The organism is Ichthyenterobacterium magnum (assembly GCF_003610635.1).
GTDB lineage: Bacteria > Bacteroidota > Bacteroidia > Flavobacteriales > Flavobacteriaceae > Ichthyenterobacterium > Ichthyenterobacterium magnum.
The window spans coordinates 634,387-1,291,683 of sequence record NZ_RAQJ01000001.1; the positions used below are offsets into that span (position 1 = coordinate 634,387).

576 protein-coding genes, 6 tRNA genes and 1 pseudogene (1 of these 583 only partly in view) are annotated in these 657,297 nt (G+C 31.5%); 326 read left to right on the forward strand and 257 right to left on the reverse strand.

All coding sequences use genetic code 11. The features are described 5' to 3' along the window. From BXY80_RS03100 to BXY80_RS03130, 7 genes are all read right to left on the reverse strand, one after another. Window positions 1–1,867 carry the 5' portion of a TonB-dependent receptor gene (locus BXY80_RS03100; protein WP_120199744.1) on the reverse strand. It extends 293 nt beyond the left edge of the window, so 1,867 of the gene's 2,160 nt are visible here — the first part of the coding sequence; the start codon lies at window positions 1,865–1,867; the stop codon falls past the left edge of the window. Between the two features lie 273 nt (window positions 1,868–2,140). Beyond that, window positions 2,141–2,548 carry an alternative ribosome rescue aminoacyl-tRNA hydrolase ArfB gene (arfB, locus tag BXY80_RS03105; protein ID WP_120199745.1) on the reverse strand — a complete coding sequence of 136 codons (408 nt, stop codon included), beginning with the start codon at window positions 2,546–2,548 and terminating at the stop codon, window positions 2,141–2,143. Continuing rightward, on the reverse strand, window positions 2,548–4,104 hold the full coding sequence (locus BXY80_RS03110; protein ID WP_162843263.1) for a DUF4301 family protein: 1,557 nt from the start codon (window positions 4,102–4,104) through the stop codon (window positions 2,548–2,550). Before BXY80_RS03110 ends, arfB begins: the two co-directional genes overlap by 1 nt. After that, window positions 4,101–4,670 carry an AAA family ATPase gene (locus BXY80_RS03115; protein WP_120199746.1) on the reverse strand — a complete coding sequence of 190 codons (570 nt, stop codon included), beginning with the start codon at window positions 4,668–4,670 and terminating at the stop codon, window positions 4,101–4,103. Before BXY80_RS03115 ends, BXY80_RS03110 begins: the two co-directional genes overlap by 4 nt. Beyond that, window positions 4,631–5,341 (reverse strand): nicotinamide riboside transporter PnuC, encoded by a 711-nt coding sequence (gene pnuC / locus BXY80_RS03120; protein ID WP_120199747.1) that lies wholly within the window; start codon window positions 5,339–5,341, stop codon window positions 4,631–4,633. The genes BXY80_RS03115 and pnuC overlap by 40 nt, the downstream gene beginning before the upstream one ends. Beyond that, a complete protein-coding gene (locus BXY80_RS03125; RefSeq protein WP_120199748.1) occupies window positions 5,338–6,060 on the reverse strand; it encodes a geranylgeranylglyceryl/heptaprenylglyceryl phosphate synthase in 723 nt (240 codons plus the stop codon). Before BXY80_RS03125 ends, pnuC begins: the two co-directional genes overlap by 4 nt. Further along, entirely contained in the window at window positions 6,061–6,687 is a 627-nt protein-coding gene (locus BXY80_RS03130) for a 4'-phosphopantetheinyl transferase family protein (protein WP_120199749.1), read from the reverse strand. A gap of 129 nt (window positions 6,688–6,816) precedes the next feature. Between BXY80_RS03130 and ahcY the strand changes: the two genes are divergently transcribed. From ahcY to BXY80_RS03155, 5 genes are all read left to right on the forward strand, one after another. Continuing rightward, window positions 6,817–8,133, forward strand: coding sequence for an adenosylhomocysteinase (gene ahcY / locus BXY80_RS03135; RefSeq protein WP_120199750.1), 1,317 nt, complete (start codon window positions 6,817–6,819; stop codon window positions 8,131–8,133). A gap of 97 nt (window positions 8,134–8,230) precedes the next feature. After that, window positions 8,231–8,701: a DUF1569 domain-containing protein gene (locus BXY80_RS03140; RefSeq protein WP_120199751.1), complete on the forward strand. Its 471-nt coding sequence runs from the start codon at window positions 8,231–8,233 to the stop codon at window positions 8,699–8,701. A gap of 4 nt (window positions 8,702–8,705) precedes the next feature. Continuing rightward, a complete protein-coding gene (locus tag BXY80_RS03145) occupies window positions 8,706–9,848 on the forward strand; it encodes a methionine aminotransferase (RefSeq protein WP_120199752.1) in 1,143 nt (380 codons plus the stop codon). A gap of 55 nt (window positions 9,849–9,903) precedes the next feature. After that, complete coding sequence (locus tag BXY80_RS03150; RefSeq protein WP_120199753.1) at window positions 9,904–10,482, forward strand: hypothetical protein; 579 nt, start codon at window positions 9,904–9,906, stop codon at window positions 10,480–10,482. A gap of 93 nt (window positions 10,483–10,575) precedes the next feature. Next, a complete protein-coding gene (locus BXY80_RS03155; protein WP_120199754.1) occupies window positions 10,576–11,364 on the forward strand; it encodes an amidohydrolase in 789 nt (262 codons plus the stop codon). Here the strand turns inward: BXY80_RS03155 and BXY80_RS03160 are convergent. Together BXY80_RS03160 and BXY80_RS03165 are read right to left on the reverse strand one after the other, a co-directional pair. After that, window positions 11,342–12,946, reverse strand: coding sequence for an Ig-like domain-containing protein (locus tag BXY80_RS03160; RefSeq protein ID WP_120199755.1), 1,605 nt, complete (start codon window positions 12,944–12,946; stop codon window positions 11,342–11,344). The two genes, BXY80_RS03155 and BXY80_RS03160, sit on opposite strands and share 23 nt — an antisense overlap. A 102-nt stretch (window positions 12,947–13,048) precedes the next feature. Further along, entirely contained in the window at window positions 13,049–13,729 is a 681-nt protein-coding gene (locus BXY80_RS03165; protein WP_120199756.1) for a ComF family protein, read from the reverse strand. Between the two features lie 69 nt (window positions 13,730–13,798). On the opposite strand from BXY80_RS03165, the gene BXY80_RS03170 reads away from it, so the two are divergent. Together BXY80_RS03170 and BXY80_RS03175 are read left to right on the forward strand one after the other, a co-directional pair. Continuing rightward, complete coding sequence (locus tag BXY80_RS03170; RefSeq protein WP_120199757.1) at window positions 13,799–14,683, forward strand: hypothetical protein; 885 nt, start codon at window positions 13,799–13,801, stop codon at window positions 14,681–14,683. Window positions 14,684–14,746: 63 nt separating this feature from the next. Then, on the forward strand, window positions 14,747–16,285 hold the full coding sequence (locus BXY80_RS03175) for a glycine--tRNA ligase (protein ID WP_120199758.1): 1,539 nt from the start codon (window positions 14,747–14,749) through the stop codon (window positions 16,283–16,285). A 71-nt stretch (window positions 16,286–16,356) separates the two neighbouring features. Here the strand turns inward: BXY80_RS03175 and BXY80_RS03180 are convergent, their stop codons facing one another. Beyond that, on the reverse strand, window positions 16,357–16,890 hold the full coding sequence (locus BXY80_RS03180; RefSeq protein ID WP_120199759.1) for a DUF3575 domain-containing protein: 534 nt from the start codon (window positions 16,888–16,890) through the stop codon (window positions 16,357–16,359). A 98-nt stretch (window positions 16,891–16,988) separates the two neighbouring features. After that, window positions 16,989–20,399 (reverse strand): hypothetical protein, encoded by a 3,411-nt coding sequence (locus BXY80_RS03185; RefSeq protein WP_120199760.1) that lies wholly within the window; start codon window positions 20,397–20,399, stop codon window positions 16,989–16,991. A 112-nt stretch (window positions 20,400–20,511) separates the two neighbouring features. Between BXY80_RS03185 and BXY80_RS03190 the strand changes: the two genes are divergently transcribed. The 7 genes from BXY80_RS03190 to BXY80_RS03220 all read left to right on the forward strand — a co-directional run bounded on the left by BXY80_RS03190 (window position 20,512) and on the right by BXY80_RS03220 (window position 26,809). Further along, window positions 20,512–21,273: an exodeoxyribonuclease III gene (locus BXY80_RS03190; RefSeq protein WP_120199761.1), complete on the forward strand. Its 762-nt coding sequence runs from the start codon at window positions 20,512–20,514 to the stop codon at window positions 21,271–21,273. Window positions 21,274–21,360: 87 nt separating this feature from the next. Beyond that, complete coding sequence (locus BXY80_RS03195) at window positions 21,361–22,320, forward strand: OmpA family protein (protein WP_120200340.1); 960 nt, start codon at window positions 21,361–21,363, stop codon at window positions 22,318–22,320. Window positions 22,321–22,444: 124 nt separating this feature from the next. After that, window positions 22,445–23,482, forward strand: coding sequence for an aldo/keto reductase (locus tag BXY80_RS03200; RefSeq protein WP_120199762.1), 1,038 nt, complete (start codon window positions 22,445–22,447; stop codon window positions 23,480–23,482). 334 nt (window positions 23,483–23,816) lie between these two features. After that, a complete protein-coding gene (locus tag BXY80_RS03205) occupies window positions 23,817–25,118 on the forward strand; it encodes a hypothetical protein (RefSeq protein WP_120199763.1) in 1,302 nt (433 codons plus the stop codon). Window positions 25,119–25,124: 6 nt separating this feature from the next. Continuing rightward, window positions 25,125–25,361: a hypothetical protein gene (locus BXY80_RS03210; protein WP_120199764.1), complete on the forward strand. Its 237-nt coding sequence runs from the start codon at window positions 25,125–25,127 to the stop codon at window positions 25,359–25,361. A 28-nt stretch (window positions 25,362–25,389) separates the two neighbouring features. After that, the gene (locus BXY80_RS03215) at window positions 25,390–26,031 is read left to right on the forward strand and encodes a hypothetical protein (RefSeq protein WP_120199765.1); all 642 of its coding nucleotides are present in this window, start codon (window positions 25,390–25,392) and stop codon (window positions 26,029–26,031) included. Window positions 26,032–26,404: 373 nt separating this feature from the next. Beyond that, the gene (locus tag BXY80_RS03220) at window positions 26,405–26,809 is read left to right on the forward strand and encodes a hypothetical protein (protein WP_120199766.1); all 405 of its coding nucleotides are present in this window, start codon (window positions 26,405–26,407) and stop codon (window positions 26,807–26,809) included. 65 nt (window positions 26,810–26,874) lie between these two features. On the opposite strand, the gene BXY80_RS03225 is transcribed toward BXY80_RS03220, so the two are convergent. Continuing rightward, window positions 26,875–28,419, reverse strand: a complete 1,545-nt coding sequence (locus BXY80_RS03225; RefSeq protein ID WP_120199767.1) for an Rne/Rng family ribonuclease — start codon at window positions 28,417–28,419, stop codon at window positions 26,875–26,877. Between the two features lie 311 nt (window positions 28,420–28,730). Next, the gene (locus BXY80_RS03230) at window positions 28,731–29,021 is read right to left on the reverse strand and encodes an HU family DNA-binding protein (protein ID WP_120199768.1); all 291 of its coding nucleotides are present in this window, start codon (window positions 29,019–29,021) and stop codon (window positions 28,731–28,733) included. Window positions 29,022–29,154: 133 nt separating this feature from the next. Between BXY80_RS03230 and mutY the strand changes: the two genes are divergently transcribed. From mutY to gldD, 4 genes are all read left to right on the forward strand, one after another. Then, window positions 29,155–30,198: an A/G-specific adenine glycosylase gene (mutY, locus tag BXY80_RS03235; RefSeq protein WP_120199769.1), complete on the forward strand. Its 1,044-nt coding sequence runs from the start codon at window positions 29,155–29,157 to the stop codon at window positions 30,196–30,198. 83 nt (window positions 30,199–30,281) lie between these two features. Continuing rightward, entirely contained in the window at window positions 30,282–30,722 is a 441-nt protein-coding gene (locus tag BXY80_RS03240; RefSeq protein WP_120199770.1) for a single-stranded DNA-binding protein, read from the forward strand. A 23-nt stretch (window positions 30,723–30,745) separates the two neighbouring features. Further along, on the forward strand, window positions 30,746–32,056 hold the full coding sequence (locus BXY80_RS03245; protein ID WP_120199771.1) for a gliding motility-associated protein GldE: 1,311 nt from the start codon (window positions 30,746–30,748) through the stop codon (window positions 32,054–32,056). 32 nt (window positions 32,057–32,088) lie between these two features. After that, window positions 32,089–32,664, forward strand: coding sequence for a gliding motility lipoprotein GldD (gene gldD / locus BXY80_RS03250; RefSeq protein ID WP_120199772.1), 576 nt, complete (start codon window positions 32,089–32,091; stop codon window positions 32,662–32,664). 71 nt (window positions 32,665–32,735) lie between these two features. Here gldD and BXY80_RS03255 read toward each other — a convergent pair whose 3' ends face one another. The 10 genes from BXY80_RS03255 to uvrC all read right to left on the reverse strand — a co-directional run bounded on the left by BXY80_RS03255 (window position 32,736) and on the right by uvrC (window position 47,531). Beyond that, window positions 32,736–35,378, reverse strand: coding sequence for a TonB-dependent receptor (locus BXY80_RS03255; RefSeq protein WP_120199773.1), 2,643 nt, complete (start codon window positions 35,376–35,378; stop codon window positions 32,736–32,738). 159 nt (window positions 35,379–35,537) lie between these two features. Further along, window positions 35,538–37,187 carry a glucose-6-phosphate isomerase gene (pgi, locus tag BXY80_RS03260; protein ID WP_120199774.1) on the reverse strand — a complete coding sequence of 550 codons (1,650 nt, stop codon included), beginning with the start codon at window positions 37,185–37,187 and terminating at the stop codon, window positions 35,538–35,540. Beyond that, the gene (locus BXY80_RS03265) at window positions 37,187–38,473 is read right to left on the reverse strand and encodes a M23 family metallopeptidase (RefSeq protein WP_120199775.1); all 1,287 of its coding nucleotides are present in this window, start codon (window positions 38,471–38,473) and stop codon (window positions 37,187–37,189) included. Before BXY80_RS03265 ends, pgi begins: the two co-directional genes overlap by 1 nt. A 21-nt stretch (window positions 38,474–38,494) precedes the next feature. Continuing rightward, the gene (locus BXY80_RS03270) at window positions 38,495–39,427 is read right to left on the reverse strand and encodes a tryptophan 2,3-dioxygenase family protein (protein ID WP_120199776.1); all 933 of its coding nucleotides are present in this window, start codon (window positions 39,425–39,427) and stop codon (window positions 38,495–38,497) included. 6 nt (window positions 39,428–39,433) lie between these two features. Then, the gene (locus tag BXY80_RS03275) at window positions 39,434–40,213 is read right to left on the reverse strand and encodes a DUF3108 domain-containing protein (protein ID WP_120199777.1); all 780 of its coding nucleotides are present in this window, start codon (window positions 40,211–40,213) and stop codon (window positions 39,434–39,436) included. A 199-nt stretch (window positions 40,214–40,412) separates the two neighbouring features. Further along, window positions 40,413–41,573, reverse strand: coding sequence for a 4-hydroxyphenylpyruvate dioxygenase (hppD, locus tag BXY80_RS03280; protein WP_120199778.1), 1,161 nt, complete (start codon window positions 41,571–41,573; stop codon window positions 40,413–40,415). 4 nt (window positions 41,574–41,577) lie between these two features. Then, the gene (locus tag BXY80_RS03285) at window positions 41,578–42,057 is read right to left on the reverse strand and encodes a CCC motif membrane protein (RefSeq protein WP_120199779.1); all 480 of its coding nucleotides are present in this window, start codon (window positions 42,055–42,057) and stop codon (window positions 41,578–41,580) included. A 100-nt stretch (window positions 42,058–42,157) separates the two neighbouring features. Further along, entirely contained in the window at window positions 42,158–43,315 is a 1,158-nt protein-coding gene (locus tag BXY80_RS03290) for a homogentisate 1,2-dioxygenase (RefSeq protein ID WP_120199780.1), read from the reverse strand. 185 nt (window positions 43,316–43,500) lie between these two features. Next, window positions 43,501–45,741 carry a patatin-like phospholipase family protein gene (locus tag BXY80_RS03295; RefSeq protein WP_120199781.1) on the reverse strand — a complete coding sequence of 747 codons (2,241 nt, stop codon included), beginning with the start codon at window positions 45,739–45,741 and terminating at the stop codon, window positions 43,501–43,503. Then, entirely contained in the window at window positions 45,738–47,531 is a 1,794-nt protein-coding gene (gene uvrC, locus BXY80_RS03300) for an excinuclease ABC subunit UvrC (RefSeq protein ID WP_120199782.1), read from the reverse strand. The genes BXY80_RS03295 and uvrC overlap by 4 nt, the downstream gene beginning before the upstream one ends. 185 nt (window positions 47,532–47,716) lie before the next feature. Between uvrC and rimK the strand changes: the two genes are divergently transcribed. The 3 genes from rimK (at window position 47,717) to BXY80_RS03315 (ending at window position 50,276) form a co-directional block, all read left to right on the forward strand. After that, the gene (gene rimK, locus BXY80_RS03305) at window positions 47,717–48,592 is read left to right on the forward strand and encodes a 30S ribosomal protein S6--L-glutamate ligase (protein WP_120199783.1); all 876 of its coding nucleotides are present in this window, start codon (window positions 47,717–47,719) and stop codon (window positions 48,590–48,592) included. Between the two features lie 29 nt (window positions 48,593–48,621). After that, window positions 48,622–49,590 carry a succinylglutamate desuccinylase/aspartoacylase family protein gene (locus BXY80_RS03310; protein ID WP_120199784.1) on the forward strand — a complete coding sequence of 323 codons (969 nt, stop codon included), beginning with the start codon at window positions 48,622–48,624 and terminating at the stop codon, window positions 49,588–49,590. A 116-nt stretch (window positions 49,591–49,706) separates the two neighbouring features. Next, window positions 49,707–50,276, forward strand: a complete 570-nt coding sequence (locus BXY80_RS03315; RefSeq protein WP_120199785.1) for a 5-formyltetrahydrofolate cyclo-ligase — start codon at window positions 49,707–49,709, stop codon at window positions 50,274–50,276. On the opposite strand, the gene BXY80_RS03320 is transcribed toward BXY80_RS03315, so the two are convergent. The 8 genes from BXY80_RS03320 to panC form a co-directional block, all read right to left on the reverse strand. Then, a complete protein-coding gene (locus BXY80_RS03320) occupies window positions 50,258–50,920 on the reverse strand; it encodes a lipoprotein signal peptidase (RefSeq protein ID WP_120199786.1) in 663 nt (220 codons plus the stop codon). The two genes, BXY80_RS03315 and BXY80_RS03320, sit on opposite strands and share 19 nt — an antisense overlap. Before the next feature lie 65 nt (window positions 50,921–50,985). Then, a complete protein-coding gene (locus tag BXY80_RS03325; protein ID WP_120199787.1) occupies window positions 50,986–51,366 on the reverse strand; it encodes a TraR/DksA family transcriptional regulator in 381 nt (126 codons plus the stop codon). A gap of 4 nt (window positions 51,367–51,370) precedes the next feature. After that, window positions 51,371–54,775, reverse strand: a complete 3,405-nt coding sequence (gene ileS / locus BXY80_RS03330; RefSeq protein ID WP_120199788.1) for an isoleucine--tRNA ligase — start codon at window positions 54,773–54,775, stop codon at window positions 51,371–51,373. A gap of 82 nt (window positions 54,776–54,857) precedes the next feature. After that, window positions 54,858–56,216 (reverse strand): DNA repair protein RadA, encoded by a 1,359-nt coding sequence (gene radA / locus BXY80_RS03335; RefSeq protein WP_120199789.1) that lies wholly within the window; start codon window positions 56,214–56,216, stop codon window positions 54,858–54,860. Then, window positions 56,217–57,365: an alpha/beta hydrolase gene (locus BXY80_RS03340; protein ID WP_120199790.1), complete on the reverse strand. Its 1,149-nt coding sequence runs from the start codon at window positions 57,363–57,365 to the stop codon at window positions 56,217–56,219. It lies immediately after the preceding gene. A gap of 59 nt (window positions 57,366–57,424) precedes the next feature. After that, complete coding sequence (locus tag BXY80_RS03345; RefSeq protein WP_120199791.1) at window positions 57,425–58,378, reverse strand: lysylphosphatidylglycerol synthase transmembrane domain-containing protein; 954 nt, start codon at window positions 58,376–58,378, stop codon at window positions 57,425–57,427. A gap of 3 nt (window positions 58,379–58,381) precedes the next feature. Next, window positions 58,382–58,732 carry an aspartate 1-decarboxylase gene (gene panD, locus BXY80_RS03350; protein WP_120199792.1) on the reverse strand — a complete coding sequence of 117 codons (351 nt, stop codon included), beginning with the start codon at window positions 58,730–58,732 and terminating at the stop codon, window positions 58,382–58,384. 13 nt (window positions 58,733–58,745) lie between these two features. Continuing rightward, on the reverse strand, window positions 58,746–59,597 hold the full coding sequence (panC, locus tag BXY80_RS03355; RefSeq protein ID WP_120199793.1) for a pantoate--beta-alanine ligase: 852 nt from the start codon (window positions 59,595–59,597) through the stop codon (window positions 58,746–58,748). Window positions 59,598–59,707: 110 nt separating this feature from the next. On the opposite strand from panC, the gene BXY80_RS03360 reads away from it, so the two are divergent. The 7 genes from BXY80_RS03360 (at window position 59,708) to BXY80_RS03390 (ending at window position 70,764) form a co-directional block, all read left to right on the forward strand. Continuing rightward, complete coding sequence (locus BXY80_RS03360; protein WP_120199794.1) at window positions 59,708–60,517, forward strand: glycogen/starch synthase; 810 nt, start codon at window positions 59,708–59,710, stop codon at window positions 60,515–60,517. A 12-nt stretch (window positions 60,518–60,529) separates the two neighbouring features. After that, complete coding sequence (locus tag BXY80_RS03365; RefSeq protein WP_120199795.1) at window positions 60,530–62,167, forward strand: DUF4270 domain-containing protein; 1,638 nt, start codon at window positions 60,530–60,532, stop codon at window positions 62,165–62,167. Window positions 62,168–62,172: 5 nt separating this feature from the next. Then, complete coding sequence (gene glmS, locus BXY80_RS03370; protein ID WP_120199796.1) at window positions 62,173–64,020, forward strand: glutamine--fructose-6-phosphate transaminase (isomerizing); 1,848 nt, start codon at window positions 62,173–62,175, stop codon at window positions 64,018–64,020. A gap of 217 nt (window positions 64,021–64,237) precedes the next feature. Continuing rightward, on the forward strand, window positions 64,238–67,063 hold the full coding sequence (locus BXY80_RS03375; protein WP_120199797.1) for a TonB-dependent receptor: 2,826 nt from the start codon (window positions 64,238–64,240) through the stop codon (window positions 67,061–67,063). Window positions 67,064–67,083: 20 nt separating this feature from the next. Beyond that, complete coding sequence (locus BXY80_RS03380; protein ID WP_120199798.1) at window positions 67,084–68,730, forward strand: SGNH/GDSL hydrolase family protein; 1,647 nt, start codon at window positions 67,084–67,086, stop codon at window positions 68,728–68,730. A gap of 169 nt (window positions 68,731–68,899) precedes the next feature. Further along, window positions 68,900–70,408: a F0F1 ATP synthase subunit beta gene (gene atpD / locus BXY80_RS03385; RefSeq protein WP_120199799.1), complete on the forward strand. Its 1,509-nt coding sequence runs from the start codon at window positions 68,900–68,902 to the stop codon at window positions 70,406–70,408. An 80-nt stretch (window positions 70,409–70,488) separates the two neighbouring features. Next, window positions 70,489–70,764 (forward strand): F0F1 ATP synthase subunit epsilon, encoded by a 276-nt coding sequence (locus tag BXY80_RS03390; protein WP_120199800.1) that lies wholly within the window; start codon window positions 70,489–70,491, stop codon window positions 70,762–70,764. Window positions 70,765–70,828: 64 nt separating this feature from the next. On the opposite strand, the gene BXY80_RS03395 is transcribed toward BXY80_RS03390, so the two are convergent. Together BXY80_RS03395 and BXY80_RS03400 are read right to left on the reverse strand one after the other, a co-directional pair. Next, window positions 70,829–71,035, reverse strand: a complete 207-nt coding sequence (locus tag BXY80_RS03395) for a helix-turn-helix domain-containing protein (RefSeq protein ID WP_120199801.1) — start codon at window positions 71,033–71,035, stop codon at window positions 70,829–70,831. 2 nt (window positions 71,036–71,037) lie between these two features. Continuing rightward, complete coding sequence (locus tag BXY80_RS03400) at window positions 71,038–71,559, reverse strand: DUF2975 domain-containing protein (protein WP_120199802.1); 522 nt, start codon at window positions 71,557–71,559, stop codon at window positions 71,038–71,040. A gap of 131 nt (window positions 71,560–71,690) precedes the next feature. Here BXY80_RS03400 and BXY80_RS03405 point away from each other — a divergent pair, with 131 nt between their 5' ends. From BXY80_RS03405 to BXY80_RS03445, 9 genes are all read left to right on the forward strand, one after another. Next, window positions 71,691–72,851, forward strand: coding sequence for an aminotransferase class I/II-fold pyridoxal phosphate-dependent enzyme (locus tag BXY80_RS03405; RefSeq protein ID WP_120199803.1), 1,161 nt, complete (start codon window positions 71,691–71,693; stop codon window positions 72,849–72,851). Further along, window positions 72,848–73,261: a putative signal transducing protein gene (locus BXY80_RS03410; RefSeq protein WP_120199804.1), complete on the forward strand. Its 414-nt coding sequence runs from the start codon at window positions 72,848–72,850 to the stop codon at window positions 73,259–73,261. Before BXY80_RS03405 ends, BXY80_RS03410 begins: the two co-directional genes overlap by 4 nt. Then, a complete protein-coding gene (bioD, locus tag BXY80_RS03415; RefSeq protein WP_120199805.1) occupies window positions 73,258–73,875 on the forward strand; it encodes a dethiobiotin synthase in 618 nt (205 codons plus the stop codon). The genes BXY80_RS03410 and bioD overlap by 4 nt, the downstream gene beginning before the upstream one ends. A gap of 24 nt (window positions 73,876–73,899) precedes the next feature. Beyond that, window positions 73,900–74,178, forward strand: a complete 279-nt coding sequence (locus BXY80_RS03420) for a GIY-YIG nuclease family protein (protein WP_120199806.1) — start codon at window positions 73,900–73,902, stop codon at window positions 74,176–74,178. A gap of 39 nt (window positions 74,179–74,217) precedes the next feature. After that, on the forward strand, window positions 74,218–75,483 hold the full coding sequence (gene bioA, locus BXY80_RS03425; RefSeq protein WP_120199807.1) for an adenosylmethionine--8-amino-7-oxononanoate transaminase: 1,266 nt from the start codon (window positions 74,218–74,220) through the stop codon (window positions 75,481–75,483). 95 nt (window positions 75,484–75,578) lie between these two features. After that, entirely contained in the window at window positions 75,579–76,754 is a 1,176-nt protein-coding gene (locus tag BXY80_RS03430; RefSeq protein WP_120199808.1) for a beta-ketoacyl synthase N-terminal-like domain-containing protein, read from the forward strand. A gap of 79 nt (window positions 76,755–76,833) precedes the next feature. After that, entirely contained in the window at window positions 76,834–77,928 is a 1,095-nt protein-coding gene (bioB, locus tag BXY80_RS03435; protein ID WP_120199809.1) for a biotin synthase BioB, read from the forward strand. An 82-nt stretch (window positions 77,929–78,010) separates the two neighbouring features. Continuing rightward, complete coding sequence (locus tag BXY80_RS03440) at window positions 78,011–78,874, forward strand: cupin-like domain-containing protein (RefSeq protein ID WP_120199810.1); 864 nt, start codon at window positions 78,011–78,013, stop codon at window positions 78,872–78,874. 62 nt (window positions 78,875–78,936) lie between these two features. After that, the gene (locus tag BXY80_RS03445) at window positions 78,937–79,428 is read left to right on the forward strand and encodes a DUF6646 family protein (RefSeq protein WP_120199811.1); all 492 of its coding nucleotides are present in this window, start codon (window positions 78,937–78,939) and stop codon (window positions 79,426–79,428) included. 54 nt (window positions 79,429–79,482) lie between these two features. Here the strand turns inward: BXY80_RS03445 and BXY80_RS03450 are convergent, their stop codons facing one another. Further along, window positions 79,483–79,956: a regulatory protein RecX gene (locus BXY80_RS03450; protein ID WP_120199812.1), complete on the reverse strand. Its 474-nt coding sequence runs from the start codon at window positions 79,954–79,956 to the stop codon at window positions 79,483–79,485. 116 nt (window positions 79,957–80,072) lie between these two features. Here BXY80_RS03450 and BXY80_RS03455 point away from each other — a divergent pair, with 116 nt between their 5' ends. Then, a complete protein-coding gene (locus BXY80_RS03455; protein WP_120199813.1) occupies window positions 80,073–85,778 on the forward strand; it encodes a choice-of-anchor D domain-containing protein in 5,706 nt (1,901 codons plus the stop codon). A gap of 50 nt (window positions 85,779–85,828) precedes the next feature. Here the strand turns inward: BXY80_RS03455 and BXY80_RS03460 are convergent. Beyond that, window positions 85,829–85,910, reverse strand: a tRNA-Leu gene (locus BXY80_RS03460). A 143-nt stretch (window positions 85,911–86,053) separates the two neighbouring features. Between BXY80_RS03460 and BXY80_RS03465 the strand changes: the two genes are divergently transcribed. The 3 genes from BXY80_RS03465 to pth all read left to right on the forward strand — a co-directional run bounded on the left by BXY80_RS03465 (window position 86,054) and on the right by pth (window position 88,411). After that, entirely contained in the window at window positions 86,054–86,995 is a 942-nt protein-coding gene (locus tag BXY80_RS03465; RefSeq protein ID WP_120199814.1) for a ribose-phosphate pyrophosphokinase, read from the forward strand. Window positions 86,996–87,052: 57 nt separating this feature from the next. Continuing rightward, window positions 87,053–87,700, forward strand: a complete 648-nt coding sequence (locus BXY80_RS03470) for a 50S ribosomal protein L25/general stress protein Ctc (RefSeq protein ID WP_120199815.1) — start codon at window positions 87,053–87,055, stop codon at window positions 87,698–87,700. 81 nt (window positions 87,701–87,781) lie between these two features. Next, a complete protein-coding gene (gene pth, locus BXY80_RS03475) occupies window positions 87,782–88,411 on the forward strand; it encodes an aminoacyl-tRNA hydrolase (RefSeq protein ID WP_120199816.1) in 630 nt (209 codons plus the stop codon). A 52-nt stretch (window positions 88,412–88,463) separates the two neighbouring features. Here the strand turns inward: pth and BXY80_RS03480 are convergent, their stop codons facing one another. Continuing rightward, on the reverse strand, window positions 88,464–90,551 hold the full coding sequence (locus BXY80_RS03480) for a zinc-dependent metalloprotease (RefSeq protein ID WP_120199817.1): 2,088 nt from the start codon (window positions 90,549–90,551) through the stop codon (window positions 88,464–88,466). 195 nt (window positions 90,552–90,746) lie between these two features. Between BXY80_RS03480 and BXY80_RS03485 the strand changes: the two genes are divergently transcribed. From BXY80_RS03485 to BXY80_RS03530, 10 genes are all read left to right on the forward strand, one after another. After that, a complete protein-coding gene (locus BXY80_RS03485) occupies window positions 90,747–91,679 on the forward strand; it encodes a bifunctional riboflavin kinase/FAD synthetase (protein ID WP_120199818.1) in 933 nt (310 codons plus the stop codon). Next, window positions 91,672–92,985 carry an HTTM domain-containing protein gene (locus BXY80_RS03490; protein WP_120199819.1) on the forward strand — a complete coding sequence of 438 codons (1,314 nt, stop codon included), beginning with the start codon at window positions 91,672–91,674 and terminating at the stop codon, window positions 92,983–92,985. The genes BXY80_RS03485 and BXY80_RS03490 overlap by 8 nt, the downstream gene beginning before the upstream one ends. A gap of 44 nt (window positions 92,986–93,029) precedes the next feature. Continuing rightward, window positions 93,030–94,304: a serine--tRNA ligase gene (serS, locus tag BXY80_RS03495; RefSeq protein ID WP_120199820.1), complete on the forward strand. Its 1,275-nt coding sequence runs from the start codon at window positions 93,030–93,032 to the stop codon at window positions 94,302–94,304. Between the two features lie 391 nt (window positions 94,305–94,695). After that, window positions 94,696–96,471, forward strand: a complete 1,776-nt coding sequence (locus tag BXY80_RS03500) for a tetratricopeptide repeat protein (protein ID WP_120199821.1) — start codon at window positions 94,696–94,698, stop codon at window positions 96,469–96,471. 9 nt (window positions 96,472–96,480) lie between these two features. Beyond that, window positions 96,481–96,711: a hypothetical protein gene (locus tag BXY80_RS03505; RefSeq protein ID WP_211328339.1), complete on the forward strand. Its 231-nt coding sequence runs from the start codon at window positions 96,481–96,483 to the stop codon at window positions 96,709–96,711. 11 nt (window positions 96,712–96,722) lie between these two features. Beyond that, window positions 96,723–97,046 carry a DUF4286 family protein gene (locus BXY80_RS03510; protein WP_120200341.1) on the forward strand — a complete coding sequence of 108 codons (324 nt, stop codon included), beginning with the start codon at window positions 96,723–96,725 and terminating at the stop codon, window positions 97,044–97,046. 71 nt (window positions 97,047–97,117) lie between these two features. Then, a complete protein-coding gene (gene rsmA, locus BXY80_RS03515; protein ID WP_120199822.1) occupies window positions 97,118–97,897 on the forward strand; it encodes a 16S rRNA (adenine(1518)-N(6)/adenine(1519)-N(6))-dimethyltransferase RsmA in 780 nt (259 codons plus the stop codon). Beyond that, window positions 97,897–99,267 carry a magnesium transporter gene (gene mgtE, locus BXY80_RS03520; protein ID WP_120199823.1) on the forward strand — a complete coding sequence of 457 codons (1,371 nt, stop codon included), beginning with the start codon at window positions 97,897–97,899 and terminating at the stop codon, window positions 99,265–99,267. Before rsmA ends, mgtE begins: the two co-directional genes overlap by 1 nt. Before the next feature lie 26 nt (window positions 99,268–99,293). After that, window positions 99,294–99,659, forward strand: coding sequence for a cupin domain-containing protein (locus BXY80_RS03525; RefSeq protein WP_120199824.1), 366 nt, complete (start codon window positions 99,294–99,296; stop codon window positions 99,657–99,659). Window positions 99,660–99,727: 68 nt separating this feature from the next. Then, window positions 99,728–100,705 carry a 2-hydroxyacid dehydrogenase gene (locus tag BXY80_RS03530; protein ID WP_120200342.1) on the forward strand — a complete coding sequence of 326 codons (978 nt, stop codon included), beginning with the start codon at window positions 99,728–99,730 and terminating at the stop codon, window positions 100,703–100,705. On the opposite strand, the gene BXY80_RS03535 is transcribed toward BXY80_RS03530, so the two are convergent. Genes BXY80_RS03535 through BXY80_RS03545 form a run of 3 tightly spaced genes read right to left on the reverse strand, consistent with a single transcriptional unit; the run spans window position 100,702 to window position 104,409 of the window. Continuing rightward, on the reverse strand, window positions 100,702–103,365 hold the full coding sequence (locus tag BXY80_RS03535; protein WP_120200343.1) for a carboxypeptidase-like regulatory domain-containing protein: 2,664 nt from the start codon (window positions 103,363–103,365) through the stop codon (window positions 100,702–100,704). The two genes, BXY80_RS03530 and BXY80_RS03535, sit on opposite strands and share 4 nt — an antisense overlap. Before the next feature lie 35 nt (window positions 103,366–103,400). Next, window positions 103,401–104,159: a GLPGLI family protein gene (locus BXY80_RS03540; protein WP_120199825.1), complete on the reverse strand. Its 759-nt coding sequence runs from the start codon at window positions 104,157–104,159 to the stop codon at window positions 103,401–103,403. A gap of 4 nt (window positions 104,160–104,163) precedes the next feature. After that, complete coding sequence (locus BXY80_RS03545) at window positions 104,164–104,409, reverse strand: hypothetical protein (RefSeq protein ID WP_120199826.1); 246 nt, start codon at window positions 104,407–104,409, stop codon at window positions 104,164–104,166. 583 nt (window positions 104,410–104,992) lie between these two features. Between BXY80_RS03545 and BXY80_RS14100 the strand changes: the two genes are divergently transcribed. The 10 genes from BXY80_RS14100 (at window position 104,993) to BXY80_RS03595 (ending at window position 109,872) form a co-directional block, all read left to right on the forward strand. Continuing rightward, on the forward strand, window positions 104,993–105,403 hold the full coding sequence (locus BXY80_RS14100) for a response regulator transcription factor (protein WP_120199827.1): 411 nt from the start codon (window positions 104,993–104,995) through the stop codon (window positions 105,401–105,403). A gap of 195 nt (window positions 105,404–105,598) precedes the next feature. Further along, the gene (locus BXY80_RS03555; protein WP_120199828.1) at window positions 105,599–105,970 is read left to right on the forward strand and encodes a VOC family protein; all 372 of its coding nucleotides are present in this window, start codon (window positions 105,599–105,601) and stop codon (window positions 105,968–105,970) included. Between the two features lie 19 nt (window positions 105,971–105,989). Further along, window positions 105,990–106,499 carry a DUF4199 domain-containing protein gene (locus BXY80_RS03560; RefSeq protein ID WP_120199829.1) on the forward strand — a complete coding sequence of 170 codons (510 nt, stop codon included), beginning with the start codon at window positions 105,990–105,992 and terminating at the stop codon, window positions 106,497–106,499. A gap of 3 nt (window positions 106,500–106,502) precedes the next feature. Beyond that, window positions 106,503–106,961 carry a DUF1801 domain-containing protein gene (locus BXY80_RS03565; RefSeq protein WP_120199830.1) on the forward strand — a complete coding sequence of 153 codons (459 nt, stop codon included), beginning with the start codon at window positions 106,503–106,505 and terminating at the stop codon, window positions 106,959–106,961. 14 nt (window positions 106,962–106,975) lie between these two features. Beyond that, a complete protein-coding gene (locus BXY80_RS03570; protein WP_120200344.1) occupies window positions 106,976–107,362 on the forward strand; it encodes a VOC family protein in 387 nt (128 codons plus the stop codon). 180 nt (window positions 107,363–107,542) lie between these two features. Beyond that, entirely contained in the window at window positions 107,543–107,974 is a 432-nt protein-coding gene (locus BXY80_RS03575) for a TM2 domain-containing protein (RefSeq protein WP_120199831.1), read from the forward strand. A gap of 112 nt (window positions 107,975–108,086) precedes the next feature. After that, window positions 108,087–108,410 carry an ArsR/SmtB family transcription factor gene (locus tag BXY80_RS03580; RefSeq protein ID WP_120199832.1) on the forward strand — a complete coding sequence of 108 codons (324 nt, stop codon included), beginning with the start codon at window positions 108,087–108,089 and terminating at the stop codon, window positions 108,408–108,410. 45 nt (window positions 108,411–108,455) lie between these two features. Beyond that, entirely contained in the window at window positions 108,456–108,953 is a 498-nt protein-coding gene (locus BXY80_RS03585; RefSeq protein ID WP_120199833.1) for a DUF6428 family protein, read from the forward strand. Window positions 108,954–108,955: 2 nt separating this feature from the next. Further along, window positions 108,956–109,447: a GNAT family N-acetyltransferase gene (locus BXY80_RS03590; RefSeq protein WP_120199834.1), complete on the forward strand. Its 492-nt coding sequence runs from the start codon at window positions 108,956–108,958 to the stop codon at window positions 109,445–109,447. Window positions 109,448–109,572: 125 nt separating this feature from the next. After that, entirely contained in the window at window positions 109,573–109,872 is a 300-nt protein-coding gene (locus BXY80_RS03595; protein WP_245977152.1) for an arsenate reductase/protein-tyrosine-phosphatase family protein, read from the forward strand. A 5-nt stretch (window positions 109,873–109,877) separates the two neighbouring features. On the opposite strand, the gene BXY80_RS03600 is transcribed toward BXY80_RS03595, so the two are convergent. Genes BXY80_RS03600 through BXY80_RS03610 form a run of 3 tightly spaced genes read right to left on the reverse strand, consistent with a single transcriptional unit; the run spans window position 109,878 to window position 113,473 of the window. After that, window positions 109,878–111,719 carry a GNAT family N-acyltransferase gene (locus tag BXY80_RS03600; protein WP_120199835.1) on the reverse strand — a complete coding sequence of 614 codons (1,842 nt, stop codon included), beginning with the start codon at window positions 111,717–111,719 and terminating at the stop codon, window positions 109,878–109,880. Between the two features lie 22 nt (window positions 111,720–111,741). Then, complete coding sequence (locus tag BXY80_RS03605; RefSeq protein WP_120200345.1) at window positions 111,742–112,992, reverse strand: aspartate kinase; 1,251 nt, start codon at window positions 112,990–112,992, stop codon at window positions 111,742–111,744. A gap of 1 nt (window position 112,993) precedes the next feature. After that, a complete protein-coding gene (locus BXY80_RS03610; RefSeq protein ID WP_120199836.1) occupies window positions 112,994–113,473 on the reverse strand; it encodes a GNAT family N-acetyltransferase in 480 nt (159 codons plus the stop codon). 122 nt (window positions 113,474–113,595) lie between these two features. On the opposite strand from BXY80_RS03610, the gene fbp reads away from it, so the two are divergent. After that, on the forward strand, window positions 113,596–114,603 hold the full coding sequence (gene fbp / locus BXY80_RS03615; RefSeq protein WP_120199837.1) for a class 1 fructose-bisphosphatase: 1,008 nt from the start codon (window positions 113,596–113,598) through the stop codon (window positions 114,601–114,603). Between the two features lie 69 nt (window positions 114,604–114,672). Here fbp and BXY80_RS03620 read toward each other — a convergent pair whose 3' ends face one another. Next, window positions 114,673–115,104, reverse strand: coding sequence for a tellurite resistance TerB family protein (locus tag BXY80_RS03620; protein WP_120199838.1), 432 nt, complete (start codon window positions 115,102–115,104; stop codon window positions 114,673–114,675). A gap of 98 nt (window positions 115,105–115,202) precedes the next feature. Here BXY80_RS03620 and mfd point away from each other — a divergent pair, with 98 nt between their 5' ends. Both mfd and BXY80_RS03630 read left to right on the forward strand, forming a co-directional pair. Continuing rightward, complete coding sequence (gene mfd, locus BXY80_RS03625; RefSeq protein WP_120199839.1) at window positions 115,203–118,571, forward strand: transcription-repair coupling factor; 3,369 nt, start codon at window positions 115,203–115,205, stop codon at window positions 118,569–118,571. 136 nt (window positions 118,572–118,707) lie between these two features. Then, window positions 118,708–120,018 (forward strand): TlpA family protein disulfide reductase, encoded by a 1,311-nt coding sequence (locus BXY80_RS03630; RefSeq protein ID WP_120199840.1) that lies wholly within the window; start codon window positions 118,708–118,710, stop codon window positions 120,016–120,018. Window positions 120,019–120,090: 72 nt separating this feature from the next. On the opposite strand, the gene lysM is transcribed toward BXY80_RS03630, so the two are convergent. Both lysM and BXY80_RS03640 read right to left on the reverse strand, forming a co-directional pair. Beyond that, entirely contained in the window at window positions 120,091–120,588 is a 498-nt protein-coding gene (gene lysM, locus BXY80_RS03635; RefSeq protein ID WP_120199841.1) for a peptidoglycan-binding protein LysM, read from the reverse strand. A 169-nt stretch (window positions 120,589–120,757) separates the two neighbouring features. Then, complete coding sequence (locus BXY80_RS03640) at window positions 120,758–121,705, reverse strand: nicotinic acid mononucleotide adenyltransferase (protein WP_120199842.1); 948 nt, start codon at window positions 121,703–121,705, stop codon at window positions 120,758–120,760. Window positions 121,706–121,837: 132 nt separating this feature from the next. On the opposite strand from BXY80_RS03640, the gene BXY80_RS03645 reads away from it, so the two are divergent. Then, window positions 121,838–122,839 (forward strand): NAD(P)H-dependent glycerol-3-phosphate dehydrogenase, encoded by a 1,002-nt coding sequence (locus tag BXY80_RS03645; RefSeq protein ID WP_120199843.1) that lies wholly within the window; start codon window positions 121,838–121,840, stop codon window positions 122,837–122,839. Window positions 122,840–122,842: 3 nt separating this feature from the next. On the opposite strand, the gene BXY80_RS03650 is transcribed toward BXY80_RS03645, so the two are convergent. The 4 genes from BXY80_RS03650 to BXY80_RS03665 all read right to left on the reverse strand — a co-directional run bounded on the left by BXY80_RS03650 (window position 122,843) and on the right by BXY80_RS03665 (window position 125,180). After that, window positions 122,843–123,238 (reverse strand): hypothetical protein, encoded by a 396-nt coding sequence (locus tag BXY80_RS03650; protein WP_120199844.1) that lies wholly within the window; start codon window positions 123,236–123,238, stop codon window positions 122,843–122,845. Between the two features lie 2 nt (window positions 123,239–123,240). After that, window positions 123,241–124,260, reverse strand: coding sequence for a phenylalanine--tRNA ligase subunit alpha (gene pheS, locus BXY80_RS03655; RefSeq protein ID WP_120199845.1), 1,020 nt, complete (start codon window positions 124,258–124,260; stop codon window positions 123,241–123,243). A gap of 93 nt (window positions 124,261–124,353) precedes the next feature. Beyond that, window positions 124,354–124,776: a lipocalin-like domain-containing protein gene (locus BXY80_RS03660; protein ID WP_147376095.1), complete on the reverse strand. Its 423-nt coding sequence runs from the start codon at window positions 124,774–124,776 to the stop codon at window positions 124,354–124,356. Window positions 124,777–124,823: 47 nt separating this feature from the next. Further along, the gene (locus BXY80_RS03665; RefSeq protein WP_120199847.1) at window positions 124,824–125,180 is read right to left on the reverse strand and encodes a hypothetical protein; all 357 of its coding nucleotides are present in this window, start codon (window positions 125,178–125,180) and stop codon (window positions 124,824–124,826) included. Between the two features lie 170 nt (window positions 125,181–125,350). Between BXY80_RS03665 and BXY80_RS03670 the strand changes: the two genes are divergently transcribed. Next, the gene (locus BXY80_RS03670; protein WP_120199848.1) at window positions 125,351–125,869 is read left to right on the forward strand and encodes a CvpA family protein; all 519 of its coding nucleotides are present in this window, start codon (window positions 125,351–125,353) and stop codon (window positions 125,867–125,869) included. Between the two features lie 76 nt (window positions 125,870–125,945). On the opposite strand, the gene BXY80_RS03675 is transcribed toward BXY80_RS03670, so the two are convergent. The 13 genes from BXY80_RS03675 to BXY80_RS03735 form a co-directional block, all read right to left on the reverse strand. Further along, a complete protein-coding gene (locus BXY80_RS03675) occupies window positions 125,946–126,575 on the reverse strand; it encodes a carbonic anhydrase family protein (protein WP_120199849.1) in 630 nt (209 codons plus the stop codon). Between the two features lie 13 nt (window positions 126,576–126,588). Next, window positions 126,589–128,454: a SulP family inorganic anion transporter gene (locus BXY80_RS03680; RefSeq protein ID WP_120199850.1), complete on the reverse strand. Its 1,866-nt coding sequence runs from the start codon at window positions 128,452–128,454 to the stop codon at window positions 126,589–126,591. Between the two features lie 23 nt (window positions 128,455–128,477). After that, window positions 128,478–129,149 (reverse strand): DUF2490 domain-containing protein, encoded by a 672-nt coding sequence (locus tag BXY80_RS03685; protein ID WP_120199851.1) that lies wholly within the window; start codon window positions 129,147–129,149, stop codon window positions 128,478–128,480. A gap of 2 nt (window positions 129,150–129,151) precedes the next feature. Next, entirely contained in the window at window positions 129,152–130,720 is a 1,569-nt protein-coding gene (locus tag BXY80_RS03690; protein WP_120199852.1) for a SulP family inorganic anion transporter, read from the reverse strand. 88 nt (window positions 130,721–130,808) lie between these two features. Continuing rightward, on the reverse strand, window positions 130,809–131,090 hold the full coding sequence (locus tag BXY80_RS03695; protein WP_120199853.1) for a hypothetical protein: 282 nt from the start codon (window positions 131,088–131,090) through the stop codon (window positions 130,809–130,811). A gap of 58 nt (window positions 131,091–131,148) precedes the next feature. Further along, window positions 131,149–131,907, reverse strand: coding sequence for an SH3 domain-containing protein (locus BXY80_RS03700; protein WP_120199854.1), 759 nt, complete (start codon window positions 131,905–131,907; stop codon window positions 131,149–131,151). Between the two features lie 2 nt (window positions 131,908–131,909). After that, window positions 131,910–133,685 (reverse strand): BatD family protein, encoded by a 1,776-nt coding sequence (locus BXY80_RS03705; RefSeq protein ID WP_120199855.1) that lies wholly within the window; start codon window positions 133,683–133,685, stop codon window positions 131,910–131,912. 16 nt (window positions 133,686–133,701) lie between these two features. Then, a complete protein-coding gene (locus BXY80_RS03710) occupies window positions 133,702–134,520 on the reverse strand; it encodes a tetratricopeptide repeat protein (RefSeq protein WP_120199856.1) in 819 nt (272 codons plus the stop codon). Window positions 134,521–134,617: 97 nt separating this feature from the next. Beyond that, window positions 134,618–135,655, reverse strand: coding sequence for a VWA domain-containing protein (locus tag BXY80_RS03715; RefSeq protein ID WP_120199857.1), 1,038 nt, complete (start codon window positions 135,653–135,655; stop codon window positions 134,618–134,620). Window positions 135,656–135,768: 113 nt separating this feature from the next. Then, entirely contained in the window at window positions 135,769–136,773 is a 1,005-nt protein-coding gene (locus BXY80_RS03720) for a vWA domain-containing protein (protein WP_120199858.1), read from the reverse strand. Next, window positions 136,773–138,461, reverse strand: a complete 1,689-nt coding sequence (locus tag BXY80_RS03725) for a BatD family protein (RefSeq protein WP_394340457.1) — start codon at window positions 138,459–138,461, stop codon at window positions 136,773–136,775. The genes BXY80_RS03720 and BXY80_RS03725 overlap by 1 nt, the downstream gene beginning before the upstream one ends. Window positions 138,462–138,468: 7 nt before the next feature. Continuing rightward, a complete protein-coding gene (locus BXY80_RS03730; RefSeq protein WP_120199859.1) occupies window positions 138,469–139,335 on the reverse strand; it encodes a DUF58 domain-containing protein in 867 nt (288 codons plus the stop codon). A gap of 112 nt (window positions 139,336–139,447) precedes the next feature. After that, window positions 139,448–140,449 (reverse strand): AAA family ATPase, encoded by a 1,002-nt coding sequence (locus BXY80_RS03735; RefSeq protein ID WP_120199860.1) that lies wholly within the window; start codon window positions 140,447–140,449, stop codon window positions 139,448–139,450. 204 nt (window positions 140,450–140,653) lie between these two features. Between BXY80_RS03735 and BXY80_RS03740 the strand changes: the two genes are divergently transcribed. Next, on the forward strand, window positions 140,654–141,787 hold the full coding sequence (locus tag BXY80_RS03740; protein ID WP_120199861.1) for an ATP-binding protein: 1,134 nt from the start codon (window positions 140,654–140,656) through the stop codon (window positions 141,785–141,787). A 168-nt stretch (window positions 141,788–141,955) separates the two neighbouring features. On the opposite strand, the gene BXY80_RS03745 is transcribed toward BXY80_RS03740, so the two are convergent. From BXY80_RS03745 to amaB, 3 genes are all read right to left on the reverse strand, one after another. Next, a complete protein-coding gene (locus BXY80_RS03745) occupies window positions 141,956–143,146 on the reverse strand; it encodes a DUF1501 domain-containing protein (protein ID WP_120199862.1) in 1,191 nt (396 codons plus the stop codon). 2 nt (window positions 143,147–143,148) lie between these two features. After that, the gene (locus BXY80_RS03750; RefSeq protein ID WP_120199863.1) at window positions 143,149–144,525 is read right to left on the reverse strand and encodes a DUF1800 domain-containing protein; all 1,377 of its coding nucleotides are present in this window, start codon (window positions 144,523–144,525) and stop codon (window positions 143,149–143,151) included. Window positions 144,526–144,649: 124 nt separating this feature from the next. Continuing rightward, complete coding sequence (amaB, locus tag BXY80_RS03755) at window positions 144,650–146,203, reverse strand: L-piperidine-6-carboxylate dehydrogenase (RefSeq protein ID WP_120199864.1); 1,554 nt, start codon at window positions 146,201–146,203, stop codon at window positions 144,650–144,652. Between the two features lie 328 nt (window positions 146,204–146,531). Here amaB and BXY80_RS03760 point away from each other — a divergent pair, with 328 nt between their 5' ends. The 5 genes from BXY80_RS03760 (at window position 146,532) to BXY80_RS03780 (ending at window position 155,983) form a co-directional block, all read left to right on the forward strand. Continuing rightward, on the forward strand, window positions 146,532–152,108 hold the full coding sequence (locus BXY80_RS03760) for an Ig-like domain-containing alpha-2-macroglobulin family protein (RefSeq protein WP_120199865.1): 5,577 nt from the start codon (window positions 146,532–146,534) through the stop codon (window positions 152,106–152,108). Then, window positions 152,108–152,827, forward strand: a complete 720-nt coding sequence (locus tag BXY80_RS03765) for a YqjF family protein (RefSeq protein WP_120199866.1) — start codon at window positions 152,108–152,110, stop codon at window positions 152,825–152,827. The genes BXY80_RS03760 and BXY80_RS03765 overlap by 1 nt, the downstream gene beginning before the upstream one ends. Next, entirely contained in the window at window positions 152,824–153,135 is a 312-nt protein-coding gene (locus tag BXY80_RS03770; RefSeq protein WP_120199867.1) for an antibiotic biosynthesis monooxygenase family protein, read from the forward strand. Before BXY80_RS03765 ends, BXY80_RS03770 begins: the two co-directional genes overlap by 4 nt. Then, window positions 153,132–155,483 carry a penicillin-binding protein 1C gene (pbpC, locus tag BXY80_RS03775; protein WP_120199868.1) on the forward strand — a complete coding sequence of 784 codons (2,352 nt, stop codon included), beginning with the start codon at window positions 153,132–153,134 and terminating at the stop codon, window positions 155,481–155,483. Before BXY80_RS03770 ends, pbpC begins: the two co-directional genes overlap by 4 nt. Before the next feature lie 62 nt (window positions 155,484–155,545). Beyond that, complete coding sequence (locus BXY80_RS03780) at window positions 155,546–155,983, forward strand: hypothetical protein (protein WP_120199869.1); 438 nt, start codon at window positions 155,546–155,548, stop codon at window positions 155,981–155,983. A gap of 62 nt (window positions 155,984–156,045) precedes the next feature. Here the strand turns inward: BXY80_RS03780 and BXY80_RS03785 are convergent, their stop codons facing one another. Further along, entirely contained in the window at window positions 156,046–157,110 is a 1,065-nt protein-coding gene (locus BXY80_RS03785; RefSeq protein ID WP_120199870.1) for an endonuclease/exonuclease/phosphatase family protein, read from the reverse strand. Window positions 157,111–157,247: 137 nt separating this feature from the next. Between BXY80_RS03785 and BXY80_RS03790 the strand changes: the two genes are divergently transcribed. From BXY80_RS03790 to BXY80_RS03800, 3 genes are all read left to right on the forward strand, one after another. Beyond that, window positions 157,248–160,067, forward strand: a complete 2,820-nt coding sequence (locus BXY80_RS03790; RefSeq protein WP_120199871.1) for a carboxypeptidase regulatory-like domain-containing protein — start codon at window positions 157,248–157,250, stop codon at window positions 160,065–160,067. Between the two features lie 36 nt (window positions 160,068–160,103). Continuing rightward, window positions 160,104–161,627, forward strand: a complete 1,524-nt coding sequence (locus tag BXY80_RS03795) for a DUF5689 domain-containing protein (RefSeq protein ID WP_120199872.1) — start codon at window positions 160,104–160,106, stop codon at window positions 161,625–161,627. A gap of 71 nt (window positions 161,628–161,698) precedes the next feature. Next, window positions 161,699–162,076, forward strand: coding sequence for a hypothetical protein (locus BXY80_RS03800; protein ID WP_120199873.1), 378 nt, complete (start codon window positions 161,699–161,701; stop codon window positions 162,074–162,076). Window positions 162,077–162,437: 361 nt separating this feature from the next. Here the strand turns inward: BXY80_RS03800 and BXY80_RS03805 are convergent, their stop codons facing one another. The 4 genes from BXY80_RS03805 to BXY80_RS03820 all read right to left on the reverse strand — a co-directional run bounded on the left by BXY80_RS03805 (window position 162,438) and on the right by BXY80_RS03820 (window position 172,054). Beyond that, the gene (locus tag BXY80_RS03805) at window positions 162,438–164,351 is read right to left on the reverse strand and encodes an OmpA family protein (protein WP_120199874.1); all 1,914 of its coding nucleotides are present in this window, start codon (window positions 164,349–164,351) and stop codon (window positions 162,438–162,440) included. 19 nt (window positions 164,352–164,370) lie between these two features. Continuing rightward, window positions 164,371–165,279: a PorP/SprF family type IX secretion system membrane protein gene (locus BXY80_RS03810; protein WP_120199875.1), complete on the reverse strand. Its 909-nt coding sequence runs from the start codon at window positions 165,277–165,279 to the stop codon at window positions 164,371–164,373. Window positions 165,280–165,382: 103 nt separating this feature from the next. Further along, window positions 165,383–170,869, reverse strand: coding sequence for a T9SS type B sorting domain-containing protein (locus BXY80_RS03815; protein WP_120199876.1), 5,487 nt, complete (start codon window positions 170,867–170,869; stop codon window positions 165,383–165,385). A 228-nt stretch (window positions 170,870–171,097) separates the two neighbouring features. Next, window positions 171,098–172,054, reverse strand: coding sequence for an endonuclease/exonuclease/phosphatase family protein (locus BXY80_RS03820; RefSeq protein WP_120199877.1), 957 nt, complete (start codon window positions 172,052–172,054; stop codon window positions 171,098–171,100). A 71-nt stretch (window positions 172,055–172,125) separates the two neighbouring features. Here BXY80_RS03820 and hflX point away from each other — a divergent pair, with 71 nt between their 5' ends. Then, a complete protein-coding gene (gene hflX, locus BXY80_RS03825; RefSeq protein ID WP_120199878.1) occupies window positions 172,126–173,334 on the forward strand; it encodes a GTPase HflX in 1,209 nt (402 codons plus the stop codon). A gap of 50 nt (window positions 173,335–173,384) precedes the next feature. Here the strand turns inward: hflX and BXY80_RS03830 are convergent, their stop codons facing one another. From BXY80_RS03830 to BXY80_RS03880, 11 genes are all read right to left on the reverse strand, one after another. Further along, on the reverse strand, window positions 173,385–174,326 hold the full coding sequence (locus BXY80_RS03830) for a DUF3078 domain-containing protein (protein WP_120199879.1): 942 nt from the start codon (window positions 174,324–174,326) through the stop codon (window positions 173,385–173,387). Between the two features lie 136 nt (window positions 174,327–174,462). Further along, window positions 174,463–174,969, reverse strand: coding sequence for a DUF2480 family protein (locus tag BXY80_RS03835; RefSeq protein WP_120199880.1), 507 nt, complete (start codon window positions 174,967–174,969; stop codon window positions 174,463–174,465). 49 nt (window positions 174,970–175,018) lie between these two features. After that, the gene (locus BXY80_RS03840) at window positions 175,019–175,342 is read right to left on the reverse strand and encodes a DUF59 domain-containing protein (protein ID WP_120199881.1); all 324 of its coding nucleotides are present in this window, start codon (window positions 175,340–175,342) and stop codon (window positions 175,019–175,021) included. A gap of 2 nt (window positions 175,343–175,344) precedes the next feature. Further along, window positions 175,345–175,767, reverse strand: coding sequence for a SufE family protein (locus tag BXY80_RS03845; RefSeq protein ID WP_120199882.1), 423 nt, complete (start codon window positions 175,765–175,767; stop codon window positions 175,345–175,347). 32 nt (window positions 175,768–175,799) lie between these two features. Then, on the reverse strand, window positions 175,800–176,291 hold the full coding sequence (locus tag BXY80_RS03850) for a hypothetical protein (RefSeq protein ID WP_120199883.1): 492 nt from the start codon (window positions 176,289–176,291) through the stop codon (window positions 175,800–175,802). A gap of 142 nt (window positions 176,292–176,433) precedes the next feature. Then, window positions 176,434–177,648 carry an aminotransferase class V-fold PLP-dependent enzyme gene (locus BXY80_RS03855; protein WP_120199884.1) on the reverse strand — a complete coding sequence of 405 codons (1,215 nt, stop codon included), beginning with the start codon at window positions 177,646–177,648 and terminating at the stop codon, window positions 176,434–176,436. A gap of 18 nt (window positions 177,649–177,666) precedes the next feature. Next, window positions 177,667–178,980, reverse strand: coding sequence for a Fe-S cluster assembly protein SufD (gene sufD, locus BXY80_RS03860; RefSeq protein ID WP_120199885.1), 1,314 nt, complete (start codon window positions 178,978–178,980; stop codon window positions 177,667–177,669). 76 nt (window positions 178,981–179,056) lie between these two features. After that, on the reverse strand, window positions 179,057–179,809 hold the full coding sequence (sufC, locus tag BXY80_RS03865; protein WP_120199886.1) for a Fe-S cluster assembly ATPase SufC: 753 nt from the start codon (window positions 179,807–179,809) through the stop codon (window positions 179,057–179,059). A gap of 7 nt (window positions 179,810–179,816) precedes the next feature. Then, window positions 179,817–180,245, reverse strand: a complete 429-nt coding sequence (locus tag BXY80_RS03870; protein WP_120199887.1) for a hypothetical protein — start codon at window positions 180,243–180,245, stop codon at window positions 179,817–179,819. Window positions 180,246–180,334: 89 nt separating this feature from the next. Further along, a complete protein-coding gene (gene sufB / locus BXY80_RS03875) occupies window positions 180,335–181,783 on the reverse strand; it encodes a Fe-S cluster assembly protein SufB (RefSeq protein WP_120199888.1) in 1,449 nt (482 codons plus the stop codon). A 14-nt stretch (window positions 181,784–181,797) separates the two neighbouring features. Further along, window positions 181,798–182,127, reverse strand: coding sequence for a HesB/IscA family protein (locus tag BXY80_RS03880; RefSeq protein ID WP_120199889.1), 330 nt, complete (start codon window positions 182,125–182,127; stop codon window positions 181,798–181,800). Window positions 182,128–182,256: 129 nt separating this feature from the next. Between BXY80_RS03880 and thiL the strand changes: the two genes are divergently transcribed. Then, the gene (gene thiL / locus BXY80_RS03885; protein WP_120199890.1) at window positions 182,257–183,309 is read left to right on the forward strand and encodes a thiamine-phosphate kinase; all 1,053 of its coding nucleotides are present in this window, start codon (window positions 182,257–182,259) and stop codon (window positions 183,307–183,309) included. Window positions 183,310–183,592: 283 nt separating this feature from the next. Here thiL and BXY80_RS03895 read toward each other — a convergent pair whose 3' ends face one another. Both BXY80_RS03895 and BXY80_RS03900 read right to left on the reverse strand, forming a co-directional pair. Next, window positions 183,593–183,856: a hypothetical protein gene (locus BXY80_RS03895; RefSeq protein WP_120200347.1), complete on the reverse strand. Its 264-nt coding sequence runs from the start codon at window positions 183,854–183,856 to the stop codon at window positions 183,593–183,595. Window positions 183,857–183,916: 60 nt separating this feature from the next. Then, a complete protein-coding gene (locus tag BXY80_RS03900) occupies window positions 183,917–184,693 on the reverse strand; it encodes an alpha/beta fold hydrolase (protein WP_120199892.1) in 777 nt (258 codons plus the stop codon). Between the two features lie 35 nt (window positions 184,694–184,728). Between BXY80_RS03900 and brnQ the strand changes: the two genes are divergently transcribed. The 4 genes from brnQ (at window position 184,729) to BXY80_RS03920 (ending at window position 188,144) form a co-directional block, all read left to right on the forward strand. Next, window positions 184,729–186,009 (forward strand): branched-chain amino acid transport system II carrier protein, encoded by a 1,281-nt coding sequence (gene brnQ / locus BXY80_RS03905; protein ID WP_120199893.1) that lies wholly within the window; start codon window positions 184,729–184,731, stop codon window positions 186,007–186,009. 8 nt (window positions 186,010–186,017) lie between these two features. Continuing rightward, on the forward strand, window positions 186,018–186,860 hold the full coding sequence (locus BXY80_RS03910; protein WP_120199894.1) for a helix-turn-helix domain-containing protein: 843 nt from the start codon (window positions 186,018–186,020) through the stop codon (window positions 186,858–186,860). A gap of 299 nt (window positions 186,861–187,159) precedes the next feature. Continuing rightward, the gene (locus tag BXY80_RS03915; protein WP_120199895.1) at window positions 187,160–187,720 is read left to right on the forward strand and encodes a carboxymuconolactone decarboxylase family protein; all 561 of its coding nucleotides are present in this window, start codon (window positions 187,160–187,162) and stop codon (window positions 187,718–187,720) included. 28 nt (window positions 187,721–187,748) lie between these two features. Next, on the forward strand, window positions 187,749–188,144 hold the full coding sequence (locus tag BXY80_RS03920; RefSeq protein WP_120199896.1) for a cupredoxin domain-containing protein: 396 nt from the start codon (window positions 187,749–187,751) through the stop codon (window positions 188,142–188,144). Between the two features lie 65 nt (window positions 188,145–188,209). On the opposite strand, the gene BXY80_RS03925 is transcribed toward BXY80_RS03920, so the two are convergent. From BXY80_RS03925 to BXY80_RS03935, 3 genes are all read right to left on the reverse strand, one after another. After that, window positions 188,210–188,554 carry a VOC family protein gene (locus BXY80_RS03925; RefSeq protein WP_120199897.1) on the reverse strand — a complete coding sequence of 115 codons (345 nt, stop codon included), beginning with the start codon at window positions 188,552–188,554 and terminating at the stop codon, window positions 188,210–188,212. A gap of 89 nt (window positions 188,555–188,643) precedes the next feature. Then, window positions 188,644–189,936, reverse strand: coding sequence for an aminopeptidase P family protein (locus tag BXY80_RS03930; protein ID WP_120199898.1), 1,293 nt, complete (start codon window positions 189,934–189,936; stop codon window positions 188,644–188,646). A gap of 95 nt (window positions 189,937–190,031) precedes the next feature. Beyond that, window positions 190,032–190,616, reverse strand: a complete 585-nt coding sequence (locus BXY80_RS03935; RefSeq protein WP_120199899.1) for a Crp/Fnr family transcriptional regulator — start codon at window positions 190,614–190,616, stop codon at window positions 190,032–190,034. A gap of 143 nt (window positions 190,617–190,759) precedes the next feature. Between BXY80_RS03935 and BXY80_RS03940 the strand changes: the two genes are divergently transcribed. The 6 genes from BXY80_RS03940 to BXY80_RS03965 all read left to right on the forward strand — a co-directional run bounded on the left by BXY80_RS03940 (window position 190,760) and on the right by BXY80_RS03965 (window position 199,921). Then, window positions 190,760–193,600 carry a WD40/YVTN/BNR-like repeat-containing protein gene (locus tag BXY80_RS03940; protein WP_120199900.1) on the forward strand — a complete coding sequence of 947 codons (2,841 nt, stop codon included), beginning with the start codon at window positions 190,760–190,762 and terminating at the stop codon, window positions 193,598–193,600. A 39-nt stretch (window positions 193,601–193,639) separates the two neighbouring features. Beyond that, complete coding sequence (locus tag BXY80_RS03945; RefSeq protein WP_120199901.1) at window positions 193,640–194,512, forward strand: hypothetical protein; 873 nt, start codon at window positions 193,640–193,642, stop codon at window positions 194,510–194,512. A 91-nt stretch (window positions 194,513–194,603) separates the two neighbouring features. Beyond that, complete coding sequence (locus tag BXY80_RS03950; protein WP_120199902.1) at window positions 194,604–195,284, forward strand: succinate dehydrogenase cytochrome b subunit; 681 nt, start codon at window positions 194,604–194,606, stop codon at window positions 195,282–195,284. Between the two features lie 3 nt (window positions 195,285–195,287). Beyond that, on the forward strand, window positions 195,288–197,300 hold the full coding sequence (locus BXY80_RS03955) for a fumarate reductase/succinate dehydrogenase flavoprotein subunit (RefSeq protein WP_120199903.1): 2,013 nt from the start codon (window positions 195,288–195,290) through the stop codon (window positions 197,298–197,300). A gap of 14 nt (window positions 197,301–197,314) precedes the next feature. Then, window positions 197,315–198,061 (forward strand): succinate dehydrogenase/fumarate reductase iron-sulfur subunit, encoded by a 747-nt coding sequence (locus BXY80_RS03960; RefSeq protein WP_120199904.1) that lies wholly within the window; start codon window positions 197,315–197,317, stop codon window positions 198,059–198,061. 87 nt (window positions 198,062–198,148) lie between these two features. Then, on the forward strand, window positions 198,149–199,921 hold the full coding sequence (locus BXY80_RS03965; RefSeq protein WP_120199905.1) for a MutS-related protein: 1,773 nt from the start codon (window positions 198,149–198,151) through the stop codon (window positions 199,919–199,921). An 80-nt stretch (window positions 199,922–200,001) separates the two neighbouring features. Here the strand turns inward: BXY80_RS03965 and rpmA are convergent, their stop codons facing one another. From rpmA to BXY80_RS03980, 3 genes are all read right to left on the reverse strand, one after another. Next, window positions 200,002–200,262: a 50S ribosomal protein L27 gene (rpmA, locus tag BXY80_RS03970; protein ID WP_120199906.1), complete on the reverse strand. Its 261-nt coding sequence runs from the start codon at window positions 200,260–200,262 to the stop codon at window positions 200,002–200,004. Window positions 200,263–200,289: 27 nt separating this feature from the next. Further along, on the reverse strand, window positions 200,290–200,793 hold the full coding sequence (gene rplU, locus BXY80_RS03975; protein ID WP_120199907.1) for a 50S ribosomal protein L21: 504 nt from the start codon (window positions 200,791–200,793) through the stop codon (window positions 200,290–200,292). Between the two features lie 86 nt (window positions 200,794–200,879). Beyond that, window positions 200,880–201,326, reverse strand: coding sequence for a DUF4199 domain-containing protein (locus tag BXY80_RS03980; protein ID WP_120199908.1), 447 nt, complete (start codon window positions 201,324–201,326; stop codon window positions 200,880–200,882). 192 nt (window positions 201,327–201,518) lie between these two features. Between BXY80_RS03980 and BXY80_RS03985 the strand changes: the two genes are divergently transcribed. Both BXY80_RS03985 and BXY80_RS03990 read left to right on the forward strand, forming a co-directional pair. Next, complete coding sequence (locus tag BXY80_RS03985) at window positions 201,519–202,835, forward strand: M16 family metallopeptidase (protein ID WP_120199909.1); 1,317 nt, start codon at window positions 201,519–201,521, stop codon at window positions 202,833–202,835. Window position 202,836: 1 nt separating this feature from the next. After that, complete coding sequence (locus tag BXY80_RS03990) at window positions 202,837–204,903, forward strand: M16 family metallopeptidase (protein WP_120200348.1); 2,067 nt, start codon at window positions 202,837–202,839, stop codon at window positions 204,901–204,903. Window positions 204,904–204,959: 56 nt separating this feature from the next. On the opposite strand, the gene BXY80_RS03995 is transcribed toward BXY80_RS03990, so the two are convergent. Further along, entirely contained in the window at window positions 204,960–205,838 is an 879-nt protein-coding gene (locus BXY80_RS03995) for a DMT family transporter (RefSeq protein WP_120199910.1), read from the reverse strand. 119 nt (window positions 205,839–205,957) lie between these two features. On the opposite strand from BXY80_RS03995, the gene BXY80_RS04000 reads away from it, so the two are divergent. Continuing rightward, entirely contained in the window at window positions 205,958–206,458 is a 501-nt protein-coding gene (locus BXY80_RS04000) for a heavy-metal-associated domain-containing protein (RefSeq protein ID WP_120199911.1), read from the forward strand. A gap of 57 nt (window positions 206,459–206,515) precedes the next feature. Here the strand turns inward: BXY80_RS04000 and BXY80_RS04005 are convergent, their stop codons facing one another. Together BXY80_RS04005 and BXY80_RS04010 are read right to left on the reverse strand one after the other, a co-directional pair. Then, window positions 206,516–207,025 (reverse strand): YciI family protein, encoded by a 510-nt coding sequence (locus BXY80_RS04005; protein WP_120200349.1) that lies wholly within the window; start codon window positions 207,023–207,025, stop codon window positions 206,516–206,518. 23 nt (window positions 207,026–207,048) lie between these two features. After that, on the reverse strand, window positions 207,049–207,522 hold the full coding sequence (locus BXY80_RS04010) for a CYTH domain-containing protein (RefSeq protein ID WP_120199912.1): 474 nt from the start codon (window positions 207,520–207,522) through the stop codon (window positions 207,049–207,051). A gap of 66 nt (window positions 207,523–207,588) precedes the next feature. On the opposite strand from BXY80_RS04010, the gene dinB reads away from it, so the two are divergent. After that, on the forward strand, window positions 207,589–208,701 hold the full coding sequence (gene dinB / locus BXY80_RS04015; protein WP_120199913.1) for a DNA polymerase IV: 1,113 nt from the start codon (window positions 207,589–207,591) through the stop codon (window positions 208,699–208,701). On the opposite strand, the gene pyk is transcribed toward dinB, so the two are convergent. The 5 genes from pyk to BXY80_RS04040 all read right to left on the reverse strand — a co-directional run bounded on the left by pyk (window position 208,698) and on the right by BXY80_RS04040 (window position 212,985). Beyond that, complete coding sequence (pyk, locus tag BXY80_RS04020) at window positions 208,698–210,140, reverse strand: pyruvate kinase (protein WP_120199914.1); 1,443 nt, start codon at window positions 210,138–210,140, stop codon at window positions 208,698–208,700. The two genes, dinB and pyk, sit on opposite strands and share 4 nt — an antisense overlap. After that, window positions 210,140–210,622: an IPExxxVDY family protein gene (locus BXY80_RS04025; RefSeq protein ID WP_120199915.1), complete on the reverse strand. Its 483-nt coding sequence runs from the start codon at window positions 210,620–210,622 to the stop codon at window positions 210,140–210,142. Before BXY80_RS04025 ends, pyk begins: the two co-directional genes overlap by 1 nt. A 125-nt stretch (window positions 210,623–210,747) precedes the next feature. Continuing rightward, the gene (gene rnc / locus BXY80_RS04030; RefSeq protein ID WP_120199916.1) at window positions 210,748–211,482 is read right to left on the reverse strand and encodes a ribonuclease III; all 735 of its coding nucleotides are present in this window, start codon (window positions 211,480–211,482) and stop codon (window positions 210,748–210,750) included. Window positions 211,483–211,489: 7 nt separating this feature from the next. Next, window positions 211,490–212,740: a beta-ketoacyl-ACP synthase II gene (gene fabF, locus BXY80_RS04035; RefSeq protein WP_120199917.1), complete on the reverse strand. Its 1,251-nt coding sequence runs from the start codon at window positions 212,738–212,740 to the stop codon at window positions 211,490–211,492. Window positions 212,741–212,751: 11 nt separating this feature from the next. Next, window positions 212,752–212,985, reverse strand: a complete 234-nt coding sequence (locus tag BXY80_RS04040; RefSeq protein WP_008269813.1) for an acyl carrier protein — start codon at window positions 212,983–212,985, stop codon at window positions 212,752–212,754. A gap of 185 nt (window positions 212,986–213,170) precedes the next feature. Here BXY80_RS04040 and purN point away from each other — a divergent pair, with 185 nt between their 5' ends. The 4 genes from purN (at window position 213,171) to BXY80_RS04060 (ending at window position 217,440) form a co-directional block, all read left to right on the forward strand. Beyond that, entirely contained in the window at window positions 213,171–213,734 is a 564-nt protein-coding gene (gene purN, locus BXY80_RS04045) for a phosphoribosylglycinamide formyltransferase (protein WP_120199918.1), read from the forward strand. A 117-nt stretch (window positions 213,735–213,851) separates the two neighbouring features. Next, window positions 213,852–214,493: a ribonuclease H1 domain-containing protein gene (locus BXY80_RS04050; protein ID WP_120199919.1), complete on the forward strand. Its 642-nt coding sequence runs from the start codon at window positions 213,852–213,854 to the stop codon at window positions 214,491–214,493. Between the two features lie 56 nt (window positions 214,494–214,549). Beyond that, window positions 214,550–215,476 carry a PfkB family carbohydrate kinase gene (locus tag BXY80_RS04055; protein WP_120199920.1) on the forward strand — a complete coding sequence of 309 codons (927 nt, stop codon included), beginning with the start codon at window positions 214,550–214,552 and terminating at the stop codon, window positions 215,474–215,476. Between the two features lie 65 nt (window positions 215,477–215,541). Then, window positions 215,542–217,440 (forward strand): amidophosphoribosyltransferase, encoded by a 1,899-nt coding sequence (locus BXY80_RS04060; protein ID WP_120199921.1) that lies wholly within the window; start codon window positions 215,542–215,544, stop codon window positions 217,438–217,440. A 521-nt stretch (window positions 217,441–217,961) separates the two neighbouring features. Here the strand turns inward: BXY80_RS04060 and BXY80_RS04065 are convergent. Beyond that, window positions 217,962–218,570, reverse strand: coding sequence for a superoxide dismutase (locus BXY80_RS04065; RefSeq protein ID WP_120199922.1), 609 nt, complete (start codon window positions 218,568–218,570; stop codon window positions 217,962–217,964). Between the two features lie 123 nt (window positions 218,571–218,693). Between BXY80_RS04065 and BXY80_RS04070 the strand changes: the two genes are divergently transcribed. The 5 genes from BXY80_RS04070 (at window position 218,694) to BXY80_RS04090 (ending at window position 228,216) form a co-directional block, all read left to right on the forward strand. Continuing rightward, complete coding sequence (locus tag BXY80_RS04070; RefSeq protein ID WP_120199923.1) at window positions 218,694–221,843, forward strand: UvrD-helicase domain-containing protein; 3,150 nt, start codon at window positions 218,694–218,696, stop codon at window positions 221,841–221,843. A gap of 23 nt (window positions 221,844–221,866) precedes the next feature. Continuing rightward, complete coding sequence (gene kbl / locus BXY80_RS04075) at window positions 221,867–223,060, forward strand: glycine C-acetyltransferase (RefSeq protein ID WP_120199924.1); 1,194 nt, start codon at window positions 221,867–221,869, stop codon at window positions 223,058–223,060. A 123-nt stretch (window positions 223,061–223,183) separates the two neighbouring features. After that, window positions 223,184–224,545 (forward strand): OmpA family protein, encoded by a 1,362-nt coding sequence (locus BXY80_RS04080; RefSeq protein WP_120199925.1) that lies wholly within the window; start codon window positions 223,184–223,186, stop codon window positions 224,543–224,545. 68 nt (window positions 224,546–224,613) lie between these two features. Continuing rightward, window positions 224,614–227,376 carry a PD-(D/E)XK nuclease family protein gene (locus BXY80_RS04085; protein WP_120199926.1) on the forward strand — a complete coding sequence of 921 codons (2,763 nt, stop codon included), beginning with the start codon at window positions 224,614–224,616 and terminating at the stop codon, window positions 227,374–227,376. Next, a complete protein-coding gene (locus BXY80_RS04090; protein ID WP_120199927.1) occupies window positions 227,377–228,216 on the forward strand; it encodes an alpha/beta hydrolase family protein in 840 nt (279 codons plus the stop codon). Window positions 228,217–228,222: 6 nt separating this feature from the next. On the opposite strand, the gene BXY80_RS04095 is transcribed toward BXY80_RS04090, so the two are convergent. Beyond that, window positions 228,223–229,020, reverse strand: coding sequence for a universal stress protein (locus BXY80_RS04095; protein ID WP_120199928.1), 798 nt, complete (start codon window positions 229,018–229,020; stop codon window positions 228,223–228,225). A 56-nt stretch (window positions 229,021–229,076) separates the two neighbouring features. Between BXY80_RS04095 and BXY80_RS04100 the strand changes: the two genes are divergently transcribed. The 4 genes from BXY80_RS04100 (at window position 229,077) to BXY80_RS04115 (ending at window position 232,265) form a co-directional block, all read left to right on the forward strand. Next, complete coding sequence (locus BXY80_RS04100) at window positions 229,077–229,577, forward strand: GNAT family N-acetyltransferase (protein ID WP_120199929.1); 501 nt, start codon at window positions 229,077–229,079, stop codon at window positions 229,575–229,577. After that, window positions 229,574–230,908, forward strand: a complete 1,335-nt coding sequence (locus tag BXY80_RS04105; RefSeq protein ID WP_120199930.1) for an MATE family efflux transporter — start codon at window positions 229,574–229,576, stop codon at window positions 230,906–230,908. The genes BXY80_RS04100 and BXY80_RS04105 overlap by 4 nt, the downstream gene beginning before the upstream one ends. 135 nt (window positions 230,909–231,043) lie before the next feature. Continuing rightward, the gene (locus BXY80_RS04110; RefSeq protein WP_120199931.1) at window positions 231,044–231,496 is read left to right on the forward strand and encodes a 6-pyruvoyl trahydropterin synthase family protein; all 453 of its coding nucleotides are present in this window, start codon (window positions 231,044–231,046) and stop codon (window positions 231,494–231,496) included. A gap of 10 nt (window positions 231,497–231,506) precedes the next feature. Next, window positions 231,507–232,265 carry a UDP-2,3-diacylglucosamine diphosphatase gene (locus BXY80_RS04115; protein ID WP_120200350.1) on the forward strand — a complete coding sequence of 253 codons (759 nt, stop codon included), beginning with the start codon at window positions 231,507–231,509 and terminating at the stop codon, window positions 232,263–232,265. A gap of 254 nt (window positions 232,266–232,519) precedes the next feature. Here BXY80_RS04115 and BXY80_RS04120 read toward each other — a convergent pair whose 3' ends face one another. From BXY80_RS04120 to BXY80_RS04130, 3 genes are all read right to left on the reverse strand, one after another. Beyond that, entirely contained in the window at window positions 232,520–233,806 is a 1,287-nt protein-coding gene (locus BXY80_RS04120) for an MFS transporter (RefSeq protein WP_120199932.1), read from the reverse strand. Window positions 233,807–233,809: 3 nt separating this feature from the next. After that, window positions 233,810–235,501, reverse strand: a complete 1,692-nt coding sequence (gene recJ, locus BXY80_RS04125) for a single-stranded-DNA-specific exonuclease RecJ (protein WP_120199933.1) — start codon at window positions 235,499–235,501, stop codon at window positions 233,810–233,812. Between the two features lie 83 nt (window positions 235,502–235,584). Further along, window positions 235,585–236,010 carry an OsmC family protein gene (locus BXY80_RS04130; protein ID WP_120200351.1) on the reverse strand — a complete coding sequence of 142 codons (426 nt, stop codon included), beginning with the start codon at window positions 236,008–236,010 and terminating at the stop codon, window positions 235,585–235,587. 134 nt (window positions 236,011–236,144) lie between these two features. Between BXY80_RS04130 and BXY80_RS04135 the strand changes: the two genes are divergently transcribed. Further along, on the forward strand, window positions 236,145–236,747 hold the full coding sequence (locus BXY80_RS04135) for a carboxymuconolactone decarboxylase family protein (RefSeq protein WP_120199934.1): 603 nt from the start codon (window positions 236,145–236,147) through the stop codon (window positions 236,745–236,747). A gap of 394 nt (window positions 236,748–237,141) precedes the next feature. Here the strand turns inward: BXY80_RS04135 and BXY80_RS04140 are convergent, their stop codons facing one another. The 3 genes from BXY80_RS04140 to BXY80_RS04150 form a co-directional block, all read right to left on the reverse strand. After that, entirely contained in the window at window positions 237,142–237,711 is a 570-nt protein-coding gene (locus BXY80_RS04140; protein WP_120199935.1) for a uracil-DNA glycosylase family protein, read from the reverse strand. A gap of 99 nt (window positions 237,712–237,810) precedes the next feature. Next, a complete protein-coding gene (gene rsmI / locus BXY80_RS04145) occupies window positions 237,811–238,482 on the reverse strand; it encodes a 16S rRNA (cytidine(1402)-2'-O)-methyltransferase (RefSeq protein ID WP_120199936.1) in 672 nt (223 codons plus the stop codon). Continuing rightward, window positions 238,482–239,216, reverse strand: a complete 735-nt coding sequence (locus BXY80_RS04150) for a hypothetical protein (RefSeq protein ID WP_120199937.1) — start codon at window positions 239,214–239,216, stop codon at window positions 238,482–238,484. The genes rsmI and BXY80_RS04150 overlap by 1 nt, the downstream gene beginning before the upstream one ends. Before the next feature lie 104 nt (window positions 239,217–239,320). On the opposite strand from BXY80_RS04150, the gene BXY80_RS04155 reads away from it, so the two are divergent. The 7 genes from BXY80_RS04155 to BXY80_RS04185 all read left to right on the forward strand — a co-directional run bounded on the left by BXY80_RS04155 (window position 239,321) and on the right by BXY80_RS04185 (window position 247,247). Further along, on the forward strand, window positions 239,321–239,968 hold the full coding sequence (locus BXY80_RS04155; protein WP_120199938.1) for a thymidine kinase: 648 nt from the start codon (window positions 239,321–239,323) through the stop codon (window positions 239,966–239,968). Continuing rightward, window positions 239,961–241,064: an alanine racemase gene (gene alr / locus BXY80_RS04160; protein ID WP_120199939.1), complete on the forward strand. Its 1,104-nt coding sequence runs from the start codon at window positions 239,961–239,963 to the stop codon at window positions 241,062–241,064. The genes BXY80_RS04155 and alr overlap by 8 nt, the downstream gene beginning before the upstream one ends. 76 nt (window positions 241,065–241,140) lie before the next feature. After that, complete coding sequence (gene mscL / locus BXY80_RS04165) at window positions 241,141–241,545, forward strand: large conductance mechanosensitive channel protein MscL (RefSeq protein ID WP_120199940.1); 405 nt, start codon at window positions 241,141–241,143, stop codon at window positions 241,543–241,545. Between the two features lie 120 nt (window positions 241,546–241,665). Then, window positions 241,666–242,655, forward strand: a complete 990-nt coding sequence (locus BXY80_RS04170; protein WP_120199941.1) for an aspartate-semialdehyde dehydrogenase — start codon at window positions 241,666–241,668, stop codon at window positions 242,653–242,655. Between the two features lie 217 nt (window positions 242,656–242,872). Next, window positions 242,873–244,195: an Ig-like domain-containing protein gene (locus BXY80_RS04175; RefSeq protein WP_120199942.1), complete on the forward strand. Its 1,323-nt coding sequence runs from the start codon at window positions 242,873–242,875 to the stop codon at window positions 244,193–244,195. A 23-nt stretch (window positions 244,196–244,218) separates the two neighbouring features. Then, window positions 244,219–246,249, forward strand: a complete 2,031-nt coding sequence (locus BXY80_RS04180; protein ID WP_162843264.1) for an FG-GAP-like repeat-containing protein — start codon at window positions 244,219–244,221, stop codon at window positions 246,247–246,249. 86 nt (window positions 246,250–246,335) lie between these two features. Then, window positions 246,336–247,247: an ABC transporter ATP-binding protein gene (locus tag BXY80_RS04185; protein ID WP_120199944.1), complete on the forward strand. Its 912-nt coding sequence runs from the start codon at window positions 246,336–246,338 to the stop codon at window positions 247,245–247,247. Here the strand turns inward: BXY80_RS04185 and BXY80_RS04190 are convergent. From BXY80_RS04190 to pdxA, 8 genes are all read right to left on the reverse strand, one after another. Continuing rightward, complete coding sequence (locus tag BXY80_RS04190; RefSeq protein WP_120199945.1) at window positions 247,240–247,689, reverse strand: GreA/GreB family elongation factor; 450 nt, start codon at window positions 247,687–247,689, stop codon at window positions 247,240–247,242. The two genes, BXY80_RS04185 and BXY80_RS04190, sit on opposite strands and share 8 nt — an antisense overlap. Beyond that, complete coding sequence (locus BXY80_RS04195) at window positions 247,690–248,799, reverse strand: NAD(P)/FAD-dependent oxidoreductase (protein ID WP_120199946.1); 1,110 nt, start codon at window positions 248,797–248,799, stop codon at window positions 247,690–247,692. It lies immediately after the preceding gene. A gap of 45 nt (window positions 248,800–248,844) precedes the next feature. After that, window positions 248,845–250,194 (reverse strand): acetyl-CoA carboxylase biotin carboxylase subunit, encoded by a 1,350-nt coding sequence (gene accC, locus BXY80_RS04200; protein WP_120199947.1) that lies wholly within the window; start codon window positions 250,192–250,194, stop codon window positions 248,845–248,847. Window positions 250,195–250,269: 75 nt separating this feature from the next. Then, on the reverse strand, window positions 250,270–250,755 hold the full coding sequence (gene accB, locus BXY80_RS04205) for an acetyl-CoA carboxylase biotin carboxyl carrier protein (protein ID WP_120199948.1): 486 nt from the start codon (window positions 250,753–250,755) through the stop codon (window positions 250,270–250,272). A gap of 34 nt (window positions 250,756–250,789) precedes the next feature. Further along, window positions 250,790–251,785, reverse strand: coding sequence for a beta-ketoacyl-ACP synthase III (locus tag BXY80_RS04210; protein ID WP_120199949.1), 996 nt, complete (start codon window positions 251,783–251,785; stop codon window positions 250,790–250,792). 178 nt (window positions 251,786–251,963) lie between these two features. Beyond that, entirely contained in the window at window positions 251,964–252,167 is a 204-nt protein-coding gene (rpmF, locus tag BXY80_RS04215; RefSeq protein ID WP_120199950.1) for a 50S ribosomal protein L32, read from the reverse strand. 8 nt (window positions 252,168–252,175) lie between these two features. After that, on the reverse strand, window positions 252,176–252,718 hold the full coding sequence (locus tag BXY80_RS04220; RefSeq protein WP_120199951.1) for a YceD family protein: 543 nt from the start codon (window positions 252,716–252,718) through the stop codon (window positions 252,176–252,178). A gap of 73 nt (window positions 252,719–252,791) precedes the next feature. Further along, complete coding sequence (gene pdxA, locus BXY80_RS04225) at window positions 252,792–253,838, reverse strand: 4-hydroxythreonine-4-phosphate dehydrogenase PdxA (protein WP_120199952.1); 1,047 nt, start codon at window positions 253,836–253,838, stop codon at window positions 252,792–252,794. Window positions 253,839–253,898: 60 nt separating this feature from the next. On the opposite strand from pdxA, the gene BXY80_RS04230 reads away from it, so the two are divergent. Both BXY80_RS04230 and BXY80_RS13890 read left to right on the forward strand, forming a co-directional pair. Beyond that, window positions 253,899–254,489, forward strand: a complete 591-nt coding sequence (locus BXY80_RS04230) for a riboflavin synthase (protein WP_120199953.1) — start codon at window positions 253,899–253,901, stop codon at window positions 254,487–254,489. 69 nt (window positions 254,490–254,558) lie between these two features. After that, complete coding sequence (locus tag BXY80_RS13890; RefSeq protein ID WP_162843265.1) at window positions 254,559–254,711, forward strand: hypothetical protein; 153 nt, start codon at window positions 254,559–254,561, stop codon at window positions 254,709–254,711. 263 nt (window positions 254,712–254,974) lie between these two features. Here the strand turns inward: BXY80_RS13890 and BXY80_RS04240 are convergent. Both BXY80_RS04240 and mce read right to left on the reverse strand, forming a co-directional pair. After that, window positions 254,975–255,048: transfer RNA gene (locus tag BXY80_RS04240), tRNA-Ile, on the reverse strand. 77 nt (window positions 255,049–255,125) lie between these two features. Then, window positions 255,126–255,530: a methylmalonyl-CoA epimerase gene (gene mce / locus BXY80_RS04245; RefSeq protein ID WP_120199955.1), complete on the reverse strand. Its 405-nt coding sequence runs from the start codon at window positions 255,528–255,530 to the stop codon at window positions 255,126–255,128. Between the two features lie 183 nt (window positions 255,531–255,713). Between mce and rbfA the strand changes: the two genes are divergently transcribed. After that, a complete protein-coding gene (gene rbfA, locus BXY80_RS04250) occupies window positions 255,714–256,112 on the forward strand; it encodes a 30S ribosome-binding factor RbfA (RefSeq protein WP_120199956.1) in 399 nt (132 codons plus the stop codon). A gap of 102 nt (window positions 256,113–256,214) precedes the next feature. Continuing rightward, window positions 256,215–257,348, forward strand: coding sequence for an ABC transporter permease (locus BXY80_RS04255; RefSeq protein ID WP_317124926.1), 1,134 nt, complete (start codon window positions 256,215–256,217; stop codon window positions 257,346–257,348). Here the strand turns inward: BXY80_RS04255 and dusB are convergent. Next, a complete protein-coding gene (gene dusB, locus BXY80_RS04260) occupies window positions 257,345–258,337 on the reverse strand; it encodes a tRNA dihydrouridine synthase DusB (protein WP_120199958.1) in 993 nt (330 codons plus the stop codon). The two genes, BXY80_RS04255 and dusB, sit on opposite strands and share 4 nt — an antisense overlap. Window positions 258,338–258,421: 84 nt before the next feature. Between dusB and BXY80_RS04265 the strand changes: the two genes are divergently transcribed. The 4 genes from BXY80_RS04265 to BXY80_RS04280 are packed head-to-tail and all read left to right on the forward strand — an operon-like array spanning window position 258,422 to window position 260,963. Beyond that, entirely contained in the window at window positions 258,422–259,165 is a 744-nt protein-coding gene (locus BXY80_RS04265; protein ID WP_120199959.1) for a prolipoprotein diacylglyceryl transferase, read from the forward strand. Next, window positions 259,155–260,549, forward strand: a complete 1,395-nt coding sequence (locus BXY80_RS04270) for a radical SAM protein (RefSeq protein ID WP_120199960.1) — start codon at window positions 259,155–259,157, stop codon at window positions 260,547–260,549. The genes BXY80_RS04265 and BXY80_RS04270 overlap by 11 nt, the downstream gene beginning before the upstream one ends. Then, window positions 260,546–260,752 carry a hypothetical protein gene (locus BXY80_RS04275; RefSeq protein WP_120199961.1) on the forward strand — a complete coding sequence of 69 codons (207 nt, stop codon included), beginning with the start codon at window positions 260,546–260,548 and terminating at the stop codon, window positions 260,750–260,752. The genes BXY80_RS04270 and BXY80_RS04275 overlap by 4 nt, the downstream gene beginning before the upstream one ends. Before the next feature lie 13 nt (window positions 260,753–260,765). Then, window positions 260,766–260,963, forward strand: coding sequence for a hypothetical protein (locus tag BXY80_RS04280; RefSeq protein ID WP_120199962.1), 198 nt, complete (start codon window positions 260,766–260,768; stop codon window positions 260,961–260,963). Here the strand turns inward: BXY80_RS04280 and BXY80_RS04285 are convergent, their stop codons facing one another. Then, window positions 260,964–263,378, reverse strand: a complete 2,415-nt coding sequence (locus BXY80_RS04285; protein WP_120199963.1) for a TonB-dependent receptor domain-containing protein — start codon at window positions 263,376–263,378, stop codon at window positions 260,964–260,966. Window positions 263,379–263,536: 158 nt separating this feature from the next. On the opposite strand from BXY80_RS04285, the gene lepA reads away from it, so the two are divergent. After that, entirely contained in the window at window positions 263,537–265,333 is a 1,797-nt protein-coding gene (lepA, locus tag BXY80_RS04290; protein ID WP_120199964.1) for a translation elongation factor 4, read from the forward strand. On the opposite strand, the gene BXY80_RS04295 is transcribed toward lepA, so the two are convergent. Beyond that, entirely contained in the window at window positions 265,330–267,177 is a 1,848-nt protein-coding gene (locus BXY80_RS04295; RefSeq protein WP_120199965.1) for a cation:proton antiporter, read from the reverse strand. The two genes, lepA and BXY80_RS04295, sit on opposite strands and share 4 nt — an antisense overlap. Before the next feature lie 109 nt (window positions 267,178–267,286). On the opposite strand from BXY80_RS04295, the gene BXY80_RS04300 reads away from it, so the two are divergent. From BXY80_RS04300 to BXY80_RS04330, 7 genes are read left to right on the forward strand one after another with little or no spacing between them, the layout of a single operon-like run. Then, a complete protein-coding gene (locus tag BXY80_RS04300) occupies window positions 267,287–268,135 on the forward strand; it encodes a universal stress protein (RefSeq protein ID WP_120199966.1) in 849 nt (282 codons plus the stop codon). Next, window positions 268,132–270,324 (forward strand): SulP family inorganic anion transporter, encoded by a 2,193-nt coding sequence (locus BXY80_RS04305; protein ID WP_120199967.1) that lies wholly within the window; start codon window positions 268,132–268,134, stop codon window positions 270,322–270,324. The genes BXY80_RS04300 and BXY80_RS04305 overlap by 4 nt, the downstream gene beginning before the upstream one ends. A 10-nt stretch (window positions 270,325–270,334) precedes the next feature. Continuing rightward, a complete protein-coding gene (locus BXY80_RS04310) occupies window positions 270,335–271,192 on the forward strand; it encodes an MBL fold metallo-hydrolase (protein ID WP_120199968.1) in 858 nt (285 codons plus the stop codon). Between the two features lie 10 nt (window positions 271,193–271,202). Further along, on the forward strand, window positions 271,203–272,819 hold the full coding sequence (locus tag BXY80_RS04315) for a S8 family peptidase (RefSeq protein ID WP_120200352.1): 1,617 nt from the start codon (window positions 271,203–271,205) through the stop codon (window positions 272,817–272,819). A 4-nt stretch (window positions 272,820–272,823) separates the two neighbouring features. Further along, window positions 272,824–273,207 carry a ribonuclease P protein component gene (gene rnpA / locus BXY80_RS04320; protein WP_120199969.1) on the forward strand — a complete coding sequence of 128 codons (384 nt, stop codon included), beginning with the start codon at window positions 272,824–272,826 and terminating at the stop codon, window positions 273,205–273,207. 5 nt (window positions 273,208–273,212) lie between these two features. Further along, entirely contained in the window at window positions 273,213–274,847 is a 1,635-nt protein-coding gene (locus BXY80_RS04325; RefSeq protein ID WP_120199970.1) for a S41 family peptidase, read from the forward strand. Between the two features lie 40 nt (window positions 274,848–274,887). Beyond that, the gene (locus BXY80_RS04330; protein WP_120199971.1) at window positions 274,888–275,724 is read left to right on the forward strand and encodes an OmpA family protein; all 837 of its coding nucleotides are present in this window, start codon (window positions 274,888–274,890) and stop codon (window positions 275,722–275,724) included. A 127-nt stretch (window positions 275,725–275,851) separates the two neighbouring features. On the opposite strand, the gene BXY80_RS04335 is transcribed toward BXY80_RS04330, so the two are convergent. The 3 genes from BXY80_RS04335 to BXY80_RS04345 are packed head-to-tail and all read right to left on the reverse strand — an operon-like array spanning window position 275,852 to window position 277,668. Then, window positions 275,852–276,295: a GNAT family N-acetyltransferase gene (locus BXY80_RS04335; RefSeq protein WP_120199972.1), complete on the reverse strand. Its 444-nt coding sequence runs from the start codon at window positions 276,293–276,295 to the stop codon at window positions 275,852–275,854. A gap of 3 nt (window positions 276,296–276,298) precedes the next feature. Next, complete coding sequence (locus BXY80_RS04340) at window positions 276,299–277,210, reverse strand: cation diffusion facilitator family transporter (RefSeq protein ID WP_120199973.1); 912 nt, start codon at window positions 277,208–277,210, stop codon at window positions 276,299–276,301. Between the two features lie 23 nt (window positions 277,211–277,233). After that, window positions 277,234–277,668 (reverse strand): RpiB/LacA/LacB family sugar-phosphate isomerase, encoded by a 435-nt coding sequence (locus BXY80_RS04345; RefSeq protein WP_120199974.1) that lies wholly within the window; start codon window positions 277,666–277,668, stop codon window positions 277,234–277,236. A 572-nt stretch (window positions 277,669–278,240) separates the two neighbouring features. On the opposite strand from BXY80_RS04345, the gene BXY80_RS04350 reads away from it, so the two are divergent. The 5 genes from BXY80_RS04350 to BXY80_RS04370 all read left to right on the forward strand — a co-directional run bounded on the left by BXY80_RS04350 (window position 278,241) and on the right by BXY80_RS04370 (window position 283,597). Beyond that, entirely contained in the window at window positions 278,241–279,398 is a 1,158-nt protein-coding gene (locus BXY80_RS04350) for a T9SS type A sorting domain-containing protein (protein WP_120199975.1), read from the forward strand. Between the two features lie 194 nt (window positions 279,399–279,592). Next, a complete protein-coding gene (gene rnr / locus BXY80_RS04355; protein ID WP_120199976.1) occupies window positions 279,593–281,782 on the forward strand; it encodes a ribonuclease R in 2,190 nt (729 codons plus the stop codon). 44 nt (window positions 281,783–281,826) lie between these two features. Then, on the forward strand, window positions 281,827–282,126 hold the full coding sequence (locus BXY80_RS04360; RefSeq protein ID WP_120199977.1) for a YbjQ family protein: 300 nt from the start codon (window positions 281,827–281,829) through the stop codon (window positions 282,124–282,126). Between the two features lie 56 nt (window positions 282,127–282,182). After that, window positions 282,183–282,857, forward strand: coding sequence for a head GIN domain-containing protein (locus tag BXY80_RS04365; protein ID WP_120199978.1), 675 nt, complete (start codon window positions 282,183–282,185; stop codon window positions 282,855–282,857). Window positions 282,858–282,895: 38 nt separating this feature from the next. Next, on the forward strand, window positions 282,896–283,597 hold the full coding sequence (locus tag BXY80_RS04370; RefSeq protein ID WP_120199979.1) for a LysE family translocator: 702 nt from the start codon (window positions 282,896–282,898) through the stop codon (window positions 283,595–283,597). A gap of 52 nt (window positions 283,598–283,649) precedes the next feature. Here BXY80_RS04370 and BXY80_RS04375 read toward each other — a convergent pair. The 3 genes from BXY80_RS04375 to BXY80_RS04385 all read right to left on the reverse strand — a co-directional run bounded on the left by BXY80_RS04375 (window position 283,650) and on the right by BXY80_RS04385 (window position 284,424). After that, window positions 283,650–283,720 (reverse strand) — tRNA-Cys (locus BXY80_RS04375). Between the two features lie 44 nt (window positions 283,721–283,764). Then, window positions 283,765–284,133 (reverse strand): dihydroneopterin aldolase, encoded by a 369-nt coding sequence (gene folB, locus BXY80_RS04380; RefSeq protein WP_120199980.1) that lies wholly within the window; start codon window positions 284,131–284,133, stop codon window positions 283,765–283,767. Window positions 284,134–284,214: 81 nt separating this feature from the next. Next, entirely contained in the window at window positions 284,215–284,424 is a 210-nt protein-coding gene (locus tag BXY80_RS04385) for a zinc ribbon domain-containing protein (protein ID WP_120199981.1), read from the reverse strand. A gap of 125 nt (window positions 284,425–284,549) precedes the next feature. Between BXY80_RS04385 and BXY80_RS04390 the strand changes: the two genes are divergently transcribed. From BXY80_RS04390 to BXY80_RS04410, 5 genes are all read left to right on the forward strand, one after another. Next, complete coding sequence (locus BXY80_RS04390; protein ID WP_120199982.1) at window positions 284,550–286,586, forward strand: glutamine--tRNA ligase/YqeY domain fusion protein; 2,037 nt, start codon at window positions 284,550–284,552, stop codon at window positions 286,584–286,586. A 5-nt stretch (window positions 286,587–286,591) separates the two neighbouring features. Then, a complete protein-coding gene (locus tag BXY80_RS04395; protein WP_120199983.1) occupies window positions 286,592–287,575 on the forward strand; it encodes an acyltransferase family protein in 984 nt (327 codons plus the stop codon). After that, on the forward strand, window positions 287,556–289,112 hold the full coding sequence (locus BXY80_RS04400) for a phosphoethanolamine transferase (RefSeq protein ID WP_120199984.1): 1,557 nt from the start codon (window positions 287,556–287,558) through the stop codon (window positions 289,110–289,112). Before BXY80_RS04395 ends, BXY80_RS04400 begins: the two co-directional genes overlap by 20 nt. 95 nt (window positions 289,113–289,207) lie before the next feature. After that, window positions 289,208–289,690 (forward strand): DUF1761 domain-containing protein, encoded by a 483-nt coding sequence (locus BXY80_RS04405; RefSeq protein ID WP_120199985.1) that lies wholly within the window; start codon window positions 289,208–289,210, stop codon window positions 289,688–289,690. A gap of 55 nt (window positions 289,691–289,745) precedes the next feature. After that, window positions 289,746–290,909 (forward strand): GNAT family N-acetyltransferase, encoded by a 1,164-nt coding sequence (locus BXY80_RS04410; RefSeq protein ID WP_120199986.1) that lies wholly within the window; start codon window positions 289,746–289,748, stop codon window positions 290,907–290,909. A 49-nt stretch (window positions 290,910–290,958) separates the two neighbouring features. Here the strand turns inward: BXY80_RS04410 and BXY80_RS04415 are convergent, their stop codons facing one another. Next, entirely contained in the window at window positions 290,959–291,885 is a 927-nt protein-coding gene (locus BXY80_RS04415; protein ID WP_120199987.1) for an SPFH domain-containing protein, read from the reverse strand. 77 nt (window positions 291,886–291,962) lie between these two features. Here BXY80_RS04415 and BXY80_RS04420 point away from each other — a divergent pair, with 77 nt between their 5' ends. Next, on the forward strand, window positions 291,963–292,646 hold the full coding sequence (locus tag BXY80_RS04420; protein ID WP_120199988.1) for an outer membrane beta-barrel protein: 684 nt from the start codon (window positions 291,963–291,965) through the stop codon (window positions 292,644–292,646). On the opposite strand, the gene gltX is transcribed toward BXY80_RS04420, so the two are convergent. Both gltX and BXY80_RS04430 read right to left on the reverse strand, forming a co-directional pair. Beyond that, window positions 292,647–294,158 carry a glutamate--tRNA ligase gene (gene gltX, locus BXY80_RS04425; protein WP_120199989.1) on the reverse strand — a complete coding sequence of 504 codons (1,512 nt, stop codon included), beginning with the start codon at window positions 294,156–294,158 and terminating at the stop codon, window positions 292,647–292,649. It abuts the gene before it with no gap. Window positions 294,159–294,311: 153 nt separating this feature from the next. Beyond that, entirely contained in the window at window positions 294,312–295,355 is a 1,044-nt protein-coding gene (locus BXY80_RS04430) for an alkane 1-monooxygenase (RefSeq protein ID WP_120199990.1), read from the reverse strand. A 133-nt stretch (window positions 295,356–295,488) separates the two neighbouring features. Here BXY80_RS04430 and BXY80_RS04435 point away from each other — a divergent pair, with 133 nt between their 5' ends. The 11 genes from BXY80_RS04435 (at window position 295,489) to BXY80_RS04485 (ending at window position 309,179) form a co-directional block, all read left to right on the forward strand. Then, complete coding sequence (locus BXY80_RS04435; RefSeq protein WP_120199991.1) at window positions 295,489–298,914, forward strand: DUF4175 family protein; 3,426 nt, start codon at window positions 295,489–295,491, stop codon at window positions 298,912–298,914. Next, on the forward strand, window positions 298,907–299,317 hold the full coding sequence (gene ybeY, locus BXY80_RS04440) for an rRNA maturation RNase YbeY (RefSeq protein ID WP_120199992.1): 411 nt from the start codon (window positions 298,907–298,909) through the stop codon (window positions 299,315–299,317). Before BXY80_RS04435 ends, ybeY begins: the two co-directional genes overlap by 8 nt. A gap of 83 nt (window positions 299,318–299,400) precedes the next feature. Then, a complete protein-coding gene (mnmG, locus tag BXY80_RS04445; RefSeq protein WP_120199993.1) occupies window positions 299,401–301,272 on the forward strand; it encodes a tRNA uridine-5-carboxymethylaminomethyl(34) synthesis enzyme MnmG in 1,872 nt (623 codons plus the stop codon). A 33-nt stretch (window positions 301,273–301,305) separates the two neighbouring features. Next, on the forward strand, window positions 301,306–302,181 hold the full coding sequence (locus tag BXY80_RS04450; protein ID WP_120199994.1) for a class I SAM-dependent methyltransferase: 876 nt from the start codon (window positions 301,306–301,308) through the stop codon (window positions 302,179–302,181). Between the two features lie 192 nt (window positions 302,182–302,373). Beyond that, window positions 302,374–302,889 (forward strand): OmpH family outer membrane protein, encoded by a 516-nt coding sequence (locus BXY80_RS04455; RefSeq protein ID WP_120199995.1) that lies wholly within the window; start codon window positions 302,374–302,376, stop codon window positions 302,887–302,889. Window positions 302,890–303,019: 130 nt separating this feature from the next. Further along, a complete protein-coding gene (locus BXY80_RS04460; protein ID WP_120200353.1) occupies window positions 303,020–305,395 on the forward strand; it encodes a TonB-dependent receptor in 2,376 nt (791 codons plus the stop codon). Window positions 305,396–305,399: 4 nt separating this feature from the next. Then, window positions 305,400–306,245, forward strand: coding sequence for a DUF4249 domain-containing protein (locus BXY80_RS04465; RefSeq protein WP_120199996.1), 846 nt, complete (start codon window positions 305,400–305,402; stop codon window positions 306,243–306,245). Window positions 306,246–306,340: 95 nt separating this feature from the next. Next, the gene (locus BXY80_RS04470) at window positions 306,341–306,874 is read left to right on the forward strand and encodes an RNA polymerase sigma factor (RefSeq protein WP_245977157.1); all 534 of its coding nucleotides are present in this window, start codon (window positions 306,341–306,343) and stop codon (window positions 306,872–306,874) included. A gap of 2 nt (window positions 306,875–306,876) precedes the next feature. Further along, window positions 306,877–307,422: a hypothetical protein gene (locus tag BXY80_RS04475; protein ID WP_120199998.1), complete on the forward strand. Its 546-nt coding sequence runs from the start codon at window positions 306,877–306,879 to the stop codon at window positions 307,420–307,422. Next, complete coding sequence (locus BXY80_RS04480; RefSeq protein ID WP_147376096.1) at window positions 307,400–308,491, forward strand: hypothetical protein; 1,092 nt, start codon at window positions 307,400–307,402, stop codon at window positions 308,489–308,491. The genes BXY80_RS04475 and BXY80_RS04480 overlap by 23 nt, the downstream gene beginning before the upstream one ends. Before the next feature lie 19 nt (window positions 308,492–308,510). Beyond that, window positions 308,511–309,179, forward strand: a complete 669-nt coding sequence (locus BXY80_RS04485) for a hypothetical protein (protein ID WP_120200000.1) — start codon at window positions 308,511–308,513, stop codon at window positions 309,177–309,179. Between the two features lie 19 nt (window positions 309,180–309,198). Here BXY80_RS04485 and BXY80_RS04490 read toward each other — a convergent pair whose 3' ends face one another. Together BXY80_RS04490 and BXY80_RS04495 are read right to left on the reverse strand one after the other, a co-directional pair. Then, the gene (locus tag BXY80_RS04490) at window positions 309,199–310,119 is read right to left on the reverse strand and encodes a diacylglycerol/lipid kinase family protein (protein ID WP_120200001.1); all 921 of its coding nucleotides are present in this window, start codon (window positions 310,117–310,119) and stop codon (window positions 309,199–309,201) included. A 2-nt stretch (window positions 310,120–310,121) separates the two neighbouring features. Continuing rightward, a complete protein-coding gene (locus BXY80_RS04495; RefSeq protein WP_120200354.1) occupies window positions 310,122–311,270 on the reverse strand; it encodes a DNA polymerase III subunit in 1,149 nt (382 codons plus the stop codon). A gap of 389 nt (window positions 311,271–311,659) precedes the next feature. Between BXY80_RS04495 and BXY80_RS04500 the strand changes: the two genes are divergently transcribed. The 3 genes from BXY80_RS04500 (at window position 311,660) to BXY80_RS04510 (ending at window position 315,563) form a co-directional block, all read left to right on the forward strand. Further along, on the forward strand, window positions 311,660–312,847 hold the full coding sequence (locus tag BXY80_RS04500) for a phosphoglycerate kinase (protein ID WP_120200002.1): 1,188 nt from the start codon (window positions 311,660–311,662) through the stop codon (window positions 312,845–312,847). A gap of 125 nt (window positions 312,848–312,972) precedes the next feature. Beyond that, window positions 312,973–314,565, forward strand: a complete 1,593-nt coding sequence (locus BXY80_RS04505; protein WP_120200003.1) for a LysM peptidoglycan-binding domain-containing protein — start codon at window positions 312,973–312,975, stop codon at window positions 314,563–314,565. Window positions 314,566–314,588: 23 nt separating this feature from the next. After that, on the forward strand, window positions 314,589–315,563 hold the full coding sequence (locus tag BXY80_RS04510; protein WP_120200004.1) for a DUF4837 family protein: 975 nt from the start codon (window positions 314,589–314,591) through the stop codon (window positions 315,561–315,563). Between the two features lie 42 nt (window positions 315,564–315,605). Here BXY80_RS04510 and tatA read toward each other — a convergent pair whose 3' ends face one another. Further along, on the reverse strand, window positions 315,606–315,788 hold the full coding sequence (tatA, locus tag BXY80_RS04515; protein WP_120200005.1) for a twin-arginine translocase TatA/TatE family subunit: 183 nt from the start codon (window positions 315,786–315,788) through the stop codon (window positions 315,606–315,608). A gap of 116 nt (window positions 315,789–315,904) precedes the next feature. Here tatA and BXY80_RS04520 point away from each other — a divergent pair, with 116 nt between their 5' ends. From BXY80_RS04520 to BXY80_RS04640, 25 genes are all read left to right on the forward strand, one after another. After that, on the forward strand, window positions 315,905–316,771 hold the full coding sequence (locus BXY80_RS04520; protein WP_120200006.1) for a M23 family metallopeptidase: 867 nt from the start codon (window positions 315,905–315,907) through the stop codon (window positions 316,769–316,771). Beyond that, window positions 316,771–318,273 carry a GH3 auxin-responsive promoter family protein gene (locus tag BXY80_RS04525; protein WP_120200007.1) on the forward strand — a complete coding sequence of 501 codons (1,503 nt, stop codon included), beginning with the start codon at window positions 316,771–316,773 and terminating at the stop codon, window positions 318,271–318,273. The genes BXY80_RS04520 and BXY80_RS04525 overlap by 1 nt, the downstream gene beginning before the upstream one ends. Window positions 318,274–318,301: 28 nt before the next feature. Then, on the forward strand, window positions 318,302–319,990 hold the full coding sequence (locus tag BXY80_RS04530) for a DUF6909 family protein (protein ID WP_120200008.1): 1,689 nt from the start codon (window positions 318,302–318,304) through the stop codon (window positions 319,988–319,990). Window positions 319,991–319,999: 9 nt separating this feature from the next. Further along, window positions 320,000–321,058, forward strand: a complete 1,059-nt coding sequence (locus BXY80_RS04535; protein WP_120200009.1) for a hypothetical protein — start codon at window positions 320,000–320,002, stop codon at window positions 321,056–321,058. After that, the gene (gene rfbB / locus BXY80_RS04540) at window positions 321,048–322,103 is read left to right on the forward strand and encodes a dTDP-glucose 4,6-dehydratase (protein WP_120200355.1); all 1,056 of its coding nucleotides are present in this window, start codon (window positions 321,048–321,050) and stop codon (window positions 322,101–322,103) included. Before BXY80_RS04535 ends, rfbB begins: the two co-directional genes overlap by 11 nt. Before the next feature lie 3 nt (window positions 322,104–322,106). After that, window positions 322,107–322,973, forward strand: a complete 867-nt coding sequence (rfbA, locus tag BXY80_RS04545; RefSeq protein WP_120200010.1) for a glucose-1-phosphate thymidylyltransferase RfbA — start codon at window positions 322,107–322,109, stop codon at window positions 322,971–322,973. After that, on the forward strand, window positions 322,973–323,518 hold the full coding sequence (gene rfbC, locus BXY80_RS04550) for a dTDP-4-dehydrorhamnose 3,5-epimerase (protein WP_120200011.1): 546 nt from the start codon (window positions 322,973–322,975) through the stop codon (window positions 323,516–323,518). Before rfbA ends, rfbC begins: the two co-directional genes overlap by 1 nt. Continuing rightward, the gene (rfbD, locus tag BXY80_RS04555; RefSeq protein ID WP_120200012.1) at window positions 323,515–324,369 is read left to right on the forward strand and encodes a dTDP-4-dehydrorhamnose reductase; all 855 of its coding nucleotides are present in this window, start codon (window positions 323,515–323,517) and stop codon (window positions 324,367–324,369) included. The genes rfbC and rfbD overlap by 4 nt, the downstream gene beginning before the upstream one ends. Before the next feature lie 146 nt (window positions 324,370–324,515). Beyond that, window positions 324,516–325,076: a hypothetical protein gene (locus BXY80_RS04560; protein ID WP_120200013.1), complete on the forward strand. Its 561-nt coding sequence runs from the start codon at window positions 324,516–324,518 to the stop codon at window positions 325,074–325,076. A gap of 32 nt (window positions 325,077–325,108) precedes the next feature. Beyond that, entirely contained in the window at window positions 325,109–325,981 is an 873-nt protein-coding gene (locus tag BXY80_RS04565) for an N-acetylneuraminate synthase family protein (protein ID WP_120200014.1), read from the forward strand. Window positions 325,982–325,987: 6 nt separating this feature from the next. Further along, entirely contained in the window at window positions 325,988–327,133 is a 1,146-nt protein-coding gene (locus BXY80_RS04570) for an acylneuraminate cytidylyltransferase (protein WP_120200015.1), read from the forward strand. A gap of 2 nt (window positions 327,134–327,135) precedes the next feature. After that, entirely contained in the window at window positions 327,136–328,176 is a 1,041-nt protein-coding gene (locus BXY80_RS04575; protein ID WP_120200016.1) for a hypothetical protein, read from the forward strand. 4 nt (window positions 328,177–328,180) lie between these two features. Further along, on the forward strand, window positions 328,181–329,257 hold the full coding sequence (locus tag BXY80_RS04580; protein ID WP_147376097.1) for a hypothetical protein: 1,077 nt from the start codon (window positions 328,181–328,183) through the stop codon (window positions 329,255–329,257). Beyond that, window positions 329,257–330,318: a hypothetical protein gene (locus tag BXY80_RS04585; protein ID WP_120200018.1), complete on the forward strand. Its 1,062-nt coding sequence runs from the start codon at window positions 329,257–329,259 to the stop codon at window positions 330,316–330,318. Before BXY80_RS04580 ends, BXY80_RS04585 begins: the two co-directional genes overlap by 1 nt. 19 nt (window positions 330,319–330,337) lie before the next feature. Further along, entirely contained in the window at window positions 330,338–331,777 is a 1,440-nt protein-coding gene (locus BXY80_RS04590) for a lipopolysaccharide biosynthesis protein (RefSeq protein ID WP_120200019.1), read from the forward strand. Next, window positions 331,774–333,126, forward strand: a complete 1,353-nt coding sequence (locus BXY80_RS04595) for a hypothetical protein (RefSeq protein WP_120200020.1) — start codon at window positions 331,774–331,776, stop codon at window positions 333,124–333,126. Before BXY80_RS04590 ends, BXY80_RS04595 begins: the two co-directional genes overlap by 4 nt. A gap of 53 nt (window positions 333,127–333,179) precedes the next feature. Further along, entirely contained in the window at window positions 333,180–334,526 is a 1,347-nt protein-coding gene (locus BXY80_RS04600; RefSeq protein WP_147376098.1) for a hypothetical protein, read from the forward strand. A 1-nt stretch (window position 334,527) separates the two neighbouring features. Next, window positions 334,528–335,628: a glycosyltransferase family 4 protein gene (locus tag BXY80_RS04605; RefSeq protein WP_120200022.1), complete on the forward strand. Its 1,101-nt coding sequence runs from the start codon at window positions 334,528–334,530 to the stop codon at window positions 335,626–335,628. Next, window positions 335,618–336,304 carry an acyltransferase gene (locus BXY80_RS04610; protein ID WP_120200023.1) on the forward strand — a complete coding sequence of 229 codons (687 nt, stop codon included), beginning with the start codon at window positions 335,618–335,620 and terminating at the stop codon, window positions 336,302–336,304. The genes BXY80_RS04605 and BXY80_RS04610 overlap by 11 nt, the downstream gene beginning before the upstream one ends. Before the next feature lie 23 nt (window positions 336,305–336,327). Further along, on the forward strand, window positions 336,328–338,070 hold the full coding sequence (locus tag BXY80_RS04615; protein WP_120200024.1) for an O-antigen ligase family protein: 1,743 nt from the start codon (window positions 336,328–336,330) through the stop codon (window positions 338,068–338,070). Further along, window positions 338,045–339,136 carry a DUF1972 domain-containing protein gene (locus BXY80_RS04620; protein WP_120200025.1) on the forward strand — a complete coding sequence of 364 codons (1,092 nt, stop codon included), beginning with the start codon at window positions 338,045–338,047 and terminating at the stop codon, window positions 339,134–339,136. The genes BXY80_RS04615 and BXY80_RS04620 overlap by 26 nt, the downstream gene beginning before the upstream one ends. A gap of 12 nt (window positions 339,137–339,148) precedes the next feature. Beyond that, complete coding sequence (locus tag BXY80_RS04625) at window positions 339,149–340,282, forward strand: hypothetical protein (RefSeq protein WP_120200026.1); 1,134 nt, start codon at window positions 339,149–339,151, stop codon at window positions 340,280–340,282. A 75-nt stretch (window positions 340,283–340,357) separates the two neighbouring features. Continuing rightward, window positions 340,358–341,668 (forward strand): UDP-glucose dehydrogenase family protein, encoded by a 1,311-nt coding sequence (locus tag BXY80_RS04630; protein WP_120200027.1) that lies wholly within the window; start codon window positions 340,358–340,360, stop codon window positions 341,666–341,668. Next, window positions 341,668–342,654: a UDP-glucuronic acid decarboxylase family protein gene (locus BXY80_RS04635; protein WP_120200028.1), complete on the forward strand. Its 987-nt coding sequence runs from the start codon at window positions 341,668–341,670 to the stop codon at window positions 342,652–342,654. Before BXY80_RS04630 ends, BXY80_RS04635 begins: the two co-directional genes overlap by 1 nt. Before the next feature lie 2 nt (window positions 342,655–342,656). Next, window positions 342,657–344,015: an undecaprenyl-phosphate glucose phosphotransferase gene (locus BXY80_RS04640; RefSeq protein ID WP_245977160.1), complete on the forward strand. Its 1,359-nt coding sequence runs from the start codon at window positions 342,657–342,659 to the stop codon at window positions 344,013–344,015. On the opposite strand, the gene BXY80_RS04645 is transcribed toward BXY80_RS04640, so the two are convergent. The 3 genes from BXY80_RS04645 to BXY80_RS04655 are packed head-to-tail and all read right to left on the reverse strand — an operon-like array spanning window position 344,012 to window position 347,582. Continuing rightward, window positions 344,012–345,172: a glycosyltransferase family 4 protein gene (locus tag BXY80_RS04645; RefSeq protein WP_120200029.1), complete on the reverse strand. Its 1,161-nt coding sequence runs from the start codon at window positions 345,170–345,172 to the stop codon at window positions 344,012–344,014. The two genes, BXY80_RS04640 and BXY80_RS04645, sit on opposite strands and share 4 nt — an antisense overlap. After that, window positions 345,172–346,266, reverse strand: a complete 1,095-nt coding sequence (gene wecB / locus BXY80_RS04650; RefSeq protein ID WP_120200030.1) for a non-hydrolyzing UDP-N-acetylglucosamine 2-epimerase — start codon at window positions 346,264–346,266, stop codon at window positions 345,172–345,174. The genes BXY80_RS04645 and wecB overlap by 1 nt, the downstream gene beginning before the upstream one ends. After that, window positions 346,263–347,582, reverse strand: a complete 1,320-nt coding sequence (locus BXY80_RS04655) for a phenylacetate--CoA ligase family protein (RefSeq protein ID WP_120200031.1) — start codon at window positions 347,580–347,582, stop codon at window positions 346,263–346,265. The genes wecB and BXY80_RS04655 overlap by 4 nt, the downstream gene beginning before the upstream one ends. 84 nt (window positions 347,583–347,666) lie before the next feature. Between BXY80_RS04655 and purD the strand changes: the two genes are divergently transcribed. Next, the gene (purD, locus tag BXY80_RS04660; protein ID WP_120200032.1) at window positions 347,667–348,938 is read left to right on the forward strand and encodes a phosphoribosylamine--glycine ligase; all 1,272 of its coding nucleotides are present in this window, start codon (window positions 347,667–347,669) and stop codon (window positions 348,936–348,938) included. Here the strand turns inward: purD and BXY80_RS04665 are convergent. Then, a complete protein-coding gene (locus tag BXY80_RS04665) occupies window positions 348,933–349,160 on the reverse strand; it encodes a DUF6341 family protein (RefSeq protein ID WP_120200033.1) in 228 nt (75 codons plus the stop codon). The genes purD and BXY80_RS04665 overlap by 6 nt on opposite strands. A gap of 78 nt (window positions 349,161–349,238) precedes the next feature. On the opposite strand from BXY80_RS04665, the gene BXY80_RS04670 reads away from it, so the two are divergent. Next, window positions 349,239–350,162 carry a DUF6427 family protein gene (locus BXY80_RS04670; protein WP_120200034.1) on the forward strand — a complete coding sequence of 308 codons (924 nt, stop codon included), beginning with the start codon at window positions 349,239–349,241 and terminating at the stop codon, window positions 350,160–350,162. Here BXY80_RS04670 and upp read toward each other — a convergent pair. Continuing rightward, window positions 350,151–350,810: a uracil phosphoribosyltransferase gene (gene upp / locus BXY80_RS04675; protein ID WP_120200035.1), complete on the reverse strand. Its 660-nt coding sequence runs from the start codon at window positions 350,808–350,810 to the stop codon at window positions 350,151–350,153. The two genes, BXY80_RS04670 and upp, sit on opposite strands and share 12 nt — an antisense overlap. 160 nt (window positions 350,811–350,970) lie before the next feature. On the opposite strand from upp, the gene BXY80_RS04680 reads away from it, so the two are divergent. Together BXY80_RS04680 and BXY80_RS04685 are read left to right on the forward strand one after the other, a co-directional pair. Continuing rightward, window positions 350,971–351,579: a DUF4254 domain-containing protein gene (locus tag BXY80_RS04680; protein ID WP_120200036.1), complete on the forward strand. Its 609-nt coding sequence runs from the start codon at window positions 350,971–350,973 to the stop codon at window positions 351,577–351,579. Window positions 351,580–351,703: 124 nt separating this feature from the next. Further along, on the forward strand, window positions 351,704–352,723 hold the full coding sequence (locus BXY80_RS04685) for a glycosyltransferase family 9 protein (protein ID WP_120200037.1): 1,020 nt from the start codon (window positions 351,704–351,706) through the stop codon (window positions 352,721–352,723). A gap of 189 nt (window positions 352,724–352,912) precedes the next feature. Here BXY80_RS04685 and BXY80_RS04690 read toward each other — a convergent pair whose 3' ends face one another. Further along, window positions 352,913–353,968, reverse strand: coding sequence for a ferredoxin--NADP reductase (locus tag BXY80_RS04690; RefSeq protein WP_120200038.1), 1,056 nt, complete (start codon window positions 353,966–353,968; stop codon window positions 352,913–352,915). Window positions 353,969–354,080: 112 nt separating this feature from the next. On the opposite strand from BXY80_RS04690, the gene BXY80_RS04695 reads away from it, so the two are divergent. The 22 genes from BXY80_RS04695 to BXY80_RS04800 all read left to right on the forward strand — a co-directional run bounded on the left by BXY80_RS04695 (window position 354,081) and on the right by BXY80_RS04800 (window position 374,126). Next, on the forward strand, window positions 354,081–354,419 hold the full coding sequence (locus BXY80_RS04695; RefSeq protein ID WP_120200039.1) for a PadR family transcriptional regulator: 339 nt from the start codon (window positions 354,081–354,083) through the stop codon (window positions 354,417–354,419). Continuing rightward, complete coding sequence (locus BXY80_RS04700) at window positions 354,419–355,072, forward strand: hypothetical protein (protein ID WP_120200040.1); 654 nt, start codon at window positions 354,419–354,421, stop codon at window positions 355,070–355,072. Before BXY80_RS04695 ends, BXY80_RS04700 begins: the two co-directional genes overlap by 1 nt. A gap of 5 nt (window positions 355,073–355,077) precedes the next feature. After that, window positions 355,078–355,710, forward strand: coding sequence for a hypothetical protein (locus BXY80_RS04705; protein ID WP_120200041.1), 633 nt, complete (start codon window positions 355,078–355,080; stop codon window positions 355,708–355,710). 75 nt (window positions 355,711–355,785) lie between these two features. Next, window positions 355,786–357,261: a DUF5687 family protein gene (locus BXY80_RS04710; protein ID WP_120200042.1), complete on the forward strand. Its 1,476-nt coding sequence runs from the start codon at window positions 355,786–355,788 to the stop codon at window positions 357,259–357,261. 20 nt (window positions 357,262–357,281) lie between these two features. Then, on the forward strand, window positions 357,282–357,989 hold the full coding sequence (locus tag BXY80_RS04715; protein ID WP_120200043.1) for an ABC transporter ATP-binding protein: 708 nt from the start codon (window positions 357,282–357,284) through the stop codon (window positions 357,987–357,989). A gap of 105 nt (window positions 357,990–358,094) precedes the next feature. Next, complete coding sequence (porW, locus tag BXY80_RS04720) at window positions 358,095–360,641, forward strand: type IX secretion system periplasmic lipoprotein PorW/SprE (RefSeq protein ID WP_120200044.1); 2,547 nt, start codon at window positions 358,095–358,097, stop codon at window positions 360,639–360,641. 13 nt (window positions 360,642–360,654) lie between these two features. Then, window positions 360,655–361,086, forward strand: a complete 432-nt coding sequence (locus tag BXY80_RS04725) for a bactofilin family protein (protein WP_120200045.1) — start codon at window positions 360,655–360,657, stop codon at window positions 361,084–361,086. Window positions 361,087–361,120: 34 nt separating this feature from the next. Beyond that, a complete protein-coding gene (locus BXY80_RS04730; protein ID WP_245977161.1) occupies window positions 361,121–361,276 on the forward strand; it encodes an AtpZ/AtpI family protein in 156 nt (51 codons plus the stop codon). Then, a complete protein-coding gene (locus BXY80_RS04735) occupies window positions 361,277–361,663 on the forward strand; it encodes a DUF6168 family protein (RefSeq protein ID WP_120200046.1) in 387 nt (128 codons plus the stop codon). A 116-nt stretch (window positions 361,664–361,779) separates the two neighbouring features. Further along, window positions 361,780–362,898, forward strand: coding sequence for a F0F1 ATP synthase subunit A (gene atpB / locus BXY80_RS04740; protein ID WP_120200047.1), 1,119 nt, complete (start codon window positions 361,780–361,782; stop codon window positions 362,896–362,898). 70 nt (window positions 362,899–362,968) lie between these two features. Continuing rightward, a complete protein-coding gene (gene atpE / locus BXY80_RS04745; protein ID WP_033959615.1) occupies window positions 362,969–363,160 on the forward strand; it encodes an ATP synthase F0 subunit C in 192 nt (63 codons plus the stop codon). Between the two features lie 86 nt (window positions 363,161–363,246). Further along, complete coding sequence (locus BXY80_RS04750) at window positions 363,247–363,747, forward strand: F0F1 ATP synthase subunit B (protein ID WP_120200048.1); 501 nt, start codon at window positions 363,247–363,249, stop codon at window positions 363,745–363,747. Window positions 363,748–363,754: 7 nt separating this feature from the next. Then, window positions 363,755–364,291 (forward strand): ATP synthase F1 subunit delta, encoded by a 537-nt coding sequence (gene atpH, locus BXY80_RS04755; protein WP_120200049.1) that lies wholly within the window; start codon window positions 363,755–363,757, stop codon window positions 364,289–364,291. A gap of 38 nt (window positions 364,292–364,329) precedes the next feature. Then, window positions 364,330–365,910 carry a F0F1 ATP synthase subunit alpha gene (gene atpA / locus BXY80_RS04760; RefSeq protein WP_120200050.1) on the forward strand — a complete coding sequence of 527 codons (1,581 nt, stop codon included), beginning with the start codon at window positions 364,330–364,332 and terminating at the stop codon, window positions 365,908–365,910. Window positions 365,911–366,017: 107 nt separating this feature from the next. Then, window positions 366,018–366,878, forward strand: coding sequence for an ATP synthase F1 subunit gamma (atpG, locus tag BXY80_RS04765; RefSeq protein WP_120200051.1), 861 nt, complete (start codon window positions 366,018–366,020; stop codon window positions 366,876–366,878). 216 nt (window positions 366,879–367,094) lie between these two features. Further along, window positions 367,095–367,625, forward strand: coding sequence for a hypothetical protein (locus tag BXY80_RS04770; RefSeq protein ID WP_147376099.1), 531 nt, complete (start codon window positions 367,095–367,097; stop codon window positions 367,623–367,625). Between the two features lie 67 nt (window positions 367,626–367,692). Then, window positions 367,693–369,123: an oligosaccharide flippase family protein gene (locus BXY80_RS04775; RefSeq protein ID WP_120200053.1), complete on the forward strand. Its 1,431-nt coding sequence runs from the start codon at window positions 367,693–367,695 to the stop codon at window positions 369,121–369,123. Window positions 369,124–369,145: 22 nt separating this feature from the next. After that, the gene (gene dut / locus BXY80_RS04780) at window positions 369,146–369,580 is read left to right on the forward strand and encodes a dUTP diphosphatase (protein ID WP_120200054.1); all 435 of its coding nucleotides are present in this window, start codon (window positions 369,146–369,148) and stop codon (window positions 369,578–369,580) included. A gap of 109 nt (window positions 369,581–369,689) precedes the next feature. Next, complete coding sequence (locus BXY80_RS04785; RefSeq protein WP_120200055.1) at window positions 369,690–370,709, forward strand: sugar phosphate nucleotidyltransferase; 1,020 nt, start codon at window positions 369,690–369,692, stop codon at window positions 370,707–370,709. 48 nt (window positions 370,710–370,757) lie between these two features. Next, entirely contained in the window at window positions 370,758–372,119 is a 1,362-nt protein-coding gene (locus BXY80_RS04790; protein WP_120200056.1) for a tetratricopeptide repeat protein, read from the forward strand. Next, window positions 372,116–372,913, forward strand: a complete 798-nt coding sequence (locus BXY80_RS04795) for a DUF4292 domain-containing protein (protein ID WP_120200057.1) — start codon at window positions 372,116–372,118, stop codon at window positions 372,911–372,913. The genes BXY80_RS04790 and BXY80_RS04795 overlap by 4 nt, the downstream gene beginning before the upstream one ends. Further along, window positions 372,903–374,126 carry a murein hydrolase activator EnvC family protein gene (locus BXY80_RS04800; protein ID WP_120200058.1) on the forward strand — a complete coding sequence of 408 codons (1,224 nt, stop codon included), beginning with the start codon at window positions 372,903–372,905 and terminating at the stop codon, window positions 374,124–374,126. The genes BXY80_RS04795 and BXY80_RS04800 overlap by 11 nt, the downstream gene beginning before the upstream one ends. An 88-nt stretch (window positions 374,127–374,214) precedes the next feature. Here the strand turns inward: BXY80_RS04800 and BXY80_RS04805 are convergent, their stop codons facing one another. The 3 genes from BXY80_RS04805 to BXY80_RS04815 form a co-directional block, all read right to left on the reverse strand. Further along, window positions 374,215–374,427 carry a DUF6515 family protein gene (locus BXY80_RS04805; protein WP_120200059.1) on the reverse strand — a complete coding sequence of 71 codons (213 nt, stop codon included), beginning with the start codon at window positions 374,425–374,427 and terminating at the stop codon, window positions 374,215–374,217. Window positions 374,428–374,572: 145 nt separating this feature from the next. After that, window positions 374,573–375,082 (reverse strand): acyl-CoA thioesterase, encoded by a 510-nt coding sequence (locus tag BXY80_RS04810; protein WP_120200060.1) that lies wholly within the window; start codon window positions 375,080–375,082, stop codon window positions 374,573–374,575. Window positions 375,083–375,169: 87 nt separating this feature from the next. Further along, window positions 375,170–376,147 (reverse strand): HU domain-containing protein, encoded by a 978-nt coding sequence (locus BXY80_RS04815; RefSeq protein WP_120200061.1) that lies wholly within the window; start codon window positions 376,145–376,147, stop codon window positions 375,170–375,172. Between the two features lie 104 nt (window positions 376,148–376,251). On the opposite strand from BXY80_RS04815, the gene dprA reads away from it, so the two are divergent. Further along, window positions 376,252–377,355 carry a DNA-processing protein DprA gene (dprA, locus tag BXY80_RS04820; RefSeq protein WP_120200062.1) on the forward strand — a complete coding sequence of 368 codons (1,104 nt, stop codon included), beginning with the start codon at window positions 376,252–376,254 and terminating at the stop codon, window positions 377,353–377,355. A 73-nt stretch (window positions 377,356–377,428) separates the two neighbouring features. On the opposite strand, the gene BXY80_RS04825 is transcribed toward dprA, so the two are convergent. Together BXY80_RS04825 and trpS are read right to left on the reverse strand one after the other, a co-directional pair. Further along, the gene (locus BXY80_RS04825) at window positions 377,429–377,908 is read right to left on the reverse strand and encodes a hypothetical protein (RefSeq protein WP_120200063.1); all 480 of its coding nucleotides are present in this window, start codon (window positions 377,906–377,908) and stop codon (window positions 377,429–377,431) included. A gap of 18 nt (window positions 377,909–377,926) precedes the next feature. After that, on the reverse strand, window positions 377,927–378,895 hold the full coding sequence (trpS, locus tag BXY80_RS04830) for a tryptophan--tRNA ligase (RefSeq protein ID WP_120200064.1): 969 nt from the start codon (window positions 378,893–378,895) through the stop codon (window positions 377,927–377,929). A gap of 99 nt (window positions 378,896–378,994) precedes the next feature. Here trpS and BXY80_RS04835 point away from each other — a divergent pair, with 99 nt between their 5' ends. The 4 genes from BXY80_RS04835 to BXY80_RS04850 all read left to right on the forward strand — a co-directional run bounded on the left by BXY80_RS04835 (window position 378,995) and on the right by BXY80_RS04850 (window position 383,576). Continuing rightward, window positions 378,995–379,735 (forward strand): lysophospholipid acyltransferase family protein, encoded by a 741-nt coding sequence (locus tag BXY80_RS04835; RefSeq protein ID WP_120200065.1) that lies wholly within the window; start codon window positions 378,995–378,997, stop codon window positions 379,733–379,735. A 155-nt stretch (window positions 379,736–379,890) separates the two neighbouring features. Further along, on the forward strand, window positions 379,891–380,187 hold the full coding sequence (locus tag BXY80_RS04840) for a hypothetical protein (protein WP_120200066.1): 297 nt from the start codon (window positions 379,891–379,893) through the stop codon (window positions 380,185–380,187). A gap of 10 nt (window positions 380,188–380,197) precedes the next feature. Then, entirely contained in the window at window positions 380,198–380,935 is a 738-nt protein-coding gene (locus tag BXY80_RS04845; RefSeq protein ID WP_120200067.1) for a GLPGLI family protein, read from the forward strand. Next, entirely contained in the window at window positions 380,925–383,576 is a 2,652-nt protein-coding gene (locus BXY80_RS04850; protein WP_120200068.1) for a carboxypeptidase-like regulatory domain-containing protein, read from the forward strand. Before BXY80_RS04845 ends, BXY80_RS04850 begins: the two co-directional genes overlap by 11 nt. 80 nt (window positions 383,577–383,656) lie before the next feature. Here BXY80_RS04850 and BXY80_RS04855 read toward each other — a convergent pair whose 3' ends face one another. The 4 genes from BXY80_RS04855 to recA form a co-directional block, all read right to left on the reverse strand. Beyond that, on the reverse strand, window positions 383,657–385,195 hold the full coding sequence (locus BXY80_RS04855) for a hypothetical protein (RefSeq protein WP_120200069.1): 1,539 nt from the start codon (window positions 385,193–385,195) through the stop codon (window positions 383,657–383,659). Beyond that, entirely contained in the window at window positions 385,195–385,737 is a 543-nt protein-coding gene (locus tag BXY80_RS04860) for an RNA polymerase sigma factor (protein ID WP_120200070.1), read from the reverse strand. Before BXY80_RS04860 ends, BXY80_RS04855 begins: the two co-directional genes overlap by 1 nt. A 22-nt stretch (window positions 385,738–385,759) precedes the next feature. Then, the gene (locus BXY80_RS04865) at window positions 385,760–386,173 is read right to left on the reverse strand and encodes a hypothetical protein (protein WP_147376100.1); all 414 of its coding nucleotides are present in this window, start codon (window positions 386,171–386,173) and stop codon (window positions 385,760–385,762) included. A 107-nt stretch (window positions 386,174–386,280) separates the two neighbouring features. Further along, complete coding sequence (gene recA, locus BXY80_RS04870) at window positions 386,281–387,285, reverse strand: recombinase RecA (protein ID WP_120200072.1); 1,005 nt, start codon at window positions 387,283–387,285, stop codon at window positions 386,281–386,283. Window positions 387,286–387,720: 435 nt separating this feature from the next. Here recA and trhO point away from each other — a divergent pair, with 435 nt between their 5' ends. Further along, window positions 387,721–388,785 carry an oxygen-dependent tRNA uridine(34) hydroxylase TrhO gene (gene trhO / locus BXY80_RS04875; RefSeq protein ID WP_120200073.1) on the forward strand — a complete coding sequence of 355 codons (1,065 nt, stop codon included), beginning with the start codon at window positions 387,721–387,723 and terminating at the stop codon, window positions 388,783–388,785. A gap of 33 nt (window positions 388,786–388,818) precedes the next feature. On the opposite strand, the gene BXY80_RS04880 is transcribed toward trhO, so the two are convergent. Beyond that, complete coding sequence (locus BXY80_RS04880; RefSeq protein ID WP_120200074.1) at window positions 388,819–390,225, reverse strand: peptidoglycan DD-metalloendopeptidase family protein; 1,407 nt, start codon at window positions 390,223–390,225, stop codon at window positions 388,819–388,821. 254 nt (window positions 390,226–390,479) lie between these two features. Here BXY80_RS04880 and BXY80_RS04885 point away from each other — a divergent pair, with 254 nt between their 5' ends. The 5 genes from BXY80_RS04885 (at window position 390,480) to BXY80_RS04905 (ending at window position 395,925) form a co-directional block, all read left to right on the forward strand. Continuing rightward, window positions 390,480–391,652, forward strand: a complete 1,173-nt coding sequence (locus tag BXY80_RS04885) for a PSP1 domain-containing protein (RefSeq protein WP_120200075.1) — start codon at window positions 390,480–390,482, stop codon at window positions 391,650–391,652. Further along, window positions 391,639–392,148: a gliding motility lipoprotein GldH gene (locus BXY80_RS04890; protein WP_120200076.1), complete on the forward strand. Its 510-nt coding sequence runs from the start codon at window positions 391,639–391,641 to the stop codon at window positions 392,146–392,148. The genes BXY80_RS04885 and BXY80_RS04890 overlap by 14 nt, the downstream gene beginning before the upstream one ends. 2 nt (window positions 392,149–392,150) lie before the next feature. Then, the gene (locus tag BXY80_RS04895) at window positions 392,151–394,493 is read left to right on the forward strand and encodes a penicillin-binding protein 1A (RefSeq protein WP_120200077.1); all 2,343 of its coding nucleotides are present in this window, start codon (window positions 392,151–392,153) and stop codon (window positions 394,491–394,493) included. A gap of 71 nt (window positions 394,494–394,564) precedes the next feature. Next, on the forward strand, window positions 394,565–395,266 hold the full coding sequence (locus tag BXY80_RS04900; RefSeq protein ID WP_120200078.1) for a CoA transferase subunit A: 702 nt from the start codon (window positions 394,565–394,567) through the stop codon (window positions 395,264–395,266). A 5-nt stretch (window positions 395,267–395,271) separates the two neighbouring features. Further along, on the forward strand, window positions 395,272–395,925 hold the full coding sequence (locus BXY80_RS04905) for a 3-oxoacid CoA-transferase subunit B (protein ID WP_120200079.1): 654 nt from the start codon (window positions 395,272–395,274) through the stop codon (window positions 395,923–395,925). Between the two features lie 318 nt (window positions 395,926–396,243). Here the strand turns inward: BXY80_RS04905 and BXY80_RS04910 are convergent, their stop codons facing one another. Further along, window positions 396,244–397,935, reverse strand: a complete 1,692-nt coding sequence (locus BXY80_RS04910; RefSeq protein WP_120200080.1) for an ABC transporter ATP-binding protein — start codon at window positions 397,933–397,935, stop codon at window positions 396,244–396,246. Window positions 397,936–398,167: 232 nt separating this feature from the next. Between BXY80_RS04910 and BXY80_RS04915 the strand changes: the two genes are divergently transcribed. Next, the gene (locus BXY80_RS04915; protein WP_120200081.1) at window positions 398,168–402,919 is read left to right on the forward strand and encodes an immunoglobulin-like domain-containing protein; all 4,752 of its coding nucleotides are present in this window, start codon (window positions 398,168–398,170) and stop codon (window positions 402,917–402,919) included. Between the two features lie 205 nt (window positions 402,920–403,124). After that, window positions 403,125–408,140, forward strand: a complete 5,016-nt coding sequence (locus tag BXY80_RS04920; RefSeq protein WP_162843266.1) for an immunoglobulin-like domain-containing protein — start codon at window positions 403,125–403,127, stop codon at window positions 408,138–408,140. Window positions 408,141–408,181: 41 nt separating this feature from the next. Here the strand turns inward: BXY80_RS04920 and BXY80_RS04925 are convergent, their stop codons facing one another. From BXY80_RS04925 to hemA, 12 genes are all read right to left on the reverse strand, one after another. Beyond that, window positions 408,182–408,895 carry a 3'-5' exonuclease gene (locus BXY80_RS04925; RefSeq protein WP_120200083.1) on the reverse strand — a complete coding sequence of 238 codons (714 nt, stop codon included), beginning with the start codon at window positions 408,893–408,895 and terminating at the stop codon, window positions 408,182–408,184. Further along, window positions 408,885–410,036 carry a serine hydrolase domain-containing protein gene (locus BXY80_RS04930; protein WP_211328340.1) on the reverse strand — a complete coding sequence of 384 codons (1,152 nt, stop codon included), beginning with the start codon at window positions 410,034–410,036 and terminating at the stop codon, window positions 408,885–408,887. Before BXY80_RS04930 ends, BXY80_RS04925 begins: the two co-directional genes overlap by 11 nt. A 67-nt stretch (window positions 410,037–410,103) precedes the next feature. After that, a complete protein-coding gene (locus BXY80_RS04935; protein WP_120200084.1) occupies window positions 410,104–410,577 on the reverse strand; it encodes a methylated-DNA--[protein]-cysteine S-methyltransferase in 474 nt (157 codons plus the stop codon). Then, window positions 410,577–411,698, reverse strand: coding sequence for a CNNM domain-containing protein (locus BXY80_RS04940; protein ID WP_120200085.1), 1,122 nt, complete (start codon window positions 411,696–411,698; stop codon window positions 410,577–410,579). Before BXY80_RS04940 ends, BXY80_RS04935 begins: the two co-directional genes overlap by 1 nt. Before the next feature lie 26 nt (window positions 411,699–411,724). Further along, complete coding sequence (hemB, locus tag BXY80_RS04945) at window positions 411,725–412,714, reverse strand: porphobilinogen synthase (protein ID WP_120200086.1); 990 nt, start codon at window positions 412,712–412,714, stop codon at window positions 411,725–411,727. Window positions 412,715–412,741: 27 nt separating this feature from the next. Beyond that, complete coding sequence (gene hemF / locus BXY80_RS04950) at window positions 412,742–413,650, reverse strand: oxygen-dependent coproporphyrinogen oxidase (protein WP_120200087.1); 909 nt, start codon at window positions 413,648–413,650, stop codon at window positions 412,742–412,744. A 94-nt stretch (window positions 413,651–413,744) separates the two neighbouring features. After that, window positions 413,745–414,092, reverse strand: coding sequence for a 5-carboxymethyl-2-hydroxymuconate Delta-isomerase (locus tag BXY80_RS04955; protein WP_120200088.1), 348 nt, complete (start codon window positions 414,090–414,092; stop codon window positions 413,745–413,747). Between the two features lie 14 nt (window positions 414,093–414,106). Next, on the reverse strand, window positions 414,107–414,859 hold the full coding sequence (locus BXY80_RS04960; protein ID WP_120200089.1) for an EI24 domain-containing protein: 753 nt from the start codon (window positions 414,857–414,859) through the stop codon (window positions 414,107–414,109). Further along, window positions 414,852–415,874, reverse strand: coding sequence for a uroporphyrinogen decarboxylase (gene hemE, locus BXY80_RS04965; protein WP_120200090.1), 1,023 nt, complete (start codon window positions 415,872–415,874; stop codon window positions 414,852–414,854). Before hemE ends, BXY80_RS04960 begins: the two co-directional genes overlap by 8 nt. A gap of 30 nt (window positions 415,875–415,904) precedes the next feature. Beyond that, window positions 415,905–416,261 (reverse strand): four helix bundle protein, encoded by a 357-nt coding sequence (locus BXY80_RS04970; protein WP_120200091.1) that lies wholly within the window; start codon window positions 416,259–416,261, stop codon window positions 415,905–415,907. An 85-nt stretch (window positions 416,262–416,346) separates the two neighbouring features. After that, entirely contained in the window at window positions 416,347–417,924 is a 1,578-nt protein-coding gene (gene hemC / locus BXY80_RS04975; protein ID WP_120200092.1) for a hydroxymethylbilane synthase, read from the reverse strand. After that, complete coding sequence (hemA, locus tag BXY80_RS04980; protein ID WP_120200093.1) at window positions 417,917–419,176, reverse strand: glutamyl-tRNA reductase; 1,260 nt, start codon at window positions 419,174–419,176, stop codon at window positions 417,917–417,919. Before hemA ends, hemC begins: the two co-directional genes overlap by 8 nt. 208 nt (window positions 419,177–419,384) lie before the next feature. Between hemA and BXY80_RS04985 the strand changes: the two genes are divergently transcribed. The 5 genes from BXY80_RS04985 (at window position 419,385) to BXY80_RS05005 (ending at window position 424,368) form a co-directional block, all read left to right on the forward strand. Continuing rightward, window positions 419,385–420,266, forward strand: a complete 882-nt coding sequence (locus BXY80_RS04985) for a helix-turn-helix transcriptional regulator (protein WP_120200094.1) — start codon at window positions 419,385–419,387, stop codon at window positions 420,264–420,266. A gap of 9 nt (window positions 420,267–420,275) precedes the next feature. Further along, a complete protein-coding gene (gene hemH, locus BXY80_RS04990) occupies window positions 420,276–421,304 on the forward strand; it encodes a ferrochelatase (protein ID WP_120200095.1) in 1,029 nt (342 codons plus the stop codon). Between the two features lie 4 nt (window positions 421,305–421,308). Beyond that, window positions 421,309–421,857, forward strand: a complete 549-nt coding sequence (locus BXY80_RS04995) for a CopD family protein (RefSeq protein WP_120200096.1) — start codon at window positions 421,309–421,311, stop codon at window positions 421,855–421,857. Window positions 421,858–421,998: 141 nt separating this feature from the next. Beyond that, window positions 421,999–423,453: a sensor histidine kinase gene (locus BXY80_RS05000; RefSeq protein ID WP_120200097.1), complete on the forward strand. Its 1,455-nt coding sequence runs from the start codon at window positions 421,999–422,001 to the stop codon at window positions 423,451–423,453. Between the two features lie 132 nt (window positions 423,454–423,585). Beyond that, window positions 423,586–424,368: an enoyl-CoA hydratase/isomerase family protein gene (locus BXY80_RS05005; protein WP_120200098.1), complete on the forward strand. Its 783-nt coding sequence runs from the start codon at window positions 423,586–423,588 to the stop codon at window positions 424,366–424,368. 35 nt (window positions 424,369–424,403) lie between these two features. On the opposite strand, the gene BXY80_RS05010 is transcribed toward BXY80_RS05005, so the two are convergent. Then, window positions 424,404–425,432 (reverse strand): serine hydrolase domain-containing protein, encoded by a 1,029-nt coding sequence (locus tag BXY80_RS05010; RefSeq protein ID WP_120200099.1) that lies wholly within the window; start codon window positions 425,430–425,432, stop codon window positions 424,404–424,406. Window positions 425,433–425,798: 366 nt separating this feature from the next. On the opposite strand from BXY80_RS05010, the gene BXY80_RS05015 reads away from it, so the two are divergent. Together BXY80_RS05015 and BXY80_RS05020 are read left to right on the forward strand one after the other, a co-directional pair. Next, window positions 425,799–426,872: a PA0069 family radical SAM protein gene (locus BXY80_RS05015; protein ID WP_120200100.1), complete on the forward strand. Its 1,074-nt coding sequence runs from the start codon at window positions 425,799–425,801 to the stop codon at window positions 426,870–426,872. An 87-nt stretch (window positions 426,873–426,959) separates the two neighbouring features. After that, a complete protein-coding gene (locus tag BXY80_RS05020) occupies window positions 426,960–427,730 on the forward strand; it encodes a hypothetical protein (RefSeq protein WP_120200101.1) in 771 nt (256 codons plus the stop codon). A gap of 502 nt (window positions 427,731–428,232) precedes the next feature. Here BXY80_RS05020 and BXY80_RS05025 read toward each other — a convergent pair. Next, a complete protein-coding gene (locus BXY80_RS05025) occupies window positions 428,233–428,886 on the reverse strand; it encodes an HD domain-containing protein (RefSeq protein WP_120200102.1) in 654 nt (217 codons plus the stop codon). 493 nt (window positions 428,887–429,379) lie between these two features. Between BXY80_RS05025 and BXY80_RS05030 the strand changes: the two genes are divergently transcribed. Then, window positions 429,380–429,739 carry a toxin-antitoxin system YwqK family antitoxin gene (locus BXY80_RS05030; RefSeq protein ID WP_120200103.1) on the forward strand — a complete coding sequence of 120 codons (360 nt, stop codon included), beginning with the start codon at window positions 429,380–429,382 and terminating at the stop codon, window positions 429,737–429,739. A 70-nt stretch (window positions 429,740–429,809) separates the two neighbouring features. Here the strand turns inward: BXY80_RS05030 and BXY80_RS05035 are convergent, their stop codons facing one another. Both BXY80_RS05035 and BXY80_RS05040 read right to left on the reverse strand, forming a co-directional pair. After that, window positions 429,810–431,003: a multidrug transporter gene (locus BXY80_RS05035; RefSeq protein ID WP_120200104.1), complete on the reverse strand. Its 1,194-nt coding sequence runs from the start codon at window positions 431,001–431,003 to the stop codon at window positions 429,810–429,812. Between the two features lie 47 nt (window positions 431,004–431,050). Beyond that, the gene (locus tag BXY80_RS05040; RefSeq protein WP_120200105.1) at window positions 431,051–433,897 is read right to left on the reverse strand and encodes a TonB-dependent receptor; all 2,847 of its coding nucleotides are present in this window, start codon (window positions 433,895–433,897) and stop codon (window positions 431,051–431,053) included. Between the two features lie 181 nt (window positions 433,898–434,078). On the opposite strand from BXY80_RS05040, the gene BXY80_RS05045 reads away from it, so the two are divergent. Next, window positions 434,079–435,422: a deoxyguanosinetriphosphate triphosphohydrolase gene (locus tag BXY80_RS05045; protein ID WP_120200106.1), complete on the forward strand. Its 1,344-nt coding sequence runs from the start codon at window positions 434,079–434,081 to the stop codon at window positions 435,420–435,422. Between the two features lie 228 nt (window positions 435,423–435,650). Further along, window positions 435,651–435,821 carry a hypothetical protein gene (locus BXY80_RS13895; RefSeq protein ID WP_162843267.1) on the forward strand — a complete coding sequence of 57 codons (171 nt, stop codon included), beginning with the start codon at window positions 435,651–435,653 and terminating at the stop codon, window positions 435,819–435,821. Here the strand turns inward: BXY80_RS13895 and BXY80_RS05050 are convergent. Next, a complete protein-coding gene (locus BXY80_RS05050) occupies window positions 435,818–437,578 on the reverse strand; it encodes a 1-deoxy-D-xylulose-5-phosphate synthase (protein WP_120200107.1) in 1,761 nt (586 codons plus the stop codon). The genes BXY80_RS13895 and BXY80_RS05050 overlap by 4 nt on opposite strands. A 72-nt stretch (window positions 437,579–437,650) precedes the next feature. On the opposite strand from BXY80_RS05050, the gene BXY80_RS05055 reads away from it, so the two are divergent. Next, complete coding sequence (locus BXY80_RS05055) at window positions 437,651–438,100, forward strand: nucleoside deaminase (RefSeq protein WP_120200108.1); 450 nt, start codon at window positions 437,651–437,653, stop codon at window positions 438,098–438,100. A gap of 57 nt (window positions 438,101–438,157) precedes the next feature. On the opposite strand, the gene BXY80_RS05060 is transcribed toward BXY80_RS05055, so the two are convergent. The 9 genes from BXY80_RS05060 to BXY80_RS05100 all read right to left on the reverse strand — a co-directional run bounded on the left by BXY80_RS05060 (window position 438,158) and on the right by BXY80_RS05100 (window position 449,551). After that, window positions 438,158–438,349, reverse strand: a complete 192-nt coding sequence (locus tag BXY80_RS05060; protein ID WP_120200109.1) for a cold-shock protein — start codon at window positions 438,347–438,349, stop codon at window positions 438,158–438,160. Window positions 438,350–438,441: 92 nt separating this feature from the next. Further along, a complete protein-coding gene (locus tag BXY80_RS05065) occupies window positions 438,442–438,678 on the reverse strand; it encodes a hypothetical protein (RefSeq protein ID WP_120200110.1) in 237 nt (78 codons plus the stop codon). 34 nt (window positions 438,679–438,712) lie between these two features. Next, window positions 438,713–440,491 carry a chloride channel protein gene (locus BXY80_RS05070; RefSeq protein ID WP_120200111.1) on the reverse strand — a complete coding sequence of 593 codons (1,779 nt, stop codon included), beginning with the start codon at window positions 440,489–440,491 and terminating at the stop codon, window positions 438,713–438,715. Window positions 440,492–440,537: 46 nt separating this feature from the next. After that, window positions 440,538–442,292 (reverse strand): aspartate--tRNA ligase, encoded by a 1,755-nt coding sequence (aspS, locus tag BXY80_RS05075; protein ID WP_120200112.1) that lies wholly within the window; start codon window positions 442,290–442,292, stop codon window positions 440,538–440,540. A gap of 184 nt (window positions 442,293–442,476) precedes the next feature. Next, the gene (locus BXY80_RS05080; protein WP_120200113.1) at window positions 442,477–445,980 is read right to left on the reverse strand and encodes an efflux RND transporter permease subunit; all 3,504 of its coding nucleotides are present in this window, start codon (window positions 445,978–445,980) and stop codon (window positions 442,477–442,479) included. Between the two features lie 13 nt (window positions 445,981–445,993). Next, the gene (locus tag BXY80_RS05085) at window positions 445,994–446,377 is read right to left on the reverse strand and encodes a four helix bundle protein (RefSeq protein ID WP_120200114.1); all 384 of its coding nucleotides are present in this window, start codon (window positions 446,375–446,377) and stop codon (window positions 445,994–445,996) included. A gap of 39 nt (window positions 446,378–446,416) precedes the next feature. Then, window positions 446,417–447,583 (reverse strand): efflux RND transporter periplasmic adaptor subunit, encoded by a 1,167-nt coding sequence (locus BXY80_RS05090; RefSeq protein ID WP_120200115.1) that lies wholly within the window; start codon window positions 447,581–447,583, stop codon window positions 446,417–446,419. Window positions 447,584–447,616: 33 nt separating this feature from the next. Then, window positions 447,617–448,942: a TolC family protein gene (locus BXY80_RS05095; protein ID WP_120200116.1), complete on the reverse strand. Its 1,326-nt coding sequence runs from the start codon at window positions 448,940–448,942 to the stop codon at window positions 447,617–447,619. A gap of 3 nt (window positions 448,943–448,945) precedes the next feature. Beyond that, entirely contained in the window at window positions 448,946–449,551 is a 606-nt protein-coding gene (locus tag BXY80_RS05100; protein ID WP_120200117.1) for a TetR/AcrR family transcriptional regulator, read from the reverse strand. Between the two features lie 123 nt (window positions 449,552–449,674). Between BXY80_RS05100 and BXY80_RS05105 the strand changes: the two genes are divergently transcribed. Together BXY80_RS05105 and BXY80_RS05110 are read left to right on the forward strand one after the other, a co-directional pair. Beyond that, on the forward strand, window positions 449,675–450,649 hold the full coding sequence (locus BXY80_RS05105; protein WP_120200118.1) for a polyprenyl synthetase family protein: 975 nt from the start codon (window positions 449,675–449,677) through the stop codon (window positions 450,647–450,649). Continuing rightward, window positions 450,649–450,996, forward strand: a complete 348-nt coding sequence (locus BXY80_RS05110) for a hypothetical protein (protein ID WP_120200119.1) — start codon at window positions 450,649–450,651, stop codon at window positions 450,994–450,996. The genes BXY80_RS05105 and BXY80_RS05110 overlap by 1 nt, the downstream gene beginning before the upstream one ends. Window positions 450,997–451,028: 32 nt before the next feature. Here the strand turns inward: BXY80_RS05110 and BXY80_RS05115 are convergent, their stop codons facing one another. After that, the gene (locus BXY80_RS05115) at window positions 451,029–451,568 is read right to left on the reverse strand and encodes an alpha-ketoglutarate decarboxylase (protein WP_120200120.1); all 540 of its coding nucleotides are present in this window, start codon (window positions 451,566–451,568) and stop codon (window positions 451,029–451,031) included. Window positions 451,569–451,684: 116 nt separating this feature from the next. Between BXY80_RS05115 and BXY80_RS05120 the strand changes: the two genes are divergently transcribed. Together BXY80_RS05120 and odhB are read left to right on the forward strand one after the other, a co-directional pair. Then, window positions 451,685–454,441 (forward strand): 2-oxoglutarate dehydrogenase E1 component, encoded by a 2,757-nt coding sequence (locus BXY80_RS05120; RefSeq protein ID WP_120200121.1) that lies wholly within the window; start codon window positions 451,685–451,687, stop codon window positions 454,439–454,441. A gap of 35 nt (window positions 454,442–454,476) precedes the next feature. After that, on the forward strand, window positions 454,477–455,697 hold the full coding sequence (gene odhB / locus BXY80_RS05125; protein WP_120200122.1) for a 2-oxoglutarate dehydrogenase complex dihydrolipoyllysine-residue succinyltransferase: 1,221 nt from the start codon (window positions 454,477–454,479) through the stop codon (window positions 455,695–455,697). A gap of 140 nt (window positions 455,698–455,837) precedes the next feature. Here the strand turns inward: odhB and BXY80_RS05130 are convergent, their stop codons facing one another. The 5 genes from BXY80_RS05130 to BXY80_RS05150 form a co-directional block, all read right to left on the reverse strand. Beyond that, entirely contained in the window at window positions 455,838–456,491 is a 654-nt protein-coding gene (locus BXY80_RS05130; RefSeq protein WP_120200102.1) for an HD domain-containing protein, read from the reverse strand. A 63-nt stretch (window positions 456,492–456,554) separates the two neighbouring features. Beyond that, on the reverse strand, window positions 456,555–457,544 hold the full coding sequence (locus BXY80_RS05135; RefSeq protein WP_120200123.1) for an acyl-ACP desaturase: 990 nt from the start codon (window positions 457,542–457,544) through the stop codon (window positions 456,555–456,557). 9 nt (window positions 457,545–457,553) lie between these two features. Continuing rightward, window positions 457,554–458,291: a lysophospholipid acyltransferase family protein gene (locus BXY80_RS05140; RefSeq protein WP_120200124.1), complete on the reverse strand. Its 738-nt coding sequence runs from the start codon at window positions 458,289–458,291 to the stop codon at window positions 457,554–457,556. Window positions 458,292–458,365: 74 nt separating this feature from the next. Beyond that, window positions 458,366–458,776: a BrxA/BrxB family bacilliredoxin gene (locus BXY80_RS05145; protein WP_120200125.1), complete on the reverse strand. Its 411-nt coding sequence runs from the start codon at window positions 458,774–458,776 to the stop codon at window positions 458,366–458,368. A gap of 278 nt (window positions 458,777–459,054) precedes the next feature. Beyond that, window positions 459,055–459,312, reverse strand: a complete 258-nt coding sequence (locus BXY80_RS05150) for a hypothetical protein (protein WP_147376101.1) — start codon at window positions 459,310–459,312, stop codon at window positions 459,055–459,057. A gap of 131 nt (window positions 459,313–459,443) precedes the next feature. Here BXY80_RS05150 and BXY80_RS05155 point away from each other — a divergent pair, with 131 nt between their 5' ends. The 3 genes from BXY80_RS05155 to BXY80_RS05165 are packed head-to-tail and all read left to right on the forward strand — an operon-like array spanning window position 459,444 to window position 461,137. Beyond that, on the forward strand, window positions 459,444–460,220 hold the full coding sequence (locus tag BXY80_RS05155) for a TerB family tellurite resistance protein (RefSeq protein ID WP_120200127.1): 777 nt from the start codon (window positions 459,444–459,446) through the stop codon (window positions 460,218–460,220). A 10-nt stretch (window positions 460,221–460,230) separates the two neighbouring features. Then, entirely contained in the window at window positions 460,231–460,422 is a 192-nt protein-coding gene (locus tag BXY80_RS05160; RefSeq protein ID WP_120200128.1) for a hypothetical protein, read from the forward strand. Window positions 460,423–460,444: 22 nt separating this feature from the next. Further along, on the forward strand, window positions 460,445–461,137 hold the full coding sequence (locus BXY80_RS05165) for a DUF6090 family protein (protein ID WP_120200129.1): 693 nt from the start codon (window positions 460,445–460,447) through the stop codon (window positions 461,135–461,137). 305 nt (window positions 461,138–461,442) lie between these two features. Here the strand turns inward: BXY80_RS05165 and BXY80_RS05175 are convergent, their stop codons facing one another. From BXY80_RS05175 to BXY80_RS05205, 7 genes are all read right to left on the reverse strand, one after another. After that, window positions 461,443–462,603 (reverse strand): metal ABC transporter permease, encoded by a 1,161-nt coding sequence (locus BXY80_RS05175; protein ID WP_120200130.1) that lies wholly within the window; start codon window positions 462,601–462,603, stop codon window positions 461,443–461,445. Next, a complete protein-coding gene (locus BXY80_RS05180) occupies window positions 462,596–463,723 on the reverse strand; it encodes a metal ABC transporter permease (RefSeq protein ID WP_120200131.1) in 1,128 nt (375 codons plus the stop codon). Before BXY80_RS05180 ends, BXY80_RS05175 begins: the two co-directional genes overlap by 8 nt. 13 nt (window positions 463,724–463,736) lie before the next feature. Continuing rightward, complete coding sequence (locus BXY80_RS05185; RefSeq protein ID WP_120200132.1) at window positions 463,737–464,111, reverse strand: four helix bundle protein; 375 nt, start codon at window positions 464,109–464,111, stop codon at window positions 463,737–463,739. 42 nt (window positions 464,112–464,153) lie between these two features. Next, window positions 464,154–464,927, reverse strand: coding sequence for a metal ABC transporter ATP-binding protein (locus BXY80_RS05190; protein WP_120200359.1), 774 nt, complete (start codon window positions 464,925–464,927; stop codon window positions 464,154–464,156). A gap of 277 nt (window positions 464,928–465,204) precedes the next feature. Beyond that, the gene (locus BXY80_RS05195; RefSeq protein WP_120200133.1) at window positions 465,205–466,107 is read right to left on the reverse strand and encodes a metal ABC transporter solute-binding protein, Zn/Mn family; all 903 of its coding nucleotides are present in this window, start codon (window positions 466,105–466,107) and stop codon (window positions 465,205–465,207) included. Window positions 466,108–466,111: 4 nt separating this feature from the next. Further along, the gene (locus tag BXY80_RS05200; protein ID WP_120200134.1) at window positions 466,112–466,903 is read right to left on the reverse strand and encodes a transporter; all 792 of its coding nucleotides are present in this window, start codon (window positions 466,901–466,903) and stop codon (window positions 466,112–466,114) included. Continuing rightward, window positions 466,893–467,549, reverse strand: coding sequence for a metal-dependent transcriptional regulator (locus BXY80_RS05205; protein ID WP_120200135.1), 657 nt, complete (start codon window positions 467,547–467,549; stop codon window positions 466,893–466,895). Before BXY80_RS05205 ends, BXY80_RS05200 begins: the two co-directional genes overlap by 11 nt. 120 nt (window positions 467,550–467,669) lie before the next feature. On the opposite strand from BXY80_RS05205, the gene BXY80_RS05210 reads away from it, so the two are divergent. Next, complete coding sequence (locus BXY80_RS05210; protein ID WP_120200136.1) at window positions 467,670–469,706, forward strand: alpha/beta hydrolase family protein; 2,037 nt, start codon at window positions 467,670–467,672, stop codon at window positions 469,704–469,706. On the opposite strand, the gene BXY80_RS05215 is transcribed toward BXY80_RS05210, so the two are convergent. The 4 genes from BXY80_RS05215 to BXY80_RS05230 form a co-directional block, all read right to left on the reverse strand. Continuing rightward, window positions 469,703–469,840 carry a FeoB-associated Cys-rich membrane protein gene (locus BXY80_RS05215; RefSeq protein ID WP_120200137.1) on the reverse strand — a complete coding sequence of 46 codons (138 nt, stop codon included), beginning with the start codon at window positions 469,838–469,840 and terminating at the stop codon, window positions 469,703–469,705. The genes BXY80_RS05210 and BXY80_RS05215 overlap by 4 nt on opposite strands. 32 nt (window positions 469,841–469,872) lie before the next feature. Next, window positions 469,873–471,969, reverse strand: a complete 2,097-nt coding sequence (gene feoB / locus BXY80_RS05220; RefSeq protein ID WP_120200138.1) for a ferrous iron transport protein B — start codon at window positions 471,967–471,969, stop codon at window positions 469,873–469,875. Further along, the gene (locus BXY80_RS05225) at window positions 471,962–472,195 is read right to left on the reverse strand and encodes a FeoA family protein (RefSeq protein WP_120200139.1); all 234 of its coding nucleotides are present in this window, start codon (window positions 472,193–472,195) and stop codon (window positions 471,962–471,964) included. The genes feoB and BXY80_RS05225 overlap by 8 nt, the downstream gene beginning before the upstream one ends. Window positions 472,196–472,267: 72 nt before the next feature. Further along, complete coding sequence (locus BXY80_RS05230) at window positions 472,268–472,939, reverse strand: SCO family protein (protein ID WP_120200140.1); 672 nt, start codon at window positions 472,937–472,939, stop codon at window positions 472,268–472,270. A gap of 127 nt (window positions 472,940–473,066) precedes the next feature. On the opposite strand from BXY80_RS05230, the gene BXY80_RS05235 reads away from it, so the two are divergent. The 3 genes from BXY80_RS05235 to BXY80_RS05245 all read left to right on the forward strand — a co-directional run bounded on the left by BXY80_RS05235 (window position 473,067) and on the right by BXY80_RS05245 (window position 476,570). Then, complete coding sequence (locus BXY80_RS05235; RefSeq protein ID WP_120200141.1) at window positions 473,067–475,007, forward strand: M1 family aminopeptidase; 1,941 nt, start codon at window positions 473,067–473,069, stop codon at window positions 475,005–475,007. A 77-nt stretch (window positions 475,008–475,084) separates the two neighbouring features. Further along, entirely contained in the window at window positions 475,085–476,425 is a 1,341-nt protein-coding gene (rseP, locus tag BXY80_RS05240) for an RIP metalloprotease RseP (RefSeq protein ID WP_120200142.1), read from the forward strand. A gap of 71 nt (window positions 476,426–476,496) precedes the next feature. Beyond that, window positions 476,497–476,570: transfer RNA gene (locus tag BXY80_RS05245), tRNA-Asn, on the forward strand. A gap of 35 nt (window positions 476,571–476,605) precedes the next feature. Here the strand turns inward: BXY80_RS05245 and BXY80_RS05250 are convergent. Next, entirely contained in the window at window positions 476,606–477,982 is a 1,377-nt protein-coding gene (locus BXY80_RS05250) for a sensor histidine kinase (RefSeq protein ID WP_120200143.1), read from the reverse strand. A gap of 3 nt (window positions 477,983–477,985) precedes the next feature. Then, window positions 477,986–479,368 carry a sigma-54-dependent transcriptional regulator gene (locus BXY80_RS05255; RefSeq protein ID WP_120200144.1) on the reverse strand — a complete coding sequence of 461 codons (1,383 nt, stop codon included), beginning with the start codon at window positions 479,366–479,368 and terminating at the stop codon, window positions 477,986–477,988. 286 nt (window positions 479,369–479,654) lie between these two features. Here BXY80_RS05255 and BXY80_RS05260 point away from each other — a divergent pair, with 286 nt between their 5' ends. From BXY80_RS05260 to BXY80_RS05270, 3 genes are read left to right on the forward strand one after another with little or no spacing between them, the layout of a single operon-like run. Next, window positions 479,655–480,914: an efflux RND transporter periplasmic adaptor subunit gene (locus BXY80_RS05260; protein WP_120200145.1), complete on the forward strand. Its 1,260-nt coding sequence runs from the start codon at window positions 479,655–479,657 to the stop codon at window positions 480,912–480,914. An 11-nt stretch (window positions 480,915–480,925) separates the two neighbouring features. Next, entirely contained in the window at window positions 480,926–481,621 is a 696-nt protein-coding gene (locus BXY80_RS05265; RefSeq protein WP_120200146.1) for an ABC transporter ATP-binding protein, read from the forward strand. A gap of 18 nt (window positions 481,622–481,639) precedes the next feature. Continuing rightward, window positions 481,640–484,045, forward strand: a complete 2,406-nt coding sequence (locus BXY80_RS05270; protein ID WP_120200147.1) for an ABC transporter permease — start codon at window positions 481,640–481,642, stop codon at window positions 484,043–484,045. A gap of 73 nt (window positions 484,046–484,118) precedes the next feature. On the opposite strand, the gene BXY80_RS05275 is transcribed toward BXY80_RS05270, so the two are convergent. Continuing rightward, entirely contained in the window at window positions 484,119–485,075 is a 957-nt protein-coding gene (locus BXY80_RS05275; RefSeq protein ID WP_120200148.1) for an NAD-dependent epimerase/dehydratase family protein, read from the reverse strand. Between the two features lie 167 nt (window positions 485,076–485,242). Here BXY80_RS05275 and BXY80_RS05280 point away from each other — a divergent pair, with 167 nt between their 5' ends. After that, a complete protein-coding gene (locus tag BXY80_RS05280) occupies window positions 485,243–485,770 on the forward strand; it encodes a hypothetical protein (protein WP_120200149.1) in 528 nt (175 codons plus the stop codon). A gap of 122 nt (window positions 485,771–485,892) precedes the next feature. Beyond that, window positions 485,893–487,956: a M13 family metallopeptidase gene (locus BXY80_RS05285; RefSeq protein WP_120200150.1), complete on the forward strand. Its 2,064-nt coding sequence runs from the start codon at window positions 485,893–485,895 to the stop codon at window positions 487,954–487,956. A gap of 71 nt (window positions 487,957–488,027) precedes the next feature. Here BXY80_RS05285 and BXY80_RS05290 read toward each other — a convergent pair whose 3' ends face one another. From BXY80_RS05290 to BXY80_RS05300, 3 genes are all read right to left on the reverse strand, one after another. Next, complete coding sequence (locus tag BXY80_RS05290) at window positions 488,028–488,714, reverse strand: tetratricopeptide repeat protein (RefSeq protein ID WP_120200151.1); 687 nt, start codon at window positions 488,712–488,714, stop codon at window positions 488,028–488,030. Between the two features lie 69 nt (window positions 488,715–488,783). Continuing rightward, window positions 488,784–489,590 (reverse strand): NAD-dependent epimerase/dehydratase family protein, encoded by an 807-nt coding sequence (locus BXY80_RS05295; protein WP_120200152.1) that lies wholly within the window; start codon window positions 489,588–489,590, stop codon window positions 488,784–488,786. Then, window positions 489,583–491,886 (reverse strand): M20/M25/M40 family metallo-hydrolase, encoded by a 2,304-nt coding sequence (locus BXY80_RS05300; protein ID WP_120200153.1) that lies wholly within the window; start codon window positions 491,884–491,886, stop codon window positions 489,583–489,585. Before BXY80_RS05300 ends, BXY80_RS05295 begins: the two co-directional genes overlap by 8 nt. Window positions 491,887–491,998: 112 nt before the next feature. Between BXY80_RS05300 and BXY80_RS05305 the strand changes: the two genes are divergently transcribed. After that, complete coding sequence (locus BXY80_RS05305) at window positions 491,999–492,466, forward strand: CBS domain-containing protein (RefSeq protein ID WP_120200154.1); 468 nt, start codon at window positions 491,999–492,001, stop codon at window positions 492,464–492,466. A gap of 7 nt (window positions 492,467–492,473) precedes the next feature. Here BXY80_RS05305 and BXY80_RS05310 read toward each other — a convergent pair whose 3' ends face one another. The 5 genes from BXY80_RS05310 to BXY80_RS05330 are packed head-to-tail and all read right to left on the reverse strand — an operon-like array spanning window position 492,474 to window position 495,138. After that, window positions 492,474–492,821: a hypothetical protein gene (locus BXY80_RS05310; RefSeq protein ID WP_120200155.1), complete on the reverse strand. Its 348-nt coding sequence runs from the start codon at window positions 492,819–492,821 to the stop codon at window positions 492,474–492,476. Beyond that, on the reverse strand, window positions 492,802–493,353 hold the full coding sequence (locus tag BXY80_RS05315) for a GNAT family N-acetyltransferase (protein WP_120200156.1): 552 nt from the start codon (window positions 493,351–493,353) through the stop codon (window positions 492,802–492,804). The genes BXY80_RS05310 and BXY80_RS05315 overlap by 20 nt, the downstream gene beginning before the upstream one ends. Beyond that, entirely contained in the window at window positions 493,350–493,874 is a 525-nt protein-coding gene (locus BXY80_RS05320) for a DinB family protein (RefSeq protein WP_120200157.1), read from the reverse strand. Before BXY80_RS05320 ends, BXY80_RS05315 begins: the two co-directional genes overlap by 4 nt. Window positions 493,875–493,880: 6 nt before the next feature. After that, the gene (locus BXY80_RS05325) at window positions 493,881–494,441 is read right to left on the reverse strand and encodes an HNH endonuclease (protein ID WP_120200158.1); all 561 of its coding nucleotides are present in this window, start codon (window positions 494,439–494,441) and stop codon (window positions 493,881–493,883) included. 52 nt (window positions 494,442–494,493) lie between these two features. Next, entirely contained in the window at window positions 494,494–495,138 is a 645-nt protein-coding gene (locus BXY80_RS05330) for a fused MFS/spermidine synthase (RefSeq protein ID WP_120200159.1), read from the reverse strand. 178 nt (window positions 495,139–495,316) lie between these two features. Between BXY80_RS05330 and BXY80_RS05335 the strand changes: the two genes are divergently transcribed. Together BXY80_RS05335 and BXY80_RS05340 are read left to right on the forward strand one after the other, a co-directional pair. Beyond that, window positions 495,317–495,649, forward strand: coding sequence for a single-stranded DNA-binding protein (locus BXY80_RS05335; protein ID WP_120200160.1), 333 nt, complete (start codon window positions 495,317–495,319; stop codon window positions 495,647–495,649). A 238-nt stretch (window positions 495,650–495,887) separates the two neighbouring features. Then, entirely contained in the window at window positions 495,888–496,481 is a 594-nt protein-coding gene (locus BXY80_RS05340; protein ID WP_120200161.1) for a hypothetical protein, read from the forward strand. Window positions 496,482–496,563: 82 nt separating this feature from the next. On the opposite strand, the gene BXY80_RS13900 is transcribed toward BXY80_RS05340, so the two are convergent. The 3 genes from BXY80_RS13900 to metG form a co-directional block, all read right to left on the reverse strand. Next, a complete protein-coding gene (locus tag BXY80_RS13900; RefSeq protein ID WP_162843268.1) occupies window positions 496,564–496,740 on the reverse strand; it encodes a hypothetical protein in 177 nt (58 codons plus the stop codon). Between the two features lie 88 nt (window positions 496,741–496,828). After that, window positions 496,829–497,347, reverse strand: a complete 519-nt coding sequence (locus tag BXY80_RS05345) for a ferritin (protein ID WP_120200162.1) — start codon at window positions 497,345–497,347, stop codon at window positions 496,829–496,831. A 74-nt stretch (window positions 497,348–497,421) separates the two neighbouring features. Further along, the gene (gene metG, locus BXY80_RS05350) at window positions 497,422–499,524 is read right to left on the reverse strand and encodes a methionine--tRNA ligase (RefSeq protein ID WP_120200163.1); all 2,103 of its coding nucleotides are present in this window, start codon (window positions 499,522–499,524) and stop codon (window positions 497,422–497,424) included. 286 nt (window positions 499,525–499,810) lie between these two features. On the opposite strand from metG, the gene BXY80_RS05355 reads away from it, so the two are divergent. The 4 genes from BXY80_RS05355 to BXY80_RS05370 all read left to right on the forward strand — a co-directional run bounded on the left by BXY80_RS05355 (window position 499,811) and on the right by BXY80_RS05370 (window position 502,468). Next, the gene (locus BXY80_RS05355) at window positions 499,811–500,827 is read left to right on the forward strand and encodes a S66 peptidase family protein (RefSeq protein WP_120200164.1); all 1,017 of its coding nucleotides are present in this window, start codon (window positions 499,811–499,813) and stop codon (window positions 500,825–500,827) included. Window positions 500,828–500,934: 107 nt separating this feature from the next. Beyond that, window positions 500,935–501,696 (forward strand): HEAT repeat domain-containing protein, encoded by a 762-nt coding sequence (locus BXY80_RS05360; protein ID WP_120200165.1) that lies wholly within the window; start codon window positions 500,935–500,937, stop codon window positions 501,694–501,696. Window positions 501,697–501,761: 65 nt separating this feature from the next. Next, window positions 501,762–502,073 (forward strand): GIY-YIG nuclease family protein, encoded by a 312-nt coding sequence (locus tag BXY80_RS05365; RefSeq protein WP_120200166.1) that lies wholly within the window; start codon window positions 501,762–501,764, stop codon window positions 502,071–502,073. A gap of 35 nt (window positions 502,074–502,108) precedes the next feature. Continuing rightward, a complete protein-coding gene (locus BXY80_RS05370; protein WP_120200167.1) occupies window positions 502,109–502,468 on the forward strand; it encodes a YraN family protein in 360 nt (119 codons plus the stop codon). 14 nt (window positions 502,469–502,482) lie between these two features. On the opposite strand, the gene nadD is transcribed toward BXY80_RS05370, so the two are convergent. From nadD to BXY80_RS05395, 5 genes are all read right to left on the reverse strand, one after another. Further along, the gene (gene nadD / locus BXY80_RS05375; RefSeq protein ID WP_120200168.1) at window positions 502,483–503,067 is read right to left on the reverse strand and encodes a nicotinate (nicotinamide) nucleotide adenylyltransferase; all 585 of its coding nucleotides are present in this window, start codon (window positions 503,065–503,067) and stop codon (window positions 502,483–502,485) included. Further along, window positions 503,052–503,645 (reverse strand): guanylate kinase, encoded by a 594-nt coding sequence (gene gmk, locus BXY80_RS05380; RefSeq protein WP_120200169.1) that lies wholly within the window; start codon window positions 503,643–503,645, stop codon window positions 503,052–503,054. The genes nadD and gmk overlap by 16 nt, the downstream gene beginning before the upstream one ends. Continuing rightward, the gene (locus tag BXY80_RS05385) at window positions 503,646–504,503 is read right to left on the reverse strand and encodes a YicC/YloC family endoribonuclease (RefSeq protein WP_120200170.1); all 858 of its coding nucleotides are present in this window, start codon (window positions 504,501–504,503) and stop codon (window positions 503,646–503,648) included. 109 nt (window positions 504,504–504,612) lie between these two features. Next, the gene (locus tag BXY80_RS05390; RefSeq protein ID WP_120200171.1) at window positions 504,613–505,500 is read right to left on the reverse strand and encodes a DMT family transporter; all 888 of its coding nucleotides are present in this window, start codon (window positions 505,498–505,500) and stop codon (window positions 504,613–504,615) included. Beyond that, window positions 505,493–505,846, reverse strand: a complete 354-nt coding sequence (locus BXY80_RS05395) for an arsenate reductase family protein (RefSeq protein WP_120200172.1) — start codon at window positions 505,844–505,846, stop codon at window positions 505,493–505,495. Before BXY80_RS05395 ends, BXY80_RS05390 begins: the two co-directional genes overlap by 8 nt. 130 nt (window positions 505,847–505,976) lie before the next feature. Between BXY80_RS05395 and BXY80_RS05400 the strand changes: the two genes are divergently transcribed. Continuing rightward, window positions 505,977–507,224, forward strand: coding sequence for a cation:proton antiporter (locus tag BXY80_RS05400; protein WP_120200173.1), 1,248 nt, complete (start codon window positions 505,977–505,979; stop codon window positions 507,222–507,224). Here BXY80_RS05400 and BXY80_RS05405 read toward each other — a convergent pair. After that, the gene (locus BXY80_RS05405; protein WP_162843269.1) at window positions 507,221–507,931 is read right to left on the reverse strand and encodes a DUF3298 and DUF4163 domain-containing protein; all 711 of its coding nucleotides are present in this window, start codon (window positions 507,929–507,931) and stop codon (window positions 507,221–507,223) included. The genes BXY80_RS05400 and BXY80_RS05405 overlap by 4 nt on opposite strands. A gap of 80 nt (window positions 507,932–508,011) precedes the next feature. Here BXY80_RS05405 and BXY80_RS05410 point away from each other — a divergent pair, with 80 nt between their 5' ends. Beyond that, a complete protein-coding gene (locus BXY80_RS05410) occupies window positions 508,012–509,148 on the forward strand; it encodes a cystathionine gamma-synthase (RefSeq protein ID WP_120200175.1) in 1,137 nt (378 codons plus the stop codon). Window positions 509,149–509,199: 51 nt separating this feature from the next. Here the strand turns inward: BXY80_RS05410 and BXY80_RS05415 are convergent, their stop codons facing one another. Further along, entirely contained in the window at window positions 509,200–510,015 is an 816-nt protein-coding gene (locus BXY80_RS05415; RefSeq protein WP_120200176.1) for a THC0290_0291 family protein, read from the reverse strand. Between the two features lie 226 nt (window positions 510,016–510,241). Between BXY80_RS05415 and gdhA the strand changes: the two genes are divergently transcribed. The 4 genes from gdhA to BXY80_RS05435 all read left to right on the forward strand — a co-directional run bounded on the left by gdhA (window position 510,242) and on the right by BXY80_RS05435 (window position 517,238). Then, window positions 510,242–511,585 carry an NADP-specific glutamate dehydrogenase gene (gene gdhA / locus BXY80_RS05420; protein WP_120200177.1) on the forward strand — a complete coding sequence of 448 codons (1,344 nt, stop codon included), beginning with the start codon at window positions 510,242–510,244 and terminating at the stop codon, window positions 511,583–511,585. Between the two features lie 131 nt (window positions 511,586–511,716). Next, complete coding sequence (gene porZ, locus BXY80_RS05425) at window positions 511,717–514,086, forward strand: type IX secretion system anionic LPS delivery protein PorZ (RefSeq protein ID WP_120200178.1); 2,370 nt, start codon at window positions 511,717–511,719, stop codon at window positions 514,084–514,086. 18 nt (window positions 514,087–514,104) lie between these two features. Further along, window positions 514,105–514,824 carry a DNA repair protein RecO gene (gene recO, locus BXY80_RS05430; protein WP_120200179.1) on the forward strand — a complete coding sequence of 240 codons (720 nt, stop codon included), beginning with the start codon at window positions 514,105–514,107 and terminating at the stop codon, window positions 514,822–514,824. A gap of 5 nt (window positions 514,825–514,829) precedes the next feature. Next, a complete protein-coding gene (locus BXY80_RS05435; RefSeq protein ID WP_120200180.1) occupies window positions 514,830–517,238 on the forward strand; it encodes a TonB-dependent receptor in 2,409 nt (802 codons plus the stop codon). Here BXY80_RS05435 and BXY80_RS05440 read toward each other — a convergent pair. Together BXY80_RS05440 and BXY80_RS05445 are read right to left on the reverse strand one after the other, a co-directional pair. After that, complete coding sequence (locus BXY80_RS05440; protein ID WP_120200181.1) at window positions 517,233–517,682, reverse strand: LexA family protein; 450 nt, start codon at window positions 517,680–517,682, stop codon at window positions 517,233–517,235. The two genes, BXY80_RS05435 and BXY80_RS05440, sit on opposite strands and share 6 nt — an antisense overlap. Further along, window positions 517,673–518,935, reverse strand: a complete 1,263-nt coding sequence (locus BXY80_RS05445; RefSeq protein WP_120200182.1) for a Y-family DNA polymerase — start codon at window positions 518,933–518,935, stop codon at window positions 517,673–517,675. The genes BXY80_RS05440 and BXY80_RS05445 overlap by 10 nt, the downstream gene beginning before the upstream one ends. Window positions 518,936–519,060: 125 nt before the next feature. Here BXY80_RS05445 and BXY80_RS05450 point away from each other — a divergent pair, with 125 nt between their 5' ends. From BXY80_RS05450 to BXY80_RS05460, 3 genes are all read left to right on the forward strand, one after another. Continuing rightward, the gene (locus tag BXY80_RS05450; protein WP_120200183.1) at window positions 519,061–519,651 is read left to right on the forward strand and encodes a HupE/UreJ family protein; all 591 of its coding nucleotides are present in this window, start codon (window positions 519,061–519,063) and stop codon (window positions 519,649–519,651) included. A 149-nt stretch (window positions 519,652–519,800) separates the two neighbouring features. Further along, on the forward strand, window positions 519,801–520,232 hold the full coding sequence (locus BXY80_RS05455; protein ID WP_120200184.1) for a deoxycytidylate deaminase: 432 nt from the start codon (window positions 519,801–519,803) through the stop codon (window positions 520,230–520,232). Next, a complete protein-coding gene (locus tag BXY80_RS05460) occupies window positions 520,233–521,831 on the forward strand; it encodes a S41 family peptidase (RefSeq protein ID WP_120200185.1) in 1,599 nt (532 codons plus the stop codon). Here the strand turns inward: BXY80_RS05460 and BXY80_RS05465 are convergent. The 3 genes from BXY80_RS05465 to BXY80_RS05475 are packed head-to-tail and all read right to left on the reverse strand — an operon-like array spanning window position 521,828 to window position 523,231. Further along, complete coding sequence (locus tag BXY80_RS05465; protein WP_211328341.1) at window positions 521,828–522,430, reverse strand: FAD-dependent oxidoreductase; 603 nt, start codon at window positions 522,428–522,430, stop codon at window positions 521,828–521,830. The genes BXY80_RS05460 and BXY80_RS05465 overlap by 4 nt on opposite strands. Then, the gene (locus BXY80_RS05470; RefSeq protein WP_120200187.1) at window positions 522,430–522,633 is read right to left on the reverse strand and encodes a hypothetical protein; all 204 of its coding nucleotides are present in this window, start codon (window positions 522,631–522,633) and stop codon (window positions 522,430–522,432) included. The genes BXY80_RS05465 and BXY80_RS05470 overlap by 1 nt, the downstream gene beginning before the upstream one ends. Before the next feature lie 16 nt (window positions 522,634–522,649). Then, window positions 522,650–523,231 (reverse strand): MarC family protein, encoded by a 582-nt coding sequence (locus BXY80_RS05475; protein ID WP_120200189.1) that lies wholly within the window; start codon window positions 523,229–523,231, stop codon window positions 522,650–522,652. A gap of 248 nt (window positions 523,232–523,479) precedes the next feature. Here BXY80_RS05475 and BXY80_RS05480 point away from each other — a divergent pair, with 248 nt between their 5' ends. Both BXY80_RS05480 and BXY80_RS05485 read left to right on the forward strand, forming a co-directional pair. After that, window positions 523,480–524,049 carry a DUF3109 family protein gene (locus tag BXY80_RS05480; protein ID WP_120200190.1) on the forward strand — a complete coding sequence of 190 codons (570 nt, stop codon included), beginning with the start codon at window positions 523,480–523,482 and terminating at the stop codon, window positions 524,047–524,049. Between the two features lie 50 nt (window positions 524,050–524,099). Beyond that, window positions 524,100–527,162, forward strand: coding sequence for a CHAT domain-containing protein (locus tag BXY80_RS05485; RefSeq protein ID WP_120200192.1), 3,063 nt, complete (start codon window positions 524,100–524,102; stop codon window positions 527,160–527,162). Here BXY80_RS05485 and BXY80_RS05490 read toward each other — a convergent pair. Then, the gene (locus BXY80_RS05490) at window positions 527,142–527,855 is read right to left on the reverse strand and encodes a tetratricopeptide repeat protein (RefSeq protein WP_120200193.1); all 714 of its coding nucleotides are present in this window, start codon (window positions 527,853–527,855) and stop codon (window positions 527,142–527,144) included. The two genes, BXY80_RS05485 and BXY80_RS05490, sit on opposite strands and share 21 nt — an antisense overlap. 2 nt (window positions 527,856–527,857) lie before the next feature. Further along, the gene (locus BXY80_RS05495; RefSeq protein WP_120200194.1) at window positions 527,858–528,403 is read right to left on the reverse strand and encodes an RNA polymerase sigma factor; all 546 of its coding nucleotides are present in this window, start codon (window positions 528,401–528,403) and stop codon (window positions 527,858–527,860) included. Window positions 528,404–528,528: 125 nt separating this feature from the next. Between BXY80_RS05495 and BXY80_RS05500 the strand changes: the two genes are divergently transcribed. Together BXY80_RS05500 and BXY80_RS05505 are read left to right on the forward strand one after the other, a co-directional pair. After that, window positions 528,529–529,584, forward strand: coding sequence for a class I SAM-dependent methyltransferase (locus BXY80_RS05500; RefSeq protein WP_120200196.1), 1,056 nt, complete (start codon window positions 528,529–528,531; stop codon window positions 529,582–529,584). Between the two features lie 47 nt (window positions 529,585–529,631). After that, window positions 529,632–532,043 (forward strand): T9SS type A sorting domain-containing protein, encoded by a 2,412-nt coding sequence (locus tag BXY80_RS05505; protein WP_120200198.1) that lies wholly within the window; start codon window positions 529,632–529,634, stop codon window positions 532,041–532,043. A 61-nt stretch (window positions 532,044–532,104) separates the two neighbouring features. On the opposite strand, the gene BXY80_RS05510 is transcribed toward BXY80_RS05505, so the two are convergent. Genes BXY80_RS05510 through BXY80_RS13905 form a run of 3 tightly spaced genes read right to left on the reverse strand, consistent with a single transcriptional unit; the run spans window position 532,105 to window position 534,991 of the window. Continuing rightward, the gene (locus BXY80_RS05510; RefSeq protein WP_120200200.1) at window positions 532,105–534,078 is read right to left on the reverse strand and encodes a tetratricopeptide repeat-containing sensor histidine kinase; all 1,974 of its coding nucleotides are present in this window, start codon (window positions 534,076–534,078) and stop codon (window positions 532,105–532,107) included. A gap of 1 nt (window position 534,079) precedes the next feature. Further along, window positions 534,080–534,814: a LytR/AlgR family response regulator transcription factor gene (locus BXY80_RS05515; RefSeq protein ID WP_120200201.1), complete on the reverse strand. Its 735-nt coding sequence runs from the start codon at window positions 534,812–534,814 to the stop codon at window positions 534,080–534,082. Window positions 534,815–534,850: 36 nt separating this feature from the next. Further along, window positions 534,851–534,991 (reverse strand): hypothetical protein, encoded by a 141-nt coding sequence (locus BXY80_RS13905; protein ID WP_162843270.1) that lies wholly within the window; start codon window positions 534,989–534,991, stop codon window positions 534,851–534,853. A gap of 516 nt (window positions 534,992–535,507) precedes the next feature. On the opposite strand from BXY80_RS13905, the gene BXY80_RS05520 reads away from it, so the two are divergent. Both BXY80_RS05520 and BXY80_RS05525 read left to right on the forward strand, forming a co-directional pair. After that, window positions 535,508–536,497 (forward strand): ribonucleotide-diphosphate reductase subunit beta, encoded by a 990-nt coding sequence (locus BXY80_RS05520; protein ID WP_120200202.1) that lies wholly within the window; start codon window positions 535,508–535,510, stop codon window positions 536,495–536,497. 212 nt (window positions 536,498–536,709) lie between these two features. Continuing rightward, on the forward strand, window positions 536,710–539,193 hold the full coding sequence (locus BXY80_RS05525) for a ribonucleoside-diphosphate reductase subunit alpha (protein WP_120200203.1): 2,484 nt from the start codon (window positions 536,710–536,712) through the stop codon (window positions 539,191–539,193). Window positions 539,194–539,510: 317 nt separating this feature from the next. On the opposite strand, the gene BXY80_RS05530 is transcribed toward BXY80_RS05525, so the two are convergent. The 10 genes and pseudogenes from BXY80_RS05530 to BXY80_RS05575 form a co-directional block, all read right to left on the reverse strand. Then, window positions 539,511–542,123 carry a proprotein convertase P-domain-containing protein gene (locus BXY80_RS05530; protein ID WP_120200205.1) on the reverse strand — a complete coding sequence of 871 codons (2,613 nt, stop codon included), beginning with the start codon at window positions 542,121–542,123 and terminating at the stop codon, window positions 539,511–539,513. Between the two features lie 542 nt (window positions 542,124–542,665). Continuing rightward, complete coding sequence (locus tag BXY80_RS05535; protein WP_120200206.1) at window positions 542,666–545,008, reverse strand: inorganic phosphate transporter; 2,343 nt, start codon at window positions 545,006–545,008, stop codon at window positions 542,666–542,668. A 69-nt stretch (window positions 545,009–545,077) separates the two neighbouring features. Then, on the reverse strand, window positions 545,078–546,274 hold the full coding sequence (locus BXY80_RS05540; protein ID WP_120200207.1) for a porin: 1,197 nt from the start codon (window positions 546,272–546,274) through the stop codon (window positions 545,078–545,080). A gap of 149 nt (window positions 546,275–546,423) precedes the next feature. Next, on the reverse strand, window positions 546,424–546,759 hold the full coding sequence (locus BXY80_RS05545; RefSeq protein ID WP_394340460.1) for a DUF6705 family protein: 336 nt from the start codon (window positions 546,757–546,759) through the stop codon (window positions 546,424–546,426). Beyond that, window positions 546,710–547,049, reverse strand: a pseudogene (locus BXY80_RS14110) (DUF6705 family protein). Before BXY80_RS14110 ends, BXY80_RS05545 begins: the two are co-directional and overlap by 50 nt. A 37-nt stretch (window positions 547,050–547,086) precedes the next feature. Next, window positions 547,087–547,689, reverse strand: coding sequence for a DUF6705 family protein (locus BXY80_RS05555; RefSeq protein ID WP_120200212.1), 603 nt, complete (start codon window positions 547,687–547,689; stop codon window positions 547,087–547,089). Window positions 547,690–547,700: 11 nt separating this feature from the next. Further along, window positions 547,701–548,324: a hypothetical protein gene (locus BXY80_RS05560; protein WP_120200214.1), complete on the reverse strand. Its 624-nt coding sequence runs from the start codon at window positions 548,322–548,324 to the stop codon at window positions 547,701–547,703. Window positions 548,325–548,537: 213 nt separating this feature from the next. Continuing rightward, window positions 548,538–549,098 carry a hypothetical protein gene (locus BXY80_RS05565; protein WP_120200216.1) on the reverse strand — a complete coding sequence of 187 codons (561 nt, stop codon included), beginning with the start codon at window positions 549,096–549,098 and terminating at the stop codon, window positions 548,538–548,540. Between the two features lie 939 nt (window positions 549,099–550,037). After that, on the reverse strand, window positions 550,038–550,673 hold the full coding sequence (locus tag BXY80_RS05570) for a response regulator transcription factor (RefSeq protein ID WP_120200217.1): 636 nt from the start codon (window positions 550,671–550,673) through the stop codon (window positions 550,038–550,040). A 65-nt stretch (window positions 550,674–550,738) separates the two neighbouring features. After that, window positions 550,739–551,179, reverse strand: a complete 441-nt coding sequence (locus BXY80_RS05575; RefSeq protein WP_120200219.1) for a retropepsin-like aspartic protease family protein — start codon at window positions 551,177–551,179, stop codon at window positions 550,739–550,741. A gap of 50 nt (window positions 551,180–551,229) precedes the next feature. On the opposite strand from BXY80_RS05575, the gene BXY80_RS05580 reads away from it, so the two are divergent. The 8 genes from BXY80_RS05580 (at window position 551,230) to BXY80_RS05615 (ending at window position 556,463) form a co-directional block, all read left to right on the forward strand. Next, window positions 551,230–551,997, forward strand: coding sequence for a TatD family hydrolase (locus BXY80_RS05580; protein ID WP_120200220.1), 768 nt, complete (start codon window positions 551,230–551,232; stop codon window positions 551,995–551,997). Between the two features lie 2 nt (window positions 551,998–551,999). Continuing rightward, complete coding sequence (locus tag BXY80_RS05585) at window positions 552,000–553,031, forward strand: asparaginase (RefSeq protein WP_120200221.1); 1,032 nt, start codon at window positions 552,000–552,002, stop codon at window positions 553,029–553,031. Between the two features lie 73 nt (window positions 553,032–553,104). Beyond that, window positions 553,105–553,192: transfer RNA gene (locus BXY80_RS05590), tRNA-Ser, on the forward strand. Between the two features lie 131 nt (window positions 553,193–553,323). Further along, window positions 553,324–554,085 carry a MotA/TolQ/ExbB proton channel family protein gene (locus BXY80_RS05595; RefSeq protein ID WP_120200223.1) on the forward strand — a complete coding sequence of 254 codons (762 nt, stop codon included), beginning with the start codon at window positions 553,324–553,326 and terminating at the stop codon, window positions 554,083–554,085. Between the two features lie 27 nt (window positions 554,086–554,112). Beyond that, window positions 554,113–554,559, forward strand: a complete 447-nt coding sequence (locus BXY80_RS05600) for a hypothetical protein (RefSeq protein ID WP_245977163.1) — start codon at window positions 554,113–554,115, stop codon at window positions 554,557–554,559. Between the two features lie 2 nt (window positions 554,560–554,561). Further along, window positions 554,562–555,155, forward strand: coding sequence for an ExbD/TolR family protein (locus BXY80_RS05605; RefSeq protein WP_120200224.1), 594 nt, complete (start codon window positions 554,562–554,564; stop codon window positions 555,153–555,155). 20 nt (window positions 555,156–555,175) lie between these two features. Beyond that, entirely contained in the window at window positions 555,176–555,658 is a 483-nt protein-coding gene (locus BXY80_RS05610; protein ID WP_120200225.1) for an ExbD/TolR family protein, read from the forward strand. A 94-nt stretch (window positions 555,659–555,752) separates the two neighbouring features. Further along, entirely contained in the window at window positions 555,753–556,463 is a 711-nt protein-coding gene (locus tag BXY80_RS05615) for a porin family protein (RefSeq protein ID WP_120200226.1), read from the forward strand. Here BXY80_RS05615 and BXY80_RS05620 read toward each other — a convergent pair. After that, complete coding sequence (locus tag BXY80_RS05620) at window positions 556,458–557,066, reverse strand: hypothetical protein (protein WP_120200228.1); 609 nt, start codon at window positions 557,064–557,066, stop codon at window positions 556,458–556,460. The two genes, BXY80_RS05615 and BXY80_RS05620, sit on opposite strands and share 6 nt — an antisense overlap. 4 nt (window positions 557,067–557,070) lie before the next feature. Further along, the gene (locus BXY80_RS05625; protein WP_120200230.1) at window positions 557,071–557,418 is read right to left on the reverse strand and encodes a helix-turn-helix domain-containing protein; all 348 of its coding nucleotides are present in this window, start codon (window positions 557,416–557,418) and stop codon (window positions 557,071–557,073) included. A 193-nt stretch (window positions 557,419–557,611) separates the two neighbouring features. Between BXY80_RS05625 and BXY80_RS05630 the strand changes: the two genes are divergently transcribed. The 3 genes from BXY80_RS05630 to BXY80_RS05640 are packed head-to-tail and all read left to right on the forward strand — an operon-like array spanning window position 557,612 to window position 562,333. Then, window positions 557,612–559,588 carry a hypothetical protein gene (locus BXY80_RS05630; protein ID WP_120200231.1) on the forward strand — a complete coding sequence of 659 codons (1,977 nt, stop codon included), beginning with the start codon at window positions 557,612–557,614 and terminating at the stop codon, window positions 559,586–559,588. A 44-nt stretch (window positions 559,589–559,632) separates the two neighbouring features. After that, window positions 559,633–560,397 (forward strand): PoNe immunity protein domain-containing protein, encoded by a 765-nt coding sequence (locus BXY80_RS05635; protein WP_120200233.1) that lies wholly within the window; start codon window positions 559,633–559,635, stop codon window positions 560,395–560,397. Window positions 560,398–560,452: 55 nt separating this feature from the next. Beyond that, entirely contained in the window at window positions 560,453–562,333 is a 1,881-nt protein-coding gene (locus BXY80_RS05640) for an OmpA family protein (protein ID WP_120200235.1), read from the forward strand. Window positions 562,334–562,366: 33 nt separating this feature from the next. On the opposite strand, the gene rpoN is transcribed toward BXY80_RS05640, so the two are convergent. The 3 genes from rpoN to BXY80_RS05655 all read right to left on the reverse strand — a co-directional run bounded on the left by rpoN (window position 562,367) and on the right by BXY80_RS05655 (window position 567,798). Beyond that, entirely contained in the window at window positions 562,367–563,833 is a 1,467-nt protein-coding gene (gene rpoN, locus BXY80_RS05645) for an RNA polymerase factor sigma-54 (protein ID WP_120200237.1), read from the reverse strand. 94 nt (window positions 563,834–563,927) lie between these two features. After that, the gene (gene asnS, locus BXY80_RS05650) at window positions 563,928–565,361 is read right to left on the reverse strand and encodes an asparagine--tRNA ligase (protein ID WP_120200239.1); all 1,434 of its coding nucleotides are present in this window, start codon (window positions 565,359–565,361) and stop codon (window positions 563,928–563,930) included. Window positions 565,362–565,398: 37 nt separating this feature from the next. Beyond that, entirely contained in the window at window positions 565,399–567,798 is a 2,400-nt protein-coding gene (locus tag BXY80_RS05655; protein ID WP_120200240.1) for an efflux RND transporter permease subunit, read from the reverse strand. Between the two features lie 169 nt (window positions 567,799–567,967). Here BXY80_RS05655 and BXY80_RS05660 point away from each other — a divergent pair, with 169 nt between their 5' ends. Then, entirely contained in the window at window positions 567,968–568,531 is a 564-nt protein-coding gene (locus tag BXY80_RS05660; protein ID WP_120200242.1) for a hypothetical protein, read from the forward strand. 4 nt (window positions 568,532–568,535) lie between these two features. Here the strand turns inward: BXY80_RS05660 and BXY80_RS05665 are convergent, their stop codons facing one another. From BXY80_RS05665 to rplM, 7 genes are all read right to left on the reverse strand, one after another. Further along, a complete protein-coding gene (locus tag BXY80_RS05665) occupies window positions 568,536–569,813 on the reverse strand; it encodes a hypothetical protein (protein WP_120200244.1) in 1,278 nt (425 codons plus the stop codon). A gap of 62 nt (window positions 569,814–569,875) precedes the next feature. Continuing rightward, window positions 569,876–570,433 (reverse strand): ribosome recycling factor, encoded by a 558-nt coding sequence (gene frr, locus BXY80_RS05670; RefSeq protein ID WP_120200246.1) that lies wholly within the window; start codon window positions 570,431–570,433, stop codon window positions 569,876–569,878. Window positions 570,434–570,496: 63 nt separating this feature from the next. After that, on the reverse strand, window positions 570,497–571,204 hold the full coding sequence (gene pyrH, locus BXY80_RS05675; RefSeq protein WP_120200248.1) for a UMP kinase: 708 nt from the start codon (window positions 571,202–571,204) through the stop codon (window positions 570,497–570,499). Between the two features lie 198 nt (window positions 571,205–571,402). Beyond that, window positions 571,403–572,368, reverse strand: a complete 966-nt coding sequence (gene tsf / locus BXY80_RS05680; protein WP_120200361.1) for a translation elongation factor Ts — start codon at window positions 572,366–572,368, stop codon at window positions 571,403–571,405. A 94-nt stretch (window positions 572,369–572,462) separates the two neighbouring features. Further along, complete coding sequence (gene rpsB / locus BXY80_RS05685; protein ID WP_120200249.1) at window positions 572,463–573,248, reverse strand: 30S ribosomal protein S2; 786 nt, start codon at window positions 573,246–573,248, stop codon at window positions 572,463–572,465. Between the two features lie 166 nt (window positions 573,249–573,414). Continuing rightward, complete coding sequence (rpsI, locus tag BXY80_RS05690) at window positions 573,415–573,801, reverse strand: 30S ribosomal protein S9 (protein WP_120200250.1); 387 nt, start codon at window positions 573,799–573,801, stop codon at window positions 573,415–573,417. Continuing rightward, entirely contained in the window at window positions 573,801–574,256 is a 456-nt protein-coding gene (rplM, locus tag BXY80_RS05695) for a 50S ribosomal protein L13 (RefSeq protein ID WP_120200251.1), read from the reverse strand. Before rplM ends, rpsI begins: the two co-directional genes overlap by 1 nt. Window positions 574,257–574,476: 220 nt before the next feature. Between rplM and BXY80_RS05700 the strand changes: the two genes are divergently transcribed. The 3 genes from BXY80_RS05700 (at window position 574,477) to dcm (ending at window position 579,574) form a co-directional block, all read left to right on the forward strand. Further along, window positions 574,477–576,108, forward strand: a complete 1,632-nt coding sequence (locus BXY80_RS05700; RefSeq protein ID WP_120200252.1) for an ABC-F family ATP-binding cassette domain-containing protein — start codon at window positions 574,477–574,479, stop codon at window positions 576,106–576,108. Window positions 576,109–576,279: 171 nt separating this feature from the next. Further along, a complete protein-coding gene (locus BXY80_RS05705; protein ID WP_120200253.1) occupies window positions 576,280–578,235 on the forward strand; it encodes a YgiQ family radical SAM protein in 1,956 nt (651 codons plus the stop codon). Window positions 578,236–578,338: 103 nt separating this feature from the next. Then, window positions 578,339–579,574 carry a DNA (cytosine-5-)-methyltransferase gene (dcm, locus tag BXY80_RS05710; RefSeq protein WP_120200254.1) on the forward strand — a complete coding sequence of 412 codons (1,236 nt, stop codon included), beginning with the start codon at window positions 578,339–578,341 and terminating at the stop codon, window positions 579,572–579,574. 1 nt (window position 579,575) lies between these two features. Here dcm and BXY80_RS05715 read toward each other — a convergent pair whose 3' ends face one another. The 3 genes from BXY80_RS05715 to BXY80_RS05725 form a co-directional block, all read right to left on the reverse strand. After that, a complete protein-coding gene (locus tag BXY80_RS05715; RefSeq protein WP_120200255.1) occupies window positions 579,576–580,283 on the reverse strand; it encodes a PmeII family type II restriction endonuclease in 708 nt (235 codons plus the stop codon). 45 nt (window positions 580,284–580,328) lie between these two features. Beyond that, on the reverse strand, window positions 580,329–583,184 hold the full coding sequence (polA, locus tag BXY80_RS05720; RefSeq protein ID WP_120200256.1) for a DNA polymerase I: 2,856 nt from the start codon (window positions 583,182–583,184) through the stop codon (window positions 580,329–580,331). Between the two features lie 73 nt (window positions 583,185–583,257). Continuing rightward, entirely contained in the window at window positions 583,258–584,625 is a 1,368-nt protein-coding gene (locus tag BXY80_RS05725) for a PQQ-dependent sugar dehydrogenase (RefSeq protein ID WP_120200257.1), read from the reverse strand. 50 nt (window positions 584,626–584,675) lie between these two features. On the opposite strand from BXY80_RS05725, the gene BXY80_RS05730 reads away from it, so the two are divergent. Both BXY80_RS05730 and BXY80_RS05735 read left to right on the forward strand, forming a co-directional pair. Continuing rightward, window positions 584,676–585,605, forward strand: a complete 930-nt coding sequence (locus tag BXY80_RS05730) for an isoaspartyl peptidase/L-asparaginase family protein (protein WP_120200258.1) — start codon at window positions 584,676–584,678, stop codon at window positions 585,603–585,605. Continuing rightward, window positions 585,605–586,447 (forward strand): GNAT family N-acetyltransferase, encoded by an 843-nt coding sequence (locus BXY80_RS05735; protein WP_120200259.1) that lies wholly within the window; start codon window positions 585,605–585,607, stop codon window positions 586,445–586,447. Before BXY80_RS05730 ends, BXY80_RS05735 begins: the two co-directional genes overlap by 1 nt. Here the strand turns inward: BXY80_RS05735 and BXY80_RS05740 are convergent. After that, a complete protein-coding gene (locus BXY80_RS05740; RefSeq protein WP_120200260.1) occupies window positions 586,440–587,303 on the reverse strand; it encodes a cyanophycinase in 864 nt (287 codons plus the stop codon). The two genes, BXY80_RS05735 and BXY80_RS05740, sit on opposite strands and share 8 nt — an antisense overlap. A gap of 90 nt (window positions 587,304–587,393) precedes the next feature. Between BXY80_RS05740 and cphA the strand changes: the two genes are divergently transcribed. Beyond that, window positions 587,394–590,036, forward strand: coding sequence for a cyanophycin synthetase (cphA, locus tag BXY80_RS05745; RefSeq protein ID WP_120200261.1), 2,643 nt, complete (start codon window positions 587,394–587,396; stop codon window positions 590,034–590,036). Window positions 590,037–590,090: 54 nt separating this feature from the next. Here the strand turns inward: cphA and BXY80_RS05750 are convergent, their stop codons facing one another. Next, complete coding sequence (locus BXY80_RS05750) at window positions 590,091–590,360, reverse strand: hypothetical protein (RefSeq protein ID WP_120200262.1); 270 nt, start codon at window positions 590,358–590,360, stop codon at window positions 590,091–590,093. Window positions 590,361–590,536: 176 nt separating this feature from the next. On the opposite strand from BXY80_RS05750, the gene BXY80_RS05755 reads away from it, so the two are divergent. From BXY80_RS05755 to BXY80_RS05765, 3 genes are all read left to right on the forward strand, one after another. Beyond that, the gene (locus BXY80_RS05755) at window positions 590,537–591,949 is read left to right on the forward strand and encodes an aldehyde dehydrogenase family protein (protein WP_120200263.1); all 1,413 of its coding nucleotides are present in this window, start codon (window positions 590,537–590,539) and stop codon (window positions 591,947–591,949) included. 92 nt (window positions 591,950–592,041) lie between these two features. Continuing rightward, window positions 592,042–593,277: a metallophosphoesterase gene (locus BXY80_RS05760; protein WP_120200264.1), complete on the forward strand. Its 1,236-nt coding sequence runs from the start codon at window positions 592,042–592,044 to the stop codon at window positions 593,275–593,277. Between the two features lie 139 nt (window positions 593,278–593,416). Next, window positions 593,417–593,713, forward strand: coding sequence for a thioredoxin family protein (locus BXY80_RS05765; protein ID WP_120200265.1), 297 nt, complete (start codon window positions 593,417–593,419; stop codon window positions 593,711–593,713). Here the strand turns inward: BXY80_RS05765 and BXY80_RS05770 are convergent. Then, a complete protein-coding gene (locus BXY80_RS05770) occupies window positions 593,710–594,345 on the reverse strand; it encodes a polysaccharide deacetylase family protein (RefSeq protein WP_120200266.1) in 636 nt (211 codons plus the stop codon). The two genes, BXY80_RS05765 and BXY80_RS05770, sit on opposite strands and share 4 nt — an antisense overlap. 5 nt (window positions 594,346–594,350) lie before the next feature. Beyond that, window positions 594,351–597,830 carry a DUF2723 domain-containing protein gene (locus BXY80_RS05775; RefSeq protein ID WP_120200267.1) on the reverse strand — a complete coding sequence of 1,160 codons (3,480 nt, stop codon included), beginning with the start codon at window positions 597,828–597,830 and terminating at the stop codon, window positions 594,351–594,353. Window positions 597,831–597,981: 151 nt separating this feature from the next. Between BXY80_RS05775 and BXY80_RS05780 the strand changes: the two genes are divergently transcribed. Further along, window positions 597,982–598,054, forward strand: a tRNA-Gln gene (locus BXY80_RS05780). A 162-nt stretch (window positions 598,055–598,216) separates the two neighbouring features. On the opposite strand, the gene BXY80_RS05785 is transcribed toward BXY80_RS05780, so the two are convergent. Beyond that, a complete protein-coding gene (locus BXY80_RS05785; RefSeq protein WP_120200268.1) occupies window positions 598,217–599,041 on the reverse strand; it encodes a universal stress protein in 825 nt (274 codons plus the stop codon). Window positions 599,042–599,194: 153 nt separating this feature from the next. Between BXY80_RS05785 and rimP the strand changes: the two genes are divergently transcribed. From rimP to infB, 3 genes are read left to right on the forward strand one after another with little or no spacing between them, the layout of a single operon-like run. Then, the gene (rimP, locus tag BXY80_RS05790; RefSeq protein ID WP_120200269.1) at window positions 599,195–599,659 is read left to right on the forward strand and encodes a ribosome assembly cofactor RimP; all 465 of its coding nucleotides are present in this window, start codon (window positions 599,195–599,197) and stop codon (window positions 599,657–599,659) included. 12 nt (window positions 599,660–599,671) lie between these two features. After that, complete coding sequence (nusA, locus tag BXY80_RS05795) at window positions 599,672–600,904, forward strand: transcription termination factor NusA (protein WP_120200270.1); 1,233 nt, start codon at window positions 599,672–599,674, stop codon at window positions 600,902–600,904. Between the two features lie 30 nt (window positions 600,905–600,934). Further along, window positions 600,935–603,676, forward strand: a complete 2,742-nt coding sequence (infB, locus tag BXY80_RS05800; protein WP_120200271.1) for a translation initiation factor IF-2 — start codon at window positions 600,935–600,937, stop codon at window positions 603,674–603,676. Between the two features lie 71 nt (window positions 603,677–603,747). Here the strand turns inward: infB and BXY80_RS05805 are convergent, their stop codons facing one another. Beyond that, the gene (locus BXY80_RS05805; RefSeq protein WP_120200362.1) at window positions 603,748–604,134 is read right to left on the reverse strand and encodes an SPOR domain-containing protein; all 387 of its coding nucleotides are present in this window, start codon (window positions 604,132–604,134) and stop codon (window positions 603,748–603,750) included. Between the two features lie 243 nt (window positions 604,135–604,377). On the opposite strand from BXY80_RS05805, the gene BXY80_RS05810 reads away from it, so the two are divergent. From BXY80_RS05810 to BXY80_RS05905, 20 genes are all read left to right on the forward strand, one after another. After that, window positions 604,378–605,664, forward strand: a complete 1,287-nt coding sequence (locus BXY80_RS05810) for a cytochrome c3 family protein (RefSeq protein ID WP_120200363.1) — start codon at window positions 604,378–604,380, stop codon at window positions 605,662–605,664. A 33-nt stretch (window positions 605,665–605,697) separates the two neighbouring features. Further along, window positions 605,698–608,808: a TAT-variant-translocated molybdopterin oxidoreductase gene (locus tag BXY80_RS05815; RefSeq protein WP_120200272.1), complete on the forward strand. Its 3,111-nt coding sequence runs from the start codon at window positions 605,698–605,700 to the stop codon at window positions 608,806–608,808. 32 nt (window positions 608,809–608,840) lie between these two features. Then, a complete protein-coding gene (nrfD, locus tag BXY80_RS05820; RefSeq protein ID WP_120200273.1) occupies window positions 608,841–610,571 on the forward strand; it encodes an NrfD/PsrC family molybdoenzyme membrane anchor subunit in 1,731 nt (576 codons plus the stop codon). Window positions 610,572–610,580: 9 nt separating this feature from the next. Then, window positions 610,581–611,111, forward strand: coding sequence for a DUF3341 domain-containing protein (locus BXY80_RS05825; protein ID WP_120200274.1), 531 nt, complete (start codon window positions 610,581–610,583; stop codon window positions 611,109–611,111). Window positions 611,112–611,120: 9 nt separating this feature from the next. Then, window positions 611,121–611,678 carry a c-type cytochrome gene (locus BXY80_RS05830; protein ID WP_162843271.1) on the forward strand — a complete coding sequence of 186 codons (558 nt, stop codon included), beginning with the start codon at window positions 611,121–611,123 and terminating at the stop codon, window positions 611,676–611,678. Between the two features lie 25 nt (window positions 611,679–611,703). Next, the gene (locus tag BXY80_RS05835; protein WP_120200275.1) at window positions 611,704–613,071 is read left to right on the forward strand and encodes a quinol:cytochrome C oxidoreductase; all 1,368 of its coding nucleotides are present in this window, start codon (window positions 611,704–611,706) and stop codon (window positions 613,069–613,071) included. Between the two features lie 27 nt (window positions 613,072–613,098). Continuing rightward, a complete protein-coding gene (locus tag BXY80_RS05840) occupies window positions 613,099–614,160 on the forward strand; it encodes a cytochrome c oxidase subunit II (protein ID WP_120200276.1) in 1,062 nt (353 codons plus the stop codon). Between the two features lie 25 nt (window positions 614,161–614,185). Next, complete coding sequence (locus tag BXY80_RS05845; protein ID WP_120200277.1) at window positions 614,186–615,976, forward strand: cytochrome c oxidase subunit I; 1,791 nt, start codon at window positions 614,186–614,188, stop codon at window positions 615,974–615,976. A 209-nt stretch (window positions 615,977–616,185) separates the two neighbouring features. Beyond that, complete coding sequence (locus BXY80_RS05850; RefSeq protein ID WP_120200278.1) at window positions 616,186–617,514, forward strand: T9SS type A sorting domain-containing protein; 1,329 nt, start codon at window positions 616,186–616,188, stop codon at window positions 617,512–617,514. An 82-nt stretch (window positions 617,515–617,596) separates the two neighbouring features. Continuing rightward, the gene (ruvB, locus tag BXY80_RS05855) at window positions 617,597–618,619 is read left to right on the forward strand and encodes a Holliday junction branch migration DNA helicase RuvB (protein ID WP_120200279.1); all 1,023 of its coding nucleotides are present in this window, start codon (window positions 617,597–617,599) and stop codon (window positions 618,617–618,619) included. A gap of 5 nt (window positions 618,620–618,624) precedes the next feature. Next, window positions 618,625–619,962: a cytochrome P450 gene (locus BXY80_RS05860; RefSeq protein WP_120200365.1), complete on the forward strand. Its 1,338-nt coding sequence runs from the start codon at window positions 618,625–618,627 to the stop codon at window positions 619,960–619,962. Continuing rightward, window positions 619,955–620,881: a tRNA epoxyqueuosine(34) reductase QueG gene (gene queG, locus BXY80_RS05865; RefSeq protein ID WP_120200280.1), complete on the forward strand. Its 927-nt coding sequence runs from the start codon at window positions 619,955–619,957 to the stop codon at window positions 620,879–620,881. The genes BXY80_RS05860 and queG overlap by 8 nt, the downstream gene beginning before the upstream one ends. A 54-nt stretch (window positions 620,882–620,935) precedes the next feature. Next, window positions 620,936–623,239, forward strand: a complete 2,304-nt coding sequence (locus tag BXY80_RS05870) for an NADP-dependent malic enzyme (RefSeq protein ID WP_120200281.1) — start codon at window positions 620,936–620,938, stop codon at window positions 623,237–623,239. Between the two features lie 57 nt (window positions 623,240–623,296). Beyond that, window positions 623,297–623,878, forward strand: coding sequence for a Holliday junction branch migration protein RuvA (ruvA, locus tag BXY80_RS05875; RefSeq protein ID WP_120200282.1), 582 nt, complete (start codon window positions 623,297–623,299; stop codon window positions 623,876–623,878). Between the two features lie 5 nt (window positions 623,879–623,883). Continuing rightward, entirely contained in the window at window positions 623,884–631,152 is a 7,269-nt protein-coding gene (sov, locus tag BXY80_RS05880; RefSeq protein ID WP_394340458.1) for a T9SS outer membrane translocon Sov/SprA, read from the forward strand. A gap of 65 nt (window positions 631,153–631,217) precedes the next feature. Then, window positions 631,218–631,598: a glycine cleavage system protein GcvH gene (gene gcvH / locus BXY80_RS05885; protein WP_120200283.1), complete on the forward strand. Its 381-nt coding sequence runs from the start codon at window positions 631,218–631,220 to the stop codon at window positions 631,596–631,598. Next, window positions 631,591–631,956, forward strand: coding sequence for a VanZ family protein (locus BXY80_RS05890; protein ID WP_162843273.1), 366 nt, complete (start codon window positions 631,591–631,593; stop codon window positions 631,954–631,956). Before gcvH ends, BXY80_RS05890 begins: the two co-directional genes overlap by 8 nt. A 64-nt stretch (window positions 631,957–632,020) precedes the next feature. Further along, window positions 632,021–632,743 carry an energy transducer TonB gene (locus BXY80_RS05895; RefSeq protein ID WP_120200285.1) on the forward strand — a complete coding sequence of 241 codons (723 nt, stop codon included), beginning with the start codon at window positions 632,021–632,023 and terminating at the stop codon, window positions 632,741–632,743. A gap of 113 nt (window positions 632,744–632,856) precedes the next feature. Then, window positions 632,857–633,651 carry an energy transducer TonB gene (locus BXY80_RS05900; protein ID WP_120200286.1) on the forward strand — a complete coding sequence of 265 codons (795 nt, stop codon included), beginning with the start codon at window positions 632,857–632,859 and terminating at the stop codon, window positions 633,649–633,651. A gap of 458 nt (window positions 633,652–634,109) precedes the next feature. Then, on the forward strand, window positions 634,110–636,224 hold the full coding sequence (locus BXY80_RS05905) for a gliding motility protein RemB (RefSeq protein ID WP_120200287.1): 2,115 nt from the start codon (window positions 634,110–634,112) through the stop codon (window positions 636,222–636,224). Between the two features lie 5 nt (window positions 636,225–636,229). Here BXY80_RS05905 and BXY80_RS05910 read toward each other — a convergent pair whose 3' ends face one another. Further along, complete coding sequence (locus tag BXY80_RS05910) at window positions 636,230–637,111, reverse strand: MBL fold metallo-hydrolase (RefSeq protein WP_120200288.1); 882 nt, start codon at window positions 637,109–637,111, stop codon at window positions 636,230–636,232. A 302-nt stretch (window positions 637,112–637,413) separates the two neighbouring features. Between BXY80_RS05910 and cyoE the strand changes: the two genes are divergently transcribed. The 14 genes from cyoE to tsaB all read left to right on the forward strand — a co-directional run bounded on the left by cyoE (window position 637,414) and on the right by tsaB (window position 649,370). Then, entirely contained in the window at window positions 637,414–638,304 is an 891-nt protein-coding gene (gene cyoE, locus BXY80_RS05915) for a heme o synthase (protein WP_120200289.1), read from the forward strand. Window position 638,305: 1 nt separating this feature from the next. Further along, on the forward strand, window positions 638,306–638,899 hold the full coding sequence (locus BXY80_RS05920; RefSeq protein ID WP_120200290.1) for a cytochrome c oxidase subunit 3: 594 nt from the start codon (window positions 638,306–638,308) through the stop codon (window positions 638,897–638,899). A gap of 48 nt (window positions 638,900–638,947) precedes the next feature. Further along, on the forward strand, window positions 638,948–639,946 hold the full coding sequence (locus BXY80_RS05925; protein ID WP_120200291.1) for a cytochrome c oxidase subunit 3: 999 nt from the start codon (window positions 638,948–638,950) through the stop codon (window positions 639,944–639,946). 22 nt (window positions 639,947–639,968) lie between these two features. Then, window positions 639,969–640,352: a cytochrome C oxidase subunit IV family protein gene (locus BXY80_RS05930; RefSeq protein WP_120200292.1), complete on the forward strand. Its 384-nt coding sequence runs from the start codon at window positions 639,969–639,971 to the stop codon at window positions 640,350–640,352. 99 nt (window positions 640,353–640,451) lie between these two features. Continuing rightward, a complete protein-coding gene (locus BXY80_RS05935) occupies window positions 640,452–641,165 on the forward strand; it encodes a hypothetical protein (RefSeq protein ID WP_120200367.1) in 714 nt (237 codons plus the stop codon). A gap of 62 nt (window positions 641,166–641,227) precedes the next feature. Then, entirely contained in the window at window positions 641,228–641,974 is a 747-nt protein-coding gene (locus BXY80_RS05940; protein ID WP_120200293.1) for an SCO family protein, read from the forward strand. A gap of 55 nt (window positions 641,975–642,029) precedes the next feature. After that, complete coding sequence (locus BXY80_RS05945) at window positions 642,030–642,563, forward strand: DUF420 domain-containing protein (protein WP_120200294.1); 534 nt, start codon at window positions 642,030–642,032, stop codon at window positions 642,561–642,563. A gap of 92 nt (window positions 642,564–642,655) precedes the next feature. Then, complete coding sequence (locus BXY80_RS05950; RefSeq protein WP_120200295.1) at window positions 642,656–642,880, forward strand: hypothetical protein; 225 nt, start codon at window positions 642,656–642,658, stop codon at window positions 642,878–642,880. 86 nt (window positions 642,881–642,966) lie between these two features. Next, window positions 642,967–643,668 (forward strand): ABC transporter ATP-binding protein, encoded by a 702-nt coding sequence (locus BXY80_RS05955; protein WP_120200296.1) that lies wholly within the window; start codon window positions 642,967–642,969, stop codon window positions 643,666–643,668. After that, window positions 643,661–644,890, forward strand: coding sequence for an ABC transporter permease (locus tag BXY80_RS05960; RefSeq protein WP_120200297.1), 1,230 nt, complete (start codon window positions 643,661–643,663; stop codon window positions 644,888–644,890). The genes BXY80_RS05955 and BXY80_RS05960 overlap by 8 nt, the downstream gene beginning before the upstream one ends. A 94-nt stretch (window positions 644,891–644,984) precedes the next feature. Next, the gene (locus BXY80_RS05965) at window positions 644,985–646,226 is read left to right on the forward strand and encodes an ABC transporter permease (RefSeq protein WP_120200298.1); all 1,242 of its coding nucleotides are present in this window, start codon (window positions 644,985–644,987) and stop codon (window positions 646,224–646,226) included. An 18-nt stretch (window positions 646,227–646,244) separates the two neighbouring features. Next, on the forward strand, window positions 646,245–647,357 hold the full coding sequence (locus BXY80_RS05970) for an efflux RND transporter periplasmic adaptor subunit (protein ID WP_120200299.1): 1,113 nt from the start codon (window positions 646,245–646,247) through the stop codon (window positions 647,355–647,357). Window positions 647,358–647,376: 19 nt separating this feature from the next. Then, the gene (locus BXY80_RS05975; protein ID WP_162843274.1) at window positions 647,377–648,696 is read left to right on the forward strand and encodes a TolC family protein; all 1,320 of its coding nucleotides are present in this window, start codon (window positions 647,377–647,379) and stop codon (window positions 648,694–648,696) included. Between the two features lie 2 nt (window positions 648,697–648,698). Next, a complete protein-coding gene (gene tsaB / locus BXY80_RS05980) occupies window positions 648,699–649,370 on the forward strand; it encodes a tRNA (adenosine(37)-N6)-threonylcarbamoyltransferase complex dimerization subunit type 1 TsaB (RefSeq protein WP_120200301.1) in 672 nt (223 codons plus the stop codon). Here tsaB and BXY80_RS05985 read toward each other — a convergent pair. From BXY80_RS05985 to BXY80_RS06000, 4 genes are all read right to left on the reverse strand, one after another. Further along, window positions 649,367–650,179 (reverse strand): mechanosensitive ion channel family protein, encoded by an 813-nt coding sequence (locus BXY80_RS05985; protein ID WP_120200302.1) that lies wholly within the window; start codon window positions 650,177–650,179, stop codon window positions 649,367–649,369. The genes tsaB and BXY80_RS05985 overlap by 4 nt on opposite strands. 10 nt (window positions 650,180–650,189) lie before the next feature. Continuing rightward, window positions 650,190–650,903, reverse strand: a complete 714-nt coding sequence (locus BXY80_RS05990; protein WP_147376102.1) for a hypothetical protein — start codon at window positions 650,901–650,903, stop codon at window positions 650,190–650,192. Window positions 650,904–650,951: 48 nt separating this feature from the next. Continuing rightward, window positions 650,952–653,054 carry a thioredoxin domain-containing protein gene (locus BXY80_RS05995; protein WP_317124927.1) on the reverse strand — a complete coding sequence of 701 codons (2,103 nt, stop codon included), beginning with the start codon at window positions 653,052–653,054 and terminating at the stop codon, window positions 650,952–650,954. A gap of 77 nt (window positions 653,055–653,131) precedes the next feature. Beyond that, window positions 653,132–654,034, reverse strand: a complete 903-nt coding sequence (locus tag BXY80_RS06000; RefSeq protein ID WP_120200304.1) for a NifU family protein — start codon at window positions 654,032–654,034, stop codon at window positions 653,132–653,134. A gap of 276 nt (window positions 654,035–654,310) precedes the next feature. On the opposite strand from BXY80_RS06000, the gene BXY80_RS06005 reads away from it, so the two are divergent. Beyond that, a partial coding sequence (locus BXY80_RS06005) for a choice-of-anchor L domain-containing protein (RefSeq protein ID WP_147376103.1) occupies window positions 654,311–657,297 on the forward strand: 2,987 nt, incomplete at its 3' end.

A 657,297-nucleotide genomic window follows, 5' to 3' on the forward strand; every position in this document is an offset into this window, starting at 1 on the left:
GAAACACCAATGCATTTGCAGCAACTAGTTCTGGAGAAAAAGAGATATTTGTACGACCTAAGTTTGTCAATACTCCATCAATAGAAGCAATCGTTTCTTTATTTTTATTTGAACTTAATGTGATATTGGGTTGGATAGAAAATTTACTTGAAATAGCAATTGCAGCATCGATCTCTAACCCTAAACGGGAACTTTTCCCGCTATTGGTTCTAATTGGGTTTCCAACATTATCAATTTGCCCTGTGAGTACCAATTGCTCATTATATAGCATGTAATAAATATTAGTATTTATTTTGAATGTTTTAGTGTTATGCCTCCAACCCAACTCAAAATCATTAAGCTGTTCTGGTTTAACGTCTGCATTATTTTCAAAATCATCTCTGTTAGGCTCTCTATTTGCTCTTGCATACGAGAAGTAGATACTGTTATTTGAATTTAACCTATAGGTAATTCCAGCTTTAGGATTAAAAAAGCTGTAATTTTCATCTACATTAAACGGAATTCTATCTGAGGTTAATCCTGTAGTTTTATAATTGACCAAACGTAATTGCAAATCACCATACAAACTCACTTTATCATTTACTCTATATGTGGCCTTTGCAAAAGTGCTGAAGTCATTTTTTAAACCATTACCTTCATAATAGCGACCTCTCAAAGTACTATTACTAGTATATTGCGCCCAAATAATTTCGCCAAAATGATCGCCATCATAATGACTAACTGAAGTTCCAAACGTTAAATCAAGTGCATTATTTTTATAATTAGCACTCATATTTAACACATAAAAATCATTATCTAACCAGCGTCTTCTTATTAAATCTGTAGTATTGATGGTTTCTCCTCCAATAACAATCTCATCTAAATTATAGTCTAAAAAATCTTCGTCCTCTTTATATTGCTCAAAATAACCACGTCCGTAAGTATAGTTTAAACCTATATTTGTAGACCAGTTATTATTATAGCGTTGATTCCAGTGTAACTGATAATGATCTTGATTATAATTATCTACTTCGTTATCATAAAATTGAGTGTCTCCATTTGCATCTGTATAAATTCCAGCAGAATTAAATGTTCTATTAGTTTCTAGTGTCTCAGCATCTATACCGTTCCAAGCCTGGTAAGTAACTTCTTTTCCGCCAAAAGTAATCGCTTTTATTAACGTATTATCATCAATATAAGATGCTTGTAAAAAGTAAGATTTTAAATCTGTTTCTGCTCTATCTATATAGCCATCTGAATTAATTTGAGATAAACGACCAGCAATCTCAACACTTCGGCTACGTTCAGTGTCTGAAAACAATTTGCCTGTACTAAATTTCACTGTATGTTTTCTAGTATTAAAACTTCCAAAAGCATTAGATATTTCTGCTTTTGCTTGATTAGAAATTGCGTCTGTAAGCACATTTACACTTGCTCCAAAAGCTCCAGAACCATTAGTTGAAGTACCTACACCTCGTTGCAATTGCAAACTTTCTACCGAAGAAGCAAAATCTCCTAAATTAACCCAAAAAGTTCCTAAAGACTCTGCGTCGTTATAAGGAATTCCGTTAATAGTTACATTAGTTGACTGCGCGTTAATACCACGTACTCTTATGCCTGTATAACCAACACCTGCTCCTGCATCTGAGGTTGTAACAACAGATGGTAAGTAATTTAAAAGCACAGGAATATCCTGACCCAAATTACGTTTTTCAATTTGTTTTTTAGTGACATTTGAGTGTGTAATTGGCGAAGTCGCATTCACACGAACTGCCTTAACTAAAACTTCGTCTAAAGTTTCAACTTTTGTTGAGTCTTGTACTTTTTCTTGTGAAAACGCACAATACGATAATGCGAAAAGACTTAAAAATGCGAATAAATTTTTCATTACGATTAGATATAATAATCGAATAAAAAGAGGTCATTATTCTTTTGTTAAATAATTAATTGATTGAGCTTAACTACTAAAAGTCATCTAAGATGACCTTATCGCACTCGCTAAAAACATTCACTGAATGTTTTCTTAACGCTCGTTTCCTAAACAGCATTACCTGTTCTAGGTTCAATGGGTATGATCTCAGCCGATAATTGGCACCCCTTTTTTGAGAACGCTGCAAAGATAGTCATGAATTAATAAATAACAACCAAAACCTATAAATATTTAATCAACACTTGGTGGTTTTCTATTAGCCTTTTTCTCAGCAGTTTTACGCTTGCTATCAAGACGTTTTTTAACAACTGCCTTAGGAGTTTTTGTTGGAATTCTTTTTTTAGGAACAATTAAACCTTTGTTTATTATCTCTAAAAAACGTTGAATTGCAATTGTCTTATTTTTATGTTGGCTTCTACTTTCATCACATTGCAATATTAACAAACCCTCTTTTGTAAGTCTTGTTTTTAAGTTTTCTGAAAGTAATTCTTTTTGCTCATTATTTAACACAACTGAATCTAACATATAAAATGTAAGTTCAATTTTTGAAGACACTTTATTTACATGTTGGCCACCAGCTCCAGAACTTCTAATAGCTTTAAATTTTAATTCAGATAATAGTTGCGCTTCATCAAACATTAGTCATTAATTTGATGCGTAGGTTTTAATAGATCTGTAACCGTTTTTACAGGATTAAATGTAATTAACGGTACTTCAACAAAAATGGTGTTCCATTGTGCCATGCTTCCGTTCCATAGTCCAGGTAGTTCTAACGCTTTAAGGTCTTTCCCTACTTTTGTTTTCATTGTAATGAATGCAGTTTTAGGGTCAACAAATGTATTGAGGTCAAATTTTTCTCCTTTATAATTTTTTATACCGCAAACCAAATCAACTGGGTTAAAATGTGTTGCGCTTTTTAAAATATCTTTTTGTTGTTTGTTTTTTTTATCTATTTGAGCCGACTCAACTATTTGTAACGATGTAAGTCCATTTTCTCCTTTAACCCAAAAAGGACCACCTCCAGGCTCACCTTCATTTTTCACCATACCACAAACACGAATTGGTCTGTCTAATTTTTCTGTTAGATAATCTATTTGGTATTTGGCAGAATATTTTTCAAACTCAGGAGAAATTACAACGTTCATTTTTTTAAATAAAAACTCAGCAATTTCTACACGTTTAGCTTCAGACAAATCATCAGTTTTTAATTGCTTTAAATATGTAAACGCTTCCTCTTGCATTTCTAATAAAATACCAGCTAACATTTTTTTATACTCTGCAACTTCTTGTTCAAATTTAAACACAACAACATTATCTATATTTTTAATAAAAACGATATCTGCGTCTAAATCATTTAAATTTTCTAATAGTGCTCCATGGCCAGATGGGCGAAATAACAATTGATTGTTTTCATCTCTAAAAGGTTCATTTTTTGGTGTCACTGCAATAGTATCTGTAGATGATTTTTGATAAGAAAACGAAATGTTAAAAGTTGTATTTGTTTTTCGTTCTACAATAGCTTCTATACGCTTAAACTCTTCGTCAAACTTATGGTTATGTTTTTCAGAAATTGTAAAATGAAGATTAGCTTTATTATTTGATGATGCGTAATGTGATGCTTCAAATAAATGCTCTTCAAAAGCTGTTGCTATATGATCTTTATATTTATGAAACGGAAATAATCCTTTTGGGTAAAAACCATAATTCAACTTATCACTATCTAACATTGTTTTTACAAACAAGTGTTTTTGTTTATCATTTGAAAATGAATTGAATTTTGGATAATATATTTCCATTTCTTTTAAGACGGTTTTGTAAAATGGAAATTTTTCTATCCCAACTAAAAAAATTGAAAGGCTAGAATTTTTATTTTTATTAATAAACGAATTAATCGTCTCTTTTTCAGGATTATAGTGATTAATAAAATGAAAAAGTGTTTTAAACATTCTTGTTGCTGCACCAGAGGCTGGCACAAACTTTAAGATAGAAATCGAATCTCTTTTTGAATCATAATAATTTTCAAAACGCACTTTATTTTCTTCAGAAATCTTATTAATTCCATGGCCTACAATTGCTGCTGCACTTAAGTTAATAAAAGGAAGTCCAGATTTAAAAAGTTGAATTTGCGCTTTTACTCTATCTACTGTTAAGCCTTTATCTTGTATTTGTTTTATATCGTTATCTGTAAATATCACGTTCTATTTTTCAATAATTCATCAATCTGTTTTACTGCGTCTTCCAAACGTTTTTGTTTATCGCCTTTTAGTAAAACATATGGTCTGTTTTGTTTTATTAATTCGTCTTGAAATGCTTTAAACATTCGCTCTCTTTCGTTTGGTTTATCACGTAAATCATCAGCTTCCCAAGGCGTGTCAATATAAGTTAAAAAATACAAATCGTATGTGTTTTGCAACGCGTATTTTTCTAAAATAGGATTGCAAGTTCCTGAGTAATACGCTTGGGAATAAACCTTTGTTTCTAACAAATCTGTATCGCATATTAATACAGAATCTGTTTTTTGAGCTAAGTCATTTTCTAATTGCATTTGCCCTAAAGCAATTGGTAATAAATCTTTAGGCTCACAAGTTTTACGTTCATTATTCCATTTATCTTGTAAATATTCTCTTGCATATTCACGAACCCAAATAGAATTATAATGTCTTGCTAATTGCCGAGACAACGTTGTTTTTCCTGTTGATTCTGGTCCAAATAAAACAACCTTTATACAATTTGCTGATTGTTGTTTAAGCTTTTCTTCCATTGTTTATATGCTTCTATTGCTAGAATTAAGAATATTAAATATTGCATGCCTGTAAAACCATATCCTTTTACAAAATACAAAGGTATAGATACAATGTTTCCTATAATCCAAAGCGACCAATTTTCTATTTTTTTAAGTGCCATTAGCCACATTGCTGCAAAAAACACACCCGTTGTAAACGTATCTAAAAATGGTGTTGCTTTTCTAAAGTCATCCAAATTACCAGAACTCAAATTAGAAAAAGCAAAATCTATGCTTTCAGTAAAACTTAAATTGTTTGGCATAACATTATAATAACGATATACAAAAACTACAAACAATGATGTAAAAGCAAAAATTCCAAAGGCTTTCAATTTATCTTTACTAGTAGTTCTTGAAATTGGGATGTGATTTTTTTTGTCATCAATAACTTTACTCCACATATACCAACCAAAAAGACTCATTAATGTATAATATATGTTTATAATCAAGTCTCCGTATAAGTTCCATTGTGATAATAAATACACATATATACCTGTACTAACTATACCTGTTGGATATACTAAAATATTTTCACGCTTAGCAAAAACAACACTAGCAACGCCAAAGGTAGCGGCAACAAACTCTAAAACAATGTTTATAGTTGAAGCTGTTTGATAAGGTTCTAAAAAAAAATCTATTATTTGATTCATTTTAATTCATTAAAAAAAGATTCATCGTTTTCAAAAGCTGTTCCAATAACTACTAAATCTGCACCGGCAATAAAAGCATCATCAAGCTGGTGTTTACTTCTAATACCACCACCAACAATTAGTGGAATATTTATTTCTTGTTTCACTTTTGAAATAATTGTTTTAGAAATAGGATGTAGTGCTCCGCTTCCGGCTTCTAAATAAATAAGTTTCATTCCTAATAATTCTCCAGCCTTTGCTGTATCTACAATTTTATGAATGTTATCTTTTTTTAAAGGGCTAGTTTCTGTAACGCGTTGTACAGCCGTTTCTTTTCCGTTTTCAATAAGTAGATAACCAGTTGGTATAACCTCGAGTTGTGTTTTACGTAATCTTGAAACAGCCTTAATATGCTTTCCAATAAGATATTGAGGATTTTCTCCAGAAATTAATGATAAAAACAATAATGCATCAGCATGGTTTGTAATTTGAGTAACATCTCCTGGAAATAAAATAATAGGTAAACTTGTTTGTTTTTTTATTTCAATGACTAATGTTTCAGTCGCTTCATCTTCAACAGTACTTCCGCCAACAAAAACATGAGTAGCCATAGACTGGTTTAGTTTTTGCATAAAACTAGGTAAACATTTGATCTTCATTTTGTCTGGATCTATCAAAACCGCTAACAATTTTTCTCCTTTAGAAATTGAATTCAATATGCTGTTATATACTGCCTTCATTTAAGTCGTTACAAAAGCACAAGTGAATCCTTCAAACTCTAAGAAATGCGTATTATATCTATGTTTTTTGTTTTGATAGTCTATCCATGCTACAGTTTCTTTATCTTCAAGCATAAATGGAATGACTAAAAAGTGCTCTTTAAATAACATTCCTGGTGTTGCAAATAGTTTATATAATGATTCTTTAATTCCCCAAATTACAGTTAATCGTTTAATATAATCTGTATCGCTTTCAGATAAATAATTGAACTCATAGTTCACAAATTTTTTAGCAATAATTGCAATTTTATCTCTTTGCTTTTCGATATCAATGCCCACTTCTGTATCACTTACAATTACACCAGAAAACGTAAATGAATGTGTAATAGAAATATGCTTACCATCTTTTAAATGAGGCTTACCATTGTCATCATAAAACAAATCCTGATCTGTGTACCCAAAGTCTCTCAGTAAATGTCTCACACTTAAAAAGCCACGTTGATGCAACTCACTCTTCATACTTAAAACGCGCTCTAAACTTTGTTGTTTTAAATCTAAAGGCTGCATTAAATCTTGATAAGACTCTGTAATTTTCCAAATTTTAACAGTAGTTTGTGAGTTGGGAGTGAGTGTTTTATAAAGCGGCATTTAATTTTCTGAAAGTTAATAGTTATCTTTGCATCGCCTAAAGCGAATTTGGTGATTAATAATATAGCGAATTTAGTTATTTAAGCCATAAACCCAAAAGGCTAGTGAATTTTAAAACAAGAAAAAATTATGAATACAAAAACAATTCCTTTCGTAGCTAACAAAGTAAAAGATATGTCGCTTGCGGCTTGGGGAAGAAAAGAAATTGAATTAGCTGAAGCTGAAATGCCAGGATTAATGAGTTTACGTGAAGAGTATAAAAATACACAACCACTAAAAGGTGCTCGTATTGCTGGATGTTTACACATGACAATCCAAACTGCTGTTTTAATTGAAACTTTACAAGCTTTAGGAGCAGAAGTTACTTGGAGTTCTTGTAATATTTTCTCAACTCAAGATCAAGCTGCTGCTGCAATTGCTGCCGCAGGAACTGCTGTATATGCATGGAAAGATATGACTGAAGAAGAGTTTGATTGGTGTATAGAACAAACTTTATTTTTTGGTGAAGATCGTAAACCTTTAAATATGATTTTAGATGATGGTGGTGATTTAACTAATATGGTTTTAGATAAATATCCAGAATTAGCTGATGGTATTAATGGTTTATCTGAAGAAACAACAACAGGAGTTCACAGACTTTACGAGCGTGTAAAAAACGGAACTTTACCAATGCCAGCAATCAATGTTAACGATTCAGTTACTAAATCTAAATTTGATAACAAATATGGTTGTAAAGAATCTGCTGTAGATGCAATTAGACGAGCAACAGATATCATGCTTGCTGGAAAACGTGTAACTGTTTGTGGTTATGGTGATGTTGGTAAAGGTACTGCTGCATCTTTTAAAGGTGCTGGAAGTATTGTTACTGTAACAGAAATCGACCCAATTTGCGCATTACAAGCTGCCATGGATGGCTTTGAAGTTAAGAAACTAGAAACGGTAATTGGTAATACAGATATCGTTATTACAACTACAGGAAACAAAGACATTGTACAAGGGCGTCATTTTGAAGCCTTAAAAGACAAAGCTATTGTTTGTAATATTGGGCATTTTGATAACGAAATTGATATGGCTTGGTTAAATGAAAATCATGGTCATACTAAAAACACAATTAAACCTCAAGTAGATAAATATACTGTAAACGGTAAAGATGTTATTATTTTAGCCGAAGGCCGTTTAGTAAATTTAGGTTGTGCAACAGGTCACCCAAGTTTTGTAATGAGTAACTCCTTTACAAACCAAACTTTAGCACAAATAGAATTATGGAATAACAAAGAAGCTTACGGAAACGAAGTATATATGCTACCAAAAGCCTTAGACGAAAAAGTAGCAAAATTACACTTAGCAAAAATTGGTGTTGAACTTACAGAATTACGTGAAGACCAAGCTGAATATATAGGTGTAACAACTGAAGGTCCTTATAAACCTGAACATTACCGTTACTAATTGTCATTCCTGCGTAGGCAGGAATCTCATAAATTGAAACCAAATTATTATAATTAAACCCTTGCAGAAATGTGAGGGTTTTTTATTAGTTTAGAACATGTTTAAACGACACCCAGAAACACTCATTCCTCTAATTAAAGAATTAGAAAGCTATATTGCCGTGAGAAACAAAAGAAACTATTTGGTTTCAACATCTAATATTGCATGGCAAATTGACCATTCGCTAAAAGTATTTAATCTAGTTTCTGAAACTTTAGTGAACTCAAATCCTGGATTGCATTCAAGTCAATTTAATAAATGGCGTTTGTTATGTTTTACTCTGGGTTATTTTCCAAGAAATAAAGTTAAAGCTCCAAAATTTGTTAGACCTCCTGAAATAATTTTAATTGAAGATTTAGAGTTACAGCTTCAAGCGGCATATCAAAATATTGAAAACATAAAGTCTGCTAAAAAATATGCACATTTTAAACATTTTATATTTGGAGTTTTACATAAAAAAAGGACTATTCGCTTTTTGCAAATTCACACAACACATCATTTAAAAATTATTAGAGATATATTAAAATAAAAACATGAAAATTACGTCTAAGCTCCCAAACGTTTCAACGTCTATATTCTCAATAATGAGTGTATTGGCAAACCAACACAATGCTATTAATCTATCGCAAGGATTTCCAAATTTTAAAAGCGACCAAAAACTTATTGATTTAGTTAGTAATGCTATGAATTCTGGCTATAATCAGTATGCTCCAATGGCAGGAAACATAGAACTACGCCAAGTAATTGCCAAAAAATTTGAGCTACTGTATAACACAACCTACAATCCAGAAACAGAAATTACAGTTACCGCTGGTGCAACTCAAGCTATTTACACAATCATTTCTACATTTATAAAACCAAATGACGAGATTATTATTTTTAAACCAGCTTACGATTGTTATCAACCAACTATTGAACTCAACGGAGGAAAAACGATAGCTGTTCAGCTTGAAGCTCCTAATTATAACATAGACTGGAATGAAGTTAAAAGCAAGTTTAACAGCAACACAAAAATGATAATTATAAATACGCCACATAATCCCAGTGGCGCAGTGTTTTCTGTAGATGACATGCTAAAACTTCAAGAACTCACAAAAAACACTAATTGTATTGTATTAAGTGATGAAGTATATGAGCACATTATCTTTGATGACGTGCAACATCAAAGCGTTTGTCTATTTCCAGAATTAAAATCACGTAGTTTTATAGTAGCGTCTTTTGGCAAAACATTTCATAATACAGGTTGGAAAACAGGTTATTGCTGTGCTCCAAAAGAGCTTATGCATGAGTTTCAAAACGTGCATCAATTTAATGTGTTTTGTGTTAATCATCCATCTCAAAAAGGACTAGCAGACTATCTACAAGAACCAAAACATTACTTAGAGTTACCTCAGTTTTATCAAACTAAAAGAGATCGATTTCTCGATTTAATAAAAGATTCCAGGTTTAAAGCCATACCATCTCAAGGCACCTATTTTCAAGTATTAGATTATAGTAAAATTACTAATGAGCATGATGTTGACTTTGCAAAGCGTTTAACTACAGAGTTTGGCATTGCTTCAATTCCGCTTTCAGTATTTAACAATGATAATATAGATAATCATGTACTGCGATTTTGTTTTGCTAAAACAGATGAAACTCTAAAAAAAGCAGCCGATATTTTAAATCGAATTTAAGTGACTTTTTTACTGTTTTTGTTTCTAATAAATAGAACAATTAAACACATACAAAATGAAGTATATTTTGATTTTTTTTTTAATGGCTTTCAGTTTTAACTTAAGCGCACAAAAAGTTAAGAAAGATGACAAGACCTATCAAGTGAAGAACGAAAAAATATTTCTTGACGGAAAAGACATTACTGAAACCTTGAGTATAGACGATAGAAAAACAATTTTTAAACAAGCAGCTACCGTTTCTGAAACAATGAAAGGAAAAGGTAAAGAAAAGGAAAAAGGGCAAGAGAAAATCAAGAATACTGAAAAAGAGATGAAGGAGAAAAAAGAAAATGCCTTAAAAGAAGCTGAATACAAAAAGATAAAAAAAGCAGAAAAACTCGAAAAAGAGATGAAAAGAGCTGAAAAGGCTCAAAAAAAAGCAGAAAAGGAAGCTAGAAAAGCTGAAAAAGCTTTAAAGAAAAAACAAAAAGCACAAAACCGATATAAAAAGGCAAACAGTAAATTGAAAAGTGCTCAAAAAAAATATGATAGACTAAAGAAAAAAGGGAAACTATCACCTAATGAAGAGCTTAAATGGCTAGGCAAACTAAAAGGCTTAAGAGAAGATATCGCTAGAGCAAAAAAGAAGATGTAGGCTGTTAATTTAGATTTGAAAGTAAATCTATCTTGGTTTTTAATTAAAACTGGAATAGATTTTTTTTATACTTAAAATTTGTAATTTTAAGTCATGCAAAACCAACTTAATATAGCAGTAATGCAATCTAATTTGGTTTGGGAAAACCCAGAACAAAACAAAATCAATTTCACTCAAAAAATTGAATCTATATCTGAGCCTATAGACCTTATCGTACTACCCGAAATGTTTACAACAGGTTTTACCATGAATGCAGTAGAAGTTGCTGAAACTATGAATGGTAAGACTGTGAGTTGGATGAGGCGTATTGCATCAAAAAACAATACTGCAATAGTTGGAAGTGTTATCATTTTAGAAAATAACATGTTCTATAATAGGTTACTTTTTGTACATCCTAACGGAACTATTGAACAGTATGATAAACGCCATACGTTTACTCTAGCAGGAGAACACAAAACATATTCTGCTGGGACAAATACACTAATTGTAAACTATAATGGATGGAAAATTTGCCCCTTAATTTGCTATGATTTGCGATTTCCTGTTTGGGCAAGAAACACAAAAAACTATGATGTCTTAATCTATGTAGCTAATTGGCCAAAAGTGCGTATTGATGCTTGGGATACGTTACTAAAAGCGCGAGCTATTGAAAATATGAGTTATTGTGTTGGGGTTAACCGCGTTGGCTTAGATGCCAACAATCACGAATACTCTGGGCATTCTGCTGTTTATGATGTAATTGGTAATAGACTTGATAGTATAGCTTTAGGAAAAGAAGCCATAGCCATTATTACGCTCGATAAATCTCATGTTGAAACCTACAGAAATAAGCTTGGTTTTTTAAATGATCGAGATGAGTTTACTCTAAAACAAACTCAATAATTGGATCCCAATTAGCTCTAGCATCTATCAAATCTGGATAATAACTTATACGTTCTGGCTGACGCTTTTTTAAATAATTACCAGAATCCCATTTTTGGTTAGCATTAGTATCAAAAACCACTCGCAGATAATAATTTCCAGGGTTAATGTTTCTAAAATCAAATACTTTTGCTTCAGAAGCAAACAACTCATATTTCATTTCATCTTTAGCATCTGTTAATTGAACAATAACTGGATACTCTACATTTTTTAAAGTTACTCTAACGTTAGAAAAATCTGCATAGGTTTTAGTTCGTAATGTATAATTGAGCGTATCATTTGTATTACCAAAAAAGTCTTCAAAAGTGTTAGGAAGCATCTGCACTTTATAGGTGTCAGATTCTTTTTTATTAAACTTAAATGCATAACTATTTTCTAAAGTATTAAACCGAGTTGTAAAAGGAACATTTAATGAGTCTTTATCTAATATAGTAATAGCTTTTTCGTTTATAGAAATTAAAGGAATAGAACCTTCAATCGTAAAATCTTCGTCAAAATTTAGTCCTCCAGATTGTAATGAATTTATAATTAAAGTATCTTTATCTATACTTCTAAATCTGAACTTTAGGGTATCTATATATGTTTTGTTTGTCACAACAAATCGAGTAGAGTCTAACTCTAATTTTGGCTTATACCAATAGAAAAGTGAGTCTGCACTTTTATCTTTAGTAATGCGTTTTTCAAAGCCTTCTGGTTTAGGTGATAGCATTTCAATTTGCATAGCCTTATAATCACCTTCATACCCAAAAGCAATTTTTTGTCCAGCCACCTGCTTTGGTCTTAATGCTTTAAAATCGAGTTCTTCTTTAAATAGTTTTAAACTATAAACAGAATCTGTTGGTACAGAAATTATATCATCATAAAACCCAATTTTATCACTTTTTTGCTGATATGTAAAATTACCGTTTTCGTCTTTTATAGCAACCAATAAATACTTACCAGCTTTTATATTATCAATACTAAAAGAAGTAACACTATCTAAGGTGTTTGTAACGTATTTAGGTTTTTGCTTATAAATTATCGAGTCTGTAAACGTAGAATCTATATCGTATAACATAACCGAAACAAATTCATCTGACTTTCTGTTTATGGCATCAAAAATCATACCTTTAACAGATAGCGAATCTATATATGTACCTGTAGAAAGCACATATTTATAATACGAATATGGATTGCCTTCATTATTATCTACAATACTTTCACCAAAATTAAACGCATAGGTTGTATTAGCTGCCAAAGTATCTTTAATTACAATTTTAATGTATTTACTTGCTGTTCCTAAAGGCGTTATAATAGGTTCAGGATCCATTGGAGGCGATATAATTAATTGCTTTTGTAGGTCTTTAATTTTTACATACTCATTAAAGTGAATGTAAATTTCTTTATCAGTAAAATTGGTTGAGAAATTTTTTGGAATTGTCTTAGTTATTTGTGGCGGATCTATATCTTTTTCACCACCTGATGGTGTGCCTCTATTTGCACAACTAGCTAGCATTAATAGTATAAAAAGACATATACTATTTTGAAATAAACTTTTAAGCATTATATAATTTCAATTATAAAACAAAGTAACAACATATTTAGTTTACAAACGAAACCCAACGACTTAAAATTGTTATAAAGTATTTTATATAAGTTTTAAAAATCAATCTGTTATTGCCATAGTTGCAACACTTATTTTTACACCTTCAATTACAAGTAAGGCATTTACACAATGCTCAATAGTTGCTCCAGTAGTAATAATATCATCTACTAAAAGTATATGTTTCCCTTTAAGGTTTTGTTGTTCACTTATTGCAAATATTGCATCATTATCTGAGCTTCGTTTTAATCTGCTTTTAAAAACTTGTGTTCTAGTAGCTGCTGTTTTAATTAGTGTAGATGAGTTAAACTCAGCATCTAAATCTTCAGCTATGGAAGCTCCAAATTTAGTAACTTGGTTATAGCCTCTTTTTCTAAATTTAGATTTATGCAAAGGTACAGGTACAACCACATCAATTGTATTATAACCGTTTATAGTTTTAAGCTCTGCCCCTAACCATTGCCCCAAAAACAAACCAATATCTTCATAACCGCGATACTTTAAATTATGCATCAATTGTTGCACAATTCCTTTTTTAGAAAAATGAAGTAATGCTGTTGCATGTTCTAATTTTACACGACCATAAAGCACTTTTTTAATAGTGTCATTGTCATCAAAATGAAAATTAGTAACTGGCAATTCATGTCTACACGATGTGCAAATGTAAATCTCATTATCATTTAAATAATTTTGACAACCCAAACAGGCTTTAGGAAAGAACAAGTTTAACAAGTTTTTTATCATTTCATCGATTAAAATAAGTTATCGTTTTCATATTCTTTAGTTTCGCATGATAAAATAACAAAATTAATAATGATAGTTAACCCTCAATTATTTAACTACAGATTAATTATAGGTTCTTTAATAGTTGCGATAACCGTTTTAGGTGTTTACAGTTTTAACAATTATCAATCCATTACATCGCATCAACAATTTATAGAACAAGAAAAGAAACTCGTAGAAAGCGAATTATCCCAAATGATTTCGAGATATGACGATATTTCTGTCACTAATAATCTGATGGCTTCTCAACTTAAAGTTGCTAAACAAAATACTAAAATAGTTTTAGATTCTCTAAGATTACTGCGTGGTGATTTGACTGTTATTTCACGATTTAAACAACAAGTTTTAAATTTAAAATCAAAAAACAAATCTATTTTTAATGATTTAGAGTCTTCTAACGAAGCTAAAAAAACCTTAGAAAAAGAAAAGACATTCGCTTATAATGAGCTCAAAAAACAACGCAGCCTAAATTCTACACTCTTAGAAGAAAACAAAAGTTTACATAAAAATTTAGAAGAAGCGGCTTTACTAACTGCAAATTCATTTAAAGCAAAAGCTTATAAATCTATTATTGGCAAAAAAATAGCAACCAAGAAAGCTACAAGTACAGAGAGTATCGAAGTATGTTTTGTGCTTGCAAAAAACATACTTACGGAGCAAGGTGAAAAAGAAATCTACATACAAATTGTTAACCCAAAAAACAACGTTGTTGTTGACAAAGGTGCAGTTCATTTTGGTGATTCCTCACTTATATATAGCACTAAAGAAATTATAAACTACCAAAATACAGCTATCGATATTTGTATTGATGTTAAAGCAGATGAAGATGACCAACCACTTGTAAAAGGTAATTATTTCATTAATGTTTTTCACAACAACCAAAAGCTTGGTAGTACACAAGTACAATTAAATTAAACAACCTTATATAATTTATTAAAAACCGTTTACTTAATCGTAACGGTTTTTTATTTTTGCACCATGGCAAACGAAGATCAATTTAAAAAAGTAATCTCCCATGCAAAAGAGTATGGTTACGTATTTCAAAGTAGTGAAATTTACGACGGATTAAGTGCAGTATACGACTATGCTCAAAATGGAGCAGAATTAAAGAAAAATATTCGCGACTATTGGTGGAAAGCAATGGTACAAATGCATGATAATATTGTAGGTATTGATGCAGCAATATTTATGCATCCAACAACTTGGAAAGCTTCTGGGCACGTCGATGCTTTTAACGATCCATTAATTGATAATAAGGATTCTAAAAAACGTTATCGTGCAGATGTTTTGGTAGAAGACTATTGTGCAAAAATTGAAAACAAAATTGAAAAAGAAGTCAAAAAAGCAGCTAAACGCTTTGGTGATGCTTTTAATAAAGAAGAGTTTTTAAATACTAACGGAAGAGTTCTTGGTTATCAAGAAAAAATAAACACGATTCTAAAACGTTTAGGGAAATCTCTAGAAGCAGAAGACTTAGCAGATGTAAAATTACTTATTGAAGAACTAGAAATTGCTGATCCATTAACAGGAAGCAAAAATTGGACTGATGTAAAGCAGTTTAACCTTATGTTTGGTACTAAGCTTGGTGCTTCTGCAGAGAGCGCAATGGATTTATATTTACGTCCAGAAACTGCTCAAGGTATTTTTGTTAATTTTTTAAACGTTCAAAAAACTGGACGTATGAAGATTCCTTTTGGTATTGCACAAACAGGAAAAGCTTTTAGAAACGAAATTGTTGCCAGGCAATTTATTTTTAGAATGCGTGAGTTTGAACAAATGGAAATGCAATTTTTCATTAAACCAGGCACACAGGCAAAATGGTATGAGCATTGGAAAGAAACGAGACTTAAATGGCATTTGTCTCTAGGTATGGGAGCAGATAATTATCGTTTCCACGACCATGAAAAATTAGCACATTATGCAGATGCTGCTAGTGATATTGAATTTAAATTCCCATTCGGATTTAAAGAATTAGAAGGTATTCACTCACGTACAGATTTTGATTTAAAAGCACACGAAGAGTTTTCTGGTAAAAAATTACAATACTTTGATTATGAAGATAATGCAAGCTACACGCCTTACGTTTTAGAAACCTCAATAGGTTTAGACCGTATGTTTTTAGCTGTGTTTTCAAACTCATTATGTGATGAAACGCTAGAAGACGGAAGCACACGAACTGTTTTAAAACTTCCTTCTGTATTAGCGCCTGTAAAAGCAGCAATTTTACCATTAGTTAAAAAAGATGGCTTACCAGATATAGCAAAACAAATTGTTGAAGATTTAAAATGGGACTTTAATGTTACCTATGACGAAAAAGATGCAGTTGGTAGACGTTACAGACGTCAAGATGCAAACGGAACTCCGTTTTGTATTACTGTAGATCATGACACTTTAGAAAACAATACAGTAACTATTCGTTATCGTGATACTATGGAACAAAAACGTGTAAATATTGATGAGCTACGTGACATCATAAAGAAAGATGTAGATGTTAGAACTTGGTTAATGAAGATGTAATAATTAGTACCCTTTTATAAAATAAAAACTCCCGAGATAATACTTGGGAGTTTTTTTATTGATTGAAACTATTAAAATCGATAACCAACAGTAATTCCAAATTTACCAACAAAGTCTAAGTCAGTTTCATCGTTCTTAAATAAGTTCCTTCCAAGACCGTAATTAATTTCTCCAACAAACCCTCTTTTGGTTATCCATTTACCTCCTATACCAATACCAAGCGCAAAGTCTGTGACGAAGTTTTCATTCTCATTCTCAAAAATAAAATCAAAATTACGTTCAGTACGATTAAGCATTCCAAATCCTTCTAGAAAGAATCCTCCAGCGTATTTTTTTCCAAAATAATAACGATAGTAAGGAGAAACATAATATTGTATATCATCCTTAATATTTTTATCATAAGGAAGAAAGATACTAACTCCTAAACCTGATTCATCATTAAGAAGATATTCATAATTTGCTTCAAATGCTCCAACAACTAGCATAATAGCATTTAATTTAACCTCATGTTTTCCAAAATAGAGGTTATCGTTTTCTTCCAATTCTTGAGCATTAATTGTAACAATTGAGCACAACATTAGAAATACTAAAATATTTTTTTTCATTTATTGATTGTTTTTATTAATTAAGGAATAATTGTAACAACAATTATACAATATAGACGATAAGACATTCGAAAGGTTGCGTAAGAAAAGTCTTTATTTTAAAAATAGGCTTTCAACTGTACTGTTCCTGTATGAATAGTTTTTGAGGTTTCGGTTTTTCTTCCAAAATAATTCAAGTTTAAATCTAAAAACTTAGTCAGTTTCTTTTGAGCTAGTAAACTCCAAGTAAAGTTATTTCCTGGTTGTAAGCCTTCTAGTATTTGATATGATACAGGTGTATTAGCATTTCCTGTAAATTCATTTTTAAAGAAGTTTACTTCTCCTGTCAAAGCAATTTTTTGAGCATTATTATATGTAAACGATAAACCATAATTACTTTGCAGTAGGCTTTCTTTATTACCAATTGTATTCTCTTTATTGGTATACTGGTAAAACACATCAAAACGCGCATTTTCATTAAACAAATACGAAAGTTTAGGATGCAATCTTATTTCATCAATATTATAATTTCTACTTGCAAAGTTTTCACTTAAACTTTCATTCACCTCTATACTACTTTTAAAATTAGCTAGCCAATTTTTGGCAAACTTGTGATTAAATTGAAGTTGATGGCTTTTTAATTTATTCTCTTGAAAACCTATAGACAGAATAGTTCTATTGGTACTTGTTAAAAAAGTATATGATGTTGTATAACGTTGTTTTCCTCTGTTAAAAAACAACACATTTCTCACACTTTTATTAAGTGCTAACTGATTACCATCATCATTAGAAAATGGATTAATATCAAACGTATTGCCTTCTCTCTTTAGCTTTCTATCAATTAAATAAGACGTTTGGTTATAAAAATGAGACCAAAACTGTTTTGTTTTATTTTCTGAAACTGACCATTGTTTAGGATTAACAGTCATTGTTTGACTCAATCTATTTTGGTGCGTTTTTACAAACACTTGATTTGGCAACAACACTCTAATAAAACTTCCTTGGTCTTGAAATTGTGCTAATTCAAACTCATTAAGCTCCTGTATTCCGTTTTCATTATAATCGATCCAAGTATAACCGCCTTGACCTGCTTCAACTTCTACATAGGTAAAATCTTGCTGTGCTAGTGTGCCAGAATTGGTTTCAAAAATAGTATTCCAAGCTATAATCTGGCTAAATAGTTTTTGATTAAATGCAAATCTAGAATTTAAAGATTGTTCATCTTCAAGTGCTTCATCTTCTTGCTTTAAGGTTCTAAAATTAGCATATAGACTCAAATTTGTATTTTCATTCTGAACTAATTTCGACTTTAAATAGTATGTATTAGAGCTATTTACTTTCTGCACTTTATCTACTCGCAAACTATCATTAATTCTATGTTTATAGCCTACTTCAGCAAAAACTTGTGTGCTATCTCCAACGCCATAAAAGACTTCATAAGACTTAAAACGTTGACTTAAATTTGTTAAATCATTAGTTTCTTTTAAGCGTTGCTCATTATCTTCGATAGCTAATTTTGTACCAACCCACTGTTTTTTAAATCCATACGTTAACTTATTAAAAGATCTAACAAACTCAGAAGTAGACAAACTACTTTTATTATTTAATACACTAGAATTTGAAAAGATATTGAATTTATTAAGTTGCAGATTAACTAATACATTATGACGATTACCATTAAAGTTTTCTGAATAATTAAGATGTTCAAATTTATAAGTAGCTAGTCCTTTTTTAGAATGTAAAAGTTCTAAACCTGAGGTAAGCAAATTTTGGTTTCCTAAAGGGTTTTCAAGATTCCAATCACGATTAAATTCTGCATAATACAAACGTTGTATGGTTCTAAAATCCTTCTGAATAATATCTGCATCAACATAAGCATTCAAATTCCATAAGCTATCCGTTTTAATAATGTTTTGTTTTACTTTTAGCTTGGCTGCAAATCCATTATTATTACTATCATCGATACTAGAAAATAAATTAAGGTCGTTTTTACTTCCAGCAACTTCAAAATAAATATCAGTTTTCTCAGTTGGTTTATAAGTTCCGTTTACTACTGCAACTTGAATTTTTTCTGGAGCAATAAGCCTAACTATTGGTGCATAATTTCCTTGTTGAATTCCGTTTACTGGAGCAGCATATTCAAAAATATTGCTAATAGCATTGCTATTTGTAATGATGTAATCTCCTTGGTTGCTTCCAACTAAAGTGAATTTTACATCAAACAACTCATCATCTGGGTCATTCGAAAACACAAAAACTTCAACATTATTAACTAGCTCTTTTTTGTATAAAATTCTATTTTCATTGAATGCTTCAGCAACATCTGAAGGCGCAACCATCAGTGCTTCGTCATCACCTGCATTTGCTAAAATTTGAACTTGTTCGGCAGATAAATTTTGCTGTAATGGTTGATTTTTTGAATCAACTTCAGAATAAACAGAAACGCCTAATTTTAACTTCTCAGTTTCATAACTTCCGCCTCCAAAAACTGTAAATCGCGAAAAATTACGTTCACTAAATTGGTAATCTACAGTAATTCTCATCTCAGATGTAATAGGATAAGTAGAGTTGAAAATAATCTCGCCTGCATTATAATCAATAATATAATCTTTGTTTTCGCCACGTTCTATAGGCAAGCCATTTACATAAACGGTTTCGCTTCCAGAAACAATAAGTACAAACAGCTCGTTATTTGGGCCTCTTAATTTATACGGCCCTTGATTACCTTCTTGAGCAGTAAACTGACTTGTAGTAAATTGACCTCTTACCAATGCGCCCGAAGCAAACATATTACTCTTAGATTCTGGATGCTCGAGATTAACATTAACGAGTAAACCCTGTACACGCTTACTAAAATTTGCGAAATAACTGTCGTTGTTTACCAAATCAATATCTCCTGCTCTTATGTTCCAATTGTCACTTAATAACTCTATAAAAACTTGGTCAAATTCATCTAATCGCTGTGAATATCCACTTTCTTGTAATGGTACATTTGCATCTTGTATTGAAGCTCTTAATGTGACTTTATCACTGAGTTTTCCTGAGATTTGCAAATCAAGTTCACTATTTAAAACTGAGTTTTGATTGTTTCCAATGGTCACACCTCTAGAGATACTTCCTGAAGTATTTAGTCCGCTAAAAGGTGTAAATGTATTAGTAAGCGTTGACTGATTTAATTTATACAAACGCTGAATATTATCTGTATTATCAACAATAATCTTATCATCTAACTGAAAATATTTACGCGTTACAAACTCAGGATATTTTAAATAGTCAATAATTATTGAATCTGTTTCAACAGGTGATTTAAATGTTAGAATAGCTTTTGCGAAATCAATAGTATATTTTGAACTATCTATAACAACGTTATGTTTTGTTTTTACAGTAAATAGACTAGAGTTTATACTTACGGAGTCTATCTTTATAGTATCTCTTACAGCTACTTTTTTAGTTTTATAATTAGATGATTGCTCTTGTGCTAAAGCACAAAAAGACCATAAAAAACAAATAAACGAAATAGCAATTTTCATGTAATAGATTAACTTCTAAAACCAAATATTATTTTATAGTTAAAAGCACTATAAAATAATAGCGTAAAAGTACAGTATTATTTAAATTAGCTAAAATTACTCAGTATACATTATGAAAATCATTTCTTACAACGTAAACGGCATTAGAGCCGCAATAAATAAAGGGTTTATAGATTGGTTAAAATCTGCAAATCCAGATGTAATTTGCTTACAAGAAATTAAAGCCATGGAAGAGCAATTAGACCTCAGTCTTTTTGTAGATGCAGGATACAAATACAATTATTGGTTTAGTGCTCAAAAAAAAGGCTATAGTGGTGTTGCCATCCTAAGTAAAACTGAGCCTAATCATGTAGCATATGGAACCGGAATTGAGTCTATGGATTTTGAAGGTAGAAATATTAGAGCAGATTTTGATGGCATTTCTGTAATGAGTATGTATTTACCTTCAGGAACAAATGATGCAAGACTAGCTCATAAATTTGAGTATATGGATTTAATCCATAACTATCTCAACGATTTACGTCAAGAACATCCAAATCTAGTGGTTTGTGGTGATTATAATATATGTCATGAAGCTATAGATATTCACAACCCTAAAATGAAAGGCGTTTCTGGTTTTTTACCTGAAGAACGTGAATGGCTTGGGCATTTTATTGATAGCGGATTTATAGATTCATTTAGACACTTACATCCTGAGAAACAAGAATACTCTTGGTGGAGTTACAGAGCTAATGCTAGAGCCAATAATAAAGGCTGGCGTTTAGATTATACTATGGTAAGTAAACCATTACAAGAAAAAATAAAACGAAGCGTTATCCTATCTGAAGCAGTACACAGCGACCATTGTCCAATATTAGTTGAAATAGAAAATTAGTTGGCAGTGGCAGTTTTCAATATACAGTCAAAAAAATCATTTATAACAAATAAACACCTTAACAACAAACAAATAAGCATTCAAACTATGTTCAAAAAATTGTCATTAATAGCATTAACATTAATACTAACCACTTCATGTGTTTCAAAAAAAATCTATACAGATTTAGAAAGCAAGTATGCAAATTTGAAAAAAGAAAATCGAAAATTATCAGATGATAATCGTGATTTAGAAACAGCTTTAAACAAAGCAAAAAATGAACTCAAAGACAGTCAAGAGGCTTATGAAAGTGCAATCACAGATAGAAACCTATGGGAAGCCGATTACAAAGCCTTAGTTAACGAACATAAAAACCTAGAAGATTCCTATACTGCTTTAGAAAAAAATAGTAGCGCTTCAATAGCTGCAAACTCTAAAAAAAACAGGGAGTTACTAGCTCAATTAGAAGCAAAAGAGCAAGCTATTCTAGCAGAAAATGCACGATTAGAAAAACTAAAGAAAGAATTAGAGTCTAGATCACAACGTGTTGCCGAATTAGAAAATGTCATTGCATCTAAAGACGCCGAAATGACTAAGCTAAAAGATGCAATCTCTAAAGCCTTAACCAATTTTGAAGGTAAAGGTTTAACCGTTGAGCAACGTGATGGTAAAGTGTATGTATCTATGGAAAACAAACTCTTATTTAAATCTGGGAGTTGGGCTGTTGGTACAGAAGGAAAACAGGCCGTTAAGCAATTAGGTGAGGTTTTAGCAGACAACCCAGAAATTGCTATATTAATTGAAGGACATACAGATAATGTGCCTTATAAAGGAAATAATCAACTAAACGGAAATTGGGATTTATCCACAAAACGTGCTACAGCAATCGTTAAGATTTTAAAAGAAAACGAAACTATAAAAGCTGAAAATTTAACCGCTGCTGGACGTGGTGAATTTGCACCAATAACATCAAATGAAACAGCAGAAGGTAAAGCAAAAAACAGACGTATTGAAGTAATCTTAACACCTAAACTTGATGAGATTTCTAAACTGTTAAGTGAAATATAAAAATTTGTCTGGTTGAGCTCTTCGACTGTGTTCAGAATAAACTTAAGTCGAAACCTTTTTAAAATATTAATTTAAATAATAAGATCCTGAATCAAGTTTAGGATGACAAATTATAAAATTTGCTATGAAATATACAACACTACCAAACACGAATATAAAAGTTAGTAAACTCTGCTTGGGCACAATGACTTGGGGAAATCAAAATACTCAAGACGAAGGTTTTTCACAAATGGATTTAGCATTAAACAAAGGCATTAATTTTTTTGATGTTGCTGAGTTATATCCTGTTCCTGCAACTGCAGAAACCTATGCAGAAACAGAACTTATTATAGGTAATTGGTTTACAAAAACTGGAAACAGAGATAAAGTGGTTTTGGCAACTAAAATTGCTGGACCTGGAGAATATACAGCGCATATTAGAACTAATGGCTTTAGTCCAGAAGCTATAAAAGAAGCTGTAGATAACAGTTTAAAGCGCTTGCAAACAGATTATATAGACTTATATCAATTGCATTGGCCAGAACGTCAAACCAATACATTTGGTATTAGAGATTACAATCATAATCCTAATGATAAATGGGAAGATAATTTTAATGAAATTCTCCAGACACTAGATGGTATTATTAAATCTGGAAAGATTAAACATGTAGGAATTTCTAACGAAAAAGCTTGGGCAACCATGCGTTATTTACAAGAATCTAAAGTAAATAGCTTACCACGAATGATTACCATACAAAATGCTTATTCGTTGCTCACGCGAAATTTTGAAGGTGATATGGCAGAAGTTGCCCTTAGAGAAAACATAGGGTTGCTAGCTTACTCACCAATGGCTTTTGGTGTATTATCTGGTAAATATATAAAAGGCACTGCTGGAGATAATGCACGATTAAAATTATTCCCTCGTTTTGCTAGATATAGCAATAACCAAGCTACTGAAGCAACAAAGCGTTACCTTAAAATTGCTGAAGACAACAATATGAGTTTAGCACAAATGGCATTAGCTTTTGTAACACAGCAACCATTTGTTACATCAACTATAATAGGAGCAACAAATATTAACCAATTAGAAGAAAATATTAATAGTATTGATATTACTTTAAGTGATGCTGTACTAAAAGTAATTAATGAGGTTCATGCAGAAATACCTAATCCTGCGCCTTAATTAATACAAAACATCTTTAAAACAAAAACGCCTTTCCACTAAGTGAAAAGGCGTTTTTTGATAGTATTTGATTTTGTTACCATTTTTATCTAAAAAATGATATTCAAGATATGTGTAAGCATCTCTAGGTTGTACTTTTATCCATTTTTTATGTTCTAAAAACCCTTGTTATATAAAGAGTATGGTTTTTCCGTAACAAAAACAGTTATTTTTGGCTCTACTTTAACAATGTATTAAGAGTTGTTTGGTTTTATATGAAATATATTTAAATTCTCCTTAAGAATTTATTTTAATAGTACAATAAAAAAGAAACTATTAATTAAATTTTAAACATATGAAAAACCTACTTAAAATTGCATTTCTGCTATTAGGAATACTACTACTTACATTTGGTTGCCAAAAAGATGATATTCAAGTAGAAGAAGTTGCATTGGAAAATCAAGAAATAAATTTCAACTTTAAAACAGGTAAGATTGAAGATTTCAAGGAATTAGGGAAGTTTGTGTCAAAAGACATTATTGATTATCAAGATTTAAACTATCAATTTCGATCAGCAGCAGAAGACAATAATGGTTTTACAATTATTAATGATGAAATTACTCAATTTGTTGATGACAATGGAACTACATTTACCTTAAAAATAGTAAAAGACAATCAAGAACCTAATAGTTTTAGCAATCTAATAGTTAACTTCAATGATGAAAACCCTGTTGTTGCATTTATAATTAACTACTTCCCAACAGATGATTATTTACAAAATATAGCAACAAATCCAGAAACTGTTTTTGAAGGACAATACCATATAGAAAGAATAGAGCATGCAGATGATTTAAGTTATTTGTATGAAGCCAAATATGAATGTATAAGCATATCAAATACATATTGTACTCTAGGAGGAGGATTAGCTCCAGTTGGTCCAGCTTGTTATAATCACCCCGATGGAGGTGCTCATATTCAAACATTTACTCAATCTGTTTGTTGGGAAGTTCCATCTACTTTTGATACACCTCAACCCAATCTTGACAACTCTGTAGTATCACCAGATAATCCATCTGGAGGTGGAGGCACATCTGGGACTTCTGACCCAAAAACTAACCCTAAGTTTGTAACACCTTGTGAGGTTGATAGCAATACATCGCTCATAGAAGGTAATAATGTAAACGTAATTGAAAATGAATGTGATGAAGAGAATGAGTTGGTTTTTGAATTCTATCCAAATATGGATAAAGATTGTCAGAGAAATATAATTAACAGCTTTATTGCAAACACTGATTCCCCATTAGTAAACTTTATACGGAACACTTTCTTAGGGAATAATCAATATAACTTAGCATATGAAGATATTGACCTTCCTTTAGTAGAAGGTGAAATTCCTAATGCTAATACTGTACTTCCCTCAGGTTTAAATTTTAATTCGGCTAGTGCTGTAAACATTCAATTTGATAATGGTTATTTGGATAATGCTACAAACCTTTCGATTGTTATGACTGCTGCTCATGAATTTGTTCATGATTATTTAGCTTATTTATACGCTGAAGGGTTATTACTAACTACTTATCCTCAATATACAGACTTAAATACTGCTTTCTTGGCATTTCAGAATGACTCTAATGCAGATAATGGAAGATTATTGTGAGAAGCCATGCATGATGTATATGATGATTTCTTAGATTGGATTACCCAAAGTGTATTTACTTATGCAACAAATAATAATATAGATGGGGCAACTCAAGACTACTGTAGTAAATTAGTTATTGGTTCACATCAATATACAGACGCTTTTCAAAATTTAAATGCAACAAATCAAAGTGCATATTCGTTAATAGCAGTAAATGAACAAGATGGAACAGAACAAGCAAAGGGCTCAACCTGTGAATAGGGTCATATTTATTTTATTATCAGTATTAATGATAAATTGTAATCAAAAAGTATTACAGCCAACTAACGACGACCATAAACTTTTAAACTTATATTTATTAGAAAGAATGGTTAACCTAAAAGCTATTGATCAAAAAAGAGACTCCATAATATTAGGTTTAAGCAATGCTAACAGTGTTATATTCAGTAATTATAAAGACTATTTAGAGTTAAAAAAAGATTCATTTATTAAAATGCCAAAGAGTGTGTCTAAAACAATAAATGGCAAACTTGAGTTTATTCCTCTTGTAAAAGGAGATAGTACTTATAATAGCTTATTAAGTAAACCTTGGGTTAATATTAAAGTAGATTCAATAGTGCGTGTAGTGTATTCAGACAATGAATATTCAAACTATGAAAAACAAGTATCTAATGGGAAATGGGATTCTATTGTTTTTGATAAATTTAAATATATACGTCCTTCAAGTTTAAATTCAAGTTCAGGTTTAGATTTAAATTCAAAAAAGAAAAGAAATTGGATACTTTATGTTTCAAAGCCAATGTATACTTCAAATAAAAAGTACGCCCTTATTTATGGTCAATATGTAGGATCAGCAATATACCCAGAAATAGGAGTGTATGAAAACAGAAATAACAAATGGCATAAAGTAAGTACTATAAAAAACTGGTAGCTTGTAGAAGAACAGTAGAAAGAAAAAGCAGCCGAATATATGAGCTGGAAAGGCCTAGAAGCTTTTTTTACAGATAATTATAGAATTAAAAAGTTTTAATTATGCTAAACAAAATAGACATAGATATTGGAGATTACTATTATACAATACACAATTGGCACATATTGTTAATTCTTTTTATTCTCATAATATGTGGTTACTTGATTATTAAAAAGTATAAAAAATCTTCTTAAAATAGCTGTAAAACAAAAACGCCTTTTCATTTAGTGGAAAGGCATTTTTTGATAGTATTTAATTTTGTTACCATTTTTTATCAAAAAATTGGAGAAACATTATATAACAGTACTAATAATGATTGCTCAGATTAATAATTATGAAAAAACTAATATTTTTTATCGTCATAACTCTTTTTATTTCCTGCAAAAAAGACCCATTACTTATTATCCCTAAAAAAGGAGTTAGCAATTTTAAAATTGGTGAAAAACTAGATAAAAGCTTAGATTTAGAAGGATTAGAATTCTTATTAAATCCAGTTGATAGTTTAATTATTCATATTGATGTTTTTGATAATAAGTTTTATACAAAAAAGAAAATTAGGGTTGGCACAAAATCAAGTTTAGTAAAAGAAAAAATGGGCAAGCCAATTAGTGGTCCCGTTATAAAAAAGAACCAAAAAATTAAACAAAAAAAGAGGAGTGAAACATCTCTTAGATATAATCATATCACTTTTTTTCTTGATACAGATACTAAAACAGTAAAAAAAATTAGAATATGGTAAGTTTTCTTTAAACACCTTTAAAAACAAAAACGCCTTTCCACTAAGTGAAAAGGCGTTTTTTGATATTATTTGATTTTGTTACCATTTTTATCTAAAAAATGATACTCAAGATATGTGTAAGCATCTCTAGGTTGTACTTTTATCCATTTTTTATGTTCTAAAAACCATTTAGAACGTACTGATGGAAAACCTTTTGTTAAAAAGGCCGCTATAAAAGGATGTGTGTTTAAAGTCACCTTTTTGTAGTCTTTTTTGAAAATCCTTTCTAGGTCTTGAGTGATTTTTTGCACTATTTTAATTGGTGCTTCAATTTCACTACCATTAATACCATTAGGATTTTCTTCTTTAGTTTCAATATTACGCTCTGGTCTAACACGCTGTCTAGTAATTTGTACTAATCCAAATTTGCTAGGAGGCAATATTTTGTGCTTTGCTTTATCATCTTTCATTTCATCACGAAGATGATTGTAAAGCTTTTTGCGGTTCTCAGCTTTTCCCATGTCAATGAAATCTACAACTATAATTCCGCCCATGTCACGTAAACGCAACTGACGAGCAATTTCTGATGCAGAAATTAAATTGACTTCTAAAGCAGTATCTTCCTGATTTTTTTCTTTGTTAGATCTATTTCCACTGTTAACATCTACAACGTGAAGCGCTTCGGTATGTTCAATAACCAAATAGGCACCTTTTGCCATAGATACAGTTCGTCCAAATGAAGTTTTAATCTGTCTTTCTATACCATATTTTTCAAAAACTGGTACATTATTTTGATGTAGCTTCACTATAGATTCTTTTTTTGGTGCAATTTGTTGCACATAATCTTTTATCTGTATATAAAGTGCTTCATCATCTACTATAATATTTGAAAATGAATCGTTAAATATATCTCTTAAAATAGAAGAGGCTTTATTCATTTCGCCAAGTACTTTACTTGGATGATGGGCTTTATACAGCTTTTTACACATTGCTGTCCATCTGGTTAGCAAATTCTGTAAATCTTTGTCGAGCTCGGCAACTTTTTTGCCTTCAGCTACAGTACGTACAATAACGCCAAATCCTTTAGGTGTTATGCTTTTTACCAATCGTTTTAAGCGATCTTTTTCTTCTTTAGATTCAATCTTTTGAGAAATTGAAATACGATCAGAAAATGGCACTAAAACAATATAACGCCCTGCAATAGACAACTCGCTACTAATACGAGGTCCTTTTGTTGAAATTGGCTCTTTTACTACTTGTACTAATAGAGATTGATTAGATTTTAAAACATTAGCAATGCTTCCGTTTTTGTCTATATCTTTCTCAAATTGGAAATTTTTAAGTAAAAAATCTGTGTGTTTCCCTGTGCTTACACGTTTTATGAATTTTAAAAGCGAAGGTAATTGTGGTCCTAAATCATGATAATGCAAAAATGCATCTTTCTCATAGCCTACATTTACAAATGCAGCATTTAGACCAGGAACAGCTTTTCGTATTTTGGCAATAAACACATCACCAACAGAAAAGTTGTTATCATCTTCATCTTTGTGCAATTCAATAAGTTTTCCATCTTTTAATAAGGCAAAATCAACAATATCAGAACGTGATCTTATAATCAATTCTTTGTCCATATTGCAAATTTATATCTATTTCTAATTGAGAAACAGATGGATTATACTTTATTTTTTGACACAGGATGTTTAAATCCGGTAAATTCATGTTTTACGAAGGTAAACGTAAAATTAATCATGAATTAAATATCAAAGAACGTTGTTTTAAAAATCGAAAAAGTAGTTAAAAACTACTTTCTCAATTTATTTCTTTTTGTGACGATTAGCGCGTCTTCTTTTCTTACGCTTGTGAGTCGCTACCTTGTGCCTTTTTCTTTTTTTACCACTTGGCATAAATTAGTCTTTTTAAATTAATATTTGTTTTTAATGTCTTAGTTTACCTCAACATTTGTTTTTACACCTTCTACAAATACTTTTGCAGGCTTAAAAGCAGGAATGTTATGTGCTGGTATTTTAATCGTTGTATTTTTAGAAATATTTCTACCTGTTTTTTCTGCTCTTGTTTTAATTATAAAACTTCCAAAACCTCTAAGGTATACATTATCACCACCTTCTAAAGATGTTTTCACTTCTTCCATGAATGTTTCAACTGTTGCTTGAACATCACCTTTTTCAATTCCTAGTTTATCAGAAATTTTAGCTACTAGATCAGCTTTTGTCATCGCTATTATTTTTAGGGTTATCTATTAATTATAAGGGATGCAAATATAGGTAATTTAATTTCAATATTTCAAGCGTAATTAATTAAAATTTAACGGTATAAAGATTTATTTTTGTAACGATTTAAAATAAGAAATGAATTTTAACCAAATTTTAAACCATTGGTACTCAGCAAATAAACGTGATTTACCATGGAGAAAAACCAAACAACCTTATGCTATATGGCTATCAGAAATAATTTTGCAACAAACACAAATTAAGCAAGGTTTACCATATTATGAAGCTTTTATCACCAAATTCCCAACAGTTTTTGACCTTGCAAAAGCTAAAGAAGACACTGTTTTAAAGCTTTGGCAAGGTTTAGGTTATTACTCAAGAGCTAGAAATTTACATGCATCGGCTAAATATATTGTTACAGAACTAAATGGCATTTTTCCCATTACATATAATTCACTTTTAAAACTCAAAGGTGTTGGTGATTATACCGCAAGTGCTATAGCATCTATTTGTTATAATGAAGCAACAGCTGTTGTAGATGGCAATGTATATAGAGTGCTTGCGCGTTATTTTGGAATAGGCACACCAATAAACACAACCCAAGGCATTAAAGAGTTTAAATCTTTAGCAACATCATTAATTGATAAAAAAAATCCTGGCGACTACAACCAGGCAATAATGGAGTTTGGTGCTAGACAATGCAAACCAAAAAATCCTGATTGCAATGCTTGTCCTTTAAATAAAGGTTGTGTTGCGCTTCAAAAAAACAAAATAGGAATACTTCCAATTAAACTTAAAAAGACCAAGGTTAGTAAAAAGTATTTTAATTTTTTAGTCTTCGTTTCTGATGATAACAACACTTTGTTTGAAAAACGAACAGAAAAAGGGATTTGGAAAAACCTATATCAGTTTCCGCTTATTGAAACTGATAATAGTTTAACAATTGATAATTTTAAAAAGCATCCTTTAATTTCTTTATATTTTAAATCTATTGATTTTGATTTTAGTTTGTATAATAATATAGACATCATCCATAAGCTATCTCACCAACATTTACACACAAAATTTTGGATTATAAAAGTTGACAAACTGCACACAAAAGGCTTGAAAATATCTAAACTCAAAGCACTTCCAACTCCAATTTTAATAAGCAATTTTATTGATGAATTTAATTTTGAGTAATGTAGAATCATAAATTTTTACTACTTTTAATAAAGCACATTACAAAATGTGTAGATTTGTAATCTTAAGTATTAAAACATATTATGTCAGGAACATTAAATAAAGTAATGCTAATTGGGCATTTAGGAGATGAGGTTAAAATGCATTATTTTGAAGGCGGTAATTGTATAGGTCGTTTTCCGTTAGCAACTAACGAAACATATACAAACAAGCAAACCAACGAGCGTGTTACCAATACAGAATGGCATAATATTGTTGTACGCAACAAAGCTGCAGAGATTTGTGAAAAGTATTTATCTAAAGGCGACAAGGTATATATTGAAGGTCGACTTAAAACCAGAAAATGGCAAGATGATAAAGGTTTAGATCGTTACTCTACAGAGATTCATTGTAATGATTTTACTTTTTTAAGCACAAAAAGTGAATCTCAAAATAATGCTTCTCAACAAGCTGCACCACAGCAAACAAATCAAAATAATACAACTCAATCTATTACAGAAGACAATGATGACCTTCCGTTTTAAAAGTATAACTAAAAACATTTGCTTTGGATCCTGAGCCCTCGAGTACAATATTAACATCGCTTCTTACTGTAAACACATCGTTAGTTTCAGGAATCATTTTGCTTGTTGTTCTATTGTTTTGCTCTGCACTTATTTCTGGTGTTGAAGTTGCATTTTTCTCTTTAACAAAGTCAGATATAGATACTGGTTTAGAAGAACAACCAAAGGCCTTTAATACAATTTCTAAACTATTAGAACGTCCAAAAAAACTACTAGCAACTATTCTTATTGCTAATAATTTAATAAACATTGGTATTGTTATTCTGTTTGCCTATTTAGGAGAACGTTTATTTTATTCTATAGAAATTGCTTGGTTACGTTTTCTTTTAGAAGTAGTTGTTATCACTTTTTTAATCCTACTATTTGGTGAAATTGTACCAAAAATTTATGCTAGCAGAAACCGAATCAAATTTTCAGTTTTTATGGCAATGCCATTAAAATTTTTAGACACATTCTTTTCTCCTTTAAGCTTACCTATGCAATATGTAACTAATGGTATACAAGACAAATTAGGCAAACAAAAATCTAACCTTAGTGTTGATCAACTTTCTCAAGCGCTTGAGCTAACAAGTGAAAGTGATACAACAACCGAAGAACATAAAATTTTACAAGGTATCGTATCGTTTGGCAATACAGATACTAAGCAAGTTATGCGACCAAGAATGGATATTTTTGCTTTAAACGAAAATCAAAAATACACTGAAATAGTTCCTGAGATAATTAAAAAAGGGTACTCGAGAATCCCTGTATATAAAGATAGTATAGACACTGTAATTGGTGTTTTATACATTAAAGATTTATTACCATATATAGATAGAAAGCAGTTTGATTGGACAACTCTTTTAAGAGAACCTCTTTTTGTACCAGAAAACAAAAAGCTTGATGACTTAATGGTTGAATTTCAAACTAAAAAAGTGCATTTAGCCGTTGTGGTTGATGAGTATGGAGGCACATCTGGGATTGTATCATTAGAAGATGTTATTGAAGAAATTGTTGGTGATATTAGTGATGAATTTGATGATGACGATGTGGTTTACACCAAAATTGATAGCAATAACTTTTTATTTGAAGGAAAAACAACACTTAAAGATTTTTATAGAATCATAAACATTGAAGATGAATCTGTTTTTGAAAACTCAAAAGGAGAAGCAGAAACTATTGCTGGTTTTGTTTTAGAGATTGCAGGGTTATTTCCTAGATTAAAAAGTAAAATAAAATTTGAAAATTACGTTTTTACTATAGACGCTTTAGATAAAAAGCGAATCAAACAAATTAAGTTTACTATAAAAGATTAATTAAACGATTTTCGCTTTCGCGGAAAATAAATATGAAAAAGCTATTTATAACATTTTTAACAGCAACTTGTATTGCTTGTGGAGATGATCCATTACCAAAACCAAAAGGATTTTTAAGATTAGACTACAACAAGGCAAATTATAAAGTAACAGATTTGCCAATACCTTTTTCGTTTGAGAAAAATGAATTAGCCAATAAAATTGCTACTATTAAAGTTGATAAAAGCAAAAGCTCTTATGGCTTAGACATAAATTATCCAAGCCTAAAAGGAACCATATATTTAACTTATAAAAAAGTTACAAAAGACAATTTAATTGCCTTATTAAGAGATGCGCAAAACATGACTCAAAAACATGTTAGTAAAGCAGATGGTATTGAAGGTGATTTATACAAAAACCCTAAGCATGAAGTTTATGGGATGTTTTATGAAGTAGGTGGTAATGCAGCTTCGCAATCTCAATTTTATGTAACAGATAGCCTAAATCACTTTTTGAGTGGCTCTCTTTATTTTTATGCAAAACCAAATTTTGATTCTATTTATCCAGCAGCAGAGTATTTAAAAAAAGATATTAAGCATATCATGGAAACTATTAAGTGGAAAAAATAAAAAAGTTATTTGTAAAAAAAATGCTCATCGTTAGGATGAGCATTTTTTATATTTAAGCTAATTTTTAATAATTAGAAATTGTAACGCATACTAAAGTTCCATGTTCTTCCGTATCCAAAACGAACTCTGTTTTCAACATTTACACCATTCCAAGCTTCATCTCCTGCATCAACATGCTTATTCTCATCAGAGTACTCTAAATAAACTTCGCTAAATACATTATTTACATTTAAACGAAACTGTATTGAATTTTTATCATCTTTACCTACTAACCATTTATAAGATAATCCAGCATCTACAGTATCATACGATGGTAATTCTATAGAACCTCTATTATCTTGTGTCGAAAATTCAGACCCACCATAATTCGCATTTCCAAAAAGCTTATCATATTGATTCCAATTTGCATCTATTTTAAATCTAGGTAAAATTTCATATTTAGCACCTATCCCAGCAGTAAATTGTGCAGCATTTCCAACCTTAGCACCATCAATATAACTTACTTCTCCTGTACTCGTTGAAGCACCTCCTTCTACAGATTCATTAAGCGTTACATCACCATCATATTCCCAGTTACCTATAGATAAAAATCCTTGAAGTTCTAATCTATCAACTAATCTTGCAAAAATTTCTAATTCTCCTCCCATATGCACTTGTTTAATTCCACTTGTTGAATAAAACACATCTGCAATATTATCTGCTGGATTAAATGCAGGGTCTGTATTTGGTACATCTTCATTAATTGGTAAACCATTCGCTCCAAGAGTATCTTCAGAATCATAATCAATTCTGTTATCCCAAACCGTATAATATAAATTCACATTTGCTGAAATTTTATCTCCCATAAACTTATAACCAGCTTCAACACCTGTTACATTTTGATTTTCATCACTTAATGGGTTTAATTGATTAGAAGCTCTATCATCAATAAATAAATCACTATGATAAGGCTGACGCGAATAATATCCTGTGTTTAAGAATACTGTATTTTGATCATTAATTCTATATGCGCCACCTAGTTTAAGATTAAATCCTGGATTATTAACTTTCTCAGACTCTAGACCTCTGCCTTCTTCTGAAGAATTTCCATACTCTGTTCTAACATGTGACTGTGCAGATGCTGAACCTTGGAAATATGCTGAGAATTTATCTTTTGTATATTCTATTTGACCAAATACACCTAAATAATTAATGTCTTCTTCATAATCATAATAAGGATGTAAACGCTGACCATGATCATCATTTGAATTAAATAAAAGATTCCAAGGGTTAATCCCACCGAATACTTCTGTTATTTCATAGCTACCCCCATTATAAATACTTGAATCACTCACAGAATCAACAGAAAAGAATTCGTTTACACTTCTGTAGTGAATACCATTATATAAACGTACATCTGCACCAACATTAAAGCTTAAGTTTTCATTTAATTCATTACTATAGTTTGTTACCAAACCATACCAGTCGTGGTTATTATTTGAGCCTCTAGCATAAGTTGCTTCACCACTATTTCTATCAAATTGTGACTGAACAAAAGCACCTCGTCCCTTAGAACCATATAAAACAGTTGATAATTCAGATTTTTCATTAATTTTCCAATCCCAGTTTAAGTTTATTACTGGCTTATGATACACATTTCGTCCTCCTGGGTAGACACCAGATTTTAAGTTATTAGGGCTGTTAACACCCGTTGCATTCCACGAATTATAACGTCTTCCTCTATCTTCATTTAAAAAGTCTTCTAAATCAGCATTTCCTGCAGCTGCATGCCATTGAGGTGCTCCTGTCAACATTAAGTTTAAGATATGATTCTCGTTTATTTTGTAGCCAAAAGATAAAAAATATGTTTGTCCTTGACCTTCTGTATGATCAACATAACCTTCACCCTGCCAATGTCCAAACATAGCAGATACTGCCAAACCATTTTCCATCAGACCTGTTGAATAAGCTGCAGAAGTTTTAGTGTAATTATCATTTCCAATCATTTGCTGTACAAATCCACCTTCTTTTTTGTCAATAGTTTTAGTTACTATATTAACTGTTCCACCAACAGATGAAATCGCTAATTTAGAAGACCCTAAACCACGTTGTACTTGCACTGCATTTGCAACATCTAAAACACCAGACCAGTTAGACCAAAACATTCTTCCATCTTCTGGACTATTAATTGGTTGTCCGTTTAATAAGAAAGCTGTATTGGTTTGATTAAACCCTCTTAAAAATAATTGTCCATCACCAAATCCACCACGCTGTGTAGTGTGTACAGAAGGCGTAGACTTTAAAAGTTCTGGTAGATCTGAGTTACCTGCTTTTTCTTGAATACGTGCTGCCTTAATAGTTGACACAGCAATTGGTGTTTTTCTGTCTTCAGCCAAATCAATTACTCCAGATCCAATAATAACCACCTCATCAAGTGAGTTGTCAGGAGATAATTTGATTGTACCTAAATCTTGACTTCCATTAAAACTAATGGTTACAGAACTATAACCTACATAAGAAATTACAAGTTCTCCAGATGCTCCTTGAGTATTAAGTGTAAATTTTCCATCAATATCTGTACTTACACCATTAGAAGTACCTTTTTCTACAACATTTGCTCCAGGTAAACCTAAGCCTGCATCCTCAACCTTACCGGTTACAGTGCTTTGAGAAAATGTTATTGTAGCAAACAACATTGCTACAATCATAAATAAAAATTTAGTAATTTTTTTCATATTACAAGTTTAAAATTGGTTTTTAAATTTTGTGCAAAAATACATTAAATAAATAGTATAAGATTAACTTAATGTTAAGTTTTTAACCCATTGAAAGTACAAAGAATTAACTTACAATTTAGCATTGAAGTCTTTTTAGTATAAACAACTTTTTAACAATTATTTTGTTAAATCTTTGTAGTGTTTTAAAAGATTTAACGTTGATTTATCGTGATTGTTAAAACTAGTTTTGGTTGAAATTTCTTCCAATATATTGTTAGCTAATTGTTTTCCAAGCTCAACTCCAAATTGATCATAGCTAAAGATATTCCATATAATACCTTGAACAAAGATTTTATGCTCGTACATTGCTATTAGTTTCCCTAAGCTTTCTGGAGTCAATTTATTTATTAAAATTGTTGTAGTAGGTTTATTTCCTTGAAATACTTTAAAAGGTGTAAGTTTAATTATTTCCTCTTCTGAATAACCTTGTGTTTTTAATTCATTAATGACTTCATTTTTAGGCTTACCATTCATCAATGCTTCTGTTTGAGCAAAAAAATTAGACATTAATTTATCTTGATGCTCATTATTATTATATAATGGCTTAGCAAAACCAATAAACTCTGCAGGAATTAATTTAGTGCCTTGATGAATTAACTGAAAAAAAGCATGTTGAGAATTTGTACCAGGTTCTCCCCATATAATGGTTCCGGTTTGACAGTTTACTTTATCTCCGTTTCTGTCAATACTTTTTCCGTTACTTTCCATAACACCTTGCTGAAGGTATGTAACAAATTGATTTAAATATTGAGAATAAGGGATAATAGCCTCACTTTCTGCCTTAAAAAAATTATTATACCAAATACTTAAAAGCGCTGTAATTACTGGAATATTTTTAGCAAATGGTTCCCTTTTAAAATGCTCATCCATTTTATGTGCGCCGCTTAATAATTTATCAAAATTTTCAAATCCTATAGATAAGCTTATTGATAAACCAACTGCACTCCAAAGTGAAAATCGTCCGCCAACCCAATTCCACATAGGAAAAATATTAGTTTCATCAATACCAAAAGCTTTTACTTTTTCAATATTGGTAGATACAGCAACAAAGTGCTTTGCAACTGCTTTTTGTGGTGCATTTTTAAGAAACCATTCTCTAATTGTATTAGCATTAGATAGGGTCTCTTGAGTGGTAAAAGTCTTTGATACAATAACAAATAATGTCGTTTCAGGATTCAAATTTTTAATTACTTCATTAACATGGTCTCCATCTACATTGCTTATAAAATGCGTTTTTAAATGGTTAGAATAAAATGCTAATGAATCTACAACCATTGCTGGCCCTAAATCTGAACCTCCTATTCCAATGTTTACTACATCGGTAAAACGTTGTTCTGTATAACTCTTTAAATCGCCATTTATAATCTGGTTTGAAAAATTCTTAATTTTATTTTTTACCTGATAAATTTCTGGCATTATATTTTTACCATCTACTATAACCTTAGCAGTTTCAGGGTTACGTAAAGCTGTATGTAATACTTCACGTCCTTCTGTGGTATTTATAATATCTCCCTCAAAATATTTTGTAGTAGCATCTCTTAAATCAACTTCATCGGCTAGTTCTAAAAGCAATTCTATCGTTTTATCAGAAATTCTATTTTTAGAATAATCTACGTAAAAATCTTCCCACTTAACAGTAAACTGACTTGCTCTATTAGGATTTTTAGTAAACCAATCTTTAATTTTAGCATCTTTAATATCCTTAAAATGTGCTTCTAGTTTTTTCCAGGCTTTAGTACTTGTTGGATTGATTGTTTTTAATGCCATTATTGAATTTGAGAAATTGAATCTTGTTCTATTGGTAAAATAATTTTGTTATCACTAAACTGAATATTATCAAGTCTCGATTTTAAAGGTTTTATAAATTCTGAATACGATGCTTTTAATGAATCTGGAATAGACTCAGCAGCTGGCAGTTTTTCTCTAAAAGGATCAACTTGTTTCCCATTTTTCCAGAATCTATAACACACATGAGGACCTCCAGTATTTCCAGTCATCCCAACCCAACCAATTACATCGCCTTGCTTTACAAACTCTCCTTTTTTTACATTTTGAGCTTTCATGTGCAAATATTGTGTACTATATGTTGCGTTATGCTTAATCTTAACATACTTACCATTACCGCCTCTTCGTCTAGATTCTGTAACAGTTCCATTTGCAGTTGCAAGAATAGGTGTACCAATTGGGGCTGCAAAATCTGTACCTTTATGAGGTCTTAATTTATAGCCATAATATTTTATACGACGGTTTAAATTGTAGCGCGATGAAATACGACTAAACTGAACTGGAGCCTTTAAAAAAGTACGTCGTAAGCTTTTAGTATTTTCATCAAAATAATCTGAAATATTTTTTAAGCTATCTACTTTAAAATTAAAGGCATAAAACGATTCGTCTTTATGCTTAAAGTAAGCTGCATCTATACTTTCAATTCCTGAATAAATAGTGTCTTCAATAAAACGCTGTTTATACACAATTTTAAATCGATCTCCTTTTTGAAGTCTAAAAAAATCGATTGTCCATGCATAAATGTCTGACATGTCATTTATCAAGCTATAAGGCAAGCCTTGAGCTTCCATTGTTTCTGATAAATTGTTTAAAATAATTCCTGAAGCTTCTTTTTCAACGATTGTAATTGGTTTTTTACCTCTATATGCATGTATAGAATCTGAAAGTTTAATAACAATATAGTCTTCTTTACGTGGTTGATATATAAACGCTTGTGGTGTTTCTAGTGAGTCTTTGGCACAAAGTAATGTATAAGGCTTTCCAGCTCGAAGGTTTCTTATATCAAAAGTGTCCTTAGCTTTTTCGGCAATATTAAAAATTTGCGGATAACCTATATGATTTCGTTCTAGAATTTCTCCAAAACTGTCCCCAAATTTAATTGTATCTCGTTTTACAATGTATTCTTTAAGGTTAAATCCAAACTCTTTAACTTCTTCAGGCTTTATAAACGTTTGCAATGATTTTACGTCTGGTTTTGTTTTATTTTCTTTACATGAAAAAACACCAATACAGATAAAAAGTGCTATTAATAATCTTTTTGATTGCATTAATTTTTTGATTGTTGTTAGTTAAACATTGTGTCCCCAATTATCTAATTCTTCTTTAGTCCATAATTCAGGGAAAAATATTCGTTTTTGATATTTTGGATGCATGTATTTTTTCCAGTCACTGCCACCTGTTGCTTCTCCATCACCTGTTCCGCTTTCTATATAATGTCTTGCTGCATTGTAATGGGCCATTACCCATGTAACATTAACTGTATAATCATAATGTCGCATAGCTTTAACCAAATCTTCATCTTCTTGGTCTTGTTTAGGTAATTCTTTAAAGCGTGTCCATAAATTTTTGGTGTTATATGTTTGCATAAAACGTATAAAATCGCCTTTATATCGTTTTTCAAAATTTACTAGAAGCGTAGATTTTTCACCAGTTTTATAATCTTTGCCTGCTGCCTGCCAGTACAAATGTTCGAAAGCATGCTCAAATGGCGTATTTCTATCTATAGTTGCTCTAAATCTATAATCTATAAGGTTGATGAGTTCTGTAGAAGCAAATTCTATCATTCTATACTGTGCACTTTGAAAACCACTTGCTGGCGTAAGTGTGTATCTAAATTTCATATACTGTTCAACTTCCATACCTTCTCTCATAATATTAAAAGATGTGGTAAGCATATCAAAATAGCGACTAACACGCATTATTTTATCTTCAAAATAAACAGCTGTTAACTCTTCTTTTTCTGCAACTTGTTGAATTTCCCAAAGTATCATTTTAAAAATCAACTCATTTATTTGATGGTAGGCAATAAAAACCATCTCATCTGGCAATGTTGTACGTTGTATTTGAAGATTTAAAAGTGCATCTGTTTGTATGTAGTCCCAATATGTAATTGGCTTACTATAAAGTAAGCCAAATAAATGGTCGTCTGTATCTTGATCTATTTTTGTATACTTCTCTTGAAGCTGCTTTAGAATTTCGTTAAATTGGTTTTGGTTGGCCATAATTATTTAATCAAATTGTATCTGAAAGGAATGTTTTAAACCTTTAAAGGCTTCTAAATCTGCTCTTAAAGAACCTACTGCAAGGTCTGCTTTTATTCGTAACGGAACTTTATTATCGTCTGCGCTCACCCATAAGGTTAAACTTTCTTGTTCTTTAAAAACTCGCCCAGCCATTACATATGGTCTAAACCTTAATGTTTTTACTTTTCCAAATTTAGTATCTAACGTTTCTCTTCCTAAAAACTTAAGCTTAAAGTTATAGTTTTCTTCATCAAAAAACATATTTAAACTAACAACATCATCTTTCTTTATTTTATTAGTATCATAGTTATTACGTAGATAATAAAATGCAGAGACCATATCTTGAATCCCTTGTTCTGTGGTTATGGTTTTATTTGTTTTATGCTTTTTATTTGTAACTAACGCTTTATTGTTTGCTTGATCAAACTTAATTTCTATGTCTTTAGTATGACCGCCTTCGTTAATTTTTCTAATAAACTTATAAGGTAAGCCTGTGGTTTTATCGAAATAACTTTCATATCTATCTTTAACCTTAAAAAACCACTTTATAGCTCCAGTTGTCCAGCCTTTACCAACTACGTGGTAAACAGGTTTTCCGTCTAGAGTTGTTTCGTTTACAGACATGGTTGCATTTCCTGCTTTTAAAAAGCCACTGTAACTCATCTTAAATTTAAACCATTCGCCATCTTGAAATGCTATTTTCTCTTGGGCAAAAGAAGTTTGCATAAAAAATATAGCTGTTAATATAAGTAGTGTGTTTTTCATCGTTTTTGATAATTGCAAATGTAACTCATTAAATCACATTTTATTGTTTGATAAGCTGAAATACAATTACTATTCCAAAATTAAAAAAATTACTGAAACCTCCTATATATAAGCTGTTATAGTTGAGTTAGATTTTTAAAAAAAGTAAAAACCTCTTCGTTATTAGGAAGAGGTTTTTACTTTTTTTAATTTATTAGAACTAAAGTGTTCCTCTTTTTGCTTGTTCTCTTTCTATAGACTCAAACAAAGCTTTAAAATTTCCTGCTCCAAAACCACGTGCTCCCATTCTTTGTATGATTTCAAAAAACAAGGTTGGTCTATCTTCAACTGGTTTTGTAAAGATTTGCAGTAAGTAACCTTCTTCGTCAGCATCAATCATAATTCCAAGAGATTTCAATTTTTCGATATCTTCTCTTAATTTGTGATCAAATTCTTCTAAACGACTAGGAACTGATTTGTAATATTCGTCTGGTGGCGTTGATAAAAACTCTACTCCGTTTGCTCTTAATTGAGACACAGTTTTTAAAATATCGTCGGTTGCAACTGCAATATGTTGCACACCTGCACCTTCGTAAAAATCTAAATATTCTTCAATTTGGGAGCGTTTTTTCCCTTTTGCCGGTTCGTTTATTGGGAATTTAATTCTACCATTTCCGTTAGACATTACTTTACTCATTAATGCCGAATATTCTGTATGAATTTGCTTATCATCAAACGATAAAAAGTTTTCAAATCCCATTACATCTTCGTACCATTTTACCCAAACATTCATTTGATTCCAGCCAACATTACCAACCATATGGTCTATATATTTTAATCCTGCAGCTGGTGGATTGTAGTCTGATTCCCATTTTTCGAATCCTGGTAAAAATGCGCCGTTATAATTTTTACGTTCTACAAACATATGTACCGTTTCTCCATAAGTGTAAATTCCTGCACGAACTACTTCTCCATGCTCGTCAGTTTCTACAGTTGGTTCCATATAGCTTCTTGCACCACGTGACGTAGTTTCTTTATAAGCTTGTCTGGCATCTTCTACCCAAAGTGCTACGATTTTTACACCATCACCATGTTTTACAATATGATTGTTAATTGGTGATTTACTGCTTAACGGTGTTGTAAGCATCAACTTGATTTTGTCTTGTGTTAATACATAAGATACAGAATCTGTTGCGCCTGTTTCTAATCCGCGATAGGCGTGTGATTGAAATCCAAATGCTGTTTTGTAAAAATGTGCTGCTTGTTTTGCATTACCAACGTAAAACTCCACATAATCTGTTCCAAGTAATGGTAGAAAATCTTGTGCACCTTCAAATATTTTTTCTAAACCATAGTTTACTGATTTTATTTCTTTAGCCATAATATTAATTTTCTAAGTTTTCAAATTCTTTTACTTCTTCAACTTTAATTGAATCTATTTCTATTGTGTCTTGCTCTATTATATAATCGTCTTCTTCATAATCATAAAGACTATCATTTTCCCATTCGTAATAATCTTCATTTTGAGATTGCTTAATACCTTCCATAATTGCTGTTGACATAAATGTACCATATACAACAAATAATATTATAAAAACAATCATAATTAATCCATTAAATATTATGGCTATAATATTTAATACTTTAGCTGTAGCAACATTACTTCTGCTTTGAGGCGAATAGGCTTCTGGGTTTTCGACAAATTCCCTTAAACTTTTATTTGCCATAACTAAACCTATTATACCTAATGTAAGTGGTACAATAGCTAAAACACCATAACAACAACATCCTGCAATACCAATAACTAATCCTAAAATCCCTAAAATTAATGCTGTAGGATCAGCTGGTAATTTATTATAATTCATTTAATTTTTATCGTTTTTATTTAGCCCTGATTAAGGTATTTGTTGAAGCTCCTCGAAGAGAGCGACTGCCAAAAGCAGGAAATAGCTTCTAATAATTATTTTATTCTAACCAAGACTTGTAATAATCTTCATCGGCAATTTTCATTGCTTCTTCTGTTACTTGTAATGGCTTAAATGCGTCTACCATAACAGCCAATTCTTCAGTTACGGTTTCACCGATACTGCGCTCTGTAGCTCCTGGATGTGGACCGTGAGGAATTCCGGCAGGATGTAATGAAATATGACCTGCATCGATATCGTTTCTGCTCATAAAATCGCCGTCTACATAATATAAAACCTCATCGGAATCTATATTACTATGGTTGTATGGCGCAGGAATTGCATTTGGATGATAGTCATACAAACGTGGCACAAAACTGCAAATTACGAAGGTGTTGGTTTCAAAAGTTTGATGTACTGGCGGTGGTTGATGAATACGTCCTGTTATTGGCTCGAAATCGTGAATTGAAAATGCATACGGAAAATTATAACCGTCGTAACCAACTACATCAAAAGGATGTGAAGCGTACACCATTTCTATAATTTCGCCTTGCTTTTTTACTTTGATTAAAAAGTCTCCTTTTTCATCATACGTTTCTAATTCTTCTGGTCTACGTAAATCACGTTCGCAAAATGGTGAGTGTTCTAGTAATTGACCAAACCAATTTCTATAACGTTTAGGTGTGTATACTGGCGAATACGATTCGACAATAAAAAGTCTGTTATTTTCATCGTCGAAATCTAATTTGTAAATAATTCCGCGAGGAATTACTAAATAATCTCCGTATTTAAAATCGAGATTACCTAACATTGTACGTAATTTTCCTGTTCCTTTATGGATAAAAATCACTTCGTCTGCATCTGTATTTTTATAAAAATAATCTTTGGTTGATTGTTTTGGTGCCGCTAAAATAATATTGCAATCAACATTTGTTAACACAATTTTTCTACTTTCTAAATAATCGTTTTCTGGCGGAACTTGAAATCCGCGAAATCTGTAAGATTGAATATTGTTTGCTTTCGCAATTTTTGGCTTTACTGAATATTGTTTACGAATTTCTTTGACCATTGTTGGTCTGTGTTCGTGATAAGAGTTGGTAGACATACCATCAAAACCAATTGTGCCAAACAATTGCTCGTAGTATAAGTTTCCGTCTTTTTTACGAAATTGTGTGTGGCGTTTTGGTGGAATTTTTCCTAGTTTATGATAAAATGGCATTTTTTTGAGTTTAAAAAGTTGATTTGTTTATACATTGATTTGTATAAGTTAAATGTGTTTTAAAGATACAAAAAATGCTTGCTTATTCTGGGTTTCTTTTAATAAGAAATTGTAGTAGTAATAATAAATCTGTCCAAAATAATTTCATGTTTTCAAATATCGTGAAATTTTTGAATATTTCCTCGTTAAAACCAAAACCCTATATTAAAAAACCAAGTGCTTGTTTTTTGTTCTGGTGAGTAGCTAAACTTTGCTTGAACTGGCCCCAAAAAAGTTTCAATACCATAACCTAGTGCATAGCCTCTATAGTCTGGTAGTGTAAACCACTCTCCTGTTTCAAACATATTATCTTCTATGTTTGCCCAGTTACCTTCAAGAGTAATGTGGTGTTTTTTAAAAATCTCGTAATCTGCTAATGCTGAAGCTTTCACAAAACTATTACCTGTAAGTGAAATAAAATCATAACCCAGAAATGGAATAAAATTATTGATAAAATTATTACCATAACCTCCAAGAGCAAAATCTAATGCTTGCGTAGAGTTTTCTCCTATTTTAAAACCTCCACTGGTTTTTAAATTAAACGATAGTTTATCTGAAACACTAAATGCATAACCCATATCTGCTTGCGCTATTGAGAAGCTTTCAAAATCTTTATTAAAATTAGACGCAAATAAATACATCTGAAAATCACCATTAAAATATACACCTTTATTTGGATAGTATATATCATCATAAGTATCTAATTTAATGCTTCCAAACGCACTAAAATAATCTGTGTTTTCGAATACAAACTCATCTTCTTGGTTATCTACAACTAAAGTTTCAGATTTTATATTAAGACGTTTGTGTTCTGCACCTATTCTAAACGCAAAATCTTTTTTAATCATTGTCTGCAAATAAAACTGATTAGTTTGGTCTTTTAACTCTACATCAACTTTATTTAATCCAGAAAACGCCTGATCATCCTCATCAAAAAAAAGATCTGCATTAATGTTTTTATGAAATTGATTGTATCTAGACCTTAAACCAATACTCCAATGAAATCCTTTATCTATAAAATACTCAAAGTTATATCTAACATTGTCACCCAAAATCACATCTAAAGTTACTATGTCATTATCAAACAACACTCTTTTTTTTGTAAAATTAGCTAAGGCAGCACTTTTATATAAATCATCATAATGGATTCCTAGTTTTAAAAATGTAGTTATCTTATTTTCTGTTAACTCGGTTTTTAAATCATAACCTTTTCTGTGAGGCGATTTTTTTAACTCATATTGAAATGTTTCAAAGTTATTAGTAGCTACTAAATTATTAATGCCGCGACTAAAATCTTCATAACTTACTTTAGTGTCTGGTTTAATTTTTAACTTTCCCTGAATATATGATCTGGTATATGTTTCACTTCCAAAAATTCCTATTCTGTTAATTTTTATGCTATCTGTAGAAATAATCTTAACGTCTTTTTTTGGATTTTTTTTACTGTATTTTGGGAGATTAGCTAATACATCTGTTTTTAAAAGTGCTGCCTCTTTACCACTTTCTATTATTCTATCACCTTCACTAAATGAAACAACCGAAAAATCTGTTATATCTGGTTTTATATAAACCTCAGTTTTTCCAACTTTAGATTTCATATCATTTATAGTTCTAAAATTGTTAATTTGAAGTAAAACATCTGGTGCAGAACCCAACTCTTCTTTTGTTTTTAAATCATCTTGAACATCAACGCCAATAATAATATCCATGCCTTTTGCTCTAAGCTCATCTACTGGATAATTATTTACAACACCACCATCTATAAGTACTTGATTATTAATAACCACTGGTTGAAAAAGCGATGGAAATGCACCGCTAGCTAACAATGCCTGAGCTAAATTACCTTTGTCTAGCATTACTGCTTCTCCCGTTTCTACATTTGTAGCAATGCAAAAAAAAGGAATTGGTAAATCTTTAAAACGTTCTACCTCATTAACATGTAAGGTTAACTTTGAAAGTAAATTAAATACATTTTGGCCTCTAGACAACGCTGAAGGTAGTTTTAATTTAAATTTATTAAAAGGAAGTGTAACCGCATATTTCTCTGAGTTGTCACGTTCGTAAAACGTTTTTGCTCCTCTTGGCAAATCATCACTGATAATCTTATCGAAATCTAAACTCTTAAAAATAGAGTCTAATTGCTTGCCAGAATATCCTGATGCATAAAGTGAGCCAATTATAGCTCCCATACTTGTACCTGCTACATAATCTATTTTAATATTTAAACTATCTATTACTTTTAATGCACCTATATGAGCAAACCCTTTTGCGCCACCACCACTTAATACCAGACCTACTTTTGGCGTACTATCAGGTGATTTTTTTTGTGCTAAAGCACAAAAAGAAATTATAATAACTAAAAATAATATTAAACCGCTTTTATTCATTTTGATTTATAGTAATCTACTATTTTTTTTGCTCTTGCCAAACCCACAATTTGTTCTAAATTTTCAAGCTTAGCTTCAGATATTCGTTTTACAGATTTAAACTGCTTCATTAATGCAACTACTGTTTGCTCTCCAATACCAGGAATGGTTTCTAACTCTGTTGTTAATGCACTTTTGCTTCTTCGGTTTCTATGATGCTCTATCCCAAAGCGATGCGCTTCATTACGCAGTTGCTGAATAATTTTAAGGGTTTCACTTTTTTTGTCTAAATATAAAGGAATTGGATCATCTGGATAAAATAATTCTTCTAAACGTTTTGCAATGCCGATAATTGCAATTTTTTGTCGCAAACCTAATTGATCTAAGCTTTTTAAAGCTGAAGATAACTGCCCTTTTCCGCCATCTATAATTATAAGTTGCGGCAAAGCTTGTTCTTCATCTAACAATCGTTTATAACGTCTATAAACAACTTCTTCCATTGATGCAAAATCATCTGGTCCTTCAACCGTTTTTATATTAAAATGACGATACTCTTTTTTACTTGGCTTACCATTTTTAAATACAACACATGCGGCTACTGGATGTGTGCCTTGTATATTAGAATTATCAAAACACTCTATATGTCTAGGTTCTTCTTTTAAACGCAAATCTGTTTTCATTTGCGCCATAACACGATTGGCATGTCTGTCTGGATCAATAATTTTAACCTGCTTAAAACGTTCCATTCTGTAATATTTTGCATTACGTACAGACAGTTCTAATATGCGTTTTTTATCTCCTAATTTAGGGATTGTAACTTTTAATTTTTCTCCTAAGTTGACTTTAAATGGCACATAAATTTCTTTAGAATTAGAACTAAAACGCTGCCTTATTTCTGTTATTGCTAACTCTAATAATTGTTGATCCGTTTCATCTAATTTCTTTTTAATTTCTAAAGTATGCGAACGTATTATAGATCCAAATGATAGTTGCAAAAAATTGACGTAGCCATAACTTTCGTCACTTATAATACTAAACACATCAACGTTGCTAATCTTTGGATTTACAATGGTAGATTTTGCTTGGTAATTTTCTAGAACCTCAATCTTTTCTTTAATACGTTGCGCTTCTTCAAACTGCATCTCTTGAGCAACTTGTTTCATTTGCGTTTTAAATTGAGATAAAGAGTCCTTAAAATTTCCTTTTAAAATTTCTCTAATTGCTTTTATATCTTTATTATAATCGTCTACCGTTTGCAAACCTTCACAAGGTCCTTTACAGTTTCCTAAATGATATTCTAAACACACTTTATACTTTCCTGCTGCTACCTTATCTTCAGACAAATGATAATTGCAAGTTCTTAATTGGTATAAGCCTTTAATTAAGTCTAATAAAGTATAAACGGTTTTCATACTTGTATATGGTCCAAAATACTCAGATCCATCTTTAAAAACGCGACGTGTAGAAAACACTCTAGGGAAACGTTCTTTCTTTAAACAAATCCAAGGATATGATTTGTCATCTTTTAACAATACATTATAACGTGGTTTGTACTTTTTTATAAGGTTGTTTTCTAATAGCAACGCATCTGTTTCCGTTTCAACAACAATATGCTTAATACTTGCAATTTTTTTTACAAGCACACGTGTTTTTCCATTATCGTGAGTTTTTGTAAAATATGAGCTTACACGTTTCTTTAAATCCTTGGCTTTTCCTACATAGATAATAGTATCATCTGCATCAAAATATTGATACACGCCAGGCTCATGTGGTATGGTTTTGAGTTGTATTTCTAATGTAGGTTTACTCATCAAACCAAAGGTATACTAACTTAGTGAAATTGTAAAAATTTCGATGCGCTTTTTTAGTATATTGCAAATCAGTTTACAGTAACTAGTAAAAAGTATACAGTCAAGAGCATTCAACATTTAAGCTTAGTAGAATTTTAAGCAAAAAAAGATTAAATCATGGTAATTGCTTTAAATAGTTTATTCTTATGAATATCGTAATTCTTTCTCGTAACGAACATCTTTATTCTACTAGACGACTTATAGAAGAAGGTCAACAAAGAGGTCACGATGTAGAAGTTATAGATCCTCTACGTTGTGATTTAATTATTGAAAAAGAAAAACCAACTATTTATTATAAAGATAGATATCTAGATTATGTTGATGCTATTATACCAAGAATTGGAGCTTCGGTAACCTTTTTTGGTTGTGCTGTTGTAAGGCAATTTGAAATGATGAATGTTTTTACAACCGTAACTTCTGATGCTATTATTAGGTCTAGAGATAAATTAAGAAGTTTTCAAAGACTTTCAAAAGCAGGAATTGGTATGCCAAAAACTGTTTTTACAAATTACTCTCGTGATGTTGAAGAAGTAATTGCTCATGTTGGCGGAACTCCTGTAATTATTAAATTATTAGAAGGCACTCAAGGTTTAGGTGTTGTTTTAGCTGAAACAAAAAATGCTGCCGAATCTGTTTTAGAAGCCTTTAATGGTTTGCAAGCTAGAGCTCTAGTTCAAGAATATATTGCAGAAGCTAAAGGGGCAGATTTAAGAGCATTGGTTGTTGATGGACAAGTAGTAGGCGCTATGAAACGCCAAGGAAGAGATGGTGAGTTTCGTTCTAACTTACATCGAGGTGGCACAGCAAAAATAGTAAAACTTAATGAAGACGAATTAAAAGTAGCCATGAAAGCATCTCGCGCTTTAAAACTACCTGTCTGTGGCGTAGATATGCTACAATCGTCACGAGGTCCTTTATTATTAGAAGTTAATTCAACTCCAGGACTTGAAGGTATTGAGGCAGCAACAGGACGTAACATTGCAAGAGCTATTATAACTTTTATTGAAAGAAACAGTAAATAAATTGACTCCTGCTTTTGCAGGAAATAAATATGAGTGAAAAAGAAGTATTAGAAATACTAGGCGAAAAAGTAGCATTAGGTGAAAGTGCAACTGTTTACTTTAATGTTGCCAAATTACATACACAAAATACAATTGACGTTCCTGTAATTATTGAGCGTTCAAAAAAACCTGGACCAACAGTATTAATTACTGCAGGAATTCATGGTGATGAAATAAACGGCGTAGAAATAGTACGTCAAATAATTGCCAAAGGCATTAATAAACCAAGTCGTGGGACTATTATTTGTATTCCTGTTATAAACGTATTTGGCTTTATACATATGGATCGCGAATTTCCAGATGGCAGAGATTTAAATCGTGTATTTCCTGGAGGAAAAGGAGGATCTCTTGCTAGTAGAGTTGCACACAAACTCATAACCGAAATTGTGCCTCATGCAGATTTAATTATGGACTTTCACACCGGTGGAGCCGATCGCTTTAATGCAGCACAAATTAGAATTATAAAAAACGAAATTGTTTTAGATGAGTTAGCTCAAGTATTTGGTGCGCCTTTTATTTTTTACTCAAAAAACCTCAACAAATCCTTTAGAAACACCTGCTATAAAATGGGGATTCCTATGCTACTTTTTGAAGGTGGGAAATCCTTCAATATAGATGCCAATATCACCAACACAGGAGTTAATGGTGCAAAACGCGTACTTAACCACTTAGAAATGCTTAACAAAAAATTTAAAGTGTCTCAACCAAAAAAATCTTGTGTTTGTATTAACGATAGTAAATGGTTACGTGCAAAATTTTCGGGGATGTTTAAAGCTACAGTTAAAATTAATTCCAAAGTTGAAAAAGACGATGTTATAGGTCATATTACCGATCCTTATGGAAGTTTTAATCATTTTGTAAAAGCACCTAACAATGGCTATATTTTTAATATTAACGAATCGCCAATAATATATCAAGGTGATGCTATTTTTCATATCTCCATCAAACTCGAAAAATAATTTATTTAAAAGTATTTGTCATTCCGAATTTATTTCGGAATCTCATTACAGAACAGAAAAGTAGTATGCGACTCTGAAACTAGTTCAGAGTGACGTTTTATTTTTATTTTTACATTATGACCAAACAAGAACTTCGAAAAAAATATAAAACGCTTCGTAAACCAATATCTGAAGAAGCCATTGAAGACATGAGTTTGCAAATTGCAAACCAGCTATTACAACTAGATATTTGGAAACATTCCTTTTACCATGTGTTTCTACCAATTGTTGAAAACAAAGAAGTAAATACAGAATACATTTTAAATATTTTATCAGGAAAAGACAAAAACATTGTGATTTCTAAAAGTGATTTTTCAACACTAAAAATGAAGCATTACTTACTTACAGATAATACAGTAATTAAAAAAAACAAGTGGAATATCCCTGAACCTCTTAATGGTATTTCTATTGCTTCAAATACTATTGATGTGGTATTTGTTCCGCTTTTAGCTTTTGATAAGCAAGGTCAACGTGTTGGCTACGGCAAAGGATTTTACGATACTTTTTTAAATGAATGTAAGCCAGAAACTATTAAAATAGGCTTATCTTTTTTTGAAGCTGAAGATAAAATAGTAGATGTTTTTGAAAACGATGTTAAGCTAGATTATTGTGTAACACCTAAAAAAAATTATAAATTCTCTTCGTGAGTTTCTTTTAAAATATCAACTTCTTCAACTTCCTTAAACGCTCTTTTATTAAAGAAAATTAATATACCTATTCCTGTGCTTATAGCCATATCTGCTACATTAAAAACAGGCTCGAAAAATGTAAAATAATCACCTCCAACAAAAGGAATCCAATTTGGTAATACACCACTCCACATGGGGAAATGAAGCATATCTACAACCTTGCCATGAAACACAGAATCATAGCCACCAGCTTCTGGTAAAAACGTAGCTACTTGACCGTAGCTATCGTTAAATAAAACACCATAAAATACAGAGTCAATAATATTACCTAATGCTCCAGCTAAAATGAGTGCGATAGCAAATATGAGTGTTTTTGAACTTTGTTTTTTTATAGATGTAATTAACCAATAGCCAATACCAAAAACAGCAACAATTCTAAATAATGTTAAACAAAGTTTTGCTGTTCTGTCTGAAATAAAAGACACAAAATCACTAATTTTTGTTCCCCAAGCCATGCCATCATTTTCTACAAAAGCGATTTGAAACCAGTCGAAGATAATTTTTTTGTCGCCAAGTTCAAAGTGCGTTTTTATATACACTTTACTTATTTGGTCAATTAATAAAATAACCAGGATTAAAAGTGTGGCTTTTTTTAAAGTCATAGTTAAAAAATAAAAAAGCGTCTCAAATAATGAGACGCTTCAAATATATATAATTAATAGTAGTATTACTGCATGTTCTTAGCTTCAATACTAAGTGTAGCATGAGGTACTAACTTTAAACGTTCTTTATTTATTAACTTACCTGTTACACGGCAAACACCATAGGTTTTATTCTCAATTCTAATTAAAGCATTTTTTAAATCACGAATAAACTTTTCTTGTCTAATTGCTAATTGCGAATTAGATTCTTTACTCATTACGGCACTGCCTTCATCAAAAGCTTTAAACGTTGGTGATGTATCATCTGTACCATTATTATGGTCGTTCATATACGCACTTTTTATAAGCTCTAAATCGTGTTGCGATTTTTCAATTTTTTCTTGAATTAGTACTCTAAACTCTTCTAAATCTTTGTCAGAATATCTTACTGTGTTATCTCCTGCCATATTTTTAAATTTTTTGAATAAACAATTTGGTATTTACATCATCAAAAGCAATTTCTATACCACTATTTAAGCTATCTAAAATTTCCAATTCATCAGTTAATGTTTCGGTTTTTATATACTCTAAATTTTTGTTTATCGCGTTAATAATTTGTTCATCTTTTTGAAACTGAACTGCAATACGATCTGTAAGCTCAAAACCAGAATCTTTTCGTAAATTCTGAATTCTGTTTACCAACTCTCTTGCAATTCCTTCTTTCTTCAATTCGTCAGTTAAAGTTACATCTAAAGCTACTGTTAATGCTCCTGAACTTGCCACAAGCCATCCTTCAATATCTTGTGATGTAATTTCAACATCAGACCGTTCTAAAGTAATAATTTTTCCATTAACTTCAACGTCTAAAACACCTTTTTGCTCGATTTTTTTAATATCATCTGAAGTAAATACGTTAACTGCCTGAGCAACAGCTTTCATGTCTTGTCCAAAACGCGGCCCTAGTACTTTAAAATTAGGCTTAATTTGTTTCACTAAAATATCTGAAGCGTCTTCTAAAACCTCAACATCTTTAACATTAACTTCAGATTTTATTAAATCTGCTACTGCTAAAATTTCGTTTTTCTGAACTTCACTATCTATAGGAATCATTATTTTTTGCAATGGCTGACGCACTTTAATCTTTTCTTTAGCTCGTAACGATAAAACTAAAGACGATATTGTTTGTGCACTTTCCATTTTTCGCTCTAAGCTTTTGTCTACAAACGACGCATCAAAAACTGGAAAATCTGCTAAATGTACGCTCTCAAAACTTTCCTTTTTAGAAACTGCATTTAAATCTAAATACAATCTATCCATAAAGAAAGGTGCGATTGGCGCTCCAAGCTTTGCAATAGTTTCCATACATGTGTAAAGCGTTTGATATGCAGAAATTTTATCGGCTTGGTAATCGCCTTTCCAGAAACGTCTTCTACTTAAACGCACATACCAGTTACTTAAATAGTCTTGTGTAAACCCAGAAATTGCTCTTGCTGCTTTTGTTGGCTCATATTCTGCATAATATTCGTCAACTTTTTGAATAAGCGTATGCAGTTCTGATAAAATCCAACAATCTATTTCTGGTCGTTCTTCTAATGGAATATCTGCTTCAGAATAACTAAACTCATCTAAGTTTGTATATAATGTGAAGAACGAATAGGTGTTATAAAGCGTTCCGAAAAACTTGCGTTTTACTTCTTCAATGCCTTCTAGATCAAACTTTAAATTGTCCCAAGGATTGGCATTCATAATCATATACCAACGTGTCGCATCTGCTCCATAGGTATCTAACGTTGTAAAAGGATCTGTAGCATTTCCTAAACGTTTAGACATTTTTTGTCCGTTTTTATCTAATACTAGCCCATTTGATACCACATTTTTATAGGCTACAGAATCGAAAACCATTGTACCAATTGCATGAAGCGTATAGAACCAACCGCGTGTTTGGTCTACGCCTTCTGCAATAAAGTCTGCTGGAAATGATTTGTTTTCGTCAATCAACTCTTTATTTTCAAAAGGATAATGCCACTGTGCGTAAGGCATTGACCCAGAATCGAACCATACATCAATTAAATCGCTTTCACGTTTCATTGGTTGCCCGCTTGGTGAAACTAACACGATATCATCAACAATGTTTTTATGTAAATCTATTTTAGCATAATTCTCATCAGCATTGTTTCCTACTTCAAAATCTGCATAGATATCCGCTTTTAAAACACCAGCTTCAACTGCACGTTGCATTTCATTTTTTAATTCTTCAACAGAACCAATACAAATTTCTTCTTTACCATCTTCGGTTCTCCAAATTGGTAACGGAATTCCCCAATAACGTGATCTCGATAAATTCCAATCGTTTGCATTTGCTAACCAGTTACCAAAACGTCCAGTTCCTGTAGATTTTGGTTTCCAATTAATAGTTTCATTAAGTTGAAACATTCTGTCTTTAACATCTGTTACTTTAATGAACCAAGAATCTAACGGATAGTATAATATTGGTTTATCTGTACGCCAACAATTTGGGTAACTGTGTTTATATTTTTCAACCTTAAAGGCTTTATTTTCTTCTTTTAATTTAATAGCGAGTTCAACATCTATAGAACGTTCTGGAGCTTCGCCATCGTTATAATATTCGCTCTTTACATACTTTCCTGCAAACTCACCCATTTCTGGTCTAAAACGTCCTTGTAAGTCTACCAATGGCACTAAATTACCATTCTCATCTTTAACTAACATTGGTGGCACTTCTGGTGTTGCTTGTTTAGCAACCATAGCATCATCTGCTCCAAAAGTTGGTGCTGTATGTACTATTCCTGTACCATCTTCAGTCGTTACGAAATCACCAGAAATGACTCTAAAAGCATCTTGTGGATTATCGTTAGGAAGTGCATAGGGCAACAATTGTTCATATGTGGTGCCAACTAAATCTTTTCCTAAAAATTCTTTTACCACATAAAATGGAATCTTTTTATCTCCAGATTTATAAGCTAATAATTCTGATTTATCTTCAACTTGGTTAAACTTTCCAGAGAATTGATAATTCACTAATTTTTTAGCCAAAACCACATTCATAGGTTTGTGAGTATATTGATTATACGTTTCTACAAGAACGTAGTCTATTTTTGGACCAACCGTTAATGCTGTATTACTTGGAAGTGTCCAAGGTGTTGTTGTCCAAGCTAAAAAATGAATATCGCCTTCGTTTTGTAAAAAATCTGGAAGCGAATCTGCATTGGCTTTAAACTGTGCAACAACTGTTGTATCTGTAACATCTTGATATGTTCCTGGTTGGTTTAACTCGTGTGAACTTAAACCTGTTCCAGCTTTTGGCGAATATGGCTGAATTGTGTATCCCTTATACAACAAACTCTTATTATAGATTTGCTTGAGTAACCACCAAACACTTTCCATATATTTTGGGTCGTACGTAATATATGGATCATCCATATTTACCCAATACCCCATTTTTTGCGTAAGATTATTCCATACATCTGTATAACGCATTACGGCTTTACGGCAAGCAGCATTATAATCTTCAACAGAAATAGTTTTACCAATATCTTCTTTAGTAATACCTAATTCTTTCTCCACACCAAGCTCAATAGGTAAACCGTGTGTATCCCAACCTGCTTTACGCTTTACTTGAAATCCTTTCATGGTTTTGTAACGCGGAAAAATATCTTTAATGGCACGTGCTAAAACATGATGAACTCCAGGCAATCCGTTTGCAGAAGGTGGTCCTTCAAAAAACACAAAAGGTTCTTTGCCTTCTCTTGTAGTTACACTTTTTTCGAAGATGTTATTTTCTTGCCAATAGCTTAAGATATCATCTGCAACTTTTGGTAAGTCAAGTCCTTTATATTCAGGAAATTTAGCGCTCATTTTCTAACTGTTCTAATAAGACTGCGAAATTAAGGATTTTTAAGGAAATGCAAGTAAAAATGAAAGCAATATCAATAGCAATTTAAACCACAAACCCAACTAAATCTTCAATCTTAGAAATTAACTGAATTTTGATTGCTGTATTCTTTAATGAAATTTTATTGTATTTAGACACAAAAATGGTTGAAAACCCTAATTTTTCAGCTTCTAAAATACGTTGTTCAACACGTTGTACAGGACGTATTTCTCCTGAAAGTCCAACCTCAGCGGCAAAACAAAAATCTTTTTGTAACGCCTCATCTTCGTTAGAAGATAAAATAGCCGCAACCACCGCTAAATCAATTGCTGGGTCATCAACAGTGATTCCTCCTGTGATATTTAAAAACACATCTTTAGCTCCTAAACGAAAACCAGCTCTTTTCTCTAAAACGGCTAGTAACATATTTAAACGCTTAGCATTAAAACCTGTTGCAGAACGTTGAGGCGTTCCGTAAACTGCAGTGCTTACTAATGCTTGTACTTCAATCATTAATGGTCGCATACCTTCAAGAGTTGCTGCAACAGCATTACCAGATAGTTCTTCGTCCTTTTTTGAAATTAAAATTTCAGATGGATTAGAAACTTCTCGTAAACCAGAACCTTGCATTTCGTAAATACCAAGTTCATTAGTAGAACCGAAACGGTTTTTATTGGCTCTTAAAATTCTAAACACATGATTGCGATCGCCTTCAAATTGTAAAACTGTATCAACCATATGCTCCAATATTTTTGGACCAGCAATATTACCATCTTTAGTAATGTGGCCTATTAAAATTACAGGAGTTGCAGTTTCTTTAGCAAATTTTATAAGCTCAGTTGTACACTCTTTAATTTGAGAAATACTTCCAGATGAGGACTCGATATAATCGCTATGTAGTGTTTGAATAGAATCTACAACTACAATATCTGGCTCTAACTCTTGAATTTGTTTAAATATATTTTGCGTCTTAGTTTCAGTTAAAATATAGCAGTTATTACTTGTTGGATTAATCCGTTCTGCACGCATTTTTATCTGCTTTTGGCTTTCTTCTCCAGAAACATATAGCGTTTTATAAGGTAGTTTTAAAGAAATTTGAAGCAGCAAAGTACTTTTACCAATACCTGGTTCACCTCCAAGAAGTGTTAATGAACCCGAGACAATGCCGCCTCCAAGTACTCGGTTAAACTCTTCATCTAAAGTGTTAAGTCGTGCTTCTTCAGAAACATCAATGTCATTAATTTTTAATGGCCTTGAAATTCGCTTAGTAGCAGAGCTTGAAGCTTTCCAATCACTCTTTTCTGCCTTTTGAATAACTTCTTCAGCAATCGTATTCCACTCTTTACAAGCAGTACATTGCCCTTGCCATTTAGCATATTGACTCCCACAGTTTTGACAAAAAAATGTCGTTTTTACTTTAGCCATTTAGAATCCGAAGTCTGCTTTAATTTCATCTGCTTTTTCTAACATTAAGTCTTTACTAATGCCACCAATTTCTTCAAGTACATAGGCAGAACGATAGGTACGCATTGCTTTTTTTGGCTCTCCTGTTTCTTCATAAAAACGTGCTAAATAGTAATGCCCTAATAATGTATCTGGATATTCTTTTCTAGCCAGCTTTCCTAAGTCTTCAAAGTAATTCCATTTTTCTTTCTTTTTAATTGCAGCAGCAACAGCTTTAAAATCATTTATAAGAATAGGTTTTTCTATTCCGAATAAATCTTTAATTGTTTGATATTTTTCTAATAAATAATCAACCGGAGACGTTTCCAATTTTAGAATGGTTTCCTTATACTCTTTTTTGCTAATGGGTTGAAACACAAAAAAGATACTTTCTAATGCTTTTGGAATTGCATGCGGTGGCAATGCATAGTGTGAAGACCCTTCAAAACTATCAAAGTTATATAATAGACTTTTATTATCTATTGCAGCAAGACTTGTGTTTAAAGCTTCTGTTTGTTCTTTTATATGCTTAACATCTTTATCTGATGTTGCTAAATAGTAAAATGTTTTTTGCTCCATTTTTGGTAACCTTTCTACTATATACGTTGCCATTTCTGGTGCTAGATCTGGACTTATTGTAATATACGCTTGAAATAATGGAATATCTTTTAACAGGTAGTAATTTATAAAATTAGCCGTTTCGCCATGACCTACTGCAACTTTAAAAACTTCAGTTTTATAATTTTTATCTAAATGCGGAATAAGTTCCATGCCTACAAATTCGAAAAAATCAGCTCCTTTTTCAATTGGCAGAGAGTTTTGTTCAGAATACATACAATCATCAAAACGACTATCTTCTTGCTTTATACCAACGACTATTGCTTCTGGTATGTCTTCCCAATAGGAATAATAATCGACATTTCCTGCAACGGCTTCAAACAAATAGTCTCCATCAAAAACAATAATTAAAGGATATCTTTTATCATCTTCATCACTATAACCTCGAGGTAATAAAATTTTTAATTGCCTGTCTTCTCCTAGTTTTTCAGAGTATATAGATTCATATTGAGCTTGTGAGAACATTGAGTTTACTGTAAAACACAATACTATTAATACTATGATTTTCTTCATGATGGTAGATTTAAATTATATTTCCGTTTTACGGAACGTATGCATGGCAAGTTAAAAAATTATTTTCTTCTATTGAAGATTGGTAGGTATAGAAACGATAAACTTCCGAAAATAATTATCATTACTGTTTGCGATGTCCACATAATCCATCCAAAAGCTAAACTTGGTGCTTGCGCAATACCAAAAATTGCAAATGCTTTCATCACCGCAACTGGATACACAAAAATACCTCCATTGGTAGCTGCTATTGTAAAACTCGCAGCAATAAAGGCTATTAATACTGCGCCAATTGTTATATTATCTAAGTCTGGAAGTGCAAATGTGGTTACATAAAACATAAGTACATACATTCCCCAAATAAATAGTGTATGACATATGAAAGCCCATTTATGCTTCATTTTAAAAATACTTAAAACACCTTCTATAAGTCCTTTTAGAAATGACTTTATTTTTAGAGCTAATTTAGATTGACTTCGTTTTAAAACATAAAACAAAATGGTTATTACAGTTAATGCAACGACGCCTCCAATAATTAGATTTTTTGGCTGAAATGATTTTTCTAAAAGACTATATACATAATCAAACTGAAGAATAAGTGTAATCCCTATAATACCTAGCATAACCAACAAATCTGCCATGCGTTCGGCAACAATTGTTCCAAAGCTTTTCTCAAACGGTACGTCTTCATAATTAGTTAAAACAGCCGCTCGCAATACTTCTCCAGACCTTGGAATACCATAGTTTGCTAAATAGGTTATAAAAACCGCCATGATACTATTTGGCAATTTAACCGAATAACCCATTGGTTCTAACAAATATTGCCATCTATAGGCACGTGACAAATGACTTAAAAGTCCAAAAAACATTCCTAAAGCAATCCAACCATAATTAGCTGATTTAAAATATGGAACTATCTCAGAAACTGGAAGTTTTGAAAATGTATACCATCCAAAAAAGACTGCTAATACAAGCGGAATTAATAGCTTAAGTAATTTCTTGTTTTTTGGATTCAAAATTTACGTTAATAAATTGGTAGCCTCGTTAGGAAACACCAAAGATGGCTTAAACACTTTAGCTTCTTCAATATCCATAAACGCATAAGTGATTAAAATAAGTGTATCACCAACTGCAACTTTACGAGCCGCAGCACCATTAAGCGTTATTTCTCCACTGTTTCGTGGGCCAGGAATTGCATATGTATCTAAACGCTCTCCATTATCGTTATTAACGATTTGAACTTTCTCGCCTTGAATAATATTTGCTGCTTCCATTAAATCTTCATCGATGGTTATACTTCCGATATAATTTAATTCGGCTCCAGTAACTTTTACGCGATGAATTTTAGATTTTACTACTTGAATTTGCATGTGGTAAAGGTAATTAATTTAGTGCGATATTATCTATAAGTCTTATATCATCTGCATAGACAGCAATAAACGCTCTGTATGTTTTTTTATTAGATTTTCTTTGCGCTGTTTTTAAAGTTTCAGTATCTGCAATAATAAAATACTCAAGTTCTAAAAGATTATGCTTTTCAAACTGAGCTGTAACCCATTTGGTTACTTTATTTGTACTCTCATTTTTAAATTTGGCTTTAGCTTCTATAAGTGTTTTGTATATAAATGGCGAAGCTGTTCTATATGCTGGTTTTAATCTTACATTACGAGAACTCATGGCTAAACCATCTTTTTCTCTGTGTATAACACAACCAACAACATTAACAGGAAGCTTATACTTCTCTGCTAACTTTTTCACAATCATTAATTGCTGAAAATCTTTCTCACCAAAGTAAGCATTATCGGGCTTTATAATTTCAAATAAGCGTTTAACTATAGTGCCAACACCATCAAAATGCCCATCTCTAAACCTGCCTTCCATCTCATGCTCTAATCCGTCGTATGAAAAATGAGTGGATTTTATGTTATCGCCATATATATCTTCAACTGTAGGAGCATAAACAAAAACTTTATTTTTTGACACTGTTTTTAATAATTCAACATCATTTTCTAAAGTTCTTGGGTACTTTATTAAGTCCTCTTTATTATCAAATTGTGTTGGGTTTACAAAAATACTAACAGCAACAAAGTCATTATTTTGCAAGCCTTTTTTTATCAAACTTAAATGCCCTTGGTGCAATGCTCCCATTGTAGGAACAAAACCTAGAGAGTGCTTTTGAGATTTTAAAGTCTCAAGACAATGATTTAAATCTATTTTATTATAAAAAACATTCATGTTATAACAAAAATTTAACAGCGTGCAAACTTAATATTTTACTGGCAATCTGCATAAAATTTTGTAATTTTGCATGTTTTTTATTTATAATTTACAAAACGAACAGATATATGAAAGATAAGAGAATATTGTATGTGTCATCAGAAGTTGTGCCATATTTACCAGAAACAGAGATTTCTTCAATGTCATTTGAAGCACCTAAAATGGTAAACAAACAAGGAGGGCAAATACGAATATTTATGCCTCGTTATGGAAATATAAATGAAAGAAGACATCAATTACATGAAGTTATTCGTCTATCAGGAATCAACTTGGTAATTAACGATTTAGACATGCCTCTAATTATCAAGGTGGCCTCAATTCCTAAAGAACGAATTCAGGTTTATTTTATAGATAATGAAGAATATTTTAAAAGAAAAGCGACGCTTACAGATGAAAATGGCAAGCTTTTTAGTGACAATGACGAACGTGCAATATTTTTTGCAAAAGGCGTGATTGAAACCGTAAAAAAATTAAACTGGTCTCCAGACATCATACATGTTAACGGATGGTTAGCTTCATTACTACCTCTGTACTTAAAAGAGTTTTATAAAAACGAGCCGCTTTTTACAGAAAGCAAAATTGTTACCTCAATATACAATCAAAGCTTTGAAGGAACGTTAGATAAAAACATGATAAAGAAAATAGCATTTGACAGTATCGATGAAGAACGTGTAAAAACACTTGAAAAACCAACTTATAATAATTTAATGAAAGTTGCAATTGATAATTCTGATGCATTAATTAAAGGCTCTGAAGAATTACCCAAAGAACTTGAAGACTATTTAGAAGCTTCAAACAAACCTGTTTTAAAGTATTATGCTCCTGACGAATTTGCAGAACCATATACAGAATTTTATAATACTGAAGTTTTAAATTAGAATACCCTTTTAATGAAAAATAAAAAAATTGCCCTAAGAAATATTACATTAGTTGCACTAATAATAAGTTCATTTATTGCTTGCGATAAAGACTTTGCAAGTATAGAATCTGATATTATAAATAATAATAATGCTACTCATTTTAACTCTGAGATAGAAAAATTTAACGTTATTACTTACAATAAAAAGCTAGATCCTGTACAAACTAACAATCTACCCATAAACATGTTAGGCGTTTATAACGATGATTTATATGGGCAAACAACTGCTAGCATTGTTACTCAAGTAAGCACCTCTTTACTAAGTCCTGATTTTGGTGAAAACCCTCAATTAGAATCTGTGGTGTTAACCATTCCTTTTTTTAGTACAGCAACTAGTATAGAAGATGATGGAGAAACAATTTATACGCTTGATTCTGTTTTTGGCAATTCTCCAATAAAACTATCGGTTTATGAGAATAATTATTTTCTAAGAGATTTTGACCCAAGCTCAGCAATAAATGATGTTCAAAACTATTTTAGTAATGGTTTTACAACCATAGATAATATAAGCGCCTCTCAACTAGAAAGTGTATTAATTTACGAAACTCCATCTGGCGGTTTTACACCTAGTCCTCTTGAAATCCCAATTTATGAAGATGGCGAAATTATAAGCAGACTAGCACCAGCTATTAGAATTGAATTGGACTTAGCTTATTGGCAGCAAAAAATTATTGACAAAGAAGATGACCCAGAGCTTAGCAATTTAAACAATTTTAAAGATTATTTTAGAGGTATTTACTTTAAAGTTGAGCCTATTGCACCAGATGATGGCAATATGATGCTATTAAACTTAGCTTCAACAAATGCGAACATTACATTAAACTACACCAACGACCCAATAACCACTGGAGGCGACCGTATTAAAGACACTTATGTTTTAACATTTTCTGGAAACAGAGTTAATCTTTTATCACAACTTAATTTTCCTATTCCAGTAGGCAATGAAACTGATGGAGATGAGAAATTATTTTTAAAAGGAGGTGAAGGATCCATGGCAGTTATTAAACTATTTAATGGTGATATTATAGATAATAATGACCCAAATGACAATACATTTGAAGCTTTTAAAAACGATTTTGTAGAAACTGATGTTAATGGAAAATTTATTGCTTCAAAAAGACTTATTAACGAAGCAAATCTTATTTTCTATGTTGATAACACCAATGCTAACTTAAATGCGAGCCAAGAACCAGAGAGAATATTATTATATGATATAAAAAATAACATTCCATTAGCAGATTATTTTTTAGATGCTGCAAACACATCTAGTCCTGTTGATTCAAGAATAAATCATTTAGGTAGATTAGAACGTGAAAATGATAACGCAACAAGTGATGGTGTTAGATATAAAATTCAAATCACAGAGCATATTAAAAATTTATTATTAAAAGATTCTACAAATGTAAATCTCGGATTGGTCGTTTCAGGAAACATAAACATTGAGGCTAACAATGCTCAGTTTAGTGTTCTAACAGGTGATGACTCAGAAGAAAGAGTTCCTGCTAGCTCAATAATAACACCACGCGGAACAGTTCTTTACGGTAATAACACCACAGATTTAGAAAAAAGGGTATCTTTAGAAATCTTTTATACAGACCCAAATAATTAATTAATATGTGTGGAATTGTTGGATACATTGGACATAGAGAGGCTTACCCAATTATATTAAAAGGCCTTAAACGGCTTGAATACAGAGGTTATGATAGTGCTGGTATTGCACTATATGATGGAAAAGATATAAAGCTCTCTAAAACAAAAGGAAAAGTAGCCGATTTAGAACAACAATTAGAACAACAAATTACTACAAACGGAAACCTAGGTATTGGTCACACACGCTGGGCAACTCATGGTGTACCAAACGATATAAATTCACATCCACATTATTCAAACTCAGGAAACTTAGTAATAATCCATAACGGAATTATAGAAAATTATGATTCCTTAAAAAAGGAGTTAATAAAAAGAGGCTATACTTTTAAGTCAGATACAGATACCGAAGTCCTTATTAATCTTATTGAAGATGTAATGATAAAAGAAGGTCTTAAACTCGGCAAGGCTGTTCAAGTTGCATTAAATCAAGTTATTGGTGCTTATGCAATTGCAGTTTTTGATAAAAACAAACCTAATGAGATAGTAGTAGCAAGGTTAGGTAGCCCTATTGCTATTGGTGTTGGAGATGGAGAATTTTTTATTGCCAGTGATGCTTCACCTTTTATAGAATATACCAAAAATGCCATTTATCTAGAAGATGAAGAAATGGCTATTATTAGAAAAAATAAAGATTTAAAAATCAGAAAAATTAAAGATGATTCTTTAGTTGATCCTTACATTCAAGAATTACAAATAAACCTAGAGCAAATTGAAAAAGGTGGTTATGACCACTTTATGCTTAAAGAAATATTTGAACAACCCAATGCTATACTTGACACATTTAGAGGTCGCCTTTTAACAGACAAAGCCATTATTAAAATGGTTGGTGTTGAGGATAATATGAAAAAATTCCTCAATGCAAATAGAATTATTGTTGTTGCTTGTGGAACATCATGGCATGCTGGTTTAGTATCAGAATATATTTTTGAAGATTTAGCAAGAATACCTGTAGAAGTAGAATACGCTTCAGAATTTAGATATAGAAATCCTGTCATAAATGAAAACGATGTAGTTATTGCTATTTCTCAATCTGGAGAAACAGCAGATACTTTAGCAGCAATTAAATTAGCCAAATCAAAAGGTGCATTTGTATTTGGTGTTTGTAATGTCGTTGGTTCATCCATTGCCAGAGAAACTCACGCTGGAGCATATACACATGCTGGCCCAGAAATTGGTGTTGCATCAACCAAAGCCTTTACAACTCAAATTACAGTCTTAACATTAATTGCCTTAAGACTTGCACGAGCAAAAGGAACTATTTCCAGTTCAGACTTTAGACATCATTTAATTGAATTAGAATTGATTCCTGAAAAAGTAAAAAAGGCTTTAGAATCTGATAATTATGTAAAAACAATCGCTGCTATTTATAAAGACGTAAAAAACTTTTTATACTTAGGACGAGGTTATAATTTCCCTGTTGCATTAGAAGGCGCTTTAAAACTTAAAGAAATTTCATATATACATGCAGAAGGCTATCCTGCAGCAGAAATGAAACATGGTCCAATTGCTTTAATTGATGAAAACATGCCTATTGTTGTTATAGCAACAAAAAAAGGGCATTACGAAAAAGTAGTAAGTAACATTCAAGAAATAAAATCAAGAAAAGGGAAAATTATTGGTATTGTCACCGAAGGCGATAAACATGTAAAAGAACTAGCAGACCACGTTATCGAAGTTCCTGAAACCCTAGAATGCTTATCACCTTTACTTACTACAATTCCTTTACAGCTATTGTCTTACCACATCGCAGTTATGTTAGATAAAAACGTAGACCAACCACGTAATCTTGCTAAGTCTGTAACAGTAGAATAGCACCAACACTATCTTATTAAAATACACTAATCTGTATTATTAATTATTTAACAGTCAAATAATTAAAGAAGCTAACGCTACTGCTTTAAACAACAATATTATAAATAGCTTTATTTTTGTTAAAAACTATTATGCGTGCATACTTTTTTTTGAAATATGCATTAGTTTATCATATAATTATTTATATTGCTATACTAAATTTAACTAATTCCCTAAAATGAAAACAATTTTTAAGATTATGATGCTGTTTTGTTGTGCATTAACTTTTGCTCAAACAACAGTAAAAGGTAAAGTTATTGATAACACTGGTCAGCCCTTACCTGGAGCAAACATTATTGTTGTAGGAACAACTACTGGTACAATTTCAGATTTTGATGGAAATTTCACATTATCAGTAGATCAAGAGCCTCCTTTCTCTATAACTGTTAGTAGTGTTGGATTTGAATCTGTTACTCAAGAAGTAACAACAAATCCTCAAACTCTAGACTTTACAATGGTAGAAGGTACGTCTTTAGATGAAGTTGTAATTTCTGCATCACGTACGCCTGAACGTGTTTTCGAATCACCAGTTACTATTGAACGTTTCGGTCTTAAACAAATAAAAAATACAGCATCTGCTGAATTTTATGATGGTTTAGAAAATCTTAAAGGCGTTGATATCAACACCAATAGTTTAACCTTTAAATCTATTAATACGAGAGGGTTTGCCACATTTGCAAATACAAGGTTTGTACAATTGGTTGATGGCATGGACAACGCCGCGCCAACACTTAATTTCCCATTAGGAAACTTGTTGGGTATGATAGAAACAGATGTTCAAAGTGTTGAGCTTCTTCCTGGAGCATCATCAGCGCTATATGGAGCTAATGCTTTTAATGGAATTTTATTTATGCAAAGTAAAAACCCATTTGACCATGATGGTATCAGCGGATATTACAAACAAGGCATTACTTCACAAGAAGTTTCTGGTGATAATAACTATACAGATTTTGGCATTAGAGCAGCTTACAAATTTAGTGAGAAGTTTGCCGCAAAAATTAACTTTTCATATTTAAAAGGAACCGATTGGGGCGCAAATAACACAGCTGGTAAAGATGACAGAGGCTTTGTTGACGTAAATAGCACTAGAGAAAATGACCCAGATTATGATGGTGTAAATACTTATGGTGAATTAGCTTCAATAAACATGCAAACAGTTGGAAATGCTTTAGTTGAATTAGGTAGGATCCCTCAAGAAGCACTTGCGTTAATTCCAGATATTAACGTAAGCAGAACAGGATATGCAGAAGCTGATTTAACAAACTATAATGCAGAAAGCATTAAGGCAGATTGGGGATTATATTTTAGACCATGGGAAAATGATTTTGAAATTCAATATGTGGGTAAAATAGGCTCTGGTACTACAATATATCAAGGTTCTAACAGGTATAATATTAAGAACTTCTTTTTACAGCAACACAAATTAGAACTTAAAAACGATAATTTCTTTTTAAGAGGTTATATAACTGCAGATAACGCAGGTGACTCGTATGACATGGTTTTTACAGGCTTAAACATAAACCGACAATGGAAAGATGATGAAACTTGGTTTGGAGAATATACTGGAGCATTTGTTCAAGGAACCCTAGCTGGTTTAAATGCAGATCAAGCCCATGCTAATGCAAGAGTTGTTGCTGATACTGGTCGTTTAGAACCTGGAACTCCAGGATTTCAAAATGCTTTTAATACTGTTACAACAGACTCTAATGTTCTTACTGGTAGTAAACTTAGAAGTGAATCTAAAATTTATCATGGTGATGCTAATTATAATTTTAGCCATTTAACCGACTTTGCAGATATTCAAGTTGGTGGTTCATACAGACGATATAGCTTAAACTCTTTTGGAGCTGTTTACACAGACGCCTCTGGTTCAATTGATTATTCTGAAACGGGTATATATACTCAAGTTCAAAAAAACTTTTTAGAAGAAGATCGCTTGAAAGTAACAGCTTCTCTTCGTTATGATAAATCTGAATTATTTGATAGTTTCTTTTCACCTAGAATATCGTTTGGTTATAATATAGGTGAAAATAAAAACCATAATGTAAGAGCGTCTTTTCAAACAGGATTTAGAAATCCAGACACACAAGCATTGTATATCGGTTTAAATTTAGGTCGTATCGTTTTATTAGGTGGAGCACCAGACAATCCTGAAAGAGAATTAAGAGCCTATCCAATTACCAGTCCATTAGGTCAGTCAATTATTGGTGGTTCTAACATACAATTTAGTGGTACAAATGCTTATAACAACTCATTTACTGCAAGTTCTGCTGCTACTTTTTCACGCTCCTTGAATCCTGCAGATTTAGAAATAGCAAGTCCATCAACAGTAGAGCCTGAGCAAGTAAGCTCATTTGAGGTAGGATATAGAGGTAAATTAAAAAATGTGATTATAGACTTTAGTGCATACGTAAACCAATATCAAGATTTCATCTCAACCGTAGATGTTGTAGCTCCATTTTATGGCGACGTAGAATTAACTCAAAATGTACCTGGCACTAATATTCCTTTAGCACTTGCTGCATTAGACAATGAAGAATTTCAAGCTTATAGAACTTACACTAACACAGATGCAGATGTTAACGCTTATGGTGCTGCTATAGGGATTACTACCAAAGTATTAAACGGATTTGACTTAGGTATGAATTATACTTATGCTAAATTAGACTTTGACAGAGAAGCAAACCCTGATTTTCAAACAAACTTTAATACGCCAGAACATAAAGTAAAAGCTTCTTTTGGTAAAACTAACCTATTTAAAGATTTTGGCTTTAATGTAGCTTGGAGATGGTCAGACACTTATGTATGGGAAGCTACATTTGCAAGTGGTGTTGTACCAGCTTTTCATGTTATAGACGCACAAATCAATTATAGAGTAAAAAGTTTAAAATCAACGTTCAAAGCAGGTGTTTCAAACTTATTGCAAGATGAATATTTTACCGCTGTAGGAACCGGATTAGTCGGATCTCAATACTACGTGTCATGGACTATTAATAACTTATAAAAAATAAAAACTACTTCGAAATGAAAAATATAAAATATATATGGCTGCTTGTTATCTTAATAGGTTTTAATGCTTGTGAAAGCGATGATGATTTTCCTCCTTCAGCCGATCCCTTACCAGCATTAATTTCTGGAACAGCTGATTTCTCAAATTATGTTGCAGTTGGAGCATCTTTCACTGCAGGATTTACTGATGGAGCTTTATTTAGAGCTAGTCAAGAAAACTCATTTCCAAAGTTATTATCAGATCAATTTGTTTTTGCTGGTGGCGGTACTTTTGCTCAGCCATTATTAGATGAAAATACTGGTGGAATTTTAGCTGGTGGAGCACCAACTCCTTTTGGTTACAGATTAGTTTTTGGTGGTGCAGGACCAGTCCCATTAGATGCATTTTTAGCAGGTCAAAATTTACCGGTACCTCCTATTACATCTGAAGCTGGGAATAACATTGGTAGTGATTTTAATAATTTTGGAATTCCGGGAGCAAAAAGCTTTCATTTAGTAACACCTGGTTACGCAGCTTTTAATCCTTATTACACGCGAATAGCATCTGGAGCTACTTCAACAGTTATAGGTGATGCTTTAGCTCAAAACCCAACGTTTTTCACATTAAGTGAAGTCGGTGGAAATGATATTTTACAATATGCTACATCTGGTGGAACTGGTGTTGATCAAACAGGAAATATAGATCCATCAACATATGCTACTAATGATATAACCGACCCTAATGTATTTGCTGGTGCATTTACAAGTATGGTAACTGCATTAACCCAAAATGGAGCTAAAGGTGTAGTTACTAATGTTCCTGATATTACAAGTTTATCTCACTTTACAACTGTACCTTACAATCCATTAGATCCAAATAATCCAGATACTGGCGCAGATCTTGTAGCTCAAATTCCATTATTAAATCAAGTATATGGCGCATTAAACCAAATATTTGCTGTGGCAGATCCATCGCGTATTATTACATTTTCAACTACAGAAACTAATCCAGTGGTAATTAAAGATGAAAATTTAACTGACTTATCTGGTGCAATAGCAGCTACTTTAGGTCCAGATCCTGCTTTTGCAGCATTTATTGGACAGTTTGGACTACCTGCTGCTGCTGCTCCAGCAGTAGCCGCTTATTTAGGAGCTACTTATGGGCAAGCTAGACAAGCTACAGAAAATGATTTATTAGTTTTATCAAGCGGCTCTGTTATTGGAACAGTAAACCAAGATTATGCGGCAACTTTAGCAATGTCGCTACCTCCTGCGCTTGCAGGGCAATTTTCAGTTGAAGGCATAACACTTCCATTAGAAGATAAATGGGTGCTAACACCTCAAGAGCAAACTGCAATTGCAAACGCAACCTCAGCTTATAATGCTACAATTGTATCTGTTACAGACAGTAATCCCAATGTAGCTTTAGCAGATCTAAAATCTGTTTTAGAACAAGCATCAACAACTGGTTATCCTTATGATGATTTTATGATGACTACAGATTTAGTGTTTGGAGGTTTAATAAGTCTTGATGGTGTTCATTTAACATCTAGAGGATATGGCTTAATGGCTAGAGAGTTTTTAGTTACAATTGATGAAGCTTTTGGATCAAATTTCATAGCTTCTGGTAATACTCCACCTGCTAATGATTTACCAACAAATTACTCACCTACTTTACAATAGATTAAGTATAAAAAATAGAATTAAAAACGTCTTCAAATTGAAGGCGTTTTTTTATACTTAAAAAAGCAAAAAAATTGATGTGGAAATTAAATTAAACCACTATATTTGCAGCGCGAAAAAAACAGATTTTTTCGTAAAAATATTAGCAAAAACATTAAACAAATAAGTAATGTCAAAAGTTACAGGTAAAGTTGCACAAATAGTTGGTCCAGTAATCGATGTAGAATTCGGAGCTGGTTCTGAGCTTCCAAGAATTTACGATTCATTAGAAATTAAAAAAGCTGATGGCTCTATTTTAGTATTAGAAGTACAATCTCACATTGGTGAAGATACAGTTCGTACTATTGCTATGGACTCATCAGATGGTTTAAGTAGAGGAACAGAAGTTACAGCAACTGGTGCTCCAATTCAAATGCCAATTGGTGAAGATGTTTATGGTCGTTTATTTAACGTAATTGGTGATGCTATTGATGGTATTGGAGATTTACCAAAAACTGGCGATGCGGGTTTACCAATACACAGACAAGCTCCTAAATTTGAAGATTTATCAACATCTACTGAAGTATTATTTACTGGTATTAAAGTCATCGATTTAATTGAGCCTTATGCAAAAGGTGGTAAAATTGGTTTATTTGGTGGTGCTGGTGTAGGTAAAACAGTATTAATTCAGGAGTTGATTAACAATATCGCGAAAGGACACGGTGGACTTTCAGTATTTGCTGGAGTTGGTGAAAGAACTCGTGAAGGAAATGATTTACTCCGTGAAATGTTAGAATCTGGAATTATCCGTTATGGAGATGATTTTATGCACTCTATGGAAGAAGGCGGATGGGATTTATCTAAAGTTGATAAATCTGCTATGAAAGAGTCTAAAGCAACTTTCGTATTTGGACAAATGAATGAGCCTCCTGGAGCTCGTGCTCGTGTAGCACTTTCAGGATTAACTATAGCTGAATACTTTAGAGATGGTGCTGGTGATGGACAAGGAAAGGATGTTCTTTTCTTCGTAGATAACATATTCCGTTTTACACAAGCTGGTTCTGAGGTGTCTGCATTATTAGGTCGTATGCCATCTGCAGTAGGTTACCAACCTACATTAGCAACAGAAATGGGTGCGATGCAAGAACGTATTACGTCAACTAAAAAAGGATCTATTACTTCTGTACAAGCGGTTTACGTACCTGCAGATGATTTAACCGATCCTGCTCCAGCTACAACTTTTGCTCACTTAGATGCAACAACAGTATTATCTCGTAAAATTGCTGAGTTAGGTATTTATCCTGCTGTGGATCCATTAGATTCTACATCTCGTATCTTAACTGCAGATATTTTAGGTGATGAGCATTATGATTGTGCACAACGTGTAAAAGAGTTATTACAACGTTATAAAGAATTACAAGATATTATTGCTATTCTTGGTATGGAAGAATTATCTGAAGAAGATAAAATGGCTGTAGGTAGAGCAAGACGTGTACAACGTTTCTTATCACAACCTTTCCACGTTGCTGAGCAATTTACAGGAATTCCTGGTGTTTTAGTAGACATTAAAGAAACTATAAAAGGATTTAACATGATTATGGATGGTGAATTAGATCACTTACCAGAAGCGGCGTTTAACCTTAAAGGAACTATTGAAGAAGCTATTGAAGCTGGAGATAAAATGCTTGCTGAAGCATAAAAACTAGTAGGCAGTTTGCAGACACAGTTAGCAGTTTTGCCACTGAGTACTGAATACTGAATACTGAATACTGATAAACTATGTATTTAGAAATTGTATCACCTGAAGCTACTTTATTTAGCGGAGAAGTAACTAGCGTTGCGGTTCCTGGAGTAAATGGCGAATTTGAAATGTTAAACAATCACGCACCTATTGTATCTTTATTAAAAGAAGGACATGTAAAGGTTTTTGGAAACATTCAACTTGACGAAGAGGTTGAAGCAAAGTTTACAAAATCTGATAAAGGTGTTTCTTTGGCAATCAACTCAGGAACAATAGAAATGAAAGATAATAAAGTTATAGTATTAGCAGACTAATACTAACTTTAGAACTCAATAAATAAAAAAGCCAACGCAATGCGTTGGCTTTTTTATTTAATTTTTAGTCTTCTATATATTCTAAAATATCACTTGGCTGACAATCTAATGCTTTACAAATAGCTTCTAATGTAGAAAACCTTATAGCTTTTGCTTTTCCAGATTTTAATATAGAGAGATTAGCTGTTGTTATACCAATAATTGCTGCCAACTCTTTGCTTTTCATCTTGCGATTAGCAAGCATAATATCGAGATTTACAATAATTGACATACTTAAATGGTTAAATCGTTTTCGGTTTGAATATCAATACCTCGTTTTACAATTTGCGCGAAAATAAAAATGATACCTGCAAGAAAAATGAAATCACTTGAGAATAAATCCATCGAAAAACCATGTCTTTTTCCTAAAAACTGAACATGAGCATTATGTATAATAGCCAAAACCCATAAATAGAAAATACTATAACTTACTTGTTGTATTAGCACTTGCACTTTGCTATTAAATGGCTCTTGTAAATCTAGTTGGCTTAATAATTTTATAATTAAAAAAGCAATATAAGCTTCTATAGCATATAACAGTACTTTGTAGCCTACAATAAACGAATATTGTATAAAGCTGTAGTCTCTATAAGCCAACAAATCTAATCCGTCAAATAAGTTTTTAGAAACCTCACTATTACCTATACTTACAAAATAAGATATAAGTATAGCTCCAGCTTTAATCATTAGCCCAATAAAAACCAACCAGGTGATAAAATACATGCCTTTGAGTAATTTTTCTGTTTTATTTTTCATTTTTATTATTGTTTATCGATAACAAATATAATAAAATTATTGATAAACAATAATTTTTATAAATATAATAGCAAAATATATTTAAATGCTTTAGCTTTAAAAAGCTTAAAGCTCTTTGTATCTTTGATTTAATGTTTCCTAAAAAACTTCAACAAAAAATTAGTCAACGTGAACAAGAAAATGCTTTGCGTAAACTCGGTACGCAAGATAGTTTAGTCGATTTTTCTTCAAACGACTACATAGGGTTTTCAACATCTAAAACCCTATTTAATAAAACACACGATTATTTAATTGAACATGATATCGTTAAAAATGGAGCAACCGGTTCTCGGTTACTCTCTGGAAATCATAAGTTATATGATGTAGTAGAAAACACGCTTTATTATTTTCATAACTGTGAAGCCGCTCTAATTTACAACTCGGGTTATGATGCTAATTTAGGGTTCTTTTCATGTATACCTCAACGAGGTGATTTGATTTTATATGACGAATATTGTCATGCTTCAATTAGAGATGGCATTCAGCTTTCTAATGCAAAAGCATATAAGTTTAAACACAATAATTTAGATGATTTAAAAAAACAGATTCTTCGTACTACTTCTAACGGAAAGGAATCGTACACTGAGCATGTCGAAGTGTACATTGTAACCGAATCTGTATTTTCTATGGATGGAGATTCACCAGATTTAGCGACTATATCACAAATAAGCAAACAATATAACGCACATTTAATTGTAGATGAAGCACATGCTGTTGGCGTATGTGGGAAAAATGGTGTTGGATTAATTCAAAAATTAGGATTAGAAAAAGACGTTTTTGCACGACTTATAACTTTTGGTAAAGCACTTGGATGTCATGGCGCTGCAATTTTAGGAAATCAAAAATTAAAAGATTATCTCGTTAATTTCTCTCGTTCGTTCATATACACAACCGCTTTGCCTCCTCATAGTTTAGCAACAATTTTAAATGCCTATAATGAATTATTAATCACATCAGAACTTGAAAAATTGCTGAGCAATATTCAATATTTTAAATCTGAACTTAAAAAGCAAAACTTAGAAAAGCATTTTATTAAAAGTGATTCCGCAATTCAAAGCTGTATTATTCCAGGAAATAAAAATGTGAAAAATTTAGCAAGTCAATTACAAAACAAAGGCTATGATGTAAAAGCAATAGTGTCACCAACTGTTCCTAAAGAAAAAGAACGTTTAAGGTTTTGTTTACATGCTTATAATTCTGAAAAAGAAATCGCAGATATCTTATATCTGTTAAGTACTTTTGTAAATGTATGAATGAAACATTTAAAACCATTGCAAAATTTCAATACTCCTCAGAAGCTCAAATTATAAAAGGTCGCTTAGAGGCAGAAGGGATTCAAGTATTTTTATCAGATAACTTAACTATCGATACAGACCCATTAATAAGTAATGCTATTGGAGGCGTTAAACTTAAGGTTTTATCAAGTCAAGAAACAGAAGCAAAAAACATATTACAAACCATAAAAAAATATTCGGTTGATGATGATGGCAATCAAATGGAATGTCCAAACTGTAACAGCAAAAAAATACAATTGTTTTCAACCATAACAAGTTTAAAATCCTTTTTTGCTTTTCTTATTGGTTTTCTGTTTGGAACACTTCCTTTTCACACAAGATATAAGTATAAATGTGACCAATGTAAAACCGAATTTAACACTAAATGAAAACATATTTTATAACAGGAATTGGAACAGACGTAGGCAAAACTGTAGTTTCAGCAATTTTAACTGAAGCTTTACAGGCAGATTATTGGAAACCTATTCAAGCAGGAGAAGTTAATAACTCAGACTCGCACGTTGTAAAAAGATTAATCTCTAATAACAAATCAAAATTCCATGATAGTGCTTATGTTTTAAATACACCTATGAGTCCTCATGCAGCTGCAGATATTGATGGTGTATCAATAAAAACGAAAGATATTATTGAGCCTAAAACTAAAAATAATTTAGTTATAGAAGGTGCAGGTGGCTTATTGGTTCCTATCAATAATACGCAAACCATATTAGATTTAATAAAACCAAATTATAATGTAATTGTTGTTTCTCGCCATTACTTAGGAAGTATAAATCATACACTTTTAACCATAAAACTTCTTCAAGAAAAAGGGTTTAATGTATCGATACTTTTTAGTGGAAACGAACATGAAACTACAGAGGCTATTATTCAGAAAATGACTAAGGTTCCTATTATAGGAAGAATTAATGAAGAGCCTTACTTTGATAAAAACGTTATTAAAGAATATGCCGAATTGCTTAAAGGTAAATTAACGTCACCCTGAACTTGTTTCAGGGTCACACAAACTATGAAAACAAGTTATGTTTACATATTAACTAACAAATATAGAACTACATTTTATATTGGAGTTACTACCAACTTAGAAAAAAGACTTCAAGAACATCATGAAGAGATAGCTTCAAAATTCACTAAAAAGTATAATACTAAAGATTTAGTTTATTTTGAAACTTTTATAGATATTGAACAAGCAATAGCTAGAGAAAAACAATTGAAAAATTGGCATAAAGAATGGAAGTTGAATTTAATTAAGACCATAAATCCGACATTAAAAACATTAGATTACTAACTAAAATAAGATGCTGAATCAAGTTCAGCATGACGAAAAATGACCTTAAACCAACGCGATAAAAAACACCTTTGGCATCCATTAACGCAACACAAATTGCATCCAAACAACATTGCTATTACTAAAGCAAAAGACTGCGTACTTTATGATGAAAATGGAAACAGTTACATTGATGCCATTTCATCTTGGTACACATGCATGTATGGTCATTGTAATGATTATATAACCAATCGTGTTTCAACCCAAATGCAACAATTACATCATGTGGTTTTTAGCAGTTTAACTCATGAGCCAGCAATAAAACTGTCTGAAGAATTGATATCGATTCTTCCAAACAATCAAGAAAAATTATTCTTTAGTGATAATGGTTCGACCAGTGTTGAAATAGGAATTAAAATGGCTTTGCAATACCATTTTAATCAAGGTGAAAAACGTAATGTATTAATTGCTTTTGAAGATGGTTTTCATGGTGACACTTTTGGAGCCATGAGTGTTTCTGGATTATCTGTTTATAATGGTCCTTTTAAAGACTTTTTCTTAGATGTAAAACGCATTCCAACTCCTAATGGCAAAAATCATAATGCTATTTTAAATACACTTCAAGATATTATTAAAAATAATAATGTTGCTGGTTTTGTTTACGAGCCATTAGTACAAGGTGCAGCAGCTATGAAAATGCATAATGCTGAAGGCTTAAATGCAATATTAAAATTATGCAAAGCTCATAATATTATTACTGTTGCAGACGAGGTAATGACAGGCTTCGGAAAAACTGGAACTTATTTTGCTTCAGATCAAATAGAAACTAAGCCAGATGTAATATGTTTGAGTAAAGCTTTAACTGCTGGTATTATGCCAATGGCAATTACATCATGTTCTCAAAAAATTTATGATGCATTTTATAGTGATGACCTTAGTAAAGGTCTATTTCATGGTCATACCTATTCTGCTAATCCGTTAGCATGCACTGCAGCTTTAGCAGGAATTGAATTGCTTAAATCAGAAACCATAAAAAATAGCATTAACACTATTATCAACTCGCATAAAAAGTTTAATAAACATATAAAAAGCCATCCAAAGGTAAAATCTACACGACAGCTAGGAATTATTTATGCGCTAGACTTAAATATTGAAATGGAACGCTATGGAAATTTACGTGACAAGCTATTCAAATTCTTTTTAGATAATGGTGTGTTTTTACGTCCGCTAGGAAGTACAATTTATATACAAGCACCTTATATCATAACGCAAACCGAATTACAAAAAATATATCAGGTTATTGAAGACGCTTTAGAAACTCTCTAAAGTTTTATCTAATGCATTACTTTTTATTGCAATTGAATTATAAAGTAATATGATATAAAACACATAACTCTTACTTTTGCTGAAAACAAAATTCTTTGAAGCAACCTATATCTATAACAACTATTGCATCAATTTCTCCATTAGGGAATTCATCTGAGAGCATTTGGAACAACTACAAAAACAATTCGCATTGTATTGTAGAGAAAAACGGTGTTTTAATCTCAGAATTATCTAAAAACCTAAAAACTGAAATTGAAAACTTAAAAGCTTCCGAATCAAAATATAAGTCTTTAGATAACTCTGTTTTATTTGCAATCTATACTTCTAGAAAAGCTATAGAAAAAGCAAATTGGAACGCTTCAGATAATTTCGGAATTAACATTGGATCATCACGAGGAGCCACTCAGTTATTTGAAACATATCACGAAGATTTCTTAAAAAACAATAAAGCCAAAACACTAAGTTCTCCAACAACAACTCTAGGCAATATATCGTCTTGGGTTGCTCACGATTTAAAAACTAAAGGCCCAGAAATTAGCCATTCTATAACATGCTCAACAGCATTGCATGCAATGCTAAATGGTATTGCTTGGATAAACTCTGGTATGTGTAAAAAGTTTTTAGTTGGCGGAAGCGAAGCGCCTCTTACTCCTTTTACTATTGCTCAAATGCAAGCACTAAAAATTTATGCAAATAACAAATGTCATTCTGAGCCTGTCGAAGAATCTTTCCCATGTCGAGCCTTAGACACTTCTAAAAAAGAAAACACAATGGTTCTTGGAGAAGCTGCTGCTTCATTATGTTTAGAGCAAGGTGAAACTCCTAATGCATTAGCATCAATAATTGGTATTGGTTATGCAACTGAGTTGTTAGAACATAACGCATCATTATCAGCAAATGCAATATGTTTTCAAGATTCTATGCGTATGGCTTTAGGTAATACAAATCCAGATGATGTAGATATTATAATTACACATACACCTGGAACCATAAAAGGCGATATTGCAGAATATAATGCTATTAAAAAAATATTTTGTAACAAAGCTCCTTCATTAACGAATAACAAATGGAAACTAGGGCATAGTTTAGGAGCTTCAGGATTGTTAAGTGTAGAAATGGCTGTTTTAATGCTTCAACATCAAGAGTTTATTTCAGTTCCCTTTTTTGAGGAAAAGCGTCCAAAAAAAATTACTAAAATTTTAGTAAACGCTGTTGGTTTTGGAGGCAACGCCGTAAGCATTCTTTTAAGTTTACCTAACACAAAAAACTAATTCTACTATTGTTGAAAACAAGTTGAAAATTGAAAGAACTAATTTCAAATTTCTAATATTATTGATTTATTTTTGAATTATGAGCGAGACAAGACATAATTGGACAAAAGAAGAAATTCTAGACATATATAATAAACCTTTAATGGAGCTGCTTTATGAATCTGCAACAATTCATAGGCAACATCATGACCCAAATACAGTACAAGTAAGCACCTTACTTTCTATAAAAACTGGCGGCTGCCCAGAAGATTGTGGTTACTGCCCACAAGCTGCACGTTATCATACAGATATTGAAGGTAATGATCTTATGAGTGTACAACAAGTTAAAGCACAAGCATTACGTGCAAAAGCATCTGGAAGTTCGCGTGTTTGTATGGGAGCTGCTTGGCGAAATGTAAAAGATGGTCAAGAGTTTGATGATGTTTTAGAAATGGTTAGAACAATCAACAAATTAGATATGGAAGTTTGTTGTACTCTTGGTATGATTACCGAAAATCAAGCACAGCGTTTAGCTGAAGCTGGTTTATATGCTTACAACCACAATCTAGATTCATCTGAAGAATACTATAAAGAAGTCATCTCTACTAGAGGTTTTGAAGACAGATTAGAAACAATAGATAATGTTAGAAAAACTAATGTTACTGTTTGTTCTGGAGGTATTATTGGTATGGGAGAAAAAGTTGAAGATAGAGCAGGAATGTTAGTTGCTTTATCTACATTAAATCCGCAACCAGAATCGGTTCCAATTAATGCATTAGTTGCTGTAGAAGGTACGCCTCTTGAAGACCAAAAACCTGTTTCTATTTGGGATATGGTACGTATGGTAGCAACTACAAGAATTATTATGCCAGAAACCCAAGTACGTTTAAGTGCTGGGCGAACAGAGATGAGTCGTGAAGGTCAAGCTATGTGTTTCTTTGCTGGAGCAAATTCAATTTTTGCAGGAGACAAATTGCTTACAACACCAAATCCAGATGTTAATGAAGATATGGAAATGTTTAAACAGTTAGGTTTAAATCCACAAAAACCATTCATAAAAAAAATGCAACCAGAAACTGTTGAAGCTCAAGATTCACAATATCAAGCTCTAGGTGAAAAACCTAAATGGACAAGACCTGAGCATACCATAGACCGTAATGAAGACGCAAAACAAAAAGCAAAGGTTTTAAAATAAATGATCTCTAACTAATTAGAAATAAATAATAAAATAGATTTTAGTAACGTTTTGTTAACTTTGACGCACTAAATTTTTGTTGTTGAAACTAAACCTTCAAAATATTCCTCGTGTAAAAACGATTACCAAAGAGGATTTTATAAAACACTACTTTAAACCACAAAAACCTGTGGTTATAGAACGTTTTATAGAAGATTGGCCAGCGTTTTCAAAGTGGAATTTAGACTACATGAAATCTATTGCTGGAGATAAAATTGTTCCGCTATACGACGACAGACCTGTAGATTATAAAGATGGTTTTAATGAACCTCATGCCAAAATGAAAATGAGTGATTATGTTAATTTGCTAAAAAGCAAACCGACAAAATTCAGGATTTTTCTTTGGAACATATTAAAAGAAGTACCTCAACTTCAAAATGATTTTAGCTATCCTGATTTTGGCTTAAAACTCATGAAAGGTTTGCCAATGCTCTTTTTTGGCGGAAAAGAATCACATACATTTATGCATTATGATATTGATTTAGCTAATATCTTTCATTTTCATTTTGAAGGCAAAAAACAATGCATTCTGTTTGATCAAAAACAAAACAAGTATTTATATAAAATTCCGCATTCTCTAATCGTAAGAGAAGATATCGATTTTTCTAACCCAGATTTTAACACTTGGCCAGCTTTACAATATGCTAAAGGTTGGACATGTGAATTAAATCATGGCGAAGTACTTTATATGCCTGAAGGTTACTGGCATTATATGAAATATCTAACTCCTGGCTTTTCTATGAGCCTAAGAGCAATAGCTAGAAACCCTAAAAATTTTGGCAAAGCTGTCTATAATCTTTTAATCATGCGAAATTTTGATAACGTAATGCGAAAAATTAAAGGTCAAAAATGGATCGACTGGAAAAACAGACAAGCCATTTTAAAAACAAATAAGAGTATTAATTAAAAACTACTGGTTTTTAAAAAGTTATAATATATTTGCCGTCTTAAATTTTAAAAACTCAAATCATGAAAAATTTAATTATAATAATTGCTTTACTTTCGGTTTCTATTGTAAATGCTCAAGTTTTTAAAGGTAAAGGAGATACTAAATTTCAAGTTGGTGCAAACTTTCAAAACAATGCAACAGGGCTTAACGTAAGTTACGATTTTGGTGTTGGAGAAAATATCTCTTTAGGTTTATCATCGACATATGCATTAGGAGTAAAAAGTGCTTTAGATAGTGATTTTGGTGACCGTTTTGATATTAAAGCACGCTTTAATGCTAACTTAGGAAATGTTGTAAATATTGATAAAAATTTTGACATCTACCCAGGTTTAAATTTAGGGCTAAAAAATTTTGGTGCACACCTTGGGATGCGCTACTTCTTTACAGATGGATTTGGTGTTTACACTGAATTAAATGCTCCATTAGCAAAATACAATTCGGACAGATTAACTCCTGCTGAAAAATTACACAATCAATTTACTATAAGTTTTGGAGCTACATTTAATCTATAATTTACTTAAATAGTAATACAATAAAAAAGCGTTTTAATTAAAATTAAAACGCTTTTATTTTATAAGCTCACTTACCTTATCATAAACTAGATGAGTTTCCCAACCTCGATACAACAAGTAATTGGCTAGTTTCTTCTTTTTCTTTTGGGTATTGCTTTCAGTTATAGAAAGTGATTTTTTTTCAGCTAACTCGTTAAGTGTATCTATGTAATCGACCTCAGGTATTTCTTTTAAGGCACTAGTAATAATTGTTTTACTAATTTCTCTAAGTTTTAGTTCTTGAGTTATGCGATATTTGCCCCATTTTTTTATTCTAAACTTTCCTTTTACAAAAGCTTTAGCAAAACGCTCTTCATTTAAAAAATTATGTTCTAATAAATGAACAATAATAATATCACAAGCTTCAGGAATCATACGCATCGTTTTTAACTTCTGTTTAACCTCTTTATGGCAGCGTTCTTGGTAAGCGCAATAATGCTCTAACTTTAATTTTGCCTGTTCAACGGTAAAAGTTTTTTCTGAATTCAAAAATGTGTATATTTTCAATTATTTGTTAATAAACTCAAAACCGCAAGTCGCTGACTTTTAAGTATTTTGCCTATATTTGCGCGTTTGCGTTTAAAAACAAAATTAAGATTTTCCCTATGATAAAGAAATACTCCCTCGTATTAATAGCTTTTCTATGTTTTTTTGTGTCTGGTTTCTCTCAGCCTTGGACTGAAAATTTCAACACTCAAAGCAATAATTCTTATGCTGGAACAAGTATTGTTATTAATGGTAGAACATGGACCAAACAAGCTGCAGGCAACTTTTCATATGCAAACACAAATATGTTTTCTCCTGCATTCACTATCAATGATGATAATGCTGGTGCTCACATAACAACACCTGTTTTAAATACTTGTGGAACAATTTCATTTGATTACGCTTATATAAATGGGAATGCCACCAATGTTTTTCAATTACAAACATCTACAGATGGTACAAATTTTACAACTGTTGCCACAAGAGTTTTGGGAGCTGCGGCAAATTTATCTTATGTAAATTATTCATATAACGTAAATAGCTCAAATGCTACAACTTATGTTAGAATTTTAAGCGATAATCAAAATGCACATTTATTTATTGATAACTTATCAGTTACTGTATTTGCTGCATCAACACCAACAATAACAGCTACACCAACAAATATTACAGGTTTAGGTTATAGTTTTGGTTCTCCCACATCTGCTTCTCAAAGTTTTGATGTTACAGGAAATTTATTAGTTAATGGTACTACAGTAACTTCAAACTCTACAAATTTTGAAGTATCTCTTGATGATACAAGTTTTACAAATTCTGTAAATATACCAGCAGGAACATTAAACGGAACCACAACTATTTACACACGTTTAGCAACTGGATTAGCAACAAACACGTATAACAGTACACTTACTATAACTAATACAACAACAGGAATAGGAACTATCCCAACAATTAATGTTGAAGGTATTGTAACTCCACCACCACCTGCAAATGATGATTGTATAAATGCTACTAACCTAACAATTGGTGCAGCTCCAATTGTAGGTGATTTATCGACAGCTTCACCTACTGCAAGTCTTGCCCAACAACAAACAAAAAATGATGTTTGGTATTCGTTTACACCTTCATGTACAGCTGAGCTTGATATAACCACTACATTCACTACTGGCCCTGATATTGATTTATATGTATACAGCTCTAATTGCCCAGCGTCTGGTAATGCATTATTTTCGTCAACCACTGGAAATAATACAGCTGAAACTTTAACTCAAACTTTTACAGCTGGAACCACGTATTACATAAGAGTTCTTGATTTTGATACTAATGCAACAACTTTTAATATAAGTGTAAATGCAGATGGCCCTAATAATGCTACCGCCTTAGAAGCCTGTATAGCAGATACAAGTATAGAACTATCATGGAATGCTTCAACAGGAACACCACCATCAGGATATATCGTTTTTGCACAACTAGGTGCTACAGTACCAAGTTCTGCAACACCTGGAAATGCATCTAGCTATACTGCCAATTCAGATTATTCTTCGGCCACAACATATGGAACATTAGGTAGAGCTGTTTATAAAGGCAATGCTACAACAGCAACAATTACTGGTTTAACCAATACATCTGATTACTCTTTTACTGTTGTTGCCTACACTTGTGAAACAGGTACTGGTTGGGCTACGGCAATAAACAATACTGGATCTTGGAGTAATACATATACAATCGACGTTCCTGAGGCCACAATTACAAGTGCTTCTGTAGCTCCAACATCATCAGTTATTTCTTGGACAAACCCATTGCCAACATCCTGTTACGAGGTTTTAATTGTAGCTAATCAAGGAAGTAATACATCCTTTATTCCTACAGGAAATGGAGCTGGTTATACTGCTAATGCAACTTATTCTGGATCAGATTCTATTATTTTTAAAGGTAATGGAATAACAACAACAGTGACTGGTTTAACTACTGGACTTTCATATTGCTATACTATATTTATACGTAATATTAGTACTAATGAATGGAGTACTGGTGTTTCAACTTGTCAAACAACTGGAGTTTCATATTGTAACTCAAATGGAAATACGGCTTTTTCTACTGGAATTGAAAGTGTTTCTTTTAGCTCTATGAACAATCTTAACACATCTACAAATACTGACTATGTAGATTACACAGGTAATCCAGCTCTTTATATTCCCTTAACACTTGGAGAAAGCAATAATTTAAATGTTAGTATAACTGTTGATGGAAACAATACAGTGTTTACAAAAGCTTGGATTGATTGGAATAATAATGGAAGCTTTAACGACTCAGGCGAAGAGTATGACTTAGGTACTTTCTCTACGGCAAATTCAACTGGAGCTACATCTGCATCTCCGCTAAGCATTAACACTCCTGCAGGAGCTACACTAGGAAACACCAGAATGCGAGTATCTACAAAATGGGGGAGCTACTCTGCTTCCTGTGAGACAGGCTTTAGTGGTGAAGTTGAAGATTATACAGTTGTTATTACACGTCCTGTTGGCCCAGAAATTCATGTAAAAGGAAACAATAATACCATCATTTCTGGCTCAAATACAACAACCGGAATAAATAATACAGCGTTTGGCAATAGCAATGTTGGTGTAGCAGATACTCCAAACACATTTATAATTGAAAGTATTGGAACTGCAGATTTAGATTTAACTGGTGCTCCTTTTGTAGAAATAAGTGGTGCAAATGCATCAGATTTTGTTGTCACTACTCAACCATCAAATGACCCAATTACCTCAGGAAGTAGCGAAAGTTTTATTATCACATTCACGCCATCCGAAGCTGGACCTAGAACAGCAACTGTTACTATTAGGAACAATGACATGACTGATAGTGAAGATGTTTTTACATTTGTTATTAACGGAACAGGTAATGGCCCAGAAATAAATGTAACAGGAAATAGTTTATCTATTCCTAGCGGTAGCGGAATTCCTGATTTAAGCGTCAATAATTTCACCATTTTAGGAAGTTCAAATATAAGTACAGCGCAATTAGTAACTAAAACGTTTACAATACAAAATATTGGAAATCAAACTTTAAGTGTCTCAAACATTGTGCTTTCAGGTCCTGATGCAACAGATTTTACAATAACATCTCCAACCAACTTATCAATACCAGGAGGTTCTGACGCATCTCTACAAATTGAATTTTTACCAACTACAATTGGAAATAAAGATGCTATTGTTACAATAACACATAATGACACAACAGGAAGTGAAAGCCCAGATTATACATTTAGTATTAGAGGAATAGGTATTGATTATGTTATCTGTGATTCTAACGTCGTTCAGACCATAGCAATGCAAGATTTTGAAGATGCACCTGCTACTCCTACTTGGAACTACACAAATACACAAACACATGCATCTACAGTTTCTGTAACAGGAGGAACCGGATATGGAGCTGCTGGAGATATTGGAGGTTCTAACCTATTTTTAGATGGCAAAAGTTTTCAGCTAAACAATACAGTTAATACCACTTGGGCATATGCTTCCTTAAATTTTGATAGTGTTGACACTCAAGGTTATCAAGATATTGAGTTAAGTATTCGAGTTGGCGCTTTTTCAACATCAAGCGGCACAAGTGGTCTAGATAGCGATGATGTTATTGTTGCTATTAGCGAAGACAATGGATCTACTTGGTCTGACGAAGTACGAGTTGCTGGAAACAATAACTCAAGATGGTCATTTTCTTCAGGAACTGGTATAGCATCTGTTGTATATGATAATGACAACACCTATACTGATTTCACACCTTCTACATCAGGGTTTCAAACAACAGAAGGTTACAGTACAATTAAAGTAACTGGTCTACCAAGTGTTAGTAATCTTATGGTAAGAATTACATTAAAAAATAATCGTTTTGATGAAGTTTGGTCTATAGACGATGTGCTTTTAACAGGAAAAACACCTTCTGTAAAAACATGGGATGGTAGTGATTGGAGAGACACAAACAATACTATTACAACGCCGCCTACTTCATCTCAAAAAGCAATATTTGCAGGAAGTTATAACACAGCAACCAATGGTGGAAGCGTTGAAACTTGCGAATGCGAAATTAATGCAAGTGCGATTTTAACTATAGCAGATAATCAATACGTAGAAGTACAAAACGATGTAACAGTTGATGGTCAAATTATAGTTAATCCTAAAGGTTCTTTTGTACAAGTTAATGATGATGCTTTAGTAAATGGCTTAGTGTTATCTGATAAAACAAAGATTGCTGTAGAAAAAGAAACAGCACCAATGAGTAATTGGTATGAATACACCTATTGGAGCTCACCTGTTGTTGGAGAAAAAATTGAAGACGGATTAGCAGATGCTACTTTAAATAGACGATTTTGGTTTAACGCTGAAAGGTACTTAGATGATGCAGGAGAATCTAACAACAATAATAATTTAGATTATAACATTACTGATGATGTAGATGATGATAACAACGATTGGACGTATGCTCCTGATGGAACAGATATGATTTCAGGTCGCGGTTATGCCTCTACACACAATCAAGCTCTTTTTAATAATCCCATGCTTGGATCACCTCCACACCAATTTAAATACACTTTTCGAGGTGCATTTAACAATGGTGTAATTCCAGTTGCGGCATATAGAAATGATACTCCAACAGCACCTGATAATAATTGGAATTTTATTGGCAATCCTTATCCTTCAGCCATAAGTGTTAAAGCATTTTTTGAAGAAAATTTATATCACAATGTAACTAACCCAAATGGTACTATAACTGGATCTATTTATTTATGGTCTCATAACTCACCTTACTCCAACACTAATAATGGCAATGAGGCTTTAAATTTTTCTGTTTCAGATTATGCCGTTATAAATGTAACTGGTCAAACTACTGCTGGTGATAACACACCTTTTGTAATTGGTCCTGGACCAGATTTTGATCGTTATATCCCTTCTTGTCAAGGATTTTTCGTAGCTCTATCTGATGATGCGACAACTATTGATGCTCCATCAAATGCAGATCCAAATGTTAGAACAGCAGATATCATCTTTAACAACTCTATGCGTGTTAAAGACTCTAATAGTAATAGTGTGTTTTATAGAAATTCAAATATAAATTTAGAAAACAAACTATGGGTTGATTTAACATCAGATAATGGTGTGTTCAGTCAAACTCTTATAGGCTACGTTAACGGTGCAACTAATTCGTTTGATGGCATGGCATATGATGCTCCTCGAGTTGCATCAGCTGGAGCAAATTCAGTCTTATATTCTATAATTCCAAATAATATCAAAAAGTTTGCTATTCAAGGCAAACACCCAAATAGCTTAACACTAGATGAAGTAATTCCTTTAGGCTTTAATACATCAATAGATATAGCTACATTATATACACTTTCTATTGCGCAATTAGAAGGTAACTTCCTAAATAATAACACCATTTATGTAAAGGATAATCTAATAAATGTAGTTCATAATTTATCTACATCAGATTATACATTTACCTCAGAAACTGGAGAGTTTAATAATCGTTTTGAAATTGTTTTTAGAGATACAACTTTATCTGTAAACGAAGATGAATTAAATACTGATCAATTAACAATTATTGAACTTAACGATGATAACGTAAAGTTTGCTATTTCAAATAATAACTTCAGTATCAAGTCTGTTGAAATTATTAATGTATTAGGGCAAGCAATATATAAATTTGAGGGATCGAGTAATTCTGAAATCTTTAACCTTTCTAGTCTAAGCCAATCAGTATATGTTGCAAAAATTGAATTATCTAATGGTCAAATAATAACTAAAAGAGCTATTAAAAGGTAATAACAAAGTCTATAAATAAAAAGCTTCAACTCTTAAGTTGAAGCTTTTTGTACTCAAGGTGGGAATCGAACCCACACTTCCGAAGAAACTGGATTTTGAATCCAGCGCGTCTACCAATTCCGCCACTTGAGCAAAAGTGATTGCAAAATTATAAAATATTTTACGACATCCTATCAAAATAGTAGCTTTTATGCTTTTTAAGATCAAATAAATTCATAAATTTGCACCTCGTTTAGAGAAAACGGTTTAAAACGCTATAAAACAAACTATTACTAATGTCTAGTTTAACTACAGAAGCCAAAATTTTTACTTGCAACCAAAGTAAAGAACTTGCTGAAAAAATTGCAGCTACTTTTGGTGTGCCATTAGGTAATGTAATTACGTCTACATATAGTGATGGTGAGTTTCAACCATCTTACGAAGAATCTATTAGAGGTACACGAACTTTCATTATAGGATCAACACATCCTGGACCAGAAAATTTAATGGAAATGCTGTTAATGATTGACGCAGCAAAACGTGCATCTGCAAGACATATAACAGCTGTTTTACCATACTTTGGTTGGGCAAGGCAAGATAGAAAAGATAAACCTAGGGTTCCTATTGCTGCAAAGTTAATAGCAAAAATGCTAGAAGCTGCTGGAGCAACCAGAATTATTACAATGGATTTGCATGCAGATCAGATACAAGGCTTTTTTGAAAAACCAGTAGATCATTTATTTGCATCAACAGTATTTTTGCCATACTTAAGGTCTTTAAATTTAGATAATTTAACTATTGCTTCTCCAGATATGGGAGGTTCTAAAAGAGCTTATGCTTACTCTAAAGCCTTAGCTAGTGATGTTGTTATCTGTTATAAACAACGTGCAAAAGCCAATGTAATTTCTCATATGGAGCTAATTGGTGACGTTACTGGAAAAAACGTAGTGCTTGTTGATGATATGGTTGATACAGCTGGAACATTGACTAAGGCAGCAGATTTAATGATGGAAAGAGGAGCTCTTAGTGTTAGAGCTATTTGTACACATCCTATCTTATCTGGTGATGCTTATAAAAAATTAGAAAACTCAAAATTAGAGGAGTTAATTGTAACAGATTCAATTCCTTTAAAACAAAAAAGCAGCAAAATTAGAGTTATAAGCTGTGCCGAACTTTTTGCAGATGTCATGCATAATGTACATTACAACAAATCAATTAGTTCAAAATTTATAATGTAGCTAAAACAAATTGGTTATCAAAAAAAGTAAATAATTAAATTAATATAAATAACAATTATGAAATCGATTACAATCAACGGATCTCAAAGAGAAAGCGTAGGCAAAAAAGCAACAAAAGCCTTACGTAATGCTGGTCAGGTTCCTTGCGTATTATACGGAGGAGACAAACCAGTGCATTTTTCTGCAGCTGAGTTAGCATTCTCTAAACTTGTATACACGCCAAATGCGCATACAGTTGTGATTGCTTTAGAAGGAGGTGAAACTTACAATGCAGTATTGCAGGATATACAGTTTCATCCTGTAACAGATAAAATCTTACACATAGATTTCTATCAATTATTTGAAGACAAAGAAATTGCTATGGATATTCCTGTACATATCATTGGTACTTCAAAAGGTGTGTTAAATGGCGGTGTTTTACGTAAAAACAAACGTAAATTAAGAATAAAAGCATTACCATCTAATTTACCAGATTTTATTGAAGCAGATATTACACCTTTAAAAATTGGTGGTAAGCTTTATGTAACTGCTTTTGAAAATGACGCATACAAGTTTTTACACCCAGATAATACTGTAGTATGTCAAGTGAAGACTGCTAGAACTGCAATTTTAGTAGATGAAGATGAAGATGAATTAGAAGAAGGTGCAGAAGCAACAGCTGAAGGAGGAGATGCTCCAGCAGCAGAAGCAAATTCTGAAGCTTAAAAAAGATTCAACTCTTTATAATTTAAAAAAGCATTCTGTTTTATCAGGATGCTTTTTTACTTTTACACAAACTGACACAATATGTGTAAATTCTTAATAAGTATTTTTAAAAAGAAAGTATTAAATACTGAAGATCACAATACAATGAAAAAATTTCTTATTGTTGGCTTGGGTAATATTGGAGACAAATACGCAAACACACGCCATAATATTGGCTTTAAAGTTTTAGATTATCTAGCAAAAAAAGAAGAGTTAACTTTTGAAACAAATAAACTTGGAGATATTACTACTTATAAATTAAAAGGACGCACATTTATCTTACTCAAACCTAGTACATACATGAATTTAAGTGGTAAAGCTGTTCAATATTGGCTTACTAAAGAAAAAGTACCTTTAGAAAATTTACTTATTATAACTGATGATTTAAACTTACCTTTTGGAAGCATTCGCCTTAAAACAAAAGGTAGTGATGGAGGTCATAACGGTTTAAAAGATATACAAGACAAATTACAAACCACTAAATACAATAGGTTTAGATTTGGTATTAGTGATGAATTTAGTAAAGGAAGACAAGTAGATTATGTTCTTGGAGATTGGACTCAAGATGAAAACGAAAAATTACCAGAACGTTTAAATAAATCTATCGAGCTTATTAAATCTTTTGGTCTATCAGGCATAAACAATACAATGAATACATTTAACGGAAAATAAAAAGAGCGACTTAAAGTCGCTCTTTTTATTTAATATTGAAACGCATTATTTTTTATTCAACAACAATTCGTTTTGTTACTTTTCTATTTCCATCATTAACTGTTACTAAGTACATACCTGATTGTACATTATTTAAGTTAATCGTCTGTTCAAATTCAGATGAAACACTATAAGAATTCTTAAAAATTCTACGTCCGCTTACATCATGCACATCAACCTTAATATCATTTCCAGAATTAGAGTTTAACTTAATCGTAAATGTTCCCGAATTTGGATTTGGAAAGATTGCAAAGTTATTAAACTCGTTGTCTTCTATGCTTAAAGCTTGTTCTGAACAAATATTTAGTGACCAATCATTTAAAGTCCCTGTATCACCAGCAAAAAAGTCTGCAATTAAGATTTCCCAATCACCAGCTGCATCTAATCCATTAAATATACTTAAAGCCTCTTCTGGAATAAATGTTCCTGTTGTTGGATTAGTATCAGTTGTACACACAATAGCACTACCGTTATCGTCAAAAGTAATATCAAAATCATCAGTACTTCCACAATTACCTGCCCATACATTGGCAAAAGTTGTGCCATCAGGATGTGTTATGCGTACTAATAAATCACCAACATAAGTATGACTAACATCTATATTAACAGTTAAACTTTCAATTGCACCATTATCTGGTACATTAATAGTGTGTGTTACTGGAGGTCCATTTACAGGTGTAGTTGTACCTGTTCCATCTGGTATAGCTAAACCTAAATTTTGAGCAGATGCATAATCTATACATTGTATAGAGGTACAATTATTTTTTAATAATACATCCACAGTTTCTGTTACTGATGTCGTTCCAGATGTTCCAGTAACTGTAATTATATAATCACCAAGTGTTGTTCCAGAAAGATTATTTACGGCCATAGTAAAGTTACCATCTGCAGACATAGAAGTTGGGCTAAAAACTACTGTAGATCCTGGAGGATTACCAACAGCCGTAAACATTGTAGATTCAGAAAATCCTAATATAGTTGCATACGACAAATTAAAAACAGCTTGATTGTCTGTTGTTGGGCAAGAAAACACAGGGCTATCATTTGCAGCAATAATAAACCCTGGATCTGGCGCAACGCAAACATTAGGCTTAAATTGCGGCTGAAGAACATTGCCCACATAAGTATTTACAATGGTCATCTGCTGAGGTGTAAACATATATAAACATCTATCATCTCCATAATCCATATAATTCATAATCAATGCTTTTGTTGCTGGAGCACATCCATCAGGGATAACTCCTGGGCAACCATAAGTACTACTTGCTACTTCAGGTGTATCAGCAATACCATCACCTGTGCCACTACCACAAACTGCATTTGGGTCTCCATTTGGTCCATCACCATTAAACGTATGTCTTAAATTATAAAAATGACCTAACTCGTGAGTTACCGTTCGCCCTAAATCATACTGTCCTCCTGGATCTGGAACGATACCAGAACCAGCACAACCAGCGCCAGAACCAAACGCGTTAACATCCATGGTTACTGCTTGACCTGCTGCTATACTTCCCCCTAAAGGCGAAAATCCTAAGCCTCCAATATCTCTAATAACAAAATTCATATAACCAGACCAAGTAGCATCTGTATTACTTCCTCCACCAAATTCTTCACCTATAGTCACCGCTGGATTTCCTTCAAGTAATTGTGGGTCAAAACCAACTGGATGGTTTGCAACAGCCATACAAAATGAAATACTTGAAGCTCCAGGAGTTAATCCTGGATAATTACTCATAACTGTTTGCCATTGAGATATATCAGTATTTGTAGCAGAATAGTCAGCATTTAAAATATCTATTTGATTTTGTGCTAATGCTTCTAAACATGCTCTATCTGCCTCATTCCCCGTTGGAAAATGCACAGCAACAGGAACAACAATTGAAGCACCTCTATAGCTAACATCTCCATTTCTAAGCATATTATCAATTTCAGCTTTGTACTTTGCTTGGTTCTTTTTATGCTCTTTTGCAAATTCTGGATCTTGCATTTGCTCTTCCATATAAGCAACCATCCCACATTTTTCTTGAGAAAAAGCGAAACAGCTAACTAAAAATATTAAGGCAAACGTTAACGTTCTTGTAATAGTAGTTTTTCTTTTCATTAGTATGTTGTTTTTTTATAATCTATAAAATTATCGAATTATTAGGCAACTACAAAACTTAAGCACTAAAAACGCACTTATATCTTCTTAAAAAGTAAGCAAACATCTAATTATTAACACAAAATGCTATGAAATTTTTAACTCTTATTTCATTTAATCACTCTAATACGTATTTTTACACAAAAATCTCTTTTTTTGAAACAGCATACCTCATTAGAAGCTTACCCAAATAATCCATCTATAGTAACTATTGGAACATTTGATGGTGTACATATTGGGCATCAAAAAATAATTGAACGCCTTATAAAGGCAGCAAAAAAAAAGAAGCTTTCATCTGTTGTTTTAACGTTTTTTCCTCACCCAAGAATGGTGTTACAAAAGGATTCAAACATTAAACTTTTAAATACAATTGACGAACGTAAAAATATTTTATCAAGTTCTAATTTAGACCACTTAGTTATACAAAAATTTACTAAAGAATTCGCGAATTTAACTGCTTTAGAATTTGTAGAAACCATTCTTGTAAACCACCTAAATGCAAAACACATCATCATTGGTTATGATCATCATTTTGGAAAAAATAGAAGTGCTAATATTGATGATTTAAAAATCTACGGAAAACAATTTGGATTTGAAGTTGAGGAAATTTCTGCGCAAGATATTAAAGATGTTGCAGTAAGTTCTACTAAAATTAGAAATGCACTTATTAAAGGTGATATTAAAACTGCTAACTCATATTTAGGGTATAATTTTTATATCTCAGGAAGCATAATTAAAGGAAAAGGAATTGGAAAAACAATAAATTTTCCTACGGCCAATCTATCTATAAAAGAAGATTATAAACTCATCCCAAAAAAAGGTGTGTATGTTGTAAAATGCTTTATTGACAGTCAAATAATTTTTGGAATGATGAATATTGGTACAAACCCAACTGTTGGTGGCAAACAACAATCTATAGAGGTTAACTTATTTAATTTTAACAGCAATATTTACAACAAAAACATTAAAGTTGAGTTTTTAAAGCATCTTAGAGGTGAACATAAGTTTGAATCGCTAAGTCTATTAAAAGAACAATTAGTTATTGATCGAGCAAACGCTAAATTGTTTATAGAAAATACAGATGTATAATTTCTTATTTAAACATATAGATAATAGTTCGCTTATTGTTTTTAGAATCATTTTTGGCTTACTTATTTTCTTAGAAAGCGTTGGAGCAATATTTACAGGTTGGATTAAACGCACACTTATAGAACCTGAGTTTACCTTTAGTTTTATTGGTTTTGAATGGCTACAACCACTTCCAGAAAATTGGATGTATGCCTACTATGCTGTAATGGGAGTTTTTGGCTTATTTGTTATGGTTGGCTATAAATACAGATGGAGCATGTTTGCATTTACACTAATGTGGTCATGTACATATTTTATGCAAAAATCATCATACAACAACCACTATTACCTTTTAATGTTGTTAAGTGCTTTAATGATTTTTCAACCAGCAAATAAATATTTATCTGTAGACTCAAAATCTAAGCCTAGTATTATTAGTTATTCAATGCCACAATGGTCTCGCTATATATTTATTTTACAAATGTTTATTGTTTATACCTATGCATCAGTTGCTAAATTATATCCTGATTGGTTAAATGTTTCTGTTCCTGAATTACTTATGAAAAGTAAACAACACTATTTATTAGTTGGCGAACTATTACAGCAAAAATGGATGCATTATTTTGTAGCATATGGAGGCATTTTATTTGATGGCTTAATAATTCCGTTATTATTATGGAAACCAACTAGAAAACTAGCATTTATTGCTTCTATTTTCTTTCATTTATTTAACTCGATTATTTTTCAAGTAGGCATATTTCCTTATCTGTCTCTAGCTTTTGCACTTTTCTTTTTTAACCCTAAAACTATTCAAAAGCTATTCTTAAAAAAGAAACCTTATTACAATCAATCAGAAATCATAACACCAAAATACAGTTCATTTTTTGTGGCTCTGTTTTTTATTTATTTTGCAGTTCAAATTATACTTCCGCTAAGGCATCATTTTATTAAAGACAATGTATTATGGACAGAAGAAGGTCATCGTTTATCATGGCGAATGATGTTACGATCTAAAAGTGGTTTTGCTCAATATAAAGTTATAGATAAAGCATCTGGCACCATTATTCCTATAAATCTAAATGATTATCTAACCAAAAAGCAACAACGAGGTGCTACAACAAAACCAGATGTTATTTGGCAATTTGCTCAACATTTGAAAAAAAAATATGCCGAAAATGGAGTGGACATTCAGGTCTTTGTTAATTGTAATATAAGTATTAATGGTAAACCAAGAAAAACACTTATAAATCCTGAAATAGATATCGCAAATGTAGAATGGAGTGTATTTAAGCATAACGATTGGATTTTACCTTCAAAACAAGATTAAAATAGCTTTCAATTTCTTAAATTTGTCGCTTAAATTTTTCAGTAATGCTACAAGTACCTTTTATTAGAAAAAATAAAGAAGATGTTATTAGCCGTTTAACTAAACGTAATATTGACGCCTCTAAAATGATTGAAGATGTTATTCTTTTTGACGAAGAAAGGCGTGAACTTCAAACACAACTAGATAATACTTTAGCAACATCTAACAGTCTTTCAAAAGACATTGGAAATTTGTTTAAATCTGGAAAAGCAACAGAAGCAAATGCACTTAAAGAAAAAGCAACACAATTAAGAGACGATTCAAAAAATTTAACTGAACAACTTAATACAAAAGTTGAAGCACTAAACCAATTACTTTATAAAATTCCTAATGTACCTCATTCTTCGGTTCCAGCTGGAAATACAGATGAAGATAATGAAGAAATTTTTAGACAAGGAGACATCCCTAAATTACATAAAAACGCACAGCCACATTGGGAGTTAGCAAAAAAGTATGATATTATTGATTTTGAATTAGGTAATAAAATTGCTGGCTCAGGTTTTCCTGTATATAAAGGAAAAGGTGCTAGATTGCAACGTGCGTTAATTGCATATTTTTTAGACAAAAATACTGCAGCTGGTTATAACGAAGTACAAGTGCCGCACTTAGTTAATGAAGCCTCTGGTTTTGGCACGGGACAATTACCAGACAAAGACGGTCAAATGTATCATGCCACTAATGTAGAACCTAGCTTATATTTAATTCCTACCGGCGAAGTTCCAGCTACAAACATTTACAGAGGTGATTTATTAGATGAATCACAATTACCACAAGCCTTAACAACTTACACGCCTTGTTTTAGAGTTGAAGCAGGTAGTTATGGTGCTCACGTTAGAGGATTAAATCGTTTACATCAATTTGATAAAGTTGAAATTCTTAGAGTTGAACATCCAAAGCGTTCTTACCAAGCTTTAGATGAAATGGTTAATCACATTAAAGGTATTCTTGAAGAATTAAAATTACCTTACAGAATTTTACGCCTTTGTGGTGGCGATTTAGGATTTACAGCTGCTTTAACTTATGATTTTGAAGTATTTTCTACAGCTCAAAATCGCTGGTTAGAAATATCTTCTGTATCAAATTTTGAAACATTTCAGGCAAATCGTTTAAAATTACGCTTCAAAAACAATGATGGTAAAAATCAATTATGCCACACACTTAATGGAAGTTCTTTAGCTTTACCTAGAGTATTAGCAGGTATTTTAGAAAACTATCAAACCGAAGATGGTATACAAATTCCAGAGGTTTTAGTTCCTTATACTGGATTTGATAGAATATAGATTTGTAATCTTTTTCCTAAACACTTCCGATTAAATGCTAAAAAAACATGCTGTTTAACGAAAAAATCAATGATTGTTTTGTTTTTTCATAAATATTATTGAAGTTAGTATTCCAAATAAGAACCAACCTACTTATGAAAAATATTAAACGCATTGTATTACTTATTGCCCTAATTGTTTTAGCCAGTAAAGTTTTTTTTTAAAATAATACAATTTCAATAAACCTTAAAAATGCCGTAGCAGAATAACTGAATCATTTTTAAAAATTATAATGGTTAATAGCACATTTATTTTGACTGGTAATGCCTGAACTAACGTTCAGGCATTTTTTTTATAAAAACATTCACAATAAGTAGTTATAGCATTTGTTATATTTACATAAATTAGTGTTATGCAACGTTTTTTATTATATCTATGTTTACTCTATTTTACTTTTAGTTTTTCTCAAAGTGAACAACTTGCTGATGACTACTTTAAACGTGGTGAATTTGAGAAAGCTCTAATTGCTTACCAAAAATTAAACTCAAAAAAAGGAAGTAGTAAAAACTTAACAAAAATTATAAAAACACTACAGCAATTAGAACGTTATGACGAAGCCCAAGAATTACTTTTAAAACGAATGGCAATAAGTCGGTATCCAGGACTTCTTGTAGAATTAGGTTATAACTACCAATTAAAAGATAGTCTAGAACTTGCAAATAAATACTATAACGAAGCTATTTTAAAGGTTGATGAGAAACCTGTTTACACCTTTAATATTGCTAGAAAGTTTGAAGAGTTATCTTTATTAGATAATGCTATTATTGTGTATAAAAAAGGAATGGAGCTTAACCCAGAGAAAAACTTTAGTATACAATTAGCTCGTATTTATGGCGAGCAAGGTAATATTGAGCAAATGTTTTCTAATTATGTAAATTATATAGAGTTTAAACCAGATTTTATAAATAATGCTAAGCGTGCATTTAGCGATTTTATTTCAGAAAACAAGGATAATGAAAACAATATATTTCTAAAAAAAATACTGCTTAAAAAGCTTCAAACACAACCAGACCCATATTGGTATGAGTTATTAAGCTGGTTATTTGTTCAAGAAAAAGCTTATAACAAATCATTTACACAAGAAAAAGCACTTTATAAAAGAAACCCTGAAAGTTTATCACGTATTATTGAGCTTGCAATTACAGCTGTAGATAAAAAAGAATACGAAACAGCAAACACCATTTTTAATTATATTATTGATAACTCACAAAACATTAAAACTGTGTTACTGGCACATCAATACCTTTTAGATATCGAAATTATTAATGCAACAAAAAAACAGTTTAATGATATAGATAAAAAGTATTTAGCTCTATTTAATCAATATGGAACTTACGAACAAACACTAGCTTTACAAATAGCATATGGTCATTTTTTAGCATTCCATTTACATAAACCTAAAGAAGCAAGTGAGTTTTTAAAGAAAACACTAAAACTAGAAACCTCAGCATTTCAAGAAGCTACAGTAAAATTAAAATTGGCAGATATATTAGTCTATCAAGAAAAATTTAATGAAGCATTAATCTATTATTCGCAAATACAAGCCAACTTAAAAAACAGTACAATCTCTCAAGAGGCTCGATTTAAAGTTGCAAAAACTAGTTATTATAAAGGTGATTTTGAATGGGCAGAATCTCAACTAAAAATATTAAAAGCATCTACATCTCAATTAATTGCAAATGATGCTTTAGATTTAAAACTATTGATTTCTGATAATAAATATGAAGATACACTTCATGTCGCTCTAAAACTTTATGCAAAAGCAGATTTAATGGCATTTCAAAATAAAACCGAAGATGCTATTTTGCTTTTAGATAAAATACTTACCGAACATAAAGGAGAAAGCATTGAAGACCAAGCCTTATTAAAACAAGCGCAATTGTTTGAAAAACAAAAACAATACACCAAAGCAGCATCCAATTACCAATACATAATAGCTAATTATAGAGTTGAGATATTAGCTGATGATGCACACTATTTTTTAGCCGAATTATACAATACACAATTAGGCGAGCCAGAGAAAGCTAAACCACTTTACGAAAATATCATTTTTCAACATGAAGACAGCATCTATTTTGTCGAAGCTCGTAAAAAATATAGAATGCTTCGCGGAGATACAATAAACTAATAACAATCAATGATTGCCGAAACTAATAGCTTTATCATTTCAAAATTTACAATTGATAATGCACCTTTCTTTTTAAAACTTCCCAAAGAAGAATTTAAGCTTAAAATCATTTTAGCAATTACTTCACCTTCAAACAATAACTCAATTAAACTAATAAAAAAATTAGGCTTATCTTATCAAAAAAGAATAAAACCTTTTGATGATGACGAAGAAGTCCTGTTATTTGCAAAAACATTATAATGAAACAGCAAATGTATATATACAATGTTACTGTAAACATAGATGAAAGCATTCATGACGAATGGCTTAAATGGATTAAAGAGCACATACCTCAAGTATTAGCAACAGGTAAATTTGAAAAAGCAACACTAACAAAAGTTTTGGTTGGAGAAGATATGGGTGGACTCACCTATTCTATTCAATACAGATCATATTCTCGTGAAGCTTTAGATGCATACTATAGAGACGATGCCGAGAAATTACGTAACGAAGGCTTAAAACGCTTTGCAGATAAATCATTAGCATTTAGAACCGAATTACAAATTGTTGATGAGTATTCAGTAAATTTTACATGATTTACAACACAATATATTTTTTAAAGATACTATTAGTTAACTAACAACTATCGACTAGAAACTAAAGACTAATGACAGTAAAGGCAAAAAAACATTTAGGTCAGCATTTTTTAAATGACGAAACCATAGCAGAACAAATTGCAGATTCGTTAATGTTAAAAGGCTATAAACATGTATTAGAAATTGGTCCAGGAATGGGTGTTTTAACCAAATACTTACTTAAAAAAGATATTACAACACATGTTATTGAAATTGATACAGAATCTGTAGAATACCTTAAAGCCAATTACCTAAACCTAGCTTCTAGAATTATAGAAAAAGACTTTTTAAAGTATGATTTAAATGAAGTTTTTAAAGAAGAACCCTTTGCTATAATAGGAAACTTCCCATATAATATTTCTACGCAAATCGTATTTAAAACTTTAGAAATGCGCCAACAGATACCAGAATTTTCAGGCATGTTTCAAAAAGAAGTTGCGCAACGTATATGCTCAAAAGAAGGCAGTAAAGTTTACGGTATTCTTTCTGTATTAACTCAAGCATTTTATAAGGCTGAGTATTTATTTACAGTACCACCAACGGTTTTTAATCCGCCACCAAAAATAGATTCTGGTGTTTTAAGACTCACTAGAAAAGAAAATTACACACTTCCTTGCGATGAAAAATTATTTTTTAAAGTCGTAAAAACTGCCTTTCAACAACGTAGAAAAACACTTCGAAATAGCTTAAAGACATTCCATTTAAGTGATATTTTAAGAGAAGATGTTATATTTGGCAAACGTCCAGAGCAATTAAACGTAGAACAGTTTATCGAGCTGACGACTTTAATTGAAAACGACAAAACTAACTAGTGGAAGAACTCAACGAAAATATTCAATTTCAAATAAGTGATGAGCTTATTAAAAAAGTAGAACATTTAATAGATTCTAGAGAGGATAAAACAACTCTTGAGTTTTTAAATGAATTCCACTATGCTGATATTGCAGAAATTCTAGACGAGCTAAGCTTTAACCATGCCATTTATGTTATCAAACTTCTTGATAGCGAAACCACATCTGATATACTAACAGAATTAGATGAAGATCTTCGTGAAAAGATACTAAAAAATCTCTCTGACAAAGAAATTGCTGAAGAAATTGAAGAGCTCGACACAGATGACGCAGCAGATATCATTGCAGAACTTCCCGAAGAACGTCAAGAAGAAATTATTGAGTTAATTGAAGACGAAGAACATAAAGCAGAAATTACCGAGCTACTTGCATATGATAATAATACCGCTGGTAGTCTTATGGCAAAAGAGTTGGTTAAGGTTAACGAAAACTGGACCGTAACTCAATGTGTACGTGAAATGCGTGCTCAAGCAGAAAATGTTACTAGAGTACACTCAATTTATGTTATTGATGCTGCTGGAAAATTAATTGGAAGATTATCTTTAAAAGACCTATTAATGGCTTCTCCAAAAGCACATATCTCTACTGTATATATCCCAAAAGTAGATTATGTTGATGTTAACGAAGGCGTTGAAGACGTTGCTAAAGTCATGCAAAAATATGATTTAGAAGCCATTCCTGTAGTAGATAAAAACCAAACCTTATTAGGTAGAATTACTATTGATGATATTGTAGATGTCATTAAAGAAGAAGCAGAGAAAGATTACCAATTAGCCGCAGGTATTACACAAGATGTAGAAGCAGATGATAGCATTATAGAACTTACCAGAGCGCGTTTACCTTGGTTGTTTTTAGGGCTTATTGGTGGTGTTGGTGCTGCACTTATTATGGGAGATTTTGAGCATATGCTAAAAGATCATGCTGTATTATTCTTTTTTACACCATTAATTGCTGCAATGGCAGGAAATGTAGGCGTGCAATCTAGTGCCATAATTGTACAAGGTTTAGCTAATGATGATGTTAAAGGAAGTATTAATAACCGCTTAATTAAAGAAATGTTTCTTGCTGCATTAAATGGAGTCATTCTAGCAGCATTTCTTTTTCTTTTCGTTTGGATTTATAAAAATGATGTTTATACGGCATTAGCTATTTCAATATCTTTAGTAGTAGTTATAATTGTTGCAGGACTCATTGGAACTTTTGTTCCGCTTTTTCTAGATAAAAGAGGAATAGATCCTGCAATTGCTACAGGTCCATTTATTACAACCAGCAATGATATCTTCGGAATTTTAATTTACTTCTGGATTGCCAAAATGATATTAGGCATATAACCCAAAAGCTTTTGTACTTTTATGGTATGAATGCAATTAATATTAAAAACAAGTTTTCTAAGTTTAATAAAAACTGGCATCCACACCAAATTGCTATCGTTGACAATATGCAAGTCATTTTAGCAAAACTCAAAGGTGAATTTGTATGGCACAGTCATGATGATGAAGACGAACTATTTCAAGTAATTAAAGGTACTTTATATATGCAATTTCGTGATAGAACCGAAGTTGTAAATGAAGGTGAGATTATTGTTATCCCAAAAGGTGTAGAACACAATCCTACTACTAAAAACAATGAAGAAGTACATGTGCTTTTATTCGAAAAATTAACCACAGCTCACACAGGAAACGTACAACACGAAAAAACACAAACAGAATACCCAAAAATATAATTAGGTAGAAACGTCATGCTAAACTTGTTTAGCATCTCATAATCATGCAATTTTCAAATAATCAAAACATGAAAATTCTTCACATAGATACTAATCATAACTTATTAATCAATCAACTTAACGATTTAGGTTTTACAAATCATGAAGATTACACATCATCAAAATCTGAAATCGAAGCTAAAATTTCAAATTATGATGGCATCATTATTAGAAGCCGCTTCACTATTGATAAACATTTTTTAGACAAGGCTACTAATTTAAAATTCATAGGTCGTGTTGGTGCTGGATTAGAAAATATAGATTGTGAATATGCAGAACAAAAAGACATCACTTTAATCGCTGCTCCAGAAGGCAACAGAAATGCGGTTGGCGAACATAGCTTAGCAATGCTATTATCTCTTTTTAATAAATTAAATAAAGCTGATAAAGAAGTAAGACAAGGCAAATGGTTGCGTGAAGCTAATCGAGGTGTTGAATTAGATGGCAAAACAATTGGTTTAATAGGTTATGGCAATATGGGAAAAGCCTTTGCTAAAAAGCTTCGAGGTTTTGATGTAAACGTAATTTGCTATGATATAAAACAAAATGTAGGTGATAAAAATGCCACACAAGTAACCTTAAAAGAACTACAAGAAAAGGCTGATGTGTTAAGTTTGCATACACCACAAACAGACTTAACCATAAATATGATTAATTCAAATTTTATAAATGATTTTAGAAAACCATTTTGGTTAATTAATACAGCAAGAGGTAAAAGTGTACTTACTAAAGATTTGGTAAAAGCTCTCGAATCTGGAAAAATTTTAGGCGCTGGTTTAGATGTTTTAGAATACGAAAAAGCGTCTTTTGAAAACCTTTTTAAACCTCAAGACTCAAGCATAAGATTAATGCGTAAAGGCAAAAAATCTAATTTACCCGAAGCTTTTGAATATTTAATTCAAGCAGATAATGTTTTATTATCACCTCATGTAGCCGGATGGACTATTGAAAGTAAAGAAAAACTCGCACAAACTATTGTAGATAAAATAAAAGCTAAATTTTGTTAAAACTTATAAGCCACTTTAAACATGATTATTCTTGGCAAAATGAATGTTTTACTATCGCTAATTAAAAAACTATTAAATGTGTTTTGTTGTTTAACTGTTACATCAAATATGTTAGTTGCATTAATTTCAAACCCCCAAGGACTGTCTTCAATTTGATAAAATAACGATGCGTTTGCAGTATCAAAGGTGTTTTTGGTATTTGCGCTTTTATTAGTATAAGCATCAAAACTATAATCTGCTTTAAAAATAAAATCTTTTAAAAAATCATACTCAACATTTGCAAAAAAGCGGTCGTTTTCAAATTTGTTAATAACGCTAAAAGAACGGTAATTATTAAAATCTTTAGTATAACCCATTTCTATATTTGGATGGTCTTTAAAAAACGTTTCGACACTTAGCGTTGATGATATCCCTTTTGAAATATTTAGGTTGGTATTAGTATTCAAAATTTGAAAAAAATCACTGTAACTAAAACGACCTCTTATATTGTATTTAATTTTGTTTATCTTCTTAGAGAGTCTTGCACTAATATTAAAATTATGTTCTGGTTGGTCAAATAAAACTGATGTACTAAACTGTTCAATGCCTTGCAATTGTGTCGTCGATTTAAGTGTCTTTATTCTTTTATTAAAATTAGTGTTAATATTAAAATTAAGGTTTTTAAACAAGCTAAACTTGTAGTAGCTCAAACTTACTGTGTGATACAACTGGTTTTCTAAAGTGGCATCACCTTTAAATACACGATTAAAACTATTAAGTATAAAATTATTAGCCAATTGGTTAATAGCAGGGAATCGTGCATTAAGTTGATATCTAAAATGGAGTTTTTCGTTATTATTAAACTCTACTTTGGTGGTAAACTTTGGTAACAGTAATACTTTTTTATTAGAATACCTATCGTCTAATTGTTTGGTGTTCCAACTATAAAAATTGTAATACAACATGGGTTTAAATATTGCCTTACCTATTTGAAATTTATATTCTAAACCAACAAAGGTATTAATAAAGTTATATATAAAATCGTTACCAAAACCTGTTGTGTTAAAATTGTTAATACTACCATTACTTAATTGCTGTACATCTTGGTTTTCAAAACTGTTAAATGCTGCATTAACTCCAAAACTTGTATAGAGGTGATTAAAATTATTAAGTACCCAATAGTCTTTAAGTATTACATTTGCATTATGTGAGTTAGAGCGTTTAGTTTGTAAAATGTTATACACAGTATCATCCTCTAAAGGAATTAAACCTTGTAAAATCTGTTGGTTGGTAAACCATTCTGTAATAGGTTTATCATTTTTATAATTGTACGTTGCTTGTAAAGTCGCTGTATGGTTTTTTGAGAGTTTACGGCTATAACTTATATTTTGTTTTAGATTCAACTCTTTAATATCTGTTAGGGTATTGATACTATTATTTTGTGATGGGTTTATGGTTGTTGTTAAACCATTTGCATCATTATTTGTGAGTTTTACAAAACTATTATAAGCAAAATCTTCATCATGACTTGGGTTATAATCTAAGGTTAGTTTAGCTATAGTAAAAAATTTGTTGATGCTATTAGTTGTGTTTCTATCTTCAATAAAAGCATCATCAAGATTAAGGTACTCATTTAATGTATTGCTTTGCGTTTCTGTTTTACTCTTTGAGCTAATAATATAACCACTAACATCTGTTTTAGTATTAATAGACTGTCTAATATTTAAGGCTCCAAATTGGTTGGTGTTTGCTGTATAATCTTGATTATTTAGGTATTGGGCAAAATCACTGTTATACAAACTAAAATAATTACCTGCATCACTCATAAGCTTACCAAAACCACCTTCAAAATCTATATAATCTCTAAAACTAAAACTTTTTATCCCTTGATTATTATAATCACCAATAAAATTAACGTTGGTTTTTGGGCTGTAATAAAAAAGATTTGGATGTACAAGGTACCTATCTTTAATACCTGCACCTAACTCTACATCTCCAAAGGCAAACTTCTTTTTATCGGCTTTTAATTTTATATTCATTGCCATGTCTTCACCATCTTGCAAGCCTTTTAGCATAGCAACCTCGCTATAATTGTCTAATACTTCTACCTTATCTACTGCATCTGCTGGGATATTATTTACAGCTAGCTTGGTATTACCTGTAAAAAAGGTTTTGTTTTCTACCAATACCTTGGTTACTTTTTTACCTTGTACAGTAACATTACCTGCTTTATCAACTTCTACACCTGGCAATTTTTTTAAAACCTCACGTAATTTACGCTCTTCTCCAGTTTTAAAGCTATCTACATTATAAGTAATGGTGTCTTTTTTTACTGTTATAGGTGGTGTGTAATTAAGGGTAATCTCATCAAGCTGGTTAGGGTTCTCTCTTAAACTAAAGTTTTTAGTTAGATTTTGGTTTGTGGTGGTAATCGCTATAGTTTGTGAGGTATAACCTAAATAACTAACGGTTACTTTATAGCTTTGATTTTTTACTAAACCTAATTTATAAGTACCATTAGCTTCTGTTATAGCAAAACGCAGGTCTTGGTCATTAGCTTCTGGTATGGCTAAAATATTAGCATAAGCTAGTGGGTTTTGTAAAGTATCTGTTACCTTTCCAGAAACAATAACAGTTTGCGCATTAAGAGAAAATCCTGCTGTTATAAGCAGGATTAACATAAAAAAATTTAAATGCTTATTAGCATTATACATCATTAATTTCTTCTTTTAGATTTGGCAAGTTTTCTTCTATTGTCCATAGCTTCTTCTGCCATATCATCTAATTTTTTCTGGGTAATATTCTCTCCTTTAGCATTTACTTCAATAACAATATCTTCCGCCTTAAACTCGATAACATCAGCAACATATATTATATTATCATCTCTTACTTCTAATATTAAACCTGGTAATCCAGAAAAATTTTTAGGACCAAATCTATAAGGGATATCCAATGTATACCAAGCTACTACTTCTTTTCTAAAGACTCCTTTTGGGTTTTTTATCTCATAAAATGTTGTAGCCTTAAAACATTTATATTTATTAATAAACTTTGAATCTTTATGTAATATCCATTTTACATTACTTATTAAATTATGAATAACAAAATCCTTTTCGAAAGCATTGAACGATTTAGATATAATACCTTCCTTTAAGTTTGTAAAATAAATGTCATCATTGTTTATATATAACTTGGCAAGATTAAAATATCGTTCATCAGCTCCAGAATTTACTTTATTATCTCCCCAATAAACAGATTCTGTTTGAGTTGCTTTTAGATGCATTCTCATTAGGTTAACTAATTGAAAGGAATTATTAATCTTTTCTACAACATCAGAATTTCTGTTTTCTGTTTTTTTTTCTATAAAATCTCCATAAGTTATAATCTTATAGTTAACAACTATATGCTGCGAATAGCAATAATTTATTACTGAGAAAACTAAAATAAAAACCAATCTGTTTTTAATCCATACCATAATATTAATGAGTTAGCCAATATTCTGCTGCTGCCTCATCAACTGAATCTATACAATCACCTAACTCATCACTAGCATAATTATACGCAAAAGAAGAAGAAGCTCCTTGCTGTAGTAATTGATTTTCAGTAGCTTCAGCTCTGTCCATACATTGTTCATAACTTGTTGGAATTTCAGTTTTTGCATTCAACGTACTACTCATAAAAAATACAACAGCTAAAACACTAAATGTTTTTTTTAATTTTTTCATAATTTCTAAAAATTTTAAACCTATGGTTATAGTTTACATAGGTTGGTTAATACAATAAACCGCAAAGTCTAAAAATCACAAAGTCTTGGTTGCAAAGCCAAATAATACACCGCAAAGTCTTATAAAAGGTAATAAAAATAACCAACGCTGGTTTTAGATTAATCTATTTGCCTCGATAACAATTGGGCGACTTTGCAAATGACCCAAATTGTCACTTTCAACACTCCAAACCTACAAAAAAAAAAACGCTAAACCACAAAATTTATTATGCTAAATTTTTACATAACTTGTTGTTAATAAGTTTTATAGGTGTTTTTTGCTTTGAGAATAACCACTATACTTATAGAGTACAGAAAAACCGTAACTTTAGATGGAGGTTTTCCTCTTATTTTAACATTTTTAAGTTTGCATATCTCAAAAACTGTTGAAAAATCTATATAGTAAATCATTTCTAGTTTTAAACTGTTAAAATTGAGTGATGAGATTCCGAAACAAATTCGGAATGACATTTAAAAAAAACTTACAACATAAAACAGATATACATTTATTTTAGCAAACCATTCTAATTAGCTAATTTTATTCAATGAAGAAAACCATTCTTGTTTTTGGCTTACTCATTTTAGCACTGTTATTATTATTCCAGATTAGTAAATACGCCATCATCTCTGGCGATTTAAATTCTGAATTTGTTATAGCTACAATTGCCATTGTTTTCTTTTTTATAGGTATATACCTCAACAAAAAGAGTCTTCACAAACAAACAAATGCAACAAAAGAAATAGATTATAAAAAAATAGAAGACTTAGATATAAGTAAACGTGAATATGAAGTTCTTTTAGGTATTTCTGAAGGGCTTTCAAACAAAGAAATTGGTGAGAAACTTTTTGTTTCAGAAAGTACCATTAAAACACATGTATCTAATCTACTCACAAAATTAAATGCAAAGCGACGTACGCAAGCGTTACAAATAGCAAAAGATTTTAATATTATATAAAATCCTTATTTTAAACTAAAGTATGAGTGGTTTGGTACTTTAGTATGAGCTATATTTTAAAGGCATCTCATAGTTTTGTGTAATATTATAATAGTTAACATTATGAAACATCTATAACCAAAATTTATTCACTAGAATAAAAGAAGATAGTATTAGCTATTTTATATAACCATTAAAAACAATAAATATATACATATGAAATTAGGTGCATTTTCATTGAGTTTGAATGTTAAAGACATTCAAATCTCTAAAACATTTTATGAAACTTTGGGGTTTTCAGTCTTTGCTGGAAACATAGAGCATAATTATTTAATCATGAAAAATGGCGATACAATCATTGGTCTTTTTCAAGGTATGTTTGAGCAAAACATTTTAACATTCAATCCCGGTTGGGATCAAAACGCAAATACGCTAGATACCTATGACGATGTTAGAAACATTCAAAAACATCTTAAATCTAATAGTGTAAAATTAGAAAAAGAAACAGATAGAAGTGATTCTGGTCCTGCTAGCATTGTGTTCCTTGATCCAGATGGAAACACAATACTTATCGATCAACATATATAAACATTAAATTAAAACAATTATGAAAAACACAATCATTAAATATGGGAGTTACGGACTACTAGTTGCTATTATACTATTTCTATTGGTGCTTTGGTTAGGCCAAGGTATGAGCTACACAACGCAGGAAGTTTTTGGCTATATAACCATGCTAGCATCATTATCCTTTATTTTCTTTGGAATTAAACACTATCGAGATCATGTAAACCAAGGTATCTTATCGTTTGGTAATGGGTTTGTTATTGGATTGCTTATAGCTGTTTTTGTAGGCTTAGGGATTGGAATAGCAGATTATATTTACACTACAATAATTAATCCAGATTTCGCAACTGAATATTTAGACAAGACATTAAGTACAATGAAAGAAACAATGTCTACTGAAGAATTCGAAAAACAAAAAGATATTTTAGTAAAACAAATGGACGATTATGGAGGGTCTGGCTTTATGGCTTTCATTATGTTTATAACTGTAGTTATGATAGGTTTAATAATATCATTAATTTCATCACTCATTCTACAACAAAAAAAATAAATTATGCAATACGAAGCTACATCACCAGAAGACTATATAAGTCAAGTTCCTGAAGAACGCCAAGCTACTTTAAAGAAATTACGACAAGTAATAAATGATAATTTACCAAAAGGTTTTGAAGAAGGCATGCAATATAAAATGATTGGGTATTATGTTCCACTTTCCACATATCCAGACGGCTATCATTGCACTCCAAACGAGCCTTTGCCATTTATGAGTTTTGCTTCACAAAAAAACTCAGTAAACTTATACCATAGCGGAATTTACGCAAAACCAGAATTACACGATTGGTTTGTTAACGAATACCCTAAACACTGTAAACGTAAGTTAGATATGGGGAAAAGCTGTATTCGATTTAAAAAACTAGAAGAAATCCCTTTTGAGTTAATAGCTGAGCTTGTTAAAAAAATGACTGTAGATGAGTGGATTCAGATATACGAATCACGCAACAAAAAACAATAAATAAAACTAATTCTATGAAAAAACGAGTAACAGGAATTGGCGGTTTATTCTTTAAAACCAAAGATCCAAAAGCAGCAAAAGATTGGTATAAAAAACATCTAGGTTTTAATACAGATGATTATGGTTGTACCTTTTGGTGGAAAGATAAAGACGGTAAAGACTGCTCAACCCAATGGAGTCCATTTGCAGAAAACACCAAATACTATGAGCCTTCAAAAAAAGACTTTATGTTTAACTATCGTGTAGAAAACTTACATGAGTTATTAAAAACCTTAAAAGAAGAAGGTGTTACCATTATAGGAGAAGTTGAAGAGTACGAGTATGGAAAATTTGGCTGGATACTAGATAATGACGGAAACAAAATAGAGCTTTGGGAACCTATAGATAAAGCTTTTATGTAACAAGCAATTCAGAAAAACTTTAAAATAAGGTAAAACAACTAAAATCTGAAGTAAATAAAATTTTACGTAAGACTCATTAAAACCAAAAGCTTCCTTAAACACTTTTTTAGTAAATAAGTAAGATGTATTTATTCTATTTTTTTATTAACTTTATAGTCTAACCAAAAACATAATACAAATATGTCTGATGATAAAAATTTAAACGATGATCTAAATGATATGTTAGATGATGCAAAAGATGGCGCAAAAGAGTTTGCAAGTGATGCAAAAGAAAAAGCAAGCGAATTTGCCGAAGATGCAAAAGAAGCCGCATCTGAGTTTGCAGATAGTGCCAAGGAAGCATTTACTAGTGCCACTGGAGACAACAAAAAAGTTCTTGCTGGTGTATTAGGAATTGTTTTAGGTTGGGCTGGAGTGCATAAATTTGTTTTAGGATATAACAAAGAAGGAGCCATTATGCTTGTTTCCTCAATAGTTTTATACTTTTTAACTTGTGGCATAGGAACTCTAGTTGTTAGTATAATAGGTCTTGTAGAAGGTATTATTTACTTAACAAAGTCTGACGAAGAATTTTATAATACATACCAAGTAGGACAAAAACCTTGGTTTTAATCACATAATAAAGTCAATGCAAATAGATGCATTGACTTTATTTTAATATTTTATTATCGTAATATTGCAATATTACGATTTAATTGTATCTTTGTACCAAACAAATAGACTAATGGGAGCTTCAAAACTCAATATTTATAATAAAGGCACTACAGATTTAGCCATAATAGCCAAGGTATTTTCGCATCCAGCTCGAGTAGCAATTCTACAATACATAAGCAAACAAGACAGTTGTATTTGTAATGATATTGTTGATGAAATTGGCTTATCACAGTCAACTATTTCACAACACTTAAAAGTAATTAATGATGCTGGTTTACTTAAAGGAACCTACAAAGGCAAAAGTCATTGCTACTGCATAAATATTGAACGTTTTCAAGAATTTCAAACCTTATTAAATTCTTTTTTTAACCAAACAAAATCAAATTGTTGTTAGTAAAAACACATTTAACTATTGTACAAAACTTTAAAATATTAACATATGAATACTCAAGAATTATTTAACGTATTAGAACAAAATCAAGACAAATCTTTACTTTTTGAATATGCTCCAAACTTACTAGTTGGTGCAAATTATCATATTACAGAAGTTAAGCACATATCTATAGACTCTGTAGATTGTGGATCTCAAACTGATGCTTGGAAAGAAACTATTATTCAACTATGGGAAAGCCCAAGTGAACTTGGTAAAACAGAATTTATGTCTGTTTATAAAGCTTTAGCTATATTAAAAAAGGTTGGCACAATAAAACCTTATACGCTTGACTCAGAAGTAAAGTTTGAATATAGTAACGCAACATTTCACACAGCGCAACAATTTGTTAACGATTACGAAATAAAAGGAAATAACCTTATTATTAAATTAGCTATAGAAAAAACAGCTTGTAAAGCAAAAGAAACTTGTGGCGTTTCTGAAGAATTAGAAACAGTGTCTTCTAGCGAAGAACCATGTTGCTCACCAAACGGAAATTGCTGTTAAAAATGACCACAATAATACTTAGACCATTATTAGAAAATGATTGGGATTCGGTTTCAAAAATCTATGCTGAAGGTATTTCTACTGGATTAGCTACTTTTGAAACCGAAATTCCTAATTGGAAGCAATGGGACTCTAAGTATATAAATTCATGTAGAATTGTTGCAACTAAAAGAAATAAGGCTTTAGGCTTTGCTGTTTTGTCTCAAGTTTCAAAACGTGAAGTTTATAAAGGTGTTGCTGAAGTAAGTGTTTATGTCGCTAAAAAATTTAGAGGCCGAAATATAGGTGAAGCACTACTTAAACAGCTCATTAAAGAAAGTGAACATAACGGTTTTTGGACCTTACAAGCTGGAATTTTTTCTAAAAACTTGGCAAGTATAAATTTGCATAAAAAGTGTGGCTTTAGAGTTGTTGGTATTAGAGAAAAAATTGGTCAATTAAACGGAAAATGGTATGACAATCATCTTCTTGAAAAACGAAATAAAAACATATAAATTAAATGAAAAACATCTTAGTACTTGCACAGGAAATTCATGCTGAAGCCAAATGGCACATGGTTATTTAAATTACTTTTTAGATAATCGCTCCTTCAATATTTATAGCGCAGGTATTGAAACTCATGACTTTAAATCCAGGCGCATTAGCAATTATGAAAGAAGACGGTTTAGATATTAGGCATCACACATCTAATCATGTTGATGAATATGCAGCCATCGATTTTAATTACATAATCACTGTTTGTAATTATGCTAATGAAAACTGTCCTTATATACCAAGTAAAAATGCTGTAAGATTACAGCATAACTTTTTTGATCCTTCAAAAGTTAACGGAACTGACGCCAAAAAACATGCTGCTTTTTTAAAAGCTAGAAATGAAATTAAACAGTATTGCGAAGATTTTGCGAAACGAAATTTTTAAGGATCTTATTCTTGTTCGCCATTACCTGAGAACTTGCGTTCTAATTCAGCTTGAAATTCTTCCATAACCGGTCGAACGGTACTTTCTGGTAAGTCGGCAATTTTAATATACATTAAACCATCAACTGCATTATTAAATAATGGATCTACATTAAACCCAATAAGTTTACAATTTTGCTTAATGTATTTTTTAAGAAGTACTGGCATTCTAAGTGCTCCAGGTTCAACCTCATCAATAATCTTATCAAACTTGTTTAAATCGGCTTCAGTGGCATCAAAAACAAAGTCTTTGTCTGCATCTTTTAGCTTTACTTTAAACTCTTTTTTAGGATGCACATATTGAGCAACATAAGGATCGTAATAATGTGATTTCATAAACTCAATCATTAACGATTTTGAGAAATTTGAAAATTGATTACTAATGCTAACGCCTCCAATTAGATATTTATGTTCTGGGTAACGTAATGTAGTATGTACAATGCCTTTCCATAATAAAAATAAAGGCATAGGTTTTTGTTGGTATTCTTTAATAATGAATGCACGTCCCATTTCTATAGCTTCGCTCATCATCTTATGCAACTCTGGTTCAAAACGAAATAAATCTTGAAGGTAAAACCCATCAATCCCATGAACTTCAAATATTTTAGAACCTAATCCCATTCTATAAGCTCCTGCAATTACTTTTTTATCATCATCCCAGAGAAACATATGATGGTAATAGGTATCAAAAGTATCTAAGTCTATAGCTTCATTTGTGCCTTCACCTACTTCTCTAAATGTAATCTCACGAAGCCTTCCTAATTCTCTTAAAATGTTAGGTATTTTTTTAGCCGAAGCTAAATACACTTCATAATTTTTACTTTTAAGTAATCTACTATCATCCTTTTTTAAAGCTTCAACCTCCTTAATCATAACATCAGAATCTACTGGTGTTACAATCTTTTTAGGAACCTTAGGAATAATTGGTGTTTTTAAAGTTGATGAAATATTTTTTAATACCTTTTCTTTATCATCAAATGAATTAGAAAGCATATAGGTTTTCTTTCTTAAAAATTCAGAAAAATCATGAAGCGAAACATGTTCCTTTTGAGCTTTTACCGAAATAGATTTACCTATTCTTACTTTAATAGTTCTATGCTTTTGAGTTAATAACTCAGAAGGTAATTTGGCTGTTCTAAACGTATCACTAATCTTAGAAAGCTTATAGAATAACTTACTGTTTTTTGCATGAAAATAAATAGGAACAACTGGTACTTCTGCTTTTTGAATAAGCTTCATTGCAGCATCTTCCCAAGGTTTGTCTACTACTAATTTTCCATCTCTATATGTAGATACTTCTCCTGCTGGAAAAACACCAAGAGGATGTCCTTCTCTTAAATGCAAAATTGCGTTTTTAAAACCTGCAATACTAGATTTAACATCCTTTCGGTCTTCAAAAGGATTAACTGGCATTATATAAGGCTTTAATGGCTCAATACGATGCAATAAAAAATTGGCTATGATTTTAAAATCTTTTCGTTGCTCGAGCATTAATTTTAACAATAAAATACCATCAATGCCTCCGAGTGGATGATTAGACACAGTAATATAAGCACCATCTTTAGGCAAACGCTTAAGGTCTTCTTCTGGGATTTCAAATTTTATTTGAAAATCGTCAAGTATCCCATCTAAAAACGGAACGTCATTAAGATGTTTGTTTCGTTTATATATTTTATTAAGTGTAGATATTTTAAGTACTTTCATTAATATCCATCCAAAAAAAGTGCCTATAAAACCATATTTATCTGCATGAATAGCTTTTGCTACTTCTTTAGCGGTTACTAATCCAATATCTTGTTGTTTAGCCATAGGTGTAAATGTACTAAATTGTTTATTTAGTTACGATTTGTACTGTTTCTCTAGTTAATTGCTTTAAGATTACTGTTTTATCTTTTTCTAGTTGCTTAATTGCTTGCTCATTATAATGCCTTACAGTATAAAGACTCACTTTTTTATGAAATGTTACTCTAAATTTTGCTTTTAAATGAAGTAGTAATTTTTCTAAATTATTATAACTATCCTCAAAACATACAGAAAAACTAATAGCTGAGTTTTGAATAACATCAACTTTCATTTTATATAAATGTAGTAAGCTAAAAATTTCACTTATATTTTCTTCAACAACATATGAAAAATCTAATGAAGATAGTGACACCAATACTTGATTCTTTTTAACTATAAAGCAAGGTATATTTGGTTCTAAAGCTATTCCTTTAGCCACCATTGTTCCTGAGTTTTCTGGCTTTAAAAACGACTTCACATACAACGGAATCTCTTTCTGTTGTAAAGGCTGCAATGTCTTAGGATGAATTACAGATGCACCGTAAAAAGCCAACTCAATAGCCTCATGATACGATATTTTGTTTAAAAGTTGTGCATTCTCAAAGTAACGTGGATCTGCATTTAAAACACCAGGCACATCTTTCCATATAGTTGCACTATCAGCATTTAAACAATATGCAAAAATAGCCGCTGTATAATCGCTTCCTTCTCGTCCTAATGTTGTGGTGAAGTTATTAGAATCGCTTCCTAAAAATCCTTGAGTAATATTTAAGACATTCGTTTTTAATTGCAATTTAATTTGAGTTTGTGTTTTTTCCCAATTAACATTAGCTCTTCTGTAATAATCATCTGTTTTAATGCATTCTCTAACATCTAACCAATGGTTTTTAATACCGATTTCATTTAAATATGCACTAATAATAGTTGTAGAAATAAGCTCTCCATAACCTATAGTTTGATCATAAACAAAATTGTAATCTGGTGATTTATTACGTTTTAAGAAGCTTTCAAATTCTTCAAAAATTGATATGAGTTTATTAAATATTGGATGGTGCTCATTTTCAAATAAATCTAATATAATTTCATTATGAAACTTTTTTACATCTTGTATCGAACTTTGTAACTCTGTTTTATTATTAAAATAATTATTAATAATAGATTCAAATGCATTGGTCATTTTCCCCATAGCAGAAACAACAACAAGTGTGTTTTTATAACCTACGCTTTGTAATACATTTGCTAGGTTTTTAACACCATTAGCATCTTTAACAGAAGCGCCACCAAATTTAAATACTTGCATGTTATAGTTTTGATATGTATTCTTTAATTCCTTGCTCATCTAACTGAACAACGTCCCAATCACGCATAACGTTTGCGCCTTTCTTCTCATAAAATTCAATAGCTGGTTCGTTCCAATCTAAAACTTCCCAGCAAATACGTTTTGCACCAATACTATTTCCATATTTAATAACCTCATCTAAAAGTGCGGTTCCTAAACCAGTTCCTCTAACATTTTGGCTTACAATTAAGTCTTCTAAATGTAATGCAGAACCTACCCAAGTAGAGAATCGTTTATATACAATTGCAATACCTTCAATTTTATTGTCTATCTCAGCAACAATGCAATGAAATTCTGGTTGATCTCCAAAGCCAGATTTTTGTAAATCCTCAACCGTTATTTTAACAGCATCAGGTTCTTTTTCAAAAACCGCAAGCTCCTTAATTAAATTAAGTACTTGAAACATATCGTCTTTAATTGCTGTTCTTATTGTAAAATTCATTCAAAATAATTTAAATCAAAGATAGTTTAAAAAGTTAAATCTTTAGCTCTATTAAAATGAAACGAAAACGTAATAGTTTACTAAAAAATGCGATATTTGTAAAAACAAACAACTAGCTTAGCATGTCTCAAAAAAACCAAACTCTTGGTGAATTTATTATAGAAAATCAATCGTCATTTAAATACACTTCTGGAGAATTGTCTCGATTAATCAACTCGATTAGATTAGCCGCAAAAGTGGTAAATCACGAAGTTAACAAAGCTGGTTTAGTAGATATTATTGGAGCTGCTGGTGATACTAACATTCAAGGTGAAGACCAACAAAAATTAGACGTATATGCTAATGATAAATTTATACAAACACTAACCAATAGAAATATTGTTTGTGGTATTGCTAGTGAAGAAGAAGACGATTTTATAAGTATAAATAGTCAAGACGAAAACAATCAAAATAAATATATTGTATTAATAGACCCTTTAGATGGTTCGTCTAATATTGATGTTAATGTTTCTGTAGGTACTATTTTTTCAATTTACAGGCGTGTTACTCCAGTAGGAACTCCTGTTACTATTGAAGATTTTCTTCAAAAAGGAAATCAACAAGTTGCTGCTGGTTATGTGGTTTACGGAACCTCAACAATGCTCGTTTACACTACTGGAGATGGTGTTAATGGCTTTACATTAAATCCTGCTATTGGCACATTTTATTTATCACATCCTGATATGAGTTTTCCTGAAGACGGAAAAATTTATTCTGTAAATGAAGGAAACTATATCCACTTCCCTCAAGGCATGAAAGACTACATAAAATATTGCCAAATGGAAGAAGGAGACCGACCATATACCTCAAGATATATTGGATCATTAGTTTCAGATTTTCATAGAAATATGATTAAAGGAGGCATTTATATGTATCCTAAAAGTTCTAAAAACTCAAACGGAAAATTACGTTTACTTTATGAGTGTAATCCTATGGCTTATCTTGCTGAGCAAGCCAATGGTAAGGCTAGTGATGGGTTTACTAGAATTATGGATATAGAACCAACTGAGCTACATCAACGTGTTCCATTTATTTGTGGAAGCAAAAATATGGTAGAAAAAGCAGAAGAGTTTATGCGTAATGCACAATAAAAAAAGCGAACTACACTTCAATTTTACCCAGTGATTAGTTCGCTTTATATATTTTTAATTAATAGATGTCTATCTATTCATCATTTTTATTTCTTCTATAAACGTATCTATATCAACACCGTTGCTTACAAGGGTTAATGCTTTGTCAACAACATACTTTACATTCTCTGGAGAAAACCCAAGTCCTACAGCAATTTTTCTTAACACAACCTCTTCATGATCTCCTTTAATATGATCGACATAAACCATACGAGATAAATCGTACAAACGCTCTAAACGTCTATTATATAACATTGGAGGGCTAATTGGATGCGTAGCATAATCCTTCAAAATCTCCTTGTATTCTGACTCACTAATATCTAAATTTCTAGCTAATCGATCTAAAAATGCTTGTTCTTCTTCGCTTATAACACCATCATCCATTGCAACTCTAACTATGGCAGCAAAATGATCTTGGTTACGCTTTTTAAATCCGCTATCAAATAAATCTGAAAATGACATATATTCTTGTTTTTAAAGTACTGCAAAGATAGTTTTATTAATACATTTTATCAATACTCATCCAACAAAATTTTTATATTTGCACAAAATAAATTGACTTGAGTAAATCCATTCTCTCGCAAACATATGCTCAGGCTTTGCAAACGCAAAATCTGCAGATTGCTATTGCCAAAACACAACCTTTCGACTCTGCTCAAAACAAGAGTAGAACCCATTTAAAAGGTCTTGTTGGATCTGCTTTATCGCTTGTTTTAACAGAAAGTTTTAAACAAGCAGACAAGCCATTCTTACTTATTTTTAATGATAAAGAAGAAGCTGCTTTCTATCTTAATGATTTAGAGGTTTTACTTAATGATAAAGATGTTCTTTTCTATCCTGGAAGTTATAGAAGACCTTATCAAATTGAAGAAACTGATAATGCTAATGTGCTACTTAGAGCCGAAGTTTTAAACCGAATTAATTCGCGCAAAAAACCAGCTATTATTGTTACCTATCCAGATGCGCTTTTTGAAAAAGTTGTTACACGTCGCGAGCTTGAAAAAAATACATTAAAAGTTGCTGTAAACGATAATTTATCGATAGACTTTGTAAACGAAGTGCTGTTTGAATACAAATTTAAACGCGTTGATTTTGTTACCGAACCTGGAGAGTTTTCTGTACGAGGTGGCATTGTTGATGTATTTTCATTTTCGCATGACGAACCCTACAGAATTGAGTTTTTTGGTGATGAAGTGGATAGTATTAGAACCTTTGACGTAGAAACTCAACTCTCTACAGAACAAATAAAAAAGATAAGCATCATACCAAATGTTGCCAACAAGTTTTTAGACGAAAGCAGACAGAGTTTCTTAAAATATATAGCTTCTAAAACAGTGGTGTTTTCTAAAAATTCAGAATTATTATTTTCTAGAATTGATGATTTTTTTGATAAAGCTTCTAAAACATTTAAAACATTATCAGAAACGATAAATCATTCAAAACCTGAAGAATTATTTTGCAATTCTAAATTGTTAAAAAAGCAATTACTAGATTTTACTTTGGTAGAGTTTGGTGCTTCGACTGCGCTCAGCAACCAAGCGACTCAGGCTATTGAATTCAACACAAAACCTCAACCTTCTTTTAATAAACAATTTAATCTTTTAATTGACGATTTAAATGCTAATCACAACAAGGGATTTACAAATTATATTGCTTGTGCAACAGAACAACAAGCAACACGGTTTCATGATATTTTTGAAGATCTAGATCAAGATGTGCACTATAAAACCATAGTCGCTTCTTTATATCAAGGATTTAAAGATAACGACCAAAAAATTACGTGTTATACAGATCATCAAATCTTTGAACGCTATCATAAATTCCATTTAAAAAATGGATATGCAAAAAAGCAAGCCATCACATTAAAAGAGCTTACAAATTTAGACATTGGCGATTATGTTACGCATATAGATCATGGTATTGGTAAATTTGGAGGTTTACAAAAAATAGATGTAGAAGGTAAAAAACAAGAAGCTATAAAATTAGTTTATGGTGAACGAGATGTGCTGTATTTAAGCATACATTCTTTACATAAAATCACCAAGTTTAATGGTAAAGATGGAAAGCCACCAAAGATTTATAAATTAGGAAGCAAAGCTTGGAAAACCCTTAAACAAAAAACAAAATCTAGAGTTAAAGAAATTGCTTTTAATCTTATTAAACTCTATGCCAAACGCAAATTAGAAAAAGGCTATCAATACAATCCAGATAGCTATATGCAACATGAATTAGAAGCTTCTTTTGTGTATGAAGATACACCTGACCAAACAACAGCTACAGCAGATATTAAAGTTGATATGGAAAGTGAGCGCCCAATGGATCGCTTAGTTTGTGGTGATGTAGGTTTTGGAAAAACCGAAGTTGCTATTCGTGCTGCATTTAAAGCTGTAGATAACGGAAAGCAAGTTGCGGTTTTAGTGCCAACAACAATTTTAGCTTATCAGCATCAAAAAACCTTTAGCGAGCGTTTAAAAAACTTTCCTGTAACGGTAGATTACTTAAACCGTTTTAGAACAGCAAAAGAAAAACGTATTACACTTGAAGAACTTGAAGCAGGTAAGGTTGATATTATTATTGGTACACACCAACTCGTGAATAAAAACGTAAAATTTAAAGATTTAGGGTTACTTATTGTTGATGAAGAACAAAAATTTGGAGTTGCTGTAAAAGAAAAATTAAAAACACTTAAAGATAATGTTGATGTTTTAACATTAACCGCAACGCCAATTCCTAGAACGCTTCAGTTTAGTTTAATGGCTGCTAGAGATTTATCTGTAATTACAACGCCACCTCCAAATAGATACCCAATTGAAAGTCATGTAATTCGTTTTAATGAAGAAACTATTCGTGATGCCGTAACCTATGAGATACAACGTGGCGGACAAGTTTTCTTCATTCATAACCGTATTGAAAACATTAAAGAAGTTGCTGGTATGATTCAGCGATTGGTTCCTGATGCAAAAATTGGTATTGGTCATGGGCAACTTGATGGTAAAAAACTAGAACAACTCATGCTTGCTTTTATGAATGGCGCATTTGATGTTTTGGTAAGTACAACTATTGTTGAAAGTGGTTTAGATGTACCTAATGCAAACACCATTTTTATTAATAATGCCAATAATTTTGGTTTGAGTGACTTACACCAAATGCGTGGTCGTGTTGGTAGAAGTAATAAAAAAGCGTTTTGCTATTTTATTACTCCAGAATATTCTGCTATGACAAATGATGCTAGAAAACGTATTACCGCTTTAGAACAATTTACTGAATTAGGAAGCGGATTTAATATTGCTATGAAAGATTTAGAAATTCGTGGTGCTGGTGATTTACTTGGTGGAGAACAAAGTGGTTTTATAAATGAAATAGGGTTTGATACGTATCAAAAAATATTAAATGAAGCGATTGAAGAACTTAAAGAAACTGAATTTAAAGATTTATATCAAGATGATGGCAAAGAAAAAGACTACGTTAAAGATATTACTATAGACACCAGTTTTGAACTTCTGTTTCCTGATGATTATGTAAACAATATTACCGAACGCTTAAACCTTTATACACAGCTAAATAATTTAAAAACCGAAGCAGAACTTCAAAAATTTGAAACTGAAATTGTAGACCGTTTTGGCGAGTTACCAATTCAGGTTATAGATTTACTAAATAGTGTACGTATAAAGTGGATTGCTACTAAAATAGGTTTAGAAAAAGTAATCATGAAACAAAACAAACTCATTGGTTATTTTATTAATGATCAACAGAGCGCTTTTTATCAAAGTTCTGGGTTTACAAAAGTGTTACAATTTGTACAAGCAAATCCTACAGCATGTAAAATGAAAGAAAAACAAACCAGAAATGGTTTACGTTTATTACTTACTTTTGAAAACATAAAATCTATAGAACAAGCTTTAAAAGTATTACAGCCCATTTTGGCTTAATTATTGAAAACAGCAAAGTGATTTAAAAAACATTAATTTAAACAGATGAAACGAGCATGTTAAAAAGCTTATCACATTAGGGTGTGATTAATAGCGAACAACATGTGACCATAAAAAAAACAATAGAATTAAACACATGAAAAAACTATTATTTTTAATTGCATTACTACCAACAGTATTATGTGCTCAACATAAAATTAATGGTATCTTTTCTCCTGCAAACGAATTTACATATGCCTTTTTATATCAATCTACACCAACAGGATCAGATTATATTAATAGAGGAAAATTAGAAGCTGATGGCAGTTTTAGTATTACACTAGACTCTACAGCTACAGCTGGATTATATAAAATTGTGTACGCTTTGCCTCCAGAAGAAAATAACTTTGATTTTATTTATAATGGTAATGAAGATGTTTCATTAACGTTTAGCTTAGAAAAAGGTTTAGAGTTTACCGAGTCTAACGAAAACAAACTTTGGTCATCATATACTAAAAGCATGGAGCTAGTTAATATGACTATTAGTAATTTTTACACCAAAGAAAACACTGATGAAAAAGGGTTTAACGATATTTTTAAAACCTTAAAAGATACACAAACAGCTTTTGAAGATGCTTCAAAAGGAACAATGGCTTCTACATTTATAAAAGCAAACAGACCTTATATTCCAGCATATTTTGAAGACATAACAACCTACTCTAGTAATCTAAAGAAAAACTATCTTAAGCATATAGATTTTAGCAACCCATTATTACAGAGTTCAGATTTTTTAGTTGACCGTGTTTTAGCATACGTATTTGGTATTTCGGCAAATACAGATATTGAAACTTATAAAAAAGATATAGATAATTTAGTTATTAGTATAGGCGATGGCAACTTTAAGATTAAAACCATCCTATTAGAACTAATTTGGAGGCGTTTTACACAACAAGAAAATGAAACTGTTGCAAATTATATGGCAGACAATTATTTATTACAATTAGCTGAGCAAACTGGATACTCAACTTTACTAGAAGACCTAGTTGTTTATAAAAATAACGCTATAGGTATGAAAGCTCAGAACTTTGATTTAGCAATAACCAACAACGGAAAGACATCTACAACCAATCTACATGACTTAGACATTGCAGATCAATATCTTGTTATTTTTTGGAGTAGTGCATGTGGCCATTGTTTAGACGAATTACCAAAGGTAAAAGACTTACTTGCTACAAAACCCAATTTAAAAGTTATTGCTTTTGGGCTAGAAGATGAAGCAGCAAGCTGGCGAAAAGAGATTGCAAATTTCCCAGATTTTATACATGTGTTAGGTTTACAGAAATGGGAAAACCCAGTTTCTAATCAATATGGCGTAAAATCAACACCATCTTATTTTTTATTAGACAAAAACAAAACAATTATAGCTAAGCCTTATGATGCTGAAGCATTAAAACAAGTCTTAAAATAATACATAAGTAAATACTAAAAAACAAAAAAGCCAACGCAATGCGTTGGCTTTTTAAATTAGCTATTCTTAGAATTAATCTAAAGCAGGTATACGTAAAACTTGACCTGGGTAAATTTTATCTGGATCTGTAAGCATTGGTTTGTTTGCTTCAAAAATTGTAGGATATGCCATTGCATTTCCATAATAGTTTTTTGCAATTTTACCTAAAGTATCTCCACTTACTACTGTATGAAATTGTGCTTCTGGTTGAACGTGCTCAACTGTCATTTGATCATCTACTGTAGCAATACCATCTGTATTACCTATAACTAAAACTACTTTTTCTTTTGTAGCTTGGTCATATGCCATACCCGATACTCTTGCCATATCATCATCAATAAATATATCTAAGTTTTTTACTTGTAATGCTAAATCGTTTATTGTTTGCTCTAAGTTTTTAGCAGCAGCTTCTTCTACTCTAAGTTCTGCAGCAGCAGCTTTTGCTTTTGCTTCAGCAGCTTCTTCTTCAGTTGTTTTTCCAATTCCAAAAACTTTTGCTCCTGCATTTTTAATAAATGAAAATAATCCCATGGTTATAAATATTTTTAAGGGTTAATAATTGTTTTATAAAGTTAATAATAACCTTACAATTTTTAGACACAACAAAAATTAAATTGTCACTTTAATTTATAATAAAAAGAAAGCACTCATTTAAAATTAATTAAATGAGTGCTTTGGAAACTAAATAACCAACCAAAATTTAGCTTCTTGTATTTGTTCTTGGGTTTTCTTTTTTCTTTGTTTTTTGCTTACGCTTTTTTAATTCTTTTTGACTTGACATTTTTCCTTCACCATTACTTCCTTGTCTTAAAAACTGTATATAACCTCTACCTGTAAACTCATATATGGTTCCTGATGATGGGTGAAATAGTTTTATACGTTGGTCATTAATAACGCTCAACTCGAAATACTCATTGTCAAAGAAGTCATAATCTAATGTTAATGTTTTTAAATACATATTACCTGTTATATCGCCAACACCATAAACACCTGTGTAATCCCAATAGATATTACTTGGCGAAGCAATGTTTATATCTTGTGAACTTCTAAACTCTGAGTCGTTACCGCCAGATAGAAACTGTAAATAGTTTTCTTCGTCAAATTCATTTAAAACACCCATTTCACTTGTAAATGTTTTTTCCCAAGCTTCATATTCTTGTAAGAAATAATGAATGTTATCATTAAACACATAATCATAATCAAAAGTGTTACGTTGGTAACCATTTAAAAAATATGATGTATCGTTATATGGATTATACAACTCTATTGTATTACTATCTATTTGATAGACATCAAACGTTTGGTAACCATCAATATCATGATATATATCTAAAATCATGTTAGACGTATTATAGGTTCCTACATCAATACCAAAACCGTTGCCTTGGCTTCCAAAGCCTACTAAATTATTATTTGCATACAACACACCGTTTCTAAACGATAGTGTAAATGCTATTTGTAAAAAAGGAGTCTCTCCAGAGCCTAATGTTTGATTTATATCTACGTACCAAAGCTCATGAGTATTCAATAATTGATTTAATGAAATACCAGGTTCATGCGTATAATCATCTACTAATACTTCTGTATGACAAGAAGTGAATAATGTTGTTATTAAAACAAAGCCTAAGAGTATTTTTAAAGTCTTCATAATCTAGCATTTTTAGGGTTATTATAAAATAGGTTTCAAAACACGTGCCAAAAACCTAATCCTTACTTTTATAATAATTATAAAGACTCAAATTTTATGTACTTTTGATGTACTAACACTTTATTCCTTTTTATGAGTAACTCATTAAAATATGCTGTTTTTGGTTCTGGTAGTTGGGCAACCGCAATTGTAAAAATGCTTTGTGAAAACGAAAACGAAATTGGTTGGTATATGCGAAGCATTTATACCAAAGAACACTTACTAAAGGAAAAACATAATCCTAGCTATCTAAGCTCTGTAGAGTTTCATTTAGAACAGCTAAAAATTAGTAACGATATTAATGACATAGCGAGCTGGGCAGATGTTCTAATTTTTGTTATTCCTTCGGCATTTATGCATTCTGAATTAAAAAAATTAACGGTCGATATTTCTAAAAAAACGATTGTTTCTGCTGTAAAAGGGATTATTCCTGAATCTGGTTTATTGGTTGGCGAACATTTTCATGATATTTATAAAATACCTTTTGAAAACATTGGGGTTATTGCAGGACCATGTCATGCCGAAGAAGTTGCACTTGAACGCTTATCTTACCTTACAATTTCTTGTGTAGATGCAACTAAAGCGCAAGCTCTTGCAGATGCATTGTCAAGCAGATATATTAAAACAAAAATCAGTGACGATATTATTGGTACTGAATATGCAGTAATGCTTAAAAACATTTATGCTATAGCAGCAGGTATTGCTCATGGTTTGGGTTATGGTGATAACTTTCAGAGCGTGTTAATGAGTAATGCTATTCGTGAAATGAAACGTTTTATAAAGAAGATGCATAAAATGAAACGTAATATTAATAACTCTGCTTATTTAGGTGATTTATTAGTAACTGGCTATTCTGTGTTTTCTAGAAACAGAATGTTTGGTAATATGATTGGTAAAGGTTACACTGTTAAATCTGCTCAATTAGAAATGAGCATGATTGCAGAAGGTTATTACGCCACAAAAAGTGCACATTTACTAAACGAAAAGAATACTAAAAAAACAAAACTGCCAATTATAAATGCGGTTTATGGTATTTTATATGAAGGTAAAGACCCCAAAGTTACATTTAAGAAACTAACAGATAAATTAGATTAAAGTTTACTTAACCAAAATTCCTTTAGACTCCATTAAAGGAATTGGTTGCAACGCTTTTAAGTTAATCGTGTTTTTTCTGAATAGAAACGTTTTATCATACATGGTATTTCCTTCAAAAAAAGTAACCTTAAATTGATTGTTTAAAGCAAAAAGTTCTTCTTGCATCAGTTCAATCTTTGCATAGCTTTTGGCGGGAAGTTTATCTAGTTTTTTTCTAAAAACAGAAGTTGTTTTGTCTTTAGAATAGCCGTTGGTTACAATAAGTACAACATCTAAATCTACAGTCTTGTCATTAATAATATAAGCATTCCAATCTTGTGTTTTGTAGATGTCGTTATACTCATTTACAACGGCAACATAAACGTCTTCAACTTTTGGAATTTGAATATCTTTTTTCAAAACTAAAGGGCAGACTTAAACTGTTCTAAAAAACGTACATCATTTTCACTCAACAAACGAATATCACTTATTTGGTGTAACAACAATGCAATACGGTCAATTCCCATACCAAATGCAAATCCTGAATATTCTTTTGAGTCAATACCGCAGTTTTCTAATACATTAGGATCTACCATACCACAACCCATAATTTCTAACCAACCTGTTCCTTTGGTCATTTTATAATCGGTTTCAGTCTCTAATCCCCAATAGACATCTACCTCAGCACTAGGTTCTGTAAACGGGAAGTATGATGGTCTTAAACGTATTTTAGATTTCCCAAAAAGCTCTGTTGTAAAATACTGTAAAGTCTGTTTTAAATCGGCAAAACTTACATCTTTATCAATATACAAGCCTTCTACCTGGTGAAAGAAACAATGTGATCGTGCAGAAATTGCTTCGTTTCTAAACACACGTCCTGGAGAAATTGTACGTATTGGTGGTTTATTATTTTCCATATAACGCACTTGTACAGAACTTGTATGTGTACGTAATAAAATATCTGGATCTGTTTGAATGAAGAATGTATCTTGCATATCTCGAGCAGGATGATATTCTGGTAAGTTTAAGGCTGTAAAATTGTGCCAATCATCTTCAATCTCAGGACCTTCACTAACATTAAAACCTATACGTGAAAAGATATCTATAATTTGGTTTTTAACAATAGATATAGGATGACGAGCGCCTAGCTCAATTGGTTCTCCTGGTCTAGATAAATCGCCATAGATACCTTTTACTTCTTCCTTACTTTCTAATTCTTCTTTTAAAGCGTTTACTTTATCTTCAGCTGTTTTTTTAAGCTGATTTATAGTTTGCCCAAACTCTTTCTTTTGTTCATTTGCTACATTTTTAAACTCAGCAAAATAGTCGTTAAGTAATCCTTTTTTACCTAAATACTTGATACGAAATGCCTCAACCTCTTCTTTAGATTGTGCTTTAAATGCTTCGGCTTCAGCAATGAGTTCTTTAATCTTATCTATCATAATATCAATTCGAAAATGACTGCAAATTTAGTGAAATTTGTGCATAAAAAAACACCTTCTCAATAGAAGGTGCATAATTTAAAGTTTAAGAAATTAATTTCTAATAAAAACTTCTCTATATATAATAATCACTGGATCTGATGTACCTACTATCTCTGAATATTCAAAATAATGTGTATTGCCATCAAAAGTTATTTCTTGAGAAGTAGATTCCCCATCAAGTATACTGGTGTAGATACCATTACCATCATTTGTCCATGTACCAGAAGCAGATTCTTCTAGCTCGCAAACACCTCCTATTATTTCATAATATTTATATGAAACTGTTCCGTTACTATTAAACACAAAAGTTTCTTGCATATCGCAAGCGGTTAGTGGTTCTTCTACACCATCAGCAAATGTTTTATAATAAGTCCACGTACCAATTAATGGATCTTGAGAACCAGAATCATCGTCACTGCTGCAAGACATTAAGACTAGTGCAAATACACTAAAAAGCAAAATTAATTTTTTCACGTTGTTTGGGTTTTTTATTAAATACTTTCAAATATAACTTTTAATAATTATGAAATAAATTCATTTTCAACAAAATAATTTACAATAGCATCTTTCATTAATACGCTTTGTTCACCAGCTTTAAGATGCGGCAATTCCTCTTTTACTTTATAATGAGGCCAACCATCTTCATCTACATAATCAAACTCATAAAACCCATAAGGTGTTAACAGCTTACAGATTGCAATATGCATAAGGTCTAGCTTATGATCTTTTTTATATTTTCGGTGCAATTGCCCTAATTCTTGTACTCCTATAAGATAGATGATGGCATCTAAATCTAGTTTTTCGCCATCGGCAAATTGTGTAGATAGTTTCTCTACTACAAGTTCCCAGCGTTGTTTTAATTGTTCGTCTCTTGACATTAAACAGATTATAAATTCATGAGTTCCCGATATAAATTTGGGATTAGTTCAACTAAAAATATTTAATGCGCAATAAATGCTTAAAAATATTAGTTTCACTAATTTAAAGACACAAAGTTACTAAACCTAAATGGTACTATTATTTTATATTTGCTTAAATCTATATTTTTATGAGTGTTATTGACATTGTTTTAGGTGCTTTATTACTTTTTGGGCTAATAAGGGGTTTTATGAAAGGGCTTTTTGTTGAAGTCGCATCTCTTGTTGCTTTAATTGCTGGTGTTTATGGTGCCATACATTTTAGTGATTTTGCTGCTTCTTTTTTTCAAGATAAAGTAGATTGGGATGAAAAATACATTAATATAGTTGCCTTTGCAATCACATTTGTCATCATTGTATTAGTAATAGGACTTGCTGGAAAAGCGTTAACTAAACTAGCCGATTTTGCTGCTCTAGGAATTTTAAACAAACTACTTGGTGGTGTTTTTGGAGTGCTTAAAATAGGGATGATTTTAAGCATATTACTTATTGTTTTTGATAATATGAATAATACAATTCCCTTTGCAGATAAAGATGACCTTAACGATTCTATTTTATATCAACCTGTGAAATCTCTAGCTCCGATGGTTTTTCCTAGTATACTCAATAAAGGAAAAGAAGATACTACGACTGAAACACAAGAAAATTAAGCATAAAAAAAAAGCCACTTCACTCGACATGCTCAGCGGTCGAAAAAGTGGCTTTAAATTTTAAAATTGAACTATACTAAAGCATTTCTACTCGACCTGTAGATAGTTTATAAACACCACCAACAATTTTAATTTCACCATTGTCTTCCATGTCTTTTAAAATAGAACTACGTTCTCTTATTCTATCTATTGTTAGTTGTACATTATACTCTACTGTTTTTGCTACATAATCTTTGTTAGCTGATGTTAATTCTCCATCAAACTCATCTGATGCTTTTTTTACAGCTGGTAAAATATTATCTAACATTGCAGTAATATTACCTAGCTCTACACCATCACAAGCAGCTTTTACTGCGCCACAAGATTCATGACCTAAAACTAGCACTAGTTTACTTCCTGCTGCTTTACAAGAGTATTCTAAACTTCCTAAAATATCTACGTTCTCAAAATTTCCTGCAACTCTTGCTACAAAAATATCTCCAATAGCTTGATCTAAAACAGTTTCAACTGGAACTCTAGAATCTATACAAGATAAAACTACAGCTTTAGGGAATTGTCCTCCAATTGTTTGATTAACTAATGCCGAATTATCTACAGCTTGTGTATCATTATTTACAAATCTGTCATTTCCTTCTAATAAGTCTTGTAAAACTCCTGCTGGTGTTAAACTACTTTGTACGTCTTTATTTATTGCTATATTTTTCATTATTTATTGTTTTTTAATTATGTGTGTCTTCTACGTTTTGTTTTACCCAAGTTAAGCATTCTGAAAAACTTTTAAAAATATGCTCATTAGGTATAAAATCTGGAATAATATCTATACGCTCCATCATATATCTAGGTTGCTTTAGTAAACCTACAAATAGAACCTCTACATCTTTAGTTTTTAAATCTTGAAGCATATCTTCCATCGCATATAAACCAGACTGGTCCATATATTGCATACGACCAAGTCTTAAAATTACTGTTTTGGCTGTATTAGGAATTTGTTGCGTTAATGCTTGAAAATCACTAGTAGATCCAAAAAACAAAGGCCCTTTAATGTGCTTAATAAATACTTCTTCTTTAAGGCTACTAGGAAAGTTAATTTCATCACTCCAAGCTTCTTCTTTTAACGTTTTAACATCAGATCGTTCGGCTGTAAGGTCTCCTATTTTTTTCATAAACATTAATGATGCAATCACTAGCCCAATACCTACAGCGTAAACTAAGTTCCAGAATGTTGATAAAAATAGAACTATTAGCATTATTAATACTTCAGAGCTTAATTTAAGCGGCCCTAATTTAATGTCTCTTGGCAAACTTGGTATTGCTCTTAAGCCTTTATAATCCATAACGCCAATACCAACAGTAATTAATATTCCTGCTAAAACAGCAGCAGGAATTTGTGATGCTATTGGTCCTAAACCTAATAAAATTACAAGTAGCATTATACCGGCAATCATACCAGATAATTTTGTTTTACCTCCAGAATTTATATTTACTACTGTACGAATTGTTGCGCCGGCTCCAGGAATGCCTCCAAATATAGCAGCTATACTATTACCAATTCCTTGACCAACTAATTCCTTATTAGGCTTATGTTTAGTTTTTGTCATGTTATCTGCTACTACACTAGTTAGTAAAGAATCAATAGCACCTAATAAAGCCAATGTTAAAGCTGTAAAAATATATGGTAGCAAACTACTTAAATTAAACGCAGTAAATATTTCTAGATTAGGCACTGGAAGTCCGCTAGGTATTTCTTCTATAGGTCTGTACTCTAAGCCAAATCCAACAGCAATTCCAGACATAACAATTAATGCTACCAATGTACTAGGAACTTTTGTAGTAATCTTTTTAAAACCGTAAATAATAAAAATTGTACCAAGCGCTAAAATAAGCTCTAACCAATTAACACTTTGAAGCGCTCTAGGTAATGCTTTAATTGCTCCTAATGCACCTGAAGCCTCTTTTGCAGCAAGCGTTTGAGACTCTTTTAAAATATCTGTTTGAGAAATTTTTCCAGCTCTAGAAATTGTTTCTTTAAAATCTTCAAGTACTAAAATGCCTTCTCCGGCTTCTTCTTTTAAGATGTTTTCTAAAATGACTTCTTCTGCAACTGGTTTAAATTCGTTAACAAACTCCATATCTTCTTTTGGGTAATAACCTAAAGAAGGTAAAATTTGTGTTAACAAAATAATCACACCAATAGCTGTCATAAACCCAGAAACAACTGGGTACGGAATGTACCTAATATACTTTCCTAAGCCTATGACTCCTAAACCAATTTGCATTAGTCCTGCTAATAAAAACACTGTTAATATAACTGGTAATGCCTTATTTACATCGCCATCGTTTGTTGCAATAATTCCTGCTATAACAACCATACTTACAGCGGTCATTGGCGCTGTTGGCCCAGAAATCTGTGTGCTAGTGCCTCCAAACAATGCTGCAAAAAAGCTAATAAAAATTGCACCATACAATCCAGCTGTTGGTCCTAGTCCTGAAGATACTCCAAAGGCTAGTGCTAAAGGTAATGCAACAATACCTGCTGTAATACCTCCAAAAGCATCTCCTCTAATATTTGAAAATAAATTTTTCATATTTTATGTGTTGGTTAATGTTATTAAAAATTAATGAATGATATAATATTTATCTGATCTCTACTTGATGCTTCAAAAACTTGATTCATATAGCCTAACTCCAATTTTATATTTTTGCTTAGCTTATAACCCAATCCTCCATAAATACGATTTCTATCGAATACTGATGATTCTGTATTTAAGAATATCTCATTGTATGCTGAAAAATAAAAAGAATTTTTGTCATTTTCTTCATTTTTAAACGGAATATTAAATCCTAAAAAATAACGAAATCTCATTTTAAACTCATCTTCAACAAATCGTTGTTCAAACCTATAACGATGACTCAATTTAACTTTCCATAAAGATTGCTTAGTTGTAAATTGTTGAAATATACGATGCTCATTTATTGATACTTTTTCATCGGTATTATCAACATAGTTTTCAGAAAGAATATAACCATAGCCCAATAATATATTATTATTTTCTGTAAGATTATACCCAACTCCTGTTCTTAAAAGTAATTGCTCTAAATCACCAATGGCATCATAATTTCGATATTGAATCTCGTTATGAATATTCCATTTAGAATTTAATTTTTTGTTACCAATATAAATTAGCCAATTACCAAGGTTGCTATCTTGAGCTATAGAAAAAAATGGTAACAACATAACCATTGCAAATAAAGTTGTAACTATTCTTTTATTTCTTTTCATATTTATGCTGTTAATGGTCTTAATTTAAAAAATTCAATATAACTAGGTGGATTCTCGACAACACCTCGTTCTGAAATGAGTTTAATATCTATATTTCTTGCATTAGCCTTAAAAGCAAAATCATCAAGAATTTCAATAATATCATTATCTAAATATCTTGTCTTTCTTACATCCAACTCTAAATAAGAATTCTCTGGTAATTTATCTAGTTCTTTTAAAATTGCACCTTTATTAAAAAAAGTTACTTCTTCTGCTAAGGTCATTTTCATTTTCTGAACGCCATTACTTTTATCTTCTTTGTGTAAGAAATGTGAGTTCTGAAAACTTTTAATTAAAATAACTACAATGCCTACTGTTAAGCCCAGACCAATTCCCCAAAGAAGGTCTATAAATACAATACCTAAAACAGTAACCGTAAAAGGAATAAACTGTTTCCAACCTAAGTTATACATTGTTTTAAATAACGCTGGCTTGGCTAGTTTGTAACCTACAATTAAAAGTACTGCAGCTAAAACCGATAGCGGAATCATGTTTAATAAACTTGGAATAATTATTACAGAAATAAGTAGTAAAAAACCATGGAAAATAGCAGATAATTTACTGCGTCCTCCAGATTGAATATTTGCGGAACTACGTACAATTACTTGCGTAATTGGCAACCCGCCAATCATACCAGATATTATATTTCCTGTTCCCTGCGCAAATAATTCTCTATTGGTTGGTGTTACATTTTTATTTGGGTCTAACTTATCTGTAGCCTCAACACATAAAAGTGTCTCTAAACTAGCTACTAAAGCTATAGTAAACGCAACAAGCCAAACATCTCCACTTGTAATTACTGAAAAATTAGGGAAGCTAAATTGTCCTATAAACGAATCGACACTATCAGGAATTGGAACACTTACCAAGTGCGATGATTCTATTGCTAATGTTGAATTACCTTGCGTTAATAGAAAAAAAATAATTCCAACAGCTACTGCAACCAAAGGGCCTTGAATGATTTGAAAAATTTTACCTTTTTTAGATAGCACTTTATCCCAAAGTAATAAAATAGCTAAGCCAACAAGTCCAATCACTGTTGAGCCCATTTGAATGTGATCAACAATATTTAATAATTGAGTTATTGTACTTTCTCCATTTACTTTAAATAAGGTAAATGCTTTGTCATAACCAAAAAAATGAGGAATCTGTTTTAAAATAATGATAATCCCTATACCAGTTAACATTCCTTTTATTACAGAAGATGGAAAGTAATATCCAATAATTCCTAGTTTTAAAACACCAAAAATGATTTGAATAATTCCTGCTAATACAACAGCTACCAAAAAGTTTTGATAACCACCTAAAGTTCCTATTGCTAATAATACAATAGCTGCTAAACCTGCAGCAGGTCCACTAACTCCAATTTTAGAGCCGCTTAACGCTCCAACTACAATTCCTCCAATAATTCCAGCTATTAACCCAGAAAAAAGAGGCGCTCCACTGGCTAAAGCAATACCTAAACATAATGGTAATGCTACAAAAAATACAACGACACTTGCTGGCAAGTCGTTTTTTAATGTTTTAAACATTATATATAATGATTTTATCCTATTGATTTTTTATCAATAGTTTGTTTTAATTTTTTTTAAGTGACAAAAATGTCGAACAAATAAAATACTAGATAAAATCTGGCGGTGGAGAAAGGATATTTATATGCGGATTTAGATAACTTTTAAAAAAGTAACCCAAATTATCATTTGAATTAGATGCAAATAAACACTCAGTTTCACTGAGCTCATTAGTAGGGACTATTTTTAAGCTTTCTTTTTCTTCTTCTTCGGTAATACTGTAAAAAATAGAAACATCGCAAGAATCATCTACAGCAATGATTATTGATGGCGCAGTAATTAAAGCCATAAATAAAACAGAAAAGAAAATTGCAATTACATTTTTATTCATATTATTTAATGAAAAGGCAAATATAGGTTTAGATTTTAAATATTCTGTTAAAGAAGCTTTAAAAATTCTTTATCAATTTAATATCATCACTAATAATCCAACCTGTTTTACCATCAGAGAGTTTAATTTTTCTCCAATCATTTACAGAGTCTAATACTTGAACTTTAGTTCCTTCATGAAGTTGAAAAGCTTCATCACTTCTTAAATTAGGTTCACTTTTTACATCACTTGCTTGAGCAAACACAATTGCAGGATTATAATTATCATCAAGATTGTATTTATGAAATGCGAAAGAAAGCGCCACTAAAGATAACAAAAGACATAAGGAGCTAAACACAAAAGACATGCGTTTACTAGATGTATAATTAGAGAAATAATAGTTAATAAATAAGAATACAAATCCTAGAATAAAAACAACTGCCAAGCCGGCCCAAACATCAAAACTAAACGTATGTGTTATATTACTCAATAACTTTGAAAACCCAACTTTTGGCAATACATCTATAGCATCAACAGTCATGTTACGAGCAAAAGCAGCGTTGTTTTTTATATCAGCATCATTAGGTGCTAACAATAAGGCCTTTTCATAGTTGTATATACTCGGTGCTATATGGTTTAGCTTATAATGTGCATTAGCTATATTAAAATATAATTCTGCAGAATGCTCACCAGAATTTAATATTGTTTTATACTTATCTAAAGCTTCAGTATAATTACCATTATTATATAATGCATTCCCTTCGTTAAATAAAGCATCATTTTGAGCAATGGCAATTGTGCTAATAAAATAGGTTAATATGTAAAATACTAATTTCACTTTTAATGTATTTCTTTATCTATTATAGAAATGGTTTTTGCAGATTTATCAAAATCTTGTTGCATTTCAACATTAGTAATAGGCGTATATCGAGCCAACTCACAGTGCTCTAAAATACTAACAAACTCTGTTATTGTTTCTTGATTTACTTTTCTTTCAGTTAATATATTCTGAATTTTTTCTTTGCTAAAATCACTAGTTTCTATATGAAGTTTAGCTTTTAAATAATTGTGTAGTGCTTTTTCTAAAGCCACATAAAATGCTTCTTTTTGACCTAATGCTTTTTTTGCTTCGCTCAAATAACGTTTGGCAAGTCTATCTGCTTTTCTAACCTTATTACCGAAAACATCTGCTTGACGTTCATCTCTTTTTCGTCTATAAACTAATGCTAAAGGAATTGCTAAAAGTGGCCCTAAAAGAGCAGTCCAAAACAGTGTTGATTTAAAGAAATGCGTTGGTTTAACTGGTTTTAAATTGGCATCTGTTTTAACAAAAGCAAACTGATCATTATTAACAACTACTTGTTTTTTATTACCGTTTATTGTTGCAATATTATTATCTGCATTAGATGAGTTTGTTGGCCCATCAAGTACATCAATTACAATCTCTCCAGAAGATACGCGTTTATAAGTTTTGGTATTGATATCAAAATACGAAAACGAAATACTTGGTATAGGATATTTACCTTTATACTGCGGAACAATTGTATAGTTGTCTGATATAGAACCTTGCATGCCTCCTATATTGGTTTTAACATTTTCTATATGTTCTGGCTCATAAACCTCTAATGAGCTTGGTAAATTAAGTTTTGGCAGCTTAAATAATTTTAAATTACCGTTACCAGTAACCTCAACTCTTGCTTGCAAAGATTCTGAAGCATTTAACTCAGATTTAGATGTAATCACATTAAATTTAAAATCGCCAACTGCTCCAGTAAAATCTTCAGGTTTACCTTGTTCTGGCAAAGGTTTTACATTTATGGTTTTACTACCAGCAGCTACTCTTTTGTTTACTTGCGTCATTAATCGCCCTCCAAAAATATCACGGCGGTTTGTAGGTACTTCAACAGTAATATCTAAACTTAAAGGCTCAATTTCTAGTTTTCCAGTTTTTTGAGGATACAACACAGCTTTAGACCACTCTACATAGCGGTATTCTTCACCTTTAAAAGTTCCGTTTTTCACTTTTAAACCTTTGTTTTTTATAATTTGATTCCAAAAATCACTGTATTTTGGGCTATCAATTTCTCTTACATTGCTAACTCCTGTTGTTGTAGAAACGTATAATTTATAAACCACAGTTATAGCTTCGTTTAAGTACGGATTTGTATTAGAAATTTCTGCAATAAGGTGTATGTTGTCTGATGCAATATTATCTGCATTATGCGGATCATTAGGTCGTTTTACTGCTGCTGTAACTTCTATGTTTACAACCTGCGTTTTATATAACTCGCCATCAATTTCTATCGTTGCTTGTTTGATTTTAAAATTACCACGCTTTTTTGGGGCTAAAAAATAACTATAAACTTTAGAATATGAACGCTTACCATTAAGCCAAGAATTACTAACAGATGTATTTGGCCCGCCAACTACTTTAAAATTTGCAAAATCTGGTGGATTAAAATTGTCACCATCTTTATTCATTTCAAAATCAATACGCAACCGTTCGTTTATACCTAGTTTTTTCTTACTCACCTTTGCCTCAAATTTTATTTGAGACGAAGCTAAACTTGTGCTAAGTATAATTGCTAATATTGATATGTATTTTATAAACTTCATTTTTATCTTTAAAAGATTACCAATCTTTTTCAGTTTTCACTTTTACTCCTTTTTGTTTTTCAGCATTAATTTTTTCTTGAACTTTTTGTTCTTGATTGTTCATTGCTTCTAACAAATTTTTAATTTGTTGTGGTGATAATTGACCTTGTTTTGGCTGTGGTTTTTGTTGTTCTTTTTCTTTATCATCACCTTTTCCATCTTGTTTTTTATCATCTTTAGGCTTACCGTCTTCATCTTTTTCATCATCACCTTCTTTTTTATCCTTATCATCTTGATTGCCTTCATCCTTTTTATCATCTTCGTTATCACCTTCATCTTTTTTGTCCTCATCTTCTTTCTTATCATCTTTATTTTCGTCTTCTCCACCACCTTGTTGATCTGCACAGTCTTTGGCTAATGCTAGATTGTAACGTGATTCATCATCGGTTGGGTCATTTCGCAAAGCATTTTTATAAGCTTCTACTGCTTCTTTACACATTTTGTTTTGCATTAAAACATTACCTATGTTATGGTATGCTTTATGTTTTTCGGCTTTTGAAGTTGCATTTTTTGCTGCTTGCTCATGACGAAACAATGCTTCTTCGTAATTTCCTTTTTTATAATATGAATTTCCTAAATTAAACGCAGCTGAAACACTTGTAGGTTGCTCAGACATTGCTTTTCTATATTCCATTTCTGCTGAAATATAATCGTCTTCGCTAATTAATTCGTTCCCTTCATGCACTAAATCATTAGCTTTTTTTATAACCAACAAACGCTCTTTTTCTTCTTTCTCATTTTGAGAAAAAGAAAACAATGTGTTTAGTGCTATTATTAAGAGAATTAACTTCTTCATTTTATGTTTATGTAAAGAGCAAGATATAAAACCTTGTTTCTTTGTTCGTTAAAATATTTATAAAATTTTATGCCTTAAATTGACGATTAATAAAGGGTTAGAAATTTTCATTAAATAAGTTTAATCGTTTTAACCAGCCCGTTTTTCGTTCTAAAAAGAATATATCTAAGAATAAAAAGAAAATCCCTAAGCCCAAAAACCATTGAAACTGGTCTTTAAAATCGGCAAATTCTTTGGCCTCAAATTCTGTTTTATCCATCTTACTTAAAACATCTCTAATGTGGTCTACAACCTCAATCGTGTTTTCGCCATTTATATACGATCCATCAGCTTCTTTTGCTATATCTTTAAGGGTATCTTCGTTTAAACGTGTAATAACGGTTTCGCCTTTATTGTCTTTTTTATAGTTAAGCACTATTCCGTTTCGTTTTATAGGTATTGGACCTCCTTTAATATTTCCAACTCCTATTGTGAAAATTCTAATTCCTTCGGCTTCGGCTTCTTCGGCAACACTTGTAGCGGCTTGACCATGATCTTCTCCATCAGAAATTATGATTAGCACACGATTGGTTTGTTCTTCATTATCAAAATAGGTTTTAGCTAACTCAATAGCTTCGCTAATTGCTGTTCCTTGAGAGGACAACATATCTGTATTCATGTTTTGTAAAAACATCTTTGCAGAAGCATAATCTGTTGTAATTGGTAACTGTGGAAAAGCCTTACCTGCATAAGCAATAATACCAACACGATCACTTGCTAGGTTATTAATAATCTGTGTAACTAATTGCTTAGATTTTTCTAAACGGTTTGGTGCAATATCTTCTGCCAACATACTTTTTGAAACATCTACCGCAAAAACAATATCTACACCTTCTCTTTTTACTGTTTCTAACTTAGTACCAATTTTTGGATTTACTAATGCTATTGCTATACAAGCAAATGCTAGGCACAATACTATAACTTTAAGAATGGATTTAAATAGTGATTGATTAGGGCTTAACTTATTTAGTGATACTTTGTTTGCAAACCTTTTTTGTATTCTATATTTCCAAAACTGAAGCACTAAAAATATCACGATTATTACAGGAATAACCACCAATATCCAAAACCATATTTTCTCTTCTAATTGATACATCAATCGTTTTATTTGTTTTTGTAAAGTTGTTTAATTGTATGCAACAAACTCAATACTGTTTTATAAATATCAAACTCTACAATCTCTTTTTTTCTCTTCTCTAACTTATATTTTTAAACAAAACTTCTAAAAATTGTAAATCGCAATAACAATTCTATTGCAATAAATAAAGCTGCTAAAAGCACTAACCAACGGTATTTTTCTTCGTAATTATAAAATTTAAATTCTTCGATTTCAGTTTTTTCGAGCTTATTGATTTCATTATATATTTCTGCCAACTTTTTATTGTTAGTGGCTCTAAAATATTTTCCTCCAGTTGCTGTAGCAATTTCTTTTAACAGCTCTTCATCAATTTCTACTTGAACTCTACTGTATTGAAAATTACCATTTGGTAAAATTGCTGTTGGAGATAAAGCCATTCCGTTTGTTCCTAAACCAATTGTATATGTTTTTATGCCATACTCAACAGCTAACTCACTAGCTATTTTTGGATCTATAAATCCTGAATTGTTTACACCATCAGTTAACAGAATAATGATTTTACTTTTTGCTTTACTATCTTTTAAACGATTAACAGCGGTTGCTAAACCCATTCCTATTGCTGTTCCGCCTTCAATAATAGTATTGTATTTTATGTCTCTTAACGAGCGTAACACTATTGCTTTATCACTTGTAATTGGTGTTTTGGTAAAGCTTTCTCCTGCGTATTCTACCAACCCAATACGGTCATTTGGTCTGCCAACAATAAACTCTGACGCTACTTTTTTTAAGGCTTCTAAACGGTTTGGTCTCAAATCTTTTGCCAGCATACTTGCAGACACATCTATTGCCATAACAATATCAATACCTTTAGTAGTTTTTGTTTTTGTAGATACATCTACTGTTCTTGGTCTGGCCAAAGCTGTTATCATTAAAGCTAAAGCTAAAAGGCGTAAAGCAAATAAAAGATGCTTTAATTTTGGTAGCCAAGAATTAGTAACTTTAAACCCTTTTAAGCTTGATATTTTAAGCTCAGCTGTTTGTTTATTATGCTTTATTATATACCATAGTAAAGCAATAGGAAGTAATAATAACAACCAGAAAAACCCTTTATCTAAAAACTCAATTCCTTCAAACATTATTCTTCGTTAGGTTTTAGTTCAACTGAATTTAAAATTCGTTCTATTATTTGGTCTGCGTAATTGTCGTTATTAGCTGAAGTAATTATAATCTGTTGTAACACATTTTCGGCTGTAAACTGTAGCATTACAAACTTTCCATCTTTTAATGCATCGCTTCCTAAAGTTGAGAAACTTAAAGTACCGTAAGTTTTTAATCCTTCTGCTCCATTTGGCGTTGTGAATTTATCTCTAAAAACAATAATATTTTTTGCACCTTTATTTTCCATTTCTTTTATAGCAGCTTCAGAAACTTCTTCTAAATTAATTAGTGGTTCGCTTTCTTCATTTTGCTTTTGACCTTGCTGTTGCTGTGGAAAAACTTGAGTGTTTAAAGTAATGCTAAATAAGTCTAACATAGTACCATAGCCAAAAATACTTGACTTTATTTGCGCTTGATTTGGGTCTTGGTTTTTAATCTCTAAACGCTTAAGTACTTTTGGTGTACTTATAGTAATTGGAGGAAATCCATACTCGCTTGTCACCCAATGACCTTCTAACAACTCTTTACTTTCGTGACCTATGATAGTATCTTTTACATAGCCAAACCCATACTTTATTCCAAATCCTACAAAGGTTGCAATTAAAAGGAAAAGGCTAATAGCAACTGTAATAATTACTTTTTTACGCTTCTTTTTACGCTCTTGTTCTTCTTTATATTGTTGATTGAGTAGCTTTTCTTCTTCTGTTGGTTCTGGCAAAGCTTCTTTTACTTGATCAATTTCTATATCAATAGTATTTCTATCAATCTTAGCTAGCTCAATATCTGGAGCAGATTTAGCAAATTTCACTAAATCGGCACGTTTTAATATGGTTTCAATATTTCTAATATCATCTTTGCTTAACTCTATTTGATTACCATCTTTAAGAAGTTTAAGTCGTTCAATAAGTTCGTCTGTTGTGCTTTCTAATGCACGATCATAAACTTTTTCGTCAAGGTATTTTCTAATAATAAATGTTAACTCTGAGTAGTAATCTTTGAGCTCTTCATTTTGTAAATAGTCTGTTTCGTCTAACTTTTGAAGAGCTAATTTTGCACGGTCATAAGGTGGCAGCAATGCAATCTCTTCTTCCTCACTTAACGGTTTTTTGCGCCAAATAAACCAATACAATAAAAAGGCTACAAGTGCTAAAGCTAAAATTGTAAGTAAAGCGTATTTCCACCAATTACTAGAGCTTTTTTCAACTTCAATACGTGGTTTTATATCATACAATCCTTGTTTGGTTGTATCTACTGTAATATTATTGACTTCTACTTTTAATGAATCTGTAAAAAAGGTTTTTGTGCCAACTACAATTTTTTGCCTTGGTATTGTATATGCCCCAGAATCAAATTGAGTTAATCCGTACTTTTTAATTAATCGATATTTAGCATCTTTTTTAGTTGTATCTATTTTATAAGATTCAATCATCTCTAAAGGCGAAAAAGTTTGTCCTTCAGGAAAAACCACTAAATCTGTTGTATCAACCTCAACCTGAATTTTATATATAATCTGTTCGCCTATTTTTATTTTGGTAGAATCTATTGAAGATGTTACTTGGGCTGATAAGTAAAAAGGTAATAGTAGAAAGGCAAAAGTAAAAAAGCCCAAAGACCTAATGCTAAAGGTCAAAGTTTTTAATTTAATATTTCTAAAATCGTAAATCATAAATCTTTTATCCTCTTCTTTTAAAATAACCTAGTAGTTTTTTCACGTAGCTTTCGTCAACTCTACAATCAATAACTCCAGCTCCAGATTTTGTAAATGTATCTTTATAATATGCGACCTTCTCTTGATAAAACTTACTATAATTATGTCTTACTTTTTTTGAAGCGGTATTCACCAACATTAACTCTCCTGTTTCTTCATCTTGCATTTGAACCATTCCAAGATTAGGAATGGATTCTTCATGTTTGTCATAAATTCTAATTCCTGTAATATCATGACGACCAGAAGCAATTTTTAAGGTTTGTTTATAATCATCTGCAATAAAGTCACTCAACATAAAAACAATAGCTTTTTTCTTCATTACATTAGATAAAAACTTTAAAGCTTCACCAATATTTGTTTGTTTGCTCTCCGGCTTAAATTCTATAAGTTCTCTAATTATACGTAATACATGAGAACGTCCTTTTTTTGGCGGAATGTATAACTCAACACTATCAGAAAAGAGAATTAATCCTATTTTATCGTTGTTTTGAGTTGCAGAAAATGCTAAGGTTGCAGCTATTTCTGTTACAATTTCATTTTTAAACTGTTTGTCTGTACCAAATAATTCTGAACCAGAAATATCTACCATAAGCATCATGGTAAGTTCTCGTTCTTCTTCAAAAACTTTTATATATGGCTCATTGTATCGCGCAGTAACATTCCAATCTATATTTCTAACATCATCTCCATATTGGTATTGTCTCACCTCACTAAAAGTCATACCACGACCTTTGAAGGTTGAATGGTATTCGCCTCCAAATATATGATCAGACAAACGACGTGTCTTAATCTCAATTTTTCGTACTTTTTTTAGTAATTCTTTAGTGTCCATCTTTTAAATAGTAAACCAGTTTTCAGTCGCAGTATTCAGTTTTCAGCGAACTATTGAGCTTTAAATTTAGTATTCAGAATCTGCAAACTGAGACTGAATACTGAACACTCATCTATGGTACTTCAATTTCGTTTACAATTTTATTGATGATATCTTCTGAAGTTACATTTTCTGCTTCAGCTTCGTAAGTAATTCCAATTCTGTGACGCAACACATCATGAACTACTGCTCTAACATCCTCAGGAATTACATAACCACGACGTTTTATAAATGCAAAACACTTAGCAGCGGTAGCAAGGTTTATACTTCCACGAGGTGATGCTCCAAAAGAAATTAATGGTTTTAAATCGGCTAGTTTATATTTTTCAGGATAACGTGTTGCAAAGACAATATCTAGAATGTATTTTTCAATTTTCTCATCCATGTAAACCTCACGAACAGCTTCTTGCGCTTTAAGGATTTGAGCAACAGAAACTACCGGATTAACTTTATCCCAAGATCCTTTTAGATTAGCTCGCATAATTAATTGCTCTTCATCTTGTTTAGGGTAATCAATTACTGTTTTAAGCATAAAACGATCCACTTGTGCTTCTGGCAAAGGATATGTTCCTTCTTGCTCTACTGGATTTTGAGTTGCCATTACCAAAAATGGTTTATCTAAAGTAAAGGTCTCATCTCCAATTGTTACTTGCTTTTCTTGCATAGCTTCAAGCAATGCCGATTGTACTTTAGCAGGTGCTCTATTAATCTCATCTGCTAAAACAAAGTTTGCGAATATTGGTCCTTTTTTAATCGAAAAATCATTAAGCTTCATGTTATAGATTAATGTTCCTGTAACATCTGCTGGCAGCAAATCTGGTGTGAATTGTATTCTACTAAAACTTCCATCTACAGCACGAGACAATGTGTTAATTGCTAAGGTTTTTGCCAATCCTGGCACACCTTCTAATAAAATATGACCTTGACCAAGTAACCCAATAAGTAAACGTTCGACCATATGTTTTTGTCCAACAATTACTTTATTCATTTCAAATGTAAGTAAATCAACAAATGCACTTTCCTTTTCTATTTTTTCGTTAATCGACTTAATATCAACTGTACTAGTTTCTTCCATCATTTTATATTTTTAATCGCTCGAATTTAATATTGATTATTAGGATGTGCAAATTGTTAAAATTTTTCTTGGGTTCGTGTTAATAATTGGTTAAATGTTAATGTTAATAATTGCTAAAAAATTGCAGTGTTTAATAGTAGTTCCATCAGTTTTGTTTTTTACTTTTAAAGAATTAGAAGCCTTCGTTTAAAAAACTTGACGTGAATGATTAACAAACGCCTACTTATTAAAAACCTACTTGCTCACAATGATGAGAATAGTTTTTACGATAAAAAGCGTAAAATTGATATTAGTCATAAAGAAGGAAAGGCCAAGTTTTTAAAACATGTTTGCGCATTATCTAATAGTAATCCTAAAAACAATTCGTATATCGTTATTGGTGTTGAAGATGAAGATAATAGTATAATAGGTGTCGATTTTTTTGATGATAGTAAAATTCAGAACCTTATAAACGCCTATCTTTCAAATCCCCCAATTGTTCAATACGAAAATATCCCTTTTCCGCATTTACCAGACCATAAAGTTGTAGGTTTAGTTACCATTAGACCTATAGATAAAATCACCTCTCTACGCAAAAACATTTGGAAATATTATGGAGGTGCTGTGTTTTTTAGAGATGGCAGCATAAGCATGCCAAAAGTGTTTGATATAGAGATAAAAGATACAAACTCAAAAATAGTTAAAGCTATTGAAGATCATGCGCAAAACAATATTGAATATACACTTGATGGTGTTTTTGACTTTATGAATAAACGAAACGATTTTAATCCGCAATATAAAGTTTTTAAAGAGTATTTTGTGCTTTGTTGGTCTGGTCAAAAAAAGATAATAAAAAATGAAACTTTCTTTTCTAGGGTTGATATTGCTTTAATTAATGAGCAAGTTCGTTTGTTTTTTTCTACACTTGATGAAGTTTCAATTACTTATACTGAAGACTCCTTTAAAATAATTGAATATGTAAACCTTGGTCTGCAAAATACATTTAAATATTACCCTTTAGAAGAAACTCTTATTCAGTTTGAAAATAATGCTCAGTACAATATTGAAACTAAATTGCTTTTTGAACCACCACAATATGACAAAAAAGTTTTGCATCATATTTATAATGCCAACAACTCCATTTTAGAAAAGTTAAAACGTGGACTAAAGCTCAGTAAAAATGAAGAACACGATTTAAATAACCTTTCCGCTACATATGTAATTTGCTACCTCAATTCTTTTGAAGACGCTATTGATAAACTACATGAAGCCAAACCGTATTTAAAAAAATATAGTGATGATCTTTATACGTTTTACAAAGAATCGATGCGTATTTTAAGAAAAGTTAAGTATAGTTAAATTAGCAAATACAACATAAAATTACCATTCATACAGTTTTTTTTACCAATCATAGTTTTTTTAAAAGAGTACAGCATTTTTTTACGACTTTAGCCTTGCTATTAATCAATTACATACAACCTTGTTTCTGTCGATATTTTCGAAACCTGAAACAGGGTTTTTGTTTTTTTAGATAAAATTTAATTGATTAAACGATCTTCTTAAAATTCTATCACTATCTACCATTAGCCACTTATTTAATATAGTTGCATAGATGGCTCTAAAGTCAATTTCATATTTAAGGTCTCCATTTGCATCTAGATTAGATAAACTTGCCAAATTATTGTATAGCCCTTTTCTCTTTAAGTTTTCGCCTATTATAAAAACGTTGTTTGCAGCACCATGATCTGTTCCGTTAGCAGCATTTTGCTTAACACGTCGTCCAAACTCAGAAAAGGTAAGTATAAGTGTCTCTTTAAATGTATTTTGTTGTTTTAAATCTTCAACAAAAGCTTTAATACTATTTGCATAGACTTCTAATAAACGTTTTTGCGTATTAGATTGATTGGCATGCGTATCAAAACCTCTTAAAGACGTATAATACACTTTGGTATCTAATCCTGAATTTATAAATTGAGCTGTAGTTTTAAGTTGTTTAGCAAAACCCGAATTAGGGTATTCATGCTTTGATGTAAATGTTTTGCTGGTTTCAAAAATATATTTAGCAGATGATTTTGCCGAAATCATACTCTTATACAAATACCCTAAGTTATGTTCACTTAAATGTTTATCGTCATAATGGTTTAAAACTGAATTAAAATAAGGATCTCGAGATACACGATAATGCATTCTAGGGTTTGTAGTGGCAATTGCATTTACATGCTTCCCTTTCATAGCTAATGATAAGCTTTCATCTAATTCTATAGCATTATATGGGTGCTTGGCATAATTATCTAGATAGCGACCAATCCATCCGCTTTGCAAATGTTGATTAGAATTACTTGCGGTATGCCAAATATCTGTAGCTCTAAAATGTGAGCGATTTGGATTAGGATAACCAACATTATTAATAATTGTTAGGTTACCATTATCATAAAGTTCTTTTAAAGGTTGTAAACTTTGGTGTAATCCTAATTCGTCATTAAGCCTTATAACATCATCTTTTTTAATCGCTAAAGTAGGTCGCTCTCTAAAATAAATATCATTATTAAAAGGAATAATAGAATTTAAACCATCATTACCACCAGATAGTTGAACAATAACCAAACGTTTGAACCCAAGAGATTGGCTTGTAATGTTTTCAAATCCTCTAACAAAATTAGGCACAAAATATAGACTACTTGCTAAAGCTGAATTTTTAATAAATTTTCTTCTATCCATAATTAGCACATTTGATATTCTGGTAATGACATTAATTGCACACAAAACTCTTTTTTTGAAAGCTTACTCAAGTCTTCCAAAAACTCATTAGTTCCACTATTTATAACTCCAGACAATAGATTTGTTTTTAACCCCTTAAATGATGTATCACTAAATTCTTTATCAAAAGAATTCCAGTCAGGTTGTGTTTTAAAAGGTTGTTTGGTTTTATTTTGCTTATAATATTTCTGCTTGAAGGCATCATTAAAATCTCCCTTTTTTTTATTTGAAATATATGAACTACTTAATAGTATAGATGCCAATTTTAAACGCACCATAATTGTATTACTATCTATCCAACTTTGTCCGCCTTCCCATCCAGCAACATTTGGTGGATTAAGCAAAGCTTGACCTAATATTTTTTGAATCTTAATCACATCCTTTTCATTTTCAAATGTAAACGGAACTGTGTTTTGAATACCTATTAACAAATCGATAGGTGATTTTATTTTTGTTCCAATGTTTTGTTCGTCATAAAACCAATCAGACATAAAAACGAAACGCATTAAAGCTTCAATATTGTAGTTTGGATAAAACACATCTACCATCTCTTGAATATGCTTAGAATTCACTTTATCATTAACAAAGTAGCGATAAATTTTTTCAGAAATAAATTTAGCACATTGCTTTTGCTCTAAAATGATATCAATAATATCATCGCCATCATAACGTCCTCTTTTTCCAAAAAAAGATTTAAACTCATAATCGTGCTGACGCTCTTTTAATACAAACTCACCATTAAAATTATGGTTATATCCTGTAAATGCTCTTGCACTTTCTTTAATATCTTCTTCACTATAATTATCCATACCTAATGTAAATAACTCCATAAGTTCTCTAGCAAAATTCTCATTAGGTTTGCGTTTTTTATTTTGTTTACTATTAAGATACTTTATCATTACTGCTTCTTTAGAAATTGTTTTTACAAAATCTCTAAAATCACCTAAAGCATATGCTCTTAACGTGTTATTAAACTGCTGCACATGCATAATATGATTGTCTTTACAAACAAAATGATTGGTCCAAAACAAGGTCATTTTTTCTCTTAGCAACTCATAAGGATTTGATAATCTTTCTATCCAAGCATAATTAAATGCTTTAAGTTTTTCTAAACTTTTTTTATTAAACTCTCTACGCTTTAATGGGTTTCTCGCAAATAATTCTGGGTAATAATCTTCTATTTCTGTAGTATCAACCAGCAATGGTGTCGTTGTCTTTGACTCTTTAAAGAGTTCGTCAACAATTTGCTTTCTACTTTTTTTAGCATATTGTTGAAGTTGCTTTGGAGTAATTCCAAAACCTGCTCTCCAATGTAAATGTTGAATATGCTTGTTATCCATAATCTCTTAGACTAAAAAACGTTCTTTTAGTTTAAAATATTACCTACAAGAATGATTCCAAAAAAAAGAAATAAAAAAAAGCCACATCAATTGATGTGGCTTTAAATTTATAAATTATAGTTTCTTATAAATCAAACTTGATTCCTTGTGCTAAAGGTAACTCATCAGAATAATTTACTGTGTTTGTTTGCCTTCTCATATAAACTTTCCAAGCATCAGATCCAGACTCACGTCCACCACCAGTTTCTTTTTCACCACCAAATGCACCACCAATCTCTGCACCAGAAGTACCAATGTTTACGTTAGCAATACCACAATCAGATCCTGCAAACGATAAAAACTTTTCTGCTTCTTTCATCTCAGCTGTCATAATTGAAGACGATAAGCCTTGTGCAACACCATTTTGCATATCAATAGCATTTTCAACATCTCCAGAATATTTCATTAAATATAAAATTGGAGCAAAAGTTTCGTGTTGTACAATCTTAAAATGATTTTCAGCTTCTATAATTGCTGGCTTAACGTAGCATCCAGATTCATAACCTTCACCTTCTAAAACGCCTCCTTCAACTAATACATTTCCGCCTTCAGCTTTTGCTTTTTCAATTGCAGCTAAATACGTATTTACAGCATCTTTATCTATTAATGGACCAACATGATTGTTCTCATCTAATGGATTTCCAATTTTAATTTGTCCGTAAGCACCAACAATTGCATCTCTTACCGTATCGTAAACCGATTCATGAATAATTAAACGACGTGTAGATGTACAACGTTGACCACAAGTACCAACTGCACCAAATACAGCACCAGGAACTACTACTTTTAAATCTGCAGTTGGTGTAATAATAATGGCATTGTTTCCTCCTAATTCTAATAAGGATTTACCAAAGCGTTCGGCTACAGTAGCTCCAACAATTCGTCCCATACGTGTAGAACCTGTTGCAGATACTAAAGGGATACGTGTATCTGTAGTAAGATATTCTCCTACTTTATAATCACCATTTATAATACAAGAAATACCTTCAGGTAAATCGTTAGCTTTTAAAACATCAGCAATAATATTTTGACAAGCTACTGAACATAATGGTGCTTTTTCAGAACCTTTCCATACACAAACATCTCCACAAATCCAAGCTAAAGCTGTGTTCCATGCCCAAACTGCAACTGGGAAGTTAAATGCTGAGATAATACCAACAACACCAATTGGGTGCCATTGTTCTCTCATGACGTGCCCTGGTCTTTCAGATGGAATAACTTGTCCGTTTAACTGACGAGATAAACCAACTGCAAAATCACAGATATCAATCATTTCTTGAACTTCTCCTAAGCCTTCTTGGTAAGATTTTCCCATTTCGTAAGACACTAACTTACCTAATGGTTCTTTTAATTCTCTTAATTTGTTTCCAAACTGACGTACAATTTCTCCTCTTTGAGGCGCTGGCATTGCTCTAAAAGATTTAAAAGCTGTAGTTGCAGCTTCCATTACTTTATCGTAATCTTCTCTAGTTGTCGTTTTTACTTTTCCTATTAACTTACCGTCAACTGGAGAATAACTTTCTATAATTTCTCCGTTAGAAAAATTATTAGAACCTGTAGAGGTTCCATTATTTATGTCTTTTACACCCAATTGAGCTAAAGCTTCCTGGATTCCGAAATCAGTTGCAACTGCTTCCATATTATATTGTGATTTTAATTGTTATTATAATTTCGTCGCGAAGATACTAATTTATTACGTTTTGTAATTCAGAAATACATCTTTATATAGTATCTTTAACTATTAACACGTTCATAACTTTAAGAACAATTTAACAGCAACTCAAAATCTAAACTATAAAATGAAAACGTACATAATTTAACAAGAAACATCGCACAAGTTTTATTAATCATAAAGAAAATGTTTTTTAGATATTACATCTGAACATAAAAAACATTAGAAATTATCAGATAAAACAACCTACACTTTCTTTTTGTTAAGTTCATTTTCATTTAAAATCCATCAATCTATGTCATTAAAAAAGTTATTTGCTTTCGTTATGATTTTATCGTTAGCTATTTCATGTAAAAAGAAAGTAGTAAAAACCGATAATATTTTCAAGTTTAGAGACTATATTAGTTATACATCTTCTGGAATTGTTTCTGTAACTAATCCTATTAGAATTAATCTAGCTAATGATATTGAAGGTTTTGAAGTTGGGCAAGACATCTCAACAGATATTATATCTATTAAACCTCATGTTCAAGGAAAACTGAGTGTAGAAAACAAACACATTCTAATTTTTAAACCCGATGAAAATCTAGAACCAAACACAGAATATAGTGTTACAGTAAAACTAGGCGAGCTTTATAAAAACATCCCTAAAGACTATAAAGATTATACGTTTCAATTTAAAACAATTACTCCTAATTTTAATATTACAACCAGCAATCTGCAATCTTATAGCAAAGAATGGCAATACCTCGAAGCAGTCATTAAATCTGCCGATATTATTCCTCTAGAAAAAGCAAAACAGTTGGTTAAAGTTTCTCAAAACGGAACCAATTTAAAATTACAATGGAATGACTTAAATAAATATTCTAATCACTTTCAATTTAAAATAGACAGTATTCATAGATTGGTAGATGATAGTGAAGTACTAATAAAATGGAATGGCAAAGCTATCAAGGCAAATAACAAAGGAGAAAACAAAGTCTCTATTCCTGGTAAAAACAATTTTTCTATTGTTAATGTTTCAGTTATAAAAAGTCCAGAACAACACCTATCTATTAATTTTTCTGACCCATTAAAAAAACAACAAAATTTTGATGGTCTAGTCACAATTCAAAATGTAAAATCTCCAAAATACATTGTTAATGGTAATGTTTTAAAAGTATACACTAACACAAAATTGGTTGGTAACATTCTGGTAGATGTGTTTCAAGGAATTACTAATGAAGATGGTTATAAATTAAAAACGCCTTTTTCTGAAACGATATCATTTGAAGAACAAAAACCTCAAGTTAAATTGATTAGTAATGGAACCATTTTACCAAATTCTGAAGCTTTAAAATTTAATTTTGAAGCTGTTAATTTAAAAGCTGTTGATGTTAGAGTCATTAAAATATTTGAAGATAATGTCCTTCAGTTTTTACAAGAGAGCAACATTAATAATTCTAACAGAAATGCAATTAGACGTGTAGGACGTCGCATAGCAAAACAAACCATAACCTTACAATCTGAAGCTGAAAACCTAGGCAAGTGGAAAGCTTATAGTATTGACTTATCTAAATTTTTTAATGCAGATCCAGGCGCAATCTACAGAGTAGAATTAAGCTATAATAAAAGTTATTCGCTTTATGATTGTTCAACTAATACATCTGTAACAAATGCCGAAGATGACTATTATGAAGATTATTATTACGAAGACGATTATTACTATAATGAAAACCATAGTGAATCACCTACAGAAGATGAAGATTTACGTGAGGAAGACTATTGGGACAACCTAACTTATCGTTATAAAAACTACAGTTACAATTGGCGAGAACGAGACAATCCATGTCACGAAGCTTACTATAATGAAAACAAAATAGTTTCTCAAAACTTAATTGCTTCAAATTTAGGTGTGATTGCAAAACAAGGCACTAATAATGATTATTTCTTTGCTGTTACAAATATTTTAAATACTAACCCAGAATCTAATGCTAGTATTAAACTATACAATTTTCAGCAACAAGAAATTGCTAGTGGTAGTTCAAATTCTGAAGGATTAGCAACATTAAAAGCAAACAAACATGCTTCTTTTGCAATAGTCTCAAAAGGGAAAAACACAAGCTACATTAGATTAACAGACGGCAACTCTCTGTCATTAAGCAAATTTGATGTTTCTGGTCAAAAGCTTCAACGCGGACTTAAAGGCTACATCTATGGAGAACGTGGTGTTTGGCGTCCTGGAGATTCGTTACACTTAACATTTATTTTAAATGATAATGCAAATAAACTTCCAAAACGCCATCCAGTAAAACTAGAAGTTACTGACCCAAACGGAAAATTAGTCTATAAAAAAGTAACAACAGATAATGTAAATAATTTTTATGCTTTTACTGTTCCAACGGCTATAGAATACAAGACTGGAAACTATAGTGCAAAAGTTTCTGTTGGTGGAGCAACATTTCATAAAGGACTAAAAATTGAAACTGTAAAACCAAACCGATTAAAAATAAAAGTTGATTTTAAAAATGAAGTTTTAACAGCTAATAAACCACTTGAAGGCACTCTTGATGTAAAATGGCTTCATGGTGCAGTTGCTAAAAATGTAAAGGCAGAAATCAAAGCTAAATTCAGCAAATCATATACTGGTTTTAAAAATTACAAAGGCTATACTTTTAACGATCCAACACGCTCTTTTTCATCTGATGAAATAATTATTTTTGAAGGAAACGTTAATGAAAATGGTATTGCTAAAATTAATAACAAATTAGACATTGGGAAAAATGCACCAGGAATGCTCAATGCGCAATTTTTAGTTAGAGCTTTCGAGAATGGAGGTGATTTTTCTTTAGATGCATTTACAAAAACGTATTCACCATACGATTCTTATGTAGGATTGCGCTCTCCTAAAGGTAATGCTTATGGGTCGTATTTTACTGATACTAATCAGACTTTTGATTTAGCTGTAGTTAACGAAAATGGCAAACCAATAAAGCGAGAAAACCTCGAAGTTAAAGTCTATAAAATTGAATGGCGCTGGTGGTGGAATTCTTCTTATGACAACCTTTCAAGTTATGTTTCTAGTAGTTATCACAGACCGTATTTAGACCAAAAAATATCAACGAACTCAAAAGGGAAAGCGTCTTTTACACTAAATGTTCCTAAAAATGATAGAGGTCGTTTTTTAATTAGAATTTATGATCCAGTAAGTGGTCATGCTACAGGAAGAACAGCTTATTTTTATAAAAACTGGAGTAACATCTCCAATTCAAATGATAAGGAAGCGGCAAAAATGTTAGTCTTTGCCGCAGATAAAGACAAGTACAATGTTGGTGATACGGCAAAAATCACATTTCAATCAGGAAATGAAGGTCGAGCTTTAGTAAGTATTGAAAATGGTTCAGAAGTTATTGAACACAAATGGGTAAAAACAAATCCTGGAGAAACAATTGTAAAAGTACCTATTACATCAGAAATGGCTCCAAACGTTTTTGTTAATATTTCATTACTACAACCACATGCAGCTGCAGAAAATGATTTACCAATACGACTATATGGTGTTATCCCTATTTTGGTTGAAGATCCTAAAACAAAGCTAGAGCCAGAGTTGCGAATGGCAAGTGTATTACGTCCAGAACAAGAGTTTGAGGTTTTTGTATCAGAAAAAAATAGTAAGTCAATGACCTACACTATTGCCATGGTTGAAGAAGGCTTATTAGATTTAACACGCTTTAAAACCCCAAACGCTTGGAATGCTTTTTATGCTCGTGAAGCTTTAGGTGTTAAAACTTGGGATATTTTTGATGATGTAATTGGCGCTTATTCAGGAAGTATTGACCAAGTATTTGCTATTGGTGGTGACGGAAACGCTACAAAAGGGAAAAACAAAAAAGCGAACCGTTTTAAACCAGTGGTTACCTATTTAGGTCCTTATACTTTAGAAGCTGGAGGCAGAAAATCACACAAAATTAAAATGCCAAATTATATTGGAGCTGTACGCACAATGATAATTGCAGGAAACAATAACACTGAAGCTTATGGAAGCACAGATAAATCTGTTGAAGTTAAAAAGCCTTTAATGGTTTTGGCTACACTCCCACGAAAACTTAGCCCAGGAGAAAAAGTAACACTTCCTGTTACGGTTTTTGCTATGGAACCTAAAGTGAAAAATGTAAAACTTAGTTTAAAATTAAGTGATGGTATTTCTGTTGTTGGCTCTAATTCTCAATCCTTAAATTTTCCAAAGCCAGATGAAAAAATGGCTTACTTCCAATTAGATGTAAGTAAAGCAAAAGGCATAAATACTGTAGAAGTAATAGCTACAGGAAATGGTGAAAAATCAACCTATAAAGTAGAGTTAGATGTTGTAAATCCTAATCCAATCTCTTCAAAATTAATAGATGCTAAGCTTGAAGCAAATCAAACAAAAACTTTAGATTTTTCAACATTTGGAGTTTCAGGAACAAACTCGGCAACTATAGAGTTTTCTACAATGCCTCCAATGGATTTTTCTCGTCGTTTACAGTATTTAATACAGTATCCTCATGGTTGTGTTGAACAAACCACATCAAGTGTGTTTCCTCAATTATATTTAAATGATATTTTCGATTTAAAATATGAAAAGAAACAAGAAATACAGAGTAATATTGAAAACGGAATTAAACGTCTAGGAAATTTTCAAAGACCAAATGGTGGCATGAGTTATTGGATTGGTGAAAACTCTGCCAATGATTGGGGAACAAGCTATTCGGGACATTTTATGATTGAAGCCGAAAAGAAAGGCTTTGTTCTTCCTCTTACTTTCAAAAGCAATTGGATTGCTTATCAAAAACAAGCCGCTAGAGATTGGAGACCAAGTTATCGTTATAGTCATTCAGATCTAACGCAAGCTTATCGATTATATACTTTGGCATTAGCAGGAAGTCCAGATTTAGCATCCATGAATAGATTACGTGAATTTAGTGAGCTTTCAAACGAAGCTAAATGGCGATTAGCAGCTGCTTATGCATTAGCTGGACAAAAAGAAGCGAGCGAGCAGATTTCTAAAAGAGCCAATATTAATTTTAAGCCTTATCGTAATAACTATTATACCTATGGTTCTGTCGATAGAAATAGAGCTATGGCTTTAGAAACTATGATTATTACCCAAAATCCTCAGGCTAGAGAACTATCAGAACACGTAGCTAAAAACTTATCAAGTAATCGTTGGATGAGTACACAAACTACAGCTTATAGCTTATTAGCAATGGCAAAAATGGTTGAAGCTAATGGTGGTAAATCACTCAATCTTAGTTACTCAATAAATGGTAAAACTGAAACTATAGATACCAAAAATGCTATTTCTCAAAGAGAATTACTTATAATAGATGGAGCCAATCAGTTAAGTTTCACTAATGCTATTGATAATTTGGTTTATGTACGTGTATTAAACTCTGGAAAATTACCTTTAGGAAAAGAACTGGCAGAGCAACGCGGCTTAAGTGTTTCTGTGGTTTATAAAGATTTAAAAGGACATAAAATCGATATTAAAAAATTACAACAAGGTCAAGATTTTGTTGCTTCTGTAAATGTTCGTAATTTGAAAAACGAACCTGTTAATGATGTTGCTTTAACTCAAATTTTTCCGTCAGGTTGGGAAATTGTAAACACTCGATTTACGGCTTTTGACGATTCAACTTCTAATCAGGCAAGATTTACAGACATAAGAGATGATAGAGTAAATTTTTATTTTGACTTGCCTCAAAAAGGACGTCATGATACTAAAACTTTTAATGTCATGTTGAATGCTTCTTATTTAGGAACCTATTATTTACCAGGAACCCAAGCAGAAGCTATGTATGATAATGAGTACCTTGTAAGAACTAAAGGTAAATGGATTGAAGTTGAGAAATAATGAAAGCATCAGAGCTATTAAAACATACAAAACATAGACCTTTTGAAATACCAAAACGCCCTTGGAAGTTTTACCAAGAATGGAATAAAGCCATTTTTCTGCATTGGGAAGTTAATCCAGAATTGATTAAACCTATGCTACCAAAAGGTGTGAAATTAGATGTTTTAAACGGAAAAACTTGGGTATCGTTAGTAGCTTTTGATATGAACAATATTGGTATAAGGAGTTTGCCAAAATTGCCGCATATTTCAGATTTTTTTGAAATCAATATTCGTGTGTATACTGTTTGTAATAGAAAACCTAGCGTTTATTTTTTAAGTATGGAAGGCAGTAAAAAATCGTCTTGTAAAGTATTAAAAGCTGTATCAAAATTCCCGTATCGTTATTCAGAAATGAAACGAACCAATTTTAATTATGATTCAAAAAACACTATCAATAATGACCATTTTTATACTGAATACCGTTTAGGAGATCAACTACATAAAGACGACACAGATATTTGGCTAACCGAACGTTATGCTGTGTTTCAAGACCATAAAAAAAACCTCATCGAATACGATGTACATCATATAGAGTGGCCATTACAATCTATTAGTCTAAAAAATTTAGTAGTAAACTATCCTAAATTCAATCACATCATCAATAATAACCCTGATAGGGTACATTACTCAAAAGGTGTACAAGTCATCACTTGGGATAAGAAAAAACATACTTTATGAACTCAGAATTTAAACCATACTACGCTGTAATATTTACATCTACACAAACTAAACATACAGAAGGCTATTCTGAAATGGCAAGCAAAATGGAAGAACTTGCCAGTAAACAAAAAGGATTTTTAGGCATAGAATCTGCTAGAGACAACTTAGGAATAACTGTTAGCTACTGGGAAAGCCTTGAAGCAATTAAAAACTGGAAACAACAAAGTAAACATTTAGAAGCTCAACTATTAGGAAGAAAAAAATGGTACGATTGGTATCACGTTAGAATCTGTAAAGTTGAACGCGAGTATCAATTTAATGTATGAAGAAAGTAATTCGTTACATAAAACATCATAAAATCAAATCTGTAGTAATCACATTACTTTTAATTGGTTACTTTTTCTGCTTACCTCAAGAGCTATTTAAAGATCCAACGGCAACTGTTATAACTAGCAAAAACAATGAATTAATAGGAGCATCAATTGCAAAAGATGGACAATGGCGTTTTCCTCATAATGACAGTATTCCAGAAAAATTTAAAACCAGTATTATTCAATTTGAAGACGAATATTTTTATAAGCATCCTGGGTTTAATATTATTTCTATCATTAAGGCACTTAAGCAAAACCTAAGCTCAGGTTCAATAAAACGAGGAGGAAGTACTTTAACGCAACAAGTTATTCGCTTATCAAGAAAAGGTAAATCGAGAACTTATATAGAAAAAATTAAAGAAATTATCCTTGCTACACGATTAGAGCTTAGAAATTCAAAAAATGAAATTCTAGCCTTTTATAGTAGCAATGCACCTTTTGGCGGTAATGTAGTAGGTTTAGATGCAGCTTCTTGGCGCTATTTTAACAGAAATGCAAATCAATTATCATGGGCAGAAAGCGCTACGCTTGCAGTGCTGCCTAACGCGCCTAGTTTAATTTACCCTGGAAAAAACCAAGAACATTTATTAAAGAAAAGAAATCGTTTACTAAAAAAGTTATTAGATAAACGTATTATTGATTCACTAACTTATAATTTATCAATTGTTGAGGGTTTGCCCCAAAAACCATATCCTTTACCACAAATCGCTCCCCATTTATTACAAAAAGTTGCTAAAACTCATTATGGAGAACATGTAACAACAACTCTAAATTTAGAGTTGCAAAAACGTGTAAACACAATAGTTTCAAATCATCATAATCTATTAAAACAAAACGAAATACATAATAGTGCCGTTCTAATTTTAGATGTAAATACCCGTGAAGTTTTATCTTATGTAGGCAATACTCCAACTGATAAATTTCACCAAAAAGATGTAGATATCATTGATAAAGCAAGAAGTACCGGAAGCATTTTAAAACCCTTTCTGTATGCAGCAATGCTAGATGCTGGAGAACTTTTACCAAATACTTTAGTGGTAGATGTACCTACACAATACGGAAGTTATAACCCTGAAAACTACAACAAAGAATATGATGGCGTTGTTCCTGCTAGTAGAGCATTATCACGTTCATTAAATGTTCCTGCTGTAAGAATGCTTCAAGAATTTGGCTTAGATAGATTTCATCATTATTTAAAAGCCTTAAAACTTAAAGATTTAAAGTATAATGCAAATCACTATGGGCTTTCTTTAATTTTAGGCGGCGCAGAAAGTAATCTTTGGGATTTATGTAAAAGTTATGCCGCTTTATCTTCAACACTTAATCATTTTAATGAAAGTTCGAGCGAATATTTTACAAATGAATTTTGCGAACCTAAATTTATAGCATCAAAAACTGTAGATTTTGGGAAGCCTATTCAAAATAAAGTGCTATTTGATGCTGCTTCTATATACTTAACTTACGAAAGTTTAAAAAAAGTAAATCGCCCTGAAGGTGATGAAAGTTGGGAATTTTTTGATAGCTCTAAGCAAATTGCATGGAAAACTGGGACGAGTTTTGGGTTTCGGGATGCTTGGGCAATAGGTACAACCAAAGATTATGTTGTTGGTGTATGGGTTGGTAATGCAGATGGCGAAGGCAGACCAGGTTTGGTTGGTATTCAAACCGCTGCGCCAATTTTATTTGATGTGTTTGATTTGCTTCCAAATAGCGATTGGTTTGATAAACCATATGATGAAATGCAAGAAATAGCTGTATGCTCAAAAAGTGGTTTTAGAGCTACTGAATTTTGTACAGATACTCAGCAAGAATTTATTCAAACAAGTGGACTTAAAACCAAACCTTGCTCTTATCATATTTTAGTACATCTTGATGAAAATGAACAATATCAAGTAAACTCATCATGTGAAGATTTAAATAAAATCAAACATAAACCCTGGTTCATATTACCTCCGTTAGTTAAATTTTATTACAAAGCAAAAAACCCTTTTTACAAATCAATTCCTAGATATAGAAGTGATTGTTTAGGTGAATCTAAAATAACAATGGAGTTTATATACCCCAAAAAAAATAATACTGTTTTTTTACCCAAAAATTTTGATGGTAAAACCAATGATTTAGTATTAAAAATAGCTCATTCTAAACCAGAAACAACAGTTTTTTGGTATATAGATAAAACTTTTGTTGGTAAAACTAAAGACATTCATGATATGGCAATTATTCCTAAACAAGGTTCTCATCTCATTACTGCAGTTGATGAATTTGGTAATGAAACGAAACGCAAAATTGAGGTTTCAGAATAAAAATTTGAATACATAATATTATAAAATCATTACATTTGCGCAACTAACACATACATTAAAACATGTACACTACAATTCAATTTTTACATTCTTACTGGGCTTACTTAGTATTTATTGTTTTAGTCTTAGCAACATTTAATGCGCTCATTAAGTTTTTTGGCGATAAAGAATTTGAAGCAAAAGATTTTAGAATTTCATTATTTACTTTAATAGTCTCGCATATTCAATTGCTTTTAGGAATTGTATTATTTTTTGCTTCAGATTATCTTTCTGTAATAAGTGACATAGGAATGGGAGAAGTAATGAAAAACTCAACGTTACGTTCAAATATTATTGAACACCCTTTAACGATGATTATTGCTATAGCATTAATAACTATTGGATATTCTAAACATAAAAAGAAATTAACTTCAAAACCAAAATTTAAAATGTTAGCTGTTTTTTATACTATAGCTTTAGTTTTAGTTTTAGCAAAAATCCCTTGGAATACTTGGTTTTAAATCATAAAAAAGCGCAAATTAATGTTTGCGCTTTTTTATAGTTATAATTATAATTTACTCAGCTATTCTATTTTTTTTATAACATAAACATAAACAGGAAAGTGGTCACTAAAACCATTAGTAAAACTACCGTTAGAAAAACTTCGTTTGGGGTATCCTTTATAACGTCCTTTTTTACTTATTAAATAATTTTTATTAAAAATCCCTGCTTTATAATATCTAAATGATGAGTAATCTTTTTCTAACAATGGTTTAGTAATCATAATTTGATCAAATAAACTCCATGCATCTCTATACGCATTAGAACCCAACCCTTTTTTAAAGAAGTTTTCCATTGGGTTGTAAATTCCTTTCAATCCAACTTTACTCCTATCACTCTGCGCTTTTAAAACGTCTTTAACACTTGAGTTGGTTGGATTATCATTTAAATCTCCCATTGTAAATATTTTAGCATATGGGTCAATAGATTGTAAAGAATCGATAATACGCTTACTTACTTTGGCTGCTGCAACTCGCTTTGGTCTACTTCTTGCCTCACCACCTCGTCTAGATGGCCAATGGTTAACGATAATATGTATTAGCTCTCCATCTAATTTACCACTTACAAGCAATTGGTCTCTTGTAAAAATACGCTTCCTAGTCTGATCATCATAAATTTTTAATTCATGTTTACTCTCATTTATAGGTCTAAACAATTTTTTTTGATATAATAACCCTACATCAATTCCTCTAGCATCTGGAGAATCAAAGTGTATAATTCCGTAATCTTTAGCTAATAATAAGGTGTCATTTACCAAATCGACAAGAACCTGTCTATTTTCAACTTCAGAAACTCCTATTATAGCAGGTGTGTTGCCTGTTACATCAGCTCCAATATCTGCAATAACCTGAGCCATGTTATGCACTTTCTTTTTATAAACCTCTGCTCTATTGGTTTTCATTTCCATAATAGGGCTTGCTTCATCAAACTTATTTGGATCATTTATAGTATCAAATAAATTTTCTAGATTATAAAACGCTACTGTATGTACTTTAAACTTTGTTTTTTGTTTTTTTTCTTCTTGGGAAAAAAGACCAAACGACAACAGTAAACAAATGATTGTTACCGAAAACTTTAATAATTTCATCGACTGTATATTATGTTATTGTTATTATGTATACAAATGTTACGCCAAAAGTATGTATTTATTATAAATAATGTAAATTTGCAAGCCTTAAATAACTATTATTTAATGCACAACAACTATTAATTTTAAAATTAGGCATGAAAAAAAGTTTTTTTATTTTTTTATTCGGAATTTTTTCTGCGTTCACAGTTCTTGCTCAAGACACTATTGTTAAAGGAAGTGTTCTAGACGGAATAACAGGAGAACCTATTCCAGATGTAACCATTACAATTGAAGAAACCTCACAAACAGCTACAACAAATGCTTTAGGAGAATTTAGTTTTACAACTAAAGTCCCTTTAGGAGAGCAAGTTTTAAAGGTTGAAAAATTAAACTATGTTACTAAACGTTATCCTATTGTTGTAAACGAAGGTAAGACTGTTGACATTAGTGGTATGACATTAGATTTCGATCCAGGGAGTGAATCTGATCAATTTACAATTTCACTTTCTGATGACGAACTTAATGATGATACTAGTGGAGCAGATAATATTTCTGGTTTATTATCATCGTCTCAAGATATCTTTCAACGTACAGCAGCATTTGAATTTAGCTCATCTTTTTTTAGAGTAAGAGGATTAGACTCAGACAATGGTTCTGTTTTAATTAACGGAATTGAGATGAACAAACTCTATAATGGAAGACCACAATGGAGTAATTGGGGCGGTTTAAATGATGTTGTTAGAAACCAAGAGTTAACATCTGGTTTAACACCATCGGCTTATAATTTTGGAGGTGTTTTAGGTACAACCAATATAAACACGAGAGCTTCTAATTATAGAAGCGGTGGTCGTTTAACCTACTCATCATCAAATAGAAGTTACACCAACCGCTTAATGGCAAGTTATGCTTCTGGTTTAGTAGAAGGTGGTTGGGCATATACAATTATGCTAGGAAGACGTTGGGGAAATGAGGGTTTTCAAGACGCTTCATTATATGACTCTAATTCTTTTTTCGCTTCTGTTGAAAAGAAAATTAATGACAAGCATAGTATAAATTTCACTTCTATTTATGCACCAAACAGAAGAGGTAAATCGTCCCCAAACACACAAGAAGTTTATGATTTAAAAGGTATAAAATATAACGAATATTGGGGTTATTTAGATGGTGAAAAACGTAACTCACGTATAAAAGAAGTTGAAGAACCTATATTAATGTTAAACCACTATTGGGATATTAACTCAAAAACCTCATTAAATACAAACATAGGTTACCAATTTGGTAAATTAGGCAATAGCCGTTTAGACTATGCTGCGGGAAGAAACCCAAGTCCGGCCTATTATCAAAATTTACCAAGCTACTTTTTAGCAGATAATGATGGTCCTGATTACGCTGGAGCATATGTTGCCGAGCAAGAGTTTTTAAACAATGGTCAAATAAATTGGGTAGATATAATAGATGCTAACTTAAATGCATCAATTGATGGTTTAGGTGCTTATGCATTATATGAAGATAGAGTAGATGATAAGCAATTAACTATTAATTCTATTTTAAGTACCGAATTTAATGAAAATGTTTCTTTAAATGCATCACTTAATTATAAGAAATTAAAGTCTGAAAATTTTGCTGAAGTTATAGATTTATTAGGTGCTTCAGGCTATTCTAATGTTGATTCATTTGATGGGTTTCAATACGATTTTCAAAATCCAGATAGAATTATTGAAGAAGGTGATAAATTTAAATACAATTACAACTTAGAAGCTAATATAATTTCTGGTTATGCAAATGCATTATTTAAATATAATAAAATTGACTTTTATGTCTCAGGAAGCATAACAAAAACAGACTATCAAAGAGAAGGTTTATATCAAAACGAAGCCAATATTGAGCTTGATAACTTAGGAAATGTTATTTCTGACAATTCATCAGGTAAAGGTAAAAAATTAGATTTTACTGGATTTGGTGCTAAAGCAGGATTCACTTATAAAATTACAGGTAAACACCTTTTAGATGTTAATGCAGGTTATATTACCAGAGCACCTTCGTTAAGAAACACATATTCTAACTCAAGATCTAATCATGATGTTATAGGCATTGTTAATGGTGTAAATGTAACTGGAAAAGAAATCACAGAAGAAAAGATATCGTCAGTAGATGCAAGTTACATCTTTAGATCCTCTATTGTTAAAGCCAAACTAACTGGGTTTTACACAAAAATAGAAGATGCTAATGAAGTTTCTTTTTACTATGCAGATGGTGTAGGAGGTTTTGAAAGCCAAAACGGAACCTTACAAACGAATGAGTTTGTTTCAGAAGTTTTACAAGGTATAGACAAAAAACATATTGGTTTTGAATTAGGAATTGAAGCTCAAGTAACACCAACAATTAAATTAAAAGGTGTTGCATCAATAGGACAATATACTTATGATAATAATCCAAATTTTTACTTGACTTCAGATAGCCAAGTAGCAACATTTGGTGATGGAACAGCAAATCTAAAAGATTATAAAATTGCTGGCGGACCTCAACGTGCTGCTTCTATCGGTTTTGAATATAGAGACCCTGCTTATTGGTGGTTTGGTGCTACAGCAAACTTTTTCTCTAATGCCTATGTAGATGTTAGCCCAATAACAAGAACAAGTAGTTTTTACTTAGACCCAACAGATGGCTTGCCATTAAATGATTATGACCCAGCAATAGCTAGAGAGTTATTAAAACAAGAAGAATTTGATAGCTACATGGTTGTTAATCTTATTGGAGGTAAATCATGGAGAATTGGAGATAAATATATTGGCTTTTTTGCTAGTGTAGGAAACCTTTTAGATAAACAATATAAAACAGGTGGTTTTGAGCAAGCTAGAAATGCTAATTATACAGAATTACGTGAAGATGTAAGTAATCCAAAAAGAAGGTTTGGACCAAAATATTGGTATGGGCGTGGTACAAATTACTTTGTAAATGTGTACCTTAGATTTTAGAAAAAGAAAAATTAATAATACAATACACTTAACATTATGAAAACGAATAAATTTTTAACCCTATTACTAGCTTTAGTTGCTAGTATTGCTATTACATCTTGTGTAGAAGATGATGATTTCTCAATTCCTAGTGATTTAGGCGAAGAAGAAAATATTGCTTTGCAAAATATTTTGGCTGGTATTGCTGATGGAACGATTGATGAAGTATCTATTGCTGAGTTAAAAGCTATGTATGATTCTGACCCAAACAATGATGGTGATAATGATGATGCCATTCCATTTCAAGTAGATACTGACATTGTTGTAAAAGGCTATGTAAGTTCATCTGATCGAACTGGCAATTTCTATAAAGAAATATACATCCAAGATAATTTTGAAAATCCTACAGCTGCGATTAAAGTAATTATAAACCAAACAGACCTTTACAATAAATATAATAAAGGGCGTGAAGTATATATTAGATTAAATCCTCCAACTAACTCAAATATCCCTAATGGCTTATTTATTGGTGAAGAACGCACAGGAAATAATGTTATTACAATTGGAGGAGGAACCGAAACTGATCAATTTGGAACAACAGTAACTAGTTTGGGTACAGCTCAAGCTAACTCTAGAATGTTTCGATCTACAACTACAATGGATATTGTACCATTAAATATATCTTTTGATCAAATCTCTGATGATAACATAGGAATGTTTGTTCAAATAGATGGTGTAGAATTTCCTGACTATCTTAGTAATGAGAACTATTTTGATCCTCAAGAAGATTTTGACACACAAAGAACCCTACAAGCTTGTTCTGGATTTTCTTATTCAAATTTCATCTTAGAAACAAGTTCTTTTTCTGACTTTAAAAACGAATCATTACCAACAGGTAACGGCTCAATTTCTGCCATTGTAAGTAAAACCTTTGATGCTAGTAGCTTAATATTAACATTAAATTCAACAGATGATGTTAATTTTGATGGAGAGCGCTGTTCTCTATTAGATATTACAGATTTTAGTGAAGTTTTTAATGATGATTTTGAATCTATGTCAACTAACGCTACTATTTCTGGTAATGGCTGGACAGCTTTTGCTGAAGAAGGAACTTATAACTGGAGAGCATTAACGACTACAGATAGCGGTAATCCAGGTCCTGGAAATAAAATTGCCTCTATGGGAGCATATAACTCTGGTGTTACAAGTAATATAACTTGGCTAATATCACCAAGTATTGATCTTGACGCGCAAGATTTAGAGTTCGTTAACTTTCAAACATCAAATAGTTTTTCTGATGATAGCGAATTAGAATTACTAATCTCTACAGATTGGGATGGCATTGAAGCAAATATAACTTCAGCTACATGGACAACGCTTCCTGGAATAATAGTATCTGATGATGCGTATTATCAAGACTGGGTAGATTCTGGCTTAATTAATATTGGCTCATATTCTGGCACAGCTCATATTGCTTTTAAATACATTGGTGGAGATAATAGTGGAAATAATCCACCAAATACAGGAACAATTGATGGTACTTATGAAATAGATAATTTTAAAGTATTAGTTCAAGACTAAAACTCTTTTTATATATAAAAACAAAACCTGCTAATTTAATTAGCAGGTTTTGTTTTTTAAAATCTTACTTAATGATATTATCCGATCAATTCTTTTTTAGTGTATTTAATCACTATAAAACTAGATACAAAAAGCATGCTAATACAATAGCAATAGCTTATATAACTTTATTACAATCTTCATTAGTGTTATTATTAGGCGTATTCTTTTCGGTGTTTTTAAAACAAATGAATACTACAACCATGTCTTCCACAAAAGCTTGGGTATTATTCTTTTTAACTGTACTAGTTATCTACTTTAAAAATTGGTTAAAATATAGTGGTAAAACACGTAAAATATTAAATGCTAAAGCCAACAAAAGCAAATCTCAGGGCTTTAATATCTTTGCACTTTTCTTATTACCATTTGGTCTTATTTTTATTGCGTTACTTTTATTAAAATCCTTTTAACGTAAGTTAATATAATAAATCTAAATACCCATTTTATGTCATAATACAGTTTTAAGTGTCATTCCAAACTTGTTTCAGAATCTCATCAAATAGAATATTAGTTATTTAGAATGAGAACCTGAAACTAGTTCAGGTTGACGTAATGTTTTATTCGAAGGTGGTTTACCTACTAAGTCAATACTTAAAATAAGAACTTAAAACCTTTAGACTTTGCTCAAGGTAACAAAGATTGACTTTTTACTATTCCTTTTGCACAAGTAATAATCTTAAACCTAATCAAATTCAGGTCTTTAAAGAAAAAAGCTCCATCAAATTAATGATGAAGCTTTTAAAAATTGGTTAGTTAGTAATCTATATAAATTTATTGATTCTGTGGACCTCCACTTATTATAATAAACTCTGATCTTCTGTTTAATTGGTGTTCGTCTTCTGTACAATTAGAACCACAATTAACTTTTAATTCATTTTCTCCTTTTCCTTCTCCGGTAATTCTTGCTTTATCAATACCTTTAGATATTACATAAGCAACTGTAGTTTTAGCTCTTCTATCAGACAACCTTTCGTTATAAGAAGCAGAACCTCTACTATCTGTATGTGATGTTGCGTTAATTATTAAATCAGGATACTTTGTCATAATTTGAACCAATTTATCTAACTCAAAAGCTGCTTGTGCAGTAATGTTAGATTTATCAAAATCAAAATAAATAGGATTTAACACTATACGATCTGCAACTATAATTTCTTCAATTGGATCTAGCGAAATACTTACAGCTAATTCTTCATCTTCAGTACCATTAACTGGTACTTTTCTACTTTCGTAACCATCCATAAACACTTCAAGTTCTGTGTTTTTATTCGTTTCTATAATAAATTCAACAGTACCATCAGAGTCTGTTACTTTAGAAAGCACTTTATTTCCTTGATCATCATATAAATCTACCGTTGCAGCATTTACAGGGTTTCCGGTTTTACCATCGGTAACTGTAGCAGTAATTAAAACATCATATAAAGGCTGTAATTTTTTAATTGCGTAGATATCATCACTACCTAAACCACCATCTCTGTTTGATGATAAAAAACCTTCTTCTGTTTCTTCATTTATTTGAAATGCAAAATCATCTGCATTACTATTAATAGGAATCCCTATATTACGTATAGGAGCTATTTTTCCGTCGATTTCTTTTGTGTGGAATACATCTAAACCTCCTAGCCCTAAATGCCCATTAGAAGAAAAATATAACGTTCCGTTGCTGCTTATAAATGGGAACATTTCTTGACCTTCGGTATTTACTTTTTGCCCTAAGTTTTCTGGTTCTCCTAAAGTACCGTCGTCATTAATACTAGCTTTATAAATATCATACAAACCATAACCTCCAGGCATATTTGATGAGAAATATAATGTTTTACCATCTGCACTTACAGAAGGATTTTTAACAGAATAGTTATCACTATTCATAGCAAAACCTTCTATATTATCCCAACCTGAACCAGCTTTTGTAGCTTTAAACATGTGTAATTGGCTGTATCTAACTTTAGTGATTGAATCTTTTTCGTAAACTTTTTCGAAATAACTCTCTCTAGAAAAATACATGGTGTTACCATCTGGACTAAACGCAACAACACCTTCATGATATTTTGTATTTATCTTATCACTTAAGAGTGTAGCAGCTTGGTAGCTTCCATCATCGTTTTTATTAAGTTCATAGATATCTAAAAACGGTTGCTCATTCCATCCATAATTTTTTCTATCAGCATTTCTTGCTGAAGTGATATAAAGCTTCCCATCTTTTAAAGTTCCACCAAAATCTGAAGACTTTGTATTAAACCCAAGATTTTGAACATTGAATTTTTTTCCTTTTTCTAAAATTTTAGGAAGATAATCTGGGTTTTTATTAAATGCTATTGCTCTATCATCACTAGGACGCATAGAAGCAAACTTAGCCATTTGTGTATTAGAAGCTTCATACTTACCATTGGCTTTAAGCATTTGAGAATATTTATAAATCATCTCAGGGCTCTCAGATGTTTCTAAGGCTTTTGCATACCAACGTTCGGCTTCAACGGTATTAAATATGTTATAATATGATTCTGCTAATTGACCATAAACGTAAGCATCGCCTTTACCGTCTTCTATTAACTTAGCATAATCCTCGGCTGCTTCAACAAATTCAAATCTTGAAAAATGCTTATCAGCTCTTTTAGTGTCTTTATTTTGAGCAATTAAGCTTAAACTACTCAAAATTGTAATTGTAAAAAGTATACTTATTTTTTTCATAATGTTTAACTTAATTGTTTTAGAAATATCTTGGTGAACGTGAAACTTTTTTCGGGAAATTTAAATCAAACAACAATAAAAATTCATGTGATGAAGGCGCATACTTTTTAATATCTGAAGTTACACTATCGTAAGCATATCCAATTTTTACTGTTGGTGTAATATTAAAGTTTATCAAGCCCGAAAACGAATCGTCTAATCTATACGAAGCTCCAATTTCAAATTTTTCATAGAACAATGCATTAAGGTTAACATCAAAAGATGTAGGCGCGCTAAATGCAGATTTAACCATAAAAGATGGTTTTAATTTTGTATTTGGAGATACCTGAAATACATATCCACCTGTTACAAAATAATGTGCTTCTTCAGACCCCAATTTATTTCCATTTGCATCTAAATGCACAGAGTTTAAAATATTAGGTACAGATACCGATAAATAGTAATTATTACTATAGTAAAACACACCAGCACCAATATTAGGTGTTGTTGAATTTATATTTTGAAAAAATGGATCTGTTGGATCAATTAAATCTATACTCTGACCACCAATTCCTATATCATGAAATGTTGCACCAGCTTTAAGACCGAAAGCCAAACGTTGGTCGCCTCCTAATTTTAAAGTATAAGAAAAATCTGCATACGCATTAGTTTCTTTTACGGGACCTACTTCATCTGCTATAACAGAAAGACCAATTCCTACTTTTTCTCCAACAGGAAGATGACCAAAAAATGTTCCCGTTTTAGGAGCACCTTCAATTCCTGTCCATTGTGTTCTATATAATAATCCAAATGATAAATTCTCTTTTGAGCCTGCATATGCTGGATTAATCACATTCATATTATACATGTACTGCGTATATTGTGGATCTTGCTGCCCATACATTTGCGTTGCTACGAGCAATACAATAACGATATAAAGTTTTTTCATCTGTTAGTTTTTTGTTTTTAGTTGTATTTTGAAACTTGTACAATAAACATTTCGTTTTTTATACAAATGTTTATTGTACGTGTTTCAATTTAGTTGGTTGTTGTTAGTTTAATCTTTGAATGTAAACCCATGCGCTTTTGCGTTTACCTTTTTCATATTCCATAGTATAGAAATACGTGCCAACAGGTAACTCTTCGCCATCATTGGTTTGTCCATGCCATTCGTTAGTATAATTAGTTTTTTCATAAACTAATATTCCATTTCTATTGAAGATTTCAAGTTTTTGAACATCATAACTACTTAAATCAAATGTATCATTTTGACCATCATTATTTGGTGATATCCCCTGAGGGATTACGCAAGACTCTAACTCTACTACAGGTCTTATTCCTGCAATGTCAGTACATCCAGTATCATTATATGTAACTTCAATTTCATAAGTTCCTTCTTCAAGAACTGGAAGTGTTAATCCGTTTTCTCCAGCAATTAAACTACTATCTCTATACCAAGCAATAGTAACATTATCTAGCGAAAAGTTGTCTGCAATAGCAGTAATAATAATTGGAACAGTTGCATTAGGACATACTTCATAATCAAAATTAACATCAAAACTTGCAATCGGTAATGGATTAACAATAAGATCAAAATCAATTACAGAGTAGCAGTCAAAAGCAGTACTATTTTCAACTCTTGTCCAAATAGTTTGAGAAGAACTACTGTACAATGTTGATGTGTCAATTGCATTTACATTAGCTTCTGCATCTGCTTCGCTAGTATGATACGTTACAGCAAAAATACTTGGGTCTTGAGTTCCTAATACATTAGCATCATGAGCAGCTAAATCAAAATCTGTAATACCATCTGCATCATCATCACATTCTTCTATATCTACGCTAATAGCTGTAGGTTGAGGGCCAGAAATAAATAATTCAAAATTTCTTATTGAGCTACAAAAAGCAGCATCAGCATCTGTAAACCTTACGTATATTGTTTGCGGATTAGAAGTGTTATTATAAGGTGATGTTATTGGGTTGATGTTTTGTGCAGCATCTCCTTGACTTTCATGGAATGTTATATTAAACATAGATGCATCTTGCCCATTAAGGAAACTAAAATTTGCAATATGCCCAACCAAATCAAAGTTTTCTACCTCATCAGCAGAAATATCATCACAAGTTACTATTTGATCTATTGGGTCTATAGCAACTTCATCACCAAATGTAACAAGGATTTCATCCTCTGCTTGCGCATCACAAGTGCTGTCAAAAGCAATTACTTTATATGTACCTGAACCTAATCCTGTAGCTTCTGCTGTATATGTATCTGTTTCTTCTCCAGGAATTAAAACGTCATTTAAATACCACTCATATCTATCAGCAAATGGAGAAGCAGCATTTAAATCATATGTTGTAAAGCCACATAAGTCTAAATCTGAACCTAGCTCTACAGCAATTTCTCCTGTAACTGTTCCTGCACTTTGGTCTCCCAAATTAGTTTGAGTTACTTGAATTATTCCTGGATTTGTATTAGCTATTGGATCAAAGGTGTAATTAGTTACTAAAAGTAAATAAAGTTCGCCTTCAACTGCATTTTGCAACGTTATTGATTCTGTTGCTGCTCCAGAATAACTACAATCTACTATATTACCAAAAGGGTAAAATGCTTGATTAGTTGTGTTATTAGGACATGTTGGACAATCAACTAATAAATCTAAATTACAATAATGATTAGGGTCATTATCAGCAAGGGCAGGATCAAAAGGTCCCCAAAGCACATAATCTACATCTAAATCATCACCAATAGGCATGTCATTTTCATCAAACGCTGTGTTTTGAACAATTGTGATTAAAATTTCTCCTGAGCTTCCTATGTTAACAAGATTATACGTTGGGTTAGGAATTGTTCCTAAACAAGCAACATCTCTATCATCATCAACATTTACGGTATTTGGTGTATAAAGTATGTCACTATCTGTGCCTCCGCTACAATAATTAATTGCAAGGTCACAATCAACATTTTGAGGTGCTTCATAAGGTGTTATACATAAATCAAATATAGTGTCTTCAGGATTACCGCCTCCAGAATATACTCTAATAAAATAGGTGTTACCTATAACTAATTGAGGTGTTATGCTTGAGAGTTCATCTGTACAAGCAATCTCAACTAATGCATTACATGTTCCTTCATATACTGCATGATCAATATTAAATGTATTACTTCCTGTAAGGTTAGCTAAAGCTATTAATTGGAATTCGCTTGTAGCTATAAATTGAAACCAAACATCATCGTCAGCATTTCCACCACATGATGGTGCTGCTACTCCTGAATCTCCAGCTAATGCAAGAGAGCCACGTGTTCTTTGCGCACAAATAAAATCATCATTTACAACAGCCACTACAGCATCACAAGGGTCATCATTTATTGGAGGACATACTAAATTAAATATAGGACTTGTAAGTGTACAATCTGAATCTTGCAAGCTCGCCACAAACACTCGCACATCTTGTAGAGTTGGGAAAGGTCCAGCCTGATATGTACCAGGTGTTGTAACTTGAAGTGATGTTGCATCACTATCATTAGTAATCTCAAGTGTTGTTGCGTCTCCTAAATCTGTAATATTAACATCTACAAATACTTGGTTATTATCACAATCGTCAACTTGAGTGTATGTAACTGTTGCTAGTGTACAATTAAGAATGCCTACATCTACAGTAAAATCGAGTGTTACACCAAAGGCTCCATTATAACATGGGTTTGGTGTTTGTTGTCCACCATCTGCAGTTCCAATACGCATTCTGTGTAATCCAGGCGTAGCTGTTACTGGCATTAAAAAAGAAGCATCTAAAGTTGTTGGGTTATCTCCTAATGATTCTCCTTGGTATACTAATTCGCTTGCATCAAATATAAGGTTGTCATTAAAGTCTATCCATATATTAGTCCAATACGTAAATCCTGTTTCAAAAGTAATAGATAGGTTAGTTTGTATGCCAGGGAACACACTTACTGGTGTTGCAGTATGATCTTCATACATCACATCTCCAAAACTAGTGAAATCTGTAGCTACAACGGTTACACTTGCAACACCATTACCATCATTACTTGTAGGTTCTGAGATACAATAACCTGTATAGAAGCTAGAAGGTCCAGTCCAAATACTTAATCCGTCTGTACCACAATCTCCTTGAACATAAAATTCATAATCTGTATCAGCTGTTAATCCTGTAATTGTATGTGGGTTACTTACTCCCGTTTCTGTTGGTACTCCTGTTGGAGGTGTTCCAGCTACTACAACTTCTATATTCCATGTTGCAGCAGAACCAACTGGTGTCCAAGTAACATCTGCCGTTGTAGAGCTTACTCCGGTTGATACTAACATTGTTGGAGGGAAACACGTTGGCGCTTCATCAAATGTAACATCATCAATTGCTATATCATCAGTAAAGTCTCCTGTTACAGTTTCAGAAAATATAAATCGTGCTTGAACATCTCCAGTAATCGTTAAAGGGCTCAAATCTATTATCTTAAGTTCCCAACCTGCAGTATTTGTATTGTAAGTCCCAACATTATTCCATGCTGCTCCATCCCAAACTTCTACATCTAGAGTAGCATTGGCATCGCCTTCATTATCACTAATTTCATAAAAAGATAATGCAGGGTTTGTTAAACCAGACACATCTACAAATGGACTCACTAAAGTTGTTGGGCCATCATCGCCTGAAGCATCAACCCAAGCAAAATAGTCATTAGTTGCAGTGGATCCTGTAATTGTACCATTATCTCCAATGTGGTTAAAACCTGGATCGTTATCAAAATTCCAATCTTCTCCACCATTCATGCTCCAACAAATTGGAATTACTCCTGCATTTTCAAAACCCTGAGTATAAGGTGCTACAAAAGTTACACATTCTGTAGTAAAGGCAAAAGGGCCTGTCCAACCACTAAGGTTTCCACCACAATCTGCTTGTACATAATATTCATAATCTGTAGCTGGTAATAATCCAGATTCAGTATATGGGTTTGAAACACCACTTGCTGTTGGTGTCCCTGTTGCAGGTGTACCAGCTGTTACAATTTCTACATTCCATAAAGTAACCGCTCCATCTTGAGACCAACTTAAATCTGCTCCTGTTGATGTAAAATTGTTTGCCATCAAAAATGTTGGCGCAAAACATGAAGGTGCTTCATCAAAAGTAACATCGTCTATTGCTATATCATCATAAAAATCTCCAGTTACCGTTTCTGAAAAAATAAATCTTGCTTGTATATCTCCAGTAATTGTTAAAGGGCTTAAATCTATTATTTTGAGCTCCCAACCAACTGTATTAGTGTTATAAGTACCAACATTATTCCAAGCTGCTCCATCCCAAACTTCTACATCTAAAGTAGAGTTTGCATTACCTTCATTATCACTAATCTCGTAAAAAGACAGTGCTGGTGTTGTTAATCCTGACACATCTACTAAAGGAGTTGTTAGGGTTGTTGGGCCATCGTTTCCAGAAGCATCAACCCAAGCAAAAAAGTCGTTTGTTGCTGTTGTTCCTGTAATTGTTCCATTATTTCCTATATGCTCAAATGCTGGATCGTTATCAAAATTCCAGTCTTCACCTCCACTCATGCTCCAACAAATTGGAATAGCTCCGGCATTTTCAAACCCTTCACTATATGGTGCTGTAAATGTCACACATTCAGTTAAAAAATTAACTGGCCCAATCCATGGGCTAAATTCACCACCACAATCGGATCGCACATAAACCTCGTAAGCTGTTGCAGGGTTTAAAGTCATGGCAACATAAGGTGCGTTTGAATCTGTTGAATCTCCAGATCCAGCAGGTTGTCCTGTTCCAGCAGTTTGAACAGCTACTTCCCAATCTGTTTCTCCACCACCTGGTGTCCATGATATATTTGCTGTTGTTGCTGTAGCACTGTCTACCACTAATCCATTTGGTTCAGGGCAAGTAACTTCAAATATATTAACCAAATCAAAAGCAACTCCATCTGAAGTAACTGTAGTATCTGAGCCAAAGGCAACTCTTATAAACACACTAGATTCTCCAGCGAGTCCTACAAGTGCATGACGCGCTACGACCCATCCTTGAGAACCATTATTAGCTACCTCTCCAGACCATCCTTCTAGTTGACCTCCAGGACTCCCATCAATATCCACATTATTAAACCAATTATTAGGATCACCTACAGCGCCTATATTTTGCCAAGATGCTCCATTATCAATTGACGACTGAATCACTGTTCCGTCCCAACCGTTTTCAGAATTCCACCAAATACTAAACTCAATAGATGGCGCTGCTAAAGCTGAAAAATCAAATTCAGGACTTGTAACAGTTGATGCCTCACTACTATTATATGTTCCTGTTAAATTCGTAGCCCAAGCATTAGCTCCGGAAGCTGCACTATTGATAACAGCTCCAGCTGGAGCTCCAAGAGCCCATGTTCCTGCTGTAGTATTGTCGGCAACCCAGCCGCCATCACCAGCTTCAAAATCTTCAACATAAGGATATGTTGTGATTTGGGCATTAGCTTGCCAACTCAATAAGATAGTAAACAGAGCTAAAAAGAGAGTAATTTTCTTCATTTTGTGTTGATTATTATTAGTTGTTATTTTTATTCACTGATATTAAACACATTATTATAATTGTATACTTAAAAGAAGAAAATTCTATAAACTAAACATTATAAATACGTGCTGAATAAGTATCCGAAGATAAAAAAAATGATAGTTAACAAAGCGTTAACATTGTTATAATAGATAAAAGACGTTTATCATCGACGAAAGGAATTGCGGCTTAAAAAAGTAAGCTGTTTATTTTCTTATTTTAATAAAAACGGGGAAGTGATCGCTATAACCTCCTTTGTATTTTTTGCCTACATAAGTACGATATGGTTGTCCTTTATATTTTCCTTCGTGTTGCGTTAAAAATTTCTCATTAAAAATGTTTGCTTCATCAAACTTAAAACGCCCTTTTTTTGTTTCAAAAAAATTGACAGAAAATAAAATTTGATCAAAAAGATTCCACCTAAAATTATGGCTTTGGCTTCCTTTTTCATAAGACCATAAGGTTTCCATTGGGTTAAAAAGATTACCTATTTTTACAAGTTGCTTTACACTAGTATTATTGGGGTTATCGTTAAAGTCTCCCATAACAATAATTTTAGGATTAACTTCATTTTGCTTTAAGTTTTCGATTATTTCTAAAAGCTTGTTAGAGGCTGCTATTCTCTTATAGGCTGTTTCTTTTTCGCCGTCTCTTCGTGATGACCAATGATTTACAAGTAAATGTGTTTTTTCATCTTCAAGCATTCCTGAAACCAATAGAATATCTCTAGTAAAGTCTTGCTCTCCTTTTTCATCTTCTAAATACACAGAAAATATTTTAGAACTTTCAACCACAAAATTGTCCTTATTATATAGTAACGCAACATCAATACCTCGTTCGTCTTTCGAGTCATAATGAACAAAACCATAGTTATATGGTTCTAAATCTTTGCTCTTAATTAAATCTTCAATTACATCTTTGCCTTCTACCTCAGCCAGTCCAACAATTGTTGGTGCTTTATTTGAATCTTCAAAACCAATTTTAGAAATAACCGAGCCTAACTTATAAACCTTTCTTTCATAACGTTTTTTTGTCCATCGTTTTTCTGAACTTGGTAAAAAGTCATTATCATGAGTTGACGCATCATCAACTATATTAAATAGATTCTCTACATTATAAAAAGCAACTGTATGTATGTTATTGATTGTTTCTAAATTCTCCATTTCACAAATTTAAATTTTAAAATGTAATAGAGGTACTTGCATTTATGTAACTTTGCACATTATTTTTATTTATGATTGAGAAAAAAGACATAGAATTAGAAAAAGCTGTTTTAATTGGTGTTGTTACTAAAGCGCAAAATGAAGAGCGCTCCAAAGAATATTTAGATGAGCTTGAGTTTTTAACTTACACAGCTGGAGGCGAAGTTTTAAAACGCTTTACTCAAAAAATGGAAATGCCTAATCCAAAAACATTTATTGGATCTGGTAAAATGGAAGATGTTAGACAGTTTATTGAAGACAATAATGTAGGAACCGCCATTTTTGATGATGAACTTTCTGCCGCTCAAGAACGTAATATCAGTAAAATACTAGGTTGTAAAGTATTAGACAGGACAAATCTTATTCTCGATATTTTTGCACAACGTGCTCAAACTAGTTATGCGCGCACCCAAGTAGAATTAGCACAATGTGAATATTTATTGCCGCGTTTAAAAGGAATGTGGACACACCTAGAACGCCAAAAAGGTGGTATTGGAATGCGTGGTCCAGGTGAAACCGAAATAGAAACTGATAGACGTATTGTACGTGATAAAATTGCATTGCTAAAAGCAAAAATTAAAACCATTGACAAGCAAATGGCTGTGCAACGTGGTAATCGCGGTAAAATGGTTAGGGTTGCTCTTGTTGGTTATACCAATGTTGGAAAATCAACTTTAATGAATGTGATTAGTAAAAGTGAAGTGTTTGCAGAAAACAAACTATTTGCTACTCTTGATACAACTGTTAGAAAGGTTGTAATTCAAAACTTGCCATTTTTATTAACAGATACTGTTGGGTTTATCCGAAAGCTGCCAACACAATTAATAGAGTCTTTTAAAAGTACATTAGACGAAGTTAGAGAAGCAGATTTATTGCTTCATGTTGTAGATATTTCACATCCTAATTTTGAAGAACATATAGCGTCGGTAAATAAAATTTTAGGAGAGATTGATAGCTCTAATAAACCAACTATCATGGTTTTTAATAAAATTGACACCTATACCGCTGAACCTTTTGATGATGATGATTTAGTAACCGAAAGAACATCTATACATTACACGTTAGATGAATGGAAAAAAACATGGATGAATAAAGTTGGAAACAACGCTTTATTTATTTCTGCTTTAAACAAAGAAAATCTTGAAGCATTTAAAAAGCGTGTTTATGATGAAGTACGAGAAATTCATGTCACACGATTTCCTTATAATCATTTCTTGTATCCTGATTATACTGAAGAGTAAATAAAAAAAGCACGCTAATTAGCGTGCTTTTTTTATTTACTGAGGTATTATTAAAACTTATAACTAAGTCCTAAAGTCCAGTACGTTTGTAAATCATTATCTACATTACCAAATGTAGGTGTTGGGTCAGTACCCATTGGATCAAAACGCCCTAAAGCATAATTTAATGCTTCTTGCTTATTGCTTCTTAAACCAAAGTCAAAACCAACTCCAATCATTTTCCATAACGTGTATCCAAAAGAGTTTGTCCAGGTCCAATTAGAAAGGTCTCCGCTTTTATAACTTTGAAACATTGATAGATTAGATTTAAAACCTATAGCTCCAATTTGTCTTGTGTAATCTGCTACAATCTTTGCTCCTAAAGACGAATCAAAAATAGCATCATTATCAGCAAATACAAAGTTGTAATTTAAAGGATGAATAACAACGATTAAATCTTGAATTGGTGTCCATGTTGCACCAACACCAACATCTAAATATCCTGGGTCGTTAAAGTTGTCTAATAATGTTGTTCTATATTCTGTTAATCCTGAAACAGCCCATTTTTCACTCAGTTTTCTTCCGTATAAAGATGAAATGTTAAATACATCTGTTGTTGGGTTAAAATCATCGTCATCTAAATCTGTATCCTTGTCATCTAATTTTACCCAGTTTAAATTAGTAGTTAATGCATTTCTCCAAAAGAATTTATCTTGAAGTAAATTAGCATACCCATTAACTGTAAAGCCAATATTTCCTGATGAATTATTTGGTGTTCCTTGAGCATACCAATTATTGAAGTTTGATAAACTTCCTCCAATAGTTCCAAAAGCTCCAATTTTCCAACCTGGAAGTGCATCTATTTGAGCTTGTATTGCATCTGCTTCTCCTTGCAATGCATCAGCAGCAGCTTGCTTTTCTGCTTTTTGAGCTTCTAATTCTTCTTTTGTTTGAGAAAAACCAAAAGTAACTATTAACATTAATAATACTGTAAAAAGTGATTTTTTATTCATTTTTCAAATTTTAATTAATTCTATTTAAAGATTTTGCAAATATAAGTCATAGATGTTTTCGTACAAAAATAAGAACTCACATATAATCTTTATAAAACACATATGGTTAAGACACGTACTAAAATACTAAGTCACTCTATTTCTTTTTGAATAATGGCACTGCAGAACATGCTTCACCATACATTATAGATTTAGCAATTGGAGTAAGTTTTTGAGCCAATTGTAAATAAGCACTTTCTGGAACTGGTTTATTTGAGCATCCTTTAATTATTATTGGTTTGTCTTTATATAAAGACACCTCTATATTGTTAATGATGTCTTGATAAATAGATGTTTCTAAAGTTTCGAGGTTTCCTATACTCGTTTTTTTAGCATAAGGTTCTAAATTAATACTTAAAAGCATGTAAGCCCAAGCTGGTATGATAGCATCTGTAGAACATGTAAGTGCTACATACGCATCTTTATATTGAGACCAATCATGAGTAGCCACATAATTTCTAAATTCTTTTTCGCGAAGCACAAAACCCTCAAATAGCCAATCTTTAATATCAAATAAAACACGCTTGCCTATTGGATAATAATCTTCCAAATCGACAACAACTAATTTGCTATTAGCTACTCTATTTATGATTTCGTCTGACATATATAAAACCTCTCAATTATGACCTAGATAACATTTAATTTTAAACTAATTAAAGCATTCCTAATTCTAACTTAGCTTCTTCACTCATTAAATCTTGAGTCCAAGGTGGGTCAAAAGTAATTTCTACTTCAGCAGATTTTACTTCGTTTAATGATTTTACTTTTTCTTCAACTTCTAATGGTAAAGTCTCAGCTACAGGACAATTAGGTGTTGTTAAAGTCATTAAAATTTTAACGTCGTAATCTTCATTTACAAAAACATCGTAAATTAATCCTAATTCATAAATATCTACAGGAATTTCTGGGTCGTAAATCGTTTTTAATACATTTACTATTTTTTCACCTAACGCGTTAGTATCTATAGTTGTTTCCATTTTTAATTTAATTGTGTTTGGTATGCAATTGCATACATTTTAAGTTGTTTCACCATACTTACCAAACCATTTGCTCTTGTTGGTGATAAATGATCTTTAAGCCCAATTTTATCTATAAAATCTGTATTGGCTTCAATGATATCTTTTGGATGCTGATTAGAAAATGTTCGAATTAAAATAGCGATAATGCCTTTGGTTATAATAGCATCACTATCTGCAGTAAACTCTACTTTATCAGCATTCATTTCTGCATGTACCCAAACTTTACTTTGGCATCCTTTTATAATATTGTTTTCTGTTTTATACTGTTGGTCAATTAAAGGTAAATCTTTACCTAAATCAATCATATATTGATAACGTTCTTCCCAATCTTCAAACATTGAAAATTCGTCTATTATTTCTTCTTGAATTTCTTGAATACTCACAACATACTTTTTTAACAAAGATACACTATAATCTAGTTTTTTTGAACCTCTTCTTTCATAGAGATTAACTTATTTACAAGCTCATTAATTAACTTTGGCGGACGTCCATGATCAAAACCATTTGTTATATACGATTCATCTTTGGTGTCTATTTTTAAAGTAGCCATAGGCTTCTCATCATGTCTAAATGTTGTTGAAGGTGGTTCTAATTCTGGTAAGATTTTTGTGTCTAAAGCAGTATACAAACCCATAAGCTCATCCCATTCTTTTTCTGGACATGCAAAAGTTACTTTATCTTTAAAATCTCGTTCTTTAGCAAAAGAAATAGAGTCTTTATTGACCCAAATTATTTCAAAAAACCCTCTTGTTGATGTACGGTATGTAAAGGCTAAACTATCTTGTTCTTGCTTCGAAACTCTTAAAAATTCTTCAGTAGCGTTATTTTCAGAAATGGTTTGTAACTGTTTTTGGTCACATTCTTTTGTCAACAAAACTATTGCCAATATGCTCATTACTATTTTCATGTGTCTTTATTTATTTTATTAAATCGGTCACATGCTGTTCGCTTTAGTCATTCCTCTAAAGGATGAAAACTCTTAGCATGCTCGTTTCATATGTTCTAAGTATTACTTATTTATAAATAACTTACAAAAAAGAAGCCAAATTTTAAGACAACATCATTTTTGCTTTCTTAACACCTTCAACTAAAGCATCAATTTCTGTTTTAGTATTATAAAATGCAAATGACGCTCTAATGGTTCCTGGAATCTTATAGAAATCCATAATTGGTTGTGCACAATGATGTCCTGTACGCACTGCAATTCCCATTTTATCTAAAATTGTTCCAACATCATAAGGATGAATCCCTTCTAAGTTAAAAGAAATCACTGATGTTTTATGCTTAGAAGTTCCATAAATCTTTAAGCCTTCAATCTCTAAAAGTTTTTGAGTGCCATAATCCAACAATTCATTTTCATAACTAGCAATAGCATCAAAGCCTATATTATCCATATAGTTTATGGCTGCTCCAAAGGCAATGCCACCACAAATATTTGGTGTTCCAGCTTCAAATTTATGAGGCAACTCTGCATAAGTTGTTTTTTTAAACGTAACCTCAGCAATCATTTCTCCACCACCTTGATATGGCGGCAATTTGTTAAGCCATACTTCTTTTCCATATAACACACCAACACCTGTTGGTCCACACATTTTGTGTGCAGAAGCTACATAAAAATCAACATCTAACGCTTGAACATCTGTTTTTACGTGAGGACACGCTTGAGCACCATCAACTAAAACAGCAGCTCCAACATTATGTGCTTTATCAATAATTTCTTTGATAGGATTAATGGTTCCTAAAGCATTTGAAATATGATTTACAAAAACTAGTTTTGTTTTATTTGAAAGCAAAGCGTCATAATCACTCATGACTAATTCGCCTTCAACATTCATAGGTATAACCTTTAAAATCGCTCCTGTACGTTCACACAACATTTGCCAAGGCACAATATTACTATGATGCTCTAACGTCGAAACAATAACCTCATCACCCTTTTTTAATAAGGCTGAAAATCCATTTGCAACTAAATTAATACTATGTGTTGTACCTGAAGTAAAAATAATTTCGTGTGCATGCTTTGCATTAAAATGATTTTGAATGGTTTGCCTTGCCGCTTCGTATTTGTCTGTTGCTTCTTGACTCAATGTATGAACACCTCTATGAATATTTGCATTGTAGTTTGAATAATAATCTACAATAGCATCAATAACCTGTTGCGGTGTTTGTGATGTTGCTGCATTATCAAAATACACCAAGGGTTTACCATTAACATGTCTTGAAAGTATTGGGAAATCTTTTCTTATGTTTTCTACTTTTAACATCAATTGTTTTTAAATAGATTACAAATCAAACCCAATATTTACACCTAGTTTAGTAGCTATAATTTTTGTGATACGTTGTTTTAATTCAGGAATTTTTACTGAGCTTAAAACATTATTACTAAAGGCATACATTAATAAAGCTTTGGCTTCTTTTTGAGGAATACCACGTGAACGCATATAAAACATTGCGCTTTCATCTAACTGCCCAATAGTACATCCATGAGAACATTTAACATCATCGGCAAAAATTTCTAATTGCGGTTTAGTATTTATAGATGCTTTATCACTAAGCAAGATATTATTGTTGGCTTGAAATGCATTAGTTTTTTGAGCTTCCTTTTCTACAACAACTTTTCCGTTAAAAACGCCTGTAGCATTATCACCAAAAATACCTTTATAATCTTGGTGGCTTTCACAATTTGGCTCAATATGATGTACTAAAGTATTATGGTCTACATGTTGCTTTTCTCCAATTATGGTTATCCCTTTCATTGTAGAATCGATACGCTCTCCATTTTGATAAAAATTCAGGTTATTACGTGTTAGTTGTCCACCAAACGAAAATGTATGAACTGAAACATGACTTTCTCTTTTTTGGTTGATAAATGTATTATCTATTAGAGATGCATTTTTATTGTCATTCTGAATTTTATAGTAATCTACAATAGCACGTTTGTTTGCAAATATTTCTGTAACACTATTCGTTAATACTGGATTATCTGTTAAACTCTGGTGACGTTCAATAATTTGAACATGAGCGTTTTCGTCTACTACAACTAAGTTACGTGGTTGCAACATTAATGCAGCTTCGTTACCAGTAGAAAAATGTAGAATTTGAATTGGTTTTTCTACCAATTTATTTTTTGGAATATGAATATAAGCACCTTCTTGAGAGAATGCCGTATTTAACGATGATAGACTATCTTTAGTGGCTATTTTATTAAAATAATTTTCAATAACTAAACGATATTTTGGCTTTGTTAAAGCTGCAGACATTAAACACACATCTATACCGTCATGTGTTGTTTGTGATAAATGTGATGAATATTTCCCGTCAATAAATATAATCTTATACGAGTCTATATCATGAATGAAGTATTTTTTAACATCTGTATATTCAATAGCATTTTCTTGTTTTGGAAACACACTAAAATCAGACTTTAAAACACTTTTAAGTGATGTGTATTTCCAATCTTCGTCTTTTTTTGTAGGGAAACCTTTCGCTTCAAAGGTTTTTATAGCTTCACTTCTAACATCATGAATAGGAGTTTCTACATCAACTCTGTTTTCAAATGCTAAAAACGATGATACTAATTTTTCTTTTAAATCCATTTTGTTCAGTTTTCAGTATTCAGTCTCAGTGAACAGTAATGCCTGTAATACTAGAGCTGTAAACTGTGTACTAATTTTACACGTTCACTTCTTCTTTAATCCAGTCGTAGCCTTTTTCTTCAAGTTCATGAGCTAATTCTTTAGTTCCTGATTTTACAATTTTTCCATTGTATAATACATGAACAAAATCTGGAACTATATAATCAAGTAAACGTTGGTAATGTGTAATTACAATAACTGCATTGTCTTTACTTTTAAGCTTATTAACGCCATTGGCAACTATACGAAGCGCATCGATATCTAATCCTGAATCGGTTTCATCAAGTATAGCTAACTTAGGTTCTAACATTGCCATTTGAAAAATTTCGTTACGCTTTTTTTCTCCTCCTGAAAATCCTTCGTTTAAAGAGCGAGATAAAAATTTTCTATCTATCTCAAGCATTTCAGATTTTTCTCGAATTAGTTTTAGCATGTCTTTTGCTGGCATGTCTCCTAATCCTTTAGCTTTTCTAGTTTCGTTAATTGCTGTCTTCATAAAATTAGTAACACTAACTCCAGGAATTTCTACAGGATATTGAAACGACAAAAAGATGCCTTTATGTGCACGTTCTTCGGCTGCAAGCTCATCTATATTTTCTTCGTCAAGAAGTATTTCTCCTTGCTTAACTTCATACTCTTCTTTACCTGCTATAACAGAAGCTAATGTACTCTTTCCAGAACCATTTGGTCCCATAATAGCATGAACTTCTCCAGCTTTAACCTCAAGGTTAATTCCTTTTAAAATTCCTTTATCTTCAACACTTGCGTGTAAATTATTTATCTTTAACATATGTAATTTATGATCCTAATTTTATAACGTCGTTTTCTTTAGGATTTAATTTTTCGACTTTAATAATCTCTTTAATTGTTACTCTAAATGGCCAACCTTCTTCACTTTCTGGCTTTGGAGAAATTTCACCTCTCACAGTAACTTTAACCATATCTGTAGCTTCAACTTTTAATGGTTTTGCCTGTTTTTCTAACTCATGTAATTTTTCATCAATAACAACACCATAAACCTCTGTTGGTGTTTGTAAAACAGCTGCATCTGCATAGTAAATATAATCACCTCTTAACGTAGTTAATCCATCATTTTGCTTTGCAGTTTTTTCTCCAATATCAACTTTATCTTCTGCTATAACTTCTTTTTCTATTTCTTTTTTTGCATCGTTTTTACAAGCTGTAAAAACTGTAATAATTGATAATAAAATGATTACTTTTTTCATATTTATCTTCCGTGGAAATGGAAGTCTTTTTAGTTAAACTTTAATTCAAACTTGTATTTATTAAGATTCCCATTTTCATGGGAACATGTTTATCCTACAGATCCTTCTAAACTAATTTCTAATAATTTTTGTGCTTCTACTGCAAATTCCATTGGTAACTTGTTTAGCACTTCTTTACTAAATCCATTTACAATAAGTGCGATTGCTTTTTCTGTATCTATACCACGTTGGTTGCAATAGAAAATTTGGTCTTCACCAATTTTACTGGTTGTTGCTTCATGTTCTATTTGCGCCGTTTTATTTTTTGCTTCTATGTAAGGAAATGTGTGTGCACCACATTCATTACCCATTAATAAACTATCACATTGCGAAAAGTTACGAGCATTTTCTGCTCTTGGACTAATTTGCACCAATCCACGATAACTGTTTTGAGATTTTCCAGCAGATATCCCTTTAGAAATGATTGTTGATTTTGTGTTTTTACCTAAATGTATCATTTTGGTTCCAGTATCTGCTTGCTGATAATTGTTTGTTACAGCAATAGAGTAAAACTCACCAACTGAATTATTTCCTTTTAGTATACAAGAAGGATATTTCCATGTTACTGCAGATCCTGTTTCTACTTGCGTCCAAGAAATTTTTGCGTTGGTTTCACATAAACCACGTTTAGTTACAAAATTGTAAACTCCTCCTTTTCCTTCTGCATTTCCTGGATACCAGTTTTGTACTGTTGAATATTTTATTTCAGCATCATCAAGAGCTATTAACTCTACAACAGCTGCGTGTAATTGGTTTTCATCTCTACTTGGTGCTGTACAACCTTCTAAATAAGACACATAGCTACCTTCGTCTGCAATAACTAATGTTCTTTCAAACTGTCCTGTTCCTGCTTGGTTAATTCTAAAATATGTAGATAACTCCATTGGGCAACGTACACCTTTTGGAATGTAACAGAATGATCCATCACTAAACACAGCCGAATTTAATGCAGCATAAAAGTTGTCTTTTTGAGGAACGACTGTTCCAATATATTTTTTTACAAGTTCTGGATGCTCTTTAATAGCTTCAGAAATACTCATAAAAATAATGCCCTTTTCTCCTAAAGTTTTCTTGAATGTTGTAGCAACCGAAACAGAATCTACAACCACATCCATAGCAACTCCAGCTAACTTTTTTTGCTCATCTAGAGAAATCCCTAATTTTTCAAACGTAGCTAAAAGCTCTGGATCCACCTCGTCAATACTATCGTATTTTGGCTTGCTGTTTGGTGCAGAATAGTAAGATATTGCTTGAAAATCTGGTTTTTTATAACGTACATTTGCCCATTCTGGCTCAGTCATTTCTTTCCAAACTTTAAAAGCTTCTAATCGCCAATCTGTCATCCACTGTGGCTCTTCTTTCTTTTTTGATATTGCGCGAACAATATCTTCATTTAAACCTATAGGAAATGTTTCAGACTCAATATCTGTATAAAAACCATATTCGTACTCTTTGGTTTTTAATTCTTCTCGAAGATCATCTTCAGTATATTTCGACATAATTCTTCTTTATTTTATAATGAAAATGACTCACCACAACCGCAAGTGCGATTTGCATTTGGGTTATTAAACACAAAACCTGCGCCATTTAAGCCTCCAGAATATTCTAATGTTGTTCCAATTAAGTATAAAAAGCTTTTTTTATCTACAATAATTTTTACGCCATTATCCTCAAAGACTTTGTCTTCTTCTTGTTGAGTATTATCAAACTTTAAATCGTATGACAAACCCGAACAACCACCACTTTTAACGCCAACGCGAACAAAGTCTGTAGAAACATTATAGCCATCTTCTGTCATAAGTTCTACAACTTTATTTTTGGCTGTTTCTGATACTTTAATCATATGTTATATAGATTTTGTCTAAATAGACTGCAAATATACAATATAAGTCTAGTTTTTCCATACAACCTAACATTATATTAGCATATGGTTTAATAGGTTTTTATTATAAAAGAATATTAAATTTGCAGCATGATAGAAGATAAAAACCAACAACGCACATCGTTAGAAAATTTAGGAGAGTTTGGTCTTATTGACCATTTAACCAAAAATTTTGATATTAAACATAAATCAACAGTTAAAGGTATTGGTGATGATGCTGCTGTTTTAGATTTTAAATCTAAAAAAATAGTAGTTACAACAGATTTATTAATTGAAAATGTGCATTTTGATTTAAGCTATATGCCATTAAAACACTTGGGTTATAAAGCAATTATGGTTAACCTTTCTGATGTTTTTGCTATGAATGCTAACGCAACTCAAGTAACTGTATCTATTGCTGTTTCTAACCGATTTTCTTTAGAAGCCTTAGAAGATTTATATGCTGGTATTGAGACTGCTGCAAAAATTTACAATATTGATGTTGTTGGCGGTGACACTACATCTTCTACTACAGGTTTAATAATTTCTGTAACTGCAATTGGAGAATTAAATGAAGAAGATATTGTTTACAGAAATGGTGCAAAACCAAATGATTTATTAGTTGTAACTGGTGATTTAGGTGCTGCTTATATGGGATTACAAGTACTAGAGCGCGAAAAAGAAGTGTTTAAAGTAAACCCGCAAAATCAACCAGATTTAGATTTATACTCATACATTATTGAGAGACAATTAAAACCTGAAGCAAGACAAGATATTGTTAAACTTTTAAAAGATTTAGATGTAAAACCTACATCTATGATTGATATTAGTGATGGTTTATCGTCTGAAATTATTCATATATGCAAACAAAGTAAAGTAGGTTGTGATTTATATGAGAACAAAATCCCTTTAGACCCTCAAGTTATCTCAACCTGTGAGGAATTTAAAATTGATAGCACAACTATAGCTTTAAATGGAGGTGAGGATTATGAATTGTTAATGACAATTTCTCAAGAAGATTTTCCTAAGATAAAAGCTAATCCAAATTTAACTGTTATTGGTTTTATTACTGAAGAAAGTCGTGGTATGCACCTAGTAACACGAGGAGAATCTCGAATTCCGTTAATTGCAAAAGGATGGAACTCGCTTAGCGATCAAGAATAAGATTTCTTTGTTTTTTTATTGTACGCTTGTAGTGAATATGCTCAAGCACCGAATTTATTTCTTTATATTTTGGAGTTAACTGTGTTAGCCGACCTCGACCATCAGTTGTTAATTGCGAACTACAATTTTTACAAGAATACTCTTTAACATGTAATGTTACTTTTTTTGAAACTTGGTATTGATGTCCAAATAATGAGCAGAAAACACTTTTCACTTGACTATTAATTTAATTAGAAGGATGTCTAAATATATAAAAATCAAATGTTAAGAGGAATAATTACGTTTAATATATCGATGAACTGAGTGTTTTTTGCTTTAAACGCATCATTCTGCGTGTGTAGATTTGCTCTAAAGCAGTATTTATCTCTTTAAACTTTGGTGTTAACTCTGTTAAATTACCATTACTATTAGTCGTTAATTGTTTTTTACAGCATTTACATGTGTACTCTTTAACGTGAGATGTTACTTTTTTTGAGACTTCATATTTGTGCCCAAATATGTCACAATAAATTTTAAGTGGCGATTGGTTGCTAGTAGATTTTTTCATGTCAATAAAGTTTGGGATGACTAACATAGAAAAAAAAGCAAAGAAAACGCTAAAAAGTAATTATTTTTCGATAAAACGAATTATTTTGTAAGTAAATTCTTCTTTGTTTTCGACATGACTCATATGTCCGCCAGAAAACTCCACGACTTCAATATCGGTATTTTTAGTTTCATAAATAAGCGATTCGTAATTTAAAACAGAATCTTTTTTGCCTATTATTTGCAACTTTTTAAAAGATGCGTCCTTAAAAAAGGTAGTTCTATCTTTTCTTATTTTCATACCTTCAAGTGTAGCAATAATGCCTTGCAAAGGTGTTTTTAAAGCTTCTTCTTTTACATAATTTATCTCTTTAGATAATTTTTCACGATTGTCTAAAGCAAATAAATTAGCCACAGCCATGCTTACAAAAGTTCTATAATTTTGCTTAACTGCATTTATAGCACGATCTCTATTTAGTTTACGTTCTGGCGAATCTTCTTGAGCTGTAGAATTCATTAGGCATAAGCCTTTAACCTTATCTGTATATTTTTCAGCATAAGCTAGAGACACATAACCACCTAAAGAATGACCTATAAAAGTTGAAGATTCAATATTTAAATGATTTAAAACAGCTTCAACAGCTTCAGCCATAAGTTCCATAGAGTGAATATATCCTAAACAACCACTTTTTCCATGACCTAAAAGATCAATAGAAATAGCACGATGGGTTTTAGAAATATGAGGAATTAAATCGTTCCACATCGATGAATTTTCTAAAAAACCATGTATTAAAACAATTACCTCTCCAAAACCTTCATCGGTGTAAAAAACATCTATGCCTTTGTGTACTAAAATCATATTTATACTATATTCGACAAAGATAAAATCATACAATGAATAAAACTAAACTTACTTGGGTATTTGGATTTACTTTATTTGCTGGATTTTTTGGTGCTGGAAATTTAGTGCTACCTCCATTATTAGGTTTTAAATCTGGAAGTGATTGGTGGTTAGTTGCGCTTGGTTTTATGACTACAGCAACAATAATTCCGTTACTGGGATTATTTGGTCATGCTAAATTACAAGGTACTATTCTCGATTTTGGAAACAAGGTCTCGCCTACATTTAGTTTAATCTATAGCTTTTGTGTGCTATTAATAGCGATCTCTTTGCCTTGTCCAAGAACAGCTGCAGTTACTCATGAAATGTCTATTCAACCATTTTTTGATACTAGCTCGTTATGGACCAGTACAATTTTCTTTTTATTGGTATTGGTTTTTGCTATTAAAAGAAGCAAAGCTTTAGATGTATTGGGTAAATTTTTAACACCTTTAATAGTTTTAATTTTGCTTGCTATAATTGTTGTTGGTGTTTTGGGACCTGATTATAATATGAATCCAACACAGTTTAGTGCACCTTTTATTGACGGTTTTTTAGAAGGTTATCAAACTTACGATGCTATTGCGGGGATTTTAATGGGAGGCATTGTTGTTATTTCACTAAACCAATATGGGCGTTTTTCAATTTCAGAGAAAAAGAAAATTATTGCCAAATCTGGTTTAATTGCCATGTTAGGTTTATTTTTAATCTACGCTGGTTTAATTGCAGTTGGCGCATTTTACAATTCGGAATTTGCAAATGACATCTCTAGAACAGAGCTTTTATTAGGATTATCAACAAAAACGTTAGGAAATATTGGAGCAACTTTTTTAAGTGTATTAGTTGGTTTAGCTTGTTTTAGCACAGCAGTTGCTATAACTGTTTCTGTTGCTGATGTTATTAAGGTTTACCTCAATGGCTCTCAAAAAGCGTATATTATTACAGCTGTAGTGGTTTGTATTATTGGAGTTCTTGTTGGGCGGTTTGATGTGCATTATATTATTGATGTGGCATTACCTGCACTTATGTTTATTTATCCCATTACTATTGTTTTAATTCTGCTTAATGTTTTACCTAAACGATTTGCTTCATCATTAGTTTTTAAAGCGGTTATACTAACAACCTTTGTTTTTAGTATTCCAGATTTTTTAGGATTCTTTATGCCTATTGAAAAATTACAAGGTATTATAGAAGTTATTCCTTTTGCAAAAGACAGTTTAGGTTGGGTATTACCGGCATTTATTATTTGGATTGTGTTAAATCTGAAAAATTTTACGACTAAAGCTTCAGCATAAAACAAAATATGGCTGTTCAAGATATTTCAACCTATTCCTATAAAGATATATTTTCGCTAAGCGTTATTCAATTTGAAAAAGCTTGTGTGTTTCATAAACCAGAACAGGTTGATGCTTATAGTATTTATTGGATAAAAGAAGGGAAAGGCATTTATAATATAGATTTTGAAAGTTATGCTTTTGATGATAATGTGCTTTTCTTTTTGTCTCCAGGACAAGTGTTTTCAGTTGAATCTGAAAAAATTAAAGAAGCCTATAAGTTAACTTTTGTTCGCGATTTTTACTGTATTCAAACCCACGATAAAGAAGTTGCATGCAATGGCGTACTTTTTAATAATGTTTACGAAACACCTTTTGTAAAACCATGTGAGAACGACACGCAAAAGCTTCAATCTATTTTAGAAAGCTTAATTGATGAATTTAAAACAGATGATGTTGCTGCGCAATACGATATGCTTCAAACGTATTTAAAGCAATTCATTATTCATTCGGTTCGTGTAAAAAAAGAATATCATATTATTAAAGACGATAACGAAACCAAACTCTTTAAAGATTTCAGTTTATTAGTGGAGCAGAATTTTAAAACACTGCATTCTGTAACCAATTATGCTAACCGTTTAGGTGTTTCTCCAAAATCGTTAACCAAACACTTTCAGAACATAGGATCGCAAACACCAAGCGATTTTATTAAAAACAGAATTGTATTAGAAGCACAACGTCAACTTATTTATTCAACCGATTCTGTAAAACAAATAGCTTACGATTTAGGTTTTAACGATTCGGCGTATTTCACTAGATTCTTCAAAAAAGCGACTTCAAAATCGCCACTTCAATTCAAAAAAGAGTATTAAAGTCATTGCGAATCTTGTTTTTTAACAAGATGTGGCAATCTGTTTCATGAAAATGAGATTACCAAGTCGTTATATTCCTCGTAATGACATCTAAAAATTAACAGTCCAAGTATTAGGAACTTTTGTCCATTTTTTAGCCTTACTATCGGTTGCATATTTGCATTGTAATTAAAACGAAGCGATTATGAAAGCAACAGAAAATAAACAATGCCCAAATTGTTGGGGATATCAAGAATACGATGAAAATTACCCTAAAAGGCATTTAAGTAAAAAAAGTAATTAAATAAAAAGTAGAAATTATGAGTACAAGAATTGAAACATTAAACCCAGAAACAACCACAGGAAAATCTAAAGAATTGTTTAACGCCGTTCAAAATAAATTAGGATTTATTCCCAACTTAATTAAAGTATTTGGTAATTCGCCAGCAACTTTACAAACCTATTTAAGTTTGGGTGAGTTAACCGCAAGCGGAAACTTTAGCAATAAATTTAGAGAGCAATTAGCGTTAGCAATAGCTGAAGAAAATGCGTGTAATTATTGCTTATCTGCACACACAACTATTGGTAAAATGAATGGATTAACCATTGAAGAAACCGAGCAAAACAGACAAGGTCTTGCTGCAGATGCCAAAACACAAGCAGGATTACAATTTGCACAAGCCGTAACAAAAAACAGAGGGCAAGTTTCTACAGAAACTATTCAAGCAGTTAAAGAAGCAGGTTATAATGATGGTGATATTTTAGAAATTATTTTGAACGTAGTGGCCAATACTTTAACCAATTATGTAAACCATATTGCTGAAACCGAAGTAGATTTCCCAAGTGTTGAGGCAGGAAAATTTACAGTGTCAGCAAATTAATTAAAGAAAATCAATATAAAATTTAAAAATGAAAACAATGAAAAATTTAATAGTAGGATTATTTTTAGCAGCCTTTACATTAACCGCTACTGCACAAGACAAAATGATGAAAAATGATGCTGTAAAAACCGTATCGTTTGAACAAACAAAAGGCGAATTTACGCAAAAGGCATTAACGCTTTCTGAAGGGACGTATGTATTTAGTGTTACAAATAACAATGCAGCTCCAGAAGTTGGGTTGGTTTTAATTGAAGATGGTAAAGATGGTTCAAAACCTGAAAATCACATTAAAGATGCTTACGTGTCTCAAATGGTAAAGCATGGAAAAACCGAATCTTCAAAAGCTGTAACGCTTAAAAAAGGGATGTATAAATATTTCTGTCCTTTTAATAAAACGCCACAATATACTTTGGTAGTAAAGTAGGTTTTTAATTGATTGATAGTTAAAAACGGCAAACTCAATAATGAGCTTGCCGTTTTTTTGCTTATTTATTCAGACCAGATTGCAAGTTCATTTCCAGCTGGGTCAATGAAATGAAATCTTCGTCCACCTGTAAAAGAAAATATGTCTTTTGAAATTTTTCCGTTAGACTTAATAATTTTATTTTTTATCAGGTCAAGATTTTTATGATATAAAACAACTAATACTCCATTTACAATTTCACTTTCCGTTTTTTCAAATCCTCCTTGAAGTCCACTTTCTGAAAAAGCTATATATGTTGGTCCATAATCTGTAAAAAACCAATCAAAACACGTTTTATAAAACGTCTTGATCTTTTCAAGGTCTTTAGCTTTGAATTCAACATAATTAATGTGATTATCTTTGATCTTCATTTTTATTGATTTATTCTTTCTAAAACCCTGTTTATTTTTCTTTTCCTAACCCAAACTAGATATTGACTTATCTTTTTTATTCCTAACCATCAACCATTCATTAAATCTTCAATCTCTTCCGCTTCAATAGGAATATTCCGCATTAAATTAAAAGGCTCGTCTTTTTCTTGTATCACTACATCATCTTCTAATCGAATCCCAAAACCTTCATTTGGAATATAAATTCCAGGTTCAACTGTAAATACCATATTAGCTTGCATGGGTTCGTGTAGCAATCCATAATCATGGGTATCTAATCCAATATGATGTGATGTACCATGCATAAAATATTTTTTATATGCTGGCCAATCTGGGTTTTCGTTTTGCACATCGGCTTTATCTAATAAGCCTAAACCTAAAAGCTCTGAGGTCATAAGTTTACCAACCTCAACATGATATTGCTCCCAAAGTGTACCAGGCACCAATAACTTTGTAGCTTCATTTTTTACACGATTAACAGCATTGTAAACTTCCTTTTGCCTATCTGTATAACGGCCATTAACAGGAATTGTGCGAGACAAATCACTTTTATAATTTGCGTATTCTGCAGCAATATCAAACAGTATTAAATCTCCAGATTTACATTGCTGATTATTTTCAATATAATGCAAGACGTTAGCATTGTTTCCGCTAGCTATTATTGGCGTATAGGCAAATCCTTTTGAGCGGTGTCGCAAAAACTCATGCATTAACTCGGCTTCTATTTCAAACTCCCAAACACCCGGTTTTACAAAATTTAGAATACGTCTAAAGCCTTTTTCTGTAATATCACAAGCATGTTGCATGATATCTAATTCTATTTGATCTTTTATAGAACGAAGCCTTTGTAAAATAGGATTACTCTTAGCTATTGCATGTGCTGGATATTTAGCTTTTAACCATTTTGTAAAACGGTCTTCTCTAGTTTCAGTTTCAACTGAGGCGCGATAATGCTCGTTAGTATTTATATAAACGGTATCACATTGTGTCATGATTTCAAACATAACTTTTTCCATGTCTTGCAACCAATACACTGTTTTAATTCCGCTTGTTTTTAAAGCGGCTTCTTTTGTTAGTTTTTCACCTTCCCAAACTGCGATATGCTCATTGGTTTCTTTTAAAAATAAAATTTCACGATGTTTTTCTTTTGGGCAGTCAGGAAATAATACTAATATACTTTCTTCTTGGTCAACACCACTTAAGTACAAAATATCACGATGCTGTTCAAAAGGCATTGTGCTATCTGCGCTTATAGGATAAATATCATTACTATTGAAAACAGCCAAACTATTAGGCTTCATTTGAGCCATGAAATCTTTACGGTTTTTTATAAAAAGTTCTCGATCTATTGCGTGGTATTTCATCTAAAAAAGAGTTTTTATTCCTTTAAAAACAGGAATCATTAATATTACTCTTCAAAAATAATTAAACAATAACGCAATCGTGCAGCCAAATGGCGTTAATTTATGTTTTTACGAATACGACTCATATGTCGCGTAGATATTCCTAAAAAAGAAGCTAAATAATGCAATGGGACTTCTTGCAGTAATTTGGTGTCATTATCTAATAATTTTTTGTAACGTTCATCTGGTGTAAGCGTCAATAAATCAATACGATAATCATCTATAAGGTAGATTTGGTTTTCAATAAGATTATAGTAAAATTTACTAAAGGCGCTATTATTTTTAAGCAAATGATTAAAATTATCTAGATTAATCACCCAAAGATTGCAATCACTAATTGCTTTAATGTTTTTTCTTGATAATATTTTATGTGTAAAACTTTTTAATGCTGCAGTGTATGAGTTTTTTAAAGCTAAATACGTTGTTTTTTCTTCTCCTAAAACCGTTATAGAATGTTGTAAAATACCACTTTCTATAAAACAAAAATAGTTGCAAACTTTACCTTCTTCTACAAAAAAATCGTTTCGTTTTAATTTAATAAAACTAAAGCATTCTAAAATCTCTGGAATCAAACTATCACATTGAGAATCACTAATAACTTGCTTTAAATAGCTTTTTAAAATATCTTGAGATTCTTGCATTAAACTTTTTAGTTTTGAATATCGAATTTAAAAAGATAATTTGAATTGACACAAATTCATATCATAAAACAGATTTGCCATATTTTCAGACATATTCATCTTCAATATTTATTACCTTTAAAGCTTTTTAAAAACCACCCATTATGCTTAAAAACATCTGTTATCTATTCTTTATAATTTCATTTTTCATCAACGCGCAACAACCAGCAACCTCATCACAAATCATCAGCGATGCACTAAACAAAAAAGCTGAATTAACTCAAACATCACTAGTTAAAAATGTTCTTTTTGAGAATATTGGCCCAACTATTATGAGTGGTCGCGTTGTAGATTTAGCTGTTAATCCAGAAAACCCTACAGAGTTTTATGTTGGTTACGCTTCTGGTGGTGTTTGGCACACAATTAACAACGGTACAACATTTACGCCTATTCTTGATGCTTCGGCAACTCAAAATGTAGGAGATATAGCTGTCGATTGGAAAAACCGCACCATTTGGGTTGGAACAGGAGAAAACAACTCTTCACGTTCTTCTTATGCAGGTATTGGCGTTTTAAAATCTACAGACAACGGTAAAACATGGCAAAACATGGGGCTTAAAGATTCCCACCATATTGGTCGTATTCTAATTAGCCCAAACAATCCTGACGAAGTCGTTATTGGTGTTACAGGACATTTATATTCACCTAATCAAGAACGTGGTATTTACAAAACTATAGATGGTGGAAAAACATGGTCTCAAAAATTGTTTATAGATGATATGAGCGGAATCATTGATTTACAAACCAACCCAAACAACTTCAATTTAATGTTTGCTTCATCTTGGACTAAAGACCGTAAAGCGTGGAATTTTGATGGTAGCGGAAACAATTCGGCAATTTACAAAAGTATAGATGCAGGAGACACATGGACTAAAGTTTCTACAGAAGAAAGTGGTTTTCCAACTGGAAATGGTGTTGGACGAATTGGTCTAGCCATTTTTGACGATACTATTATTTATGCAGTACATGATAGTCAATTTAGAAGGCCTTCAGATGAAAAAAAAGATAACGAATCTAACATCTTGACTAAAGATGATTTTAAAACAATGTCTACTGATACATTTTTAAAATTAGAAAATAAAAAGCTTAACAGCTATTTAAAATTAAATGGCTTTCAAGAAAAATATAGAGCAGATAATGTTAAGCAAATGGTACGAAGCGGAAACCTTAAACCTATTGACCTTGCTAAATACCTTGAAGATGCAAATTCTAGGTTGTTTGATACACCAGTTATAGGAACCGAAGTTTATAAAAGCACTAATGGCGGACAAACATGGAAAAAAACTCATGACGGTTATCTAGATGATATTTATTATAGCTATGGTTACTATTTTGGTCATATTTATGTCGCACCAAATAATGCAGACAACATTTACATTTATGGTGTTCCGATAGTTAAGTCTAAAGATAGCGGAAAAACCTTTACATCAATTAGTGCAGAAAATGTTCATGCCGATCATCATGCGCTTTGGATTAATCCTAAAAACCCAAATCACATAATTAATGGTAATGATGGAGGCGTAAATATCACTTATGATGATGGAGAAAATTGGATAAAAAACAACTCGCCATCAGTTGGTCAATTTTACGCTATTAATGTTGACAATGCTGAACCCTATAACGTATATGGTGGTTTACAAGATAATGGCGTTTGGGTTGGAGCTCACAATGCTCCTGAAGATAAAAGCTGGCATCAATATGGGCAATATCCATGGGAAAATATTATGGGTGGCGATGGTATGCAAATTCAAATTGATAGTCGAGATAACACTATAGTTTATACAGGTTTTCAATTCGGAAATTACTTTAGACTTAATCTAGAAACAAAAAAGCAAACCTACATTCAACCAAAGCATGATTTAGGCGAAAATCCATATCGTTTTAATTGGCAATCTCCAATTTTATTATCGCCTCACAACCAAGACATTTTATACTTAGGCGGAAATAAATTAATGCGTTCTATGAATCAAGGAGATGATTGGGTTGCCATTAGTGAAGACCTTACCAATGGTGGAAAAAAAGGAAATGTCGCTTATGGTACTTTATCAAGTATAAGCGAGTCTCCTTTTCAATTTGGGTTAATTTATACAGGAAGCGATGACGGATTAGTATACGTCACTAAAAATTCTGGAGGTAGTTGGACAAATATTTCAGAAGGCTTGCCAAAAGACCTTTGGGTAAGTCGTATAATTGCTTCTGAACATAAAAAAAAGCGTGTTTATGTAACATTAAATGGTTATCGATGGGATGATTTTAAAGTTTATACTTATATGAGTGATGACTACGGAGAAACTTGGAAAAACATCAGTTCAAATATTCCTTCATCGCCAGTAAATGTTATTAGAGAAGACCCAGAAAATGAAAATGTATTATACTTAGGAACAGATAATGGTGCATACGTATCTTTCAATCAAGGTGAACATTGGGACGTATTTAGTAACGGATTACCTAATGTTGCTTTTCATGATATTGTGATTCAACCAAAAGCAAAACATTTGCTATTAGGAACACATGGACGAAGCATCTATAAGGCAGACATTAAATCGCTGCAAGAGTATTCTAGCGGAATCATTAAAAATGATATCAAGATTTTTGAAATTGAAAATTTAAAGCATTCATCACAATGGGGAAACTCGTGGAGTAAATGGTTTGATGCATTTGAACCCAAACTTAACATTCCTTTCTTTTCTAATACTTCAGGAGAAAAAACTATTAAAATACTTTCAGAAAAAGGAGTACTTCTTAACGAAATAAAAATTAATACAGATAAAGGATTTAACTATGCAACTTATGACTTAACCTTAACAGAAAAAGGTAAAAAAGCATTACTTAAAGAAAACACAAGCATAGATATAAGCAAAGCTAAAAACAAGAAATATTATTTACCAAAAGGAAAATATACCATTCAAATAAATAGTAATAAAGCTTTATTTGAGGTAAAATAAATCAAGCTCTTTTTAAGTTATATTAAAAACTCTAAACAGATGAAAGCACTCAAAATAATCATAATACTAGTTTTTGGATTAACGTTATCTTGTAGTGAGGATAATGATGATTGTTGTATAAATCCTGATGTACCTCAACTTATTATAAAACTCAAATTCGATGCAAGTCAAGAACGTCTTAATAACCTAGGACAACCTGCTACAATACCAGCCAATAATGCTGCACAATCGCCAACAATAAACAAGATGAGTGCTAATTACATTGAGTTTGCACCAACTGCAACTACAGCATTAGGAACAGGTGAAATTATTTTTGAAGGTAACGAAACAAACGCAGGTGGCACTCAAGCTATCAATTTTCAAAATGCCATTTTTACAGGAAATGACGAACTATTTATTTCTGTGCCTTTAAGTGATGTTGCTTCTGGAAATTATAATTGGGTACGCGTATCATTAGCTTACCAAGAAGGTATTATTAATGTGCTTACAAACGGAAATGAAATAGCCGGTACATTAGCAAGCTTTGTTGGGTATAACAATTACATTACTTCTTTTAATCTTAATGGAAATACTTTTAACATCAATGCAAATAAGCCTCAAGGTTTTTGGGCTTTTGAAGCTTTAGGTTTTACAACTCAAGGTCAAGCTCCAGAAGGCGCAACAACAGTTCCAAACCCTTTGTTTAACTCTTCTCCAATTCCACAAGGTTCATGTGTAGTTACCGGGCAGTTTGAAAACCAATTAGAAATTACTGGAAATGAAACTGAAAATATTGAAGTAACCTTATCGTTTTCAATCAATAATAGCTTTGAGTGGACAGAAGTAAATCTAGATGGAAAATACGAGCCTTCAATTGGAGAACAAGTTGTAGATATGGGGCTTCGAGGTTTAATACCTTCGCATTCTAATTAAAATCATTCTAAATAGAAATTTAACCTTTCATCTTGTTGTCTATAATTTAATTGAAGCGTATTTTTGTTATCATTAAACTAACTTCAAAAAAATGAGTGGAATTTTAAATTCTTCGATTGGAAGAAAGTTTGCCATGGCACTTTCAGCTTTTTTCCTAATGTTTTTCCTTTTACAACATTTTGCAATTAATATCCTTTCTGTATTTAGTCCAGATACTTTTAACGAAGCATCGCACTTTATGGGAACTTTTTGGCCTGTACAATACATTTTGCAGCCGATATTAATTTTTGGTGTGATTTTTCACTTTGTAATGGGATTTATCCTCGAACTAAAAAATAGGAGTGCTAGAAAAGTGAGCTACGCAAAAAACAATGGTGCAGCAAATTCATCTTGGATGAGTCGTAATATGATTTGGAGTGGTTTAGCTATTCTTGCTTTTGTTGGGTTACACTTTTATGATTTCTGGTTTCCAGAAATAAACACCAAATTTATAGATGGTGATTGGAGCGGTTTACATAATGGTGAGTTTAGATATTTTGAAGAACTACAACATAAATTTCACAGCCATGTAAGAACCATTCTTTATGTGATTGCTTTTATCTTTTTAGCACTGCATTTATTACATGGTTTTAATTCGGCATTTCAATCAGTTGGAGCAAATAATAAATATACTAAAGGCTTAAATGGGTTTGGAAAAGCTTATGCTATTCTTATTCCTTTAGGGTTTATATTTATTGCAGTATATCATCATCTTAATCACGTTTTATCATAACCTATGGCTTTAGATTCTAAAATACCAAAAGGTCCAATTGCAGATAAATGGACGAATTATAAAAATCATATCGATCTTGTAAATCCAGCGAACAAACGTAACATAGATGTTATTGTTGTAGGTACTGGATTAGCAGGCGGTTCTGCTGCTGCTACTTTAGCAGAATTAGGATACAATGTAAAGGCGTTTTGCTTTCAAGATTCACCAAGACGTGCGCACTCAATTGCTGCACAAGGTGGAATTAATGCTGCAAAAAACTACCAAGGAGATGGAGATTCAACATACAGATTATTTTACGATACTGTAAAAGGTGGCGATTATCGTTCGCGTGAAGCTAACGTTTATCGTTTGGCTGAAGTGTCTGCTAATATTATTGACCAATGTGTTGCACAAGGCGTTCCTTTTGCTCGTGAATATGGAGGATTGTTAGATAACCGTTCGTTTGGAGGCGTTTTGGTTTCAAGAACATTTTATGCTGCTGGACAAACAGGACAACAATTATTATTAGGAGCATATTCTGCAATGAATCGTCAGATTGGGCGTGGGAAAATAAAGATGTACAACCGTCATGAAATGCTTGACGTTGTTATTGTTGATGGAAAAGCTCGTGGTATCATAACACGTAACTTAATTACTGGAGAAATTGAACGTCATTCAGCGCATGCTGTTGTGTTAGGAACTGGTGGTTATGGTAACGTTTTCTTCTTATCAACAAATGCGATGGGATCTAATGTAACAGCTGCTTGGAAAGCCCACAAACGCGGTGCTTACTTTGCAAATCCTTGCTATACACAAATTCACCCAACATGTATTCCAGTTTCTGGAGATCATCAATCAAAACTAACATTGATGTCTGAATCTTTAAGAAATGATGGCCGTATTTGGGTGCCAAAACATATGAAAGATGTTGAAGCCATTAAAGCGGGAACATTAAAACCAAAAGATTTAGCAGAAGACGATCGTGATTATTATTTAGAGCGTCGTTATCCAGCCTTTGGAAACTTAGTGCCTCGTGATGTTGCATCACGTGCTGCAAAAGAACGTTGTGATGCTGGTTATGGCGTAAATGCAACTGGAGAAGCTGTATTTTTAGATTTTGCTTCAGCCATTCAACGTTATGGAAAAGAGCAAGCACACGTAAAAGGTTTAGACGAAAATGATGCAGCTTTAGTAAAGTCTTTAGGACAAGACGTTGTTAAAAATAAATATGGAAATTTATTCCAAATGTATGAGAAGATCGTAGATCAAGATCCATACAATACACCAATGATGATTTATCCGGCAGTTCACTATACAATGGGTGGCGTTTGGGTAGATTATAATTTAATGACAACCGTTCCTGGTTTATATTGTATTGGTGAAGCCAATTTCTCTGATCATGGTGCAAACAGACTTGGAGCTTCAGCTCTAATGCAAGGTTTAGCAGATGGATATTTTGTGTTGCCTTATACAATTGGTGATTATTTATCTAATGATATTAGAACAGGACCAATTTCTACTGAAACTAAAGAATTTGAAGCTGCCGAAAAAGAAGTTAGAGAGAAGTTAGATTTCTTTGTGACTAATGAAGGAAAGCATTCAGTAGATTATTTCCACAAGCGATTAGGAAAAATCATGTGGAACAAAGTTGGAATGTCTAGAAATGTAAAAGGTTTAACTGAAGCTATTTCAGAAATTAAAGAATTGCGTGAGCAATTCTGGAAAGACGTGAAAGTTCCAGGAACTAATGAAGAATACAACGAAGAATTGGCAAAAGCTGGTCGTGTTGCAGATTTCTTGGAGTTAGGAGAGTTATTTGCTAAAGATGCACTTAATAGAGAAGAATCTTGTGGAGGACACTTTAGAGAAGACTCTGTAGAATTAGATGGTGAACAAAAAGGAGAAGCCTTACGTGATGATGAAAACTTTGCTTACGTTGCTGCTTGGGAATATAAAGGAGAACCAAGCGATGCTATTTTACATAAAGAAGAATTAGAGTTCAAGGATATAGAATTAAAACAAAGATCATATAAATAAGGGAAGCTATGAATATGAATTTAACACTTAAAATTTGGCGTCAAAAAAACGCAAGTGATAAAGGAAAAATGGTCGACTATAAAGTCAGCGATATTTCACCAGATATGTCTTTCCTAGAAATGCTAGATGTTTTAAACGAGCAGTTGGTTAATAAAGATGAAAGCCCTGTTGCTTTTGATCATGATTGTCGTGAAGGTATTTGCGGTATGTGTTCTTTATACATTAATGGAGAAGCGCATGGCCCTGATCGTGGTATTACAACGTGTCAGTTACACATGCGTATGTTTAAAGATGGAGACACGATTACTATTGAGCCATTTAGAGCAACAGCATTTCCTGTAATTAAAGATTTAATTGTAGATAGAAGCTCTTTTGATCGCATTCAGCATGCAGGTGGATTTATTTCTGTAAACACATCAGGAAACACTATTGATGCCAATGCAATTCCTGTAAACAAAGAAGATGCAGATACCGCTTTTGAAGCCGCAACATGTATTGGTTGTGGCGCTTGTGTGGCAACTTGTAAAAACTCTTCTGCAATGTTATTTGTAGGAGCAAAAGTATCGCAATTTGCATTATTACCACAAGGTCAAGTTGAAGCTACTGATCGTGTATTAAATATGGTTAAGCAAATGGATGATGAAGGTTTTGGTAATTGTACTAACACTGGCGCTTGTGAAATTGAATGCCCTAAAGGAATCTCTTTAGAAAACATTGCTCGTATGAATTCTGAATACTTAAAAGCTAGCTTAAAAGGCTAAAACTATAATTCTATTAAATTAGAAACCTTATAAAAATCCCAATACAACATTGGGATTTTTTGTTTCTTTATACTTGAATAACATTACATGAATACTCCAGAATCTTATTATAAAACTCAATTAAAAAAACACCACAAGGCAGTTAAGCAACTCTACAAGCAAATGACAGGTTTGAGTTCGCTTCGTCTATTAGTTTTTATCATTACTGCTGTTGGTGTATATTTTACTTTTAATCAATGGAAAATAGCTACTCTTATTGCTATAATTGGTATTGCAGTGTTTATCTATATATTATCTAAGTATACAGACATTAAAGCCAAAAGAGCACTTCATAAATCATTAATTGCAATTAATGAAACCGAATTACAAATAATATCTGGTAATTTTCATGATAGAGATCAAGGATTGCAATTTCAAGACCCAAATCACTATTACAGTTTAGATATTGATTTATTTGGGAAAGGTTCTTTTTTTCAATTTACAAATAGAACTGTTATTAATGAAGGCACAAAAGTGCTAGCAAATGCGTTAACGGCTAATAATACCAAGTCTATTAAACTACGCCAAGAGGCTATAACAGAACTATCACAAAAACCAGAATGGCAACAATACTATTCTGCGACCGCTAGTTTAATTAAAGTAGAAACACCAGCCACAAAAATCATTAATTGGCTAAAAAATCATAAATCTGTTTTACCAAATATGATGAGGTGGTTACCTTTAGCCTTTTCAATAACTTCAGTTATTTTATTAGTTTTAGTTATTTTAAAAATGCTTCATGTTTCTTTTTTTGGGTATTGGCTTTTACTTGGATTAATAATAACTGGTAAGTATTTAAAAAAAATAAATGCTTTGTCTTCTAATACCGAAAAAGTAAAAGACACTTTTAGGCAATACGCTTTGCTTCTACAACAAATAGAACGTGAAAGTTTCACCTCAGAATTATTAATAAACAAGCAGAGTAAAATTCAATCAGAAAACAAAAAAGCTTCATATATTTTTGCTGAATTCTCAAAACATCTAGATGCTTTAGATAATAGAAACAATTTAATTTCTGCAATTTTTGGTAATGGTTATTTACTATATGATATTAAAAACACATATAAAATAGAGCAATGGATTAAACAATATGCACATAAAGTAGAAGATTGGTTTGAGATTGTTTCATTTTTCGACGCTTACATAAGTTTAGGTACTTATGCTTTTAATCACCCAAATTATATATATCCAGAAATTACGAAAAACAACTCAGTGATTAAAGCAGAAGATTTAGGTCATCCGCTATTAAATAAAACAAAGCGTGTAGATAGTGATGTGTCAATTAAAAATCAAGAATTCTTTATTGTCACTGGAGCAAATATGGCTGGAAAAAGCACCTTTTTAAGAACTATTTCTCTTCACATTGTAATGGCAAATGTGGGATTACCTGTTTGTGCTAAGTCTAGCACGTATTCGCCAGTAAAACTCATTACAAGCATGCGTACAAGTGATTCGTTGACCGATGACAGTTCCTATTTTTTTTCAGAGTTAACACGTCTTAAATTTATTGTTGACGAAATAGAAAAAGAACCTTATTTTATTATTTTAGACGAAATTTTAAAAGGGACAAATTCAACAGACAAAGCTATTGGTTCACGTAAGTTTGTAGAAAAATTGGTTGTAGGAAATGCAACAGGAATTATTGCAACGCACGATTTAAGTTTATGTAAAATTGCAGACAAACTAGACGAAGTAAAAAATTACTTTTTTGATGCTGAAATAATTAACGATGAGCTTCATTTTGATTACACGCTCAAAAAAGGCATTTGCCAAAATATGAATGCAAGTTTTCTTTTGAAGAAGATGAAAATTGTAGATTAATATTTAATATCTACATATAGTAAAAACAAAAAACCCATTCAATAAGAATGGGTTTTTTAATATTGTGAAATAAAATTCAATTAAGCTTCAAAAGGCTCAATAGAAACATAAGATTTATTATCTCTTTTCTTTGTGAATTTTACTATTCCATCAACTTTAGCATGTAAAGTGTGGTCTTTTCCAGCGTATACATTCTCACCAGGATTATGTGCTGTACCTCTTTGTCTTACGATGATATTTCCTGCTATAGCAGCTTGTCCACCAAATATCTTAACACCTAAGCGTTTCGATTCTGATTCTCTACCATTTTTAGAACTACCTACTCCTTTTTTATGAGCCATTGTCTTAAGGTTTTATATTGTTAATAATTAACTTAATGCAGCAATTAAATCAGCTTTCTTCATAGAAGAAAGTCCTTCAATTCCTTTTGCTTTTGCCATCTCTTTTAATTCAGCAACAGTAAGTTTGCTTAAATCTTGAGAAACTTCTGCTTTTGGAGCAGCAGCTTTAGGTTCAGCTTTTTTTGGAGCGGCTTTTTCAGCTTTTGTTGGTTTAGCTCCTGAAGCTACAATGCTTTCAATTACGATTTCAGATAAGGCTTGTCTATGACCGTTTTTTACACGGTAACCTTTTCTTCTTTTCTTTTTAAAAACAATAACTTTATCACCTTGAAGGTGCTTAATGACTTTTGCACTTACTTGTGCTCCGCCTATAGCTGGGGCGCCTAAAGTTACATTGCTACCATCTGCAATTAAAAGAACATTATCGAAAGAAACTTTCTTACCTTCTTCTGTTGCTAAACGGTTAACAAAAACTTTTTGGTCTTTTTCAACTTTAAATTGATGCCCTGCTATCTCTACAATTGCGTACATAGCGTAACGTTTTTATTAATTAATTTTACTAAAAAATGAGTGCAAATATACAGCTAATTAATTAAACTACAAACGTTTTAAGTCATTTAAGATAGATTTCGACTTTTTTTAAAGAGTTGCATAAACGTTAATGTTAATACAACTGTAGATGCTAAACCTTCAATAAGAATAATAAAAACTAAAACACCTGCGCCTTCACCATAATTTTGCAACCATTCTCCTAATAGTTTCTCAGTAAAATTGGGGTCAATATGAAACATATAAATAGCCATAAAAAATGTAAACCAAATTGTGGCAAAAAAACCAGTTAACAAACCTGTTTTAAAGCCATTAACATAAGAAAAACTTTCTCCTAAAGACAGTTTATAGTACTTAATAGCAAAATAAATTCCTGAGGCCATTGCTAAACCATTAAATAATCTTAGCCAAGGATTTTCATGCATATGAAACAATCTTAGTACCAAAAAATAAGCTATTAAAGAAACTGTGATAAAGAGCCCATACTTTAAAGCAACCGAAAATGATGTATTCATGTTTTTACTTTTTAAGATGTTTAGAACTAAAGTTCGTGAAAATTTAACTATTTCTCACTTTTTTAAGCTATTTTTTTGCAATTAAACCATTAAAAACGAATTACTATTACTTATTTTTGTGCTCACTTGTAACAACTTTCACAAGTTACAGACTTACATTAAAACAAAACTAATTTTAAAAAGAAATTCACAATGAAAAAAAGCTTATTTACTTTAGCTGCTTTTGTATTAGTCATTTTTGCTACTACTGCACAAGAAGTTAAATTTGAAGAATTTGATCTAGATAATGGATTACATGTAATTCTTCATCAAGACAACACGGCTCCTGTAGTAATAACTTCGGTTATGTACAATGTAGGAGGAAAAGATGGAGACAGAAAACGTACTGGGTTTGCTCACTTTTTTGAACACCTTTTGTTTGAAGGTACAGAAAATATTGAACGTGGAGAATTCATGAAAATCATTCCAGCAAATGGAGGAACTTTCAATGCTAACACATCTCAAGACAGAACGTATTACTACGAAATTTTCCCTTCTAACAAATTAGAATTAGGCTTATGGTTAGAGTCTGAGCGTATGTTACACCCAGTTATTGATCAAATTGGTGTTGATACTCAAAATGAAGTTGTAAAAGAAGAAAAACGTCAGCGTTATGACTCTCCTTATGGCGGATTATTTCAAGCTATAGGAACAAATCTTTTTAAAGTACATCCATATAAAGACCCCAATATTGGCTATATGGAACATTTAGATGCAGCAACCTTAGAAGAATTTAACGCATATTTTGACAAATATTATGGGCCAAACAACGCTGTTTTAGTTGTTGCTGGAGATATTGATGTGGTACAAACTAAAAAATTGGTTGGCGATTACTTTAATGAAATAAAAAGCAAACCAGAAGTGGTTAGAAACTTCCCTAAAGAAGAGCCTATTACAGAAACTATTAAAGCAAAAGCTTACGATAAAAACATTCAAATCCCAGCAATTATAGCAACATACAGAACACCTGGATTTGCAAGCCGTGACGCTTCTGTATTAGACATGATTTCTACTTATTTAAGTGGTGGAAAAAGCTCAGTATTATATAAAAAACTTGTTGACGAACAAAAACTAGCTTTACAATTACAGTCTGGTAATATCCCACAAATGGATTATAACATTTTTGCCTTATTTGCAATTCCGCAAGGAGACACTTCATTAGATACTATTTTAGATGAAATTGACGAGGAAATTGTTAAAGTGCAAAACGAATTAATTTCAGAACGTGATTATCAAAAACTAATCAATCAATTTGAAAATCAATTTGTAAATGCTAACGCTAGCATTGCAGGTATTGCAGAATCTTTAGCAACAAATTATTTATTAAAAGGAGATGTAAACTTAATTAATAAACAAATTGATATTTACAGATCAATTACAAGAGAAGAAATTCAAGCTGTAGCTAAAAAATATTTAAGCCCAAATCAGCGTGTAGAAATAGAATATTTACCTAAAAAAGACAATGAATAAAATGAAAACATTTAATATAAAAACTAAGGTATCTGCGTTTGTCGCATTGTTTTTAATAACTATTAGTGTTTCTGCACAAATAGATAGATCTAAGCAACCTAAAGCAGGTCCAGAACCAGAGATTACATTAGAAGTTCCAGGAGAATTTGAATTAAAAAACGGATTAAAAGTTCTTGTTGTAGAAAACCATAAACTACCAAGAGTTTCATACTCATTACGTATTGACAACAACCCAATTGCAACGGGAAAAAAAGCTGGTGTTGAAAGCCTTATTGGGAGTATGTTAGGCAATGGATCAACATCAATCTCTAAAGATGATTTTAATGAAGAGATAGACTTTTTAGGGGCTAATCTTAACTTTGGTTTCAGCGGTGGATTTGCTAGTTCTTTATCAAAATACTCAGACCGTATATTAGAGTTAATGGCAGATGCAGCTATTAACCCTTTATTAACTGAAGAAGAGTTTAACAAAGAAAAAACCAAGCTTATTGAAAGCTTAAAGCAAAATGAAAAAAGCATAGACGCTATTGGCGGTCGTGTTGGACGTGCTTTATCATACGGAACAAATCATCCATATGGAGAATACACTACAGAAGAAACAATTAACAATGTATCTTTTGGTGATGCAGTAGCCTTTTATGAAAAATACTTCAACCCTAATAACGCTTACTTAGTTGTTATTGGTGATGTCGATTTTAGTACAATTAAAAAGCAAGTTAAAAAGCATTTTGGTGAATGGGACAAATCTGTTGAAGTAACAACAACGCTTCCTGAAGTGAATCCAAATGCGCAATACACTCAAATTAACTTTGTAGATTTACCAACAGCATCTCAGTCTAGCATTTCTGTTACTAATAATGTAGATTTAAAGATGAATGATAAAGATTATCATGCAGCTTTAATTACTAACAATATCTTAGGTGGTGGTGGTGAAGGTTATTTATTTAAAAACCTTCGTGAAGATAAAGGTTATACCTATGGTGCATATTCTAGCTTAGGAGCTAATAGGTATGGAGCGTCTCGTTTTAATGCAACTGCCAAAGTAAGAAACATGGTTACAGATAGTGCTGTTGTTGAAGCTTTAAAAGAAATCAATCGCATAAAAACAGAGCCCGTAGATGCTCAAACACTTAAAGATGCAAAAGCTAAATATGTAGGGCGATTTATTATGGGATTAGAAAACCCAAGAACAGTTGCTAATTATGCTTTAAACATTAAGCTAAATAACTTACCAAAAGATTTTTATACTAAATACTTACAAAACATTAACGATGTTTCTGTAGAAGATGTAAAGCGTGTAGCAAATAGGTTTTTTAAACCTGAAAATGCTAGAGTTGTTGTCATTGGTAAAGGAAGTGATGTTATAGAAAATCTTGAAAAAACAGGTATTCCTATTAAATATTACGATGCGTATGCAAATGCTGTAGAAAAACCAACTTACGAAATTGAAATGCCAGCAGATATGAATGCTAATAAAGTATTAAACGCATACATAGCAGCAATTGGCGGACAAGACAAATTAGATAAAGTAAACTCTGTGTATATTACTGCTGAGGCAGAATTACAACCAGGCGTGATGATGAATCTTGAAATGAAAAAAACTGTAAAAAACCAATCTTTAAGTGAAGCAACTGCAATGGGGCAATCAATCATGAAATCTGTAATTGATGGTGAAGTTGGTTATATTATAATGCAAGGACAACGTAAAGATTTAAGTGGTGATGAATTAAAAGATGCTCAAGTAGAATCGTCTCCTTTTCCAGAAGTTAACTATTTAAATGGTGGTGTAACTCTAGAGAAAATTGAAAAAGTAGAAGGTGGAAATGCTTATAAAATTAATGTTGGAAACACAAAATCTATTTATTATAGTGTTGATACAGGTTTGAAAATCATGGAAGTTGAAACTTCTGAAGCTGGTTCAAGCACAACTTATTTCTTAAATTACCAAGAAGTTTCTGGTGTTAAGTTCCCTTTCACAATGGGTAAAACTTTTGGCCCTCGTAAAATTGATTTCATAATTAAAGAAATTAAAGTTAATGAAGGGGTTACTGATGCAGATTTTGACTAAGTAGTAAACCATTACATATTCAAAAGCGTGAAGTGTTTTAATACTTCACGCTTTTTTTATGAAGTGCGTTTATGTGATAAATACACACCAAATAATATAATTAAACTAGCTACGCCTTGAATTAAACTAAATCCTTCGCCATCTAAAACACCCCAAATTAAAGCCACAATAGGCATTAAATACGTTACAGAAGATGCAAAAACAGGTGTAGAGATTTGTACCAATTTATTAAATAATACCTTGGCTAAAGCTGTCCCAAAAAAAGACAAAAGCACTATATAAAAAATTGACATTTTAAAATCTGGGTTATTAAATGTCGAACTATTAAAAAAGTCTGTAAAAAGTAATATTACTAAAGCGGGAATAACAATAGGAATAAAGTTACCTACAGCAATCGTTAAAGGTTTTACGTCTTGTAAATAACGCTTTATAATATTAACATTAGCCGCATACATTAATGTTGATGCAATAACAAATCCTGCATATAAATAGTTTTGCTCTGGATTTAACTCAGCACCTTTCAAAATTAAAATGCTTGTACCAAGAAACCCAATAACTACACCTAAAACTTGTCGTCTGGTAGATGCAATTTTAAACACAGCAAAGCCCAGTAAAATTGTATTAAGAGGTACTAATGAATTTAAAATAGAAGCCACGGCACTATCAATTTCAGTTTCTGCAATAGCAAAGAAAAAAGCAGGAAAGAAAGTTCCTAAAAAGCCAGAAATAATTAACCATTTCCAATCTTTTTTTCTAATCGCTTTTACGTTTTTATAACCTGCAAGAAATAAAAATAACCCAGTAATTATAACTCTGAGTGCTCCCAATTGGTAAGGTGTTAATCCGAGGAGCGCTTTTTTTATAAGAATAAAAGAGCTTCCCCAAATAACAGATAAAACTATAAGATATACCCATTTTAAATTAATACCATTCATCAATCAAATAAATTTATACTAATTCTTAATCGAAACTAGTAATTCACAAAATTCGTTAATTTTAATGCAAGAAACAGCAATATTCCTTATGTTTGTTTCAAATTCAATATTAAAACCCTATGAAGACATTTAAAAATATATTAGTTGTAGTTTTAATCACTCTTACAACAATTGCATGTAAAGATAATACACAGCCAGAAGTTAAAACAATTGAAACAGAAGCTAGCACTGCTAAAACTTTAGATCCAAATGCAAAATATGCAAAAGCAGAATTTGGCATTGATGGTATGACTTGTGCTATGGGTTGTGCAAAAACTATTGAAAAGAAAATAGCAAAAATGGATGGTGTAAAATCTGCTACTGTAGATTTTGACAAACGTATTGCAATGGTAGAATATGACGAAGCCAAAGTAACACCAAATTCTCTTGAAGAAGCTGTTACTAAAGCTGGAGATGTTTATAAAGTAAAAGACATGAAAACTGTTGATGCATTTTCATCTGAAAAATCGTGTAAAGCTGATTGCAAAAAAGATTGTTGTACTGATAAAACCAATGCTAAAAAGAAAGCTTGTGCAGACAACTGTAAAAAAGACTGTTGCGCAAAAAAAGATAAAGCATAAGTTTTTTAATTTAAGACAAACAAAAAGCCACTCGATTTGAGTGGCTTTTTGTTTGCTCTACCTCAAATGAAATCCTTTTGCAGCCCACCATGGATGAATTTCAATTTGTAATCGTCCTGCCTTAACCATTGGGTCAGCATTAGCCAAACTATCTGCCATTTGTTGAGTTGGTGTATTATAAATAGTAATACCTCTAATATCACCATCATCTCCAAAAGGGCCAGAAATATCGGCATAACCTAACTCATACATTTTGCCTAAATGCGTTAAATGTGCTTTCTGAAGTGCTTTAGTTTCCTCTTCATTTTGAGAACGATTTTCTCCTCGTTTTAAAAAAGCAATATAATATTGTTGCATAAGTATTGTGTCTTGAGTTTTTTCGTCAACATAATCAAAAACCTTGAAACCTTTTTCAGTAAGTTCTTTCTTTAACAATGCAGCAGATTTTTTAACATCATCATAGTTTTTATGATGTTCTTCTTTATGTTCACTTTCGTGAGAATGATTTTGGTTTTTACAAGCAACTAGTACTAAAAGTAAAGCAGCAACTAATGTTAGTTTTTTCATGATTAAATGATTTTTAATGTTAATTATTCTTTCCATTCCTTAAAAGGATATTTACTCAGATGTGAATTATAATAATCTATTTGTCCTGTAACTTCTTCCCCTAACCATTTTGGTTTAACAAATTCTTCATTCTCCTTATTTAGTTCTACTTCTGCAATAATCAACCCTTTGTTATCTCCAAAAAACTCATCAACTTCAAACACATGTTTTTCAACATTAACTTCATATCTCATTTTATCAATAATACCTTCTTCACAAAGTTTTAAAAGCGCTTCTGCATCAGGTTTTGTGATTTCTTTTTCCCATTCAAAACGTGATAGTCCATCATTAGTAGATTTGCCTTTAACGGTTAAAAAGCCTTTCTCTCCTTTAACTCTAACCCTAACCGTACGTTCTTTATGCGTATTTAAAAACCCTTGAACAATTTTTGTTTGCTGAAAAGCCTCTTCTTTAAACACTTTTGAGGTTACTAAAAATTTGCGTTCTATTTCTACCATATTTACTTTCTGTTAAAGTATACTTTCTAATTAATCCCTAAAGGATTTAATGTCTAAATTTACGCTATGCCAAACAATTTACCAATACGTAAAATTATTCATGTTGATATGGATGCTTTTTATGCGTCTGTTGAGCAGTTAGATAATCCTGAATTAAGAGGGAAACCTCTTGCAGTTGGTGGTGGTGGTAAACGGGGCGTTGTAAGTGCCGCGAGCTATGAAGCTCGAAAGTTTGGCGTAAAAAGTGCTATGTCTGGAACCTTAGCAATAAAATTATGCCCAGGTCTTATTTTTGTTAGACCTCGTTTTGAACGCTATAACGAAATTTCTAAACAGGTTAGAAAAATTTTTTATGAATATACAGATTTAGTTGAGCCTTTATCTCTTGATGAAGCATATCTTGATGTTACTGAAAACAAAAAAGGAAATCCTAGTGCTACACTTATTGCAAAAAACATTAGAGAACAAATATATAATGCTATTGGATTAACAGCTTCTGCAGGAATCTCAATTAATAAGTTTATTGCTAAAGTTGCAAGTGATTATAATAAGCCAAATGGACAAAAAACAGTAAATCCAGAAGAAGTTATCACCTTTTTAGAAGAGTTAGATATCAGAAAATTTTATGGTGTTGGTAAAGTTACTGCTGAAAAAATGTATCAGAAAGGTATTTTTACTGGCAAAGATTTAAAATCTAAATCTATAGAATATCTAGATCAACATTTCGGTAAATCTGGTCGTTATTACTACCATGTGGTTAGAGGTTTTCATAACAGTGAAGTGAAACCAAATCGAACACGAAAATCACTAGCAGCAGAACGTACGTTTAGTGAAAATTTATCGTCTGAAATTTTTATGCTTGAAAAGCTCAATCATATATCAGATGAAGTGTCTCGCAGGCTAAACAAAAGTAATGTGGCTGGTAAAACCGTAACTCTCAAAATTAAGTATAGTGATTTTACACTACAAACTCGAAGTAAGACTTTGCCATATTATATAAATGATAAAGCGATACTATTAGAAACTGCAAAAGATTTATTGTACCAAGAAAAACTTAATAATTCTGTTCGCCTTTTAGGTATTTCTATATCTAATTTAAATACAGAATCATCAAAGAAAACCAATCAGATAAAGGCTAAACAAAAGTCGGTTAGCGTTCAATTAAAGTTTGAGTTTTAAAAACTACAGCTAGTAATTTCAGTAACTCTTAATGTATTAACCATTCCCTTGTCTTGTATTGGCATCGCTGCTAAACTAATAAGCATGTCACCTTCTTCTAAATATCCTTTTTTACATGCAATTGCATTTACATCTTCAATAGTTTCATCAGTGCTAACAAACTTATCATAGAAAAAAGACTCAACACCCCAAAGCAAACTTAATTGAGTTAAAATACGCTTATTAGATGTAAACACTAATATATGCGATGATGGCCTCCATGCCGAAATTTGAAATGCCGTATAACCACTATTGGTTAATGTAGAAATGGCTTTAGCATCAATTTCATTTGCCATATGTGCTGCATGATAACATATCGATTTTGTAATATAACGTTTGGTACGAATATGTGGTGGTGATTGTGGTACTTTGATTAACTCTGAACCCTCAACGCTTTTTATAATATTTGCCATTTGCCTAATAACCTGTACTGGGTAACTACCAACTGATGTTTCTCCAGATAACATTACAGCATCAGCTCCATCCATAACAGAATTTGCTACATCATTAACTTCAGCTCGTGTTGGTGTTAAACTAGTAATCATTGTTTCCATCATTTGTGTAGCAATAATTACAGGAATTCTAGCACGCTTAGCTCTTAATACTAATTGTTTCTGAATTAAAGGAACTTCTTCAGCTGGAATTTCAACTCCTAAATCTCCTCTTGCTACCATCAAACCATCACAATAAGCTACAATTTTATCAATGTTTTCGACTGCTTCTGGTTTTTCAATTTTTGCAATAATTGGGATTTTATGGTCACTATGTTTACTAATTAATTCTTCTAATTGTATTAAATCCTCAGCATGTCTTACAAATGATAATGCAATCCAATCTACTTTTTGTTCAATAGCAAAAATGGCATCATTAATATCTTTTTCGGTTAACGCAGGTTGAGATATGTTTGTGTTAGGAAGATTAACTCCTTTTTTAGATTTTAATGGTCCACCTTGAATAACTTTTGCCTTTACCTCAGTTTTTTTATCGGTAGAAACAACTTCAAAAATTAACTTCCCGTCATCAAGCAAAATCCTTTCTCCCGGTTTTGCATCCTGAGGAAAACTATCATAGGTCATATAAACACGTTTCTTTGTGCCTTCAAAACGTTCTCCAGTAGCAAAAATAATTTCATCTCCTTCGTTAACTACAACTTCTCCTTTCATCATCCCAACTCTAAGCTTTGGTCCTTGTAAGTCACCCAAAATAGCAACATTATACCCAAACTCTTCGTTAAGTTCTCTAATCATTTTTATACGCTCTTCTACATCTTTATAATCGGCGTGAGAGAAATTAATTCTAAATACGTTTACACCTTCATCAAGCATGCCTTTTAATACATCTTTTGTACTTGTTGCTGGACCTAACGTAGCTACTATTTTAGTTTTTTTATGTCTTAACATTAATTAAAAATTAAATTGTCCTTAGATTTTATTTTAGTAACATCAATACTATAGGCTGTAATTACTTGAGGTATTTTTTGTATTTTATTTAGTGTATGTTTCTCATTAAACAAGAGTGTTTCATTAGAAACTTTAACCAAATAATCTACATTTTTAAACTCAGGTAATAAATTATATGTTTTTAAAACTTTGTTTTGTTGACTAAATAACGAGCCTGTGCTTTGCAAAGCGTCTTCTTCTTTTTTACAAATATTTGCAACTAAGTTCCATGTTGTATACTGGGTTTCATTTTCCCATTCGTATATCGCATAGGAGGAAGCAAAATATTTATAGTCTAAATCTTGAGCTTTTCGTTTTAAATTTAAGCCTAAATGCTTATTAAGTAAATAAGCTAACCTATAATCTTCTAGCCTACAATGAATAGCCAAAAGAGAATAAGAAGCGTCATAAAAATCGTCAACAAGTAATTTATGTAAAGCCATAATCTAACAACTATGAAATGTAAATATAGTACATTAAACCTATTATAATATGAAGTTTTAGTTAATCTTAGTTGAGAATGTTAACGAAAACGTTATAGTGAAGCAGTCGTTATAAAAAATACATTTTATCGAGATATTTTATTTTGAAAAGCAAAAAAAGCACGTTTTGAAGCTTTTTCTTCTGCTTTTTTCTTTGATGTCGCTCTGGCTTTAGCAACAACTTTATTGTTTATTGATAGCTTAACAGAAAAATGTTTGAGCTCATCATTACCTGTATCTTCATAAACGTTGTAATCAAAAGTCTTTTTTTCTTTCTGACACCATTCAATTAACAAGCTTTTATAACTTATTACTCTACCTTCAAGAGTCTCTATATCTACATGTGGATTAATTACCCTTTTATAAATAAAACGTTCGCAATATTTATAGCCTTTATCAAGAAAAATAGCACCTACTAGAGCTTCAAATAGGTTTCCGTGTATATTATTACCAAAATTAGATTTTGGTATTTTACTTTCTACTAAATCTATTAAATTCAGTTCTTTTCCTAATTCGTTTAGATGTTCTCTACTTACTACTTTTGATCTCATTTTGGTAAGATACCCTTCATCTCCATGAGGCACTTTTTCAAATAAATAAGAAGCAATTACCGCACTAAGCATTGCATCTCCAACAAACTCTAACCGTTCGTAATTTACAGCATTACCCTTTTCATCTTTTAAATTCATTGAGCGATGTGTAAATGCTTTTAGGTAAAGGCGTTTCTTTTTTGGTTTATATCCTAGAATTTCAGTAAGTAGCAAAAAAAAATTCCCGTCTTCTTGAAAACGGGAATTTAATATGTTGCGAATGAAATTCATTCAGATTTTAGTCTATTTTTTTGAATAATACACAAGCGTTATGACCTCCAAAACCAAAGGTATTACTCATCGCAATTTTAACGTCTCTTTTTTGTGCTTTATTTAATGTTAAGTTTAATTCAGAATCAATATTTTCATCAACTGTTGTGTGATTAATTGTTGGAGGCACAATACCGTGTTCCATTGCTAAAATAGATGCAATAGACTCAACAGCTCCAGCTGCTCCTAACAAATGTCCAGTCATGGACTTAGTAGAGTTAATGTTTATATTTTTTGCATGACTTCCAAACACTTCAGTAATCGCTTTAAGCTCAGCAACATCTCCTAGAGGTGTTGATGTACCATGGGTGTTGATATGATCAACGTCTTCAGGTTTGATGCCTGCATTTTCTAAACAGTTTTTCATAACTGCTATAACACCAATACCATCTGGGTGAGGCGCTGTCATATGATAAGCATCAGAAGATAATCCTCCTCCAATAACCTCGGCATATATTTTTGCTCCTCTTGCTTTTGCATGCTCATACTCTTCCATGATAATTGCTCCAGCACCTTCTCCTAATACAAAACCATCTCGGTTTGCATCAAAAGGTCTTGACGCTGTTTCTGGACTATCATTTCTAGTAGACATCGCGTGCATTGCATTAAAACCTCCCATACCTGCAATAGTAACTGCTGCTTCACTACCTCCTGTAATTACAACATCACAATGACCTAAACGTATATTGTTTAGAGCATCAATCATTGAATTTGCTGAGGAAGCACAGGCAGAAACTGTTGTGTAGTTTGGCCCCATAAATCCATATTTAATGGAGATGTTTCCTGGTGCAATATCTGCAATCATTTTAGGGATAAAAAACGGATTAAATCTTGGTGTACCATCTCCTTCTGCAAAGTTTAAAACTTCTTGTTGAAATGTTTCAAGACCTCCAATTCCTGCTCCCCAAATTACACCAACTCTATATTTATTTAAACTATCTACATCTAATTTTGAATCTACTATAGCTTCATCTGAAGCTACCATCGCATATTGCGAAAAACGATCCATCCTTTTTGCTAGTTTCCTATCTATAAAATCGGTTACATTAAAATTCTTTACTTCGCACGCGAACTTAGTTTTGAACTTTTCAGTATCAAAATAAGTTATAGGCGCAGCTCCACTTTTACCACTAACTAAAGCATCCCAATATTCATCTTTGGTATTACCTATAGGTGTTAAAGCGCCAAGACCTGTAACTACAACTCGCTTAAGTTCCATAAAAAGTTTGCTTATTTTGCTTCTTCTATATATGATATAGCTTGACCAACTGTTGCAATATTTTCAGCTTGATCGTCTGGTATTTGAATATCAAATTCTTTTTCAAATTCCATTATTAATTCAACAGTGTCTAATGAATCTGCTCCTAAATCGTTTGTGAAGCTAGCTTCAGTTACAACCTCGTTTTCATCAACACCCAATTTGTCTACGATAATCGCTTTTACTCTTGATGCAATGTCTGACATAATCTTTTAATTTTAAGTTTTAATTAGTTGGCAAAAATAAAAAACTTTATTTTTAAAACACACCTTTAGTTTAAAAATGTGATTGTAATTTACTAAAATTACCTTGAAGTATTTCTATTTTACCTTCTAATTGTTAATAATTATTCTTTTTTTTGTTCGAACAATCTTAACATTATAATCTGTAAATGAAACGTATTGTAATTTTTGCGTCCGGAAGTGGTACTAATGCTGAAAATTTAATTAGGTTTTTTCACAACAGAGATAATGCTTCTGTTATTCAAGTACTCACTAACAATCCTCGTGCCAAAGTTTTAGACCGTGCTAAAAAATTAAATGTTAGCACATTGTGTTTCAACAAAATAGCCTTTACTGAAACTAAAGATGTTTTAAATATTTTAAAATCAGCAAACCCAGATTTAATTGTTCTTGCTGGGTTTTTATGGAAATTTCCTGAGAGTATTTTAAATGAATTTCCTAATAAAGTTATAAATATCCATCCTGCATTATTACCAAAATATGGTGGAAAAGGCATGTATGGGAAATTTGTTCATGAAGCAGTTGTTAACAATAAAGAAAAAGAAACTGGAATCACTATTCATTATGTAAATGAACATTATGATGAAGGTGCTATTATTTTTCAAGCAAAATGCGATGTAAAAGATACTGATACTGTACAAGATGTTGCTGTGAAGATTCATGAGTTGGAGATGGAATATTTTCCTAAGGTGGTGGAAAAGCTTTTAAAATAAGAGTTGAAAATGTCACGCTGAGCATGGGTTACTGAGCTTGTCGAAGTAAGTCGAAGCGTCTCAATATTAATGTAGAAGTTAATTTCAAAAGATTTCCGCTTTCGCGGAAACTAAAGGATGTCAAAAAAAAAGAAAAAATATTATACTGTTTGGAAAGGTCATCATACTGGTGTTTTTGAATCTTGGGATGATTGCAAAGCACAAATAAAAGATTTCCAAGGCGCACAATACAAATCATTTTCAACCTTTGATGCGGCAAAAAAAGCATTAAAAGGCAATTATAAAGACTATATAGGTAAAACTTCAAAATTTAAAAGCGAGTTGTCTGATGCACAACTAAAAAAGATTGGTCAGCCAAATTACAACTCAATTTCAGTAGACGCTGCATCATCTGGCAACCCTGGTAAAATGGAATACCGTGGTGTTGACACTAAAACTAAAAAACAATTATTTATTCAAGGCCCTTTTGATGAAGGCACAAATAATATTGGTGAGTTTTTAGCTTTAGTACATGGCTTGGCTTTTTTAAAAAAGCACAATAGCAATTTTATAATCTATTCAGACTCTCGAACAGCAATGAGTTGGGTGAAAAATAAAAAATGTAATACTAAACTTGAGCGAACTAAAAAAAATAAAACTATTTTTGATTTGATTGACAGAGCTATTATATGGCTTAAAACAAACAGTTATACTACAACCATAGTAAAATGGGAAACGAAAGCTTGGGGAGAAATTCCTGCAGATTTTGGAAGAAAATAAATTCGTTTTTTTGTGCTTAAAAACCTTATATTTGCACCAAATTTTTAAAACGCTTTATGAGCAAATTAGTCATTGTAGGAACTGTAGCTTTTGATGCTATTGAGACACCGTTTGGGAAAACTGATAAAATTCTTGGTGGTGCGGCAACTTTTATTGGTTTAGCAGCTTCACAATTTAATGTAGACGCAACAGCAGTATCAATTGTTGGTGGAGATTTTCCTCAAGAATATTTAGATTTATTATCAAATAGAAACATAGATACTTCAGGTATCGAAATCGTAAAAGAAGGTAAAACATTTTTTTGGAGTGGGAAATATCATAATGATATGAACTCTCGAGACACTTTGGTTACAGAGTTAAATACGCTTGCAGATTTTAATCCTGTAGTGCCAGAAAACTATAAAGATGCAGAAGTTGTTATGCTAGGTAATTTACATCCTGCTGTACAACAAAGTGTTTTAGATCAAATGATTACTAAACCTAAATTAGTGGTTTTAGATACTATGAATTTCTGGATGGATAGTGCTTTAGAAGATTTACACAGCGTTATTAAAAATGTAGACGTTATTACTATTAATGATGAAGAGGCTAGACAATTAACAGGAGAATATTCGTTAGTAGTTGCTGCAAGAAAGATTCACGACATGGGACCAAAATATGTTGTCATTAAAAAAGGGGAGCATGGCGCTTTATTATTTCATGATGACAATGTGTTTTATGCTCCAGCACTACCATTAGAAGAAGTGTTTGACCCAACAGGAGCTGGAGATACATTTGCAGGAGGTTTTACTGGTTATTTAGCAAAAACAGGAGATTTTTCTTTTGAAAACATGAAGAAAGCCATAATATATGGTTCTACTTTAGCATCCTTTTGCGTAGAAAAATTTGGAACTGAGCGCATGCAAAATTTAGAAGATGATGAAGTTCACAGACGCTTATTGCAATTTAAACAACTAACTCAATTTGAAATTGAATTATCATAAACTAACGCGCTCAAAATTGAGCGCGTTTTTTATTTTATTATAACACACAACAAGACAACTAAATAATGAGCGATGCTTTAAAACATGAATGCGGAATCGCACTCATAAGACTTAAAAAACCATTAGAGTATTATAAAGAAAAATACGGAAGTGCATTTTACGGTGTAAACAAAATGTACCTAATGATGGAAAAACAGCACAACCGTGGGCAAGATGGTGCTGGTTTTGCAAGCATAAAGTTAGACACCAAACCTGGCGATCGCTACATAAGTCGTGTACGTTCAATTGCTCAACAACCCATACAAGATATTTTTGCTCAAATTAATGAACGAATTAATCAAGAGTTAACGTCACACCCAGAATACAACGACAATGTAGCACTCCAAAAACAGAATATCCCTTATATAGGCGAATTGCTTTTAGGTCATGTCCGTTATGGAACTTTCGGAAAAAATAGTGTAGAGAGTGTACATCCATTTTTAAGACAAAACAACTGGATGCATCGTAACTTAATTGTGGCAGGTAATTTTAACATGACTAATGTTAATCAATTATTTGATGGTCTTGTAAAACTAGGGCAACACCCAAAAGAAAAAGCTGACACAATTACCATTATGGAAAAAATTGGCCACTTTTTAGATGATGCTGTTGCAAAGCTTTATAAAAAACTTAAAAAAGAAGGCTATAGCAAAAGTGAATGCTCACCACTTATTGCAGAACGATTAAATGTAGCTAAAATATTAAAGAAAGCCGCTAAAAATTGGGATGGAGGTTATGCTATGGCTGGCCTTTTAGGTCATGGCGATTCGTTTGTTTTACGTGATCCAGCTGGTATTAGGCCAGCGTATTATTATCAAGATGATGAAATTGTAGTAGTTGCATCAGAACGACCAGTAATTCAAACTGTCTTTAATGTTGCTTTTGAAGATGTAAAAGAATTAGATCCAGGTCATGCTATTATCACTAAAAAATCAGGCGAAGTTTCTATAACTAAAATACTTGAACCTTTAGAGCGCAAAGCATGTTCTTTTGAACGTATTTATTTTTCTCGTGGAAGCGATTCTGAAATCTACCAAGAACGAAAAAATCTAGGTAAATTATTGATGCCAAAAGTTTTAAAGGCTATTGATAACGACACAAAAAACAGTGTGTTTTCTTATATTCCTAATACTGCTGAAACCTCCTTTTTTGGTATGATAGAAACCGTTGAAGAACATCTTAACGAAAAGAAAACACAAGCTATTTTAGATGGTAAAGGCGGCTTATCTGCCGAAACAGTAATAGATATTTTATCAGAAAGACCTCGTATAGAAAAAATTGCTATTAAAGATGTAAAACTCAGAACGTTTATTACTGAAGATAGCAGTCGTGATGATTTAGTTGCTCATGTTTATGATGTTACATATGGTGTTATAAAACCAACCGACAACTTGGTAATTATAGATGATAGCATTGTAAGGGGAACAACATTAAAAATGAGTATTATTAAAATGATGGATCGCTTAAATCCTAAACAGATAATTGTAGTTTCGTCGGCACCACAAATTAGGTATCCAGATTGTTATGGTATAGATATGGCTAACCTTGAAAGTCTAATAGCATTTAGAGCAATGTTAGATTTACTAAAAGAAAATAATAAATATCATTTAGTAGAAGCTGTTTATAAAAAGTGTAAAGCTCAGATAAACATGCTTGATAAAGATGTTAGAAATTATGTGAAGGATTTATATTCTGAATTTACTGCTGAAGAAATTTCAGATAAAATTGCAGACTTAATATCTGACGATTCTGTAAAAGCAACCGTAAAAACTATTTTTCAACCTATAGAAAATTTACACAAAGCCTGTCCAAAAAATTTAGGCGATTGGTACTTTACTGGCAATTACCCAACAGCTGGTGGTAACCGTGTAGTGAACAAAGCTTTTATCAATTTTTATGAAGGAAACAAAGAAAGAGCGTATTAGATAAACTGCTCATTATTGGCACTTTATCCGAAAAAAAGAGTTGTTTGTCTAATAAAAATGCATTTCGTCTAATATTTATAAAACCTTAAACAAAATACACATACATTAGACTCACCATAACATAAGTAGGTTAAGTTCATGGTAGATTTGGGGCAAAAAAAGGTGAACTTCTGTTCACCTTTTTTTATTGTTTTTTCTTACAAATAGGCCTTTTCCTAGCTTTTTTATTTTCACTTCAACATGCATTAATATCAAAATAGTTTTTATTTCGAGTGCTAAATTCTTCATGAACAACTTATTTCCCGTTTAAGCCAATATATTCGTCGTTTGTCTAAAAAATTAAAATATTAGAGGCAAGTCCTTATATATTTGTTTCACCATAACATAAGTAGGTTAAGTTTATGGTAGATTTGGGGCAAAAAAGGTGAACACTCGTTCACCTTTTTTCATTTTAAAAATTTCGTATTACTGCATAAAAAAGCAAACTATAATAGTTTGCTTTTTATTATGTATACTAATGTTTATTTAGCTTCAGCATAACGTCTTTCTACTTCATTCCAATTAATAACATTAAAAAATGCATTAATATAATCTGGTCGTCTATTTTGATAATTTAAATAATACGCGTGTTCCCAAACATCTAATCCTAAAATTGGTGTTCCTCCACAAGTTACTCCTGGCATTAAAGGGTTATCTTGGTTTGGTGTAGAACAAACCTCAACTTTACCACCTTTATGAACGCATAACCAAGCCCAACCAGAACCAAACTGTGTTGCAGCAGCTTTACTAAAGGCTTCAATAAAAGCATCTTTAGAACCAAACTCTGCCTCAATAGCATCTTTTAATTCTCCAGAAAGATAACCTCTATCCTCAGGATTCATTACCTCCCAGAATAAAGAATGGTTATAAAATCCTCCGCCATTATTTCTAACACCTTTGTTATTCATGTCTAGGTTTGTCAAAATATCTTCAATAGATTTTCCTTCTAAATCTGTACCTTCAATAGCAGCATTTAATTTAGAAGTATATCCGTTATGATGTTTTGAATGATGTATTTCCATTGTACGAGCATCGATATTAGGTTCTAAAGCGTCGTAAGCATATTTTAATTTCGGTAATTCGAAAGCCATAATATTTTGTTTTATAATGTTAATATTTAATTCCTTCAAATTTACACATAAAACAGCTCAATTAAAAATAATAAATAGCTATGAACTCATTGATAGTTTTTATATTGTATCAAAATTTTGAGTGTGCAAAAACTTACACCTTTTACTATTTACAATGCTTCTGCTGGTAGCGGAAAAACCTTTACGTTGGTAAAAGATTACTTAAAAATTCTATTGCAATCAAAGAACATTTTGGCTTTTAGAAACATTTTAGCTTTAACCTTTACAAACAAAGCTGTTAATGAAATGAAAGAACGAATTATTGAGACGCTACAATTGTTTTCTGAAGAAAAAATTATTGATCAGCCAAATACTATGTTTCAATTGATTTCTGATGAATTAGACATTAATCCTGAAGAACTACACCTTAAGTCTAAAACTGTATTACACACCATAATTCATAATTATGCAGCTTTTGATATTTCTACTATCGATAAGTTTAATCATAAACTCATTCGTGTTTTTGCACATGATTTAAAATTACCTATGAATTTTGAGGTTGAATTAGATACACAAAACCTTCTCAGTAAAGCTGTAGACAAACTAATTGACAAAACAGGTACAGATAAATCTTTAACAAAAGTATTAGTTGATTTTGCCATAGAAAAAATAAATGAAGATAAGAGTTGGGATATTGCTTACGATTTTAATGCTATTGCAAAACTATTGGTTAATGAGAGTGAAATTCCGTTTATAGAACTGATAAAAGATAAATCTATTGAAGATTTTAAGCTACTTAAATCTCAATTGCAAAAAGAACAAAATAGTATAGAAACTATTGTTGTAAAAAATGCCGAAACCATTTTAACACTAATTGATGAATGTGGTTTAGAACATGATGATTTTTCAAGAAAATCATTACCAAATCATTTTAAAAATTTAGCAAATAAGCGTTTTAATATTAAGTTTGATAATAATTGGCAGTTAGGTATTGAAACTAAAGCACTCTATCCTTCTAAAGTTAGTGCAGAAATAGCTTCAATCATTGAAGACATAAAACCTCAAATTATTGCTGCTTTTTATAAAACTAAAGGGTTTGTGATTAGACACAAGTTTTTATCTAATTGCTTAAAAAATATTACGCCCTTATCTGTATTAAATGCAATTAGTAAAACACTACAAGAATTAAAAGAAGAAGATAATTTATTATTAATATCAGAGTTTAATTCAATTATAAATAAAGAAATAGCCGATCAACCAGCGCCTTACATTTATGAGCGCATAGGTGAAAAATTTAAGCACTATTTTATTGACGAATTTCAAGACACTTCGGTTTTACAGTGGAAAAACTTGATTCCATTAATAGACAATGCCATTACTGGCGAAAACCTAAAAGGCGAAATAGGCTCAACAATGCTAGTTGGAGATGCAAAACAAGCAATTTACAGATGGCGTGGTGGTGATCCAGAGCAATTTATTAATTTATACAATAAGACAGACAATCCTTTTTTTGTAGAACAAAAAGTAGAACCGCTTCCTTTTAACTATAGAAGCTTTAAAACTATAGTAGAATTTAATAATTCCTTTTTTAAACACATTTCTAATATCGCTTTTTCAAATCCTCAACATCAACATATTTACGAAAATAGTTCGCAAATAGGGTTTTTAAACGATGAAGGTTATGTTGAGCTATCTTTTTTAAACCTTAAAGATGAAGACAAAGACCAATTGTATTGCGAAAATATTTTAGAAACGATAAAAAAGACTATTGCAAATGGTTTTAATTTAAATGATATCTGCATTATCACTAGAAAAACTAAAGAAGGAATAACTATTGCTCAGTTCTTGAGTGAGAACGATATTGACATTGTCTCTTCTGAATCATTAATGCTAAAAAACTCACCTGAAGTTCAATTTATCACAAACATTATTAAGTTAGCTGTACAACAAAAAAATAATGTGATAAAAATTGATGTTTTAAATTTTATTGCTAAACATTGTATTAAGGTTAATGATGAACATGCTTTTTATAGTAAGTATATAAGTTTAGATCCGTACCAATTATTTGAATCGCTTTATGATTATGGTATTGAATTTAATTTTAATACATTCTTACACATGCCGCTTTATGAAGCTGTAGAGACAATAATAAGACAGTTTAAACTTAACCAATCTTCTAACGCATACATTCAGTTTTACCTAGACGAAGTATTAGATTACTCTTTAAAATATAACTCTAGCTTTAATGGCTTTATTGAGTATTGGGAACGTAAAAAGGATAAACTTAGTATTGTGTCTCCACAAGGGAAAAATGCAGTTCAGATAATGACTATTCATAAATCTAAAGGCTTAGAGTTTCCAGTAGTTATATTTCCTTACGCCAATCAAAATATTTATTTCGACATGTCTCCAAAAATTTGGTTTTCAGTTGAAAAAGAAAAATACAATGGTTTCTCACACCTTTTAATAAATGTAAATAAAGACTTAGAAACTTATAACGAAAAAGGAGCTGAAATTTACAACAACTATCAATCACAACTAGAACTAGATAGTATAAATCTTTTATATGTTGTGCTCACTAGAGCTGCTGAACAATTATATATTATTTCAGAATCTGACGTAGATAAAAATGGGAACGAAAAATTAAAATTATTTTCAGGTTTATTTATAAACTACTTAAAATCTATCAACTTATGGAATGAAAATCAAGCTAATTATACTTTTGGCGTACCAAATAGAACGATTACTAAAAAGACCATTTTAAAACAATCTATTGAACAAAAACAATTTATTTCAGTTTCAAAAGAAACTCATAAATTAAATATTGTTACTAATTCAGGACGCCTTTGGAATACTGCGCAAGAAAAAGCTATTGAAAAAGGAAATTTAATACATGATGTTATGTCTCATATAAAAACTATTAACGACATTTCTTTTGCATTGGATTTGTATACAAATTCTGGAAGAATAAACAAGTTACAAGCAAGTGAGTTAAAATCATCAATCCATGATATTATAAACCATGAAAAGCTGCATTCATATTTCAACCCAAACCTTACCATATATAATGAGAAAGACATCATTTCAAAAAAGGGTAACATATTAAGACCAGATAGAGTCGTTATAAATAAAAATAATGAAGCCGCTATTATAGATTATAAAACTGGTTTAGAGAACTCAAAGCATAAAGAACAATTATTTGATTACCAATTTCTCTTAGAAGAAATGAATTTTATAGTTACTAATAAAATTCTTGTGTATATAAATAATGATATTACTGTAAAAGAATTTTAAATTTGTAGCAAACAAAACAAACTATGTACTCAAACATACAACAACACCTTCAAAAAGAATTACAAGACATAAAAGATGCTGGACTCTATAAAGAAGAGCGCATCATAACATCACCACAAGGAGCAGAAATCACACTTAACACAGGAGAAACTGTTTTAAACTTTTGCGCAAATAATTATCTAGGTTTATCATCCCATCCAGAAGTTATACAAGCTGCTAAAGATGCAATGGACACTCATGGCTTTGGCATGTCTTCTGTACGCTTTATTTGTGGTACTCAAGATATACATAAAGAACTTGAGCAAAAAATAGCAGATTTTTATGGCACAGAAGACACCATATTATATGCTGCTGCTTTTGATGCTAATGGTGGTGTATTTGAACCACTTCTAGGTAAAGAAGATGCTATAATTTCAGATTCATTAAATCATGCTTCAATAATAGATGGTGTTCGTTTGTGTAAAGCCGCTAGATATCGTTATCAAAACAATAATATGCAAGATTTAGAACAGCAACTAATTGCTGCTAATGAAAATGGTGCGCGTTTTAAAATTATTGTTACAGATGGTGTGTTTTCTATGGATGGCTTAGTAGCACCTTTAGATGAAATATGTGATTTAGCCGATAAATATGATGCATTAGTTATGATAGATGAATGTCATGCTGCTGGATTTATTGGAGAAACTGGACGAGGCACATTAGAAGAAAAAGGTGTTCTAGGTCGTATCGATATTATAACTGGAACTTTAGGGAAAGCTCTTGGGGGCGCAATGGGAGGCTATACCACTGGAAAAAAAGAAATTATTCAAATGTTACGTCAGCGCTCAAGACCCTATTTATTTTCTAATTCTTTGGCTCCAGCAATAGTAGGTGCTTCAATTAAAGTTTTTGAAATGCTATCAAACAACACCTCTTTAAGAGATACGCTTGAATGGAACTCAAACTACTTCAAAACCAAACTCAAAGTTGCTGGTTTTGATGTTGTTGATGGTGATTCTGCTATCGTTCCCGTGATGCTTTATGATGCTAAATTATCACAAACCATGGCAAAAATGCTTCTTGAAGAAGGAATTTATGTGATTGGGTTCTTTTTTCCTGTAGTACCAAAAGAAAAAGCAAGAATACGTGTTCAGCTCTCTGCAGCACACTCTAAAGAGCATTTAGATAAAGCTATTTCTGCCTTTATAAAGGTTGGAAAAAAACTAAATGTTATTTAAAATTAATCCAAACACCCTAATTTTAGTACAACTAATCAATATTTTTATATATTTGTCTTTGTTAATAACATTTAACATATTACTTTTGCTTCAATTAACACTTAAAAATTAAATTATTAGAATATGAAAAATCTTAGCAGATTATTTTTCGCTATGTTGCTTTTAGTTAGCTTCAATGCTAATGCACAAGATGAAAACAACCCTTGGGGAATTTCGATTGGCGTAAATGCAGTTGATTTATATCCAGTTGGAGAAGATGCACCTTTAGGTGATTACCTAGACGAATTTTTCAACTTGTCTGATCACTACAACATTTTACCATCATTATCAACAGTTTCTGTATCTAGATACCTTCAAGATGGATTTACTTTAACTGTTGCGGGTTCTATCAATGAAATTGATAAAGTTGGAGATTCATCAGCTGATGATTTATCTTATTATGCTTTAGATGGAACAATTAAATATAGTTTAACAAAACTAATCAATTCAAATTCTTTCGATCCATACATTGGTGTAGGTGGTGGTTATACATGGGTTGACGATATTGGAGCTGGTACTTTAAATGGTACTTTAGGTTTCAACTATTGGTTTACTGAGAATGTTGGTTTCAATGTTCAAACAGCATACAAACATGCATTTGAAGATTATTTAGCTAAGCACTGGCAACACTCGGTAGGCTTAACTATTAAGTTTGGTGGAAAAGACACCGATGGAGATGGTATATATGATAAAGATGATGCTTGTCCAGATGTTCCTGGTTTAGAAGCTTTCAATGGTTGTCCAGATTCTGATAATGATGGTATTGAAGATTCTAAAGATGATTGTCCTAACGAAGCTGGTTTAGCTGAGTTTAACGGCTGCCCAGATGCTGATGGTGATGGTGTTGCTGATAAAAATGATGACTGTCCAACAGTTGCAGGTTTAAAAGCTTTAGCTGGATGTCCTGATGCTGATGGTGACGGTGTTGCTGATAAAAACGATGATTGTCCTAACGAAAAAGGACCTGCTGCTAACAAAGGATGTCCTTGGGCTGATGCTGATGGCGATGGTGTTTTAGACAAAGACGACAAATGTCCTAACGAAGTTGGTACAGTTGCAAATAATGGTTGTCCAGAAGTACTTCCAACAGTTGCTGTTATGGAAAAACTAAATAACTATGCAAGAACAATTTTATTTGATAGTGGTAAGTCTTCATTCAAAAAAGAAACTCAACCGGTTTTAGAAGCTATGACTGCTATCTTTAAAGAATACCCAAGAGCAGATTTTTCTTTAGAAGGTCATACAGATAGCCAAGGAGCTAAATCTTCTAATCAGTTATTATCTGAAAGAAGAGCAAATGCTGTTAGAGATTACTTAATCGCAAACGGAATTAGTGCAGATAGACTAACTGCATCTGGTTTTGGTGAAGATTACCCAATCGACAACAACAAAACTGCAGCTGGAAGAAAAAACAATAGACGTGTTGAAGTAAAACTTAAAAAATAAGTTTTAAACAACAACAAAATAAGTTTTAAAAACGCTCCGAAATTCGGAGCGTTTTTTATTTTTATACTATGACGAGTTTCATAGAAAATGTTATTATAGATTTACAAGAAAAGAATACTAACTTTTCACAAACAACTTTTATTCTACCTAGCAGAAGAGCTGGTTCGTTTTTAAAAAACATATTATCAAAGCACACAAGTAAAACAATATTTTCTCCAGAAATATTATCTATTGAAGAGTTTGTTGAATCCTTATCTAATATAGTTAGCAGTACTAATACAGAACTTCTATTTGAGTTCTATGCTATATACTTAAAAACAATTCCCAAACAACAAATAGAACCTTTTGATAGTTTTTCAAAATGGTCACAAATTTTAATTCAAGATTTCAATGAAATAGACCGTTTCCTCATTGAGCCAAATCAAATATTTGACTATTTAAGTGCCATTAAAGAAATTGAAAACCAACACTGGTCATTAGAGGAAGAGCAGACTCAATCTATAAAAAATTATTTATTATTCTGGAATCGCATAAAAACGTTATATAAACTATTTAATGAATCTCTTTTATCAAAACAAAAAGGTTACCAAGGATTAATTTATAGAGAAGCGGTTGAGAATCTTGAACAATATATAGCTACACATAAAAACAAAAACTATATTTTTATTGGGTTTAATGCGCTTAATAAAGCTGAACAACACATCATTCAAGAATTACTTCAACAAGGATTAGCTAAAATTTATTGGGACATAGATAGCACCTTTTTTAATAACCCTATTCACGATGCAGGATTATTTACCAGACAGCACAAAAAGAATTGGCCATATTTTAGAAAAGAAAATTTTAATTGGATTTCAAATTTATATGCTTCAGAAAAAAATATAAACCTAATTGGTGCTCCAAAAAATATTAGCCAGATTAAATATGTGAGTGAGCTTTTAAATGGAATCCAAGTAGATAAAAATTTAATTGAAAACACTGCAATAGTATTAGGTGACGAAACCTTATTATTACCACTGTTAAACTCTATTCCCGAAGGTATTAACAACTTAAACATAACAATGGGTTTACCTCTAAGGTCAATTCCGTTATCTACATTATTCGAAGTATTATTTAGTATCCACAAATCATCATCAAAAGCACTTTATTATAAAGATGTAATAACTGTTATCTCACATCAATTTATTAAACCCATATTAGATGATAAAGGCTCTACTTATTCAGATAAGATTGCAACATATATTCAGGAAAACAATATTATTTACGTTACTCTAGAGCAATTAAAAAAACTTGCAGGGCCAAAAGAGGAATTAATTAAAATCCTTTTTAGTTCATGGTTAGATAACCCAGAAATAGCAATCAATAACTGTTCAAAACTTATCATGTATATCAAAGGTTATTTTGATGAAGAAAAGGATAAAAACTTATTACCTCTAGAATACTTATATCGATTTAATAACATATTTAATGAGCTCAACTCTTTAAACTCAACGTATTCGCATATATACAATATAAAAACGCTTCATAACCTCTATAAAGAAATAATAAAAAATGAATCTTTAGACTTTAAAGGCGAACCCTTAAAAGGGCTTCAAATTATGGGTATGCTAGAGTCGAGAGTTTTAGATTTTGAAACTGTTATTATAACATCAGTAAACGAAGGCATACTTCCTGCAGGAAAAAGTAATAATTCATTTATCCCATTTGACGTTAAATTAGAGAATGGGTTACCAACCTATAAAGAAAAAGATGCTGTTTACACATATCACTTCTACAGGCTTTTACAACGTGCAAAAAACATATACATCTTATACAACACAGAACCAGATGTTTTAAATGGAGGTGAGAAAAGTAGGTTTATAACTCAATTAGAAATTGAGAGTAAACATAATATCAATAATTATATTGTGGCTCCAAAAGTTACTAAAATAGAGCAACAATTAAACTCTATAGTAAAAAATGCAGATGCTGTTAAACGCATACAAGAAATAGCAAATAAGGGGTTTTCTCCATCGTCTCTAACTAACTATGTTAGAAACCCCATAGACTTTTATTATCAGAAAATTTTAGGAATACAAGAATTTAATGATGTTGAAGAAAATGTGGCTCTAAACACTTTAGGGACTATAATACATAACACACTTGAAGATTTTTACAAACCCTTAACTGGTAGCTTTCTCTCGATTAATCTAATTAAAAAAATGAAATCCAACATCGAAGATACCGTTATGTTTCATTTTAAAAACGAATATAAAGAAGGTGATATAACTAAGGGTAAAAATTTAATCATATTTGAAATTGCTAAGCATTATATATCAAACTTTTTAAACCTTGAAATTGAGAGCCTTACAAAAGAGAATGAAATAAAAATTATCGCTATTGAAACAGAAAACAATGTGCAAATCAATATCGAAGAGTTAAACTTTAAAGTCAACCTAACCGGAAAAGTAGATCGCGTTGATGAATTTAATGGAGTTACTAGAATAATAGATTATAAAACTGGTCGTGTTGACCAAGGCAAAGTAGAAGTTGTTGACTGGAAAAACATCACACAAGATTATGATAAGTACAGTAAAAGCTTTCAAGTATTAATGTATGCCTATATGATGTTTAGGTCTAAAATGGTCACTCTTCCGTTAGAAGCTGGTATTATTTCGTTTAAAAACTTGAACTCTGGATTTTTAAGGTTTGCAAAAAAGGAGTCTCAATACACAAGAACTAAAGAGCAATTAATAACTGAAGACACTCTTGGCGCTTTTGAAAAAGAACTAAAGAAACTAATTATAGAAATATGTAATCCTGAAATTAATTTTATCGAAAAAGAATTATAAATGATTCAAAAAAACCTCATTTTACATCGACCAGAAAATAAACCTATTGTTTGGGATGCCTTTTTTAATACAAATGGTGAACAAAAACCATTGGTTGTTTTTTGTCATGGCTATAAGGGTTTTAAGGATTGGGGAAGTTGGGATTTAGTAGCAGAAGCTTTTAAAAATGCTAACCTGTTTTTTGTAAAATTTAATTTTTCACATAATGGAGGAACTGTTGAAAACCCAATAGATTTTCCAGACTTAGAAGCTTTTGCAGAAAACAACTATACTAAAGAACTTAGCGATTTAGATGCTATTTTAAATCATTTATTATCGATTAATAATCCATACAAAAGTGAGATAGACACACATAACATTACACTTATTGGTCATTCTCGTGGTGGTGGAATCTCCATAATAAAAGCTTCAGAAGATTCAAGAATAACTAAACTCATTACCTGGGCAAGTGTAAGTGATTTTGGTAAACGAACTGCCACAATTGGAGATTTAAACCAATGGAAAAAAGATGGAGTAAAATATATTTTAAATGGCAGAACAAAACAACAAATGCCACATAACTATCAGTTTTATGAAGACTTTCTGGCTAATAAAGACCGATTAAATATTGAAGCTTCTACCAAAAGTATAAAGATTCCTCATTTAATTATTCACGGTAAAGATGATCCGTCTGTTTTGTTTAATGAAGCAGAAAACTTAAACGCATGGAATTCAAAAAACACACTATTTGCTATTGAAAATGCAAATCACGTCTTTAACTCTAAACATCCTTGGAGTGAAAACGAAATGCCAGACGCTTTAAATTTGGTCGTTAAAAAAAGTATTGATTATATAAAATAACACTATTTATTTCAATCCGCTTAAGACCAAAACTGGTAATGTAGAACTTTGAAAATCTTTCTTTAAGATAATATTCTTCTCCCATAACTTAGCAAAAAATCCTCTGTTACGTCTAACAACACATAATAGGTCTGGATCATTATCTTTATAATGTTCTAAAACACCTTGAAACGTAGTCCCGTTTTCACTATAAGTTGTATTTGTAATTATACTAGACAACTCTTCATTAACGTCAAAATCACCTTCGTTATGAAACGGCGTTTTAACTAATAATAGATTTACAATAGACTTAAACTGATTTTTAATATCAAGTAATGGTTTTAATACATTTTCCTTTTTAATGATTGCTGACTTTAAAGCCATTAAAACATAAATTATAGGTCTGTATTTATAACCTTCAGGAACTATTAGCGCAGGTATGTTTGTTTGCTTTACAATTTTACCAGATGTTTTTCCTAAATACACTTCTTCTTTAACAGAATTAATTCTAGGCTCTAATAAAATAAGGTCAATTTTAGAATTTTTACAAATCAATTCAATAGTTTCAACAAGTTTTCCTTTTACGGTTCTTGTAATAACCTCAACACCTTTAGTATCAATTTTTTCAACATGACTATTTAAAAACGCTCTACTTTCACGCTCTAAAATATGATCTACCTTAATCATGGTTCCTGCTTTTGTATATACATTAAATACTTGTACAACATAAACTTTTGCGCCAAAAGCCTTGGCGAAATCTATCGCATATTGTAAGTGACTTTGTGCATTTTGAGATGATCCTACAGGAACTAAAATATTCTTCATAATTAAAGATTTAAAACTAACTTTACATAAATATTTGGCAAAGATAACTATTATAAATGATTAGAAAAGGTGTAAATCAGGATATTGACGCTATTCTACAAATTACTAATGCTTGTGCTAAACATATGATAGCTAATTCTGTTTTTCAATGGAATGAATCTTATCCTAATAAAGTAGCTTTTGAAACCGACGTAAATAGAGGTGAATTATATGTGCTTGAAAACAATTCTGAAATCATTGGCTGTATTACTATCTCTACTTTAATGGATGAAGAATACAAGTCTGTAAAATGGCTAACACCAAACAAAAACAATGTTTATATTCATCGTTTAGCGATTCACCCCAAACATCAAGGTAAAGGTTATGCTAAACAGTTAATGGATTATGCCGAAGCATTAGCCATAGAAAACAACTATAGTTCTATTCGATTAGACACCTTCTCTAAAAACAAAAGAAACCAAAAATTTTACGAACTTCGTAACTATAAACAACTAGGTAATATTTACTTTCCTAAGCAAAGCAAATTTCCTTTTTATTGTTACGAATTGATACGGTGAGCACAAATATTAGCTTAAAACATATTAACAAACTTGCAATTCCAGCATTAATTTCTGGTGTTTCAGAGCCTATTTTATCATTAACAGATACTGCAATTATTGGTAATGTAGATACAAATGCCATTGAAGCGTTAGCTGCTGTTGGTATAGTTGGTACATTTATATCTATGCTTATTTGGGTTTTAGGGCAAACAAGAAGTGCAATCTCATCTATTGTATCTCAACATCTTGGTGCTAACAAATTAGATAAAGTAAAAAATCTTCCAGCTCAAGCAATCTTTATTATTACATCGCTTAGTATTTTAATTATTATAGGTACTTATCCAATTGCTGATAGCATTTTCAAGCTTTATAATGCTTCAGATTTAATTTTAAGTTATAGTGTAGACTATTACAAAATAAGAGTATTCGGGTTTCCTTTTACGCTCTTTACTATTGCCATTTTTGGCACTTTTAGAGGTTTACAGAATACGTTTTACCCAATGATTATTGCTATTATAGGCGCATTGGCAAATATTATACTCGACTTTATTTTAGTTTATGGTATTGATGGTGTAATTAACCCAATGCACATACAAGGAGCTGCTTATGCTAGTGTCATTGCGCAAGTATTAATGGCTGTTTTTTCAGCTTATTTTCTGCTTACAAAAACCAGTATTTCTTTAAAGTTGACGTTCCCGTTTAACAAAGAAATTAAGAAGTTTATTTTAATGATTCTTAATCTATTTGTAAGAACATTAGCACTAAATATAACATTGTACTTTGCAACAAGCTTTGCTACCAGATATGGCGGAACCTATATTGCCGCATATACAATTGCAATAAATTTATGGTTTTTAGGTGCTTTTATTATTGACGGTTATGCAAGTGCCGGTAATATTTTATCAGGTAAACTATTTGGTGGAGAAGAATATAAAAACCTCATTAAACTAAGTAATAAACTAATTAAATACGGAATAGTTATAGGAATCATTATAGGAATTATTGGCGCAGTTTTTTATTATCCTATAGGAAAAATATTCACCAAAGACGAGCAAGTTTTAGCAGAGTTTTATAACGTTTTCTGGATTGTACTTGCCATGCAGCCGCTTTGCTCTTTAGCCTTTATCTTTGATGGCATGTTTAAAGGCTTAGGCAAAATGAAACTACTCAGAAACATCCTTCTTATTTCTACCTTCTTAGTATTTATTCCTATTTTATATTTACTAGATGATTTAGACTATAAACTACACGCTATATTTGTTGCATTAACTGTCTGGATTATAGCAAGAGGCTTTCCTTTAATTATAAAATTTAGAAAACAATTTTTACCACTTGCACAAAAGACGTAACTTTGGTCGATAATCGACTTTAAACAAAAAAATCAGTATGGATATCATGTCTTTTTTAAGTGGAAATGGCTTATTCCTTTTACTAGCCTTAGTCTTAATAATAGTATATGCAGTAAATAGAAGAAAAAAAAAGTAATGAGCAATATTCGTATTACAAAACAATTTTCTTTCGAAACTGGTCATGCACTTTATGGTTATGACGGAAAATGTAAAAACGTTCACGGTCATAGTTATAGACTCTCTGTAACAGTTATTGGGAAACCAATTAATGACAAAACAAACGTAAAGTTTGGTATGGTTATAGATTTTAGTGACCTTAAAAAAATAGTAAAAGAAGACATTGTAAATGTCTTTGACCACGCTACCGTTTTTAATAAAAACACACCTCATGTAGAACTGGCAAAAGAGCTAGAAGATAGAGGTCATAATGTGCTTTTAGTAGATTATCAACCAACTAGTGAGATGATGGTTATTGATTTTGCTTCAAAAATTAAAAAACGTTTACCTGAAAACATCAAACTACATTCTTTAAAATTACAAGAAACAGCAACCTCTTTTGCAGAATGGTATGCTAGTGATAATGAGTAATTCTGTACACATATCTGTTCCAAAGGGAAAAAAAGTATACTTCGCTAGTGATAATCACTTAGGTGCTCCAACTAAAGAAGCATCTTTGCCTAGAGAAAAAAAGTTTGTCGCTTGGCTAGATGATGTTAAACAAGATGCAGCAGCTATTTTTCTTTTAGGTGACTTATTCGATTTCTGGATGGAATACAAACGAGTTGTGCCTAAAGGTTTTACAAGAACACTTGGTAAATTAGCCGAAATAAGTGATTCTGGAATTCCTATTTATTATTTTGTTGGTAATCATGATTTATGGATGAATGGCTATTTTGAAGAAGAACTCAATATTCCTGTATATCACAAACCACAAGAGTTTACATTTAATAACACTTCTTTTTTTATTGGTCATGGTGATGGTTTAGGTCCTGGAGACAAAGGTTACAAGCGCATGAAAAAAGTCTTTACCAACCCATTGTGTCAATGGTTATTTAAACGTGTGCTTCATCCAGATTTTGGCATGCGAATTGGGCATTATATGTCTGTAAAAAACAAACTTATTTCTGGTGATGAAGACGCTAAATTTTTAGGAGAAGAAAATGAATGGTTAGCGCAATATTGCAAGAGGAAATTAGAAGAAAAGCATCGTGACTATTTTGTGTTTGGTCACAGACATCTACCTCTTAATATTGATTTAAGAAACAATTCTAAATACATCAATCTTGGCGATTGGATTTCGTATTATACTTACGGTGTTTTTGAAGGAGAAACTTTAGAGTTAAAAGAATATAAGTAGGGTTTTCGTCTTGTTTCCAACTCATAACTAAACCAACTGTGTTATGACATATTCGCAATTTAGAAATGAACAACAAGCATTTCTATCAACTCACAAAACTTTAAAATACATTAACAATGAGTAAAGTGATCTCATTCTTTTACTTCATGGTATTGTTACACCTGTATGGATATACAGAAAATGGAAGAAAAAGTAATTTCTAATTTAATGTTAAAAGAAGAAATTAATACGTTAATCTTAAATTTTTTAAAGGGTTAATCTTCATTTTCATGAGTTTCCATATCTTCAGTCAAATCTAATTTTCTAAAAGTTGGAGACACAAAAGCAGTAGTAAGCACTGTAATTAAAGTCATCGTTCCTCCAAATACCACAGCTGTTGCAGTTCCCATTAATTTAGCAGTTAATCCACTTTCAAAAGCACCAAGTTCATTTGAAGAGCCTACAAACATAGAATTTACAGATGATACTCGTCCTCGCATATGATCTGGAGTTTTTAATTGAAGAATCGTTTGACGAATCACCATAGAAACGCCATCAAAAACACCACTAAAGAATAAAGCTAAAACTGAAATCCAAAATATAGAAGACAAACCAAAAGCGATAATACTTAACCCAAAACCGAAAACCGCAACGAGTAACTTCAATCCCGCTTTTCTAACAATTGGAATATACGCTGTGACTAACATTGTTAAAAAAGATCCCACATTTGGAGCAGCTACCAGAATACCAAAACCTTCAGAACCAACTCCTAAAATATCTGTTGCAAATACAGCTGCTAAAGCAATAGCACCTCCAAACAAAACCGAAATCATATCTAAGGTTAAAGCGCCTAAAATAGCTTTTGTTTTAAACACAAAAGTAACACCTTCTTTTAAACTTTGAACCATTGGTTCTCCAATATTTGGATTTAGAATAGGTTTCTTTTTAATACTAAAAAGCATAACCAAAGAAAACATTACTAATCCAAAAACAATACAAAGAGACCAATGCACACCCATTTGGTCGTTTTCACCAAGCCATCCAATAGAAAACCCAGCAAAAGTAACACCTAAGACTCTAGCCATTTGCCAAGTTGAGCTATTCCATGTGGCAGCATTTGGATAAATTTTCTTTGGTACAATAAGCGCAACTAACGAAAATATAGATGGTCCAAAAAAAGACCGTAATAAACCTCCAAAAAACACAAGTGTATAAATAGCGTACAATATTTGCTGTACAGACCATGTTTCAGTGATTGTAGGAGACGTAATCCAAAACATACCAAAACTAATAATTGAAAATAAAGCAATACAAATTGCAAGAAGGTTTCGCTTTTCTTTTTGATCTACAATATGTCCTGCAAAAAGCGCCATTCCTAAAGCTGGAATAATTTCCATTAATCCAATTAAACCAATATATAAAGGATCTTTTGTGAGCGCATAGACTTGCCACTCTATGATGACAAATTGCATGGACCAAGCAAATACTAAAGCAAAACGAACTAGTATAAAAATATTAAATTCTCGATATCGCAATGCTGCGTAAGGATCTTGTTTAGCCATCTACTATTCTTTAATATCCTTAAGTTTCAACTGTAAACTTACATTACCTTGCCAATGGTTTTCATCAATAGAATACACTGCTTTAAAAGCTTTTCTGTTTTTAATAGTATCTAGTTTATCTCCCAAACCAAAACCAATACCAACCAACTTATCACTTCCGTTTTGTGTAACTGTTACGCGTAAATGTTTATCATCTTCTCCAACGCATTTACCATAACCTGTATCTTGTAATTCTTCACTCATAAAAACTGGTGTCATATTTCCTGGTCCAAAAGGTGCAAATTGACTAATAATTCGCCATAACTTGGTATTAACTTGATGTAATTCTATTGGCATATCTACAGTTACCTCTGGAATTAATAAATTCTTATCTATTGTGCTCGCAACAACAGTTTCAAAAGCCTCTTTAAAGGCTCCATAGTTTTTAATTTCTAGTGTCAATCCTGCAGCATATTTATGTCCTCCAAATTGTTCAATATGTTCCTTACAGGCTTCAAGTGCATTATAAACATCAAATCCTTTTACAGAACGTGCCGAAGCTGCTAATTTATCTCCACTTTTAGTAAACACTAGTGTCGGTCTGTAATAGGTTTCTGTTAGTCGCGAAGCCACAATACCTATTACGCCTTTATGCCAAGTTTCATTATAAACAACAGTTGTAAAACGTTTCTGTTCATTTTGGTCTTTAATTTGTTTTAAAGCTTCTTCTGTTATCTGTTTATCTGTTTCTCTTCTATCTGTATTATATTGGTTAATATCTAATGCATATTGCGCTGCTAAATTAAAATCTGTTTCGGTTAAAAGTGTTACTGCATGATTACCATGTTTCATTCGGCCAGCTGCATTAATTCTTGGTGCTATTATAAAAACCACATCTGTAATTGTAAGTTTCTCTTTTTTTGCCTCAACAATAATAGCTTTCATTCCTGGTCTTGGGTTGGTGTTAATAACCTGTAAACCAAAATAAGCCAAAGCTCTATTTTCTCCTGTAATTGGGACAATATCTGCACCTATTGCAGTAGCGACTAAATCTAAATACTCAACTAAATCTTCTGTTGTTTGGTTTTGCTTAAATGCTAAGGCTTGTACTAGTTTAAAGCCTACACCACAACCGCATAATTCTTTATAAGGATAGTCGCAATCATCTCGTTTTGGGTCTAAAACCGCTATAGCATCTGGTAATTTATCACCTGGTCTGTGATGATCACAAATAATAAAATCGATATTTTTTTCTTTTGCATAAGCCACTTTTTCAATAGCTTTTATACCACAATCTAAAGCTATAATAAGTGTAAAATCATTGTCATGCGCAAAATCGATACCTTGGTAAGAAATACCATAACCTTCTGTATAGCGATCAGGAATATAAGTTGCTACATTTTGTGTTCTTGTTTTTAAATACGAAGCCATTAAAGCAACTGAAGTCGTTCCGTCTACATCATAATCACCATAAACCAAAATATTTTCTTTTTGAAGAAGCGCAGCTTCGATTCTAGCAACTGCCTGCTGCATATCCTTCATTAAAAAAGGATCATGCAAATCGTCTAAACTTGGTCTAAAAAACGTTTTTGCAGCGTCATAGGTTTTGATACCGCGTTGTAATAATAATGTTGCAACAGTTGCATCAATTTGAAGTGCTTCTTTTAAATGAGCAACTTTATTGGTTTCTGGTTTTGGTTTTAGTGTCCAACGCATATATTTTAATTACTTTGTCATATTGAGCACAGTTGAAATATCTGTTTTGAGATTCTTCACTAAGTTCAGAATGACATTGGTTTTTAGGCGTTATGATAGTGAATTGATGTTTTTACCTCTGAGAATTGTCTGAACATTTCCATAACACCACAATACTTTTCAATAGATAAGTCTACCGCTTTTTTTATTTTCACTTCGTCAAGATTGTCTCCATATATATGGTATTCTACAGAAACTTTATTGTAGTACTTTGGATGTTCCTCTGTTAATTCTCCATACGTATCGATTCTAAAATCTGAAAAAGGGACTTTCATTTTTTTTAAAATTGACACAACATCTAAACCTGAGCAACCTGCTAAAGAAGACAACATCATGGCTTTAGGACCTAATCCAGAATTATGACCTCCATTTTCAGGAGACGTATCCATTAATACCATTTTTCCGCTAGGATTATCAGATTCAAACTGAAGGTTTCCTTTCCAATGTGTTACGACTTTATTTGTTGTCATTGCTTTAGATTTTTTGTTTCTTGTGTAAGAATTATTTTTATAAATCGACCACAAAAAACATCTTGATTAGACTATTAATTTTTTAAACTTGTTCTTTCAAAAATACCAATAATAAAAACGAAAAAAAACATCCTATGGCATTAGTTACACCATTATCTCCAGATCATGATATTGAAACAAAAGAGTTAGCAGAATTCTTTAACGAAACTCTTGGGTTTTGTCCAAATTCTGTACTTACCATGCAACGTCGTCCAGCCATTAGTAAAGCATTTATTAACCTTAATAAAGCGGTTATGGCTAACGAAGGTCGTGTGACTTCGGCACTTAAGCGAATGATTGCTTGGGTTTCTAGTAACTCAACAGGATGTCGTTACTGCCAAGCACATGCTATTCGTGCTGCAGAACGTTATGGAGCAGAGCAAGAACAACTTGATAATATTTGGGAATACAGAACACATCCAGCGTTTAATGATGCTGAACGCGCTGCTTTAGATTTTAGCTTAGCAGCTAGCTTAGTACCAAATGCAGTTGATGCAGATATTAAAAAACGTTTATACGATTATTGGGATGAAGGTGAAATTGTAGAAATGCTAGGTGTTATTTCTCTATTTGGATACCTCAACCGTTGGAATGACTCAATGGGAACTAATATTGAAGAAGGTGCTGTAGAAAGTGGCGACCAATATCTAGGAAAACATGGTTGGGAATCTGGAAAACATGATGGAAGTCAATACTAGATTGTTAGATTTTTAGAACGCTTCGCTTATAGATAATTTAGATTAAATCCTCTTCAGAAATGGAGAGGATTTTTTGTTTTATGCAAAAAAACCAATAATAATAGGTGTTTCAAAGGTTATGAAATTGTTGTCCTATTTTAAAGATTTGAAATTCAGCATTTTTGAATTATAAATCCAGTTAATTTAATTCTAGGTTATTAAACCATGTCACGATTAAATACTCTGACTAGTTTTAGATTAGCAGAAATATTTAAAGATTATGATTTTAATATTAGAAAACAAATGGGATTTAGTTCTTATAATTATATGCTTTTTTATAATTAGAGAAATTGCAAAATCAATAAGAATAAAGATTCTTCACTTCGCACTGAATGACAAGTTACAAAAACTGTTTTCATATTAATTTGTGGACAATATTTTGCAACTCAGGCACAACCTCAATATCAAACCAAGGGTTTTTAGTGAGCCAAAAACGATTTCGTGGCGAAGGATGTGGCAAAGGCAAATACTTTGGCAGATAGTCTTTAAAATTTGCAACGGTTTCAGTTAATGTGCGTTTTGCTTTCTCTTTTAAATAATATTTCTGTGCATACATACCTATTAAAATTACCAATTCAACATTTGGCATTAAATCAAATAACGGCTTGTGCCATTGAGGAGCGCATTCTGGTCGTGGTGGCAAATCGCCTGTTTTTCCTTTTCCTGGATAACAAAATCCCATTGGTATAATGGCAAATTTAGTTTCGTCATAAAAATCTTCATCCGATACATTTAACCATTTACGTAATTGTCTTCCGCTAGCATCATCCCAAGGAGTTCCAGATGCATGAACTTTTGTTCCTGGTGCTTGACCAATAATTACAATTTTAGATTCTGGATGTGCTGTAGCAATTGGTCGTGGACCAAGTGGCAAATATTTATCGCAAATTCGACATTGTCGTATATCATGAAGTAAATCTTGCATACTAATTATTAAAACCAATATTCTCGTCAAACTGAACTCGTTTCAGTTTCTCATCCAAAAATAATGTGATTCTGAAATAAATTCAGAATAATCAAGCTGCTACTTTTTACCAGCTACTACAATTACTATTTCCCCTTTTGGATGTTTATTTGTGTAATGCTCAAAAACTTCTTTAGCTGTGCCTCTAATGGTTTCTTCGTATAGTTTTGTAAGTTCTCTAGATACTGAAACTAATCTGTCTTCTCCAAAATATTCACAAAAATGACCTAATGTTTTTATAAGCTTATGAGGTGATTCGTAAAAAATCATGGTTCTGGTTTCTTCGGCTAGTAATAAAAGTCGTGTTTGTCGACCTTTCTTTACAGGTAAAAATCCTTCAAACACAAACTTATCATTTGGTAAACCGCTATTTACTAATGCTGGAACAAATGCTGTGGCTCCGGGAAGACAATCAACCTCTATATTATTTTCTATACAAGCACGTGTTAATAAAAACCCAGGATCAGATATTGCAGGCGTTCCTGCGTCACTAATTAGCGCAATACTCATACCTGATTTAAGCTTATTTATTATAGTTTCAACCGTTTTATGTTCATTATGCATATGGTGTGATTGCATATGTGTACTAATCTCAAAATGCTTGAGGAGCTTTCCCGATGTACGTGTATCTTCAGCTAAAACTAAATCGACTGTTTTTAAAACGTCAATAGCTCTAAAAGTGATGTCCTTTAAATTTCCTATTGGCGTTGGTACAATATAAAGTTTGCTCATTAATCAAACTTACTTTCAATGATTTCCATAAAACGAGTTTCAAATTCTTCTTTTCCCTGCCAACCATTATAGTCTGGTTTTACAATATTTTGAATTAAACTTGTTGCATCGTTTAACGATGTTGTAGTATTAAGTTGAGAAAGTACACGCTCATAATCTTCTGTTTTACCATCAAATAAATGCTTAATAAACGCTAATTTATCATTTAAACCTATAGTTAATCCTCTGGTTTTAAGCTTATCGTTTAAAGACTTTTTTGTGTCGTCTTTGTCTTTAGATACAGGCTCAAAAACTGGCATATCTACAAAACCTGCTGTAATTTCTTCTAAATCATTTTTGTAGTGATTTGTTTTAGGAATTGCAGCTTCAAAAACAGCATCAACTTGTTGTGTTTCTGATGGCATTTGAGCAACCATGTCTTTAATTTTCTCCATTACAGGCTCCATAATATCATCTTGCTCAACATCATCAAGGTTGATGTAAATTTTATCTTCGAGCTCTATATTATCACTAACCTTATTATTAAAAGCAGCATCTAGCATTCCAAAAAATGAAGAATCACTACCAATAGTTGGTAAATCACCTTCAAAATTTTGGTGTGCAAACTTTAAAACAGATAATTTTTCATGCAAAACAGTAACTTCTGCATGCAATTTTACAACATCTTCCTTGCCTTTAAGTTTAAGAATTCTATGTGCTATGCTTATTAATTCAGATTCTAGCTTCTTCTTCATAACTTTTTTAAGATTTAATCTAATTTATGCTTTTGATTTTTAATAAATTTACGCCACCTTTATACAAACGAATAATAGCTTTGTTTTAGTGTTAAAATTACGAAATGTTTCTTGAAAATACAGTAAATCATAAAGAACAATTTGGATGGATTGAAGTTATTTGTGGCTCAATGTTTTCTGGTAAAACCGAAGAATTGATTCGCAGACTTAAACGTGCTCAATTTGCGCGCCAGAAAGTAGAGATTTTTAAACCTGCTATAGATGTGCGTTATGATGAGGATATGGTTGTGTCTCACGACTCAAACGAAATTCGTTCAACTCCTGTTCCTGCTGCTGCTAATATTCCTATTCTAGCAGATGGTTGCGACGTCGTTGGTATTGATGAGGCTCAGTTTTTTGATGATGAAATTGTTCGTGTATGTAACGACTTAGCCAACAAAGGTGTTCGTGTTATTGTTGCTGGTTTAGATATGGATTTTAAAGGAAATCCTTTTGGACCTATGCCAAATTTAATGGCTACAGCTGAGTATGTTACCAAAGTACATGCTATATGTACCCGAACTGGTAATTTAGCACAATACAGTTATAGAAAAGCTAAAAGCAATGACCTTGTATTGCTTGGTGAAGTTGATGAGTATGAACCTTTAAGTCGTGCAGCTTTTTATAAAGCAATGCTGCGTGATAAAGTTAGGAATATGAAGGTGAATGATCCTGAAGAAATTTCTGCTAAAAAAAAGAATTCTAATGCCTAAAGCTCAAGAAACTGTACTTGAAATTAACCTAAAAGCACTCAAGCATAATTTTGAATACTTAAAGTCAAAATTAAACACCAATACCAAATTTTTAGCTGTTGTTAAAGCCTTTGCTTACGGAAGTGACGCTTGTGAAATTGCAAAATATCTTCAAAAATTAGATGTAGATTATTTAGCAGTTGCTTATGTTAATGAAGGTGTTGCTTTGAGAAATGCTGGTATTACAAAACCTATTTTAGTTTTACATCCGCAAGCTGTAAATTTTAAACTTCTAATCGAGCGCTGTCTCGAACCAAGCCTATATAATGCAAAGATTTTAAATGAATTTATAGCCGTTGCTCAACAAGAAAAACAAACCAGTTATCCTATTCATATAAAATTTAATACTGGGCTTAACAGATTGGGGTTTTGCGAAAAAGACATAGATTATATAACTTCAAAAATAGCTGAAACGTCTTCAATAAAAATAAGTTCTATTTTTTCTCATTTGGCAGCTAGTGAAGATTTAAATGAAAAAGAATTTACTTTAAAACAAATTGAGAGCTTCAAAACTATTTCAAAAAACATGATTGAAAGCTTAGGCTATAAACCTTTGTTGCATATTTGCAACACCTCTGGAATTTTAAATTATCCTGAGGCACATTTAGATATGGTTAGAAGTGGTATTGGTCTATATGGTTTTGGAAATTCAGAAAAAGAAAATAAAAACCTCAAACCTGTAGCAACACTTAAATCTATTATCTCACAAATTCATCATATAGAAAAAGGAGAAACTGTTGGCTACAATAGAGCTTTTAAAAGTGATGGCTTTTTAAAAACGGCAACACTACCAATTGGTCATGCTGATGGTATTGGTCGTCAATATGGTAACGGAAACGGCTTTGTAACTATTAATAATAAAAAAGCATTAATTATTGGTAACGTTTGTATGGATATGATTATGGTTAATATCACCAATATTGATTGTAAAGAAGGTGATGAAGTTATTATTTTTGGAGAAAAACCTTCAGCAAGTATTTTTGCACAAACTGTAAATACTATTTCTTACGAAGTAATTACTGGCGTTTCTCAACGTATTAAAAGAAAGCTTGTATAACAATCGTTCTCGTCTATTTTAACATTTCTTTTTTTTAGTTATTTTAGTAATCTATTAACTAACTAAACAAGAAATTATGTTTAAAGAATTTAAGAATTTTATAATGACAGGGAATGTGATTGATTTTGCAGTTGCTGTAATCATGGCTGGAGCTCTTGGTGGAGTTATCAATGGTTTTGTAAATAATATTGCTATGCCGTTTGTTGGATATTTTGCTGGTGGAATGGATTTTGCCGAACTTCATTATGCAATGGATGGAAAAGAATACGCAACTGTTGCTGCCGCAAAAGAAGCAGGAGCAGCTGTAATTACTTATGGGGCATGGATTAACACAATTGTTAACTTATTAATTGTAGGCTTTATAATGTTTTTAATTGTAAAAGCCTATAATAAAACAAAAGCGCCTGCTGAAGAACCAGCACCTGCTGGACCATCAGAAATTGATTTATTAACAGAAATTAGAGATGCGTTAAAAAAATAGTGTCTTTTAAACATTAAAATATAGAACCCACTTCTTTTTAGTTGTGGGTTTTTTTATATAAATTTTTAGAATGTTGAACTAAATTAATAATTACTTTTGCTTATCTAAAACACGATTATAATGAAAATAGCTGTTATTGGTGTTACTGGCATGGTAGGTAATGTTATGTTAAACGTTCTTAAAGAACGTAATTTTCCTATTACAGAATTTATTCCTGTTGCTTCAGAACGTTCAGTAGGTAAAATTATTTCTTTTAAAGGTGAAAGTTATACTGTAACCAGTCTTGAAGATGCTGTTTCAAAACAACCAGACATTGCTTTGTTTTCTGCTGGCGGAAATACATCCTTAGAATGGGCTCCAAAATTTGCTGAAGTTGGCACAACAGTTATAGATAATTCATCAGCTTGGCGAATGGATTTAACAAAAAAACTCATTGTTCCTGAGATTAACGCAACGCAACTTTCAAAAGCAGATAAAATTATTGCCAATCCTAACTGTTCAACAATACAAATGGTTATGGTGTTAGCACCTCTTCATAAAAAATATACAATTAAACGTATCGTTGTTTCTACTTATCAGTCTATTTCTGGTACTGGTGTAAAAGCAGTTAAACAATTAGAAAATGAACTTACTGGTGTTAAAGGAGAAATGGCTTATCCGTATCCAATACACAGAAATGCAATTCCGCATTGTGATGTGTTTGAAGAAAACGGCTACACCAAAGAGGAGATGAAATTGGTAAGAGAAACTCAAAAAATTCTTGATGATAGAACAATTGCTGTTACAGCTACTGCTGTTCGTATACCAACTTCTGGAGGTCATAGTGAAGCCGTAAATATAGAATTTGAAAATGATTTTGATATCAACAACGTGCGTCAACTTTTAAACAATACTTCTGGCATTGTTATACAAGACAATATTGACACCAACACCTATCCAATGCCAATCTATGCAGAAGGAAAAGATGATGTTTTTGTGGGACGTATTAGACGTGATGGCTCACAGCCAAATTCTTTAAATTTATGGATTGTAAGTGATAACCTTAGAAAAGGAGCTGCTACAAACGCAATACAAATTGCAGAATATTTAATTGCTAATGACTTGATTTAAGTTAAAAAAATAAATACACATATTCCTACTCGTCTGTAAATTTATGCAATACAACTAATTAATTACTTAAACACGAGGTTAATAACTATATTCGATACCCAAATTTGCTGTAAAGTTTAAATTATATTAACTTTTCCCACCAGTTTATTTTGGTTAATATATAATTGTTATGTTGTGTAGGTATTATAAATATTTTTATTTTTTTGTCTGCTTAGCTATGATTTTTTCATGCGCTTCGGATGATAACTACGTGCCTATAATAATTGAAACAACAACAGATAATTTTGAAATGCAACAAAATAGCTCAATAGAGATTAATGTGTTATCAAACGATTCTAATGTTCCTACTAATGGTTCTTTAACTGTATCTAATTCGCAAAACGCAACAATAGAAGTGTTAGATAATAACAATACTGTTACTAATCCTTCAGATGATACCATTAAATATACTCCAAATTCAAATTTTGTTGGTAATGACTCTTTTACCTATACACTATGTAATAGTGAAGGAAGTTGTTCTACTGAAACTGTTTTAATAACCGTAACTCCAGTATCTCCTGTAATTATAGATTTAGAGACTATGCCATATGCAACCCTTTCTGAATATAATTTTTATGAAGGAGAACTACATAACTTAGAACCCGTTTTTGGTGTGCTTCCTTACGATTTAAATTCTACCCTATTTAGTGATTATGCTCATAAAAAAAGATTTGTGTGGATGCCAGAAGGATCAAAAGCTGTATATGAAAATGATTTTACTCCTTTAAATTTTCCTGTTGGAGCTGTTTTAATAAAAAACTTTTATTATGATGGTGTTCAACCTAACAATACAACAAGAATTATTGAAACGCGCTTAATGTATAAAACTGAAAGCGGATGGGATTTTGCAAACTATGTTTGGAACGAAAGTCAAACAGAAGCAACATTTACTGATAGCTCAAGTTTTGTTTCTCTTGACTGGATTGAAGATGGTAATCTAAAATCTGTAAACTATCAGGTTCCATCAAGAGCAGATTGTTTTACATGCCATAATAAAAATGTTATACCAATTCCTATTGGTCCAAAACCTCAAAACCTAAATAGAGACTATACTTATTCTAATGGTATTTCAAATCAATTAAGTAAGTGGATAGAATTTGGTTATTTAGAAGATAATTTACCTCCTACAATTGTTTCGACAGTTAAATGGGATGATGAATCTTTACCTTTAAATGATAGAGTAAGATCATATGTAGACATTAATTGTGCACACTGTCATGCAGACCAAAGTTACTGTGAGTATAGAACAATGCGTTTTGCTTTTAATGAAAATGATGATGATTATAATATGGGTATTTGTGTTCCGCCACAAACACAAGTTTCTCCTTACACTAGAATTATTGTCCCTGGTAATATTAATAACTCATTATTACATTTTAGAATAAGTACAATACAACAACAATATAAAATGCCTTTATTAGGAAGAACTTTGCAGCACGAAGAAGGTGTTCAATTAATCGAACAATGGATAAACTCTCTTAATACTGGAGAATGCCAATAAATATCAATTTTAAAAACAACCTCATGAAATCAAAATTACTTTTTTCACTTCTTGTAAGCTTTATTTTTAGCTTTCAAGCAATTGCACAACCAGCAAATGATTTATTTGGTGGAGCAATACCAATTACACCTTCTCCAGAAGGTAATAGCTGTGCTACTATATTCAATTTACCATTCTCCTCTGACGGAACAACAGACAGTGGTATTCAAGGGTCATGTACATCTTCTGGTTTAGATCAGTTTTTTACTTGGACCGCCACTACTAACGGTCTTAGTTTCTCTTCTCAAAACCCAGGAAACCCAGGAATTGTTGTTTGGGATTCTACCGGAGCAATAGAGTATTCATGTCTTAATACTTTTTCTACAGGTCTTTTAGATGGATGGAACGTAGGTGATGATTTAGTGATTCAAATTTATGACTATCAAGGTACTTCTTTAGTTGATGTATCTTTTTGTTTAGAAGCTGTAGATTTTATACCTCCACCAGCTCAACCAGTAACATTTACCTCATCATCTTCTGGGTCTAGCGGTAATTATAAACTAGCTGCTGTAGATATGAATGGAGATTTTTTAGATGACCTTGTATCTGTTTCATCAACTAATGTAAACATTAGAGAACAAGTTAATGGTGGATTTGTTACTAAAAATATAACAACACCTTCTGCCGATTGGCTTCCTAGTTGGAGTATGGCCGCAGGAGATTATGACAGAAATGGATATACCGATTTAATGTATGGTAATGGTGATGGTGTTACCTTTATGAGGTCAAATAACTCAGGAACAGGATTTACAGAGTTTTCTACAGATTATAATGTACTAGATATTTTTTCTCAACGTACAAATTTTGTAGACATTAATGATGATGGCCATTTAGACGCTTTTGTATGTCACGATGTAAGTGCCAACGTATACTTTATTAATGATGGCTCTGGTAATTTAACGCAAATTCAAGGTGGTTTAGGTGATATTACTGGTAATTATGGTTCAATTTGGATAGATTATGACAATGATAGAGATTTAGATATGTTTATAGCTAAATGTGGTAGTGGCCCAATAAATCAATTACACACTAATGATGGAAATGAGAATTATACTGAAAATTCTGCAGATTATGGTTTAAATGATAACATACAAACTTGGTCTTCTGCTTGGGGAGATTTTGATAATGATGGAGATATGGATCTTTTTATTGGGGCAAGTTCTGGTTCACATAAACTTCTAAGAAATAACATAGATCCCTATGTAAATAACCCTCCAAATGCCGTTTCATTTACTAATGTTTCAGGAGCTTCTGGCGTAAACCTCTTAACTGCTACATCAACAGAAACAACTACTTATGATTTTGATAATGACGGAAATCTTGATTTAGTATCAGGTGGAAATGTACTATTTGGTAACGGTGATTTAACGTTTTCTGTATATGAAGATGTATTTCCTGGAGCTGGCGCTTATGGTGATTTAAACAATGATGGCTATATTGATTCATTTTCTAACGGAAATATATATCTTAACAACGCAGAAACAAATAATAATTGGGTAAAAATACACTTAACTGGTGTACAAAGTAATATAAATGGTATTGGAGCTAGAGTTGAAGTTCATACTGATTCTGGAACGCAAATAAGAGATGTTAAAAGTGGAGATGGTTTTAGATATATGAGCTCTTTAAATGTTCATTTTGGTATTGGTTCTGATACATCTATTAATAGTATTGTGGTTTATTGGCCTCATGATGGTAATGTTGACACTATACTTGGTCCTCCAATTAATACTGCAGTAGAAATCACTGAAGGCGATACACTTACTAACCTTGAAAACTCTTTAGATGACAGTTTAGTAATTTATCCAAACCCTGTTAAAGAAGCATTAAATATTAACTTAACAGATAGTTTAGAAAATGCTGTTTATTCCATCTTTAATATTGAAGGAAAACTTGTAGTGAATGCAAGCTTAAATACAAATACAATAGACGTATCTCAATTAAGTGCTGGTAATTACATTTTAAGAGTTAAATCAAACAACTCTATAAAAACACAAAAATTTATTAAACAATAACGTTTAAATAATAGAACAAAAAAAATCCGTTCAATAAATGAGCGGATTTTTTTTGTTCTATATTGGTCTTCTGAAAAAGTTAATTTATGTTACAGGTTCAAGACATATCGTTTAGCTATACCAATAAACAAATACTTAAAAATATCTCTTTTAATTTAGCTGTTGGTGATTACCTTTCTATTATTGGAGAAAGCGGCTCAGGAAAAAGCACTTTATTAAAGTTACTCTATGGTGAATATAATCTAGATGATGGAAGCATTTTTTGGAAAGATAAAAAAATTCTTGGGCCAGAATACAATCTAGTAATTGGCTATGATTTCATAAAATATGTAGCACAAGAGTTTGATTTGATGCCATTTATTTCTGTTGAAGAAAATATTGGTAAATTCCTTTCTAATTTCTTTCCAAAAGAAAAAAAAGAACGTATTACAGAGCTATTAGAAGTTGTTGAGTTAACAAATTTTGCTAAAACCAAAGTAAAATTATTAAGTGGCGGACAAAAACAACGTGTAGCACTTGCTAGAGCCATAGCAAAACAGCCAGAAATTATTCTTCTAGACGAGCCATTTAGTCACATAGATAATTTTAAAAAACAATCTTTAAGAAGAAGGTTATTTAAATATTTAAAAGAAAAAAATATTGCCTGTATTGTTGCAACTCACGACAAAGAAGATGTTCTAGGTTATGCAGATACAATGTTGGTTTTAGATAATACTAAAGTACTAGCAATCGACACACCAGAAATTTTATACAAAAACCCTAAAACACCATTAGTTGCTTCGTTTTTTGGTGAATATAATATAATTCGTGGAGAAATTATCTACGCACATCAGCTTCAACTTACTGAGAAATCTAATCTTAAAGTTATTGTGAAACAGTCTTATTTTAAAGGAAACTATTGCTTAATAGAGGCTGAATTTGAAAGTAAAACCATATTCTTTTTTCATCTTAAAGAACTACAAAAAGGACAAACTCTATTTTTAGAAAAAATTAAGTAACCAAACTAACCTCAAACGTGTTTTCTCTAAAACTAACAATCTCTCCAACTGTCTTTCCTAGTAACAGTCTAGCTATTGGTGTATTGGCAGAAATAGCATAAAATACATCTTCGTCTATTTTTAATGCTCCAGCACTTACTGCTATAAAATAATTGTTTTGCGACGTGTAAACCATACTTCCTAAGCTTACAATATTAGACTCTTTAGAAATGTCTATTTTGGAAAGTATTGCTTTTAATCTTTGTGTTTCAACTAATTGTTGTCCAATTTTTTCACGTTCTAATTGCAACATTGCTCTACCTGTTTCATGTTTATCTCCAGCGCTGCTTTTAGTTTCTGTTGTTAGAGACTCTTGAATCTCATGAATGGATTTTTGAATAGTTTGCAAACGGTTTTCAACAAATTCACTACACAAATTATATAATTGCTGTTTGATATTCATTTATACTAAATCCGCTAATTCTTTACCAACAAGACTACCAATAGCAACTCCCATTCCACCTAGTCTTACTCCGCAAAACACGTTGTTAGAGACTTGTTTTACAATGGCTTTTTTCTGATCACCAACACCCATAATACCAGACCAGCGATAATCTACTTCAAAAGGTGTGTTTGGTAAAATTGTGGTTTGCAATAGTTCTTCAAGCTTATTTTGTATAACTTGGGTTTGCCCAAATTGAGTGGTTTCTTCAACTTTAAAATCTAAGTTTCTTCCGCCACCAAATAAAATTCTATTATCTATATTTCTAAAATAATAATAACCTCTATCTAAATGAAATGTTCCTTTTATATGTAAATTTTTAATTGGTTTAGTAATCAAGACTTGTGCTCTAGCAGGTTTAACACTCTCATCTAATAGTTGCGAAGCAAAACCATTAGTAGCAATTAGTAGTTTTGAAGCCGAAAACTCAAATTGATTAGTCTTTATTTTTACTGAATTAATGTCTTCAGTAAATTCTTCAACCTGAATGTTATTTAAAATATTTATTCCGTTTTTTAATGCTAATTTCGTCAATGATGCCATCATTTTACCTGTATCAATTTGCCCTTCAAACAGATTAAAAACATACTGAGGTTTAATCTTAGTAAAGCCAAAACTATTTGCTTTAAGACTATATACATCGTTATCAAATAAAGGTTTTAAAAAGGAATTTATGCGCACTCTTTCTGAAATACAATTTTCAAATAAACCATCACCTTCCTTAAACAACTCATAACCACCTAACTCCTTATAATCTAATTTTTCATCGCCTAAAGTTTCTCGAAGTAGTCGTAACCCTTTAATTCGTTTCTCTACTAGTTGAAGCACCTCAGTTTCTGAATGCGATTTTAAATCTTCAATAATTTCGCTTAAACTTCCAAAGCAAGCAAATCCAGCATTTTTAGTACTTGCGCCTTGTGGCAATGTTCCTTTTTCTAGAATTAAAATTTTAGCCTTCGGAAAACGCTCTTTAAGTTTTAAAGCGCAATTCAAGCCAACAATTCCGCTACCAATAACAGCAAAGTCTACATTTGTTAACCATGTTTTTATTTCCCAATACGATAAGTTCATATTACTAAAATAAAACTCCGAAATTACTTTCGGAGTTTTTTTTATCTAATCTTCTTCAGGTTTCATTTCAAAGTCTTCCATGAACTTAGTGGTGTAGTTTCCTGCTAAATAATCTGGATGCTCCATCAATTGTCTGTGAAACGGAATCGTGGTTTTAATACCTTCTATAACGAATTCGTCTAAAGCACGTTTCATTTTGTTAATTGCTTCTTCTCTTGTTTGCGCTGTCGTAATCAACTTAGCAATCATAGAATCATAATTTGGAGGAATTACATAACCAGCATAAACATGCGTATCTAAACGCACGCCATGTCCACCTGGAGCATGTAATGTTGTAATGCGACCTGGAGATGGTCTGAAATCATTAAATGGGTCTTCAGCATTAATTCTACATTCGATAGAATGTAAATTTGGTGTATAGTTTTTCCCAGAAATTGGAACTCCTGCCGCTACAAGGATTTGCTCACGTATTAAGTCGAAATCAATTACTTGTTCTGTAATTGGATGCTCAACTTGTATACGCGTATTCATTTCCATGAAATAGAAATTTCTATGTTTATCCACTAAAAACTCTACAGTTCCAGCGCCTTCATACTTAATATACTCTGCAGCTTTTACCGCAGCTTTACCCATTTTATCTCTTAATTCTTCCGTCATAAATGGCGAAGGAACTTCTTCTGTTAATTTTTGATGTCGACGTTGTACTGAGCAATCACGTTCTGATAAATGACATGCTTTACCTCGAGAATCACCAACAATTTGTATTTCGATATGACGTGGCTCTTCAATAAGTTTTTCCATGTACATATCATCATTACCAAATGCTGCTTTAGATTCTTGTCTTGCAGAATCCCAAGCATCTTTTAAGTCTTCAGGCTTCCAAACGGCACGCATCCCTTTTCCGCCACCACCAGCTGAAGCTTTAAGCATCACTGGATATCCGGTTTCTGCTGCTACTTTTTTACATTCATCAAATGTTTCAATAACGCCTTCACTTCCAGGAACACATGGTACGCCAGCAGCTTTCATTGTCGCTTTTGCATTTGCTTTATCTCCCATTCTATCAATCATTTCAGGAGATGCTCCTATAAATTTGATATCATGCTCTTCACATATTTTAGAAAATTTTGCGTTTTCAGATAAGAATCCGTATCCAGGATGAATTGCGTCTGCATTAGTAATTTCAGCCGCTGCAATAACGTTTGACATTTTAAGATAAGACTCATTACTAGGTGCAGGTCCAATACATACTGCTTCGTCAGCAAACTTTACGTGTAAGCTTTCTGCATCTGCAGTAGAATATACAGCTACCGACTTGATGCCCATTTCTTTACAGGTTCTAATAACACGTAGTGCTATTTCTCCTCTATTGGCTATTAGTATTTTTTTAAACATAACTTCTTAGTATTTAAAATTTCAAATTCCAAATTCCAACAGGTTGGGATTTTTACTTTGGAACTTTAAATTTGGTTATGATGGATCTACTAAAAATAATGGTTGGTCAAATTCTACTGGAGAAGAATCATCAACTAATATTTTTACAATTTTTCCAGAAACTTCAGATTCTATTTCATTAAATAGTTTCATTGCTTCAATGACACAAAGCACATCACCTTCGTTAATTGAAGTTCCAACCTCAACAAAAACAGGTTTGTCTGGTGAAGGTTTACGATAAAACGTTCCAATAATTGGAGATTTAATCGTTATATATTTTGAATCATTATCGTTAGTTGGTGTAGGAGTTGTAGGAGCTGCTTCGGCTACAGGAGCTGCTGCCACGACAGGTGCTTGTGCTACAGGAGCATTAACAGGTATTTGCTGAACATAGGTTGTTGTTTCACCTTTCTCATCACCTGTTTTAATGGTGATTTTTATATCGTCCATTTCTAATTTAACCTCACTTGCGCCAGACTTAGCGACAAATTTGATTAAGTTTTGAATTTCCTTAATATCCATAATTATTAAATTAGTTAATTAGTTAGTTTTAGTGTTAAGAATTATAAGCCCATTTAAAATAGATTGAGCCCCAAGTAAATCCACCTCCAAAAGCAGCAAAAATAAGATTATCTCCTTTTTTTAGTTGAGATTCATAATCATTCAATAATAAAGGTAAAGTTGCAGATGTTGTATTTCCGTATTTTTGGATATTCATCATTACTTTATCTTCTTCTAAATTTATTCTGTTAGCTGTAGCATCAATAATACGTTTGTTTGCTTGATGCGCTACAAGCCAAGAAATATCTTCGTTTGTAAGATTGTTTCTTTTTAATATTTTTTCTGCAACATCAGCCATATTAAAAACGGCATTTTTAAATACTGTTTTTCCATCTTGAAAAACATAGTGTTTACCTTCAGCTACGGCTTCTGGTGTTGACGGATACGATGAGCCTCCATATGTTGCTTGCAAAAACTCTCTGCCTTCGCCATTACTTCTTAAAAGTTCGTCTTGAAGACCTAAACCTTCATGGTTAGCTTCAAACAAAACAGCTCCAGCTCCATCACCAAAAATGATACATGTTGCTCTATCTTCATAATTAATAAATGAAGAGTTTTTATCTGCTCCTATTAAAAGAACATTTTTATATTTTCCTGATTCTATGTAGCTAGAGGCAACAGACATTCCGAATAAAAAACTAGAACACGCCGCTTCTAAATCGAACGAAAATGCATTTGTAGCTCCAATCTCAGTTGCTGTATATGCTGCTGTTGAAGCAGCTTTCATGTCTGGTGTTGCTGTTGCAACAATGACCAACTCTATATCTTTTGGGTCTATTCCCTTTTTTGAAATTAGATCGTTAGCCGCATTAATAGCTAAAAAAGAAGTTCCTTTTCCTTGATCTTTTAAAATACGTCTTTCTTTAATACCTGTTCGTGAAGTAATCCATTCGTCATTTGTATCAACCATTGTTTCCAATATTTGGTTAGTTAATACATATTCAGGCAAATAAGCTCCTAATGCAGTAATTGCAGCTGTGATTTTACTCATTGTTAATTATTAATTAAACCGTAAAAATGGCAAAAAGCGCCAAAAACAAGCAAATAATTAGTGAATTTACTAAATTTTGGCTTAATATTTTGCAAATTAAGTTGTTTTTGAGACTTTGAGAAATTAAACACAAAAAAACGCTCATAAATGAGCGTTTTCTTATATGCATGCATAATAATTATGCTAAATTTTCTTCTTTTTCAGAATTGTCAATTAATACTTGACCTCTGTAATATAACTTACCTTCGTGCCAGTGAGCTCTGTGGTATAAGTGTGCTTCTCCTGTAGTAGGACACGTAGCAATTTGAGGAACAGTTGCTTTATAGTGTGTTCTTCTTTTATCTCTTCTAGTTCTAGAAATTTTTCTTTTAGGATGTGCCATTTTATATGTTATTTATCCGTTAATAGTTTTTTTAATGTATTCCAACGAGGATCAATTGCCTCAGATGTTTCTTCTTTTTCGTCTAAGCCTTTTGGGCTTAACTCTTCTAATTTATCAAGTATGTCTGACTTTAAGCTACCGTCTAATACTCCTGGATGAACTCGTTTTGCTGGTACAGATAATATGATTAATTCATAAATATACTGTGCAACATTGATTTCGTACTCACCATGAGGAATAATTAGTATGTCTTCATGTTCATTATTGTAATCATCTCCAAACTTAACAACTAAATCAAAATCACCTTTTACTTCTTGGTTAAATGGTTCGTTTGTTAAATCACAATTGATGTTTACAATGCCTTCAATTTCAAAATGTATCTCTAACAGTGTTGTCTTTTTTTCAAAAACTAAATCTGTTTTAACATTTACATTATTAAAATCCTCATACTCAAAATCTTCAAAGAACTTATTATCAATTTGATAATCAAAATGGTGCTTTCCTACTTTTAAACCAATAAATGGTATAATATAATCCTTAAAGGGCTTCATAATCACATTCATTTTGAGCCTGCAAATATATAAAAAAATTTGATACCAATCGTTTGTTGTAAACAAAAATTGTTTATATCTTTTTTGGCTGTTTCTTTAACGGGTTTTTAGATGCTTTTTCATATTCATTTCTGTTTCTAAAAATCTTAATAGCTGTAAATATTGCTTCTTTAAAGGAACTTTCGTTTGCTTGATTTTTTCCCGCTATTTCATAGGCTATTCCGTGGTCTGGAGACGTTCTCACTTTATTAAGTCCTGCAGTAAAATTAACGCCTTCGCCAAATGAAATTGTTTTAAAAGGTATTAAGCCTTGGTCGTGATACGATGCCATAACTGCATCAAAGTTTTTATAATTACTTGAACCAAAAAAACTATCGGCCGAATATGGGCCATATACTAGTTTACCAGATTCTTTAATTTCTTGTAATGTTGGTCTTAGTATTTTATCATCTTCGTCACCAATAACACCATTATCTCCAGCATGTGGGTTGATTGCCAAAACTGCAATTTTTGGTCTATTAATTCTAAAATCTTTAACAAGTGATGTATAAACTGTTTCTATTTTCTCAATAATACGTTGTTTAGTTATGTGTTGAGGAACATCTTTAACTGGGACATGATCTGTAAGTAAACCTACTTTAAGCTCATCTGTAACCATAAACATTAGGCTATTGCCATTAAGCTCTTTAGCCAGGTAATCTGTATGGCCAGGAAAATTAAATTCTTGAGATTGTATATTATGTTTATTTATTGGTGCGGTTACAAGAACATCAATTAACCCTTTTTTTAAAGCTTGTGTTGCAGACTCTAACGATTTAACAGCATATTTTCCAATGTTAGCATCTTCTTTTCCAAAAACAATATTTACATTTTCCTTCCAAACATTAACTACATTAATTTTATTTTCAACAGTATGACTTACATCATTTACACCTTGAAAATTAATACTGCTTTTAAAGTGCTTTTTAAAAAACATCATTGTTTTATTAGAAGCAAAAATAATTGGCGTACAAAAATCTAGCATGCGTGTATCCTCAAATGTTTTTATAATAATTTCTGCTCCAATACCATTTAAGTCTCCTATAGAAATTCCAACTTTAATTTTTTCAGGGTTTTTCATTAAAATGCTATCTTTTGTGTGTAATTTTATCCTTGCAAATTTAACCAATTAATCGACATTATGTTTACAGGAATTATTGAAACTCTTGGGGTTGTAACAAATCTTAAATATGAAAATGAAAACCTTCACATTACTGTTGAAAGTAATATAACTTCTGAATTAAAAATAGATCAAAGTGTAGCACATAATGGCGTATGTTTGACTGTGGTAAGTATTAATAACAATGAATATACTGTTACAGCAATAAAAGAAACTTTAGATAAAACGAACTTGAGTCTACTTAAAAAAAGAGATATTGTAAACCTTGAAAGAGCTATGAAACTAGGTGATAGGCTTGATGGACATATTGTACAAGGGCATGTTGATCAAACTGCAATATGTAAATCTATTACGAATCAAAACGGAAGTTGGTTTTTTACGTTTTCTTATGACTCTGCATTAAATAATATTACTATAGAAAAAGGCTCAGTAACTGTTAATGGTGTTAGCTTAACTGTAGTAGATTCTAAAAAAAATGAATTTAGCGTAGCAATAATACCTTACACTTTTGAGCATACAAACTTTAATAAATTTAGAATTGATAGTAAGGTTAATTTAGAATTTGATGTACTTGGTAAATACATTCAAAAATTATACGCTTTAAAAAATTAATTAACCTTTTTAATTTGTTTTAGGACTATTCTTGTTCCATAAAAAATAGCTAAAACTAAAACAAAAGGTATGGCATCATCAATTGGAAATCCTGGTGGACCAGGAGGCGCAGGTGGTGGTGGCTGCGGATTATCTGTAATTTGCGCAACGCATACAAAACTTATTAATACAAATAAGATTGAGGCAATAAATTTCTTGTTTTGTATTTTCATGAGTTTGTAAATGTAAAAAAAAATAACAGTTAACAAAATAAATAAGTGATAAAAAATCCTTGAAACGCAAAAAACTTCGACGAAATGCGTTAATCAAATTTGTGTGTTTTTTATTACATATGTGTGTTCAAATATATATCTTTAAAAAATAAAAACACAAAAAAAATAATGTAAATCGTTGTTATGCACTTATTTACGGAGTAACTAAAAAAGTTAGTAAATTAGCAATAAAAAAGCACCCACAATAAATTTGTAAGTGCTTGATTTTAAAAGTGGTCCCACTTGGGCTCGAACCAAGGACCACCTGATTATGAGTCAGGTGCTCTAACCAACTGAGCTATGGGACCTATTGACTTGTGTCAATATACTTTATTACTAAAGCGAGTGCAATATTACTATATATTTTAAAACTCTACAAGAATTTTTATTTCTTTATCTCTTGGCACAACTCAATTAAAACACCATTTGTAGATTTTGGGTGCAAAAAAGCAATTAACTTATTATCTGCTCCTTTTTTTGGTGTTTTATGAATAAGCTTAAAACCTTCTTTTGTTAATCTGTCTATTTCTTTTTCAATATTTGAAACCGCAAATGCTATATGATGAATTCCTTCGCCTTTTTTTTCTATAAACTTTGCTATAGGGCTTTCTGTTGATGTTGCTTGAAGTAATTCAATTTTATTAGAACCTACTTTAAAAAATGACGTTTTTACGCCTTCACTTTCTACAGCTTCAATTTTATAATGTTTCTTTCCAAATAAAGCAGAAAACAACTCATTTGAAGCTTCTAAATCTTTAACTGCAATACCTATATGTTCTATTTTCTTCATATTCATTTTCCGTGAAAACGGAAACCTTATTAATTACATTGACTCTTTTGTGCGTTCAAAGTTAACATATTCCTCAATTATCGCCTATTTTTGCAGTTAGAAACCAAAACTTGGTTTTATTTTTGATAAAGTCGTTATATTGGTTTAACTGATGATGATGTAAAACGACTTAAATTTAAGACAATGGAAGAATTAACGCAACGACAAAAAAAAATTGGCGGACTATTACAAAAGGATCTTGCAGATATATTACAAAAAGCAGCTACTGATGGTGGATTACGAGGTGTAATCATTTCTGTAAGTAAAGTAAACGTAACAACAGATTTGTCTGTGGCTAAAGTATACCTTAGTGTTTTTCCTAATAATAAAGGAAAAGAACTTATTGAAGGTATTCGCTCAAATACGCCATTAATTCGTCATGAAATGGCGCAACGCACAAAAAACCAATTACGACGCATGCCTAATTTAGAGTTTTTTATTGATGACTCTTTAGAATATATTGATGGTATTGAAAAATCTCTTAAAGGCGAAGATAATCCAATTAAAGATTCTGATTTACTTAGTAAACGAAAAAAATCGTAATCGGTTTATGTTTTTCTTTTCGTAGTATTGTGTATGCATTTCTCATTATATATAGCTAAGCGATATTTGTTTTCTAGAAGCAGTAATAATGCTATAAACATTATGACTTTAATTGCGGCTTTAGGAATAATAATAACTTCTGCTGCACTTTATATTGTGCTTTCTGGTTTTTCTGGACTAAAAGATTATAGTTTAGAGTTTTCTTCTTTTGTTGATCCAGATTTAAAAATAGTACCACAACAAGGCAAATCGTTTTTAGTGTCTAATGATAATTTATTAGCAATTAATAAAATAAAAGGCGTAACATCTTATTCAAAAATTATTGAAGAAAGCGTTATTGTTGAGTTTGATGGAAAACGTCAAATTGTAACACTTAAAGGTGTTGACGACAACTACAACCAGGTCACACAAATTGATACAATGATTTTTTATGGGAAATGGTTTTCAAAAGGTTCAAATCAAGTGGTTACAGGTCTTGGTATTTCTAATAATTTATCTATTGGTATTTTTGACTATGCAAAGGCTATATCTATTTCTGTCCCCAAACCAGGTAAAGGTCAAATTAGCTCAGTAAAGAGTGCTTTTAATACTATAAGTACAAATAATAGTGGGATTTTTGATATTAATGAAGAACTTAATAATGAGTACATTTTTTCTTCTCTAGAAACCGCTAAACACCTCTTAAATTATAAGGACAACCAAGTGTCTTCATTAGAAATAAAGCTAGATAAAGGAACGGATGAAACACTTATTAAGGAAGCTATTTTAACTGTTTTTAATAATACAGTTGATGTAAAAGACAGGTCGCAATTAAATGATGCTTTGTATAAAATGTTAAACACCGAAAATATAGCTGTTTATCTTATTTTCACACTCGTTATTATAATCGCTTTATTTAATGTTATTGGTGCTTTAATTATGATGATACTTGATAAAAAAGCCTCTGTAACTACCTTATTTAATTTAGGAACAACAGCTAAAGACATAAGAAAAATTTTCTTTCTACAAGGCAGTTTAATGACTGTTTTAGGTGGTTTTATAGGTTTAATTTTAGGTGTTGTTATTGTATTTCTTCAACAGCAATTTTCGTTGATTATGATTACACCGTCTTTACCTTATCCTGTAGCAATGAAGCTTTTTAATTTTTTAATTGTTTTGGCTACAATTATTATTTTAGGCGTTTTAGCCTCTAAGCTTGCCTCGAGGAGAATTACTAAAAATTTCGTGAATTCTTAAGAGAATTGATGATTAGAAAATTTATCTAATACCTCATCAAAAGCAGCAAACACATCTTTAGGGTCATCGCTAGTTACCATTTTCATTCGGTAAGGTTTAAAGTCTGGAATTCCTTTAAAGTAATTTGTATAATGTCGTCTTGTTTCAAAAACGCCTAACTTCTCTCCTTTCCAATCAATAGACATTTGTAAATGTCTACGCGCGGCATCAACACGTTCTTCTAAGGTAATAGGAGTTAAATGCTCGCCTGTTTTAAAAAAGTGTTTTACTTGTTTAAAAAACCATGGGTTACCAATACTTGCGCGCCCAATCATACAGCCATCTAATCCATAACTATCTCGCATTTCCATAGCACGTTCTGGAGATGTCACATCACCATTTCCAAATACTGGAATATGCATTCTTGGATTATTTTTAACTTCTGCAATTGGCTTCCAATTGGCATCGCCTTTATACATTTGTGCACGTGTACGTCCATGAATAGAAATAGCTTTACAGCCAACATCTTGTAAACGTTCGGCTACTTCAACAATTTTTATAGAATCGTGATCCCAACCCAAACGTGTCTTTACGGTTACTGGTAAATTAGTCCGTTTAACTATTTCTGCAGTTAAGCTTTCCATAAGGCAGATATCTTTTAAAATACCTGCACCAGCACCTTTACTCACTACCTTTTTAACAGGACAACCAAAATTAATGTCAATGATATCTGGATTAGATTTCTCTACAATATCAATAGTTTTTAGCATGCTATCTAAATTGGCTCCAAAAATTTGAATACCAACTGGTCGTTCCTTCTCATAAATATCAAGCTTCATAACGCTTTTTGCAGCATCACGAATTAAACCTTCGCTAGAAATAAACTCTGTATAAACCACATCTGCGCCTTGCTCTTTACATAAGGCTCTAAAAGGTGGATCACTCACATCTTCCATTGGTGCCAAAAGCAATGGGAAATCTGGAAGTTCTATGTTGTCTATTTTTACCAAGATTTAAAAAAATTTGAAGCAAAATTACATCTTTTTAAGTTATTGCGTATCTTCAATGTTATTTAACCTATTATAACTTCTTTATTGACAATTCCTTTTGAACCTATTCTTTTTGGTTATTCTATAAACATTCACCTTGTTTTAGAGTATTTGGCTTTTTTTGTGGCATTTCGTTATTATGTGATTTTACGTAAACAAAGTAAAGACTCCATTTCATCTATTAACCGATTATCTATTATTCTGGGTGCTGCGCTTGGCGCATTAATTGGATCACGATTAATCGGTTTATTAGAAAACCCTTTAGTAGAGTTTTCGCAAGAAAACTTTATTCAGCTTATAAACACTAAAACCATAATGGGTGGATTATTTGGAGGTTTACTTGGTGTTGAATTGGCTAAAAAAGTAATAGGCGAAACCAGCTCATCTGGTGACTTGTTTGTGTTTCCAATTATTCTAGGAATATTTATTGGTAGAATTGGTTGTTTTCTATCTGGAACAAACGAGTTTACTTATGGAATACAAACAGTTTCTGTTTTTGGGATGAACTTAGGTGATGATATACTAAGACATCCTGTTGCTTTATATGAATTAGTGTTTTTAATCCTTTTATTTTTTGGCTTAAAACATTTGCAGAACAATTCAAACTTAAAAAATGGTGCGCTTTTTAAATGGTTCATGATTTTCTATTTTACATTTCGGTTCTTTATTGAATTTTTAAAACCTAACGTGTTTTATGTTTTAGGTTTAAGTACAATTCAAATTTTATGTCTAATTTGTTTACTCTATTATCACAAAACAATTTTAAACCGTTTTAAAAATGCCAGTTAGAAAATACACATATTACGATTTTACATTAAGCTTATGCCCTGAGTGCTTAAAACGTGTGGATGCTAAAATTGTTTTTGAAAACAGTAACGTATATATGCTTAAACGCTGCAATGAACATGGCAACTCTAAAGTGCTTATTGCTGATGATATTGAGTATTATAAAAACATAAGAAACTATAACAAGCCTAGTGAAACACCTTATACGTTTAATACAAAAACACACTATGGTTGTCCTTACGATTGTGGTTTGTGCCCAGATCATGAACAACATTCATGCTTAACCGTTGTAGAGGTTACAGATCGTTGTAATTTAACTTGTCCAACCTGTTATGCAGGATCTTCTCCAACTTATGGTAGACATCGTACTTTAGATGAAGTTAAGCAAATGCTTGATACTATTGTAAAGAATGAAAAAGAACCAGATGTGGTTCAAATTTCAGGTGGCGAACCAACCATTCATCCTCAATTTTTTGAGATTTTAGACTATGCCAAATCGCTTCCTATTAGGCATTTAATGTTAAACACTAACGGAATTAAAATAGCAAAGGATTTCGCTTTCGCAGAAAAACTTAAAACTTATGCTCCAGATTTTGAAATTTATTTACAATTTGATTCTTTTCAAAACAGCGTATTGCAAGAATTACGAGGGGCAGATTTAAGAGATATTCGCAAACAAGCCATAGAAAACCTCAACAAATTAAACCTATCTACAACTTTAGTTGTAACACTCCAAAAAGGATTAAATGATGACGAAATTGGCAAAGTAATTGAATATGCTTTACAACAAAAATGCGTTAGAGGTGTTACGCTTCAGCCTACACAAATTGCAGGTAGATTAGATAACTTTAATCCTGAAACTGATCGTATGACACTTACAGAAGTGCGTCGAAAAATTCTCGAACAAACAAGCATTTTCAATCCTGATGATTTGTTGCCTGTACCTTGCAATCCTGATGCGTTAGTAATGGGTTACGCTTTAAAATTAGGCGGCGAAGTATTTCCGTTAACACGATATATAAACCCAAACGATTTATTAGACAATAGCAAAAATACCATAATTTATGAGCAAGACGAACAGCTTCATGGCAAAATGATTGAGCTCTTTAGCACTGGTAACTCTGTTGAAGTTGCCGAAGAAAACCTAAAGTCTATAATGTGTTGTTTGCCAAGTATTGATGCACCTAATCTAGGTTACGATAATTTATTTCGTGTCATTATTATGCAGTTTATTGATGCCTATAATTTTGATGTTCGTGCTATAAAAAAATCTTGTGTTCATATAGTAGATAAAGACAATAAAATAATTCCGTTTGAAACTATGAACCTGTTTTATCGTGATGATAAAAAGAAATACTTAGAAGAACTTAAAAATGAAATAGTATGAGTTATTTATTAACTTTAGATTCTGGTTGGGAATTGCTAATACTATTAATTCTAGCAATTATCTTTTTGCCTCCAATAATTTTAACAGTTATAGGTTTAGTTTTAAGAAACAAAAAGCCTAAAACTTCAAAAGTACTTTTAATACTTGCTGTTGTTTATGTTATAATTAGTTTTGGGTATTGCGGGACACTAATGTTAATGTAGAGAATAAAAAATTATGTTTTTAGAAATAGGAAATCTCGATGGGTTAATATTTTTGATTTTAGCAATTATGCTAGGACCAGCTATACTTCTTGCGGTTATAGGTTTTGCAGTACGAAAAAAAAGTAAAAAAGCAACCAAGGTTTTATACATCTTGGCCACTGTTTATGTTATTGTAAGCTTTGGTATTTGTGGCAGTATGATGGTGATGTGATTAGTTAGAGACCTTTTCTAAACGATCTCGTTCTTCTAACTCTTTTGTACGCTCGTTAGTTTGTAGTTTTGTGTTACCAAACTTGTATCTAAACCCTAATTTTATAAAACGGTTATCTAAATCTACATTATTACTACTAAACTGATTAGCATAACGTGTATCAACTTCAAAATCTTGCATATTAAACAAATCGCTAACCGTTAATGATAGCATGCCTTTTTTCTTTAAAATGGATTTAGATATAGTTAGGTTAGAATATAATCGATCTTCAACTGTTTGTAAACCCTGAAGGTTTTTACCCAACCAAGTAAGGTCTAGATATACATTTAGGGTTTTGTCTTTTAATAATGTAAAATCATTAGTAAACACACTATAATTAGACCATTGGTCTTGAGTTACAAAGCCATTGCCAAAATTTGTTTCTTCTTCAATATTATAAAACGACGTTACAAAATAAACGTTCCAACGCTCAGAAATATCAAAAGAGGTAGAAAAGTCAAAGCCAAACTCTACGGTTTTATCAAAATTAACCGATATATATTCAATAACATTTGTGTCGTTATTCTGTCTTGGTATTTCTGAGATGCTGCCTTTATAGTTTTGATAATAGGCTTCGACAGTAAACTTTTCAAATAGTGTTGTTCCTAAAACAATATGATCTAAAAATGTAGGTTTTAAATTTGGGTTACCCACAACAACATAGTTATCGTTTAAGAAAAAGCGAAACGGATTTAAATCTATATAACTTGGTCTTGCAATACTTCGTTTATAATTAACATAGAGGTTAAACGCATCAGAGATATTGTGTTGTACGCTTGCGTTGGGAAACCATTCTAAATAATCTTGTTTGCTTGTTTGATTTGTTGACAGCGATAAGCCTTCAATATTAGTTTGCTCAATTCTTAGCCCAAGACTTAAACTAAAAGCATCTGTATTTGAACTATAATTTGCGTAACCAGAAAACACGTCTTCATCATAATTAAACGCATCAGAATTTAGTGCATCTATAGTTTCATTTCCTGTACTAATATCAACATCAGATTGGGTAATATCACTTTTTGTTTTAATGTTAGAAAACTTTAAGCCAGTTTCAAAGTTTGATGTTTGGTTTATAGGGAAGCTATAATCTACTTTAGACGTGAAAATTTTAGTGTCTTGATTGGCTCTTGTATTAAAAGCCGATGAGCTAGAATAATCATCATTTACATCATAAAAATCACTTGTAACACCTTGAAATCTTTTATAATCATAAGTGGTGAAATGTGAATTAAATGATAAAACCCCTTTTTTAAACTGATGAACAAAATCTAAATCAAAACCAATATTATACTTATCGTCACTTGATAAGTTGTCTGTAGTAAAGCGTGATAAAAAATCTAAATCATTATCTCTAATCGTTGTGTTGTTTGAGATTTTATATTTAAAATAAGGAATATACAATGCGTTAGACGAGAGACTTAATGTATTGTTATCATCAATAAAATAATCGAAATTTAAATTTAAATTATGTGTTTTAGTCCAAGTGTTTCTATTGGTTAACGACCTCCAAGCTTGTTCAACTTGGTTAGAGCCATCAAGATAGTTTACCACATCATCTCCATCTCTATTTCTCTTGCTCTTAGTATAATTATAATTAAGGTTAAGGTTTAGTTTTTTATTCTTAAAAAAATGACTAGTACCAACATTGTATATTGGAAAAACACCTTGTGTGTAATTAGTAAAAACATTTCCTCTATAACCTAAAATAATATTTTTACTCATAACTATACTTAAAACAACACCACTTTCTGCATCATATTTTGCAGAAGGATTAGTAATCACCTCAATAGATTTTATACTACTAGCCGAAGCGCCTTCTAAAAGCTGAGTTAGTTCGTCAGACGATAAGTTAACCTTTCTGTTATTTATGTATACTGTTGGTGATGAATTTTTAACAGTAATAGAGTTGTTAATCACCAAAACACCTGGCGTGCTTTTTAAAGCTTGAAGCATATTGCCTTCGGTTAAGGCTGTATTTTCAATATTAAAGACTAAACGGTCAGCTTCTTTTTTAAGTGTTGGTCGCTTAGCTATTATACTTACTTCGTCAAGAGATGCTATATCTTCTTCTAAAATAATTGTTTCAAAAACAAAATCTTTATGTAATTCAACAGGTTTAATTACTTCTTTATATCCAATAAAACTAAATTTAACAATGTAATCACCTTCATTTAAAGATTCTATATTAAAGTACCCATTATCATCTGTACTTGTGCCGTGGACTACAGCAGACTCCTGTTCTGTTAAGACTAATACATTAACAAACGAAACAGGTTTATTATGACCATCATAAATTTGACCAGAAATAGAGAACTCTTGACTAAAACCAAGAAAAGGTAATAGCAATAATAATAAAATGTAGGAAGTGTGTTTCAAGCTTAGTTTCGGTTTAGCGTCGCAATATATAAATTGTTTTAGACTTTTAATTACGGAAAAACCGTAAAAGCATTGTATTTTGTTCTAAACAAAAATGAAATAAAGCCTAATAAATCACTTATATTTGCAGCTGATTTATTTTAGGAAGAAGCGATTTTATGAAGCACATTAGAAATTTTTGCATTATAGCACATATAGATCACGGTAAGAGTACACTTGCAGATCGTTTACTAGATGTTACAGATTCTGTAACTGCTCGTGAGCAACAAGCGCAACTTTTAGATAGTATGGATTTAGAGCGCGAACGTGGTATTACCATTAAATCGCACGCCATACAAATGGAATACACTTACCAAGGACAAGAGTATATTTTAAACTTAATAGATACTCCAGGACACGTAGATTTCTCTTACGAAGTGTCTCGATCTATTGCTGCCTGCGAAGGTGCTTTGCTTATTGTTGATGCTGCTCAAAGTATACAAGCACAAACCATTTCTAATTTATATTTAGCTTTAGAAAATGATTTAGAAATTATTCCTGTACTTAACAAAGTAGATTTACCAAGTGCTAATCCTGAAGAGGTTACAGATGATATTGTAGATCTTTTAGGATGTGACCCTGAAGAAGTAATACATGCAAGTGGAAAAACAGGTTTTGGTGTAGAAAATATTTTAAAAGCAATTATTGAACGTGTTCCTGCTCCAGATGGTGACCCAGATGCGCCTTTACAAGCTTTAATTTTCGATTCGGTTTACAATACATTTAGAGGTATTGAAACCTATTTTAGAGTTTTTAATGGTGAAATTAAAAAAGGTCAAAAAATAAAATTTGTTGCAACAGGCAAGGAATATAATGCAGATGAAGTTGGTACACTTAAACTAAATCAAGTTGCAAAACAAAGTGTAAAAACTGGCGATGTAGGTTATTTAATTACTGGAATTAAAACAGCAAAAGAAGTAAAAGTAGGCGATACAATTACAGATTTTGCAAACCCAACAACCAATATTGTAGAAGGTTTTGAAGATGTAAAACCAATGGTTTTTGCGGGTATTTACCCTGTAGATACAGAAGATTATGAAGAGCTTCGTAACTCTATGGAAAAGCTACAACTAAACGATGCATCGTTAGTATTTGCCCCAGAAAGTTCTGCTGCTTTAGGTTTTGGTTTCCGATGTGGTTTCTTAGGGATGCTACATATGGAGATTATACAAGAGCGTTTAGAACGTGAGTTTGATATGACTGTTATTACAACAGTACCAAATGTATCTTACAATGCGTTTACAAACAAAAACCCAGACGACGCATTTATTGTAAATAACCCATCAGACTTACCAGATCCTTCTACTGTAAACCGTGTGGAAGAACCTTATATAAAAGCAACTATAATTACAAAATCTGACTTTGTTGGTAATGTCATGTCACTATGTATCGAAAAGCGTGGTATGATTATTAATCAAACCTATTTAACTCCTGTACGTGTTGAGTTAACTTTTGAAATGCCGTTAGCAGAAATTGTATTTGATTTTTATGATAGGTTAAAAACTGTATCTAAAGGTTATGCTTCTTTTGATTATCACCCTATAGGCATGAAAGTATCAAAACTAGTGCGTTTAGATGTGTTATTAAATGCACAACCTGTTGATGCACTTTCTGCTTTAATACATGCAGATAACGCACACAATATTGGTAAAAAAATGTGCGAAAAGTTAAAAGAGCTAATCCCACGTCAACAGTTTGATATTCCTATTCAAGCAGCTATTGGCGCTAAAATTATTGCCAGAGAAACAGTTAAAGCTTTACGTAAAGATGTAACGGCAAAATGTTATGGTGGTGATATTTCACGTAAACGTAAACTTCTTGAAAAACAGAAAAAAGGTAAAAAACGTATGCGTCAAGTTGGTAATGTAGAAATACCTCAGCAAGCATTTATGGCTGTTTTGAAACTAAACGATTAGTCTTCGTTAACAACTTTTTCGACATCAAATGGTTTTCCTAAATATACGAGCTTAGAGTTTTCCTTTATTTCAGTAATATCTGTATTGTAAGAGGAAATAATTACAAATTCATTATTATTATCTTTTAAAAATAATGGTATAATATCTTTATCTGTATTAGCTATTTCAATAAGGTTTAGGTATTCCTCTTCATCATTCACATCTATTTCCTGTATAGAAGGGTGTTTTTTAGCAACCTCTGCTAAAGAGTTAAAGTCGTCTGTATGAGAAAATAATCCTTCGTGCGGATTATTATTTTCATCTAACATTTCTTCTGTAGATACTAACCTAAACGAGCCGTTTTCGCCAAATTGTTTACTAAATTTATTGATGGCATATTTATTAATATCTGAGTTTCCGGTTAATGCCATTAAATAGCCAACGTCATTCAATTCTATATTATCTGTAAGTGTTTCTGAATAAATATTGGTATCAAAAGCTTCTAAACCAAGTTCCTTAGCTTTTTTAATGTTGTTTTGATTACTATCTATAAGTACAACATGTCTTCCGTTAGTTTCTAAATAATGCCCCAAAAGTCGAGATACTTTAGATGCGCCAATAATTAAAATCCCATTAGATTTTGTTAAAAACACACCTACCATTTTAGCAAATAATCGCGCCGTAGTTGCGTTTAATAAAACGGTTCCTAGCACAATCATAAAAACCAATGGTGTTATATATTCTGCCCCTACAACGCCTTGTTTTAATAGTTTACTACCAAAAAGAGAGGCAATACCAGCTGCCACAATACCACGAGGACCAACCCAACTGATAAAAAGTTTTTCATTGAGATTAAGCTTTGAATCTCTTGTGCTTAAAAACACAGCTAAAGGCCTAATAACAAAAACAACGATAGCAAAAAGAGCTACTGTTTTCCATGTGTAAAGTAACTCTAAGTCTTCAATATTAATGTTGGCTGCTAAAAGAATAAATAGAATAGAAATTAACAATACGCTAAGGGATTCTTTAAAATAAAGAAGTTCCTTAATGTTGTCCAACTTACTGTTTCCTAATACCATACCCATAACTACCACAGCTAATAAACCAGATTCGTGAGCAAATATTTCAGATTCAACAAAAACTAATAAAACTGTAGATAGCGATACTACATTTAATAAATAATGTGGAATAAATTTTTTGTTAATAGCAAAAGCTAGAGCATGAGCAAATGTAAACCCAAATGTGGTACCAAATAATACAATTTTACCAAACTCAATGAGTGCTGTTTTAGTAAAACCACTATCTCCACCAACGCTTATAAACTCAAAAACCAAAACCGCCACCAATGCTCCAATAGGATCAATTAAAATGCCTTCCCATTTTAAAACGGTTGAAATATCTTTTTTAAGCGGAATATTTCTTAAAATAGGTGTGATTACTGTTGGTCCAGTAACAATTATCAAACCTGCAAAAAGAAACGATAGATCCCAACTTAAATTAAAAATATAATGTGCTACTATACCAGCACCAAAAAACGTAACTGCAGAGCCTAAAGTAATAAGCTTGGTAATAACTGGGCCAACAGTTTTTATTTCTGATCGTTTAAGTGTTAAACCACCTTCAAAAAGAATAATACTAATAGCAAGAGAAACAAAGTAGTACAAACTGTCTCCTGGGAATAGTCCTTTTTCTCCATTCCATATTGGTTCTATCCATTTTGTTCCATCTTCGCTTAAAAATTCAGCAGCAATTGGCCCAACTAATAAACCAATAAGAATTAAGGGAAGAATTGCTGGGATTTTAAATTTCCATGCAACCCATTGTGCTAAAATACCTAATATGATAATTCCTGCAAGTTCTAGCATTTAATTTGTTTTTTGTGAAATTAGTAAAAAATTACAATTATATGTCTTTGCATTGGCTTTTCAAAAATAGTACTATCTTTCAAACCTTAAATTAAATGATTTAATAGCATTGTCTTTAAAACCTTTTAAAACCATAGGAATTGGGGTAACTTTCTCACCTAATCTTAAAGCTAATATTTATGAGGCTTCTAGGTTATCACTTATGTTTCGATCTAAATTAATATTGATTCATGTTGGGGAAAAATCTTCAGAAAAAGAAATACAATTTCAATCTATTTTAGAGCCTTTCATTAAAGAAGGGCTTAATTATGAAATCGTTTTTAAATCTGGAAATCCTGTTGAAGTAATTTTATCAACTTCAGAAGAAAAAAAGGTTGACTTGCTAATTTTAGGAGCTTTACAACGTGAAAATTTCTTAAAATATTATGTTGGTTCTATAGCAAGAAAAATAACACGTCAAGCAAAGTGTTCTCTTTTATTATTAATAAACCCTTCTATAGAACGTATCGCTTGTCAACACATTGTAGTAAATGGTCTTAAAGATCCTAAAACAAAAGAGACCATTGCTTCGGCATTTTATGTTGCTAGCCATTTAAAGTCTAATCGTGTTACTATTGTTGAAGAAATTAAACAAGAAGAAATAGCTGTTACTGTTGAAGACGACAAATCTCTTAGAAAAGCGACCATTTTAAAAGAACGTATAAAATTACGTGAGACATCAAGAATTAACGCTATTGTTGCGCATATTCCTAAAGCGCTTACAAAAAACATTTCTATAAAATCTCAACCTATTTTTGGTAAACAAGGTTATTCTATTGGGCATTATGCCCAAATAGCTCGAGCAGATTTATTAGTCATGAATGCGCCAAGTAAAATGACATTTTGGGACCGTTTATTTCCTCATGATATTGAACATATTTTAACCGAACTACCAACCGATGTTTTAATTATTCAATGAGTCCAAAAAAAAATAACATAACAGACTTTTTTAAAGCATTGCCTAAAAATATATTTTCTGGTTTTGTAGTTAGCCTTATTGCTTTACCTCTAGGTTTAGGCTTAGCTATGGCTAGTGAAGCGCCTCCAATTGCTGGCATTATTGCTGCTGTTGTAGGTGGAATTGTAGTTTCAATTTTGGGTGGAAGCCATGTTACTATTTCTGGTCCAGGAAACGGATTGGTTGGTGTTTTACTTGTTGCAATAACGACTCTTGGTCTCGACAGTGCTTATGCGGCAATTATCTGTTCAGGAATACTTTTGGCTATACTTGGTTTTTTACGCATGGGAAAACTTGCAGATTTCTTTCCATCTTCCGCAATTCAAGGCATGCTAGCTGCAATTGGGCTTATCATTTTAGGGAAACAGTTTCATATAATGCTTGCTCATAAGATTAAGAGAGAAAGCACTATAGATTACCTTATAGAAATTCCTTATACTATAAATGATGCTATTCATTACGACAAAGAAGGCTTAATTTATGCCGCAATTGCCGGTGTTTTAAGCTTAATTATTATGGTGTTTTATCCAAAAATTCGTAATAAATATTTACAACTAATTCCTGCGCCTATGTGGATTGTAATTCTATCTATTGGGTTTAGCTATTATTTTGAATTGGTTGCTCATGAACAAAACCCTATTTCAAAATTATATATGATTTCTGGTATTCCAGAATTTAAAGATATTATAGCACAATTACCTTCTGTAGATTTTGGAAAAGCAGGTCAGTTCACATTTTGGTCTAGTGTATTTGCTCTTACATTAATAGCAAGTATAGAATCTCTATTAAGTATTAAAGCTGTAGATAAATTAGATCCAGAAAAAAGACGCTCTAACGTTAATCGTGATTTAAAAGCATTAGGTCTAGCTACAATTGGTAGTGGGTTTTTAGGTGGATTAAATGTGGTTACTGTCATTGCACGTAGTTCTGTTAACGTAAATAATAATGGTAGTAATCGGTCTTCAAATTTTTTTCACGCTATTTTTCTAGTCATATTTATTGTATTATTTAGCACACAACTTACTAGAATACCATTACCTGCACTTATGGCTATTTTAGTTTTTACCGGTTATAAGCTTGCATCTCCAGACACTATAAAAAACATCTTTTCTATAGGAAAAGAGCAGCTTATAATTTTCTTTGTAACGCTACTTGTTACGCTTAAAATAGGGCTTATAACAGGTATTCTATCTGGTGTTATTGTCACTTTTATTATTCATATGATCATCAATAAAAGCTTTTCGTTGTTTGCAAGAAATGTTTTAAAACCAAATGTTTTGATGTTTCAAGAAGAAGAAGATGGTGTTTTTTATATTAGTGTTAAACATTTTTGTAGCTTTTTAAACTTCTATAGGTTAAAAAACAAGCTTAATATGGTTCCTGAAAATCAAGATGTTGTTATTGATTTCTCACTTTGTGAATTTGTAGACCATACTGTTATGGAAAACCTCAATAATTATCGTGATTTGTTTACAAAAAGAGGTGGTCATTTTGAAGTTGTAGGCCTTGATATGCACGATACAGATTCTCAACATCCTTTTGCTTTAAGGCGTTTGCTTCCTGTACCAAATATTATTAAAAACAATCTAACTAAGCGCCAGTCAAATATTGAAGACTTAGCAAAAGACTACGCTTTAACTTATGAGTCTAAAAAACAAAAAGGCACCTTGTTTTTAAATGATTTTCATTTTTTTAGAACAAAATCTATAAACCATATTTATAACCAATTATTAAGTAAAAATGAGGTCTTAAATATTTTTGATATTGAGTTTTCTGAAGGCGAATTTATAGCAAAAGAAGTTATACGATCATCTATGCTTCACATTACATTAGACAAGTCAATCCCAGAGTTTACTTTAGACCGAGAAGGTTTTTTAGAAAAAATATATGCCTTTGCTGGGTTTAAAGATATTCCTATTCAAGAACATTCAGATTTCTCTAAACGTTTTTATTTGCTTGGTGAAAACGAAACAGAAATTAAACAATTTTTTAATGAAGATTTAATTCACTTTTTTGAAAGCAATCCTTATTATCATATAGAATCTAACGGAAATGCTTTACTAGTTTTTGGAAAAGAACGTATAGCTAGCATAAAAGAGCTTAAAGCTTTATTTGATTTTGGTAAGCGTTTAAAGCAAGTTATTGCTTAACTTTATAATTATGAATTTATATCCAATAAACGCTGGTAATTTTAAACTTGACGGTGGTGCCATGTTTGGTGTGGTACCTAAATCGTTATGGACACGTACAAATCCAGCAGATGCTAACAATATGATTGATATTGCGGCACGTTGTTTGTTAATTGAAGATGGTAATCGTCTAATTTTAATAGACACAGGAATGGGCAACAAACAAAGCGATAAATTTTTTGGCTATTATCACCTTTGGGGAAATGATACTATTGATAAGTCTTTAGCTATTTATGGGTTTCATCGCGATGATATTACAGATGTGTTTATGACACATTTACACTTTGATCATTGCGGCGGAAGCGTACAGTGGAATAAAGACAAAACCGGTTATGAGCCCGCTTTTAAAAACGCTCATTTTTGGAGTAATACAAATCATTGGCAATGGGCAACTCAGCCAAATAATAGAGAAAAAGCATCTTTTTTAAAAGAAAACATTCTACCAATGGAAGCTAGCGGTCAATTAAAATTCACTTCACTTCCACAGGAAACTATTTTAAAAAACTCTCAATTAGGTTTCGATATTTTCTTTGCTAACGGTCATACAGAAAAGCAAATGATTCCTATGCTCAATTATAATGGGAAAACCATCTGTTTTATGGCAGATTTATTACCAACTGCTGGTCACTTACCTATTCCGTTTGTTATGGGTTATGATACAAGACCTTTATTAACTTTAGATGAAAAAGCTACTTTTTTAAACCTAGCTGCAGATAATAATTACTTCCTGTTTTTAGAACACGATGCGCATAATGAAATTATAACGGTAAAACACACCGAAAAAGGTGTGAGGCTTAATGAAGTGTTCTCAACTCAAGATATTTTTTAAACCAATTGCAATGAAACATTTTACACATAAGCTTTTATATATAGTATTAATTACTTCGTTTTTATATAACTGTGGAGGTGCTTCTGGCTTAATTTCTACACCAATAGAAAATATTGATACTTTGCCAATTAAGGTTTCAGATTTATCTGAAAATGAAGAACAAAATTGGATACATTTAGATTTTGAAAAAGATACTATTCCTGGAATAAGTTTAGATAAAACTTATAACGAGATTATTAAAAATAAAAAAGGACAAACCACAATTGTAGCAGTTATAGATTCTGGTATCGATACTAGTCATGAAGATTTAGATGCTGTTATTTGGACCAACACTAAAGAAATACCTAATAATAATAAAGATGATGATGGTAATGGTTATGTAGATGATATACATGGGTGGAATTTTTTAGGAAACACTACAAATGAACAGCTAGAATATGTGCGTTTATTGGCATCAGGAAACACAAGTCACCCAAGATATGCTGAGGCTCAGGCAGAACTTGCTAGTAGTATTCAAAGATATACCGAGCTTAAATCTAGACATGAAAACATATTAAAACAAATTGATGATGCCGATAAAGCCGTAGCGCAACACTTAGGGAAAAACACCTATACAAAAGAAGAGGTTAACGCTATTAAAACAGAAGATAACTCGCTTTCAGAATCCGTTCAAATTATTAAACTAATGCTTATTGATTTTAGAACTATTGCTGATGTAAAAGACGCTATAAACCAAAACATAAGCCTATATAGTGATCGGCTTAATTTTCATTTAAATAAAAATTTTAAAGGCAAAAAAACCAATGACAATAAAGATGATTTAACCGATGTTGGTTATGGTAACGGCAATGTAAACCCGAGCAACCCAAGTAGAACTCATGGTACTCATGTTTCTGGTATTATAGCTGCAAAACGCAATAATAATAGAGGTATTAAAGGTGTTGCAAATAATGTGAAAATAATGTGTATTAAATCTACACCTAATGGTGATGAATATGATAAAGATGTAGCCTTAGGTATTAGATATGCTGCAGATAATGGTGCTAAAGTAATTAATATGAGTTTTGGCAAATATTATTCGCCACATAGTGATTGGGTTAGAGATGCTATTGCGTATGCTGCAACAAAAGATGTATTAATAGTTACCGGCTCTGGTAACGAAGGCTTAAACTTAGATACTACAAACAACTTTCCTAATGATCAAATAAATAATGGTCCTGAGGTTTCAGATAATTTTTTATCTGTTGGTGCTTTGGGTCCTAAATATGGCGCAAATTTAGTTGCCGATTATTCTAATTACGGAAAAACTAATGTTGATATTTTTTCTCCAGGCTCAAAAATATATTCTAGCGTTCCGGGTAATACCTATAAATTTGCTCAAGGTACATCTATGGCTTCACCTGTTGTTGCTGGTGTTGCTGCTTTAATACGATCACAATACCCCAGTTTAAAAGCTTCTCAAGTAAAAAAAATAATTTTAGACTCGGGAATACCGCTTAAAACTAAAGTTGTTATTCCTGGTGATTCTGGAAATATTAAAGCCTTTAATACACTTTCTAAATCAGGCAAAATGGTTAATGCTTATAATGCGCTTATTTTAGCTAAGCAAATGGTAGATAGAAATTAATTAAATGAAAGCGACATATTCAAAAAAAGAAAAGCTAAAAAGTCAAAAACTCATTGAGCAATTGTTTAGTGAAGGGAAATCTGTTTCGGCGTATCCCCTTAGAATGGTTTATCTTAAAACAACATTTAATGATAATACAAAACTTAAAACAGGCGTATCTGTAAGTAAACGAAATTTTAAAAAAGCTGTAGACAGAAATAGAATTAAGCGTCTACTAAGAGAAGCTTATAGACTTAATAAAGCATCATATTTTAACAACATTACAACATCTTATGCGTTAATGATTTTGTACATTGGTAAAGATGGAACAGATTTTGAGACCGTAGATAAAAAAACGAAACAATTATTTAAGTCGTTTTTAGAAAAAATCTCAAGAGATTTAAATTAACTACAATGAAAAAAATATTACAAAAGCGCGTTTTAATTCCGGTTTTAGCTATTACTATGTTATTTACGGGAACAGCTTTTAAAAGCGATTTTTTTGAAATTGCTAAACAAATAGAAATCTTCACAACATTATTTAAAGAACTCAACATGAATTATGTTGATGACACCAATCCTGGAGATTTAATGGACACTGCCATAAAAAGCATGCTTAGTGATTTAGATCCTTATACAAACTATTTTAACGAACAAGATGTTGAAGCATCACGCATTAATAATGCTGGTGATTATACAGGTATTGGAGCTAATGTGCTTACCTTAAAAGATAAACTCGTTATCATTGAGCCTTATAAAGGTTTTCCTGCAGATCAAGCTGGCATGAAAGCTGGTGATGAAATTATTAAGGTAGAAAATGTAAACGTAGCAGACTTTAAAGATGATGCAGGAAACTTATTACAGGGCGCAGCTGGTACTACAGTTAATGTTACTTATGTTAGACAAGGTAAAACCCAAACGGCAGCTATAAAACGTCAAGCAGAAAGTATTAAAGCTGTACCTCATTTTTCTATGATTAATGATGAAACTGGATATATTGTATTAAGAAAATTTACACGTACAACATCAACTGAAACCAAAGCTGCTGTTAGAAACCTAAAAAATCAAGGTGCTAAAAATCTTATTTTAGATTTAAGAGGAAATCCAGGTGGTTTGCTTCATGAAGCTGTAAATGTAACCAACATTTTTGTGCCTAAAAATCAGCTTGTAGTTACGACTAAGTCTAAAGTAAAAAAGTATAATAAAACCTATTATACACAAAAAGAACCTTTAGATACCGAAATCCCTTTAGTCGTTTTAATTGATGGAAGAAGCGCTTCGGCCAGCGAAATTGTTTCTGGAGCCTTACAAGATTTAGATCGTGCCGTAGTTATTGGTGCTAGAAGTTTTGGTAAAGGTCTTGTTCAGCGTCCTAAAAAATTAACCTACGGAACCCAAATGAAAATTACCATCTCAAGATATTACACACCATCTGGACGCTGTATTCAAGCGTTAGATTACTGGAATAGAGATGAAAACGGAAAAGCTACTCGTGTAAAAAGAGAAAATTACAATGCGTTTAAAACTAAAAAAGGTAGAACAGTTTATGATGGTGGTGGTGTACAACCTGACCTTGAGCTTGAAGAATCTAAATACAGCTCTATAACCAACGCAATACTTAATGAGAATTTAATTTTTAATTATGCTACTAAGTATTATTACAATAATACCATAAATGATATCAACACATTTAAGCTAAGTGATGCCGATTATTCAAATTTTAAAAATTTCTTAAATACTAATAACTTTAGTTTTGAAACTAAAACTGAAAAGGCTTTTAATGATGCTTTTGAAGTCGCTAAAAAAGAAAATCTAAATACACAAATACAACAAAATTATAATAATTTAATAACGAGTATTGAAACTTATAAAAACAAAACTATCGATGATAATAAAGCACAATTAATGTCATTATTATCTGATGAGATTGTTAAAAGGTATTTTTATAGGGAAGGTTTATACACATATTATGTGGCTAATAATTTTGAAATTCAAAAAGGTTTAGAAATTTTAAATAATCCATCAAAATATAATAGTTATTTAAACTAAGTATGATTAAAACTCTAAAATAAATTATATTTAATCACTTATGAAAAAGTTAATCATCTTTTTTGTTTTAATATCACAGATTATTGTAGCTCAAAAAGAAGTTACACATGTGGTATATTTTGAAACAGATGAGTTTGATGTTCCATCTACAGAACATTATAGGTTATTACTATTTCTTTCAGAAATAGAAACACTAGATATTCAAAAAATTTCAATTTATGGGTTTACAGACGATAGAGGTAGTGATTCTTATAATATGGTGTTATCTCAAAATAGGGCTAATTCAATAAAAACAATATTCTCTAATAATGAATTTGATGAAGATATCATCACAAACGTTGATGGTAAAGGTGAGATTTTATTAAAATTGGTAAAAGAAGAAGATCTTCATAGAATACGAGGTTTAAATCGTAAAGTTGAAATCATTGTAAAACCTTATTCACCTCCAAGAGTAAAAAAAGTAGTAACTAAAAAACCAGATATAAAAGAGGTTTTAAAAGGCGAAGTTAAAGCTGGTGATAAGTTTACACTAGATAATATATTATTTAAAACAGGTTATAGTTATTTATTACCAGAATCTAAAAAAACTTTAGAAGATGTTGCAAAAGCGTTACTAGAGCGTGAAGACATTTACTTTACAATACAGGGTCATGTGTGTTGTACAAAACATAGTAGAGATGCCATAGATAGAAAAACAAAAAAGCGTAATTTATCTGTAGCAAGAGCTAAATATATTTATGATTACTTAGCAAAAAAAGGGATTAATAAAAGGCGAATGAAATATGTGGGCATGCGACGTAAATTTCCACTTGGTGGCGAACCTAAATACGATCGTCGTGTAGAGATTTTAATAACTTATATAGGTAAAAATAATTAGTTTATTATTAATTATCAGATAAATGATGTTCGTCAACCTGAACTTGTTTCAGGTTCTCATTATAGATACTTAAACTTTTAAATGATGAGATTTCGAAATAAATTCGGAATGACGCTTCAAAATATAATTAGTTTTTAATCATAGCCACATGAGGTATTCCATCTTCTAGATACTCCTCGCCTGTTTCAAAAAAATCTAAATTATTATAAAAACGTTTTAAATATGTTTGTGCAGATATTTTTATATCTGTTTCATTATAATAGTCTTTAATGGCTTTAACAGAAGCTTTCATAATATCATAACCATATTTATACTTACGTTCACTTTCTGCTACCACTACTCTACCAATGCTAGATTTTTTAAAATAATCGCCAGGTTTAAACACACGTGTATAAGCAACTAAATTATTGTTTTTATATCCTAAAATATGAAGTGCTTTATGGTCTTTTCCATCTATATCTTGATATACACAATCTTGTTCTACAACAAAAACTTCACTACGTAATTGTAATAAATCATACAATTCTTGGGTTGTTAACTCACTAAAATATTTGGTTGTAATATGTATCATAACTTAATCTTGAACAATTACTTCTTTGTCATCACATTTTCCAAATTCTGGTTGAATGTTAACATGATTAATTTCAAATTTATGAAATAATATATCTTGAATAGCATTTAAAATTACATCAAATTCTGAAAGTTTAATATCGCTATCAAAATCTATATGAGCTTCGAAATGAGTTTCTTGTTCGTTAAGCTGCCATAAGTGAATATGGTGTACATTTTTTACGGTATCTATTTTCTGAATTTCTAAAACAATATCTTTTATTTTTATAGAGTCTGGTGTAAATAACATAAGTACTTTAAACGAATCTTTTAATAAATCATAACCAACCCAAATTAAATATAAAGCAATTGCTAATGTTAATACACTATCTATCCAAAATAATTGGTAATATTTCATTAATAAACCACCAATTAAAACAGCAAGACTAGCCATCATATCTGTGAGTAAATGCAGATAAGCGCTTTTCATATTCATGTTGGCTTCAGAATCTTTTTTTAATAACAATACACTAAAACCATTAGCTACTATTCCTAAAAGTGATAACCAAATAACAATATTAGACTCTATTATTTCTGGGGTTTTAAAACGTTTTATAGCTTCAATTATTAAAATAATTGCTACAACAATTAAGGTTGCAGCATTAATAAAAGCTGCTAAAATTTCTGCGCGTTTATAACCAAATGTTTTTTTAATTGAAGCTTCTTTTTTAGCAAGAAGATTTGCTATATAACTTATAATTAAAGAAACTACATCACTAAAATTATGAAGCGCATCACTTATTAAAGATAAACTTCCAGAAATAATTCCACCTATTACTTGAGCAACAGTAATAGCTGTATTTAATACAATAGATATTAAAAGATTTTTTCCTTTTATCTCTTTATGAGAATGATTATGATTGTGAGAATGACCCATTTTATGCCAATTTTAAATTGGTATTAACAGGATATCGCAATTTTATCTACACGACGTTCGTGTCTTCCACCTTCAAATGCAGTGTTTAAAAACGTATCTACAATTTTAATTGCTTGAGGTAATGCAGTAAAACGCGCTGGAATGCAGCAAATATTTGCATTATTATGTTGTCTGGTAAGTTCTGTTATTTCATTTGTCCAACAAATACCAGCTCTTACTTTTTGGTGTTTATTTGCTGTCATCGCTACACCATTTGCACTACCACAAATTAAAATACCAAAATCTACAGTTTTATTTTCTACATCTTTTGCAACAGGATGCACAAAATCAGGGAAATCAACACTATCTAAAGTATCTGTTCCATAGTTATTTATCTCTATTCCTTTAGCTTTTAAATGTTCTATAATAGCAAATTTATATTCGGTGCCAGCGTGATCGTTTCCTATAGAAATTTTCATAATATTGTTATAGTATTTTTAGTGTATAAAGTTACTAAATGCATGTAAATAAATGTAACGTTAATAAGTATAGTTTTAATTATTGATTACTTGTTAATATCTATTAGTAATATTTTAAAACTTTAATTAGGTTTTTCTAATAATTTTTTCAAACCAAAATACAAATGAAACTACCAAAAAAGTTAGTAGTTATTTTTAGCTAACTTATAAGTGTTAATATCTAGATATACTAACATAGATTTTTATAATACTTATTAAAAATTTGTTGTGAACAGAGGTTATAAACAGTTGTTAATAGTAAATTTAAAGTACTTAAAAATTAAGTATTTAAAGCCTTTATAAGTTGTTAATAGAATACTATAAGTGATATATCAAATAGATTGTTATAAAAGTTATACCGCTATTCACAAGCTATCATAACCATCATTTTATTTTTTAAATTTTAAAATAAAAAAGATGATATGTATATATATGTTGATAACATTTAAAATTCTAAAATATCCCCAATAATAGGTATTGATTGTAATATTGCATTGCTTTAGTTTTATAATTCATTTTAAATTCAAGGGATTATGAAAACAAAACTACTCACAGTATTTACAATTATTTTAACTGTTTTAAACATATATTCTCAACCTAATACTTCAGACTATGTTTCTGGTTTAGTAGAACCTAATGGAATTATTGCAATTGGTACAGATTTATATGTTCATGGATTTGAAGATATATATATAATTGATACTACAAATCCTACTCCTGTAGCAAATTCTATTCACACATCAGAAACTAATTTTTTTATTACCGATATTGTAATTAACGGAACTACGCTATATATGGCACAAGAAAATTATATAATACCTACAGATACATGGTTAGGTAGCCGAATAGTATCATTAGATTTAAATAATATAGCAGCTCCAGTTGAAGTTATTTTTAGTAATCCTATGGAGTATATTAGTGGATTAACTACAGATGGAAATACACTTTATTTTTCAGCAGAAACTTTAATTAATCCTCCAAATTTTGAACCTTTTTTTACGCATATAGATAAATTAGATATTACTCAAGTAAATCCAGTTCCTGTTAATATCGTTCCTAATATTAGTAATAATGGTGTTGTTGGAGATATGATACTTCATAACAACAATCTTTTAATATCTGTTAGAGATGATCAAAAAGTATATGGCGTAGATACTACAATTAATAATCCAAGTATAAATACTGTTGTTGATGGATTAAGCTTTAACCGAGGAATCTTTGAAAATGGAAACGAATTATATATAGCAGATGGTTCTCGAATGCGAAAAATAGAATTAGATAATCCCTCTGCAAGTTTAATTGATGTTGCATATAATACTACTTATGAAGACATGAATAATGGAATGCCTTTTTATGCAAACTTTAGAGATATAGCATTAATTGGTAACAGAATGTATATGCCCTTACAAAACCAAGGTATGATTGTAAGTGCAATAGATATTACATTATCAATTGATGAGTTTGATACACTACAGTTTAGCTTATACCCAAACCCAGCAAAAAACCAGTTTACTATTCAGTTAGATGCTTCAGTTCAATTAGAACAAGTAATTGTTTACAATATTTTAGGTCAAGAAGTTTTAACTTCTAAAAATATTGTTGTTAATACGTCAAACTTAGTATCAGGTTCATACTTTGTTAAGGTTTCAACTAGTAAAGGAAAAACCACTAAAAAACTAATTATTGAGTAAATTATATAACATAAAAATAATTAGAAGTCTTTGTAGTTTACAAGGACTTTTTAATTATTTAACACTAATAAAACACTATTAAATATTTATAATGTAACTTTGTGCTAAACTTAATATCTTCACTTCCACCTATATTAAGTTGAAAACTAATAAATTCCTAAACTTTTAGGGATAGAATATGATTACAAATAATAATGACAAAACGAAAAAAAAAGAAATCTAAAAAAGGGATTTCTAATCTTACAAATACGATTCTGAGTATTTTAAAAAAAGACAGAAACAAAACTTTTAATTATAAACAAATAGCTGCTATACTTGGTGTTAACGATGCAAGTAGCAGAAATCAAATTATAAAAAAATTACAACAGCTAAAAGCTAAACAAGAGATAGAAGAAATAGATCGCGGTAAGTTTAAAGCTATTGTAAATACAGAATATCACACAGGAATTTTAGATCTTGCTTCTAAAGGAAATGGCTATGTTATAAGTAACGATTTTGATGAAGATGTTTTTATATCTTCTAACAACATCAATAAAGCATTAGATGGTGATGAGGTAGAATTTTATGCTTATAAAAGACGTAAAAGAGGAAAATTAGAAGGTGAAATAACCAATATAATAAAGCGTGCAAAAAGCGAATATGTTGGCGTGATTCAAATTCATGATAAAAAGAACTTTGCTTTTGTAGTTCCTGATGGTAATAAAATGTATAAAGACATCTTTGTACCCATTAATAAAATTAATAAAGCTGAAGATGGTGATAAAGTTTTAGTCTCACTAGAAGATTGGCCAGAAAAAGCAGATTCTCCAAACGGAAGAGTTTTAAAAGTTTTAGGTAAACCAGGAGAACACAATACAGAAATACATTCTATACTTGCAGAATATGGTTTACCATATGAGTTTCCTCACGAAGTTGAAGCTTATGCCAATCAATTAGATACCTCTATAACAAAAGAAGAAATTGCTAAACGTCGTGATATGCGACAAGATTTAACCTTTACAATTGATCCTAAAGACGCCAAAGATTTTGATGATGCCTTATCTTATAAAGTATTAGAAAATGGCTTATATGAAATAGGAATTCACATTGCAGATGTATCACACTATCTTAAAGAAGATACTGTTTTAGATGATCAAGCTTATGAACGTGCTACATCTGTTTATTTAGTAGATCGTGTTGTACCAATGCTACCAGAAATTTTATCTAATGGTGCATGTTCTCTACGTCCACATGAAGAAAAATATACCTTTTCTGCAGTCTTTAAAATTAATGATAAAGCCGAAATAAAAGATCAATGGTTTGGACGTACTGTAACCTATAGTGATGCGCGTTTTGCTTATGAAGAAGCACAGTCAATCATTGAAACAAAATCAAATACAATTCCTAAAGAAGTCTCTTTAACAGGAAAAACATATAATACAGATCAAGCAATTGCAGACGCAGTTTTAAAACTTGATGAATTAGCAAAAATTATGCGTCGCCAACGCATGAAAGAAGGCGCAATTTCTTTTGATAAAGTAGAAGTAAAATTTAATTTAGATGAAGAGGCAAATCCTATAGGTGTGTTTTTTAAAACAAGTAAAGATGCTAATAAATTAATTGAAGAATTTATGTTATTAGCAAACAGAAAAGTAGGAGAATTTATAGGTAAACAAAAGAAAACATTTATCTATCGTGTGCATGACGAACCAGATGAAAGTAAACTTGCTGCTTTACAAAATGTTGTTAGTCGTTTTGGGTATAAACTTAATTTTAAAGACCGAAAAAGCGTATCGACATCTTTAAATAATTTACTAAAAGATGTTAATGGTAAAAAAGAACAAAACCTAGTTGATACATTAACAATTAGAACCATGAGTAAAGCAGAATATTCTACTCATAATATTGGTCATTATGGATTGTCTTTCGATTATTATAGTCACTTTACATCACCAATACGTCGTTATCCAGATGTCATGGCACATCGGTTATTACAACACTATTTAGATGGCGGAAAATCGGTAAATGAAGACGTTTATGAAGATAAATGTAACCATTCAAGTAATATGGAAAACCTAGCGACAAAAGCTGAACGTGATTCTATAAAATACATGCAAATTCGTTTTATGGAAGATCATAAAAACGAAAATTTTGTTGGTGTAATTTCTGGTGTTACAGATTGGGGAATTTATATCGAAATCATTGAAAACAAGTGCGAAGGTATGGTAAGCGTTAGAGATATGACAGATGATCACTATCAATTTGATGAAGATCATTATGCTTTAATTGGAAAAAACTCAAAAACCATGTATCAGCTTGGTGATGAAGTTATTGTAAAGGTTAAGAATACAGATTTAGTAAAAAAACATCTTGATTTTTCATTAATAGAGAAAAACGAAGCGTAACAAATACTAAATTTATAATACTTATAGTTTTAAAAATATAGAGTATGATTTTAACAACAACAGATTCAATAGAAGGATTTACAATAAAAGATTATTTAGGTATTGTTACTGGAGTAAGTGTCAATAGTAAAAAGACCTCTTTATCATTTAACATGGAAAAATATTACAGTTCATTAGAAACTAGTATAAATGAAATAAAAGAAGAAGCATTTCAGAATTTAAAACAAAACGCAATAGTTTTAAAAGCAAATGCAATAGTTGGTATTGGTGTTGATGTAGAAACTTATCCAAATACAGGTCTAATTATGGTTTCTATAACAGGAACTGCTGTAAAAGTTTCTTAATTTTGCAAAACAGGAACACTATTTGATACGTATAGAAAAATTAATTTATCCAAAAAATGAAAAACTTAATAGTATTATTAGCGCTTTTTGTATCAACAATCATGGTTGGTCAAGATGCAATAGAAAAAACAGTAGGAGAGTTTTCTACACTTAAAGTTTATGATTTAATAGAAGTGAAAATGATTAAATCAGATATAGATAAAGTAATTATATCTGGTAAAAATGCCGAAGAAGTAAACGTTGTAAATAAAAACGGAACACTTAAAATTAAAATGAAGCTACAAGAAGTTTTTGATGGTAATAGCACTTCAGTAGTATTACACTACACAGATATTGAAACTATTGATGCTAACGAAGGCACCTCTATTACTGTTGAAAGTATTATTGAACAGTTCGAAATAGATCTTAAAACTCAAGAAGGCGCAACAATAAAAGCCAACCTTAATGTAACTTATGCAAATATAAGAGCAGTTACAGGTGGCGTTATTGAGACTGCAGGAACATCAAAAAACCAAGATATTTCTTTATATACAGGAGGTGTTTTTAAAGGAGAAAATTGCATTAGTGAAAACACACAAGTAGCAATTAAAGTTGCCGGAGAAGCTCACGTACATGCAACAGAAGGCGTTGAGGCTAAAATTAGAGCAGGAGGCGATGTGTATATTTACGGAAATCCTAAACGTGTTGATGAAAGTAGAGTGTTTGGTGGCCGAATTAAACGCGTTAACTAATCACATCTTTTTAGTAGCTTTGTAGGAAACTGTTTTCTATGTTTGATGATGCTCTAGCAGCAATTCCATTTGGTATTATATTAGCCTTTACTATCGGGCCAGTTTTTTTTGTGCTTTTAGAAACTAGCGCAACAAAAGGCTTTAAAAGTGCCCTTATTTTCGACCTTGGCGTTATACTAGCAGATATTCTCTTTATAGTTGTAGCTTTTTATAGTACAAGCAACCTTGTTGAAAAAATAAAAGATGATCCAAATTTTTTAGTTTTTGGTGGTGCTTTATTAGTTGTTTACGGCTTTATTTCATTTATAAAAACATCAAAATCATTCCGTTCAATTGTTAAAGAATACCATAAAGTAGAAATTCAAAAAGATTACGGAAAGCTTTTTATTAAGGGCTTTCTGCTTAATTTTATAAATATTGGCGTACTTATAGGCTGGTTAGGTTTTATAGTTATTGGTAGTTCAATAACAACATCTAAAAACGGTGTAATCGTTTTTATAACCACAATGCTCACGGTTTATTTCTTAACAGATTTAGTTAAAATAGTTATTGCAAAACGCTTAAGAAGCAGATTAACACCTCGACTTATTTTTAAAACTAAAAAAATTGTAGCACTAGTTATTCTAGGTTTTGGAGTATTATTATTGGTACAAGGTTTGTTTCCAGAAATGTATGAGAAGAATAAGGAACGCATAGAAAAAATCAATCCAATAAAGGATAAACTTCCAGAAGCACATTAAATAGAACATTTTCTAAACAAAAAAACCTTCAAGTTTTCTTGAAGGTTTGTTGAGGCGTCTAGCGGATTCGAACCGCTGTAGATGGTTTTGCAGACCACTGCCTAGCCACTCGGCCAAGACGCCTTATAAAGAAAGCAAAAGTAAAAAAAATATACAGTTTACACCATTTACTTACGCTTTTTTCGTTTTTCTACCATTTTAATAGTTACCATTTCTACATCACCACCAATTGGAGGGTTTAGTTTACTTACCCAAACAGTAGCTTTTTTTACTAATTTATCTTCAGTAAATATTCTATTTAAAATACGTTTAGCGACTGTTTCTAGTAGGTGAGAAGCAACACTCATTTCTTCTCTTATTACCTTATTTAAAAAGACATAATCTACAGTATCACTAAGTTTATCACTTTTAGCAGAAGTTTTTAAATTAGCTACAACCTCTAAATCTACACGGTAATCACTACCAATTTTTGTTTCTTCTTTTAAACAACCATGATACGCAAATACACGTATATTTTCTACTTTAATTTGTCCCATATTACAAAGTTACATGAAACATTGATGCAATAGGTGTTTTGTAACTAAGAAAATAATTGTTGAAAGAATATTACACACGAATTAATTAGTAAAAAAGTCAAAAATATTAGTTAGTCTGCTGGTTTCTGTTTTATAAAACTCAGTATACGTGCATCTTTCACAAGTTACAGATGTAAATTTTTTGTTTTGAATATTAAAGAGCTTAGAAAATGTTCCGCCAGTTGCTTGCATTTGATCTGTGTTATAAGTGGTGTTTGAACATTTAGGGCATTTGTAGTTTCTGTGTTGCATGGTTTAAGGTTTAAATAATAAGTCTGATAATGAGTATGGATGTTACATTTTATAATACAAGACGGCAAAAAAGTTAGTTTAAAATTAACTAATTTTGTGCATCTCATTTTCAATGAAGAATATTTATGTCTGAAGAAACAAAATCACTCAATTTTATTGAGCATATTATAGAAGAAGATCTTGCAAACGGAATGTCAAAAAACGACTTACGTTTTCGTTTTCCACCAGAACCAAATGGATACTTACATATTGGCCACACAAAAGCTATTGGAATTAGTTTTGGGCTAGGAGAGAAGTACAATGCTCCGGTTAATTTACGTTTCGATGATACCAATCCAGCAAAAGAAGAACAAGAGTATGTTGATGCTATAAAACGAGATATTGAATGGTTGGGCTATAAGTGGGAAAACGAATTATATTCTTCAGATTATTTTCAAAAGCTTTATGATTGGGCAATTCAATTAATAAAAGAAGGTAAAGCGTATGTAGATTCGCAATCTTCTGAAGCTATGGCAGAACAAAAAGGAACACCAACCCAAGTTGGTACAAATAGTCCTTATCGCGATAGAAGTGTTGAAGAAAACCTAGATTTATTCCAACGCATGAAAGCTGGAGAGTTTGAAGCAGGTGCTCATATATTGCGTGCTAAAATAGATATGGAAGATCCAAATATGCTTATGCGAGATCCTATCATGTATCGTATTATGTATGCACAACATCATAGAACAGGAGACGATTGGTGTATTTACCCAATGTACGATTGGACACATGGAGAAAGCGATTACATAGAGCAGGTTTCACATTCGCTATGCTCGTTAGAGTTTAAACCACACAGAAAACTATATAACTGGTTTCGTGACAATGTGTATCAATATGCTAAAGAATCTCTTCCATTACCACCAAAACAGAGAGAATTTGCGCGTTTAAACTTGAGTTATACCATTATGAGTAAACGTAAATTATTACGTTTAGTAAATGATGGCATAGTAACAGGTTGGGATGATCCACGAATGCCAACCATTTCTGGGTTACGTCGTCGTGGCTATACGCCAAACTCTATACGTCATTTTATTGAAAGAGTTGGAGTTGCTAAACGTGAAAACGTAATAGATGTGTCGCTTTTAGAATTTTGTATTCGTGAAGATTTAAACAAAGCAGCAAATCGTGTCATGGCTGTATTAAATCCGGTAAAAGTTGTTATTACAAATTACCCAGAAGGAAAAGAAGAATGGTTAGAAGCAGAAAATAACCCAGAAAATGATTCTGCAGGCTTTAGAAAAGTACCTTTTTCAAGAGAAATTTATATTGAAAATGAAGACTTTAAAGAAGAAGCTGGAAACAAATTTTTTAGATTAAAACTAGGTGGAGAAGTGCGTCTTAAAAACGCGTATATCATTAAAGCTGAAAACGTAGTTAAAGGTGCTAACGGTAACATAACAGAGATTCATTGTACTTATGATACAGATACTTCTAAAAGAGTAAAAGGGACATTACATTGGGTTTCAATAAAGCACGCAATAAAAGCAGAAGTACGAGAGTACGATCGTTTATTTGTTGATGAAGCGCCAGATAGTCATGGCGATAAAGACTTTATGGAGTTTATTAACCCAAATTCTCTTAATATAAAACAAGCCTTTTTAGAACCAAGTTTAGCAGATGCGAAAGTAGGAGAGCAGTTTCAGTTTCAACGTTTAGGTTATTTTAATGTTGACAATGATTCTAGTTCTAACAAACCGGTTTTTAATAAAACGGTTGGTTTACGTGATACTTGGGCAAAACAAACTCATGCTGAGCAAGGTCGAAGTAACCCTAAGCAAAACAATAATCAAAAATCAGAAAAACCACAACAACAATCTGGACGTAAACCGATAAGTGTTATTCAGCAATTAGGTAAAAAGTACACTAATTTACCAGAAGAGAAGCAGCAAAAAGCAAAAGCAGAGATTCAAGAGTTAGCCAAAAGTGTCTCATATGAAGATTTAGAGCCTTTATTTGGAACAGCTGTAAAAAAAGCAGGCACACGCATAGCGACTATGATTTCGTTAAACGTAATGCTTCAAAACGGACTAGAGTATAATGACACTATTAATGATTTTGTAGCTAAAGCTTTAGAAGATAAAAATGATTTACTGGTAGCTGAAGCAAAACAAATTAAAAAATAGTTTTAATGAGTAAAAGGTTAGATTGGGTAGATCAAACAAAAGGTATTGGTATCTTTTTAATGATTTATGCTCATAACTTTCCAATTATAGAAACGTATATTTACACATTTCATATGCCTTTGTTTTTTTTTATAGCTGGCATGTTTCATCCCAAAACAACATCATTACAATCAATCATTTATAGAGCAAAAAGTATTTTAATTCCATATTTTGTATGGAGCTTTTTATTGTTTCTGTTTTGGTTTTTTATAGGAAGACATTATGGAAATAGCATTGCGCTCAATCCAGATCCATTAAATAATTTTATTGGTATTTTTTATGCTCAAGGCGGAAGCGATTTTATGAATTGGGGAATACCAATGTGGTTTTTACCGTGTATTTTTCTAACCTTTCTTTTTTATTCGTTTTTGCAAAAGATTAGTAATAAATGGATATTTTATTTTGGTGTATTAATTTTAGTATTATTCGGTTTTATCTATCCAAAATTTTCAAAGTTTAATTTGCCTTGGAGTGTTGACGTTGCCTGTGTTTCATTAGTGTTTTATAGCATTGGTAATTTACTTAAAACAAAGCTTATTGAGTTAAATTCTAAACTTGTATTGAGGTTTTTAATATTAATGTTAGTAATACATTTTTCTTTAGCTTTTTTAAACTCTAAAGTAGATATGTATAGGTCTATTTATGGTAATGAATTATTGTTTATTATTAATGGTTTGTCTGGAACATTAGCACTATTATTATTGTTTAAAATAATTAAAGTACCTAAGTTTTTATCATATTTAGGCAAAAACACTATTCCTTTATTAGCGCTTCAAGGACGAGCAATGACCATTATTAAATTTGTTTTATTAGCGTTTGGAGTTACGGTTTTTAATTTTAACGAACCGACTAAATTTGCACTTACTTTTGTTCAAATTTTACTTATATTACCAATACTTATACTAGTAAACAGATATGCTCCAATATTAAATGGCAGAGTTAAAAAATAGCATTTTCACTTTTTTTAAAAAACACAAAAAGCAAATACTTTTTCACCTGTTTTTAAATAGTTGCTTTCTATTATGTATCACATTAGCATCTTATATTCATATACCGCTTTCTGGTTTTAAAGACCGCTTGATGTATTTTGTACATATTCTTTTATTACAGTTTACTGTTGCTGGATTCATTTATTTTTTAACACTAAATAAATGGCTTTTTAGGGTAGTGTTCTGTCCGATTTTTTTCTTATTATCATTGTTTTCATTCTGGGTATATACACAGGATATTTCTATTACTAATACTTTAATTCAGTCTGTTTTTGAAACTAAGGCTTCAATTGTATCAGACCTACTTTCGTTTCAGTATATTTTGTTTATGTTGCTGATTATTGCAGTATTAATAGCTCTTAATATAATTTACAATAAAGTAAAACCGGTTTCAATAAATATACCTTTTGTTGTTATTGCATTGGTTTGTATTTATACATTCAAAATTGTAGAAAGTAAGCGATACAACACCTTAAGATCCAGATTACCATATAATATTTATTTCGGAATTAAAGATTATTATAAACAAGATACATATGTGTTAGATACTATTTCAAAAAGCGTATTTAGTGGTAATAATGATTTAAAAATTGTATTAGTTTTAGGAGAAACCGTTAGGGCTGATCACTTGCAATTAAATGGATATAACAGAGAGACCACGCCATTATTAAGCGCTAAAAAGAATGTTTTAAGCTTTAATAATATTACAACACAATACACCAATACAGCTACGAGCTTACCAAGAATAATAACTAACTTAGGAATTAATAGTAGTGACAAAACCAATAAAGTTATTTCGGTTTTTGATGTTTTTAAGCAATGTGATTATGATACATTTTGGATTGGAAATCAGGAATTAGAAAACAGTTATGGTTTTTTAGCAAAGTCCAACAAAAAAGTTGTTTTGGTTGATAGTCTCAGATCGGTTTTAAGCTTTAATAAAGCCCTAGATGAAGAGCTTTTACAACCATTTAAAAAAGCTTTTTTTAAAGACAAAAACAGCTTAATTACATTACATATGATGGGTAGTCATTGGTGGTACGAAAACCGCTATAGCGATGCCTTTAGAAAGTTTAAACCTGTTATCGACTCAAAACACATTCCTTCATTGTCATCAGAACAAATGATTAATTCATACGATAACACAATATTGTATTTAGACAACTTTTTAAACAAAACCATTTCAGTATTAGAAGAGTCAGATGAGACGACTTTATTAATCTATATTTCTGATCATGGTGAAATTTTGGGAGAAGATGGCAAATGGCTGCATTCTCAAAAATCTGAAGCAGCTAAAAACCCAGCGATGTTAGTGTGGTATTCAGATAAATTTAAAGAAAACTTTACCGATAAAGCAGAAGCTTTACATCTCAATAAAAATAATTCTTTTACCACAGATATAATCTACCATAGTCTATTAGATTTAATTGATGTTAATAAAATAGAATATGATAAAAATGAAAGTATTTTTAATGCAAAAGAAACACCTACACATTAATTTCACCATGTTATTTGTGTTTACAAAACGTTAAAAATTAAAATTTCATTAACAATTTAAGTACATTTAACACACTAACTAAATCATTTTAAATTATGGAAATCAATTTTTTAGCAATTTTAGTTGCTGCTGTATCCGCTTTAGTTGTTGGTGCTGTTTGGTATAACCCTAAAGTTTTTGGAAACTCTTGGATGCAAGCCGCAGAAATGACTCAAGAAAAAATGCAAGGTGCAAACATGGCCAAAATTTTTATTTTGGCATTTATTTTTGCCATTTTACTCGCATTAGCATTGCAAGCTCTGGCTATTCATCAAACTGGTGTTATAAGTCTTATTGGAGGCGACCCAAGTCAAGCATTGCCATCTTATCAAGCGTTTATGGATGATTACGGGAATGATTTTAGGACTTTTAAACATGGTGCTTTGCATGGTGTTATTTCTGGTATTTTTATCGCTTTACCTATTTTAGGAACCAATGCTTTATTTGAAAGAAAAAGTGCCAAATATATTTTTATAAATAGCGGTTATTGGATTGTTACTCTTGGAATAATGGGCGCGATAGTTTGTGGTTGGAAATAATTTTGTAATAATTAAAACACATAAAGACTAGTAGCTTGACTATTAGTCTTTTTTTATGGAATTAATACAATTTAAAATATATAACACTGTTAATGAGCTTCCTGATTCTTGGGATGCATTACCTATTTTAGATGTGTTCTTAAAAACCCCTTTTTTAAAAGCATTAGAAGCGTCTTGCCCTAGTAATATATCGTCATATTACTTAGCTGTATTTAAAAACGAAAAACTTGCTGGAATTGCAATAATTCAGCGTGTAGAAATGTATTTAGATGATATGTTTCGAAGAACTTCAAACAATAAGCTAAAGCAAATTGCAAAACAAATAATATCAAGAATAGTTAGGGGCAACGCTTTGGTTGTTGGTAATTTAATGCACACAGGGCAACATGGTTTGTTTTATGATTACAAATTGATAAACCAAGACGAGTTTTTAGATAAAATTTTTGAAGGCATTAAAGAATTGTCAGAAACTATAAAACAAAAATTTAATAAGAAGATACGCATCATAGCTTTTAAAGATTATTTTGAAAATGATACAATCCATAAAAGCATAGATTTTTTTAAGAAAAACAAGCTTTATAAGGTTCAAGTACAACCTAATATGATGTTTTCTGTTCCTGAAGATTGGAAAACACCTCAGGATTATATATCGGCATTTAACAAAAAATACAGAAGGCGCTATAAAGCGGCTCGAAAAAAAGGATTAGATATTGCCTGTAAAGAACTAACATTAGATGATATTAAAGATAACCAAGATAAGCTCTTTCAATTATATCAAAACGTATCAGATAATGCGCGTGTTAATTCGTTTAAGCTTCACAAAAACCATTTTTTCAACCTTAAACGTAATTTAAAAGAAGATTTTAAGGTTTTTGGGTATTTTTTAGATGATGAATTGGTTGGTTTTTATACTTTAATTTTAAACAATGAAGCGTTAGAAACTTACTTTTTAGGTTATAGCCAAAGCTTACAACATAAATACCAAATGTATCTTAACATGTTATTTAACATGGCGTGTTTTGGCATTGAAAACGGTTTTAAAACTATTGTATATGCAAGAACAGCAATGGAAATAAAAAGCTCAATAGGAGCAAAGCCAAATACAATGCATATCTATTTAAAACACACCAATCATTTCATAGCCAATACACTTTTAAAGCTTATAGTAAAATACATGAATCCTATTAGACAATGGGAAGAAAGACACCCTTTTAAATAAAAAAGCCTCATGAATTTCACAAGGCTTTTTTTAGTATAAAAACTAATATTTAGTTTTCTTTTTTCTTGCTTGAATTTTTCATCGCCTCACCAATTTGATTACTTGCCGTAAAGCTAGCAACCATATCGTTTAACATTTGGCTTCCTGCTTGAGGCGAATTAGGTAACAGTATTAAATTACTATTAGTTTCTTGCCCTATAGATTGTAAAGTATCATAGTGTTGTGTTACAACAATTAAAGCCGAAGCTTCTTGAGAGTTGATACCAACTTTGTTTAAAACCTCTACAGACTCCTCTAAACCACGAGCAATTTCACGACGTTGATCTGCAATACCTTGACCCTGTAAACGCTTGCTTTCTGCTTCTGCTTTTGCGCGCTCTACAATTAAAATACGTTGCGCATCACCTTCAAACTGCGCAGCAATTTTTTCACGTTCAGACGCATTAATTCTATTCATTGCTTCTTTTACTTGTCCATCAGGATCAATATCTGTAACTAAAGTTTTAATAATATCGTAACCATAAGTTATCATTGCGTCATTTAATTCAGATTTTACAGCAATTGCAATGTCATCTTTACGTACAAATACATCATCAAGTTTCATTTTTGGAACTTCGGCACGTACCACATCAAATACATAAGATGTAATTTGATCGTGCGGATAATCTAACTTATAAAACGCATCATAAACCTTGTCGCGTATTACTTTGTATTGCACAGACACTTTTAAACGCACAAATACATCATCTAAAGTTTTGGTTTCTATGATAACATCTAGTTGTTGAATTTTTAAACTTAAACGACCAGCAACACGATCTACCAGCGGTATTTTCATTTGTAAACCAGAGTGACGAATGCTTTGAAACTTACCAAATCGCTCAATGATAACAGCGGTTTGTTGCTTTACAATAAAAAAAGCAGAGATTAAGATTATTAAACTAAAGAAGATTATTGGAATAAAAATAAATTGACCCATAACAAGTTTTTTAAATGGTTAGAAAAATATTGGTTACTAATTTAAGTTATATTTGCTGTAATTACACGAAAAGCAGTATGCAAAAAAAGCAGTTTATAGTATTAGTAGCAATTTGTATAGGTTTTGTTACAGTTTCATTAGGACAACACAAACGATATGCTATAAAAAATGGCATAGGAATTCTTGGCGGGATAACACAGTTTGATATTGCAACCGATAATTTTGTAACCAAGAGCGGAAGCGGATTTATTGGAGGTTTAACGGCTACTGTAGACATACCACACAAATGGTATACAGTAAGTTATGGCATGCAACTTTCTGAAAATAGTATTGAAATTTCTGGTCGGCAAACCGCAGGAATTGCCACAGAAGAAATGCTGGAATACAAATTAATGACTGTACAAGTGGCGTTTTTATTTCATGCTAAAATTTTGAAGGATAATTTAACAATAGATTTTGGGCCTCAATTACAATACAACGGAGAGTTAGAATTAAAAGACGATAAACAAAAAGAGTATTTTGTAAACGGATACGATGCTTTATTAGCTGAAGACATTAGTACAATCTCTCAATTTAATGCTAATGGCGTAATTGGAGCTTCTGCCGGAATAGGTAACTTTAAGTTAAGAGCAATGTATAGTTATGGGTTTACAAACATTTTAAACAAGCTTAACAGTCAAGATATAACTACTACGCCTTCGTCTAAAAAGTTTAAAGGCAACCAAAACATGTTAGCTTTCGCTTTAATGATTACGTTTTAATTAAAGAATAGAAATCACATTTTCTATACGCTTAACAGTTTCGGCTTTTCCAATCATATAAATAATATCAAATACATCAGGACCTTGAAGCGCTCCAACTAGTGCAAGTCGCAAAGGCATCATAACTTTTCCAAATCCAATGTCATTAGATGTAATCCAGCCTTTTACAGCATCTTGCATTGTGTCTTTAGATGAGTCGTCTGCTGTATTGATAATTGTTATCAACTCTTGCATTAATTCTTTTGTTCCTTCTTTAAAAGCTTTTTTTGAAGCCTTTTCATCATAAGTTTCTGGCGCTATAAAAAAGAAATGACTAAGTTCCCAGAAATCGCTAACAAACGTTGCACGTTCTTTTACGAGGCTTATAACCATTTCTATATAATTAATGTCTATATCTGCAAGTTCTTGTTTTGAGTTTTTAAAAGCATTTGCCAAATCAGCATTAGGCTGTTCTTGCATATAATGATGATTAAACCATTTTATTTTTTCTGGATCAAAACGCGCTCCAGATTTATTCACGCGTTCTAAATCGAAAGCATTAATCAGGGCTTCTAAATCAAAAATTTCTTGTTCTGTTCCTGGATTCCAGCCTAAAAAGGCTAGAAAGTTAATCACAGCTTCAGGAAAATAACCTTCTTCCCTATACCCAATTGAATGATTATCTCCTTTTGGAGAAACATATTGTAAAGGAAACACAGGAAAACCTAACTTGTCACCATCACGTTTACTTAATTTTCCTTTTCCCGTTGGTTTTAAAATAAGCGGTAAGTGCGCAAATTCTGGAGCTTTCCAGCCAAATGCATCGTATAGTTGTTGGTGAAGTGCTAATGATGGTAACCATTCTTCACCACGAATAACATGAGAGATTTCCATTAAATGGTCGTCTACTATATTTGCTAAATGATAAGTTGGCATACCATCGCTTTTAAACAAAACCTTATCATCTAAAATATTGGTATCAATTTTAATATCGCCACGAATTATATCTTTTAAATGAAGTGTTTCATCTTGAGGTGATTTAAACCTAATTACATAATCATCTCCTGCATTTAATCTTGCTTTCACCTCTTCTGCAGAAAGCGATAACGAGTTGTCTAGCTTTAGTCTATTGTGCCAATTATAGATAAAGGTTTTTCCATTTGTTTCATGGTCTTTTCTATGAAAATCTAAAGTTTCAGCAGTATCAAAAGCATAATACGCATGTCCTGAAGCAATTAATTTGTCAGCATATTGCTTATACAAATGCTTACGTTCACTTTGCCTATAAGGACCGAATTTTTCATTTTTATTTGGACCTTCATCAAAAGGAATATGACACCAGTTCAAAGACTCAACGATATAATCTTCGGCACCTTCAACATATCTATTTTGATCGGTGTCTTCAATTCTTAAAACAAATGTTCCGTTATATTTTTTTGCGAATAAATAGTTAAAAAGCGCAGTTCTAACGCCTCCAATATGTAATGGTCCTGTTGGGCTTGGTGCAAAACGCACACGAACATTTTTGGTCATTTTAGTTTTATTAATTGTAATCGATTGTCACACTGAGCGCAGTCGAAGTGTCTTTTTGAAGTTGCAAAGATAGATTTTTGAAGCCCAAAGTTCAAAGTTTAAAGTTCAAAGTTTCTTCTTAAACCAACTAAAAAATATTACTACGACTGTTAACTAACTTATAATCATTTCACGTGGAACACGTTTATTCATTATCTTAAACCATAAAGGTGGAATCATTGCCAGAACCATCGAGGTTGGATAACCATATGGCATTTGAGGACTCTCATCATGACAATCTAATATTTGATATTTTTTATACGAATTATAATGATGATCACTATGCCTAGTGAGTTCGTATAAAACAATTCGGCCAATAACATGGTTTGAGTTCCATGAGTGTATTTCTTTAACACGCTCGTAACGACCAGATGTTGTTTTTAATCGCATTAAACCATAATGCTCAATATAGTTCACGGTTTCTAAAAGAATAAAACCAACAATACCAGAAGACAGCGCAAATACAAAACCATATAACCCAAAAACCCAATAGACAGCTAATAAATAATTTAGTTGAAAAACAGTAAACCAAAACATATCGTTTCTTAGCGATATAAAGTTGAGTTTATAATTTTTTAAAAGTCTTCTTTGAATGCTCCATGCACTAAAGTATTGTCTAACGGTTGAGGTTATCCAAAACGAATAGACACTTTGATTATATCTTGCTGTTGCCGGATCTTCTTTGGTGGCAGCATGTAAATGGTGACCAAAATTATGTTCAATATAAAAATGCATGTATAAAGCGGGTAACAATAAAGCTTTACCTATAAAGCGCTCTTTTGAGGCTTGCCTGTGACCAAGTTCATGGGCTACATTTATACCATTAACACCTAGCACTATACCAACCGAAAAAACAATTCCAACAAACTCATAAGTTTCAAGAGAAGTATGTGTTATTGTGTATAATCCAAAAAAAGTTAAACCATAAACAATAGGTAGGTTTAAGTACAACAACCAATCAAAAAGAGATGCATTTAGTTTGTTTTCTATGTCTTCTGGCGCTACGTTTTTAGTGTTTACAGGAAAAATAAGTTCCATAAAAGGAATTATAATAAAGGCATAAAAAGGTGTTAAATACAAATAGATACCTTTAATTGATAAGCCAATAAAAGCAATAATTGGAATTGAAAATGCCGCTAAATATTTAAGATCTTTCATGGGTTTGCTTTGTTAATACAAGATTGGATTCATCTAAAATTTAACACGATTCCTCGAAATTAACAGAATCTTACCAAATTTAAGCATTTACACATTAAAATAAATTGTAGATTAGTCTGTTAAACATAGCGTATTGAGTAATTTCAAAAACATACAAGCTAAATTAGAGCAGTTTATAAAAAGGTATTATACCAACGAACTGCTAAAAGGTGCAATTCTTTTTTTTGCCATAGGCTTATTATATTTAATTGCAACGCTTTTGGTTGAGTATGTGTTTTGGCTTAATCCCACAGCCAGAACCATTTTGTTTTGGGTTTTTATTGGTGTTGAGCTAGCGCTATTTATAAAGTTTATAGCATTTCCGTTAACTAAATTATTTAAGCTTCAAAAAGGAATTGATTTTATTGATGCTTCAAAAATTATAGGAAACCATTTTCCTGAGGTTGATGATAAACTCCTTAATGTAATTCAACTTCATAAAGAACAATCGGGTTCAGAACTCCTTTTAGCAAGCATAGATCAAAAGTCTGCAGAACTGAGTCCTATTCCTTTTAAACTAGCTGTAAATTTTAAAAAGAACGCTAAATACCTTAAGTATGCAGCAATTCCTGTAGCAATTTTGTTAGTGTCTTTTTTAACAGGAAAAATTAATTGGTTTAGTGATAGTTATGAACGTGTTGTAAATTATCAAACTGCTTACGAACCTCCAGCACCTTTTGAGTTTTTTGTAACCAATAACGATTTAAATGCTATTGAAAATAAAGACTTTAAATTAAAGATTTCTACTGCGGGCGATATTATTCCTGAAAACGCTCAAATTCATTACAACGGAGAGTCTTATTTTTTACAGCAAACCGCACCTGGTCAATTTGAGTATGTGTTTTCCCAGCTTAAAAGCGCTATAAATTTTAAGTTATCTGCTAATGACGTAAGCTCAAGAGATTATAAATTAAGCTTAATAAATACACCAACCTTGGTTAATTTTGAAATGGCTTTAGATTATCCTTCGCATACAAGAAAAAAAGATGAGGTTTTACAAAGCACAGGAAACACAACAATTCCTGAAGGCACAAAAGTAACTTGGAAAGTCAATACAAGGTCTACAGATGCGGTTAAACTGTATACTCAAGACACCTTAGATTTCGATGTAAAGCCCAATGGAAATTTTGAGGCTACTAAACGAATTTTTAGTAACCTAGAATACAATATTAGCACAAGTAATAAAGCATTAAAAGATTACGAAAACCTAGCATTTTCAATTAATGTTATTAAAGACAATTACCCAGAGATCAACCTAAAAGTTGAAAAAGATTCTATAGACAATCAATCACTTTATTTCCTTGGGCAAGTGAGTGATGATTACGGATTAAGCAAACTGCAGTTGGTCTATTATCCATCAGAAAACGAAGCGAATAAAGCCTATGAAATAATAGGGATATCTAAATCAAATTTTGACGAATTTGTAAGTGCGTTTCCAAATCAATTACAACTTGAAGAAGGCACAAACTATGAGCTATACTTTCAAGTATTTGATAATGATGCGTTACACAATTATAAAAGCACAAAGAGCTCTGTTTTCACATATAGAAAATTGACTAAAGATGAAGAAGAACAAAAACAACTTAAAGAGCAAAACGAAACAATTAAAGATTTAAGTAAGTCTTTTGATAAGCTAAAAGAACAAGACAAGAAACTTGAAGAATTATCTAAAACCCAAAAGGAAAAACAAGAACTTAATTTTAATGATAAGAAGAAGTTTGAAAACTTTTTGAAGCGCCAGAAAGAGCAAGAGCAATTAATGCAAAATTTTAATAAGAAATTAAAAGATAATTTAGAAGAATTTCAAAACGAAAACAAAGAAGAAGATAAGTTTAAAGAAGATTTAAAAAAACGCTTAGACGAAAACGAAAAACAGTTAAAAGAAGATGAAAAGCTGTTAGACGAATTGGAAAAACTTCAAGAAAAAATTAAAAAAGAAGAGTTAACTCAAAAGCTAGAAGAGTTAGCAAAACAAAACAAAAACAAAAAAAGAAGTTTGGAGCAACTTTTAGAGCTTACCAAACGCTATTATGTAGCTAAAAAAGCTGAAAAGCTTCAAAAAGAATTAGAAGATCTGGCTAAAGAGCAAGAAAAGCTTTCTGAAGAAACTAAAGAGAAGAATACAAAAGAAGCACAAGAAGATTTAAACAAAAAATTTGAAGACTTTCAGAAGGAAATGGAAGAACTTCAAAACGAAAATAAAGCCCTTAAAAAACCTATAGATGTACCTCAAGATAAAGGCGCAGAAGAAGATGTAAAAAAAGACCAACAAGAAGCTACTGAAGAATTAGAGAAAAAAGAGAAAAACGAAGAAGAAGGTAAAGAGCAAGAATCACAACAAAACGAACAAAAAGCTAAGAAAAAGCAAAAAAAGGCTGCTCAAAAAATGAAAGAAATGAGCATGCAAATGGCTCAAATGATGCAAATGGGTGGCGGCGAGCAAATGTCTGAAGACGCTACTGTATTAAGACAAATATTAGATAATCTAGTCTTATTTTCTTTTGACCAAGAAGGATTGATGAATCAATTTAAAAGTATTGAGATTAACCACAACGAGTATGGTAAACATTTGCGCAAACAGAGTAATTTAAGGGAGCATTTTGCACATGTAGATGATAGTCTTTTTGCTTTATCGTTAAGACAACCTGCTTTATCTGAGCAAGTTAATAAGCAAATTACAGAGGTCTTTTTTAATATAGATAAATCTCTGTCGCAATTATCTGAAAATCAATTATATCAAGGTGTTTCAACGCAACAATATACAGTTTCAGCAACGAACACTTTAGCAAGTTTCTTGAGCGATATTCTAGATAATATGGAAGCGCAAATGAATCCGTCAATGGGTCAAGGTAGTGGTCAACAAGATATGCAACTTCCAGATATTATAATGAGTCAAGAAGAGCTGAATAAGCAAATGCAAGAAGGCATGAAAAAAAGCCAACAAGGTAAACCTCAAGAAGGCGAAGGTCAAAAAGAAGGCGATAGTGATAAAGAAAAAGAAGGTGAAGACGGAAAGAAAAAAGGGAAAGAAGGAAAAGAAGGTAATGAGGGCGAAGAAGGAAAAGAAGGTGGTGGTCAGCAAGGTGAAGGCGAAGGTAGTAGCGAAGACTCTAACGGAGAATTGTATAGAATTTACCAACAGCAACAACAACTTAGGCAAGCTCTAGAAGACAGATTAGGAAAAGAAGGAAAAAATGGTGTTGGAGGAGAACTACTTAAAAAAATGGAAGAAGTAGAACTTGATTTAATAAATAAAGGGTTTACAAATCAGACACTTCAGAAAATGATGGATTTACAACATCAACTTCTTAAATTAGAAAACGCAACATTTATGCAAGGAGAAGATAATAAACGCGAGTCAGAAACTAATACAAAGACGTACAATAACAATGTAAATAATCAGATCCCTACAGCGAAACAATATTTTAATACCACTGAAATTTTAAACCGACAAACACTACCTTTGCAACAGGTTTATAAAAAGAAAGTTCAAGAGTATTTTAAAAAAGCGAATGATTAGTTTTAACTACGAGACAGATTTCAAACTTACCAACGAAAAAAATTTAGTTAATTGGGTTTCTTCTTCAATTAAAAACGAAGGCTATAAAGAAGGTGATATTAATTATATTTTTTGTGACGATAACTATTTACATAAGCTTAATGTTGAGTTTTTAAACCACGATACACTTACAGATATTATTAGTTTTGATTATACAATAGGTAAGGAAGTAAGTGGCGATATATATATATCTGTAGAAAGAGTTATGGATAACGCAAAGGATTTTAATGTTGATTTTATTGAAGAACTTAACAGAGTTATAATTCACGGTGTACTTCATTATTGTGGCTATAAAGATAAATCTGAAGCTGATGCTAAGCAGATGCGTGAGAAAGAAAATTACTACATCAACGAGCTTATTTAAAATTCATTAAATCAGTGTATATTTGCAAATTCAAAAGAAAACAACAATCAATTGTTTCACGTGGAACAATTATATAAATAAAAATGTTTAACGAGGTATACGACGTTATAGTGGTTGGAGCTGGTCACGCAGGAAGCGAAGCCGCAGCGGCTGCAGCAAACATGGGAAGCAAAACACTGCTAATTACCATGAATCTACAAAACATTGCGCAAATGTCTTGTAATCCTGCTATGGGCGGAATTGCTAAAGGGCAAATTGTGCGTGAAATTGATGCGCTTGGTGGTTATAGCGGAATTGTAAGTGACACATCTGCAATTCAGTTTAAAATGCTTAACAAATCTAAAGGACCTGCCATGTGGAGTCCTAGAGTACAAAGTGATCGTATGCGTTTTGCTGAAGACTGGCGATTAATATTAGAAAGCACGCCTAATTTAGATTTTTATCAAGAAATGGTGTCTGGTTTAATTGTCGAAAACCATAAAGTTGTTGGAGTTAAAACATCATTAGGTCTTGAAGTTAAGGCTAAGACTGTTGTGCTTACGAACGGTACTTTTTTAAATGGACTAATTCATATTGGTGATAAGAATTTTGGTGGTGGTAGAGCTGGCGAAAAAGCTGCTACTGGCATTACAGAACAATTGGTCAATTTAGGATTTGATTCAGGAAGAATGAAAACAGGAACACCACCAAGAGTTGATGGGCGTTCTTTAGATTATTCTAAAATGATTGTACAGCCAGGTGATGTTGTGCCTGAAAAGTTTTCTTATTCAGATGTTACAAAACCGTTAACAGAACAACGTGATTGTCACATGTCTTATACGAGTCCAGAAGTACATGATTTACTTCGCGAAGGCTTTGAGCGTTCGCCAATGTTTAATGGTAGAATTAAAAGTACAGGACCGCGTTATTGTCCCTCAATTGAAGATAAAATTAATCGCTTTGCAGATAAGGATAGGCATCAACTTTTTGTAGAACCTGAGGGTTGGAATACTGTTGAGGTTTATGTAAATGGGTTTTCAACATCGCTTCCAGAAGATGTTCAGTTTAAAGCATTGCGCTCTGTTGTTGGGTTTGAAAACGTTAAGTTTTTTAGACCAGGTTACGCAATAGAATATGATTATTTTCCACCAACGCAATTAAAACATACGTTAGAAACTAAACTTGTAGATGGTTTGTTTTTTGCAGGACAAATTAACGGAACAACTGGATATGAAGAAGCTGCTTCTCAAGGCTTGATGGCAGGAATTAATGCCGCATTACAGGTTCAAGAACGCGAAGAATTTATATTAAAACGTAGTGAAGCTTATATAGGAGTTTTGGTTGACGATTTAATTACAAAAGGCACAGAAGAACCTTATAGAATGTTTACATCTAGAGCAGAATATAGAACGCTTTTAAGACAAGATAACGCAGACTTTAGACTAACACCAAAAGGTTATGATTTAGGCTTGGCTAGTGAAAAACGCATGAAGCGAATGGAACAAAAACAAGAAGCTTCAGATAAGTTTGTTGAATTTTTTAGAACGACAAGTGTTAAACCACACGAAGCAAACCCTGTTTTAGAGTCTAAAAACTCTGCTTTAGTTAAGCAATCAGATAAGATGTTTAAGTTGTTTTCGAGGCCAAATATTACAACCGAAGACATGCGTAATTTTAAGGCCGTAGAAAGCTATATTCAAGAAAATAACCTTGACAGAGAAGTGATTGAGCAAACGGAGATTCAGATAAAATATTCTGGCTATATCGAAAAAGAAAAGAATAATGCCGACAAGTTAAATAGACTAGAGGATGTAAAGATTCCTAAAAACTTTGATTATTCTATGTTAAAATCAATGAGTCTTGAGGCAAGAGAAAAACTTACAAATATTCAGCCAGTTACTATTTCTCAAGCATCAAGAATTAGTGGTGTTTCTCCTGCAGATGTTTCAGTTTTATTAGTGTATTTAGGTAGATAAATAAAATTGTTTCACGTGGAACATTGAGTTTTAATGAAAGAAAAAACTACATACTTATCTTTAAAAGATCATTCTATTTCTGGAGAGGATTTTCAGTTAGTTTATAATGAAAATTTAGATTTATTAGAAACATTTCCTCAGCCAAAAGCTGATAAGTTACCAGAATATTATAAAAGCGAAGACTATATTTCTCATACAGATGCTAAGCGAAACCTGTTTGAAAAAGTATATCATATTATTAAATCAATTTCGCTTAAACGGAAATTGAAACTTATAAATTCGTTCAGTTTTACAGAAAAGAAACTTTTAGATGTTGGTTGCGGCACAGGAGATTTTCTTAAAGTAGCAAAAGATAGTAATTGGCTAGTTTCAGGAATTGAGCCTAATGCAGAAGCCAGAAAAATAGCTAATAAGAAAACTAATAATTCTGTTTTTGAAATAGAACAACTTTTAAAGTTTAAACCACATAGTTTTGATGTGATCTCGCTGTGGCATGTATTAGAACATCTACCAAAACTAGATGAACATATTGCAGTGTTTGAAAAACTGTTAAAACCAGACGGTGTTTTAATAATCGCTGTACCTAATTATAAAAGTTATGATGCATTGCATTATAAAAACTATTGGGCAGCTTTTGATGTGCCAAGACATTTGTGGCATTTTTCGCAAACATCAATATCTAAGTTAATGGCTAATGTAAATATGAGTGTTGTAAAAACGCTTCCAATGAAATTTGATGCGTTTTATGTCTGCCTACTTTCAGAAAAATATAAATCCGGTTTTATAAATCCTATTAAGGGGTTTTGGTTTGGATTGCTCTCAAACCTTAATGCAAAGAAAACAAAAGAGTACTCATCTTTAATTTATATCATTAAAAAACAGAATACTAACATAAAGCAGTATAATTAATGATTTTAATTAGTAAAGGATGAAACTTAAGCCTTTTAATTTAAACGCGCTTAAATCAACTTAAAACAAGTAGTTTTTAATAGACTGAATTTATAATTTTATTATAAACGATTAATTGTAACTATATTAAATATTTTACTAAATAACAGTTTAACTTTTTTACATTTGCAAAAATTTAATAATTAAATAAAAATGAAAAACCTAGTAGCTGCATTTATTGCAATTATAATTTTAACATCTTGTCAAGAACAACAAAAAATAGGATTTATTGATAATGGAAAAGTGATTAACGATTATCAAGAAAAAATAGATGTTGAAGAAAAATATAAACTAAAGGACGAAGTTTTTAAAAAGAAAACGGATAGTATTGGAAAAGCATTTCAATTAGAAGCACAAGCATTTCAATTGAAAGCCGCTAAAATGTCACAAAAAAAGCAACAAGAAGAATATCAAGCTTTAGGGCAAAAACAACAATTGTTACAACAACAAATTCAATTTGAACAACAGCAAATACAACAACAGTTTCAAACCGAAATAGACTCCGTTATTGCTAAAGTAAAAACATTTGTAAAAGGCTATGGCAAATCAAATGGTTATTCATATATATTAGGCAGTAACGAAGCAGGTAGTGTTATGTATGGCGAAGAACAAAGTGATTTATCTAAAACCATTATAGAAGCTTTAAATGTAGAGTATAGTAAAGAATAAGTCTATAAATAACTTAAAAAAAGCCAAGCTTGAAAAAGCTTGGCTTTTTTTTTGAATACAAATGCAACCTTTTAAATTTTTGCTTGTCTATAGAATTAAATTATCAATCATTAAAACAAATAAATCAAAAATGAAACACATTTTTTTAGGCTTATGCCTGTTGTTTAGTACAATTTTATTTGCCCAAGAAACATTTAGTATAAGAGGCACAATTAAAGATGTAAAAAACGGAGAAACATTGCTTGGTGCATCCGTCTTTTTAAAAGGCACAACAAATGGCGCAGTAACAAACGAATATGGATTCTTTTCTATAACAGCACCAAAGGGAACATATACTTTAATAATATCTTATTTAGGATATGAAGAAATGTCTCAAGACATTATTTTGGACACAGATCAAACTTTAAATATAGAAATTAAAGAGCTGTCAACTCAGTTAGATGAAATTGTTATTATAGCAGAAGAATCTGAGCGTATGAATATAAAGAAACCTCAAATGAGTGTTTCTAAACTCAATGCATCAACAATTAAGCAAATTCCTGCGGTTTTAGGAGAGGTTGATGTTATTAAGTCAATTCAAATGTTACCAGGTGTAACAAATAATGGTGAAGGTACTGCTGGTTTTAATGTAAGAGGTGGAGCTGCAGATCAAAACTTAGTGCTATTAGACGAAGCGATAATATACAATACATCACACTTTTTTGGCTTCTTTTCTGTTTTTAATGCTGATGCAATAAAAGACATTAAGCTGTATAAAGGTGATATTCCTGCAAAATTTGGGGGTCGTGTATCATCTGTGCTGGATGTTAGGCAGAAAGATGGAAATAGTAAAAACTTTGGCTTATCTGGAGGTATTGGTTTGATATCTAGCAGGTTAACAGCAGAATCGCCATTATTTAAAGACAAAGGGTCATTTTTAATCGCTGGTAGAACATCATATGCGCATTTGTTTATGCCAGCAATTAAAGACGTAAAGGATGATAAAATTTCTTTTTATGATCTTAACCTCAAAACTAATTATGAAATAAATAAAAACAACCGTGTTTATCTTTCGGGATATTTTGGAAGAGATATTTTCGACATATCAAAAGTTGTAAAAAATAGATACGGTAATACGTCTGGTAATCTTAGATGGAATCATGTTTTTAATGATAAGCTATTTTCTAATCTGTCGTTAATCTACAGTAAATATGACTATCAAGTTGTACTAGACTTTGTTAAGTTAGATTGGATAGCAGATATTAAAAATTATAACCTTAAATATGATTTTGGTTATTATGTAAATAACAAGTTAAAACTGGATTTTGGTTTAAGTGGTATTTTATATAATTTAAACCCAGGAGAAGTAAAACCAACATCAGAAAGCTCGCCAATAAACTATTTAAAATTAGAACAAAAAAGAGCTTTTGAAAGTGGACTATATGTAAGTGCAGAGCACAAGTTAACAGATAAACTAACCGCCCAATATGGACTGCGCTATAGTAGGTTTTCTAGGCTAGGAGGCCAAAATGTAATGAACTATGTTGGCAACCAACCAGTAGTTTATAATAATGATTTAGGTATCTATGAAGAAGGAGAAGAGTCTGGAGAAACATTTTATAAAAAAAATGAGTCTATTAAAACGTTTAATAATTTCGAACCAAGATTGGGGCTTTCTTACCAATTAAACCAATCATCTTCAATAAAAGCAAGTTATACTAAATCATCACAATACTTACATTTATTATCTAATACATCAGCGGTTACACCTTTAGATGTTTGGGCACCTAGCGGCAAATATATAAAACCTCAATTGTCAAATCAATACGCTATAGGTTACTATAAAAACTTTAATGACAATAAATACTCCTTAGAGGTAGAAACGTATTATAAAACAGTAAAAAATAGAATAGACTATGTCGATGGTTCAGATTTAATTGGAACCAATACAATAGAAACTGAGATATTAAACGGTAAGGCTAGAGCATATGGATTGGAAGTTTTATTAAGAAAAAACAAAGGAAATTTTACCGGATGGCTTGCATACACCTTATCAAAATCTGAACAAAAAACATTAGGAGGAAACGCAGGTGGTCCCGGAATAAATAAAGGAAAATGGTATAACACGCCTTATGATAGAACTCATGATATCTCTCTAACAGGAATATATAAGTTAAATAACAAATGGAGTTTCAGTGGTAATTTGGTTTATCAAACAGGAAGACCCGTAACCTATCCAAATGGTCAATATGAATATGAAGGTTTATCTGTGGCTAGTTATTCTGGAAGAAACGAAGACAGATTACCAGATTATCACCGATTAGATATTTCTGCAATATATAAACCCAATAGAAGACCTGACAAGCAATGGAAAGGCGAATGGGTTTTCGGTTTGTATAATGTATATAATCGCAAAAATGCAGCATCAGTCTCATTTAGACAAAATGACGAATCAGGAAAAAACGAAGCATTAAGAACCGCTATTTTTGGTCTAATACCTTCAATTACTTACAATTTTAAATTTTAATTCAATGAAAACAATAATAAAAATAGTTGTTCTATTTACTTTAGTTTTAGTTTCGTCTTGTGAAGACGTTATAGATGTAAACGTACCAACGGCAAATCCAAGACTGGTTATTGAGGCGTCGTTAGATTGGGAAAAAGGAACAGCCGGAAATAACCAAACTATTAAATTAAGCACATCTACACCTTATTTTGATACAACAGTTAATAATGAAGTAACAGGAGCTTTAGTTAAAGTTACTAATGCGATCACTAACGACGAGTATAATTTTATTGATCAAAATGATGGTACATATACGATAACTAATTTTGTTCCTATAATTAATGATTCTTATGTTTTAGAGGTTATTTATAACGGAGAAACCTATACAGCCACAGAAACATTAAAATCAGTTTCTGAAATTAATAGGGTAGAACAATCTATTGAAGGCGGTTTTGATGATGAAGTTTTAGATGTTTCAATATTTTGGGATGATCCAGCAGGCCAAGAAAACTATTATTTAATAAAGTTTAAAGAGCAAGGAGACCTACTACCTATTCTTGAAGACCAATCTGATGAGTTTTCAAATGGTAATGAAATGGATGATTTTTTTGAAAAAGACAGAGAAGATGACGACGATCAAAATGAATTTAATCCTGGAGATGTTGTAGACATATCGTTATATGGCATTTCAGAACGTTACTATAATTATATAAGATTATTAATTGAGCAATATGATAGTGGAGGAGACCCATTTAGTTCTAATTCTGCAGAAATAAGAGGAAATTGTATTAATACAACCAACGCTCAAAATTATGCGTTTGGATATTTTAGACTTTCAGAATTTGATACCGTAAATTATATTTTCGAATAATTAAAATTTTAATATAATGATATGCAACCTTTAACTTTTTATTTTGTCTATTAAAATAAAGATGAAGTAAGATTGCATATCATATTTAAATAATAGTGAACAACCCTATACTATTTACACATAAAGCCCTTATTGAGAGGAGTAAATTAGGAGACCGTAAAATGCAATACAAACTGTATTCGCTATACGTTGACGCTATGTATAATGTTAGTATAAGAATTGTAAAAGTAAAAGAAGATGCCGAAGATGTTGTGCAAGACAGTTTTATTGATGCTTTTAAGCATTTGAGCACTTTTAAGTATCAAAGTACATTTGGGTCTTGGTTAAAAAGAATAGTAGTTAATAAAAGCATTAATTACTTAAAAGTAAAGCGAATCCCATTAGTAGCAATTGACGAGCAAGACTATTGGATTTCAGAGCCAGAAAGCATAAAAGAACCACAATTAGACATTAATAAAATAAAAGCAGCAATAAAAACACTTCCTCAAGGCTATCAAACAATTATAAACCTATATTTAATTGAAGGCTATGACCATAATGAAATAGGAGATATTTTAGAGATAAGCGTATCAACCTCTAAGTCTCAATACCATAGAGCTAAAAAGAAATTAGTTGAATTAATTAATTGAAGATGAAGGACGAATTAGAACAATACATAATAGAAAACAAAGATCAATTTGACAGCTATAAATTAGATGAGGTTGATAAACTAAAGTTTTGGAGTAACATTTCAAACCAATTACCCGAGCAACCTAAAAAAGTTATACCTATTTGGAAAAACTCAGTTTTTAAAATTGCCGCTAGTATAATAATAGTATTAGGTTGCTCTTTTTTAGCCATCATGTTTAACAATAATAGTTATGAAAACAATATTGTAAACCAAGAATTAAATGAAATAGATGGGTATTATAAATCACTAGTAAATAATCAAATACAATTAATAAAAACCAGTTCAAACCTATCAACTAAAGATCAAGAAGATTTCTTGCTTTTAGTTGATGATTTAGATGCAGAATACCTCAAGCTTAAAAACGAATTAAAAGAAGGAATTAATAATCAAAGAATTATAGAAGCTATAATTGCTAATTATAGAAAAAAAATCCAATTAATGGAAAATCTTTTAGATAGATCATACCCTATTAAAACAAATTTTGATGATGGCGAACTTATTTTATAAAACCGTTGTTTGTGGCGTTTTAGTATTGCTTTCATACAGTATGCAAGGACAAAACAAATTAAGTAAAGAAATTAAACAAACACATCCACTAACAAATAATGGTGCTTTATATATAGAAAATAAGTATGGAGATATTTATTTAAACGGATGGGAAAAAAACGAAATAGAAATTGTTGTAACTATTGAGGCAAATGGCAAAAACCTAGAAAAAGCACAAGAACTTTTAAGTTTAATTAATAGCAACATAGCAGTTTCTAACAAACAAATTATAGTAAAATCAGAAATATCTCAGAAAAAAACAGGCTTTTTTAATAAATACATTAATAAAATAGACCCATTTAAAAATGAAAAAACAAATACAGTAATAGATTATACAATAATGCTTCCAAAAGCAACCGAGGTTGAAATATTTAATAAGTACGGAGATGTGATTATTTCAGACTGGAACGGCAAATTAAAAACTACTGTAGAGCATGGAGATATAAGACTGTTAGACAGTATTACAAATTCAAACCTATCTATAAAATATGGTAAACTTAGAGCAAGTACATTATATAAAACCAATGTTTTAGCAAAAGACGCCTCCATTTCTATAAATAGCTCAAACAATTTAAAATTAGAATCTAACGGATCAGAAATAACCTTAGATGTTATAGGTAGTTTAGATTTAAACTCTAATAAAGACAATATAGAAATTAATCAACTTAACAATGTATTTGGAACTCTTAAATATTCAACCACTGTGTTTAATAATGTTTCTAAAAAAGTGAATCTAGATTTAAATCTAACAGAATTAAGACTATTAAAGTTTAATACAGCATATCCCAATATAGATATTAATCAAAAATCGTCAGAGGTGTATATAAATATTTCTGAGACTAATTTTAAGTTTGACGCAAAACTAGAACAAGGCGTTTTGCGTATTCCAAAATCACTACACAATATAAACAGTGATGTCATTGATAAAAAAGATAAGATTAGGCATATTACCGCTTCATATAAAAAAGAAGGTAGTGGGACTTTATATTTTAAAGGAGAAAAGGGAGTAATTATTTTAAAGGAATTGTAGAATTAAATCAACCAAATAAATGAAAAAATTAGTTATTCTAGTACTTACTTTAATTAGTATTAATTCATTAAACGCCCAAGTAAATGAAACCAATGAATATGTAGAATTTGACGACAGAAAAAATGTCGTTCATGGTGTCTACATAGGTTTTGGTGGTCATTATGGAAGAATGGATAGCGAAGATACCGTTTTAGCTACATTTAAATTGGCTTATGTAGCCAATCGCCAATTAGAGGTAGGATTCGCTTTTACAGGTTTTTATAACGATAGACCTAATACACAACCCAATTTATTTGATGGAAACAAAGTGCTTTTAGTAGGAGGTTATGGAGGTTTTCACGTTGAGCCTATTTTATTTGGAGACCGTTTTATAAGCATTTCTTTCCCTACGTTAATTGGTGGAGGACTTGTTACCTATAGAGGAATTGACACACTTGAAAACGAAAATATTGAGTTAGAAGATAAAGATTTTGATAGCTTTTTTATTGTAGAACCAGGAATTAATATTCTTTATAATTTTAGTCGCTACACACAATTAGAAACAGGTGTTAGATACCGGTTTACAAGTGATTATAATCTTTCGCCATTTAAAAGCAAAGATAACCTTAACGGATATTCAATAATAGTTGGACTCAAAATAGGAGTATTTAATATGGGAAGAAAGAAAAAGATAAAAGATAAGTTTTAAGTAAACACTTCATTAAGTTTTACAAGTAAAACGAAAATGCTTTAGGGATTACTGAAGCCGTAAAACCACCTTTACCAATAAGCTCTCCATCGGCTTGTATAAATGGTAAATGGTCTTGTTTAATTTCAATAGTCACTACTTGTGATTTAAATGTGTTAACTTTTTTAAAGTTCACGATTTTACCATTAAATAGTTTGGCTACATTTTTTAAAATATCAAATGTTTTAAAGTCTTTGGCTATGCTAATATCAAATAAACCATCAAAAGCATTTGGTGATTCTGTAAGTTGCATTCCGCCACCAGAATAGTTGCATAAACCCACCAAAACCATTAATGATTTTGAGGCTTCTATTTTGGAATTAATAACTACTTTCGATTTAAAATTTTTAAAAGATGACAATCCTAATAATGTTCCTGTAAGATAGGCTAGAGCACCAAAACGTTTATATTTTTCTACTTTACTAACCACATAACCATCAAAACCTACACCAGCAAGATTGTTAAAATAGATGGCTGGCTTATCGTCATTTAAAAACTCAATTTTGCCAACATCCTGAAGTTTTGTTTTTCCTTTTTTAATAAGTTGAATAGCCTGATTAACCCTTTTAGGAATACTATGGGTTTTAACCCAATCATTTCCAGTTCCAATAGGGATAACACCAACATTAATAAGGCTTGAAGAGACCTTATTTTGAGTCATAATACCATTAACAATGTTATGAAGCGTTCCGTCACCACCAATACTTATAAGGTTTAAAACTCCTTTATTAATGGCTTTATGTACCAACTCAACACTATGGTTTTCATATTGTGTAAAAGCAAAATCAAAGTCAAAATTGTGTTGTTCTAGAAATTTCTTGATACAAGGCCATTTTTTGCGACAAGACCCATTGCCAGACGTTGGATTAATAATAACGAACCAAGCTTTAAATTCAGTCATTATTAAGCCGTTTTTTTATGAAGCAAACGCGTAAGTTTAATAGATAAATCTGTTAGAATAATTTTAGAATTACCATTGCGCTCTATATGGTAAATAGCGTCTTGTAGCTCATCACTAATTTCTAAAATATTGGCATTATGAATAAAAGGTGCAAAGTTTTCTAGTTTAAAGTTTTTCGATTTTGGTTCTATATACACCAAATCATTAGCGTTGTAATTTAATAAAAGTGCTTGTCTAAAAAAATCAATGCAAAAATGAAGAAATTGTTTTTGTGTTTCTCGACCTGTTTTTGCAATAGTTTCGCTCCAAGAGATTAAATCGTGAATTGCGCTTTTATTTCCTTTGGCTTTAAAGGCCGAACGAATCCAAAACACAAACCATTCTTCAAATTGTAAATCTTCACTGTCTTGGTAAACTAAATCACAAGCTTTGTTATAATTACCATTTGCCTGATGCGCAATTTTTGTAGCAACAGCTTCATTTAAATCGTATTGTTTCATTAAGCCTTTTACTATAACTGTTTCTGCTAAAGGCGGAAAATGTAAGAGTTGACAACGTGATTTTATAGTGTTTATAATTTGCTCTTCGTCTTCTGCAATAAGAATAAAAACGGTTTTATTAGGCGGCTCTTCTAAAAGTTTTAGTAGTTGATTTGCGGGAGCATCATTTTGAGAAGTTAAATTTTCAGCCATCCAAATAATCATGACTTTGTAACCACCTTCATATGCTTTTAGCGACAGTTTTTTAACAATAATTTCCGAATCCCTAACACTTATATTTCCTTGCTTATTTTCAATTCCAATAGATTTATACCAATCAAACAAATTTCCATAAGGCTGTTTTATCAATAAATCACGCCATTCTTCAATAAAATCATCTGAAATAGGTTTGGATTTTACTTTATCATTTGTATTTACAGGATATGTAAAGTGTAAATCAGGATGAGTGAGTTTTTTAAATTTTAAATCACAATCGTTATTGTCTTCATTGTTTTTACATAATAAATATTGCGCATAAGCAATAGCCATTGGTAAAGTACCAGAGCCTTCTGGACCAATAAATAATTGTGCATGTGGTACTCTGTCATTATCAACACCTTGTATTAGATGTTTTTTAATGTGTTCTTGACCTAAAACTTCACTAAATAGCATAGGGCAAATATAGTTTTTTGTTTTTAACATTATCTTGTCTCAAATAAAAAGATAAATCGGCTTATTCTTATATTTTATACTAGAGTTTACAGATAAAAAAAGACTCAAAACACATGTTTTTTATTCTAGATATTACAGAAAGCACTAATAAAAGTTTCACTAAATTAAACATTAAATTTTTTGTCGATTTTAAATCTTTTTAAGAGTATTTATAAAAAAACTATTAAAAAATTATTTCAGAAAATATTAAAGAACTTATTTTGCTAATTAATTCTGGTTTCACAATTAAAACAACAACTAATGAAACACCTTAGGTTAATTTTCAATCCTTAAGCGAAATATTAATAAGGTGTTCCATATGACAAAAAAAAAACAATAAATATTATCATATGAAAACGCTTAACAACTATAACTTTAAAAATAAAAAGGCTTTAATACGCGTAGATTTTAATGTGCCTTTAAATGAAAATTTTGAAGTTACAGATGCAACAAGAATAATATCAGCTAAACCAACCATTATTAAAATTCTTGAAGATGGAGGAAGCTGTATTTTAATGTCTCATTTAGGCAGGCCAAAAGGCATACAAGACGAGTTTTCACTGCGTCATATTGTTAGTGAGGTCGAAGATGTTTTAGGAGTTGCCATTAAGTTTGTTAATGATAGCGTTGGAGAAGTTGTAGAAGCAGCAGCTAGTAATTTACAACCAGGAGAAATTCTATTATTAGAAAACTTACGTTTTCATGATGAAGAAAAACAAGGCAATAAAGATTTTGCTGAGCAACTTTCAAAATTAGGAGATATTTATGTAAATGATGCTTTTGGCACAGCACACAGAGCACACGCATCTACAACGATTATAGCACAATTTTTTCCTGATCATAAATGCTTTGGAAATTTACTCGCTAAAGAAATTGAAAGTATAAATAAGGTTATGGATACTGGAGAAAAACCGGTTTTGGCAGTTCTTGGAGGCGCTAAAGTATCTTCAAAAATCACCATTATCGAAAACATTCTAGATAAAATTGACCATTTAATAATTGGCGGCGGAATGACCTTTACGTTTATAAAAGCATTAGGCGGAAGCATTGGAAACTCATTAGTTGAGGACGACAAAATGGAGTTAGCCTTAGACATATTAAAACAAGCCGAAGCAAAAAATGTAAAAGTGCATTTACCAGTTGATGCTGTTATTGCTGATGCTTTTAGTAATGATGCAAATACTAAAATTGTTGATGTAAATAATATTCCTAAGGGTTGGATGGGACTAGATGCAGGACCATTATCTATTTCTAATTTTCATAATGTAGTGATGCAATGTAAAACGATACTCTGGAATGGACCTTTAGGTGTTTTTGAGATGGAAAATTTTGCCAAAGGAACAATTGAGTTAGGGAATTCAATTGCAAAATCAACAAGTGAAGGTGCTTTTTCTTTAGTTGGTGGTGGAGATTCTGTTGCGGCTGTAAAACAGTTTGGTTTTGAGAACAAAGTAAGCTATGTGAGTACTGGTGGCGGAGCCATGTTAGAAAGCTTAGAAGGAAAAACGCTACCAGGTATTGCAGCCATTATAGATTAGCTAGACTTTCTTGATTTTTAAGAATAACCTTACAGCAATTATTAAATTACCTTATTAAACTTTCGTTTTAACTAAAAAAATACGATTTTAGCCTATCTATCGTTGATTGATAAATGCATTTAATAATGAGCCAAAAGCTATTTACCCTAACACTTGGAGCGTTGTTTTTCTGTTTTTTTTGTGTTGCTCAAGATTCAATTCAAAAAAAAGAAGTAAAAAACAGAGTTACAGAATCTAATTTTGTTGATGATCATACACATGTAGTTGACACCATTGTTGATGGTAAAACACATTTTAAAACGCCTATTAAAGCAAAGCCAGATACTACGGCTTTAAAAATTCTAGAAGACCATAAGCTAGCTGCAGAAATAGACAAAAAGTGGTTAGAAGAATTGTATAGCAACGCTTTATATGATACTATTTATAAAACAGTTTCAGATTTAGAATACAAAGAAATTTATTACCCAGAATTACCAACAGATACCTTAAAATATAGGCTAGCCGAACTTAATGCCAGAACACCTTTTAATGTAGAATACAATGCATCTTTAGAAAGTGTTATAAAATCTTTTTTAAAGCATAGAAGACGATCGATGGAAAAGTTAATGGGATTAAGCCATTACTATTTCCCAATGTTTGAAAGTGAGTTAGATAAACATAACATTCCTTTGGAGATGAAATATTTAGCCATTGTGGAATCTGCATTAAAACCAAGAGCAAGATCTAGAGTTGGTGCAACTGGACTTTGGCAGTTTATGTTTGGCACAGGAAAAGAATACAATTTAGATGTAAGTAGCTATGTAGACGAAAGAAGCGACCCTGTAAAATCTACAGAAGCCGCTTCAAGATATCTATCAAGACTATATAAAATATTTGGCGATTGGGATTTAGCCTTAGCAGCATATAATTCTGGTCCAGGAAACGTGTCTAAGGCTATTAGAAGGTCAGGCGGTTATAAAAACTATTGGAATATTCGTCACAATCTTCCGCGTGAAACCGCAGGTTATGTTCCTGCCTTTTTAGCTACAATGTATATTTTTGAATTTGCAAAAGAACATGGTTTTAAATCTCAAAAGCCAAAGTTTCGTTATTTTGAAACAGATACCATTAGAGTAAAACAAATGATTACTTTAGATCAAGTTTCTGAAGCTACAGGAGTAGAGATAGAAACACTTCAGTTTTTAAATCCTTCGTATAAGTTAGATATTATTCCTCACATAAAGAATAAAAATTACACGTTACGATTGCCAATAACCGAGATAGGAAAATTTGTAAATAATGAAACCGAAATTTATGCTTTAGCTAAAGCCGAATTTGATAAGCGTGAAAAACCATTACCACAGTTTTTTAATTCGGATAGTAAAATAAGATACAGAGTAAAGTCTGGAGACTATTTAGGAAAAATTGCAAGAAAGTATGGAGTTCGAGTGAGTAAAATAAAGCAATGGAACGGATTAAGAAGCAATAACTTAAGAATTGGCCAGCGTCTCACAATTTATCCAAGAAAGCCATCCTCTTTGGGTAATTCTGTTGCTAAAAAGACACCAAAAAAAGACGTCGATTCAGCTAATAAATCTACCTATAGAGTGAAAAAAGGGGATTCACTTTGGAGCATATCTCAAAAATTTCCTGGAGTTTCTGTTCAAAATATTAAAGATTGGAACGATATTAGCAGTAGCAAACTAAAAATAGGAATGACGCTTATAGTTTCTAATTAAGTGCGCTAAAAAACTTTTTAAAGATGATTAAAAAAACAACGTTAGTACTCATTATTACTGTTTTAATGTTTAACTGTAATAGTGGTCCAAACAAACGTATTATTCCTAACTCTTCAGGAAGGATAAACACATTATCTGTTATTGTTGATAACGATTTATGGAAAGGAAAAGTAGGCGAAGCAATGAGGTCTATATTAGCAGCCCCTGTTGAAGGCTTATCTCAAGACGAGCCATTATTTTCAATGAAACAAATGCCACCACAAGTATTTAGTGGTTTTACAACAGAGAGCAGAACGATATTGAAAGTTGAAAAAGGGAGCGAAAACGGAGTAAGTATAAAAAATGATGTATTTGCAAGACCACAAACCTATATTGTAGTTTCAGGAAAGACTAACGAAGATATCATTTTAGAGTTAAAAAACAATTCGGTTAAAATAATTGATGCCTTTAAAAAAGAAGAAATAAAAGAAAAGCAACGCCAAATTAAATTATCATTATTTGATGATAAAGCACTTGAGCAGAAGCTTGGTTTCTCAATAAACCTAGCATCTGCATATAGAACCGCAAAAGCAACAGATGATTTTTTCTGGTTAAGAAAAGATGTCTCAACAGGCACTATGGATTTAATGATTTATCAAGTTCCTTTAAGCTCTATTAGAAAAGGCGATAGTGCCGTTGTAGATGTGGTTAGGGTTCGAGACTCTGTAGGTAAAGTTCATATTGAAGGTGGTCTTGAAGGCTCTTACTTGGGTACAGAACCAGCGTATGCGCCTTATATTTTTGAAACGATTTTAGATAATAAACCTACTTTAGAGACAAAAGGACTTTGGGATCTTAAAAACGCTTATATGTCTGGGCCTTTTATAAATTATGCTATTGAAGACAAGGTTAATAATAGATATTTAATAGTTGAAGGTTATGTGTTTGGACCTTCATTAGAGATGCGAGATTATATGTTTGAGCTAGAATCGGTCATTAAATCTGTAAAAATAAAGTAACAAAAAAGCCAACATAATTGTTGGCTTTTTTGTTTTAATAAACTATTCTTTTTTATCAGAAGAAGCATCTTCTTCTTTACTTGCGTCTTTAAATTCTTTTATACCACTTCCCAATCCTCTCATAAGTTCAGGGATTTTCTTTCCTCCAAACAATAGTAAAACGACTATAATTATAACAACAATTTGTGGCCAACCAATCATTAATGGTAACATATATAAGCTCATAATATTAATATTTTGAATTGCAAATTTAATAATTAAACTTCAAATTAAACGTTTAAAAATAAACTTTAAGAAATAGCCTTATAACTTGCATATATTTTATTTAATTTTGTTTTACAATGGCAGACAAAAAGAAAGAGAAAAAGTTCACAAAAAAGTTGCTTCATAAGTATCGTTTAGTCGTTTTAAATGAAGATACTTTTGAAGAGCGTTTTGCTATTAAATTAACTAGACTTAATGTATTTGTAATTGTTTCAATTTCTGCTATTTTGTTAGTTACCGGAACAATTTTATTAATAGCATTTACATCGTTAAAAGAATACATTCCCGGGTATTCTTCAACCGCACTAAAAAAACAAGCAACAGAACTTAATTATAAAACAGATTCACTTCAACAAGTAATTGCGCTAAACGAGCAATATTATACATCGATAAAAAAGGTTTTATCTGGAGACGTGAGTACGGTTCAGTTTAATCGGGATTCAATAATTGATGCCACAACTATAGATATAAATCAAATAGATTTACAACCAACTAGAGAAGATTCTATTTTAAGAGAATTAGTAGATAAAGAAGATAAATATAACCTATTTGAGTCTGCAACACCATTATCTAATTTTGTGTTGTTTCCGCCTGTAAATGGTGTCATTTCTGAAAAGTATAATATAAAAGAAAAACATTATGCCGTAGATATAGCCGTAGCAAAAGACACACCTATTAAGGCAACAGCAGACGGAACAGTTATCTTTGCCGAGTGGACAGTAGAGACAGGCTATGTTATTATTATTGAACACAAGCACAATCTTATTTCTGTTTATAAACACAACGCATCTTTAACTAAGCAACAAGGAGATTTGGTTAAGGCTGGAGAAGTTATTGCCATGGCTGGAAATACTGGCCAATATACAACAGGACCACACCTGCATTTTGAACTATGGAACGAAGGCTATCCTGTAAACCCAACAAATTTTATTGATTTTAATTAATGGTATCACTTAAATCTGCCTTAGCGAAACCCTTTGCAAAAACCATTAAAAAGTCGATTTTAAAATGGGCAAATAATCCTATTGAGACACAAGATAAAGTGTTTCAAAAATTAATAAAAGAGGCTTTAAATACTAAGTTTGGCAAAGACCATGGTTTTAATGCAATTAAGTCACATGAAGACTTTTTAAAAGCTGTTCCTGTTAGAGATTATGAAGCTTTAAAATCATATGTAGAAGAAGTTGTAGCTGGAAAAGAAAACATACTCTGGAAAGGCAAACCAATATACTTTGCAAAAACATCAGGAACCACATCTGGAGCCAAATACATACCTATTACAAAAGAGAGTATGCCAACACATATTGAAGCTGCTCGAAATGCCATTTTAATGTATATAGCAGAAACTGGAAACTCAAAGTTTGTAGATGGGAAAATGATTTTTTTACAAGGAAGCCCAATTCTTGATAAACAAAACGGCATTCAATTAGGACGATTATCAGGCATTGTTGCGCACTACGTACCTAAATATCTTCAAAAAAACAGAATGCCATCTTTAGAAACAAACTGTATAGAAGACTGGGAAACTAAAGTTGAAGCTATTGTAGATGAAACGTTACCAGAAAACATGACTATTATTTCAGGCATTCCGTCATGGGTTCAAATGTATTTTGAAAAACTAATAGATAGAACAGGTAAAAAAGTTGGAGATATATTTAAAGACTTCAATTTATTTATTTTTGGAGGTGTTAATTACGAACCTTATAGAGCAAAATTTGAAAGCTTAATAGGAAGAAAAGTTGATAGTATTGAGTTGTATCCAGCTAGCGAAGGCTTTTTTGCTTTTCAAGATACTCAGAATGAAAAAGGAATGCTGTTGCAATTAAATTCAGGCATTTTTTATGAGTTTATAAAAGCGGATGAATTTTTTAATGATAATCCAAAACGAATAACAATAAAAGACGTTGTTGTTGGTGTTAATTACGTTATGATAATTTCTACAAACGCAGGACTTTGGGCTTATAATATTGGAGATACAGTTGAGTTTACATCAATAAAACCATATAGAGTTATTGTTTCAGGACGAATAAAACATTTTATTTCAGCATTTGGAGAGCATGTTATTGGTAAAGAAGTAGAACAAGCAATGAAGCATGCTATAGAAGGAAGCAAAATTCAAATTTCAGAGTTTACAGTAGCGCCTCAAATAAATCCAGAGTCTGGATTGCCTTTTCATGAATGGTTTGTAGAATTTGAAAACGAACCAGAAAACATTTCAGATTTAGAACAGAAGATAGACACATTATTGCAAAACCAAAACAGTTACTATTTTGATTTAATAAAAGGAAATGTTCTACGCCCTTTAAAAATAACTATAATTACAAAAAACGGATTTCAAAATTATATGAAATCTATAGGGAAACTTGGAGGGCAAAATAAGATCCCTAGATTGTCAAACGACAGAAAAATTGCCAATACTTTATACGCTTTAAAATTAACTAAATAGTATTATATTTGTTGACTAAATAAGACGTATGAGTAGCAAAAAACATCATGAAAGAACGAGGGCTCAAGAAAGCTCAAATGCAATAGAGAGAATGTATGTTACCATGAGACATCTATTTAACCGAGGTTTTTATAAACCAATGGGTGTTTCGGGAGAAACACTACGTGAAGCATTATTGCTGCTTCGCCCAGAAATTTATGGGTCAATTGCAGACGAAAAAGCCGAATTAGAAGGTTTGCTTTATGTAATTGATAGATTACCTGAAGGCATTGAAGAATGTACCTTTATCAATCTAACAAGTGATGAAGGTTACGGAAATTCTCATTTTAAAACGATAATTCCACCAAAACGTCGTCGTAATTGCTATCGAATAGATGATGAGCAAATGAACATTGAGATTACGAGAGGACGATCAGAAATCTATGATATTTTAACACACTTAACTTTTTTGTTTGTTGAATCTCATAAGATTAGTAGAAGAGTACTAATAAATGAATCTGGAGCTACAACACGTGATTGGATTAAACTAGAAAAGGCAGTCTTTTCTAAAAAGAAGCTTACACAGCAAGAGCGCGAAATAGCAATTACACATACAGCAAATATATTAGGAAGAACCTTTAACGAGCTTACTGAAGCTCATGCTCAGTTTTCAACACCTTCACAACCAGAACGTTTACTACATATAGTATATTGGTTAGGTAAACTAGCAATAGAAGAGGTTGTAAATAACAATAAAAGAACAGTGACATTTAGTCCAGTTCTACGGGAAAGACTTGGTCATCATATACATGGTGAAATATGGGCAGATAATATAAAAGAGGTGCTTTTTAAAAACAACTTACTTAAAAAGCCAATACACGTTATAAGTGCAAATATGCATAGTGTGATGAATTCGCTTTTTACGCCTCTAGCATTAAAAAGTCAAGTAGCTAAAAAAGATGTTTTTGAGGTTTATGAAGAGTTGAGTCAAAAAGATAGTAAATCATTACGCAATAAAGTTTCAAAAGAAGCGTTGCAAAATGGAATGATTTACATTAAAGATACGTCAGGAACCAATATAGATGTTCAAATTTTTGATACATCAAAAATTGATTTTTCAAAAACAGATATAGAAGTAGGAGACGCATTTAATGAGTCTGATAAACCAGTTATATTTGTTATGGATTATGCCTTTGGTGAACAAGCTTACGAAACAATAGACGAGCTATTAAAACCAATAAAAGCCGGAGGAGAGAAAATTCACCTTAATGTGGAGTCTATTTCTATTATGGGAAAAGCAGGTATTTTAGAAGGCGGTAAAGGCGATATTATGATTCCGTCAGCCCATATTTTTGAAGGCACAGCAGATAATTACCCATTTAAAAATGAATTATCTAAGTCTGATTTAGAAGGGCAAGGCGTAGATATATATGAGGGTTCTATGATATCGGTTTTAGGAACATCACTTCAGAATAAAGAAATTTTAAAATTCTTTTTTAACTCTACATGGAATGTGATAGGCTTAGAAATGGAAGGTGCTCATTATCAAAAAGCTATACAAGCTGCATCTAAAGTTAGAGGCAGCATTAAATCTGATGTTAAGGTTAGATACGCTTATTATGCAAGTGATAACCCATTAGAAACAGGTGGTACTTTAGCTTCTGGAGGATTAGGAACCTCTGGAGTAAAACCAACCTATTTAATAACACGTAAAATATTACAACAAATATTTAATTAATTTATTGCTATGAACAAAGATTTACCAAACAATAATAGTTCTAATGACGAAGTAGAATTAGGACAGTTATTTAATGCTATAGGAAAACTTTTTGAACGAATTTTTAGAGCAATTTCTTTTGTTTTTTTATCAATTTATTCTACCATTATTTATGCCGCAAAAGCTGTGGTTGTAAATTATAAAATTATTTTAATAGTAGGTCTTGTCTCAGGAATATTTGGTTATGTATTAGAAAAACGAAAAACAAAAGTGTATGAGTCTAGCATGCTAGTTAGAACATATTTTGATGCAAAATACCAATTATCTACAAACATTAATTATTACAATGCTTTAATTGGAAGTGAAGATTATGAATCACTTTCGAATATATTTAACCTAAGCAAAGAAGCAACCAAAGACCTTTTAAGTTTTGAAATTGCTCCTGGACCAGAAACAGAAAATGATAGAATTGTACAGTATGATAGATTTTTAAAATCTATAGATAGTATTAGAGCACAAGAAGTAAGTTTTGATGATTATATTGAAAACCGTGATATCTATTCTGGAGATTTATTTTTAATTACTGTAGACTCAAAGAAAAAGGATATTTTTAAAAACCTTGAAAGAGGATTAGACTCAACGTTTAAAAATCAATATTCTACAAAAAAAATGAAGAAGCGAGACTCGATGTTGGTTTTGCAAAAGGAGAATATATTAGCGTCTATTAATGAAATTGAAGAACTTAAAAAGGTTTATGTTCAAGTATTAGAAAACGAATCAGAATCCACTAAAGCTTCAGTGAGTTTAGGTGATGGTTTTCCGTTACAACAAGCAAAATCTGCAACTAAAGAATACGAGTTGCTAGCAAATCAAATAAAACTCAGAGATAAATTGAGGGTTTTAGATGAAAAGAAAATAGAGGAAAATGAGTTTTTCGATGTTATATCAAGCTTTCAAGAAATTGGAAATATTAAGAAGAGTATTTTAGATCGTTATTCTTTAATATTCCCAATACTTTCTTTCATGATATTATGCTTAATATATTTATTGGTAAGAGTAATTAAATATGTTAGAGAATATGAGTCATAAAACACCTATTTTAATAACTGGAGGCGCAGGTTTTATAGGGTCGCATGTGGTTAGGTTATTTGTTAATTCTTATCCAGAATATCATATTTATAATTTAGACGCATTAACATATGCGGGCAATTTAGAAAATTTAATTGATGTTGAAAATGCTGCTAATTACACCTTTATTAAAGGTGATATAACAAATGAGAGCTTTATAAACAACCTCTTTGAAAAGTATAAATTTCAAAAAGTTATTCATTTAGCGGCTGAATCTCATGTTGATCGATCTATAGAGGATCCATTAGCATTTGTTAGAACCAATGTTATAGGAACTATGATTCTTCTAAATGCATTTAATAGATTGTGGAGCAGTAATTTTAACAACAAACTTTTCTATCACGTTAGTACCGATGAGGTTTATGGCACGCTTGGAGAAGATGGATTGTTTACTGAAACTACAGCGTACGACCCAAACTCACCTTATTCGGCATCAAAAGCAAGCTCAGATCATTTTGTAAGAGCTTATGGAGAAACCTATGGGTTACCATATGTCATAACAAACTGTTCAAACAATTATGGACAAAATCAGTTTCCAGAAAAGTTAATTCCGTTGTTTATAAATAATATTATAAACAAGAAGCCATTGCCAGTATATGGTGATGGAAACTACACTAGAGATTGGCTATATGTTAAAGATCATGCAAAAGCAATTGATTTAGTTTTTCATAATGGTAAACAAGGAGACACCTATAATATAGGAGGCTTTAATGAATGGAAAAACATTGATCTTGTTAAACTATTGTGTAAGCAAATGGATTTTAAACTAAATAGAAAAGTAGGTGATTCTGAACAACTAATTACTTATGTAAAAGATCGACCAGGACACGATTTAAGATATGCAATAGATGCTTCTAAAATAAAAAATGAATTAGGCTGGAAGCCTTCTGTAACTTTTGAAGAAGGTTTAGACAAAACAATAGATTGGTATTTAAATAATAAAAAGTGGCTTAATAACGTAACAAGTGGCTTGTACCAAACATATTACCAAAAACAATACTCTTAACAAATGAAAGGAATTATTTTAGCAGGAGGATCTGGTACTAGGCTTCATCCACTAACATTAACCATAAGTAAGCAATTAATGCCTATTTATGATAAGCCAATGATCTATTATCCACTATCTACTTTAATGTATGCAGGGATTAAAGAGATATTAATTATTTCTACCCCTAAAGACTTGCCATTATTTAAAGATTTATTAGGAGATGGTAAAAAATATGGATGTAGATTTGAATATGCTGTTCAAGACGCCCCAAATGGTTTAGCAGAAGCATTTATTATAGGATCAGACTTTATAGGTACAGATAAAGTTGCATTGATTTTAGGAGATAATATTTTTTATGGTTCAGGCTTATCTAAGCTATTGTTAGCAAACAACAACCCAGAAGGTGGAATTATTTATGCTTATCGTGTTCATGACCCAGAACGTTATGGAGTCGTCGAGTTTGATGATGATGGTCAAGCAATTTCCATAGAAGAAAAACCAGCTAACCCTAAATCAAATTTTGCAGTACCAGGTATTTACTTTTATGATAATTCGGTAGTGCAAATTGCTAAAGAGATAAAGCCAAGTCATAGAGGAGAACTAGAGATTACAGATGTAAATAAAGAATATTTAAGTCAAGGAAGATTAAATGTTAGCATTTTAGATAGAGGAACAGCTTGGCTAGACACAGGAACATTTCAATCATTAATGCAAGCATCACAATTTGTTGAAGTTATTGAAGAAAGACAAGGTTTAAAAATAGGTTCAATTGAAGCAGCAGCTTTTGAAATGGGTTTTATTAACGAAACCGCATTTAAAAACCTTGCAACCCCTTTACTTAAAAGTGGTTACGGTAAAAACCTTTTAGGATTATTGAATACAAAATAATGAAGATAAAAGAAACAAAACTTAAAGGATGTTTTATATTAGAACCTAATATTTTTGAAGATGCAAGAGGCTATTTTTTTGAAACATTTAATCAAAACAACTTCAGCAAACTAACTGGAATTAACACAAATTTTGTTCAAGATAACGAATCATTTTCATCTAAAGGTGTACTAAGAGGGCTTCATTATCAAACAGGTAAATTTGCTCAAGCTAAATTGGTAAGAGTTATAAAAGGTAAAGTTTTAGACGTTGCTGTAGATATTCGCAAGAATTCACCAACATTTGGAGAGTATATTAGTGTAGAACTTTCAGAAAAAAATAAAACTCAGTTATTTGTACCAAGAGGGTTTGCTCATGGTTTTGTAGTATTAGAAAACAACACTATTTTTTCTTATAAATGCGATAATTTTTACAACAAATCTTCAGAAGGAGGAATACTATATAACGACCCAAGCTTAAATATTAATTGGGGTTTATCTCAAAATGAAGTACTAGTTTCTGATAAAGACAAAATATTACCTTTATTAAAAGATACCACTGTATGACAACAGTATTAGTTACAGGAGCTAATGGGCAATTGGCTAATTGCATTAATAGTTTAATTACTATAGATAAAGCGTATTCCTTTATTTTTACTGACTCTAAAAAATTAGATATATCTTCTAACAAAGCCGTTAGTGATTTTTTTTTAAACCAAAATATAGATTGGTGTATAAATTGTGCCGCGTATACAAATGTAGATAAAGCAGAGACGGAACAAGAAAAAGCATTTAATGTTAATACGCTAGGTGCTAAAAACTTAGCTATCGCTTGCCAAGAAAACAATGTTAAGTTAATTCATATTTCTACAGACTTTGTGTTTGACGGAATTCAATCTAAAGCATACAATGAAAGTGATAAAACCAACCCATTAAGTGTTTATGGACAGACAAAACTTGACGGTGAAAACGAAATAAAAACACACCTAAATAAACACTTCATCATTAGAACATCTTGGTTATATTCTGAATATGGAAACAATTTTTTAAAAACCATGCTAAGGCTAGCAAAAGAGAAAAGCGAACTCAATATTGTTGCCGATCAAATAGGAACTCCAACGTATGCTAAAGATTTAGCAAAAGTTATTTTAAAAATTATTAAAACAAACAATAGTAGGTTTGGAGTATATCACTATAGCAATGAGGGTGTTGCGAGTTGGTACGATTTTGCAAAAGAGGTATTTAGCCTCAACCAAGTTTCAATAAAAGTAAACCCAATAAAATCTCAAGCCTACTTAACACCAGCAAAGCGACCAGCATTTAGTGTGTTAGACAAAACGAAAATTAAATCTAATACCGAAATCACAGTTCCTTATTGGAGAGATAGTCTAAAAGAAGCTTTTTTAAACATAAAATGAAAAACAGTTTTAAAGTAACTAGATAAATTTTTATTTAATACCTAGATATACCTATTTATAGATACTTTATAAACAATCTATCATTTTATATTTAAGTTGTTTAAGTTTATTATTATTGTATTTTTGCCAAAACTTAAATTGTAAAAATGATAAAAAAACTTTCATTAATATTTGGTTTGATTTTTTTAATTGGATGTAAAGACAATAGTACCAAAATAGCAGAAGACACAAAAATCGATTCTGAGATAATAGAGAAACCAAAACAAGAAGAAACATTTAAACTTAAACTTAAAGGTGTTTTTAATAAAGATGATAAGTTTGCAATGTTTTATACCGAAAGTGAATTAGAAAAATTCAACCCAAAGAAAGTGGTAACCACTAGATTTATTGGAAGCGAAGAAATTCAAGAGATAAATCTAGAAGCACCTTCAAAAGTGTACCCTATGAATATTATGTTAGACTTTGGCTCTAATAAAGAACAAACATCTATAAAAATTTATGAATGTATTTTAAAATACAAAAACAAATCATTTAAGATTAAAGGTGGTGATTTAAAAACATATTTTAATTTTAATGAAGGTATTAAAATGCAATTAGATTCATTAACATTTAATTTTGACCTTTTCAAATTTCATGGAAAAGAAGTGCATAACCCTTATATAATAGGAAAGAAAAAATTAACAGAAGTATTAGACTTCGAACTATAGAAACTAAAGCAAGTAAATAAAAACAATAATATATGAAATATATAAAACCAAAAGTAATAGCTGAAATAGGATGTAACCATAAAGGTGAATTTGATATTGCTATAGAGCTATTAAATTTAGCCAAACAATGTGGAGCAGACGTTGCAAAGTTTCAAAAAAGAAACAACAAAGAGTTGCTTACAGAAGAGCAATACAACGCACCTCACCCTAATATGGCTAACTCATATGGCAATACTTATGGTGAGCATAGAGAATTTTTAGAGTTCTCGACAGAGCAGCATAAAGCACTTAAAGAACATTGCGATAGCATTGGTTTAGAATACTCTACATCTGTTTGGGATACCACTTCAGCAAGAGAAATGATTACATTTAATCCAGGCTTATTAAAAGTACCTTCTGCGTGTAATAATCATTTTGAAATGTTAAAAGTTTTAAGAGATGAGTATGCTGGAGAAGTACATCTTTCTTTTGGTATGACAAATCAAGAGGAAGAAAAACAAATTGTAGAATTCTTTGAAGAAACTGGTCAAGCAAAAGACCGTTTAGTTATTTATTCTTGTACCTCAGGATATCCTGTTCCGTTTAAAGATGTTTGCTTGTTAGAAATATCTAGACTTAGAGATGAATATGCAAATCGAGTTAAGCACGTAGGGTTTTCTGGTCACCACTTAGGAATAGCTATAGACAATGCTGCTTATGCTTTGGGAGCAAGTTGGATAGAAAGGCACTTTACTAAAGATAGAACATGGAAAGGAACTGACCACTCAGCCTCTTTAGAGCCAAATGGTTTAAGAAAGTTGTGTAGAGACTTAAAAGCTACTTACGAAGCATTAGATTATAAACAAGAAGAAATTTTAGACATCGAAAAAGTACAACGAGAAAAATTAAAATTTAAAAAAGCTTAATTTTTTTTGAAAACTATAGCATTCATACCAGTAAGAGGAGGAAGTAAATCTATACCGTTAAAGAATGTCAAACCGTTTTGTGGACAACCTTTAGTGTATTGGACAGCCAAAGCAGCTCAGCAAGCACCCGAAGTAGACGAGGTGGTCATCGCAACCGATTCAGATGATATAAAAAAAACTGTTCTAGGTTTTAAATTTAATAAACTAAAGGTTTATCAACGTTCATCAGAAAACGCTGAAGACACATCATCAACAGAAAGTGTTATGCTTGAGTATATTAATAACACTCAGTTAGATACTAATGATGTATTTATTTTAATACAAGCCACATCTCCTTTTTTGTTAGCTAAAGATGTATCAAATGGGATACAACAATTAAAAAAATCAAAAAAGGATTCTTTATTAAGTTGCGCTAAGGTAAAAAGATTTTTTTGGGATGATGCCGGATTACCTTTAAATTATGATTTTAAAGATAGACCGCGACGTCAAGATTTTGATGGCACATTAATTGAAAATGGCGCATTTTATATTAATACTGTATCTAATATTAAAGAGTACAGAAATCGTTTAAGTGGTGCCATAGAAATTTATAAAATGGAGGAATATACCATGACCGAGATTGATGAGCCAGATGATTGGGTATATGCAGAATATTTGATGAAAAAACATGTTATATCTAACGATAAAAAAGAAATAAAACTTTTTTTAAGTGATGTTGATGGCGTTTTAACAGATGCAGGCATGTATTATTCTGAAAATGGGGATGAACTTAAAAAGTTTAACACTCATGATGGTAAAGGATTTGAGTTGCTTAGAAATGCAAATATAAAAACAGGAATTATCACTTCTGAGACTACTAAAATTGTTGAAAGAAGAGCTCAAAAACTTAAGGTTGACTTTCTATACCAAGGCAAAGAACATGGTGGAAAATTAGAAGCGGCTAAAACCATATGTAATAACTTAGGTATTACATTAGATGAGGTTGCATATATTGGTGACGATGTTAATTGTTATGAGTTACTTTCTAATGTAGGTTTTGCTGCTTGCCCTAGCAATGCTGTTGATAAAATAAAATCCATATCAAATATTCTCATTTTAGATACAAAGGGAGGAGATGGCGCAGTTAGAGCGTTTGTGAATAAGATATTATAAACATGAGTACATGCGTTTTTTTGATTTATGGTGTTAAGGTTTCATTAATTACAAATAATCTTGCGTTTAAAAACTTTGTTCAAGCCACACTTCAAAATTATGGTATTGTATCACAAGAAAATCATAAGTTTCAAATAAGCGTACGTATTGATTTTAATAAAAAAACCCAAATTAAAAAAAGCAAATTTAGAGTTGGAAATGGCGTTTTTTTAGATGAAAAACATAAAAAACTAGCAATACAACATAAATTATTTTTAGGAGAGTTTACTCAAATTAACAGTAATAATCTAAGTATTAGAGGTGAAGTTGATAACAATTTTAAAAACAAAGTAAAGCATTTTATAAAAAGTTTAGCAATTAAAAACTACTCTTACAAAGAGATGTTATTTCATCAATTATATAGAGAGCTTATTTTAATGCCAGTTTTTTGGGTTTTAAGACATAAATTTGAGAAACATTTAATGCATGCTTCTGCAGTTTCTAATGGAAAACAGACATTAGTTTTTTTAGGTAATGATGGTGTTGGAAAAACAACAGTAGCTTTAAAATTATTAAAAAAGGAAGACACTTCTTTTTTTGGAGATAATTTTTTACTCTACGACTCAAATAAAATTTATGCATTTGTTGACACACTCAGGGTAAACAAAAATGACAGTAAAGCTATTAAAACCTATGAGTCTTCATCAATATTCAAAAAAGTATATCAAGGCAAATCTAGAACACACTATAACTTCAATAAAGATTACATTTCTAAAAGTGCTAGACCAACTCAGTTTTTTGTATTGAAACAATCTAATAAAAATTCTAAGACAACAATCTCAAAAGACCAGTTTATTAATTATACTTTAGCAATAAATGATTATGTTAAAGAGTTTGATAAATATAGTTATGCCAGCAATTTGATTTTTCTTTATGATACTCAATTTAACATAGAACAACAAGAAACAGACTTTTTATCTAAATTAGTTTCAGATAGTCCATGTGCATTACTTAGTTTAAATAAAGACCAAGAGGTATTTGACTTGTTTAACAAAGACAATTAAACCAATGTATCTAAATTTTGCTTCTCATTGTTATATTAAAATTGATAACCATCCAAAAGAGTGGCATGCTTTTTTAAAGAGTAGTAATTGGTATTACCATTGTGTTAAATCTGCCCAAGATCTAGATCTACATGTAGAGTTTATCTCTAAAATGCCTTTTTCAACTCAAAAAACACTACACCCAAAGTATGGCTCAAATGCTCATAATTTTATAATCTATGACGCTAAAAAAAGAAAAGTTGCTTTTGATTTTTCAAAAGTTGGAGTAGAACCTACAAAGATTTTAGTTGAAAATAAATTTTGTTTAGATACTTTAGAAGAATTGCTTTTTAATTTGGTTAAAATTGTACTCTTAGGCAAAGAGATTGCATGTATACATGCTTCAAGCTATTTAACAAGTGAAGGAGCTAAAATTATTGCCGGATGGGAAGGTATAGGGAAAAGCTCAATAATGTTGAAAAAGGTCTATAGTGGCGACTCTTTTTTATCTGACGATCGAACCTTTATATCTAAAGACGGATTTGTGTTTCCTATTTATTCTGATGTGAAACAATATTCAGGAGAGTTTTCATCATTTAAAGAATTATTAAAACACTCTAGTTTCAAAGAAAAGTTTATTATAAAACTCAACATCTTTTTGCATAAAATTAGAGATAATAACAAGTCTTCAAAGTTACATTTTGGTATTCAAAAGATTTTAAATGTATTAAGGCGTTTACATTTATATAAAATACACATTCCTTTAGATAAAATCTCTATTGGAAAAAATGAGAAACATGAGTTAAAAGATGTTTTTGTATTACAACAAGTAACTAGTAAAGGTACAGATGTTGAGAAAACAGAAGTTAATAATATTATCACATCACTTATAAACACGACTAAGTTTGATGATAATGAAATGTTTAAATTGTATCAAGTTTACAAGTATCTTTTTCCTATACAACAAAACGATATTTTAGAAGATTATGAATTAAAGATTAATAACATTTTAAGAGACGGATTTAGTAAAGCTAATGTGTCTTTAGATACAGTTTTATTAGATACTCCAATTGCCAAAATTGTTAAAAAAATAAAGGCTTAATGAAAGGAGCAACCAATATAGGGTTTTCATTATCTACTTTATTACACTGGAAAGTAGAGTCTAATAACAGTAGTTGGTTAAATGAAAACATTAGCGAATTTAAATCCTCTCAGCAAGATAGTTTAAATAATGTTACTTGGGATATTTGCGTAAAGCAAGTAGGTGAAATTAACTTAGACCGTGATGCAAAAAATGTGTCTGAGGGTATTTACTGTTTACATGAGAGTATTTACATTATAGATAAGTTTTCAAATAAAAAAGCCCATTTTAAAATCAAGAATAAAAGCTATGAGCTAGATGTAGAAACTGGGTTTACATTTCATTATTACGCAGCATTGCTTGATGCTTTTATAAAAATAATTGCATTTCAAAAAGGTATTGTTACTTTACATGCTAGTGCTATAAAAAGAGCAAATAAAGTTTCAGTTTTTGCAGCCTGGAGACGAATGGGAAAAACCACAGCAATTTTAAATATTTTAAATAAAGAAGACACGATACAAGTTTTGGCCGATGATGCAGTAATGATAACAAAAGAAGGAAAGCTTATTCCTTACTTAAGAGGCATAGACCTTTACCCATATTTGCCCATTCCTCAAAACTATTTAAGAATAAATGATAAGCTAAAGAGACACCTTGCTAAATTTTTACAAAATTTTCCTTTACTGCCTAATAAATTGAGGAGTAAAGTAATAAAACGATTTTTGTTGCCACGTTTAAATTTAGCTGTATTTGGTCATGCAAGCTTAATTGAATCTGTGGAAGTAGATAATTTTTATGCCATTAAAAAGCACTTAAAGGGCATAACTCAAAAAAACAACATAACGGCTTCAGAATTAAAAAACTTTATTGGGCGAAGTTCTTATTTTGAAATTATTGAATACCAAGCTATATTTGAAATGGTTTGCTCTGTATATCCAAAATCAAATTTCTCAAAACTAATAATTGACTATAAAACGTTTCAAGACAAAGTTAATCACGTTATTAGTAGTGATTCTATAATGTTAGAATTAAATTTGTCAAAAGATTATTCTGATATTAAAGATTTAATATCAATTATTTAACATCCTAAGTTACGGCTAATTGGAAAACAAATTCTCTAAAAACGTTTCGCTTTATACTATTGGTCAGTTTTTATCACAGGCTTTATCATTTGTATTACTACCTATCTATATTAATCAACTAAGTGTAGACGAGTATGGAGTTGTTGCTGTCTTTATGGCTGTCGGCACTTTTTTAAATGCACTCATGCAGTATGGCTTTAGCCCAACATTAATGCGTTATTATTTTGACTTTAAAGAGAACCCAAAGATGTTTAAATCATTTTTCTCAAGTCTATTATTGTTTTTGTTTGGAGGGAATATCATTATCCTTTTTTTAATATACATAGTACATAACTTTGTTTACAAATTTACACTGTCAAGTGCTGATGTCTCGACCTATATTTATTACGTTATTGGATACTCATTCTTTTTTACATTTCCATTACTAAACTTAAGTTTGTTTAGAGTTGAAGGAAAAGCAAAAAAATATTTCATTTTTAACTTAGTTCAATTCTTTATTTCATTTGGAGTTATTTACTATTTTGTTGTTATTCAAAAAGATGGAGCACTTGGTAAAATAAAAGGAGAATTTTGGGCTAGATTACCTCTATTTTTAGTGTCATTTTACTTATACAGAAATTATTTTACACTTAAAGGCTTAGATTTTTCATATTTAAAAAGAGCCTTGAATTTTGGAATTCCTTTAATGTTTCAATCGCTTTTATGGTGGAGTTTATATCGACTAGATTACTTTTTAATAGAAAAAGAACTTGGTAGCACAAGCTTAGGGCTTTATAATGTAGCGTTTCAAATTTCTTTTGTTGTCATTACTTTAGGAATTTCTTATTCATTAGCATGGACACCCCATTTTTTCTCTATTGCAAAAGAAAAAACAACTCCAAAATTTTATGGAAACCTAATGGGTAATTATTTCATGTTTTTAACCATAGTAAGCATAGGAATTTACTTTTTAGGATATCATGTTCTTGAAATTATTGGAGGAGAAAAGTACTTAGAAATTTTCGAATTTTTACCATGGTTGTTAATTGGAGCAATATTTCAAAGCGGATATTACTTAATACACCAAACAATACAATATTCAAAAAAAACATGGTCTATTCCAGCTATACTTGGTATTGGTATTTTTGTTGGCTTTGGCTTAGAGTATATGTTTATTAATAAATTAGAGTTGCTTGGCATTAGTATCATAAAGGTTATTACATTTAGTGCTATATTTGTCTTGACCTATTTAAAGGGTCAGAGCTATTATAAAATTAAAATACCTCGTAATAAAATTATAGTAGCCCTTATAATTTTAATCGTTAATTTTAGTATTGGGTACATTTTAGATTATAATGTAACTTCGTTTATTATTAAACTATTTACACTTATTATTAGTATTTTAGGTTTATGGTTTTTCCTGCCGTTTTTTAGTGAAGAGGAAAAGAGAATGATACTTAAAAAATTGAAGAGAACATGAAGAATATTTGTTTTGTAACAAATTATAAAAAAACATATTTTTTTGATGCCATTGGAAAAGAGATTATAGCGCGAGGAGGCAAAGTATATTGGATTGTCCTTAATAAAATGCTATACGATTATTTATTGCCAACTTATGGAGAAGACAACCTGCTTTTAATTAACAAGGAGAGAGGAAGTATTCCCAATATGAACATTGGGGAATATAAACTTAACGAATTAGCATCAGTAGATAGGGCTTTAAAATATTATGGCGAATGGAGCTATGATTTTTTAAGAAACATACAAAAACCAATTTACAATTTTATTAGTAACAATAAGGTTTCTTATGTGTTTGGTGAAACAACCTACGCACATGAAGTTATGATGTGTAGAATGTTTAAAGACAAAAAAGAATTGTCTTGCACGTATTTACATCCACAAACTATTCGTATTCCAGGCTATCATTTTACTTTTTTAGAAGATGAGTTTCAATCTGAAATATACAAAGGTGTCAAATTTGACACTTATAAGGAAGGTTATGTCATTAAAGTTCAAAGACCAACAGAATCTGTAGTAAACGAAAAGCGAGTTAAAAAATCTATGAATATTTTGAGTAAATTAAAAAGAAGCACACGGTTTTTTACTCAAAAAAACATGGAAAATGATGATCCATCAATTTCACCAACAAATTTAAGTGGGCGTTTAAATAAAGGCCTCACCGAAGAATGGAATAGGCTTACCTACCCTTTTGTAAAAACAGCACCATACTCAGAAGTTGAAAACAAAAAATTTGTGGTTTATACGTTGCATAAGCAACCAGAAGCATCAGTTGATGTGGTTGGAAGATATTACGATAACCAGTACACTAATATTCAAAATATATGGCGAATACTACCAGATGACTGGCATCTCGTTGTTAAAGAACATACTAATGCTATTGGCGATCGATCACTTTCTTTTTTCAAGAAAATTAAAAAACTAAGAAACTTAGTACTCTTAAACGAGCATGTTAATTCACACAAAATAATTCAAGATGCTAAAGCCATATTTAGTGTTTCTGGATCTATTGCTTATGAAGCTGCACTATATGGCAAACCAGCATTTTTATTTGTACCTATCTTTTTTGACAAATTACAAAACTGTCAAACCATATCGCTCGAAACACTTCGTAACACAAATAATATTGAAGACCTATTAGCAAATTGGAAAGAAGATAGAAAACATAAAATGACTGTAGAAACTTTTTCTAAATACTTGTTAACCTATAGTGCAAAAGGACTCATTAGTGATCCACTTACAGACCCTAAATGCATGGAAGAAGAAAACTTAAACCTTGTTATTAATGCATTTTTAAAGTTAGTTGAATGACGCTGAGGTTAAATAAAATAAAGTTAGATATTTATTTAATACTCATATTTATTTTGATACTTGTAGTATTTAAAAAACCTGAGTTTGCACCTTTTATAATAATTCCAATTTTACTTATCTCGTATTATAAAATTTTAATACAAAGAGATATAACAACTGTAATTATTTTAATGCTATCCTCCCGACTTATCATGGGACCTTTTAACCCTGGAAGCAATCTTACATTTAATATTTTAAACCTTATCTGTAATTATGTGCCAGCATTAATTATTGTTATATATAGCTATTTAGGAATTACTAAGTTTGATTTCAATAGGCTGAAGTCATTAAAATGGACTGTAGTATATATTATTTTTCTTTTAGGCTTTGGATTCATGCTTCCGAGATATACCAAAGTTGTTATTGCGCCAGAAATAATACCTTTAATTTTGTTTTTTCTTCTTGTATTTATAAAGGCTGAACAAAAGATAGAATACGAGTATTTATTAAAGTTTTTTAGATACACATTTATTGCCTGTATCATTATATATTTAAGCCCTCTTTTTGCACATGAAATGAAGTATTTGTTTGCAGAAGGCCTAATATTTAAAGAAGAACTGCCATTTATTTCTCTTTTTGTAAAACGAATAATACCAAGAAACACGGGCTTTGTGTTTGATTTTAGAATTATGGGACAACTAGGAAGTTTATATTTACTTCTCCTATATTATTTAGGAAAGAAGAATAACTATATTGACTTGTTTCTCTTAGTAACAATAACAATAATGACATTTTCTAGAGGACCAATAATGATAATGTTACTTCTTTTGCTTGGAGTTTACGCGCCTCAAAAAATTAAGGTAACAAAAAAAGGCATGAATATTAGTTTTGTTTTGTTTGTGTTATTAATTTCTTTAAGCATTTATTTGTTTAATAATAAAGGAGATGTGATTAAAAAATATGTTGCAACATATAACCCTTTTTCAGAAAACAGCGCTATATCTCAAAGAGGTGGTTTTATTACATATTCTATGGATTATTTTTATAAAAATCCATTAGGAAATGGATTAGGATTTATGTCTTCTAATGATGCGGGGCATGAGATTTTTACAGGATATACTCGTCATAATGGACGAATCATTTTCACTAATTATTATTATAAAGTAACAGATGCTTATTTAGCAATGTCATTAGCGGAAAAAGGTATTATAGGTTTTGTATTGTTTGTTTTATCTTTAGTTGAAATATTTTATTCTAATAAAAATAGAGTATCTCTGTTTTTTCTTATTGGATTAATCCTCAACCTTATTGGAACAGATATTCCTAAACAAGGATTTTATTATTTTACTTTAATTTTAATTTATTACAGCCTGAGTCAAAACAAAGATTTAAGCGCAAATCTACCTAAAATTTCTACCTAAAATGAAAATAGGGATTGATGCAAAATGGTTTTTTAATGGGCCGCCAAGTGGAAAAGTAGTTGTAAAGCAACTTTTAAAAGAGTTGTTAAGTAGCACTTATAAAGATGAGGAATTTTATGTTTTTTTAAATAAAGCCGATAAAGAAATAGAGTTTCCTTATAAGCGAGAGAACATAAAATGTATTTATATAAGTAGCTTTAACAACCTTATCTCAAATGCAATTACATTGCCTAAATATGCAAAAAAACACAAATTAGATGTTGTTTTATTTCAAAATTTTGGCACCTTTTCTAATATAAAAAGTATTGTTTACATACATGACTTATTGTATTTAGATTATCCACAATTTTACTCATTAAAAGAAAGATTATATTTAAGTCTCTTAAAACCACTTGCAAAAAAGGCTAATACAATAGTTACAATATCTGAGACAGAAAAAAACCGTATTATAAAGCACAAGTTAGGAGGAGTTAACAATGTCCATTTTGTTTATCATGGTGTTGACAAAAAATTTAAACCATTAGACCAACATGATAAAAAACAAATTGAAGCCTTTAAATTAAAGTATAATTTGCCAAATCAATTTATTTTATATCTAGGGCGGTTAAATATTAGAAAAAACATAGCCAACCTAATATCGGCAATGCAGTATGTTAATACGCCTTTAGTAATTGCAGGAGAGAATGATCATAAAAGTGAAGATTTATTATCAAAAATTAAGACTTTAGGTCTTCAGAATAAAATAATTTTTACAGGTTATCTAGAAGAAAACGAATTACCTTTAGTCTATGCATTAGCAACACTTTTTTGTTTTCCGTCTTATGCAGAAGGATTTGGGTTACCACCACTAGAAGCTATGGCTAGTGGCACTCCAGTTATCGTTTCTGATAGAACAAGTTTACCAGAGGTTTGTGAAGATGCTGGAATGTACATAAACCCAAATGACTCATTAGATATAGCTAAAAAAATAAACACTTTATTAGCTTCAAAGGAAATCATTAATACCTTTGCAACCAAAGGAGTTATTCAGGCTAAAAAATTTTCATGGATAAAGTCAGCTGAAAACCTAATGAATATTATTAAAACAACTAATGATAGCTAAAATCATTTCTAAACTTAAAGGCGATAGCACTTACAATATAGGGAGTACCTATTCTACTAGAGAATGGTTTGTGATATTATATGAAAGAGGATTTCAAATTTTTAGAGGTTGTATAGCTAAAATCTTTTTATTAAAAACAAAAGGGCTGTGTTTTAAAGGGCGAAATGTTACAATTAAGCATCGCTCTTTATTTTCTTCTGGTAAAAATCTTATTTTAGATAGTAATGTATCAATAAATGCGCTTTCAGAAAATGGAATTCATTTTGGAGACAACGTAACAATTTCTAGAAACTGTACTTTAATATGCACTGGAGTTATCTCTCATAAAGGCACTGGAATAACAATTGGAAACAATACAGGAATTAATTCGTATTGTTATTTAGGAGGTCAAGGAGGAATAGAAATTGGAGATAATGTTATTATTGGACCTCAAGTTAAAATTTTCTCTGAAAATCATAATTTTTTAGACACTTCTGTCATTATAAAAAACCAAGGCGTAACTCGTTTGGGCGTGAAAATTGAAAGTGATTGTTGGATTGGTTCTGGAGCAACAATATTAGACGGAGTTGTTTTAAAAAAGAGAACCGTAGTTGCCGCTGGAAGTGTTGTAACACAGAGTTTTGAAGAAAACTCACTTATTGGAGGTATTCCTGCCAAGCTTCTAAAAAAAATATAATTTAAAATAGCGTACCTTAAATAATGTTTAGACAACTTAAAACAATTCATTATTTTCTATTAGCTACAATATCTGTACTTGTATCATTAGGGCTTTATGTATTTACTCAATATGAAGTATTACAAAACTCAGTAACCACAATTGAAATTACCTTTAATAATGAGTTAAGTAAGGAAGAAACCCCAATAATCTACACTTCTAGTAATACAGAATCTAAAATAAATTTTAAAACGGTTTATAAGTTTCAATATAAAGGAAACTTAAAGTATGAATGCAAACTAGATACAGTAAATCAACTAAGAAAACTTCGATTGTATTTTGTCTATCCAAACCAAACAGTTACAATTAGGTCAATTAATCTTAAGTCTTCAAATAAAGTTATTTCAATTCCGCTGCAAAAATTCAAAAAAAGAGAAGGAATTAATTGTATTGAGCAACCTAAAGAAATAAAACTTGAAATACTTAAAAAGTATGGTTATATAGAATTACCTAAAACGTATATATATCCATCAGATTTTAAAAATACGTATCAGTTAATTTTAGCATTGCTAGTGCTATTAATTTTCGTTGTACTAGTTTTTAAAAGCTTGAAGGCAATTAGTATAAAACCATTTGCTATACAAAGTATAACAATTAGCGCACTTATATTAAGTATTTTTTTACCACATCCAATTTTTAATATAGCACTAATTGTAATGGCTCTATTAAATTTTAAAAACATAAAGTGGATAGATATTAAAACTCAAAAAATTAATTTTATTATTGTTGGGTTTTTTATAATTTATCTATTAAATAACCTTCTTATTTCTAAAGAAGGTTTTCGAGAAATGTCAACAATTGAGCGATTTTTGCCTTTTATTATTTTAAGTGTTATAATACCCTCAATTGCTAATAGAAAGTATTTGATTTTATTTCCTATATCTGCATTTATTATTGGATTTGGGTTTTTATTAACCTCTATTTTTGATGTGTATATTCATCAAAATTTTGTATTTCTATCTTTTGATTTTTTTACAAAATACATGCACCCAGTATATTTTTCTTACCTCTTATTTTTTTCAATATGCTTTATAGATTATAAATACAAAGGCAAAGCCAAATATATTTTAGAGTTTATTCTATTTGTGTTTTTAATTTTTAGTGGGTCAAAAATGGTGTTTTTATTTTCTTTAATTGTTGTTTTTATTAATTTATTAAAAAACAAAAAAACAGCTCTTTTAATAATACCATTAACCATAATTGTAATAATATTTTCTCCTTTAAAAAATAGATTTAAAGAAATTATAAATCAAAAAGACATGACTATTCTTAAAGATAGTTATATAGAAAAACCTAATGACTCTAGGGTTAATGGTTTGACATTGCGTTTAATTTTATGGAGAGAAGCTTTAGCAACTATGAATGGGTTAGACTATGTGTTTGGTAAAGGGATAACAAAAGACACAAATAAGCTTCTTAAAAATAGATTGAATACACTCGGATTAAAACACCATTTAACTTTTAATCCGCACAATCAATATGTAGATACATTTTGGAGAACAGGAATTTTAGGGTTGTTGTTGCTAATCTTAATACCACTTTATAGTTTAAAAGAGGCGATTAAAAGAAAAGATAAATTATTAATACAATTCTCCTTGTTTTTTATTGTAGTTATGTGTTCAGAATCTATATTTGGAAGAGTAAATGGAGTGTATTTTTTCACTATAGTAATATTATTACTTATGAATACAAATAAAATTAATGAAGATAGCCATATTAGGAACTAGAGGAATACCAAACAACCATGGAGGGTTTGAACAATTTGCTGAATATTTTTCAGTATATCTAGCTTCAAAAAATCATGACGTTTATGTTTATAATTCTCATGATCATCCATATCAAGATAAAAAATTTAAAGAGGTTAATATTATACACGCTTATGATCCAGAATACAAAATAGGAACAGTAGGTCAGTTTATCTATGATTTAAAATGCATATTAGATTCTAGAAAAAGAAAATTTGATGTTATCTTACAGCTAGGTTATACATCAAGTTCGGTTTGGTATTGGCTACTTCCTAAAAATGCTATTATTGTAACCAATATGGATGGCATGGAATGGAAGCGATCTAAATACTCTTCTCCTGTTAGAAAGTTTTTAAAATACGCCGAAAAGCTAGCTGTAAAATCTAGTGATTATTTAATTTCAGATTCTGTAGGGATTCAAGATTATATTATAAAAAAATATAATAGAACCTCAGAGTTTATTGCTTATGGCGCATCTGTTTTTAACAATCCAAACGACAAAGTACTCAGCAAGTATAAAGTTAAAAAAAGTAACTATTGTATTTTAATAGCAAGATTAGAACCAGAAAATAATATTGCCACAATAGTAGAAGGCTATCATGCATCAAATACCCCATATAGTTTAATTGTTTTTGGAACGTTAAATGATTTTGGTAAAACCCTTCAAAACAAATATGCAGATGATAATAGAATTCAGTTTGTAGGCGCAAATTACAATCAAGAAGAACTTAATAACTTAAGATTCTTTTCTAGATATTATTTTCATGGACACTCAGTAGGAGGAACAAACCCATCATTGTTAGAAGCAATGGCATCAAACACATTAATTATAGCTAATAATAACATATTTAATAAAAGTATATTAGAGCATAATGCAGAGTATTTTGATAACTCTCACGATATTTCAAGTATAATGAACAACGATAGTTTATTTGCTAAAAAAGAAGCATATGCAAAAGCTAACATCAAAAAAATAGAAAACCTATATAGTTGGGATATAATAAATAATGCATACGAAAGCTTTATAAGTCAACAAATTTACAAGTAAAACACATAATTTATGCTAAATACAAAAAGCTTATTTAGTAAATCACATTACATTATTATATGGTTTGTTATACTTAGCCTTTGTTTTGATTTTATAGATAAAATTGAAATTTTTTATAGAATAGATTTTGTAAAATTTAATAGATACCTAAAGTTAGGTTTTATATTATACGCATTACTTTTTATAATTACTCATTTAAAGATTGTACTTAAAAACACAAAACTTGTAATTTTTAGTCTTCTTGCTTTAATCATTTTGTTTGTATTAAAGTTTAATTTTTCTGACAGATATTTATATGAGTTTATAAGGTATGTTTTTATGCTTATTGTGTTTCCATTGCTGTATTATGTTTATAACAATAAAACACATAATTTATTAACAAGTTTATATTTAATATTTAGAGGCTTTATAATAGCAAACGCATTAGCTATATTAATTAGCTTAATGTTTGATGTTGCTGTTTTTAACTCCTACCGAGGTAGTAGATTTGGGTATAATGGGTTTATTTTAAGTCAAGGAATAACACCTTATGTCTATTTAGCAGCAACAGTTTTATTTTGGAAAATTAAAGATAGAGCAATGTTAATTATAACAATAATTACATCACTACTTTCAGGAATTAAAGGCGTGTATTTTGCCGAGTTTTTGGTTATAGTTTTACTTCTAATATTTAATAAAGAATTAAATAAAACTACCAAAATAAAAGGAATGCTTATGTCAATTTTAGCGTTCATACTATCAATAACCCTTTTGTTTAAGTTGCCTAATTTTGAAAAAGCATATAAAGTAAAAGGGTTTATATCTACCTTGTTTTCTCAAAGAACAGACAATGCTATAGATATAATAAACAGTATAACAGTAGAAAATTATAACGTTTTAATTGGAGTAACCAAGTTATCTAAAGTTAGATTAGAGTTACAAATAGCAGATTTGTTATTATTTTTTGGTGTTTTAGGCTTGCTTGTTTATATATTATTTATCTGGTTTTTAAACAAAAATCTAGTAAATAATGTCGCTTCAAAAGCTTTTTTTATTACGTGTCTTTCTACATCAGCACTAAGCGGTAACCTTTTATACATTCCATTTGCATCAATATTAATGCTTTTAGTATTGCTTGCACTCAATAAACAATCACAAATAAAATAAAGCAATACTTTAGTTTAACAAACTATTAATCTTTTTAAATACTTCCTTACTTTTGTCTATCTCAAAACAACAAAAATGAAGATATCAGTAATAGGCACAGGTTATGTAGGCTTAGTAACAGGCACATGTTTGGCAGAAACAGGAAATGAAGTAATTTGTGTAGATATAGACGAAACTAAAGTAAAACAAATGCAACAAGGTGTTGTTCCCATTTATGAACCTCATTTAGATGTTTTATTTGAAAGAAATATAAAAGCAAATAGATTGAGGTTTTCAACCTCCTTAGAAGAAGGCTTAAATCATGGAGAAATTATTTTTTTAGCCTTACCAACACCTGAAGATGAAGATGGATCTGCAGACTTATCATATGTATTAGGTGTAGCAAAAAATATAGGAAAACTCCTAAAAGAGTATAAAGTTATTGTAGACAAAAGTACAGTGCCAGTGGGCACATCAGACAAAGTTAAAGATGTCATTTCTAATGAAACAAATGTTGAGTTTGATGTAGTATCTAATCCTGAGTTTTTAAGAGAAGGTTTTGCGGTTGATGATTTTTTAAAACCCGAACGCATAGTAATTGGGTCAAGCTCAGATAGAGCATCAAAACTTATGAGTAAACTCTATAAACCTTTCGTGCGTTCTGGGAATCCTATTATTATTATGGATGAAAAATCTGCTGAGTTAACTAAGTATGCAGCAAATTCTTTTTTAGCAACAAAAATTACATTTATGAATGAGATTGCTAATTTTTGCGAACTAGTTGGAGCAGATGTTGATAAAGTAAGAGCAGGTATAGGAACAGATTCTAGAATAGGAAAACGCTTTTTGTTTCCTGGAATAGGGTACGGAGGATCATGTTTCCCAAAAGATGTAAAAGCACTCCATAAATCAGGGAAAGACAATAATTATGATTTTCAAATTTTAAATTCTGTAATTAAAGTTAATGATATTCAAAAAAAGATCTTAATTCCTAAGATTCTCAATCATTTTGAGTCTAATTTAAAAGGAAAAGTTTTTGCAGTTTGGGGTCTAGCATTTAAACCAGAAACTGATGATATTAGAGAAGCCGCATCTTTATATTTAATTGAAGAGTTATTGAAGCATGGTGCTGATTTAAATGTGTTTGACCCAGAAGCCATGCCTAATGTAGAAAAAAAACTAGGAAGTAAGATAACATATTCAGCAAATATGTATGAAGCAACAAATAATGCCGATGCAATAATTATATGTACAGAATGGAGTATATTTAGAACACCAAATTTTAGTAAACTAAGACAGAACATGAAGTTACCAGTAATTTTTGATGGACGTAATTTATACGATGTTAATGATGTTAAAAGTGAAGGGTTTCATTACACATCAATAGGGAGAAAGCCAGTAAATTAATGAAAAGAATATTAATAACAGGAGCAGCTGGTTTTTTAGGATCACACTTATGTGACCGATTTATAAAAGAAGGTTTTTTTGTAATAGGAATGGATAATTTTATTACAGGAGATTTTAAAAATATAAAACACTTAGAAAATCACCCTTGTTTTGAGTTTATTGAATATGATGTTACAGAATACATAACTATTCAAAATAACCTAGATTACATACTCCATTTTGCCTCGCCTGCAAGCCCTATAGATTATTTAAAAATACCCATACAGACCCTTAAAGTAGGTTCATTAGGGACTCATAATTTACTAGGTTTAGCTAAAGCTAAAAAGGCAAGATTGCTTATTGCTTCAACCTCTGAGGTTTATGGGGATCCATTAGTGCATCCTCAAACAGAAGATTATTATGGTAATGTTAATACCATTGGACCAAGAGGAGTTTATGATGAGGCTAAACGTTTTCAAGAATCTATTACAATGGCATATCACAGATTTCATGGCTTAGAAACAAGAATTGCTCGTATTTTTAATACCTATGGCCCTAGAATGAGGCTAAACGATGGTAGAGTAATACCAGCATTCATAGGTCAAGCTCTAAGAGGTGAAGATTTAACAGTGTTTGGAGATGGATTACAAACTAGGTCATTTTGTTATGTAGACGATCAAGTAGAAGCTATATATAGGCTATTACTTAGTGATTATGTAAACCCTGTAAATATTGGTAACCCAGACGAAATTACAATTAAAGATTTTGCTGAAGAAATAATAAACTTAACACAAGCTAACCAAAAAATAATATATAAAGCATTGCCAATCGACGATCCATTACAAAGACAACCAGATATTTCTTTAGCAAAAGAATTACTAAATTGGAGTCCTAAAGTTAATCGTAAAGAGGGAATGCAAAAAACATTTAATTATTTTAAAAACTTCTCTCAAGAAGAGCTGTTTAAGAGTGATCATAAAGATTTTTCTAATCATATAAAAAAGTAAAGTTGAGTTTATTTAAACAAGGCAGATATTCAGGGTATTTAAGACCATTTTCATACTTAATTGATTTGAGTATATTAAATGCTTCTGCAATGCTTTATTTTTTTAAAACTATAGACACAATTACTTTTGTATGCGTTGTATCATTGTCTTGGATAATATTATCAATTGCATCAAAATTTTATCATGTATATAGATATACCAGAGAAGTAACGATATTGTCACTAATATTACGACAAATGTTACTTTTTACATTAATTGCATTTGCTTTTTCTGGATATTTTCATGAACTAAAAATACCATCCTCAACCATTATTAATTATATATTATGGTCATTTGGATTAATAACAATATTTAAATTTGCTATATATTATATATTACAGAAATATAGATCGTCTTTTGGTGGTAATTATAGAAAAACGGTAATATTTGGAGAGAATAAAAAAACATTAGCACTAGAAAATTTTTTTAATAAAAATCCTGAATATGGTTATATACATGAAAAAACATTTAGTTTCAAGGATAAAAAAAATACCAATTTAAAAGAGTGTTTTAGATATATTAAAGAACAATCTATAGATGAGATTTATTGTTTAATTTCTGAACTCACAAACACACAAATAAGTGAAATTGTTGACTTTGCAGATAACAATTTAAAAATTTTAAAATTCTTACCAGACAATAAAGAGATATATTCAAAAAAATTAAAGTACGAATATTATGATTATATACCTATACTTTCATTAAGAGATATTCCCTTAGAAGATTCTATAAATACAGTTATTAAAAGAACTTTTGATATTATTTTTTCTAGTTTGGTAATAATTTTCATTTTATCATGGCTTACACCTTTAATAGCAATATTAATTAAAATTGAATCGCGAGGGCCAGTGTTTTTTAAACAATCAAGAAACGGTTTCAACTATAGAGAATTTGACTGTTATAAATTTAGGTCAATGACACCAAATAAAAATGCACATCTTTTTCAAGCAACTAGAGGAGATCAAAGAGTAACAAGAGTTGGAAGATTTATTAGAAAAACAAGCATTGATGAGCTACCACAATTTTTTAATGTGCTATTTGGAGACATGTCTGTTGTTGGACCTAGACCACATATGGTTAGTCATACCAATATGTATGCAAAAAAGATAGATAAGTTTATGGTTCGTCATTTTGTAAAGCCAGGAATAACAGGTTTAGCTCAAACTAGTGGTTTTAGAGGAGAAGTAGAAACAGATAAAGACATTATTGGTCGTGTAAAATATGACATTTTCTATATCGAAAATTGGTCACTTTTATTAGATTTAAAAATTATTCTTAAAACCTTTTTAAACGCTATTAAGGGCGAAGACAAAGCCTACTAAAGCAAATCTTGTAACTGGTCTAATTGAGTGTTAAAATCAAATTTACAAATAGCAGCTTCCTTTATTTGCTCTTTAAAAGTAGTTGAAATCTCTGTGTAACAAATTTTTGATATAACAGAATTTAAGTGCTTATAATCCCCAACTCTCGCAACCCAACCTAAACGATGTTCTTTAATAATAGTTTCGCCTTCACCACCGCCAAAATAGATTATGGGCAAGGCAAGTTTAGCATATTCAAATATTTTTGAAGGCACAGATCCATAAATTCTGTTTAATAGTGGAATAATAGCAATATCGTATTGTAATAACACTTGATGAAGCTCTTTACGCGTCACTCTACCATGAAAGTATATGGGAAGCTTAGGGTTAGACTCTATAAAGGCTTCAATCTCTTTTTGTTCTGCGCCAGAACCATATATGTGGAATTCTATTTTATTGAAATCTAATTCTTGGCAAAGCTTGAGAACACCTTGAGCAATGCCTAAAAGACCGGCATACACTAGTTGTAATTTTCCTTCTTGTTTGTGATACTTTATCTCTGGAGCTTCAAAATCTGGATAATTTCTATATAAAAATGTTTCTTTTTCAGGAAAGATAGAGGTTATGTGTGTTAATATTTCTTCACTTTGTCCTAAAACAACATGAGCTTTTTTGTAATTAAAATGTTCAATTTTTTCTAGTAATCTATAACTAAAACCTTTTTTTAAAGCACCAAGTTCTAATCCTGCAATTGGCCATAAATCACTCACATTTAAAATGAGCTTTCTTTTTTTAGAGCGCAATAAAAACATAGACGTAAAAGCAACTAACAATGGAGGCGATTGTACAATAACAGTTTTTGGGATTTTATTAAATGTAAAAAACCAAAGTAAACTATAGCTATAAGAAAGCATTGCAATAAGCCGTAAAAACTTGTTTTTTGAAACGGTAGCATAAATCCAAAGCCTATGTGTTGTTATATTGTTTTCTTTATTGGTTTGTTTTAACTTACCTCTATATGCATCAAATAATCTTCCTGTAGGATAATTTGGTAAAGGTGTAATAACTGAGACTTTATAATTTCGTTTTTGCAAACCATCTGCTAGATGAAAAATTCTATTAGAAGCCGCTCCAATTTCAGGAGGAAAATAACTTGTTATTATAAGAATGTCTTTCACTATAATTGATATATTTCAATTAGATGATTTGCAATTCTATGAGCTGCATTTCCATCCCATAGTTCTGGTATTTGACCTTGTTTCCAAGATTTAGAAAGGAGCATTTTGATAGCGTCTCTAATTTTTTCTGAATTATTTCCAACCAAAATATTAGTTCCTATTTCACAGGTTTCTCGCCGTTCTGTGTTATTCCGTAGAGTAATACATGGGATATTCATAACCGTAGTTTCTTCGGTAATACCACCAGAATCTGTTAAAACCGCAAAAGAATGCTTTACGAGATAGTTAAACTCTAAGTAACCTAATGGCGATATGTAATGCAGGTTATTAAAATTTAGATCTAAGCCTTCGAGTATTTTTTTGGTTCTTGGATGTACAGGAAAAATTATTGGGTAATCCTTTCCTAGATTTACTATTTGAGTTATTAATTTTTTGAGTTGAAGTTCTTCATCAACATTACTTGGTCTGTGAAGCGTCATTACCATATAAGCTTTGGTTTTTAACTTTAAATCAGTCCAAATTGAAGGTTGCTTTAATCTCGTTTCATTTTTCCTTAGTGTGTCTATCATGACATTGCCAACAAAAAAGACTTTGTCTTTTGCAACACCAAGATTGGCTAAATTTTCGTTAGCATAATTAGAAGTAGTGAAAAAATAATCGGTTAAACTATCTGTTACAATTCTATTTATTTCTTCAGGCATTTGCATGTCACCAGAACGTATTCCTGCTTCAACATGGGCTACTTTTATTCCTGCTTTTTTGGCAACAATAGTACATGCCATAGTTGAGGTTACGTCGCCAACCACCATAACTAAATCTGTAGGATTTTTTTCTAACTCTTTTTCAAACCCAACCATAATAGCTCCTGTTTGTTGAGCTTGAGTGCCGCTTTTAACCTCTAAGTTAACATCAGGAAACGGAATATTAAGTTCTACAAAAAAAGTGTCGCTTAAATTTTTATCATAATGTTGCCCTGTATGAACAAGCCTGTAATTAAGATTAAAACCTTCTTGTTGTTTTATTTTTATAGCATCAATTATTGGAGCTATTTTCATGAAATTTGGCCTTGCTCCAGCAACAATTGTTATGTTCATATATTTTTTTGTATTAAAGATGAAAACTGTTTCAATTTACCACTTTTAGATCGTTGTAATTGGTTTTGTCTTTCAAAAAGAATGTTTAATCCTTTTTCAAGGTAGCGTTCCATTTCTTGTGTGATAATTTTTGTTTTTTCAGAAGAAAGTTCTTCAGTACTTACATAATAAATTTTAAAAGTATTTTTTTTTACTTGTTCTATAATAAATTCTTTTACGTTGCCATCATCTTCAATAATACTTTTTGTAATATAGTAAAAGGTTAAACCTGCAGCTTTTTTTCCGCTAGGTAAAATGGCTATATCATTTGTTCGTCCAATGAGTTTTTCAAGAATGGGTTTTTTAAGTGTACTTTGTTTAGAAAGCACTCCAATATCTCCAATATCATATCGTATAAAAGGATGTGCTTTGTTATAAAGTGATGTAATAACAATTTTACCTTCTTCACCATATGGCAACGGATTGTTTTCCTTATCAAGAATTTCAACAAAAAGAGTTTCACTATTAACCTGCCATAGTTTTTCAAGGTTTTGAAAAGCAATTAAATCTAATTCTGAAGCACCATATTCATTAATTACGGGAACACCAAACTGTTTTTCCATGAGTGCTTTATCATCTTCAAAAAGCATTTCTGAGGTAACCACACAGGCCTTTAATGATGGAGAAATAGATTTTAAAATTACATTTTGAGCCTTTAAATATTTTGCAAATTGAACTATAGGACTAGTATAACCATTTATATAATCAAAGGAGTTAGATTTAAAAGAGTTAAGACATCTTTTAAAAGCATCATCACTTAAATCAAAAACCGAAAACCGAAAGCGATTACTTAAAGTGTCTTTAAACCGTTCTTTATAATATCCTTTTTTATCTAGCGGAATGCCATAAAAACGAGCTTGTTTAGAGTTTTTAAAATTTAAATTAAACCAACCAAACCTATCCTTTATAACTGCCCAAGTTAAGGCATGACTAAACTTGTCTTTAGCAAAAATAAAAGGGTCACCTGATGAACCTGATGTTTTATTTACATAAACATTCTTTTTAGAGAAACCTTCAGACAAACGATTTTTAAGAGGTTGTTGTAAATCTCGTTTAGTTAAAACAGGAACAGTATTCCAATCTAAGTGATTTGTGTTTTTAGCTAATAATTTATAAAAAGGAGTATGCTTTAAATGATAAGCAACAATATCTTGCTTTTTTTGAGCTACATAAAGCTTAAAATCTTCTTCGTTTTTTTGTTGAATAGCTTTCAAAACGTGTTCAGCTTTTCTAATAGGAAAGCCATTAAATTGTAATGAAAGGTCAAATAAATTCAAAAGAAATTATAGATAATATGTTTTTGTAAAATAATTATTTTTTAAGCGTAAAAGCAATTATTTTTGCCGCAAACAACACACAACATGACTATTTTAATTCTCGGTTCAGGAGGAAGAGAACATACTCTTGCATGGAAAATCAACCAAAGCCCTTTATGCAAAGCTCTTTATGTAGCTCCAGGTAATTCTGGAACAGCTCAAATTGCTAAAAATATTGACATAAAAGTAACAGATTTTAATGCTATAAAAGAATTAGTGCTAACAAATAATATAGATATGGTTGTTGTTGGTCCAGAAGACCCATTGGTTCTTGGTATTCATGATTTCTTTTTAAGTGATCAACAATTAAAACATATTGCTGTAATCGGTCCTGAAAAAGCAGCAGCAGAATTAGAAGGCAGTAAAGAGTTTGCTAAAGAGTTTTTATATAGACACAATATTCCTACTGCTGCCTACCAAAGTTTTAATAAAGATAATGTTGAAAAAGGTTATGCCTTTTTAGAAACATTAAAACCTCCTTATGTTTTAAAAGCAGATGGATTAGCGGCAGGAAAAGGCGTATTAATTCTTAATGATTTAGATGAAGCTAAAGCTGAACTAAAAAACATGCTTGTAGGAGCAAAATTTGGTGAAGCAAGCACAAAAGTTGTTATTGAAGAGTTTTTGGATGGTATTGAATTAAGTTGTTTTGTATTAACAGATGGTAAAAATTATAAAATTTTACCAACAGCTAAAGATTATAAACGTATTGGCGAGGGCGATACGGGATTAAATACAGGCGGAATGGGAGCTGTTTCACCAGTCCCTTTTGCAGATGAAGCTTTTATGAATAAAGTTGAAGAACGCATTGTAAAACCAACAATTAACGGGTTACAAAAAGACAACTTGCCATATAAAGGTTTTGTATTTATTGGATTGATTAAAGTTGGAGACGACCCAAAAGTAATTGAATATAATGTTAGGCTTGGTGATCCAGAAACAGAAGTTGTTTTACCAAGATTAAAAAACGATTTGGTAGCATTGTTTACAGCAGTTTCTAACCAAACATTAGATGAGGTTGAAATTGAAATTGATGAGAGAGCAGCAACTACAATTATGTTAGTGTCTGGAGGTTATCCAGAAGCTTATGAAAAAGGTAAAGAAATATCTGGAGTTGATTTGATTACAGAATCTATCCCTTTTCACGCTGGATCTATAATTGAACAAGGAAAAATAGTAACATCCGGAGGACGTGTTATGGCTATAACATCTTATGGAGATTCTTATAAAGAAGCCATAAAAAAATCTTATCAAAGTATAGAAAAACTACATTTTGATAAGATGAATTATCGTAAGGATATTGGTTTTGATTTATAGATAAGAGTGAGAAGATATGCTTTTATCTTCTTCTCCATTTGCGTTAAAAGTTTTTAACTGTAGCATCCAATATACAAAAGCTACAAAACCTATAACAATAAAAACCCAAGAAATAATATTGGCAGAAAACCAATTTTCTAATTCTAAAGCTCTTAAGGCATCAAATGGCGCAAAAAGAACATTTACAAATAAATCTTGAATGGCGTAAAAAAAATCTTTCATTATATTAAATTTTAAAAGCCTCTTGAAGGCTAAGGCGTATAATCATATATTTACATTGCAAATATACAAACTATATAAATGATTTCAAGTTTTTTTAGTAAATCTAAACCAATACATTTTGTGGTCATAAGCATTGTGTTAGCAATGGTTTTTGTTTTATCAAGATATTTTGCAATACAAGACAAACTAAGTATTAGCTTAATATTTAAACAAGTAGGTCTTTTTTTTGTTTGTTTGTTCTCAATTTTTGTTTTAGACTTTTTCGCAAGTAGAAATAATTTAACTCAAAAGAGTAGCTATAAAATTTTATTGTTTACGCTTTTTATAGCACTTTTTCCACAAACAATAATGAATTCTAAAGTGTTATTGTCTAACTTTTTTATCTTACTAGCTATAAGGCGTCTAATAAGCTTAAGATCACATAAAGAGATTAAAAAGAAACTTTTTGATGCGGCTTTTTGGATTAGTATAGCTGCATTATTGTATTTCTGGGCAATAATTTTTTATGGTTTAATTGTAGCAGCTTTAATTTTATATGCTATAACCGATTTTAAAAACTGGATAGTTCCTTTGGTTGGAGTTTTAACCGTTTTAATTATTTGTGTCTCGTATATGATTGTTAGAGATGTTGAGTTTTTAAACTATTTTAAAGACACGTTGTTTTATGGTTTTGATTTTTCTCAACTCAATTCAAAACGTATAATTATAGCAGCAACATTGTTTTTTTCTTACGGTCTGTGGTCAACGTTTTACTTTTTTAAACATCTTAAAGACAAATCTAAAAACCATAAAGCTTCTTTTGTTTTGGTTTTTATATCTGCCCTTTTAGCAATGTTAATTATTATTGTTACACCAATTAAAAACGGAAGTGAGTTTATATTCTTATTTGCACCAATGGCAATTATAATTACTAATTATTTTGAAGTTATATCAGAAAAATGGTTTAAAGAAGCTTTAATTTTTGTATTAATGATAGCTCCAATAGCTATTTTAATGCTGTAGTTTTTCGCCAAAAGCAAGGTCTCCAGCATCACCTAATCCAGGCACAATATAACCTTTGCTGTTAAGTGTTTGGTCAATAGTAGCAATCCATAAATGAGTGTTTTTAGAAAAATTACTTTCAATAAAATCTACACCTTTTTGTGCCCCAATTACACTAACCAAATGCACTTCTTTAGGAGTGCCAAATGGTTTTAAGGCTTCATAAGTTGCTAGCATAGATTGACCAGTTGCTAACATTGGATCTGCTAATATCAAGGTTTTGTTTTCTAGACTTGGACACGCGAGATATTCAACAACAATTTCAAAAGTTTCTGGCTGTTCTTTATGATGCCTATAAGCCGAAATAAAAGCATTTTCTGCATCATCAAAATAATTTAATAAACCATTATGTAAAGGCACACCAGCTCTTAAAATTGAACACAAAACAATATCATTATTTAGTAGATGTATATTACAAGTTCCTAGCGGAGTTTTTACTGCTTTAGTGTTATAATGTAAAGATTTACTCAATTCATAACCTAAAATTTCACCAATACGTTCGATGTTTCGTCTAAAACGCATGCGATCTTTTTGAACCGTTACATCTCTCATTTCGGCTATAAAAGAATTTAAAATTGAGTTTTTTTCTGATAAATTGTGAATATGCATAATACTTAATCTCTATTTTGAGCTGTAAAGTTAATTATTTAGACCTATTATTTAACTGTAAAACTGCTATTTTAAAGCAGGTAAAAGCTAAACCTACTTTGATATTGTGATTACTTTTTAGAGAATTTTACGTAGGTTTGCGCTTTAAAACTCATCCATTATGTTTACAAGTAAAGCAAATAAGATTTTTCAAGACGTTATAGAAAAGTATCATATTATAAATACTGTTAATCAACCTTTCACAAATGTTTATGATAAAGACACAAATTTATTAGAACATTTATTATATAGAAAGTGTTGGATTGATACTGTACAATGGCATTATGAAGATATTATTCGTGACCCACAAATAGATCCAGTTGCCGCTTTAACTTTAAAACGACAAATTGATGCGTCTAACCAAGACCGTACAGATATGGTTGAGTATATAGATAGTTATTTTTTAGAAGAATATAAGCATGTAAACGCTAAAGAAAACGCTACAATTAATACAGAAAGTCCGGCTTGGGGAGTTGATAGACTTTCAATTTTAGCATTAAAAGTATATCATATGAATGAAGAAGCAACTCGAGTAGATGCTTCAGATTCACACAGAGCAGCTTGCCAAGCGAAGTTGGATGTTTTGTTAGAGCAACGCGTTGATTTATCTACTGCAATAGATACACTACTTAATGATATTGAAAAAGGTGATAAGTATATGAAAGTGTACAAACAAATGAAGATGTATAATGATGATGAGCTAAACCCAGTATTGCGGTCTCAAAAATAAAAACAGATTGTCATTCTGAACACTATCGAAATAAAATGTCATTTTATTGAAGATATATAAACGAAGTTTAAAAGAATCTCATTTTAAGATATTTAGGCTACGTTCAATATGAGATTATCAATTTATGTCAAAGCCTAAACACATATTAGTCATTCGTCTCTCAGCTATGGGAGATGTTGCGATGACAGTTCCTGTTTTAAGAGCTTTTTCACAACAATTCCCTGATGTAAAGTTAACAGTACTAACTAAACCTTTTTTTAAACCTTTTTTTAGAGATATCCCTAATGTTTCTGTTTTTGGAGTAGAAACTAAAGGAAAACATAAAGGTGTTTTAGGGCTTTTTAAACTTTCAAGAGAGTTAAAAGTGCTTAAAATTGATGCAGTTGCAGACTTGCATAATGTGTTAAGAACAAATGTTTTAAAACGCTTTTTTTTAGGAACAACATTTATTCAAGTTGATAAAGGAAGAGCAGAAAAAAAGGCTTTAGTTAAAGGCAAAAACTTTAAACAGCTTAAAAGTACACACCAACGTTATGTAGATGTATTTGAAAAACTCGGTTTTAAAATAGACTTATCTAAACCTACGTTTCCTAAAAGGGCAAAATTGAATTCTAATATTATAAAGATTGTTGGAGAAGATAGTTTAAAACGGATTGGTATTGCGCCTTTTGCTGCTTTTAAAGGAAAAATGTATTCGTTAGATTTAATGGAAAGCGTTATTAATGCATTATCTCAAAACTATAAGATTCTTTTATTTGGAGGCGGAAATACTGAGATAGAAACCTTGAAATCTTTAGAGGCAAAATTTAAAAACACCAAGAATATTTCTGGAAAACTCACACTTGATGAAGAATTAGATTTAATTTCTAACCTAGATGTAATGCTTTGTATGGATTCTGGAAATGCGCATATAGCTGCAATGTTAGGTGTTAAAGTAGTTACACTTTGGGGAGTTACGCATCCTTACGCAGGTTTTTATCCTTTTAATCAAAAGAAAGATAACGCGCTTTTAGCTGATAGAAATCAATATCCAAAAATCCCTACTTCAGTTTATGGTAATAAACAACCAGATGGCTATCAAAATGCAATAGAAACAATTTTACCAGAACAAATAATTTCTAAAATCAACGAAGTACTTAAATAAAAAAATCCCCACTCAAAAAGAGCAGGGACTGATTAAGACCTTATAGATAATCCCAATGAATAATATCTTAATCTGAGACTAATGTATTTTGTTTAAAATTAGTGTTCAATTTTTTGAGAGAATAACTTTCAAAAATTCGACGAAAGGCTGTGTTTTAAAGACGAAACGCAAAATAGTTAGACCAACGGTTTAAACATCATCGTAATCAACAATGATTTTTGATGAAGTTGGGTGTGCTTGACAGGTTAAAATTAAGCCTTCAGCCAATTCACTATCTGTTAAAATATTGTTTTGTCGCATTGTGGCTTCTCCTTCAGTAATTCTAGCAATACAACTACTACAAATTCCGCCTTGGCATGAATAAGGTGCATCTAGGTCTTCGTCTAGCACAGCTTCAAGTATAGACTGTTTTTGAGACATTTCAAAAGAAGCTTCTTCATCATCTACTATAACTGTAATTTTTGTTTTTCCGTCAGAAACATTTTCTGCTTCAATTTCTGTGGGTTTAGCAGCTTTAAAAAGTTCAAAAAACACATTGTCGTTATCTATATCGTGTTCAGCCAACACATCTTTTACCGTATGTATCATTCCTTCTGGGCCACATAAATAAAAGGCATCTATTGTAAGATGCTTATACTTGTTTTTTAAAATAAGATTGACTGTGCTTTTTTCAATTCGACCAAAAATAGCATCGTCTTCCTGTGCTTGACTAAATACAAACTGAACAGAAAAACGGTCATTGTATTGATGTTGAAGTTCAAGCAACTGATTTAAAAACATAGTGTCTTTGGTTGTTTTGTTACCATAGACAAGAACCACATTGCTGTGTATTTCTTCTTCAAGAGCAGATTTAATAATGCTAAGTACTGGAGTAATCCCACTTCCGCCAGCAAAAGCTGCAATATGTTTTGTTTTAGAATCGTTAGGCGTAAAAACAAAACGCCCCTTTGGAGGCGCAACCTCTAAGGTGTCACCAGCCTTAAGTTGATTGTTTGCAAATGATGAAAATGTACCATCTTTAACTTCTTTTACGGCAACTTTTACCTCTCCGCTTTTAGGGGAAGAACAAAGTGAGTAGTCCCTGCGTATTTCATTGCCATTAAGCGTTGTTTTTAAAGTAATATATTGACCCGCTTTAAAAGCAAAAACGTCTTTTAAATTTTGAGGAACATTAAAACTAATTACTACAGCTTTGTCTGTTTCTCGCTTAATATCTTGAATAGTGAGTTTATAAAATTGTGACATTGAATTTGTTTTCAACAAAAATAATGAAGCCAATTCGTTTAAAGTCTTAATTCAATTAAAAAATAACACATAATTTATATATGCATAAGAAAATTATGTATATATTTGAATGATGAGTAATTCTAAACTATATAAAGGAAGTTTAACAACGATCATTTTAAAACTCTTAAATGAGAAGGATAAAATGTATGGTTATGAAATAACTCAAAAAGTAAAAGAACTTACCAAAGGAGAACTTCAAATCACCGAAGGTGCTTTATATCCTGCGCTTCATAAACTAGAAGCTGAAGGATTGTTAGATGTTGAGGTTGCTAAAGTTGATAATAGACTTAGAAAATATTATATGCTTACTGAAGATGGTGCTAAAGAAACAGTAAGTAAACTTACTGAATTAGAGAGTTATATTAAAACAATGCAAGCATTGGTTAGCCCTAAATTTAGTTTAGAATAATGAAGAAATTATCTAAAGATAACATACAGTTTATTGAAAACTATTTAGAAAATTCTGATGTGTTATACGCAGACATTAGAATGGAAATGACGGATCATGTTGCATCTGCAATTGAGGAACAAATGCAAACTGAAAGCCATCGTGATTTTTATTTTGTTTTTAAGGATTATATGGTTGAGAATAAAGCGCGTTTGCTGGAAAATAATAAACAGTTTTTAAAGAACGTAGACAAGTCTATCGCAAGACAGTTATTTAGGCAAATATTGAAACTTACTACTTTGTTCGTTTTTGTGTTTTCATTTTTAGTGGTTTATAAACTCATAAATTATATAGAAAAAGACCAGCTAAGGAATATCGTCATACTTTTTCCAATGTTATCAACCATACCCTTTTTAGTTTTATATGGCCTTTCACTTAAAATATTTAGGTTACCTCGTTTTTCTGGAATTGAGCGATTAAGTTTTGTTTACCTGATATTTTTTCAAGTACTTAATTTTGTAGCAACATTATTAGGGAATTATATTAAAACAAACACAAATGATTCTCTAGTAGCTTTATGCTTAGCTTTAATAATTACAGTTAGTACTGTTGTAATGCAACTTACATTTACAATTATTAAGCAATATAGACGAGATTATAAATTTGTGAATTAAGAGTGATGAGGCTAAATAAGAAACAAGTTCAATTTATAGATAATTATCTTATTAAAAATAAGATAAAATATGTAGATGTTAGGTTAGAGTTAATTGATCATCTTGCATCTGAATTTGAAGAAGCTTCAAATTATGCGTTATTAGATGATTTTTTAAATACAAAAAAAGGATTTATTAATTCGTTTGTAAAGAAAAGGCAAAAGACAATTCATTGGAGCTATCAAAAACAACTTTTTAAAAGAGTGTACATGTTTTTTTATAAGGCTAAATATCTGGTAGCCACTTTAATTATTTTGGCTTTCATCTATTTTGCATTTTTACAGTTAAGTAAAAAGTCATTAATGTATTTGTTTATGGCTTCAATCACGATTCCAAATCTCGCTTCCTATATTATTCATTTTAAAGAAAATAGAATGTTTAAAAAGATTCAATCTGCAAAACAAGTTTTAGCGATCATGTCTTTACCATCACTTTTTATATACTGTTTCGGCTTGATTTTCGAAATGATATCTATAGAGAGTTTTTACTTTTTAATATATTGGTTTTTTGCAATTTTATTTAACATTGCTGGATTAATAGAAGTTTACGAAAGGAAAACCGAACTCATAGATAAATACCGTTCTCTTATTAAAAAGTAATAATGAATATTATAAATTGTGTAACATTTTATAATTTTTAACTACCTATAACATCAAGTAACCCAACCAAAAATTATGATAAAACGTTTTTTAAGTTTAGAGTGGAAACAATTTACCAGAGCTTCATACTTTCAAAAAGGAATCGCTATAAAAATATTACTAATTCTTGGAGCTCTTTATTTTGGAGGAATAGCCATTTTTATGGGAGGTATTTCGTTTTTTGCTTTTAAAAAAGCATTTCCTGAGATAGACCCAATAATCAGTATTAATAATTATATGATTTACTGGTTTTTATTTCTTATGCTGCTTAGGTATTTTATGCAACAACTCCCAGTAATGAATGTAAAGCCCTTAATGGTTATTCCAATTAAAAAAGATACTGTAATCCATTTTTTATTAGGAAAAACAGCTTTGTCATTTTTTAATTTTCTATCATTATTTTTGTTCTTACCGCTAACTGTCGTTTTATTAGTTAAAGGCTATCCTATAATTAATGTTTTATGCTGGTTTACTGCATTGCTAATGCTAACCCTGTGTACTAATTATCTCAATTTTTTGATAAATAAAAGCAACACATGGTTTTATATTATAGCTCCATTATTGATTGGCTTGATTGCTTTAGAATATTTTCAAGTATTTGCTATTTCTAAACCGTTAGGCGTAGCGTTTAATTCACTTTATAATCATGCTTATTTAATTGCCATTCCGGCTTTATTATTATATGTGCTTTACCGCATTAATTTTAGTTTTATTAAAAAAGGGTTTTATTTAGATGATACAGTTTCTAAAAAGATAAAAGAAGTCAATGCAACAGATTTGTCGTGGATGAATCGATTTGGAGATATTGCCCCTTTTCTAAAAAACGATGTAAAACTTATTTTACGTAATGCTAGACCAAAGCAAGTACTTATGATGAGTTTTTTATTCTTATTCTATGGGCTTATTTTTTATACGCAAGATACTTATAGAGATATGCCAGCATTTTTAGCCTTTGCCTCTATGTTTGTTACAGGTGGCTTTTTAATGTCTTTTGGACAGTTAGTGCCATCTTGGGATAGTGAATATTACAAATTACTTATGAGTCAAAATATTCCTTATCGAAAATATTTAGAATCTAAATGGTATTTAATGGTTGTTGCTGTAAGCATATCATTTGTACTAAGCACGCCTTATCTGTATTTTGGATGGAAGATATTTGCCATGATTGCTGCAGGTGCTTTATTTAATGTAGGATTAAATTCGTTCTTAACTCTTTTTGGAGGCGCATTAAACCGTGTGCCAATAGAATTAAACGTTAAGGCAAAAGCCTTTAGTAATACAAATGGTTTTAATCCAACGCAAATGCTTATAGCTATGCCTAAAATTTTAGGCCCAATGATTTTATTTTATATCCCATATAAGTTAATAAATTTTGAAGCAGGCCTTATTGCCTTAGCATTAAGTGGTGTTTTGGGCATCGTCTTTAGAAGTTATTTTTTAAATAAAATTGAGCAAATCTATCAAAAAGGAAAATATAAAACAGTAGCAGCTTTTGGTGAAAAAGCAAATTAAAATATAAACAACACACAACCATGATCATAACATCTAATCTTTCAAAGAAATATAATTCTAATCCAGTTTTAAATATCGAATCGCTTGATATTCCTAAAGGTCAAAGCTTTGGCCTAGTAGGAAATAATGGAGCAGGAAAAACCACCTATTTTAGTTTATTACTAGACTTAATTCAACCAACAACAGGTCAAATTAAAAACAATAACGTAGTCGTACACGAAAGCGAAGACTGGAAACCTTTTACTTCTGCATTTATAGATGAAAGTTTTTTAATTGGCTATTTAACTGCTGAAGAGTATTTTTATTTTATTGGAGAATTACGTGGACAAAATAAAGCCGATGTAGATGCTTTGGTTTCGCAATTTGAAGATTTCTTTCATGGCGAAATTCTTGGTCAAAAAAAGTATTTAAGAGATTTAAGTAAAGGAAACCAGAAAAAAGCAGGTATTGTAGCAGCATTAATAGGAAACCCAGAGGTTATTATTTTAGACGAGCCTTTTGCAAACCTTGATCCAACAACCCAAATTAGACTTAAAGGAATTATTAAAGATTTAGCCGAAAAACAAGGCGTTACAATTTTGGTTTCTAGTCATGACTTATTACACGTAACAGATGTTTGTGAACGTATTGTTGTGTTAGAAAAAGGAGAAATAGTTAAGGACTTAGCAACAAATACAGCAACATTAAAAGAGCTGGAAGCTCATTTTGCTGGAAGAGAGACTGTTTAAAAGTCTCTTATTTTTTCTCAATAATTCAAAAAGATGCTTATTTTTACAGCATTGCATAATATATGCGGTCGTTTTTAGTTATCTATAAACCAAATACAACCAACGTTGAATACATCTTTAAAACCTTTATTATATCTCTTTTGTGCTGCACTTTTTGTTTCAAGCTGTTCGCGTAAAAAAAACACTTTTGTAAACCGTAATTTTCATGCTCTTGGCACTAAGTACAACATCTTGTACAATGGTAATATTGCATTAGAAAAAGGTAGAGAAAGTGTAGATGATGCTTCTACAGATAATTTTTGGGAGTTATTGCCTATAGAGCGTATGCAACTAATGGACGAGGTTGTACTTCCTGGTCAATCTAAAAATCAAGATTTTGAACGTGCTGAAGAAAAAGCAATAAAAGCAGTTCAAAAACACGGAATGAATATAAAAGGGAAAGAGTACAATCCTCAAATTGACGAAGCTTATTTATTACTTGGTGAAGCAAGATATTTTGACCAACGTTTTGTTCCTGCCTTAGAAGCATTTAATTACATTCTTTATAAATATCCAGCAAGTGATAAAATAAATACAGCTAAGGTTTGGAGAGAGAAAACAAACATTAGATTAGACAACAATGAGTTGGCAATCAAAAACCTTAAACGTCTTTTAGAACAAGAAGAGTTAGAAGATCAAGATTTAGCAGATGCAACCTCTATGCTTGCACAAGCTTATATTAATATTAAAGCAAAAGATAGTGCTTTAACACAATTAAATATTGCTGCAGAATACACCAAAAAGAATAAAGAAAAAGCAAGGTATAATTATATAATTGGCCAACTTTATAATGAGTTTGGAGATAAGGATAGCGCAAATATTGCATTCGATAAAATTATAGACATGCATCGTAAAATCCCGAGACCGTATTATATAAATGCACATCTCGCTAAAGCAACTAATTTCGATTTTGATAACGGTAATAAACTTGAATTTATAGAGTATTTAACAGATTTAGAAGAAGATAGAGAAAACCGTCCGTTTTTAGATAAAATCTATTATCGTATTGCAGAATACCACAGAACAAATCAATCAGACACAATAGCTGAAGCTTATTATAATAAATCATTACGTACAAACACAGAAGATAAAAACTTAAGATCACTTAATTATTCTACTTTAGGAGATATGAGTTTTGATAAAGCGCAATACAAAGAAGCAGGCGCGTATTATGACAGTACAATGAATAATATGAAGCTTAATTCTAAGCCGTATAGAATTGTAAAACGCAAACGAGAAAATCTTGATGATGTTATTTATTACGAAGCCATTGCTCAAACAAATGATAGTATTTTAAATTTAGTTAGTTTATCTGAAGCTGATAGACTTACAGTTTTTACAGAATACACTAATAAGTTAAAGGAAGAAGCAAAAGCATTAAAAGAAAAAGAAGAAGCTGCAAAAAGAACAAATACAGGGCTTGCAACAATAAATAATAATGCAGTAAACAAATCTTTACGAGCCGATCCAACATCTAAAAATGGCAAACAAAAATTCTATTTTTATAACCAAACAACAGTATCATATGGTAAAAACGAATTTGTTAAAATTTGGGGAGATAGAGAATTAAAAGATAACTGGAGAATATCTGACGCTAGAAAAAGCTTAGCTTCAAATCAGCAAAATGATGTAGCTTCAATAGCTTCAGATGAAGAACGTTATGATCCAAATTTTTACATTTCAAAAATCCCATCGGATCAAAAAGTTATAGATAGTATCGCTAAAGAAAGAAACTTAGCGTATTATAGATTAGGGTCTATTTATAAAGAGAAGTTTAAAGAATATGAATTGGCAAAAGACAAACTCCAAAAGCTTTTAAATAACAATCCAGAAGAGCGCTTAATATTACCATCAAAATATAATTTGTATAAAATTTATATGGAGATGAATTTGATAGATGAAGCCGAAATTGCTAAAAATGATATTTTAAATAATTATTCAGATTCACGTTACGCAGAGATATTACGTAATCCACAATCAGGATTAGCTAAAGACGAAAACAGCCCCGAAAGCTTATACGAAGCATTGTATGATCAATATTCTAAAGAAGAATATGCACAAGTCATAAACAAAGCAGAAACATATATCACACAATTTGAAGGCGAATTAATTGTTCCGAAATTTGAAATTCTAAAAGCTTCAGCAAAAGGCCGATTATTTGGTTTTAACGCTTATAAAGAAAGTGTCAACTTTATTGCTTTAAATTATCCTAATTCTGAAGAAGGTAAGCGAGCTCAAGAAATAATTAAAAGTGTTATTCCTGTATTAGCAAAAAAAGAATTTTCTAGTAATGATGACACTAAGCATTTTAATGTGTTATATCCATTTAATGCAAATGCAGCAGAAGAGATTAATGACTTTGTAAAAAAATTAGACGATGCAGTTTCAAAAGTTAGCCATTTTAATTTAACAACGTCAATTGATGTATATGATGATAAAACAAAATTTGTGGTTGTACATGGTTTAACAAGCATTCAAGGCGCATCGGGATTTGCAGAAATTTTAAAAGAAAACAAGCATAAAATAGACAGATTATTTTATGCAATATCATCTCCAAACTACGAAATTGTTCAAAGGCATAAAAACTTAAATGAGTATTTAGAATCTCAATAAAAATTTAAACCAAATGTTTTCAGATCAAAAAAAAGGAAAGATGGCAACAGAAACATACACACAGCAAAACAGTATTGCTCAAGGTACTACCATTACAGGAGATATTATTAGCGATGGTGATTTTAGAATTGAAGGTTCAGTTCAAGGTAACATTAAAACCCCAGGAAAGGTTGTAATAGGTAAAACCGGATTAATAAACGGTACACTCAATAGTGCTAATGCAGATATTGAAGGTAAGTTTTCAGGTAAACTAATGCTTTCAGACACCTTGTCTCTTAAATCTTCAGCACATGTAGAAGGCGAAGTTGTTGTGGGTAAACTTGCAGTAGAAACAGGCGCAACTTTTAACGCAACATGTGTAATGAAGGGAACTTTAAAAGAACTAAATAAAGGTGCAGGACAACAAACCACAATCAAAAGGCCAGAAAAAGAGCACACAGCTTAAAAACGTAGCTATACTCTCAGGAATAGGAATTGAAATGGGAGCCATTATCTATGGGTTTGTCATGTTAGGTAAGTGGTTAGATAATTCTTATAATGATGGCGAAAAAATGTATATAATTATTTGCACACTCTTAGGTGTTGCCGCTTCACTTTTTATAGTTGTAAAACAACTTAACAGAATCCACAAATAAATGAATCAATCTTTACTTAAGTTTTCTACAAAGCTTATTTTAATTCTTACCATTGCATTTGGTATACACATAGCAGTATTACATTTTTTAGAACTTTCGCTTTTTGAAAACAAAATTATTCTCGCATATATTGTAAATGCAGTTCTCGCAATTTTAATTTATGGCTTTCTTCTTAAAATGAAAGAAAAGTATAAAGAACAGCTAGGCTTTATGTTTCTTGGAGGAAGCTTTTTAAAGTTCATTGTTTTTTTTATTCTATTTTACCCATCATATAAAGCAGATGGAGACATCTCAAAATTAGAGTTTGCAGCTTTTTTCATTCCTTATCTTTTATGTTTAATTATAGAAACTTCCAGCTTAGCTAAATGGCTAAATAAAATGGAATAGAAGCTCCTTTTTAGTCAAAGAAAAATACACCTATAAATAAAGTTTAAAATAGTTTTTGTTTTTGATATAAAAACATACCTTTGCAGCGATTTTTAAGCCACTATTATTTAAGTGATATGCATAGAAAAATAACTGTTAAGACAATTACCTTATTACTGTTTTTAGTATCCTTTACTGGTTTTGCTGGTGGAGATGCTGAAAAAGGAGATCAAAAATCTGAAATTAAAGAATACATTCAACATCACTTGAAAGATTCTTACGATTTTAGCTTATTATCTTATACTACAGATTCTGGAGAGCACAAATATATTGGAGCACCGCTTCCAATTATCCTTTGGGATAATGGATTAAAAGTGTTTTCGTCTTCAAAATTTCACCATGGTGAAACTGTTGCTGAGGTAGATGGTAACTTCTACAAGCAATATCACAGTAAGATTTATAAAACTGATGCAGAAGGAACTATAAATTATGATGCAGATCATCACCCAACAAATGTAAAGCCATTAGATTTTTCAATCACTAAAGGTGTTGTAATGATATTAATTACAGGACTGTTAATGTTTTTCTTGTTTAGAGGCTTAGCACGTTCTTATGCAACAAATGGTGGTATTGCAAAAGGTGTTGGTCGTTTCTTCGAGCCAATTGTATTGTATATTAGAGATGATATTGCAGTCCCTAACATAGGAAAGGAAAAGTATATGAAATATATGCCATATTTACTGACTGTATTTTTCTTTATCTGGTTTTTAAATATTTTTGGTTTAACACCATTAGGAGTTAATGTTACAGGAAACATAGCGGTAACAGCATGTTTAGCATTATTAACTTTTTTACTAACAAACTTTACAGGAACTAAAGATTACTGGAAGCATATTTTTGATCCATTAGGAGATTCTATGCCTTGGTATGCTAAAATTCCTTTATACATTATATTAATCCCTATTGAAGTATTAGGGATATTTATAAAACCTTTCTCATTATTAATACGTTTATATGCAAATATGCAAGCAGGACATATTGTATTAATGAGTTTAATTGGATTGATGTTTATTTTCAAGAGTTGGATAGGAAGCCCAATGTCATTTGGATTAGCTTTCGCCATTTCACTTATTGAAATATTAGTAGCATTGCTACAAGCATATATTTTTACAATGTTATCGGCGCTTTACTTTGGTTTTGCTGCTGAAACTCATGATCATGCAGAAGAGCATGAAGGTGAGATTCAACATTTGTAAGATAATTGATTACAAGTTCAGGTTGTTGAGCTTGTCGAAACAGAATGTTTAATTTTTAAATATATTTATTATGGAAATCCCAGTAATGGTAGGTGCAGGTTTAGTTGTAATCGGAGTTGGTATTGGTATTGGTAAAATTGGTGGTTCTGCTATGGAGGCAATCGCTCGTCAACCAGAATCTTACGGTAAGATCCAAACAGCTATGCTTATTGCAGCAGCTTTAATTGAAGGTATTGGATTTGCTGCTTTATTTGCAGTATAATTAAAAACCAAAAGTAACCTTGTAACGGTTGGTTGCAAGGTTGCTTTAATTAAAAATTAAAAAACAACATTATATATTTACTATAAATGGAAAAGTTAATTAATGAATTTTCGTTTGGTTTGTTTTTCTGGCAATTATTATTGTTTTGCCTGTTATTGTTTCTTTTAAAGAAATATGCATGGAAACCAATTTTAAATGCGGTAAACGATAGAGAAGAAGGTATTAAAAATGCATTAGACTCTGCAGAAAAAGCAAAGTTAGAAATGCAAAACCTTCAAGCTGATAACCAAAAACTACTTCAAGAAGCTAGAGTAGAGCGTGAAGCAATGCTTAAAGAAGCACGTGACATCAAAAACAAAATGATAGAAGATGCTAAAGATGAAGCTAGAGTTGAAGCTGGTAAATTAGTAGCTCAAGCAAAAGCATCAATCGAAACAGAAAAGAAAGCAGCAATTTCAGATTTAAAATCTCAAGTTGCTAACTTATCTATTGAAATTGCAGAAAAAGTAGTACGTGAAGAATTATCTAACAAAGACAAGCAAATTAAATTGGTTGAGTCTATGTTGGGTGAAGCAACACTAAACTAAGATTATAATGGCAGGAACAAGAGCAGCAATACGTTACGCAAAAGCTATTTTAAGTTTAGCATCAGATAAAAATGAAGCTGAAGTAGTAAATAACGACATGAAAAGTATTGCAAATACTATTTCAGAGCATAATGATTTAAATCAAATGCTTAAAAGCGCAGTTGTTAAATCTGAAGACAAAAAAGCTGTACTCATTAAAGTTTTTCCAAACTTAAACCCATTAAGTTTAGAGTTGTTTAATGTTTTAGTAAGTAATAAACGCCTTGAAATTCTAGAAGATACTGCTGTAAAATACAGTATCCTTTTTGATGAAATGAAAGGTAAAGAAAAGGCAACAGTAACAACAGCTGTTCCTATGACTAGCGATTTAGAGATTAAAGTATTAGCTAAAATTAAAGAATTGACTAGTAAATCTGTAGAGTTAGAAAACATTGTAGACGAAAGCATTTTAGGTGGTTTCATTTTACGTGTTGGAGACACACAGTACAATGCAAGTATTGCAAACAAATTGAATAAATTAAAAAGAGAATTTACATTAAATTAAGTTTAGATATTTAATATCTATCATTTAAATATATTAAAATGGCAGAAGTAAAACCAGCTGAAATATCAGCAATCTTAAAACAACAACTTTCAGGTTTTGAAGCTACAGCTTCATTAAATGAAGTAGGAACAGTATTAACTGTAGGTGATGGTATCGTACGTGCTTACGGATTAGCTAATGCTCAATATGGAGAGTTAGTAGAATTCGATGGTGGTTTAGAAGGTATTGTATTAAACCTTGAAGAAGATAACGTAGGTATTGTATTATTAGGTGGTTCTGTTGGAATCAAAGAAGGTTCTACAGTAAAACGTACATCTCGTATCGCATCTGTTAATGTAGGTGAAGGTATTGTTGGTCGTGTTGTAGATACTTTAGGAAACCCAATAGATGGTAAAGGACCAATCACTGGAAAAACTTACGAAATGCCTTTAGAGCGTAAGGCACCAGGTGTTATTTACAGAGAACCAGTAACTGAGCCATTACAAACAGGTATTAAAGCAATTGATGCAATGATTCCAGTTGGTAGAGGTCAACGTGAGTTGGTCATTGGAGATAGACAAACAGGTAAAACTACAGTTTGTATTGATGCCATTTTAAATCAAAAAGAATTTTACGATGCAGGTAATCCTGTATATTGTATATATGTTGCAGTTGGACAAAAAGCATCAACAGTAGCAAACATTGCTAAAACTCTAGAAGAAAAAGGAGCATTAGCTTATACTACAATAGTAGCTGCAAATGCATCAGATCCTGCTGCAATGCAAGTTTATGCACCAATGACGGGAGCATCTATTGGAGAATATTTTAGAGATACAGGTAGACCAGCTTTAATTGTATTTGATGATTTATCAAAACAAGCCGTTGCTTACCGTGAAGTATCTTTATTATTACGTCGTCCACCAGGACGTGAGGCGTATCCTGGAGATGTATTTTACCTTCACTCTAGATTATTAGAGCGTTCTGCAAAAGTGATTAATAACGATGCTATTGCTAAAGAAATGAATGATTTACCAGAATCATTAAAGCCAATCGTAAAAGGTGGTGGATCTTTAACAGCACTACCAATTATTGAAACACAAGCAGGTGACGTTTCTGCATATATTCCAACAAACGTAATTTCTATTACAGATGGACAAATCTTCTTAGATGGAGATTTATTTAACTCTGGTGTACGTCCAGCAATTAACGTAGGTATTTCTGTATCTCGTGTTGGTGGTAATGCACAGATTAAATCAATGAAAAAAGTATCTGGTACATTAAAACTAGATCAAGCACAATTCCGTGAATTAGAAGCTTTCGCGAAGTTTGGTTCAGATTTAGATGCAGTTACTTTAAATGTAATTGAAAAAGGAAAGCGTAACGTTGAAATCTTAAAGCAAGCACAAAACGATCCGTTTACAGTTGAAGATCAAGTCGCAATTATTTATGCTGGATCTAAAAACTTATTAAGAGACGTGCCAGTAAATAAAGTAAAAGAATTTGAAAGAGATTTTATCGAGTTCTTAAAAGCTAAACATAGTGATGTGCTTTCAACTTTAAAAGCAGGAAAATTAACTGATGAAGTTACAGATACGTTAACAACTGTAGCTAAAGATTTATCAGGTAAGTATAGAGCCTAAAAAGTTATAAGTTTAGAGTTAAAAGTTAAGGGGCTAATAACTCTAAATTTCAAATATAAAATTAATGTCACTCTGAGCGCAGTCGAAGAGTCTTTATAAAATAAAGAATGGCTAATCTTAAAGAAATACGTAATAGAATATCATCAGTATCTTCAACGATGCAGATTACTAGTGCCATGAAAATGGTATCTGCTGCAAAGTTAAAGAAGGCACAAGATGCTATTACAGCAATGCGTCCTTACGCAGATAAGTTAACTGAGCTTTTACAAAGTTTAAGTGCTACTTTAGATGCAGATTCTGGAAGTAAGTTTTCAGCGCAACGCGAAGTAAAAAACGTTTTAATTGTTGCTATTACTTCTAACAGAGGTTTATGTGGTGCTTTTAACTCAAACATTATTAAACAAACACAAAACCTTATTAGTAATGTTTATGCTGGTAAAAAAGTGTCGGTTTTAGCAATAGGAAAAAAATCTAACGATGCTTTTTCTAAACAAGGCATTGTTATTGCTAATAAAAGTGAGATTTTTGATAACCTAACTTTTGATAATGTAGCAGAAGTAGCAGAAATGCTAATGGAAAAATTTGTTGAAGGCGAGTTTGATAAAATTGAAATCGTTTACAACAAGTTTAAAAATGCTGCTACTCAAATTGTAATGACAGAACAGTTTTTACCAATTGTTCCTGTTGAAGGAGATGCTAATGTAAATGCAGATTATATTTTTGAACCTTCAAAAGTTGAAATTGTTGAGCAATTAATTCCTAAGTCTTTAAAGACACAATTATATAAAGGCATTAGAGATTCTTTTGCAAGTGAACATGGTGCGCGTATGACAGCAATGCATAAAGCGACAGATAATGCTACAGAATTGAGAGATCAACTTAAGTTAACTTATAATAAAGCACGTCAAGCAGCTATTACTAACGAAATCCTTGAGATAGTTGGTGGAGCAGAAGCTTTAAACAATTAATTATCACCTTTAGCGTAATCGAAAGGTCTAATTAAAAATATTTTAAGCCTCACTTTTTAGTGAGGCTTTTTTTATGGCATCAATTTTGAAATTGTATCTTTATAAGACTTAAGGTTAGTTAAAATGAAACGCACATGATTTATTTTTTAATCACGCTACTAGATGTTAATATATGCGTTCCATGTGACCATTAAAAAAACAAATAAATATTAACACATGAAACTATTAAAAACAATTATATCATCACTATTAATGTTGCTTGTAATGGCTAGCTTTTCGCAATGCTCATCATCAAAAGAAGCAGCAAAACAAAGCAAATTTAAATTTCAAGACATGGCTCCATTTGTAATAGATAATATTAGTTGTCAGCGTTGGACAGCTGGTATTAAAGAAGGTGGTTCAGGAATACATATGTATGTAATGTTTAAGTCTATGAAAAAAGATGCTTCTCTGGATAGTGTTTATTTTAGAGGATTAAGAGGTAAAGTAGAAGTTGGTAAAATGGGTTATTATGCTAACCTTAAATCTGAATTAAATAAAACTAATGATTTGATTTTAAGTAGCGATTCTAATGAAGAATATGGAAATCAACTGACAAAGACTTCAACTAAAATGCCTTTTGAGTTAAATAATAATGAGTGTGTTTTAAGTTATAGTTATAAAAACGAACGTTTATATTATAAAGTATCAGATATTGTTGAGAAACAACCTATAAATTATCCCAGTACTCCACCAAACAAGCAATAAAATCTGTTTTAAACGGTTTGGTTTGCGTTAGCTAAAAACGTATTTTTAGCAGAACAAAATATAACCTTTGAGCGTACTAAAAACTTTTTTAAAAGACACTGTTATTTATGGTTTAGCCATTGTAGTGCCTAAGCTAATTAATGTTCTTTTGGTACGTTTACACACAGATGTTCTCCCTAATGAGGGTTATTCAGAAAACACAGAGTTTTATGTAGTTGCCGCTTTTTTTAATGTGATTCTAACGTATGGGATGGAAACCTCATTCTTTAGATTTTTTAGTAAGAATAAAGATAAAAACAGTGTATTGTCAACTGCTATGATAACCATTGTTGCTACTACTTTTATTTTTGGAATACTACTATTCTTATTTAGAGTTCCAATTTCTGAAACTTTAAATATTAATGCAAATTTCTATTCGCTTCTTGTTGGCATAACACTTCTTGATACCTTGATTGTGATTCCATTTGCTTACTTAAGAGTTACTGGAAGACCAATAAAATTCGCCTCAATAAAACTGATTAATATTTTTGTAATAGTTCTTTTAAACGTACTTCTATTATCTACAACATATGGCTCTGAAAATTTGAGAGCTTTGTTTAATGTTGAAAACAATGTAGAATACATATTTATAGCAAATCTAATTGCAAGTGCCGTTGTTTTAGTTTTAGTGTTGCCATATTTCTTTAAGGCAAAATTAAATTTTGACTTAAAAATTTTAAAGCAATTATTAAATTATGGTTGGCCAATAATGGTTGCTGGCTTAGCTTTTGTAATTAATGAAAACTTAGATAAGTGGTTACTACCACAAACAGAAGGCGAATTTATTAATGGAGCATATAGTGCTTGTTATAAATTAGCCGTTTTCATGACATTGTTTATTCAAGCCTTTAGAATGGGAGCAGAACCTTTTTTCTTTAACCATTCAAACAAAGAAAATGCAACACAAACCTATGCTACTATTTTAAAGTATTTCACCATTGTGGGTTCTCTTGGACTTATGATTGTGATAGTTTATATAGATATCTTACAACCTTTTCTTATTAAAAAAGAGAGTTATTTATTGGCTTTAGATATTGTTCCAATAGTGTTATTAGCTAATTTGTGTTTAGGCATTTATCACAACCTTTCTATTTGGTATAAACTTACAGATCGTACACGTTTTGGGATGTATATCTCTCTTATAGGAGCAGCAATTACAATTGGGTTTAATGTTATATTCATTCCAAAAATTGGATTCATGGCTTGTGCCTATGCAACACTTTTTGCATATGGTTTAATGATGCTGATTTCTTATGTTCTAGGCCGAAAATATTATCCAGTACCTTATAATGTGAACAGAATAGCAATTTACCTGCTAATAAGTACTGCACTAAGTTTTATAACTTATTATCATTTAGATAGAAATATGTTAATAGGAACTGTATTTTTGTTACTCTTTGTAGCTTTAGTTGCTTTTTTAGAACGAAAGGAATTAAAACAAATAGTAATTAAGAAGTAGAATTTCAAATTAGAAATAAAACATGCAAATTAAAATCATCAATAAATCCAATCACAATTTACCGCATTACGAAACCATAGCTTCTGCTGGAATGGACTTACGTGCTAATTTATCTGAACCAAGAATATTAAAACCTTTAGAACGAAGCATAGTAGGTACAGGATTATTTATAGAGTTACCAGTTGGTATTGAAGCACAAGTAAGACCACGAAGTGGTTTAGCCGCTAAAAAAGGAGTTACAGTACTCAATGCTCCAGGAACAGTCGATGCAGATTACAGAGGCGAAATAGGAGTGATTTTAGTGAACTTATCTAACGAAGATTTTACAATTCAAAACGGAGAACGTATAGCGCAATTAGTAATCGCAAAGCATGAACGCGCAGAATGGGTTTCTGTCGAAGAACTTTCACAAACCTCTCGAGGCGAAGGCGGTTTTGGTAGTACAGGAGTAAAATGATTAACGAATTACGATTAACGATTTTTGATTTCAGAATAATAAAAAAACATTTGTGAGTTTGTGACAAAACGAATAAACAACTCAACAAATAAACGAATTAACTCAAAACATGAAAATAATAGTACCAATGGCAGGTCGAGGTTCTCGATTAAGACCACATAGTTTAACAGTTCCAAAACCATTAATTCCGGTTGCAGGACAACCAATTGTACATCGATTAGTAAAAGATATTGCTAAAGTTTTAAAGCAACCTATTGATGAAATTGCTTTTGTATTAGGTGATCCAGCGTGGTTTGGAGATGATGTTGTTGAGAGTTTAAAAGCGTTAGCAACTAGTTTAGGCGCAAAACCATCTATATACCGTCAAGATCAACCTTTAGGTACAGGTCACGCCATTATGTGCGCAAAACCATCACTATCTGGTCCTGCGGTTATTGCTTATGCAGACACACTTATACGTGCTGAGTTTGATTTAGACCCGAATGCAGATAGTGTAATTTGGACTAAAAGAGTAGCAAATCCAGAAGCATATGGTGTTGTTAAACTTAACGAGAATCAAGAAATTGTTGAACTTGTAGAGAAACCTAAAACCTTTGTTAGTGACCAAGCTGTTATCGGTATTTATTATTTTAAAAATGTAGCTGTTTTAAAAGGAAAGCTTCAAGAAATTTTAGACGAAAACATAATGAATGGAGGCGAATACCAAATTAATGATGGTATAAAACGTATGATGGCTGAAGGCAAAATATTCAAAACAGGAACAGTTGATGAATGGATGGATTGTGGAAACAAAAATGTAACACTAGAGACAAATACTAGAATGCTTGGGTTTTTAAAAGCAGATAATAAAGAGCAACTTGTTGCAGATTCTGTGGTAAATAATAACGCCACAATTATTGAACCTTGTTTTATAGGCGAAAATGTAACTTTAAATAATTCAACAATTGGTCCAAATGTATCTATTGGAAATAACTGTGTTTTAGAAAACGCAACCGTTAAAAATAGCTTAATACAAACACATACAACAATTAAAAACGCTAATTTAGACCAAGCTATGATTGGTAATCATGTAAAATATGATGGCGAGTTTAAAGCCATAAGCATTGGTGATTATTCGGTTTTGGAATAACTATTGATTAATCAATGTCATGCTGAGCTTGTCGAAGCATCTTAATAAATGAAAAAATCTATTCACATATTAATTTTTTTCTTCGGAACACTTTTATTTCCGAAGTTTACCTATGCTCAAGTTGATTTTAATAAGCGACCTAATGATGATTTAGGTAACGTTGAAGATGTATACCAAGAGCACTTTTTTGAAGCCTTGAAGCAAAAAGGAATAGAGAATTATCAAAGATCGGTTGATGCATTATTAAAATGCATTAAAATAGACGATTCAGATGCGGTTTTATATTTTGAGTTAGGTAAAAACTATAAGCTACTTAAAAATTTTGGTGCCGCAGAAGATGCTTTACTTAAAGCAACGTCAAAACAGCCAAAAAACGAATGGTATTTAGACGAATTGTACGATGTGTATATTTTGCAAGACGATATGGATAAGGCTGTTAAAACAGTCAAACAATTGGTTAAATTTCATCCAGATTATAAACAAGATTTAGCATCACTTTATATAAAAGCAAAAAAGTACAATAATGCTTTAGAGATTTTAGACGAATTAGATAAAGAATTTGGAACTAATGAAGACCGTGATTATTTAAGAAATCAAGTTTATAATATCACAGGAAACGATAAAGACCGTATTGAAAACCTAGAAGATCGCGTAAAAAACAACCCAGAAGACGAAGCTAATTATTTAAGACTTATCTATAGATATAGCGAAATGGGTAATACTAAAAAGGCATTTAATGCAGCTAAAAATTTGCTAGCATTAAAGCCAAATTCACATTTAGTACATCTAGCACTTTATAAATTTTATTTAGACAATAATAATACTAGTAGCGCAATTGCATCTATGAAAACTGTTTTAACGAGCTCAGAAATTAAACCAGAAGCTAAAGCTAAAGTTCTTAAAGACTTTGTAGATTTTGTAGCATTACATCCTGAACATGAAGGCGATTTAATAGAAATAACATCACTAGTTAGTGAAGAGAAAAGTGTTAAAACATTAGTTGAGTTGGCACAATATCACTTAAAAGCTAATGATAAACAAAAGGCATTGTCATATTATCAAGAAGCTTTAAATGAAGAACCTAATAACTTCACTATTATAAAAGATGTATTGTTGCTTCAAATAGATTTAAACCTTGATAAAGAAGCTTTAGTTAAGAGTAATGAAGCTTTAGAGTTGTTTCCAGCTCAACCTATTTTTTATTTAATTAATGGCGTAGCAAATAATAAATTAAAGCAGTCTAAAAAAGCCATAGAGAGTTTAGAAACGGGTTTAGATTACCTTATTGATAATCCTAATATGCAAAGGGATTTTTATTCTCAATTAAGCATTGCCTATAAACAAGTTAATAATATTGTAAAATCTCAAGCGTTTACTAAAAAAGCCGAAGCTTTAACTAAAGAACAATGATTAAAAAGAACACTCTTTTTTTTAGACTAAGTTTAGTACTACTTGTTTTAAGTATTACTTTTGGTTGTAAATCAACTAAAAGCATAACGAGTACTGGAGCTTTAAATAAGGAGCTTTCTGCAAAGCAAATTATTAAAGAAAACACTAAACAGGCAGCAAACTTTAAAACACTTCAAGCTAAAATAAAAATAGAATATAAAGAAGGTGAAAAATCTAAATCTGTTGGTGTTAATTTGCGATTAGAAAAAGATAAAACCATTTGGATGAGTGCATTTTATGGTGTAGCAAAAGCATTAATTACCCCAAATAGAGTTGCTTTTTACGACAAATGGAACAACCAATATTTTGATGGTGATTATACAATATTGAGTAATTTATTAGGTATTGAATTAGATTTTGATAAAGTTCAGAACCTAATGCTAGGTGAATCATTATTCAACCTTAAAAAGAATAATTATAAAGCATCAACCAATGAAGCATCTTATGTGTTAGAGCCAAAAAGACAAAACACTTTGCTTGAATTATTTTTATTATTGAATCCAGCACATTTTAAAATCGATTCGCAACAACTATATCAACCACTTAAAAAACGCTTTCTTCAAATAGATTATAAAACATATCAAGATGTAGACAATCAAATTTTACCTCAAAATATAGAAATAGTTGCAGTTGAAGATGATGAACAAGTTTTAATTGAAATGGAATACAAATCAGTATCATTAAATGAAGACATGCGTTTCCCTTTTAAAATCCCTTCTGGGTTTAAAGAAATAGTTATTAAAGATGCTGAATAAATCAACCTATATAATCTTAGTTATTTGCTTGTTTGTAAGCAGTGTTTCATTACATGCTCAAAGCCCTAAACAAAAGGAACTTGAGGCTAAGCGACAGAAATATCAAAATGAATTAAAACAACTTAATGCGTTATTGTTTTCAGATAAGAAAAAAGAAAAATCTGTTGTTACTCTAGCTGAAGATTTGAGTTATAAGGTTAGCGTTAGACGAAATTTAATAAAGGTTACTAATGATCAAGCCAATTTATTAACACGAGAGATTAATTCTAATCAAAAAGAAATATCGAGCCTAAGAAACCAACTTAAAACTTTAAAAGAGGAATATGCTGCTATGGTAGTAAAATCATATAAGAGTAAATCTGAGCAAAGTAGAGTGATGTTTCTATTATCATCAGATAATTTTAAACAAGCATATAAACGCTTGCAGTATATTAAGCAGTATGCTAACTACCAAAAGGAACAAGGCGAACTTATAAAAGGTAAAACTCAAAAATTGCAAGAATTAAATACGTCACTATTAAAGCAAAAAGAGGATAAACAAAAGCTAGTTAAAGAAAACAGAGTAGCCAAAAAACGTTTAGAAGAAGAGTTAAAAGAACACGAAACATTAATAGCATCAATACGTAAAAACCTTAACGCATATGCTTCAAAAATTAAGAAGAAGCAACAGCAAATAGATAAAATAGATAGAGAGATTAATAAACTTATTAGAGAAGCCATTGCGGCTTCTAATAAGAAAGCTGGAAAATCGACATCATCAAAAGGGTTTGCATTAACACCTGAAGAAAAGGTATTGGGCGCAAATTTTATATCTAATAAAGGAAAACTACCTTGGCCTGTAGAAAAAGGTGTTGTAAAAGTAAGGTATGGTAAACAACCATCACCAATAGACAAATCTATAGTTATTAATAGTTCTGGTGTAAGAATAGCTACTGAGAAAAAAGCAGAAGTTAGAGCTGTTTTTGAAGGTAAAGTATTAGCGGTTATAGTAAAAAAATACTCAAACCCATCAATACTAATACAACATGGTAATTACATTACTGCCTATAAAAATCTATCTAAAGTTTTAGTAAATAAAGGCGACAAAATCTATACAAAGCAAGTAATAGGTGAGGTCTTTACAGATAAAAGTAATGGTCAATCAACTGTATTTTTTGGAATTTACAAAGAAGACAAACCTCAAAATCCAGCAAGTTGGATTTACAAAATGTGATAGCATTTTGAAACACTCTTTTTGGATTTACAAAATGTGATAGCATTTTGAAACACTCTTTTTGGATTTACAAAATATAATCTTCAAATTATACGCGAACTAAAACATAGCCCTTTCTCGTTTTTTTGTAATGTTTCCCATTCCAGAAATAGTATCGTTTCCCTTTAACTCTAATAATTTTGTAGTGTTTAGGAGGTGATTTTATAACAGTAACTGTTGCTGGTCTTGTCACAACACGAGTTGCACAAGAAGAAAGACTCAAAAAACATATAGCAGAAAGTAAAACGACAAAAGTTCTCATAGTTTAAAAGATTTGATTCAACTATAAGACACAAAAAACTTAACAAGGTTTAATCTAAAAAAATTCCTCTATGCTCTGCGTCGAGGTTTCCGTTGAAATTGTCATTCCCGTGAAAACGGGAATCTATATACAAGAAGTGTTTTACTTACTCAAACAACGCTTTTAATTCTGTAGCATCATTTGGCTTCATTTTACCTGCAACAACTAGGCTTAGTTGTTTACGTCGCAACGCCGCTTCAAAACGTTGTTTTTCTAAATCTGTTTCAGCAATTAACTCAGGAACACGAATTGGTCGTCCAGTTTCATCTACAGCAACAAAGGTGTAAATAGCTTCATTTGCTTTAATGCATTCTCCAGATTCTCTATCTTCTATCCAAACATCTAAATAGACTTCCATAGAGCTTTTAAAAGCACGAGACACCTTAGCTTCTATCGTTACAACACTTCCTAAAGGGATGGACCTATTAAAAGCTACATGATTTACAGATGCGGTAACAACAATACGTCTGCTATGTCTTCTTGCTGCAATACTAGCTGCACGATCCATACGTGCTAACAATTCGCCTCCAAACAAGTTGTTTAAAGGGTTGGTTTCACTAGGTAAGACCAAATCGGTCATTATTGTCTTAGATTCTTCTGCAGTTCTTGCTGTCATTTTAATTCAAATTAAGAATAGCGCAAAGGTATAACGATTTTAAATCTTAAAGCTAAGATTTATGTTATAAAACAAAAAACATGAGAATTAATTTAAGGCTTTAACGAGTAACCACGCATCAGCATTATGTGTTCTTTTAATTTGACGTAAAGCACGCAATGCTTCTATTCTATCAACATAGCTAGAATAAACAACTTCATGAAGACCATATTTATTCACTCCTATTTTTCGAGCGTTGTAGCCTTTGTCTTTAAGTTGTTGTACTTTTTTATCTGAATTTTTTTCAACTCTAAAAGCGCCAGCAACAATATGATAATTACCACTTTGCTTCTCTACAGAAAGTGTTGCAGCAGGTAATGGACTACTAATAATAAATGTAGCTTCTTGCACTTTAGCATCTAGCTGCTCATTTGCTTCTTCTTGCGCAATTTGGTTATGTGCATCAACTTTATTCACATAATAATTTGAAGCTGTAAAACCACCAATTGTAAGTGCAATTAAAGCTACAGCAGCATATTTTAAGTATGGTCTTTTAGTTGTTGAGCCTGCCCAAATTGTTGCTGAGCTTGTCGAAGCACGTTTTTCAGGTGTAATAGCTACAGGAATTGCTTCCTCAAGTGCTTCAACGTTTTCTTTGTAAACTTCTCGAGCAATATTTTGCGACACAAATTGAGATAACCCAAAAGCATCAGTTAAATAATTAACATGATAAGAAGGCGTAAATACAATCTTTCCTTCAGTATTCAATAGCATTTCTCCAATGTTGTTAAACGTTAGGGTTTCGCCTTGTATTAAATATGATTTTACAGATTTAACGTGTTTTGCAAGTTTTTTAACTGCAACTTCATATGGGATTTTTTCAATTTCAGCAATGTAGCTAGATAATAAACCATCATTGTGTTGTAATTGCTCATTAAATGACAACACTTTTTTGGGAGGATAAAAAGAGTTAGTTGTCTCGTGTACTTTTGCAGAAACACGTTCTGTTAAAAACGCTCCAAATTCAGGAACAGTAACACAGTCATATCTATATAATAAATCGCTTATGTAAGTTTCTAATTGCATAAAAACAAAGTTAATTTTTTTTGATTACGAATAAAAATTCAACCTAACTATTTATTAACATCATAAAAAGTAGTTTCTTGTAGACTCAAAATCAAATTTTTACAATGACTGAGGATGAATTACTTTATGTTTTAGCGCTGCAGCATATCCCAAAAATTGGAGATATTACTGCTAAGAAGCTAATTAATTATTGTGGTTCTGCAGAAGCAGTTTTAAAAGAAAAGAAAGCAAACCTGCTTAAAATAGATGGTATTGGCACTATAACTTTAAATGATTTGCATAGTAAAATTCACCTTGAAGAAGCAGAAAAAGAATTGCTATTTATTAAAGAAAACGATATAGAGTGTTTGTATTTTGCAGATAATGAATATCCTGAAAAATTAAAACACTGTATTGATGGACCTGTTTTAATGTTTCAGTCAGGACAAGTTAATTTAAAACAACAACGAATTATTAGTATTGTTGGTGCTCGAAAAATTACAACTTACGGAATTGCTTTTTGTGAAAAACTTGTTGAAGCGTTAAAACCTTTTAATCCAGTTATTGTATCTGGTTTTGCTTACGGAACAGATATCACTGCGCAAAAAGCAGCTATAAAGAATGATTTACAAACTATTGGTTGTTTAGCTCATGGGCTAAATCAAATTTATCCATCTGTACATAAAAAGTATGTTGCTCAAGTTGAAAAAAATGGAGGCTTTTTAACAGACTTTTGGAGTACTGATACATTTGACAGGAATAATTTTTTAAAACGAAATAGAATTATAGCTGGACTTAGCGAAGCTACAATTGTTATTGAGTCTGCCGAAAAAGGTGGAAGCTTAGTAACTGCAGATATTGCAAATTCGTACAATAGAGATGTATTTGCTGTTCCTGGCCGTACAACAGATAGCCAAAGTATTGGTTGTAATAATTTAATTAAGCATCAAAAAGCACATGTGTTATCAAATCCTTTAGATGTGCCTTATATTTTAAATTGGAAACTAGAAGACAGTAAACAACCAGTAGTACAAAAGCAATTGTTTGTTGAACTAGATACTGAAGAAAAATTAATTTATAATTATCTTAAAACTAACAATAAACAATTGTTAGATGTTATTGCATTAGAGTGTCAATTACCAATATTTAAAGTAGCAAGCGTACTATTAAATATGGAATTAAAAGGTGTGATTAGGCCATTACCTGGAAAACTATTTGAACTTGTTTAAAGAATTGTAACGATAGTGTGTAAGTGTTATTTTATAATAAGTATAGTAGGTAAGCTACTCATTTTCTTTATTATTAACTAACTAAATACTTTTCAATAACATCTTTTAACTCATTGTGTTTTTGGGTTCCAATGACGAATTTTTTTCCGTTAGTTAATTCTAAAGCAAGCCCTTTATTACCATTTATATTGTATACAGTTCCATACGTACTTCCTAGTCTAATTCCATATCCTACAAAACCATAATTTACAATTTTTGCAGATTTTAATTCGTTCCATTTTATTTCCTTTTTTATGAATGGAACGAATCTCATTTTTATTCCATCATTATTAATTTGGGTAATTAATGTTATATAATAAGTGAAGTATATAAATCCAAAAATAAATATTGAAAAAATGATAATTCCTATATTCGACATTGGTTTGTCTCCAAATGGTTCTTTAAGAATTAGCTGTTTAACAATTCCAAAAACAGTAAATAACCCAAGTCCGATTAAAATCAACCAAATCCACCATTGCGTGAATTTTTGTTTCTCTACGAACTGAATTTTCATGTTATTTATTAGTAAAATTTAATAACCTACTTTTTCTCTTACACGTTTTAAAACATTGTTAGCAACAGTTTTTGCTTTATTAGCACCAATGGCTAATACATCGTCTATTTCGTTGAGGTTGTTCATATAATAATTATAACGTTCACGTTGTGGGGCAAATTTTTCAAGTATTAGCTCAAATAAAGCTTGTTTTGCATGGCCGTAACCGTAACCACCTTTTTCGTAATTAACTTTCATGGTATTAATTTTATTTTCTGAAGCTAATAGTTTGTACAGGGCAAAACAGTTGCAAGTTTTCCAATCTTTTGGGTCTTCTAGCGGTGTGCTATCCGTTTCAATAGACATGATTTGTTTACGTAATTTTTTGTCGTCTAAAAAAATATTGATAGTATTACCTCTACTTTTACTCATTTTTTGACCATCTGTTCCAGGGATTAATTTAGTCGATTCTTGAACTTTTCCTTCTGGCAACACAAAAGTGTCTCCCATTTTATTATGAAAACGAGAAGCGACATCTCTGGTTATCTCAATATGTTGTAATTGATCTTTTCCAACAGGAATAATTTCAGCATCATATAATAATATATCGGCAGCCATTAACATTGGGTATAAAAATAAGCCAGCATTAACATCTTCTAATCGATCAGCCTTGTCTTTAAAACTATGAGCAAGAGTTAAGCGTTGATAAGGGAAAAAACAACTTAAATACCAAGATAACTCAGTTACTTGCGGAATATCACTTTGTCTATAAAAGACTGTTTTTTCAACATCTAATCCAAACGCTAACCAAGTAGCAGCAACAGAATAGGTACTATAACGTAACGTTGCTGCATCTTTAATTTGCGTAAGTGTATGCATATTAGCAATAAACAAAAACGAATCGTTAGTATCGTTTTTTGATATTTCGATAGCGGGTTGTATTGCGCCTAAAATATTTCCTAAATGAGGTGTTCCTGTACTTTGAATTCCTGTAAGTATTCTTGCCATAATATTTCCCAAGAAAATGGGAATCTTTTTTAATTCAACTTAATTCTTATAGTCGCAAAGGTAATTTTTTTACACAAAATTTAAGTAGTTTTGAAGCGCATGATTGTATTTAAATATATCTTTTGGGTTTTGTATCGCATATGGTTCTATATTCTTGTAGCATTACCTATTCTTATTTTATTTCCGCTACTTGTCATTTCAATTTTAAAGGAGTCTTGGTATCCTTTCTTTTTTAAGCTTGCTCGTTTTTGGGCAAAATTTATTTTAGTTGGTATGGGTTTTAATACCAAGATAAAACGAGAACAAATTCCAGAACCTAACAAAAGCTATATGTTTGTTGCTAACCACACATCTATGGCAGATATTATGCTTATGCTGGTTGCGGTTAAGAATCCTTTTGTTTTTGTTGGAAAAAAAGAATTGGCAAAAATCCCTTTATTTGGGTTTTTCTATAAGCGTACAAGTATTTTGGTTGATAGAAGCAGCGCAAAGAGTAGGCAAGCAGTTTTCTTGCGCGCACAAAGGCGACTTAAGCAAGGCATGAGTATTTGTATTTTTCCAGAAGGCGGCGTTCCTGAAGAACAGATTGCTTTAGACAAGTTTAAAGATGGTGCTTTTAGAATGGCAATTAATCATCAAATACAGATTGTTCCAATTACATTTATAGATAATAAAAAGCGTTTTTCTTATACATTTTTTAGTGGTGGTCCTGGGAGAATGCGAGTGAAAATTCATAAGTTTATAAATACTGAAGGGTTGAAAGTTGAAGATACAAAGCAGCTTAATAAAGAGGTAAGAGACATCGTACTAAAAACTCTCACTCTCACAAAGACAAAGTAAGAAAAATCCCAAAAACAATTACGGAAAAACCGTAACAAATTAACTATTAACTACTTAAAAGTGTTAAATATTGATGTTTAACACTTTTAATTTTGTTAATAGTCTTTTTTTTTTCACATTTGATGTAATACTAACCTTATAAATTTTATTTTATTATGAAAAAATTTCTTGTTTTATTTGTTATGGCATTCTTTTTGTTTTCCTTTTCAAGTACTGGTGAAAATAATAACATTGAAAGTAAACAAAATATGCTATTTCAACTACAATCTTGTTGTACAGCTAGTGTGACTTACAATGGAAGAGTTGTTAAAACATTTACTAATTGTATTTCTGGAATTGGACCAGCAGCGGTATCTCTCGCATGTTCAATTTCAACAAATGAAGCAGAAGACTATATTGCAAATGCACAAGCTGCTATTGAGGCTTTAAACAACGCCTTAAAGGAATTTTAAAAATTGAAGTATGAAGTTTAAAATATGCTTTTTTTTAATGTTTTCTATGCTGTGTTATGGTCAGAATAATAGTACATTAAATATTGAATATAGTTATTCAACTAAATTAGAAGGTACATATTCTAGAATAACTATTAATTCTACTTTAATTGCAAATCAAATACATTCTATATATGAAATGAACTTTAATGAAAACAATAAAGAAACTCTTAGCCAAGAAAGTGGAGAGGAAGGAACTGTTTATAATATAAAGTCAAAAGTAAACCCTAAAATTTATAAAGATTTAAAAAGTAAAAACATTTATAGTGTTGAATTAATAGGCTTAAAACCCTTTATTGTTAGAGACACTATGGCTGTATTTAAGTGGAACTTCCTTACTGAATATAAATCTATTTTGGGATATAAATGTCAAAAAGCCAATGTGAATTATAGAGGGCGAGATTATGTCGCTTATTTTACTACGGAACTACCATTTAATGCTGGGCCATGGAAGTTTTCAGGCTTACCAGGAGTTATCTTAGAAGTTGCATCTTTGGATAATGTTTTTGAAATTAAAGCTAATAAAATTCAACTTAAAAATGAAGCTACAAATCTTCATAGACCTAACTTAAAAAATCTATCGATAACTTGGAATGATTATATTAAAGAGTATAATAAGAAATATAATGAATTATTATATTATACGAGCCCAAATGGAGGAACAAGTTCTTTACCAAAACGACAAATTGAAGTATTAGTTGAAGAATAAAACAGAAGCATATTTATTTAATAGTAGAACCATAATATCAATTATGGTTCTATTTTTTTTATTAAAAACAACGTGTTTTTCACAACATACTATAAAAGGAGTAGTTACAGAGAAAGTAACAAATCAAATAATTCCTTTTGTAAATATTTTAGTAAAAACGCAAGAAGGGAATCTTATTGATTTTACTTCAACTAACGAAAGTGGATACTATTCTATTGAAATGCCAAAAAAAGTAGACTCTTTACGTATTGAAACTTCAATTATTAGCCATTTACCAAAAAGTGAATTACTTATTTTAGAGAAAAGTAAAAATAAGTATACCTTAAATTTTAGTTTACAACAAAGACTCACCGAATTAGATGAAGTTTATATTGAAAGTGAAAAAAAACCCATAATAGTAAAGAAAGATACTACAATCTATAATCTTATAGAATTTAAAGATGGAAGTGAACGTGTTGTTGAAGATTTACTAAAAAAACTTCCAGGAATTATAGTAGAAGACAGTGGTTTAATAAAATTTAAAGGTAAACAAGTTACTAGAGTACTACTAGATGGAGATAACTTATTTAACGAAAACTATTCAGTAGGCACAAAAAATATAGATTCTGAAATAGTAGAAAGCGTACAAGCAATTGAAGATTACAATACAAACCCATTGCTAAAAGGTATTAAAAGCTCTCAAGATGTTGCGGTTAATTTAATGCTAAAAAAAGGGGTTACGGATATTTCTGGAAACGCAGAGATTGGTTTAGGCATAGAAAACAAAAAGTATTTAAAAACCAATGTTATTTCTGTATCAAAAAAACTAAAAGGGTTTTCTACATTAAGTTACAATAATATTGGAGAAAATTATAGCCCTTATAATTTTTTATCAAATACTTTTGACTTATCAAAAGCTAATGAAATTAACCAAAGAACTTCCAATTTGGTCAGTAATAATGCATTTAACTCAGCCTTGCCTGATAATAGAACCAGAGTTAACAATAATGTTTTTGGAAGCCTTAATTCGCTATTTAAATTTAATAAAAAAACCTCTTTTAAGCTTAATTACAATATTTTCAAGGATAAATTAATTAGAAATGAATCTATAAGTACTATTTATAATTTTGATAATGAACAGATAAATATTTCAAACCAAAAGAGTATTAGTAAGAGACCATTAATACATACTTTTGAGTATGATTTAATATATGAAATTAATAAAAAATCACGTTTGACTTCTATAGGAAAATTAGATTCTCAAAATATTAAAAACACATCAAGTGGATTTAATAATAATAATAGTTTTGATAATATTATAGAAAGTGAAGATTTGTTTTTAAAAAATGATTTAGAGTATACATATCGTATTAATAATAGTAATGTTTTTCAAATCTCGACAAATATTTCGACAAATAAAATCCCTCAAAATGTCAATGTATTAAATGAAATAAATAATTTAAAACAAAACATTAATTTTAAAAAGAACAAGTTTGAAATACAATCTTCTTTGTTGTCTAAAACCCCAAAGGGTGAATATTCAATTTCTTTAGGATATGATTTTATAGAAAATTTCGTTAATTCAAGTTTACAAGGATCTAATATTAATAACCAGTTATTATCAAACAATATTTACTATAAACTATCTGTGCCTTATGCGGATTTTAGATATCAACTTAGAATTAATAAATGGCAATTTATAGCCAACTTAAGCAATAGATTATTTAATGTAATGCTAGATGATGTTAATTTAGACACAAATTTAAATATATCTACTTTTGTTACTTACCCATCAATATCTATAAACTATTTTTTTAATAGTAAAGCTAACTTTTATACAGATTATAGATTATCTAACCAAGTACCACAACCCAATACTGTTTTTTCTGGTTTAATTTTAACAAACAATAGAGCTTATTTAAATAACGATTTTAAATTTAAGCTGTTTAATAATCATTCATCTACTTTAGGTTATAGAATAAATGATTTTTACAATCTATTTCAATTTAATATTTATGCGTCTTATAATTTTAGTAAGTATGGTTTAATTAATAAATTTAATGTAAATGAGAATACTGATTTTTACACATCGATAGTTGATATTACAAATAATAAAAATTTAAATTTCGGATTGAATTTTGAAAAGTATTTACACTTTTTAAAATCTACAATTAACATAAACAGTTCTTATTCTATTAGTAAATATCAAAATATAATTAATACTTCTGGATTAAGAAAAAATGAAAGTAAATCTCTGTTAGGAGAGTTTCATATTAGAACAGGACTAAAAGGCTCATTTAACCTTGAGAATAAAGCACTTTTTATCAATAATACTTTTAGTACAACTAATGCTACATCAAATGTATTTGCAACTTTTCAAAATGATTTTAAAATAAAGTATAATAAAAAAGGGTTTAATTTTATTATTAATAGCCAATATTTTAATCCAAATTTAAACTCTAATATTTCAGGCGATTTCTTTTTAGATGCCTTGGTTAGATATAAAACAAAAAAAGGTAAAATAGAATACCAAATTAAAGCTAACAATTTACTTAATAACCAAATTTATCAAAATATAAATACTTCAGATTTTTCAAGGTCAGTTTTTCAACATAATTTACAAGAAAGGTTTATGCTTTTATCAGTTCAATTCAAATTTTAGCAATTAAAAAGCTGCTCTTGCAGAGAGCAGCTTTTTTTTGTATTGCGTATTTGCAATAACTATCTAACCAACTAAAAAACCTAAAATTTAAAACTTAAACCTGTATACACGCCAATAAAATATGGTTGAAAATCACCAGAACTGTTATTGAATGTGTTTATTTGATATTTGAACATAGGCTCAAGATTTACTTTTAATTTTTCTGACACATTATAATTAACACCAATACCAAAATTTGCACTATAACTCGTACTATTAATATTTGTAGCTTCACCTATAAGTGTACTGTTTCCATTTACATTTGAGTAGACTTCGTTTTTGTCTAAAAATAATGTGCTGAAACCTCCAATAACATTCAAATCAATTTTTTTATTGATAATATTATATTCTACCTCAACAGGAATTTCAATAAAACCAATACGTTGGTCTAAAGAAGATTTTACATTTTCTGCTAATACCTGAGGTAGTGCTATAAAGCTTATAGACTCACTACTTAATATATTTGTACTTTGAGTATTACCATTAAATTTTATATTTCTTAATTGTGTATTTCCTTCAAAAGAAGAGTTTCCAACAAATGAGGCGTTTGTACTGTTGTAAACTATAACGTCATTAGTGTTGTACCCTAACGCTACTTTATTAATTCCTGCTCGTACTTTTAGTTTTTTGTTTATGGCATAGCTACCACCAACACCATAACTCATATTTATCTCACCATTTTTAGAATTGTCTACAAATTGCTGATCGATTGATGAGCCTTTTCCTAAAGAGTTAAAATACACGGGAGCAACGTTTGGAGATACGCTCCATCTTTTTAATTTTTCTTCATTTTCATCTTCTTCTTTCTCATTGGCATTAGCAATTGCATCCTCAATAGAAGTCTCTTTTTTGAGGTCTTCTAATTTTTCTTCAAGTATTAAATTTTCTTCTTCCTCAAGGTTTTCTTCGTTTTTTGCAATAGCAGTAATTGTTGATTTCTCATGGATTTGCTCTTTGTTAATAAGAGCATCAATCTCTGATTTACTTTTTAGAGTAATGTTAGGTTTAGGTAGATTTGAAGTGTTTTTCACTACAGAAATTTTTGTTTTATCTGTAGTAGTTTCATTTTTATAATGCTGTGATTTAGCATATAAATTTTTAATTATAGCATCAGTGTTTTGATTGTTTGTTTTAGTATTAGAGCTTTTGTTAGCAATTTCATTATTATGCTTTTCTGAAGTATTAGAAGTAAGTTTTAAACTGTTAGCTTCTGTTTTATTACTATTTATGGCATTATTCTCTTTTGTAACTATTTTTAGGTTTAGTTCTTCTGAAGGGTTTTTAACATTGTCTGTATTAGAAATTTGAGTATCTAAATTTGAGTTTTCAGTATTTACAATTGGGTTTGTTTGTATAGTATTGTTAGATGAATCGTTAAAAAAAGTACTACCAACTGTAAAAAGCAAAGCTAAAATTGCGGCAACTCCAGCTAATTTCCACCATATAGGAATAACTCTTCGTTTACGTTTATCTTTATGTAGCTCTTTTTCTATATTGTCCCAAACAGCATCGTTTGGGGAAGCTTCAAAGTTTTTTAGCTTCTCCTGAAAAAGCCTATCTATATGTTTTTTGTCACTCATTATAATGTTTGCGAATTTAAATTCGCTTTGTATTTTTCTATTTTTTCTTTTAAAATTAATCGAGCTCTCGCTAGATTAGATTTTGAGGTTCCTGTTGAAATGTTTAACATTTCAGCAACCTCTTTGTGAGAATAACCATCTAAAGCATATAAATTAAATACTAATCGATAACGATCTGGTAATTCTTGAATTATCTCTAACAAAAAATCGATACTTATTTCATCTTCATTTATTTCTACAGTTATGTCTTCTATTTGATCTTCATTAATAATATCAAATACACCAACACTTCTATAACATTGTAAAGCAGTGTTAATGGTAATTCGCTTCATCCAACCTTCTAAAGACCCTTTATTTTTAAACTGTGTTATTTTTTTAAAAATAGTTATAAATGCGTCTTGCAAATTATCTTCTGCTTCGGCATAATTTCTCGAATACTTTAAGCAAAGCGAAAATAGTTTACTCGCATGGAGCTTGTATATTTGGCTTTGAGCTTTAGCATCATTTTTTTTACATTGTTCTATGAGTTGCTCTAAACTCACATTGGTTAGGTATTTAGTTAATTTATTCTGTAACTGGCACTTCTACTATGTAATATAAATCATTGCCATTTTCGTCTTCGCCTTGCCAAAATTTAAACACATATGGACTCATATTATTAACCTGAAAATTAAAAGAAACTTCTACTTCTTCATTTGTAAATGTTTCACAGACTTCATCAGTGTAAACAGTATTAACTATAGCAACAGTACGCTGGTTTTCTTCACTTAAGTAATAAAAGTCATTAAAAACATGACATCCTGATGGTCTTAAGTATGAAAGTGAAATCTCATAAGTTTCTCCATATGCAAATTCTTCAGGAATAGTAACTGTTTCTACTGGTAAAATTTCATAATAAAAATTAGGCCCAGTCACTTCTGTGCTACAAGAGGATAAAAGTGCTATGATAAATAGACACAGAAAACTTATGTTTTTCATAGAATAAATAGATTTAGGATATACCTTTACAGAATGTAGATGCACTATTATTACAAAGGTTGCGTCTTAAAACCAAAAAATCTCATTTTAAATGAGATTTTTTGGTTTTAAGCGTTAGTCTTTATTATTTCTTTTACTTTACCTTCAAGCTCATCCATGAGTTCAGGGTTATCTTTAATCAAGCTTTTTACGGCATCTCTACCTTGCCCAAGTTTGGTTTCGTCATAACTAAACCAGGACCCACTTTTTTTAATGATTTCATGTTCTACAGCAATATCTAGTATTTCACCAACTTTTGATACGCCTTCACCATACATAATATCAAATTCTGCCATCTTAAAAGGAGGCGCAACTTTGTTTTTAACAACTTTAACTCTAGTTTTATTACCAGCTACACTACCATCACTTTGTTTAATTTGAGTAGACCGTCTAATATCTAATCTTACAGAGGCATAGAATTTAAGAGCATTTCCTCCAGTTGTAGTTTCTGGGTTTCCAAACATGACTCCAATCTTTTCACGTAATTGATTAATAAAAATAACTGTACAATTAGTTTTACTAATAGACCCCGTTAGCTTTCTTAGAGCTTGCGACATTAAACGTGCATGCAAACCCATTTTCGAATCTCCCATTTCACCTTCTATTTCACTTTTAGGTGTTAATGCAGCAACAGAATCAATAACAACGATATCTATAGCACCAGAACGAATTAGATTATCTGCAATCTCTAAAGCTTGCTCACCATTATCTGGCTGAGAAATAATTAAATTATCTATATCTACTCCAAGTTTTTCTGCGTAATAACGATCAAAAGCATGCTCAGCATCAATAAACGCAGCAATACCTCCAACTTTTTGCGCTTCAGCAATAGCATGAAGTGTTAACGTTGTTTTTCCAGAAGATTCAGGGCCATAAATTTCTATTACTCTACCACGTGGATATCCACCTACGCCTAATGCGATATCTAAACCAAGTGAACCAGAAGAAATGGCGTCGACATCTACAACAGCTTGGTCACTCATTTTCATTACTGTTCCTTTTCCGTAAGCCTTATCTAATTTATCTAAAGTTAACTTTAATGCTTTTAGTTTTGCGTCTTTTTCACTACTCATTTGTGTGTGCTTTTTCTTAATTGATATGACAGCTAAAATACGACATCTTTTAATTTTTTCAACTTTATGACGCAACCTTTTTGTTCTTTTTGCATCTACTAATTGAGATTGGAAAATCTTGCTATGAAAGAAATCGTTTTAGGACGATATATTCCATCTGAATTTTTAAAAAATACGACAGATGAAATTTTTTAAGAAAATTATTTTTAACAACGCATTAGGTGTTTCAGCTGCTGTAAGTGTAAATGGCAACTGTAAAGCCGATGGTGGCTAACTCGTATTATATTTTTAAGAACATTTTAAAAATATTGATAACGAGTTAGCCTAAAAAGCACTTTGGAAAGACCAAAGTGCTTTTTTATTTTAAAAAAATAAACCACTTAAAAGTATTATCTTTGCACAAAATAAATCTTTAACCTTAAAAATTAGTATAGCATGCAACTGTACAACAACTTAAGTAATAAAGAAAGAGCAGAACTTATTGAAAAAGCTGGAAAAGAACGCTTAACAATCTCTTTCTACAAGTATGCCAAAATTGGTAACACTCAAATTTTTAGGAATCATATGTTTTTAGCCTGGGATCAACAAGATGTCTTAGGAAGAATATATGTAGCTAAAGAAGGCATTAATGCACAGCTTTCTGTTCCTGCAGAGAATTTTGAAACTTTTAAAAAACACCTAGACACGATTTCGTTTTTAGAAAATGTGAGATTAAATATTGCTGTAGAGCATGATAATTTTGCGTTTTTAAAACTTAAAGTGAAAGTGCGTAATAAAATTGTTGCTGATGGACTTGAAGATGAAACTTTTGATGTAACAAATAAAGGAATACATGTTGGGGCAGAACAATTTAATGAACTAATTGAAGACAAAAATACAGTTCTGGTTGATATGCGTAACCATTACGAAAGTGAAATAGGACATTTTAAAAATGCTGTAACTCCAGATGTTGATACGTTTAGAGAATCTTTAGATTTGATTGAAGAAGATTTAAGAGCGCACAAAGAAGACAAAAAATTAGTCATGTATTGTACTGGAGGCATCCGTTGCGAAAAAGCAAGTGCATACTACAAGCATAAGGGATTTAAAAACGTATACCAACTGGAAGGCGGAATTATAAACTACGTGCGTCAGATTAATGAAAAAGGTCTTGAGAATAAATTTTTAGGCAAAAACTTTGTGTTTGATGAAAGGCGCTCTGAGCGTATTTCTGAAGATGTAATTGCCAACTGCCATCAATGCGGTAAACCTGCAGATTTGCATACTAACTGTGCAAATGAAGCTTGTCATCTATTATTTATTCAATGTAACGAATGTAAAGAGCAAATGGAAAACTGTTGCTCAGCAAACTGTATGGAGATTAATAAATTGCCATATGAGGAACAAAAAGCACTTCGTAAAGGACAAGGTAATAGTAATGATATATTTAAAAAAGGAAGAGCGAATCACTTACCTTTTAAAAAGGATTTAAGAAATATATTTGAATCGCAATCTAAATAAAAAAGGCTCCTAATTATTAGGAGCCTTTTTAGTTTATTCTTTAAGAACCTTAATTGTTTTCTTTTGATTTAGGTCATTTTTTAAGGATAAGAAATATACTCCATTAGAAAGATTTTCAAGGTTTAATGTTGAAATGCCTTCTGTGTCATTAGTTATGTCTCTAATCTTTTTTCCTAAGATATCTATAATTTCTACATTAATAACTTTACTACTTGTTTTTATGTTAATGATGTCCTTAAAAGGATTTGGGTATATTGAAGTTGCGCTAAAATCGTTCTCATCTAGGCTCAAAGTTCCTACATTAAAATTATGAGTAATTGTTTCTCCACCAAAAGTTGCTCGCCATTTCCATTCGCCTTCCATATCAAAATAACCACTATAATACCAATAATAGTACCAAGATGAAGCTGTGTTCATAGGGCCGACTATGACATCCCAAACACCAAATAAAGACGAACCATCTGGTCTAATAATTTCAAGGTTTATAATATCACCAGCGGTCTGATCTCTTAGATAAATAGCAAAATATATTGTGTCGCTAGTTTCAAAGTCATTATTTATATATGGTGTTTCTGTTGTAGGGCAAGCAGGAAAGATATTAGGAGCTTGGCTATGTGTTAATACTGCATTGATTCCTGGGTTTTTATAGGGTTTTTGGTTTTGCCACCAAGAATCACCATTCATATTATTACAACTTCCAGAATAAGGGTCAACTAGCTGAGTGTAGTTGTCATCTGTATAAACTTCAAAATGTAAATGAGGTCCAGTTGAGTTTCCAGAACTCCCAACAATACCAAGATATTCACCTTGAGTAACTATATCGCCTACATTTTTTGAAGTAAGCGACCCATTTTTCATATGCCCATACCAAGCCACACTACCATCACTATGTTGAACATATACTGCGTTCCATGGGTTGTTGTTAAAATTACAACTTCTATCAAATTGACCATCACCTTTAGCAATAATTTGACCTGTAGCTGCAGCAATAATTTCTACGCTATCATCATCCATTAACTTCCAAGTAAAAGGCCAAGTATATATATCTAGACCTTGATGGTTATATGTTGGAGTATCATAAGTGGTTGCGCCACAGTTATAATCTAGTAATGCATTAGGATTAATATTATGATCAACATAGCCAGAAATAGACCAAACATGATTAAAAGTAACACCACCAGCTTTTTGTATTGGCCAAATAAATAAGGGGTGATTGCCTCTATACTCAACATTTGAGGTTAATTTATTTTGAGATCTTAATAGTAAAGTGTTTTTTTTTAATAATTTTTTCACCTCTAATCTTTGAGCAGGAGTTAAACAAGGTTTTTGAGATTCATTAAAGACATATTCTCCGCCACCAGAAGGCTCATTAAAGATTTGTGCATTTCCAAAATTTATAAAAAGGAATGTAAAAAAGAATAGTGTAATTTTAGACAGCATAATTATGAGTTTTAAGGTTACAAATTAATATCGCTTTTATTTAAAAAAGTGAGCAAGTATAGTAAACAATGCGTCTTAGGAAGAAAATAAAGATACAAAAACAAATTGTAAAACAATAGAAATCAATATATTATATTTTAAAGGTGCTGGTGAGTACGTATGTTCTCTACTTAATAAATAATCTTATCTTTACGTTTTAAATAAATTACTAATCTTCATTCGTTATAAGTTATAACGAATTTTATATATATTTTATGAGTTGTAACAGTTGCTCAACTGGAAAAGACGGTCAGCCAAAAGGATGTAAAAACAATGGCACTTGTGGCACAGATAGTTGCAATAAACTTACGGTTTTTGATTGGCTTTCTAACATGTCATTACCTCAAGGAGAAGAACCGTTTAAAGGCACTGAGGTGCGTTTTAAGAACGGAAGAAAACAGTATTATAAAAACACAGAAAATCTATCATTAAGCATTGGTGATATTGTCGCTACTCAAGCTCAATCTGGTCATGATATAGGGATGGTTACACTAACAGGAGAATTGGTTAAAATTCAAATGAAACGTAAAAAAGTTGATATTGATGATAAGGAGAGTGTTTTAAAAATTTACAGAAAAGCAAGTCAGAAAGATATAGATATTTGGTCTTCAGCAAGAGATAAAGAAGAACCAATGAAAGTTAAAGCGCGTCAATTTGCTATTGATTTAAATCTGAAAATGAAAATTTCAGATATTGAATATCAAGGTGATGCAAGTAAAGCTACATTTTATTATACAGCAGAAGAACGTGTTGATTTTAGAGAGTTGATTAAAGTGTTTGCTAAAGAGTTTAGAACGCGAATAGAAATGAAACAGGTTGGGTTTAGGCAAGAAGCGGCTCGACTAGGTGGTATTGGATCTTGCGGAAGAGAATTGTGTTGTTCTACATGGTTAACAGATTTTAGATCAGTAAGCACATCTGCAGCTAGATATCAGCAACTATCATTAAACCCATTAAAACTTGCAGGGCAATGTGGTAAATTAAAATGTTGTTTAAATTATGAGTTAGATGCTTATCTAGATGCATTAAAAGCATTTCCTAAAACAGATACAAAACTATACACAGAAAAAGGAACAGCAGTATGTCAAAAAACCGATATATTTAAAGGACATATGTGGTATGCCTATGAAGGCGAATGGATGAATTGGCACGTATTAACTACGCAGCAGGCAAATGAAATTATTGAAAAAAATAAGAAAAAGCAAAAAGTTGCTAGCCTAGAAGAGTATGCTGCATTGTTGTTAGTAGATACTAAAGTTGAGTTTGAAAACGTTGTTGGTCAAGATAGTTTAACACGATTTGATAGTCCAAAACGTAAAAACAAACGTAAAAATAATAGAGGAAAACAAAGACGAAATAATAAGCCACGAAACAATGCTAAAAAATAGTTGCTGGATTACTACTTTAATAGTATGCTTAATAGTATTTAGTTCTTGTGATTCTAATAGAGTGTTTGATGAGTATAAATCTGTACCAAATCAATGGCATAAAGATTCTATAATCTCATTTAATATTACACCTCCAGACTCAACAAATGCCTATAACTTATTTGTAAATCTTAGAAACACTAACGATTATAAATACAGTAATTTGTTTTTAATTGTTGATATAGATTTTCCTAACGGAAAAACAATAAAAGACACTTTAGAATACCAGATGGCACAACCTGACGGAAAGCTTTTAGGCGTTGGTTTTACAGATGTAAAAGAAAATAAATTATGGTATAAAGGGCAAGACGATAACCCTTTTGTTTTTAATGAATCTGGTATATATAAAGTAAACATTCAACATGCTATGAGAGAGAATGGCAAGGTTAATGGTGTTGATAACCTTGAAGGAATTACCGATATTGGGTTTAGAGTAGAACAGTTACAAACAAATTAATTATGGCTAAAAAAACAGCAAAGAAAAAACAAGCTACAACCTTAGATTTTTCTAAGTATGTACGTTGGTTTTGGATGACCTTTTTGGGAGGTGTTTTAGCAGTTATTTTAATATTTCTTTTAGCTTCTTGGGGTGTTTTTGGTGAGTTGCCAGACCACACACAATTAGAAAACCCATCAACACACCTAGCTACAGAAATTATTTCTTCGGATGCTAAAACAATTGGTAAATTTTATTTAAAAGATAACAGAACTCCTGTTGATTATAGTGAGCTACCACAACATTTAGTTGATGCGTTAATTGCAACAGAAGATGCACGTTATCGAGACCATTCTGGTATTGATGCTGTAGGGACTTTAAGGGCTTTTTTCTTTTTAGGGAAAAGAGGTGGAGCCAGTACGATTTCTCAACAATTGGCTAGACAATTATTTGTTGGAGTAGCTTCTAAAAGCACAATTAGTAGACTTACTCAAAAATTTAAAGAGTGGATTATTGCTACACGTTTAGAACGTCAATATACAAAGGAAGAAATTATAGCGATGTATTTTAACATCTACGATTTTGGTAATAATGCAGATGGTATTAGGAGTGCTTCTAGTATTTATTTTAATAAAGAACCTAGAGATTTAAGCTTAAAAGAATCTGCCATGCTTGTTGGCATGTTTAAAAACTCTTCATTATATAACCCTAGAAGAAATTCTGTAGGTGTAAAAAATAGACGTAATGTGGTGTTGGGACAAATGGGGAAATATAACTATATAACCGAAACAATTAAAGACTCACTTCAAAGTACGGAGTTAGATATAAAATATACACCTCAATCACATCGTGATGGGATTGCTACTTATTTTAGAGCATATCTTAATAAGTTTATGAAAGATTGGATTAAAAATAATCCAAAACAAAACGGCGAAAAGTATAATTTATATAATGACGGATTAAAAATATATACAACTATTGATTCCCGAATGCAAAAGTATGCTGAGGCAGCTGTGCAAAAACATATGCCGAGACTTCAAGCCGAATTTGATAACCAAAATACACCCAAACGAAATCCTACAGCACCTTTTTTAGAACTTGATAAATCTGAAATAGATAAATTATTGAATGACGCTATGAAGCGTGGTGAACGTTGGAGGATTTTAAAAGAAAAAGGAAAAACAGATAAAGAAATTAAAGCGTCATTTTATAAACCAACAGAAATGACTGTTTTTAAATGGAAAGACGGAAAAGCTTCAGAGGTTGATACAATTATGAAGCCTATAGATTCTATGCGTTATTATAAATCATTTTTACATCCAGGAATGATGTCTATGGATCCGCTAACAGGTCATGTTAAAGCTTGGGTAGGCGGCATGAATTATAGACATTTTCAATACGATCATGTAAAACAAGGTAAACGACAAGTAGGTTCTACATTCAAACCTTTTGTATATGCAACAGCAATAGATCAATTACACTTATCACCTTGTGATACATTGCCAAGACAGCAAATCACTATTGAAGCTAATAAGTTTGGAAACCCAGAACCTTGGACTACCAAAAACTCTGATGGAAGATATGATGGCTCTTTAACATTAAAGGCAGCGTTAGCAAATTCAGTAAATACAATCACAGCACGTTTAATGGATAAAGTTGGGCCACAACCAGTTATCGATATGGCTAAACGACTTGGCGTAGAGGAAGATATTCTAGCGGTACCTTCAATTGCATTAGGAACAGAGATTTTAAGTGTTTACGAAATGGTTGCAGCTTACTCAACCTTTGCAAATAAAGGTGTTTATAATAAGCCAGTTATGGTAACTCGCATTGAAGATAAAAACGGAACAATTTTATACCAATTTACACCAGAAAGTAGAGATGTATTAAGTGAAGAAGTCTCATACGTTACCGTTAATTTAATGCAAGGAGTTACAGAAAGTGGATCAGGACAACGTTTAAGGCATAATTGGGCATCTAAAGTACCTGTATATAAAGAGATAATCACAGGTTATCCTTACGGTTTTGATAATCCAATTGCAGGAAAAACAGGTACTACACAAAACCAAAGTGATGGTTGGTTTATGGGTATGGTTCCTAATTTAGTAACCGGTGTTTGGGTAGGAGCAGAAGATAGAGCAGCTCATTTTAAAACTATCACATATGGTCAAGGCGCATCTATGGCTTTGCCAATTTGGGGAATGTATATGAAAAGCTGTTATGAAGATGCTGAGTTGGGTATTTCTAAAGGTAATTTCGAAAAACCTAACGACTTATCTATAAAAGTAGATTGTAGTAAACGAGATGAAGATGCTTTAATAGATAGTAATCCCGTTGATGAACTAAAAGATGTATTAGATTTCTAAAAAAAAACCAAAGCCATTCGTTTCAGAATGGCTTTTTTATTTCGTAATTTTCGACTACAAAATTTATAAAAATGATTAGTAAAAAAGTTGCTGATGTAACAACAGCTTTACAAGGTGTAAAAGACAATATGACTTTTATGCTAGGAGGCTTTGGCTTGTCTGGTATTCCAGAAAATTCTATTGCAGAGTTAGTAAGGCTTAATGTAAAAGGTGTTACATGTATATCTAACAATGCAGGCGTAGATGATTTTGGGCTTGGGTTATTGCTTCAAAAGCATCAAATAAAAAAAATGGTATCGTCTTATGTAGGTGAGAATGATGAATTTGAAAGGCAAATGCTTTCAGGTGAATTAGATGTAGAATTAATTCCACAAGGAACCTTAGCAGAACGTTGCAGAGCAGCACAAGCGGGTTTTCCAGCTGTTTACACACCAGCAGGCTTTGGAACAGAAGTAGCAGAAGGAAAAGAAACTAGAGAATTTAACGGAAAAATGTATGTATTAGAACATGCATTCAAGGCAGATTTTGCATTCATTAAAGCTTGGAAAGGTGATGAAGCTGGTAATTTAATTTTTAAAGGAACGGCTAGAAATTTTAATCCTAACATGTGTGGTGCAGCAAAGACAACCGTTGTTGAGGTAGAAGAGTTAGTTCCTGTTGGAACTTTAGACCCTAATCAAGTTCATATTCCAGGAATTTTTGTGCAGCGTATTTTTCAAGGAAAGGCTTACGAAAAGCGAATAGAGCAACGAACAGTTAGACAAAGAAATTAAGAATTATGTTAGATAAAAACGGAATTGCACAACGTATAGCAAAGGAAGTTCAAGATGGATACTATGTAAACCTTGGTATTGGTATTCCTACTTTAGTTGCTAATTATGTTAGAGAAGATATAGAAGTTGAATTTCAGAGTGAAAATGGGGTTTTAGGAATGGGGCCATTTCCATTTGAAGGCGATGAAGATGCAGATATTATTAATGCAGGAAAACAAACCATAACAACATTACCGGGAGCTAGTTTTTTCGATTCTGCTTTAAGTTTCGCAATGATTAGAGGTCAACACGTAGACTTAACTATTCTTGGCGCAATGGAAGTTGCAGAAAATGGAGATATAGCAAATTGGAAAATCCCTGGGCGTATGGTTAAAGGAATGGGTGGCGCAATGGACTTAGTTGCAAGTGCAGAAAACATAATTGTGGCTATGATGCATACAAATAAACGAGGAGAGTCTAAACTTCTTAAAAAATGCTCGCTACCTTTAACAGGTGTAGGCTGCGTTAAAAAAGTAGTTACAAACCTTGCGGTATTAGAAGTTACTGCTAATGGGTTTAAATTACTTGAGCGTGCTCCAGGTGTTTCGGTTGAAGATATTAAAAATGCCACAGAAGGCACATTGATTATTGAAGGTGATATACCAGAAATGAAAATTTAAAATCAATAAATTTGTAGGAAAAATCTATTTTAAATGCATTAAATGTTAAAATTTAATGCATTTCATCGATTTATTGTGCTTTTTAGCTGATTAATTGAAAATATGTTACATATTAGCTAAACCAAATCGAAACAACCAAATTTACCATAAACCTAATTTATGATTTGCCCCAAATCTATCATGAATTTTTAACTTATGAATCAAATTGCCCCAAATCTACCAAAACCTACTTTTTTTGAAAACAAGTTTTTTTCAAGTTTTCAAAGTACTTTAAGACTTTTTAAAAATATCTTAACCTTAACTAAAAAAATATTCATGCTATAATCCTTTTGGGATAGCATGAATTAATTTTTTAGTGTATTCTTTTTGTGGTGAATCGTAGATAATATCTGCATCTGCCATTTCTTCAATTTCTCCTTTATTCATAACAATGAGTTGGTCAGACATATATTTTACAACTGCTAAATCATGTGAAATAAAGATATATGTAAATTTAAAGTTCTCTTTTAAATCATTCAATAAGTTTAAAACTTGTGCTTGAACAGAAATATCTAGTGCAGATACAGACTCATCACAAATAATAAGCTTTGGTTCTAAAGCAATAGCTCTGGCAATACCAATTCTTTGGCGTTGTCCTCCAGAAAATTCATGTGGATATCTATTAAAAGAAGAATGGTCTAAACCAACTTTGTCGAGTAAATCTAAAACTAGTGTTTTTCGTTGTATATCATTTGTACCAATATTATGAACTTTCATGGGTTCCGTAATAGCTTTGCCTACAGAAATTCTTGGATTTAATGATGCGTAAGGGTCTTGAAAAATAATTTGTATGTCTTTTCTTAGCTTACGAGTTTCAATTTTAGATAGTTTGGTAATGTCTTTTCCGTTATAAAGTATTGAGCCTTTAGTTGCTTTATCTAATAATAAAATAGCATTTGCTAAAGTTGATTTTCCACAACCAGATTCTCCTACTAATCCTAAAGTTTCGCCTTCAAATAATTTAAAGCTTACATTATTGACTGCTTTAAAGGATTCTGGTTTAGAAAACCATCCAGATTTAGAAATATATTCTTTTTCTAGATTAACAACCTCTAATAATGGAGAACCTTCATAAAGTTTCTCATGAGATTCATGACGTTGCTCTTTTGTGATGTATTCAGCTTTAGGTTGTTCATTTAGATAATCCTTAATTGTAGGTAATCGCCTTAAGCGATTGTTTAGTGATGGTTTTGAGCTTAACAAAGCTTTAGTATATGTATGATTTGGGTTTTTAAAAACATCACTAACATTACCTTGTTCAACAATTTTACCTTGGTACATAACTAAAACTCTGTCTGCAATTTCTGAGACTAAAGAAAGATCATGAGAAATGAAAATAATACTCATGTCTTCGTCTTTTTGTAATTGTTTTAAAAGTAAAATAATGTCTTTTTGTACTGTAACATCTAAAGCAGTAGTTGGTTCGTCTGCAATTAAAATTTTTGGTTTGCAAGCTATAGCCATTGCAATCATAACGCGTTGTTTCTGTCCTCCAGAAATTTCATGCGGATATGCATTGTATACTCTTTCAGGTAATGGTAATTTTACTTTTTCAAAAAGTAAAACAGTTTCTTCTTTTGCTTCTTTTTTTGATAAGTTAGTATGCTGTAATAGAATTTCTTGTACTTGTTTTCCGCAAGTCATAGATGGGTTTAGAGAACTCATTGGTTCTTGAAATATCATAGCAATGGTATGACCTCTTATTTCTTGAAATTTCTTGTTGGATAACTGTGTTAAATCTTGTTCATTAAAAAGGATAGAGCCACTAGTAATTTTTGATATTCGCTTTGGTAATAATCCAAGTATAGCAAGTGATGATACAGATTTTCCTGAGCCAGATTCACCAACGATTCCAAGGATTTCATTTGTATTTAAATAATATGAAATATCATGTATAATTTCTTTTTCTTCTTTATTAGAAAAAAAAGAAATAGATAAGTTGTTTATGCTAAGTAAATTTTCATTTTGCATAGGTAAATGTAGTCATTTTCTCCAGTTTAATTACGGAAAAACCGTAACCAAAAATTATATCAATGCATTTTAACGAAAACGTCAAAATTAAATTTTCATATTAATAAAATTTTAATACTTTCATGCGGTTTTAAAAATAATATGAATACTTTTTTTACGAAAAATTTATTTTTAAAACATAAAAACAAAAGAATTATCAAAATTCGTTTAACCATTTTAATAACCATCTAACATGAGAATTAAATTACTCTTGCTCATTGTATTAATGAGTACAAGTTTTGCTATGTCACAAAGTAAAGCACTTTGGCAAAAACAATCATTTGACAAAACATCTAGAATTAAATTTAGTAAACAAAATTTACCTCAAACCCAGATTTTTAATTTAAATATCGAAGGGTTAAAGCAGGCTTTAATTGAAGCCCCAAAGAGAAAACAATTTTCAACACCATCTAATGTGGTTTTGTCGTTTCCTAATTCTGAAGGAAAGCTTGAAAGTTTCAGAATTGTTGAAGCATCTGTTCTTCACCCAGATTTAGCAGAAAGATATCCAGATATTAAATCTTATGCAGGACAAGGCATTGAAGATCCTACTTCGGTAATTAGATTTAGTGTATCGCCTTTAGGATTTCAAAGTATGAGATTATCAGCTAACAAACCAGCTTCTTTTATTGAGGCTTATACAGAAGACTTAAGTCAGTATGTAGTTTTTAAAAGAGCAGATAAAATAGATTACACAAACGATTTTGAATGTTCTGTTACTGATAGTATGAACAGAAGTTTTGATAATGGAAATGATGTTGCTTATAGAAATGCTGATGACGGTATTTTAAGAACATATAGATTAGCTGTTTCTACAACTGGAGAATACACAGCTTATCATGGAGGAACAAAAGCACTAGCATTAGCAGCAATTAATGCAACAATGACTCGTGTAAATGGCGTTTTTGAAAATGAGTTTAATGTTACTATGGTTTTAATTGCCAATAACGATACTGTAATTTATACAAACTCAGGTAATGATCCTTATACTTCTTCGGGTAGTTATAATGGACAATTACAATCAACATTAACGAGTAATATTGGCGAATCTAATTATGATATTGGACATTTATTTGCTAGAGCATCAAATAACGGTAATGCTGGATGCATTGGTTGTGTATGTGTAAATAACCAAAAAGGTAGCGGGTTTACATCTAGAACAGATCCAGAAGGAGATCCCTTTGATATTGATTATGTAGCACATGAAATAGGGCACCAATTTGGAGGAAACCACACATGGACATTTAATGGTAATGAAGGGACAAATGCTCAAATGGAGCCAGGAAGCGGTTCTACAATTATGGGTTATGCAGGAATTACTGGAGCTACAGATGTACAATCTAATAGTGATCCATATTTTCACGCAAGATCAATAGAGCAAATAACAGATTATATTAAGACAACAAGTTGTCAAACAAATACTAATACAGGAAATGCTGTGCCAACAGCTAATGCTGGATTAAATTATACAATTCCAAAAGGAACAGCTTTTGTTTTAGATGGTTCTGGATCAGATTCAAATGGAGGAGATGTATTAACGTATTGCTGGGAGCAATATGATGAGAACAATGCATCAACTACATATCCAAGTGTAACAGCAACATCTGGTGTTGCATTTAGATCCTATAGCCCTACAACAGATACAAAACGTTATTTCCCTAGATTATCTACAATTAAATCTGGAGCTACATCATGGCAATGGGAAGCAGTTCCTAATGTTGCTCGTTCATTAAATTTTAGAATGACAGTTAGAGATAACAGAGCTGGAGGTGCAAATAATAATAGTGATGATATGGTAGTTACTGTTAACGGAACCGCTGGACCATTTGTAGTAAATACACCTAACTCTAATGTAACATGGAGTGCTGGTTCAACACAAGCTGTAACATGGGATGTAGCAGGAACTACAGGCAATGGAGTTAATGCAGCAAATGTTGATATATTTTTATCAACCGATGGCGGAGATACATATCCAATTGCTTTAGCAACAGGAGTTGCAAATGATGGATCTCATGATATAGTAGTGCCAAATAATCAAGGTTCAACTAATAGAGTTATGGTAAAAGGAGCAAATAATATCTTTTTTGATATCTCTAATTCAAACTTTACGATATCAGGTCAGGTAGTTTGTAATGCAAATGTGCCAAATGGATTAGCAGCTTCTAGTGTAGGATCAACAACTGCAACTTTAAGTTGGGATGCTGTACCTGGAGCAACATATGATTTAAGATACAGAACAGTTGGGTCATCTTCATGGACAACAAGTGCGGTTGCAGGTATTTCTTCAGCATTAACTAACTTAAGTGCATTAACACAATATGAAGCTCAGGTAAGAAGTAAATGTACTGGAGGAAGTAATTCAGCATATAGTAGTTTGGTTAATTTTACAACGACAGAAGTGCAATTAAATTACTGTGCATCTAGCGGAAACACTTCGTATCAAACAGGAGTTTCACGAGTTATATTTGGATCAATAGATAATGCTGATGGTCCAGCAAAAGATGTCGGATATGAAGACTTTACTAATATAAGTACAACAGTTACTCAATCTACATCAGAAAATTTAACTGTATATGTAAATACAGATGGTAATTATAGAGTTGATGCATTTGCTTGGATTGATTGGAATAAAGATGGAGATTTCGGAGATAGTGGAGAAGCTTACGATTTAGGTAATATAAGTAATGTAGCTAATGGTGCTTTACCAACTTTGTCTATTGCTGTCCCTGGAAATGCTCAGTTAGGAAGCACAAGAATGAGGGTTTCTGCAAGATACAATTCAGATCCAACTTCGTGTCAAACAAACTTCGATGGTGAAGTTGAAGATTATACTATTATTGTTGAAGCTAACGGACCTGATACAATAGCGCCAGTAATAACATTAAATGGCGCATCTACAATTAATTTAAACGTTGGAGATTCTTATACAGATCAAGGCGCAACGGCAACAGATAATGTAGATGGAGATTTAACGTCAAGTATTGTAACAACAGGTTCTGTAAATACTGCTATAGCAGGAACATATTCAATAAATTATAATGTTAGTGATGCAGCTGGTAATGCAGCAACTCAAGTTATTAGAACAATAAATGTAATTGCAGATACTACAAAACCAGTTATAACTTTAATAGGAGCTTCTACAATTAGCATAAATGTTGGAGACTCATATACAGATCAAGGCGCAACGGCAACAGATAATGTAGATGGAGATTTAACATCAAGTATTGTAACAACAGGTTCAGTAAATACAGCTTTAGCAGGAACCTATTCAATAAATTATAATGTTAGCGATGCAGCAGGTAATCCTGCAGATACAGTTACTAGAACAGTAAATGTTAATGAAGTTGTAGATAATGTAGCACCGGTAATTACTTTGGTTGGTGCTTCAACAATTAATTTAACTGTAGGAGATTCTTATACAGACCAAGGCGCAACAGCAATAGATAATGTAGATGGAGACTTAACGTCAAGTATTGTAACAACAGGTTCAGTAAATACAGCTGTGGCTGGAACATATTCAATAAATTACAATGTTAGTGATGCAGCAGGAAATACAGCGGCACAAGTTACTAGAACAGTAAATGTTTCTGAACCATCTTCAGGATGTTCAGGAGGTATTTCTAGCTTCCCTTATTCTGAAGGATTTGAAAACACATTAGGAGCTTGGACGCAATCATCATCAGATGATATTGATTGGACTGTTGATGCAAATGGAACACCATCAAGTAACACAGGACCAGCAAGTGCATCACAAGATACTTACTACGTATATGTTGAAGCATCTGTTAATGGAGAGGGATATCCTGATAAACGCGCGATTTTAAATTCGCCTTGTTTTGATTTAAGCGGATTATCTACACCAACATTTAGTTTTGACTATCATATGTATGGTGCTTCAGATATGGGAACAATTACTCTTGAAGCAAGTACTGATGATGGAGGCTCTTGGACAAGCATCTGGAATGAATCTGGAAACAAAGGAAACTCTTGGTTGACAGCAAATGTTGATTTAAGTGCTTATGCAGGTGGAACAGTTCAGTTAAGATTTAACAGATTTGTTGGTAGTACTTGGCAAGCAGATATAGCTATAGATAATGTTAGTTTATCAGAGCCTGTTGCTCCAACATGTAATGATGGCATTCAAAATGGAGATGAAACAGGAGTTGATTGTGGAGGTTCTTCTTGCACACCTTGTTCTACAAGTGATGTTGTATTAAATGAAGGTTATTTTGAAACTGGCTGGGATGGCTGGGTTGACGGAGGAAGCGATGCTTTTAGATATTCTGGCAGCAGATCTTATGAAGGATCATACTCTATTAGACTTAGAGATAATACAAATTCATCTACAATGACGTTGTCTAATATAGATGTGACACCTTATTCTCAAGTTGTGGTTGACTTCTATTTCTATGTGCTAAGTATGGAGAATGGCGAAGATTTTTGGTTACAATTCTATGATGGATCAAGCTATATTACTGCAGCTTCTTGGGTTGCTGGATCAGGTATAGAAAACAATAATTTCTATAATGCTACAGTAACTTTAACTCCAGCACAGTATAATTTTGCAGTAAATTCTGGATTTAGATTTAGATGTGATGCATCAGGAAATCAAGATTATATTTATATAGATCAAGTTACCATTACAGGAACAAATTCTGGTAGAGGTGGTAAAGATAACTTAGCTCTTGTTGGATCATTAGATGCTTCTGTAGGATTTGAAGAAGATTTCAGATTATATCCTAACCCAGTAAAAGGAGATGTACTTAATATTGAATTACCAGAAGGTGAAAAATTCTCTTACACAATTAAAAATATGGTTGGGCAAACCATAGATAGAGGAAGTTCTGAAGGAAAAGTTAATATTAGTAAACTAGAATCCGGAATGTATTTTATTGAAGTTAATGATGGAGAAGACATCATGATTAAAAAGTTTATGAGAAGGTAAACACTAACCATTTACTTTAATGAAAAGCCTCGATATTTATCGAGGCTTTTTTTTTAGCTTAACACTCAAGTAAGATTTATCTTAAAGAAAATTACGGTTTTTCCGTAAATTTTAAGTTTAACCGATTTTTTTATGGATAAAGTGTTTTTTTTGAATTAATAATAACTAATTTCACAGTAGCTGTTAATTATTAAATCCAATGAATATGAAAACAAAACTACTGTTAATCGTGGTTATCTTATGCTTTAATTTTACTTTTTCTCAAAATAAGCATAAGGATAAAGCGGAATCTTACTTAAAGGCTAAAGGAGAAATCACATTTACCTTTAAGATTAAAAATCAATCAGATTTAAAAAGCATTACAAGTCAATTATCAATTGTAAACTTTGATAGCAAGACTCAAACGGTAAAAGCTTGGGCGAATGAAAATCAATTTAAAGAATTTTTAAGACGAAACATTCCATTTAAAGTTGATGCTATTGATAATGAAATTGGTCCAGTACAAATGTCAAGCTCTAACTCTGTATTATACAGGGCAAACAATTTAACCTTTCCGCTTACTTCGTATCCAACCTATGCAGATTATGCACAACAGATGGCTAATTTTGCCGCAGATAATCCATCAATATGTGAGTTAGTAGACATAGGAGGAACAGTAGAAGGTGCTGGAGGCGGAAATAAAAGACTACTGTTTATTAAATTATCAGACAATGTTTTAACTCAAGAACAAGAACCTAGAGTTATGTATACATCATCAATGCATGGTGATGAAATAGCTGGTTTCCCTATGATGCTAGATCTTATAGATTATTTTATCACAGCTTACAATGATGTAGGGCATTCAGATCATGCAAGAGTTAAAAACTTAATAGATAATTCTGAAGTATGGATTAATCCATTAGCAAACCCTGATGGGACATACTATAATAGTGCCTCAAATACATCTGTCGCTAATGCTAGGCGTGCCAATGCTAACGGTGTAGATTTAAATAGAAATTACCCCGATCCTTCAGGAGTTTTACATCCAGATAATCAAGCTTATCAAACCGAAACTTTAGCATTTATGAACTTGGCAGAAACAAAGCATTTTGTTGTCTCTGCAAACTTTCATGGCGGTACAGAAGTAGTTAATTACCCTTGGGACTATACTTATAATAGACACCCAGACGACGCTTGGTGGATTCATGTTAGTAGTGAATATGCTAATAATGTGCAGGCTGATGGTGCTAATAACGGTTTTTCAAATTATTTTACAGATATAAATAATAATGGTATTACGCATGGCGCAGATTGGTATTTAGTAAATGGTGGACGTCAAGATTACATGAATTTTGAAAATCAAGCTAAAGAAAGTACAATTGAATTGTCACTAGTAAAAACGCCTTCTGCTTCATTGTTAGATAATTATTGGTTATCTAATAAAGAGGCATTAATAGATTACTTAGTTCAAGGAACTTATGGGTTTAGAGGTGTAGTTAAAGATGCCGTTTCTGGTAACCCAATAGAAGCAACCGTAAAAATGGTTGGTCATGATGATTTAGGTTCATGGACAACAACAGAATTGCCTTATGGAGATTATTATCGTCCAATAAAATCAGGAACTTATGATATTATTTTTGAAGCGCCTTGTTACCAGTCATTTACGCTAAACAATCAAATAATTTCAGATTTTCAGACAGTAACATTAGCCGATGTTTTATTAACCCCAATAGGAGCTGTATCACCAACAGGTTTAGTAGCTTCAAATATAGGAGCAACAACAGCAACATTAACTTGGGATGCGTCTTCTGGGTCAACTTATGATTTAAGATATAGAGAAGTTGGATCATCAAATTGGATTGTAAATGCTGAACCTTCTGCATCTTCATCATTATCTGGATTAATTGCTGAAACACAATATGAAGCTCAGGTAAGAAGCAAATGTACAGGAGGAAGTAATTCGCCATATAGTGCTTCAATTAATTTTACAACAATAGATGTTCAATTAAGCTATTGTAATTCAGCGAGTACGAACACTAATGATGAATATATAAGTAGGGTTCAACTCAATACTATTGATAATAGTTCTGGTCCACAGTTTTATTCAGACTTTACAAGTCAGTCTACCATTTTAACTAAAGATTCTCAATATACAATTACTGTAACACCAACATGGACGGGCCAAGTTTATAATGAAGCATATTCAGTTTGGATAGATTACAATCGAGATGGAGATTTTAATGATTCTGGAGAGCAAGTTTGGTCACAAGGAAATACACAAGCTACTACTGTTAGTGGGAGTTTTACTATTCCAACATCTGCAACTGAAAGTTCAACGCGGATGCGTGTTACTATGAGATATAATCAAGTACCTGGACCTTGTGATTCTTTTACTTATGGAGAAGTTGAAGATTATACAGTTGTAATTGAAAGCTCAGCTCCAGATACAACTGCACCAGTAATAGTGCTAAATGGTTCTTCGACAATAGATTTAGACGTAGGAAGCACTTATACAGAATTGGGTGCAACGGCGAGTGATAATATAGATGGTGATATTACAGGAAGTATAGTAATAGGCGGCGATGTAGTAAATACAAGTTCAGCAGGTACGTATGTAGTAACTTACAATGTTAGTGATGCAGCAGGCAATGCAGCCACAGAAGTCACAAGAACTGTAAATGTGATACCAGATACAACTGCACCAGTAATTGTATTGAATGGATCATCGACAATAAGTTTAGATTTAGGCGGCACATACACAGAACAAGGTGCGACAGCAACAGATAATATCGATGGCGACATAACAGGAAGTATAGTAATAGGAGGTGATGTTGTAAACACAAGTTTGGCAGGTGCATATGTGGTGACTTATAATGTAAGTGATGCAGCAGGCAATGCAGCTACTCAAGTAACACGAACTGTAAATGTGATACCAGATACAACTGCACCAGTAATTGTATTGAATGGATCATCGACAATAAGTTTAGATTTAGGCGGCACATACACAGAACAAGGTGCGACAGCAACAGATAATATCGATGGCGACATAACAGGAAGTATAGTAATAGGAGGTGATGTTGTAAATACAAGTTCAGCAGGTGCATATGTGGTGACTTACAATGTTAGTGATACAGCAGGCAATGTAGCCACAGAAGTAACACGAACCGTAAATGTGATACCAGACACAACGGCACCAGTAATAGTGCTAAATGGTTCTTCAACAATAGATTTAGACGTAGGAGGGACTTACACAGAACAAGGTGCGACAGCAACAGATAATATCGATGGCGACATAACAGGAAGTATAGTAATAGGAGGCGATGTAATAAACACAAGTTTGGCAGGTGCATATGTAGTGACCTATAATGTTAGTGATGCAGCAGGCAATGCAGCCACAGAAGTCACAAGAACTGTAAATGTGATACCAGATACAACTGCACCAGTAATAGTGCTAAATGGTTCTTCGACAATAGATTTAGACGTAGGAAGCACTTATACAGAATTGGGTGCAACGGCGAGTGATATTATCGATGGCGACATAACAGGAAGTATAATAATAGGCGGCGATGTAGTAAACACAAGTTTGGCAGGTGCATATGTAGTGACCTATAATGTTAGTGATGCAGCAGGCAATGCAGCTACAGAAGCTACACGAACTGTAAATGTGATACCAGACACAACGGCACCAGTAATAGTGCTAAATGGTTCTTCAACAATAAATTTAGATTTAGGCGGCACATACACAGAATTGGGCGCAACGGCGAGCGATAATATCGATGGCGATATAACCTCAAATATAGTTGTTGAAGGTGATGTTGTAAACACTAGTTTGGCAGGCACATATGTAGTGACTTATAATGTAAGTGATGCAGCAGGCAATGCAGCTACAGAAGCTACACGAACTGTAAATGTGAATGAAATAGTTAACGGTTGTACAGGAGGCATATCTTCATTTCCTTATTCAGAAGGATTTGAAAATACTTTAGGAGCATGGTCGCAGTCTACAAATGATGATATTAATTGGACTGTTGATGCTAATGGAACACCTTCAAATAATACTGGTCCAGCAAGCGCAATTCAAGGTGCATATTATGTTTTTGTTGAAGCATCAGTAAATGGTACAGGTTATCCAGATAAAAGAGCAATATTAAATTCACCTTGTTTTGATTTATCAGCATTATCAGAGGCAACATTTAGTTTTAAATATCATATGTATGGTGCATCTGATATGGGAAGTATAGATTTAGAAATTAGTAATGACCAAGGAAACACATGGACTAGTATTTGGAATCAAACAGGAAATAAAGGAAATTCATGGCAAACAGCAAATGTAGACTTAACGGCTTATGTTGGAGGAGGCGTTCAATTACGATTTAATCGCTTTGTTGGAAGTACTTGGCAAGCAGATATAGCAATAGATGATGTGAGTCTAGTAGAAGGCGAATTTGTAATAACACAATGTTCTGGAGGAATAACTACTTATCCATATACTGAAGGATTTGAGAACTCTATAGGCGCATGGTCACAGTCAACAGCTGATGACATTAACTGGACAGTAGATGCTAACGGAACACCTTCAAACAACACAGGACCATCAAGCGCAATAGAAGGTAATAACTATATTTTTGTTGAAGCTTCTGGTAATGGCACTGGATATCCAAGTAAACAAGCAATTATTACATCACCATGTTATGATTTTACAAACGAAACATTAATAAAATTTGATTTTAACTATCATATGTATGGTTCTACAGATATGGGAACAATCGCCCTTGAAGTTAGTAATGACGATGGAAATAATTGGGTTAGTGTTTGGAGCGAATCAGGAAATAAAGGCAACTCATGGCAATCATACAGCGTAGATTTATCTTCATACTCAGGAGAAAGTATACAATTACGATTTAATAGAATTACTGGAGGTACTTGGCAAGCAGATATAGCAATTGATAATATTAATTTAACGACATCAAGTGGTTCAGCAAGATTTCAGCAAGTTAAAGACATAGATTACAATTTTAGTACTATTAAACTATATCCTAATCCAGTAAAAGGAAATAGCTTAAATGTTGTTACTACTTATACTAATATGAGTTATGAAATATATAATACTGTTGGTCAGATTGTCGCTAAAGGAAAAGTGAAAAACAATACAATTAATATTGAAAATTTAGAAGGAGCTTTTTATCAAATAAAGTTTACAACTAAAAACAAAACAATTATAAAACGATTTATTAAAGAGTAATATAATTGTAAAAAAAGCTCAGATGTTTTTCTGGGCTTTTTTTATATGTGAATAATTTCATCTTTAGACAAGATGCTGTCTCCTCGAAGGCGTAAAAAGATTTGAGCAACTGCAATTGTGTCTTTTTCACAATAGTTGATAATTCTATCTATTTCATTTTCTTCATAGTATACACGATATACTTCACTACCATCAATATCATCTTTTGGTGAAGGAATTCCTAAAACATTAGTTAATAGTTTTAGAGATGTATAGTTTTTATAGTCACCAAACTTCCATAATTCTAAAGTATCTAGATGAGGTACTTCCCAAGGCTTCTTACCAAATAGATTTAACTTATAGGGCAACTCAATCTTGTTTATAATCATGCGACGTGCGATATATGGAAAGTCAAATTCTTTACCATTATGAGCACATAATAAATGTTTAGCTTGGCTAAAATGTGAAATTAATAGGTTTTTAAAATCCTTCAGAATTTTTACTTCATCACCATAAAAAGATGTAGTTCTAAAAGTTCTTATATCACCTTGAAATGTAAAGTAACCTACAGAAATGCAGATGATTTTCCCAAATTCAGCCCAAATTCCTGCGCGTTCATAAAACGCTTCGGCAGTAAATTCATCTTTACGCTGGTATTGTGATTTTAATTCCCAAAGCTCTTGCTTGGTTGTATCTAAATCTGAAAAATGCTGAACCTCAGGAACAGTTTCTATATCCAGAAATAAAATATTTTCAAGATTGAGTTTAGAGATCATAACCTAACATTTTATAAGCTTCTTCAATATAAGTTGAAATGTCATCTGTAAATGAAGCGATAGCATCACCAGGACCTTTAGAGTGCCCCAATCTTACAATAATAATATTATCATTTGGTTCTACAATTACATATTGCCCCAAATGACCACGCATCATAAAAAACTGTTTGTCATCAATCTTTTTTATCCAAAAGCCGTAACCATAAATGGGGTTTTCAGGAAAACGCGGCGTAATAGACTTTGCAACAAAAGCAGAATCTAAGAGTTGTTTCCCATTCCATTTTCCATGGTCTTTATAGAGTTTTCCAAAGCGCGCAAAATCTTTAGCATTACTTGAAATACTTGTAAACGCTTTTGCTAATCTGTTCTCTTCATCATCTAATTGCCATAAAGCATCTTCTGTAGCACCTAAAGGTTTCCAAAAACTTTCAGAAAGATATTGCGCTAATGGTTTACCTGTTGCTTTTTGAATTATCATTCCTAACAAAGATGTACTTCCACTTAAGTATTTAAACTCTACTCCTGGAGTTTCAACTATTTTTTGATTTAATATAGTTTCTGCTAAATCATCATCATAATTTGCGCGTGCAGTTACAGAAAAAGGGCTTGTGTAATGTTCTACCCAATCTAGACCAGAAGCCATTGATGATAAATCGCCAACAGTTGTTTTTGCATAACTATATTCGGGATAAAAGTCACTAATAGGTTGATCTAAACTCTTAATAAATCCTTGCATTATAGCTTTTCCCAATAAGGCGGAAGTAATACTTTTAGCCATAGAAAACGAATTAGTTTTAGATGTCTCGTTAAAACCATCATAATAGTTTTCAAACCAAATACTGTCATTCTTTATAATGACATAAGCTATAGTTCCGTTTTCTTTATTTATTTTATTTAATTCTATTGTTTCTTTTTTTGAATTATAATTTTTATGATTTGGCCAAGGGCTTGGATTGTTCCCTTTTTCTATAACATCATTTTCAAAATAAGGGTAATCATCTATAAAAGCAGTTGTATGGCCAGTAAAGTAAACAACTCTTACTCCTTTTAGAATATAGTCGTAGTCAAAAATATAAAGCGTAATAATAATTGCTATAAGTATTCCAACAATCCATTTCAAGAGTTTTTTAATAAAGGTCATATGATAATAATTTATAACTTAAAGATAAAAGTTTTATTCAATATGATATTCCTTTTTGCAAAGGAATTTAAAACAAAGATTGTTGTTTATAAGGGCTTTCATGTTCTAACAACCATTGTTTTCTGTGTAAGCCACCTGCATAACCTGTTAGGCTGCCATCACTACCAATAACACGATGGCAAGGCACAATAATCCAAAGTGGATTTTTACCATTGGCATTAGCAACAGCTCTAATAGCTTTTACGTCGCCAAGTTGTTTAGACAACTCTAAATAAGAAACTGTTTTACCATATGGAATTTGCTCTAATGCATCCCAAACTCTTTTTTGAAAATCTGTGCCTTGAGGATTTAATTTAAGGTTGAATTGATTGCGGTCGCCATTAAAATATTCTTGAAGTTGATACACACAATCTTGTAATTCATCAGGAATGATATGAGTTATTACCTCGTTAGAGTTTAATACTGAGACAGACGAAATACCTTCATTATCACCAATTATTTTAGCGATACCTAAAGGTGTTTCTATCATGCAGGTTTCCATTATTCTTCAGGAGTTGTGTCGTCTAAAATACCTAATTTTTTTGCTCTAGCTTCCCAGTTTTTTCGAGCCTGTACTTGAAGGTCTGATACATTATCGCTTTCGTCCATAATCTCTAAGCCAAGTAAGGTTTCAATAACATCTTCCATCGTAACTAAACCACTTACAGTACCATATTCATCAACAACCAAAGCCATATGGTTTCTTGTTTCTACAAGTTGCTCAAATAGTATTGGTATTACCATATCTCTATTTACAATAATGATATTTCGTTTGATTTCTGATAGTTTTTTATCACCATTGCCTAAAGCCATTTCTTTAAACACATCATCTTTTAAAACAAGACCTTTTATATTGTCTTCGGTATCGATATAAACAGGAATTCTAGAAAAACGAAGGTTGAGGTTTTTATTAAAAAAATCTTCAACTGTAGTTGTTTCGTTTTCAGTTTTCATGACAGTTCTAGGCGTCATGATATTTTTTGCCATAACATCTTTAAAAGTCAAGAGGTTTTTAATAACTTTACTTTCAGATTCTTGAAACACACCTTCTTCATGAGCCATATCTGCCATAACATGAAAGTCTTCTCTACTTAATACACTACCATGATGACCTTTACCTCCAATAAGTTTTGTGGTAAGTTGAAGTAGCCATAAAATGCCTGTATATTTTAATGGCGCAATTAGTATTTTTAAAGCTTTAGTTGTAAAATTTGCTAGTTGTTTCCAATAAGTTGCTCCAATAGTTTTTGGGATTATCTCTGAAGCTACTAATATAAAAATGGTCATAATTGAAGAGACAACACCAACCATTAAGTCTTCTGTAAACTCAATTCCAAAAAAACGCCTAGTTTGCATACCATAAAGCTCAGCATAAGCAACTTTAGCTTGTACACCTACTAAAATAGCTCCAACCGTATGCGCAATAGTATTAAGTGTAAGAATTGCTATTAATGGTCTATCTACATCTTTTTTTAAACCTTCTAATGCAGTAGCATAAGCTTTCCCTTCTTTCTTTTTTACATTAATAAAAGTAGGTGTAACGCTAAGTAAAACGGCTTCTAGAATAGAGCACAAGAATGAAAAGAAAATTGAAATAATTCCGTAGAATAAAAGTAAAGCCATTAATAGTAGTTTGTTAGAGCACTAATTTACGAAATCAATTTCACAACATCTTTGGCAAAGTAACTTGCTATTACATCTGCTCCAGCGCGCTTGATTGCTGTAATTTGTTCTAACATTACAGCATCATGGTCTAGCCAACCTTTTTCTGCTGCAGCTTTAATCATGGCATATTCTCCAGAGACTTGATAAACAGCAACAGGAACGTCAACTTCGTTTTTGATTTCACGAACAATATCTAAGTAAGCAATTCCAGGTTTAACCATAACAATATCTGCGCCTTCGTCAATATCCATTTCGGTTTCGCGTAATGCTTCAAAACGATTGGCATAATCCATCTGATATGTTTTTTTGTCTTTAGGAACATTTGCCATATCTACTGGAGCAGAATCTAGAGCATCTCTAAAAGGTCCATAAAAAGCCGAAGCATATTTAGCAGAGTAACTCATGATTCCTGTATCAATAAATCCTTCATCTTCTAAAGCCTCGCGAATGGTAAGAATGCGACCATCCATCATATCACTTGGCGCTACAAAATTAGCACCTGCTTGAGCATGAGATATACTCATTTCTGCTAAAACATCGGCAGTTTCATCATTTAAGATTAGTCCGTTTTCAACAATTCCGTCATGTCCATAAGCCGAATAAGGATCCAATGCTACATCGGTCATTACCAACATATCTGGACATGCATTTTTAACTGTTTTTATAGCACGTTGCATTAATCCGTTTGGGTTTAATGCTTCGGTGCCTTTGTTGTCTTTTAAGTTATCAGGAACTTTTACAAATAGTAAAACAGATTTCAAACCGAGTTTCCAAAGGGCTTTTACTTCGTTTTCTAATAAGTCTAAACTGTAACGATAGTAATTTGGCATAGAAGCAATTTCTTCTTTTATCCCTTTACCTTCAACTACAAATAAAGGCACTAAAAAATCGTTTGGTGTAATAATAGTTTCTCTTACTAAACTTCTTATTGCTTCGTTAGTTCTTAATCGTCTATTTCGTCTTAATGGATACATTTTAAAAATGTTTAGTTGTTGGTGTATTTATTTGTTTACCCAATCAATAGGGTTTTGCAATACGTTTATTAGCTTTTCCTCATCACTTCCAGATTCTGGATGGTGGTCGTAAACCCATTGCACATGTGGTGGTAAACTCATGAGGATACTTTCTATTCTTCCGTTGGTTTTAAGTCCGAATAAAGTGCCTTTATCATGCACTAAATTAAACTCGACATAACGACCACGACGTATTTCTTGCCAATCACGTTGTTTTTTAGTATAAGATAAGCTTTTTCTTTTTTCTACCACAGGAACGTAAGCGTTGAGGAAACTATTACCAACTTCGGTTACAAAATTATACCAGTTTTGCATACTCATATCTTCTGAAGCTTTGCAATAATCAAAAAACAAACCTCCAATACCACGACCTTCGTTACGATGTGTATTGTAAAAATACTCATCACAACGCGCTTTATATTTTGGGTAAAATTCTAGATTATGTTTATCGCAAGCTGTTTTACAGGTTTGATGAAAATGAATTGCATCGTCTTCAAACAAATAGTAAGGCGTTAAATCTTGTCCGCCACCAAACCATTGGTCTACAATGTTTCCTTTTTGGTCATACATTTCAAAATAACGCCAATTAGCGTGAACAGTTGGAACCATTGGGTTTTTAGGATGTAAAACAAGGCTCAATCCACAAGCAAAAAAATCGGCATCTTCAACACCAAAGTATTTTTGCATGCTATCTGGTAATTTTCCGTGAACACCAGAAATGTTTACACCACCTTTTTCAAAAACACTTCCATTTTCTATAACGCGAGTTCTGCCGCCACCACCTTCTGGGCGTTTCCATGTGTCTTCTTGAAATTTGGCAGTTCCATCTATGGCTTCTAATTTAGAAGTAATAGTATCTTGAAGCTCGTGTATGTATTTAAAAAATTTATCTTTCATGTGTTTATAGTTATTGTTTTTAAAAGGTCACATGCTATTCGCTATTAATAATTCCTTTAGTTGATTAGCTTTTAACATGCTCATTTCATAACCGTTAAACCATTGCTTTATTTCTGTATGTTGCTTTTTCAAAATCATTTATATTAATAGCAATAAAGGGAATATTTGGAAACATAATTTTAAGTTTATTTACTATATCTTTTGAAAGATTTGCTTTTTCTTCTGTGCTTCTTCCTTCCATTATGTTTGCAAATACATGAATAAAATTTTCTTCTTTTCCGCCCACAAGATAGTTTTCTTTAAATGGATTTAATCGCACTTTAATATCTGCTTCTTCAAACAAGTTTGAATCGTTGGCAGCTTGATGAACTTCTTGTAAAATAGCTTGTGGTTCTTTTATTTCAAGAATATGTTGCGAACAATCAATTACAAAATGTGGCATAATCTATTAAAGTATTAATGTGTGATTTGTTTTTTGTTATTAAGTAATTCAACAGTTGTACTTGAAGCTGCTGTTACAGACAATGGCAACACCAAAATTACACCAACAACTGGAATTAAAAGAAATAGCATAAAAACAATCCCATTTCCGATAGCAAAACCTCTATTTTGTCTTACAAATTGTAAGCTTTCTTTAAATTTATAATGACGCTCTAATGTATAATCTATATTACCAAAACCAGCATAATAAGCTTGTAGTAAGAATAACAAAACTGTAGAAAAAATATTAACGACAGGAATGAATTTTAGAAGCAGTAAAGGAATTGTTAATAGTAACTCCATACCAAGGTTTCTAATATTTATTTTAATACCTCGCCAAAGCTGTTGTTTAAATGATGTATTTCTATGGTTGTGTTTTTCAATTCCTGTAAGATGAGTTTCAATTTTTTCTGAAACAGGACTCATAAATGGAGCTGATAAAGCCATAATAATATGCTTATAAAGGATTAATCCAATAACAATAATTATTAGTCCTCCAATAAAAGTACCTATAGATGTAAAGGTTTCTTTTCCCCATTCCCAAACCCAAATTTTAGAAATAAAGCGTCCAACATTATCAGATAATCCATAAACAGAAACACCAATTAAGATAGCAGTAGCTAAACTAATTGCCATTGGAATAAAGAAATACTTCCAAAGTTTAAGTTTGGAAATCAACTGAAATGTTCCAGTATAAGCTTGTATTCCTTTTATAATATTTTTAAGCACGATATTCTTTTACAGCATCAATAAATGCTTTGGCGTTTTCTAATGGGATATTTGGTAAAATACCATGACCTAAATTTACAATATATCTGTCTTTACCAAAGTCGTTAATCATTTGGTGCACCATTTTTTTAATTTCTGAAGGTGGAGAAAATAGTCGTGTTGGATCAAAATTACCTTGTAAAGTAATATTTCCACCACTTAAATAACGTGCGTTACGTGCAGAGCAAGTCCAATCAACACCTAAAGCAGACGCTCCTGATTTAGCCATTTCATTAAGTGCAAACCAACAGCCTTTTCCAAATGCAATAACTGGAGCATCATCTTTTAAAGCATCAATGATTTGCTGTATATATTGCCAAGAAAACTCTTGATAATCTACTGGAGATAACATGCCTCCCCAAGAATCAAATACTTGAACGGCATTACAGCCGACTTTCACTTTTTCTTTTAAATAAGCAATGGTTGTATCTGTGATTTTTTGAAGTAAAGTATGTGCAGCAATTGGGTTTGTAAAGCAAAACTCTTTAGCTTTATCAAAGTTTTTACTGCCTTGACCTTGTACACAGTAGCATAAAATAGTCCAAGGAGAACCAGCAAAACCAATTAATGGGATTTCATCATTCAGCTTTTCTTTGGTTGCTTTTATCGCTTGATATACATAATCTAATACCACAGTTACATCCGGAACTATTACATTGTCTACATCTTTTTGTGTGCGAATAGGATTTGGTAAATAAGGCCCAAAATTTGGTTTCATTTGTACCTCAATATTCATTGCTTGAGGAATCACCAAAATATCGCTAAACAAAATAGCAGCATCCATACCATAACGACGAATAGGCTGTACAGTGATTTCACTAGCTAATTCTGGAGTTTGGCAACGCGTAAAGAAATCATATTTTGCTTTGATTTCCATAAACTCTGGTAGGTAACGTCCTGCTTGGCGCATCATCCATACTGGAGGACGCTCAACGGTTTCACCTTTTAATGCTCTTAAAAATAAATCGTTTTTCATATCTAGCTTTTGGCTATTAGCTTTTGGCTACTAGCTATTTTTGATTTTACTTATTAAACTATTAATCATTCTTGCTTCTTTTTGAATTAAGCTAAAAATGGCTTCAAGTTCATCTTTTTTTATAAAACTTAATTCTTGTGCTATTATTAATGGTGTGTTTACTTCAAATAATGAACCCATTGAAATTTCTAAAAAGCGTTTGAACTCAATTTCACTATTTCTACTGCAGCCTTCTGCTATATTAGATGGAACAGAAACCGACGCTCTTGTTAGTTGACTTCTTAAACCAAATTTTTCTTCTGAAGGTAATTTATTAGATAATTGATAAACTTGTTTTACAAGCTCAATTCCGTTTTTCCAAATTTCAAGTTTTCTAAAGTCTCTCATTTTATCTAGCAGTTGGCTATTTACCTTTAGCCTTTTTTATCAGTAAAAGTGTTGCCAAGAGCTAAAAGCAAAAGGCAAACAGCAATCAAACGTAGTGCAAATTCACTAATTCTATAACACTTTCTACTGTTGGGACTTTTGCAACTCTAACATCTTTAAAATGTTTTTTTGCTTCATTAGCTGTAGTTTCTCCAATACAGAAAGCAATACCATTTGCTTTGTTTTTTGATATAAAGCTTTGTACTGTTGATGGGCTATAAAACATAATACCTTCAATACTGTCTTCAACTTTTAAAGCATCAAACTTTGTTTGGTAAGCTTCAATTTCGTTTACTTTTATATTGTTGGTATTAAGTATTGTTGGTAAATCATCTAAACGAATGTCACTACTAAAATAAGTGACTTCAGTTCCGTCAATATACTCAACCAAATATTCAGCTAATTTTTTAGCATTTTTTTCAGAATGCTTAACACTCCCAATTCTATTTTCAATAAGACGCTTGGTTCGCCTTCCAACACAGTATATGTTTTTAAATTGTAATTCATTTGCTGAAAAATTATGCAATAAAGCTTCAACACCATTTTTACTTGTAATAATTACATTTTGAATTGGTGATTTTACAACTTGCGGTTTAATTCTATTTAAACTTATTTTAATAGAGTCATTGCTTTTTGCTGCAATATCATCATTAAACAATTGACGCTGCGTTTCTGTTAATGACTTTGTAGAATAGATATTTGTTTGCTTACTTGAACGCTTTAAATCATCCATTAAACGTTTTCCGCCACGTTCAATTATATAGTCTGAAGCATATTTAGCAATATTGTGATGTTCACCAAGTTTTTCAACGCGATTTACTTCTATTTTTTTACTTCCATCTTCACTTAAAAGCACACCTTGAAATGTAACTTGCTCGTCCTTAATATAGGCAATAGCACCAATTGGAGCTGTGCAACCGCCTTCTAATAGGTTTAAGAATTTACGCTCTATACTCGTGCAAATTTCTGTATCACTATCATTAATCTCTGCACAAATTGCTTTAATATCTTCGTCTTGATCTAAAGCAGCAATCATTATTGCGCCTTGTGCTGGAGCAGGAATCATCCAATCTAAATTAATTGCATCTTCAGGTCTTAAGTCTAAACGACCTAAACCAGCAGCGGCGAAAATAGCACCATTCCAATGCTCATTATCCTCTAATTTTTGAAGTCGTGTATTAACATTACCTCTTAAATCTTCTGTTGTGTGTGTTGGATATCTATTTAGCCATTGTGCTCGTCGTCTTAAGCTTCCTGTGGCAATAATGGCTTCTCTTTGAGACAAAAACTCTTCATTCTTTTTAAAGACTAAAGTATCTCTAACATTTCCGCGTTTTAAAACAGCGGCTTGCACGATTCCTTTTGGTAAAACAGTTGGCACATCTTTTAAAGAATGTACTGCAATATCTATGTCGTTATTTAACATAGCAATGTCTAATGTTCTGGTAAAAATACCTGTAATCCCAAGTTCGTAAAGTGGTTTATCTAAAACCAAATCTCCTGTTGATTTTACTGGAACTAAAACCGTTTTATGGCCTAAATGTTCTAATTGACTTTGTACTATTTTGGCCTGCCATAGTGCTAATTCACTATCACGAGTTCCAATTCTAATTATTTTAGACATGTGTTGAGGGTTCTAACTGAAATACTTTCTTTATAAGTTCTAAGCTGTCATCAGTTGAGATGTCATCATCTTTAAGATGGTGTGCAAAATGATTTGTAATTTTTTGAACAATATTATTGCTTATTAATTCTGCTTGTTTCTCATTAAAATCAGCATTTTTCTTACGCTGCGTTTCTAATTCGGTTGAGGCAAAATTTAAAAGTTTATGTTTTAAGGCTTTAATTGTAGGTGCAAACTTTCTGGTTTCTAACCACTCATTAAACTCTTGATTTACGTCTTTAATAATTGCTTGTGCTAAAGGAATATGCAATTTTCTTTTTTCTAAAGTCTCATCAGTTATTTGAGATAAATCATCTAAATGCACTAGTGTTGTCTGACTTAATTCTGAGACATTCTCGTGTACATTTTTAGGAATTGATAAATCTAAAATTAACAGCGGTTTTTTATTTTGAATAAGATGCTTATCTACTGTTGGGTTTTGAGCTCCAGTAGCAACAATTAAAATATCTGAAGCATTTATTTCTTCTTGTAAGTTTGAATAGTCTTTAACAACAAGATTAAACTTTCCGGCAATTTTTTCAGCCTTATCTTTTGTTCTGTTAATTAAAGTAATATGTTCATTTTTGGTGTGTTTCACCAAGTTTTCGCAAGTGTTTCTACCAATTTTACCTGTTCCAAAAAGCAAGATGTTTTTATTTGAAACACTTTCAACATGCTTTAATATATATTGAACTGATGCAAATGATACTGAAGTAGCACCTGAAGAAATTTCGGTTTCGGTTTTTATACGTTTGCTAGCTTGAATAACAGCATTTACAAGACGCTCAATAAATGGGTTTAATAAACCTGCTTTTTTTGATGCTCTTGCACTTACTTTTAATTGACTTATAATTTCGAAATCACCTAAAATTTGGCTATCAAGACCCGAACCAACTTTAAACATATGAGAAATAGCTTCTCTGTTTTTGTAAACATAAGCTACTTTTTGAAACTCTTCCACAGTACCAACAGTATTATCGCATAATAACTTTATAAGTTGAAATGGGTGTTGAGCAAAACCGTAAATTTCTGTTCTGTTGCAAGTAGAAGTTATTAAAATGCTCTCTATGCCTTCAGCAGTTGCTTGCTCTATTAGTTTTTGTTTTGCTGTGTCATCTAAACTAAAGTGACCACGAATTTTTGCATCGGCTTTTTTATAACTTAAGCCAATAGCATAAAAGGTCGTTCCTTTAGATTTAACGTAATGCTCCATACCTGATTTGGAATTAACAAAAACAAAAATATAAATGTGAAGTTAAAAAAAACAACGCTAAAAGAACTTTAAGTATCGTTTCTGGGTTTTTAAACGTTTTATTTTAAATAATATGATAAATGTCATACTTTTGTAGTGAAATCAATGCTTTTTCGATGATTTGTTTAGAATGAATCTAAATAAGAAGCTTTAAACTTTTGAAATTTCAATGGATAAAAGTATCGCTGTAAGTTCTTTTAATGAAGTGAAAGTTGATGATGGTGTTTTTGTGTTAACCTATCAAAATGATAATTCGACAATGCAAAATGTTGAACGTGATATAGATAGTAGTTTTATACAATTTCATTTTTGTGTAAAAGGGTCTAGCAGATTTAATTTTAATAATGGTCGTTATACACTAGATGTTATAGAAGAAAATTCACTTTTACTCTACAACCCACAACGAGATCTGCCTATTCATTTAGATGTTCATCCAAACTCTTGGATTGTAAGTGTTGTTATTTCTATTAAAAAATTTCATGGCTTATTTTCTCAAGAAGCAGATTATATTACGTTTTTGAGTGAAGATAATAAGGATAAAAAATATTATAAAGATGGAAAAGTGTCGCCATCTATGGCAATTGTTTTAAATCAACTTATTAATTATAACCTAAACCAAACCATTAAGGATTTATACTTTAAAGGAAAAGCATACGAGCTTTTAAGTTTATACTTTAATAGAAGTGAAGATGCAGATATCGAACAATGTCCTTTTCTAGTTGACGAAACAAATGTTATAAAAATTAGAAAAGCGAAAGATATTATTATATCAAGAATGGCTGAACCACCAAGCCTTAAAGCATTAGCAGAAGAGATTGATTTAAGCTTAAAGAAGCTTAAAGAAGGTTTTAAGCAAATTTATGGTGACTCCGTATATAGTTTTTTGTTTGATTATAAAATGGAAGTAGCCAGAAAACTTTTAGAATCTGGTGAGCATAATGTAAATGAAGTTGGATTAAAAGTGGGTTATAGCACATCTAGCCATTTTATTGCAGCATTTAAAAAGAAGTATGGCACAACGCCTAAAAAATATTTAATGTCATTGACTTAATTAAATTAGATGAAAGGAATTTTACTTGTAAACCTTGGTTCTCCAGATAGCCCAAGCCCTAAAGATGTAAAAAAATATTTAGGTGAATTTTTAATGGACGAACGTGTTATTGATATTCCGTTAGTAGCAAGAACAGCCTTAGTAAAAGGAATCATTTTAAATACACGCCCAAAGCAATCGGCTGCTGCATATAAAAAAATATGGTGGAAAGAAGGTTCTCCGTTAATTGTTATTTCTGAAAGGCTTAAAAAAAGCATTCAAAAACAAGTAGAAGTTCCTGTAGCTTTAGCAATGCGTTATGGTAGTATGACGATTAAAAAGGGGTTGCAAGAATTAGTAGATAAAGGCGTAGATGAGGTTTTACTTTTTCCTTTATATCCGCAGTTTGCAATGGCAACAACAGAAACGATAACTGTTTTAGCAGAAGAAATTCGTCAGGAAAGTTTTCCTAATTTAAAAATTGAATCTGTTCCAGCATTTTATAACAAACCAGATTATATTGAAGTGCTAAGTCATTCTATTTCTGAAAGCCTAAAAGATAAGCCTTACGATCATTTATTGTTTTCATATCATGGTGTACCAGAACGACATATAAGAAAAAGCGATGTTACAAAATCACATTGTAAAATTGATGGTAGTTGTTGCGAAACACCATCTAAAGCACACAAGTTTTGTTATAGACATCAGTGTTTAGAGGTTACAAGACTTGTTAGTGAACGATTGGGGCTGAAGAAAGGAAGTTTCTCAACGTCCTTTCAATCTCGTTTAGGTTTTGATCCATGGTTGTTGCCATATACAGACAGAACAATTGAACGTTTAGGAAAAGAAGGTGTAAAAAACATGGCTATTGTAACACCAGCTTTTGTAAGTGATTGTTTAGAAACCCTAGAAGAAATTGCAATGGAAGGCCAAGAAATTTTCCACGAAATGGGAGGAAATAACTTTCACACAATCCCATGTTTAAATGATGATAAACCTTTTGTAAACTTACTTTCTAATTGGATAAATGCGTGGAGTAAACAATCTGTTATAGTATAATTTTATGGAATATTACAATTATATAAAAGCGTTACACCTCATTTTTGTTATCACATGGTTTGCTGGATTATTTTACATACCTAGATTGTTTGTATATCAAATAGAAGCTTTTCATAAGCCATCTCCAGAAAAAGAAATTTTAGGAAAACAACTAAAATTAATGGCTAAACGGTTATGGACAATTATTACATGGCCGTCAGCTATTTTAGCAACAGGTTTTGCTATATGGTTACTTATTTTACAGCCTATTTGGTTACAACAACCATGGATGCATGTAAAACTAGCTTTTGTAGTATTACTTATTTTATATCATTTAAAAACACATCAGTTTTATAAACAACTTCAAAAAAATGTGGTAAATAAAACATCAAGCTTTATGCGTATCTGGAACGAAGGCGCAACATTTATTTTATTTGCTGTTGTGTTTTTAGTCATTTTAAAAAGCAGTATTAATTGGATTTTTGGAGTAATTGGCATTATTGTTTTAGGCGTGCTTTTAATGTTAGGTTTTAAGCTTTATAAAAATATTAGGTCTAAAAACCCTGAAGCATAATTGTTGGTGTGATTATTGTTATATTTAGTCAAATATAAAAGCGTTATAACATTGCAAGAAACATTCGTAACCATTAGTTAGATACTTGAAAGAATGATTATATGAATGCTACATGTTGCCTAAAAAAATGATAAAATTCACATGAAATTAAAAACCCTGTCTTTAAGAGTCCGCATTTTTATTGCAATGATTTTATTAGTTTTAATTGCATCAGTGCTAATCGCAGGAGTTACAGTTTATCAATATAACGAAGAGGCAAGAGACTATCATAGAGAACGATTAGAACGTAAAGAAGAAAACATTAAAGAGCAGATTAATTATGTACTTCGCGAAACAACCTATCCCGTAACTACTGAAAATATTCCTCTTATTTTTAAGGATAAAATTTATGAAATGGCTTCAATTCATAAACTTCCTATTAATTTTTATGACTTAGAAGGTAGTTTATTAAAATCCTCAAAAGTAAGTATAGAGGTAGATACACTTTCAAAATGCTTAGATGCAGAGATTTTAAATGCAATTTTAAATACAGCCGAGCATCGATATGTAAGTAGTAATATTGAAAATAAAGAGAGTTCACAGTCATCATACACATATATTACAGACCAAAAATTTAAGCCATTAGCAATCTTAAACTTACCGTATTTAGAAAATGATGATTTTTTAAATAAAGAATTAAAAGAATTTTTGGTACGATTAGGTTTTGCGTATTTAGCAATGATTTTTGCAGCCATTGTTTTTGCTTATTTTATATCTAAATACATAACAAAATCACTAAAAACAATTAGTGATAAAATGAACGAAACACGCCTTGAAAAACGAAATAAAAAGATTGATATAGAGTCATCAAGTGGCGAGATATACGCTTTAGTAAACTCATATAATAGTATGATAGATGAGCTAGAAGCAAGTGCAGTGCAATTAGCAACAAGCGAACGAGAGCAAGCATGGCGTGAAATGGCAAAACAAGTAGCCCATGAGATTAAAAACCCATTAACACCAATGCGATTGAGTGTACAGAGTTTTCAAAGAAAGTTTGATCCTAGTGATGATAACATTCACCAAAAAGTAGATGAGTACAGTAAAACCCTCATTCAGCAAATAGATACTATGAGTTCTATTGCATCGGCTTTTTCAAATTTCGCAAAAATGCCAGCGCAACAAAAAGAAACTTTAAATGTTGTTAATATTGTAAAACTAGGACTCGACATTTTTAGTGAAGGTTATATTACATTCAATTCTGAAGAAAAAGAAATACTCGCAAATTTTGATCGAACACAACTCATTAGAGTAGTAACTAATTTAGTGAAAAACGGAATTCAAGCCATTCCCAAAGAAGCCACAAACCCTAAAATTGAAGTTAATGTCTCAGCAAAGAATAATAATGTAAACATCACAGTTTATGATAACGGAATAGGCATTTCTGAAGACAATAAATTAAAAGTGTTTGAGCCTAAATTTACAACAAAAACTAGCGGAATGGGATTAGGCTTAGCCATGGTAAAAAATATTGTGGAAACTTATAAAGGAAGTATTACCTTTACATCTCAAGAAGGCGAAGGCACACTATTTACAGTTACTTTCCCTAAAGAATAGAATTCCTTGCGTAGGCAGGAATCTCTTAATAAATAAGGGAATAGCATAGTTTAAGAATAACACTGTTCTAAAGTGCTTTAACACATATAATAATTAGTTTCCCACTTTTGTGGGAATAAAAACCACGTTTTTATGAATTACGAAAACATTCTGTCTAATACTCAAAACGGACTTACAACAATAACGATTAACAGACCTAAAAAATTAAATGCATTAAATATTGAGACCATTCAAGAATTGCATGATGCATTAGATGCTGCAAACAAAGACAAAAACACCAAAGTTATACTAGTAACAGGAAGCGGAGAAAAAGCTTTTGTTGCTGGTGCAGATATAAGTGAATTTGCAGATTTTGATGTTGAAGAAGGACGCAAATTAGCTGCTAATGGGCAAGAATTATTATTTGATTTTGTCGAAAATTTAGCAACTCCAGTTATTGCCGCTGTTAATGGCTTTGCACTTGGTGGTGGTTTAGAGTTGGCAATGGCATGTCACTTTAGAGTAGCCAGTGATAATGCAAAAATGGGATTACCAGAAGTGTCTTTAGGTGTTATTCCTGGTTATGGAGGCACACAACGTTTGCCTCAATTAGTAGGTAAAGGACGTGCTATGGAAATGGTTATGACGGCAGGAATGATTGATGCACAAACCGCCAAAGATTATGGTTTAGTAAATCATGTAGTAAGTCAAGAGGAATTATTACCACTAGCCGAAAAGATTGCAAGTAAAATTATGCGAAACTCATCTGTAGCAATTAAAAGTGCCATAAAAGCTATTAATGCTAATTATAAAGATGGTGTAAATGGCTATAAAACCGAAGTTAAACAATTTGGAAAATGCTTTGGAACCAAAGATTTTACTGAAGGTACAACAGCCTTTTTAGAAAAACGTAAGGCTGACTTTCCTGGCGAATAAAATGGCTTGAATTAATAATGTTAGTTAGTGACTGATTAGCTTTTATTTCTGATTATATTTCTAATTCTTTTATTTATAATTTCTGACAAGTTCCAATTGTACAGTTTAGCATCAGTTGTACTGTAGAATTGCACAACTACAGTATCAAGGTCTTTGTAGTATTTGGCAAAACTCTGATATCCTGGAACCCAACCAGAATGTTCATATTCATATATAGAAGCATATATCTCCTTTTCTCCCTGTTCAAATAACGAGCCGTCATTCAAAGCTCTTAAGAATGTACCAACGTCTTCTGCAGTAGCAATGATGCCACGTTCATCTTCCTTTAAATCATTAGGGTATCCAACATGATAACCACTCATTACGTTGTCTATATTTACTTCGCTTAACGAGCTGAAAGTATTGTTAAGATTTAATGGAATAAGAACTTCTTCTTGAATGAATTGAAAATTACTATAGCCTAAAACATCATCCATTATCTTGTTGATTAGGAGGTAATTCGTATTACAATACTCATAGTCTTCTCCAGGTTCAAAATTGGCTGGTTTATCAATAATCAATGCAAGACTTTCTTCATAAGTTTCCGTTGGGTTTGCCCAAAAATTTGGAGCATTTGTAAAATTTGGAATACCACTTCTATGTTGTATCAATAACTTCAAGGTTATTTTTTCAGCGTTTTCAATTCTTCCTTCAAGTTCTGGTAAATAATCAGTTATTGTTTTATTTAATGAAAGCTTTCCATCACTAACTAGTTTGGTAACAGCTACAGCATCATACAATTTACTAATACTGGCAATTTTAAATAGTGCATCTGGTTTAGCGAGTATCTTAGATTCTTTATTGTGCCAACCAGAAGCAAAAAACTGAGGTGGCATGTTTGCTTGGTCTACATAAACAACTATCCCATCAAATCCATGACCAATGGCTTCATCTAATTGTTCCTGAACCGTACCGGGAAGAGGAAGCATCCAAGCTTTTACCAATAGCCATGGAACAAAGAACAATGAGGTTATTGTTCCAACAAGTAAAATTACTTTAAGTATTATGGGTTTTCGTTTATTCATTATGATACTTGCTTATTATGTATAGATATAACACTTGCAAAAGTCTTTTTATATTTTAAGAATTGGAATTTTTAATCTCTGAATCGTTTAATATTAGAGACAGAATGTAATATGATTTTAATAGTTTACTCAAATTGCACACAACGACCTGATAAAAATCTTCTTAAATTATTTATATCAGGTCGTAAACGAAGTTCGCCTTTTTATTTCATAAAGTCAAGTTTAAAAAGACACTGTTTTTAAAATTAAATCTCGATTTATCGAGTTTGTTAATAACCTAAAATTCTTTTAACAGTTTTGCCTTAAAATAATATCTAATTTTAAAGAGCTACTTACACAAGTATTCACTCTTTATTTTTTAGTATTATGAACCCTAAGTCTATTATAAAAGGACGAGGTGCACAACTTAATGTACACAATCGTTTCTTCGAGTTAAGTCACGAACAGCGAGACGATTTTCTAGAATTTTGCCATATAGAAGGCGAAGAACCAGATAAAAACAAAACACAGTATCTTTCTGTTTTTCCAAAAACCATAGTCAATAAAGTGACGAGTCCAGATGTTGGTATGATGTATTCTATGAACATGTACCAAGGCTGTGAACACGGTTGTATTTATTGCTATGCGCGCAATAGTCATGAGTTTTGGGGTTATAGTGCTGGATTAGATTTTGAACGAAAAATTCTAGTAAAAAAAGAGGCTCCAAAATTATTAGAGCAATTGCTTAAAAAGAAATCATGGCAAGCACATACAATAGTTATGTCTGGTAATACAGATTGCTATCAACCAGCTGAAAAACAATTTAAAATAACTAGAGATTGCTTAAATGTGTTTTTAAAGTATAAACATCCAGTAGGTATAATAACAAAAAACGCCTTAATACTTCGTGACTTAGATATTTTAAAAGAGTTAGCAAAAGATAATTTAGTGGCAGTTAATATTTCAATAACATCGTTATCAGAAAAAACTAGACAAATTTTAGAACCAAGAACAGCAACAATTAAAAAGCGATTAAAAACAGTGGAGGTTTTAAGTAAAAATGATATTCCTGTAAATGTCATGTTGGCGCCTATAATTCCGTCAATAAACAGTCATGAAATTTTGCCATTAGCCAAAGCAGTATCAGAAGCTGGCGCATTAAGTATTGGTCATACCATTGTGAGATTAAATGGAGCTATTGGTGAGATTTTTACCGATTGGATTAAAAAAGCACTTCCAGATAGAGCAGAAAAAGTATTGCACCAAATAGAAAATTGCCATGGAGGAACACTAAACGAAAGCCGTTTTGGTAAACGTATGCGAGGCGAAGGCGAAATTGCAAAACAGATTAATGATTTGGTAAAGCTCGCTAAATTAAAATACTTTAAAAACAAAACTATGGTTAAGTTGAATACCTCATTACACAAAACGTATAAAGATGGACAATTAAAATTATTTTAGTTAGTAAATATGTAAGATTTTTCTTTTTAAAATGCTGATTTTTTTTACTTTAGCAAATTGAAAATTAACTTAAATCTCAAATTATTTATGAAACTTAAATTTTTATCAATCTTATGTTTAATCTTAATTGCAGCTACAAGTTGTGATGATTCAACATCTAATGAATTTATGGATGCAAATCCAGATGCAGTTGCTAGGTATATAAAAACAATCACTATTGTATCTGCCCAAGACAATGAAGAAGACACAACAATCACTATTAATTATGATGATAATGATAGAGTGAGTAGTATTACAGACGGAACAGAAACAAGCCTTTTTGTATATGAAAACAATCAACTTTCTAATGTAACAGATGGTGGAGAAACTATGAGTGTAGAAGAATTGTATGAGTCTCCCTATGATGCTTTTGAAACAGGAGAAGTTATTAATTATGATAATAATGGAAACCCTCAAAATTTAAAGTTTTACGAAACAGAATATGATTGGCAATCTAATAGCGAAGTAACTACTGAGTATAGAGCAGAAATTATTTATGATGCTAAGCCAAACCCATATTTTTATACATTACAAGCAGCAGGAGCAATTCATGTAATGGATAATGTTGATTTAAATTTTGGTATGAATGGCGTTGCAGATATTGTTCAAGCAAGAATGCTTTTTCCTTTAAATAATATTACAAAAATTAACTACAGAGACTTAAATGGTAATTTACTTTCTGATGTTACTGCAGATTTTGTATATAACTCAGATAATTATCCAACATCAGCTACAGTTACAGGTGTAAATTATGATGAAGTAGAAGGTAATGAAACTAGCGTTTATGCAATAACATACACGTATAGACCAATCAATTAAATTCTTTTAATTTTAAAAAATGCCTCATTTATGAGGCATTTTTTTTACCTTCAATTCTAATTTATTACGCAAGATTATTGTTGTATAGGTTCAAATTCTTAAAGATGAAAAAATCAGTACTAGTATTAATTATTTTGTTATTTATGCACAAGATGGAGAAGCAGATATTCCTGTTGAAGTTAAAATGACTGAAGTGTTTAAAGACAAACAAAAATTCACTAGTCTAGCGTTCTCTACAGAAGATGGTAATGGAGGTGTCTTTATAGGACGGAACGACGTTATAAAAAGGATATTATATTGAGCATTACGATAGTAATATAAACCTAATTAAAAGTAATGATTTTGAAGTAGATAAGTACTGTGGTGTAATTACTGAAGCCTTTATAAGTGGAAAAGATTTTTTTTAAAAAATAGAGTATTTATACAACAAGAAATCAAAAAAATTAGAATATTATACACATAAGTCATCTAAAGATAGGTTTTCATTTAAATGAAGCCTTTTTTATTTTTCGCCATCCCACTCAGCATAAAATTGTTCAAGAAATTGCTCCATGTATTTGTGTCTTTCTAAGGCAATTTTTCTTCCAGACGCTGTATTCATTCTATCTTTGAGTAACAATAATTTTTCATAAAAATGATTAATTGTTGGAGCTGTTGATGCTTTGTATTCCTCTTTGTTCATTTTTAGATTTGGAGAAACAGAAGGATCAAAAAGCTTTCGGTTTTTAAAGCCTCCATAGTTAAAGCAACGTGCTATACCAATAGCGCCAATAGCGTCCAATCGATCAGCATCTTGAATAATATCTAACTCTGGAGATTTAAAATTTTGCACTTCATTACCGCCTTTAAATGAAATGTTTTTTATGATATTAACAACATGCTCAATAGTTAATGAGTCTACATTTAGATTGAATAAAAACTCTCGAGCTACATTTGGACCAACGGTTTCATCTCCATCATGAAACTTACTATCAGCAATATCATGTAACAAGGCTCCTAAAGATACTATAAACACATCAACATTTTCAGATTTAGAGATAAGCAATGCGTTGTTAAAAACCCTTTGTACGTGAAACCAATCATGTCCGCCTTCTGCATTTTTTAAAGCTTGTTTTACAAATGCTTTTGTTTTCTGTATAATAACATCATTATTCATAAGCTAAAATTAAAAACTCCTTCTAAAAGCAGAAGGGATTTGAATATAAATCTAAAGTGTGTGCGTTAATTATAGAAAATGCAAATAATACAAGTGCAGTAATTGTAATCTTAAGTTTCATTAATAGTATTAGTTTTTGTCGCTGCAAATAACCAACTCTAATGTTAACTTAATGTTTCCTAACTATTAAATTTTAGATACAAAAAAACTGCCTTGGCCAGAGGCAGTCATTAGAATTCATGATAAATAGTCGACAAAAACTAATAGATTATACGAAACTAATATGTTTTATAAAACAGTAACAAATTTATGCATGATGCTTTATATTAATGTAACCCTAATATTAACTAATTATTAAGTTTTTATACATCAATTAAATAGCTAATTGTTAATGGGTTATAGTTGTAATGTAAATTTAATGTTAAGTAAATGTTGCTTAAATGTTATTGAATTTTTATCTTTGATATATTAAGTAATTTTAAAACCCATAATTATGAAGAAAAACATGTTGTTTTTATTTGCTTTATTAATCAGTGTGGTTTCTTTTGCTCAGCAAGAGAGAGAATTAAAACTTAACAATGACACCAATTTAATTGATGTTACTTATTATCACGACAATGGAGTTGTAAGCCAAACAGGTGCTTATACTTTAGATGGTAAGTTACAAGGTGAATGGTTGAGTTTTAATACTGATGGGAATAAAGTAGTTTCTGCGAATTATGATAATGGGAAAAAAGTCGGCAAGTGGTTTTATTGGAATGATAAGACTTTAAAAGAAGTAGATTATACAAATAATACGATTGTGAGTATTAATAATTGGACTGATAGTTCAGCTGTGGCACAACGCAATTAGTTTTATAGATTTAACTAATAAAAAAGCATCCTAAAACTTAGGATGCTTTTTTGTTTAAAAAAAGTTTTTATTATAATATAGTCCAGTTTGCTCCCCAAGTTGTATAGTCTGTAGCTGTTGCATTCCCATCACCAGAAATAAAGTCTTCCTCGGTGAATGTGTCTCCTGTATCGTTTTTCATTTTTGTTATAACATCAACAAAAGTAACATCTGTAACGCTTAAATCACCATTTAAAACACCAGTTCCTGTTGGGTTATTACTGGTTGCTCCAGCATCACCATCTAAGTCGAAACCTTCTTCAAAGCCTTCAATATATACATTAGAGAAAATACCTTGTGTGCCTGCGCGTAAACGTATAGCTTCGTTACCAGTTGCAGATCCATTACCAATAATTGTTAAGTTATTTACGGTTGGTTTAGACCAAAATAATGGTGATGAATTGTTTCCTATATCTGTATTGTAACCATCAGCTTCAACACCTTTGTCATGCTCAGCACCATGTTTTACATATGCATTTGTAATTGTTCCTGAGTAACCTTCAGTCCAATCGATAGAGTCGTCTTGAGCATTTACAACTGAAACGAAATTTACATTAACCGTTCCTCCAAAAAACTCAACACCATCATCTTTACCTTCAAATGCTTGAATATATTCTACGATAGTTTCATTGCCAACTCCATAAAATGAAAAACCATTGTTTTCAGACTGTCCATCGGCAGCACCACCCGAATAATCAACACGTACATAACGTATAATTCCTGAATCATCATTAGCATCTGTTCCGCCATAAGGTAAACTTGCAATTTCTGAAGTTGAGGTTGCAGAACCAGAAACCGAATTAATAGGCGCTTTTCCTAAAATAATTAATCCACCCCAATCACCAGCAGCGGGATCTGAAGCATTAGACGTTAAAATAATAGGGTTATCAGCAGTACCATTAGCAATAATTTTAGCACCTTGAGAAATAGCAATATAAACATTAGAGCCAGCTGCTAAAGCTTCGATAGTCATTCCTGCAGGAATGGTTAATGTTGTTCCAGTTGCCATTATTAATGAGCCGTTTAAAACATACTCTGTGTTAGCATCTAAAGTTAAATCTGTAGTATAAGTTCCTGATAAAAACTCTATATCAGGGTTGTTGTTTCCATTTCCATTATTGGTTACACTGTTGTCATTAATAATAATGTCTGCAGTATCATCTGTTGTACATGAGCTAAATAGTAAAGCTACTATTGTAAAAGCTAAGAATAAATTAGTTTTCATTGTTTTGATTTTTAATTTGATGTTTTTTTTTTTGATTTGTTATTATGTTAAAACTTGTATTTTAATTGAAACCCTATATCAATTCCTCTTTTATAGTTTGAAACACCTTTTGCGTTTGGTGAGGTTACAATAACTTCTCCTACAGCTGTATTTCTAACATATTTGATGGTTGGATTTAAAATATTTTTGATTCCGAAATCGAGGTCTATATTTTTAGATAATTTGTTTTTAAGAATAAAATCTAAGGTTGGTATGCCTTTTTCAATAACATTTTGTAATTGACCAGAACCTAAAGCATCAATCCTATCTGAGAAATAAGAAAATACTAAGTTTGCTGTTGGCTTATAGTTCCCGAATGTTGGAGAATAATTAATATCTGCGTTAATAAGAATTGGAGATGCGCCTTGTAGTTTTTCCTTTTCGTTTCTAAAGCTTACACTATAAGTTCCAGATATGTTTTTATACAAATCCTGTTCTGTATGCATATAAGTAAAGTTTAATCCTCCAGAAAGTTTTGCTTTATCATCTTCATCTAGAATGAAATTTTTTCTAATTTCAGCTTCAAACCCAAGAATTCTTGCTTCATCACCAGTTCTAAAATAGCGTTGTGTTCCTGTAGCATCGAAAGCTACGACCTGATTTACTGGGTCTTTAATTTGCTTATAGAATACACCAAAGGATAATAGTTCAGACTTACTAATAAACCATTCGTACTTAAGATCTAAGTTTAATATTTTTGAATAGGAAACATCTTTTACATTGGTGTAATTTATGCCTGCTTTTGTGCCTAATAAATCTGGGTTACCTCCAATACGTTGCGAAATACTTTCGTAAACAAATGGTGCAACCTCTTTAAATTCTGGAAGTGAAATTGTTTGACTTGCTGAGAAGCGCAGATTTTGTGCTTTGGTTAATCCATATTTTACACTTAAGCTAGGAAGCGCAATAGTTTCTGAAGATGAATTACTATCTACACCTGAGTTTCCTAAATTAATAACATTATAATCTATAGTTTGCTTAATAGATTCTAATCTTACTCCAGGAACAATTAGCCATTTGTTATTATCTGCTTTTATTTCAGCATTAAAATAACCTGCATAGATATCTAGCTGACCATTATATGTGTTTTCTGGTAAACCAGGTCTGTTAGTATTGGTTTGTCCAGGAATACTGTTAATTACTTTTATTTCGTAAAGACCGTTTTGATTTGAACTCGTATTTAAGTTGTTTAATGAAAATATATTATTAAAGTCATTAATATTTTCTACTTCAATATTGCTGTTTACTAAGTCGTAACCATATCTAATATTGTCGAAACTACGTTCTTTAGCTCTTCCGTTATAACCAAAGTTTAGTTTGAAGTTTTCTAAAACTTTATAGGCAATATTTAATCTGCCGTTTAATTCTGAATCTTTTATATTTTGAAAATAACGCTGGTTATCGAAAGCTACATTGCTATAAAAAGTAGGGTTTGTTGTACTATCATTATCAAGCGCAAATTGATATTTTTCTAAAGTAATACGTTTTCTGTCTGGCTCATGAGCATTAACAAGATTGTAACCAATTCCCCAATCTACAATCCATTTATCATAATTATGTTTTCCTAAAAACTGATTAACATAAGTAAGGTTTTGATTAAACTTTACTTCTATTTGATAAAACCCTTCGTCTGTATTTGCAATGGCATCTCTACTACGTCCTTTACCATCAATTCCAAAACGCCCTACAACATCAGATGAGTTATTAATAAACAGTGAGTTAAATTTAAAAGAGTTATTACTATCTAATTTATAATTTACAACAGCCATTGCTGTTGTTTTTGTGCCATATTCAAATTCTTCAGAAACCTCAAAAGACTTCTTTTCAACATTAGTATAATCTGTTGCTTCTCCTTTTCTGTATTCAAAAGTATTTCCAAAAGAACCAGTTGCATAAAAACTTAGTTTACTTCCGTTTTCAAAATTGAACGACTTCCCAAACGAACCACCAAAATCTATAGCAATTGGCGTGTTAAGTTCTACCGGATCAAAACCATGAGACAATACAACTGCAAATGGGTTGTTGTCATATCTATTGTAATATCCAAAATAGCTAGTGCCTTCACTTTTTATAAAAGTTTTGTCAGCCGCATTTGTGTTTATTGATGAACCTATGAAAGAATTGAAAAACCCTTTGCCTTTATAATCTTTAGAAGAAACATCTACATTACCTGCAGCAAAATCTCCGTAAAAGCGTGATGCATATGCTTTACTTATTGAGACATTTTCAATAATATCTGAAGCAAATAGATTGAGGTCAATATTTTTCTTATTAACATCGTTTGATGGTAGAGCTAAACCATTAAGCGTAGTATTTAAATAACGATCCCCTAAACCTCTTACATAAACATTGCTTGAACCTTCTTGTTTAGATACACCAGATATTTTAGCAACTGCTCCAGCTGCATTACTAACCCCTTTTCTTGATAGCTCTTCAGCGCCAATACTTTGTTTTATTTCTGTTGCCTTTTTCTGGTCTAATAATAAAGCAACTTCGCTTTCTCTTTTAGTGGTTGTTGTAATAACAACTTCATCAAGTGATGCCGCACTTGCAGACATTATTACATTTAGTTCTGTGTTTTTTCCACCAGTAACTTCGGTAATTATTTCTTGTGTTTCATACCCAACAAAACTGAAAACAATAGTGTAAGTTCCTGGTTTTAATTCTTCAAAAAGATATAATCCATCAAAATCTGATGTTACGCCAGTTGTAGTTCCTTTTATTAAAACATTTGCAAATGCTAAAGGCTCATTATTATATTCTTTATCAGTAAGTTTTCCAGAGATTGAACCTGCATTTTGTGCAAAAGAAATCGTTGATGTTACTAGTAAAAAAAGTAATGTAAATAGTCTCATTAGTTATTCTAAATTATTTTCAGCAAAGAAACTATTGAAGTGTAAAGTCAAGGTTAAGCAGAAGTTAAAACTAAGTCATAAAAAAGTTAGGATAACGTTATGTAATTTTGGTTTTATTTATTTGAAGGAAACAATAATTTAACATTGAAATAGCTATCTTGCAGCTGCTTAAATTTTTACTATGAATTGGGAACAATTACTCTCATTAAAACGTTTTGGAGATACACATAAACGTTTAAGAAAGGAACAAGATGAAACTCGTTTGGGTTTTGAAGTAGATTATGATCGTGTTATATTTTCTTCTGAATTTAGAAGTCTTCAAGATAAAACTCAAGTGATACCATTATCACAAACAGATTTTGTTCACACAAGATTGACGCATAGTTTAGAAGTAAGCGTTGTAGGTCGTACTTTGGGGCGACGAGTTGGCCAAAAACTATTAGAAAAGTATCCGCATTTAAAAGATACTTACGGTTATCAAGTAAATGATTTTGGTGCTATTGTAGCTGCTTCTGCATTGGCACACGATATTGGAAATCCACCATTTGGGCATAGTGGAGAAAAAGCTATAGGCGAGTTTTTTAAAACAGGAAACGGAAAAAGATTTAAAGACCAATTAACTGATAAAGAATATCAAGATTTATGTGATTTTGAAGGAAATGCAAATGGTTTTAAAATTTTAACCGAGAGCAGAGAAGGTAGAGAAGGTGGTTTACGATTAAGTTACGCTACGCTTGGCGCTTTTATGAAATACCCTAAAGAATCATTACCCAAAAAACCTACAAATCATATTGCAGATAAGAAATATGGTTTTTTTCAAAGTGAAAAACAAGCGTTTATTGATGTTGCTGAAGAATTAGGATTGCTAAAACGTGGTGAAGGTAAAGATTTGAGTTACTCAAGACATCCTTTGGCTTATTTGGTTGAAGCAGCTGATGATATTTGTTATACGATTATAGATTTTGAAGATGGAATTAATTTAGGATTAATTCAAGAAGAGTATGCGTTAGAATATCTTATAAATCTTGTGAGAGACTCAATTAATACAGAAAAATACCATTCACTTAAAAATACTCAAGATAGAGTTAGTTACTTAAGAGCATTAGCCATTAATACACTTATCAATGAGGCTGTAGATTTATTTATGACACATGAAGAAGCTATCTTAAATGGCACATTTTCAAAAGCGTTATTAGACAATAGTAAATATGAAGCTCAAATTAAAGATATTATTAAAGTAAGTATTGAGAACGTCTATCAATCTGCTGAGGTTATAGATAAAGAAATTGCAGGTTATGAAGTCATTAATAAACTTCTAAACACCTTTACTTCTGCTATTTGTAATCATTTTTCAGGAAATGCTTTAAATTATGATAAACTAATTTTAAAATCATTACCAAAAAATATAAATATCAACCAAGAAAGTTTATATGATAGTTTGGCTTTGGTTTGTTTTTATATATCAAAGTTATCAGATAGTAATGCAATTCTTGCATACAGAAAATTAAAAGGGAATCATTTATAGGCAGAAAATTTGATCTTAAGCTTTAGTATGCTTGTATTGTTAATATTGCTGTTAATAATTATTCCTGATTATAAAATAATTTAGTGAAATAAGCACAATATTTGTCGGCAAGAAAAGAGAACGTTTTTTAGAAATTCTCTTATTAATAAATGCATTTTGTCGAATAAATTTGGTTTTAAACGATGTTTCGTTATATTTGTTTAACCATAATCTATTAAACCTACTATCATGAGAAAGAAAATTCTTGGAGCAATCGTAATCTTTTTTGTCACTTTAGCAATCTTATTAATGATTGATGACATTTCTAATACAACAAACTCACAGCTAAGAGAAAACGTTCAAATGTATGATACTAACGAAGAGCCAGAATTAGCTACTGTAGATAGAGAAGAAGATTAAATATTCTCAATTAAATTTATTAAACTTTTCACATCAATTTTTGCAATAGACTGTAGTTCGCCTACACGACCTTGTTCAATGAATTTATCAGGAATTCCTAATACTTTTATGTTGTTTTTGTAATTGTGCTTTGAAGCAAATTCTAATATTTCGCTTCCAAATCCACCTTTAATGGTGCCATCTTCTATAGTAAATATTGTAGTGTAAGACTTAAATATAGAATGTAGCAAGCTTTCATCTAAAGGCTTAACAAATCGCATATCGTAATGCGCAACATCATTTGAGTTGCTACTGTTTTCTATAGCTTCAGTTACATTATTGGCAATAAAACCAATGCTCAATATTGCTAGTTTTGTGCCTGATTTTAGTTGAACACCAGATCCAATTTTAATTTTTGAAAACGGTTGTTTCCAGTCTATAGTAACACCTTTCCCTCTAGGATAACGAATAGCTATTGGTTGTTTTAAACCTAATTGTGCTGTATACATAATATCTCGTAATTCAATCTCATTTCTTGGAGAAAAAATGATGAGGTTTGGTATGCATCGTAAGTATGTTAAATCAAAAACGCCATGATGTGTTGCACCATCTTCACCTACTAAACCAGCACGATCTAAACAAAAAATAACCGGAAGGTTTTGTAGTGCAACATCATGTATAACTTGATCGTAGGCACGTTGTAAAAAGGTTGAATAAATATTGCAAAACGGAATTAAACCCTGAGTTGCCATTCCTGCAGCTAAGGTTACTGCATGTTGTTCGGCAATACCTACATCAAAAGCTCTATCCGGAATTTCTTCCATCATATATTTTAAAGAGCTTCCCGTTGGCATTGCTGGTGTTATACCTATTATATTTGAGTTTAGCTTAGCCAATTCAACAAGTGTATGTCCAAAAACATCTTGAAACTTAGGTGGCTGCCTATAGGCAGATTTGGCATAAATTTCTCCAGTCTTCGCGTCGAATTTGCCTGGAGCATGATATTTAACTTGATTATCTTCAGCTTGTTTTAAGCCTTTTCCTTTGGTAGTTATTACATGTAAAAACTTTGGGCCTTTAACTGTTTTTAGTCGTTCTAATTCTGAAATAACTTTGTTTATATCATGACCGTCAATTGGTCCAGAATAATTAAAATTTAAAGCTTCAAAAATATTATCTTGTTTTTGAGTTCCTTTTTTTACATTAGTCAAGTATTGCTTTAAAGCTCCAACACTTGGGTCAATACCAATGGCATTATCGTTAAGTATTACTAATAGGTTGGCATCAGTAACGCCGGCGTGATTTAAGCCTTCAAAAGCCATTCCGCTAGCCATTGAAGCATCTCCAATAACGGCAATATGATGTTTATCATCACCTTTTAGTTGTGACGCAATTGCCATACCTAAAGCTGCAGAAATTGAGGTTGATGAGTGTCCAACACCAAAGGCATCATATTCACTTTCATCTCGTTTTGGGAAACCGCTAATACCATTAAGCTGCCTATTGGTATGAAATATATCTTTTCGGCCTGTTATTATTTTGTGTCCATAAGCTTGATGACCAACATCCCAAATTAATAAATCTTCAGGTGTATTAAATACGTAATGTAGAGCAAGAGTTAATTCTACAACACCAAGACTTGCTCCTAAATGACCTTCTTTAGTTGCAACTATATTAATGATAAACTCGCGTAACTCTTTAGCGAGTTGAGGCAGTTCGTCAATTGGTAATTGACGTAATTCCTTAGGCGAATAAATACGATTTAATAGATTACTCATGTAATTACAAATGTACTATTTGAAATGCCATAAACAACAAATATTAGCTGATGAAATTGTATTTTTACAATTATGGAAAACCCTTTTGATGATACTTATTTTATGAAAAAAGCCTTGCAAGAGGCAGAAGAAGCTTTTGATAAAGGAGAAATTCCTGTTGGAGCTGTTATTGTTATTGATAATAGAATAATTGCAAGAGCACATAATTTAACCGAATTACTTAATGATGTAACAGCACATGCCGAAATGCAAGCCATTACTGCTGCTGCAAATTTTTTAGGCGGAAAGTACTTAGTAAATTGCACTCTATATGTTACCTTAGAACCTTGTCAAATGTGTGCTGGTGCTTTGTATTGGAGTCAGATTTCTAAAATTGTTTATGGCGCAAGAGATGAAAAAAGGGGTTGCATTGCTTTAAACACAAAGCTACATCCAAAAACAAAACTTGAAGGAGGCGTTTTAGCCGATGAAGCTTCAGATTTATTAAAACGCTTTTTTATTGAAAAGCGAAACTTAAATTGATTAAATAAAAAACGCTCAGCAATTGCTGAGCGTTGAAACTGTAATAAAGTATATCTCTTAGAGAACTTGCACATTAGCGGCAACTAACCCTTTTCTTCCTTCTTCTTCTGTGTACTCTACATTATCGCCTTCACGTAATTCAACACCATTAAGGTTTGATACGTGTACGAAAATGTCTTTTCCTGTTTCGTCGTTGGTAATGAATCCAAATCCTTTTGAATCATTAAAAAATTTAACTGTTCCAGTCATTGTAATAATATATTATAAAAATTAAAGAGCAAAGGTAGTCTTTTAACTAATGCGGCGTGTTAATTAATTGTAATTTTTTAAAATATTGAAAATCAGTACTTTTTGTCTTTTTGATTTTTCCTCATTTTATCTAGATTTTCTTTAGTAAGCATATAGTCTCTAAGGTTTTTATTTTTCCATCTGTGATAAGAAAATAATGGAAATACAATTAAAAATAAACCAACTACACCAAAACCAATTAACTTTTGTGAGTAAGCGGTTTCTAAAAAGTAACCACATAAAATACTTCCAAGACATGCTAAAAAAACGATAAGGATTATATATTTCATTAGAGGAGAGTTATTGTCAAACACTTGTTATAGTTTAAGTTGTAAAGTTAATTAATTCACGCCTGTAAGCCGTAAGTAATTTAGATTTTGAAACAAAACCATGGTAAGTTCCGTTTTTGATAACTGGTAGATTCCAAGCACCAGAATCTTGAAATTTTTTCATTACTTTTTGCATAGAATCTTTTTCATAATCAATACAATCTGGAGGATTTTGCATAAAGGTTTCTACAGAAGTTGTTTGGTAAAGTGTTTGGTCAAACATTACATTTCTAATATCATCTAAAAGAATGATACCAACTAAACGGTTTAACTCATCAACAACGGGAAATAAATTTCGACTAGATTTTGCGACTCCTTGATGCAGCATTTCACCAAGGGACATTTCTGTATTAAGAATAGTAAAGTTTTTTTCTATAACACTATCCAGTTTCATAAGTGTAAGTACGCTTTTATCTTTATCATGAGTTAACAGTGCGCCTTTCTCGGCAAGTTCTTTGGTGTAAATTGTATGTTCAACAGCATTTTTTGTAATAATAAAAGACATAGAAACTGTAATCATTAACGGAACAAAAAGCTCATAACCACCAGTAATTTCTGCAATTAAAAATATGGCTGTTAAAGGTGCGTGTAACACACCCGCAATTAAACCTGCCATGCCAATAAGCGTGAAATTTGCTTCAGAAACTTGAAAACCAAAACCTAAATTATTTATAACCTTTGCTACAACGTTACCTAGAGAACTTCCCATAACCATGGTTGGGATTATAATTCCGCCAGCGCCACCAGCAGCAAAAGTGGTAGTCATGGCGACAGCTTTAAAAATGGTAATACCTATAAGTAAAGCGATAACAATCCAAATGTTATCTAGATAATTATCAAAAGGTGTTTTTCCTAATGCATGTAAATGATTACCATCTAATAGATCATTTATAAAACCAAAACCTTCACCATATAATGGCGGAATAAAATAAAGCATAATACCAATAGCTAATCCACCAACAATTAATTTTTGACCATTCGTTTTAAAACGTTCAAAAAAGGCATAGACTGCAAAATAAATTTTTGAAAAATAGATGGATGCAATTCCGGTTCCAATTCCTAAAATGATATAAAACAAAGTGTCTTTTATTGTAAACTTATCTGAAACATTAAAATTAAAAAGCACACCATCATCTACAAAAAAGTATGATGTTAGTATAGATGAAACGGAAGCAATTAAAAGCGGAAGTAATGATGCAAATGTTAAGTCTAAACTAAATACTTCTATAGCAAAAATAATGGCAGCTATTGGTGATTGAAATATGGATGCAATAGCACCAGCTGCAGCACAACCAATGAGTAAGGTTCTTGTTTTTCTGTCTATATGAAATAATTGCCCAATATTAGAACTAACAGCAGATGCAGAAGCAATAGCAGGACCTAATAATCCAACCGAACCTCCAAAACCAACCGTTAAAGGTGCTGTGATAAGAGGTAAGTATATTTTACTACTTTTAATTAAGCCATTATTTTTAGATAGTGAAAATAAAATTGATGGAATGGCGTGCTCTATAGGTTTTTTAGAAATATACTTGGCAAATAAGTAAACAAACCATATCCCTAAAATTGGCAGTATAAAATAAATGTTATTTTGAGTTAGGATAATGCTCTTTTCTAAAAACCACTGAATAAAATAGGTAATGTTTTTTATTGTTACAGAAATCAACCCAGCTAATAACCCAATTAGCACACTTAATAAAAGCACAAAGTTTTTTTGAGAGACGTATTTATATCTCAAAATGTGTAAACGTTTAATAAATGATTGTTTTGGCATTAGTTAAAACTAATAAAAAAATCCTGCATAGAGCAGGATTATAGTTTTATGATTTTAAATTAAGTTTTAAACTGAGCTCTGTTAATTGCTCATCATCAATTGGAGCAGGCGCATCAATCATGACATCACGTCCAGAATTGTTTTTTGGAAAAGCAATAAAATCTCTAATGGTTTCTTGTCCGCCTAAAATAGCAACCAATCGATCTAAACCAAAGGCAAGACCACCATGAGGAGGCGCGCCATACTCAAAAGCGTCCATTAAAAAGCCAAATTGAGCTTTAGCTTCTTCTTCTGTAAAGCCTAAATGCTTAAACATAATAGCTTGAGTTGCTTTATCGTGAATACGAATAGAACCACCACCAATTTCATTTCCGTTTAAAACTAAATCGTAAGCATTAGCTTTTACTGCACCGGGATTAGAATCTAATAATTCTAACTGACCAGGTTTTGGAGATGTAAATGGATGGTGCATAGCATGATAATGACCAGTTTCTTCATCTAGTTCTAGTAATGGGAAATCCATAACCCAAAGCGGAGCAAATACTTTAGGATCTCTCAAACCTAAACGCTCTGCTAATTCCATTCGTAAAGCACTTAATTGTGCTCTAACTTTAGATGCATCTCCAGAAAGTACGCAAACTAAATCGCCAGCTTTTGCACCTGTAACTTCTGCCCATTTTGCTAAATCGTCTTGGTCGTAAAACTTATCTACTGAAGATTTAAAACTTCCGTCATCATTACAGCGCGAGTACACCATGCCTTGAGCTCCAACTTGTGGGCGCTTGACCCAATCAATAAGTTTATCAATTTCTTTTCTTGTATATTTATTTCCGCCAGGAACAGCAATACCAACGACTAATTCTGCAGAATTAAATACGTTGAATTCTTTGTGTTGCGCTACGGCGTTTAATTCTCCAAACTCCATTCCAAATCTAATATCTGGTTTGTCGTTTCCGTATAAACGCATAGCATCATCATATTGAATTCTTGGAAATTTATCTATTTCAACACCATTTACTTCTTTAAGTAAATGACGCGTTAAACCTTCAAAAACATTTAATATATCTTCTTGCTCGATAAACGCCATTTCACAATCTATTTGTGTGAATTCTGGTTGTCTATCTGCACGTAAATCTTCATCTCTAAAACATTTTACAATCTGAAAATATTTGTCCATGCCACCAACCATAAGCAATTGCTTAAAGGTTTGTGGCGATTGCGGTAAGGCGTAAAACTGACCTTCGTTCATTCTGCTAGGTACAACAAAATCACGTGCACCTTCTGGTGTAGATTTTATTAAGTAAGGTGTTTCAACTTCTATAAAATCATTTTTAGATAAATAGTTTCTTACTTCTTGAGTTACTTTAGCTCTAAAAATTAGATTGTCTTTAACTGGGTTACGACGAATATCAAGGTAACGATATTTCATGCGCAATTCTTCACCACCATCTGTATCATCTTCAATAGTAAAAGGAGGTGTGATTGCTTCATTTAAAACTGTTAATTCTGAAACTAGTAACTCTATATCACCAGTTGGCATATTTGGATTTTTAGACGCACGTTCAATAACGATTCCTTTAACTTGTACAACAAATTCGCGACCAAGTTGTTGTGCTTGCTCCATCATTGATTTTGATGTACGTTCTTCATCAAAAACAAGTTGTGTAATACCATAGCGATCTCTTAAATCTACCCAAACAATAAATCCTTTATCGCGAGATTTTTGTACCCAACCTGATAAAGTTACTTCTGTATTGATATGCGATGCTCTTAATTCACCGCAATTATGACTTCTGTACATATTCTAAATTTAGAGTTGCAAATTTAGTGAAGTTAAATGATTATAAAAATGAAAAGCCACAACAATTGTTGTGGCTTTTCTCGCTATTAATCAACCCTTTTTAATTCCCTAAAGGGTTCTCATAAAACAACTTCAAAAAAGAAGCTGAGTCTTAATTAGAAATTAATCTAATCGTTTATCCATATTAAATACTTCTTGAGGGATTTACTTCTTTTGTATTAGAAACTCGGTCTTTGTATAGCCACATTTTAAATTTAGTAACTAAATAGAATAGAATTGGCACAACAATTAGTGTTAAGAATGTTGCTATTAATAAACCGTAAATAACGGTCCATGCTAGTGGTCCCCAAAAAATAACATTATCTCCTCCCATATATATATGAGGATTGAACTCACTAAATAGAGTAAAGAAGTTTATGTTTAATCCTGTTGCTAAAGGGATCAGTCCTAAAATGGTTGTAATTGCAGTTAACAAAACAGGTCGTAAACGCGCTTTTCCTCCTTTTATAATGGCATCTAATAAATCTTCATTAGCTAAATAAGTTTTTTCATCTAAATCATGTTCTACTTTTTTTCTATCAATAAGTAATTGCGTGTAATCTAATAATACTACACCATTATTAACAACAATACCAGCCAGTGAGATAATCCCCATCATAGTCATCATGATAACAAACGAACTACCAGTTGCTACAATACCACCAAATACACCTATTAAACTCAAGAAAATAGCCAGCATAATAATTCCTGGTTTTGAAACAGAATTAAATTGGAATATTAAAATGAAGAAAATTAAACCTAAACCTGTAAAGAAAGCTCCCATTAAAAAAGCCATCTGTTTATTTTGTTCTTCAATCTGACCTGTATAATCAATTTTAACTGTGTCAGGTTTTTCGGTAAAAGATTGCATCTCATTTTGTATCTGTGATACAATAACTCCAGCATCTGTAAAACCTGGTGCTAATGCAGAGTACAGCGTTACTACACGTTTTACATCTTTATGTTTTATAGCACTAAACCCCGAGTTATTGTTGTGTTTAGCAACTGCAGAAACAGGGATTTCTTTTATTTGGCCAGAAGCCATATCTCTAAATGTGATTTTCTGATTAAAAATAGCACTGGTGTTGTATCTGTTTTCTTCATTAAAACGTACATAAATATCATAATCTTCACCATCTTCTTTATAAATGCCTGCTTTTGCTCCAAAGATAGCGTTGCGTAATTGCTGCCCTACTTGTCCTGCATTAACACCTAATTCTCCAGATTTTTTTCTATCAACTAACACTTGCATTGTGGGCTTGGATTTGTTGACGTCAATTTTTAACTCATCTATACCTTGAATGTTTTTGGAGTTGATAAAATCGCGCATACTTTCAGCAGTTGCGATTAACTCAGAATAGTTATTCCCTTCTAATTCTACGTTAATTGGGTAACCAGCTGGCGGACCAACAGCATCTTTTTCTACAGAAATAGCTACACCTGGATAAATGTCTTTAAGTGACTCTTGTACTTTTTTAAGTAGCTCTTGACTATCTGCACCTTCTCTAAATTTATATTCACGCATGGTTGCAGTAATCTTTCCTCTATGTGGCATTTCTGCAGCAGAACCACCATCTGTTTGGGGGTTTCCTGCGCCTTCACCAACTTGGGATACAGCACTTTCTGTTAAAAAGTTAAACTCTCCATGTTTATAAGCTTCTTGATTTATGATATCGTAAAAACGTGTTTCAATTTCTTTAGTAATAGCGTTTGTTTTTTTAATATCTGTTCCTTCAGGATACTCAATGTATGCAATAATTTGATTAGGTGTATTGTCTGGAAAAAACTCCACTTTTGTTCTTTGGCTTCCTACTGAAGCACCAAAACCAATAAAAGCAATAAATAATAAAACAAAAGTTCCAATGGTAATAAATATTGGCTTTCTACCTCCTAAAGCTGCTCGTAGTGTTTTTTCATAAAAACGCTCCCAACGTGGTAAGATTTTGTTTTGAAAACCATTAGCCCATTTTCTCAACCATAATCTATAAATCCAAAGCATGATTGCTGTAAAAACCATTAATGTTCCTAAACCTTTATATGCACCACCAAAAATGAAAATTAGCACACCAATAATTGCAACAATTATAGATGTTTTAATAATTTGTTTTAACGGCATATTTTTATCTTCAGTTGTCATAAACTGCGATACTAATACAGAGTTAAAGAAGATAGCAACAAATAAAGAAGACCCTAAAACTACTGATAATGTAATTGGGAAATAAATCATGAATTGCCCCATCATTCCAGGCCATAACCCTAAAGGAACAAAAGCTGCCACTGTAGTTGCTGTTGATATAATAATAGGAAAGGCAATTTCTCCAATTCCTTTTTTAGCAGCCTCAATACGGCTCATGCCTTCATCATCCATTAATCGATACACATTTTCAACCACTACAATACCATTATCTACAAGCATACCTAGACCCATAATTAGCCCAAACAAAATCATGGTATTCATGGTATAGCCTAACATGTTTAATATCATAAGAGACATAAACATGGACATTGGTATGGCAAACCCAACAAATAAGGCGTTTTTAAAGCCTAAAAAGAACATTAAAACGGTTACTACGAGTATAATCCCAAAGATGATGTTGTTTACCAAATCGTCTACTTGCCCAATGGTTTTTGAAGACTGGTCGTTAGAAATGGTAACTTTTAAATCTTGAGGGAAAACATTTTCGATAGCGTTATCTACAATAACTTGAATTTGGTCTGCTGCAGCGACCATGTTTTTTCCAGAACGTTTTTTTACATCTAGCATCACCACTGGTGCCCCAAACTCTCTAGCGTAAGTGGTTTTGTCTTCGTCTTTAAAGGTTACTGTTGCAATATCTTTTAAATAAATAGGGTTATTGTTTTCAGATTTTACAACAAAACTTTCTAATTCATTTGGCGTATCAATTTCTCCTATAACACGAATGGTACGGCGTTGCCCGCTTGTAATTAAATTACCGGCAGACATGGTCATGTTTTCTTTGCTAATGGTATTGATGACATCATCAAAACTCACTTGAGCTGCCATCATTTTATAAATATCGACTGCAACTTCTACTTCTTTTTCTTGAGCACCACGAATATCAACTTGCTTTATTTCCTGTAAGCTTTCAATTTCATCTTCAAGATATTCACCATATTCTTTTAACTTGTCTACTGGGTAATCTCCAGAGATATTAATATTGAGAATTGGGATTTCTTCAGACATACTCAAATCAAACACATTTGGTTCTACTTTTGCATTGTTGAATGTTGGCCAATCTTCACTTGAAGTTTCAGAGTCTACCTCGTCTTTTACTTTTTGTTTTGCAGCTTCAACAGAAATGTGTTCATCAAACTCTACAATTACGATGGAATAATCTTCTTGTGACGTTGAGGTGATTTCTACAACATTACTTACCGTTTTTAAGCGATCTTCAATAGGATCGGTAATTAGTTTCTCAATGTCTTCTGCTGTATTTCCTGGATAGACAGAGCTAATATAAATTTTGGTTTCTTTTATTTCTGGAAAGTTTTCTCTAGGCATACTAAAATATGCTGAGGTACCAAGAAATAATAGCAGGGCAATTAAAACATACATTGTTGTTTTATTGTTGATTGCCCATGATGATAATCCAAACTCCTTATTTACTTTTTTATTTTTATCAGTCATTAGTTATTAGTCTTTAGTCGTTAGTGTTTTTGTCATTAGACTTTAGGTATTTTTGAAGACCTGATGTCATTTTTGACAATTCTTCAAGTTGTAACCTATTGTTGTAATCATCATCTTCACTTAGATAATTTAACCTTTTAGCAATAGTTGAGCAGACAACACATTCTTTTATGGAGCCATTGGAAATATTCAAAAACCTATTGAATTGGGCATTGGTGTCTCCTGAACCTTCTGCAATATTCAACGCAATAGAAACTGATGCTCTTTTAAATTGAGAACTTAAGGCATAATCTTCATTTTTAGGAAAATTATTTGTTGCCTTATATGTGAGGTCAATAAAATCTAATGCTTTTTGATATACTTTTAAATCTTCGAAGCTGAATTTAATCTCTTTCATAAATTTTAATATTTTTTTCTACAGACTAATGTCTAATAACTATTCACTTATCAGGATTTTAACTTCTTGACCGTCTTTAACACTACGCGCCCCTTCTTTAATAATCTCATCGCCATTTTTTAAGCCCGAAAGCACTTCTATATCATCGCCTTGTGTTTTACCAGTGGTAATAATAACACGTTTGGCTTTTGCTTTGTTATCAGTTTTATCTGTTATAGTATAAACATACTGTTCGCCTTTAGCGTTTTCTGAAATAATACTTTGCGGAATTAGAATGGCATTGTCGTTTGTGTAATCGTTTATTTTAAGTTTAGCAGTAAGGTTAGGCTTAATTGTGTTGTCTTTGTTTGGTACTGCAACTTCTACTTTAAAAGTTCTATTTGCAGGATTTATAAAATTACCAGCTTGACGGATTTTTCCGTTCATAGATTTACCAAGAATGGGAAACTCTACTTGTACATTTTTACCTGGAGTAACATTTGTAATGTAACGTTCAGGCACATCCGTTTCAATATACATGTCTTTTAAATTTACAATTCTGAACAATTGCGATTGTCCTGGAGCAACAACACTTCCTTGGTCTGTAATTACATCATCAATAGTTCCTGTAAAAGGAGCGCGAACTATGGTTTTACCAACTTGTTGTTGCAATTGATTGACTGCTTTTTGTTGTGCTTCATAATTAGATTTTGCTTGAAGGTATTGAATTTCACTACCAATTTTTTGATTCCATAAACGCTCTTGTCGTTCAAATGTAGTTTTTGCCAAATCGGCTTGAATTTGTAATTGAGCTACTTGCTGACTTAAACCGCCATCATCTATTTTGGCCAATATTTGTCCTTTTTTTACTTTTTGACCTTCTTTAACATAAACGCGAGTTAAAATTCCAGAATACTCAGGGAAAATTACTAAATTTTGTTTTGTGCTAACATTTCCTTGAAGCTCTACATAATGGTTAAAAACAGATGCTTTGGCATCAAAAGTTGTGATTAAAGGCACTCTTTCTTGTGGGTCGAGCTCTTTAATTTTAGCGTCAAGTTGCTTAAGTTGAGCTGCAATAGCTTGTTGCTCGCCATCCAATTGTGTTTTGCGCTTTCTAATTTGTTCTAAATTATTTGTGTCTAAAATATCTTCTACAGATTGCTCTTTGTTTCCACAAGAAGCTAAAAGAAGTGCTATTATTGTTATTGATATTATATGTTTCATTGTATGATGAGTTTTAGTGTTTTTTTTGATTGATTAGTTGTCTTGAGTTTTATTAAGTACAGTTTCTAACTCTGCTTTTTTATTGATGACGTCAAGCATGGCTTGTAAAAATTCTTGTTGTGAGCTGTATAACTGTGTTTGTGCTTGGCGCAATTCAAAACTAGAGGCAATACCTTCAAAAAATTTGGTTTGGTTTTTTTTCTCAATGCGTTCTGCTAAGTTTAAGTTTTGTTTTTTATTGTCATAATCTTCAATTGCAAACTTATAGTCGCTTTTTGCAGAGGCGATTTGTAATTTTAGTTTTTGCTCAGTTTCGGTTAAATCATCTTTAGATTTTTCTAGATTTATACGGGCACGTTGTGTAGCAGCACTTCGCATACCTGAACTGAATAACGGAATTTTTAAACTAACCCCAAAAGCAGATGTTCCTGCCCAAGGTTGATTGTTATTTGCAAAAGTAAACGACTCACTATTGCCTATATAGCTGCCATTTAAAAAAGCATTTAGCGTCGGCAAGGCTTTACTTTTTTCAAGCTTTACTAAAAGTTCTTTAGATTTTTTGTCGTTTTCTGCAATTCTGTAATCAATGTTATTTTCAATATTGTCTTCTTTATTTAATATATCTAGACTCATGTTTTTTATAGCAAGAGTTTCTAAAGTATCGGTTAAAGAACTAGGCGAGTTTAAATCTAAACCAATAGTAATGTTAAACATTTGGTAAGCTAAATCTTTTAAACGTGTTGTATTACTTAAATTACTCTCTACGCCAGATAAAGTAATTTGAAGCTGTTCAACACTTTCTTCTTCTTCTAAACCATTTTCATATATTTTTGTAGTTTCGTTTAGATTTTTTTGTAGAACATCAATATTGCGTTGTAATATTTTAATACTTTCTTGAGCTAATAGTACATTGCCATAAGCATTGATGACTGCTTTTCTAACTTCTAAATCTGTTTTTTCTTTAGCGTTTTTTGAGATTTCTAAAAAGACTTTTGCTGATTGTAAGCCAACTAAATAGGAGCCATCAAATATTTTTTGATTAAGCGAAGCTGCTGCAGTCATATTCTGTTTCGCTCCAAAATCGATAATACCATCATTATTAAAATCGATACCATCAAATTGTTGTTTTAGATTGTTGATATAATCTACAGAAGCACTAATTTGTGGTAAACCAGTTGCTGTCGTTTCCCATTTTTGTTTTTTGGCGGCCTCAATATCGCGAGCAGCATTTTTTGATGTTCTATTATTTTCTAAAGCAAAATCTATGGCTTCTTGAAGCGTAAAACTTTTTGTATCTTTCTGAGAAAACGCTAGAGAAGCGATTAATAAACTTGTTAATAGTATGAGCGTATGTCTCATAAGTTATGATTGATTTTTTATTATAAATTGATTTAATATTTTAAAGCCTTTTTCTGTTACAATGGCTCTTAAGTGGTACTCTAAATAACTCTCCATTAAGTACTCCATAGCAAATTTCTCTTTAGGAAAAATGGCGTTATCTTTAATACCTGACATTCCGTTAAAATACATTCGAGAAATAAAGTCTACGTCAATGGTTGATCTAAATAAACCAGTATTTATACCTTTTTGAAGGCTTTCTTGTACAGATTCGTGCATTTTGGCAAATTGCTTTAAACGTAGTACGTCGTAAATGTGCGGATAATACTTTTTAAGCTGATGTTGTGGTGATGTTTTTTCATTTTTTAGATGATGCATTACAAACATTTTAATGTCGTATAGCTCTTCAATGGGGTTGTTAGAGGCTTCACAAATACCATCAATACCATCACAAATAGTTTCAAATAACTCAAATGTTACTGCTTCTACCAGTTTAGTCTTGTTTGAAAAATGCACGTAAATGGTTTTTTTAGAAATTCCCATTTCTTTAGCTATATCATCCATAGTAACACTTTTAAAGCCAAGTGTTAGAAACAATTCTGCCGATTTATGTATTATTTTATCTCTCATAATGAAGCGCAAAAATACTTAGGAAACTTTAAAAACAAAAAAAGTTTCCTAAGTTTAATGATTTTTTAACATTTCATTTACATATAGATTTTTAAATGTTATGATTTGGTTTATTTTTGCGCCATGCTATCTACAGAGAACTACCGCAAAGCTTTTATTGAGTATTTAGATGAATATTCTGAAAAAAAAGAACCACGAAATCTTTATGAACCTATTGAGTATATTTTAAGGTTAGGAGGTAAACGTTTGCGTCCAGTTTTAACTTTAATGACAGCTGAGATTTTTGAAGGCAATTATAACAAGGCTTTAAATGCGGCTTTGGCAGTTGAGGTTTTTCATAACTTCTCACTCGTTCATGATGATATTATGGATGATGCACCTTTACGACGAGGCAAAGAAACGGTACACGAAAAATGGGATTTAAATACTGGAATTCTTTCTGGAGATACAATGCTCATAATGGCATATCAGCTATTTGAAACTTACGAACCAAAAATATTTCAAGCCTTAGCTAAACTATTTAGTAAAACGGCACTTGAGGTTTGTGAAGGACAACAGTACGATGTTGATTTTGAAACTAGAGACGATGTTACTATTGCTGAGTATTTAAAAATGATTGAGTATAAAACAGCTGTTTTGGTTGGCGCTGCCATGCAAATGGGAGCAATAGTGGCAGAAGCATCACAAGAGTGTCAAACTGCAATTTATGAGTTTGGTAAAAACTTAGGAATTGCTTTTCAGCTGCAAGATGATTATCTCGATGCTTTTGGAGACCCTAAAACATTTGGTAAGCAAGTTGGAGGAGATATTATTGAAAATAAAAAGACATATTTATATTTAAAAGCTCTTGAATTTTCTAATGAAGATGATCAGCAACAATTACAGCATCTATTTAGTGTAAGTCCTACTGATACTTCAGATAAAATAGAAACTGTTAAACAGTTTTTTGTTTCAACAGGTTCGGCTGAAGCAACTAAAAAAGCTATAGAAACTTATACTAATAAAGCCTTTTCTCTTTTAGAAGATTTAAAAGTTTCTGAAGAAAGTAAATCTATGTTAAAACAGTTTGGTGAAACGTTAATGAATAGAAATGTTTAATGAAGTTAGTAACCTCGTTTAGTGAATTGGTTGAAGAAGCAACACAGTTAGATTTATATAAAAAACTAATACAACAACTCAATAAAGATTTTCTTCTAGCGAATATAAACTTAGATTTTCATGAAGACATATTGCCTTCAAGTTTAAAGTTAATATTGCATGAAACTATGTATAAGCTTATTCAAGAAAAATTTGCAGAATACCTTAACTTGCTTTATATCATTGATGTTTCTGAAGAAAAAGTTAGACAATTAGATGGTAGTGACACATTAAAACTTTCTGAAGATGTGACTTTTTTAATTTTAAAGCGTGAGTGGCAAAAGGTGTGGTTTAAGAATAACTATTAAAAATTTATACCAGATGGTTGTGCGTATCGAAACTAAAAATAAACTCTAAAAAAAGGAATCCAAGGATTTGCGTAAATACTTTTTGATTCATCATATAAAACATCATATCTAATACCAAAAGTGATATTGTTACTTCTATAACCAGCGCCAATAAATAAGGCAGGATACCAATAGTTTTCATCTTCAATAGCTGTGTTATCCCATTTTCTGTTCACATTAAGTTCTTCAAATTCGGCAGATAATTGAATTTCATCAACAACATTAAATAAGCCAAGTACGCTTCCGCCTAAAATGGTAGATTTATAAAAGTTTTTTCGTTTGTTATAAGTTCCATTCAATCCAACGCCTAAAGCAAATTGGTCATTAAATTCATAAATAGCACTTGGAGCAATAGTGCCACTAAAAAAACCATCACCAAAGCTTAACCCAACGCCTCCTCCAAAACGGACATTATTCCAAAAACCGCTATCATTTGTAGTTGTATTTGTTTGTGAAATAGCTAATGAAGTGCTTAAACATAAAATAATACCAAACACTATAATTTTTGTATTATTTAAGATGTTGAGTTTCATGTTATTTAAAAAATAAAAACGTGTTCTATAAATATAATAAAAACAGAAGCTCAATTTTGCTAAAAGTTGTATTTTTGAAGAAATTTTGTTGAAGCGAACACGTCTTATACATTATAATGGATAAATATTCCTTTTTAAACGCAGCACATACAGCATACTTTGCTGATTTATACGACCAATATTTAAATAATCCTGATTCAGTAGAACCAAGTTGGAGAGCCTTTTTTCAAGGTTACGATTTTGGAAGTGAGAGTTATGGAATGGAAGGAGAAATTATTGAAGGTGTTTCTGCTCAGATTCCAGAACAAGTTCAAAAAGAATTTCAGGTTGTAAAACTTATAGATGGTTACAGAACCAGAGGTCATTTGTTTACTAAAACAAATCCAGTAAGAGCAAGGAGAAAATATGCACCTACGTTAGAAATAGAAAACTTTGGTTTATCTCAAAATGATTTAGATACTGTTTTTTCTGCAGGTGATATATTAGGAATTGGAGCTCAAACACTTCGTGAAATAAGAGATCATTTAGAAGCAATTTATTGTAACTCTATTGGAGTTGAATATATGTATATTAGAAAACCTGAAGAAATTAAATGGATTCAGGATAAACTTAATATTAATGATAATCAACCAAAGTTTTCTTCAGAAGAAAAAAAATACATTCTTAAAAAATTAAACGAAGCAGTATCGTTTGAAAGCTTTTTACACACAAAATATGTTGGGCAAAAACGCTTCTCTTTAGAAGGCGGAGAATCTTTAATTCCTGGTCTAGATGCTTTAATAGAAAAAGCTGCTGAATATGATGTTAAAGAATTTGTTATGGGAATGGCACATCGTGGTCGTTTAAGTACGTTAACAAATATCTTTGGAAAATCTGCAAAAGACATTTTTAGTGAATTTGATGGTAAAGATTATGAACAGGAAGTATTTGATGGCGATGTAAAATACCATTTAGGATGGACAAGTGATCGTATTACAAATACAGGCAAAAAGATAAACTTAAATATTGCACCAAACCCATCACATCTTGAAACAGTTGGAGCAGTAGTTGAAGGTATTGCAAGAGCAAAACAAGATGGTAAATATACTGATAATCCATCTCAAGTTTTACCAATAATTGTGCATGGTGATGCTGCAATTGCTGGTCAAGGTTTAGTATATGAGCTAGTACAAATGGCTCAGTTAGATGGTTATAAAACAAACGGAACAATACATATTGTTGTTAACAATCAAATAGGGTTTACAACTAATTATTTAGATGCAAGATCAAGTACGTATTGTACAGATGTTGGTAAAGTAACATTATCTCCAGTATTGCATGTAAATGCTGATGATGCTGAAGCTGTAGTACATGCTATGTCTTTTGCACTTCATTTTAGAATGAAATTTAAGCGTGATGTTTTTATAGATTTATTAGGCTATAGAAAATATGGACATAACGAAGGTGATGAACCACGTTTTACGCAACCTAAATTATACAAGGCAATTGCTAAGCATAAAAACCCAAGAGATATTTATGCCGAGAAGTTAATTGCTGAAGGTGTAATAGATTCAAAATATGTATCTCAATTAGAGAAAGATTATAAGGATGCTCTTGAAGAAAAACTTGTAGATTCTCGTAAAATTGAAAAAACTGAAATCACACCATTTATGCAAAGTGAATGGGTCGATTATAATACAGTTGAGGAAGATAAAATGATGAAAGCTATTGATACTAAGTATCCAAAAGAAAGGCTTTCAAAAATTACAGATGTTATTTCTAATCTCCCAAAAGACAAAAAATTTATTCGCAAGATTGAACGTTTAATCCAGTCGAGAAAAGCAATGTTCGATGAGAATAGATTAGATTGGGCAATGGCAGAACATTTAGCATATGGAACTTTATTAGAAGAAGGTTTTGATGTTCGTATATCTGGTCAAGATGTAGAGCGAGGAACATTCTCTCATAGACATGCGGTAGTAAAAGTTGAAGATAGCGAAGAAGAAATTTTATTGCTTAACCAGATTAGTGATAAGCAAGGACAGTTTTATATATATAATTCTCTGCTTTCAGAGTATGGCGTTGTAGGTTTTGATTATGGTTATGCAATGGCTAAACCTAAAACCCTAACCATTTGGGAAGCACAATTTGGTGATTTTAGTAATGGAGCCCAAATTATGCTAGATCAATATATTTCAGCAGCAGAAGATAAATGGAAGCTTCAAAATGGTTTGGTAATGTTATTACCACATGGTTATGAAGGTCAAGGCGCAGAGCATTCATCTGCACGTATGGAACGCTATTTACAGCTTTGTGCAAAAGACAACATGTTTGTTGTAGACTGTACAACACCTGCAAACATGTACCATTTGTTACGTAAGCAAATGAAAGCAGATTTTAGAAAACCATTAATTGTATTTACACCAAAAAGCTTATTACGTCATCCATTAGTTGTATCATCTGTTGATGAGTTTGCTAACGGAAGTTTTCAAATGCTAATTGATGATAAAAAAGCAAAAGCAGATAAAATTAAAACACTGGTTTTTGTAACAGGGAAATTCTATTACGATTTACTTGACGAACAAGAAAAATTAGGAAGAGAAGATGTTGCTTTAGTTCGTATAGAACAATTATTTCCTTTACCAATAGAAGCTATAAAAACAGTTTTAAGCAAGTACAAAAATGCAAATGATATAGTTTGGGCTCAAGAAGAACCAAGAAACATGGGAGCTTATAGTCATATGTTAATGCATTTAGAAGAAGCTAAAACATTTAGAGCAGTCACACGTCGACCATATGGAGCGCCAGCTGCCGGAAGTAGTGTACGTTCAAAAATTCGCCATCAAGAAGTTATAGATTTCGTTTTTGATATAACAAAAAACAACCAACGATAATAGTTAAATAAAGAATACAACTAAAATAGGATAAAATGATTTTAGAAATGAAAGTTCCTTCGCCAGGAGAATCAATCACAGAAGTAGAAATTGCAGAATGGTTAGTTGCAGATGGCGATTACGTAGAAAAAGATCAAGCCATTGCTGAAGTAGATAGCGATAAAGCAACTTTAGAATTACCAGCAGAAGCTAGCGGAACAATTACATTAAAAGCAGAAGAAGGTGATGCTGTTGAAGTAGGCGCAATTGTTTGTTTGATTGACACAAGTGCTGAAAAACCAGCTGGCAGTGAACAGTCTACAGAGAGCAGTCCAAAAAAAGTTGAAGAAAAGAAAACTGAGCAAGTTGTCAGTTCGAGCGCAGTCGAGAACAAGACGTATGCAACAGGTACTGCAAGTCCAGCAGCAAAAAAGATTTTATCTGAAAAAGGTATGGAGGCTTCATCAATCTCTGGAACAGGAAAAGATGGACGCATAACTAAAGAAGATGCTGTAAATGCTGTGCCTAGTATGGGAACTCCAACTGGTGGTAATCGCGGAACATCTCATAGTAAAATGTCTATGTTACGTCGTAAAGTAGCAGAACGTTTAGTTGAAGCAAAAAATACAACAGCAATGTTGACGACTTTTAACGAAGTAGATATGTCTCCAATTTTTGCTTTACGTAAAGAGTATAAAGAAACATTTAAAGCAAAACATGGTGTTAGTTTAGGTTTCATGTCTTTCTTTTCGTTAGCTGTTGTAAGAGCATTAAAATTATATCCTGCTGTTAACTCAATGATTGATGGTAAGCAAATGTTAAGCTATGATTTTGTTGATATTTCTATAGCTGTTTCTGGTCCAAAAGGACTAATGGTTCCAGTAATTAGAAATGCTGAAAATTTAAGTTTTAGAGGTGTTGAAGCTGAAGTTAAACGATTAGCTATTAGAGCACGAGACGGACAAATAACTGTTGATGAAATGACAGGAGGAACATTTACCATTTCTAATGGAGGTGTTTTTGGTAGTATGTTATCTACGCCTATTATAAATCCACCACAAAGTGGGATTTTAGGAATGCATAATATTGTAGAACGTCCTGTAGCTATAGATGGTAAAGTTGAAATTAGGCCAATTATGTATGTTGCCTTATCATATGATCATAGAATTATTGATGGTAAAGAAAGTGTTGGCTTTTTAGTTGCAGTAAAAGAAGCTTTAGAAAATCCTACAGAATTATTAATGGATAATAATATTAAGAAAGCTTTAGAGTTATAGAGATTTAATTTTTTATATTTTTTATGATGTTTTTGTTGGTAAACTAAATTTCAATGCTGTAAACTAAGATTAGGGTGATGTATTGGTTTTGTTTAATTATTTAAGTAATTGATTTAGTTGTATTTTGTAATTTAATCATTTTATTTTTCGCCATCCCACTCAGCATAAAATTGTTCAAGAAATTGCTCCATGTATTTGTGTCTTTCTAAGGCAATTTTTCTTCCAGACGCTGTATTCATTCTATCTTTGAGTAACAATAATTTTTCATAAAAATGATTAATTGTTGGAGCTGTTGATGCTTTGTATTCCTCTTTGTTCATTTTTAGATTTGGAGAAACAGAAGGATCAAAAAGCTTTCGGTTTTTAAAGCCTCCATAGTTAAAGCAACGTGCTATACCAATAGCGCCAATAGCGTCCAATCGATCAGCATCTTGAATAATATCTAACTCTGGAGATTTAAAATTTTGCACTTCATTACCGCCTTTAAATGAAATGTTTTTTATGATATTAACAACATGCTCAATAGTTAATGAGTCTACATTTAGATTGAATAAAAACTCTCGAGCTACATTTGGACCAACGGTTTCATCTCCATCATGAAACTTACTATCAGCAATATCATGTAACAAGGCTCCTAAAGATACTATAAACACATCAACATTTTCAGATTTAGAGATAAGCAATGCGTTGTTAAAAACCCTTTGTACGTGAAACCAATCATGTCCGCCTTCTGCATTTTTTAAAGCTTGTTTTACAAATGCTTTTGTTTTCTGTATAATAACATCATTATTCATAAGCTAAAATTAAAAACTCCTTCTAAAAGCAGAAGGAATTTGAATATAAATCTAAAGTGTGTGTTATTTTATAACAGCAGGTTCAACCCATTTAAACTGAAAAGAATTTTCAGGAATATTAATGCGTTCTGCTAAACGCATCATTCTAGATGGTAACTTCATTAAATAATCTCTAGCTCTTTCTGCCTCATCATTAAGATTTGTAATTTTATCAATTTCCCAACGTTTAATAAGTTTGTCTAATATATCTACATAATCAGCAGATGTATAAACACCAATACGTTGTGCAGTATTAGAAAATTCTTCAAAAGCAGTGCCAATTTTATTTCCAGACTCTCTTAAAAAATGAGCAGGCATTGCTATTTTTTGTTTCATCATATAATGAAAAGCCATCATCATTTGGTTAGGATCAACAGCAAATATGCGTTCAACAAATTCTGAATAAGCATGATGGTGTCTCATCTCATCTCCAGAAATGATTTTACACATTTTACTTAATTGTTTATTGCCTTTATCTTTTGCAATTTTAGCAACACGATTATGTGAAATATAAGTCGCTAGTTCTTGAAAACTTGTATACACAAAGTTTTTGTATGGGTCTCTATCTGTACCAAGATCAAAACCATCAGCAATTAAATATTGTGTTGTTTTTTCAATTTCACGCATATTTACTCGTCCTGAAAGATATAGGTATTTGTTTAATACATCGCCATGTCTATTTTCTTCAGCTGTCCAATGTTGCACCCATTTTGACCATCCATTACGTTCGATTTGTTCGACACCTTCAACATCCATAAGCCATGATTCGTAACTTGGCAAAGCTTCTTCGGTAATCATATCTCCTACTAAAACGACCCAAAAGTCGTAGGGCAATTCTTTCGAAAGCTCTCTAATTTCTTTAACTTCATCAAAGAAAGTTGAATCTTCTGAGTTAGGTAAAAAATCTGATGGTTGCCAAATTTTTTCAATAGGGATTAAGTATTTTTCAATTAAGGTGTTTACATCTTTTTCTAAGAACTGCATTACTTCTAATCTTACGTTTTTCAAAGACATAAACTAAATTTAAGGGTGTATACTTGAAATAATTATAGTTTCTATACTAGTAATTAATTCTTTGTGGTTTGTAAAGTTAGCTAATTCTAAAGGTTTATGGACAGTAAATTTGATATGATTTCCTATTCCCATAGGAAATTTACCATAACGTTGCATTTTCCATGAATTATTTATGGTTATTGGAAGAATAATTGCTGATGGTATTTTTTTGAATAATATTTCTAGTCCTTTGGTTTGAAATGGCTTTGGAGCTCCTGTTTTACTTCGCGTACCTTCAGGGAAGATAACTGCAGTACGACTTGTGCGTTCAATATATTCTCCAAATTTCATTATTTCAGGTAAAGACTGTCGAGGATTTTTTCTGTCTATTAGAGCCGAACCACCATGGCGTAAACTATAAGAAACACTAGGAATCCCTTTTCCAAGCTCTTTTTTACTAATAAATTTTACGTGATGCTCGCGTAAATGCCACATAATAGGAGAAATATCATACATACTTTGATGGTTTGAAACAACAATTAAAGGGCGATTAATGTCTAAAATGTAGGGATTATTAAACGTAAAACGTGTGCCTAAAAGATTTTGGCAGCGCATTAAAAAAAATTGAAGCCAATCTACACTAATTTTATGAGCTTTATAACCAAAGCCATTTAAACAAATCCATTGTACAGGATGAAAAATAATCAAGGTTATTCCAAATGCTATAAAATACAAGACTGTTAATGGATATGCTAAAAGTTTTCTCATAAAGCAAAAATAATAAAGCATAAAAAAACCACGATTATATCGTGGTTTAATTTTTATAAAATGTGATTTTGTTTTTAGCAATGCTCATTATAAGCATCCATAAGGTTTTCTGCAATCATTTCTGCTGGACGACCTTCAATATGATGACGTTCTAACATGTGCACCAATTCTCCATCTTTAAACAAAGCCATACTTGGTGAACTTGGAGGAAAAGGAATCATATAATCTCTTGCTTTATTTGTAGCATCTTTATCTACACCTGCAAAAACGGTTACTAAATTAGTAGGGCGTTTAGCATTTTGTAAACTCATACGAGCTCCAGGACGAGCATTTGCTGCTGCACATCCACAAACCGAATTTACAACAACTAAAGTAGTTCCTTTTTTTGCTATTGCTATGTCTACTGCATCTGCGGTATGTAATTCTTCAAAACCTACGTTGGTTAAATCCTCACGCATTGGTTTTACTAATTCTGCTGGGTACATATTTTTATGTTTTAATTAATCTAGATTCGAAATGCAAAGATAATGAAAATAAGTCGGTAGCACACAGCCTTCAGTAGGCAGATTGAATTGTGGTATTTGGGATTTCAATAGTAAGAAAATCTATAAAATAAAAATTATCTACTAAATGTGAGCAGAAAACCATCTACAGCAATACCTTGATCTAATATTAACTCTGTGTCTGTTAAGACCGTAATATTGAAAGATGAGTTTTCAATATTTAAGGTTTGTGGATTACTATTAGCATTAATAGTATAATTTTAAGTACCATTTGCTAAACCATCATAAACAACAAGTTCTACATTTAAATTAGAAACGACAACTTGAGATGTTTCGGTATTAAAAGTCCAGGTTATAATACCTGTTTCATAATCATCATCTAACCCTACAAGCCCACCAGAAATGTTGACTAAAGACCAAGATTCGTTGAGTGTTGGTTCGTTGTTTTGTTGTGCATCATCATTATTACAACTAAATAAAAAAAGCACTAAGATTAAAGTGTAAAATGGGGTTTTCATAAATATTATAGTATGAGCTGTATATAGTAGATACTATTAAAAGAAAAAGGTTGCGTATCAATCGTAACAAATTACATTTTTAAGCCACTAACAAATAGTATATTTACCTTTAATTAAAAATAATAATATAAATGAGCATATCAAAATGGATAGGAGCTTCATTAGGATGGTCGTTTGGAGGACCAATTGGAGCCATAATAGGTTTGGCTTTAGGAAGCGTTATAGACGCCATGGCAGATGGAAACAAAACTCCTTTTATCGGACAAGGACGTCCCAGCCAACAGCAACGGCAAACAACATATAAAACTAGATCACAAAGGCCTCAAACACAATCTGGTGATTTTGAAGTAAGCTTACTAATCTTAGCCTCTGTAATTATAAAAGCAGATGGAAAACAGGACCAACGCGAATTAGATTTTGTAAGACAACAATTTACTAATATGTATGGTAAGCAAAGAGCTAATCATGCCTTTAAGTTATTTAAAAACATTAGCAAACAACAAGTTTCTACACGTCAGGTTTGTTTACAAATAAGACAGATGATGGATCACCCATCACGTTTACAGCTTATGCATTTTCTCTTCGGAATTGCTAAAGCAGATGGATTGGTAACCAAAGATGAAATTAAGCAGATATATACTATTTCTGGGTATTTAGGAATTAGCAACCGTGATTACGAAAGTATAAAAGCGATGTTTTATAGTAGTAGTGATAATGCATATAAAATTTTAGAAATCACAAAAAATGCTACAGATGATGAGGTTAAAAAAGCATATCGAAAAATGGCTAAAAAGTACCATCCCGATAAAGTAATTCATTTAGGAAAAGAACATCAAAAAGGTGCTGAAGAAAAATTTAGACAAGTGCAAGAAGCTTATGAACACATTCAGAAAGAACGCGGATTTTAAACTCTAATATATGTATTGGATTATTGGAACAGCAGTCATATTTATAGTAGCTTTTATCATTATAAAGCTTACAATAAACACAAAGAAAAACCCAGACTCAAACCTCGGTATTTTAGATCACCCAAGTACTTACAAAAGACAGAATGTTGAGATGGTAGATGAGAGTCTTAAAGAGAATACAGACTTTAGCAATATGCATTAAAACTAACTAAACAGAAACTATTGTGATTAAATTTTTTCGTTCTATTCGTAAAAATCTTCTTTCAGAAGGGAACACTAAAAGCTATTTTAAGTATGCTATTGGTGAAATTGTACTTGTAGTTATAGGCATCCTTATTGCATTAAGCATAAACAATTGGAGTGCAAACAAAAAATCTAGTCATGATAAAGAGGTTGTCATTTCTAAAATTAAAGACGAAATTTTTAACAATAGCGAGCAATTAGATTTAGCAATGCTTGTTAATCATAGAATTTTAAAAGCATATAAAGATTATAAAACAATCTATAATGGTGATTTATCTGAGTTGATTACTACTCCTAAGAAATTAGCAAAGTTTCAAAAAAATTACCCTAAATTTTTTAGGATTAAAGATTCTATTCAATTAGACAATGGTCTCTACCATTATTCTGGAGGAACTTTTGTAGAGCTAGAAATACCAGATATTACTTCTATTGCTTGGGAAACCACTAGAACAATCAACATTACTAATGAGTTTGATTATAATTGTTTATATCAATTAGAAAGTATGTACAATCTACAAGAGAGATTACAAAGAGAAGTAGATAAAGCTGCGGAAGCTTTACAGAGAGAAGAAATGGAAGACCTTATTAGAATCTTAGAGATTATGAGTCAATTGGATTTACAATTAAAAACGAATTATGATGAAATGCTTCAAACCATAAATAATTGTAAGTAATATGGATAAAGAAGCTATTAAAACAAAACTATTAGAAGAAATAGAAACTACCAAAAAATCGATTTCAGACTAAAAAGAACTTACAAAGCCAATCTCTCCAAATGACGCTATTGGTCGTGTAAGTAGAATGGATGCCATAAACAATAAAAGTGTTAACGAAGCTTCATTAAGGCAAGCACAAATTAAATTAGGGAACCTAGAACGAGTTTTAGACAGATTTGAAACAGAAGATTTCGGAATTTTAATTAGACCCGAAAGCTTATTGTGTGTTAATTGTGCTAGATAAATTTTTGAATTAACTTATTTTATCCTCTAAACAAAAAGAAATCATCTTTCATACCTTCAATTTGTGAATCTTCATTAGTGATGATATAATCAATGGCTTGTGTGGTAAATAATGTCCCTTTTTTTGTTAAGGACACAATATCATTGTTTATTACAATCATATTGTTTTTAAGCGCTAATTCTAAAACGGTTTTAGAACGTACTTTTTGCCAATTAATATGCTCGTTGAGGTGATTTACATGTCGTTCGTTTTCTTCACTATGATTTCTTAAGTGTAATAAAAAAGTGAGTAATGACACTTCAGTGCGTTGTTGCTTTTCACGATACAACACAGCGATAACGCCTTTGCTTGGTGCAAACAAGTACACGACTAAAAATAGTAAACCCAAAACTGTTGTAATTGACCCAGCAATTGATGCATCTAACCAGTGCGCAACCCAATAACCAGCAATCGCACTAAAAACGCCAAACCCAATAGCTAGACCTAACATTTTCTTTAAATCTGTAGTTAATAAATACGCTGTTGCAGCTGGAGCAATCATGAGCGCAACAACCAAAATAGCACCAACAGCATCAAAAGCACCAACAGTAGTCACTGAAGAGACAGACATTAAACCATAATGAATAATTGCTGGAGAAAAACCAAGTGAAGCAGCAAGACCTTTATCAAATGTGCTCACTTTTAATTCTTTAAAAAATGCTAGTAATAAACCAATGGTTATTATTAAAATAATACCAATAACCCATAATGACTTAGGTCCAACATCAACACCAGAAATAAGTAATCTATCAAAAGGTGCAAATGCTAACTCACCAAGTAAAACAGCATCAACATCTAGATGCACATCATTTGCATTTTTAGCAATTAAAATAACGCCTATACTAAACAACGCAGGAAACACTAAGCCTATCGCTGTATCTTCCTTTACCAATCCAGTTTTCTGGATATATTCGACCAGCACAACTGTTATAATTCCTGTTAAAGCGGCTAAAAAAATAAGTAACGGCGAGTTGAGGTCTTGAGTGATAAAAAAACCAACTACAATTCCGGGCAAAATAGAATGGCTTATCGCATCGCTAATCATTGCCATTTTGCGTAATACTAAAAATGTTCCTGGAATTGCACATGCAATTGCCACCAAACTAGCAATAAGCTGTATTTCTATTTGTGCGCTACTCATCACCTTTAGTTAATTGGTTATACAAATTAGAAGCCGTAATAAAACCTTCTTCTGTTAAACTCCACATATTGCCTTGAAGGATAACATAGTTTTTATCTACTAGCTTTTGAAGTGTTCCTCTAGTATATCCTTGAAAATTATTCAATATTTTTATAGTATGTGGGTGCGTAATATCTTCATGCGTTTTAGCAATATTATACATAAACGCCAAAGTCTTATGTAGTTGTAAATCACGTCTGTTTTTTATGAATCTAATCTGTTTGAATAAGAGACCGCGACTTGGTGAGAACACAAAAGAAAACACTACAAAAACTGCAGCGACAAGAACAATAACTGGACCCGTTGAAAGATTATTTTGACTAGCACTTATAGCGGTGCCAAAAACGCCAGAAAAAGCTCCAAATAAGGCAGCTAAAAACACCATAATACTAAGGCTGTTTGTCCATTGTCTTGCTGCTGCTGCTGGTGCTAATAACATGGCACTCATAAGTACAACACCAACTGTTTGAAGTCCTAAAACAATAGCCAAAACAATAAATGATGTGATTAAAATATCAATAAATTTGGTGTTAAAACCAAGAGTTTTTGTATAATCAGCATCAAACAAAAGCATTTTAAATTCTTTCCAAAAGATGAGCATGACTAATAAACAAATTCCTGTTACAATAGCCATTAACCAAACGTCACTTTCAACCAAAGTTGCTGCTTGTCCAAATAGATATTTATCTAATCCAGCTTGATTGGCATTGGGTTGCTTTTGGATAAATGTTAAGAGTAGCATTCCAAAACCAAAAAACAAAGAAAGTATTAACCCTAAAGCGGTATCAGATTTGAGGTGCGTTTTTGTAATAATTCCTCTTATCCAAAATGTACCAATTAACCCACTAACTAATGCGCCTAAAAGTAATGTGTTACTATCTTTTGCTCCTGTAATTAAAAAGGCAATTGCTATTCCAGGTAATGCCGCATGAGAAATAGCATCACCAAGTAAACTCTGTTTTCTAAGCACCGCAAAACTACCAAGCATACCACAAACAGCACCAAGAATTGCTGTGCCGAGTGTAATGGTTCTAAGCGTGTAATCTGTAAAGACGAGTTGTATGTATTCTATAAAGTCTATTAGTCTGTAGTTTTTAGTGGTTAGTTTTTGTTTTAAGATATTTTTGAAGACTAGTTATCATTTTTGATAATTCTACCAGTTTTTTCCTTAAATCATTATTAGTTTCAGAAGTAATAAAACCTTGCCTTTGGGCAATGGTTGAGCAAACCACACATTCATTTAAAGAATCTAAAGCCATTTGTAAAAATCTATTGAATTGCTTATCAGTATCAGATGAGCCTTCTGCAATATTTAATGCGATAGAAACTGCTGCTCTTGTAAATTGAGATGAAAGGGCATAACGTTCTGTTTTTGGGAAATTGTCACAAGTTTTGTATGCTAAATCAACAAAGTCTAAAGCTTTATTATAGACTTTTAAATCTTCAAATTTGAATTTAGTTTCTTTCATAACTTTTAATTTTCTACAAGGCTAATCTCTATAGACTAAAGACTATTCCTGTATACTTACTTTATAATTAATTCCGTAGGTTTTAGTTAAATTATCATCATTAAAAATATCTTTTACAGGTCCAGTTGCAATTTTCTTCACATTCAAGAACGTTACCCAATCAAAATATTCTGGAACAGTTTGCAAATCATGATGCACTACAATAACCGTTTTTCTTGCTTTTCGTAATTCTTTTAAAATATTAATAATTGCAATTTCTGTTGTGGCATCTACACCTTGAAAAGGTTCGTCCATAAAATAAATTGATGCGTTTTGAACCAATGCTCTTGCTAAGAAAATACGTTGTTGCTGCCCGCCAGACAACTGACTTATTTGCCTGTTTTTAAAAGGAAGCATCCCAACTTTTTCAAGTGCTTCTAGAGCTGCTTTCTTTTCTTTTTGACGTGGTCGTTTTATCCAACCTAAACTACCATAAGTTCCCATCATAACAACATCTAATGCTGTTGTTGGAAAATCCCAATCGACACTTCCTTTTTGAGGTACATATGCCACAAGTGAACGTTGTTTTTTATATGATTTACCATAGATACTTACACTACCAGCTATTGGTTTTAAAATGCCGAGAATAGATTTAATAAGTGTTGATTTTCCTGCGCCATTTGGCCCAACAATAGCCATTAAAACACCTTCGGGAATTTCTAAATCAATATCCCAAAGTACAGGTTTGTAATTGTATGCAACGGTTAAATCGTCTACTTGAACAGCAATATTTCCTGCGGAGGCAGGAATCTTATTTTTGTTTGTTTGTTCCTTCATAATTTTATTTCTATTCATTTTGTCTTGATACAAAACGAACCAAAAAATCATATCAAAATTAGGAAATTGCAATAGCACCATTTGCTTTCAAGATACCGTGCTTGAAGCTATGCTTTGCATCTTTATCTCTTCGCTCGTTATTTCTGAATTTTGACTTCTCTGACCTTGCCAGAATTTCAAGTTCAATTTATATTTTTTGTTTTCATTAGTGTTTTTAAACTAACTAATGTTTTATCAATTCGTATAAAACAGCAAACTGTAACTGAATACTATAGACTTACTTAAGTGCGTTTACAATAGTATTCACATTGTATTCAAACATACCAATATATGTTCCTTCAACAGTTCCAGCATTTCCTAATGCATCAGAATATAAAGTGCCTCCAATAACAACTTCATGACCTTTAGATTTTACTGCAGCTTGTAAAGCTTCAATAGTTCGTTTAGGAACCGAGCTCTCAATAAAAATTGCTTTTACGTCTTTTTCTATAATAAAAGCTGCTAATTTTTGTACATCTTGAACACCTGCTTCAGTTGCCGTTGACAAGCCTTGTAAGCCTACAACTTCAAACCCATAATTTTTTCCGAAATAGTTAAAAGCATCATGAGCTGTAACTAAAATACGTTTGTCTTTTGGAAGCATTTCAATAGTAGCATTTATTTTCTTTTGAAGCGTATCTAGTTTTGCTAAATATTTAGCTTTGTTTTCAATATAATTCGCAGAATTTTCAGGATCTTTATCAGATAAAATTTGCGTTACTTTTTTAGCAAATAGTTTAAAGTAATCAATATTAAACCATACATGTGGATCATAATTTGAAGCAAAATAATCTGAACCAATTAAAGTTGTTTTATCTAATTCTTCGGCTAAAGCGACAGGTGTTTTATTAGTCATTTTTTCAAAAACCTCAACAAGTTTCCCTTCTAGATGAAGCCCATTAAAGAAGATAATATCAGCATCAACTAATTTTGTAACATCACCTTCGCTTGCTTTATATAAATGCGGATCAACTCCGCTTCCCATCAAACCCTGAACATTGATTAAATCGCCACCAATGTTTTTTACCAAGTCGGTAATCATGGTTGTAGTTGTAACAACATTTAATTTACCGTTAGTTTGTTTGTCTTGTTTACAACTAACGGTTAAAATAATAGCTAATAATAGTATCGTCTTTTTCATGATTTTATTTTTTTAAAATTCTATAACTTGCTCCTATTCCTACTAGTAAGTCTTGTCCTTTAGTTATACTTGTACCAACATAAGCATCTAATTGTAAATCGTTAGATACGAGATATGTAAATCCAGCATCCCAATAATGATTGGCAGAACTATCTTCTGGAAGGTCACCGTAAAGTTCAGCATAAAAACCAAACTTATCTGATATACTATAGCCATAAGCTACAGTGTAAATAGCTGCAGCTTCTGGAGAGTCATTTCCCCATTCACCTCCAAGATTATAGCCTAAACTTGACTTTTCACTTAACGTATGCGAAAAAGAAAACCTAAAATCTATTGCTGTAGATTCTGGTCTGTAATCTTGTGAAGCACTAAAAAGAGGAAAAACATGACCGATTAATGCAATTTCTGGCATGACTCCTTTTTCTTCGGCAATATCAACTTTTACGCCTAATAATAATGGAGAAAAGCCGCTGGTAACATTATTTAGTTTATTACCATTTACTTTAGTTGTTCCTTCTACAAAATCCCAACCTAAACGTAATTCCATATTGTCTAAAATTCCGTAACGAATTAAGGTTGTGTTGTATGTGTAATTTTCAGATTTAATAGTATTGTCTTCAAACGATTCGTATAAACCACCAGTTTCAATTTGTAGATTACCTTTACCCACAGTTGAAGATGCTTCGGTTGCATCTGGTCTATCTGTAACCAATGCTTCAGTATCATTCTGCTCTTGAGAATAGGTTAAACTCGTAAATAATAGTATAAATAAACAGATGTAATTTTTAGTTTTCATTGATATAAATAATGTTTGTAAAATCTTCGTTTAAGAGAATTGTATTAGTGTTTATAGTGATTTGGGTCATTTTGTTTTTAGTGAACTGTTTTGAAACTAAAATAGTGTTTCCGTATTTCAATCCGTTTTGCGCACAAAAATCAAAAAATTCTTTATCGTCACTCATTAAGCGAGATATGATATATGTTTTCCCTTCTTTGGCTTTAGATAAAGAAATAGATGTATCTTCTGTAGTGATTTCACCATTAGCATTTGGAATTGGGTCTCCGTGAGGATCAAACTTTGGGTGTCCTAAGTATTCGCTTATTTTTTCAGCTAATAAATCTGATGTCTGATGTTCTAGTAATTCTGCTTCTTTATGAATATCATGTAAAGACATATCAAACATTTTAAACAAGAAGGCTTCCCAAAGGCGATGCTTTCTAACAACATTTAATGCCATTTTGGTCCCTTTTTTAGTAAGCCGTAATTTTTGATACTTTTCGTAATGCAATAAATCTTTAGTTGCTAATTTTTTAGCCATATCTGTTGCTGCAGCATTAGATATGCCAAGTTTTTTTGCAATGTTACCTGGCTTGGTATCATTAATATCATGCTTGTCGTTTTTGTAAATTGCTTTTACAAAGTTTTCAATAGCTATAGACATTTTTAATTGCTTTAATTAATTTTTAAGCTTGCTTAAATATTTTACAAATGTAACTAAAAAATTTAACTATGAACTACGTTTTATAATTGTTAACTTTCGCCTTTAATCAAAAATTGACCTATGAATCGTTTTATTGTCGCCCTAATTTCAATAGTTTTTTTTCAAACACTATCTAGTCAAAACAAAAATTTACCCTTTCAACCTTTAGATGTTTTTGAGTTAGAATGGGCTTCTAGTCCAGAGATTTCTCCTAAAGGTGATCAAATTATATATAGAAGAACTGGTTTTGATATTATGAAAGATGCTTCTAAAGGGAACCTATGGATTATTAATACCGATGGATCTAACAATAGAAAACTAACTTCAAGAGAGGTTAATGAATATCAAGCAAAATGGTCACCAGATGGTAACAGAATTGCATTTGTGAGCTCTACAGACGAAGGCTCTGAGTTATATATGTATTGGATAAAAACAGGGCAGATTGCTAAGTTATCTCAGCTTGAAAAATCACCAAGCTCAATAACATGGTCTCCAGATGGCAAGCATATTGCATTTACAATGTTTGTTTCAGAAAAACCACCAGTTGTAGCAAAAATGCCTTTAAAACCTAAAGGTGCAAAATGGGCTAAGCCAGCAAGAATAACCGATCGCTTAAAGCATGAAAGAGATGGTGGTGGTTATATGCAACCTGGATTTACTCATGTTTTTATAATGCCTTCAGAAGGAGGATCTCCTAGACAGATTACTAGTGGAAATTACAGTCATGGTGGAAGTTTATCATTTTCGCCAGATGGAAGAGCAATTTATTTTTCAGCTAATAGAAGTGAAAATTGGGAATATGAATTTAGAAACAGCGAAGTTTATAAAGTTAATATCGACTCAAAAAAAATCACAGCATTAACCTCTCAAAATGGACCAGATTATGCTCCTAAAGTTTCACCTAACGGAAAAACTATTGCATTTCTTGGTTATAAAGATAAAGTGCAAGCATATCAAAATACGGTTTTAAGCCTTATAGATGCTAACGGAAAAAACCAAAGAATTCTATCTTCAAAATTAGATAGAAGCATTTCAGATATGTCTTGGGATAATTCAGGAAAAGGCTTATACATTACTTATGACGACAGAGGAAATACAAAAATAGCTCATATCAATCTAAACGGAACTATAACTAAACTTGCTGATAATTTGGGTGGTACCACTATTGGTCGTCCTTATGGTGGCGGATCGTATTCTGTTTCAAAAAACGGAACATTGGTTTATACTTATACGCGACCTGAACATCCATCAGATATTGCTGTATTACAACCAAAACAAAAGCAGCCTAAATTAATTACTCATTTAAACGCAGATATTTTAGATTATAGAACTTTAGGTAATGTTGAAGAGGTTTGGTATAAGTCTACTTACGACAATCGTGATATCCAAGGTTGGATTGTAAAACCTCCATTTTATGACGCTTCAAAAAAGTATTCTTTATTAGTTGAAAACCATGGTGGACCAATTTCTAATTATGGTGATCGTTTTTCTCCAGAAATGCAACTTTATGCTGCAGATGGTTATGTGGTGTTTTATCCAAACCCAAGAGGAAGTACAAGTTATGGTGAAGAATTTGCAAATCTTTTATACAACAATTATCCTGGACAAGATTATAATGATGTTATGGATGGTGTTGAGTATTTAATAAAAAAAGGGATTGTTGATAATGACAACTTATTTGTTACAGGCGGAAGTGCTGGTGGTATTATGACGGCTTGGATTATTGGAAAAACAAACCGATTTAAAGCAGCAGCTGTGCACAAACCTGTTATTAATTGGATTAGTAAAACCTTGGTGGCAGATAATTATTATGGTTATGCTAATTCGCGTTATTCAGGACAGCCTTGGGAAAATTTTGAAACCTATTGGAAATTTTCGCCAATCTCATTAGTTGGAAACGTTGAAACACCAACAATGGTTATTGTTGGGATGAACGACTTAAGAACACCACCAAGTGAAGCCAAACAGTTTTACCATGCTTTAAAATTGCGTAAGATTGAAACCGTATTGGTTGAGTTACCTGATGCATCACATGGTATTAATAAAAAACCGAGTAATTTAATTAGTAAAGTAGCTCATACTTTGGCATGGTTTAGAAAATATAATATCGAAGATTAATCACAACCACAACCTGAAGACCCACAACTTTTGTTTGATTCTTTTTTAGGTTTTAACACAAACTTCTTAGCTAAGTAAACTAATGCTAAACTCACTGTGATAATAACTAATATGGTTTGAATGGTTGTATTCATAAAGTTGTTAAGTTGTATAAATGTACAAAAGATTACTTAATAAATTGAAAAGCAATTAATGCAGCAACGTAAGCAATAACTGTCATGCTTGCTAATTGAATCATAGGCCATTTCCAGCTATTGGTTTCCCGTTTAACAATAGCTAATGTGCTCATACATTGCATTGCAAAAGCATAAAACAATAATAGGGATATTCCTGAGGCCAATGTAAAAACCTTTTTGCCATTGCTATGTACTTCAGCTGCCATTTTACTTTTAATAGTGTCTTCATCTTCTCCTGCGCTACCAACACTATAAATGGTTGCTAAAGTTCCTACAAATACTTCTCTAGCGGCAAAAGATGTAACAACACCAATACCAATTTTCCAGTCATAACCTAAAGGTTTAATGGCAGGTTCTATTGCTTTTCCAACAATACCGATATAACTATGCTCTAATTTGTGTGCAGCAATTTTATCTTCTAATGCCTCCTCAGTAAGTGATGTATGTTCTGTTCTTACAATTGTTTCGGCATTATTAAATTGTTCTCCAGGACCATAAGAGGCTAAAACCCAAAGCACAATAGATATGGCTAGAATAATTCTACCAGCTTCAAATACAAAAGTCTTAGTCTTTTCTATAACAGTTAAAGCCACATTTTTAAACAACGGAACTTTATAACTAGGCATTTCTACAACAAAAAAGGACTTACTTTTAATTTTTAAAATTCTATTTAATAAATATGCTGAGAAAACAGCCATTAAAAACCCAAGTAAGTATAGAAGCATAAGTGTTAAGGCTTGATAGCTTAAACCGAAAAAACGACCTTCAGGAATAACTAAAGCAATAATAATAAGATAAACAGGCAAACGAGCAGAACATGTTGTAAATGGCGTTACAAGAATAGTAATTAAACGCTCTTTCCAATTCTCAATATTTCGAGTTGCCATAATTGCTGGAATAGCGCATGCTGTACCAGAAATAAGAGGCACAACACTTTTTCCGCTTAATCCAAAACGTCTCATTACGCGATCCATTAAAAACACAACGCGACTCATATAGCCACTTTCTTCAAGTATGGCTATAAATAAAAACAAGAAGGCAATTTGCGGAATAAATATAACAACACCTCCAATTCCTGCAATAATACCTTCGGCTAACAAATTAGTAAAAGCACCTTCAGGAAGTACGCTTTTTACCCATTCACTTAATGAAGCAAAAGAACTATCTATAAAATCCATTGGTACACTAGACCAATCGTAGATAGCTTGAAAAATTGTTAAAAGAATAATTCCAAAAATAGCATAACCCCAAACTTTATGAGTTAGAATTCTATCCAGTTTTATACGTAAATCTGTGGCATTTTTTAAGTCTATGGTCTGTCCTTTTTTAAGAACATTATTTATAAACTGATAGCGCTTAATGGTTTCTTTTTGTTGCAAACGCTTTAAATCTCCAGGCTTTTTTGTTTTAAAATTATTTACAGCATCAATTGTTTTTCTATCTGTTTTACCAAAATTTACATCTTGAGTAATTACTAGCCAAAGCTTGTATAATAATTGATTAGGAAATGCTTTTCTGAGGTTATTAAAATAGGCGATATCAATTTCTGAAGCATTTAAACAAGGCTTTATAGAGAGCTCTTTGTAGTTAGAAATAAGCTGCTTTAAATCTTGAATTCCTTTATTTTTTCTAGTGCTTATGAGCGCTATTTTGGTTTCAAGATGTTGTTCTAAATAGTCTATATCTAAAGAAATACCTTTGCGTTGCATTCTGTCAGACATATTAATCGCAAGAATTACAGGAATTTCTAAATCTTTAATTTGAGTAAATAAAAGTAGGTTTCGCTTTAAGTTTTCAACATCACTAACAACAACTGCTACATCAGGAAAATCTTTATCGTTTTTGTTTAAAAGAAGCTCAATAACTACATTCTCATCAAGAGACGAAGCGTTTAAACTATAAGTTCCTGGTAAATCTATAATATGAGCTTTTACGCCACGATGTAGTTTACAAAGCCCTTCTTTTTTTTCAACCGTAATCCCAGGATAATTACCAACTTTTTGATTTAAACCGGTAAGTGCATTAAAAACAGATGTTTTTCCAGTATTTGGATTTCCTATTAAAGCTACATTTATCTGTTTACTCATTTGTAATTTCTATTTGAATATGAATAGCAGTCTCTTTTCTTATAGCTAAATGAGTTCCATTTATATTTAGATACATTGGATCTGCAAAAGGAGCGACTTGTACAAGCTCTACGTTGTTACCAGGTAAACAACCCATTTCTAGTAATTTTAAAGGAATATGATAAGATGATACATCTATAATTATCCCACGTTCACCGCGTTTTAAATGTGCTAAAGTTGTTTGCAAGCTTATTTAGATTGATTTTAAAGAAGCAAAAATAACGTAAAATTATAGGGTAAAAAAATTGTAGCTTAAAAACTATTGGTATTCTTTTTTTAGGGTTTTTATGTCTTCCAATAATGTTGTTATATCTTCAGGATTAGTGCCATCATAAAAGCCTCTAATTTGTCTTTTTTTATCGATAAGCATAAAGTTTTCTGTATGTATCATATCATACGCATCGCCATTTCCAAAGTCTTTTACGGCTAAATAACTTTTTCTTGCCAAATCATAGATTTGTTTTTTATCGCCAGTGACTAAATTCCATTTTTTATCATTGACTCCCTTTTTTTTGGCGTAGCGTTTAAGCTGCTCTACAGAATCTATTTTAGGAGTTACAGAATGCGATAAAAGTAAAACCTCATCATCATTTAATATTTCTTTTTGTATTTCATACATATGATCTGTCATGATAGGACAAATAGTAGCACATGTAGTAAAAAAGAAATCTGCCACATAAATTTTATCTTTATAATCATCTTGAGTTATGGTTTTTCCGTTTTGATTTTGTAAACTAAAATCTGCTATATGATGATACCTTTTTTTATGCTGAATTGTACTATCTACCATCTCAGCATTAACCATGGCTGGTTGATATATGGGTAGTACTTTAGTGGGTTTTAAAATGGAGTAAAAAACAGAAATGATTATTACAGAAAGAATCAGTAAAACAATTCCGAAATATTTATAGTCTTTAAAAAAGGAGAGCATTTACTTGTTTTTAGGTCTTAAACGTAAGATTTGAGGGCAAAAATACGACAGATTTACTATAAAATAAGTATTTTTAACACGCTAAATTACTCAACCTCGAGTAGTTGAAAAGAAAAATCACACACTAATGAAAGCACTTCTATCTTTTGCCTTCTGCATTTTTAGCATAGGCTTATTTGCTCAAGATTTTAATGAAACTTTAAATACCATTAGAGAAGCCGAAGCTAAATCTGCATTAAATCAGATTATGTATCGTGCAAATTTAAATACAGGAAACTACGATTTAAAGTATCATCGTTTAGAGCTTAATGTAGATCCAGCTGTTGCATTTATTTCTGGTGATGTTACAACCTATTTTGAAGCTAAAGAAAATTTATCTCAAGTTACTTTTGACTTAACTGATAATATGGTTGTGTCTCAAGTACTACAGAGAGGCAATCCGCTTTCATTTACCCAAAATACAGATGATGAGTTGGTAATTACTTTAGCCCAAACTCAAAACACAGGTGTTTTAGACTCTTTAACAATAAGTTATTCAGGGAATCCAATAAGTTCTGGTTTTGGTTCTTTTGAACAAACGACTCATAATGGCGACCCAATTATTTGGACACTATCAGAGCCTTATGGAGCAAAAGGTTGGTGGCCTTGTAAGCAAGATTTAAATGATAAAGCAGACTCATTAGATGTGCTTTTAACAACACCTAGATTTAACCCATCTGCAGAACCTTATGTGGCGGTTTCTAACGGATTAGAAATAAACCAAACCATAGATGGTGATGATTTAACAACTCATTTTAAACACAGACATGCAATACCTGCTTATTTGGTTGCCATAGCCGTAACTAATTATGAAATCTATACACATCAATATCCAAACGAGACAAATCCGTTATTTGATATTGTAAATTATGTATATCCTGAAAGCTTAGCAACAGCTCAAACAAGCACACCAATAACAGTAGATATCATGAATTTATTTTCTACATTATTTGAAGAATATCCTTATGCAGATGAAAAATATGGTCATGCTCAATTTGGTTGGGGCGGAGGCATGGAACATACAACAGTGTCTTTTATGGGAAGCTTTAACAGAAACCTTATTGCTCACGAATTAGCGCATCAATGGTTTGGAGATAAAATAACCTGCGGAAGTTGGAAAGATATTTGGCTAAATGAAGGTTTTGCTACTTATTTATCAGGCATAACAATAGACCACTTAGATGGTAGTGATGCTTTTAGAACATGGCGAAACGAACGTAACAATTCAATTACATCGCAATCAGGTGGCTCGGTTTATCTAACAGATCAAGACACAACCAGTGTGAGCCGCATCTTTAGTGGACGATTATCTTACAACAAAGGCGCAATGGTATTACATATGTTACGTAAAAAGTTGGGTGATACAGATTTTTTTCAAGGTTTAAAAAACTACTTAAGTGATGAAGACCATGCATTTGATTATGCAAAAACTCCAGATTTTATAGCAATTATGGAAATTACTAGCGGACAAAACCTGACTGAGTTTTTTAGTGATTGGTTATACAATCAAGGATATCCTAGTTATACAATTAGCTGGAATCAACCAACAAGTGATAATGTGAGAATTGAAATTTCTCAAACCCAAAGTGATGCTTCAGTATCTTATTTTGAAGCACCTGTTCCGTTAAGACTTCTAGGAACACAAGGTGAAGTTTTAGATATCGTGCTAGACAACACTATAAATGAAGAAGCATTTTTTAGACCAGTTAATTTTACTGTAGATACTATATTATTTGACCCAGAAATAGATTTAATTTCAAAGAACAACACCATTCTTTTAGGAACCTACGAGCCCGATTTAGACCAAGAACTTGTAATATATCCTAGTCCAACATCAAATACTTTTACAATTAAAAAACCTGAAAGTTTAGAGGTTAGTGAGATTAGAATTTTTAATGCACTAGGTCAACTATTATATAAAAACAATTGGTCATCTGTAGTAAATGTTTCCTCATTATCTTCAGGGATACTTTTTCTTCAACTAGACACCAATCAAGGCACAATTAATAAATCCTTGTTAAAAAACTAAGGTAAAATCTACTTAATGTTTTCTAAATGCTGCTAAAAGGTTACTTTTGTGCCTTATAAAATTTTGACAAGAAATACATGGAGTTTGTAATAAAAATATCTCAATTTTTATTGAGTCTTTCACTGCTAATCGTCTTACATGAATTAGGGCACTTTATACCAGCAAAACTATTTAAAACTAGAGTAGAAAAGTTTTACTTGTTTTTTGATGTTAAATATTCATTATTTAAAAAGAAAATTGGCGAAACCGTTTACGGTATTGGTTGGTTGCCACTTGGCGGTTATGTGAAAATTGCAGGAATGATTGATGAAAGTATGGATAAAGAGCAAATGGCACAAGAGCCTCAGCCATGGGAGTTTCGTTCTAAGCCAGCTTGGCAACGGTTGATTATTATGCTAGGTGGTGTAACTGTTAATTTTATTTTAGCCTATGTTATCTATGTATTTATCTCTTTTGCTTATGGCGATTCTGATATTGCGTCTAATAGTATTAAAGATGGCTATTGGATAGAAAACCCAGTACTAAAAGATTTAGGTTTTAAAACTGGTGATAAGATTTTAGCTATTAATGATTATAAAATAGTTAATGATTCTGATATAGGAGGAAACATTATTGGCGCCGAAAACATAACTATAAATAGAGATGGTAAAGAGCAAGTAATTGATTTACCAGAAGATTTTCTCGGACAATTGTCTTCAGGAAAAATAAGAGGTTTATTTAATCTTAGAATTCCTTTTATGATTGCTGAGGTTTCAGATTCTTCATTAAATAAGTCTTTAGATATTAAAGAAGGCGATGTTATTACATCTATTAATGGGAAAGAGCTTAAATATTTTGACCAACTAGACGAAGTTATGTCTGGGTTAGAAAACCAAAAAGTCAACACGACTATTTTAAGAGGAAATGAAACCTTAACAAAAGAACTTAGCGTAGATAAAAATGGTAAGCTTGGCTTTAGACCAGGAGGAAGCACAAAACGATTTGAAGAATTAGGTTACTTTAAAATCACTAGAAAAGAATATGGATTTGGTGAGAGTTTTGTAGTTGGATGGCAAAAGTTTACAAAAACATTAAGCTCTTATGGTGGTCAATTAAAAGCTATTTTTAACCCAAAAACTGGAGCTTATAAAGGCGTTGGTGGTTTTAAAGCCATTTTTGATGTCTTTCAACCCGTATGGAGTTGGGAAGCTTTTTGGGGAATTACAGCCTTTTTATCTATAATGTTAGCAGTACTTAACCTATTACCAATTCCTGCATTAGATGGTGGTCATGTTATGTTTACATTATATGAAATGGTTTCAGGACGCAAGCCAAGTGAGAAGTTTTTAGAACGTGCTCAAATGGTTGGTTTTGTTATTCTTATAGCATTAGTGCTATTTGCAAACGGGAATGACATTTTTAAAGCATTCTCTAATTAAAATTAATTTTTAAAAAAGTTTGTTGAAAATAAAAAATACCATATATTTGCGCTCGCAAAAGCGATTAACACTCCTTCTTAGCTCAGTTGGTTAGAGCATCTGACTGTTAATCAGAGGGTCCTTGGTTCGAGCCCAAGAGAAGGAGCAAGATTAGACAAGCCACTAGAAATAGTGGCTTTTTTAGTTTTTAAATATTAGTGAAAACGTAGTCTGTACTCCAGGAATAGAACTCACTAATAAATTTCCATCATGTTTTTTCATAATACTTTTAGATAAGCTTAATCCAATACCGGAACCATTTTTTTTAGTAGTGAAAAAAGGAATAAAGATTTGATTTATAATTTGCTCTTCAATTCCTTTGCCATTATCAGAAACAGAAATAATAGTTTTATTTTCTTCAATACTACAATCAATCTTAATTATAGGATTCTCTACACCTTTTAATGCATGAATACTATTATTAATCAAATTGATAAGCACTTGTTCAATAAGTTTTCCGTCTGCATTTATATTTGCATTAGCAGGAATTATGGCTAATTTTAAATTAATAGATTGAGCCTCAGCCAAAGGAGACATTAGCAAGTTGATGTTAGATAAAAATTGCTTTATATTAACTAACTTCTTTTGTGGTATTGGAACATTAGAAATCGTTCTATAATCATTCACAAAAACCAACAAACCATCAGAACGTTTTTTTATAGTTGAAGCTGCAATATTAATATCATGTATATCATCTTGCTCAAACTCATGCGAAGCCAATAATTTACCATTATCATCTTCTGTAATAGATTTTATAGTTGCTGCTAAAGAACTTACAGGTGTAAAAGAATTAAGCATTTCGTGTGCTAAAATACGAATAACATTATGCCAGGCTTCTACTTCTTTTTGTTCAATTTCAGACTTTATATCTTGAAATGTAATAATAAGATAAGTCGAATTTAAAAGTTGCAAAGGAATCACCTCTAATGATAATTGTTTTTGTTCAATTTCATCACCAAAATCAACTAATGTTTTTCCACCTTCTGCAATCTCTTTAATTTTGTTTACAAGCCATGGTGTGTGGTTTGCCAAACGATGCCAATATTTATGTTTTGGAGATTTTAAAATAGTGCAAGCTGCCTTATTTAAAAAGAGTAACTCTTCATTAGATTCATCATTATATAGGTCATCTTTTTTTATAGATATAATCCCTAGATTAACATGTTCTAAAATGTATTTAAAGTATTTATGCTGAGCTTCTTTTTCAATTTTATTTCGTTTAAAAATTTTAATAATTAAATTAAAGTCTTCAAAAACTTTTGCAAAAGAATCTCCTTTTTTTGAAGGTGAAAAATAAACAGAATAGTCTTCGTTTTTTAAGGCATCTAAAAATTTCACCAAAGAGTAATTAGTGTTATTTACATACTTAATTAAAAAAATAACTTGTACTATAATTAGTAAGCCAACTCCTGCCGAACTAAACCATAAGTTTTTGATTAAAAAATACGACAATAGCACACAAAAACACACAATTATTAATATGCGTGTGGCTACTTGTAGTGTAAAACGTTTTATCATATGTTAGATATCAAATTTTTCTAAACGTCTGTATAAAGCGGCACGTGTTAAGCCTAAATCTTTTGCGGCTTTAGATATATTTCCTTTGTGCTTGTCTAAAGCTTTTTGTACGAGGAGTTTTTCTACTTCCTGAAGGTTTAAACTATCAAATTCTGAATTATCAGAATTTGATACAGAAGCTAGACTCACAAGATTAAAATCTGATGGCGTTATTTCATGACCATCAGACATGATCACGCCTCTTTCAATCGTGTGTTGAATCTCTCTAACATTACCAGGCCAATGATGCGTTTTAAGTTCTTTTAATGCTTCAGAAGAGAGCTTTAAATGTGCTTTATGATACTTAGATTTAAAAATATTAAAAAAGTAATTTACAAAATCTATAATATCATCTGGGCGATTTCTTAAAGGAGGAATTTCAATTTCTACTGTGTTTATTCTAAACAGTAAATCTTGTCTAAACTTGCCTTCCGTTACCCATTGATTAATAGGTGCATTAGTAGCAAACAATAGCCTAGCATTAAATGATCGCTCAATACCTTCTCCCAATCGAGATACTTTTTTGTCCTGAATAACAGTTAACAATTTTGATTGCAGATTTATAGGCAAATTCCCAATTTCATCTAAAAACAAGGTGCCATTTTCAGCCATTTCAAAACGTCCTGGTTTGTCTTCAAAAGCATCAGTAAAAGCTCCTTTTTTATGACCAAAAAGTTCGCTTTCAAAAAGAGATTCAGATAGAGAGCCTAAATCAACATGAATAAACGGTCCATTTTTTTGATTAGATCTTTTATGAATTTCTCTAGCTAAATGTTGCTTGCCTGTTCCGTTTTCTCCTAAAATTAAAACATTTGCATCTGTAGCACTTACCTTATCTACAATTGTCATAAGTTGTTTAATCTCATTAGAATTACCGATTATAGGCCCAAATTTTTCGTCTATATTTTTTTGCAATGCAGCATTTGTAGATTTTAAAATAGATATTTTATGGTTCGACTTACTTAATTCTAAACCTGCATTTATGGTAGCTAAAAACTTTTCATTAGACCACGGTTTTAAAATAAAATCAAATGCACCTAGTTTAATTGAGTTTACTGCCAATTCTATTTCACCATAAGCCGTCATTAAAATCACAATCATATTTTTATTAATGCTTAAAATATGTTTAAGCCAATAAAAACCTTCTTTTCCATCATTAAAACCAATTCTATAATTCATATCCAAAATAATAACATCAATGTTTTCTTTAGAAATGAGTTGATTTATTTCTTTTGGACTAGACTTGGTGATAACGGTTTCATATTTTTTTTTCAACAATAATTTTGCAGACAAGAGTACATCTTCATCATCATCAATAATCAATATAGTTGCTTTAATTTTTGTCATATAAGGTTGTAATCTATAATTAGGTCTAAAATACGAAATGTTCGTTATCGAACAATAAAATGTTCATTATCGAACACGTGTTTTTATTTCGTACAAGAGTAATGAACTGATAATCATAAGGTTGACAATTTGTTTTTTTATGGTATAAGCATTGCTCATACATAAGCACATCAATCAAAAAACGAACATTATGATACAATTAATTATTTCAATTACAGAGTTTATAGCAAACGTGATAATTACTTTTTTCTTTTAATTATAAGAAATTGAAAGCATAATTTTTGTTATGAAACAACTAGGAATGGATAAACGAATAGAAAAAAAGAAATGGAGCAAAACAAAGGTTTTGTATCTAGTAGGCATATGTGTTTTTGTAATACTTTCATTCTTTGGCTTTAAAGCTATAAACAAAAAAGTGTATAAAGTAGACGCCACAAAAATCTCTATTAAAAATGTAACTCAAGGAGATTTTCAAGATGTTATTTTAATTGATGGAGATGTAGAACCAATTAATTTAGTTTTAGTCAATACGATAGAAGGTGGCAACGTTGAAGAGATTTTTAGTGAAGATGGTATTTTAGTTACTAAAGGAACACCTCTAGTAAAACTTAGCAATCCTTCAGCTACATTAAATTATATGAATCAAGAGACTGCTATTATTGAGCAGATAAATAATTTAAGAAGTCTAAAGTTATCTTTAGAAAAAGATCAAAGAGATTTATCAGAGTCACTTATAGATAGCGAAAATAGTTTAGCAGATGTTGAACGTAATTATAAAGTTGATTCGGTATTATATTCTAAAGATATAATTGCAAGAAACGATTTTACAGATGTAACAGAATCTTATAAATATCAACAAAAGAAGCGTGATTTTATGAATAAGAATGTTACCAAAAGCAGGCAGAATAATAAAATACAGTTGCAACAAATCAATACATCTATCTCTCTAATGCAACGTAATTTAGAGTTTATTCACGAAAGCTTAGAAAAAATGTTGGTCCGTGCTCCAGTTACAGGAATGCTTTCATCATTTAATCCAGTAATTGGAGAATCATATACTAGAAATCAAACTGTAGCAAAAATCGATATTCAATCGGGATTCAAAATTAAAGGTCAAGTAGATGAATATTATTTAAGTATGGTAAAACCAGGGCAGTTAGCACGTTTCTCTTTTGATGGAAAGCTTATCGATTTAAAAGTAAAAAAAGTTTTGCCAGAAGTCGTAAATAGACGTTTTGAAATAGAGCTTGTTTTTGTTAGTGAAGCTCCAAAATCTGTAACTATTGGTCAATCTTTACAAGTACGTTTAGAACTCTCAAAAGCACAAAAATCTTTATTAATACCAAGAGGAAGCTACTTTCAGTCTTCTGGCGGACAATATGTTTTTGTTGTAAATGAAGATGGAGAAGCTCATAAACGCTATATAAAGCTAGGAAGTCAAAACCCTAGCTATTACCAAGTATTAGAAGGTCTTGAAGAAGGCGAAAAAATCATTGTATCATCATATGATGCCTATAAAAATTACGAATCAATCAAAATCAATTAAAAAACGAAATCATGATTAAATTAAACAAGCTTACAAAAGTATACAGGACAGATGAAATTGAATCAACTGCCTTAAACGAAGTATCATTTGAAATAAACCAAGGAGAATTTGTTTCTATTATGGGACCTTCAGGTTGTGGTAAATCGACACTACTAAACATTTTAGGAATGTTAGATAAACCTGAAAACGGAAGCTATAAGTTTTTAGGAAACGAAGTAGGTCATCTCAATGAGAAAGGTCGCTCTGATGTTAGAAAAAAGAACATTGGATTTATTTTTCAGAACTTTAATTTAATTGACGAACTAACGGTTTTTGAAAATGTTGAATTGCCTTTATTATATAATAAAGTACCAGCATCAGAACGTAAGCAACGTGTTAACGAGCTTATTGAAAAAATTGGTATCGGTCATCGCGCTAACCATTTTCCGCAACAGCTTTCTGGTGGTCAACAGCAACGTGTTGCAGTTGCAAGAGCATTAATAACAAAGCCTCCTTTAATTTTAGCCGATGAGCCAACAGGAAATTTAGATAGCTCTCATGGTAACGAAGTAATGGAGTTAATGTGTGAACTTCATGAAGCAGGAACGACAATTGTAATGGTAACGCATTCATCTCACGATGCTAGTTATTCAGGTAGAATTATCAATTTGTTAGATGGTCAAATTGTTTCAGAAAAAAGAAATAAGCTTAGTTCGGCTGCAGTATAATTTTAAAATTCAGAAATCATGTTTAAAAATTATATAAAAGTAGCCTTTAGAACTCTAAATAAAAATAGAGTTTATGCGACTATAAATATTTTAGGGCTAGCATTAGGCTTAACAGTTACAATATTGGTGTTTCTTTTCATTAAAGATGAAACCAGTTACGAAAAACACTGGGATGGTTATGAACGCATATACAGAACAGGAATAAAAGCTGATATGATGGGGCAAAAAATGAATGCTCCAGTATCATGTAGCCCAATGGCAAATGCCTTCAGAACCGAGTTTACTGATGTCGAAACTGCCACGCGCGTTCAAACTATTAATCAAGAAATTTTAATGCGTCATGAGCAAAACAAAGTGTATATACAAAAAGGAGCGAGAGTTGACAGCACCTTTTTTAAGGTGTTTGACTACGAGTTTATTCATGGAAATGCAGATGCAGCTTTAAAAGAAACTAATGCAATTGTGCTTACCGAAGAAAGCGCTCGTAAACTATTTGGTGATAAAAATGCTTTAGGAGAAATAGTAAACTATGATAATAGGCAAGATTATGTTGTAAGAGGTGTCGTTAAAGACCCTAAAGGACATGCGCATTTTCAGTTTGATATGTTTTTAGCAGATCATCAATATCAAAACATCTGGATGAACAATGGATGGTATACATATGTGAAACTGAAAGAAGATGCAAGTTTTGATGCATTTAAAGCAGAAATGACACGAAACTTCATGAAAAAAATTGAACCAGATGTCGAGCGTTTTCTAAAGATTACCGCTGAAGAATTTTTTGCGCAAGGCAATGCATTTGAGTATCAATTACAACCATTAAAAGATATTCATTTGCATTCAAAAATGGATTTTGAAATAAAGCAAAATGGTGACATTATTTACATCTACGTATTTATTGGTATTGCGTTGTTAGTTATTTTAATAGCAGGTATAAATTTTATGAATTTATCAACTGCAAGATCAGGTAAGCGCGCAAAAGAAGTTGGTGTTCGTAAAGTTTCTGGAGCTTCCAGAAAAATGCTAATTACTCAGTTTTTAACTGAGTCTGTAATTCAAAGCTTTATTGCGCTTTTTTTAGCATTCATTCTTGTAGAGTTGTTTTTACCTGGTTTTAATAATATCATGGAAACCAACATAACACTCTTCAATGATTATTTAGGAAAAACCGTTTTATTTGCGCTTTTAGTAACTTTAGTTTATGGGTTGTTTGCTGGTAGTTATCCTGCATTTTTCTTGTCTGCTTTTCAGCCAATTTCGGTATTAAAAGGAGACCTCACAAAAACAAAAGGAGGCGCTTTATTAAGGAAAGCTCTAGTTATAATTCAATTTACGGCTTCTACCATCTTAATTATTGGAATGATTATTATTTTTAAACAAATCTCTTTTTTACATAATAAAGATATAGGCTTTAAAGGTGATCAAGTTATTGTTGTTCCTCTTCAAACGGACCCAATGACAGAAAATTTCAGAAATTATAAAGACATCTTTTTAAAAAACAGTAATGTATTAAGTGTAACAAGAGCTTCATATTATCCTGGTGATAATCCAAACCAAAGTATGTTCGCTTTAGAAGGAAGAGAAGAGCAATTACCATTATGGAATATGGAAGTCGATTATGACTTTTTTAAGACTTTAGATATCGAGCTTCTTGAAGGGCGTAAGTTTGAAATAGAAAAAGAGTCAGACTCTATACCTTACTTTATTTTAAATGAAACAGCTGTTAAAAATTTGAATATTGAAAATGCAGTTGGAAGACGTTTAGGGCGTTACACAGGAAATGATGGTAGCTTACAATATGGAAACATTATTGGTATTGTAAAAGATTTTCATATCGAAGGATTTAATCAACCAATTCGCCCAATGATTCTTACAATAGAAAAAAATGTTTGGTTTGCATCATTTAAAATTGCGAAAAATGATATGAACGCTACCATAGATTATATAGAAACAGAATGGAACAAACTAGAACCAACACATCCGTTTAGATATACGTTTTTAGATCAAAAATTTGGAGCTTTATTAAGGCAGCAAGAAAACTTTGGAACCATGTTTTTATTTCTTACCATTCTTGCTATCATAATTTCAGCTATGGGTTTATATGGATTAGCGTCTTACACCGCAGAGCAAAGAACAAAAGAAATTGGTATACGAAAAGTATTAGGAGCTTCTGTATCTCAAATTATGAATATGCTTACTAAAGATTTTATAAAATTAGTTTTAGTAGCTAATATCTTTGCGTGGCCTATAACATATCTCTTAGCTAAAAATTGGTTATCTAATTTTTCATATCAAATAGACATGCCACTATTACCTTATGTTTTTGCAACATTACTGGCGTTAATAATTGCATTGATTACTGTAAGTTTTCAGGCATATCAATCTGCAAATTCAGATCCAGTTGATGCTTTAAAATATGAATAACAATAAATGAGTTTAAATAAAAAAGGCTTACGATTATTGTAAGCCTTTTTTGTTTTAATGTATGTTTAAAATTCTATTGTACAGTTTCATATTTCTTTTTCAACTGTAAAATCATTTCATTAGTCATGCTTTCTAAATCAAAATTATGTTTCCAATTCCAATCTTTTCTAGCAGCAGAATCATCAATAGATTTTGGCCACGTATCAGCAATTTGTTGTCTACAATCAGGATTATAAGTAATTGTAAAATCAGGAATGTGTTTCTTAATTGCTTCGGCTAATTGTTGAGGTGTAAAGCTCATTGCTGCAATATTATAAGCAGACCTAATTTTAATAGCACTAGATGTCGCTTGCATAATACTTACGGTTGCATTAATGGCATCATCCATAAACATCATTGGTAACTCTGTGTTTTCAGATAAAAAAGATTCGTAAGTACCATCAGTAATTGCTTTATGGTAAATTTCTACAGCATAATCTGTGGTGCCTCCGCCAGGCATTGTTTTCCAACTAACAATGCCTGGGTATCTTATTCCTCTAACATCAACACCATATTTTTTATGATAATAGTCACACCAACGCTCACCAACTTGTTTAGTAATGCCATAAACTGTTGTAGGCTCCATAACTGTATGTTGAGGTGTATTTGCAGTTGGTGTAGTTGGCCCAAATACAGCAATGCTTGATGGCCAAAATATTTTTTTTATAAAGCCTTCTTTTGCAAGATTTAAAACATGAAATAAAGAATCCATATTTAAATCCCAAGCTTTCATAGGATACTTTTCACCTGTAGCACTTAACATAGCTGCCATAAGATAAACAGTATCTATATTATGTTTTTCAATACAAATTTTAACAGATGCATAATCTTGAGCATCTACAATCTCAAAAATCCCAGAATTTACTACATCTAAATTACTGTAACGTATATCACTAGCAATAACATTATCTCCACCGTAAATTTCTCTAAGTTTAAAAGTAAGTTCTGAGCCAATTTGCCCACATGCGCCAATAATTAGGATTTTAGACATATGTTAAAGCGATAAATTAAATTTTATCAAAAATAAAAAGAATTAAGTCTACTTAATGCATATAAAATAAAATTAATTATGTTAAAGTTACTAATTGTTAATACGGAGTAAATACCAAATTCAAAACAATTTAGTTTAGCTATATTTACAGCAAAATTTAGGTTTTTATGATGCGTTTTGTAAAGTTAATATATATAGTATTTTGTTTTTTTGTACTGAATTGTAATAATTCGAGCAGCAATAATCAAACTCAAGAAGTAGAAACTACAGTAGATGAAAATCAAATTTCTCAAAAGGATATTGAGAATCTAAAATATGTAGATATTGGGCTTAGTAACGCTTCAAAAAAAGCAGTTAGTAATTGGCAAAAATTTCAAGAGTTGTCCAATCACATAGATTTTTTAAAACAAGGCGATTTATCGTTTGTAAAAAGTGAAATAACACTAGTCGATGTTTTTTTTGCTGAATTAAAAACCCAAATACCAAAATCTATCAATACCAATGCAATTGCATCAAGATTAACAGTTTTAGAAACCAAATTCTACAAGGCGAACGATTTGTTGCTTATAGACAATATATCAAAAAAAGAAAAGCTTAAAGGTATTAAAGAGTTACTAATTGCTGTTTCTAACCTAAACCTTCAAATTGACAAAAAGTTTGAACTTGAAACAAATAATGTAAAACGACCTAATTAGGATTAACCATAAGAGTAAGAAACCGCCTGTTTTATCTTAATTTTATGTTAATATGTAACATTTTTAACATTGAGGCTTCTAACTAATAACTAATTTTATTCGAATTAAATTAAAAACGTATTATGAAAACCAATTTTAAACAAGTTTTGGTTGTTTCTATACTTGCCGTTTTTGCGCTAATAGGGTGCAAAGAAGACGTAAAAAAAGAAACAGCTATGGCTGAAAAAATTCCAGGAATTATTCTTGAAAACATGGACACTTCGGTTAGTCCAAAAGATGACTTTTACAATTATGTTAATGGTAATTGGGCAAAAACAACTAAAATACCAGAAGACGAAACACGTTGGGGAGGTTTTGGTGTTTTGCGTAAGCAAACTAGACAAGATGTTTTAGATATTGTAAATACATCTAAAGAACTAGGAACTTACGCTGAAGGAACTGATCAAAAGAAAGCCTTATTAATTTTTGAAACAGAATTAGATACTGTTGCTAGAAATAAAGCAGGTATTAAGCCATTACAACCTTTATTAGATGCAATACAGAGTATCAAAAACTTAGAAGACATGCAAACAGTGTATGCTAAAACCATAGGTGTTTCTGCACCTTTTGCAGGATTAGCTTCATCTTCTAATCTTAATGACAGTAGTATGAATATGGCTTGGGTTTTCCCAGGAGGACTTGGCTTACAAAGAGATTATTATTTAGATCAAGACTCTAAATCTAAAGAAATTAGAGAACAATATGTTGCCCATATTGCAAGAATGCTTCAGTTTATCAATTATGATGAAGCAAAAGCAAAAGCATCTTCAGAAAAAATATTAGCACTAGAAACTAAGTTAGCAGAACCTAGACTTGATAAGGTACAAATGCGAGATGCACGTAACTATAACAACCCACTTCCTCTTGCTGAACTACAAAAAATGACACCAGCTATAAACTGGGAAAAGTTTGTTAAAGATTTAGGAGTTGAAAAAGAAATTGGAGATGTAAACGTTATGCAACCTGTTTATATGGCCGCTCTTAATGAGTTTTTAACGTCAACAAGCATTGATGATATAAAAATGTTGATGAATTGGAGTACTCTTAACAATGCGTCAGGATGGTTATCTACAGATATTGAAAAAGCAAACTGGGATTTTTACTCTAAAACATTATCTGGAGCAAAAGCAATGAGACCTGCAGATGAGAGAGCGTTAGGTACTGTAAATGGAAGTGTAGGAGAAGCAATTGGTCAATTATATGTTGAAGCTAAATTTCCGCCAGAAGCTAAGGCTAAAGCAGAAAAAATGATTGCTAATGTTATTAAAGCATTCCAAAATAGAATTATGAACTTAGATTGGATGACACCAGATACTAAGAAAAAAGCAGTTGAAAAACTTGATAAGTTTACAGTAAAGATTGCTTATCCAGATGAGTGGGAAGATTATTCTAACCTAATGATTAAAGAAGGAAATAGCTATGCAGAAAATATGTTAGCTGTTGGTAAATGGGCTTCTGAAAAGAACTTGTCTGAAATTGGTGAGCCTGTTGATAAAACTGAATGGGGAATGCCACCACAAATGGTAAATGCTTATTTTAATCCATCTAACAATGAAATTGTGTTTCCAGCAGCAATTTTACAGCCACCTTTTTATAACTATACCGCTGATGATGCTGTTAATTACGGAGGAATAGGTGCTGTTATAGGTCATGAAATATCACATGCTTTTGATGATTCTGGTGCTCGTTTTGATGGTGATGGAAACTTAAAAAATTGGTGGACAGACGAAGATTTAAAACAATTTACCGAACGTGGTAATGCTTTAGCAGAACAGTACAGTGCAATTGAGGTTTTAGACAGTGTACATATTAATGGTAAGTTTACTCTAGGTGAAAATATTGGTGATCTTGGAGGTGTACTTGGTGCTTATGATGGTTTACAGTTACTTTTTGAAGAACAAGGAAGACCAGATGATATCGATGGATTTACAGCAGAACAACGTTTCTTTATGTCTTGGGCTACAGTTTGGAGAACATTAACGAGAGAAGATGCTTTAAGAACTTTAATTAAAACAGATCCTCACTCTCCAGGAATACAAAGAGCAACACAACCGTTAAAAAACATAGACGCGTTTTATGAAGCTTTTGATATTAAAGAAGGCGATCAAATGTATTTAGCTCCAGAAGACAGAGTTAGAATATGGTAAAATTATAATCAAATGTTAATAAAAAAAGCAGCTTTTAAAGCTGCTTTTTTTATTAACTAATATGCAATTAATTATTCTTTTGGTTTTCTAGTAGCCAAGGCGTCTTTACTAATTTGAGCCATATTAAAATTAGAGTCCATAGTTAACGCTTCATCTAACAAAGCAATAGCAGCATCAAGATTTGTTTCTTGATTTTCATTAAAAATAATTAATGCTTTTAAATAGGTAAGTGCAGCTTTTAATGAAACTTGATATGGGGTTTGAGTTTCATAAAACGAACGTTTCATATGATCTTTAACATTTGCTAAACCATAATCAACACTAGTTTTGGCGCCAGCAAGATTATTGAGTTGAATTTTTAATTCAGCAATTTCATAAGCTAATAATGGATTTGCTTTTCTTTGAAATAAAACTTCATAGTGTTCTAAAGCCAACTTAGGTTGATTTAAACTTTTTAACGCAATAGCCTTTACTTCTGTGTTAATATCAGAATCTGAAGCATTTTTTTCAATCCCTATAGTATTTAAAGCTTCACGGTTTCTACCTTCAGAAACATAAATATATGCTAAAGTATCTCTACGTGCTTGTGTAGGTTGTAAAACATCTAAGTGTGTCATCGCATTAATAACACCTTGTACATCACCTTGTTTTTTCATTTGTTGGTAATACGTTTCAAAGTGTTTAATTAATTCTGTTTTTGTTTGAGCTGTTATACTAAATGATACCATAACAGTTAAAATAAGTACTAGTTTTTTCATTATAATCTTTATTAATTGCGCCAAAACTAAAAAATTTAATACGATAAACTCTTAAAAATCTGCCAATTATTAAAGTTCAACTTGAAAACTATAATCTAAATCCTGCATTAACTTTTTAGAGCTAATTCTTTTACCCTTGCTTTTTGATGATAAATTGAATTGAGGAATAGGTAATTTCTTAGCAATACAAACAGAAGTATAATGTTCTTTTTTTGTTTGATTTGAAACTGTTGATGCATTAAAAGTAGTATTCCAAAATTCTTTTTCTATAATGGAGATTATAATAGCAATACAGTCTTTTTGATGAATTAAATTTACTGGAGCGTTTGAGTTTTTTAAATCAATTTTTCCAGATAGAAAAGTTGCAGGATGTCTGTTTTCACCATACAAACCACTAAAACGTAATATAGTAGTATTAATTTTTTTTGAATTAGTAAATAACTGCTCAACTTCTAGTAATTGTTGAGCAGACTTTGAATTAGACGTAGCACTTTGTTCTGTAATTATTGGCATAGTTTTGTCATCGTCATAAACAGATGTCGAGCTTACTAAAATTACATTTTTAATTGAAGATGCTTCAATATAAGGCAAGAGAAATGCCATTTTTTTTGCAAAATTAGATTTGGGGTTTTTACGTAATCCTGGAGGAACATTTAAGATTAATGTTTCACTATGTGCAAGACATTTTTTAATGTCACCTATTATACCTTTTTCGGTAAGTTGTATTGTATAACCATCTACTTTATGCCTAAAGAGTAGCTCTATCTTTTCTTTAGAAGTTGTTGAACCTTTTACTTTATAGTGTTTAGTTACAAGAGCTTTTGCAAGCGGAAACCCTAACCAACCACAACCAATAACACTTATTTGTTTACTCAATAGTAATTGTTTTTTTAATAATTATTGCATCATTTAAAACAAAAGGTTTAGGTATCATATGTGTTGCACGTTTTTTAATCTTAAAAGCGTTATTTTCAAGTAAATCATAAGAAGCTTCATAAAATTGAAATTCTGTCTTTTGAGACTTTGGTACTGTTACACTTAAATTAAGTGGTTCTTGATTTGCTAAGTAAAAACCAAAAAGCCTGTTTGTTTTACGGTTATTAAATATTGAAGTTTCATTATCTTTTTTTGCGACTTCCAATCCATTAATATTAAAAGATTTAAACACGTTTCTTGAATCTGAAAAAACGTCTATTCTATTTATAAAACGTTGTGGTACTAACGAAATCCTTATATGTCTATCATCACCTATAATAGTATCTTTAGTAATTTCTACTAAAGGCGCATCAATGTTTTTTATTGCTGCATTTTTACTAAACGTAAATCCTGTGCCATATTTACTTTTAAAAGGAATATCGTTTGAAGCTCTAACACTATCTGGGTTATCACTTAAATAATGCTCTGTCCATTGATCCAATATATTATCATAAGTTGCCCAAATTGCTGAGTTAGTATCTAAATCTAATACATACACTAAACTATTTGGTTTAGGTGTTTCATTTGTAAATTTTGAATTTAAGTGCGCAGAAACAAAACAGCAAAAAGCAATAAAGAAAAGCGCATATGACCATCTCTTTTTATGCTGAAATGTATTAAAAATAGAAACAAGTAAACTGTAAATTAAAGTAATTAATACGGTTGATGCCACTAAAATTCCTAAACCTAATCCAACAGGAAACATTTTAACAAAAGGCGACATGATTACTAATACAGGAACTCCTAACAAGACCATCAAAAATGGGCTTGGCTTCTCTTGTCTTACAAGCACAAAAAGGCTAATTAATCCAAAGATTACAGGAATTATAAAGAAACTTGCGCCTTTAAGTTTTAAAGCAATTAGGGTGCATATTACAAGCCATAAAAATAATGGAGCTATTAATAAATTACCTGCATTTTTTGGTTTATAAAACTTATGATAAATTAAAAAACAAATAGCAATTGCTAAAAAAGAAAAAGCCCAAATATAGGTATGGCCATTATATGTAAACCCATGTAAAACTTCATTATACCTAGGATATAGGGTTGATAAAACTTTCCAACCCAAAAAGCCAATAAGTCCATTAATAATTAGAGAAAGAAATAAAGGTGCAAAACCAAGACCAATATGTTTAGGGTTTAAGGTTTGTTTTTTAATACCATAATATATTAATACAAAAAAGACAATAAATGAAAGGATAAGCATTGGTAATATCCATGAAAACGGATAGCTTACGGTTTTAAACAGTGGTACATTAAAATAGATATCATCATCATCACTTTTTAAATTGTTTAGGTTGGCTTTAGAAAAATAATCAAGTAAAGGCATTAAATAGCTCGCTTGATGCTCTAAGGTTTCTCTATCGAGTCGCTCGTAGGTATCTAAAGCAGTATGGTAATCAAAATGGTCGTCAATAAAAGCAAAATTAAAACCTTCAATATCTCCATCTTCTCTAAAACGTGTTAAATCAGTATCGTTAGGCAGCATTTTATAAATACTATAGGCAAGAGAGTTAGCAACAGGGAATTTTGGATTTGCTTTTTTAAAAGCTTCAATCATATTATGATTTCCTCCATTAGTTTCTACAAGCATATAACTTGGTCCACCACTTCCGCGAGCTTCAAAATTTAAAACTAGACCAATATTTTTTGCCCAAGGATGCTTATTTACAAAAATGTCTGCACCATTAAGTCCAGACTCTTCAGCATCAGTGATTAAAATAATAATATCATTTTTTGGGGTTACACCTTGACTTAAAAAAGCACGTAACCCTTCAAGAATTGTTACTACTCCAGATCCTGCGTCACTAGCACCAAAAGACGAATGGGCATTGCTATCGTAATGCGTTAAAAGCACTAATGCTTTTGTATTATCACTTCCTTTTATTCGCGCCAGAATATTTGTTGGTTTGGTAAAACTTTCCCACTTTCGGTTAAAACTATAATTTTCTTGCAGCTGAACTTCTAAGCCTAGATTTTCTAGCTCTTTAACAATATATTCTTTAACTGAAGCGTGATTTTTAGAACCAACATAATGGGGTTGTTTAGAAATTTCTTTGAGGTGAACCAATGCACGTTCTGTAGAAAAAGACTTAGTATCTGCATCTAAAGATGAAATTTTATTTGGCATTAAAGCTGAAAAGCTCCAATAAACGGCTATTATTATAAGAGCAAGCGTTATAGCTTTTTTGAGCATTTTAAATAGATGTTTAGTTAACATAAAATTACAAAATAATTACCATCAATTTTTGAGTTAGTATAATTCGTTAATTTTTAGTAAATTAAAGGCTAACGTAAATTAATTAATTATGGGAATTAAGAGTTTTCAAGGCGCAAGAAGACAGCAGCAAAGTACTACCGAGAATGTAGCGTTTAAAGTGAGTGATTTTATGAGTAGAGATTTAATTACTTTTAAACCCGAACAAACGGTTGAGTCTGTTATACAAACCCTTATTAAAAATAAGATTTCTGGTGGTCCTGTTGTTAACGAAAGTAATGAATTAGTTGGTGTAATTTCTGAAGGTGATTGCTTAAAACAAATAAGCGAAAGCAGGTATTACAATATGCCTATGGAACAACATACCGTAGAAAACAGAATGATAAAAAATGTTGAAACAATTGATGGTAATATGAATGTTTTTGATGCAGCCAATAGGTTTTTAGAATCTAAAATACGTCGTTTTCCTATTGTACAAGATGGTAAGCTAGTTGGCCAAATTAGTCAAAAGGATATTTTAAAAGCTGCTATAGAATTAAAGGGTCAGAATTGGAAATAAGTATCAATTATTCTCGTTTCACTAAAGCATAATAATCGCCTTCTAAAGGCAAATAACCTTGGTTATAAACAAAATAATAAACGGTTGCTGCTTTGGTGGTATAAATGCTTGTAAAATAATTAAAATCGAAGCCTTTCTCTATAAGTTTTGCTCTAGAGGTTTTTGTTTTTTTGTCAGGATTTAAGTCTTCAAGAATTCTATAGTTTTTTCGTAATCTGTTGTTGGTGTTTCTTATTAAGTTTTTACTGTCTTTATTAATTCTGTTATTAAATGAATTACGACAAGCATCGCTACAAAATTTTTTATCAATTCTGCCCACAATTTTTTCACCACATTCAGGACATTGTTTCTGCATAATCTTCTTTTTTAAGTTCGTACCAATTTACCATAACACTATCACAAAAAAATGTTTCTGTAAACTGTAACCCAATTTTTTCTAGTATTTTATTAGACGCTATATTTTTTGTTTCAGCAGCACCAACTATCGTTTTTAAATTTAACGTTTTAAAACCATAATCTAGAATAACCTTTGCAGATTCTGATGCATAACCTTTTCCCCAATACTTTGGCATTAACCTGTAACCAATATCATAAAAATCTCTTTTGTTACCTATGGTTTCTTTGTCTCCTGTATTAAATTTTAGTCCAGACCAACCCACAAAGTTTCCTGTAGATTTTTCTATAACAGCAAACCGACCAATACCACGCTCTTTATATTGGGTTATTATACTGTTAATATAAGTTTTGGCTTGTGCTTTAGTTGTTATAGGTTTTTTCCCTAAATACTCGTGTACTTTAGGGTTTGAGTCTAGCTCAAACATGGGGTCAAGGTCTTCGTTTGTAATTTCGCGTAAAATTAAACGTTCTGTTTCTATGTGTATTTTCATTTGTTTAGTATAGTAATATATGCTGCCCAAGGCCCAACTTCATTTTTATATTGCTTAGCCATAACGCGAGCAATTTGTGCCATATGACCTAAGTCGTGTGTTACCCAACTTGCTAATAATTGTCTTAATGTGACTTCACCTAATTCTGGGTGTATGCCTTTTAAGTCTAGTTGTTCTTCAAAAAGATTTAAGGATTTTAAATATATAATATTGTTTTTTCTCAATTCTGAAAATTCAGCTAGTAACTCTGCTAACGTTTTTCCTTTAGAGTCTTCAAATTGAGCAAAACGATTATAGGGTGTAAACGTTTTATTTTCTGAAGCATTCATTATGATTTCTAACCTCGGAATCCAATCTGTTTTTTCACCATGAATTAAATGTCCAACAATATCAAAAGCGCTCCACGTATCATTGCCTTCATTACAATAAATCCAATCGTCTGATAGGTTCACTAAAAAAGACTTTAGTGTTTTTGGTGTTTGCTTTAATATTTCTAGAGCGTTTTTAATTGTGTAAGTCATACATTTTTAAAAATCGGTTACACTTCCCCAGTTTTTACCAGATTTTATTCTGTAGAGTTGCATTTCTGAAATACCAAATTGTTTTGCAATAAGTCGCATTCTGGTTTTATGCTTTGGGTTAAATAATTTTCGTTTAATCATTTTTACTTTTCCAACAGACAGTTTTGCATAAGGTTTATTGCGTTCTCTTTTTAGTTTTCCTGCAATAACTAAAGGGTTACTTTTGTTATGAAACACCATTTCTTTTCGAGTTGCCCAAGCTAAGTTTTCAATACAATTATTTGTTTTGTTATGATCTTTATGAATAACAAATTGTTTTTGCTCTGGGTTTTCTAAAAATAATTCTGCCACAATTTTATGTATATATACCAAATTGGTGGTTTTATTAATACGTATGGCAGAAAAAGCTTCGTAGCCATTAATATTAGAAAGCTTAAACCTCAGTTTTCTATTTTTGTGTTTTTCACTAAAAACACGACCAAATGATGAAACATGATAGCATTCATTAGGACGCCAATCATCCTTGCTAATCGTTTTCCACGATTCACCTTTTAATGTTGTCAACATAATTAATTATTCAAGGAGAGTAACAAGATACAAAATATCTGTTTACAAACGATTACAGGTTTTTAGCAATAATAATTGTATTGGTATCATTTACTTTTTCATATACATCAGCAGTATACATATGGGATTTTAAAAATGAAATCACATCTTTTAGCCCATCGCTTTTTGTTTTTTGTAAAGAGGCATTAAAAATAATCGCACCATTAGTAGATTTAGATGCCATAATATTTTTCCAAAATGAAAGATGTAAAAACTGATCTGGAACTTCAATATCTATAAATAAGTCAATAATGATAAGATCAAATAACTCTGAGTTTTGTTTTATATAATCTATTGCATCACTACAAATAATACTTAAGTTTTGATCTAATTGATGATTAAACTCTTTTTTAGCAAGGTTAATAATTACTGGGTCAATATCTACTGCTGTAATAGATTTTGTGTATTTAAAATCGTCTCGTAATGTTTCTATAACACTTCCGCCACCTAATCCTAAAAGCAATACAGAGCAAACGTTTTTTAAGTCTATTTTCTTTAAACCAAACTTTAAAATGGCTTGTAATGACCCATAAGAATAGTTTGCATTTTTGGTATTGAGGTACTTTTTACCATTATGCCAAGTAATTTCTAAATGACCACTATACTCAGATTTTACCTTTCTAGTAATTGGATACATATAACTTAAAAGTCTTATCATAGTTGGTAAATATAATGATTTGCATGGAAAAATTTAGTCGCATACAAACGACTACAAACAATTACAAACGAATTTAAATAGTTAGTAACCGACTATTATTTGCATGCTGTTTCATATTTGCAGTGTCGAAACATAAGAACTCGATAGTATTAACTGTTAACACAAAAAATTTAAAATTATGAACACGCTCAGAAACAAAGTACAGTTGATTGGTAACTTAGGAAACGATCCAGAAATCATCAATCTAGAATCAGGTAAGCTTTTAGCTAAATTTTCAATTGCTACAAATGAAAGCTATAAAAATGCACAAGGCGAAAAAATTACAGACACACAATGGCATAATATAGTTGCATGGGGAAAAACAGCATCGCTTGTAGAAAAGTATTTACAAAAAGGAAAAGAGATTGCTATAGAAGGCAAGCTTACATCTCGTAGTTATGAAACTAAAGAAGGTGATAAGCGTTATGTAACAGAAGTAGTTTGTAACGAATTATTGATGTTAGGAAAATAGTTATCGGTGAAAGTTTGGTATTCATGTTTTTTTTGATGGTTAGTTTTGATTTATATTTAATTATTAAAATTTAAAATTATGCCTTTAAGAGATGACTATGATTACAGTAAAGAAGAGTTAGATAATCATTCAAATACCATGAATCCTGAACATGATAATTATTGGGATTCAAGAGGAGAAGAAAATCCAAATTCTTAAAATTAAAGGCAAGATTTAATATCTTGCCTTTGTAATTAATATGAAAGAATCTAAATCACTTTTAGAAATAGGTATCTATTTAAACTCTAGAGTTAAAGAGTTAGCTTTTGAAGGTTTCTTCCATTTTTTTATGGATTGCTTATCTAATAGTACTCGTTTAGCAAATGATGAAGAAGTGTCTAAAATTCTCTATGATGCTATTGAGTTTGGAGGTCTATTTATACCAAACGGAATACATACATCAAAATTTACTGTTCAATCATTATTAACAATAGCTGATTCAAATTTTAAACCTACTTACTGTAAAGAAAGACTAGCTCAAGAGCTTAATATACATGAACAAACATTAAATAATTGGCTAAAAGCATTTGACAAACCACTATACTTTAAATTATTTAATGAAAGAAAATTATCTTTTAAAAATTTGTATCAAATATTGGTTTCATTAGGATTTACATTATCTACAGAGGTATTAAAAAGAAGTGAGTTATCAAATAGATGTAATTTAAAATCTTCAGAGTTAAAGAAAAATCTACCAAAAGATGTATTAGCAAGCTTTAATAAGTTTATAAAATATCCTCCAATATTTTCAAATAAGGTATTGGTTCTTTTTGATGCAGATTTATTAGAATAATTAAAAGCATTAAAGAAAGGAAAATAGATTGTTAAAGAAAGATGCAAACGTTATGTTACATAAATAGTCTGTAATTAGTTATTTATGCTACTTTCTTAATTAAGTCAAAGCAAGGGCATTTTTTACAACGCTTAGCTTCACTCTTTTTATATTTTTTGCAACATTTAGACTTATACTTAATAGTTGTACAAGACTCATCTTGAATACTTAAGTTAAGTAAACGTTCCTTTTTAAGTCGTTTGTCTTTTTTTTTGCCCATCTTTTTAGTTCCTTGACAAAGGAATTTCAATTTAATGATGCAAAAATAGTTATTTTTATTAAATCTAAATAAGATTAGCTAAAAAAAATTATTGTCCGTTTGATCCAGCAGAAGTAATAACTGTTAGTTGTTGTATGTCACGATCAAAAAGGTATAAGCCACCTTTATCATCACCAATCATATTTATCTTGTCTAAAATGGTTCTGGCAGTTGCTTCTTCTTCAATTTGTTCAGATACGTACCATTGTAAAAAGTTATGTGTTGCATAATCTTTTTCTTGAAGTGAAGTATGTACTAGTTCATTAATACTTGCAGAAACCATAACTTCATGTTCTAATAATTTTTCAAACATTTCTTTAAACGAATTAAAGGTGACATTTGGTGCAGACAAATCTGAAATTAATGCATGACCACCACGTTCATTTACAAACTTTACAAGCTTTAGCATATGGTCGCGTTCTTCGTTAGATTGGTCGTACATAAACATTGATACGCCCTCAAGACCTTTTACTTCGGCCCAAACAGCCATTGCTAAATAAATTTGAGACGATTCGGCTTCTATTCTTATTTGCTTATTTAATGCAGCTTCTATGGTTTTTGATAACATGTTGTTCTGTTTTTATGTAAAGTTAAAAATAATACGTAAATCTTTAAATCGATAATCTTTTTAAAGAATTAAGTTTAACTAATCGTTAATCCATTTTTTGTGTCTTGATTTGCGTCAGGATTTACAAATACCAATTTACCTTCAGGGGTTTCAGTCATTAAAATCATGCCTTCACTTTCTACACCTCGAAGTGCTCGCGGAGCAAGATTAACTAAAACCGTTACTTTTTTACCAACAACTTCTTCAGCAGTAAAACTCTCTGCAATACCAGAAACAATAGTTCTTACATCAATTCCAGTATCCACTTTTAAGACTAAAAGTTTTTTTGCTTTCGGCATTTTTTCAGCCTCTAAAATAGTACCAACACGAATGTCTAATTTGGTGAAATCATTAAACGTAATCGTTTCTTTTTGAGGTTCTAAGGTTGCATTTGCTGCTTCATTTGCTTTTTTACTTGCTTCTAATTTATCAAGTTGTAATTGAATAGTTTTATCTTCTATTTTTGAGAATAATAATTCAGCTTTTCCTATTTGATGCCCTTCTGGAATTAAAATGTCTTTAGATAAAATATCATTCCAATGAGATGCTTCGACAAGCTTAGCATGACAATCGTTTTCGTTTATGTCATTCTGAGTAAAACGAAGAATATCTTTTAGCTTTTTTGAAGTAAATGGCAAAAACGGTTCGCTTAAGGTTGCTAAAGCTGAAGCTATTTGTAAAGCTACATACATAATAGTTTGTGTACGTGCTTTATCAACTTTAATAACTTTCCAAGGTTCTTCATCTGCTAAATATTTATTACCAAGTCTAGCTAAATTCATTAATTCTTGAGACGCTTCTCTAAACCTGTAACGTTCAATAGAACTCGAAATCACATTGGGATACGCTTTTACAGCAGCTAAAGTTTCTTCATCTATTTGAGAAAAATTTGATGGCGTTGGAATAATTCCATCATAGTATTTGTTGGTTAAAACAACTACACGATTTATAAAGTTCCCAAAAATGGCAACCAACTCATTATTGTTTCTTGCCTGAAAATCTTTCCAAGTAAAATCATTATCCTTACTTTCTGGAGCATTTGCTGTTAACGCATAACGCAATACATCTTGCTGATTTGGAAAGTCTTCTAAATATTCTGGTAACCAAACCGCCCAGTTTTTAGACGTAGATAGTTTGTTGCCTTCTAGGTTTAAAAACTCATTAGCTGGCACATTATCAGGAAGTATATAACTGCCTTCTGCCTTTAGCATAGCTGGGAAAATAATACAGTGAAACACGATATTATCTTTACCTATAAAGTGAACAAGTTTTGTGTTTTCATCTTTCCAATAAGGTTCCCAATCTTTTCCAACACGTTCTGCCCATTCTTTTGTTGCAGAGATATAACCTATTGGTGCATCAAACCATACGTATAACACTTTGCCTTCTGCGCCTTCAACAGGAACTGGAATTCCCCAATCTAAATCTCTGGTTACGGCTCTTGGGCGCAAACCATCATCAATCCAAGATTTTACTTGTCCGTAGACATTAGGTTTCCAATCTTTTTTATGACCCTTTAAAATCCACTCTTTTAAAAATTCTTCGTGTTTATTTAAAGGTAAAAACCAATGCTTTGTTTGCTTTAAAGTAGGAACATTTCCTGTAATTGCCGATTTAGGATTTATTAAATCTGTAGCATTATGGCTAGTTCCGCAGTTTTCACATTGGTCGCCATAACTTTCTTCATTTCCACATTTTGGACAAGTACCAATTACAAAACGATCGGCTAAAAACTGATTTGATTCTTCGTCATATAATTGCTCTGTTACTTCTTCTATAAATTCATTTTTATTATACAACGTTGTAAAAAACTCTGATGCTGTATCATGATGAATTTTTGCAGATGTACGTGAATAATTATCGAAAGTAATTCCGAAATCTTCAAAAGATGTTTTAATTATTGCATGATATTTATCTACGATATCTTGAGGTGTTACACCTTCTTTTTTTGCTTTAATTGTAATAGGAACACCATGTTCGTCACTACCACAAATAAAAGCCACATCGTTTCCTGTTAGGCGCATAAAACGCGCATATATATCTGCTGGCACATAAACACCTGCTAAATGACCAATATGAATTGGTCCATTTGTATAAGGTAAAGCCGCAGTAATTGTATATCTTTTTGGTTGAGTCATAATTTTAAATTATGTCATATTGAGCGTAGTCGAAATATCTCTTTATCGAGATTCTTCACTCTATTCAGAATGACAAAGTATTTTCTTTTGAAGCCACAAAAGTACGCATTTTGAAGGCGATTTAGAAACGTGTAATTACAAATTTTAGACATTGCTTTTATTAATAAATACTTAAAGTTTGTAATTTGAGAACGTTGTGGTTACACAGGTTCTTAATTTTATAATTAGCCTATGATTTAATAATTATTAAAATTTAAACGTGTGAAAAAAAATGTACATTTACAATATGTCAAAAAGCATATTCATTTTAAGTGTATTTATTGTTATTGTTTTCTTTGGAAACATAAATAGTATGGCACAAAATACAACATCTAAACAGCAGGAAATGTTGATACAACCAGATTATTTAAAAGCAGGAGACACGGTTGCTATTGTAGCGCCTTCAGGGATTTTAAAAGAGCGAAATGATGAAGTTAATCGCGCAAAAGCACTTCTTAAAAGTTGGGGTTTAAATGTTGTTGTTGGCGATCATGTATTTAGCCAAGACAATCATTTTGCAGGAACAGATGCTGAGCGATGTGAAGATTTTCAAAAAGTATTAGACAACCCAAAAATAAGTGCTATTTGGTGTGCTCGTGGTGGCTACGGAACCGTTAGAATTTTAGATAAACTTGACTATACAAAGTTTAAACAAAATCCTAAATGGATTATTGGTTATAGCGATATTACTGCTATACATAATCAAGTGCATAATGAAGGTTATCAATCGTTACATGCATTAATGTGTGTGAGTTTAACCAAAGATTTAAGCAAGATACAAGGCTCAATTGACACGTTTAAATCTGCATTATTTGGTAGTCCTGTAAATTACGATTTAGAATATTCGCCTTATAATAGATTAGGTGAAGCATCAGGTGAATTGGTTGGCGGAAACTTAACCATATTACACACGATGTTAGGCTCAAATACCAGTATTGATACCTCAGGAAAAATTTTGTTTATTGAAGAAATTGGCGAATACAAATACCATATAGATCGAATGCTTCAAAGTTTAAAACGCGCAGGTTATTTTAATAATTGTGCAGGTCTTATTGTAGGTGATATGAGTAAAATGCGTAAAAACACAACGCCTTGGGGAAAACCAATTGAGCAACTTGTTTTAGATGCTTTAGCAGATTATAATTTCCCAATTGCTTTTGGGATGCCAGCTGGTCATGAAAAAGATAATCGTGCTTTGGTTTTAGGAAGAAAAATTGAGTTAACAGTAAACAGTGAGCAGTCAACAATTAAGTTTGAAGAATAAAAATGAAAGAAGCTAAAACACAACCGTATTAAGTTTTGTTAATCAAATTATGAAACTGTATAAAGGATTTAACTGATTACTGTGGACTGAAAACTGAAAACTAATTTATGGCTTTCTACGATTTAACTAAAGAAGAACGATTACTACTAGTTGATAACATCAACAAAGAAATTGAGCAAGATTTAGCTTCAAATGAAACGGATAAAATCATTAATTATTTTTCTGATGAAGATACTTATATTCGTAAAACAGGATATTTAGCAATTGGAAAAATTTTCTATTCTCAACCACAATTACAAGCTTCTATTTTTTCGACTTTAAAGACATTAATGCAATCTCAAAATGAACTAATTCGGCAATCTGTTATAAATGCAGCTGGAGAAATTGGAAAATTTCATTTTGATAAAATTCAGCACTTTATGGATGCTGGATTATTTGATAAACACCATCGTGTGAGAAATGCAGTAATAGGTTCTATTAAAAAAATGGGAGAGAAAAATCCAGAGCCTGTTTTAGCTTGGGCAAAGTCTTATTTAAAACATGAAGACAAAGAAATACGTCGTGAGATTTGTCATGGTATTGAGCTTCGTGGCAGAACGCATCCACAAGATATTTTACCATTATTAAAAACATTAGAGTTTGACAAAACACGTCGTGTAACCGATACTTTAATTCATGTTTTAGGGCAAATTGCTTATAAAAACGGATGCTTAAAAACTGTTGTTTCTCATCTCAACACGTGGAAAAATAAACCTTTGGTTGAAAAAGCGTTAGATGAAATAGTTGATGTACACAAACGTTATAAAAAGTTTGCTGTATTATCACAACAACAAGCAATTGATTATATTGATAAACATTATAAACAGTAATTTGTCATTCTGAACGTTTACATTGAGCTTGTCGAAATGAAGTGAAGAATCTATAAATTCTAAAAATGGCTAAAACTAAAGGTACACATAACTATTATGTTTATATCTTAACTAATAAAAACAAAACTATTTTATACACAGGAGTTACTAATGATTTGAAGAATAGAATTAGGTTTCATTATGAAAATGCTGGCTTAAACCCTAAAGCTTTTACATCAAAATATAGATGTTATTATTTAATTTATTTTGAACATTTTAATTCTATTGAAATAGCAATAGCTAGAGAGAAACAAATAAAAGGGTGGAAAAGGTTTAAAAAAGAAGATTTGATATCTACATTAAATCCAGAATGGAATTTTTTAAATGAAACGATATAGAGATTCTTCGCTCCACTCAGAATGACATACATTCTATGGCACAACATAACGAACTTGGTAAAAAAGGTGAGCAATTAGCAGTTGATTTTCTATTGAAAAACAATTATGAAATTATTGAACGTAACTATAGGTTTGATAAAGCCGAAGTCGATATTATTGCACAACAGAAAGACATTCTTGCAATTATTGAAGTTAAAACGCGATCAAGCTCAGAATTTGGTAATCCTCAAGATTTTGTAAAACCAAAACAAATTAAAAATTTGGTTAAAGCGGTTGATGAATACGTAACTGAAAATAGTTTAGATGTAGAAGTACGTTTTGATATTATCGCTATTATAAAAAACGGAAAACAATTTGATATTGAGCATTTAGAAAATGCGTTTTATCATTTTTAATATAGTTAATAAGCTTACTTATAAAAATTCATTTCGTCAACATACTCCCAAACATGTTCTGGTAACATTGGTCTAATGTTTTTTCCTTCTTTGATTGACTTTCTAATAAACGTTGAAGATAACTCCATAATTGGTGCATCAACTTTATGAATCTTAGTATGGTTATCAAATTGAGTTTCTACTTTACCATTAGAAATTCTTGGGTATACATAAATATCATGATGTTTTAAAATGAGTTCATAATTTTTCCATTTATGAAAACCTTTTAAATTGTCTTCTCCCATTATTAGTGCAAACGTATAATCTGGATACTTTTCTTGAATGTATGTAAGCGTATTAATAGTATAATTTGGCTGAGGTAAATTAAATTCAATATTACTAACCTTAAGTTTTGGGTAATCATCAACTGCACGATCTACCATTTGATAGCGATGGTGGTTATCTAATAAAGAACGTTTCTTTTTAAACGGACTATGAGGTGTAACTACAAACCAAATTTGGTTTAAATCACTATGCTCTGCCATATGGTTGGCAATAGTTAGATGACCAACGTGAATAGGGTTAAAGGTTCCAAAATATAATCCTATTTTTCTTCGCATTCTTGAGACGATTCTAAAAAATTTGACACTAAGTTATATGCGTCTTTTAAGGCAGTATCTAGACTTTCATTAACAACAACCTCATCAAAAAGAGGTGCTGTTGCAAGTTCTGCAGATGCTTTTGCTACTCTCATATTAATCTTGTCTTCGCTTTCTGTTTTACGCTTTTTTAACCTTATTTTGAGCTCATCAATACTTGGCGGTTTTACAAAAATAGCTAAAGTCTGTTCAGGATATTTTCGTTTAATACGTAAGCCACCAGAAACATCAATATCGAAAATCACATTTTTACCTAAAGCCCAAATACGTTCGACTTCTGTTTTTAAAGTACCATAAAAGTTATCTCTATAGACTTCTTCCCATTCTAAAAACTCATCGTTTTTAATTTTGCTTTTAAAGGTTTTTGCATCTAAAAAGTAATAGTCTTTTCCGTCTTGTTCTTCACCTCTTTTTTTACGAGATGTTGCAGAGATAGAAAATTCTAAATTCAGCTCTTCTTGCTCTAATAAATGTCTTACAATTGTTGTTTTTCCTGAACCAGAAGGTGCAGAAAATACTAAGAGTTTTCCTTGTTGCATCTACAAAACATTTAAAAGTTGTTCTTTAATTTTCTCTAGTTCATCTTTCATTTGAACAACTAATTTTTGCATTGGAGCATAATTAGATTTTGAACCAATAGTATTAATTTCTCTACCTATTTCTTGGCTTATAAAACCGAGTTTTTTTCCGTTTGAATCATCAGATTTTAAAGCTGTTGAAAAATACTCTAAGTGATTTTTTAATCTCACTTTTTCTTCTGTGATATCAAATTTTTCGATGTAATAAACTAGCTCTTGCTCAAAACGGTTTTCATCAACTTTTTCTTTAATATCTGCTATCCCTTTTTGTAAACGTTCTCTAACACCATCAATACGTTCTGGATCCATTTCTATAACCTTATCTAACAACACCGAAATGTTTTGTGCACGATCTAAAAATTCGCTTTCTAAACTTTTACCTTCGTCTATTCTATATGTCTGAATTTTGTCTAATGCTGAGTCAATTTCTTTAGCAATTTCACTCCATTCGTTTTCATCAATTTCTTCACGCTCAGTAGTTACTGCATCTGGAAGACGAATAGCCATTTTTAAAAGTTCTGTTTCATCTCCATTAACAACATCTTTTAACTGTTTAATATATTGATTGACTACTGTTTTATTAATTTGAGTTGAAGTTTCTTCGCCAGTGATTTCCATATATAAAGAAAAATCAATTTTACCACGAATTAATTTTGATGCAATAAGTTTACGTATACTCAATTCCTTTTCTCTATAAATAGAAGGCATACGTGTATTTAAATCTAAATTCTTACTGTTTAAAGATTTTAATTCTATTGATATTTTTTTGGTTGGAAGCTGTATTACAGATTTTCCGTAACCTGTCATGGACTTTATCATGGACTCAATTTATAAAAGTTGCCCAAAGGTAAACAAAATCATGATGTTATATACATTGAAAACACTTTATAAGTCTGCTCTAAATAAACTTATAAATTTAAAGTAATTATTACGCTTTTGGTTTTTTAGTCACTAAATACACGCCTAAAAAGATAAGGCACATCGCTGCAATTTTTATTGGACTTACAGCATCTATTCCCATAATAATAGCAAAAACTCCTGCAATTACGGGTTGTAAATAAATAAACACACCAACAGTAGATGCTTTAAGAGAACGCAATGCTAAAGGATTTAGCATATAAGTTCCAAATGTTGCTCCAACAACCACAAAGGCAACAGAAAACCAAATATATGGTGTAAATGTTTGCCATTCTATTTGCGTAGTTTCTGTATAGGCAAATGGAAGCACCAAAAAGAAACCAAACAAAAACAGCCATTTAATAAATGTAAATGGATGATATTTTGCTGTTAGCTTTTTTATAATAATAATATAAATACTATAAGAAATTGCATTTATAAAAATAAACAGATTGCCTAAAGGCACATTATCTCCAACACGTATAGACTTACCTAAAACGGTTAGTAAGATTCCTCCAGAAAAACCTAAAAACACACCTAGTATTTTTAGTCGTGTAATCTTTTCTTTTAAAAAGAAAGAAGAAAAAATTAATATTAATATTGGTGTTATTGTTACAATTACTGAGGCATGTATTGGCGTAGTTAATTCTAACCCTTTTAAAAACAGCAACATATTTATGGCAACACCAAATACTGCTGCTAGTAAAAATGTTAGATAATCTTTTTTATCAATTTTTTCCTTTTTAAAGAAGATTCCTAAAAGCCAAAACAGAACCATGGCTCCACCAACTCGTAATAAAACAAATGCGAAAGGTTTTACATAGTTTTCGTTTATTACAATTTTAGCAAAAGTGTAATTTAAACCATATAATAATTGAACTAGAAATAATGCTATAAGTGCAAACTTGCGACTATTCATGTATAAATTGTTTTGCTGCCTCAACAGTTTTTGCACTATTACCAATAAAAATAGTATCGTTATACACTATAACTGGCCTACTTAAAAATGTGTAATGCTCTAAAATGTAGTGTTTATAATCTTTTTCGGTTAAGTTTTGATCTTTTAGTCCCATCTCTTTATAAAGCTTGGCTCTTTTGCTAAACAAAGCTTCATAACTGCCTGCTAATTTCTGTAACGCTTCAATTTGTTTTACAGTAATTTCTTCTGTTTTAATATCTTGAAAACTAACATCTTTTGGTAATTCAAGAGATTTTATAATTCTTATACATGTACTACATGTTTTAAGATAGTATATTTTTTTCATCGCTTTTTTATATTAAAAACCCTGTTGAGTTTAATGATGCAAAGTAAATTCATTTAAATATAAAATGTATACTTTTAATTAAAATAAAGTAAGATCTTTGTTTCAAACAATTAAAGCTATCTAAATCATTATGGATTATTATGCTATTGCATCTATACTTATTGTGTTTTCAGCACTTTTTGGATATATAAATGTTAAGTTTTTAAAGCTTCCAATTACAATAGGCTTAATGCTAATTACTATTGTTTTTACAATTGTAATTCTTGTTATTGGTCAGTTTGATGATACATTATTATTAAGAGAAAAAGCTCTTATTTCTCAAATAGATTTTAAAACAGTTTTATTAGATATTATGTTAAGTTTCTTGCTCTTTGCAGGAGCACTACACACCAATTTTAATCAACTAAAAATACAACGAGGACCCGTTTTAGTTTTTGCTACTTTAGGTGTTTTAACTTCTACTGTTTTAGTAGGGATTATTATGTATTATCTATTGCCTCTATTAGGTTTAAATGTAGACTTTATATACTGTTTACTTTTTGGCGCATTAATATCGCCTACAGACCCAATAGCAGTTTTAGGAATACTTAAAAAAGCAAATGCACCTAAAAAACTTGAAACTAAAATTGTTGGAGAATCGTTGTTCAATGATGGTGTTGGCGTTGTTGTGTTTTTAACTATTTTTTCTATAGCTGCATCTCCAAATGCTTCAATAGAATTTTCTGAAATTGGTAAATTATTTGCTCAAGAAGTTGTTGGAGGGCTTGCTCTAGGTCTTGTTCTAGGCTGGATTACTTATAGAATGCTTAAATCTATAGATAATTATGAAGTAGAAGTTATTATAACCATAGCAGCAGTAATGGGCGGAACATTATTAGCGCATCAATGGCATTTATCTGCTCCATTAGCTATGGTTGCCGCTGGTTTAATTGTAGGTAATGATACTGTTAGAAATACAGCAATGTCTGAAATTACAGAAACTTATGTAGATAAGTTTTGGGAACTCCTAGATGTCTTACTTAATACTATTTTGTTTGTAATGATCGGTATGGAAATGCTAATCTTAACTTTTGATCTTAATTATGTATTGGCTGGTGTAATTGCTGTGCCTTTAGTTTTATTATGTAGATATGTATCCTTATGGTTACCAATAAAGTTTTATGCTAAAAAATTAGAGTTTGTTCCAAACACCAATTTAATTATGACTTGGGGAGGATTGCGAGGTGGCATCTCAATTGCACTCGCGCTGAGTTTAACTCAAGATATGCATCGTGAGTTATTTTTAGTAGTCACTTATGTGATTGTGGTTTTCTCAATAATTGGACAAGGACTAACAGTTGAGCCAATTATTAAGCGTTTGTCAAAAAATGCAGATTAATACCTTTTTATAGCTTGTTCTATTTCATCATATGGAATAGTAAATTCAGTAATACCTTGTGTATATGATGCTATTTCGTAAGCATTATAAAGTATGATAACGCCTTCGTCATTAAAGCCTATAGATTCTGGTAACTTAAAGTTTCCTTCAAAAAAGATATTTTCAATAGATTCATTTTCAATTTCAGCTTTTAAAAAATTAGAAACAATGTTTGAAAACACTTCTTCATCTTTAATAATAGCTTTTTTATGAAGTTGCACCCCATTATTGGCATCAAAATTTAAAAACTTAATATAACTATTGCCATGAGCTCCACCTGTATCTAAGTATGAATTTATAGCAATACATATTAGCTCTGGAGATTGATAAGTCACTTCACCATCTATCATAGCTTCCCATTGTTGTGATGAGTCTGGGAATTCATTTTTAAAATCTATATACTCTTGATTAAACTTTTTAATGGCATCATCAATTGAAACCTCAACTAAAGAATCTTCAGTCATATTGGTTTGATTTACAATATAATTTTCAATCTTTTTATTAATAAGGTTTGCTATATCTTTTGAGCCTTCGGCCTTTGGGTAGTTTATGTCAATAACAGCGTTTTCTGTTAATGAAATATTTTGTTCCTTAAAATTTAAAGTAACTTCTTTCTTGCACGAAATAGAAGTTGAAATTATTAGTAAAAGAATTATAATTTTTTTCATTAACGGAAACTTTTTATTAAACATTCAATAAAGGTATTATATCCATCTGAATAGAACGAATTAAAGATTAAATTTGTTATATGAAATTTAATACAAAAACAATTCATGGAGGACAAGAGCATGATCCAGCTTATGGTTCTGTTATGCCTCCAATATATCAAACATCAACTTACGCGCAAACAACTCCAGGAGGACATAAAGGCTATGAGTATTCTAGAACCCATAATCCAACACGTAATGCATTAGAAAAATCGTTTGCTAGTATAGAAAATGGAAGTCATGGTTTAGCTTTTGGTTCAGGTTTAGCAGCAATAGATGCTGTTATAAAGCTTTTACAACCAGGAGACGAAGTTATTTCTACTAATGATTTATATGGTGGAACGTATCGTTTGTTTACTTCAATATTTGAAAAGTTTGGAATAAAATTCCACTTTATAGGCATGAATAATGCTTCAAATATCGAAAGCTATATAACTAAAAACACTAAGTTAATTTGGGTTGAAACACCAACCAATCCAATGATGAATATTATAGACATTAAAGCAACATCATCAATTGCAAAGAAGTATAATGTTTTATTAGCTGTAGATAATACGTTTGCAACACCTTATTTACAACGTCCTTTAGATTTAGGAGCAGATATTGTAATGCATTCTGCAACAAAATACCTTGGCGGACATAGCGATGTAGTTATGGGAGCTTTAATTGTAAAAGATAAAAGTTTAGCAGAACGCTTATACTATATACAAAATGCAAGTGGAGCGGTATGTGGACCACAAGACAGTTTTTTAGTTTTAAGAGGTATAAAAACGTTACATATTAGAATGCAGCGCCATTGTGAAAATGGTAAAGCAGTAGCTGAATATTTAGCGAGTCACCCTAAAATTGAAAAGGTCTATTGGCCAGGATTTAAAAATCACCCAAACCATAAGATTGCTAAAGAACAAATGGATGATTTTGGAGGTATGGTTTCATTTACTACAAAAGGAAACAACTACCAAGAAGCTATAAACATAGTTGAAAACCTTAAGGTTTTTACTTTAGCAGAGTCTTTAGGAGGTGTTGAGTCTTTAGCCGGTCATCCAGCAAGTATGACACATGCAAGCATACCAAAAGCAGAACGCGAAAAAACAGGCGTTGTAGATTCTTTAATTAGGTTAAGTGTTGGTATTGAGGATGTAGGTGATTTAATTGAAGACTTAAAACAAGCTATTTAAAGCGGTTTTATATTAACGGATACCAATTATGTTAGCTAATTATTTCAATAATTAATCTAAATAATAAATGTAACCAAAATTTAACCAGACAAGCCAATCGTTAGCTTTATTTGATTTAAGATTATGGTCTAAGCCATCAACTTTATTATTAAAATAGTATTGCCACCTAAGATCTAACATTAAATCAGACAAAGGCGTTAATTTATAACGAGTACCTATGCTTGCAACTGTAGACCAAGTTGTACCGCTTTCGTTAAACAAAAAAGGGTCCTCATTTGGATTTGGTACTGCAGCATCTCCCCAAAATGAATAAAAATTATTTATATTATTAATATTACCATCACCATAAGTTGTGGCTACTTTTGGGTTGTATGATGTGTAGTGCACACCAAGGCTTATAAAAGGGGCAAAAGAATAACTAAAAGCCTGAAACGAACGAATGCTTTTAGGAAAAAACTCTATTTGCATTCCAATATCAAAATTTTGAGCTTCGCCAGAATGTGCTCTAAGTTTATCTGCATCAGAGCTTGTTCTAGAAGCATCAACCCATTTACCAAAATGGTTTAGTTTGGTTTTGTTCCAAGAAATTTCTGATCTTAATTTAAAATGATCATTAAAATAAGTGTCTGTTGAGTAACAATTACAATCTGCCCTGTAAGCAAAGTTTATATAGTGAACAAGACCAACACCTAATCCAGTATTTCCAGCATTTGTTTCAAAATCTTTACGAACACCAAAATCTGATTGAAATGCAACAGGACCAACTATTACTCCAATTTCGTGAGAAAACCCAAGTTGAGAAAACCCGTTTGACATACCTATAATAAAAAGGAAGATAAAGGCTAAACGTTTAAAATTAAGCGTCATATGGTTCTATTTAATTGAGGGCATAGTTATTAACAAATATATAAAAACTGCATCAACTACCAAATAAAAGCACAAGAGGTTAGATTTTGTTTTATTTAAATTATAGTTTATAACAATATCAGCATTCATTTAAAATTTCGAGAATTGCAAAAAAATAATTCAGAGTTTTTAAAGATAATGTATCTTTGCAATTTAAAATTAACATTGATTATTAATACATTAATAAATGAAAAATAAAATTGAAGCTTTTTTAAATCTAGTTAAAGAAAGAAATGGCAACGAACCTGAGTTTATGCAAGCTGTACATGAGGTTGCAGAAACAGTAATCCCATTTATTGAGGATAACCCAAAGTATCAAGGAAAAATGTTATTAGAGCGTATGGTTGAGCCAGAACGCACAATTATTTTTAGAGTACCTTGGATTGATGATAATGGTAATACACAGGTTAATAGAGGCTTTAGAGTAGAGTTTAATTCAGCTATTGGACCTTATAAAGGAGGATTACGTTTTCATCCATCAGTTAATTTAAGTATTCTTAAGTTTTTAGGATTTGAGCAAGTTTTCAAAAACTCACTTACAACATTACCAATGGGAGGAGGAAAAGGAGGTTCAGACTTTAACCCTAAAGGAAAGAGTGATAATGAAGTTATGCGTTTTTGTCAATCGTTTATGTCGGAGTTATTTCGTCATATAGGAGCTAATACAGATGTCCCAGCAGGAGATATTGGTGTAGGAGGAAGAGAAATAGGGTATTTATTTGGTCAATATAAAAGATTGCAAAATGAATTTGTTGGTGTATTAACAGGAAAAGGAATGACTTATGGAGGTTCTTTAATTCGTCCAGAAGCAACCGGTTATGGGACCGTTTATTTTGCTAAAAATATGTTAGCAACAAAAGGAGATTCTTTTAAAGGTAAAACGGTAGTTGTATCTGGTTCTGGAAATGTAGCTCAGTTTGCTTGTCAAAAAGCTACTGAGTTAGGAGGAAAAGTTGTAACAATGTCTGATTCTTCAGGTTTTATTCATGATAAAGATGGTATTGATGCTGAAAAATTAGCATTTATTATGAATCTTAAAAATGTAAAACGAGGTCGTATTAGTGAGTATGTAGATACATATTCTTCAGCTACATTTCATAAAGGTGAAAGACCTTGGTCTGTAAATTGTGATATTGCTTTACCATGTGCAACTCAAAATGAATTGAATGCAGATGAAGCAAACACATTAATTAATAATAATGTAATTGCAGTAGCAGAAGGTGCAAATATGCCAACAACTCCAGAGGCTATTGAAGCTTTTCAAAGCGCAAAAGTATTGTTTTCGCCAGGTAAAGCATCAAATGCAGGAGGTGTTGCTACTTCTGGATTAGAAATGAGTCAAAACTCATTACGTCTTAATTGGACTAGAGAAGAAGTAGATGCTAAATTAAATAGAATTATGGATGACATTCATGAGTCTTGTGTAACTTATGGGACTAACAAAGATGGCTATGTAGATTACGTTAAAGGTGCAAATATTGCAGGATTTGTAAAAGTTGCAGACGCTATGCTAGCACAAGGTGTAGTATAACTTTTAAATAACTAAAAAACAAAAAAGCTTTCAGTAAACTTACTGAAAGCTTTTTTTATTTACTCTTATCTATATTATTATAGATAAAAAGTCGTTAGTAATAAATATATTTGACACGTAATAGAATTACTATGTTTAAACAAACAATACTTGCTGTTTTTCTACTAATTTCAATTAGCAGTTTTTCTCAAGATTTTTCGAATTTATGGGAAGGCTATTTTTCATACTTTAATGTAAAAGATGTTACAGAAGGAAATGATAAAGTTTACGCAGCAGCAGAAAATGCAATATTTAGTTATGATTTATTAACCAATGAATTAGAAACAATAACTACAATAGAAGGATTGTCTGGGAGAATAATACAAACCATAGAGTATAGCGAAGAATTTCAATTATTAATGATTGGCTATGATAATGGCTTAATTGAAATATATTTTGAATCTAATTCAGAGATTTTATCTGTAGTAGATATTTTAGAGAAAGAATCAATTTCTCCAGGACTTAAAGGAATAAATCATTTTAATGAATATAATGGACTAGTTTATATTTCTACAGATTATGGTATTTCTGCTTATGATTTAAACCGCTTGGAGTTTGGCGATACTTATTTTATAGGCAATGGAGGTACTCAAATAAAAGTAAATCAGACAACCATATTAAATAATGAAATATATGCAGCATGTAGTAACAATGGAGGCGTAAGAAAAGCACTATTAGATATGGGTGATTTAATAGATTATCAACAGTGGCAAGGATTAACTGTTGGTGGAGACTATGTGTCTATTCAAAGAGTTGAAGATAAAGTGTATACAGTAAGATCCAATAAAGCACTTTTTGAAGTTTTAAATAATAATTTAAACCAGTTATTTGTTTACACAGATTTACCTATTGATACTAGAAAGGTGAATACTAATCTAGTAATCACTACAGAAAATGATGTTTTTGTTTATGATGAGAATTTTAACCTGATTGAGAATGCTTCGGTTAATAGCGAATTTGATACTCAATTTACTACAGCTACAATTGTAGATAGTCAGGTTTATATTGGCACAATAAGTTTAGGCATTTTACAAACCCATATATCAAACACAAATGAATATATATCTATAAAACCTGACGGCCCAACAAGTAATACTGCATTTAAAATACAATCTGGAATTAATGATTTATGGGTAACATATGGCGATTATACAGAGTTTTTCAATTCATTTCCATTAAGACAAAGAGGATTAAGTTATTTAAGTGAAGAGCAATGGAATAATATCCCTTTTGATAGTTTATTAACTGCAAGAAACTTAGTAGATATAGCAATTAATCCATTTAACCCTAATCAAGTATTTATAAGCTCATTTAAAGATGGGATATTGGAGATGAACAATGGAGAAGCTACAATACTATATAACCAAGATAACAGTGGTTTAGAATCACTGTTTAACCCTAATTTCCCTAATTTTATTGGGATAAGACAAAGTGCGTCACAGTTTGATGCTAGTGGAGTTATGTGGACATTAACCAGTAAAGTAAAAAAGCCATTAAAATCATATGACCCCAATTCTGGGCAATGGCAAGCATTTAGCTTTGAAGAGATTATTCCTAATGAGTTTGATGAATTAGGATTTGGTGATTTAGCACTCGATGCTAATGGAAATAAATGGATAGCTTCCTATTCAAATGGCGTTATAGGTTATAGTAGTACAGGAGAAATAAAAAAACTATTCTCAGAAGAACAAAATATGCCATCTAGTGTAGTTAAGTCTGTTGCTATAGACGATAGAAATCAGTTATGGATTGGTACATTTAAAGGCTTAAGAGTGTTGTATAATACGTCTAACTTTTTTGATGACCCAGACCCAACTGCAAGCACAATAGTGATTTTAGATGACGGTATTCCTACAGAGTTATTGTCAAATCAATTTATAACAGATATAAAAGTTGATGGATCAAATAATAAATGGGTAGGAACTTTAGATTCAGGAATATTTTACTTTTCACCAGATGGACAAGAAACAATTTATCATTTTACAACATCAAACTCACCTTTACCTTCAAATAGTATAACAGATATTTCTATTGATCCTGGTAATGGTCGCGTATATATATCAACAAGCAGAGGTTTAGTTTCATTTTCTTCTGGCGGAACAAAGCCTGAAGAAGAATTAGAAAATGCATACGTTTACCCTAACCCTGTAAGACCAGAATATAATATTTTAGGCTCTAATGATTTAAATAATATTAATAACGGAATTAAAATTAAAGGCTTAACAGAAAACGTAAATATTAAAATTACTGATATTGAAGGCAATCTTGTTACAGAAGCACAATCTAGAGTGAATTTAAGATCATCAAAAGCTAATTATAATTTTGCCATTGATGGTGGAACAGCTATTTGGAATGGGAAAAACCTAGGAAATAACATTGTAGCTTCTGGAGTCTATTTAGTATTAATATCAGACCTAGATTCATTTGAAACTAAGGTGCTAAAACTACTTATAGTAAGGTAATTTTTTTGCATAAAAATAATGTTAATAAAAACCAATGCAATTGTTCTTTCAAAAATAAAATATCGTGATAACGATTTAATAGTAAAATGTTATACCGAAAAAAAAGGTGTAGTTAGTTATTTGTTAAGAGGTGTTTTAAAAAGTAAAAAAAGGAACTCCAAAATAGCTCACTTTCAGTTATTGTCGCAACTCCATATAGAGGAAAACCGCAAGGCAAACCATTCACTTCAAACTATTAAAGAATCTAGGTTGGCATATGTGTACAAAAGCGCATATACAAGTGTTTTTAAAAGTGCTATAATTATGTTTTTGGCTGAAGTGCTTTCAAATACATTAAAAGAAGAAGAACAAAACGAACAATTGTACAACTACCTTAAAACCACATTGCAATGGTTTGATTATCAAGATGAATTTTCGAATTTTCATTTGCTGTTTTTGCTAAACCTAACAAAACACCTTGGGTTTTACCCTAATACTTTAGAAAAAAACAAACCTTATTTTAATATAAGTAATGGGTTATTTGAACCAAAAAAAGAAGGGGTTTATTCTATTTCTGGCAATAATTTAGCTACCCTTAAACAGTTGTTAGGCATGAAATTTGATAGACTACATACTATTAAATTAAGTTCAAAACAAAGGCAATCATTTTTAAGCATGATATTACTGTATTTTGAATTACATTTGGGGGATTTTAAAAAACCAAAATCATTACAAATTTTAAATCAAGTTTTTAATTAGTTTCTATGAAGTTTAATCTTGTAATAGGTCTATGCTTTTTGTTTAGTACCACATTGTTTTCTCAACAAATTAAAGTTTTAGAGCAAAATACACAAGTACCAATTCCTGGAGTTACAATATATAATGTTAAAAAAGATAAAACAATAATTACCAATTTAGATGGCAAAGCTTCATTAGATTTATTTTCTGATAATGAAACCCTACATTTTCAACATAGCTTATACAATCGTAAATCATTTAAAAAATCTAAAATAGCCAATAAAGAGTATGTGGTGTATCTAGATTTTAAGGTAGAAGATTTAGACCAAGTCGTTGTTTCTGCTTCAAAGTTCAAGCAAAGTAAACGAGACATTCCGCAAAGAATAGTAAATATTAGCTCTAAAGACATCCAGTTTTCTAACCCACAAACAAGTGCAGATTTACTTGAAAGTACAGGAAACGTATACATACAAAAAAGCCAATTAGGTGGAGGAAGCCCAATGATTAGAGGTTTTTCTACTAACAGACTTTTAATAGCAGTTGATGGCGTACGTATGAATAATGCTATATTTAGAGGCGGAAATTTGCAAAATGTAATATCTATCGACCCTTTTGCAATTAAAAACACCGAAATTACTTTAGGAGCCGGATCTGTAGTATATGGGAGTGATGCTATTGGCGGTGTTATGAGTTTTTATACACAAAAACCACAATTATCGTATAAAGACTCTTTATATTTTAATGCCAATGTTATTACCAGATATGCAACGGCAAACAAAGAAAAAGCAGGTCATATTGATTTTAATTTTGGGTTTAAAAAATGGGCTTTTTTGAGTAGCCTTAGTTATACAGATTTCGATGATTTAAGAATGGGAAGTCATGGCCCAGATGATTATTTGAGGTTAGAATATGTGCAAACTATAAACGGAATAGATACGACTGCGCCAAATAATAACCCTTTAGTGCAGCAACCAACAGGTTATAATCAAATCAACCTAATACAAAAAATAAGATTCGAACCAAAAGATAATTTAAGCTTTGACTTAGGGTTATACTACTCTACAACATCAGATTATGCTAGGTACGATAGATTGATAAGATACCGTAATGATATGCTACGTTCTGCAGAATGGAATTATGGACCACAACGTTGGGTTATGGGTAATTTTCAAGTTACTAAATTAAGCAGCAGTTCTAATGTCTATGATAAAATTCAAGCCACAGTTGCATATCAAAATTTTCAAGAAAGTAGAATGGATAGAGATTTTCAGTCACCAATAAGAAATGTTCGAGAAGAAGCTGTTGATGCATTGTCATTAAATGTAGATTTCGAAAAACAATTAACACCCAAAACAGAACTTTTTTATGGCGTCGAGTACGTATATAACAAAGTAAATTCTGAGGGTTTTGAAACAAATATCACAACAAATACAACAACTCAAGCAGTATCAAGGTATCCTAATGGGTCAGACTGGCAATCTATGGCTGCTTACTCAAGCATAAAATTTAAACCCAATTCAAAGTTTATATTTCAGTCTGGCTTACGTTATAATCATATTGTAGCTCATGCCGATTTTACTGAGAACAATCAATTTTTAAACCTTCCGTTTAATACTACAACGGTCGATGCGGGTGCTTTAACAGGAACCGCAGGAATAAGTTGGATTCCTAATAAAACGATGCAATGGAAATTAAACGCCTCTACTGCATTTAGAGCTCCAAATATAGATGATATAGGAAAAGTATTTGATTCTGAACCCGGATCAGTTGTTGTACCAAATAAAGATCTAAAACCTGAGTATGCTTATGGAGGTGAGCTAGGATTAAAACTAAATTTTGATGACACTTTTATTGTTGATATGGCAACATATTATACCTTTTTAGACAATGCTTTGGTAAGAAGAGACTTTACTCTAAATGGAGAAACAGAAATCATGTATGATGGAGAGTTAAGTAATATTCAAGCAATCCAAAATGCATCAAAATCTTGGATTTATGGTTTTGAACTTGGTGTTGAATTAAAGCTAACAAATCAAATTAAATTAACTTCTCAATATAATATTATTGGCGGAACAGAAGAAGATAATGGTATTGAAGTTCCTGTGAGACATATAGCACCAAATTTTGGCAACACACATTTAGCTTGGCAAAATGAAAAATTTTTAATTGATGCTTTTGCAGAGTATAATAATGAGTTATCTTTTAATCAACTTTCACCATCTGTAGCAAGTTACTTGTTTGCTCAAGATAAAAATGGAAATCCGTATTCGCCTTCTTGGTATACTTTAAATTTGAGAGCACAATACAAAATCTCTAAAGCAGCAACATGTATTGCTAGTTTAGAGAATATAACAGATCAGCGTTATAAAACATATTCTTCAGGAATAGCTGCAGCTGGAAGAAATTTAATACTGTCTTTAAAGTATAGCTTATAGTCTTTTAATAACATGAGTGACAATTCCCCATACGTGAAAATTATTTTCATCGGTTACTAATATAGGATCATAAGCTGGATTTTCTGGCTGAAGATAAATGCCTTCTGTAGTTACTTTTAATCGCTTTACTGTAAACTCACCATCAATAAAACAGACAGCAATTTTATTGTTTTCTGGATTTAAGCTTTTATCTACAACTAGTAAATCACCATCATCTAAGCCAGCACCAATCATCGATTGCCCACTAACTTTTGCATAAAATGTAGCTTCTTTGTTTTTTACGAGTGTTCTATCTAAGCTAATTTTAAACTCTTTAAAATCGTCTGCAGGAGAAGGAAAACCCGCCGAAATACCTGTTTGTGCTAATGTAATTTCTAAAGATTGTGTTTCATCTGGAGTATAAAACTCTAAGGTGTTTTTTGGAGTTAAAAATTTTAGTGACATTTTACAGTAAGTATTTCGTTAATATTTGTTGTATATCTGGGTGATAATCGTTCTTGACGCATTTTCCAGGTGCGTTTTAAATCTTGATTACCTAATTTTATTTTATAAGCTTCATATTTTTCATTTAATACATCAATAGTTTGCATTAAAGATTTATGTTTTGGATTTTCATGCTGAAATAAATCGAGTTGATGATTATCTGTATCTACCAAACCAGAAACAATAACACCAGCACGTTTGTATTTGACACCTGATTTAAAAATTGAAGATACAGCTTTTACAGCACAATCACTTATAATTAAAGATGAATTTGTAGGATAAGGCAAGCTTACAACACGACTTGTTCTATGTTGCGGAGAATTCTTTTTGTGTCTATTACTACTTAGTAAAACAATAATAACATGACAGCTAGATTTTTGTTTACGCAGTTTTTCGGCACAACTAGTTGCAAAAGTAGATACACGCTCTTTTATATTGTTTAAATCTGAATAGGTATACTCAAAGCTTCGAGTTGTAGCAATAGAGCGTTTAGGCTCTCTGTAATCTAGGGCTAAAGTAGAAATGCCTTCTAAGTCTTTTTTTAGACGCCATTCTGTAATTGATAAATTTTTACGAACCCATTCATCTGATAACTGTGTAAAATCATAAGCTGTTTTGCATTGCTTTATTTTTAAACGTTTTTGTAAACCGCGTCCAATGCCCCAAACAGATTCAATTTTTGTCCATTTTAAAGCTTTTAGTCGTTTGCCTTCAGAATCTATAACATAAACACCTTTTGTTTCTTTTGGAAACTTCCTTGCTATTTTATTAGCTACTTTAGATAAAGCTTTGGTTGGAGCAATACCAACACAGGTTGGAATTCCTGTCCATTTTAAAACACGTTGTCTTATCTCATTACCATAATTGTTTAGATTATAGTTTTCAAACCCTTTAAATTCTAAAAAAGCTTCATCAATACTGTATACCTCTACATCTGGAGTAAACTGCTCTAAAATAGACATAACACGACTACTTAAATCACCGTATAACGGATAGTTTGATGAGAAAACACGAATGTTATTTTCTTTAAAAAACGATTCGTATTTAAACGCAGGAGCTCCCATTGGTAAACCCAAAGCTTTGGCTTCATCACTACGCGAAATAACACAACCATCGTTATTAGATAAAATAGCAATGGGTTTTCTATTTAATTGTGGTTGAAAAACGCGTTCGCAAGAGGCATAAAAATTATTACAATCTACAAGTGCAAACATGTGTATAAAGTTAGCTTAAAATTGAGAAATAAATATAGTTTTCTATAAATGTGGTGTGTTAAAATTTTATTTTGTTCATAGGTTATAAATTGTAACTTTGAAACAACCCAAACACATTAATAATTATGTTAGATAATTTCTTGTCAAACCTACAAGATGGCATGTATCACGTGCTCAATATAAATGCTTACGACCATATTTTATTTTTAGTTGTAATTGCAATTCCTTATGTATTTAAAGATTGGAAACGCGTATTATTATTAGTTACCGTTTTTACTTTAGGACATACCTTAGCATTGGCATTAGCAACATACGATGTAATAAGCATTAATAGAAAATGGATTGCGTTTTTAATCCCAATAGCCATTTTAATTATAGCATTATTTAATGTGTTTACTGCAGGAAAAAAATCTCAGCAAAATACAATAGGCATCCTCTTTTTTGTAAGCTTATTTCTAGGGTTATTACATGGTCTTGGTTTTGTAAATACTTTTGAATCTCTTATTTCTAATTCAGAAAATAAATTAATAGCACTTTTAGAAATGTCGTTAGGTTTAGAAATAGGGCAATTAATTATTGCTTTTATAGTTTTATTTCTAAGCTTTATTTGCCAAACTATTTTTAGGTTTTCTAAACGAGATTGGGTTATGGTACTGTCGGCAATTGTTATTGGTTTTATTTTACCAATGCTAATTAATAGCAACCTGTTCTCTTAAAATATTGTGATTTACTATTAAGTTTTGGTAAAACTTTAACGTTGTTTAAGTTATTAGTTATCAATTACATTTTGAATAATCATTACTTTTGAAGAGTAAAACAAAACAAATTTTAAACTACCTTAGGTTACTATATTTAAATTTAAGTAATGCCAAAAGAAAAACAGTTACGATACGATAAAGCCTATTTAAGGATTGCTAAAGAATGGGGGAAACTTTCTCATTGTAAACGTAAACAAGTAGGTGCTTTAATTGTAAAAGACAGGATGATAATTTCTGATGGTTATAATGGAACGCCAACAGGTTTTGAAAATTATTGTGAAGATGATGAAGGTTATACAAAATGGTATGTTTTGCATGCAGAAGCTAATGCTATTTTAAAAGTAGCAGCTTCAACACAATCTTGTAAAGGCGCTACGCTTTACATAACATTATCTCCATGTAAAGAATGTAGTAAGCTAATTCATCAAGCAGGCTTTGTTAGAGTTGTTTATAATGAAGGTTATAAAGATGATTCTGGTTTACGCTTTTTAGAAAAAGCCGGAATTGAGATAGAATTAATAGAAGATTTAAAAGCATAAATGAACTTTCAAAAAAAACACATACCACTAATTATTGGTGTTGCAATTGCAGCTGGTGTTTTTATTGGAGGCAAATTAAATTTCACAGACACTTCTGATCGTTTATTTACTTCAAACAGTAAAAAAGATAAGCTTAATAGACTAATAGATTATATAGATTACGAATATGTAGATGATATAAATACAGATAGTATTGTTGATGTTACAGTAAATGGTATTTTAGATAATCTCGATCCGCATTCTACATATATCCCAAAAAATGAATTAGAACAGGATAACGAAAAAATGAAAGGGGATTTCGTGGGTATTGGTGTAAGCTTTTATACCTATAAAGATACAGTTACCGTTATAAGACCTGTAGAAGGAGGTCCTAGTGAAAAAGCTGGGATTAGAGGTGGAGACCGTATTATTGTTGCAAACGGTGATTCTATTTTTGGAAGAGAATGGAGCAATGACGCTATTATAAAAAAATTAAAAGGCGAAAAAAATTCTAAAATTAATCTTAAGGTTTATAGAAAAGGCGAAGACAAGCTTTTAGAGTTTAATGTAAAATATGCAGATATCCCAATTAAGAGTGTTGATGCTGCCTATATGTTAACAGAAAACTTAGGTTATATAAAAATAAACCGTTTTGCAGAGTCTACATATAAAGAATTTAAAAAAGCATTAGATAATTTACAAGACCAAGGAGCAACACAGCTAGCATTAGACTTGCGAGATAACCCAGGAGGATTTTTAGGAAAAGCAGAACAAATAGTTGATGAGTTTTTAGAAGACGGTAAACTTATTCTGTTCACGAAAAACAAAAAAGGTAAAATAGAAAATAGCTATGCTACACGCCGAGGTGATTTTGAAGAAGGCGATATTTATATTTTAATTAATGAAAACTCGGCTTCGGCAAGTGAGATAATAGCAGGAGCATTACAAGATAATGATAAAGGCACCATTGTGGGCCGTAGAAGTTATGGTAAAGGGTTAGTGCAACGTCAAATGGCATTAGGAGATGGCAGTGCAGTAAGATTAACAGTCGCTAGATATTATACGCCTACAGGACGCTCAATACAACGACCATATGCTAATGGTAAAAATGATGTGTATTATAAAGATTACTATAAACGATTGAGTAATGGTGAGCTTGATAATCCAGAAAGTATGGAGATTGCAGATTCGTTAAAATTTACAACACCAAACGGAAAAGTTGTTTATGGCGGCGGCGGAATTATTCCAGATATTTTTGTGCCATTAGATACAAGTGTTCAAAATGAAACTTTAAATTACATTAAACGTAGAGGCTATGTTAGTAATTTTGTTTTTGAAGAGTTAGATAAGGATCGAACAGTATATGACAACATTTCTAAAACCGATTTCATTAATACTTTTGAAGTAAGTGACGATGTTGTTCTTCGTTTTCAAAAGTATTTAAACTTAAAAGAGCGAACCAATATCACATTTGTTGCATATCATGACCATATGAAACGATTGATAAAATCTGCTTTAGCAGAACAGTTATATGGTGATACTGCCGAAGAGCAAATCCTTAACTCAGGAGATATTATGATTGAAGAAGTGATTGCTTTAAGCAAGAATAAAGCCTACTAAACCTTATCGTGAATTTTGGTATGTTTACCATTATTCCAAAGTGTTAAAATATCTGTAGCAACATGAGCGCCGCTTCCAGATGCTATTGCAAATTGACTTCGCCAGCCAGCTAAAGTACCAGCAACATACAACCCATTTTCTATTAGATGATTATCGTTTTTTAACCAAATACGATTTTTTTCTATTGCAGCTTTTGGGTGAGTTTCAACGTATGCTTCTAAGCCTTTTATCGTTAATAGATTTGTGTAACCAACAGCAATTACAACAAGCTTTGAAGTATATGTGTTTTTATTAGTAATAATAGTAAATTCGTTACTTACTTTTAAAACCTCAGAAACTTTTTCGTTTTCAATCTGTTCTACATGTGGATACAGGTTTTTAAGCTGCTCTTTTCCGCTTTCTAAAATAGATTGTCCAGTTGTTCTAGGAGCTAATCCAAGAACATTGTTAAACAAAGCATTTTGTAAATGTGATGTTTTTTGATGTGTAATAATAGCAATGTTTTTTTTGTTAGCAAAAGGTTTCTGTTTTGCAGATCCTAAAACTAAAGCACAAGATAACCCTGCAGCTCCACCGCCAATAATTAAAACATCAAGCATTATTTTTTGTTTTTTAGTTGTTGTTCAACACGCTTAGAAAGTCTCAATATTTGTAATAAAATAATGGCACAAAGTGAAGCGAATATGGTTATTAAAGCAACAATACTTTCGCCTTCAAAAGGGTTTTTAAAATCTATTTGTGTAGCGTTAAAAATAATTAAGGCTAAAGCAATAAGCGTAAAAATAATAGTAACAAACTTCATGGCTCAAATTTAATAATTATACAAGTAGTGCTTTTATGTTATGCGCAAATAGTTTTACAGCAATAGCCAATAAAATTACACCAAATACTTTACGAATGATGCTTATCCCGTTTTGACCTATAATACGTTCAATTCTTGCAGAAGTTTTTAATACCAGATATATAACAAGTACGTTTAAAACAACAGCAACAATAATATTCTCTATACTAAATTCTGCTCTTAAAGATAACAGTGTTGTTAGACTTCCTGGTCCTGCAATTAACGGAAATGCTAATGGGAAAACAGAAGCTGTCATTGCTGTACTTTCATCATCTTTATATAAGGTAATACCAAGTATCATCTCTAATGCAATAAAAAATAAAATAAATGCACCGGCTACAGCAAAACTATTTACATCTACGCCTATAAGACTTAAAATACTTTGTCCTAAAAACAGAAATAAAATCATAATTACACCAGCTATTAACGCTGCTTTTTCACTTTGTATATGACCTGCTTTTTTGCGTAAATCAATAATAATAGGAATGTTTCCAATAATATCTATTACGGCAAACAAAACCATAAAGGCTGTGAAAATTTCTTTAAAATTAAATTGCATAACAACAAGATTTAAATTTTCCGCAAAAATAGAGGATTATTACTGATTATCAGTATTAAATAAATGTAAAGTTTCTCTATTTTTGCATACTATTTCTTATACTAAGTTGTTGCTTTTAAAAGCATAAATTTTTTGTTTAGATGAAATAGAAAAAGAAAGCATAAAGTTTATTACGGTTTATTTTTATCTTGAAATATAAACGGAAAAGAATGATTTTTATAAATTAATTAGTATAAGAAATAGTAGTCATGTTTCAACTAGGAAAAACCATTGTTTCAGAAGATATTATCGAAAAAGATTTTGTCTGTAATTTATCTGCTTGCAAAGGTGCTTGCTGTATTGATGGTGATGCAGGAGCTCCACTCGATAAAGAAGAAGTGCAAATTCTTGCAGAGATTTATCCTAAAATAAAACCTTTTTTACGCAAAGAAGGCATTGAGGTTATAGAAAAGAAAGGAACTCACATTACTACTGCTTTTGGCGAATTAGAAACACCTTTAATTAATAATGCCGATTGTGCATATGTAATCTTTGATGAAAAAAACACTGCGCTTTGTGCTATTGAAGAAGCTTATAATCAAGGAGAAGTGACATGGAAAAAACCTGTGTCTTGTCATCTTTATCCAATTAGGGTAAAAGACTATTCTGAGTTTTCTGCTGTTAATTATGACAAATGGGAAATTTGTGATGATGCTTGTTCACTTGGAAAGGAATTACAAGTTCCCGTGTATAAGTTTGTAAAAGAAGCGCTCATTAGAAAGTTTGGCGAAGATTGGTTTACAGAATTAGAAAAGGTCGCAGACAAACACATGAAGTAAGTCTTATTTAACGCAATCCATTTAGTATATTTATTGAATATTCATTCTGTATGAGATTCAGTTTTATAATTCTTCTTTTTTTTAGTTCAACTTTTGTCTGTTTCTCACAACAAAATAATAGACTTTACCAAAAAGGGATTGAAGCATATGAAGCCGAAAACTATGCAAAATCTACAGAAAATTTTCAATTAGCTAAACAGCAATTTCAAGATCAGAAACAGTTTTTAAATGCTGTTAATTGCCTAGCATATCTTTCAAAAATTAATAGTCATCAAAGTAATTATAAAGCTTCAGTTAGTGTATGTAATGAAGCATTGCAACTTATAAAAGCTAAACATATTGATAACGATAGCATCTATTCAGAACTGGTTTCAGACAAAGCATTAAGCTTAAAGTTTTTAGGAAGGTTTAAAGACGCTTTTAATACAAATGATTCTTTAATTAAGTATTTAAAATCAAAAGGAAACAAAAGCTACTTAGCAAATGCATACCAAATAAGAAGCCGAATAGAAATAGATTTAGGAGATTATGATAACGCTATCAATTCAGCAAAAAAAGCCTTAATAATTAATAAGGATAAGAGTCAAGTGCGCAAAGCCGCTTTGTACAATATTATTGGTGTTGGATTTTATTTTAAAGACCAACTAGATAGTACATCTTACTACTACAATACATCATACAAAATAAAACAAGAGATAAAGACTGATAATTATCAACTTGCTATAGCAACCTACAATATTGGTATTGTACAAGAAGATTTAGGCGACTATGATAAAGCTATCGCGTTTTATAATAAAGCAGCAGCTTATGATTTATTAGATAGAGGCGAAGATGTTGGTTTTCTCTCAGATATTTATGCCGCGCTTACTAATACCTATTTTAAGAAAAATGACCTTGAAAAAGCAGAAGAATTTGCTGAAAAAGCCTTAAAGATTGTAATAAAAAAACATGGAGAAAATAGCCCAAATACTAGTTTTGTGTATATCGCTTATTCTAATATTTTTGAGTTAAAAGAAGAGTACCAAAAAAGTATTGATTATATAAAAAAAGCACTAGAAATTAGACGAAAAACATATGGAAATAACCATCGTTGGACAGCAGAAAGCTTATTGTCAATCTCTGAAAGTCAATTGGAAATTAAACAATATACTGAAGCAGAGAGAAACTATAAGGAAGCTATAAACATAGCAAAAACAATTAATAATAAACTTATTGAAGCTTATGCCGAAATGGGATTAGGAACCATTTACCTAGAAACTAATAGACATGATTTAGCATTAGAAGTTTTAAAAACATCAAAGCAAAAATTTGTAAATGCATATGGTAATTTTCATGAAACACATTTAAGCGCATTAGTTCTTGAAGCCGAAGCTTATTTTAAGCAAGGAGCGTTAAAGAAGGCATCACAGATTATTGAAACTATTAAAGCAAACGCTACAAAAACCAATCTTTTTTATCGATTAGATGCATTAACTTTAGAATTAGATATAGCACATCAGTATTTTAAAGAAACAGATGATGTAGAACTTCTAAAAAATTGCATGGATAATATTGAACAAGCAAAGCAAATGCTATTTAGTATTAGAAAAGATTATCCTACAAGTAAGTCAAGGATTTATGTAAATAATAGTATGAATACTTTTATAGCAAAGGCTATTGAGGCGTCATATATTTTATACAATAAGACTAACAATTATACTTATGTTGACAAAGGATTTCAATTATCAGAACTTAATAGAAGTAGTGCTTTGGTATCTGGAATACAAAACGTTCGTTTTAAAAAAATGGCAAATATTCCTCAAGATGTCTTGCAAAAAGAGAACAAGTTAAATCATGAGTTAGCAAGGATAAAAAAAGAAATCTATTATGAAGAAAATGCAGATGAACCAGATAATGATTATATGGACAAACTGCTAAGTAGCCAATTAGAATACAGAAAAACATTAGATAGTCTTTTAGTAGAAATTGAAACACAATACCCAAAATATTATCAATTAAAATACAGTGAAAAAGAAATTAGTATTTCAGAATTACAAAACACTATTTTAAAAAATGATGAAACATTGGTTGAATATTTTTTAACGAAAAATCATGTGTATGCTTTTGTTGTATCTCAATCTGAAGTTAGCTTTAAAGTGCTTTCTAAGGTTCAAGAAATCCAATCTGTTTTACAAAACTTTAGAACACGCTTAAACAAAAGAGAAAGTATCACACAACTATCAAACAAACTGTATAATTTATTGTTTAGGGATTTAAACATTAAAACAAAACGATTAATAATTATTCCGGATAAAGAATTAAATCATTTACCATTTGAAGCATTAATGAATGCAAATAAGTTTTTGGTAGAAGATTATATAATTTGCTACTCAGGCTCAGCAAGTTTATTACAAACTCAGCAAGATGATTTCTTCGATTTTAAATTCACTTCTAATTGGAGTGGTTTTGCGCCTAGCTTTAATTTAAATAGCACACTTGTTTCTAACCAAACAGAAATAGAAGCTATTGCCAAATTAATGAAAGGTGATATGTTTTTAGGTGATGAAGCATCAGTTAAAAACTTTAAAGAACAAGCCTTAGATGCTTCAATTTTGCATTTGGCAACTCATGCAGAGATTGACAATGATAATCCATTGTATAGTAAACTAGTGTTTTCAAAAGATTCTGTTTTAACAGCTTCAGATATTTACACGCTACCAATAAATGCAGAATTAGCTGTTTTAAGTGCTTGTGAAACTGGATTTGGAAAAGTAGAAAAAAGCGAAGGTGTTATGAGTATGTCTAGAGCTTTTCAATACGCAGGAGTTAATAGTACTGTAATGAGTTTATGGAAAGTCCCTGACCAAGAAACCGCTAAACTTATGGAGCTGTTTTATAAGCATTTAAAAAAAGGCAATTCTAAAGATGAAGCGCTTAAAAACGCAAAAACCGAATACCTAAAAACAACAGACGATGTTGTTTTAAAGCATCCTTTTTATTGGTCTGGATTTGTGATTTCTGGCGATGTATCAGCAATAGCATCTAATTCTAAATTATGGCTAATTTTATTAGTGTTTTTTGGACTTTTACTATTATTCCTGTCTAGAAAGCAACTAGTCAAGTTGTTTAAGTAACCGTTTTACTTGTTCGTTTTTAAAACCAGAAGATGTATTAAGTGTATTTAAAATACGTTTAGCTTCCTCAATATTATTTAATCTTAAGTGGGCCAAAGCTAAATACCAATTGTTTTTGTCATCAAGACTATCGGTAGTTTTTAAGTTCGCTTTAAAAACTGCAACAGCTTCATTAGTTTTATTGAGCTTTAATAAAGTATTGGCTTTGTAAAAGGCAATGGTTTCGCTGTAATTTTCTTTTAACAACATGTCAAAGTACTCAAGTGCTTCGGTATAATTTTTAGTTTCATAAGCCGTAAAAGCTTTAGTTTTTAAGTCGGTTTTTGTCTCACTTCTTACAATGGGTTGCTCTACATTTCTATAAGCTTCAAAATACTCGGCATATAGTTTTTCATTATCAATAGTTTTATTAAAATACCAGAAACTAGATAACCCTAAAAGCACAACTATTGTAGCAGCTGCAGCTAATTTTTTATAATTAAAAGAAGAGGCGTTTTGTTCTTTTTCAAAAGTTTGTAGTTGTGATTTTATAGCATCACGTTCTTCTTTTTCAATAACAGCTTTTATGTTTTTTTGAAAATTTACTTCTTTAGCAAATTCAGAATCTGTAATCATATAATGGTCAAATTCTTTTTTAGCTTCTTGGGAAAGCTTTTTTGTAAAGTATTGCGCTATTAATTCTTTTTTATCCATAATTAGTTTTTAAAAATCATCGTTTTCAGGGATTTTATACAACGTGATTTTTGGCTTTTTACTACGTCTTTATTTGTATAGTTTAGTTCATTCATAATATCTTCTAAATCAAAACCTCTATAATAAAATAAGGTTAAGACGTCCTTGCATTTCTGACCTAAAGATTTAAATGCTATGTGTAGTTGTTTTTGTTGGTCTGTTAATTCATTTTTAATATTAAATGAAAAGATTTCTTTGTTTTTAATATAATTAGAACTGTCTTCAACTAGACGCATTTTTTTTTGTTGTTTTAGCCTTTCATAAATCATGTACTTACCTATACTAAACAAATACGTTTTTAATTCGCTTTTTAGATTATCAATTTTTCCTTTTATAGCATTTTCTCGCAATGCAATTATGGCATCTTGATATATGTCTATAACATCATCTTCATTTATAGAATATTTTTTTGCAAAACCAATAAAAGCCAATCTGTTGCTTTCATAGATAAGTTTTAGAGCATTTTGATCTCCTTTTTTTAATGCTTCAATAACAGCTTTGTCTGTCATATTAGTGTTGGCTTCTTTTTAAAGTAAACATAGATAGTAAAAATAAATAAAAATGACTAGGCATGTTTACCTTTTAAAAAACAAAACACCAATAAGTAGATTATTAATCAGCTAAACAGAAAATTATGGAATTAAATGAAGACAAATTACACGATTTATTAGGAAAAGTAGTAACAGAAATGGGAGCTGCTGCCAATGGACCACTAGTGACAATTGGAGATAAGCTTGGGTTATATACTACTTTAACAAAATCTGGGCATTTAACTTCCCAAGAATTAGCAACCAAAACAAATACTGCAGAACGCTATGTTAGAGAATGGTTATCTGCTCAAGCAGCTTCAGGATATATAGAATATGATGCTTCAACTCAGAAGTTTTTTATGTCACCAGAACAATCTATGGTTTTTGGAAACAGGCAAAGCCCAGTGTTTATGACAGGAGCTTTTTATGCAATTTCTTCGGTATATCATGATGAGCCTAAAATAGAAAAGGCTTTTAAAACTGGTGAAGGCGTGTCTTGGGGCGATCATAATTCATGTTTGTTTTGCGGAACGGAAAAGTTTTTTAGTCCGTCATATGAAGGGAATTTGATTTCTAGTTGGATTCCTTCATTGGAAGGTGTTGTTGAAAAATTAGAAAAAGGTGCTAAAGTAGCCGATATTGGTTGTGGTCATGCCGCTTCTACAATTATCATGGCTAAAGCGTTTCCTAATTCCTCTTTTATAGGCTTCGATTTTCATGCTGAATCAATTGAGCAAGCTAAGAAGCGAGTTAAAGATGCTGGCTTATCAAATATTTCTTTTCAAGTTTCTACAGCAAAAGATTTTCCAGGAAAAGATTACGACTTCATTACATTTTTTGATTGCTTACACGATATGGGAGATCCAGTTGGTGCTTGTGCACATGCAAAATCAGCTTTAAAATCTGATGGTACGTGTATGATTGTTGAGCCATTTGCAAAAGACACATTAGAAGAAAACTTAAATCCAGTAGGAAGAGCATTTTATGCATTCTCAACAATGCTTTGTACACCATGTTCATTAAATCAAGAGGTAGGATTGGCGTTAGGTGCACAAGCTGGAGAAAAAAGACTTAAGGATGTGATTTTAAACGGTGGATTTTCAAAATTTAAACGCGCAACTGAAACACCTTTTAATTTAATATTAGAAGCGAGACCTTAATCTTGCTATTCAAAAAATAAACGATTAATCAATTAAAATATAGTAATATGAAAACAAAATTACTTGTACTTGCTTTCCTGTTTTCAATAATAGCAGAAGCTCAAATAACAAAAGCAGAAGTTTTTACAACAGGAACTAAATTATCCTTTTACCCAAATCAGTGTGGAAATACTATTCCTGAAGCAGCAGGAAAACTCACCTTTTGTGATAAAATTAATAATCTTGGAGTTGTAGAACGCAGTTATGGTTTAAACGATAGAGCTGTAGATTGCATGTTACCAAATTATTTTAATAATGATGAGGTGTATGTAACAAACAATGGTTTGTCAATAAGAAATACAGATGGTACTTGGGAAAACGTACCTAATATTGCTATACCACCTTCAACACCTAATTACACTTATATACCAACAATTCAAAATGGTTTGGTATTACCAGATGGTAAAGTAATTATACAAGCAACAAATGCTTCTTATGGGATTAATATTTACGATAGAGTATTAAAAACAATGACTAAAGTTAACTTTCCCAATAATAGATATCCATATTTGTTTGCTTATGATAGTGATAGAAGTTTAACTTGGATTATAGCTTATGGAGGAGGCGCAAACGGTCGTTATTTATATGCTTATGACGGAACAAATTTAACGGCTATACAAGAGCTAGTCGTTGCAGGAAATGTTAGTATTAGTTTAAGTGCATCAACTCTTATATATAAAAATGACCATCTTTATTTAGGAAGTAATAACGGATTATTTAAAATTAATATTACGGATTATATAACACCTAATATAACAACAACAGAATATAACTCTACAACAACACCAGGTTTGCCTTTTGATAGTGTTAATGATTTGCAGTTTGATACAAATGGCGATTTATGGTTGGCTCAGACTGTAGCAAATTCAGATGGAGGCATCGTGAAATTTAATATCACTAATGAAACCTACGATTTATACCAACTAGAACATTTAACTACTCCTGGTCTTAATTATGCGTTTCAAAATATAGCTTTAGACGAAAATAATACCATTTGGACTAATGCTTCATATTATTCAGGTATCATGGAGCTAACATTTAATGGAAATACTCCTAACTGGGATTTATTGTCTTCGACAGATTTAGAAACATTAGGAGTTCCTATAACGTATAATCCTAATAATATTTATTTCAGAAACAATCAATTCTATTTTACAACAACTGACTTTTCTAGTGGTTCTAATAATAACTTTGAAGTAATCATTAATAATGATGATTCATGGAGTGGAAGAAATGATAACGAAGAAGGAAATTTGTCTGAAAGGATGAATAGAAGGTTTACTAATAATATGCCAGATGCAAATGGTGGTGTTTGGTGGTTTAATGCTTATGATGATATTGTAGTACACAGAGATGCAGACGATAATCACCAATCTGTTTTATTAGAAAACATGACTTTTGCTGCAGTTGTAGACGTCGATAATAAAGCTATTGTTAGAGGCGGAAATCCTAATGAATTACGAAAAATAGATTTTCCAAATGCAAATTCTATTCAAGTAAATTATAATGAATCTAATGACATGAAGCGTGTTTTAGATCAGGTTTGGGTCTTTGACCGTGGAAACAAAAAAATAGATGCCTATAAAAATGATGTATTAGTGCATACCTATAATTTAGATGAAGATTGGTACCTCAATGCTTTTTATTTTGCTGTTGATGATAATGGAGATACTTGGTTTGTTAGAAACACAAGTGGTATAGAAATTAAAAAATTCAATACAACAACTTTAACATCTACTACTTATGATTTATCATCGATAGGAAGTTTAAGTACATTACGTAAAGTGGTGGCTGCGCCAAATGGAGGTGTTTGGTTTGTTGGTGCTTTAGGAGCTGTATATCAGGAAAATGGAGTTTTTTACCCATTTTTAAATGCAGACTATTCTGAATTATATTATTTAGTAGATATTGTTGTAGACATCAATGGCAAAGCCTACTTACTTAATAACGATAGTGCTTCAATAACTACTATCGAAAACCCAACAGATGCCAATCCAATATTAACTAATATTAGTATTGAAAACGAAAATACTGTGTTACCTTCATTAAATCATTATAGACCAGATGCTCTAACAATAGATAGCGAAGGCAGTATTTGGACTCATGCCTCTTTAAATGCCTTCAAATTAATTGATGGTGACTTAGCGTCAGAATATATTCCGCAGCCACAAACCCTAAATGTATCTAATGAGTTATTAAGTTTAGATGTTAGTATTTATCCAAATCCAACAGATGGTGTTATTTATATTAACACTAATCTTCTAACAGACAGCATTGAAGTATATTCAATTTTAGGACATAAAATCTCTGAGTTTAAAAACATAAATACTTTAGATTTAAAGGCTTATGTTTCTGGATTATATATTATGAAGATAAATATAGGTGAACGGACAATAAATAAAAAGTTTGTTATAAAGTAGTAGAGATGTACTTACTTGAAAAGGCTCATTGTTTAATGAGTCTTTTTTATTAAGTTATTTTTTAAAAATTAGATGTTACAGGAATATTTACAATAACTTTTGTGCCAATGGCATCATTGTTTTTATCGTATAAATCTTTAACATCAATTGTATAATCACTAGTATAGCTTTTAGAGAAATTAGCTAATCTTGCTCTAGTAATAGCAATACCAACAGACTTACGTTTGAGGAGCTTGTCTCTGTTTATTTTTTCAGATTGTTTTCTTCCTATTCCGTTATCAGTAACAGATATTGTAATATAATCTTCTGCTGTTTTATAAACATGGAGTCTAATTTTTTTATCATCTCCTTTTTTTGATGATAAACCATGCCACAATGCATTTTCTATAAATGGTTGTAATATTAATGTAGGCACTTTAATATTGCTAGTATTTATACCTTTATCGACACTAATTTTAAAATCAATTTCATTTGAAAAACGAATGTTTTCTATATTCATATATAGTTGCATGGTGTCTAACTCGTCTTCTAACGAAATTTCTTTTTCTGTTGATGCTACTAATATTTTTCTAATGAGTTTAGAAAATTTGTTTAGATAATAAACTGCATTTTCCTTTTCATTGTTAATAATATAAAGCTTTATAGAGTTAAGAGAATTAAAAATAAAATGCGGATTCATTTGGCTGCGCAACATGTCTTGTTCAAGCGTTAAAATCTGTTTTTCTTGCTTTAGCTGTCTGTTTCTATAAAGTGCAACAATAATGCCTCCAATAATTGTAAGAGCAAGCATTGAGTACCAAAATATTTTTTTATTACGTTCTAGTTTAGATTTTACAACTTCATTTTCACTTGCAAGTTCTTTTATCTGTTTATTTTTAGCTTCGTTTTCAAACTGTATAATAACATCGTTTACATATCTAAGATTACGTTGATTATTAATTGTTTTTTCTAAAGTAATAGCATTTTGGTAATTAAGTAATGCTAGCTCATGTTTCCCTTTTTTAGAGTAAAAGTCTGAAAGATGCTTTTTAGCTTCAACTACAGATGATTTTAAATTATATGTTTCACCAATTTCTAAACCTTTTTTAAGATTGGTTTCTGCATCTTCATCAAGATTTAATTCATTTTGAACCCAACCTAAGTTGATGTGTGAAGAAGCAATATAGAATTGATCTTTAAGCATTAACGCTTTTTTTAATGCTTTTTCAATCATGGTTTTTGCATCACTATAATTTTTTTGCTTGATGTAAATTTGACCAATACTATTGTAGCAAATCACCTTTCCTATATCAGAATTAATTTGTGTGTTATAATCTAAAGATCGTCTATAGTTTTTTAGAGCAAGATCTAAGTCGCCTTGAGCTTCATAAGCAAAACCAATATTTTGATAGTTAATAGCTAAGCCTAATAAATTGCCTGATTCTTTTTCTATAACTAACGATTTATTAAACTGTGTAATGGCTAAAGCATATTGTTCTAAAACCAAATAAATATTTCCCATACTGTTTTGAGAAACAGCAATGCTGTATTTTATATCGCTAGAAGGGGTTTTAATTGATTTAGCAATATCTAAAGCTTTGGTATGATAGTCTAAGGCAGGCTTTACAAGATCTAATCGTCTATAATCAACACCTATCATATTAAGAGTGATAATTTGTAGCTCAATATTATTAATCTTGCGTGCTAAAGCTTCTGCTTCTTTATGTGTTTCTATAGCCTTTTCATATAAAGAAACGTTGCGGTAAATATTTCCTAATGCATTTAAAGCGTAGCTTTCTGCATCTATATAATTTATAGATTTTGCTTTATTAGCTAAAGCTTTCATTTTTGTGCTATCGCGTTCAAAACTCGAAAATATTGAATCTAAAGTTTTATACTTTAAAGGTCTAGATTTAATTGTGGTTTCTAACTCAGTGTTGAAATCAGTTTTTTGAGCAGTAATTGATTGTGTAATACAAAAGCATAATAAAGTACAGAAAGCAATTAGTGCTTTACATTTATTATTGTATTTATTATAGCTTTTAAGGCAGAGCATGTTAGAGTTTTTCGAGAAAATCAGATTTACGTTGTCTCGCAACAGGAATTTTGTGATTTGATTGCATAACTACATAGCCTTCATTTTTTATAAACTCTTTTATCTTATTCATGTTTATAATATAAGAATTGTGAATTCTAAAAAAATAGTGTTCAGGCAAAATAGCATTTACTTCTTTTAATTTTTTTGTGACAACAATTTTTTGTCCATCTTCCATTATTAAAGTACTATAATTGCCATCAGATTCTACAAATAGAATATCATCAATATTAAGAAAAAGCAACTTGCCATCTGTATTTATGGTGATTTTTTTTTGATCAAACTTCTTATTAAAACTAAGAAGTACTTCTTCAATTTTTGATGAATTTGTTAATCTAGTATTATACTTCTTTATTTTTTTTATAGTTTCTTGTAGGTCATCTGAGTCTATAGGCTTTAATAAGTAATCTATAGCTTCGTATTTTAAGGCTTTAATAGCATACTCATTATAAGCTGTAGTAATTACAACAGCAAAATCAAGATTAGTGAGTTTTTTTAAAAACTGAAAACCATCCATAGTTGGCATTTGTATATCTAAAAACAAACAATCTAATGTGTTGTTATTAAGGTACTCAATAGCATCTTCTGGACTAGAAAATGTTTGGATGACTTCAATATCTGTGTTGAAATTAGCTAGTTCCCAAGATAAACTTTGAATAGCTTTAGGCTCATCATCTACAATTACGGCTTTAATCATAATTTCAAATATAATATATATTATATCTACTTAGGTTTAATATGTATAGTTAGTATTGTTTTCTGTATAAAATGTAATAATTACATTACAGATAATTGTTTCTATAGATAACTTACCAATTATACAATTTTTCATACCAACCATACAAATCATGCTAAACAGTTCATGTAATTTCATGATATTTGAATTATAAATTAAGAGACCTAGCCAATAAAAAGAAATTATGATATAGAGTGATCGTGGGGATTCACTTTTGATTAAATGCTATTAATCATACAAAAGTCAGGGTCAAACCTGACTTTTTTATTTTGCAACTATATTCTTCGTTTGTAGTTTTAGTTAGTTAAGTTAATTATTAGGGTAAAAAAGAGAGTTTAATAGCTCTCTTTTTTTATGTGATCTTTAATTGTTTTTTTAATCAATTTTCCTAGTAAACATCACTTGCAGACCTCATAAACATAAGATTAATCTTACTTATTTTTATGTTTTTTGAAAATTTTAATTAACTAATAATCAAGTGGTTATAATTATTTTTAACAAATCTTTTGTTTTTTTGATAATTCTTTAATTGTTAAAAACTTGTTGACAATGTTTATAAAATTGCCTTTCATTTTCGACTGTATTTTTGAATATTTGCTAGTCCCAAATCACACCAAATTTTTCAATTAATTATTATATAAAAACCAGTACATAATGTCTCAATTTACTGAACCAATTCTTCAAGAAAACAAAGATAGATTCGTAATTTTCCCTATTCAACACCATGATTTGTGGGAATGGTATAAAAAATCTGAAGCTAGTATGTGGACTGCAGAAGAAATTGATTTGCACCAAGATATCACAGATTGGACTGGAAAATTAACAGATGATGAACGCTACTTTATCAAACATGTTTTAGCATTTTTTGCTGCAAGTGATGGTATAGTAAACGAAAATTTAGCAGAAAACTTTGTAAACGAAGTACAGTATAGCGAGGCTAAGTTTTTCTATGGTTTTCAAATCATGATGGAAAACATTCATAGTGAAACCTACTCGTTATTAATTGATACTTATGTAAAAGACGAAAAAGAAAAAGCAATGCTTTTTAATGCTATTGAAACATTTCCTGCTATTAAAAAGAAAGCTGATTGGGCATTAAAATGGATTGAGTCTCCAAGTTTTGCAGAACGTTTAATTGCTTTTGCAGCTGTTGAAGGTATTTTCTTTTCAGGGTCATTTTGTTCCATATTTTGGTTAAAAAAACGAGGTTTAATGCCTGGTTTAACATTTTCAAACGAGTTAATTTCTCGTGACGAAGGTATGCATTGCGATTTTGCAGTACACTTACACGAGAATCACTTAGTAAACAAAGTGTCTAAGGAGCGTATTAAAGAAATTTTGGTAGATGCATTAAATATAGAAAGAGAATTTATTACAGAATCTCTTCCTGTAAGTTTAATTGGGATGAATTCAAAATTGATGTCACAATATTTAGAGTTTGTAACAGATGGCTTGCTTCAGGATCTAGGTTGTGAAAAAGTGTATAATACAGCAAACCCTTTTGATTTCATGGATATGATTTCATTACAAGGAAAAACAAATTTCTTCGAAAAACGAGTTTCAGAATACCAAAAAGCAGGTGTTCTTAACAAAGAAGAAGAAGAAAACAAATACGATTTTGGCTCAGATAGTTTCGACTTCTAAAACCAAAAAAACCAAAATAGAATTATTTTAATTGGCTTCGTGTTTCTTTAGTTGTTTCAATTTTAGTCTAAAGAATTTTACAACCAATTTTAATTTCAGTATAAAACCTAAATAATTAATTAACTACAACTCAGTTTACTACTGGTTAGTAGCAACCAACTAATCCCTTTTTCTGAATAGAGGTTTCAGAAAAACTAAAAAATGTGTAACGTATGTATGTATTAAAAAGAGACGGAAGAAAAGAACCAATCATGTTCGATAAAATTACATCTAGAGTTCGTAAACTTTGTTATGGACTTAATGAGCTTGTGGATCCAATTAAAGTGGCAATGCGTGTAATTGATGGACTTTATGATGGTGTAACAACTAGCGAATTGGATAATTTGGCGGCAGAACAAGCAGCAACAATGACAACAGCTCATCCAGATTATGCACGATTAGCAGCACGTATTTCTGTATCTAACTTACATAAAAACACAAAAAAGACCTTTAGTGAGGTCATGACAGATTTATATACCTATGTAAATCCAAGAACCAATAAAAAAGCACCATTATTAAGTGACGAAGTGTATAACGTCATTATAGATAATAAAGATAAATTAGATTCTGCAATTATCTATAACCGTGATTTTGGCTACGACTATTTTGGTTTTAAAACCTTAGAACGTTCATACCTTTTAAAATTGAATGGCGAAATTGCTGAAAGACCACAACATATGTTAATGCGAGTATCTATTGGTATTCACCTTAACGATTTAGATGCTGCAATTGAGACCTATGAGTTAATGTCTAAAAAATACTTTACACACGCTACACCAACATTATTTAACTCAGGTACACCAAAACCGCAAATGTCATCTTGTTTTTTATTAACAATGAAAGATGATAGTATTGATGGGATTTACGATACATTAAAACAAACCGCTAAAATTTCACAATCTGCAGGAGGAATAGGGTTGTCTATTCATAATATTCGTGCAACAGGAAGTTACATAGCAGGAACAAACGGAACAAGTAATGGTATTGTACCAATGCTTAAAGTATTTAATGATACAGCACGTTATGTAGATCAAGGTGGCGGAAAACGTAAAGGAAGTTTTGCAATGTACATAGAACCTTGGCATGCAGACATTATGAGTTTCTTAGATTTAAAGAAAAATCATGGTGCCGAAGAATTACGTGCTCGTGATTTATTCTACGCCATGTGGATGCCAGATTTATTTATGAAACGAGTGCAAGAAGATGGACAATGGACCTTAATGTGCCCTAACGAATGCCCAGGATTATGTGACGTGCATAGTGAAGAATTTGAAGCATTATATACCAAATATGAAGCTGAAGGAAAAGGACGTAAAGCCATTAAAGCACGTGAGCTTTGGGAGAAAATATTAGAATCTCAAATCGAAACAGGAACACCTTACATGTTGTATAAAGATGCAGCAAACCGTAAGTCTAACCAGAAAAATTTAGGAACTATACGTTCTTCAAACCTATGTACAGAGATTATGGAGTATACATCTCCAGACGAAGTAGCTGTATGTAATTTAGCATCGATTGCTTTACCAATGTTTGTTAAAAATGGTGAGTTTGATCATAAAGAATTGTTCAGAATCACAAAACGTGTAACAAAGAATTTAAATAGAGTTATTGATAGAAATTACTATCCTGTAAAAGAAGCTGAAAACTCTAATTTCCGTCATAGACCAGTTGGGTTAGGTGTTCAAGGTTTAGCAGATACATTTATTAAACTACGTTTACCATTTACAAGTGACGAAGCTAAAAAATTAAACCAAGATATTTTTGAAACCTTATATTTTGCAGCAGTTACTGCAAGTATGGAAGAAGCAAAAGTAGATGGCCCTTATGAATCTTATAAAGGCTCTCCAATTAGTGAAGGCGAATTTCAATACAACCTTTGGGGAATAAAAGATGAAGAATTAAGTGGGCTTTGGGATTGGGCAAAACTACGTAAGCAAGTATTAAAAAACGGTGTGCGTAACTCATTATTAGTAGCGCCAATGCCAACAGCATCTACATCTCAAATATTAGGGAATAATGAGTGTTTTGAACCATATACTTCTAATATTTATACACGTCGTGTATTATCTGGTGAATTTATTGTAGTAAACAAACATTTATTAGAAGACTTAGTAGATTTAGGACTTTGGAATGAAGATTTAAAGAACGAAATTATGCGTGCTAATGGATCTATACAAAATGTAGATTGCATTCCTCAAGATATTAAAGACTTGTACAAAACCGTTTGGGAGTTATCTATGAAAGATATTATAGATATGTCGCGCCAACGTGGTTACTTTATTGACCAATCACAATCACTTAATTTATTCTTAGAAGGTGCAACAATGGCTAAATTAACATCTATGCATTTTTATGCTTGGAAAAGCGGTTTAAAAACGGGTATGTATTACTTGCGTACAAAAAGTGCAGTAGATGCAAAGAAAGTAACTATTACAAGAGAAGTAAAAGCAGAACCTGTTGCTGAAGTTGCAGAAGTTGCTCAAGTTGATGAGACTATTATAGCACAACAAAAACAGCAAGCAGCTGTAAAGACAGCTGCTAAATTTGCTCAAGAAACGTCAACAAGTACAGAACCAATGACAGCAGATGAAATGAAAGCACTAATTGCACAAGCTAAAGAAGCCGAAGGCGATGATTGCTTAATGTGTGGTTCTTAATTTTATAATTAAATATTAAGTGTTAAAAAAGCTTCTCAGAAATGAGAAGTTTTTTTTATAAACCTATTTTAAGTTCACCATTATAATTTAAATTTTAATAGAAGAGAGCATACGTTCTTAAAAAGACTTACTAGTATTTTAATGCCATAAACTTGAGTTCAATTTCTTATACTCAGTTAATTTTAAATATTGTGTTATCTTGAGCGAAGTCTAAAGGTTTTTTAATCGGTTAATCTAAAAGAGATTCAACTGTATAATGACAAAAAAAAGCCTGCAAATTATTTTTGCAGGCTTTTAAGTTGTATTAAAATTATTATCTATTCAACAACAATCTTTCTAGTTGTTTTTCTTTCACCATCGGTTACTTTAACTAAATAAATTCCAGATTGAACTGTTGTTAAATCAATATTTTGGTTGAAGCTAGATGTGTTTTTATAAACGTTATTGTAAATAGCACGACCACGAATATCATAAACATTTACTACAATATCATTAGTTGATAATGAGTTTAACTTAATCGTAAATGAACCATCATTTGGGTTTGGAAAAATTGAAAATGTATCAAAATCATTGTCTTCAACAGATAAGTTAGAGTCAACACAAACTTCTAAAGACCAGGAGTTTAATGTTCCTGTATCTCCACTAGCATCATCAGTTACAGTTAAAATCCAATCACCTGTTGAGTCTTCACCATTTAAAGTTGATAAATCACCTTCAGGGATATAAGATCCTGTAAATGGTGCAGTTCCGCCAGTTATAGGGTTTGCTGCTTGTTGATCAAAAACTGTATTAATATAATCATCTCCATCATCTCCATTGTCTGAAGTTAATTCTACAATAGTACCTTGAGGGCTAGTTAATGTAATGTCTAAATCTGCATCCCAAGTATGTGTAATGTTTATGGTAGCGTTTACATCAGTGATAGGTCCTCCAGAAGCGATGTTAATTGTTGATGTAAAATCTCCAGTATTGTTTATAGCTACAGGAGTGCTGTTGCTTGGCGTTACACACGCAGGGCAATCATCACCTTGTACTACATTAATATAGTCTGTTTCAACCAGCTGGTCTGTACCGTTTGAATTTGTTACGTTTAGTGTAACATTATATGTTCCTACAGCTGCATAAGTAACTGTTGGATTTTGTTCTGTAGAAGATGAAGGTGTTCCACCTTCAAAAGTCCAAGACCATGATGTTGCAGCAGGAGCAGATTCGTCAGTAAAATTTACAGTGTTACCATTATCTAAACAAAGCGTTGTAGCATCTGCACTAAACATTGCTACTGGTGGACCTGGTAATTCTGGCAATGTATAGCCACAAGCTGTTAAAGATGTATGAATATCAATAATTTCTGATTGTGTATAAGCTAAATTTATTGCTGCTTGATATACTGCAACAGCAGCATCGTTTTGCCCTGTAGTTCCAGCAGTCATTCCTAAACCTTCCCAAAATATTTTATCCATACGTTGCTGACCAATTTGATCCCATATACCCATTAAGCAGCTCGCCCATATTTGACCATCTGTATGAATAGAACCAGTAAGACCACCTGGGTAAGTTGCTGTGTAATTGGTGATTCTTCCTCCCCAACATTCATTGTGTCCATCCCAATTAAACACCCAATTATATTGTGGGTCAGTAGATGTCCAATTACCAAGACTTCTGTTATAAGATTGTGCTACATAATCACCAGTACCTTCACCAAGTCCTTCAGCTCCACTATTACCACCATTAGTTACCCAATCGTGTAGCCCATGACCAAGCTCGTGATGTATTACATCTGAGTCTTCACCATCATCAACGCAGCCTTCTCCAAAAGAGAGCTGTCCAGTTCCTCCAGTATAATAAGATTGATCTGCACCTCCTGCACCATGAGGGTCAAACTTAACTCCTCCAGAATATTGATATGGCATTACATTACAACCCAATGTATTGTTTATGTAATCAATCATAAAATCAATATGATAATAAATGTTTACTGGTTCAAAACCTTGATCTTGTCTAGTAAAGTTAAATGTAGGTGAGTTTTGTGCAAACAAGCCCGTGTTAGGTGCGTCAAAATCAACAATTTGAGCACGAGGACCTCTTAAAGTATAAGTGCCTCCAGTTTGATCTATATCTCTTAAAGTAACACTAATTCTTGCATTGTTAAGCTCTGTAGAAGCAACATCATTATTGTCTACATAACCACCACCATAATTTACAGTATTAGAAGATAGTGGATCAGGGTTAAATACAAAACCTGTCCCATCAGCTGGGGCTAAAGTGTCATCTTGAGCGTTTTCATTATCTTCATTATAGTAGTTAGCCATATCAACTACTTTAAAAATCTCTTGTGTTTGTGCATCTACAAAAACATGCCATTCTCCCATAGGGTGGTTAGTAAGTATTGTTACCTCATGAGCTAATCGTTTTGTTTTTGGGTTAGAATAAACCATTAATCTATTAGCTTTATACATAACGTCACTTTGTACGTTTAAATAATTATAAGCTAGTTGATAAGCCGTATCTTCAGAAATGCTAGGTTGCGTATTTACTAAGCTAGAAGTATTGGTTTGAAAGCTATTCATAACAAATACGACTTTATTTTCTGGTGAAATAGAAATTGTTACCTCAGATTTGTTTACAGGATAGTTACCAATATATTGTCTATAACGAACAACTGAACCTGCATTTGTAGTTCTTGTAGCATGATGGCGTAGATTAGCTATTTCGTTAGACGGAATACCTAATTTTTTTGCTTCATGTGTTAAATAATGCATAGCCATTGCTTCTGGAGTTCCAGCTGGTACAGTGTAATTTAACCCATAAAGCGCTAATGGTTGACCTGTTTCAGTATCAACACGCATGTCGGTTCTTATTTTACTATTAATTTTCTCGTCGGCTTCAAGGCTTATTTCAAAAGACCTTTTTTTCATTGGCTTTTGAGCCATTAGGCTTAATTGACATAAGATTGTTACTAAAAAAAGAAGAGCATACTTGCTTTTTTTTAAGTTGTGTAGATGTGTTTTCACGATGGTTTTAGTTTACTATTAATCAAAAAATTTGCTGAATATACACATATTTAATGTATTACAAGCGACAATGATTAAGAAATAAAAAAAACTAAAATATATTTTATAAAAAGAGAGCTTTTAAAACAATTAGTTTTTTAAGTAATCAGTACGTAAATAGCTGTTATCTTTATTGTAAAACCAAGCTTTATTTTTATTTCACTGGTTCTATCTGATTTGTTAGGTGTTTTCATAACAACATTTAATAACCTCTTAAATGTTTCTTAGGTATCATTTAGATTGTGATATGCAATTGCTTTTTCTAGACGTTGCGAGCTAGTAGTCTTTTGATTAAATAATGAAGTGTAAAAACTAATTAAAACAAGTGTGAGTAGTATTCTTTTTATATTGTTAATAAAGCATAAAAATACTAAACAAAAAACCACCTCGATTGAGGTGGTTTAAAAAAACAATACTATTGTTTATTCTTCTTCTTTTTCAGGCGTTTTGTTTGCTTCAATTACAGTTTCATCTGTAACAGTTATAGTTGCAGGTTTAACCGAGGCATCATGAGATGTATTATACTCTTCTAAAAGACTCATTGTTGCTTTCAATAAATCTTTAGTTTCTAATAATAAACTAAAGTAGAGTGTTGTGTTTTTAGGGCTAGACTCTTCAGTACGTGTACGCTCTACTTGTTTTTGGATTTTAGAATTTATAACAGTAAATATATCTTCTTTGCTATTTAGTACATTCGCAATTTGCTCAAATGAACTTGAATCAAAAGCTGCTTTAGTGTCATTAAATAACACTTCTATAACATCATCAACTTCTTTAAGTTCTTTAATTTGGCTGAACTTAAGTTTTTTGTGGTTATTATTGATATGCTTATGACTTACTTTAGAAATGTATTCTAAAGATTGAGTCATATCTTGTAAGTAACCTAGTATATTAATATAGAAATTACTTGCTCCAATACTTGATTCATCTAAGTTCTTTATGAAATAGAAGATATTATCTCTTAAGTCGTCAACTTCATCAGATAATTTAACAACTTGTTTTTTATTCTTTTTAAGCATTGCCAAGTCTTGTTTTGCAAGACCTTTTATTGCGTTAGTATAAATTCTGTTACCACGTTTTACTACGTTTGCAATATTACTTGCGCTTTCGTGAATAACACCTTGTATTGAGCTGCTTTCAGCTCTTGTTAGGCTGTCTTCAGCTTTTACTTCTTTTGACTTTTTGTTATGTGCAATAGAGCTTCTAATTAATAATCCAAAAGCAGTTACCAATAAAATTGGGAACATAACATTTAAGTTTAAGTTTAATAAATAAGCTACTAGTGCAGCAGCAGTAAATGCGCTAAAGGCTGTAAAGAACCAACCACCAATTACATTAAGTACACCAGCAACTCTATATACTGCACTTTCTGCGCCCCAAGCTCTATCTGCTAAAGATGTACCCATTGCTACCATAAATGTTACATATGTTGTAGATAATGGCAGTTTGTATGATGTTGCTATAGAAATTAAAACAGCAGCAACCATTAAGTTTACAGCAGCTCTAACTAAATCGAAAGCAGGTAATTCGTGCACTTTGTCTTTTGATAAGGTAATTACTGGCGTTTCAAATTGTTTTTCAATTTTTGCTTGCCATGATTTAGGAAGCATATATGAAGACATTTGAGACATTAACATTGCAGATCTTACAAATCCACGAGATAAAAAGTTTGGTTGAAAACGCTCTTGTGTTTCTCCTTGACTTGATAAATCTAAAGATGTTTTTACAACACCTTTAGCTTTAGTTGAAAACCATAAGGTTAATACCATAATCATACCTGCACCAAATAATAACCAGTTATTTGTAGGTACTTTTTTAGCTAAAACTTCCATGCTAAAACTATCGGCAGCTAAACCAGAAGCGGTCCATTCTGTAAAGGCATTATAAGCTGCTACAGGCACACCAATAAAGTTTACTAAATCATTACCAGCAAAAGCTAATGCAAGAGCAAAGGTTCCTACAATAATAATTAGCTTGTATATGTTAGTTTTGGCAAAAGCTATTAAAACATATGATAATAATGACCAAAACACAGAACTCACTAATACAATTGGTAAAACTTGAGCTTCTAAAAAATCTTTCATAGTGCTTCCTCCAAGAATATCAAAAGATTCTTTAGCATATGACGTCCCTTTTAAGCCTTTCATAAAGATGAAATATGTAATCGCTGTTAAGGCAAATCCGCCAAATAATGCGCCAATCCAACTGGCTTTCTTTTCAAAATTATAAGATAAAAGTAATCTCGACACCCATTGTACTAATGCTCCAATAGAGAAGGCGACGACGACGGAGAGTAGAATACCAAATATAATTTGTGAAGCCTTTGAAGTGTTAATGTAGTTTATTACATCACCAAAGTTTCCGCCATCATGACCAATTTTTATTAAAGCCATAGCAACTGCAGCTCCTAATAATTCAAATACAATAGATACTGTAGTAGATGTTGGCATACCAACAGAATTAAAGAAATCAAGTAGTAATATATCTGTTATCATTACTGCCATGAAAATAATCATGATTTCATTAAACATAAACTCACTAGGATTAAAAATTCCTTTTCGAGCAACTTCCATCATACCACTTGAGAACACAGCTCCAACTGCAACACCAACACTGGCAACAATCATAATGGTTTTAAATGAAATTGCTTTAGACCCAATTGCAGAATTTAAGAAATTTACCGCATCATTACTTACACCAACAACCAAATCAGCAATGGCTAAAATAGCTAAGGCAATAATCATATATAAGTATATATTTTCCATAATTTAATTTAAAATAGTTTGCAAATATCTGTTGTCTTTTTCTTTAAGGTGTTACCTAATTGTTATGTTTTAAAAATGAATGTCAAATTGTAATCTGTACATTAATTCATTATTACCATTTACATTTTCTAAATGGCTAATATCTGTTTGTACTTTTAAACTATGTCCAACAATATATTTAGACACACCTAGAGTATATTGATTTTGAGTATTCTTACCAGTTATGTTTTTGTCAAGTTCAATATTGGTATAGCGTCCAGTTATTTCCCAATTATTTTTACATAAATAACCAGCTTGTAAATTAAGACCATTACCAACTTGAACAATATCTCCTGTTAATGTACCGTCAGAGTTTTTTGCAAAAGGATCATCTGCATCTCTGCTTGCGTATTCTCCCATAAATGAGAATCCTTTGTATTTAAACATAGCATCAACAAACAATGTTGTAATGTTAGTTTCATAAAAACCACCATCATCATCAATTCTCATATAAGAGCCTTGGTTACTTCTATTTTTAACAGCGTTATTATTAAAATCGTAAGTTGCAGCTAATACAAATTTGGGGTTTTCTTCACGATTTAAAGCGCCACCTTTATAATCTCCTTTTCCTGAAAATTTACCAAAAGGTAATAACTCTATTCTACCAGTATATTGATGACCTCCAAGATTTCCAGTTGTGATATTTCTTCCTTCACCTTGAGAGATTGAAATCATTTCTCTAACCAAAAACTTATCTGAAAGATTAAAATGATGTCTTAATTGAATCCCTAAATCACGATCTATATTAAACCTACTATTTAAAAGTGAGCGATCTACTAATTGAAGATTTGCTGATGAAACAACACGTTCTCTATTACCAGGAAGTTTTGTTTGACCAAACCATAGTTCAAAATTTTCATGAAAATTCCATTTCATAACAGCATCTAAGATGTAACGAGGTGAATTGCTTGTAAATTCTGAAGCGCCAGAGATATCTCTATTAGATAATCCTAATTCTAATTTGTATTTAAGTTTTGGTGTAAATGCATAACCATCAAATTTTAAACGAGAACGCCTTACTAAAAAGTTAGCTTCATTGCTTTCGTTTTTCTCCCAGTTTGAAATGGCTAAAAATTGCATTCTTGCACCAATTTTCATGGTCCAAGTACTGTCTTTACCAACTAGGTTAAAAAGACCTTTTCCAAATTTTGGAGCTTTGGTTTCTTGTGCGTTAATTATAGAAAATGCAAATAATGCAAGTGCAGTAATTGTAATCTTAAGTTTCATTAATAGTATTAGTTTTTGTCGCTGCAAATAACCAACTCTAATGTTAACTTAATGTTTCCTAATTATTAAATTTTAGATATAAAAAAAAACTGCCTTGGCCAGAGGCAGTCATTAGAATTCATGATAAATAGTCGACAAAAACTAATAGATTATACGAAACTAATATGTTTTATAATCATTAAATATTCACCATAAGGGACTCTTAGTGATATTGGCGAATCTGTATTTGGGATTACTCCTCCGTGAAGTGCTACAATTGTTGCTGTCATTTTTTCTGGGTTGGTTTCATTAATTAAATAACGTAATATTAAATGTGCAGATAAATAATCTCTTTGAGGGTCAGAAATGTATAATTTTATTCGACGTTCATTTTCAGAGCAATCACTACAATTAACATACAAATTATTTGATTTTAATATTGAAGAAGCGCCAATATTACGACTGTCTATGTCTAAAGGATTTTCTATTAATGTTGGGAAGCATATTTCTGGTTTCTACACCATTTTCAATATACTTATATTCTCCAACCAATTCATCAAAATAATGTTCAAAACCATCATATACCATAGTTTTTTTGTAATGTTATCGTTAATGAATTATTACCATCGGTATAAACCCATGTTCCCATAAATTTATTTAACTCATTATTTAAATCTTTAAAATAAGTGCCATTTGATTTATTATTAAGACTTTCATCTAGTGCAACTATTGGGCTTTGTGCTTTACATGATAAAGTTAAAAGTAATGCGATGATTATAATTGTTATATGTTTCATATAAAACAGAAAGCATAAAATCTTTTAGAGAGTATTTTTATTGTTTAATCATCAAATATTCACCATAAGGAACTCTTAACGATGTTGGCGAATCTGCATTTGGGATTACTCCTCCGTGAGTACTTATAATTGTAGCTGTCATTTTTTCTGGATTGGTTTCATTAACTATATAACGTAATATTAAATACACAGATAAATAATCTCTTTGAGGATCTGAAATGTATAATTTTATTCGACGTTCATTATCTAAACAACCTGTGCAATCATAATTTTGACCTGTAATTATATATCCACCACCTATATTTTTGTTTCCTGCGAAAGAAATCTCAGATGGTAATGGTATTGTATTGATTATTTCTATACCGTTTTCTACATATTTATATTCCCCAGATAACATATCTCTATAATTTGAACGAACAGCAACTTGTTCTCTTTTTTCTAATTTTATAATTAAAGAATCATTTCCATTGGTGTAAACCCATGTGCCTACGAATTTATTAAATTCATTGTTTAAGTCTTTATAATAAGCACCAATGGGTGTTGAATTTCTAGATGCATCTATACCTACTATTGGGCTTTGTGCTTTACATGATAAAGTTAAAAGTAAAGCGATGATTATATGTGTTAAGTGTTTTTTCATTATGACTATTTTTAATTACAAGGTGTTTTAATAACTGTGGTGTTAGATAATGTTAATTTATCCCATGTTTCTGCAACATTTGGGCCAGGATTAGTTTGATTCATTTCATATAAAGATACACCTAAATCATTATCTTCAATAAATTTAAGTAATGCTACTTGATACTCGTAGGCAGACCCATTTGTACCATCTCCATCATCACCAGCATAAGCTTCACTCATTTCATTTCCAAAGTCTATCCAGTCTTCTTCATTCGCTTTTAGAGCTTCTAAGCTACGTAATTTAGAAATATCATCTATTTTAATAGCGTAGGTATGCTTTATATCATTTTGTATAACAACTAATACTGAGACAAAAAGGGCATCACCATTTAGGTTGTTGTTATTAAGAAATGTATTAGCAGTATATACATCTCTAATTTTTAACACAGAATACAAATCATCATGGGAAAACATAGGTATTGCTTTACCATTATCTGGATGAATATGTACTGTACCAAATTGAAATGGGTGTAAAGGAAAATATACATGTTGGTTTTCAACAGCAGGAAAATGATGCGCATATGCTCCATACTCAGGATAGTTTCCTCTATTATAAAATCCAAAACCATATTCCCAGTTTCCATCTAAATCCATATTTATAGTAGCAATTCGTGTATTTGTGTTTTCGCCATCTGAATTTTCTGGATGACTATCTTGAGTATAAGGGTTAATTGATCCTGGTGGCGGACTAGATGTGAGCTTATTAAGTTCTTCACAATTTTTTGAGTCAGTATCATCATTATTGCCTCCTTTAATAATAATACCGCCTATATCACCAACACAATTGCCAGTAGCATCTAGTTGTAGTCAGTCTTCATTCTCTGCTTGTGAACTATCATTAGGGTTGTCATTGTTGCCATTGTCATCTGGATTGGTGTTTGGGTTGGTTGAGCTTCCGTCACTACTGCCACCACCTCCAATAGGGTTACCATAATCGTCAATAAGAGAATCATTTGGGTCAGTAGGATTAAATCCACCACCTCCATTTTCTGGACACTCAATAAAGCTAGAAACCTGATAAGGCTCTGCTACCCAACCGCCTTCGTTCACTAATTTACAATTTGCACCATTTTCAATATCTTTGGCTGTATGTTTTTCGCTATATCCACATATAGGTGTAATAGTTACCCATTCGTGACAAACACCATTATCACCTAAGCGTTGAAAAATTGTATTTGCCCAATCTTGATCTTGCAAAATGGTATAAGTAACTTTATCATCTAAATTAATAAGTTCATTATTTTGTATTTGTGTTTTTTCTTCTTCAGTAATATCATATGCAACTAAATAGGCTAAATAAGTGCCATCATTTTGTAAACTTAATAGTACATTCTCTGTTAGTCCATTTTCTTCAGCTCTGTTTACCAAAAAAGTATATGAATGATAGGCGCCATATTCAATATAATTAGCTACATCTGTGTCAATAGTGAAATCAAGCTCTGGGTTATAGACTTCTCTTAACTGTATATTTGAATCAAAGGAAATAGGTTGACGAACGATTGATTTAATTTTATCTGAGAGTGCTTATTTTCAGAAATTGGAGGATTATCAATACGCTTAAGTGTAAAACTTGGTGAACTGCTTATGACCGTTGAAGGGTTACTAGTATTAATATTTTCTTTTTCACAGTTAGTAAAAAAAGCAATAACTCCAAAGAGTAAAATACTTAGTTTGATATAGTTTTTGAAATGGTGTTTTTCATAAGTTTAAAATCGGTATTAAATTAACATAATAATTTATTATGTGATTTATAGTTGTTTTATGAGAGGTTAATAAAAAAAGCGCAATCCCTTACATTGCGCTTTTCTTTCCTAAAAATAACTAACTAAAAAAAATTAACAATAACGTTAATACATATTATAGCCACTGCACATATAATTAAGCTAATGATAAAAAGTCTATCTAAAAGACTTTGTTTGTTTTTCATTGTATTCATTTTTAAAACATAGTTTTTTCTTTTGAGAATATTAAATTTTAAAAAAAAAAGCTCTGAATTAATTAAAATCCAGAGCTTCAAATTCTCCCTAAGAATTAAATTAATAGCATGATATTAATCTTATTATGACTAACATGATGTAAAATTCGACAATAAAGCAACACCAAACAATACGTAGTTCTACGTATTTTTTAATTTTAAACACATAAGTGGTTGTAAATCAAGATTATAAAATTTATAAAAAAGCAGAAAAACATAAAAAAGCTCTAGATTTTTTTAAAACCCAGAGCTTTAAACCCTTAAAAACAAGGGGAATTGATTAATAGCAGTGTAAATATCGTGATAAAAATAGTGCAAATCAATACGTAGTTCTACGTATTTTTAGAGAGATAAGTTTCATTTTCTTTAGCATATAATATTATGCTTGTTGCTTTTGAATCTAAATTTAGCTTGCTTCTAATATGGCTTTTGTGTTTTTCTACAGTTCTATATGAAACAAACAATATTTCAGAAATTTGTTTGGCTGTTTTATTTTTTGCAATAAGCTGCAACACCTTTTTTTCGGTTTTAGTAAGTAATTCTAAAGCTTTTGGAGCCTGATCAAGCTCTAGGTAAGTAATTAATTCTGGACTGAAATATGAAGTTCCATTTAATACAGAAGTAATGCAGGTTTCAATTTCGTTTAAAGCAAACTCTTTTAAAACATAACCACATACATCTAAAGCTTTAGCGTCTTTATAAATAGCTTCACTCTTTTCAAAAGTGATAATAATAATTTTGGTTTTAAAACCTTCTTCTTTACAAATTTTGGCAACTTCTAAACCGGTTAAGTAAGGCATTTGAATATCTAAAATTGCAATATCAGGCTGGTGAGTTTTTATTAAAGAAAAAGCGTCTTTTCCATTTTTTGCACTTGCTAGAACATTAAATTCTTTTTCTAAAAGAAAATCGTTTAATCCTTTAAGTATAAGTGGATGGTCATCGGCAATAATTATAGATGCTAACATTGGGCTATTAATAAGAGGGATTTAATTATAAATATAAGATATTTTATAAGTTTATAAAAAAAATCTTACAATTTTAAGTATAAATATTTCTTTTCATAATCAATAATGGCTTTTGCTTTTTTTAATACATCGGCACCAATAATTCCATCTACAGGTTTTGAGTTGTGCGTTGTAAGTGCTGTGTTTACATGCGTTAAATTAAATAAGATTAAAGCAATTTTGTCTTGTTTCCATTTCCCAATTTTTAAAGTGTTTTTTTTAGAAATTTGAGTGTCCATATCTGTTGCTCCAGCTCCAGCTGCTTTAATTTTTGAATCATTCGCTTTTAGATTAAAAGTTTCAATAGCTTCAAAACCAACACAAGAACTAGAGGCACCTGTATCTAAAATAAAAAGACCTTTAATGCCATTTATGGTTGCTTTAATTTCAAAATGATTTGTTCTTGTAAGTCTCAATTTAACCTTAGTATAGTCCCTATTTAGTAGAAATTCTTGCAAAGTTTCCATAACATGTTTTTTTTACAAATATAGTCCTATAAAACAATTATTTTTGTTTCATGATTATTACAGACACACATACACATTTATATAGTGAAGCTTTTGATAAGGATCGAGGCGCAATGATTAATAGAGCCTTAGAAGCAAATGTTAAGCGATTTTTTATTCCGGCAATAGATTCTAGTTATACAAAAGCTATGCTTCAATTAGAAACTGATTTTCCTGAGCATATTTTTTTAATGATGGGATTACATCCTACGCATGTAAAAGATAATTATCTTGATGAATTGAATCATGTAGAAGGCATGCTAGCTAAAAGAAAATTTTATGCAGTAGGTGAAATTGGTATTGATTTATATTGGGATACATCTACCTTAGAAATCCAGAAGAAAGCATTTAAGCACCAAATACAATTAGCCAAGCAATATAAACTGCCAATAGTGATTCATTGTAGAGAAGCTTTTGATGAGATTTTTGAAGTTTTAGAAAGCGAAAAATCTGAAGATCTTTTTGGGATTTTTCATTGCTTTACAGGCACTCTAGAGCAAGCACAAAAAGCACTATCATATAATATGAAACTTGGTATTGGAGGTGTTGTTACTTTTAAAAACGGAAAGATAGACCAGTTTATAAATCATATAGATTTAAGACATATTGTTTTAGAAACAGATTCACCTTATTTGGCACCAAAGCCATACCGTGGAAAACGAAATGAAAGCTTATATATAAATAAGGTGATAGAAAAACTATCAGAACTTTATAAGTTGTCAGAAGAAAAAATTGCCGAAATTACAACTCAAAACTCAAAAGACATTTTTAAAATATAATTATGGCAACACAACAACCTAATATTTTGCTTATTTATACAGGAGGAACTATCGGAATGATAAAAGATTCTGATACTGGAGCATTAAAGGCTTTTGATTTTGAAAACCTTCTTATTCGTATTCCTGAGTTAAAGTTGTTAGACTGTGATATTAAAACAACATCTTTTGCTGAGCCTATAGATTCTAGTAATATGAACCCTAAGTTTTGGGTTCAAATCGCAGAAATTATTGAGTCTAATTATGATGCCTTTGATGGTTTTGTTGTTTTACATGGTAGTGATACTATGAGTTACTCTGCTTCAGCATTAAGCTTTATGCTAGAAAACTTAACTAAGCCAGTAATATTTACAGGGTCACAATTACCAATAGGTGATTTACGTACTGATGCTAAAGAAAATTTAATTACATCAATACAAATGGCTTCACTACAATATAAAGGTAAGCCTGTAATTAGAGAAGTCGGCTTGTATTTTGAGTATAAATTATATAGAGGCAATCGTACAATAAAATTAAATGCAGAACACTTTGAAGCGTTTGAGTCTTTAAACTATCCACATTTAGCAGAATCTGGAGTACATTTAAAAGTGTATAAAGAGTATTTGTTTCAACCAAATACGAGAAAGAAATTCAAGCTTCATAAAAACTTTGAAACAGACATTATCTTAATTAAACTGTTTCCAGGGATCTCTAAATTTGTCTTAGAAACATTACTTAATGTACCACATATAAAAGGTGTAATTATAGAAACCTATGGCGCAGGCAATACAACTACAGAGTCTTGGTTTATAGATTTGTTAAAACAAACCATAAAAAGAGGAACTCCAATTATTAACGTTACACAATGTTCTGGTGGAAGTGTGATTATGGGACAATATGAAACAAGTACACAATTAAAATCAATAGGAGTAATATCTGGTAAAGACATTACTACAGAGTCTGCTATAGCAAAGTTGATGTTTATGTTAGGCGAAAACATATCTCATAAAACCTTTAAAACCCTATTTGAGACACCACTTAGAGGAGAAATGTCTTAAAAAAAACAATTATAAATTTTAGCATTCAAATTTTTTTCTAGTTATTTGGCTTCGCTTTTTAAAGCAAAAGACTAGAGAGGTGGCCGAGTGGTCGAAGGCGCACGCCTGGAAAGTGTGTATACGCCAAAAGCGTATCGAGGGTTCGAATCCCTTCCTCTCTGCAATTGATGATTAAAATTTTTGCATTAGATAAAATAACGTTAAACCTTTGTCTACAATGAAAATTTTATTTTTTAATTACAATTTTTTTATATCTTTAACACTTTAACTAATAAAATTAAGAACAAGAACGATGAAAAGACTATTTTCTATCCTAGCCATAGCAGGAACAATGGCATTTGGAACTGTTAATGCTAATGCATACACTACGACAACAACTGCAACTACAACAGTTGTACAATCAGCTGAAGAGCCTACTGAAGAACTTGGTTTTCACCAAGAATTAAAGAAACGTTTTATTGAAGGTGGACCTGGTTTCATGGGAATTGTATTGTTATGTCTTATATTAGGATTAGCAATTGCGATTGAAAGAATTATCTTTTTAAATTTAGCCACAACAAACACTAAAAAATTAACTCAAAATGTTGAAGACGCTTTAGCATCTGGAGGAATTGAAGCTGCTAAAGAGGTTTGTAGAAATACAAAAGGACCTGTTGCTTCTATTTTCTACCAAGGATTAGATCGAGCAGATGAAGACATTGATGCTGCAGAAAAAGCAGTAGTTGCTTACGGAGGTGTACAAATGGGACAATTAGAGAAAAACGTTTCTTGGATTTCTTTATTTATCGCATTAGCACCAATGCTTGGTTTCATGGGAACTGTAATTGGTATGATTCAAGCCTTTGATAAGATTCAAGCTGCAGGAGCTATGGACGCAACTTTAGTTGCTGGTGGTATTAAAGTAGCACTTTTAACAACAGTATTTGGTTTAATTGTAGCAATTATTCTTCAAATATTTTATAATTACATTATTGCAAAAATCGATAGTATTGTAAATGATATGGAAGATTCGTCTATTACTTTAATGGACATGTTAGTTAAGCACAAAAAATAATTAGTAACAGCAATAATTTAAAAAATTATGATATACAAAATATTAAAAATAATTTTAGCTGTTCTAGGATTAGCAGGTATAGTATCTCTAATTAGCATTGTTTCAAAAGGAGACGATGCAATTAAAGCTGCTGCTGTTGATGGAGATACTGCTATAGTTGAACCCTTAGCGATGATTGCTTATGTAATCCTTTTTGTGGCAATAGCTTTTGTAGTGATTTTTGTTATAAAAAACTTGCTTACAAATACTAGCTCTTTAAAAAGTACGTTAATAGGTTTAGGTGCCTTTTTAGCCGTATTGCTTTTAGCATACGTTTTATCAGGTGGAGACCCAAGAGCTTATTTTGAAAACGGAATTCAAGTTTCTGATGGAACATCACATATGGTTGGAGCTGGCTTAGTAGCATTTTATGTGTTAGCTGTTCTGGCATCTGTTTCAATTTTATTATCAGGAGTTAAAAAAATGATTAAGTAATTATGGCAAAAAGATCAGCACCCGAAGTTAATGCAGGATCAATGGCTGATATTGCATTTTTGCTTCTTATATTTTTTCTTGTTACAACGACAATAGAAATAGATACAGGTTTAAATAGAAAGCTACCTCCAATAGAGGAGTCTGACCCACCAATTATTAAGCAAAAGAATATCTTTACAGTATTGATTAACAAAAAGAATCAATTATTAGTTGAAGATGAGCTAATGGAAATTAAAGACTTGCGTAAAGCAGCTGTTGAGTTTCTTGATAATGGCGGTGGTGAAGGTGATGATGCTTGTAGCTTTTGTAAAGGAAAACGTGATTCTAAATCGTCAGACAATCCAACAAAAGCAATTATCTCTTTAAAAAATGAAAGAGAAACAACGTATGCAACTTACATATCAGTTCAAAATGAACTAGTAGCTGCATATAATGAGCTTAGAAATAGAAGAGCTAGTGAACTTTATGGGACTTCCTTTATAGAAATGGAAGCCAATTATAAAGATGTGAATTGGGTTGGCAATAAAACAAAACTCAAAGAGCAAATAGAACAAATAAAATTAGATTACCCTCAAAAGTTGTCTGAAGTACAATAACCTAAAAGAAAGATAAGACTATGTCTAAATTTAAAACAAAAAAGGGAGGTGAAATGCCAGCTGTAAATACAGCTTCATTGCCAGATATTGTATTTATGTTACTGTTTTTCTTTATGGTAGCTACTGTAATGAAAGATGACGATTTATTAATTGAAAATAAGTTGCCATATGCAGATCAAGTTGAAAAACTTGATAAGAAAGATAGAATAATGTATATCTATGCAGGTAAACCTAGTGAACGTTACCAAGCACAATATGGTACAGAGTCTAGAATTCAATTAGATGGTAAATTTGCAGATGTTAGTGAGGTTCAAGCATTTGTAGCTCAACAAAGGGCTTCAAAACGAGAAGAGTTAATTCCGTTTTTAACAACCTCTTTAAAAGTAGATAGCGATGCTAATATGGGATTAGTTGGCGATATAAAGCAAGAACTTAGAAAGTGTAATGCTTTAAAAATTAACTATACAACCAAAAAAGGCGATATGTCTAAAAATTCAAATTAATATAGTTTAGTATATAAAAAGCATCCTTTTTAGGATGCTTTTTTTTGCTTTAAACTCAATCATAAACCACGTTATAATCCGTTATATTTGTAATATGAAATATTGTCTTTTTTCTATTTTATTATGTATTTGCTTGCAACAAGGGTTTGCTCAAAATGATGACAAAACCCTTATAGATACTGCTTCTGTTGATGATAAATATAGAGAAGATCAATTTTATGCTTCAATTACTTATAATTTGTTAGGGCAAAAACCAGATGGTGTTTCTCAAAATGGGTTTTCTAGCGGATTTCATTTCGGTTTTATAAGAGATATGCCAATTAATGAAAGGCGAAATTTGGCCTTAGGATTAGGTATAGGCGTATCGACCAACTCATACAATCAAACACTTTTAATTACTAAAAACAACACTAATAATTTTGAGTATACTGTATTAGATGATAATGAGACATCATTTAGTAAAAATAAATTCACAACGTATGTGTTAGAATTGCCTTTTGAATTTAGATGGCGAACATCTACTGCTACCGAATATAATTTTTGGAGAATTTACACAGGTTTTAAATTAGGCTACGTTGTACTCAATACATCTAAGTTTCAGGGAGATTTAGGGCATTTTAAATATAGTAATATTGGTGATTTTAATAAACTCCAATATGGTTTTACCTTTAGTGCAGGTTATTCTAACATAAGCTTTCATGTCTATTATGGACTAAATAATATTTTTAAAGACTCCGTAAAGGTAAACGGTCAAGACGTTGGTATGCAATCTATAAAGGTTGGATTAATGTTTTACATTCTATAACCAATAGTTAAGCAAAATAAGCTGCGGTAAAAGACCTATAAAAAATCCAATAATTAACTCAGGAACAGTATGAGCTTTTAAATGCAGTCTTGATGAAGCAATTGCACCTAGGATAATACACATTAAAGCAATGGTTCCGTTTATGTTAATTTTAAAATGAATGCTAATGGCTATAGCAAACATAAAAAAGCCAGCCGAAGCAATCATATGTATGCTTGCTTTAAACTTCGCATAAGCTAAAGCTAGACATGTTAGCGTAGAAATTAAAATACCTATAAAGAAAAAATATAACTCTGGTATTTCGTTTTGTGTTAACACACGACTAAACACAAGAACAATAATAATGCTATTTAAAAACAATGGAATGATACGTTCCTTGGCATTCTCTAAATGAATAGACTCTACTTTATGTAATGTTTTTAATAAATAAAACAGTAAAATAGGAAGTATAATAGTTAGTATTGATACCGAAATTAATTTAGCTTTTATAACAGGTAAAGGAATGAATCGTGGCGTTTTTGAAAAGTAAAAAATAACACCAAGTAATGGCATTATTAATGGGTGAAAAATGTATGATATACTTTTTAAGATATGGTTAAGCAATACGTTAGGTAGTTTTTAGTTGCTCTTTAAGTAAACTTATGATATCATCTTTTTCTTTAAGGCGTTTTTCATACTGATTTAATAGTTGGTCAGATAATTGATTTATTACAAAAGCATTATTTGCAACACCTCCATTTTGGTTATCATTAAAAGTAACGTCTGCACCAGATAAAAATTCGAAAATATCTGTATCTAATACGTCGGCAATTTTTTGAAGACGCTGGAGGTTTAATTTTGTTTTGTTATTTTCTAAATCAGAATAGGCACTCTGCGAAATTTTTAGCTCTTCAGCAATATACTCTTGCGAAAAACCTTTTTTTTCTCTTGTTTTTTTTATACGTTCTCCAATCATGAAAGTGTAGTTTTTTCAAAGGTAAAAAATATATCGATATAGCTTATAAGTTATTAGTAAATCTGATAATGCTATGAGTTTATTTTAGCTAAGTTTGTGTATTACTTTAAGATTCTTGTTGACGCTAAATTTTAAGTTTTAATCTATATCATATAGATATTACTATAACTATTAACCTTAAAAACCAACAAGAATGAAACACCATCTTAAAACCTGTATTTTACTCTTTGTAACTTCTATTCTTTTAACAACCTGTCAAAAAGATTCAATTCAAACAGAAGACACTATATTAGAAGAACAAGGAGATAATGATGTTTTTAAAATTGGAAGACTTGAAGACTTTAAAGCCTTATCTCAATTTGTATCAAAAGATATTATTAATTATCAAAATCTAAACTATCAATTTCGTACAGCGACAGAAGACGCTAATGGTTTTATAATACTTAATGATGAAATTACTCAAGCTATTAATGACAATGGGTCAACCTTTACTTTAAAAATAGTAAAAGATAATCAAGAGGCCAATAGTTTTAGCAACTTGGTGGTTAATTTTAAAGAAGGGCATTCAACAGAAACATTTATAATTAATTACTATCCAACAGAAAATTACCTTACTAGTTTAGAAACTAATCCACAAACTGTTTTTAAAGGACAGTTTAATATGGAAAGTATTGATTATGATGGTAGTCTAGATTATTTATATGCAAGAATTGGTGGTTGCTCAGTAGTAACAAATACCTATTGTAATTGGGGAGGTCAAGAACATGATGCAGGAGAGAATTGTACTGCAGCTTTTATGTATACAAGAACTCAGCTAGTATGTTCTACAAAAGAAGAATACGAGTCTTATTCAGTTGTGTTACCAGACAATCCTTTTGGTGGAGGTGGAGGTGGAACCTCTAGCTCAACAACAACGCCTAAGTTTGTAACACCATGTGAGATTGAAAGTAACATATCTGTTATAAGTGGTAGCAGCGTAAATGTTACTGAAAATGGATGTACAGATACTATTTCTAGTTTAACAAAACAAGACCTCTTAGTGCTTAGGTTACAATTAAATGCAGTAGAAGACAGTGATTTAATTAACTGGATAAATGATCGTAATAATGAAGACGCCGTTGACGAAGCAATTGCATTTCTTGAAGAAAACCAGTTTTCTGAAGCCGCAAAAAAAGAAGCAAAACTGACCTTATCAACTTTAGCATCAGATGTGTCTTGGGTAGCAAACACTGGTAATTACAATAATATTTCATCTTTAGCTTATACCCATACTAGAACAATTATTGTTAATGGTACATTGTTAGGGCAATTTAAACTCGCTAATGGCGATTGGTTATCTGGTGGTAATTATAATTTGTGTACAGGATGTACTGAGGGTGAAGACCGATTGTACTATTTTAGTCAGGATGCCAATTTGTGGTATGAAATACCAAACCCATCTAACTATACGCCTCTTAATTTAGATTTTTTATGGACAGGCTTTTGGGATGCCGTTGAGGTTGGCGCAAGGTATTGCACACCTTTAGAAGATTTTGTAATACTAATTGATGGTAAAGATTTTGATGGTGTAGAGTCCAGTAGAGCAGTTGCAGGAGGTTTTATTTTATTAGAAATCGTACCAGGCACTGGTTTAATAAAATTGGTTAAAGTAGTTAAGTATGGTGACGAAATAGTTGATGTTGCTAATGGAATTAGAAAGTATGTTGATGATATATATAGGTCTCAAAAACAATTATTACAAGATGTACTTGATGGTACTGAGCTTTTAACTAATAACACTAGAAGAGGCAATTTTGGAGAAATTTTTATAGAAGTAGATTTATATGAGAAAGGTTATGAATTTATAAATAGAGTAGATGGAGTTGTAGATTTAAATGATACTTCTATACATACAAATGGAATAGACCATATAATTAAAAATGATGCAGATGAATATTTTTTAATAGAAACAAAATATAATACTGCGACGCTAGGTAGTACTGTAAATTATGGTCAGCAAATGAGTGAAGAATGGATTACTCATCATTTAGACGAATTAGGTGAAATAGGCGAAGAAATCTCAGATGCAGGTTATATTAGTGTACTAGCTCATGTTGCTCCTGATGGCACAATTACTTATAAAATATTAAACGCTGCAGGTCAATGGACTGGTGATTTTTGGACACCATAAATTAATAATGTAGATTTGAAAGACAATAATTCTAACAATAAAAAATGAGAGATACTAACAAAAGTGAAGAATACTTTAAGCAGAAGATTACAGATCAATATCAACGTAATAATTCTAGGTTAGAAAAAATAAATAATAATCAAATAAAAAAAGAGAGAGTAAGTCATGTTTTACATAACTTAAGCTTGAAATATTTATCTATTGTCAAATGGAAGTATTTAGCGGGCTATGATATGTTTTCAAAAGATGTTATTAGTGATTTAGAACGTGTTTATACCATAAAGCAAAATGTCAGAAAAGAAATAGACCTAAATACTTTAAAATGGAAAGAGAACGGTACGTTTAAAAAGACTAAACAATATCTAAAGCCATCTTTTTATCAATTTTTGGATATTCTCTCATTAGGTTTTTTGTTAGATTTATCCGAAAGTTATTTTTTAAAATTAGTAAATGTAATTGATGAAGATGGTGTTAAGGATTATCTTTTAGAGTTGATTATTAAAGCTAAAATATCTAATAGAAAAATTTTAACAAAAGATACCTTTTCAAAAGGGGAACACCCTTTACAGAAATTAATAGACATTGTTAAAATGGAAAATAAAGAAGAAGCACAAAGGTATTTAAAACACTTTTTAGAAAAATATTGGTATAAATCCTTGAAAGGCTTAAAAGGGCATAATGATCACAATAAAGAAAACGGAAATTATGAAGGCTATTGGTGTTTTGTAGCTGCAGCTATTGTTAAAATTAAACAGTTAGATGATAGTAGTTTTAGAGATAATAAATATTATCCCAAAGATTTAGTGTAACCCAAATACATAAAACCTCAAAAACATAATTGCTTTTGAGATAACATTTAAACTTATGAAAAACACACTTTTAATTATAGTATTATCCACCTTTGTATTTCAATCATTACAGAGCCAAAACCAGTACGATATTGTATTTCCTCAAAATAGAGATCAAGTTTGTCAACAATTTAATCAAGCATTTGTAAATAGACCTAAAGAGGTTAAATTCTCAATTGTACGTGTAAATTCAAGCTTGTTTTTTGAAACAAATAATAAACAATGGTTTGATCAACTATTTCAAAATACTGGTGATGGTTTAGCCATAGACGTTGTTTCTAGAGATCGTTACAATTGCGAAAATGTAACGATTAATAATACACAAATACGGGGCACATTACTTAAACCTATTTATGCTCAAAAGCTTAAAAGAGGTCTTAAAAAAACAAAAGATAATAAATACCAAGTTTTAATAGGGCGAATACCTAGTGCTTTAATTAATGATGAACTTGAGTTTAATATTTTATTTTTAAATAATAAAAATTTATGCCAGTATTATATCATTTATGATTTAGAAGCCTATCCTTGGGATTTGCTAGATATGGGCATGTATCTAGATTCACTTACGTATAATTCTAGAAGTATTAAACCAAATAAAACAGAAGCATATATTATAAAAAATAAAACACTTAAGTTTCAAATTCCGTTTCAAAAAAATAAATCTGAATATTCTCAAAACGATATAAAACCTTTATACGACTCACTCCAACTCACAGATTTTAATATTAAAGCCATACGTATTAATGCTTACTCATCGGTCGAAGGAAGCTTAGAACGTAACATTCAATTGCAAGAGCAACGTGCAAATAGTATTGTAAATGCTTTGCAAACCTTTCAAAAACCTACAATAAAAACAGAAATATCATCGTCAGAAAATTGGGTAGAGTTTTTAAATGATATAGAAAACACAGAACATCAATATTTAAGTAAGCTCTCTAAATCTAAAATAAAGAGCAAGCTTATAGGAAAGCTTTCCAGTACTTTAGAACCCATTTTAAAAAACCATAGAAAAGCAGTTATAGAATTGCAGTTACAAAAGAAAGATAAGTATAAAACAATGTCTGCAGATCAATTGCTTAATAAGTTTAATACATCAATAGCTGCAAATGATTTAAATGAAGCGCTAGTAATACAAAATTCAATATTTGAAAAATTAAATAACAAGGTTATTTCTCCAGATTTTTTAAGAAAAACGGAAGTGCCAAAGCAAGCTAAGTTTTTAAAAATACTTAATAAAAATTCCGCATTTAAATTTATGAGCGATGTAAGACAAGTCTTAATCGTATATAATGAATTAAAAGAGCTAGACAAACTTGTGCCAAAAAACAAGGAAGTAAAATATAATTTAGCTTCAGTTAAATTTAAACTATGGCGACATAATGCGATTAAAGTTGATGAAAATAAATTTAAAACAGAAATTTATGCTTTAAAAAATTATGGAATTGACGAAGCACTTATTTCTAGAATGATGTTAAACTTTCATATTATTAAAGCAGAAAACTTAATGCGAAAACGTGATTATAAAAAGAAAGATATATCAGTTGCGTATATAAATAAAAACTATAAAAAAGTTACGCTTTCAGATTATGATTATTTAAGTCTAGCTCAGTTTTTTGCGTTTTATGCTAACACAGATTTATCGGTTAAACTTTTAGAAGAAAAAGCAAAGAGTATAGATATAAATGAGGACCTTTTGTACTATTATTTAAATCTAACAATTTCAAATGAAACCCTTACGCAAACTTCAGATTATAGAACAATTATGTTAAATGCTTACAATATGAATGCTAAAAGATATTGTAAGTTGTTTAATACTTTTGGAAAAGGAGGTGTTATGTTTCAATTACTAGAAAATGAATATTTAAGAAGTACGTATTGTGAGAATTGTATAAATTAAAAGATGTGAATTTCTTTTAATATAACAAAATGTTTAAATCTTTTTACGTAATCTAGCTACAGGAATATCTAGTTGTTCTCTATATTTTGCAACAGTTCGTCTGGCAATAGGATAGCCTTTTTCTTTTAATAAAGTTGCTAGTTTTTCGTCTGTTAATGGTTTCTTTTTATTTTCTTCTTCAATAACCGTTTCAAGAATCTTCTTTATTTCCCTTGTCGAAACATCTTCGCCTTGGTCATTTTTCATAGACTCAGAGAAGAATTCTTTAATCAATTTTGTTCCGTAAGGTGTATCGACATATTTACTATTTGCGACTCTAGAAACAGTTGAAACGTCCATGTCAATCTCATCAGCAATGTCTTTTAAAATCATTGGTCTTAGTTTGCGCTCATCACCAGTTAAAAAATAGTCGCTTTGATAATGCATGATAGAACTCATCGTTACAAATAGCGTTTGCTGACGCTGTTTTATAGCTTCAATAAACCACTTGGCAGCATCAAGTTTCTGCTTAATGAACATTACCGCATCTTTTTGAGATTTGCTTTTGTCTTTAGCATCTTTATAGCCTTTCATCATGTTGCTATATTCTCTAGACACATGAAGTTCTGGTGCATTTCTTCCGTTAAGGGTTAATTCTAGTTTTCCATCTACAATTTTGATTGCAAAATCTGGAACGACATGCTCAACCATTTTATTATTACCAGCGTAAGAACCACCTGGTTTAGGATTAAGACGTTCAATTTCTTCAATAGCATCTTTTAGTTGAACCTCAGTAATATCAAACTTTTGAAGTAATTTTTTATAATGTTTTTTAGTAAACTGTTCAAATGCTTTATCTATAATAGCAATAGCAAGTTCAACATCTGGGTACTTTTCTTTTCGATGTAATTGAATACTCAAGCATTCTTGGAGATTACGCGCTCCAACACCAGCTGGATCCAATTGGTGTACTATGGCTAATACCTTTTCAATTTTATCTTCAGTAGTAAATACATTTTGAGTAAATGCTAAATCATCCATGATGTCACTTAACGAACGACGTATATAACCACTCTCATCAACACTACCTACTAAAAATTCGGCAATATCGCGTTCTTCATCATTGAGCCTAAATGTATTTAATTGATTTGTTAAATGCTGTGTAAATGATGTTCCTGCAGCATAAGGCATCACTTTTTCTTCATCATCACTACTATAATTATTGGCTTGAGTTCTATAATCTGGTACATCATCATCACTTAAATATTCATCTATATTTATGTCTTCTGCGTCGATGGTCTCATTATCGTTATGCTCGTCTGTAGAGTTGTCAAACTCTTCAAAATTATCATCAAACTCTTCTGTAGATTCTTTACCAGTTTCTAAAGCTGGATTTTCTTCCATTTCTTGCTTAATACGTTGCTCAAAAGCTTGTGTAGGCAATTGAATCAATTTCATTAATTGAATTTGTTGCGGCGACAATTTTTGAGATAATTTAAACTGTAAATACTGTTTAAGCATACTTTAAATTTGGTTTAGGCTAAAGTTAAAAAAAAACAATCTATATATAATGTAAACATAGATTGTTTTGTGTAAATATTATATTAATGAATTATTAAAATTCTGCATTTTGTGGCGTTCTTGGGTAAGGAATTACATCTCTAATATTTCCCATACCTGTTGCAAACATTACTAAACGTTCGAAACCTAAACCAAAACCTGAATGCACGGCTGTACCATACTTACGTAAATCTAAATACCACCATAATTCTTTTTCGTCTATATCTAAGGTTTTCATTTTTTCTTTTAAAACATCTAAACGTTCTTCACGTTGAGAACCACCAACCATTTCGCCAATGCCAGGGAATAAGATATCCATAGCACGAACCGTTTTTCCGTCTTCATTTAAACGCATATAAAAGGCTTTTATGTTTGCTGGATAATCAAATAAAATCACTGGGCATTTAAAATGTTTTTCTACTAAAAAGCGTTCATGTTCACTTTGTAGGTCTGCTCCCCATTCTTCAATAATAAAATTGAATTTTTTCTTTTTATTTGGCTTACAGTTTTTTAATATATCTATTGCTTCAGTATAACTTACGCGTTTAAAGTTGTTGTCTACTACAAATTTTAGTTTTTCAATAAGACTCATTTCGCTACGTTCTACTTGAGGTTTTGTTTTTTCTTCATCAAGTAAGCGTTGCTCTAAAAATTTAAGATCGTCTTGATTGTGTTCTAAAACGTAACTTAAAACCGATTTCATAAAGTCTTCAGCTAAATCCATATTACCAGCTAAATCCATAAAAGCAACTTCTGGTTCAATCATCCAGAATTCTGCTAAATGACGACTTGTATTTGAGTTTTCTGCTCTAAATGTAGGTCCAAAAGTATACACTTTACCAAGAGACATTGCATAGGTTTCTGCTTCTAATTGTCCAGATACTGTTAGGTTTGTTTCTTTACCGAAGAAATCTTTAGTATAATCAACATTTCCATCTTCTTTAAGTGGTGGGTTTTTTGAGTCTAAAGCACTTACTTTAAACATTTCTCCAGCACCTTCAGCATCACTTCCTGTAATTATTGGCGTGTGCATATAATAAAAACCGTTGTCATTAAAATACTTGTGTACAGCAAACGATAGTGATGAACGTAAACGCATAACAGCACTAAATGTATTTGTACGTGTACGTAAATGTGCATTTTCACGTAAAAACTCGAACGAATGTTTTTTAGGTTGAATTGGATATTCGTCTGCATCAGAATCTCCTAGAATATCAATAGTATTCACTTGAATTTCTACACGTTGACCTTTGCCTTGACTTTCTACCAATTCTCCTTTTATATGAACAGCAGCACCTGTATTGATACGCTTTAGAATGGCTTCATCTGTATTTTCAAAATCAACTACACATTGAATATTATGTAGTGTTGAACCATCATTTAAAGCAATAAATCTATTAGCTCTAAAAGTTCTTACCCAACCTTTTATTTCTATGTCTTGTAATGTGATGTCTTTTGACAATAATTCGGCAACTGTGCTCGTCTTCATGATTTAAAATTTTGAATGCAAAGATAATTTTTTATGATTATTCTTCTAAGTTTTCGTTATCATCTTCTTCTGGGATGATATTAATTGCAGGTTCTCTTAATACTTCTTTATTTGCAATGCTTCGTTCTAATGATAATAGAAGAGATGGTAGTAGTAATAAATTGGATAACATAGCAAATAATAGCGTTATTGAAACTAGTGCGCCTAAAGCAACAGTGCCTCCAAAACTTGAGGTGGTAAATACTATAAAACCAAAAAATAAGACTATTGATGTATAAAACATACTAACTCCTGTTTCGCGAAGTGCTGCATAAACAGATTTTTTGATGACCCAATTATTAGCTTGGAGTTCTTGCCTGTATTTTGCTAAAAAGTGAATGGTGTCATCTACCGAAATACCAAATGCTATGCTAAACACGAGTATTGTTGATGGTTTTATAGGAACACCTAAATACCCCATTAAACCTGCTGTTAGCAATAGTGGTAAAAGGTTAGGGATTAAAGAGACAATAATCATTCTAAACGACCTAAACATATAAGCCATAAATAATGAAATAAGAAATATGGCTAATGATAATGATATGGCTAGATTTTTAACCAAATATTTAGTTCCTTTTTGAAAAACTAGAGCTTTACCTGTCATAGTAACGTTATACTTTTCTTCAGGTAAGACTTTATCTATTTTAGCTTGAAGATTTTCTTCAATGCGTTCCATTTTATCTGTGCCAATATCTTTCATGAACGTTGTTATACGCGCATATTGACCTGTGCTATCTATAAAATTATTCAGTAAATCTATATTAGAAGATGAGTTTTTAGCATAAGAAAGAATAAAACTCTTTTCTTGGCTTGTTGGTAATTGGTAGTATTTTGGATTTCCGTTGTAGTAGGCTTGTTTACTATATTTAACTAAGCTTACAACAGAAATTGGTCTTGATAATTCTGGTGTTTCGGTAATGAGTTCTTCAAGCTCATTCATACGCCTTAAAGTGCTTAATTTCATGACACCTTTTTTGCGCTTTGTATCTACCATAATTTCTAATGGCATAATGCCATTAAACTCGTTTTCAAAAAAACGAATGTCATGAAAAAACTCAGCATTTTTTGGCATGTCTTCAATTAGGCTACCAGAGATTTTTATTTGGTACATTCCAATAATGCTTCCTATTAAAAGAATTAAGGAAGTTACATAAATAGCAATTTTTCGTTCTCTAACCATATGTTCCATCCAATCCACAAAACCACCAATCCAACGTTTATTAAGGTGTTCTAAATGGCGATCCTTTGGATAAGGTAGAAATGTATAAATGATAGGAATAATTAGTAGGCATAATATAAAAATGGCCAATATGCTTAAAGATGCTACAATACCAAACTCTTTTAAAAGTTTGCTTTCTGTTAAAATAAACGTTGCAAAACCAGATGCTGTTGTAACATTAGTCATTAAAGTGGCATTACCAATTTTGGTAATTACGCGTTGTAATGATTTTACTTTATTACCATGTAATTTTACTTCGTGCTGGTATTTATTAATTAAAAAAATACAGTTTGGAATACCAATTACAATGATTAAAGGCGGAATTAAAGCTGTTAAAACAGTAATTTCATACTTAAGTAATCCCAGTATACCAAAGGTCCACATGACGCCAATACAAACAACTATAAGTGATATAAATGTGGCTCTAAATGACCTGAAAAAGAAAAAGAAAATAAGTGATGTTATACCAAGAGCAAGACCTATAAACAAACCAATCTCATCAACAATGTTTTGTGAGTTTAGAGTACGTATGTAGGGCATACCCGAAATTCTAACATTTAAATCATTATCGGTTTCAAAGGTTTCTATTTTTTTTGATAATGTTTTTAGAATAAAATCTTTTCTGGCTGGAGTATTTACAATTTCTTTTTTTAAATAAATTGCAGTACGAATTGTTTTGGTGTCTTTATTGAATAAAAAATTGTCATAAAAAGGATACTTTTTAAACAACTCGTCTTGAAGTGTGTCTATTTGTTCTATTGAGGTGATAGAGTCTTTTATAAAAGGCTCTAAGTCAAATTTTTCCTTTTTATTGTTTTTAACTAATTTTTGTAAATCTTTAATAGAAACAACAGTTTCTACTTCACTGTAGCTTTTAAAATCATCTGATAACTGATTCCAAGCATTCAATTTTTCAACAGAAAATAGAGTAGAATCTTTAACACCTAATACAATGAGGTTGCCTTCTTCGCCAAAAATCTCTAAAAAATTATTATAAGTAATATTTACAGCATGATCATCTGGAAGTAAGTTAGCTTCAGTATAAGTAAAGCGCATATGTTTCCACTGATAGCTAAAAAAAAGTGTAGCTAAAATGATGGCGATTAAAATGCCAATTTTGTTACGTAAAATTAATCGCGCAACAACATCCCAGAATTTTGCAGTTAAAAGTTTAAACATTAGTTTTTAAAACAGCAACAAAGGTAGAAAAAAGTGAGTCAAGAGCAGTTTGAATTAAAAAATATATTTTAATGTTTTTACTGTTAATTATTGTAAGATACATTAGGCTATTATTATTATTATTATTATGAGTAATTTAATGGCGTTGTAATATTAAAATAATAATTATATGAAAGTTTTAAAATTTATTACGTTAATTTTTATTGTGTTTAGTGTGTTATCCTGTCATGATTCTAAAAAAACACCTAATGAGAGAAGCATTATGGAAAGTGATGATGACAACAAACTTGTTTTTAATCATAATCTTGAGACTAAACTTTTATTAAGTGAAATGATTATTGGGTCTATAGATGAAAACAATCAATTTAAATTTACTTCGGAAGAAATTAAGGAATTAGTTGAAAAAAACTACGAAACTACAGCACAAAATGATGGCTTCAGTGTGGATTTTGAAGATTTTGATTTTATTCATGAAAAAGATAATAATGGATATTACATGCTAACATCTAGAAGTGAAGATATAAAAACCAAAACACCTATTTCATTTGGAAAAAATTTACGCCTACAGGGGAATTCGTCGTTTGTTCTCGATGTTTCTGCAACATCAGTTTCGTGTACAGGTTGCAGAAGAGGTTGTAGTCCACGTCGTGACAGTGAAGGAGATGGTTATTGTACAGATTGTAAAATATCTAATAGCAATTGCACGAAAACCGAAAGTATTGGTGGTCAATGAAACTTTAAAGCGAGAGATTAAATGTGAATTTTAATGCGACATTATCTTCTTCTTTTGGTAAGTGATATGCACCATATCTATATGCAAAACTGAGTCCGAAACCAAACAAGATTTTGTTGAGTTCAAAACCAGCTTCAGAATACCCTTTTGTAAGTGTTCCAAATTCAATATTTTGATGCCGCTCAATATCATGCATGTCTCCTAAAGCATGTCTAGATATTAATACTAGCTGCGGATTAAATCGTTTTGATATTTTAAAAGGTTTTATATAATGCTTTAGTTGTAAGGTTGTAAATCGATCTGAGAAAAATTCATTAAAATACATAGTTTCAAAACTATTTATACCAGCAACAGAGAAGCGTTGTAAAATGGTTTCTTTTGTAATATTATTTGGATAAGCATGATATAAATGGGTAAGAGGTGTATTGCCTGTAGCAATTCCAGCGGTTAACGTAGCTTCTGTAAAAGAATTTTTATTGTAATTAAGTTTGTATAATGTTCTAAAATCTGCTTTAAAAAAATTAAAATCACCTTTAAGTAGATTTTTAAAACTTTGAGTCACTTGTAAGGTGAATTTTGGGAAACCTTCTTGCTCGACTAATTTTTTGTTGTTATCAATTGTGTAAGTGGTAAAAGGATTCCATTGTAACGCTAACTTAGCTATGCTTAGATCAAAATTTGAAAAGTTTTTATCTTTTAAAGCAAAAGTATAATCATAGGTTGGGTCAATCTTACTTATAGATAATTCTGTTTCAGTTAGTAGGTTATTTGATAGTTGATGTTCAATATTTATAGCTTTTGTAATATGCTTATGAAATAAATCGATGTTTAGTAAACGAGGTTCAAAAAACTGAAAAAAGCGTTTGTCTGTTAAAAATTTTGAGCTTCCAGTTTCATACAAATCATCTGTGTAAGATAAATTAATCCATGTGTTAGTTTTTGAGGAAACTCTAAAACCACCACCTATGCGATATTTAAATCTATGGTCTTTAAAACCATAAACTAAGTAACTGTTAATTCTATACTTTTTTGAAAAGGCATCGTTTGTTACACCTCCAATACCAGTTCTAATACCTTCGTATTGATTAAATTTTATGAGGTAACGCAAATCAAAATTTAGAAATTTGGTTGGTAAGAAACCGTTACCAAGTTGTTTAATGAATTGCTTTTTTTTGAGTGAATCTTTTTTTTCGGTAGAAGCTTCATAGAAGACAATGTCTTCTTGCGAGTTAGCAACAAATGTGCTTAAAAAAATAACGACTACTAAAAAGCACTTTTGCATTAATAATTATATGAGGGTTGTAGTAAGGTGAAAAAAAGCGACTTAATTGCCGCTTTTATATTTTAAACTGTCATGATTTCTTTTTCTTTAACATCTAAGATGTCATCAATTCTTTTAACGTATTTATCTGTCATTTGTTGTACGTCTATTTCTGCATTTTTTTGCTGATCTTCAGATGCATCTTCTAAGTCTTTAATTTCATTATTAGCATCTTTTCGAGCGCTTCTAACACTAATTTTAGCATCTTCGGCCTCAGATTTTGCTTGCTTGGCTAAGTCTCTTCTACGTTCTTCTGTTAAAGGCGGAACATTTATAATAATTGTTTCACCATTATTCATTGGATTAAAACCAAGGTTAGCAATCATAATACCACGTTCGATTTCTTGAAGCATAGATTTTTCCCAAGGTTGTACTGTAATTGTACGACCATCTGGAGTATTTACATTTGCTACTTGACTTAATGGTGTTTGCGATCCATAATAGTCAACCATAACGCTTCCTAGCATTGATGGGCTAGCTTTACCAGCTCTAATGTTTACTAACTGTTTTTCTAGATGCTTAATGGCGTTATCCATTGCTTCTTTTGTGGAGTCTAATATAAATTTAATGTCTTCGTTCATTATTCTAAAACTTTAATTTAATTGGCAACATTCAAAAAATAAGCCAAACTTTTTAAAATGTATTTACAAGTTGACTTTAGTACCTATTTTTTCGCCTGCAACAACCTTTAATAAATTTCCTTTTTTATTCATATCAAATACAATAATAGGCAATTCGTTTTCTTGACTTAATGTAAATGCTGTTGTATCCATTACTTTTAAGCCTTTTCGTAAGACGTCATCAAAAGTAATATGGTCAAACTTTACAGCTGAGGTGTCTTTTTCTGGATCTGCGTTATAAATACCGTCTACTCTAGTACCTTTTAATATGACATCGGCTTCAATTTCTATAGCTCTTAAAACAGCGGCTGAGTCAGTTGTAAAATACGGATTTCCTGTTCCTCCACCAAAAATAACAACACGTCCTTTTTTAAGGTGGTTCATTGCTTTTCTTCTAATAAAAGGCTCAGCAACTTCGTTTATTTTAATTGCTGTTTGTAAACGTGTAGGTAATCCAGCATTTTCTAAAGCACTTTGTAGGGCTAAACCGTTAATGACAGTTGCTAACATACCCATATGGTCACCTTGTACGCGATCCATACCATTACTAGCTCCAGCAACACCTCTAAAAATATTACCGCCACCAATTACTATGGCTACTTCAACACCTTTTTCTGTGATTTGTTTTATATCGTTAGCATATTCTGCCAAGCGTTCTGGGTCAATACCATATTGACGATTACCCATTAAGGCTTCGCCAGAAAGTTTTAAGAGAATTCTTTTGTATTTCATTTAGTTGTTTGTATTTCTCTTTATCGTTAAATGCAATTTGCCTGATTAAAATTTATCTTTTAAAATAAATCACTAATCAAGGCTTGTGTCACTTGATTATGAAAGTTTAGCAAAACTACATAATTTTTTTGTTTTTAGTTTATAAAAAAAGCTTCTCAAATAATGAGAAGCTTTAAATATTTAAACCTAATTAAGGTACTATCCTAAAGATACACGTTTAAAAGCTGTTACAGCTACATCACCATAAGAAGCAACGTATTTTGCAACATTCATTTTTTCATCTTTAATGAAATTTTGATCTAATAAACATTGTTCTTGATCTAGAGTTGTATTATCAGAAATAAAACGTTCCATTTTACCTGGTAAAATTCTATCCCAAATTTGTTCTGGTTTTCCTTCAGCTTTTAATTCTGCTTTTGCAGCTTCTTCTGCTTTAGCTAAAACATCATCAGTTAATTGAGCCATAGAAATATATTGAGGTACATTTTTAAGTGTTTTACCTAAACGTCCTAATTCAATATTATCTTTCTCTATTACTGCAATTCTTGCTTCAGTTTCTGATGCAATAAAAGCTGGGTCAAAATCTTTATAAGATAAAGTTGATGCTCCCATAGATGCTACTTGCATAGCTAAGTCTTTTACTAAAACCTCTGCATTGTCAACTTTAGCAGTTAAACCTACTAAAGCGGCAATTTTATTGATATGTACATAAGAACCAACAAAAGGTGCTTCTAATTTCTCAAATGCTTTAATGTCTAACTTTTCACCAATTACACCTGTTTGCTCGATTAGTTTTTCTGCAACAGTCATACCTCCAAAATCTGAAGCTAAAAACTCTTCTTTTGTGTTATAGTTTATTGCAGATTCTGCAAGTTGATTCGCCAATGCAACAAAATTATCGTTTTTACCAACGAAATCAGTTTCGCATCCTAATACAATTGCAACACCAGCGGTGTTATCTGCATTTATTTTAGCGATAGCTGCACCTTCAGATGAATCTCTATCGGCTCTTTTTTCTGCTACTTTTTGACCTTTTTTACGTAAAACTTCAATTGCTTTATCGAAATCTCCTTCAGCTTCAACTAAAGCTTTTTTACAGTCCATCATTCCTGCTCCTGTAGCTTGTCTTAGTTTATTTACTTCTGCGGCTGTTATTTTTACCATAGCTTCCATAATGTTTTAAAATTTAAAAAAGTCGTTCAATTTTTTTCTGAAAAGAAAATAACTAAACGACTTATTTGTGTTGTGTAAATGTTATTTATTCTTCTTCGTTAGCTGCTACAACTTCAGCAACTGGTTTTGTTTCAGCTTTAGCTTCTTTTTTTGCAGGAGCTGCTGCTTTTTCAGCTTTATCTGATTTTCTTTCAGCTAAACCATCTGCTACTGCAGAAGTTACTATAGAAAGAACTTTGTCTATAGATTTTGACGCATCATCATTAGATGGAATCAAATAATCTACTTGACGTGGATCAGAGTTTGTGTCAACCATTGCAAAGATTGGAATGTTTAATTTCTGAGCTTCTTTAATAGCAATGTGTTCACGTTTGATGTCTACAACAAATAAAGCACCAGGTAAACGTGTCATGTCACTAATAGAACCTAAGTTTTTTTCTAACTTAGCTCTTAAACGGTCAACTTGTAAGCGTTCTTTTTTAGAAAGCGTTAAGAATGTACCATCTTTTTTCATTCTATCGATAGAAGCCATTTTTTTAACAGCTTTTCTAATAGTAACAAAGTTAGTTAACATTCCACCTGGCCATCTTTCAGTGATATAAGGCATGTTTACATTTCCTGCTTTTTCAGCAACAATGTCTTTAGCTTGCTTTTTTGTAGCAACAAATAAAATTTTCTTTCCTGAAGCTGCAATTTTATGAAGAGCTTGAGAAGTTTCTTCAATTTTTGCAGCTGTTTTGTAAAGATTGATTATATGGATGCCGTTACGCTCCATATAAATGTAAGGAGCCATGTTTGGATCCCATTTTCTTGTCAAGTGTCCAAAATGAACACCTGCTTCTAGTAGTTGTTTTACTTCTACTTTTTCCATGTTTGTAATAGTTTACGTTCTGTTGATTAGCAATGATTAAGTGGTCACGCTTTGCGTTTGCCTTAACCATTTAGATGCTTAACTAAATCCTAATCTATATAGATTATGGACAACAATAACTGGTTTAAATTTTTGTTTTGCGCCAAATACAAATTTGACAATGGTATTAACGTTTAGAGAATTGGAATTTCTTACGCGCTTTCTTCTGACCGAATTTCTTACGCTCAACCATTCTTGGATCCCTAGTTAATAAACCTTCTGGCTTTAATATTAGTCTGTTTTCAGCATCTAATTCGCACATTGCACGAGATAATGCTAAACGGATAGCTTCAGCTTGACCTGTAATACCACCTCCATAGACATTTACTGTAATATCAAAGTTGCCGTCATTGTTAGTCATGGTTAAAGGTTGGTTTACCTTGTACTGCAATGTTGCAGTAGGAAAATAAACCGCCATGTCTTTTTTATTAACTGTAATGTTACCTTTTCCTTTGGCAACATAAACACGAGCAACAGCCGTCTTTCTACGGCCAATTTTGTGAATTACTTCCATTAAATAAATTCGTTTAAGTTAATTGCTTTAGGTTTTTGAGCTTCATGTTTATGAGCTGTACCTACTACAACGTTTAAATTACGGAATAGCTCAGCACCTAATTTGTTTTTAGGGAGCATTCCTTTTACTGATTTTTCTACTACTCTTGCTGGATCTTTTCCAAACAATTCTGTAGCAGTTAAACTTCTTTGTCCACCTGGATAACCTGTGTGACGAATGTACGTTTTGTCATTCCACTTGTTTCCTGTTAAGTTGATTTTTTCAGCATTAATAACTATTACGTTATCTCCGCAATCAACGTGTGGTGTGAAGTTAGGTTTATGTTTACCTCTTAAAAGTTTTGCAACTTTAGAAGCTAAACGACCTAATGTTTGACCTTCAGCATCAACCAAAACCCACTCTTTATTTACAGTAGCTTTGTTTGCTGAAATCGTTTTGTAGCTTAATGTGTCCACACTTATTAATTTTCTTTATTAAACATTCCTCTCTCAAAAAGAGTTTGCAAATTTACGATTAAATATTTGATTACCAAATAGTGTGGTGAGATATTTTTATTGATAACACTAGAGTTTTTTTGAGATTATTAATCTTCTTAATTTCAATGTGTTAATTTTTCTTTTTATTCGTTTTCCTAAGCTGCTCTTTTAGTAGTTTTGCAGCTTTAAAATTTGAAGTATGATTTCAGTAGATAATTTAGCAGTAGAATTTAGTGGTCACACACTTTTTAGTGAGGTGTCTTTTACTATTAATGAAAATGATAAAATTGCATTGATGGGTAAAAATGGTGCAGGAAAATCTACTATGATGAAAATCATTGCAGGAGTACAAAAAGCCACTCGCGGAAATGTGAGAACTCCTAAAGATGCTATTATTGCCTATTTACCACAGCATTTACTAACTGAAGATGATACTACAGTTTTTGAAGAAGCTTCAAAAGCATTTGCTCATGTGTTTAAAATGCGTGACGAAATGGAAGGCTTAAATAAACAACTTGAAACCAGAACCGATTATGAGTCTGATGAGTATATGAAAATTATTGAGTGTGTTTCAGATTTAGGAGAAAGCTACTACGCTTTAGAAGATGTAAATTATGATGCTGAAGTTGAAAAAGCACTCAAAGGACTAGGTTTTAAACAAACAGATTTTAAAAGACAAACCAATGAGTTTTCTGGCGGTTGGCGTATGCGAATAGAATTGGCAAAAATTCTGCTTCAGAAACCAGATTTAATTTTATTAGACGAACCTACCAATCATATTGATATAGAATCGGTAATTTGGTTAGAAGATTTTTTGGTTAATAAAGCTAAAGCTGTTGTTGTAATATCGCATGATAAAGCTTTTATAGATAATATTACTAATCGTACTATTGAAGTAACAATGGGTAGAATTTATGATTATAAGGCTAATTATAGTCATTACTTGCAATTAAGAGAAGATCGACGAGCACATCAAATAAAAGCGTACCAAGAACAACAAAAGTTTATTGCAGATAATCAGGCATTTATTGATCGATTTAAAGGCACGTACTCTAAAACCAATCAGGTGTCGTCTCGTGAACGCATGTTAGAAAAATTAGAGATTATAGAAATTGATGATGTAGATACATCGGCTTTGAAACTCAGATTTCCACCAACACAACGTTCTGGTGATTATCCTGTAACAGTAAAAGATGTGTCTAAATCATATGGCAGTCATGTGGTCTTTAAAAATGCAAATATGTCTATAGCAAGAGGCGAAAAAGTATGTTTTGTTGGTCGAAATGGTGAAGGAAAATCGACCATGATTAAAGCTATTTTAAGAGAAATTGATGTTAATGGAACTTGTAGTTTAGGACATAATGTAAAGGTTGGTTATTTTGCTCAGAACCAAGCTGCTTTATTAGATGAGAATCTAACGATATTTCAAACCGTTGACGAGGTTGCTAAAGGCGACGTGCGTACACAGATTAAGAATATTTTAGGTCGTTTTATGTTTAAAGGCGATGATATTGATAAAAAAGTAAGCGTGTTATCTGGTGGTGAAAAAACCAGATTAGCTATGGTTAAGTTATTATTAGAACCGGTTAACTTGCTTATTCTTGATGAACCAACCAATCACCTTGATTTAAAATCTAAAGATGTTTTAAAAGAAGCGCTTCAGAATTTTGATGGCACCTTAATTCTTGTATCTCACGATCGAGATTTTTTACAAGGGCTTTCTAAAAAGGTATTTGAATTTAAAGAACAACGTGTTATTGAACACTTTGAAACGATTGATGATTTCTTAGTTAGAAATCGTGTTGAGAGTTTAAAAGCTATAGATTTGTAGCTTGAAAATGTTGATGCGTTTTTTTTGTTTAGATTTTGTCTCGCGTTAGGGATTGAGCAATTGTTGGAGCACATCTTTGATTGCGACTTGTGAAAGCGCGACCCTTGGTAACGCCCAAAATAATTGAGTTATAAGTGTTAAGCATCTATTTTTGACTACTTTTGCAGTGGTATGAGTGAATTAAAACTTTCAGATTGGTTGCCCACCACAAACAAAGAGGTTAAGATACGCGGTTGGGACGAACTCGACGTGATTCTATTTAGTGGTGACGCTTATGTAGATCATCCGTCGTTTGGTCCTGCAGTAATTGGGCGTATTTTAGAAAGTTATGGATTGCGTGTGGCTATTGTTCCGCAACCTAATGTAAATGATAATCTTCAGGATTTTGTAAAGCTTGGTGCGCCAAAATTATTTTTTGGAGTTACTGGAGGTTGTATGGATCCAATGATTAGTAACTATAATGCGAATAAGAAACGTCGCGATAAAGATGCGTATACACCAAATGGAGATATTGGGTTTCGTCCTGATTATGCCACATCAGTATATTCTAAGATTTTAAAACACAAATGGCCAAATGTTCCTGTGTTGATTGGAGGAATTGAAGCGTCATTACGTCGTGTCACACATTACGATTATTGGAGTGATAAACTATTACCAACTATTTTAGAAACCTCTAAAGCCGATTTATTGGTCTATGGCATGGGAGAGCAACCACTTCGTGAAATTGTACGGTTGTTGCAAAAAGGCGTTCCGTTTTCTAGCATAACAACGATTAAACAAACCGCAGTGTTGTTAAATAAAGGCGCAAAAGTTCCTAAAAATAGCAATTGGGATGATGTTGAAATTGTATCGCATGAGGTGTGTTTAAGCGACAAAAAGAAATTTGCGTCTAACTTTAAAATTATAGAGCAAGAGTCTAATAAATTAGCTGCGAGACGCATTTTTCAGAAAGTAGGTGATAAGACGTTGATGATAAATCCGCCTTATCCAACGATGACCGAAGACGAAATTGATGCGTCTTTTGAGTTGCCTTATACACGGTTGCCACATCCAAAATATAATAAGCGCGGACCAATTTCTGCGTATGAAATGATAAAGTTTTCCATCAACATTCATAGAGGCTGTTTTGGTGGTTGTAGTTTCTGTACCATTTCAGCACATCAAGGGAAATTTATTGCGTCTCGTAGCCAGGAATCTGTGTTGCGAGAAGTTGATACGGTTGCAAATATGCCAGATTTTAAAGGTTATTTGAGTGATATTGGTGGGCCAAGTGCCAACATGTATAAAATGAAAGGGAAAGTACAATCGATTTGCGACAAGTGCGTTGCGCCCAGTTGCATTTCGCCAGTAATCTGTAGTAATTTAGATACATCTCACAAGCCCTTAACCCAATTGTACCAAGCGGTTGATAGCCACCCTAAAGTAAAGAAATCATTTATAGGTTCTGGAATTCGTCATGATATGTTAGTGCCAGAATTTAATAAAAATGCGGACCCAAAAGAACTAGATGATTATACTGAAGAAGTGATGACAAAACACGTGTCTGGTCGACTTAAAGTTGCACCAGAACATACGAGTGATCCTGTTTTGAAACTGATGCGTAAGCCATCGTTTAAATACTTTCATAAGTTTAAAGAACGTTTTGATAAAATTAATATAAAGAACAAGCTTAAACTACAATTGATTCCTTATTTTATATCTAATCATCCAGCTTGCGAAGTTGAAGACATGGCAAATCTAGCTGCCGAAACCAAAGATATGGGCTTCCAGTTAGAGCAAGTACAAGGTTTTACACCAACGCCAATGACGGTTGCTACAGTAATTTATTACAGTGGTTATCATCCTTACACGCTTAAAAAAGTAAATACACCTATTACACGAAAGGAAAAAGATGAACAACACCGTTTCTTTTTTTGGTATAAAAAAGAAAATAAAGCTTGGATTAGAAGCACCTTAAATAAATTAGGACGTCAAGATTTATTAGACGTATTGCTTCCAGCAAAAGATGAAAAATGGCGTAAAAACAAACCTAGTGGTGATGCAAAACATACGTTTGATGATGCTATTCCTTTTAATAAACGAAAGAATAAAGCAAAGTTTAAGAGTAAGAAGAAGAGGAAGAGGTAATTTGATTTATTTTGCTTTATCAAAGAAAAAAGAATTTAAAATTTTCAATAACTTATTAAAATATCTTTCATAAATTTGTAACCAATGTTTAATGTTGTGTAACATGGTTATTAAAGATTATTATTCGCTTTCTGAAGCTGCTGAAATTTTAGGAAAGAGCAAAGAAACTTTACGAAGATGGGACAGAGATGGTAAATTACCAGCTTTAAGAGAGCCAGTAAGTGAATATCGTGTTTATAAAAAAGACGATATAGAAAGGTTATTAAAACCTTTGTTTGATAACATTGAAGAAGAGGTAGATAATTCAGAAAAACCATTAAAAGAATATAAAGTTCTTGAATTATTTGCAGGTGCTGGAGGTTTAGCCATCGGTCTTGAAAAAGCGGGAATTAAATGTGAGGCGTTAAATGAAATTGATAAATGGGCTTGCCAAACTCTAAGAGAAAATCGACCACATTGGAATGTTTTAGAAGGAGATATAAAATCTTTTAATTTCGAAAAGTTTAATGGAGAAGTTGATATTGTTACAGGTGGTTTTCCATGTCAAGCTTTTAGTTATGCAGGAAAAAAACTTGGCTTAGAAGATGCTAGAGGAACTTTGTTTTATGAATTTGCTCGTGCAGTTCAAGAAGTTAATCCTCCTATTTGTATTGGCGAAAATGTAAAGGGTTTACTTTCTCATGAGAAAGGCGAAACCTTAAAAGGAATGATTTCAATTCTTGATGAAATCGGTTATAATGTGGTTCCTGTAAAAGTATTAAAAGCTGTAAATTATAAAGTGCCTCAGAAACGTGAGCGTTTAATTGTTGTTGGTGTCAGAAAAGATATTGATATTAAATATGAATACCCTAGGCCTTATCAGTCTATCTATAATCTTTCTGATGCATTAAAAAAAGGAAAGCTTTATGATTCTAATGTTCCTAAATCTGAAGGTTCAAAATACCCAGAACATAAAAAAGTTGTATTGGATTTAGTTCCTCCAAAAGGTTATTGGAGAGATTTACCATTAGATTTGCAGAAAGAATATATGGGGAAAAGTTTTTATTTAGGTGGAGGAAAAACAGGAATGGCTAGACGTATTGGTTGGGATGAACCAAGTTTAACTTTAACATGCAGTCCAGCTCAAAAACAAACTGAAAGGTGTCATCCAGATGAAACACGACCTTTTACTGTTCGTGAATATGCACGTATTCAAACATTCCCAGATGAGTGGAAGTTCAAGGGTTCTATATCTCAACAATATAAACAAATTGGTAACGCTGTTCCTTGTAATTTGGGTAAAGAAATTGGCTATTCTATAGTTAAGTTTTTGAATGAATATTATAAAGGAAAAGGGTAAATCATTCAAATTTTGCGTCAATTTCTCTGGCTAATTTTTCAATAGTTTTTGCCACAACTTTTGTAGCATCTACTTCTAAAGCTACTTCACCCACTGCATCAATTAATTCAAAATAAAAGTTTTTCTGTCCTGTAAGTCTATGCCAAAAATCCTGACCAACTATTACTGGATAAGCATTTTCTATTTTCTTGTAGTGGGAACTTAAATCATTAGCTTCTCCGTAAACAACTCCTACAATCATATCATTTATACCGACATTAAGATTGTTTGTTCTTGCTAAATTTCTAACACCATCAAAATGATTTATAATAGTTGTTATGTCATCCTTGTTAATTGTGTTAGGTCCAGCTTTTAATTGACAATATTTTTTCCTATTGTCAATTGCATCAACAAATTCAATATCTATACCCTGTGTTGTAGAGCCTAAACCTTCGAATAATGAACTAATAAGACTTTGGATTTTCATTCCAAAAGATGTATTTATTGAAGTCCCTAAAATTCTAGGTAAAACTAATGCTTTAGCAATGCTTTCTGGGTCGTCATTGCCTGTCAAAAAATTTGCTAAATATTTATAGAGAAAAGGGTTTATATTATATTCAGAAAGTCTACTTGCTCTATCACAAGCACCATTTATATGATTTTGAACAATTTGATCACGAAAGAAATTTTTCGCATTTTCAATTATTTTTTTCTTCTGACTGTTATTCATATTTAAAGTATTGAAATAATATATTAGTTACTTAAATTCTAATCATCAATGCGCCTCTAACCAATTATCACCAGTATCGATTTCAACATCTAAAGGTACTTCTAGCTTATAAGCATTTTCCATTTCAGTTTTTATGAGCGATTTTATGGTCTCGAGTTCTGGTTTATAAGCATCAAAAACCAATTCATCATGAACTTGTAAAAGCATTTTAGATTTGTAATCTCCAGTTTGTAATTTGTTATAAATGTTAATCATCGCAATTTTAATAATATCTGCTGCGCTTCCTTGTATTGGAGCATTTACAGCATTTCGTTCTGCTGCACCACGAACTATGGCGTTACGAGAATTGATGTCTTTTAAATAACGACGACGACCTAAAACCGTTTGTACATAGCCATTATCTCTTGCAAAATCAACCTGTTCACTCATATAAGCTCGAAGTTTTGGGTAGTTTTCATAGTAAGTGTCTATGAGTTCTTTGGCTTCACCACGAGATAAATCGGTTTGGTTACTTAACCCAAAAGCCGACACACCATAAATAATTCCGAAGTTGACCGTTTTTGCATTACTACGTTGTTCTCTTGTGACTTCAGCCAATGGTACATTAAATACTTTTGAAGCGGTTGATGCGTGAATATCTTCACCATTTTTAAAGGCTTCAATCATGGTTTCTTCTTTACTTAAGGCAGCAATAATTCTAAGCTCTATTTGTGAGTAATCTGCAGCTAGTAACGTGTAATCTTCGCTTCGCGGAATAAACGCTTTTCGTACTTGCCGTCCGCGTTCGGTACGAATAGGAATGTTCTGTAAATTAGGATTGTTACTGCTTAATCGTCCTGTAGCTGCAACGGTTTGCATATAATCAGTATGTACACGACCCGTTGCTTCTTCAACTTGAGTTGGTAAGGCATCTACATACGTGCTTTTAAGTTTAGATAAACCTCTAAAATCTAAAATATTTTGAATAATCTCATGGTCTTTAGCGAGATATTTTAAAACATCTTCAGCTGTAGAGTATTGCCCAGATTTTGTTTTTTTAGGTTTATCAACGAGTTTCATTTTTTCGAAAAGAATAATGCCTAATTGTTTAGGTGAAGCTATATTAAATTCTTCGCCTGCAGCATCGTAAATGCTTTTTTCAAGCGTTGCGATATCTGTAGTGAGTTGCTCTGATAAAGAATTTAAAAAGTCTTTATCGAGGTTAATACCTTCCAATTCCATAGCAGCCAAAACACGAAGTAACGGAATTTCAATCTCATCAAATAAGGTTTGCGTATTGGCTTCACCTAATTCTTTTTCAAAATGTTCTTTTAACTGAAGTGTAATATCAGCATCTTCAACAGCGTATTCGGTTTGTTTTTCTAACGGAACTTCACGCATGGAGAGTTGATTTTTTCCTTTTTTACCTATCAATTCTGTAATAGAAATTGGAGTATAATTCAAATAGGTTTCAGCTAATACGTCCATATTATGTCGCATATCTGGATTGATTAAATAATGCGCTAACATGGTGTCAAAGAGTTTCCCTTTTACTTCTATATTATATTTTGCTAAGACTTTAATATCATATTTTAAATTCTGACCAATTTTTTCAATCTGTTCGTTTTCAAAAAAAGGACGGAAGACTTCAATCAATTCTTGTGCTTCGATTTTGTCCTCTGGAAACGGCACATAAAACCCTTTAGCAGTTTCCCAAGAAAATGAAATACCAACGAGTTCTGCTGTTAGCGGATTAAGTCCAGTTGTTTCTGTATCAAAACACACAGAAGGTTGATTCATGAGGTTTTTCACGAATAATTTAGTTGCCATTCCTGAAGCGATACTTTGGTAAAAATGCGATGTGTTTTCGGTAGTTTTTCTTGTAAATTCTGAAACAGTTTCTGTTGTTGTTTCGTCGTTTCCACCAAACAATGAAAACTGTCCAGCTCCAGCAGATTTTTGTTCTTTGGGAGTTGGTTTGTTTTCGGAAGGTTTTACGTTTGCAGATTCTGTTGGTTCAGACTTAGACTCAGTCGCTTCATCGGCAAATGTTTTTAAGAAATTATCGGTTAATCGTCTAAATTCTAATTGTGTAAAGATCTCTTTTACTTTTTCAACATCAGGATGATTGAGTTCAAAATCTTTGGCGTTAAAGGTCACAGGAACATCGAGCATGATGGTTGCTAATTGTTTTGAAAGGATGCCCAACTCTTTATTGGCTTCAATTTTTTCTTTCATTTTTCCTTTGAGCTCATGGGTATTGGCTAACAAGTTTTCCATAGAACCGTATGCCGCTAAAAATTTCTTAGCTGTTTTTTCGCCAACACCAGGTAATCCTGGAATGTTATCAGACGAATCTCCCATCATACCTAAAAAATCTATAACTTGCATTGGCTCAGTAACTTCAAATTTTTTCTGAACTTCAGGTATTCCCCAAGTTTCATAACCACCACCAAATACTGGTCGATACATGAATATGTTTTCAGTAACTAGCTGCGCAAAATCTTTATCTGGTGTTACCATATAGGTTTTATAGCCTTCTTTTTCGGCTTGACGTGATAAGGTTCCAATCACGTCATCAGCTTCATAACCTTCTTTTACCATGATGGGTATATGCATGGCTTTTAAAATCTCGTAGATATAAGGAACAGCTGTTTTAATACCTTCTGGTGTTTCATCACGATTAGCTTTGTAGTCTTCGTACATTTCTACACGATCTGCACTTCCGCCTTTATCAAAACAAACCGCTAAATGATCTGGTCGTTCTCGCTTGATAACATCTAATAAAGAGTTCATAAATCCCATTATGGCAGACGTATCTTCGCCTTTGGAATTGATTCGTGGGTTTTTTATAAAGGCATAATAACCACGAAAAATAAGCGCGTAAGCATCAACTAAAAAAAGACGTTTTTGATCAGACATAGATATGAATTTGTAAGAAACTCAAAGCTACGAAAAGAATTGCTTTTGGAGATGCTATTCTAAACTCAATCTTCTATTTGATGATGATTTTTTTATAGGTTGACGCGTTTGAATTACTAACTTTTATAAAATACATTCCAGGACTTAGAGACTGGGCGTTTATTTGAGTTGTATTGTTGGTAATAGATTGTTTTAAAACTACACTTCCATTAATTGAAATAATTTCTATATCATAATCTGAATCTAAATTGGTGTTTAACTCAAGAGTAAAAATACCATTTGAAGGATTTGGAAATAGTTTAATGATTTGGTTACTAAAATCAATGGTTCCAAGAAAATTATCATTTTTCAATTCGATAATTTTATCATCATCTACATTAGGTGAACCAGCAAAATCTCTGTTTGTCGTACAGATATAAATCCTACCATTTGGTAAAACTAAAACATCTCGAATTCGTCCTCTGGTATTAACAAGGTAACTGTTTTCTTCGATAATAGATGTTCCATCAGGATTGAGTTGTAATTGAATTAATTTTTTGTCTTTTAATACCGCTAACAATAATGAGTTTTGCCATTCTGGTATTGACGGATGATTAAAATAATCCATGCCACAAGGAGCAATTGCTGGTGTCCAAGCCCAAATAGGTTCTGCAACATTTTCATTATTACAAAATGCGGTTTCTGATGTTAAATCACAATAACCTTGAACATTAGGCCATCCAAAATTTCTGTTTTCTTCAATGATATTAATTTCATCATTATTTGAAGTGCCATGCTCTGAGCTGTAGATCTTTCCATTTCCTACACACAAACCTTGAGGGTTTCTATGTCCAAAAGACCATATATAGCTATTTGCAATTGGGTTGTCTAAAGGAATAGAGCCATCTAAATTTAACCGAAGCATATTTCCGTTTAAAGTATTTAAGTCTTGAGCTGTTGAAGGGTTTGAATAGCCATCACCAATACTGATGAATAATTTATCATTTAGAATTAACATTCTTGAACCATTATGAGAAACATTTCCTGGAATATTATCGAGAATTGTTAGTGGATTAGATAACGTGTTACTATTTATACCATAAGTATAACGGACTAATTTTGACGTTGTAGTAGTATTAGTATAATGAACAAATAAGTATGGCGTTGTTGGAAAATTGGGATGGAGAACAATAGAATGCATTCCTGCACTAAAACCAAAAACGGCTACATCAGGAACCGTGTAAATTACTTCTTGTACATCTGTATCTGGGTTTACTCGGCTTATTCTTCCTGAAAGTTCTGTGAACCAAATCCAACCATCATCACTGTAAACCATATCCCATGGAACGTCTAGATTTGTTGCTACAACACGTTCAGTAATTAGGGTATTATCTAATTGAATTTGTGAAAAACAAAAATTACATTTAATAATTAAGGCTAAAAAGAGGAATATTTTTTTCATTTTTGTAAAAGTATCTTTCTTTTATAAAGATACATAATACTAATTTATATATGAGTACATTTTCAATTGCCATTCATGGAGGCGCCGGAACTCTAGTAAAAGGGATGATGACACCTGAGTTAGAAGCACAATATAAAGACGCCTTAAAAAACGCTTTAAATTCTGGATATGCTATTTTGACAAATGGAGGCACAAGTGTTGAAGCTGTTGAAGAAGCGGTGAGATTATTAGAAGATTCTCATTTGTTTAATGCTGGAAAAGGGTCTGTTTTTACCGCAGATGAAACTCATGAAATGGATGCATCTATCATGGATGGAAATACATTAAATGCAGGAGCTGTTTCTTTAATCACTGGAATTAAAAATCCAATAAGTTTAGCACGAGATGTTATGGAAAAAAGCGAGCATGTGTTTTTAGCGGGCAAAGGTGCAATGCAGTTTGCTAAACTTCAGAACTATGAAGTTGAAAATCCTGCGTATTTCTATGATGAGTTTAGACACAACCAATGGTTAGAAATTAAAGACACAGATAGTTTTCAGTTAGATCATGCAACCAAAAAAGACTCAAAATTTGGAACTGTAGGCGCAGTGGCTTGTGACCAAAATGGTAATATTGCAGCTGCAACATCAACCGGAGGAATGACCAATAAACGGTTTGGTCGTGTAGGTGATAGCCCAATGATTGGCGCAGGAAATTATGCAAACAATAAAACCTGTGCAATTTCATGTACGGGAAGTGGTGAGTTTTTTATTCGAGGCGTCGTGGCTTATGATGTAGCTTGCTTAATGGAGCACAAAGGATTGTCTTTAGAAGAGGCTTCAAATGAAGTGATTAATAAACGCATACTAGAAATTAAAGGAGATGGCGGATTGATTGCTGTTGATACAAAAGGAAATATTGCTATGCCTTTTAATACAGAAGGCATGTATCGTGCTAGTAAATCTTCAAACGGAAACGAAGAGATTTCAATCTATAAATAATGAAAGTTAAGCATTTAGGACATACAGGTTTTAATGAGATAATGGAATGCTTTCTACTAGCATTTGATGGTTATTTTGTGAAAATGCCAACTGACCATGATTATTACAAGCAACGTTGGGAAGCTGCTAAAGTAAATTTTGAATTGTCTTATGGAATGTTTGATGACAATAAACTTGTAGGTTTTATTATTCACGCCATTGATAAAAGAGAAAATGAATTAATTGCTTTTAATACGGGAACAGGTGTGATTCCAGAATATAGAGGTCAACGAATTGTAAAGTCTATTTATGAGTATGCTATTCCAGATTTAATAAAAAATGGAATTACAAAAAGCGTGCTTGAAGTAATTATTGAAAATGAAAAAGCTGTAAAAGCCTATAAAGGTATTGGCTTTAAAATTTGTAAAACGTTTAAATGTTTTAGTGGCGAGCTTCCCTCAAGTAAAAACGAAGTAGATCGTATTGAAGTTTCTTTTAATGAAATACCTTGGGAGCAAATGCCCAATCAAGATAAATATTCTTGGGATTTTCATTTTAGGTCTCTAAAAGGTGGTAATTCTAAATACTATAATGTGATTAGAAATTGTACTGTCGAATCCTTTTTTGCAATTAATCTTGACAACGGAACTATAAACCAATTAGAAGTTTTAAATAATCAAGTAAGGAATTGGGAACGCTTATTTTCTGCTATTCAATTAATTTCTAAACACGTCAGGATTATTAATGTAGATGATCGACTTGAAGATAAGCTTGCCGCAATAGAAAGTGTTGGTTTAAAAAACACAGTTAACCAACACGAAATGGAATTAACTTTGATGGATGAGCCAGTAGAAGTTAAATAAATGGCGCTTCAATAGGAAGCACAGATACTTTCCTGTTTTTAATATCATACTGATCACCATTAGATAGTACATGAACAGTCATATTTGCCATAGTCATTGGTGTGCCTTCTTCTAATACTTTTTCATTGTTATGAGTAAGTGAACTACCATCAAAAACAATCACCATTCCAGACCCAATTACAGTACAATCATTTCCGTTTTTAATAATCATTCCTGTGTCTTCTGCTAAACCAAGACCTAATAAATTTGGAAATTTTGCTATAGCTTCAGATTGTCTTCCAAAACGACCACGTTTAATAAAATGGGTATCAACAATTAATTCAGGAATTAAACCAAGACCTTTATACATTAATACAGCACCTTTAATAAAAGATTCTGTTGCACTACCACCAGCAATCATTTCGTTTGCCATTGCCATAGCGCCAGCACTTGTACCAGCGATAACAAAACCCTCTTCATTTTTATAACGCTCAGTTAAGATATTATGAATTGTAGTATTGCCAATTCGATCAGTGATTTTCGATTGATCACCACCAGAGAACATCACACAATCGCAAGATTTTATAAGGTCTATTGATTCTTGTTTTTCAGAATCTTCTTGACTTCGTATATCTAAAACAGTAACATTAGTACAACCTAATTTAGAGAAAGCATCTAAATAATTTTCTCCAACTTCAACAGGGATACTTGATGCTGTTGGAATAACAACAATTTTAGAATCTACACCACCAGCTTCCTTAACAACATGAAACAAAATGCCTTCATCAATAAACTCCATGGTATACATTTCATTTACTTCATCTCCCTTATCTTCATTTCCACCAATAGGAATTAATGTGCCTTTATTCAATTGCATATAATCTTTTATTAATTGGACAAAAATAAACTAATTTTTTTACAGAAAAATGTATATATTTATAATCTTTCACTATAAAAATCAACCAACATGGAAATAAGAAGCATAAATGCAATGCGAGGACCAAACTATTGGTCTGTGAGACGACATAAATTAATCGTTATGGTTTTAGACCTTCAAGAAATGGAAGAATTACCTTCTAATAAAATTGATGGTTTTCCTGAACGATTAAAAGCTATGTTTCCTAGTATGTATTCGCATCGTTGTTCTGAAGGCTGCGAAGGAGGATTTTTTATGCGTGTTGATGATGGTACTTGGATGGGACACGTTATAGAACATATTGCTTTAGAGATTCAAACTTTAGCAGGTATGGATACTGGTTTTGGAAGAACACGAGGTTATGGAGAAGAAGGTGTTTACAATGTTGTGTTTTCTTATATGGAGGAATCTGTAGGGCGATTTGCAGCAAAAGCAGCGGTTAGAATATGTGAAGCTTTAATAGCTGGTGAAGATTATGACTTAGCCGAAGATATACAAGAAATGAGAGAGTTACGTGAGTCTGATCGTTTAGGACCAAGTACAGGATCAATTGTAGCAGAAGCAGAAGCTAGAGGCATTCCATGGATTAGATTAAATAAATACTCGTTATGCCAGTTAGGTTATGGCGCCAATCAAAAGCGTATTCAGGCAACTGTAACTAGTGAAACGAGTAGTATAGGAGTAGAGTTGGCTTGTGATAAAGAAGATACAAAGTATTTATTAGAACAAGCAGAAGTTGAAGTGCCTCGAGGCGATATTATTCGTAGAGAACGCAGTTTAGAAGAAGCATGTCGTTATGTTGGTTTCCCACTTGTAATTAAGCCAATTGATGGCAACCACGGTCGTGGAATTACAGTTGATATCCAAAACTATGATGAGGCTTTAGTAGCGTTTAGACACGCAAAAGAAAGCTCACGTAGTGGAGCAATTATAGTTGAGAAGTTTATTGTTGGCGAAGATTACAGGTTATTAGTTATCAATAATCAATTAGTTGCTGGAGCAATAAGAACGCCTGCACATATTATTGGTGACGGTGAATCTACGATTCAAGAACTAATAGATAAAGTAAACAGTGATCCTCGTCGAGGTTATGGTCATGAAAATGTATTGACAAAAATAACAACAAACGAGTTAACACAAACTATTATAAAAGATGCTGGTTATACTTTAGATTCTGTTATTGTTGAAGGCGAAAAATTAGTGTTAAAAGACACTGCTAATTTAAGTACAGGAGGAACAGCTGAAGATATTACAGATATTATTCATCCAGCAAATATTGCAATGGCTGAGCGTATTTCAAAAATTATTGACTTAGATATTTGTGGTATAGATATTATGACCACAGATATTTCTAAACCACTATCAGAAACTGGAGGCGCAGTATTAGAAGTAAATGCGGGTCCTGGATTCAGAATGCATTTAGCACCTACTACAGGATTACCTCGTAATGTTGCTGCTCCAGTAATTGACAAATTATTTCCTCAAAAAGGAGATACAGGACGAATTCCTATTATTGCTACATCAGGAACTAATGGGAAAACAACCACAACGCGTCTTATTGCTCATATTGCAAAAATGAAAGGACATCGTGTTGGTTATACAACGAGTGATGGTGTTTATATACAAAATAGGCTTTTAATGACTGGAGATTGTACAGGTCCAGCCAGTGCTGAGTTTGTACTTAAAGATCCAACAGTAAACTTTGCGGTATTAGAATGTGCAAGAGGTGGACTTTTAAGAGCTGGATTAGGATTTAAAAAATGTGATGTTGCGGTTGTTACCAATGTTGCTGCAGACCATCTAGGCTTAAAAGGAATTCATACAATCGAGCAATTGGCAAAAGTAAAAGCTGTAGTGCCAGAAACTGTCTTGCCTGATGGTTATGCTATTTTAAATGCCGATGATGATTTGGTTTACGATATGAGACGTAATGTCGAGTGTAATGTAGCATTATTCTCAATGGATGAAAATAACCCTAGAATAAAAGCATTGCAGCGTTTAAATGGTATTACTGCGGTCTATGAAAATGGATACGTAACTATTTGCAGAGGCGAATGGAAAATGCGTTTAATGAAAGCAGAACACATTCCGTTAACTTATGGTGGCAAAGCTAAGTTTATGATTCAAAATGTACTGGCTGCAGTACTTGCTGCTCATGTACAAGGCATTAGTATAGAAGATATGAAAGCTGCTTTAGAAACCTTTATTCCTTCAGCATCGCAAACACCTGGGCGTTTAAATTTATTTGAGTTTAATGATTTTACTATTCTTTTAGATTATGCTCATAATCCAGCCGGAATGCGTGCACTTCAAAAATTTGTTGAAGAACTTGATGCTACTGTAAAGGTTGGAATTATCGCCGGTATTGGAGATCGTCGTATTGAAGATAATAATGAAATGGGCAAGATTGCTGCCGAAATGTTTGATGAAATTATTATACGTCAAGATAAACGTTTACGCGGAAAAACCGAAGAAGAACTTATTAAGATGCTTAATGATGGTATTAAGATGAAAGATCCTAGCAAGAAAACCACCATTATACCTTCTGAAAAAGAAGCGATTACTTATGCTGTTAAAAATGCGGTTAAAGGCTCACTTATAATTTTATGTAGTGATGTAATTCCTGATGCACTCGATTTAGTAAAGCAATTTAAAGAACAAGAATCTCGAGGAGAACTTAATTTCGCTGATTAAAATAAAAAAGCCGAAGTAATTTACTTCGGCTTTTTTATTAATTTATAGTATTGATTAGCAAAGCTTAATCGTCTTTACTTTAATATGAAGACTTTTTCTATAAGCTTTAATACTAATTATATCATTACTTTTTTTATGGTTGATATTAATTACATCAAACTTTGTTTTTGAGTTTAAAGTCGTTTTTTGTTTAGCTTTAGTAGAATCACTTTTATTAATAGAAGTTTCGATACTATTGTTATTTTTGTTAACAGTAGTTTCGTTTTGACCACTAGAAAGTAATGGTAAACTAATTAATGCAATAAATATTAAAACTTTTTTCATGACTTAAAAACTATAGGTTTGATTTTAAATTCTGTTCAAAGAAAAGCAACATTTAAAGTGAGATTAAATAAATTAGATGAAACTCAACGATTACTAGTTAACATGAAACACATTTCAAAAAACATCGACGAAATGCACAAATATTGCTCGTATCCCAGTAAATACGTTTTAAATTAATGGAAGATTATTCAAAAAACACCTATTTTAGTACGTTTAAAAGACTAAAAGACAATCAGTTTAAGGTCGGAAACACCACATATAAAGAGCGAATCACAAAATTAAATGCACTTAAACGAGCATTAGATATAACCTATAAGAATAAACTGCGAGAAGCATTATATGCCGATTTTAAAAAACCTTACATAGAAACCGATATAACAGAATTGTATCTTGTTATAAAAGAGATTAAATATGCTAAGGCAAACTTAAAAGCATGGACTAAGAAACAACAAGTAGATACTCCAATAACCCTTTTTGGTACTTCTTCATGGGTAAAGTATGAGCCTAAAGGTGTTTGTTTAATCATTGCACCTTGGAATTACCCTATAAACTTAACATTCGGCCCTTTAGTTTCTGCTATTGCAGCAGGAAACACAGTAATTTTAAAACCATCTGAAATGACGCCAAACACTTCTAAAGTAATGGCAGATATCGTAAAAGATGTTTTTAATGAAGATGAGGTTGTTTTAGTTGAAGGTGAAGTAGAAACGTCTAAAGAGCTATTAAAGCTACCTTTTAATCATATCTTTTTTACAGGTTCACCTCAAGTTGGGAAGATTGTAATGAATGCGGCTGCAAAGCACTTAACGTCAGTAACTTTAGAGTTAGGTGGTAAGTCACCAACAATTGTGGATAAGTCTGCAAATATTAAAGAGTCAATAAAAAAGATTGTTTGGGGGAAACACTTAAATAATGGTCAAACATGTATTGCTCCAGATTATGCTTTAGTTCATGAGTCAATCCTGCAAGAGTTTATAAAAGTTTATAAAGCACAAGTATTAAATTATTATACAGAAGACGCCTCAACTTCAAACTCTTATAGTCGAGTTGTAAACGAAAGACACTATAATAGATTAATAAATCATATAGAAAATGCAAAAAACCAAGGAGCAACTATTGAGCTCGGAGGATCCTGCAATGCTAAAGATAATTATATAGAACCAACACTCATTACAAACTTAAAAGAGGAGAGCTCTTTAATGCAAGATGAAATATTTGGACCAATTCTTCCTATTAAAACCTATAAAACAATAGATGAAGCTGTTGCGTATGTTAATTCAAAAGAGAAACCTCTGGCATTATATATATATAGTAATAATAAAAAAAACACAAACTATATCATCAATAACACAAGAGCAGGAAGTACATGTATAAATAGTAATGCTATACAATATTCTAATCATTATTTACCATTTGGAGGAAGTAACAATAGTGGGATTGGTAAAGCGCATGGGTTTTTCGGTTTTCAAGAGTTTTCTAACATGCGATCGGTTTTAAAAAGGCATGTTAAAGGCCCTGTTTATTTATTGTTGCCTCCGTATAATAATTTTAAGCAAAAGCTAACAGATTTAACTATTAAATGGTTTTAGATAAATGCCATTTTTCTTAACAAATGGTTAAATAAATTAAGCATTGATTGTTAGGCTAATAATTGGTTTAACTTTGATGAAAAATTGTTTTTATGATTAGGTGGATTATTTTCATTGCCATTTTTGGAGTTATTGATTTTTATGCATTTCAAGCTTTTAAAACAGTTACAAAAAACAGCTGGTTGCACATTGCATATTGGTTAGTTACTGCTTTAGTTATTGGTAATTTTGTGTATCACTATTATGGGTTTAACCGTAGTGATGGTTTTTCTCATAGTCATGCCTTTGCTTTTGGGTTTTTTATAGCAGTATTAGTTCCTAAAATGCTTTTACTAATCGTTATGTTAGGCGAAGATGTTTTTAGAGTTCCTCAAGCGATCTATCGTTATTTTACTGAAGGAGATAATGCAAGAGGAAATTATTTTGCTTCTAGACGAAAATTTATTAGTCAAGTAGCTCTAGGTTTAGCGGCCATTCCGTTTTCTGCAATTTTATACGGAATATATAAGGGTAAATATAATTTTAAAGTTTTAAAATACACACTGCATTTTGAAGATCTACCTGAAGCTTTTGATGGTTTTAAACTCACGCAGATTAGTGATGTGCATTCTGGTAGTTTTGATAATGTAGAAAAAGTAGCGTATGCCATAGACCTAATTAACGAGCAACAAAGTGATGTCATTTTTTTTACAGGAGATATGGTTAATAACAAAGCAGAAGAAATGCTTCCTTATGTAGATATTTTTAGTAAGCTAAAGGCTAAAGAAGGTAAATATTCTGTATTAGGAAACCATGATTATGGCGATTATATTAAATGGGATTCGACAGAATTAAAAGCACAAAACCTTAACGACCTAAAATCAATTCAAAAGAAAATAGGCTTTGATTTACTTTTAAATGAAAATAGATTTATTGAAAAACAAGGTGAACGAATAGCTGTTGTTGGTGTTGAAAATTGGGGGAAAGGCGGTTTTAAAAAAGCAGGCGATTTAAAAAAAGCATCTTCTAAAGTAAATGAAGATGATTTTAAAATACTATTAAGCCATGATCCAAGTCATTGGGAAGCTGAGGTCGTTGGTGATAATTATCATTATCATTTAACGTTAAGTGGGCATACGCATGGTATGCAATTTGGGATTGAGATTCCAGGTTGGTTTAAATGGAGTCCTGTAAAATGGAGGTATAAACAATGGGCAGGAATTTATGAAAAACTGGGTCAATACATAAATGTTAACCGAGGGTTTGGGTACTTAGCTTTTCCTGGGCGTGTAGGTATTTGGCCAGAAATTACCGTAATTACCTTAAAAAGAGGCTCTAATAACGCATAATTGCAAGCAAAGCTTGTATTTACTATTAAATTGCTTATTTTTATAATTAGTTAGTATAAACCTATTTAAACTGTTGGTTTTCAAAACGAATAAAAAATTGTAGGTTTGTAATAACGCATTTGACCTAAAATAGTAATGTATGTCGAAATTTGGGGAACTTATTGATGTTAACATTCCGGTGTTATTAGACTTTTTTACCGAATGGAATGACCAATCTATTGCTATGCATCCTGTACTTAGAGATGTAGCAGCAGCTCTTGGTGATAAAGCCAAGGTAATAAAGATAGATGTTGATAAAAACAAAGATTTAGCTGAAGCTTTACGTGTAAAAGGATTACCAACATTAATCATTTATAAAAATGGCGAGATGAAATGGCGCCATAGTGGTGAGCAAGATGCAAATACTTTAATTGGTATTATTCAAGAATACATTTAAAGACTTTTAAATGTATATCCCTTATTATTAAAATATTCTAAAACTTTTGGAAGTGCAAACTGCATGTTTTTTGAAGCTTTTATGCTATCATGAAACACTATAATACTTCCTTGTTTGGCCGTAGAAATAACATTATTTAAGCATTCTTCTTTAGATACTGTTTTATCCCAATCAAAAGATAAAACATCCCACATCACAATTTTATAATTTAAGCCTATTAACTTTTTGCCTTGCTTTGGTTTTATTTGTCCGTAAGGTGGACGAAATAGTAGATGATCGTTAATTAATAGTTTGTTGATGACTTCTTGAGCAGATAAAACGTCGTTTAGATAAGTTTTGGTTTTACTTGTCCAACCTTTAATATGGTTTTGTGTATGGTTACCAATAGTATGACCTTTATCAAGTATTTGCTGAAAAATATCTGGATGCTTTTCAATATTACCGCCAATACAGAAAAAAGTTGCTTTAGCATTATACTGTTGTAAAATATCTAAAGTCCAACTTGTGATTTCAGGTGTTGGTCCATCATCAAAAGTTAGGTAAATAACGTTTTCAGAAGTAGATATATTCCACACATAATTTGGAAACATTTTTTTTGCAACCAAAGGTGTTTTTATAGGAACAATTTTCAATGCTTTTATTCTATTTTTGAAATACTATCTATGGTATCTTTAATAATATCTCTATCTTCAATTAAAGGAGTCTCAGGTTCTTCGTCTGTAAAGTGTTTGAATAACTTTAGGTAGTTATTAAACTTTTCAGTTTCTTCTAAAGCAAAATCCTTATCGTTATAAATAACCAAAATATCCACTAAACTTCTATAACGCTCTATGTCTGTTACAATTTCGTCTAAATAGCGTGTTTGATTTTGTAATGAAAGTTCACTATAATAGGTTAAGTTTTCTTGATATTTTTTTGTAACATCCTTATATAGTTTTCTTCCTTTTTCTACATTATCCATTTCATAGTAAGCGCTAATATATGGCTCTAATAATGTGTAATATCCAAAGTCGTCAACAGGCATTTTTTCCATAGCAATGTCTGCTATTTTTTCAGCTTTGTCTAACTTTTCTTCGTTAATTAGTTGCTCTACTAAACGCGCTAAATTACCACGATAAGTGATTCCGTTTTTACGAGTTTCAACATCATGATAAATGTCTGTTCCGCTATTTCCCCAATCCCAAGCTATTACTTGATCATACATTAAGTCACTATCAACACGACCCATATCAAATGGGTTTGCTCTATCAATTGCTGTTTTTATAGGCACCAATTTATAACACATACCATCTAACTGAAGGTAGTCTTTCATCCATATGTAGTCGTCATCGCCAAAACTTCCACCTGTAAAATAAATTGGACGTTTCCAGTCGTTATTAGCAACTATATCTAACATTAATAACCTGTTTTTGTATAAAGCACCTCCTGTTATTTCTATATCTATATAAGGAACAATTTCATCTGCATCTTTTGCTTTTACGATACCATTTTCTAGAACTGCTTTTTTGTCTACAGGAATTCTAACATATTTTGTTGGAAAGTAATTTGAATTTAGTAGCTGAGAAGGATAACCACTTGGGTCTTCGCCTTCACGTTGTACCAAATATTTGAGTTTATATTTTTCATCATCACTACTTATAAAATTCATAAAATCCTTTATGAGTAATGTGTCGTTAGTGATTTCACGTTTCATAATATAATCTCTTGTACCATATCTATATTGGTCATGAGTTAATTGTGACGGAATAGGGTCGCTTTCGTATGCTTTGCGTTTCATTTGGTCTATATACCAATCTGTTTGAAAAAGACTTGTATTAACAACTCTTACATCTGTACGAACACCTTCAATCTCTTGTAAATACCATAATGGGAAACTATCATTATCTCCAATAGTAAATAAAATAGCATTAGGTGCGCAGGACTCTAGATATTTTCTCGCCATTGCATTAGCGGTATATTTTCCTGATCTATCATGGTCATCCCAGTTGTTAGCGACTAAAATCCCAGGAACCAATATTAAACAAACCACAGTAACTATTGGTGCTAAAAATTTTGAAGATGAGTATTTTTTTAAAAGGTCAAAAATTGCATATGCACCAAAACCAATCCAAATTGCAAACACATAAAACGAACCTACAACAGAGTAATCACGCTCTCTTGGTTCAAATGGTCTTACATTGGTGTAAAATTGAATAGCTAAACCTGTAAAGAGGAAAAACACCAACATGACCCAAAACAGCTTTTTGTCTTTCCCAAAAAGGAAGAAGAAGCCAATAAGGCCTAAAATTAATGGTAAAAAGTAGTAGGTATTTCTTGCTCTGTTGTTTTTTACATCACTAGGTAAATTATCTTGAGACATACCTAAATGCATTTCGTCAATAAAATTAATACCACTTATCCAGTTGCCATGTAGATCATCATATTTACCTTGAATATCATCTTGTCTACCAGTAAAATTCCACATAAAATAACGCCAATACATGTAACCTAATTGGTATTCTAGCATATATGCTATGTTATCTGCTAATGTTGGTTTTTCAATATCAAAAAATTCTTGTCCAAACTTTTTTAAGAACTGATGGTAGTCTTCATAATCAACTTTACCAGCTGCAACACTTTGTTTAAATTCAGAAACTAAAGCTCTAACTTGATTTTCCATTTGATACTCTGGCTTAATTTTAAAATCAAGTAATCCAGTAAACATCATGTAGTTTTCTGCATGCTCAGCGCTCCACATTCTAGGTAAAATATTTGCATGACTAGAGTTGTAATTTTGTTTTGCGTTTTTCCAATCGTTTATAACATCATATGTTCCTGTAGTATAATTTTTTTCGTAGTTCTTTTTATCGTCAACATAGGGTTGATCTTCATCTAAACCTGTATAATGTTCGGTAAAAAGTGGTCCGTAAAACAAATGTGTTTCTGGATATTGCTCGAGATTGTAATAAGCTAAAAGTTCTCTAGCGTCAGATGGATCGTTTTCGTTTATAATAACATTTGCATTAGCTCTTATAGGTAACATTAGCCATGAAGAAAACCCAATAAAGATAAATAACAAGCAAAGAATAGCTGTATTAAAAGATTTGCTTGAAAATTTTTGGTAGAAACTTTTAAATGAATTATTAAAAAGATAAGCTATACCAAAAATTGATGCTGCAATAAGAACTAAAGCAATCGTACTAAGATCAAATATTGCTGGAATACTAATAATCATTATTAAACCAATTGCACCAATAATAATGAAGATTAAGTTTTTGTTTATTGGTTTTTGTGTTCGTTTTAAACCAAAGTAAAATGCAACAATTAATATAATGCCAGCAATAATAGTTCCTGAGTGAAAAGGTAAGCCAAAAGTGTTTACAATTGCTACTTCCATCCATCCAAAAAATCTGAGCGCATTTGGTAGTAATAATTTAAAAATGAAAAGTAAAATGGCTACAGCTACAATATTTGCAACAATAAAGTTTTTTATAGTTACGGTTTTATAGTTTTTAAAGAAATAGATTAAACCAAGTGCAGGTATGGTTAATAATCCCATAAAGTGCACACCAAAAGATAAACCTATTACAAAAGCTATTAGTATAAGCCATTTATGACCTCTGGGTTGGTTCATGTCTTGTTCCCATCGTAAACCTAAATAAAATAAAATAGCCATAATAAGTGTAGCCATAGCATACACTTCAGTTTCAACAGCATTAAACCAAAAAGAATCTGTAAATGTAAAAGCCAAACTACCAACCAGTGAGCTACCAAGAATAGCAATTTCAGCATTTTTTGTTATGGTTTCTTGATTTTTAATTAACTTCCTTAATAAGATGCTAATGGTCCAAAACATAAATAATATGGTAAAAGCACTAGCAACAGCACTCATCATATTAAGCATCATTCCTATTTGTGAAGGCTCAAAAGCAAACATAGAGAAAAAGGCACCTAACATTTGAAATAAAGGCGCTCCTGGTGGATGACCTACTTGTAGTTTAGAAGATGTTAAAATATATTCTCCAGCATCCCAAAAACTTACAGTTGGTTCAATAGTTAGAGCATAAGTTATAAGTGCTATTGTGAAAGCGAACCATCCTAAAATGGTATTCCATTTCTTGAAGTTGAAATGTGTCATATATTGTTATGTAATTATTGCGAGCGAATTTACTAATAAATATGTTAAACATTAAGGTTTTTAAGTTAACGTTAAGGATTTTCAATTATTTTATGTTTTTTTATTTGCGCAAACAAAACTTTGTTTTAAATTTGCATCCTCATTTAGAGATTGGCCTATGGTGTAACTGGCAACACGTCTGTTTTTGGTACAGAAGAGTCTAGGTTCGAGCCCTAGTAGGCCAACAAAAATTGAATCCTAATTATGAAAATAGTTAGGGTTTTTTGTTTTAGTGATATTTTTTTTGGGCGAGAAGTTTATGCTGAGCATAGTCGAAGTAAGCCCTAGTAGGCCAACAAAAAAGTCTTCCATTGCGGAAGACTTTTTTATTTTAAAATATTTTGTGTTTAAATCTTAAAGGTTACAACTGGTCGTTTAGCGTGATTTACTAAGTCTTCACTTATGCTCCCATTAAAGAAGTGTGCTATACCTTGTCTGCCATGTGTACTAATTCCTATTAAATCGGCATCAATATCTTTTGAGAAGTTTAAAATTCCTTTTTCTACACTATCGTCATTATATATATTTACCGTATAGTTTTTAAAATTGTAATCACTTATAAAACTATCAATACGTTGTTTTGCTTTTGAAGTTGTAGTGAAATTGCTTGCTGTATTAACCATTAACAAATGTATTTTGGCGTCAAATGCTGTAGCAAATTCTGTTGCTTGTTTATATGTCTCTTTGTTATCGTTTTTGAAATCTGAAGCAAATACAAAATCATTAACTGCAAAATCATCATGATCATTTTTAATGACCAAAACAGGTATGTCTGATGAGCGTACAACTTTTTCAGCATTAGAGCCTACAAACATTTCTTTAATTCCGCTAGCACCATGAGAGCCCATAATAATTAAATCAACACCATTTTCATGACAAACATCAATTACACCACTAAAAGCACCATCAGGTTTTACAATTTCGTGGACAGTGATACCTTTTAAGTATTCACTATTCATCATGTCTTCAAATTTTTGATGAGCTAACTTCATAAAAAACATAACTTCAGGCACATCGGCTTGAGCACTTACAGCATCAGTCTCCTGCATAGGGATTTCTAACATGTGTAACAGATAAATTTCACTATTATACTTTTTTGCTAATTGAGAAGCGACTTTTAAAGCGCTTTCGGCTTCTTTAGAAAAGTCAGTTGGTACTAATATTTTATTCATATTGCTTAGGGTAACAGTTTATTCTATAAAGTTAATAATAAAAAACGACATTATTGTATTTGTAAAAATCAATATAAATGTTGTATATTTGCAGCGTTGTTTGAAGAAAAAGAATAATGAGCGGACGTGAAGTCCGCTCTTTTTATACTAAAAATGTTCAAGGAGACTGTAAAAAAATTATTAGACGAAGGATTAAAGCAACGAGAAGACCTGTTCTTAATCGATTTAGAAGTGTTATCAGATAACACAATTAAAGTTATTATTGATGGTGATGCTGGCGTGCTTGTTGAAGATTGTATGTTTATTAGTCGTGCAATTGAACATAATTTAGATAGAGAAGATCAAGATTTTTCTTTAGAAGTAGCATCTGTAGGTGCCGCTACACCTTTTACACATCAAAGACAATATAAAAAGAACATTGGCAGGATTTTAAGTGTGAAAACTAAAGACAACCAAAAATTTGAAGCGACACTAGCAAATGCAGATGAAAATGCAATTGAATTGGAGTGGAAAACAAGAGAACCTAAACCAGTTGGTAAAGGAAAAGTAACAGTAAAAAAGCATGCTAAAATTGAGTATTCAAATATTTTAGAAGCACAAGTGATAATAAAATTTTAATTCATAGTAGTTATGGAAAATGTTGCGTTAATTGATTCTTTTTCAGAATTTAAAGACGATAAATTAATAGATCGTGTAACGTTAATGGCGATTTTAGAAGACGTGTTAAGAAACGCGTTAAAGAAAAAATATGGTGACGATGATAACTTTGATATTATTATCAATCCAGATAAAGGCGATTTAGAAATTTGGAGAAATAGAATTGTAGTTGCAGATGATGAGGTAGAAGAACCAAACCAAGAAATTGCACTATCTGAAGCTCAAAAAATTGAACCAGATTTTGAAGTAGGTGAAGATGTTGCAGAAGAAGTTAAACTTATAGATTTAGGAAGACGTTCTATTTTGGCGTTGCGTCAAAATTTAATATCTAAAATCCATGAGCATGATAATACAAACATATACAAGCAATTTAAAGATTTAGAAGGAGAGATTTATACTGCTGAGGTACATCATATTCGTCATAGAGCAATTATATTGTTGGACGATGAGGGCAACGAAATTATTTTACCTAAGGATAGACAAATCCCATCAGATTTTTTTAGAAAAGGAGAAAACGTAAGAGGTATTATTGAAAGTGTTGAGCTTAGAGGTAATAAACCAGCAATAATAATGTCCAGAACAGCTCCCGTGTTTTTAGAAAAGTTATTTGAACAAGAGATACCAGAAGTTTTTGACGGCTTAATTTCAATCAAAAAAGTAGTGAGAATTCCTGGAGAAAAAGCAAAAGTTGCAGTAGATTCTTATGACGATAGAATAGATCCTGTAGGAGCATGTGTTGGAATGAAAGGATCAAGAATTCATGGCATAGTTCGAGAATTAGGAAATGAAAATATTGACGTTATTAATTACACTAATAACTTACAATTATTTATAACAAGAGCATTAAGCCCTGCTAGAGTAACATCTATAAAATTAGACGAAGATACAAAAAGAGCAGAAGTGCTTTTAAAGCCTGAAGAAGTTAGTAAAGCCATTGGTCGAGGTGGTCATAACATTCGTCTTGCTGGTCAATTAACCGGTTATGAGATTGATGTGTTTAGAGAAGGTGCTGAAGAAGATGTTGAGTTAACAGAATTCTCAGATGAGATAGAAGGCTGGGTTATTGAAGAATTTAGTAAAGCAGGATTAGATACTGCAAAGAGCATTTTAGAACAAGATGTATTAGATTTGGTTAAAAGAACCGATTTAGAAGAAGAAACAATTATTGATGTTATCAGAATTCTTAAAGAAGAATTTGAAGATTAACATATATTTAAGTTATTTTACAAGCAATTTATGGCTCAAACAAGATTAAATAAAGTATTACGAGAACTCAATATTTCTATTGACCGTGCCGTTGATTTTTTAGATTCAAAAGGGATAGAAATAGAAAAGAGCCCTAATACAAAAATATCAGAAGAAATATATAATACTCTTTCTGATGAGTTTCAAACTGATGCCAATAAAAAAGTTGCATCAAAAGAAGTTAGTGAAGCCAAACTAAAAGAAAAAGAAGAACTTCGTGAGCAGCGCGAACGTGAGCTTGAAGAAAAGGCAAAGAAGGATGAAGCTAAAAAAGAAGTTGTAAAAGCTAAGGCTGAATTGAGTGGTCCTAAGCAAATAGGTAAAATTGATTTAGAACCTAAAAAAGCTGAACCTAAAAAAGAAGCACCTAAAAAAGAAACGCCAAAGGCTGAGAAGAAAGAAGTTTCTGTCAAAATTAAAGAAGAAGCTCCAAAAACTGAGAAGAAGAAGGAAACCCCTAAAAAAGAAGTAGCTCCTAAAAAGGATGTAGTATCCAAAAAAGAAGAAGCACCTAAAAAAGAAAAGGTTTCAGAAGAAACCTCACTAGAAGAAACCCCAGTAGACGAAACTTTAAAAACTCAATATAAAAAACTATCAGGACCAAAAGCCACTGGGCAGAAAATAGATTTATCAAAATTCAATAAGCCAAAAAAGAAAAAGGAAGAGAAAAAACCAGATGCCACTAAAGACGCAAATAAAAAGAAAAGACGTCGTATTAGTAAAGGCCCTGGAGGAGATAATAAACCAAATTACGGTAACAAGAATAACAATCAAAAAGGAGGTTATAAAGGTAAAGGAAAACGCCCAGCTATTGTAAAAGAAGAACCAAGTGAAGCTGATGTGCAAAAGCAAATTAGAGAAACTTTAGAAAAACTACAAGGTAAATCTAACAAAGGAAAAGGCGCTAAATACCGTAAAGAGAAAAGAGATCAGCATAGAGAGCAAACCGAAATTGATCAAAAAATTGAAGCAGCAGAAAGTAAAATACTTAAAGTAACAGAGTTTGTAACAGCTAACGAAGTAGCTACAATGATGGATGTTTCAGTAACCGAAATTATTTCAGCTTGTATGTCACTTGGTATGATGGTAACAATGAACCAACGTTTAGACGCAGAAACTTTATCTGTAGTAGCTGATGAGTTTGGTTATAATGTCGAGTTTGTAACTTCAGATTTAGAGGATGCTATTGAAGAAGTAGAAGACAAACCAGAAGATTTGCAAGAACGTGCTCCAATTGTAACAGTAATGGGGCATGTGGATCATGGTAAAACATCGCTTTTAGATTACATACGTAAAGAAAATGTTATTGCAGGAGAATCAGGTGGTATTACACAGCATATAGGCGCTTATGGTGTACAACTTGAAGGTGGTCAAAAAATGGCGTTTTTAGATACTCCAGGTCACGAGGCCTTTACAGCAATGCGTGCTCGTGGTGCTCAAGTAACAGATATAGTTATTATTGTTATTGCAGCAGATGATTCAATCATGCCGCAAACAAAAGAAGCTATTGCGCACTCGCAAGCTGCTGGAGTTCCAATTATTTTTGCAATCAATAAAATTGATAAGCCAGGTGCTAATCCTGAAAAAGTAAAAGAAGAATTAGCTCAAATGAATTTATTAGTTGAAGATTGGGGAGGAAAAATTCAATCTCACGATATTTCAGCTAAAAACGGAACAGGCGTTAAAGAACTATTAGAAAAAGTATTGTTAGAAGCTGAATTATTAGAGCTTAAAGCAAACCCAGATAAACAAGCAAACGGAACTGTTGTTGAAGCATTTTTAGATAAAGGTCGTGGTTATGTGTCTACTATATTAGTACAAGCCGGAACTTTAAAAATTGGGGATTATGTACTTGCTGGTAAAAACAGTGGTAAGGTTAAAGCCATGCATGATGAACGAGGAAATGAGATAAAACAAGCTGGACCATCAACACCAGTATCTATATTAGGTCTAGATGGTGCGCCTCAAGCAGGTGATAAGTTTAATGTATTTGATGATGAGCGTGAAGCTAAGCAAATTGCTACAAAACGTACGCAGTTGCAACGTGAACAATCTGTTAGAACACAGCGTCATATTACATTAGATGAGATTGGTCGTCGTATTGCTTTAGGTGATTTCCAAGAGTTAAATATCATACTTAAAGGTGATGTGGATGGTTCTGTAGAAGCATTAACAGATTCTTTCCAGAAATTATCTACTGAAGAAATTCAAGTTAATATTATACACAAAGGTGTTGGTGCAATCACAGAAAGTGATGTGTTATTAGCATCTGCTTCTGATGCCATTATTATTGGGTTTAACGTGCGTCCAATGGGTAACGCAAGAAGTATTGCTGATAAAGAAGAAATCGATATCAGAATGTACTCAATTATCTATGATGCTATTAATGATCTTAAGGATGCTATGGAAGGCATGTTGTCTCCAGAGCTTAAAGAAGAGATTACTGGTACAGCAGAAATTAGAGAGACATTTAAAATTTCTAAAATCGGAACCATTGCAGGCTGTATGGTTACAAACGGTAAAATATTTAGAAACTCAGGCATTCGCCTAATTAGAGATGGTGTTGTTATTCATACTGGTGAGTTAACATCATTAAAGCGATTTAAAGATGATGCAAAAGAAGTGTCTAAAGGTTATGATTGTGGTATTCAACTTAAAGGCTATAATGATGTTCAGATTGATGACGTTATTGAAGCTTTCCAAGAAGTAGAAGTAAAGAAGAAATTAAAGTAAATTCCTTTAAATAGAAACAAAAAAAGCGACTCATATGAGTCGCTTTTTTTGTTTAGTTATATAACAAATAACTATTTCTTTTTGTCCTTTTTAGGTTTAAAGATAAACGCATTAGCGTACTTTCTTTTAATTTTTAAAAGTGCTTTATCTGCTTCTAATCGGCTTCTAAAATTACCAACCCATATTTTTGTGTTTGGCGAATCAAACTCCATATTTACAGGCCATTCTCCATATGCATTAAGAAAATGGCGTCTTGTATTCTCTGCACCAGAACGTGTGCCAGAATATACTTGTATTTTATATAGGTCTACAGTTCTAATATCCTTTTTGTATTCTAAAAGCGTTTCTATGTCGCTGTCTTGGTCAATCATTACTACACCTTCTTGAGCCGAAACTTGTAGTGTTAGAGCTAAAAAAGCTAAAAAGACTATAGTTTTTATTGTTTTTTTATTCAACATAATTGTCATATTTAATGCAAAGAAAATGATTTTTTTTTATAGTGTTTCCTTTTACTCAGTTTATTAAACTTAATAGTATCTATTTTTATTATTTAGAATCCTTATAAATTATCAATTAACACTTCTGTAACATTTTCAAAATCGACTTTAAATGTTACTTTTGCAAGAGATTTTTTATAACTGATTTTTTCTTTTTAAATGAAAAAACCATACCAAAGTTTAGAAGATAATTCAACTAACAATATGATACAAGTGATTTACCATAAACTAACCTCAAATATTCTTCATATTGGGTTGGTTATTTTACTCACGTTTTCAACTACTCTTAACGCTCAAGAAGGAGACCCTGCAAAAGGGAAAACTTTATTTAACACCAATTGTGCTGCTTGTCATAAATTAGATAAAAAGATGACAGGTCCTGCATTGCGTAATGTAGAGCAACGTCTTGCGGATGATGAAGGTTTAGATAGAGAGTGGCTTAATGCATGGATACGTAATAGTGCCGGAATGGTTAAGTCTGGAGATGCGTATGCAAACAAGATTTTTAATGAGTATGGTGGCGCGGCAATGACTGCATTCCCAACACTTACAGATCAAGATATTACAGATATCTTAGCATATACAGCTGCTGAGCCAGAAGCGAAACCAGAAGTTGCTGTTGCTACGGGTCAACCAACGCAAGCTACAGAAGACGGGATTTCAAACAAACTAATTCTTGGTGCATTAGCATTGTTATTTGCTTTATTAGCAATGGCATTAATTTTAGTTCGTAAAACCTTAAATAGATTTGCTGAAGCTAAAGGTGTTGATATTGCAAAAGATAAAAGCTTACCAATCTGGAAGGCATTTGCTGAAAATCAATTTTTAGTATTAGTAACTACAATCTTCTTTTTATTAGCAAGTGCGTATTTTGTGTATGGTTACTTAATGCAAATTGGTGTTGATCAAGGATATCAGCCAGTACAACCAATTCATTTTTCGCATAAAATACATGCTGGAGATAACGGCATAGATTGTAAATATTGTCACTCTTCAGCTAGAGTTAGTAAAACGTCTGGTATACCTTCATTAAATGTTTGTATGAACTGTCATAAATCTGTTTATGAATATACTGGAGAAACTACTGCTAAATATGATAAAGCATTTTATGATGGAGAAATCCAGAAATTATATGCAGCTGCTGGATGGAGTGATGCAGATCAAAAGTACACGGGTGAAGCGCAACCAGTAAAATGGGTGAGAATTCATAATTTACCAGACTTTGCATATTTTAATCACTCACAACATGTCTCTGTTGCTGGAGTTGAGTGTCAAACATGCCATGGTCCTGTAGAAGAAATGGAGGAAGTATACCAGTACTCACCATTAACAATGGGTTGGTGTATCGATTGTCACAGAAAGACAGAAGTAAAAGTTAAAGATAATGCGTATTACACAAAAATACACGAGCAATTATCTAAGAAATATGGTGTAGATAAACTTACAGCTGCTCAAATGGGTGGATTAGAATGTGGTAAATGTCACTATTAATAAATTTAATAAGAAGTAATTCAATTATATAATATGTCATCAAACAAGAAATACTGGAAAAGTGTTGAAGAGCTAAACGAGAATAGCTCTATTGTTGAGACGCTAAAACAAAACGAATTTGTACAAGAAATTCCTACTGATGAGTTTTTAGGTGATAAAGAAGTATTAGAAGGGTCTTCAACTACGCGTCGTGATTTCTTAAAGTATGTTGGTTTTAGTACAGCAGCAGCATCTTTAGCTGCATGTGAAGGACCAGTAATTAAATCGATTCCATATGTAGTGCAACCGGAAGAAATTATTCCAGGTGTTGCCAATTACTATGCAACAACAATTGCAAATGGTTTTGATTTTGCTAGTGTTTTAGTTAAAACTCGCGAAGGTCGTCCAATAAAAATTGAAAACAATGACTTAGCTTCTACTAATGGTAGTGCAAATGCTAGAGTTAATGCATCAGTTTTAGGATTATATGATAGTATGAGAGTACAAGGTCCAATGAAAGGCGATGCTGATATTTCTTGGAGTACTTTTGATGCTGAAACAAATCAGAAACTTACAGATATTAAAAACGGAGGAAAAGAGATTGTGTTATTAACACAAACTTTTGCTAGTCCTTCAACAAGTAAATTAATTTCTGAATTTGCTTCAAAATATGGTAATGTACGTCATGTAGTGTATGATGCAGTTTCAGAATCTGCTGCGCTAGATGCATATCAAGCTAAGTATGGAGAACGCGGATTAGCTAATTACGATTTTGAAAAAGCAGGAACAATTGTTTCTATTGGCGCCGATTTCTTAGGAGATTGGCAAGGTGGAGGATTTGATTCTGGATACGCAAAAGGACGTGTACCACATCATGGAAAAATGTCTCGTCATATTCAGTTTGAATCTAATATGTCTTTGTCTGGAGCAAATGCAGATAAGCGTGTGCCTTTAACACCAAGTCAACAAAAATTAGCTTTAGCTAAATTATATAGTTATGTTGTAGGTAGTTCTGTTTCTGCAGATTTACCAGAACATATTAATACAGCAGTTCAAAAAGCAGCAGCCGAATTAAAAAAGGCTGGAAGTAAAGGTGTTGTTGTTACAGGAATTCAAGATACTAATGCGCAAACTGTAGCTTTAGAAATTAATGAATTTTTAAATAGTAAAGCATTTGATGCTTCTACACCAATAAAAACAAGACAAGGTAGTAATAATGCTGTTATGACTTTAATTGCTGATATGAAAGCAGGAAAAGTTGGAGCAGTTATTATGAGTGGTGTTAATCCATTATACTCATTACCTAATGCTTCAGATTTTGCTGAAGGATTAAAGAAAACAGATTTATCAGTTGCTTTTACGTTAAAAGCAGATGAAACAGCGATAGCATCAGATTATATTGCAGCTGCACCTCATTATTTAGAGTCTTGGGGAGATGTTGAAATGAAAAAGGGACATTATGCATTAATGCAACCAACTATTCGTCCTTTATTTGATACTAGACAATTTCAAGACGCTTTATTAAAGTGGACCGGAAATGATGTTTCTTATCATGATTATATAAAACAAACCTGGAATGGTGGTTTATTAGGAGGAAGTTCTTTTAATAAAGCATTGCACGATGGTGTTTATGTAGGAGCTATTTCTACTGAAACAGTTGAAACTACTTCTGATGAAGTTGAAGAAGAAATAACTCAGACAGCTTCTGGAGCTGCAGCCAGAGCATTAGCATCTTCTGCAAAGTCTAGCGGTTTAGAATTAGCGTTATACACTAAAACAGGAATGGGAGATGGTCAACAAGCCAATAATCCTTGGTTACAAGAGTTCCCTGACCCAATCACAAGAGCTGCTTGGGATAATTATTTAACAGTTTCTGCTACAGATGCAAAAGCTTTAAATTTAATTAACGAAAATGTAGCAGATGGTGCGTTAAATGGTAGTTATGCTAATGTTACTGCAAACGGAGTTACAATAAAAGTGCCTGTAATTATTCAGCCAGGTCAAGCTAAAGGTTCAGTTGGGCTTTCATTTGGATATGGTAAAACAGCAGGCTTAAAAGAAGAAATGAAAACTGGTGTTAATGCTTATGCGTTATACCAAAATTTTAATACAGCTCAAAACGTTACTGTAGAGAAGGCAAACGGAATGCACGAGTTTGCATGTACGCAGCTTCAAAATACATTAATGGGTCGTGGTGATATTATTAAAGAAACAACTTTAGAAGTATTTAACACAAAAGATAAAAAACATTGGAATGCAATTCCTGTAGTGTCTTTAAACCATAAAGAAACTCCAGTAACATCTCCAGATGTTGATTTGTGGGAAGAGTTTGATCGTTCAATAGGGCATCACTTTAACTTATCTATAGACTTAAATGCTTGTACTGGTTGTGGTGCATGTGTGATTGCATGTCATGCAGAGAATAATGTACCAGTTGTAGGTAAAGAAGAAGTAAGACGTAGTCGTGATATGCACTGGTTGCGTATTGATAGATATTATTCTTCTGAAGATACTTTTGCAGAAGACGATACTAAAAAAGATGATTTCTCTGGATTATGGGGTGAAAATGGATCATTGGGAGGATTTGGTGAAATGGAACATCCAGCAGATAATCCTCAAGTAGCTTTTCAACCTGTAATGTGTCAACATTGTAATCATGCGCCTTGTGAAACTGTTTGCCCTGTTGCAGCAACATCACACGGTCGTCAAGGTCAAAACCACATGGCTTATAACCGTTGTGTAGGTACACGTTATTGTGCAAATAACTGCCCATATAAAGTGCGTCGATTCAACTGGTTCTTGTACGCTCAAAATGATGAGTTTGATTATCATATGAATAATGATTTAGGGCGTATGGTATTAAACCCTGATGTTGTAGTGCGTTCTCGTGGTGTGATGGAAAAATGTTCTATGTGTATTCAAAAAACACAAAAAACAATTCTTGATGCAAAACGTGATGGGCGTGAGATTAAAGATGGTGAGTTCCAAACCGCTTGTTCTGCTGCTTGTAGCAATGGAGCAATGGTATTTGGAGATATCAATGATAAGCATAGTAAAGTTGCAAAACTTAAAGAAGATAATCGTATGTATCACTTGTTAGAAAGCGTTGGAACAAAACCAAACGTGATGTATCAAACAAAAGTGAGAAATACAACCGAAGCATAAAGAAATTAATTAAGAAACAATTATAATAGATTATGGCGTCTCATTACGAAGCACCTATTAGAAGACCCTTAGTTACAGGCGAAAAATCATATCACGATGTATCGGTAGATGTGGCTGCTCCTGTTGAAGGAAAAGCAAATAAATCTTGGTGGATTGTATTTTCAATAGCACTTGTCGCTTTCCTTTGGGGAATAGGCTGTATATTATATACAATCTCAACAGGTATCGGTACTTGGGGTTTAAACAAGACCGTTGGTTGGGCTTGGGATATTACTAACTTCGTTTGGTGGGTTGGTATTGGTCACGCAGGAACACTTATTTCTGCTGTACTTTTACTCTTCCGTCAAAAATGGAGAATGGCAATTAACCGTTCTGCAGAAGCAATGACAATTTTTTCAGTTGTGCAAGCAGGTTTATTCCCAATTATACATATGGGTCGTCCTTGGTTAGGATATTGGGTATTACCAATACCAAATCAATTTGGATCATTATGGGTAAACTTTAACTCACCATTACTTTGGGATGTATTTGCAATCTCTACGTATTTATCTGTATCATTAGTATTCTGGTGGACAGGTTTATTACCAGATTTTGCAATGATTAGAGATAGAGCTGTTCGTCCTTTTCAAAAGAAAATTTATTCTTTATTAAGTTTTGGATGGTCAGGTAGAGCAAAAGATTGGCAACGTTTTGAAGAAGTATCATTAGTGCTTGCAGGTTTAGCAACACCATTAGTACTTTCTGTACATACCATTGTATCGTTTGATTTTGCCACGTCGGTAATTCCTGGTTGGCATACAACAATTTTCCCTCCATACTTTGTTGCTGGAGCGATTTTCTCTGGATTTGCAATGGTAAACACACTTCTTATTATTATGAGAAAAGTATGTAGCCTTGAAGATTATATTACAGTACAGCACATTGAGTTAATGAACATTGTAATTATGATTACAGGCTCTATAGTTGGTGTGGCTTATATTACAGAGTTATTTATTGCATGGTATTCTGGAGTAGAATACGAACAATATGCATTTTTAAATAGAGCAACAGGACCTTATTGGTGGGCATATTGGGCAATGATGACATGTAACGTGTTTTCACCTCAATTTATGTGGTTTAAGAAACTGAGAACAAGCATTATGTTTTCATTTGCAATTTCAATTGTTGTAAATATTGGTATGTGGTTTGAGCGTTTTGTAATTATTGTAACATCATTACACAGAGATTACTTACCATCATCTTGGACAATGTTCTCTCCTACATTTGTAGATATAGGAATTTTTATTGGAACCATTGGATTCTTCTTTGTACTCTTCTTATTATATGCAAGAACATTCCCTGTAATTGCCCAAGCAGAAGTGAAGACTATTTTAAAATCTTCAGGAGAACGTTATAAAAATATTCGTGAAAGAGGAGATAGTTTAGTTGGTACTGGTTCTGATAAAAGAACTTCAGGAAACGTAAAAACTATTAAAACAGTAAAACCAAAATCAACTGAAGACAATTCAGCAAAAGTTAATGACTTATTAGGTAGTATTGGTGCATTTGATGCAAATACACAAACTGCTGATGATTTGAAAAAAGTAAATGGTATTGGTCCAAAAATGGAAGACGTATTAAATAGCATTGGTATTTATACATTCTTACAGGTGAGCAAAATGACAAAAAGAGAATACGACTTGTTAGACTCTATTACAGGTTCTTTCCCAGGAAGAGCAGAACGTGATGATTGGTCTGGACAAGCTAAAAAACTAATAAACTAAAAATAGTACATGGAAGCTTCAAAAGTAATTCACGCTATTTATACCGATGATGATGTATTAATGTCAGCTGTTAAAACAGTTAAGGCAGAAAAGCATCACATAGAAGAAATATATACACCTTTTCCAGTTCATGGACTAGACAAGGCAATGGGATTAGCTCCAACTAGAATAGCTATCGCAGCATTTATGTATGGCTGTGTTGGTTTAACAGTTGCAATTGTTATGATGAATTTTATAATGATTGAAGACTGGCCTCAAAACATTGGTGGAAAACCAAGTTTTAGTTATATCGAAAACATGCCAGCATTTGTACCTATTATGTTTGAGTTAACTGTATTTTTTGCAGCGCACTTAATGGTAATTACATTTTATTTAAGAAGTAAAATGTGGCCATTTAAAAAAGCTGAAAACCCTGATCCAAGAACTACAGATGACCATTTTTTAATGGAGATAGCTGTTCATGATAACGAAAAAGAATTATCTTCTTTGTTACAAGAAACGGGAGCAGTAGAGATTAATATAATTGATAAAGCGCATTAATATAAAAAGATGAAGAGCTTAATTAAAATAACACTATTGGTAATGATATTTGGAAGCATTGTTTCTTGTAAAAAAGATACAAGACCAAACTATCAGTTTATGCCTAATATGTACGAACCTGTTGGATATGAAACTTACCAAGACACTAAAGCATTTGCTAATGGAATGGAAGCACAATTACCAGCAGAAGGAACAATTGCTAGAGGATTTACACCTTTCGAGATTGATAATTCATCAATAGGATATGATTTAGCAAAAGCTACATTAATGAGTCCTTTAGATTCTACTTCAATTGATTCTAAAAGAGGTAAGGAACTTTATGCTATTTACTGCGGTATATGTCATGGTAATAAAGGTAAAGGACAAGGTAATCTTGTAAAGAGAGAAAAAATACTTGGTATACCAAGTTATGCTGATGCAGGAAGAGCTATTACAGAAGGAAGTATTTATCATACCATTTATTATGGTAAAAATGCAATGGGATCATATGCAAATCAACTTAATGAAGAAGAACGTTGGCAAGTAGTTGATTATGTATTAAAGTTAAAAGCAGACTTAGAAAAGTAAGATTAGATAAAGATTATATTTAGATATGTACACATTTTCAAATAAATTAAAGACATTTTCTATCATTCTAATGGTTCTAGGATTATTAGGTGTTGGTTATGGTTTTATGAATTCTCATAAAACTTTTGAAGAGGTCGAGACTATGCTTGCTAATGAAGCATCTCATCATGGTGGAGGACATGGAGAAGCAACAGCACATGCAGATGCGAGCCATGCAGAAGATACACATGGAGATGATGTTCATGGTACAACTGCTGTAGACCATGTAGATGAACATAAAGAGCATGTAGAACATGTGATGCATCAAATTGAAAATAGACCATGGTCAGCATTATATGTTGCAGCATTTTTCTTTTTTATGATTGCTTTAGGTGTTTTGGCGTTTTACGCAATACAGTTTGCTTCTCAAGCAGGTTGGTCACCAGTACTATTTAGAGTTATGGAAGGAATCACTGCATATATGCTTCCTGGTGCATTAATTGTATTAGGTATAGCTGTAGCTTCTGGAACAATAGGACATTACAATATTTTTATTTGGATGGATCCTGAAGTAGTTGCTCACGATGAATTAATTCAAGGAAAATCAAGTTTTTTAAACATGACAGGTTTTATAATTCGTGGTTTAATATTTATTACAGGATGGTGGTTATATAGACACTTTTCTCGTAAATTCTCATTAGCTCAAGATAAAGCAGATATTAATGATAATAGAAACTTTAAAAAGTCGTTCCGTATTTCTGCTGCATTCTTAGTGTTTTATATTTACACAGAATCAATGATGTCTTGGGATTGGATTATGAGTGTAGATCCTCACTGGTTCTCAACATTATTTGGATGGTATGTATTTGCAAGTATGTTTGTAAGTGGTATTACTGTTATTGCTTTAATTACAATGTACTTAAAATCTAAAGGTCTGTTACCATTAGTTAACGATAGCCATTTACATGATTTAGCTAAATTTATGTTTGCGATTAGTATTTTTTGGACTTACCTATGGTTCTCACAATTTATGCTTATTTGGTATTCAAATATTCCTGAAGAAGTAACTTATTTTGTTACACGTTTTGCCGATTATAAATTACCTTTCTTAGGCATGGTAGTTATGAATTTTATATTCCCATTATTATTGTTAATGAATAGTGATTATAAACGTATTCCATGGTTTGTTGTAATGGCAGGTATTGTGATTTTATGCGGACATTACATTGATATTTTCAATATGATTATGCCAGCAACAGTTGGTGATAGATGGTATATCGGAATTCCAGAATTAGGATCTATATGTTTATTTGCTGGACTATTCATTTTTATAGTTTTTACAGCATTAAGCAAACATCCTTTACTAGCTAAAGGAAACCCTTTCATTAAAGAAAGTGAACATTTCCATTATTAATAAAATATATAAAGAACAGAAACAACAATGACTGCTTTTTTAACAATAATAATAGTACTTTTTATAGCTGTTGCAATTTGGCAAATGGTGAAAATATTTGATTTAGCTCAGGTTGGATCTTCAAATACTCAAGTAGCTAACGATAAAGACAATACCATTAATGGCTATTTAATGATGGGGTTCTTAGTTTTTATTTACGCAATTACTATCGCTAGTTTTTGGTATTTAGGAGACTTACCATTAATGTCTAACTCAGCTTCTGCGCATGGACCTCAATTAGATAATTTGATGATTATCTCAATGGTTTTAATATTTATTGTACAAACCATTACACAGTTTTTACTACACTATTTTGCATTTAAATATAAAGGAGAAAAAGGACGTAAAGCTTTATTTTATGCAGATAACAATTTACTAGAAGCAATTTGGACAATCATTCCTGTAATTGTATTAGCAGGATTAATTATCTACGGTCTGTTTACTTGGTCATCTATTATGAATGTTGAAGAGACAGATGATACTTTAGTTGTAGAGTTATATGCACAACAGTTTAACTGGAAAGCACGTTACGCAGGTGATGATAATGTACTTGGTATGGCTAATGTTAGGTTAATAGATAATGACAAGGCTAACATATTAGGTTTAGATGAATCTGACCCTAATGCACAAGATGACGTCATTACAACTGAGTTGCATTTACCAGTAGGTCGTCCAGTGTTATTTAAAATGCGTTCTCAAGATGTATTACACTCAGCTTACATGCCTCACTTTAGAGCACAAATGAACTGTGTTCCTGGTATGGTTACTCAATTTGGATTTACACCTACAGTAACAACAGAAGAAATGCGTCAAAACCCTGATATTATTGAAAAAGTTGCAAACATCAATAAGATTAGAACTGAGAATAAAGAACAAATAGAAGAAGCAGGACAAGAGTTAAGATATGAATTTGATTATTTGTTATTATGTAATAAGATTTGCGGAAAATCACATTACAATATGCAAATGAAAATAATTGTAGAAACTCAAGAAGAGTATGACGCTTGGATTAAAGAGCAAAAAATATTCGCTAACACATTAATAAAGTAAAAAAGTTTTAAACGTATTATAGATTATGTCAGCACACGCAGATACTCACGATCACGAAGAAGAACACCATCATCATAAAGAAACGTTTGTAACTAAATATATATTTAGTCAAGACCATAAAATGATTGCTAAGCAGTACCTAATCACAGGTACTATAATGGGAGTTATTGGTGTACTAATGTCAATAATGTTTCGTATGCAAATTGCATGGCCAGAAGAGCCAAATGTATTGTTTGAAGCATTACTTGGTAAATGGGCTCCAGGTGGCGTTATGGATGCAGATATCTATCTTGCATTAGTAACAATACATGGTACCATAATGGTATTCTTTGTATTAACAGCAGGATTGAGTGGTACGTTTAGTAACTTACTTATTCCGTTGCAAATTGGAGCACGAGATATGGCATCAGGATTTCTTAATATGATTTCTTACTGGTTGTTCTTTTTATCTAGTGTTATTATGGTTATCTCTTTATTTGTTGAAGCTGGACCAGCAGCAGCAGGTTGGACAATCTATCCGCCATTAAGTGCCTTACCAATGGCGCAAGGAGGATCAGGAATGGGAATGACGCTATGGCTAGTATCTATGGCAATCTTTATTGCATCATCATTACTAGGATCACTTAACTATATTGTAACAGTAATTAATTTACGTACTAAAGGAATGTCTATGACAAGACTACCTTTAACTATTTGGGCATTTTTTGTAACAGCTATTATAGGTGTTGTATCATTCCCAGTTTTACTATCTGCTGCATTATTATTAATCATGGATAGAAGTTTTGGAACATCATTCTTCTTATCAGATATATTTATACAAGGTGAAGTATTGCATTATCAAGGAGGTTCTCCAGTATTATTTGAGCACTTATTTTGGTTCTTAGGGCATCCTGAAGTTTATATTGTATTATTACCAGCTCTAGGTATTACATCAGAAATTATTGCAACAAACTCACGTAAACCAATTTTTGGTTATAGAGCCATGGTTGCTTCAATATTAGCAATTGCATTTTTATCAACAATTGTTTGGGGACACCACATGTTTATCTCTGGAATGAACCCATTCCTTGGGTCTGTATTTACGTTCACAACCTTATTAATTGCTATACCATCTGCCGTAAAATCATTTAATTACATTACCACACTTTGGAAAGGAAACTTACAGATGAATCCGGCCATGTTATTTTCTATAGGTTTAGTATCTACATTTATAACGGGAGGTTTAACAGGAATTATTCTTGGTGATAGTGCATTAGATATTAATGTACATGATACATATTTTGTTGTAGCACACTTTCACTTAGTAATGGGTATTTCAGCACTATACGGAATGTTTGCAGGAATCTATCATTGGTTCCCAAAAATGTTTGGTCGCATGTTAAACAAAAACTTAGGATACGTTCACTTCTGGGTAACAGCAGTTTGTGCATATGGAGTTTTCTTCCCAATGCATTTTATAGGAATGGCTGGTTTACCAAGACGTTACTATACAAACTCGAATTTTCCATTATTTGATGATACAGCAAATGCTAATGTTGTAATTACGATATTTGCAATAGTAGGTGGAATATTTCAACTGGTTTTCCTTTGGAACTTCTTCTACAGTATTTTCTACGGAAAGAAAGCAGAAAAAAACCCATGGCGTTCAAATACATTAGAATGGACAGCTCCAGTAGAGCATATGCATGGTAACTGGCCAGGAGCAATTCCTCATGTACATCGTTGGGCTTATGATTATAGCAAGCCAGGACATGATGAAGATTTCGTGCCGCAAAACATACCATTAAAAGATGGAGAAGAAGAATTACAACATTAAAAGTTGTAAAAACATAAAAATAAAAAACCACCTATTTGGTGGTTTTTTTATGCTTTCAAAATAATATTGTATTTCATGTTTACAAAAACAAACACGATGTGCGGTATTAATCTTCGATAAAATGATTAATTCTTTATCATTTGTAGTATATTAGCTACTTATTATAGTTGTATAATAAAAAAACATTTTTTTAATAAAACCCAGATACCATGAAAAAATCTACTTATTTATCATTATTATTTTTTATCATTTTAAACAATCAATTATTATTAGCTCAAAATTATAATCACTTAGTAGCAGGAAGCACTTCACCATTAACAGGCTTTACAAACTCTAGCATAGAGTATGGCAACGTAGGTCAGTTAATACCAATAGATTATGATGTAGATGGAGACATTGATTTTTTAACCTTAAACACCACACCAGATGGCTGGCATTTATTAAGAAACAATTCAGGAGTATATACCGAAGAAACAACTACAACAGTTGGTATATCATTACAAAACGCTAGTGGTTTTGTAGTTGTAGATTATGACAATGATGGAGATGATGATATAATAGACCCAATAGCAGGTACAGATAATGAAGCTGATATTTATAGAAATGATGGAGGAAGTGGTTTTACACGTTTAATAGCAGGAAGCACTTCACCATTAACAGGCTTTACAAACTCTAGCATAGAGTATGGCAACGTAGGTCAGTTAATACCAATAGATTATGATGTAGATGGAGACATTGATTTTTTAACCTTAAACACCACACCAGATGGCTGGCATTTATTAAGAAACAATTCAGGAGTATATACCGAAGAAACAACTACAACAGTTGGCATATCATTACAAAATGCTAGTGGTTTTGTAGTTGTAGATTATGACAATGACGGAGATGATGATATAATAGACCCAATAGCAGGTACAGATAATGAAGCTGATATTTATCAAAACCATAATGCACCTCCTAAGGTTATGTCTAGTAACCCTAGTGATGGAGATATTGGTTTCGAAGCATCATCAAATATTATAATTACATTTAATGAAAACATATCTAAAGGAAGTGGTAATATAGAAATAAGAAGAGTTAGCAATAATGATGTTGTAGAAAGTATTGATGTAAATACAACTACTGTTTCTGGAGCAACACTTACAATAAATCCAGTAAACGACTTAATAATAGCTACAGATTTATATATTCATATTTCAGCAGGAGCCATAGTTGATGCTGATAGCGAGATAGTAGTGTCTCTAAATAATAACCCAGAGACTTTAAACTTTACTGCTGTAAATACCTTAGATGTTAATAAACTATCTATAGAAAATTCGGTAAGTTTATATCCAAATCCAGTAAAAAATAGTCTTAATATTAGCACAAAAGAAATAAGTATTCAAAGAGTATCTTTATACGATGTGTTAGGAAAAAAAATTAATCAATCACAATTTATAAATGAAACTATAGATTTCTCATTATTAGAAAAAGGGATGTATTTATTGAAAATTGAAACAGACCGTGGTGAAATAATCAAAAAAGTTATAAAACAATAGAGTATCACCTTACAATAAAAACAAAGTAAACAATTAAAAGCCTTTCTAATTCAGAAAGGCTTTTTGTTTATCTTTGTGTTATATGAACGAGAATTTAGATCCTACAGATAGTCATTTTTCTCCTGAAGAATTAGACGTTGAAAAAAAATTAAGACCGCTATCATTTGATGACTTTACGGGGCAAGAGCAAGTATTAGAAAATCTTCAAATTTTTGTTCAAGCAGCAAATGGTCGAGATGAAGCTTTAGATCACACTTTATTTCATGGACCTCCAGGATTAGGAAAAACAACTTTAGCACATATTTTAGCAAGTGAACTTAACGTTAGCATCAAAGTGACTTCTGGACCAGTATTAGACAAGCCTGGAGACCTTGCAGGATTGCTTACTAATCTAGACGAACGCGATGTGTTGTTTATAGACGAAATACATCGATTAAGCCCAATTGTTGAAGAGTATCTTTATTCAGCAATGGAAGATTATAAAATAGATATTATGATTGAGTCTGGACCTAATGCTAGAACGGTTCAAATCAATTTAAACCCTTTTACTTTAGTTGGCGCTACAACGCGCTCAGGATTACTTACATCACCAATGCGAGCACGTTTTGGCATTCAAAGCAGATTACAATACTATAATACAGAGTTACTAACTACTATTGTGCAGCGTAGCGCTTCAATTTTAAATGTTCCAATATCTATGGAAGCTGCTGTAGAAATTGCAGGTAGAAGTAGAGGAACGCCTAGAATTGCAAATGCATTATTACGTCGTGTTAGAGATTTTGCTCAAATAAAAGGTAACGGAAGTATAGATATTAAGATTGCACGTTTTGCTTTAGAAGCCTTAAATGTTGATGCGCATGGTTTAGATGAAATGGATAATAAGATTTTAGAAACCATTATAGATAAGTTTAAAGGTGGTCCAGTTGGGATTACTACTTTAGCCACAGCTGTTAGTGAAAGTGCTGAAACAATTGAAGAAGTTTATGAGCCGTTTTTAATCCAGCAAGGGTTTATTATGCGTACTCCTCGTGGTCGTGAAGTAACAGAACAAGCATATAAGCATTTAGGAAAAATTAAAGGACCAACTCAAGGCGGTTTATTTTAATGTCTATGTATAAGTACCCATATAAAGTATCCTTTATAAGGTTCTTAAAACGGTCTTCAGAGATTGCTAAAAACCCAATCCCATTTCATAAAAGTTTGTTTCTAGAAAGTGATTCTAATTCATTTTCTATAAAGCCGTTTTTCGCTAAGCCAATTATTCTAACTAAAGATGCTATGATGGCTCGCGAAATTCTTCAGAAAAAACATAAGAGTTTCGAGAAGTCAAAACTACAAACGCATAAACTATCTAAGTATGTTGGTTATGGTTTATTAACATCAACAGGCTCTTATTGGTTACAGCAACGACGTTTGATTCAACCAGCTTTTCATAAGGAAAAAGTTAACAGTTTATTACAGATTATTTCAGAAACTATTCAAAAGGAAGTAGCTATCTTTAAAAGAGATGAATTTTTACCACTTTATCCCATAATGAACGCCTTGGCATTTGAAGTCATAGCAAAATCGTTGTTCAATTACTCGGCAAGTAAAGAAATTTTAGAACGATTACAATTTATTATAGAAAAGCTCCAGCGATTTATTGTAAAAGATATTCGTCAGCCACATAAAAGGTTATGGTATCATCTAAAAGGAGAAGTTAGAGAGAGTTTAAATTTGGTTAAAGAAAGTCGATCTATCATTAATGCAATTATTGAAGAGCGAAGAAAATCTAAAGATTTCCATGATGATTTATTAGATATGTTGTTGCATAGTGAGTATGAAGATGGCAGTAAAATGACCAATAATCAGTTGATTGACGAAATTTTAATTTTGTTTGTTGCAGGCCATGAAACTACAGCAAATGCGTTAACCTTTACCTTATTCTTATTGGCAAATCATCCAAAGGTTTTGTCTAAAGTAAAGCAAGAAGCCATAAATTTTGAAACGGAAAACGTATCGTTTCAATCCTTTTCAACATTACAATATACCAAGCAATGTATAGAAGAAAGTATGCGACTTTATCCACCAGCTTGGATTACGGATAGAGTAGCATTAGAAGACCAAGCCATTGGAGATTTTTATTTAAAAAAAGGAACAATGATAGGTGTGTCTATTTATGAAATGCATCGCAATACTGAATATTGGACACAGGCTGAAAGTTTTAATCCAGACCGTTTTTCAGAACTCAATAAAAAAGCAACATCACAATATTATATGCCATTTGGAGCAGGACCACGATTATGTATTGGTAATAATTTTGCTATGTATGAGATGATGTTGGTCCTACAAGCGATAGTTTTAAAGTATTCTATTGAAACGAATTCAGATTCAATTGATATTAATCCTTTAATTACATTGAAACCAGTTGGAGCTGAGTTGAAGTTTTCTAAATTGCAGTGTGATTAATTCTAAATCTAAACATACTAGGTTAATTAAACAAGAAGCAAAACGCCTCGGATTTTTGTCATGCGGTATTAGTAAGGCAGAATTTCTTGAAATCGAAGCACCACGTTTAGAGAATTGGCTTAACAAGAATATGCACGGTGAAATGCGCTATATGGAAAACCATTTCGATAAGCGATTAGACCCAACAAAATTGGTAGAAGGTTCTAAAAGTGTAGTGTCCTTATTGCTAAATTATTTTCCTAACCAAAAGCAAACAGCTAATAGCTATAAACTATCTAAATATGCTTACGGAACAGATTATCATTTTATTATAAAAGACAAGCTCAAATCTTTATTACATGTTATTCAAGATGAAATAGGAGAAGTAGGTGGTCGAGCTTTTGTAGATTCTGCTCCTGTTTTAGATAAAGCTTGGGCAGCAAAATCTGGACTAGGCTGGATTGGGAAGCATAGCAATTTGCTAACCCAACAAGCGGGTTCATTTTATTTTATTGCCGAACTCATTATTGATTTAGAGCTCGATTACGATACAATAACTACAGACCATTGCGGAACATGTACTGCGTGTATAGATGCATGCCCAACAGAAGCCATTACTGAGCCTTATGTTGTAGATGGCAGCAAGTGCATTTCTTACTTTACAATAGAATTAAAAGAAAACATTCCTACAGAATTTAAAGGGCAGTTTAACGATTGGATGTTTGGCTGTGATGTGTGTCAGGATGTTTGCCCTTGGAATCGTTTTAGTAAAGCGCATAATGAGCCTTTGTTTAATCCGCATCCAGAATTACTAGAAATGACTAAAAAAGATTGGGATGAGATAACTGAAGATACGTTTAGAAAAGTATTTAAAAAATCGGCTGTTAAGCGCACAAAGTTTTCAGGATTAACACGAAACATCAAATTTTTAAAAGATTAAGCATTTACATTAAAGGATTCTTATCTTTGTGAGTTCGAACAATTCATTGAGTATATGAGCAAGCAAAGTAAACGCAGAGAAGCTTTAGTATATCACGCCAAGCCAACTCCAGGAAAAATACAAGTTGTACCTACAAAAAAATATGCAACACAAAGAGATTTGTCATTAGCCTATTCGCCTGGTGTTGCAGAACCTTGTTTAGAAATTGAAAAAGATAAAGACAACGCTTATAAGTACACAGCCAAAGGTAACTTAGTAGCAGTTATATCAAACGGAACGGCAGTTTTAGGATTAGGTAATATTGGTCCAGAAGCTTCTAAACCTGTTATGGAAGGAAAAGGTTTACTGTTTAAAATCTTTGCAGATATTGATGTGTTTGATATTGAAGTTGGAACTGAAAATATAGAAGAATTTATTCAAACAGTTAAAAATATAGCACCAACTTTTGGAGGTATTAATCTTGAAGATATTAAAGCTCCTGAAGCTTTTGAAATAGAAAAACGTTTAAAAGAGGAGTTAGACATTCCTGTAATGCATGATGATCAGCATGGTACTGCAATCATTTCTGCGGCAGCATTATTAAATGCATTAGAGCTTTCAGAAAAAAAGATAGACGAAGTTAAAATAGTTGTAAGTGGTGCTGGAGCTGCTGCAATTTCTTGTACAAGATTATACCAAGCATTTGGAGCTAAACGTGAAAATATTGTCATGCTAGATAGTAAAGGTGTGATAAGAAATGATAGAGACAACTTAACATCGCAAAAAGCAGAGTTCGCTACAGATAGAAAAATAGATACACTTGATGAAGCAATGCAAGATGCAGATGTATTTATAGGGTTGTCAACATCAGATATTGTGTCTCCAAGCATGCTAAAATCCATGTCAAGTAATCCTATTGTATTTGCTATGGCTAATCCTGATCCGGAAATTAGATATCAATTAGCAGTTGACACTCGTGATGATATTATTATGGCAACAGGACGATCAGACCATCCTAATCAAGTTAATAATGTATTGGGATTTCCATTTATTTTTAGAGGCGCTTTAGATGTTCGAGCTACAAAAATTAATGAGGCTATGAAAATGGCTGCGGTTAAAGCCCTTGCTAATTTAGCGAAAGAACCTGTTCCGGAACAGGTGAATATTGCTTATGGAGAGACGCGCTTAACGTTTGGTAAAGACTATATTATCCCTAAACCTTTTGATCCGCGTTTAATTGCAGAGGTTCCACCAGCAGTAGCAAAAGCGGCTATGGATAGTGGTGTTGCAAAAGAACCTATTGAAGATTGGGAAAAATATAAAGATGAACTCTTACAGCGTTTAGGCTCAGATAATAAAATAGTTAGATTATTATTAAATAGAGCTAGATTAAACCCTAAGCGTGTAGTTTTTGCAGAAGCCGATCAATTAGATGTGCTTAAAGCTGCTCAAATTGTTTATGAAGAAGGCATCGCGATTCCTATTTTATTAGGAAGACGTGATAAAATTTTAAAGCTCATGGAAGAGATTGAGTTTGAAGGTAACCCTACAATTATCGATCCTAAATCTGATGAGCAAACAGATCAAAAAAACAAATACGCAAAAGTATATTGGAAACAGCGTAAGCGTAGAGGAGTAACATTGTTTTCTGCAGAAAAAATTATGCGTGAACGTAATTATTTTGCAGCAATGATGGTAAATGAAGGTGATGCAGATGCTATGATTTCTGGATACTCAAGAAGTTATCCTTCAGTTGTAAAGCCAATGCTAGAGCTTATAGGTTTGGCTCCAGGATCCACTAGAGTTGCAACAACCAATGTTATGATGACACAAAGAGGACCAATGTTTTTGAGCGATACATCAATAAACATTAACCCTTCTGCAAATGATCTAACAAGAATAGCTCAAATGACAGCTAAAGTTGTAAAAATGTTTGGCATGGAGCCAGTAATGGCAATGACATCATATTCAAACTTTGGGTCATCAAAAGATCAAACAGCAACTAAAGTTAGAGAAGCTGTAAATTATTTACACAAAAGACATCCAGATTTATTAGTTGATGGTGAATTACAAACAGATTTTGCTTTAAATAGTGAAATGCTTCAAGATATATTTCCGTTTTCTAAACTTGCTGGTAAAAAGGTAAATACGCTTATTTTCCCAAACCTAGAATCAGCCAATATTACGTATAAACTGCTTAAGGAATTAAATAAAGCAGATTCAATTGGACCAATAATGATGGGTATGCGTAAGCCAATTCATATTCTTCAATTAGATGCTAGTGTTGATGAAATTGTAAACATGACAGCTATTGCTGTAATTGATGCACAACAAAAAGAGAAAAAAGAACAACAATTAAAGGCAGCATTAGAGAAGTAATCACCTTTGAAATGCAAATAATTTTATTACATTTGGTTCTTTAAGCTAAGCATTTAAATGATTACGCACATTCAGGGAAAATTAGTTGAAAAAAATCTAACAGACGTTGTACTAGACTGCAATGGCGTTGGGTATCTTCTTAATATATCTTTACATACTTATTCTCAAATTCCAGATCAAGAACATTTAAAATTACACACGCATCTTCAAGTTAAAGAAGACTCACATACATTGTTTGGATTTTCTTCTTTAGCAGAACGTGAAATTTTTAGGCTATTAATATCTGTAAGTGGTATTGGTTCTAGTACAGCAAGAACGATGCTGTCATCATTAACGCCACAACAAGTTAAAGAAGGAATTGCACATGAAGATGTAGCTTTAATTCAATCCATAAAAGGGATTGGTGCTAAAACAGCTCAACGAGTTATTTTGGATTTGAAAGATAAAATTTTGAAAGTTTACGATATTGACGAACTTTCTACCAATAAAAACAATACTAATAAAGATGAAGCGTTATCTGCTTTAGAGGTTTTAGGATTTGCTAAAAAGCAATCTGAACGCGTTATAGATAAAATAATATCTAATCAACCAGAAGCTAATGTAGAGACAATTATAAAAGAAGCTTTAAAAAATTTATAAAAGATTTGATTACAACTAACTATACTTTATCAAAATCATTATTACGCTTTCTCTTATTCGGTATATTTATATTGATAAGCAGTTTTGCGTTTTCGCAACAACCAACTACATCACAAGATTCTACTAAAACGGGATACGCATTAGGAAATTTAAATATGCCTAACCCACAAAGTATAGTATCTAAATACACATATGACCCTGTAACAGATCGTTATATTTATACAGAATCGGTTGGTAAGTTTAATATTAATTACCCAATAATTTTAACACCTGCCGAATATCAAAAATTAGTACAAGAAGAAAATTTAAGACTGTATTATAAAAAGAAAATTGATGCTGCAGATGGAAAAAAAGAAGGGTCTGAAGACGAACAAAGAAACCTGCTCCCTGAGTTTTACATAAACTCAAGTTTTTTTGAAACACTTTTTGGAGGTAATACAATAGAGGTCATCCCTCAAGGTTCAGTAGAAATGGATTTAGGTGTTTTATTTACAAAACAAGATAATCCTACATTTTCACCTAGAAACAGAAGTAATTTTACATTTGATTTTGATCAGCGTATAAGTTTAAGTTTATTAGGTAAGGTTGGTACACGTTTGCAAGTAACAGCAAATTATGATACAGAATCTACTTTCGACTTTCAGAATTTAGTAAAATTAGAATACACGCCAACCGAGGATGATATTGTAAGAAAGATAGAAGTTGGTAATGTAAGTATGCCGCTTAATAGTTCTTTAATTACTGGAGCCCAAAGTTTATTTGGTGTAAAAACAGAATTGCAATTTGGTAAAACTAGAGTTACTGCAATATTTTCTGAACAGAAATCACAATCGCAATCTGTAGTTGCGCAAGGTGGCGGAACCTTAGATGAGTTTGAGTTTTTTGGGAGAGATTATGATGAAAACAGACACTTTTTCTTAGCACAATATTTTAGAAGTGGTTATGATGAAGCCATGCAGAGGTATCCTTTTATTAATAATAACATTCAAATTACAAGAATAGAAGTTTGGGTAACAAATAGAACAAACCAAACAGATAACGTTAGAAATATAGCAGCATTTCAAGATTTAGGAGAATCTGATATTATTGGAGCAGTTGGAGATTTAAATGTTTTTAGCCCTGGCGCTTTCCCAGATAACTCTAATAACGGATTAGACCCTACTAATATAGGTGGTGCAGGATCACAATTAACCGAGCAAGTTAGAGATATTACATTTGTTGAACAAAGTATTTTATTTCCAGCAAATGAAGGTTTCGATTTCGGTAAATTAGAGAATGCAAGAAAATTAATTCAAAACTCCGATTACCAATTAAATACACAATTAGGTTATATTTCGTTAAATCAACGTTTACTTAATGACGAAGTTTTAGCAGTAGCATATCAATATACAGTTGGAGGGCAAGTGTTCCAAGTAGGTGAATTTGCAAATGACGGTGTTGATGCTACAGATGTAAGTGTAGATGGCGGAACTGGAAATCAAGTGGTTAATAATAACAACTTGGTTTTAAAAATGTTAAAGAGTGCCATTACAAATGTTGAAGAACCTATTTGGGATTTAATGATGAAAAACGTGTATGATACTGGTGCTTTTCAGTTAAGTCAAGAAGATTTTAAATTAAATATTTTTTATACAGAAGCTTCACCTCTTAATTATATTTCACCAGTCGAAGTTAGTGGTGTTGAAGTGCCTTTTCCACCATTTGATAATAACACGCCATTTAATCCTAATGATGACCAAGAAATTATTGACACACCATTACTGCGTCTATTTCATTTAGATCGTTTAAACTATAATAACGATCCACAAACTAATGGAGATGGTTTTTTCGATTTTGTCCCTGGTCAAACAGTCTTATTGCAAAACGGAAAAATTATATTTACTAAAGTCGAACCTTTTGGGCGTTATTTATTTGACGTGTTAGATACTGATGGTGATGCTAATAACGCCACTGATTATGAAAATGATGTGTTTAACCCAAATCAAGAAAAATATGTTTATGATATTCTTTATAAACAAACAAAAACAGCAGCTTTAGATGAAGCTGAAAAAAATAAATTCCAAATTAAAGGACGTTATAAATCCTCAGGAGGCGATGGTATTCCATTAGGAGCATTTAATGTGCCTAGAGGATCTGTAGTTGTAACTGCCGGTGGACGCACTTTAGTTGAAGGTGTAGATTATACAGTAAATTACCAAATAGGACGTGTTAAAATATTAGACCCAGCATTAGAAGCTTCAAATACCCCAATAAATGTTTCAGTAGAAAATAATGCAGTATTTGGGCAGCAAACAAGGCGTTTTACAGGTGTAAATATAGAACACCAATTCAATGAGAATTTCGTGCTTGGAGCAACACTTTTAAACCTTAATGAACGACCAATTACACAAAAAGCAAATTACAATACAGAGCCTATTAATAATACCATTTTTGGGTTTAACGGAAACTATTCAACAGAGGTGCCGTTTTTTACACGTTTAGTTAATAAGCTTCCAAATGTAGATACAGATGTACCATCAAATTTATCTGTTAGAGGAGAATTTGCCTATTTGGCTCCAGGCGCTCCAAAAGGAACAGATTTTAATAATGAAGCAACAGCTTATGTAGATGATTTTGAAGGAACGCAAGGTGCAATAGACTTATTATCACCACAATCGTGGTTTTTATCAAGTAGACCTAGAACAGTTAATGATGTTACTGAAAATAATCCTATAAATGATCCTGGTATACAAAATGGTTATGGTAGAGCACTTTTAAACTGGTATGTTGTAGATCCTATCTTCTATAGTAATCAAAGACCTAGTGGAATTACAGATGATGATGTGTCAGACTTATATACAAGACGTGTTTTTATTGATGAAGTATTTCCAGATTTAGATATTGTACAAGGTCAATCATCAGTAATTAATACTCTAGATTTAGCTTATTATCCAGAAGAAAGAGGACCTTATAACTTTGAACCTGGTGCAGAAGATGGTGTTTTAGATACACCTACAGATAGTTGGGCAGGAATTACAAGACAAATCACATCAACAGATTTTGAACAAGCAAATGTAGAGTATATTGAGTTTTGGCTTCAAGATCCGTTTTTAAATAATGATGCAAGTCCAACACCTAATCAAGGAGGAAAGCTGTATGTTAATTTAGGAAATATCTCTGAAGATATTTTAAAAGATGGAAAAAAACAGTATGAAAATGGATTGCCAGATGATGGCGATGTAAGTGGTTTGATACCAACACAATACAATACCGTGGTGCCTCAAAACCAATCACTAATTTACACCTTTTCAACAGGCGGAGACCAGCGCGCAAATCAAGATGTTGGTTATGATGGTTATGATGATGCAGAGGAAGCTCTTATTGCTCCAAATGCAAATTTATTTGGACCCGATCCAGCAAATGATAACTATACCTATTACTTAAATACAGAAGGTAACATTTTTGAGCGTTATAAAAAATATAATGGTGTCGATGGTAACTCACCAGATGTGTTTTCAGATACTAATAGAGGATCAACAACACAGCCTGATGTTGAAGATATTAATAGAGATAATACCATGAATACTATTGATAGTTATTTTCAATATGAAATTGATATTACACCTACTAGTTTAGCAAATCTTAATAATCCTCAAATTAATGATAGAAAACCAAGAACTGTTACATTACCAAATGGAGATTCTCGCGATGTTATGTGGTATCAGTTTAGAATTCCTATAGACAGTCCAGATCGAGAGGCAATTGGTGGCATAACAGATATTAGATCTGTGCGTTTTGCTAGGCTATATTTAAACGATTTTGCACAAAATACAGTATTACGTTTTGCTACTTTAGATTTAGTAAGAAGTGATTGGAGACGTTATAAATTAGCTTTAGATGGAGAGCCTAATAATGATGGAGATAATACAGACTTAACGGTTGGTGTTATAGGTACACAAACCAACGAAGGTTATATAATACCTCCAGGAGTAGAGTTAGAGCAGCTTAATAATAATAACAATATAATTAGACAAAATGAGCAATCACTTGTTGTTGAGGTTTGTGAGTTAGAACCAAAAGATTCAAGAGGTGTGTTTAAGAATATAAGTGTAGACATGCGACAATACAAAAAGTTGCGTATGTTTATTCATGCTGAAGACGGTGAAGTAGGAAGTTTGTCTGATGGAGAATTAATTGGTTTTATTAGAATGGGTAATGATTTCACCCAAAATTTCTATCAAATAGAAGTGCCTTTACAAGTCTCTACAAGTAGTGGTTCTGCAGAAGCCGTTTGGCCTGAAGCTAATGAAATAAATTTAGAGCTTAATGTACTTGAACAAATAAAGTCATTGGGAATTAATAACGGAACTTTAGCAAATGAAGATCCATCATTTTACGATGTTATAGATGGAGTGTTAAATCCAACAGTTTTAACAGACCCTAATTCTGGTTATGACCAAGCTGGATTACAACGTGTATCTATAAAAGGAAACCCAAACTTTGGAGATGTTAGAGTATTAATGATCGGACTTAAAAACCCAGGAGTTTCAGGGACTAATGCCTGTGGAGAAGTGTGGTTTAATGAATTGCGTTTAGCCGACCTTGATAACGAAGGTGGTTGGGCAGCACTTGCTAGCGTAGATGCTAATTTTGCAGATTTTGCTAATATAAGCGCTACAGGTAGAAGAAGTACTATTGGTTTTGGATCAGTAGAACAACGACCAAATGAGCGTAGTAGGGAAGATGTTAAACAATACGATGTAAATACCAACATAAATTTAGGACAATTATTACCAAAAAAATGGGGCGTTCAAATTCCGTTTAATTACTCACAAGGTGAAGAAATTATTACGCCAGAATACGATGAATTTTATAGAGACATTAAATTAGAAACACAGTTAGATAATACAACTAATAAGGATTCGATTTTAAATGTAAATGAGAACTATACCAAACGTAAGAGTATCAACTTTATAGGCGTAAAAAAAACACGTACAGGAGATGCTAAACCACGTTTTTATGATGTAGAAAACCTAACGTTTAATTATTCGTATAACAAAGTAGAGCATAGAGATTTTGAAATTGAAAATTCATTAGATCAAAATGTTAGAGCAGGCGCCAATTATGCTTATAGCTTTGAGCCAAAGGTTATTGAACCTTTTAAGAAAAACGACTCTTTGTTTACAGGTAAGTATTGGAAAATTTTAAAAGACTTTAATTTTAATCCAATACCAACTAGCTTTTCTGTAAATGCAGATATACTAAGACAATTTAACAAACAAAAATTTAGAGAAGTTGATTTAACAGGTAATAATATTGGTCTAGAAGAATTATTTAGAAGAAATTATAATTTCAATATGCAATATGCAATTAACTATAATTTCACAAACTCATTAAGTTTAAACTTTACTGCTAGTAATAGTAATATTGTAAGAAACTATTTTATTGATGACCAGTTAAACGGATTACAAGATCCAAATCTAGACGTTTGGGATGGCTTTTTTGATGTTGGAGACCCCAATATTCAAAATCAACAATTGCAATTAAACTATGAAATTCCGTTACATAAAATACCAACCTTTAGTTTTTTAAAGGCAACATATTCTTATACAGGAGATTTTCAGTGGCAAAAAGGATCAGATTTATTAAGTAATCTTCCTATTACTGATGATGCAGGAGTTACTACAAATTATAATTTAGGGAATTCAGTTCAAAATGCAAATTCTCATAATATAAATTCAACGCTTAATATGTCAAGCCTATACAAGTATATAGGTCTTGTAAAAAAATCGAAGCGTAAGAGCTCTAGAGTTTCTAATAAAAAGGCAGTACCACAAGCATTAGACAAAAAGGGGAATCCAATTAATCAGAGTTTAAATGCAAATAAGACACAATCTAAAAGTAAAGCAGGAGTTGGAACCAAAATATTAAATGGAGCTATAGATGTATTAACAAGTGTAAAACGTATTCAAATCAATTATAATGAAACTAATGGAACATTTTTACCTGGTTATTTAAGATCACCAGGATTTATAGGAACTTTAAAACCAACATTTGGGTTTACATTTGGTAGCCAAAGAGATATTAGAGATGAAGTTGCTAGAAGAGGTTGGTTAACAGTTTACCCTGATTTTAACCAACAGTATACAGAAGTTACAAATCGTTTACTAGATGTATCAGCTAATATAGAATTGATTAAAGATTTAAAAATTGACTTAACAGGAAGTCGAACATATTCTGAAAGTATAGCAGAAAATTTTAATACTACAGATACTGATGGTGATGGTTTAAGCGATACATATAATAGCCTAATTACAAATTCATTTGGTAATTTTGATATTACAACCTCACTTATAAAAACAGCGTTTAGCAAAAGTGATGAAACACAGTCTGCAGCTTTTGACGATTTTAGAGCTAACCGTTTAGTTGTTGCAAATAGATTAGCAACAGAAAGAGGAATTAATATTAATGACCCGAGTAATTTGGATGCAGAAGGTTACCCAATAGGGTTTGGTAAAAATAATCAAGCTGTATTATTACCAGCGTTTTTAGCAGCGTATAAAGGTACAAATCCAGATAAAATAAGCTTAAATGCTTTTAGAGATATTCCAATTCCTAACTGGCAACTTAAGTATACAGGGTTTATGAAAATGAAATGGTTTAAAAAACGTTTTAAACGTTTTTCAATCACACACGGTTACAGATCTAAGTACACAATTAACCAGTTTAGATCAAATCTAGATTATGACCCAGATACTCCAGATGCTTTAGATCAAGGAGGTAATTTTAAAAACGCAACATTATTTAGTAACATAAATTTAGAAGAACAATTTAGTCCATTGTTTAGAATAGATTTTGAAATGAAAAATTCAATTAAGATTCTAGCCGAAATGAAGAAGGACAGAATTCTATCACTGAGTTTTGACAATAATTTACTAACAGAGATTCAAGGAAAAGAATACACTTTAGGTTTAGGATATAGAATTAAGGATGTTAGAATTAGGTCTAAAATTGCTGGGCCAAAACAAGTTGTTAAGAGTGACTTAAATATGAAGGCTGATATTTCAGTTAGAGACAATAAAACAATTATTAGGTATTTAGATTTAGAAAATAATCAAATTACTCAAGGGCAAACTATTTGGGGGCTTAAATATTCTGCAGATTATGCGTTTAGTAAAAATTTAACCGCTATTTTCTATTTTGATTATACGTTCTCTGAGTATGCTATATCAACAGCATTTCCACAAACAACAATACGATCAGGATTTACTTTAAGATATAATTTCGGAAACTAAATCGTAGCTAAAAACGTTTAAAAAATTATATTTGTAACTCTAATAGACTAACAATAATTTATAAAATGAATATACCTTCAGATTTAAAATACACAAAAGACCACGAATGGGTTAAAGTAGATGGAGACGTCATTACTATCGGAATTACAGATTTTGCACAAGGAGAACTTGGTGATATAGTTTATGTTGAAGTTGAAACAGTTGATGAGACTTTAGATGCAGAAGAAATCTTTGGAACAGTAGAAGCTGTAAAGACAGTTTCAGATTTATTTTTACCTGTTTCAGGAGAAGTTATTGAGTTTAACGAAACTCTAGAAGACGAACCAGAAAGAGTAAACACAGATCCTTATGGAGACGGTTGGATGATCAAGGTTAAGTGTTCAGATGTTTCACAGTTAGACGATTTAATGTCTGCCGACGATTATAAAAACTTAGTTGGTGCTTAAGCGGTTTGCTTTACCGTTAGTTGTTTTATACACGCTTTTATTAACTATTGCAAGTCTTGTTAATATTGGAGGAGTTCCAGATTTAGGCTCATCTTTTGATGATAAAATTTATCATTTCTTAGCATATGCAGTATTTACTTTAATTTATTTTAATTATTTAAAATTAACTAGTTTAAACACCAAAGCTTTGTTGCTTTCTGTTGTTATTGCCATTAGTTACGGTGTTTTTATAGAAATACTACAACAATTACTAACCAAAACAAGAATTTTAGATGTATATGATATGCTTGCCAATTTTTTTGGCGTTGTTTTTGCAATGCTATTAGTAAGATTTAGAAAAAATCTAAAGTTAAAATAAAATATAGCTTGCTTTTTTAACAATTTATTGGTTAATTTAGCATTCTTAAAACCTTTTATAGCTCATGGAACCAAAAAAGAATACCAAAGCTGATGTAAGCAGAAATAGTTCGATATATTTTGCTGTTGGTTTAGCATTAATGTTATTGCTAACCAACTTAGCAATAAACTACAAAACCTATGAAAAATCTGATATTGATATAGGGCAATTGAACTTAGAAGAAGAGTTAGAAGAAGAAATCCCTATTACACAACAAGAGATATTGCCACCACCACCACCGCCACCACCAGCAGCTCCAGAAGAAATTGAGATTGTTGAAGATGAAGAAGAGGTTGAGGAAACTGTAATTGAATCTACAGAGACAGATCAAGAAGAAGAAATTGTTGAGGTAGAAGAAATTGAAGTTGAAGAGGTAGAAGAAGATATAGAGGTGCCGTTTGCAGTTATTGAAAATGTACCAGTTTTTCCTGGTTGTGAAAACAAAAAAGGAAACAATGCTAAAAAGCAATGTATGTCTGATAAGATTTCAAAATTTGTAAACAGAAAGTTTAATACAGATTTAGCTGGAGATTTAGGTTTAGAAGGTAGACAACGTATTAATGTAATATTTAAGATTGATAAAAATGGTAATATTACAAATGTAAGAGCTAGAGCACCACATCCAGGTTTAGAAAAAGAAGCTAAACGTGTAATTGGATTATTACCAAAAATGAAACCAGGTAAACAAAGAGGTAAAGCAGTAACTGTACCTTATTCGTTACCAATTTTATTCCAAGTGCAAGATTAAAAATACAACTTAGTATATATTTAAAATCCCGTCTAAAATTAATTAGACGGGATTTTTGCTTTTGGTATGCTTATTGCAATTTTATCATAATATTAACATTTTAATCATGTATTATGAAAAATTTAAAAAAAACAAACAGTAATGCTGGTCAGAGCAATGCTGATGTGCAAAAGCCTCAAAAGCACGATGTAAATTTACAAAAAAACTCTACGCTCTATTTTCAAGTTGGGCTCATTCTTTGCTTGCTTGCTACCTACGGACTTTTTGAAATGAATTTTGAAAGCAAGAACTACAACATTGCTCAGGTTGTGCCTGATGATGAATTAACCGAAATCAATATTGAAAACTTCAAAGTGTATGTTGAAGAAGTTAAAAAAGTAGACCCAATCCAACCAGTTCAAAAATTAGGAGATAAAGATCCAATTGTAAAGGATGATAATTTTGTAGAAACCATTAAGAAAACAGTAATATCAACAACTCAGAAAACAGATAATATTATTGATGCCTCAAAATTTACTGAAGTCGCTAAGCCAGTAGATCCATTGCCTGAAATTTTTGATATGAGAAATGTAGAGGTTGTTCCTGTTTACCCTGGTTGTGAAAAAGAAAAAACTAATAAAGGGCGTGTAAAATGTATGTCTACAAAGCTTTCAAAATTGGTGCAAAGAAAATTTAATACAGACATAGCATCAGATTTAGGTTTATCTGGTAAGCAAAAAATTGATGTTCAGTTTAAAATTGACAATACAGGTAAGATAACCGAAATTAAAACGAGAGCACCATATACTCAATTAGAAAAAGAAGCCCAGCGTATTGCTAAAAAAATTCCAGCAATGACTCCAGGGATGCAAAGAAAAAAACCAGTCTCAGTTATTTATAACTTACCAATTATATTTAAAGTAGATTAAGTATAAAATAGTTACTCTTAAAGTTTAATAGAGAATCAATTCGTTATTCTGAACTTGCTTCAGAATCTCATCAGTAAAAAACCGTTGTCATATTTGATAACGGTTTTCTGTTATCAAGCCAAAGTGAGAAACCTTAAGATTTAATTCTATAGATTTTCAATTACGATAAGCTTTTTATAGGATTTTGTCATTCCGTGGTGTCCCACTGAGCGCAGTCGAAGTGTGATGCGGAATCCATTTTATTATATTTAGATTTCTGCAAAAGCAGGAATGACAAGTAAACGTTATATTTTACTTACTTAAAAATTATAAATTAATAGCCACTTATCCTGTTTTTTGAGATTTGTATTTAACTTTTAATTATTAGTTTGCATAGTAAAAAGACTATGCAAACTAATAATTAAAAACACCTAAAAAAAAATAGTATCTTTCCAAAATAAAATGACTTAGATTACTTTATGAAGCATATTCTTTTATTAGCTTATATATTATTTACTAGTTTGTTATGGTCTCAAAATACAGAGACTTATGAGAGATCACCAGTTTTTCCTGAATGCGAGTCTCAACCAATAGAAAATTTGAAGACTTGTTTTAATAATAAACTAAACCAATACATTTATAACAACTTTAAAGTGCCTCAAAAAGTTACAGATGAAAGTTATAAAGGTGATGTTCAAATACTTTTTGAAGTTGATAATGAAGGCAAAATTAATGTGTTATATGTAGATGCCGTTTATGAAGAACTAAAAGATGAGGTTAAGCGTGTGTTTTCAGAATTGCCAAAAGTTACTCCAGGAACATACAATGGCAGACCAATATATTTTCAGTATTCGTTAGGTATTAAAATCCCTTTAGTTGATCCAGCTGAAATAAAAGATGAAACAGAAGTTAAATCAAATTTAACATCAAAAAAAGTAATAGATTTAAACGAAGTTGTTTCTAATGAGTTTGATAGTATTAATGCAAATACCGTTAAGTATCAAAAATTAGAATATAAAAGCCAATTAAACATTCCGTTTACACATGGTTATTATGCACGATTTGATTCGCAAATGAATGGTTTAGGAACTAATAGTCATACTGCAGCAAAACCGTACATGTATGATGAGGTTTCTAAGTATTACGATTTTAATGCAGAAAAGGAAGCTTTAGTAAAAGGCACAGATAGTTGGTGGAGTAGAAAGCTTTGGAATGAACATCTTGTAGAGATTCAAGGTAAAGACTATTGGTTTACTATAGACCCAATTTTAGATTTGCAAGTTGGAAAAGATACCGAAGCCGATTTTGGATCTACATTTAACAATACAAGAGGTTTGTATGTGCAAGGAGGTTTAGGGAAAAAGTTTAATTTCTCAGCTTCAGTTTACGAAAGTCAAGGACGTTTTGCACAATATTTTAATCAATATGCAGAAAGCTTAAAAGCATTTGGTCCAGATCCAGCAATTATTCCTGGTCGCGGTATTGCAAAGCGATTTAAAGATGATGCCTATGATTATCCAGTTGCAGAAGCTTATTTGTCTTATACGCCAGCAAAGTTTATTAATGTTCAGTTTGGTCATGGTAAAAACTTTATTGGTGATGGTTATCGTTCATTATTACAAAGTGATGTAGCAAGTCCTTATCCATTTTTAAAATTGAATACTAAGTTCTGGAAAATTAAATATACCAATACTTGGATGTGGCTAAAAGATGTAAGGCCAGAAGCTACAGTTGACAAAGCTTTTTTAACCAAGTATATGGCAAATCATTATTTGAGTTGGAATGTTTCAAAACGATTAAATGTAGGTTTGTTTGAATCTGTGATTTGGACAAATACAAACGATAGAGGATTTGATATTAACTACTTAAATCCAATCATTTTCTTTAGAGCCATAGAGTTTGAAACTGGTCAAGGTGCAGGAAATGCAATTGTAGGTGCATCAGCAAAATACAAATGGAATAATAAAGTGAATTTGTACGGACAATTTGTTTTAGATGAATTTTCTATAGGAGATATTAAAGCAGGAAATAAAAGCTGGAAAAATAAGTTTGGCTACCAATTAGGGGTTAAATATTTTAATGCTTTTAAAGTTGATAATTTATTGCTGCAATTTGAATATAATCATGTACGACCTTATACATATTCACATAATACAATTGTGTTAAACTATGCGCATAATAACCAATCTATGGCCCATCTTTGGGGTTCAAACTTTAAAGAAGCCATATTAATAGGTCGCTATAATTACAAGCGTTGGTTTGGTGATGCTAAGTTTGTTGTTGGTCAACGTGGTTTTGATTTTAACACACCAGAAGATAGTTTTAATTATGGAGGTGATATTTTTAGAACCGAAGTAGATCGTGTAGGTGATACTAATATAACCGTTGGACAAGGGAATACAACTAATGTATTTCACGCAGAGTTACAAGCAGGTTATATTATTAATCCTGTGAGTAATTTAAAAGTATTCACGAATATAAGTTATAGAAACTTTAATCCTGATGCTACTACTGCTTCAACAGTAAAAAGTAATACCACGTGGTTTAATATAGGAGTTAGAACCGATTTATTTAATTGGTATAATGATTTTTAATAGTCTTATTTTAGGCTTCTATAAAATGTACGTCTAATCTTTTCTGAAGTTATAAAATTCCAGCTATAGCCTAAATCATCATAAGTTTTGGTGAGAGACGCGTCATTAGCAACTTGATCTTCAGTTTTTCCTTTTTCGATTTCAGCTATAATAATAGCTTTTAAATCTTCAAGCATTTTTAAATAATTTTGATACTCTACTTTGTTTGAAATAGCAAAATGGCCAGGAATAATTTTGGTATCATCATTGATAACACTTAATCCTTTTTTCACAGCATTAATGTAGCCGTTAACACTTCCACCAGATTTTAAATCTATATATGGATAATGCCCTTGAAAGAAAGTATCTCCAGTATGTAACACATTACTTTTTGTAAAGTATAGTAGAGCATCTCCATCTGTATGAGCATGTTCGGTATGAAATACAGCAACTTTTTCACCATTGATGTGCAAACTCAATTCATCATTAAATGTAATTATTGGGAGCGCTTCTTTAGTATTCATTGTGTTATCACGTTTAGGTGTAGTTTCTAAACGTTGCCTAACATTATCATGAGCAATAATAGTGGCACCTAAGTTATGCATGTTTTCATTTCCGCCAGTATGATCACCGTGATAATGTGTATTAACCAAAAACTTAATTTGTTTATCACTTAATGTTTTAATGGCTGCTTCAATTTTTTTAGTTAAAGGTGCAAATTGGTCATCAATTACAAAAACACCATCATCTCCAACAGAGACGCCAATATTTCCGCCAGCTCCAGTAAGCATATACACATGGTCTGATAGCTTAGTAGCTTTAATAGTAACGTCATCAAAACCTTGAGCGCAAGCTAGTGTTCCAATTGATAATACAGATATAAATAATAGGTGTTTTAGTGTTTTCATTTATCAAGTTGTTTTTTATAATACCAATTAAATTTTAAGATGTTGGATAAATAAATTGAATTATTTTTTGATTAGCTGAGTTTTAAAATTTTAGCATAGCCATAGCTACGGTTCTATTTTTAAATAAAAAATAAGCGAAAAAGAAACGATTTATATGCAATATCTTAATGTTTTATTGGTATAAGGTCTGTTAAAGATACTAAAACTTACAAGGCTATTAATTAATCATAAATTGAATTGCTCATGAGTAATTTTCAAAGTATCTTTGCAACCGCAATAACTAGCGAGAAATAATCTAAGTATTGAGTACTAAAAAACCTTCTGTTTCTAAACCTTCTATCATAACTGATTTTAAAGAAATCACTAAGATGAGACTTTCATTAAGTGTGGTGTTCTCTTCTATTGCCGGTTATTTGTTAGGCGCCATTGAAATAGATTTTTACACATTGGTTTTATTAGGCTTTGGAGGCTATTTTATGGTTGGAGCTTCTAATGCATTTAATCAAATTATTGAGAAAGATTTAGATGCGTTAATGGATCGCACTAAAAATAGACCAATACCAGCAGGACGTATGTCTGTGCGTACGGCATTTATTATAGCAACCATTTTCACGATTCTTGGTGTTGCGGTGTTGTACGTTATTAATCCAAGAACTGCAATGTATGGCGCAATATCTATATTTTTATATACTTGTGTTTATACACCTTTAAAAACAAAAACACCTTTAGCTGTTTTTGTAGGTGCAATTCCTGGAGCTATTCCGTTTATGTTAGGCTGGGTTGCTGCACGAAATGATTTTGGTATAGAACCAGGAACCTTATTTGCATTACAGTTTTTTTGGCAATTCCCACATTTTTGGGCGATAGGCTGGTTTTTGTTTGATGATTATAAAAAAGGTGGGTTTTTTATGTTACCTACAGGGAAAAGAGATAAAGGAACAGCAGTACAAACGATTATGTATACAATTTGGACAATATTAGTCTCTATTATTCCTGTGTTTGGCGTAACTGGAGATTTATCTTTATCAATTGTAGGAGCAGTTATTGTATTTCTATTAGGATTAGTGATGTTGTATTATGCATTGCAATTATTTAAAAAACGTACAGCTAAAGCTGCAAAGCAATTAATGCTGTCAAGTGTATCATATATCACCTTATTACAAATTGTATACGTTATAGATAAGTTTATTTAATATGGATTTAACCCAAGGAACTTTAGAAGAAAAAAATGACAGAGCAAAAAGGATGATGCTATGGTTTGGTATTATTTCACTTATCATGTCGTTTGCAGGATTAACTAGTGCTGTTATAGTAAGTAGTAAACGTCCAGATTGGTTAAAAGATTTTCAGTTACCAGATGCCTTTTTAATAAGTACTATAGTTATCATTGCGAGTAGTATTACGTTTATTATTGCTAAGCGAGCTCAAAAAAAAGGAAACAGAGCGTTAACTACAATAATGCTTTTAACCACATTTGTTTTAGGTGTTGTTTTTATTTTAAATCAATTTCAAGGCTTTGAGCAAATTATAGCTCAAGGATATAATTTTACTGGACCAACCAGTAACGTTACAATGAGCTTTATTTATGTAATAGCAGTTGTACATATTTTGCATGTTATTGCAGGGCTTATTTCGCTATTAGTAGTAATTTATAATCATTTTAAACAAAAGTATACGCCAACCAAAATGCTTGGTTTAGAACTATCAGCCACGTTCTGGCACTTTATAGATGTTTTATGGATATTTCTCTTTTTGTTTTTAAATTTCTTTAGATATTTCTTTACATAAATAAATTGATTATTTTTGTGGCAACTTTTTAACAACTAAACGCTTTATATGGATACTACAGTTGCAAATACTGGAACAGAAGGCAAAACTTGGGGAGGCGGAAATAAGCCTTTAAAAGCTAGTTATGGAAAAATGATGATGTGGTTTTTTATCGTATCAGATGCCTTGACTTTCTCAGGGTTTTTAGCAGCTTACGGATTTTCTAGATTTAAATTTATCGGCTCTTGGCCAATTGCAGACGAAGTGTTTACGCATATTCCGTTTTTTCATGGGAGTTTCCCTATGATATATGTGGCATTTATGACCTTCGTATTAATTATGTCTTCAGTAACAATGGTGTTGGCTGTTGATGCTGGTCATCACATGCAGAAATCAAAAGTTACTTTTTATATGTTTTTAACCATTATTGGTGGTTTAATTTTTGTTGGCTCTCAAGCTTGGGAATGGGGAACATTTATTAAAGGAGATTATGGAGCTGTTCAAACAAAAGGAGGTAATATTTTACAGTTTGGAGAATATGTAACGGTTGATGGTAAAGAAAAATTTAAACGTGTAGCTGTTGAAGATTTTGCAAAAGTTTCAACTAGCGAACGTGTACAGCACGAAAGAAAAACAGGTATTTGGTTTTCAAGTGAAAGTGCATTGCCAATGTTTACTGTTAATGATGTGTATGCTGGATTAGAAGCACATTCAAACGTATTAGTAAGAACACAAACTATTAATGAAGAAGGAGAAAAAACAGTTCTTTCTAGAGAAGAATCTTTAAAACAAATAAAAAATAACGGACAACTTTATGTAAAAGGAGCAAACCTTAAAGTAAATGAATACGGAACTTCATTGTTTGCTGATTTCTTTTTCTTTATAACAGGTTTTCACGGTTTCCACGTATTCTCTGGTGTAGTTATTAATATCATTATTTTCTTTAATGTTATTTTAGGAACTTATGAACGTAGAGGAAGTTACGAAATGGTTGAGAAAGTTGGTTTATACTGGCACTTTGTAGATTTAGTTTGGGTATTTGTATTTACATTTTTCTACCTAGTTTAATTTTTCAGAATAATTTAATAAAATGGCACACGCAGAGCATAAATTAGAAATACTAAGAGGTTTAATTAAATTTAAATCTAATACTCAAAAAATTTGGGGAGTACTAATTCTTTTATCAATTATCACAGCCGTAGAAGTTGTTTTAGGTATATATAAACCAGAAGCTTTAATGGGAAAGGTAATTGGAATGAAAGTTTTAAACTGGATTTTTATTATACTTACTATTGTTAAAGCATATTATATTACGTGGGATTTTATGCACATGAGAGATGAAACAGCAGCTTTAAGACGTATGGTTGTATGGACAGCTATTTTCTTAATTTGCTACTTAATTTTTATCTTATTACAAGAAGGAGGCTATATTGAAGGCGTTTATTCTACAGGTTACGTAAAAAAAGATTTTTAAGCTAAATCATTAGCGTTAAATAGATATAAAAAAGACGGTTTTTAAAGCCGTCTTTTTTATTTTTGCATATCATTATTTATGAAACCTTTAATACCAAAAATGAAATCAAAACAAGTTAAACGTAATCTTGTACTCGGAGTTTTATTCTTTCTTCCTGTTCTGTTTTTATTGTTTTTATATCCTGCTAAGCATAATTACGACCCACTAGAAGTTGTTAAAGAAAATATTAATGAGTTGCAGTTTTTTTCTTCTAATAATGAAAGTAAAATTGAACTAACTAATCATATAACCATATTAAGTTTTTTAGGGAATAAGCCTTTAAATCATGTTATAGCAGCTTCAAACCTAAAAGAGCTGGTTTACGACAAATTTAAAGGGTTTAAACGTTTTCAAATTGTTATAGTTTTACCAAAAGGAACAGAAGAAGAAGTAAAGCAATTAAGAAAGGAAATAAATAATTATGATGACATGCGGTTTTGGCATTACGTGTACGGAGAACCAAACGATATTAAAAACTTATTTAATAGTTTAAATACAGACGAAGCATTAGATGTAAACCTATCTACAGAAAAAGTGTTTATTATTGATAAAGATTTGAGCCAGAGAGGACGTTTAGATGATAGAGAAGATAAGGAGAAAGAAAAGCAAATGGCAGTTTATGGACTCAACTCTTACGATTGTATTGAGGTAGCAGAAATCAAGAATAAGATGAGTGATGATTTACGCATTTTATTTACAGAATATAGACAAAAAAGAAAAGGAAACTTCGATTCTTCAAAACGAAGAGCAGGAGATTTAAAAGCTGAAGATTAATAAAAGCAATTGTCACCTTGAGCGCAGTCAAAAGGTCTTTTGTATTATAACAATTTAAACTTATGAACAAAAAACCTAATTATTCATATATAGGTATCGCATTTATCATTTTAGTATTTGGTATTATTTTCATTCCAAAAATTTTAGATAGAATTAGCAATGATGATATTACACGTAATGAAAGTAGAAGTGACCAAAAGCGCGAGCCTAAAAAGTATGTTTCAGATTTAATGTTTTTAAACATTAATGGAGAACCTAAAAAAGTGCCTGAATTTAGTTTTACAAACCAAGACGGTAAAACAATATCAAATAAAGATTACGAAGGTAAAGTGTATGTTGTAGAGTTCTTTTTTACAACCTGTCCGTCAATTTGCCCAAAAATGACCAGAAACCTAGTGCAAATACAAAATACATTTAATGGTTTTAATGATTTTGGAGTTGCATCATTTACTATCAATCCCAAATATGACACACCAGAAGTTTTAAAAACCTATGCTAAAAATTATGGAATGACAAACCCTAATTGGCATTTAATGACAGGAGAACAAGAAACTATATACAAGTTAGCAAATCAAGGATTTAATATTTATGCAGGGCAAAATGATGAAGTCGATGGTGGTTTTGAGCATTCAGGTAATTTTGCGTTAATTGATAAAAACGGATTTATTAGATCTCGTCAAGATAAGTTTGGAAACCCAAAAATATTCTACAAAGGGATTATTAGTGAAGCTGAAAAAACAGATGAAGATGGTGAAGCAGAAGAGATAAGTATTTTAAAAGAAGATATAAAAAAATTACTTAACGAATAAATAAGTGTAACATGCTGTTTTACAGACGATAGCATGAACGTATAACCTTATAAAAATGAACGATAATAAAGAAATTTTAGACGATAAAAAATACAACAAATTAATCGTTGTTTTATCTATAGTTATACCCATTGTAGTAGCCGCGTTGTTTGGTATTAAAATTCCAAATGTAGAACCTTTGAGTTTTCTGCCACCCATTTATGCAACCATAAACGGATTTACAGCAATTATTTTAGTAATAGCCTTTTTTGCTATTAAAAAGAATAATATAGTATTACATGAAAATTTAATGACCACAGCTATTTGGTGTTCTGCCTTGTTTTTGATTATGTATGTAGCGTATCATATGACTAGTGATTCTACAAAATTTGGAGGAGAAGGCGTTATAAAATATTTGTATTACTTTATTTTAATAACACATATTATATTGTCTATAGCTGTAATTCCCTTTGTGTTAATCACTTATGTCAGAGCTATAACAAACAATTTCGAAAAGCATAAAAAAATTGCTCGAATCACATTTCCCTTATGGCTGTATGTAGCAGTAACAGGCGTTATTGTTTATGTTATGATTTCACCTTATTATTAGAAAAACATTATTTTAATAACAAATTATGGTAAACCCTAAACGCTATTCAAATTAATACCAATAAAAGTTTAAGGTTTTAAAAAATCTATAAAATGAAAAACAAACGAGTCTTTTTTCTTTTTTCTTTTTTTTTGTTTCTAAAAACAAGAGCGCAATGTGCAATGTGTAGAGCAGTTCTTGAAAGCGAAGAAGGTCAAGCAAGTGCAGAAGGTATTAATAATGGGATTGTGTATTTAATGTCTATTCCATACATATTAGTTGCAGGCGTTGGCTTTATAATTTACTGGAAATTTTTCAGAGTAAAAAAAACGAAATAAGATTTTTACAATCACTTGTAACATTTTCTAAGTTTATAAGTCTAATTAAATATAAACTACATCAAATCAATCAAAAAACGCTAACCATGCTTAAAATTGAAAAGCTTCATAAATCCTATCCAATAGGAGATTCTAGTTTACATGTACTTAAAGGAATAGATCTTTCTGTAGAAGAAGGAGAGATGGTTGCTATTATGGGATCTTCAGGTTCAGGGAAATCTACCTTGCTAAATATTATAGGAATGTTAGACGAAGCAGATGAAGGTGATTATGTGCTAGATGGCGTAAAGATTGAAAATCTTACCGAAAAAAAAGCTGCAGTTTATAGAAATAAATTTTTAGGATTTATTTTTCAATCTTTCAATCTTATCAATTATAAAAATGCCTTAGAAAATGTTGCTTTGCCTTTATATTATCAAGGTATGAATAGAAAGCAGCGTCAAGAAGAAGGTATGTTCCATTTAGGAAAAGTTGGATTGGCAGACTGGGCAAAACACTTACCTAATGAGCTTTCAGGAGGTCAAAAACAGCGTGTGGCAATTGCAAGAGCATTAGCAGCTAAACCTAAGTTATTGTTAGCAGATGAACCAACAGGCGCATTAGATACAACAACATCATACGAAATCATGGAGTTCATCCAGCAATTAAATGATGAAGGTAAAACCATATTAATGGTAACCCATGAAGAAGATATTGCAAATATGTGTAAACGTATAGTACGTTTAAAAGACGGTGTAATAATGGAAGATACTTTTGTTAATCAAGTAAGAGCATCACAATATGTTTGATATAGACCTTTGGCGAGAAATATTTCAAAGTATAAATAAAAACAGAACGAGAAGTTTACTGTCTGGTTTTACAGTGGCTTTTGCTATTCTACTATTTACTATACTTTTTGGAGTAGCTAATGGTTTAGGTAACACATTTTCTGAGGCTTTTGTTGATGATGCTAATAATGCCATTTTTATTAGATCAGGCCGTACAACTAAAGCACATAAAGGACTTCAAGCTGGTAGGCGTATACAGTTTAAAAATGGAGATTACGATTATATTAAAGAAGAATTTGGAGATAAAGTACAGTATATAACATCAAGAGTTTATAAAGGCGTTAATGCGTCTTTTAGAAATGAAGAAAATTCATATACCGTTAGAGCTTGCCATCCAGATCATCAATATTTAGAAAATACGTTGATGACAGATGGACGTTTTATTAATCAATCAGATTTGGATAATAAAACTAAGGTAATTGTTATTGGCCGTTTAGTAGAGGAAGATTTATTTTTAAAAACCACAGCTTTAGGTAAGTATGTAAACTTAAGTGGTATTCAATATAAGGTAGTAGGCGTTTTTAGAGATAAAGGAGGCGATAATGAAGAACGATTGATTTATATGCCAATAAGTACAGCGCAGCAAGTATATGGTAATAATGATTATGTAGATCAAATAAATTTAACCTATAATCCAAACATGGATTATGATCAAGCCTTGGCATTTGGAAGAACGATAACAAAAAAAATGAAAAATCGTTTTTCTGTAGCTTCAAATGATCAAAGAGCAATTAGGTTATTTAATATGGCTGAGCAATCTAAAGGTGTAAACCAAATGACGTCAGGCTTAGGAATTTTAATTTTGGTTATTGGCTTTGGTACACTTATAGCTGGTATTGTAGGTATAAGTAATATCATGATTTTTATTGTTAAAGAGCGTACAAAAGAAATAGGTATACGTAAAGCTCTAGGCGCATCTCCAAAGTCAATTATATCAATCATTTTAATAGAGTCTGTATTAATTACAATTATTGCAGGATTTATGGGCTTGGTTATTGGTACAGGAGTTTTAGAGTTAGTTGGTCCAAGCTTAGAAGAGTATTTTATTAAAGACCCAAGTGTAAGTGGTACACTTGTGCTTGGAGCAACAATTACATTAATAATAGCAGGAGCAATTGCAGGTTATTTACCAGCAAAAAAAGCATCAAGAATTAAACCAATAGTAGCATTAAGAAACGATTAATATGTTCAACCGAGCTAATTATAAAATACTGTTTAGTTATAAAAATGCCAAAGGCGAGCACATTCAACCTATAAAAAACAATAAAAATTAGTAGATGAAATTTTTATTCGATAGAGATACCTGGCAAGAAGTATATGATAGCTTAAGTAAAAATAAACTTAGGTCTGTGCTTACTATGGTTGGCGTTTGGTGGGGAATTTTACTCCTTATAGGTTTATTAGGTTCTGCAAAAGGTATCGAGAATTCTTTTAATCGTTTATTTGGAAGCTTTGCAACTAATAGTGTATTTGTTTGGGGGCAAAGTACCAGCAAACCTTTTAAGGGGTTTCAAGAAGGAAAGCAAGTTAGGCTGTCTTTGTCTGATGCAAAAAAAGTAGAAGAAAATGTTGAAGGTATAGAGTTTGTAGTTCCACGTAATCAAAATCAAGCATTTGTAGTTAGAAATTTTTTGTCAGGAACTTTTGGTATTAACGGAGATTATCCATTACTGGATAAAGTTCAGAAAAAGAAAATGACCAAAGGGCGATTTATCAACCAAAGCGATATTGATGAGAATAAAAAAGTAACCGTTATTTCTGAAGAAATCTACAAACAGTTATTTGAAAAAGATGAAGAAGCTATAGGTCAATATATTCAAATAAACAGCATTAACTTTAAAGTTATTGGTTTGTTTGAAAACGGAAACGTAAACATGGGACCAACGAGTGATATACATATTCCATTTACAACATTTCAACAAATTTATAATCAAGGTGAGGAGATTGGTTGGATGATGATAACAGGAAAACCAGAATATGATATCAAGCAAATAGAAGCAGACGCTAAATTGATTCTTAGAAACTTAAATAAAATTCATCCAGAAGATAAAAGAGCTTTTGGTAGTTTTAACTTAGGGAGTGAGTTTGCAAAAGTTGCAGGCTTTTTAAAAGGCATGCAATTTTTAACATGGTTTGTAGGTATAGCTACATTAATAGCTGGTGTTTTTGCTATTGGTAATATATTACTAATAACAGTTAAAGAACGCACAAAAGAAATTGGGGTAAGACGCGCCATTGGAGCAACACCATTCGAAATTAAAAGACAAATAGTTGTAGAAGCAGTTTTTATTACGCTTATAGCTGGTTTCTTTGGGATTATTAGCGGAGGCTGGATATTAATACTCATAGATAAAACCATAGGTCAAGGTGACGATGCATGGATGGTTAACGCATCTGTATCCATAGGAATTGTATTTATAGCACTTATCATATTAGTTGTTTTAGGAACATTAATAGGGTTAATACCTGCATTTAAAGCAACAAGCATAAAACCAATAGACGCATTAAGAGAAGAATAAAATCAATTAGAATAAAAAATGAAAAAAGCAGTTAAAATAATTATAGGAATAGTCTTATTAGTAGCATTACTTTTTGTGCTAAAACACTTTAAGGATTCTAACTCAAAAGATGTTGAAGACTTTAAAACGAATGAGCCTTTTTACACATCTATTAATACAAAAACAGTAGCTACTGGTAAATTAAATCCAGAAGAAGAAATCGAACTTAAACCTCAAATTTCTGGTATTGTAGATCAAATTCTAGTCGAAGAAGGAGATATTGTACAGAAAGGTGATTTAATAGTAAAAATTAGAGTAGTACCAAACGAGCAAAGTTTAGTAAGTGCTAATAGTAGAATTAAAACGGCTAGATTGGCATCAGATAATGCTAAAGTGTTGTATGACAGAAATAAAGCTTTATTTGAAAAAGGCGTCATTTCTAAACAAGATTTTGAGAATAGTGAATTGTCATACAATCAAGCAAGAGAGTCTTTGTTACAATCCCAAAACGACTATCAAATTATTAAAAGAGGATCTTTATCTGGAGGCGGATCAGCAAATACTAATATCACAGCTCAAATTTCTGGAACTATTTTAGAAATTCCTGTAAGAGAAGGAGATCAAGTTATAGAGAGTAATAGCTTTAATGCAGGAACAACAATTGCTACCATTGCAGATATGAGTAAAATGATATTTGAAGGTAAAGTTGATGAGGCTGAAGTAGGAAAACTTGAAGAAGGTAAAGAGATAAAAGTAATTTTAGGAGCTATAAACGAAAAAGAATTTCCAGCAAAACTAACATTTGTTGCCCCTAAAGGAAAAGAAGAAAATGGAGCCGTACAGTTTACAATTAAAGCAGATGTAGAAGTAGAACAGTCTACAAAAATAAGAGCAGGTTATAGCGCAAATGCTGAGATTGAAATGGAAAGCAAAGACAGTGTTTTAGTTATAAAAGAAGCACTACTTCAGTTTAATAGAATTACTGAAAAACCTTTTGTAGAAATTCAAACAGGTGAAGGTAAGTTTGAAAAGAAAAATGTAGAACTTGGTTTGTCTGATGGAATTAATGTTGAAATTACCGATGGTGTTAAAGAAGGTGATAAGATTAAAGTTTGGAACAAAGCATCAAAAGAAGATGAAGATGATGACTAATAATTTTAGAAAGCGTAACATGAAAAAGTATATAATAGTTTGTATAGCATTAATAAGTTTTGCTAGCTTTTCTCAAGAAAAAAAATGGACACTTAGAGAATGTGTGGATCATGCACTTGAGAATAATATTTCAGTAAAGCAAGGCGAGAATACGTTGCTTTTAAATGATCAAGATGTTAAAGCCGCAAAAGGACAATTTTTACCTAACGTAAGCGGAAATGTAGGTCAAAGTTTAGCAATAGGAAACAGAGAATTGTTTCCAGGACAATTTGTTGATAGAACGTCTAATAGTACAAGTATAAGTGTTGGAGCTAGTCAAACCATATTTAACGGTTTTAGAGTAAAGAATAGCTTTAAGCAATCACAACTTACTAGAGAAACTAATGAGTTGGAGTTAAATAGAATAAAAGACGATATATCATTAAATGTAGTTAACGCTTACCTAAATGTACTTTTTAACAGAGAAAATTTAGAAATTGCTCAAGCACAATACGATTTTTCTCAAAAACAGCTAGACCAAGTTAAAGAGTTGGTCGATGCTGGTGTGCAACCAAGAGCAAATATTTTTGATGTTGAAGCAACTTTAGCAAACGACTCTCAAGGAGTTACTATTGCTGAAAACAATTATAATTTAGCATTACTGTCTTTATCACAGTTATTACAAGTGCCATATCAAGGGTTTGATGTACAAGATATTGAAGTTGATACACCATCTGCAGCATTATTGTATAATAATGTACAACCCATTTTAAATCATGCTTTAGAAAACAGGAACGAAATTAAAGTAGCAGAAAAAGGAATTGAAAGCGCATCATTAGGAACCGAAATATCTAAAAGTGGTTTTTTACCAACAGTTTCTTTTAGATATGATTATGGAACTAACGCGTTTTTTACAAATTTAAGCGATACTGAAGCTACTTTTTTTAATCAACTTAATGATCAAAGAGCTCATAATTTTAGTCTTAATGTAAATATCCCAATATTCTCTCGTTACCAAAATAAAACGGCGGTTGCTAAATCAAGAATCCAAGAGGACAATGCAAAACTAAGTTTAGAGCAAACAAAACTTAATTTAGAATCTACAGTACAAAGAGCATTTACAGATGCTCAAGCTGCTTACAGAACTTATGAAGCTTCTAAAGCATCATTAGAGTCTCAAAAACTAGCGTTTAATAATTCGCAAGAGCGTTATAGTATTGGGGTTATGAATTCTTTTGACTTAGAACAAGCTAGATTGAGATTGTTAAATGCAGAGTCTTCATTAATTAATGCCAAATATGATTTTGTATTTAAAACAAAAGTATTAGATTTCTACTTAGGAAAATCAATTACCGAATAATTTTGGCTATAATACTAAGCATAGAAACCACAACAACAAACTGTTCAGTTTCTCTTTCTAAAGAAGGAGAAACTTTGTTTTTAAAAGAAGATAATAACAAAAACTATTCTCATGCAGAATCGTTGCATGTGTTTATTGATGAGGTTATAGCGTCTTCAGAATATAAATTAGAAAACATTGATGCCATTGCCGTTAGTAAAGGGCCAGGGTCATATACAGGGTTACGTATTGGTGTGTCAGCTGCTAAAGGTTTGTGTTTTTCGTTAGATAAACCGTTAATTTCAGTATCTACATTAGAAGCTTTAGCGTCTCAGGTAAAAGTTAATTTCGGTATAATAGTGCCTATGCTTGATGCGAGACGCATGGAAGTGTATTCTGCAATATATGATGCTTCTCACAACGAAGTTAGAAAGATTGAAGCACAAGTTTTAGATGAAAATTCATTTGAAACATATCTAAAAAACGAAATAGTGTATTTTGTTGGTAATGGAGTAGAGAAAACTAAAACACTTATTAAGCATTCTAATGCAGTTTTTATCGAAGGTAAATTGCCATCAGCAAATGAGATGAGCAAGCTGGCTTATGATAAGTATCAAAAAAACGACATCGAAGATGTCGCTTATTTTGAACCGTATTATTTAAAAGATTTTATTGCTTTAAAACCAAAATCTTAACCTTCTTTTTGAATCTCAACTGCATGTGGATAAGGAATTTCTATTCCTGCTGCGTCAAGAGCTTCTTTAGTGCTTTCAGTGATATCAAAATACACATCCCAGTAGTCTTCATTTAAAACCCAAGGTCTTACTGCAAAGTTTATTGAGCTATCTGCTAGCTCTACTAAGCTAACTGAAGGTGCTGGATCTTTTAATACTTTAGAGTGTGATGTTAGTACTTTCATTAAAACATCTTTGGTTTGTTTTATGTCAGAGTCATAGCCAACACCAAATACAAAATTAATTCGTCTAGTAGGTTCGGTAGAATAGTTAATAATATTTCCGTTAGATAATACACCATTTGGTATAATTACCTCTTTACTGTCTAATGTGGTAAGCTTTGTTGTGAAAATTTCAATTTCTTTTACAACACCTTGTTCGCCCTGAGCTTCAATATAATCACCAATTTTTATTGGTTTAAAAATCATAATTAAAACACCTCCAGCAAAATTAGCTAAAGAGCCTTGAAGCGCCAAACCAACTGCTAAACCAGCAGCAGCTAAAATAGCAGCAAACGATGTTGTTTCAACGCCAACAGTACCGAGTACAACAACAATGAGAACTATTTTTAAAGCCCAACTTAATAGGTTTAGCAAGAATTTTTTAAGACTTACTTCGTAGTCTCGTTTATCCATTGCTCTAGTTATTCCTTTTAATATGATTTTTATTGCCCATAAACCAACAATCCAAATAGCGATTGCAGCTATTACTTTTGGGCCAAAATCAATAATGAGTTCGTAACCTTTACTAATCCATTTTTCTAAATCCATTGTGAAGTATTTATTGTATTGAATTGATGTAATTTATTAATTTTAATAAATCTGCCTCTTTAGAGGTTTTAATTTTATTAGTTTTTATGTAGGCTAAAATGTCTTTTGAAAGAGCAGGAAAAAGTTTTGCAAAATCTTTTTTGTTTCTTGGAATTAGAATAGCAGGATTGTCATTTATTCTTAAGTAAAACTTATCTGAGTTTTTAATAAAAGCTGCAGGCTTTGGTTTATTATAACCATTAGAAGATGTTTTAGCTGGTACATAAAGAACACTGTTCTTTTTAAATAATTTCACAGAATCGTTTTTTAGAGAAAGATGAATAAAATACCCTTTTTTATTAAAATCACCATCTTTATAATCAATTAACTCAAATACTTTGCCTGTTGATATTAATGTGATTGTAACATCTTTTATGGACTTGTTAATGGCATATTTTTCATTTTTTTCATTTTTAAATTCAAAAACATCACTATAAGCATTATACCTCATGTTATATATTCTTTCTTCTTTGTTTAAAGCTATTCTTGCTGGAGTAAACTCTTCATTAAGATATGGCGACCCTGTAACATTTGATTTAACATTATTGATATTAGTTTTAATGCTGTTAAAAAACTGACCTCTTAAATTAGATTCAATAATTTTACCAGATTGGGAAAAGATTGGAGAAATATTTATAATCGAAATAATCAATAATAAACATAGGGTGTTTTTTTTAGTTTTCATTTTCATTTTTTAGTTATTAATATTGATGCCAAATCGATGTTTTAAAAACTAATAATTCATTAAATTAATAGCCGTTTTGACATTTGAGGTTGGCAATTTACAACTATTATTGACACATACATATATAAGGGTTTCATTTTTAACATATCTATTTTTTAATAGCGGTAAGTTGTTTTCTTTTTCGCTTCCTACAATTATTTTGTTTGGAATGTAAGTTTTGTTTAATTCTAATACTTTGTCTTTTAAATCTTGTCCAACAATAGCTATTTCGTAAAAAGGTTCAGAAAGATTAAGCATAAAATCTAACCAATTAGAATAACCTGAAGCATATTGCTGCATTTCTGGTTTAACGTTATTAAGCATGGTTATTGCAGTTTCTTTAAAATAAGTATTATCAAAATAATGAGATAATTTAAATATGCTTTTAGCCATTATTGAGTTGCTGGCAGGAATTACATTATCTCTATATTCTATACTTCGAGAAACTAAATCGATATCTTCATTAGATGTAAAATAGAAGAGTTTTGTTTTTTCATCTAAAAAATGATCAAATGTATATAGTGTTAAATCACGAGATATAAGTAACCATTTTTCGTCTAAGGTATTTTCATATAATATTATAAATGCTTCAATTGTATTTGCATAATCTTCAAGAAACCCATTAATGGTGCTTTCTCCATTTTTATAGTTACGGTTTAAACCACCATCTTCTCTTAATTGATTATCTAATATAAAGTTTGCATTTTTTAAAGCAGAGTCTAAATAGCTTTGGTTGTTAAATATGCGATAGGCATCTAGGTAACCTTTAAGCATAATTGCATTCCAAGCTGTTAATGTTTTATCATCTAGTCTTGGTTTGTCTTTTTTGTTGCGTTCTTCTAATAATAATGTTTTCCAATCAGTTTTTTTTGTGGCTAGTTCTTGTAAGGTGAGCTTGTGTTTTTTTATTATAGATTCATCATCATCGTTTCTAATTAAAACATAATTGTCGTGTTCCCAAAGCCCATAATTATTCACATTGTAATAATCTGAGAACAACTCATAATCCTCTTTAAGTATGTCTTTTAATTCTTCTTTTTGCCAAACATAGTAAGCGCCTTCTTCTAATTCGTTTTTAGAATTATTACTATCTGCATCTAATGATGAATAGAAATTACCATGTCTTCCTGTAAGTTCTTCTTTAATAAACTTAAGGGTTTCTGTAACGATGTCTTTATAAAGAGGATTTTTTGTAATTAGATAGGCATCAGAATATAAGCTTACTAATTGGCCATTATCGTAGAGCATTTTTTCAAAATGAGGAACATGCCATTTTGTATCTACAGAATACCTAGAAAAACCTCCGCCTATATGATCAAAAACGCCGCCATAAGCCATTTTTGTTAAAGTTAAATTCACATAATCTTGAAGTTTTTTGTTATTTTCTTGATAGGCATATCTTAATAAAAAATGATAATTATTAGGCATCATAAATTTTGGTGCTCTGTTCATGCCTCCTTTATCATTATCAAATTGTTTAGACCAATTATCTACTGCTGTTTCAATAAAAGGGGTTTCAAAATCTGGAGTATTTAAGTTTAATTCAACTAAGTCTATTGATTTTATGCCTTGCTCTAATTTATCTGCATACTCGTATAGTTTTTCTGGATTGTCTTTATAGAGTGTGTTAATTTGATTTAAGGTACTCATCCATTGATTCTTTTTAAGATAAGTTCCTCCCCAAATTGGTCTTCCATCTGGCAAAGCAATTACATTTAAAGGCCAACCTCCTTGTCCAGTCATAAGTTGAACCGCATTCATATAAACTTGATCTATGTCTGGTCGTTCTTCTCTATCAACTTTAATATTTGTAAAATTGGTGTTCATTATTTGAGCTACGTCTTCATTTTCAAAACTTTCATGTTCCATAACATGACACCAATGGCAAGCTGCATAACCAATACTAATAATGATTAAATTATTAGTTTCTTTTGCTATAGCTAAAGTTTTATCGTTCCAAGCTTTCCAATTTACTGGGTTGTGAGCATGCTGTAAAAGATATGGGCTAGTTTCTTTAATTAGTTCATTGGTGAATTGATGTGTCATTGGTTCTGGGTTTTGACCTTTACAACTTAGTATAATAACAAATAATAATAATTTAATGTAACGCATGCATCAAAGTTATTAAAATAGCACATATAAAAAAACGCTCAAAATAGAGCGTTTTACAGGCATATGTATTAAAAAAGTTATCCGTTTATAGCTTCAACGGTTTCAACTTTTCCTGCTAACATTTCTCTTAGCATGTTTTCAATACCGTTTTTTAATGTAAATGTTGAAGAAGGACATCCACTACAAGCACCTTGTAGTATAACTTTTACAGTTTTATTATCTGGGTTATAAGATTGAAACTCAATATTACCACCATCACTAGCTACTGCAGGTTTAATATGTTCTTCAAGTATATTCACTATTTGTTTTGATGTATCATCAAGAGATTCAAAATTTTTATCTAATTGTTCAGTAGTTTTTTGAACTACAGAAGGAGCATTTTTAAGCATTATGTCCTTGCCTGTCTCTATGTAGTTTCTAATAAATTCTCTTAATTCCATAGTAATGTCATTCCAATCTGCAACATCATATTTAGTAATTGACACAAAATTTTCATCAATAAAAACACGACTTACAAAAGGTAAATGAAACAGTTCTGTAGCTAATGGTGAGTGTTTTGCCTCGTCAATAGATGTAAATTCATGAGAAGACATTACTAGTTTTTTGTTAGCTACAAATTTTAAAACCGAAGGGTTTGGTGTGCTTTCAGCATACACCGTTACTGGAATTTTTTTCTGAGTTGTATTATCTTCAATTACAACACCACCATTATTTAGATACGATTCTATTTGTTCTGAAACTTCACTCTGTACATCTTTCCATTCAACAATATTATATCGTTCAATAGCCACAAAGTTTCCTGATATATATACTTTTTTAACGAAAGGAAGATAAAATAGTTGTTGAGCTAACGGCGATGGTTTAGCATCGTCTATAGAATTAAATTCAAAGCTTTGGTGTTGTGTTAAAAAAGAATTGGCTTCAAATTTTAGTATTGTTGGGTTGCTTGTTTCTTTTATTGAAATTTTTATAGCTTGCATTGCAAATATTTTTGCTACAAAAATACTAAACTATTATACAATTAACCGGCTTTTTAAGCCTGTTGTTTGTTAACAATCCTTAAAATTTCTAATCAAAATTACATACTAAAAATCTAAGTTGAGAGTTATTATACGTGTTAATGGTTTAATGTTTACTGTTAAACTAACAATTTTTGTAATCAATTACTTTAAGTAATTACATAAAATTCACTAAATTTCGCCTTTGTTTTTATGTAACCTACTTAAAAACTAATTAAAATTTATCAATTAGATTTCATGAAGAAATTTTACTTTTTATTAGTTTGTTTACTATCCTTTAGTGTCTTTTCGCAAGATGTACTCATGCAAAACGGCACATTTAATAGATGTGCTCCAGATGTTATATATGATTCAGGAGGAGAATTTAGTAATTATTCTAGTAATGAAAATATAGTAACAACCATTTGCCCTCAAAATGTTGGTGAGTTCATACTGTTAAACTTTACAAGTTTTAATACAGAAAACGGAGCAGATGTTTTAACCATTTATGATGGTGATGATACTACGGCTTCTATAATAGGTACATATTCTGGTACTAACAGTCCTGGTTCTATACAGGCTTCTGCAGTAAACACTAGTGGATGCATTACATTAGAATTTGTGTCTAATGCTGGAGGAACTTTTGGAGGTTGGTCTGCAGAAATTTTTTGCGCAGTACCTTGTCAAACAATTACACCTACAATAGATACAACTTTACCAGTGGCTAATAGCTCAGGAGTAATTGAAATATTGCCAGGTGAAAACGTAGATTTTACAGGGAGCGCAACTTTTTCTAATGATGGAACAGGAGCTACTTATAACTGGAATTTTGGAGGTGCAAATAATGTAGCTGGATTATCTGCATCTAACGTGTTTAATAACTCAGGGTCTTATACAGTAACTTTTACGGTTACAGATGCAAGCCCATTGGCTTGTACTGAAACTGTTACAATTTCTGTGATTGTATTAGAGTCAATTGTAACTATAAATAGTTCTGCATATACAGAGTCTTCATTTACACCTGAAGAACTAATTGAAAATGTACTTGTATCTGGAGGTTGTTCAGCAGTTGATAATTTTTCTTTTCAAGTTAATGGAACCCCAACAGATTTACAAACTAAAAGTTATGGTTATTTTAGAAAAGGAGGTGCTGTAAACTTTCCTTTTGAAGAAGGAATTATTTTAACTACAGGAAGAGCATTTGGAGGCGGTAATACTTTTGGTCCAACTGGAGTGCCAGATCCAGATTATAATAATGGACAACCTGGAGATTTAGATTTACAAGCTGCTCTTGGACAAGTGAATACTAACGATGCTACGTTTATTAAGTTTAATTTTGTGCCTACACAAGACAATATAAGTTTTAGATACATAATGGCATCTGAAGAATATGATGGGTCTACAGAGTGTAGCTTTGCTGATAGTTTTGCATTCTTGCTTAGAGAGGTAGGTACAACAGCCTATACAAATTTAGCAGTTTTACCAGACGGAATAACACCTGTTAGTGTTACAAATATTAATAATGCAGGTGGTTGTAATGCTAATCCCACTTTTTTTGCAGGATATAATACAGGAGAGACGAATTATGGAGGAAGAACAGTAGTATTAACTGCTGTAGCTAATGTAGTTGCTAATGTGACTTACGAGATAAAACTAGTTGTTGCAGATCAAGGTGATTCCGCTTGGGATTCTGCTATATTTTTAGAAGCAGGTAGTTTTAATTTAGGAGGAGACTTAGGTGACGATATAACCATTGCTGCTGGTACTGCGGCCTGTGGTGGAGATAGTATTACTTTAGATACTCAAGCGGTAAGTGCAACTCATACTTGGTATAAAGACACTGTTGAAATTACAGGAGAAACATCTTCAACGCTTGATATCACTGAGCCAGGAACTTATAGTGTGGATGTCGTTTTTGCTCCAGGCTGTGAAGCATCAGATACTATTTTAGTTGAGTTTAAATCAAGTCCAATAGCAAACGTTGCTCAGAATTTAAGTATTTGTGCTTTATCAGGTGTTGGTCAATTTAATTTAACAGATAATGATGATGATATTTTGGGAACTCAAAACCCCTTAGACTATATTATAACGTATCATTTAACTGAGCAAGATGCTATAGATAATTTAAACCCTTTAACTAGTCCTTATACTAATGTGTCTAGTCCACAAACAGTATATACAAGAATTGCAGACTTAACTCAAGAATGTTTTGATACTACATCTTTTGATTTAACTTTTAATAATATTACAATTGATAGTCCTTTATCACCTTTGCAGGTTTGTGATGATGCTACTGCAGATGGTTTAGCAATGTTTACGTTAACAGATAGAGACGCACAAGTTATTGGAACATTAGATGCATCTACAGTTAATGTGTCTTATTATGAAAATCAAGTTGATGCAGACTCGGGAATGAATGAGTTATTGTCGCCTTACATGAATACTTCCAATAATCAAATTATTTATGTAAGGCTTGAAGCTAATTCGAGTGCTGCATGTTATAATACTGCAACTTTAGAATTGGTTGTAAACCCATTACCAAATCCTATTGTACCAATAGATTATGAGGTTTGTGATGATGACAATGATGGCTTCTCTAGTTTCGATTTAACATTAAAAGATACAGAAGTATTAAATGGTCAAACAGGAATGACAGTAAGTTATTATGAAACACTTTCTGATGCTCAAGCAGGAGTAGATGCTCTAACAAGCCCTTATAATAACACAGCTATTAATACACAATCAATATTTGTGCGTTTAGAAGATGACGCTACAGGCTGTTATGATACTGTTCAGTTTAGCTTGTTTGTCCATCCAATACCAACAATAGGGATAATAACAAACGAAGTGTTATGTGATGATAATAATCCTAGCGATTTACAAGAACTGTTTGATTTATCTTCTAAAACCTCTGAAATACTAAATGGTCAAATAAACACTAATGTAACGTTTCATGTATCTCAAACAGATGCTGAAGATGACCTTAATGCTTTAGCAAGTCCGTATCTTAATGTGAGTACCCCACAAACAATATATGTAAGATTAGAAAATACAATAACTTCATGTTCTAATATTGGAACTTTTAATCTAATTGTAAACCCATTGCCAGCTTTAATCCCACCAACCGCATTAGAGGTTTGTGATGATGGCGTACCAGATGGGTTGACGAGTATAGATTTAACGTTAAAGAATTTAGAGATAACGGGGAACAATCCGGATTATTCAGTGAGTTATTATTTAACTCA

Bases quoted from the DNA above. Each gene is read 5' to 3' on its own strand.
- arfB (WP_120199745.1), bottom strand. From the start codon at position 2,548: ATGTTTGATGAAGCGCAACTATTATCTGAATTAAAATTTAAAGCTATT.
- BXY80_RS03115 (WP_120199746.1), bottom strand. From the start codon at position 4,670: ATGGAAGAAAAGCTTAAACAACAATCAGCAAATTGTATAAAGGTTGTT.
- pnuC (WP_120199747.1), bottom strand. From the start codon at position 5,341: ATGAATCAAATAATAGATTTTTTTTTAGAACCTTATCAAACAGCTTCA.
- BXY80_RS03125 (WP_120199748.1), bottom strand. From the start codon at position 6,060: ATGAAGGCAGTATATAACAGCATATTGAATTCAATTTCTAAAGGAGAA.
- BXY80_RS03130 (WP_120199749.1), bottom strand. From the start codon at position 6,687: ATGCCGCTTTATAAAACACTCACTCCCAACTCACAAACTACTGTTAAA.
- ahcY (WP_120199750.1), top strand. From the start codon at position 6,817: ATGAATACAAAAACAATTCCTTTCGTAGCTAACAAAGTAAAAGATATG.
- BXY80_RS03140 (WP_120199751.1), top strand. From the start codon at position 8,231: ATGTTTAAACGACACCCAGAAACACTCATTCCTCTAATTAAAGAATTA.
- BXY80_RS03145 (WP_120199752.1), top strand. From the start codon at position 8,706: ATGAAAATTACGTCTAAGCTCCCAAACGTTTCAACGTCTATATTCTCA.
- BXY80_RS03150 (WP_120199753.1), top strand. From the start codon at position 9,904: ATGAAGTATATTTTGATTTTTTTTTTAATGGCTTTCAGTTTTAACTTA.
- BXY80_RS03155 (WP_120199754.1), top strand. From the start codon at position 10,576: ATGCAAAACCAACTTAATATAGCAGTAATGCAATCTAATTTGGTTTGG.
- BXY80_RS03160 (WP_120199755.1), bottom strand. From the start codon at position 12,946: ATGCTTAAAAGTTTATTTCAAAATAGTATATGTCTTTTTATACTATTA.
- BXY80_RS03165 (WP_120199756.1), bottom strand. From the start codon at position 13,729: ATGATAAAAAACTTGTTAAACTTGTTCTTTCCTAAAGCCTGTTTGGGT.
- BXY80_RS03170 (WP_120199757.1), top strand. From the start codon at position 13,799: ATGATAGTTAACCCTCAATTATTTAACTACAGATTAATTATAGGTTCT.
- BXY80_RS03175 (WP_120199758.1), top strand. From the start codon at position 14,747: ATGGCAAACGAAGATCAATTTAAAAAAGTAATCTCCCATGCAAAAGAG.
- BXY80_RS03180 (WP_120199759.1), bottom strand. From the start codon at position 16,890: ATGAAAAAAAATATTTTAGTATTTCTAATGTTGTGCTCAATTGTTACA.
- BXY80_RS03185 (WP_120199760.1), bottom strand. From the start codon at position 20,399: ATGAAAATTGCTATTTCGTTTATTTGTTTTTTATGGTCTTTTTGTGCT.
- BXY80_RS03190 (WP_120199761.1), top strand. From the start codon at position 20,512: ATGAAAATCATTTCTTACAACGTAAACGGCATTAGAGCCGCAATAAAT.
- BXY80_RS03195 (WP_120200340.1), top strand. From the start codon at position 21,361: ATGTTCAAAAAATTGTCATTAATAGCATTAACATTAATACTAACCACT.
- BXY80_RS03200 (WP_120199762.1), top strand. From the start codon at position 22,445: ATGAAATATACAACACTACCAAACACGAATATAAAAGTTAGTAAACTC.
- BXY80_RS03205 (WP_120199763.1), top strand. From the start codon at position 23,817: ATGAAAAACCTACTTAAAATTGCATTTCTGCTATTAGGAATACTACTA.
- BXY80_RS03210 (WP_120199764.1), top strand. From the start codon at position 25,125: ATGCATGATGTATATGATGATTTCTTAGATTGGATTACCCAAAGTGTA.
- BXY80_RS03215 (WP_120199765.1), top strand. From the start codon at position 25,390: ATGATAAATTGTAATCAAAAAGTATTACAGCCAACTAACGACGACCAT.
- BXY80_RS03220 (WP_120199766.1), top strand. From the start codon at position 26,405: ATGAAAAAACTAATATTTTTTATCGTCATAACTCTTTTTATTTCCTGC.
- BXY80_RS03225 (WP_120199767.1), bottom strand. From the start codon at position 28,419: ATGGACAAAGAATTGATTATAAGATCACGTTCTGATATTGTTGATTTT.
- BXY80_RS03230 (WP_120199768.1), bottom strand. From the start codon at position 29,021: ATGACAAAAGCTGATCTAGTAGCTAAAATTTCTGATAAACTAGGAATT.
- mutY (WP_120199769.1), top strand. From the start codon at position 29,155: ATGAATTTTAACCAAATTTTAAACCATTGGTACTCAGCAAATAAACGT.
- BXY80_RS03240 (WP_120199770.1), top strand. From the start codon at position 30,282: ATGTCAGGAACATTAAATAAAGTAATGCTAATTGGGCATTTAGGAGAT.
- gldD (WP_120199772.1), top strand. From the start codon at position 32,089: ATGAAAAAGCTATTTATAACATTTTTAACAGCAACTTGTATTGCTTGT.
- BXY80_RS03255 (WP_120199773.1), bottom strand. From the start codon at position 35,378: ATGAAAAAAATTACTAAATTTTTATTTATGATTGTAGCAATGTTGTTT.
- pgi (WP_120199774.1), bottom strand. From the start codon at position 37,187: ATGGCATTAAAAACAATCAATCCAACAAGTACTAAAGCCTGGAAAAAA.
- BXY80_RS03265 (WP_120199775.1), bottom strand. From the start codon at position 38,473: ATGCAATCAAAAAGATTATTAATAGCACTTTTTATCTGTATTGGTGTT.
- BXY80_RS03270 (WP_120199776.1), bottom strand. From the start codon at position 39,427: ATGGCCAACCAAAACCAATTTAACGAAATTCTAAAGCAGCTTCAAGAG.
- BXY80_RS03275 (WP_120199777.1), bottom strand. From the start codon at position 40,213: ATGAAAAACACACTACTTATATTAACAGCTATATTTTTTATGCAAACT.
- hppD (WP_120199778.1), bottom strand. From the start codon at position 41,573: ATGGCTAAAGAAATAAAATCAGTAAACTATGGTTTAGAAAAAATATTT.
- BXY80_RS03285 (WP_120199779.1), bottom strand. From the start codon at position 42,057: ATGAATTATAATAAATTACCAGCTGATCCTACAGCATTAATTTTAGGG.
- BXY80_RS03290 (WP_120199780.1), bottom strand. From the start codon at position 43,315: ATGCCATTTTATCATAAACTAGGAAAAATTCCACCAAAACGCCACACA.
- BXY80_RS03295 (WP_120199781.1), bottom strand. From the start codon at position 45,741: ATGAATAAAAGCGGTTTAATATTATTTTTAGTTATTATAATTTCTTTT.
- uvrC (WP_120199782.1), bottom strand. From the start codon at position 47,531: ATGAGTAAACCTACATTAGAAATACAACTCAAAACCATACCACATGAG.
- rimK (WP_120199783.1), top strand. From the start codon at position 47,717: ATGAATATCGTAATTCTTTCTCGTAACGAACATCTTTATTCTACTAGA.
- BXY80_RS03310 (WP_120199784.1), top strand. From the start codon at position 48,622: ATGAGTGAAAAAGAAGTATTAGAAATACTAGGCGAAAAAGTAGCATTA.
- BXY80_RS03315 (WP_120199785.1), top strand. From the start codon at position 49,707: ATGACCAAACAAGAACTTCGAAAAAAATATAAAACGCTTCGTAAACCA.
- BXY80_RS03320 (WP_120199786.1), bottom strand. From the start codon at position 50,920: ATGACTTTAAAAAAAGCCACACTTTTAATCCTGGTTATTTTATTAATT.
- BXY80_RS03325 (WP_120199787.1), bottom strand. From the start codon at position 51,366: ATGGCAGGAGATAACACAGTAAGATATTCTGACAAAGATTTAGAAGAG.
- ileS (WP_120199788.1), bottom strand. From the start codon at position 54,775: ATGAGCGCTAAATTTCCTGAATATAAAGGACTTGACTTACCAAAAGTT.
- radA (WP_120199789.1), bottom strand. From the start codon at position 56,216: ATGGCTAAAGTAAAAACGACATTTTTTTGTCAAAACTGTGGGAGTCAA.
- BXY80_RS03340 (WP_120199790.1), bottom strand. From the start codon at position 57,365: ATGAAGAAAATCATAGTATTAATAGTATTGTGTTTTACAGTAAACTCA.
- panD (WP_120199792.1), bottom strand. From the start codon at position 58,732: ATGCAAATTCAAGTAGTAAAATCTAAAATTCATCGCGTAAAAGTTACT.
- panC (WP_120199793.1), bottom strand. From the start codon at position 59,597: ATGAATGTTTTTTATAATAAAATAGATTTAAATCATTGTCTTGAGACT.
- BXY80_RS03360 (WP_120199794.1), top strand. From the start codon at position 59,708: ATGAAAGATAAGAGAATATTGTATGTGTCATCAGAAGTTGTGCCATAT.
- BXY80_RS03365 (WP_120199795.1), top strand. From the start codon at position 60,530: ATGAAAAATAAAAAAATTGCCCTAAGAAATATTACATTAGTTGCACTA.
- glmS (WP_120199796.1), top strand. From the start codon at position 62,173: ATGTGTGGAATTGTTGGATACATTGGACATAGAGAGGCTTACCCAATT.
- BXY80_RS03375 (WP_120199797.1), top strand. From the start codon at position 64,238: ATGAAAACAATTTTTAAGATTATGATGCTGTTTTGTTGTGCATTAACT.
- BXY80_RS03380 (WP_120199798.1), top strand. From the start codon at position 67,084: ATGAAAAATATAAAATATATATGGCTGCTTGTTATCTTAATAGGTTTT.
- atpD (WP_120199799.1), top strand. From the start codon at position 68,900: ATGTCAAAAGTTACAGGTAAAGTTGCACAAATAGTTGGTCCAGTAATC.
- BXY80_RS03390 (WP_120199800.1), top strand. From the start codon at position 70,489: ATGTATTTAGAAATTGTATCACCTGAAGCTACTTTATTTAGCGGAGAA.
- BXY80_RS03395 (WP_120199801.1), bottom strand. From the start codon at position 71,035: ATGTCAATTATTGTAAATCTCGATATTATGCTTGCTAATCGCAAGATG.
- BXY80_RS03400 (WP_120199802.1), bottom strand. From the start codon at position 71,559: ATGAAAAATAAAACAGAAAAATTACTCAAAGGCATGTATTTTATCACC.
- BXY80_RS03405 (WP_120199803.1), top strand. From the start codon at position 71,691: ATGTTTCCTAAAAAACTTCAACAAAAAATTAGTCAACGTGAACAAGAA.
- BXY80_RS03410 (WP_120199804.1), top strand. From the start codon at position 72,848: ATGAATGAAACATTTAAAACCATTGCAAAATTTCAATACTCCTCAGAA.
- bioD (WP_120199805.1), top strand. From the start codon at position 73,258: ATGAAAACATATTTTATAACAGGAATTGGAACAGACGTAGGCAAAACT.
- BXY80_RS03420 (WP_120199806.1), top strand. From the start codon at position 73,900: ATGAAAACAAGTTATGTTTACATATTAACTAACAAATATAGAACTACA.
- bioA (WP_120199807.1), top strand. From the start codon at position 74,218: ATGACCTTAAACCAACGCGATAAAAAACACCTTTGGCATCCATTAACG.
- bioB (WP_120199809.1), top strand. From the start codon at position 76,834: ATGAGCGAGACAAGACATAATTGGACAAAAGAAGAAATTCTAGACATA.
- BXY80_RS03445 (WP_120199811.1), top strand. From the start codon at position 78,937: ATGAAAAATTTAATTATAATAATTGCTTTACTTTCGGTTTCTATTGTA.
- BXY80_RS03455 (WP_120199813.1), top strand. From the start codon at position 80,073: ATGATAAAGAAATACTCCCTCGTATTAATAGCTTTTCTATGTTTTTTT.
- BXY80_RS03465 (WP_120199814.1), top strand. From the start codon at position 86,054: ATGTCTAGTTTAACTACAGAAGCCAAAATTTTTACTTGCAACCAAAGT.
- BXY80_RS03470 (WP_120199815.1), top strand. From the start codon at position 87,053: ATGAAATCGATTACAATCAACGGATCTCAAAGAGAAAGCGTAGGCAAA.
- pth (WP_120199816.1), top strand. From the start codon at position 87,782: ATGTGTAAATTCTTAATAAGTATTTTTAAAAAGAAAGTATTAAATACT.
- BXY80_RS03480 (WP_120199817.1), bottom strand. From the start codon at position 90,551: ATGAAAAGAAAAACTACTATTACAAGAACGTTAACGTTTGCCTTAATA.
- BXY80_RS03490 (WP_120199819.1), top strand. From the start codon at position 91,672: ATGTATAATTTCTTATTTAAACATATAGATAATAGTTCGCTTATTGTT.
- serS (WP_120199820.1), top strand. From the start codon at position 93,030: ATGCTACAAGTACCTTTTATTAGAAAAAATAAAGAAGATGTTATTAGC.
- BXY80_RS03500 (WP_120199821.1), top strand. From the start codon at position 94,696: ATGCAACGTTTTTTATTATATCTATGTTTACTCTATTTTACTTTTAGT.
- BXY80_RS03505 (WP_211328339.1), top strand. From the start codon at position 96,481: ATGATTGCCGAAACTAATAGCTTTATCATTTCAAAATTTACAATTGAT.
- BXY80_RS03510 (WP_120200341.1), top strand. From the start codon at position 96,723: ATGTATATATACAATGTTACTGTAAACATAGATGAAAGCATTCATGAC.
- rsmA (WP_120199822.1), top strand. From the start codon at position 97,118: ATGACAGTAAAGGCAAAAAAACATTTAGGTCAGCATTTTTTAAATGAC.
- BXY80_RS03525 (WP_120199824.1), top strand. From the start codon at position 99,294: ATGAATGCAATTAATATTAAAAACAAGTTTTCTAAGTTTAATAAAAAC.
- BXY80_RS03530 (WP_120200342.1), top strand. From the start codon at position 99,728: ATGAAAATTCTTCACATAGATACTAATCATAACTTATTAATCAATCAA.
- BXY80_RS03535 (WP_120200343.1), bottom strand. From the start codon at position 103,365: ATGTTAATCCTGCTTATAACAGCAGGATTTTCTCTTAATGCGCAAACT.
- BXY80_RS03540 (WP_120199825.1), bottom strand. From the start codon at position 104,159: ATGGTATGGATTAAAAACAGATTGGTTTTTATTTTAGTTTTCTCAGTA.
- BXY80_RS03545 (WP_120199826.1), bottom strand. From the start codon at position 104,409: ATGAAAAAATTAAAAAAAACATTTAGTGTTTTAGCTGTTGTATTTTTT.
- BXY80_RS14100 (WP_120199827.1), top strand. From the start codon at position 104,993: ATGAAGAAAACCATTCTTGTTTTTGGCTTACTCATTTTAGCACTGTTA.
- BXY80_RS03555 (WP_120199828.1), top strand. From the start codon at position 105,599: ATGAAATTAGGTGCATTTTCATTGAGTTTGAATGTTAAAGACATTCAA.
- BXY80_RS03560 (WP_120199829.1), top strand. From the start codon at position 105,990: ATGAAAAACACAATCATTAAATATGGGAGTTACGGACTACTAGTTGCT.
- BXY80_RS03565 (WP_120199830.1), top strand. From the start codon at position 106,503: ATGCAATACGAAGCTACATCACCAGAAGACTATATAAGTCAAGTTCCT.
- BXY80_RS03570 (WP_120200344.1), top strand. From the start codon at position 106,976: ATGAAAAAACGAGTAACAGGAATTGGCGGTTTATTCTTTAAAACCAAA.
- BXY80_RS03575 (WP_120199831.1), top strand. From the start codon at position 107,543: ATGTCTGATGATAAAAATTTAAACGATGATCTAAATGATATGTTAGAT.
- BXY80_RS03580 (WP_120199832.1), top strand. From the start codon at position 108,087: ATGGGAGCTTCAAAACTCAATATTTATAATAAAGGCACTACAGATTTA.
- BXY80_RS03585 (WP_120199833.1), top strand. From the start codon at position 108,456: ATGAATACTCAAGAATTATTTAACGTATTAGAACAAAATCAAGACAAA.
- BXY80_RS03590 (WP_120199834.1), top strand. From the start codon at position 108,956: ATGACCACAATAATACTTAGACCATTATTAGAAAATGATTGGGATTCG.
- BXY80_RS03595 (WP_245977152.1), top strand. From the start codon at position 109,573: ATGACTTTAAATCCAGGCGCATTAGCAATTATGAAAGAAGACGGTTTA.
- BXY80_RS03600 (WP_120199835.1), bottom strand. From the start codon at position 111,719: ATGGCTAAACAACAAGATATTGGATTAGTAACCGCTAAAGAAGTAGCA.
- BXY80_RS03605 (WP_120200345.1), bottom strand. From the start codon at position 112,992: ATGCAAGTATTTAAATTTGGTGGCGCTTCTGTTAAAGATGCTAATGGT.
- BXY80_RS03610 (WP_120199836.1), bottom strand. From the start codon at position 113,473: ATGAATTTTACAATAAGAACAGCAATTAAAGACGATATGTTTCAAGTA.
- fbp (WP_120199837.1), top strand. From the start codon at position 113,596: ATGTCTCAAAAAAACCAAACTCTTGGTGAATTTATTATAGAAAATCAA.
- BXY80_RS03620 (WP_120199838.1), bottom strand. From the start codon at position 115,104: ATGTCATTTTCAGATTTATTTGATAGCGGATTTAAAAAGCGTAACCAA.
- BXY80_RS03630 (WP_120199840.1), top strand. From the start codon at position 118,708: ATGAAAAAACTATTATTTTTAATTGCATTACTACCAACAGTATTATGT.
- lysM (WP_120199841.1), bottom strand. From the start codon at position 120,588: ATGGGATTATTTTCATTTATTAAAAATGCAGGAGCAAAAGTTTTTGGA.
- BXY80_RS03640 (WP_120199842.1), bottom strand. From the start codon at position 121,705: ATGAAGACTTTAAAAATACTCTTAGGCTTTGTTTTAATAACAACATTA.
- BXY80_RS03645 (WP_120199843.1), top strand. From the start codon at position 121,838: ATGAGTAACTCATTAAAATATGCTGTTTTTGGTTCTGGTAGTTGGGCA.
- pheS (WP_120199845.1), bottom strand. From the start codon at position 124,260: ATGATAGATAAGATTAAAGAACTCATTGCTGAAGCCGAAGCATTTAAA.
- BXY80_RS03665 (WP_120199847.1), bottom strand. From the start codon at position 125,180: ATGTCAAGAGACGAACAATTAAAACAACGCTGGGAACTTGTAGTAGAG.
- BXY80_RS03670 (WP_120199848.1), top strand. From the start codon at position 125,351: ATGAGTGTTATTGACATTGTTTTAGGTGCTTTATTACTTTTTGGGCTA.
- BXY80_RS03675 (WP_120199849.1), bottom strand. From the start codon at position 126,575: ATGAAAAATATAGCAATAAATAAAGACGTACAAAGTAGTTTAACACCA.
- BXY80_RS03680 (WP_120199850.1), bottom strand. From the start codon at position 128,454: ATGAAAAATTTATTTTCAAATATTAGAGGAGATGCTTTTGGAGGTATT.
- BXY80_RS03685 (WP_120199851.1), bottom strand. From the start codon at position 129,149: ATGAAAAGAAATAAAAGAATAGTTACAACTTTATTTGCAATGGTTATG.
- BXY80_RS03690 (WP_120199852.1), bottom strand. From the start codon at position 130,720: ATGTTTAAAACATTAAAAAACGACTTGCCAGCAAGTGTCGTTGTATTT.
- BXY80_RS03695 (WP_120199853.1), bottom strand. From the start codon at position 131,090: ATGAATAAAAATGTAATTGCAATTTTCTTTTCTGTTTTATTTATGGCT.
- BXY80_RS03705 (WP_120199855.1), bottom strand. From the start codon at position 133,685: ATGAAGTTTATAAAATACATATCAATATTAGCAATTATACTTAGCACA.
- BXY80_RS03710 (WP_120199856.1), bottom strand. From the start codon at position 134,520: ATGAAGAAGTTAATTCTCTTAATAATAGCACTAAACACATTGTTTTCT.
- BXY80_RS03715 (WP_120199857.1), bottom strand. From the start codon at position 135,655: ATGTATCAATTAGAAGAGAAAATATGGTTTTGGATATTGGTGGTTATT.
- BXY80_RS03720 (WP_120199858.1), bottom strand. From the start codon at position 136,773: ATGTTTGAAGGAATTGAGTTTTTAGATAAAGGGTTTTTCTGGTTGTTA.
- BXY80_RS03725 (WP_394340457.1), bottom strand. From the start codon at position 138,461: ATGATTTACGATTTTAGAAATATTAAATTAAAAACTTTGACCTTTAGC.
- BXY80_RS03730 (WP_120199859.1), bottom strand. From the start codon at position 139,335: ATGGACACTAAAGAATTACTAAAAAAAGTACGAAAAATTGAGATTAAG.
- BXY80_RS03735 (WP_120199860.1), bottom strand. From the start codon at position 140,449: ATGGAAGAAACTAGTACAGTTGATATTAAGTCGATTAACGAAAAAATA.
- BXY80_RS03740 (WP_120199861.1), top strand. From the start codon at position 140,654: ATGATTAACAAACGCCTACTTATTAAAAACCTACTTGCTCACAATGAT.
- BXY80_RS03745 (WP_120199862.1), bottom strand. From the start codon at position 143,146: ATGGATAGAAGAAAATTTATTAAAAATTCAGCTTTAGCAAGTAGTCTA.
- BXY80_RS03750 (WP_120199863.1), bottom strand. From the start codon at position 144,525: ATGGATAACAAGCATATTCAACATTTACATTGGAGAGCAGGTTTTGGA.
- amaB (WP_120199864.1), bottom strand. From the start codon at position 146,203: ATGGAAGCAGTTGCAACTGATTTCGGAATCCAGGAAGCTTTAGCTCAA.
- BXY80_RS03760 (WP_120199865.1), top strand. From the start codon at position 146,532: ATGTCATTAAAAAAGTTATTTGCTTTCGTTATGATTTTATCGTTAGCT.
- BXY80_RS03765 (WP_120199866.1), top strand. From the start codon at position 152,108: ATGAAAGCATCAGAGCTATTAAAACATACAAAACATAGACCTTTTGAA.
- BXY80_RS03770 (WP_120199867.1), top strand. From the start codon at position 152,824: ATGAACTCAGAATTTAAACCATACTACGCTGTAATATTTACATCTACA.
- pbpC (WP_120199868.1), top strand. From the start codon at position 153,132: ATGAAGAAAGTAATTCGTTACATAAAACATCATAAAATCAAATCTGTA.
- BXY80_RS03780 (WP_120199869.1), top strand. From the start codon at position 155,546: ATGTACACTACAATTCAATTTTTACATTCTTACTGGGCTTACTTAGTA.
- BXY80_RS03785 (WP_120199870.1), bottom strand. From the start codon at position 157,110: ATGAAATTATTAAAGTTTTCGGTAACAATCATTTGTTTACTGTTGTCG.
- BXY80_RS03790 (WP_120199871.1), top strand. From the start codon at position 157,248: ATGAAAAAAAGTTTTTTTATTTTTTTATTCGGAATTTTTTCTGCGTTC.
- BXY80_RS03795 (WP_120199872.1), top strand. From the start codon at position 160,104: ATGAAAACGAATAAATTTTTAACCCTATTACTAGCTTTAGTTGCTAGT.
- BXY80_RS03800 (WP_120199873.1), top strand. From the start codon at position 161,699: ATGATATTATCCGATCAATTCTTTTTTAGTGTATTTAATCACTATAAA.
- BXY80_RS03805 (WP_120199874.1), bottom strand. From the start codon at position 164,351: ATGAAAAAAATAAGTATACTTTTTACAATTACAATTTTGAGTAGTTTA.
- BXY80_RS03810 (WP_120199875.1), bottom strand. From the start codon at position 165,279: ATGAAAAAACTTTATATCGTTATTGTATTGCTCGTAGCAACGCAAATG.
- BXY80_RS03815 (WP_120199876.1), bottom strand. From the start codon at position 170,869: ATGAAGAAAATTACTCTCTTTTTAGCTCTGTTTACTATCTTATTGAGT.
- BXY80_RS03820 (WP_120199877.1), bottom strand. From the start codon at position 172,054: ATGGAGAATTTAGAAACAATCAATAACATACATACAGTTGCTTTTTAT.
- hflX (WP_120199878.1), top strand. From the start codon at position 172,126: ATGATTGAGAAAAAAGACATAGAATTAGAAAAAGCTGTTTTAATTGGT.
- BXY80_RS03830 (WP_120199879.1), bottom strand. From the start codon at position 174,326: ATGAATAAAAAATCACTTTTTACAGTATTATTAATGTTAATAGTTACT.
- BXY80_RS03835 (WP_120199880.1), bottom strand. From the start codon at position 174,969: ATGTCAGACGAAATCATAAATAGAGTAGCTAATAGCAAATTAGTTGTT.
- BXY80_RS03840 (WP_120199881.1), bottom strand. From the start codon at position 175,342: ATGGAAACAACTATAGATACTAACGCGTTAGGTGAAAAAATAGTAAAT.
- BXY80_RS03850 (WP_120199883.1), bottom strand. From the start codon at position 176,291: ATGAAAATAGTAATGAGCATATTGGCAATAGTTTTGTTGACAAAAGAA.
- BXY80_RS03855 (WP_120199884.1), bottom strand. From the start codon at position 177,648: ATGTTAAAAGTAGAAAACATAAGAAAAGATTTCCCAATACTTTCAAGA.
- sufD (WP_120199885.1), bottom strand. From the start codon at position 178,980: ATGGATTTAAAAGAAAAATTAGTATCATCGTTTTTAGCATTTGAAAAC.
- sufC (WP_120199886.1), bottom strand. From the start codon at position 179,809: ATGTTAAAGATAAATAATTTACACGCAAGTGTTGAAGATAAAGGAATT.
- BXY80_RS03870 (WP_120199887.1), bottom strand. From the start codon at position 180,245: ATGAAAAAAGTAATCATTTTATTATCAATTATTACAGTTTTTACAGCT.
- sufB (WP_120199888.1), bottom strand. From the start codon at position 181,783: ATGTCGAAATATACTGAAGATGATCTTCGAGAAGAATTAAAAACCAAA.
- BXY80_RS03880 (WP_120199889.1), bottom strand. From the start codon at position 182,127: ATGATTAAAGTATCAGAAACAGCCAAAAATAAAGTTGTAGAACTTATG.
- thiL (WP_120199890.1), top strand. From the start codon at position 182,257: ATGATAGAAGATAAAAACCAACAACGCACATCGTTAGAAAATTTAGGA.
- BXY80_RS03895 (WP_120200347.1), bottom strand. From the start codon at position 183,856: ATGAAAAAATCTACTAGCAACCAATCGCCACTTAAAATTTATTGTGAC.
- BXY80_RS03900 (WP_120199892.1), bottom strand. From the start codon at position 184,693: ATGATTTTAGTACACAAAGGCATAGATGTTTTTTACACCGATGAAGGT.
- brnQ (WP_120199893.1), top strand. From the start codon at position 184,729: ATGAATAAAACTAAACTTACTTGGGTATTTGGATTTACTTTATTTGCT.
- BXY80_RS03910 (WP_120199894.1), top strand. From the start codon at position 186,018: ATGGCTGTTCAAGATATTTCAACCTATTCCTATAAAGATATATTTTCG.
- BXY80_RS03915 (WP_120199895.1), top strand. From the start codon at position 187,160: ATGAGTACAAGAATTGAAACATTAAACCCAGAAACAACCACAGGAAAA.
- BXY80_RS03920 (WP_120199896.1), top strand. From the start codon at position 187,749: ATGAAAACAATGAAAAATTTAATAGTAGGATTATTTTTAGCAGCCTTT.
- BXY80_RS03925 (WP_120199897.1), bottom strand. From the start codon at position 188,554: ATGAAGATCAAAGATAATCACATTAATTATGTTGAATTCAAAGCTAAA.
- BXY80_RS03930 (WP_120199898.1), bottom strand. From the start codon at position 189,936: ATGAAATACCACGCAATAGATCGAGAACTTTTTATAAAAAACCGTAAA.
- BXY80_RS03935 (WP_120199899.1), bottom strand. From the start codon at position 190,616: ATGCAAGAATCTCAAGATATTTTAAAAAGCTATTTAAAGCAAGTTATT.
- BXY80_RS03940 (WP_120199900.1), top strand. From the start codon at position 190,760: ATGCTTAAAAACATCTGTTATCTATTCTTTATAATTTCATTTTTCATC.
- BXY80_RS03945 (WP_120199901.1), top strand. From the start codon at position 193,640: ATGAAAGCACTCAAAATAATCATAATACTAGTTTTTGGATTAACGTTA.
- BXY80_RS03950 (WP_120199902.1), top strand. From the start codon at position 194,604: ATGAGTGGAATTTTAAATTCTTCGATTGGAAGAAAGTTTGCCATGGCA.
- BXY80_RS03955 (WP_120199903.1), top strand. From the start codon at position 195,288: ATGGCTTTAGATTCTAAAATACCAAAAGGTCCAATTGCAGATAAATGG.
- BXY80_RS03960 (WP_120199904.1), top strand. From the start codon at position 197,315: ATGAATTTAACACTTAAAATTTGGCGTCAAAAAAACGCAAGTGATAAA.
- BXY80_RS03965 (WP_120199905.1), top strand. From the start codon at position 198,149: ATGAATACTCCAGAATCTTATTATAAAACTCAATTAAAAAAACACCAC.
- rpmA (WP_120199906.1), bottom strand. From the start codon at position 200,262: ATGGCTCATAAAAAAGGAGTAGGTAGTTCTAAAAATGGTAGAGAATCA.
- rplU (WP_120199907.1), bottom strand. From the start codon at position 200,793: ATGTACGCAATTGTAGAGATAGCAGGGCATCAATTTAAAGTTGAAAAA.
- BXY80_RS03980 (WP_120199908.1), bottom strand. From the start codon at position 201,326: ATGAATACATCATTTTCGGTTGCTTTAAAGTATGGGCTCTTTATCACA.
- BXY80_RS03985 (WP_120199909.1), top strand. From the start codon at position 201,519: ATGAAAAAAAGCTTATTTACTTTAGCTGCTTTTGTATTAGTCATTTTT.
- BXY80_RS03990 (WP_120200348.1), top strand. From the start codon at position 202,837: ATGAAAACATTTAATATAAAAACTAAGGTATCTGCGTTTGTCGCATTG.
- BXY80_RS03995 (WP_120199910.1), bottom strand. From the start codon at position 205,838: ATGAATGGTATTAATTTAAAATGGGTATATCTTATAGTTTTATCTGTT.
- BXY80_RS04000 (WP_120199911.1), top strand. From the start codon at position 205,958: ATGAAGACATTTAAAAATATATTAGTTGTAGTTTTAATCACTCTTACA.
- BXY80_RS04005 (WP_120200349.1), bottom strand. From the start codon at position 207,025: ATGAAAAAACTAACATTAGTTGCTGCTTTACTTTTAGTACTAGTTGCT.
- BXY80_RS04010 (WP_120199912.1), bottom strand. From the start codon at position 207,522: ATGGTAGAAATAGAACGCAAATTTTTAGTAACCTCAAAAGTGTTTAAA.
- dinB (WP_120199913.1), top strand. From the start codon at position 207,589: ATGCCAAACAATTTACCAATACGTAAAATTATTCATGTTGATATGGAT.
- pyk (WP_120199914.1), bottom strand. From the start codon at position 210,140: ATGTTAAGACATAAAAAAACTAAAATAGTAGCTACGTTAGGTCCAGCA.
- BXY80_RS04025 (WP_120199915.1), bottom strand. From the start codon at position 210,622: ATGGCTTTACATAAATTACTTGTTGACGATTTTTATGACGCTTCTTAT.
- rnc (WP_120199916.1), bottom strand. From the start codon at position 211,482: ATGAATTTCATTCGCAACATATTAAATTCCCGTTTTCAAGAAGACGGG.
- fabF (WP_120199917.1), bottom strand. From the start codon at position 212,740: ATGGAACTTAAGCGAGTTGTAGTTACAGGTCTTGGCGCTTTAACACCT.
- BXY80_RS04040 (WP_008269813.1), bottom strand. From the start codon at position 212,985: ATGTCAGACATTGCATCAAGAGTAAAAGCGATTATCGTAGACAAATTG.
- purN (WP_120199918.1), top strand. From the start codon at position 213,171: ATGAAACGTATTGTAATTTTTGCGTCCGGAAGTGGTACTAATGCTGAA.
- BXY80_RS04050 (WP_120199919.1), top strand. From the start codon at position 213,852: ATGTCAAAAAAAAAGAAAAAATATTATACTGTTTGGAAAGGTCATCAT.
- BXY80_RS04055 (WP_120199920.1), top strand. From the start codon at position 214,550: ATGAGCAAATTAGTCATTGTAGGAACTGTAGCTTTTGATGCTATTGAG.
- BXY80_RS04060 (WP_120199921.1), top strand. From the start codon at position 215,542: ATGAGCGATGCTTTAAAACATGAATGCGGAATCGCACTCATAAGACTT.
- BXY80_RS04065 (WP_120199922.1), bottom strand. From the start codon at position 218,570: ATGGCTTTCGAATTACCGAAATTAAAATATGCTTACGACGCTTTAGAA.
- kbl (WP_120199924.1), top strand. From the start codon at position 221,867: ATGTACTCAAACATACAACAACACCTTCAAAAAGAATTACAAGACATA.
- BXY80_RS04080 (WP_120199925.1), top strand. From the start codon at position 223,184: ATGAAAAATCTTAGCAGATTATTTTTCGCTATGTTGCTTTTAGTTAGC.
- BXY80_RS04085 (WP_120199926.1), top strand. From the start codon at position 224,614: ATGACGAGTTTCATAGAAAATGTTATTATAGATTTACAAGAAAAGAAT.
- BXY80_RS04090 (WP_120199927.1), top strand. From the start codon at position 227,377: ATGATTCAAAAAAACCTCATTTTACATCGACCAGAAAATAAACCTATT.
- BXY80_RS04095 (WP_120199928.1), bottom strand. From the start codon at position 229,020: ATGAAGAATATTTTAGTTCCTGTAGGATCATCTCAAAATGCACAAAGT.
- BXY80_RS04100 (WP_120199929.1), top strand. From the start codon at position 229,077: ATGATTAGAAAAGGTGTAAATCAGGATATTGACGCTATTCTACAAATT.
- BXY80_RS04110 (WP_120199931.1), top strand. From the start codon at position 231,044: ATGAGCAATATTCGTATTACAAAACAATTTTCTTTCGAAACTGGTCAT.
- BXY80_RS04120 (WP_120199932.1), bottom strand. From the start codon at position 233,806: ATGGCTAAACAAGATCCTTACGCAGCATTGCGATATCGAGAATTTAAT.
- recJ (WP_120199933.1), bottom strand. From the start codon at position 235,501: ATGCGTTGGACACTAAAACCAAAACCAGAAACCAATAAAGTTGCTCAT.
- BXY80_RS04130 (WP_120200351.1), bottom strand. From the start codon at position 236,010: ATGACAACAAATAAAGTCGTAACACATTGGAAAGGAAACCTTCAGTTT.
- BXY80_RS04135 (WP_120199934.1), top strand. From the start codon at position 236,145: ATGGCATTAGTTACACCATTATCTCCAGATCATGATATTGAAACAAAA.
- BXY80_RS04140 (WP_120199935.1), bottom strand. From the start codon at position 237,711: ATGCAAGATTTACTTCATGATATACGACAATGTCGAATTTGCGATAAA.
- rsmI (WP_120199936.1), bottom strand. From the start codon at position 238,482: ATGAGCAAACTTTATATTGTACCAACGCCAATAGGAAATTTAAAGGAC.
- BXY80_RS04150 (WP_120199937.1), bottom strand. From the start codon at position 239,216: ATGAAGAAGAAGCTAGAATCTGAATTAATAAGCATAGCACATAGAATT.
- BXY80_RS04155 (WP_120199938.1), top strand. From the start codon at position 239,321: ATGTTTCTTGAAAATACAGTAAATCATAAAGAACAATTTGGATGGATT.
- alr (WP_120199939.1), top strand. From the start codon at position 239,961: ATGCCTAAAGCTCAAGAAACTGTACTTGAAATTAACCTAAAAGCACTC.
- mscL (WP_120199940.1), top strand. From the start codon at position 241,141: ATGTTTAAAGAATTTAAGAATTTTATAATGACAGGGAATGTGATTGAT.
- BXY80_RS04170 (WP_120199941.1), top strand. From the start codon at position 241,666: ATGAAAATAGCTGTTATTGGTGTTACTGGCATGGTAGGTAATGTTATG.
- BXY80_RS04175 (WP_120199942.1), top strand. From the start codon at position 242,873: ATGATTTTTTCATGCGCTTCGGATGATAACTACGTGCCTATAATAATT.
- BXY80_RS04180 (WP_162843264.1), top strand. From the start codon at position 244,219: ATGAAATCAAAATTACTTTTTTCACTTCTTGTAAGCTTTATTTTTAGC.
- BXY80_RS04185 (WP_120199944.1), top strand. From the start codon at position 246,336: ATGTTACAGGTTCAAGACATATCGTTTAGCTATACCAATAAACAAATA.
- BXY80_RS04190 (WP_120199945.1), bottom strand. From the start codon at position 247,689: ATGAATATCAAACAGCAATTATATAATTTGTGTAGTGAATTTGTTGAA.
- BXY80_RS04195 (WP_120199946.1), bottom strand. From the start codon at position 248,799: ATGAACTTATCGTATTGGGAAATAAAAACATGGTTAACAAATGTAGAC.
- accC (WP_120199947.1), bottom strand. From the start codon at position 250,194: ATGTTTAAAAAAATACTAATAGCCAATAGAGGAGAAATAGCACTACGT.
- accB (WP_120199948.1), bottom strand. From the start codon at position 250,755: ATGGATATTAAGGAAATTCAAAACTTAATCAAATTTGTCGCTAAGTCT.
- BXY80_RS04210 (WP_120199949.1), bottom strand. From the start codon at position 251,785: ATGAGTAAAATCACAGCTGCAATTACTGCATTAGGAGCTTATTTGCCT.
- rpmF (WP_120199950.1), bottom strand. From the start codon at position 252,167: ATGGCACATCCTAAAAGAAAAATTTCTAGAACTAGAAGAGATAAAAGA.
- BXY80_RS04220 (WP_120199951.1), bottom strand. From the start codon at position 252,718: ATGAAGCCCTTTAAGGATTATATTATACCATTTATTGGTTTAAAAGTA.
- pdxA (WP_120199952.1), bottom strand. From the start codon at position 253,838: ATGAAAAACCCTGAAAAAATTAAAGTTGGAATTTCTATAGGAGACTTA.
- BXY80_RS04230 (WP_120199953.1), top strand. From the start codon at position 253,899: ATGTTTACAGGAATTATTGAAACTCTTGGGGTTGTAACAAATCTTAAA.
- BXY80_RS13890 (WP_162843265.1), top strand. From the start codon at position 254,559: ATGGCATCATCAATTGGAAATCCTGGTGGACCAGGAGGCGCAGGTGGT.
- mce (WP_120199955.1), bottom strand. From the start codon at position 255,530: ATGAAGAAAATAGAACATATAGGTATTGCAGTTAAAGATTTAGAAGCT.
- rbfA (WP_120199956.1), top strand. From the start codon at position 255,714: ATGGAAGAATTAACGCAACGACAAAAAAAAATTGGCGGACTATTACAA.
- BXY80_RS04255 (WP_317124926.1), top strand. From the start codon at position 256,215: ATGACTTTAATTGCGGCTTTAGGAATAATAATAACTTCTGCTGCACTT.
- BXY80_RS04270 (WP_120199960.1), top strand. From the start codon at position 259,155: ATGCCAGTTAGAAAATACACATATTACGATTTTACATTAAGCTTATGC.
- BXY80_RS04275 (WP_120199961.1), top strand. From the start codon at position 260,546: ATGAGTTATTTATTAACTTTAGATTCTGGTTGGGAATTGCTAATACTA.
- BXY80_RS04280 (WP_120199962.1), top strand. From the start codon at position 260,766: ATGTTTTTAGAAATAGGAAATCTCGATGGGTTAATATTTTTGATTTTA.
- lepA (WP_120199964.1), top strand. From the start codon at position 263,537: ATGAAGCACATTAGAAATTTTTGCATTATAGCACATATAGATCACGGT.
- BXY80_RS04295 (WP_120199965.1), bottom strand. From the start codon at position 267,177: ATGCTAGAACTTGCAGGAATTATCATATTAGGTATTTTAGCACAATGG.
- BXY80_RS04305 (WP_120199967.1), top strand. From the start codon at position 268,132: ATGAGTCCAAAAAAAAATAACATAACAGACTTTTTTAAAGCATTGCCT.
- BXY80_RS04310 (WP_120199968.1), top strand. From the start codon at position 270,335: ATGAATTTATATCCAATAAACGCTGGTAATTTTAAACTTGACGGTGGT.
- BXY80_RS04315 (WP_120200352.1), top strand. From the start codon at position 271,203: ATGAAACATTTTACACATAAGCTTTTATATATAGTATTAATTACTTCG.
- rnpA (WP_120199969.1), top strand. From the start codon at position 272,824: ATGAAAGCGACATATTCAAAAAAAGAAAAGCTAAAAAGTCAAAAACTC.
- BXY80_RS04325 (WP_120199970.1), top strand. From the start codon at position 273,213: ATGAAAAAAATATTACAAAAGCGCGTTTTAATTCCGGTTTTAGCTATT.
- BXY80_RS04330 (WP_120199971.1), top strand. From the start codon at position 274,888: ATGAAAAAGTTAATCATCTTTTTTGTTTTAATATCACAGATTATTGTA.
- BXY80_RS04335 (WP_120199972.1), bottom strand. From the start codon at position 276,295: ATGATACATATTACAACCAAATATTTTAGTGAGTTAACAACCCAAGAA.
- BXY80_RS04340 (WP_120199973.1), bottom strand. From the start codon at position 277,210: ATGGGTCATTCTCACAATCATAATCATTCTCATAAAGAGATAAAAGGA.
- BXY80_RS04345 (WP_120199974.1), bottom strand. From the start codon at position 277,668: ATGAAAATTTCTATAGGAAACGATCACGCTGGCACCGAATATAAATTT.
- BXY80_RS04350 (WP_120199975.1), top strand. From the start codon at position 278,241: ATGAAAACAAAACTACTCACAGTATTTACAATTATTTTAACTGTTTTA.
- rnr (WP_120199976.1), top strand. From the start codon at position 279,593: ATGACAAAACGAAAAAAAAAGAAATCTAAAAAAGGGATTTCTAATCTT.
- BXY80_RS04360 (WP_120199977.1), top strand. From the start codon at position 281,827: ATGATTTTAACAACAACAGATTCAATAGAAGGATTTACAATAAAAGAT.
- BXY80_RS04365 (WP_120199978.1), top strand. From the start codon at position 282,183: ATGAAAAACTTAATAGTATTATTAGCGCTTTTTGTATCAACAATCATG.
- BXY80_RS04370 (WP_120199979.1), top strand. From the start codon at position 282,896: ATGTTTGATGATGCTCTAGCAGCAATTCCATTTGGTATTATATTAGCC.
- folB (WP_120199980.1), bottom strand. From the start codon at position 284,133: ATGGGACAAATTAAAGTAGAAAATATACGTGTATTTGCGTATCATGGT.
- BXY80_RS04385 (WP_120199981.1), bottom strand. From the start codon at position 284,424: ATGCAACACAGAAACTACAAATGCCCTAAATGTTCAAACACCACTTAT.
- BXY80_RS04390 (WP_120199982.1), top strand. From the start codon at position 284,550: ATGTCTGAAGAAACAAAATCACTCAATTTTATTGAGCATATTATAGAA.
- BXY80_RS04395 (WP_120199983.1), top strand. From the start codon at position 286,592: ATGAGTAAAAGGTTAGATTGGGTAGATCAAACAAAAGGTATTGGTATC.
- BXY80_RS04400 (WP_120199984.1), top strand. From the start codon at position 287,556: ATGGCAGAGTTAAAAAATAGCATTTTCACTTTTTTTAAAAAACACAAA.
- BXY80_RS04405 (WP_120199985.1), top strand. From the start codon at position 289,208: ATGGAAATCAATTTTTTAGCAATTTTAGTTGCTGCTGTATCCGCTTTA.
- BXY80_RS04410 (WP_120199986.1), top strand. From the start codon at position 289,746: ATGGAATTAATACAATTTAAAATATATAACACTGTTAATGAGCTTCCT.
- BXY80_RS04415 (WP_120199987.1), bottom strand. From the start codon at position 291,885: ATGGGTCAATTTATTTTTATTCCAATAATCTTCTTTAGTTTAATAATC.
- BXY80_RS04420 (WP_120199988.1), top strand. From the start codon at position 291,963: ATGCAAAAAAAGCAGTTTATAGTATTAGTAGCAATTTGTATAGGTTTT.
- gltX (WP_120199989.1), bottom strand. From the start codon at position 294,158: ATGACCAAAAATGTTCGTGTGCGTTTTGCACCAAGCCCAACAGGACCA.
- BXY80_RS04430 (WP_120199990.1), bottom strand. From the start codon at position 295,355: ATGAAAGATCTTAAATATTTAGCGGCATTTTCAATTCCAATTATTGCT.
- ybeY (WP_120199992.1), top strand. From the start codon at position 298,907: ATGATTAGTTTTAACTACGAGACAGATTTCAAACTTACCAACGAAAAA.
- mnmG (WP_120199993.1), top strand. From the start codon at position 299,401: ATGTTTAACGAGGTATACGACGTTATAGTGGTTGGAGCTGGTCACGCA.
- BXY80_RS04450 (WP_120199994.1), top strand. From the start codon at position 301,306: ATGAAAGAAAAAACTACATACTTATCTTTAAAAGATCATTCTATTTCT.
- BXY80_RS04455 (WP_120199995.1), top strand. From the start codon at position 302,374: ATGAAAAACCTAGTAGCTGCATTTATTGCAATTATAATTTTAACATCT.
- BXY80_RS04460 (WP_120200353.1), top strand. From the start codon at position 303,020: ATGAAACACATTTTTTTAGGCTTATGCCTGTTGTTTAGTACAATTTTA.
- BXY80_RS04465 (WP_120199996.1), top strand. From the start codon at position 305,400: ATGAAAACAATAATAAAAATAGTTGTTCTATTTACTTTAGTTTTAGTT.
- BXY80_RS04475 (WP_120199998.1), top strand. From the start codon at position 306,877: ATGAAGGACGAATTAGAACAATACATAATAGAAAACAAAGATCAATTT.
- BXY80_RS04480 (WP_147376096.1), top strand. From the start codon at position 307,400: ATGATGGCGAACTTATTTTATAAAACCGTTGTTTGTGGCGTTTTAGTA.
- BXY80_RS04485 (WP_120200000.1), top strand. From the start codon at position 308,511: ATGAAAAAATTAGTTATTCTAGTACTTACTTTAATTAGTATTAATTCA.
- BXY80_RS04490 (WP_120200001.1), bottom strand. From the start codon at position 310,119: ATGACTGAATTTAAAGCTTGGTTCGTTATTATTAATCCAACGTCTGGC.
- BXY80_RS04495 (WP_120200354.1), bottom strand. From the start codon at position 311,270: ATGCTATTTAGTGAAGTTTTAGGTCAAGAACACATTAAAAAACATCTA.
- BXY80_RS04500 (WP_120200002.1), top strand. From the start codon at position 311,660: ATGAAAACGCTTAACAACTATAACTTTAAAAATAAAAAGGCTTTAATA.
- BXY80_RS04505 (WP_120200003.1), top strand. From the start codon at position 312,973: ATGAGCCAAAAGCTATTTACCCTAACACTTGGAGCGTTGTTTTTCTGT.
- BXY80_RS04510 (WP_120200004.1), top strand. From the start codon at position 314,589: ATGATTAAAAAAACAACGTTAGTACTCATTATTACTGTTTTAATGTTT.
- tatA (WP_120200005.1), bottom strand. From the start codon at position 315,788: ATGAGCTTATATATGTTACCATTAATGATTGGTTGGCCACAAATTGTT.
- BXY80_RS04520 (WP_120200006.1), top strand. From the start codon at position 315,905: ATGGCAGACAAAAAGAAAGAGAAAAAGTTCACAAAAAAGTTGCTTCAT.
- BXY80_RS04525 (WP_120200007.1), top strand. From the start codon at position 316,771: ATGGTATCACTTAAATCTGCCTTAGCGAAACCCTTTGCAAAAACCATT.
- BXY80_RS04530 (WP_120200008.1), top strand. From the start codon at position 318,302: ATGAGTAGCAAAAAACATCATGAAAGAACGAGGGCTCAAGAAAGCTCA.
- BXY80_RS04535 (WP_120200009.1), top strand. From the start codon at position 320,000: ATGAACAAAGATTTACCAAACAATAATAGTTCTAATGACGAAGTAGAA.
- rfbB (WP_120200355.1), top strand. From the start codon at position 321,048: ATGAGTCATAAAACACCTATTTTAATAACTGGAGGCGCAGGTTTTATA.
- rfbA (WP_120200010.1), top strand. From the start codon at position 322,107: ATGAAAGGAATTATTTTAGCAGGAGGATCTGGTACTAGGCTTCATCCA.
- rfbC (WP_120200011.1), top strand. From the start codon at position 322,973: ATGAAGATAAAAGAAACAAAACTTAAAGGATGTTTTATATTAGAACCT.
- rfbD (WP_120200012.1), top strand. From the start codon at position 323,515: ATGACAACAGTATTAGTTACAGGAGCTAATGGGCAATTGGCTAATTGC.
- BXY80_RS04560 (WP_120200013.1), top strand. From the start codon at position 324,516: ATGATAAAAAAACTTTCATTAATATTTGGTTTGATTTTTTTAATTGGA.
- BXY80_RS04565 (WP_120200014.1), top strand. From the start codon at position 325,109: ATGAAATATATAAAACCAAAAGTAATAGCTGAAATAGGATGTAACCAT.
- BXY80_RS04575 (WP_120200016.1), top strand. From the start codon at position 327,136: ATGAGTACATGCGTTTTTTTGATTTATGGTGTTAAGGTTTCATTAATT.
- BXY80_RS04580 (WP_147376097.1), top strand. From the start codon at position 328,181: ATGTATCTAAATTTTGCTTCTCATTGTTATATTAAAATTGATAACCAT.
- BXY80_RS04585 (WP_120200018.1), top strand. From the start codon at position 329,257: ATGAAAGGAGCAACCAATATAGGGTTTTCATTATCTACTTTATTACAC.
- BXY80_RS04595 (WP_120200020.1), top strand. From the start codon at position 331,774: ATGAAGAATATTTGTTTTGTAACAAATTATAAAAAAACATATTTTTTT.
- BXY80_RS04605 (WP_120200022.1), top strand. From the start codon at position 334,528: ATGAAAATAGGGATTGATGCAAAATGGTTTTTTAATGGGCCGCCAAGT.
- BXY80_RS04610 (WP_120200023.1), top strand. From the start codon at position 335,618: ATGATAGCTAAAATCATTTCTAAACTTAAAGGCGATAGCACTTACAAT.
- BXY80_RS04615 (WP_120200024.1), top strand. From the start codon at position 336,328: ATGTTTAGACAACTTAAAACAATTCATTATTTTCTATTAGCTACAATA.
- BXY80_RS04620 (WP_120200025.1), top strand. From the start codon at position 338,045: ATGAAGATAGCCATATTAGGAACTAGAGGAATACCAAACAACCATGGA.
- BXY80_RS04625 (WP_120200026.1), top strand. From the start codon at position 339,149: ATGCTAAATACAAAAAGCTTATTTAGTAAATCACATTACATTATTATA.
- BXY80_RS04630 (WP_120200027.1), top strand. From the start codon at position 340,358: ATGAAGATATCAGTAATAGGCACAGGTTATGTAGGCTTAGTAACAGGC.
- BXY80_RS04635 (WP_120200028.1), top strand. From the start codon at position 341,668: ATGAAAAGAATATTAATAACAGGAGCAGCTGGTTTTTTAGGATCACAC.
- wecB (WP_120200030.1), bottom strand. From the start codon at position 346,266: ATGAACATAACAATTGTTGCTGGAGCAAGGCCAAATTTCATGAAAATA.
- purD (WP_120200032.1), top strand. From the start codon at position 347,667: ATGACTATTTTAATTCTCGGTTCAGGAGGAAGAGAACATACTCTTGCA.
- BXY80_RS04665 (WP_120200033.1), bottom strand. From the start codon at position 349,160: ATGAAAGATTTTTTTTACGCCATTCAAGATTTATTTGTAAATGTTCTT.
- BXY80_RS04670 (WP_120200034.1), top strand. From the start codon at position 349,239: ATGATTTCAAGTTTTTTTAGTAAATCTAAACCAATACATTTTGTGGTC.
- upp (WP_120200035.1), bottom strand. From the start codon at position 350,810: ATGCATATTCACAATTTATCAGAAAAAAACTCAATTTTAAATTCTTTT.
- BXY80_RS04680 (WP_120200036.1), top strand. From the start codon at position 350,971: ATGTTTACAAGTAAAGCAAATAAGATTTTTCAAGACGTTATAGAAAAG.
- BXY80_RS04685 (WP_120200037.1), top strand. From the start codon at position 351,704: ATGTCAAAGCCTAAACACATATTAGTCATTCGTCTCTCAGCTATGGGA.
- BXY80_RS04690 (WP_120200038.1), bottom strand. From the start codon at position 353,968: ATGTCACAATTTTATAAACTCACTATTCAAGATATTAAGCGAGAAACA.
- BXY80_RS04695 (WP_120200039.1), top strand. From the start codon at position 354,081: ATGAGTAATTCTAAACTATATAAAGGAAGTTTAACAACGATCATTTTA.
- BXY80_RS04700 (WP_120200040.1), top strand. From the start codon at position 354,419: ATGAAGAAATTATCTAAAGATAACATACAGTTTATTGAAAACTATTTA.
- BXY80_RS04705 (WP_120200041.1), top strand. From the start codon at position 355,078: ATGAGGCTAAATAAGAAACAAGTTCAATTTATAGATAATTATCTTATT.
- BXY80_RS04710 (WP_120200042.1), top strand. From the start codon at position 355,786: ATGATAAAACGTTTTTTAAGTTTAGAGTGGAAACAATTTACCAGAGCT.
- BXY80_RS04715 (WP_120200043.1), top strand. From the start codon at position 357,282: ATGATCATAACATCTAATCTTTCAAAGAAATATAATTCTAATCCAGTT.
- BXY80_RS04725 (WP_120200045.1), top strand. From the start codon at position 360,655: ATGTTTTCAGATCAAAAAAAAGGAAAGATGGCAACAGAAACATACACA.
- BXY80_RS04730 (WP_245977161.1), top strand. From the start codon at position 361,121: ATGGGAGCCATTATCTATGGGTTTGTCATGTTAGGTAAGTGGTTAGAT.
- BXY80_RS04735 (WP_120200046.1), top strand. From the start codon at position 361,277: ATGAATCAATCTTTACTTAAGTTTTCTACAAAGCTTATTTTAATTCTT.
- atpB (WP_120200047.1), top strand. From the start codon at position 361,780: ATGCATAGAAAAATAACTGTTAAGACAATTACCTTATTACTGTTTTTA.
- atpE (WP_033959615.1), top strand. From the start codon at position 362,969: ATGGAAATCCCAGTAATGGTAGGTGCAGGTTTAGTTGTAATCGGAGTT.
- BXY80_RS04750 (WP_120200048.1), top strand. From the start codon at position 363,247: ATGGAAAAGTTAATTAATGAATTTTCGTTTGGTTTGTTTTTCTGGCAA.
- atpH (WP_120200049.1), top strand. From the start codon at position 363,755: ATGGCAGGAACAAGAGCAGCAATACGTTACGCAAAAGCTATTTTAAGT.
- atpA (WP_120200050.1), top strand. From the start codon at position 364,330: ATGGCAGAAGTAAAACCAGCTGAAATATCAGCAATCTTAAAACAACAA.
- atpG (WP_120200051.1), top strand. From the start codon at position 366,018: ATGGCTAATCTTAAAGAAATACGTAATAGAATATCATCAGTATCTTCA.
- BXY80_RS04770 (WP_147376099.1), top strand. From the start codon at position 367,095: ATGAAACTATTAAAAACAATTATATCATCACTATTAATGTTGCTTGTA.
- dut (WP_120200054.1), top strand. From the start codon at position 369,146: ATGCAAATTAAAATCATCAATAAATCCAATCACAATTTACCGCATTAC.
- BXY80_RS04785 (WP_120200055.1), top strand. From the start codon at position 369,690: ATGAAAATAATAGTACCAATGGCAGGTCGAGGTTCTCGATTAAGACCA.
- BXY80_RS04790 (WP_120200056.1), top strand. From the start codon at position 370,758: ATGAAAAAATCTATTCACATATTAATTTTTTTCTTCGGAACACTTTTA.
- BXY80_RS04795 (WP_120200057.1), top strand. From the start codon at position 372,116: ATGATTAAAAAGAACACTCTTTTTTTTAGACTAAGTTTAGTACTACTT.
- BXY80_RS04800 (WP_120200058.1), top strand. From the start codon at position 372,903: ATGCTGAATAAATCAACCTATATAATCTTAGTTATTTGCTTGTTTGTA.
- BXY80_RS04805 (WP_120200059.1), bottom strand. From the start codon at position 374,427: ATGAGAACTTTTGTCGTTTTACTTTCTGCTATATGTTTTTTGAGTCTT.
- BXY80_RS04810 (WP_120200060.1), bottom strand. From the start codon at position 375,082: ATGACAGCAAGAACTGCAGAAGAATCTAAGACAATAATGACCGATTTG.
- BXY80_RS04815 (WP_120200061.1), bottom strand. From the start codon at position 376,147: ATGCAATTAGAAACTTACATAAGCGATTTATTATATAGATATGACTGT.
- dprA (WP_120200062.1), top strand. From the start codon at position 376,252: ATGACTGAGGATGAATTACTTTATGTTTTAGCGCTGCAGCATATCCCA.
- BXY80_RS04825 (WP_120200063.1), bottom strand. From the start codon at position 377,908: ATGAAAATTCAGTTCGTAGAGAAACAAAAATTCACGCAATGGTGGATT.
- trpS (WP_120200064.1), bottom strand. From the start codon at position 378,895: ATGGCAAGAATACTTACAGGAATTCAAAGTACAGGAACACCTCATTTA.
- BXY80_RS04835 (WP_120200065.1), top strand. From the start codon at position 378,995: ATGATTGTATTTAAATATATCTTTTGGGTTTTGTATCGCATATGGTTC.
- BXY80_RS04840 (WP_120200066.1), top strand. From the start codon at position 379,891: ATGAAAAAATTTCTTGTTTTATTTGTTATGGCATTCTTTTTGTTTTCC.
- BXY80_RS04845 (WP_120200067.1), top strand. From the start codon at position 380,198: ATGAAGTTTAAAATATGCTTTTTTTTAATGTTTTCTATGCTGTGTTAT.
- BXY80_RS04855 (WP_120200069.1), bottom strand. From the start codon at position 385,195: ATGAGTGACAAAAAACATATAGATAGGCTTTTTCAGGAGAAGCTAAAA.
- BXY80_RS04865 (WP_147376100.1), bottom strand. From the start codon at position 386,173: ATGAAAAACATAAGTTTTCTGTGTCTATTTATCATAGCACTTTTATCC.
- recA (WP_120200072.1), bottom strand. From the start codon at position 387,285: ATGAGTAGTGAAAAAGACGCAAAACTAAAAGCATTAAAGTTAACTTTA.
- trhO (WP_120200073.1), top strand. From the start codon at position 387,721: ATGCAACTGTACAACAACTTAAGTAATAAAGAAAGAGCAGAACTTATT.
- BXY80_RS04880 (WP_120200074.1), bottom strand. From the start codon at position 390,225: ATGCTGTCTAAAATTACACTATTCTTTTTTACATTCCTTTTTATAAAT.
- BXY80_RS04885 (WP_120200075.1), top strand. From the start codon at position 390,480: ATGAGTTGTAACAGTTGCTCAACTGGAAAAGACGGTCAGCCAAAAGGA.
- BXY80_RS04890 (WP_120200076.1), top strand. From the start codon at position 391,639: ATGCTAAAAAATAGTTGCTGGATTACTACTTTAATAGTATGCTTAATA.
- BXY80_RS04895 (WP_120200077.1), top strand. From the start codon at position 392,151: ATGGCTAAAAAAACAGCAAAGAAAAAACAAGCTACAACCTTAGATTTT.
- BXY80_RS04900 (WP_120200078.1), top strand. From the start codon at position 394,565: ATGATTAGTAAAAAAGTTGCTGATGTAACAACAGCTTTACAAGGTGTA.
- BXY80_RS04905 (WP_120200079.1), top strand. From the start codon at position 395,272: ATGTTAGATAAAAACGGAATTGCACAACGTATAGCAAAGGAAGTTCAA.
- BXY80_RS04910 (WP_120200080.1), bottom strand. From the start codon at position 397,935: ATGCAAAATGAAAATTTACTTAGCATAAACAACTTATCTATTTCTTTT.
- BXY80_RS04915 (WP_120200081.1), top strand. From the start codon at position 398,168: ATGAGAATTAAATTACTCTTGCTCATTGTATTAATGAGTACAAGTTTT.
- BXY80_RS04920 (WP_162843266.1), top strand. From the start codon at position 403,125: ATGAAAACAAAACTACTGTTAATCGTGGTTATCTTATGCTTTAATTTT.
- BXY80_RS04925 (WP_120200083.1), bottom strand. From the start codon at position 408,895: ATGATCTCTAAACTCAATCTTGAAAATATTTTATTTCTGGATATAGAA.
- BXY80_RS04930 (WP_211328340.1), bottom strand. From the start codon at position 410,036: ATGACCTTTATTAAAAAACTCTTGAAATGGATTGTTGGAATACTTATA.
- BXY80_RS04935 (WP_120200084.1), bottom strand. From the start codon at position 410,577: ATGGAAACCTGCATGATAGAAACACCTTTAGGTATCGCTAAAATAATT.
- BXY80_RS04940 (WP_120200085.1), bottom strand. From the start codon at position 411,698: ATGGCTTTACTTTTATTCTACGGAATTATTTCAATTTTCTTTTCATTC.
- hemB (WP_120200086.1), bottom strand. From the start codon at position 412,714: ATGTATCCATTAAGACGAAATAGACGATTAAGAACTAACGAAGCAATA.
- hemF (WP_120200087.1), bottom strand. From the start codon at position 413,650: ATGAAAGATAAATTTTTTAAATACATACACGAGCTTCAAGATACTATT.
- BXY80_RS04955 (WP_120200088.1), bottom strand. From the start codon at position 414,092: ATGCCACATTTTGTAATTGATTGTTCGCAACATATTCTTGAAATAAAA.
- hemE (WP_120200090.1), bottom strand. From the start codon at position 415,874: ATGAAAAACGATTTATTTTTAAGAGCATTAAAAGGTGAAACCGTTGAG.
- BXY80_RS04970 (WP_120200091.1), bottom strand. From the start codon at position 416,261: ATGAGAGACTTTAGAAAACTTGAAATTTGGAAAAACGGAATTGAGCTT.
- hemC (WP_120200092.1), bottom strand. From the start codon at position 417,924: ATGTCTAAAATAATTAGAATTGGAACTCGTGATAGTGAATTAGCACTA.
- hemA (WP_120200093.1), bottom strand. From the start codon at position 419,176: ATGGAGCATTACGTTAAATCTAAAGGAACGACCTTTTATGCTATTGGC.
- BXY80_RS04985 (WP_120200094.1), top strand. From the start codon at position 419,385: ATGGATAAAAGTATCGCTGTAAGTTCTTTTAATGAAGTGAAAGTTGAT.
- hemH (WP_120200095.1), top strand. From the start codon at position 420,276: ATGAAAGGAATTTTACTTGTAAACCTTGGTTCTCCAGATAGCCCAAGC.
- BXY80_RS04995 (WP_120200096.1), top strand. From the start codon at position 421,309: ATGGAATATTACAATTATATAAAAGCGTTACACCTCATTTTTGTTATC.
- BXY80_RS05000 (WP_120200097.1), top strand. From the start codon at position 421,999: ATGAAATTAAAAACCCTGTCTTTAAGAGTCCGCATTTTTATTGCAATG.
- BXY80_RS05005 (WP_120200098.1), top strand. From the start codon at position 423,586: ATGAATTACGAAAACATTCTGTCTAATACTCAAAACGGACTTACAACA.
- BXY80_RS05010 (WP_120200099.1), bottom strand. From the start codon at position 425,432: ATGAATAAACGAAAACCCATAATACTTAAAGTAATTTTACTTGTTGGA.
- BXY80_RS05015 (WP_120200100.1), top strand. From the start codon at position 425,799: ATGAACCCTAAGTCTATTATAAAAGGACGAGGTGCACAACTTAATGTA.
- BXY80_RS05020 (WP_120200101.1), top strand. From the start codon at position 426,960: ATGAAACTTAAATTTTTATCAATCTTATGTTTAATCTTAATTGCAGCT.
- BXY80_RS05025 (WP_120200102.1), bottom strand. From the start codon at position 428,886: ATGAATAATGATGTTATTATACAGAAAACAAAAGCATTTGTAAAACAA.
- BXY80_RS05030 (WP_120200103.1), top strand. From the start codon at position 429,380: ATGAAGAAAAACATGTTGTTTTTATTTGCTTTATTAATCAGTGTGGTT.
- BXY80_RS05035 (WP_120200104.1), bottom strand. From the start codon at position 431,003: ATGAAAACTAATTTATTCTTAGCTTTTACAATAGTAGCTTTACTATTT.
- BXY80_RS05040 (WP_120200105.1), bottom strand. From the start codon at position 433,897: ATGAGACTATTTACATTACTTTTTTTACTAGTAACATCAACGATTTCT.
- BXY80_RS05045 (WP_120200106.1), top strand. From the start codon at position 434,079: ATGAATTGGGAACAATTACTCTCATTAAAACGTTTTGGAGATACACAT.
- BXY80_RS13895 (WP_162843267.1), top strand. From the start codon at position 435,651: ATGAGAAAGAAAATTCTTGGAGCAATCGTAATCTTTTTTGTCACTTTA.
- BXY80_RS05050 (WP_120200107.1), bottom strand. From the start codon at position 437,578: ATGAGTAATCTATTAAATCGTATTTATTCGCCTAAGGAATTACGTCAA.
- BXY80_RS05055 (WP_120200108.1), top strand. From the start codon at position 437,651: ATGGAAAACCCTTTTGATGATACTTATTTTATGAAAAAAGCCTTGCAA.
- BXY80_RS05060 (WP_120200109.1), bottom strand. From the start codon at position 438,349: ATGACTGGAACAGTTAAATTTTTTAATGATTCAAAAGGATTTGGATTC.
- BXY80_RS05065 (WP_120200110.1), bottom strand. From the start codon at position 438,678: ATGAAATATATAATCCTTATCGTTTTTTTAGCATGTCTTGGAAGTATT.
- BXY80_RS05070 (WP_120200111.1), bottom strand. From the start codon at position 440,491: ATGCCAAAACAATCATTTATTAAACGTTTACACATTTTGAGATATAAA.
- aspS (WP_120200112.1), bottom strand. From the start codon at position 442,292: ATGTACAGAAGTCATAATTGCGGTGAATTAAGAGCATCGCATATCAAT.
- BXY80_RS05080 (WP_120200113.1), bottom strand. From the start codon at position 445,980: ATGACTGATAAAAATAAAAAAGTAAATAAGGAGTTTGGATTATCATCA.
- BXY80_RS05085 (WP_120200114.1), bottom strand. From the start codon at position 446,377: ATGAAAGAGATTAAATTCAGCTTCGAAGATTTAAAAGTATATCAAAAA.
- BXY80_RS05090 (WP_120200115.1), bottom strand. From the start codon at position 447,583: ATGAAACATATAATATCAATAACAATAATAGCACTTCTTTTAGCTTCT.
- BXY80_RS05095 (WP_120200116.1), bottom strand. From the start codon at position 448,942: ATGAGACATACGCTCATACTATTAACAAGTTTATTAATCGCTTCTCTA.
- BXY80_RS05100 (WP_120200117.1), bottom strand. From the start codon at position 449,551: ATGAGAGATAAAATAATACATAAATCGGCAGAATTGTTTCTAACACTT.
- BXY80_RS05105 (WP_120200118.1), top strand. From the start codon at position 449,675: ATGCTATCTACAGAGAACTACCGCAAAGCTTTTATTGAGTATTTAGAT.
- BXY80_RS05110 (WP_120200119.1), top strand. From the start codon at position 450,649: ATGAAGTTAGTAACCTCGTTTAGTGAATTGGTTGAAGAAGCAACACAG.
- BXY80_RS05115 (WP_120200120.1), bottom strand. From the start codon at position 451,568: ATGAAACTCAACATCTTAAATAATACAAAAATTATAGTGTTTGGTATT.
- BXY80_RS05120 (WP_120200121.1), top strand. From the start codon at position 451,685: ATGGATAAATATTCCTTTTTAAACGCAGCACATACAGCATACTTTGCT.
- odhB (WP_120200122.1), top strand. From the start codon at position 454,477: ATGATTTTAGAAATGAAAGTTCCTTCGCCAGGAGAATCAATCACAGAA.
- BXY80_RS05130 (WP_120200102.1), bottom strand. From the start codon at position 456,491: ATGAATAATGATGTTATTATACAGAAAACAAAAGCATTTGTAAAACAA.
- BXY80_RS05135 (WP_120200123.1), bottom strand. From the start codon at position 457,544: ATGTCTTTGAAAAACGTAAGATTAGAAGTAATGCAGTTCTTAGAAAAA.
- BXY80_RS05140 (WP_120200124.1), bottom strand. From the start codon at position 458,291: ATGAGAAAACTTTTAGCATATCCATTAACAGTCTTGTATTTTATAGCA.
- BXY80_RS05145 (WP_120200125.1), bottom strand. From the start codon at position 458,776: ATGTACCCAGCAGAATTAGTAAAACCAATGCGTGAGGATTTAACCAAC.
- BXY80_RS05150 (WP_147376101.1), bottom strand. From the start codon at position 459,312: ATGAAAACCCCATTTTACACTTTAATCTTAGTGCTTTTTTTATTTAGT.
- BXY80_RS05155 (WP_120200127.1), top strand. From the start codon at position 459,444: ATGAGCATATCAAAATGGATAGGAGCTTCATTAGGATGGTCGTTTGGA.
- BXY80_RS05160 (WP_120200128.1), top strand. From the start codon at position 460,231: ATGTATTGGATTATTGGAACAGCAGTCATATTTATAGTAGCTTTTATC.
- BXY80_RS05175 (WP_120200130.1), bottom strand. From the start codon at position 462,603: ATGAGTAGCGCACAAATAGAAATACAGCTTATTGCTAGTTTGGTGGCA.
- BXY80_RS05185 (WP_120200132.1), bottom strand. From the start codon at position 464,111: ATGAAAGAAACTAAATTCAAATTTGAAGATTTAAAAGTCTATAATAAA.
- BXY80_RS05190 (WP_120200359.1), bottom strand. From the start codon at position 464,927: ATGAAGGAACAAACAAACAAAAATAAGATTCCTGCCTCCGCAGGAAAT.
- BXY80_RS05195 (WP_120200133.1), bottom strand. From the start codon at position 466,107: ATGAAAAAGACGATACTATTATTAGCTATTATTTTAACCGTTAGTTGT.
- BXY80_RS05200 (WP_120200134.1), bottom strand. From the start codon at position 466,903: ATGAAAACTAAAAATTACATCTGTTTATTTATACTATTATTTACGAGT.
- BXY80_RS05205 (WP_120200135.1), bottom strand. From the start codon at position 467,549: ATGTCTATAGCTATTGAAAACTTTGTAAAAGCAATTTACAAAAACGAC.
- BXY80_RS05210 (WP_120200136.1), top strand. From the start codon at position 467,670: ATGAATCGTTTTATTGTCGCCCTAATTTCAATAGTTTTTTTTCAAACA.
- BXY80_RS05215 (WP_120200137.1), bottom strand. From the start codon at position 469,840: ATGAATACAACCATTCAAACCATATTAGTTATTATCACAGTGAGTTTA.
- feoB (WP_120200138.1), bottom strand. From the start codon at position 471,969: ATGAGTAAACAGATAAATGTAGCTTTAATAGGAAATCCAAATACTGGA.
- BXY80_RS05230 (WP_120200140.1), bottom strand. From the start codon at position 472,939: ATGCTCTCCTTTTTTAAAGACTATAAATATTTCGGAATTGTTTTACTG.
- BXY80_RS05235 (WP_120200141.1), top strand. From the start codon at position 473,067: ATGAAAGCACTTCTATCTTTTGCCTTCTGCATTTTTAGCATAGGCTTA.
- rseP (WP_120200142.1), top strand. From the start codon at position 475,085: ATGGAGTTTGTAATAAAAATATCTCAATTTTTATTGAGTCTTTCACTG.
- BXY80_RS05250 (WP_120200143.1), bottom strand. From the start codon at position 477,982: ATGATAAAACGTTTTACACTACAAGTAGCCACACGCATATTAATAATT.
- BXY80_RS05255 (WP_120200144.1), bottom strand. From the start codon at position 479,368: ATGACAAAAATTAAAGCAACTATATTGATTATTGATGATGATGAAGAT.
- BXY80_RS05260 (WP_120200145.1), top strand. From the start codon at position 479,655: ATGAAACAACTAGGAATGGATAAACGAATAGAAAAAAAGAAATGGAGC.
- BXY80_RS05265 (WP_120200146.1), top strand. From the start codon at position 480,926: ATGATTAAATTAAACAAGCTTACAAAAGTATACAGGACAGATGAAATT.
- BXY80_RS05270 (WP_120200147.1), top strand. From the start codon at position 481,640: ATGTTTAAAAATTATATAAAAGTAGCCTTTAGAACTCTAAATAAAAAT.
- BXY80_RS05275 (WP_120200148.1), bottom strand. From the start codon at position 485,075: ATGTCTAAAATCCTAATTATTGGCGCATGTGGGCAAATTGGCTCAGAA.
- BXY80_RS05280 (WP_120200149.1), top strand. From the start codon at position 485,243: ATGATGCGTTTTGTAAAGTTAATATATATAGTATTTTGTTTTTTTGTA.
- BXY80_RS05285 (WP_120200150.1), top strand. From the start codon at position 485,893: ATGAAAACCAATTTTAAACAAGTTTTGGTTGTTTCTATACTTGCCGTT.
- BXY80_RS05290 (WP_120200151.1), bottom strand. From the start codon at position 488,714: ATGAAAAAACTAGTACTTATTTTAACTGTTATGGTATCATTTAGTATA.
- BXY80_RS05300 (WP_120200153.1), bottom strand. From the start codon at position 491,886: ATGCTCAAAAAAGCTATAACGCTTGCTCTTATAATAATAGCCGTTTAT.
- BXY80_RS05305 (WP_120200154.1), top strand. From the start codon at position 491,999: ATGGGAATTAAGAGTTTTCAAGGCGCAAGAAGACAGCAGCAAAGTACT.
- BXY80_RS05310 (WP_120200155.1), bottom strand. From the start codon at position 492,821: ATGCAGAAACAATGTCCTGAATGTGGTGAAAAAATTGTGGGCAGAATT.
- BXY80_RS05315 (WP_120200156.1), bottom strand. From the start codon at position 493,353: ATGAAAATACACATAGAAACAGAACGTTTAATTTTACGCGAAATTACA.
- BXY80_RS05320 (WP_120200157.1), bottom strand. From the start codon at position 493,874: ATGACTTACACAATTAAAAACGCTCTAGAAATATTAAAGCAAACACCA.
- BXY80_RS05325 (WP_120200158.1), bottom strand. From the start codon at position 494,441: ATGTTGACAACATTAAAAGGTGAATCGTGGAAAACGATTAGCAAGGAT.
- BXY80_RS05330 (WP_120200159.1), bottom strand. From the start codon at position 495,138: ATGATAAGACTTTTAAGTTATATGTATCCAATTACTAGAAAGGTAAAA.
- BXY80_RS05335 (WP_120200160.1), top strand. From the start codon at position 495,317: ATGAACACGCTCAGAAACAAAGTACAGTTGATTGGTAACTTAGGAAAC.
- BXY80_RS05340 (WP_120200161.1), top strand. From the start codon at position 495,888: ATGAAAGAATCTAAATCACTTTTAGAAATAGGTATCTATTTAAACTCT.
- BXY80_RS13900 (WP_162843268.1), bottom strand. From the start codon at position 496,740: ATGGGCAAAAAAAAAGACAAACGACTTAAAAAGGAACGTTTACTTAAC.
- BXY80_RS05345 (WP_120200162.1), bottom strand. From the start codon at position 497,347: ATGTTATCAAAAACCATAGAAGCTGCATTAAATAAGCAAATAAGAATA.
- metG (WP_120200163.1), bottom strand. From the start codon at position 499,524: ATGACTCAACCAAAAAGATATACAATTACTGCGGCTTTACCTTATACA.
- BXY80_RS05355 (WP_120200164.1), top strand. From the start codon at position 499,811: ATGTCAAAAAGCATATTCATTTTAAGTGTATTTATTGTTATTGTTTTC.
- BXY80_RS05360 (WP_120200165.1), top strand. From the start codon at position 500,935: ATGGCTTTCTACGATTTAACTAAAGAAGAACGATTACTACTAGTTGAT.
- BXY80_RS05365 (WP_120200166.1), top strand. From the start codon at position 501,762: ATGGCTAAAACTAAAGGTACACATAACTATTATGTTTATATCTTAACT.
- BXY80_RS05370 (WP_120200167.1), top strand. From the start codon at position 502,109: ATGGCACAACATAACGAACTTGGTAAAAAAGGTGAGCAATTAGCAGTT.
- nadD (WP_120200168.1), bottom strand. From the start codon at position 503,067: ATGCGAAGAAAAATAGGATTATATTTTGGAACCTTTAACCCTATTCAC.
- gmk (WP_120200169.1), bottom strand. From the start codon at position 503,645: ATGCAACAAGGAAAACTCTTAGTATTTTCTGCACCTTCTGGTTCAGGA.
- BXY80_RS05385 (WP_120200170.1), bottom strand. From the start codon at position 504,503: ATGATAAAGTCCATGACAGGTTACGGAAAATCTGTAATACAGCTTCCA.
- BXY80_RS05390 (WP_120200171.1), bottom strand. From the start codon at position 505,500: ATGAATAGTCGCAAGTTTGCACTTATAGCATTATTTCTAGTTCAATTA.
- BXY80_RS05395 (WP_120200172.1), bottom strand. From the start codon at position 505,846: ATGAAAAAAATATACTATCTTAAAACATGTAGTACATGTATAAGAATT.
- BXY80_RS05400 (WP_120200173.1), top strand. From the start codon at position 505,977: ATGGATTATTATGCTATTGCATCTATACTTATTGTGTTTTCAGCACTT.
- BXY80_RS05405 (WP_162843269.1), bottom strand. From the start codon at position 507,931: ATGAAAAAAATTATAATTCTTTTACTAATAATTTCAACTTCTATTTCG.
- BXY80_RS05410 (WP_120200175.1), top strand. From the start codon at position 508,012: ATGAAATTTAATACAAAAACAATTCATGGAGGACAAGAGCATGATCCA.
- BXY80_RS05415 (WP_120200176.1), bottom strand. From the start codon at position 510,015: ATGACGCTTAATTTTAAACGTTTAGCCTTTATCTTCCTTTTTATTATA.
- gdhA (WP_120200177.1), top strand. From the start codon at position 510,242: ATGAAAAATAAAATTGAAGCTTTTTTAAATCTAGTTAAAGAAAGAAAT.
- porZ (WP_120200178.1), top strand. From the start codon at position 511,717: ATGTTTAAACAAACAATACTTGCTGTTTTTCTACTAATTTCAATTAGC.
- recO (WP_120200179.1), top strand. From the start codon at position 514,105: ATGTTAATAAAAACCAATGCAATTGTTCTTTCAAAAATAAAATATCGT.
- BXY80_RS05435 (WP_120200180.1), top strand. From the start codon at position 514,830: ATGAAGTTTAATCTTGTAATAGGTCTATGCTTTTTGTTTAGTACCACA.
- BXY80_RS05440 (WP_120200181.1), bottom strand. From the start codon at position 517,682: ATGTCACTAAAATTTTTAACTCCAAAAAACACCTTAGAGTTTTATACT.
- BXY80_RS05445 (WP_120200182.1), bottom strand. From the start codon at position 518,935: ATGTTTGCACTTGTAGATTGTAATAATTTTTATGCCTCTTGCGAACGC.
- BXY80_RS05450 (WP_120200183.1), top strand. From the start codon at position 519,061: ATGTTAGATAATTTCTTGTCAAACCTACAAGATGGCATGTATCACGTG.
- BXY80_RS05455 (WP_120200184.1), top strand. From the start codon at position 519,801: ATGCCAAAAGAAAAACAGTTACGATACGATAAAGCCTATTTAAGGATT.
- BXY80_RS05460 (WP_120200185.1), top strand. From the start codon at position 520,233: ATGAACTTTCAAAAAAAACACATACCACTAATTATTGGTGTTGCAATT.
- BXY80_RS05465 (WP_211328341.1), bottom strand. From the start codon at position 522,430: ATGCTTGATGTTTTAATTATTGGCGGTGGAGCTGCAGGGTTATCTTGT.
- BXY80_RS05470 (WP_120200187.1), bottom strand. From the start codon at position 522,633: ATGAAGTTTGTTACTATTATTTTTACGCTTATTGCTTTAGCCTTAATT.
- BXY80_RS05475 (WP_120200189.1), bottom strand. From the start codon at position 523,231: ATGCAATTTAATTTTAAAGAAATTTTCACAGCCTTTATGGTTTTGTTT.
- BXY80_RS05480 (WP_120200190.1), top strand. From the start codon at position 523,480: ATGTTTCAACTAGGAAAAACCATTGTTTCAGAAGATATTATCGAAAAA.
- BXY80_RS05485 (WP_120200192.1), top strand. From the start codon at position 524,100: ATGAGATTCAGTTTTATAATTCTTCTTTTTTTTAGTTCAACTTTTGTC.
- BXY80_RS05490 (WP_120200193.1), bottom strand. From the start codon at position 527,855: ATGGATAAAAAAGAATTAATAGCGCAATACTTTACAAAAAAGCTTTCC.
- BXY80_RS05495 (WP_120200194.1), bottom strand. From the start codon at position 528,403: ATGACAGACAAAGCTGTTATTGAAGCATTAAAAAAAGGAGATCAAAAT.
- BXY80_RS05500 (WP_120200196.1), top strand. From the start codon at position 528,529: ATGGAATTAAATGAAGACAAATTACACGATTTATTAGGAAAAGTAGTA.
- BXY80_RS05505 (WP_120200198.1), top strand. From the start codon at position 529,632: ATGAAAACAAAATTACTTGTACTTGCTTTCCTGTTTTCAATAATAGCA.
- BXY80_RS05510 (WP_120200200.1), bottom strand. From the start codon at position 534,078: ATGCTCTGCCTTAAAAGCTATAATAAATACAATAATAAATGTAAAGCA.
- BXY80_RS05515 (WP_120200201.1), bottom strand. From the start codon at position 534,814: ATGATTAAAGCCGTAATTGTAGATGATGAGCCTAAAGCTATTCAAAGT.
- BXY80_RS13905 (WP_162843270.1), bottom strand. From the start codon at position 534,991: ATGAAATTACATGAACTGTTTAGCATGATTTGTATGGTTGGTATGAAA.
- BXY80_RS05520 (WP_120200202.1), top strand. From the start codon at position 535,508: ATGTCTCAATTTACTGAACCAATTCTTCAAGAAAACAAAGATAGATTC.
- BXY80_RS05525 (WP_120200203.1), top strand. From the start codon at position 536,710: ATGTATGTATTAAAAAGAGACGGAAGAAAAGAACCAATCATGTTCGAT.
- BXY80_RS05530 (WP_120200205.1), bottom strand. From the start codon at position 542,123: ATGGCTCAAAAGCCAATGAAAAAAAGGTCTTTTGAAATAAGCCTTGAA.
- BXY80_RS05535 (WP_120200206.1), bottom strand. From the start codon at position 545,008: ATGGAAAATATATACTTATATATGATTATTGCCTTAGCTATTTTAGCC.
- BXY80_RS05540 (WP_120200207.1), bottom strand. From the start codon at position 546,274: ATGAAACTTAAGATTACAATTACTGCACTTGCATTATTTGCATTTTCT.
- BXY80_RS05555 (WP_120200212.1), bottom strand. From the start codon at position 547,689: ATGAAAAAACACTTAACACATATAATCATCGCTTTACTTTTAACTTTA.
- BXY80_RS05560 (WP_120200214.1), bottom strand. From the start codon at position 548,324: ATGGATTTAGATGGAAACTGGGAATATGGTTTTGGATTTTATAATAGA.
- BXY80_RS05570 (WP_120200217.1), bottom strand. From the start codon at position 550,673: ATGTTAGCATCTATAATTATTGCCGATGACCATCCACTTATACTTAAA.
- BXY80_RS05575 (WP_120200219.1), bottom strand. From the start codon at position 551,179: ATGGAAACTTTGCAAGAATTTCTACTAAATAGGGACTATACTAAGGTT.
- BXY80_RS05580 (WP_120200220.1), top strand. From the start codon at position 551,230: ATGATTATTACAGACACACATACACATTTATATAGTGAAGCTTTTGAT.
- BXY80_RS05585 (WP_120200221.1), top strand. From the start codon at position 552,000: ATGGCAACACAACAACCTAATATTTTGCTTATTTATACAGGAGGAACT.
- BXY80_RS05595 (WP_120200223.1), top strand. From the start codon at position 553,324: ATGAAAAGACTATTTTCTATCCTAGCCATAGCAGGAACAATGGCATTT.
- BXY80_RS05600 (WP_245977163.1), top strand. From the start codon at position 554,113: ATGATATACAAAATATTAAAAATAATTTTAGCTGTTCTAGGATTAGCA.
- BXY80_RS05605 (WP_120200224.1), top strand. From the start codon at position 554,562: ATGGCAAAAAGATCAGCACCCGAAGTTAATGCAGGATCAATGGCTGAT.
- BXY80_RS05610 (WP_120200225.1), top strand. From the start codon at position 555,176: ATGTCTAAATTTAAAACAAAAAAGGGAGGTGAAATGCCAGCTGTAAAT.
- BXY80_RS05615 (WP_120200226.1), top strand. From the start codon at position 555,753: ATGAAATATTGTCTTTTTTCTATTTTATTATGTATTTGCTTGCAACAA.
- BXY80_RS05625 (WP_120200230.1), bottom strand. From the start codon at position 557,418: ATGATTGGAGAACGTATAAAAAAAACAAGAGAAAAAAAAGGTTTTTCG.
- BXY80_RS05630 (WP_120200231.1), top strand. From the start codon at position 557,612: ATGAAACACCATCTTAAAACCTGTATTTTACTCTTTGTAACTTCTATT.
- BXY80_RS05635 (WP_120200233.1), top strand. From the start codon at position 559,633: ATGAGAGATACTAACAAAAGTGAAGAATACTTTAAGCAGAAGATTACA.
- BXY80_RS05640 (WP_120200235.1), top strand. From the start codon at position 560,453: ATGAAAAACACACTTTTAATTATAGTATTATCCACCTTTGTATTTCAA.
- rpoN (WP_120200237.1), bottom strand. From the start codon at position 563,833: ATGCTTAAACAGTATTTACAGTTTAAATTATCTCAAAAATTGTCGCCG.
- asnS (WP_120200239.1), bottom strand. From the start codon at position 565,361: ATGAAGACGAGCACAGTTGCCGAATTATTGTCAAAAGACATCACATTA.
- BXY80_RS05655 (WP_120200240.1), bottom strand. From the start codon at position 567,798: ATGTTTAAACTTTTAACTGCAAAATTCTGGGATGTTGTTGCGCGATTA.
- BXY80_RS05660 (WP_120200242.1), top strand. From the start codon at position 567,968: ATGAAAGTTTTAAAATTTATTACGTTAATTTTTATTGTGTTTAGTGTG.
- BXY80_RS05665 (WP_120200244.1), bottom strand. From the start codon at position 569,813: ATGCAAAAGTGCTTTTTAGTAGTCGTTATTTTTTTAAGCACATTTGTT.
- frr (WP_120200246.1), bottom strand. From the start codon at position 570,433: ATGAACGAAGACATTAAATTTATATTAGACTCCACAAAAGAAGCAATG.
- pyrH (WP_120200248.1), bottom strand. From the start codon at position 571,204: ATGAAATACAAAAGAATTCTCTTAAAACTTTCTGGCGAAGCCTTAATG.
- tsf (WP_120200361.1), bottom strand. From the start codon at position 572,368: ATGGTAAAAATAACAGCCGCAGAAGTAAATAAACTAAGACAAGCTACA.
- rpsB (WP_120200249.1), bottom strand. From the start codon at position 573,248: ATGGAAAAAGTAGAAGTAAAACAACTACTAGAAGCAGGTGTTCATTTT.
- rpsI (WP_120200250.1), bottom strand. From the start codon at position 573,801: ATGGAAGTAATTCACAAAATTGGCCGTAGAAAGACGGCTGTTGCTCGT.
- BXY80_RS05700 (WP_120200252.1), top strand. From the start codon at position 574,477: ATGATTTCAGTAGATAATTTAGCAGTAGAATTTAGTGGTCACACACTT.
- BXY80_RS05705 (WP_120200253.1), top strand. From the start codon at position 576,280: ATGAGTGAATTAAAACTTTCAGATTGGTTGCCCACCACAAACAAAGAG.
- dcm (WP_120200254.1), top strand. From the start codon at position 578,339: ATGGTTATTAAAGATTATTATTCGCTTTCTGAAGCTGCTGAAATTTTA.
- BXY80_RS05715 (WP_120200255.1), bottom strand. From the start codon at position 580,283: ATGAATAACAGTCAGAAGAAAAAAATAATTGAAAATGCGAAAAATTTC.
- polA (WP_120200256.1), bottom strand. From the start codon at position 583,184: ATGTCTGATCAAAAACGTCTTTTTTTAGTTGATGCTTACGCGCTTATT.
- BXY80_RS05725 (WP_120200257.1), bottom strand. From the start codon at position 584,625: ATGAAAAAAATATTCCTCTTTTTAGCCTTAATTATTAAATGTAATTTT.
- BXY80_RS05730 (WP_120200258.1), top strand. From the start codon at position 584,676: ATGAGTACATTTTCAATTGCCATTCATGGAGGCGCCGGAACTCTAGTA.
- BXY80_RS05735 (WP_120200259.1), top strand. From the start codon at position 585,605: ATGAAAGTTAAGCATTTAGGACATACAGGTTTTAATGAGATAATGGAA.
- BXY80_RS05740 (WP_120200260.1), bottom strand. From the start codon at position 587,303: ATGCAATTGAATAAAGGCACATTAATTCCTATTGGTGGAAATGAAGAT.
- cphA (WP_120200261.1), top strand. From the start codon at position 587,394: ATGGAAATAAGAAGCATAAATGCAATGCGAGGACCAAACTATTGGTCT.
- BXY80_RS05750 (WP_120200262.1), bottom strand. From the start codon at position 590,360: ATGAAAAAAGTTTTAATATTTATTGCATTAATTAGTTTACCATTACTT.
- BXY80_RS05755 (WP_120200263.1), top strand. From the start codon at position 590,537: ATGGAAGATTATTCAAAAAACACCTATTTTAGTACGTTTAAAAGACTA.
- BXY80_RS05760 (WP_120200264.1), top strand. From the start codon at position 592,042: ATGATTAGGTGGATTATTTTCATTGCCATTTTTGGAGTTATTGATTTT.
- BXY80_RS05765 (WP_120200265.1), top strand. From the start codon at position 593,417: ATGTCGAAATTTGGGGAACTTATTGATGTTAACATTCCGGTGTTATTA.
- BXY80_RS05775 (WP_120200267.1), bottom strand. From the start codon at position 597,830: ATGACACATTTCAACTTCAAGAAATGGAATACCATTTTAGGATGGTTC.
- BXY80_RS05785 (WP_120200268.1), bottom strand. From the start codon at position 599,041: ATGAATAAAATATTAGTACCAACTGACTTTTCTAAAGAAGCCGAAAGC.
- rimP (WP_120200269.1), top strand. From the start codon at position 599,195: ATGTTCAAGGAGACTGTAAAAAAATTATTAGACGAAGGATTAAAGCAA.
- nusA (WP_120200270.1), top strand. From the start codon at position 599,672: ATGGAAAATGTTGCGTTAATTGATTCTTTTTCAGAATTTAAAGACGAT.
- infB (WP_120200271.1), top strand. From the start codon at position 600,935: ATGGCTCAAACAAGATTAAATAAAGTATTACGAGAACTCAATATTTCT.
- BXY80_RS05805 (WP_120200362.1), bottom strand. From the start codon at position 604,134: ATGTTGAATAAAAAAACAATAAAAACTATAGTCTTTTTAGCTTTTTTA.
- BXY80_RS05810 (WP_120200363.1), top strand. From the start codon at position 604,378: ATGATACAAGTGATTTACCATAAACTAACCTCAAATATTCTTCATATT.
- BXY80_RS05815 (WP_120200272.1), top strand. From the start codon at position 605,698: ATGTCATCAAACAAGAAATACTGGAAAAGTGTTGAAGAGCTAAACGAG.
- nrfD (WP_120200273.1), top strand. From the start codon at position 608,841: ATGGCGTCTCATTACGAAGCACCTATTAGAAGACCCTTAGTTACAGGC.
- BXY80_RS05825 (WP_120200274.1), top strand. From the start codon at position 610,581: ATGGAAGCTTCAAAAGTAATTCACGCTATTTATACCGATGATGATGTA.
- BXY80_RS05830 (WP_162843271.1), top strand. From the start codon at position 611,121: ATGAAGAGCTTAATTAAAATAACACTATTGGTAATGATATTTGGAAGC.
- BXY80_RS05835 (WP_120200275.1), top strand. From the start codon at position 611,704: ATGTACACATTTTCAAATAAATTAAAGACATTTTCTATCATTCTAATG.
- BXY80_RS05840 (WP_120200276.1), top strand. From the start codon at position 613,099: ATGACTGCTTTTTTAACAATAATAATAGTACTTTTTATAGCTGTTGCA.
- BXY80_RS05845 (WP_120200277.1), top strand. From the start codon at position 614,186: ATGTCAGCACACGCAGATACTCACGATCACGAAGAAGAACACCATCAT.
- BXY80_RS05850 (WP_120200278.1), top strand. From the start codon at position 616,186: ATGAAAAAATCTACTTATTTATCATTATTATTTTTTATCATTTTAAAC.
- ruvB (WP_120200279.1), top strand. From the start codon at position 617,597: ATGAACGAGAATTTAGATCCTACAGATAGTCATTTTTCTCCTGAAGAA.
- BXY80_RS05860 (WP_120200365.1), top strand. From the start codon at position 618,625: ATGTATAAGTACCCATATAAAGTATCCTTTATAAGGTTCTTAAAACGG.
- BXY80_RS05870 (WP_120200281.1), top strand. From the start codon at position 620,936: ATGAGCAAGCAAAGTAAACGCAGAGAAGCTTTAGTATATCACGCCAAG.
- ruvA (WP_120200282.1), top strand. From the start codon at position 623,297: ATGATTACGCACATTCAGGGAAAATTAGTTGAAAAAAATCTAACAGAC.
- gcvH (WP_120200283.1), top strand. From the start codon at position 631,218: ATGAATATACCTTCAGATTTAAAATACACAAAAGACCACGAATGGGTT.
- BXY80_RS05895 (WP_120200285.1), top strand. From the start codon at position 632,021: ATGGAACCAAAAAAGAATACCAAAGCTGATGTAAGCAGAAATAGTTCG.
- BXY80_RS05900 (WP_120200286.1), top strand. From the start codon at position 632,857: ATGAAAAATTTAAAAAAAACAAACAGTAATGCTGGTCAGAGCAATGCT.
- BXY80_RS05905 (WP_120200287.1), top strand. From the start codon at position 634,110: ATGAAGCATATTCTTTTATTAGCTTATATATTATTTACTAGTTTGTTA.
- BXY80_RS05910 (WP_120200288.1), bottom strand. From the start codon at position 637,111: ATGAAAACACTAAAACACCTATTATTTATATCTGTATTATCAATTGGA.
- BXY80_RS05920 (WP_120200290.1), top strand. From the start codon at position 638,306: ATGGATTTAACCCAAGGAACTTTAGAAGAAAAAAATGACAGAGCAAAA.
- BXY80_RS05925 (WP_120200291.1), top strand. From the start codon at position 638,948: ATGGATACTACAGTTGCAAATACTGGAACAGAAGGCAAAACTTGGGGA.
- BXY80_RS05930 (WP_120200292.1), top strand. From the start codon at position 639,969: ATGGCACACGCAGAGCATAAATTAGAAATACTAAGAGGTTTAATTAAA.
- BXY80_RS05935 (WP_120200367.1), top strand. From the start codon at position 640,452: ATGAAATCAAAACAAGTTAAACGTAATCTTGTACTCGGAGTTTTATTC.
- BXY80_RS05940 (WP_120200293.1), top strand. From the start codon at position 641,228: ATGAACAAAAAACCTAATTATTCATATATAGGTATCGCATTTATCATT.
- BXY80_RS05945 (WP_120200294.1), top strand. From the start codon at position 642,030: ATGAACGATAATAAAGAAATTTTAGACGATAAAAAATACAACAAATTA.
- BXY80_RS05950 (WP_120200295.1), top strand. From the start codon at position 642,656: ATGAAAAACAAACGAGTCTTTTTTCTTTTTTCTTTTTTTTTGTTTCTA.
- BXY80_RS05955 (WP_120200296.1), top strand. From the start codon at position 642,967: ATGCTTAAAATTGAAAAGCTTCATAAATCCTATCCAATAGGAGATTCT.
- BXY80_RS05960 (WP_120200297.1), top strand. From the start codon at position 643,661: ATGTTTGATATAGACCTTTGGCGAGAAATATTTCAAAGTATAAATAAA.
- BXY80_RS05965 (WP_120200298.1), top strand. From the start codon at position 644,985: ATGAAATTTTTATTCGATAGAGATACCTGGCAAGAAGTATATGATAGC.
- BXY80_RS05970 (WP_120200299.1), top strand. From the start codon at position 646,245: ATGAAAAAAGCAGTTAAAATAATTATAGGAATAGTCTTATTAGTAGCA.
- BXY80_RS05975 (WP_162843274.1), top strand. From the start codon at position 647,377: ATGAAAAAGTATATAATAGTTTGTATAGCATTAATAAGTTTTGCTAGC.
- BXY80_RS05985 (WP_120200302.1), bottom strand. From the start codon at position 650,179: ATGGATTTAGAAAAATGGATTAGTAAAGGTTACGAACTCATTATTGAT.
- BXY80_RS05990 (WP_147376102.1), bottom strand. From the start codon at position 650,903: ATGAAAACTAAAAAAAACACCCTATGTTTATTATTGATTATTTCGATT.
- BXY80_RS05995 (WP_317124927.1), bottom strand. From the start codon at position 653,054: ATGCGTTACATTAAATTATTATTATTTGTTATTATACTAAGTTGTAAA.
- BXY80_RS06000 (WP_120200304.1), bottom strand. From the start codon at position 654,034: ATGCAAGCTATAAAAATTTCAATAAAAGAAACAAGCAACCCAACAATA.